Annotated in this window: 809 protein-coding genes, 7 tRNA genes and 5 pseudogenes (2 of these 821 only partly in view); 460 read left to right on the forward strand and 361 right to left on the reverse strand. The window is 72.4% G+C overall.

Annotated elements, in window-relative coordinates:
- The 3 genes in view from Dvina_RS17945 to Dvina_RS17955 are tightly spaced (each overlapping or abutting the next) and all read left to right on the forward strand, a layout consistent with a single transcriptional unit that may run on beyond the window.
- Positions 1–1,256 carry the 3' portion of a nucleotide sugar dehydrogenase gene (locus Dvina_RS17945; RefSeq protein WP_223103607.1) on the forward strand. 49 nt of this gene lie to the left of the window's left edge, so 1,256 of the gene's 1,305 nt are visible here — the last part of the coding sequence; its start codon lies beyond the left edge, outside the window; it ends in the stop codon at positions 1,254–1,256.
- Positions 1,253–2,206: an NAD-dependent epimerase/dehydratase family protein gene (locus Dvina_RS17950; RefSeq protein WP_223103608.1), complete on the forward strand. Its 954-nt coding sequence runs from the start codon at positions 1,253–1,255 to the stop codon at positions 2,204–2,206. Before Dvina_RS17945 ends, Dvina_RS17950 begins: the two co-directional genes overlap by 4 nt.
- On the forward strand, positions 2,203–2,883 hold the full coding sequence (locus Dvina_RS17955; protein WP_223103609.1) for a hypothetical protein: 681 nt from the start codon (positions 2,203–2,205) through the stop codon (positions 2,881–2,883). The genes Dvina_RS17950 and Dvina_RS17955 overlap by 4 nt, the downstream gene beginning before the upstream one ends.
- Positions 2,884–3,027: 144 nt before the next feature.
- On the opposite strand, the gene Dvina_RS17960 is transcribed toward Dvina_RS17955, so the two are convergent.
- A complete protein-coding gene (locus Dvina_RS17960) occupies positions 3,028–4,203 on the reverse strand; it encodes a hypothetical protein (RefSeq protein ID WP_223103610.1) in 1,176 nt (391 codons plus the stop codon).
- 7 nt (positions 4,204–4,210) lie between these two features.
- Positions 4,211–4,726 carry a SigE family RNA polymerase sigma factor gene (locus Dvina_RS17965; RefSeq protein ID WP_246656293.1) on the reverse strand — a complete coding sequence of 172 codons (516 nt, stop codon included), beginning with the start codon at positions 4,724–4,726 and terminating at the stop codon, positions 4,211–4,213.
- A gap of 575 nt (positions 4,727–5,301) precedes the next feature.
- Here Dvina_RS17965 and Dvina_RS17970 point away from each other — a divergent pair.
- Positions 5,302–7,158: a sensor histidine kinase gene (locus Dvina_RS17970; RefSeq protein WP_223103612.1), complete on the forward strand. Its 1,857-nt coding sequence runs from the start codon at positions 5,302–5,304 to the stop codon at positions 7,156–7,158.
- A 55-nt stretch (positions 7,159–7,213) separates the two neighbouring features.
- Here Dvina_RS17970 and Dvina_RS17975 read toward each other — a convergent pair whose 3' ends face one another.
- From Dvina_RS17975 to Dvina_RS17990, 4 genes are read right to left on the reverse strand one after another with little or no spacing between them, the layout of a single operon-like run.
- Positions 7,214–8,839: a copper resistance CopC/CopD family protein gene (locus tag Dvina_RS17975; protein ID WP_223103613.1), complete on the reverse strand. Its 1,626-nt coding sequence runs from the start codon at positions 8,837–8,839 to the stop codon at positions 7,214–7,216.
- A complete protein-coding gene (locus Dvina_RS17980) occupies positions 8,836–9,600 on the reverse strand; it encodes an ABC transporter ATP-binding protein (RefSeq protein ID WP_223103614.1) in 765 nt (254 codons plus the stop codon). Before Dvina_RS17980 ends, Dvina_RS17975 begins: the two co-directional genes overlap by 4 nt.
- On the reverse strand, positions 9,594–10,676 hold the full coding sequence (locus Dvina_RS17985) for an ABC transporter permease (protein ID WP_223103615.1): 1,083 nt from the start codon (positions 10,674–10,676) through the stop codon (positions 9,594–9,596). Before Dvina_RS17985 ends, Dvina_RS17980 begins: the two co-directional genes overlap by 7 nt.
- A 7-nt stretch (positions 10,677–10,683) precedes the next feature.
- Positions 10,684–11,853, reverse strand: a complete 1,170-nt coding sequence (locus Dvina_RS17990) for an ABC transporter substrate-binding protein (protein ID WP_223103616.1) — start codon at positions 11,851–11,853, stop codon at positions 10,684–10,686.
- 121 nt (positions 11,854–11,974) lie between these two features.
- On the opposite strand from Dvina_RS17990, the gene Dvina_RS17995 reads away from it, so the two are divergent.
- Together Dvina_RS17995 and Dvina_RS18000 are read left to right on the forward strand one after the other, a co-directional pair.
- Entirely contained in the window at positions 11,975–13,318 is a 1,344-nt protein-coding gene (locus Dvina_RS17995) for a PLP-dependent cysteine synthase family protein (RefSeq protein WP_223103617.1), read from the forward strand.
- 4 nt (positions 13,319–13,322) lie between these two features.
- Positions 13,323–13,910, forward strand: coding sequence for a histidine phosphatase family protein (locus tag Dvina_RS18000; RefSeq protein ID WP_223103618.1), 588 nt, complete (start codon positions 13,323–13,325; stop codon positions 13,908–13,910).
- A 95-nt stretch (positions 13,911–14,005) separates the two neighbouring features.
- Here Dvina_RS18000 and Dvina_RS18005 read toward each other — a convergent pair whose 3' ends face one another.
- Complete coding sequence (locus Dvina_RS18005) at positions 14,006–14,977, reverse strand: saccharopine dehydrogenase NADP-binding domain-containing protein (RefSeq protein ID WP_223103619.1); 972 nt, start codon at positions 14,975–14,977, stop codon at positions 14,006–14,008.
- A 70-nt stretch (positions 14,978–15,047) separates the two neighbouring features.
- On the opposite strand from Dvina_RS18005, the gene Dvina_RS18010 reads away from it, so the two are divergent.
- On the forward strand, positions 15,048–15,290 hold the full coding sequence (locus Dvina_RS18010) for a helix-turn-helix domain-containing protein (protein WP_223103620.1): 243 nt from the start codon (positions 15,048–15,050) through the stop codon (positions 15,288–15,290).
- 384 nt (positions 15,291–15,674) lie between these two features.
- Here Dvina_RS18010 and Dvina_RS18015 read toward each other — a convergent pair whose 3' ends face one another.
- Positions 15,675–16,238, reverse strand: a complete 564-nt coding sequence (locus Dvina_RS18015; RefSeq protein ID WP_223103621.1) for a TetR/AcrR family transcriptional regulator — start codon at positions 16,236–16,238, stop codon at positions 15,675–15,677.
- 82 nt (positions 16,239–16,320) lie between these two features.
- On the opposite strand from Dvina_RS18015, the gene Dvina_RS18020 reads away from it, so the two are divergent.
- The 3 genes from Dvina_RS18020 to Dvina_RS18030 are packed head-to-tail and all read left to right on the forward strand — an operon-like array spanning position 16,321 to position 18,047.
- On the forward strand, positions 16,321–16,866 hold the full coding sequence (locus Dvina_RS18020) for an SDR family oxidoreductase (RefSeq protein ID WP_223103622.1): 546 nt from the start codon (positions 16,321–16,323) through the stop codon (positions 16,864–16,866).
- On the forward strand, positions 16,815–17,168 hold the full coding sequence (locus Dvina_RS18025; RefSeq protein WP_223103623.1) for a Rossmann-fold NAD(P)-binding domain-containing protein: 354 nt from the start codon (positions 16,815–16,817) through the stop codon (positions 17,166–17,168). Before Dvina_RS18020 ends, Dvina_RS18025 begins: the two co-directional genes overlap by 52 nt.
- 42 nt (positions 17,169–17,210) lie before the next feature.
- The gene (locus Dvina_RS18030) at positions 17,211–18,047 is read left to right on the forward strand and encodes a methyltransferase domain-containing protein (RefSeq protein WP_246656294.1); all 837 of its coding nucleotides are present in this window, start codon (positions 17,211–17,213) and stop codon (positions 18,045–18,047) included.
- A 337-nt stretch (positions 18,048–18,384) separates the two neighbouring features.
- Here Dvina_RS18030 and Dvina_RS18035 read toward each other — a convergent pair whose 3' ends face one another.
- Entirely contained in the window at positions 18,385–18,882 is a 498-nt protein-coding gene (locus Dvina_RS18035) for a beta-class carbonic anhydrase (RefSeq protein WP_223103625.1), read from the reverse strand.
- A gap of 211 nt (positions 18,883–19,093) precedes the next feature.
- Between Dvina_RS18035 and Dvina_RS18040 the strand changes: the two genes are divergently transcribed.
- From Dvina_RS18040 to Dvina_RS18055, 4 genes are all read left to right on the forward strand, one after another.
- Positions 19,094–20,371: an NtaA/DmoA family FMN-dependent monooxygenase gene (locus tag Dvina_RS18040; protein WP_223103626.1), complete on the forward strand. Its 1,278-nt coding sequence runs from the start codon at positions 19,094–19,096 to the stop codon at positions 20,369–20,371.
- A 241-nt stretch (positions 20,372–20,612) separates the two neighbouring features.
- Positions 20,613–21,695 (forward strand): isopenicillin N synthase family dioxygenase, encoded by a 1,083-nt coding sequence (locus Dvina_RS18045; protein WP_223103627.1) that lies wholly within the window; start codon positions 20,613–20,615, stop codon positions 21,693–21,695.
- An 85-nt stretch (positions 21,696–21,780) separates the two neighbouring features.
- On the forward strand, positions 21,781–22,290 hold the full coding sequence (locus Dvina_RS18050; RefSeq protein ID WP_223103628.1) for a MarR family winged helix-turn-helix transcriptional regulator: 510 nt from the start codon (positions 21,781–21,783) through the stop codon (positions 22,288–22,290).
- 68 nt (positions 22,291–22,358) lie between these two features.
- Positions 22,359–23,162: an SDR family NAD(P)-dependent oxidoreductase gene (locus Dvina_RS18055; RefSeq protein ID WP_223103629.1), complete on the forward strand. Its 804-nt coding sequence runs from the start codon at positions 22,359–22,361 to the stop codon at positions 23,160–23,162.
- Positions 23,163–23,330: 168 nt separating this feature from the next.
- Here the strand turns inward: Dvina_RS18055 and Dvina_RS18060 are convergent, their stop codons facing one another.
- Entirely contained in the window at positions 23,331–23,999 is a 669-nt protein-coding gene (locus Dvina_RS18060) for a TetR/AcrR family transcriptional regulator (RefSeq protein WP_246656295.1), read from the reverse strand.
- 166 nt (positions 24,000–24,165) lie between these two features.
- On the opposite strand from Dvina_RS18060, the gene Dvina_RS18065 reads away from it, so the two are divergent.
- Positions 24,166–24,846: an SDR family NAD(P)-dependent oxidoreductase gene (locus Dvina_RS18065; protein WP_223103630.1), complete on the forward strand. Its 681-nt coding sequence runs from the start codon at positions 24,166–24,168 to the stop codon at positions 24,844–24,846.
- A gap of 34 nt (positions 24,847–24,880) precedes the next feature.
- On the opposite strand, the gene Dvina_RS18070 is transcribed toward Dvina_RS18065, so the two are convergent.
- Together Dvina_RS18070 and Dvina_RS18075 are read right to left on the reverse strand one after the other, a co-directional pair.
- Complete coding sequence (locus Dvina_RS18070) at positions 24,881–25,486, reverse strand: GrpB family protein (protein WP_223103631.1); 606 nt, start codon at positions 25,484–25,486, stop codon at positions 24,881–24,883.
- Entirely contained in the window at positions 25,483–25,662 is a 180-nt protein-coding gene (locus tag Dvina_RS18075) for a hypothetical protein (protein WP_223103632.1), read from the reverse strand. Before Dvina_RS18075 ends, Dvina_RS18070 begins: the two co-directional genes overlap by 4 nt.
- A gap of 297 nt (positions 25,663–25,959) precedes the next feature.
- Here Dvina_RS18075 and Dvina_RS18080 point away from each other — a divergent pair, with 297 nt between their 5' ends.
- Positions 25,960–26,835, forward strand: a complete 876-nt coding sequence (locus Dvina_RS18080) for an alpha/beta fold hydrolase (RefSeq protein ID WP_223103633.1) — start codon at positions 25,960–25,962, stop codon at positions 26,833–26,835.
- Here the strand turns inward: Dvina_RS18080 and Dvina_RS18085 are convergent.
- The 3 genes from Dvina_RS18085 to Dvina_RS18095 form a co-directional block, all read right to left on the reverse strand.
- Positions 26,822–28,018, reverse strand: coding sequence for an MFS transporter (locus Dvina_RS18085; RefSeq protein WP_223103634.1), 1,197 nt, complete (start codon positions 28,016–28,018; stop codon positions 26,822–26,824). The genes Dvina_RS18080 and Dvina_RS18085 overlap by 14 nt on opposite strands.
- Entirely contained in the window at positions 28,015–28,581 is a 567-nt protein-coding gene (locus tag Dvina_RS18090; RefSeq protein ID WP_223103635.1) for a PadR family transcriptional regulator, read from the reverse strand. The genes Dvina_RS18085 and Dvina_RS18090 overlap by 4 nt, the downstream gene beginning before the upstream one ends.
- Positions 28,582–28,810: 229 nt before the next feature.
- Positions 28,811–29,467 (reverse strand): tyrosine-protein phosphatase, encoded by a 657-nt coding sequence (locus Dvina_RS18095; protein WP_223103636.1) that lies wholly within the window; start codon positions 29,465–29,467, stop codon positions 28,811–28,813.
- A 47-nt stretch (positions 29,468–29,514) separates the two neighbouring features.
- On the opposite strand from Dvina_RS18095, the gene Dvina_RS18100 reads away from it, so the two are divergent.
- From Dvina_RS18100 to Dvina_RS18145, 10 genes are read left to right on the forward strand one after another with little or no spacing between them, the layout of a single operon-like run.
- The gene (locus Dvina_RS18100) at positions 29,515–30,816 is read left to right on the forward strand and encodes an O-acetylhomoserine aminocarboxypropyltransferase/cysteine synthase family protein (protein WP_223103637.1); all 1,302 of its coding nucleotides are present in this window, start codon (positions 29,515–29,517) and stop codon (positions 30,814–30,816) included.
- 11 nt (positions 30,817–30,827) lie between these two features.
- Complete coding sequence (locus Dvina_RS18105; protein ID WP_223103638.1) at positions 30,828–32,387, forward strand: ABC transporter substrate-binding protein; 1,560 nt, start codon at positions 30,828–30,830, stop codon at positions 32,385–32,387.
- A 3-nt stretch (positions 32,388–32,390) separates the two neighbouring features.
- Positions 32,391–33,353, forward strand: a complete 963-nt coding sequence (locus tag Dvina_RS18110; protein WP_223103639.1) for an ABC transporter permease — start codon at positions 32,391–32,393, stop codon at positions 33,351–33,353.
- Complete coding sequence (locus Dvina_RS18115; RefSeq protein ID WP_223103640.1) at positions 33,350–34,189, forward strand: ABC transporter permease; 840 nt, start codon at positions 33,350–33,352, stop codon at positions 34,187–34,189. Before Dvina_RS18110 ends, Dvina_RS18115 begins: the two co-directional genes overlap by 4 nt.
- Entirely contained in the window at positions 34,179–34,964 is a 786-nt protein-coding gene (locus Dvina_RS18120; RefSeq protein WP_223103641.1) for an ABC transporter ATP-binding protein, read from the forward strand. The genes Dvina_RS18115 and Dvina_RS18120 overlap by 11 nt, the downstream gene beginning before the upstream one ends.
- The gene (locus Dvina_RS18125) at positions 34,961–35,743 is read left to right on the forward strand and encodes an ABC transporter ATP-binding protein (protein WP_223103642.1); all 783 of its coding nucleotides are present in this window, start codon (positions 34,961–34,963) and stop codon (positions 35,741–35,743) included. Before Dvina_RS18120 ends, Dvina_RS18125 begins: the two co-directional genes overlap by 4 nt.
- Positions 35,727–36,716 (forward strand): LLM class flavin-dependent oxidoreductase, encoded by a 990-nt coding sequence (locus Dvina_RS18130; protein WP_223103643.1) that lies wholly within the window; start codon positions 35,727–35,729, stop codon positions 36,714–36,716. Before Dvina_RS18125 ends, Dvina_RS18130 begins: the two co-directional genes overlap by 17 nt.
- Positions 36,713–37,681: an LLM class flavin-dependent oxidoreductase gene (locus Dvina_RS18135; RefSeq protein ID WP_223103644.1), complete on the forward strand. Its 969-nt coding sequence runs from the start codon at positions 36,713–36,715 to the stop codon at positions 37,679–37,681. The genes Dvina_RS18130 and Dvina_RS18135 overlap by 4 nt, the downstream gene beginning before the upstream one ends.
- On the forward strand, positions 37,668–38,975 hold the full coding sequence (locus Dvina_RS18140; RefSeq protein ID WP_223103645.1) for an LLM class flavin-dependent oxidoreductase: 1,308 nt from the start codon (positions 37,668–37,670) through the stop codon (positions 38,973–38,975). Before Dvina_RS18135 ends, Dvina_RS18140 begins: the two co-directional genes overlap by 14 nt.
- Positions 38,972–40,288: an LLM class flavin-dependent oxidoreductase gene (locus Dvina_RS18145; protein ID WP_223103646.1), complete on the forward strand. Its 1,317-nt coding sequence runs from the start codon at positions 38,972–38,974 to the stop codon at positions 40,286–40,288. The genes Dvina_RS18140 and Dvina_RS18145 overlap by 4 nt, the downstream gene beginning before the upstream one ends.
- A 107-nt stretch (positions 40,289–40,395) precedes the next feature.
- Here Dvina_RS18145 and Dvina_RS18150 read toward each other — a convergent pair whose 3' ends face one another.
- The 4 genes from Dvina_RS18150 to Dvina_RS18165 form a co-directional block, all read right to left on the reverse strand.
- Positions 40,396–41,055 carry a methionine ABC transporter permease gene (locus Dvina_RS18150; RefSeq protein ID WP_223103647.1) on the reverse strand — a complete coding sequence of 220 codons (660 nt, stop codon included), beginning with the start codon at positions 41,053–41,055 and terminating at the stop codon, positions 40,396–40,398.
- Positions 41,048–42,076, reverse strand: coding sequence for a methionine ABC transporter ATP-binding protein (locus Dvina_RS18155; RefSeq protein ID WP_246656296.1), 1,029 nt, complete (start codon positions 42,074–42,076; stop codon positions 41,048–41,050). The genes Dvina_RS18150 and Dvina_RS18155 overlap by 8 nt, the downstream gene beginning before the upstream one ends.
- Before the next feature lies 1 nt (position 42,077).
- A complete protein-coding gene (locus Dvina_RS18160) occupies positions 42,078–43,016 on the reverse strand; it encodes a MetQ/NlpA family ABC transporter substrate-binding protein (RefSeq protein WP_223103648.1) in 939 nt (312 codons plus the stop codon).
- 172 nt (positions 43,017–43,188) lie between these two features.
- A complete protein-coding gene (locus Dvina_RS18165) occupies positions 43,189–44,229 on the reverse strand; it encodes an acyl-CoA dehydrogenase family protein (RefSeq protein ID WP_223103649.1) in 1,041 nt (346 codons plus the stop codon).
- Between the two features lie 108 nt (positions 44,230–44,337).
- Between Dvina_RS18165 and Dvina_RS18170 the strand changes: the two genes are divergently transcribed.
- Genes Dvina_RS18170 through Dvina_RS18215 form a run of 10 tightly spaced genes read left to right on the forward strand, consistent with a single transcriptional unit; the run spans position 44,338 to position 54,997 of the window.
- Positions 44,338–46,059 carry an ABC transporter substrate-binding protein gene (locus Dvina_RS18170; RefSeq protein WP_223103650.1) on the forward strand — a complete coding sequence of 574 codons (1,722 nt, stop codon included), beginning with the start codon at positions 44,338–44,340 and terminating at the stop codon, positions 46,057–46,059.
- Between the two features lie 2 nt (positions 46,060–46,061).
- The gene (locus Dvina_RS18175) at positions 46,062–47,030 is read left to right on the forward strand and encodes an ABC transporter permease (RefSeq protein WP_223103651.1); all 969 of its coding nucleotides are present in this window, start codon (positions 46,062–46,064) and stop codon (positions 47,028–47,030) included.
- The gene (locus Dvina_RS18180; protein ID WP_223103652.1) at positions 47,027–47,860 is read left to right on the forward strand and encodes an ABC transporter permease; all 834 of its coding nucleotides are present in this window, start codon (positions 47,027–47,029) and stop codon (positions 47,858–47,860) included. The genes Dvina_RS18175 and Dvina_RS18180 overlap by 4 nt, the downstream gene beginning before the upstream one ends.
- On the forward strand, positions 47,857–49,512 hold the full coding sequence (locus Dvina_RS18185; protein ID WP_223103653.1) for a dipeptide ABC transporter ATP-binding protein: 1,656 nt from the start codon (positions 47,857–47,859) through the stop codon (positions 49,510–49,512). The genes Dvina_RS18180 and Dvina_RS18185 overlap by 4 nt, the downstream gene beginning before the upstream one ends.
- A gap of 9 nt (positions 49,513–49,521) precedes the next feature.
- Complete coding sequence (locus Dvina_RS18190) at positions 49,522–50,715, forward strand: LLM class flavin-dependent oxidoreductase (protein ID WP_223103654.1); 1,194 nt, start codon at positions 49,522–49,524, stop codon at positions 50,713–50,715.
- Complete coding sequence (locus Dvina_RS18195) at positions 50,712–51,533, forward strand: LLM class flavin-dependent oxidoreductase (protein WP_223103655.1); 822 nt, start codon at positions 50,712–50,714, stop codon at positions 51,531–51,533. The genes Dvina_RS18190 and Dvina_RS18195 overlap by 4 nt, the downstream gene beginning before the upstream one ends.
- Positions 51,530–52,711 carry an acyl-CoA dehydrogenase family protein gene (locus Dvina_RS18200; protein WP_223103656.1) on the forward strand — a complete coding sequence of 394 codons (1,182 nt, stop codon included), beginning with the start codon at positions 51,530–51,532 and terminating at the stop codon, positions 52,709–52,711. The genes Dvina_RS18195 and Dvina_RS18200 overlap by 4 nt, the downstream gene beginning before the upstream one ends.
- 11 nt (positions 52,712–52,722) lie before the next feature.
- Positions 52,723–52,908, forward strand: a complete 186-nt coding sequence (locus tag Dvina_RS18205) for a hypothetical protein (RefSeq protein ID WP_223103657.1) — start codon at positions 52,723–52,725, stop codon at positions 52,906–52,908.
- Entirely contained in the window at positions 52,905–53,915 is a 1,011-nt protein-coding gene (locus Dvina_RS18210) for an aldo/keto reductase (protein WP_223103658.1), read from the forward strand. Before Dvina_RS18205 ends, Dvina_RS18210 begins: the two co-directional genes overlap by 4 nt.
- Positions 53,912–54,997, forward strand: coding sequence for an LLM class flavin-dependent oxidoreductase (locus Dvina_RS18215; protein WP_223103659.1), 1,086 nt, complete (start codon positions 53,912–53,914; stop codon positions 54,995–54,997). Before Dvina_RS18210 ends, Dvina_RS18215 begins: the two co-directional genes overlap by 4 nt.
- 174 nt (positions 54,998–55,171) lie before the next feature.
- Here Dvina_RS18215 and Dvina_RS18220 read toward each other — a convergent pair whose 3' ends face one another.
- On the reverse strand, positions 55,172–56,626 hold the full coding sequence (locus tag Dvina_RS18220; protein WP_223103660.1) for an MFS transporter: 1,455 nt from the start codon (positions 56,624–56,626) through the stop codon (positions 55,172–55,174).
- Between the two features lie 147 nt (positions 56,627–56,773).
- Here Dvina_RS18220 and Dvina_RS18225 point away from each other — a divergent pair, with 147 nt between their 5' ends.
- A complete protein-coding gene (locus Dvina_RS18225) occupies positions 56,774–57,229 on the forward strand; it encodes a GNAT family N-acetyltransferase (RefSeq protein ID WP_223103661.1) in 456 nt (151 codons plus the stop codon).
- Positions 57,230–57,281: 52 nt separating this feature from the next.
- Here the strand turns inward: Dvina_RS18225 and Dvina_RS18230 are convergent, their stop codons facing one another.
- The 10 genes from Dvina_RS18230 to Dvina_RS18275 form a co-directional block, all read right to left on the reverse strand.
- The gene (locus Dvina_RS18230; protein ID WP_223103662.1) at positions 57,282–58,292 is read right to left on the reverse strand and encodes a hypothetical protein; all 1,011 of its coding nucleotides are present in this window, start codon (positions 58,290–58,292) and stop codon (positions 57,282–57,284) included.
- Positions 58,293–58,413: 121 nt separating this feature from the next.
- Positions 58,414–58,911 (reverse strand): GNAT family N-acetyltransferase, encoded by a 498-nt coding sequence (locus Dvina_RS18235; RefSeq protein ID WP_223103663.1) that lies wholly within the window; start codon positions 58,909–58,911, stop codon positions 58,414–58,416.
- A complete protein-coding gene (locus Dvina_RS18240; RefSeq protein WP_223103664.1) occupies positions 58,901–60,079 on the reverse strand; it encodes an aminotransferase-like domain-containing protein in 1,179 nt (392 codons plus the stop codon). Before Dvina_RS18240 ends, Dvina_RS18235 begins: the two co-directional genes overlap by 11 nt.
- Positions 60,076–60,840, reverse strand: coding sequence for an alpha/beta hydrolase (locus Dvina_RS18245; RefSeq protein WP_223103665.1), 765 nt, complete (start codon positions 60,838–60,840; stop codon positions 60,076–60,078). The genes Dvina_RS18240 and Dvina_RS18245 overlap by 4 nt, the downstream gene beginning before the upstream one ends.
- Positions 60,837–62,153, reverse strand: coding sequence for an NtaA/DmoA family FMN-dependent monooxygenase (locus tag Dvina_RS18250; RefSeq protein WP_223103666.1), 1,317 nt, complete (start codon positions 62,151–62,153; stop codon positions 60,837–60,839). Before Dvina_RS18250 ends, Dvina_RS18245 begins: the two co-directional genes overlap by 4 nt.
- Entirely contained in the window at positions 62,150–63,673 is a 1,524-nt protein-coding gene (locus Dvina_RS18255; protein ID WP_223103667.1) for an ABC transporter substrate-binding protein, read from the reverse strand. The genes Dvina_RS18250 and Dvina_RS18255 overlap by 4 nt, the downstream gene beginning before the upstream one ends.
- A complete protein-coding gene (locus Dvina_RS18260; RefSeq protein WP_223103668.1) occupies positions 63,670–65,229 on the reverse strand; it encodes a dipeptide ABC transporter ATP-binding protein in 1,560 nt (519 codons plus the stop codon). Before Dvina_RS18260 ends, Dvina_RS18255 begins: the two co-directional genes overlap by 4 nt.
- The gene (locus Dvina_RS18265; RefSeq protein WP_223103669.1) at positions 65,226–66,134 is read right to left on the reverse strand and encodes an ABC transporter permease; all 909 of its coding nucleotides are present in this window, start codon (positions 66,132–66,134) and stop codon (positions 65,226–65,228) included. The genes Dvina_RS18260 and Dvina_RS18265 overlap by 4 nt, the downstream gene beginning before the upstream one ends.
- Positions 66,131–67,138 carry an ABC transporter permease gene (locus Dvina_RS18270; protein WP_223103670.1) on the reverse strand — a complete coding sequence of 336 codons (1,008 nt, stop codon included), beginning with the start codon at positions 67,136–67,138 and terminating at the stop codon, positions 66,131–66,133. Before Dvina_RS18270 ends, Dvina_RS18265 begins: the two co-directional genes overlap by 4 nt.
- Positions 67,139–67,252: 114 nt before the next feature.
- The gene (locus Dvina_RS18275) at positions 67,253–67,963 is read right to left on the reverse strand and encodes a Type 1 glutamine amidotransferase-like domain-containing protein (protein ID WP_223103671.1); all 711 of its coding nucleotides are present in this window, start codon (positions 67,961–67,963) and stop codon (positions 67,253–67,255) included.
- A gap of 111 nt (positions 67,964–68,074) precedes the next feature.
- Between Dvina_RS18275 and Dvina_RS18280 the strand changes: the two genes are divergently transcribed.
- From Dvina_RS18280 to Dvina_RS18315, 8 genes are all read left to right on the forward strand, one after another.
- Complete coding sequence (locus Dvina_RS18280) at positions 68,075–69,379, forward strand: M20/M25/M40 family metallo-hydrolase (RefSeq protein ID WP_223103672.1); 1,305 nt, start codon at positions 68,075–68,077, stop codon at positions 69,377–69,379.
- 133 nt (positions 69,380–69,512) lie between these two features.
- Positions 69,513–71,051 carry an ABC transporter substrate-binding protein gene (locus tag Dvina_RS18285; RefSeq protein WP_223103673.1) on the forward strand — a complete coding sequence of 513 codons (1,539 nt, stop codon included), beginning with the start codon at positions 69,513–69,515 and terminating at the stop codon, positions 71,049–71,051.
- 1 nt (position 71,052) lies between these two features.
- Positions 71,053–71,994 (forward strand): ABC transporter permease, encoded by a 942-nt coding sequence (locus Dvina_RS18290; RefSeq protein ID WP_223103674.1) that lies wholly within the window; start codon positions 71,053–71,055, stop codon positions 71,992–71,994.
- Positions 71,991–72,782 (forward strand): ABC transporter permease, encoded by a 792-nt coding sequence (locus tag Dvina_RS18295; RefSeq protein WP_223103675.1) that lies wholly within the window; start codon positions 71,991–71,993, stop codon positions 72,780–72,782. Before Dvina_RS18290 ends, Dvina_RS18295 begins: the two co-directional genes overlap by 4 nt.
- 5 nt (positions 72,783–72,787) lie before the next feature.
- Positions 72,788–74,656: an ABC transporter ATP-binding protein gene (locus Dvina_RS18300; protein ID WP_246656550.1), complete on the forward strand. Its 1,869-nt coding sequence runs from the start codon at positions 72,788–72,790 to the stop codon at positions 74,654–74,656.
- Positions 74,653–75,297: an alpha/beta fold hydrolase gene (locus tag Dvina_RS18305; RefSeq protein ID WP_223103677.1), complete on the forward strand. Its 645-nt coding sequence runs from the start codon at positions 74,653–74,655 to the stop codon at positions 75,295–75,297. Before Dvina_RS18300 ends, Dvina_RS18305 begins: the two co-directional genes overlap by 4 nt.
- A gap of 11 nt (positions 75,298–75,308) precedes the next feature.
- Positions 75,309–76,325: a 2OG-Fe(II) oxygenase family protein gene (locus Dvina_RS18310; RefSeq protein ID WP_223103678.1), complete on the forward strand. Its 1,017-nt coding sequence runs from the start codon at positions 75,309–75,311 to the stop codon at positions 76,323–76,325.
- Entirely contained in the window at positions 76,322–76,978 is a 657-nt protein-coding gene (locus tag Dvina_RS18315) for a DUF427 domain-containing protein (protein WP_223103679.1), read from the forward strand. The genes Dvina_RS18310 and Dvina_RS18315 overlap by 4 nt, the downstream gene beginning before the upstream one ends.
- A 474-nt stretch (positions 76,979–77,452) precedes the next feature.
- On the opposite strand, the gene Dvina_RS18320 is transcribed toward Dvina_RS18315, so the two are convergent.
- Positions 77,453–78,919, reverse strand: coding sequence for a serine/threonine-protein kinase (locus Dvina_RS18320; RefSeq protein WP_223103680.1), 1,467 nt, complete (start codon positions 78,917–78,919; stop codon positions 77,453–77,455).
- 312 nt (positions 78,920–79,231) lie between these two features.
- On the opposite strand from Dvina_RS18320, the gene Dvina_RS18325 reads away from it, so the two are divergent.
- On the forward strand, positions 79,232–80,170 hold the full coding sequence (locus tag Dvina_RS18325) for an alpha/beta hydrolase fold domain-containing protein (RefSeq protein ID WP_223103681.1): 939 nt from the start codon (positions 79,232–79,234) through the stop codon (positions 80,168–80,170).
- 399 nt (positions 80,171–80,569) lie between these two features.
- Here Dvina_RS18325 and Dvina_RS18330 read toward each other — a convergent pair whose 3' ends face one another.
- The gene (locus Dvina_RS18330; RefSeq protein WP_223103682.1) at positions 80,570–81,277 is read right to left on the reverse strand and encodes a GNAT family N-acetyltransferase; all 708 of its coding nucleotides are present in this window, start codon (positions 81,275–81,277) and stop codon (positions 80,570–80,572) included.
- A gap of 120 nt (positions 81,278–81,397) precedes the next feature.
- Here Dvina_RS18330 and Dvina_RS18335 point away from each other — a divergent pair, with 120 nt between their 5' ends.
- Genes Dvina_RS18335 through Dvina_RS18350 form a run of 4 tightly spaced genes read left to right on the forward strand, consistent with a single transcriptional unit; the run spans position 81,398 to position 84,365 of the window.
- On the forward strand, positions 81,398–82,381 hold the full coding sequence (locus Dvina_RS18335) for an amino acid ABC transporter permease (protein ID WP_223103683.1): 984 nt from the start codon (positions 81,398–81,400) through the stop codon (positions 82,379–82,381).
- On the forward strand, positions 82,381–83,142 hold the full coding sequence (locus Dvina_RS18340) for an amino acid ABC transporter ATP-binding protein (protein ID WP_223103684.1): 762 nt from the start codon (positions 82,381–82,383) through the stop codon (positions 83,140–83,142). Before Dvina_RS18335 ends, Dvina_RS18340 begins: the two co-directional genes overlap by 1 nt.
- Before the next feature lie 17 nt (positions 83,143–83,159).
- Positions 83,160–84,155 carry a transporter substrate-binding domain-containing protein gene (locus Dvina_RS18345; RefSeq protein WP_223103685.1) on the forward strand — a complete coding sequence of 332 codons (996 nt, stop codon included), beginning with the start codon at positions 83,160–83,162 and terminating at the stop codon, positions 84,153–84,155.
- A 45-nt stretch (positions 84,156–84,200) separates the two neighbouring features.
- Positions 84,201–84,365, forward strand: a complete 165-nt coding sequence (locus tag Dvina_RS18350; RefSeq protein WP_223103686.1) for a hypothetical protein — start codon at positions 84,201–84,203, stop codon at positions 84,363–84,365.
- A 6-nt stretch (positions 84,366–84,371) separates the two neighbouring features.
- Here the strand turns inward: Dvina_RS18350 and Dvina_RS18355 are convergent, their stop codons facing one another.
- On the reverse strand, positions 84,372–85,298 hold the full coding sequence (locus Dvina_RS18355; protein ID WP_223103687.1) for an LLM class flavin-dependent oxidoreductase: 927 nt from the start codon (positions 85,296–85,298) through the stop codon (positions 84,372–84,374).
- A complete protein-coding gene (locus Dvina_RS18360; RefSeq protein WP_223103688.1) occupies positions 85,295–86,035 on the reverse strand; it encodes a glutathione S-transferase C-terminal domain-containing protein in 741 nt (246 codons plus the stop codon). The genes Dvina_RS18355 and Dvina_RS18360 overlap by 4 nt, the downstream gene beginning before the upstream one ends.
- Before the next feature lie 175 nt (positions 86,036–86,210).
- On the opposite strand from Dvina_RS18360, the gene Dvina_RS18365 reads away from it, so the two are divergent.
- Positions 86,211–88,757, forward strand: a complete 2,547-nt coding sequence (locus Dvina_RS18365; RefSeq protein ID WP_223103689.1) for an FAD/NAD(P)-binding protein — start codon at positions 86,211–86,213, stop codon at positions 88,755–88,757.
- Between the two features lie 84 nt (positions 88,758–88,841).
- Positions 88,842–89,486, forward strand: coding sequence for a nitroreductase family protein (locus Dvina_RS18370; protein ID WP_223103690.1), 645 nt, complete (start codon positions 88,842–88,844; stop codon positions 89,484–89,486).
- 41 nt (positions 89,487–89,527) lie between these two features.
- Here Dvina_RS18370 and Dvina_RS18375 read toward each other — a convergent pair whose 3' ends face one another.
- A complete protein-coding gene (locus tag Dvina_RS18375; RefSeq protein WP_246656297.1) occupies positions 89,528–91,183 on the reverse strand; it encodes an ABC transporter family substrate-binding protein in 1,656 nt (551 codons plus the stop codon).
- Positions 91,184–91,264: 81 nt separating this feature from the next.
- Here Dvina_RS18375 and Dvina_RS18380 point away from each other — a divergent pair, with 81 nt between their 5' ends.
- Positions 91,265–92,269 (forward strand): ABC transporter permease, encoded by a 1,005-nt coding sequence (locus tag Dvina_RS18380; protein WP_246656298.1) that lies wholly within the window; start codon positions 91,265–91,267, stop codon positions 92,267–92,269.
- Positions 92,262–94,976, forward strand: coding sequence for a dipeptide ABC transporter ATP-binding protein (locus tag Dvina_RS18385; RefSeq protein ID WP_246656299.1), 2,715 nt, complete (start codon positions 92,262–92,264; stop codon positions 94,974–94,976). Before Dvina_RS18380 ends, Dvina_RS18385 begins: the two co-directional genes overlap by 8 nt.
- A 23-nt stretch (positions 94,977–94,999) precedes the next feature.
- Here Dvina_RS18385 and Dvina_RS18390 read toward each other — a convergent pair whose 3' ends face one another.
- Both Dvina_RS18390 and Dvina_RS18395 read right to left on the reverse strand, forming a co-directional pair.
- Positions 95,000–95,503: a deaminase gene (locus Dvina_RS18390; protein ID WP_223103691.1), complete on the reverse strand. Its 504-nt coding sequence runs from the start codon at positions 95,501–95,503 to the stop codon at positions 95,000–95,002.
- A gap of 104 nt (positions 95,504–95,607) precedes the next feature.
- Entirely contained in the window at positions 95,608–95,931 is a 324-nt protein-coding gene (locus Dvina_RS18395; RefSeq protein ID WP_223103692.1) for an ArsR/SmtB family transcription factor, read from the reverse strand.
- A 51-nt stretch (positions 95,932–95,982) separates the two neighbouring features.
- Here Dvina_RS18395 and Dvina_RS18400 point away from each other — a divergent pair, with 51 nt between their 5' ends.
- From Dvina_RS18400 to Dvina_RS55750, 7 genes and pseudogenes are all read left to right on the forward strand, one after another.
- Positions 95,983–97,272, forward strand: a complete 1,290-nt coding sequence (locus Dvina_RS18400; RefSeq protein WP_223103693.1) for an enoyl-CoA hydratase/isomerase family protein — start codon at positions 95,983–95,985, stop codon at positions 97,270–97,272.
- Positions 97,273–97,407: 135 nt separating this feature from the next.
- The gene (locus Dvina_RS18405; protein ID WP_223103694.1) at positions 97,408–98,274 is read left to right on the forward strand and encodes a LysR substrate-binding domain-containing protein; all 867 of its coding nucleotides are present in this window, start codon (positions 97,408–97,410) and stop codon (positions 98,272–98,274) included.
- A 93-nt stretch (positions 98,275–98,367) separates the two neighbouring features.
- Complete coding sequence (locus Dvina_RS18410) at positions 98,368–99,453, forward strand: LLM class flavin-dependent oxidoreductase (RefSeq protein ID WP_223103695.1); 1,086 nt, start codon at positions 98,368–98,370, stop codon at positions 99,451–99,453.
- Positions 99,450–100,454 (forward strand): ketopantoate reductase family protein, encoded by a 1,005-nt coding sequence (locus Dvina_RS18415; RefSeq protein WP_223103696.1) that lies wholly within the window; start codon positions 99,450–99,452, stop codon positions 100,452–100,454. The genes Dvina_RS18410 and Dvina_RS18415 overlap by 4 nt, the downstream gene beginning before the upstream one ends.
- Positions 100,447–101,757, forward strand: coding sequence for an FAD-binding oxidoreductase (locus Dvina_RS18420; protein ID WP_223103697.1), 1,311 nt, complete (start codon positions 100,447–100,449; stop codon positions 101,755–101,757). Before Dvina_RS18415 ends, Dvina_RS18420 begins: the two co-directional genes overlap by 8 nt.
- Before the next feature lies 1 nt (position 101,758).
- A pseudogene (locus Dvina_RS18425) lies at positions 101,759–102,604 on the forward strand (sulfurtransferase); the annotation flags it as partial.
- 60 nt (positions 102,605–102,664) lie between these two features.
- Positions 102,665–102,925 carry a rhodanese-like domain-containing protein gene (locus tag Dvina_RS55750; protein WP_425516567.1) on the forward strand — a complete coding sequence of 87 codons (261 nt, stop codon included), beginning with the start codon at positions 102,665–102,667 and terminating at the stop codon, positions 102,923–102,925.
- 25 nt (positions 102,926–102,950) lie between these two features.
- Here the strand turns inward: Dvina_RS55750 and Dvina_RS18430 are convergent, their stop codons facing one another.
- Complete coding sequence (locus Dvina_RS18430) at positions 102,951–103,439, reverse strand: flavin reductase family protein (protein ID WP_223103699.1); 489 nt, start codon at positions 103,437–103,439, stop codon at positions 102,951–102,953.
- Between the two features lie 150 nt (positions 103,440–103,589).
- Here Dvina_RS18430 and Dvina_RS18435 point away from each other — a divergent pair, with 150 nt between their 5' ends.
- Genes Dvina_RS18435 through Dvina_RS18465 form a run of 7 tightly spaced genes read left to right on the forward strand, consistent with a single transcriptional unit; the run spans position 103,590 to position 112,149 of the window.
- The gene (locus tag Dvina_RS18435) at positions 103,590–104,786 is read left to right on the forward strand and encodes an LLM class flavin-dependent oxidoreductase (protein WP_223103700.1); all 1,197 of its coding nucleotides are present in this window, start codon (positions 103,590–103,592) and stop codon (positions 104,784–104,786) included.
- Positions 104,783–105,973: an acyl-CoA dehydrogenase family protein gene (locus tag Dvina_RS18440; RefSeq protein ID WP_246656300.1), complete on the forward strand. Its 1,191-nt coding sequence runs from the start codon at positions 104,783–104,785 to the stop codon at positions 105,971–105,973. Before Dvina_RS18435 ends, Dvina_RS18440 begins: the two co-directional genes overlap by 4 nt.
- Before the next feature lie 29 nt (positions 105,974–106,002).
- On the forward strand, positions 106,003–107,640 hold the full coding sequence (locus Dvina_RS18445) for an ABC transporter substrate-binding protein (protein WP_223103701.1): 1,638 nt from the start codon (positions 106,003–106,005) through the stop codon (positions 107,638–107,640).
- Complete coding sequence (locus Dvina_RS18450; protein ID WP_223103702.1) at positions 107,640–108,626, forward strand: ABC transporter permease; 987 nt, start codon at positions 107,640–107,642, stop codon at positions 108,624–108,626. The genes Dvina_RS18445 and Dvina_RS18450 overlap by 1 nt, the downstream gene beginning before the upstream one ends.
- Complete coding sequence (locus Dvina_RS18455; RefSeq protein ID WP_223103703.1) at positions 108,623–109,429, forward strand: ABC transporter permease; 807 nt, start codon at positions 108,623–108,625, stop codon at positions 109,427–109,429. Before Dvina_RS18450 ends, Dvina_RS18455 begins: the two co-directional genes overlap by 4 nt.
- Positions 109,426–111,048, forward strand: a complete 1,623-nt coding sequence (locus Dvina_RS18460) for an ATP-binding cassette domain-containing protein (RefSeq protein ID WP_223103704.1) — start codon at positions 109,426–109,428, stop codon at positions 111,046–111,048. Before Dvina_RS18455 ends, Dvina_RS18460 begins: the two co-directional genes overlap by 4 nt.
- A 54-nt stretch (positions 111,049–111,102) precedes the next feature.
- Positions 111,103–112,149 carry an LLM class flavin-dependent oxidoreductase gene (locus Dvina_RS18465; protein WP_223103705.1) on the forward strand — a complete coding sequence of 349 codons (1,047 nt, stop codon included), beginning with the start codon at positions 111,103–111,105 and terminating at the stop codon, positions 112,147–112,149.
- Between the two features lie 12 nt (positions 112,150–112,161).
- Here Dvina_RS18465 and Dvina_RS18470 read toward each other — a convergent pair whose 3' ends face one another.
- Positions 112,162–113,211: an NADP-dependent oxidoreductase gene (locus tag Dvina_RS18470; RefSeq protein ID WP_246656301.1), complete on the reverse strand. Its 1,050-nt coding sequence runs from the start codon at positions 113,209–113,211 to the stop codon at positions 112,162–112,164.
- A 91-nt stretch (positions 113,212–113,302) separates the two neighbouring features.
- Here Dvina_RS18470 and Dvina_RS18475 point away from each other — a divergent pair, with 91 nt between their 5' ends.
- On the forward strand, positions 113,303–113,908 hold the full coding sequence (locus Dvina_RS18475) for a TetR/AcrR family transcriptional regulator (protein WP_223103706.1): 606 nt from the start codon (positions 113,303–113,305) through the stop codon (positions 113,906–113,908).
- Positions 113,909–113,958: 50 nt separating this feature from the next.
- On the opposite strand, the gene Dvina_RS18480 is transcribed toward Dvina_RS18475, so the two are convergent.
- From Dvina_RS18480 to Dvina_RS18505, 6 genes are all read right to left on the reverse strand, one after another.
- The gene (locus Dvina_RS18480; RefSeq protein ID WP_223103707.1) at positions 113,959–115,020 is read right to left on the reverse strand and encodes an LLM class flavin-dependent oxidoreductase; all 1,062 of its coding nucleotides are present in this window, start codon (positions 115,018–115,020) and stop codon (positions 113,959–113,961) included.
- Entirely contained in the window at positions 115,017–116,369 is a 1,353-nt protein-coding gene (locus Dvina_RS18485) for an LLM class flavin-dependent oxidoreductase (protein WP_223103708.1), read from the reverse strand. The genes Dvina_RS18480 and Dvina_RS18485 overlap by 4 nt, the downstream gene beginning before the upstream one ends.
- A complete protein-coding gene (locus Dvina_RS18490) occupies positions 116,366–117,427 on the reverse strand; it encodes an LLM class flavin-dependent oxidoreductase (RefSeq protein ID WP_223103709.1) in 1,062 nt (353 codons plus the stop codon). The genes Dvina_RS18485 and Dvina_RS18490 overlap by 4 nt, the downstream gene beginning before the upstream one ends.
- Positions 117,428–117,431: 4 nt before the next feature.
- Positions 117,432–118,160 carry a GNAT family N-acetyltransferase gene (locus Dvina_RS18495; protein ID WP_223103710.1) on the reverse strand — a complete coding sequence of 243 codons (729 nt, stop codon included), beginning with the start codon at positions 118,158–118,160 and terminating at the stop codon, positions 117,432–117,434.
- Positions 118,160–119,344, reverse strand: coding sequence for an LLM class flavin-dependent oxidoreductase (locus Dvina_RS18500; RefSeq protein ID WP_223103711.1), 1,185 nt, complete (start codon positions 119,342–119,344; stop codon positions 118,160–118,162). The genes Dvina_RS18495 and Dvina_RS18500 overlap by 1 nt, the downstream gene beginning before the upstream one ends.
- 134 nt (positions 119,345–119,478) lie before the next feature.
- Positions 119,479–119,835 carry a winged helix-turn-helix transcriptional regulator gene (locus Dvina_RS18505; RefSeq protein ID WP_223103712.1) on the reverse strand — a complete coding sequence of 119 codons (357 nt, stop codon included), beginning with the start codon at positions 119,833–119,835 and terminating at the stop codon, positions 119,479–119,481.
- 290 nt (positions 119,836–120,125) lie between these two features.
- Here Dvina_RS18505 and Dvina_RS55205 point away from each other — a divergent pair.
- The 4 genes and pseudogenes from Dvina_RS55205 to Dvina_RS18520 all read left to right on the forward strand — a co-directional run.
- A pseudogene (locus Dvina_RS55205) lies at positions 120,126–120,320 on the forward strand (hypothetical protein); the annotation flags it as partial.
- Positions 120,321–120,393: 73 nt separating this feature from the next.
- Positions 120,394–121,008 carry an LLM class flavin-dependent oxidoreductase gene (locus tag Dvina_RS18510; RefSeq protein WP_281428390.1) on the forward strand — a complete coding sequence of 205 codons (615 nt, stop codon included), beginning with the start codon at positions 120,394–120,396 and terminating at the stop codon, positions 121,006–121,008.
- A gap of 202 nt (positions 121,009–121,210) precedes the next feature.
- Positions 121,211–121,540: a histidine kinase gene (locus Dvina_RS18515; protein ID WP_223103714.1), complete on the forward strand. Its 330-nt coding sequence runs from the start codon at positions 121,211–121,213 to the stop codon at positions 121,538–121,540.
- Positions 121,537–122,196: a LuxR C-terminal-related transcriptional regulator gene (locus Dvina_RS18520; protein WP_223103715.1), complete on the forward strand. Its 660-nt coding sequence runs from the start codon at positions 121,537–121,539 to the stop codon at positions 122,194–122,196. The genes Dvina_RS18515 and Dvina_RS18520 overlap by 4 nt, the downstream gene beginning before the upstream one ends.
- A gap of 155 nt (positions 122,197–122,351) precedes the next feature.
- Here the strand turns inward: Dvina_RS18520 and Dvina_RS18525 are convergent, their stop codons facing one another.
- Positions 122,352–122,645, reverse strand: coding sequence for a putative quinol monooxygenase (locus Dvina_RS18525; protein ID WP_223103716.1), 294 nt, complete (start codon positions 122,643–122,645; stop codon positions 122,352–122,354).
- A 246-nt stretch (positions 122,646–122,891) separates the two neighbouring features.
- On the opposite strand from Dvina_RS18525, the gene Dvina_RS18530 reads away from it, so the two are divergent.
- Positions 122,892–124,382: a tryptophan 7-halogenase gene (locus Dvina_RS18530; protein ID WP_223103717.1), complete on the forward strand. Its 1,491-nt coding sequence runs from the start codon at positions 122,892–122,894 to the stop codon at positions 124,380–124,382.
- Positions 124,383–124,463: 81 nt separating this feature from the next.
- On the opposite strand, the gene sbnA is transcribed toward Dvina_RS18530, so the two are convergent.
- The 6 genes from sbnA to Dvina_RS18560 are packed head-to-tail and all read right to left on the reverse strand — an operon-like array spanning position 124,464 to position 131,868.
- The gene (gene sbnA / locus Dvina_RS18535) at positions 124,464–125,417 is read right to left on the reverse strand and encodes a 2,3-diaminopropionate biosynthesis protein SbnA (RefSeq protein ID WP_223103718.1); all 954 of its coding nucleotides are present in this window, start codon (positions 125,415–125,417) and stop codon (positions 124,464–124,466) included.
- A gap of 5 nt (positions 125,418–125,422) precedes the next feature.
- Positions 125,423–126,427 carry a 2,3-diaminopropionate biosynthesis protein SbnB gene (sbnB, locus tag Dvina_RS18540; RefSeq protein WP_223103719.1) on the reverse strand — a complete coding sequence of 335 codons (1,005 nt, stop codon included), beginning with the start codon at positions 126,425–126,427 and terminating at the stop codon, positions 125,423–125,425.
- Between the two features lies 1 nt (position 126,428).
- Positions 126,429–127,385, reverse strand: a complete 957-nt coding sequence (locus Dvina_RS18545; RefSeq protein ID WP_223103720.1) for a TauD/TfdA family dioxygenase — start codon at positions 127,383–127,385, stop codon at positions 126,429–126,431.
- A gap of 14 nt (positions 127,386–127,399) precedes the next feature.
- The gene (locus tag Dvina_RS18550) at positions 127,400–129,451 is read right to left on the reverse strand and encodes a non-ribosomal peptide synthetase (protein WP_223103721.1); all 2,052 of its coding nucleotides are present in this window, start codon (positions 129,449–129,451) and stop codon (positions 127,400–127,402) included.
- Between the two features lie 22 nt (positions 129,452–129,473).
- A complete protein-coding gene (locus Dvina_RS18555; protein ID WP_223103722.1) occupies positions 129,474–130,268 on the reverse strand; it encodes an alpha/beta fold hydrolase in 795 nt (264 codons plus the stop codon).
- Positions 130,269–130,278: 10 nt separating this feature from the next.
- Complete coding sequence (locus Dvina_RS18560) at positions 130,279–131,868, reverse strand: MBL fold metallo-hydrolase (protein WP_223103723.1); 1,590 nt, start codon at positions 131,866–131,868, stop codon at positions 130,279–130,281.
- Positions 131,869–132,076: 208 nt separating this feature from the next.
- Between Dvina_RS18560 and Dvina_RS18565 the strand changes: the two genes are divergently transcribed.
- The 7 genes from Dvina_RS18565 to Dvina_RS18595 are packed head-to-tail and all read left to right on the forward strand — an operon-like array spanning position 132,077 to position 208,653.
- Complete coding sequence (locus tag Dvina_RS18565; protein ID WP_246656302.1) at positions 132,077–132,301, forward strand: MbtH family protein; 225 nt, start codon at positions 132,077–132,079, stop codon at positions 132,299–132,301.
- Between the two features lie 43 nt (positions 132,302–132,344).
- Positions 132,345–134,093 (forward strand): fatty acyl-AMP ligase, encoded by a 1,749-nt coding sequence (locus tag Dvina_RS18570; protein WP_223103725.1) that lies wholly within the window; start codon positions 132,345–132,347, stop codon positions 134,091–134,093.
- Positions 134,086–134,358, forward strand: a complete 273-nt coding sequence (locus Dvina_RS18575) for an acyl carrier protein (RefSeq protein ID WP_223103726.1) — start codon at positions 134,086–134,088, stop codon at positions 134,356–134,358. Before Dvina_RS18570 ends, Dvina_RS18575 begins: the two co-directional genes overlap by 8 nt.
- Positions 134,359–134,403: 45 nt before the next feature.
- Positions 134,404–156,279: a non-ribosomal peptide synthase/polyketide synthase gene (locus Dvina_RS18580; RefSeq protein ID WP_223103727.1), complete on the forward strand. Its 21,876-nt coding sequence runs from the start codon at positions 134,404–134,406 to the stop codon at positions 156,277–156,279.
- Positions 156,279–168,491, forward strand: coding sequence for a non-ribosomal peptide synthetase (locus tag Dvina_RS18585; RefSeq protein ID WP_223103728.1), 12,213 nt, complete (start codon positions 156,279–156,281; stop codon positions 168,489–168,491). Before Dvina_RS18580 ends, Dvina_RS18585 begins: the two co-directional genes overlap by 1 nt.
- Complete coding sequence (locus Dvina_RS18590; RefSeq protein ID WP_223103729.1) at positions 168,488–195,796, forward strand: non-ribosomal peptide synthase/polyketide synthase; 27,309 nt, start codon at positions 168,488–168,490, stop codon at positions 195,794–195,796. The genes Dvina_RS18585 and Dvina_RS18590 overlap by 4 nt, the downstream gene beginning before the upstream one ends.
- A complete protein-coding gene (locus Dvina_RS18595; RefSeq protein ID WP_223103730.1) occupies positions 195,793–208,653 on the forward strand; it encodes an amino acid adenylation domain-containing protein in 12,861 nt (4,286 codons plus the stop codon). The genes Dvina_RS18590 and Dvina_RS18595 overlap by 4 nt, the downstream gene beginning before the upstream one ends.
- 94 nt (positions 208,654–208,747) lie before the next feature.
- Here Dvina_RS18595 and Dvina_RS18600 read toward each other — a convergent pair whose 3' ends face one another.
- Genes Dvina_RS18600 through Dvina_RS18620 form a run of 5 tightly spaced genes read right to left on the reverse strand, consistent with a single transcriptional unit; the run spans position 208,748 to position 212,882 of the window.
- The gene (locus tag Dvina_RS18600; RefSeq protein WP_223103731.1) at positions 208,748–209,392 is read right to left on the reverse strand and encodes a hypothetical protein; all 645 of its coding nucleotides are present in this window, start codon (positions 209,390–209,392) and stop codon (positions 208,748–208,750) included.
- Positions 209,389–210,876 (reverse strand): hypothetical protein, encoded by a 1,488-nt coding sequence (locus Dvina_RS18605; protein WP_223103732.1) that lies wholly within the window; start codon positions 210,874–210,876, stop codon positions 209,389–209,391. The genes Dvina_RS18600 and Dvina_RS18605 overlap by 4 nt, the downstream gene beginning before the upstream one ends.
- Positions 210,873–211,616: an ATP-binding cassette domain-containing protein gene (locus tag Dvina_RS18610; RefSeq protein ID WP_223103733.1), complete on the reverse strand. Its 744-nt coding sequence runs from the start codon at positions 211,614–211,616 to the stop codon at positions 210,873–210,875. The genes Dvina_RS18605 and Dvina_RS18610 overlap by 4 nt, the downstream gene beginning before the upstream one ends.
- Before the next feature lie 16 nt (positions 211,617–211,632).
- Positions 211,633–212,331 carry a hypothetical protein gene (locus tag Dvina_RS18615; RefSeq protein ID WP_223103734.1) on the reverse strand — a complete coding sequence of 233 codons (699 nt, stop codon included), beginning with the start codon at positions 212,329–212,331 and terminating at the stop codon, positions 211,633–211,635.
- On the reverse strand, positions 212,328–212,882 hold the full coding sequence (locus Dvina_RS18620; protein WP_223103735.1) for an RNA polymerase sigma factor: 555 nt from the start codon (positions 212,880–212,882) through the stop codon (positions 212,328–212,330). Before Dvina_RS18620 ends, Dvina_RS18615 begins: the two co-directional genes overlap by 4 nt.
- A gap of 198 nt (positions 212,883–213,080) precedes the next feature.
- Here Dvina_RS18620 and Dvina_RS18625 point away from each other — a divergent pair, with 198 nt between their 5' ends.
- On the forward strand, positions 213,081–213,290 hold the full coding sequence (locus Dvina_RS18625; RefSeq protein ID WP_223103736.1) for a hypothetical protein: 210 nt from the start codon (positions 213,081–213,083) through the stop codon (positions 213,288–213,290).
- Positions 213,291–213,323: 33 nt separating this feature from the next.
- Here Dvina_RS18625 and Dvina_RS18630 read toward each other — a convergent pair whose 3' ends face one another.
- Complete coding sequence (locus tag Dvina_RS18630; protein WP_380032088.1) at positions 213,324–215,237, reverse strand: ABC transporter ATP-binding protein; 1,914 nt, start codon at positions 215,235–215,237, stop codon at positions 213,324–213,326.
- Between the two features lie 254 nt (positions 215,238–215,491).
- Between Dvina_RS18630 and hppD the strand changes: the two genes are divergently transcribed.
- Positions 215,492–216,475: a 4-hydroxyphenylpyruvate dioxygenase gene (gene hppD / locus Dvina_RS18635; RefSeq protein WP_223103738.1), complete on the forward strand. Its 984-nt coding sequence runs from the start codon at positions 215,492–215,494 to the stop codon at positions 216,473–216,475.
- Positions 216,476–216,560: 85 nt separating this feature from the next.
- Here the strand turns inward: hppD and Dvina_RS18640 are convergent, their stop codons facing one another.
- Together Dvina_RS18640 and Dvina_RS18645 are read right to left on the reverse strand one after the other, a co-directional pair.
- Entirely contained in the window at positions 216,561–218,165 is a 1,605-nt protein-coding gene (locus Dvina_RS18640; RefSeq protein WP_223103739.1) for an MBL fold metallo-hydrolase, read from the reverse strand.
- A gap of 31 nt (positions 218,166–218,196) precedes the next feature.
- Positions 218,197–219,174, reverse strand: coding sequence for a sulfotransferase domain-containing protein (locus tag Dvina_RS18645; RefSeq protein WP_223106269.1), 978 nt, complete (start codon positions 219,172–219,174; stop codon positions 218,197–218,199).
- A gap of 247 nt (positions 219,175–219,421) precedes the next feature.
- Here Dvina_RS18645 and Dvina_RS18650 point away from each other — a divergent pair, with 247 nt between their 5' ends.
- From Dvina_RS18650 to Dvina_RS18660, 3 genes are all read left to right on the forward strand, one after another.
- Positions 219,422–220,129 carry an ABC transporter ATP-binding protein gene (locus tag Dvina_RS18650; protein WP_246656303.1) on the forward strand — a complete coding sequence of 236 codons (708 nt, stop codon included), beginning with the start codon at positions 219,422–219,424 and terminating at the stop codon, positions 220,127–220,129.
- A 3-nt stretch (positions 220,130–220,132) separates the two neighbouring features.
- Positions 220,133–221,956 carry an FtsX-like permease family protein gene (locus tag Dvina_RS18655; RefSeq protein ID WP_223103740.1) on the forward strand — a complete coding sequence of 608 codons (1,824 nt, stop codon included), beginning with the start codon at positions 220,133–220,135 and terminating at the stop codon, positions 221,954–221,956.
- A 65-nt stretch (positions 221,957–222,021) separates the two neighbouring features.
- Positions 222,022–223,032 (forward strand): ParB and winged helix-turn-helix domain-containing protein, encoded by a 1,011-nt coding sequence (locus tag Dvina_RS18660; protein ID WP_223103741.1) that lies wholly within the window; start codon positions 222,022–222,024, stop codon positions 223,030–223,032.
- Between the two features lie 19 nt (positions 223,033–223,051).
- Here the strand turns inward: Dvina_RS18660 and Dvina_RS18665 are convergent, their stop codons facing one another.
- Positions 223,052–224,068, reverse strand: a complete 1,017-nt coding sequence (locus tag Dvina_RS18665) for a ParB/RepB/Spo0J family partition protein (protein ID WP_223103742.1) — start codon at positions 224,066–224,068, stop codon at positions 223,052–223,054.
- A 362-nt stretch (positions 224,069–224,430) separates the two neighbouring features.
- On the opposite strand from Dvina_RS18665, the gene recD2 reads away from it, so the two are divergent.
- A complete protein-coding gene (gene recD2 / locus Dvina_RS18670; RefSeq protein WP_246656551.1) occupies positions 224,431–226,665 on the forward strand; it encodes an SF1B family DNA helicase RecD2 in 2,235 nt (744 codons plus the stop codon).
- A gap of 107 nt (positions 226,666–226,772) precedes the next feature.
- Here recD2 and Dvina_RS18675 read toward each other — a convergent pair whose 3' ends face one another.
- The 6 genes from Dvina_RS18675 to Dvina_RS18700 all read right to left on the reverse strand — a co-directional run bounded on the left by Dvina_RS18675 (position 226,773) and on the right by Dvina_RS18700 (position 231,009).
- The gene (locus tag Dvina_RS18675) at positions 226,773–227,429 is read right to left on the reverse strand and encodes an HAD family hydrolase (protein ID WP_223103744.1); all 657 of its coding nucleotides are present in this window, start codon (positions 227,427–227,429) and stop codon (positions 226,773–226,775) included.
- Between the two features lie 35 nt (positions 227,430–227,464).
- Entirely contained in the window at positions 227,465–227,896 is a 432-nt protein-coding gene (locus Dvina_RS18680) for a DUF2267 domain-containing protein (RefSeq protein ID WP_223103745.1), read from the reverse strand.
- A gap of 73 nt (positions 227,897–227,969) precedes the next feature.
- Entirely contained in the window at positions 227,970–229,007 is a 1,038-nt protein-coding gene (locus tag Dvina_RS18685; RefSeq protein WP_223103746.1) for a hypothetical protein, read from the reverse strand.
- A 13-nt stretch (positions 229,008–229,020) separates the two neighbouring features.
- Positions 229,021–229,581 (reverse strand): DsbA family protein, encoded by a 561-nt coding sequence (locus tag Dvina_RS18690; protein WP_223103747.1) that lies wholly within the window; start codon positions 229,579–229,581, stop codon positions 229,021–229,023.
- The gene (locus Dvina_RS18695) at positions 229,578–230,174 is read right to left on the reverse strand and encodes a redoxin domain-containing protein (protein ID WP_223103748.1); all 597 of its coding nucleotides are present in this window, start codon (positions 230,172–230,174) and stop codon (positions 229,578–229,580) included. The genes Dvina_RS18690 and Dvina_RS18695 overlap by 4 nt, the downstream gene beginning before the upstream one ends.
- 151 nt (positions 230,175–230,325) lie before the next feature.
- Positions 230,326–231,009, reverse strand: coding sequence for a BON domain-containing protein (locus tag Dvina_RS18700; protein ID WP_223103749.1), 684 nt, complete (start codon positions 231,007–231,009; stop codon positions 230,326–230,328).
- 394 nt (positions 231,010–231,403) lie between these two features.
- Here Dvina_RS18700 and Dvina_RS18705 point away from each other — a divergent pair, with 394 nt between their 5' ends.
- Both Dvina_RS18705 and Dvina_RS18710 read left to right on the forward strand, forming a co-directional pair.
- Positions 231,404–231,976: a YflT domain-containing protein gene (locus Dvina_RS18705; RefSeq protein WP_425516550.1), complete on the forward strand. Its 573-nt coding sequence runs from the start codon at positions 231,404–231,406 to the stop codon at positions 231,974–231,976.
- A 96-nt stretch (positions 231,977–232,072) separates the two neighbouring features.
- Positions 232,073–233,377, forward strand: coding sequence for an NAD(P)/FAD-dependent oxidoreductase (locus tag Dvina_RS18710; RefSeq protein ID WP_223103751.1), 1,305 nt, complete (start codon positions 232,073–232,075; stop codon positions 233,375–233,377).
- A gap of 111 nt (positions 233,378–233,488) precedes the next feature.
- Here the strand turns inward: Dvina_RS18710 and Dvina_RS18715 are convergent, their stop codons facing one another.
- Positions 233,489–233,773, reverse strand: coding sequence for a hypothetical protein (locus tag Dvina_RS18715; RefSeq protein WP_223103752.1), 285 nt, complete (start codon positions 233,771–233,773; stop codon positions 233,489–233,491).
- 151 nt (positions 233,774–233,924) lie between these two features.
- Here Dvina_RS18715 and Dvina_RS18720 point away from each other — a divergent pair, with 151 nt between their 5' ends.
- The 3 genes from Dvina_RS18720 to Dvina_RS18730 all read left to right on the forward strand — a co-directional run bounded on the left by Dvina_RS18720 (position 233,925) and on the right by Dvina_RS18730 (position 236,671).
- Entirely contained in the window at positions 233,925–234,485 is a 561-nt protein-coding gene (locus tag Dvina_RS18720; RefSeq protein ID WP_223103753.1) for a hypothetical protein, read from the forward strand.
- A 177-nt stretch (positions 234,486–234,662) separates the two neighbouring features.
- Positions 234,663–236,285, forward strand: a complete 1,623-nt coding sequence (locus tag Dvina_RS18725) for an MFS transporter (protein ID WP_343217167.1) — start codon at positions 234,663–234,665, stop codon at positions 236,283–236,285.
- A gap of 113 nt (positions 236,286–236,398) precedes the next feature.
- On the forward strand, positions 236,399–236,671 hold the full coding sequence (locus Dvina_RS18730) for a DUF2795 domain-containing protein (RefSeq protein ID WP_223103755.1): 273 nt from the start codon (positions 236,399–236,401) through the stop codon (positions 236,669–236,671).
- Between the two features lie 184 nt (positions 236,672–236,855).
- Here the strand turns inward: Dvina_RS18730 and Dvina_RS55755 are convergent.
- The 5 genes and pseudogenes from Dvina_RS55755 to Dvina_RS18750 form a co-directional block, all read right to left on the reverse strand.
- Positions 236,856–237,392, reverse strand: a pseudogene (locus Dvina_RS55755) (short chain dehydrogenase); the annotation flags it as partial.
- On the reverse strand, positions 237,389–238,315 hold the full coding sequence (locus Dvina_RS18735) for a helix-turn-helix domain-containing protein (protein WP_246656553.1): 927 nt from the start codon (positions 238,313–238,315) through the stop codon (positions 237,389–237,391). The pseudogene Dvina_RS55755 and the gene Dvina_RS18735, both read right to left, overlap by 4 nt.
- A 128-nt stretch (positions 238,316–238,443) precedes the next feature.
- Positions 238,444–239,466: a hypothetical protein gene (locus tag Dvina_RS18740; protein WP_223103757.1), complete on the reverse strand. Its 1,023-nt coding sequence runs from the start codon at positions 239,464–239,466 to the stop codon at positions 238,444–238,446.
- A 154-nt stretch (positions 239,467–239,620) separates the two neighbouring features.
- Positions 239,621–240,034 (reverse strand): DUF6892 domain-containing protein, encoded by a 414-nt coding sequence (locus Dvina_RS18745; RefSeq protein ID WP_380029085.1) that lies wholly within the window; start codon positions 240,032–240,034, stop codon positions 239,621–239,623.
- A gap of 601 nt (positions 240,035–240,635) precedes the next feature.
- On the reverse strand, positions 240,636–241,484 hold the full coding sequence (locus Dvina_RS18750; RefSeq protein ID WP_223103759.1) for a LysR family transcriptional regulator: 849 nt from the start codon (positions 241,482–241,484) through the stop codon (positions 240,636–240,638).
- Between the two features lie 94 nt (positions 241,485–241,578).
- Between Dvina_RS18750 and Dvina_RS18755 the strand changes: the two genes are divergently transcribed.
- From Dvina_RS18755 to Dvina_RS18770, 4 genes are all read left to right on the forward strand, one after another.
- The gene (locus Dvina_RS18755) at positions 241,579–242,280 is read left to right on the forward strand and encodes an SDR family NAD(P)-dependent oxidoreductase (RefSeq protein ID WP_343217168.1); all 702 of its coding nucleotides are present in this window, start codon (positions 241,579–241,581) and stop codon (positions 242,278–242,280) included.
- Positions 242,281–242,427: 147 nt separating this feature from the next.
- Complete coding sequence (locus tag Dvina_RS18760; RefSeq protein ID WP_246656554.1) at positions 242,428–242,910, forward strand: NUDIX domain-containing protein; 483 nt, start codon at positions 242,428–242,430, stop codon at positions 242,908–242,910.
- A gap of 92 nt (positions 242,911–243,002) precedes the next feature.
- Positions 243,003–243,314, forward strand: coding sequence for a hypothetical protein (locus Dvina_RS18765; protein WP_223103762.1), 312 nt, complete (start codon positions 243,003–243,005; stop codon positions 243,312–243,314).
- Between the two features lie 255 nt (positions 243,315–243,569).
- The gene (locus tag Dvina_RS18770; protein ID WP_223103763.1) at positions 243,570–244,166 is read left to right on the forward strand and encodes a GIY-YIG nuclease family protein; all 597 of its coding nucleotides are present in this window, start codon (positions 243,570–243,572) and stop codon (positions 244,164–244,166) included.
- A 182-nt stretch (positions 244,167–244,348) separates the two neighbouring features.
- Here the strand turns inward: Dvina_RS18770 and Dvina_RS18775 are convergent, their stop codons facing one another.
- The 3 genes from Dvina_RS18775 to Dvina_RS18785 form a co-directional block, all read right to left on the reverse strand.
- Positions 244,349–244,861, reverse strand: coding sequence for a hypothetical protein (locus tag Dvina_RS18775; protein ID WP_223103764.1), 513 nt, complete (start codon positions 244,859–244,861; stop codon positions 244,349–244,351).
- Between the two features lie 107 nt (positions 244,862–244,968).
- Positions 244,969–245,418, reverse strand: coding sequence for a DoxX family protein (locus tag Dvina_RS18780; protein WP_223103765.1), 450 nt, complete (start codon positions 245,416–245,418; stop codon positions 244,969–244,971).
- Positions 245,419–245,827: 409 nt separating this feature from the next.
- A complete protein-coding gene (locus Dvina_RS18785) occupies positions 245,828–246,742 on the reverse strand; it encodes an SDR family oxidoreductase (protein ID WP_223103766.1) in 915 nt (304 codons plus the stop codon).
- A gap of 273 nt (positions 246,743–247,015) precedes the next feature.
- Between Dvina_RS18785 and Dvina_RS18790 the strand changes: the two genes are divergently transcribed.
- On the forward strand, positions 247,016–248,092 hold the full coding sequence (locus tag Dvina_RS18790; protein ID WP_223103767.1) for a sigma-70 family RNA polymerase sigma factor: 1,077 nt from the start codon (positions 247,016–247,018) through the stop codon (positions 248,090–248,092).
- Between the two features lie 95 nt (positions 248,093–248,187).
- Here the strand turns inward: Dvina_RS18790 and Dvina_RS18795 are convergent, their stop codons facing one another.
- Positions 248,188–248,628, reverse strand: coding sequence for a winged helix-turn-helix transcriptional regulator (locus Dvina_RS18795; protein WP_223103768.1), 441 nt, complete (start codon positions 248,626–248,628; stop codon positions 248,188–248,190).
- 112 nt (positions 248,629–248,740) lie between these two features.
- On the opposite strand from Dvina_RS18795, the gene Dvina_RS18800 reads away from it, so the two are divergent.
- The 7 genes from Dvina_RS18800 to Dvina_RS18830 all read left to right on the forward strand — a co-directional run bounded on the left by Dvina_RS18800 (position 248,741) and on the right by Dvina_RS18830 (position 256,153).
- Complete coding sequence (locus Dvina_RS18800) at positions 248,741–249,709, forward strand: NmrA family NAD(P)-binding protein (protein WP_223103769.1); 969 nt, start codon at positions 248,741–248,743, stop codon at positions 249,707–249,709.
- 215 nt (positions 249,710–249,924) lie between these two features.
- Positions 249,925–250,416, forward strand: a complete 492-nt coding sequence (locus Dvina_RS18805) for a nuclear transport factor 2 family protein (RefSeq protein WP_223103770.1) — start codon at positions 249,925–249,927, stop codon at positions 250,414–250,416.
- Between the two features lie 46 nt (positions 250,417–250,462).
- Positions 250,463–251,905 carry an MFS transporter gene (locus Dvina_RS18810; protein WP_223103771.1) on the forward strand — a complete coding sequence of 481 codons (1,443 nt, stop codon included), beginning with the start codon at positions 250,463–250,465 and terminating at the stop codon, positions 251,903–251,905.
- Positions 251,906–252,499: 594 nt separating this feature from the next.
- Positions 252,500–252,787 (forward strand): hypothetical protein, encoded by a 288-nt coding sequence (locus Dvina_RS18815; protein ID WP_223103772.1) that lies wholly within the window; start codon positions 252,500–252,502, stop codon positions 252,785–252,787.
- 664 nt (positions 252,788–253,451) lie between these two features.
- On the forward strand, positions 253,452–253,910 hold the full coding sequence (locus Dvina_RS18820; protein WP_223103773.1) for a hypothetical protein: 459 nt from the start codon (positions 253,452–253,454) through the stop codon (positions 253,908–253,910).
- A 540-nt stretch (positions 253,911–254,450) separates the two neighbouring features.
- On the forward strand, positions 254,451–255,023 hold the full coding sequence (locus tag Dvina_RS18825; protein ID WP_223103774.1) for an RNA polymerase sigma factor: 573 nt from the start codon (positions 254,451–254,453) through the stop codon (positions 255,021–255,023).
- A complete protein-coding gene (locus Dvina_RS18830; RefSeq protein WP_223103775.1) occupies positions 255,020–256,153 on the forward strand; it encodes a hypothetical protein in 1,134 nt (377 codons plus the stop codon). Before Dvina_RS18825 ends, Dvina_RS18830 begins: the two co-directional genes overlap by 4 nt.
- 176 nt (positions 256,154–256,329) lie before the next feature.
- Here Dvina_RS18830 and Dvina_RS18835 read toward each other — a convergent pair whose 3' ends face one another.
- Complete coding sequence (locus Dvina_RS18835) at positions 256,330–258,807, reverse strand: ABC transporter permease (protein ID WP_246656555.1); 2,478 nt, start codon at positions 258,805–258,807, stop codon at positions 256,330–256,332.
- Positions 258,807–258,935, reverse strand: coding sequence for a hypothetical protein (locus Dvina_RS55210; protein ID WP_281428392.1), 129 nt, complete (start codon positions 258,933–258,935; stop codon positions 258,807–258,809). Before Dvina_RS55210 ends, Dvina_RS18835 begins: the two co-directional genes overlap by 1 nt.
- Before the next feature lie 153 nt (positions 258,936–259,088).
- On the opposite strand from Dvina_RS55210, the gene Dvina_RS18840 reads away from it, so the two are divergent.
- The 3 genes from Dvina_RS18840 to Dvina_RS18850 all read left to right on the forward strand — a co-directional run bounded on the left by Dvina_RS18840 (position 259,089) and on the right by Dvina_RS18850 (position 262,818).
- On the forward strand, positions 259,089–259,763 hold the full coding sequence (locus Dvina_RS18840; RefSeq protein WP_223103777.1) for a response regulator transcription factor: 675 nt from the start codon (positions 259,089–259,091) through the stop codon (positions 259,761–259,763).
- 55 nt (positions 259,764–259,818) lie between these two features.
- Complete coding sequence (locus Dvina_RS18845) at positions 259,819–261,219, forward strand: sensor histidine kinase (protein ID WP_223103778.1); 1,401 nt, start codon at positions 259,819–259,821, stop codon at positions 261,217–261,219.
- Between the two features lie 246 nt (positions 261,220–261,465).
- Positions 261,466–262,818, forward strand: coding sequence for a serine hydrolase domain-containing protein (locus tag Dvina_RS18850; RefSeq protein WP_223103779.1), 1,353 nt, complete (start codon positions 261,466–261,468; stop codon positions 262,816–262,818).
- Here the strand turns inward: Dvina_RS18850 and Dvina_RS18855 are convergent.
- Both Dvina_RS18855 and Dvina_RS18860 read right to left on the reverse strand, forming a co-directional pair.
- Positions 262,808–263,173 carry a hypothetical protein gene (locus Dvina_RS18855; RefSeq protein ID WP_223103780.1) on the reverse strand — a complete coding sequence of 122 codons (366 nt, stop codon included), beginning with the start codon at positions 263,171–263,173 and terminating at the stop codon, positions 262,808–262,810. The genes Dvina_RS18850 and Dvina_RS18855 overlap by 11 nt on opposite strands.
- The gene (locus tag Dvina_RS18860; protein WP_223103781.1) at positions 263,170–263,529 is read right to left on the reverse strand and encodes a BlaI/MecI/CopY family transcriptional regulator; all 360 of its coding nucleotides are present in this window, start codon (positions 263,527–263,529) and stop codon (positions 263,170–263,172) included. Before Dvina_RS18860 ends, Dvina_RS18855 begins: the two co-directional genes overlap by 4 nt.
- Before the next feature lie 384 nt (positions 263,530–263,913).
- On the opposite strand from Dvina_RS18860, the gene Dvina_RS18865 reads away from it, so the two are divergent.
- The gene (locus tag Dvina_RS18865) at positions 263,914–264,633 is read left to right on the forward strand and encodes an alkaline phosphatase family protein (protein WP_246656304.1); all 720 of its coding nucleotides are present in this window, start codon (positions 263,914–263,916) and stop codon (positions 264,631–264,633) included.
- 11 nt (positions 264,634–264,644) lie between these two features.
- Here Dvina_RS18865 and Dvina_RS18870 read toward each other — a convergent pair whose 3' ends face one another.
- Positions 264,645–264,938 (reverse strand): COG4705 family protein, encoded by a 294-nt coding sequence (locus Dvina_RS18870; RefSeq protein WP_246656305.1) that lies wholly within the window; start codon positions 264,936–264,938, stop codon positions 264,645–264,647.
- Between the two features lie 364 nt (positions 264,939–265,302).
- On the opposite strand from Dvina_RS18870, the gene Dvina_RS18875 reads away from it, so the two are divergent.
- A complete protein-coding gene (locus Dvina_RS18875; protein ID WP_223103782.1) occupies positions 265,303–265,920 on the forward strand; it encodes a DedA family protein in 618 nt (205 codons plus the stop codon).
- Positions 265,921–266,094: 174 nt separating this feature from the next.
- On the opposite strand, the gene Dvina_RS18880 is transcribed toward Dvina_RS18875, so the two are convergent.
- Positions 266,095–266,958 (reverse strand): COG4705 family protein, encoded by an 864-nt coding sequence (locus Dvina_RS18880; RefSeq protein ID WP_246656306.1) that lies wholly within the window; start codon positions 266,956–266,958, stop codon positions 266,095–266,097.
- A 262-nt stretch (positions 266,959–267,220) separates the two neighbouring features.
- Here Dvina_RS18880 and Dvina_RS18885 point away from each other — a divergent pair, with 262 nt between their 5' ends.
- Genes Dvina_RS18885 through Dvina_RS18895 form a run of 3 tightly spaced genes read left to right on the forward strand, consistent with a single transcriptional unit; the run spans position 267,221 to position 269,951 of the window.
- Complete coding sequence (locus Dvina_RS18885; protein ID WP_246656307.1) at positions 267,221–267,406, forward strand: FeoA family protein; 186 nt, start codon at positions 267,221–267,223, stop codon at positions 267,404–267,406.
- Positions 267,403–269,358, forward strand: a complete 1,956-nt coding sequence (gene feoB / locus Dvina_RS18890) for a ferrous iron transporter B (protein ID WP_223103785.1) — start codon at positions 267,403–267,405, stop codon at positions 269,356–269,358. The genes Dvina_RS18885 and feoB overlap by 4 nt, the downstream gene beginning before the upstream one ends.
- A complete protein-coding gene (locus Dvina_RS18895) occupies positions 269,358–269,951 on the forward strand; it encodes a NifU family protein (protein ID WP_223103786.1) in 594 nt (197 codons plus the stop codon). Before feoB ends, Dvina_RS18895 begins: the two co-directional genes overlap by 1 nt.
- 27 nt (positions 269,952–269,978) lie before the next feature.
- On the opposite strand, the gene Dvina_RS18900 is transcribed toward Dvina_RS18895, so the two are convergent.
- From Dvina_RS18900 to Dvina_RS18910, 3 genes are read right to left on the reverse strand one after another with little or no spacing between them, the layout of a single operon-like run.
- The gene (locus tag Dvina_RS18900; protein WP_223103787.1) at positions 269,979–270,521 is read right to left on the reverse strand and encodes a hypothetical protein; all 543 of its coding nucleotides are present in this window, start codon (positions 270,519–270,521) and stop codon (positions 269,979–269,981) included.
- Positions 270,518–270,685 (reverse strand): hypothetical protein, encoded by a 168-nt coding sequence (locus Dvina_RS18905; protein WP_223103788.1) that lies wholly within the window; start codon positions 270,683–270,685, stop codon positions 270,518–270,520. Before Dvina_RS18905 ends, Dvina_RS18900 begins: the two co-directional genes overlap by 4 nt.
- On the reverse strand, positions 270,682–272,223 hold the full coding sequence (locus Dvina_RS18910) for a winged helix-turn-helix domain-containing protein (protein ID WP_223103789.1): 1,542 nt from the start codon (positions 272,221–272,223) through the stop codon (positions 270,682–270,684). The genes Dvina_RS18905 and Dvina_RS18910 overlap by 4 nt, the downstream gene beginning before the upstream one ends.
- Positions 272,224–272,250: 27 nt before the next feature.
- Here Dvina_RS18910 and Dvina_RS18915 point away from each other — a divergent pair, with 27 nt between their 5' ends.
- Together Dvina_RS18915 and Dvina_RS18920 are read left to right on the forward strand one after the other, a co-directional pair.
- The gene (locus Dvina_RS18915) at positions 272,251–272,427 is read left to right on the forward strand and encodes a hypothetical protein (protein ID WP_223103790.1); all 177 of its coding nucleotides are present in this window, start codon (positions 272,251–272,253) and stop codon (positions 272,425–272,427) included.
- 264 nt (positions 272,428–272,691) lie between these two features.
- On the forward strand, positions 272,692–273,954 hold the full coding sequence (locus Dvina_RS18920; RefSeq protein WP_246656308.1) for a PP2C family protein-serine/threonine phosphatase: 1,263 nt from the start codon (positions 272,692–272,694) through the stop codon (positions 273,952–273,954).
- Between the two features lie 304 nt (positions 273,955–274,258).
- Here Dvina_RS18920 and Dvina_RS18925 read toward each other — a convergent pair whose 3' ends face one another.
- Entirely contained in the window at positions 274,259–274,468 is a 210-nt protein-coding gene (locus tag Dvina_RS18925; protein WP_223103791.1) for a S1 RNA-binding domain-containing protein, read from the reverse strand.
- A 442-nt stretch (positions 274,469–274,910) separates the two neighbouring features.
- Between Dvina_RS18925 and Dvina_RS18930 the strand changes: the two genes are divergently transcribed.
- From Dvina_RS18930 to Dvina_RS18960, 7 genes are read left to right on the forward strand one after another with little or no spacing between them, the layout of a single operon-like run.
- Positions 274,911–275,090 carry a hypothetical protein gene (locus Dvina_RS18930; protein WP_223103792.1) on the forward strand — a complete coding sequence of 60 codons (180 nt, stop codon included), beginning with the start codon at positions 274,911–274,913 and terminating at the stop codon, positions 275,088–275,090.
- The gene (gene kdpF / locus Dvina_RS18935; protein WP_063745760.1) at positions 275,087–275,176 is read left to right on the forward strand and encodes a K(+)-transporting ATPase subunit F; all 90 of its coding nucleotides are present in this window, start codon (positions 275,087–275,089) and stop codon (positions 275,174–275,176) included. The genes Dvina_RS18930 and kdpF overlap by 4 nt, the downstream gene beginning before the upstream one ends.
- Positions 275,176–276,837, forward strand: a complete 1,662-nt coding sequence (gene kdpA, locus Dvina_RS18940) for a potassium-transporting ATPase subunit KdpA (protein WP_223103793.1) — start codon at positions 275,176–275,178, stop codon at positions 276,835–276,837. Before kdpF ends, kdpA begins: the two co-directional genes overlap by 1 nt.
- On the forward strand, positions 276,834–278,918 hold the full coding sequence (kdpB, locus tag Dvina_RS18945; protein ID WP_223103794.1) for a potassium-transporting ATPase subunit KdpB: 2,085 nt from the start codon (positions 276,834–276,836) through the stop codon (positions 278,916–278,918). The genes kdpA and kdpB overlap by 4 nt, the downstream gene beginning before the upstream one ends.
- Positions 278,918–279,790, forward strand: a complete 873-nt coding sequence (locus Dvina_RS18950; RefSeq protein WP_223103795.1) for a potassium-transporting ATPase subunit C — start codon at positions 278,918–278,920, stop codon at positions 279,788–279,790. Before kdpB ends, Dvina_RS18950 begins: the two co-directional genes overlap by 1 nt.
- Before the next feature lie 2 nt (positions 279,791–279,792).
- Positions 279,793–282,372 (forward strand): sensor histidine kinase, encoded by a 2,580-nt coding sequence (locus tag Dvina_RS18955; protein ID WP_223103796.1) that lies wholly within the window; start codon positions 279,793–279,795, stop codon positions 282,370–282,372.
- Positions 282,369–283,058 (forward strand): response regulator, encoded by a 690-nt coding sequence (locus Dvina_RS18960; protein ID WP_223103797.1) that lies wholly within the window; start codon positions 282,369–282,371, stop codon positions 283,056–283,058. Before Dvina_RS18955 ends, Dvina_RS18960 begins: the two co-directional genes overlap by 4 nt.
- A 19-nt stretch (positions 283,059–283,077) precedes the next feature.
- Here the strand turns inward: Dvina_RS18960 and Dvina_RS18965 are convergent, their stop codons facing one another.
- Positions 283,078–284,979: a potassium transporter Kup gene (locus Dvina_RS18965; RefSeq protein ID WP_223103798.1), complete on the reverse strand. Its 1,902-nt coding sequence runs from the start codon at positions 284,977–284,979 to the stop codon at positions 283,078–283,080.
- 180 nt (positions 284,980–285,159) lie between these two features.
- Here Dvina_RS18965 and Dvina_RS18970 point away from each other — a divergent pair, with 180 nt between their 5' ends.
- The 4 genes from Dvina_RS18970 to Dvina_RS18985 all read left to right on the forward strand — a co-directional run bounded on the left by Dvina_RS18970 (position 285,160) and on the right by Dvina_RS18985 (position 289,815).
- Positions 285,160–286,551, forward strand: coding sequence for a sensor histidine kinase (locus tag Dvina_RS18970; protein ID WP_223103799.1), 1,392 nt, complete (start codon positions 285,160–285,162; stop codon positions 286,549–286,551).
- Positions 286,548–287,222 (forward strand): response regulator, encoded by a 675-nt coding sequence (locus tag Dvina_RS18975; protein WP_223103800.1) that lies wholly within the window; start codon positions 286,548–286,550, stop codon positions 287,220–287,222. Before Dvina_RS18970 ends, Dvina_RS18975 begins: the two co-directional genes overlap by 4 nt.
- Before the next feature lie 131 nt (positions 287,223–287,353).
- Positions 287,354–287,788 (forward strand): hypothetical protein, encoded by a 435-nt coding sequence (locus tag Dvina_RS18980; protein ID WP_223103801.1) that lies wholly within the window; start codon positions 287,354–287,356, stop codon positions 287,786–287,788.
- Positions 287,789–287,793: 5 nt separating this feature from the next.
- Positions 287,794–289,815 (forward strand): APC family permease, encoded by a 2,022-nt coding sequence (locus tag Dvina_RS18985; RefSeq protein WP_223105599.1) that lies wholly within the window; start codon positions 287,794–287,796, stop codon positions 289,813–289,815.
- 166 nt (positions 289,816–289,981) lie between these two features.
- Here the strand turns inward: Dvina_RS18985 and Dvina_RS18990 are convergent, their stop codons facing one another.
- Positions 289,982–291,133 carry an MFS transporter gene (locus Dvina_RS18990; RefSeq protein ID WP_246656556.1) on the reverse strand — a complete coding sequence of 384 codons (1,152 nt, stop codon included), beginning with the start codon at positions 291,131–291,133 and terminating at the stop codon, positions 289,982–289,984.
- Here Dvina_RS18990 and Dvina_RS54305 point away from each other — a divergent pair.
- From Dvina_RS54305 to Dvina_RS19000, 3 genes are all read left to right on the forward strand, one after another.
- A complete protein-coding gene (locus Dvina_RS54305; RefSeq protein WP_246656720.1) occupies positions 291,018–291,551 on the forward strand; it encodes a hypothetical protein in 534 nt (177 codons plus the stop codon). The genes Dvina_RS18990 and Dvina_RS54305 overlap by 116 nt on opposite strands.
- 122 nt (positions 291,552–291,673) lie before the next feature.
- Positions 291,674–292,507 (forward strand): class I SAM-dependent methyltransferase, encoded by an 834-nt coding sequence (locus tag Dvina_RS18995; protein WP_223103803.1) that lies wholly within the window; start codon positions 291,674–291,676, stop codon positions 292,505–292,507.
- Positions 292,508–292,812: 305 nt separating this feature from the next.
- A complete protein-coding gene (locus Dvina_RS19000) occupies positions 292,813–293,526 on the forward strand; it encodes a class I SAM-dependent methyltransferase (RefSeq protein WP_223103804.1) in 714 nt (237 codons plus the stop codon).
- 28 nt (positions 293,527–293,554) lie between these two features.
- On the opposite strand, the gene Dvina_RS19005 is transcribed toward Dvina_RS19000, so the two are convergent.
- On the reverse strand, positions 293,555–294,463 hold the full coding sequence (locus tag Dvina_RS19005; RefSeq protein ID WP_223103805.1) for an NAD-dependent epimerase/dehydratase family protein: 909 nt from the start codon (positions 294,461–294,463) through the stop codon (positions 293,555–293,557).
- A 302-nt stretch (positions 294,464–294,765) separates the two neighbouring features.
- Here Dvina_RS19005 and Dvina_RS19010 point away from each other — a divergent pair, with 302 nt between their 5' ends.
- A complete protein-coding gene (locus Dvina_RS19010) occupies positions 294,766–296,550 on the forward strand; it encodes a hypothetical protein (protein WP_223103806.1) in 1,785 nt (594 codons plus the stop codon).
- A gap of 122 nt (positions 296,551–296,672) precedes the next feature.
- Here the strand turns inward: Dvina_RS19010 and Dvina_RS54310 are convergent, their stop codons facing one another.
- Positions 296,673–297,779, reverse strand: coding sequence for a polysaccharide deacetylase family protein (locus Dvina_RS54310; protein ID WP_246656309.1), 1,107 nt, complete (start codon positions 297,777–297,779; stop codon positions 296,673–296,675).
- Positions 297,780–298,435: 656 nt separating this feature from the next.
- Between Dvina_RS54310 and Dvina_RS19025 the strand changes: the two genes are divergently transcribed.
- Entirely contained in the window at positions 298,436–299,884 is a 1,449-nt protein-coding gene (locus Dvina_RS19025; RefSeq protein ID WP_223103807.1) for a non-reducing end alpha-L-arabinofuranosidase family hydrolase, read from the forward strand.
- A gap of 86 nt (positions 299,885–299,970) precedes the next feature.
- Positions 299,971–301,080, forward strand: a complete 1,110-nt coding sequence (locus tag Dvina_RS19030) for a tetratricopeptide repeat protein (protein WP_223103808.1) — start codon at positions 299,971–299,973, stop codon at positions 301,078–301,080.
- Between the two features lie 9 nt (positions 301,081–301,089).
- Here Dvina_RS19030 and Dvina_RS19035 read toward each other — a convergent pair whose 3' ends face one another.
- Entirely contained in the window at positions 301,090–304,527 is a 3,438-nt protein-coding gene (locus Dvina_RS19035) for a CHAT domain-containing protein (RefSeq protein WP_223103809.1), read from the reverse strand.
- Between the two features lie 39 nt (positions 304,528–304,566).
- A complete protein-coding gene (locus Dvina_RS19040; protein ID WP_223103810.1) occupies positions 304,567–305,058 on the reverse strand; it encodes a hypothetical protein in 492 nt (163 codons plus the stop codon).
- Between the two features lie 214 nt (positions 305,059–305,272).
- On the opposite strand from Dvina_RS19040, the gene Dvina_RS19045 reads away from it, so the two are divergent.
- The 3 genes from Dvina_RS19045 to Dvina_RS19055 all read left to right on the forward strand — a co-directional run bounded on the left by Dvina_RS19045 (position 305,273) and on the right by Dvina_RS19055 (position 307,765).
- Complete coding sequence (locus Dvina_RS19045) at positions 305,273–306,001, forward strand: lysozyme (protein ID WP_223103811.1); 729 nt, start codon at positions 305,273–305,275, stop codon at positions 305,999–306,001.
- A gap of 122 nt (positions 306,002–306,123) precedes the next feature.
- Positions 306,124–307,137, forward strand: a complete 1,014-nt coding sequence (locus Dvina_RS19050; RefSeq protein ID WP_246656310.1) for a cellulose binding domain-containing protein — start codon at positions 306,124–306,126, stop codon at positions 307,135–307,137.
- A 133-nt stretch (positions 307,138–307,270) separates the two neighbouring features.
- Positions 307,271–307,765, forward strand: coding sequence for a hypothetical protein (locus Dvina_RS19055; protein WP_223103813.1), 495 nt, complete (start codon positions 307,271–307,273; stop codon positions 307,763–307,765).
- A gap of 184 nt (positions 307,766–307,949) precedes the next feature.
- On the opposite strand, the gene Dvina_RS19060 is transcribed toward Dvina_RS19055, so the two are convergent.
- Complete coding sequence (locus tag Dvina_RS19060; protein WP_223103814.1) at positions 307,950–308,831, reverse strand: MarR family winged helix-turn-helix transcriptional regulator; 882 nt, start codon at positions 308,829–308,831, stop codon at positions 307,950–307,952.
- A 154-nt stretch (positions 308,832–308,985) separates the two neighbouring features.
- On the opposite strand from Dvina_RS19060, the gene Dvina_RS19065 reads away from it, so the two are divergent.
- Positions 308,986–309,327 carry an ArsR/SmtB family transcription factor gene (locus Dvina_RS19065; RefSeq protein ID WP_223103815.1) on the forward strand — a complete coding sequence of 114 codons (342 nt, stop codon included), beginning with the start codon at positions 308,986–308,988 and terminating at the stop codon, positions 309,325–309,327.
- A gap of 137 nt (positions 309,328–309,464) precedes the next feature.
- On the opposite strand, the gene Dvina_RS19070 is transcribed toward Dvina_RS19065, so the two are convergent.
- Positions 309,465–309,806, reverse strand: a complete 342-nt coding sequence (locus tag Dvina_RS19070) for a GNAT family N-acetyltransferase (RefSeq protein ID WP_223103816.1) — start codon at positions 309,804–309,806, stop codon at positions 309,465–309,467.
- A 28-nt stretch (positions 309,807–309,834) separates the two neighbouring features.
- Positions 309,835–310,512, reverse strand: coding sequence for a permease-like cell division protein FtsX (locus Dvina_RS19075; RefSeq protein ID WP_223103817.1), 678 nt, complete (start codon positions 310,510–310,512; stop codon positions 309,835–309,837).
- Between the two features lie 264 nt (positions 310,513–310,776).
- Between Dvina_RS19075 and Dvina_RS19080 the strand changes: the two genes are divergently transcribed.
- On the forward strand, positions 310,777–311,535 hold the full coding sequence (locus Dvina_RS19080) for an SDR family oxidoreductase (RefSeq protein WP_223103818.1): 759 nt from the start codon (positions 310,777–310,779) through the stop codon (positions 311,533–311,535).
- Positions 311,536–311,821: 286 nt separating this feature from the next.
- The gene (locus Dvina_RS55215; RefSeq protein WP_281428394.1) at positions 311,822–311,956 is read left to right on the forward strand and encodes a hypothetical protein; all 135 of its coding nucleotides are present in this window, start codon (positions 311,822–311,824) and stop codon (positions 311,954–311,956) included.
- A 71-nt stretch (positions 311,957–312,027) separates the two neighbouring features.
- Here the strand turns inward: Dvina_RS55215 and Dvina_RS19085 are convergent, their stop codons facing one another.
- Entirely contained in the window at positions 312,028–312,285 is a 258-nt protein-coding gene (locus tag Dvina_RS19085; protein ID WP_246656311.1) for a winged helix DNA-binding protein, read from the reverse strand.
- A 208-nt stretch (positions 312,286–312,493) separates the two neighbouring features.
- On the opposite strand from Dvina_RS19085, the gene Dvina_RS19090 reads away from it, so the two are divergent.
- Positions 312,494–313,285 carry an SDR family NAD(P)-dependent oxidoreductase gene (locus Dvina_RS19090; protein ID WP_223103820.1) on the forward strand — a complete coding sequence of 264 codons (792 nt, stop codon included), beginning with the start codon at positions 312,494–312,496 and terminating at the stop codon, positions 313,283–313,285.
- Between the two features lie 132 nt (positions 313,286–313,417).
- Positions 313,418–314,659: a right-handed parallel beta-helix repeat-containing protein gene (locus tag Dvina_RS19095; RefSeq protein WP_223103821.1), complete on the forward strand. Its 1,242-nt coding sequence runs from the start codon at positions 313,418–313,420 to the stop codon at positions 314,657–314,659.
- Positions 314,660–314,725: 66 nt separating this feature from the next.
- Here Dvina_RS19095 and Dvina_RS19100 read toward each other — a convergent pair whose 3' ends face one another.
- Both Dvina_RS19100 and Dvina_RS19105 read right to left on the reverse strand, forming a co-directional pair.
- A complete protein-coding gene (locus Dvina_RS19100; RefSeq protein ID WP_223103822.1) occupies positions 314,726–316,546 on the reverse strand; it encodes an AfsR/SARP family transcriptional regulator in 1,821 nt (606 codons plus the stop codon).
- A 618-nt stretch (positions 316,547–317,164) separates the two neighbouring features.
- Complete coding sequence (locus Dvina_RS19105) at positions 317,165–318,079, reverse strand: hypothetical protein (RefSeq protein WP_223103823.1); 915 nt, start codon at positions 318,077–318,079, stop codon at positions 317,165–317,167.
- A 262-nt stretch (positions 318,080–318,341) separates the two neighbouring features.
- Here Dvina_RS19105 and Dvina_RS19110 point away from each other — a divergent pair, with 262 nt between their 5' ends.
- The gene (locus tag Dvina_RS19110; RefSeq protein ID WP_223103824.1) at positions 318,342–319,739 is read left to right on the forward strand and encodes a B12-binding domain-containing radical SAM protein; all 1,398 of its coding nucleotides are present in this window, start codon (positions 318,342–318,344) and stop codon (positions 319,737–319,739) included.
- 7 nt (positions 319,740–319,746) lie between these two features.
- On the opposite strand, the gene Dvina_RS19115 is transcribed toward Dvina_RS19110, so the two are convergent.
- Both Dvina_RS19115 and Dvina_RS19120 read right to left on the reverse strand, forming a co-directional pair.
- Positions 319,747–320,742, reverse strand: a complete 996-nt coding sequence (locus Dvina_RS19115; RefSeq protein ID WP_246656312.1) for a pentapeptide repeat-containing protein — start codon at positions 320,740–320,742, stop codon at positions 319,747–319,749.
- 224 nt (positions 320,743–320,966) lie between these two features.
- Positions 320,967–322,109: a tetratricopeptide repeat protein gene (locus Dvina_RS19120; RefSeq protein ID WP_223103825.1), complete on the reverse strand. Its 1,143-nt coding sequence runs from the start codon at positions 322,107–322,109 to the stop codon at positions 320,967–320,969.
- A 428-nt stretch (positions 322,110–322,537) separates the two neighbouring features.
- Here Dvina_RS19120 and Dvina_RS19125 point away from each other — a divergent pair, with 428 nt between their 5' ends.
- Positions 322,538–323,437: an NADP-dependent oxidoreductase gene (locus Dvina_RS19125; protein ID WP_223103826.1), complete on the forward strand. Its 900-nt coding sequence runs from the start codon at positions 322,538–322,540 to the stop codon at positions 323,435–323,437.
- A 9-nt stretch (positions 323,438–323,446) separates the two neighbouring features.
- Here the strand turns inward: Dvina_RS19125 and Dvina_RS19130 are convergent, their stop codons facing one another.
- Positions 323,447–323,953 (reverse strand): hypothetical protein, encoded by a 507-nt coding sequence (locus Dvina_RS19130; RefSeq protein WP_223103827.1) that lies wholly within the window; start codon positions 323,951–323,953, stop codon positions 323,447–323,449.
- Positions 323,950–324,804 carry an arginase family protein gene (locus tag Dvina_RS19135; protein WP_223103828.1) on the reverse strand — a complete coding sequence of 285 codons (855 nt, stop codon included), beginning with the start codon at positions 324,802–324,804 and terminating at the stop codon, positions 323,950–323,952. The genes Dvina_RS19130 and Dvina_RS19135 overlap by 4 nt, the downstream gene beginning before the upstream one ends.
- 75 nt (positions 324,805–324,879) lie before the next feature.
- Here Dvina_RS19135 and Dvina_RS54315 point away from each other — a divergent pair, with 75 nt between their 5' ends.
- From Dvina_RS54315 to Dvina_RS19150, 3 genes are all read left to right on the forward strand, one after another.
- On the forward strand, positions 324,880–325,551 hold the full coding sequence (locus Dvina_RS54315) for a CGNR zinc finger domain-containing protein (protein ID WP_246656313.1): 672 nt from the start codon (positions 324,880–324,882) through the stop codon (positions 325,549–325,551).
- A gap of 418 nt (positions 325,552–325,969) precedes the next feature.
- Positions 325,970–327,502, forward strand: a complete 1,533-nt coding sequence (locus tag Dvina_RS19145) for a cellulose binding domain-containing protein (RefSeq protein WP_246656558.1) — start codon at positions 325,970–325,972, stop codon at positions 327,500–327,502.
- A gap of 18 nt (positions 327,503–327,520) precedes the next feature.
- A complete protein-coding gene (locus Dvina_RS19150) occupies positions 327,521–329,548 on the forward strand; it encodes a family 43 glycosylhydrolase (RefSeq protein ID WP_223103830.1) in 2,028 nt (675 codons plus the stop codon).
- A gap of 91 nt (positions 329,549–329,639) precedes the next feature.
- Here Dvina_RS19150 and Dvina_RS19155 read toward each other — a convergent pair whose 3' ends face one another.
- From Dvina_RS19155 to Dvina_RS19165, 3 genes are all read right to left on the reverse strand, one after another.
- Positions 329,640–331,301, reverse strand: a complete 1,662-nt coding sequence (locus Dvina_RS19155) for an ATP-binding protein (RefSeq protein WP_223103831.1) — start codon at positions 331,299–331,301, stop codon at positions 329,640–329,642.
- Positions 331,298–333,424, reverse strand: coding sequence for an ATP-binding response regulator (locus tag Dvina_RS19160; RefSeq protein ID WP_223103832.1), 2,127 nt, complete (start codon positions 333,422–333,424; stop codon positions 331,298–331,300). The genes Dvina_RS19155 and Dvina_RS19160 overlap by 4 nt, the downstream gene beginning before the upstream one ends.
- Before the next feature lie 79 nt (positions 333,425–333,503).
- Positions 333,504–333,758, reverse strand: coding sequence for a hypothetical protein (locus Dvina_RS19165; RefSeq protein ID WP_223103833.1), 255 nt, complete (start codon positions 333,756–333,758; stop codon positions 333,504–333,506).
- A gap of 140 nt (positions 333,759–333,898) precedes the next feature.
- Between Dvina_RS19165 and Dvina_RS19170 the strand changes: the two genes are divergently transcribed.
- On the forward strand, positions 333,899–334,450 hold the full coding sequence (locus tag Dvina_RS19170; RefSeq protein WP_223103834.1) for a hypothetical protein: 552 nt from the start codon (positions 333,899–333,901) through the stop codon (positions 334,448–334,450).
- A gap of 77 nt (positions 334,451–334,527) precedes the next feature.
- Positions 334,528–335,394, forward strand: coding sequence for a hypothetical protein (locus Dvina_RS19175; protein ID WP_223103835.1), 867 nt, complete (start codon positions 334,528–334,530; stop codon positions 335,392–335,394).
- A gap of 323 nt (positions 335,395–335,717) precedes the next feature.
- Here the strand turns inward: Dvina_RS19175 and Dvina_RS19180 are convergent, their stop codons facing one another.
- The gene (locus tag Dvina_RS19180) at positions 335,718–336,155 is read right to left on the reverse strand and encodes an FMN-binding protein (protein ID WP_223103836.1); all 438 of its coding nucleotides are present in this window, start codon (positions 336,153–336,155) and stop codon (positions 335,718–335,720) included.
- A 16-nt stretch (positions 336,156–336,171) separates the two neighbouring features.
- Positions 336,172–337,557: a ferredoxin reductase family protein gene (locus Dvina_RS19185; RefSeq protein WP_223103837.1), complete on the reverse strand. Its 1,386-nt coding sequence runs from the start codon at positions 337,555–337,557 to the stop codon at positions 336,172–336,174.
- A 177-nt stretch (positions 337,558–337,734) separates the two neighbouring features.
- On the opposite strand from Dvina_RS19185, the gene Dvina_RS19190 reads away from it, so the two are divergent.
- On the forward strand, positions 337,735–338,562 hold the full coding sequence (locus Dvina_RS19190; protein ID WP_223103838.1) for an SDR family oxidoreductase: 828 nt from the start codon (positions 337,735–337,737) through the stop codon (positions 338,560–338,562).
- Positions 338,563–338,579: 17 nt separating this feature from the next.
- Here the strand turns inward: Dvina_RS19190 and Dvina_RS19195 are convergent, their stop codons facing one another.
- A complete protein-coding gene (locus Dvina_RS19195; RefSeq protein WP_223103839.1) occupies positions 338,580–339,215 on the reverse strand; it encodes a TetR/AcrR family transcriptional regulator in 636 nt (211 codons plus the stop codon).
- Positions 339,172–340,077, reverse strand: coding sequence for a hypothetical protein (locus tag Dvina_RS19200; protein ID WP_223103840.1), 906 nt, complete (start codon positions 340,075–340,077; stop codon positions 339,172–339,174). The genes Dvina_RS19195 and Dvina_RS19200 overlap by 44 nt, the downstream gene beginning before the upstream one ends.
- Before the next feature lie 80 nt (positions 340,078–340,157).
- Between Dvina_RS19200 and Dvina_RS19205 the strand changes: the two genes are divergently transcribed.
- Positions 340,158–340,823 carry a TMEM175 family protein gene (locus tag Dvina_RS19205; protein ID WP_223103841.1) on the forward strand — a complete coding sequence of 222 codons (666 nt, stop codon included), beginning with the start codon at positions 340,158–340,160 and terminating at the stop codon, positions 340,821–340,823.
- 592 nt (positions 340,824–341,415) lie between these two features.
- Here Dvina_RS19205 and Dvina_RS19210 read toward each other — a convergent pair.
- The 4 genes from Dvina_RS19210 to Dvina_RS19225 form a co-directional block, all read right to left on the reverse strand.
- Positions 341,416–342,243, reverse strand: coding sequence for a hypothetical protein (locus Dvina_RS19210; protein ID WP_223103842.1), 828 nt, complete (start codon positions 342,241–342,243; stop codon positions 341,416–341,418).
- On the reverse strand, positions 342,233–344,194 hold the full coding sequence (locus tag Dvina_RS19215) for a hypothetical protein (RefSeq protein WP_223103843.1): 1,962 nt from the start codon (positions 344,192–344,194) through the stop codon (positions 342,233–342,235). Before Dvina_RS19215 ends, Dvina_RS19210 begins: the two co-directional genes overlap by 11 nt.
- A gap of 162 nt (positions 344,195–344,356) precedes the next feature.
- A complete protein-coding gene (locus tag Dvina_RS19220) occupies positions 344,357–345,322 on the reverse strand; it encodes a 4-hydroxy-3-methylbut-2-enyl diphosphate reductase (RefSeq protein ID WP_223103844.1) in 966 nt (321 codons plus the stop codon).
- A gap of 334 nt (positions 345,323–345,656) precedes the next feature.
- A complete protein-coding gene (locus Dvina_RS19225) occupies positions 345,657–346,547 on the reverse strand; it encodes a DUF2625 family protein (RefSeq protein ID WP_223103845.1) in 891 nt (296 codons plus the stop codon).
- A 379-nt stretch (positions 346,548–346,926) separates the two neighbouring features.
- On the opposite strand from Dvina_RS19225, the gene Dvina_RS19230 reads away from it, so the two are divergent.
- Complete coding sequence (locus Dvina_RS19230; protein ID WP_223103846.1) at positions 346,927–347,397, forward strand: DUF4265 domain-containing protein; 471 nt, start codon at positions 346,927–346,929, stop codon at positions 347,395–347,397.
- Between the two features lie 187 nt (positions 347,398–347,584).
- Here Dvina_RS19230 and Dvina_RS19235 read toward each other — a convergent pair whose 3' ends face one another.
- Positions 347,585–347,845, reverse strand: coding sequence for a hypothetical protein (locus tag Dvina_RS19235; protein WP_223103847.1), 261 nt, complete (start codon positions 347,843–347,845; stop codon positions 347,585–347,587).
- A gap of 231 nt (positions 347,846–348,076) precedes the next feature.
- Positions 348,077–348,520 (reverse strand): DUF6896 domain-containing protein, encoded by a 444-nt coding sequence (locus Dvina_RS19240; protein WP_223103848.1) that lies wholly within the window; start codon positions 348,518–348,520, stop codon positions 348,077–348,079.
- A 299-nt stretch (positions 348,521–348,819) separates the two neighbouring features.
- Here Dvina_RS19240 and Dvina_RS19245 point away from each other — a divergent pair, with 299 nt between their 5' ends.
- The 4 genes from Dvina_RS19245 (at position 348,820) to Dvina_RS19260 (ending at position 352,182) form a co-directional block, all read left to right on the forward strand.
- On the forward strand, positions 348,820–350,136 hold the full coding sequence (locus Dvina_RS19245; RefSeq protein ID WP_223103849.1) for a hypothetical protein: 1,317 nt from the start codon (positions 348,820–348,822) through the stop codon (positions 350,134–350,136).
- Between the two features lie 335 nt (positions 350,137–350,471).
- A complete protein-coding gene (locus tag Dvina_RS19250; protein ID WP_223103850.1) occupies positions 350,472–350,786 on the forward strand; it encodes a hypothetical protein in 315 nt (104 codons plus the stop codon).
- A gap of 63 nt (positions 350,787–350,849) precedes the next feature.
- Complete coding sequence (locus Dvina_RS19255) at positions 350,850–351,383, forward strand: hypothetical protein (protein WP_223103851.1); 534 nt, start codon at positions 350,850–350,852, stop codon at positions 351,381–351,383.
- A 202-nt stretch (positions 351,384–351,585) separates the two neighbouring features.
- Entirely contained in the window at positions 351,586–352,182 is a 597-nt protein-coding gene (locus Dvina_RS19260; protein WP_223103852.1) for a hypothetical protein, read from the forward strand.
- 112 nt (positions 352,183–352,294) lie between these two features.
- Here the strand turns inward: Dvina_RS19260 and Dvina_RS19265 are convergent, their stop codons facing one another.
- A complete protein-coding gene (locus tag Dvina_RS19265) occupies positions 352,295–352,612 on the reverse strand; it encodes a hypothetical protein (protein ID WP_223103853.1) in 318 nt (105 codons plus the stop codon).
- 22 nt (positions 352,613–352,634) lie between these two features.
- Positions 352,635–353,462 (reverse strand): hypothetical protein, encoded by an 828-nt coding sequence (locus Dvina_RS19270; protein WP_223103854.1) that lies wholly within the window; start codon positions 353,460–353,462, stop codon positions 352,635–352,637.
- A 222-nt stretch (positions 353,463–353,684) separates the two neighbouring features.
- On the opposite strand from Dvina_RS19270, the gene Dvina_RS19275 reads away from it, so the two are divergent.
- Both Dvina_RS19275 and Dvina_RS19280 read left to right on the forward strand, forming a co-directional pair.
- Positions 353,685–354,386, forward strand: a complete 702-nt coding sequence (locus Dvina_RS19275) for a hypothetical protein (protein WP_223103855.1) — start codon at positions 353,685–353,687, stop codon at positions 354,384–354,386.
- 331 nt (positions 354,387–354,717) lie between these two features.
- On the forward strand, positions 354,718–355,167 hold the full coding sequence (locus Dvina_RS19280; protein WP_223103856.1) for a hypothetical protein: 450 nt from the start codon (positions 354,718–354,720) through the stop codon (positions 355,165–355,167).
- A gap of 232 nt (positions 355,168–355,399) precedes the next feature.
- Here Dvina_RS19280 and Dvina_RS19285 read toward each other — a convergent pair whose 3' ends face one another.
- The 3 genes from Dvina_RS19285 to Dvina_RS19295 all read right to left on the reverse strand — a co-directional run bounded on the left by Dvina_RS19285 (position 355,400) and on the right by Dvina_RS19295 (position 358,250).
- Positions 355,400–356,071, reverse strand: a complete 672-nt coding sequence (locus tag Dvina_RS19285) for a hypothetical protein (protein WP_223103857.1) — start codon at positions 356,069–356,071, stop codon at positions 355,400–355,402.
- Positions 356,072–356,305: 234 nt separating this feature from the next.
- Positions 356,306–356,968 carry a response regulator gene (locus tag Dvina_RS19290; RefSeq protein ID WP_223103858.1) on the reverse strand — a complete coding sequence of 221 codons (663 nt, stop codon included), beginning with the start codon at positions 356,966–356,968 and terminating at the stop codon, positions 356,306–356,308.
- Positions 356,969–357,020: 52 nt separating this feature from the next.
- A complete protein-coding gene (locus Dvina_RS19295) occupies positions 357,021–358,250 on the reverse strand; it encodes a sensor histidine kinase (RefSeq protein ID WP_223103859.1) in 1,230 nt (409 codons plus the stop codon).
- A gap of 231 nt (positions 358,251–358,481) precedes the next feature.
- Between Dvina_RS19295 and Dvina_RS19300 the strand changes: the two genes are divergently transcribed.
- The 4 genes from Dvina_RS19300 to Dvina_RS19315 all read left to right on the forward strand — a co-directional run bounded on the left by Dvina_RS19300 (position 358,482) and on the right by Dvina_RS19315 (position 360,943).
- Complete coding sequence (locus Dvina_RS19300) at positions 358,482–359,189, forward strand: hypothetical protein (RefSeq protein ID WP_246656314.1); 708 nt, start codon at positions 358,482–358,484, stop codon at positions 359,187–359,189.
- Between the two features lie 73 nt (positions 359,190–359,262).
- Positions 359,263–359,808, forward strand: coding sequence for a DUF6326 family protein (locus tag Dvina_RS19305; protein WP_223103860.1), 546 nt, complete (start codon positions 359,263–359,265; stop codon positions 359,806–359,808).
- A gap of 92 nt (positions 359,809–359,900) precedes the next feature.
- Positions 359,901–360,683, forward strand: coding sequence for a DUF72 domain-containing protein (locus Dvina_RS19310; protein WP_223103861.1), 783 nt, complete (start codon positions 359,901–359,903; stop codon positions 360,681–360,683).
- A complete protein-coding gene (locus Dvina_RS19315) occupies positions 360,680–360,943 on the forward strand; it encodes a hypothetical protein (RefSeq protein WP_223103862.1) in 264 nt (87 codons plus the stop codon). The genes Dvina_RS19310 and Dvina_RS19315 overlap by 4 nt, the downstream gene beginning before the upstream one ends.
- On the opposite strand, the gene Dvina_RS19320 is transcribed toward Dvina_RS19315, so the two are convergent.
- The gene (locus Dvina_RS19320; RefSeq protein ID WP_223103863.1) at positions 360,925–361,980 is read right to left on the reverse strand and encodes a hypothetical protein; all 1,056 of its coding nucleotides are present in this window, start codon (positions 361,978–361,980) and stop codon (positions 360,925–360,927) included. The genes Dvina_RS19315 and Dvina_RS19320 overlap by 19 nt on opposite strands.
- 120 nt (positions 361,981–362,100) lie before the next feature.
- Here Dvina_RS19320 and Dvina_RS19325 point away from each other — a divergent pair, with 120 nt between their 5' ends.
- Together Dvina_RS19325 and Dvina_RS19330 are read left to right on the forward strand one after the other, a co-directional pair.
- Entirely contained in the window at positions 362,101–363,927 is a 1,827-nt protein-coding gene (locus Dvina_RS19325) for an ABC transporter ATP-binding protein (RefSeq protein WP_246656315.1), read from the forward strand.
- Positions 363,920–365,707 carry an ATP-binding cassette domain-containing protein gene (locus tag Dvina_RS19330; protein WP_223103864.1) on the forward strand — a complete coding sequence of 596 codons (1,788 nt, stop codon included), beginning with the start codon at positions 363,920–363,922 and terminating at the stop codon, positions 365,705–365,707. The genes Dvina_RS19325 and Dvina_RS19330 overlap by 8 nt, the downstream gene beginning before the upstream one ends.
- Here the strand turns inward: Dvina_RS19330 and Dvina_RS19335 are convergent.
- From Dvina_RS19335 to Dvina_RS19370, 8 genes are all read right to left on the reverse strand, one after another.
- Positions 365,704–366,576 (reverse strand): galactosyltransferase-related protein, encoded by an 873-nt coding sequence (locus tag Dvina_RS19335; protein ID WP_223103865.1) that lies wholly within the window; start codon positions 366,574–366,576, stop codon positions 365,704–365,706. The genes Dvina_RS19330 and Dvina_RS19335 overlap by 4 nt on opposite strands.
- Position 366,577: 1 nt before the next feature.
- Positions 366,578–367,786, reverse strand: a complete 1,209-nt coding sequence (locus tag Dvina_RS19340) for an aminotransferase class I/II-fold pyridoxal phosphate-dependent enzyme (protein WP_223103866.1) — start codon at positions 367,784–367,786, stop codon at positions 366,578–366,580.
- On the reverse strand, positions 367,783–369,897 hold the full coding sequence (locus Dvina_RS19345) for a hypothetical protein (RefSeq protein WP_223103867.1): 2,115 nt from the start codon (positions 369,895–369,897) through the stop codon (positions 367,783–367,785). Before Dvina_RS19345 ends, Dvina_RS19340 begins: the two co-directional genes overlap by 4 nt.
- A complete protein-coding gene (locus tag Dvina_RS19350; RefSeq protein WP_223103868.1) occupies positions 369,891–370,976 on the reverse strand; it encodes a hypothetical protein in 1,086 nt (361 codons plus the stop codon). The genes Dvina_RS19345 and Dvina_RS19350 overlap by 7 nt, the downstream gene beginning before the upstream one ends.
- A 365-nt stretch (positions 370,977–371,341) precedes the next feature.
- On the reverse strand, positions 371,342–372,055 hold the full coding sequence (locus Dvina_RS19355; protein WP_223103869.1) for an ABC transporter ATP-binding protein: 714 nt from the start codon (positions 372,053–372,055) through the stop codon (positions 371,342–371,344).
- Entirely contained in the window at positions 372,052–372,822 is a 771-nt protein-coding gene (locus tag Dvina_RS19360) for an ABC transporter permease (RefSeq protein ID WP_223103870.1), read from the reverse strand. The genes Dvina_RS19355 and Dvina_RS19360 overlap by 4 nt, the downstream gene beginning before the upstream one ends.
- Positions 372,819–373,784 carry an aliphatic sulfonate ABC transporter substrate-binding protein gene (locus Dvina_RS19365; protein ID WP_223103871.1) on the reverse strand — a complete coding sequence of 322 codons (966 nt, stop codon included), beginning with the start codon at positions 373,782–373,784 and terminating at the stop codon, positions 372,819–372,821. The genes Dvina_RS19360 and Dvina_RS19365 overlap by 4 nt, the downstream gene beginning before the upstream one ends.
- Before the next feature lie 172 nt (positions 373,785–373,956).
- Complete coding sequence (locus tag Dvina_RS19370; protein WP_246656316.1) at positions 373,957–374,895, reverse strand: LysR family transcriptional regulator; 939 nt, start codon at positions 374,893–374,895, stop codon at positions 373,957–373,959.
- 133 nt (positions 374,896–375,028) lie between these two features.
- On the opposite strand from Dvina_RS19370, the gene Dvina_RS19375 reads away from it, so the two are divergent.
- The 10 genes from Dvina_RS19375 to Dvina_RS19420 are packed head-to-tail and all read left to right on the forward strand — an operon-like array spanning position 375,029 to position 386,798.
- The gene (locus Dvina_RS19375; RefSeq protein WP_246656317.1) at positions 375,029–376,402 is read left to right on the forward strand and encodes an LLM class flavin-dependent oxidoreductase; all 1,374 of its coding nucleotides are present in this window, start codon (positions 375,029–375,031) and stop codon (positions 376,400–376,402) included.
- A gap of 10 nt (positions 376,403–376,412) precedes the next feature.
- Positions 376,413–377,807: an NtaA/DmoA family FMN-dependent monooxygenase gene (locus Dvina_RS19380; RefSeq protein ID WP_246656318.1), complete on the forward strand. Its 1,395-nt coding sequence runs from the start codon at positions 376,413–376,415 to the stop codon at positions 377,805–377,807.
- On the forward strand, positions 377,804–379,429 hold the full coding sequence (locus tag Dvina_RS19385; RefSeq protein WP_223103872.1) for an ABC transporter substrate-binding protein: 1,626 nt from the start codon (positions 377,804–377,806) through the stop codon (positions 379,427–379,429). Before Dvina_RS19380 ends, Dvina_RS19385 begins: the two co-directional genes overlap by 4 nt.
- A complete protein-coding gene (locus tag Dvina_RS19390) occupies positions 379,410–380,378 on the forward strand; it encodes an ABC transporter permease (protein ID WP_223103873.1) in 969 nt (322 codons plus the stop codon). Before Dvina_RS19385 ends, Dvina_RS19390 begins: the two co-directional genes overlap by 20 nt.
- Positions 380,375–381,178, forward strand: coding sequence for an ABC transporter permease (locus Dvina_RS19395; RefSeq protein ID WP_223103874.1), 804 nt, complete (start codon positions 380,375–380,377; stop codon positions 381,176–381,178). Before Dvina_RS19390 ends, Dvina_RS19395 begins: the two co-directional genes overlap by 4 nt.
- On the forward strand, positions 381,175–382,833 hold the full coding sequence (locus tag Dvina_RS19400) for a dipeptide ABC transporter ATP-binding protein (protein WP_223103875.1): 1,659 nt from the start codon (positions 381,175–381,177) through the stop codon (positions 382,831–382,833). Before Dvina_RS19395 ends, Dvina_RS19400 begins: the two co-directional genes overlap by 4 nt.
- Complete coding sequence (locus Dvina_RS19405) at positions 382,830–383,969, forward strand: acyl-CoA dehydrogenase family protein (RefSeq protein WP_223103876.1); 1,140 nt, start codon at positions 382,830–382,832, stop codon at positions 383,967–383,969. The genes Dvina_RS19400 and Dvina_RS19405 overlap by 4 nt, the downstream gene beginning before the upstream one ends.
- Positions 383,966–385,135 carry an SfnB family sulfur acquisition oxidoreductase gene (locus Dvina_RS19410; RefSeq protein WP_223103877.1) on the forward strand — a complete coding sequence of 390 codons (1,170 nt, stop codon included), beginning with the start codon at positions 383,966–383,968 and terminating at the stop codon, positions 385,133–385,135. The genes Dvina_RS19405 and Dvina_RS19410 overlap by 4 nt, the downstream gene beginning before the upstream one ends.
- Positions 385,135–386,295: an LLM class flavin-dependent oxidoreductase gene (locus tag Dvina_RS19415; protein ID WP_223103878.1), complete on the forward strand. Its 1,161-nt coding sequence runs from the start codon at positions 385,135–385,137 to the stop codon at positions 386,293–386,295. Before Dvina_RS19410 ends, Dvina_RS19415 begins: the two co-directional genes overlap by 1 nt.
- Positions 386,292–386,798, forward strand: a complete 507-nt coding sequence (locus Dvina_RS19420) for a flavin reductase family protein (protein WP_223103879.1) — start codon at positions 386,292–386,294, stop codon at positions 386,796–386,798. Before Dvina_RS19415 ends, Dvina_RS19420 begins: the two co-directional genes overlap by 4 nt.
- Before the next feature lie 131 nt (positions 386,799–386,929).
- On the opposite strand, the gene Dvina_RS19425 is transcribed toward Dvina_RS19420, so the two are convergent.
- Complete coding sequence (locus Dvina_RS19425; RefSeq protein ID WP_223103880.1) at positions 386,930–387,430, reverse strand: hypothetical protein; 501 nt, start codon at positions 387,428–387,430, stop codon at positions 386,930–386,932.
- A 509-nt stretch (positions 387,431–387,939) separates the two neighbouring features.
- Here Dvina_RS19425 and Dvina_RS19430 point away from each other — a divergent pair.
- Entirely contained in the window at positions 387,940–388,227 is a 288-nt protein-coding gene (locus tag Dvina_RS19430; protein ID WP_223103881.1) for a hypothetical protein, read from the forward strand.
- Between the two features lie 331 nt (positions 388,228–388,558).
- Positions 388,559–388,954 (forward strand): group I truncated hemoglobin, encoded by a 396-nt coding sequence (locus Dvina_RS19435; RefSeq protein WP_223103882.1) that lies wholly within the window; start codon positions 388,559–388,561, stop codon positions 388,952–388,954.
- A 292-nt stretch (positions 388,955–389,246) separates the two neighbouring features.
- Here Dvina_RS19435 and Dvina_RS19440 read toward each other — a convergent pair whose 3' ends face one another.
- From Dvina_RS19440 to Dvina_RS19450, 3 genes are all read right to left on the reverse strand, one after another.
- Positions 389,247–390,539 carry an MFS transporter gene (locus tag Dvina_RS19440; RefSeq protein ID WP_246656319.1) on the reverse strand — a complete coding sequence of 431 codons (1,293 nt, stop codon included), beginning with the start codon at positions 390,537–390,539 and terminating at the stop codon, positions 389,247–389,249.
- 305 nt (positions 390,540–390,844) lie between these two features.
- On the reverse strand, positions 390,845–391,396 hold the full coding sequence (locus tag Dvina_RS19445) for an AAA family ATPase (protein WP_223103883.1): 552 nt from the start codon (positions 391,394–391,396) through the stop codon (positions 390,845–390,847).
- A gap of 159 nt (positions 391,397–391,555) precedes the next feature.
- Positions 391,556–391,894 (reverse strand): hypothetical protein, encoded by a 339-nt coding sequence (locus tag Dvina_RS19450; RefSeq protein WP_223103884.1) that lies wholly within the window; start codon positions 391,892–391,894, stop codon positions 391,556–391,558.
- Positions 391,895–392,024: 130 nt separating this feature from the next.
- Between Dvina_RS19450 and Dvina_RS19455 the strand changes: the two genes are divergently transcribed.
- Positions 392,025–392,210 (forward strand): DUF6767 domain-containing protein, encoded by a 186-nt coding sequence (locus Dvina_RS19455; protein WP_223103885.1) that lies wholly within the window; start codon positions 392,025–392,027, stop codon positions 392,208–392,210.
- Positions 392,211–392,508: 298 nt separating this feature from the next.
- Here the strand turns inward: Dvina_RS19455 and Dvina_RS19460 are convergent, their stop codons facing one another.
- Both Dvina_RS19460 and Dvina_RS19465 read right to left on the reverse strand, forming a co-directional pair.
- Entirely contained in the window at positions 392,509–393,273 is a 765-nt protein-coding gene (locus Dvina_RS19460) for a leucine-rich repeat domain-containing protein (protein ID WP_223103886.1), read from the reverse strand.
- 206 nt (positions 393,274–393,479) lie between these two features.
- Complete coding sequence (locus Dvina_RS19465; protein WP_223103887.1) at positions 393,480–394,088, reverse strand: hypothetical protein; 609 nt, start codon at positions 394,086–394,088, stop codon at positions 393,480–393,482.
- Between the two features lie 269 nt (positions 394,089–394,357).
- Here Dvina_RS19465 and Dvina_RS19470 point away from each other — a divergent pair, with 269 nt between their 5' ends.
- From Dvina_RS19470 to Dvina_RS19480, 3 genes are all read left to right on the forward strand, one after another.
- Complete coding sequence (locus tag Dvina_RS19470) at positions 394,358–395,254, forward strand: hypothetical protein (protein ID WP_223103888.1); 897 nt, start codon at positions 394,358–394,360, stop codon at positions 395,252–395,254.
- A 261-nt stretch (positions 395,255–395,515) separates the two neighbouring features.
- A complete protein-coding gene (locus Dvina_RS19475; RefSeq protein ID WP_223103889.1) occupies positions 395,516–396,700 on the forward strand; it encodes an MFS transporter in 1,185 nt (394 codons plus the stop codon).
- Positions 396,701–396,954: 254 nt separating this feature from the next.
- On the forward strand, positions 396,955–397,884 hold the full coding sequence (locus Dvina_RS19480; RefSeq protein ID WP_223103890.1) for an SdrD B-like domain-containing protein: 930 nt from the start codon (positions 396,955–396,957) through the stop codon (positions 397,882–397,884).
- Between the two features lie 120 nt (positions 397,885–398,004).
- Here Dvina_RS19480 and Dvina_RS19485 read toward each other — a convergent pair whose 3' ends face one another.
- From Dvina_RS19485 to Dvina_RS19500, 4 genes are all read right to left on the reverse strand, one after another.
- Entirely contained in the window at positions 398,005–399,045 is a 1,041-nt protein-coding gene (locus tag Dvina_RS19485; RefSeq protein WP_223103891.1) for an amidohydrolase family protein, read from the reverse strand.
- A gap of 118 nt (positions 399,046–399,163) precedes the next feature.
- Entirely contained in the window at positions 399,164–401,104 is a 1,941-nt protein-coding gene (locus tag Dvina_RS19490) for a hypothetical protein (RefSeq protein WP_223103892.1), read from the reverse strand.
- A gap of 344 nt (positions 401,105–401,448) precedes the next feature.
- Complete coding sequence (locus tag Dvina_RS19495; RefSeq protein WP_223103893.1) at positions 401,449–402,264, reverse strand: hypothetical protein; 816 nt, start codon at positions 402,262–402,264, stop codon at positions 401,449–401,451.
- Positions 402,261–402,653, reverse strand: coding sequence for a hypothetical protein (locus tag Dvina_RS19500; protein WP_223103894.1), 393 nt, complete (start codon positions 402,651–402,653; stop codon positions 402,261–402,263). Before Dvina_RS19500 ends, Dvina_RS19495 begins: the two co-directional genes overlap by 4 nt.
- Before the next feature lie 85 nt (positions 402,654–402,738).
- Between Dvina_RS19500 and Dvina_RS19505 the strand changes: the two genes are divergently transcribed.
- Complete coding sequence (locus Dvina_RS19505; RefSeq protein ID WP_223103895.1) at positions 402,739–404,259, forward strand: hypothetical protein; 1,521 nt, start codon at positions 402,739–402,741, stop codon at positions 404,257–404,259.
- Between the two features lie 138 nt (positions 404,260–404,397).
- Here Dvina_RS19505 and Dvina_RS19510 read toward each other — a convergent pair whose 3' ends face one another.
- The 4 genes from Dvina_RS19510 to Dvina_RS19525 form a co-directional block, all read right to left on the reverse strand.
- Complete coding sequence (locus Dvina_RS19510; protein ID WP_223105608.1) at positions 404,398–404,697, reverse strand: DUF4190 domain-containing protein; 300 nt, start codon at positions 404,695–404,697, stop codon at positions 404,398–404,400.
- Positions 404,698–404,928: 231 nt separating this feature from the next.
- The gene (locus Dvina_RS19515) at positions 404,929–405,771 is read right to left on the reverse strand and encodes a hypothetical protein (protein ID WP_223103896.1); all 843 of its coding nucleotides are present in this window, start codon (positions 405,769–405,771) and stop codon (positions 404,929–404,931) included.
- 2 nt (positions 405,772–405,773) lie between these two features.
- Positions 405,774–406,085, reverse strand: a complete 312-nt coding sequence (locus tag Dvina_RS19520; protein ID WP_223103897.1) for a hypothetical protein — start codon at positions 406,083–406,085, stop codon at positions 405,774–405,776.
- A gap of 188 nt (positions 406,086–406,273) precedes the next feature.
- On the reverse strand, positions 406,274–406,897 hold the full coding sequence (locus Dvina_RS19525; RefSeq protein WP_223103898.1) for a TetR/AcrR family transcriptional regulator: 624 nt from the start codon (positions 406,895–406,897) through the stop codon (positions 406,274–406,276).
- 118 nt (positions 406,898–407,015) lie between these two features.
- Between Dvina_RS19525 and Dvina_RS19530 the strand changes: the two genes are divergently transcribed.
- Complete coding sequence (locus Dvina_RS19530) at positions 407,016–408,350, forward strand: alpha/beta fold hydrolase (protein WP_223103899.1); 1,335 nt, start codon at positions 407,016–407,018, stop codon at positions 408,348–408,350.
- A gap of 121 nt (positions 408,351–408,471) precedes the next feature.
- Here the strand turns inward: Dvina_RS19530 and Dvina_RS19535 are convergent, their stop codons facing one another.
- On the reverse strand, positions 408,472–408,762 hold the full coding sequence (locus tag Dvina_RS19535; protein ID WP_223103900.1) for a hypothetical protein: 291 nt from the start codon (positions 408,760–408,762) through the stop codon (positions 408,472–408,474).
- A 182-nt stretch (positions 408,763–408,944) separates the two neighbouring features.
- On the opposite strand from Dvina_RS19535, the gene Dvina_RS19540 reads away from it, so the two are divergent.
- Entirely contained in the window at positions 408,945–411,512 is a 2,568-nt protein-coding gene (locus Dvina_RS19540) for a cation-translocating P-type ATPase (protein WP_223103901.1), read from the forward strand.
- A gap of 87 nt (positions 411,513–411,599) precedes the next feature.
- Here the strand turns inward: Dvina_RS19540 and Dvina_RS19545 are convergent, their stop codons facing one another.
- A complete protein-coding gene (locus Dvina_RS19545) occupies positions 411,600–413,384 on the reverse strand; it encodes a cellulose binding domain-containing protein (protein WP_223103902.1) in 1,785 nt (594 codons plus the stop codon).
- A 177-nt stretch (positions 413,385–413,561) separates the two neighbouring features.
- Positions 413,562–414,533 (reverse strand): quinone oxidoreductase family protein, encoded by a 972-nt coding sequence (locus Dvina_RS19550; RefSeq protein WP_223103903.1) that lies wholly within the window; start codon positions 414,531–414,533, stop codon positions 413,562–413,564.
- 56 nt (positions 414,534–414,589) lie between these two features.
- Here Dvina_RS19550 and Dvina_RS19555 point away from each other — a divergent pair, with 56 nt between their 5' ends.
- Positions 414,590–414,916, forward strand: a complete 327-nt coding sequence (locus tag Dvina_RS19555) for an ArsR/SmtB family transcription factor (protein WP_246656320.1) — start codon at positions 414,590–414,592, stop codon at positions 414,914–414,916.
- Between the two features lie 240 nt (positions 414,917–415,156).
- Here the strand turns inward: Dvina_RS19555 and Dvina_RS19560 are convergent, their stop codons facing one another.
- The 4 genes from Dvina_RS19560 to Dvina_RS19575 all read right to left on the reverse strand — a co-directional run bounded on the left by Dvina_RS19560 (position 415,157) and on the right by Dvina_RS19575 (position 417,807).
- Positions 415,157–415,801: a hypothetical protein gene (locus Dvina_RS19560; protein ID WP_223103904.1), complete on the reverse strand. Its 645-nt coding sequence runs from the start codon at positions 415,799–415,801 to the stop codon at positions 415,157–415,159.
- A 176-nt stretch (positions 415,802–415,977) separates the two neighbouring features.
- Positions 415,978–416,190, reverse strand: coding sequence for a DUF8167 domain-containing protein (locus tag Dvina_RS19565; protein WP_223103905.1), 213 nt, complete (start codon positions 416,188–416,190; stop codon positions 415,978–415,980).
- Positions 416,191–416,276: 86 nt separating this feature from the next.
- A complete protein-coding gene (locus Dvina_RS19570; protein ID WP_223103906.1) occupies positions 416,277–416,669 on the reverse strand; it encodes a hypothetical protein in 393 nt (130 codons plus the stop codon).
- A gap of 103 nt (positions 416,670–416,772) precedes the next feature.
- Positions 416,773–417,807 (reverse strand): LacI family DNA-binding transcriptional regulator, encoded by a 1,035-nt coding sequence (locus tag Dvina_RS19575; RefSeq protein ID WP_223103907.1) that lies wholly within the window; start codon positions 417,805–417,807, stop codon positions 416,773–416,775.
- Positions 417,808–418,221: 414 nt separating this feature from the next.
- Here Dvina_RS19575 and Dvina_RS19580 point away from each other — a divergent pair, with 414 nt between their 5' ends.
- A complete protein-coding gene (locus Dvina_RS19580; protein WP_223103908.1) occupies positions 418,222–419,568 on the forward strand; it encodes a cellulose binding domain-containing protein in 1,347 nt (448 codons plus the stop codon).
- Between the two features lie 85 nt (positions 419,569–419,653).
- Here Dvina_RS19580 and Dvina_RS19585 read toward each other — a convergent pair whose 3' ends face one another.
- Together Dvina_RS19585 and Dvina_RS19590 are read right to left on the reverse strand one after the other, a co-directional pair.
- Positions 419,654–420,478: a hypothetical protein gene (locus Dvina_RS19585; protein WP_223103909.1), complete on the reverse strand. Its 825-nt coding sequence runs from the start codon at positions 420,476–420,478 to the stop codon at positions 419,654–419,656.
- A 23-nt stretch (positions 420,479–420,501) separates the two neighbouring features.
- Positions 420,502–421,023, reverse strand: coding sequence for a SigE family RNA polymerase sigma factor (locus Dvina_RS19590; RefSeq protein ID WP_223103910.1), 522 nt, complete (start codon positions 421,021–421,023; stop codon positions 420,502–420,504).
- A 245-nt stretch (positions 421,024–421,268) separates the two neighbouring features.
- Here Dvina_RS19590 and Dvina_RS19595 point away from each other — a divergent pair, with 245 nt between their 5' ends.
- The gene (locus Dvina_RS19595) at positions 421,269–423,983 is read left to right on the forward strand and encodes an AAA family ATPase (RefSeq protein WP_223103911.1); all 2,715 of its coding nucleotides are present in this window, start codon (positions 421,269–421,271) and stop codon (positions 423,981–423,983) included.
- Between the two features lie 10 nt (positions 423,984–423,993).
- On the opposite strand, the gene Dvina_RS19600 is transcribed toward Dvina_RS19595, so the two are convergent.
- The 9 genes from Dvina_RS19600 to Dvina_RS19640 form a co-directional block, all read right to left on the reverse strand.
- Positions 423,994–425,865 (reverse strand): multicopper oxidase family protein, encoded by a 1,872-nt coding sequence (locus Dvina_RS19600; protein ID WP_223103912.1) that lies wholly within the window; start codon positions 425,863–425,865, stop codon positions 423,994–423,996.
- Positions 425,858–426,391 (reverse strand): hypothetical protein, encoded by a 534-nt coding sequence (locus Dvina_RS19605; RefSeq protein WP_223103913.1) that lies wholly within the window; start codon positions 426,389–426,391, stop codon positions 425,858–425,860. The genes Dvina_RS19600 and Dvina_RS19605 overlap by 8 nt, the downstream gene beginning before the upstream one ends.
- Positions 426,388–426,948 carry a hypothetical protein gene (locus Dvina_RS19610; protein WP_223103914.1) on the reverse strand — a complete coding sequence of 187 codons (561 nt, stop codon included), beginning with the start codon at positions 426,946–426,948 and terminating at the stop codon, positions 426,388–426,390. Before Dvina_RS19610 ends, Dvina_RS19605 begins: the two co-directional genes overlap by 4 nt.
- The gene (locus tag Dvina_RS19615) at positions 426,945–429,182 is read right to left on the reverse strand and encodes a GMC family oxidoreductase (RefSeq protein WP_223103915.1); all 2,238 of its coding nucleotides are present in this window, start codon (positions 429,180–429,182) and stop codon (positions 426,945–426,947) included. Before Dvina_RS19615 ends, Dvina_RS19610 begins: the two co-directional genes overlap by 4 nt.
- Positions 429,183–429,384: 202 nt before the next feature.
- Positions 429,385–429,582: a hypothetical protein gene (locus Dvina_RS19620; protein ID WP_223103916.1), complete on the reverse strand. Its 198-nt coding sequence runs from the start codon at positions 429,580–429,582 to the stop codon at positions 429,385–429,387.
- A 9-nt stretch (positions 429,583–429,591) separates the two neighbouring features.
- Positions 429,592–430,050 carry an SRPBCC family protein gene (locus tag Dvina_RS19625; protein WP_223103917.1) on the reverse strand — a complete coding sequence of 153 codons (459 nt, stop codon included), beginning with the start codon at positions 430,048–430,050 and terminating at the stop codon, positions 429,592–429,594.
- Between the two features lie 16 nt (positions 430,051–430,066).
- On the reverse strand, positions 430,067–431,419 hold the full coding sequence (locus Dvina_RS19630) for a carotenoid oxygenase family protein (protein WP_223103918.1): 1,353 nt from the start codon (positions 431,417–431,419) through the stop codon (positions 430,067–430,069).
- The gene (locus Dvina_RS19635) at positions 431,416–432,837 is read right to left on the reverse strand and encodes an MFS transporter (RefSeq protein ID WP_246656560.1); all 1,422 of its coding nucleotides are present in this window, start codon (positions 432,835–432,837) and stop codon (positions 431,416–431,418) included. Before Dvina_RS19635 ends, Dvina_RS19630 begins: the two co-directional genes overlap by 4 nt.
- A gap of 199 nt (positions 432,838–433,036) precedes the next feature.
- Positions 433,037–433,411, reverse strand: a complete 375-nt coding sequence (locus Dvina_RS19640) for a VOC family protein (RefSeq protein WP_223103920.1) — start codon at positions 433,409–433,411, stop codon at positions 433,037–433,039.
- 102 nt (positions 433,412–433,513) lie between these two features.
- Between Dvina_RS19640 and Dvina_RS19645 the strand changes: the two genes are divergently transcribed.
- Together Dvina_RS19645 and Dvina_RS19650 are read left to right on the forward strand one after the other, a co-directional pair.
- Complete coding sequence (locus tag Dvina_RS19645) at positions 433,514–434,179, forward strand: TetR/AcrR family transcriptional regulator (RefSeq protein WP_223103921.1); 666 nt, start codon at positions 433,514–433,516, stop codon at positions 434,177–434,179.
- Positions 434,176–434,823 carry an NAD(P)-dependent oxidoreductase gene (locus Dvina_RS19650; protein WP_223103922.1) on the forward strand — a complete coding sequence of 216 codons (648 nt, stop codon included), beginning with the start codon at positions 434,176–434,178 and terminating at the stop codon, positions 434,821–434,823. Before Dvina_RS19645 ends, Dvina_RS19650 begins: the two co-directional genes overlap by 4 nt.
- Positions 434,824–434,878: 55 nt before the next feature.
- Here Dvina_RS19650 and Dvina_RS19655 read toward each other — a convergent pair whose 3' ends face one another.
- Positions 434,879–435,313 carry a nuclear transport factor 2 family protein gene (locus tag Dvina_RS19655; RefSeq protein WP_223103923.1) on the reverse strand — a complete coding sequence of 145 codons (435 nt, stop codon included), beginning with the start codon at positions 435,311–435,313 and terminating at the stop codon, positions 434,879–434,881.
- Between Dvina_RS19655 and Dvina_RS19660 the strand changes: the two genes are divergently transcribed.
- Positions 435,294–435,827 carry a MarR family winged helix-turn-helix transcriptional regulator gene (locus tag Dvina_RS19660; RefSeq protein ID WP_223103924.1) on the forward strand — a complete coding sequence of 178 codons (534 nt, stop codon included), beginning with the start codon at positions 435,294–435,296 and terminating at the stop codon, positions 435,825–435,827. The two genes, Dvina_RS19655 and Dvina_RS19660, sit on opposite strands and share 20 nt — an antisense overlap.
- Before the next feature lie 44 nt (positions 435,828–435,871).
- On the opposite strand, the gene Dvina_RS19665 is transcribed toward Dvina_RS19660, so the two are convergent.
- On the reverse strand, positions 435,872–436,093 hold the full coding sequence (locus Dvina_RS19665) for a hypothetical protein (RefSeq protein WP_223103925.1): 222 nt from the start codon (positions 436,091–436,093) through the stop codon (positions 435,872–435,874).
- Between the two features lie 319 nt (positions 436,094–436,412).
- Between Dvina_RS19665 and Dvina_RS19670 the strand changes: the two genes are divergently transcribed.
- Together Dvina_RS19670 and Dvina_RS19675 are read left to right on the forward strand one after the other, a co-directional pair.
- Positions 436,413–436,835, forward strand: coding sequence for a DUF3618 domain-containing protein (locus Dvina_RS19670; protein WP_223103926.1), 423 nt, complete (start codon positions 436,413–436,415; stop codon positions 436,833–436,835).
- The gene (locus tag Dvina_RS19675) at positions 436,832–437,104 is read left to right on the forward strand and encodes a DUF4235 domain-containing protein (RefSeq protein WP_223103927.1); all 273 of its coding nucleotides are present in this window, start codon (positions 436,832–436,834) and stop codon (positions 437,102–437,104) included. Before Dvina_RS19670 ends, Dvina_RS19675 begins: the two co-directional genes overlap by 4 nt.
- A 21-nt stretch (positions 437,105–437,125) precedes the next feature.
- On the opposite strand, the gene Dvina_RS19680 is transcribed toward Dvina_RS19675, so the two are convergent.
- From Dvina_RS19680 to Dvina_RS19690, 3 genes are all read right to left on the reverse strand, one after another.
- The gene (locus Dvina_RS19680) at positions 437,126–438,313 is read right to left on the reverse strand and encodes an alpha/beta hydrolase family protein (protein ID WP_223103928.1); all 1,188 of its coding nucleotides are present in this window, start codon (positions 438,311–438,313) and stop codon (positions 437,126–437,128) included.
- A 108-nt stretch (positions 438,314–438,421) separates the two neighbouring features.
- Positions 438,422–439,099, reverse strand: coding sequence for a response regulator (locus Dvina_RS19685; RefSeq protein ID WP_223103929.1), 678 nt, complete (start codon positions 439,097–439,099; stop codon positions 438,422–438,424).
- Between the two features lie 20 nt (positions 439,100–439,119).
- Positions 439,120–440,289 carry a sensor histidine kinase gene (locus Dvina_RS19690; protein WP_223103930.1) on the reverse strand — a complete coding sequence of 390 codons (1,170 nt, stop codon included), beginning with the start codon at positions 440,287–440,289 and terminating at the stop codon, positions 439,120–439,122.
- Positions 440,290–440,435: 146 nt separating this feature from the next.
- On the opposite strand from Dvina_RS19690, the gene Dvina_RS19695 reads away from it, so the two are divergent.
- The 4 genes from Dvina_RS19695 (at position 440,436) to Dvina_RS19710 (ending at position 443,428) form a co-directional block, all read left to right on the forward strand.
- Entirely contained in the window at positions 440,436–441,095 is a 660-nt protein-coding gene (locus tag Dvina_RS19695; RefSeq protein WP_223103931.1) for a VOC family protein, read from the forward strand.
- A gap of 185 nt (positions 441,096–441,280) precedes the next feature.
- The gene (locus Dvina_RS19700; protein WP_223103932.1) at positions 441,281–441,562 is read left to right on the forward strand and encodes a GlsB/YeaQ/YmgE family stress response membrane protein; all 282 of its coding nucleotides are present in this window, start codon (positions 441,281–441,283) and stop codon (positions 441,560–441,562) included.
- 374 nt (positions 441,563–441,936) lie between these two features.
- Complete coding sequence (locus Dvina_RS19705; RefSeq protein ID WP_223103933.1) at positions 441,937–442,296, forward strand: hypothetical protein; 360 nt, start codon at positions 441,937–441,939, stop codon at positions 442,294–442,296.
- A gap of 310 nt (positions 442,297–442,606) precedes the next feature.
- Positions 442,607–443,428, forward strand: a complete 822-nt coding sequence (locus Dvina_RS19710) for a dihydrofolate reductase family protein (RefSeq protein ID WP_223103934.1) — start codon at positions 442,607–442,609, stop codon at positions 443,426–443,428.
- Positions 443,429–444,030: 602 nt separating this feature from the next.
- Here Dvina_RS19710 and Dvina_RS19715 read toward each other — a convergent pair.
- Positions 444,031–445,482 (reverse strand): MFS transporter, encoded by a 1,452-nt coding sequence (locus Dvina_RS19715; RefSeq protein ID WP_223103935.1) that lies wholly within the window; start codon positions 445,480–445,482, stop codon positions 444,031–444,033.
- Positions 445,483–445,608: 126 nt separating this feature from the next.
- Here Dvina_RS19715 and Dvina_RS19720 point away from each other — a divergent pair, with 126 nt between their 5' ends.
- A complete protein-coding gene (locus Dvina_RS19720) occupies positions 445,609–446,241 on the forward strand; it encodes a winged helix-turn-helix transcriptional regulator (protein WP_223103936.1) in 633 nt (210 codons plus the stop codon).
- A 10-nt stretch (positions 446,242–446,251) separates the two neighbouring features.
- On the opposite strand, the gene Dvina_RS19725 is transcribed toward Dvina_RS19720, so the two are convergent.
- Positions 446,252–447,091, reverse strand: coding sequence for an SDR family NAD(P)-dependent oxidoreductase (locus tag Dvina_RS19725; RefSeq protein ID WP_223103937.1), 840 nt, complete (start codon positions 447,089–447,091; stop codon positions 446,252–446,254).
- Positions 447,092–447,150: 59 nt separating this feature from the next.
- On the opposite strand from Dvina_RS19725, the gene Dvina_RS19730 reads away from it, so the two are divergent.
- The gene (locus Dvina_RS19730; RefSeq protein WP_223103938.1) at positions 447,151–447,768 is read left to right on the forward strand and encodes a TetR family transcriptional regulator; all 618 of its coding nucleotides are present in this window, start codon (positions 447,151–447,153) and stop codon (positions 447,766–447,768) included.
- An 88-nt stretch (positions 447,769–447,856) separates the two neighbouring features.
- On the opposite strand, the gene Dvina_RS19735 is transcribed toward Dvina_RS19730, so the two are convergent.
- From Dvina_RS19735 to Dvina_RS19750, 4 genes are all read right to left on the reverse strand, one after another.
- Positions 447,857–448,648, reverse strand: a complete 792-nt coding sequence (locus Dvina_RS19735) for an SDR family NAD(P)-dependent oxidoreductase (RefSeq protein WP_223103939.1) — start codon at positions 448,646–448,648, stop codon at positions 447,857–447,859.
- A 34-nt stretch (positions 448,649–448,682) separates the two neighbouring features.
- A complete protein-coding gene (locus Dvina_RS19740; RefSeq protein WP_223103940.1) occupies positions 448,683–449,417 on the reverse strand; it encodes an SDR family oxidoreductase in 735 nt (244 codons plus the stop codon).
- 86 nt (positions 449,418–449,503) lie between these two features.
- Positions 449,504–450,499, reverse strand: coding sequence for an RNA polymerase subunit sigma-70 (locus Dvina_RS19745; protein ID WP_246656321.1), 996 nt, complete (start codon positions 450,497–450,499; stop codon positions 449,504–449,506).
- A gap of 153 nt (positions 450,500–450,652) precedes the next feature.
- Positions 450,653–451,201, reverse strand: coding sequence for a GNAT family N-acetyltransferase (locus Dvina_RS19750; RefSeq protein ID WP_223105610.1), 549 nt, complete (start codon positions 451,199–451,201; stop codon positions 450,653–450,655).
- 258 nt (positions 451,202–451,459) lie between these two features.
- On the opposite strand from Dvina_RS19750, the gene Dvina_RS19755 reads away from it, so the two are divergent.
- Positions 451,460–451,993 carry a SigE family RNA polymerase sigma factor gene (locus tag Dvina_RS19755; protein ID WP_223103942.1) on the forward strand — a complete coding sequence of 178 codons (534 nt, stop codon included), beginning with the start codon at positions 451,460–451,462 and terminating at the stop codon, positions 451,991–451,993.
- Positions 451,986–453,278, forward strand: coding sequence for a hypothetical protein (locus Dvina_RS19760; protein ID WP_223103943.1), 1,293 nt, complete (start codon positions 451,986–451,988; stop codon positions 453,276–453,278). Before Dvina_RS19755 ends, Dvina_RS19760 begins: the two co-directional genes overlap by 8 nt.
- Before the next feature lie 320 nt (positions 453,279–453,598).
- On the opposite strand, the gene Dvina_RS19765 is transcribed toward Dvina_RS19760, so the two are convergent.
- Positions 453,599–454,348: a hypothetical protein gene (locus Dvina_RS19765; RefSeq protein WP_223103944.1), complete on the reverse strand. Its 750-nt coding sequence runs from the start codon at positions 454,346–454,348 to the stop codon at positions 453,599–453,601.
- 460 nt (positions 454,349–454,808) lie between these two features.
- Between Dvina_RS19765 and Dvina_RS19770 the strand changes: the two genes are divergently transcribed.
- Positions 454,809–455,132: an antibiotic biosynthesis monooxygenase family protein gene (locus Dvina_RS19770; RefSeq protein WP_223103945.1), complete on the forward strand. Its 324-nt coding sequence runs from the start codon at positions 454,809–454,811 to the stop codon at positions 455,130–455,132.
- A gap of 118 nt (positions 455,133–455,250) precedes the next feature.
- Here the strand turns inward: Dvina_RS19770 and Dvina_RS19775 are convergent, their stop codons facing one another.
- A complete protein-coding gene (locus Dvina_RS19775) occupies positions 455,251–455,643 on the reverse strand; it encodes a hypothetical protein (protein WP_223103946.1) in 393 nt (130 codons plus the stop codon).
- A gap of 289 nt (positions 455,644–455,932) precedes the next feature.
- Here Dvina_RS19775 and Dvina_RS19780 point away from each other — a divergent pair, with 289 nt between their 5' ends.
- Positions 455,933–456,382 carry a group II truncated hemoglobin gene (locus Dvina_RS19780; RefSeq protein ID WP_223103947.1) on the forward strand — a complete coding sequence of 150 codons (450 nt, stop codon included), beginning with the start codon at positions 455,933–455,935 and terminating at the stop codon, positions 456,380–456,382.
- A gap of 136 nt (positions 456,383–456,518) precedes the next feature.
- Here Dvina_RS19780 and Dvina_RS19785 read toward each other — a convergent pair whose 3' ends face one another.
- Positions 456,519–456,731 (reverse strand): DUF2283 domain-containing protein, encoded by a 213-nt coding sequence (locus Dvina_RS19785; protein WP_223103948.1) that lies wholly within the window; start codon positions 456,729–456,731, stop codon positions 456,519–456,521.
- Positions 456,732–457,304: 573 nt separating this feature from the next.
- Positions 457,305–458,696 (reverse strand): S8 family peptidase, encoded by a 1,392-nt coding sequence (locus tag Dvina_RS19790; RefSeq protein WP_223103949.1) that lies wholly within the window; start codon positions 458,694–458,696, stop codon positions 457,305–457,307.
- 350 nt (positions 458,697–459,046) lie between these two features.
- Here Dvina_RS19790 and Dvina_RS19795 point away from each other — a divergent pair, with 350 nt between their 5' ends.
- Together Dvina_RS19795 and Dvina_RS19800 are read left to right on the forward strand one after the other, a co-directional pair.
- The gene (locus tag Dvina_RS19795) at positions 459,047–459,538 is read left to right on the forward strand and encodes a DUF6578 domain-containing protein (RefSeq protein ID WP_223103950.1); all 492 of its coding nucleotides are present in this window, start codon (positions 459,047–459,049) and stop codon (positions 459,536–459,538) included.
- 310 nt (positions 459,539–459,848) lie between these two features.
- The gene (locus Dvina_RS19800; RefSeq protein ID WP_223103951.1) at positions 459,849–462,104 is read left to right on the forward strand and encodes an endo-1,4-beta-xylanase; all 2,256 of its coding nucleotides are present in this window, start codon (positions 459,849–459,851) and stop codon (positions 462,102–462,104) included.
- Positions 462,105–462,214: 110 nt separating this feature from the next.
- Here the strand turns inward: Dvina_RS19800 and Dvina_RS19805 are convergent, their stop codons facing one another.
- From Dvina_RS19805 to Dvina_RS19820, 4 genes are all read right to left on the reverse strand, one after another.
- Complete coding sequence (locus Dvina_RS19805; protein WP_223103952.1) at positions 462,215–463,276, reverse strand: DICT sensory domain-containing protein; 1,062 nt, start codon at positions 463,274–463,276, stop codon at positions 462,215–462,217.
- 39 nt (positions 463,277–463,315) lie between these two features.
- Positions 463,316–464,176, reverse strand: coding sequence for a hypothetical protein (locus Dvina_RS19810; RefSeq protein ID WP_223103953.1), 861 nt, complete (start codon positions 464,174–464,176; stop codon positions 463,316–463,318).
- Positions 464,170–464,487, reverse strand: a complete 318-nt coding sequence (locus Dvina_RS19815; protein WP_223103954.1) for a PadR family transcriptional regulator — start codon at positions 464,485–464,487, stop codon at positions 464,170–464,172. The genes Dvina_RS19810 and Dvina_RS19815 overlap by 7 nt, the downstream gene beginning before the upstream one ends.
- An 89-nt stretch (positions 464,488–464,576) precedes the next feature.
- Positions 464,577–465,101, reverse strand: a complete 525-nt coding sequence (locus Dvina_RS19820) for a DUF5666 domain-containing protein (RefSeq protein ID WP_223103955.1) — start codon at positions 465,099–465,101, stop codon at positions 464,577–464,579.
- A gap of 207 nt (positions 465,102–465,308) precedes the next feature.
- Here Dvina_RS19820 and Dvina_RS19825 point away from each other — a divergent pair, with 207 nt between their 5' ends.
- Entirely contained in the window at positions 465,309–466,475 is a 1,167-nt protein-coding gene (locus Dvina_RS19825; RefSeq protein ID WP_223103956.1) for an amidohydrolase family protein, read from the forward strand.
- A gap of 32 nt (positions 466,476–466,507) precedes the next feature.
- Here the strand turns inward: Dvina_RS19825 and Dvina_RS19830 are convergent, their stop codons facing one another.
- The 6 genes from Dvina_RS19830 to Dvina_RS19855 all read right to left on the reverse strand — a co-directional run bounded on the left by Dvina_RS19830 (position 466,508) and on the right by Dvina_RS19855 (position 472,562).
- Positions 466,508–466,942, reverse strand: coding sequence for a GNAT family N-acetyltransferase (locus Dvina_RS19830; protein WP_223103957.1), 435 nt, complete (start codon positions 466,940–466,942; stop codon positions 466,508–466,510).
- Positions 466,943–467,008: 66 nt separating this feature from the next.
- Entirely contained in the window at positions 467,009–467,800 is a 792-nt protein-coding gene (locus Dvina_RS19835) for an SAM-dependent methyltransferase (protein WP_246656322.1), read from the reverse strand.
- 141 nt (positions 467,801–467,941) lie between these two features.
- On the reverse strand, positions 467,942–469,384 hold the full coding sequence (locus Dvina_RS19840) for a GH1 family beta-glucosidase (protein WP_223103959.1): 1,443 nt from the start codon (positions 469,382–469,384) through the stop codon (positions 467,942–467,944).
- Positions 469,381–470,283, reverse strand: coding sequence for a carbohydrate ABC transporter permease (locus Dvina_RS19845; RefSeq protein ID WP_223103960.1), 903 nt, complete (start codon positions 470,281–470,283; stop codon positions 469,381–469,383). Before Dvina_RS19845 ends, Dvina_RS19840 begins: the two co-directional genes overlap by 4 nt.
- A 4-nt stretch (positions 470,284–470,287) precedes the next feature.
- Complete coding sequence (locus Dvina_RS19850) at positions 470,288–471,220, reverse strand: carbohydrate ABC transporter permease (RefSeq protein WP_223103961.1); 933 nt, start codon at positions 471,218–471,220, stop codon at positions 470,288–470,290.
- 67 nt (positions 471,221–471,287) lie between these two features.
- Entirely contained in the window at positions 471,288–472,562 is a 1,275-nt protein-coding gene (locus tag Dvina_RS19855; RefSeq protein WP_223103962.1) for an ABC transporter substrate-binding protein, read from the reverse strand.
- Between the two features lie 257 nt (positions 472,563–472,819).
- Between Dvina_RS19855 and Dvina_RS19860 the strand changes: the two genes are divergently transcribed.
- Positions 472,820–473,833, forward strand: coding sequence for a LacI family DNA-binding transcriptional regulator (locus Dvina_RS19860; protein WP_223103963.1), 1,014 nt, complete (start codon positions 472,820–472,822; stop codon positions 473,831–473,833).
- A 51-nt stretch (positions 473,834–473,884) separates the two neighbouring features.
- Here the strand turns inward: Dvina_RS19860 and Dvina_RS19865 are convergent, their stop codons facing one another.
- Positions 473,885–474,241 (reverse strand): ester cyclase, encoded by a 357-nt coding sequence (locus Dvina_RS19865; protein ID WP_223103964.1) that lies wholly within the window; start codon positions 474,239–474,241, stop codon positions 473,885–473,887.
- A 435-nt stretch (positions 474,242–474,676) separates the two neighbouring features.
- On the opposite strand from Dvina_RS19865, the gene Dvina_RS19870 reads away from it, so the two are divergent.
- Positions 474,677–478,012 (forward strand): glycoside hydrolase family 3 C-terminal domain-containing protein, encoded by a 3,336-nt coding sequence (locus tag Dvina_RS19870; RefSeq protein WP_223103965.1) that lies wholly within the window; start codon positions 474,677–474,679, stop codon positions 478,010–478,012.
- Positions 478,013–478,154: 142 nt separating this feature from the next.
- Positions 478,155–478,994: an alpha/beta hydrolase gene (locus tag Dvina_RS19875; RefSeq protein ID WP_223103966.1), complete on the forward strand. Its 840-nt coding sequence runs from the start codon at positions 478,155–478,157 to the stop codon at positions 478,992–478,994.
- 82 nt (positions 478,995–479,076) lie between these two features.
- Here the strand turns inward: Dvina_RS19875 and Dvina_RS19880 are convergent, their stop codons facing one another.
- Positions 479,077–479,805: a hypothetical protein gene (locus tag Dvina_RS19880; protein ID WP_223103967.1), complete on the reverse strand. Its 729-nt coding sequence runs from the start codon at positions 479,803–479,805 to the stop codon at positions 479,077–479,079.
- A 347-nt stretch (positions 479,806–480,152) separates the two neighbouring features.
- Between Dvina_RS19880 and Dvina_RS19885 the strand changes: the two genes are divergently transcribed.
- Positions 480,153–480,500, forward strand: coding sequence for a hypothetical protein (locus Dvina_RS19885; RefSeq protein WP_223103968.1), 348 nt, complete (start codon positions 480,153–480,155; stop codon positions 480,498–480,500).
- A gap of 200 nt (positions 480,501–480,700) precedes the next feature.
- Here the strand turns inward: Dvina_RS19885 and Dvina_RS19890 are convergent, their stop codons facing one another.
- Complete coding sequence (locus Dvina_RS19890) at positions 480,701–481,330, reverse strand: TetR/AcrR family transcriptional regulator (RefSeq protein WP_223103969.1); 630 nt, start codon at positions 481,328–481,330, stop codon at positions 480,701–480,703.
- A 78-nt stretch (positions 481,331–481,408) separates the two neighbouring features.
- On the opposite strand from Dvina_RS19890, the gene Dvina_RS19895 reads away from it, so the two are divergent.
- The gene (locus Dvina_RS19895) at positions 481,409–482,176 is read left to right on the forward strand and encodes an SDR family oxidoreductase (protein WP_223103970.1); all 768 of its coding nucleotides are present in this window, start codon (positions 481,409–481,411) and stop codon (positions 482,174–482,176) included.
- Between the two features lie 337 nt (positions 482,177–482,513).
- Here the strand turns inward: Dvina_RS19895 and Dvina_RS19900 are convergent, their stop codons facing one another.
- A complete protein-coding gene (locus Dvina_RS19900; protein ID WP_223103971.1) occupies positions 482,514–482,981 on the reverse strand; it encodes a response regulator in 468 nt (155 codons plus the stop codon).
- Between the two features lie 307 nt (positions 482,982–483,288).
- On the opposite strand from Dvina_RS19900, the gene Dvina_RS19905 reads away from it, so the two are divergent.
- The 3 genes from Dvina_RS19905 (at position 483,289) to Dvina_RS19915 (ending at position 485,236) form a co-directional block, all read left to right on the forward strand.
- Positions 483,289–483,570, forward strand: a complete 282-nt coding sequence (locus Dvina_RS19905; protein WP_223103932.1) for a GlsB/YeaQ/YmgE family stress response membrane protein — start codon at positions 483,289–483,291, stop codon at positions 483,568–483,570.
- 215 nt (positions 483,571–483,785) lie between these two features.
- Positions 483,786–484,271: an ATP-binding protein gene (locus tag Dvina_RS19910; RefSeq protein ID WP_223103972.1), complete on the forward strand. Its 486-nt coding sequence runs from the start codon at positions 483,786–483,788 to the stop codon at positions 484,269–484,271.
- Between the two features lie 146 nt (positions 484,272–484,417).
- Positions 484,418–485,236, forward strand: coding sequence for an alpha/beta fold hydrolase (locus tag Dvina_RS19915; RefSeq protein WP_223103973.1), 819 nt, complete (start codon positions 484,418–484,420; stop codon positions 485,234–485,236).
- 117 nt (positions 485,237–485,353) lie between these two features.
- On the opposite strand, the gene Dvina_RS19920 is transcribed toward Dvina_RS19915, so the two are convergent.
- Positions 485,354–485,779, reverse strand: a complete 426-nt coding sequence (locus Dvina_RS19920; RefSeq protein ID WP_223103974.1) for an Hsp20/alpha crystallin family protein — start codon at positions 485,777–485,779, stop codon at positions 485,354–485,356.
- 408 nt (positions 485,780–486,187) lie between these two features.
- Between Dvina_RS19920 and Dvina_RS19925 the strand changes: the two genes are divergently transcribed.
- A complete protein-coding gene (locus Dvina_RS19925) occupies positions 486,188–487,171 on the forward strand; it encodes a DnaJ C-terminal domain-containing protein (RefSeq protein ID WP_223103975.1) in 984 nt (327 codons plus the stop codon).
- A 108-nt stretch (positions 487,172–487,279) separates the two neighbouring features.
- Here the strand turns inward: Dvina_RS19925 and Dvina_RS54325 are convergent, their stop codons facing one another.
- Entirely contained in the window at positions 487,280–488,110 is an 831-nt protein-coding gene (locus Dvina_RS54325; RefSeq protein WP_246656323.1) for an SHOCT domain-containing protein, read from the reverse strand.
- On the opposite strand from Dvina_RS54325, the gene Dvina_RS19935 reads away from it, so the two are divergent.
- Positions 487,991–488,926: a sigma-70 family RNA polymerase sigma factor gene (locus Dvina_RS19935; RefSeq protein WP_246656564.1), complete on the forward strand. Its 936-nt coding sequence runs from the start codon at positions 487,991–487,993 to the stop codon at positions 488,924–488,926. The genes Dvina_RS54325 and Dvina_RS19935 overlap by 120 nt on opposite strands.
- Before the next feature lie 64 nt (positions 488,927–488,990).
- On the forward strand, positions 488,991–489,878 hold the full coding sequence (locus tag Dvina_RS19940) for a YybH family protein (protein ID WP_223103977.1): 888 nt from the start codon (positions 488,991–488,993) through the stop codon (positions 489,876–489,878).
- 33 nt (positions 489,879–489,911) lie between these two features.
- On the opposite strand, the gene ligD is transcribed toward Dvina_RS19940, so the two are convergent.
- From ligD to Dvina_RS19955, 3 genes are all read right to left on the reverse strand, one after another.
- A complete protein-coding gene (ligD, locus tag Dvina_RS19945; protein WP_246656324.1) occupies positions 489,912–491,153 on the reverse strand; it encodes a non-homologous end-joining DNA ligase in 1,242 nt (413 codons plus the stop codon).
- Between the two features lie 367 nt (positions 491,154–491,520).
- Entirely contained in the window at positions 491,521–491,802 is a 282-nt protein-coding gene (locus Dvina_RS19950; protein ID WP_223103979.1) for a DUF4193 family protein, read from the reverse strand.
- A 104-nt stretch (positions 491,803–491,906) separates the two neighbouring features.
- Positions 491,907–493,181 (reverse strand): AI-2E family transporter, encoded by a 1,275-nt coding sequence (locus tag Dvina_RS19955; RefSeq protein ID WP_246656325.1) that lies wholly within the window; start codon positions 493,179–493,181, stop codon positions 491,907–491,909.
- Between the two features lie 609 nt (positions 493,182–493,790).
- Between Dvina_RS19955 and Dvina_RS19960 the strand changes: the two genes are divergently transcribed.
- Both Dvina_RS19960 and Dvina_RS19965 read left to right on the forward strand, forming a co-directional pair.
- Positions 493,791–494,249 (forward strand): DUF5994 family protein, encoded by a 459-nt coding sequence (locus Dvina_RS19960; RefSeq protein WP_223103981.1) that lies wholly within the window; start codon positions 493,791–493,793, stop codon positions 494,247–494,249.
- A complete protein-coding gene (locus Dvina_RS19965) occupies positions 494,246–495,151 on the forward strand; it encodes a SigB/SigF/SigG family RNA polymerase sigma factor (protein ID WP_223103982.1) in 906 nt (301 codons plus the stop codon). The genes Dvina_RS19960 and Dvina_RS19965 overlap by 4 nt, the downstream gene beginning before the upstream one ends.
- A gap of 111 nt (positions 495,152–495,262) precedes the next feature.
- Here the strand turns inward: Dvina_RS19965 and Dvina_RS19970 are convergent, their stop codons facing one another.
- From Dvina_RS19970 to Dvina_RS19990, 5 genes are all read right to left on the reverse strand, one after another.
- Positions 495,263–496,645: a PP2C family protein-serine/threonine phosphatase gene (locus Dvina_RS19970; protein WP_223103983.1), complete on the reverse strand. Its 1,383-nt coding sequence runs from the start codon at positions 496,643–496,645 to the stop codon at positions 495,263–495,265.
- 506 nt (positions 496,646–497,151) lie between these two features.
- On the reverse strand, positions 497,152–497,403 hold the full coding sequence (locus tag Dvina_RS19975; protein ID WP_223103984.1) for a hypothetical protein: 252 nt from the start codon (positions 497,401–497,403) through the stop codon (positions 497,152–497,154).
- Between the two features lie 212 nt (positions 497,404–497,615).
- A complete protein-coding gene (locus Dvina_RS19980) occupies positions 497,616–498,158 on the reverse strand; it encodes an ATP-binding protein (protein WP_223103985.1) in 543 nt (180 codons plus the stop codon).
- A gap of 798 nt (positions 498,159–498,956) precedes the next feature.
- Positions 498,957–499,682 carry a GAF and ANTAR domain-containing protein gene (locus tag Dvina_RS19985; RefSeq protein WP_246656326.1) on the reverse strand — a complete coding sequence of 242 codons (726 nt, stop codon included), beginning with the start codon at positions 499,680–499,682 and terminating at the stop codon, positions 498,957–498,959.
- A 111-nt stretch (positions 499,683–499,793) separates the two neighbouring features.
- Entirely contained in the window at positions 499,794–500,519 is a 726-nt protein-coding gene (locus tag Dvina_RS19990) for a GAF and ANTAR domain-containing protein (RefSeq protein WP_223103986.1), read from the reverse strand.
- Between the two features lie 305 nt (positions 500,520–500,824).
- Between Dvina_RS19990 and Dvina_RS19995 the strand changes: the two genes are divergently transcribed.
- Positions 500,825–501,214: a glycosyltransferase family protein gene (locus Dvina_RS19995; protein WP_223103987.1), complete on the forward strand. Its 390-nt coding sequence runs from the start codon at positions 500,825–500,827 to the stop codon at positions 501,212–501,214.
- A 327-nt stretch (positions 501,215–501,541) separates the two neighbouring features.
- On the opposite strand, the gene Dvina_RS20000 is transcribed toward Dvina_RS19995, so the two are convergent.
- From Dvina_RS20000 to Dvina_RS20020, 5 genes are all read right to left on the reverse strand, one after another.
- Complete coding sequence (locus tag Dvina_RS20000; RefSeq protein ID WP_246656327.1) at positions 501,542–504,208, reverse strand: cation-translocating P-type ATPase; 2,667 nt, start codon at positions 504,206–504,208, stop codon at positions 501,542–501,544.
- A 33-nt stretch (positions 504,209–504,241) separates the two neighbouring features.
- A complete protein-coding gene (locus tag Dvina_RS20005) occupies positions 504,242–504,736 on the reverse strand; it encodes a DUF1003 domain-containing protein (protein ID WP_246656328.1) in 495 nt (164 codons plus the stop codon).
- Entirely contained in the window at positions 504,729–505,751 is a 1,023-nt protein-coding gene (locus Dvina_RS20010) for an Acg family FMN-binding oxidoreductase (RefSeq protein ID WP_223103988.1), read from the reverse strand. Before Dvina_RS20010 ends, Dvina_RS20005 begins: the two co-directional genes overlap by 8 nt.
- An 11-nt stretch (positions 505,752–505,762) precedes the next feature.
- On the reverse strand, positions 505,763–508,123 hold the full coding sequence (locus Dvina_RS20015; RefSeq protein WP_223103989.1) for a phosphoketolase family protein: 2,361 nt from the start codon (positions 508,121–508,123) through the stop codon (positions 505,763–505,765).
- A 236-nt stretch (positions 508,124–508,359) separates the two neighbouring features.
- On the reverse strand, positions 508,360–508,707 hold the full coding sequence (locus Dvina_RS20020) for a LapA family protein (protein ID WP_223103990.1): 348 nt from the start codon (positions 508,705–508,707) through the stop codon (positions 508,360–508,362).
- Positions 508,708–508,941: 234 nt separating this feature from the next.
- Here Dvina_RS20020 and Dvina_RS20025 point away from each other — a divergent pair, with 234 nt between their 5' ends.
- Positions 508,942–509,979, forward strand: a complete 1,038-nt coding sequence (locus Dvina_RS20025; protein WP_223103991.1) for a fatty acid desaturase family protein — start codon at positions 508,942–508,944, stop codon at positions 509,977–509,979.
- A 53-nt stretch (positions 509,980–510,032) separates the two neighbouring features.
- On the opposite strand, the gene Dvina_RS20030 is transcribed toward Dvina_RS20025, so the two are convergent.
- Positions 510,033–510,689, reverse strand: a complete 657-nt coding sequence (locus tag Dvina_RS20030) for a BON domain-containing protein (protein WP_223103992.1) — start codon at positions 510,687–510,689, stop codon at positions 510,033–510,035.
- A 451-nt stretch (positions 510,690–511,140) separates the two neighbouring features.
- On the opposite strand from Dvina_RS20030, the gene Dvina_RS20035 reads away from it, so the two are divergent.
- Positions 511,141–511,833 (forward strand): DoxX family protein, encoded by a 693-nt coding sequence (locus tag Dvina_RS20035; protein ID WP_223103993.1) that lies wholly within the window; start codon positions 511,141–511,143, stop codon positions 511,831–511,833.
- A 126-nt stretch (positions 511,834–511,959) separates the two neighbouring features.
- On the opposite strand, the gene Dvina_RS20040 is transcribed toward Dvina_RS20035, so the two are convergent.
- From Dvina_RS20040 to Dvina_RS20065, 6 genes are all read right to left on the reverse strand, one after another.
- Positions 511,960–512,931 (reverse strand): YihY/virulence factor BrkB family protein, encoded by a 972-nt coding sequence (locus Dvina_RS20040; RefSeq protein ID WP_223103994.1) that lies wholly within the window; start codon positions 512,929–512,931, stop codon positions 511,960–511,962.
- A gap of 98 nt (positions 512,932–513,029) precedes the next feature.
- Positions 513,030–513,857: a slipin family protein gene (locus Dvina_RS20045; RefSeq protein ID WP_223103995.1), complete on the reverse strand. Its 828-nt coding sequence runs from the start codon at positions 513,855–513,857 to the stop codon at positions 513,030–513,032.
- Between the two features lie 472 nt (positions 513,858–514,329).
- Positions 514,330–514,707, reverse strand: a complete 378-nt coding sequence (locus Dvina_RS20050) for a sigma-70 family RNA polymerase sigma factor (RefSeq protein WP_223103996.1) — start codon at positions 514,705–514,707, stop codon at positions 514,330–514,332.
- Positions 514,708–514,859: 152 nt separating this feature from the next.
- Positions 514,860–515,567: a DUF4386 domain-containing protein gene (locus tag Dvina_RS20055; protein WP_223103997.1), complete on the reverse strand. Its 708-nt coding sequence runs from the start codon at positions 515,565–515,567 to the stop codon at positions 514,860–514,862.
- Positions 515,564–516,307 (reverse strand): NAD(P)-dependent oxidoreductase, encoded by a 744-nt coding sequence (locus Dvina_RS20060; RefSeq protein WP_223103998.1) that lies wholly within the window; start codon positions 516,305–516,307, stop codon positions 515,564–515,566. Before Dvina_RS20060 ends, Dvina_RS20055 begins: the two co-directional genes overlap by 4 nt.
- 430 nt (positions 516,308–516,737) lie before the next feature.
- The gene (locus Dvina_RS20065) at positions 516,738–517,325 is read right to left on the reverse strand and encodes a helix-turn-helix domain-containing protein (protein ID WP_246656329.1); all 588 of its coding nucleotides are present in this window, start codon (positions 517,323–517,325) and stop codon (positions 516,738–516,740) included.
- Between the two features lie 104 nt (positions 517,326–517,429).
- Between Dvina_RS20065 and Dvina_RS20070 the strand changes: the two genes are divergently transcribed.
- Together Dvina_RS20070 and Dvina_RS20075 are read left to right on the forward strand one after the other, a co-directional pair.
- Positions 517,430–517,891, forward strand: coding sequence for a hypothetical protein (locus Dvina_RS20070; RefSeq protein WP_223103999.1), 462 nt, complete (start codon positions 517,430–517,432; stop codon positions 517,889–517,891).
- Positions 517,892–518,268: 377 nt separating this feature from the next.
- The gene (locus Dvina_RS20075; RefSeq protein ID WP_223104000.1) at positions 518,269–518,454 is read left to right on the forward strand and encodes a hypothetical protein; all 186 of its coding nucleotides are present in this window, start codon (positions 518,269–518,271) and stop codon (positions 518,452–518,454) included.
- Positions 518,455–518,520: 66 nt separating this feature from the next.
- Here Dvina_RS20075 and Dvina_RS20080 read toward each other — a convergent pair whose 3' ends face one another.
- A complete protein-coding gene (locus tag Dvina_RS20080; RefSeq protein WP_223104001.1) occupies positions 518,521–519,246 on the reverse strand; it encodes a sigma-70 family RNA polymerase sigma factor in 726 nt (241 codons plus the stop codon).
- A gap of 477 nt (positions 519,247–519,723) precedes the next feature.
- On the opposite strand from Dvina_RS20080, the gene groL reads away from it, so the two are divergent.
- Positions 519,724–521,295, forward strand: coding sequence for a chaperonin GroEL (gene groL / locus Dvina_RS20085; protein ID WP_223104002.1), 1,572 nt, complete (start codon positions 519,724–519,726; stop codon positions 521,293–521,295).
- Positions 521,296–521,374: 79 nt separating this feature from the next.
- On the opposite strand, the gene Dvina_RS55220 is transcribed toward groL, so the two are convergent.
- The 8 genes from Dvina_RS55220 to Dvina_RS20120 all read right to left on the reverse strand — a co-directional run bounded on the left by Dvina_RS55220 (position 521,375) and on the right by Dvina_RS20120 (position 527,378).
- On the reverse strand, positions 521,375–521,503 hold the full coding sequence (locus Dvina_RS55220) for a hypothetical protein (RefSeq protein WP_271189366.1): 129 nt from the start codon (positions 521,501–521,503) through the stop codon (positions 521,375–521,377).
- Between the two features lie 39 nt (positions 521,504–521,542).
- Entirely contained in the window at positions 521,543–522,589 is a 1,047-nt protein-coding gene (locus Dvina_RS20090) for a glycosyltransferase (RefSeq protein ID WP_343217170.1), read from the reverse strand.
- Positions 522,586–522,774: a hypothetical protein gene (locus tag Dvina_RS20095; protein WP_223104003.1), complete on the reverse strand. Its 189-nt coding sequence runs from the start codon at positions 522,772–522,774 to the stop codon at positions 522,586–522,588. Before Dvina_RS20095 ends, Dvina_RS20090 begins: the two co-directional genes overlap by 4 nt.
- Positions 522,771–523,919 (reverse strand): glycosyltransferase, encoded by a 1,149-nt coding sequence (locus Dvina_RS20100; RefSeq protein ID WP_223104004.1) that lies wholly within the window; start codon positions 523,917–523,919, stop codon positions 522,771–522,773. The genes Dvina_RS20095 and Dvina_RS20100 overlap by 4 nt, the downstream gene beginning before the upstream one ends.
- Before the next feature lie 208 nt (positions 523,920–524,127).
- On the reverse strand, positions 524,128–524,619 hold the full coding sequence (locus Dvina_RS20105) for a DUF5994 family protein (protein WP_223104005.1): 492 nt from the start codon (positions 524,617–524,619) through the stop codon (positions 524,128–524,130).
- Positions 524,620–524,831: 212 nt separating this feature from the next.
- Positions 524,832–525,155, reverse strand: a complete 324-nt coding sequence (locus Dvina_RS20110; RefSeq protein ID WP_223104006.1) for a hypothetical protein — start codon at positions 525,153–525,155, stop codon at positions 524,832–524,834.
- Between the two features lie 694 nt (positions 525,156–525,849).
- A complete protein-coding gene (locus Dvina_RS20115; protein ID WP_223104007.1) occupies positions 525,850–526,053 on the reverse strand; it encodes a cold-shock protein in 204 nt (67 codons plus the stop codon).
- Between the two features lie 368 nt (positions 526,054–526,421).
- Positions 526,422–527,378 (reverse strand): nitroreductase family protein, encoded by a 957-nt coding sequence (locus Dvina_RS20120; protein ID WP_246656330.1) that lies wholly within the window; start codon positions 527,376–527,378, stop codon positions 526,422–526,424.
- A gap of 633 nt (positions 527,379–528,011) precedes the next feature.
- Between Dvina_RS20120 and Dvina_RS20125 the strand changes: the two genes are divergently transcribed.
- A complete protein-coding gene (locus Dvina_RS20125; protein WP_223104008.1) occupies positions 528,012–529,139 on the forward strand; it encodes a glycosyltransferase in 1,128 nt (375 codons plus the stop codon).
- Positions 529,140–529,275: 136 nt separating this feature from the next.
- Positions 529,276–529,638 (forward strand): DUF5994 family protein, encoded by a 363-nt coding sequence (locus tag Dvina_RS20130; RefSeq protein WP_223104009.1) that lies wholly within the window; start codon positions 529,276–529,278, stop codon positions 529,636–529,638.
- A 57-nt stretch (positions 529,639–529,695) separates the two neighbouring features.
- Here Dvina_RS20130 and Dvina_RS20135 read toward each other — a convergent pair whose 3' ends face one another.
- Entirely contained in the window at positions 529,696–529,905 is a 210-nt protein-coding gene (locus Dvina_RS20135; RefSeq protein WP_223104010.1) for a hypothetical protein, read from the reverse strand.
- Positions 529,906–530,733: 828 nt separating this feature from the next.
- Here Dvina_RS20135 and Dvina_RS20140 point away from each other — a divergent pair.
- The 9 genes from Dvina_RS20140 to Dvina_RS20180 all read left to right on the forward strand — a co-directional run bounded on the left by Dvina_RS20140 (position 530,734) and on the right by Dvina_RS20180 (position 542,597).
- Entirely contained in the window at positions 530,734–531,039 is a 306-nt protein-coding gene (locus Dvina_RS20140; RefSeq protein ID WP_223104011.1) for a helix-turn-helix domain-containing protein, read from the forward strand.
- Positions 531,040–531,286: 247 nt separating this feature from the next.
- A complete protein-coding gene (locus Dvina_RS20145) occupies positions 531,287–533,416 on the forward strand; it encodes a sensor histidine kinase (RefSeq protein ID WP_223104012.1) in 2,130 nt (709 codons plus the stop codon).
- A gap of 119 nt (positions 533,417–533,535) precedes the next feature.
- A complete protein-coding gene (locus tag Dvina_RS20150) occupies positions 533,536–535,524 on the forward strand; it encodes an ATP-binding protein (RefSeq protein WP_246656331.1) in 1,989 nt (662 codons plus the stop codon).
- Between the two features lie 84 nt (positions 535,525–535,608).
- Positions 535,609–537,333: a methyl-accepting chemotaxis protein gene (locus tag Dvina_RS20155; protein WP_223104013.1), complete on the forward strand. Its 1,725-nt coding sequence runs from the start codon at positions 535,609–535,611 to the stop codon at positions 537,331–537,333.
- 25 nt (positions 537,334–537,358) lie between these two features.
- Positions 537,359–537,664 carry a hypothetical protein gene (locus tag Dvina_RS20160; protein ID WP_223104014.1) on the forward strand — a complete coding sequence of 102 codons (306 nt, stop codon included), beginning with the start codon at positions 537,359–537,361 and terminating at the stop codon, positions 537,662–537,664.
- A complete protein-coding gene (locus Dvina_RS20165; RefSeq protein WP_223104015.1) occupies positions 537,661–538,200 on the forward strand; it encodes a GAF domain-containing protein in 540 nt (179 codons plus the stop codon). The genes Dvina_RS20160 and Dvina_RS20165 overlap by 4 nt, the downstream gene beginning before the upstream one ends.
- A gap of 126 nt (positions 538,201–538,326) precedes the next feature.
- Entirely contained in the window at positions 538,327–539,568 is a 1,242-nt protein-coding gene (locus Dvina_RS20170; RefSeq protein ID WP_223104016.1) for a cation:proton antiporter domain-containing protein, read from the forward strand.
- Positions 539,569–539,702: 134 nt separating this feature from the next.
- Positions 539,703–540,014: a trypco2 family protein gene (locus Dvina_RS20175; protein WP_223104017.1), complete on the forward strand. Its 312-nt coding sequence runs from the start codon at positions 539,703–539,705 to the stop codon at positions 540,012–540,014.
- Between the two features lie 6 nt (positions 540,015–540,020).
- Positions 540,021–542,597 carry a S1 family peptidase gene (locus tag Dvina_RS20180; protein ID WP_223104018.1) on the forward strand — a complete coding sequence of 859 codons (2,577 nt, stop codon included), beginning with the start codon at positions 540,021–540,023 and terminating at the stop codon, positions 542,595–542,597.
- Between the two features lie 19 nt (positions 542,598–542,616).
- Here the strand turns inward: Dvina_RS20180 and Dvina_RS20185 are convergent, their stop codons facing one another.
- Positions 542,617–543,255 carry a TetR/AcrR family transcriptional regulator gene (locus Dvina_RS20185; protein WP_223104019.1) on the reverse strand — a complete coding sequence of 213 codons (639 nt, stop codon included), beginning with the start codon at positions 543,253–543,255 and terminating at the stop codon, positions 542,617–542,619.
- Between the two features lie 57 nt (positions 543,256–543,312).
- Here Dvina_RS20185 and Dvina_RS20190 point away from each other — a divergent pair, with 57 nt between their 5' ends.
- Positions 543,313–543,840, forward strand: coding sequence for an ester cyclase (locus Dvina_RS20190; RefSeq protein ID WP_246656332.1), 528 nt, complete (start codon positions 543,313–543,315; stop codon positions 543,838–543,840).
- Positions 543,841–543,907: 67 nt separating this feature from the next.
- Here the strand turns inward: Dvina_RS20190 and Dvina_RS20195 are convergent, their stop codons facing one another.
- Entirely contained in the window at positions 543,908–546,697 is a 2,790-nt protein-coding gene (locus Dvina_RS20195; RefSeq protein WP_223104020.1) for an AfsR/SARP family transcriptional regulator, read from the reverse strand.
- Positions 546,698–546,753: 56 nt separating this feature from the next.
- Between Dvina_RS20195 and Dvina_RS20200 the strand changes: the two genes are divergently transcribed.
- The 4 genes from Dvina_RS20200 to Dvina_RS20215 all read left to right on the forward strand — a co-directional run bounded on the left by Dvina_RS20200 (position 546,754) and on the right by Dvina_RS20215 (position 551,511).
- Positions 546,754–547,689, forward strand: coding sequence for an alpha/beta fold hydrolase (locus Dvina_RS20200; protein WP_343217171.1), 936 nt, complete (start codon positions 546,754–546,756; stop codon positions 547,687–547,689).
- Entirely contained in the window at positions 547,686–548,972 is a 1,287-nt protein-coding gene (locus Dvina_RS20205) for a PP2C family protein-serine/threonine phosphatase (protein ID WP_246656333.1), read from the forward strand. Before Dvina_RS20200 ends, Dvina_RS20205 begins: the two co-directional genes overlap by 4 nt.
- Positions 548,969–549,352, forward strand: coding sequence for an STAS domain-containing protein (locus tag Dvina_RS20210; protein WP_223104021.1), 384 nt, complete (start codon positions 548,969–548,971; stop codon positions 549,350–549,352). Before Dvina_RS20205 ends, Dvina_RS20210 begins: the two co-directional genes overlap by 4 nt.
- Before the next feature lie 125 nt (positions 549,353–549,477).
- Positions 549,478–551,511, forward strand: coding sequence for a membrane dipeptidase (locus tag Dvina_RS20215; RefSeq protein ID WP_223104022.1), 2,034 nt, complete (start codon positions 549,478–549,480; stop codon positions 551,509–551,511).
- Between the two features lie 61 nt (positions 551,512–551,572).
- Here Dvina_RS20215 and Dvina_RS20220 read toward each other — a convergent pair whose 3' ends face one another.
- Together Dvina_RS20220 and Dvina_RS20225 are read right to left on the reverse strand one after the other, a co-directional pair.
- Positions 551,573–552,196, reverse strand: a complete 624-nt coding sequence (locus Dvina_RS20220; protein ID WP_246656334.1) for a P-loop nucleotide/nucleoside kinase family protein — start codon at positions 552,194–552,196, stop codon at positions 551,573–551,575.
- Between the two features lie 131 nt (positions 552,197–552,327).
- Complete coding sequence (locus Dvina_RS20225; RefSeq protein ID WP_223104024.1) at positions 552,328–553,104, reverse strand: hypothetical protein; 777 nt, start codon at positions 553,102–553,104, stop codon at positions 552,328–552,330.
- 353 nt (positions 553,105–553,457) lie between these two features.
- Here Dvina_RS20225 and Dvina_RS20230 point away from each other — a divergent pair, with 353 nt between their 5' ends.
- Positions 553,458–554,570 (forward strand): hypothetical protein, encoded by a 1,113-nt coding sequence (locus Dvina_RS20230; protein ID WP_223104025.1) that lies wholly within the window; start codon positions 553,458–553,460, stop codon positions 554,568–554,570.
- On the opposite strand, the gene Dvina_RS20235 is transcribed toward Dvina_RS20230, so the two are convergent.
- From Dvina_RS20235 to Dvina_RS20250, 4 genes are all read right to left on the reverse strand, one after another.
- A complete protein-coding gene (locus Dvina_RS20235; protein WP_223104026.1) occupies positions 554,554–555,609 on the reverse strand; it encodes a hypothetical protein in 1,056 nt (351 codons plus the stop codon). The genes Dvina_RS20230 and Dvina_RS20235 overlap by 17 nt on opposite strands.
- Positions 555,606–555,851, reverse strand: a complete 246-nt coding sequence (locus Dvina_RS20240) for a hypothetical protein (protein WP_223104027.1) — start codon at positions 555,849–555,851, stop codon at positions 555,606–555,608. Before Dvina_RS20240 ends, Dvina_RS20235 begins: the two co-directional genes overlap by 4 nt.
- 186 nt (positions 555,852–556,037) lie before the next feature.
- Positions 556,038–557,528: a GGDEF domain-containing protein gene (locus Dvina_RS20245; protein WP_223104028.1), complete on the reverse strand. Its 1,491-nt coding sequence runs from the start codon at positions 557,526–557,528 to the stop codon at positions 556,038–556,040.
- Positions 557,529–557,833: 305 nt separating this feature from the next.
- Positions 557,834–559,438: a methyl-accepting chemotaxis protein gene (locus tag Dvina_RS20250; RefSeq protein ID WP_246656335.1), complete on the reverse strand. Its 1,605-nt coding sequence runs from the start codon at positions 559,436–559,438 to the stop codon at positions 557,834–557,836.
- Between the two features lie 371 nt (positions 559,439–559,809).
- On the opposite strand from Dvina_RS20250, the gene Dvina_RS20255 reads away from it, so the two are divergent.
- Positions 559,810–560,370 carry a sigma-70 family RNA polymerase sigma factor gene (locus tag Dvina_RS20255; RefSeq protein WP_223104029.1) on the forward strand — a complete coding sequence of 187 codons (561 nt, stop codon included), beginning with the start codon at positions 559,810–559,812 and terminating at the stop codon, positions 560,368–560,370.
- Position 560,371: 1 nt separating this feature from the next.
- Positions 560,372–561,526, forward strand: a complete 1,155-nt coding sequence (locus tag Dvina_RS20260; protein ID WP_223104030.1) for a hypothetical protein — start codon at positions 560,372–560,374, stop codon at positions 561,524–561,526.
- Positions 561,527–561,592: 66 nt separating this feature from the next.
- On the opposite strand, the gene Dvina_RS20265 is transcribed toward Dvina_RS20260, so the two are convergent.
- On the reverse strand, positions 561,593–563,740 hold the full coding sequence (locus Dvina_RS20265; RefSeq protein ID WP_223104031.1) for a fibronectin type III domain-containing protein: 2,148 nt from the start codon (positions 563,738–563,740) through the stop codon (positions 561,593–561,595).
- Between the two features lie 219 nt (positions 563,741–563,959).
- On the opposite strand from Dvina_RS20265, the gene Dvina_RS20270 reads away from it, so the two are divergent.
- The 20 genes and pseudogenes from Dvina_RS20270 to Dvina_RS20355 all read left to right on the forward strand — a co-directional run bounded on the left by Dvina_RS20270 (position 563,960) and on the right by Dvina_RS20355 (position 589,442).
- On the forward strand, positions 563,960–568,162 hold the full coding sequence (locus Dvina_RS20270) for a non-ribosomal peptide synthetase (protein WP_223104032.1): 4,203 nt from the start codon (positions 563,960–563,962) through the stop codon (positions 568,160–568,162).
- Entirely contained in the window at positions 568,159–569,280 is a 1,122-nt protein-coding gene (locus tag Dvina_RS20275; RefSeq protein ID WP_223104033.1) for an acyl-CoA dehydrogenase family protein, read from the forward strand. The genes Dvina_RS20270 and Dvina_RS20275 overlap by 4 nt, the downstream gene beginning before the upstream one ends.
- A 34-nt stretch (positions 569,281–569,314) precedes the next feature.
- Positions 569,315–571,249 (forward strand): carbamoyltransferase C-terminal domain-containing protein, encoded by a 1,935-nt coding sequence (locus tag Dvina_RS20280; RefSeq protein WP_223104034.1) that lies wholly within the window; start codon positions 569,315–569,317, stop codon positions 571,247–571,249.
- Positions 571,246–572,649 carry a 3-phosphoshikimate 1-carboxyvinyltransferase gene (locus tag Dvina_RS20285; protein WP_223104035.1) on the forward strand — a complete coding sequence of 468 codons (1,404 nt, stop codon included), beginning with the start codon at positions 571,246–571,248 and terminating at the stop codon, positions 572,647–572,649. Before Dvina_RS20280 ends, Dvina_RS20285 begins: the two co-directional genes overlap by 4 nt.
- Positions 572,646–573,872, forward strand: coding sequence for an aminotransferase class III-fold pyridoxal phosphate-dependent enzyme (locus Dvina_RS20290; protein ID WP_223104036.1), 1,227 nt, complete (start codon positions 572,646–572,648; stop codon positions 573,870–573,872). Before Dvina_RS20285 ends, Dvina_RS20290 begins: the two co-directional genes overlap by 4 nt.
- Positions 573,869–575,080 carry a Coenzyme F420 hydrogenase/dehydrogenase, beta subunit C-terminal domain gene (locus tag Dvina_RS20295; protein ID WP_223104037.1) on the forward strand — a complete coding sequence of 404 codons (1,212 nt, stop codon included), beginning with the start codon at positions 573,869–573,871 and terminating at the stop codon, positions 575,078–575,080. Before Dvina_RS20290 ends, Dvina_RS20295 begins: the two co-directional genes overlap by 4 nt.
- Positions 575,077–576,081 carry an MDR/zinc-dependent alcohol dehydrogenase-like family protein gene (locus Dvina_RS20300; protein ID WP_223104038.1) on the forward strand — a complete coding sequence of 335 codons (1,005 nt, stop codon included), beginning with the start codon at positions 575,077–575,079 and terminating at the stop codon, positions 576,079–576,081. The genes Dvina_RS20295 and Dvina_RS20300 overlap by 4 nt, the downstream gene beginning before the upstream one ends.
- Positions 576,081–577,901 (forward strand): non-ribosomal peptide synthetase, encoded by a 1,821-nt coding sequence (locus Dvina_RS20305; RefSeq protein WP_223104039.1) that lies wholly within the window; start codon positions 576,081–576,083, stop codon positions 577,899–577,901. The genes Dvina_RS20300 and Dvina_RS20305 overlap by 1 nt, the downstream gene beginning before the upstream one ends.
- Before the next feature lie 50 nt (positions 577,902–577,951).
- A pseudogene (locus Dvina_RS55760) lies at positions 577,952–579,379 on the forward strand (beta-ketoacyl synthase N-terminal-like domain-containing protein); the annotation flags it as partial.
- Between the two features lie 168 nt (positions 579,380–579,547).
- Positions 579,548–581,872: pseudogene (locus Dvina_RS55765) on the forward strand (SDR family oxidoreductase); the annotation flags it as partial.
- A gap of 327 nt (positions 581,873–582,199) precedes the next feature.
- Complete coding sequence (locus Dvina_RS55770) at positions 582,200–582,499, forward strand: acyl carrier protein (protein WP_425516568.1); 300 nt, start codon at positions 582,200–582,202, stop codon at positions 582,497–582,499.
- Positions 582,500–583,531, forward strand: coding sequence for a MupA/Atu3671 family FMN-dependent luciferase-like monooxygenase (locus Dvina_RS20315; protein WP_223104041.1), 1,032 nt, complete (start codon positions 582,500–582,502; stop codon positions 583,529–583,531).
- Positions 583,528–584,793, forward strand: coding sequence for a condensation domain-containing protein (locus tag Dvina_RS20320; protein ID WP_223104042.1), 1,266 nt, complete (start codon positions 583,528–583,530; stop codon positions 584,791–584,793). Before Dvina_RS20315 ends, Dvina_RS20320 begins: the two co-directional genes overlap by 4 nt.
- On the forward strand, positions 584,790–585,710 hold the full coding sequence (locus Dvina_RS20325) for a beta-ketoacyl-[acyl-carrier-protein] synthase family protein (RefSeq protein WP_223104043.1): 921 nt from the start codon (positions 584,790–584,792) through the stop codon (positions 585,708–585,710). The genes Dvina_RS20320 and Dvina_RS20325 overlap by 4 nt, the downstream gene beginning before the upstream one ends.
- A 12-nt stretch (positions 585,711–585,722) precedes the next feature.
- Positions 585,723–586,391 (forward strand): FMN-binding negative transcriptional regulator, encoded by a 669-nt coding sequence (locus tag Dvina_RS20330; RefSeq protein ID WP_223104044.1) that lies wholly within the window; start codon positions 585,723–585,725, stop codon positions 586,389–586,391.
- Positions 586,388–586,654, forward strand: a complete 267-nt coding sequence (locus Dvina_RS20335; protein WP_223104045.1) for an acyl carrier protein — start codon at positions 586,388–586,390, stop codon at positions 586,652–586,654. Before Dvina_RS20330 ends, Dvina_RS20335 begins: the two co-directional genes overlap by 4 nt.
- Entirely contained in the window at positions 586,651–587,163 is a 513-nt protein-coding gene (locus Dvina_RS20340) for a flavin reductase family protein (protein ID WP_223104046.1), read from the forward strand. Before Dvina_RS20335 ends, Dvina_RS20340 begins: the two co-directional genes overlap by 4 nt.
- Before the next feature lie 25 nt (positions 587,164–587,188).
- Positions 587,189–588,223 carry a methyltransferase gene (locus Dvina_RS20345; RefSeq protein ID WP_223104047.1) on the forward strand — a complete coding sequence of 345 codons (1,035 nt, stop codon included), beginning with the start codon at positions 587,189–587,191 and terminating at the stop codon, positions 588,221–588,223.
- Positions 588,220–588,723 carry a GNAT family N-acetyltransferase gene (locus tag Dvina_RS20350; RefSeq protein WP_223104048.1) on the forward strand — a complete coding sequence of 168 codons (504 nt, stop codon included), beginning with the start codon at positions 588,220–588,222 and terminating at the stop codon, positions 588,721–588,723. Before Dvina_RS20345 ends, Dvina_RS20350 begins: the two co-directional genes overlap by 4 nt.
- Positions 588,723–589,442 carry a PIG-L deacetylase family protein gene (locus tag Dvina_RS20355; protein ID WP_223104049.1) on the forward strand — a complete coding sequence of 240 codons (720 nt, stop codon included), beginning with the start codon at positions 588,723–588,725 and terminating at the stop codon, positions 589,440–589,442. Before Dvina_RS20350 ends, Dvina_RS20355 begins: the two co-directional genes overlap by 1 nt.
- 30 nt (positions 589,443–589,472) lie before the next feature.
- On the opposite strand, the gene Dvina_RS20360 is transcribed toward Dvina_RS20355, so the two are convergent.
- Positions 589,473–592,247 (reverse strand): AfsR/SARP family transcriptional regulator, encoded by a 2,775-nt coding sequence (locus tag Dvina_RS20360; protein ID WP_223104050.1) that lies wholly within the window; start codon positions 592,245–592,247, stop codon positions 589,473–589,475.
- A 351-nt stretch (positions 592,248–592,598) separates the two neighbouring features.
- Between Dvina_RS20360 and gntD the strand changes: the two genes are divergently transcribed.
- The 8 genes from gntD (at position 592,599) to Dvina_RS20400 (ending at position 602,047) form a co-directional block, all read left to right on the forward strand.
- Positions 592,599–593,600 (forward strand): guanitoxin biosynthesis L-enduracididine beta-hydroxylase GntD, encoded by a 1,002-nt coding sequence (gene gntD, locus Dvina_RS20365; RefSeq protein WP_223104051.1) that lies wholly within the window; start codon positions 592,599–592,601, stop codon positions 593,598–593,600.
- Positions 593,601–593,644: 44 nt separating this feature from the next.
- A complete protein-coding gene (locus Dvina_RS20370) occupies positions 593,645–594,721 on the forward strand; it encodes an alpha-hydroxy acid oxidase (protein WP_223104052.1) in 1,077 nt (358 codons plus the stop codon).
- Between the two features lie 9 nt (positions 594,722–594,730).
- Entirely contained in the window at positions 594,731–595,855 is a 1,125-nt protein-coding gene (locus Dvina_RS20375; RefSeq protein WP_223104053.1) for an aminotransferase-like domain-containing protein, read from the forward strand.
- 24 nt (positions 595,856–595,879) lie between these two features.
- Entirely contained in the window at positions 595,880–597,973 is a 2,094-nt protein-coding gene (locus Dvina_RS20380) for a glycosyltransferase family A protein (protein ID WP_223104054.1), read from the forward strand.
- Between the two features lie 34 nt (positions 597,974–598,007).
- Positions 598,008–599,141: a serine/threonine protein kinase gene (locus Dvina_RS20385; protein ID WP_223104055.1), complete on the forward strand. Its 1,134-nt coding sequence runs from the start codon at positions 598,008–598,010 to the stop codon at positions 599,139–599,141.
- The gene (locus Dvina_RS20390) at positions 599,141–599,968 is read left to right on the forward strand and encodes an alpha/beta hydrolase (protein WP_223104056.1); all 828 of its coding nucleotides are present in this window, start codon (positions 599,141–599,143) and stop codon (positions 599,966–599,968) included. Before Dvina_RS20385 ends, Dvina_RS20390 begins: the two co-directional genes overlap by 1 nt.
- Complete coding sequence (locus Dvina_RS20395) at positions 599,965–601,233, forward strand: nucleotide sugar dehydrogenase (protein ID WP_223104057.1); 1,269 nt, start codon at positions 599,965–599,967, stop codon at positions 601,231–601,233. Before Dvina_RS20390 ends, Dvina_RS20395 begins: the two co-directional genes overlap by 4 nt.
- A gap of 166 nt (positions 601,234–601,399) precedes the next feature.
- Positions 601,400–602,047, forward strand: a complete 648-nt coding sequence (locus Dvina_RS20400) for a LysE family translocator (RefSeq protein ID WP_246656565.1) — start codon at positions 601,400–601,402, stop codon at positions 602,045–602,047.
- 139 nt (positions 602,048–602,186) lie between these two features.
- On the opposite strand, the gene Dvina_RS20405 is transcribed toward Dvina_RS20400, so the two are convergent.
- The 5 genes from Dvina_RS20405 to Dvina_RS20425 form a co-directional block, all read right to left on the reverse strand.
- On the reverse strand, positions 602,187–604,019 hold the full coding sequence (locus Dvina_RS20405; RefSeq protein ID WP_223104059.1) for a methyl-accepting chemotaxis protein: 1,833 nt from the start codon (positions 604,017–604,019) through the stop codon (positions 602,187–602,189).
- Positions 604,020–604,155: 136 nt separating this feature from the next.
- On the reverse strand, positions 604,156–604,560 hold the full coding sequence (locus Dvina_RS20410; RefSeq protein WP_223104060.1) for an ester cyclase: 405 nt from the start codon (positions 604,558–604,560) through the stop codon (positions 604,156–604,158).
- A gap of 51 nt (positions 604,561–604,611) precedes the next feature.
- The gene (locus Dvina_RS20415; RefSeq protein ID WP_223104061.1) at positions 604,612–605,649 is read right to left on the reverse strand and encodes a medium chain dehydrogenase/reductase family protein; all 1,038 of its coding nucleotides are present in this window, start codon (positions 605,647–605,649) and stop codon (positions 604,612–604,614) included.
- A 106-nt stretch (positions 605,650–605,755) separates the two neighbouring features.
- On the reverse strand, positions 605,756–606,316 hold the full coding sequence (locus Dvina_RS20420; protein ID WP_223104062.1) for a TetR/AcrR family transcriptional regulator: 561 nt from the start codon (positions 606,314–606,316) through the stop codon (positions 605,756–605,758).
- Between the two features lie 151 nt (positions 606,317–606,467).
- The gene (locus Dvina_RS20425) at positions 606,468–606,908 is read right to left on the reverse strand and encodes a pyridoxamine 5'-phosphate oxidase family protein (protein WP_223104063.1); all 441 of its coding nucleotides are present in this window, start codon (positions 606,906–606,908) and stop codon (positions 606,468–606,470) included.
- Between the two features lie 40 nt (positions 606,909–606,948).
- Between Dvina_RS20425 and Dvina_RS20430 the strand changes: the two genes are divergently transcribed.
- The gene (locus Dvina_RS20430; protein ID WP_223104064.1) at positions 606,949–607,467 is read left to right on the forward strand and encodes a MauE/DoxX family redox-associated membrane protein; all 519 of its coding nucleotides are present in this window, start codon (positions 606,949–606,951) and stop codon (positions 607,465–607,467) included.
- Between the two features lie 46 nt (positions 607,468–607,513).
- Here Dvina_RS20430 and Dvina_RS20435 read toward each other — a convergent pair whose 3' ends face one another.
- Entirely contained in the window at positions 607,514–608,161 is a 648-nt protein-coding gene (locus Dvina_RS20435; protein WP_246656336.1) for a uridine kinase family protein, read from the reverse strand.
- A 111-nt stretch (positions 608,162–608,272) separates the two neighbouring features.
- On the opposite strand from Dvina_RS20435, the gene Dvina_RS20440 reads away from it, so the two are divergent.
- From Dvina_RS20440 to Dvina_RS20455, 4 genes are all read left to right on the forward strand, one after another.
- Positions 608,273–608,584, forward strand: a complete 312-nt coding sequence (locus Dvina_RS20440; protein ID WP_223104065.1) for a hypothetical protein — start codon at positions 608,273–608,275, stop codon at positions 608,582–608,584.
- 19 nt (positions 608,585–608,603) lie between these two features.
- Positions 608,604–609,002 (forward strand): hypothetical protein, encoded by a 399-nt coding sequence (locus Dvina_RS20445; protein WP_223104066.1) that lies wholly within the window; start codon positions 608,604–608,606, stop codon positions 609,000–609,002.
- Between the two features lie 12 nt (positions 609,003–609,014).
- Positions 609,015–609,326, forward strand: a complete 312-nt coding sequence (locus tag Dvina_RS20450; protein WP_223104067.1) for a hypothetical protein — start codon at positions 609,015–609,017, stop codon at positions 609,324–609,326.
- Between the two features lie 201 nt (positions 609,327–609,527).
- The gene (locus tag Dvina_RS20455) at positions 609,528–610,694 is read left to right on the forward strand and encodes an ATP-binding protein (RefSeq protein ID WP_223104068.1); all 1,167 of its coding nucleotides are present in this window, start codon (positions 609,528–609,530) and stop codon (positions 610,692–610,694) included.
- On the opposite strand, the gene Dvina_RS20460 is transcribed toward Dvina_RS20455, so the two are convergent.
- From Dvina_RS20460 to Dvina_RS20470, 3 genes are all read right to left on the reverse strand, one after another.
- Positions 610,630–611,286, reverse strand: coding sequence for a Crp/Fnr family transcriptional regulator (locus tag Dvina_RS20460; protein WP_223104069.1), 657 nt, complete (start codon positions 611,284–611,286; stop codon positions 610,630–610,632). The genes Dvina_RS20455 and Dvina_RS20460 overlap by 65 nt on opposite strands.
- Positions 611,287–611,570: 284 nt before the next feature.
- Positions 611,571–612,638, reverse strand: coding sequence for a carboxylate-amine ligase (locus tag Dvina_RS20465; RefSeq protein ID WP_380031927.1), 1,068 nt, complete (start codon positions 612,636–612,638; stop codon positions 611,571–611,573).
- Positions 612,639–612,816: 178 nt separating this feature from the next.
- Positions 612,817–613,905 carry a hypothetical protein gene (locus tag Dvina_RS20470; protein ID WP_223104071.1) on the reverse strand — a complete coding sequence of 363 codons (1,089 nt, stop codon included), beginning with the start codon at positions 613,903–613,905 and terminating at the stop codon, positions 612,817–612,819.
- 119 nt (positions 613,906–614,024) lie between these two features.
- Between Dvina_RS20470 and Dvina_RS20475 the strand changes: the two genes are divergently transcribed.
- Together Dvina_RS20475 and Dvina_RS20480 are read left to right on the forward strand one after the other, a co-directional pair.
- Complete coding sequence (locus tag Dvina_RS20475) at positions 614,025–614,843, forward strand: universal stress protein (RefSeq protein ID WP_223104072.1); 819 nt, start codon at positions 614,025–614,027, stop codon at positions 614,841–614,843.
- A 35-nt stretch (positions 614,844–614,878) separates the two neighbouring features.
- Positions 614,879–615,169, forward strand: a complete 291-nt coding sequence (locus Dvina_RS20480) for a hypothetical protein (protein ID WP_223104073.1) — start codon at positions 614,879–614,881, stop codon at positions 615,167–615,169.
- Between the two features lie 259 nt (positions 615,170–615,428).
- On the opposite strand, the gene Dvina_RS20485 is transcribed toward Dvina_RS20480, so the two are convergent.
- Positions 615,429–616,502 carry a hypothetical protein gene (locus Dvina_RS20485; RefSeq protein ID WP_223104074.1) on the reverse strand — a complete coding sequence of 358 codons (1,074 nt, stop codon included), beginning with the start codon at positions 616,500–616,502 and terminating at the stop codon, positions 615,429–615,431.
- 519 nt (positions 616,503–617,021) lie between these two features.
- Between Dvina_RS20485 and Dvina_RS54330 the strand changes: the two genes are divergently transcribed.
- On the forward strand, positions 617,022–617,207 hold the full coding sequence (locus Dvina_RS54330) for a hypothetical protein (RefSeq protein WP_223104075.1): 186 nt from the start codon (positions 617,022–617,024) through the stop codon (positions 617,205–617,207).
- Positions 617,198–617,656 carry a hypothetical protein gene (locus Dvina_RS55775; RefSeq protein WP_223104076.1) on the forward strand — a complete coding sequence of 153 codons (459 nt, stop codon included), beginning with the start codon at positions 617,198–617,200 and terminating at the stop codon, positions 617,654–617,656. Before Dvina_RS54330 ends, Dvina_RS55775 begins: the two co-directional genes overlap by 10 nt.
- A 110-nt stretch (positions 617,657–617,766) precedes the next feature.
- Here Dvina_RS55775 and Dvina_RS20500 read toward each other — a convergent pair whose 3' ends face one another.
- The 6 genes from Dvina_RS20500 to Dvina_RS20525 form a co-directional block, all read right to left on the reverse strand.
- A complete protein-coding gene (locus Dvina_RS20500) occupies positions 617,767–618,723 on the reverse strand; it encodes a PucR family transcriptional regulator (RefSeq protein ID WP_246656337.1) in 957 nt (318 codons plus the stop codon).
- 280 nt (positions 618,724–619,003) lie between these two features.
- Positions 619,004–619,792, reverse strand: coding sequence for an ABC transporter permease subunit (locus Dvina_RS20505; RefSeq protein ID WP_223104078.1), 789 nt, complete (start codon positions 619,790–619,792; stop codon positions 619,004–619,006).
- Positions 619,770–620,699: an ABC transporter ATP-binding protein gene (locus Dvina_RS20510; protein WP_223104079.1), complete on the reverse strand. Its 930-nt coding sequence runs from the start codon at positions 620,697–620,699 to the stop codon at positions 619,770–619,772. The genes Dvina_RS20505 and Dvina_RS20510 overlap by 23 nt, the downstream gene beginning before the upstream one ends.
- Before the next feature lie 55 nt (positions 620,700–620,754).
- The gene (locus Dvina_RS20515; RefSeq protein WP_223104080.1) at positions 620,755–621,735 is read right to left on the reverse strand and encodes an Acg family FMN-binding oxidoreductase; all 981 of its coding nucleotides are present in this window, start codon (positions 621,733–621,735) and stop codon (positions 620,755–620,757) included.
- Positions 621,732–624,104, reverse strand: a complete 2,373-nt coding sequence (locus tag Dvina_RS20520) for a phosphoketolase family protein (protein WP_223104081.1) — start codon at positions 624,102–624,104, stop codon at positions 621,732–621,734. The genes Dvina_RS20515 and Dvina_RS20520 overlap by 4 nt, the downstream gene beginning before the upstream one ends.
- Positions 624,105–624,317: 213 nt before the next feature.
- On the reverse strand, positions 624,318–625,121 hold the full coding sequence (locus Dvina_RS20525) for a TIGR02452 family protein (protein ID WP_223104082.1): 804 nt from the start codon (positions 625,119–625,121) through the stop codon (positions 624,318–624,320).
- 117 nt (positions 625,122–625,238) lie between these two features.
- Here Dvina_RS20525 and Dvina_RS20530 point away from each other — a divergent pair, with 117 nt between their 5' ends.
- From Dvina_RS20530 to Dvina_RS20550, 5 genes are all read left to right on the forward strand, one after another.
- On the forward strand, positions 625,239–625,469 hold the full coding sequence (locus Dvina_RS20530; protein ID WP_223104083.1) for a hypothetical protein: 231 nt from the start codon (positions 625,239–625,241) through the stop codon (positions 625,467–625,469).
- Positions 625,470–625,788: 319 nt separating this feature from the next.
- Positions 625,789–629,418, forward strand: coding sequence for a CARDB domain-containing protein (locus Dvina_RS20535; RefSeq protein WP_223104084.1), 3,630 nt, complete (start codon positions 625,789–625,791; stop codon positions 629,416–629,418).
- A 150-nt stretch (positions 629,419–629,568) separates the two neighbouring features.
- The gene (locus Dvina_RS20540; protein ID WP_223104085.1) at positions 629,569–629,745 is read left to right on the forward strand and encodes a hypothetical protein; all 177 of its coding nucleotides are present in this window, start codon (positions 629,569–629,571) and stop codon (positions 629,743–629,745) included.
- A 150-nt stretch (positions 629,746–629,895) separates the two neighbouring features.
- Positions 629,896–631,218 carry a condensation domain-containing protein gene (locus tag Dvina_RS20545; protein ID WP_223104086.1) on the forward strand — a complete coding sequence of 441 codons (1,323 nt, stop codon included), beginning with the start codon at positions 629,896–629,898 and terminating at the stop codon, positions 631,216–631,218.
- Positions 631,208–632,122: a phytanoyl-CoA dioxygenase family protein gene (locus Dvina_RS20550; RefSeq protein WP_223104087.1), complete on the forward strand. Its 915-nt coding sequence runs from the start codon at positions 631,208–631,210 to the stop codon at positions 632,120–632,122. Before Dvina_RS20545 ends, Dvina_RS20550 begins: the two co-directional genes overlap by 11 nt.
- On the opposite strand, the gene Dvina_RS20555 is transcribed toward Dvina_RS20550, so the two are convergent.
- Positions 632,119–632,673, reverse strand: a complete 555-nt coding sequence (locus tag Dvina_RS20555; RefSeq protein ID WP_223104088.1) for a dienelactone hydrolase family protein — start codon at positions 632,671–632,673, stop codon at positions 632,119–632,121. The genes Dvina_RS20550 and Dvina_RS20555 overlap by 4 nt on opposite strands.
- A 125-nt stretch (positions 632,674–632,798) precedes the next feature.
- On the opposite strand from Dvina_RS20555, the gene Dvina_RS20560 reads away from it, so the two are divergent.
- Entirely contained in the window at positions 632,799–633,587 is a 789-nt protein-coding gene (locus Dvina_RS20560) for a winged helix-turn-helix domain-containing protein (protein WP_223104089.1), read from the forward strand.
- A 68-nt stretch (positions 633,588–633,655) separates the two neighbouring features.
- Here Dvina_RS20560 and Dvina_RS20565 read toward each other — a convergent pair whose 3' ends face one another.
- The gene (locus Dvina_RS20565; protein ID WP_246656338.1) at positions 633,656–634,393 is read right to left on the reverse strand and encodes a class I SAM-dependent methyltransferase; all 738 of its coding nucleotides are present in this window, start codon (positions 634,391–634,393) and stop codon (positions 633,656–633,658) included.
- Between the two features lie 54 nt (positions 634,394–634,447).
- Here Dvina_RS20565 and Dvina_RS20570 point away from each other — a divergent pair, with 54 nt between their 5' ends.
- From Dvina_RS20570 to Dvina_RS20580, 3 genes are all read left to right on the forward strand, one after another.
- Positions 634,448–635,065, forward strand: a complete 618-nt coding sequence (locus Dvina_RS20570) for a TetR/AcrR family transcriptional regulator (protein ID WP_223104090.1) — start codon at positions 634,448–634,450, stop codon at positions 635,063–635,065.
- Between the two features lie 70 nt (positions 635,066–635,135).
- Positions 635,136–635,867, forward strand: coding sequence for a dienelactone hydrolase family protein (locus Dvina_RS20575; RefSeq protein WP_223104091.1), 732 nt, complete (start codon positions 635,136–635,138; stop codon positions 635,865–635,867).
- A gap of 7 nt (positions 635,868–635,874) precedes the next feature.
- A complete protein-coding gene (locus Dvina_RS20580; RefSeq protein WP_223104092.1) occupies positions 635,875–636,144 on the forward strand; it encodes a hypothetical protein in 270 nt (89 codons plus the stop codon).
- Positions 636,145–636,387: 243 nt separating this feature from the next.
- Here the strand turns inward: Dvina_RS20580 and Dvina_RS20585 are convergent, their stop codons facing one another.
- From Dvina_RS20585 to Dvina_RS20595, 3 genes are read right to left on the reverse strand one after another with little or no spacing between them, the layout of a single operon-like run.
- Complete coding sequence (locus tag Dvina_RS20585; RefSeq protein WP_223104093.1) at positions 636,388–636,720, reverse strand: hypothetical protein; 333 nt, start codon at positions 636,718–636,720, stop codon at positions 636,388–636,390.
- Entirely contained in the window at positions 636,717–637,058 is a 342-nt protein-coding gene (locus Dvina_RS20590) for a TfoX/Sxy family protein (protein WP_223104094.1), read from the reverse strand. Before Dvina_RS20590 ends, Dvina_RS20585 begins: the two co-directional genes overlap by 4 nt.
- Before the next feature lie 9 nt (positions 637,059–637,067).
- Positions 637,068–637,448, reverse strand: coding sequence for a nuclear transport factor 2 family protein (locus Dvina_RS20595; protein ID WP_223104095.1), 381 nt, complete (start codon positions 637,446–637,448; stop codon positions 637,068–637,070).
- 96 nt (positions 637,449–637,544) lie between these two features.
- Between Dvina_RS20595 and Dvina_RS20600 the strand changes: the two genes are divergently transcribed.
- From Dvina_RS20600 to Dvina_RS20620, 5 genes are all read left to right on the forward strand, one after another.
- The gene (locus Dvina_RS20600; protein WP_223104096.1) at positions 637,545–638,558 is read left to right on the forward strand and encodes an RNA polymerase subunit sigma-70; all 1,014 of its coding nucleotides are present in this window, start codon (positions 637,545–637,547) and stop codon (positions 638,556–638,558) included.
- A gap of 106 nt (positions 638,559–638,664) precedes the next feature.
- Complete coding sequence (locus tag Dvina_RS20605) at positions 638,665–639,240, forward strand: HD domain-containing protein (RefSeq protein ID WP_223104097.1); 576 nt, start codon at positions 638,665–638,667, stop codon at positions 639,238–639,240.
- A gap of 124 nt (positions 639,241–639,364) precedes the next feature.
- Positions 639,365–639,934 carry an RICIN domain-containing protein gene (locus tag Dvina_RS20610; protein ID WP_223104098.1) on the forward strand — a complete coding sequence of 190 codons (570 nt, stop codon included), beginning with the start codon at positions 639,365–639,367 and terminating at the stop codon, positions 639,932–639,934.
- Positions 639,935–640,016: 82 nt separating this feature from the next.
- Positions 640,017–640,424, forward strand: coding sequence for a hypothetical protein (locus tag Dvina_RS20615; RefSeq protein WP_223104099.1), 408 nt, complete (start codon positions 640,017–640,019; stop codon positions 640,422–640,424).
- Between the two features lie 128 nt (positions 640,425–640,552).
- A complete protein-coding gene (locus Dvina_RS20620) occupies positions 640,553–641,578 on the forward strand; it encodes a hypothetical protein (RefSeq protein WP_246656339.1) in 1,026 nt (341 codons plus the stop codon).
- Positions 641,579–641,631: 53 nt separating this feature from the next.
- On the opposite strand, the gene Dvina_RS20625 is transcribed toward Dvina_RS20620, so the two are convergent.
- Entirely contained in the window at positions 641,632–643,101 is a 1,470-nt protein-coding gene (locus tag Dvina_RS20625; RefSeq protein WP_223104100.1) for a GGDEF domain-containing protein, read from the reverse strand.
- Positions 643,102–643,174: 73 nt separating this feature from the next.
- On the opposite strand from Dvina_RS20625, the gene Dvina_RS20630 reads away from it, so the two are divergent.
- Positions 643,175–643,861, forward strand: coding sequence for a nucleotidyltransferase domain-containing protein (locus tag Dvina_RS20630; protein WP_246656340.1), 687 nt, complete (start codon positions 643,175–643,177; stop codon positions 643,859–643,861).
- Here the strand turns inward: Dvina_RS20630 and Dvina_RS20635 are convergent.
- Positions 643,858–644,070: a ferredoxin gene (locus Dvina_RS20635; protein WP_223104102.1), complete on the reverse strand. Its 213-nt coding sequence runs from the start codon at positions 644,068–644,070 to the stop codon at positions 643,858–643,860. The two genes, Dvina_RS20630 and Dvina_RS20635, sit on opposite strands and share 4 nt — an antisense overlap.
- Positions 644,070–645,299, reverse strand: a complete 1,230-nt coding sequence (locus Dvina_RS20640) for a cytochrome P450 (RefSeq protein ID WP_223104103.1) — start codon at positions 645,297–645,299, stop codon at positions 644,070–644,072. The genes Dvina_RS20635 and Dvina_RS20640 overlap by 1 nt, the downstream gene beginning before the upstream one ends.
- 198 nt (positions 645,300–645,497) lie before the next feature.
- Between Dvina_RS20640 and Dvina_RS20645 the strand changes: the two genes are divergently transcribed.
- The 15 genes from Dvina_RS20645 (at position 645,498) to Dvina_RS20715 (ending at position 661,099) form a co-directional block, all read left to right on the forward strand.
- Entirely contained in the window at positions 645,498–646,481 is a 984-nt protein-coding gene (locus tag Dvina_RS20645) for a D-2-hydroxyacid dehydrogenase (protein WP_223104104.1), read from the forward strand.
- Positions 646,482–646,489: 8 nt separating this feature from the next.
- Positions 646,490–647,389 carry a dihydrodipicolinate synthase family protein gene (locus Dvina_RS20650; RefSeq protein ID WP_223104105.1) on the forward strand — a complete coding sequence of 300 codons (900 nt, stop codon included), beginning with the start codon at positions 646,490–646,492 and terminating at the stop codon, positions 647,387–647,389.
- Positions 647,386–648,156, forward strand: coding sequence for an SDR family oxidoreductase (locus Dvina_RS20655; protein WP_223104106.1), 771 nt, complete (start codon positions 647,386–647,388; stop codon positions 648,154–648,156). Before Dvina_RS20650 ends, Dvina_RS20655 begins: the two co-directional genes overlap by 4 nt.
- Positions 648,153–649,289 (forward strand): pyridoxal phosphate-dependent aminotransferase, encoded by a 1,137-nt coding sequence (locus Dvina_RS20660; protein ID WP_223104107.1) that lies wholly within the window; start codon positions 648,153–648,155, stop codon positions 649,287–649,289. Before Dvina_RS20655 ends, Dvina_RS20660 begins: the two co-directional genes overlap by 4 nt.
- A gap of 20 nt (positions 649,290–649,309) precedes the next feature.
- Positions 649,310–650,932, forward strand: coding sequence for an ABC transporter substrate-binding protein (locus Dvina_RS20665; protein ID WP_223104108.1), 1,623 nt, complete (start codon positions 649,310–649,312; stop codon positions 650,930–650,932).
- A gap of 72 nt (positions 650,933–651,004) precedes the next feature.
- Positions 651,005–651,982 (forward strand): ABC transporter ATP-binding protein, encoded by a 978-nt coding sequence (locus Dvina_RS20670; protein ID WP_223104109.1) that lies wholly within the window; start codon positions 651,005–651,007, stop codon positions 651,980–651,982.
- Complete coding sequence (locus Dvina_RS20675) at positions 651,975–652,763, forward strand: ATP-binding cassette domain-containing protein (RefSeq protein WP_223104110.1); 789 nt, start codon at positions 651,975–651,977, stop codon at positions 652,761–652,763. The genes Dvina_RS20670 and Dvina_RS20675 overlap by 8 nt, the downstream gene beginning before the upstream one ends.
- Positions 652,747–653,658 carry an ABC transporter permease gene (locus Dvina_RS20680; RefSeq protein WP_246656341.1) on the forward strand — a complete coding sequence of 304 codons (912 nt, stop codon included), beginning with the start codon at positions 652,747–652,749 and terminating at the stop codon, positions 653,656–653,658. Before Dvina_RS20675 ends, Dvina_RS20680 begins: the two co-directional genes overlap by 17 nt.
- Before the next feature lies 1 nt (position 653,659).
- Entirely contained in the window at positions 653,660–654,586 is a 927-nt protein-coding gene (locus Dvina_RS20685; protein WP_223104111.1) for an ABC transporter permease, read from the forward strand.
- Positions 654,587–654,611: 25 nt separating this feature from the next.
- Positions 654,612–655,739 carry a Gfo/Idh/MocA family protein gene (locus Dvina_RS20690; protein WP_223104112.1) on the forward strand — a complete coding sequence of 376 codons (1,128 nt, stop codon included), beginning with the start codon at positions 654,612–654,614 and terminating at the stop codon, positions 655,737–655,739.
- Entirely contained in the window at positions 655,736–657,202 is a 1,467-nt protein-coding gene (locus Dvina_RS20695; protein WP_223104113.1) for a TldD/PmbA family protein, read from the forward strand. Before Dvina_RS20690 ends, Dvina_RS20695 begins: the two co-directional genes overlap by 4 nt.
- Positions 657,202–658,569, forward strand: coding sequence for a TldD/PmbA family protein (locus Dvina_RS20700; protein ID WP_223104114.1), 1,368 nt, complete (start codon positions 657,202–657,204; stop codon positions 658,567–658,569). The genes Dvina_RS20695 and Dvina_RS20700 overlap by 1 nt, the downstream gene beginning before the upstream one ends.
- Before the next feature lie 85 nt (positions 658,570–658,654).
- On the forward strand, positions 658,655–659,512 hold the full coding sequence (locus Dvina_RS20705; RefSeq protein ID WP_223104115.1) for a DUF4438 family protein: 858 nt from the start codon (positions 658,655–658,657) through the stop codon (positions 659,510–659,512).
- Positions 659,509–660,306, forward strand: coding sequence for a DUF4438 family protein (locus tag Dvina_RS20710; protein ID WP_223104116.1), 798 nt, complete (start codon positions 659,509–659,511; stop codon positions 660,304–660,306). The genes Dvina_RS20705 and Dvina_RS20710 overlap by 4 nt, the downstream gene beginning before the upstream one ends.
- Before the next feature lie 85 nt (positions 660,307–660,391).
- Complete coding sequence (locus Dvina_RS20715; RefSeq protein ID WP_223104117.1) at positions 660,392–661,099, forward strand: GntR family transcriptional regulator; 708 nt, start codon at positions 660,392–660,394, stop codon at positions 661,097–661,099.
- On the opposite strand, the gene Dvina_RS20720 is transcribed toward Dvina_RS20715, so the two are convergent.
- A complete protein-coding gene (locus Dvina_RS20720) occupies positions 661,061–662,089 on the reverse strand; it encodes an aldo/keto reductase (RefSeq protein WP_223104118.1) in 1,029 nt (342 codons plus the stop codon). The genes Dvina_RS20715 and Dvina_RS20720 overlap by 39 nt on opposite strands.
- 70 nt (positions 662,090–662,159) lie before the next feature.
- On the opposite strand from Dvina_RS20720, the gene Dvina_RS20725 reads away from it, so the two are divergent.
- Positions 662,160–662,696, forward strand: coding sequence for a TetR/AcrR family transcriptional regulator (locus tag Dvina_RS20725; RefSeq protein ID WP_223104119.1), 537 nt, complete (start codon positions 662,160–662,162; stop codon positions 662,694–662,696).
- A gap of 32 nt (positions 662,697–662,728) precedes the next feature.
- Here the strand turns inward: Dvina_RS20725 and Dvina_RS20730 are convergent, their stop codons facing one another.
- Genes Dvina_RS20730 through Dvina_RS20745 form a run of 4 tightly spaced genes read right to left on the reverse strand, consistent with a single transcriptional unit; the run spans position 662,729 to position 667,258 of the window.
- Positions 662,729–664,036, reverse strand: a complete 1,308-nt coding sequence (locus tag Dvina_RS20730; protein ID WP_223104120.1) for an SAM-dependent methyltransferase — start codon at positions 664,034–664,036, stop codon at positions 662,729–662,731.
- Positions 664,033–665,346 (reverse strand): SAM-dependent methyltransferase, encoded by a 1,314-nt coding sequence (locus Dvina_RS20735; RefSeq protein WP_246656342.1) that lies wholly within the window; start codon positions 665,344–665,346, stop codon positions 664,033–664,035. Before Dvina_RS20735 ends, Dvina_RS20730 begins: the two co-directional genes overlap by 4 nt.
- Positions 665,343–666,017 carry a DUF1365 domain-containing protein gene (locus Dvina_RS20740; protein WP_223104121.1) on the reverse strand — a complete coding sequence of 225 codons (675 nt, stop codon included), beginning with the start codon at positions 666,015–666,017 and terminating at the stop codon, positions 665,343–665,345. Before Dvina_RS20740 ends, Dvina_RS20735 begins: the two co-directional genes overlap by 4 nt.
- Positions 666,014–667,258: an NAD(P)/FAD-dependent oxidoreductase gene (locus Dvina_RS20745; protein WP_246656343.1), complete on the reverse strand. Its 1,245-nt coding sequence runs from the start codon at positions 667,256–667,258 to the stop codon at positions 666,014–666,016. The genes Dvina_RS20740 and Dvina_RS20745 overlap by 4 nt, the downstream gene beginning before the upstream one ends.
- Before the next feature lie 60 nt (positions 667,259–667,318).
- Here Dvina_RS20745 and Dvina_RS20750 point away from each other — a divergent pair, with 60 nt between their 5' ends.
- Positions 667,319–667,924, forward strand: coding sequence for an alpha/beta hydrolase (locus tag Dvina_RS20750; RefSeq protein ID WP_223104122.1), 606 nt, complete (start codon positions 667,319–667,321; stop codon positions 667,922–667,924).
- A gap of 126 nt (positions 667,925–668,050) precedes the next feature.
- Positions 668,051–668,683, forward strand: a complete 633-nt coding sequence (locus tag Dvina_RS20755) for a DUF4360 domain-containing protein (protein WP_223104123.1) — start codon at positions 668,051–668,053, stop codon at positions 668,681–668,683.
- Positions 668,684–668,693: 10 nt separating this feature from the next.
- Here Dvina_RS20755 and Dvina_RS20760 read toward each other — a convergent pair whose 3' ends face one another.
- Positions 668,694–669,548, reverse strand: coding sequence for a hypothetical protein (locus Dvina_RS20760; protein WP_223104124.1), 855 nt, complete (start codon positions 669,546–669,548; stop codon positions 668,694–668,696).
- Between the two features lie 74 nt (positions 669,549–669,622).
- On the opposite strand from Dvina_RS20760, the gene Dvina_RS20765 reads away from it, so the two are divergent.
- On the forward strand, positions 669,623–670,075 hold the full coding sequence (locus Dvina_RS20765) for a response regulator (protein ID WP_223104125.1): 453 nt from the start codon (positions 669,623–669,625) through the stop codon (positions 670,073–670,075).
- A 34-nt stretch (positions 670,076–670,109) separates the two neighbouring features.
- On the opposite strand, the gene Dvina_RS20770 is transcribed toward Dvina_RS20765, so the two are convergent.
- The 4 genes from Dvina_RS20770 to Dvina_RS20785 form a co-directional block, all read right to left on the reverse strand.
- The gene (locus Dvina_RS20770; RefSeq protein ID WP_223104126.1) at positions 670,110–670,445 is read right to left on the reverse strand and encodes an STAS domain-containing protein; all 336 of its coding nucleotides are present in this window, start codon (positions 670,443–670,445) and stop codon (positions 670,110–670,112) included.
- A 46-nt stretch (positions 670,446–670,491) separates the two neighbouring features.
- Complete coding sequence (locus tag Dvina_RS20775) at positions 670,492–671,289, reverse strand: alpha/beta fold hydrolase (RefSeq protein WP_223104127.1); 798 nt, start codon at positions 671,287–671,289, stop codon at positions 670,492–670,494.
- Positions 671,290–671,298: 9 nt separating this feature from the next.
- Positions 671,299–671,673, reverse strand: a complete 375-nt coding sequence (locus Dvina_RS20780) for a response regulator transcription factor (RefSeq protein WP_223104128.1) — start codon at positions 671,671–671,673, stop codon at positions 671,299–671,301.
- A gap of 106 nt (positions 671,674–671,779) precedes the next feature.
- Positions 671,780–672,208, reverse strand: coding sequence for a hypothetical protein (locus Dvina_RS20785; RefSeq protein WP_223104129.1), 429 nt, complete (start codon positions 672,206–672,208; stop codon positions 671,780–671,782).
- Positions 672,209–672,400: 192 nt separating this feature from the next.
- On the opposite strand from Dvina_RS20785, the gene Dvina_RS20790 reads away from it, so the two are divergent.
- The 4 genes from Dvina_RS20790 to Dvina_RS20805 all read left to right on the forward strand — a co-directional run bounded on the left by Dvina_RS20790 (position 672,401) and on the right by Dvina_RS20805 (position 676,498).
- Complete coding sequence (locus tag Dvina_RS20790) at positions 672,401–673,921, forward strand: DUF1996 domain-containing protein (RefSeq protein WP_223104130.1); 1,521 nt, start codon at positions 672,401–672,403, stop codon at positions 673,919–673,921.
- A 96-nt stretch (positions 673,922–674,017) separates the two neighbouring features.
- Entirely contained in the window at positions 674,018–674,647 is a 630-nt protein-coding gene (locus Dvina_RS20795; protein ID WP_223104131.1) for a carbohydrate-binding protein, read from the forward strand.
- A 19-nt stretch (positions 674,648–674,666) separates the two neighbouring features.
- Complete coding sequence (locus tag Dvina_RS20800) at positions 674,667–675,854, forward strand: sensor histidine kinase (RefSeq protein ID WP_223104132.1); 1,188 nt, start codon at positions 674,667–674,669, stop codon at positions 675,852–675,854.
- Positions 675,851–676,498 (forward strand): LuxR C-terminal-related transcriptional regulator, encoded by a 648-nt coding sequence (locus tag Dvina_RS20805; protein WP_223104133.1) that lies wholly within the window; start codon positions 675,851–675,853, stop codon positions 676,496–676,498. Before Dvina_RS20800 ends, Dvina_RS20805 begins: the two co-directional genes overlap by 4 nt.
- Here Dvina_RS20805 and Dvina_RS20810 read toward each other — a convergent pair.
- From Dvina_RS20810 to Dvina_RS20825, 4 genes are all read right to left on the reverse strand, one after another.
- Positions 676,473–677,315 (reverse strand): TIGR03619 family F420-dependent LLM class oxidoreductase, encoded by an 843-nt coding sequence (locus Dvina_RS20810; protein ID WP_223104134.1) that lies wholly within the window; start codon positions 677,313–677,315, stop codon positions 676,473–676,475. The two genes, Dvina_RS20805 and Dvina_RS20810, sit on opposite strands and share 26 nt — an antisense overlap.
- 41 nt (positions 677,316–677,356) lie before the next feature.
- Entirely contained in the window at positions 677,357–678,409 is a 1,053-nt protein-coding gene (locus tag Dvina_RS20815; protein ID WP_246656344.1) for a DUF2855 family protein, read from the reverse strand.
- 78 nt (positions 678,410–678,487) lie between these two features.
- Positions 678,488–679,387, reverse strand: a complete 900-nt coding sequence (locus Dvina_RS20820) for a fructosamine kinase family protein (protein ID WP_246656345.1) — start codon at positions 679,385–679,387, stop codon at positions 678,488–678,490.
- Entirely contained in the window at positions 679,384–679,908 is a 525-nt protein-coding gene (locus Dvina_RS20825; RefSeq protein ID WP_223104136.1) for an O-acetyl-ADP-ribose deacetylase, read from the reverse strand. The genes Dvina_RS20820 and Dvina_RS20825 overlap by 4 nt, the downstream gene beginning before the upstream one ends.
- A 142-nt stretch (positions 679,909–680,050) precedes the next feature.
- On the opposite strand from Dvina_RS20825, the gene Dvina_RS20830 reads away from it, so the two are divergent.
- A complete protein-coding gene (locus Dvina_RS20830) occupies positions 680,051–680,674 on the forward strand; it encodes a hypothetical protein (RefSeq protein WP_223104137.1) in 624 nt (207 codons plus the stop codon).
- 51 nt (positions 680,675–680,725) lie between these two features.
- Here the strand turns inward: Dvina_RS20830 and Dvina_RS20835 are convergent, their stop codons facing one another.
- Entirely contained in the window at positions 680,726–682,228 is a 1,503-nt protein-coding gene (locus Dvina_RS20835; RefSeq protein ID WP_223104138.1) for an alkaline phosphatase PhoX, read from the reverse strand.
- 189 nt (positions 682,229–682,417) lie between these two features.
- Between Dvina_RS20835 and Dvina_RS20840 the strand changes: the two genes are divergently transcribed.
- The 3 genes from Dvina_RS20840 (at position 682,418) to Dvina_RS20850 (ending at position 688,046) form a co-directional block, all read left to right on the forward strand.
- Positions 682,418–685,639: a WD40 repeat domain-containing serine/threonine protein kinase gene (locus Dvina_RS20840; RefSeq protein WP_223104139.1), complete on the forward strand. Its 3,222-nt coding sequence runs from the start codon at positions 682,418–682,420 to the stop codon at positions 685,637–685,639.
- A 32-nt stretch (positions 685,640–685,671) separates the two neighbouring features.
- Positions 685,672–686,529: a tetratricopeptide repeat protein gene (locus tag Dvina_RS20845; RefSeq protein WP_223104140.1), complete on the forward strand. Its 858-nt coding sequence runs from the start codon at positions 685,672–685,674 to the stop codon at positions 686,527–686,529.
- A gap of 74 nt (positions 686,530–686,603) precedes the next feature.
- The gene (locus tag Dvina_RS20850) at positions 686,604–688,046 is read left to right on the forward strand and encodes a S1C family serine protease (RefSeq protein WP_223104141.1); all 1,443 of its coding nucleotides are present in this window, start codon (positions 686,604–686,606) and stop codon (positions 688,044–688,046) included.
- 5 nt (positions 688,047–688,051) lie between these two features.
- Here the strand turns inward: Dvina_RS20850 and Dvina_RS20855 are convergent, their stop codons facing one another.
- Positions 688,052–688,444 carry a MerR family transcriptional regulator gene (locus tag Dvina_RS20855; protein WP_223104142.1) on the reverse strand — a complete coding sequence of 131 codons (393 nt, stop codon included), beginning with the start codon at positions 688,442–688,444 and terminating at the stop codon, positions 688,052–688,054.
- 58 nt (positions 688,445–688,502) lie between these two features.
- Here Dvina_RS20855 and Dvina_RS20860 point away from each other — a divergent pair, with 58 nt between their 5' ends.
- Positions 688,503–689,375: an SDR family NAD(P)-dependent oxidoreductase gene (locus Dvina_RS20860; RefSeq protein WP_223104143.1), complete on the forward strand. Its 873-nt coding sequence runs from the start codon at positions 688,503–688,505 to the stop codon at positions 689,373–689,375.
- A gap of 65 nt (positions 689,376–689,440) precedes the next feature.
- Positions 689,441–689,599 (forward strand): hypothetical protein, encoded by a 159-nt coding sequence (locus Dvina_RS20865; RefSeq protein WP_223104144.1) that lies wholly within the window; start codon positions 689,441–689,443, stop codon positions 689,597–689,599.
- A 7-nt stretch (positions 689,600–689,606) separates the two neighbouring features.
- Here Dvina_RS20865 and Dvina_RS20870 read toward each other — a convergent pair whose 3' ends face one another.
- The 3 genes from Dvina_RS20870 to Dvina_RS20880 form a co-directional block, all read right to left on the reverse strand.
- Entirely contained in the window at positions 689,607–690,788 is a 1,182-nt protein-coding gene (locus tag Dvina_RS20870; protein WP_223104145.1) for a cation:proton antiporter, read from the reverse strand.
- Between the two features lie 7 nt (positions 690,789–690,795).
- Complete coding sequence (locus tag Dvina_RS20875; RefSeq protein ID WP_223104146.1) at positions 690,796–691,278, reverse strand: cation:proton antiporter regulatory subunit; 483 nt, start codon at positions 691,276–691,278, stop codon at positions 690,796–690,798.
- A 154-nt stretch (positions 691,279–691,432) separates the two neighbouring features.
- The gene (locus Dvina_RS20880; RefSeq protein ID WP_223104147.1) at positions 691,433–692,086 is read right to left on the reverse strand and encodes a murein hydrolase activator EnvC family protein; all 654 of its coding nucleotides are present in this window, start codon (positions 692,084–692,086) and stop codon (positions 691,433–691,435) included.
- A 193-nt stretch (positions 692,087–692,279) separates the two neighbouring features.
- Here Dvina_RS20880 and Dvina_RS20885 point away from each other — a divergent pair, with 193 nt between their 5' ends.
- Both Dvina_RS20885 and Dvina_RS20890 read left to right on the forward strand, forming a co-directional pair.
- Positions 692,280–694,250, forward strand: coding sequence for a protein kinase family protein (locus Dvina_RS20885; protein ID WP_223104148.1), 1,971 nt, complete (start codon positions 692,280–692,282; stop codon positions 694,248–694,250).
- A gap of 261 nt (positions 694,251–694,511) precedes the next feature.
- A complete protein-coding gene (locus Dvina_RS20890; protein WP_223104149.1) occupies positions 694,512–695,492 on the forward strand; it encodes a TerC/Alx family metal homeostasis membrane protein in 981 nt (326 codons plus the stop codon).
- Positions 695,493–695,678: 186 nt separating this feature from the next.
- On the opposite strand, the gene Dvina_RS20895 is transcribed toward Dvina_RS20890, so the two are convergent.
- The 4 genes from Dvina_RS20895 to Dvina_RS55225 form a co-directional block, all read right to left on the reverse strand.
- Positions 695,679–696,251: a hypothetical protein gene (locus tag Dvina_RS20895; protein WP_223104150.1), complete on the reverse strand. Its 573-nt coding sequence runs from the start codon at positions 696,249–696,251 to the stop codon at positions 695,679–695,681.
- A gap of 71 nt (positions 696,252–696,322) precedes the next feature.
- Entirely contained in the window at positions 696,323–697,075 is a 753-nt protein-coding gene (locus Dvina_RS20900) for an AraC family transcriptional regulator (protein WP_223104151.1), read from the reverse strand.
- Between the two features lie 60 nt (positions 697,076–697,135).
- Positions 697,136–697,438, reverse strand: a complete 303-nt coding sequence (locus Dvina_RS20905; RefSeq protein ID WP_223104152.1) for a putative quinol monooxygenase — start codon at positions 697,436–697,438, stop codon at positions 697,136–697,138.
- Between the two features lie 138 nt (positions 697,439–697,576).
- On the reverse strand, positions 697,577–701,320 hold the full coding sequence (locus tag Dvina_RS55225; protein ID WP_223104153.1) for an nSTAND1 domain-containing NTPase: 3,744 nt from the start codon (positions 701,318–701,320) through the stop codon (positions 697,577–697,579).
- Positions 701,321–701,502: 182 nt separating this feature from the next.
- Between Dvina_RS55225 and Dvina_RS20915 the strand changes: the two genes are divergently transcribed.
- A complete protein-coding gene (locus Dvina_RS20915) occupies positions 701,503–703,392 on the forward strand; it encodes a putative bifunctional diguanylate cyclase/phosphodiesterase (RefSeq protein WP_223104154.1) in 1,890 nt (629 codons plus the stop codon).
- A 112-nt stretch (positions 703,393–703,504) separates the two neighbouring features.
- On the opposite strand, the gene Dvina_RS20920 is transcribed toward Dvina_RS20915, so the two are convergent.
- Positions 703,505–704,575 carry a LacI family DNA-binding transcriptional regulator gene (locus tag Dvina_RS20920; RefSeq protein WP_223104155.1) on the reverse strand — a complete coding sequence of 357 codons (1,071 nt, stop codon included), beginning with the start codon at positions 704,573–704,575 and terminating at the stop codon, positions 703,505–703,507.
- 107 nt (positions 704,576–704,682) lie between these two features.
- Here Dvina_RS20920 and Dvina_RS20925 point away from each other — a divergent pair, with 107 nt between their 5' ends.
- Positions 704,683–705,450 carry a sugar phosphate isomerase/epimerase family protein gene (locus Dvina_RS20925; RefSeq protein WP_246656346.1) on the forward strand — a complete coding sequence of 256 codons (768 nt, stop codon included), beginning with the start codon at positions 704,683–704,685 and terminating at the stop codon, positions 705,448–705,450.
- Here the strand turns inward: Dvina_RS20925 and Dvina_RS20930 are convergent.
- From Dvina_RS20930 to Dvina_RS20940, 3 genes are all read right to left on the reverse strand, one after another.
- Positions 705,433–706,413, reverse strand: coding sequence for a serine hydrolase domain-containing protein (locus Dvina_RS20930; protein WP_223104157.1), 981 nt, complete (start codon positions 706,411–706,413; stop codon positions 705,433–705,435). The two genes, Dvina_RS20925 and Dvina_RS20930, sit on opposite strands and share 18 nt — an antisense overlap.
- A gap of 4 nt (positions 706,414–706,417) precedes the next feature.
- Positions 706,418–707,800 (reverse strand): GH1 family beta-glucosidase, encoded by a 1,383-nt coding sequence (locus tag Dvina_RS20935; protein WP_223105629.1) that lies wholly within the window; start codon positions 707,798–707,800, stop codon positions 706,418–706,420.
- Positions 707,801–707,895: 95 nt separating this feature from the next.
- Positions 707,896–708,897, reverse strand: coding sequence for a hydroxyacid dehydrogenase (locus tag Dvina_RS20940; RefSeq protein WP_246656347.1), 1,002 nt, complete (start codon positions 708,895–708,897; stop codon positions 707,896–707,898).
- Positions 708,898–709,237: 340 nt separating this feature from the next.
- Between Dvina_RS20940 and Dvina_RS20945 the strand changes: the two genes are divergently transcribed.
- From Dvina_RS20945 to Dvina_RS20965, 5 genes are all read left to right on the forward strand, one after another.
- On the forward strand, positions 709,238–710,122 hold the full coding sequence (locus tag Dvina_RS20945) for an ABC transporter permease subunit (protein ID WP_246656348.1): 885 nt from the start codon (positions 709,238–709,240) through the stop codon (positions 710,120–710,122).
- Positions 710,119–711,009 (forward strand): carbohydrate ABC transporter permease, encoded by an 891-nt coding sequence (locus Dvina_RS20950; protein WP_223104159.1) that lies wholly within the window; start codon positions 710,119–710,121, stop codon positions 711,007–711,009. Before Dvina_RS20945 ends, Dvina_RS20950 begins: the two co-directional genes overlap by 4 nt.
- A gap of 28 nt (positions 711,010–711,037) precedes the next feature.
- Positions 711,038–712,669 (forward strand): type 2 periplasmic-binding domain-containing protein, encoded by a 1,632-nt coding sequence (locus Dvina_RS20955; protein WP_223104160.1) that lies wholly within the window; start codon positions 711,038–711,040, stop codon positions 712,667–712,669.
- A gap of 231 nt (positions 712,670–712,900) precedes the next feature.
- Positions 712,901–714,016 carry an MFS transporter gene (locus Dvina_RS20960; RefSeq protein ID WP_223104161.1) on the forward strand — a complete coding sequence of 372 codons (1,116 nt, stop codon included), beginning with the start codon at positions 712,901–712,903 and terminating at the stop codon, positions 714,014–714,016.
- Positions 714,017–714,187: 171 nt separating this feature from the next.
- Complete coding sequence (locus tag Dvina_RS20965) at positions 714,188–714,472, forward strand: hypothetical protein (protein WP_223104162.1); 285 nt, start codon at positions 714,188–714,190, stop codon at positions 714,470–714,472.
- A 35-nt stretch (positions 714,473–714,507) separates the two neighbouring features.
- On the opposite strand, the gene Dvina_RS20970 is transcribed toward Dvina_RS20965, so the two are convergent.
- Positions 714,508–715,410, reverse strand: a complete 903-nt coding sequence (locus tag Dvina_RS20970; RefSeq protein WP_223104163.1) for an aldo/keto reductase — start codon at positions 715,408–715,410, stop codon at positions 714,508–714,510.
- An 88-nt stretch (positions 715,411–715,498) separates the two neighbouring features.
- Between Dvina_RS20970 and Dvina_RS20975 the strand changes: the two genes are divergently transcribed.
- From Dvina_RS20975 to Dvina_RS20985, 3 genes are all read left to right on the forward strand, one after another.
- The gene (locus tag Dvina_RS20975; RefSeq protein ID WP_223104164.1) at positions 715,499–716,197 is read left to right on the forward strand and encodes a TetR/AcrR family transcriptional regulator; all 699 of its coding nucleotides are present in this window, start codon (positions 715,499–715,501) and stop codon (positions 716,195–716,197) included.
- 93 nt (positions 716,198–716,290) lie between these two features.
- Entirely contained in the window at positions 716,291–716,803 is a 513-nt protein-coding gene (locus Dvina_RS20980; RefSeq protein ID WP_223104165.1) for a CGNR zinc finger domain-containing protein, read from the forward strand.
- Between the two features lie 72 nt (positions 716,804–716,875).
- The gene (locus Dvina_RS20985) at positions 716,876–717,598 is read left to right on the forward strand and encodes a hypothetical protein (protein ID WP_223104166.1); all 723 of its coding nucleotides are present in this window, start codon (positions 716,876–716,878) and stop codon (positions 717,596–717,598) included.
- Positions 717,599–717,666: 68 nt separating this feature from the next.
- On the opposite strand, the gene Dvina_RS20990 is transcribed toward Dvina_RS20985, so the two are convergent.
- The 3 genes from Dvina_RS20990 to cbiM are packed head-to-tail and all read right to left on the reverse strand — an operon-like array spanning position 717,667 to position 720,397.
- Positions 717,667–718,434: an energy-coupling factor ABC transporter ATP-binding protein gene (locus Dvina_RS20990; protein ID WP_223104167.1), complete on the reverse strand. Its 768-nt coding sequence runs from the start codon at positions 718,432–718,434 to the stop codon at positions 717,667–717,669.
- A complete protein-coding gene (gene cbiQ / locus Dvina_RS20995; protein ID WP_223104168.1) occupies positions 718,431–719,333 on the reverse strand; it encodes a cobalt ECF transporter T component CbiQ in 903 nt (300 codons plus the stop codon). The genes Dvina_RS20990 and cbiQ overlap by 4 nt, the downstream gene beginning before the upstream one ends.
- On the reverse strand, positions 719,330–720,397 hold the full coding sequence (gene cbiM / locus Dvina_RS21000) for a cobalt transporter CbiM (protein ID WP_223104169.1): 1,068 nt from the start codon (positions 720,395–720,397) through the stop codon (positions 719,330–719,332). Before cbiM ends, cbiQ begins: the two co-directional genes overlap by 4 nt.
- Before the next feature lie 213 nt (positions 720,398–720,610).
- On the opposite strand from cbiM, the gene Dvina_RS21005 reads away from it, so the two are divergent.
- Together Dvina_RS21005 and Dvina_RS21010 are read left to right on the forward strand one after the other, a co-directional pair.
- On the forward strand, positions 720,611–722,446 hold the full coding sequence (locus Dvina_RS21005) for an ABC transporter ATP-binding protein (protein WP_223105631.1): 1,836 nt from the start codon (positions 720,611–720,613) through the stop codon (positions 722,444–722,446).
- Positions 722,447–722,758: 312 nt separating this feature from the next.
- Complete coding sequence (locus Dvina_RS21010; RefSeq protein WP_223104170.1) at positions 722,759–723,721, forward strand: AraC family transcriptional regulator; 963 nt, start codon at positions 722,759–722,761, stop codon at positions 723,719–723,721.
- Between the two features lie 51 nt (positions 723,722–723,772).
- Here Dvina_RS21010 and Dvina_RS21015 read toward each other — a convergent pair whose 3' ends face one another.
- A complete protein-coding gene (locus tag Dvina_RS21015) occupies positions 723,773–724,360 on the reverse strand; it encodes a nitroreductase family protein (RefSeq protein WP_223104171.1) in 588 nt (195 codons plus the stop codon).
- A 170-nt stretch (positions 724,361–724,530) separates the two neighbouring features.
- On the opposite strand from Dvina_RS21015, the gene Dvina_RS21020 reads away from it, so the two are divergent.
- Entirely contained in the window at positions 724,531–724,926 is a 396-nt protein-coding gene (locus tag Dvina_RS21020; protein ID WP_223104172.1) for a nuclear transport factor 2 family protein, read from the forward strand.
- A 51-nt stretch (positions 724,927–724,977) separates the two neighbouring features.
- Here Dvina_RS21020 and Dvina_RS21025 read toward each other — a convergent pair whose 3' ends face one another.
- Positions 724,978–727,002 carry a right-handed parallel beta-helix repeat-containing protein gene (locus Dvina_RS21025; protein WP_223104173.1) on the reverse strand — a complete coding sequence of 675 codons (2,025 nt, stop codon included), beginning with the start codon at positions 727,000–727,002 and terminating at the stop codon, positions 724,978–724,980.
- Between the two features lie 209 nt (positions 727,003–727,211).
- On the opposite strand from Dvina_RS21025, the gene Dvina_RS21030 reads away from it, so the two are divergent.
- From Dvina_RS21030 to Dvina_RS21040, 3 genes are all read left to right on the forward strand, one after another.
- The gene (locus Dvina_RS21030; RefSeq protein WP_223104174.1) at positions 727,212–727,784 is read left to right on the forward strand and encodes a GrpB family protein; all 573 of its coding nucleotides are present in this window, start codon (positions 727,212–727,214) and stop codon (positions 727,782–727,784) included.
- A gap of 199 nt (positions 727,785–727,983) precedes the next feature.
- The gene (locus Dvina_RS21035; protein WP_223104175.1) at positions 727,984–728,382 is read left to right on the forward strand and encodes a pilus assembly protein CpaE; all 399 of its coding nucleotides are present in this window, start codon (positions 727,984–727,986) and stop codon (positions 728,380–728,382) included.
- A gap of 10 nt (positions 728,383–728,392) precedes the next feature.
- Positions 728,393–728,782, forward strand: a complete 390-nt coding sequence (locus tag Dvina_RS21040) for a PPOX class F420-dependent oxidoreductase (protein ID WP_223104176.1) — start codon at positions 728,393–728,395, stop codon at positions 728,780–728,782.
- 15 nt (positions 728,783–728,797) lie between these two features.
- Here Dvina_RS21040 and Dvina_RS21045 read toward each other — a convergent pair whose 3' ends face one another.
- The 6 genes from Dvina_RS21045 to Dvina_RS21070 form a co-directional block, all read right to left on the reverse strand.
- A complete protein-coding gene (locus Dvina_RS21045) occupies positions 728,798–729,100 on the reverse strand; it encodes a hypothetical protein (protein ID WP_223104177.1) in 303 nt (100 codons plus the stop codon).
- A 37-nt stretch (positions 729,101–729,137) separates the two neighbouring features.
- Positions 729,138–729,210 (reverse strand) — tRNA-Leu (locus tag Dvina_RS21050).
- 28 nt (positions 729,211–729,238) lie between these two features.
- Positions 729,239–729,310, reverse strand: a tRNA-Thr gene (locus tag Dvina_RS21055).
- A 4-nt stretch (positions 729,311–729,314) separates the two neighbouring features.
- Positions 729,315–729,386 (reverse strand) — tRNA-Gln (locus Dvina_RS21060).
- Positions 729,387–729,397: 11 nt separating this feature from the next.
- Positions 729,398–729,470, reverse strand: a tRNA-Gln gene (locus tag Dvina_RS21065).
- A gap of 6 nt (positions 729,471–729,476) precedes the next feature.
- Positions 729,477–729,550 (reverse strand) — tRNA-Gly (locus Dvina_RS21070).
- On the opposite strand from Dvina_RS21070, the gene Dvina_RS21075 reads away from it, so the two are divergent.
- The gene (locus Dvina_RS21075; protein WP_223104178.1) at positions 729,524–729,757 is read left to right on the forward strand and encodes a hypothetical protein; all 234 of its coding nucleotides are present in this window, start codon (positions 729,524–729,526) and stop codon (positions 729,755–729,757) included. The genes Dvina_RS21070 and Dvina_RS21075 overlap by 27 nt on opposite strands.
- Before the next feature lie 451 nt (positions 729,758–730,208).
- Here the strand turns inward: Dvina_RS21075 and Dvina_RS21080 are convergent.
- Positions 730,209–730,280: transfer RNA gene (locus Dvina_RS21080), tRNA-Glu, on the reverse strand.
- Positions 730,281–730,318: 38 nt separating this feature from the next.
- A tRNA-Trp gene (locus Dvina_RS21085) sits at positions 730,319–730,391 on the reverse strand.
- Positions 730,392–730,694: 303 nt separating this feature from the next.
- On the opposite strand from Dvina_RS21085, the gene Dvina_RS21090 reads away from it, so the two are divergent.
- The 4 genes from Dvina_RS21090 (at position 730,695) to Dvina_RS21105 (ending at position 734,860) form a co-directional block, all read left to right on the forward strand.
- Positions 730,695–731,798 carry a sensor histidine kinase gene (locus Dvina_RS21090; protein WP_223104179.1) on the forward strand — a complete coding sequence of 368 codons (1,104 nt, stop codon included), beginning with the start codon at positions 730,695–730,697 and terminating at the stop codon, positions 731,796–731,798.
- Positions 731,795–732,460, forward strand: coding sequence for a response regulator (locus Dvina_RS21095; RefSeq protein ID WP_223104180.1), 666 nt, complete (start codon positions 731,795–731,797; stop codon positions 732,458–732,460). Before Dvina_RS21090 ends, Dvina_RS21095 begins: the two co-directional genes overlap by 4 nt.
- A gap of 66 nt (positions 732,461–732,526) precedes the next feature.
- The gene (locus tag Dvina_RS21100; RefSeq protein WP_223104181.1) at positions 732,527–733,942 is read left to right on the forward strand and encodes a hypothetical protein; all 1,416 of its coding nucleotides are present in this window, start codon (positions 732,527–732,529) and stop codon (positions 733,940–733,942) included.
- Positions 733,943–734,131: 189 nt separating this feature from the next.
- A complete protein-coding gene (locus Dvina_RS21105) occupies positions 734,132–734,860 on the forward strand; it encodes an MOSC domain-containing protein (protein ID WP_223104182.1) in 729 nt (242 codons plus the stop codon).
- A 121-nt stretch (positions 734,861–734,981) separates the two neighbouring features.
- Here the strand turns inward: Dvina_RS21105 and Dvina_RS21110 are convergent, their stop codons facing one another.
- From Dvina_RS21110 to Dvina_RS21125, 4 genes are all read right to left on the reverse strand, one after another.
- Positions 734,982–736,505, reverse strand: a complete 1,524-nt coding sequence (locus Dvina_RS21110; RefSeq protein WP_246656349.1) for a GGDEF domain-containing protein — start codon at positions 736,503–736,505, stop codon at positions 734,982–734,984.
- A 165-nt stretch (positions 736,506–736,670) separates the two neighbouring features.
- Positions 736,671–740,585, reverse strand: a complete 3,915-nt coding sequence (locus Dvina_RS21115; RefSeq protein ID WP_223104183.1) for a CHAT domain-containing protein — start codon at positions 740,583–740,585, stop codon at positions 736,671–736,673.
- Positions 740,586–740,598: 13 nt separating this feature from the next.
- Positions 740,599–741,771, reverse strand: coding sequence for an FAD-dependent oxidoreductase (locus tag Dvina_RS21120; RefSeq protein WP_223104184.1), 1,173 nt, complete (start codon positions 741,769–741,771; stop codon positions 740,599–740,601).
- Between the two features lie 64 nt (positions 741,772–741,835).
- Positions 741,836–744,580, reverse strand: a complete 2,745-nt coding sequence (locus Dvina_RS21125) for an AfsR/SARP family transcriptional regulator (protein WP_223104185.1) — start codon at positions 744,578–744,580, stop codon at positions 741,836–741,838.
- Between the two features lie 24 nt (positions 744,581–744,604).
- Here Dvina_RS21125 and Dvina_RS21130 point away from each other — a divergent pair, with 24 nt between their 5' ends.
- Positions 744,605–747,595 (forward strand): glycoside hydrolase family 2 TIM barrel-domain containing protein, encoded by a 2,991-nt coding sequence (locus Dvina_RS21130; protein WP_246656350.1) that lies wholly within the window; start codon positions 744,605–744,607, stop codon positions 747,593–747,595.
- Here Dvina_RS21130 and Dvina_RS21135 read toward each other — a convergent pair.
- Together Dvina_RS21135 and Dvina_RS21140 are read right to left on the reverse strand one after the other, a co-directional pair.
- On the reverse strand, positions 747,558–748,274 hold the full coding sequence (locus Dvina_RS21135; protein ID WP_223104187.1) for a DUF998 domain-containing protein: 717 nt from the start codon (positions 748,272–748,274) through the stop codon (positions 747,558–747,560). The two genes, Dvina_RS21130 and Dvina_RS21135, sit on opposite strands and share 38 nt — an antisense overlap.
- Before the next feature lie 50 nt (positions 748,275–748,324).
- A complete protein-coding gene (locus Dvina_RS21140) occupies positions 748,325–749,290 on the reverse strand; it encodes an Lrp/AsnC family transcriptional regulator (RefSeq protein WP_223104188.1) in 966 nt (321 codons plus the stop codon).
- 83 nt (positions 749,291–749,373) lie between these two features.
- Between Dvina_RS21140 and Dvina_RS21145 the strand changes: the two genes are divergently transcribed.
- The 7 genes from Dvina_RS21145 to Dvina_RS21175 all read left to right on the forward strand — a co-directional run bounded on the left by Dvina_RS21145 (position 749,374) and on the right by Dvina_RS21175 (position 757,142).
- Complete coding sequence (locus Dvina_RS21145; RefSeq protein WP_223104189.1) at positions 749,374–750,810, forward strand: MFS transporter; 1,437 nt, start codon at positions 749,374–749,376, stop codon at positions 750,808–750,810.
- Positions 750,807–751,778 carry a carboxymuconolactone decarboxylase family protein gene (locus tag Dvina_RS21150; RefSeq protein ID WP_223104190.1) on the forward strand — a complete coding sequence of 324 codons (972 nt, stop codon included), beginning with the start codon at positions 750,807–750,809 and terminating at the stop codon, positions 751,776–751,778. The genes Dvina_RS21145 and Dvina_RS21150 overlap by 4 nt, the downstream gene beginning before the upstream one ends.
- Positions 751,751–751,963, forward strand: a complete 213-nt coding sequence (locus tag Dvina_RS21155) for a DUF2997 domain-containing protein (protein WP_223104191.1) — start codon at positions 751,751–751,753, stop codon at positions 751,961–751,963. The genes Dvina_RS21150 and Dvina_RS21155 overlap by 28 nt, the downstream gene beginning before the upstream one ends.
- Positions 751,954–752,514, forward strand: coding sequence for a 4Fe-4S cluster-binding domain-containing protein (locus Dvina_RS21160; protein WP_223104192.1), 561 nt, complete (start codon positions 751,954–751,956; stop codon positions 752,512–752,514). Before Dvina_RS21155 ends, Dvina_RS21160 begins: the two co-directional genes overlap by 10 nt.
- A gap of 24 nt (positions 752,515–752,538) precedes the next feature.
- Positions 752,539–754,191, forward strand: coding sequence for an AAA family ATPase (locus tag Dvina_RS55230; protein ID WP_223104193.1), 1,653 nt, complete (start codon positions 752,539–752,541; stop codon positions 754,189–754,191).
- 191 nt (positions 754,192–754,382) lie between these two features.
- On the forward strand, positions 754,383–756,116 hold the full coding sequence (locus Dvina_RS21170) for a hypothetical protein (RefSeq protein WP_223104194.1): 1,734 nt from the start codon (positions 754,383–754,385) through the stop codon (positions 756,114–756,116).
- Positions 756,117–756,173: 57 nt separating this feature from the next.
- Entirely contained in the window at positions 756,174–757,142 is a 969-nt protein-coding gene (locus Dvina_RS21175; protein ID WP_223104195.1) for a hypothetical protein, read from the forward strand.
- On the opposite strand, the gene Dvina_RS21180 is transcribed toward Dvina_RS21175, so the two are convergent.
- The gene (locus Dvina_RS21180) at positions 757,132–757,668 is read right to left on the reverse strand and encodes an NUDIX hydrolase (RefSeq protein WP_223104196.1); all 537 of its coding nucleotides are present in this window, start codon (positions 757,666–757,668) and stop codon (positions 757,132–757,134) included. The two genes, Dvina_RS21175 and Dvina_RS21180, sit on opposite strands and share 11 nt — an antisense overlap.
- A 22-nt stretch (positions 757,669–757,690) precedes the next feature.
- Between Dvina_RS21180 and Dvina_RS21185 the strand changes: the two genes are divergently transcribed.
- Positions 757,691–759,292: an Hsp70 family protein gene (locus Dvina_RS21185; protein WP_223104197.1), complete on the forward strand. Its 1,602-nt coding sequence runs from the start codon at positions 757,691–757,693 to the stop codon at positions 759,290–759,292.
- A gap of 98 nt (positions 759,293–759,390) precedes the next feature.
- On the forward strand, positions 759,391–759,798 hold the full coding sequence (locus tag Dvina_RS21190; RefSeq protein ID WP_223104198.1) for a DUF1257 domain-containing protein: 408 nt from the start codon (positions 759,391–759,393) through the stop codon (positions 759,796–759,798).
- A 37-nt stretch (positions 759,799–759,835) separates the two neighbouring features.
- On the opposite strand, the gene Dvina_RS21195 is transcribed toward Dvina_RS21190, so the two are convergent.
- Positions 759,836–760,441 carry an NADPH-dependent F420 reductase gene (locus Dvina_RS21195; RefSeq protein ID WP_223104199.1) on the reverse strand — a complete coding sequence of 202 codons (606 nt, stop codon included), beginning with the start codon at positions 760,439–760,441 and terminating at the stop codon, positions 759,836–759,838.
- A gap of 65 nt (positions 760,442–760,506) precedes the next feature.
- On the opposite strand from Dvina_RS21195, the gene Dvina_RS21200 reads away from it, so the two are divergent.
- The 3 genes from Dvina_RS21200 to Dvina_RS21210 all read left to right on the forward strand — a co-directional run bounded on the left by Dvina_RS21200 (position 760,507) and on the right by Dvina_RS21210 (position 761,647).
- Positions 760,507–760,878, forward strand: coding sequence for a winged helix-turn-helix transcriptional regulator (locus Dvina_RS21200; protein ID WP_246656351.1), 372 nt, complete (start codon positions 760,507–760,509; stop codon positions 760,876–760,878).
- A complete protein-coding gene (locus Dvina_RS21205; protein WP_223104201.1) occupies positions 760,875–761,255 on the forward strand; it encodes a cyclic-phosphate processing receiver domain-containing protein in 381 nt (126 codons plus the stop codon). The genes Dvina_RS21200 and Dvina_RS21205 overlap by 4 nt, the downstream gene beginning before the upstream one ends.
- Before the next feature lie 89 nt (positions 761,256–761,344).
- Positions 761,345–761,647, forward strand: coding sequence for a hypothetical protein (locus Dvina_RS21210; protein WP_223104202.1), 303 nt, complete (start codon positions 761,345–761,347; stop codon positions 761,645–761,647).
- A gap of 31 nt (positions 761,648–761,678) precedes the next feature.
- On the opposite strand, the gene Dvina_RS21215 is transcribed toward Dvina_RS21210, so the two are convergent.
- A complete protein-coding gene (locus Dvina_RS21215; RefSeq protein WP_223104203.1) occupies positions 761,679–762,173 on the reverse strand; it encodes a DivIVA domain-containing protein in 495 nt (164 codons plus the stop codon).
- 87 nt (positions 762,174–762,260) lie between these two features.
- Between Dvina_RS21215 and Dvina_RS21220 the strand changes: the two genes are divergently transcribed.
- From Dvina_RS21220 to Dvina_RS21230, 3 genes are all read left to right on the forward strand, one after another.
- On the forward strand, positions 762,261–762,926 hold the full coding sequence (locus Dvina_RS21220; protein WP_223104204.1) for a DUF998 domain-containing protein: 666 nt from the start codon (positions 762,261–762,263) through the stop codon (positions 762,924–762,926).
- A gap of 303 nt (positions 762,927–763,229) precedes the next feature.
- The gene (locus Dvina_RS21225) at positions 763,230–764,609 is read left to right on the forward strand and encodes a DUF1996 domain-containing protein (RefSeq protein ID WP_246656352.1); all 1,380 of its coding nucleotides are present in this window, start codon (positions 763,230–763,232) and stop codon (positions 764,607–764,609) included.
- Positions 764,610–764,664: 55 nt separating this feature from the next.
- Positions 764,665–766,062 carry a glycosyltransferase family 2 protein gene (locus Dvina_RS21230; RefSeq protein ID WP_223104205.1) on the forward strand — a complete coding sequence of 466 codons (1,398 nt, stop codon included), beginning with the start codon at positions 764,665–764,667 and terminating at the stop codon, positions 766,060–766,062.
- 10 nt (positions 766,063–766,072) lie between these two features.
- Here the strand turns inward: Dvina_RS21230 and Dvina_RS21235 are convergent, their stop codons facing one another.
- Complete coding sequence (locus tag Dvina_RS21235; RefSeq protein ID WP_223104206.1) at positions 766,073–767,083, reverse strand: cellulase family glycosylhydrolase; 1,011 nt, start codon at positions 767,081–767,083, stop codon at positions 766,073–766,075.
- Between the two features lie 159 nt (positions 767,084–767,242).
- Here Dvina_RS21235 and Dvina_RS21240 point away from each other — a divergent pair, with 159 nt between their 5' ends.
- The 6 genes from Dvina_RS21240 to Dvina_RS21265 all read left to right on the forward strand — a co-directional run bounded on the left by Dvina_RS21240 (position 767,243) and on the right by Dvina_RS21265 (position 773,326).
- Positions 767,243–768,472, forward strand: coding sequence for an EAL and HDOD domain-containing protein (locus Dvina_RS21240; protein WP_223104207.1), 1,230 nt, complete (start codon positions 767,243–767,245; stop codon positions 768,470–768,472).
- Between the two features lie 232 nt (positions 768,473–768,704).
- Positions 768,705–769,928, forward strand: a complete 1,224-nt coding sequence (locus Dvina_RS21245) for an ABC transporter substrate-binding protein (protein WP_223104208.1) — start codon at positions 768,705–768,707, stop codon at positions 769,926–769,928.
- Between the two features lie 70 nt (positions 769,929–769,998).
- Positions 769,999–770,874 carry a branched-chain amino acid ABC transporter permease gene (locus Dvina_RS21250; RefSeq protein ID WP_223104209.1) on the forward strand — a complete coding sequence of 292 codons (876 nt, stop codon included), beginning with the start codon at positions 769,999–770,001 and terminating at the stop codon, positions 770,872–770,874.
- Positions 770,871–771,821, forward strand: a complete 951-nt coding sequence (locus tag Dvina_RS21255) for a branched-chain amino acid ABC transporter permease (protein WP_223104210.1) — start codon at positions 770,871–770,873, stop codon at positions 771,819–771,821. The genes Dvina_RS21250 and Dvina_RS21255 overlap by 4 nt, the downstream gene beginning before the upstream one ends.
- Positions 771,814–772,620 carry an ABC transporter ATP-binding protein gene (locus Dvina_RS21260; RefSeq protein ID WP_223104211.1) on the forward strand — a complete coding sequence of 269 codons (807 nt, stop codon included), beginning with the start codon at positions 771,814–771,816 and terminating at the stop codon, positions 772,618–772,620. Before Dvina_RS21255 ends, Dvina_RS21260 begins: the two co-directional genes overlap by 8 nt.
- Positions 772,607–773,326 (forward strand): ATP-binding cassette domain-containing protein, encoded by a 720-nt coding sequence (locus Dvina_RS21265; RefSeq protein WP_223104212.1) that lies wholly within the window; start codon positions 772,607–772,609, stop codon positions 773,324–773,326. The genes Dvina_RS21260 and Dvina_RS21265 overlap by 14 nt, the downstream gene beginning before the upstream one ends.
- On the opposite strand, the gene Dvina_RS21270 is transcribed toward Dvina_RS21265, so the two are convergent.
- Entirely contained in the window at positions 773,323–773,685 is a 363-nt protein-coding gene (locus Dvina_RS21270; protein WP_223104213.1) for a hypothetical protein, read from the reverse strand. The genes Dvina_RS21265 and Dvina_RS21270 overlap by 4 nt on opposite strands.
- A gap of 26 nt (positions 773,686–773,711) precedes the next feature.
- Entirely contained in the window at positions 773,712–774,392 is a 681-nt protein-coding gene (locus tag Dvina_RS21275; protein ID WP_223104214.1) for a PH domain-containing protein, read from the reverse strand.
- Positions 774,393–774,590: 198 nt separating this feature from the next.
- Here Dvina_RS21275 and Dvina_RS21280 point away from each other — a divergent pair, with 198 nt between their 5' ends.
- The 7 genes from Dvina_RS21280 to Dvina_RS55235 all read left to right on the forward strand — a co-directional run bounded on the left by Dvina_RS21280 (position 774,591) and on the right by Dvina_RS55235 (position 783,254).
- Positions 774,591–775,064, forward strand: coding sequence for a MaoC family dehydratase (locus Dvina_RS21280; RefSeq protein WP_246656353.1), 474 nt, complete (start codon positions 774,591–774,593; stop codon positions 775,062–775,064).
- A 278-nt stretch (positions 775,065–775,342) separates the two neighbouring features.
- The gene (locus Dvina_RS21285) at positions 775,343–776,647 is read left to right on the forward strand and encodes a condensation domain-containing protein (protein ID WP_223104215.1); all 1,305 of its coding nucleotides are present in this window, start codon (positions 775,343–775,345) and stop codon (positions 776,645–776,647) included.
- Between the two features lie 153 nt (positions 776,648–776,800).
- Complete coding sequence (locus Dvina_RS21290) at positions 776,801–778,249, forward strand: DUF1996 domain-containing protein (RefSeq protein ID WP_223104216.1); 1,449 nt, start codon at positions 776,801–776,803, stop codon at positions 778,247–778,249.
- Between the two features lie 176 nt (positions 778,250–778,425).
- Positions 778,426–780,603 carry a glycoside hydrolase domain-containing protein gene (locus Dvina_RS21295; RefSeq protein ID WP_246656568.1) on the forward strand — a complete coding sequence of 726 codons (2,178 nt, stop codon included), beginning with the start codon at positions 778,426–778,428 and terminating at the stop codon, positions 780,601–780,603.
- The gene (locus tag Dvina_RS21300) at positions 780,600–781,868 is read left to right on the forward strand and encodes a glycosyltransferase (protein ID WP_223104217.1); all 1,269 of its coding nucleotides are present in this window, start codon (positions 780,600–780,602) and stop codon (positions 781,866–781,868) included. Before Dvina_RS21295 ends, Dvina_RS21300 begins: the two co-directional genes overlap by 4 nt.
- Positions 781,865–783,064, forward strand: a complete 1,200-nt coding sequence (locus Dvina_RS21305) for a lanthionine synthetase LanC family protein (RefSeq protein WP_223104218.1) — start codon at positions 781,865–781,867, stop codon at positions 783,062–783,064. Before Dvina_RS21300 ends, Dvina_RS21305 begins: the two co-directional genes overlap by 4 nt.
- Positions 783,065–783,128: 64 nt before the next feature.
- Positions 783,129–783,254 carry a hypothetical protein gene (locus tag Dvina_RS55235; RefSeq protein WP_281428397.1) on the forward strand — a complete coding sequence of 42 codons (126 nt, stop codon included), beginning with the start codon at positions 783,129–783,131 and terminating at the stop codon, positions 783,252–783,254.
- Positions 783,255–783,257: 3 nt separating this feature from the next.
- Here Dvina_RS55235 and Dvina_RS21310 read toward each other — a convergent pair whose 3' ends face one another.
- Positions 783,258–783,827 (reverse strand): TetR/AcrR family transcriptional regulator, encoded by a 570-nt coding sequence (locus tag Dvina_RS21310; RefSeq protein WP_223104219.1) that lies wholly within the window; start codon positions 783,825–783,827, stop codon positions 783,258–783,260.
- A gap of 51 nt (positions 783,828–783,878) precedes the next feature.
- Here Dvina_RS21310 and Dvina_RS21315 point away from each other — a divergent pair, with 51 nt between their 5' ends.
- Both Dvina_RS21315 and Dvina_RS21320 read left to right on the forward strand, forming a co-directional pair.
- Complete coding sequence (locus Dvina_RS21315) at positions 783,879–784,754, forward strand: SDR family oxidoreductase (RefSeq protein WP_223104220.1); 876 nt, start codon at positions 783,879–783,881, stop codon at positions 784,752–784,754.
- Between the two features lie 22 nt (positions 784,755–784,776).
- Positions 784,777–785,655, forward strand: a complete 879-nt coding sequence (locus tag Dvina_RS21320; protein ID WP_246656354.1) for a GNAT family N-acetyltransferase — start codon at positions 784,777–784,779, stop codon at positions 785,653–785,655.
- Here the strand turns inward: Dvina_RS21320 and Dvina_RS21325 are convergent.
- The 5 genes from Dvina_RS21325 to Dvina_RS21345 form a co-directional block, all read right to left on the reverse strand.
- Complete coding sequence (locus Dvina_RS21325; RefSeq protein WP_246656355.1) at positions 785,639–786,139, reverse strand: GNAT family N-acetyltransferase; 501 nt, start codon at positions 786,137–786,139, stop codon at positions 785,639–785,641. The genes Dvina_RS21320 and Dvina_RS21325 overlap by 17 nt on opposite strands.
- Positions 786,140–787,064: 925 nt before the next feature.
- Positions 787,065–788,090 (reverse strand): acyl-CoA dehydrogenase family protein, encoded by a 1,026-nt coding sequence (locus tag Dvina_RS21330; RefSeq protein ID WP_223104221.1) that lies wholly within the window; start codon positions 788,088–788,090, stop codon positions 787,065–787,067.
- An 11-nt stretch (positions 788,091–788,101) separates the two neighbouring features.
- Positions 788,102–789,247, reverse strand: coding sequence for an acyl-CoA dehydrogenase family protein (locus Dvina_RS21335; protein ID WP_223104222.1), 1,146 nt, complete (start codon positions 789,245–789,247; stop codon positions 788,102–788,104).
- Positions 789,237–790,097 (reverse strand): SDR family oxidoreductase, encoded by an 861-nt coding sequence (locus Dvina_RS21340; protein WP_223104223.1) that lies wholly within the window; start codon positions 790,095–790,097, stop codon positions 789,237–789,239. The genes Dvina_RS21335 and Dvina_RS21340 overlap by 11 nt, the downstream gene beginning before the upstream one ends.
- On the reverse strand, positions 790,094–790,948 hold the full coding sequence (locus Dvina_RS21345; protein WP_223104224.1) for an LLM class F420-dependent oxidoreductase: 855 nt from the start codon (positions 790,946–790,948) through the stop codon (positions 790,094–790,096). The genes Dvina_RS21340 and Dvina_RS21345 overlap by 4 nt, the downstream gene beginning before the upstream one ends.
- A 42-nt stretch (positions 790,949–790,990) precedes the next feature.
- On the opposite strand from Dvina_RS21345, the gene Dvina_RS21350 reads away from it, so the two are divergent.
- Positions 790,991–792,037, forward strand: coding sequence for an SDR family NAD(P)-dependent oxidoreductase (locus Dvina_RS21350; RefSeq protein WP_223104225.1), 1,047 nt, complete (start codon positions 790,991–790,993; stop codon positions 792,035–792,037).
- A 17-nt stretch (positions 792,038–792,054) separates the two neighbouring features.
- Positions 792,055–792,447, forward strand: a complete 393-nt coding sequence (locus Dvina_RS21355; protein WP_223104226.1) for an OsmC family protein — start codon at positions 792,055–792,057, stop codon at positions 792,445–792,447.
- A gap of 28 nt (positions 792,448–792,475) precedes the next feature.
- Here the strand turns inward: Dvina_RS21355 and Dvina_RS21360 are convergent, their stop codons facing one another.
- The 4 genes from Dvina_RS21360 to Dvina_RS21380 all read right to left on the reverse strand — a co-directional run bounded on the left by Dvina_RS21360 (position 792,476) and on the right by Dvina_RS21380 (position 798,790).
- Positions 792,476–793,039, reverse strand: coding sequence for an RICIN domain-containing protein (locus Dvina_RS21360; RefSeq protein WP_223104227.1), 564 nt, complete (start codon positions 793,037–793,039; stop codon positions 792,476–792,478).
- 134 nt (positions 793,040–793,173) lie between these two features.
- On the reverse strand, positions 793,174–796,104 hold the full coding sequence (locus Dvina_RS21365; protein ID WP_223104228.1) for a helix-turn-helix transcriptional regulator: 2,931 nt from the start codon (positions 796,102–796,104) through the stop codon (positions 793,174–793,176).
- A 26-nt stretch (positions 796,105–796,130) separates the two neighbouring features.
- Positions 796,131–797,369: an RICIN domain-containing protein gene (locus Dvina_RS54350; protein ID WP_246656356.1), complete on the reverse strand. Its 1,239-nt coding sequence runs from the start codon at positions 797,367–797,369 to the stop codon at positions 796,131–796,133.
- Positions 797,370–797,473: 104 nt separating this feature from the next.
- Positions 797,474–798,790: an aminotransferase-like domain-containing protein gene (locus tag Dvina_RS21380; RefSeq protein WP_223104230.1), complete on the reverse strand. Its 1,317-nt coding sequence runs from the start codon at positions 798,788–798,790 to the stop codon at positions 797,474–797,476.
- Between the two features lie 58 nt (positions 798,791–798,848).
- Here Dvina_RS21380 and Dvina_RS21385 point away from each other — a divergent pair, with 58 nt between their 5' ends.
- Entirely contained in the window at positions 798,849–799,625 is a 777-nt protein-coding gene (locus Dvina_RS21385; RefSeq protein ID WP_223104231.1) for an enoyl-CoA hydratase-related protein, read from the forward strand.
- Positions 799,626–799,882: 257 nt separating this feature from the next.
- On the opposite strand, the gene Dvina_RS21390 is transcribed toward Dvina_RS21385, so the two are convergent.
- The 3 genes from Dvina_RS21390 to Dvina_RS21400 all read right to left on the reverse strand — a co-directional run bounded on the left by Dvina_RS21390 (position 799,883) and on the right by Dvina_RS21400 (position 802,774).
- On the reverse strand, positions 799,883–800,779 hold the full coding sequence (locus Dvina_RS21390; RefSeq protein ID WP_223104232.1) for an aminoglycoside phosphotransferase family protein: 897 nt from the start codon (positions 800,777–800,779) through the stop codon (positions 799,883–799,885).
- A gap of 104 nt (positions 800,780–800,883) precedes the next feature.
- Positions 800,884–801,648, reverse strand: coding sequence for an SDR family oxidoreductase (locus Dvina_RS21395; RefSeq protein WP_223104233.1), 765 nt, complete (start codon positions 801,646–801,648; stop codon positions 800,884–800,886).
- On the reverse strand, positions 801,623–802,774 hold the full coding sequence (locus Dvina_RS21400) for an acetyl-CoA C-acetyltransferase (RefSeq protein WP_223104234.1): 1,152 nt from the start codon (positions 802,772–802,774) through the stop codon (positions 801,623–801,625). Before Dvina_RS21400 ends, Dvina_RS21395 begins: the two co-directional genes overlap by 26 nt.
- Positions 802,775–802,820: 46 nt before the next feature.
- Here Dvina_RS21400 and Dvina_RS21405 point away from each other — a divergent pair, with 46 nt between their 5' ends.
- From Dvina_RS21405 to Dvina_RS21420, 4 genes are read left to right on the forward strand one after another with little or no spacing between them, the layout of a single operon-like run.
- Complete coding sequence (locus Dvina_RS21405) at positions 802,821–804,320, forward strand: FadD3 family acyl-CoA ligase (protein ID WP_223104235.1); 1,500 nt, start codon at positions 802,821–802,823, stop codon at positions 804,318–804,320.
- A gap of 2 nt (positions 804,321–804,322) precedes the next feature.
- On the forward strand, positions 804,323–804,982 hold the full coding sequence (locus Dvina_RS21410; RefSeq protein ID WP_223104236.1) for an SDR family NAD(P)-dependent oxidoreductase: 660 nt from the start codon (positions 804,323–804,325) through the stop codon (positions 804,980–804,982).
- A gap of 15 nt (positions 804,983–804,997) precedes the next feature.
- Positions 804,998–806,188, forward strand: a complete 1,191-nt coding sequence (locus Dvina_RS21415) for an acetyl-CoA C-acetyltransferase (protein ID WP_223104237.1) — start codon at positions 804,998–805,000, stop codon at positions 806,186–806,188.
- A complete protein-coding gene (locus Dvina_RS21420; RefSeq protein WP_223104238.1) occupies positions 806,185–807,054 on the forward strand; it encodes an SDR family NAD(P)-dependent oxidoreductase in 870 nt (289 codons plus the stop codon). Before Dvina_RS21415 ends, Dvina_RS21420 begins: the two co-directional genes overlap by 4 nt.
- Positions 807,055–807,093: 39 nt before the next feature.
- Here the strand turns inward: Dvina_RS21420 and Dvina_RS21425 are convergent, their stop codons facing one another.
- Positions 807,094–807,687, reverse strand: a complete 594-nt coding sequence (locus tag Dvina_RS21425) for a hypothetical protein (RefSeq protein WP_223104239.1) — start codon at positions 807,685–807,687, stop codon at positions 807,094–807,096.
- Between the two features lie 155 nt (positions 807,688–807,842).
- Here Dvina_RS21425 and Dvina_RS21430 point away from each other — a divergent pair, with 155 nt between their 5' ends.
- Positions 807,843–808,574: a metal-dependent hydrolase gene (locus tag Dvina_RS21430; protein WP_223104240.1), complete on the forward strand. Its 732-nt coding sequence runs from the start codon at positions 807,843–807,845 to the stop codon at positions 808,572–808,574.
- Between the two features lie 207 nt (positions 808,575–808,781).
- On the opposite strand, the gene Dvina_RS21435 is transcribed toward Dvina_RS21430, so the two are convergent.
- A complete protein-coding gene (locus Dvina_RS21435; protein WP_223104241.1) occupies positions 808,782–809,369 on the reverse strand; it encodes a TetR/AcrR family transcriptional regulator in 588 nt (195 codons plus the stop codon).
- A gap of 153 nt (positions 809,370–809,522) precedes the next feature.
- On the opposite strand from Dvina_RS21435, the gene Dvina_RS21440 reads away from it, so the two are divergent.
- The 14 genes from Dvina_RS21440 to Dvina_RS21505 all read left to right on the forward strand — a co-directional run bounded on the left by Dvina_RS21440 (position 809,523) and on the right by Dvina_RS21505 (position 821,154).
- Entirely contained in the window at positions 809,523–810,353 is an 831-nt protein-coding gene (locus tag Dvina_RS21440; protein ID WP_223104242.1) for a CoA transferase subunit A, read from the forward strand.
- A gap of 8 nt (positions 810,354–810,361) precedes the next feature.
- Positions 810,362–811,114: a CoA-transferase subunit beta gene (locus Dvina_RS21445; protein ID WP_223105637.1), complete on the forward strand. Its 753-nt coding sequence runs from the start codon at positions 810,362–810,364 to the stop codon at positions 811,112–811,114.
- A 160-nt stretch (positions 811,115–811,274) separates the two neighbouring features.
- Positions 811,275–812,258 carry an NAD(P)H-dependent flavin oxidoreductase gene (locus Dvina_RS21450; RefSeq protein ID WP_246656569.1) on the forward strand — a complete coding sequence of 328 codons (984 nt, stop codon included), beginning with the start codon at positions 811,275–811,277 and terminating at the stop codon, positions 812,256–812,258.
- Positions 812,259–812,263: 5 nt separating this feature from the next.
- On the forward strand, positions 812,264–813,088 hold the full coding sequence (locus tag Dvina_RS21455) for a transferase hexapeptide repeat family protein (protein WP_223104243.1): 825 nt from the start codon (positions 812,264–812,266) through the stop codon (positions 813,086–813,088).
- Positions 813,089–813,093: 5 nt separating this feature from the next.
- A complete protein-coding gene (locus Dvina_RS21460) occupies positions 813,094–813,846 on the forward strand; it encodes an SDR family oxidoreductase (protein ID WP_223104244.1) in 753 nt (250 codons plus the stop codon).
- A 21-nt stretch (positions 813,847–813,867) separates the two neighbouring features.
- Positions 813,868–814,293, forward strand: a complete 426-nt coding sequence (locus Dvina_RS21465) for an FAS1-like dehydratase domain-containing protein (RefSeq protein ID WP_223104245.1) — start codon at positions 813,868–813,870, stop codon at positions 814,291–814,293.
- Complete coding sequence (locus Dvina_RS21470) at positions 814,290–814,682, forward strand: MaoC/PaaZ C-terminal domain-containing protein (RefSeq protein WP_223104246.1); 393 nt, start codon at positions 814,290–814,292, stop codon at positions 814,680–814,682. Before Dvina_RS21465 ends, Dvina_RS21470 begins: the two co-directional genes overlap by 4 nt.
- Positions 814,679–815,413: an enoyl-CoA hydratase family protein gene (locus Dvina_RS21475; RefSeq protein ID WP_223104247.1), complete on the forward strand. Its 735-nt coding sequence runs from the start codon at positions 814,679–814,681 to the stop codon at positions 815,411–815,413. The genes Dvina_RS21470 and Dvina_RS21475 overlap by 4 nt, the downstream gene beginning before the upstream one ends.
- Positions 815,410–816,564 (forward strand): acyl-CoA dehydrogenase family protein, encoded by a 1,155-nt coding sequence (locus Dvina_RS21480; protein WP_223104248.1) that lies wholly within the window; start codon positions 815,410–815,412, stop codon positions 816,562–816,564. The genes Dvina_RS21475 and Dvina_RS21480 overlap by 4 nt, the downstream gene beginning before the upstream one ends.
- 8 nt (positions 816,565–816,572) lie before the next feature.
- On the forward strand, positions 816,573–817,631 hold the full coding sequence (locus Dvina_RS21485; protein ID WP_223104249.1) for an acyl-CoA dehydrogenase family protein: 1,059 nt from the start codon (positions 816,573–816,575) through the stop codon (positions 817,629–817,631).
- Entirely contained in the window at positions 817,628–818,470 is an 843-nt protein-coding gene (locus Dvina_RS21490) for an enoyl-CoA hydratase (protein WP_223104250.1), read from the forward strand. Before Dvina_RS21485 ends, Dvina_RS21490 begins: the two co-directional genes overlap by 4 nt.
- Complete coding sequence (locus Dvina_RS21495) at positions 818,467–819,192, forward strand: SDR family NAD(P)-dependent oxidoreductase (protein WP_223104251.1); 726 nt, start codon at positions 818,467–818,469, stop codon at positions 819,190–819,192. Before Dvina_RS21490 ends, Dvina_RS21495 begins: the two co-directional genes overlap by 4 nt.
- Entirely contained in the window at positions 819,185–820,648 is a 1,464-nt protein-coding gene (locus Dvina_RS21500; RefSeq protein WP_223104252.1) for a class I adenylate-forming enzyme family protein, read from the forward strand. Before Dvina_RS21495 ends, Dvina_RS21500 begins: the two co-directional genes overlap by 8 nt.
- Before the next feature lie 44 nt (positions 820,649–820,692).
- Positions 820,693–821,154, forward strand: coding sequence for a peroxiredoxin (locus tag Dvina_RS21505; protein ID WP_223104253.1), 462 nt, complete (start codon positions 820,693–820,695; stop codon positions 821,152–821,154).
- Here the strand turns inward: Dvina_RS21505 and Dvina_RS21510 are convergent.
- Positions 821,132–822,901 (reverse strand): class I adenylate-forming enzyme family protein, encoded by a 1,770-nt coding sequence (locus Dvina_RS21510; RefSeq protein ID WP_223104254.1) that lies wholly within the window; start codon positions 822,899–822,901, stop codon positions 821,132–821,134. The genes Dvina_RS21505 and Dvina_RS21510 overlap by 23 nt on opposite strands.
- Before the next feature lie 138 nt (positions 822,902–823,039).
- Here Dvina_RS21510 and Dvina_RS21515 point away from each other — a divergent pair, with 138 nt between their 5' ends.
- Together Dvina_RS21515 and Dvina_RS21520 are read left to right on the forward strand one after the other, a co-directional pair.
- Positions 823,040–823,612 (forward strand): thioesterase family protein, encoded by a 573-nt coding sequence (locus Dvina_RS21515; RefSeq protein WP_223104255.1) that lies wholly within the window; start codon positions 823,040–823,042, stop codon positions 823,610–823,612.
- A gap of 350 nt (positions 823,613–823,962) precedes the next feature.
- Positions 823,963–824,886 (forward strand): phosphotransferase family protein, encoded by a 924-nt coding sequence (locus tag Dvina_RS21520; protein ID WP_223104256.1) that lies wholly within the window; start codon positions 823,963–823,965, stop codon positions 824,884–824,886.
- A gap of 93 nt (positions 824,887–824,979) precedes the next feature.
- On the opposite strand, the gene Dvina_RS21525 is transcribed toward Dvina_RS21520, so the two are convergent.
- Positions 824,980–826,389: a class I adenylate-forming enzyme family protein gene (locus Dvina_RS21525; RefSeq protein WP_223104257.1), complete on the reverse strand. Its 1,410-nt coding sequence runs from the start codon at positions 826,387–826,389 to the stop codon at positions 824,980–824,982.
- Positions 826,390–826,723: 334 nt separating this feature from the next.
- Positions 826,724–828,022 carry a zinc-dependent alcohol dehydrogenase gene (locus Dvina_RS21530; RefSeq protein WP_223104258.1) on the reverse strand — a complete coding sequence of 433 codons (1,299 nt, stop codon included), beginning with the start codon at positions 828,020–828,022 and terminating at the stop codon, positions 826,724–826,726.
- A gap of 113 nt (positions 828,023–828,135) precedes the next feature.
- Between Dvina_RS21530 and Dvina_RS21535 the strand changes: the two genes are divergently transcribed.
- The 9 genes from Dvina_RS21535 (at position 828,136) to Dvina_RS21575 (ending at position 836,874) form a co-directional block, all read left to right on the forward strand.
- Complete coding sequence (locus Dvina_RS21535) at positions 828,136–828,687, forward strand: 2-oxoacid:ferredoxin oxidoreductase subunit gamma family protein (protein WP_223104259.1); 552 nt, start codon at positions 828,136–828,138, stop codon at positions 828,685–828,687.
- Between the two features lie 28 nt (positions 828,688–828,715).
- The gene (locus Dvina_RS21540; protein WP_223104260.1) at positions 828,716–829,774 is read left to right on the forward strand and encodes a hypothetical protein; all 1,059 of its coding nucleotides are present in this window, start codon (positions 828,716–828,718) and stop codon (positions 829,772–829,774) included.
- Between the two features lie 68 nt (positions 829,775–829,842).
- Positions 829,843–830,826: a thiamine pyrophosphate-dependent enzyme gene (locus Dvina_RS21545; protein ID WP_223104261.1), complete on the forward strand. Its 984-nt coding sequence runs from the start codon at positions 829,843–829,845 to the stop codon at positions 830,824–830,826.
- Positions 830,823–831,530, forward strand: coding sequence for a GntR family transcriptional regulator (locus Dvina_RS21550; protein WP_223104262.1), 708 nt, complete (start codon positions 830,823–830,825; stop codon positions 831,528–831,530). The genes Dvina_RS21545 and Dvina_RS21550 overlap by 4 nt, the downstream gene beginning before the upstream one ends.
- Before the next feature lie 144 nt (positions 831,531–831,674).
- The gene (locus Dvina_RS21555) at positions 831,675–831,920 is read left to right on the forward strand and encodes a 4Fe-4S dicluster domain-containing protein (protein WP_223104263.1); all 246 of its coding nucleotides are present in this window, start codon (positions 831,675–831,677) and stop codon (positions 831,918–831,920) included.
- A complete protein-coding gene (locus Dvina_RS21560) occupies positions 831,907–834,744 on the forward strand; it encodes an FAD-binding and (Fe-S)-binding domain-containing protein (protein ID WP_380031722.1) in 2,838 nt (945 codons plus the stop codon). The genes Dvina_RS21555 and Dvina_RS21560 overlap by 14 nt, the downstream gene beginning before the upstream one ends.
- Before the next feature lie 114 nt (positions 834,745–834,858).
- Positions 834,859–835,230 (forward strand): GntR family transcriptional regulator, encoded by a 372-nt coding sequence (locus tag Dvina_RS21565; RefSeq protein WP_223104265.1) that lies wholly within the window; start codon positions 834,859–834,861, stop codon positions 835,228–835,230.
- A complete protein-coding gene (locus tag Dvina_RS21570) occupies positions 835,220–836,098 on the forward strand; it encodes an ATP-binding cassette domain-containing protein (RefSeq protein ID WP_246656357.1) in 879 nt (292 codons plus the stop codon). Before Dvina_RS21565 ends, Dvina_RS21570 begins: the two co-directional genes overlap by 11 nt.
- The gene (locus tag Dvina_RS21575; RefSeq protein WP_223104266.1) at positions 836,095–836,874 is read left to right on the forward strand and encodes an ABC transporter permease subunit; all 780 of its coding nucleotides are present in this window, start codon (positions 836,095–836,097) and stop codon (positions 836,872–836,874) included. Before Dvina_RS21570 ends, Dvina_RS21575 begins: the two co-directional genes overlap by 4 nt.
- A 111-nt stretch (positions 836,875–836,985) precedes the next feature.
- Here the strand turns inward: Dvina_RS21575 and Dvina_RS21580 are convergent, their stop codons facing one another.
- Genes Dvina_RS21580 through Dvina_RS21595 form a run of 4 tightly spaced genes read right to left on the reverse strand, consistent with a single transcriptional unit; the run spans position 836,986 to position 841,168 of the window.
- Complete coding sequence (locus Dvina_RS21580; RefSeq protein WP_223104267.1) at positions 836,986–837,801, reverse strand: carbohydrate ABC transporter permease; 816 nt, start codon at positions 837,799–837,801, stop codon at positions 836,986–836,988.
- Positions 837,801–838,904, reverse strand: a complete 1,104-nt coding sequence (locus Dvina_RS21585; RefSeq protein ID WP_223104268.1) for a carbohydrate ABC transporter permease — start codon at positions 838,902–838,904, stop codon at positions 837,801–837,803. The genes Dvina_RS21580 and Dvina_RS21585 overlap by 1 nt, the downstream gene beginning before the upstream one ends.
- On the reverse strand, positions 838,904–840,124 hold the full coding sequence (locus tag Dvina_RS21590) for a sugar ABC transporter substrate-binding protein (RefSeq protein ID WP_223104269.1): 1,221 nt from the start codon (positions 840,122–840,124) through the stop codon (positions 838,904–838,906). Before Dvina_RS21590 ends, Dvina_RS21585 begins: the two co-directional genes overlap by 1 nt.
- A gap of 24 nt (positions 840,125–840,148) precedes the next feature.
- Positions 840,149–841,168 carry a LacI family DNA-binding transcriptional regulator gene (locus Dvina_RS21595; RefSeq protein ID WP_223104270.1) on the reverse strand — a complete coding sequence of 340 codons (1,020 nt, stop codon included), beginning with the start codon at positions 841,166–841,168 and terminating at the stop codon, positions 840,149–840,151.
- Between the two features lie 134 nt (positions 841,169–841,302).
- Here Dvina_RS21595 and Dvina_RS21600 point away from each other — a divergent pair, with 134 nt between their 5' ends.
- The gene (locus tag Dvina_RS21600) at positions 841,303–843,351 is read left to right on the forward strand and encodes an amylo-alpha-1,6-glucosidase (protein ID WP_246656570.1); all 2,049 of its coding nucleotides are present in this window, start codon (positions 841,303–841,305) and stop codon (positions 843,349–843,351) included.
- On the opposite strand, the gene Dvina_RS21605 is transcribed toward Dvina_RS21600, so the two are convergent.
- Positions 843,328–844,092: an alpha/beta fold hydrolase gene (locus Dvina_RS21605; protein ID WP_223104272.1), complete on the reverse strand. Its 765-nt coding sequence runs from the start codon at positions 844,090–844,092 to the stop codon at positions 843,328–843,330. The genes Dvina_RS21600 and Dvina_RS21605 overlap by 24 nt on opposite strands.
- A 75-nt stretch (positions 844,093–844,167) precedes the next feature.
- Here Dvina_RS21605 and Dvina_RS21610 point away from each other — a divergent pair, with 75 nt between their 5' ends.
- The 7 genes from Dvina_RS21610 (at position 844,168) to Dvina_RS21640 (ending at position 850,855) form a co-directional block, all read left to right on the forward strand.
- On the forward strand, positions 844,168–845,721 hold the full coding sequence (locus tag Dvina_RS21610) for a long-chain-fatty-acid--CoA ligase (protein ID WP_223104273.1): 1,554 nt from the start codon (positions 844,168–844,170) through the stop codon (positions 845,719–845,721).
- Between the two features lie 22 nt (positions 845,722–845,743).
- On the forward strand, positions 845,744–846,265 hold the full coding sequence (gene def / locus Dvina_RS21615) for a peptide deformylase (RefSeq protein WP_223104274.1): 522 nt from the start codon (positions 845,744–845,746) through the stop codon (positions 846,263–846,265).
- 52 nt (positions 846,266–846,317) lie between these two features.
- On the forward strand, positions 846,318–846,719 hold the full coding sequence (locus tag Dvina_RS21620; protein ID WP_223104275.1) for an MmcQ/YjbR family DNA-binding protein: 402 nt from the start codon (positions 846,318–846,320) through the stop codon (positions 846,717–846,719).
- A gap of 79 nt (positions 846,720–846,798) precedes the next feature.
- A complete protein-coding gene (locus Dvina_RS21625) occupies positions 846,799–847,299 on the forward strand; it encodes a SigE family RNA polymerase sigma factor (protein WP_223104276.1) in 501 nt (166 codons plus the stop codon).
- Positions 847,296–847,952 carry a hypothetical protein gene (locus Dvina_RS21630; RefSeq protein WP_223104277.1) on the forward strand — a complete coding sequence of 219 codons (657 nt, stop codon included), beginning with the start codon at positions 847,296–847,298 and terminating at the stop codon, positions 847,950–847,952. Before Dvina_RS21625 ends, Dvina_RS21630 begins: the two co-directional genes overlap by 4 nt.
- 40 nt (positions 847,953–847,992) lie before the next feature.
- Positions 847,993–848,508: a DUF1360 domain-containing protein gene (locus Dvina_RS21635; RefSeq protein WP_223104278.1), complete on the forward strand. Its 516-nt coding sequence runs from the start codon at positions 847,993–847,995 to the stop codon at positions 848,506–848,508.
- Between the two features lie 796 nt (positions 848,509–849,304).
- On the forward strand, positions 849,305–850,855 hold the full coding sequence (locus tag Dvina_RS21640) for a discoidin domain-containing protein (RefSeq protein WP_223104279.1): 1,551 nt from the start codon (positions 849,305–849,307) through the stop codon (positions 850,853–850,855).
- Here the strand turns inward: Dvina_RS21640 and Dvina_RS21645 are convergent.
- The 4 genes from Dvina_RS21645 to Dvina_RS21660 all read right to left on the reverse strand — a co-directional run bounded on the left by Dvina_RS21645 (position 850,852) and on the right by Dvina_RS21660 (position 854,246).
- Positions 850,852–851,352, reverse strand: a complete 501-nt coding sequence (locus Dvina_RS21645) for a GNAT family N-acetyltransferase (RefSeq protein ID WP_223104280.1) — start codon at positions 851,350–851,352, stop codon at positions 850,852–850,854. The genes Dvina_RS21640 and Dvina_RS21645 overlap by 4 nt on opposite strands.
- A 69-nt stretch (positions 851,353–851,421) precedes the next feature.
- On the reverse strand, positions 851,422–852,138 hold the full coding sequence (locus Dvina_RS21650) for an ankyrin repeat domain-containing protein (RefSeq protein WP_223104281.1): 717 nt from the start codon (positions 852,136–852,138) through the stop codon (positions 851,422–851,424).
- Positions 852,139–852,323: 185 nt separating this feature from the next.
- On the reverse strand, positions 852,324–853,268 hold the full coding sequence (locus tag Dvina_RS21655; protein ID WP_223104282.1) for an AraC family transcriptional regulator: 945 nt from the start codon (positions 853,266–853,268) through the stop codon (positions 852,324–852,326).
- Positions 853,269–853,271: 3 nt separating this feature from the next.
- Complete coding sequence (locus Dvina_RS21660) at positions 853,272–854,246, reverse strand: helix-turn-helix transcriptional regulator (RefSeq protein WP_223104283.1); 975 nt, start codon at positions 854,244–854,246, stop codon at positions 853,272–853,274.
- Between the two features lie 183 nt (positions 854,247–854,429).
- Between Dvina_RS21660 and Dvina_RS21665 the strand changes: the two genes are divergently transcribed.
- Complete coding sequence (locus tag Dvina_RS21665) at positions 854,430–854,762, forward strand: STAS domain-containing protein (RefSeq protein WP_223104284.1); 333 nt, start codon at positions 854,430–854,432, stop codon at positions 854,760–854,762.
- A 192-nt stretch (positions 854,763–854,954) separates the two neighbouring features.
- Here the strand turns inward: Dvina_RS21665 and Dvina_RS21670 are convergent, their stop codons facing one another.
- A complete protein-coding gene (locus tag Dvina_RS21670) occupies positions 854,955–855,671 on the reverse strand; it encodes a VOC family protein (protein ID WP_223104285.1) in 717 nt (238 codons plus the stop codon).
- A 171-nt stretch (positions 855,672–855,842) separates the two neighbouring features.
- On the opposite strand from Dvina_RS21670, the gene Dvina_RS21675 reads away from it, so the two are divergent.
- The 16 genes from Dvina_RS21675 (at position 855,843) to crcB (ending at position 870,407) form a co-directional block, all read left to right on the forward strand.
- Positions 855,843–857,171 carry a protein kinase domain-containing protein gene (locus tag Dvina_RS21675; RefSeq protein ID WP_223104286.1) on the forward strand — a complete coding sequence of 443 codons (1,329 nt, stop codon included), beginning with the start codon at positions 855,843–855,845 and terminating at the stop codon, positions 857,169–857,171.
- A 76-nt stretch (positions 857,172–857,247) separates the two neighbouring features.
- Positions 857,248–858,363: a magnesium transporter CorA family protein gene (locus Dvina_RS21680; protein WP_223104287.1), complete on the forward strand. Its 1,116-nt coding sequence runs from the start codon at positions 857,248–857,250 to the stop codon at positions 858,361–858,363.
- Positions 858,364–858,492: 129 nt separating this feature from the next.
- Positions 858,493–858,789 (forward strand): DUF6403 family protein, encoded by a 297-nt coding sequence (locus tag Dvina_RS21685; protein ID WP_246656358.1) that lies wholly within the window; start codon positions 858,493–858,495, stop codon positions 858,787–858,789.
- Positions 858,782–860,143 carry a hypothetical protein gene (locus tag Dvina_RS21690; protein WP_246656359.1) on the forward strand — a complete coding sequence of 454 codons (1,362 nt, stop codon included), beginning with the start codon at positions 858,782–858,784 and terminating at the stop codon, positions 860,141–860,143. Before Dvina_RS21685 ends, Dvina_RS21690 begins: the two co-directional genes overlap by 8 nt.
- On the forward strand, positions 860,140–860,997 hold the full coding sequence (locus tag Dvina_RS21695; RefSeq protein WP_223104288.1) for a hypothetical protein: 858 nt from the start codon (positions 860,140–860,142) through the stop codon (positions 860,995–860,997). Before Dvina_RS21690 ends, Dvina_RS21695 begins: the two co-directional genes overlap by 4 nt.
- A 144-nt stretch (positions 860,998–861,141) precedes the next feature.
- On the forward strand, positions 861,142–861,420 hold the full coding sequence (locus Dvina_RS21700) for an MSMEG_0570 family nitrogen starvation response protein (RefSeq protein WP_223104289.1): 279 nt from the start codon (positions 861,142–861,144) through the stop codon (positions 861,418–861,420).
- 208 nt (positions 861,421–861,628) lie between these two features.
- Entirely contained in the window at positions 861,629–862,927 is a 1,299-nt protein-coding gene (locus Dvina_RS21705; RefSeq protein WP_223104290.1) for an MSMEG_0569 family flavin-dependent oxidoreductase, read from the forward strand.
- Complete coding sequence (locus Dvina_RS21710; RefSeq protein WP_223104291.1) at positions 862,924–863,724, forward strand: amidohydrolase family protein; 801 nt, start codon at positions 862,924–862,926, stop codon at positions 863,722–863,724. Before Dvina_RS21705 ends, Dvina_RS21710 begins: the two co-directional genes overlap by 4 nt.
- Before the next feature lie 26 nt (positions 863,725–863,750).
- Positions 863,751–864,263, forward strand: coding sequence for an MSMEG_0572/Sll0783 family nitrogen starvation response protein (locus tag Dvina_RS21715; RefSeq protein ID WP_223104292.1), 513 nt, complete (start codon positions 863,751–863,753; stop codon positions 864,261–864,263).
- 13 nt (positions 864,264–864,276) lie between these two features.
- On the forward strand, positions 864,277–865,329 hold the full coding sequence (locus Dvina_RS21720; RefSeq protein WP_223104293.1) for an MSMEG_0568 family radical SAM protein: 1,053 nt from the start codon (positions 864,277–864,279) through the stop codon (positions 865,327–865,329).
- A gap of 174 nt (positions 865,330–865,503) precedes the next feature.
- Positions 865,504–866,877, forward strand: a complete 1,374-nt coding sequence (locus Dvina_RS21725) for an MSMEG_0567/sll0787 family protein (protein WP_223104294.1) — start codon at positions 865,504–865,506, stop codon at positions 866,875–866,877.
- On the forward strand, positions 866,874–867,710 hold the full coding sequence (locus tag Dvina_RS21730; protein WP_246656360.1) for a carbon-nitrogen hydrolase family protein: 837 nt from the start codon (positions 866,874–866,876) through the stop codon (positions 867,708–867,710). Before Dvina_RS21725 ends, Dvina_RS21730 begins: the two co-directional genes overlap by 4 nt.
- Before the next feature lie 11 nt (positions 867,711–867,721).
- Positions 867,722–868,561: a carbon-nitrogen hydrolase family protein gene (locus Dvina_RS21735; RefSeq protein WP_246656361.1), complete on the forward strand. Its 840-nt coding sequence runs from the start codon at positions 867,722–867,724 to the stop codon at positions 868,559–868,561.
- Positions 868,558–869,592: an MSMEG_0565 family glycosyltransferase gene (locus Dvina_RS21740; protein ID WP_223104295.1), complete on the forward strand. Its 1,035-nt coding sequence runs from the start codon at positions 868,558–868,560 to the stop codon at positions 869,590–869,592. The genes Dvina_RS21735 and Dvina_RS21740 overlap by 4 nt, the downstream gene beginning before the upstream one ends.
- Before the next feature lie 15 nt (positions 869,593–869,607).
- On the forward strand, positions 869,608–870,054 hold the full coding sequence (locus tag Dvina_RS21745) for a fluoride efflux transporter FluC (RefSeq protein ID WP_223104296.1): 447 nt from the start codon (positions 869,608–869,610) through the stop codon (positions 870,052–870,054).
- Positions 870,051–870,407: a fluoride efflux transporter CrcB gene (crcB, locus tag Dvina_RS21750; RefSeq protein WP_223104297.1), complete on the forward strand. Its 357-nt coding sequence runs from the start codon at positions 870,051–870,053 to the stop codon at positions 870,405–870,407. The genes Dvina_RS21745 and crcB overlap by 4 nt, the downstream gene beginning before the upstream one ends.
- On the opposite strand, the gene Dvina_RS21755 is transcribed toward crcB, so the two are convergent.
- Entirely contained in the window at positions 870,388–870,870 is a 483-nt protein-coding gene (locus tag Dvina_RS21755; protein ID WP_223104298.1) for a GNAT family N-acetyltransferase, read from the reverse strand. The two genes, crcB and Dvina_RS21755, sit on opposite strands and share 20 nt — an antisense overlap.
- Positions 870,871–870,981: 111 nt before the next feature.
- Positions 870,982–871,458 (reverse strand): hypothetical protein, encoded by a 477-nt coding sequence (locus Dvina_RS21760; RefSeq protein ID WP_223104299.1) that lies wholly within the window; start codon positions 871,456–871,458, stop codon positions 870,982–870,984.
- A 138-nt stretch (positions 871,459–871,596) separates the two neighbouring features.
- On the opposite strand from Dvina_RS21760, the gene Dvina_RS21765 reads away from it, so the two are divergent.
- Positions 871,597–872,571, forward strand: a complete 975-nt coding sequence (locus Dvina_RS21765; protein ID WP_223104300.1) for a glycoside hydrolase family 113 protein — start codon at positions 871,597–871,599, stop codon at positions 872,569–872,571.
- A 40-nt stretch (positions 872,572–872,611) separates the two neighbouring features.
- Here Dvina_RS21765 and Dvina_RS21770 read toward each other — a convergent pair whose 3' ends face one another.
- Together Dvina_RS21770 and Dvina_RS21775 are read right to left on the reverse strand one after the other, a co-directional pair.
- Positions 872,612–873,160: a hypothetical protein gene (locus tag Dvina_RS21770; RefSeq protein ID WP_223104301.1), complete on the reverse strand. Its 549-nt coding sequence runs from the start codon at positions 873,158–873,160 to the stop codon at positions 872,612–872,614.
- Positions 873,161–873,167: 7 nt separating this feature from the next.
- Complete coding sequence (locus Dvina_RS21775; protein ID WP_223104302.1) at positions 873,168–876,065, reverse strand: MXAN_6230/SCO0854 family RING domain-containing protein; 2,898 nt, start codon at positions 876,063–876,065, stop codon at positions 873,168–873,170.
- Between the two features lie 201 nt (positions 876,066–876,266).
- Here Dvina_RS21775 and gltX point away from each other — a divergent pair, with 201 nt between their 5' ends.
- A complete protein-coding gene (gltX, locus tag Dvina_RS21780) occupies positions 876,267–877,715 on the forward strand; it encodes a glutamate--tRNA ligase (RefSeq protein WP_223104303.1) in 1,449 nt (482 codons plus the stop codon).
- Positions 877,716–878,171: 456 nt separating this feature from the next.
- On the opposite strand, the gene Dvina_RS21785 is transcribed toward gltX, so the two are convergent.
- Complete coding sequence (locus Dvina_RS21785; RefSeq protein WP_223104304.1) at positions 878,172–878,984, reverse strand: phytanoyl-CoA dioxygenase family protein; 813 nt, start codon at positions 878,982–878,984, stop codon at positions 878,172–878,174.
- Between the two features lie 181 nt (positions 878,985–879,165).
- On the opposite strand from Dvina_RS21785, the gene Dvina_RS21790 reads away from it, so the two are divergent.
- Positions 879,166–880,035: an AraC family transcriptional regulator gene (locus tag Dvina_RS21790; RefSeq protein ID WP_223104305.1), complete on the forward strand. Its 870-nt coding sequence runs from the start codon at positions 879,166–879,168 to the stop codon at positions 880,033–880,035.
- A 281-nt stretch (positions 880,036–880,316) separates the two neighbouring features.
- Here the strand turns inward: Dvina_RS21790 and Dvina_RS21795 are convergent, their stop codons facing one another.
- Positions 880,317–880,901: a carboxymuconolactone decarboxylase family protein gene (locus Dvina_RS21795; protein ID WP_223104306.1), complete on the reverse strand. Its 585-nt coding sequence runs from the start codon at positions 880,899–880,901 to the stop codon at positions 880,317–880,319.
- A gap of 100 nt (positions 880,902–881,001) precedes the next feature.
- Between Dvina_RS21795 and Dvina_RS21800 the strand changes: the two genes are divergently transcribed.
- The 3 genes from Dvina_RS21800 (at position 881,002) to Dvina_RS21810 (ending at position 883,330) form a co-directional block, all read left to right on the forward strand.
- Complete coding sequence (locus Dvina_RS21800; RefSeq protein WP_223104307.1) at positions 881,002–882,246, forward strand: cupin domain-containing protein; 1,245 nt, start codon at positions 881,002–881,004, stop codon at positions 882,244–882,246.
- 81 nt (positions 882,247–882,327) lie between these two features.
- On the forward strand, positions 882,328–882,474 hold the full coding sequence (locus Dvina_RS21805) for a hypothetical protein (protein ID WP_223104308.1): 147 nt from the start codon (positions 882,328–882,330) through the stop codon (positions 882,472–882,474).
- A gap of 64 nt (positions 882,475–882,538) precedes the next feature.
- The gene (locus tag Dvina_RS21810; RefSeq protein ID WP_223104309.1) at positions 882,539–883,330 is read left to right on the forward strand and encodes a D-Ala-D-Ala carboxypeptidase family metallohydrolase; all 792 of its coding nucleotides are present in this window, start codon (positions 882,539–882,541) and stop codon (positions 883,328–883,330) included.
- Positions 883,331–883,334: 4 nt separating this feature from the next.
- On the opposite strand, the gene Dvina_RS21815 is transcribed toward Dvina_RS21810, so the two are convergent.
- Positions 883,335–884,297, reverse strand: coding sequence for an aldo/keto reductase (locus Dvina_RS21815; RefSeq protein WP_223104310.1), 963 nt, complete (start codon positions 884,295–884,297; stop codon positions 883,335–883,337).
- Between the two features lie 85 nt (positions 884,298–884,382).
- On the opposite strand from Dvina_RS21815, the gene Dvina_RS21820 reads away from it, so the two are divergent.
- Positions 884,383–884,955: an acyl-CoA-like ligand-binding transcription factor gene (locus tag Dvina_RS21820; RefSeq protein ID WP_223104311.1), complete on the forward strand. Its 573-nt coding sequence runs from the start codon at positions 884,383–884,385 to the stop codon at positions 884,953–884,955.
- 244 nt (positions 884,956–885,199) lie between these two features.
- Here the strand turns inward: Dvina_RS21820 and Dvina_RS21825 are convergent, their stop codons facing one another.
- Positions 885,200–885,871: a glycosyltransferase family 2 protein gene (locus Dvina_RS21825; protein WP_223104312.1), complete on the reverse strand. Its 672-nt coding sequence runs from the start codon at positions 885,869–885,871 to the stop codon at positions 885,200–885,202.
- On the reverse strand, positions 885,868–886,794 hold the full coding sequence (locus Dvina_RS21830; RefSeq protein ID WP_223104313.1) for a YdcF family protein: 927 nt from the start codon (positions 886,792–886,794) through the stop codon (positions 885,868–885,870). Before Dvina_RS21830 ends, Dvina_RS21825 begins: the two co-directional genes overlap by 4 nt.
- 48 nt (positions 886,795–886,842) lie before the next feature.
- Here Dvina_RS21830 and Dvina_RS21835 point away from each other — a divergent pair, with 48 nt between their 5' ends.
- Positions 886,843–887,658, forward strand: coding sequence for an endonuclease/exonuclease/phosphatase family protein (locus Dvina_RS21835; protein ID WP_223104314.1), 816 nt, complete (start codon positions 886,843–886,845; stop codon positions 887,656–887,658).
- A gap of 34 nt (positions 887,659–887,692) precedes the next feature.
- On the opposite strand, the gene Dvina_RS21840 is transcribed toward Dvina_RS21835, so the two are convergent.
- Positions 887,693–887,917 carry a hypothetical protein gene (locus Dvina_RS21840; protein WP_223104315.1) on the reverse strand — a complete coding sequence of 75 codons (225 nt, stop codon included), beginning with the start codon at positions 887,915–887,917 and terminating at the stop codon, positions 887,693–887,695.
- A 24-nt stretch (positions 887,918–887,941) separates the two neighbouring features.
- Positions 887,942–888,541, reverse strand: coding sequence for a TetR/AcrR family transcriptional regulator (locus Dvina_RS21845; protein ID WP_223104316.1), 600 nt, complete (start codon positions 888,539–888,541; stop codon positions 887,942–887,944).
- Between the two features lie 123 nt (positions 888,542–888,664).
- On the opposite strand from Dvina_RS21845, the gene Dvina_RS21850 reads away from it, so the two are divergent.
- Both Dvina_RS21850 and Dvina_RS21855 read left to right on the forward strand, forming a co-directional pair.
- Positions 888,665–889,573: an alpha/beta fold hydrolase gene (locus Dvina_RS21850; protein WP_223104317.1), complete on the forward strand. Its 909-nt coding sequence runs from the start codon at positions 888,665–888,667 to the stop codon at positions 889,571–889,573.
- 153 nt (positions 889,574–889,726) lie between these two features.
- On the forward strand, positions 889,727–890,959 hold the full coding sequence (locus Dvina_RS21855; RefSeq protein ID WP_223105644.1) for an SLC13 family permease: 1,233 nt from the start codon (positions 889,727–889,729) through the stop codon (positions 890,957–890,959).
- Positions 890,960–891,236: 277 nt separating this feature from the next.
- On the opposite strand, the gene Dvina_RS21860 is transcribed toward Dvina_RS21855, so the two are convergent.
- Positions 891,237–892,283 (reverse strand): MBL fold metallo-hydrolase, encoded by a 1,047-nt coding sequence (locus Dvina_RS21860; RefSeq protein ID WP_223104318.1) that lies wholly within the window; start codon positions 892,281–892,283, stop codon positions 891,237–891,239.
- Between the two features lie 79 nt (positions 892,284–892,362).
- On the opposite strand from Dvina_RS21860, the gene Dvina_RS21865 reads away from it, so the two are divergent.
- The gene (locus Dvina_RS21865) at positions 892,363–892,896 is read left to right on the forward strand and encodes a universal stress protein (protein WP_223104319.1); all 534 of its coding nucleotides are present in this window, start codon (positions 892,363–892,365) and stop codon (positions 892,894–892,896) included.
- Between the two features lie 18 nt (positions 892,897–892,914).
- Here Dvina_RS21865 and Dvina_RS21870 read toward each other — a convergent pair whose 3' ends face one another.
- Complete coding sequence (locus Dvina_RS21870) at positions 892,915–893,241, reverse strand: integrase (RefSeq protein ID WP_223104320.1); 327 nt, start codon at positions 893,239–893,241, stop codon at positions 892,915–892,917.
- A gap of 41 nt (positions 893,242–893,282) precedes the next feature.
- Between Dvina_RS21870 and Dvina_RS21875 the strand changes: the two genes are divergently transcribed.
- The gene (locus Dvina_RS21875; RefSeq protein WP_223104321.1) at positions 893,283–894,131 is read left to right on the forward strand and encodes a hypothetical protein; all 849 of its coding nucleotides are present in this window, start codon (positions 893,283–893,285) and stop codon (positions 894,129–894,131) included.
- Between the two features lie 20 nt (positions 894,132–894,151).
- Here the strand turns inward: Dvina_RS21875 and Dvina_RS21880 are convergent, their stop codons facing one another.
- The gene (locus Dvina_RS21880; protein ID WP_246656363.1) at positions 894,152–894,559 is read right to left on the reverse strand and encodes a GNAT family N-acetyltransferase; all 408 of its coding nucleotides are present in this window, start codon (positions 894,557–894,559) and stop codon (positions 894,152–894,154) included.
- A 128-nt stretch (positions 894,560–894,687) separates the two neighbouring features.
- Positions 894,688–897,675, reverse strand: coding sequence for a glycosyl hydrolase (locus Dvina_RS21885; protein WP_223104323.1), 2,988 nt, complete (start codon positions 897,673–897,675; stop codon positions 894,688–894,690).
- A gap of 233 nt (positions 897,676–897,908) precedes the next feature.
- Here Dvina_RS21885 and Dvina_RS21890 point away from each other — a divergent pair, with 233 nt between their 5' ends.
- The 6 genes from Dvina_RS21890 (at position 897,909) to Dvina_RS21915 (ending at position 904,376) form a co-directional block, all read left to right on the forward strand.
- Positions 897,909–898,556 (forward strand): fasciclin domain-containing protein, encoded by a 648-nt coding sequence (locus Dvina_RS21890; RefSeq protein ID WP_223104324.1) that lies wholly within the window; start codon positions 897,909–897,911, stop codon positions 898,554–898,556.
- 1 nt (position 898,557) lies between these two features.
- Entirely contained in the window at positions 898,558–900,288 is a 1,731-nt protein-coding gene (locus Dvina_RS21895) for a molybdopterin-dependent oxidoreductase (RefSeq protein WP_246656364.1), read from the forward strand.
- A gap of 25 nt (positions 900,289–900,313) precedes the next feature.
- Positions 900,314–900,868, forward strand: coding sequence for a GNAT family N-acetyltransferase (locus Dvina_RS21900; protein ID WP_223104325.1), 555 nt, complete (start codon positions 900,314–900,316; stop codon positions 900,866–900,868).
- Positions 900,869–900,987: 119 nt separating this feature from the next.
- Positions 900,988–901,398 carry a MarR family winged helix-turn-helix transcriptional regulator gene (locus Dvina_RS21905; RefSeq protein ID WP_223104326.1) on the forward strand — a complete coding sequence of 137 codons (411 nt, stop codon included), beginning with the start codon at positions 900,988–900,990 and terminating at the stop codon, positions 901,396–901,398.
- Positions 901,399–901,456: 58 nt separating this feature from the next.
- Positions 901,457–902,077: an MBL fold metallo-hydrolase gene (locus tag Dvina_RS21910; protein WP_223104327.1), complete on the forward strand. Its 621-nt coding sequence runs from the start codon at positions 901,457–901,459 to the stop codon at positions 902,075–902,077.
- 151 nt (positions 902,078–902,228) lie between these two features.
- The gene (locus Dvina_RS21915; protein ID WP_223104328.1) at positions 902,229–904,376 is read left to right on the forward strand and encodes an MMPL family transporter; all 2,148 of its coding nucleotides are present in this window, start codon (positions 902,229–902,231) and stop codon (positions 904,374–904,376) included.
- Positions 904,377–904,383: 7 nt separating this feature from the next.
- Here Dvina_RS21915 and Dvina_RS55240 read toward each other — a convergent pair whose 3' ends face one another.
- Positions 904,384–906,933, reverse strand: coding sequence for a patatin-like phospholipase domain-containing protein (locus Dvina_RS55240; protein WP_223104329.1), 2,550 nt, complete (start codon positions 906,931–906,933; stop codon positions 904,384–904,386).
- Positions 906,897–907,469 (reverse strand): AAA family ATPase, encoded by a 573-nt coding sequence (locus tag Dvina_RS21925; protein ID WP_223104330.1) that lies wholly within the window; start codon positions 907,467–907,469, stop codon positions 906,897–906,899. The genes Dvina_RS55240 and Dvina_RS21925 overlap by 37 nt, the downstream gene beginning before the upstream one ends.
- A 27-nt stretch (positions 907,470–907,496) precedes the next feature.
- On the opposite strand from Dvina_RS21925, the gene Dvina_RS21930 reads away from it, so the two are divergent.
- From Dvina_RS21930 to Dvina_RS21940, 3 genes are read left to right on the forward strand one after another with little or no spacing between them, the layout of a single operon-like run.
- Positions 907,497–907,649, forward strand: coding sequence for a hypothetical protein (locus tag Dvina_RS21930; protein ID WP_223104331.1), 153 nt, complete (start codon positions 907,497–907,499; stop codon positions 907,647–907,649).
- Positions 907,650–907,658: 9 nt separating this feature from the next.
- Complete coding sequence (locus Dvina_RS21935; RefSeq protein WP_223104332.1) at positions 907,659–908,375, forward strand: ribonuclease H family protein; 717 nt, start codon at positions 907,659–907,661, stop codon at positions 908,373–908,375.
- Positions 908,375–908,902, forward strand: a complete 528-nt coding sequence (locus tag Dvina_RS21940; protein ID WP_223105646.1) for a DUF6886 family protein — start codon at positions 908,375–908,377, stop codon at positions 908,900–908,902. Before Dvina_RS21935 ends, Dvina_RS21940 begins: the two co-directional genes overlap by 1 nt.
- 3 nt (positions 908,903–908,905) lie before the next feature.
- Here Dvina_RS21940 and Dvina_RS21945 read toward each other — a convergent pair whose 3' ends face one another.
- Positions 908,906–910,723 (reverse strand): 3-keto-alpha-glucoside-1,2-lyase-like domain-containing protein, encoded by a 1,818-nt coding sequence (locus Dvina_RS21945; protein ID WP_223104333.1) that lies wholly within the window; start codon positions 910,721–910,723, stop codon positions 908,906–908,908.
- A 105-nt stretch (positions 910,724–910,828) separates the two neighbouring features.
- Positions 910,829–911,683 carry a PhzF family phenazine biosynthesis protein gene (locus Dvina_RS21950; RefSeq protein WP_223104334.1) on the reverse strand — a complete coding sequence of 285 codons (855 nt, stop codon included), beginning with the start codon at positions 911,681–911,683 and terminating at the stop codon, positions 910,829–910,831.
- Positions 911,684–911,776: 93 nt separating this feature from the next.
- Between Dvina_RS21950 and Dvina_RS21955 the strand changes: the two genes are divergently transcribed.
- Entirely contained in the window at positions 911,777–912,568 is a 792-nt protein-coding gene (locus Dvina_RS21955) for a DUF6597 domain-containing transcriptional factor (RefSeq protein WP_223104335.1), read from the forward strand.
- On the opposite strand, the gene Dvina_RS21960 is transcribed toward Dvina_RS21955, so the two are convergent.
- Both Dvina_RS21960 and Dvina_RS21965 read right to left on the reverse strand, forming a co-directional pair.
- The gene (locus Dvina_RS21960; protein ID WP_223104336.1) at positions 912,520–913,611 is read right to left on the reverse strand and encodes a hypothetical protein; all 1,092 of its coding nucleotides are present in this window, start codon (positions 913,609–913,611) and stop codon (positions 912,520–912,522) included. The two genes, Dvina_RS21955 and Dvina_RS21960, sit on opposite strands and share 49 nt — an antisense overlap.
- Positions 913,611–914,081: a SigE family RNA polymerase sigma factor gene (locus Dvina_RS21965; RefSeq protein WP_313899802.1), complete on the reverse strand. Its 471-nt coding sequence runs from the start codon at positions 914,079–914,081 to the stop codon at positions 913,611–913,613. Before Dvina_RS21965 ends, Dvina_RS21960 begins: the two co-directional genes overlap by 1 nt.
- A 131-nt stretch (positions 914,082–914,212) precedes the next feature.
- Between Dvina_RS21965 and Dvina_RS21970 the strand changes: the two genes are divergently transcribed.
- Positions 914,213–915,871, forward strand: coding sequence for a hypothetical protein (locus tag Dvina_RS21970; protein WP_223104338.1), 1,659 nt, complete (start codon positions 914,213–914,215; stop codon positions 915,869–915,871).
- Here the strand turns inward: Dvina_RS21970 and rox are convergent.
- Both rox and Dvina_RS21980 read right to left on the reverse strand, forming a co-directional pair.
- Entirely contained in the window at positions 915,868–917,292 is a 1,425-nt protein-coding gene (gene rox / locus Dvina_RS21975; protein WP_223104339.1) for a rifampin monooxygenase, read from the reverse strand. The two genes, Dvina_RS21970 and rox, sit on opposite strands and share 4 nt — an antisense overlap.
- 154 nt (positions 917,293–917,446) lie before the next feature.
- Positions 917,447–918,247 carry an NAD(P)H-binding protein gene (locus Dvina_RS21980; protein ID WP_223104340.1) on the reverse strand — a complete coding sequence of 267 codons (801 nt, stop codon included), beginning with the start codon at positions 918,245–918,247 and terminating at the stop codon, positions 917,447–917,449.
- Positions 918,248–918,328: 81 nt separating this feature from the next.
- Between Dvina_RS21980 and Dvina_RS21985 the strand changes: the two genes are divergently transcribed.
- From Dvina_RS21985 to Dvina_RS22005, 5 genes are all read left to right on the forward strand, one after another.
- Positions 918,329–919,267 carry an AraC family transcriptional regulator gene (locus Dvina_RS21985; RefSeq protein ID WP_223104341.1) on the forward strand — a complete coding sequence of 313 codons (939 nt, stop codon included), beginning with the start codon at positions 918,329–918,331 and terminating at the stop codon, positions 919,265–919,267.
- 54 nt (positions 919,268–919,321) lie between these two features.
- Positions 919,322–920,146: a hypothetical protein gene (locus Dvina_RS21990; protein WP_223104342.1), complete on the forward strand. Its 825-nt coding sequence runs from the start codon at positions 919,322–919,324 to the stop codon at positions 920,144–920,146.
- A 106-nt stretch (positions 920,147–920,252) separates the two neighbouring features.
- Positions 920,253–921,032, forward strand: a complete 780-nt coding sequence (locus Dvina_RS21995) for a class II aldolase/adducin family protein (RefSeq protein ID WP_223104343.1) — start codon at positions 920,253–920,255, stop codon at positions 921,030–921,032.
- A 24-nt stretch (positions 921,033–921,056) separates the two neighbouring features.
- Positions 921,057–922,307, forward strand: a complete 1,251-nt coding sequence (locus Dvina_RS22000; RefSeq protein ID WP_223104344.1) for an amidohydrolase family protein — start codon at positions 921,057–921,059, stop codon at positions 922,305–922,307.
- Positions 922,308–922,317: 10 nt separating this feature from the next.
- Positions 922,318–922,746, forward strand: the 5' portion of a protein-coding gene (locus tag Dvina_RS22005; RefSeq protein ID WP_223104345.1) for a FadR/GntR family transcriptional regulator. 363 nt of this gene lie beyond the right edge of the window; 429 of the gene's 792 nt are visible here — the first part of the coding sequence; it begins with the start codon at positions 922,318–922,320; the stop codon falls past the right edge of the window.

Here is a 922,746-nt window from a genome sequence, read left to right on the forward strand (position 1 = left end):
TCACCGCCGCCCTGGCCCGCAAGGGCTTCACCGTCCACGGCGTGGACGTCCAGCCGTCAGTCGTCGACTCCCTCAACCGCGGCCACCCGCACATCTACGAACCCGGCGTCGCCGAGGCGTTCGCCGAGCACGTGGGCCGCTCCATCTTCGTCGGCACCGCCCTGCCCACGGGCGCGGTCGACGCCGCTGTCATCTGCGTGTCGACCCCCGTCGACGAGCGCACCCGCCACCCCGACCTGACAAACCTCGCGGCCGCGGCCCGCCACGTCGCCGAAGCCTGCGCGCCGGACACGCTCGCCGTCGTGCGCAGCACCGTGCCGGTCGGCGCGAGTCGCAGCATCGTGCTGCCGCCGCTGCGCGCCGCCTGGGGCGAGGCCCGGCTCGTCATGGCGCCCGAGCGCACGATCCAGGGCCAGGCGCTGCGGGAGCTCGTGGAGCTGCCACAGGTCGTCGGCGGCCTCGACGAGGACAGCCTGTACGCCGGGCTCGACCTCTTCGGCGGCCTCGCCGAGCGGCTCGTCCCCGTCTCCGGGCTGGAGACCGCCGAGCTCGTGAAGCTGTCCAACAACTGCCACACCGATCTCATCTACGCGTACGGCAACGAGATCGCACTCATCGCCGAGCGGCACGGCCTCGACCCGCTCGAGGTGATCGGCGCGGCCAACGTGGACTACCCGCGCCCCGACCTCGCCCGGCCCGGCTACGTCGGCGGCGGGTGCCTGTCGAAGGACCCGTACATCATGCTGAGCGAGACCGGCGACCGCGCGCCGTTCCTCATCGAGCCGGCCCGCCGCCTCAACGAGCACCTGCCCGTGCACGTTGCCCGGACCGTCGTGGAGCTGATCCGGCAGGAGTGCGGCACCACCGAGGGCACGACGCTTGCCGTGCTGGGGTGGGCGTACAAGGGCTGGCCGGCCACCGACGACATGCGCGGCACGCCGATCGCCGCAATGATGCCGGCCTTCGCCGGCGCCGGCCTCACCGTCCTGGGCCACGACCCGCTTGTCGCCGACGCGGTCATGCGGCAGTACGGCGGGCAGCCCACCAGTATCGACAAGGCCTTCAGCGAGGCGGACGCGGTGCTGGTGCTCACCGACCATCCGGACTACCGCGCGATCGAGCCGGCGTCGGTGCTCGGCGCCCGGCGCCCGGCGGTCGTCTTCGACTCGTGGCGCATCCTCGACGAGGCCGCGCTGCGGGCCGCCGGCGTGCGCTACGCCGGCATCGGCTACCTGGCGCAGGGGGTGGCGGCATGAGGGCGCTGCTGCTGGGCGGGGCGGGGTTCATCGGCCTGCACCTGGCCCGCCGCCTGCTCGACGACGGCGGCGACGTCACCATCGTCGACGACTTCTCCCGCGGCCGCAACGACCCGGACCTCGGCGAGCTCGCCCGCGGGCCGCACCTGGGCGTCCAGCACGGTGACCTCACCGACCCGGCCACCTGGCGGGTGCTCCCGCACGGCTGGGACCAGATCTACCTGCTGGCCGCAGTCGTCGGCGTGCGCAACGTCGAGGCCGACCCGGCCCGGGCCGTCCGCGTCAACAGCCTCGCGGTGCTGCACCTGCTCGACTGGATCACCGCCGGCGAACACGTCTTCTTCGCCTCCACCAGTGAGGTGTACGCCGGTGCCGTCGACGCCGGCATCGCCCCCGTGCCCACGGGGGAGTCGGTGCCGGTGGCGATCGGCGACGTGACAGCGCCCCGGTACGCCTACGCGGTGAGCAAGCTGCTCGGCGAGGCGGCGATCATCCACGGGGCCCGGGCGAAACACTTCCGGGCCGTCGTGGGCCGGTTCCACAACGTGTACGGGCCGCGGATGGGCACAGCCCACGCCATCCCCGAGCTGACCCTGCGGGCGCTGCGCGGCGAGCGGCCGCTGCGGGTGCCGGGCGCCGAGCAGACCCGCGCGTTCTGCTACGTCGACGACGCCGTCGAGGCGATAGTGCGCCTCATGGCCACCTCACGGGCCGACGGGCGGATCGTGCACATCGGCGACGACACCGCCGAGACCGGCATCGCCGACCTCGCCAAGCTGGTGCTGCGCCTCACCGGCGCCGACACCGAGATCGCGCCGGCCGCGGGGGCGCCCGGCGCGGTCACCCGCCGCTGCCCGGACCTGACGCTGCTGCGGTCGCTGACGGGCTATCAGCCGGCGGTACCGCTGGAGGAGGGCGTGCGGCGGACCGTGGAGTGGTACCGCCGATGATCGTGTTCTACTACGGCGCCGGCCGGGTCCCGGAGCTCGCCGGCTACTCGCGGGCGGTCCTGCAGCCGGAGTTCTACCAGCCGCCGGAGCTGCACCGGCTGCGGGCGGCCGGGACCGAACCGCTGGCGTACCTGTCGCTGTCGGAGGACCAGGGCCCGCCGGCGCCATGGCAGCGCCCGGAGCGCAACCCGGACTGGGGCGGCGCCTTCGTGCACGTCGGGCACCCGGGCTGGCACGGGCACGTGCTGGCGCAGGCCCGCGCCGCCATCGACGCGGGCTTCGCCGGGCTGTTCCTCGACACCCTCAACGTCGAGCTGACGTATCCGGAAGACCTGCCGCCGCTGCTGGAGCTCATCGCCGCCCTGCGCGCGCTGCCCGGCTCCGGCTACGTGCTGGCCAACCGGGGCTTCGGGCTGCTGCCCGAGCTGGCCGGCCACGTCGACGGCATCCTGTTCGAGTCGTTCTCGGCCCGCTGGACGGCCGAGGGCTACGGCCCGTGGCCGCCCGACGTGCTCGAGGGCCACGCGCGGGTCGCCGAGGAGCTGCCGCGCTACGGCCTCGACCTGTACGCGCTGGACTACGCCGACTCGCCGGGGCTGGCCGACTTCGCCCGCCGGCGGGCCGCGCTGTTCGGGATGGAGTGCGTCATCAGCGACCGGGCCCTGTCCTTGGTGTGACGATCGTCGCGGCGGCGAACGCGTGAGAGCAGCGGCGTGTACGCGACGATCTCACCCCGAGTCCGCGGACGCCTTCGACGCGTACGTGACCCGGCACGGGGCCCGGCGGGCCGGACGGTGAGACACGTCCGGCCCGCGACGACGTCAGCCGCGCCCGCACGTCCACACGACCGGCAGCGGGGTAGTGCCGACCTGCCCAGCGAGCGTGGTTCCGGCATCACTGATCGATGTCACGATGGTCTGGCGAGGGTCCTCGGGGCCCGGCACCGGCAGCGCCACTGTGGCACCGCCGGCGACGAGGCTCGGCGATCCGGCTATCCAGCCGTTCGGGTTGACCACCTGGAAGAATCCCGGCGTGCTGCTGACGTCACCCGTGCCGAGGTTCCACACGACGCCGTCGATGTACTTGCCGCCGGTCCAGTCATAGAGCGCTTTGCCGAGCACGAGGCCGCCGCGGATCGCGATCCCCGAATAGTCGTTGCTCACCTGATCGTGTCCGCGCGGCGCGGGCATGCGCTGCAGGGTCCCGTCGGGGTGCCACACCACGGCGACCCGCTCGGCCCCCCTGGCGGCGGTGCCGACGATCGTGCCGTCCTCGTCGATCGCCCGGGCTTCGGCCTTCCAACCCGCTCCGGCCGACGCGAGCGGCACCGGGTCGTCGGTCGGCGAGCGCCACCGGGCCGGGCCGTCCGCGGTCGTGCCGGCCATCATGCCCGCGTCGTTGATGCCCACGACCTGCGCCTCCCGGCCCTTCACCCGGCTGACCGTGCCGTCGGCGACCACCCAACCGACGTGCTTGCCGTTCACCAGACTGCCGCCGACAGCGACGCCGTGCGAGTTGATGTCGCTGAGCCCGCGCTCCACGCCGGGCATCGCCACCGTCTTCGGGTCGTGGGCATCCACCCATATCACCGGCGTCGGCTCGGCCGCCTGCGGGTATGTCCGCCCGACGATGTAGTGCCCGGTCGGATCGGCGCCGCTGACGATGCCCTTGGGAGGCTGTCCGGCCGGCACGGGAAGCTGGGCGGCCCGGCAGACCGGCGGTCCGCTCGGCGCACCGCTCGGGCTCGGGTCCGGCCGGCCGCTGCCCGAGGCTGCGACCTGCGGTGGGACGCCGCCGCGCCAGCCGCTTGTGGCGAGCCAGCCCGTGGCGAGGATCGCGACCACCGCGGCGGCGACGCCGGCCGAGCCGGCCAGCCGCGCCCGGCGATGACGGCGCTCACCCTCGGTGACCGCCCGCATGACGTTCACGGTGGACGGGCCCGGCTCCCCGTCCAGGACGCGGAACACCGCCGCGCCGTACTGCTCGTCGGTAGTCACGTCGGCCTCAGCCGCCCTTCCGCTCGATGATGGAGTCGCCCAGCACGCGGCGCAGTGTGGCCAGCCCGCGGGACGACTGGCTGCGGACCGTCCCGGCCGAGCACTCCAGTGCCGCCGCGACCTCCTCGACCGTCATGTCGCACAGGAATCGCAGAATCAGCACGGCGCGCTGCCGGCTCGGCACGTGTTGCAGTGCCGAGCGCACGGTCACCTCGTCGACCACGCGCTCATGGAACCCACCGCCGGGGTCGGGCCGCTCGGGCAGGTCCCCGGGCAGCACCGTGCGCGACCAGGGCCGTCGCTTCTCGTCGACGAACGCGCGCACGAGCATCGTGCGCACGTACTGGTCGAGGTGCTCCACCTCGCTCACGCGCAGCCAGCGGGTGTACAGGCGCGTGATCGTCTGTTGCACCAGATCGTCGGCTCGCTGCCCGTCGCCGCACAGCACGTAGGCCAGCTTGCGCAGCATCGGCATACGCCCGGTCACGTACTCGACGTACTGCTGCTGTTTGTCGGTCCGCAAAGATCGGTATCCCTTCTTGCGTCCCGACTTCAACGGCCGAACCATGGCCCGGCGTTGCACCGGATCTCCAGAAATTTTCCACCGCGGGTATGGAGTGCGTCGCCCGCCTCACCCGGAACGGTCGACCATGGCATCACCGCGGTGAGCATCGCCCGGCAGCGGGCACGACGTCGACAAGTGCCGGTACGCAGTCAGCCACCGAGGCGTTCTGGCAGGTCCTCTGGCTCGACCGGGCGGCGGCAACGCCGCACGACGGTGGACAGCTACGGTAGGCGCGCTGCACGCCATCCGCCATCCGCGATCAGGGTCGCGGGGGCGGCCGCGGACCCGCGCCGGGGCCGGTGCGCATGCCGACATCGCCGACCATGACGCGCCTACCACCCGATCCGGGTGATGATTCGGCGCGGCTGGGGACGAACGGTCGGGATGTGGGGAACGGCCAGAGGTACCCGTTCGAACCGCACGCGGGAGCGGCCAGGCGAGCTGTAGATCACCGACGACCGCGACGAGCCGCGATCACCCGCGGGCTCACCTCCCTGCTGCTGCCGGCGGCACTGCTCCCGGCGCCGATCAAGGTGATCGTCGCCCTGACGGTCGTCACCGCGGAGACCGCCGTCGTGGGTGTGTTGTACCACCTGTCCGCACCAAACCCTCCCGGCGCGGCCATCTACATGCTCGGCGTCCTGGCGATCACGATCCTCTGGGGCGACCGCTTCGGCTTCCTCACCGCACTGATCAGCACCGTTGCCTTCAACTACTTCTACGTCCCGCCGGCCGGTCTCCACCTGACCTCGCTCCACGACGCCGTGCGGCTTCTGCTCTTCACCATTGCGGTGATGGTGGGTGGCGCGTTGGCCGGCTTGGCGCGAGGCAACGCCGAGGAGGCGCGGCGGCGCGCGTTGGAGGCCGAGACCATCGCGCGGCTGACCCAACTCTTCCTCGACAATGACCTCGAGCAGGGACTGCGAGAGGCGTCGCGGTGCCTCGAGGAACAATTCGGGCTGCGTTCGGCGGCGCTCGTCGTCGCCGGGCCTGACCAATCCGGCCCGGCGCCCGGCGACATTGCGATCGGCATAGGCGACCGGGCCGAGCCGGATGCGCTGCTCCTGGTGCCCGGCGACACGCCGCCCGACGACTGCCGGAGGATTCGCGCCTGGGTCGGTGAGCCGCTGGCGGCGATGGTGAGTGCGGCGCTGGAACGGGATCGGCTGATCAACTCGCTGCGCGGCAGCCGCGCACGAACCGAGGCGGTGCTCGCCGAACAGACCGCGCTACGACGGGTCGCCACACTTGTCGCCATGGGCGGATCACCGGATCGGGTGTTCGCCGCTGTCACGGCGGAGCTGCACCGGCTGTTCACGGACTGTCGTACGGCGCTGGTGCGGTATGAGCCGAATGGCGAGGTGTTCGTCGCGTCCGAGCGTGACGAGCGGGGCACCCTCATGCCGGCCCGCCGGAATCAGCCGATCAGCCGGTACAGCATCGTGGGCAACGTCGAGCGCTTGAAACGCACCGTGCAAGTCGACTACGACACCCTCCCCGGGCCGGTCGCCGCCGAAGTGCGCCAGCTCGGCGTGCACCGGGGTATCGGCGTACCGGTCTTCGTCGACGGCCGGCTGTGGGGTGCGTTGCTGGTCCTGTCCTCCCGGGTGGATCCGATACCGGCCGGTGCGCAGTCACGTCTGCAGGCCTTCAACGAACTGGTAGCCACGGCCATCGCCGTCGCCGACAACCGAGCCGCGCTCGCCGCCTCCAGGTCGCGGCTGGTCTCCGCCGCGGACGACGCGCGGCGCCGCATCGAACGCGACCTGCACGACGGTGCGCAGCAACGGATCATTTCGCTGGCCTTACAGCTGCGGCTCGCCACGGATACCGTCACGAGCCTGGCCGAGGCGCAGCGGCTGCTGTCGAACGCCGTGCAGGGGCTCACGGAGATCCACCAGAGTCTTTCGGACCTTGCTCGGGGCATTCACCCGGTGCTGCTGGCCCAGGGGGGCCTGGGCCCGACCATTCGGATGCTGGCCCGGCGCAGTGTGGTCCCCTGCGAGCTGGACCTGGACATCTCCCGAAGACTGCCGGAGCCCGTCGAGGTCGCCATCTACTACGTCGTTGCCGAAGCGCTGACCAACATCGCGAAACACAGCGGAGCGTCGCTCGCCTGTATATCGGTCATCGCTGATGATCGATGCGTACGGGTGCGGGTGTCCGACGACGGCGCGGGCTCAGCCGATCCGGCGCGGGGCACGGGACTCGTCGGTCTGCGGGACCGGCTCGAGGCACTCGGCGGTGGACTCAGCGTCGCCAGCCCGCCGGGAGGGGGCACGACGCTGCACGCCGAGCTACCACTTGTGAGGCCCGGGATGGTCTCGGTGCCGGACGACCCGCGCGACAGAATGGCGACGCGCGGCGAGGGATCTGGAAGCCGGGTCTGACGATCCGGGCACGCCTGCCAGCCAGATGCGCAGCGCCGGCCAAGCCGGACCCCGATCAGTACACCCGGAAGTCGAAGGTGCCGGTGAACTGTCGTGAGTCGCTCGCCTCGATGGTCAGCGTACCGGTCCAGGCACCGCTTGACGGCACGGTGACGGCGCCTCCGGCGAATGCGACAGGGGTCGGCTCGCCGGGCCGGAGCGCCCCCGGCAGGCGGTACGGGAAGCGGACGCCGGGTGTCGGACCCGCATGGCCCGGCTGGCTGAGCACGAGCTGTACCGACCGGGCCGGCGGGGTAGCCTCGGCCCGGCCGGTGATGGTGACGCGGTGGCTCTGCGGCCCGCGGCGCAGGGGGGCGATGTCCACGGCGACGATGTACGGGTCGACGGTGATGGTGGCGTGCAGCTCCGGCGCGTAAGCGGCCTCGGCGGGGGTGATGGAGGACAGCATACCGGACAGCGCCACGATGAGCGCGCCGAGTCCGGCCTCGGTGCGGACCCAGCCGCGTAGCCTGGCGGTCTGTCCCGCAGCGGCCCCGCCGGCGGCGGCTTGCCGGCGGACCCAGCGGTTGCCGGCGACGCCCAGCGCGACCGCGCCGGCCACGAGGAGGAGCTTGGCCGTCAGGGTGAGGCCGTATGCCGTGGTGAGCAGGGCGCCGGGGTAGCGGACCTGGATCAGGGCCTGGAGCAGGCCGGAGACGGTCAGTGCGGCGACCGCGCCGGCGGCGTAGCGCGACCACCGGGGCAGCCTGCGGAGCCGTTCGCCGCTGATCCGCCGGCGCAGCAGGAGCCAGCCGAGCGCCGCCAGGCCGCCGAGCCAGGCGGTAACGGCGACGACGTGCAGGAGTGTCGTCGCGAACTGCCACCACTGCCCGGCCCCGCCGTGACCGTTGCGCACCACGGTGCCGAGCACGGCCACGGCGAGCAGGCCGCCGGTCACCCGGAGGAGCCGGTCAGGGAGGCGCAGGACGGCGGGCACGGCGGCGAGCAGCGTCAGCCGGAGCCAGACGGCGGTGGCGTACGCGGTGCCGGCGAACGCGCCGAAGTCCGCCCCGCCCTGCCATTCGTGCTGCGCGACGAGCTGCAGCAGCGATCCGGCGGCGGTCGTCCCGGCGCCGATGCGGGCGGCTCGCCACAGTGTCCGCCGCTCGTGCGGGTCGGCTCCGAGCACCATGGCGGCGGGGACCAGGCCGAGCGCGACCACCAGCCCGAGGTACACGATGGCCTTGCCGGCGGCCGCGCCGAGCTCCCACCCGGTGCGTGGTGCGTTGTCCGCTGCCGCGGTGGCCGTGCCGGTGGCGGGTACGCCGTAGCCGAACTGCATGGAGCCGCCGGCCGGGTGCGAGTCGGCGGAGACCACTGACCAGCTGACGGTGTAGATGCCCGGCGGAAGGCCGGGCCGCAGGCCGATGACGACGGTCGTCCGCCCGGCCTCGAGCCGGGGCGAGCCGGTGTCGGCCCGGGTGCCCTGCGCGTCGAGCACGCGGGCGCCCCCGGCGGGCGGCAGCACCACCGGCTCGTCGAACGTCACCCGGACGACGGTCGGCATGGCTGACAGCTGCGCACCGTTGGCGGGGTCGGTGGCGACCAGGGTGGCGTGGGCCTGCGCGGGGGCCACCCACAGCAGCACGGCGAAGAGCGCGGCGAAGAGCGCGGCGACGACCGCCCCGGCCGTGCGGGTCATGCCGGTGCGAACTCGTCGAGCAGGCCCAGGATGTGCTCCCGGAGAGCGATGAACGCCCCGGCGGACTGGTCGCGCGGATGATCGAGGCCGACCTCGATCACCTCCTGGATGCGGGCCGGGCGCGGCGACAGCACGACGACCCGGTCGGCCAGGACCAGCGCCTCGCTCACGTCATGGGTGATGAGCACCGCGGTGAACCCGCGGTTGCGCCACAGCCGGTGCAGTTCCTGCTGCAGCGAACGCCGGGTGAGCGCGTCGAGCTTGCCGAGCGGCTCGTCCAGCAGCAGCACGGACGGGTCGTTGACCAGCGCGCGGGCCAGCGCCGCCCGCTGGGCCATGCCGCCGGACAGCTGCGCCGGCCACACGTCGGCGAAGTCGGCCAGGCCGACCAGCTCCAGGGACTCGTCGACACGGTGCCTGGCGTCCCGGGCCGGCAGCCCGCGGGCCTGCGGGCCGATGGCGACGTTGCCCCGTACCGTGCGCCACGGCAGCAGCGTCGGGTCCTGGAAGACCAGGGCCCGGCTCGGGTGCGGCCCGCTCACGCGTTCGCCGCCGACGTGCACGGCGCCGAAGAGCGGCCGGTCGAGGCCGGCGAGCAGCCGGATCAGGGTCGACTTGCCGCTGCCGCTCGGGCCGATCAGCGCAACGAACTCGCCGGCTCCGACGGACAGCGTGACGTCGTCGAGCACCGGCAGGTCGCGGCCGCCGCTGCGGAAGGCCTGGGTGACGTGGACGATGTCGACGGCCTGCGCGCCTACCATCGGGTCAGCTCCTTCTCCCATCGCAGCACCCAGTTGCGGGCCCGGAACAGGGCCGTCAGCAGGATGCCGCAGACGACGACGAGCACGGCGATACCGGCGTACACGGCCGGGAAGTCGCCCCAGCCCTTCTTCCAGTTGAGGTACCAGCCGAGGCCGGAGTTGACGCCGAAGTTCTCGGCGACCGTAAGGCTGACGAACGATACGCCGAGGGCCATGAACGCGCCGGTGAAGATGCTCGGCAGCGCCGCCGGCAGGCTGACCCGCAGGACCAGGAACCGGGCGCGGGCGCCGAGGGTCTGCGCGACGTCGAAGTAGGAGCGGGGCACGCCGAGGATGCCGGCGCGGGTCAGCACCGTGATCGGGAACCAGACGCTCAGCGCGATGAGGAACACGGCGCCGGCATAGGCGGTCGGGAACGCCACGAAGATGATCGGCACCCACGCCATCGACGGCACGGGGCCCAGGAAGACGAGGATGGGGTGTACCCAGTAGTTGGCCGACTGGAACCAGCCGATGAGCACGCCGGTGAGCAGACCGGCGACGAGTCCGACGGCGTAGCCGCAGGCGAGCAGGAGCAGTGAGTTGCCGAGGCTCTCGGCCAGGATGGCGCGGTCGTCCCACATCCGGTCGGCGATCTGCTGGGGCGCGGCGAAGTACGGCGGCGCCAGGACGAGGGTCTTCGCCGTGGAGATCTCCCAGAACAGCATCCACAAGCCCGATCCGAAAAGCCAGGCGGCGCCGTGCGACACCCGGCCCACGGCCCAGGCCCCGGTCCGCCCGCGCAGCGCGGTGAGGACCCAGACGGCGGCCCCCGCGGCGGCCACGGCGAGGCCGGCCGCGACGGTGAACGCAGTGGTCGCCTCGACCGAGTCGGTGTCGCGCATCGGCAGGTCGGCGCTGTTGGGCACGGCACCGGAGACGATGGCGAAGACGATCCAGGCAACGATGCCCGCCGCGGCCAGGATCGGGTTGACCCGCGCCGGGTTGGCGACCTTCTCGAGCGCGGCGTGGATGCGCGCCTCACCCTGCACGGTCGTATCGGATCGCGGCGGGGCGGTGGTGATGTCGCTGGTCACGGGAGTCCTAGAAGTTCAGGCCGAGGTCGACGAAGACCTTGTCGGCCAGCGCGGGGACGTCGACGCCGGCGGGCAGGAAGCCGGTCTTGACGTACTTCTCGATACCGGGCTGCAGGGACTGGCGCAGGTTGCGCGGCGACGGGTCGAAGGTGAGGGTCTTGAGCACCTGCAGGATCTCCGCAGGCGTGCCGGCGACGTAGTTCTTGCTGGACTCGATCTGGGCGGTCTCCTCGAGGTTGGCGCCGGCCCATCGGGCGCCCTGGGCCCAGGCGGTGACGAGCTTGGCCGCGGTGACCGGGTCCTCGCTCACGAACTGGTTGTTGAGCACGACGGCGCAGCACGGCTGGTTGGCGTTGGCGCTGATGTCGCGGTTGTTCGACAACTCCTTGGCCCAGCCGTCGGCGACGCCCTGGATGATCGGCAGGTAGCCGCCGGCGGTGGCGATGGCGTCGACCTTCTTGTCCTTGAGGGCCTGGGGGAGCAGGGGCTGCTCGATGACGACCCACTCGACCTGTTTGGCCGCCGGGCTGGAGTTGATGCCGGCGTCGAGCAGGTCCAGGGAGAAGAAGTTGGTCGCCGAGCCCTGCAGGTTGCTGACGCCGATCTTCTTGCCCTTGAGCGAGGCGACCGTCGGCACCGAGCCGTCGTTGCGCACGTACAGGTCGAGGCAGCCGTGGTGCAGGCCGCCGCTGAGTTTGACCGGGGTGCCGTTGTAGATGGGGCCGAGGTAGTTGAAGAAGATGCCGTTGGAGGCGACGTACTTGCCGGATCCGACGGCCGTGATGACGTCCTCGCCGGTGCCGGACTTCTTCAGCACGACGTTGAGGCCGGCCTGCCGGAACAGGCCCTTCTCGTAGGCCACGACCAGAGGGGCGTCGCACACGCCGCTGGGCGTGGTCAGCGTGAGCTCCCGGTCGGCCCAGGACCTGGTCACGGTCAGCCCACCGGCCGTGGCCTTCGGCTTGTCCCGGCCGCGCACGAACGCCCAGCCCCCGAGGCCACCCGCGACGAGCACGCCGGCGCCGATGCCGGCCGCCGTGAGCAGGCGCCGCCGCGAGATGCCCTGCGACGCGTCGAGGTCGACATTGGCCTCGACCAGTTCGTCCGTTGCGTCGGCTCCGGCCGGCGCAGGCGCTTCGGTGGTGGCCGGGTCGTCCTGGGCCGGGTTGTCCGTCATGGGGATCACCTTCTGCAGTCACGGGAACGGATCGATGTGGACCGTAGCGCGTGGCGCTCGCAAACTCAATCTTTCCTATATGGTAACTAGCAATTAGGCCGAGCGGGAGGTCGCCTTCGCGATGGAGTACATCTATGAGTCAGTCCTGGACGCCGTCGGCCGGACGCCGCTGATCCGGCTGACCCGCGTCACCCAGGGGATCAGCACGCCGGTCTACCTCAAAGCGGAGTTCCTCAACCCCGGCGGCAGCGTCAAGGACCGGGCGGCCCGGCACATGGTCGCCGCGGCCGAGCGCGACGGCCTGCTGCGTCCTGGTGGGGTCATCGTCGAGGGCACCTCCGGCAACACCGGGATCGGCCTGGCGATCGTGGCCGCGCAGCGCGGCTACCGGGCGGTCGTGGTGGTGCCCGACAAGACGAGCGAGGACAAGATCGCGGTGTTGCGGGCCTACGGCGCCGAGGTCGTCGTCACGCCCGGCGGCCGCCCCCGCGAGCACCCCGAGCACGTCAGCCAGCTGGCCCGGCGCATCGCCGAGGAGACGCCGGGCGGGTGGTTCGCCAACCAGTACGACAACCCGGCCAATCCCCAGGCGCACGTCGACACGACCGGCCCCGAGATCTGGGCCCAGACCGCCGGCCGGATCACCCACTACGTGGCCGGGATCGGCACCGGCGGCACGGTGTCGGGCACGGGCGCCCACCTCAAGCGGGTCAGCGACGGCGCGGTCCGCGTCATCGGCGTCGATCCGGAGCACTCGACCTACGGCGGCGGCGACGGCAGCCCCTACTACGTCGAGAGCATCGGCCACTACCGGCACCCGGACACCACCGAGGATCTCTGGCCGGAGTCGTACCACCCCGGCGTCCTCGACGCCGTCGAGCGTGTGGCCGACCGCGACGCCATCACGCTCACCCGGGACCTGGCCCGCCGCGAGGGCCTGCTGGTCGGCGCGTCCGGCGGCGCCGCGGTGGCCGCCGCCCTGCGGGTCGCCCGCGGCCTCGGCCCCGAGGACCTGGTCGTCGTCGTCGCTCCCGACTCCGGCCGCAACTACCTGTCGAAGTACTTCGACGACGGCTGGCTGCGGCGCAACGGCTTCCTCGACGGCGACGGCACCCGCCCGGTCCTCGGCGATCTGCTGCCCGCCGCAGCGCCGCTCGCCGTCGTGCCGGTCACGGCGAGCGTGGCCCGCGCGCGGGAGGTGTTCGCCGCGACCGGCGCCGACGTGGCCCTCGTCGTTCTCGAACGCGCCCCGGCCGCGCCGACCCGCGCGGCCGGTGACGTGGTCGGCGCGCTGTGGCGCGACGCGCTCAAGGGCGACACCATCGAGCCGTTGATCGCCCCGTCCCTGCCGACGGCCGGCGTCGGTGAACCGGTCGACGCCGCCTGGGCCCGGATCGACGAGGACTGGCTGGCCGTCCTCGCCGACGGCCGGGTCCGCGCCGTCCTACGCCGTCCGGCCGGCTGAGGCGATGTACACCTGGGACACGGTGTTCCTGGCCCGGCACGGTCAGACCGAATGGAACGTGCTGCACCGCGGACAGGGCCGCCTCGACTCGCCGCTCACACCGGCCGGCCTCGCACAGGCGCACCGCCACGCGTCGGCCCTGCGGCACCGCGCCGTGGACGGCGTCTTCGCCAGCCCGCTCGGCCGGGCCGTCGCGACGGCCCGCATCATCGGCGATGCCCTCGGCCTGGCGATCGAGATCGTCGACGAGCTGACCGAGATCGACCACGGAGCGTTCAGCGGCCTGCTCGAGGAGGAGATCGACGCCCGGTTCCCCGGGGAACGCCGGCGCCGGTCCGCTGACAAGTACCGGTGGCGGTACCCCGGCGGCGAAAGCTATGCCGATACTGACACTCGAGCCGCCGTGGCGCTGCGCCGGATCGCCCGGAGTCCGGCTCGACGACCGCTCATCATCTCGCACGAGATGATCGGCCGGATGCTACAACGCAACCTGCTCGCACTCGATCCAAAGGTCGCCCTGGCCCGATCGCATCCGCACGATGTGGTCTTCGTGATCGATCCGGTCACCCGGGAGCGCCATCGCCTCGAGTGAGCCTTGCGCCTGGCGTCTTCGGTTGCGGTCCGGCCCCCGGCCCTCGAGCCGGATGGCCAGAGGCTGCCCCGACGGCCAGGAGCATGCGGTCGATGCTACGACAGGTCGAGGTGGTCCAGCGGCAGGGAGCCCAAGAAGTCCGCCGCCGGGAACGCCTGCCCGGCGGTGACCAGGCCGGTCGCCCTGACGTCGCCGTGCACCACACGGACGGCCGCCTCGGCGGCCATCGCGGCGCTGAACGCGTAGATGTCGCGGCCGCTCGCCGAAACCCGGTGCTCCCCGCCACCCCGGTGGATGGTCACCTCGACCACGAACCGTTGTTCGCGGTGGGGCTCGGCGGCGGTTGGCGCCGTGTGGAGGTAGGTGCGAATCTCCCGTGTCAGCAGGTGACGCGCGATGGTCACGACGTCGGCGGTGGGGAACTCGGTCTCAGCCTCCCGCGGCCCGAACGGTGGCGGAAACGTCCAGTGCGCGGTCGGTGCCGCAGCGCCGGTCCGCAGGTGTAGCCGGCCGTTGCTGAAGACGACCCGCCGGCCGGCGCGAAGCTTGCCCGCCAGCCGTGATCCTCTGGTCGGCACCCAGCCGTCCAGCGCGACCGCCACGCTGACGGCGTCGGCGGGTGGGCCGGAGCCGTAGGCCGCGGTGGCCAGCAGGTCGCCGAGGCCACCGAAGAATCCGACGGCCGGTACGGCCAACAGGTCGGCCGGCGGTTCGGGCCTCTCGAACATCCGCCAGACCACCAGGGTCTCGCCGGCGACATCGAGGTAGTGCGCTCCGGCGCGCAGCGCCGCGTCGACGAGGGCGGGTGGGGTGTCGCCGAACGGTCCGGCGCAGTTCACCACGATCGTCGCCCCGTCCAGCGCCCGATCCAACTCGGCGGGTACGTCGAGGGCGGCGGGCCGCACCTTCGCGCCGGGGTGGCGCGCTGCCAGCGCATGGAGGCGCGCGGCGTCCCGGCCGCTCAGCACGAGGGCGATGCCGCGCCGGTGCAGTGCGGCGACCAGGAACTGGGCGGTGTGGCCGTAGGCGCCGTAGACGGCAACCGCCGGTCCGGAGGGGGATGTCATGAGCTGATCATGACGGCCCGGAAGAGGCCAGGGCAGTGTCGCAAACGACGACTTCCGCTAGATTCGCGACATGCGGGCACATCGAGTCGTGATGGCACTGGTCGGCCTGTCACCGCTGCAGTGGCTGCTGCGGCAACGTGTGCGCCGGGCTCAGCAGCTGCTCGAGACGACCGGCCATCCGGTCGCCGCCATCGCAACCCTGTGCGGCTTCGGCACGCCCGCAAGCCTCAGGGCTCACTTCACCCGCATCGTCGGCACCGCACCGGCCGCCTACCGGCGCGCCTTCGCGACCGCGCCGGCGGCCGTCCACTGAACGGCGGGCGCACCCACCTCCTCGACAGGCGGCGTGGACCGCCCGCAATGGCTCGCGGTGCTCAACGGCGCAACGCCAGTGCGAGGCGCCGAGCGGCCTGGCGGAGGTCGGCATGAGGGAATGGCCCGGAGAAGGCCGTCGGCGCCGCCATCGAGGCCGCGGCGGCCGGGCTGACACGGCGCAGCTGCGCCGCCGGTTCGACGATCTCGCCGAGCGGGCCGAAGTACTGGCCGCCAGCTGCCCGCCGCGGGAGGCGCTGGGCTCGGCGTTCGGCCGTGACAGGCATAGCGGCGCGGCTGCTCGACCGGGTCGGTCCGCTGGACTTGCCCGACGCCGTGGACCGCCCGGGGTGCTGCGCGGTCGGCCCGCACGGTGACGCGGCTGTTACCGGCGCATACCGGCGATGGCGAAGTTCAGCAGCCGGTCGGCCTGCTCGGCGTTGCCGTGTCCGAGCAGCCAGGCGGCCGCGTTCATCAGGGCAAACACGTCAGTTCCCCGGACGTCGGGGCTGATCGCGCCCGCGTCCCGGGCTCTGGCGACGAGGTGTTCGCCGATCGCAGCCATGCGGACGCAGCTCGCATGCAGCTCCGACGCCTCGTCGTCGACGCCCGCGGCGATGACGCCGGCCAAGCCCTGATACGCGGCGGCGTGCTCGACTGCCGCGCGGATCCACGCGACGAGGGCGTCGCCGGCGGCCTCGCCGCCGAGCTGATCACCGCGGGCGAACAGCGCCTCGTTGCGCTCGTGCAGGAGCGCGCCGAGCAGCGCCCGGCGGTTCGGGAAGTGGCTGTACAGCGTTCCGATCGCCACTTCGGCCCGTCTGGCGACGTGTTCCAGAGGGGCGTCCACGCCGTGCTCACGGAACACCGTCTCGGCCGCGGCGAGCAGGCGTTCCGCATTGCGGCGAGCGTCCGCCCGGGGGCGGCGCGGCGGTGTCGTGCTCGCCAACAGTCCTCCGATCGGTTGCTAATTCGAGGGTGCCTCAATATATTTCCCGAGGGACCCTCATCTTAGACGACGGGAGTACGGGATGATCCTGGTAACCGGTGCGACCGGCGCGATCGGCGGTCAGCTGGTGCGGCGGCTGCGCGAGTTCGACGTGCCGATCCGCGCCATGGTCCGCCACCCGTCCAAGGCGGCGGCGCTGGACTGCGACGTCGTCATCGGCGACTTCGACGATCCCGACTCGCTGGCCGGCGCCCTCGCAGGTGTCGACCGGCTCTTCCTGAACTCCGCCGGCGCGGTGCCGGTGGAGGGCCCGCAGCCGATGATCCGTCAGCAGGTCGCCGCGATCGACGCGGCCGTTGCGGCCGGGGTCGCGTCGATCGTGAAGGTGTCCGTGTGGGGTGCGCGGCCGGGCGGCAAGCTCGCCGAGGGTGCCCACTGGGAGATCGAGCAGCACCTGCGGGCCGCACCGGTCGCGGCGACGGTGCTGCAGCCGAGCGGGTTCATGCAGAACTTCCTGACCGGTGCTGCCGCGTCGATCGACGCCGGGGAGGTCATCGGGCTGGGGGGGACTGGCGGGTGTCCTACATCGACTGCTTCGACATCGCGGCCAGCGCGGCTGCCCTGCTGACCCGGCCCGTCGATGACGGCGGCACATTCGTGCTGACCGGTCCGGAGGCTCTGAGCCAGGCGGCGATCGCGGCGAAGCTGTCCGCCGCGTTCGGCCGGCCGGTGCGGTCCGTGGAGCTGACCGCGGCCGAGATGGCGAGCACGATCGCCGCGCAGGGTCTGCCGGAGGAGTTCGCCGCCGACGTGGTCGAGCTGTGGAGCAACGTCGCTGCCGGCTCACTGTCCGCCGTCACCACCGCCGTACGCGACCTCACCGGCCGCGGTCCGCGTACCTTCGACGACTTCCTCGCAGCATCCACATGAATGCTGCACCGGGCGTTCCGCGCGCCGTGCTTGGATGTCGGGGTGCCTCAGCCGACGGACGCTCCGGACCCGATCGTGTACATGGACACGGCCGCGCGGACGGCGGTGGGCCAGGACTACAAGGAACGCCTGGCCGCTGCTCTGGACCTGCGATCCGGCCAGGCGGTGGCGGACATCGGCTGCGGTCCGGGCACTGACCTGGCGCGGCTCGCCGATGCGGTCACCGCTGCAGGCTCGGTCGTGGGGATCGATCGGGAGCCGAGGATGCTCGCCGAGGCCGGCCGCCGGCTGGCCGCGCGGCCGAACGTCGAGCTGCGCCTGGGCGACGTGCATGCGCTGCCGCTGGCCGACGCGAGCGTGGACCGGGCCAAGGCGGACCGGGTCCTGCAGCACGTCGATGACCCCGCCTCGGCGGTCGCGGAGGCCTTTCGGGTGCTGCGGCCAGGCGGGCTGTTCGGCGCGGCGGAGCCGGACTGGGACACGCTGGCGGTCGCAGACGACGATGTGCGGACCAGTCGCGGGTTCGCTCGGTTCGTCGCAGCCACGGTCCGCAACCAGACCATCGGCCGCCAGCTGGCCCGCCTCTGCACCCGGGCCGGCTTCCGGATCAGGTCCGTCGACGCCGTCGCCGTGCTGTTCCGCGATTTCGACGTGGCCGACCAGATCCTGGGCCTGCGCCGTCTCTCGGCCCGCGCGGTCGAGGCGGGGGAGCTGCCGGCAGCCGACGTCCGGGCCTGGTTGCGGCGCCTCGCGGACGAGCCGTTCCTCGCGGGGTTCACGTTCTACCTCGTCACCGGCCAGGTGCCGCCGGAGACCCGCGGTGATGAGCCCGGCATGTCGTCGATGACCCGGCCGGCCGCGGCCGGCGGAGGGTCCTGATCTGGGCGCACTGTGTGCTGGATGGGGCGGGCTGGTGACGGCAGGAGGGGCGGCAGAACCCGGCTCGGATCGCGATGGACCGGACCGGTCCAGTCTCGCGATGTCCAGCTTCGGGAACACCGGCTCCAGATCGTGGTGCTCGGAGGAGTCCGCCGGCAGGGTCGGCAACGCGGTCTTCATGATCGATTCGCTCGCGCAGGAGTGCCGTCGTCTCGGGTGATGGCCGCGTCCGGCCGCCAGCGGCGGGCCGCAACCGCCAGCATCGTGGAATCGTGCTGAACCAGCGCTCGTACTCCGTCCACTCCTCGGCCGGCCGGATGCGGCGCGTCCGTTCGCGCTACTCGGAGGGCACCTCGCGCAGCTTCCCGCTCGTCACGTCGTACACGAAGCCGCGGACCGAATCCTTGTGCGGGATGAACGGGTCGACCAGGATGCGCCGGAGCGACTGGCGGACGTCGTCGTCCAGGTCGGTGAAGGCCTCGGCCGACCACGCCGGTTTGATGCCGATCTCGGCCTGGATCGTGGCCTTGAACCCGTCGTCGGTGAACGTCAGCATGCCGCAGTCCGTGTGGTGGATGAGCACGATCTCGCGGGTGCCCAGCAGTCTTTGGCTGATCGCGAGGCTGCGCAGCTCGCCGGCGGTGACGACGCCGCCGGCGTTGCGTATGACGTGGGCGTCACCCTCCTCCAGGCCGAGCAGGCCGTAGGGGTTGAGCCGCGCGTCCATGCACGCGACGATCGCGATGTGCTTGGCGGGGGGCAGGGGCAGATCGCCCTTGGTGAAGCCGGCGGCGTATCGCTCGGCGTTGCTCAGGAGTTCATCGGTTACGCTCATGCCCGTACCCTAAACCCTATTCAGCTGATCGGAATAGCGATTCTGGAGCCCGTTCGGGTGGTCGTCGGTGAGCACGGCGTACACGGCGCCGGGCTGAGGCTGGGGCTGTGACGCCGGACGCTCGTTGCCACCGGGCCTGCTGTGCTCGGCCGGAAGGACGGTGCGTGAATATCACATCTTACACATAGAAAAGATAGGATATAATCGGGGCATGGCTGTACGTCCGCCCCGCACCCTGGGCATCGTCACCGGCGCCGGAGGCTTCCCCGGCCCCTATGAGCTCGCCCTCGACCCCGGCAAGTCCACGGTGGACACCGCCCGCACGGTGGCCGCCCTGGCCGAGGCGGCCCGCATCGACGCGCTCTTCGTGCCGGATCTGCTGAGCTTCGGAGCCCAGGGGACGATCGGGGCGCAGGAGCCGCTGGTGTACGTCGCCGCGCTGAGCCAGGTGACCACCAGCATCGGGCTCATCGCGACCGTGTCGACGACCTTCCACCACCCGTACAACCTGGCCCGGCTCTTCGGCACGCTCGACCATGTCAGCAACGGCCGGGCGGCCTGGAACCTCGTCACCTCCTCCATCGGCGAGGAGAACTTCGGTCCGGACGGCCTGCCGAGCCCCGAGGAGCGCTACGCCCGGGCGGCCGAGACCCTCGACATCGTCAACGCGCTGTGGGATAGCTGGCAACCCGGGGCGCTGCGCCTCGGCGCGGACGGCCGCGCGGTCCTGGACCCCAGCAAGGTCCGGGCGATCGACCACGTGGGGAAGTACTTCAGCGTCGCCGGCCCGCTGAACCTGCCGCCGCTGCCGCAGGGCCGCCCGGTGCTCATCCAGGCCGGCCAGTCGGCGGCCGGGATCGAGCTGGGGGCGACCTACGCCGAGGTCGTCTTCACGGCCCTCGCCACCCTGGACAGCGCCCGCGAGTTCACCGGCCGGATTCGCGGCCGCGCGGCCGAGCTGGGGCGCCAGCCGGGTCTGCCGCTCATCTTCAGCTCGTTCCACGCCACGTTCGGCGCGACCGAGGCCGAGGCCCGACGGTTGGTCCGCGAGCGGCACGAGGCAATCGACTTCCAGGCCGGGCGCGGCTGGCTGGCCGAGATGCTGGGCGGGCACGTCGACCTCTCGGAAGCTCCGCTGGACGAGCCGTTGCCGGAGAGCCTGCTGCCCGACGTGGCCGCGATCGGGCGGCGCCGGGGGCGGGCGGAGATCTTCAGCGGGTTCATCAAGCAGGGGTACACGCTGCGCGAGCTGATCATCGCCGCCCAGGACACCGGCCACTGGAACGTCGCCGGCACGCCCGAGCAGCTCGCCGACGCGGTGGAGGAGCGGTTCCGCGCCGGCGTGCTCGACGTGCTGTCGGTCGGCGGACTGCACGACCCGGTCCAGCACGACTACGTCGTCAACGGCCTCCTGCATCACCTGCGCAAGCGCGGCATCGTCAAGGAGGACTACCTGGGCCCGACCCTGCGCGACAACCTCGGCCTCTGACCGCCAAGCCGCCCTTCGCCGCCGCGCCGCCGATCCGCGCCGCGATCGACGACCCGCCTCGTGAGACGCCGGCCGCGTGCCGGTTGACCCGGACCGTGGCGAAGGTCCGGGTCAGGTGCCGGAACCGGACGCCAGCAGTACCGCGGCGCTCGCGCCGGCCGGGCCCCAATCCAGCCGATGTACATACCTGCTTTCAAGATGGGAATACTATGCATCGGGCGCCGAACGGCTTGGAGGGCGGATGACCACCACGCAGACCGGCCGGGTGATACCGGTACTCGACATCTCGCAGTTGCGTGCCGGCCCCGGACCGCGGGCGGCCCTCCTCGACGAGCTGCGGGCCGCCGCCCATGACATCGGGTTCTTTGCGGTGGTCGGCCACGGCATCCCCGACGACGCCGCCGAAGGGGTACTGTCGGCGGCCCGGGAGTTCTTCGCCCTGCCGCTGCCCGACCGGCTGGCCATCGAGAACGTCAACTCGCCGCAGTTCCGCGGATACACCCGTGTCGGTGCCGAGGTGACCGCCGGCGTGGCCGACCAGCGCGATCAGCTCGACATCGGACCGGAGCGCGAGGCGTTGGCGCTGGGCCCCGGCGACCCGCCGTACCTGCGGCTGATCGGCCCCAACCAATGGCCGACCGCCGTTGCGGCACTGCGACCGGCCGTGCTGCGCTGGCTCGCCGAGGCCGACCGCGCCGCGCGCGAGGTGCTGCGGGCGCTCGCGGCTGCCCTCGGCCAGTCCGAGGAGTACTTCGACACCTGGTTCGACAGCGAGGCGTCGGTGTCGCTGAAGGTGGTCCGGTACCCGGGTGGGGGCGGTGGTCCGTCGGCCGGCCCACGGCAGGGGGTCGGGGCCCACAAGGACTACGGCTACCTCGCGTTCGTCCTGCAGGACGAGGTCGGCGGCCTGCAGGTGGAGGTGGAGCCGGGGCGTTGGCTGGATGTGCCGCCAGTGCCGGGTGCGCTCGTGTGCAACATCGGTGAGATGCTGGAGGTCGCCACCCGGGGGTACCTGCGGGCCACGGTCCACCGGGTGGTAAGCCCGCCGTCCGATGTGGATCGGTACTCGGTGCCGTTCTTCCTCGGACCCAGACTCGATGCGGTCGTCGAGCCGATACCGCTACCGCCCGAGCTGGCGGACCGGGCGCGTGGCGTCAGCGACGATCCCGACAACCCGCTGCTGGCCGCGTACGGCGAGAAGGCGCTCATCGGCTGGCTGCGCTCCCACCCGCGGGTGGCCCGCCGATGGTGGTCCGACGTCCTCGCCACCCGGCCCGACCTACCGCAACCACCACAGGGTGCTGACGGCAACGGCGACCGATGAGCCGTGTGTCCATCAGAGCCATTCCGCCTCGTTGATCTCATGATGTGCGCGCCGCCGGGCCGGGCGTAGGCGGTAGCCTGAGTCGGTGAGCCCTGCGGTGTCGCCCCAGCCCGATGCGGTCGCGGCGCCATCGCTGGATCGGTTCGAGGCGGGTGTCTCGGCAATGGTGCGATGGGCCGAAAGCCGTCATGTCCGCGGCGAGGTCGCGAGCCGCTCGGGCAGTGATCTTCAACCGAGCGAGCTGCGGCTGCTGGAGTTCTTCGACCTGGCCGAGCCGATGCGGATCTCCGACATCGCCGAGTGCCTGCAGATCGACATCTCGACGACCTCGCTGCAGCTGCGGCAGCTGCGCAAGAAGCAGCTGGTCGAGGCGGTCCCGATGGAGCGTGACCGCCGGGCCACCATGATCGTCATCACCGACGACGGGCGCCGGATGGTCGCGAGGGTACGCGCGGCCCGGCTGGAGCTGCTGCGCGAGATCTTCGCCGGCATCCCGGGCGACCGGCTCGACCAGGTGGCCGAGGTGCTGCTGCTCGTCGAGGAGCACATGCTCGAAGGTATGCGCCGGCTCATCGGGGCCGACACGACCGGCTAGCCCGGACCGCTGCATCGTCGCCGAACATGCTTTGATTATTCAAAGCACTTTGGGGAAGGGGCGCGCGCATGGGTACGGCAGTGGTCACGGGCGGTACCGACGGCATCGGGCGGGCGCTCGCCGAGGAGTACCTGCGCCGCGGCTTCGAGGTGCTCGTCGTCGGCCGCAGCGCCCGCAAGGGCAAGTCGTTCGCGGACTCCAGCGAGCGGGCGCACTTCGTGGCCGCGGATCTGAGCCTGGTGGCCGAGAACCGCCGCCTGGCCGAACAGCTCGCGCAGCGGTTCCCGGTCATCGATGTGCTCGTGCTGGGCGCCCGCTACCACCGCTCCGTGCGCACCGTCACGGCCGAGGGGTTCGAGACCAACTTCGCCCTGTTCTACCTCAGCCGGTTCCTGCTCAGTCATGGCCTGGCTGCCCCGCTCGGCCGCGCGGAGCACCCGGTCGTACTCAACTTCGGCGGAGCCGGGCAGACCGGACCGGTGCAGTGGGACGACCTGCAGCTCGAGCGGTCGTACCACGGCGTGCGGGCGATGGGCCACGCCGGCCGGCTCAACGACCTGCTCGGCGTCGACCATGTCGACCGCCACGCCGGCGCCGGCATCCGGTACGTCCTCAACCACCCGGGCGTGGTCGTCACCAGCTTCGCCGGTGAGTACGACCCGGTGACCGCCGCCGAGGTCGACCACCTGCGCATCATCGGCAAGCCGGTGGCCACGGCCGTCGCACAGATCCTGCCGTTCCTGGAGCCGCGCGTACCCGGGCCGCTCACCGCCGTGCTCGAGGGTCGCCGGGTGGCCCTGGAGCCGGGACTGTGGGACCTGCGCGACGCCCGCCTGCTGCATGACATCACGTCAGCGCTGCTGGCGGCCTGAAACGCTACAGGAAACCTCGCCCCAGCGCCTTGGCTGTCAGCTGCGCCGCTCGGGCGAACGCGCCGGCGATCTGGGCATCATGTCCCTTTCGGCGGGGGAGTAGGCCGAGGGATCGGGCCCTTGTGCTCTCGGCCGTCCGTGGGCTGGCGAGACGCGATGGGGAAATGCTCACCCAGCGGTCTGCTGGCTGCGGTGCATGGCTCGGAGGAGGGCTCCGCGCTGCGGTGGCGCGGGCAGTTCGCGGGCGTGTTCGGTGGTGAATGCCTGCAGCAGGTATTCGACGATGCGTTGCCAGGCGTGCGGGGCGATGCCGGCGGTGGCGGCGACGACGCCGGCGTTGGCCATGAGCAGCAGGATCATGTCGTCGGGGTGGAAGTCGGTGCGCAGGTGCCCGGAGGCTTTGGCGCGGCGCACGATGGTGACCCAGTCGCGGTAGGCGCGAGCGCGGCGGCCCTCGAGGTCCTCGATCGCGGGATTGGTGGCGGCGAAGGTCAGGGTGAGCAGCTCGGCGAAGCCGCGGTCACCGGACTGCATCGCGCACACCCGGCGCACATAGCCGCAGAACCCGGCCCACGGATCAGGGTCCGCGAGCGCTTGTGTTGCGGCGTCGGCGTAGTCGGCCATCTTGTCGCTGAACGCGGCCGCGATCAAGGACTCGCGGTCCGGGAACCGCCGGTGCAGTGTTGCCTCCCCGACGCCGGCTCGCCGGGCGATCTCGTCGAGCGGCACCTGGAGCCCTTGTTCGGCGAACGCGTGCCGGGCGGCGGCGATGATCGCGTTGCGGTTGCGCAAAGCGTCGGCACGCATCGGCTTCTCGATGGGTGTCCGGCTCGTCACATGCTCAGGATCGCACAAGTGGAGCCGAGGCGCCACTTCGGTGCTATGTTGAAATGGAGGAAAGGCACCACTTAAGCCGGACGTGATCGGGAGACGGCGGTGACCCCGCCGGCCCGGACAACGCTGCACCTGGGAACCCACTGTCCGCCCCCGAAAGGAAACAACCATGCCCGCTATCGCCATCGTCGGCGCCGGCCCCGGCCTCGGCCGGTCCATCGCGAAGACCTTCGGCAGCAACGGCTTCTCCGTCGCGCTCGTGTCCCGTACCCAGAGCAAACTCGACACCCTCGCCGCCGAACTCGGCCAGGCCGGCATCGACGCCGCCGGTTTCGCCGCTGACGTCATGGACCGCGCCTCGCTTGTCGGCGCCTTCGCCAGGATCAAGCAGCGGTTCGGCACCGTCGACGTCCTGGAGTACTCGCCCGCCCCGCACAGCCCGGTGCCCGGCATCACCATGGCGAGTCCGCTGGACGTCACCGTCGAGAACATCCAGCCGCAGCTCGACTACTACCTCTACGGTGGCATCACCGCCGCCCAGCAGGTCCTGCCCGACATGCTCGAACGCGGCAGCGGTACCCTGCTGTTCACCACCGGTGCGTCATCGGTCGACCCCACCCCGGCACCGCCGGAGTTCGCCAACATCGCACTCGCCAGCGCCGCCCTGCGCTCCTGGGTCCTCAAGCTGCACCAGGTCACCGACGGCACCGGCGTCTACGCCGCCCACATCCCCCTCTCGGTCTGGATCGGCACCGGCGGCCTCGAGACCCAGCCCGACACGATCGCCCAGCTCTACTGGGACCTCTACACCAAACGAGAAGGCGCCGAGCACCACTACAACACCTTCTGACGACCCAGGACCGCCACGGCCGCGACACCCGCATTCACCCACGCGGGCGCGCGGCTCCCGGGGGTTGCGGGTCCAGGCGGCGGAGCAGCTCCTCGATGAAGGGGGCCTTGCCGGCGCGGTAGCGAGGGCGGTCGCGGTCGTCGGCAGCGGCCAGGCGCTGCTTGAGGCGGGCGTACTCGGCGGCCTGGGTCGGGTGCGTGCGCAGGTGGTCGCGGAACCGCAGCAGGATCGCCGGGTTCGGCGCGGCGGCCTCGTAGATGTGCAGGTGGTGGCTGCGGTGGGCGATGCCCGGGTAGCAGAACGACCACTTGCGCGACTCCTCGTCGCCGGGCTCCGGGGCGTGGACCCAGCCGATCGGGGCCAGGTGGGCCGCGAGTCCGGCCGAGTCGTCGTAGTCGGCGATGGTGGCCAGCATGTCGATGATCGGCTTGGCCGGCAGGCCCGGGATCGCGGTGCTGCCGACGTGCTCGACCCGGCCGACGAGGTGCCCGTGCAGGGCGGCCTCGACGAGGCGGCGTTCGCGGTCGAAGCGGGCCGGCCACTGCTCGTCGTAGGGGACGATGACGATCGGGTCGCGGCGGAGGGTGGCCGCCGCGGCGATCCGGCGCGGGTCGGGCGGGCGTCTGGTGTCGTGGGTCATGGGTGGCGGTTGTGGTCCAGCCGGCCGTGGCGGAGGCGGGTCCGGTAGACAAGCGGCGGAGCCACGCCGTCGTCATCTCCGGCGTCCGGGATGGGCAGGGCGACCACGACGTACGCCGAGTCGTAGCGGTGCGAGTCCACTGTGGACTGTGGTGTGCGAGCGGTTGGGGCTGACATCTCAAATCCTCACGAGCGGCCGGGATGGGGCAGAGAGTGTCAGTCCGGACACGAGGCCGACCACACGCGACCGAAGTCGATGTGGTGCCGGGCCCAGAGCCGTGTCATAGCTCAAGTGCAGCGCGGCGATGCGGCGCCTGTCAACGGTTCTCGCCAAAATGCTATTAAGCCGATAGGTTTTATAGGCATGACGCCGCCGCCACCTGATTGATGAAGGCCCCGGTGATCGCGCCACGGCCGCCGCCGGAGCATGCCTCAACCTATCAAGATGATAGGTTTAGCGGATATTGTGGGCGCATGGCCAACGAGTTCGCGCTGCTTGCCGCGACCGCCCGGGATGTCTGCTACACCGGGCTCCTGCCGCGGGTCCGCCGGACCGACACCGGCACCATCGGCGGCCGGGTCAGCGCCCTGATCTGGGGCGACCGGCCGGAGGTGACGTTCCTGCACGGCGCCGCCCTCAACGCCCACACCTGGGACTCGACCCTGCTCCTGCTGGCCCGCCCGGCCCTCGCCCTGGACCTGCCCGGCCACGGCGACTCCGAGTGGCGGGCCGACTTCGACTACGCCCCGCGCACCGTCGCCCCGGCCGTGGCCGCCGCCGTCGAGGCCCTGACCGACCGGCCGCAGGTGCTGGTCGGCCAGTCACTCGGCGGCCTGGTCGCCCTCGCCGTCGCCCAGCTGCGCCCCGACCTGGTCGCCGGGCTCGTCCTGGTCGACGTCTCGCCCGGGCAGCGGGCCGAGGACGCCCAGCAGGTGCGCTCGTTCCTGGCCGGCCCGCTGATCTTCGAGTCCCGGGCCCAGGTGGCCGAGCTCGCGGTGGCCGCCGGGATCGCCGGCCCCGGCCCCGCCCTGGACCGCGGTGTGCTGTTCAACACCCGGGTCCGCCCCGACGGCAAGGTGATCTTCAAGCACCACTTCGGCAGCCCGCCGCCGGACGCCGCGGGGCTGCTGCGGGCCGAATTCACCGATCTGTGGCCGGTGCTGGAAGCGGCGACGGTACCGGTCCTGCTCATCCGGGCCGTGCACGGCTACCTGCCGCCGGACGTGGTCGCCGAGTTCGCGGCCCGCGTCCCGAAAGCCCGCATCGAGGAGCTCGACTCGCGGCACAACATCCAGGAGCAGCGCCCGGCCGAGCTGGCCGCGCTCATCGCAGCCTTCATCGAGCGCTGACCGGCACGTCGGCCGCGCGACCGGCCCGGACGCTCAGCCCGGTGAGCGCGGTGGCCGCGGCGACCGTCGCGATGATCGGTGCGGGCCCGCCTCCCGCCGCGGCCAGGGCCATCGCCGCCGCCCCGACGCCGGCGAAGCCGCTCATCGTCATCGCGGTCAGCCCGCCGACGGCGCCGCGCACCTCGTCCGGGGTGATCTGCTGGACCCGGGTCAGGGTGTGGACCTGGGCCGCGCTGACGGCGATCGACCCGAACGTGAGCAGTACGAACGCGACGGCCAGCCAGGGTGCGAACGGCACGGCCGCGAGGGCCGCGGCGGCCGCGGCGACGCACAGCGCGATCGTGCGGCCCGGTGCGGCGGGGGCGCTGCCTCGGGCCAGGACCAGGCCGGCGGCCACCGCGGCCAGGCCGGGCGCGGTGCGCAGCAGGCCGTAGCCGACCGAGCCGCCGTGCCAGCGGTCGGCGTCGAGCACGGGTAGCAGCGTCTCCACCCCGATGACCAGGGCGCCGGTGGTGAGCAGGACCGCCTGCAGGCGCAGCAGGACCCGGTGGCGGCCGGCGAACCGCAGGCCGTCGCCCAGGCGGACCTGGTCCCGGTGCCCGCGGCCGCGGGGCATGCCCCGGAACGCGGCCAGCGCGACCAGGCAGCTCACCCCGTTGACCGCGAACACCCAGGCCGGCCCGGCCGCGGCGAGCAGCAGCCCGCCGATCGCCGGCCCGAGCAGGGCGGAGGCGCTGTAGACCGTTGAGGACAGCGACTGGGCGCTGTGCAGGTCGGCGGGCGGCACCACGGTGACGATCAGCGCGCCGCGGGCCGGGATGTCGACGGCGAGCCGGGTCGCCTCCAGGGCGGCGGTGGCGAAGAGCAGCCACGGCGTCAGCGTGCCGGTGGCCGCCGCGACGGCCAGCCCGGCGGCCATGGCGGCCTCCGCGGCCATCGCCCACCGCAGCAGCGCAGCCCGGTCGCCGCGATCGGCAAGGGGTCCGGTGAGCAGCGGCAGGACCATCATCGGGATGGAGAAGCAAAGGCCCTCGACGCCGAGTGCGGCGGCCGAGCCGGTCAGCTCGTACAGCATCCAGATCTTGGCGACGTTGCTCATCTGGGTGCCGACCGCGGACACCACGCCACCCGCCCAGAGCCGCACGAACAACGGGTGGCGTAGCGCCGGCCAGCCGGCGCTCATGAGCGCGCCTCCGGAGCCCGGGCGAGGACGGCGTCCCACTCGTCGTGCCAGGCCAGCTCGGCCCGGGCCCGCAGCTCGCTGCGCCGGAACGCGGCCGCCTGCAGCGCCGAGACCTCCGGCCGCAGGTACCCCTCACGCTCGCCCCGTTCGCGCTCGCCGGCCAGTCGGTCCAGCTCCTGTTCCACGGCGCGGCGGTGGCGGCCCAGGAGGCCGGCGAGTGCGTCGCGCCCGACGGAGCCGGCGAAGATCAGGCCGGCGGCGAGGGGGTCGGCGCCGTTGTGCAGATCGGCGACGGCGCGGTCGCGCAGGAGGTCCAGCTCGGCCCGTCCGGCCTCGGTGACCTGGTAGACGGTCCGCTCCGGGCGCCGGTCGACCCGCTCCACGCGCAGCGGCTCGATCAGCTCGTCGTCCGCGAGTTTGCGCAGCTCCCGGTGCAGCGACCCGGCGCCGACACCGGCCCACTCGTCGGCCTTTGTCGCCTGCACCGCGCGCCGCAGCTCATGGCCGTGCTGCGCGCCGCGCTCAACCAAGAGCCCGAGAATCACCAAACGCGTTAGATTCATGAAGCTAGCGTACTGAATCTATACGGCCGCGCAAGCTGCCGCACGCCTCGGACATGAGCAGCAGCGCGAGCTCGCGCCGGTCAGCAGCGAAGGGCGGCACGGCCCTCCGGCGGCCCACGCCCTGACCCGCCGTCTCGAGCGGGACGGCCAGACCTCCGTAGCCCGCCACCGTCGGGGCGCACCCGCCATGCCACGTCCCCGTCCGTCGAGGCGGTCCAGCGCCACGACCCTAGAGAATCTGTGTCAGCAGGAGCAGTTCCTCGTCGGTCAGGCCGTGGGCGCGGGCGTAGCCGGCCACGGAGCCGTGCCGCTCGTCGATGCGCCGGAGGATCCGCTCCAGAGCGGCCGGCGGGCTCAGCCGGACCAGCGTCGCGATGTTCGCGCCCGGGGGCCAGCGGGCGAGGATGGCCTCCACGTGGGCCGAGGGCAGGTGTTGCTCGGACGCGGCGTAGTCGGCCACGACCGCGGCCCGGTCGACGCCGGCCAGGGCTAGGGCAAGGGCCACCACGAGGCCGGTGCGGTCCTTGCCGGAGGTGCAGTGTACGAGCACCGGCGTCGGGCCCGAGGCGGCCAGCAGTCGCAGCACGGCGGCGAGGGCGTGGCCGCGCTCCTCCACGATGTGATCGTAGAAGGCGTCCAGGCTCGTGTCCGCGGCCAGGAACACCGCGGGCGGTTGGGCCAGCACCGGAGCGTGCACCACCGTGGCCTCGACGCCGCGCAGGTCGCTGGGGGAGTCGGCGCGTTCGGCCGGGTCGCGCAGGTCGACGATCAGGCCGATGCGCAGCGCCGCCAGGTCGCGGCGGTCGGCGTCGTCGAGCTGGTGCAGGGAGCCGGAGCGGTAGAGCTTGCCGGGCCGGGGGCCCGCCGGGCGCAACGGAATCAGCATCTCTATACCCTAGCTAACTGATAGGTTTAGTGTAATATTAAGCGACGATGGCGACGAATGACGAGTGGGGCTTCGACACCCTGCAGGTGCACGCCGGGGCCGCTCCCGATCCAGCGACCGGGGCGCGGGCGACCCCGATCTTCGCAACGACCAGCTTCGTGTTCGACGATGCCGCCCACGCGGCGGCGTCGTTCCGGCTCGACGACCTCGAGCAGCACGCCTACACCCGGCTGTCCAACCCCACCTCGGCCGTCGCCGAGCAGCGCATCGCCGCCCTGGAGCGTGGCTCGGCCGCCGTGACCGTGGCCAGCGGGCAGGCCGCGACCACCCTGGCCCTGCTCAACCTGCTGCGCAGCGGCGACCACGTCGTCGCCTCGGGCCAGGTCTACGGCGGCACGGTCCTGCTCCTGCGGGAGCGCTTCGCCGAGCTGGGCATCGAGACGACCCTGCTGCCGGACGTGAACGACACCGACGCCTGGCGCCGGGCAGTGCGGCCGAGCACGCGGGCCTTCTTCGCCGAGAGCATCGGCAACCCGACAGGCGTCGTGCTGGACATCGAGGCGGTCGCCCGGATCGCGCACGAGCACGCCCGGGTGCCGCTGATCGTCGACAACACCCTGGCCACGCCGTACCTGCTGCGGCCGCTCGAGCACGGCGCCGACATCGTCGTGCACTCCACGACGAAGTTCCTGGCCGGGCACGGCACCGCGATCGGCGGGGTCGTCGTCGACGGCGCCACGTTCGACTTCGGGGCCGAGCCCGAACGCTGGCCCGGCTTCCACACCGCCGATCCCAGCCACGGCGACGTCGGCTACTGGGAGCGCTTCGCCGGCCTCGGCCTGGCCTACGCGCTGCGGCTGCGCACCACCGTGCTGCGCGGCTACGGCCCGGCGCCGTCGCCGTTCAACAGCTTCCTGCTCCTGCAGGGCCTGGAGACGCTGAGCCTGCGGGTCCGCCAGCACGTCGCCAACGCCGAGGCGGTCGCGGCCTACCTCGAGGACCGCCCAGAGGTGACCCGGGTGCACTACGCGGCGCTGCCGTCGAGCCCGTCGGCCACCCTCGCCAAGCGCTACCTGCCCCGTGGCGCCGGGGCGGTCGTCGCGTTCGAGCTGGCCGCGGGCCTGGACGGTGGCCGCCGGTTCGTCGAGGCGGTCCGGCTGTTCAGCCACCTGGCCAACATCGGCGACGTGCGCAGCCTGATCATCCACCCCGCGTCCACGGTCAGCTCCGGCGCGGGCGAGCAGGCCGGGGTCGCCCCGGGCCTGGTCCGCCTGTCCGTCGGCATCGAGGATGCCCGCGACCTGCTGGCCGACCTGGACCGCGGATTCACAGCGCTCTCCACCTCCTGAAGGAATCCGATATGAGTGACAGCACCGACCCCACCTTGCAGGACCAGCGCGAGGTCAACGCCGCCTCCCGGCGCCGGCGGACCATCCTGATCGGCGCCGTGACGGCCGTCGTCGTGCTCGGCGCGGCCGGCCTGACCGCCTGGGCGGCCCGCGGCGGCGACAAGGACGGCGAGGCAGCGGCCACGACCGACACGACGCTCACCGTGGCGCTGCGGCTGTTCCCGGAGAACCTCGACATCCGCAGCACCGCCGGGGCCGCCCTCGACCAGACGCTCATCGACAACGTCTTCCAGCCCCTCGTCACCAGCGACCCGAAGGGGACGATCCAGCCCAGTGTCGCCAAGAGCTGGGCGGTGTCACCGGACGCGCTGACCTACACGTTCACGCTGTTGCCGGACCAGAGGTTCAGCAACGGCGACCCGCTCACGGCCAAGGACGTCGCCTGGTCAATCGGTGAGGTGACGGCCAAGCAGTACAAGGACTACCAGAAACTGGCGAGCGTCGAGTCGGTCACCGCACCCGACGACCAGACCGTCGTCATCAAGGTCAAGCAGCCCGACCCGACCCTGCTGTACAACCTCTCCGGCCGGGTCGGCCTCGTGCTCGACCGGAAGGCCACCAACGACCCCAAGTCCACCGCGATCGGGTCCGGGCCGTTCACGGTCGCCTCGTTCAAGCCCGGCGCCACCCTGACCCTGGCCCGCGACCCCGGCTACCGGGGCGAGAAGGCCCAGGTCGGCTCGGTCGTGTTCAAGCTGTTCAGCGACACCAACGCGGTCGTCAACGCGGTCCAGGGCGGCACCGTCGACGTGGCCGGCATCGACCCGAACCTGGTCCCGCAGGTCCGGAGCAACGCGAAGTACGACCTGGTGACCGGATTCGCCTCGGACAAGTACGTGCTGGCCTTCAACAACGCGGCCAAGCCGTTCACCGACATCCGGGTCCGCCAGGCGATCCGGACCGCGATCGACCACGACGCGCTCGTCAAGGCGGCCGGCGGCGGCAAGACGCTCTTCGGCCCGATCGTCGACTCCGACCCCGGCTTCGAGGACCTTTCCAAGCTGTACCCGCACGACGTCGCGAAGGCCAAGCAGCTGCTCGCCGACGCGGGCTACCCCAACGGGCTGGACCTGACGGTCGAGCTGGCCTCCCTCTACGGCAACACCATCACCGACCTGCTCACCAGCCAGCTGGCCACGGCCGGCATCCGGCTCACGGTCAAGTCGGTGGAGTTCGCGGCCTGGCTCAAGGACGTGTACACCAACCACGACTTCCAACTCAGCATCGTCGACCACGCCGAGGCCCGCGACTTCGGCAACTGGGCCAACCCGAAGTACTACTTCGGCTACAACAACGCCCAGGTCCAGGACCTGTTCAAACAGGCGACCACCGCCACCTCCGAGGCCGGCTACACCTCGCTGCTGCAGCAGGCGGCCCGGATCGTGGCCCAGGACGCGGCGGCGGACTGGCTCTACAACCCGACGCTGATCACGGCCGTGCGCAAGGGCGTCACCGGCGTGCCGACCGACTCCACCAACTCCCGGCTCAACCTGACCCGCGCGAAGGCCTGACGCATGGCCCGGTTCCTGCTCCGGCGGCTGGCGCTGCTCGCGCTGGGACTGCTCGTCGCCAGCCTGGCGATCTTCGTCGTGCTGCGGGTGCTGCCCGGCGACGTCGCGGAGCTCATCGCCGGCACCAACGCCACCCCGGAGCAGGTGGCCGGCATCCGGGCCGGCCTCGGGCTGGACCGCAGCCTGCCCAGCCAGTACCTCGGCTGGCTGGGCGGGCTGCTCCACCTCGACTTCGGCCGGTCCCTGCTGACCAACCAGAGCGTCACCGCCGCCCTGGCCGAGCGGGCCGGGGTCACGGTCCCGCTCACCGCCCTGTCCTTCGTGATCGCCGTCACGATCGCCCTCACCCTGGGCGTGTACTCGGGACTGCGCCACGACCGCCCGGCCGGGATCGCGATCGGCTTCGTCGCCCAGGCGCTGGCCGCGGTGCCGGCGCTGTGGCTCGGCCTGCTGCTCGTCGTGCTCTTCGGCGCGGGCGTCGGGCTCGTGGGAGTACTGCCGAGCAATGGTTTTCCCGACGACGGGTGGCACGAGCCCGGGCCGGCGGTGGCCGCGCTGGTGCTGCCGGCGGTGACCATCGGGCTCATCGAAGGTGTCGCGCTGCTGCGGTTCGTGCGCTCGGCCGTCCTCGACGCGCTCGGCCAGGACTACGTCCGCGCGGCCGCGGCCCGCGGGCTGACCCGCACCCAGGCCCTCCTGCGCCACGGCCTGCCCAACGTCGGGCTGTCGCTGCTGTCGGTGTCGGCGCTGCAGATTGCCGCGCTGGTCACCGGGGCCGTCGTCATCGAGTCGCTGTTCAACCTGCCCGGCGTCGGGCGGATGCTCGTCGGCGACGTCGGCAGCCGCGACCTGACGAAGGTCCAGGGCGAAGTGCTGTTCATGACCGGGATCGTCCTGGTCATCGGCACCCTTGTCGACATCGCCCACCGGCTCGTCGACCCCCGGCAGCGAGTGGAGGCGCCATGAGAGAGCTCCTGCGCCACCCGGCCGGGCTGTTCGGCACCGTCGTCGTCGGGCTGCTGCCGGCCGCGGCGCTGCTGTCGCTGTTCTGGACGCCGTATCCGCTGCTGCGCCAGGACGTCGCCGAGCGCTGGCTCGGCCCCGACGCCCGGCACTGGCTCGGCACCGACGAGATCGGCCGGGACACACTCAGCTGGCTGCTGGCCGGCAGCCGCACCACCGTCTTCGTGGCGTTCTGGGCCACCCTCATCGCGGCCGGGCTCGGCCTGGCCCTGGCCGCACTGACCGCGCTCGGCCCGCGCCGGGTCGCCGAGCCCGTCATCGTCCTCGTCGACCTGCTCATCGCGTTCCCGGTGCTGCTCATCGCCATGCTCTTGGCGGCGGCGTTCGGCGGGTCGCTGTGGATCGTCGTGACCGCCGTCGGCGTCGGCGTCGGGATGAACCTGGCCCGGGTCCTGCGCCCGGAGATCCGCCGGGTCATCGCCGCCGACTACGTCGTGGCCGCCCGGGCCGGCGGCGTCGGGCCCGGCGGCATCCTGGCCCGGCACGTCGTGCCCAACGTGGCCCCGGTCGCGATCGTCCAGCTGTCCTACGTCGCGGCCGTCGCGATCCTGGCCGAGGCCGGGCTGTCCTACCTCGGCTACGGCGCACCGGCCGGCTCGCCCTCGTGGGGCCGCAGCCTCGCCGACTCGCAGCACTACATCGCGGTGCAGCCGGCGTCCGTGCTCTGGCCCGGCCTGGCCATCGCCGTCACCGTCCTGGCGATCACCCTGCTCGGCGACGCGCTGCGCGACGCGCTCGACCCGCGGCTGCGGCGGGGGAGGCGGGCCCGTGAGTCTTGAGATCGAGGACCTGCGCATCGAGCTCGGCGGCCGGGCCGTCGTCGACGGCGTCGGGCTCAGCCTCGGCGACGGCGACCGGCTCGGACTGATCGGCGAGTCCGGCTCCGGCAAGTCCCTGACCGCCCTCGCCGTGCTGGGCCTGCTGCCGCGGGGCAGTACCGTCACCGGCAGCATCCGCCTCGACGGCCGGGAACTCGTCGGCCGCGGCGACGCCGAGCTGGCCCGGCTGCGCGGCAAACGCGTCGGCATGGTGTTCCAGGAGCCGGCGACCGCGCTGAACCCGGTGCGCCGGGTCGGCGCGCAGATCGGCGAGTCGCTGCGCATCCACTACGGGTTCTCCAAGCGCCAGGCCCACGAGCGGGCCGTCCGCCTGGCCGAGCGGGTCCAGCTGCCCGACCCGGAGCAGATCGTCCAGCGGTACCCGCACGAGCTGTCCGGCGGCCAGCGCCAGCGCGTCGCCATCGCCGCCGCCATCGCCACCGGACCCCGCCTGATCATCGCCGACGAGCCGACCACCGCGCTCGACGTGACCGTCCAGGCCGGCATCCTCGACCTGTTCGACGAGGAGGTCGCCGAATCCGGCGCGGCGCTGCTGTTCATCACCCACGACCTGGCCGTCCTGGCCCGGATCGTCACCCGGGCCGTGGTCCTCACCGCGGGACAGGTCGCCGAGACCGGCACCGTCACCGGCCTGCTGGCCGCGCCCACCCACCCCGTCACCGCCGCCCTCGCCGCCGCGGCCTACCAGACCAGCTTCGTCGCGAGCGGCCCGTGAGCACCCCGCTGCTGTCCGCCCGCGGCCTGTCCCGCGACTACCGCCTGCCCGGCGGCGCGCTCAAGCACGCCCTGGCCGACGTCGACCTCGACGTGGCCGCCGGCGAGATCCTCGCCGTCATCGGCGAGTCCGGCTCCGGCAAGTCCACCCTCGCCCGGCTCCTGCTCGACCTGGACCGGCCCACCCGCGGCCGGGTCGAGTTCCAGGGCCGGCCGATCAGCACGGACCGGCGCGCACTGCGGGCCGGCACCGGCATCGTCCTGCAGGACCCCTACGCCTCCCTCGACCCGCGGATGCGGGTCCGCACCACCGTCGCCGAGCCGCTGCGGGCCCTGCGCGTGCCCGGCGACCACCGCCGCCTGGTCGCCGAGGTCCTCGAGCGAGTCGGCCTGCGCCCGGAGCACGCCGAGTGCTACCCGCACGAGCTCTCCGGCGGCCAACGCCAGCGGGTCGCGATCGCCCGGGCCGTCGTCCACCGGCCCCGGCTCCTCGTCGGCGACGAGCCCACGAGCGCGCTCGACGTCACCGTCCGGGCCGCGATCGTCGCACTGCTGCGCGAACTCAACGCCACCCTCGGCCTGGCCGTCGTCCTCGTCTCCCACGACCTCGGCCTGGTCCAGCACCTCGCCGCCCGGGTCGTCGTCATGCACGACGGGCGGATCGTCGAGTCCGGACCGACCGCCTCGGTGCTCGCCGACCCCCAGCACACCCACACCCGCGCCCTCGTCGCCGCGGTGCCGCGCCTGCCTGCTAGGAGTACCGATGCCGCCGCCCTTTAAACTGGGCTTCCTCACGCACGTCCACGGCTACGGCAAGCCCGCGACGCAGGTCTACGCCGAGCTGCTCGACACCATCGCCGCCGCCGAGGACCTCGGCTACGACGGCGTCTTCCTGGCCCAGCACCACTTCCGGCACGACGGCGCCCGCCTGCCCTCCCCGCTGGTCCTGCTCGCGGCCGCGGCCCGGCGCACCAGCCGGATCGAGCTCGGCACCGCCGTCGTCACCCTGCCCCTGGAGGACCCGCTGCGCCTCGCCGAGGACGCCGCCGTGCTCGACGGGCTCAGCGGCGGCCGGGTCCAGCTCGGCCTCGGCACCGGCGGCGCCAACGCGGCCACCTACCCCGCCTTCGGGTTCGCGAACGAGACCCTCGACGAGCGCTACGACTCCGGCCTGGCCGTCGTGCACGGGGCGCTGGCCGGCGCACCCATCGGCGAGTCCGGCCTCGTCCTGCACCCGCCGGCGCCCGGCCTGCGCGAGCGGGTCTGGCAGTCGACGTCCCGGCCGGACAAGGCGGCCCGCATCGCCGCCGCCGGCGACGGGCTGCTGCTCGGCACGTTCATCCACAGGCCCGAGGCCGAGCAGCTCCCGCTCATCGAGGCATACCGGGCCGCCTGGGCCGGCCCCGGCGCCCCGCGCATCGGCGCCACCCGGGCCGTCTTCCCCGGCGCGTCACGGGCCGCGGCCCTGGCCGACCTCGGCCGCGGCCTCAAGCTGTTCCGGGAGCAGGTCCGGCCGTTCGCCGACCTGTCCGGATACGACGACGAGCAGCTCGCCGAGCGGATCAACGTCCACTACGGCACCCCGGCCGACATCGTCGACAGCCTGCGCCGCGACCCGGCCCTGCTCGGTCACGCCGGCTACTTCTTCCCCGTCGTGCAGCACGAGGCGTCAAGCGCCGCCGACGACATCCGCCGCCTCGAGATCATCGCCACGCAGATCGCCCCCGAGCTCGGCTGGAGGCCCGCACCGTGAGCTTCGGATTCCAGACGCACGTCCACGGCCACGCCCCGGCCCGGGAGCTACTGCCCGGCCTCGTCGACCTGTTCGTCGCGGCCGAGGAGCTCGGCTTCACCTCCGGCTGGCTGGCCCAGCACCATCTCGGCAACGACGCCGGCCGGCTGCCCTCGCCACTCGTGCTCCTGGCCGCCGCGGCCGAGGCGACCAGGAGCATCCGGCTCGGCACCAGCGTCGTCGTGCTGCCCCTGGAGCACCCGATCCGCCTCGCCGAGGATGCCGCCGTCCTCGACACCCTCGCCGGTGGCCGCCTCGAGCTCGGTCTGGGCGTCGGCGGCCCGTCGGCGCCGGAATTCGCCGCGTTCGGCCGCGACGCCGGCCGGCGCCACGAGCTCTACACCGAGCACCGCGACCGCCTCCTGCACCTCCTCGGCGGCGGCGACATCGCCGCCGGGCTGCGGGCCGGCCCGGACGCACCCGGGCTGCGCGCCCGGATCTGGGAGTCACCGTCCACGCCCGAGCGGGCGGCCGCGGTCGCCGCGGCCGGGCACGGGCTGCTGGTCGGCATCGGCCCCGGCGCCGTGCAGCGGGCCCTGGCCGACGCCTACCGCGCCGCCGGCGGCACCCGGGTCGCGGCGTTCCGCGGCGGCTTCCCGGCCCTCGACGCCGGCGGCGACCGGGAGAGCCAGGCCGCGCTGCTGTGGCCGGACGTGCGCGGATTCGCCGACGGGCCCCTGTCGCGGCAGTACCTCGGCGAGCACCCGGGTCCCCACGACGTCCTCGCCGCCCTGAACGTCCACTACGGCAGCGGCGCCGAGGTGGCCGCCTCGGTGCGGGCCGACCCGCTGCTGCCCGTCGCCGCCGACTTCGTCTTCGCCGTCCAGGCCGCCAGCACGAGCATCGGCACCGCCCTGCGCACCCTGGAACGCCTGGCCACCGATGTCGTCCCCGAACTCGCCGGAGCGCTGCATGCCACGCCCTGACCACCTGCAGTTCGGCGCACTCGTCCACGGTTCCGGCGGGCACATCGCCGGCTGGCGGCACCCCCGGGCCAACCCCGACGGCGAGCTCGACATCGACTTCCACGTCCGCCTCGCGCGCCTCCTCGAAGACGCCGGGTTCACGGCCCTGTTCGTCGCCGACGTCGTCGCCGTCTGGGGCCACCAGCTCGACTCGCTGCACCGCACCACCCGTGCCGACTACCTCGAGCCGATCACCCTCCTGGCCGCCCTGGCCCCGCAGACCTCCCGGATCGGCCTCGTCGCCACCGCCACCACCAGCTACAACGAGCCATACAACCTGGCGCGCAAGTTCGCCTCCCTCGACCACATCTCCGGCGGCCGGGCCGGCTGGAACGTCGTTACCAGCGTCGTGCCCCTGGAGGCGGCCAACTTCGGCCGGGCCGAACACTTCGGCCACGCCGAGCGCTACGCCCGCGCCGCCGAGTTCGTCGACGTCGTCAAGGGCCTGTGGGACTCCAACGCCGACGGCGCACTCATCCGCGACAAGGCCTCCGGGGTGTACATCGACCCGGCCCGGCGGTTTCACCTCGACCACCGCGGCGAGCACTTCACCGTCGCCGGCCCGCTCAACCTGGCCCGCCCGCCGCAGGGGCACCCGGTGCTGTTCCAGGCCGGCGCGTCCCCGACCGGCCGGGCCTTCGCCGCCCGGGTCGGCGAGGTCATCTTCACCGCACCCGTCAGCGTCGCCGAAGCCGTCGACTACCGCACCCGCCTCGACGCCGACGTCACCGCGGCCGGCCGCGACCCCGGCGACGTGCGCGTCTGGCCCATCCTCACCCCGATCGTCGCCGACACCGACGCCGAGGCCGCCGAAATCCTCGCCGAGCTCGGCTCCCTCATCCATGACGACGTCCTGCGCCGCCTCGTCCAGGACAACTTCGGCGACGAGGACTTCAGCGACCTCGACCTCGACGAGCCGCTGCCCGACTTCGGCACCGCCACCAACCGCTCGCAGAGCCGCCGGGCCGGCCTGCTCGCCCTCGCCCGCGGGGAGCAGCTCACCCTGCGGCAGCTCGCACTGCGCTTCTCGGCCCGGGCCGACACCGTCGGCGCCGCCACCACCGTCGCCGACCGGATCGCCGCCGTGTGGGCGACCGGCGCCGTCGACGGCTTCAACGTCTCCTTCCCCTACCTGCCCGAGCAGGCCGAAAGGTTCACCGCCGAGGTCCTGCCGATCCTGGCCGACCGCGGCCTGTTCCGCCCGCCGACCGGCACCACACTGCGCGAACAGCTGGGACTGGAGCGAGCCGCATGACGACCCGGCAGCTGCACCTCAACGGGTTCCTGAAGGCCGCGGGGGAATACCACGCCGGCTGGCGGGTGCCCGGCAACCCGCCCGACGCCGGCGTCAACTTCCCGTTCCTGGCCGAACAGGTGCGCCGGCTCGAGGCGGCGACCTTCGACTCCGTGTTCCTGCCCGACCTGCTCGGCGTCCCGGACGACCCGCCCGCCGTGACCGAACGGGTCGCCTGGTCCAACGACACCCTGGAACCGACCACCGTCCTGGCCGCGCTGAGCACGATCACCAGCCGCATCGGCCTCGTCGCCACGGCGTCGACGTCCTACAACCAGCCGTACACCGTCGCCCGGGTCTTCGCCTCGCTCGACCACCTGTCCAAGGGCCGGGCCGGCTGGAACGTCGTCACCTCGCTCAACGACGCCGAGGCCCGCAACTTCGGGCTCAGCGCGCACCTGGGCCACGCCGAGCGGTACCGGCGGGCCGAGGAGTTCTTCGACGTCGTCGCCGGGCTGTGGGACTCCTTCGACGACGGCGCCGTGCGGGCCGACCGGGTCGCCGGCCGCTTCTTCGACCCCGCCGGACTGCACCGGCTCGACCACCACGGCGAGTTCTTCGACGTCGCCGGGCCGCTGAACATCCGCCGCCCGCCGCAGGGCCGCCCGGTCATCGCCCAGGCCGGCTCGTCCGGCCCCGGCCGCACCCTCGCCGCCCGGATCGCCGACGTCGTGTTCACCCGGGCCCTGCCCCTAGCCGACGCCCAGGCCTATTACGCCAGCGTCAAACAGCAGGCGTCCGCGTTCGGCCGGGCCCCGCTCGTCCTGCCCGAACTGGCCACGGTCGTCGCACCCACCCGGGCCGAGGCCGAGGACCGCTTCGCCGCCGTCCGCGACCTGCTCGACCCGCGGGTCGCGCTCGCCGACGTGCAGTACTGGGCCGGCGTCGACCTCACGGGCCTGCCCCTGAGCGCGCCGCTGCCGCCCCTCGCGGAAGGCAACCGCAGCACCGGCGCCCAGGCCGAGATCTACGCTCAGGCGGCCCGGGACAACCTCACGATCGGCGACCTCGTCCAGATCGTCACCGACGGCGACGGCGCGATCATCGGCACCCCGGCCGACGTCGCCGACCACATCGAGGAGTACTTCACCCAGGACGCCGCGGACGGCTTCAACGTCTCGTTCCCGTGGCAGCCCGCCACCCTGGTCGACTTCACCGAGCTCGTCGTCCCGGAGCTGCGCCGCCGCGGCCTGTTCCGCACCGAGTACACCGGCGCCACCCTCCGCGACCACCTCGGCCTGCCCCGCCCGCCGTCCCGCTACGCGCCGGACTGATCTGCACTGTGGTTGCCGACGCCGGTGACGTGGCCGGGCGATCGGCAGCTGATCGCCGGGATGGACGGCGTCGAGTAGAACCTGTACCAGTACGACATCCAGGGTTGTCAGCGACGCAAGGCGCGGCGGGCGAGGAAGTTGCCGAGGAACTGGCCCGCCTGCACGATCACGATGATGGTCGCGACGGTGATGTAGACGACCGGCCAATTGTACCGCTGGGAGCCGTACGTCACCGCGAAGTCGCCGAGGCCGCCCCCGCCGAACAGTCCGGCCTGCGCGGACATGTCGACGACGCCGACGAAGATGAACGTGTAGCCGAGAATCACCGGTCCGAGGGCCTCCGGGACGACGACCGTGAGCAGGATGCTGATCGGCCGGGCGCCCGCGGCCCGGGCCGCCTCGATGACGCCGGGCTCCACGGCCAGGAGATTCTGCTCGACGATCCGGCTGACCGCGAAGGCGGCCGCCAGCGACAGTGCGAACGTCACCGCGTCGGTGCCGATCGTCGTGCCGATCGCGACGAGCATGAGCGGCTGGATCGCGGTGAGGAAGATGACGAACGGGATCGGCCGGACCACGTTGACCAGGATGTTGACCGCGATGAACACCGCCCGGTTGGCCAGCAGGCTGCCCGGGCGGGTCGCGTAGAGCACCAGCCCGAGGCCGAGGCCGAGCAGGCCGCCGACCACGACCGAGATGATGACGATGTAGAATGTCTGCCCGATCGCCGCGCGGAAAACCGGCAGGTTGGCGATGAACTCATCCATGGGTCTCCACCTCGACACCGTCGGCGGCCAGGGCGGCGAGGGCCGCGTCGACCGCCGCCGCCGGGCCGGTCAGCTCGAACGTGAGGCTGCCGACGGCCCGGTCCTGCAGCTCGCTGATGCCGCCGTAGACGACGGCGGCGGCCACGCCGTGCTCGAGGAACGCCGCGGCCAGGGCGGTCTGGGCGACGGTACCCTCGCGAATGGCGATGGTGACCAGACGGCCGGAGTGCCGGCGGCGCAACCGTTCCAGGGTCTCCGCGGACGGCCGGTCCCGCAGCGCTCCCCGGACAAAATCGGCGGCGGCGGTACTCTGCGGACGCGCGAACACGTCGTAGACGCTCCCGGTCTCCACGACCCGGCCGCCGTCCATGACCGCGACCCGGTCGGCGACGGCCCGGATCACGTCCAGCTCGTGCGTGATCAGCATGATCGTGACGCCCAGCTCCCGATTCACCCGCCCCAGCAGCGCCAGTACCTCGGCCGTCGTACGCGGGTCGAGCGCGCTTGTCGCCTCGTCCGCCAGCAGCAGCGCCGGCTCGGTGGCGAGGGCCCGGGCGATGCCGACCCGCTGCTTCTGCCCGCCCGAGAGCTGCTCTGGATGGTCGTGGGCGCGGTCCAGCAACCCCACGAAGTCCAGCAGGCGGGCCACCCGCCGGTCCCGCTCGGCCCGCTCGACGCCGGCCACCTTCAGCGGGTAGGCGACGTTGCCGGCCACGGTGCGGGACCGGAACAGGTTGAACTGCTGGAAGATCATGCCGATGTCGCGCCGGACCCCGCGCCGCTGCGCCTCGGGCAGCGCGCCGATCTCCCGGCCACCGACGAACACCCGGCCGTCCGTCGGCGTCTCCAAACCGTTGACGAGCCGGATCAGCGTGCTCTTGCCGGCCCCGGACTGGCCGATGACGCCGAACACCTCGCCCCGCTCGACCTCGAGGCTGACGTCGTCGACGGCGACCACCCGGGGACCTTGACGCCCCCGGGTGAACGCCTTGGTGACGTGCTCGAACCTGACGTGCGGCACGCTACTTCTTGCCCGCCGCGACGGCCTGGTCCTGCACGGTCTTGAGCAGCGACTGCAGCTCGGCCGGGGCGACCTGGCGGAAGACCGCGGTGCCGCCGTTGGACTGCTGCACGCCCTGCTCGACCGCCGGGTCGTGGTAGAGCTCGGCCAGCTTCAGGTAGGTCGGGTCGGCCTTGTCGGCGGCGCGGACGACGAAGATGTTGACGTACGGCGCGGCGCTCGCGCTGGCCGGGTCGTCCTGGAACACCGCGGCCGTCTTCGGCAGCCCGGCACTGGTGGCGTAGTTGTTGTTGACGATGGCCGCGGCGACCGAGCCGCTCTTGAGCGCGCCGGCGGTCTGCGACGCGTCGAGGGTCACCACGTCGACCTTCTTGGTGGCGATGTCGGCCGTGCTGGAGAACGCGGTGCCGCCGTTCTTCAGCGTGACCAGTCCGGCCGCCTGCAGCACGAGCAGGCCGCGGGCCTGGTTGATGGCGTCGTTGGGGACGGCGACCTTCGCGCCGGCCGGGATCGCGGCCGGGGTCGTGTAGTTGAGGGAGTACAGCGGCAGCGGGTACACCGCGGTCGCGCCGATCGGCTGGAGGTCGTCGTGCGCGGTGGCGTTGTAGTTGGCGAGGTACTGCACGTGCTGGAACTCGTTGAGCTCCAGCTGCTTCTCCTTCAGCGCCGGGTTGGGCTGGCTGTAGTCGTTGAAGTTGACGAACGCCACGGTGACGTTGAGCCGCTGCTTGGCGAGGTCGGCGTAGGTCTTCCAGTACGGCTGGGCCGCGTCGGTGACGCCGATGCGCACGGTCCTGCCGCCGGCCGATCCACCGTCGCCGTCGTCGCCGCCGCGGGTCACGGCCACCACGACGACGGCGGCCACGACCACGACGGCGGCAATGGCGGCGATCCAGGGCCAGAGGCTGCGCTTGCGCGCGGGCAACTGCGGTTCAGACATGTCCCGGACCTTAACCAACTAAACCGGTCGGGTAAATGTGTTGTACGTCTACTCCGCGGGCCGCGGCCCACTGTTGGACTGCCCTCAGACGTAGAGCTCCCAGCCGGGTGCCCTGCTGCATGAAGGGCATCATGCCGGTCGACGTCGCGGCAGTGGTGCTGCTCGGTCGTCCTCATCGAGGGTCCGATCGGTCGGCGAGGCGGGCGAGCTGGGTCCGGCGCACGTCGGCGCTCTGGCCCTGGACGAGCGCGAACAGGGCGGAGCGGGCGTGCAGCTGGGCGGTGTCGTCGCCGGCGAGGCCGCGCCCGGCCCGGGCGACGAGCAGGGCCTGGGTGAGCGTCGTGAGCGCCTCGCCGACGGCGGCCTTGGTGGCGAGCCGCTCTTGGAGGCGGTGGGTGCCGCCGCCGGCCGCGGCGGCCTCGTCGGCCAGGCCGTAGGCGGTGCGCCGGAGCGCGGCCACCCGCGGCTGCCAGGCGGCGGCGACGGCCCGCACGGGCGGGTCGAGGGTCTCGTCGAGCTCCCGCAGCACGGTCGCGGCCAGCCCGAAGTGGTGGCCGCGGGCGTCGCTGGCGGTCGCCAGGTCGTCGAACCGGGTCTGCTCGAGACTCTGCCGGGTGAGCACGTGCTCGTCGGGGACGAAGACGTCGTCGAGGCTGACGCGTTCGGTGCGGCTGCCGGCGACGGCGGCGAGGTGCAGCGGGGCGGTGACGCGGGTGCGCTGCCCGACCTCCACGAGGGCGGTCACGACCGTTTCGCTCGCCGGTTCGACGGCGGCGACGGTCAGGGCCGGGCTGAGGCCCCAGCCGCTGACCCAGGAGATGGTGCCGCTGAAGGTCCAGCCGCCGCCGGTCCGGGTGGCCGCAATGTACCGCCGCGGGTAGCTGCGCACGTCGCTGACGCCGGCGCCGAGCAGGATCTCGCCGGCCCGGGCCTGCCGGGCGAGGTCCGGCAGGGGCCCGCCCGCCGTGGTCAGGCGCTGGGCCAGGGCGGCGTGCTGGGCCCAGACCAGCCAGGTGTTGAAGCACGCCCCGGCCAGCAGCTCGTGGACCCGGCGGTCGGCGTCGCGGCCGAGGCTGCGGTGGGTGAGCAGGCCCACGGCGCGCAGGTCCGCGATCTGCTCGGCCGTGACGCCCTCGCGGTCGGTGCGCAGTGCGGCCGGGCGCAGCATGCGCTCGGCGTGGTCGTGCACGGCGCGCACGAACTCGTCGGTCATGGGCCTCCCTCCAGTCGTAATAACATATTAACCCGATAGGTTGAATAGATTATTAACTGCGTCGATCTAATGTGACCTACCTGCCGGCGGCACGCGAGGAGCGCCCACATGTCAGATCTGCGCAGCGCCATCGAGAACGCCCGCCCGCCGCGGCGATGGTGGCCCTGGGTGTCCGCCGGCGTCGCCGTGCTGCTCGTCGCGGCCGGCATCGGGATCGCCGTGTCGCGCACGCACCGCGCGGCGGCCGACGCCGGAGCCGGGGCCGGGGCGCCGGTCCGCGGCGGCACACTGCAGTTCGCCCTCATCGACTACCAGCGCAGCCCCGATCCGCAGTGGGGCACCAACTACGCCGAGTCGCTCATCGGCAACAACATCACCGACAAGCTGACCTGGCAGGACCCCAAGACCGGCGAGATCACACCGTGGCTGGCGCAGTCGTGGCAGTACAACCAGGATCTCACCGAATTCACGTTCCACCTCCGCCGCGACGTCACGTTCAGCGACGGCGCCCGGTTCGACGCGGCCGCGGTGAAGGCGAACCTGGACCAGTACGTGCACGGCGACAAGGCGCTCGGCATCTCGCCCAACGGCGCCACCCTGCTCCCCGGCTACCTCGAGACGCTGACGCCCGACGACTTCACCGCCGTCGTGCGCTTCGCCAAGCCTCTCGCGAGCTTCCTGCAGGCCTCCGCATTCACCGCCAACGCGCAGCCGGGCTTCCTGTCCCCGGCGACGCTCAAGCTGAGCGCGAAGGAGCGCACCGACCCGAAGAAGGTGATCGGCACCGGACCGTTCGTCTACGAGTCGTGGCAGGAGCAGGTGCGGACGGTCATGGTACGGCGAGCCGGATACAACTGGTCGCCCCCGGCCCTCGGGCACCGGGGCGAGGCCTACCTCGACCGCGTCGTGTTCAACACGATCCCGGAGGCCAGCGTCCGCACCGGCTCCCTGACCTCGGGGACGATCGACGCCACCCTGGACGTCGGCACGACCGACGAGAAGCCGCTCGCCTCCCAGGGGTACAAAATCATCTCTCGGGGTGTCTCCGGCACCGCCATCTTCTTCAACTTCAACTCCCAGCTCTTCCCGACCAACGACATCGCCGTGCGCCGCGCCATCCAGGCCGGCTGGGATCGCGAGGCCATCAGGCGCACGGTCCTCACCGACTCCTACTCCGTCGCCACCTCGGTCCTCGCGCCGTCGGTGCCGGGCTACGCCGACTACAGCGGCACGATCCTGAAGTACGACCCGGCCAAGGCGAAGGGGCTCCTCGACGCGGCCGGCTGGACGCCCGGCCCGGACGGCATCCGGGTCAAGGACGGCAAGCGGCTCGAGGTCAAACTGCTCGGCATCAACAACCTCGTCGCCAACAAGCCGGCCTACGAGTCGGTCCAGCAGGACCTCAAGAAGATCGGCATCGACCTGCAGCTCACCGTCGTGCCGATCCCCGACTACACCGCCGGGCAGGCCAAGGCCAAGACCGACTGGAACATCACCGCGGCCAACCGCTCGCGCAACGACCCGGCCGTGCTCAACCTGCAGTACGGCCCGGCGCTGGGCAACGGCGCCTACGTGACCGCCGACTCCACCGGCGTCGACCTGGCCGAGGTGACCGAGACCCTGGGCCGCCTCGAGCTCACCCTCGACCCGCAGACCCGCCGGCAGTACGCCAAGGCCGCCCAGGACCTGCTCCTGGACAAGTACGCGCTGGTGAACCCCGTCTACAACCCCTCACAGGTGATCGCCCACGCGCCCTACGTGCACGGGATCGTGTTCGACGCCCAGTCCCGCAACCACTTCGTGGACGCCTGGAAGAGCAACGGGAAGTAGCCGTGGGAGCCGCCGTCGTGCTGCGCTATGCGGCACTGAAGCTGAGCCGGGCCGCGTTCGTCGTCTGGGCTGCGTTCACCGTGTCCTTCGTCCTGCTGTTCGTCCTGCCGGCCGACCCCGTCGACCTGCTCTTCGACCCGGCCGAGGTCAACACCGTCCCGCCCGAGGTGCGCCGGCAGGTGGCCGACAACTACGGCTTCAACCAGCCGGTCGTGGTGCAGTACCTGGACCGGCTCGGCCACGCGCTGCGCGGCGATTTCGGCGAGTCCGTGCAGTCCGGCCGCCCGGTCACCGCCGCCATTCTCGACATGCTGCCCAGCACCCTGGCCCTGGCCACCGGCGCCCTCGCGCTGGCGCTGCTCATCGCCTTCGCGGTCGCGTTCCTGGCCACCGCCACCCGCCGGCCCTGGCTGCGCGAGCTGCTCCAGGCGGTGCCGTCGGGCGCCGTCTCGGTGCCGGTGTTCCTCTCCGGCATCCTGCTGCTGCAGCTCTTCTCGTTCCGGCTCGGCTGGTTCCCGGCCTTCGGCGACGACGGCGCCCGCAGCCTGGTCCTGCCGCTGATCACCCTGGCCGTCCCGGTGTCCGGGCCGATCGCCCAGCTGCTCGGGCGCAGCTTCGCCACCGAGTTCGGCTCCGCCTACGTGGTCACCAGCTGGGCCAAGGGTGCCACCCGGGCCCGCGTCATCGTCGGTGACGTGCTGCGCAACGCCAGCCTGCCCGCCCTGACCATCGCCGGGGTCACGTTCGGCAACCTCATCGCCGGTGCCGTCATCACCGAGACCGTCTTCGCCCGCAAGGGCATCGGCCGGATGACCCAGACCGCCATCAACACGCTCGACGTCCCGCTTGTGCAGGGCATCGTCGTGCTGGTCGCGCTCACCTTCGCGACGATCAACCTGATCGTCGACCTGATCTATCCGCTGCTGGACCCGCGGCTGCGGGCCACCCTTGCCGCCGCGGCCCGGGCGTGAGCAGGACCGTGGTGCCCGCCGCGCTGGCCACCCTCGTCCGCAGCCCCGGCCTGGTCCTGGCCTGGCTCATCGTGCTCGTGGCCCTGGGCTGGGCCGTGGTGCCGCACCTGTTCACCGGCTACAGCCCGATCGAGGGCGACACCGCGGCCAGTTTCCTCCCGCCCGGCCCCGAGCACTGGTTCGGCACCGACCGGCTCGGCCGCGACCTGTTCGCCCGCAGCGTGTACGGCGCCCGGACCACGCTTACCGCGACCCTGCTCGCCGTGCTCATCGCGTTCGGCATCGGGACTGCCGTCGGCCTGCTCTCCGGCTTCGCCGGTGGCCTTGTCGACACCGCCGTCATGCGCGTGATCGACGTGTCCCTGGCCATCCCCAGTCTGCTGCTGGCGATGGTCGTGGTGTCCGTCCTCGGCTACTCCACCGACAACATCGCCTTGGCCGTCGGCGTGTCCGCGATCGCCTCGTTCGCCCGGGTGATGCGGGCCGAGGTGCTCACGGTCGTGCACCAGGACTACGTCCGGGCGGCCTACGGCGTCGGCGTACGCCGCCTCGGCGTGCTGCTGCGCCATGTCGTGCCCAACTCGCTCGGCTCGGTGGTCGCGCTGGCCGCCCTGGAGGTCGGCTCGGCCGTGCTGGCCGTGGCCGCCCTCGGCTTCCTCGGTTATGGCGCGCCGCCGCCCGAGCCCGAGTGGGGTCTGCTGGTCGCCGAGGGCCGCGACTACGTCGCCATCTACCCGTGGGCCTCGATCCTGCCCGGCACGGCCCTCGCGATCGTCGTCATCGCCACCCACCGCATCAGTACCGCGCTGCGAAAGGATCGCCGCCGATGAGCGCCGCCGCCGACCCGCTGCTGCACATCACCGGCCTGGCGGTGGACTACCGCGCCGGGCACCGCTCGTGGCACTCGGCCGTCGACGGTGTCGACCTGCGGGTCGAGCCGGGCGAGTTCGTGTCCCTGGTCGGCGAGTCCGGCTCCGGCAAGACGACCCTCGTCCAGGGTGCGCTCGGCCTGCTGCCGGCCGCGGCCCGCATCCGCGCCGGCACCATCGCCTATTCCGGCGTCGACGTCACCGGCTGGAACGACCGCCGGATGGCCCTCGTGCGCGGCAACTACGTCGGCTTCATCCCCCAGGACCCCGGCACCGCGCTCAACCCGGTCAAGAAGATCGGCCGGCAGGTCGTCGAGGCGGTCCGATTCAACCAGCGGGCCGGCGAGCCCGGGGACGCGGCGCACCTGCGGGACACGGCACTGCACAACCTGCGCACCGCCGGGCTCACGAACGCCGAGCGGGTGTTCCAGCAGTACCCCCACGAACTCAGCGGCGGCATGAAGCAGCGGGCGCTGATCGCGATCGCGCTCGCCGGTCGTCCGAAGATCATCCTCGCCGACGAGCCGACAAGCGCGCTCGACGTCACCGTCCAGCGGGTCATCCTCGACCACCTCGCGGACCTGCGGGCCGAACTCGGCATCGGCATCCTGCTCGTCACCCACGACCTCGGCGTCGCGCTGGACCGCTCCGACCGCATCCTGGTCATGCGGGCCGGGCGCATCGTCGAGGAGGGCCCGCCTGCCCGGATCCTCGAGCACGCGGCCGACGACTACACCCGCCGGCTCATCGACGCCGCGCCGGCCCGGCACCGCGGCCGTCTCGAGCCGGCCGGCGGCGCCCGACGCACTCCGGCGGACGTGTCCCCGGTGCTGCTGGCCCGGGGGCTGAGCAAGACCTACCGCCTGCGCGGCGGCGGCGAGGTCAAGGCGCTCGACCACGTGGACCTGGAGGTGCGGGAGGGTACGACCCACGCGATCGTCGGCGAGTCCGGGGCGGGCAAGTCGACCCTCGCGAGCATCCTCGCCGGATTCACCGCAGCCGACGCCGGCACCGTCCACGCCGGCGAGCGGGCGCTCACCGGACTGTCCCGTGGCCGGCTCCGCGAACTGCGCCGCGACCTGCAGTTCGTGTTCCAGAACCCGTACACCTCCCTCGACCCGCGCTTCACCGTCGCCCGGATCATCGCCGAGCCGCTGCGCGCGTTCGGGCTGGCGACCGGCCGGGCCGAGCGCACGGCGCGGGTGGCGGCGCTGCTGCACGCCGTCGCCCTCGACGACGACTACGCCGACCGGCGGCCCAGCCAGCTCTCCGGCGGTCAGCGCCAGCGCGTGGCGATCGCCCGGGCCCTGGCCCTGAGCCCGCGGATCCTGGTCCTCGACGAGCCGGTCAGCGCCCTCGACGTGTCGGTCCAGGAGCAGATCCTGCGGCTGCTCGTCGACCTGCAGACCGAACTCGGGCTCAGCTACGTGTTCGTCACCCACGACCTGGGCGTCGTGCGGCTGATCGCTGACGACGTCACGGTCATGCGCGACGGCGCGGTCGTCGAGCACGGCCCGGTCGAGCGGGTGTTCCAGGCGCCGCGGCACGAGTACACCCAGGCCCTGCTGGCCGCGATCCCCGGCGCGGGACTCGCCCGCGTCGGCGCACCGTGAGGAGCCACCATGCCGCGACAGCTGCACATCAACGTCAACATCCTCAACGCCGGCGTCTTCGGCGGCTCGTGGCGCTACCCCGGCACCGACCCGCTCGCCGCCTACACGATCGAGCACTACACGGCGATCGCCCACACCGCCGAACGGGCCAAGCTCGACGCGGTGTTCCTGGCCGACACCCCGGCCCTGGACCCGTCGGTGCGCCACCGCCCCGGCAACAACCTGGAGCCCACCACCGTCCTGGCCCGCATCGCCGCCCAGACCGAGCGGATCGGCCTCATCGGCACCCTGTCCACGACCTACAACGACCCGGCCGAACTGGCCCGCCGCCTCGGTGACCTGGACTACGTCAGCGGCGGCCGGTTCGGCTGGAACGTCGTGACGACCGCCGGGCCGGTCGCCGCCCGCAACTTCGGGCTCACCGGCGAACCGGACCACGCGCACCGGTACCGCCTGGCCGCCGACGTCACCGAGCAGGTCGTGGCGGCCTGGGCGGCCCGCACCGCACTCGTGTCACCCCAGGGCCGCCCGGTCGTCGTGCAGGCCGGCGGCTCCAGCGACGGGCGCCGGCTCGCGGCCCGGGTCGGCGAGGTCATCTTCTCCGCCGACCAGGACCTCGACCACGCCCGGGCATTCCGCGCCGAGATCCGGGCCACCGCGGCCGCGTTCGGGCGCCGGCCCGAGGAGGTCGTGGTCCTGCCCGGCCTGTCGACAGTCGTCGGGAGCACCGAGGCCGAGGCCAAGGCACGCCGCGACCAGCTCGACGAGCTCCTGCCCGCCGCCTACGCCCGCGGCCGCCTGGCCGGGCAACTCGGGTTCTCCCTCGACGCGCTGCGCGACGACGAGCCGATCCCGGCCGAGCTGCTCGTCGACCCCGACGCGGCCGGCGGCTCGCAGACCTTCTACCGTGTCGTCAAGGCCATCATCGACACCGAGCGGCCGAGCCTCGGCGAGCTGCTGCGCAAGCTCTCCGGCGGCGGCGGGCACCGCATCGTCACCGGCACCCCCGAGCAGATCGCCGACGACATCGAACACTGGTTCCGAGCCGGCGCCGCCGACGGGTTCAACGTGATGCCCGACGTCCTGCCGTCCGGCTTCACCGACTTCGCCGAGCAGGTCGTCCCCGAGCTGCAGCGCCGCGGCCTGTTCCGCACCGACTACGCCGGCACCACGCTGCGCGCACACCTGGGACTTGTCGCATGAGCCTCCCCGTGCTCCTCAGGATCGCCGTGGGGCCGCACGCGGTGCCGCTGCGCGATGCCCTCGCCGTCGCCGCGGCCGCCGAGGCCGCGGGCGTCGCGGCCATCCGGATCGCCGACACCGCGGCGGCGGGCCCGGCGCTCGACCCCACGATCGTCGCCGCGTACCTCGCCGGGGTGCACGGCGACATCGGATACATCCCCGAGCTGCCCATCACCGGCAACGCCCCCTACAACGCGGCCCGGCGAATCCTCGCCATCGACCGGGCCACCGGCGGCCGCGCCGGCGTCGCCCTGCTGCCCGGCCCCGGCTGGGCCGAGTACGCCCGCGTCCTCACCCGGCTCTGGGCGTCGTTCCCGCGGGCGGCGCTGATCGGCGACCAGGAGCGCGGGATCGTCGCCGACGACGCGCGCATCACCCCGATCGACCACGACGGCGAGTACTACCGGGTCGCGGGCCCGCTGGACGGCCCGTCGTCGGCGCAGGGCCGCCCGCTGCTCGTCGCCGACCTCGGCGAGGTCGACGCGTCGACACTGGCCGAGGCGGCCGACCTGGTCGTCGTCCACGCGGGCGCGGTACCCGGCTCGGTGCCGGGCCTGGACCGGCCTGGCGTCGCGGTGTTCGGCCGCGTCACCGCACCGGCCGACCCGGACTGGCTCCTCGACTGGGCGGCCGGGCACCGCCTCGCCGGTCTCGAGCTGGCACCGCCTGGTGGCACCGACGCCGTCCTGACCGTGCTGCGCGACCTCGTGCCGTCGCTCGTCGCCACCGGCCCGCAGCGGCATGACAGTCTCCGTGCAGCGGTGGGAGCGCCGGCATGAGCAACGAACGCGTAGACGGCATCCGGGCCGCCGTCGAGCCCGTCCTCGACCGGCTCCGCAAGAGTGCGGCCGAGCGCGAGCGAGACCGGGTCCACCCGTACGACGACGTGCGGGCCCTGGCCCAGGAGCGGATCACGCTGATCGGCATCGCGGTCGAGGACGGCGGCGCCGGCGGCACGGTGCGCGACGTCGCCGACCTGATCATCGCCGTCGCCCGGGCCGACTCGAACGTGGCCCAGGCACTGCGCAGCACCTTCCTCAGCGCCAACCAGGTGGCGAGCCACCCCGATCTGCCGGGCCGGGCCGTGATCCTGCGCCGGCTGCGCAACGGCGACCTGTTCGCGGGCACCGCCAACGAGCGCTCCGGCGGCCCCGGCGGCGTCGCCAACACCAGGATCCGCCGCGACGGCGACGGCTGGGTGGTCAACGGGGAGAAGTACTACTCGACCGGCGGGCTCTACGCGTCCTGGTTCACCGGCACGGCCACGGCTGAGGACGGGCGAGTCCTGAGCTTCACCGTCCCCGTCGACCGGCCAGGCGTGCACCGGCTCGACGACTTCGACGCCGTCGGCCAGCGGCTGACCGCCAGCGGCACCACCCGGCTGGTTGACGTGCGGCTCGTCGGCGACGAGGTCGTGGCCCGCGACAATGTCCGCCGCGACACCCCGTGGCCCGGCTCGTTCGCTCAGCTGTACCTGGCCGCGGTGCAGGCCGGGATCGCGGCCGCGGCTCTGGACGACGCGGCCTGGTTCGTCCGCGAGCGGGCCCGGCCGATCAAGCACAGCACCGCGGCCCGCTCCGCCGACGACCCCTACGTGCGCCAGACCGTCGGCGATATCGCCGCCCGGGCCCACGCCGCCCGGTCCGTGGTCCTGCTGGCGGCCGAGGCGCTGCACGAGATCCGCGGCCTCAGCGGGGCCCGCGGGCGGGCGGCTGCGGCGGCGGCCGCGGTCACCGTCGCCCAGACCGGGGTGATCGCCATCGAGTCCGCGCTGCGCGCCGCCGAGCTGCTCTTCGACGTCGGCGGCGCCTCGATCACCGACCGGGGTCTCGGCCTCGACCGGCACTGGCGCAATGCCCGCACCGCCGCCAACCACAATCCGCGGCAGTGGAAGGCGGCCGCCGCCGGCGCGTTCCACCTGACCGGCGAGGACCCACCGACCACCGGCCTGTTCTGAGGAGATGACCCGTGACCACAACTCCCTACCGCGTGCTGGACGGCACCGGCGTGCTGATCAGCCCGCTCACGCCCGGCGCGATGAGCTTCGGCCGCCGGCCGGAGCAGGGCGAGCACCCGGCGGTCGACACCGTCATCAGCGGCCCGCGCACGTCGCTGCCGCCGGCCGCCCTGCGCCGCGGCAAGGAGGAGCGATGACCCACACCGCCGCGGAGGACCGTGACAAGCGGCTGGAGTACCGCCGGGCCGGGCAGTCCGGCCTCGACCTGCCGGCGATCTCGTTCGGGCTGTGGCAGCGGTTCGGCACCGACCACCCCTACGCGACCCAGCGCGAGATCCTGCTGCGCGCATTCGACCTCGGCATCACCCACTTCGACAACGCCGACCGCTACGGGCCGCCGCACCGGGCCGCGCAGGAGGTGTTCGGCCGGGTGCTCAAGGAGGACCTGGCGCGCCACCGCGACGAGCTGATCCTGTCCACGAAGGCCGGCAACCCGATCGGCGCGAGCCCGTACCTCACCGGCGGCTCCCGCAAGTCGCTGCTCACCTCCCTCGAGCACAGCCTGCGCGACCTCGGCACCGACCACGTCGACATCTTCTACAGCCACAGCGCCGACCTGAGCACGCCGCTGGAGGAGACCGTCGGCGCGCTCGTCAGCGCCGTCCAGCAGGGCAAGGCCCTCTACGTGGGCATCTCGAACTACGCGCCGGAGCGGGCCCACGACGCGGCCGTGCTGCTGCGCCAGGCCGGGGTGCCGCTGCTCGTGCACCAGCCGCGGTACTCCGTCTTCGACCGCACCCCGGAGCGCAACGGCCTGCTCAAACTGGCCGCCGAGGACGGCTTCGGCCTGGTCGTCTACTCGCCGCTGGCCCAGGGCCTGCTCACCGGCCGCTACCTCGACGGCATCCCGGCCGGCGCCCGGGCGGGCAACAGCCCGTTCCTGTCGACCGACGTCATCGACGACACCTACCGGCAGCGGGCCGCCGCCCTCAACGACATCGCCGCCGCGCGCGGCCAGTCGCTGGCCCAGCTGGCGCTGCAGTGGGTGCTGCGGCAGCCGGAGGTGACCTCGGCCATCGTCGGGGCCAGCTCCACCGCCCAGCTGGAGCACAATGTGCGGGCCCTGACATTCCCGCCGCTGAGCGAGGCCGAGCTGGCCCGGATCGACGAGCACGGCGTGCACGGCACCGGCCTGCGGCTATGACCGGCCCGTTGCGCCTCGGCTTCCTGCTGCACCTCGACGACGACCAGCCGCCGGCCCAGGCCTACCGGCAGGCGATCGAGCTGTTCGTCGCGGCCGAGCAGCTCGGCTACGACTCCGGCTGGGTCATCCAGCGCCACTTCCGGCAGGGCAACGAGCACGTCAGCGCACCCCTCGTCGTGCTGGCCGCCATCGCCGAGCACACCACCCGGATCCGCCTCGGCACCGGTGTGCTGGTGCTCCCCCTCGAGGATCCGCTCAAGGTCGCCGAGGACGCGGCGACTCTTGACGCGCTCAGCGGCGGCCGGCTCGAGCTGGGTGTCGGCTCCGGCCCGTTCCCGACCGCCTGGGCCGCGTTCGGCCGGGACATCGCCGACCGGCACCGGCTCTTCGACGACGCCGTGGCCCGGCTGCATGCGGTCCTGGAAGGCGCGGCCCTCAACGACGCCGGCGAGCGGTTGCACCCGCCGGGCGCCGGGCTGCAGGGCCGGGTGTGGCAGGCGACCACCGGCGATCCGGCCCTGGCCCGGGCGGCCGCCGCGGCCGCCGCCCGGGCCGGTGACGGCCTGCAGCTGTCGCGGGCCACGGCCTGGCGCGACACGACCGTCGCCGCCGCGCAGCGCGCCCAGGCCGAGTGGATCGACGCCTACCTCGCCGCCTGGGGCCAACCCGACCGGCCGCCGCGGGTGCAGGTGTCGCGGGCGGTGTACCCGCACCGGGACCGGGCCGCGGCGGTCGACCTGGTGACCCCGGGCGTCCGCCGCTGGCAGCGCTGGCTGCCGGCCCAGCGTAACGTCGCCGGGCTCGGCGTCGAGGAGTTCCTGGCCGCCGACCGGGCCCTGGTCGGCCCGGCCGAGCACATCGCAGCGGAGCTGGCCGGGGATCCGGCCCTGGCGCAATGCACCGACCTGCTGGTGAGCTTCGTGCCGGGCGTGCCGGACTACGCCGAGCACGTCCGGCTGCTGACCGCGACCGCGCAGGAGCTGGCGCCGCTGCTGGGCTGGAAGCCACTCCTGGCGGGCGGCCCGGCGGCCTCGGGCCGGCGCCGAGCCGCAGCCGACGGTGAGCCGGGCTCGAGGGCGTAGCACACGAGCCGCTTGTCCCGTTCGTCGGCCGCCTCCCCGTTCGACGCGCCGCCGCTCGATCTGGGCTTCGAACGGCTGAGCGGGCGCGCTATGCCGCTGATTGCGCGCAGTCCTTCGTTCGATCGTGACGCTTCCGGGCCTCGTGCGCCGGTGGAGCGGCGGCGCCGCGTTGCGCTATCTGTGGGCGGTCTGGGCCGGTGCGTGGTGCTCCTCCGGGGTGCCGCGCAGGGCCCGGCTGAAGGACAGCAGGCCGGCGGCGAGGACGAGTCCGAAGCAGATCAACAGACCGTGCCGCACTCCCACGGCGGAGACGGTCCGCAGGTCGCCGCCGAGGGCGACCCCGGTGACCAGCGCGATGCAGAACGTCGCCGACAGCCGCTGCGTCAGCTGCAGGAAGGCGGCCGCGACGCCGTGATGGGTCGGCGGCGCGAAGCTCAGGGTGATCGCCCGCAGTGGTGGCTCGAGGACCGCGGCGGCGCTGCCGAGCAGCAGCTCGGCCGCGATGACCGTGGCGATGAGGGTGGCGCCGCCGACGCTGGCGCTGACCGTGGCCAGGACGGCCGTGGCGCCGGCCTGGATGACGAGGGCTATCGGCAGGGTGCGCACGCCGAAACGAGCGTAGACCCGGGAGCTGGCCGACGAGGCGGCGATCCGGGCGAGTGCGCCGGGGATCTGGACGGCCGCGACGACCAGCGGGCTCCAGCCGCGCCCCTGCAGCAGGTAGACCGTCAGCACCGTGGAGTGAGCCAGCAGGCCGCCGAACCAGAGCAGGGCGATGAGGTTGCCGGTCACGAAGCCGGGCGACGCCATGAGTTGCGGGACGAACAGGGGCGTCCGCCCACGGGCGGCGTAGCGGCGCTCCCAGGCGACGGTCCCCACCGCCAGGGCGGCGCACACGGCGACGACGGCCCAGAGCCGCCCGCCGCCGATGCCGGGGTCGATCACAGGCCAGGTGACCAGCACGACGAACGCACCGACCAGGACGATCGCGGGCAGGTCGAGACTGATCCGGTGCTCCGCGGGCGACCGGCGCGGGACGAACCGGGCCGTGAGCAGCAGGACGGCCAGGACGAACGGCAGGTTCAGCGCGAGCACCGCCCGCCAGGCGAGGTGGTCGGGGAGCACGTGCAGCGCCAGCGCGACGCCGAGCGGCCCCACGACGGCAGCGGCCGCGCCCGCGCCGGTATAGGCCGCGAGGGCGCGGACCCGGCGCAGCCCACTGAACCGGTCCTGGATGATGCCGAGCACCTGAGCGCTGATCAGTCCCGCGCCCAGGCCCTGCACTGCGCGGCCGGTAACTGCCCACCAGATGCCGGGTGCGGCGCAGGCGGCGAGTGCGCCGACCGCGAACACGACGAGCCCGGCGATGAACAGGGTCCGCCGGCCGTGCGCGTCGCCGAGCCGCCCCCCAGGCACCAGGCCGAGCCCGAACGTCAGCGAGTAGATGGACAGGAACCACTGCACGCCGCTGGTCGGCGCATCGAGCGTGGTGCCGAGCAGCGGTACGGCGTAGGTGACGACCACCGAGTCGAGCAGTGTCGCGAATCCGGCGCCGGCGCAGCAGACCAGCAGCCCGAGGTCCGCCCGCGACAGCCGCGGCGGCGCGGCGGGCGGCTCGGTGACGGTCACGAGACGCAGCCTATGCACCGCGGCAAATTGGCGTCAAAGCCGATGGTTCGAGTAGTAATTTAGGTCGCGATCGGTCGACAGGATGCTACTTCGAGTGGGACGATCGCGCGATGCAAGCTGTTTCAAATCGTGGGATGAGGGAGCAGCGTGGTCGTACACATCGAGAGTGTCGACTGGGATGACGTGACCGCAGTGTCACTGCGGGCGGCGATGGCCGCGGAGATGCAGCTGCGCTACCCGGACCGGTTCAACGACCGCAACGGCGTGGACGCGGACACCGTCGTGTATACGGGCGTCGCCTACACCGCCGACCGGGAGCCGGTCGGCCATGCGGCGCTGCGCCGCCTCGGTGCTGACCTCGAGCTCAAACGCATGTACATCGTCCCCTCGCACCGCGGCACCGGAGTTTCGGTTGCCCTGCTCGTTGCCGTGGAGCAGGCCGCGGCGCGACTCGGCGGACAGCGGCTCCTGTTGCAGACCGGCGACCGGCAGCCCGACGCGGTCCGCCTCTACGAGAAGACCGGCTTCACCCGCATCCCCATCTTCCCGCCCTACGAGACGCAGACCTACTCGTTGTGTTTCCAGAAAATCCTCCAGCGCTGAGAGCGCCGGCCCGCAGGCCGGCCGCCGGATCGTCACCGGTCCGGCCGGAACCTCATCCGCCTGCGTCGTTGCGGAGCACGGCGTTGAAGGCGGAGTCGAGCTGGTCGTCCTCCGGAGGGAGGTCGATCTCGACGATGTCGGAGCCGGGGTCGGTGAAGACGTATCGTTCAGCGCACTCGCGGGGTGGTGGGCCGCTGTCGGCCCTCAGCGTGGCGACGTGCCGGGCGGTCCGCGCCTCGCGGACGTCGTACTCGAAGTGGGCGGTGTAGTACTCCACGGTGCCGCCGTAGTAGTTGCAGTACGTCGCGGGCTTCGGGTCGAGGCGGCCGGTGACGTGGCCGCAGGCGACCAGCTGGGCGGCGTCGCCGGGGCCGACGACGTGGGCGACGAAGGTGCTGTGGACGACCGCGATCGGGTGGGGGCCGGCGCCGTGGTATGCGGGTGCGCCGCGGAACGGGGCGCCGCCGGTGCACAGGCGGGCCAGGTCGAAGACGCTGCGGGGCTGCTCGCCGCGGACGATTTCGACGACCGTCGGCACGGCGCCGAACCACACCGGGGGGCCGCAGAACAGCAGGATCGCCGCCGCGGCGGTGGCGGCGGTCACGATCCGGCGGCGGCGGCTGGCCGCGATAGGCACGCCGCGTTCGAACGAGCGCAGCAGGTCGCGCCGGCCCATGACGGGTGGGATGACGTGACCGTGCGCCCGGCCGTCGGGGTCGTCCCAGGTGACCCGCCGGGCGCTGACGCGTTTCACGGCGCTCCACGCGATGGCGTCGGTCACGTCGTCACACTGTGGTGACCAGACGAGGACGCCCTGCTCGGCGACCAGGTAGCGGTCGAGCCGGGTCGCGGCTCGCCACCAGGGCCGGGCGACGACCAAGCCCGCCACGCAGCCGATGGCGAACAGGATGCCCGGCAGCCAGCGGGAGTCGCCCAGGGGAGACGCAGCGACCGGCAGTGCCACGAACAGCACGATGCCCGCACCGCCGAACAGGCCCCCCATGCACGCCGCGCCGGGATAGCGCCGATGCACGCGCACGACATTGCCGAAGCGGCTGGGCATGCCTCGAGGATATCGACAGCCGTGCCCGGCGGCGCCCCGGCGAGGGCATAAATCCTATCGAAAAATCATAGAATGGCCGCCCAGTCCGGGTCGCAGACGACGACCTGAGCGGGTCGCCACCCTACCCGCTCAGGTCGAGACCGAACGCGAGGAGGCGGCGTCCGTCCACGATCCGGGTCTCGCGGTCACGCAGCCGACGGAAGCCGAGCGCGGCGTAGAGGCGGTGGGCGGCCACCATCTCCGGGCCGCTGTTCATCACCACCCGGGCCGCGCGGCGCTGCCGGCCCAGGTCAATGACATGCCCGACGAGGAGCCGGCCGATGCCGAGCCGGCGGGCCGCCGGCGCGACCGCGAGGAGGCGGAAGTCGAGCTCGCCGGCGACCGCGAGGCCGCCGATGTGCCGGCCCGGGCGCGGGGTGGCGACGGTGCCGAGCAGGGCGCCGGTCGGGTCGACGGCGACCCACACCTCGTGCTCGGCGGCCCGGCCGGCCACGTCGCGGATGTTCGCGCGGTAGTCGGCGGTGAGCTCGTAGTCGTGGCCGTAGGCGGCCTCGCTCAGGGCCGAGGCCGCCTCGTACTCCGCCGGATCGACCAGCCGGACGCTTACCTCAGGCGCCATGGAACGCCTGGGCCAGGCGGCGCGCGGCCTCACGGAGCTCATCGGGGGTGCGATCGCCGAACGCGAAGCGCAGGTGCCGGGCCGACTCCTGCTGCGGGCTCGCGGCGAAGTGCGCACCCTGCTGGTAGACGACGCCCGCGGCGGCCGCCCGCTCGTACAGCGCGGCCGCGTCGAGGCTGTCGTCGCGCAGCCGCGGCCACAGGAACAGGCCGCCCTCCGGGACCTGGGTGCCGAACGCCCCCGGGAGCTCCTCGTGCAGCGCGTCGACCAGGACCTGGGCCCGCTCGCGGTACAGATCGTTGGCCGCCTTCACCACCCCGTCGAACCAGCCGTCCTGCGTGACCAGGTTCTCGACGATCGTCTGGGTGACGGTCGGGCTGTGCGAGTCGCCGCGGTTGCGCAGCCGGACCACCGGGTCGACGAGGTGCTCGGGCAGGACCAGCCAGCCGAGCCGCCAGCCCGGGCCGAGGGTCTTCGTGAACGTGTTGACGTGGATGGCCCGGTCGGAGTCGTTGAACACGGCGTGGCCCTGATCCTCGCCGGCGAAGCGGAGCTCGCGGTACGGATTGTCGGCGATGACGTAGAAGCCGTACCGCTCGGCCAGCTCGACCAGGGCCCGGCGCTTGTCCGCGGGCAGCGTGACCTGCGACGGGTTGTGGAAGTCGGGGACGGTGTAGGCGGCCGCGATCCGCTCCCCGGCGGCCAGCCGCGCGGCCAGGTACTCCACGTCGAAGCCGTCGCCGACCACCGGGACCGGCAGCGTCGCCGTGGTGGAGACCTCGAGGGCGCGCAGGAACAGCGGGAACACCGGGTCGTCGACGGCGACGGTGGCGCCGCGCTCGACGACCGTGAGCACGGCCAGTGACAGGCCGTGCATGCCGCCGTTGGTGATGACGATGCGGCGCGGGTCGACGCCCTCGCGGGCCGCGATCCACGAGCGCAGGGCCGCGAAGCCGGGGGTCTGGGAGTACTGCAGGCCGGCCACGGCCGCGGGCCGGTCCTCCCACAGCGCGGCCGAAGCCCGGCCGAAGTCCTCGACGGGCAGAGCCTCCGGCGCCGGTATCCCACCCAGGAGACGGATCGCTCCGGGCGGGGCGGCGACGAGGCTGGCGTCGCCGAAGCCCTTGGGCACGCTGAGCCCGCGGGACAGCACGGTGATATCGGTCATCGGGTTCCCTCGTTCAGGAAGGGGCGGACCCAGCCGGTCACGAGATCGGCCAGGGTGTCCTGATGGTCGTAGAAGGTGTGGGCGGCGCCTGGGATGACGGCCACCCGGGAGCCCTGCGGGAGCAGGTGGGCGCCGGCGGCGGTGATCGCGCTGAGCCGCCGCTCCTGCTCGTCGGCGTCGCCGTGCACGACCAGCACCGGCACCTTGACGGCGCCCAGGAGCTCCGCCTGCGTGCCGGTGGTGCCGAGCCGCGGCCGCGCCCGGTTGACGGTGACGTGGGTGCGCACCGCCGAACCCTCGATCGGCAGGTGCACGTCCTCGCCACGGTGCCAGGCGGCGAGGCCCTCGTCGCCGAGAAAGGGGTAGGGGCGGTCGTCGCCGGCGCCGGTCAGGGCGCCGGTGAGGACCAGGGTGACGACGCGGGGCCGCTCCGGCGCGACCCGCAGCGCCACCGCCGAGCCCAGGCTCTGGCCGTGCAGGACCTGCCGGGAGTACCCCTGCGAATCGAGGTGATCGAGGGCGGCGCGGGCATCGTCCAGCAGTTGCTCGCCATCGACCACGTCGCCGGGGGAGTCGCCGAACCCGCTGAAGTCGAAGCGCAGCACCGCCAGGCCGAGGGCCGCGTACTCGTCGGCGAGCCGGTCGAACCGGCCCCCGGCCCGCCGGTCGGACAGGAACCCGTGCAGCAGGACGACGGCGCTGTCGCCCGGGCCCGAGGTGAACGTTGCGGCCAGCCGGCCGTCGAGCTTGCACTCCGTCATGCGATGTCCAGGTGCTCGCGCAGGGTGGTGCCGGTGTAGTCGGTGCGGAAGACGCCGAGGCGCTGCAGGTGTGGGACGACGGCGCGGCCGAAGTCGTCGAACGAGCCGGGGAAGTGGGTCGGGGTGATGAGGAAGCCGTCGGCGGCGCCGGAGGCGAAGATGTCGGTCAGCTGCTCGGCGATCTCGACACCGGTGCCGACCAGCTGCGGCGTCAGTTCGCTGGTGGAGAACTCGACCGCGGCCTCGGCGATGGTGACGTTGCCGGCGCGGTTGCCGAGCAGTTCGGTGAGCTGGACGACGGCGCGGCCCTCGGCCTGGCCCTCGGTCGCGCGTTCCTCCAGGACCTGCAGGTACGGCGCGTCCAGGTCGACGCCACCGAGGTCGAGCCGGGCGAACTGGCTGAAGAACTCCACCCCAGCCTCGGGCGTGATCCGGGTCGCCAGGTAGTCGCGGCGGGCCTTGGCGATCTCGGTGGTCTCGCCGACGATCGGCTGGACCGCGGCGAACAGCCGGATCTTCTCCGCGTCGCGGCCGAGGGCGCGGGCCTTGGCCTTCAGGTCGTCCTTCTTCGCCCGCAGGTCGGCCGGGGTACGTTCGATGGCGAAGATGACGTCGCCCCAGCGGGCCCCGAACTGCCGGCCGCGCGGGGAGTCGCCGGCCTGGATGATGACCGGGTGGGTCTGCGGGCTGGGCGGCAGGTTCAGCGGGCCCCGCACGCTCAGGTACTTGCCCTGGTAGTCGGGGATGGTGACCTTCGACGTGTCGACGAAGACGCCGGTCTCCTGATCCTGGACCAGCGCGTCGTCGTCCCACGCCCTCCACAGTGCGGTGACGGCCTCGACGAAGTCGTCGCCGCGGTCGTAGAGCTCGGCCCCGGCCAGCTGCTCGACGTGCGGGAAGTTGGCGTAGTTGGCCGGACCGTTGGACTGGATGACGTTCCAGGCGACCCGGCCGCCGCTGAGGTGGTCAAGGCTCAGCAGGGTCCGGGCCAGGTTGTACGGCTCGTTGAAGCTCGTCGACAGCGTGACGCCGACGCCGAGATGGGTGGTGACGGCCGCGATGGTGGCCGCGACCTGGGCCGGGTCGTGCTTGATGGCGTTGGACAGGCCGTGGCGCTCGAAGCCGTCGCGGAAGCTCACGGTCTCGGGGATGAAGGCCAGGTCGAACTTGGCGGCCTCGAGGGTGCGGGCGACCTGGTGCAGGAAATCCCGGCCGAGCCAGTCGCGCGACGAGTACGGGTGCCGCCATGCCCCCGCGTAGTGGCCGCTCGGGAACAGGACATAGCCGCCGAGGAACAGCTGCCGCTCGCTCATGCTCGTCCGACCTCCTGGGCGTACAGATAACGGTTGGGTTTGGGGGTCCAGGTGACGGCCTTGGAGACCTCGGCCGTGAACGGGGACGGGTAGAGGAAGATGGTGTGGGCGGCGTCGTGGTAGTTCTGGGTGGCCTCGTTGAGGTACTTGGCCTTGGACGCCTCGTCGGTGGCGGTCAGCGCTTTGTCGCCGAGCGCGTCGAACTCGGGCGCCTTGACGTGGCTTTGGATGTGGTCGCTGCGGAACGGGCCGAAGTTGCCGGTGGTGTCGCCGGGATACTGGCTGCCCCACATGATGTAGACGAGGTCGGCGGCTTGGTCGTCGGCGCCGTACTGGCGCTGCAGCCAGGCCGGGAACGGCGTCGTCGTGATCTTCAGCGTGACGCCGATCTTGGCCCACTGCGCGGCGATGGCCTGCGACGCGGACTCGGCGGAGACGTAGGTGCCGGCCGGGACGTCGAGGTTGATCGTGAAACCGGATCCGAAGCCGGCCGCGGCGAGCAGCGACTTGGCCTTCTCCGGGTCGTACGGGTACGCCTGCAGTGCCGGGTTCGGCTCGTTGAACGGCGCGTAGAGGACCTGCCCGGGCAGCGGCTTCACCGAGTCCTTCAGCAGCCCGTGGACGATGGTCTGCTTGTCGGTGGCGTAGTTCAGCGCCTGCCGGACCTGGACGTTGGCCAGGGGCGTGTCCTTCTTGCGCTCGTTGATGGCGAGGACCAGCGGCTGCGGGCCGACGCCGAGGATGGTGTTGTACGTCTTGGAGTCCTTGAACTGGTCCTGCGAGAGCGGGGCCAGGTTGAGCACGATGTCCTGCTCACCGGTCTTGAGCGCGGCGATGCGCTGGGCTTCCGAGGCCAGGACGGTGTACTTGACCTTCGCGAACGCCGGCTTCGGCCCCGCGTAGTTCGGGTTCAGCGACAGCGTGGCCCCGTTCTCCAGGTCGAGGGAGTCGAGCTTGTAGGGGCCGCTGCCGAGGGCCTCGGTGTCGAGCTTGTGCGACTGGGCGAAGCTCGGCTCGACGATGTAGATGCTCCACAGCCGGCCCGGCAGGTCAAGCGTCGGCTGCGACAGATGGAAGGCCAGCGTGGTGTTGCTGGTCTTCTCGACGCTCTTGAGGTACTTGCGCAGCGGCGCCCCGGACGTGCCGGCGTACTTCGGGTCGAGCAGTTGCTTGAAGTTCCACACGATGTCCTCGGCGGTCAGTGCGTTGCCGTCGGAGTACTTCGCGTCGGTGCGGACGGTGAACTCCCAGTTGAGGTTGTCCACGGTCTTCCACGACGTCGCCAGGCCGGGCACGACCTTGAAGTCGGGCGAGATCCGGGTGATCGACTCGTAGATGGATCCGATGACGGCGCCCTGGCTGTCGGGGGAGCCGCCCTTGTGCGGGTGGATGTTCGTCAGCTGCCGCGACAGCGCCAGCCGGAGCGTTTCACCGGCTTGCGGGGCCGCGCCCTCGGCTGCGGTACCCCCGCAGGCACCTAGGACTACAAGACTTGCTACGGCGAACAACCGGAGCTTCACGTTCTCTTCCTTCCGGGAACGGCGTCGAGCAGCGCACGGGTATAGGGGTGGGCGGGCCGTTCGAGGACCTCGTCGGTCGGGCCGCGCTCGACGACCCGGCCCTCGCGCAGCACGACGACGTCGTCGCACAGGTAGCGCACGACGGCCAGGTCGTGGGAGATGAACAGGTAGGTGAGGCCGCGCTCGGCCCGCAGCCGCGCGAGAAGCCGCAGAATCCGGGCCTGGACGGACAGGTCGAGGGCCGACACCGGCTCGTCGGCGACGATAAGCGTCGGCTCGCTCGCGATGGCTCGGGCGATGCCGACGCGCTGGCGCTGCCCACCGGAGAGCTCGGACGGCAGCCGGTCGCGCAACGCCCGGGGCAGCTCGACCTCGTCGAGCAGCGCGTCGATACGCCCGGGGATCTCGGCTCGGGCGAGGCCGACGTTGAGCTCCAGGGGCTCGCGCAGTGTCTGCGCCACCGTCAGTCGCGGGTCGAGCGAGCTGTAGGGGTCCTGGAAGATGTACTGCACCTCGCGGCGCCATTGCCGCCCGCCGAACGGGCTGACGGTGCCGCTGTCGGCGCGCTCCAGGCCGACGATGATCCGGGCCAGCGTGGTCTTGCCCGACCCGGACTCGCCGACGAGGCCGAGCGCCTGTCCGCGGTGGATCGTCAGGTCGACGCCGTCCAGCGCCGTGTGCCGCCCGAAGACCCGCCGGACGCCGTGCACCTCCAGCCGCGGCGGACCTTCCGGCGCCGCCGGGGCGCGCACCGGGGCCAGCCGGCTGGGCTGGGCGTCGAGGAGCTGCCGGGTGTACTCGTGCTGCGGTGAGCGCAGCACGTCGGCCGTCGGACCGGATTCGACGATCGCGCCGCCGGCCATCACGTACACGTCGTCGGTGCGGTCGGCGACGACCCCGATGTCGTGGCTGACCAGCAGCACGGCCAAGCCGAGCTCGGCCCGCAGCTCGTCGATGAGGTCGAGGACCTGCGCCTGCACGGACACGTCAAGGGCGGTGGTCGGCTCGTCCGCAATCAGCAGCTTCGGCGATCGGGCCAGGGCCATCGCGATGACGACCCGCTGGTTGAGCCCGCCGGACAGTTCATGCGGAAAAGCCTCGAGCGTCTTGTGTACTTCCTGAACCCCGACGAGTCGCAGCAGCTCCCCGGCCCGGGGCCGGCGCTGCGTGCGGGGGGTGTCGCGCGGCAGCGCCTCGACGAGCTGCTTGCAGATGCGCAGCCGCGGGTTGAGCGACGGTGTCGGATGCTGGAACACCACCCCGACGTGGGCCGCGAGATAAGCCCGGGCCTGCCGTTCGGTGAGGTCGCGGACCTCCTGCCCGGCGACGTTGACGCTGCCGCGGGCGACCTGGACGGCGGGCGGCAGCAGACCCGCGATCGCCATGGCGGTAAGCGTCTTGCCGGAGCCGGACTCGCCGACGAGCCCGACCGCCCGGCCGGCGGCGACCTGCAGGCTCACCCCGTCGACGAGCACGGCCGAGTCGTTGTGCAGGCCGACGGTCAGGTCGCGCACGCCCAGGACCGAGACGTCGGTCCGCTCGGTCAGCACGGTCATCGGGAGACTCCCGTGCGGATCGCGTCGCGGCCGACGAACCGCTCGGCCAGGCCGTCGCCGAGCAGCTGCAGCGCGACGGCCGTGACCACGACGACGAGGCCGGGGACGACGGAGATCAACGGCGACGTGGACAGGCTGTCGCGGCCGGCGGCGACCATCTGGCCCCAGTCCGGCTCCGGTGGCTGGACGCCGAGGCCGAGGAAGCCCAGGCTGGCCTCCAGCAGCAGCGCCGACGAGGCGCTCAGGGTGAGCGCGACGAAGAACAGTGGCAGCACGCTCGGGATCAGGTGCCGCCAGGCGATGGCCCCGGGGCCGGCCCCGGCGACGCGGGCCGCCTCGACATAGGGCTGCCTGACGACGGCCCGGGTGTGCCCGCGGATGATCCGGAACGTCAGCACCCAGGAGCCGAGGACGAGCACGGCGACGATCGGGACGAACGAGTTGCCGATGAACGACAGGACCACGATGGCCAGGACGATGGAGGGGACGGCCAGCTGCACGTCGGCCAGGCGGGCGGTGAGCCCGTCGACCCAGCCGCCGGCGAGGGACCCGAGCAGGGCCAGGGTGAGCCCGAGCACGGAGGCGACGGTGGCGGCCAGGAAGGTGAGGGCCAGGCCGGTCCGGCCGCCGAAGACGGTGCGGGCCAGGATGTCCCGGCCGAGGTCGTCGGTGCCGAACGGATGAGCGGCCGACGGGGCCTGCAGGATGGCCGTGAAGTCCTGCTCCAGGGGGTCGCCGACCAGCAGCGGGGCGAGCACGGTGACGAGCACGACGAGGGCGAGCAGGGCGGCGCCGACCCAGCCGCCGGTGCCGATCGTGCGGCGGGTGCGGCCGCGGGTGGCCGGGGCGGATTCGGTGATCGTGTGCTCGGCGATGAGCTGTTCGGTGACGTCGACGGAGGTCATGAGCGCAGCCTCGGTTCCACGACGGCGGCCAGGATGTCGACCAGCAGGTTGATGAGGACGAATCCGAGCGCGATCACCAGGACGCACACGATGACGAGGGGGTAGTCGCGGTTCTGGACCGCGTTGATGGACAGCTGGCCGATGCCGGGCCAGTTGAACACCGATTCGGTGACGACGGCCCCACCGAGCAGCACGCCGGCCTGGATGCCGATGACGTTGAGGGTGGTGCCGAGCGCGTTGGCGACGACGTGCCGCAAGATGATCACCCGTCGCGGCAGGCCCTTGGCCCGGGCGGTGCGGATGTGCTCGGCCTGCAGGACGTCGAGCAGGGCGGTGCGGAAGACCCGGGCGATGACCGGCACGAACGCGATGGCCAGCGTCAGCGCCGGCAGCACGATCCCGTCGGCGTCGGCGCCGTCGGTGACCGCCGGGAACCAGCCGAGCCCGACCGCGAACGCCATCACGAGCAGGATGCCGATGAAGAAGGTGGGTACCGCCTCGAGCCCGACCGCGGCCGCCAGGGGCCCCCGGCGCAGGAACGACGAGCGCGCCGTAGCCGACACGTAGCCGATCAGCCCGCCCAGCCCGATGCCGAGCACCAACGCGGTCCCCCCGAGCGCGAAGCTGGCCGGCACCTTGGCCAGGGCGATGCCGAGCGGGTCGGAGCCGTAGCGGATCGATTCGGGGAAGTGGCCGGTGAGTACGTTGCCGAGGAACTTCGCGTACTGCACCGGCAGCGGCCGGTCGTAGCCCATCAGCGTGGTCAGCCGGTCGATCTCGTCGCGCGGCGCGTTGGGCGGTACGAGCAGGACGGCCGGATTGCCTGTCGAGTAGAGCGCGAAGAACACCAGCGTGATCGCCCCCCACACGGCGACCAGCCCGGTCAGCAGCCGGCCTCCGAGGTACCGCCAGCTCACGGGCGGCCGCAGCCGGCGCAGGGCGGCCACCCGGGGCGGCTGTTCGATCGCCGTGACGGACACGACACGCACCTCCAGTTTGTCCATTTAAAAGATCGAATTAATAGGAATTTGGGCCGAGTTGCGTTCCGCCGTGCATTTGGTGCGTTAGACGCTAGGCGACGCCCATTAACCTATCTTACCGATATGAATAAGAGGTTATTACGCGGGCGCAGGTGGGAGGCTGGGGCTGATGGTGGCGTCGTGCGGGTGGAGCCGCCAGCGGCCGTCGGAGACGACGTCGACCTGAGTGTCGTCGACGCGGACGGCGGTGTCGTCGTCGATGAAGTAGATGGGGAAGTCGGCGCGGGCGGCGATGGCGTCGGCCCAGGCGTCGTCGCGCTCGGGGAAGTCGGGGGAGTAGAGGTGCGGCTTGAGGTACCAGTCGAAGAGGCCGAACGGTGCCTCGACGGTGGTGGCGCCGAGCAGGTGCAGGTCGGCGGCGTCGCCGATGACCTCGGCGGCGTGCTCGGTCAGGTGCCGGCTGAAGATCATGGAGCCGGCGCTCAGGCCGACGTAGACGCGGCTCTCCAGGGCCTCCAGGAAGATGCCGGTCAGGTTGTTGCCGGTGATGCTGCGGGCCAGGTGGTAGTGGTTGCCGCCGCTGACGTAGATGACGTCGGCCTGCAGGAGCCGGTCGCGCACCAGCGTCGGTGGCAGGCCGTTGAGCTCGAGGACGTCGAACTGCCGCCAGCCCAGTCCGTGCACCCGGGCCAGGTCCTGCAGCACCCAGCTGTGGTCGCCGGGCTCGGCCATGGACGCGGTCGCGATGTAGACCACGTTCGCCGCCGCGAACGGCCGCCCGACCAGCTCCCCGAGCGCGTCGAGCAGCCTCGCGTTGCGCAGGCCGCCCGATGTCAGCAACAGTTTCATCAGCGCAGCCAACCACGCCGGTCAACCCCGTTGCCGGCCGTCCGGCGTGGGTCGGGCCGGGAGGTGTGGCCCGAGTGCGCCTAATTCCTATCGATCTCGTAGGATACGGAGATGACGAGGAGCGCTGCGGACGAGGTTGCCGGGCTGGCGAGTGAGCTGATCCGGATCGACACCACGAACACCGGGGACCCGGCGACGCTCAAGGGGGAGCGGGCCGCGGCCGAGTTCGTGGCGGAGCAGCTGGCCGAGGTGGGGTACGAGCCGCAGTACGTCGAGTCGGGGCCGGGGCGGGGGAACGTCGTCGTGCGGCTCGAAGGGGCCGATTCGAGCCGGGGCGGGCTGCTCGTGCACGGGCATCTCGATGTCGTGCCGGCCGATCCGGCCGAGTGGTCCGTGCACCCCTTCTCCGGGGAGATCCGCGACGGCTACGTGTGGGGGCGCGGCGCGATCGACATGAAGCACATGGTGGCCATGAGTGTCGCGGTCGCCCGGGAGTTCAAGCGGGCGGGCACGGTACCGCCGCGGGATCTGGTCTTTGCGTTTCTGGCCGACGAGGAGGCCGGCGGGTTCAACGGGGCCCGGTGGCTGGTGCAGCATCGGGCCGATCTCTTCGACGGGGTCACCGAGGCGGTCAGCGAGGTCGGCGGGTTCTCGCTGACGCTCCGCGACGACGTGCGGGCCTATCTGGTCGAGACGGCGCAGAAGGGCATCATGTGGCTGCGGCTCAAGGCCCGCGGCACCGCCGGGCACGGGTCGATGGTGCACACCGACAACGCTGTGGCCAAACTCGCCGCCGCCATCGCCCGGCTCGACGCGCACCGGTTCCCGATCGTGCTCACCGGGGCCACCCGCGAGTTCCTGGAGGGCGTGGCTGAGCTCACCGGGGTGCCGTTCGACCCCGACGACCCGGAGGCGGCCGTCGCCCGGCTCGGCACCGTGGCCCGGCTCATCGGGGCGACGCTGCGCGACACGGCCAACGTGACCATGTTCAACGCCGGGTACAAGACGAACGTGGTGCCGTCGGTGGCCGAGGCGACAGTCGACGGGCGGATGCTGCCGGGGCGGGAGGACGTCTTCGCCAGGACCCTGGCCGAGGTGCTGGGGCCGGACGTCGAACTCGACTGGGATCAGCTGCCGCCGGTGGAGACCTCGTTCGACGGGCACCTCGTCGACGCCATGACGGCGGCGATCGCGGCCGAGGACCCGGGGGCGCGGCTGCTGCCGTACATGCTGTCCGCCGGTACCGATGCCAAGTCGTTCCAGCTGCTCGGCATCCGCAACTTCGGGTTCGCGCCGCTGAAGCTGCCGGCCGACCTGGACTTCACGGCGCTCTTCCACGGTGTCGACGAGCGGGTGCCGGTCGACGGGCTCGAGTTCGGCACCCGCGTGCTGACCCGCTTCCTGCTCAGCAGCTGAGCCGCGCCGCGCCCGGCCGGGCGGTCCAGCCGGCCGGGCGCAGGTCACCGTCCCGTCATATGGGAAGGACTCAACGCATCGACCTCCGTTTTCCTATTATCCAGATAGGAAAGATCGCTATTGGGGGGTGGGCGTGGATCGCCGTCAGGTGCTTGCCGCATTCGCTGGTGGCGGACTCGCCGCCCTGCTCGGCGCGTGTGGCGTCGGCGAGGAGACCGGGGGCGGTGACCGGCGGGGCGGAACACTGCGAGCCGGTGCGCCGCCGCCGCCCACCGCCGTGGACCCGGTCACCATGTACGACGGGACCGCGATCGCCATCGTCCAGCTGGTCGCGGAGTACCTCATCTGGCTGGACAAGGACTTCAAGCTCGTCCCGCGGCTCGCCGAGTCGTGGCAGTCCGCCGACGGTGGGAAGCGCTGGACGTTCAAGCTGCGCCCGGGCGTGACCTTCTCCGACGGCACCCCTCTCGACGCGCAGACCGTCAAGGCCTCGTTCGACCGGCTGCTCGACCCGGCGAGCAAGTCGGCCGCCCTGTCCGCGTTCGGCACCGTGCTCAAGGCCGGCGGCGTGAGCGCTCCCGACGCCGGCACTGTCGAGTTCGCACTGCAGCGGCCGTTCGGCGACTTCCCGTACCTCGTCTCGGCCGGCAACTACAACGCGCTCATCCTCAAACAGGACTACGCCGGGGACTTCACCAAGCACGCGATCGGGACCGGCCCGTTCGTGCTCACCGGCTACAACGCCTCGACCGGGGCCAGCTTCACCCGCAACGAGAAGTACTGGGACGCCGGCAAGCCGTACCTCGACGGCGTCGAGCTCAAGTTCTACGCCGACGACCAGGCCGACCTGCTCGCGCTGCAGGGCGGCGACATCGACGTGCAGATCCTCAGCCGGGCCGCCCTGGCCCAGCCCCTTGCCGGTACCGGAGCCGTCGATGTCGACACCGTCAAGGGCACCGGCGTCACGGTGCTGACCCTGCGCACCGACAAGCCTCCGTTCGACCGCAAAGAGGTCCGCCAGGCCGTCGCCTACGCCCTCGGCCGCCCGGCCATCCTGCAGTCGATCGGCAGTGGCGTCGGCGACCTCGGCAACGACCACCTCCTGGCCCCCCTGTTCCCGGCCGCCCCGACGGACCTGGCCCAGCGCGCGCAGGACAAGGCCAAGGTGGCCGCGCTCCTGCAAGGCGCCGAGCTGCGCTTCACGCTGACGTTCGAGCCGCCGGACAAGGACTACGCGGTCACCGTCCAGAACCAGCTCAAGCAGGCCGGCATCACCGTCGAGCTGGACCAGCGCTCGTCCAAGGACTTCTACGGCGGCGACCAGGCCAAGGACACCCCGTGGCTGTTCACCCAGGCCAACCTGGTCGGCTGGGCCGGCCGGGCGGTCCCGAGCCAGCTGGTCATCCCGATGGTGAAGTCCGGCGGCGTGTGGAACGGCTCGAAATACGCCAACCCCGAACTGGACGCGGCCGCCGACGCCTACGACACCGCCACCACCGACGCCGCCCGCAAGGCCGCCGCCGCGACCGTCGCGACGATCCTCCACGAGGACGTGCCGGTCATCATCGCCTACTGGAGCGGGACGGTGCGGGCCTACCAGGGCAAGAAGTTCAAGGGCGTGCAGGCCCACCCCGCCCAGTACGTCGACTTCAGCTCGGTCACGAGAGCCTGACGTGCGCCGCCGCCTGGCCGCCGTGCCGCTGACCCTGCTCGGCGTGTCGCTGCTGGTCTTCCTCGCCACCGACGTGCTGCCGGGCGACGTCGGCCGCACCGTGCTCGGCCGGGAGGCGAGCGCCGAGGCCGTCGCCGCGTACAACCGGCAGCTCGGCCTGGACGATCCGGTCTGGCTGCGGTACATCCACTGGCTCTGGCACTTCATCACCGGAGACTGGGGCGTCTCCTACACACTGCGGGAGCCGGTCGCGGGCCTCGTCCGCGACCGGCTCGCCGCCTCCCTCACCCTGGCCCTCTTCGCCTTCGTGCTGCTGGTCCCGGTCGCGGTCGGCGCCGGCCTGGCCGCCGGGGCCCGGCACGACACCTGGCTCGACCGGGTCATCAGCGCCACCGGCCTGGCCCTCGGGGCCACGCCCGAGTTCGTCACCGGCGTCGTGCTGCTTGTCGTCTTCGCCGTGCAGCTGCACTGGTTCCCGGTCTCGGCCCGGTCCGAGCCCGGTGACGGCCCCCTGGCCGTGCTGGCCCGGCTGTTCCTGCCGGCCCTGTCGCTGGTCCTGCTGTGCACGGGGTACGTGGCCCGGCACGTGCGGGCCAGCACCATCGCGGTCGTCGGCGGCGGCTACGTGCGCGCGGCCCGGCTGCGCGGCACGCCCCCGGGCCGCATCCTGACCCGGCACGTGCTGCGCAACGCGACAGTCCCGGCCACCAGCGCGCTCGGCGTGCAGCTGCAGTTCCTGCTCGGCGGCCTGGTCGTCGTCGAGCTGCTCTTCAACTACCCGGGCCTCGGCGCGCTGCTGCTGCAGTCGGCCGTGGACAAGGACGTCCCGACGCTGCAGGCGACGGCGATGGTGCTCGGCCTGGCCTACCTGGCGGTGACGCTGCTGACCGACCTTACCTACCGGCTGCTCGACCCCCGGGTCCGGTTCGAGGTGCGGGCGTGACGGCCCGGCTGGCGGCCCTCGTCATCGTGCTGTGGGCTGTCGTGGCGATACTGTGGCCGCACCTGACGCCGCACGACCCCGCCCTGCAGGACCCGGCCCTGCGCCTGCGGCCACCCGGCCCCGGGCACTGGCTCGGCACCGACCAGTTCGGTCGTGACGTGCTGTCCCGGCTCCTCGCCGGCGCCCGTCCGGTCCTGCTCGTCGCCCCGCCGGCGACCGCGATCGGCGTGCTCGCCGGCACGGCCCTGGGCCTGGCCGCCGGCACCGTGCGCGGCTGGTTCGACGACATCGTCATGCGGGTCCTCGACGCCCTCATGGTGTTCCCGACGGTCATCGCCGCGGTCCTGTTCATCGCCCTGCTCGGCCGCTCGCCGCTGGTCGTGGTGCTCGTCGTCGGGGCCGCGTTCGTGCCGATCGTCGCCCGCTCGGTGCGGGCCGTGACCCTTGTCGAGCGGGAGAAGCCCTACGTCGACGCGGCCCGGCTGCGCGGTGAGCCGCCCCGCTCGCTGATGCTGCGCGAGATCCTGCCGAACATCCGCGGTACCGTGCTTGTCGAGGCCACCTCCCGGCTCGGCGACGCGGTCTTCGCGGCCGCGACCCTGTCGTTCCTGGGGCTGGGCCAGCCGCCGGGCTCGCCCGAGTGGGGCGCCGCGGTCTCCGACAACCGCGTGTGGCTGCCGGTCGCGCCCTGGACGGTCCTGGCCCCGGCCCTCGCGATCGGCTCCCTGGTCGTCGCGGTCGCCCTGCTCAGCGACGCCCTGCGGCATCGGCTCGAGGCGGCGCCGTGACCGCGATGCTGCACGTCGAAGGCCTCTCGGCCGCTTATGGGGCAGCAGGTGTACTGCACGACGTCGCCCTCACCGTGGAGCCGGGCGAGACCTTCGGCCTCGTCGGCGAATCCGGCTGCGGCAAGTCCACGCTCGGCTACCTCCTCGGCGGGCACCTGCAGCCCGGCGGCCGCCACACCGGCGGGCGGATCGTCGTCGACGGCACCGACGTGCTCGCCCTGGCCCCGGCCGCCCTGCGCCGCTGGCGCCGCGAAACCGTCGCCTTCGTCCACCAGGACGGCGCCGGCGCCCTCGACCCCACCATGCGGGCCGGCGCCCAGGTCGCCGAGGTCCTCCGGCTGCGCGGCGCCGGCCGCCGGGAAGCCGCCGCCGAGGCGTCCGCCCTGCTGGAGCGGGTCGGGCTCCCGCCCGGCGCCGCCCGCCGCTATCCCCACCAGCTCTCCGGCGGCCAGCGCCAGCGGGTCATGATCGCCGCCGTCCTCGCCGCCCGGCCCCGCCTGCTCGTCCTCGACGAGCCGACCACCGGCCTCGACGCGGCCGTCCAGGCCGACGTCCTGGACCTGCTCACCCGCCTGCGCGCCAACCTCGATGCGGCGGCCGTGCTCATCAGCCACGACCTCGACCTCGTCGGGCGGCACTGCGACCGCATCGGCGTGCTCTACGCCGGCCGCCTGGTCGAGACCGGCCCGGCCGCCGCGGTCCTGGCCGACCCCGAGCACCCGTACACCGCCGGGCTGCTCGACAGCGCCCCGCGCCTCGGCGAGCCCCGCGCCACCCGCCGCCTGACCCCGATCCCCGGTCGGCCGCCACTGCCGGGCGAGACCGGCCACGGCTGCGTCTTCGCGCCGCGCTGCCCGGTGGCCACCGCCGACTGCACGGCGAGCGAGCCGGTCCTGACCGGCTCCGTGGCCTGCTTCCACCCCCGCACCGCACCCCGGAGCCGGGCCCCCGGCGAGCCGTCTCCCGCGCCGGGCCCGCCGCTGCTGGAGGTCCGGGGCCTGACCCGCCGGCACGGGGCGGCCGTGGTGCTGGACCACGTCGACCTCACCATCCGGGCCGGCGAGGTGCTGGGCCTGGTCGGGGAGTCCGGCAGCGGCAAGACCACCCTGGCCCGGGCCATCGCCGGGCTGCACGCCGACGGCTCCGGCGACCTGCGCCTCGACGGCGCCGACCTGCCGCCCCGGCTGGAGCGCCGCGACCAGGCCGTGCGCCGCCGAATCCAGATGGTCTTCCAGGACCCGGAGACCACGCTGAACCCGGCCCAGACCGTCCGGCAGATCCTCGAACGGGCCCGCCGGACCCTCGGCGGCGACGCGGACGTGCACACCCTCGCGGCCCGGGCCCGGATCGACGCCGAACTGCTGCCGCGCCGGCCCGATCGGCTCTCCGGCGGCCAGCGGCAGCGGGTCGCGATCGCCCGCAGCTTCGCCGGCCGGCCCGCGCTGGTGATCTGCGACGAGCCCGTCTCCGCGCTCGACGTGAGCGTGCAGGCGGCCGTGCTGGAGGTGTTGGCCGCGGAGCGGGCCGCGGCCGGCACCTCCTACCTGTTCATCTCCCACGACCTGGCCGTCGTCGGCTACCTGGCCGACCGCGTCGCGGTGCTCTACCGCGGCGCCCTGGTCGAGCAGGGCCCGGCCGGGGCCGTGCTGGCCGGCCCGCACCACCCCTACACCGCGGTCCTCGTCGGCGCCGCCCGCCCCGCCCCGCCCGCGCCCGCCCCGCCCGCCGGCTGCCGCTTCTTCGGGGCCTGCCCGCAGCGCATCGCCGGCGTCTGCGACACCACCACACCACCCGCCGCCGACCTCGGGTCCGGGCACACCGTCCGGTGCCACCTGGAGCCGGCCGCGCTGCCATCGATTGGAGTCCGCACATGACCGTGCCCACCCGGGCCGTCGAGAACGAGTTCGCCGACCTGCGCGCCCGCTCGGACCCGCCACCGACAGTCATCCGCCGCTGGGTGAACGTCACCTCCGGCGGCCACATCAGCGCCGTCGTCTGGGGTGCCGGCCCCCCGGAGATCGTCCTGCTGCACGACCGCGGCGCCGACGCCCGCGCCTTCGACCGGCTCCTGGCCACCGTGGACCGCCCGGCGGCCGCGCTGGACCTGCCAGGTCACGGCCGGTCCAGCGGCACCGCCCAGGAGCCCCCCGCGGCCAGCCGGCTGGCCCGGCCGATCGTCGAGGCGATCGGCTCCTTCGCGCCGCGGCACCGCCTCGTCCTCGCACACGGGCTCGGCGCCCGGGTGGCCCTGCACGCCGCCACCCGCAACCCGGCCGCGATCGCCCGGCTCGTGCTCGTCGACACCCTGCCCGGCGCCGCCCCCGAGGACGAGCCGCTGTGGGAGCGGCTCGCGGTCCTGCGCCAGCCGCCGCTGCTGGTCCGCAGCCACGACGGCCCGCTGTCCGACGCCGACGTCCAGCACTTCGCCCTGGCCACCCCGGCCGGGTCGGTCACGACCGTCGCCGGCACCGACCCGGCCACGCTCGCCGACATCATCGACACCGCCCTGCACTGAGGAGGACCGCCATGACCACCGACCTCGCGACAGTACCCGTCATCGACCTCGACGCCGCCGACACGTCAGCGGACGAGCTCGCCCGCCTGCGGGCCGCCGGCGAGCAGCTGGGCATCATCCAGGTCGTTAACCACGGCGTGCCGGCCGCGGTGATCGAGGACTTCAGCCGTGCCGTCGGCCGCATCCTCGCCCTGCCCCGGGCCGAGAAGGAGCTCCTGGCCAGCCCGACCGCGCACCCGTACCGCGGCTGGCGGCAGTGGCCCGACGACTACGGGCGGCTCGAGCTGGAGCGGTTCAGCTTCGGCCAGTACGACGACCCGGCGAGCGCGGCCGCGGCCGGTGTGCCCGCCGAGTACCTGGACATCTTCGCCCACGCCAACGTCTGGCCCGCGCAGGAGCCGCAGCTGCGCGCCGCGGCCCGCGCCTACCACGACGCCTACGTCGGCGTCGCCCGCCGGGTCCTGGGCCTCTATGCGCGGGCGCTCGGGGTGGACCCGTTCCCGCTCACGCAGCCGGAGTACACGACGTTCGTCGTCAACGACTACCCCACGTGGACGCACCCCGAGCCCGGAGCCGACGACGAGAAGCTGCTGCTGTTGGAGCACGCCGACGACTCGGTGCTCACGGTGCTGCACCAGGAGGGCGACTACGCCGGCCTGCAGGGCCAGCGGCCCGACGGCTCCTGGGTGCCGGTGCCGATCGTGCCCGGCGCGCTGCAGGTGTTCTCCGGCTCGCTGCTGACCAACTGGACAAACGGGCGGCTGCGGCCGGGCCGGCACCGGGTCGTCGCCGGCGGCACCGTCACCCGCCGCTCGGCCGCCGTGTTCGTCCACCCGAGCCTCGGCTCCGTCGTCGAGCCGCTGCCCGCGTTCGTCGGCGGCGGCGAGCCCGAGTTCGACCCGTACGACGTCGGGCGGACCGCGCTCACGGCGGTGGAGGAGTACCTTCAGGTGTTCGGGCGGCCCGAGCAGGTGGCCGCGTGGCAGGCGGGGCGGCCATACGTGGCCGCCGTGGAGGAGCCGGCATGACAGCACTCGTGATCGAGGCCAGCGAGCGGTGGGTCCGCGGCCGCCAGGGCGACGCGACGGTGGTGGACACCCGGCGGCCGCTGCTGGTGTGGGAGGCCGGCAAGCCGGTGCCGCGGTACGTCTTCGCGGAGAGCGACGTGCGTACCGAGCTGCTGCCGGCCGACGTGGTGTGGCGCTACGACGACCCGCGGCTGGCCGGGCACGTCGCGGTCGAATGGTCGGCGGCCCGCTGGTTCGAGGAGGAGGAAGAGATCTTCATCCACCCGCGGGACCCGCACAAACGGGTCGACGCGATACCCAGCAGCCGCCACGTCGTCGTCGAGATCGAGGGCGTGCCGGTGGCCGAGACGCGCGCGCCGGTGCTGGTGTTCGAGACGGGCCTGCCGATCCGCTACTACATCCCGCCGGGCGACGTGCATCGCGACCTGTTCGACCCCAGCGACCTGCGCACGGGCTGCCCGTACAAGGGGACGGCCGGGTACCTGTCGCTGCGCGCGCCGCGAGCGGAGAACATCGCCTGGTACTACGCCGAGCCGCTGCCGGCCGTCGGCCCGATCAGGGACCACATCGCGTTCTACAACGAGTTCGTGGACCACGTCGTCGACGGGGAGCGGCTCGAACGCCCCGTCACGCCGTTCAGTCGCGCTCACTGAGACCGTCCGCCTCGGCGAGGTCGCGCAGTCTGGTCAGCACGCCGGACCAGTAGGCCTCATAGCGGCGCAGCCACGGGACCCGTCGGTGGGAGCAACGGGTCCGCCGCGTTGATCCCGGCAGCGACCGCAGCGCGGGCCGGTCGGAGAATGATCCCGGCTCGTCACAGTCTCGTAACGGGACTCCGGCATGCTCAAGATGCAGCCGGATCCGCACGGCTGCGGGAGCGTTATTCGCCGGACGAATGTGGCCGATCCGCGGTGATCGCCTGTTGGGCAGGGGTGTTCCAGCAGGCCAGCCGTGAAGGTCCGCGACTGTGGACCGAGTCGCCTTCGCCGAGATGCGGGTGCCGAGGTGGCGGCCTCGGCACCCGCACAAGCCTCGCTGATTGATGGTTTCCGGTCCGGGGATGCACACCCGGTCAGTGACAGTGCGTGACCGGGCCACAGGCCGGCGTCTCTCGAATCCGGCTCGGGTCAGCGGCGGACCGGTGCCCGCTGCCATGTTCGGGAGACCCACGCGGAGGACATGGCGGTCCAGATGATCAGCGCCCACCACAGCGGCGGCTCCCACCATCGGGAGGGCCAGTGGTTCGGGGCGCCACCGGCCACGACGTAGGCCACGGCGACCGCGAGGATGAGCAGCCCGAGGGCGACGGCGGCGGAGGCCTGCACCGGTGCCCGTACGGCGACCAGGACCGGCCAGCCCGCGGCGAGGGCGATCATCGCCCACAGCAGTGGCGTCGCCCGGCCGCCGTGGGCGTCGCGCGCCATCCACGTCGTCACGGTTACCAGGCCGATGAGGAGCGGCAGGTGCAGCACAGTAGTGGCCACGACTTTACCCCGCGACAGAGGCAGCAGGGAGCTCTGCCACGAGACGATGGCGGGTTCGACTGGTTCGGCCTGGGCGCGGCGTTGCCGTTGCACCGGCGTCCGGCTCGCGCCGGGGAAGACGGTGTCTTCGCGACGGGTGGGCGACGTCGCCGGCGGTGACTGCCGCGTCGCCGCGGGGGACGGCAGCGATCGTGTGGCCTTGTCGTGCTTGGCGGACGACATGGCCGGTTGCGTGGCGGCCGGCCACGTCGGCCCCGGCCCAGCGATCAGGTCACCGTCGCGGTCGGTATCCAAACGGTCGGTGAGGGTGCGCAGGGCGGTGGCGAGGTCGGCGGCGCTCCCGTACCGGTCCCGCGGATCGGTCGCCATCGCCCTGCGCAGCACCGTTGTCAGCGCCTGCGGCACCCCGGCGATGTCCGGGAGGGGCTTGCTGTGGGCGGCTATCACGTCGGCCAGGCTCCAGCGATGCGCCGGGAGGCGGGCCGGGCCGCCGTTGAGCAGCGTATACAGGGTCGCGCCGAGGGACCACACGTCGGTGGCGCGGGTCGGGTCGGCACCGTTGAGCAGCTCCGGCGCCGCGTAGACCGGGGTAAGTGGGCCGCGGGTCGCGGAGAAGCCGCCGTCGGTGTCGAGGATGACGGCGATGCCGAAGTCGGCGAGTTTCGGCTCGCCGTCGGCGGTCAGCAGGATGTTGCCGGGTTTGATGTCGCGGTGCAGCACGCCCGCCGAGTGCGCCGCGTGCAGGGCTGTGGCGATCCGGGCGCCGATGTCGGCGACCCGGCCGGGATCGAGCGGTCCCTGTCGGTGCAGCACGTTGTCGAGGGAACCCTCCGCGCAGTTCTCCATGACGATGTACGGCCGCCCGCCCGGCAGGAGCCCGGTGGTGTAGATGTGCACGACGTTGCGGTGCCCGCTGACCGCTGCGGCGGCTTGGACCTCCCGGTCGAAGCGTCGCCTGTCGGCGGCGGTGTGCAGCGGCCGTTCGTACACCTTCACGACCACGACCCGGTCGCCCACGGCCTCCTGCCGGGCGCGATAGACCGACGCCTGCCCGCCCGCGCCGACCCGCGCCAGGTCCCGAAATCCGGGCACCTCGAATCCGACCGCCATGTGATCACCCTAGGTCCCGAGCCGAGGTCCGGCCAGGCCACAGAGGCGGCGACGCCGCCCCCGCCGCGGCGAGGGCCCGGGTCGAGGCGATCGGCGACACGCTGCGCCGGCTCCTCGACCGGGCTTTGGAGACGGTGATGTTCTGGAAGGCCGCGGTGCCCGCGTAGGCATTGCCGCCCAGGTAGCCGTCGGTGTACGCGGTGTCGGTGGCGTCGATGACCCTGGCGCGAGCAGAACAAGGAGCTAGCGGATAGTTCATCCGCTCGCGCTACGGTTAGCGGATACATCATCCGCTGACTCGAGGAGCAACCCGTGCCCAGCTGGCAGAGCCGTGCCATCGCCGCGGCCATGACCGTCGCCCGCCTACGCAACCGCCAGTTCGACCCGGCTCGCTTCGCCTCGCCGGCGGCGCCCGACCCGGCGAAGTACGCCCCACCGTCCGGAGTGCGGCGGCGCGTCACCGTCGAGGAGTCCCGCTTCCTCAACTGGCCGGTCTACACCGTCGTCCCACCCCGGCCGGTCGACGGGCACATCCTCTACCTGCACGGCGGCGCGCACGCGGCCGAGATTCAGCCTGCGCACTGGTCCTTCGTCGCCACCCTGGCCGTCCAGACCGGGCGCACCGTCACCGTCCCGATCTACCCCCTCGTCCCGGCGGCCACCCACCGCGACGTCCAGCCGGTGCTGCGCTCGCTCTACCAGACGCTCGCGGACCGCACCGAGGCCGGCGCGGCGGGCGCGCTCGCGGTGATGGGCGACTCTGCGGGCGCCGGCCTCGCTCTCACCCTGGTCGCCCAGCTGCCGGCCGGGGTGGCCCGCCCTCGGGACCTGGTGCTGCTGTCGCCGTACCTCGACGTGACCCTGTCCAATCCGCAGATCCCGGCGTTCGCCCCGCGCGACCCGCTGCTGCGGGCGGACCACCTGCGCGAGCTGGGGCGCCGCTACGCCGGCGGCGACGATCCGGCCCAACCCGCCGTCAGCCCGATCAACGGCCCCCTGGACCGCCTGGGGACCGTCACCGTCTTCACCGGCACCCGCGACCTGCTCCACCCGGACGCCCTGCGCTTCCGCGACCTCGCCGCGGCTGCACCCGGCACCACCGTGCTCCTGCACCAGGCCCAGGACATGGTCCACGACTGGATGTTGCTGCCGATCCCCGAGGCCAGACAGGTCGTGTCCCGGCTGGCGGCGGTCTTGACGCCGCCGACCACTGATCAGACACTCCATTCGACCGGAACCCTCCCTTCCTGACGACCCGCACGTCAGCCTCGTAGGTGCCGCCCACCGGGTGCCACGGGCCGGCCGGGTCGGTACGCGGGCCGGGGCCGTTCACCTCGCCGTTCACCTCGATCGCCGTGACGGGCGTACGGCCGCGCCCAGAGCGCGGGCGGCGTCCTGCCGGGCCGCGACCGATCAAACGGCGTGCAGGCGGCCGCTGTCCAGGTGGAACAGCACCGGCGTCTCGAACCGCGGGCCGGGCCGGCGCCACTCGGCCTCGCGGCAGCCGGAAGATGCGTGAGGCGCCGTTGGTGTGGCCGGCGGCGAATCGCTCCAGCAGCACGACGCAGACTCCACGGCGGGCGAGCTGCCAGGCCGCGGCGGAGCCCATCGCCCCGCCACCCACGACCACCACGTCGACGTCATTGACGGTCACGGGCGGACCTTGCGCGACGCCGGGTCGGCGGCCGGTGCCGGGGTACGGTAGGTGGCGAACGTCGTCTCGCGGCGCACACGGAAGCCCAGGGCGCGGTAGAGGCGGATGGCGTCGGTGTTGCTCGCGGCCGCGTGGAGCAGGACCTGGTCGCCGCGGGAGCGGATGTTGTATGCGACAGCCCGCACGAGCCGCGCCGCCAGTCCCTGGCCCCGGTGGGCCGGGTCGGTGCAGACCGCGCTGATCTCCGTCCAGCCCGGTGGGTGCAGCCGCTCGCCCGCCATGGCGACGAGCCGCCCGTCGCGCCGCAGGCCCAGGTAGGTGCCGAGCTCGAAGGTGCGCGCCCGCCACGGGCCCGGCTTGGTGCGGTCCACGAGGTCGCGCATCTCCTCGGCGTCGTCGGCGGTGAGGACGGCGGCCTCCGCGTCGGGCCGGGCGTCGACACCGTCGTCGACCATCTGCACGCCGGTGCCCTGGGAAACCGGCTCCCAGTCCGCCGGAGGTGCGACGGCGGCGCCGGTGACGGGAACCTCGACGCCCGGGCCGACAAGCGCGGCGAGGTCGGACCAGACGCCGTCGTCGCGCAGGTCGGGCAGGCCGACGAAGACCGACACGTCGGGCCGGTAGCGGCGGGCCGATCCGTGCGCCTCGGCGAAGCGGGCGTGCGGGCCGTTGAGGGAGTGCCAGGCGGGGTTGTCGAGGATCATCGGGAAGCCCTTAATTGCTATCTAACCGATCGGGATTGACAACTTACTCCGGCATTTCCTATCTTGCAAATAGGGAATGCCGATCCGGGCGCACCCACCGTCCACGATGGAGCCACTCGCATGAGCGAGCCCGCAACCCTGCAAGCCCGACCGGCCCCACCGCCGCCGGCGTTCGACCCGCGCATCGCGCACCGCCCGGTGACCCCACGCCCACGCCCGCTGCGCTGGATCGTCAGCGCGATCGTGCTGGTCGTGCTGGCCCAGTTCGTGTCGGGCATCTTCACCAACAGCCGCTACGAGTGGTTCAAGTTCTGGCCGTACTTCACGCGCCAGTCGGTCCTCGACGGCGTCGTCGTGACCCTTGAGGTGGTCGGCCTCAGCGCCGTGTTCGGCCTCCTCGTGGGCGTGGTCGTCGCGCTCGGCCGGCTGTCGTCGAACCCGCTGATCGGCGGCCTGGCCTGGGCCTACGTGTGGTTCTTCCGGGCCCTGCCGCTGCCGTTGCTGCTCATCATCACCTTCAACTTCTCGTACTTCTATCCGCGGCTGGGTGTCGGCATCCCGTGGGGGCCGGTCTTCGCCGACGTACGCACCGCGAGCCTCACCCCGCTTGCCATCGGCGTCATCGCACTGAGCCTCAACGAGGCCGCCTACGCCGCCGAGGTCATCCGCGGCGGCATCCTGGCCGTCGAGCCCGGCCAGATCGAGGCCGCCGACGCGCTCGGCCTGTCCCGGGCGCGGCAACTGCGCCGGGTCATCCTGCCGCAGGCGCTGCGCTCGATCGTGCCGGCCTACGGCAACCAGCTCATCGGCCTGATCAAGGCCAGCTCCCTGGTGTACTACGTCTCGCTGCTCGACGTGTTCGGCGCGGTGTTCGTGCTCGAGTCGCGCCACCCCGAGTCGCTTGTGCCGATCCTCATCGTCGGCGCCGCCTGGTATCTGCTGCTGACCGCGGTGCTGTCGATCCTGCAGTTCTACGTCGAGCGCTTCTACGCCCGGGGCAGCAGCCGTGCGCTGCCGCCGACGCCGGTGCAGCGGCTGCGACGCCTCACCGTCGACTCGTGGGGCCGTCTCGCCGGCGTCCGGCTGACCCGGAGGGGCTACTGATGAGCGCCGCACTGGAGATCCGCAATGTGCACAAGTCGTTCGGCCCGCGTGAAGTGCTCAAGGGCGTCGACCTGACGATCGGCTCCGGCGGCGTCGTGGCCGTCCTCGGACCGTCCGGCTCGGGCAAGTCGACGCTGCTGCGCGCCATCAACCACCTCGAGAGTCCGGACCTGGGCTACGTCGCCCTGCACGGTGAGCTCATCGGCGTCGAGGTCCGCGGCGAGCGCCTGCACGAGCTGCCGCCGCGAGCGGTGCGCCGGCAGCGGACCCGCATCGGGTTCGTCGCGCAGAGCTTCAACCTCTTCGCCAACCTCACCGCGCGGGACAACGTCGCCGAGCCGCTCGTCGCGCACCGGCGACTCGACCGGGCCGCCGCCCGCGAGCGGGCCGTCGAGCTGCTGGCCAAGGTCGGCCTCGGCGACCGCGGCGACGCCTACCCGCGCCACCTCTCCGGCGGTCAGCAGCAGCGGGTCGCCATCGCCCGGGCCTTGGCCCTCGAGCCCGACCTGGTGCTCTTCGACGAACCGACCTCCGCCCTGGACCCGGAGCTCGTCGGCGAGGTCCTCTCGGTCATCCGGCAGCTCGCCGACAGCGGCGCCACGATGGTCATCGTCACCCATGAGATCGGCTTCGCCCGCGAGGTCGCCGACGACGTCGTGTTCATCGACGGCGGCGTGATCGTCGAGCAGGGGCCGCCGTCGCAGGTGCTCGACAACCCCCGACAGACCCGCACCCGCGAGTTCCTCGCCCGGGTGCTGTGATAACGCAAGGAGATTCCATGAGACGACGACCTCTTGCGACCGCGGCACTGGCCGTCGCGCTGCTCGGCGGGCTCGCCGCCTGCGGCGACGACGACCAGGCCAAGGCCGACACCGCCCCGGCCGGCACCGTGACCATCGGCGCCCAAGCCGGCGGCATCGCCAAGCCGACCGAGCTCAAGGTCGACAAGCAGCAGGCCATCGCCGACCTCGTGCCGGAGGCGATCAAGAGCGACGGCAAGCTCACCATCGGCCTCGGTGCGCTGCCGACCGGCTTCCCGCCGCTGGCCTTCGTCGGCGACGACGACAAGACCTTCACCGGCGCCGAGCCCGACCTCGGCCGCCTCGTCGCCGCCGTGCTGGGCCTCAAGCCGGAGTTCAACAACGACACCTGGGACAACCTGTTCGTCGGCCTCGACTCGGGCAAGAACGAGGTCGGCTTCAGCAACATCACCGACACCGAGCAGCGCAAGGAGAAGTACGACTTCGCCTCCTATCGCCAGGACAACCTCGGCTTCGCCGTGAAGGCCGGCAACTCCTGGAACTTCGACAAGAACTACCAGAATCTGGCCGGGCTGAAGGTGGCCGTCGGCGCGGGCACCAACCAGGAGAAGATCCTCGTCGCCTGGCAGGAAAAGCTCAAGGCCGAGGGCAAGACCCTGGACATCAAGTACTTCGCCGACACGCCCAGCACCTTCAAGGCCATCGTCTCGGGCCAGATCGACGGGTACTTCGGGCCGAACCCCGGCATCGCGTACCAGATCAGCAAGACGAAGGGCACCGCCGACGAGGTCCGCAACGCCGGCGTCTACTCCGGCGCGGGTGCGAGCATGCAGGGCCTGATCGCGGCGACCACCAAGAAGGACAACGGCTTGGTCAAGGCGCTCGCGGCGGCGATCGACTACCTGATCCGGACCGGTCAGTACAAGCAGTGGCTGGCCGCCTACAACCTCGACACCGAGGCCGTGGACCGCTCGGCCGTCAACCCGCCCGGCCTGCCCAAGTCCAACGCCTGACCCGCACGATGACGAACGGCCCGGTGCTCTGCACCGGGCCGTTGTGTGTGCGGGGTTCAGGCGGCGCGCGGCAAGCGGCTGCCCGAGCTGCGGTGGAAGACCCGCGGCGCGCTGCCGCGGCCGGTGCCGACCGACCCGGCCGGCGCCGGGGCCGCCGGGCCGCTGCACACGGTGGTGTCGTTCACGCCGGGAAGTGGGCGGCGAGCATGACCTGCCTCATGCCCCGGTCGTCGCGTAGCGGCTGGCCGGCCGGTCCAGGCCGAGGTGCCCGCGAAGTGTGGTGTGCGTGTACTCGTGCCGGAACGCCCCGCGCTCGCGCAGGATCGGCAGCAGCTCGTCGACGATCGCGGTGAGATCGACCGGTAGCTCGGCCGGGTGCAGCCGGAAGCCGTCGACGCCGGCGCGCTCGTCGAGCAGCCGGTCGGCGATCTCCAGCGGGGTCTCGGCGGCGAAGGAAACGGCGACGTCGGCGAAGACCTTCGCCCCGGTGCCGGCCGGACGGGGCGCGCCGGCCGGCACGAAGACCAGATCGGCCGCCACGGCCGGCCCGGAGGCGAGGGCGGCGACAAGCGGGCGGCCCTGCGGTGGCCGGGGCGTGGTCGACGGGCCGCGGACGCTGGAGTGCCGGCCCGTGAAGCCGATGTCGTGCCGCTTGTCCAAGTTGACGAATCGGCCGGTCGAGTCGTCGCGGATCGCCGTGTTGTCATCCCAGCTGTCCCACAGCCGCCGGACCGTCTCGACGTGGTCGGCGGCCACCTCCGGCGAGCCTGCGGTTGCGGCGAGCCAGCCGGCCCGGCCGTGGCTGAGGTAGTCCAGCGTGGCCAGCTGGGTCGAGATGTGGAACGGCTCGGTGGTCGCGACCCCGACGACCGGCACGAGGCCGATGCCCGTCGTCACCGGCGCGATGCGTGCGGCGATGAGCAGGGCCGCCAGCCGGCCCTGGACCCGGTCGGCGTGGCCGGTGACGGTGCCGCCGTCCGCGATCGTGACGAAGTCCAACCGGCCCCGCTCGGCCTCCCGCACGAGCGACAGCCAGTACGCCGGCGTGAACAGCGTGGACGGGCGGGCATCCGCTCGGCGCCAGACGTCCGGATCGGACACGGCGTCGTCCAGCGCGACGGCGAGATGCAGCTTGGCGCTCATACCGCGAACACCTCGGTGGTGGCGTGGAACGCGGGGATGGTGTAGAGGTGGCGCGCGTAGGCCTGCAGGTTCGGCCACCCCGCCAGGCCGCCGTGGCGGATGAGTGCCACGTAGAGCCGGATGTCGGCCTCCGTCACGGTCTCGCCGACCAGGTAGGCCCGGTCGGCCAGCCGCTCGTCGAATTCGGCCAGCCGGGGCGCGAGTGCCACGCCCGGGGCCAGCCAGCCGGTCAGGGCCTCGATCTCGTCGCGCAGCCGGTCCGGATAGGTTTCGACGACCGGGGTCGCCACGTCGCGGAAGCGGGTCGCGAAGTCGATGCCGATGGTGCGGTAGTCGTTACTCAGCACGGTGCGGGTCGCCCGGTCCCACAGCGTCGGCACCGAGATGTGACCGTCGAATCCGGGCTCGGTCTGCTCGTAGGCCTGGCGCAGCAGCGTGAAGCCGTTGACCGGGTCAGGGCCGTAGCGCTCGCGGAAGGCCCAGCCGCGACCGTCGCGAGCGTTGTCCACATAGGACACACTTACCGCGTCGTGCAGTCCGGCCAGCTCGAGGGCCAGGGTGGCGCGGTGGGACCACGGGCAGAACCAGCCCGCGTAGAGGTGGTAACGACCGGCGACGCCGTGCTCGATGCGCCCGGTGAACCGATACAGGGGATCGGGGTTGGGGATGCGGTATTCGCCGTACGCGTCGGTGTCGACGGGGCTGGCGAGCCGGCTGGAGCGCGGCAGAGTCGTCATGGGACCTCCGGACCTCAATGCCTCGTAATCCTACTTGCCAAATATGGTTTAAGCTAGGGGCCGTGACGCCGGCCCCGCTCGCCACCTGCGCAGGCGGACCGCCCACCTGGGCGGTCGAGACCGAGCCGATCACTGAGATCGTCTACTATCATGTCAGTCGGAAAAGTGGGGTTGCGTGAGCGAAGTCGATGTAGCCATCGTCGGCGGCGGTGCCGCGGGCGCGCTGACGCTTGCCCACCTCGCCCATCTGGCCGGGGGCCGGCTCCGGATCGCCCTCATCGACCACGGCCCGGGCGACTTCGGCAGCGGCACGGCCTACCGCACCAACGACCGCGCGCATCTGCTCAACGTCCGCGCCGCCGCGATGAGCGCCTGGCCCGACCGGCCCGGCCACTTCACCGACTGGCTGACCGCGCACGGTCACGACCAGGTGACCGGCGAGGACTTCGTGCCGCGGGCCGCGTTCGGCGCCTACCTCGCCGCCCTCACCCGCGAGGCGGCCGGCGCCGATCGGCCCGGTGGCGACGTGCGCCTGATCCAGGGCCGGGCCAACGGCGTGCACCGCGGCCCCGGCGGCTGGACGATCACCCTCGAGGGCACCGCCCCGGTCCACGCGGCCGAGGTCGTGCTGGCGATCGGCATCGAGCCGCCCGCGCAGGCCTGGGTGCCCCGCCGGCTGCGCGGCCGGCCCCGGTTCGTCGCCGATCCCTGGCGGCCGGGCGCGCTGGACGGCGTCGGGCCGGACGACCCGGTCCTCATCGTCGGCACCGGGCTCACCGCCGTCGACGTGGCCGTGACGCTGTCGGCCCGCACCCGGCGACCGATCACCGCCACGTCCCGTAACGGCCTGCTGCCCGCGGCGCACACGCGCGAGGTCCGCGCACCGATGCCGCTGGACGGCGCCGCAGTGCCGGCCGGCATCCGGGCGCTGCGCCACCTCGTGCACGACCGGGTCCGCGCGTCGATCGCGGCGACCGGTGACTGGCGGCCCGCCATCGACGGACTGCGGCCGCACACCCAGGCGATCTGGGCCGCGCTGCCGGAGGCCGACCGGCGCGAGTTCCTGCGGCGCGACCTGCGCCGCTGGGACAACGCCCGGCACCGCATGGCCCCCGCGGTCGCCGCCACGATCACCGGCCTGCGGTCCGAGGGCCGCCTGGTGATCGCCGCCGAGCACCCGTCCGTCGCCATCGCGATCGCCGAGCCCGGCAGCTGGATCGTCAACACCACCGGCCCCGACCCGGACCTGGCCGGCTCGACCAACCCGATCATCCAGCAGCTCTTCGCAGCTGGGCTCGTCACCGCGGGCCCGCTCGGGATGGGCTGGGCCACCACCGGTGACGGGCAGCTGCGCGACGCCTACGGCGAGCCGGTGCCGGGCCTGTGGACGCTCGGCAGCACCCGCCGCGGCCAGCTGCTGGAGACCACGGCCGTGCCCGAGATCCGGGCCCAGGCCGCGGCGCTGGCCGCGCGGCTGGCGGGTCGGCCGGCCGCTGCGGGCGGAGCGCGGAGCCCGCGGGTCCGCCGGGACCAGTACGGCCTGCCGGTCCTCGCCTCGGCCCGGGCCGCCGAGCACTTCGACGACGCGGTCCGCCGGGTCCTGCGGGTGCAGCAGGGCGCCGGCGCCGCGCTGGATGCGGCGACCGGCGAGGACCCGTCGTTCGCCCTCGCGCACGCTGTCCGCGCGCTGCTGGCCGTGGAGGGGGTCATCGACGGCGACGCCCCGGCCGCGCTGGCCGACGCCGAGCGAGCCGCGCGGGCGCGCACCGACGCCCGGACCGGGAGCCTGCTGCGTGCCGTGGCCGCCCGGGTCCGGGCGAACGATCCGGCCGGGCTGCTGCGGCACATCGACGACTTCCCACGCGACGCGCTGGTCGTCAACGCCTGCGTGCCGACGATCGCGTTCGGCGGGGCGACCCAGGTGCCGCAGCACGCGTGGGCGGTCGTCGAGCGGCTCGCCCCGGTCTACGGCGAGGACTGGTGGTACCTGGGGCTGCTGGCCTTCGTGCGGCAGGAGCAGCACCGCTGGCCGCAGAGCGCCGAGCTCGCCGAGCGGTCCCTCGCCGCCGACCCGGCCGGCGGCCACGCGGCTCACGCGCGCAGCCACGTGTACTACGAGACCGGCGAGCACCGCGCCGGCCTCGCCTGGCTGGACGGGTGGATCGACGGCCCAGGTGCCGCCGCGTTTCAGGGCGCGCACTTCTCGTGGCATGCGGCCCTGCACGAGCTGGCCCTCGAACGCTGGACCGACGTGTCCGCCCGGCTGCGCGGCCCGCTGTCGCCCCGCTCGGTCGGCGGCGTGCGGGCCCTGGTGGACTCCGCGTCGCTGCTCTGGCGCTGCCGTGTCCTCGGCGCCCCGCCCCAGCCGCTCGCGATCGACGAGGTGCTGGGCGTCGTGCCGAAAGAGCTGCTGGCCGAGCCGCAGACCGCGTTCATCGGCCTGCACGCCGCCCTCGCGCTGGCCGCCGCCGACGACCTCGGCGGCCTCGACGCGCTGGCCCGGCACGCCGCGACCCGCACCGAGCCGGCCTTCGACCTCGTCGCGGCGCTCGTGCGGGCGCTGCGTGCCTACCTGGCCGGCGACTACGACCGCACTGTCGAACTCATCTCCCGCCGGACCGGGGAGTGGGTCCGGCTCGGTGGCAGTGACGCCCAGCGGGAGGTCATCGACGACACCCTGCTGAGCGCCTTGCAGCGTTCGCAGCGGTCCCGCATCGGCTGAACCGGAGGCGGCCAGCGAGACGATGTCAGGGGCACTATAGTCAGCTGGTCCTTACCGATCATGCCGCCGGACCTGAAGGTTGCCATGCCGACGCTGCCACTGTCCCCCGATGAGCTCCTGACCACGACCCGATCCGTCCGTCGACGGCTGGACCTGTCGCGTCCTGTGCCGCTACAGCTGGTCCGGGAGTGCCTGGAGATCGCGCTCCAGGCGCCGTCGGGCTCCAACGCACAACAATGGCACTGGATCGTGGTGACCGATCCCGAGCAGCGCCGGGCGATCGGCGCCGTCTACCGGCGCGCGTTCACGGCCTACGCGCAGGCGGGTGGCACGAATCCGGACCGCTACGCCACGGATCCCGCCCGGCAAGCGGTACAGCGCCGGGTCGGGGCCAGCGCGGCCTGGCTGGGCGAGCACATGGGTGAGGTGCCGGTCCAGGTCATCGCCTGCCGCCGGGTGACCGCGCTGCCGGCGGGCAACCAGGCCGACATCTGGGGATCCCTGCTGCCGGCGGCCTGGAGCTACATGCTGGCCGCCCGGGCCCGCCGCCTCGGCACCGCGTGGACCACCCTCCACCTCGATCATGAGGCCGAGGTGGCACAGCTGCTCGGCATCCCGGCCGACGTCCGCCAGGGAGTGCTGATCCCTACGGCCTACTACACCGGCGAGACCTTCAAGCCGGCACCCCGCGAGCCGCTCGACAACGTCCTGCACATCGACCGCTGGTAGCGCACGGCGGCGCCCGTCCGGGTCGCCGCCGTGCGGGCGGGTCAGCCGATGAAGCCGACGTCCACGTACTGCCGTTCGCTGCGCAGCCCGAACGCGCCGAAGTTGGCCAGGTTCGGGCGCACGGCCGAGATCTGGGGCGTCTGGAACAGTGGCACGGAGTGGCCCGCCTTCCACAACAGCCCGTCGGCCTGGTTGAGCAGCTCCACGGCCTTGGCCCGGTCGGTCTCGGCGCCGGCCTGGTCGATCAGCTTGTCGATGTCGGGGCTGCCGACGCCGCCGTAGTTCTGCTCGCCGTTGCTGCGGTACACGGGGTAGAGCAGTGACGGGAAGACGTTGTCGACCTGGCGGAACGAGGCCAGGTCGAAGGCGCCGACGTTGACGTACTTGGCGAAGTAGTCGTTGGCCGGCACCTTGCGCAGCTCGACGGCGATGCCGGTCTGGGCCAGCTGGTTCTGCACCAGCTGGGGCAGGTCGGTACTGCCCTGGCTGTTGACGACGTAGCTGAGCTTCAGCGGGGCGCCGTCCTTGCTCCGCGCACCGTCGGCACCCGCCTTCCAGCCGGCCTCGTCGAGCAGGCGCTTGGCCCGGTCGAGGTCGAAACGGCCGTAGTCGCCGCTGTTGTCGCGGTAGCCGTCCTGGCTGGGCATGAAGAAGTGGCTGCCCAAGGTGTTGACCTTGAACGGTAGACCGGAGGACTGGGCCGCGGCCACGGCCCGGCGGTCGACGGCGTTCTGGATGGCCTGCCGGACCCGCTCGTCGCTCAGCGGGCCGTTGTGCCCGATCGTCAGCTGGGTCTCGTCCCAGCGGCCGCCGGTGCGGATGACGGTGTCCGGGGCGCCGGCGAGGCGCTGGTAGGCCTCGGCCTGGCGGCCGGGGGCCTGGTCGATCTCGTTGTTGAGGTACGCCTCGGTGATCGCGGTGCTGTCCAGCGCCCGGTACACGATCGAGTCGAGGATCGGCCGGGTGCCCCAGTACCGCTCGTTCGGCACGACCGTGATGGTCTGGCTGGTCTTGTCGGCCGTGCCGATCTTCCAGGGGCCGCCCCAGACGGGGATCTTCTCGATCCAGCCGGTGTTGAACTCCTCGGGCGTGTCCAGCGCGCTGCCCGGCAGCAGCGGGTCGAACAGCGACTGCCAGTCGGCGTAGCGGGTCTTGAACGTCACCTTGGCCGTGCGGTCGTCGGCGCCGCGCTCGACGCTCGCGATGGCGTCGTAGCCGGTGGTCCCGGAGACCTGGAACCGCGCGTCGCTGCCGTTGCGGGTCTTCCACTCGGTCTCGAAGTCCCGCCAGGTGATCGGCGCGCCGTCGGACCAGGTGGCCTTGGGGTTCAGCCGGTACGTCACGACCTGCGTCCCGGTCGAGGTGACGTCCGCCGAGACGAGGACGTCGGGGTTGAGCACCGGCACGCCGTTGTCGTCGGCGAAGAAGAGTTTCGGCTCGGTCAGGGTCATGATCGAGGAGGCGTCGCCCTGCAGGCCGTCGACCTGCCCGATGTTGTACTGCGTGATCCACTGCTGGATCGACAGTCGGAGCGTGCCGCCCTTGCGCAGGCTCTCCCGTGGCTTGGGGTTGATGTCGGCGCTGCCGGTTTTCGGCGCCGCGCCCTGATCCGCCGGTGTGCTGCCGCCGTCACAGCCGGCGACCAGCACGGACGCGGCCAGCAGCAGTCCCAGTGCCGGCGCCATGGAGCTCCGCATCGAACCCCGCCTCCTTAACCATATTTCGCAGATCGTCTATATATACATCTTCTGGTACGTTCATCGATACGATATCCGTCAATGGGAGGTTCTGTGGTCGCCTTCCTGGCCCGCCGCCTCGCCTACTACCTGGTGCTGCTGGTCACGGCGGCCGCCCTGTCGTACGGGCTGGCGGCGACCGCGCTGTCTCCCCGGGCCTACTTCCAGGCCCGACAGGTCCCGCCGCCGCCGGCCCAGATCGACCGGCAGCTGCGGGCCATCGGACTGGACCCGCAGGAGCCGGTCACGACCCGGTTCACCGGCTGGGCCGGTCGGGCCCTCCACGGCGATCTGGGGCTGAGCATCACCGGCTCGTCGGTCAACGCCGAGTTCGGCCGGCGGATCGGGGTGAGCCTGCGGCTGCTGCTGGTGGGCACGACGCTGGGCATCGCGGCCGGGATCGCGACTGGCGTGTGGGGCGCGGTGCGGCAGTACCGCCTCTCCGACCGGACTTTCACCGTCGTGGCGTTCCTGCTGCTGTCCACGCCCACGTTCCTCATCGCGCTGCTGCTGAAGATCGCCGCGCTGGCCGGCAACCGGGCCGCCGGGCGTCAGGTCATCGCGTTCACCGGGGAGTCGACCCCGGGCCTGACCGGCTCGATGCTGGACCATGTCGCCGACCGGGCCGGGCACCTGCTGCTGCCGACGCTGTCCATCGGGCTGGTGACCCTCGCCACGTACAGCCGCTACCAGCGCAACGTCATGCTCGACGTGCTCGGCGCCGACTACCTGCGCACCGCGACGGCCAAGGGCCTCTCTCGCCGCACGGTGCTGGTCAAGCACGGGCTGCGGACCGCCCTCATCCCGATGTCGACATTCTTCGCGTTCGGCTTCCTCGGCGTGCTCACCGGCGCCACGTTCACCGAGAAGATCTTCGGCTGGCACGGCATGGGGGAGTGGTTCATCGACTCGGTGAACAACAACGACGTCAACGCCGTCGTGGCGGTCAACCTCTTCGCCGCCGTCACCGTCCTGCTGGCCGGCCTGCTCGCCGACGTCCTGCACGCGCTGCTGGACCCGCGCGTCCGGCTGGGCCGCCGTGGCTGACCCGATCGTCGCCGAGGTCGCCGAGGTCGCCGAGGCCGCGCAGGCCACGCCGACCCGCCTGCGGGTGGTGGCCGGGCGGCTGCGCCGGGACCGCGCCGCGCTGGCCGGCCTGGCCGTCATCGCCGTGCTGTTCGCGCTCGCCTTCGCCGGGCCCAACCTGACCCGATGGTCCTACCGCGACATCGACTACACGGCCCTGCGCGCGGCCCCGTCGGCGGCGCACTGGTGGGGGACCAACGCCATCGGACAGGACGTCTTCGCCCAGGCCGTCCGCGGCCTGCAGAAGTCACTGCTGATCGGGCTGGCGGTGGCGGCCGTCGCCACCGCCCTGGCCGCGCTCGTCGGCGCGGTCGCCGGCTACGTCGGCGGCTGGACCGAGCGCGCCATCGTGCTCGTCGTCGACCTGCTGCTGGTTTTTCCGTCGTTCCTCGTCATCGCCATCGTATCGCCGCGGCTGCGCGCCGGCGGCTGGGTCGCGTTCGTCGGGCTACTGGCGGTCTTCGGCTGGATGATCTCGGCCCGGGTGGTGCGGGCGCTGGCCATCTCGCTCAAGCAGCTGCCCTATGTGCAGGCGGCCCGCTTCATGGGCGTGTCCGCGCCGCGGATCATCGTGCGGCACGTGCTGCCCGGCACCGCGTCCTTCCTCATCATCGACGCCACCCTGGCGGTCGGCGCGGCCGTGATGACCGAGACGTCGCTGTCCTACTTCGGCTTCGGCATCCAGCCGCCCGACGTCTCGCTGGGCACGCTCATCGCGGCCGGCACCGCCTCCGCCGTGACCTGGCCCTGGATGTTCTTCTTCCCGGCCGGGCTGCTGGTGCTCTTCGTGCTCGCCGTCAACCTCGTCGGCGACGGCCTGCGCGACGCCGTCGACCCGCGCTCCGGCCCCTCCCGCCCCCGCCGGCCGCGGCTGGTGCCGGCCGCCGCCGACGAGGCCGTGCTGGCGATCCGCGGACTGCGGGTGCGCTTCGGCGACGGCCCGGCCGTGGTCGACGGCGTCGACCTCACCGTCGGGCCCGGCCAGGTGCTCGGCATCGTCGGCGAGTCCGGTTCGGGCAAGTCCGTCACCGCCCTGGCCGCGCTCGGGCTGCTGCCGGCCGACGCCGAGGTCACCGGCAGCATCGTGCTCGACGGCACCCAGGTCGTCGGGGCCACCCCGCGGCAGCTGCGGCGGCTGCGCGGCAACGTCGCGGCCATCGTGTTCCAGGACTCGCTCGCGGCCCTCACCCCCGTCTACCGCATCGGCGACCAGTTGGCCGAGGCTGTTCGGGCGCACCGGAAGGTCTCCAGGGCCGATGCCGCTCGGCGCGCCGTCGAGCTGCTACGCCTGGTCGGCATACCCTCGCCGCAGCTGCGCGCCCGCGCCTTCCCCGACGAGCTGTCCGGCGGCATGCGCCAGCGGGTGATGATCGCGATGGCGATGGCCAACGACCCCGCCGTCATCATCGCCGACGAGCCCACCACCGCCCTCGACGTGACGGTGCAGGCCCAGGTGCTGCAGGTGCTGCAGAAGGCGCAGGCCGCGACCGGGGCCGCGCTCGTGCTGGTCAGCCACGACCTCGGCGTCGTGGCCGGGCTGGCGGACACCGTCGCCGTCATGCGCGACGGGCGCATCATCGAAACCGCGGAGACCCTGCAGCTGTACCGCGAGCCGCGCGCCGCCTACACCAGGCAGTTGCTGGCCGCGCAGCCGCGCCTGGACGTCTTCCGGCCGCCGAGGGCCGAGCCGGGGCCGCCCGTGGTGCGGGTCGACGGGCTGCGGCGTACGTTCCCGGTGTACGGCGGCCGGCTCGTGCGGCGCCGGACGGGCGCCATCCCCGCGGTCGACGGCGTGGAGCTCGCCGTGTATCCGGCCCGCACCCATGCGCTGGTGGGGGAGTCGGGCAGTGGCAAGACCACGACGCTGCTGGAGATCCTCAGTCTGCGCCGGCCGGAGGGCGGCGCCGTCGAGCTCTTCGGCCGGCCGGTCGACGAGCGACTCGACCGCGGCGCGGCCCGGCGCCGGATGCAGCTGGTGTTCCAGGACCCGTTCGCCAGCCTGGACCCGCGCCTGCCCGTCGGCGACATCCTCGCCGAGCCGCTCCAGGCCCAGGGCCGCGACCCGGCCGCGGTCGCCGCCCGGGTCGCCGAGGTGCTGCGGCTCGTCGGGCTCGACCCCGGCTCGGCCCGCCGCTTCCCGCACGAGTTCTCCGGCGGCCAGCGCCAGCGCATCGCGATCGCCCGGGCGGTCGCGGTCGAACCGGACCTGCTCGTGCTCGACGAGCCGGTGTCCTCGCTCGACGCCACCGTGCGCTCGGCCGTGCTGGACCTGCTGCTCAGGCTGCAGGAGCGGCTCGGCCTGGCGTACCTCATCGTCACCCACGACCTGGCCGTCGTGGCCCGCATCGCCGACACGGTCGGTGTCATGTACCGCGGCCGTACGGTCGAGACCGGCCCGTCCGCGGACGTGCTCGGCCGACCCCGTCACCCTTACACGCAGGCGCTGCTCTCGGCGGTGCCGGTGCCGGACCCGGCCGTGGAGCGCCACCGCGAGCGCATCCTGCTGACCGGCGACCCGCCGCCGGCCGACGAGCGCCCGACCGGCTGCCGCTTCCGTGGCCGCTGCCCGCTCTACGCGACGCTCGCGGCGGCTGATCAGGCGCTGTGCGAGCGTGACGACCCGCCCATGACCGGTGCGACCCATCGAGCCGCCTGCCACCACCGCTGAGCGACGCCCGTCGGCCCGGCCGATCAGTCGGGCAGCTCGGCGATCGTGCGGGCCCAGTCGCGCAGCGGCGAGTCGGCCGCCGCCGCGACGTACCGCCGGAACTGCTCCCGGCTCTCGGCCCGGCGGATGCCGCCGAACACCGCCGGCGCCTGATGCCAGCGCGTGCCGATGCCCGGCTGCCAGCTCGCGGCGACCCGGGCGGCACCGTCGTCGGGCGACTCCACGCCGTAGTACACCTCGCGCACGCCGAGGGCCATCGCCGCACCGAGACACATGACGCACGGCTCGAGGGTGAGCCCCAGCCGCAGCGGCCGGTCGTGCTCCACCCAGCCGAACCGCTCATCGGCCTCCATCATGGCCAGCAGTCCCGCGTGCACCAGCCGGCGGCCGTGTCCGCGCTCATGGGTGTAGGCCCAGCCGACCACGTCGTCACCGGCCAGCACCACCGCGCCGATGGGCAGCTCGCCGACCTTCAGGCCGGCCGCCGCCGCCTCGATCGCGGCGCCGACGATCTCCTCGGGGGTCATGCCACCATCCTGATCTACACCGAGCGCGTACGCCATACGACTGAACGTATCGCTGTGGCGGCGCGAACGGCTGGCTCCTTCCGGGACAGGTGCGGGTACCGGCGTCAATCCGGCGGTGCTGCGTGGCCGGTGAGAGCGTCGATCAAGCCGGGAAAGCGGATGTCGAGCTCATCGCGGCGCAGCTCGATGGTGTGGGTGCGGCCGGCCACCACGGTGCGGGTCAGGCCCGCCTGCCGCAGCGTGCGGAAGTGGTGCGTCATGGTCGACTTGTGCACGCCGAAGTCCCAGTGCTCGCCGCACTTGCCGTGCGCCCGGCCGTCGGCGAGCGTCTGCACGATGCGCAGGCGGATCGGGTCGGCGACCGCGCGCAGCACGTCCACCATCGTCACGTCGGCGATGTCCGGCATCGCCTCGTCCTCCCGGGCCATGCCGCCACTCTACAGTTGGACATCCGTCATACCATCGCCTACGTTGACAGTATGACGGATGTCCAACAATCCGGGACCGCGCGCTGGTCGTGGGACGCCGACGGCGTCGTCACCGTGACGCTCGACGACCCCGGCCGCACCGCGAACATGCTCAACCGCCGCCACTACGACGGGCTCGACGCCTGCCTCGACGACTGCACCCGGCAGCGGCACCGGCTGCGCGGCGTGGTGCTCACCTCGGCGAAGCGCTCCTTCATCGCCGGCCCGGACCTCGAGCCGGGCGAGATCACGCCGGACGAGGCGGCCGGCCTGTACGACCTGCTGGTGCCCCTGCGCGACCAGGCCCGCCGGCTGGAGACGCTCGGCCGCCCGGTCGCCGCGGCGCTCAACGGCTCGGCGCTCGGCGGCGGGTTCGAGCTGGCCCTGGCCTGCCACTACCGGATCGGCCCCAACGACCCGTCGGTCGTGTGGGCGCTCGCCGAGACCGGCATGGGCATCATCCCGGGCGGTGGCGGCACGGTCCGGGTGACCCGGATGCTCGGCATCGCCGCGACGGTGCTGGACGTCGTCGGCCCCGGCACGGTGTACCACCCGGCCCAGGCGCTGGCCGCCGGCCTGGTGGACGAGCTGGCCGACGATGTCATCGGCGCCGCGCGGGCCTGGGTGCTGGCCCAGCCGGCGGGCCCCTTCCGGCAGCGCTGGGAACATTGCGGATACGCCATTCCCGGCGGTACCGCCGAGCCGCCCGGCCTCGCCGAGGAGGTCCGCCGGCGCTCGCAGGGCTCACCGGTGCGCGCCCTCGCCGCCGTGCTGGACGTGGCGGTCCGCAGCGCCGCCGCGCCGCTCGACGAGGCGTTCGAGCTCGAGACGGCGGCCTGCCGGGCGTTGCTGACCGCACCCGAGATCCCGGACCTGGCCCACCTGTTCTGGGCGCTGCGGGCGGTCGCGGCGCCCACCGGGCCGGCGGTGGCCGCCGACCCCGAGCCGTCACCGGCCGGCCTGCGGTCGTTCCCGCAGATCGCCGCCAACCCGCTGGCGGCGGTGTTCCTGGACCCGGCGGCCCCCATCGTGGAGGTCACGGACGCCGCCCTGATGCCCGCGGTCCGCGCCCGGGGTGGCGTCCCGGTGCTGCTCCAGGGCGGCTCCGGCTCCTTCGTCCAGGCCCTCCTCGATGCGGGGCCCGACCCCGCCGCCATGCTCGCCGCCGCCCGCCGGAGCCTCGACGCCGGCCTGCGGATCGACCCGGCCGCCGCCGACGTCGCCTCGGTGCTCGCGGCCGGCTTCCCGGCCTGGACCGGCGGCGTCCTGCACGCTCTTCGGTCGGACCTCGCGGCCGCGTGACGCGGGATCGGGCCCGGGGTGAGGCGGCTCCGCGCGGGTGGGGTCGGAGACAGGGAACACGCTATTCCTGCTTTCGAGATAGGAATACTATGCTTGGGCACCCCCGGCCCGGGGTGGGGCGGCAAGGAGGCGAGCGTGGCGGACCCGCTGGACCTGATCCATCTGCGTACCCTCGTGGCGATCGCCGACTGCGGAGGCTTCCATCGGGCCGCGTCCGCGCTGCGGGTGAGCCAGTCGACGGTCAGCCAGCATGTCCGGCTGCTCGAGCGGCGCCTCAAGGAGCCCCTGGTCGAGAAGGCCGGCCGGGGCGTGCGCCTGACCGTGCACGGCGAGGCGCTGCTGGTCGAGGCCCGACGCATCCTCGCGGTGCACGACGAGTCGCTGCGCCGGCTGGAGATCGTCGCTGAGCGGGCGATCGTCGTCGGCTGCACCGAGCACGCCGCCGACCGGATGCTGCCGCAGCTGCTCGCAGCGTTACGGGCGGCGTTCCCCGGACGGTCGGTCCGCTTCCGGATCGACCGCTCCACGCAGCTTGCGCAGGCCGTCGGTCGCGGCCAGGTCGACCTCGCCGTGGTGCTGGCGGGCGCCGAGCCGCTCGGCACGCCCGTTGCCGAGCTGCCGCTGCACTGGTACGCCGCCGAACGCTTCGTCCGGCCCGGCGGCCGCGAGCCATGGCCGGTCGTGGCCTTCGAGGAGCCGTGCGGCCTGCGCAGCCGGGCCCTGTCGGCCCTGGAGCTGGCCGGGCTCATGACGACGATCACGGCCGAGTCGACGAGCCTCGACGGCGTCGTCGCGGCGGTGCGGGGCGGCCTGGGGATCGCGCTGCTGCCGAGCACCGGACGCACCCCGGCCGGCCTGGTGGCGCTGCCCGAGCTGCCGGCCGTCGGCGCGGTCTGGCTGCACCTGGCCGCCCGGCGCGGCATCCACCCCGAACTGGAGGGCACGGCGGTCGAGGCGAGTCGCGAGTTCTTCGCCTCGCCCCGGCTGCGCAGCGTCGCCTGACCACCGGCGGCCGGCACCGATCGGCCGCTCCGATCGGATCGGAGCGGCAAACCGCGTTGGTCTAAATCAGACTGGATTAGTAGGCTTTCGGGCATGCCGGTCGAGTTCATCAGCGCCATCAACGTCAACGCGAGCAACGAGGTCAACGGACGCGCGGACCCGGCAGTCGACGTCGGCTTCCTGCGCCGGTACGCCCGGGTGCTCGAGGACGGCGGTTTCGACTACACCCTCGTGCCGTACAACTCGACCTTCCACGACCCGTTCGCGGTCGCCGTCGCGCTGACGCAGCACACCGAGCGCATCAAGCCGATCGTCGCCCTGCGGCCCAACATCATGTACCCCACCGTCGCCGCCAAGGCCCTCGCGACGCTCGACCAGCTCTCCGGCGGGCGGGCCGTCGTGCACCTCATCGCCGGGGGCAGCGACGCGGAGCAGGCCCGGGAGGGCGACCGGCTGCCCAAGGTCGAGCGTTACGCACGGCAGGAGGAGTACATCGGCATCCTGCGCAGGGTGTGGACCTCCACCGTGCCGTTCGACCACGCCGGCCGGTACTACACGTTCGAGGACTTCCTGTCGGTCGTGCGGCCGGTGGGCGGTACCATCCCGGTCTCGGTCGGAGGCTCCTCGGACGAGGCCTACCGGGTCGGCGGCGCGCTCGGCGACATCTTCGGGCTGTGGGGTGAGCCGCTCGCCGACACCCGCCAGCAGATCGACCGGGTCAACGCGGCCGCGCAAGCCGCCGGGCGCCGCGACACCCCGCGGATCTGGGTCACCTTCCGGCCGATCGTCGCCCCGACCGACGCACTGGCCTGGGAGAAGGCGCACCGCATCCTGGAGATCCTGCAGCGGCGCGGCGGCCCGGGCCGCTGGTCCGCTCCGGGCGGCCCGCAGAACGTGGGTTCCCAGCGGCTGCTGGAGATCGCCAAGCGCCAGGACGTGCACGACCGCGCCCTGTGGACGCCCACGGCGACAGCCACCGGCGCGGCCGGCGCCTCCACCGCCCTCGTCGGCAGCTACGAGACGGTCGCCGCGGCCATTCTCGACTACGTCGACCTGGGCGCCGACCTCATCTCCATCCGCGGCTACGACAACCTCAACGACGCCATCGACTACGGCCGGTACATCATCCCCCTCGTCCGCCAGGCGCTCGCCGGCCGGGCCACGGTGGCCGCCCGGTGAGCCGCTACGTGGTGATCGGCGGAGGCGCCGTCGGCGGCCTGTTCGCCGCGCAGCTCACCCTGGCCGGCATCCCGGCGATTCTGGTCGCCCGGGGCCGGCACCTCGAGGCGATCCGCGCGTCGGGGCTGCGGATCCGGCGCCCGCACGGCGACGACGTGGTGCGCTTGGCCACCGCCGCCGGCCCCGCCGAGGTGCGCCTGACGCCGCAGGACGTGCTGGTGCTGGCGACCAAGGCCCAGGACGCCGAGGCCGCCCTGACGGCGTGGGCCTGGCAGCCCGTCCACGCCGAGCCCGGCGCCCCGACCGGCCTCGGGGCCGACCTGCCGGTGCTCACGGTGCAGAACGGCCTCGCCACCGAGGACGCCGCGCTGCGCCGCTTCGCCCGCGTCTACGGCGTGACAGTCGCCGTGGCCGCGAGCTACCTGACCCCGGGCGAGGTGGTCAACCCGTCCTACCCGGTCAACGGCGCGCTCTGGCTCGGCCGGTACCCGGACCGGGCGGACCCGGCAGCCGCGCAGTTCGCCCGCGACTGGACGGCCGCCGGGTTCGCCGTGCACAGCGTCCCGGACATCACCGCCTGGAAGGCCCGCAAACTCTTCGTCAGCGTCCGCAACGGCCTCGACCTGCTCGACGGCAACGACGAGGGCAAGGCCCGAGCCGGTGCCCTGCTCGTCGCCGAGGCCGAGGCGGTGCTCGCGGCCGCCGGCATCGTCCCGGCGCCCCCCGAGGCATTGCGGGCCGGGGCCACGCTCACCTTCGAACCGGTGCCCGGTCACGTGCCGGGGCGGCTGTCGACCTGGCAGAGCTTCGCCCGCGGGGCCGGCAGCGAGGTCGACCATCTCAACGGCGAAATCGTCCGGCTCGGCCGCCGGCACGGCGTCGCCACGCCGGTCAACGAGCGCCTGCAGCGGCTGCTCGGCGCCCAGGCCGCGGCCGGCCGCCCGCCCGGCACGCACACCGTCGACGAGCTTCTCGCCGTCCTGGCGGATCTCCGTGGCTAGTCCGGCCGCGGCGCTCGTCACGGACCGCTCGGGGGTCGTGCCGGCCGGTCCGCCGCTGGCCGTCGTGCGGGCCGGCGACGTCGAGGACGTCCGCCGGACCCTCGCCGAGGCGAGCCGCACCGGCACGCCGGTGGTGACCCGCGGGGCCGGCACCGGCCTGGCCGGAGCGGCCGCGGCCGCTCCGGGCGAGATCGTGCTGGACGTCTCCGGCCTCGACCGGATCCTCGCCATCGACCCGGTGGACCAGGTAGCCCGGGTGGAGCCCGGCGTCATCACCGCCGAGCTGGACCGGGCCGCGGCCGCGTTCGGCCTCATGTACGCCCCCGACCCCGGCAGCGTGGCCACCTGCACCATCGGCGGCAACATCGCCACCAACGCCGGCGGTCTGCGCGGCGCCAAGTACGGCGTCACCCGCGACAGCGTCCTCGCCCTCGACGTCGTGCTCGCCGACGGCACGCTGCTGCACGTCGGGCGCAACACCGTCAAAGGCGTCGCCGGCCTGGATCTCACCGGCCTGATCGTCGGCTCCGAGGGCACGCTCGGCGTCGTCGTCGGCGCCACCCTGCGCCTGCTGCCCCGCCCGACCCGGATCGCGACGGCGGTGGCCTACTTCGCCTCCGTGGCCGACGCCGCGGCCGCCGCGACCGGGCTCGGTGCCGCCGCCCTGCGCCCGGCCGTGCTCGAGCTGGTCGACGCCAAGACGCTCGCCGCCATCGACGCGCTGCGGGGCACCGGCCACGCCGAGCGCGGCGCGGCGCTGCTGCTCGTGCAGGCCGACGGCTTCGGCGCGGCCGAGGAGCTCGAGGCCGCCGCGGCCGTGCTGGCCCGCACCGCCACCGCGCTGACGACCACCACCGACCCGGCCGTCGCCGCCGAGCTCGCCGCCGCCCGCCGCGACGCGCTGCCCGCCATCGAGGCCCGGGGCCGGGCCCTGATCGAGGACATCGCGGTCCCGCGTTCGCGCCTGGCCGAGGCGATCGGCGGCGTGCACGCCATCGCCGCCGACACCGGCACCGACATCTACACCTTCGCCCATGCGGGGGACGGCAACCTGCACCCGATCATCCGGCTCGACGGCGACGCCGAGCCGGGCGCCGTCCCGCCCGCGGCGCAGCGGGCCGCCGACGACATCTTCGCCCTGGCCCTGTCGCTCGGCGGTACCGTCACCGCCGAACACGGCATCGGCCTGCTCAAACGCCACTGGCTGGAGCGCGAGCTCGACCCGGCCGCCCTCGCGCTGCAGCGGCGCATCAAAGCGCTCTTCGACCCCGCCGGCATCCTCAACCCCGGAAAGGCCATCTGACGTGACCGACACCAACCCCATCCTGGTGACCGCCGGCGAGCTCGCCGGCCTCGACGCCCGCCTGCTCGACGTGCGCTGGCGGCTCGGTGACCCCGACGGACACGCGCACTACCTCGACGCGCACATCCCCGGCGCCGTCTACGTCGACCTCGACACCGACCTCGCCGCGCCCGCCGCCGACGGGCAGGGCCGCCACCCGCTGCCCGACGTCGCCGACCTGCAGGCCGCCGCCCGGCGCTGGGGCATCCGAGCCGGCGACACCGTGGTGGCCTACGACGACAACGGCAACCTCGCCGCGGCCCGGGCCTGGTGGCTGCTGCGCTGGGCCGGTATCGCCGACGTGCGGCTGCTCGACGGCGGGCTGGCGGCGTGGCGGGCGGCCGGCCGGCCGATCGCCACCGGCGAGGAGAAGGCCGAGCCGGGCGACGTGGTCCTGACCGGCGGCTCGCTGCCGTCGACCGGACCGGACGGGGCGGCCGGGCTCGTGGCCGCCGACGGGGTGCTGCTCGACGCGCGGGCGGCGGAGCGGTACCGCGGCGAACCCAACGCCATCGACCCGCGCCCGGGCCACATCCCGGGGGCCGTCAGCGCCCCGACGAGCGACAACCTGACGGCCGAGGGCACCTTCCGGCCGGCCTCCGAGCTGGCCGAACGCTTCGCGGCCCTCGGCGTGACCCCGGACCGCCCGATCGGCGTCTACTGCGGCTCCGGGGTGACCGCCGCCCACGAGATCGCCGCGCTGGCGATCGCCGGCATCCATGACGTTGTCCTCTACCCGGGATCGCTGTCGCAGTGGGCGACACTGGACCGCCCGGTCGTCGCGGGCCCGGACCCCTACCCGCCCGCGCCGCTGGTCAGCGCGGCCGAGGCCGGGCGGCGGGTCGAGGCCGGGGCCGTGCTGATCGACGTGCGCAGCGCGCCCCGCCGGGCCGCCGACGGCACCGTCCCGGGCGCCCTCATCGTCGACCGCAACCATCTCAGCGCCGAGTTCGGCCCGGACTCCCCGCACCGGGGCCGGCCGGTCGTGGTGGTCTGCGGGTCCGTCAACGGCTCGGGGCCGGTCGCTGCGGCCCTGCTCGGCCGCGGCTTCAGCGACGTCGTGCACGTCGACGGCGGCTTCGCGGCGTGGGCCGAGGCGGGCCTGCCCACCAGCCCGCCGACCGCCTGATCCCCGGTCCGTACGGCCGGCTGCGTCAGGCCGCCTGGTGCAGCCGGCCGAACGTGCTCTGATGGAACACCAGCGGCGGCACGCCCCGGTCGGCGTCGAGCGCGTGCACCCGCAGCAGCACGATGTCGTGGTCCCCGGCCTCGATCTCGCGGTCGATGCTGCAGTCCAGCCAGGCGCAGGCGCCGTCGAGCAGGATCTCGCCGCCCCGGGTCGCCCGCCAGGTCACCCCGGCGAAGCGGTCGCCACCGCGGGCGGCGAGCTGCCGTCCCAGGTGCGCCTGGTGAGCCGAGAGCACACTCACCCCGAGCCGTCCGGCCCGGCGCAGGCGTGGCCAGGTGCTCGAGGTGCGCGCGATGCAGATCGACACCAGCGGCGGATCGAGCGACACCGAGGTGAACGAGCTCGCGGCCAGGCCGAGCGGCGCGCCGTCGACAAGCGCGGCCACGGCCGTGACGCCGCTCGGGAAGGCGCCGAGGACGCGGCGCAGCTCGGCGGGGGGCGGGGTGAAGTCCATCCCCTATTCCTATCAAAGCAATATGATATGGCCAAGTGTTCGACCGATCGCGAATCGCGGTCGGTGCCGACCTCGGATCCGCATTGGACATCCACTTAATTTCCTATCAGTCTGATAGGCATACTAGGAGATCAAGCGAGAGGACGACGCATGAGTGACACACCGGCACCGGACGCGGCCATCCCACCGACCGCCTCGCCGGAAGTGGAGTTCATCAGCCTGTCGCACCTCAACCCGTCGACCGAGCTCAACCCGGTACCGACCCGCGGCATCGACCTGCGCTTCTTCCGCCGCTACGTGCAGGCCCTGGAGGACGCCGGCTACGACTACACGCTGCTGCCGTACGGCTCCTCGAGCGCCGACTCCTTCGTCGTGGCCAGCGCGGTCGGGCAGCTCACCGAGCGGATCCGCCCGATCGTCGCGCTGCGCCCCAACACCACCTTCCCGACCGTCGGCGCGCAGAAGCTGGCCACCCTGGACCAGCTGACCGAGGGCCGGGCGGTGGTGCACCTCATCTCCGGCGGCAACGACGCCGAGCAGGCCCGCCAGGGCGACTACCTGCCCAAGGACCGGCGCTACGCCCGGACGTCGGAGTACATCGACATCCTGCGCCGATCGTGGACGGAGCCGGCCCCGTTCAGCCACGACGGCGAGTTCTACCGCTTCGACGACTTCGGCCCCGGCTTCGCCCCCTACGACGGGCCGATCCCGATCTCCATCGGCGGGCAGTCCGACGAGGCGTTCGCCGTCGGCGGGGCCAAGGCCGACATCTTCTCGTTCTGGGGCGAGCCCCTCGACGATCTGCGGGGCGAGATCGACCGCGTCCACGGCCTCGCCCGCGCGGCCGGCCGCACCACCCTGCCGCGGATCTGGGTCACCTTCCGGCCCATCATCGCCCGCACCGACGAGCTGGCCTGGCGCAAGGCCCAGGACTACGTGACCCGGATCGCCGAGATCCACAAGCAGCGCGGCCAGGGCGTCCCGCAGAACGTCGGGTCGCAGCGGGCGCTCGCCTTCGCTGCACGCTCCGAGCTCTACGACCGGGCGCTGTGGACCCGCACGGCAGCCGTCACCAACGCCGCGGGCGCCTCGACCGCGCTCGTCGGCGCCCCGGAGACCGTCGCCGCGGCCATCCTCGACTACGTCGACCACGGCGCGTCGCTTGTCTCCATCCGCGGCTACGACACCCTCGCCGACGCCGAGGACTACGGCCGGCACATCCTGCCGCTGGTGCGCCAGGAACTCGCCCACCGCGCCGCCACCGGCCGGCGCGGCACCCTGCAGGCCGAGCACCCGGGCAACTACGACCCCGCCTACGCCCGGTACGCCACGGCGGCCCGGTCGTGACCGGCATCGCGGCGCCGGCGCCGGTCTTCACCGCGCCGGACCTCTCCGACGAGGCCCTGGCGGCGGCCACCGCCGAGATCGCGGCGACCGCCGCCGAGTTCGACGCGAGCGGCGAGCTGCCCTGGCCGGGCCTGCGTGCCGCGCACCGGGCCGGGCTGCTCACCGCCGCGGTTGGCCGGCAGTTCGGCGGCCCGGGCGCAGGGCCCCTCGACGTCGTGCGGATCCTCGCCGCGATCGGTGAGGGCGACGCCTCCGTGGGCCTGCTCGCCGCCAACCTCCTGCTGACCCACGCCGCCCAGGCGGCCCACCCGAGCTGGCCGGCCGCCGCCTACGAGGACCTGCTACGCCGCTCGGCCGACGGCCCGGCCCTGGCCAACGCCGTGCGGGCCGAGCCGGAGCTCGGCGCCCCGGCCCGCGGCGGCCTGCCGCGGACGCGGGCGACCCGAACCGCCGGCGGCTGGGTCCTCAACGGGCACAAGGCCTATGCGACAGGCGGCGCCGGCCTGGCATACCACGTCGTGTGGGCGGTCGCCGACGAGCCCGGCGGCGACCCCGTGCACCCCCGCGTCGGGCACGTCATCGTCCCCGGCGACCGGCCCGGCATCACCTGGCTGGACACCTGGAACCACCTCGGGCTGCGCGCGTCCAACACCCACGACGTGGTCTACCGCGACGTCGAGGTCCCAGCCGACGCCTTCGTCGAGATCCCGCGCGGCGCCGACGGCGTCTACCGCGACCCGGCCGCCGCCACCGGCCCCGGCGGCTTCGGCCACGCGGCCCTCTACCTCGGCGTCGCCCGCGCCGCCCGGTCCGCCTTCGCCGCCTTCGCGCGCGAGCGGGTGCCCGCCGCGCTGGGCCGCCCGATCGCCCAGACCGAGCGCATCCAGGCCGTCGCCGGCGAGATCGACCTGCAGATCGTGCAGGCCGAGACGCTGCTGTTCGGCACACTGCGGCGGCTGGAGGCCGGCGAGACCGCGATCCTGCCACAGCTGTCGGCGATCAAGGTCGCCATCGGCCGCTCGGTCGTCGCCGCGACCCAGGCCGCCGTCGCCGCCCTGGGCAACCCCGGCCTCTCGCGTCACCACCCGCTGGAGCGGCACCTGCGCGACGCGCTCTGCGTGCGCGTCCACCCGCCACAGGAGGACGCCGTGCTGCTCGCGAGCGGCCGCCGCGTCCTCGGCGTTTGACGCCCATACCCCTCCCGAAGGAAACGACCATGCGAACACTGCGATCCTTGACCGTCGGCGCCGCGTTACTGGCCCTGGCCGCATGCGGCAGCACGGCGCCGGCGGGCTCCGGCGACGCCGGCGCCCCCAAGCGCGGCGGCACCTTGAAGGTGTCGTACTTCCCGGACAACCCGACGCTCTCCTGCATCGACCCGTTCCAGGTGTACTGGATCGAGAGCCGCTCCATCATCCGCAACTTCGCCGACTCGCTCACCGATCAGAACCCCGAGACCGGCGAGATCGTGCCCTGGCTGGCCAGCAGCTGGCAGGTCAGCCCGGACGGCCTGACCTACACGTTCAAGCTGCGCGACGGCGTCACGTTCGCCAACGGCAAGCCGCTCGACGCCCAGGCCGTCGCGGACAACGTGGCCGGCTGGATCGCCACGGTCAAGGCGACGAACGGCGCCGCCTTCGGCGCCTCCTACATCCAGGGCCTCACCGGCGCCAAGGTCGTCGACGCGAGCACCGTGGCGCTGCAGCTCAGCCAGCCCAACTCCTCGTTCCTGCAGGCGACCTCGACCACGAACCTGGCCATCACCGATCCGGCCGAGTTCGCGCTCACCCCGGCCGAGCGCTGCACCGGCAAAGGCGTCGTCGGCTCGGGACAGTTCGTGCTCGACCACTACACCGCCAAGGTGGAGACGGTCATCACCAAGCGGGCCGGCTACGCGTGGGGCTCCGGGCTGAGCAAGAACCCCGGCGAGGCCTACTTGGACAAGGTCGTCTTCAACTACATCGCCGAGGACAGCGTCCGCACCGGCAACCTCATCAGCGGCGCGGTCGACATCGCCTGGCCGCGCAACCCGTTCACCCCGCAGGACGAGCAGCTCATCACCCGCTCCGGGCACAAGGTCGAGCAGCGGGCCCTGCCCGGCGTCTCCTACACGCTGTTCGCCAACACGGCCGAAGGCCGCGTCCTGGCCGACCCGGCCGTGCGCCTCGCCCTGAACAAGGCGATCGACCGCAAGACCTACGCCACCACGGTCTTCGGCTCGAGCTACCCGCTGGTGCGGGGCGCCTTCGACTCCACCACGCCGTTCTTCCGCCCGCAGGCCGACAAGCTGGCCTACGACCCCGACGGCGCCGCGAAGGCGCTCGAGGCGGCCGGCTGGGTCGCCGGCAAGGACGGCTACCGCGCCAAGAACGGCCAGCAGCTGCTGCTTGACTATCCGACAACCCAGTTCAGCGCCGGATCAGAGCTGCTGCAGGCCCAGCTGAAGAAGGTCGGCATCAACCTGAGCCTGCGCACCCTGACGCCGGCGCAGCAGTCGACCTACCTCAACAGCGGCGAATACGACCTGACCGGCACCTACTTCACCCGGGCCGACCCGGGAGCGCTGCAGTTCATCCTCAACCCGGACGTCGCCAACTCCAAGGCACTGGCGCGCCGCTCGGCCCCGGCCGATGGCATCGTGAAGATCCAGGCGCTGTTCACCAAGGCGATCGGGACCACCGACGCGGCGCAGACCAAGCAGGCCTACGCCGACCTGCAGGACTACCTCATCGACGCGGGTGTCACCTTCCCGCTGTTCGAACGGGTCCAGAAGGCCGGGGTGAGCAGCAAGGTGCACGGCTTCGCCTTCACCTCGGAGAGCTTCCTGCGCCTCAACGACGTCTGGAAAGACTGATGACACGGTACGTTCTGGGCCGGGTCGGGCAGGCCGTCGCCGTACTGTGGGCGGCCTTCACCCTGACCTTCGCGATCCTGTACCTGCTGCCGAGCGACCCGATGCAGCTACAGCTGGCCGCGGCCGGCATCCAGCAGGACAGCCTCAGCCCCGAGCAGTACACCGCGATGCGGCACCGGTTCGGCCTCGACGAGCCGATCTGGGCACAGTACTGGCACCACCTGGCCGGCGCGGTGCGCGGCGACTTCGGCACCTCGCTCACCCAGGGCATCCCGGTCACCGACCTGATCGGCCAGCGGATCGGCCAGACGCTGCTGCTGAGCGTCTGCGCCGCCGCGGTCTCGCTGGTGGCCGGGACGACCCTGGCCTACCTCGCCACCTTCGTGCGCTGGACCTGGCTGCGGCTGCTGCTCACCCGGCTGCCGGCGCTTGGCGCGTCGTTCCCGCAGTTCTTCATCGCGCTGTTCCTGATCCAGCTCTTCTCCTTCCAGCTCGGCTGGTTCCCGGCCAACGGGCACGACGGCGCGGCGACGCTCGTCATGCCGGTCGCCACGATCGCGATCCTCACCTCGTCCATCCTCGCCCAGGTGCTCATCAAGACCTTCGACGAGACGCTCGCCCAGCCCTACATCGCCACCGCCCGGGCGAAGGGCCTCTCGCGCTCGGCGGTGCACCTGCGCCACGCCTTCCGCAACGCCGCCCTGCCCGCGATGACCATCCTCGGCGTCCTCGTCGGGCTCACCGTCACCAGCTCGATCGTGGTCGAGACGGTCTTCACCCGCGAGGGGCTGGGCAATCTCGCCCAGCAGGCGGTGCTGTCCCAGGACGTGCCGGTGGTGCTCGCGATCGTGACGATCGCCGCGAGCGTCTTCGTCGCCGTGAACCTCGTCGTCGACCTGCTCTATCCGCTGCTCGACCCGCGGATCTCCTACACCGGCGGCCGCGGCCGGCCGCCGGTGGTCGCGGCCGAAGGAGGCGCACTGTGACCGGCACCCTGCTGCGCCGTCCGATCTTCCTGGTGGCGCTGGCCTACCTGCTCTTCGTCATCGTCTCGGCCTTCTTCCCGCGGCTGTTCACCGCCGACGACCCCTACGACACGCACCCCGAGGCGGCGATCCTCCCGCCCGGCGGCGGCCATCTGTTCGGCACCGACAACTACGGCCGCGACCTGTGGACCCGGGTGCTGTACGGCTCGCCGCTGACCATCCAGGCGACCCTCATCGCCCTGGGCATCGCCCTCGTCGCCGGGCTCACCCTCGGCGTCGTGTCAGGCTTCTTCGGCGGTACCACCGACGCGCTGCTCATGCGGATCATCGACGTGCTCCTGGCCATCCCCGGCCTGCTGCTGGCCCTGTCGATCGTCACCGCCCTCGGCTACGGCACGATCCCCGTCGCCGTGGCGGTCGGCGTCGGCATCGTGCCCGGCTTCGCCCGCACCACCCGGGCCGAGGTGCTGCGGGTCAAGACCCTGCCCTACGTCGAGGCGGCCCGGGCGGCCGGCGCCTCCTGGGCCCGGGTGCTGCTACGCCACATCCTGCCCAACTCCTGGGGACCGGTCGCGGTCCTCGCCGTCCTCGACGGCGGCGTCGCCATCATCGCCATCTCCTCGCTGAGTTTCCTCGGCTTCGGCGCCGCCCCGCCGGCCGCCGAGTGGGGCACCCTCATCGCCGACGGCCGCAACTACCTCATCACCGCCTGGTGGCTGAGCCTGCTGCCGGGCCTGTTCGTGGCGCTGCTGGTGCTGAGCCTCAATCACATCTCGAAGACGCTGCAGGAGGTGACGCGATGAGCGCCGAGCCGCTGGTGCGCATCGAAGGCCTGGACGTCGGGTACCGCCGCCACCGGCGTCTCACGCCGGCGGTGACCGGCCTGGACCTGACCGTCGGCGCGGGGGAGGTGGTCGCGATCGTCGGCGAGTCCGGATCGGGCAAGACGACCACCGCCAACGCCCTCATCGGCCTGCTGCCCCCGACCGGACGGATCACCGCCGGCTCGGCGGTCGTCGACGGGGTCCAGATCCGAGGAGCCCGCGAGGGTACGCTGCGCAAGCTGCGCGGCCGCGTCGTCGGGCTCATCCCCCAGGACCCGATGGTCGGGCTGAACCCGACCAAGCGGATCGGCGCCCAGGTCGCCGAGGTGTGCGGGGCGCAGGAGGCGGCGCACTTCCTGGAGCAGGCCGGCGTCGCCGACCCCGAACGACGGCTGCGGCAATACCCGCACGAGCTCTCCGGCGGCCTGCGGCAGCGGGTGCTCATCGCGATCGCCCTCGCGGGCCGCCCGCGGCTCATCATCGCCGACGAGCCGACAAGCGCCCTGGACGTCACCGTGCAGCGGCGCATCCTGGACCACCTCGGCGGGCTCGTCCGCGGGCAGGGCATCTCACTGCTCATCATCACCCACGACCTGGCCGTCGCCGCTGACCGCGCCGACCGGGTGGTCGTCATGCAGGACGGCCGCAAGGTCGAGGAGGGCGAACCCGGCACCATCCTCACCACACCCCGCGAGGACTACACCCGCCGGCTCATCGCCGCCGCCCCGCGGCTGGCCCACGGCGGCGCCCTCGTGGCCCGCTTCGATGTGCGCGAGCAGGAACCGCCGGAGCCCATCCTCATCCTGACCGGCGTCAGCAAGACGTTCGCGGTCGGCGACCGGCGGCGTGGGCAGCGCGGCTTCAACGCGCTCGCCGACGTCGACGTGACGGTGCCGCGCGGCCGCACGCACGCGCTCGTCGGCGAGTCCGGCTGCGGCAAGACCACCACGCTGCGCATCGCGCTCGGGCTCGAGCCGCCCACGAGCGGGTCGATCCTGCTCGACGGCACCGAGATCGCCGGCCGGAGCTGGCACCAGCTGCGCCCGCTGCGGCGCCGGGCCCAGCTCGTGCACCAGGACCCGTTCGCGGCGCTGGACCCTAAGTTCACCGTCCGGCAGTCGATCACCGAACCGCTCGTCGCCTTCCGGGTCGGCGACCGGCGCAGCCGCGAGGCCCGCGCCCGGGAACTGCTCGACCAGGTCGCCCTGCCCGCCGCCTACCTCGACCGGCGCCCGGTCGAGCTGTCCGGCGGCCAGCGGCAGCGGGTCGCGATCGCCCGCGCCCTGGCTCTGCGCCCGCCGCTGCTCATGCTCGACGAGCCGGTCTCCGCCCTCGACGTGCTGGTCCAGGAGCAGATCCTCGGGCTGCTGGCCCAGCTGCAGCGGGAGCTGGGCCTGTCCTACCTGTTCGTCTCGCACGACCTGGCCGTCGTCGCCGAGCTCGCGCACACGGTGTCGGTGATGTCCGAGGGCCGGGTCGTCGAGGAGGGCCCGGTCGCCGAGGTGTTCACCAGCCCGCGCAGCCGGCACACCCGCGAGCTCATCGACGCCGTCCCCGGCCGGGTCGCCCGCCGGCCTACGGCGGATGTGCATGGCTGAGCGGACCTCGGCACTGCCCACCCAGTTCGCCGACGCCCGGGCAGGAGCACCGTCGTGACCGTCAGCCGGCTCGGGTTCAACACCCGCGTCTCGTTCCCCTCCGGCGCCGCCGCGCGCGGCCTGCGGGAGGGCATCGAGCTGTTCCGCGCGGCCGAGGCCCTCGGATACCAGTCGGGGTGGGCCTACCAGCGCCACTTCGACAACTACCTGTCCTCGCCGATCCCGTTCTTCGCCGCGGCCGGCCAGCACACCGAGCGGATCACGCTCGGCAGCGCGGTCATCCCGGCCCGCTACCAGGAGCCGATCCTGCTCGCCGAGGCCGCGTGCACCGCGGACCTGCTCGTGGGCGGGCGGCTGCAGCTGGCCTTCTCCAGCGGTACCGACGTCTGGGACGCGGTCTTCGGCGCGGTCGGCACCGACGCCCGCACCGAGGGCCAGCACCGCCTGGCCCGGTTCCTGTCCGCGGTCGCCGGCGAGCCGCTACACACCGTCACCGAGCGCCGCGGGGTCGGCGGCCCCCCGGTCGGCACGCAGCTGCGGGTGACCCCGCCGAGCCCGGGCCTGCGCGAGCGGATCTGGTACGGCTCCGGCAGCACCGCCTCCGCCGTCACCGCCGCCCGGCAGGGACTGCGCCTGATCACCGGGACGATCCTGCACGACGTGCCGCCCGGCGTGTCCTTCTCCGCCCATCAGGCCACGCTGATCGCCGCCTACCGCGAGGCCTGGGGCGCCGCGCACGGCACACCGCCGCCGCCCGTCGCGGTCGCCGCGTCGGTCCTGCCGGGCCCGACGGCCGAGCTGCGCGAGACGTACGCCGCCTACGACCGGCAGCGTCGCGCCCAGGGCCCGGCCGCATCCCGGCCGCCCGGTGCACTGGAGCCGGCCCCCGAGCCTGCCCTGCCACCCGGCATGGTGATGAGCCCCGTCCACCACGGCGAACCGGACGCGGTGACCGCGGCGGTCCTGGCCGACCCGGGCCTGCGCGCCGCCGACGAGCTGGTGCTGTTCCTCCCGCCCGCCTTCGGGCTCGCGGAGAACGTGCGGCTGCTGGAGGACCTGGCCGCGACCGTCGCGCCGGCACTGGGGTGGTCGCCGGGGTGAGGCCGCGGGTGATCAGCCCGGCGCGACGGTCAGCACGATCTTGCCCTGCCGGTGGCCTCCTTCGGCGTGCCGGTGGGCTGCGGCGGCTTCGGCGAGGGGGTAGGTGGCGTCGATCCCGACCCGCAGGCGCCCGTCGTCGAGCAGCTCGGCGAGCCGGGCCAGCTGGGCGCCGTCGGAGCGGACCTGACCCGACCGGAAGCGGATGCCGCGGGCGGCGGCCTCGTCGGGGTGGAAGTCGGCGTGGAAGATCGGGCTGATCGTCCCGCCGTCGCGCACGGCCGGCAGCAGGCGGTAGGCCTCGGGGCCGCCGACGGTGTCGAAGAGGTGGTCGACCTCGTGGACCACCTCGGCCGGGCGCTGCCGGCTGTAGTCCACGAACCGGTGAGCGCCGAGCTCCCCCAGGAAGGTCTCGTGCCGGCCCGAGGCGACCGCGACCACCGTGGCGCCTTCCAGCCGGGTGAGCTGGGTCAGGAAGTGCCCGACGCCGCCCGCCGCGCCGTTGACCAGCACGGTGCGGCCGGCCAGGGCCGTGCCGACCGGTGCGTCGGCGCCGGGCGCGAGCGGAGTGAAGTCGCGCGGTTCGGCCCCGGTGACGCCGGTGCCGAGGCCGCCGTACAGCTGCTGGTATGCGGTGAGCCCGGCCATCGGCACGCCGGCGGCGGCCACGTGGCTCACGCCGGCGGGCTTGGCGGCGAGGTGGTCCTCGGGGGCGGTGGCGTACTCGGCGTAGGACCGTGCGCCGTTGCCCAGTGACGGGAAGCGCACCATGCCGAAGACGGCGTCGCCGATCCGCCAGCGGGTCACCTCGGGGGTCACCGCCACCACGACGCCGGAGAGGTCCGAGCCGGGAATCGAGGGAAGGGGGAGCCTGGGGCGCAGGTGCGGCGGGATGGCGGCGAAGCCGCTGCGGGCGTACCAGTCGGGCGGGTTGATCCCGGCCGCGTGCACCTGGATCAGCACCTCGCCGGGGGCCGGCGCGGGCACCGGTACCGCCTCGTAGGTCAACACCTCCGGGCCGCCCTGCCGGTGGTAGCGGATCGCCATCATCGTGCCGCCGTGCATCGTCGCCTCCGCGTCGCTACTATGTGGAGCACTGCTCCAAATAGCATGCGGAGCAGTGCTCCATATTGTCAACCGCAAGAGAGGACGACGCTTGGCCGCATCTGACGCGCGTGCGCCCCGGGCGGACGCGCAGCGCAACTACGAGCGCATCCTCGCCGTCGCCCGCACCGTGATCGAGGAACAGGGCACCCAGGCATCCCTCCGCGACGTCGCGCGCCGCGCCGGCGTCGGGCTGGGCACGCTCTACCGGCACTTCCCGAGCCGCGACGCGCTGCTGGAGGCGCTGCTGCGCCGCCGGTTCGACGACCTCGCCGCGCGGGCCGACGTGCTGGGCGGCAGCTGTCCACCGCACGAGGCCCTGGCGCGGTGGCTCGACGAGTTCGTCGCGGGCGCCGGACGGTACCGCGGCCTGCCGGCATCCATCATGGCGACACTGCGCGCCGACGACTCACCCCTGCACGCTTCGTGCCTGGCCATGCGCCGCTCCGTGGGCGCGCTGCTGCAGCAGGCGCAGACCGCCGGGCAGGTCCGGCCGGACGTCACCGCCGTCGACGTGTTCGCCCTCGCCAACGCGGTCGGCTGGATCGCCGAGCAGGACCCGGCGCTGACCGCCCGCCGCGAGCACCTGCTCGCCCTCGTCCTGGACGGACTCGGGCATTCGGCCGCAACGTCACGGCCGCTCGACACCCCGGGCTGACGCTGAAGCCCGGCGCCGGCTACCCCCGGCCACCGCGCAGGCGGTGACGGTCATCGGCGCGTGGTCTCCTGCAGCAGTGGCAGCAGCTGATTGCCCTGGCGGCGGATCTCGCGCAGGTAGGGGGTGTCGGACAGGACGAAGTGGGTGATGCCGAGGTCGGCGTAGCGGTGCAGTGATCTGGCTACGTCTGCGGCTGAGCCGACCAGCCAGGTGGTGGCGGCGCCGCCTCCGCCGTAGCGGCCGGGGGTGGTGTAGAGGTTGTCGTCGAGGACCTCGCCGCGAGCTGTGAGGTCGAGCAGGCGCTGCTGGCCGACCGGGGCACCTCGGTAGCGCTGCGAGGGGGCGGTGTCCTGGGTCCGGGCCATTGCGGCGACTTTCGCCTCGGCGTCGGCCCAGGCCTGTTCGGTGGTGTCGCGTACGAGGGTGGTGATGCGCAGGCCGAACTGCAGCGGTGGGTGGGCGCGGCCGAGTGCGGCGCTGAGGGCGCGGAGCCGTTCGATGCGTTCCTGCACGCCGTCGAGCGGCTCGCCCCAGAACAGCTGGACGTCGGCTTCGGTGGCGGCGACGTGTTCGGCGGCCGGTGACGCGCCCCCGAAGTACAGTATCGGGGGCCGTTCGCTGCGTAGTGCGACGGTGGAGTCGGTGACGGTGAAGTGTGCGCCCGTGTAGGTGACGTGCTCCTCGGTCCACAGGCGTCGGACGAGTTGCATGAACTCCTTCGTCCGGGCGTAGCGGTGGGCCTGGTCGCCTTCGGTGTCGCCGTAGGCGGCGAGGTCGTCCTGGCCGGAGACGATGTTGACGCGGACCCGGCCGTCGGTGAGGTGGTGCAGGGTGGCGGCCGCGGCGGCGAAGTTCGCGGGCCGCCAGTAGCCGGGCCGGATCGCGATCAGGGGCTCGAAGGTGGTGGTGCGGGCGGCGAGCGCGGTGGCGACGGTGAAGGTGTCGGGCCGTCCCCAGCCGGCGCCGAGTAGTGCGCCGCGCCATCCGTGGTCCTCCAGCGCCCGGGCCTGCTCGGTCAGGGTGTCGAGGCTGTTGTGGCCGGCGGTGACCGGTTCGCCACGGTGGCCGGGCGCGGACTGGTTGGGGATGTACCAGAGGAACTCGAGGCTCATCGGTGCTCCTGCCGGTCGCGGCGTCCGCCCCGGACGTCACCGGCCGCCGGTCGCAGCCCGAGGTGTTCGCGCAGCGTCGTGCCGGTGTAGACGGTCCGGTAGAGGCCGCGCTCCTGCAGGGCCGGCACCAGCTGCTCAACGATGTCGTCGAGGCCGTGCGGCACCAGGTAGGGCGAGACGTTGAAGCCGTCGATCGCGCCCTCGCGGACGAACCGGCCGAACTTGTCGGCCAGCCCGGCCGGGGTGCCCACGTGGCCGCGGGTGCGCTGGCCGAGGTTGATGACCGTGTCCCGCAGCGACCAGCCGTTGGCGTCGGCCTGCTCGCGCCATTGCCGCACGATGGCGTCGGCGTCGCGGACCCGGGCCGAGCCGAACGCACCGCTGTCGTCGGGCGGGAGCGGGTCGACCTTGGGCAGCGGGCCGTCGGGGTCGTGGTCGCTGAGGTCGCGGCTCCACACCAGGCTGGCCTGGGCGAGCGCGGTGGCCGGGGTGATCTGCTCCCGCCGTACCCACGCTGCCTTCTCTTCCGCCTCGGCCTCGGTCGCGCCGATGACGATCGACGTGCCGGGCAGGATGCGGATGTCGTCCTCGGGCCGGCCGGCGGCGCGCAGCCGGGCCCGGATGTCCGCGGCGAACGCCAGTGCGTCGTCGAAGTCGGTGCCGTGGGCGGAGAAGATGACGTCGGCGTTGCGGGCGGCGAAGTCACGGCCCGCGCCGGAGTCGCCGGCCTGGAAGATGACCGGATGGCCCTGGCGGCTGCGCGGCAGCGAGGGCCGCACGTCGATGCTGAACTGCGAGCTGCGCACGCGTACCAGGTCGCCCTGGCCGTCCCAGATCGCGCGGGCGGCGGCCAGGAACTGCTCGGCCCGCACGTAGCGCTCGGCGTGGTCGAGGTAGCCACCGCGGCGGAAGTTCTCGCCGGTCCAGGCGTTGTCGGTGGTGACCACGTTCCACCCGGCGCGACCGTCGCTGAGCAGGTCCAGGCCGGCGAGCCGCCGGGCCAGGTCGGCCGGCTCGTTGAAGGTGGTGTTGGTCGTGGAGACCAGGCCGATCCGGTCCGTCTGGGCGGCGAGCGCGGCCAGCTGGGTGACAGCGTCCGGCCGCCCGGCCACGTCGAGGTCGTGGATGCGCCCGCCGACCTCGCGCAGCCGCAGCCCTTCGCCGAGGAAGAACGCGTCGAACAGGCCCCGCTCGGCGGTCTGGGCGACCCGCCGGTAGGAGTCCGGATGGATCTGAGAGCCACTGGCCGGGTCTGACCAGATCGTCCAGTGGTTCACGCCCTGGAAGAAGACGCCGAGGTGCAGCTGGGCGTCCGGGCGGGGTACGTCGGCCGGGTCGGTGCGGGTCATGCGCGGCCTCCGGTGGCGGCGAAGCGGCTCTGCGGCCGGGGCAGTCCGAGCGTGGTGCGCAGGGTCGTGCCCGGCCGCGGCCGGGCGACGAGGCCGGCCCGGACCAGGGCGGGCACCACGAACCGCGACAGGACGGCGAGGTCCTCGCCGAGCACCAGCGGGTGGATGCGCACGCCGTGCAGCCCGGCCGCCGCGAGGTCCCGCAGCAGGATCGTCAGGCCGTTGGGGCCGCCGGTGTACCGCAGCCGCCCGGTCGAGGGCCAGGAGGTGTACGCATCGAGCTGCGCCACCCGCTCGGCACCGTCACGGGTGTCCGTGTCCAGCGCGACCTCCAGCTCGGCGAAGGCCAGCGGCGTGCCCGACGCGGCCGCGGTCCGGCGCACCGCGTCGACGTCGGCCCCGCCGATGAGGGCCACGTCCACCTCCGCATCCGCCACCAGCCCGCGCGGCGCGATGACCACCGGCTGCCCCTGCGGCGGGCGCGGCACGATCGCCGGCCCTTTGATCGAGTAGGTGGCGCCGGTGAAGTCGACGTAATGCAGCCGGTCGCGGTCGAGGTAACGCCCGGTGGCCACGTCACGGACGACGGCGTCGTCCTCCCACGAGTCCCATAGGGCGCGCACGACCCGGACCGCGTCGACGGCCTCCTGCAGCGGGTCGGCGGTCGCGCGGCCCCACGCGGCCGCGGCCTCGGGCCGGGCGCTGGCCGACACGACCCAGCCGGCCCGGCCCGAAGCGATGTGGTCGACCGAGGCGAGCTGGGTCGAGACGTGGAAGGGCTCGCTGTAGGTCGTCGAGACCACCGGCGCGACACCGAGGACGGTGGTGGCGGCGGCGACGAAACCGGCCCGCTCGACCGCCCCGATCCGCCCGGGTCCGGCCTCGGGCGGCAGCAGGTCGTCGTCGATGGTGACAAGCGTGAAGCCGGCCCGCTCGGCGACCTCGGCGACGTGGCGCAGGTGGCGCGGGCCGACGAGCGTATCCGGCGGCGCGGCCGTGCGCCAGGCGGCGGGGTGGGCGCCGCCGCCGTCGATCTCGACGGCGAGCACGAAGGGCATCGGGCTACTCCTTCCGGCCGGTGGCCGAGACCGTCGCATAGGCGTCGGCGGTGCTGCGCAGGCCCGCGAACCGGACGCTGCGGCGCAGCTGGAAGCCCAGCGCGCGGTACAGCCGGATGGCGGTGACGTTCTGCGCGGAGGTGTGCAGAAACGGGGTTTCGCCCCGGGCGCGGATGTTGTGGGCCACGGCGCGGACCAGCGCGGTGGCCAGGCCGCGGCCGCGGAAGGCCGGGTCGGTGCAGACCGCGCTGATCTCCGTCCAGCCGGGTGGGTGCAGCCGCTCGCCGGCCATGGCGACGAGCGCGCCCCTGTGCCGGATGCCGAGGTAGGTGCCGAGCCGGTAGGTGGCCGGGGCGAAGGGCCCGGGCCGGGTGCGCTCGACCAGGTCCAGCATCTCCGGCCCGTCGGCGGCGCCGAGGACGACCGCGCCGGGCGCCGGCCTCGACTCGAAGGCGTCGGTGGCGACGAACTGCACACCCTCGCCGTCGAACTCCACGGCCCACCCGGGCGGGGGATCGAAGCGGGGCCCGGTGAGCATCGCCGGCCCGCCCGGTCCGACCAGGGCCCGCAGATCGGCCCAGGCCTGCTCGTCCGGCTCGGGCGGCAGGGCGGCGATGATCGAGACGTCGGCGGGGTAGCGGCGGGCCCGGCCGGTACCCTCGGCGAAGTGGGTGTGCGGGCCGGTGAGCGAGGCCCAGGCGGCCTCGTCGAGAGGGTGGCGCGCAGCGCTCATCAGTTGCCCCGCCGGGTCCACTCAGCCGCCAGCAACGCATAGGAGCGCACCCGGTCGGCGTGGTCGTGGGTGATCGTGGTGATCGCCAGCTCGTCGGCGCCGGTCGCGTCGCGCAGCTGCTCCAGGCGGTCGGCGACGGTCGCCGGCGAGCCGACCAGCTGCGTGTCGATGCGGTCTTTGACCAGCTCGCGGTCCTCGTCGCTCCACTCGTGGGCGGCCGCCTCCTGCGGCGTGGGATAGGCGATCGCGCCGGCGCCGTTGCGGATGCTGCGCACCCACAGGCCATAGCCGGAGGCGAGGACCGCCGCCTGCTCGTCGGTGTCGCCCACGACGACGTCGGCGGAGACGCTGACGTGCGGGCGGTCCAGCTCGGCCGACGGGCGGAACGCGGCCCGGTATGCCCCGACGGCGTCGAGCACGGTGCTCGGACTGTGGTGGTAACTGGCCGCGAAGCGCAGGCCGCGCTCGCCGGCCACGGTGGCGCTGGAGCCGCCGGACGCACCGAGGATCCAGATCTGCACGCCGGCGCCCTCGCCGGGGTAGGCGTGCACCGCCACGCCCGCGGGGGAGACGTAGGTGCCGGCCAGCAGGGCCTGGATGTCGTCGATCTGCTCGGCGTAGCCGGGGGTGTAGGCCCCCGGCTGCTGCAGCAGGTCCAGCAGCGTCGCAATCTTGGCCCGCGACGACTGCAGCAGCTGGTTGAAGTCGAACTGCTTCGGCAGCAGCAGCCCGTTGCCGGCGCGCTGCTCGCTGGTGTGGCCGCTCCCGCCGCGGTTGGCCGCGTAGGCTGCCACCGCCGTCGTGGCGGCCGCCGGGGCCGCCTGCTCCGGCGCCGGTGGCTGGCGGCCGATCGAGCGGCCCAGGCCGAGGTCGAGCCGGCCCGGGTACACCGCGTCGAGCAGCCCGAACTCCTCGACGGTGGCCAGCGGCTGCCGGTGGCCGAGCTGCACCCCGGCCGAGCCGATCCGGATCGTGCGGGTGACCCCGGCGACGAGGGCGATGGAGAGTGCGGGGGAGACGCCGAGGACGCCGGGGTTGAGATGGTGCTCGGCGAACCAGTACCGCGCGTAGCCGAGCCGCTCGGCCTGCTGTGCGAGATCGACGGCGTGCTGTACGGCCTCGGCGGTGCCGGCGCCGCTACTGCGGGGAATGAGATCCAGGACGGCGAGGGGCGTGGTGCTCATGCAGAAACTCTATCAAAGCAATCGGGTATATCGTTTAGATAGGATATCAGTCCGAGTGCGCACAGTCAGTCACCGGAGCGGGAGTGCCGGTGCACCGGATCGCGGTAGACGGGTGAGTCCTCCGCCCGCAGTGCTCAGAGATTCGCGCGGGCCTTGGCGAGTTCGTCGGCGTGTGCCCGGTTCCAGGCGCAGCCTGCGGCCATCGGTTCCAACAGGGACCGGCCAAGTGCGGTGAGGGCGTATTCGACCCGGCGCGGCTGTTCGTCGTAGGCGGTCCGGGTGACAAAGCCGTCTCGTACCAGGGAGCGCAGCGACTCGCTGAGGACCTTCGGGGTGAGCCGGTGCAGCGGTACCCGTAGCTCGTTGAAGCGTCGGGGGGAGTCCTCGAGACAGACGATGATGTGCGCCGTCCATTTGTCGCCGACACGGATCGGCAGCGTTGAGGGGTCGGCGCAGTCGTCGAACTTGGCCGGGTCGAGTGGCTCGCGCATGAGGCGATGATAGGCAAGCCACGGCCGGTACCGTTGCGGATACCGAGGCCGAGGGTCGTATGGTCCGCCCCATCGAACAAGGGAGTGGACATGCGGATCGTGGAGTTCCGGGCCGGTGGACGCGCCGGCCGACGTGCCGTGGCGTTCGCGGCCGAGCGTGGACACGAGGCGACCGCGGTCGTCCGGGACCGGTCACGTGACTTGGCGTTCTCCTACGGTGATCTGGCCGCCGCCCTCGTGGACGAAGCGGAGACACCCCGCCATCACCGTGAACCGGTGGCGGTCGCGCGATGATCCCGATCGGTGCGAACGTCGGCGTCGGCAAGTCGTCGCTGTCCGCGGTGCTCGACGAGGTGCACACCGCGGCCGCACACGGGATCCGCTCGGTGTGGTGGGCCGAACGCGACAGCCTCGACGCCCTCACGGTCGCCGCGTTGGCCGGCGCCACCAATCCCGGGCTCACCGTCGGGACCGCCGTCGTCACGACGTATCCGCGGCATCCCCTGGCACTGGCCTCACAGGTGATGACGGTGCAGGCAGCGACCGGGGGGGCGCCTCGTGCTCGGGCTGGGCCCCGGTCGCCGGCAGCGGATCGAGACCATGTTCGGCCGGGACGCGAGCCGTCCGATCGGGCACACCAGGGAGTTCCTCACCGCGCTGCTGCCCTTGCTGCGCGGAGAGAGCGCCGAGGTCCACGGGGAGACGATCACCACGCGAGGACGCCTGGGCATTGCACCGATCGCCCCGCCGGCCGTCCTGCTGGCCGCGCTCGGACCGAAGATGCTGCGGCTGGCGGCGGAGCTGACCGACGGAACGATCACAGTGTGGACCGGACCACGGGTGATCGCCGAGCGGATCGCTCCGGCGATCGACGGACGGATCGTGGTGAACATCCCGGTCGCGGTCACCAACGACCCGGACGGCGTCCGTGCCGACGCCGCGACGACCTTCGCGGCGGCCCAGAGCGTCCCCGGTTACCAGGCGCTGTTCGACCAGGAGGGAGTCGCGGGACCGGCCGACGTCGTCGTCGCCGGCGACGAAGCGGAAGTCGAGCGGCAGCTACGCCGCTACGAGGAGGCGGGCGCGACTGAGATCGCGGCGGTGCCGTGGGGCCCTCCCGAGCAGATCACCCGCACACTCAAGTTGCTCGGGGCCCTCAACTCCACACCGTGACGAATAGCCGAGCCGTGGATCCGGCCGAGCAGGATGCCGATGCGGTCCCGCTGGCGCCAGGACGCTTCGACCTGGGCGCCGTGTGCCGCCAGTCGCGGGACCGATCGACTTGGTCGGGATTCCACCCGCAGTGACCGGGCTGGCAAGGTAGGGGTGACACCCCAATGCCCAGGCCGAACGATTCCCGGAGCGTGCACCTCTCATGCCGTTGAGCTCTCTCGTCCGCGGTCTCGGTGCCGCGGCGCTGACCGGCGCGGTCATCCGCCGCCTCGAGATGTCGATGGCCGCCACGACCGCGGCGCAGCGCGCGGCCGCCGCGTCCGAGCGGGCCCGGCCGGCCCGCGAGCTGCACGACTCGGTCGCCAAGACCCTGCACGGGATCTCCTTTGCCGCGCCGGCGCTGCCCGCGTCGCTGCGCCGCCAGCCCGACCTGGCCGCGCAGCTCGCGCTGACCGTCTCGGCGGGGGCGGACACTGCCGTCCGTGCTCCGGCCATGCCTGTGGGCGCCCGCAGAAAGCAGGTGGACCGATGATCGACGTGCTGATCGTCGACGGCAATCCAATCGTGCGGGCCGCAATCCGGACGTACCTCGCCGCCGCCGCCGACATCCGCGTGGTCGGTGAGGCGCCCGAGGGCCGCACGGCGGTCACCGCCGTGCAGCGGCTGCGGCCCGCGGTCACCCTGCTCGACCACCGGATGCCGATCGCCGACGGGCTGAGCATCGTCGGCGAGCTCGTCGGGCACACGTCGGTCCTGGTCCTGACCAGCGATTCCGGCGAGGCGCTCATCGCCGCGATGCTGCGCGGCGGGGCGCGGGGCTACCTGGTGCACGGCGAGTTCGACCCGCCGGAGCTGCCGCGCGCGGTGCGTGCAGTCGCCGCCGGGAAGGCCTGGCTGTCCCCGGTGGTCGCCGCCGTCACCATCTCCACGATGCGCGAGCAGGCCGCCCGCGACGAGGCCGAACTGGGCCGGGCCGACCGGCTGCGCGAGACCCGGGAGCAGTTCGGCGTGACCCAGCGAGAGCGGGAGGTGCTCGACCTGCTGTGCGCCGGGCACTCCAACGCGGCGATCGCCCGGCGGCTGCTGTTGACCGAGAAGACCGTGAAGAACCACCTCCACCACATCTTCACCAAGCTCGGCGCCGGCAATCGCACCGAGGCCGCGATGCGCTGGTCGGGCCGGCGGTAGCGGCCTGACCGCCGTCGTGCCCGCCGGGGCTCGGCGCCGACCGGGCCCAGCGGTCCAGCCGGCTCGCCGGGCTGCGGCGCGCCGGAGATGATGCTCATGCCGGAGACCCGCGCTTTCGGGTCGTGCCGGTCCGGAGGAGTGCACCGGTCGAAGGCTCAGTCGGGTACTCCCGCGCGGGCGTCGAGCCGCTGCTGCCTGATCCCGTCGGTGTCGATCAACGGCAGCGCCCGGGCGATGCGTTCCTGCACATGAGCCAGGCGCAGCGACGCGGCATGGGCCTGCTCCGATTCCCAGATCTCAGTCGCCCAGACACCATCGGCGTCCGTCTCGTCGACCGCGACGACGTACAGCCGATTGCCGGGCAGGGGCTCACCCTCCTCGGTCATGATCCGCAGAAGGTCGTCGCGCCTGCCGGGCTTGGCACTGAGGCGGCCATGGAGCATGAACATGCCGAAACTGTACGGGAGTCACCCGGCGCGGTCGGAACCGTCGGCCGGCGACCCGGCGCCCGGACGGGTCACGCCCGTGCCGGTCATGCCGGCCGACTCCATCTCCAATAGCAGAGCGGTTGCCGGGGGAGTGCCGCCGGGAAGAGTACGACTGCCGTCGCCGACCGCACTTGAACGCTCGACGTCGATCGGGTCCGTGCGATAGGCCCATTCTGGAAGTCCGCCTCGACACGCGGGAGATGAAAGATGGGCGTTGCCGAAGAGTTCGATGTCGTCGTCGTCGGGGGTGGGCCGGGCGGCTCCACGCTGGCCGCCCTCGTCGCCAAGCGCGGGCACAGCGTGCTCGTCCTGGAACGGGAGGCGTTCCCGCGGTACCAGATCGGGGAGTCACTGCTGCCGTCCACCATTCATGGCGTGTGCCGGCTGACCGGCGCCGCCGACGAGTTGGCCAAAGCCGGATTTCCGCTCAAGCGCGGCGGGACGTTCCGGTGGGGGGCCAATCCGGAGCCGTGGACGTTCAGCTTCTCGGCCTCGCCGCGGATGACCGGGCCGACGTCGACGGCGTACCAGGTCGAGCGGATGAAGTTCGACGAGATCCTGCTGCGCAACGCCCAGCGGGTGGGCGCCGTGGTGCGGGAGGAGTGCGCTGTCGCCGACGTCGTGGAGGAGGACGGGGCGGTGTGCGGGGTGCGGTACCGCGACGCCGGCGGCACCGAGCACACGGTGCGCGCCAAGTACGTCGTCGATGCCTCGGGCAACAAGAGCCGCCTCCACCAGCGGGTGGGCGGCGACCGGCAGTACTCCGAGTTCTTCCGCAGCCTGGCGCTGTTCGGCTACTTCGAGGGCGGCAAGCGCCTGCCCGAGCCGAACCGCAACAACATCCTCTGCGTGGCCTTCGACAGCGGCTGGTTCTGGTACATCCCGCTCAGCGACACGCTGACGAGCGTCGGCGCGGTCGTGCAGCGCGACATGGCGGAGAAGGTGCAGGGCGACCCGGAGCGGGCCCTGCGCGACCTGATCGACGAATGCCCGATGATCGCTGACCATCTCGGGCCGGCGCGGCGGGTGACGACGGGGGAGTACGGGCAGATCAGGGTCCGCAAGGACTACTCGTACCACCAGACCCGCTTCTGGCGGCCCGGGATGGTGCTCGTCGGCGACGCGGCGTGCTTCGTCGATCCGGTGTTCTCCTCAGGGGTACACCTGGCCACCTATGGGGCCCTGCTTGCCGCGCGGTCGATCAACAGCGTGCTCGGCGGCGAGGTCGAGGAGAAGGCGGCCTTCGAGGAGTTCGAGTCGCGGTACCGGCGCGAGTTCAGTGCCTTCTACGAGTTCCTGGTGTCGTTCTACGAGATGCACCGCAACGAGCAGTCGTACTTCTGGCAGGCGAAGAAGGTCACCAACAACGACCGCCCGGAGCTGGAGGCGTTCGTGGACCTGGTGGGCGGCGTGTCGTCCGGCGAGGCGGCCCTGGTCGACGCCGACACAGCGGCGAGCCGGCTGCGGTCCGGCTCGGCCGAGTTCGCCGGCGCCGTGGACGAGCTGCAGGCCGGCGGGAGCGGCAGCATGGTGCCGCTGATGAAGTCGTCGGTGGTCCGCCAGGTGATGCGCGCGGGCTCGCAGGTGCAGATGCAGGCGGCGATGGGCGACGAGGCCGAGCCGGAGACGCCGGTGTTCGACGGCGGCCTGATCTGCTCGCCTGACGGCCTGGGCTGGGTCCGCCCGCCGGCGGGATGAAGCACGAGCCCGGCGGCGGCACAACGCCCAAGCCGCCGGTGGCATCAAGCGGTGTCGAGGTCCCGGCGGAGGCGCAAAGCGCTACGCCGCCGGGCCCAGCCCGTAGTTCGCCTCGACCCATTCCGGCTGATAGAGGCTGTCCAGATAGCGCTCCCCGAGATCCGGCGCGATGGCGACCGCCGCGGCCAGGGAATCGGCGTGCGCGGTGAGCCACTGCACCGCACCGAACACGACGCTGCCCGTCGAACCGCCGAACAGGAAGCCGTGCCCGAGCAGTCGCCGGCAGGCCTGCACCGTGTCGGTCTCGGTGACCCGCACGACGTCGTCGACGAAGGCCTCGTCCAGCAGCGGCGGCCGCACGGCCGCGCCGAGGCCGGGGATCAGCCGCGTCCGCGGTGCGCCGCCGAAGATGACCGAGCCGACGGTGTCGACCGCGACGATGCGGACCTCGGGGCGGTGCTCGCGGAACCACCGCGCGCAGCCCATCAGCGTGCCGGTCGTGCCCGCGCCGACGAACAGCGCGTCCAGGTGCGGGAACTGGGCGGCGATGTGGGGCGCGGTCGACTGGTGGTGGGCCCGCCAGTTGTCGGCGTTGACGTACTGGTTGAGCCAGACGTAGCGCTCGTCGGCGGCGCACAGCCCGCGCACGTACGCCAGCCGTGCGCCCAGCAGCCCGCCGTCGGCCGCCGCGTCCGTGACAGTGTGCACCTCGGCGCCGAAGGCGCGCATGATGTGCCGGCTCGCGGCGCTGCACCGGGCGTCGGTGACGCACACGAAGCGGTACCCCTTGCTCGCCGCGATCATGCTGAGCGCCACCCCGAGGTTGCCCGACGACGACTCGACGAGGATCGAGTCGACGGTCAGGCGGCCCGCCTTCTCCGCACCCTCGACCATCTGCAGCGCGGCCTTCTGCTTGATCGATCCGGAGAAGTTGAAGCCCTCGCACTTGAGGTACAGCGGCACCCCGAACGAGGGCGCGAGATCGACGTACAGGTTGTCCTCGTTGTACTCGTGCGGCGCGGAGATGATCGGCATCGGGCTCAGCCGTATCGGCGAAGTTCGTGGAAGAAGTCCTCGACGCAGTCCAGCTCGCCGGCGGCACGCACCGTGTCGTACACGTGCCGGCCCACCGCGAGATCCAGCACGCCGAGCCCGAACGGCGAGAAGATCAGCGTCCGGTCCGGCGGCGGGCGCCAGCCTCCGGCCAGGACGTCGTACAGGGTGGCGTCGACGAAGTCGCGGTGACCGGTCTCCAGCTCGGCCAGGTGCAGCGAGGTCCGCTCCCGAAGACAGTGCTCCACGTCGTCGACGATGTTGGCGCCGGCGAGCACGACCGCGGGGGAAAGGTCGCGCAGCGAGAGGTGCAGCACGACGGGTCGGTGCTCGAACCAGCCCGGGTCCGTGATGTGCGGCGTGCCCGCCGTGGTGCTCAGCAGCAGCAGGTCGTGGCCGCGCACGACGTCCTCGACGCACGTGTGCACCGTGGCCTTGCCCAGGGCGGCGGCGAACTCGGCCGCGTGCGTGGCGGACAGATCGAAGACGCCGATCTCGTCGAACGACAAGCCGGTGCCGGCAAGGAACTCGCAGACGTACCGCGCGATGAGCCCGGCGCCCACGATGCCCAGCCGCCGCGGCGCCGGCCGCGACGCGGTGAGCCGCCGGGCGGCAAGCGCGGCGGAGGCGGCCGTCCGGCTGGCGCTGATGACGGAGGCCTCCAGGCACGCCAGCGGGTAGCCGGTGGCCGGGTCGTTGAGGATGAGCACGCCGGAGGCCCGGGGCAGCCCGGACGCCACGTTGCCCGGGAAGCTGGAGATCCACTTGATGCCGTCGACCGCGCCGTCGCCGCCGATCGAGGCGGGTAGCGCGATGATGCGGTCCGCCGGCCGGTCCGGGAACCGCAGGAAGTACGACGGCGGGTTGACCGTGTCACCGGCGCCGTGCAGCCGGTAGGCGGCCTCGACGATCTCGACGACCGCGGCGTGCCGGCCGCGCAGCGCGGCGAGGATCTGCCGGCCGGAGATGACCGCGAACGTCGGCACGGCCATGTCAGCCTCCCTGCGCGGCGGAAGCGGCGAGCACGTGGCCGGTGAGGCGCACCGGCTCGGCCAGCATCGTCAGGATTTCGCGTTCGCCCCGGTAGGGATCGCGGGCGTGCGCCATGCGGATGTTGTCGATCAGCAGCAGGTCGCCGTCGCGCCACGGCTCGCCGGCGGTGCCCGCCCGGTAGGCGTCGTTGATGGCGTCAACAACGGAGCGTTCGAGCTCGCCGCCGTCGCCGTAGGCGGTGTTGAACGGCAGCGCGCCGTACAGGTCGAGCAGGTACTCGCGGACCGCCGGATCGAGCGTGTGCTCGTTGAGGAAGGCGATCTGGTTGCACCACGCGGGCCGGCCGGTGGCGGGATGGTGTACCACTGCCGCGCGGCGCTGTCGGGTCACCAGCCGGTCGTCGGGCAGCCACTCGTGCTCGATCCCGGCGGCGGCACAGTATTCGGCGACGGCCGAGCGGGAACCTGTGCCGAACGCCTGCTGCCAGGCCACGCCGGCCTCATGGTAGACGCGGGTCAGCAGCCAGCCCTCGCGCGTGAACCGTTCGAGCGGTGCCGCCGGCAGCCGCCCGAGCAGCTCCTGCGAGTCGGCGACGGCGATGTCGCCGCCCTCCCGCGCGGCGCGCAGGCACGCGAACATGAGCAGCCCGGGAACCTCGGCGGCATAGCTGAGCTCGTGATGCATGCACATCGCCTCGTCGGCCGGCCACTGCGAGGCGGAGTAGACGCCGCGCGGGTGGGCCATGCGCGGCGCGAAACCCTCCCGCTCGGTCATCGGCGCGACGCCCAGGGCGGCGGCGACATCGGCGAGCTCGCCGGCGGAGGCGACCGCCAGCCCGCGGACCAGCACCGCACCGCGCCCGGCGAGCAGCTCGCGGATCGGCGCCCGGTGGCGGGCGACCCAGTCCGCGCGGTCGTGGGGCGGGGCGGGCGAATGCAGTACGGGCAGCGGCTCCATGGCACCTTCCTCGATCAACTCCGGGATCCGGCCTTGTGGTCGAGCAGCGCGGCGACCTCGGCGACAGTGCCCGCGTCCCGCAGCTCGGCGATGCTCAGCGCCCGGTCCAAACCGATCGCGAACCGGATCGCCGACAGCGAGGTGCCGCCGAGCTCCGCGAACTGGGAACCGCGGCCGATGGACTCCAGCGGTACGTCCAGCAGCTGCGACCACAGCCGCGCCACCCGCCGCTCGGTGCCGGTGGCCGGCGGCTCGTGGCCCTCGCCGCCGGCCGGCGCCTCGGCACAAAGCCGGCGCAGCGCGTTGCGGTCGACCTTGCCGTTGGCGGTGAGCGGCAGCGCCGCCACCCGGTGCAGCTCCTGCGGGACCATGTAGGCGGGCAGTGCGCCCGCCAGCGCCGCACGCACCTCGCCGGGCTCGGGCGCCGCGAGGTCGCTGTAGAACGCGACGAGCCGGGGCCGGTCCGCGGGCCCGGCGAGCAGCACGGCGGCGTCGCGCACCGCCAGCCGCGCGAGACGGTGCTCGACCTCGCCGAGCTCGAGGCGCTGGCCGTGCAGCTTCACCTGCGCGTCGCGGCGGCCGAGGTACTCCAGCGTCCCGGACGGCAGCCAGCGCCCGAAGTCGCCGGAGCGGTACAGCCGCCGGCCCGGCCGGTGCGGATCGGCGACGAACGCGACGGCGGTGCGCGCCGGGTCATTGGCGTAGCCCTCCCCGACGCACACACCCGACATCACGATCTCGCCGACCGCGCCGACGGGCACGAGGTCCAGCCGGTCGTCGACGACGAGGACCCGGGTGTTGCGCACGGGCCGGCCGATCGGCACCGGCCCGGGCGGCAGCGGCCCGGCGATGGTCTCGTGGTTGGTGTCGTCGGACGTCTCGGTCAGCCCGTAGGCGTTCACCAGTGGCACGTCGGGGAAGGCGGCGAACCAGCGCTGCACCAGCGGCCACTTCAGCGCCTCGCCGGTCACCGAGACCCGTTGCAGGCGCGGCAGCCGGCGGGGCCGGGCCTCCTGCGCCGACAGCAGCACCTCGAGGTAGGAGGGGACGAGCTGCGCGACCTCGACGCCGGAGGCGGCGAGCGTATCCAGGAACCGGTCGGCGTCGACGATGACGTCCTGGGCGACGATGTGAGTGCTGCCGCCGACCAGCAGCGGCGCGAGCAGCTGCCACAGCGAGATGTCGAAGCCCTGCGGCGCCGTCTGGGCGACCGAGCGCCCCTCGGCCAGGTCGAAGTCCTCGATCTTGGCCAGCAGATGGTTGAGCAGGCCGTCGTGCGTGCACGTCGCGGCCTTCGGCTGACCGGTCGAGCCGGACGTGAAGAACATGTAGGCGCGCTGCGCGCCGTGCACGTCGCGGCGCGGGTCGTCGGGGCGCGGCGGCCCGTCGAGCAGCCCGTCCCCGGTGAGGATGCGGCGGCAGCCGCTGCGCTGCTGCATCGCGGCGATCCGGTCGGGCGGCAGACCCGGCTCGATCGGCAGGTAGCAGGCGCCGGCCTTGAGCACCGCCAGCACCGCCGCCAGCCACGGCAGGTCGCGCTCGGTCCGCACGGCCACCACCTCGCCGGGGCGCAGGCCGTCCTCGTGCAGGCGCCAGGCGATGCGGTTGGCGTGCTGGTTGAGCTCCCGGTAGGACCAGCACCCGTCGCCGGCGTGGGCGGCGACGGCCTGCGGGTGGCGGGCGGCGCGCTCCTCGAACAGCTCGTGGAAGCGCCGCCGCGGCAGCGGCCGCGTCGGCCCGTCGGACATGCCGAGCAGCGCCTGGATCTCCTCCGGCGCCAGCAGCGGGACCGTGCGGTGGTCCTCGTCGGGCGCGGCGGCCATCCGGCGCCGGGCCGCCCGCTCGTATTGCAGGACCCGCCCCACCGGCACGTGCCGCTGGGACAGCGCCGCTTGCCACGCCCGCCGCGCCTCCTGCCGCCGCTCGGCGGTGCCGAGCGCGTCGACGAGGTCGCGCCAGGTCTGCCGCCCCGCGGGCAGGGTCGGCGAGCCGGTCACCACGGCGGCCACCTTCAGGCGGGCGGCGAGCCGGATCTGGTCGATGTCGCCGTCGAAGGTGTCCACCATGGAATCCGTCCCACCCCGCCGCTCAGTACTTGTCGATGAACTCGAGGATCGCCCGGTTCACCTCGTCCGGGCGTTCCAGGTGTCCCAGATGGCCGCAGTCGGCGATCACCGTGTAGTCGCAGCCGGGAATCGCCTCGGCGACCTCCGCGCAGAGGTGTGGCGGGGCGATCACGTCGTCGGCGAACGCGACGACCCGGCACGGGACCGTCACGCCCCGCAGCGCCGCCAGGTGATCCGGCGGAAGCTCCACCCAGGACTGGCCGCGCCCGGCGGCGCTGCGCCCGCCCGACATCTCGAACACCTCGAGCCAGGAGGTGACCTCGGCGTCGCGGTTCAGCGTCGCGGGTGACAGCATCTCCAGCACGGACTTCGCCGCCCGGTAGGCGTCGGGCAGCTGCAGGCCGCTGGCCGCAAGCGCCCGCTCGGCCCGGGTCAGCGCCTGGCGGGTGACGTCCGAGCGCCCGCGGGTGGCCAGCAGCACGGCGCAGCGCACCAGGTGCGGCGACTCCAGCGTCAGCTGCTGCGCGATCAGGGCGCCGAGGGAGGTACCGACGATGCGACACGGCGCCAGGCCCAGCGCCTCGATCAGACCCCGCGTGTCGGCCACCATGTCATCGAGGCGGTACTGCCCCGCCGGCACGTCCGACGGCGGGATGCCCCGGTTGTCGAACGTGATCGTCTCGAACCCGGCCCGGTGCAGCGCCGGGGTCTGGTGCACGGTCCAGACCCGCCCGGCCGCACCGGAGCCCATGATGAACAGGACCGGCTCACCGGCGCCGCTGCGCTCGTAGGCCAGCCGGACCCCGTTGCTCAGCACGCTCGGCATGTCAGGCCCAACGCCACTCCCGCCGGTTGAGCAGGTGCTCGGCGTGGATGTCACGCCCGGCGCACCAGCCGAGGAACTCGTCGATCTGCTTGAGCTGATACGTATCCTCGTTGTAGGTGGTGGCCATGACGTGGCCCTGCCAGCTCTCCTCGCCCATCGCGTAGATGTACGCCTCGCCGGCGCCCAGCTCCGTCATGATGTCACCGGCCTGCGCCGCGTTGGAGCCCGACAGCTTGCGCGAGTCGCTCATCTTCTTGGTGACCGGTCGGGTCAGCAGCCCCTGGTACAGCCAGGTCAGCGGTGCGCCGTTGCACTCCATGCCGAGGAACGCCATATCGGCCCGGCCCAGGTGCCCGCGCACATACCGGTACAGCACCGGGTCGATGCCGGAGGAGTCGGCGCCGACGTACACCGACCGGCCCGCCAGCCGCACCCAGTACGTCGACTTCGCGCGGATGTCGAGGTCGGCGTGCTCGCCGAGGAACGGCGTGGCCACCACGCTGCCGCCGGGGAAGGGCACCTCGTCGAAGTCGTCGACCTCCAGCACCGGGAAGCCCAGGTGGCGCAGGTACAGGCCCATCGACGGGTCGCACAGGTTGCCGCGGGAGGCGCGGGGCACCACCACGGCGCCGACCCGGCCGCGCAGCTGCATGAGCGTCTCGAGCACGATGTGGTCCTGGTGCCCATGGGTGATCAGCACCAGGTCGATGTGGTCGGGCAGGTCGTCGAGGGTGTAACGGTCACCTGGCACGTTGTTGGTGCTGATGAACGGGTCGGTGACGACGGCCGCCTGCGCGGTCTGCATGACCAGGCACGCGTGCCCGAAGTACCGGATGCGGCCACCCGCCTCGATATGCCGGTCCGCCGACAGCGACGGCTCCGGCGCCAGCAGGCGCTCCAGCCGGCCCGCCTGCGCCGCGTCCAGCTCGAGCGCTTCGCGCAGCCGCGCCGCGCTGGTGCCCCGCACCCGCGCGTCGACGAGCGCCTCCAGGCCCGGATGGCGCAGCGGCAGCGGCAGCTCCAGCACGTCGGGGGAGGGCAGCCGCGGGGTGCTGAGGATGAACGGTCGCTCCACGCCGTCGTCCAGGGACAGCTGCACACTCTGGCGGGTCTCGTCGTAGAAGGGGCTGTGGTACACCACCGGCTCGAGATAATGCATCGAGGGCTGGTTGTTCGTGTCGTAGGCCAGCTCGACAAGGCCGTTGAGCTCGGCCGGCAGCTTCGGGTACAGCGGCGTCAGGTCGAACCCGGTGGCGTTCTGGCGGATCGTGTCCTCCGCCTCGGCGACCGCGGCGGCGAACGCCAGCATCCCGGCCCGGTCGCGCTTGATCGAGTCCAGCAGCGCGGCCACCTCGTTGCTGCGCTCCTCCGGCACGCCGACGAAGTAGCCGCCGCGCAGCTCCGGGTTGGTGCTCGCCGCGACGTGCACCTTCGGCGACTGCAGATAGGACTCCAGCAGCGGCACCTGCACGTTGGCGAGGTTGAGGGCCGCCTGGACCGGAGCGACCGTGTGCAGCCAGGCGTAGAACCGGTCGACAAGCGGCTCGAGGACCACGTTGGAGCGCAGGAACCGCACCTCGTCGTCGCCCATATCTCCCCCATCCTGAAGGTCATGACGTCGGTACGGTAACGCCGCACCCGGCGGCCGTCCTCGATGTTCGACTGCAGTCGCGTCGACAGTCGAACGCGCACGATCGGCGATGTTGATAACACCGGATGGGTCGGTGATAGTGGGCCCCGGACAGCGGCCGTGGCACCGGTCAAAGCCCGGCTGCCACAAACCCGAGAGGATGGTCCCGGTGACGAATCCGTTCGATGATCCCGACGCCAATTACCTGGTTCTGGTCAACGACGAGAATCAGCACTCGCTGTGGCCCGTCTTCCTCGACGTGCCGGAGGGATGGACGACCGTCTTCGGCGAGGCCGGCCGGCAGGAGTGCCTCGACTACATCGACAAGTCGTGGACCGACATGCGGCCCAAGAGCCTGATCGACGCCATGGCCGAGACCAGCCGCGGCGAATGATCCGCGCGGGCCGCTGACGCCGGGCAGCTTTCGGAGGTATGCCTTGAGACTCGACCCGGCCGCCTGCCGCAACGTCGGCGAGGCCCTCGCCGCACAGGCGGACGCGCAGCCGCGGCGGACCGCACTGACCATCTACCGTCCGGGCCAGGACGACGTCAGCCTCGCCTTCGCGGAGCTGCTGCACCGCTCCCGGCGGCGGGCGGCGGCACTTCGCCGGCGGGTCGCGCCGGGCGATCGCGTCATGATCGCCCTGCCGACCGGCACGGACTTCGTCGAGCTCTTCTTCGCCTGCCTGCAGGCCGGCGCCGTGGCCGTGCCCGTGCCACCCCCCAGCGCCTCCGCGGCCGCCGCCGAGCGGGTCGCCGGCGTCGCCGCGGACTGCACGCCGGCGCTGGCGTACGTCCGCGCCGAGGAGCGCGACACCGCCGCCGCCCTCCTGCCCGGCGTCCCGATCGCCGAGCCGGCGACGGACACCAACGGGCCCGATGAACCGGCGGCGTCCGGGCCGGCTCCGGACGCGCTGGCCGTGTTGCAGTACAGCTCCGGCTCCACCGGCCACCCGCGAGGCGTGATGCTGACCCACGCCGACATCCTCGTCAACCTCGCCGCGATGGGCCGCGCCATGTCCATGGGCGAAGACGAGGTGGTGTGCAGCTGGGCGCCGCTGCACCACGACCTGGGCCTGTTCGCTCAGCTCAGCGTGGGACTGCTCAACGGCGCGCACGTGGTGCTGATGGCGCCGACGGATTTCGTACGCCGCCCGGTCGAGTGGCTGCGGATGATGGACCGCTTCGGTGCCACCATCTCCGCCGGCCCCGACTTCGCCTTCGACCTCTGCCGGCGCGCCATCGCCGACGAGCAGCTCGAGGGCCTCGACCTGTCGCGTGCCCGGGTCATCCTCGACGGCGCCGAGCCGGTCCACCCGGCCACGATGCGGCAGTTCGCCGAGCGCTGCGCCCGGGCCGGCCTGGCCCCCACGGCGGTGGCACCGTCCTACGGCCTGGCCGAGGCGACCGTCTACGTGTCCGTCTCCCGCCCGGCCGAGCGCCCGACCGTCCACCCCGTCGACGCGTCTCGCCTGCGGTCCGCGCCGCGAGCGCAGCTGCGCCCCGGACCCGGCGGCGCGGAAGTGGTGAGCCTGGGGCGGTCGCTGCTCTACGAGACCCGCATCGTCGACCCCGAAACCCGCGAGCTGCGGCCCGACGGCGACGTCGGCGAGGTCTGGCTCAGCGGGCCAGGCATCGGCCGGGGGTACTGGAACCGGCCGGACCTGAGCCGGCAGGTGTTCGGCGCCCGCCTCGCGGGCGGCGCCGACACCGACCGGGACCGCACCTGGCTGCGCACCGGCGACCTCGGCGCCCTGCTCGACGGCGACCTCGTCGTGACCGGCCGGATCAAGGACGTGCTCATCGTCCACGGCCGCAACCTGGCGCCGCACGATTTGGAGCACGAGGCGCAGGCCGCCCACGAGGCGCTCGCCGGGCTGCCCGGCGCGGCGTTCGGCGTGTCCGCGCCCGACGAGCGCATCGTGCTCGTCCACGAGGTGAGCCCCCGGGTCCCCGCGGCCGACCTGTCCGGCGTCGCCGCCGCCGTCACACGCCGACTGACGGCGAGCGTCGGCGCGCCGGTGCGCAACGTGCTGCTCGTGCGCCGCGGCGGCGTCCGCCGCACCACCAGCGGCAAGATACAGCGCAACGCGACCCGCGAACGCTTCCTCGCCGGCGAGCTCACCACCGTGTACGCCACCCTCGACCCGGACGTGCGGGCGCTGCTCCGGCCGGCCGATGCCTGAGCGCCACCCGGAAGCCGTCCGGTCCTGGCTGATCGGGCGGCTGGCGAACTACGTCGAGCGGCCCCCCGAGGACATCGACCCCGACGCCTCGCTGGCCGGGCTCGGGCTGGACTCGGTCTACGCGTTCGCGTTGTGCGGCGAGATCGAGGACCACCTCGGCCTGCCCATCGAACCCGTCGTGCTGTGGGACCTCGACACCGTCACCGCGCTCGCCGGGCACCTGATGCGCCGGCTGGCGCCGCCGGCCGGGTCCGACCCGGCCTGAACTTCCGCGTTGGCCCGCGGCACGTCGAAGAGATGGAGTGCGCAGATGCTCACGTCCCGCCCGGACGCCCGGCAGCTCCTGCCGGGCCAGCGCGGAATCTGGTACGCGCAGCAGCTGGACCCGGGCAACCCCGTGTACAACCTCGGCGAGTACCGCGACATCACCGGCCCGCTCGACGCCGACCTCCTCGTGGCCGCGATCCGGCGCGCCCTCGGCGAGGCCGACGCGACCCGGCTGCGCATCGCGGTCCACGACGGCGTACCCGTCCAGTACCTCGACGCCGCCCCCGCCGAGGTCCGGTCGGTCGACCTCACCGACCGGACCCACCCGGCGGCCGCCGCCGAGGCGTGGATGCGCGACGATCTCGGCCGCGCCACCGACCTGGGCCACGACCCGCTCACCGCGCAGGTCGTCTTCCGCCTCGGCCCGCAGCACGTCCTGTGGTACCAGCGTTTCCACCACATCGCGATGGACGGGCTGAGCGTCGTGCTGTTCGCGGCGCGCGTGGCCCAGATCTACGCGGCCCTGCGCGCCGGCGACGAACCGGACGGTGCCCTGCCGCCGGCCACGGCACTGCTGGACAGCGCCGACGAGTACCTGCGCTCGCCCGACTACGCACGCGACAGGGACTTCTGGGGCGCCGCCCTGGCCCGGACCGCGCCGCCGCCGAGCCTCGGCGCCGGACCCACCCGACCGCCGCGGCGCGCCGCCCACCTCCTCGGCGCCGAGCGGACCGCCGAGCTGGTGGCAGCCGCCCGCCGGCGGCAGATCAGCCTCGCCGGGCTCGTCATCGCGGCCGCGGCCCTGCAGCACCAGCGCGAGACGGGCCGGACCGAGTTCGTCATCGGCATACCCACTCACGGTCGCACCAGCCGGCGCGAGCTGGGCATCCCGCTCATGGCCGCCAACGTCCTGCCCGTGCCGTTCACGGTCCGGCCCGGCACCACCGTCGCCGAGCTGACCGGCGGCGCCGCCCGGCTGCTGCGTGACGTCCAGCTGCACCAGCGGTACCCCTCCGAGCACATCGCCCGCGACCTGCGCCTCGCCGCCGGCACCACCCTGTGCGACCTGGTCGTCAACGTGGTCGGCCCGGGCCTGCCGATCGCGTTCGACGGCTGCGTCACCCGCGAGATCAGCCTGGCCAGCGGCCCCGCCGACACCGTCAAGTTCGGCGCCTACCGCCGCTCCGCGGCCGGCGGGACCGAGCTCACGATCGAAATGAACCCCGAGCTGGGCGACGCCCCGGCGACCGAGCGCGCCCTGCGCCGGCACCGCGCGGCCCTCGACTGGCTCGCCGCGGCCGGCCCGGACGACCGCATCGCCCGCGCCCGCCTGCTGGGCGACGGCGAACGCGAGCGGATGCTCGATGCCGTCCAGCCGGCCCCGCTCGACGAGCCCGCCGCGACGCTGCCGGAGCGGTTCGCGGCGCAGGCGGCCGCCCGACCCGACGCGATAGCCGTCACCGGCGGCGACGCCGACCTCACCTACGCGGAGCTCGACCGCCGCTCCGACCGCGTCGCGGGCCACCTCCGGCGGCTCGGCATCGGCCCCGAGTCGGTCGTCGGCGTGCTGATGCACCGCAGCGCCGACGTCGTGGTGGCGCTGCTGGGCATCGTGAAGGCCGGTGCCGCGTACCTGCCGCTGGACCCCCAGTACCCGGCCGACCGGATCGCGTTCATGCTCGCCGACGCGCAGGCCGCCCTCGTGCTGATGTCCGCGCCCCTCGCCGACCGGCTCAGCGCGTCGGTCGTGCCTGCCCTGGCCCTCGAGGACCTGCCGACGGACGCGCCGGTCGAGCCTGGCCCGGCGCCCCGGCCCACGCCCGACCACCCCGCCTACGTCATCTACACCTCGGGCTCGACCGGCCGCCCCAAGGGCGTCGTCGTGACGCACCGCAGCGTCCTGAACCTGTTCGCGGCCGCCCAGCCGACGTTCCACCTCACCGAACGAGACACCCTGAGCTGGTTCCACTCGGCGGCCTTCGACTTCTCCGTGTGGGAGATCTGGGGCGCACTGCTGCACGGCGGCCGCGTGGTCGTCGTCCCGTTCGACGTCTCCCGCAACCCGCAGGCCTGCTGGGACCTGCTCGACCGCGCCGGCGTGACGGTCCTCAGCCAGACACCGTCGGCGTTCTACGCGCTTGCCGACGCGGCGACGCAGGCCCGGCCGGACACCGGCGACCGGCTGCGCGCGGTCGTCTTCGGCGGCGAGGCCCTCAACCCGGCCCGGCTGCAGCGGTGGCACGCGCAGCGCCCCGGCCCGGCGCTGGTGAACATGTACGGCATCACCGAAACCACCGTGCACGTCACCGCGTGGCCGGTGCGCCCCGGCGAGCCGGACAGCGTCATCGGGCGCGGGCTGCCCGGATTCGCCACCTACGTCCTGGACGGAGCCCTCCAGCCCGTCGAGGCCGGGGTCGCCGGCGAGCTCTACGTCGCCGGCGGCCAGCTCGCCCGCGGCTACGCCGGGCAGCCCGCGCTGAGCGCCACCCGGTTCGTGGCCTGCCCCTTCCGGCCCGGGCAGCGGATGTACCGCACCGGCGACCGCGCACAGTGGACGCCGGACGGGCAGCTCATCTTCGCCGGCCGCGCCGACCACCAGGTGAAGATCCGCGGCTTCCGCATCGAGCCGGGCGAGATCGAGACGATTCTGGCCGCACACCCGGACGTCGCAACCGCCGCCGTGGTCGTCCGCGAGGACCGGGCACAGGACAAAAAGCTGATTGCCTATCTGGTACCGCGACCCGGCCTCGACCGCACCGCACTGGAAGCCATCCTCGACCGGGTGCGCGCCCACGCCGCGCAACGGCTGCCCGACTACATGCTGCCGGCCGCCATGATGGTCCTCGACGGCCTGCCACTGACTGTCAACGGCAAGCTCGACCGGCACGCCTTGCCGGCGCCGGACCGCTCGGCGGCCCGCGACGGCGCCCGGCCGGCCGCGGACACCCGCGAGGAGCTCATGTGCGCGGTCTTCGCGCAGGTCCTGGGCCTCGACGCGGTCGGTGTCGACGACGACTTCTTCGCCCTCGGCGGGCACTCCCTGACCGCCGTCGAACTGACCGGCCGGGCCGGCGCACTATTCGACGCCGACATCCCGCTGCGGGCCCTGTTCGAGGCCCCGACGCCGGCCGGGCTGGCGGCGCTCGTCCCAGCGGCCGGCGGGCGGCGGACGCCGGTGCGGGTAGCGGATCGCCCCGACCGGGTGCCGCTGTCCTTCGCGCAGCGGCGGCTGTGGTTCCTCAGCCAGCTCGAGGGGCCCAACTCGACGTACAACACACCAATCGTGCTGCGCCTGTCCGGCCCGCTCGACCGTGACGCGCTTGCCGCCGCCCTGCGCGACGTCGTGGAGCGCCACGAGTCCCTGCGCACGGTGTACGGCGTCGAGGACGGCGAGCCGTTCCAGCGGGTCCTGGCGGCCGCGGAGCTCGACTGGCAGGTGCAACTCAGGCCCGGCTGGGCCTCAGGTCCGACGCTCGGCGGCGCCGACTGGGACCAGCCGGTGGCACAGGGCTCGACCGTCGGCACGGTCGGCGGGCTCGGCGAGCTGGCCGACGCCGTGCGGGAGGCGGGCGCGTACACGTTCGACCTCGCCACGGAGGCACCGCTGCGGGCCTGGCTCTTCGCCGGCGACCCCGAGGAGCACGTCCTGGTGCTGCTGATGCACCACATCGCCGGCGACGGCTGGTCGGTGGCGCCGCTCATGCGCGACGTGTCAGTGGCATACGAGGCCCGCCGCGGCGGCTCGGCGCCGAACTGGCCGGCCCTGGCCGTGCAGTACGCGGACTACGCGCTCTGGCAGCGGGACCTGCTCGGCGACGAGTCGGATCCGCAGAGCCTGATCGCCGGCCAGCTGGACTACTGGCGGCGGGCCCTCGCCGGTTCGCCGCAGGAGCTGACGCTGCCCGCGGACCGGCCCCGGCCGGCGGTGAGCACCCACCGCGGTCACACCGTCTGGTTCCGCGTCTCCGCCGGGCTGCACCGGCAGCTGGTGGCGCTGGCCAACGAGAACGGCGTCACCGTCTTCATGGCGCTGCACGCCGCGGTAGCGGTGCTGCTGAGCCGCCTCGGTGCCGGCACGGACATCCCGATCGGCTCAGCCGTCGCCGGGCGGACCGACGAGTCGCTCGACGATCTCGTCGGCTGCTTCGTCAACACCCTCGTGGTGCGTACCGACCTGTCCGGCGACCCGACGCTGCGGCAGCTGCTCGCCCGGGTCCGCGACACGCTCCTGTCCGGCCTCGCCAACCAGGATGTGCCGTTCGAGCGGTTGGTGGAGGAATTGGCGCCGGCCCGGTCGATGGCCCGCCACCCACTGTTCCAAGTGGTCCTCACGGCGCTGAACCGGTCCTCGGACGTGCCGGTCCTCACGGGCGTCGAGTGCCGGCCGCTGCTGCTGGACAAGCCGATGGCGAAGTTCGACCTCGACGTCCTCGTCGGCGAGGTGTTCGACCCGCACGGGCGGCCCGACGGCGTCCGGGGCGCGGTGAGCGTGTCGGCGGACCTGTTCGACGAGCCGGCGGCCCGCGCCTTCGCCGAGCGGCTGGTGCGGGTGCTGGAGGCCCTTGCCGCCGACCCGGACGCGCCCGTCAGCGCCGTCGACGTCCTCGACGGCGCCGAGCGCCGGCGCATCCTGCGCGAGTGGGGCCCGGGGCCTGCCGCGGAGGCCGGCGCCGGCGTGCTGGAGCGGTTCGCCGTGCAGGTCGCTCGGACCCCGGATGCGGTGGCCGTGGTGGCGGGCGAGGAGACGCTCACGTACGCGGAGTTGGACGCGCGCGCCGGGCGGCTGGGCAACTATCTGGCTGTGGCCGGTGTGGGTCCGGATTGTGTGGTGGGTTTGTGTCTGCCGCGTGGGGTGCGCACGGTGGTGGCGGTGTTGGCGGTGTGGAAGGCGGGGGGTGCGTATCTGCCGTTGGATGTGGATGCGCCGGTGCAGCGGCAGGCGTTCATGTTGGCGGACAGTCGTGCGGTGCTGGTGCTGGGGACGGCGGCGGTGCTCGATGAGCTGCCGGTCGGCCGGGTTCGGATGGTGGACTTCGACGAGGCGATGGGCGCGCAGTCGCCCGACGCGGCCGCGGCCGCAGTGCGGCCCGACCACCTGGCCTATGTGATCTACACGTCCGGCTCGACGGGCCGCCCGAAGGGCGTCGCCGTCACGCACGCCGGCCTGGCCGGCTACGTGGAGGCAGCGGTCGAGCGGCTCGAGCTGGGCGGTGCGGGCCGCCGGTACGGCCTGTTGCAGGCGGCGGCGACGGATCTGGGTAACACGATCCTGCTGGCGAGTCTGACGAGCGGCGGTGAGCTGCACATCGCCGATGCGGACACGGCGATGGATCCGGCCGCGATGCGGGAGTTCGTGACCGTTCACCAGATCGATCACGTGAAGATCGTCCCGTCGCATTTGGCGGCGTTGGGTCCCGTGCTGCCCCGGCGGTCGCTGATCCTGGGTGGCGAGAAGGCCCCGGCGGCGCTCGTCGAGGGGCTGCTGGCGATCCCGGGTGGTCCGGTGGTGTTCAACCATTATGGGCCGACGGAGACGACGATCGGTGTCGTGGCGGTGCGGCTGGCGCCGGGAGCGGTGCCGATCGGGCGTCCGCTGGCCGGGGTGAGCGCGTTCGTGCTGGATGCCGGGCTGCGGCCGGTCGCCGCGGGTGTGGTCGGGGAGTTGTACATCGCCGGGACGCAGCTGGCGCGTGGCTATCTGCGCCAGTCGGCGCTTACCGCAGCCCGGTTCGTGGCGTGTCCCTTTGCGCCGGGCGAGCGGATGTATCGCACGGGCGATCTGGTGCGCTGGACGGCGGATGGTCAGCTGCTGTTCGAGGGCCGCGCCGACGACCAGGTGAAGATCCGCGGCTTCCGGGTGGAGCCGGGCGAGGTGCAGTCGGTCCTGGCCGGCTGTCCGGGCGTCGAGCACGCGGCGGTCATCGGACGCGACGGTGCCCTGGTGGCCTACGTCGTCGGCGACGTCGCGCCGCGGGCCGTGCGCGAGTACGTCGCCGGCGAGCTGCCCGACCACATGGTGCCGGCGGTGGTCCTCCTCGACGCTCTGCCGTTGACGGCGAACGGCAAGCTTGACCGTCAGGCGTTGCCGGCGCCGGATTTCGGGTCGGCGGCTGGTCGGCGGCGGGCGCCGGGCACTGAGCACGAGCGGCTGCTGTGTGAGGCGTTCGCGTCGGTGCTGGGCCTGGACGAGGTAGGCGTCGACGACGACTTCTTCGACCTGGGTGGCCACTCGCTGCTGGCGGTGCGGCTGGTGAGCCGGATCAAGAGTGTGCTGGAGGTCGACGTCGACATCCGGGCCCTGTTCCAGTGTCCGACGCCGGCCGGGTTGGCGGCGCTGGTGCCTGCGGCGGGTGGGCATCGGGTACGGCTGCGGGCGGTGGAGCGTCCTGCGCGGGTGCCGTTGTCGTTCGCGCAGCAGCGGCTGTGGTTCCTGAGCCAGATGGAAGGGCCGAGCGCCACCTACAACAGCCCGCTCGTGCTCCGCCTGACCGGCCCGCTGGACCGGGCCGCGCTGGCCGAGGCGCTGCGGGACGTCGTCGACCGGCACGAGGCACTGCGCACGATGTTCGGCGCCGAGGACGGCGAGCCGTACCAGCGGATCCTTGACGGCGCGGACCTGGACTGGCGGCTCCAGGTCGAGGCCGGCCCGCTGCGCGACGTGGACGGCCACGCGTTCGACCTCGCCGCCGAGGTTCCCTTCCGGGCGTGGCTCTTCACCGAAGACCGTGACGAGCACGTGCTGGTGCTGCTGCTGCATCACATCGCGGGTGACGGCTGGTCGATCGCGCCGCTGATGCGTGACGTGTCGGCGGCGTACGCGGCCCGGTGTGCGGGGGTGGCGCCGGACTGGTCGCCGCTGCCGGTGCAGTACGCGGACTACGCGCTGTGGCAGCGGGCACTCCTCGGCGCGGAGTCCGATCCGGAGAGTCTGATCGCCGGGCAGCTCGCCTACTGGCGGCGAGCGTTGGCAAGCTCGCCGCAGGAGCTGCGGCTGCCGGCGGACCGGCCCCGCCCGACGGTCGGCACCCACCGTGGGCACTCGGTGTCCTTCGCGGCCCCCGCCGAACTGCACAACGCGCTGGTCCGGCTGGCCCGGGAGCACAACGTCACCATGTTCATGGTGTTGCATGCGGCACTGGCCGTGCTGCTGTCGCGGCTGGGTGCCGGCACGGACATCCCGATCGGGTCGGCGGTCGCCGGGCGGACCGACGAGTCGCTCGACGATCTCGTCGGCTGCTTCGTCAACACTCTGGTGGTCCGCACCGACCTGTCCGGCGATCCGACGGTGCGGCAGTTGCTCGGCCGGGTCCGCGACACCCTCCTGTCCGGCCTCGCCAACCAGGATGTGCCGTTCGAGCGGTTGGTGGAGGAGTTGGCGCCGGCCCGGTCGATGGCCCGTCATCCGCTGTTCCAGGTGGTGTTGACGTTGCAGAACGCGGCCGACGTCGTGGTGGATCTGCCGGGGTTGCGGGTGCAGCGGTTGTTGACGGGTCGGCCGGCGGCGAAGTTCGACCTGGATGTGATGGTCGGTGAGCAGTTCGACGCCGCGCATGCGCCGGCGGGGATCCGGGGTACGTTCACGGTGTCGGCGGATCTGTTCGACGAGCCGGCGGCGGCGCTGTTCGCGGAGCGGTTCGTGCGGGTCCTGCACGCGCTGGCCGAGGATCCCGGTCGGGGCGTGGACGCGGTGGAGATCCTGGCGCCCGAGGAGCGCGCCGGTCTGCTCACCGTGCACCCTGCCCCCGCCGCGCAGGGCGTCCTGGAGCGGTTCGCCGTGCAGGTCGCTCGGACCCCGAACGCGGTGGCCGTGGTGGCAGGCGAGGAGACGCTCACCTACGCGGAGTTGGACGCGCGCGCCGGGCGGCTGGGCAACTATCTGGCTGCGGCCGGTGTGGGTCCGGATTGTGTGGTGGGTTTGTGTCTGCCGCGTGGGGTGCGCACGGTGGTGGCGGTGTTGGCGGTGTGGAAGGCGGGGGGTGCGTATCTGCCGTTGGATGTGGATGCGCCGGTGCAGCGGCAGGCGTTCATGTTGGCGGACAGTCGTGCGGTGCTGGTGCTGGGGACGGCGGCGGTGCTCGACGAGCTGCCGGTCGGCCGGGTCCGGATGGTCGACCTCGACGATCCCGCGGTGGTCGCCGGAGTGGCCGCGCAGCCGCCCGACGCCGCGACCCTCGCCGCGCGCCCGGACCACCTGGCCTACGTGATCTACACGTCCGGGTCGACCGGCCGCCCGAAGGGCGTGGCCGTCACGCACGCCGGGCTGGCCGGCTACGTGGAGGCGGCGGTCGACCGGCTCGAGCTGGGCGCTGCGGGCCGCCGGTACGGCCTGTTGCAGGCCGCCGCCACAGACCTCGGTAACACGATCCTGCTGGCGAGTCTGACGAGCGGCGGTGAGCTGCACATCGCCGACGCGGACACGGCGATGGATCCGGCCGCGATGCGGGAGTTCGTGACCGGCCGGGCGATCGATCACGTGAAGATCGTGCCGTCGCATTTGGCGGCGTTGGGTGCCGTGCTGCCGCGGCGGTCGCTGGTCCTCGGTGGTGAGAAGGCGCCGGCCGGTCTGGTCGAGCAGTTGCTGGCGGTCCCTGGCGGTCCGGCGGTGTTCAACCATTACGGGCCGACGGAGACGACGGTCGGCGTGGTGGCGGCGCGGTTGGCGTCCGGGGTGGTGCCGATCGGGCGTCCGCTGGCCGGGGTGAGCGCGTTCGTGCTGGATGCCGGGCTGCGGCCGGTCGCTGCGGGTGTGGTCGGGGAGTTGTACATCGCCGGGAGGCAGCTGGCCCGTGGCTATTTGCGTCAGGGCGGGTTGACCGCGAGCCGGTTCGTGGCGTGCCCGTATGTGCGCGGCGAGCGGATGTATCGCACCGGGGACCTGGCAAGGTGGACGGCCGACGGGCAGCTGCTGTTCGAGGGCCGCGCCGACGATCAGGTGAAGATCCGCGGTTTCCGGGTCGAGCCCGGCGAGGTCCAGGCCGTCGTCGGCGGCTGCCCGGGCGTCACCCAGGCGGCGGTGGTGGCTCGCGACGGTGCCCTGGTCGCGTACGTGGCCGGCGACGTCGAGCCGAGGACGGTCCGCGAGCACGTCGCCGGCGAGCTGCCCGACCACATGGTGCCCGCCGCCGTTGTCGTGCTGGACGCCCTGCCGTTGACGGCGAACGGCAAGCTTGACCGTCAGGCGCTGCCGGCGCCGGATTTCGGGTCGGCGGCCGGTCGGCGGCGGGCGCCGGGCACTGAGCACGAGCGGCTGCTGTGTGAGGCGTTCGCGTCGGTGCTGGGCCTGGACGAGGTCGGCGTCGACGACGACTTCTTCGACCTGGGCGGTCACTCGCTGCTGGCGGTGCGGCTGGTGAGCCGGATCAAGAGCGTCCTCGAGGTCGACGTCGACATCCGGGCCCTGTTCCAGAGCCCGACGCCGGCCGGTCTCGCCGCGCTGATGCCGACGACGGGCGGGCATCGGGTCCGGCTGCGGGCGGTGGAGCGCCCTGCGCGGGTGCCGTTGTCGTTCGCGCAGCAGCGGCTGTGGTTCCTGAGCCAGATGGAAGGGCCCAGCGCCACCTACAACACCCCACTCGTGCTCCGCCTGACCGGCCCGCTGGACCGGATCGCGCTGGCCGAGGCGCTGCGGGACGTCGTCGAGCGGCACGAGGCACTGCGCACCGTCCTGCCGTCGGCGCAGGGCCGCCCCTATCAGCGCGTGATCCCGGCCGCCGAACTCGACTGGCGGCTGCGCATCGACGACGCACCGCCGGACGTCGCCGCCGTCACCCGCCACACGTTCGACCTCGCCACGGAGGTACCGCTACGGGCCCACCTGTTCACCGTGAACCGTGACGAGCACGTGCTGGTGTTGCTGCTGCATCACATCGCGGGTGACGGCTGGTCGATCGCGCCGCTGATGCGTGACGTGTCGGCGGCGTACGCGGCCCGGTGTGCGGGGGTGGCGCCGGACTGGTCGCCGCTGCCGGTGCAGTACGCGGACTATGCGCTGTGGCAGCGCGAGCTGCTGGGCGAGGAGTCGGACTCGGAGAGTCTGATCGCCGGCCAGCTCGACTACTGGCGGCGGGCCCTCGCCGGTTCGCCGCAGGAACTGAGGCTGCCGGCGGACCGGCCCCGCCCGATGGTCGGTACCCACCGCGGCCATTCGGTGTCGTTCGCGGCGCCTGCCGAGCTGCACGACGCGCTGGCTCGGTTGGCTCGTGAGCACAACGTCACGATGTTCATGGTGCTGCATGCGGCGCTGGCCGTGCTGCTGTCGCGCCTCGGTGCCGGCACGGACATTCCGATCGGCTCAGCCGTCGCCGGGCGCACCGATGAGCTGCTCGACGATCTGGTGGGGTGTTTCGTCAACACCCTGGTGGTGCGCACAGATCTGTCGGGTGGCCCGTCGTGGGGTGAGCTGCTGGGCCGGGTGCGGGAGGCGAGCCTGGGTGCTCTGGCGCATCAGGATGTGCCGTTCGAGCGGTTGGTGGAGGAGCTGGCGCCGGCCCGGTCGATGGCCCGTCATCCGCTGTTCCAGGTGGTGTTGACGTTGCAGAACGCGGCCGACGTCGTGGTGGATCTGCCGGGGTTGCGGGTGCAGCGGTTGTTGACGGGTCGGCCGGCGGCGAAGTTCGACCTGGATGTGATGGTCGGTGAGCAGTTCGACGCCGCGCATGCGCCGGCGGGGATCCGGGGTACGTTCACGGTGTCGGCGGATCTGTTCGACGAGCCGGCGGCGGCGCTGTTCGCGGAGCGGTTCGTGCGGGTCCTGCACGCGCTGGCCGAGGATCCCGGTCGGGGCGTGGACGCGGTGGAGATCCTGGCGCCCGAGGAGCGCGCCGGTCTGCTCACCGTGCACCCTGCCCCCGCCGCGCAGGGCGTCCTGGAGCGGTTCGCCGCGCACATCGCTCGGACCCCGAACGCGGTCGCCGTCACAGCCGGCGGCGAGACGCTCACCTATGCGGAGCTGGACGCCCACGCCAACCGGCTCGCCCACTACCTGCGCGACAACGGGGTCGGCGCCGAATCCGTCGTGGCCATCGCGGCCGAGCGCAGCGCCGGGCTCGTCGCGGCGATCCTCGCGATCTGGAAGGCCGGCGGCGCCTACCTGCCCCTCGACGTGCAGGCCCCGCCCGACCGAATCGGATTCGTGCTCACCGACGCGCGCGCCGCGGTCGTGCTCGGCGAACAGGCGGCCGTCGACGAACTGCCCATCGCGCGCGGCGTGCGCACCATCGTCACCGACGCCCCGGCGACCGCCGCCGCCATCGCCGCGCAGCCCGCGCACGACCCCGCGACCGCACCCGCCGGCGGCACGCCCGCGTACGTCATCTACACCTCCGGCTCGACCGGCCGTCCCAAGGGCGTCGCCGTCACCCACGCGGGCGTCGCCGCCTACGCCGCTGCCGCGGTCGACCGCCTCGAGCTGCGGAGCGCCGGCCGCCGGTACGCGCTGCTGCAGGCCGCCGCCACGGACCTCGGCAACACGGTCCTGCTGGCGAGCATCGTCACCGGCGGCGAGCTGCACATCGTCGACGCCGACACCGCCACCGACCCCGCCGCCCTGCGCGCATATCTGGCCGAGCACGAGATCGACCATCTGAAGATCGTCCCGTCGCACCTGGCCGCGCTGAGCGCCGTCAACGGCCCGGACGGCCTGCTGCCGCGGCGGTCGCTGATCCTGGGTGGCGAGAAGGCCCCGGCGGCGCTCGTCGAGGGGCTGCTGGCGATCCCGGGTGGTCCGGTGGTGTTCAACCATTATGGGCCGACGGAGACGACGATCGGTGTCGTGGCGGTGCGGCTGGCGCCGGGAGCGGTGCCGATCGGGCGTCCGCTGGCCGGGGTGAGCGCGTTCGTGCTGGACGGCGGGCTGCGGCCGGTCGCTGCGGGTGTGGTCGGGGAGTTGTACATCGCCGGGAGGCAGCTGGCGCGTGGCTATCTGCGCCAGTCGGCGCTTACCGCAAGCCGGTTCGTGGCGTGTCCGTACGTGCGCGGCGGGCGGATGTATCGCACCGGGGATCTGGCAAGGTGGACGGCGGATGGTCAGCTGCTGTTCGAGGGCCGCGCCGACGACCAGGTGAAGATCCGCGGCTTCCGGGTGGAGCCGGGCGAGGTCCAGGCCGCCGTCGGCGGCTGCCCCGGCGTCACGCACGCCGCGGTGGTGGCCCGCGACGGTGCCCTGGTGGCCTACGTCGTCGGCGACGTGGAGCCGAAGGCGGTGCGCGAGCACGTCGCCCGCCGGCTGCCCGACCACATGGTGCCGGGGACGGTGGTGGTCCTCGACGCCCTCCCGCTGACCGCGAACGGCAAGCTGGACCGTCAGGCGCTGCCGGCGCCGGACCTCGCGCCGGCGGGCGGGCCGCGGCGGGCGCCGTCCAGCGAGCGCGAGCGGCTGCTGTGTGAGGCGTTCGCGTCGGTCCTGGATCTGGACGAGGTAGGCGTCGACGACGACTTCTTCGAGCTCGGCGGGCACTCCCTGCTCGCCGTATCGCTCGTCGAGCGGCTGCGTGAGCACGGGCTGACGGTCCCGGTGCGGGCGCTGTTCCAGAGCCCGACCCCCGCCGCCCTGGCCTACGCCGCCGGCACCGTCGAGCCGGCCGCGCCGGCCGCCGCGATCGCCGCCGGCGCGGACGCCATCACCCCGGAACTGCTGCCCCTCGTGCCGCTGTCGCAGGCCGAGATCGACAACGCCGTCGCCCGGGTCGACGGCGGACCGGCAAACGTCGCCGACATCTACCCCCTGGCGCCACTGCAGGAAGGCATCCTCTTCCACCACCTGATGAGCGCCGACACCGGCCGCGACGTCTACCTCCTGCCGATCGTGCTCGACCTCGACACGCCGGCGCATCTCGAGCGGTTCGTCGCCGCGCTGCAACGCGTCGTCGACCGCCACGACATCTACCGCACCGCCCTGGCCTGGGACGGGCTGCCGCAGCCCGTCCAGGTGGTCTGGCGGCACGCGCCCGTACCGGTGCGCGAGGTGCCGATCCCGTCGTCCGGCGACCCGGTCCGCCACCTGCTCGCGGCCGGCGAGCCGGCCATGGACCTGCGGCGGGCACCCCTGCTCGACGTCCTCATCGGCGTGCCCGGCCCGGACCCCGAAGGCGGCGCCCTCGGCTCCCACGCCGGAGGCGGCCAGCCCGACCCCGACATTGAAGGCGGCGAGCCACGCGCGGCGACACCGCGGCGGCTCGCCCTCGTGCGCATCCACCAGCTGCTGCGCGACCACACCGGCATGGGCATGCTGCTACAGGAGATCCGCGCCCACCTCACCGGGCGCGGCGACGACCTGCCCGAGCCAGTGCCATTCCGCACCTTCGTCGCCCAGGTCCTCGCCGCCCAGGCGCCCGAGGCGCACCGGCACTACTTCGCCGGCCTCCTCGGCGACGTCACCGAGCCCACCATGCCCTACGGGCTTGCCGACGTGCACACCGACGGCACCGCCGCCGCCCGGGCCACCCTCGCCGTCGACGCCGGGCTGACCGCCCGGCTGCGGGCCGCCGCCCGGGAGCTCGGCACGAGCCCGGCGACGGTACTGCACCTCGCCTGGGCCAGGGTCCTCGCCACGCTCGCCGGCCGCCGCGACGTCGTCTTCGGCACCGTCCTGTTCGGACGGCTCGCCGCCGCCGGTGCGGCCCGGGTCCCCGGACCGTTCATCAACACGCTGCCGGTCCGGGTGCCGATCGACGGCACCGGCGCGGCCGCTGCCGTCACCGCCATGCGCGACCAGCTCGCGGCACTGCTGGAGCATGAGCACGCACCGCTCGCCGCCGCCCAGCGGGCCAGCGGGCTGACCGGCGACGCCCCGCTGTTCACGTCGCTGTTCAACTACCGGCACAACCCGGAGGACCGTGCCGCGGCCGGCGACGGCACGATCGTCGACGGCATCCGCGTCCTGCTCACCCGCGAGCGCACCAACTACCCGCTCACCGTCGCCGTCAACGACACCCCGCAGGGGCTGCTCCTCGGCGTCGACGCAGTCGCGCCCGCCGACCCGCAGGCCGTCTGCGCGATGCTGCACACCGCGCTGGGCAACCTGGTCACCGCACTGGAAACCACCCGACGCGGCGGCCCAGAGCTGGCGCTCGCCGCGATCCAGGTCCTGGACGCACCGAGGAGAGAGCTGACCCGGCGCTGGAGCACCGCCGCCGAGCCGGCGGCGCCGGCCACCCTCGCCCAGCTGTTCGCCGGCCAGGTGGCGCGCACCCCCGACGCGCCGGCCCTCGCCGGCGACCGCGACCTGTCCTACCGCGAGCTCGACGAGTGGTCCGACCGCATCGCCGGGCACCTACAGGAACTGGGCGCGGGCCCGGAGACCGTCGTCGGCATCGTGCTCGACCGCGGCGCCGACTGGGTCGCCACCGTCCTGGGCGTCACCAAAACCGGCGCGGCGTTCCTCCCGGTCGACCCCGCGGCGCCGGAACCGCGGCGGCGGCTCATCCTCGCCGCCGCCGACATCGTGCTGACCGAGCCGGTGGCCACGGCACTGCCCCCGGCAGCGCTACGCCCGTCCGCGGCGATCCCCGGCAACCTCGCGTACGTGCTGTACACGTCGGGTTCGACGGGTGTGCCGAAGGGTGTGGGTGTGTCGCATGCGGGTCTGGCCAGTTTGGTGGCGGGTCAGATGGAGCGGTTCGGGGTGGGTCCGGGCAGCCGGGTGCTGCAGTTCGCGTCGGTGGGGTTCGATGCTGCGGTGGCGGAGGTGGTGGTGGCGCTGTGTTCGGGTGCGGCGGTGGTGGCGGTGGGCCGGGTTGAGGTGGGTGATCTGGGGTTGGTCGCTGATCGGTTCGGGGTGACGCATGTGACGGTGCCGCCGGCGGTGTTGGGTGTGGTGGAGGGCCTGGGTTCGATCGGCACGGTGGTGTGTGCGGGCGAGGCGCTGCCGGCTGCGGTGGTGGATGTGTGGGCTGATCGGGTGCGGTTGGTCAATGCCTATGGTCCGACGGAGTCGACGGTGTGTGCGGCGATGTCGCCGGTGTTGCGGGTCGGGGATGTGCCGGTGATCGGGGTGCCGATTGTGGGGAGCCGGGTGTTGGTGCTGGACGGGTCGTTGCAGCCGGTGCCGGCGGGTGTGGTCGGCGAGTTGTATATCGCGGGGGAGGGTGTGGCTCGGGGGTATGTCGGGCGGTCGGGGCTGACAGCGGAGCGGTTCGTGGCGTGTCCGTTCGAGCCGGGTCGGCGGATGTATCGCACTGGTGATGTGGGCCGGTGGACGGTTGATGGGCGGTTGGCGTTTGCCGGTCGGTCGGATGATCAGGTGAAGATCCGCGGGTTCCGGATCGAGCCGGGTGAGGTGCAGGCGGTGGTCGCCCGCTGTCCCGGTGTGCGGCAGGCCGTGGTGGTGGCGCGCGGCGACGCCCTCGTCGCGTATGTGGTGGGTGACGTGTTGCCGGAGTCCGTGCGTGTGCATGCGGCTGGGTTGTTGCCGGAGTACATGGTGCCGGCGGCGGTGGTGGTGCTGGATGCGTTGCCGTTGAACGTGAACGGGAAGGTGGATCGGGCGGCGCTGCCGGCGCCCGAGATGGCCTCCGGCGTCGGTGCGGGGCGGGAGGCTGCGGATCCGGTGCAGGAGTTGCTGTGTGGGCTGTTCGCTGATGTGCTGGGTCGGGTGGTGGTCGGGCCGGATGACAATTTCTTCGCCCTTGGTGGGCATTCCCTGCTCGCCGTACGGCTGATCTCGCGGCTGCGGGGGGTGTTCGACGCCGAGGTACCCCTCCGCGGCCTCTTCGACGCGCCCACTCCCGCGCGGCTCGCCGACCGGCTGGCCCGCGCCGGGCGCGCCCGCCGCGAACTTCGGCCCGCGCAACCGCGACCGGACCGGATCCCGCTGTCGTTCGCGCAGCGCGGTCTGTGGTTCGGCCAGCAGCTCGACAGTGAGGCCGCGCTGTACAACATGCCGTCAGTTGTCCAACTGTCCGATGTGGACCCCGATGCGCTGAACCTGGCGCTGCGCGACGTCATCGGCCGGCACGAGATCCTGCGAACGGTCATCGAGGTGATCGACGGGGAGCCGTACCAGCGGATCGTGCCCATCGACGAACTCGACTGGTCCCTGCGCCGCGGACCGGCCGAGCCGGCGACGACGTTCGACCTCAGCACCGAGGTGCCGATCCGGGCCTGGCTGTCCGACGACGGCACGCTGACCGTGGTGATCCACCACATCGCCGGCGACGGCTGGTCGCTGCGGCCCCTGGCGAACGACCTCTCCGCCGCGTACCGCGCCCGCCGCGACGGCCGCGCCCCTGACTGGGCACCCCTGCCCGTGCAGTACGCCGACTACGCCCTGTGGCAGCGCGACCTGCTTGGCGATGGTCTCCTGGAGCGGCAGCTCGCCTTCTGGCGGGAGACCCTCGCCGGGGCGCCGGAGGAGCTCGCGCTGCCGGCGGACCGCCCGCGCCCGGCCGTCGCCTCACACGCGGGCGTCGCGGCGCCGGTCCTGGTGCCGGACGAGCTGTACCGGCGCCTGACCGACCTCGCCCGCGCCGAGAACGTCACCGTGTTCATGATCCTCCAGGCTTCGCTGGCGGTGGTACTGTCCCGGCTCGGCGCCGGCCCCGACATCCCGATCGGTGTCGCCGCCGCCGGCCGGACCGACCAGGCCCTCGAGGACCTCGTCGGATGCTTCGTGAACACCCTCGTGATCCGCACGGACCTGTCCGGCGAACCGACATTCACCGAGCTGCTCCAGCGGGTGCGCCGGACCGGCCTTGACGCTTTCGAGCACCAGGACGTGCCGTTCGAACGCCTCGTCGAGGAGCTGGCGCCGTCGCGCACCCTGGCCCGGCACCCGCTGTTCCAGGTGAAGCTCGCCGTGCAGAACCTCGACCGGCCGGTGCTCGACCTGCCCGGGGCCGCAATCGGCGGCGCCGGGGCCGGCGCGTCCGCGGCGAAGTTCGACATCGACATCAGCATCGGCGACGCGCCGGGCGGCGGCCTCCGCGGGACCCTTGTCGGCGCGGCTGATCTGTTCGATGCGGACACTGTTGCTGCGCTGGCGGCGCGGTGGGTGCGTGTGCTGGACGCGGTGAGCGCCGAGCCGGGTGTCCGGGTGGGTGCGGTGGGTGTGCTCGATGCGGCTGAGCGCGCTCGGTTGCTGGGTCCGGTGGTCAGTGAGCCGGCGGTGCCGGTGGCGACGATCCCGGCGTTGTTCGCGGCGCAGGTGTCGGCGGTTCCGGATGCGGTGGCGGTGGTGTGTGGCGGGGAGGAGGTGTCGTATCGGGAGTTGGATGTGCGGTCGGATGGTGTGGCCGCGTATTTGCGGGGTCTCGGGGTTGGGCCGGAGTCGGTGGTGGGTGTGCTGCTGCCGCGGGGTGTTTCGCTGTTGGTGGCGTTGCTGGGTGTGTTGAAGGCGGGTGGTGCGTATTTGCCGATCGATGTGCAGTATCCGCGGGAGCGGATCGACTTCATGCTGGCCGACGCGGGCGCCGTGGTCGTGCTGGACGGCGAGCTGGAGTTTGCCGGTGGGCCGGTGGAAGCCGGCGTGACGCCGGCGCATCCGGCGTGGTTGATCTATACGTCGGGTTCGACGGGGACGCCGAAGGGGGTGTTGGTGTCACATGCGGGCGTTGGGGCTCTGGTCGAGGGTCATCGGCGGTGGTTGGGGGTTGGGCCGGGGTCGCGGGTGGGGCAGTTCGCATCGGCGGGGTTTGACACGTTCGGTTGGGAGTGGTGTATGGCGTTGCTGTGCGGGGCGACGCTGGTGGTGATTCCGGACGAGTGGCGGCTGAGCCCGGATCTGGGCCGCTTCCTGGCGGGGCAGGCGGTGACGCACGTGACGCTGCCGCCTGCGGTGCTGGCTGGTCTGGATCCGTTGAGTGTGGATCTCGATGTGGTGTTGGCGGTGGCGGGTGAGGCGTGTCCGGTGCCGGTGATGCGGCGCTGGGCTGCGGGCCGGTTGATGTTCAACTCGTATGGGCCGACGGAGACGACGGTGGATGCGACGTTGTGGCGGATGCGTGCGGACGCGGCGCAGGTGGCGATCGGTACGCCGGTGCTCGATACCCGGGTGTTCGTGCTTGACGCCGGGCTGCGGCCGGTGCCGGCGGGGGTGGTCGGCGAGTTGTATGTGGCGGGCGTCGGTTTGGCGCGGGGTTATGTGGGGCGGCCTGGGTTGACGGGTGAGCGGTTTGTGGCGTGTCCGTTTGTGCCGGGGCGGCGGATGTATCGCACGGGTGATTTGGGTCGGTGGACGTCGGGCGGGCTGTTGGTGTTCGCGGGTCGGGCTGATGATCAGGTGAAGATTCGTGGGTTCCGGATTGAGCTGGGTGAGGTGCAGGCGGTTGTTGCGGGGTGTGCGGGGGTGCGGCAGGCGGTGGTGGTGGTGTGGGGGGATGCGCTGGTGGCGTATGTGGTGGGTGAGGTGTTGCCGGATGTGGTGCGTGAGCATGCGGCGCGGGTGTTGCCGAAGTACATGGTGCCGGGTGCGGTGGTGGTGTTGGATGCGTTGCCGTTGACGGAGAACGGCAAGATCGATAAGCGGGCGTTGCCGGAGCCGCAGCGGGCGGCTCCCTCCGCCGAGGCGGCGGTCGGCGAGGAGCAGCGGGCGCTGTGCGCGCTGTTCGCGGATGTGTTGCGCCTGGAGCGGGTCGGGCCCGATGAGGACTTCTTCGACCTGGGTGGGCATTCGCTGCTGGCGACGCAGCTGGCCAGCCGCATCCGCAGCGACCTCGGCCGCCACGCCGAGATCACCGACATCTTCGAGGCGCCCACCGTCAACGAGCTGATCGCGCGGCTGTCGCCCGCGGACGCCGGACCGGCCGGCCCGGCGCGGCAGGAGCGGCCGGCGCGGCCGCCGCTGTCATTCGCGCAGCGGCGGCTGTGGTTCCTGGATCAGCTGGAGGGCCCGAGCCCGCTGTACAACGTGCCGGTCGTGCTGCGCCTGGAGGGGGTGGACGCCGACGCGCTCGGCGCGGCGCTGCGAGACGTGATCGAGCGGCACGAGGTGCTGCGCACCGTGTTCGGCGTCGCCGACGGCGAGCCCTACCAGCACATCGTGCCCGTCGACGCCGTCGACTGGGCGCTGCAGCTCGGCTCCGTCCCGGACCGGGCGACCCTCGACGCCGCTGTCGCGCAGGCCGTCCGCTGCGTGTTCGACCTGGCCGTCGACCTGCCCGTCCGGGCCTGGCTGTTCGACGCCGGCGACGGCGGGCAGACGCTCGTCGTCGTCGTGCACCACATCGCCGGCGACGGCTGGTCGACCGGCCCCCTGGCCCGGGACCTCTCCACCGCCTACGCGGCCCGCCGCGACGGCCGGGCACCCCGGTGGGCGGCGCTCCCGGTGCAGTACGCCGACTACGCCCTCTGGCAGCGCGACCAGCTCGGCGGCGGCGTCCTCGAGCGGCAGGTCGGCTACTGGCGGGAGGCCCTGGCCGGCGCGCCGGAGGAGCTCGCGCTCCCGGCCGACCATCCCCGCCCGCCGACGGCCACCCACCGCGGCCTCGGCATGCCGGTATCCGTCCCCGCCGAGGTGCACCGCCGGCTGCTCGAGCTCGCCCGGCGCGAGAACGCCACCCTCTTCATGGTGCTCCAGGCGGCGCTGGCCACGCTGCTGTCCAAGCACGGCGCCGGGCCGGACATCCCGATCGGCACGGCGATCGCCGGGCGCACCGACCAGGCCCTCGACGACCTCGTCGGGTTCTTCGTCAACACCCTCGTCATGCGCACCGACCTGTCCGGCAACCCGACGTTCGCCGAGCTCCTGCGCCGGGTGCGGTCCCGGGCGCTGGCCGCCTACGCCAACCAGGACGTGCCCTTCGAACGCCTCGTCGAGGAGCTCGCACCGGCCCGGTCCCTGTCGCGCCACCCGCTCTTCCAGGTCGTGCTCGCCCTGCAGAACACCGCCCGGGCCGCGCTGGACCTGCCGGGCGTCGCCATCCGCCGCGAGGCGCCCGGCCTGTCCGCCGTGAAGTTCGACCTCGACCTCACCGTCCACGAGACGTTCGGGCCCGACGGCGAGCCGGCCGGGCTGGGCGGCTTCCTCGTCGGCGCGGCCGACCTGTTCGACGCCGGCACGATCGAGGTGCTGTCCGGGCGCTGGACGCGGCTGCTGCGGGCGGCCGGCGCCGACCCCGACCGGCCCCTCGACGCGATCGACATCCTCGGCGAGGACGAGCGGGCCGGGCTGCTTGCTCGCGACCCCGCCGGCGCGACACAGGCCACCACGCTGCCGGAGCTGTACGCCGCCGTCGCCGCCCAGCACCCCGGCGCGATCGCCGTGGCCGACGACGCGACCGCGCTGACGTATGCGGAGCTCGACACCCGGGCTAACCGCCTCGCCCGGCACCTGCGCGCCCTCGGCGTGCACCGGGAGGCCGTCGTCGCTGTGGTGCTGCCCCGAGGCGCCGAGCTGGTCGTCACGCTCCTCGCCGTGCTCAAGGCCGGCGGCGCCTACCTGCCCGTCGACGTGGCCTACCCGCCCGAGCGGATCGCCCTGCTGCTGCGCGACGCCGCGGCCGCCGCCGTGGTGACCCGCACCGCGCACACCGGGGCCGTCCGGGACGCGGCCGTGCCGGTGATCGTGCTCGACGAGCCGGCCGTCGCCGCCGGCCTGGCCGAGGGCCCGGACGCGGCGCCACCCGCCGCCGAGGTCGGACCCGACGGCGCCGCCTACCTGATGTACACCTCCGGCTCCACCGGCCGGCCCAAGGGCGTACTGGTGCCGCACCGCGCCGTCGAACGCCTCGTCCGCGACGCCGGGTACTTCACGGCCGGCCCCGGTGACGTGTTCGCCCAGCTCGGATCCGTCTCCTTCGACGCCGCCACCTTCGAGATCTGGGGCGCGCTGCTCAACGGCGCGACGGTGGCGGCGGCCCCGCCGGGCGCGCTGTCGGTCGCCGAGCTCGGCGCGTTCCTGCGCCGCCACGCCGTCACCACCCTGTGGCTCACCGCCGGGCTCTTCCACGAAGTGGTCGACACCGACGTGACGGTCCTCGCCGGCGTCCGCCACCTGCTGGCCGGCGGCGACGTCCTGTCGGCCGCGCACTGCGCCCGCCTCCTCGAGCACCGGCCGACGATCCGACTGTCCAACGGCTACGGCCCGACGGAGAACACGACGTTCACCACCGTGCACCCGGTCCGGCCGGCGGACCTCGAGGGCGGCTCGGGCGTGCCGATCGGGCGGCCGGTCCCGCAGACCCGGGCCTTCGTGCTCGACGAGCGCCTCGGCCTGCTCCCGCCGGGCAGCGTCGGCGAGCTCTACGTCGCCGGTGCCGGGCTCGCCCGCGGGTACACCGGCAGCCCGGGCCCGACCGCGGAGCGCTTCGTCGCCTGCCCATACCTGCCCGGCGAGCGGATGTACCGCACCGGCGACCGCGTCCGGTGGGACCGCGACGGCCGCCTGCGCTTCGCCGGCCGGCTCGACGACCAGGTCAAGATCCGCGGCTTCCGGATCGAGCCCGGCGAGGTCGAGGCGGCCATCGCCACGTGCGAGGGCGTGGGCCGCACGATCGTCGCGGCCCGGGACGGCCGCCTGGTCGCCTACGTCGTGGCCGACGGCGAGCTGCGACCGCAGGCCGTCCGCGAGCACGCCGCCCGCAGCCTGCCGGACCACATGGTGCCCGCCGCGGTGGTCGTCCTGGACGCCCTGCCGCTGACCGGCAACGGCAAGGTCGACCGCTCCGCCCTGCCGGCACCCGACTACGCCGCCGCGGCCGGGCGCGGACGGGAACCGGCCACCGCGCAGGAGACCCTGCTGTGCCGCATCTTCGCCGACGTCCTGGGACTGCCCCGGGTCGGCGTCGACGACGACTTCTTCGCCCTCGGCGGGCACTCGCTGCTGGCCACCCGGCTCGTGCGGCGCATACACACCGAATCGGGCACCGAGGTACCGCTGCGGGCTCTGTTCGAAACCCCGACCGTCGAGGGCCTGGCCGGGCGGCTCGGCCGGGCGGCGGCACCGCGGCCGGCCCTGCGCCCGCGGCGCGAACGAGAGGACTCCTGATGGCCGAGCTGTCGTACGCGCAACGACGACTGTGGTTCCTGGCCCAGCTCGAGGCCCCGGACGGCCTGTACAACATCCCGGCGGTCGTGCGAATGCCCGGCGCCGACCCGGGCGCGCTGGCCGCCGCCCTGCGCGACGTGCTGGAGCGCCACGAGGTCCTGCGCACGGTCATCGCCGCCGACGCCGGGCAGCCGCGACCGCGCGTGCTGCGCATGGCCGAGCTGGACTGGTCGCTGCAGACAGTGCCGGCGCTGGACATCGAGGCGGCCGTGCGGTGCGCGTTCGACCTGAGCGCCGACCTGCCGATCCGGGCGTGGCTCGTCGACGGGCAGACGCTCGTCGTGGTGCTGCACCACATCGCCGCCGACGGCCTGTCCCTCGGCGTCCTGGGGCGCGACATCTCCACCGCCTACGCCGCGCGACTCGGCGGCCGGGCGCCCGGGTGGGAGCCCCTGCCGGTGCAGTACGCCGACTACGCCGCCTGGCAGCACGAGCTCCTCGGCGCCGCCGACGACCCGGACAGCCGGCTGTCGCGGCTGCTGGACTTCTGGCGGGCGGCGCTCGAGGACAGCCCCGAGGAGCTGCGCCTCCCCGCGGACCGGCCCCGGCCGGCGGTGCCCTCCCACCGGGGCCACGGGGTCGAGTTCGCGGTCCCGGCCGAGCAGCACGCGCGGCTCGTCGCCATCGCACGCGAGTCGCGGGCCACCCCGTTCATGATCCTGCAGGCAGCGTTCGCGCTGCTGCTGTCCAGGCTCGGCGCCGGTCCCGACGTCCCGATCGGGGTCGCCGTCGCCGGGCGCACCGACGACGCCCTCGACGACCTGGTGGGCTGCTTCGTCAACACCCTCGTCGTGCGCGCCGACGTCTCCGGGAACCCGACGTTCCGCCGGCTGCTGGAGCGGGTCCGCGACACCGGCCTCGCCGCGCTCGAACACGAGGAGCTGCCCTTCGAGGTGCTCGTCGAGCGGCTCGCTCCGGCCCGCTCGGCCGCCCGCCACCCGCTGTTCCAGGTCATGCTGGCCATGCAGTCCGGGCCGCCGGCCGCGCTGCAGCTGCCCGGCACCTCCGCCGAACGGCAGTCGATCGGCTCCTCGCCGGACGCCCTGGCCAAATTCGACCTCGACCTCACCATCGTCGATTCCCACACCGCCGACGGCGCGCCCGCCGGGCTGCGCGGGGTCCTGATCGGTGCCGCCGACCTGTTCACCGCCGAGACCGTCGCGCGTCTCGCGGCCCGCTGGACCCGGCTGCTGGCCGCCATCGCCGGCGGCCCGGACCGGCGCATCGCCGGCCTCGACGTGCTCGACCCGGACGAGCGGCGCCAGCTCCTCGACGACTGGCGCGGCCCGGCCGTGCCCCTCGGACCCGCGACCATCCCGGACCTCTTCGCGGCGCAGGTCGCGCGCGACCCCGGCGCAACGGCGCTGGCCGAGGGAGCCGAGGAGCTGTCGTACGCCGAGCTCGACGCGCACAGCAACCGCCTCGCCCGGTACCTCATCGGCGCCGGCATCGGACCGCAGTCGGTCGTCGGCATCCTGCTCCCGCGCGGCGCGGAGGCCATCGCGGCGCTGCTCGCCCTCCTCAAGGCCGGCGCGGCCTACCTGCTGATCGACCCCGACCAGCCCCTCGAGCGCATCGAGCGGCTCACCGGCAGCGCGGGCACGACCGCCGTCCTCACCACCGCGGCCGAGTCCGAGCGCACCCACGGCCTCGGCTGCCGGCGCATCGAGCTCGACACGCCCCGCATGGCCGCGGCGCTGGCCGCCGTCGGTGCCGAGCGGCTCACCGACGCCGAGCGGCTGGCGCCGTTGCGGCCGGCACATGCGGCATACGTGGTGTACACCTCCGGCTCCACCGGCGAGCCGAAGGGCGTCGTCGTCTCGCACGCCGCACTGGCCAACCTGTCCGCGGCCCACGAGCGCTTCGCCGTCGGGCCTGGTGCGCGCGTCGCCCAGTTCGCGTCCGTGAGCTTCGACAACTTCGCCACCGAGTGGTCGATGGCACTGCTGCGCGGCGCCACGCTTGTCATCGTCCCGCCGGACCGGCGCCTCGGCGAGCCGCTCGCCGCGTTCCTCGCCGAGGCGGGCATCACCCATGCGACGCTGCCCCCGTCCGTCCTGTCGACCCTCGACGAGCGCACTGTCCGCGGTGTCCGGGTGCTCGAGGTCGGCGGCGAAGCCAGCCCGCCCGAGCTGATCGAGCGGTGGGCGGCGCACCGCACGCTGTTCAACACCTACGGCCCGACCGAGTCCACCGTCGACGCCACGACATGGCGGTGCGAGCCCGGCACCGCCGTGGTGTCCATCGGCCGCCCGATCCCGAACACCCGCGCGTTCGTGCTCGACGGGCGGCTGGCGCTCGTGCCGCCCGGCTCAGTCGGTGAGCTGTACCTGACCGGCGCGAGCCTCGCCCAGGGCTACCTGGGACGGGCGGGACTGACCGGCGAGCGGTTCGTGGCCTGCCCCTTCGAGCCGGGGCGCCGGATGTACCGCACCGGCGATCTCGCTCGCTGGACCCCGGACGGCCGGCTGGTGTTCGCGGGCCGGGCGGACGACCAGGTGAAGATCCGCGGGTTCCGGATCGAGCCCGGTGAGGTCCAGGCCGTGGTCGCCGACTGCCCCGGCGTTGCGCAGGCGATCGTGGTGGCGCGCGACGGCGCCCTTGTCGCCTATGTGGTACCGGAGCGGGGCGCGCCGTCGCCGGCGGTCCGCGAGCACGCGGCGCGACTGCTGCCCGGACACATGGTGCCGGCGGCGGTGGTGGTGCTGGATGCGATGCCGTTGACGGTGAACGGCAAGGTGGACCGGCGGGCGCTGCCGGCGCCGGACTTCGCGTCCGCGGCGGGCGCGGGCCGGGCCGCCGCGGGCCCAGTGGAGGAGCTGCTGTGCGGGCTCTTCGCGGAGGTGCTGGGGCTGCCCGGGGCCGGGGTGGACGACGACTTCTTCGCCCTTGGCGGGCACTCCCTGCTGGCGGTGCAGCTGATCTCCCGCGTGCGCGAGGTGTTCGGCGCCGAGGTACCGCTGCGGGCGGTCTTCGAGGCACCGACGGTCGCCGGTCTCGCCGCCGCGCTGCCGGGCGCCGGCCTCGCGCGGGCCGGCATCCGCCCCGTCGCGCCGCGACCCGAGCGGCTGCCGCTGTCATTCGCGCAGCGGCGGCTGTGGTTCCTGGACCGGCTCGACGGCCCGGGCGGCCTCTACCACCTCCGGTCGTCACTGCGCCTGTCCACTGTGGACGCCACGGTCCTCGAGCAGGCGCTGCTGGACGTCATCGGCCGGCACGAGGCACTGCGCACGGTCATCGAGGTCGTGGACGCGGAGCCGTACCAGCGGGTCGTGCCCATCGAGGAGCTGGACTGGTCGCTGCGGCCGGGGCCGGCCGAGGAGTTCGCCTTCGACCTGAGCGCTGAGGCACCGATCCGGGCGTGGCTGTCCGACGACGGCACGCTTACCGTGGTGCTCCACCACATCGCCGGCGACGGTTTGTCGATGGCCCCGTTGGCCCGCGACTTCGAGACCGCCTACGCCGCCCGGCTGGCGGGGCACGCGCCGCAGTGGGAGCCGCTGCCGGTGCAGTACGCCGACTACGCGCTGTGGCAGCGCGACCTGCTCAGCGACGGCCTCCTGGCGCGGCAGGCGGCCTACTGGCGCGAGACGCTCGCGGGCGCGCCGGAGGAGCTGACCCTGCCGAGCGACCGTCCGCGTCCGGCGGTCGCGACCCATGAGGGCGTGGCCGTGCCGCTCGCGGTGCCGGCCGAGCTGCACCGCCGGCTGACCGACGTCGCCCGTGCCCACGGCGTGACGATGTTCATGCTCGTGCAGGCCTCGCTCGCGGTCACGCTGTCGCGGCTCGGGGCGGGCACCGACATCCCCATCGGCATCGCCGTCGCCGGCCGTCCCGACCCGACCCTTGACGACCTCGTCGGCTTCTTCGTCAACACGCTCGTGCTGCGCACCGACCTGTCCGGCGACCCTCCGTTCGCCGAGGTACTGCGCCGGGTCCGGCGGGCCGGGCTCGACGCGTTCGAGCATCAGGACGTGCCATTCGATCGCCTGGTCGAGGAGCTCGCCCCGGCCCGTTCCCTGGCCCGGCACCCGCTGTTCCAGGTGATGCTCGGCATGCAGACCGCACACCGCGACGCACCCCGCCCCGACGCCGGCCGCGTCTACGCGAAGTTCGACCTGGATGTGAGTGTCACCGAGTTGCCCGGCGGCGCCGGTTTGCATGGTGTGGTGGTCGCGGCGCGGGATCTGTTCGATGCGGACACGGTTGAGCGTGTGGTGGGGTGTTGGCTGCGGGTGTTGTCGGCGGTTGCGGCTGATCCGCTGGTGCGGTTGCGCAGGCTGGACGTGGTGGATCGCGCCCAGGTTCTGTCCGCCTGGAATGACACGGCGGTCCCGGTGGCGCCGTCGACGGTGCCGGAGTTGTTCGCTGTGCGGGTTGCGGAGGCTCCTGATGCGTTGGCGGTGGGTGGGTTGTCGTATCGGGAGCTGGACGAGCGTTCGAACCGGGTGGCGAACCATCTTCGGGGGCGCGGTGTGGGCCCGGAGTCGATCGTCGGCGTCCGCATGCCGCGGGGTGTGCCGCTCGTAGTGGTGTTGCTCGGCGTCTGGAAGGCCGGCGGTGCCTATCTCCCGATCGACCTCGACCATCCGGCGGAGCGGGTCGCCTACATCCTGGCGGAGTCCGGGGTCGACATTGTGCTGGATGGTGAGCCCGCCGGTTCGCCCGACCCGGTGGAGTCTGGTTTGTTGCCGGGGCATGCGGCGTATGTGATTTATACGTCGGGTTCGACGGGTGTGCCGAAGGGTGTGGTGGTGTCGCAGGCGTCGTTGGCCGATCTGGTCCGGGATCGGGCATGGAGTCTGTCGGCGGGGTCGCGGGTGTTGTTTCAGGCGCCGCATGCGTTTGATGCGTCGATGTTCGAGTTGTGGGTGCCGTTGTGCGCTGGCGCCTCGGTGGTGTTCGAGCAGTTGCAGGCCACGCATGTGCACGTGACGGCCGGGTTGTTGCGGACGCTCGATCCCGGTTCGTTCGCCGGTGCGCAGGAAGTGCTGACCGGCGGAGACGTGGTGTCCGGTGGTGCGGTGGCGCGAGTCCGGGCGGCGAGTGGGGTTCGGGTGCGGCAGTTGTACGGGCCGACCGAGGTCACGCTCTGCGCGGTGCAGGGGATCGTCGAGGCCGAGGGTGAGTTGGTGCCGTTGGGCCGGCCGATGGACAACACGCAGGTGTTTGTGCTGGATGGCGGGTTGGAGCCGGTCCCGGCGGGTGTGATCGGTGAGGTGTATGTGGCCGGTTCCGGGTTGGCGCGTGGGTATGCGGGTCGTTCTGGGTTGACGGGTGAGCGGTTCGTGGCGTGCCCGTTCCTCGCCGGTGAGCGGATGTATCGGACCGGGGACTTGGGTCGGTGGACGGGTGACGGGCGGTTGGTGTTTGCCGGTCGTGTGGATGATCAGGTGAAGGTGCGTGGGTTCCGGGTGGAGCCGGCTGAGGTGCAGGCCGTGTTGGTCGGGTGTGCCGGGGTTGAGCAGGCGGTGGTGGTCGTGCGGGATGACAGTCTGGTCGCCTATGTGGTGGGTGCGGTGTCCCCGGCGGTCGTGCGTGAGCATGCGGGGCGGGTGTTGCCGGACTACATGGTGCCCGACGCGGTCGTCGTGCTGGACGGGCTGCCCGTAACCCCCAATGGGAAGGTCGACATCCGGGCGCTACCCGCGCCCGAGTATGCGTCGGTCAGTCGTCGTGGGCCGCGGGATGCTCGCGAGGAGCTGCTGTGCGCCGGGTTCGCCGAGGTGCTGGGGCTGGCCTCGGTCGGGATCGACGACGACTTCTTCGCCCTCGGCGGGCATTCACTGCTGGCGGTGCGGCTGGTGGAGTGGCTGCGGGTCCGCGGTGTGTCGGTGTCGGTGCGCGCATTGTTCGCTTCGCCGTCGGTGGTGGGGTTGGCGGCGGTGGCGGGCCCGGTGCCGGTGGCGGTGCCCGAGAACCGGATTCCGGCCCGGGCGGCGCGGATCACGGCTGACATGCTGCCGCTGGTGGAGCTGTCCGATGCCGAGGTGGATCGGGTGGTCGCCAGCGTGGCGGGCGGCGCCGGGAATGTGGCGGACGTGTACCCGCTGGCGCCGTTGCAGGAAGGCATCCTCTTCCACCACCTGATGGGCGGGGACGGGCGGCGGGACGTGTATGTGCTGCCCAGCGTGCTGCAGTTCGACTCGCGGGAGCGGCTTGACGAGTTCGTGGCAGCGGTGCAGCGGGTCGTCGACAGGCATGACGTGTATCGCACCGGCGTGGTGTGGGACGGGCTGCGCGAGCCGGTGCAGGTGGTGTGGCGGCGGGCTGAGCTGCCAGTACGGCAGGTGGAGCTGGACGGCGGCCCGGACCTGGTGGGCCGGCTGGTGGCGGCCGGCGGGTCGTCGATGGATGTGTCCAGGGCGCCGCTGCTGGACGTGACGATCGCGAGGCTGCCGGACGGCGATGGCGCGTGGCTGGCGCTCCTGCGCGCGCACCACCTGGTGCAGGACCATGTCGGTGTCGAGGTGATGCTGGACGAGATCCGCCAGATCATGGCCGGCGCCGGGGACGCCCTGCCGGCGCCCCTGCCGTTCCGCAACTTCGTGGCGCAGGCCCGCGGTGGAGTTGCCCGCGGGGAGCACGAACGGCTGTTCGCGGACCTGCTGGGGGACGTGACCGAGCCGACGGCGCCGTTCGGGCTGCTGGACGTGCGCGGCGACGGGAACGATCTGCGCCGTGGCCGGCTGCGGGTCGACGCCGATGTCGCCGCCCGGCTGCGGGATGTCGCCCGCCGGATGGGCATCAGTCCGGCGACGGTGCTGCACGTGGCGTGGGGGCGGGTGCTGTCCGTCATCGCCGGCCGCGACGACGTCGTGTTCGGCACCGTGCTGTTCGGCCGGCTCAACGCCGGCGCCGGCGCCGACCGCACGCCCGGCCTCTTCATCAACACGCTGCCGGTGCGGGTGCGGCTGCACGACGTCAGTGTCCGCGACGCGGTGACCACCATGCGCGGCCAGCTCGCCGAGCTGCTCGAACACGAACACGCCCCGCTGTCGATCGCGCGTCAGGCCAGCGGCCTGACCGGCGACGTGCCCCTGTTCACCTCGATCCTCAACTACCGGCACAGCGACGTACACCGTCCCGCGTCCACACCGGGCATGCGCGAGATCTACATGCGGGAACGCGACAACTTCCCGCTCACCGTGGCCGTCGACGACCTCGGCACCGACATGATGATCGTCATCAACATCGCGCAGCCGGAGGACCCGGACGCGGTCTGCGCGATGCTGCACACCTCGCTCGACAACGTCGTGCGGGCCCTCGACCACCACGCTGAGACCCCACTGGCGGCAGTGTCCATCATCGACGAGGCCGAACGGGCCCGGCTGTTGGTCGATTGGAACGGCGTGTCGGTGCCGCCGCCGGCCCCCGGTGTGCTGGACCTGTTCGCGCAGCGGGTGGTGCTGGCGCCGGATGCGGTGGCGGTGGTGTGCGGGGCGGAGCGGGTGTCGTACCGGGAGCTGGATGAGCGGTCGAGCCGGTTGGCGTGGTTCTTGCGGCAGGCCGGGGTCGGGCTCGAGTCGGTGGTGGCCCTGTGCCTGCCGCCGGGTGTCGAGTTGCTGGCGGCGATGCTGGCGGTGTGGAAGGCGGGCGCCGCCTTCCTGCCGATCGACCTGAGCCATCCGGTGGACCGGGTCGGGTTCATGCTCGCGGACAGTCGCGCGGCGGCGGTCGTGGGCACCGAGGAGGTGTTGGATGAGTTGCCGGCGGGCCGGCTGCGCACGGTGACAGTGGGTGATGCGCGCATCGCGGCGATGCCGGTGGTCCGGCCCGAGGTCGCGGTGGGCGGCGGGAATCTGGCGTATGTGATGTACACGTCGGGTTCGACGGGGACGCCGAAGGGCGTCGGGGTGTCGCACGCGGGTCTGGCGAATTACGTGTTCTGGGCGGCGCGGGACTACGGCGTGGGCGCGGCCGGTGGGGCGCCGCTGCACTCGTCACTGGCGTTCGACCTGACCGTGACGAGTGTCGTGTTGCCGCTGGTGTCGGGCTCGCCGGTGGTGGTCGCGGGTGGCGGTGGTGCGGAGGCGCTGGCCGCGGTGCTGACCGGTGACGGCGCCGGGTCCGATCCCGGGTTCGATGTGGTGAAGGTGGTGCCGGCGCACATTCCGGTGCTGGCCGAGTTGTGCCGCGGCGCCGTGGTGCGTGAGGTCGGGCGGTGGGTGGTTGGTGGTGAGGCGCTGACCGGGGACGTGGTCGGGCTGTGGCGGAAGCTGGCGCCGGGCTCGGTGATGGTGAACGAGTACGGCCCGACGGAGGCGGTGGTCGGCTGTGTGACGTTCGCGGTGGACGGGGATGCGACAGCGGGCGCGGCGGTGCCGATCGGTCGTCCGGCGCCGAATGTGCAGGTGTTCGTGCTGGACGGGTCGTTGCGGCTGGTGCCGGCCGGCGTCGTCGGTGAGTTGTATCTGGCCGGGGCGCAGTTGGCGCGGGGGTACGTGGGTCGGGCCGGGCTGACCGGCGAGCGGTTCGTGGCGTGTCCGTTCCGGGCGGGGGAGCGGATGTACCGGACGGGAGATCTGGTCCGGTGGTCGGCGGATGGGCAGTTGGTGTTCGTCGGGCGTGCCGACGATCAGGTGAAGGTGCGCGGGTTCCGGATCGAGCTCGGCGAGGTGCAGGCGGTCGTCGCCCGGTGTGCCGGTGTGGTCCAGGCGGTGGTGGTCGCCCGGGACAGCCTGGTCGCCTACGTGGTGGCCGAGGACGACCTCGCGCCCCGGACCGTCCTCGAGCACGCGGCGCGGATGCTGCCCGACTACATGGTCCCCTCGGCGGTGGTCGTGCTCGACAGCCTGCCGCTGACGGCGAACGGCAAGCTCGACCGGGCGGCGCTGCCCGCACCCGGGTCCGCAACCGGGGGTGGCACCGGCCGGGATGCGGCCGACCCGGTACAGGAAATGCTGTGTGGGCTGTTCGCCGACGTGCTGGGCCGCTCCGCCGTGGGTGTCGACGACGACTTCTTCGCGCTCGGCGGGCACTCGCTGCTGGCGGTGCGGCTGACGTCGCAGATCCGGAGTGCACTGGGCGTTGAGCTGACGCTGCCCACACTGTTCGCGCACCCCACCGCGGCGGGTCTGGCCGCGCAGCTGCCGACCGCCGGGCGGGCCCGTCTGGAGCTGCGGCCGCGGCCGCGGCCGGTGCGGGTGCCGATGTCGTTCGCGCAGCAGCGCCTGTGGTTCCTGGACCAGCTCGAAGGCCCGAGCAGCGTCTTCAACCTGCCCACAGTCCTGCGCCTGTCCGGTGTGGACGCCGCGGTCCTGGACCAGGCGCTGCGGGATGTCATCGGCCGGCACGAGGTGCTGCGCACCGTTGTCGAGGTGGTGGACGGGGAGCCGTACCAGCGGATCGTGCCGCTCGATGAGCTGGACTGGGCGCTGCAGGTGGTGACCGGGCTCGACGTCGACCAGGCGGTACGGTCCACCTTCGACCTGAGCACCGATGTGCCGATCCGGGCCTGGCTGACGCAAGCCACCCCCGACGGTCGGACGCTGGTCGTGGTGATTCACCACATCGCCGGGGACGGCTGGTCGATGGGCCCCCTGGCCCGGGACATCTCCACCGCCTACACCGCCCGCCGGCACGGTCAGGCTCCACAGTGGGCACCGCTGCCGGTGCAGTACGCCGACTACGCGCTGTGGCAGCGGGAGCTGCTCGGCGGCGGCCTCCTCGAGCAGCAGATCGACTACTGGCGCGACACCCTCGCCGGGCTCCCCGACGAGCTCAGCCTGCCGGCGGACCGGCAGCGACCGGCGGTCGCCTCGCACGCGGGCGTGGTGGCACCGGTGATGGTGCCGGCCGAGGTGCACCGGCGCGTCCTCGACGTCGCCCGCGAGCACAACGTCACGATGTTCATGGTGCTGCAGGCCTCGCTGGCGGTACTGCTGTCCAGGCTCGGCGCCGGCACCGACATCCCGATCGGGTGCGCGACCGCCGGCCGGGTGGACGAGGCCCTCGACGATCTGGTCGGGTTCTTCGTCAACACGCTCGTGATCCGCACCGACCTGTCCGGCGACCCGACGTTCGCCGACGTGCTGCGCCGCGTGCGGGCCCGGACGCTGAGCGCCCTCACCAACCAGGACGTGCCCTTCGAACGGCTCGTCGAGGAGCTGGCCCCGGTCCGCTCCCGCGCCCGGAACCCGCTGTACCAGGTCACCCTGGCGCTGCAGAACCTTGACCGGGCGGTGCTCGAGCTGCCCGGCGTCGGCGTCGCCGGGCTGGACCCGGGAACTCCGGCGGCGCGGCTCGACATCGACATCAACCTCGGGGAGCCGGCGGACGGCGGCGGCCTGCGTGGCGTGGTGGTCGGTGCGGCTGATCTGTTCGATGCGGACACTGTTGCTGCGCTGGCGGCGCGGTGGGTGCGTGTGCTGGACGCGGTGAGCGCCGAGCCGGGCGTCCGGGTGGGTGCGGTGGGTGTGCTCGATGCGGCTGAGCGCGCTCGGTTGCTGGGTCCGGTGGTCAGTGAGCCGGCGGTGCCGGTGGCGACGATCCCGGCGTTGTTCGCGGCGCAGGTGTCGGCGGTCCCGGATGCGGTGGCGGTGGTGTGTGGCGGGGAGGAGGTGTCGTATCGGGAGTTGGATGTGCGGTCGGATGGTGTGGCCGCGTATTTGCGGGGTCTCGGGGTTGGGCCGGAGTCGGTGGTGGGTGTGCTGCTGCCGCGGGGTGTTTCGCTGTTGGTGGCGTTGCTGGGTGTGTTGAAGGCGGGTGGTGCGTATTTGCCGATCGATGTGCAGTATCCGCGGGAGCGGATTGATTTCATGTTGGCCGATGCGGGTGCGCGAGTGGTCATTGACGGTGAGGTGGCGGGCTCGGGCGCGCCGGGAGACCCGGGTCTGCGGGCGGCGCATCCGGCGTGGTTGATCTATACGTCGGGTTCGACGGGGACGCCGAAGGGTGTGCTGGTTTCACATGCGGGCGTCGGGGCTCTGGTCGAGGGTCATCGGCGGTGGTTGGGGGTTGGGCCGGGGTCGCGGGTGGGGCAGTTCGCATCGGCGGGGTTTGACACGTTCGGTTGGGAGTGGTGTATGGCGTTGCTGTGCGGGGCGACGCTGGTGGTGATTCCGGACGAGTGGCGGCTGAGCCCGGATCTGGGCCGCTATCTGGCCGGGCAGGCGGTGACGCACGTGACGCTGCCGCCGGCGGTCCTCGCCGGCCTCGACCCGGCCTCGATCGGTCCGCACGTGGTGCTGACAGTGGCGGGTGAGGCGTGCCCGGTGCCGGTGATGCGGCGCTGGGCCGCGGGCCGGTCGATGTTCAACTCGTACGGGCCGACGGAGACGACGGTCGACGCAACGCTGTGGCGGATGCGTCCCGACGCGGCGCAGGTGGCGATCGGCGCGCCCGTGCTCGACACGGGCGTGTATGTGCTTGACGGCTCGTTGCAGCCGGCGCCGCCCGGCGTGGTCGGCGAGCTGTACATCGCCGGCGTCGGCTTGGCGCGCGGCTATGTGGGGCGGCCTGGGTTGACGGGTGAGCGGTTTGTGGCGTGTCCGTTTGTGCCGGGGCGGCGGATGTATCGCACGGGTGATTTGGGTCGGTGGACGTCGGGCGGGCTGTTGGTGTTCGCGGGTCGGGCTGATGATCAGGTGAAGATTCGTGGGTTCCGGATTGAGCTGGGTGAGGTGCAGGCGATTGTTGCGGGGTGTGCGGGGGTGCGGCAGGCGGTGGTGGTGGTGTGGGGGGATGCGCTGGTGGCGTATGTGGTGGGTGAGGTGTTGCCGGATGTGGTGCGTGAGCATGCGGCGCGGGTGTTGCCGAAGTACATGGTGCCGGGTGCGGTGGTGGTGTTGGATGCGTTGCCGTTGACGGAGAACGGCAAGATCGATAAGCGGGCGTTGCCGGAGCCGCAGCGGGCCGCCGCGCCGACACAGGGGGCGGTGGGCGAGGAGCAGCGGGCGCTGTGCGCGCTGTTCGCGGATGTGTTGCGCCTGGAGCGGGTCGGGCCCGATGAGGACTTCTTCGACCTGGGTGGGCACTCGCTGCTGGCGACGCAGCTGGCCAGCCGCATCCGCAGCGACCTCGGCCGCCACGCCGACGTCACCGACATCTTCGAGGCACCCACCGTCAACGCGCTCACCGTTCGACTTGGCAGCGACAGACCGCAACGGCCCGCACTGCGACCGATGCGCAGGCAGGAGGAGCACGCATGATCCCGTTGTCCTACGCTCAGCGGCGGCTGTGGTTCCTGGATCAGCTGGAGGGCCCGAGCCCGCTGTACAACGTGCCGGTCGTCCTGCCCCTGGAGGGGGTGGACGCCGACGCGCTCGGCGCGGCGCTGCGAGACGTGATCGAGCGGCACGAGGTGCTGCGCACCGTGTTCGGCGTCGCCGACGGCGAGCCCTACCAGGAGATCGTGCCCATCGAGCGGCTCGACTGGGCGCTGCACGTCGAGCGACTGCCGGACCGGGCCGCCCTGGATGCGGCCGTCGAGCGGGCCATGGCCGGCGTGTTCGACCTGGCCGCCGAGCTGCCCGTCCGCGCCTGGCTGTTCGACGCCGGCGACGGCGGGCAGACGCTCGTCGTCGTCGTGCACCACATCGCCGGCGACGGCTGGTCGATGGGGCCACTGGCCCGGGACATCTCCACCGCCTACGCCGCCCGCCGCGACGGCCGGCCCCCGGCCTGGGAGCCGCTCGCGGTGCAGTACGCCGACTACTCCCTCTGGCAGCGCGAACTCCTCGGCGGCGGCGTCCTCGAGCGGCAGGTCGGCTACTGGCGGGAGGCCCTGGCCGGCGCGCCGGAAGAGCTCACACTCCCGGCCGACCATCCCCGCCCGCCGGCCGCCTCCTACCGCGGGCACCAGGTCGAGCTGACCGTCCCGCCCGAGGTGCACCGGCGGCTCGCGGCACTGGCCCGCGAGCACGGCGTCACCATGTTCATGGTCCTGCAGGCGTCCCTGGCGGTCCTGCTGTCCAAGCTCGGCGCCGGCACCGACATCCCGATCGGGGTCGCGGTGGCCGGGCGGACCGACAAGGCCCTCGAGGACCTCGTCGGGTTCTTCGTCAACACCCTCGTCATGCGCACCGACCTGTCCGGCAACCCCACGTTCGGCGACGTGCTGCGCCGTGTGCGGGCCCGGGCCGTCACCGCCTTCGCCAACCAGGACGTGCCCTTCGAGCGGCTGGTCGAGGAGCTGGCTCCGGTCCGGTCGCTGTCGCGGCATCCCCTGTTCCAGGTGATGCTCGCCGTGCAGAACGCCGGGCCGCGGGCGCTGGCGCTGTCCGGGGTCCAGGTTGCGCCGGCCGCACACCACGCGCCCGCGCCCGAGCTGGCCTCGGCGAAGTTCGACCTCGACGTCAACGTCCGGGAGGCCTTCGACGCCGACGGTGGACCGGCCGGGCTGCGCGGCGTGCTCATCGGGGCCGCCGACCTCTTCGACGCCACCACCGTGCGGGCCGTGGCCCGGCGCTGGACGCGGCTGCTTGACACGGTGAGCCTTGCCGCCGGCGCCCCGCTGCACACCCTGTCGGTACTCGAGCCGGACGAGCTGGACCGCCTGGCCGAACGGTCCCGGGGCGCCGAGGTCGCGGTGCCCGACACGACCGTCGCGCGGCTGTTCGAGGACCAGGCGCGGCGCATACCCGACGCCGTGGCCGTCGTCGCCGACGGCGACGAGCTCACCTACCGGGGCCTCGACGAGCGCGCCGGCCGGCTGGCGCGTCACCTGCGGGCCCTTGGCGTGGGGCCGGAGTCGGTCGTCGCCCTGCGCCTGCCCCGCGGCCTGTCCCTGATCGTCGCCGTGCTCGCGGTCTGGAAGGCGGGCGGCGCCTACCTGGTGCTCGACGCCGAGCTGCCGGCCGAGCGGCAGGAGTTCCTGCTCACCGACGCCGGAGCCGCGGTGGTGCTGGACCGTGAACCCGACGACCTGCCGGCCGCCGGCGAGCCGCTCGCGGCACCCCCCGGGGACGCCGTGGCGTACGTGATGTACACCTCCGGCTCCACCGGAGCCCCCAAAGGTGTGGCCGTGACCCATCGCGGCCTCGTCAACTATGTCCGCGACGCGCCGGGCCGGCTCGGCCTCGGGCGGCCGGGCGACCGCTACGCCCTCGTGCAGGGCCTCGGCGTCGACCTCGGTAACACGGTTGCCTTCACCAGCCTCGTCACCGGCGGGTGCCTGCACGTCGTCGACCGCGACGTCGCCCTCGACCCCGCGCGGCTGTCCCGCTACCTCGACGAGCACCGCATCGACCACGTCAAGGGCGTGCCGTCGTACCTGGCCGCGGTCGGCGTCGGCCCGTCCGCCGCGCCGGCCGGATCCGTGATCCTCGGCGGCGATGTGGCCGACCCGGCCTGGCTCGGCGACCTCGTCGGCGCGCTCGGCGACGGGCGCGTGTTCAACCACTACGGCCCGACCGAGACCACGATCGGTGTCCTCACCCGCCCGCTGGTCGGCGCCGCGACAGCCGCCCCGGCGACGATCGGCACACCGATCGCGAACACTCAGGCATTCGTGCTGGACGGCGGGCTCCAGCCGGTGCCGCCGGGCGTGCTGGGAGAGCTGTATGTCGCCGGTGCCGGCGTCGCGCGTGGGTACGTCGGGCGGGCCGGGCTGACGGGCGAGCGGTTCGTGGCCTGCCCGTTCGTGCCCGGGGCGCGGATGTACCGCACCGGCGACCTCGCCCGCTGGAACCCCGACGGCGAAGTCGTGTTCGCCGGCCGCGCGGACGACCAGGTGAAGATCCGCGGCTTCCGCGTCGAGCCGGGGGAGGTGCGGGCCGTGGTTGCCGGCTGCCCGGGTGTGGCGCAGGCGGCCGTGGTGGCGCGCGACGACGCGCTTGTCGCCTTCGTGGTCTTGGACGGGGACGTGGAGCCGCAGGCGGTCCGCGAGCACGCGGCGCGGCTGCTGCCCGCGCACATGGTGCCGGCGTCGGTGGTGGTGCTGGACGCGATGCCGTTGACGGCGAGCGGCAAGGTGGACCGGCGCGCACTGCCGGCGCCGGACCTGGCCCCGGCCGCCGGCCGGGAGGCGTCCGGCCCCGTGCAGGAGCTGCTGGCCGGCGTGTTCGCCGACGTGCTGGGGCTGTCGGCGGTCGGGGTGGACGACGACTTCTTCGCGCTCGGCGGGCACTCCCTGCTCGCGGTGCGGCTGATCTCGCGCGTGCGGACCGTGTTCGGCGTCGAGGTATCATTGCGGGCCCTGTTCGAGGCGCCGACCGTGGCGGGCCTGGCCGGGTGGCTGTCCGGTGCGCAGCGGGCGCGTACGCCGCTGCGGCCGCGGTCCCGCCCGGAGCTCGTGCCGCTGTCGTTCGCCCAGCGGCGGCTGTGGTTCCTCGACCGCTTCGAGGGCCCCGGCCGCGTCTACCACCAGCGAACCGACCTCAATCTGTCCAATGTGGACGATCGGATCCTGAACCTGGCGCTGCGGGACGTGATCGGTCGGCACGAGGTGCTGCGCACGGTGTTCGAGGTGGTGGACGGGGAGCCGTACCAGCGGGTCGTCCCGGTCGAGGAGCTGGACTGGTCGCTGCGTCCCGGGCCGGCCGGCGAGGACGCGTTCGACCTGGCCACCGAGGTGCCGATCCGGGCCTGGCTGTCCGAGGACGGGACGCTGTCGCTGGTGCTCCACCACATCGCCGCCGACGCGTGGTCGATGGGCCCGCTGGCCCGGGATCTGTCGGCCGCCTACGCGGCGCGGCTGGAGGGCCGTGCACCCGCGTGGGCGCCGCTGCCGGTGCAGTACACGGACTATGCGCTGTGGCAGCGGGAGTTGCTCGGCGATGGTCTGCTGGACGAGCAGGTCGGCTTCTGGCGGGAGGCATTGGCGGGCGTCCCGGAGGAGCTGGTGTTGCCGGCGGATCGGCCCCGGCCGGTCGTCGCGAGCCATGAGGGTGTGGCGGTGCCGCTGGTGGTGCCCGCTGATGTACACCAGAGACTCGTGGACGTCGCCCGGGAGCACGGGGTGACGGTGTTCATGCTGGTGCAGGCGTCGCTGGCGGCGACGCTGTCGCGGCTCGGGGCGGGGACCGACATCCCGATCGGTGTGGCGGTCGCGGGCCGGATGGACGAGGCGCTCGACGACCTGGTCGGGTTCTTCGTCAACACGCTCGTCACGCGGACGGATCTCTCCGGTGACCCGACGTTCGCCGAGTTGCTGGGGCGGGTGCGGGCGGGGACGTTGGCGGCGTTCGAGCATCAGGAGGTGCCGTTCGAGCGGCTGGTGGAGGAGCTCGCTCCGGCACGGTCTCTGTCCCGGCACCCGCTGTTCCAGGTGATGCTGACGGTCCAGAACGCGGCGCGGACGGCGCTGCACCTGCCCGGCGTCGATGTCGCGGCGGCGCGGCCGGCCGGGCCGGTCTTCGCGAAGTTCGACCTGGATGTGAGCGTGACCGAGCTCCCCGGTGGCGCCGGTTTGCACGGCGTGGTGGTCGCGGCGCGGGATCTGTTCGACGTGGACACGGTTGAGCGTGTGGTGGGGTGTTGGCTGCGGGCGCTGTCGGCGGTCGCGGCCGATCCGCTGATGCGGTTGCGCAGGGTTGAGTTGGTGGATCGCGCTCAGCTGTTGTTGCCGGGGCATGCGATCGAGCCGTCCACAGTGCCGGAGTTGTTCGCTGTGCGGGTTGCGGAGGCTCCTGATGCGTTGGCGGTGGGTGGGTTGTCGTATCGGGAGTTGGACGAGCGTTCGAACCGGGTGGCGAACTATCTGCGTGGGCGGGGTGTGGGTCCGGAGTCGGTCGTGGGTGTGCGGATGCCGCGGGGTGTGCCGCTGGTGGTGGTGTTGCTGGGTGTGTGGAAGGCCGGTGGTGCGTATTTGCCGATCGACGCAGGTCACCCGGACGAGCGGGTGGCGTACATCCTGGCGGAGTCCGGGGTCGAGGTTGTGCTGGATGGTGAGCCCGCCGGTTCGCCCGATCCCGTGGACTCTGGTTTGTTGCCGGGGCATGTGGCGTATGTGATTTATACGTCGGGTTCGACGGGTGTGCCGAAGGGTGTGGTGGTGTCGCAGGCGTCGTTGGCCGATTTGGTGCGGGATCGGGCGTGGAGTCTGTCGGCGGGGTCGCGGGTGTTGTTTCAGGCGCCGCATGTGTTTGATGCGTCGATGTTCGAGTTGTGGGTGCCGTTGTGTGCTGGTGGTTCGGTGGTGTTCGAGCGGTCGTTGGCGACGCATGTGCATGTGACGGCGGGGTTGTTGCGGACGTTGGATCCGGGCAGTTTTGCCGGTGCGGTGGAGGTGTTGACGGGCGGGGATGTGGTGTCGGGTGGTGCGGTGGCGCGGGTGCGGGCGGCGAGTGGGGTTCGGGTGCGGCAGTTGTACGGCCCGACTGAGGTGACGTTGTGTGCGGTGCAGGGTCTGGTCGAGGCCGAGGGTGAACTGGTGCCGTTGGGCCGGCCGATGGATAACACGCAGGTGTTTGTGCTGGATGGCGGGTTGGAGCCGGTCCCGGCGGGTGTGATCGGCGAGGTGTATGTGGCTGGTTCGGGGTTGGCGCGTGGGTATGCGGGTCGTTCTGGGTTGACGGGTGAGCGGTTTGTGGCGTGTCCGTTCCTTGCTGGGGAGCGGATGTATCGGACCGGGGATCTGGGTCGGTGGACTGGTGACGGGCGGTTGGTGTTCGCCGGTCGTGTGGATGATCAGGTGAAGGTGCGTGGGTTCCGGGTGGAGCCGGCCGAGGTGCAGGCCGTGTTGGTCGGGTGTGACGGTGTCGAGCAGGCGGTGGTGGTCGCCCGGGATGACAGCCTGGTCGCCTATGTGGTGGGTGCGGTGTCCCCGGCGGTCGTGCGTGAGCATGCGGGGCGGGTGCTGCCTGCCTACATGGTGCCCGACGCGGTCGTCGTGCTGGACGGGCTGCCCGTAACCCCCAATGGGAAGGTCGACATCCGGGCGCTGCCGGCGCCCGAATACGCACCCGCCGGGGACCGAGCGCCGCGCAGTGCCCGGGAGGAGCTGCTGTGCGCGGCCTTCGCCGACGTGCTCGGGCGGCCCGCCGTCGGGATCGACGACGACTTCTTCGCCCTCGGCGGGCACTCGCTGCTCGCCGTGCGGCTGACAGCGCGCATCCGCGCCGTGCTCGACGTCGAGGTGCCGGTGCGGACGCTGTTCGAGGCCCCGACACCGGCTGAGCTGGCGAGGCGGCTCTCCGCCGCCGGACCGGCCCGGACGCCCCTGCGGTCCGTGGAACCGCGCCCCGAGCGGGTGCCGCTGTCGTTCGCGCAGCGCCGCCTGTGGTTCCTGGACCAGCTCGGGCAGACCGGGACCGCGTACAACCTGCCGTTCGTGCTGCGGCTGAGCGGTGTGGACGCCGAGGCCCTGAACCTGGCGCTGCGCGACGTCGTGGCGCGGCACGAGGTGCTGCGCACGGTGTTCGGGATCGCCGACGGGGAGCCGTACCAGCGGATCCTGCCCATGGCCGAGCTGGACTGGTCGCTGCGGGCCGAGACCGTCGCGCCGGCCGGCCTCGACGCCGCCGTCGAGCAGGCCATGCGGTGCGCGTTCGACCTCGCCGTCGACGTGCCGATCCGGGCGTGGCTGTTCGACGCCGACGCCGCCGGACAGGCCCTCGTCGTGGTCGTGCACCACATCGCCGGGGACGGCTGGTCGACGGCGCCCCTCGCCCGCGACATCTCCGCCGCCTACACGGCCCGGCTGCGCGGGGAGGCGCCGCAGTGGGCCGCGCTGCCGGTGCAGTACGCCGACTACGCACTGTGGCAGCGCGACCTGCTCGACGAAGACCTCCTGTCGCGGCAGGTGGCCTACTGGCGCGACGCGCTCGCCGGCGCCCCGCTGGAGCTCGCCCTGCCGGCGGACCGCCCCCGGCCCGCCGTCTCGACCTACCGCGGCGCGCAGGCCGGCTTCACCGTGCCGGCCGACCTGCACGAGCGGCTGACGGCCGTCGCCCGCGAGCACGGCGTGACGACGTTCATGCTCCTGCAGGCGTCACTGGCCGTCCTGCTGTCCAAGCTCGGCGCCGGCACCGACATCCCGATCGGCGTCGCGGTCGCCGGACGCACCGACCAGGCCCTCGACGACCTCGTCGGCTTCTTCGTCAACGCGCTCGTCGTGCGGGCCGAACTGTCCGGCGACCCCACCTTCGCCGAGGTGCTCGACCGGGTCCGCCGGGTCAGCCTCGACGCGTTCGAGCATCAGGACGTTCCCTTCGAACGGCTCGTCGAAGAGCTGGCGCCGGCTCGGTCGCTGTCGCGGCATCCGCTGTACCAGGTCATGCTCACCGGCCAGAACACCGGCCGCGGCACCCTGCGCCTGCCCGGCGTCGACGTCGCGGCGCCGCCCGCCGACGAGCCGGCGCCGACGTCGGACTGGCCGACGTACGCCCGCTTCGACCTCGACATCAGCATCGGCGAGCGGCCCGACGGCCGGGGTCTGCGCGGCGTCGTGACCGGCGCCCTTGACCTCTTCGACCCCTCGACCCTCGGGGCGCTCGCAGCCCGGTGGGTCGCCCTGCTGGACGTGCTGAGCGCCGACCCGGCGACGCCACTGAGCCGCATCCCGATCGTCGACGACGCCGACCGCCGCCGGCTGCTCGTGGACTGGAACGGCGCTCCGGCCCCGGAGCCGGCGCCGGGCGCTCTGGAGCTGTTCACACAGCGGGTCCTGGCGGCGCCGGACGCGCCGGCGGTGAATCGGGTGTCGTATCGGGAGCTGGATGAGCGGTCGAGCCGTCTGGCGCAGTATCTGAGCGCGGCCGGTGTCGGGGCGGACTCAGTGGTGGCACTGTGCCTGCCGCCGGGTGTGGAGCTGATCGCGTCGATGCTGGCCGTGTGGAAGGCCGGCGGCGCCTACCTGCCCGTTGACGTCGGCTATCCGTTGGATCGGGTCGGGTTCATGTTGTCCGACAGCCGCGCGGTGGCGGTGGTCGGCACGGAGGAGATCCTGGACGAGTTGCCGGCGGGCCGGTTGCGTGCGATCGCGGTGGATGATCCGCGGATCGCGGCGATGCCCGCCGAGCCGCCGGAGGTCGTGGTGCGGGGCGGGAGTCTGGCCTACGTGATCTACACGTCGGGCTCGACGGGGACGCCGAAGGGCGTGGGTGTCTCGCACGCCGGCCTGGCGAACTATCTGTGGTGGGCGGCGCGTGACTATGCGGTGACGGCCGAAGGTGGGGCGCCATTGCATTCGTCGTTGGCGTTCGATCTGACGGTGACGAGCGTGTGGCTGCCGTTGGTGTCGGGTTCTGCGGTAGTGGTGGCGGGTGCGGGTGGTGCGGAGGCGCTCGCCGAGGTGCTGACCGACGGTGGTGCGGCGTTTGATGTGGTGAAGCTGGTGCCGGCGCACATTCCGGTGCTGGCGGAGTTGTGCCGCGGTGCGGCCGGGCTGCGTCCGGTGGGGCGATGGGTGGTCGGTGGCGAGGCGTTGACCGGTGACGTCGTGGAGTTGTGGCGGTCGCTGGCGCCCGGGTCGGTGTTGGTGAATGAGTACGGGCCGACGGAGGCGGTCGTCGGCTGCATCACGTTCGAGGTGTGTGGAGACGGCGCGGTGGCGCCGATCGGCCGTCCGGTGCCGGGAACCCGGGCGTTTGTGCTGGACTCGTCGTTGCAGTTGGTGCCGCCGGGTGTCGTCGGCGAGCTGTATCTGGCTGGTGTCCAGTTGGCGCGCGGCTACGTCGGGCGGCCGGGGCTGACCGGTGAGCGGTTCATCGCCTGCCCGTTCGTCGTCGGGCAGCGGATGTATCGGACCGGGGATCTGGCCCGATGGACCTCCGACGGGCAACTGGTGTTTGTCGGGCGGTCGGATGATCAGGTGAAGATCCGGGGGTACCGGGTCGAGCCTGGCGAGGTGCAGGCGGTTGTTGCCCGGTGCCCCGGTGTGGTGCAGGCCGTGGTCGTGGCGCGCGACGACGCCCTTGTCGCCTATGTGGTGGGCGATGTGGAGACGCAGGCGGTTCGTGAGCACGCGCGGCGGTTGCTGCCCGACTACATGGTGCCGGCCGCGGTCGTCCTGCTCGACGCGGTACCGCTGACCGCCAACGGCAAGCTTGACCGGGCGGCGTTGCCGGCGCCGCACGAAGCGGGCATTGCCACCGGCTGGCGGCCCGAGTCCGCGGTGGAGCACCTGCTGTGCGAGCTGTTCGCCGGCGTGCTCGGCCGCCCGGCGGTGGGCGTCGACGACGACTTCTTCGCCCTTGGCGGGCACTCGCTGCTCGCCGTCCGGCTCACCTCGCAGATCCGGGCGGCGCTCGGGGTCGAGCTGACACTGCCGACCCTGTTCGCGCACCCCACCGTGGCCGGGCTGGCCGAGCAGCTCCCGACGGCCGGACGGGCCCGGCTCGAGCTGCGGCCGCGGACCCGGCCCGAGCGGGTCCCACTGTCGTACGCGCAGCGGCGGCTGTGGTTCCTCGACCAGCTGGAAGGGCCCAGCGGCGTCTACAACCTCCCGTCGGTCCTGCACGTCACGGGCATCGACCCGGGCGTGCTGGGTCAGGCACTGCACGATCTCATCGGCCGGCACGAGGTCCTGCGCACCGTCATCGAGGTGGTCGACGGCGAGCCCGGCCAGCGGGTCCTGCCCCTCGACGAGCTCGACTGGGCGCTGCGGGTCGTGCCGGAGCTGGACGTCGACCGGGCCGTGAGCGAACCGTTCGACCTGGCCGCCAACGTGCCGATCCGCGCGTGGCTGGCGGGCGGCGAGACCCTCGTGCTGGTGATCCACCACATCGCCGGGGACGGCTGGTCGATGGGGCCGCTCGCCCGGGACCTGTCCACCGCGTACACGGCCCGGCTGGCGGGCCGGGCGCCGCAGTGGGCGCCGCTGCCGGTGCAGTACGCCGACTACGCCCTGTGGCAGCGCGAGCTCCTCGGCGACGGCCTCCTCGAGCAGCAGATCGACTACTGGCGCGACACCCTCGCCGGTGCACCCGAGGAGCTCGCCCTGCCGGCCGACCGGCCGCGGCCCGCGGTGGCCTCACACGCCGGGGCCGGTGTGCCGATCGAGGTGCCGGCCGAAGTGCACCAGCGCCTCGCCCGCCTGGCCGCCGACCACGGCGTCACCATGTTCATGGTCCTCCAGGCGTCCCTGGCGGTCCTGCTGTCCAAGCTCGGCGCCGGCCCCGACATCCCGATCGGGATCGCGGTCGCCGGCCGCACCGACCAGGCCCTCGACGACCTCGCCGGGTTCTTCGTCAACACCCTCGTCACGCGCACCGACCTGACGGGCAACCCCACGTTCGCCGAGCTCCTCGGCCGCGTGCGGCGCGGCACCCTCGACGCCTTCGAGCACCAGGACGTCCCCTTCGAGCGCCTCGTCGAGGAGCTCGCCCCCGCCCGGTCGCTGGCCCGGCACCCGCTGTTCCAGGTCATGCTCGTCATGCAGAACATCCGGCGGACCGGCCTGCGGCTGCCCGACGTCCGCGTGCGCCAGGCGCCGGCCGCGCCGGCTGACGGCCCGGCGCCGCAGTGGCGCGACGTGCCGGCCCGCTTCGACATCGGCGTGTCCGTCAGCGAGATCCTCGACGAGCAGGGCCGCGCGCAGGGCCTGCGCGGCATGCTCGTCGGCGCCCGGGACCTGTTCGACCCGCACTCGGTCACCGTGCTCGTCCGGCGGTGGGAACGGCTGCTCGACACGCTCAGCCTCGACGCCGGCGCGCGCCTCGGCGCGGTACCGGTCCTCGACGCGGCCGAGCGGCTGCACCTGCTGGCCCGCTCCAACGGGCCCACCGTCCCGGCGACGGCCGAGACGGTGCTCGAGCTGTTCGCAGCAAGCGCCAGGCGGGGCCCGGACGTGCCCGCCGTCGTCGCCGAGGGCGAGCAGGCGACCTACCGGGAGCTGGACGAGCGCTCCGGGCGGCTCGCCAACCGGCTGCGCGACCTCGGCGTCGGCCCCGAGTCGATCGTGGGACTGGTGCTGGAGCGGGGCGTCGGCTTCGTCGTGGCCGTCCTCGCCGTCTGGAAGGCCGGCGGCGCCTACCTGCCGATCGACGTGCAGTATCCGGCGGAGCGGGTGGCGTACGTGCTGGACGACGCCCGAGCGCACACGGTGCTGACCGAGCGGGCGCACGCACACCTGGCCGGCGACGGCGCCGTCGTGCTCGACGACCCGGCCGCCGCCGAGTCCGTCGCCGCGATGCCGCCGGCGGGGCCGGCCGGGCCGCCGCCGAGCGCCGCCGACCTCGCCTACGTCATCTACACCTCCGGCTCGACCGGCCGGGCCAAGGGCGTCGCCGCGGTGCACGGCGGCCTGGTCAACCTCGTCGCGCAGTTCGGCGCGGCGTTCCGCGGCCGGGTGCTGCAGTTCGCGTCGGTCAGCTTCGACGCGTCGGTGCGCGACCTCGCCGTGACGCTCTCCGTCGGCGGCACGCTCGTCGTCGCCGGCGCCCAGCACCGGGCCGAGCCGGAGCTGCTGACCCGGTGGGTCGCCAGCCAGCGCGTCGACACCGCGAGCATGGTGCCGTCCCTGCTGGCCGCCCTGCCCGTCGCCGGCCTCCCGTCGGTGACCACCCTCTTCTCCGGCGCCGAGGCGCTCAGCGCACCCGTCGCGCGGGCCTGGGCGGCCGGTCGGCGGCTGACGCACGCCTACGGCCCCACCGAGGCGGCCGTGATCGCCGCCGCTGGGCCGGTCGAGCCCGGCGACGCCCACGCCGACCGGCGCGGGCCCGTCCCCTTCGGGCGGCCGATCGCCAACACCCAGGTGTTCGTCCTGGACCGCTGGCTCAACCCGGTGCCCACCGGGGTGGCCGGCGAGCTCTACATCGGCGGGACCGGCGTCGCCCGCGGCTACGTGCGCCGAGCCGCGCTGACCGGCGAACGCTTCGTGGCCTGCCCATTCCAGCCGGGGCGGCGGATGTACCGCACCGGCGACCTCGCCCGCTGGACCGACGACGGCCGCCTGGTCTTCGCGGGCCGCGCGGACGATCAGGTGAAGATCCGCGGTTTCCGGATCGAGCCCGGCGAGGTCCAGGCCGTCGTCGCGGGCTGCCCCGGCGTGGCCCGGGCGGCCGTCGTGGCGCGCGACGACAGCCTCGTCGCCTACGTCGTCCTCGACGCCGACATCGAGCCCCAGGCCGTCCGGGAACACGCCGCACGGGTCCTGCCCAACTACATGGTGCCGGCCGCGGTCGTCGTGCTCGAGTCGCTGCCCACGACCCGCAACGGCAAGCTCGACCGGAACGCCCTGCCCGCGCCGGAGGATCCGGGAGCCGACCGGTCCGCGGGCCGCGGGCCGCGCACGACCCGCGAGGAGGTGCTGTGCGCCGGGTTCGCCGAGGTGCTCGGCCGGGGCGCGGTGAGCATCGACGACGACTTCTTCGCTCTCGGCGGCCACTCGCTGCTCGCCGTGCGGCTCGTCGAATGGCTGCGGGTCCGCGGCGTGTCGGTGTCGGTCCGGGCGCTGTTCGCCACCCCGTCGGTGGCCGGGCTGGCCGCGGTGGCCGGGCCCGTCGCGGTGGCGGTGCCGGAGAACCGGATCCCGGCCGGCGCCGCGCACCTCACGGCCGGCATGCTGCCGCTCGTCGAGCTCACCGACGCCGAGGTGGCCCGCGTGGTCGACAGCGTGCCCGGCGGTGCGGCCAACGTCGCGGACGTGTACCCGCTGGCCCCGCTGCAGGAAGGCATCCTCTTCCACCACCTGATGGGCGGTGACGGGCGCCGGGACGTGTACGTCCTGCCGAGCGTGCTGCGCTTCGACGAGCGGGAGCGGCTCGACGCGTTCGTCGCCGCGGTACAGCTGGTGATCGACAGGCACGACGTCTACCGGACCGCTGTCGTGTGGGACGGGCTGCGCGAGCCGGTCCAGGTTGTCTGGCGGCGCGCGGCGCTGCCGGTCCGCGAGGTCGAGCTCGCCGCCGGCCCGGACCCGGTGGGCCGGCTGGTCGCGGCCGGCGGGTCGGCGATGGACGTGGGCCGGGCGCCGCTGCTGGACGTGACGATTGCGGCGGCGCCGGACGGCTCGGGCGCGTGGCTGGCCCTGCTGCGGGCGCACCACCTGGTCCAGGACCACGTCGGGGTCGAGGTGATGCTCGGCGAGATCCGTCAGATCATGGCCGGCGACGCGGATGCGCTGGCGGAGCCGCTGCCGTTCCGTAACTTCGTGGCCCAGGCCCGTGGCGGCGTGGCCCGTCAGGAGCACGAGCGGTTCTTTGCCGGCCTGCTCGGCGACGTGACGACGCCGACGGCTCCGTTCGGGCTGCTGGACGCGCGCGGCGACGGCACCGGCGTGCGCCGCGGCCGCCGGCGGATCGACCGCGAGGTGGCGGACCGTCTGCGGGACGTGGCCCGGCGGCTCGGGGTCAGCCCGGCGACGGTGCTGCACGTGGCCTGGGCGCGGGTGCTGTCCGTGGTCGCCGGCCGCGACGACGTCGTCTTCGGCACGGTGCTCTTCGGGCGCCTCAACGCGGGCGCCGGCGCCGACCGCATCCCGGGGCCGTTCATCAACACCCTGCCGGTCCGGGTGCGGCTGGCGGGTGTCGGCGTCCGTGACGCGGTCGCCGCCATGCGCGGGCAGCTCGCGGAGCTGCTCGAGCACGAGCATGCCCCGCTGGTGCTGGCCCAGCAGGCGAGCGGGCTGCCGGCCGACGTGCCGCTGTTCACGTCGCTGTTCAACTACCGGCACAACACGGCCGGGCGGGCGCCGGCCGGGGACGGCCTGGCCGGCATCGCCACCCTGTTCCGCGCCGGCGCCACCAACTATCCGCTCGGAGTGTCCGTGGACGACGACGGCCGGGACCTCTCGGTCGGCATCGGCGCCGTCGACACTGTCGATCCGCAGCTCGTGTGCGAGCTGATGGGCACCGCCGTCGCCAACCTCGTCGACGCGCTCGAGCGGGACTGCTTCGGCCTCGCCGACGTGCCGGTGCTCGGCGACACGGAACGCTCGCGCATCCTGTCCGCCTGGAATGACACGGCGGTCCCGGTGGCGCCGTCGACGGTGCCGGAGTTGTTCGCTGTGCGGGTTGCGGAGGCTCCTGATGCGTTGGCGGTGGGTGGGTTGTCGTATCGGGAGTTGGACGAGCGTTCGAACCGGGTGGCGAACTATCTGCGTGGGCGGGGTGTGGGTCCGGAGTCGGTCGTGGGTGTGCGGATGCCGCGGGGTGTGCCGCTGGTGGTGGTGTTGCTGGGTGTGTGGAAGGCCGGTGGTGCGTATCTGCCGATCGACGCAGGCCACCCGGACGAGCGGGTGGCGTACATCCTGGCGGAGTCCGGGGTCGAGGTTGTGCTGGATGGTGAGCCCGCCGGTTCGCCCGACCCGGTGGACTCTGGTTTGTTGCCGGGGCATGCGGCGTATGTGATTTATACGTCGGGTTCGACGGGTGTGCCGAAGGGTGTGGTGGTGTCGCAGGCGTCGTTGGCCGGTCTGGTGCGGGATCGGGCGTGGAGTCTGTCGGCGGGGTCGCGGGTGTTGTTTCAGGCGCCGCATGTGTTTGATGCGTCGATGTTTGAGTTGTGGGTGCCGTTGTGTGCTGGTGGTTCGGTGGTGTTCGAGCAGTCGCAGGCCACGCATGTGCACGTGACGGCCGGGTTGTTGCGGACGCTCGATCCCGGTTCGTTCGCCGGTGCGCAGGAAGTGCTGACCGGCGGAGACGTGGTGTCCGGTGGTGCGGTGGCGCGAGTCCGGGCGGCGAGTGGGGTTCGGGTGCGGCAGTTGTACGGGCCGACCGAGGTCACGCTCTGCGCGGTGCAGGGGATCGTCGAGGCCGAGGGTGAGTTGGTGCCGTTGGGCCGGCCGATGGACAACACGCACGTGTTCGTGCTGGATGGCGGGTTGGAGCCGGTCCCGGCGGGTGTGATCGGCGAGGTGTATGTGGCCGGTTCCGGGTTGGCTCGTGGGTATGCGGGTCGGGCGGGGTTGACGGGTGAGCGGTTCGTGGCGTGTCCGTTCCTGGTGGGGGAGCGGATGTATCGGACCGGGGACTTGGGCCGGTGGAACGGTGACGGACAGTTGGTGTTCGCCGGCCGTGCCGACGATCAGGTGAAGGTGCGTGGGTTCCGGGTGGAGCCGGCCGAGGTGCAGGCCGTGCTCGTCGAGTGTGACGGTGTCGAGCAGGCGGTGGTCGTTGTTCGCGACGACAGTCTGGTCGCCTATGTGGTGGGTCCCGTCGTGCCGGCGGTCGTGCGTGAGCATGCGGGGCGGGTGTTGCCGGACTACATGGTGCCCGACGCGGTCGTCGTGCTCGAGTCGCTGCCCGTAACCCCCAATGGGAAGGTCGACATCCGGGCGCTACCCGCACCCGACTACACGCCGACCGGCGGACGGGCCGCCGCGAGCCTCGCCGAGGAGCTACTGTGCGGCGTGTTCGCCGACGTCCTCGGGCGGCCCACCATCGGCGTCGACGACGACTTCTTCGCCGTCGGCGGCAACTCGCTGACCGCGGTGCGGCTGATCTCCCGCGTCCGCGCCGTCTTCGGCGTCGAGGTCGAGCTCCCGACCCTCTTCGAGGAGCCGACAGTCGCCGGGCTCGCCGCCCAGCTGTCCCACGCCGGGCAGGCGCGCCTCGAGCTGAGCCCGCGGCCCCGGCCCGAGCGGATCCCGCTGTCGTTCGCGCAGCAGGGGCTGTGGTTCCTCGACCAGCTCGAGGACGCCGGCACCGGGCACAACCTGCCCGCCGTCGTGCGCCTCGCGGGCGCGGAACCCCGCGCGCTCGCCGCCGCCCTGCGCGACGTCGTCGAGCGCCACGAGGCGCTGCGCACCGTGTTCGGGATCGCCGACGGCCGGCCCTACCAGCGGATCGTGCCGGCCGACGAGCTGGACTGGGCGCTGCGGCAGGTCCGCGCCGGCTCCGACGACGAGGTGGAGGAGCTGATCGCGCAGGCGCTCGCCGCCACCTTCGACCTGAGCACCGACGTGCCGATCCGCGCCTGGCTGTTCGACGCCGGCACCGGCGAGCAGACCCTCGTCGTCGTGATCCACCACATCGCCGGCGACGGCTGGTCGATGGCGCCGCTGGCCCGCGACATCTCGACCGCCTACGCCGCCCGCCTGCGCGGTGACGCACCGGCGTGGGAGCCGCTGCCGGTGCAGTACGCCGACTACGCGCTCTGGCAGTCCGAACTGCTCGGCGACGGCCTCGCCGCGCAGCAGGTGCAGTACTGGCGCGAAGCCCTCGCCGGGTCGCCCGAGGAGCTCACCCTGCCGGCGGACCGCACAAGGCCCGCCGCACCCACCCACCGGGGCGTCGCCGTCCCGATCGAGGCGCCCGCCGAGCTGCACGAGCGGCTCACGACGCTGGCGCGCGAGCTCGGCGTCACGGCGTTCATGGTGCTCCAGGCCTCCCTTGCGGTACTGCTGTCCAAGCTCGGCGCCGGCACCGACATCCCCATCGGCGTCGCCGTCGCCGGCCGCACCGACCAGGCCCTCGACGACCTCATCGGATGCTTCGTCAACACGCTCGTCGTGCGCACCGACCTGTCCGGCGACCCCACGTTCGCCGACGTGCTCCGCCGGGTCCGGCGCACGAGCGTCGCCGCGTTCGAGCGCCAGGACGTGCCCTTCGAGCGACTCGTCGAGGAGCTGGCCCCGCCGCGCTCGCTCGGCCGCCACCCGCTGTTCCAGGTCAAGCTCGCCGTGCAGAACACCGCCCGCTCCTCACTGCGCCTGGCCCGGGCGTCAGTGACCGGCGCCCGCCCGGCCGCCCGCCCGACGGGCGCCACCGCCAACTTCGACCTCGACATCAACATCGGCGAGATCCTGGACGAGCACGGCCGCCCCGGAGGGCTGCGCGGCGTGCTGGTGGGCGCGCTCGACCTGTTCGACCAGACCACTGTCGAGGGCATCGCCCGCCGCTGGATGCAGCTGCTGGAGTCGCTGCTCGCCGACGCGAACGTCAAAGTCAGGCGGATCGGGGCGCTGGACCCGGCCGAGCGCGCGCACATCCTGCGACACTGGGCCGACGGCGGCGCGCCGGCGACCGGCCTGGCGCTCGACGCGTTCCGGCGGGCGGCCGCGGCCGACCCGGGCGCGCCCGCGGTCTTCGGCGACAGCGAGCCGATCACCTACGCGCAGCTGGATGCCCGCGCCGACCGGCTGGCCGGATATCTGGCCGAGGCGGGCGTCGCCGCCGAGTCGCTCGTCGCGCTGTGCCTGCCGCCCGGTCCGGACCTGCTCGTCGCGATGCTCGGCGTGTGGGCGGCCGGAGCGGCGTTCCTGCCGGTGGATGTGCGCCATCCCGCGGAGCGGATCGGGTTCATGCTGTCGAACAGCCGGGCCGCGGTGGTCATCGGCACCTCGGAGGTGCTCGACGAGCTGCCGATCGGCCGGACGATACGCGTCGTCACGCTCGACGACCCCACCGTCGCGGCGCGGATCGCGGACCGGCCCGCGGTGCGGCCCGCCGTCGCCGTGCACCCCGGCAACCTCGCGTACGTGCTGTACACGTCGGGTTCGACGGGTGTGCCGAAGGGTGTGGGTGTGTCGCAGGCCGGTCTGGCGAGTCTGGTGGCGGGTCAAGCAGAGCGGTTCGGGGTCGGTCCGGGTTGCCGGGTGTTGCAGTTCGCGTCGGTGGGGTTTGACGCGGCGGTGGCGGAGGTGGTGGTGGCGTTGTGCTCGGGTGCGGCGGTGGTCGCGGCGGGCCGGGTTGAGGTGAGTGAGCTGGCGTCGGTCGCCGGCCGGTTCGGGGTGACGCACGTGACCGTGCCGCCGGCGGTGTTGGGTGTGGTGGACGGCCTGGGCCCGGTCGGCACGGTGGTGTGTGCGGGCGAGGCGCTGCCGGCTGCGGTGGTGGATGTGTGGGCTGATCGGGTGCGGTTGGTCAATGCCTATGGTCCGACGGAGTCGACGGTGTGTGCGGCGATGTCGCCGGTGTTGCGGGTCGGGGATGTGCCGGTGATCGGGGTGCCGATAGTCGGGAGCCGGGTGTGGGTGCTGGACGGGTCGTTGCAGCCGGTGCCGGCGGGGGTGGTCGGTGAGTTGTACATCGCGGGGGAGGGTCTGGCGCGGGGGTATGTGGGGCGGGCTGGGCTGACGGCGGAGCGGTTCGTGGCGTGTCCGTTCGAGCCGGCCCGGCGGATGTATCGCACCGGTGACTTGGGGCGGTGGACGGTTGATGGGCGGCTGGTGTTTGCGGGTCGGTCGGATGATCAGGTGAAGATCCGCGGGTTCCGGATCGAGCCGGGTGAGGTGCAGGCGGTGGTCGGTCGCTGCCCGGGTGTGGTGCAGGCGGTGGTGATGGCGCGGGACGGCGGCTTGGTCGCGTACGTGGTGGGCGAGGCGTCGCCGGCGTCGGTGCGGGCGCATGCGGCCGGGTTGTTGCCGGAGTACATGGTGCCGGCGGTGGTGGTGTTGGATGCGTTGCCGTTGACGGTGAACGGGAAGGTGGATCGGGTGGCGCTGCCGGCGTCGGAGGTCGCGTCCGGTGTCGGTGTGGGGCGGGAGATCGCGGACCCGGTGCAGGAGCTGTTGTGTGGGCTGTTCGCTGATGTGCTGGGTCGGGTGGTGGTCGGGCCGGATGACAACTTCTTCGCCCTTGGTGGGCACTCCCTGCTCGCCGTGCGGCTGATCTCGCGCATCCGCACCGTGTTCGGCGCCGAGCTGGCGCTGCCGGCCCTGTTCAAGGCGCCGACGGTCGCGCAGCTCGCCGCCGAGCTGTCCGACGCCGGGCCGGCGCGGGTCGCGCTGCGGCAGTTGCCGCGCCCGGAACGCGTCCCGCTGTCGTACGCGCAGCGGCGCCTGTGGCTGCTCGACCGGATGGGTCAGACCGGGACGGCGTACAACCTGCACACGACCCTCCGGCTGGCCGGTGTGGACGCCGGGGCGCTGAATCTGGCGCTGCGCGATGTCATCGGCCGGCACGAGGTGCTGCGCACCGTCGTCGAGGTGATCGACGGGGAGCCGTACCAGCGGATCATCCCGGTCGAGGAGCTGGACTGGGCGCTGCGCCGTGGCCCGGCCGACCCGGCAATCACGTTCGACCTGAGCGCCGAGGTGCCGATCCGGGCGTGGCTGTCCGACGACGGGACGCTGTCCCTGGTGATCCATCACATTGCGGGCGACGGCTGGTCGATGGGGCCGCTGGCCCGGGATCTGTCGGTCGCGTATGCGGCGCGGCTGGAGGGGCGTGCGCCGGCGTGGGCGTCGTTGCCGGTGCAGTACGCCGATTACGCGTTGTGGCAGCGGGAGCTGCTGGGTGGCGGTCTGCTCGAACAGCAGGTGGGGTATTGGCGGGAGGCGCTGGCCGGTGCCCCGGAGGAGTTGGTGTTGCCGGCGGACCGGCCCCGGCCGGCCGTCGCGAGCCATGAGGGTGTGGCGGTGCCGCTGGTGGTGCCCGCTGAGGTACATCGGAAGCTCCTGGATGTCGCCCGCGAGCAGGGGGTGACGGTGTTCATGCTGGTGCAGGCCTCGCTCGCGGTGACGCTGTCGCGGCTCGGGGCGGGCGTCGACGTGCCGATCGGCACGGCGGTGGCGGGCCGGATGGACCAGGCGCTCGACGACCTGGTCGGGTTCTTCGTCAACACCCTCGTCATCCGCACCGACCTGTCCGGCGACCCTACCTTCGCCGACGTGCTGGAGCGGGTGCGGGCACAGACGCTGGCGGCGCTTGCGAACCAGGACGTGCCGTTCGAGCGGTTGGTGGAGGAGCTGGCCCCCACGCGGTCATTGGCGCGGCACCCGCTGTTCCAGGTGATGCTCACCGTGCAGAACGCGGCCCGGACCGCGCTGCGGCTGCCCGGCGTCGACGTCACCGCGGCCGGTGCGGCCCCGTCGGTGCGGGACGCGTTCGCGAAGTTCGACCTCGACGTGAGCGTCAGCGAGCTGGCCGACGCCGGCGGCTTGCGCGGCCTGGTCGTCGCCGCCCGCGACCTGTTCGACACGGACACCGCGCAACGGCTCGTCGCGTCCTGGGTGCGGGTGCTGGAGGCCGTGGCAGCCGACCCGGGCCTGCCGGTACGCCGGGTGGACGTGCTCAGCGCCGACGAGCGCTCCAGGATGCTGTCCGAGTGGCACGACCCGGCCGTACCGGTGCCGGCGGCGACGATGCCGGAGCTGTTCGCCGAGCAGGTCACGGCGAACCCCGACGCGGTGGCGGTGGTGTGCGGGGACGAGCGGGTGTCGTACCGGCAGCTCGACGACCGCTCCGACCGGCTGGCGCACTACCTGCAAGGGCTGGGCATCGGGCCGGAGTCGGTCGTCGGTGTCCGGCTGCCGCGCGGCGTGCCGCTCGTCGTCGCGCTGCTCGGCGTGCTCAAGGCCGGCGCGGCGTACCTGCCGATCGACCCCGCCTACCCCGCCGAACGCGTCGCCTACATGCTCGCGGACGCCGGAGCGCGGGCCGTGCTGGACGAGGAACTCGCCGAGCTGCCGGAGGCGACGCCGGCCGAGGTGGGGCTTCGGCCGGAGCATCCGGCATACGTCATCTACACCTCCGGCTCGACGGGCGCCCCCAAGGGCGTGCAGGTGAGCCACCACAACGTCATCGCCATGTTCGCCGCGGCCCGGCCGCGCTTCGGCTTCGGCCCGGGCGACGTGTGGACCTGGTTCCACTCCGTCGCCTTCGACTTCTCCGTCTGGGAGCTCTGGGGCGCGCTGCTGCACGGCGGCAGCGTCGCCGTCGTGCCCTTCGACGTGTCGAGGTCACCGGCCGACTTCGCGCGGCTCATCGAGGAGCAGCGCGTGACGATGCTGAGCCAGACCCCGTCGGCGTTCTATCAGCTGTGGGACGCCGAGCGCGACAACGACGCCTTCGGCCGGCGGCTGCGCGCCGTGGTCTTCGGCGGCGAGGCGCTCGACGAGTCGCGGCTCGCCGGCTGGTGGGACCGCGGCGGCGCGCTTCCGGCGCTGGTGAACATGTACGGCATCACCGAGACGACGGTCCACGTCACCGCGCTGCCCCTGACGTCGGGCGCCGCCGGCACCGGCCGCGGCTCGCCGATCGGCCGCGGCCTGCCCGGCCTGACGGTCCACGTGCTGGACCCGGCCCTCCTGCCGGCCGCGCCCGGCGTGATCGGCGAGCTGTACGTCGCCGGGCCGCAGCTGGCGCGGGGCTACGCCGGGCGGCCCGGCCTCACCGGCGAGCGATTCGTGGCCTGCCCGTTCGTGCCCGGGGCGCGGATGTACCGCACCGGCGACCTGGCTCGCCGGACCCCGGACGGCCGGCTGGTGTTCGCGGGCCGGGCGGACGACCAGGTGAAGATCCGCGGGTTCCGGATCGAGCCCGGCGAGGTCCAGGCCGTCGTCGCTGGCTGCCCGGGCGTGGCGCAGGCGGTCGTGGTGGCGCGCGACGATGCCCTTATCGCCTATGTGGTCCTGGACGGGGATGTGGAGCCGCCGGCGGTCCGTGAGCACGCCGCCCGGCTGCTGCCCGCGCACATGGTGCCGGCGGCGGTGGTGGTGCTGGATGCGATGCCGTTGACGGTGAACGGCAAGGTGGACCGGCGGGCGCTGCCGGCGCCGGACTTCGCGGCCGTCGCCGGCGCCGGGCGCGCCGCGGCGACGCCGGTGGAGGAGCTCCTGAGCGACGTGTTCGCCGACGTACTCGGGCTGCTCGCGGTCGGCGTGGACGACGACTTCTTCGCCCTCGGCGGGCACTCCCTGCTCGCGGTGCGGCTGGTCTCGCGGGTGCGGGTGGTGTTCGGCGTCGAGGTGCCGCTGCGGGCCCTGTTCGAGGCGCCGACGGTCGCGGGCCTGGCCGCGCGGCTGTCCGGGGCGCAGCGGGCGCGCACGCCGCTGCGGCCGCGGCCCCGCCCGGAGCTCGTGCCGCTGTCGTTCGCGCAGCGGCGGCTGTGGTTCCTCGACCAGCTCGAGGGCGCCGGCGGCGTCTACCATCTGCCGACATCGCTGCGACTGCCCAATGTGGACGCCGAAGTCCTCAACCTGGCGTTGCGGGACGTGATCGGCCGGCACGAGGTGCTGCGCACGGTGTTCGAGGTGGTGGACGGGGAGCCGTACCAGCGGGTCGTCCCGGTCGAGGAGCTGGACTGGGCGCTGCGCCGTGGCCCGGCCGACCCGGCAATCACGTTCGACCTGAGCGCCGAGGTGCCGATCCGGGCGTGGCTGTCCGACGACGGGACGCTGTCCCTGGTGATCCATCACATTGCGGGCGACGGCTGGTCGATGGGGCCGCTGGCCCGGGATCTGTCGGTCGCGTATGCGGCGCGGCTGGAGGGGCGTGCGCCGGCGTGGGTGTCGTTGCCGGTGCAGTACGCCGATTACGCGTTGTGGCAGCGGGAGCTGCTGGGTGGCGGTCTGCTCGAACAGCAGGTGGGGTATTGGCGGGAGGCGCTGGCCGGTGCCCCGGAGGAGTTGGTGTTGCCGGCGGACCGGCCCCGGCCGGCCGTCGCGAGCCATGAGGGTGTGGCGGTGCCGCTGGTGGTGCCCGCTGAGGTACATCGGAAGCTCCTGGATGTCGCCCGCGAGCAGGGGGTGACGGTGTTCATGCTGGTGCAGGCCTCGCTCGCGGTGACGCTGTCGCGGCTCGGCGCCGGAACCGACATCCCCATCGGGGTCGCGGTGGCCGGGCGCACCGATCAGGCCCTCGACGACCTGGTCGGGTTCTTCGTCAACACCCTGGTGCTGCGCACCGACCTGTCGGGCGATCCGACGTTCGCCGAGGTCCTGCACCGCGTCCGCCAGACCGGCCTGGACGCGTTCGGACACCAGGACGTGCCCTTCGAGCGGCTGGTGGAGGAGCTCGCGCCGGCCCGGTCCCTGGCCCGCCACCCCCTGTTCCAGGTGATGTTGACGGTCCAGAACGCGGCCCGCACGGCGCTGCGCCTGCCCGGCGTCGACGTCGCGCCGGCGCGGCCGGCCGGGCCGGTCTTCGCGAAGTTCGACCTGGATGTGAGCGTGAGCGAGGTCGCCGATGGGGGCGGTCTGCGCGGCGTCGTGGTCGCGGCACGGGACCTGTTCGACGTGGAAACCGTTGAGCGTGTGGTGGGGTGTTGGCTGCGGGTGCTGTCGACTGTCGCGGCCGATCCATTGGTGCGGTTGCGCCGGGTGCAGTTGGTGGATCGCGCCCAGGTTCTGTCGGCGTGGACCCCCACAGACGCGGCAACCGTGCCGGAGCTGATCGCCGCGCGGGTTGCGGAGGCTCCCGACGCCATGGCGGTCGGTGGCCTGTCGTATCGGGAGCTGGACGAGCGTTCGAACCGGGTGGCGAACCATCTTCGGGGGCGCGGTGTGGGCCCGGAGTCGATCGTCGGCGTCCGCATGCCGCGGGGTGTGCCGCTCGTAGTGGTGTTGCTCGGCGTCTGGAAGGCCGGCGGTGCCTATCTCCCGATCGACCTCGACCATCCGGCGGAGCGGGTCGCCTACATCCTGGCGGAGTCCCGGGTCGACATTGTGCTGGATGGTGAGCCCGCCGGTTCGCCCGACCCGGTGGACTCTGGTTTGTTGCCGGGGCATGCGGCGTATGTGATTTATACGTCGGGTTCGACGGGTGTGCCGAAGGGTGTGGTGGTGTCGCAGGCGTCGTTGGCCGATTTGGTGCGGGATCGGGCGTGGAGTCTGTCGGCGGGGTCGCGGGTGTTGTTTCAGGCGCCGCATGTGTTTGATGCGTCGATGTTTGAGTTGTGGGTGCCGTTGTGTGCTGGTGGTTCGGTGGTGTTCGAGCAGTTGCAGGCCACGCATGTGCACGTGACGGCCGGGTTGTTGCGGACGCTCGATCCCGGTTCGTTCGCCGGTGCGCAGGAAGTGCTGACCGGCGGAGACGTGGTGTCCGGTGGTGCGGTGGCGCGAGTCCGGGCGGCGAGTGGGGTTCGGGTGCGGCAGTTGTACGGGCCGACCGAGGTCACGCTCTGCGCGGTGCAGGGGATCGTCGAGGCCGAGGGTGAGTTGGTGCCGCTCGGACGGCCGATGGACAACACGCACGTGTTCGTGCTGGATGGCGGGTTGGAGCCGGTCCCGGCGGGTGTGATCGGCGAGGTGTATGTGGCTGGTTCGGGGTTGGCGCGTGGGTATGCGGGTCGTTCTGGGTTGACGGGTGAGCGGTTTGTGGCGTGTCCGTTCCTTGCTGGGGAGCGGATGTATCGGACCGGGGATCTGGGTCGGTGGACTGGTGACGGGCGGTTGGTGTTCGCCGGTCGTGTGGATGATCAGGTGAAGGTGCGTGGGTTCCGGGTGGAGCCGGCCGAGGTGCAGGCCGTGTTGGTCGGGTGTGACGGTGTCGAGCAGGCGGTGGTGGTCGCCCGGGATGACAGCCTGGTCGCCTACGTGGTGGGTGCGGCGCCGCCGGCGGTCGTACGTGAGCATGCGGGGCGGCTCCTGCCTGACTACATGGTGCCCGACGCCGTGATCGTGCTGGACGGGCTGCCCGTGACACCGAACGGGAAGGTCGACCTGCGGGCGCTGCCCGCGCCCGCGTACGTGTCCGTGGGTGGGCGGGGACCGCGTGACGCCCGCGAGGAGCTGCTGTGCGGGGTGTTCGCGGAGGTGCTGGGGCTGGCCTCGGTCGGGATCGACGACGACTTCTTCGCCCTCGGCGGGCACTCGCTGCTCGCCGTGCGGCTGGTCTCGCGGATCCGGACCGTCCTCGACAGTGACGTGTCGATCAAGGCGCTGTTCGAGACGCCGACCGTCGCCGGGCTGGCGGCGCGGCTGACGGAGGCCGGGCCCGGGCGGGTCGCACTCCGCGCACGGCCGCGGCCGGCCCTCGTCCCGCTGTCGTTCGCGCAGCGGCGGCTGTGGTTCCTGGACGAGCTCGAGGGGCCGAGCGGCATGTACAACCTGTCCAACGCGCTGCGGCTGTCCAACGTGGACGCCGAGGCGCTGAACCTGGCGCTGCGCGACGTCATCGGCCGGCATGAGGTCCTGCGGACCGTCGTCGAGGTGGTGGACGGGGAGCCGTACCAGCGGGTCGTCCCGGTCGAGGAGCTGGACTGGGCGCTACGGCCCGGGCCGGCCGGCGAGTCCGTGTTCGACCTCGACGCGGAGGTACCGATCCGGGCGTGGCTGTCCGACGACGACACGCTGGTGCTGGTGATCCACCACATTGCCGGGGACGGCTGGTCGATGGGGCCCCTCGCCCGTGACATCTCGACCGCGTATGCGGCCCGGCTGGAGGGCCGGGCCCCGGCCTGGGCGCCGCTGCCGGTGCAGTATGCGGACTACGCGCTGTGGCAGCGGGAGCTGTTGGGTGGCGGTCTGCTGGAGGAGCAGGTCGGTTTCTGGCGGGAGGCATTGGCGGGTGCGCCGGAGGAGCTCACGCTGCCGTTCGATCGGCCGCGTCCGGCGATCGCGTCGCACGCGGGTGTGGCGGTGCCGTTGGTGGTGCCCGGCGGTGTACACCAGAGGCTCATCGACGTCGCCCGGCAGCATGGGGTGACGGTGTTCATGCTGGTGCAGGCCTCGCTCGCCGTGGCCCTGTCGCGGCTCGGCGCGGGCGTCGACATCCCGATCGGTGTGGCGGCCGCGGGACGGATGGACGAGGCGCTCGACGACCTGGTCGGGTTCTTCGTCAACACGCTCGTCACGCGGACCGACCTGTCCGGCGATCCGACGTTCGCCGAGGTGCTGGAGCGGGTACGGGCGCAGACGCTGGCGGCCTTCGCGAACCAGGACGTGCCGTTCGAGCGGCTGGTGGAGGAGCTGGCGCCGGCCCGGTCCCTGGCCCGGCATCCGCTGTTCCAGGTGATGCTCACCGTGCAGAACGCGGCGCGGACCGCGCTGCGGCTGCCGGGCGTCGAGGTCACCGCGGCCGGCGCCGGCGGGTCGGCGTTCGCGAAGTTCGACCTCGAGGTCAGCGTGAGCGAGCTGGCCGACGGGGGTGGCCTGCGCGGCGTGGTCATCGCGGCGCGTGACCTGTTCGACGCGGACACGACCGAGCGGCTGGTGGCGTGCTGGGTGCGGGTGCTGGAGCAGGTCACGACCGATCCGGGGCGGCGGGTACACCGGCTGGAGGTCGCGGACCGCGCCCAGGTCCTGACCGGATGGAACGGCACTGCGGTGGAGGTGCCGGCGGTGACGTTGCCGGTGTTGTTCGGGCGGCAGGTGGTGGCGACGCCGGATGCGGTGGCGGTGGATGGGGTGTCGTATCGGGAGTTGGATGATCGGTCGGATCGTTTGGCGTGTCACCTCCAAGGCCTGGGTGTGGGTGTGGAGTCGGTGGTGGCGGTTCGGTTGCCGCGGGGTGTGCCGTTGGTGGTGGCGTTGCTGGGTGTGTTGAAGGCGGGTGGGGCGTATCTGCCGATCGATCCGGGTTATCCGGCTGATCGGGTGGCGTGGCTTGTGGCGGATGCGGGTGCGCGGGTGGTGCTGGATGAGGAGATCACGGATCTGCCGGAGGGGGTGCCGGCTGATGTGGGGTTGTTGCCGGGGCATCCGGCGTATGTGATCTATACGTCGGGGTCGACGGGTGTGCCGAAGGGTGTGGTGGTGCCGCATGCGGGTGTGGTGAATCGGTTGGTGTGGATGCAGGCGCAGTATGGTTTGGACGCGTCGGATCGGGTGTTGCAGAAGACGCCGGCGGTGTTCGACGTGTCGGTGTGGGAGTTTTTCTGGCCGTTGCTCAATGGTGCCGAGTTGGTGATGGCGCGGCCGGATGGGCACCGTGATCCTCAGTATTTGGCGGAGGTGATCGAGGAGCGGGCGGTCACCGTCGTGCATTTTGTCCCGTCGATGTTGGCGGCGTTCCTTCCCGTGGCTCGTCCGGGGGGTCTGCGGCGGGTGATCTGCAGTGGTGAGGTGCTGCCGGTGGAGACGGTGGACCGGTTGCGGCGGGTGTTGCCGGGGGTGGCGGTCGACAATTTGTACGGGCCGACGGAGGCGTCGGTGGATGTGACGTTTTGGTCGTGTCCGGATCGGGTGGGTCTGGTGATACCGATCGGGCGGCCGGTGTTCAACACGCAGGTGTATGTGCTGGATGCGTTCCTGCAGCCGGTGCCGCCGGGTGTGGTCGGGGAGCTGTACCTGGCCGGGGTGCAGTTGGCTCGCGGCTACGCGAATCGGGCCGGGCTGACCGGGGAGCGGTTCGTGGCGTGCCCGTTCCAGCCGGCCCGGCGGATGTACCGCACCGGCGACCTCGCCCGGTGGGCGGCCGACGGGCAGCTGGTGTTCGCGGGCCGGTCGGATGATCAGGTGAAGATCCGCGGGTTCCGGATCGAGCCCGGCGAAGTGCAGTCGGTGGTCGCACGCTGCCCGGGTGTTGCGCAGGCGGCGGTGGTGGCGCGGGACGGCGGCCTCGTCGCGTACGTGGTCGGCGAGGCGTCGCCGGAGGCCGTGCGAGCGCACGCGGCGCGGTCGTTGCCCGAGTACATGGTGCCGGCGGCCGTGGTCATCCTCGACGCGCTGCCGGTGACGGTGAACGGCAAGCTCGACCGTAAGGCGTTGCCGGCGCCCGACTTCGCGGCCGTTGCCGGTGGCGGGCGGCCGCCCTCCACGCCCGAGGAGGAGCTGCTGTGCGCGGCGTTCGCGGAGGTACTGGGGCTGCCGGCGGTCGGCGTCGACGACGACTTCTTCGCCCTCGGCGGGCACTCGCTGCTCGCCACCCGGCTCATCAGCCGCATCCGGGCCGAGCTGAGGGCCGACGTCACGCTCAGGATGCTGTTCGAGGCCCCGACCGTGGCCGGGCTTGCCGCGCGGCTGGGCGAGCGGCCGAGCACCAGGCCGGCGCTGCGGCCGATGCGCAGGCGGGAGGAGCGCTCATGATCCCCATGTCGTTCGCGCAGCAGCGGCTGTGGTTCCTCGACCAGCTCGAGGGGCCCGGCTCGCTGTACAACCTGCCAGTCGTCCTGCGGCTGTCGGGCGTCGACCCGGCGGCGCTCGACGCCGCGCTGCGCGACGTGCTCGCGCGGCACGAGGTGCTGCGCACCGTGTTCGGGGTCGCGGACGGACAGCCGTACCAGCGGGTCCTGCCGGTCGAGGAGCTCGACTGGGCGCTGCAGGTGGTGGCGGAGCTCGACGTGGACCGGGCCGTGCGCTGCGCGTTCGACCTGAGCGCCGAGCCCCCGATCCGGGCGTGGCTCGTCGGGTCCGGGCCCGACGAGCAGACGCTCGTCGTAGTCGTGCACCACATCGCCGGCGACGGCTGGTCGATGGGCCCCCTCGCCCGCGACATCTCCGCGGCCTATGCCGCTCGCAGCACGGGCCGGGCCCCGGCCTGGGAGCCGCTGCCGGTGCAGTACGCGGACTACGCACTGTGGCAGCGGGAGCTCCTCGGCGACGGCCTCCTCGAGCGGCAGGTCGCCTACTGGCGGGCGGCCCTCGCCGGCGCGCCCGAGGAGCTCACGCTCCCGGCCGACCGGCCCCGCCCCGCGGTTGCCTCGCACGAGGGTGTCTCCGTGCCCCTCGTGGTGCCCGCGGAGGTACACCGGCGACTCATCGCCCTTGCCCGAGCCCACGGCGCGACGGTGTTCATGCTGGTGCAGGCGTCGCTGGCGGTGACGCTGTCCCGGCTCGGCGCCGGCCTCGACATCCCGATCGGCATCGCTGTCGCCGGCCGCACCGACCAGGCCCTCGAGGACCTGGTCGGCTGCTTCGTCAACACCCTCGTGATGCGCACCGACCTGTCCGGCGACCCCACCTTCGTCGAGCTCCTGCACCGCGTCCGGCAGACGAGCCTTGACGCCTTCGACCACCAGGACGTGCCGTTCGAGCGGCTGGTGGAGGAGCTGGCGCCGGCCCGGTCCCTGGCCCGGCACCCGCTGTTCCAGGTGATGCTCGCCGTGCAGAACATGGGCCGCGCCGCGCTGAGCCTGCCGGGCGTGCAGGTGGCGCGCGGCCCGGCCGCCGGAGCCGGCTCCGGCTCCGCCATGCACGCCCGCTACGACCTCGACATCAGCGTCAGCGAGCTCGCCGGCGCGGGCGGGCTGCGCGGCACCGTGATCGCGGCGCAGGACCTGTTCGACGAGGACAGCGTCAGCCGCCTGGTCGCCCGCTGGGTGCGGGTCCTGGACGCGGTGACGGCCGACCCGGACGCCCGGGTCCGGCGGCTCGACGTGCTGGGCGAGGACGAGCGCTCCCGAATGCTGGTGGCGTGGAACGGCACTGCGGTGGAGGTGCCGGCGGTGACGTTGCCGGTGTTGTTCGGGCGGCAGGTGGTGGCGACGCCGGATGCGGTGGCGGTGGATGGGGTGTCGTATCGGGAGTTGGATGATCGGTCGGATCGTTTGGCGTGTCACCTCCAAGGCCTGGGTGTGGGTGTGGAGTCGGTGGTGGCGGTTCGGTTGCCGCGGGGTGTGCCGTTGGTGGTGGCGTTGCTGGGTGTGTTGAAGGCGGGTGGGGCGTATCTGCCGATCGATCCGGGTTATCCGGCTGATCGGGTGGCGTGGCTTGTGGCGGATGCGGGTGCGCGGGTGGTGCTGGATGAGGAGATCACGGATCTGCCGGAGGGGGTGCCGGCTGATGTGGGGTTGTTGCCGGGGCATCCGGCGTATGTGATCTATACGTCGGGGTCGACGGGTGTGCCGAAGGGTGTGGTGGTGCCGCATGCGGGTGTGGTGAATCGGTTGGTGTGGATGCAGGCGCAGTATGGTTTGGACGCGTCGGATCGGGTGTTGCAGAAGACGCCGGCGGTGTTCGACGTGTCGGTGTGGGAGTTTTTCTGGCCGTTGCTCAATGGTGCCGAGTTGGTGATGGCGCGGCCGGATGGGCACCGTGATCCTCAGTATTTGGCGGAGGTGATCGAGGAGCGGGCGGTCACCGTCGTGCATTTTGTCCCGTCGATGTTGGCGGCGTTCCTTCCCGTGGCTCGTCCGGGGGGTCTGCGGCGGGTGATCTGCAGTGGTGAGGTGCTGCCGGTGGAGACGGTGGACCGGTTGCGGCGGGTGTTGCCGGGGGTGGCGGTCGACAATTTGTACGGGCCGACGGAGGCGTCGGTGGATGTGACGTTTTGGTCGTGTCCGGATCGGGTGGGTCTGGTGATACCGATCGGGCGGCCGGTGTTCAACACGCAGGTGTATGTGCTGGATGCGTTCCTGCAGCCGGTGCCGCCGGGTGTGGTCGGGGAGCTGTACCTGGCCGGGGTGCAGTTGGCTCGCGGCTACGCGAATCGGGCCGGGCTGACCGGGGAGCGGTTCGTGGCGTGCCCGTTCCAGCCGGCCCGGCGGATGTACCGCACCGGCGACCTCGCCCGGTGGGCGGCCGACGGGCAGCTGCTGTTCGCCGGCCGGTCGGATGATCAGGTGAAGATCCGCGGGTTCCGGATCGAGCCCGGCGAGGTGCAGGCCGTGGTCGCCGGGTGTGCGGGCGTGGAGCAGGCCGCGGTGGTGGCGCGGGACGGCGGCCTCGTCGCCTATGTGGTGGGTGACGTGGGGCCGCAGGTGGTACGTGCGCACGCGGCCCGGCTGTTGCCGGAGTACATGGTTCCCGGCGCGGTGGTGGTGCTGGACGCGCTGCCGGTGACGGTGAACGGCAAGCTGGATCGCAGGGCGTTGCCGGCGCCCGACTTCGCGGCCGTTGCCGGTGGCGGGCGGCCGCCCTCCACGCCCGAGGAGGAGCTGCTGTGCGCGGCGTTCGCGGAGGTGCTGGGGCTGCCGGCGGTCGGCGTCGACGACGACTTCTTCGCCCTCGGCGGCCACTCGCTGCTCGCCGTCCGGCTCGTCGAGTGGCTGCGGGCGCGCGGCGTGTCCGTCTCGGTGCGCGCAATGTTCGCCACGCCGACCGTGGCCGGGCTCGTCGGCGTGGCCGGGCCGCTGCCGGTCGAGGTGCCGGAGAACCGGATTCCGGCCGGGGCGGCGCGGATCACGGCCGACATGCTGCCCCTCGTCGAGCTCACCGACGCCGAGGTGGCCCGCGTGGTCGACAGCGTGCCCGGCGGTGCGGCCAACGTCGCAGACGTGTACCCGCTGGCCCCGCTGCAGGAAGGCATCCTGTTCCACCACCTGCTGGGCGGCGGCCGGGACGTCTACGTCCTGCCCACCGTGCTGGAGTTCGACGGGCGGGAGCGGCTCGACGCGTTCGTCGCCGCCGTACAGCTGGTGATCGACAGGCACGACGTCTACCGGACCGCTGTCGCGTGGGACGGGCTGCGCGAGCCGGTCCAGGTCGTCTCGCGGCGCGCGGCGCTACCCGTCCGCGAGGTCGAGCTGGCCGAGGGCCCCGACCCGGTGGCGCGGCTCATGGCGGCCGGCGGCCTGTCCATGGAGGTGGGTCGCGCGCCCCTGCTCGACGTCACCGTCGCGGCGCTACCCGGCGGATCCGGCGCCTGGCTGGCCCTCCTGCGGGCACACCACCTCGTCCAGGACCACGTCGGCGTCGACGTGATGCTCGGCGAGATCCGCCAGATCATGACCGGCGACGCCGCCGCGCTGCCGGAGCCCCTGCCGTTCCGTAACTTCGTGGCCCAGGCCCGTGGCGGCGTCGCCCGCCAGGAGCACGAGCGGTACTTCGCCGACCTGCTCGGCGACGTGACGACCCCCACGGCGCCGTTCGGGCTGCTCGATGTGCACGGCGACGGCGCGGACCTGCGCCGCGGCCGCCGGCGGGTCGACCCCGGAGTCGCCGCCCGGCTGCGCGACACCGCCCGGCGGCTCGGGGTCAGCCCGGCGACGGTGCTGCACGTGGCCTGGGCGCGGGTGCTGTCCGTGGTCGCCGGCCGCGACGACGTCGTCTTCGGCACCGTGCTCTTCGGCCGCCTCAACGCCGGCACCGGCGCCGACCGCATCCCGGGGCCGTTCATCAACACCCTCCCCGTGCGGGTGCGGTTGCTCGGCAGCGGCGTGTGCGACGCGGTCGCCGCCATGCGCGGGCAGCTCGCTGAGCTGCTCGAGCACGAGCACGCCCCGCTGGTGCTGGCCCAGCAGGCGAGCGGGCTGCCGGCCGACGTACCGCTGTTCACGTCGCTGTTCAACTACCGGCACAACACCGCCGGGCGGGCACCGGCCGGCGACGCGCCCGCCCGGAAGGTCGACGGCGTGCGGATCATCCGCACCGACGAAGGCACGAACTATCCGATCACCGTCGATGTCGACGACCGCGGCGACGGCTTCGCGCTCGTCGTCGACGCGATCGCCCCGCTCGACCCCGACCTGCTGTGCGGGCTGCTGCACAGCGCCGTCGACGACCTCGTCCAAGGCCTCGACGAGGAGCTGACCGGCGGCGCCCATGTGCCGCTGGCCACCGTGGACGTGCTCGGCGCCGCCATGCGCCGGCGGCTGCTCGTGGAGCGCAACGACACTGCCGCCGCGGTGCCGGACACCACCGTCGCGGCGCTGTTCGCCGAGCAGGCCGCCCGCACCCCGGACCACCTCGCCGTCGCGGCCGGGGACGACCCGATCACCTACGCCGCTCTCGACGAGCGGTCGAGCCGGCTGGCCGAGCAGCTGCGCCGCGACCGCGGCACCGAGCCGGGGTCCGCGGTCGGCGTAGGTCCGGCGAGCACCACGGAGCTCATGGTGGCCGTCCTCGGAGTGCTCAAGGCCGGTGGAGACCCGGGCACGCCCGCCGATGCCGCGCAGGAGACGGCCGCGATGCTGGCCATGGTTCTTGAACAGCGCCGGCGGCTGCGGGTCGGGCCCGGCGACCGGATCGCCCAGCTTGCCCCCGCCGCCTCACCGTGGTTCGCGTGGGAGTGGTGCCTGGCCCTGCTCACCGGCGCCACCCTCGTGCCGCTGCCCGCGTCGGCCCGCCTCGCGGCCGACCTGGGCGAGCAACTGTCACGGCACACCGTCACCCACGCCGCCCTGCCGCCGGCGGTCCTGGCCGCCCTCGACCCGGACACCGTCGACCCGGCGATCACGCTCATCGCCGCCGGCGAGCCCTGCCCGGCCGACGTGACCCGCCGGTGGGCGGCCGGGCGGGACCTGCACACGTGGTACGCGCCGGCCGGCGCCCGGCCGGCCACGGCCACCGGCCCGGTCACCCCCGGCGCCGACGCGGCATACCTCGGCGAGCCGACCGCGAACAGCCGCGTCTACCTGCTGGACCGCTGGCTGGCACCGGTGCCGCCGGACGTCGTCGGCGAGCTGTACGTGACCGGGGCGGCCGCGCCGGGCCGGTACCGCACCGCCGACCGGCACGTGGCCTGCCCCTTCGAGCCGGGCGGGCGCATGTACCGCACCGGCGACCTCGCCCGCTGGACCCCCGACGGCCGCCTGGCGTTCGCCGGCCGCGCCGACGACCAGCTCGACTTCCACGGCCTACGGGTCGGCACCGCCGCTGTGCGGGACGCCGTCGCCGACCACCCGGACGTCCGCCAGGCCGTCGTCATCGCCGCCGGCGAGCGGCCCGTCGCCTACGTCGTGCCCGCCGTCCACGCCCGGCGGGAGGGCCTCGCCGACGCGGTGCGCCGGCACGCCGACGAGCGGCTCCCGGGGTACCTGGTCCCCGCGGCCGTGATCGCGCTCGACGCCGTCCCGCTGACCCCGGACGGAACGCTCGACCGGGCCGCGCTGCCGCTTCCCGCGAGCGCACCGGCCGGCCGGGACCCGGACCGGCCGGCCACGCCGAAGGAGGAGATCCTCGCGCGGGCGTTCGCCGACGTACTGCGACGGGAGGCCGTCGGCCTCGACGAGGACTTCTTCGCGCTCGGCGGGCACTCACTCTCCGCGGTCCGGCTGCTCAGCCGGGTGCGATCGGTGTTCGGGGTCGAGGTACCGCTGCGGGTGCTCTTCGACGCACCCACGGTGGCGGCGCTCGCGGCCCGGCTGTCGGACGCGGGCCGGGCGCGGATCGCGCTGCGGCCGCGGTCGCGACCGGAGCGGACCCCGCTGTCGTTCGCGCAGCGGCGCCTGTGGTTCCTGGACCAGCTCGGGCAGTCCGGCGCCGCCTACAACATCCCCACCGTGCTGCGGCTGACCGGAGTCGACGCCGGGGTGCTGAACCTGGCGTTGCGTGATGTCATCGGCCGGCACGAGGTGCTGCGGACCGTCGTCGAGGTGGTGGACGGGGAGCCGTACCAGCGGATTGTGCCGGTCGAGGACCTGGACTGGGCGTTGCGGATCGGCCCGGCCGATCCGGGGGCGGCGTTCGACCTGAGTGCCGAGCTGCCGATCCGGGCGTGGCTGTCCGACGACGACACGCTGGTGCTGGTGATCCATCACATCGCCGGGGACGGCTGGTCGATGGGTCCGCTGGCCCGGGACGTGTCGACTGCGTATGCGGCCCGGTCGAAGGGCGAGGCGCCGGTGTGGGCGCCGTTGCCGGTGCAGTACGCGGACTACGCGCTGTGGCAGCGGGAGCTGTTGGGTGGCGGTCTGCTGGAGGAGCAGGTCGGTTTCTGGCGGGAGGCATTGGCGGGCGCCCCGGAGGAGTTGATGTTGCCGGCGGATCGGCCGCGTCCGGCGATCGCGTCGCACGCGGGTGTGGCGGTGCCGTTGGTGGTGGCGGCGGAGGTGCATGGGCGGTTGGTGGGGTTGGCGCGTGAGCACAGCGTGACGATGTTCATGGTGTTGCAGGCGTCGTTGGCGGTGTTGCTGTCGAAGCTGGGTGCGGGTGCGGACGTTCCGATCGGGATTGCGGTGGCGGGGCGGACGGATCAGGGTCTGGATGATCTTGTCGGGTTTTTCGTGAATACGTTGGTTGTCCGTACGGATTTGTCGGGTGATCCGCGGGTTGGTGAGTTGCTGCGGCGGGTTCGGCGGGTGAGTCTTGACGCGTTCGAGCATCAGGATGTGCCGTTCGAGCGGCTCGTGGAGGAGTTGGCGCCGGTGCGGTCGTTGGCGCGGCATCCGCTGTTCCAGGTGATGCTGGCCGTGCAGAACGCCGGCCGGGCGGCGCTCGACCTGCCCGGCGTCCAGGTCAGCTCGGCCGGCCGCCCGTCGGCCCGGCCGGTGCCCGCGAAATTCGACCTCGACGTCAGCGTCCAGGAGGCCTTCGACCCCGACGGCAACCCGGCCGGGCTGCGTGGCGCGCTCGTCGGCGCCACCGACCTGTTCGCCCCCGGCACCGTCGCGCGGCTCGCCGAATGGTGGACGAGGCTACTCGAGGCGATGTGCGCACCGGACGACCCCCGGGTGCGCGCTCTCACCGTCCTGCGACCAGCCGAGCGCGCCGGTGTGCTGCGCCTGTCCCGCGGCGCCGACCACCCGCTCCCGGACACGACCGTGGCGCGGCTGTTCGAGGCCGCAGCGGCCCGGACCCCCGACGCGGTGGCCGCTGTCGCGGGCGGCGCCGGCATCACCTACCGGAACCTCGACGACCAGGCGAACCGGCTGGCCCACGCGCTGCGCGGACGCGGCGTGGGGCCCGACACCGTCGTGGCGCTCACGCTGCCGCGCGGCCTGTCGCTGCTCACCGCCGTGCTCGGGGTGTGGAAGGCCGGCGGCGCATACCTCACCGTAGAGCCGGACGTGCCGGCCGACCGGCTGGCGTTCATGCTCGCCGATTGCGGCGCCCGGCACGTCCTCGGCCCGGACGACGTCAGCGCCGCCGTGGCCGCCGGCGACCCGGCGGCGCCGCTGACGACCGTCCCCGGCGCCGCGCTGGCCTACGTGATCTACACGTCCGGCTCCACCGGCCGGCCCAAGGGCGTCGCCGTGACCCACCGCGGGCTCGTCAACTACGTGCGGTCCGTGCCGCCGCGGCTGCGCATCGGCGGGCCCGGCGACCGGTACGCGCTGGTGCAGGGCCTCGGCGTCGACCTGGGCTATACGGTGCTGCTGACCAGCCTGGCGACCGGCGGCACCCTGCACCTGATCGACCGCGACGTCGCGCTGGACCCGGCGGCCCTGGCCCGGTACCTCGACGAGCATCGCATCGAACACATCAAGGGCGTGCCGTCCTACCTGGCCGCCGTCGGCGTCGGCACGACGGCGCACCCGTCCGGCTCCGTGATCCTCGGCGGGGACGTGGCCGAGCCGGGGTGGCTGCGCGGCCTCATCGACGGCGCCGGCGACGGGCGGGTGTTCAACCACTACGGCCCCACCGAGACCACCATCGGCGTGCTGACCGGCGCGCTCGACGGCCCCACGGCCACGATCGGCACCCCGATCGACAACACCCGGGCCTACGTGCTTGACCAATCGCTGGAGCCGGCACCGGACGGCGTGGCAGGCGAGCTGTACATCGCCGGAGCGGGCCTGGCCCGCGGCTACGCCGGCCGGGCCGGGCTGACCGCGGAACGGTTCGTGGCGTGCCCGTTCGAGCCGATGCAGCGGATGTACCGCACCGGCGACCTCGCACGCCGCGACGCCGACGGGCGGCTGGTCTTCGCCGGCCGCGCCGACGACCAGGTGAAGATCCGCGGATTCCGGGTCGAGCCCGGCGAGGTCCGGGCCGCCGTCGCCGCGTGCCCCACCGTCGAGCAGGCCGCCGTCATCGCCCGCCGCGACGACGGCGAGACGCGCCTGGTCGCCTACGTCGTCCCCGTGGACGGCGCGGACCCGCACGCCGTGCCCGACCTCGTCCGGCGGGCCGTCGCCGCGCGGCTGCCGGAGCACATGGTGCCCGACGCGGTGGTCGTCCTCGACGCGCTCCCGCTGACCGGCAGCGGTAAGCTCGACCGGCGGGCCCTGCCCGCGCCGCAGTACCTCCGGTCGGCCGGCCGCGCCGCCGCGAACGCCACCGAGGAGCTGCTGTGCGGCATCTTCGCCGCCGTCCTCGGGCGGGTCGGCGTCGGCGCCGACGATGACTTCTTCGCGCTCGGCGGGCACTCGCTGCTGGCGGTGCGGGTCGTCGGGCGGGTGCGGGCGGTGTTCGGGGTCGAGGTACCGCTGCGTGCCCTCTTCGAGGCGCCGACCGTCGCCGGGCTCGCGGCGCGGCTGTCCGGCGCCGGCGCGGCCCGCATCGGGCTGCGACAGTGGCCGCGACCGGAGCGGATCCCGCTGTCGTTCGCGCAGCGGCGCCTGTGGTTCATCGACCGGCTCGAGGGGCCGAGCCCGCTGTACAACATGCCGGTGATCCTGCGCCTCACCGGGATCGACGCCCGGGTGCTGAACCTGGCGTTGCGTGATGTCATCGGCCGGCACGAGGTGCTGCGGACCGTCGTCGAGGTGGTGGACGGGGAGCCGTACCAGCGGATCGTGCCGGTCGAGGACCTGGACTGGGCGCTGCGCCGCGGACCGGCCGACCCGGCGATGACGTTCGACCTGAGTGCCGAGCTGCCGATCCGGGCGTGGCTGTCCGACGACGACACGCTGGTGCTGGTGATCCACCACATCGCCGGGGACGGCTGGTCGATGGGCCCTCTCGCCCGTGACATCTCGACCGCGTATGCGGCCCGGCTGGAGGGCCGGGCCCCGGCCTGGGCGCCGCTGCCGGTGCAGTATGCGGACTACACGCTCTGGCAGCGGGAGCTGCTCGGCGACGGTCTGCTGGAGGAGCAGGTCGGTTTCTGGCGGGAGGCATTGGCGGGCGCCCCGGAGGAGTTGGTGTTGCCGGCGGATCGTGCGCGGCCGGCGGTGGCGTCGCATCAGGGTGTCGGGGTGCCGTTGGTGGTGGCGGCGGAGGTGCATGGGCGGTTGGTGGGGTTGGCGCGTGAGCACAGCGTGACGATGTTCATGGTGTTGCAGGCGTCGTTGGCGGTGTTGCTGTCGAAGCTGGGTGCGGGTGCGGACGTTCCGATCGGGATTGCGGTGGCGGGGCGGACGGATCAGGGTCTGGATGATCTTGTCGGGTTTTTCGTGAATACGTTGGTTGTCCGTACGGATTTGTCGGGTGATCCGCGGGTTGGTGAGTTGCTGCGGCGGGTTCGGCGGGTGAGTCTTGACGCGTTCGAGCATCAGGATGTGCCGTTCGAGCGGCTCGTGGAGGAGTTGGCGCCGGTGCGGTCGTTGGCGCGGCATCCGCTGTTCCAGGTGATGCTGGCCGTGCAGAACGCCGGCCGGGCGGCCCTGGACCTGCCCGGCGTCGAAGTCGCCGCCGCCGGGACCGGGCGGGGCACCGCGCCGTCGGTACCGGCGAAGTTCGACCTCGACGTCAGCGTCCGGGAAATGTTCGGCAGCGACGGGAGCCCGGCGGGGCTGCGCGGCGTCCTCGTCGGCGCCACCGACCTGTTCGACGAGGCCACCGTCCGCCGGCTCGCCGAATGGTGGGCCTATCTGCTGGCCGACCTCGCCGCCGATCCGGATCGCGCGGTGCACCGGCTCCGGCTCATGCCCGACGACTCCCTGCCCGCGCTGCTCTTGCCACACGACGCCACCCCTGCGCCGCGGCCGCCCGCGACCCTGCCCGAACTGTTCGCCGCCCACGTGTCGCGCACGCCTGACGCGCTCGCCGTCCTCGGCGACGGCGTGGTCGTCACCTACCGGCAGCTCGACGAGCGGGTCGCCGCGCTCGCTGCCCGGCTGCGCGCCGCGGGCGCCCGCCCCGAGACGATCGTCGGCGTCGTGCTCCCGCGCGGCCTCGACTGGGTCGTCGCCGTGCTGGCCGTGTCCCGCGCCGGCGCCGCGTACCTGCCGATCGACCCCGCCGTGCCCGCCGACCGGCGGGCGTTCATGCTCGCCGACTCCGGCGTGCGGGCCGTCGTGGGCACCGCGGGCCCCGATTCGATCGTCGTGCACGACCCGGCCGAGGGCGCCGGCACCGCCCACCCCACCGACGCGGGCGACGGCGGGGCGGGGCGGCTGGCGTACGTCATCTACACCTCCGGCTCGACCGGCCTGCCCAAGGGCGTCGGAGTCACCCACGCCGGCCTGGGCAGCATGGTCGCCGGCTTCGGCAGCCACTTCCGCGTCGGGCCGGACAGCCGGGTGCTGCAGTTCGCCTCGGTCGGCTTCGACTCGGCCACCGCCGAGCTGGTGCTCGCGCTCGGCTCCGGCGCCGCGCTCGTGGTCGGCTCGGCCGAGACGCTCCAGGGCGGCGCCGGCGTGGCGGACCTGGCCGACCGCTTCGGCGTCACCCACGTCATCGTGCCGCCCGCCGTGCTGGCGGTACTCCAGCCCGGCCGGCTGGGGGTGCCGAACGTGGTCTGCGCCGGCGAGGCCCTGCTGCGGCCCGTGATCGAGGCGTGGGCGCCGCACTGCCGCCTCATCAACGGCTACGGCCCCACGGAGTCCACGGTGTGCACCACCCTGTCGCCGCCGCTGAGCCCCGGGGATGCGCCAGTGATCGGCCGGCCCATCGTCAACACCCGCGTGTACGTCCTGGACCGCTGGCTGTCCCCGGTGCCCCCCGGCGTGACCGGCGAGCTCTACATCGCCGGGGCGGGCCTGGCCCGGGGGTACGTCGGGCGCGCCGGACTCACGGCGGAGCGGTTCGTGGCCTGCCCGTTCGAGCCGAAGCAGCGGATGTACCGCACCGGCGACCTCGCCCGCTGGACCCCCGACGGGCAGCTGGCCTTCGCGGGCCGCACCGACGACCAGGTGAAGATCCGCGGCTTCCGCATCGAGCCCGGCGAGGTAGAGGCCGCCGCGGCCGCGTGCCCCGGCGTGGCCCAGGCCGCGGTGATCGTCCACACGGACGGTGCCGGCGAGTCGCGCCTGCACGCCTACGTGGTCCCGGCGCCCGGCGCCGGCGCCGCCGACCTGCCCGCCGCCGTGCACCGTCACCTGGCGCAGACCCTGCCGGACTACCTGATGCCCGCCGCGGTGGTGGCGCTCGACGCCCTGCCGCTCACGGTCAACGGCAAGCTCGACCGGGCGGCGCTGCCCGATCCCGGCGCCGCGCGGCCGGCCGGCCCGGGCGCCGTCACCGCGTTCGAGCAGGTCCTGTGCGCGGCGTTCGCCGAGGTGCTGGGCGTGCCCGAGGTCGGCCCGCAGGACGACTTCTTCGCCCTCGGCGGCCACTCGCTGCTGGCGGTGCGCCTGGTCGACCGGCTGGGCGAGCGCGGCGTGTCGGTGTCGCTGCGCAACCTGCTCACGGCGCCCACCGTCGCCGGGCTGATGCGGCACATGAGCCTGTCGTCGGTCCGCGACGCGCTCGGCGTCCTGCTGCCGATCCGCACCGGCGGGGATCGGCCGCCGTGGTTCTGCCTGCCGCCGGGCGGCGGGCTCGGATGGGTGTACATGCCGCTGGCCCGGCACGTGCCGGCGGACACGCCGCTGTATGCGCTCCAGGCGCCGGGCCTGGACGGCGAGGCCCCGCTCAGCGCCTCGGTGGGGGAGATGGCGGCCGCGTTCGTCGCGCAGATCCGCGCGGTGCAGCCCGCCGGCCCGTACCACCTGCTCGGCTGGTCCTTCGGCGGCATACCGGCGCACGAGGTCGCGGTGCAGCTGCGCGCGGCCGGCGAGAAGGTGGCCGCACTCGTCATCATGGACGCCTACCCATCCGGCGGCGAGCCCGTCGACCCGGCCGAGCTGGAGTTCCGCCCGGCCCGCCCGGGCGGCCAGGGCAAACCGGCCGGCGGCGACGAGTTCGACCGGCTCGTGGAGCGGGTGCGCCGCGAGGCCGGCACCACGCTCGGCTCCTTCACCGACGACGAGCTGCGGCTGCTGGCCCGCGCCTACCAGAACAACGCGGCCATCGGTACCGCACACCAGCCCGGCGAGCTCGACGCTCCAGCGTTGCTCCTGGTGGCCGCGCTCGACCGACCCGAGGACGAGCCGACCGCGGCGCGATGGGACCCCTACGTGCGTGGCGGCGTGACCGCGGTCCGGCTGCCGTGCGCCCACTCGGACATGGTGCGCCCGGAGCGCCTCGGCCAGGTCTGGTCGGCGATCGAGGCTTGGACGTCGTCGCGCCCGACGTGACGCCGGTGCTCTGCTGCGTCCTGCGGCGGCGCCTCGCGCCCGCCGGCCGCGGCGCTGAAGCCGGGCGGTGCGGTGCGGTGGTGAGGCAGTGCGCTCAGTCGGACTTCGGCTCGCGGGTGCCGGCGTAGGTCGCCACCACCAGGCCGGCCACCAGGACCACCGCGGCGCACACCGCGGCACCCAGGTCGTGGGCCGGACGAGCTGGCCACAGCAGCGGCGTCGTCCACGCCGCGTTCAGGGCCTGCTGGGCCACGATCAGGAACGCCAGAGGGCCCGTCCAGCAGAACGACGCGCCGAACAGCGTCGCGCACAGCAGTGCGAGGCCGATCAGGCCGGCGGTGTCCCGCAGCACCGCCCAGTTGCCCAGCGGCAGCGCCGTGCCCGTCGCACCGGCCAGCAGCAGGCCGACCGCGGCCGCGCCGGTCACCAGGATCGCCGCGCCGCGCAGGTAGACGACCCGGCGGCCGGTGATGCGCTCGGGCTCGCCGAACGGGCTGCGCGTCGTCGTGGCGAGGACGACCGCGGCCAGCGCCTCGATGGTCAGCGGGACCAGGCGCGAGGCCAGGCCGCTCGACGGTATGAACCGCAGCTGCTCGGCCAGGCGCAGGCCGACGCCGCAAGCCACGAAGGCCAGCAGCGCCGCCGGCACGCGGCGGCTGATCAGGTGCAGCACGAGCAGCCGCGGTCGGGCGACCGCGAGGGCGCCCCCGTCCGGGGCGGTCGACACGTTGCTGTTCATGGCAGCTGCTCCAGGTTGATCCGGCCCGCCCGCAGCGCCGGCAGATGCTCCGCGAGCCAGTCGTGGCGGACGTCGGCGGGCAGCCCGGCCAGGCGCTTGCCGGCCTCGTACGCGGCCGAGCCCGGGCGGGGCGCGCCCACCTCGCTGACCATGCAGGCGCCGCTGCAGGGCGTCTGCGGCGTGCCGGAGGCCAGCAGCAGGCCCTCGAGGACCGCGGACTGCGCCTCGTCGGGGCGGCCCTGGCCGGTGCCGACGACGGCAGCCACCAGCGGCGGCGCGAACGCCCGCCGGAAGATGTCGGTCAGTTCGGCCGTGGTGTAGGCGCGGCCGGTGTCGGCGGGGATCGCCTCGGCGAGGTCGACAGTCGCGACGGGGGGCTGCCCGGACAGGTGCACGGGCGTGCCGCCGGCGTAGCCGGACGGGCCCTGCTCGATGCGGGCCGGCGCGCCGGGCAGCCCGGCCAGCTCGCGCAGGATCGGCTCGAACGCGGCCTGCGTGGCCGGCAGGTATTCCCGGAAGGCCGGGTGCACGCACACGGGCGTGGCCGACGTCGTGCAGGCGGGCGTGTAGGCGATGGTCCGGTCGTCGGCGGCGTTGTGCAGCGCGGGGACGGCGACCAGGCCAGTCGCCTGCTGCCGGCCGGTGCCGGCCAGGGCGACGCCGGTGCCCGTGAGGGCGAGCCCGAGCGCGATCAGCCCGGCGAAGACCCGCCGGGCGGCCGGCCCCGCGGCGCCCGGCGGCAGGCCGAGCGCCGCGAGCGCGGCCAGGCCCAGCCCAGCCAGGGCCATGATCTGGCAGATGGACAGGTCGGGCAGGTAGGGGCCGAAGACCGCGACGTCGGCCGACGGGGTGCTGCCGGGCAACGCGTTGAGCGGCACGATCAGCAGGTAGGGGCTCGATGACTGCGACGCGCCGCGGAATCCGGCCTCGAGCAGCAGTAGCGCCAGGATGGCCGCGATCGGGGTGGTGAAGCGGCCGGAGAAGAACGCACCGGCCGCGAAGGCCAGGGCGGTGAACGCCGGCAGGCTGCACAGGCCCACGATGGCCGGCCACCACGCCGGGCCGCCCGGCGCGTGCTGAGCGGCGGTGCGGCCGTAGAGGATGCCGACACCGATCACGTAGGCCAGCACGCCCCAGCCCGTGGTCGCCGTCCAGGCGGCGCACTGCGCGATCCACCGGGGCCGGGAGGTGGCCGTGATCAGCTCGCCCGTGCCGCGCCGCCCGTCGCGGGAGCCGACCCATGCCGCGACGCCGGCCAGCAGCGGCACGAAGTCGAGCAGGATGTGCTTCTGCATGACGATGCCGCGCAGCGCCCAGTACGGCGGGGTCGCCATGACCGCCCGGTAGGCGTCGAACCAGAACAGCAGGGCCAGCAGCGGCAGCAGGAGCAGCACGACGTTGCGGCGCGCTTCCAGCCGCACCAGACGGGCGGCGTTGACCGCCGGGCTGGTCCGGGCCGCCGGCGGTGTGGTGGTCAGGGTCATGCCCGGGCCTCGGCCAGGACCGACGTGTAGCCGCGCTCCATGGCCGCGTCGCCGACGCCGCCGGCCGCGCCGCGGGCGGCCAGGTCGGCCGGGGTGCCCCGGTAGATGATCTTCCCGCGGTCCATCAGCGCGACCTCGCCGCAGGCGGCCGCCACGTCCTCGACCAGGTGAGTGCTGACCAGCACGGTGGCCGTCTGGCCGAGCGAGCGTATGAGCTCGCGCGACTGGATGCGCTGCTCCGGGTCGAGCCCGGCGGTCGGCTCGTCCAGCAGCACCAGCTCCGGGTCGTTGACGATCGCCTGGGCGATGCCGACCCGGCGCAGCATGCCACCGGACAGCGTGCGCAGCTTGGACCGGGCACGGTCGCCGAGGTCGACCCGCTCGACCGCCCGGGCCACCGCCGCCGGCACCTGCGCCGCCGGCACCTCCTTGAGCAGGGCGAAGTACTCGACGAACTCCAGCACCGTGAAGCCGGGGTAGTAGCCGAGATTCTGCGGCAGATAGCCCAGCCGGCGGCGGATCTCGCGGCGCTGCGCGTAGGAGCGCGGATCACGCTCCAGCAGCCGCACGGTGCCGGACGTCGGGTGCAGCACCGTGGCGAGCGTCCGCAGCAGCGAGGTCTTGCCCGCCCCGTTCGGCCCGAGCAGCCCGAAGACCCCGACGCCGACGTGCAGGTCGACTCCGGCGACGGCCTGGGCGCGGCCGAAGCGCAGGGTCAGGCCCGTGATCTCGACATTCATGCGGTTCCTCCGGGGGTCAAAGCGTTCTGCGCGCGGGCCACGTCGCGTACCACACGACGCCGCAGCAGGCGGCAGCGAAGGCGAGGTAGGGCACGACGAGCGTCGAGTCCGCGACCGCGGTGCCGAGCCGCCCGGTGGCGCCGTGGCTGCCGAGAACCATGATCGTCCAGCCGGCCAGGCCGGCGGCGACGCCGACGTTTGCCGAGCGGGCAAGCGTCGCACCGGCGAGCGCGAGGGCGGAGACGGCGGTCATCGGCACCAGCCAGCCGAACGTGATCGAGGCGGCCATCCCGGACGCCGCCGACGCGGCGGCGCCGAGCGCGGCATTGACGGCGAACACGGCCAGCGCCCGCACCAGCAGCACCATGCGGTCGCTGATCGCGGTGCTGCGGGTCAGCTCCCAGGCGGGGTCGATGCCGGGCCCGTACGCGTAGGCGATGCCCGAGGCCGCCACGGCCGGCGCGACAAGCGCAACGAGGGGCTGGTTGGTGCCGAGCGTCGCCGCGGCGCCGGCGCCGAGCACGACCACCGTGGCGGCCAGCCACGGCACCAGGAGTGACGGGGTGGTCAGTAGCGCGCGGGCGAGGCCGGGGGAGCGCAGCAGCCGGGCGGCGCCGCGCTCCAGCGGGCCCGGGTGCCGGCGCCAGACCTCCGAGGCCACGTTCGTCCAGACCCGGTCGAGGTTGACGCCGGGCGGGATCTCGGTGTCGCTCATGATCCTCCGTTCGCCGTCGAGGCGCGCCGGCCCAACGCGGCCTGCAGCAGTCGGCGGGCCCGGTGCGCGCGGCTCTTGATGGTGCCCTCGGGCACGCCCATCAGCTCGGCCACGGCCGAGACGGATCGGTCCTCGACGTACAGCAGGCGCCAGACCTCGCGCTCGGGCGCCCCGGCCGGCCCCAGCGCCTCGACCGCGGCGGCCAGGTCGACCCGCCAGACGACCGCGTCGCTGGGATCGTCGACCTCGACCGGCTCGGCCGACGCGATCCGGCCCAGCAACTCCGCGGCGCGGCCGCTCTGGCGCAGCCAGAGGGCGGCCTGCCGGCGCGCGATGCCCCACAGCCAGCCGGCGCCGATGCCGCGCGGCTCATAGCCACCGGCGCCCCGCCACACGGCGAGGAATGTCTCCTGCAGCACGTCCTCGACGTCGGAGACGGGCAGCGTCGATCGCAACCGGGCGCTCAGCCACGGCGCGTGCCGGAAGAACAGCTCCCGCAGCGCCGTGTCGTCGCCGGCGGCGACACGACAGATCAGCTCGTCATCCTCCATCACAGTCCCTATTGCGCTCGGACGCCGGTCGGTTCACGGTGGACGGCAGAAAACCTGCCTGGGAGCAGCATTACTCTACCGGCCAGGCGGCCCGCCTGGGCGGCGCGATGCCCGGAGCCGGACAATTCGGGCGCCGTGCGCCCGCCTGAGGGGGACGGGCTCGTGAACGCTCGACAGGCCGGAGACATTGCCGGCGTCGTGGACGGCGTGGTGGCTGTATCGGTGAACCCGGACGCGAGCCTCTGCCTGCGGGTCGGCCTCGGCCGCGACGATCGCCGGCCGGACCTGCGCATCGAGATCATCATCGCCGCCGAGGATGCCGCAGCGCTGTTCGGCGCGGCCGGCCCGCCCTCGGCGACGCAGTCGAACTGCCTGGTCGGCCTCCAGCTCGGCAGCACGGGCGTTTGACTGCGGTCGGCGCGGCGGTCGAACGCCTGCGGCTCAGGCCGGGGTTGATTCCACGGCGGTGCCGGGCTCGGCCTGCCAGGCGAACTGTGTGCGGTGCAGCTCCGCGTACAGCCCGCCGAGGGCGAGCAGTTCCTCGTGCGTGCCGCTCTCGCGGATGCGGCCGTCGTCGACCACCAGGATCTGGTCGGCGTGGCGGATCGTGGACAGCCGGTGCGCGATGATCAGCGCTGTCCGGCCGGCCAGCGCCGTCTCCAGAGCGCGCTGCACGGCCGCCTCGGACTCGGAGTCCAGGTGCGCGGTGGCCTCGTCGAGCACCACGATCTGTGGCGCCTTGAGCAGCAGGCGGGCCAGCGCGATGCGCTGCTTCTCACCGCCGGAGAGCCGGTAGCCACGGTCGCCGACGACGGTGTCCAGCCCGTCGGGCAGGTCGCGGATCGTGTCCCAGATCTGAGCCGCCTCGCACGCGGCCACCAGGTCGCCCTCGCCGGCGTCGGGCCGCGCGTACGTCAGGTTGGCTCGGATCGTGTCGTGGAACAGGTGCGCGTCCTGGGTCACCACACCGATGGTGTCGTGCAGGGAGCGGGTCGTGACGTCGCGCACGTCCTGGCCGCCGATGCGCACCGCGCCGTGGCCGACGTCGTAGAGCCGGGGCACCAGATGCGTGATCGTCGTCTTGCCGGCCCCCGACGCGCCGACGAGCGCGGTGAGCTTGCCGCCCGGCGCTCGGAACGTGACGTCGCGCAGCACCCACGGGGCCTCGGCGGGCGCCTGACGGGGCACTGGCAGCTTGGCGCGCTTGCCGGGCGACTCCAGCGACTCGAGCGACACCGCGGCCGGGTCCGGGTAGCGGAAGGAGACGGCGTCGAACTGGATGTCGGGCGCGGTGCGGCCGTCGCCGGCCAGCGCGACGGCGCCGGGCCGCTCGCGGATGAGCGGCTCGAGGTCGAGGACCTCGAAGAGCCGGTCGAAGCTGACGAGCGCCGTCATGACGTTGACCTGCAGGCCGGTGAGCTGGTTGACCGGCGAGTAGATGCGCATCAGCAGCGCGATCATCGCCACCAGCGTGCCGATCTGCAGCGAGCCGTCGATCACCAGGCTGCCGCCGAAGCCGTACACCAGGGCGGTCGTCAGCGAGGCGAGCAGCGTCGCGATGATGAAGAACATGCGGCCGTAGACCTGCGCCGCGGTGGCAATGTCCCGGATGCGCCCGGCCCGCTCCGCGATCGCCGCCGACTCCTCCTCGGGCCGCCCGTAGAGCTTGGCCAGCAGCGCGCCGGAGATGTTGAACCGCTCGGTCATCATCGAGCCGAGCTGCGCGTTCTGCTGCATGCCCTCCCGGGTGAGGCGCTGGTTGCGCCGGCCGATCAGCCGGGCCGGCACGAGGAAGAGGGGGATCACCACGAGCGAGGCGATGGCGATCTGCCACGACAGGTAGAGCATCTCGGCGAGGATGAACAGCAGGGTCAGCATGGCTGACAGCGCCTGGGTCAGCAGGGTCGTGACCGCCATCTGGGCGCCGATGACGTCGCCGTTGAGGCGGGACACCAGCGCGCCGGTCTGCGCGCGCATGAAGAACGACAGCGGCTGGCGCTGGATGTGGTCGAAGACCGAGCGGCGCAGGTCGTAGATGGTGCCCTGGCCGATGCGCCCGGAGCACCAGCTCTGGATGTAGACGACGACGGCGTCGAGCGCGGCGAGCCCGGCCAGACCGGCGGCGAGCCCCGCGACGAGGCCGGCCCGCCGGTGCATGATGCCGGAGTCGATGATCTCCTTGAGCATCAGCGGGTTGGCCGCGGTGATGGCGGCGTCCACGATCGTGGTGAGCAGCAGCAGCGCCAAGGACCAGCGGTAGCGGGTCAGGAACGGCACGATGCGCCGCAGCGTGCCGGGGCGGACCTTCTGCCGGGTGATGGACTCGTCGGCCATGTTCACGCGCACCGGCCCCATGCCAAGGCCGCCAGCCATCGCCATGCCACTGCCCTCATCCCTGTCGGCGCCGGTCGACTGCCGAGGCTAGCGCCAACCGGGGTGCCGGACGAGGGGTCGCGGTCGATGGACCGTCAATGGTCCTTTGTGTACGGTGAGGCCATCGCGGACTGAATGTTCCGCACGACACCCCGATCCCGTCGACCGAGCAGGCGCTCGGTGCTTCGGCATGCCACCGCGCGGGTGCGCCCGCTGTGGGCGAAGGAGGGTCACTGATGGCGGTCCGTTCCATCGGATACGTGGACCTGTACACGAAAGACAGCGCGAGCACCGCGCAGCAGCTCGTCTCGGCGTTCGGCTTCACCCGGGCCGGCGAGCTGGCCGGCGGCGATCGCGAGTCGGTGGTGCTGCGCCAGGGCGACGTTCGACTGCTCGTCACCTCGGGCCCGGCGACGTGGAAGTTCGTCGACGCGCACGGCGACGGGATCGCCGACATCGCGCTGGTGTGCGACGACGCCGACGCCACCCGCGACGCCGCGCTGGCCGCGGGCGCCCGCCCCCTCGGCACGCTGCGCGGCCACGCCGTCGTCTCCGGCTTCGGCGACGTGGGCCACACGCTGCTGCCGGCCGCGCCGGACCTGGCCGCGGGGCCGGGCTCGGCGGGCGATCGGCTGCGACTGCTCGACCACGTCGCGGTGTGCCTCGAGGGCGGGACGATCGGCGAACACGCCGAGTTCTACATCCGCGGGTTCGGGATGTCGCGGTACTCCTCGGAGTACGTCGACGTGGGCGAGAACGCGATGGACTCGATCGTGGTGCGCAGCGAGTCCGGCGAGGTGACGTTCACCCTCGTCGCGCCGGACCCGGCCAAGGGCCGCGGCCAGCTCGACGCCTTCCTGAGCCGCAACAGCGGGCCCGGGGTGCAGCATCTGGCATTCCTGGTCGAGGACATCATCGCGGCCGTGCACGATCTGGGCGAGCACGGGGTGCAGTTCCTGAGCACCCCGGACGCCTACTACGACCGGCTGGCCGAGCGGTTCGCGGAGATGCGCGACGAGATCGGGTCGCTGCGCCGAGCGCAGGTCCTCGCCGACCGCGACGAGTGGGGATATCTGCTGCAGCTGTTCAGCCGCTCGCCGTACGAGCGCAACACGCTGTTCTATGAGCTGATCCAGCGGCGCGGGTCACGCGGGTTCGGCAGCGCCAACATCAGGGCGCTCTACGAGGCCGTCGAGCACGACCGCGAGGCCACGGGCTGAACGGCCGCCGGCCCGCTCGAGAGAGCGGGCCGGCATGAGGGCGACCTTGGCGGACGCCGCGGTAGCTCACGTCCTCTGTGCGTGGTCAGTCCACTGCGGACCACGAGTGCTCGGCCCGGATGTACAGCAGCTCGGCCGGGACGCCGCGGCGGGCACAGCGCTCCACCAGCAGGCGGCTCTGGCGGACCTGCTCGGAGTCGGGGTCGTACTCGGAGCCGGTCAGGTGCTTCAGCCACGGCTCCAGGCCCATCGCGTAGGCGAAGACCCGCTGCGCGTTCATCCGCTGGGCCAGCAGATCGGCCTGAGCCGCGTCGGAGCCCTTGAGCCGGCGGCTCTCATTGTCGCGCCGTGCCGCCGGTCGCCGCAGCAGCGGCCCGTAGAGCCAGCTCAGCGGCGCGCCGACGCACTCCAGGCCGATGAACAGCGCGTCGAGCTGGCGGTAGGTGTCGCGGACGAGGTCGTACAGCCGCGGCTCCAGGGGCGTGATGTCGGTGGCGAACAGGAAGGTGCGGCCGGCCGCGCGGACCAGCGGCACCATCTTGGTGCGGATGTCCAGGTCGGCGTGTTCGCCCAGGAACGGCAGCGCGACCACCTCGACGTCCTCGGCCACGCGCACGGCGTCGAGCTCGCCGAGCTCCTGCACATTGCGGAAGCCCAGCACGCCCAGCATGGTCCGCAGGCTGGGGTCCTGCAGGGAGCCACCGGAGCTGCGCGGCACCAGGATCGTGTCGGTGCGCGAGCGCAGCTGGAGCAGCGTCTCCAGGGAGAAGTGGTCGGAGTGGAAGTGGCTGATGACCACGGCGTCCAGGCGGGCCGGCAGATCGGCGATGCTGAAGTGCTCGTGGCCGTCGTCCGCGTAGCCGATCAGCGGGTCGAGCAGGACCGCGGCGCCGGCGGTCTCGACGAGCACGGCGGCGTGGCCGAAGAACCGGGTCCGCACGCGGCCCGGCTCCACCGCGGCGGCCGGGCGCGGCGCGTCGTCGGTGAACAGCGCGGTGAAGTCGGGCAAGGTGTCGGGCTCGAGCTCGAGGCGCTCGGCGAGCTCGCGGGCGTCGACGGGATCGAGCCGGGCGGCGAACAGCGCGTCCCACAGCGGGGAGGAGAAGGGCCGGGCGACGTCGAGGCGGCCGGCGCGGGGCAGGACCGGGCTGCCGTAGACGAACGGCTGGTCCCGCTCCGGCGCCGCGGTGAACGACAGCACCTGGTGCTGGGCGTCGGAGGCGGTTCGCCGGTACAGCAGCGGCTCGAAGAACCGGCAGCCGGCCCGGTGCGCGTTGTCGTAGACCAGCTCGACACAGCCGCGCAGCGTATCGGGCAGCTGGGCGTACAGCGGCTCGAGGCTGCCGCCGGTCGCGTGCCGGTCGAGCAGCTCCTGCACCTGGTCGATGTCGTCGGCGAGCGCGAGGCGATCGCGGCCCTCGCGCAGGGTCGCCTCGAGCAGCGCAGTCACGCCCGCCGGGCCGGCCGGGCCGGGGTTGACGAACGGGCCGCCGTAGAACGCCGGGTTGGCCAGCGCCTCGGCGTGGCGCTCGGGCGCGTCGAGGTAGTTGCGCAGGATCGGCAGGATCCGCTCGCGGAGGTTCAGGGCGCCGGTGTGCGGCGCGATCAGGTACGGCCAGGCGTACCAGCGGTGGATCAGCGGCTGGGCCGCTGCCGACGGGCGCAGGTAGGTCTTCGGGCCCACGGTCATTGTCGTTCGTCACCTTCCAGAGCGGACCGGGTCATTCGTAGCCGTACCGGGTCAGCACCTCGCCGAAGCGCTCGTCGGCCAGCCGCCGGTGCTCGGCGGTGAAGACGTCGCGCCAGGCGCCGATCTGCCCCTGAAAAAACGAGAAGGCGCCCGGGTTGTACAGCGTGTCGACGATGTCCTCCGGGGTGCGCTCGTCGGCGCCGAGGAAGTCGCTGAGGCGCTTGACCGCGCGGACCTGTACCTCGCGCGAGCCGCCGCCGTTGGGCCCGACGAGCTCCTCGAACGAGGTGGCGCAGACGTCGGGGTGGTGCAGCAGCCACGCCATGCGCCGGTAGTCGCCGTCCTGGCACGGGAACGAGTCGTCCTTCAGCGCGTACGTCAGGCGCTGCTCCAGCGACGGCATGGACAGCAGGATGCGGCTGAACGCCGAGAGGTTCCGGAAGGCGCTGAGCCCCCGCCCCGTCTCCCCGCACAGGAAGTTCACGAGCGAGAGCATGGTGTCGCGGGGATCGCGGTAGTTGAAGATGATCCGCGGCTCGCCGGTCTCGGCCCACTCGTGCAGGAAATTGGCATCGATGCGTTTGACGTCGAACTCGTGCAGCATCCAGCACACCCCCTCGGGGGTGTCGGCGAACCGCGAGCCGGCACTGCGGCGCACGGCGTCGGCGACGAGGGAGCTGTTGACCAGCTCCGTGCCGTACAGGTTGACCAGGGGAATGCCGAGACGCTGCTGCCATGACCACGCCAGCGCCTCCCACGCCTGGTCGGTGGCGGCGAGGAACTGCGGCTCCGGCAGGCCCGCCAGCGCCGCCGCCCGCTCAGGCCCGTGCACGAGGCCGGCGATGCGCACGCGGGTCGCGGAGTCGAGCACCGGCCGGCAGTCGGGCGTCACCCGGACGTGGCCGTACACGCCGTAGCCCAGCGCCAGCATCAGCTCCTTGACCAGATGGGTCCCCGACTTCATCAGCGAGATCACGATCACCCGGCTCGCGCGGCCGCTCGTTGGCATCGTCAGCTGGCTCCTATTCGGTGCTCGTTGGGCCGGTCGCCGCTCCGTCGGGCGTGGCCATCCTCACCTCAGGCCGGAAGAGCAGTCAACGACGGCGCAGCCATACACCGGGCCGTTCGACTGCTGCTCCCGACGCAGTCGAACGTCGCGGCGCGCCGAAAAACGTCCGACGAAGGCGCGAACCGTTCGGGTCGCCCACGCAATAGAGAGTCGAGGAAGACGGTCAGGTCACGGAGGTACAGCGATCTTGAACGAGGAGTCTGTGCTCGTCACCCGTTCACTGCACAAGGACTTCGGCGCCGCACCGGCCCTGGTGCACGCGGTCAACGGCGTCGATCTGCAGGTGCGGCGGGGAGAGACGGTCGCCGTGATGGGGCCCAGCGGCTGCGGCAAGTCGACGCTGCTGCACCTGCTCGGCGGCCTGGAGCGGCCGTCGGCCGGCGCGGTGGACGTCGCCGGACAGCCGTTCGACCGGATGAGCGAGAAGCAGCTGGCGCGGGCGCGGCGGGCCACCGTCGGCTTCGTCTTCCAGGCGTTCCATCTCATGGACGAGCTCACCGCGGTGGAGAACGTCGAGCTGCCGGCACTCGTCGCCGGCGTCGCGCCGAAGACGGCACGGGCGCGGGCCACGGCGCTGCTCGAGCAGGTGGGCCTGGCCGGCCGGGCCACCTTCCTGCCCGCCGCGCTGTCCGGCGGGCAGAAGCAGCGCGTCGGGGTGGCCCGCTCGCTCGTCAACGAGCCGACCGTGGTGCTCGCCGACGAGCCGACCGGCAATCTCGACACGGCGGCGACCGAGGACGTGCTCCGGCTCTTCGGCCGGCTGCGCGACGCGGGCCAGACGCTGATCCTGGTCACCCACGACCAGCGCATCGGCGACGCCGCGGACCGGCTCATCAGCATGCGGGACGGCGTGTTCGTCGGCGACACCCGCCCGCCGGCCGGACGCGAGGCGTAGGGCGTGGGCCGCCTGCTGCTCGTCGCCCGCCTCGCGGCGCGCGACGTCAAGCGCCACCCCAGCCAGGCCCTGCTCGTCCTGATCGTGATCGTGGTCGCGACCGGCTCGCTGGGCGTGGGCCTGACGCTCGGCAACATCACCGACCGGCCCTACGAGCAGACCCGGGCCGCGACCGCGGGGCCCGACGTGCTCGCCGAGATCGTCACGCCGCCGGCGGCCCGCGGCCGCCCGGCGAACCTCGGCCCGCTCAACGCGCTGAGCACCGCGCCGGGCGTGGTCGGGCACGGCGGGCCGTACCGGGTGATCCAGGCCCCAGTGCAGGCGGGCGGGCGGCAGGCGACGGCCCTCACGCAGGGCCGCGGCACCGCCCCGGCCGCGATCGACCAGCCGTACGTCACCGACGGCGCCTGGGTCACCGGGGGCGGCGTGGTGGTCGAGCGAGCCTTCGCCACCGCGCTGGGCGTGCGCGTCGGCGACGCCATCACCATCGGCGGTCGCCCGCTGCGCGTCGCCGGGATCGCGGTGTCGGCCTCCATCCCGCCGTACCCCAGCACCTACGACGTCGGCTGGAGCGCCGAGAGCGCCACCCCCGGCGCCGTCACCCCGGGCTTCGTCTGGGTGTCCGACGCCGACCTCGACGGCCTGATCTCGCCGGAGCGCGGCGTCGCGTACTTCCTCGACCTCAGGCTCGCCGACCCGGCGCAGGCCGACGCGTTCGCCGCCGCGCACAGCCCGGGCCCGGGCCTGATCGACGCCGCCACGCCGCGACTGTCCTCCTGGCAGCAGATCCGCGACTGGGACAACCTCACGATCGAGAACGTCCAGCAGGCCTCCGGCATCGGCGGCACCCTGCTCGGGCTGCTGGCGATCACCAGCATCGTCGTGCTCGTCGGCGGCCGGATGGCCGAGCAGCGCCGCCGCGTCGGGCTGCTCAAGGCCGTCGGCGCCACGCCCCTGCTGATCGCCGCCGTGCTGCTGGCCGAGCAGCTGGTCATCGCGGTGGTGGCCGCGGCGCTCGGGCTGTTTGCCGCGCGGCTCGTCGCGCCGCTGCTGACCTCCGCCGGCGACGGCCTGCTGGGCACCGCCGGCTCGCCGGAGATCACCGCGCGGATGGTCGTGATCGTCGCGGCCGCTGCGCTCGGCATCGCCGCCGCGGCCACGCTCGTCCCCGCGCTCGGCGCCGCCCGCTCCAGCACCGTCGCCGCGCTGAACAACGCGCCCCGGGCGCCGCGGCGCAGCACCCGCGTGGTCAACGCGTCGGCCGGGCTGCCGGTCGCCCTGCTCTTCGGGCTGCGGCTGGCCACCCGGCGGCCGCGCCGGAGCATCCTCAACGCAGTCGGATTCCTCATCACGATCGCCGGCATCGTCATCATGCTGTGCGTGTCGACCTTCTACACGCGGGTCTTCACCTCGGCCAGCACCCTGGACAACCCTCGGGTCGACCGCATCCACCAGCTCATCGTGGCCCTCGCCGTGATGGTGGCGATCCTGGCCGTCGTCAACACCGTGTTCATCGCCTGGACGGCGGTCCTGGACTCCAGGCACAGCTCGGCGCTGATCCGCGCGCTGGGCGCGACCTCGGGGCAGGCGGCGCTCGGCCTGTGCGTGGCCCAGCTGGTGCCGGCCATGATCGGCACGGTCGTCGGCATCCCGGCCGGGATCTTCGCGCACCAGGCCCTGCGCCACGGCGACCTGGTGGTGCCCTTCTGGTGGATGCTCGTCGCCGTCGTGCTCGGCGCCCTCGTCGTCGTCAACGTGCTGGCCGGGCTGTCCGCGCAGGCCAGCCGGCGGGTGTCGATCGTGCAGAACCTGCAGGCGGCCGCTTGAGGCCCTGAACGAACGCCGAGCAACGAACCGACTGGCCGAACACCGCGCTACTGGGGGAGTCGACGATGGATGTACAACCAGGTGCGAACGAGTTGTCCGGTGCGGAGGGCCGATGGCTGCCCGCCGCCGACGTGGACAGCCGGCGAGTACCGACCAGCCTGCTGTTACCGGCCGACTCGCCGCGGCTGAGCGGCGAGGACGAGGAGCACGCCCGGATGCTCGCCGAACTCGAGGTGCCGCTGCCGCCGATCATCGTGCACCGCTCGACGATGCGTGTCATCGACGGCATGCACCGGCTGCGCGCGGCCGCCCTACGCGGCGACGAGACAATCGAGGTCCGCTTCTTCGACGGCACCGACTCGGCCGCCTTCCTGCTCGCTGTCCAGTCGAACATCGAGCACGGCCGGCCGCTGTCGCCGGCGGACCGGCACGCCGCGGCCGAGCGCATCGTGGCCACGCACAGCAGCTGGTCCGACCGGGCGATCGCGGCGGCGGCCGGCCTCGGCACGCGGACGGTCGCCGAGATCCGCCGGCAGCTCGCCGACGCCACCCGCGGGCCGGGCGCACCGCGGGCCCGCCAGGGACGCGACGGGCGCTGGCGGCCGATCAACCCCGCCGACGGGCGGCACAAGGCGGAGAACATCCTGCGGGCCGAGCCGAGCACCTCGATGCGGGAGGTGGCCCGCCGCGCCGGGATCTCGCCCGCCACGGCGCTCGACGTGCGCAACCGGCTGCGCGCCGGTGCGGACCCGGTGCAGCCAGGCCGACCGGGCGACCGGCCCGCGGCGCAGGCCGAGCCGCCGCTGCCGCAGCCAGCGGAGCGGGCGCTCGACGACGAGTTCGAGGCTATGCTGCGCGGGCTGGCCAACGACCCGTCGCTGCGCTTCTCCGAGTCCGGGCGCGACATCGTGCGCTGGATGCTGACCCGCCTGGTGCGGCCCAGCGAGTGGCAGGACCTCGCCGACATCGTGCCGAGCCACTGCCGGTACATCCTCGTCACGATCGCCTCGCAGTGCGCCGACGAGTGGCGGCATTTCGCCGACACCCTCGAGCAGCGGGTGCAGGCGTCGGCCTGAGGTCCTCCGGCGCGGCGCCTCAGCTGTCCGAGGTGCCGCGCTGGAGGTCGTCGGCAATCTGGCGCCACTCGTCGGCGCACTGCCGGGCGATGCGGGTCATGATGTACGCGCTGTGGATCGGCACCTTGTCGGAGACTCGGTCGAACTCGGTGGGGTAGGCGACCCGGGTTCGCATCCAGCGCAGCAGCTTGCGGCCAGTCTCGGAGAAGCGCAGCGACGGGTCGCTGGCCAGGCCCTGCATCATCGCGTCGAGGTCGGCGCGCGGCGCCGTCTCCGGCGCGGGCGTCGGCTGCCGCGGCACGTTGCGCCGGGCCGGTTTGCGCGGCGCGGGCACCGGGTCCTCGCCGCGGCGCAGCCGGCTGCGCACGTCCTGCGCGGTGGACAGCGAGACGCCGGCGTCCTTGGCGACGCTGCGTAGCGACGCGTCCGGATCGGTGTTGATGATCTCCGCCGCGCGCAGCCGGCCCTGCGCGAAGTCGGTCGGGCGGATTCGCCCGTCGCGGCCGATCCGCGCGGTGGTCGGCCGGCCGGCCCGCTCCGCCTCGCTCTGGCGGCGCACCTGCGCGACGAGCCGCGAGCTCAGGCCGGTCGCCGCGGCGATCGCGCGGTCGGCCCACTCCGGGTGCGATTCGATGATGCGCTGCGCGGCGGCCGTGCGGTCCTCAAGGGCGAGCGGCCGGCCGTGGCTGATGTTCAGCCTGACCGCCAGGACGAACGCATCGGCCTCGGAGCCGTCGAAGAACAGAACCTCGATCACCGCCTCACCGCGCAGCCGGGCCGCGGCGAGGCGGTGCATGCCGTCGATGACACGCATGGTGCCGCGGTGCACGAGGATCGGCGGCAGCCGGGCCTCGACGCTGGCGAGCAGCCTGATGTGGGCGGCGTCCTCGCCGTTGACGCGCGGTGAGTCGGCGCCGCGCAGGTCGGCGACGGGAACCCGGCAGACGGCCGGATCGGTGCGGAACCGCTCGCCGTCGGGCCCGGTCTCGGCGGCGTCGAACTGCGGGCGCGCAGAATCGTCAGGAACAGGCTGCATCACGTTACCCCCGTGGCACGCGTGACCAGATCACCAATTGTCAGCAGTCGATGACATGGCGACGTTTCGACGTGCATTGGCCAGCGATGACGGCCTGGTTGCCGGACTCCGGCGATGCGAACCGTGATCGGCGGACAACGGCGCCAGCGTATCGAACCCATTTGGAGGGGTCAATGATCTCTCGCGCGCCTGCGGCGGCCACGGCGGGCACTCGGGGCGGATCGACGGCCGGATGCCAGGGCAGGCCGGCCGCCAGCACATGGGTCATATCGACAGTGGTGCCGATCCACCTTCCAACATGCTGCACGGCGACGGCCTACGGGCCGGGGTGATCATCCGTAGGTACGATGCAAGGTGTGTCGATACCCCCGCAGGTCGGTGCTGCCGGAGTACAGGCGACGGTGCTCGATGCGGTGCTAGAGCGGATCACCTACGTCAGCGAGGAGACCGGCTACACGATCGCCCGGGTCGCCACCGAGCGCTCCGGCCAGGATCTGCTGACCGTCGTCGGGTCGCTGCTCGGGGCGCAGCCGGGGGAGAGCCTGCGTCTTGTCGGCCGGTGGGGTTCGCATCCGAAGTACGGCCGGCAGTTCGAAGTGCATTCCTTCACGACCGTCCTGCCAGCCACCGTCCAGGGCATCGAGCGGTACCTGGGATCCGGGCTCATCAAGGGCATCGGCCCCCGGATGGCGGCCCGTATCGTCGGGCACTTCGGCATCGACACGCTGCGGGTCATCGAGGAGGAGCCGGCGCGGCTCGTCGAGGTCCCCGGTCTCGGACCCAAACGCACCAGCATGATCGGTGCCGCCTGGGAGGAACAGAAGGCCATCAAGGAGGTCATGGTCTTCCTGCAGGGCGTCGGCGTGTCGACCTCGCTCGCGGTGCGTATCTACAAGCAGTACGGTGACGCATCGGTCACGGTGGTGCGCCATGAGCCGTACCGGCTCGCCTCCGACGTCTGGGGCATCGGGTTCCGCACCGCGGACACGATCGCCCGCGCGGTCGGCATCCCGGAGGACAGCCCGCAGCGCGTGCAGGCCGGCCTGCAGTACACGCTCTCCGAGGCCACCGACTCCGGGCACTGCTACCTACCCGAGCCCAACCTCATCGCCGACGCGGCCGAGATCCTGTCGGTGCCGCCGGAGCTGGTCCGGTCCTGTCTGGCCGATCTGGTCGCCGCCGAGGGGGTCGTCCGCGAAGCCGTGCCGAATCCGAGCGCGGAGGGCTCGAGTATCCCGGCGGTGTACCTCGTACCCTTCCACCGCGCCGAGACCGCGCTGGCCGGAAGCCTGCTACGGCTGCTGCGCACGCGTGAGGACCGCATGCCCGCGTTCGCGACCGTCGACTGGGACAAGGCCCTCACGTGGCTGCGGACCCGCACACGTGTGGACCTCGCCGATGAACAGCGGGATGCGGTACGCCTTGCGCTCACCGCAAAGGTCGCCGTGCTCACCGGCGGGCCCGGCTGCGGCAAGTCGTTCACCGTCAAGTCGATCATCACTCTGGCCGCGGCGAAGAAGGCCCGGATCGTGCTTGCCGCGCCGACCGGCCGCGCCGCCAAGCGGCTCACCGAGCTGTCCGGGCATCCGGCCACGACCGTGCATCGGCTGCTGCAGCTGCGACCCGGCGGCGATGCGTCCTTCGACCGTGACCACCCGCTCGAGGCCGACCTCGTCGTCGTCGACGAGTCGAGCATGCTCGACCTCATCCTGGCCAACAAGCTCGTCAAGGCCATCCCGGAGGGCGCGCACCTGCTCCTTGTCGGTGACGTCGACCAGTTGCCGTCGGTCGGCGCGGGCGAAGTGCTTCGCGACATCCTGGGCGCGCCGCACATCCCGCGAGTGCGGCTCACAAAGGTGTTCCGGCAGGCTGCACAGTCCGGTGTCGTCGTCAACGCCCACCGCATCAACGCCGGGCAGGCGCCGGTCTTCGGGCAGCACCCCGACTTCTTCCTGTTCCCCGTCGAGGAGCCTGAGGCCACGGCCGACACCATCGTCGACATCGTGGCGAATCGCGTGCCGCGCCGGTTCGGCATCAAACCTCGCGACATCCAGGTGCTGACCCCGATGCACCGCGGCCCCGCCGGCGCGGGTGGCCTCAACGCGAGGCTGCAGGAGGCGATCGCGCCGCACCGGGAGGGCGCCCCCGAACGCCGCCATGGCGCCCGCGTGTTCCGCCTCGGCGACAAGGTGATTCAGATCCGCAACAACTACGAGAAAGGCGCCGCCGGGATCTTCAACGGTACCGTCGGCGTCGTCACCGCCCTCGACCAGACCGACAGGCACCTGACCGTGCGCACCGACGAGGACGAGGACGTCGAATACGACTTCGACGAGCTCGACGAACTGCAGCACGCCTACGCCATCACGGTGCACCGCTCCCAGGGCAGCGAGTATCCGGCGGTCGTCATCCCGGTGACGATGAGCGCTTACACGCTGTTGCAGCGCAATCTGTTGTACACCGCTGTCACTCGGGCAAAGCGCCTGGTCGTGCTCGCTGGCAGCCGCCGGGCCCTTTCGATCGCGGTGCGGACGGCCGGCGCCGGGAGACGTCATACCGCGCTGACGCACCGCATCACCCGAAGCGCGCGCTCATGACCGACGAACGGCGGTCGTCTCGCCATGCTCCACTGGGAATCGGCCCTGCTATCGGGCCCGCCGTGTTCGACCGGCTGGAGGCCGGCCCACTCATGCATGGCGGCCGGTCAGCGGCGCAGGCCGCCGTCGCCGGCCTCGAGCAGCGCACGCGGGTCGTCGTAGACGCGGACCGCACCCGCCTCGAGCAGTTCGGCCGCGCTGATGCCGCCACAGGTCAGGCCGATGCAGGGGATGGCGAGCGCGCCGGCGGCGTGCACGTCCCAGACCGAGTCGCCGACGAACACCACCTCTGCCGGACAGAGCCCGGTCCGGTCGAGCGCGACCTGGATGGTGTTCGGTGCCGGCGTGCTCGCACCGGCGTCGTCGAGCGACGTCGCGGTGTCGATTACGTCGTGTGCGTCGAGGGCGGCCAGCATGATCTCCACCTCGGCCCGGGACGCGGACGAGGTGATCACCGCGCGCAGGCCGCGCTCCGCGACGGACTGCAGCAGTTCCCGCGCGCCGGGCGTGGGACGCACACGCCACCAGTACTGGGCGTAGAGGCTGTTGTGCGCGGCGCGGATGTTGTCGTCGTCGTACCGGTCGTGGCCCGGCCCGAGCAGATGGTCGATGATCCGGTCGGCCTCCATCCCGATGGCGCGATGGATCCTTGCCATCCCGACGTCGCGCTGATATTGCCGGAACGCCTGCCACCACGACACCGTGTGCAGATACGCGGTGTCCACAAGTGTGCCGTCAAGGTCGAAGAACACTCCGCTTGTCATCGCCCTCGCTCCTCATCGCGTGCTGCGCGGACGGCTCAGGGCAGCACGGCGGCGAGCTGCTTGGGCATGCTGGCCTTGACGTCCGCCCACTCGGCCGCCGTGCCGAAGCGCTTCAGCGCGTTGAGCACGACGGTAATGAGGCGTTCGGCGCCGCCCTCGACGTCGAAGGGGAACTCCCGCCGCACACGCGCCTCGAACTCCGCGCGGTGCATCTTCACCGGCACCCGGCTCGGGTCCCAGCCGTCGTAGTAGATGCCGCGGACCAGCATCGGCAGCTGCGCCGCGAGTTGTGCAGACTCGTCGACCGGCAGGCGGTCGCGCAGGGCGTGCAGCACCGCCCGGAGTGCGGCGTACGACTGGTTGCGCCGGGTCCGGGGCCACCCGAACTCCTGCTCGATGTCGTGCAGCAACCGGTTTGTCTTGTCCACGGTGGTGTCGAATGAGTCGTAGCCGGTACCGCCACTCATGTCGTCCTCCTCCGGTAGGTGGAACAGGGCACTACCCGGCCCGGGCCCGGCCATGCGCACGACATGGCCCGGCTCAGGCCCGGTGCTCGTCGATGATCTCGTCCGGCTGGTAGCTGTACGCCGCCTCCCGGACCGACTCGTCGCTCTCCAGTCCGGCGCCCAGGGCGCCGCCGATCGTGGCCACCGACGACGCCAGCCAGGCGATGGCCAGGAAGTCGTCGGTGCCGGCCGGACGGCCGAGAGCGTTGTTCAAGCCGGTTTCGGGCACCAGCAGCAGGACGCCGCCGAGCGCCAGTACGAGCAGCGCCACATACAGTGCGAGCACGCCGACCATGACCGTCAGCACGGTGACCAGGTTGAACAGGATCACCTGCTGCGCTGCGGGGGACCCGCGCGCCGCGCCCGGCGGCACGCGCTCCCACAGCGAGGCGCCCACGATGATGGTCACCACGACCGCCAGCACCGCACCGACACTGAGCAGGGCCAGCCGCACCCGGCTGTACTCCACCGCGAGCCGCCAGATGTCGCTTGTGACAAGCGCGAAAACACCGGCGGTGATCGCTGCGACGAGGGCCCTCGACAGCCCGATCGTCATCCGCCACGGCCGGTTGGCGCGCAGCATGCCGAGCAGCAGGCGCAGGTTTCCGGTCACCACACCGGCGACCAGGCCGATGCCGCCATGGTCGGCCTCCACCGGGCCGCCGAGCTGTCGGGCGGTGTCCTCGTCGTTCCCGGCGAGCAGGGCGGTCACGAGCCGGACGATCGTCTCGAGGGCACGGCTGGTGACCGCGACCGGCCCGAGCGCCGGAACTGACAGTACCGCGACCGAATGGCTGGCGCTGGCGTGCGCGACAACCGGCCGCCGGGACCGCTGCAGTGGCAGATCGGTCAGGCACACCGTGAGCTGCCAGCCCTCCTGCAACATCCGGTGACGGGCGGCGTCGATCAGCTCGGACAGCCCGGAGGGATGCTCGACGAGCCGATCGACGCTGACACGGACGGTCCACGCGGCGTCGGGCGAACCGCGGGCGAGCATGTCCGGAAGCTGGTCGACGACCTGGCGGGCCAGATCCGCAGCCGACCCGGGTGACGCGACCAGCCCGACGATCACCGGGCCGTCGGCTTCAGCGTTCGACGTCCGCCGCGGCTTCGTCGACGGCAAACTCCAGCTCCGCCAGCGAGTAGCCGCCATCGTGCCGAGCGCCGTTGATGAAGAACGTGGGCGTGCCGTTGACCCCGCTGTGGACCCCGCCGACGAAGTCCGAACGGATCTTGGCGAGGTACTGGTGGCCGCGGATCGCCCCGGCGATCGCCTCGTCGTCGAGCCCCAGCGCCTCCGCGCCCGCGAGGATGGTCGTCGCGTCGAGCTGGGGCTGGTGCTCGAAGAGCCAGTCGTGCATCGGCCAGAAGCGGCTCTGGGCGCCGGCCGCCTCGGCGGCTTCGGCCGCCATCTCGGCGAACGGGTGGACGTTCGTCAGTGGGAAGTGCCGGAACACGAACCGGATCGTGCCCTGCCGCCGGCGCAGCAGCTCGCCCACGATCGGGTGCGCCCCCGCGCAGTACGGGCACTGGTAGTCGCCGTACTCGACGAGCGTGACCGGGGCGTCGGCGGGCCCCAGCGTGTGGTCGCGTTCGGTGACCGGTACGGCGAGCCGGGCGCTCGCAGTCTGCAGCGGTGTCGTCATGGTGTCTCGCCCTTCAACTCATCACGGCGCGCCTGGTTCGCCTCGCGGCGTCCGGCGACCTGCTCGGCCACGTCCACGTCCCGACGGTCATCCGGCTGGATCTGCGGACCCTTGTGCTGGGCCGACAGATCCGCCAGCGCATTGAGGATGCCGTCCGCCCCCGGGTTCAGCCCGCGCGGCGAAAGGTGGCTCCAGAACACCAGGCCGTCCGGGTCGATCACGTACAACGCGCGTTCGGCAACGCCGTCATCATCGGAGTAAGCCCCGTACTGCCGGGCGACGTCACCCTTCGGATGGAAGTCGGACAGGAGCGGAAAGCGTATGGCCCGGTTTTCGGCGAACGCGCGGTGGCACCATACGCCGTCGACCGAGATGCCCACGGGAATGGCGTCATAGCGGGCGAACTCCGGCAGTACCGTCTGGTACAGCGTCATCTGGTCGCCGCACACCGGGCTCCAGTCCGCCGGATAGAACGCGAGCACCACCGGACCACCCTGCAGATCGGACAACGCCACCCGCTGGTCGGGTGTGCTCGGCAGCTCGAAGTCCGGCGCCCGTTGACCAGACGGCAGCAGCCCTCGTTCCTTAGACATGCCACCATCCTCCGTGGGCCGGGAATGGGACCGCATCACCCGCTCGGCGTGAGTGGCGGACGCACAAGCCGGTCGTGACCATGCCCGCGGACACGCCCGTCACCGACGCTCTCGGCTGACGGACGCATCCGGCGCCATTGCGCAACGGCGGTCAGGGCTCGACGGTGATGCGGTTCTTGACAGTGGTCACGCCCGGCGCCGACCACGCGGCCCGCTCCGCCTGCTCGCGTTCGGCCCAGGAGTGCACGGTGCCCTTGAGCACGACCGTGTCACCCTGCACGTCGATGTCGATCTGCTTGGCATCCACCTCGGCGGCACGGATGAGCGCCTCCTGGATCTTCCGCCGCAGCGCTTCGGGCGAGGGGTTGCTCTTCGGGCGCACCGTGACGAGGTTGGTGACGCCCCGCACGCCGGTCAGCCGGCGGACCTGCCGTTCGGCTTCCCGCCGCTGGTACTCCCACTCGACCTCGCCGCGCAGCGTCACCCACCCGTTGGACACCGAGGCGGTGACCGCATCGGGCGGCAGCACCGCATCCCATTCCAAGGCCCGGGCCACGGCCGCGGCGATGTCGGCGTCGGTGCGTTCCGCCCAGCCCGGGAGCCGGACCTCGATGTCGTTGGCCACGGCCCGGACCCCGCGCACGCGCTCCACGGCCCGTTCCGCGGCCCACTTCTTGACGAAGCTGTCGACCCACCCGGTCAGCGTGACGACCCCGCCCTTGACGATCACTCCGATCTCGTTGGGTTGCAGACGGGCATCCCACTTGAGTTCGGTGAGGACGTCGCGCTGGATCTGTTCGTCGGTGCGGCTCTCGGTCGTTGTTGCGCTGGTCATTGGCTGCCTCCTGCACGCCACCACGGCGATCGGTATGCGGACGCCCCGATGTTCGGCCCCTGCCGGATGACGCGGCACCGCCTCGCCCGGATGACGTGCGGATCCCGGCGCCACGGCGGCAACGCCGGCGATGCGGGCGTGCGGGCGCGGTTAGGCGGCGCCGATTCGGGTAGTCGCTCGAGTTCGCCGCGCGGCCTGCGGCCGAAGCGGGTCGGCTCGGAGCCTCCGGTCCGGCAGTGCCCGTTGGGCGCTTCCCGCTCCCGCCCGGCTCACGGCGCTGAGCCGCGCTGCCCCACTTCCTAGGAGGTGTACGCCTCAGCCCGAACGACCGAGGACATCCAGCCACGGGTGATCGGCAGGTGCGGTCGCCACCGGCAAACGACAGGAGCATGACATGACTCGCCCAAGCCACGGCGCTTTCAGCGTGCGTAACAATGGGACCATGCCGCGGGGCCCGTCCGGCACCCGTCCGGCGATGCGTGACGACAGTATCGCCGAGGGCCGTACCGGCACCCCGCAGGCCACCGTCGCGGTCGCCAGCTACGACGACTACGCAAGCGCACAACGCGCTGTCGACTTCCTCTCCGACAACAACTTCCCGGTCGACCGCGTCCGGATCGTCGGCTCCGACCTGCGGCTGGTCGAGCAGGTGCACGGTCGGCTGACGACCGGCCGGGCGGCGCTCGCCGGCGCCGGCACCGGCGCGTGGTTCGGTCTGCTGATCGGCATCCTGCTCGGCGCGTTCGCCGTCGGCGCATGGTGGCGGGTCCTGCTCTTCGCCGTCATCGCCGGCGCCGTCTGGGGCGCCGTCTGGGGCGCGATCGCCCACGCCATGACCAGAGGCGAACGCGACTTCACCTCCACCCCGACCCTGCAGGCCGACCACTACACCGTCATCGTCGACGCCGACGTCGCCGACCAGGCCCGCGAGATGCTCAGCCGGCTGCCGAGCGACCCGCACAGCTGACCGGCAGCCTCGAGCGCGTCCGGCACCATCCCCGCTCGGCGGGACGCCTCGGCCGGCTTGCAGTCCGGCCGCGGCGGCCGCCAGAAAGGGTCCATCATGGCCAGACCGGTAGTCGTGATCGTCGGGGCCGGGTTCGGCGGCTATCACGCGGCGCGTACGCTGTCGCGGCTCGCCCGCGGCAGAGCCCAGGTCGTCGTGGTCAATCCGACCGACCACTTCCTGTATGTGCCGCTGTTGCCTGAGGTCGCCACGGGCCTGCTCGAGCCGCGCCGGATCGCGGTGTCGGTGCCTGAGACGCTGCCCGGCGTCCGGCTCATCCTGGGCGACGTCGACGGCGTCGACCTCGCCGCGCGCCGAGTGCGGTGGACCGACCCGGAGGACCGGCCCGGGCAGATCCGCTACGACCGGCTGGTCCTCGCCGCCGGCAGTGTCAGCAAGGTCCTGCCGATCCCCGGCGTGGCCGAGCACGCGCACGGCTTGCGGACCAACCCGGAGGCCCTGTACCTGCGCGATCACATGACCCGCCAGATCGAGCTGGCCGACGCGACTGACGATCCGGACGAACGGGCGGCGCGGTCCACGTTCGTCGTGGTCGGCGCCGGCTACACCGGCACCGAGATCGCGGCGCAGGGGGCGCTCTACACCGATGTGCTGTACTCGCGGCATCCGCGTCTCCGCGGGCAGCGACCGCGCTGGTTCGTGCTCGACGTCGCGGACCGGGTGCTGCCCGAACTGGACGAGCGGCTGTCGCGCACGGCCGATCGGGTGCTTCGCGAACGAGGCGTCGACGTCCGCCTGGGCACGTCGGTGCACGAGGCCACTCACGACGGTGTCCGGCTCACCGATGGCAGCTTCGTGCCCACCCACTCGCTGATCTGGTGCGTCGGGGTGCGCCCGGACCCGTTGGTCGGCCAGCTCGGCCTGGAGACTGTGAACGGGCGGCTGGTGGTCGACGAGTACCTCAACGTGCCCGGCCACCCCGAGGTCTACGCCTGCGGCGACGCCGCCGCTGTGCCGGACCTGACCCGGCCCGGGCAGCTCACGCCGATGACCGCACAGCACGCGGAGCGGCAGGGCAGACGGATCGCCCACAACATCGCCGCGTCATACCGACAGGGGCGGCGACGGCCGTACAAGCATCACGATCTGGGCTTTGTCGTTGACCTCGGCGGCGTGCAGGCGGCGGCGAACCCGCTCGGTGTGCCCCTGACCGGGTTGCCGGCCAGGACCGTGGCCCGCGCCTACCACCTGCTGTCACTGCCCGGCAACCGTGTCCGTACCGCGGCCGACTGGGTGCTGGACGCGGTGCTGTCACGCCAGACGGCGCAGCTGGGTCTCGTACCGCCGCCGGGAGTGCCGCTGGGCACCGCCTCGCCGGAGCGCGTCGTGGCGCGCTCCTGACGGCGACGACGTCTCGGTGGCCCCGCGCGGCCGCCGCCGGCCCACACCTGCCGGGAGCGCCGCGCCCGGCCGGAACGGGCCTGGGCACGGCAATCGTCGGGCCAGGAGCTCTCAGGGCGCGTGGGATGCGCTCTGGACCGGATTGAACGCGTCGTCGGGCGCATCTGCACCGACCGGCTGAAAGATGTACCGGAGGAAATCGGCGCCCGCCTCGTTCTCCGTGCTGCCCGGCCACTGCCCGCCGGCGTCGACGCCGACCACCTGGTGCCGGCCGGTGGCGTCGTCCTCGACCATGGCCCAGACCGTGATCGGGTAGGACCGGGTGATGTCCGGACCGATCCGCCAACGGGCAAACCAACCCGGGGGAGCCGGAACAATGTCAACGATAGTGTTCACCGCCGCCTACTATCCCCGCGATCGGGTTTTATTCGTGCACGGTTCGGGGTAGGGCGGCCGCCGTGACGACCACAGTGCGCTTCGACCTCGACGAGACCCGTGCCAGTCTCTGCCTCACCGAGGTTGGCGAGATCACCCAGAAACGGATGCGATGATGGCAGATTTTCTCGACACGGGCCTGGTCGACGCGTTCTGTTCGGGCGACCGGCGGGGCGAAAACGAGCTCGCCGGTCAGGTCGCACGGCTGCTGCCGTTCCGCGGGTCACTGCCCAACCGGACAGTCGATGCCCTCACCCGCCTGGTGCGCTGCCTCGGCGGCGAGGAGCGGCTGCTGCCGTGGCTCGGCGAGCATCCCGGCGTGCCGCAGGTCGTGGCCGCGGTGTACGCACTCGTCGGACTGCTGGACCGGATCGGCGACGACCCCGGTGTCGCCGATGCCCTGCCCGACATCGTACGGAACGGTGGGCTGCCGGCACTGCTGGAGGCGCACCTGGTGCCGGCGCCGGTCGACGCCCGCACGAGCCGCGAGACCCTCGCCAGCCTCGGCGGGCAGCTGGAGTTGATGCTCGGCGAGGAGCGATTCACCGACGCCGTCCAACTCGCCGCCGCCACTGTGGATCTGCTCCGGGCGGTGGGCGGGCCGGACGACCTCCGCCGTGCGCTCGACGCGATCCGCGCCGACCTCGACGCGGTGATGGTGACCGGGACGTGACGGTGGTCGGGCCGCCGTCGTGGTCAGCACCGCCCGGACACCGCAGAGCCGCGAACCGGTCACTCCTGCCGAGTCCCAGGCCCAGTGCGGCGCGGTTCGTCGCGGAAAGTCGCGGCCGGAGCGCGACAAGTCGTACCGGGTGGGTACATGCCTCCCGTGGCGGCGACGCTGGGAAAGGTGAGTGGCCCGGCGAGCTCGGCGTGGGCGCCGCTGCGCGCGCCCACCTTCCGCGCGCTGTGGATCGCGATGCTGATCAGCAACATCGGCACGTGGATGCAGACCGTCGGCGCCCAATGGCTGCTGGTGTCGATCCCGGGCGCGGACATCCTCGTCGCGTTGGTGCAGACGGCCACCACGCTGCCGGGTCTGCTGCTCGCGCTGCCCTCCGGCGTACTCGCGGACATCTTCGACCGGCGCCACCTGCTCATCGCCGTCCAGCTGTTCATGACGACCATCGCTGTCGCGATGGCGGTCGCGACTGCACTCGGCGGGATGACGCCGACGCTGATCCTGACGCTGACGTTCGCACTCGGCTCCGGCGCGGCGCTGACGGTCCCGGCCTTCGGCGCGCTCATCCCCGAGCTGGTACCGCGCCGGGAACTGGCCCGCGCCTCGGCGCTCGGCGCCGTCAGCGTCAATCTCGCCCGCGCCATCGGCCCGGCACTGGCCGGCCTCGTGATCGCGTGGATCGGCGTCGCGGCCGTGTTCGCGATCAACGCCTTGTCGATCGCGGTGTTCGCGGCCGTGCTCATCGCCTGGCGGCCGGGGACGATGACCTCGAGCGAGGACCCCGAGCGCTTCCTGGCCGCGCTGCGCGCCGGCGGCCGGTACGTGCGCCACTCCCCGGTGACCCGACGGATCCTGGTGCGCGCCGCGCTGTTCATAGTGCCCGCCAGCGCGCTGTGGGCGCTGCTGCCGCTCGTGGCGAGCCGGCTGCTGGGCGCCGGCGCGAGCGGTTACGGCGCGCTGATGGCCTCTCTCGGCGTCGGCGCGATCGTCGGCGCGATCGTGCTGCCGCACCTGCACCGGCTGCTGCCGACGAACCTCGCGATGTTCGTGGCCAGTGCCACCTACGCCGGCTCCCTGTTGCTGATCGCGCTGTGGCACGACCTCGTCGCCGTGGCCGTCGCGCTCGTGCCGGCCGGTATCGCGTGGGTGGCGGTCCTGTCCACCATCAACGCGCAGATGCAGCTGTTCCTGCCGGTGTGGGTGCGGGCCCGCGGGCTCTCGGCGTACCAGGTCGTGATCTTCGGCGGGCAGGCACTCGGAGCGCTGCTGTGGGGAACGGTGGCCACCCACGCCGGCGTGGCTTCGGCCTTCGCGATCGCCGGCGCGGTGATGCTGCTCGGCGCCGCCACCATCCGGCTGCTGCCGCTGTTCGACACCCGCCACTTCGACCGGAACCCGACGGTGTACTGGCCGGAGCCCCATCTCGAACTCGAACCTGAGCCCGAGACGGGCCCGGTACTCGTCATCGTGACCTACCGGGTCGAGCCGGCGAACGAGGCCGCGTTCGTGGAAGCCTTGGCGCAGGTGGGGGAAGGCCGGCGGCGCACCGGCGCGACACAATGGCAGCTGTACCGCCAGGGCGAGCATCCGTGGACGTTCGTGGAGGTCTTCCAGGTGCCGAGCTGGGGCGAGCACATTCGCCAGCACTACCATCGGGCGACGGGCTTCGAGGTCGAGGCGGAGCGCCGGGCGTACGCGCTCGCCGTGACCGCCCCCGAGGTCGCGCACCTCCTGCCGGCCGGGGCGCGCGCGGGACACGCTCTGCCGGCCGGCGCCCCGAGCGAGCGTTGAGCGCGGGCGTGCGCGGCGGCCTGTCGCGGCATGCAGCGCGCCGCCCCCTAGGGAATGCGGGTCCATGGTGGCTGCGCATGTTCGGCGCCGGCACCGCCGGGTAGGTGCGCGTCATGACCACTGTTGACGAGGTGCTGCGATACCTCAACGAGCTGGACTATCCGGCGACAAGGGACGAAATTGTGCAGGAGGCTGAGCGTGAGGGCGCGCCGGCTGCGGTGCTTCGGGCGCTGCGCGGCATGCCACCCGTCGAGTACCGCAACAAGGACGAGGTGGCCCGCTCGGCGAAGACGGACATCGCCGAGGAGACCCCGGCGGAGAAGGGTGCCAAGGCCAGGGACAAGAAGCATCAGCGGGTGGCCGAATACCTGCGCGACACGACCTGAACTGCGCGGCGGCGAGCACGATCAGGGACCGTGCCGGCCGTGGGTCGTGGCCGAGGGGACGGTCATCGGACAACCGCCACTCGGCGGCGGGCGGTAGGCGGTGTTGCGGCGGTGGCCACCCGTAGGCTCGAATGATGCGGCCGGTGTCGTTGCCTTCGATGCATCGCAGGTAGTGGCCGACAAGTTCGTCCATCGGCACCGGACGCATGCCGGGGAACTGGCCAGCGAATGCGTCGACGGAGTCGCCGACCATGGTCGGGCTGACGACGTTGATGCGCATCTCCCGTGGTAGCTCGATCGCAGCCGACAGGACGAAGCTGTGGAGGGCGCCGCTGATGACGCCGCCGCCGGTGACGTGGGGCCATGCCTGGTCGGCGAAGATGCCTGAGGTCAGCACGAAGCCGGCGCGGTCGGCGCAGCAGTGCTGGCCGGTGAGAACCAGATCGACCTGGCCGAAGAACTTTGCCCGCATGTTCGCAAGCAGTGCGTCAGATGTAAGTGCCGTGAACTCGTCGAGCGCGCCGTGGGCTGCGATGCTGACAACACAGTCGACCGTCCCGGCGTTGCGGTACATGGCCTCGATTGTGGTGTGCACGGTAAGGTCGACATGCACGTCGCCCGATGTGCGCCCGGCCACGACGACGTCGTGGCCGCGAGATCGCAGCACGGGCACCAGCCGCTGTCCGATGGTGCCCGCACCGCCGACGACGATGATCCTCATCGTGCTTTCTCCTCTGCAGCCAGGGTTTGGGGCGCGACACGCGGTTCAAGGCTTTGAGCCAGTAGGGTCAGCGCGTCCGCGTCGGGCGTGCCGGCACGCGCGTAGAAGAGCCCCATCTGCTGATCGTCGTCGGGCAGGGCGACTGTCTCATTGCCGAGAGTCACCCGCCCGAGGACGGGATGATCGAGCTCACGCTGATAGTACGAGCAGGTCCGCACCGGGCGTCGTGCCCACATTCGCGCAAACTCGGGGCTGTCGGTGGCGAGTTGCCCGATAACGTGTTGCAGCTCGGGATCCGACGGGTGCCGCGCAGCCGCCTGGTGCAGTGCTGCCACGGTGACATGCGCTTTGTCGTCCCACTGGCGGTACAGTGCGCGGTGGTGTGCGTCGAGGAACAACATTCGGGCGATGTTCGGCCGAATCCGCCCGTCCGGCGCGTCTATGTCGACATGACCAGCGAGCAGAGCGTGACCCATGCGATTCCACCCAAGGACGTCAGCACGGTGGTCGATCACGATCGCCGGTGTTCCGGAGACGGCGGCGAGCAGATCACGCAGTGAGGACCGTAGCTTGCTTCTGCGCGATCGAGGCCGAGTCGCTCGTTGTCGCGGCATGGCAAGGACCCGCAGATGCTCGTGCTCAGCCGGGTCCAGCTGCAACGCCGCAGCCAGCGCATCGATGACGGCGCCGGAGGCAGTACCACTGACCCCCTGCTCCAGCCGCGTGTAGTAGCCGACACTGACGCCGGCCAGCTCGGCGAGCTCCTCCCTGCGAAGTCCGGGAACCCGCCTGGCCGTGGCTCCCGGCTCGATACCCGCTGCGACCGGCGTCAGCCGTTCGCGCCGGCTCCGCAGGAACCCGGCAAGATCGTTCCCTCTGGCGTTGATCACCCATCCATGGTCGCGCTGATCAGCGTTTTCCACCTGCCCCAAACAGGGACACCTTCACCCGCAGTGGAACCGACTGCGCATTGGTCCTCCGTGACCCGGCCTGAGCCGGGGCCGCGCGGCGACGCGGCCCCAGCCGGCGTGACGGCCGCGGGCCTCGTGCTTCAGCCGATGTAGACCGTATTCGTCACCGTCGTGCCGTTCCACTTCGCGGTGATCCGCGCGGTGCCGCCCAGGGGTGCCGAGGCCGCGACGGTCACCGGGACGCGCACGCCGGGACTGCCGGCTGGGACGGTCACTGTCGCCGGCACCGTCACGCTGGGGTTGTCGCTGGTCAGCGCAATTGTCGTACCGGCAGGGTTCAGCGCGGTGCCGATACCCACGGCAAGTTCTCCCTCGGTACCCGGCCGCACCACGGCGGCACCGAGCGCGAACGTCATCGGAACGGCCACCAGCGGCGCGACGACCCGCGAGGTGCCGAGGTCGGCCGACGGCCACACCACCGCTGGCGAGTCCGCGCCGGTGATCGTCGCCGGGAACGTGGCTGTCGTCCGGCCCGCCTCGACGACGACGTACGGCGGCACGTACACGTTGGGCCCGTAGCTGGTGTTGCTCCACAGGTCCACGGCGATCCCGCCCTGGGGCGCTGGTTTCTTGAGCGTGACCGTGCCGGTCGTCGTCGTGCCGACGACCGCCGCGCCGGGGTCGAACCGCAGCTCGGCCACCGCCCGCGTCGACGGGTCCGCGGCCAGCACGGTGACCTCGGCGACCTTGATGAGGGGCGTTCCGCTCATCTGGGCCCACAACGATCGCACGACGTCGGTCGACGGTGCGGACAGCCGGAAGGGGAAGCTGACGCTGGTGGCCCCGGCCGGCACGTGGACGCTCGGTCCTGCGCTGTTGGTGTAGACGACGTCGCTGGCGGTGATCGAGACATCGATGCCGCCGGCGGGGGCCGGACCGGTCAGCCGGATGGTCTGCACCGCTGCGTCGCCACCGGTGATGGTCGACGGCGACACCGAGCCCGGCGCCAGCATGACGGCGGCCGCCGGTGACCGCGACGGCGTGGCCGTCGGGGACAGCGAAGGGCGGGGTCTCCTTGGCGGCGCCGCGTTCGCGGGAGCCGATGCTGCGAAGATGAGAACAACTGTCGCCGCGGCGGCCGGACCGCCGACCCATCGAATCATGTCCCGCATATCGATGCCCCCTCATGCGCGCCAGATACCGCGAAGGTAGCCGTCCGGCGCGCGGGTTCTCCAGATCGCAGCCTGGTCCTTCCTCGGTCCGTAAGAAATGGACGTCAGCATCGGACCGGCCCATCCGTCTCGTGAGGCCCTGGCATCACCAGCCATGCACGCTCACGCCGTGTGCCCGCAGCTCGCCGATGATGCCGGGCCATCGCTCGTGGTCATTCGTTCTGGCAAAGTTGACAATCTCGAGTTCCGTCAAGGCAGGCAGGTTGGTCAGGGTCTCGAGGTCGCGATGGTCGTCGATTGCGTCGACCACGAGGCGGCGCAGGCTCGTGAGCGTGGCAAGCGGGGCGAGGCTGCAGGGTGCCACCATGGAGTTGAGATTCAGATCGGTGAGCGCCGTGCAGTGTCCGAGCCCGTCCAGGTCGGCGATCGAGAAGTGTCCGCCGAAATGCCACCAACCGGGGTACAGCATGTAGATTTCGCGGTCCCCGTCGAGACACAGCCGGGTTACCGTTGCCAGGTCTTCGGCGGTCAGCGGAAGCGTGTGCAGGAACCGCTCCAGCTGCTCCCCGCGACCGCGCGGCCCGCTGCCTCATGCTGAGCGCCCTCGGCGGCGGTGGGGCGTGTCCTCGCGGCGCTGCTGATCGCCTCGGTGTGCTGTGATCCGGAACGGGCATCGGTCAGGAAGCGGGCCTCGGGCGGACCTTGTCGTGGACCGCCCGTCGCACAAACTCCGCCAACCGATCGGCCATGACTGCCCCGCACAGGTGTAGACCAAGCCGCCCTCGTGCAGCGCGAAAGACCCATCACGGAGGGGCAAAGACCGCCGGCCCGGCACGAGGCCCATCAGCACGACGCCCAACCCCAACCCGCACACGAGAGCAGGAACGATCATGGCCCCGCGGGGCGCGCCCGCGTTGGCGAAGACGATGAGCGACAGCACGCCCAACACCGTGGCGATCACACCGAGCGGCACAGCCACCGCGCAGATCCTTTTGCGTCGACGGTTGTCGGTCTCGAAGCACTCGATGAAGGCACCCAGGTCGCGCTCGACCGTCATCCGTATCCCAAACGTCCTCCGGCAACGGGATCACCGTGACGTCGCCGTAGTATTCCGGCTTGGCCGGGGAGCGGTCTGCGCGGCGAGCCGGATCGTCGCACCGTCAGGCGCGGGCATGGTCTGCCGCGACGATCCGGGCGGCCCGCACGAAGGCCGCGACATGCCGTGACCGGCTGCCCTCCGGCCAGGCCACGACAAGCGTCGCCGGTGGGGCGTCTCGCACCGCACGGTACGTCACGCCGCGGTAGGGCCGGTCCAGCGCCGACTCGTCGACGAGTGCCACCACCCGGCCCAGCGCGACGAGCTGCATGAGCTCGCCGGCGTCGCGCACCACCGGCCCGGGGCCGCGGTCGACCGCCTCCGGCCACCGCGGCATCGTCTCGCCGGCCAGGTCGGCCAGGCACACGCTGTCACGGGCCGCCAGCCGATGCCCCTCGGCCAGGGCGACCACCCGCCGCTGCACGCTGAGCGCCTCGCGGGCCAGCCCCTGCAGGTCGTTCTGCGGATGGTGCAGCAGGCCCACGTCGGCTCGCCCGCTGTGCAGCATCGCTGCCCGCTCGCCCAGCGAGAACGCGAACTGCACCGGCAACGCATCCGGCTCCGACTCGTACGCGGCCAGGATCTGCGGCAGCATGCCTCCGTCGCCGCCGGGCTTCATCGCGAGTACCAGCGACTGCTGCGCGGCGCCCGCCCGACGCGATCGGCGTACCGCCGCCGTTATCGCATCAAGCGCCACGCGCGCCTCGCCGAGCAGCACCTCACCCGCCGCGGTGAGCTGATTGCCGCGGCTCGTGCGCACCAGCAGCGCGACACCCATGCGATGCTCCAGCCGCCGGATCGCGCGCGACAGCGGCGGCTGCGCGATGCCGAGCCGGGCCGCGGCCCGGCCGAAGTGCAACTCCTCGGCGACCGCCACGAAGTACCGCAGCTCGCGGGTCTCGACGTCGTCCATACCATAACGGTATCGGCACCCACCCGATCGATCTTGGACGCCCGCCCCGCCGCTCTGCTCGGATAGGGGTATGTCGACAACGAGGATCGCCCTGGTGACCGGGGCCAACCGGGGTATCGGCGCGGCGATCGCGCAGGGGCTCGCCGAGCGCGGCCTGACCGTGGTCGTCGGGGCGCGCGACGCCGCCTCCGGCGAGCAGGCAGCGCAACGTCTCGGCGGCCGTGCGGTGCCGCTCGACGTGACCGATGACGGCTCGGTGCGCGACGCTGTCGCTCGCGTGGAGCAGTGGTACGGACGGGTCGACGTGCTCGTCAACAATGCCGGCATCTCGGGCGGTCATGCGGGTCAGCTCGCCGGCGAAGCGGACCTGGCGGTCATGCGTGCGGTGTTCGAGACAAACCTGTTCGGCGTGGTTCGGCTCACCGAGGCGTGCTTGCCGCTGCTGCGCAAGGCGGTTGGCGCCCGCGTCATCAATGTCTCGAGCGGCACCGGGTCGCTGGCCTGGCAGTCCGACTCGAGCCATGCGTTCGCCTCGTCGCGGATCGCACTCGCCTACCCGGCGTCGAAGGCTGCACTGAACATGCTCACCGTGCTGTACGCCAAGGCCCTGGCCGCCGACGGGATCACGGTCAACGCAGTGGCGCCCGGCGCATGTGCCACGGACTTCGCCGCCGCACTGGGCCTGTCGTTGGAGCGCACCGCTGAGCAGGGCGCCGCGATCGCCGTACACCTGGCAACCGTGCCGGACTGCCCGACCGGCGCCTTCCTGCAGGACGACGGGCCGGTCCCGTGGTGAGTCAAAGCCCACGTCCGGCCGGCGCCGCTTCGCCGAAGCCACCGTGCGACGATCTCGCAGCCACAGAAGCCGCCGGAGTCCAGTCATGCTCGGCAACGCCGGTGCGGCCTTGACGCGCGGGCCGCGGTCGGGAAAGAGTTGCGGGTGATGACTCGACAGGTGCTCCGCTTGGCCGCGTACGGTTTGTGCATCGTTGATGGTCGGATGCTGTTGGCTCGATACGTTTCGCCGGACGGGAAGCAGCGGCACTGGACCTTGCCCGGTGGCAAGGTCGAGCACGGCGAAGACCCCTTCGATGCGGTTGTACGGGAGGTCGCCGAGGAAACCGGATACGCCGTCGAGGTGGAGCGACTGCTCGGCATCGACTCCCGAAACCGTCATGCGGACTGGGTGGGACCGTTCGGTGGCGAGTTGCACAGCGTCGGCGTGTTCTATGCGATCACCATCATCGGCGGCTCACTTCGCAACGAAAGGGGCGGTTCCACGGACCTTGCCGCGTGGATTCCGATCACCGAGGTCGAGCAGCTGGAAAGAACTGTCGTCATCGACATCGCTCGGAACATGGACCGCAACCGACCGGCGACCGGGCACGTCGAGCCCGTGGCCGTCGGCGGTCTGCTGCGTCACTGACCTCCCGAACCGAGGTCGGCGACGCCACGGACGGCGACATCTACCTGGCCGAGCCGTCCGAGCGCATCGGGTGCCTGGAACGGTTCGTGGCGATGGTACGCGAGGCTGTCCTGTCCTGGTTCACCGAAGCCAGCGACCCCGACTCGATCGTCGGCTCCCGCGCCGGCGACTACACCGGCAACCCGGTCGCACTCCTGGAATGGCTCGCCTCCCGTGGCCGGATCGATCTCATCCACCGCTACGCCGAGCGGTACCAGGGACGGCACCCAGGCAGCGAACAACGTTGGGCCGCCGGGGTCGCCGCCGCGCGCGCCGGACATCCGTGCCCGCTCGGCGGTGACACGCTCGCGCAAGTGGCCTGGTCGACCGCCGTGCTCACCGACCAGACCCGCGACAGCAGCTGACACCTCGAACGACGGCTGCGATCACCCCTGCGCACTCCGACTGAAACTTCGGTGCTTCTCTACCGGTTGATGCGTCGAATGGAGAGCCGCCACCAACGACCCAGCCGTCAGCGGTGAGTCCAACCCCGACGCCGTCGCGCAGCTGCTCGAGGCCGGCCGCGTGACGGTGAACCCGGCCGCGGTGGAGCGAGACAAACGGCGCGGCCGGCTCCTGCGGGTCGAGTGTCCAGCCACTATCGATCCGCGACGCCTAGCATGGCCTCAATGACCTCAGATGAAGCGCGACCCGATGATGTGTCGATCGATCGAGAGCGGATCGAACAGGCCCTGCGACTGCTCTACGGCATACCGGTCGGCGTGGACGTCGCCGCCAAGAAACTTCCCCGCGGCAGCGGCGTCTATGCCTGGTGGGCTGCTCCTTCGATCCTTCCGCAGCTGCCCGGACCAGCGAATATGCACGTCCCGTCGCTACGGCTGGTGTATCTCGGACGGGCGACAAGCCTCCGCGGCCGGATCCTGCGCAACCATCTGCGCCGTTCCGGCAGTTCGACGCTGCGCCGTACGCTGGCCGGGCTGCTCGTCTCCGAGGACTACCGCACGACCTGGACCGATCGCGTCGTCCTGACCGCCGAAGATGAGCGGCGGCTGACCGCTTGGATGTCGGCGAACCTGCGCCTGACCTGGGCCGAGGACGTGGAGGCGGCAAGCATCGAGGCCGAACTCGTCCGTCGGCTGCACCCGCCGCTCAACGTGCACGGCGTCGACTCCGAACACATCCACTCGGCCGTGGTCGCGGCCAAGAACGCCTACAACACCAGCAGTCACCCGGACGATCCCGCACCGCTGCCGTAACCGAACGCCTTGCGCACTCATGGCCGCTGTTGGTGTGCGGCGATTGGATGTACTGCACCGCGGTGGCTTGTGATCGTTGCTGACACGAATGGCCGGCGCAGCTTCGCTGTGTGCTGAAAGGCCCGAGCCCTCGTCCTGGTCACATCGGCGCCTTCGTGTGCCGCGTCGTTGCGCCGGTGGTGCTATGGCAACGAGGGCAGCGACTCCGGTTCGACGTCGGGCGGGCCGGCGAAGAGGATCTCGTTCGAGTTGAGCACCGCCAGCAGTTCTTCGTCGAACCGGTTCCAGTAGACGGTGCCCTCGATCCGCCACGGACTCTTCACGACTGTCGTGCCGCTCGCGTCCAAGGCCCACGGCACGCTGCCCGGCACCCGGCCGAGATAGATCTGGGCCGCGTCGGACAGCGGCAGGTCTCCCGAGGCGACCCGGGCGCACAGCTCCCGCCCCTGCCCGACGACCCAGGTGCACAGGTCCTCGGTCGAGTCCTCCGACCACACGTCTGCGTCGACGAGCACCCCGTCGGCGAAATACCCTTCGACGAGATCGGCGGCGGCCACGACATATGCCTGCCCGTACGCCACGACCACGTCTTTCGGCTGCTGCATCAGCCACGACTCCAGCACATCGAGCCGGTGGCCGGCCGCATCGATGACCAACCAGAACCAGGCCGGTATCTCGGGATCGCTGAAGTCCATACGCAGAACTGTAGGGGTGTCGCGGTTTGGGCACCTCAGTGCCGGCTCGGCCGGCCCGAGCCGGAGCACTGGTCGTTCCCATGGTCGGACAGGCACTCCGTCCGCTGTCATGTCACCGAGACGGCGGTCCCGCTGTCGGTCGCGGGAGACGCCGCCGTGCCGCGGGCGCGGCGCAGGCCGTCGAGCGACCACGGCCCGGCACCGACCACGGCGATGGCCAGGAACGCCCAGCAGAACAGGGCCGGAGCGTCGCCGCCGTTCTGCAGAGGCAGCAGCCCGTTCGGCTGGTGCACCGTGAAGTACGCGTACGCCATGGACCCGGAGGCCAGCACGGCCGCCGGCACTGTCAGGAGACCGACCAGCACCAGCAGCCCGCATGTCAGCTGAATGACGCCGGCGTACCAGCCCGGCCAGGTGCCCACCGCGGCGGCGTGCCCGCTGCCCCGGTTGCCACCGAAAATCCCGAACACCGTCGACGCCCCGTGCAGGGCGAACAGGAGCCCGATCACGATCCGGAACAGTGCCCAGATGGCCTCTGTCAAGCGGTTGCTGCGCATACCGAACCCTCCAGTCGTCACGCGTTCAACTCGCGTTCGCCTATGTATTAGGGCAGCGCACAATTGATGTCAATCGATTGAATTGGCGCCTCGTGCGAGTGGCCCGGACCGCTGCTCCGGACATTGCGGTTGACCGGCTTGCCGTCTGCCTGTGTCCTGCCTGGGAACCTGGGCGCGTCGACGCCATCGCTGAGCCTGCCGGCCGAGTGAAAGATTCACGCTGCCGCCGGTGCGGTGGCTGGGTCCGGCGGGGAGGGTGCATCGGCCTGACGAACGGAGTCGAGCAGACGGGCAATCGGTTGCGGCCTTGATTCGACGCATTCGACGCGGCGCCGGCCCGACCACCTGCTCCGCAGCCGGTCCGGGTCGGCCGGGTCCGCGGAGCAGGTGGCGGCACTCCGTCAGGAAGTCACGTCAGTCCCACGTAGGCCAGTTCGCCGAGGAAGGCGCCGGCGTTGCGGCGGGCGAACTCGGCGAACGTCGTGGGCCGAATGCCGAGGGCCGTGTGGGTCTCAGGGTGCACCACCGACTCGGCGCCCCTCAGCCGTTCGCCCGCCTGGGCATCGAGCGCGTCGACGAAGAACGGCGGAACGCCGGCCGCCAGCAGCGCCTGCTTGCGCTGCTCGCGGGTGACGGCGACGTACCGGATCTCCCGCCCGACGGCGTCGCTCACCCGCTCGGCGATCTCGGCCATGCTCAGAGCCTCGGGCCCGGACATCGCGTATGTCTTTCCCGCGTGCCCCGGCGTGGTCAGCAGCAGCCGGGCGGCCCGGGCGACATCGACGACGTCGACGGGCGCCAGCCTGGCGTCCTGCAACGGTAGGAACAGGGCGCCCTGGGCCAGGATGGTGGGCCACTCGCGAAGGTACTCCGTCATGAACTGTGACGGACGCAGGTGTGTCCACCCGACACCCGAATGTTCGAGATGCTGCTCGATCTTCGCGTGCATGTCGGCGAAGACGAATGAGGAGTCCACGTCGGCAGCGCTCAGACCGGAGAACTTGACGATGTGCTGCACGCCCGACTTCGCCGCGGCGTCGATGAACGCGGTCTGTGTCTCGACGATGTGCGGGTCGGGCGACGAGGCCAGGAGGACCCGGTCCACCCCGGCGAGCGCCCGGGTCAGCGTCTCCGGGCGCGCCATGTCGCCCTCGACGACCTCGACGAGCGGGAACGCCGCAAACCTGGCGGCCTTCGCCGGATTCCGGACGAGCGCCCGGACGGGCTGCCCGGACTGGACAAACGCGCGCACGATGGCCGATGCGGCCAGTCCGCCGGCGCCCGTGACGAGGATCGCGCCCTGGGGCGTGCTTGGAGCTGTCATGTCGTCTCCCATGTTGCTGTGATGATTGCCGGTTCGGCGCGCCCGGTGCCCGGTCATGGCACGGGCATCAGGCCTGCGTCCGCGCAACCTTCGGTCACAGCTACAGAGGCAGCGACGGCGAGGAACTGGGCGGTGGGGGACCGCCCAGTTCCTCCGCCGGACTGGGTCCGGCATTACGGTCGCCGAGTCGACTTGCATCACAAAAGCATTATCGCTAGCTTGATGCAAGTAAGATGCCTGACCCGGCAGTAGCCGGTCGGTGACGCTACCGGCATGACGAAAGCACGACCGACTCCGCTCGGAACGGGCGGGCGCGGCGAGCAGGCGATCCGGGATTTCGTGAAGGAGGTGGCGGTGCCGGCAGAACTGCTGCACCGGGCGCAGGCGGGCGACCGGCAGGCATTTGACGAGCTGGTGCGACCACACCGTAGCGAGCTGCTCCTGCACTGCTACCGCATGCTCGGCTCGCTGCAGGACGCCGAGGACGCGGTGCAGGAGTTGCTGCTGTCGGCCTGGCTCGGCCTTGCCGGGTTCGAGGGGCGATCCTCGCTGCGCACGTGGCTGTACCGCATCGCCACCAACCGGTGCCTCAACCACCTGCGCTCCGCCGCCCGGACGGCGGCGGTCACGGTGCCGTCCGCGCCGTTGCCGGAGCCGACGCGACTGGGTGAGGTGCTGTGGCTGCAGCCGTACCCCGACGCGCTGCTCGACGGGGTCACCGACGCGGCGCCGGGGCCCGAGGCGCAGTACGAGACCCGCGAGGCGATCTCGCTGGCGTTCATCACCGCCGTGCAGTTGCTGCCGCCGAATCAGCGGGCGGTACTGCTGCTGCGTGACGTGCTCGGATATCGCGCCCGTGAGGTTGCCGGACTGCTCGGGCTCACCGAGGATGCCGTCAACAGCGCCCTCAAGCGGGCCCGGGCCACCCTGCAGGCGTCGCGGCCCGCCGGGTCGCCTCCGCCGCCCGGTTCGGCGGCGGAGCGGGCGCTCCTCGACCGTTTCGTCGAGGCGTTCACCGTGCTCGACGTCGACGCGCTTGTCGCGCTCATGACCGATGACGCGTGGGTGCGGATGCCTCCGCTGCCGTTCGAGTACCGCGGCAGCGACGCGCTGCACCGCTTCTTCAGCGTGATCCGGGCCGGTATCGGCGGTGTCGATCGGATGGTACCGGTGCGGGCGAACGGCCAGCCGGCGTGGGGCGAGTACCTTCGTGACCGGATCACTGGCGGTCTGCACCTCGCCGGCGTGATCGTGGTCGGCCTGTCCGGAGACCGCATCCATGAGCTCACCCGGTTCGAGACGGTGGTCGCCCCGTACTTCGGCCTGCCCCGCACCCTCGCTCAGTGGTGAGAGCGGGCCGGCCCGGCCACAGTCGGGCTCGCTGACCGTTAAAAGGACTCCGGCGGCCCGCCGAGGGTGGTTCGCGCCGGTCGATCGCAGGGCTGTTACCCGACGTTGCCAATGCCCGGCCCGGGTTCGGCCAGCACGTCGGCCGTGGCCGGGGCCGTGCCGCACCGGGCGCAGCGCACGTCCAGCCGGACCTCGCCGCCGCAGCCGCCGTGGCGGTAGATGATCGGCGGTCCGTCCGGCGCGGCCCAGCGGTCGCCCCACTCGGTGAGTGCGATGAGCGTCGGCCCGAGATCCAGGCCCTTGGCCGTCAGGAAGTACTCGCGGTTGCCGAGCCGCATGAGGCCGGCCGTGACGAAGGTGTCGAGACGGTTGGTCAGGATGTTCGGCGCGAGGCCGAGGACGCGCTGAAAGTCGCTGAAGCGCGTGGTCCCGCGGAAGATCGCATCGCGCAGGATGAGCAGGCTCCACCGCTCGCCCACCACCTCGAGCGCGCGGGCGATCGAGCAGTTCTGGCTGTCGTACGTCCGTCCAAGCATGCTTCCCACCGATCCGCCGGGCCGCGAGAGACTATCAGGTTCCCACTCTACTTGCATGATAGAACGGGAGTCGCTAGCGTCATGCAAGTAAATACAACACGGGGAGGGCAACATGGATGACGTGATTGCGGTACTTGGCGCGACCGGCCGAGTCGGCAGCCGGATCGCTGACCGGCTCCTCACCGCCGGCCGCCGGGTCCGCGCGGTGAGCCGCAGCGGGTCCGCCCTGCAGCCGTTGGCTGCCCGAGGCGCCGACGTGCGGGTGGGCGCACTGGACGACAGCCGGTTCCTCACCGGCGTACTGACCGGGGCTCGCGCCGCGTTCGTGCTGACGCCGATCAATCTGCGCTCACCTGACGTCAACGGCGAGCAGCGCCGCAACGTCGACGCACAGCTCGCCGCCGTCCGGGCCAGCGGCGTGCCGAACGTCGTCATGCTGAGCACCTGGGGGGCGGAGCTGGACGAGGGATTCGGCGGCGTGATCGGCTGCCACTGGTTCGAGGAGGGGCTGCGGGCGATCGACGGCGTGCACGCGGTGTTCCTGCGGCCGGTCTGGTTCATGGAGAACTTCATGTTCGGCAGCGCCCTGATCAAGTCCGCCGGCATCAACGGGCTGGCCATCGGGGCGGATGTGGCGTTCCCGATGATCGCGGCCACGGACATCGCGGCGGCGGCGTTGCCGTATCTGCTGGAGCCCACCTTCACCGGGCATCGGATCCGCTACCTCAACGGCCCGCGCGACTACACGATGACCGAGGTCACGCGGCTGATCGGCGGGGCGATCGGCCGGCCGGGCCTGCGCTACGTCCGCCTCTCCGACTCCGTGCTCCACAAGGGCGTGACCAGCTCGGGCGCGCTGACGCCCAGCGCCGCCGACGGCCTGCTCGGCGTCTGCCGCGGCATCGACAGCGGCGCCGTACGGGCCGAGGCGCGCTCCGCCGACAACACCACACCGACCACCGCCGAGGAGTTCATCCGCACGACGTTCCTGCCGGCCTTCCACGCCGAGCCGGCGGCGAGCCTCGGCGCCCGGCTCGGTGGCCTGGCGCTGCGCTCGTACCTGACGGTGGCCGGCCGGTGAGGCTGCTCGCATGACGAAAGACCGAGCCCATGACCCAGGTGGTGACGTCGGCGACGTCGCTGCCGGAGCCGACGAGGCTCGGTGCGGTGCTGTGGCTGCGCAACGGCGAAGCCGCCCCCTGGGGAGCCAGCCGATGTCGGTGATCGCCCACCGCCCCGTTTCGGGTCGCGGCGGGGTCAACCTCATGGCAGCGACAAACAGCATGAGGAGAAGCCATGTCCAGCGACATCACCCTGGTCCGCGAGCTCGCCGACCGGACGGCCATCACGGCGGTTCTGCACACGTACGCCCGCCTCGTCGACGAGCGCGCCTTCGCCTCCGTCGCCGGGGTGTTCACCGACGACTGCCTGGCCGAGTACGGCATCGGCGAGGACGACACGCTGCGCTCGGCCGCCGCGGTGGTCGACTGGCTCACTCGCCGCCTCCCGGCCGGCACGACGACCAGCCATCACATCTCCAACGTGCTCATCGCGTTCCCGGACGCGGACCATGCGGAGACGACGGCCTACGTCCACGCTTGGCACCGCATGCCAGACGCGCCGGTCGACCCGGTCCTCCTGGCCCGCTACGTCGACAGTTTCGTCCGGACCCCGGCCGGATGGCGCATCGCCCATCGCCGCATGTTCGCGCACGGCCTCATCGGATTTCCTGACGGCATCCTGCGGCCGCTGCCCCGCCACGGCGAAGCCGCCGCCGCGCATGCCTGACGTGCAATCGACGGACCGCTCACGTACCGCACATCGGAGGAACACGATGTCACCCGAGAACACCGCGCCGGCGCTGAGCAAGACCCAGCGCCGAGTCGTGGCCGTGACCGCAGTCGCCGGCATGATGGTGACCCTGGACTCGCTGATCGTCACGACGGCCCTCGACGCGATCCGCTCCGCGCTGCACGCCTCGGTCGCGGAGCTGGAATGGACCGTCACCGCCTACGTGCTGGCCTTCGCCGTCCTGCTGATGACGGCCGCCGCGCTCGGCGACCGGTTCGGCCGGCGTCGCATGTTCATCACCGGACTGGCTGTGTTCGCGGCCGCATCGGCCGGTTGCGCACTCGCACCAAACGTGGCCACGCTGATCGCGGCCCGGGCGGTCCAGGGGGCCGGCGCCGCCCTGGTGATGCCGCTGACGCTGGCCCTGCTCGGCACGGCGATCCCCGCAGCCCGGCGAGCCGCCGCGCTCGGGGTCTTCTCGAGCGTGGCCGGGCTGGCGGTACCGGTCGGGCCGCTGCTCGGCGGAGCGGTCGTCACCGGAGTCTCCTGGCCCTGGATCTTCTGGATCAACGTGCCGGTCGCACTGGTGCTGATCCCGATCGGGAGGCGGAGCCTCGAGGAGTCGTTCGGTCCGAGGGCCAAGCTGGACCTGGCCGGCGTGCTGCTGGCCACGCTGGCCGCGCTCGGCCTTGTCTGGGCGCTCGTGCGTGGAAACACCGCCGGCTGGGGCAGCACCGAGGTCGTCTCCACCTTCGTCGCCGGTCTGCTGTTGGCCCTCGCATTCGTATGGTGGCAGCAGCGCGCGCCCGAGCCGATGCTTCCACTGCGTCTGTTCCGCTCGCGGGCGTTCTCGGCCGGCAATGCGGCGATCTTCTTCCACTGGGGCTCGGCCCTGGGCGCACTGTTCTTCATGGCCCAGTTTCTCCAGACCGGCCTGAATTTCAGCCCGATGCGGGCCGGATTCGGGCTCATGCCGTGGGGCGCGATCGCCTTCATCGTGCCGCAGGTCGCCGGCGCCTTCATCCGCCGCATCGGCGAGCGGCCGTTCATCATCGCCGGCCTGGGCCTGCACGCGGCCGCGATGGCCTGGATCGCTGTGATCGCCGACCCCGGCATGGCCTACTGGCGTCTTATCGCACCGCTCGTCTTGTCCGGAGCCGGCGTGGCCATGTCCCTGCCGGCCACGCAGAGCGCGGCCCTCAGCGGCGTCGAGCCGCGCGACGTGGGCAAGGCGTCCGGCGCGTACAGCACCATGCGCCAGCTCGGTGGGGCCCTGGGCGTCGCCGTCGTCGTCGCCGCGTTCGCCGAGTACGGCGGCTACAAGTCCATCCAGGCGTTCGGCCACGGGTTCACCGCCGCGATGATCGCCTGTACCGTGCTGTCGCTGGCCGGTGCAGTCAGCGGTCTGGCCGCACCCGGCGGGGCCCGGACCGCCCGGTCGCCAGTCGTACTGCTGGAGCCGGCCCGCGAGCCGGCCCACGACTGACGGCAGCGCCCGCTCACAGCGCGAGCCGGCGGGAGATCGTGCTCGCGCTGTGAGCGCACCGTCCACGGCCTGCGTGGCGCTCATGAGCGCCTCGGCGCCGGCCGAGTCGCCGATGTACCCTCGCCGCCAAGCCGATTCCCGCCACGCCCGGCGGAAGCGGCGACCGTGGACGACCCAGCATGCCGTTGAGCCACCGTCCGACGGAAGATTTCGTGGCCGCGTGACAGATCGGGAGACAGCTCCGGATCAGCGATCACCCCACGGCCGGTCACCGTCATCCTCCGCTCCCGCTGGGGTGACACCACCAGATCGCCGTCGTCCGGCTGTGAGTCGCCACCGGGGCGGAGCCGGCGACGGACGGCGTGCATCAACTCCCGCACGTCCCGGCCCGTGGATGGACCCTGGCCGCTGTCATCAGCCGCCCGGCTCGCGGCGCAGACGTTTCGGCGACGGGCTTCATCGGGTCGTCGTACTCTTCGCCCCCACATCGGGTGGCGTGAACGTCGCCGGGCAACATGGTCGGAGCCGCCGCTCGCGTTATGGCGCGATGTCCGTCGCACCAACGGGCCTCGTTCGCGGTAGCCTGTGTCCTATATGGCTACCTTTCGCAGTGCTGCAACGCTGCTTTCCTCGGACGGCACCAGAACCCTCGGAACCGCCGCACTCTTCGCCGAGCCTGGGCGCAACGGCGGAGTCCCGCCGTGGGCCGGGGACTTCCGGCCCGCGAACGACGCCGGCAACGGCCCGAAGGACGCGGTTGGCAAGACTTTCACCTTGGAACTGGCCGACGGCAGCACCGGCACGGTCGTGGTACAGAGCCGCAAGAGCGGAAAAGGGGGCGTCACGCTGGCGCTGATGGGCCAGGACGCACCCCCCTTCTGACCAGGGCAACAAGCTGTCGCAGGCGGTCGACCGTACGTGCCTGAGGGCCAGGCCATGGGCGAGCAGCGAACTGATCGACGAGGCCGCCGCCTGCACAGGCGCGGCCGTGGGCCGGCAGGCGAGCCGGTCAGCCGTGAATGGTTTCCACAGCGACCAGGAACTGGCTGGACGATGCCCCAGCGGGCACCGGGGTGGACTTCGGTCAGACCACCGGGCGGATGCGCTGGCCGAGTTTCTCCTGGAGCGCGGCTTGCAGCCGGGCCGCCGGGGCGTGGGACTGGTCGGCTCAGGTGGTCGGCGGCCGGTGGTCGTCGGCCAGTTCGACGATCGCCGACCACGCCTGGCCATCGCCGAATTCCCAGCCTGCGACGACTCGGGCGGCGGCGGATTGGATGGGTCCGCTGCCGCTGGGTCAGTGGGCTGCGCTATGCCGCAGTCGCGCGCCAGCGGATCGGCGGTCGTCACGGGGAGTGACAGCCTGCAGGGCGCCGAGGCTTCCTGTCCGGCCGGGGATTGCCCGGTGCCCGTGGGCTTGCTGGTGATTTGATGCGGCGCCAGGACCCTATCTGGCGGTCGACCGGGGCAGCGGCTATTTGCGGCGATGGCTACGCTTCGGGTGCGAGCTGGGACTTGATGCTCGACCTACTCGATAGAGGGCAGCGCGATGCAGGTTGTGCTGGGACCTTACCCGTTGTGTCCGGCCTGCCGGAAGACCAACGGCGGGCTGATTGCGGTCAGCCACCGCCAGGTTCATCTTCGAGCGCACGGCAAAGAAGCTTGCGTTGATCGAGGCGTAGCTGGCCTACTTGCCAATCTCTGGGCTGTGTGCGATACGCGAAGCTGCTGCGAGAATGACAGCGGACGCGCGTACATCGTCCCTACCGCGGAGACGTGCGACGCTGCAGCACAGTTTCTCACTACCGTCGGCCTGCGCCCGGAGGTCCTGGACGGCATCATCTACTTCGAGGTGCCGGGCTCGCCCCGCTTGGACGACGCTGAGTCAGTACGACGAGCACGTCAGCGGCCAACCGGAATGCAGGCGACGTGGTACGTGAACTCCGTTGGAATGTTCGAACTGAGCAAGCCGGCCGACGACGCGGATGCGCGAGACGCGCTGGAATGACACGCTCGAACTCGCTGCGGCGTCGACGCTGGTGGAGACGCGGTCAGCCGACCTCGACGCACTCATCGAATAGGTCTCTCGCTTCGGATGACAAGATGCTGCTTGCTGACGGTCATGGGTGCAGGTACGGGTGTGGATGATGAATGCCACCAGCAGCAGGATCGGGGCGCAATGACTCACGCCTCGGCAGCGTCCCCATGCCTGGCACCGCCCGACTCGTTGGCCCTCGACGACCAAGCGGTATCCGCACATGCCACCGATCGCCCGTAAAGATCACGACGCTGTCACGCCGTGTGACGGCATCCCCGCCGGCCGGGCGGCTGCGCGACGCTGAGTCTGCGCCGCCGAGCAGCGTGGTGGTGCTTCGGCCCTCGCGGGCCGATGGTCGACAGCCCCACCGCCTGCCGGCGGCGCTCACTCTTCGTGAACACTATCGTCGCGTGATGCAGCGGAGGGCGAACCTCGTGTCTTCGAGCCTGAACACTTTGCCGACCGATCGGCAATGACAGGTTGGAAGCGCGGAGTTTGCCGAGGAGGCCCATGGCATCGGATGCGGATTTGATCGGCCGGTCGCTCGATGGCGACGTCGACGCCTTCGTGGAAGTGGTCGAGCGCCATGAGGTCGCGGTCGGCTCCTACCTCGCTCGTCGGGCGGGGCGCGATGCGGCCGAGGACCTCCTGGGCGAAGTCTGGGTGGCGGCGTTCGAGTCACGGGCGTCGTACGACCGCTCGTGCGACAACGCGCGACCATGGCTGTACGGGGTGGCGCTGAACCGATTGCGTCGCTACTGGCGGTCCCGGCCGGTCGAGGAGTTGGTCGCGGACGTGACAGGGTTGGCTTCCGGCTGGGATCCGTGGCCGGCGGTCGACCTCGGCGTCGATGCCCGGACCGTGCTCCGGTCAGCCCTGATGCGGCTCAAACCCGAAGAGCTGGAGGTCCTGCGGCTCGTCGCCTGGGAGGACCTGACGGCAGCCGACGCCGCGCGGGCGCTGGGCATGCCGGCCGGCACCGCCCGGCGACTGCTGGGCCAGGCCAGAGCGGCGCTGCGCGACGCACCGGGGGTGTCCGCGCTTCTGAAGGATCGCAACAGCGCGAAGGAGAGACACCGATGACCGACGAGCTTGATCTGGTCGGTGAGCTGGGCAGCGCGCAACCACTGCGCCCGGAGGCGTATCGGCAGGCGCGAGCGGTGCTGCGAGCAGCGATGGCCGACCCCGGGACCATGCGGTTGCCGGGCACGATAGCAGCGGAGGGCACATCTATGGAGACGGATTCCACGACGGAGACGACGACCACGCGGGGCCGCGGGTCGGGCCCGGCGCCGCGGCGCCGTCGAAAGATCGGCATTGCGGGCCGGTTCGGCATCGGCGCCGGGGTCGCCGCCGCGGGGGCGGTCGTCGCTCTGGCACTCAACTTGTCGGCGACCGGGAGCGCGGTGGCCGACAAGGATGCGCCGGCCGCCGGAGGGCCGGCCACCGTCGAGGGGTCCGGCGAGCGTGCGCCGCTGCTGATCCTGGCCGGGAACATCAAGACGATGACCGCATCGACCGGCAACGCGTGGCTGGTCAAGGCGACCCAGGTCAACGGCACGACGACCAAACAGGTCGTGTACACGCTCTACACCGACGGCCACGAGATCTACACAGGCAACAGCGTGCCGGACATCAGGCGTGCCATCACCCGTCACCAGGACCAGATGAAGGACGGCGGCTACGCTCCGCTCCTCGAGGCGGCCGTCGCCGCGGCGGACAGCAGCCCCGCCGACGGCCGGACCCGGATGCTCAAAGCGGCCAAGGATCCGCTGGTCGGCCTCGACCCTGCGGCGCAGCAGGCAGAGTGGGACAGGCAACAGGCGGCCGCCCAGGTGATCATTCGGCAGAAGGGCGGCAGCGCCGCGCCGAAGCCGTACAGCCCGCAGGCCGTCGAGCAGCATTTCGACAACGCCGTGTGGACGTACAGTACCGAAGCGCTGTCCGCAGGCGATGGCAACACACAGGTCCGGGTGGGTGTGCTGCGTCTGCTGTCCACCATCTCCGCGGTCAGCGTCACGGACTCGACCATCGGCGGCAAGGCCACGCTGACGATCACCGCCGGCCCCGAGGTGTTCGGCGGCCAGGGCAGCGAGGTGCTGACCGTCGACGCCGAGACCGGCATGCTTGTCAAGGACGTGTCCACCGTGCCGGGCCTTCCCGAAGCCTCCACGACGTACGAGTCCTCCCGTGTGACGACGGCCGACCTCTAGGCCGGCGACTTGGCGATCACCGGCGACACCCGCCGGCAGGGGCTACCGCCGATACGCGGCAATCGGTAACGGTGCGGGCCGCCTCTCCAGGCGGCCCGCACCGCCGTTCGCCGGGGAGAGGTCGATCGAGAGCGGCTGGCTGCGCTGCCCGATAGCGTGACAGCCGGTCCATGCATTCAGGTGGTCATCGCCGAGGTGCGCGTGCCGCGTGCCGCGTGCCGCGCGGGTGCCAGTGTCGCCAGCGCAGCGGCGAGCACTGCTCCGGCCACCAGAATGCCCAGCCGGCCCCAGGGCAGGGCGAACGCGATCGGGCGGGCGTCGGTCGACGCGACGCGAGCGAACAGCCAGGCCGAGACGATGCCGACCACCAGTCCGCATGCGGCGCCGAACAGCGCTACGAGTACCGACTCGGTCATCACGGTGGCGCCAAGTCGTCGTTTGGTCAGGCCCAGTGCGCGCAGCAGCGCGGACTCGCGGGTGCGTTCGATCACCGACAGCGACATCGTGTTGGCGACGCCTGCGAACGCGATCAGCACCGCCAGCGCGGTCAGCGCCCACATCAGGTTCAGGGTGGACCGCAGCGGCGCGACCATCTGCTGCTTGAGGTCGGCGATGCTGTTGAGCTGGGCCAGTGGCTCTGCGGACAGTGCTTGCGTCAGCGCGGCCCGAACCCGGTCCGCGTCGGCCGTCGGGGACAGTCGCACCAGTACGCTCTCGTCGTATGCGGGGCTGCCGTGTGAGGCGATCGCTTGTTGTTGCGAGAGATCGACGAACGCGAGACCGAGATCGAGACTCGGGGCCCGAATGCTGTCGTAGATGGCCGTCACGCGCAGCGGTACTGTGCCGCCGTGTGCGGCCCGCACGGTGTCACCCACTTTGAGAGCAGTAATCCTGGCCAGTTCGCTGCTCACGGCGAGATCACCTGCGCCGAATCGGTCGAGCGTGCCGCTCAGCACGGGCGGGTGCAGCAGACTGCCCAAGGCGCCGGCCTGCACGGCCGCCATGGAGTACGGGCCGAGCGAGCCGAGGTCGCCCGAAAACGACTTCCTCGTCGCGGTCGACGCAACCCCGGGTATCCGGGCGAGCGTCGTCGCCAGGTCGGCGGGAAGCGACCGGTTGGACACGGCCATGGTCACCGTGTAGTTCGCGGCCAGTTCATTGTCCAGGCCCCGGCTATTGCCGACCTCCACTCCCGACGCCATTGTGGTGATCAGTGTGACGACGGCCAGGCCGATCGTCAGCGCCGCCGCAGTGGCGGCTGTGCGCCGAGGATTGCGGTCGGCGTTGAGCGCCGCCAGCTTCGCCGGGTACCCCAGCACCGGCGCGAACGCTGCGCTCAGCACCCGCACGACCGGCCCGATCAGCAGCGGCCCGAACGTCAGCACCGCGAGCAGCAGCGCGGTCATCGCGAGCACCATCAGCGCGCCCTTGCTCGACGTTTCCACGAGCGTGGCGAGCACGCCCGCGCCGACACCGGTCAGCAGTGACACGATCCCGACGGCGGCACGCGCCCGGCCGGCCCGGCCGGTGGGAGTCTCGTGCCGGCTGCGCAGTGCTGCCACCGGAGCGACCCGCGTCGCCAACCGCGCCGGGAGTACCGCGGCCAGGACCGTCACCAGCACGCCGATCATCACCGATTCGACAGCGGTTCGAGCGCTGAGTGGCACGTACACCCCGATGGATGGGTCGTTGGCGATCGCCTGCAACGCGGCAGCGACCCCGATGCCACCGGCCAGGCCCACGACCGACGAGGCCGCACCCACCACTGCCGCCTCGGCCAGCACGCTGCCGAACACCTGGCCCCGGCCGGCCCCGACACATCGCAGCAGTGCGAGCTCCCGAGTCCGCTGCGTGACCAGGATCGTGAAGGAGTTCACGATGACCAACCCGGCCACGATCACCGACAGCACCGCGAACGCGGAGAAGAATCCCGTGAGGCCGGCTGAGCCCGGCGCCGCCTCGGCGATGAGCTTCCCGGCCGCATCCGCCGCGGTCGCCACTTGAGTGCCGGGAACCGCGCTGTTCAGGCTCTTGGCCAATTCGTCGAGGTGCGCTCCGGGCGCCGCGCGTACGTCGATGCGACCGTAGTTCGCCTGCGGCGCGAGCTGCCGGAGCCCGTCCAGGGACAACAAGAACTGTGGCGCACCGATACCCGCGTCCAAGGGACGGTGGAAGGTGCCGACCACGGAGAACACATGTGCCGCGCCGTCCCGGCCGTAGACGGTGATGCTCTGCCCGGTGCGGTACCGAAGCTCCTGCGCGGTCGCAACCTCAGCGGCGCTGCTGGGTAGGCGACCGCCGGCAAGATCGAACGGGCGGAGCTGAGGGTCTGCGGGCACCGCCATCGCACCGGCGTCACGCACACGGCCGTCCACCTTCACGGGGGCGCTGACCTGAAGGCGCCCCTCGGCGGCGCCGACACCGGCCACCTGCCGAACCCTCGCCAGGGAGGCGTCGTCGAGAACGCCGCGTGGACTGGTGATTTCGAGATCGACCCCACGCATCTGACAGGCGACGGCGGCGTGCACGCCGACCCGCACGGAGTCGGTGAGGATGAGCGACCCGGACACGAAGGCCACACCCAGCGCGATCGCGACCGCGGACAGCAGGAGCCGCACGGGCCTGCGCAGCCCGGCAATGACGGTCTTCAGCATCACGCCCCCAGGTTCGCCAGCGCCGACACGACGGCATCGGGCGTCGGCCGGCGCAGGTGGCCGACGATTCGGCCGTCGGCCAGCAACACGCCGTGGTCGGTGTACGAGGCGGCAAGGCTGCTGTCCACTGGGCTCTCCCGGATCGTCTGCTGTCGTCCGGTTGAGCATGGTCGGCTCCGGCTGAACCGATTCTGAAGTCGCCTGAAGGATTCTTCAGGAAGCCGTCAATCCCCTGCAGCATCGCGGCTTTTCGTCGTTGCCGGACGTGAGAAGATCCGGCGATGCGAGTGCTTGTCGTGGAGGATGAGAAGCGGTTGGCCGAGACGCTCCGGTGGGGCCTGGTGGCCGAGGGCTACGCCGTGGACGTCGCCAATGACGGCCCTGACGGCCTCGAGCTGGCCATGTCGAACCCGTATCAAGCGATCATCCTGGACATCATGTTGCCGAGGATGAACGGATACCGGGTGTGCGCCGAGCTTCGAACGCAGGGAATCACCACGCCCGTCCTGATGCTGACCGCCAAGAACGGTGAGTACGACGAGGCCGAAGCCCTGGACACCGGAGCCGACGACTTCCTCAGCAAGCCATTCTCGTACGTGGTCCTCCAAGCTCGGCTGCGGGCGCTCATCAGGCGCGGCCGCACCGGAGGCTCATCGGTACTGACCTTCGGCGACCTCGCGGTCGATCAGGCCAGGCGCACAGTCATGCGGGCCGGTCAACCCATAACGCTCACCACGAAGGAGTTCGCGGTGCTGGAGTGCCTGCTGCGCCACGACGGCAGTGCGGTCACCAAGCGGGAGATCCTGGACGAGGTGTGGGACATGGCGTATCAGGGCGATCCGAACATCGTCGAGGTGTACGTGAGCGCGTTGCGTCGTAAGGTGGACGCACCGTTCGGGCGGCGCACGATCGCCACCGTGCGCGGAGTCGGTTACCGGATGGTCTCCGATGATTAGGCTGTGGCCCGTCTCGGTTCGTCGCAGCAACACACTCGCCGCGGCCCTGATCTGCATGCTCCTGTTCACCGTCGGCGCACTCGGGGTGCACGCCCTGGTCGCGAACGAGCTGTCAGCCATGGCGAAGAACACGGCCGCGCACGACCTGGACCAGCTGGTGTCGGCCTACCGGGTCGCCTCACTCGGCGGTGGCCGGACCGCCCTGGCCGCCGCTGTCTTGAGCGACCCCATGTTCGTGGTGGTGGCCGACTCGGGCAAGGCGGTCGTCACCAGCGACGCCATCGTCCGGCTGACGCCGCAATGGAGTATTCCCGAACCGGCGCCGATGGGTGCTCCGCCCGACTGGACCACGACGACCACCGTGACGCTGCGGTCCGATGCCCATCCGAACTGGCGGGAGTTTCGCGCGTACACAGTTCTCGGCCGGGTTGTGAACAATGTGCCCGCCAGCCTCGTGGAGCCGCTGGGGCGTACCGGGTCCACGCTGAACGCCGGCCTCGACGGCTCGGGGGACAGAAGTCTCCGTCTCACCGTCTATCTGTTCGTGCCGCCCTGGACCACAATCCAAGTACTTCGGCTGTTCGACACCACGATGGCCCGTTTCGTACCGCTGGCGGTCGTCGTCGTCGCGCTTGTCGCGTGGTTCGCGTCGGGAAGGGCACTGCGGCCGGTCGAGGCGATTCGGCGTGAGTTGGCCGAGGTGAGCGGGAACCAACTGGACCGACGCGTGCCGGTGCCACGCTCCCACGACGAGGTCGCCCGGCTCGCCGTCACCACCAACGACACGCTCGACCGGCTCCATCAGGCCCACCTCCGGCAGGGGCGGTTCGTCGCCGATGCCAGCCACGAGTTGCGCAGCCCGCTCGCGAGTCTGCGGACCGGCCTGGAGGTCGCGCTCGCGCACAGCGACCGCGCTGACTGGCCGGCGGTGGCCGAGCGATCCTTGCTGGAAGTGTCCCGCTTGCAGCGGATCACCGCTGACCTGCTGCAGTTGGCCGTTGACGATGGCCCCGCCCGGTCCGATCTCGTGGACCTCACCGATCTGGTCAGGGAGCAGGTGGCCGAGCGATCCCTCGGAACCGGGCCGGCCGTGCTGGCAACGGTGGCCGGAGCGACGCTGGTCCGCGGTGAGTCCGTCCAGCTCGAACGGCTGCTTCGGAACCTGCTGGACAATGCGGTGCGGCACGCCCGGTCGACCGTCAGCGTCACCGTCTCGAAGTCGGACGGGACTGTTGTCCTGGAGGTGCTCGATGACGGCGCCGGTGTCGCCCACCCTTTCCGTGAGCGGGTGTTCGACCGGTTCGTCCGGCTCGACGAAGCACGAGCGCGGGACGCCGGCGGTGCTGGCCTCGGGCTTACGCTCGCCCGCGCCATCGCGATCCGGCACGGCGGCACGCTGCACATTGAGGACAGCGACGCCGGCGCGAGGTTCGTGGCTCGACTGCCAGGAGCGTGACCGAGGCGGCGCAGCGTAGCCTCACAGCCATCGCCGGGAGCCGCGCGTCCTGCGTCTCGTGCGCCAAGCCGCGGAGACCAGCGCATCGCGACTCGGATGTGCTTGCGAGCGGGGTCGCGCTGCGGCGCACAGGCCCGACGATGCGCGAATGACACTGCTCCAGAGCGTCCGTCGAGGGAGACAGCGGCGGTCTGCCGTCAGCGGAATGGGCCGTCCGGGAGGACGATCGTGGGTACGGTCCTCGATATGACGCTTCTTCCGGATCTCCAGGAATGGATCGAGCGGACTGCTGGGCGGCACGGGGTGCCGGGAGCTGCGGTGGCCGTCGGAATGGGCGACCAGCTGGCTGAGGCGGCCACCGGGGTGACCAATTTGGATACGGGGGTGGAGGCCACCGCCGACACTGTTTTCCAGATCGGGTCGGTTACCAAGGCATGGACGACCGCCCTGGTGATGCAGCTCGTCGGGGAGGATCTGGTCGATCTCGATGAGCCGGTCCGCACTTATCTTCCCGAGTTCGGGGTGCTGGATGTCGCCGCCTCGGCGAGCATCACCGCGCGGCACCTGTTGTCGCACACCGGTGGGTTCGACGGGGATCTGTTCGAGGACACCGGGCGCGGAGACGACGCGGTGACCAAGCTCCTTGTGTTCATGCGTAGCAACGCCCGGCAGGTCAGCGGGCCGGGGGAGCTGTTCTCGTACTGCAATGCCGGCTATTGCGCGCTCGGAGCCCTCGTCGCCAAGCTGCGCGGGTGTACGTGGGAGGCCGCTATGCGGGAGCTGCTGATCGAGCCTCTCGGTGCGCGGCACATGGCGCTCTACGCCGAGGAAGCAATCATGTTCCGGGCCGCGGTCGGGCACGTCGGTGAGCCGCCGCGGGTGTCGCCGCGGCGGCTGCTGCCGCAGTCGGACGCGCCGGCCGGGTCGACCCTGAGCGCCGCACTGCGTGACCTCGTGCGGTTCGGGCGGATGCTGCTGGCCGATGGTGTGGCGGCCGACGGGACGCGGGTGCTGCCAGCGGGAACCTTTGCCGAGATGTGCCGGCCGCAGGTCACGCTGCCACGGATGGGCGACAGGCATGCAGCCGCCTGGGGTCTGGGGCTGATGCTGTTCGAGTGGGACGGCAGGCCGGTGGTCGGCCACGACGGCAGCACCCCGGGCACGTATACGACCTGGCGCATCGTGCCCGACCGCGACCTAGTGCTCGCCATCCACGCGAACGGTGGCCGCAGTTCGGTGTTCATCGACGAGGTGCTCGCGAAGGTCCTGTCGTCCGCGGCGGGGATCCGGTTGCCGTCGCGGGTGTTGCCGCCGGACACGCCGGTGCCGTTTCGGCCGGAGGACTACGCCGGGAGGTACTCGGCGCCGCGCATTACCTACGAGGTGAAAGCCGATGTCAACGGGCTGGAGATCACCGAGATCCCGTATGGCCTGGCGGCGCAGTTCGGGAAGGGTGGCACGACCGTTCGCTATGTCCACGTCGGCGACGGCCGTTTCGTCGGCATCGAGCCGGCGGAGGGGCCCCACCCGATGATCGCCTTCCTGCGGGGCGGGCGCTTCCTCTACAACCTGCGCGTCGTGCCGCGTGTCACAAAGTAGGGGCCGGGCCGGCGCCGGTCGGGCCCCGATCCCGGCGCCACGCCTCGCGTACGAGCCGGGCGGCCAGCCAGAGCAGCGCCAGCGCGGCGGCGACGGTCACCCAGTCCGGTACCGGCTCCGGCAGGACGCGGCCGACCACGGCGGCCCGGTCCTCGCGCTGTTCCAATGGCGGCAGGTCGTTGAGCAGCGTCGCGCCGAGCAGGCCCAGACAGGCACTGGAACAGCCGGCCGTGAGCAGCGCGATCGCGGTGAGCGCCCGCGCCGCCGCTTCCGGCCGGCTCGCGGTGATCGCCTGCCGGGCGGCCGGGATGAGTAGTACCGGCAGGATCAGCGGCAGATAGACCAGTCCGATCATGCCGGATCGTCCGCGACCTGGGCGAGCAGCCCACGAAGCACGGCGGCGTCGGCGGGATCGAGCTCGGCGGTGAATTCGCGCAGGACGGCGCGACGGTCGCCGGGGCCGTTGAGCAGCGCTCGCATCTGCTGGGCGATGACGGTCGGGGTGCCATGGGTGGGCCGGTAGACGTGCCCGCGTCCCCCGTGCGGACTGGGGCCGCGCCGGGTCAGACCCTTGTCCAGCAGGCGGGTCAGGATGGTCTGGATGGTGTTGTAGGCGGCGCCGCGGCCGAGGCCTTCCAGCACCTGGGCCGGTGTCAGGGGCCCGGGGGTGGCGCGTAGCACCGCGAGCACGTCCGCCTCGAGCGAGCCCACGGCCGTCGCTCGGGGGTCTCATGTCGGGTCACGCCCTCACCGTACCGACCACAGACACGCGGTTTACCTGTAGCCCGGCGAAGCACGACGGCTCGTGGGCGCTGTCGCCGCCGGCCTCACCGCGTCGATAAAACAGGCGGATGCGTGGGTACCGTGAGATGGGTGATGGCATCATCGGTGCGGCGGTTGACCGGGAAAGCTCGCGGGCGGTCGAGGGCCGGGCGCGCGGCTGCCGGGGCTGCGCTGCTGTGCCTGGCCGCGGCGGGGTGCGGTACCAGCACCCGGCCGGCCGCAACGCCCTCGGGTGTCACCGCGCCGACCGTAGCCCCTTCGCCGGCGCCGTCGACCGGGTCTCCGGCGGGGCCGGGGCATGTCGTGGTGGTCGTGTTCGAGAACAAGTCGGACCGGCAGGTCGCCGGAAATCCCGATGCGCCGTACCTCAATGCGCTCATCGGACAGTCCGCCGTGTTCACCGACGCGCACGGCGTCGCGCATCCCAGCCAGCCGAACTATCTGGCGCTCTTCTCCGGCTCGACGCAGGGCGTCACCGACGACCACTGCCCGGTCCGGGCCGGCGCCGCGCCGAACCTCGCGCAGGAGCTCCTCGCGGCCGGCCGCACGTTCGTCGGCTACTCCGAAGATCTGCCGGCGCCGGGGTTCCGGGGCTGTTCCAGCGGCCGGTACGCCGCGAAACACAATCCCTGGGCCGACTTCGACACCGTCCCGGCCGAGGCCAACCAGCCCTACACGGCGTGGCCGGACGATCCCGCGCGCCTGCCCACCGTCGCGTTCGTGATCCCGAACCTGTGCAACGACATGCACGACTGCTCCGTCGCGACCGGCGACACCTGGGCGCGCGAGCACCTGGAGCCGTACCGCCGCTGGGCCGCCGCCCACGACAGCTGGCTCATCGTGACGTTCGACGAGGACGACGGCAGCTCCGCCAACCGCATCCTCACCTTCGTCTGCGGCGCGGGCATCACGCCCGGACCCCGCACCGGCCGAGTGGACCACTACGCCGTGCTGCGCACCATCGAGGACCGGTACGGGCTGGCGCCGCTCGGCCGGGCCGCCGACGCCGGCCCGCTACCCCTGCGGGTGTGACACCGCTCGGCTCAACGACCACCGGGCTCGGCGTCGGCGCGGTTGACCGCCAGGTAGGTGACCAGGCCGACGATGAGCACGGCCCAGGCCGCCGTCACCGGGCCGGTACCCAGCGCCAGACCGCCGCGCTCGTGCGAGACGCCCATCCAGTCGGCGAAGGACGCACCGAGCGGACGCGTGATGACGTACGCGGTCCAGAACGCTGCCACCGCGTTGAGCGTGCGGGTCCGGTAAAGCAGCGCCGGCACGGCGATCACGGCCCCGAAGATGACGCCCGAGAGCAGGTAGCCCCAGCCGAACGTCACGGCGGTCAGGTCGCCGACGGCGGTGCCCAGCGCGAACGTGGTCAGAACGGCCGCCCACTGTCCGGGTCCAGCCTTACGGGCGCCGGCCTTGTCCTCGCCACGGCCTTACGCGCGAGGTCCGGGTACGTCCAGGCCGACGCGTGCGGCACTGCCTCGGTCGCTTGCCGCACCAGCACGCACCAGCAACGCCGCGGCGGCGGCCACCGTCGCGGCCCGGCGAGCGATGCCTCGCGTCGTTGCTGACCTGACGAACCTTGAGCTCACCATACTCCTACATTATGTAGGAATATGGTGGTTGGCGACTCATCCAGATGGGGTACACCGATCCCGCATTGTTCAGCGCCCGTGCACGTGAGGAGCGTCAGTGAAGGTCCTGGATCCCGAATGGCTCATCTCGACGTTCGGGGTGCTCGGCATTCTCGCGATCGTCTTCGCCGAGTCCGGGCTGCTGATCGGGTTCTTCCTGCCCGGCGATTCGCTGCTGTTCACCACCGGACTGCTGGTGGCGGGCGGGCGTTACCTGCACCTGCCGCTGTGGCTGATGATCCTGCTCATCGCGGCCGCGGCGGTCGCAGGCGACCAGGTCGGTTACCTCTTCGGCCGCCGGGTCGGCCCGGCGCTGTTCCGCCGCCCGAACTCGCGGCTGTTCAAGCAGGAGAATCTGGCGAGGGCGCGGGAGTTCTTCGACCGCTACGGGCCCCGCTCCATCGTGCTGGCGCGGTTCGTGCCGGTGGTGCGCACCTTCACGCCAATCGTGGCCGGCGCCTCGCACATGCAGTACCGCACCTTCGCGCTCTACAACGCCGTCGGGGGCGCGCTGTGGAGCACCGGGGTCACGGTGCTCGGCTTCTACCTCGGCCAGGTCGCCTTCGTGAAGTCCAACATCGAGCTCATCCTCATTGACATCGTCGTGCTGTCCGTCGTGCCGATCGGGGTCGAACTGCTGCGCGGCCGGGCCCGCGCCCGGCGGGCCCGTTCATGATGCTCGGCGGACGGTGGGCCCGGGACCTCCACGTGTCCGCACCGCAGCCGCCGTATCTGGCGTTCGTCGTGGGGTTGCACGTGGCCACGGCACTTGCCCTGCTGCTGTTCTTCTGGCACGACCGGTGCGGATCGCCACCGGGTAGCAGGCCTACCGCAGCGTCGACGCCGGTGGTCAATCCCGGCGCGCGGCGAGCGGCTCCCGGCGCCGTTCTGTGGCGTGCGTGAAGGCCATCAGGCCGAACAGGACGAGCAGCAGTACCAGGGAGGACCCGAGCGTGCCGAGGGCGAGCCCGCCCTTGGCAGCGGGCTTGGTGAGGAAGTCGCCGGCGGTGGCGCCGAGCGGGCGGGTGAGGACGAACGCCAGCCAGAAGATCAGGACGTTGGGTACGGCGGGAATGTACTTCAGCACCAGCAGTACTGCCAGGGCCGCTGTCACCAGCAGTGCGCCGCCGGCGTACCCGAGCCCTGAGCTGTCGGACAGGAAGTCGCCCATCGACGTGCCCAGGGTGTTCGACACCAGGATCGCCGCCCAGAACAGGGCCTCGCCGCGGAAGGTGTCGATGTCGCGGATCGAGAACGTCAGGCCGGTGAGTTTCCAGCCGGCGAAGATGGCGATCAGGATCGAGACGAGGATCGCGGCCCCGGCCGGGTACCCGAGTCCCAGTCCTTGCGGCCCCCAGCCGAGCGCGTCGGCGCCGTGCAGGTATGCGGCGCTCGCGTCGCGGTTCATGAAGTCGGACATGGTCGTGCCCGCCATGCTGGTGGACAGGATGACCGTCCAGTAGAAGAACGGGTTGTACCGGCGTGAGCGCAGCTGCACCACCAGCGTCACGACGAACAGCAGGAGCAGGGCGATCGTGGTGAGGAAGTAGCCCAGCCGGAGCGTCTGGGCGAACAGGTCACCGGCCGTCTCGCCGAGTGTGGTGGCCGCGATCTTCATGATCCAGAAGATCAGGGTGACCTCGGGAAGCTTCTTGAGGACATGCCGGCCGGTCCCGGCAATGTCCGCCTCGGTCAACAGGGCCTGAGCTTTCACGGCTTCCTCCCCGGAATCGAGCAAATCCGGGCAAATCATCCTACAACCTGTAGGAGTGTCGTAGGCGATCCGCAAATCAGGCCCGAGCGTGTCCGGGTCGTCGTGCCCCCGTCCGTAGCGGATAAAGTAAGCCTTACCTTAGGATGTGCGTGTGGCTCGACGATCCCCAACCGGAGCGCTACCCGTGCACCCTGCTCCCTCGGCAGTCGCCTCCGGTGTGCTGGCCGACTTCGCACCTGGTCGTCGCGCCACGGTGCTCGGGATGACCGCCGACGCGCCGCCGGCGGTCGCGCGGCGCCTCGAGGATCTCGGGCTGACCAGTGGCACGACGGTGGAGGTCGTGCGGCGGGCTCCGCTGCGTGATCCGGTCGTCTATCGAGTGAAGGACTACGAGCTCTGCCTGCGCCGGGCGCAGGCGGCGTGCGTACTGGCCCTGGAGATCGCGTGACGGAGCCGGGGTGCCACGGCGCCGGCGGCGCGGCACCGGTCACCGGCGGGTTGCCGCGCGTCGCGCTGGCCGGGAGCCCGAACGCCGGCAAGACCAGCATCTTCAATGCCCTGACCGGCCTGAACGCCAAGACCGGCAACTATCCGGGGGTGACGGTTTCCCGGTTCGTCGGCACGAGCCGCACCGGCGGGCGGCGCTACCTGATCGAGGACCTGCCGGGCGCCTACAGCCTGGAGCCGATCAGCCCGGACGAGCAGGTCATGGTCGACGTGCTCGACGGGCGGCTGGCCGGCGAAGCGCCACCGGACGCGCTGCTGGTCATGGCCGACGCCACGACCCTGCGCCGCTCGCTGCGGTTTGTCGCGCAGGTGCTCGGCCGGGGCCTGCCCACCTGTGTGGTCGTGACGTTCACCGACGAGCTGTCGGCCCGCGCCGGCCACCTCGACGTCGAGGCCTTCGAGCAGGCGCTCGGCGTGCCGGTGGTGGCCGTGATCGGTAACCGCGGCCGGGGCATCGACCGGCTGCGTGAGCGCCTCGACGAGTGGCGCTCCTGGCCGGTCCCGGCGATCCCGCCGCCGACGGTCGCGGCCGAGTTCGACGCGTGGGCCGAGTCGGTGCTGGCCTTCGCCGGCTACCGGGCGCCCGATCGGCACCGGATCACCCAGCGGGTCGATGCGGTGCTGCTGCACCCGCTCTGGGGCACGCTGGTGTTCTTCGCCGTGATGGTGGCGTTCTTCCAGATCCTCTTCGGCCTCACCGCGCCGTTGCAGGGGTACGTCGAGACGTTCTTCGGCTGGCTGTCCGCCCTCGCCACCGAGCGGATCGGCAGCGCGTGGCTCGCCGGGCTGCTGGGCGAGGCGATCATCGGCGGGGTCGGCGCGGTGCTCGTCTTCGTACCGCAGATCATGCTGCTGTTCCTGCTGATCGCGCTGCTCGAAGGCGTCGGATACATGTCCCGGGCGGCGTTCCTCATGGACCGGGTGATGGCCAAAGCCGGCCTGGAAGGCCGCGCGTTCGTGGCGCTGCTGTCCTCGTTCGCGTGTGCGATCCCGGGGATCATGGCGACCCGGACGCTGCCGTCGGCCCGTGACCGGCTGGCCACGATGATGGCCGCGCCGCTCATGACCTGCTCGGCCCGCCTGCCGGTGTACGTGCTGCTGATCGGTCTGCTGGTGAGCCCGGCGGCGCGCATCGGGCCGTTCGGGGCGCAGGGCCTGGTCATGTTCGCCCTGTACCTGCTGGGTGCGGTGTCGGCGATGCTCGCCGCCTGGGCGTTCAAGAAACTTGGCGACCGCCGCGGCCCGATGATGCCGTTCTACATGGAGATGCCGCCCTACCGGCTGCCGTCCGTACGCAGCGTGCTGACGACCATGTGGCACTCGGCCCGCTCATTCCTGCGCAAGTGCACCACCATCATCGCGATGACGACGCTCGCGCTGTGGCTGCTGCTCAACCTGCCGCTGCACTCGCCGGCGGAGCTGCGCTCGCACGGTGTCGATGCGAGCGATCGCACGGCCGTGTCCGCGTACACCGCCGATCACAGCTACGCCGCGGGCATCGGCCGGATCGTCGAACCGGTCTTCGCGCCGCTGGGCTTCGACTGGCGGATCAACATCGGCATCCTGTCCGCGCAGGCCGCCCGCGAAACGTTCGTCGCGACACTCGGGCAGGTGGCCGCGGCCGAGAACCCCGACGACCCGGCCCAGACGCTGCGGGCGATGACCCGCGACGACGGCCCGCACGCCGGCCAGCCGGTCTTCACGCCACCGACGATCGCCGCCCTGCTGGTGTACTTCGCCTTCGCGCTGCAGTGCATGGCCACCGTCGGGATCATGCGGCGCGAGACCGGCGGCTGGAAATGGCCGGCGATCGCCTTCACCTACCTCACCGGGCTCGCCTGGCTGATGGCGTACCTCGCGCACACGCTCACCGCGCTGGCCTGGTCGCCGTGATGATCCCGATGCATCCCCAGTCGTGCCCCGGCCGGCCGGACCGGCTGCGGTGGATCGTCGCCGGCGACGTCCTGGCCTTCACCGGACCCGCCGCGGGCGTGCCGGAGCCGCTCGCCACCCTCCTCACCGACGGCACGCTCGCCGAGGTGCGGCTCGAGGCCGGCGCCGTCGTGACGGTGCTCGGACCCGGCCGGGACTGGGCATGCGACGGCGCCCGGGTCCGCTCCGCGCTGCACACCGCGCTGGCCGACCGCGACGCCTGGGTCCCGATCGACGCGGCGCCCGAGCCCGACGCCGGGCTGCACGCGGCCGCCCGGGAGCTCATCGACGGCCCGGTCGGCGACCTCGCCCGCTCCCATGGCGGCAGCATCGCCCTGGTCGACGCGCGGGACGGCGTGGTCACGGTCCGCCTCGCCGGCGCCTGCCACGGCTGCCCGGCCGCCGAGTCCACACTGCGCCACCAGCTGGAGGACCAGCTCCGTCGCCGGTGCCCGGACCTACGAGCCGTCACGGCCGAAGGGCCGCCCCGGCCGGACCCGGCCGACGGCGACGCCAGGCCCTGGCGCCGCGTACTCACCCTCATCCGGCGCTGAGCCGGCGGCAGACAACGCGGCACTGTCCTACAGCGCCCAACCGGCGTGCGCGTGCCACGGGCTGTTCTCGTCGCCGATGACGGCATGCGACGGCCAGCCGCCTTCAATGACGACCAGTCTGGTGCCGGCGTTGCCCGCCACATCGGCGCGCAGCACCAGCACATGCAGCGTCGCCGTCTGGCCCGGGTCCAGCCGCTCGTCGAGTCCGGCGACCACCAGCGGTCGGCGGCCGGGCTCGAGGTAGGCCTGCGCAGCATCCGGGCGCTGGGCCCGGCCACGGCCGGCGTTGCGCACCAGCAGGGTCACATCTCGGCCGTCCGCGGCCGGCGTGGCCGATGCGACAGTCACGCACCAGTCATCGAAGCATTTCCACTCACCGTGGGCCAGGGTGCGGGGTCGGCTGGCGGCGCCGGCAGCGACCAGCGCGGCGGCGTACGTGCCGACCAGCGCCACGCACGCGGACCCGAGCCGCACCGCCGAGCGGGTGCGGCCGCGCAGCGCGGCGACCAGCGTGACGATCATGAGGACCGCCGCGCCGAGTGCGGTCAGGATCAACAGCAGAGCGGTCACGGCAGAAGCCTCGCTTCCGGTCGACTCACCGAACCGTACGACATCGACAGCCGGACGGCGGGGTCGTTGCGCAGCATGCCGAGCAGGGTGAGCGTGGCAGGCAGATCGATGCTGTCGACTGTAGGCAGGAGTGCATGGGCCGGCCGCTGCTCAAGCCTGGTCATGCGCCTGGCTGTCCGGTCGTCTCCAGGGCGGTGCCGGCGCGGGCGAAGCGTTCAGCGGCGTGCGGCACGAACTCCGCCGGCATGCCGGGGCCGGTGTCGTGGACGGTGAGCCGTACCCACCCGTCCGCGGTGGCGGTGGCGACGGTGATCGGCGGGGTGCCGTGGCGCAGAGCGTTGTCCAGCAGGTTGGTGGCGATCCGCTCGAGACGGGCCGGGTCGATGCGGACGGCGGGCACGGGTCCGAGATCGATGCGCAGCATGCCGTCGGTGAGGCCGGCGGCATGGCGGTGGCGCTGCACGATCGGCGCAAGGGTGCCCGGGAGGTCGGCCGGTGGGGTGGACGGGGTGGGGCCGGGCTGGACGTCGACGGCCAGGAGCGTGTCGGCGAGCGTGATGAGCGCCGTGGTGTCGGTGGCGGCGGCGCGCAGTGCTGCCTCGAGTTCGGCGGCGAGGAGGGTGAGCGGGGTGCGCAGTTCGTGGCTGGCGTCGCTGATGAACCGGCGCTCCCGCTGCAGGGCCGTGTCCAGCGCGGCGAGCATGTCGTTGAGGGTGCGGCCGAGGCGGGTCAGCTCGTCGTCGCCGGGCGCGATGTCGAGGCGGATGCCGGCGGCGCCGCCGGCGATACGCGCGGCCTGGGCACGATAGCGCTCCACCGGGTCGAGGGCGGCGCGGGCAAGGCGGTAGCCGACGACCGAGGCCACGGCCAGGGCCGCGAGGTTGGCCAGGGCGAGCTGGGCGATGAGCTCGCGCAGGGCCTCGTCGCGCTGATCGCGGCGGACGGCGACGACCACGACCGCCGGCTGCCCCGCGGCGCCCGTAGCGCCGGGAGGCAGCGGGGTGGCCAGCACCCGCAGCGGTTCGGTGCTGATCGGCAGCAGGGTGCCGCGGTCGGTGCGGACCGCTGTGTTTCGGGCGGCGGCGACCTGGGTGGCGGTGAGCAGCGGACGCCCGGTGAGGCCGGGGCCGGCCTGCAGCACTGTGCCGGCGGGGTCGAGGATCTGGTAGAGGCCGCCGGAGACGACGGCGGGGTTGCGGGGGCCCAGGGTACCGTCGTGCTGGGCGGCGGTGACCGCGGCGTGCTCGGCGGTGAGGTCGGCGTCGAGGCGCCGGTCGAGGGCATACCGCACCCGCAGATAGACGAACGCACCGGCGCCGGTGAGCACCACGAGCATGGCCGCGGCGAACCCGGCGATCAGCCGCACCCGCAAAGGCAGCCGCCGCCACCGCACCGCCATGTCAGCCACCGTCCGGACGGAGTCGGTAGCCGGCGCCGCGGAGGGTCTCGATGGCGTGCCGGCCGAACGGTTGTCGACCTTCCCGCGCAGGTTGGCGATGTAGACGTCGATGACGTTGGAGCGCAGGTCGGTCTCGCCGTCCCACACCTCGTCCAGGATCTGGTACCGGGTGACGCACTGCCCGGCCCGGGCCATCAGCAGGGCGAGGATGTCGAACTCCCGGGCCGACACGTCGATCTCGACGCCGCCGCGGGCGACCCGCCGGGTCGCGGGATCCAGGACGAGATCACCGGCGGTGAGCACGGCCGCGGCTGCATCGGCGGTGCGCCGGTGCAGCGCGCGGAGCCGGGCCAGGAGCTCGTCGAAGGAGAACGGTTTGGTGAGGTGGTCGTCGGCGCCGGCGGCCCGTCCAAGCTCGTCGGCCTGGCCACCATCACCGACACCCACGGCAACGACGTCACCAACCCGGTGTTCGAGCTCGACGGCGCCTTCGACCCCGACAGCTGAACGCTCCGCCACCAGCACCAGCACCAACGCCGGCCGCCCAGGCTCCGCGCCGGATCGGCGCCTCGCCCCGGCTCGGTCCAGCAGGCTAGCGGCCAGGTCGCCCATCGGTGCGGATCGCCGGAGGATGGCCTCCAGCCGCACCGGCGAGGTCGCCGAGGAGAGAACCTGCCACGGCGCATCCGGCGGCTGACCGCCGCGGCCGCGCCGTGCCGCGGCCGGCGCCGGCGGCAGCGGTCGCGGGCTGCGTGACCGTATGCTGCCGGGGTGGACCGCAGCGGGACGTCGATGATGGCCGCGATGCTCGGCGCGGTCGAGGACGCGGCACCGGTCGACGCGGTTGAGGCGATCACGCGTGAGGTGGCCAAGTCCCTCGACGCGCGGTCGGTGTCGTTCCTCATCGCCGATCTGGGCGGGCGGGCCCTGGTCCGGCTCACTCACGCGCCGGGTGGCGCGGTGGACGGCCCGGGGGACCGGCGGGGCGGCAACGAGGTCGCGACTGTACTGTCGCTGGACGGTGGACCCGCGGAGGAGGCGCTGCGGGCGCAGTCTCCGCAGGTACGGCGGGTCGATGGCGGTTGGACCGTGTGGGCGCCGGTGACGGAACGCGGCGAGGTTCTGGGGCTACTCGAGATAGTCCTCCCGGTCGAACCGGACCAGCAGGCAGTGCGAGAGCTCGGCCGGGTCGCGCACCTGCTCGGCTTCGTCGTCATCGCCAACCGGCGGCACACAGACTTGTTCGAGTGGGGCCAGCGCACCACGCCGTTCAACCTGTCGGCGGAGATCCAGCGCCGGCTGCTGCCCGCCGCGTTCACCTGCGAGGCGGGCGCGTTCACGCTGTCGGGCTGGTTGGAGCCGGCGGCCAGCATCGGCGGGGACACCTTCGACTACTCCCTGGCCCGCGACGTACTGCACTTCAGCGTCACCGATGCCATGGGACACGGCGTGGCCAGCGCCCTGACCGCCACCCTCGGGGTCGGGAGCCTGCGCAACACCCGCCGCCGCGGCCACAGCCTGGTGGAGCAGGCCGACGCCGCGAACGCCGCGATCACCGAGTACGCCGGCGCCGCGAGCACGTTCCTCACCGCCGTGCTGGGCCGCATCGACCTGCGCACCGGCACGTGCACGCTGCTCAACGCCGGGCACCTCCCGCCGCTGCTGGTCCGCGCCGGCCGGGTCGAGCCTCTGGACCTTCCGCGCTGTTTCCCGCTGGGGATGCTGCCCGATGTCACGTTCCAGACAAGGTCCGTGGCGCTGCAGGCGGGGGACCGCCTGGTGATCGTGACCGACGGGATGCGGGAACGCGGCGCGGCCCGGCTCGACCTGCACGCCGAGCTGCTGCACGTCGCCGAGCTGCACCCGCGGGAAGCGACCCGCGCGCTGGCCGATGCGGTCCTGCGGGTGGCCGGCCCGGTCCTCGCCGACGACGCCACGCTGCTGATCATCGACTGGTACGACGAACACGGACGGGAACGGCGCAGCAGTGCAGGCGCCGAGCAGGCGCGCACCAGCGCCGCCCGGTCCGGCTGAGCGGGCCCGGCGGCCGCGGCGCGGTGGCGTGGCGACCGCCAGATGACGAGCCGCGGGTCGCCGAGCAGGGCTTGCAACAGCCCGGCCGGCAGGCGCAGCAGGGTCGTCTTGCCGGTCCGGTTGGCGCCGAGCAGGCCGAACATGCCGCCGCACACGTCGAGGTCCAGGTTGTCAAGGGCACGCTTGCCTCGCCGGTAGCGCATTGTCACGCCACGTACCGCGGCGCACCGGGCGTGCCGGCGGCGGCCGAGGATGGAAGGGCGCTGATCCGGGGGAGTCCGGTTCCCCCGGATCAGCGCTTCATCTACGCGGCTTCCACACTGAACCGTTCACGGTCGGTGTCGATCGCGACGATCCTGACCGATACGCGAGCGTCGACCGGCCACACCTGCTGGTACGCCAGACCCGTGTGGCCGTCGGTCTCGACGAACGACCCGAACGGCACCTGCTTGGTGACCACGCCATCGACCACGTCACCGACCCGGTAGCGGGTCACAAACTCCTGCCAGCTCATATTTCACCTCCTTTCGTCACGAGCGGCGGATACACGTCTCGTGACGAAGGCGGGCTCCTCGCCCGCGCGGTGATCAAACGGCCGCCGGGAACCCGATCTGTGCACGGCTCATGGCCGACCCGGCAGTCATGAGCCCAGAGCTTACCGAACACGCCGCCCCCGGTCGATGTGGGCCGTGCACCGGTGCAGCCCCGCCATCGGCGACAGCGCATACCCGCCGCACGACTGCGATACGCCGACCCCGACCCGGCGCTCACGGGCAACCACGACTGCGACGGCAGACGAGGGTGCCGGGTGAGGGCCGTCAAGAGAGCATCAAGAAACGGGTGATGGGCGTAGAGATTCCATCAAGACACCTGGGCAGCGGACGCGGCTCGGTTTTCACTGGCAACGGGCCGGATGGAAGGCCCGCCGGGTGAGGTCGGAGCTGGAGGCCCACCTCGTGGCGATGGCCGTCTGCGTCGCCTCGGTCGGGGCAGGTGGCTCTACAACGACGGCTTCGCGTCGTCGTTTCAACGATGCAAGGAGGCAAGCCCCAGTGGCTGATGTGGTGTTCATGCTGCTGACGATCGCTGCGTTCGCGGTTCTCGGCCTGGCGGTGCGGGCGGTGGAGCGGCTGTGAACGCTGAGAACCTCGTCGGCCTCGTGCTCGCGGTCGCGCTGACCGGGTTCCTGGTCGCGGCCCTACTCTTCCCGGAGCGGTTCTGATGAGCTCTACCACGGCGGGCGTGCTGTTCATCGCCTCGCTGGTCGTCGCCCTCGTGCTGGTGTACCGGCCGTTCGGCGACTACATGTTCGCCGCGATCACCGCCCGGCGGCACCTGCGGGTCGAGCGCGTGCTCTACCGGACGGTCGGCGTCAACCCCGACGGCGAGCAGTCCTGGGGCGTGTACGCCCGCAGCGTGCTGGCGTTCTCCGCGGTGTCGATCCTGGTGCTGTACCTCTTCCAGCGCCTGCAGCACCACCTGTGGCTCAGTCTCGGCTTCGACCCGGTCAAGCCCGACCAGGCCTGGAACACGGCCGTCAGCTTCGTGACGAACACCAACTGGCAGTCGTACTCGGGCGAGTCGACGATGGGCCACCTCGTGCAGATGTCCGGCCTGGCGGTGCAGAACTTCGCTTCCGCTGCGGTCGGTATCGCCGTGGCGTTTGCGCTGGTACGCGGGTTCGCCCGGTCCAGGACGGATCAGCTGGGTAACTTCTGGGTCGACCTCATGCGGATCTGCGTGCGTATCCTGCTCCCGATCGCCGTGATCGGCACGGTCGTGTTCGTCGCCGCGGGTATGGTGCAGAACCTGTCCGGCGGCGCCGATGTCACCACACTGGCCGGTGGGTCGCAGCACATCACCGGCGGTCCGGTCGCGTCGCAGGAGATCATCAAGGAGCTCGGCACGAACGGCGGCGGGTTCTACAACGCCAACAGCGCCCACCCGTTCGAGAACCCGACGAGCTGGACCAACTGGCTCGAGGTCTTCCTGCTCCTGGTGATCCCGTTCTCGCTGCCGCGGGTGTTCGGCCGGATGGTCGGCGACCGGCGGCAGGGCTATGCGATCGCCGCGATCATGGCGATCCTCGCCCTGGGCAGCATCATCACGATCAACGCGCTGCAGCTGCACCACGGCGGGACGGTGCCAACGGCGGTCGGCGCCGCGACGGAGGGCACCGAGACCCGCTTCGGGGTGCCGCAGTCGGCGACGTTCGCCGCCGCGACCACGCTGACGTCCACCGGCGCGGTGGACTCCTTCCACGATTCGTACACCGCGCTCGGCGGCATGGTGACGATGCTGAACATGATGCTCGGCGAGGTGGCTCCCGGCGGCGTCGGCTCCGGGTTGTACGGCATGCTGGTCCTCGCCGTGATCACCGTGTTCGTGGCCGGGCTCATGGTGGGGCGGACCCCCGAGTACCTGGGCAAGAAGATCGGTTCCCGGGAGATCAAGTTCGCGTCGCTGTACCTGCTGACCACGCCGGCGCTCGTGCTGACCGGCACGGCGGTCGCGATGAGCTCCGCCACGGCGAGGGCATCGATGGCCAACCCCGGTGCCCACGGCCTGTCCGAGGTGCTGTACGCGTTCACGTCGGCGTCGAACAACAACGGCTCGGCATTCGCCGGCATCGGCGTCAACACGACCTTCTACAACACCGCGCTCGGGCTGTGCATGCTGCTGGGCCGGTTCCTGCCGATCATCTTCGTGCTCGGGCTCGCGGGCTCGCTCGCCAAGCAGCAGCCCGTACCCGAGTCGACCGGCACGCTGCGGACCTACCAACCCCTCTTCATCGGCATGGTCGTCGCCGTCACGGTCGTCGTCGTGCTGCTCACCTACCTGCCGGCCGTCGCGCTCGGCCCGCTTGCGGAAGGCATCCAATGACCACCCCGACCCCGCGCAGGATCGCCGGCGGGCTGCTCGACCCCGCCCAGCTGGGGCGTTCGACCCCGGACGCGCTGCGCAAACTCAACCCGGCAACGCTGTGGCGCAACCCGGTCATGTTCATCGTCGAGATCGGCTCGATCTTCACCACCGTCCTCGCCGTCATCCACCCGAGCGGCTTCGCCTGGACGATCACCGTGTGGCTGTGGCTGACCGTGATCTTCGCCAACCTCGCCGAGGCGGTCGCGGAGGGCCGGGGCAAGGCCCAAGCCGACACGCTGCGCCGGGCCAAGCAGGACACCATGGCGCGCCGGCTCGTGGGCGATGTCGAGGAGTCAGTGCCGGCGACCCAGCTGCAGCAGGGCGACGTCGTGATCGTCGAGGCCGGGCAGATCATCCCGGGTGACGGCGATGTCATCGAAGGCATCGCCTCGGTCGACGAGTCGGCGATCACCGGCGAGTCCGCGCCCGTCATCCGCGAGTCGGGCGGTGACCGGTCCGCGGTGACCGGCGGCACGAAGGTCCTGTCGGACCGGATCGTCGTACGGATCACCCAGAAGCCGGGGCAGTCGTTCATCGACCGGATGATCGCCCTGGTCGAGGGGGCCAACCGGCAGAAGACGCCGAACGAGATCGCGCTGAACATCCTGCTGGCCAGCCTGACCATCATCTTCCTGCTCGCCGTGGCGACGCTGCAGCCGCTCGCCATCTACTCCAAGGGCGTCCAGGCGTTCGCTCCGGACAGCGCCGCGCTCAACGGCGACGGGGTCACCGGCATCGTGCTGGTGTCCCTGCTGGTCTGCCTGATCCCCACGACGATCGGGGCGCTGCTCTCCGCGATCGGTATCGCCGGCATGGACCGCCTGGTGCAGCGCAACGTCCTGGCCATGTCGGGCCGCGCGGTCGAGGCCGCCGGGGACGTCAACACACTGCTGCTGGACAAGACCGGCACGATCACGCTGGGCAACCGGCAGGCCGGCGACCTGCTGCCCGTCGACGGCGTCAGCGTGCAGGAGCTCGCCGCAGCCGCGCAGCTGTCGTCGCTCGCCGATGAGACACCCGAAGGCCGCTCGATCGTCGTGTACGCCAAGGAGCGCCACGGCCTGCGCGAGCGCGACGTGTCCGGTGCGCAGTGGGTGCCGTTCACGGCCCAGACCCGCATGTCAGGCGTCGACATCGACGGCCGCGAGGTGCGCAAGGGCGCGGCGACGGCGGTCATGCAGTGGGTCCGCGAGCACGGCGGCCGGCCGACCGGGGAGGTCGGGGCCATTGTGGACGCCGTGTCGACCTCCGGCGGTACTCCGCTGGTGGTGGCCGAGCGGGTCGCCGGTGCGCCGGCCCGCACCCTCGGGGTCATCCACCTCAAGGACGTCGTGAAACAGGGCATGCGCGAGCGGTTCGAGGAGATGCGCCGGATGGGCATCCGCACGGTGATGATCACCGGCGACAACCCGCTCACCGCGAAGGCGATCGCCGAGGAGGCCGGCGTCGACGACTTCCTCGCCGAGGCGACGCCCGAGGACAAGATGGCCCTCATCAAGCGGGAGCAGGAGGGCGGCAAGCTCGTCGCGATGACGGGCGACGGCACCAACGACGCCCCCGCCCTGGCCCAGGCCGACGTCGGCGTGGCGATGAACACCGGCACGTCGGCCGCGAAAGAGGCCGGCAACATGGTCGACCTCGACTCCGACCCGACGAAGCTCATCGAGATCGTCGAGATCGGCAAGCAGCTGCTCATCACCCGCGGCGCGCTGACGACGTTCTCCATCGCCAACGACATCGCCAAGTACTTCGCGATCATCCCGGCCATGTTCGCCGCCCTGTACCCAGGTCTGGACGCGCTCAACGTGATGCGGCTGCACTCGCCGACCTCGGCGATCCTGTCCGCCGTCGTCTTCAACGCCCTGGTCATCGTCGCGCTCATCCCACTGGCGCTGCGCGGGGTGCGCTACCGGCCCGGCCCGGCCGCCGCAATGCTGCGCCGCAACCTGCTCGTCTACGGCGTCGGCGGCGTCATCGTGCCGTTCATCGGCATCAAGCTCATCGACCTCATCATCATGACCATCCCGGGGATTTCCTGATGCGACTCCCGTCCTGGCTCGCCCAGCACCTCGCCGCCCTGCGCGCGCTCATCGTCCTCACCGCCATCCTCGGCCTGGCCTACCCGCTCGCCATGGTCGCCGCCGCCCGGATACCGGGCCTGGCCGGGCACGCGGACGGCTCGCTGCTGGCCCGCAATGGCAACAACGTCGGCAGTGCGCTGATCGGGCAGTCGTTCACCGACGCCGACGGCAACCCCCTCAAGCAGTACTTCCAGTCCCGCCCGTCCGCCGCCGGCGACGGCTACGATCCGACCTCGACCTCGGCCGGCAATCTGGGCCCGGAGAACGTCGTCGACACGCTGCCCGACCCGAACGTCAAGGATGACGCCGGCAAGCCGAGCCTGCTCACGCAGGTGTGCGCCCGCAGCAAGGCCGTCGGCGACCTGGAAGGGGTCGACGGATCGCGGCCGTACTGCACCGCGGGCGGAGTCGGTGCTGTCCTCGCCGTCTATCACCGGGACGGCTCGACCGGTCCGGTCACCCGTGCGGTAAGCGTCAACGAGGCGTGCCCGGCAGCGCCGTTCGTCACGACCTGGCAGGGCGTCACCGTGGAGTGCGCCAAGCCCGGCGACGACTACACCGGCGGGGTCACCACGCCGGTGCGCGGCACTGCCCCGGACAAGCCGGCCGTGCCCGCCGACGCGGTCACCGCCAGCGGCAGCGGCCTCGACCCGCACATCAGCCCCGCCTACGCCAACCTCCAGCTGCCCCGGGTCGCGGCGGCGCGCGGCCTGTCCGAGGCGGCGGTGCGCAAGCTCGTGGAGGAGCACACAGTCGGCCGTACGCTGGGCTTCATCGGCGAGCCGGCGGTCAACGTCCTGGAACTGAACCTCGCCCTGGATCGGAGCTGACCATGGCGGCGCGCGGGACGCTGCGGGTGTACCTCGGCGCAGCCCCCGGCGTCGGTAAGACCTACAAGATGCTGGAGGAGGGGCGGCGCCGGCGCGAACGCGGCACCGACGTGGTCGTCGGCGTTGTCGAGACCCACGACCGACCCTTCACCGAGAACATGCTTGACGGCCTCGAGACCGTGCCCCGCCGTCCGATGACCTATCGGGGCGCGACGTTCACCGAGCTCGACCTCGAGGCCGTCCTCGCTCGCCGTCCGGACGTCGCGCTCGTCGACGAGCTGGCCCACACGAACGTGCCCGGCAGCGTCAACACCAAGCGCTGGCAGGACATCGAGCGGCTGCTCGACGCCGGCATCGACGTGCTCACCACCGTCAACGTCCAGCACCTCGAGTCGCTCAACGACGTCGTCGAACAGATCACCGGCGTACCGCAACGGGAAACCGTTCCCGACGCCATCGTGCGCCGGGCGGAGCAGATCGAGCTGGTCGACATGACCCCGGAGGCCTTGCGCCGCCGGATGGCCCACGGCAACATCTACAAGCCCGAGAAGATCGACGCCGCGCTCGGCAACTACTTCCGGGTCGGCAACCTCACCGCCCTGCGCGAACTGGCATTGCTGTGGCTGGCCGACAAGGTCGACGAGCAGCTCGACCGGTACCGCGCCGACAACGGCATCGACACGACCTGGGAGGCCCGCGAGCGGGTCGTCGTCGCGCTCACCGGCGGGCGCGAAGGTGACACGCTCATCCGCCGAGCGGCCCGCGTCGCCGCCCGGACCAAAGGCGCCGACGTCCTGGCTGTGCACGTCGTGCGCGGCGACGGCCTGGCCGGGGCCGACCCGGCCAACCTGACCAGGCAGCGGCTGCTGATCGAGTCCCTCGGCGGCACCTACCACCAGGTTCTCGGCGCCGACATCCCCACCGCGCTGCTGGACTTCGCCCGCGGCGTCAACGCCACGCAGCTCGTCCTCGGCGCCAGCCGCCGCGGCCGTCTCGCCCAGATCTTCTCGCCCGGCGTCGGCGTCACCACCACCGCCGAGTCCGGCTCGATCGACGTACACCTGGTGACCCACGAGGAGGCACGCCGGGGCCGCACCGGCTGGAGCCGGTCGCGCGGCGGCCTGACCCGGCGCCGCCGCCTGCTCGGCTTCGGCGTCGCGGTGGCCGGCTTGCCGCTGCTCACCGTGGTCCTCGACGCGCTGCGCCCGGAGCTCGCTCTGCCCAGCGACATCCTGGCCTACCTGGTGCTGGCCGTGGCGACTGCGCTCGTCGGCGGGCTGCTGCCCGCGCTGCTGTGCGCCGTCGGCGGTTTTCTGCTGCTCAACTGGTTCTTCACCCCACCGCTGTTCCAGTTCACGATCGCCGAGCGCGAGAATGTGTTTGCCCTCGTCGCGTTCGTCTTCGTCGCCGTTGCCGTCTCCTCGGTCGTCGACCGGGCCGCCCGGCGCGCCCGCGAGGCCGCCCGCGCCTCCGCCGAGGCGCAGACCCTGGCGACCCTCGCCGGCAGCGTCCTGCACGGCGACAACCCGCTGGAGGCGCTGCTGGAGCGGGTCCGTGAGTCATTCGGCCTGACCAGCGTCACCCTGCTGGAACGCGCGGCCGTCCACGAGTCGTGGCGGATCGCCGCCACGGTCGGCGGTCCGCCCTGCACCTCGCCGGCCGACGGTGAGTCGGAGGTTCCCATCGATGACACCGCATCGCTTGTGCTGCGCGGACATCCGCTGCAAGCGGCCGACCGGCGACTCGTCGAGGCGTTCGCCGCCCATGCCGAGATCGCGCTGCGTCAGCAGCACCTTGGCCGGCAGGCCGCCGCCGCGCAGACGCTGGCGGAGGTCGACCGGCTGCGCACCGCGCTGCTTTCGGCGGTCAGCCACGACCTGCGGACGCCCCTCGCGTCCGCCAAGGCCGCCATCGGCAGCCTGCGAAGCCCCGACGTCACGTTCTCACCCGAAGACACCGGGGAACTGCTCGCCACCGCCGAGGAGTCCCTGGACAAGCTCACGCGCCTCGTCGAGAACCTGCTCGACATGTCACGGCTGCAGGCGGGCGCGCTCGCGATGACCCCGCAGCCGGTCAGCGTGGCCGACGCGGTGTACCGCGCCCTCGACGACCTCGGCCCGCCCGCCGCCGCCGTGCGCATGAACGTCCCGGACGAGCTACCCGAGGTGTACGCCGACTCCGCCCTCCTCGAACGGGTGCTCGTCAACGTCGTGGCCAACGCGGTCCGGCACAGCCCGCCCGGCAACCCGCCGTTGATCGGCGTCAGCGAGCACGCCGGCCTGGTCGACATCCGCATCATCGACCACGGCCCCGGCATCCCGGCGGCCGACCGCGATCGCGTCTTCCAGCCGTTCCAGCGGCTCGGCGACCGTGACAACGCCTCCGGCGTCGGCCTCGGCCTGGCGCTGTCCCGCGGGCTCACCGAGGCGATGGGCGGCACGCTGCAGCCCGAACACACGCCCGGAGGCGGCCTCACGATGACCGTGAGCCTGCCCAGTGCCGAGACCGCGAGCACCGACCCGGCCGACCCGGCGCTGCTCGATCGTCTGAACCGGCGCAGACCCGGCAAGGCCTACCAATGAGCCGGACCCGCGTCCTGATCGTCGACGATGAGCCGCAGTTGCTGCGCGCCCTGCGGATCAACCTGCAGGCCCGCGAGTACGACGTGGTCACCGCCGGCGACGGCACCACCGCGCTCAAGGCGGCCGCCGAGGTACACCCCGACGTCGTCGTCCTCGACCTCGGCCTGCCCGACATCGAAGGCATCGAGGTGCTGCGGGCCCTGCGCCGCTGGACGCCGGTGCCGGTCGTGGTGCTGTCCGGACGCCTCGGCAGCGGCGAGAAGGTCGCCGCCCTCGACGCCGGCGCCGACGACTACGTCACCAAGCCGTTCAACGTCGACGAGCTGCTGGCCCGGCTCCGCGCGGTGGCCCGCCGCCGCGCCGAACCGGAAACGGTGCCGACCGTCCGCGTCGGTCACTACCAGATCGACCTCGCCGCCCGCGACGCGCGCCGGATCGACGGCTCGGGGGAGCGCCAGCACCTCACCCGCACCGAGTGGCGCATCCTCGGCCTGCTCGTGCGCAGCCCCGGCAAGCTCGTCGGTCATCGTGAACTGCTGCAGCACGTGTGGGGCCCGACGTATGTCGGCGAAACACATTACCTGCGCCAGTACATGGGCCAGCTGCGCCGCAAGCTGGAGACCGACCCAGCACATCCGCGGCACCTGCTCACCGAGCCGGCGATGGGCTACCGCTTCCAACCGTGATCACCGCGACGCACGGTCGTCAGACTGGGACCTCGGCGCTGAGGACGATGGTGCTCGCCTCGGGCAGGTGCAGAAAGTCGGCCTGGCTGGACGCGTTGTGGGCCAGGGCGATGAACAGCCGCTTACGCCAGGCGGCCATCCCCGGCTGGTCGGTGCGCCGCAGGGCGATCTTCGAGACGAACCAGGACGGCTGCTGCGGGTCGATACCCACGGTGAGGGGATGACCGGCCGCGCGGCGCAGCACCTCGGGGAAGTCCGTCGAGTCCTGGAAGCCGAAGGTGGCCGCGATGTGGATGATCCCGTCGTGGGGGTCGCCGAGGTCGTCGATGACGAGGCGTTCGTCCCACGGGATGTGCGGTACGTTCGCCGTCCGGCCGGAGATGATCACGACGTGCTCGTGCCGGACGTGGTTGTGAGCGACGTTGGCCCGCAAGGCAAGGGGGGTGGTGTCCTTGTTCGGATGCGGGAACACCGCGGTGCCGGGGACCCGCCGGACGTCGGCCGCGTGGAGGGTGTCGATGAAGGCCGGGAGCGGGCCCTCGAGCTCGACGCGGCGGGCGGTGACGAGCTGCCGACCGCGCTGCCAGGTGACCATGGCGGTGAAGACGACCGCGCCGAGCAGCAGGGTGAGCCAGCCGCCGTGGGCGACCTTGGTGAGGTTGGCCGTGAAGTAGGTCAGCTCGATGCTGCCCAGCACGGCGCCGACGACGGCGACCCGCCACGTGGGCCACTGCCAGCGGACCCGGGCGACGATGAGGAACAGCGTGGTGGTGATGAGGAAGGTGCCGGTGACGGCGACGCCGTAGGCGGTGGCCAGGCGCGTGGAGGAGCCGAACGCGAAGACCACCACCAGGACCGCCGCGAACAGGACCCAGTTGACGCCGGGGACGTAGATCTGGCCGTACTCCCGGTTCGAGGTCTGCCGGATGCGCAGATGCGGCAGGAAGCCCAGCCGCATCGCCTCGCGGGAGACGGAGAACGCGCCGGAGATGACGGCCTGCGAGGCGATGACGGTGGCGGCGGTGGCGAGCAGGACCATCGGCAGCCGCGCCCAGTCCGGCAGCAGCAGGAAGAACGGGTTGCTGCGGCTGCCGGGTGAGCGCAGGATCAGCGCGCCCTGGGCGAGGTAGTTGAGGGTGAGGGCCGGGAAGACCACGGCGAACCAGGCGCGGCGGATCGGGGCGCGGCCGAAGTGTCCCATGTCGGCGTAGAGCGCCTCGGCGCCGGTGATGGCCAGGACCACTGCGCCGGCGGCGATGAACGCGATGAACGGCCGGTCGACGATGAACAGGACCGCATAGCTCGGCGAGAGGCCGGCCAGGATGCCGGGGTGGCGGACCACTTCGACGGCCCCGGCCAGACCCAGGCAGCCGAACCAGACGACCATGACGGGTCCGAACACGGCACCGACCCGGCCGGTGCCCCAGCGCTGGCCGGCGAACAGGACGGTCAAGATGATCGCGGCGGCCGGCAGGACCACGACCTCGAGCCGGGGCGAGGTGACCTCGAGGCCCTCGATCGCCGACAGCACCGAGATGGCGGGAGTGATGACGCTGTCACCGTAGAACAGGGCGGCGCCGAGCACTCCGAGGGTCATCACCGCCGCCAGACCGCGGCCCTTCGTGCTGCGCAGCACATCGCGGGCCAGGGCGGCGAGGGCCATGACGCCGCCCTCACCGTCGTTGTCGGCCCGCAGGATGAACACCACGTACTTGATCGACACGATCAGGGTGATCGACCAGAACCCCAGTGACACCACGCCGTAGACGTCGGCGGCGCTCGGGCGGACGATGCCGTTGTCCAGGGCGAAGACGGTCTGCATGGCGTACAGCGGGCTGGTGCCGATGTCGCCGTAGACCACACCCAGGGCGCCCAGGGTCAGGGCCAGATTGGCTCTCCGCGTGTTCAGGTTCGGCTCCATCCAGTGGTCGATGCGGCAGCTACTCAACCCCACGTTCGCCGGTACAGGAACCGCACCGCACGGATCTTGATGACTTCTTAACGCGCATCAAGAACGCGTGAAGGAACACCGGATCGGCCGCCGCAGTTCGTAGCATCGAGCACGAGCGGCCATGGCGGTCGGGAGGGAGCGCACCACACCATGCCGGCTGACGAGCGTCCGGGTTTCAGCTGGCGGCCACGGCCCGCCTGGGGCCTGGTCGCCGCGGCGGTCCTGCTCGGTGCGGTGACACTCATCGGCCTGCGGCTGCGCGAGAGCGCCAGTGTCGCGCTGCCCTCCGCGGTGCTGGTGTACCTGGTCGCGGTGGTCATCGTCGCGGTCGTCGGCGGCACGTGGCCGGCGATCGCCGCGGCCGTCGCCAGCGACGCGCTCATCAACTGGTACTTCACCCCGCCCTACCACACGCTGACGGTCGCGCACCGGGAGAACATCACCGCCCTCGTGGTCTACGTCCTGGTCGCCGTGACCGTCAGCGTGCTTGTCGATCTGGCCGCCACCCAGCGCGCGGCCGCCGTGCGCAGTGGACTGGAGGCCCGGCTGCTGGCCCGGATCACCGCCGAGCCAGTCGAGGAGCAGTCATTGCAGCGGCTGCTGGAGCGGCTGCGTGCCACGTTCGGGTTCACCGCCCTGGCGCTCTGGGACGGCGAGGAGCCGGTCGCCCACGCGGGGCCGCCGTTCGCCGGACCGCCCGCGCTACGGGTCGACGCCGGCAACGGGCTCCTGCTGGTGGCCGAGTCACCCGCGACGATCGGCGAGGACCGGGCGCTGCTGGCCCGCCTGGCCGCCGGCGCGGCCCGCACGCTGGAGGCCCAGCGCCTCGCCGTGCAGGCGGCCCGCGCCGAGCAACTCGCCGAGGTGGACCGGCTGCGCACCGCCATCCTGCGCGCCGTCGGCCACGACCTGCGCACCCCGCTCGCCGCGATCAAGGCATCGGCGTCGAGCCTGGCCAGCCCCGACGTGGCCTTCACCGACGCGGACCGGGCCGAGCTCGTCGCCACCGTCCTCGAGTCCGCCGACCGGCTCGACGACCTCATCGAGAACCTCCTGGCCCTGTCGCGGCTGCAGGCCGGCGTGCTGTCGGCGCACCTGCGCCCCGTCGCCGTCGACGAGGTCGTCGCCCGGGCGGCGCTCAGCGCCGGCCGCGACCGGCTCGCCGTCGACGTCCCCGACGACCTGCCGCGGGTGTTCGCCGACCCCGGCCTGCTGGAACGGGTCATCGCCAACCTGGTGGACAACGCGCTGCGCGCCGACGGCGAACATCGCATCGCGGTGCGCGCCACCGCGGGCGGCGGCGTCGTCAGCGTCGCCGTCGTCGACCGCGGCCCCGGCCTCCCCGCGGCCGAGCGGGAACGGGTCTTCGCGCCGTTCCAGCGCCTCGGTGACTCCTCCGCCGACGGGCGGCTCGGCCTCGGCCTGGCCATTGCTCGCGGCTTCATCGACGCCATGGGCGGCCGGCTGTACCCTGCGGACACGCCAGGCGGAGGTCTGACCATGACCATCGAGCTTCCCGTCGCCGGTGAGGCAACGACGTGAGCACCGTGCTCATCGTCGACGACGACCGGCAGTTGCTGCGCGCGCTGCGGGTCAACCTCGCCGCGCGCGGCTATGAGGTGCTGCTGGCCCCGGACGGCCGTTCCGGGCTGGCCCTGGCCGGCCAGCACCGCCCCGACCTGGTCATCGTCGACCTCGGCCTGCCCGACATCGACGGGATCGAGGTCGTCACCGGCATCCGCGGCTGGTCGAAGGTCCCGATCGTCGTGCTCTCCGCCCGGCACGCCGAACAGGCCAAGGTGAACGCCCTCGACGCCGGCGCCGACGACTATGTCACCAAGCCGTTCGGCATCGACGAACTGCTGGCGCGGGTCCGGGCCGCGCTACGCCGCGGCGCACCCGACGGTGATGCCCCGGTCCTGCATACCGACGCATTCACCGTCGACCTGGCCGGCCGCCGGGTCGAGCGCGACGGCGCGCCGGTGCGGCTCACCCCGACCGAATGGCACCTTCTGGAGGTCCTCGTCCGCAACGCCGGCAAGCTCGTCACCCACCGCCAGCTGCTCCGCGAGGTGTGGGGGCCGCAGTACGAGACGGAGGTCAACTACCTTCGCGTCTACCTGGCGCAGCTTCGAGGCAAGCTCGAGGTCGACCCGGCCCGCCCCCGGCACCTGCTCACCGAACCCGGCATGGGGTACCGCTTCGAACCGTGACGGCATCAAGAGGGCATCAAAATCCGGCCCGTCCGCATCAAGACATCGTTAGGATTCGTCGATCGGCGGCCGCGCGGTGGTGCGCTTGACGAGTGACCGGCAAAACGACTTCCGATGACGCCGCATGGGCCATGAACCTGTTCGCCGCCGCGCTGCTCCTGGTCGCGTTCACCTGTCTCGACGCGTGGCTGATCCCGTCGCCGGGACTGCGGCTGGCCCTGCTCGCCGCGGCGGTGACCGTGATCGCCGAGCGGGTCGCCGACCCGCGAGCCGCCCTCGGCTGCGCCACGCTCGCCTTCGCCTTCGGCAACGGCTTCCTGCAGCACCACACCGGCACCCTGGCGTGGAGCACGCCCATCGACTACCCCTTCACGCTCGCCCTGGCGGGTGGCGCCGCCCTCGGCCTGTCGCTGGGCCAGGCCCGGCTCGCCTGGCGCCGGCACCGCCGGCTACGTCCGTTCCGTGCCCTGCTCAGCGAGACCGCGGCCGGTGGCGACGGTCACGCATCAAGAAGTCATCAAGACGGCGCGGGCCCCGACCGCCAAGACCTTAGCGTTCGACCGTGACCTCGATGCCCGGGCTGACCAAACGCCTCCTCCTCGGCCGCCCCGTGCGCAGCGACCGGCTCGGACACACCCTGCTGCCCAAGTGGCTGGCACTGCCGATCTTCGCCTCCGACGCCCTGTCCAGCGTCGCCTACGCCACCCAGGAGATCCTGCGCGTCCTGGCCGTCGGCGGCCTCGCGCTGCTGTACCTCACGCCCTGGGTCGCCCTCGCCGTCGTCGTCCTGCTTGCCGTGGTCGTCGTGTCCTATCAGCAGGTCGTGCACGCCTACCCGGACGGCGGCGGCTCCTACGAGGTCGCCACCCGCAACCTCGGCCCCGTCGCCGGACTGGTCGCCGCCGGCGCGCTCATGGTCGACTACACCCTGACCGTCGCCGTCTCGGTCGCCTCCGGCATCGACAACGTCATCTCCGCCGCGCCGTCGCTCAACCCGTACCGGGTGCCGATCGCGATGGTCACCGTGCTGGTGCTTGCCTCGGTCAACCTGCGTGGCGTCAAGGAATCCGGCAAGGCCTTCGCCCTTCCCACCTACGCGTTCATCATCGGCATCGTCGGCGTCGTCGGCGTCGGCGCGCTGCGCTTCATGACCGGGCACCCACCGGTTGCCGAAAGCGCGAACTTCGCGATCGCGCCCCATTCGGGCGGCCTCGCCGGGCTCGCGCTGGTGTTCGTCGCCCTCCGCGCGTTCTCGTCCGGCTGCACCGCCCTCACCGGCATCGAGGCGGTCTCCAACGGCGTCCCGGCGTTCCGCCGCCCCGCCAGCCGCAACGCATCCATCACCCTCGGCCTCATCGGCCTCATCGCCATCGTCATGTTCGGCGGCATCACGCTGCTCGCCATCGGCGCCCGCGTGCACTACGCCGACAACACCTGCGACCTCGTCGGCTTCGCCGGCAACTGCGCCGCGACGCCGCAGCGCACGGTGATCGCCCAACTCGCCGCCGCGGTCTTCGGCGCCGGCTCCATCCCGTTCTACTTCATCCAGGCCGCCACCGCGCTCATCCTGGTCCTCGCCGCCAACACCGCCTTCAACGGCTTCCCACAGCTCGGCGCGCTGCTCGCGCAACGCCGCTACCTGCCCCGCCAGCTGCACACCCGCGGCGACCGCCTCGCCTTCAGCAACGGCATCCTCGCCCTCGCCCTCGCCGCCGCCGGGCTCCTGCTGGCCTACAAGGCCTCGGTCGACGCGCTCATCCACCTGTACGTCCTCGGCGTCTTCACCGCCTTCACCCTCTCCCAGCTCGGCATGGTCCGGCACTGGCAGCGGACCCTCACCAACGAACGCGATCCGCTGGCCCGCCGCCGCACCCGCCGCTCCCAGACCATCAACGCCGTCGGCGGGGCGCTCACCGCCGTCGTCCTGGTCATCGTGCTCATCACCAAGTTCGCCGAGGGCGCCTACCTCGTCGTCATCGCCGTCCCCGTCTTCGTGCTCCTGATGTCCGCCATCCGCCGCCACTACGACCGCGTCGGCCAGGAGCTGCAGCCGCAACGCACCGACATGATCCTGCCCGCCCGGGTCCACGCCCTCGTGCTCGTCGGCCGGCTGCACCGGCCCGCCGTCCGGGCCCTCACCTACGCCCGCGCCACCCGCCCCGACACCATCACCGCGATCACCGTCAACATCGACGACGAGGACACCCGCCGCCTGCAGCAGGACTGGAGCCAGTGGCAGATCAGCGTTCCGCTCACGCTCATCGACTCGCCGTACCGTGAAATCACCCGCCCCGTCCTGCACCACATCCGCGACCTGCGCACCGCCGCACCCCGCGACATCGTTGCCGTCTACATCCCGGAGTACGTCGTCGGCCGCTGGTGGGAACAGCTCCTGCACAACCAGAGCGCCCTGCGCCTCAAACTCCGCCTGTTGTTCGAACCCGGCGTCATGGTCATCAGCGTCCCGTGGCAGCTCGCCTCCGCAGACATCCGCAGCGAGCGCCTCGGCCGGGCGGGCCGCGAACAAGCCGCCCGCAGCCCGTTGCGCCGCGGCGTCGTCCTCGAAGCCGACCGGCACCCGGCCGACGTGTAAGGGTGCGCAGGGCGGTGGCGCGGGTCGGGTCGGCACCGTTGAGCAACTCCTGCGCCGCGTAGACCGGGGTGTTGCCGGGTTTGACGTCGCGGTGCAGCACGCCCGCCGAGTGTGCCGCGTGCAGGGCCGCGGCGATCCGGGCGCCGATGTCGGCGAGCCGGCCGGGTCACGGTTCGCCGGGGCGGATCTCGATCCGCCGGAACAGCGGCAGCAGGGAGACGCACAGCATCGCCACCGCCGCCGCCGTGCCGCCGGAGAGCGCGACCGCCGCCGTGCCGAACGCGGCGGCGAGCAGCGGTGCGGAGATCTGTCCGAGTGGGTAGGACACGAACGACCAGAACTCGTCGTGGGCACCGACGCGGGACAGCAGCCGCTCGGAGATGTAGGTGTAGTTGACCGTCTGCCAGGTCACGGTGAAGAACTCCGAGGCCGCGCCGGCCAGGAGCGACACCCCGGCCAGCCAGAGCAGGCCCGCGCCGCCGCCGAGCAGGACGAGGGGCAGAGCGGCCAGCGCCATCGCGGTCAGTGCCGGGCGCAGCGGCCGGCGCGGGAGGGGCACCTTCACCAGTACTACGCTGGCGAACAGCGCACCGATCCCCTGGGCGCTCAGCACCAGGCCCCAGCCCGGAGCGCCGATGGTGTGGAAGGCGATGACCGGGCCCAGGACCTGCCAGACGCCCCGGTTGGTGGCGTTGAAGATGGCGAAGGCCAGGGTCACCGACCAGAACCACGGCTGCGACGCGAAGTACTCCCAGCCCTCACGCAGGTCGCCGAGCATGCTCGGGCCGTCGCCGTCCCGCTTCGGCGGGCGGGGCATCGCGATACGGGCGAAGCAGGCGGCGGCCAACAGGAACGAGGCGGCGTCGGCGGCGACCGCCCAGCCGCCGCCGACGGAGGCGGTCAGCAGGCCGGCGACGGCCGGGCCGACGATCCGCGTGAGGTTGCTCGCGGAGGCCAGCAGCGAGCTGGCCTGCTGCAGCCCGCGGCCGCTGGCCAGGTTGGCGATGATCCCGCGCAGGACGGGTGTGGTGAGACCCTGGAACGTGCCGCTGGCAAGCGCGAACGGCAGCAGCAGCGCCGGGGGCCGGCCGGTGATCAGCAGGACAGCGATCCCGGCCTGGGCGATCCCGGCGCCGAGGCTGGTCAGGGCCAGGACGGTGGAGCGGCGGTAGCGGTCGGCGATCCCGCCGCCCAGGAGCATCGTGGCGATCGTCGCCGCCATTGCGGTGCTGGTGACCGCCGCGACCCATCCGGCGCTGCCGGTCCGGGCGAGCACGCCGAACGCCAGGGCGACCTGCGACATGGAGCTGCCGGCCAGCGAGATCGTGCGGCCGGTGAAGAACCATCGGAAGGGGACCGAACGCAGCGGCCGGGAACCGTCGTGGCCAGTGCCGGCAACCGATTGTTCATCATTGGCTGCCGGTCCGGTTTCCCGGCCACCGGATGCTGCAATTCTGGGCACGTGTTGCCACAATGCCAGCACCACGGGGATGTTTCAACTTCGTGCGAAAGACCGCTGCCCGAACAATCGAGACGAGACGATGTCCAGACGCTTCCCGGTCTCGTCGCCCGATGCCGGGGCGACCGGCTGTGCGCCAGAATTCCTGGTCAGCGCGGTGGTGACGGCCGGTGCCGCGCGCCGCGGCGCGGTTGCCGCCATGATTTGTCGCGTCACAGCACAACCGATAAGCTCCTCCGCGCAGAAGCGGCGGGGTTTTGTTCACCATTTCGAGTGAGTCCGCAGCGCCGTTGCATGAACCGTCGTCCGGCCTGATGCGGTATGCGTGGCGGTCGAGCCGGCTGTGCGCGCACGGCAAGATGGCCATCAATAGGAGTCGGTCTGAGAAGGGGAGTGCAGATGCCCGAGGGCTGGCAGTGGGATCAGACGCTGTTCCGCGGTAGCGCCGCCTACTACGAGCAGGGACGCCTGCCGTATGCGCCCGGGTACGGACAGCGGCTGGCCGAGGAGTTGGGTCAGCACGGACAGGGCCGCCTGCTCGACGTCGGGTGTGGCCCCGGCCTGGTGGCGCTGGAGCTGGCCCCGTACTTCGCCGAGGTGGTCGGCATCGACCCCGACCCCGACATGCTGGTCCAGGCGGCCCGCCGGGCCGAGCGGCTCGGTGTGCGCAACGCAAGCTGGGGCGAGGTGCGGGCCGAGGACCTTCCGGCCGGGCTGGGCACGTTCCGCGTGATGCTCTTCGCGCAGTCGTTCCACTGGACCGACCGGGAGCAAGTGTCCGCGACGGCGTTCGAGATGATCGAGCCTGGCGGATACTTCGTGCACGTCAGCGAGCGCAAGGACTCCGCGGTGGACCCGGCGTCGCTGCCGCATCCGGCCCCGCCGTTCGAGGCTATAGCGGCGCTCGTGCGCTCCTACCTCGGTGAGGTGCGCCGGGCAGGACAGGGCTTCCTGCGGTTCGGCACGCAGAGCGGGGAGCGCGCGATCGTCGAGGGGGCCGGATTCGAGGGCTATCGGCGCCTGCCGGTGCCGGCCGGCGCGCCGGTCGATCGCACCGTGGACGACATCGTCGCCTGGGTCTATTCCCGTTCGGACTCGGCACCGCACCTGTTCGGCGACCGGATCGGCGACTTCGAGCGGGACCTGCGGGCCCGGCTGCTCGAGACGTCGCCCGACGGCGTGTTCAGCGAGCAGTTGCCGGACACCGAGATCTGGATCTGGCAGCGGCCGTGAGGCCGTGGGGTCGTTGCCGCGCCCTGGTGCAGCGGACGACCCGCCCGCCGTCAGTGGGACGTCCGCGCACGTGCTGCACCAGAGAGGTCGATCGACGTTGCCGCTCGTCGCTTCGATGTGACGGCGCCGGCTGTTGGGCCGCCGGAGGAGTGCGGTGTGAATTGCGCCGCCTTTCGCGAGGCCCGTGATACGGTCCCGACGTCCGGCCAGCCGCTGCAAAGGAATGACGGAAGACGATGCATTCGCCGATCTTTGCCGGTACTGCCGAATACTACGCGCAATACCGGCCGGCGTATCCCAGCCGGATGCTGACCGACCTGGTCGAGCTCAGCGTCGGCACGCACGGCCGGCGGCTGGTGGACCTCGGCTGCGGTACCGGCGAGGTCGCCCTGCCGCTGAGCGCAGTGTTCGACACGGTGACGGCGATCGACATCGACCCGGGCATGGTCGCCCTCGCCGAGCGCAAGGCGGCCGAGCGGCAGATCCGCAACGTGGCGTGGACGGTAGGAGCGGCCGAGTCCCTCGACCTGCCGGCCGGGTCCGCCGATCTCGTGGTCGCGGGATCGTCATTTCACTGGATGGACCGCGAACTGCTCGCCGGGCGGGTCCGGGCATGGCTGACCGGCTCCGGCGTCTTCGCCCTGCTCGGCGGGGGCAGCGACGTATGGGAGGAGCGGGCGCCCTGGCACACCGTCGCGGTGCAGACGATCCGCGAATACGTCGGCGAGCGGCGCCGCGCCGGGAACCAGTCATTCGTCGCGGCCGGCCGCCACGACGACTACCTGGAGCGGGCCGGTTTCGTGGTGGAGTCCCGGCAGTACAACGCCGAGAAGGACTGGACGGCCGACGAGATCGTGGGTTACCTGTACTCGACGTCATATTGCAATCCCATGGTGCTCGGTGACCGCAAGGCGGCCTTCGAGGCCACGCTCCGGGACCGGCTCGGGGCATTGTCCGCGGCTGACACGCATCCGGAGACCCTCGCGTTCGAATGCATGCTCGCCCGGCCGAAGGGTTAGCCGCGCCGGCGCCGACGGCGGAGTGTGCTCATCCGGCGAAGGTCTCCTCGACCGCGGTCCCGAGCGGGCGCCCGGTCGTCGGCGTGATGAAGAGCTCGGCCAGCAGGACACCGGCCAGCCGCCCCGGAAAGAGCCCCGACTCCTTGCCAACCGCCGCCTGCGACCAGCCGCCGAGCTTCAACGAGGAGCGCAGCAGCGGAGCCGGGAGGCGCCGGACCGCGCGGGGGCGGCCGACGGCAGCGGCGATACGCGCGAACATCTCGGCCCAGGTGAGATTCTCGTCGGCGAGCGGAAGATCGGCGCCGTCGGCCTGCTCCAGGGCCTCGGCGGTGGTCAGGCCGACGCTGCGGGCGGACACGGCCGCGGTACCACCGCGGGGGGCGACAAGCGGCGAGCGGGAGCGCGCCCACGAGCCGAGGGCGGGCGCCCAGTTGGGGAGCCGGTCCCCGGCGCGGCCGAAAACGAACGGCAGCTCCAGCACCGCGACGGGCAACCCGGGACCGGCCGCCGCGCGCACCCCAGCGGCCTGCTCGACGCGGCCGCGGATGTACTCGTGCCGCTCCGGCAAATGCCACTCGGGCCGGGTGCGGGCGAAGTACGTGTAATACGAGCCCATGAGCGCGCCCCGGGTGAGCCCTTCGGCGCGGGCGGCCGCGAAGAGCCGCTCGACCGGCTCGACCATCTCCGCGTGCAGGACCGGACGGATCGGCTTACGCAGCGGGCGGGCCTCGTCGGCGCGGGTCGCGGCCACGACCCCGTCATGGCCGGCGAGCACTGTCCGCAGCTCGTCGACGGTCGCGGTGGTGGTGTCGAGGGCGTGCTCGACGCCGTCGGCCGGCGTCCGGGCCAGGATGGTCACCTGGTGGCCGCGCTCGCGCAGCACCGCCGCCACGTTCGCCCCGACCAGACCGCTGCCACCCACCACGAGAATGCGCACGCCCCATCGTCCACTCTGGAGCCGGTCTTGGCCAGCCTCCGCCGCTGCCGGCCGCGGCGAGGCGGGCGGAGGCGACCTCGGCGGCCCACCTGTGACGCAGCGTTCCGCTGCGGCGCAAGCCATACCGGCCCACATCTTCTGGATGAGGTGTCGGCTGTGGTGGTTCCGGCGACGTCCGACGCGGCGCCGATTCGGCGGATGAAACGCCTGACCGTGGGTACCGTCGCGAGCTGAGACGTTTTGGAAGGGGCGGCATGGCCGATGTCCGGGCCGCGTCTGATGCGGGTGAGGGTGACCTCGCCTTGCTTCGGGCGTATGAGCCGGTGATCCGGTACACGGCAGGAGAGCTGTTCCTGCCGACCGCAGTCGGTGCCTACGTGGGTCGGGCCACCCTGTGGCGACGGCGCCAAGGTGGACGATCCGACGAGTGCCTGGCGAAGGTGGGTGAGCTGACGCTGGAGCGGCTGGCCGCAGCAGGGAGTCGGTTCGGCGGGGATGCCCTGTACCTTCGGCTGGTCGACCGCCCGCTGCGCGGTGCCGACTACCGGCGGTGGCGTCGTGACGCGGCGCAGCCGGCGTTCCGACCGAGTAGCCGCTTCGCCGCCGTCGGGCTGTTCGCGCGGCTCGTCGATGCCGGACTCCGGGTGTCGCTGCTGCTGCGTGGCACGGTGCCGGGCGGCACCCGGGCCGCGGCGCACCACCTGTATGCCGCGCACATGCAGGACGAGACGCATCCCTACTACGCGAGGGTATTCCGCGACGGCGGCTACATCGCACTGCAGTACTGGTACTTCTACCCGATGAACGACTGGCGCTCCACGTTCAGCGGCATCAACGACCACGAGGCCGACTGGGAACAAGTGACGATCTTCCTCGCGGAGACCTTCGATGGCTTGTTGTGTCCCACATGGGTGGCGTTCTCGGCCCACGACGAGGTCGGCGACGACCGGCGTCGGCGGTGGGATGATCCGGACATCGAATTCGTCGGCGCGCATCCGGTGGTCTATGCGGGGGCCGGATCGCACGCCGGCGCGTACCTGCCCGGCGAGTACGTGACAACTGTGGCCCCGACCTGGCTGAACGGTCTGCGGGCCAGATCGCGGCAGGTGAGCCGGGCGCTGCTGCCCTGGACCGGGGACGCACCGCAGACGAGCGCCGGGCTCCCGTTCATCGACTACCACCGCGGCGACGGCGTGGGCATCGGGGTCGGCGAGTGCCGCGCCTGGCATCCGGTACTCATCGACGACGACACGCCGTGGGTCCGCAACTATCGCGGGTTGTGGGGGCTGGACACGCGGGACCATTTCGGAGGCGAACGGGCGCCGGCCGGCCCCCGTTACGAGCGAGACGGAGCGGTCCGGTCGGGGTGGGCGAATCCTGTAGTGTGGGCCGGCCTCGACGACGAGTACCCGACCGTTGAGCACGGCGCTGCGCTGCTGCAGCGTCGCGCGAGCCGGCTGCGACAGCGCCTGGCGGAGCTCGCCGTCGAGGTCGACGACCGCCGTCAGGCGGCGCGTGCATCCCGTGCCGGCAACCGGGCCAGGGCGGCGTTCGCGGGCAACGCCGGCACCGAGAAGTCCCGCCGCGGCCGGTCCGGCCCACACCGGGACGGCACCGAGGCCCTCGCCCGGCTGCGGGCCGAGCAGGCCGCCGTCCGCGAGGAGCTCGACGCTATCCGCCACGCGGGCACCCAGCCGCCCGTCGATCCTCCCCATGCGCATCTGCGCTGCCGGGCTCTTCCGCTCACCGCCGACACCCCACGCCAGCGGTTCCTGGCAATCTGGTCGGCAGCGTCAGTGTCGATCCTGCTTGCCGGGACCGCGCTCGTCGTGATCAGCCCACCGGTCGGCCTTCTCTGGTCCTCCGCCGGCCTCATCACGATCATGCTCGCAATCGAGGCGGCCGCCCGCGGCCGGCTGGTACGGTTCACCGCAACCATGGCCGCGGTCGGCGTTATCGTCTTCGCCGTCCTGAGCGCCGTCGAGGTCGTCGTCCGCAACTGGCGAGCCGGTGCGGCCGCCGTGCTGATCCTCGCCGCAGGTGCGTTGCTCGTCGCCAACCTCCGTACCTGGATGACCAACCGTTGAGGCAGATCAGCGAGCACACCATTGTCATGCGCACATGTTCGAACCCATACGCGCGATGGTAGGTCGGCGACAGCGGCTGAAGATGCCGCCGGTGGTCGTTCGACCACCGGCGGCACGGCGGGTCAGTTGAGGCTGAATCGTTGGTTGGCCTGGCCGTTGCAGTCGTAGAGCTGGATCTGCTGGCCGTTGCCGGTGCCCCAGACGTCGAGGCACCGGCCGGACTGCACGCCGGAGATGGTGCCGTTGCTGTTGACGTTCCACTGCTGGTTGGCCTGGCCGTTGCAGCTGTAGATCTGCACGGCCGCGCCGTTGCCGGAGCCGGCCGCGTCCAGGCACGTGGTGCCGTACACGGTCAGCTGCCGGCTCGACGTGAGGGTCCACTGCTGGTTCGTCCCGCCGTGGCAGTCGTACAGCTGCACGCGGGTGCCGTTGGTAGCCGAGGAGTTCGGCACGTCGACGCACCGGCCCGACTGCGCGCCGACGATGCGCTTGGCACCGGACGGCGGGGGCGTCGAGGCCGGCGCCGAGACCGGCGGCGGGCTGGTCGGGGTGGTGCCGTCGGGGGCGACCGCCCGGCCCGTCTGCGGCGAGATCATGCCCGCGCACAGGTTGCGTGCGGCGAGGCCCTGGGCGATGCGCGGGATGGCGGCGACTGTGTTGGCGGGCCAGTCGTGCATGAGGATGATCTGGCCGTTGGTGAGCCGGGCGTTGGCCTGGACGATCGCGTCCACGCTGGCGTTGTTCCAGTCCTGCGAGTCGACGTCCCAGATGATCTGGGTCAGGCCGTAGCGTGACAGGACCGACTGCAGGGTCGAGTTGGTCTCCCCGTACGGCGGGCGGAAGAGCTTCGGAGTGCCGCCGCCGGCGTTGGCGATGGCCTGCTGGGTGCGCGAGACCTCCGAGTCGATCTGCGCCTGGCTCTGCTGGGTCAGGTGCGGGTGGGTGTAGCTGTGGTTGCCGACCCACATGCCGGCGTCGACCTGTGCGCGGACCTGCGCCGGGTACTGTGCGGCGTACTGGCCCTCGTTGAACATCGTGGCCCGCAGCCCGTTCTGGCGCAGCGTGTTGAGCAGGTTGCCGGTGTTGGTGCCGGGCCCGTCGTCGAACGTGAGCCCGACGTACCCGTTGCAGGTCGCGGCGTTCGCCGGGGAGGCGGACCAGGCGACGACGGTGGTGATGGCCGCGGCTGTCGAGACAGCGACTGCGGTGGCGAGCAGACGGCTACGCATATTCATGGTGCGCGCCTTTCTTCTGTATAGGGGCGTCATGCAACGAACCGGTTGGCGGCCGGTTTGACAGCTGTCGATGCGGCCCCAGTATTGGGTGACCTCGGCGGCGGTGTCAAAGTTTCGAAACCCCAGCTCAGCCCACTGGTGTTTCGAAAATTGATACTCGTCGAGCTGCGATTGTGCGTGGCATCTTCACGCTCGGCTCGGCGTGAGGAGCGGCGGTGTTCGGCCCGGGTGGCCGGATCGCGCCGTGGTGGAAGTTTCAGCGTCGGGTGGGGCGTCTGGTTAAGGCGCCCGAAACCGTTCGCGGTCGGCGCCCTCCGCGGGCTGGGGCATCGCCGGCGCGGCAGGCGTAGCGCCACGTGGGATCGCCGCGGTTCTGAAGCGGGGCACGGGTCGAGCCGGCGGCTGAGGCCGGACGCTCACGGGACGGCTCAGCGACGCCCGTCATCTTGACGGCGAATATGTGAGCGATAACATTCGCGAATATCTGTTTCGCCGGTGCGGCCGCCAGAGCCGATGAAGTCGAGGCTTTTCCCCGGATCAGCGAAGCCCGATGTCCCGGAAGGCTGCGCGCCGTCTTTGGCGTCCGCTCCGGACGAACCGCACAAGGTGGCGCGACGCGTCCCCTTGCACCCCGTCGCAACGGAGGATCGATGCAGTTCTCTCGTCGTCGGCCATTGGTGGTGGTCGCCTGTTCGGTCGGCCTGACCGTGGCCAGTGCCACCGCAGTGCTGACCGCGAACGCCGCCCAGGCGGCCGCGGGCTGCCGCGTCGACTACGCCATCTCCAGCTCGTGGCAGGGCGGCTTCAACGCCAACGTCACGATCACCAACTACGGCGAAGCCGTCAACGGCTGGCGACTCGCCTGGTCGTTCGCCGGCGGGCAGACCGTCACGCAGCTCTGGAACGGGTCCGTGACCCAATCCGGCGCCCAGGTCACCGTCACCAATGCCGACTACAACGCCGCCATCCCGACCAACGGGAACGCGACCTTCGGGTTCAACGGGTCCTGGAGCGGCTCCAACCCGGTGCCGACGGCATTCTCCCTCAACGGCACCCCGTGCAACGGCCCGACCGATGGCTCGCCGAGTGCACCCAGCTCCCCCGGCTCATCCAGCGCCAGCCCGAGCCGCAGCACCAGCCCAAGCGCCAGCGTCAGCCCGAGCGCGAGCACCAGCCCGAGTTCGAGCGGCACGTGCACCCTGCCGTCGTCGTACCGATGGACGTCTTCGGGCCCGCTGGCGACGCCGAAGTCGGGCTGGGTGTCACTCAAGGACTTCACCGCCGTGCCGTACAACGGCAAGCACCTGGTCTACGCCACCACCCATGACAACGGCTCCACGTACAGCTCGATGAACTTCGGCCTGTTCACCGACTGGTCGGACATGGCCTCGGCGAGCCAGAACGCCATGTCGTCCGGCGCTGTCGCACCGACACTGTTCTACTTCGCCCCGAAGAACATCTGGGTGCTGACCTACCAGTGGGGCGCGTGGCCGTTCCTCTACCGCACCTCCAGCGACCCGACGAACCCCAACGGCTGGTCCTCGCCCCAGCCGCTGTTCACCGGCAGCATCTCCGGCTCCGGCACCGGGGTCATCGATCAGACCATCATCGGCGACAGCCAGAACATGTACCTGTTCTTCGCCGGCGACAACGGCAAGATCTATCGCGCGTCGATGCCGATCGGGAACTTCCCCGGCAACTTCGGCACCAGCTACACCACGATCATGAGCGACACCCAGGCCAACCTGTTCGAAGCGGTCCAGGTCTACAAGGTCCAGGGCCAGAACCAGTACCTGATGATCGTCGAGGCGATGGGCAGTCGCGGCCGCTACTTCCGCTCGTTCACCTCCTCCAGCCTGAGCGGCTCGTGGACTCCCAACGCCGCCACCGAGAGCAACCCCTTCGCCGGCAAGGCCAACAGCGGCGCCACCTGGACCAACGACATCAGCCACGGTGACCTGGTCCGCGCCACCGCCGACCAGACCATGACCGTCGACCCGTGCCACCTGCAACTGCTCTACCAGGGCTATGCCCCGGGCAGCTACCCGGACTACGGCAAACTGCCCTACCGGCCAGGCCTGCTCACCCTGCAGCGCTGACGACGCCGTCATTGCCGAGGCCGCAGGCGATGAACGATCGCCTGCGGCCCGGCGACCGGATCGATGAACGGCACTATGCTGGCACCATGGGGGACGCGGTGACGGGCGAGGTGCCGGGAGAGGGTATGTCCTACCGGATCGAGGTGGGGCGGGCGCCGGGGGAGGTGCCACAGATCGACGTCGAGCTCACGCTGACACCCGCCGGGCGGGCCCGGATCGTCGCGCATCACCTCCAGCGCACGCTCGGGGTGACACACCCCGATACGCTCGAGGCGATCGACGAGCTGGCCGGGCTCCTCTGGGCCGAGGGCAGTCTCGAGGAGGCGCTGCGGCTGTACCGCGAGGTGCTGGCCGGCCGGCGGGTGACGCTCGGGCCGGAGCATCCGGAGACCTTGCGCACCGGGCACGAACTGGCCTCGAGCCTGCTGACCGTGGACCTGCCCGACGAGGCCGCGTCGTTGCACAGGGACGTGCTGCAGCGCCGCACGGCCACGCTCGGTCCCCGGCATCCGGAGACGCTGCACAGCGCGTCGGGGCTGGCCAGGACACTGCTCGAGCTCGGGGACCTGCCGGAGGCCGAACGGCTGGCCCGGCAGACCCTGCGGGATCGCTCGGCGGTGCTCGGCGACACGCACCACGACACCCTGGCCAGCCGGCTTCTGCTGGCGGCGGTCGCGAGCGCGAGCGGCGACCTCGCCGGGGCCGAGGCGCTGTACCGGGCCACCGCCGCCGACGCGGAGCGTGGGTCGCCGGCGACCGCCGGGGTCGCGCTCACTGCCCGGTTCAACCATGCCGTCCTGCTGTGCCGTCTGGGTGACGCGGCGGCGGCGATAGCGGCGTTCCCGGCGGTGCTCGACGGCTACACCGCCCGGTTCGGCCCCGGCCACGTCGAGACACTGCAGGCGCGCGGGACGTTCGCCGCGGTTCTGCATGAGGTGGGGCGTCACGCCGAGGCGATCCGCGAGCTGCGGGCGGTCCTCGACGGCCTGGAGCCGATCTTCGGCGCCGATCACCCTGAGGCGCTGGCGACGCGGGAGAACCTGGCGGCGATCCTGTTCAACACCGGGCGGCGGGACGAGGCCGAACAGGAATGCCGGGCCGTCCTGGCCGGCTGGGAGCGGGCCCGCGGGCCCGGCGATCCGCGGACCCGGCAGGCGCGCGAGCAGTTGCGGCTGGTGCGATCGAGCGGCCGGTGATGCCGCCGGTCAGGGGCCGACGTGGAGGTGGGCGGCCCACAGCGACGGCAGCGCGGGAAAGCGGTCGCGGACCTGGCGCACGGCGGTGTTGAGGGCCGCGGCCGGATCGCCCGGGTGAGCCGCCAGGCCGCGGTGGAACGCGCCGGCGAGCTGAGCGCAGATCACGTCGACGACGGGCCAGAGGGTGCCGATCACGTGGCGGTACCCGGCGAACAGGAACGCGCCGGTGATGTGGACGGCCTCGTCGGCGAACTCGGGGCGAGTACGGGTGGCGGAGCAGGCCGAGAGGTAGGCCAGCTCCGCGTCGTGCAGGCGCAGCCCGGCGATGTCGGCGACGGTGAGCGGGCGCTCGGCGTGATCGTAGGTCAGGATCCGCGACCGGGACGGGTCCTGCGCGTCGACCGCCGCGTGGCACACGAAATGCGCCAGGTCCGCGTCCGGCAGCGCCGCAAGCACCCGGTCCCGGGTGGCCTGGGAGCCGTAGAGGGTCGTCGCCGCCCCCAGCACGGCTCGGACCTCGTCGGCCTCCGCGTCCGCCGACGACAGCGGCCCCGCTCCAGGGGTCTGGGCAAGCGCGACGATCAGGGGGCGGGCGGTGCGGGCCGCGACGGGCCGGTCCCGGGCCTGCTGCAGGGCGCCGACCGTCGGCGTGTACGAGGAGATGACGAGGTCCAGGACCGTTCGCCGGCCGGCGGGACCGGCCCGGTCGCGGTGATACCCGGCGGCGTGCAGCGGCAGGAAGGCCAGCACGCCCTGTGGGCACCACCAGATCCGCCGCCGCGGAAGGTTCGCCTCACCGAGCAGGCCGAGATGGTGAAGTACCGGCGCTGTGATGACGTCCCAGAGCCACTCCAGGGTTTCGGCGATGTGCTGCTCCGCCGCGGCGACCTCGGTCATGGTCCGGGCCCGCGCACCGGCCGCGTCAACGACGGCCAGGAACGCCGCAGCCCGTTCCTGGACCTCCCGGGCCGTCACCGCGAGAGGGACGACGGCGACGGTACCGCCGGCGACGATGAGCGCATCGCAGCGGACGCTGACGTTGAGCAGTACCACCGGATCGTCTCCGGCCTGCCGCAGGAGGCTCGCGGCGCTCGGCGGCCGCAGGAACCGCGCCATCCCGGGCAGTGCGCGGACCCGGGCCAGCAGCCGCTCCCAGTCCTGCGCCCGGGCCCGCCGTTGGCGCAGGAGGCGCTCGTCGGGCTCCGCGCCCGGCGGTGGTTCGTCGTCGCTGTCGCGAAGCCGGAGGAACTGCGCGGCGAGGTCCGGCGCGGCCCGGGTGAGCCGGTCCAGATCCCCGCCCGGGATCGGCAGCTTCCGGGCGAGCAGGACCCCGCGGCCGTGCTCGAGCACCTCCAGCGCCTGCGCCGGGTCGCCGGCCTCCAGCGCATACGCGGCGGCCTCGGCAGCCAGGCCAGGGTGCCGGGCCAGGGCGAACTGCTGGTCGGTGCGGGTGAGGCTGCGGTCGGCCAGCCGGGGGAGCAGGGCCACGGCGTCACGCAGTGCCTTGGCGGCGGCCGCCCACTCGTGCCGGGTGCCGTGTACCTGGCCCAGCGTGATGCCCGCGGCGAGCTGTTCGGACATGGCGGCGGTCGGGGACGACGCGGCGGCGCGAGCGGCGTCGAGGGCCTCGTCGAGCAGCCTGCGCTCGCCGGTGAGCAGATGCAGGCGGTACAGCGCCTCGGCGTGGGCTACGAGCACGAGCACCCGGGCCGGGTGCCGCGGCGGGTAGTCGCGGATGAGGTCACGCAGCAGGTCGACGGCCTCGGTCAGGTCGTGCCGATCGCCGGTGCCCTCGAAGCGCGAGCGCAGCGCGTTGGCCAGGTCGGCGGTGATGGTGCGGTAGTGCCCGGCGTCGCCGGCGGTGCGGGCCCGCCAGTATCGCAACAGCGCCACGGCCTCGTCCACGTCGTCGGCGTCGCCGGTCAGGTCGAACCGCTGCCGCAGGACCTGGGCGGCGCTGCACAGCAGGGGCAGGCGCCGCCGCTGATCGGACGGGTCGCAGGCGTCGGCGGCCTGGCGGTACGACAGCAGGGCCTCGTCGAGGCAGGCCGGGTCGCCGGTGAGGGCGTGCTGCTGCCGCAGCGCGCCGCCGATGATGGCGAGCAGCTCCGGGAGGCTCGCCAGCTGCGCGGGGGCGCCGTCGCGCACTGCACGGGCCAGGCGCAGGCCGCGTTCGAGGTCGGCCCGGGCGCCGCTGATGGCGTATCGGGAGAGCAGGTACTGCGCGAGCTCGAGCCCGGCGTCGGATTCCAACGGCAGCCCGTCGCAGAGTTCGATTGCCTCGTCCAGGTCCGCCGGGTCCCCGCCGATGGCGTGGCGGCGGGCGAGTGTGCGGGCGAGGACCCGCGCGGCCGCGGTGTGCGGGCCGGCGCGGCCGTTGCCGGTCGCAACGGCGGTGCGGGCCAGGTCGACGGCCGCCTCGATGTCGGCGGGGTCGGCGGTCAGGCGGTGCCGGTCGCCGTACGCCTGAGCGGTGCGAATCGTCCAGATCAGCCCGGTGTAGCTGTCGGGCGGGCGCTGTGACCGCCCGAACGCCAGCACCTGCAGGACCCGCTCCACGTCGGCCGGTGTGCCGCGGTCCAGCCGGGCGGTGCAGAGTTCGTCGAGCGCGTGCGACCACGCCGGGGCGGTGGGGCTGATGCGGGTCAGGGCGTGTTCGTAGCCGGCGATCACCTGGTCGAGAAGGTCCGGCCGTCCGGTCCGGCGGTACTCCTCGGCCGCGCCCTCGGCCCTGACGAGCGCTTCGAGTCCGGGCGGTGGCGTCGCCGCGGCGGTGGCCCGGCCGGACAGTGCGTCGCGGTATGTCGCCGCCTCAGCCCGCGCCGCGTCGTCGCCGGTGTGTTCGTGCCAGGCGGTCAGGGCGACGGCGAGGTTGTTGAGCACGACAGTCCGGTCGTCGCTCGGGTCGCCGTCGGGCAGCAGTCGTAGGGCCGCGCGGAGGTGCGCGATGGCGTCGGCCAGATCCTGCAGGTCCCATGTGTGTTCGTAGCGGTCCTGCAGCGTGCCCGCGAGCCCGCTTTCCTGCCGGGCCCGCTCCTGCGGCGCCGCCGGCCCGGCCCGGGCGCGGCGCTGCCACGACACCGACTCGTCGAGCGTGCGCCGGTCGCCGTCATGGTGGAACAACAGCCGCAGGACCTGGCCGAGTCCGCCCTCGTGGATGTGCCGGTGCGGGCCGTCCGGTCCGGCGGCGCTCACGGCCCGCCGGTAGAGGACGGCCGCCTCGCGCAGCCGGGCGACGTCGCCGTGCTCCTTGTACGTCTGGTGTTCGGCGAAGGCGAGATTGCGCAGGTGGATGTCGCGGCCCCGGGTGGCCGCGGTCATGGCGTCCACGACCCGCCGGAACAGATCCCGGGCCTGCGCCAGCGCGTCGAGGTCCCGCCCGGTGAGGTAGCGGTCGAGCTGGCTCAGGCCCTCACGGTGCCAGGCCAGCAAGTGCTGCTCATCCATCCCTTGCAGGATAGACCGGGTACGTTCACAAGGGACGGATCACGTGCCGGTGGACGTCCGGCGGAAGAGCAGGACCGTGCCGCTCGCATCCAGATCGGCGGTTACGTCACCGGTCGGCAGCCGTAGCTCGGCATGCCAGGTGCCGTCGGGGTCGCGCCGGATGTCGACGTCGGCCGGGTGGACCGGCTCCACGCCGGTGATCTCACGGCTGGCCGCCCGGACGCGCTGCATCACGGCGGCGGCGTCGAGCGGGGTGCGGGCCTGCCGGCTGCGCCGGCGCAGGTAGGCCGAGGTGGCGCCGAGCGTCGCGAGCAGTCCGGTCCAGGCGGCCTCGCCGGCGAGGTTGGCGCCGACGTCGCGCAGCAGGTCCTGGATCGGACCGCGGGTCTGGCCGGCCCGGCAGAGGGCGGCGACGACCTCCATCTCGTCGGCCACGTCGGCGGCGGGCAGGTCGTCCGGGTCGACCGCGAAGAACACGAGGTGCGCGGCGTCCATGTCGAACGCGCGGGCCAGCAGCGGATCGGGCGTCATGCCTGCGCACTGTACGGCCCGGCTCCGACTGCGCCGTCCACGGGCCACGCCCGGCTTGGTCGGCCGACCGGGATCTTCTTCGGCGTGCTGCATGGCCGGAGGATGTTGAAGATTTCCTTAACTTCGATGTACATCTATTGATTGAGGGTGTGGGCCGTGTGTCAATCGGCAGAGTTCGTTGCCAACCTCCGTACACCCCCGAAGGAGATGCACCGTGTTCACACGACGACTCGGCGCGCTGGCGGCGCTGTCGGCGGCGGCCGTCCTGGTCGCAGCGCTGCTCACCGGCAGCCCCGCCGCGGCGGCCACCGTGACCTATGGCCAGGACGTCTCCGGCCACCAGGGCAACGTGAACTGGTCGGCCCAGTGGAGCGCCGGCTCGCGGTTCGCCTACATCAAGGCGACCGAGGGCACGTACTACACCAACCCGTACTTCGCCCAGCAGTACAACGGCTCCTACGGCGTCGGGATGATCCGCGGGTCATACCACTTCGCGATCCCCGACGGCAGCGGCGGAGCGGCCCAGGCCGACTACTTCGTGGCCCACGGCGGCGGATGGTCCAGGGACGGCAAGACGCTGCCCGGCGCCCTGGACATCGAGTACAACCCGTACGGCGCCACCTGCTACGGGCTGTCGCAGTCCTCGATGGTGAGCTGGATCCGGGCCTTTCTCAACCAGTACCACACCCGCACCGGCCGCTGGGCCGTCATCTACACCACCACCGACTGGTGGGTGACCTGCACCGGCAACTACAGCGGCTTCTGGGCCAACAGTCCATTGTGGCTCGCCCGTTACAGCAGTGCCCCGGGTGCGCTGCCCGCCGGCGCTGCGACGTGGTCCTTCTGGCAGTACTCCAGCAGCGGCCCCTTCGCCGGTGACTCCAACCAGTGGAACGGCGCCCTGGACCGCCTTCGGGTCCTGGCCTGCAACGGCACCTGCTGACCACCTCACCTCCGGCCCGCGCGGGGCGCCGCGGCGACACCCGCGGGCTGGACGGTCACGGTGCCCGGGTAACTTTCACTGCGCATTGTCGGACGTCGATGAAATCTCTACCATCGGAGGCCATGGGCGTCTCCAGATGGACAGTGCTCGCCGCGACCGTGCTCGCCGCGGCCGGACTCACGCCGGTGCTCGTCAGCGGTGCGTCCGGAGCCGCGGCCGTCGCCGGAGGATGCGCCGCCACCGCGCACGTCGACGCGCAGTGGGGCGACGGCCAGGTCGTCACCGTGACCGTCGTCAACACGGCCGCCACGGCCGCGACGAGGTGGGCCGTGAGCTGGACCCCGACCGGCGGGCAGCGAGTCGTCTCGGCCTGGAACGCAGCCGTCACCACCGCGAACGGCTCGATCACCGCGGCCAACGCCTCCTGGAACGGCGCTCTGGCTCCCGGCGCGTCGACGACGTTCGGGATGCAGCTGGCCGGCACCGGTGCGGCACCCACGCCGAGCTGCACGAACGACGCGACGCCGAGCGGTGGCGTCTACGCCACCGTCGCCGACAACGGTGCCACGCTGACGCTCACCGTCGGGCAGACCCTCGTCGTGACGTTGCCCGTCGGCTACCTGCCGCCGACCGCGACCGGCGGCGCGGTCGTACCCGAGCCGGGCGGCGGCGGCTGGCCGACCGGCCAGCCGATCGTGGCCCGCTTCGATGCCGTCGCGCCGGGCACCGCCGAGTTGCGCTCGCAGAGCGACGACCCCTGCTTCCACACGACGCCGCCGTGCGCCCGGCCGGTGCAGCAGTGGCTGCTGCACGTGACAGTCGTACCGGCCGCCGGGCGAACCGTCACCGTCGGGTCGTCCGACAACGCCGGGAGCGTCACACTGCACATCGGCGACACGCTCGTGGTCAGCCTGCCGGCAATGTACGTGCCGCCGACGGCCGTCCCGGCCGGGGTACTCGCCGCGGCGGGCACGACCGGCGGCTACCCGACCGGGCAGGCATTGGTCGCGCGGTACACCGCCGTGGCCGCAGGGCGGGCCGACGTGTCCACCATCTCCGATGCCGCCTGCATCCATGAGCCACTGCCGTGCCCGTCGCCACAGGTACCGTGGCGGCTGCACGTCACCGTCGCCTGATCCAGCCCGCCGGATGCGCGGGTAGAGCTACCACCACCATCAAGCCGGATAGGAGCGCTACTGCCTCGGGCGCGCGCGAACGACATGCTGACCCTGTGCCTGAGCGGCGGGCATGGGAGGGAATCAGGTGTCCATGGCGAGCACTCGGCTGACCGGCGTTCTTTCGCTGCCTCTGGTCCGCGTGGACGCCGGCTCAGACCCCGGTGTCCCGCGGATCCTCCCGAAGGCCACGCCCGCTTCGACGTTCCCCATGCTGCTGCGCCGGGCGGCCACAATCCTCACCGTGCTCGGGCTGGCGATGATTCCCTGGCTGGTGTTCCTGCACAACGGGCTGCCGGGCACTGCTCAGGCGTTGCACTGGGCCTGGACGTGGACGGGTCTGGACAGCTTCGAGGCGCTCGGCCTGCTGTGTACCGGACTGCTCCTCGGGCGCGGCGACCGCCGGGCCTGCCTGACGTCCGCCGCGACCTCGGCCCTGCTGCTTGCCGACGCCTGGTTCGACACCATGACGGCTGCCCCGGGTTCGGACTTCAAGCTGGCGGTCCTAATGGCGGTCTTCGCCGAGTTGCCGCTGGCGGTGGCCTGCTCGGTGCTCGCGATCTGGGCCTTTCCCCGGCCGGGCCGCTGAGCGCAATGAGCGGTCGGCAACCCACGACGGGACCGGCCGCCAACGATGCGCGGCGTGCAAGGCGTCTGGACCGTGCTTCGCCATCGTCCGCGCAATCTCCAGACCGCGAGATCGCTGCAGCAGCGCACGCACGGGTAAGCCGCCCGGGTGACGGCCGGAGTGATCGCAGCGAAGACCAAGATGATCAAGGCAGGGCCCGGGCGGATTGGTGCTTCTCGAAGCAGAGCTGGTTGTACGCTGAGTCGCTGTAGGAGTCGATCTCGTGGTAGCCGTGACTGCGATAGAGCGCTATCGCCTCGCTGAGCGTGTGGTGGGTTCCCAGCCGGATGGTGTCGACACCGTGCGCTGCGGCGTCGGTCTCCAGCTGGCGTAGGAGGCGCCGGCCCAGGCCGAGCCCGCGGGCCTTGTTGTCGATCCACAAGTGCCGGATTTCTGCGGTACTGGCACCCAGCCGGATCCATGCGCCGCAGCCGATGGGCTCATCGCGTTCGCGGGCCAGGAGCAGGCTGCCGGTCATGTCTTCGGGCCTGGTCAAGGTCGCCTGTTCGTAGCCTTCGGGAAAGCGTGTCGCCAGTTCGGCGGCGTACTGCCGCAGACAGCGCCACGCCTGCGGGTCGTCGGCTGCAACGGGTGCGATCGTGATGGTCGCCAGGCGCAGCAGCATCCGCACCTGGTTCTGGGCAGCCGCCAGCGCTGCCTGTTGGTCGGGGTCGAGTGCGCCGAGCAGGCTGACGACGCGGGCGCGTGATCGTCGGTTCAGCGTGTCGCGTTCGTGGCGTCCGGCCTCGGTGAGTTCGGCGATCCCGGCGCGGCCGTCATCGGGGTGCGGCTCGACACGGATCAGTCCCTCTTCTTGTAGGTCCCGCAGAAGCCTGGACAGGTCGCCCGAATCCAGGCCGAGGTGGTCTTGCAACTCACGAACATCTCGGCGGCCGTCGATCTCCCAAAGCAGCCGCGAAGGTCCCAGCGCGCGTTCACTGTCAAGGTAACGATCAGTTAGCAGTCCCAGACGCTCAGTGTAGAAGCGGTTGAAGTCGCGTATCTGTTCGATCACGTCCAGCTCCATCCGTCGAGATTAGCTGACTTAAGTCAGCTAATCACCCGGTCGCAGTACGCAATGTGAGACGCGGCCTCGCGGTCGCCGGGTCCTTATCCCGGTTTCGCCAGCCTATTGATGACATTGGTGGAACGATGTGGGTGTGAGAACTGCGACCACTGACGTGCCTGACATCTCGCCGGTTGCCGGCGAACCGATTGAGCGTGCCGCTGCCGAGCGGCTCGCGGGCGTGCTGAAGGCATTCGCCGACCCGGCCCGGCTGCAACTGCTCAGCCTGATCCAGTCCGCTCCCGAGGGCGAAGCGTCCGTGAGTGACCTGACCGCACCGCTCGGTTTGTCGCAGCCGACAGTGAGTCATCACCTCCGGATTCTCACCGAGGCCGGCCTGCTCGAGCGGGAGAAGCGCGGCGTCTGGGCGTACTACCGCCTGGTGCCGTCCGCGATCGCGGCGATCGCCGACCTGTTGACGCCGCCCCGCAAGCGGGCGACGAAGCGGGCCCGCTGAACTGCGCCGTCGCAGGCCCCGGACAGCCGCCCGCACGCCCGGTACGAAACGCTCCAAGGCCCTCGATCAGGTTTACCGAAGTAGCCGCCGCCGGCGGTGTTCGCTCGCCGGCCGAAGCCGGACCTCGCCGGCGGCCGTTACCCGCGGTACACCTGAACCTGGCGTTCGGTCTCAGCGAAGCCGAGGGCACGATAGAGCCGGATGCCGTCGTTGTCGGGTTCGGCGACGATGACGAGCGTGTGCATACCGGGTCGCTGGAGCGCCCGCTCGCCGGCGTGCCGGATGACCGCTGAGTCCAGGCCGCGGCGGCGGAAGCCCGGGTGGGTCTCGACGCTCTGGAAACGGGCCAGGCCGTGGCCGTCGGTGAAGATGCCGGCGCCGGCCCGCATGCGCCCGTCGACGAATGCCCTCGGGCGGGGCGTCGTAAGCGCAGCGTCGATGACGAACTCGATCTGGTCGTAGCGGGCGGTCAGCGACACATTGCCGTTGACGCCCTGCGCGGGGTCGCTACAACACGGCGGCCGGCACGACAATCACCCGTCGCACGCCCTTGACGTTGACCAGTACCTGCTGCTCCCGCGAGATCCCACCCGCGTAGGTCACCTTGAACCGGTAGGACGCGAGCGCATCCTTCTGCTCCAGCCCCTCGACCCTGCCCTTCATCCGCTTGTACGCATCCCCGCTCGACTCGAACGTCACCGCCGACGCCTGCGGGATCGCCTTGATCGCGTCCTCGATATCCGTCTGGCCGCCGCTGTCCACCTTGACGATGACGCCCCGCTCCGCCTTGGGATCGGCAAACCCACCCGCCGCGTCCCCCGTCACCGACGCCACCTTCGGCATCCCGCCGATCAGGTCGCTGACCGGCTCCACCAGCGCCGCATCGGTGATCACCGCCCGCACCGAATCGGGCAGACCCGACGGATTGAGGTGCTTCGCCGTCTCGGGATCTGTTGACTGCAGCAGCTTGTAAACGTCCTCGCCCGCCTGCAGATGCACCTCGGTCACCTTCGGCAACGACCTCAGTCGCGCCTCGACCGCATTGCGCTGCGCCGTCGTCGCGTCTTCATAGAAGAACACGCTGATGGCGCTCTTGACCGCGGGCTTGTCGCCATCGTTACCGCCGCACCCGCCCACGGACGCAACCGCCACCACGACCGCCAAGACCGTCGTCAATCGCTTCACGCCCGCGATCCTAGTCTTGCTCTTTGACCTTCGGTGGCGGCGGCCTCAGTGTCGTGATTGGACAGTGAGGCGGCCTTCGTTGATCATGTCGTCTCGCCAAGAGACGGCCGCGTCGTTGTCCACCGTCTGAGCAGCGATCCCGAGCCGTGGGCCGGTCGGACGCGGTCGTGGTGAGGTTCGTCACGCGGCTGGCGGTCCAGCGACCGACAGGTTTCGGCGTCGCTGCGCCTCTACGGGTGTGTAGGGCATGCAGAGGAGGACGAGATGCAGAATTCCAAGCGGATCGACGGATCCGTGGCGCTGGTGACTGGGGCCAACCGTGGCATCGGCCTGGCGATCGTACGGGCGCTGCTGGACCGGGGCGCCGCGAAGGTCTACGCCGCGGTCCGTGACCCGCAGACCGTTGCCGCACTGCGCGAGCAGTACGGGGCCCGCGTGGTCGCGCTGAGGATGGACGTCACCGACGGTCACCAGGTGGCCGAGGCTGCGCGCGCGGCCACCGATGTCGACCTGCTGGTCAACAACGCGGGCGCATTCCAGCCGACCGACCTGACCGACGACGCCGTCGTCGCGGTGGCCCGGCGGGAGATGGAGGTCAACTACTTCGGCGTTCTGCGCATGGTGCATGGTTTCGCCGACACGCTGGCCCGGCACGGCGGCGCCATCGTCAACGTCGGCTCCGTCGCCGGCCTGAGCAACGTACCGCTCCAGCCGACGTACAGCGCCTCCAAGGCGGCGCAGCACTCGCTGACCCAGGCGGCGCGGGCCGTGCTGGCCGGACGGGGTGTGCGGGTCCATGGCGCGTACCCGGGGCCGGTCGACACCGACATGACGAAGGACCTCCCGCCGCAGTTCGAGAAGGCCTCCCCGGAGGCCGTCGCGGCGGCGATCCTCGACGGCCTCGAGGCCGGGCACGACGACATCTTCCCCGATGCGTTCGCCGCGGCGCTCGGCGAACAGTTCCAGGCCTCGCCCAAGACGGTCGAGCGGCAGCTGGCCACGATGGTCGCCACCGCAGCCTGACCGCCGCGCGGCGGGCTCCCGCAGGCCGGCGGCCTGCGGGAGCCCCGGACGAAACGGATCAGCTCCAGTGTGCGGTCGACCTCTCGTCGCGGGATCGGTCGTGCTCGGACCGGTTGTGACCGCGCCAGCCCGGTTGCGCCAGCCGTCGAGCCGGAAACCCTCGTCCTCCGCCGGGGTCCTGCACGACACCGTCGAGCGGAGGAGGCGCCGGTCGAGCGTCCCTTTCGGCCCAAGCCCGGTGTCGGTACTTCGGACGGGACGAGGACGTGGGAAGAGAGTGATGCGAGTGGACACAGTGGCTGCCGACCTGATGGCGCGGGCCGGCGACGGCGGCGCGTCTCGGGAGCTGACCGCGGCGCACGGCGCGGAGCTGCTCGGGTTCCGCACCATCGACGTGGCCGCCTCGGCGCGCAGGCGGTAGGGGATCCGACGTGCAGCGATGGATTGCGAGCCCGTCTTGGTCAACGTTCCACCATGCCGGCGTGCGCGGCCTCAGATCATGGCGAGGCGTTCGCGAGCCTCCGGGTCGGCGTCACCGATCCGGGTGAGCAGCCGGTGCAGCAGGCTGCGTAGCTGCTCGACCTCCTCCGGGCTGGTGAGCTCGGCCCCGCGCTGCTCGGTGGCGTTGCCGGCAGTGTTGGCGGCCGCTCCCCGTTCGGTGAGGAAGACCAGTCGGGAGCGGCCGTCCTGCGGGTTCGGGCGACGTTGCAGGTAGCCCGCCCGTTCAAGCTGGTCGACGGCGTGCGCCATGGTCTGCTTCCGGACGCCGGTCCGCTCGGCGAGTTCCTGCGCTCGATGCTGTCCGGCTGACGGTGGTTGACGGGGCCGCCGACGCCGCAGCATTTCGGGCACGACTTCGCACGACATCACCGACCACTTTCGACAGTCTCTGGGCTCTGTACACGCAGGAGCCGGACGTGGCCGGCGTCGTGGCCTGGCCGCAGGTGGGGGAGCAGCAGTGTTACTCGTAGGGAAGAACGCCGTGGTCTACGGGGCCGGCGGCACGGTCGGCTCGGCGGTGGCCCGGGCCTTCGCCCGCAACGGCGCGCGGGTATTCCTGACCGCCCGCAACCCGGAGACGATCGAGGCGCTCGCGCGAGAGATCGTCGAGGCGGGCGGCTCTGCGGAGACCGCCCAGGTCGACGCCCTGGACGAGGTCGCGGTCGAGGGGCACCTCGACGCGGCGCGGACCGCGGCCGGATCGGTCGACGTCTCGTTCAACGCGATCGGGATCGCCCAGCAGGGCATCCAGGGGATCCCGTTGACCGAGCTGTCGGTCGAGGCGTTCGTCCGGCCGATCGTCACCTACACGAAGGCCCACTTCGTGACGGCGCGGGCGGCGGGCCGGCTGATGACGGGCCAGCGCTCGGGTGTGATCATGATGCACACCCCGGAGGCCGCGCGGCTCGGTGTGCCGCTGGTCGGAGGGATGGGACCGGCGTGGGCGGCGCTGGAGGGGCTGAACCGCTCCTTGTCGGCGGAGTTCGGGCGCCATGGCATCCGCGCCGTCTGCATCCGGACCACCGCGATGGTGGAGACCTTCACGGTCGACGTGGTGTACGGCCTGCACGCCGAGGCCATCGGCATCACTCGCGACCAATTCTCGAACCTGATGACCAGGCTGTCGCACCGCCGGCGGCCCACGACCCTGCACGAGCTGGCCGACGTCGCGGCGTTCCTGGCCAGTGACAACGCTTCGGCGATGACGGGCATGGTCGCCAACCTCACGGCCGGCCTCATCGTCGACTGATCGCGTCAGCAGACGCTCAGAACCCGTTCAGCGTTGTCTGGGAGGTTCGTCGGGAGGCCATCGCGGCCCGCCGCCGTCATCGCCGGCCGGGCCGGGACGCCGGGCACTCTCGAGCAACGGAGAACGAATCCAATGGGAAATCAGAACGTCAACCGGCGCACGATCCTCACCGGTGCCGCCGTGGTCGGCGCGGGGGTCGCGGCCGCCGGCATGGTACTGCGGGCCGGCGAGGCATCTGCCGACGTCGGGGCCGCCTCGCGGCCGACGCGCATCACGGTGGCGTCGAAGGACGCCCCCGCCTACATCCGGGAGGGCGCGAACTACGTCTGTACCGGGACGAACGACCAAGACAAGATCAACGCCGCGATCGCCGAGGCGGCCACGGGCGACGCGAGCGGCAACTCCAGGGGCGCGCTGAACGCCGTCGAGCTCTCCGGCGGCCAGTTCTACTGCTCCGGCTCGATCCTGCTGCGTTCCGGGATCGACGTGCAGGGTGCCGGCCCCTTCGCAACGGTGCTCGTGGCGGTGAACCTGACCGCCGCGTCGGGCGCGGGTACCCGCGTCGGGCTGGTAAAACTGGCCGACATCAACGTACACGGCGCGGGTATCCACGATCTGACGCTGGAGGGTGGCAACGCCAGCGGTGGCACCTGCGACGCCCTCGTGTTCACCGGCGACCCGGACCACGACCCGACCGGCTACCCGGACAGCTCGCCCGATCCGTGCTGCTACGCCTACAACCTGTTCGTCGTCAACTTCCGCTCCGCGGGCGTCGGCGGGGCCGGGCGCAGCGGCCTGGTCGCGGAGAAGGACTCGCGCGGCACGTTCTTCCACAGCAGCACCGTGCGCAAGATCTCCGGCGACGCCGTGCTGATGGACTCGCCGGACTCGCACATCGACCGTATGCACATCGGCGGTGTCGACGGCAACGGTGTGCACATCCTCGGCGGCAACGTCAAGGTGACGAACACGAAAGCGTACTACTGCAACACGGCCGGCTTCGCCGTTGAAGGAGACCGCTCGACGCTGTCGGCGGTCGAGGTGCAGGACTCGGCGGTAGGGTTCGACATCAGCGCCAGCCCGGTCGTCATCAGCTCGGCGACCGCCGACAGCTGCTCGGCCGACGGCATCATCGTGCGGGCCAACGGCGTCAACCTGAACGGGTTTCAGGTGTTCGTGCGGGCGAAGGGGCGTTATCAGGACCAGACCCCGATGCAGGCCCGGGGCGTGACGTTCAGGAACACGCCCATCGAGCTGAACATCACCGGCCGGGTGGCGACCGCGAACATCGGGACCAAGGTGACCGGGAGCGTGGGGTCGGGGTCGTACGTCCGGATCACCGGCGGCTCGTCGATCTTCTCGGCCGGCTCCTGACGCGTTCCCGTGCCGGTCGCGGCCCGGCATCCGCCGTGGGCCACGACCGGCACGGGCCGGCGGCGATCAGGCGCTCTGTGCACACCACTGGGACGGCTCGGCCACCCGGACCACCCTGGCCAGCTCGCCGACGAACAGCCGGACCAGCTCCGGCATCCGGTAGCTGTGGGCGTCGACCTGACGGAGGAGGCGTTCGTCGCACAGGTGCTGCAACTGGGTCTCCACGTCGTCGACCCGCCAGCCGGCGGCGGATATCCTACCGGCCTCGTACTCGCGGACGTCGCCCGTGGCGAGCCGGTGCAGCAGGGCAGCGGTGGCACCCGTCCGGTCGAGCTCACCGAGCCGGTCGTAGCTCAGCATCAGGCTGCCACGCATGCTCAGGTCGCCGTCGCGCAGCGTGTCCAGGCGGCGCTGCGGATCGGCGAGCCGCTCGGCGAACGACTCGAGCGACGCGAACCGCTGCCGGGCGATGCGTGCCCCGACGATCTGGATGGCCAGGGGCAGCCCCTCGCAGTGCTCGACAATCGTCCGCGCGGCCTGCGGCTCGGCCGTCACCCGGCCCGGGCCCGTGAGCGCGGCGAGCATCGCCGTCGCCGCCGAGGCCGGCAGAGGGTCCAGCATCAGCCGCTGCACGCCGTGCCGCGGACCGACGGCACCACGCCCGGTCAGCATGGCGACCGCCGGGCCGCGGCCGGGCAGCACACCATCCAGCCGGGCGCCGAGCGGGACGTTGTCGAGCAGGATCAGCAGCCACCGGGACGCTACCAGGGAGCGCAGCCGGGCGGCCGCCTCGGCCGGATCCGCCGGAATCTCGCCGACCGTCACCCCGAGCCCGCGCAGCAGCTGCCCGGCGATCCCGCCCGGGCCGCTACCGGCGGATGCGTGGCGCAGGTCGACGTACAGCTGACCGTCGGGGAACTGGTCCTGCACGGCGTGGGCGGCGTGCAGGGCGAGCGCCGACTTCCCGACGCCCGCGGGGCCGTCGACCGCGATCACCGCCGGGCCACCGTCGGTGCGGAGCATGCTGACGAGCTGCCACAGCTCGAAGGCCCGGCCGTGGAACATCGGCGTGTCGCGGGGCAGCTCTGCCGGGCGGATCAGCTCGGCCGGCGGCGCCGCGGGGTCCGTTGCGCCATCGTCGGCCGGCAGGCCGGCGAGCACGGTGCGGTGCGCCGCGACCAGCCCCGGTCCGGGCTCGATCCCGAGCTGGTCGATGAGCAGCCGGCGGACGTCAGCGAAGACGGCGAGCGCCTCGGCCTGGCGTCCCGAGCCGTGCAGGGCCAGCATCAGCAGCTCGTGCAGCCGCTCGCGCAGCGGATGGGCGGCCGACAACGCGCGCAGCTCGCCGACGAGGCGGGCCGCCGGGCCGGAGGCAAGCTCCGCCGTGATCCGTTCCTCGACCGCGCCCAACCGCTCCTCGAGCAGCGCGGTGACCTCGCCGTGCCCGATCCGGGCCAGGCTGCACTGCCCCAGCGGTGTACCGCGCCACAGGGCCAGGGCGGTGGCGAGCACGCTCGCCCCGCCGGCGTGGTCCGCCGCCCCGATCAGCCGCCGGGCCTGCTTATGCAGTCGCCGGAACTGCATCAGGTCCAGCTCGTCGGGGTGAACGTCGAGGCGGTAGGCCGAGTGCAGCGTCACCAGCCGGCCCGCCTCGCCCTCGGCCGCCAGCGCGGAGCGCAGCCGCGACACGTGGAACTGCAGCACGTTGCGGCTGGTGCGCGGCGGTGCGTCGCCCCACAGCCAGTCGATGAGGTCGTCGACCGGCACCGGCTCGCCGGCCCGCAGCATCAGCGCGGCGGCCAGCGACCGCTGGATCGGTCGGCTGGTCACGAGGAGGTCCGCGCCGCGGACCTCGATGCGCACCGGCCCCAGCAACTGGAAACGCATGGTATTTCCCCCCGTCAATCCTGGGCGCGTCGATCTCGACCCTAACCGGTATTCGCGAGAAGAGATCGGTCCACTGCCGTGCGGAACCGGAAGACCACTGGCGACGCGCCCGGTCGGCACGGCCGGGCGACAGCGGAGGTTCAGCGCACGTACAGCGCCGAAGACCAGGCTGGCCGGGTCGACCGGCCCGAGTTCGGGGCCGTCGCCGGACCGTGATCCCCCCGATGAAAGGTTGACTGCAATGCCGGCAACCCAACCTATCGGACCCTTGCGAAGGCCGCCGGCTTCAGCGCCACCGCGCTCTCCGCGGCGAGCGACCGGCGCCCGAGACCGTCACCGTCGCCGCCGCCTGTCTCGGGACGGTGGTCCGACGGATGTCCTGACCGCCGCCGCGGCCCTCGACAGCGTCCCGCGAACGGTCGCGGTCGGCGCGTAGGAGAGCACCGCGGCCGCCCGCTCGGCCTGCCGCTACCCGGCCGCCGCCGGACCGAAGTACCCGGTAACACCGCCCGGACAGCATCAGCGGATCGCTGACCACACGGAGCCCGGCAGTCCGTCCGTCGAGGCGCCGTCCCTGCTGGGCAGCGTGACCGGCGGCGGCGGACTGCCGGAAGGTCGCTACAGCGGCACGCCGGGCAGGTCGCGGGTGTTGAGCTGATCGAAGACGTATGACGGGGAGCCGGCCGTGGACAGCACCTGGACCAGGTGCTGCGGACCGTCGAGGACCTTGACCGTGACAGTGGAGTACATGCTGTTGTACGCCTTCTGGCTCCGGCGCGACGAGCCGGTGGCGTAGGCGTTCTCCTGCTGGCTCGCCGCGACCTTGGCCGCGTCGGTGGAGGTCCATGCGGTACATACCACGGCCTGAGCGGTGGCTGCCGACGTCTGGGGGCGGCGTACCCCGACCGCGACGGCCGGGACGGCCTTGAACGTCGTGTAGATGTCGGCGGTGACGACATCGCCGAGGCAGTCGACGATTGCCTTGACCCGGGCGTCGGCGGCCAGCGACGTGCCGGCGTCGGTGGTCACGTCGGTGAAGGTGCCCGAGCGGCCGGCGACGAGCACGTCGGAGCCGGTGACCCGGGCCTGGGGCAGCAGCGGCGCGATCGAGGCGGTCAGCGCTTCGTTGTAATCCGTCGGTGCCTTGAGGATGTCACCGTCGAGGGTGTAGCCCAGCTTCTGCAGCGACGATTTCACCAGCGCGGTGTCCTGGCCGCCGTCGATGACCATCACGTGGCTCGGCGGCGCACCGGCGGTGATCGACCAGTTGGCGGCCTTCGTGACGATGCCGAACTGCTCCATCTCCGGGCCGAACGGCTGGGCGCCCCGGACTGACATCTGGCTCCACCGACCCTCGGTCAGCTTGACCATCGCGGCGGTCTCGGAGAACACGATCTGCTTGCGGGTATTGTCCGTGGCCGAGATCCGGCCCAGCGCGGTCAAAAAGGGGGTCGCCGCGGCCGCGGGCGGCTCCTGCGAACCGCAGCCGCTCAGCAAGAGCAGCGTTATGATGATCACCGCAGTCGATCTCATGCGACGGAGGATAGGAACACCTGTCAAGACCTCCGAGTGAGCGGCGGCTTCGGCACGTCCATGACCGTCGTGGTGGTCGGGGGCCGCGACCCGGCCGATATCGGGTGGGCGCGGTCGTACCTCGGGGGCGTCGTCGTTGAAGGTCTTCGCAACCGCACGAACCACTTGCGTTGACGCCGCACTCCACCGAGACCAGCATGATCACGGTGGATGGGCTCAGTCCAGACGCCGCACGTACCCCGATGCTGATCGAGGAGCGGACATGCACGTCCATCTAGTCACAGCGGAAGACCCACTCACGCTCGATGCCCGGGCCCGCGAGCTCATCCGCTTCCCGCAGCTGACCATGCCGTTGCTCGCCGCACTCACGCCCGAGAGCTGGACGGTGACGCACACCGACGAAATCACCCACAACGTCGACACCGCACAACGCTACGACCTGGTGGGTATCACCGCCGCCACGCCTGGCGCGCCGCACGCCTACGAACTGGCCGACGCTTTCCGCGCGAACGGCGTCACGGTGGCGATGGGCGGTCCGCACGCCACGCTGATGCCTGCCGAAGTCGCGAAGTTCGCCGACATCGTCGTGGTCGGAGAGGCTGAGACGGTATGGCCGCGGGTGCTGTGCGACATCGAGCAGGAGGCTCGGTACACCGTCGGTCGGCACGTCATCGACGAGGCCACCGGCGCGAATGTCGAAGTGCTGCCGACCGGTGCCAAGATCTACCGATGTCCGCAGGCGGCCGGTCTCGCCGGCCTGCCGTGGGCCCGGCGCGACCTGATCCGCCACGGCGGCTGGAACGGGTGGTGGGCGACCAGGGGAGCAATCATTGCGACGCGCGGCTGCCCGCACCGATGCGACTATTGCACCATTCCGGTGCTCTACCCCGAGGCCCGCCAGATGCGTTTCCGGCCGGTCGAGGAAGTGGCGGCGGAGGTCGCGGCCATACCCGACAGGGGCATCGTGTTCTGGGACGACAACATCGGCGCCAATCCCCGGTACGCCAAAGCGCTCTTCCGGGCGCTGGCCCCGCTCGGCAAGTGGTGGACCAGCCAGACGACCATGGCCTCGGTCCGAGACGACGAGTTCCTGCGACTCGCCGCCGAGAGCGGGTGCAAAGCGCTGTTCCTGGGCCTCGAGAGCGTCAGCCAGGAAAGCCTCGCCGGTGCGCACAAGGCTCACAACCGGGTGAACGAGTACAAGCAGCTGCTGAAGCGCTTCCATGCGCACGGCATCGCCGTCCAGGCCGGCATCATGTTCGGGTTCGACCATGACACCAGGGACATCTTCGCCCGAACCGTCGACGTCATGGGCGAGATCGGCCTGGACAACGCGACGATCAGCCTGATGGTGCCCTACCCCGGCACACCCGCTTACACCCGGCTGCAGGCCGAGGGCCGAATCGTCGACCACGACTGGCGGCACTACAACGGCAAGACCCACGTCGTGCACCGACCGCTCCTCATGTCGCCCGACGAGCTGCTCGCCGGTTATGAGTGGGCGAAAACCCAGTTCTACCGCCCCCAGCACATCATCAAGCGACTCTTCAAGAGCCGGACGGGGCTGTGGTGGAACATCCCGCGCAACGTCGGCTACATGCGCGGCCTCACGGGCGAGGTCCGTTCACGCGCGGCGATGCATCGGCAGGCGCCGGTGTAGACGGGCCCTATCGTCGGCAGGCCGGGTCGGCCTGGATCTGCTCGCTGCTGCGGCCGGTGACGCCCGGCGGCAGCTTCGTCTCGGGACTGATCCGGCTACAGCGCAGCTGCTCGGTGGTGATGCCGGCGACGTAGTGCAAGTCGATGCCAGCCAGGTTGGCGCCGGCGAGGTCTGCGCCCGTGAGGTCGGCGCCGGACACGTCCGTGGCGAAGAAGTCGGCTCCGGACAGGTTCGCGTGCGACAGGTTCGCCCCGTTCAGGCTCGTGCCGTGCAGCATCGCCTTGCTGAGGTTGGCGCCGGAGAGCTTCGCCTTGCGCAGCGCCGCGTCGGCGAGCGTGGCCTCCGACAGGTTGGCCCGGGACAGGTCGGCAAACATCAGCGACGCCTCGTACAGCATCGCGCGGGACAGGTCCGCGCCGGTCAGGTCCGCCTGCTGCAGGTCGGCGTAGGTCAGGTCGGCGCCGGCCAGGTGTGCCTCCGCGAGGCGGCCGTGCGGCAGGCCGACGACGGCGTCGGCGAGGTTGAGCCCGGCGTTGGCGGGCGCGTACGGGTCGGGGCGGCGGCTCAGCACGATCACGGCCGCCTGCACGTCGACGCTGGTGTTCACCGGAGGATTACCGGCGACCCGCTGTTCCCGCGTCACCGCCGCATGCGTGCGGACGAACGCGCAGATCACCTCGATGATCGCCGGCTCGTCACCGGGCGAGTCGCGCATGAGGCGCTCCAGCGCGTACAGCGCGCCCAGGCGGATACTCAGCCGCTCCGGGCCCTCCTGGCCGAGCTGATCGATGGCGCGGCTGAACCGGTCGGTGATCTGCCCCCGCTCGGCCAGCGCCTGCTGCGCGCGGTTGGCCTCCTGCTGGCGGCGGTTGGCGTCGTTGGTGTAGAACAGGCCGACAGCGACGAGCAGTACCGATATGGTGCCGGCGATCGCGGTCAACGTCTGCCGCCAGTCGGGCCGGATGTCCAGCCGCAGCGGCGCATCGCCGCCCGGTAGCCGCACGGTCCGTCCGGCCCCCGCTCGCCGGGAGCGGCCCACCTTCCGAGCCGTGGTGATCGGGGTGCGTCTCGTGGGCATCCGCTCATCACACCGAGCAGCCGCCCGGAATCCAATCGCCACTCAGCCAGGATCGCCGGCCGAACGCCGCGGCGGCTGTGGCCGTCGGGAGCTTGCGCGAAGGGGTGTATTTCGAGCGGCTCTTCAGACGCCGGTGGCGCCGACGGCAGCTAATACTCTGGTCGTGACCTGTCCGCTAGAGAGGCGGCCTCGGCGTCTGCGGCATTCGCTTCGTCCGTGTGGCCGAGTCGGCGGGCGTAGGTACTCAACGCCATGAGCGCGTCGAGCAGGCTCCGTTCGGCCCGGCGCACATCCTCCCGCGATCGCTCCAGCTTCTTCACGTGCCGCTCAAGCAGGTACTCCGTCGTGTAGCGATGGTCGTCATCCCAGTCCTCGTCCTGCACTTTGCGATGCTGGTCCCGGGCCAGCAGTGTGCGCTGCCGAAAATGCGTCACCGCGTGGGCGCCGGCGGTCAAGGCCGCATCGGGTCGGCCCAACGCGAACAGGCGCACACCGAGAGCGTGCCAGGTGTCCGCGGCGATGCGATGTTCGTGGCGCCGCAGCCGTGGTAGCAGCTGGATGATGACCGCGCGCGCCTCTTCGGCCCGGTCGCTGCGGACCAGCCTGTCGCTGAGGAGATTCACCGACCGGGCCAGCTCGGGCGTTACGCCCGAGCGTTTACGCCAATAGCCGAGGACCTCCGCCGTCACATCGGCCGCCTCGGCCACCCGGCCGGCCCGATCGAGCAGATTCGCGTACGTCGTCAACGCGTGCGTGAGTGCGACGCCCTGCGCGGTCCCCGCCCGGATCTCGTCCACCGCTGCGGCCGCCGACTCAGCGGCGTCCTCGTGGCGGCCGAGCGCGGCCAGGATCACCGTCCGCCAGCCCCGCGCATCCCGGGCAGCCTGGCCGGTGCTCGACCGCAGCTGCTCGTCGGTGAGGTCGAGCGCCTCCTCGAGCGCCTCGGTCCTGACGAGGCGAACGCGAAGCTCGGCCATGGCGCGGCCGATCTCGTCGGCGTATGCGCCGGGCCGGGCCACATCCAAGGCCCGCAGCACGGCCAGTTCCTCGCGGTACGCGATTGCCGCGAGATCATCCCAGCCCAACTCCGTCAACAGCTCGGCGAGGCGACGCACTGCGGCCGTACTGCTCCACTCGGCTGGGGGCCGCCTGCGCAGCAGCTCCACCTGACTGAGCGCGTCTCTCGCCCACCGCAGTGTCTTGTCCTCCCGGACCAGACCCCGATAACGCGCCGGGTCCACGGGACGATCCAGCATCTTCCGGTGTACCACATCGGCATCCGCTCCGGTCACGGAGATCTTTGTAGCAGCTCACCGAAGGCCGGCCGGTACCGTAGCCGGGCCGTCAGGGGCCTCGGCCGCGACGGTGGAGGTCGTCGGACATCGGACCCACCCCTTCGCCGGAAGCGCCTCGAGTGGCCGGATGGGTCACCGGCCCCCGGTGCCATGGTTTAACGCTGCCCGCGCCGGGCAGAGCGCCAACTCGACCAATGAGATCGGCGGGCTCGCTGGCGGGTGCGGTCGCACTGGCGCGGACCGGGTGAGGAGACCATGGACGACCAATCGCTCGACGGACCGGGGAGGGCGGGTCGGGCTCGTAGGCTCGTCGCCCGTCTCGCCTTATTGGGGCTGAGTCGGCGAAGGCATGCGCGGATGCTGGAGGACCGATGAACACCATGCGAGCGGTACGCGCGCACCGCCGCGGAGGGCCCGAGCAGCTGGTGTACGAGGCGGCGCCGCGCCCTGAGCCGGCACCGGGTGAGGTGCTCGTGGCCGTGCACGCCGCCTCGATCACCGCCGGAGAACTCACCTGGGACGCCACCTGGACGGACAGCCTCGACCCGGGGGGCCGCGATCGGACACCGATCATTCCCTCGCACGAGATGTCAGGAGTCGTCGCCGCGCTCGGGCCCGCAGTGACCGGGATTGGGGTTGGAGACGAGGTCTACGGGCTCCTCCCGTTCGTACGCGACGGAGCTGCCGCCGAGTACGTCACCGCCGCGGCGGACATCCTTGCCGCCAAGCCGGTGAACCTGGACCACGGCGCGGCCGCGGCGGTTCCGCTTGCCGCGCTGACGGTCTGGCAGGCGCTGGTGGACCACGCCTCCCTCCGGGCCGGGCAGCACATTCTGATCCACGGTGCGGCGGGCGGCGTGGGCTCGTTCGCCGTGCAGATCGCCGCGGACCTGGGCGCGAGGGTGACCGCGACCGCCCGTGGACGTGATCGTGACTTCGTGACCGGGCTCGGCGCCCACGAAGTCCTCGACTATGCGAGCGAACGCTTCGAGGACCGGGTCCATGGCGTCGACGTGGTGCTCGACCTGGTCGGCGGCGAGACACAGGCTCGTTCCTGGGGCGTGCTACGGCCGGGTGGTGTACTGGTGAGCGTCTCGGCCCCGCCGGAGGTCCCGCAGAACACCGCGCAAGGGGTCCGTGGAGTGTTCTTCATCGTCGAACCGAACCGGGCCGAGCTCGAGACCATCGCGCGGCTCATCGAGACCGACCGGCTCACCCCGATCGTCGACCGCATCGTCCCACTGACCGAAACACGCGCCGCGTACGAGGCGCTGCAGGCAGCGCACAAGCGCGGCAAGATCGTCATCCGCGTCGCGGAAGGGTGAGCACCCCGATCAGACGCCGCAGCCACAACATCTGGGGGCGCCGTGCCGGGACCCTGTGGTGAGCTGCAGTACGGTGCGCCCCAGTGGTGAGTCGTCGTCCGCCGTCGTCCGCGCCGCGCGGACGGCCTCGACCGTCTGGATGGTCTGCCATGGCGCGCCGCCGTAGGCCACGTCGCTGCGCCACCGGAACGTGTCGGGCTGAATTGTGTGGAACACCCACCGCTCCAGGCGGTCCGCCTCGGCGCGCTCGAGGACGATCTCGTCGCGGACGGTCCGTGCGTACATGTGGATGACGACGGACGTCGCGGTGGAGTGGAAGGTGAAGCGCCACAGTCGCAACCGCTCGTCCCAGATGCGCACGCACAGCCCGATCTCCGGCCCGACCCGCCATTCGTCGAGGACCGCCCGGCCGTCAAGGGCGTCGACGAAGGTCCATGAGCCTTCGGCGACGCGGCCGGTGGTGAGATAGCTGACCCGGGTCCGCCAGTTGCCCAGGAGTGGGGCGAAGTCGTTCACGTCAGCCCTTCGACGAGGCAGTCGGCGATGGCCGGCAGGTGAGCTTGGCCGGGGTCGTAGATGGTGACATCCAGTCCCGCAATGCGTCCGGTGCGCCACAGCGCCGTCAGCAGGTCGGTCAGCTGTGCGAAGGTGAGGCCGGGTGAGCCGGGGCTGTCGACGGCCGGCAGTACGGTGCCGTCGAGGACGTCGAGGTCGAGGTGCAGCCACAGCCGGGGCGCGCCGGCCAGGTGCTTGAGCACGGTGCGCGCTGTCGCGTCGATACCCGATGCGAGCAGTTCCTCGATGCCGATCACGCGCATGGGAGCCGGCCGGCCGGTGCGGTCGCCGACCTGCACGACCTCGTCGTCGGTGACGAGCGGTGTGCCGGTGTCGGGCCAGTGTGTCAGCAGGAGTTCCCCGCGGCCGGTGGCCAGGGCCAGGCCCATGCCGGCTGCAGTACCGAGTTCAGTGGGGTTCTGGTCGCCGGAGTGGGCGAAGTCGGTGTGACCGTCGACGTGGATGAGACCGACGTGGTGCTGGCGGCGGGCGCCGGCGAGGCAGCCGAGCAGTATCGAGCAGTCGCCGCCGAGCACGAGCGGCCGGTGGCCGGCGGTGAGCGCGCCGGCGACCGTATCGGCCAGGCGCAGCGCGTGCTCGCGGACGGTCAGGCCGTTTTGGATCCGGGTCCCGGAGGTGGGCTCGACGCTGTACGGCGGGTGGGGCAACCGGGTCACGTCGACCGCGCCGAGCCGCTCGGCCAGCCCGGCGTCGACCAGGGCGCCGGGCGCCTGCCAGGCCCCGGGCTCCGTGCCGCCCGGGCCCGGTCGCAGCCCGACGCTCCACGGCGCACAGATCACTTCGATCACCATGGCCCTCCTCGGTTACACCGGAGAAAAGTGTTTCACCGGTGTCGCAGAGCGCGCAACCCGGTAGGCTCGGCCACCATGCACGAGTTCCGGCGCCGGGATTTCGTCGGTGGGCGCCCTGTGATCGACTTCGTCAACACCGTCACGGCCCGCAACGGCGAGCCGGTCGACTGGCTGGAGAGCTACGCGGCGCTGCAGCACTGGGCCGCGATGAGCGCCTTGGACCTGCGGGCAGCACCGGCGAGCGGCCCGGAGGCGGTGGCCGAGCTGCATCGGTGCACGGCGCTGCGTGAGGCGGTCCACGCCGTTCTGACCGCGGTGATCGACGCGGTGCCGGTGCCGTCCGATGCCGCCGCGACCGTGGAGTTCAACTGGCGGGAGGCGGCGGAACACGCCCGGCTCGATGTGGCGACCTACCCGTTCGTCATGCGATTCGACCGATCCGCCGGGCCCGACCATGATCTGACCCGGCTGCGCCGCCGGCTCGCCGTGGACGCCGTGGACCTGCTGACCCACCTGCCGCGCCAGCGGCTGCGCCGATGCCCGGGACCGCGATGCGGCTGGCTGTTCCTCGACTCCTCGAAGGCCGGCCGCCGACGGTGGTGCGACATGACCACTTGCGGTACGCACGACAAGAACCGACGCCGCCAGCGCACGCTTCGAAGCGACGCCGATGAATACGCACGGCCTCGGCGGGTCCCAGCCGACGGCCACGGCGCCACGCGACCGCGCGGGACGAAGCCGACGTGAAGGTGCTCGGCTGAACACGGACGGAAAGGCGGCCAGGGCTGCCCTGAGAAACTGTTTGCCGTCAATGGGTGAGCGATAACAATCGAATTTCCTGAGTGCGGCGAAAAGTGTTATGGAAATGGCCTCCAGCGGGTCAGGACGAGCGCGTTCGAAAGTTTCACCGAACTCGTGATGCCCGGCAGTGGAATTCGGGGCGGAGCTTGAATTCGGTATCACGGTTCTGGCACCGTCGGCGCCGAGTGTGAGCGGTCACAAATGAGCGCTCGGGCATGAGGAGGACACGGTGGTCGGACGACGCTCGCGATTGAGGCGACTCGCCACGGCGCTGGCGGCAGGAGCATTGCTGCTGTCGGGAGCCGCCGCGCTGCGAGCCCCGGCCGCCCAGGCCCTGGAGAACGGGGTCGCCCGAACCCCGCCGATGGGCTGGAACTCCTGGAACACGTTCGGTTGCAACATCAATGAGACGCTCATCCGGGGGATGGCCGACGCCATCGTGAACTCGGGGCTGCGGGATCTGGGCTACCAGTACGTCGTCGTCGACGACTGCTGGTTCAACCCGAACCGGGACTCGTCGGGGAATCTGCAGGGTGACCCGTCGCGGTTCCCGAGTGGTATGAAGGCGCTGGGTGACTACCTGCACGGCAAGGGTCTGAAGTTCGGTATCTACGAGGCGCCGCTGGACAAGACGTGCGGGCAGTATTTCGGCAGCTATCCGGGCGCGACCGGTAGTGGTGGTCATGAGACGCAGGACGCGCGGCAGTTCGCGGCGTGGGGTGTGGACTACCTGAAGTACGACTGGTGCTCGCCGACGGGCTCGATCAACGATCAGGTCACCGTGTTCTCGCGGATGCGTGACGCGCTGGCCGCGACGGGCCGGCCGATCGTGTACAGCATCAACCCGAACAGCGTCCATGCGAAGACCGGCCCGCAGCGTAACTGGGGCGATGTGGCCAATCTGTGGCGGACGACCGAGGACATCCAGAACATGTGGAACGGTGGTCAGGCCAACAACTATCCGATGGGTGTGCAGAACATCGTCGACGTCACGGTGCCGCTGGCCGGGTACGCCGGGCCGGGGCACTTCAACGACCCGGACATGCTTGAGGTCGGCCGGGGCGGCGGTATGAACGACACCGAGATGCGCAGCCACTTCGCGTTGTGGGCGATGCTCGCCGCGCCGCTGCTGGCCGGCAACGACATCCGTTCGATGAACGCCGCGACCACGACGATCCTGGGCAACCGCAACCTCATCGCGATCGACCAGGACTCGCTCGGGCTGCAGGCGACCCAGGTCTCCAACGACGGCACCCGCCGGGTGCTGGCCAAACGCCTCGCCAACGGCGACGTCGCGGTGGCCCTGTTCAACCAGGGCGGCTCCACCACCACCGTCTCGACCACCGCCGCCGCGATCGGCAAGGCGGGCAGCTCCTTCACGCTCCTCGACGCCTGGACCGGCGCAGTGAACACCACCTCGGGTGCCATCTCGGCAAGCGTGCCCGCCCACGGCACGGTCGTGTACCGGGTCAGCGGCACCGGGTCCTCGTCGCCCGCCGCGCCATCGAGCACCCCGCCGTCCAGCCCGCCGGTCTCGTCCAGCCCGCCGCCCTCGTCGCCGCCGGCGTCCCAGGGCGTGGGGGCCTGCCGCGTGACCGACAGCATCAGCGCCTGGAACACCGGGCTGACGAGCTCCATCACGATCACCAACACCGGCCCGGCCGCCGTCGACCACTGGTCGCTGGTCTTCACACTCCCCAGTGGGCAGACGATCACCGGCGGCTGGAACGCCACGTTCGCACCGTCGGCCGGCCGCGTCACCGCCACCGACGCCGGCTACAACGCCGTCCTCGCGCCCGGCGCCTCCACCACCATCGGTTTCCAGGCCACCCACACCGGCAACACCACGGGGCCGGCCGCGTTCACCCTCAACGGCTCCGCCTGTACCACGGCATAAGCCCCGAAAGGACACTCGATGTCGCCAGCCTTGACCCGACGGCGCCGCCGGCCGCTCGTCGCCCTCTCCGCCGTACTCGCCCTGGCCGGTGCCGGCCTGGTCGGTACGCACATCGCCGCCGCGGCAAGCGCCGGCTGCTCGGTGCAGTACGCCGTGTCGTCACAGTGGCAGAGCGGGTTCGGCGCCAACGTGACGATCACGAACCTGGGTGACCCGGTCACCGCCTGGACCCTGACCTGGTCATACGGGGCCGGGCAGCAGGTGACGCAGGCATGGAACGCCACCGTGACCCAGAGCGGCGCCCAGGTCACCGCGGCGAACGCGGCCTACAACGGGTCGGTGGCCACCAACGGCACCGTGTCGTTCGGCTTCAACGGCTCCTCGGGCGCCAGCAACCCGGACCCGACCGCGTTCACGCTCAACGGGGTCGCCTGCACGGGCGCGCCGACGTCGCCCAGCGTGTCGGCGTCGTCAAGCCCGTCCGCGTCAAGCAGCCCGTCCGCTTCGTCCAGCCCGTCGGCGTCGTCCAGCCCGACCCCGCCGAACGGCCCGTCGACATTCACGAACCCCGTCGTCTGGCAGGACTTCGCCGACGGCGACATCATCCGCGTCGGGGACGTGTACTACTACTCCGCCTCGACCATGCACTACTCGCCGGGCGCACCCATCCTGCGCTCGTACGACCTGGTGAACTGGGAGTACGCGGGGCACTCGGTGCCGCGCCTGGACTTCGACTCATCGGCCTACGACCTCAGCGGCGGCCGCGCGTACGTCAAGGGCATCTGGGCCTCGGCATTCAACTACCGGCCGAGCAACAGCACGTACTACTGGCTGGGCTGCACCGAGTTCAACCGGACCTACGTCTACACCTCCGCCGCGGTCGACAGCGGCTGGACCAAGAAGGCCCGGATCAACAAGTGCTACTACGACGCCGGGCTGCTCTTCGACAACGACACGCCCTACGTCGTCTCCGGCAACACGACGATCAGCGTGGCCCAGCTGTCGCCGGACCTCACCTCGGAGGTGCGGTCGCAGACGGTGTACCAGACCCCGTCGAGCATCGGCACACTCGAAGGCTCCCGCATGTACAAGCGAGGCAACTACTACTACATCTGGTCCACCAGGCCCGCCAACGGCCAGTACGTGCTGCGCTCGACCAGCCCTTGGGGGCCCTACGAGCAGCGGCAGGTCCTGCTCAACCTGCCCGGCCCCATCTCCGGCGGCGGCGTGCCGCACCAGGGCGGCCTCGTGCAGACGCAGAACGGCGACTGGTACTACATGGCCTTCACCGACGCCTACCCGGGCGGTCGGATGCCGACGATGGCACCGATCAGCTGGAGCGGCGACGGGTGGCCGGTGCTGCAGACCGTGAACGGCCGCTGGGGGACCAGCTACCCCCGGCCCAACCTGCCGTGGCACCCGCTCGCCTCGATGATCGGCACGGACTCCTTCACATCCGGCGCGCTCGGGCCGCAGTACGAGTGGAACCACAACCCCGACACCACGAAGTTCAGCGTCGGCAACGGCCTGCGGCTCAGTACCGCCACGGTGACCAACGACCTGTACAACGCCCGCAACACGCTGACCCGCCGCATCCAGGGACCGACCTCGACGGCGACCATCCAGCTCGACTACTCCACGATGGCCAACGGCGACCGGGCCGGCCTCGCCATGCTGCGCGACCAGTCCGCCTGGATCGGCATCCGCAAGGACAACGGCACCACCCGGGTCTCCATGACCAACGGCCTGACGATGTCCACCAGCGGCTGGACCACCACCGGCACCGGCACCGAGCAGGCCGGTGCCACCGTCTCCGGCGGCCGGATTTGGCTGCGCGTGGCCGCGAACATCCAGCCGGGCTCCGGGCGGACCGCCACGTTCTCCTACAGCACCAACGGCACCTCGTTCACGACGCTGGGCCCCGCCTTCACACTCAATAGTGACTGGCAGTTCTTCATGGGGTACCGCTTCGGCGTCTTCAACTACGCCACCACCGCCCTCGGTGGCTCGGTGACCGTCAACCAGTTCGGGGTGAGCACCCCGTGAGCCGGGCGGGACTGCCGGCGCCGCCGTCGGCAGTCCCGCCCCCGGCACCGCGGCGCGTCCCCATCGGCACCGCTGTCCCGATCACGCACTTTCAGCCCGTCTCGGGGTCGAGGAGGGAGTCGAGGGTGTTCAGCAGCAGCGGGATGTCGATGGGTTTGGTGAGGTAGGCGTTCGCGCCGGCGGCGAGTGTCCGGCCGGTGGTGTGCTGGGTCGCGTCGGCGGTGACGACGACGATGGGGGTGTGGTGGGTGGCGGGGTCGTGGCGGAGCCGGCGGATGACCTCCTCGCCGGGGATGTCGGGAAGGTGCAGGTCGAGCAGGACCAGGTCGGGTGGGTGGCGGCCGGCCTGGTCGAGAGCTGCGGTGCCGAGCGTGGCGGTGGTCAGGGTGATGGAGGGGCGGTGGGCGAGGACGTCCTGGACGAGGAGCCGGTTTTCGGCCACGTCCTCGACGTAGAGGATCTGCTTGGGATCGCGGTATGCCCGTGTCGCGGGTGCGGCTGTGTTGTTGGCGGCGGGTGGGTTCGGTTCGCCGGTGGTGGCGGTGGCGGCGGGCAGTGACACGGTGAAGCGGCTGCCGTGGCCCGGCGTGCTGGTGACCGTGAGGGTGCCGTTCATGGCGCGGGTGAGCTGCTGGGAGAGGGTCAGACCGAGGCCGGTGCCTTCGATCCCGGCGGTCGGGGCATCGAGGCGCTCGAACGGATCGAACAGTTTCGTCAGCCCCTCGGGGGTGATGCCGCGACCGGTGTCCGTGACGGTCAGATGCACCAGCGGGCCGTGGCGGGTGAGGGTGACGGTGACGGTGCCGCCGGGCCGGTTGTACTTGATGGCGTTGGACAGCAGGTTGATCAGTATCTGGCGGAGGCGGTTGGGGTCGGCGGCGATGGTGGTGCGTTCGGTTGGTGGCAGCAGGTGCAGGGTGACGTCCCGGACCTGCGCCAGCGGCCGGACCAGGTCGGCCGCCTCGGTCACGATGTTGCCGGCCGGCACTGCCTGCATCGCGACGGCCAGCTGGCCGGCTTCGATACGGGAGATGTCCAGGATGTCATCGAGCAGCGCGAGCAGGTGACGCCCGGCCTTGATGATCATTTCGGCGTGGTCGAGGTGGGGTGGTTGGAGACCGGCGACTGTCAGCAGGTAGGCGAAGCCGAGCACGGTGTTCATAGGGGTGCGCAGTTCGTGGCTGGCCCGGGACAGGAACGCGCTTTTGCTGGCGTCGGCGTCGCGGAGCCGCTGGTTGGTTTCTTGCAGCTCCTGCGACCGGCGGACCAGTTCGGTATGCAGGAGGTCGGCCAGCGCTGGTGCGGCGGGTGTACCGGCGTCGGGGTCGGGTTGCTGCACGAAGTCGGTCACGTCCTCGGCCCGGTGCACGATGTATGCGAGCTGACCGCCGGGTCCGAAGACCGGGACGTTGCGGCAGCTCCAGTAGCGGGTTTCGAAGTGGTCACCACCGGCCTGCGGGGTACGGACGTCGTAGCGTTGCACCGCCATGCTGTCGGGGATCCGGTCCCGCAGGACGCATCGCAGGGAGGCCCGGAGGTTGGCGACGCCCGTGGCCTGCGGGTCGCCTGGATTGTCGGGGAACACCTCGAACAGCGGCCGGCCGATGTCGCGCTCGCGGGAGGCCAGGGTGGCCTGCAGGTAGGCATCGGTGGCCTCGACGATGCGCAGGTCCGGGTCGAGCACCATCATCAGGATCGGGGCCTGCCGGAACAGGATCTGGTACTCGTCCACGGCGACCCACGGCGCGGTCATGCCGGTCCCGGTCCGGCTGGAGCACCGGCCGGGAGGAGCCGGTCGAGGGCGGCCCGCAGGTCGGAGCGGGTGAAGGGTTTGGTCAGCAGCGGCTCCGGAGCCCGGTGCGCGTGCAGGCCGTCGGCGACCGGGTCGGCGTAGCCGGACATGTACAGCACCCGGATGGCCGGCCGGTCGGTGCTCAACCGGCCGGCCAGGTCGGTGCCGAGCATGCCGGGCATCACCACGTCGGTGAGCAGGCAGTCGATCGGCTCCTGATGGTGTGTGACGGCCTTGAGGGCGGCGGGTCCGTCGGCGGCCGACAGGACGGTGTAACCGTCGCGGCGCAGCATCCGCACGATGACCGCCAGAAGGTCGGGTTCATCGTCGACGACGAGGATCGTGCGGCCGCCCGGCGCCTCGGCCGGGGCCGGGCCGGATGGTGGCGGCGGGTCCGCGGCCACCGGGAAGTAGGCGTGTGCGCTGGTGCCCCGGCCCGGCGCGGACTCCAGGGTGAGGTGCCCCCCGACCTGCTGTACCGCGCCCAGGGCGCTGGGCAGGCCCAGGCCGGAGCGGCCATCGCCGGTGCTGAAGAACGGTTCGACGGCATGGGTGAGCACCTGCGCGGGCATGCCGACGCCGTTGTCGGTGACGCTCACCCGGACGTAGCGGCCCGGGCCGGGCGCCGCAGACGTCTGCGAGCCGTCGGCCACGTCATCAGCCAGATCGTCGGCTACGTCGACGACCGCTGTGGCCAACCGGATGACGCCACCGCCGGGCAGGGCCGCCACCGCGTTGCCGCCGGTCTGGTGCAGGAAGGCGCCGATCGCCTCGGCCGTCGCCCGGGCCGCCGGCAGCCCGTCCTGAAGGTCCCGGCACAGGGTGACCCCGGCCGGCAGGTCCCGCTCCAGCGCGGACGCCTCGTTCCGCACGATCGGATTGACCTCGACCGGCGGGGTGGCGACGACGAGGCGGCTGCCGAACCGCAGCATGATGGCGGCCAGATCGCGGGCCCGGCCGGCGGCCGCCGTCAACTGCCGCAGATCGGCCCGGATCTCCTCGTCCGCCGGGCGTTGTGGACCGGTATCGTGCTCGACGTTTTCCTGCAGCAGATCCGCGTACCCCAGTACCGAGGCCAGCGCGTTGTTGAAATCGTGGGCGACGCCGGAAGCCATCCGCCGCAGGCTGTCCAACCGGTCCCACCGGGCGTGCTCGAGCATCCGCCGCCGATGGTCCGCCTCCTCCTGCTCGACCGCGACGACAGCGGCCGTGACGTCGTTGACGACCAGCACGGTCCCCGCGTAGGCGCCGGTGACCTCGCGAACCGATTGCACCCGGGCATCCAGCCACCGATCCGAGCCGCGCGGCTGCCACCGCCCCAGTTCCTGCCGGTCCGGGCCACTGCCCCGGCAGGCCTGCTCGAGCACCGCCGGACGCTGCGCCTGCGGCAGACATTCCACCCAGTCGAGCCCACCCGTCCGCCCGGCCTGCGGCCCGCACATCCGGCTCAGCGCCGGATTGGCGTACAGCGCACAGCCCTGGGCATCGGTCAGGACGATGCCGACCGGTGCGGCGTCGGCGATGCGCTGCAACTGCTCCTCGGTCAGCCGCAGCCGGTATGCGGTCGCCGCGAGCTGGTCAGTGACCACCCGCAGATGCCGAGCCGCAAACTCGTCCGTGGACGCCACCGGGCCCGCCACCGCGGGTGCCGCCAGCAGGGTGTCCACGGCCGCGAACAGCTCCTGCGGCTCAGCCGGCTTGGGCAATACCCGGTTCGCACCGCACGCTTCGGCGAGACCGGCCACGTCCGCCGCACGATAATTGCCGCTGAAGATCAGCACCGGTATGTCGCCGCCCACCGGCCGGCGCCGGATCTCCCGGGTGAGTTGAAACCCGTCCAAGCCAGGCATCAATGCATCGGTGATCACCAGATCGGGAAGCTCAACGTCGATGATCGCCAATGCCTGCCGGCCGTCCGCCGCGGAGACGATGCGATACCGGCCGTGGCTGCTCAGCAGCAACTCCAGCATCATCCGGTTCCCGGCGTCGTCGTCCACGATCATCAGCGTCGCCATCATCACCACCCCGTCGCACTCACCGGCAGCAAGCGAACAACGCCCTCCCATCGGTACGCCGGGCCGCAAGTCGCATCCCCCAAACGGTTGCTCACCGGTTGCTCACCGATTTGCTACCGTTTCGCCGATCGTCCGGGCTCCAGACGGCTCACAGGGCCGGGGCGCTGCCGCAGACTCCCGGGTAGGGCTGCAGCGCCGTGCCCGCCGGGTCGTCGACGCCGTCCGGCCGGTCGCCGTCGAGCCTCAAGCCCGGCCCGGTCCTGAGCTCGGCCGGCTTCACTTCGGGCCGGACGATCTCGGCGGCGAGCTGGATCGCGTCGCACGCCGGGCCGATCGAGTCGCCCAGCTCGTTGAGCTGGCACGGTGTACTGGTCAGCGCGGCTGCCGCGTCGAGCGTGCACATCGGCGTGAGGACACTCCCGAATTCGTGCCAATGCATCCGGACCGTCGAGCCGACCCCGGCGGCGGAGCCTGATGATGGGGTTCTCACGCGCCGAGGCGTGGCAGCTCGGCGCGCAACGGGTGATCAGATCTGGAGTGGTCGTGTTCCGACGCATCGCACTCGCCCCGCTGTTGCTCGTCTCCCTGGTGGCGTGCGGCCCCGCGCACAAGGCGGACAAGGCGGCGGCCGCCGCACCGGCGAGCACGGCCGTCTCTGCCGGTCCGGCGCAGCCCGCCTCCACCGGCACGTCAGTGGCACCGTCGGTCACCGCGGGCACGAGCACCGCGGCCTTGACCGGCACTCAGAACGCCTTCCTCAAGTCGGTCGACACCACGAAACGCACCATCACGTTCGACCTCGTCGAGTTCTACACGGGCGCCCAGGCCCAGGCTGCCTGCAAAGAGGACGGCGTCACCGAGACCGCCAACGACATGTGCAAGGCGTGGTACCTGCGCAACAACAACCGCCTGCTGCGAACCCTGCCGGTGAAGCCCGACGCGAAGCTGTTCACGATCGACATGAACGACTCGGCCAAGCCGGTGCCGGTCGACCTCGCGAAGTTCGGCGAGTTCCTGACCACAAACAGCTTCCCCTTCGAGTTCGACGTGGTTGACGGCCAGATCACCCGAGCTCAGGCGTTCTACCTACCCTGACGAGGAGCTCACCGGCCCCAATCGCCGCGGGCCTTACGTCGCCGCTGGGTGGCGACGTAAGGCCGTAGAGTCGTACGGTGTCCGTTGCCCTTCTTGCAGCCTTCGCGTCGGCGGTGCTCTACGGCGTTGGCGCGGCCCTGGAGTCCCGAGGCGCCAAGGTTGCGCCGCAGACGTCTGCCGCCAGCCCCTATGCCCTGATGCACGCACTGCGGCAGGTGCCGTTCCTGGTCGGCGTCGGACTGTCCGGCCTCGGCTTTGCGGGCCAGTTCTTCGCCCTGCGAAGCCTGCCGGTGTTCGTCGTCCAGGCCATCCAGGCGGGCAACCTCGCCGTGACGGCGGTCGCCGCCATCCCGGTGCTGCGGGTTCGGCTCGGCAAACGGCAGTGGACGGCGGTGGCCACCGTCTGCATCGGCCTGGCCGTGCTCGCCTCGTCGGCCGCCACCGAGAACGCCGCCCGGGTCGGCCTCGGCTTCCGGGCCGCGCTGCTCGTCGCCGCGGCCGCGCTGACCGCCGCGGGCCTCGCTGCGGGCCGGCTGCCGCCGCGGTGGCGCGCGGCCGCACTGGGCACGGTCGCCGGTCTGGGCTTCGGCATTGTCGCCCTGGCCGCCCGCAGCCTCGCCTCGCTCACCATCATCGGCCTGCTACTCGATCCGGCAGCGTACGCGCTGGTCCTCGGGGGTCTGGTGGCGTTCGGCTTCTACACCAGCGGCCTGCAGACCGGATCGGTCACCGTGGTGACGGCGGCGGTGGTGGTGAGCGAAACTGCGGTACCGGCACTGATCGGCGTGCTCCTCCTCGGCGACCGGACCCGACCCGGGTATATCCCCGTCGCCGTCATCGGATTTCTCACCGCCGTCGCCGGAGCGCTGTTCCTGGCCCGCCTCGGCGACCCACGGCCCACCGGCCCGCCGGCCCGGCTCGAGACGAGCCCACCCCACGACTGACAGCGACCTCGCGGCCCGGTGAGGCCAAGCCCTCCCACCTTCGGGCAAGCCGTCCGCTACGAGGCCCCGTCGACGAAGATCGCTCGGGGCTGCCGGCCGAATCCTCCATCAGCTGCCTCCCACGACCGTTCCTGCGCCGTGACACCGCCTCCTACCACCGGTGCGCGGAGGGCTGTTTCCTCGGCGTGGCACTTCGTCGAATACCTGCCAACAACCGACGCCGAGGCGACGGTGATCCAGCGCCGCGATCCTCGTCGCCATGCCACGCACAGCCGGGGACTGCGCGTCCGCACGGCCAACTTCACACTGCCAGGCGTGGACGGTCATCCGACGTGGGCCTGGTCGAGTGCGCCCTGCAGCGACCTGCGATATCCGTCGCTCGTATAGGTCGCACCGCTGACCGTGTCGACGTTGGCGCTTTGAGCAGCCAGCACAGCGGATCGCAGCCGTGGCAGCGCCGCCGCGCTGATCTCGGCGTCGCGGTCATCGGCGTCGGGCCAGTGCAGGGCCCGGACGTCGACGATCGTGCGGTCCTGCAGCCGGACCTCGACCTGGACCGGCCCGTAGCGGGTGCGGATTACCGGTCCGTCGATCGTGCGGGTGTCGGCTGGCGGTCCGGAGCCCAACGGCTCGGGGCCGGCGGGCGTCATCACGATCGCGGCGGGCGGCGCGGCGACGGTCGCGCCGAGGCTGGTGCGGTAGCTGAACAGCAGGATCATGACGGCGACGGTCGCGGTGATCCACAGGGTCAGTCGCAGCATGTCAGCGTCCGGATGCTCACCGTGCGAATCTCTCCGTGTGGATGCGGTCGGCGGGCATACCGCTCGCGCGCAGGTCGGCGCGGACGGCGGCCGTCCAGGCCGGTGGCCCGCACAGGTAGGCCTCCCGGACGGTGACGTCCGGCACGAGACGGCGCAGCCCTCCGGGAGCGTCGAGGCCGGCCGGGAGCCACGATCCGGACGGGGACCGCTGACCCTCCAGGTAGGTGACGGCGACCCCGTAGCGGCGATGGAAGTCGTCGAGCTCGGTGCGGAACACGGCGTCGGCGCGGCGCCGGACGCGGTACAGCAGCACGGTGTCGGGTGCGGCGAGGTCGTCGAGCAGGGCCCGGATCGTCGTGATGCCGACGCCGGCGGCGATCAGCAGCGGCGGTCGACCGCTTGCCCGGTCGGTAGTGAGCGACCCGTACGGGCCTTCGACGAGCACTCGGGTGCCGGGCCGCAGCGAGCGGACCCGGCGGCTGCCGTCGCCGAGATCCTTGACGGTGATGCGGAGCACGTCCGGCGCCGGTCGGGCCGACAGCGTATAGGGGTGCGCCCGCGACCAGCCGGGGCCATCGAGGAACCGCCACAGCAGGAACTGGCCGGCCCGGGCCGGTAGCCGGTCGAGCCGGTGTCCCCGCAGGTACACCGAGGCAACGCCCGGCGCTTCGGCGACGACCTGATCGACCCGAAGCCGGTGGTACACCGAGCGCCACAGGGGCAGCGCGAGGCGGCACACAACGACGGCCAGCAGTGCGGCGGTGTACAGGCCCCACCAGTACACCGTCGCCAGGGTCGATGCGTTGAAGTCCGCGCCCGTCCACAACTGGTGCGGCAGGGCCAGACCGACACCGAGGTACGCGTAGAGGTGCAGCAGATGCCACGTCTCGTACCGCAGCCGCCGCCGGGCGGCCCGTACCGACAACACCACGACCAGCACGAGCAGCGCGGTGCCGGCGGTGGCCAGCAGCATCCCCGGATACGTGACGATGAGCTCCCAGCCGGTGCCGACAAAGTCGGCCCCGTCAGTGTGCGCATAGCCGGCCGTGATCAGCACGACGTGGGCGACCATCAGCCAGCACGATCCGAATCCGGCGAGCCGGTGCGACCGCGCCAGCGCGTCCTGGCCGAATCGGCGTTCCACCCAGGGGATTCGCGCCATCGACAGGACCTGCAGCAGCAGCAGATCCGACCCGAGCAGCCCGGTCAGCCGCCCCAGACCGGTCAGCGGCCCGTCGCGCAACGCGCCGTTGCCGACCCACAGCCCGAGCACCACCAGGACGCTGATCGCCGCGGCCGCCCAGGCCGCCCCGCGCCACCACGGCGGCGGCGGGGGCGGCAGCGGGCGACGGGCCCCGGCCAGGCGGACCCGGCCGGTGGCGGAGGGCCGAATCGGGTTCATGCCGGTAAGTGTGCGAACCGCAGATCGGAGAACTCGAAGAATAAGTTTCGTATTCTTGCGCGGCACGCCGTTTGCATTGCGCGCAATGGTGCAATGTCATGTAGGCGACTGGCAAATTCGAGCCGTCGTGTCAGGCTGTCGTCAAATCCCAGGTGCGGAAAAGGGCGGCGTGCATCCATGATCAAGCGATGGTTGATTACCGGTTGTTCGAATGGTCTCGGCCGGGCCCTGGCCGAGCGGCTCGCCGCCGAAGGTGACCAGGTGCTGGCCACCGCGCGGCGCCCGGAAACCCTGGACGACCTCGCCGCACGGTTCCCGGGCAGTCTGCGGACCGCCGAATTGGACGTGCGCGACCCGGATCAGTGCCGGTCCGCCGTCGATCGGGCGCTCGCCGCTTTCGGTGGTATCGACATTCTGGTCAACAATGCGGCGTACGGGCAGTTCGGTGCGCTCGAAGAGGTCTCCGACGCGCAGCTGGCCGCGCAGTTCGACACCAACGTCTTCGGCTCCTGGCGATTGACCAGGGCCATTCTGCCCAGCTGGCGCACGCAGGGCGGAGGGCATGCGATCTTTGTGAGCTCGGTCGCGGGCCTTGTCGCATTCCCGGGGCTGGCCGCATACAACGCCAGCAAGTTCGCGCTCGAAGGGGCCGCGGAGACGCTGGCGGTCGAGGCGGCGCACCTCGGCGTCAAGGTCACCATTCTGCAGCCGGGCGGTTTCGCCACCGGATACAGCGCCGCCCTGAGCGCGCCGAGCGAACGTATCGACGCTTACGCCCCCATCATGGACGGCGCCTTCGAGGCAATGAGCAATATGAATTCCAACCCGGCGATCAACTCGCCGGAGCTGTTCGCCGAAGTCGTCTGGCGAGTCAGCCGGATGCCGTCGCCGCCGCTGCGGCTGCCGATCGGGCTCGACGCCGAAGCGATGCTGAAGTCCGCCTACGCAGACCGGCTCGACGAGTTCGACAAGGTCATCGCGGCCCGGCAACACACGGACGGCTGATCCCGAGGCCCGGGTGGTCAGGGCGGGGTGGCCCGCTGACCGTCACCGCCGGCCCGGAGGCTGCCGACCATACTGCCGAGCAGATAGGTGACCCGGCGGACCATCTCGGCGTCGCGGGCCGGGTCGCCGGCGTCCAGCCATTCGAGGAATGCCTCGTCGACGGTGGTACCGACGACCCGGGCCATCCAGGAGCGCAGGACCGGGTCGGCCGGGCCGAGCATGTCCTCGATGCGGGCGTGGGCCGCGGCCTTCACCTGCGCGACGTAGTCGGCGAACTCGGGCTCGTGGGCGGCGTGGCGCAGCAGGAGGCGATAGGCGTCGGGGGACTCGCGGGCGATCGCGAACTCGGCGGCCAGGGTGAGCTCGGCCTGGCGGAACGCGGCCGCGTGGTCGGCCGGGTCGACGGGCGCGGGCGGCGGCACGACGGTCTCGAGGCGCCGGCGGAGCTGGTCGAGGATGGCCAGGTACAACTCCTGCTTGGAATTGAAATGGCGGTAGATCACCAGCTTGCTGACCTTCGCCCGGGTCGCGATGTCCTCCATCGTGGTGCGGGTGTAGCCCTGCTCGCCGAAGATGGACGCCGCGGCGCGCAGGATGCTGGCGGCCCGTTCAGGGGCCGGGAGCAGGCGGCGGCGGGGCGGGGTCGGCGGCATCACGTCCAATGATCGCCCACCGGTGCCCGGCGCCGCGACTCGGCCGGGGGCGGGCGGACAGCAGCAGGACGACCAGGCCGGCGAAGACTGCGGCCGATCCGGTGATCTCCAGCCCGTTGGCGACCCGGACGTAGAGAGGCCAGTCGGCGCGTTGCGCCAGGGGAATCCAGCCGTTGCCGGCGGCGAGCGTCAGGGTCAGCCAGGCCCAGGCCCGGCGCCGGGGCGGGCCCAGCATCGCCGCGAGGCCACCGAGCAGGACGGCGTGCAGCAGGCCGCGCAGGACCTCGGCCAAGGCGATGATGCGCTCGTCGGGGATGGTGAACGTGGTGCCGGCGCGCGTGTAGTAGCTGTGCATGAACGGGGCGTCGGCGGCGGCGAAGCCGAGGTACACCGGCACCCAGAGCAGCGCGGTCACCAGGGTGCGGCCGGTCCAGGACCACCAGGGACGGGTGGCCAGGGCGGTCCGCAGCGGTCGGGGGACGGCCGCCGCGGCGGGCGCGCGGCGCCATCCGGTGGCCGGCACCGCGGCGCCGGCCGCCAGGAGCGCGCCGGTGAGCAGGATCATCGGAGAGACGCCCCGGACGAAGAGCACCGCCTCGACGGCGTTGCTGAGCGTGGTCAGCGCATACAGGAGCGTGAACAGCACCAGGAACCGCCGGGCCGGCGGGAGCGGGAGCCGCCGCCCGAGCGGCTCGAACGCGGCTGCGGCGACGGCGCCTGCGGCGATCGTCCACAGCAGCGCCGCCAGGGCCGGCGGGCGGCCCTGGCGCAGCAGCGAGGCCGCGATGCCGGCGAGGGTGTAGCCGGCGACGATCCACGCGCCGGCCGTCAGCCGGTGGCGCCACAGCAGGGGAGCGGGCATCGACGACTCCTGTAACTCGATGGTGTTAACTAGTCGGGTAACACTAAAGAGTTCATCGTCAATGGCGCAAGGGAGTCCCGTTGGAACGCGCAGCCCTTGGCGCCCCGCCCAGCCCGGCGGAGCGCCTCGTGTTCTTCTCCGACGCGGTGGTGGCCATCGCCATCACCCTGCTGGCCCTCGAACTACCGGTGCCGGAGGGGCGCACCGACGCCGAGTTCCTGCACCGGGCCGCCGAGCTGCGCGGCGACTACGCGGCGTTCCTGATCAGTTTCGCCGTCGTCGGCACGCAGTGGTTCGTGCACAACCGGCTGCTGGCCGGCGTGACGAGCATCGGCGGCCGGCTGCCGCAGTGGAACCTGTTGTGGCTGCTGACGATCGTCGCGACGCCGTTCGTCACCCGCGTGCTCACCGCGGACGGTGCGTTCGCCGCCCGGTTCGCGACCTACGCGGCCACGCAGGCGCTCTCCGGCATGTTCCTCTGGCTCATGCTGCGCAGCGTCGTCCGCGCCGACCTCCTGGACCCGGACCGCACGATGGCGGCCGCGCAGCGCCGGCTGGTCGCGATGACCGTCGCGTTCCTGATCTCGATCCCGGTCGCGCTTGTCACCCACTGGGCGTACCTGTGCTGGATCGCCGTGCCCCTCGTCGCCCGCGCCGGCGCCCTGGCCGACCGGCTCCGGGCCGCACCCGGGCCGGCGCGATGGCGTCGCCGATCGGCTCGGTGGAGGGGGGATGCAACGGAGTAGCCGAAGCGCGCTCCCGGGCGACGGCTGCCGACCCGGCGCACCGGTCTGTGCCGTGCCGAACGTGCTCGGCAGCGTCATCGCGCTCGCGGTACGGCGGCATCTCGCGGCGCCACGAGGTCGCCGCCACCGACCGCGCGGCCGAATTCGCCTTCCGGCGGACGTGCTCGGCTGCGTCGGCAAGTGCGAGGACGACCGGCAACGCCCAGCGTGGGTACGGGATCGGGTCGGCGTCGATCCAAAGGTGGGCCCGAAACTCACGAGCATCGGAAACTACCCGAACGGGAATAGTTCCCGGACTGGCCGACAAATCGCAGGTCCTGCTGGCGGAGCTTCATGCCACCGCCGTCAGGGGCCACGGCACGGGTCAGGCCCAGCCCGGCGGTCGGCTGGAGCGACGTTCAGTAGCGGGACCGGGCCTCAGACGGCTACCGGATCTGCCGATGAGCGGACACCGAACAGAACGGCCAGCCTGCATCAGCCGAAAGCGCCTAATTGATTCAGCTTCGAGTACTAATGGAATCAACTCCGCCAAACTGACGTCACGTAATCTGATAATTCTGCCGCGTTGACAGGGCAGAAGCGATCTAAGATATCAACCATCGGCATTTCGGCTAACCCCCGGTGGGATGATCGGCCGCTGACTATGCACTCCGTAAATCCGAGCGATCGCTCGTGCGATAGCTTTGGCTGTAGCGCCCTTGCCCCGTATTGCTCGAACCTGCCGCCCGGCACGAATGCGGCGATTCAACCTATCTCGTACCGCGGCCTGCTGGGACTTGGTGCCATCAACATACTTCAGAGAGAGATCGACGATATCTTCATGCGATGCTAAAAGCTGTTCAGCCTTCGCGGGATCCACTGGATAGCCTCTGGTATCCGGGAGCCAGTCCCTGCGCCCTCGAACCTCTCGGACTGACCAGTCGACAGGTTCATGCAGTAGGTGCGCCAGATCTTCAAAAAAAGTGTCGGCATGCGCGAGATCCACCCACCTATTTAGTGGCCAGAAAATGTCTCCACCTGCGGCTGCGAATCTCGCCCGCAATTCGTCCTGATCGTACCACTGAGACATCATTGCAACGACAAGCATATCGGCGATGCTCGCTTTTTGCTCCTCAAGCGAAATGGCTCGCCCCGTGCTCTCCTTAAGGAACTCCGCTATACTGCTCTCCCCGCGAACGGTGCGCGCAAGCCTCGTAATGGCGATTCCGGAATATTGATCCGGACTGTATGAACGTCGGTCGTGCGCATCTAGCACGATCGCGTCGAGATCCCGAAACGGCAAATTCACCGCTTCTTGAAAATCTACGCGAAATCGGACATCAATTCCCAAGTTGGGAGTGAGTGTTGCAGCCAGGCCTTCCCGGAGTTCAACCAAGTCGTCGACGATAGCAACGCGCAGCATGCGCAATTCAGGCGGCATGGCTCTCACGATCGTTTAGAATCGCCTCCGCTCGATCAAGCTCAGCTTGTACTAACTTGAACTCCGTTACTGTCAACAGCCGCCCTTCCTCTCCGTGAAGACGCGTTCGAATCGCATGAGTCTGATGTCGGAGCCAAGCCCTGGCTTGCGCGCGGCCCTCCTCGGCCTGAATCGAAGCGCGCTGCCGCAACAAAGCGCGCCGGCGCGCCGTATATTGTTCTGCTATTCCATTCGCGACTGCATGCGCAGCCGACGCTGAAACAGCCGGCGCCGCAATCCATATTGCGTCCGAGACCAGTGTGCGCAAGTTACCCGCCTTACTAGCACAGAGAGCGAGAATACCCAAGGTCGACGCCGCACCCACAAACTTTGCAGAGCGGCTTAGATCGGACCAGTAGGCGCCTAGCACGTGGGCCATGGCAAAGGTACCGAATCGGCCTGGAGTGGATCGCAAAGAAGAACGGTGCGCGGATTGGGCCTCGGCTATTGAGCCAGCGGCTGCCATGGCTAGCGCAAGCGGCAAAACGGACCGATGTCGCAACGGATGCAAACTGTGCCCGCGATACCAGATTGCTGCAGAGAGTCCGAGTAGTCCAAGACTTCCAGCCGTCTTGGCAAGTAAAACGCTGGCTGACCTATTAAGTGGAACGAAATTTAGAATCGCTGCGGCTATTAAACCGATGAACCTCGCGTCGAAGGTCCATGATGGTAGTATCTCAACTCCCCGCTCCAGTTCAAGTGAACACGAGAATCTACCATCAGTCAACTTTAAATACGCTCCCCTTCCTAGCGATACGGACAGCTTGACTGCGCCCAGAAATGGTTGATTCTTCAAAACTACAGTAAGCTTATCGACGAGCGCTGTTGGTATGACTGTTTCTGAAATTCGGTCGTCAGCCAACTGAACGACAACCCCGTCAGCAAGCCGTGGGTTGAAAATGCGCATGTTCACCTCCTGGACCGCTTCCGCTAGCGTCCAGTAACTGCGCTCCTCAAGGCCTGCAGCTCTAAGATTTTTACCCTTTCCGACGAAACGCATCCGCGAGCGCGCAGCTTGCTTCACGTTTCGCAAGTACTCTTCTTCGGGTGGGAACGACGCAAACTCTCTTTCGACCGATCGGGAGCGTGCCCTAGCGAAGAAGAGCAGCCTCACCGCGTGTTCGAGATACTCTCCGACTGGAGTTTGGCCGTCGGCGAGTTCGATTTGCCAGCCCGATGCGAAGGCAGATTCCAAGGCTGCGGTGGTGTATTGCTCGTCTTGCTGGAGGGCTGCCTGTATTTCCTCGCGCTCAAGCCAATTGAGCAACAGGCCAGGTAATACACCCAAAGAAGCCAACAGCAATGGGGCAACCCGTACCCTCCTGTCGGCTAGCATATCCGTAGTTATTTGGATCACGACTGGTGTCAGTACATCGATTGCAAGATCCCAATCTTTGGCGCGAAATCCTGCCTCCAACGAAAGTTCAAGTTGGCGCGAGGCACCGATCAGCGCAGATTCTGCGCTATCGATTGTCAACTGTGTCCACAAGGCCGCGTCAATTGCTCCACAGATCAGTGAAAGGACCCTGGTTTGTACGGATCTGCCTGTTTGCCGAGAGACGCCAGCTAAATAGACATCCGTTATAGCGCCCAGCGCAGTGACTGCCATATCGACCCCGAGTCTCCCCGTCCCCATGCGCGAGACGAGAGGCCATACCCGACGAGGGACTGAAAAGGCGTAGAAGATCTGAGGCTGCGCCGCTGCAAGCGCAGAAGGGGCTGACGGAGGCAAGGTAATACGGTGATCAAAAACCGAGCCCTCATCCACACGCCGTTCTTGATGCCGCACAGTTTTCGCCCCCAACTGTGCGGCACTTGCATGGTCTCTTTGGGCTATGAGCGGCGCTACAGCCTTGGAGGACATCATGGACCGCACGATCGCTACAGTCGTCGCTGTTTCGACGCTGGTCATCCAGATTCGTTACCTCGCTCGGCAAGTCCACCTGACGGTCGCGCAGGTCCGAAAGACTCTCGCCGCCTTGCGGCGTGCCCGGAAGGCTGGTCGCCGGCGAGCCTGATAGCTCGTCCTTCGGCCGCCGCCTCGGCGCAGATCCGGGCGGCGGCCGCCACTCGTTTATGCTTTCCGGCCGCTCGTGTTCTCCTCGAGATCCCGGCGTAGCTCTTTGGGGAGCGAGAAGAGAAGATCCTCTTCGGCTGCGACGACATCTTCAATGTGCTCAAAGCCGTGATCAACGAGGTACGCAATGACGTCCTGCACCAAAACTTCCGGAACGCTCGCACCGGAGGTTAGCCCGACCGTTTCCACGGCATCGAGCCATGCATCATCGATCTCGCTCGCGTTGTCGACTCGATGGGCTGAACGTGCCCCATACTCCAGCGCGACCTCAACGAGGCGTACAGAGTTTGAGGAGTTGCTTGATCCGACGACGATGACCAACTCGGATTGCCTCGCCATCTTCTTCACCGCGTTTTGACGATTTTGGGTCGCGTAGCAGATGTCGTCGCTGGGTGGATCCTGCAATCTTGGGAACCGTTCACGCAAACGTTCCACTGTGGCTGCAGTTTCGTCGACCGAAAGGGTCGTCTGAGACAACCAGACCACTTTGTTCGGATCGCGAACAACGACCCGTTCGACATCGCCAGGACCATCCACGACGTGGATGTTCTGTGGGGCCTCGCCAGCAGTACCCTCTACTTCCTCGTGGCCGACATGACCGATAAGAAGAATGTCATAGTCGTCCGCGGCGAACCGGATGGCCTCCTTGTGCACCTTGGTTACCAGCGGACAAGTGGCATCAATGGTGCGCAGTTCACGACGTTTGGCGGCCTCATGAACACTCGGAGCAACTCCATGCGCCGAGAAAATGACAAGTGCGCCTTGGGGAACCTCATCTGTGTCGTCGACGAAGATCGCCCCCCGCCGCTCAAGCACTTCAACGACGTGTTTGTTGTGTACGATCTGTTTGCGTACGTATACCGGCGCCCCGTAGCGTTCGAGCGCCTTTTCGACCGCGACGACTGCTCGATCTACGCCAGCACAGTACCCGCGCGGCGACGCGAGAAGGATTCGCTTAGTCATGTTCGTGCCTCTCGTTGTTGGTTGCGAGTTGCACTGCCCGCGGCGGAGTATACAGCCTCGGTGGCGTCCGTATTGTCGTTGATCTTTCAGCTCAAAGGCGCGCGCTCGACGCAGCAGTGGGTGCCCACCGATCAGACGATCCTAGTTCTTGATCGTTATTGCGTCACCGTTCATGACGCTGGCATCGCGTCTGTCGCATGATCACGTTTACGCTCATGCCGCTGCGGGAGCGCGGCGATCGGCTAGGGCTCGTTACGGAACGTGAATGCACCTGGCGACGTCGGAACGTCCGATCCCGCGTTGTCCAGTTGATGTGGAACGGCATCTTGGCCGCTCAGTCGACGCGGATGTGTAACGCCGTGGTATTCGGTTCATCGGCAAAGCGTGCGGCGAACTCATCCTGCAGGGAGAACAGTTCCGCTGTGGGCGCCGGACGACGGGTGGTTGCGGCGAGGTCCTGTTGTGCTTCGCGTGACCACAGGAAAGGGTAGACCGTCAAGCCGTGCGACAGCGGTAGCGCTCGGGTCTCCGCCTGCCAACCCTTCCACCGCAATGCAGCGTAGAACTCTGCGGTACCGCCCTCGGCGATCCACGTCAGCCAGGTGCCATGACCTGCACCGCAGGGCTCCCACGTCAACGAATCGGAACCGAAGTAGCACACCTCGCCGGCGTCTCCCGGACGGCCGATCGCCGCTGGATCGGCTCCGTTGACCTCGAACCGCCCACCAAGCACATCATGACCAACCAAGAGCGAAGCAGGCGGCCGGCCACCGCCAGGCAGGCCGTTGGCCTGTGCCAGCGACGGCAGGCCGGCCGCATCGCCGCCGCCGAGCACCCTCAGCCAACCGTCCTCGACGAGCAACCCACCTGTGTGCAAGGCCAGAGCGCCGAGCCGGGACCTGGTGGACACCTGCAGTCGATACAGGCAATTACGACCGGCCTCGGCGGCAACCGGCAGAATGACGATCTCCGGATTCGACAGCAGCTCCGCCTCCAGCGCGGGCCACGCCGACTCCGGCGCCGCCGTCAACTCTTCTACACTGCGCACCCGATCATCATGCCTCGCGTACGAGATAGAACCCGTGGCAACGGTCAGCCCAACGAGATCTTGGTTTACGCTCATGCCGCCGTTCGTGCGCGGCAACCAAACAAGGTTGTCACGGTCGGTCGCGGTGATGCTGGTCGGCCGGCTCGCGACTCTGCCGAAGAGCGCGCACCTGATCATGGATGCCTCTGCCGGCGTTGCGAGGCCGGCTGGATTTCCGGCTCGGCCTGCCAGCCGGCGCCGTGTCAACCTGGAGCCGGTCCGCCCGCGCAACGGCCGCTCAGCAGCCGGCCACGGTGTGCTCCAGGGCGATGAAGGCGGCGCCGCGGGCGATGTCGTCACCGGTGTCGAGGCTGGCGGCCCCGGCGGCGACGTAGCCGAGTCCGGCTGGGTCGAGCCACCAGCAGCACCGCCACGACGGGCAGACTGCGACGCACGGTCGCCCCTTCGCTCATCCGGGCATCACGGCCGGATGATGGGGAACCCACCGCCCGGTTCACGGACACTTATGCTGCCGGGTGTGGTAGACCATCCAAAGCCGGCAGGGTACGGACTTGTCATGCTCCGAATCCGCAGCGTCCAGGACGACGACGGCCGCGCACCCGAGCGCAACTGGCCACAGCCGGCGGAGGGCGAAGGTCTCTGGGCCACCCCGTTGGGCGACGGCCTATACCGGCTCGAGAATGTCCCGTGGTTCGACCCGAACTCTGCCATCTACGACGTCGTCACAGCCGTCGAGTTCGAGGGCACACGCTGGGTCATGCAGAAAGCTCAGTGGTCCGGCCACCTCACCATCTGGGTGACCCGATGCGACCCGGCCGCGGTACTCGCCACATTCGCTGAACTCGGCGTCACCGGTGAGAGCGCGGCACCGGCTTACGACCTGGCGGCGTTGGACATTCCACCGGACGCGGACTTCCGGGCCATCCGCGGAATGCTGCGCGCGGGAAAGGCCGCTGGAACCTGGGACTTCCATGAGGCGTGCGTGTCCGCCGAGTGGTCCAATGTGGACACCAGCACCGCACCGTAAGCGATTCGAGTACGTCGCCGCCAGCACAGCTTGAATCGTCTCCTGTCGGCTTCCTCATCTGCCGCAACGCGCTCGCTGCTCGGTCGCGTGCTGGGCTTGGCTACAGCGCCGGGCCGCCCGTGCGCATGATCGCGATGCCGGCGGCAGCTGCCGTGAAGGCGTCGGCGAGCTTGGCGATGTTATCGACTTAATCCCACTGGACCAGCTCGCCATTCGACTTGATCTCGAACTGGAAGCACTGCAGGGCCCTGGTAACGAAGACACCGTACCGGCCGTTGTCCTCGCCCTCGATCAGCCCCGCGAGCAGAACTTCGGAGTGGAGCAGGCCGTGCCCGGCCAGCAAAGCCCGCAGATCTGCGAAGTCAGGATCGTGGCGCAGCATCTCCGTGAGCTCCCCGACCTCGAAACGTCGTTGCGTCTCAACGCGGTCCGAATCATGCGCACTCATACCTCATGATCCTGCAATGTCGCCACGGAATCCGCCGTTCTCGCCGCAACGCTCCCGCTGATCGGCGAACCGCGGGCCACGACGCACGTCGTCAAACGTGTTCAATCACGCAGTCACATCCGTCCCGGCACCGATTGGAGTGCGCGCTCATGGCCCCCCTGCGCTCGTTGACCGGGAACCAGGTAGCGCGGGCTTGCAGGGCGGAGCGGCGATGTTGCTGACCATCCGTGACTATGCCGGGCGGGTGCTGTCGAGGGCGAACCACCCGGTGTCGCCGAGGACTCGCAGTGCACCCTTGTCCGACAGCTGATGGCACGCTGTGTCCAGGTCCTCAGGCGCGACGGCGGGCGCAGCGCAGCTGGCGAGGAATTGCTGGATGCGCCAAACGTCGGCGGCCTCGACCATGGCCCCGGTTGCTGGATCGCGACGGAGGTCCACGTCAACCTCACGTCCGCGCCGGTCGGTCATGCGGCAGCCCGCGCCGTGGGCGAGGTACTCGACCCCGGAGGTGGTGGTTCCTTGGCGGCCGAGCACACGGTCCGTTCGGACAGCGCGCATGAGGTCGGCAATTCCGCCGAGGCCGGCGAGGTCACCGAGCAGTGCTGCCCTGATCTCGCAGTAGGCAGCGAGGAAGGTTTGCACCGCCGCGACCGCATCCAAAGGATCTTGAGCCATCGCCCGATTATCTCAATGCCGACCCCACAGGTTTACGCTCATGCCGCCGATGGAGCGCGACGCCCGGCCAGAACCCTTCACCGACGGTAACCGTCCTCGTTGAGGGCGCGACTTCCTGTCATGCCGAAGGGAGTACGCCTGATCGTGGAGCGACTCGGCCAACCCCCTCGGCGAGCCACTCGCGAACCTCCCACCCCTGGCGATGCGATTCACACGCTATCCGGAGTTATAGATCAGCACGAGGAGTGGCTGGGGGTGTTGCGTTGGTGAGCGACCATCGGTGCTATGGCTGGCCGACCGTGAGCGACAACGAGTTGTTCACCCACCAAGACGGAACCACGGAGCGGCTGAAGTTGCGTTTGCGGCAGCACCGACCCCTTGGATGGGCTGAGCTTGAGACACACGGGACCGTCGCGGGCCTACTCGGTCAACTCGGCGCGGAACGGCTTCCGCGGCGGTATCCGATCTATTTCAGCGCCAGCGTTCGAGACGCGCTGAACGATGTGTTGAGCCAGTTGGCCCGCCGCAGCACTTACTTTGACCGGGCATGGATATTACTGAATGCGCGCACCACGAACGCTGCGCCCGCGGCCGGCTTCGTGGCGCTCCTGAGCCTTGCGCAACTGTGCCAGCTGCCTCCTGATATGGGGAGTGCCACGCTTGTCCTTGACAACGACCGGATCATCGAGACCATAGGCGCCGATGGTGCGTTGCCGGGCGGAACCTTGGAGTATCAGGGCGCCGAGTATGTCGGCGACGCGGCCTTTCTCGGTCCTCGGGAGGGCGAGCTAGTGCTGGTCGCCACTCCGTCAACGCCGTACTTTGATCGGATCCGCACGCGCCACTCCTACTACTGCGTGCTCAACCCGATGCATCGGACGAGGGTCACCACCGACTACGTATCCCTTCGCAACCTTTTTCTCCAGCAGGACTACCCGAACGTTCACGCAGCTATCCCGCTTCGTACACTCTTCGACTCGCGGGTGCCTGCGGAACGAATCGTTCTGGACTCCACCACGTTGTTCGCAATCGGACTGCCGCAGGGCGAGCCGGTTGGACTCGCAAACTGCGACGGCACGGCGAATCGGATCAGAAACATACTGTTTGGAAGCCGGCATACCATCGCCCGGGTCGGACGAACCGCAGTGATCGACATCGAGAAGCCGGTAATCCGGCTCCCTGAAGAGATGCTCGATCTTCTCGGGGTAGCGTCGGGGAACCAGGTAATCGTCGAAGCCGTCTCGGTGCAATCGGGACGCAGTAAGGTCGCACGGGCGTCCCTGCGCGCACTGCCGTGGCGTGACCGATCGCCCTTGCTCATAGCCCGAAGTCAGACAGGCGTGCCAGATAACCAGCAGCTCGTAGGCGACGAGGACTTTCCGCAGATCAGCCTGGACCTAGCGACCCGTGAGCGCCTAGGGATTGTGCCTGGTTCGGCCGTGTACGTCAGGCCGGCCGTGAGCAGCCTGCTCGCGCGGGAGTTCAGCTCGGTATCATTCATCCTGATCGCAGCCGTCTTTTCGGCTGCGGCCTTGCAGAGCGCTGCATTGGCGATCGTGTCCGCGTCCATCTATGTACTACTCGCAATGTTCGTTGCTGGTGTTCGTCTTCGTTAACTCAGTACTCAGTGACCCGCCGGCGAGACCAGAAAACCGCTGCCTAGAGCCGTGGTGTCCGCCATCCTCCGTCGTTCGCAATCGGCTCGGAAATGGTTGTGACGCCCGCCTCTCGATCTTGGTTTACGCTCATGCCGCCGATCGTGCGCGCCGACTTGGCCGGTTCCGTCACGCACGGCAACGGAGGTGCGCGCCGGCCGGTGCGCTCAACTGCCGAGATTTTGCGCAAGCACGAAAGAGCTTGTCACCCCGTGTGACGGGCGCGCACGCTGGCCGGTGCGTGACTCTGCCAAATCGCGCGCGTCTCTGAGATCCGGATGTATACGTTGGCGTCCATGGGGGACGCGCCGTGGAAGGTACGGCAGTACTGCTACTTCTGGCTAGCCAGCGAGGTGATCCCTGCAGGGCGGATCACCGAATCCAAACTCCCCATCTACTACCCACCAAACTCCATCACCGTCAGCGACTACATCTACGCACGCGAAAGCTCCAAGCTCCATCTGCTGTCCAAAACCTCCGGATTGTCCACAGTCGTCGCGGACACCACCTGGCTCGCGAATACCACGGGGATCACCACCGACGGGCAACGGCTCTACGCCGCCGACGACACGACAGGTGCGGCCACGATCCGCATCCTCACCGCCCCCTAAGTCAAACGGCCTGGGGCGACGAGAGGGCCGCCCCAGGCCGACACAAACTGTCATAATCCGAACATGCTCCTGCTCTTCGACGGCACCGTCCGGATTCAGTACCGGCAGTTCTACGTCGAGAGCCGGGAACCCGGCATCACCGCTGGCAGCGCGATCGACGCCTACGCCGGACAACGCAACGGCATGTGCGGCGCGGCGACACCGGGCTTTCTATACCTCAACACGGGCAAGAACAGCGGCTATGTCACAGTCCGCGTTGAGCGGCACGATATCCAGCCGCCGATCGACGATGTCTGGGAGGACATCGTCGAAGTCTCGTTCCACCCTGAAACATCAACCGCCCAACTCATGCAATGGGCAGCGGAAGAACGGTGGCCGCTGAACCTCGAACAACAGCACTACCGCGTCAGGTACAACGCACACGGCATGGACTTCAGCGACGAAAGCGCCGACGAACCGGACGAACACTACCTCCTGCAATTCTGGCCCGCGCCCCCAAGACCTGACCGAATCGTCCGGCAGGAGACGAAGACCGCCGCCCACCTCAACACCGGGCGGATCTGGTCGCCGAAACCCGGGCGATACGTTGAGCCCTAACGTTCGCCGGCGCGGGCCCGAACCGGCCTGCACACCTGCGCCTCCGACCGGCGGCAGGTCCTATGTCGCCCTGGCGGACCGGCCGACTACGTCTGCACACCAGCCGCGCTACCACCTCAACCGCGGGACTGAGCTCCTCTGTCAACCGATTGGTGCGGTGTCCGATGAGCGGATAGTGATACCTGCCTGAGATGGCGTTGAGATGGTGCTGGTTGAGGCTTCAGGCATGGGGGATTTTCGGCGTCTGCTTGTTGTGCTGGCAGTGATTCTGGCGGCGTATGCCTCGTTGAGCGGCTGCTACAGGGGGCCGGATCCGGTGCAGTACGCGGCCCTGGCGGTGGTCGATGGTAAGGCGACTGCGGTGGTAGCGCTGTGCGGGCGGTCCACATCGCATCTCAGCGTCTTCCAGGATGACAACAACTCCGCGGACACCGAGTTTCGCTATTGGGCCGTCACGGTCACGGTGCCTTCGCCGGCTCAGGCGGTCGACGTCGAATTGCTCGGCGCGGAACGGGCGGGCTGGCTGATCACCTCGGGGCATGACGACTCTCCCGGGCCGACCGGACTGCACAGCCGGGTGCTGGGATCGTTCGATCCCGGTCACCATTACACGCTCAACGCGTCGAAAGGCGGCCCCGAGGGGACGAGCGCCCCCATGGTCAGCTTCACCACCGAGGATTTCGCCCGGATCGGGGAAGGTCAAGTGCTGGCGCCGATCGACTACCACAAGTTGGATGTCGTCTCTCGCGAGTCCTTCGTCAAGGGGGCCTGCGCCAAGAAGGGCCCGGGGGCCGGCTAGCGCAAACTCTCCAGGTCACCTGGGGCGGCCGGGTTCACCTACCGTCGATCTTGGCAGACGCTCATGGCCGATACGGACACTCAGCTGTCAGCCGGGCGCATCACGGTTGCTCTCAGAGCGTGTCGTCGACTGCCAGGCCGAGGAACCAGCCGGAGCTGAAGCCGAGGATCACAACGATCGCGAAGGCCGTCGCAACGTTGGACCAGAGCTTCGCGCGCTCCGGCCGGCGCTGGACGAACGTGTACACCGCTGCCGCGGTCGCCAGGCCCGCGGCCGCGTAGGTCGCCACGACCAGCGCGAGCACCCAGCCGGTGCGCGCCACCACCACGCGGCCCGACACATCGACCGCGTGGATCTCGAACATTGCGACGCCACACACGAACACAGCGATCAACGCGCGCATGCGGTGCACCAGCAGTGGATTGTCCACGCCTCGACCGTACCGACCGACGTCAATCAGTGAAGACCGCCGCCTTGGCAAGCAGGAGCGATCGCAGACGTCTGCTCATGCCTTCGACCAGGCGCGACGGTTCGCCCGGCGCCCTGATCAGGTGCGCGGATTTGCCGCCGTTGGTGCGCGGCGGCCCAGCAGCATCAAGATCCGAGCGTCGTGAATCGGCGCGGTGGGCGGGCACGTCAGGGCGGTTCGGCGGGCTTCGTTGCGCGCCATCGCCCGGGTGGTGCGCAGGTCTCCGGACACGAACGAACACGACGATGTTGGCGGCGGCCAGTGTCAGCACCGTGCCCAGCGTCAGCCAGAAGCCGATGCCGGTGTGGATCACCTCGCCGACCCGGCTGTCCAGGTTCTTGCCTTCCACCGAAGGCAGATACGTGCCGTAGTGCAGGAAGTTCTGGGTGATCACGGTGCATTGCTGCACCGTGAAGTACGCGGTGGTGGCCAGGAGTGCACCACCGGCACCTGCCACCGCCACGGCTACCGCAGCGGCTACGCGGACCCGCCGGACCAACGCCGGCGTGACGCCGGCCAGGAGCACCACGGCGGTGAACAGTGCCAGAACCTGCGTGCTGCGAGGCATCCGGACGAGCAAATCGGCGCGGGACTGCTGATCCGGTGAGAGCGCCAGGCCACCGGTCGCGTCGAGGTGCTCATGCGCGGCGGCCAGGTCTGAGCCCGTCAAGGACAGGGTCAGCCGGCCCGCCGCCGTTCCCGAGTCGGCGGGCACATCACATGATGCCGTCACGAACGGCAGGATGAGGAACAGCAGCACGGCCAGCAGGAAGCCGGCCGGCGTGATCCGTCGCGTCACCGTGGTCACCATGCATGCACCCTACTCACCTCCATCTATGCCATGGTCATCCCGGCGCGGCCGATTCCGCACGCACTCGAACCGCCCAACGTCCGATCATGCCGCTGTGAGCTCCCGGCGCAGGCTAACGATCATCACCAACGGTAAGCGGGCTTGCCGTACCGGACTTCCGGTCATGGTCGATGCCCGGAAACGTGATCAAGGCTCGGGCCATGCCCGCCGTACGATGCCGACATGACGGTGTACGACATCGCCGCACGGTTGCCGCCCATGGACGTATTGCAGCAGCGGTGCAAGGCGCTCGCGATGCTTGACGCGATCGTTGGAGGCGATTACTACACTTATGACCGCACCCGGGGAGCGGACGAGGTGGCCTCGATGCGCAGTGGCGGCGGAGACGAGTACGACATCGTCTTCACCGCCGATGGTGTCTTCATCCGTGGCGTCTACCACGAGTCGCCGATGTTCAAGTACACAGACGGGCGGCTGTGGCCCGGCTTGCTCGACGGCCTTCCCGAGGAGTTTCGGCCCCGGGTGTCCGAGCCCGCCTTCAGCCTGTATGGCTGGCTCAACGCCAGCTTCGTCCTGTGGCGGCGCGCCGGCGACGAGCGATGGCACGCCGGAGATGACATCGACTTCTCGCCTGCCGATGACGAAGAGGTGGACCCGGACGGCTCCTGGCTGCTCGACATCCTCTTCGACGACATGGCGGATAGGTACTGCGAGTTCGCCCAGGAGGTGCACGAGGTGGTTCTGCCCCTCTCCGCGGCCGGGCACATCGTCGAGTTCCGGCCGCTGACCGATGCGGTGATTCGTGCGCTCAATCCGGAGGCCGAACCGGCTCACGTCCGGGCGGACGCCGGGAGATTCGGGTACCCACTGGCAGCAGCTGCCGGCTCCGATGAAGCACATGAGGAGGGCTCGCCGAGCTTCTAGACGCGCTTGTGTACCGCGATGAATCCGTCACAGAAAGCGATAAGGGTATGGCCGGCCCTGCTCGCGGACAAGCCGCAAGACGCCGCTCGTCACGCGCCGACGAGGATGAAGCGCAAGATCATTTCCGCCGCCAGCGACCGGGCCTATTGCGGAGAGTTACTGCCTGTGTCGCCTCAGGCCCACGCTGTCGCAGCTCGGCGACCCGTACCACGTTGGCTCGCCTACCTGGTTCCTTGCCGGTCTAGCGGGACCCTACGGCGTTGCGGTGGGGTGGGAGTATCGGGCTGTGTGGTTGAATCGGCCGTTCACGGTCCGTGATGCGCTCGCGGCGGTGGCGATCTTCTGGACCGTCGGGGCGTGTCTGCTGGTGGCGGCATGGCGCAGCGGTGTCGCGGAGGACCGAGCCCACCGTGCGCCGACCTGCTCCGAAGGGCAGGCGTTCAAGCCTGTCGAGTGTCAGATCACGATCGACGGCACGATGACCGGGCTGACCCACGATCGGGCGGAGATGGACGTCGGCGGGCGCCGCGCCACCGCGAGGGTCACGCTTTCCGGTGAGATCTCGGATGTGCGGGGCGTCCCAGTGCGGGTGACCTTGTACCGGGGCAAGGTCATCCATATCGAGGGACAGCGTCTGAAGATCGACACGGACGACGCGCCGGCTAGCAGCCACACGGCCCTCCGCAACATCGGTATGTTCTTCATCGTCGGCGGTGCCGTCTTGGCGGGGGTAAACCTGCTGTTGGGATCAATCCGCAGGCGATGGGCCGCGGCGCGTTGACCCAGTCGGCGGCTGCGCCTCGGCTCGTCGGCGTCGGGCTCCTCCTCGAGGGTCATCGGCCAGACTCCGTCGCCGGTGCGCGGCACATCGATCGCAGCGTCGTCCAGGCCTGCATGTGCCGGCCCACCGATGGTGACGGACCGCAACTGTGCTCCGTCCACCCGACGGCCGAGCCCGACCCGGATCCCTGCCGGTACACGCCGACGGCCCCCGGCCGACCGTCACCACGAGGTCACCGCTTGCCACCGGGCGACCGGGAGGAGGGTTTCCTAATCCAGGGTTCATCCGGCCCGGCCCGGTAGGCGCTCGCGCCCGGCTCGAGGTCGAGCACGTCAAGCAACGTACGGTCCCGCTCGGCGGCGTGGTGCAGATGACTGAGCTTGCCCGTGGCGGGGGCGGCATCGCTCGCGCCGATGAGCTGCCAGAGTCCGTCGTCGGCGTCGTGACCGACATACAAGATCGGCTCTGTCCGTGCGAATACCTCACCGGTCTGCATGCTGGTCGTGCCCAGCAGCCAGTGCTTCATCCACCACGCGCGGCGGTCGCGCTCCATGACGCGGTCCACCACCCACCAGATGAACGCCAGGTCCTCGTGCGCGCGGGCCTCGACCGCGGTCAGGTCGGGACCACCCTCGGGCACGCGCTCGAACGGCTCGTCCACGAGCGAGCAGGCGTAACTGTCCCCGTTGTCGAAGACGACGGCGTGGAAGGTGCCACCGCCCGGATTCCCGGCCCCGATCCCCACCGTGAGCTGTGCGACATGATGCTGCGAACCGGTCGTCCAGCCGAACGCATACGACGCGAGCTCACCGTGCGGCCCGACGAACTCGCCGAAGGCGCGCCGCTGCGTATCCGTCCCGACCTGCTGCTCGGTCAGCCTGCCCTCGATCACCTTCAGGTCCACGCGGCCAACCTACAACAGCGCCCAACGCCAGGCCGTCAACGTCCGCATCTGGCGCCGATCGTGCGTGTCGACGCGCGGCTCAAGATTACGACGGTTCAATGTGGGCGGTGATCATGCCAGTCTCCCGAACCCGGCGCGCACGGATCTCCGGAAACGCCAGCACATCAACAGCCGCGGCGTCGGCCTGCTCGGCGGAACCGTGGAGTAAGGACGCGGGGCCGGGCTTTGCCGGTGTCAGCCCGTGAGGCCGGCGTCGTGGGCGAGCAGGGCGATCTGCGTGCGGTTGTTGAGATCGAGCTTGGCGAGCACGCGGGAGATGTGAGCTTTCACGGTGGCCACGCTCATGAACAGTTCGCTGGCGATCTCGGCGTTGGACTTGCCGCGGCCGACGGCGACGGCGACCTCGCGTTCGCGTTCGCTGAGCTGATCCAGCGCGGTGGCGGCGTGCCGTTGCCGGGCGGCGGCGCCGGTGTCGCTGAGGTGGGCGATGAGCTGTCGGGTCACGGTCGGCGACAGGATGGGTTCGCCGGCTGCGACCCGCGATATCGCGCGCAGGATCTCGGCGGGTGGGGTGTGTTTCAGCAGGAAGCCGCTGGCTCCGGCGCGCAGCGCGCGCAGGACGTACTCGTCGGCGTCGAAGGTGGTCAGGACGATGACTTCGGGCGGGCCGGGCCGGGCGCGCAGCTGTTCGGTGGCGGCGAGGCCGTCGAGGGTGGGCATGCGGATGTCCATCAGCACCACGTCCGGAGCGTACGCGTCGACAGCGGCGGCTACTTCGCTTCCGTCACCGGCCTCGCCCACCACGGTCAGGTCGGGTGAGCCGCCGATGACCATCGCCAGGCCCGCCCGCACGAGCGGGTCGTCGTCGACGACGAGGACCCGGACCGCTGCGTTCACATTGGGCTCCTTCTCGCTTGCCGGCCGGCCCGCGGACCGATCCGGGCCGCGGTCAGAGAGTAGGCCACGGTAGCCAGGCCCAGAGCCGGAACTCACCGGCCGGAGTAGGTCCGTGTTCCAGGCGTCCACCAGCGAGGGCGGCGCGTTCGGTGAGCCCGATGAGGCCGATACCGGCGCCGGGAACTGCGGTACCACCGCCGGTGCCCATCGGGCACGGGTTGCGGATCTCGACGGTCACGCCGTCACCCGGGGCGGCCCGGACGGTGACGGCCACCTCGGCGTCGGGGGCGTGCTTGCGGGCGTTGGTCAGCCCCTCCTGCACGATCCGGTACGCGCTGCGCCCCACACCGGCCGGCACGGCGGACAGGGTGTCGATCTGGCCGTCGAGCCGGACCCGCATCCCGGCGCGCCGCGACTGGTCGACGAGGTCAGGGAGGCCGGCCAGGGTGGGCTGCGGCCGTTCCGGCGTCTCGCCGGAGCGGTCGACGCCGGTGCGGAGGACGCCGATCACCTCCCGCAGGTCCTCCAGCGCCCGGTAGGCGCTCTCGCGGATCACCCCGGCGGCCCGGGCAACCTCCTCGGGCGCCGCATCGGGGCGTAGTTCCAGCGCCCCGGCGTGCAGGCTCAGCAGGGATAGGCGGTGGGCGAGCACGTCGTGCATCTCCCGGGCGATCCGGTTGCGTTCGCCCTGCCGGGCTTCGGCGACGCGCAGTTCCTGTTCGGCCGCGACCCGCCCGGCCCGCTCCCGCAGCGATTGGCGTCGCGCCCGCACGAACATGCCGCAGGCGAGCACCGCGAGCGCGAGGACGGCGCCCAGCACGATCTGCGACCAGGGCCCGACCGGGACGTCCGGCCGGACCAGCGGCGAGAGGAACGGTACGAGCGCGTAACCGGCCGCGATCGGGGCGACCACCGTGAAGCGTCGGTGGACCGCGACGGTGAACAGCGCGACGAGCGCCGTGCCCGCGGCGGATGTCGCGTAGGCACCGACCAGACCGGCGGCGACGGCGAGGCCGACCGGCCAGCGCCGGCGCAGCCACACCGCCAGACTGCACAGGCTGCCGAGGACGATGTCGACGGCGAGCGGGACCGGCGCAATGTGCTGCGCGCGGCTGTCGACCAGGGCGAGCACCACGATGACGACGGCCAGCAGGAAACAGGTGGCGTCGACGACCCGGCCGCGGGCCGTGCGCCCGGCCGGGCGCACGGGGTCGTGGTCAGCATCGCTGATCACGCCCGCCGGTAGCGGGCTGCGATCCCGCGGGTCCGCCGGCACCGTCATGATCAAAGGGTACGGCCGGCCGGGCTGCCTGACATCCGACCAAAGTCGATCCCGAGGTGTAGACCTTCGGCCCGCCGCCATCGACTTCGGCTCGTAGCGGCGTATCCGGCCGCTCCAGCAGGCTGTTCCACATCACCGCAACGGGCGGCCCGGGCAAACTCCGAAACCAAGTGCGGCAATCCTCTCGCTGTCAGCGCGGCGACGGATGATACGGAAGGAAATGAGGGCGACGTGGGAACCAGGAAAGCAGATCTCGCCGCGCCAGAGGACCGGCAGGTCCTGGGCCGGGTGCCCACGACGCGAATCGTCGGCGGCGTCGCGGTCGCCTACGCCGCGTCAGTGATCGTGCAGAACGCGATGTTCGTGGGCACTGGATCGCCCGGCTACGGAGATCCTCTTGGTGATGTCCTCGCCTACCATGCCGCGAACCGGGCCGCCGTGGCCGTCGCCGTGGGTCTGGAGGCCCTGAACCTGCCACTGCTCCTGCTGTTCGTCACGGGACTGCACGGGCTCGTGCGGCGCCGCGGCGCCGCGGACTGGTCGCGGCTCGCGGTGGCCGCCGCAGCGACGTTCTCGGCGGTATCCGCCCTGGTCATAGCCACGCACATTGCGGTAGTGCTCGCCGCGGACGGCAAGGCCGAGCCAACCCCCGCCTTCGAGCTGATCTGGCAACTCCATGCCGCGGTGTTCGCGCTCGCGCTGCCCGCGCTCGGGGCGACATGCATCGGCGCGGCGCTGGCCACCCACGCCAGCGGGTTGACGCGGCGGTGGCAGCGGCTGCTCGGGGTGGCGGGCGGCAGCTCGCTCATCTTGGCCGGTGCCGGAAACCTCGCCATCGCGGATGGCTCGCCACTGGTGTTCGTCGGAGTTTCGGGCTTGGCCGCGTGGCTCGTCTGGCTCGTTGTCACCGGCCTGCGGCTCGTCCGTGGACAGGGCTGACGTCGCTTCATACCCGTACGGATGCACGCCCAGACCAGACCTTCCGCCACTCCTGCTCTCGAAAGAAGAACCGATGACCATCCGGACGGACACCCCGAAGGTGCTCGACAACCCGCCGATCCCCGTGCAGGCCAAGCTCGCGGCCACATGGGCCAGCTTCATGTTCCTTTACATCTACGTCGACTACTTCCACCTCTACAAGCCCGGTGTCATCGACGACCTGCGCACCGGCGTCGTCTTCGAGTTCAACATCAGCCCGACGCTGCTGACCATGATGCTCGCGTCCGTGGCGATCCCGGCCGTGATGGTGATGCTCTCCATGACGCTGCCCGCCCGGGTGAACCGTACCGCGAACCTCGTCGTCGCATTGCTCTTGATCCCCTACTCGGCGTTCAACGCGGTGGGGGCGTCCTGGGCCTGGGCCTCCTTCTACGGCCTTTCCATCGGGCTCGAGGTACTGCTCCTGGCCTTCATCCTGCGCTCCGCCTGGACATGGTCTCGAACCCCCGCCGGTCCGCAGCGACCGACCTTCGGCAGTGAGTTACCCGTGCAGCTCGTCACCGCGGAAGACACACTCAGCGGCCACGGCTCGGCGTCATCGGCTACACGCGCTCCATAGCCGGCCGACCTGATCGATCACGCTCAGGCCGTCCCGGACTGACAAGACATCCGCCGAAGGGTGATCAGCCGCCGGCTGGGTATGGATCGCGCATGACGGCGGTGAAGGTGGGGCTGTGCGGGGCGAGCATGGCGCTGGCGGCCTACGCGCAGCGCTTCCGGGTGCTCGAGGTGCAGCAGACGTTCTACGAGCCGCCCCGGGAGGCGACGCTGCGGCGGTGGCGGGCGAGCGTGCCGCCGCAGTTCGAGTTCACCGTCAAGGCGTGGCAGCTCATTACGCACGAAGCGCGCAGCCCCACCTACCGCCGGCTGCGCACGCCGCTGAGCGACGAGGAGCGGGCGCAGGCCGGCGGGTTCCGGTGGACGCCGGTCGTCGCGCGGGCCTGGGACACGACCGCGCGGTGTGCGGCGGTGCTGGAGGCGTCGGCGATCCTGCTGCAGTGCCCGGCGAGCTTCCGGCCCACCGACGTGACGGTCGCGCGGCTGCGGACGTTTCTGGCGCGGGCGCCCCGGCCGGACGGGGTGCGGCTGCTGTGGGAGCCGCGCGGGGCGTGGCCGGACGACCTGGTGCGGGAGCTGTGCGCGGAGCTCGACCTGACACACGCCGCCGATCCCTTCGTGCGGCCCAGCCTGACGCCGCTGGCCTACTACCGGCTGCACGGGGTCACCGGGGCCGGGCACGTGTACACCGACGACGAGCTCGACCGGCTGGCCGCGATGGTCGGGGCCGGACCGGCGTACGTCATGTTCAACAACCTGCCACGGGCCGCCGACGCGGCGCGGTTCGGCCGACGGCTGGCGGAGGGCGTCGTCGCCGGGGACGGGGCCGGATACCCGGAGCATGCCGATGCAACCACCACCGCGGAGGTCCCATGAGCGAGGACAACGGCCTGCCGACGATGCCCGGCACCGCCGACGCGGACGAGGACGCGGCGGGGGTCAAGGCGCCGCGCGTGCCGAACGCGCCGCTGACCGAGGCGACCCGCCCCGTGCCGGACGCACCGCCGGTGACCGAGCCGGAGACCCCGCCGACAGTCGGCCGCTCGACGCAGTACCCGGGCCGTGCGGTGGGCGACCGCCGGGCAGCGCGGCCGGTCCGGACGGCGTCCGGACCCGGCTACGCGGTCCAGCCGTAGCGCAGGCCTGCCGTCACCAGCGCGGCCAGGTCTTCGGTGTGACGTTCCAGCACCGCGAAGTCGACGTGCGTCCGCAGGGCACCGGGGGCCGTCGTCCGCAGCGCCGCGCGGACGGCGGGGTGGTCGAGATCGGCGCCCGGCCGGTACTGCCGGCCCAGCGCGCCCATCGCCACCGCCGTGATCCACAACTCGGTCAGGTACTTCGCGTCGATGCCGGCCCGCAGCCCGTCCGGGTCGGTGAGCCCGGCCAGCGCCGGTCCGCACGCCGCGACCAGGCGGTCGCCGTCATATCCGTGCGCGGTCAGCACGTCGAGGGTGGGTGTGCGGGCCGAGAACGTGCCGTCAGCGGTGTCGATGGTCGTTGCGGTGGCGTCGACCCAGGCGAGGAACGGCAGCAGCGCCGGCAGAGGCAGGACGGTGGGGCCGGGTGCTGCGGCGGGTTCACCGGTGATGCATGCCGCGCGGCGCACGCCGTGTCCCTCATTCCCGGTGAGGCTCGGCAGGTCGAGATGCTCGACGAGATTCGGTACCGCCGCGAGCATGCGGGTGCCGCGGCGTTGCAGGAACCGCAGGATCGCCTCGTCGTCCGGCTCGGCATCGTCGGTCTCGTCGCGCAGGAACGCGGCGAGGTCGCGCGCCAACGGTGCCGGCATCACGAGCGCCTGCGTGGGGACGTACGGATTGATCATCGGTACCCATGACGCGTCGGCGAGCGCCGCCCAGCGCACGAGTGCGGCCGTGCGCGAGCCCCACTCGACGAAGAAGCTGATCGCGGCGTCGGGATGCAGCGCGACGCTCGCGGCGACCGCGGCGGCGAACCCCTCGGCGAGTTCGATGTCGTCCTGGAGCACCAGGTGGTGGGTGGCGTCCGGGCCGCCCGCCGCCCAGGCGAGCCGGGCACTGCGCATCGCGCCGGGCGTGGCGTGGGGTTCGGGGTCGACGGCCGGCGTCGCGTCGATGGGAGCCAGCGCCGCGCACAACCGCTGCGCCGCGGCCAGCCGCGTGGGGTGGGTCATCACGGCCGCCGAAACGTTCATGGGATTTGAGTATAACGACCGCTCGAGTGGCCGCAGCGGACGCACGCATTTACGCTCACGAAAGCGACAACAAGCGTGCTGATATGTACCGGGGGCTTGCGCGTGTGGTGGAAGCAGGCTGTGCGGCCACGGATCGCGATCGCCCGGCAGGTGCGGGTGGCCGGCGGCGGCCTCGTCACGACATTGGTTGCGGTCAATCTACTGCTGGGCGTGCTCCCAGTGGTGTTCGTGGTGGCCACCAGCCGGTTGGTAGGGCGGATTCCGGCTGCGGTCTCCACCGGGACGGGAACGCCCGCCTGGGACGTGTTCCTCGGGCCGTTCCTGGTCGCGGCCGTCGCCTTCGTCGGGCAGCAGGCGCTCGCGCCGGTCCAGGTCGCCCTCGGCGAACTGATGAAACGGCGGGTGGACGGGTGGGTGCACGGCCGCATCATGGCCGCGGCCCTGCGCCGGACCGACCTCGGCGCCATGGAGGACCCCGACGCCCTCGACGCGCTGGGCGACGCGAGCCGCCGGCTGGCGGGCAACTGGGAGACCCCGGGCATGGCGTGCGCCGGGCTGGTTGCGCTGATCGGCCGGTACGTCCGGCTGTTCGGCCTGTGCGTCGTGGTCGCCACCGTGGCCGGATGGCCCGCGGCGGCCGCGCTCGGGGCCGCGACCATGCTGCTGCGCCACGCCAACCGGGCCGGTCTGCGCCGGTACTCCCAGGTGTGGGACGAGGTCACCGGGCTCGTGCGGCGCGGCGGCTACCTGCGCGACCTCGCGATGTCCGACGGCGCGGCCAAGGAGGTGCGCGTGTACGGGCTCACCCGCTGGATCGCCGACCGGTACGAACACGCGTACCGCAGCTGGCTCACGCCGATCTGGGCGGCTCGCCGCAAGGTCTACATCCTGCCGTACCTGGCGTGCACACTCGTCGCGCTCGCGGCCGCGGTCGTGGTGCTGCTGCTCGTCGCGCGTCGCGGTGCCGACGGCGACATCTCGGTGACCTCGTTGGCGCTGGGCCTGCAGGCTACGGTCGCCGCGCTCACGCTGGCCGCGTACTACCCGGAGAGCGACGGGCCGACCCAGTTCGGCATGCTCGCCGCCGAGGCGCTGCGACGATTCGAGCAGGCGGCGGACACCGCACCGGCCGGGCCGGTCGGCCCAGCGCAGCCGGTGCCGGCCGGTCCGGCCACCGTACGCTTCGAGGGCGTCAGCTTCCGGTATCCGGGCAGCGCACGGCCGGTACTGGACCGGCTGGACCTCGAACTGCCCGCCGGCACCTGCACCGCCGTGGTCGGTGTCAACGGCGCGGGCAAGACCACGCTTGTCAAGATGCTGGCCCGGCTGCACGAGCCGAGCACCGGCACGGTGCGGTTCGACGGCACGGACATCCGCGCGATGCCGGTTCCCGAGTGGCGCCGCCAGCTCAGCGTCGTCTTCCAGGACTTCATCCGGTATGAACTGTCGGTGGCGGACAATGTGGCCTTCGGCGCCGTGCACGCACCCCGCGACCCCGACAGCGTGCGCCGTGTGCTCGACCGGGTCGGTCTGCTGAGCGAGTTCGAGCAGCTGCCCCAAGGCCTCGACACGCCACTGCACCGCGCCTATCCGGGCGGCACCGACCTGTCCGGGGGCCAGTGGCAGCGGGTCGCCATCGCGCGCTGTCTCTACGGTCTCGACGCCGGCGCGCGCATCCTCGTCATGGACGAACCGACCGCGGCGCTGGACGTGCGCGCCGAGGCCGGGTTCTTCACGCAGTTCACGGAGCTGACCCGGGGTGCGACAGTGCTGCTGATCTCACACCGCTTCTCCAGCATCCGCCACGCCGACCGGATCGTGGTCCTCGACGGTGGCCAGGTCGCCGAGCAGGGCGGCCACGACGAACTGGTCGCCGCGGGCGGCCGGTACGCCGAGCTGTTCGAACTGCAGGCGGAGCGCTTCGCCGAGGAGGTGCGCCATGACTGAGACGCTGCGTGGATGCTGGGAGCTGCTGCGGATGTCGTGGCGGCAGCATCCCGCGAAGCTGATCCTGGCCCTGCTGCTCAAGACCGCCGAAGCGGCGGCCCTGCCGTTGGCCGCGCCCGCGCTCGGCGCGCTCACCGACGCGGCCGTCGCCCGCGAACCCGCTGCCGCGGCGCGAGCCGCCGCCACGGCCGCCGTCCTCGCCATGGCCGCCCTGACCCTCGGCCACTTCGCCCACGTCGCATACTTCGAGCTCGGCGAGCAGAACCTGCTCGCCAAGGATCGGGAACTCATCGAACTGGTGACCGGCTCGGCCGGGCTCGCCCATCAGGAGCGGCCCGAGTACGCCGACCGGATGCAGGTCCTGCGCCAGGAGCTGCGCCGCACCGGATCGAGCAGCATGGAGGCGCTGCTGTCGGCGCTCGGCACCGCCGTGGCCGTGACGATCACGGCGGTGCTCCTGGCCCGGCTCAACCCCTGGCTGCTGCTGCTCCCGCTCGCCGCCGTGCCGCCGCTGCTGCTGGGCCGCGCCGCGGAGGCCCGGCTCGCCCGGGCCCGTGAGTCCGCCGCGCAGGTCAGCCGGCAGGCGCAGCACCTCTTCGACCTGGCCATCGACCCCGAGGCCGGCAAGGAACTGCGGGTCGGTGATCTCAGCGCCGAGATCCGCACGCGGCACGCCGGGTTGTGGCGGGACGGGACATCGATCCTGTTCTCGGCCGAGGTGCGCGCCGCGGCGCTGCGCGTGGCCGGGCAGGCCGTGTTCGCCGTCGGGTTCGGGGCGGCGACGCTGCTGGTCGTGCGCGAGGCCGCGGCCGGGCGGCGCACCATCGGCGACGCGGTGCTCGTCATCGCGCTGGCGGCCCAGGTGAACCAGCAGGTGGCCGTCGCGGTGTCGCTGCTGCGGGAGCTGCAGCGGGTCGCCCGCACGCTTGCCGACTTCCGGTGGATGCGGGCCGTGTACGCCGGGCAGGCGCCACCGCCGCCCGACGCGGCGGTGCCGGACCGGATCCGGCACGGCATCCGGCTGCGGGATGTCTCGTTCGAGTACCCGTGGACGGGGCGGCCGACGCTTGACGGTGTGGACCTGTTCCTGCCCGCCGGCGCCACGGTCGCGGTCGTGGGGGAGAACGGTGCCGGCAAGACGACGCTCGTGAAACTGCTGTGCCGGTTCTACGAACCCACCCGGGGGCGGGTGGAGCTCGACGGCGTCGACGTCGTCCGGTTTCCGCTGGAGGACTGGCGCGCCCGGACCTCCGCGGCTTTCCAGGACTTCCTGCGCCCCGAGTTCACCGCCCGGACGGTCGTCGGTGTCGGGGACCTGCCGCTGGCCGACTCCACCGACGCGGTGACCGCGGCCCTGCACCGCGCCGGGACGCAGGATGTCGTGGACAACCTCGAGCACGGGCTCGACACCGCGCTGGGAGCGTCTCTCCCGGACGGCCGGCAGCTGTCCGGCGGCCAGTGGCAGAAGCTGGCGCTCGGCCGGGGCATGATGCGGACGGCACCGCTGCTGCTCGTCCTCGACGAGCCGACGGCGGCGCTTGACGCCGAGGCCGAGTTCGAGCTGTTCCAGGGGTACGCCGCGAACGCCGCCCGGGTGGCCGAACAGACCGGTGGCATCACGGTGCTCGTGTCGCACCGGTTCTCGACGGTCCGCATGGCCGACCTGATCATCGTGCTGGCCGACGGGCGGGTCGCTGAGGTCGGCAGCCACGATGACCTCATCGCCCGCGGTGGACCATACGCGGAGTTGTACCAGCTGCAGGCCGCCGGCTACCGCTAGTCGCCGGCGAGCAGGGCGGCCCGGTCGTCTGCGACCATTGCGGCGACGCCCCGCTGCCGCCGGCGGCGCAGCAGGTCACGGTTGGCGCGCAGCGGTTCCCCGGTGTAGGGCCGCGGGTGTTCGAAGTGGACGAGGCGCAGCTCGGGGGCGTCACGCCAGCCGTGGCGTACCGGCAGACTTCCGTTGAGCTTGACGAGCAGGTCGTCGTCCTCGCAGCCCCAGCCCCGGTACGCGGTGCAGTATCCGCCGAGCGCCTCGAACTGTTCCCGGCGTAGCAGTACCGATCCCCAGTGGAACATGGGACGCAGGTCGACCTCCCGGGCGTCATCGGCGTGGCCGTGGCCGGGTGGCGGATACACCATCGGCGCGTCGTCCTCCCACACGATCCGCTCGCCGGGCAGCCGGCGCAGGGTGCCGTCCGGATCGGCGGTGACGAAGCAGAGCCGGTCCGCATCGGACGGCTCGTCGGCGAGCCGCCACTCGGACACCGGACGCTCCGGCGGGGATTGCGTCATCCGCAGCATCGCCGGTTGGACGAACGCGCCGTCGCCCGCCGCGGCCCGTGCGCGCGCCAGGAAACCAGTGTCCAGCGGGGCGACGTCGGCGTCGGACAGATACACCCACGGCGTGGACACCTGCGCCGCGCCGATGTTGCGCAGCAGTCCGGGCGCGGTCTCGGTCGGCGGCGCGACGATCACCTGCACGCCGGGCCGGGACACGATGTCGTCGTCGAGGGCGAGCTCACCGGCGGTCGCGATGACCACCGTCACCGGTGCCCGCTGGTCGAGCCACGCCCGGACGGTGACCGGCAGCCGGCTGGTGCCGACATGGTTGCCGTACAGCGGAATGATGACGCTCGTCTCGGACACCTCATCCTCCAGTCACATGCTCGAGCAGCAGGGAGAAGCCGTCGGTGAAGTAGTCCGCGTCGCGGGCGAGCGCGACCCGCAGCAGATTGTGCGGTCGCCGGCCGGCGTGGAAGAACACGCTGCCGTCGACGACGCCGATGCCGGAGCGGAGCAGGCGCCGTCGTGTGCTCTCGTCACCGCCGGAGCCCGGCGGCAGTTCCAGGAGCAGCAGTGAACCGGCCGCCGGCCGGCGCAACCGGACACCGGTCGGCGCCGCGAGCTCCTCGGCCACCGCCAGGTTGCGGCGGCACACGCCGTTGAGGTACCCCGTGTAGTCCATCTGCACCGCCCGGCGGAACAGTTCGGTGAAGAGCACCTTGTTGCGGCGGGACACGTCGTACTGCATCACGCTCACGGACCGGCGGACCGCAGCCGTCGCGCGTTGCGATCCCGACACGAGGAAGCCGAGCTTGTCACCGTTGAGTCCGAGGGTCTTGCCGGTGTCCCAGATCGCGATCCAGTCCTGTCCGGCCCCGAACACCTCCCACGCGCATCCGACATCGTCGCGGCGGTGCACGCCCGCGGTGACGAACGTGTGATCCATGATGAGCGTGCCCCCGGCTTCGAAGCACGCGTCACCGATCGCCTTCAGGTCCTCCGGCGGCCACACCGCACCCGTCGGGTTCTCCGGCGAGGTCAGCAGCACGACCAGCCCGGCATTGCGCGTCGCGCGGACCTCGGCGATCCGCCGGAGCACGGCATCGCAGTCCAGCGCGCCGAGGCCGCCGTCGCGGCCCTGCGCGTATCGGGTGAACACCTGGCTTCGCTCACCGAGGAACAACGGCATGATGTCGATCGACGGCGTCGTGGTGACGACACCGATCATCGGCCGGCGCCCGTGGTCGCCGCTCATCGCCAGCGCCGCGACGAGCGCCCGATCGAGCGCGACGCTGCCGCTGAAGGCCGCCGACAGCGAGCTGTACGACCCGGGGGGCAGCCTCAGCATCGACCGGAGCGCGGCCTCGAGCCCGGCGTCGCTGGCGGCCTGCCGGGACGCCGACCAGTCGGGCGGGTTCGCCAACGCGGTCTCGTCGAGGGCCCGGTCGAGGTAGACCGACCGCAGGTAGTCCGGAAGCGCGATCTGCGGATAGCCGGGGCCGAGGTCGAAGGTCGCCCGCCGAGCGGCTTCGAGCTCCTGGTCGGTGAGCGTGGACGGGGAGCCGGCCGTCACGGCGTCGCCCCGACGGGCGGCCGCGTCTGCGGCCGCAGGCGACGGCCGAGTTCGGCGCGGACCAGCGGTACGTACGGGACCGTGGTGAGGTACACCAGGACCTCCGCCCGTATCCGGTGGCGCAGGTCCGCCTGGAACGCCTCCCGGGCCCGCTCCACACGCTCGGCGGTGGCCGCGGGCGGGACGCCGAGCTCGTCGTCGATGTGCCCGGCCAGCTGACGGGTCAGCTCCGTCTTGCGCGAGATCCGCTGCGACGGGACCGGCGGCGCGGGCGTGCGCGGTCGCTGTACCGACGTCAGGTATCGCGCCTCGTCGGCCAGGCAGCGTCCCGCCTCCGCGCGCTCCGCGTCGGACAGTCGCAGCCATGCGTGCCGCATGGCCGGCAGGTGCAGGGTGCTCAGCAGACCCTGCGGTACGAGCACCTGGGCGCACTCCATCAGGACCGGGTCCGCCGGGACGGTGCCGTCCCGCAGCCGCTCGACCCCGTCGCGCAGCAGCGCGGCGCGCGCCGTCGCACGGTCTGCGTACCACTGCTCGGCCACGTCCGGCTCCGCCGCTCTGCCGGCCAGGGCCTGCAACTGCACCAGATGGTCCCGGGCCCGGTCGCGGTAGGCCAGGCCTTCGTCGAACAGTTCGCGGCCGACGTCGGCGACGCTGAACTGCCGATCCAGCTCGGCGTCGAGCTGTGCACAGCCGAACGCACGCAACGCCGCCGGGTCGAAGGCCCCCGGTTCGGCGAGCGCGTGCGCGTCGCCGATGCGCCGCACGACCGCGTTGACGACATTGCCTTCCCGTTCCTCGCGGTGCGCCGTGAACGTACTCGTGACCCGGGGGCCGCGCAGGTGCAGGATGTGGGCGCCCCCGGCCTCGGCCGGCTGCTGCCGGCCCCGCGAGGTGATGAGCGCGCTGAGCGCCAGACTGAAGTCCTCGTTGCGTCCGCGTCGCACCGCGAACTCCAGCCCGTCGAGGCTCCCGCTGCTCGCGAACGCGCCACCGCGGAACTTCCGGCCGGTGACGGCGGGCGTGCCGCGCCGGACCCGCTGCGGTGGGATCCCCGTCCCCAGCACGTCGACACTTTCCTCGGACGCTTCGAAGAACCGTTCGAGCCACAGCGCCGTGCGGCGGTCCGGGTGCCCTGTGTACGCGGCGGACGCCAGGTGTGCGTCGGTGTCCTCCAGCAGGCCCAGCAGGTCGGTCGGCCAGGCTTCCACCTCGGTGGTGCACAGGAAACGCTCCAGCAGCTCGCCCGGTGTGCTCTCCGGTCCGGCCGTCGTGCCGTCGCCGGCGGCCACGGCGTCGCGGGCGGCTTCGCGCAACGCGACGAGCGGAGCATCGAGGACGGCCGGCCGTACGTCGTCGTCGCAGACCAGCACCCGCGACCCGGCGGCTGACAGGATGGCCCAGTTGCGTTGCGCGGCCGCGGACCCCGTCCACGTACCGTCGTCCGCGCGGCGGCCGAGGAGCGCGTCGAGCACCATTGTGCGTTCCGGGTCCGCGCCGGGCAGACCGGCCTCGATCTCCGTGCGGATCGCGTGTTTGTCTTCCGGCCCGACGTACCGGATCGCCCGCGCTGCGGTCAGCGACCGGATCTGCGATCGTCTGGTGACGTCGCTGTCGTCGTACACGGTGATGTCGGTGTCCTCGCGACCGAACCGGCGGAGGTTGTCGTCGAAGGCGTCGAGCGCCGCGCGCAGCGACGCGGGCCTGTCGCAGGTGATGACGGCGATCCGTTCGATGCGGCCGGGCCAGGGCCGGTATCCGGCCGGACGCCCCGCACGCAGATCGGCGGTGAACTGCTGTGCCGCGGCCGCGCCGGCCGTGTCGTCGCCGGTCCCGCGGCCGCGCAGCGCAAATCGCCACGAGCCGAGCGGCGTGACCGACAACCGGGTTCCCGCGTGCAGGTTGAGATGGTCGAGCAGGACCAGCAGGTCGGCGGCGACGGCTCGGTCGGGAGCTTCGAGCAGCGCCCGGCCGGGAACACCGGCGAGCACCGCGACCGCCGCGGGGTCGGCGTGCAGCAGTTCGCCGAGACGGTGGTCGAGCCGCCCGGCGAAGCGTGTCCAGGCCCGGACCCGGCGGACCAGCGCGTTGTGCACGCGGGCGGTCAGCACGAGACCGTGGTGGCGGACTCGGCAATGCCGCGTGCGACCGCGAAGAACTCCGCCAGGTGAGGGTTGGCCGCCTCGACCGCCTGAGCAGATGCGCAGGACGGGCCCAGCACGGCGGTGGCCAGGCACCATGCCGACACCGGGTGCTTCGTCGTGAACGTCGTGTGGTGCTCGTCGGGTGCATAGCCGGTACCGTCGCGGCGCCACGCGGGGGAGTGGAGCACCTGCTCGACGTCGGCCGCGGTGCGGGGCCACACCAGCGCCGGGTCCGCCAGCACCCGCAGATAGTCGCCGAGGCCGGCCAGGAACGCGTCGCTCGCGGGTGGCACCAGGGTGAGCGGGTCATACGGGATCGACAACGGGCGCTCCAGCGAGCGGCTCCGGGCCGCCTTGCCCACCCAGAGATCACCGTCGGACAGTTCGAGGCCTGAGGTGAACCACCGACTGGCCGGGTCCCAGCCGCCGTCGGTCATCCGCGGGTGGAACTCGAGGTCGAGCCGGTCGCACACCGCAGCTGCCAGCTCGGGTCGCGTCTGCAGCACCGTGAAGTCCACGACGGTGACCCGCTCGGCGCCCATGTCGCGCAGCCGTGCGAGCAGCTCCACCGCGCGGCTCCAGGATTGCGTGCCGACCTGGAACAGGGAGCGGTCGAACCATTCCAGGCCGTCATCACAGTCGTCGCGGTCGGGCTGCGCGTCGAACAGTTCCGACAACGTCGGTCCGATCGGCTGGAAGTCGTGCGTCCGCCGAACGTAGCCGATCAGCTCCGACCAGTCGGAGAAGCTGGTTCCGGCCTGCGCGTCGAGGTAGTCCCGCAACTCCTGCTCGGAGACCTCCCGGCCGCGGACCTCGGCGAGACGCTGCCGCATCGGGCCGGGGTTGCGCAGGACACCGAGCACCGTGGACGCGACCTGCTGCGCCGGATCACGCACCACGACGAGGAACCGGTCGTCCCGGTCGAACAACGCGATCTGCTCGTCACCGAGGTATGCCGCCAGTTCCTTGATGTACGGCAGCCGGTCCGGACGCTGGGCCTGCAACTCGGCGATGGCCGCTCCGAACCCGGATCCGCCCCGCTCCATCGCGCGACCCCGCAACACCGCGGCAACGGACGGGCTCTGCTCCATCATGCGCGCGACGGCGTTGGACCCGCTGCGAGGAATCGATACCTGCAGAACCTTCGACGTCGCCGATTCCGATTTTGCGCAGGTCACAGCGCCGGAGCGCCCTTCGTCAGGCATCTCGTCGTTCCCCCGTCGTGAAACGTTAACGACCATCATCACCGTAACCGCTGTGCACAGGGCTGTCCAAAGCACAGCGAATTTCGCCGATGTATGACCAGGCAGCGGATTGCCACTCGCTGGGGGAGGACCTGCCGTGGCGGACGGTGCCGATCGCTGGTTCCCCGATCGGTCCGGCGGCCTGCGCACCGAGACGCCGGACAGCGTCAGGGTCCGGCGAGCTCCGACACGGGCACCTTGAGCAGGCCGAGCAGTGTGCGCCGCTCGGCGCCGAAGCCCGGGGTGTCGGCGGCTCGCGGGTGTGGCAGCGGCACCGGGCGGTCTTCGGTGATCCGGCCGTCGTCGAGCACGATGATCCGGTCGGCGAGCAGCAGCGCCTCGTCGACGTCGTGGGTGACGAGCAGGGCGGCGAAGCCGTGATGGGTCCGCAGCCGGCCGAAGAGGGCCTGCATCCGCAGGCGGGTCAGCGCGTCCAGGGCGCCGAAGGGCTCGTCGAGCAGCAGCAGCTCGGGGCGGCGGACCAGGGCCCGGGCGAACGCGACCCGCTGGGCCTGGCCGCCGGAGAGCTCCGCCGGCCAGGCCCGCGCCCGGTCGGCCAGGCCGACCTCGTCGAGGGCCTCGGCGACTCGGGCCGCCGGGTCGCCGCCGCGCAGGCCGAGCGCGACGTTGGCGCCGACCCGCTTCCACGGCAGCAGCCGGTGTTCCTGGAACACGACAGCGGTCGAGCCGGCGATGGCCCAGGTGCCGCCGGCCTCGGTGTCGAGCCCGGCCAGGATGCGCAGCAGGGTGCTCTTGCCGGATCCGCTGGCCCCGAGCAGGGCAACGACCTCGCCGCCGGCGATGGTCAGGTCGACGCCGTCGAGGACGACGGCGGCGCCGAACGAACGGCGTACGCCGGTGGCGGTGGCGACGGTGCTCATGCCGCCTGCAGCCCGCGCCGCCAGGCGAGCAGCCTTCGCTCCGCGGCGCGCAGGGCGAGGTCGGAGAGCAGGCCGAGCAGCGCGTAGGTGACCAGGCCCAGCACCACCACGTCGGTCTGGCTGAACTCCCGCGCCTCCATCATCATGAAGCCCAGGCCGCCCTGGCCGTTGACCTGTTCGCCGACGACGAGGCTGAGCCAGCCGGCGGCGAAGGCCAGCCGCAGCCCGATGAACAGCGACGGCAGCGCGCCCGGGATCACGACGTGCCACAGGCGTTCGGCCCCGGTCAGGCCGAGCGTGCGGGCCGCTTCGACGAGCCGCTCGTCGATGTTGCGGATGCCCGCATAGGTGTTGAGGTAGATCGGGAAGAAGGCGCCCAGCGCGACCAGGGTCACCTTGAGCGGCTCGCCGATGCCGACCCAGATGATGAGCAGCGGTACCAGGCCGAGGTGGGGCAGCATCCGGGCCATCTGGACGGGCGGGTCGACGGCGTCGTCGCCGAGGCGCACCAGACCGGCGGCGGTGCCCAGCGCAAGGCCCAGCAGGCCGCCGATGAGCAGCCCGAGGACTGCCCGCTGCAGCGAATTGAGCAGGTAGCCGCCGAGGGTGCCGTCGGCGGCCAGCCTCCAGCCGGTCGCCAGGACGGTGGACGGCGCTGGCAGGCGGTCCGGGTCGAGCAGGCCGCCGCGCACGCCGCCCTCCCATGCGGCGAGCAGCAATAGAGGGCTGACCGCCCGCCGCCATCGCCGAACTGCCGACGCGCTCATCGCAGCAGGTCGGCGAACTGCTCGTCGACCCGGGCCTTGATGTCGACCTTGCCGGGGATCAGCTGCAGCCCGGTGAAGCCGTCGGCGATCTGCTGCAGTTCGTCGCCGATCGCGGGGGTGACCGGGGCGAGCGGCTGGGCGCTGCGGCCGAGTGCGCGGCGGGCGACGTCCTCGGGGATGTTCAGCTCCGGTGCGATGAGCTTGACCCGCTCCTCCGGGTGGGCGATGCCCCAGTCGGTGGTCTCGCGGTAGGTCTTGAGGAATTCACGGATCTTGCCCGGCTTGGTCTTGAGCGCCTGCGGCGAGACGAGGATGTACTCCCGGTTGTTCACCAGGCCGTCGCCGTCTACGAGGACGCGGGTGCCGGGAATTTCGGCGAGGGCGAAGTACGGGTCCCAGATGATCCACGCGTCGATCTGGTTGTTGTCGAACGCCGGGCGGGCGTCGGCGGGCTTGAGGTACTGAACGTCGATGTCCTTGATGGTCATCCCGTTGGCGTCGAGAAGCTTGACCAGCAGCCAGTTGACGTTGGAGCCCTTGTTCAGCGCGACCTTCTTACCCTTGAGATCCTTGAAGCTCCTGTACCCAGAGGCATCCTTCACCAGCACCGCCTCGCCCTTGGGCACCGGCTGCGACGTGCCGATGATCCGAAAGTCGATCTTGCCCGCGGCCGCGAAGATCGGCGGTGCCTCGCCGACCTGGCCGATGTCGATGGCTCCGGCCTTGAGCCCTTCGGTGAGCGCCGGACCGCTCTCGAACAGCGACCAGACGGTGCCGGCGGCCTCGGTCTTACGGGCCTTGACCAGGCTCAGCCCGCCGAAGCGCTGGTAACCGACCTTGAGCGGCTCCTCGGCGGTGCCCGCGGCCGGAGTCGCGGGTGTGCCGTCGTGCTTCGCGCAGCCGCTGAGTGTGGTGCCGAGCAGGGTCAGCGCTACGGCGGCGATCACCGTGAGTCGATGCATGGCGGCATAATACCCATTAAATCTACCGATTGACTAGAGATTGGCCGGAGGTGGTGTCGGCGCGGGCGGCCCTGCCGCGTCGTCGCGTGATCCAGACCACGGGGCGTCCACTGTGGAACCTCGTGGCCGGGTCGGACGGACGCGCGGTGTGCGGCGCTATCGGGCGTCTCGCTCAGGCCGAGCGGGCCGGCAGCGGCTCGGCCGGGCGACCCTGGAGTGGCTCGCAGGCCCGCTCGCGGAGCAGGGCCAGGAGGTCGCGGACGGCGGCCGGGACGCGGGCCCGGCGCCGGTGCAGGGCGGCCATGGTGACGACGGTGGTGTCGCCGGCGAGTGGGCGGGTCACGATGAGCCCGGCCCGCTCCAGCGGGTCGCCGTGCACGCTGTAGTCGGGCAGTACCGTGAGGCCGATGCCCTCGGCGACCATCATCTTGCCCATCTCGGCGCCGTCCGTGGAGTGCCACTCGGTGGGAAGGTGGGAGCCGAAGAGCCGGTGCGCGAAGCGGTGCATCAGGTAGCCCGCCCGCATGGCCACGAACCGCTCGGCGCGCAGGTCGTCGGCGGTGACCTCGGCCCGGGCGGCGAGCGGGTGGCCGGCCGGCAGGACCACCGCGGGGCGCCCGGCTATGAGCGGGGTCGCCTCGAGGTCGGGCGGCGCGTCGTCGCCGTCGAGCAGGTTGACCAGGCCCAGGTCCATCGTTCCGTCCAGGAGTGCCGCGTGGATCTCGTCCTGCTGCAGGTTGCGGACCTCGATGGCGGCGCCGCCGTGTGCGGCCTGGAAGGCACGCACCGCGGGTAGCACGAGCGAGGCGGTTCCGGCATTGACGGTGCCGATGCGCAGCAGTCGCCGGGCGGCGAGCTGATCGCCGGCGGCGGCCTTGAGCCGTTCGACGGACTCGAGGACGTCGACGATCGGCTGCAGCAGCTCCCGGCCGGCGGCGCTGATCCGGGCGCCGGAGCGGTGCCGGTCGAGCAGGGCGACGCCGAGCTCCGCCTCCAGTTTGCGGATCGCTTCGCTGACGGCGGGCTGCGAGACGTGTAGCTGCTCACTGGCGCGGCGCAGGGAGCCGCAGCGGGTGACGGCGGCAAGGTACTCGAGTTGCTCGATGCGCACGGCAGGCTCCGGTGATGGTGATCGGCGACGGTTTCCAGGCGATCGACAACGCCGTCCAGGCCAGGTCTTGCACTCCTATACCCTACTAAGTCTATAGTTTTTGCAGACAAAGATCCAGTCCTGGGAGACTCGAGTGGCCGAACGACCGCTGCACTTCGCCGCCTTCGTGATGAACACGAGCGGCCACATCATCCAGGGCACGTGGCGGCGGCCCACGGCCCGCCAGACCGACTTCAACAGCCTCGACCTGTGGGTCGACCTCGCGAAGACCCTGGAGCGCGGCGGCTTCGACGCCATCTTCTTCGCCGACGTCGTCGGGCTCTACGCGCCCTATCGAGGCGACGAGCGCAAATACGTCGAGGCAGGCCTGCAGGTGCCGAGTAACGACCCGTCGGTGCTGGCCAGCGCCATCGCCTACGCCACCGAGCACCTCGGCATCGCGTTCACCTCGTCGATCCTGCAGGAGCATCCGTTCAACTTCGCCCGGCGCATCTCCACCCTCGACCACGCCAGCCGGGGCCGCATCGCCTGGAACATCGTCACGAACTACCTGCCCAACGCCTCGCGCAACTTCGGCCTCGAGGGCCTGACGAAGCACGACGAGCGCTACGCGTGGGCCGACGAGTACGTCGACGTGACCTACAAGCTCTGGGAGGGCTCCTGGGACGAGGACGCCCTCGTGCAGGACCGGGAACAGGGCATCCACGCGGACTACGACAAAATCCACCGGATCAACCACGAGGGTCCGCGGTACAAGGTCGAGGGCCCGCACCTGGTCAGCCCGTCGCCGCAGCGCACGCCGCTGCTGTTCCAGGCCGGCGCATCACCGGCCGGCCGCACGTTCGCCGCGAAGAACGCGGAGGCGGTGTTCATCGTCGCTCCGAACGCCGCCGCGGCGGCCCGCGACACCGCCGACATCCGCGACCGGGCCATCCGGTCCGGGCGCTCCCCGCACGACCTCAAGTTCTTCCAGGGGCTGCACTTCGTCGTCGGCTCGACCGAGGAGGAGGCCCGGCGCAAGGGGGCCGAGCTCGACGAGTGGATCGACTACGACGCCCAGCTGTCGCACATGTCCGGCGCCGTCGGCGTCGACTTCGGCCACAAGGACCTCGACCGGCCCGTCGGGCAGCTGCGGACCGAGGGCGTGCAGTCGATCCTGAGCTGGATCAACGACCTGGTCACCGACCGGCCGCCCACGCTGCGCGACGTGGCGCACTACACCGCCCGCAACGGCCGGATCACCGGCACTCCCGAGCAGATCGCCGACCAGCTCGCGCAGTGGCGGGCCGCCGGCGTCGACGGGATCAACGTCGTCAACGCCGAGATCCCGGGCAGCTACGAGGAGTTCGTCGACCACGTCGTGCCGGTGCTGCGCGAGCGCGGCCTGGCCCGCCGCGACTACGTGCCAGGGACGCTGCGCAAGAAACTCTTCGGGCGCGACGACCGGCTGCCCGGCACCCATCCCGCCGCCCGCTACCGCGGCGCCTTCGGCACCGTGCACGCCTGAGGAGGCCGTCGTGACCAAGCGTCTGATCCTCAACCTGTTCGAGATGAACTGCGTCAGCCACATCACGCACGGACTGTGGCGGCTGCCGGACAACCACCGCGAGCGGTTCAACGACATCGAGTACTGGACGGAGCTTGCGCAGCTGCTCGAGTCGGGCGGCTTCGACGCGGTGTTCCTGGCCGACGTCGTCGGGACCTACGACGTGTTCCGCGGCTCGGCCGATACCGCGATCCGCCAGGGGCTGCAGATCCCGAACAACGACCCGGCAAGTGTCGTACCGGCCATGGCCGCCGTCACGAGGCACCTCGGCTTCGGCATCACGTTCTCCACCACCTACGAGCCGCCGTTCGCCTGGGCCCGGCGGATCAGCACGCTCGACCACCTCACCAAGGGCCGGGTCGGCTGGAACATCGTCACGTCCTACCTGCCCAACGCCGCGCGCAACTTCGGCCTCGACGGCGAGGTCGAGCACGACCTGCGCTTCGAGATGGCCGACGAGTACCTCGACGTGCTGTACAAGCTGTGGGAGGGCTCCTGGGACGACGACGCGATCGTCGCCGACCGCGAGGGCAATGTCTACGCCGACCCGGAGAAGATCCGCGCGATCCATCACAAGGGCCGCTGGTTCAAGGTGGAGGGGCCGCACCTGCCCTCGCCGAGCCGGCAGCGGACCCCGGTCCTGTTCACGGCGACCGCCAGCGGTGCGGGCACGAGGTTCGCCGGCAAGCATGCCGAGGTCGTCTTCACCGGCGGGCCCGACGCGGCAAGTCTGGGCCGGACCATCACCGGCATCCGGGCGGCGGCCGTCGCGGCCGGCCGGCGCGCCGAGGACGTCCGGTTCGTCACCATGGCCGGCGTCGTCGTGGCGCCGACGGAGGCCGAGGCGAGGGCGAAGTTCGCTCGCTTCCAGGAGCTGGCCAGCCCCGACGGCTACCTCGCACACGCGAGCCTGCCGTGGGACCCGGCCGCCTACCCGCCCGAGACGAAGCTCAGGGACGTCGGCATCGACAGCGGCCGGGCCGGCCGCTTCCGGGCCGTCGACCCGGAGCAGACCGTGGGGGAGTTCCTGGCCGGCTTCGGTGACCTCACCCGCCAGCCGCTGCTGGCCGTCGGCGACCCGCAGCAGGTCGCCGACGAGATCGAGCGGTGGCTCGACGAGGTCGGCATCGACGGGATCAACCTGCTGCAGTACCACTCCTATGACACCGCTCGCGACTTCATCGACCTCGTGGTGCCGGTGCTGCGCGAACGCGGCCGGCTGCGGCGGGAGTACGACGAGCGCGAAACCCTCCGCGAGCGCATCTTCGGCGCCGGCGACCGGCTGCCCGAGCGGCACTACGGCGCCCGCTACCGCGGCGGCGCCCACCTGACCCCGCAAACCCATCCCGAGAAGGATCTTCGATGACCAGACGCTCCCGCGTTGCCCTGGCTGTGGCCGCAGTGCTCGCCACCGGGTCGCTCGCCGCCTGCGGCGGCGCCGCGGCCGAGGCCGGCTCGGTGCCGCAGACGGGCGGGACGATCGTCTACGGCCACGTCCAGGAACCCCCATGCATCTTCGGCGGCTGGATTCAACAGGCCTACATCTCCCGGCAGGTCCTCGACGGGCTCGTCGCGCTCGCCGACGACGACACCGTGGTGCCGTGGCTGGCGACGAAGTGGGACGTCTCGCCCGACGGGCTGACGTACACCTTCACCCTCAAGGACGGCGTGCAGTTCACCGACGGCACCCCCGTGGACGCCGCGGCCGTCGCCTGGAACTTCGACCTGTGGGAGAACCACAACGGCAACAGCACCGCGAAGGTCTCCATCGACCCCTACTACAAGTCCGCGACCGCGGTCGACGCCACCCACGTCGCCGTCAACCTCAACAAGCCGTTCCCGCCGCTGCTGCGGCTCATCACGCAGGGGTACTTCGGCATCCAGTCGCCGACAGCCTTCAAGGCCCGCTCCGAGCAGGAGAACTGCGAGAAGCCGATCGGCTCCGGCGGCTTCACCGTCAAGGAGTGGAAGCACGGCCAGGAGGTGGTGCTGGCGAAGAACCCGGCCTACGCCTCGTGGCCGGCCAACGCCAAGCACCAGGGACCGGCGATCGTCGACGAAGTCCGGTGGAAGTTCGTCGCCGACGCGGTCTCGCGCTACGCGTCGCTGAGCACCGGCGAGTCCAACGTCGTCTACGAGGTGCCGACGGTCAACTGGAAGGACGCCCAGTCCCGCTACCAGACGATCCGCTACATCACGCCCGGCAAGCCGGTGTCGTTCTACATCAACACGAAGACCGGGCCGTTCACCGACAAGCTCGTCCGGCAGGCGTTCGCCACCGGCGCCGACCGCAAGGCCGCCGTCGAGGCCGGCTTCCACGGCGTCATCCCGTATGAGGGCAACCCCGCGGTCAGCCAGGCCACGCCGGGCTACAACGCCGAGGCGGCCAAGGCCTACGCCTACGACCCGGCCAAGGCCGAGCAGCTGCTGGACCAGGCGGGCTGGGCCAAGGGCGCCGGCGGCGTGCGGAGCAAAGACGGCAAGCCGCTGACCATCAAGCTGGTCTACGGCGCCGGGTTCATCTTCACCCAGGAGGGTGCGACGGTGCTCCAGGTGCTGCAGGAGCAGTGGAAGAAGATCGGCTTCGACGTCAAGCTGATCCCGGCGACCCAGGCCGAACTGTGGGGTGGCAAGTACTCCGACCCGAGCACGTTCGACGCCACCCCGTCCTACTGGACCAGCCCCAGCCCGTCCATCCTGTGGATCGTCTGGCGCCCCTCCACGACCGCAGCGCCCAACGGCAGCAACCGGTCCTTCTACAACAACGAGACCCTCTCGACGGCGATCCAGCAGGCGAACGCCGAGCCGGATCCGGCGAAGGCGAACACGCTCTATCAGCAGGCGCAGCAGATCATCCAGGACGACGCGGCCGGCATCGGGCTCTACACCCAGAACTCCACCTATGCGGTTGCCCGCAACCTCAACAACGTCTGGCTCGAGAAGAGCCAGGGTGAGCCGGTCTTCTCCGATGCGTACTTCACCAAGTAACCCCGCCGCGACCCTCCGGCGCGTCGCGTACAAGCTGGTCGGCGCGGTGGCGGTCATCGTCGCCGCCGCGTCGGTCACCTTCTTCGCCCAGCTGGCCGTACCGGGGGACCGCGCTACGACGCTCATGAACCTGCAGACCGGCCAGGACCGCAAGTGGACCGCCGCCGAACTGGCCCCGCTCAACGAGCGCTTCGGCTTCAAGGACCCCATCGTCGTGCAGTACCTGCACTACGTCGGCGGACTGTTCCGCGGCGACCTCGGCACCTCCTACACCCAGAAACGCCCGGTCACCGAGGTGATCGGCGGCCAGCTGCTGCCGAGCCTCACACTGACCGTCGCGGCCCTCGCCGTCGCCTGGACCCTGGCCCTGGCCGGGACCCTGCTGACGGTGCGGCGCGGCCGGCTGCTGTCCGGGCTGGGCGCCACGTGGGAGGCGCTCACGGCGAGCCTGCCCCACTACTGGGTCGGCGTCGTGCTGCTCGTGGTCTTCTCGGTCCAGCTGCGGGTGTTCCCGATCATCGGCGGCACCGGCGCCTGGGGCAGTGTCCTGCCGGTGCTGACCCTCGCCATACCGCTGGCCGGGTTCCTCGGGCAGGTGACCCGCGACGAGTTCGAGCAGGTCCTCGGTCAGCCGTTCGTGACCACCGCCCGCACCCGGGGCATGTCCGACCTGGGCGTGCGGCTGCGCCACGTGCTGCGCCACGCGGTACTCCCGGCGATCACGCTGTCCGGCTGGGCCCTCGGCGCCCTCGTCGCCGGTGCCGTCATCGCCGAGAACATCTTCGGCCGGCCCGGCATCGGCCAGGTCCTCGTCACCGCCGTCAACACCCGCGACGTGCCGACCGTGTCCGGGATCGTGCTCGTCGTGGCGGCCGTCTACGTCGTGGCCAACCTTCTCGTCGACCTCGCCTACGCGATCGTCGACCCGCGATTGAAGACCGCCCGATGAGGCGCCCCGGCACCCTCGTCGCGCTGCTGGTCGTGGTGCTCATCACGCTCGCCGCGCTCACGCCGGGCCTGCTCACCGGGCACAGCCCGACCGAGATCGATCTGCACGCGACGCTGCTCGGACCGTCGCCGGCCCACCCGTTCGGCACCGACGACGCCGGCCGCGACCTGCTCACCCGGGTCATCTACGGCGCGCGCCAGTCCATGGGCATCGGCCTCGGCGCGACCGCCCTGGCGTTCCTCATCGCGCTCGGCCTGGGCTTCACGGCCGCGCTGTCCGGCGGAGCCGTCGACGCGGCCATCACGCGTGTGCTCGAGGTCGCCTTCGCCTTCCCGGCGCTGCTGCTGGCGCTGCTGGTCATCTCGGTGCGCGGCCCGTCGGTGGCCACCGTGATCGCCGCGGTCGGCATCGGCTCCGCGCCCGGCTACGCCCGGATGGTCCGCGGCCAGGTCCTCGCCGTGCGCCAGGCCGCGTACATCGAGGCGGCCGCGGCGCTCGGACACTCCCGCCTCGCCGTCATCCGCCGCCACCTGTTCCCCAACGCGATGCGACCCCTCGTCGCCGTCGCCACCCTCGGCATCGGCCAGTCGGTCGTGTGGGCCTCCGGGCTGTCCTTCCTCGGGCTCGGCGTCGCACCGCCGAGCTCCGAATGGGGCGCGCTGCTCGACGCCGGCCGCGTGCACATCACCAGCTCCTGGTGGCTGGAGATCCTGCCCGGCGTCGTGATCGTCCTGGTGGCGCTCGCCGTGACGTCGCTGGGCCGCACCCTGCAGCACCTACTCGGAGGAGCCGCCCGATGACCGTCGCCAGCCTCGCCGCGAGTGTCGAACCGGACCGGAGCGTCTCCGCGCTGCTCACCGTACAGGACCTGCGGGTGTCGTTCGGCGACACCGAGGTCGTCCGCGGCATCTCCTTCACCGCCCGGCGCGGGCAGTGCCTCGCCATCGTCGGCGAGTCCGGATCGGGCAAGAGCGTCACCGCCCGCACCCTCGTCGGGCTCACCGGGCCCGGCTCCGCCGTGACCGCCGGGCGGATCGACCTCGACGGCACCGACCTGCGCGCCACCTCCGAGCGGGCGTGGCGCACCGTGCGAGGCCGCAGCATCGGCTTCGTGCTGCAGGACGCCCTCGTCTCGCTCGACCAGCTGCGGCGAGTCGGCGACGAGGTGACCGAGCCGCTGCGGCTGCACGGCTGGGGCACCCGCGCCAGCCGGCCGGGCAAGGCGGTCGAGCTGCTCGCGGCCGTCGGCGTGCCCGAGCCCGAAGTGCGCGCCCGGCAGCGGCCCTACGAGCTGTCCGGCGGCCTGCGCCAGCGCGCGCTCATCGCCTCCGCCATCGCGCTCGACCCGCCGCTGCTCGTCGCCGACGAACCGACCACAGCACTGGACGTCACGGTGCAGGCCCAGGTCCTCGACCTGCTCGCCGCAGCCAAAGCGCGGGGCACGTCGATCATTCTCATCAGCCACGACCTGTCCGTCGTGGCCCGGCTCGCCGATGAGGTCGCCGTCATGCGCGACGGCGAGATCGTCGAGCACGGCCCCGTAGCGCAGGTGCTGCGTGAGCCGCAGCACGAGTACACCCGGATGCTGCTCGCCGCCATCCCGTCGGAGCACACCCGCGGCACGAAGCTCAGCCGGCCCGGCGCCGTGCGGACCCGCCGGCCGATCGACCGCGGCCGGCCCGTGCTCGAGGCGCGGCACCTGACGAAGGTCTTCCGCGGCCCCGACAAGGTCGACCGGACCGCCGTCGACGACGTCTCGTTCGAGCTGTTCGGCGGCGAGACGCTCGGCATCGTCGGCGAGTCCGGCTCCGGCAAGACCACCACGGCCCGCATCGCGCTGTCGATCATCGAGGCCACCGGCGGTGAGGTGCTGCTCGGCGGAGCGGCCTGGTCGGCGCTGACCCCGGCCCGCCGCCGGCCGCTGCGCAAGCAGATCGGCGTGGTGTACCAGGACCCGCTGAGCTCCTTCGACCCGCGCTGGACGGTCGGGCGCATCCTCGTCGACGCCCTCGGCACCGGTCCCCGGCCGCCGGCCTCGCGCGCCGAGGCCCGCGAGCGGGCCGTGCGCCTGCTCGAACAGGTCGGCCTGCGCGAGACGCACCTGACGGCCGGGCCGTTGCGGCTCTCCGGCGGGCAGCGGCAGCGGGTGGCGATCGCCCGGGCGCTCGCGCCGGAACCGACGGTCGTCGTGTGCGACGAGCCGGTGTCCGCCCTCGACGTCTCGATCCAGGCCCAGGTGCTCGACCTGCTCACCGACCTGCAGGACGAGCTCGGCGTGAGCTATCTGTTCATCTCGCACGACCTCGGCGTGATCCACCACGTCAGCGACCGCATCCTGGTCATGAAGGACGGCCGGGTCGTGGAGCACGGCACCGCCGCCGAGGTCTTCGAGCGCCCGCAGCACGACTACACCAAGCGGCTGCTGACCGCGCTGCCCCGGCTGGGGCCGTCATGACCCTCGCCACGGTCTTCGCGCCCGTCTTCGAGCGGATCGCCAAGGGCGCCGTCGAGCGCGAATCGGACCGCACGCTGCCCAGCGAACAGGTGGAGTGGCTGCGCGAGTCGGGATTCGGCAAGATCCGCGTCCCGCGCGAGTTCGGGGGCTTCGGCGCCACGGTGCCCGAGTTCATCGAGCTGCTCATCGAGCTGGGCCGGGCCGACTCCAACCTGCCACAGCTGCTGCGCGGCCACTTCGGCTTCGTGGAGAGCCGCCTCGCCCTGCCGGACCCGCAGGCCCGCGAGCGCTGGCTGCGTCGCGTCGCCGCCGGCGTCATCGTCGGCAACGCGCAGAGCGAGCGCTCCAGCAGCTCGTGGTTCGAGCCGGCGACGACGCTCACGGCGCACGGTGACGGCTGGCGGCTCGACGGCCGCAAGTTCTACTCCACCGGCAGCCTGTTCGCCGACTGGATCCACACCAGCGCGTCGCGCGGCGCGGACGGCATCGCCAATGTGCTGGTGCCCGCCTCGGCGCCCGGCGTCACCCGCATCGACGACTGGGACGGCTTCGGGCAGCGGCTCACCGGCAGCGGCACCACCCTGTTCGAGGACGTGCCGATCGCCGCCGAGGACGTGGAGCCGGCGCCGGACGCCTCCCTGGCCGCGTTCTTCCAGTTGGTACACCTGGCCACCCTGGCCGGCATCGGCCGCGCCGCGGTCGCCGAGACGGTCGCGTTCGTCAACGGCCGCGCCCGGAACCTCTTCAACCCGGCCGTGCCGCCCTCCGCGGACCCGCAGGTGCAGGCCGTCGTCGGCCGCGTCGCCGGCGCGTCCTTCGCCGCCGACGCCGCCACCATGGCCGCGGCCCGGGCCGTCGAGGCGGCCGCCGAGCACCCGGACGCGGCCGACATCGCCGTGTTCCGGGCGCAGGGTGTCGTCATCCGCCTCGTACTCGATCTCGTCACCGAACTGTTCGAGGTCGGCGGCGCCTCGGCGACCGCGGAGCGGCTGCGACTGGACCGGCACTGGCGCAACGCCCGCACCCTCGCCTCGCACAACCCGGTGATCTACCGCGACCGGGCCGTCGGACAGTTCCTGCTGGACGGCACCACGCCCAGCGCGGCGTTCCAGCAACACCGGAAGGGAACCGCATGAACCACGACGAGGCGGTCGCGCTGGCGGCCGAGTTCAGCGCCGCCTTCGCCCGTGACGCGGCCGAGCGCGACGAGCGGCGCCGACTGCCGCTCGCCGAGCTCGACAAGCTCAGCGGCGCCGGCCTGCTCGCCGTCACGGTGCCCGCGGCCTACGGCGGGCCGGGGCTGCCCGCGGCGACCGCGACGGAGGTGACCCGGCTGCTCGCCACCGGCGATCCCAACATCGCGCAGATCCCGCAGAGCCACTTCGTGTACATCAACCACCTGCGCCTGTGCGGCACCGACGCGCAGCGGCGCCGGCTCTTCGCCGAAGTCCTGGCCGGCCGCCGCTTCGGCAACGCCCAGTCGGAGGCCGGCACCAAGCACGTGCGCGACATCCGCACGACGCTCACCGCCGCCGGCCCGGGCCGCTGGTGCCTCGACGGCCGCAAGTTCTACGCGACAGGCGTGTTGCTGGCCCACCGCATCCCGGTCCTGGCCCACCTCGGCCCCGACGGCCCCCTGCACGTCGCCTGGGTCGACCGGCACGCCGAGGGAGTCGAGGTCCTCGACGACTGGAACGCACTGGGCCAGCGCACAACCGCCAGCGGCTCGGTGCTGCTCCACGGCGTCGAGGTGCCCGACGAGCTCATCACACCCTTCGAGCGCACCTTCGAGGGCCCGCAGACCTACGGCGCGTTCGCCCAGCTGCTGCACGCCGCCATCGACGCCGGCATCGCCCGGGCCGCGCTCGGCGACGCGGCCCGCTTCGTCGTCGCCACGAGCCGGCCGTATCCGGATGCCCGCGTCGAGCGGGCCGCCGACGACCCGCTCGTCGTGCAGGCGTTCGGCGAGATCGAGCTGGCCGTCCGCGCCGCCGAGGCACTGCTGGCCGAGGCGGCACGCTGCGTCGACGCCGCCGACGCCGCGCTGTCGGACTCCTCCGCGGCCGCGGCCTCCCTGGCCGTCGCCGCCGCCCGCGCCGCGACCACCCGCGCTGCGCTGGAGGCCGGCAGCCGGCTGTTCGAGGTCGCCGGCACCCGCTCGGCCGCGGCCGGGCTCCGCCTGGACCGGCACTGGCGCAACGCCCGCACACACACCCTGCACGACCCCGCCGCCTGGAAGATCCACCACCTCGGCCGCTGGGCCGTCGAGGCAACCCCGCCCCCAAACCACGGACAGGTGTGATGAGCGAGCTCAAGTTCCACTGGTTCCTGCCCACGAACGGCGGCGACGGCCGGCAGGTCGTCGGCGGCGGCCACGGCACCCCGGCCGGCTCCGCCGGCCGGCCCGCGTCCGTGGCGTACCTGGGCCAGATCGCCCGCTCCGCCGAGCAGCTCGGCTTCTGCGCGGCGCTGACCCCGACCGGCGCCTGGTGCGAGGACGCCTGGATCAGCACTGCCATGCTGGCCAGCGTCTCGGAGCGCCTCAAGTTCCTGGTGGCCTTCCGGCCCGGCCTCACCTCGCCGTTCCTGGCCGCCCAGATGGCCGGCACCTTCCAGAACCTCTCCGGCGGCCGGCTGCTGCTCAACGTCGTCACCGGCGGCGAGAGCCACGAACAGCGCATGTACGGCGACTTCCTCGACAAGGACGGCCGCTACGAGCGGTGCGGCGAGTTCCTGCACATCGTGCGTGAGCTGTGGACCGGCCGGTCGGTGACCTTCGAGGGCCGCCACCTCGCCCTCGCCGACGCCGTCCTCGCCCAGCTGCCCGACTCGGCCCCGGAGATCTACTTCGGCGGCTCATCACCGGCCGCGCTCGAGGTCGCCGCCCGCCACGTCGACGTCTACCTGACCTGGGGCGAGCCGCCGGCCGCCGTCGCCGCCAAGGTCCGCCGGGTCCGCGACCTCGCCGACGCCCAGGGCCGCACCCTCGCCTTCGGCCTGCGCGTGCACACCATTGCCCGGGACACCGCCGACGAGGCCTGGGCCGAGGCCGGGCGCCTGCTCGCCGGCATCTCCGAGGAGCAGATCCGCCACGTCCAGGCCGGTCTGCGGCGCAGCGAATCCGAGGGCCAGCGGCGAATGCTCGCACTGAACGGAGGTACCAAGGACGGCCTGGAGGTCTACCCCAACCTGTGGGCCGGCGTCGGCCTGGTCCGCGGCGGCGCCGGCACCGCACTCGTCGGCAGCCACACCCAGATCGCCGACCTCATCGAGGAGTACGCATCCGCCGGCATCAGCGAGTTCGTCCTCTCCGGCTACCCGCACCTGGAGGAGGCGTACCGCTTCGGCGAGGGCGTGCTGCCCGAGCTGCACCGCCGCGGACTGTGGCGGCACCCTGCCCCCGGCCGGACACCGGTGGCCGCCGTGCCGTTCGGTGCGGCGGCCCAGAAGGAGACGACGTGAGCCCGATTCGCACCAACCAGGACCTCGACCCCATCCGGCTGCGCGAGGTGTTCGGCATCTATCCCAGCGGCGTGGTGGCGGTCGCCGCCGTGGTCGACGGCGTCGCCGTCGGCCTGGCGGCCAGTTCGTTCACCTCGGTGAGCCTCGAACCGCCGCTGGTCTCCTTCTCGATCGCCAACGCCTCGAAGACGTGGCCCGACCTGCGCCGGGCACCGCACCTCGGCGTCACCATCCTGGCGGAGCACCACGCCACGGTGGCCCGGCAGCTCGCCGGCACGCCCGCGCGCCGCTTCGACGCCCTGCCGATCACGGCGACGCCGGGCGGCGCGGTCACACTGGAGGACGGCCTCGCCCAGTTCGTCACCACCGTCCACGACGAGGTCGCTGCGGGTGACCACACGATCGTGCTGCTCCGCCTCATCTCCGTGCGCCGGTCCGCACTTGCCGATCCGTCCCCCCTGGTCTTCCACCGCAGCCGCTTCGGTCGCGTCCAGACCGGCTGAGCTTCGTCGCCGGCCGGGCCCGCGATGACACGGCCGCCACGGCCGCCCCCGCCCGACTGGGCTCGATCGCCCGGCTGGCCGGCTGATGGTAGGGCCTCGCTCGCCGGGATGAGGCGAACGAGGCCCCCTTGCTACTGCAGGTCGCAGGAGTGCGGGTGCAGCGCCGTGCCCGTGCGGTGCGGGCCGACGACCGTGCCCAGGTTGATCCGGGCCGAGGTGGCGGCCTCCTGGTAGTAGCCCGTGACCTCGACCCAGTTGTCGTACGGGTACGGGGTGTCGCAGTGCAGCCCCGGCCACAGCGCGGAGCTGATCGGCGGGTAGCAGAACTGGCCCGACTTGCACGACCAGGTGATGCTGCCCGGCGGCTGGGTCGCGCCGTTGAGGCTGCTGTGGATCGTGGTCGTGCTGCCGCGCAGGTAGGGCGTGCCCCCGGTGCAGCTTGGCTGCGAGCCGTAGATGAAGGTGCCGGTGTAGATGCCCGGGCCTGTCACGTACGAGTTCGGCATCAGCTCGCTGGAGTTTGGCGTCGACAGTGTGCATGTCACAGTGGCCGCATCGGCGGGGCCCGCGGCCAGCGTCAGCGTTCCAGCGGTGGCGAGCAGGGCAGCGGCGATGATTCGCCCCAGTCTCATATTTCCTCCCGTGAATAGATTGGGGTGCCCTCCATTTCTAGTTCACGGACGCCTATGTCGATCGCTAGTGTTTTTCCGCCTGCGCGCGGCTCGGCGGTGACTGACAGGACGCGTCACGATCGAGGACCAGACCAGGGACGGCCCGGCCCGCCGCGGACGCCTCGGGCAGAGTGCCGCAGGTCTCGAGGCGTTGCGCCCATGCCAGTTCCCGGGCGCGCGTGTCGCGGAGGCTGTCGAGGACCGCACTGTCCACGTCGGACGGAAGCCGCCGCGCGGGACTGCGGCGAGCACAGCGCATTCCCGCACCGGGGCCGAAACGGCGCAGTGGCTGTAGGAGTTGAGCGAGCTGCCGTACTGGAGCAGGGAACCTCGCGTGACTGGGCCTGCGGAATTTCGGGGCGGTAGCCGCGGCCTACGACTGTCGCGGTAACTCCGGGTGGGGTCACGAACTTCCGCTGGAGCTGTTGCCCGCGCTCGGTCTGCCTGAGGTTGCCGAACCACGCTCGACGGTGATCGACCTTGAAGAGCTGCCCTGGTGCGCATTCGTCGGATCTAGCGGGCTGACCAGGCAGGCGTTGGATCGCAGGAGCGACCGCGACCATCGTCAAGCACCGGACTCGGGAGTCTTCGGGCCGGAGCGCGAATGGGAACGGGCGGCGCTCGTGCTCGAGGCTGACATCTGGGCCGCCCGGCATTGTCAGGTCGCCGACACCACGACGCTGCGCGAACGAGCCGACCAACTGCTCCGTGCCTGCCACAATGACGAGCACGTACAGATCTCCCGCTGGCGCACCTGAGCTCTCGACCGACACCGTTTCGATCGAACGACGACCTCAGCAGTGTGCTGCTCTGCACAGCGCCGTCCCGGCCGCCCCACCGTTGCGCTGCCGGTGACATGAGCCGGTCGGCAGGCCGGTTACCGGCAGTCGCAGCAACCATCGGCCCGATCGCCTGATCGGCATCGGCGAGCACGACGATTTCACCGTATTCGTCGTTAATGGTGTGGTTCTGCCGGGCGCGGGAGGCCGCCGGCCGGCGCGTGACGGGCAGGACACATCCGGCTGCGCCGGGGCGGCATGACGGGATCGTCATGCGCGCCCGTCGCAGCGACCGACGGAAGGAGGCAACATGAGCGTGTACGAGGCGATCGGTGGCAGCGGCGCGGTGCGGGCCGTGGTGGACCAGTTCTACGCCCGGGTCCTGACCGACTCCCGGGTCCAGGACATCTTCAAGGGCACCGACGTGGCGAGGCTGAAGAGCCACCAGCGCGCGTTCATCGGGGCGGCGATCGGCGGTCCGCAGCTCTATACCGGGCGGGACATGGCCTCCGCCCACGCCAGCCTGCACATCACCGACGCGGACTTCGACGTGATCGTCGGCCACCTCGTCGACACGCTCACCGAACTCGGCGTGCCGGCGGGGTACATCGCCCAGATCGGTGCGACACTGGCCCCGCTGCGCGGCCAGATCGTCACGCAGGGAGCGGCTGAGGCGGTGCCCGCACCGGTCGCGCCGGCCATCTGAACAGCCCAGACGTCCCGGTCCTGGTCCCGGTCCCGGGCGCGGCGCGCGTGCCCGGGACCGCTCGCGTCGATGCCAATCGATCGCGGGCCTTGCCTGTGGCGGTGTTTCTGGGCCGTAATCCCTACGTTTGGTACGGCATGCCCTGACGCGGACCGTGACTGCACGGGTGGTGTTGTCGCGTATGAACCGCTCCGGTGGGCTGTCGGCGATGAGCCGGCCCCCGACGACGAAAAGCGATTTGCGTTCAGCTGCTCGAAAGGTGCGGACTGTCGGCGCAGGCGCGGCGGATTTGTCAGGTGCGGTGCGCGCGTTCGACCTCGTGCTCGAAGTCGATCGCGTCGGGGGCGCCGCCGAACTCGTCGGCGATCTCGCCGACCAACTCGTCAGGGCTGCCGTGTGCTCCGGCGGCGGCCATGTCGGCGTCGGCGGCCGCGAGTGGGCGGTGGCCGGTGGACAGGACCGCGACGCCGAGCAGGACAACGCCGGCACCGACGATGAACGGGACGTGGATGTTCCAGTGGTCGACCATCTTGCCGGCCGCGTACGGGGCGAGGCCGCCACCGATGAACCGGACGAAGCCGTACGCCGCGGAGGCGACCGGACGCTCGACCGGCGAGACAAGCATGACCGCCTGGGTGGTGAGGGTGTTGTTGATGCCGGCCACGATGCCGGAGGCGATCACGCAGCCGATCACCACCCAGCGGTTGCTGGTGAAGATGCCGATCAGCACGATGAGTACCGCGAACGCGCTCAGCGCACCATACAGCGACGGTCCCGTGCCGAATCGGCGCTGCAGCCAGGGCGCGCCGGTGATCGAGAAGAATGCCAGCAAGAGACCCCAGGCGAAGAAGACGAAGCCGAGCTGCGTGGCGCCGAGCTTCATCGGGTACGGGGCGTAGCCGAGCATGGTGAAGAAGCCCCAGTTGTACAGCAGTGCGGTGATGCCCATGGTGAGCAGGCTGCGGTGCCGCAGCGCCTTGATCGGGGCGAGGATCGACGAGCGCTGTGCGGGCTTCGGCGTCTTGTCGAGCAGCGTGACGGTGGCCAGCAGCGCGACGGCCATCAGCACAGCCACGCCGAAGAACGGGCCGCGCCAGCTGATGTTGCCGAGCAGGCCGCCCACCAGCGGCCCAGCCGCGATGCCGAGACCGAGCGCCGCCTCGTACAGCACGATGGCGCCGGCAAACCCACCGGACGCTGACGCCACGATCACCGCCAGGGACGTCGCGATGAACAAGGCGTTGCCCAGGCCCCAGCCGGCCCGGAATCCGACGATGCCGTTGATCGAGCCGGACAGGCCGGCCAGCGCCGCGAACACGACGATCAGGCCGAGTCCGGTGATCAGGGTCCGCTTCGGGCCGATCAGGCTGGCGATCCAGCCGGTGAACAGCATGGCCACCGCGGTGACCAGCAGATAGCTGGTGAACAGCAGGCTGACCTGGCTCGGCGTGGCGTTCAGCTGCGTGGACAGCGCCGGGAGGATCGGGTCGACCAGGCCGATGCCCATGAAGCTGACGACGCAAGCGAACGCCACCGCGTACACGGCCTTGGGCTGTTTGAGCAGGGAACTTCCGGCACCGCTCACCGGGTCACCTCCATCGCGAAAGGGTTGAACGAGTGCAGGCCAACTATATAAGGTACTTATGGAAAATGTCTTGACGAAGGGTCGTGGATCACAGCTACTGCCGGGTGATCCGGGGTTCGTGCGTGTGTTCGTCGGCCGGCCGAGCGCGGTGACCTCGGCGGCACGGCGCTGACGGTCCTCCGGGCATTCATCGGTGAGGGGCCCGTGCGGGTCACCGGCCTGGCGCTGTCCGCCACCCGCGGCGCACGACGGCCGCGGGGTGGACGGTCGAACGGTGCTGGCGACGATCTGCTACGTCGGCGTGATCACCACAGGGAGCAGCGGCGGGTGGCCTCAGCGACCAGGCGCTCGGCAGTCTCTTGCGCGGTGAGGGCTGAGGTGTCGAACCACCAACCCAGATCAGCCAGGTCGCGCCGCATGGCGGTCTCCAGTTGCGGGTAGCCGTTGAAGAAGAACTGGTCTTCAGGGTCGCGATGCAGATTGCGGTACGTGCAGGCGTCGATGCCCGGCGCCAGGATGACGAGCCGGACCGGGCGCGGCGCCAGCAGGCCGAGCATGAAATCGAGCTCGGCCCGGTTGGCCACCACGGTGTCGACAAGCACGGTGAAGCCGTAGTCGACGAAGTTGTTGGCCAGCGCGCATATATTGCGCTTGCACAGTTCCGCCTGTCGCGCCGACTCGTCGGCCGGCTGGCATTGGAACCCGACCCGCCCGCTCACGAGCATCATGTTCATCTCGTCGCCGGTGACTCGAGCGGCCCGCGGCAGCAGGCCTGCGGCCAGCGCGGTCACGGTCGACTTCCCAGCGCCCGGCATTCCCGTCACCAGCACACAGCCATCCAGCGGCGCGGAGTCCATAGCCAGCAGCTTGCCAAGGCCCAGGGATACGGGGCAATCGGAATTGCCGGCATCGGTCGGTAGCCGAGGTGGAGGCCGCGGCTGCGCCTGGCGGCGCTCCGTCCGATTACTCGATGACCGAGGCGCCGGCCTCGCCGACCCTGTGGCCGGCTCGGCCACTCAGACCATGCGCATGTGCGACACCAACAGCACCATCAGCAGCGCGATCCCGATGGCACCCACGAGCGGCCACACCAGCGTGCCGACCGCCGCCCCGAACGCCGAGTCACGGCGACCGGCGAGCCCCCGCACGACGGCGACCCCGATCGACCCCGCGACGCCCACGAACGCGAAAATGCCCGCCCGGTCCTGCGGATGATGGGGCGGCGCGATCCTCGCCACGGCCAGAAATCCGGCCAACGCCAGCAGGTACACACCGAGCGACAGCATCAGCCCACCGAACACGGTGCCGCGCGGTCGCCAGTCCTCATCAATCCCCATACCGCAGTAGACGAGCACCGACGCGCCACGGTTCCGCACCCGTGCACCCCAGATCGCGGGCCGAACGCCGCCCGCCGCCGAGTCTTCGGACCCTGCACGCCGGCCAGCCCCGAGACATACCCTGGAGTCGGAAGCGGTTGGAGGAGCCATGACCGAGAGCGCGCCTCGCCCGAACGGCGGCTGCCCGCTGCGCCCGCCCGAGCCCTGCCGACTGTGCCAGCTGAGCACGACCGGCCCGGAGGACTGCCCGCTGGTGTACCTCGTCATGAGCGACGACGAGCTTCGCGCCGGTCTGCACGAATTCCTGCAGCATCGCCGGCTGGCCGCGGCCTGACTGCGCCGGCCGCCACGCTTTCGCTATGGCGGCGGCACCTGCGGTTCGCCGCGGGTCACCGCCGAGCTGCGCGCACTCGATCGCGGTGGCATTGGGTTGCGCGTTCGTACCGATATCAGGGCGCCAAGCCCTCAAGTACGACGCCCCGCCGACCGCATACCGCGCATCGCTGACGCTCCCACCACGTGCGGTCTTCGCCGGCTTGGACGTAGCACGCCTCTCGGAAATCGCTACCGCGTGACGGGTCTCCAGCGGGTGCCAGCGGCGGACCAGGGTCGCTCCAACGGCCGCCGTTCGGTCAGAGGAGTACCTCACAATGTTCGTGGAGGCCCTCCGGTGGTGCGGTGATCTGGTTGTGGCGCAGGTCCAGTCGGCGCAGGTTGGTGAGGTTGCCGATCGTGGTCGGCAGCACGGTGAGGCGGTTGTGCTCCAGGTGCAGCTCGGCGAGGTTGGTGAGGTCGCCGATGGTGTCCGGCAGCACCTCGAGCTGATTGAGGTTCAGGACCAGCCAGACGAGGTTGCCGAGGTTGCCGATGGTGTCCGGCAGCCCCGTGAGCGAGTTGTTCGTCAACTCCAGCAGGGTGAGGTTGCTGAGGTTGCCGATGCTGTCCGGCAGTACCGTGCGCTTGTTCCAGCCCAGGTTCAGACGGTGGAGGCTGGTGAGGTTGCCGATGCTGTCCGGCAGCACGGCGAGCTTGTTGCAGTGCAGGTTCAGCTGGTTGAGCTCGGTGAGGTTGCCGATGCTGTCCGGTAGAGCGGTGAGGCCGTTCCAGCTCACGTCCAGATGGCGGAGGTGGGTGAGGTCGCCGATGCTGTCCGGCAGCGCCGTGAGGTTGTTCTGCCTCAGGTCCAGCCCGGTGAGGCCGGTGAGCTCCCCGATCCATTCGGGCACCGTGGCAATTCTGTTGTTGGACAGGTTCACGCCGGTCACCCCGGGCAGGTGCTGGATCTGCCGGATGGACTCCGGCACCCGGGTCAGCCTGCGCCCGGCCAGCCACAAATCGCCGCCGCCCGCGATGCGGACGGCCTCGATCGCCTGATCGATCGTTCCACGACGCGCCACGTACTCCTCGCATCCCCATTGCCACGCCACCGCACTGCGAGAACACCACAACCCTCATCGCCACGTCGGGGAACCCGAGCGGCATCGCCGGCTGCGGAAGCCCACACCGTACCCCGGCCCGCGTCGCATCCTGCCGTCCGGATCTGCCGCAGATTGCTGCACGGCACCGCCGACGGTGTGGGCGGGCGGGACGCCATGCCGCGCGTTCATGAGCTTGGATGGTGCGGCGCTGCGGTCGCCGATATCCCTCGAAGTGCCAGCAGTGCGAAGCCCGCGGCAGCGCCGAGGACGCCGAGCAGCACGTTGATGATCAGGTGGGCGGCGGCTGCACCGAGGATGTCGTTGACGAGGAAGTCATGCATGGCCGGCCGGTGGCTGGTGAGGAACTGGGCCTGGTAGTCGGCCCTGCGCCCAAGTGCCGGCAGGGTCATGAGCGTCATGAATACCGCGAAAGCGCAGACGCCGGCACCGCTGATGGTTCCGGCCAGCAATCCCGTGTGCCAGATGGTTCGCTGGTCGCGTGTGCGCAGGCCGGCGATGAGGCCGGCGGCCAGGGTGATGGCGGTGGCGGACAGTGCGAAGGCGGCACCGATCGCTCGCTCCGTGTGGTGGTCAAGAGCAGCAGGTCCGCCGGCCCAGATCTCGATCGCCCAGCAGGCGGCGGCGGCCAGCCCGAACCATGTTCCCGGCGCGACGGCCGGCGCCGGATGCCGGGCAAGCCGGATCGCATAGCTCAGATAGGCGCCGAGCACCCCGATGGTCGCCGACAGCAGTCCGAGGTCACCGAGGTCGGCTATCGAGTGCGGGAAGGCCACGACGGCGACAGCGGCCGCCGTGATGGCCAGTGCGGTACTGGTGATCAGCACAAAGGCCGGGAAACGCGAAAGGGACATGACGGCTCCTCAACCGCGCAGCCAGTCCTCAGTGCTCCCAGGCTGGCCCGGCGACCCTCTGCGAGGCTCCGGAAAACTGAACCACGAAAGCAGCCGGCGGTGAAGACCCGGTCTGGGGATTGCGTGTCCTCGATGAACGAACAGCGCCGTTCCGAGACCGTTTTGTTGCCCGGCGTTGTGACGCTGGGACCATGCGCGGACGGGGGATTGTGCTGGTGGTGCTGGGCGCGGTTGCAGCGGTGGCGGTGCTGTGCTCGTTGGGTAGCGCGCGCATGGTGGCGTTGAAGCTGCGCTCGGCGTACCCGGTGACGGTGGTCGAGGAAGGTCAGCGGGCCGGGACGGTGGTCGTCGGGACGCGGGGGCGGTACGGGCCGGTGGACTGGATTTTGGACGATGCCGCGACGGTGACGCTGCCGGAGCCGGGCGACGGGCGCGCACCGGGTGGGCCGCGCACGCAAGGGTGCGCCGGTGACATGTGCTATCGGGTCCCGGGCAGGGCCTTGCGGGTGGAGGGCAGCACCGACGGTGGACGCTCCTGGTCGACGGTGTGGGAGGTGTCCGGGCGCGAGTACGACCGGTTGGTAGGCATCTATCCGGACCTGGACGACCCGGCCGTTGATCTGGCGTCGACGTCGCTCGTCGTGCATGCGGTCGGCGGCGGGCACATCGTGTTTGTGGCGAACGGGCGCGACGGGCTGCTCGAGCGCGACGTCTCCGGCGCGTGGCGGCGGATCGGCTCGCCGGATTCGGGGGAGGGGTGCTGCTGGCTGAGCCCGCCGCCGCGGCTTCGCGGCGAGCCGGGCCCGTTCGACCCGGCGCCCTATGTGGCCGGGATCGTCGCGCTCGTCGTCCTCGCCGCCGGCGGCGTGACCGCGGCCCGGCGGCGGCGGTGGGCGGCGTTGGCGGAGGTGGGCGTGCTCGCCGCGCTCGTGGGCTGGCTGGCGTTCCTCGGCGCGACGATGCCTGATGTCGGCATGTTCCCCGGCATCTTGTACGGCGCGCCGGTCGTCGTGGCCGCCGGCGTCGGTGGAGTGCTGCTGGCGGCCTGGATCGCCCGCCGCCGAGTAGGACCGCGGCAGCCGGGCTGACGACGATCGCAGTCTCGGTGGCACGGGACTGCGTCGGCGGGCGTCTTGGCGGGTGAGCGGTACCGGCTGAACCGGCAGTCAGCGGGTCGGGCGTAGCACCACGGCGTACAGGTCGCCGGGGCCGGTAGAGTCATCTGGTCGACCGATGTGCGACTAGGGTTCCGCCGGGCAGCTTCCCGGGGCTGGTCCGAGCGTCGCGACTGCCGCAGGCAGACACCTTGAAGGACAAAATCCTGGGGGGTTACGTCGGCACGCTTTGTCGTGCCCACGTTCACCCGAGGTGCTGCTGTGTCTACCGTGTTGTCCGTCCTCCTTACCCGCCGTGTGCTTCCTGCTGCGTGCAGCTCCCTGATCGCCCGGCTCCCCAAGGGCATCACTCCGTTGGCCGTCGTGAGTCTGGTGCACCAGACGACAGGCTCCTACGCCGCCGCAGGCGTGATCGCTGCCGCAAGTGCGTTCGGCGACGCACTGTCCACTCCTGTCCAGGGCCGGCTGCTGGATCGCCACGGACGAGGTCGAGTCCTGCTGCCCTCGGCGGTGGTGTATGCGGCCGCACTCAGCCTGCTGCCGGTCCTGGCAGTCCACCATGAGCCGCTCGCCGTACTGTTCGGCTGCGCCATGCTCGCCGGGGCCGGGTTCCCGCCCATCTCCGGCAGCATGAAAGCGCTGTGGCCGCGGCTTGTCGCGGACGGCACCGCGACCAGCACGGCATACGCCGCGGAGTCCCTGCTCCAGCAGCTTCTGCTGCTGATCGCTCCGTTGCTGGCCACTGCGATGATCGCCTGGGCCGCGCCGGCCGCCGCCCTCTGGACTGCCGCATCCGCGACGCTGTTCGGCACGATCTCGTTCGTCTTCTACGCCGCCCGTGCCGACGGCAGCGCGCCGCTCGCGGCACACCACACCGGCAGCGCGCTGCGCGTCCCGGCAATCCGGGTGCTCCTCGCAGCCACCGTGGTCCAAGGCATCATCTTCGGCGCGCTTCCGGTGGTGTTGCCCGCGATGGCCCTCCACGCCGGCGCCCCGGCCGCCGGCGGCCTGCTGCTCGCCACCTGGATCTGCGGTGGCGTCGCCGGAAGCTTCCGCCGATCCGATGCCGACTACCCGCGCGCCATGGCGCAGCTGTCCATCGCACTGGTTGTCCCGGCGATCGTCGCGGTGGTCACCGACGGGTCGCTCGCTGCGGTGGCGGTATCGTTCGGTGGGGCCGGCCTCGTGCTCACCCCGGTAGCGGCAGCCAGCTACGTACTCGTCAACGACGCCGCACCACCGGCACGCCGGACCGAAGCGTTCACCTGGCTGACCACCGCGCTCGCCGTCGGCGGGTCGGCTGGTTCCGCGTTGGCCGGCATCGCCATCGACCGGCTCGGCGTCGTACCGGCAACGCTCCTGCCGGCGATAGCGGCCGCATCCGCCACGGCAATCGCCGTCCGCCTCCGCACCCGATGATGCCGGATCGACGACCCCCGAAAGCAGAGCACTCCTGGTGACGGCCACGACGATGGGAAGACACCCGGCCCTGCTCGTCGATCTGCCGCCGCCGGCACGGCGGCGGCGTGGGAGGCGTCGATCGTCGTTTCGTCGGCATTTGGGAGGGTCCGGCGGGAGCTACCTGGACTCCGGCCCTGATATGTACTGCCAGCAATGCGAACTGGGCTCGGAACGGGGCAGCGAGATGCGAACGCGGCCGATACGGTCTGCCGATGCGTGCACTCGCTGTGGCCGCCCTCGCCGGCGCGGCTATCTCCCTCATCCCTGCCCCCGCGGCGCTCGCCGCCGACGCCAAGGCCACGATCACGGCCTCGGCCACCGCCGACAAGACGGCGTACGCCGAGACCGACACCTTCACCGTCACCGTGAAGGTGACGAACACCAGCTCGGTGGACGCCAAACACGTGCACTACATCGGCGGCGACAACGAGTCGGTCAAGGACGTCGTCTGGGGCGCCATTTCAACCGGCTTCGACCTGGCCGCACATGAGACGAAGAACCTGCCGATCACCGGCAAATTCGAGCACTCGGCCTGGACGCACGGATACGGCGGCATCGCATTCTCCCTGGGCGCCGACAACATCGACGGCGAGGGCGCCGTCGCCGGTGTGCAGCTCAACGTGCCGGGCGCGGTCACGCAGTTCTCCGGCGTCATCTTCCAGGGCGAGTCAGTGAGCAGCCCGTACGAGCCGGGCAAGACCCCGGGCGTGCCGGGCGTCGTGGTGACCGCGAAGACCAACGACGGCAAGACCGTGCTCGGCCAGGCCACCACCGGTGCCGACGGCACCTTCAAGTTCGCCCACCTGCCGGCCGGCATCGCGCGGCTGACCTTCGAGGCACCCCGTGGCTGGAAAGTCCTGTCGGGTGAAAACGGCAATGGTACGCCCGAGCAGGTCCAGGTGATCGCCGAGCAGGCCGACATCCCGAGGGTCTTCATCGTGGCCAAGCAGGTGCCGGTGCCGAGCGACTCGCCGTCCACGTCCCCGTCCCCGTCGGTCTCGGTCTCACCCGCGGCCGGCCCGCCGCTGCCGGTCACCGGCTCGAACACCACCCTGCTGGCCGTCGCCGGTGTCGTCGCGATCGCGGTCGGAGCCGGGCTGGTACTGATCGCCCGGCGGCGCCGGGTCCGCCTCGAGGCCTGAGGACGCTCACGCTCATTGCACTGCCGGCCGGTCGGGCTCGACACCAATTCGAGCCCGGCCGGCCGCACCGTTCGCCTCGCGATCGTGATCGTCGAGGGGTGGGGTTGCCGCTGGTTGCGGTCAGCGGAGCCGAACCCCCCGGGCGAAGACAGCCGCCGGCCGGGACAGTACCGCCGGATCGGAGCGTGGATCGTCGTGGTACGTGACCAGATCGACTGGGCCGCCCGGGGTGGCCTGCGGTGCTCCGAGGAACCGTCGGGCATCGGATGACGCGGCGGTGAGCGCGGCCGCCGGCGGGACACCCAACTCGGCCAGCAGCGCCACTTCCCGTGCCACGGTGCCGACCACGTCGGTGCCGGTCATGATGGTCACGCCGAGAGCCACCGCGGTCGTGAGGCGGTGCCGCATCGCCTCGGCAAACGCCGGATCCTGCGCAGCGCGCCGCGGGAACGACGCGCACAGCGTCGGCGTCCAGGCGCCGCCCTGGGCGGCCAGGCGGGTCAGGTCCGTGTCGTCGAGGACCGTTCCGTGTTCGATGGAGTCGACGCCGACCGCGACGAGATCGGCGACGAACCTGGTGGTGGTGTGGGCGGCCACCCGGGCACCGGCGGCGTGGACGGTCGCGACGAGGCGTTCGACGTCAGCAAGGTCGTACGTGGGTTCGTTGTCGACGAACGCACCGTCGCGCAGGTGCGGAAAGTCCGCGACGAGCTTGACCCACCGCGCCCCGGCGCTCACCTCGGCCAGAGCCGCATCGACCAGGTGCTCGGCCGGCACCGGTTCGGGCAGCAGGGCCGGGAAGTAGCGGTCCGGCGGTGCGAGGAACCGGCCGCACACGAGCAGACCGTCCACCTCGGGCACCAACGCGAGTACCGCGCCGGCCGGGCTGCCGGCATCGCGGACCGTGGTGACGCCGGCGCGGCGGGCCGCGTCCAGGTTCGCGCGGGCGGTGGTCACGTCCACCGCGTACGGCAGACCGTCCTCCCCGGCCGCGACGGTGAGGTGGCGGTGGGCGTCGACGAGGCCCGGCAACGCGAACCGGCCAGGCAACGGCTCTGCGTCGCGGAGCGGCTCCGTCGACCAGTGGCCCTCCGCGGTGATACCGGCGTCGAGGTCGTCACCGTCGGGAAGCCGAACCGCGCGTACCACCCATGCCGTCACCCGCCAACCCTAGCCGCACGCGGTGCGGAAGGTGACCGCCGAGCAGCCGTACGCGTCCAGCCCGTCGCCGCCGGCTCGCGGCCCCGTTCGACTGCCGCCGCGGCGACGTCCGCGGGTGCTACCAGGGGCTGATCCGCGTGGTCGCGGTGTCCGGCGCCGGGAAGTACCGGCCGCGGTTGCGCCGGATGGCGTGGACGATCGCGGCGATGCAGCCGATGGCGCCTCCGACGAGCAGCGTCACGCCGATCGTGGTGCTGGCGAGGGATGCGCCGGTCAGGGCCGCCGTGGTGTGCTTCGGGTCCTTCAGTCGCATGGCGTCGACGGCCAGCCCGGGGACGTCGGCGTTCGCGCCCTCCACCCCGCCGGTCGGTGCGCCGGTGTCGCCCGGCGGGTCGGCGGCGGCCGGTGCGGCCGAGGTGGTTGCGGTGGTGGCCGTGTGTAGGCCGGTGCCGTCCGTCCCGGTGGTGCCGGGTGCGCCGGCCTGGCCCGTCTGCACGGGGTGGGCGGCCTGCGCCGTGGTGTGCACCGGCGGCGGGGGCTGGGTGGTCGCCGGCGGCTGCGTGGTGTGGATGGTCGTCTGCGGCGGCTGGGTAGTCTGCACCGTGGTCTGCGGCGGCGCCGTGGTGGTCGTGTGGGTCGCCTCGACGCTGTGGCCGGGCTGGCGAGTGGCCGGTGGGGACGTGGAGACGGGCGCGGCGGCGGACGGCGACGCGGAGGCGGAGGCCGGCCGGGTGGGGGAGTGCGACGGGGAAGCCGACGGGTGCGGCGGGACGGTGAGGCGGGCGCTCACCGCGACACCCTTCGCGTCGGTCGTCACCGTGACCGGGTTCTTCGTGCGCAGCAGCCGCGGACAGTCCAGCGCGTCGTAGGCGCCGCTGAAGCGCTGGGCCAGGAACGTGAACAGGCTGTTCGCCGCCTCCGGGTCCGGCGACGGGGCGCGCACGGTCAGGCTGCGGTCGAGCTCGATCCGCTCCGTGCCGACCTGGAGCAGGTTCGCGCAGTACACCTTCGGCGTCTCGGCCCGGGCGTCGACGGCGGGCTGGCCGACGCCGGCCCGGTACAGGTCGGTCTTGGCCACGCTCTGCTTGTCGCCGGCCTTCGTCATCGGATCTGAGGTCGGCACCAGCGCGACGGGGGCGGCCTGGTGGGCCGCGGCCTGCAGCTCGTTGAGGGCGAGCGAGGTGGCCGGGGCGCCGGCGTCGGCGAGGTCCGGGGCCCGATACGGCGTGCATCCCAGCGCGGGGAAGACATGGGCGTCGAGCAGGGCGTTGTCGCTGCCGTTGACCTCGACGCGGGCGCCGCGGCGGGCGAGGGCGGCCCGGTTGGCCGCAGTGTTCTGCGCGGTCGTGCCGTCGGCGAGCACCAGGTACGTCGTGGTCACGTTGTCGCTCTGGTCCATGTCGACGAGCCCGAAGTCGCGCGTCGTCGGGCAGGGCCGCCCGTCGGCGGCGGTGCCGAGTGTGGGAACGCTGAGCCGGCCGGCGGCGATCGCCGTGTTGGCCGCGCTGAACAGGGCCGGCGCGTTGCAGTACGCGAACTGCCCGAAGATCGAACCGGCCTCGCCGTTGACGCACCTGCCGGCCGCGAGGCTACCGTGGTCACCGGCGAGCCGGAGGTCGTCGCCGTTGAACCCGAACCAGATCCCGACGACCGCCCCGGCGGGCAGCTTCGGCGGCGTGGGCGGCGCCGCGGGCCGGCTCCCGGCGTCGATGACGAGCGGGTCGTACACGGACACGGCACCCGTCGCCGGGTCGATGATCGTCGCCTGCACGAATGCCGCCGACCCGGCGTCAGCTTCGTGGCAGGGTGCTTCCAGCCGGTACGGCGTGGCCAGGCCCTTGGCACTGAGCGGCTCCGCCGGCACGGTCAGTGTGCACGTGACTGCGGGCGCGTCCTGCCCGGCGAGGGCCGCCTGCGAGGTGAGCACGACACCGCCGAGCGCGGCGATGAGCACCGGCACGCCGAGCGCCACCAGTGGCCGCCCGAACCACCGACGTGCCGTCGGCTCGGCTCCTGCGCTGCTGTCACTCGGCTTCCAGGTCAGACGTCGGTCGAACACGCCCCGACCGTACTGCCGCACGAACCCGGCGACAGATGTCCAAGCGAGGCATAACGGGAATCTAAACCCCACCACAAGTACTTCTCCGTTACACGCCTTCCCCGGCCTCGGCCGCGGGACGCAGCGCCACACCGACCAGCCCTCCGGAACCCTCAGACGGCGCCGACGCGACTTCGCGGACCAGGTGTTCGCCGCGGTACTGCGGCGGCCCGTCGTGGCGGGAAAAGCCGGAGCAGTTCAGGTGGGTCAGGGCCTGGGGTATCGCGCCCTGCCTGGGTCGGCGGTGCCGGGCCCAATACGCTACGCCGTGACTCGGCTGCGGTCGGCGAAGCCGGCCGTCACCGCTACCGGTCGTGCGCGGGTGGCACCTCGCCGCTGAGCTCGGCCAGGTTGAGCCGGGCCCCCGGACGCAGCGCGGCGCGCAGCGCGGCCAGATCGGTGCCCGCATCCACCTGATGTTGGCGTATGTCGCCGTCAAGCGTCTCCACGAGGTTCAGCGGTGTGGCCGATGCGGCTATCAGCCCGGCCGCCTCGGACCACCAGGCGTCATCGGCCGGCGGCGCCGGGAGGGAGATCACCGATGCCCGCTGCAGCAGGTCGAGCAGCGTCACCGGCTGCTCGGCGGGGTCGCGCAGCGGGGCCACCCCGGAGCGCAGCAGGGCGGCGTAGACGCGCCGGTACAGGGTGAACAGCACCACGCCGAGCAGGGCGACGAGGCCCAGGCGGGCCGCGAGGATGGGGGCGATCCACCGCAGCCGGGCGCCGAACTCGTCGGCGTTGACCGCGTCGGCCCCGGGCAGGGTCCGCGCGGCGATGATGGTGGCCAGGGCACCGACCTGGAACGTGATCGACCATGGGGTCAGCAGGACCCGGTTCGCGTCTTCGCCCAGGCGCTGGAGGGCTCGGCTGGTGAGGACGAACCACAGGGCGTACACGATGACGACGCCCCAGAACAGGATCAGCTCACTCGTGCCCAGACCCTGTCCCGCCCGGAGCAGGTCCAGGTCCGGCTCCGGGAGTGCGGCCTCGACCCGGGAGAGGTACACGAGATCGAAGCCGGCCACGACGGCGAACACGGCGGCCACGGCGGCGACGCCCCACATGAGCCACTGCACGGTGGCGCCGGCACCACCGGCGGCCCGGCGGAACGGCGCCGTCATACGGCCCACCCGCCCGCCATCATGTGCAGCCGCTCGGCCGCCTCGGCGTCGGTGGTCTCGACGACCCACCGGTCACCGGCGACGAGGGCCCCGCCGTGACCATTGAAGCCGGCGACGATGAACACGCCCCGCTCCTCGTCGACCCAGGCGTCGCGGGTGCCGTTGTCGTCGAACGTGTACGCGGCCACGTCGAGACGGCCGTCCTTGCAGGTGACGGTCTCACGGGCACCGTTGTGCGACGGCTTCGTCTCGATGATCGCACAGCCGGCGAGACGGGCGACGGTGGCGGCGGACGGCGGCCGACCGGAGGAGTCGCGGCCCGCCCCGATGGCATAGGCGGCGATCAGCGCCACGGCCGTGAGCAATCCCAGGAGTCGTTGGAATGACACGCCGGACACAGTACCGATCCGCGCCCCGCAATGTGTTCCGCCTTCGGCGGTCTCCACTTCATCCGGCCGCTGGCATACTGCGGGCGTGGTCGAAGAAGTGGGCAAAGGCGAAAGCGGTGGCGCGCGTGTTCTGGAGTCGCTCCGGGCGGCGCTCGCTCGATGGCCGGACATCGGAAGCCAGGCCCGCATCAGCATCGAGCAATGGAACAGTCTCAGCGCGAGCGAAGCGAAGGCCTACCAGGACAGAAGCATCTCCGCCGTCCAGCGTGCGGCCGGCTGGCGGGCGGTGGCCGACCAGGTCCGCGAACTCGGCCGATTGCGGTATGAGCCGGCTGTTGCGACCCTGATCGGGTTGTGGGAGAGGTGTCCCGTCCAGCCGGTCGCGGTGGCCGCCGCGCACGCGCTGTTCGGTATCGGGACCGCCGAAGCCCGCGATGCCCTCCGGCGCGGGGTCCATGACCACGAGCACTTGGGCCGCTTCATGGCCCTGAAGGTCATGTTCACCGACGACGGAACGGCCTGGGACAACGTTTGTCACCTGTTCTCCGACGAGTGCCTGGCGACCACGGCCGGGTTGACGGCTGCCGCCGAGGCCCTTGGTCTGCTGGCGCCGCGGTCGTTCACCAAATCAGGTCCCGAGTGGCACTCGGAACCGCTGCGCGTGTTGGTGTCGCAGGATCACCGGTGGCTTGACCTGTGCGTTGGTCTCCGCGACCACGAACGCCTGGGATGGCCGGCCCGTCAAGTGCTCAAATACGCTGACCCGGCCGTTACCGGTCCTGCGCTCGATGCTGCCCGAGCTGAGCGGGCCGCGCCGCGAAGGGCGTCGGCCGAGAGGTCCTTGCGGCCGGGAGAACTCGTCGCGCGCTACCGGGACGGGGACCATCGAGGCGTGTGGCGCGACCTTGGGGCAGCCGCTCACCTTGACGACGTGTGGCGCGCGGAGGCCGAGCAGGTAGCTGTCCTGACCATGGAGCGTGTCGCGCGGAACGCGTCCAACCTGACCGCCGCGCTCATTGCCCGCGGCTGGCCGGTCAGCGCCGAGCAGGCGTTACCCGGGCCTGCCGCTGATGTTGAGGATCGGCTGCGGCAGCTGGAGCAGATCACGGGCTCAGCGGTGCCGCCGGCGCTGGCCGCCTACTGGCGCATCGTCGGCACGATCGACCTCGTGCCGCGCGACACCTGGGACGCGCCGTTCCCGCCCGGCGTACCCGAACAACTGACAGTCGCCGACCCGCTGGAGATCATCGACCTCGGCACGGCGTGGTCCTCGGTCGAGGAGTGGCAGGAGGAATCGGCGGAACACCATCCGGAAATCGCCGGACCGCTGGTAGTCGACATCGCAGCCGACTACCTGCACAAGGCCAACATCAGCGGCGGCGCCCCGTACTCGGTCCGGCTACCACACCCCGGGGCGGATCCCCTGGTCCGTGCGGAGGTGCATGGCCTGACCTTCACCAACTACCTGCGGCGTGCTTTCGCGGAAAAGGGCTTTCTCCGGCTCGACCAGCAGGATGAATGGGCCGCCTACGGCACCACCGCCGACGAGCTCGCGGAGCTGACCGGCTGGCTGGAAAGCGTCGAATACGAATACCTGGACTTTTGACTCGAAACGCTACGTGACCGCGCTCGGCGAGAGAGCGTTCCGGATCGAACAGTGCTGCGGCATCCGTCCCGGACAGGATGGTGGCGGCCGACGCGAACCGCATCCTGGCGGCGCCGCTGTCCTGGAGCCTGATTGCTGCTACGACCCGGACAGGCCGGAGAACACGAGGGAGCCGGCGAAGCCGCACCACACGATGACGAACAGCCCGTAGAAGCAGCTGAGGATCCAGCCGGCGACAATGCCGACCTTGGCCAGCTCGATGCCGCGCTCGCCGGTCTGTTCGATCTGCTCCCGGGCCTTGCGGCCGAAGTAGATGCCGAGCGGCGGGAAGGCGACGAACGCCAGGATGACCGCCAGGATCGCGTACGTGTTCACCGGCGGCGCGGGTCGGTACTGCGGGTATTGCGGATATGGCTGGTACTGGTACGGATACGGCATCGGCTGGCCTGCCGGTTCGTCCTCTGGTTCGGTCATGCGACCCTCATCTCCCCGTGCGGGCCGAGCCACGTCATCGTAGGGCGTGGTGGTGCGCCGATCATAAGGCCGACGTGCAACCCGTACATCCCGCGAGGATCTGGACCTTCGCTCGTTCCTGCTCGGCCCTGGGTGAGCCTCGCCGGAGGCGCGCAGCGAGCGCAGGATAGCGACGCGCCGATCGTCCAGGACCGTTCACGGTTCCTGCGTGAGTCCGTGGTAGGTCCAGCGGTATTTCGCGTCCGTTGTGCGGGCAACACTGTCCAGTACCGCTCCGGCGTCCAGCCAGGGCTGCACCAGTGATCCACCGACCTCACGGGCGGCCAACGGTTGGTAGCCCCTGTCTTCCTTGAACAGGTCGAGGATGGTGAGTCGCCCTTCGCGCCGGGACGTTCCGTAGCTGCGAACCCCCTCGGCCAGGAAGGTCGAGAAGTCCTCGAGCTCGGGGAACAGTGACGACGACCATAGCGACGCCGGGACCGCTCGACCGGTGAAGCGGTCGTTTCCCAAGGTGACCAGGATCGACTCCCCGTCATCGCCGATAGCCGCGGGCAGGTAATCGTGCTGCGCCGAAAATCCGGCAGCTGTGAAGAGCGAGCCGAGGGCCGAGTTGGTCGTGCGCTCGGAGACGAAGACGGCCGGACTGCCGCCTGACCGCTCATCGAGCACGCCGTAGCGCCGTGCCGAACTGACGCTGTGAACGCCGAGCACGGAGGGGAAGGGGCCGGCCGTGACCCTGCTGAGTCGTAGCACGCACACCGAGGCGACCGCGCTGCCGTCAACGAGCTGGGGAGTCAACCAGGCAACCGGGAGCAGGCGTTTCAAGTAGTCGGCGGGCAGGCGGTAGTTGAAGATGATGCGCTCGTTCACCAGAGCACGAACGGAGGGCAGTTGACTACCCGTTGCCATCAATGCCGGAGGATCAAGTACAGCCACGGTACAAGTCTGCACCAGCGACCCGTCACTGTTCACCACCGTGCCCGCTGCGAGTCGGTTGCCGCTCAGCCGAATCCGGTCACGCAAGTGCTGGTCGGGCACGGCTATCCGTCCTTGAGTTTGACCTGGAACACCGGTCCGCGACGAGTGGGATCCCATCCAGCGGCTCGCGCGTCCGCGATCTGCGACGCCACCAGCGCCGGCGTCACCACGGCGCTCGCGGCGCCCAGCCAGTTGTCCGGGCGGGCCGCCGGGAGCCACACGAGCAGCTTGCCGGCCGGCTCGTGCAGGAGTTCGGCCACGAAGAAGATCGGTGATGCAAGGCCCTGGCCGTAGGTCGGCCGGCGACGCACCGTCCAGCGATAGATCACGTTGTCCACGACGATCCGGCGCGAGTGCTTACGCGCGATTGCCACGGCTCACCTCCTACGGCGAGGTCGACAAGGGGGAAGCAAGACGCTGTAACGACCGGATGCCGCCGGACGATCGACATGGGTCCGCCGGCCAGCCGGCGGACCCATGTCCGGTGCGCGGCTCTACCGAGGCGGGGTCTTCCGGAGTGCGTCCCGGCGCCCGCGGGGCCGCGAAGGTCGATCTGCTGGTGTTATGGCATGGGGGCGGAATCCACGCGGCGCAGGAGCTGGAAGACATCCGGAGTGGTCCAGCCGCGCAGCGTGGCGTGAACGGCCGAATCGAAGGTGTGGTCTGCGATGGTGCTGTCGAGCGCCCCGGCCAGCTCGAGGGTCACAATCCCGTGCAGGGTGACCCAGAAGGACAGGGCGATGGCGGTCGGGTCTCCGGCGAGCGCCGACGTCGCCAACCCGCGCCTGATCGCGTCCAGAAGCGGGCGAACGGGGTCGTCGGAGCCGACCGGGCCTGACGGGTCGAACGATTGGACGCCGCCGAACAGCACCATATAGAGGTGGCGGTGCCCGAGGGCCCACCGCCGGTACCTGACGGCGAGCGTGTGGATGTCGGTGAGCGGGTCGGCGGTGGCCGGCACCTCCGACAGCTCTTGGAACAGTCCGCTGATCGCTGCGGCGCGGACCTCGCCGATCAACGCGTCCTTGCTGCCGAACAGGGTGTAGACCGCCGCGGTCGCGGTGCCGGCGGCGTTGGCCAGGGCGCGGACGCTCAGCGACTCCCGGGGGCGAGTGGCCAGCATCTCGGTCGCGGTGCGCACCAGCCGGTCCTTCACCGCGTCGTCGTTCGTTCTCGGCCTGCCCACGGTGACCAGCGTACGGCGGTGTCCACTCGCCGCCCCGATCACCGGGCATGACACGACGCCACAGTATTGGTACGGTGTTTTGAAACATCGTTTGTAAACTCGATCCGATGGAGGAGCCGTGCGACGATTTCTGGTCCCTGCCGCCCGTGTCGCGGCCCGGCTCGGCCTCGCCATGGCCGCCTGCACGGGGCTGGTCATCCTGTTTCTCGCGCTGATCGTCGCGACCGGCGGGGCAGGCGGCGGCCTTGTGGCCTGGCTGCCGATCTCGATCGCCGCAACGGCAGCGGCGATGTGGCTCGGCCGCCGCCACACCTGGCGAGGCCGGCTGACGCGGCTGCTGCCGGTGGCTGTCGCCGCTGCGCTGACCGCGTCGGTCTGCGTCCCAACCGTCCCCACGGAGCGTCGCTTTCCCGCCGATCTACCGTTCGTGGCGACACAGCACTGGAGCCTCGCCACCGGCAGCCGGGTTGCGGTCTACCACTACCCACCCGACCCCGGCGTCCCCCGTCACCCGACACCCCTGGTGTATCTGCACGGCGGGCCGATCCGCAGCATCTCGCTGCTCGATCACCGGTTCCTGCAGCAGCTGGCCGGACAGGGCTACGACGTCTACGCCTACGAGCAGGCCGGCGGCGGGCGCAGCGACCTGCTGCCCATGGCGCAGTACACCATCGACCGGCTGAGCCGTGACCTTGGCGCGTTCCTCGACCGCCTGGGCAACGGCCAAGTCGACGTGCTCGGCTTCTCCTCCGGCGCGGTCGTGCTCACCCGCGCCCTGGCCGACCCGAGCCTCGCCGCTCGGGTGCGCCGGGCGGTCATCGCCGAGCCCGGCCCGATCGACGGCCCAACCGCCCGCATCGCCGGGCACCCGGGCCGTCCGTCCGCCCGCGGCATCGCACCGGCCGCGGCCGGAGACCGATCAACGTACCTTCCCCGATACGGCGTGGCATTCGGCCTCATGCGCTTCGGGCTGCTCGACTTCGACAACGGCCTCATCAGCCAGGCCGAAGGCGACAACGCCTTCACCGCCGCCGATCTCGGCAGCGACACCGCATCCGCCTACTGCGCACAGGACGCACACCGCATCCCGGCCGAGGACAGCCCGCAGAACTTCTCCTTCAGCGCCGCTGCCAGCCTCCGAGTGCAGCAGACCGTCATCGACTCGCCATCCATCGCACCACAACTGCAGCGCTCCCGTACCCCCGCAATGCTGATGATCGCCGAATGCTCGGCCCAGATCCGTCAGTGGGAGACGGCCATCCTCGCCGCCGACCCGGCCATCCAACGCACCCAGTACATGCCCGGCGTCGGACACCACATGTGGAACGGCTTCGACGACAACAACCAACGAGCCGCCACCGTCATCACCGCATTCCTCGAAGACCGCCCAGCGCCGCTGCCGGACTACCCGACCCGCACCGACATACCGGCCTTCCTGCAAGACCAGCGATAACAGCGACCCCACTGCATGAACATCAGCCGCTGCCGCGTCCAGTGCTCGGCGCGATCAGCCACGGCGGTGCCCTGAGGAAGGCGCGTACGCGTTGCTCCTTTCCGAGTGATGGCGAGAGTCCTCAGCCGCCGAAACGGCCGAGGAGGTCCGACACCTTGCTGGCGAGCTGCTCCCCGACCCCGGTGACCGCGTCGGCGGCACCGCCGGCCGCGTCGGTGGCAGCGGTCGCCGCTTCCGTAGCGGCACTCGTTGCGTTGTCAGCCGCCGTCGTGGCGGCCTCGCCGGCCTGACCAACGACATCAGTGACCGCTGCCGCGTCGGGAACGGTGGGCGTCTCGACACCGAGGGATTGTTTGACGTTGTCGACGATGTCACGCAGTGCTTGCCACATGAGAACCTCCGTGGCCGTCATGGCTACCTGCATCCAACAGTGGGCCGGCAACTGCGGGCCGCCCAGGGCCGATGGTCCCGCCGCGGGCAGCCGCCGGGCAGTCGCCGGGCCGGACGGTCGAGCCGCACGGGCCGGGTGGCCCTGGTCGGTCGGCGCCGAGCGGGCGCACGCTCGAAATGAACCCACAGGCAGGAGGCAGCCCGATGGCCAGTGACCTTCGCGCCGCACCCGCCGGTGTCCTCGGCTTGTCCAGCGCCGACGCCGCGGAACGGCTCGAGCACCACGGACCGAACGCCCTCCCGACCCGCCCGCGAGTGTCGGCGTGGCGGCGGGTGCTCACCCAACTGCGGGACCCACTGATCATCGTGCTGCTTGTCGCGATCGTCCTGACCGTCATCACCGGCGATTGGACCGACGCCGCGGTTATCGCCTTGGTCGTCGTGGTCAACACCGCGGTCGGCGTCGTTCAGGAGATCAAAGCGGACCAAGCCATCACCACGCTGGCCACCATGACCGCCCCCGAGGCGCGGGTGCTGCGCGACGGCCGTCAGCAGATGATTCCCGCCGTCGACGTTGTGGCCGGGGACCTGCTGATCCTCGCCGAGGGCGACATCGTGCCCGCTGATGCCGCCCTGATCGAGGCGGCGGCTCTGCTTGTCGACGAGTCAGCGCTCACCGGCGAGTCGGTGCCGGTCGACAAGGCGGCCGGCTCGGGTGATGTGGTGTCCTCCGGCACGGTCGTGGTTCGCGGCCGCGGCGAGGCCGTGGTCACCGCAACCGGGGCGGCCAGCGCGATGGGCCGCATCGCCGGGCTGATGGCCACCGGCTCCGGGCTGACCCCGCTGCAGCGCCGCCTGGTCGGCGTCGGCCGGGTCCTGGCCGGCACCGCCGTCGTGCTCTGCACCATCGTGCTCGCGCTCGGGCTGGCCCGCGGCGAGTCGCTGGAACTCATGGTGGTCACGGCCATCAGCCTCGTCGTCGCGGCGGTGCCGGAGTCGCTGCCGGCAGTGGTCACCCTCGCACTCGCGCTCGGCGCCCGGCGGATGGCCGCCCGGCACGCGTTGATCCGCCGCCTGCCCGCGGTGGAAACCCTTGGATCGGTCACCGTCATCGCCACCGACAAGACCGGCACCCTCACCGAGGGACGCATGGTCGTACGCCGCCTCTGGACACCGACCGGCGCCGCCGAGGTCGGCGGCCTCGGCTACCGGCCGGAAGGGGTGGTCGGCCGCGAGGGCACCCCGCTGACCGCACACACCGCCCCTGACCTGGCCGAACTGCTGACCGCCGCGGCGCTGTGCACCGATGCCACGCTACGCGCCCCCGAGCAGCCGGACGGCGACTGGACCGCCCTCGGCGACCCTACCGAGGCGGCGCTGCTGACCGCCGCCGGCAAGTTCGGCATCGACCCCACCGCGGTGAAGGCTTCGCTGCCGCGTACCGGTGAACTGCCGTTCGACAGCGACCGCAAACGCATGACCACCCTGCACCGCCAACTCGGCGGCGGCATCCGGGTGATCTGCAAGGGCGCTCCCGAGGTACTGCTGACCGCGGCCTTCCTCGACGAACCGGCCGACTCGATCGCGCGGGCCGTCGACCAGGCCGGCCGGTTGGCCACCGACGGATACCGCGTTCTGGCCGTCGCTCAGGCCGACCATGTCCGGCCGCCGGTCCGCGAGGAGTGGGAGCGAGGGCTGCGACTGCTCGGCCTCATCGGTATCCGCGATCCGGCCCGCCCGTCGGCCGCCGGCACTATCGCCGCCTGCCGCGCCGCCGGCATCACGCCGGTGCTCATCACCGGCGACCACCCCGCCACCGCCCGCGCCGTCGCGGCCGAGGTCGGCATCATCGGCGCCGACGGCGACGTCGTCGACTGCCGGGACCCCGCCTTCGCCGACCGGCTGCGCGACGCGCGCGTGTTCGCCCGTGCGACACCCGAGCAGAAACTCGACATCATCACCGCCCGCCGCCAGGCCGGCGACATCGTCGCGATGACCGGCGACGGCGTCAACGACGGGCCTGCCCTGCGCCGGGCCGACATCGGTGTCGCCATGGGCCTGCGCGGCACCGAGGTCGCCCGCCAAGCCGCCGATCTCGTGCTGGCCGACGACGACCTGGCCACCGTGGTCGCCGCCGCCGAAGAGGGCCGCCGGGTCTACGCCAACATCCGCCGCTTCCTGCTCTACGGCTTGTCCGGCGGCGCCGCGGAGATCACCGTCATGCTCGCCGGGCCGCTCCTCGGCCTGCCGCTGTTCCTGCTGCCGGCCCAGATCCTGTGGGTCAACCTGCTCACCCACGGCCTGCCGGGCGTCGCACTGGGCAGCGAACCCGCGCCGCCCGACGTGATGACCAGGCCTCCGCGCCCACCCGCCGAGTCCGTCCTCGGCGCCGGACTCTGGCAGCGCATCCTGCGCGTCGGCATCGTCATCTCCGCCGTCACCCTCGGCGTCGCCGTTTGGGCCCACGCCACCGACCGGCCCTGGCAGAGCATGGCCTTCTTCGCACTCGGCGCCACCCAGCTCGCCGTTGCCCTCGGCTCCCGCGCCCGCCCCGGCACCCGCACCAACCCGATGCTGCTGCTCGCCGTCGCGGTCGCTCTCACCCTGCAGTTCGCCGGCCTCTACCTACCGGCGCTCAACGAGCTCCTCGGTACCGAGCCCGTGCCGATCCTCGACCTGTTGGTCATCTGTGCCCTGTCCAGCCTCGGCTACGCCGCCATCCGACTCGACCGGACCCTGCACCCCGGCAACAGCCGGCACCGCAGCAGCTGATGGCCCTTTCCACTCCCGGCCTGCCACCGGTTGCGACCCGGCATCCGTCTACCGAGCGACGGATGCCGGGTCGTGTCGGTGGTGTGGTCAGGCGCCGTTGACGGCGGTGACCCCGGCGTTGGTCCCGATGTAGGCGCGGTTGCCGGACAGGGTGGGGGAGGCGAAGTGCGGCGCGGCGCCGATGCGGATCTGTGCCAGTACCGCGCCGGTGCCGGGGTTGAGCGCGTACAGCACGCCACCGTTGTAGTCGACCCACCAGACAGCGCCGCCGCCTATCGTCGGCGACCCCGCGGCGGTGACGCTGGTGGGGGCGCGCCACAGCTCAGTCGCCGTGCCGGTGGAGCTGATGGTCACCGCGCGCGGCCCGCTGCTGCAGGGTAGGTAGATCGTGTTCCCGGAGACTGCGCTGCCGCCGAAGGCCCGGCACCCGTTGTTCAGTTGGGAGACCTCGCCGCCGATGCCACCGAGGTTGCCCTGGCGCAGTACGTAGCCGATGCCGGCCTTGCCGTCCGCGTACACGAACTGGCCGACCAGGGCCGGACTCATCGATCCGAGGTCCGCGTCACGGGCGTTCTGCGTCGCCCAGTCGGTCGGGGCGAAGAAGTCGGTGCGCTGCAGCTCGGGCGACAGCGCGATCACCGAGTCACTGCCGTCGTAGGCGCCGCTGGTGGCCTCGCCGTTGCCGACCGAGTACAGCTGGGTAGTGCCCATCACCGCGGGGCCGGCGGTCCCCCAGACGGCGCCTTCACGCGTGGTCGGCACGGCGTAGCTCAGCCTGGCGGTACCGGCGGTGGTCAGCGAGACCACCGAGCCGACGTACTGGGCGCAGTCGCCGAGCAGGCCGCCGAACGCGATGTAGATGCGTCCGTTCAGCAGGGTCAGGGCGGGGCGCTGCAGATGCGCGTTGGGGGTACCCAGCGGCGGCTCGACCTCGGCCTGCACCTCGACGGCGCCGGTGGTGGCGTTGAGCCCGAACAGCGTGTGCATACCGCCGGTCGTCTCGGCGACCGCGAACAGCCGGTTGGTGGCCGGGTCGTACACCATCGTGCTGGTGATGCCGAGCGGGTTGATGTTGCCGCAGGGGAGGGTGGACAGGGATACCGGAGTACCGACATGCGTCGACCAGACGACGGCGCCGCTTGTCGGATTCAGCTCGTAGACGGTGTCGTTCTCGGTGGCCGCGTACACCCGGCCCTTCACGACCAGCGGCTGCCCGTAGACGTTGCCGTCCAGCGCCGCGTTCCAGGCGATCGACAGGGTGGACAGTGCGGCCAGGTCCGTCGCGTTCCCGTCGCGCGCGTTGTTTTTGTGGTACGTCGTCCAGTCGCTGCCGGTCGGGGAGGTCGACGGCGTCGCAGAGATCGACGGTGTGGGCGATGATGTGCGACTCGGCGACGGCGAGGCGCTGGTCGGCGTGGGGGATGCCGGCGCGGGTGAACCGGTCACGCCACCCGTGCAGGCGGTGCCGTTGAGCGTGAAGGTGGCCGGTGTCGGATTGCTGCTGTTGTTCCACGAGCCGTTGAACCCGAAGGACGTGCTGGCGTTGGTCGCGATGCTGCCGTTGTAGCTCAAGTTGCGAGCGGTCACCTGGCCGCCGCTTTGCGTCGTGGTCGCGTTCCATGCCTGGGTGATCTGCTGCCCGGCCGTGTACGACCAGGTCAACGTCCAGCTGGTGACCGGGTCGCCGAGGTTGGTGATGTTCACGTTCGCGGTGAACCCACCGGACCACTGCGACGCCACCGAGTACACCACCGAGCAGCCGGACGTGGCGGCTTGCGCGGACAGTGCGACGGCCGTACCGGCCATGACGGTTCCGGCGACAGCGACGGTGACGACGGCGAGCCGGGTTCGAGATCGGGTGAAGGTACGCATTCCCGGAGTCCTTTCGACGCGCAAGCGAGGTCAGCAGGCGGCGGACGAGCCGACCAGGTACCACTTGCACCGCCTCAAGGCATCGAAACAAATCACTGAGAGATAGGTCGATCAAAGCACAATGCCTGTGCGTCCGAGGAACTGCCGGCGCATGACCGTGACGAGCGGGCCGGACGGCTATTCGATCGCGACCACCGTCTTGCCGAGCGCCTGACCCTCGCTTTGCAGTACGTGCGCGTCGATGAGGTGGTCCCATTGGACGACCGTGGGTGCGGGGACCGTGAGGCCGTCGGTGACAAGTGCGACCACGTCCTGGATGAGGGTGCCTACCCTGTGCGGCGCCGTCCGCGCAAGCCCGAGCATGCTGAAACCCGAAACGGTCTGGTTGCCGGCCAGCAACGCGGGGTAGGCCGGTGTCTGCGGGGCCGGCTGTCCAGCCGCGGCACCGTAGGAGACGAGTCGACCCGCGATCGCGAGGTGTTCGGCGGCCTCCTGCAGCACGACGCCACCGATGGAGTCGAGCACCACGTCGAACGGTGACCCCGCGGCGGCGACAGCACTCGTCCAGAACGCGTCGTCGCGGATGACGGGCACGACCCCGGGGGCGAGGTCGGCGAGCTTCGTGGGTGAGCCGGCGCCGCCCACGACGGTGCGCACGCCCTGGCGCGCCAGGACGGCCGCCAATGCTGTGCCCACACCACCGCCGGCGCTGGTGACCAGGACGGCATCGCCAGGGCCGGCCTGCGCCCGGCGGGTCAGCCCCAGCGCGGTCGCCCAGGTGAGCGGCATCGCCGCCGCGGTGGCCAGATCGAAGCCGGGCGGGACGGGCGCCGTCAACCGGGCATCCGCCACCGCAAGGTCGGCATAGCCACCGCCCTGCGGCGTGAACGCGGTGACCAGGTCGCCGGCGGCGAGCCCGGCGACCCCGTCACCGACGACCTCGACCGTGCCGGCGATCTCCAGCCCGGGAGTGAAGGGCCAGCTTCCGGCGTACCCGGGAACGCCCCGACGGGCCAGGACGTCGGTGAAGTTCAGGCCGGCATACGCCACGCGGACCAGTACCTGACCGGGTCCGGGCGCCGGCGCCGCACGCTGGGTGAACCGAAGGACATCCGCATCGCCGGGCCGGACCATCTCGAGAACGCGCATGCGGCGACCATAGTACGAAGGTAGTCGTACAATCAAACATCGGGCAGAATGGCAGCGTGCGACCTCTTCCCCCGGTACCCGAGCGGCTCGACCTGATCGCGGTCCTGAACTGCCTGGCCGACCCCGTCCGCCTCGCCATCGTCGACCAGCTGGACATCGCCGACGACCTGGAATGCGGGACCTTCGACGTCCCGGTCACCAAGAGCACCCTCACCCACCATTTCCGGGTACTACGTGAGTCTGGCGTCATCGCCACCACCCGGATCGGCACCCGTTCGCTCAACAGGCTGCGCCGCGCGGCGCTGGAGGAGGCCTTCCCCGGCCTGCTCTCCGCGGTACTGACCGCCAGACGCGGACAGCACCAACTACCCGCTCGGGCCTGACCGCCGCCGGCCGCGGGCCTCGCGGCGGCGCAGCGCATCGGCGATCCGCCCGGCCCGGCTTGCCTTGCAGTCGGGGCAACTCGCAGTCACGCCGGCATGCTATTGGCGTGACGGGTTGGGCGGCGGGTGATCCAGGCGTTCATGAGTTCGGCGGCGAGCCAGTGGCCGCGCGTTACACCGACATCAGCCGAATTCCCGACCATGCCCGCACGGGACGCACAAGGATCGCTCGGCCGGCGCCTACCGTCCGCCGGAGCCACGCCGGTGAACTCGTTCGCGCGGCCGGCTCCGGGCACTGAATAGCGCCATGAAACCGGTTGCGACAAGGCCAATTCCGTTGACGATCCATATGGGTTTCGCGTCCTCGACCTCGCTCAGCGTTTCGGGCTGGACCAAGCCGTCCGGGTCAACGACCACCGTGAGGCGGCTGCCGACGGCGAACTGTTCCAACCCCTCTGTCAGGTAGCCAGGGATGCGGTGTCCGTCCGCATCGACGAGCCTGTAGAGATAGGCCTTCGACCTTCCACGGCCGGCCACGTCTACGCCATCAACAGTCGCCGACACCGTCTCCCCACGACACGCGAGAACTGACGCGTGCACACCGAATAATGTCGATGTGACGAGTACGATCCCCGCCACGATGCCGCCGAACTGGCTCCAGGAGTTCGAAGCCTTGACCGGGCTCGTCGAGTCTCCTTCCCGGAGCAGATACCGGCCGATCGCGAACGCCACGGCCGTCAAGATCGCGGACACGATCAGCGGCAGGTCGCCCTCAAGCCTCGCGAATGACAGCAGCCCAGCCAGCAACGCCGCCGCCGCGTAGAGCCCGAACACTGTCGCCGCCCTGGCGATGAACGTCTGAGGCCGGCGCGACGAGACAGTCATGAGGTCGATTGTCGGTCGCCGACGCAATGCCTGAGTCAAGGCGACCGGCCCGGATGCCCGTCACGCTCGGCAGCCCGTCGAGGACGCCGATCGGGCCGTGCCGGCATCGTGGAGCAGCGCGTCGAGCCTGGCGGCGACCGGCCGCTGCCGCTCCGGGCTCACCTTGATCGGCTCGGTCATTGCTCGTCGCCGAGGCGCCGGCCGAGGTAGTGCGCCGCGGCGGCGGCGCACAGGACCGTGCCCGACCACACGAACGTGGTGGCCGGCAGCCCGAGGCGGTCCCGGGCGAAGATCAGTGCGCCGAGCATGGCCAGCACGGACAACACGGCCCCGGCAGCGCCGAGGCCGAGCAGCACCCGGCCGGCGCCCCGCAGGAGCTTCGCGGACATCGCCCGGCTCATCAGCGATCGTGGCTACCGCTCATGGCACGTGATCCGCTCGCCAGCTGCGTGCAGGGCCTGCATCGCCGTGGTGCTCACGGGTGCTTGCGCCGCTTCTGCGCGAGTTTCCGCTCGGCGGCGCGGACCGCTGAATCCTCGAGGTTCCTCGCGCTCCTGCGTTCCAGCACGCGCAGCCGCGGTACGTCGATCTCGACGTACGAACGGTTGTCCGCTTCGTGCCGCATCGGCAGGACCGAGCCGACCACCCGGCGGGAGCCGAGAACGGCGTCGCGTTCGACGCGGGCAACCGTCACCGTGCTGTCGTCGTCGAAGCGGATCCGCAGCGTCAGCTCGACGTTGGGTATCCGGTGGTTGACCACCCAGCCCCACGGCGCGGACCTCACCACGACCGCGTCGACCTTGATGCCGTCGCGCATAAGCCGCAGGTACCGCGGAAGAAGCCGCAGGAGTCTCGGGCGGAACTTCATCGGCCGCTCCAATCAACCGCCGCCGAGCGTAACCCGTCCGCGCAATGCAACAGAACCCCCGGGCGGCAACCGGCCCCCGGACCCGGACCTGATCACGGCCGCCTCAACCGCCGGCGGGTTGTCCGCGCGACACCCGGGCCGGTTTGCCGGCTTGCCGGGGCGCGGCGGTGCTGTGCCGTTCGACGAGTGCGGTCGGCAGCTCGATGCGGGTGTGGTCGGGGTAGGCCCCCGAGGCGAGCGTCATGACCAGTTGCGCGGCGGTCGCGCCCATGTCGGTCAGCGGCTGGCGGATGGTGGTGAGCGGCGGGTGCGACCACTGCACGAAGGTGAGGTCGTCGAAGCCGACGACGCTCAGGTCCTCGGGGACACGCATCCGTGCGTCGCGGGCCGCCGTGTAGACCCCGATGGCCTGCAGGTCGTTGCCGGTGAAGACGGCGGTGGGCGGGTCCGGCAGGTCGAGGAGTTCGGCGGCGGCGGCGCGGCCGCCCTCGACGTACAGCGGCGCGGTGCGCAGCAGTTCGGGGGCGACCGGTACCCCGGCCGCATCCATCGCGGCGCGGTAGCCGTCCAGCCGGGCGCGGCAGCACAGGTAGCGGTCCGGTCCGTTGATCATCGCGATCCGGCGGTGTCCCAGGCTGAGCAGGTGCCGGGTGGCGGTCAGGCCGCCGTTCCAGTTCATGGCGCCGACGGAGGGCGTCTGGTGCTGCGGCTCCCCGCTCGGATCGAGCACGACGAGCGGGATGCCGGCGGTCGACAGGTGGGCCAGTTGGCGCCTGGTCAGCTCGGCCGAGACGGCGATGACGCCGACCGGGCGGCGGCCCAGGACCTGGTCCGACCAGCCCCGGCCGGGAGTGAGGTGACCCTGCATCTCGGTCAGCGCGACGGCGAGATCGTGTCCGCGGGCGACCTGCTCGACGCCTCGAATGATGTCCAGGGCCCAGGGGCTGTCCAGCGCCTGGAAGACGACCTCGATGATGGAGGCCGGCGGCGTGCGGTCGGCGCGCTGATAGCCGTGCTCGCGGATGAGGTCCTCGATGCGTCGGCGGGTGTCGACGGCGACACCGGCGTGGCCGTTGATGACCTTCGAGACAGTGGGCGCGGAGACGCCGGCGAGGTCGGCGATGCGGGCAACGGTCATCTCCCGCCGCGATCGCCGTCCCGCCCCGGTTTCAGGGCTCGAGGAACTCACGAGCGAAGTCTATGTGTCCGATCATCGGCGTCGACGGGCTTACCGATCCCGGAAAGTTTCAGAATGCTTCGCACCTGACATCGCTTCTAGCTGCAGAAATATGGACGTCTGATGCGTTGAAGGCGTGAACGGCGCCGCAGGTCCCAGGATGGCGCCGGGCCACTCGTGTCGCCGCGGCAGCACCCCACGGACTGGAGAACCGGCCTATCGCGGCGGCGGGAACGCCGGGCGGCGGTCGCCGTCCTCGATACCCGTGCAGGACCCGTAGGAGGGCAACACATGAAAGGCCGGATCAGGTTCGGAGGCATTCGAACCGCCACCATCTGCGCTGTCGCCGCAATGCTCGCGGGTGCGGCGTTTGTCATGTTCAACCCGGGCGTCTCGGCCGCCGACGCGTCGACCAAGTATCTCGGCATCTTCCGCCAGACCAGCCCGACCGAGATCCCGCCGGGAACGGCGAGCCGCTACGGGGTCAGCCCGGCGAGCGTGCTGTGGTTCGACAGCTGGGGTACCGGCAACGCCTTCAACGCAGCCGACGCGAAGACGCTGTGGAGTCAGGGCATCATGCTGCATTACACCTGGGAGCCCTGGAACACGAGCCTGGGTGTGAGCGATCCCGCACAGATCCACCTGCAGGACATCGTGAACGGCAAGTGGGACAGCTACATCAAGGCCCGGGGCGCGGAGTTCGCGGCCGTCGGCGCGCCGATCATGGTCCGCTGGGGGCACGAGTTCAACGGCAACTGGTACCCGTGGGGGATCGCCAACAACAACAGCGATCCCACGCTCTACGTCAACGCCTACCGGCGCGTGCATGATCTCGTCGTCGCCGCCGGGGCCACCAACGTGCAGTGGATCTGGTGCTTCAACAACAGTCCGACGCCGAACGCCGCATACAACGACCCGGCCCGGTCCTACCCCGGCGACGCCTACGTCGACTGGGTCGGGATCGACGGGTACAACTGGGGGATCGGCCCCTCGTGGGACCCGAGCGGCAACTACTGGACGTCGTTCGACTCGATGTTCGCCAGCCCTTATGCCCAGGCGCGCTCCATCGCTCCGCAGCGTCCGGTGATGATCGGCGAGGTTGCGTCGACCGAGGACGGCGGCAGCAAGAGCCAGTGGATCAACGACATGTCGGCGGCGTTGCAGTCGAGCCGGTACGTCGATCTCAAGGCGATCTACTACTTCGATCAGGACAAGGAAGAACCGTGGTCGGGTACGTCGTCGTCCGGTGTCCAGGCGGCCTTCCGGACGTGGGTCAACCAGCCGTACATGCGGGGGACCGGCACTGAGCTGGCCAAGGTGGCGCCGTCCTATCGGGGAACGAATCCCAGCTCGTCGCCCGTGAGCTCGTCGCCCGTCACGAGTCAGCCGCCGATCTCCCAGCCGCCGGTGTCCTCTCAGACGCCGACCGGCGCATGCACGGCGACCTACCGGACGGTGAACGCCTGGGCGGGCGGTTTCCAGGGCGAGATCGCGGTGCAGGCGGGGAGCGCGGCGATCAACGGGTGGACCGTGCGCTGGACGCTGGGCAGCGGCCAGACCGTCAGCCAGCTGTGGAACGGCACGCTGACCGTCAACGGCACCTCGGTGACCGTGCGCAACGTGAGCTGGAACGCGGCACTGGCGGCGAACGGCACGGCAGTGCTGGGATTCCTGGCCGGCGGAGCGCCGAACACGCCGGCGCTCACCTGCAGCAGCCCGTGAACCAGGAGTACCCACCATCGTGACGCATCGGCGGCGGCTGACCAGCGCCGCCGCCGATGGCGGGGACAAGGCGGTTGCCGCTGTACTACTTGCGAGGCTTCTCGGAGCTGTGGGCCGCTTTGTCGCTCTGCTTGCCGGCCGGTGGCTCCACCTCGCTCGCGGGTGGGGCCGTGACGGTGACCGGGACGCCGAAGTCGCCGAAGGTGATGACGTTGCGTGTGCCGCTGTCGACGAAGTCGAGCTGGACCCGCCGGATCCGGTCCTGGTCGTCCACGTCCACGGCTCCGGCAATGGTCCGCGAACTTCCTGCTGCCTTCGGATCACCCTTGTCGGTCAGCGAGAAGATGAACCGCGTGCCGGTCCAGCCGTCGCCGGAGGCGGCACCGTCCTTCCGGAAGCTCGTGGCGGATCGCAGCCGCTGCAAGGTCTGCGCCGGGTCCGGTATGACGAGTTTGATCACGGCGGCGGCCAGCGGCGCGTCGGCCACCTCCATGCGCGGGGAGACCTCCCAGGTCGTCCCACCTTGCCGGACGTACATCAGGTCGCCGATGAAGCGGGTCTCGGCGTCTTCCCCGACCGCCGTGATGACGCCCACCCGCTGGACGGGGTCGAAGGCTCCCTCGAACGCCCTCGTACCGCTGCTGCCATGGACCCGATAGCTCTGCCGGCTGGTGTTCTCGACCGCGGCAACCACCTGGGCCTGGGCCGAGGGTTGGCCGACTGGCAGGGCCAGCACCGTCACGCTCACAGCCAGTACCACCGCTGCCGCGACGCCCAGCGGCACCAGGACCCGGCTTCGCCGGCGTTCCCGTCCCGCCGGCGCCGCCGGCACGGCGGTCATGAGATCGATGTCCGGCGGGCGGTCCTCGGTCGCTCGGATGAGCAGTGCGCGAACTGCTGTCTCGGTCATTGACGACTCCTCGTGTTGGTTGCTCACCGGACTCCACTCCTCTCCGTCTCGCCTCGGTTGACCGCCGTATCGGATGCGATCAGCCGCCGCATGGCCTGCAGCCCGCGATGCGTGTGGGTCTTGACCGTCCCCACCGAACAGCCCATCACCCCGGCGACATCGGCCTCCGACAGATCCTCGAAGAACCGGAGCACCAGTGCCGTGCGCTGCCGCACCGGAAGCTTCGCGAGCGCGCTGCGGACGTCCTCCGCCGTGGCGCCGGCGTCGCTCACGTCACCTGGAGCGGGCACGTCAGGCAGGTGAGCACGAGGGACTTCCCGCCGCCACCGGGCACGCCACCAGGAGCGGTGGGTGTTGACAAGCATGCGGCGCAGGTATGCGTCAGGCTCGGTGCTGGTGTCCAGGCGATCCCATACCCGGTACAACTTGCCCAGACATGCCTGCATCAGGTCCTCGGCCGCATGCCAGTCGCCGGTCAGCAGGACCGCTGTTCTCAGATGGCGATCTCCCCGATGCCGGACGAAGTCTGCGAAGGACGTATCCACCCGGTCTCCTTCCGTCCCATGAAACCACCCCTGACACTCCTCGAGGCCCACCCCTGGTTGACGTCGCGGGACAACACGACGGCGGACAGGCGCACCTTCGTCGGTGATCTACACCACTGATGACGCTCCGGCCCCAACGCGTACGAAACGCTGTGGGTAGCAGAGAGTGCAAGAGGTGGCGCGCCCCGTGACCGAGTGGTTGGTTTAACAGCCCGGCCGCGGTGAGCAGAGGCGATACTGCTGCCGTGACGACTGACCGGGCAGAGCTGGCCGCGCTGACGCAGCTCCTGGGGCGCACCCGGCAGGGCGGCGGCGGAGCGTTGGTCGTGCGCGGCAGCGCCGGGATCGGCAAGACCTGGCTGCTCGAGCAGGCCCTCGACCGGGTACCGCAGGTGCGGGCGCTGCGCTCGACGGGCGTGCAGTTCGAGTCCGAGCTGCCGTACGCAGCGCTGCACCAGCTCACCGCTGCGCTGTTGGACGGAGCCGGCCGGCTGCCGGATGGCCAGCGCGCCGCACTGCAGGCAGCGTTCGGGCTCGGGGGCGGGCCGGTGGCCCCGGACCGGTTCCTCGTCGGCATGGCGGTGCTGACCCTGCTGTCGCAGTCGGCCGAGACGGATCCACTGGTATGCGTGGTCGACGATGCGCAATGGCTGGACCGGGCCTCGGCGCAGGCGCTCGCTTTCGTCGCCCGTCGGGTGGGCGAGGAAGGTGTCGCGTTGCTGTTCGCGGTCCGCGACCCGATGCCGCTCCCGGACCTCGAAGGGCTGCCCGTGCTGGCGATCGGCCCGCTGCCCGACAGTCAGGCCCGTGACCTGCTGGGGCAGGTGCTCCGGGCGCCGGTCGACGCCCCGGTGCGCGAGCGGGTGCTGGCCGAGGCGCGCGGTAACCCGCTGGCGATCGTCGAGCTGGCCGGGGCCACCGCGCCGACCCAGCACGCCGGCGGCTTCGCCGTGCCGCGGCTGGCCGGTCAGGACACTGAGGCGCTGTACGTCGAGCGGCTCGCGACGTTGCCCGAGGAAACCCGAACGTTGCTGGCCGTCGCCGCCGCCGAACCCCTGGGCGACCCGGGACTGCTGTGGCGGGCGGCGGAGCATCTGCACCTGCCGCCGGCGGCGCTCGACCCGGCAGTGGCGGCCGGGCTCATCAGCGTGGAAGCACGGGTGCGGTTCCGGCACCCGCTGGTGCGCTCGGCGGTACACGGCGCGGCTGGTCCCGCGGTTCGGCGCGCGGCGCACGCCGCGCTGGCGGCGGTCACCGACACAGGCCGGGACCTGGACCGGCAGGTGTGGCACCGGGCGCAGGCAACGGTCGGGCTCGACGAGGACGTTGCCGGGGCGCTCGTGGCATCGGCCGAGCAGGCGCGGGCGCGGGGCGGGCTGGCCGCGGCGGCGGCGTTCCTGACCCGGGCGGCGGAGCTGACTGCGGACCCGAGCCGGCGCAACGTGCGCACCCTGGAGGCGGCTGCGCTGACGCTGCGGGCCGGCTCACCGCAGGAGGCGCTCGAAGTGCTGCGGGCGGCCGACCCGGCCGGCCTGACCGCGCGGGAGCAGGCGCACGCGGACCTGTTGCGCGGAGAGATCGCGTTCGCGCTGCAGCGGGGCGTGGACGCGCCGGGGCTGCTGCGCCGGGCCGCGCGGCGGCTGGAGACGCTTGACGCCCGCGCGGCCCGCGACGCCTACATCGACGCGCTGCACGCATCGCTCATCGTCGGGTTCCTCGGCGAGGACCTGCGCGCGGTGGCCGCCGATGCCCTCGCCCGCCGGCCGACGCAGGCGCCGCCGGAGACCGCCGACCTGCTGCTGGACGGGATGGCCTCGGTGCTGCTGGGCCGGTCCGTGGACGGTGCGGCGCTGCTGGCGCGGGCACTGGCGGATCGCACGGACGCGGTGTGGGCGCGGCGACCGTCGTTGGTCGCGGCCTGCCTGGAGCTGTGGGACCTGGAGGCGTACCGCGAGATCCTGCAGACAGTGGTGCGGGAAGCCCGGCAGACCGGCGCCCTCACCGCCCTGCCGCAGGCACTGGGGACCCTCGCCGGCGCGTCGATCCCCTACGGCGATCTGCGCGCCGCGGAGATGCTGCTCGACGAGGGGGACCGGCTGGCCGAGGCCGCCGGCACCACGCCGCTTGTCTACCCACGGCTGCATGTACTCGCCGTGCGTGGTGACGCGGACGCCGCCGACCGGCTCTTCGACCAGGTGACCGCCGACGCCACCGCCCGCGGCGAAGGGCTCCTGGTGGCGTACGCGTCGTTCACCCGGGCGCTACTGCGCAACGGGCTGGCCGACTACGCCGGCGCCCGGTCCGCCGCGCGTGAGTCCGTCGACCGCCTCGACATGGTGTTCACCGGTCTGGCGTTGCGGGAACTGATCGAGGCTGCGGTACATCTCGGTGACGTCGACACCGCCGCCGAGGCGCTCGCCGCGCTGCGGGAACGCACCGGGGCCGCCGGCACCGCGTGGGCCCGCGGCATCGAGCTCGGCTGCGCGGCGCTCCTTGCCACCGCCGCCGCGGCGGACGAGGGTTACCGGGCGGCGATCGACACCCTGACCGCGGCGGGCACGGAGTGTGACACGGCCCGGATGCGGTTGCTGTACGGGCAGTGGCTGCGCCGCGAGGGCCGGCGGATGGATGCCCGCGTCCAGCTGCGCGCCGCTCATGAGGCGTTCGTCGGGATGGGTGCCGAGGCGTTCGCGGCCCGCACGGCAGCCGAGCTGCTGGCGACCGGCGAGCGCGCGACCCGGCCGGCCGGCCCCTCGGCGGACCAGTTGACCGCGCAGGAGCTGCGCATCGCCCGGATGGTCGCCGAGGGCATGACGACGAAGGAGACGGCCGCCGCGGTGTTCCTGAGCCCGCGCACCGTCGACGCTCACCTGCGCAACATCTTCCGCAAGCTCGGCATCCGGTCGCGCCGGGAGCTGCGTACCGTCCGGCTGGACGGCCCGGCATCCAGCGCCGGTTGACGCGCTGCCCTCACTCGGCCGCCTCGCCGCTGTGATCGTGCGGTGCGGTCACCCCGATGTAGGCCAGATGCCAGGTCATGCCTTCGGCGGCGTGCTTGAAGTTGTGGCAGTGGTCCATCCATACGCCGGGGTTGTCGGCGCGGAAGGTGATGTCATACCACTCTCCGGGCGCGACGTTGAGAGTGTCCGTCCACCAGGGGCTGCCGGTGACCGGCCGGCCGTTGCGGGCGAGGACCCGCACGCGATGGCCGTGCAGGTGCATCGGGTGGTCGATGATGCCACGGTTGGTGACCCGCATCCGCACGGTGTCGCCGACGGCGACCATCAACGTCGGGATGGCCGGGGCGAGCCGGCCGTTGACCGTGTTGGCGAACGTCAGACCGGCACCGCTGACCTTGAAGCCGTTGTCCAGCCGGAGGTCGAAGCGACGGTCCGCGGCGGCCGGCGGCGGGGTCGCGTCGGGGCTGCCGTAGGCCGCCGGGTCGAACGCCGGGCCGTGGCCGTCACCGGCCGGCTCGCCGAGCCCGGTGGGGCTGAGTACCAGGGCCGCCGTGGCGGCCTGCTCGTTGCTGTGCAGGCTGACGGTCACCGTTGTCGCGGGCATGACGAGGGCGACGTCGTAGCGGCCGCCGGCGGCGAGCAGGAGCACCGTGCCGGAGGGCAGCACCCCGGGCTCGTGTACCGCGTTCCCGTCGATCGCCGCCACCTGGAACTGCACGCCGGTGACCTGGATACGCTGCGGATCCTGGGAGCTGTTGATGAGGCGCAGCCGGAGGGCTCGCCCGTCGGGCACGGCGCGGCGGGTTGGTGCGTCGGCGTCGTTGAGCGCGCTCACCGTGTCCTTGCCCAGCGGCCAGGCGTGCGTGAACAGGGTGAACTCCCCGTCATCGTGTTCGGGCGCATCGACCAGCAGCGCGCCGAACAGTCCGCGGGCGACGGTGTCGCGGGAGTCGCGGTGACTGTGGTACCAGAAGGTGCCGCTCCGGTTGGGCACGAAGCGGTAAACGTGCTGCCCGCCCGGTGGCACCGCGTCCTGGGTGAGTCCCGGCACGCCGTCTTCGGCGTTGGGCACGTCGACACCGTGCCAGTGGATGGTGACGCCCTCGGCAACGTCGGTGTTGACCAGTACCACTTCGACGACCTGCCCGGTGCGTACCCGCAGCGTCGGCCCGGGCGACGTGCCGTTGAAGGTGAGCGCCGGCACGACGCGGCCGGACGCCAGCCGCACCGTGCCACGGGCCGCCGTCAGGGTGAAGCGCACGTCGGCGGATCGGCCGCGGGGCCCGGTGAGCTGGGCGATGTCAGCGGCGTACGGCACGCGAGTGGTGCGTGGACCACCGCCCCAGTCAGCCGAGTCCACGGGACGGCCGGGCAGGAACAGCAGGCCGACGGCCGCCACGATGAGCAGGGCACCCACGACCGCCGGCGAACGCTTGCCGGTGCCGTGCCCCCGCCGGCGCAGCGCCGCCGCGGCGGCGGTCAGGGTGAGGGCGACGGCGACCACCGCGGCCACGGCCGGGGCGCCGGACGGGTCCCGCGGGACCCACGCCAGCCACGCCGAGATGAGGACCCCGGCCGCAGCGACCTGGCCGGAGATCGTGACGGCCCGGCCGCGCACGGCAGCCACGGCCGCGACGGTGAGCGGGACCACGGCGGCCGGTAGCCCGATCGTGACCCGGTCGTCGACGAGGACCCAGCCTCCGGCCGACAGCAGTGCGGTGACGACGATGCGCGCGGCGACCACGACGGCCGTCACCGCGAGCGGCCAGCGCAACCGGCGCGGATCGGCGCCCGAACGCGCGGCGCGGATCGCGAGCCAGACGGCGACGCCGGCGGCGATCGCGGCCAGCATCAGGTCGGTGATGAAGAGCGGTTCAGCCATGGTCCGGATCTCCGTGTTCGTGCAGCTCGGCCGCGATGCCACGCCAGAGCGGCAGGGCGGTGAAGTAGGCGGCGCCGGCTGCGGCGATCCCGAGCACGAGACCGGTCGCCCAGCGCCCCTCGCGGCTCCAGTAGACGTCGCGGAGGTTGAGCAGCAGCGGCGCCTCGTCGACGACCAGCGCGCCGCCGACGCCGTAGCCGGCGCCGACGAGGCAATGCACGCCGACGCGGTCGGTGCCGCGCACCGCGAGGGCACCGGTCGCGGCGAGCAGTGCCACGCCGGGCACGTAGTGGTGGATGTGCACGCCGGCCACGGTGACGTCGCGCAGCACCGCCGGTCGCCGCGCCTGGGCACCGGTGCGTCGCCGCCGGATGCTGCCGGTCACGGCTCTGGTGGCGACCATGGTCAGGGCGAAACTGACGCAGGCGATCAGGGCCGAGCGCTGCGGCGCGGTAAGCGTGTCGCGGAACTCCGCATGGGCTCGGGTTGCCGCCCGCCGCAGCCGGTTCGGGCGCCTGGCCCTCATGGGCGCGCCCCCGGGTCGGCGCCGGGCCGGGCGGTGGTTGCGACAGGCGCGTACCGCTCGTCTCTGACAACTTCGACGAGCAGGACCCAGGCGTTGGTCATGGCCGCGACCATGGCCCAGACGGTGCCGAAGGCGTACCAGCGCAGGTCGGCGCCGATCCATCCGAGCAGCCCGGCCCCGGCGGCGAGGGAAGGGATGGTGCTGCTGAGGATGAGCAGCAGCCGGGTCACCCGCCAGGCGGTCGGCTGCCGGCTGGGCCGGCGCAGGCCGGGCAGGAAGATGCCGAGCAGCAGCGCCAGCGTCCCGGCCGCGATGAGCAGGAGCTGCGCTCCGGCCGCGCCGGGGCCCTGGTGCGGCACGAGCAGCACCACGGACTGGCACAGGACGCTGACGAAGATGACGACGCCCTCGCCTGCGCGGCCCGGCAACTCGTGGTGGCGCAGGATGGCGTTGATGTTGATGCTGACGGCGACGAAGACCAGGCCGGTGAGGACGGCGGCGGCTCCGGCCTGCGCGAGCGCGAACTCGCTCCAGGCGTGCAGCTCGGATTCGGTCATCGGAACTCCTCTCGGTGGGGGTTCGCCGCCGGGCGGATCGGCCAGGCGGCTGCGCTGACGCGCCGGACGAAGAACCAGACGTAGCGGGCCAGCGCCGGGGGCGAGCCGCGGAAGGTACCCAGCTGGCGTAGGAAGCCGGCCGCGCTCAGGCGCAGCACGCCGGCTCCGCCGCGACCCGGCCCGGTCACGGTGACGGGCAACGTGGTGGTCGCCGCCCAGAGCCGCCTCAGGTCACCGGGCTGGACAACCTTGCGGCCGCGCAGCTCCCATCGCCGGCCCGCGACGAGGAACGGCAGCTCGTACTCCATCCGCCGGGCCCGGCCGGCGCCGCCGTTGCCGTCGGCGCGGGTCAGCATGCGGACGGTGCCGTGCTCGACGGTGACGCCGGGCTGGCCGGTCAGGCCGGCCACCTCGACACGGCCGACGGCGCGGGCGGGATGGTCGGGGTCGCGAAGGAACGTGTCCACGTCGGTGACGGCGACGGTGATCGTGGCCGCTACTGCGTGGGCCGTGCCGTCGACCGACACGGTGCCGCGCATCACCTCGGTGAACTGGACGTCGGGCCGGGGCACGGCAGGGCGTATCGCGACGACCGCGTCCTCGGGCAGGGACGGCCGGGCCACTGTGGCCTTGCCCGGTGCGGTCCAGGCCGGGTCGCCGGTGATCCGGCGGATCAAGATCTCGAGGCACCGTTCGGCCACGGCGGTGATGGTGTGCGAGGGGTTGGTGCCGGTGGCGGCCGGCAGGATGGCGCCGTCCAACACGTAGAGGCCCGGGTGGCCGAACACCTCGCCGTCGACGTTTACCACACCGTCGTGCGGGCCGGTGCCCATCCGGCAGCCGCCGAGGCTGTGCACGGAGACCGGCCGGCCGAGGTATCGCCACGTCGGCGGCAGGGCCAGCCGCCCGCCCAAGGAACGCACGATGTCGGCCGCCGCGTCGCTCTCGGCCGCGTACAGGGGCCGGTCGCCAGTGGTGTCCCAGTCGACGTGCAGGTGGCCGCCGCGCAGGCTGAGTCGACCCTCGCCGTGGTCGCGCCCCATGGACAGCAGTACCACGGTGTGGTCGGAGGCGTCACGCGCCGCAGCCTCCACGACCGGCCCGGGGGCGCGGCCCTCCCGCAGTGCCCGCGCGACGCTCGCCAGCCCGAGTGCGGCCAACCGGCCGGGCGACAGGGCCATGATGAGCCGGGCCAGGTGCGCCGAGTAGCCGCCGTCCTCGACGAGGAACCACGCCGGCCGGTCGGCCCCGGGCCCGGTGTCCACGAGCCGGGCGGTGGTGATCGTCGGTCCGCGGTCGGGGTACACGGGTGCGGTGGTGCCGTGCCCGAAGGCCAGGAAGTCGCCGTTGCCGGAGTAGCCGTGGCCGAGCGTACGCGGAAGGTCGGGCAGGGTGCGGTACTGGTCGCGGCTGCGCAGCAGGATGGCGGTGCTGCCCAGCGCGCCGGCGGCCAGGACGACCCGTTCGGCCGTGACCGTCCGCCGGACGTCGTGGCCGTGGTCGTGCAGGTGGATGCGGTACCCGCCGCCGGGCAGGCGTTCCAGGTGGACCACCTCGCAGCGGGTCGAGACCGTGGCGCCGTGGCGTTCGGCGAGCGCGAGGTAGTTGAGGTCGAGGGAGTTCTTGGCGGCGATGTTGCAGCCGATGTCGCACTCGCCGCAGTACAGGCAGCCGGCCTGGGCTGCGCCGAACCGGTTGCGCACCGGCCGGCCCGGCGCCCCGAACGTGACGGCGAGGTTGGGCAGGAACACGCCTTGGCCGGCGCCGCCGGCGGCCAGCAGCCGGGTCTTCGGCGGCAGCTGACCGGTGCGCGGATCGGGTGGCACCGGCCTGATCGCGAGCATGTCGGCGGCGAGGTCGTAGTACGGGTCGAGGGTGTCGCGGCGGTAAGGCGCCGGCCAGTGCGTGGCGAAGACCTCGGCGGGTGCGCGCATCGCCACGTTGGCGTAGACGAGCGATCCGCCGCCGTAGCCGGCCGCGGTGACCGTGAGCATCTGCGGGTACGGCCGGATGTCGTAGAGGCCCTGCTCGTGTGCCCACAGCCAGCCCTGGTCAGGGTCGCCCAGCTCGCGTGGGAAGCTGCCGGCCGGCCAGCGCCGGCCACGCTCGAGGACGGCGACGTCGATGCCGGCCTGGGCCAGGCGGCAGGCGGCGACGGCGCCGCCGAAGCCGCTGCCGACCACGACGGTGTCGAAGTGCTCGCGAAGTGGCCGGTCGGCCCGCGTCCGGGTCATCGCGTCGCTCCGGAGGTGTCGGACCACGCGAGGTCCAGCACGCTGCCGACGGTGTCGACGGTCTGATCGAGCTGCAAGTGCATGGCGATGCCGTTCCTGTTCGCGGGTGGCCTGGACAATGCCGTCGGCCCGGCGTGGGGCGCGTGCAGTCATCCGGGGCGGGCGGGCCGGGAGGCCGCCGCCCCGGACGGGCCGGGATGGATCAATCCCAGAGAATCAGCGCCGCGGCGACCGCGACGACCGGCACCAGCAGCCACGGCTCGGCCAGCACCGCGACCGCGGCGAAGAGCAGCGCGAACCACAGCAGTGCCTTGGCGATGCGCCGCTGGGTCCGCCGGCGCGGTTTGCGGGCGTGCGGCGGCGCGTCGGTCACCGCCGGTGCGGTGTGGGTCTCGGTCATGGCGTGCTCCTATTCGGTCCGGGCGGCGGCCTCGGCGGCGCCGCGGAGACGGTCGAGCCAGCCGGCGAGCGAGGCCTCCAGCGCCGCGCGCAGGGTGTCCGGGTCGGCCCGCACGGGGTCGCCGTCCCAGGACTCCGCGGTCTGGACGAGCGTGCGGTCGCCGTCGGCGGTGAAGGTCCACTCGTGCACGCCGGTGATGCCGTGCGCCGGGCCGCCCCAGAGGATGCGGTGGGGCGCGTCGAGCGCGTAGACGGTGGAGGCGATGGACAGGCCGGCGGTGCTCCAGTGGAAGGTGCCACCGACGTGCAGCGGCCCGTCGGCGTGGGCGGTGTCGATGTCGGTCTGCCACTTCGGCCATCCGCTGACGTCGACGTGCACGCGCCAGACCACGTCGGCCGGGGCAGCGACGACGACTTCACGGCGCACGACGATCGTGGCGTCCTCGTCGATATGGGTGGGGTGGGTCATCAGGTGCTCCATTCGCTCAGGCGAGGTCGGTGTCGGGAATCCAGGAGCCGTGGATGCCGGCCGGCACCCGCCGCGGCAGTTGCACCGCGGCAACCTCGCGCAGCTCGGAGGCGTCGAGGATGAGCAGCTCGGAGGAGTTGGAGCCGAGGTCGCTCACGACGGACATGAGGTAGCCGTGGTCGTCGGCGGTGCCGCCCTCGGCGGGCACGAAGTACGGCTCGCCGGGCAGCCGGTCGCGGCCCAGGTCGAAGACCTTCCGGGCGCCGGTGCCGTTGTCGTACTTGACGATGGCCCAATCGGTGCGGCCGCTGCCCGGGAACGCCAGCGCGTAGGAGTGCCGGTTGGGCAGCCCGACGAGCCGGTTGTCGATGGTCGGGAACTCGGTGACGAGGTCGTCGGTGATCTCCTCGGATGCTTTGCCGGTGGCCGGATCTAGGGTCCAGCGGTAGGCCGTCATGCCGGTGCCCGGCACGGTGGAGTAGCCGGGCGCGCCGACCCACCACTTCCAGGTCGACTCCCAGGCGGTGCGGTCGTAGCGGGGGCCGTCCACGATGACCCGGCCGCCGGCGTCGATGTGCGCGTTCGTACTGTGCAGCAGCGCGCCGGGCTCGACGTCGAACCACTGGACCTCGGCGGGCCCGGTGCGTGGCATGACGCCCATCCGTGCCGGGTAGTTGTCGTTCCACCGGTACGGGATGCCGGACTGCTCGGCCGGGTTGAAGGTCACCGGCAGGTCGAAGAAGATGACGTGATCGGTGGTGATCGCGAAGTCGTGCATGAGCGACGGGCCCGCACCCTCGATGACCTCGGCCCGAGTGATGTGCCCCGCCGGCGACGCCGTGTAATAGATCAGGTGCGGCGGGAACGGCGAGTAGCACAGGAAGTGCAGCTCGCCGGTGATCGGGTCCTCCTTGGTGTGCGCCGTCATCGGCGTCTTGAGACCGCCGTTGAAATCGAACACCCCGACCGTGTCCAGCTCCGGGCTCACCTGCCACGGCAGGTTCACCTCCTGCAGGGCCAGCAGCCGGCCGCCGAACTCGATGATGTGGGTGGCTGCGGCGCTCGCGGCCAGGTCCATCGATCCGTCGGCCCGGAACAAGGGGGCGTCGTCGGTGAAGGCCGGCGTGTGGACCCAGCGGTTGCGGTACCACTCGGCCCGCCCGCCACTGAGCCGCACGCCGTGGAGCATGCCGCTGCCGCGGAACCAGTGGGTGGGAACCACACCCGGCTTCGGGTTGTGGCCGTTGCGGATGTAGCGGCCCTCCAGCTCCGGCGGGATCGTGCCGCGCACCGGCAGGCCGGTCGCCGACGTCTCGTCCAAGACGGGCGTGTAGTGGCCGCTGAGATACGGCTTGGGCAAGGCGTTCACACGGTTTCCTTCCGGTTGGTCGGCTGCGGGTGCAGCACGAGGGAGAGCACGGCGGTCACGGCCGTCAGCACCGCCGCGCCGATGAGGGCCGCCCGGTAGCCGGCGGCGAGCACCGCCGGGGGCGCGGCTGGGCCGGCCGAGCCGGCGGACGCGGCGAGGGTGCTCAGCACCGCCAGGCCGATGGCTCCGCCGATCTGGCGGGTGGTATTGATCAGCCCGCCGGCCAGCCCGGCGTCGGCGGCCGGCACGCCGTCCGCCGACAGGTCGGTCAGCAGGACGAAGGCCGTGCCGAGGCCCAGGCCGATGAGCACCGACGGTCCGGCGACGGCGGTGAGGAACCCGCCGTGCACGGGGACCCGCGCCAGCCAGGCGAGCCCTCCCGCGACGGCGGTCAACGCGACGGTCAGCAGCAGGCGGCGGCTCGCTCGGTGGGTCAGGCGTGGCGTGGCCGTCGAGGCCGCCGTCACGGCCAAGGCGAGCGGCAGCTGGGTAAGCCCGGCCCGCACCGGCGAGTAGCCCAGTACCCGCTGCTGGTACAGCGGCAGGAAGAAGAACAGCGCCAGCCAGGCGGCCCCGAGCAGCACCATCAGCACGTTGGCCGGCCCCACCGCCCCGGTGCGCAGCACGCCGAGCCGGACCAGCGGCTGCGCGACCCGCCGCTGCGCCACGACGAACGCGGCCAGCAGACCGATGCCCAACGCCAGCACGCCTATGGTGCGCGGTGACGTCCAGCCGTGCTGCCCGGCACCGGACAGCGCCAATGTCACGGCGATCAGCCCTCCGGTCACCGTGACCGCGCCGACGAGGTCGATCCGGCCGCCGCCCGGCCGGTCCCGGGGTACCAGCGGCCGGGTGGCCACCGCGATCGGTACCGCGACCACGACGCCGGCGGCGAACACCGCCCGCCAGCCGAACACGTCGGTCAGCACGCCGCTGAGCAGCACGCCGGCCGCCCCACCGGCGCCGGTGACCGCCCCCCAGACGCCGAGCGCCCGGGCTCGCCCGGCACCCGGCGGGAACAACGCGAACACCAACCCGAGCGCCGCCGGGGCCAGCAACGCGGCGCCGACGCCCTGCACCGCCCGGGCCGCGATGAGCAATGGGGCAGTCGTGGCGGCCGCGGCCGCCACGGAGCCGGCCGCGAACACCGCAGTCCCGGCCAGGAACATCCGCCGCCGGCCGAACACGTCGCCCAGCCGGCCGCCGAGCAGCAGCAACGATCCGAACGCCAGCACATAGGCATTCACCGTCCACGCCAGGCCCGTGGCCGACAGTCCGAGCCCGGCCCCGATCGCCGGCAGCGCCACGTTGACGATCGACGTCGTGAGCACCACCAGGAACTGCGCCGTGGCCAGCACGATCAGCGCACCGCCCGGTGCACGGCTGTCCGTGACGCGGTCACGTGCGGGCTGGGTCATCGTCACGAGCGGTCTCCCTCCGGCGACGGGCAGTCCGTATCGCCCGATGCCGCTACGCTCCCAAGCCCGACCCACCGCTCGCGTCGGTGAACATCGCCTATTCCGCCGCCTACGCGGCCCGCTCGCTACCTACCGGACGTCAGATACAGCACCACTGCGTAAGACCGACGATTCGGTACGCCGAAAGGAGTCGGCCCGGTCAGACGACGGAGTAGATGTTGATGAGGTTGCCGTCCGGGTCGCGCAGGAGCATGGACCGGTTGCCCCAGGGCTGGGTGGTCGGCTCCTGGACCCAGTCGGTGACATGGTCGCGCAGGCGGGCGTGCTCGGCGTCGACGTCGGCGACCTCGAACTCCAGAATCGAGGACCGGTTGGCCGCCGCCACTGCGGCGTCCTGGTTGAAGCGCCTGACGCCGGCGCTGGTGACAAGCGCGATGATGCTGCCGTCGGTGTGCAGCTCCGCGTAGTCGTCGGGGCCGAACGGCCGCACCGCGTCGGTGCCGGTGAGCGTGGCGTAGAAGTCGGCGAGGGCCGGCAGATCGTCGGTGACGAGGCGTACGGATGCGAGTTTCATGACACGCTCCTGGCGGCTGCGGGATGCCGGGCTTTCCGGCTCCGCGGTGATACAGTACGATACGGTAGCGTACTGTTTCTAGTATCGATCGGAGATCGCATCGTGGCTCCAGCTGACAGATCGGTCGACGCCCGGGTGCAGCGGTCGAAGGCGACAGTCCTCGCGCAGACCTACGAGCTGCTGTCGGCGGGCGGGATCGGCGGGGTCAGTATCGATGAGGTGTCGCGGCGGTCGGGCGTTTCGAAGACCACGATCTATCGGCATTGGCCGTCGCGGGCGGCACTGCTGATCGAGGCGTGCTCGACGATCGGGTCGGCACCGCCGGTTCCCGACACGGGTAGCTTCGCGGGGGATCTGACCGCCCTGTCCCTGGACCTGGCCGAGCAGCTGCGGACCGCGCGCTGGGCCGTCGTACTGCCGTCCATTGTGGATGCCGCCGAACGGGAGCCGGAGCTGGCCGGACTCCATGCCGAGCTGCACGCGCGGCTCATGGCTTCGTTCGTCACGGTCACCGAACGGGCCAAGGCGCGAGCGGAGCTCGCACCCGACCGCGACCCGGCCGACGTGATCGCGGCGATCGCCGGCCCGTACTTCTATCGTCGCTGGTTCTCGCGCGAGCCGCTCGACGACGCGTTCGTCGAGGGCGTCGTTCGCGACTGCCTGGACCGTGTTTGCACCCCATCTCCGCCGGACGGCCACAGCCCCACGTCGCCGCCGGGGACGCCGCACGCCCCGAACGGGTCTTCCGCCGGCGCGGTGCAGTCGTGAGCGCGGTGGTCGTGTTCGGCGCCGGCGGGCGGACCGGGCGCCTCATCGTCGATCGGGCTCTCGCCGAGGGGTATCACGTCACCGCCGCCCTGCGCCGCCCGGACACCCTGAGCGATCTCGACCGGCACTGGGCGGCCAGTCGCCGGTTGAGCCTCGCCACGGTCGACGTCCGTGACGCGCAGGCGGTACGTGCGGTCCTGCCGGGCCACGAGGCCGCCGTCTCGGCCATCGCCAGCCGTGGGCGGCACCCGCACGGGCTCTTCTCCGAGGGCACCCGCACCATCATCGATGCCCTCAACGGCTCGGAGGTACGGCGGTTCGTCGCCGTCTCGTCCCGCGGTGTGAACTTCCGGGATCCGTTCCTGCCGTTGCTGTACCGCCGCGTCGTGCGTCCCCTGCTGCTGCGTGACGTGTACGCCGACATGCAGGCCATGGAGGCCCTCGTCCGCGCCACCCGTCTGGACTGGACGCTGGTGCGGCCGCCCAGGCTCATCGACGCGCCGGCGCGCGGCACGTACCGCGTCGAGGACGGCCACAACCCTCGTGGCGGCTGGACGCTCGCCCGCGCCGATCTCGCCGCGTTCGTCGTCGAGCAGATCAACGCTCGCGAGTGGGTGCACCGCGCGCCGACGCTCGCCTACTGAGCGGCGTCGCCGGCCGCCGGTGGGGTGCGGGGCCGCAGCGGCTGGGCGGCGGCGGTCACGAGGCCGCCTGCGCGGCGGTGAAGGGCTCATAACAGTCGAACGTCTCGTGGTCGACCACGACGCCGTCGCGAACCGTCAGCAGCGCCGCCACGTGGGCCACCAACTCCTGGCCGGCCCGGAACGGACCGGCGTCGACATCGACGACGCCGCGCCAGGTCGCCCGCACGGCCGCACGCGGGCCGGCGCTGAAGACCTCGTGGACGTCGAAGGACTGCTCGCGGAGCAGCGCCTTCCCGGCGCGGAACCCGGCGACGGTGCCGGCCCGGTCGCGCACGGCTCCGGCCGGCGTGACGGCATTCGGGTGTTCGGTGATGCGGGCATCGGGCGACAGCAGGGCCCGGAGGTCGTGCTCGGTCGAGGAGAGGTCGGCGACGACGGCGTAATAGCGGCGGACGACGGATTCCACATCCATGGTTGTGCGATTTGCCATGGCGGCCAGAGTACACAACTATGGTTGTGTGTTGGAAGAGCGGAATCCCGCATTGGACATGTCGTCCGCGCTCACCCTGCTTGGCGATGCGGTCACGCATCGGGTGCTCCGCGCGCTCGATGGCACGGGGCTGCGCCCCGGACACGGCTACCTGATGCAGCGACTGGTGACCGGGCCGGCCACGGCGACGGAGATCGCCGACGAGCTGGGCATCAGCCAGCAGGCAGTGTCCAAGGCGCTCAAGGAGCTGGGGGACCTCGGGCACGTCGAGGTCGTCAGTGGCACCGGTGACCGCCGCCGCCGGCCGATGACGCTTACCGCGACCGGTCGGGACGCCGTCGGACGAGCACGCGCGGCGCGGCGGGAGATCGACGAACGGCTGCGGGACACCCTGGGCGCCGACGAGTTCAACGCCACGATGGCTGCCCTGCGGACGGCTTTGGATGCTCTCGGCCTGGGCGATCAGATTCGCCGCCGTGCGGTACAGCCGCCGACGGGTGCCCTCGAGGACTGAGGCGGCGGGGTCCCGGGCCGTGACGGACCCGGGACCCCCTGCGCCTACACCGACGGGCCGGTGATCCGGTCGGCGCGGTCGTCGATGTGGCGGGCTTCAGCGGTGACGGCGTCGCCGAGATCGTCGAGGCGTCGACGGGTCTCGCTGTCCGGTGAGCGCTGGGCGCTGCGGTGCAGGGTGTCCTCGGCCTCTTCGAGCTGCTGGGCGGTTGCGTGCATGGTGGCCGCGGTGCGGTGCCGCTGGCCGGCGTCCTCGCTCGTGGTCATGTCCGATTTGATACCCCCTCGACGCCGGCGCCAATCGCAGGGTGGGCGCCCGCGGCGGCCGGCGCATCATCGCGCCCGCCGGCATCGCAGGCAGGACCCCCTGCGCACTGCCACCGTCACGGCGCTGGCCGGAACGTTTACCCGGCGGATGGCAAGGGCAAGAGCGTCGCATCGAAGGAAATGCGAAGACGGAGCCCCGTGCGCACAGCGGGCTCCCGGCGGACGCCGAGCCGACGAGCGCCGGAGCGACCGACGGTCGAGCAGATCCCGACGCGGACGTAGCCGCGGTGAAGGCCGCGGTCCAGGAAGGACGACGGGCATGAGCAGCTCAGGAGCATCCGCGGCGCCGCAGGACCCGGACGAACTGCGGGCGGAGATCATCCGGACTCGTGCCGCCCTCGGCGACACCGTCGAGGCGCTCGCAGCGAAGGCCGACGTGAAGGGCCGCGCGAAGCAGGCGGTGGGTGACGTGGTCGACGACGCCAAGCAGCGCCTCGGCGCAGCGGCGGAGCAGACCCGCCGGGCCGTGAGTGACGCCGCGACCACGGTCGCGGAGAAGGCCGGCACCGCCGCCGGTGTGGCGGCCGAGAAGACGAGCGTTGCGGCGACGTCGGTGCGGGAGGCGGTGCGCGAGGCGGATCTGCCGGCCCAGGCCCGCCGTCCGCTGCCGTGGGCCGTGGTCGCGGCCGCTCTCGTGGTGGCTGGTGTCGTGGTGTACGTGATGCGAAGGAGGCGGGCATGAGCAACTGGGCGGCCAAGGTGGCCTACAAGCCGGTCGGGCTGCTGCTCGGTGTGGGTGCCGGGCTCGTGTCGGGGCTGGTGTTCAAGCAACTCTGGAAGATCGCCGGGCACGGCGACGACGCACCGAACGCCACCGACGAGGACCGCGGCTGGGGTGAGATCCTCGCGGCCGCGGCCTTGCAGGGCGCCGTCTTCGCCGTCGTCAAGGCATCCGTGGACCGGGCCGGCGCGGTTGCGGTCCGTCGCGCCACCGGCCGCTGGCCGGACTGACCCACAGCCTGCAGCCGTCGGTTACGGCACGAACATCACCTCCGGGAAAGCCGGGTCCGGGCCGTCCAGCAGGTGTTGCCGACGTTGCCGCAGGTGCAGGTCGAAGAACGCCAGCGGGTACGCCTGCTGGATGCGCACCGCCCTGGCCGGGTCAAGGGTGCCGATCCAGTCACGGAGTTCCTCGTCGCTCATCCCGGCGACAACGGCCAGCTGTGGCATCAGGGCCTGGTAGTCGCTGTAGGAGGAGTGGACAGCGCCGACGGCCTGCAGATTGCGCCACCATCCGCGCAGGTGCGACAGGAGTTCGGCGACGCTGGGCTCGGCCCGGGTGAATACGGCGGTCAGCAGCAGGACGGGACGGTCCAGGTCGGTGGTGATCGTCGGCTGCATCGGGCCGTCGATGGCCAGCCCGGCCTTGACGCGGCGGTCCGCCTGCATGACCAGGGTGGTCGCCGTTGCGCCTTTGGACCAGCCGAACATGCCGATGCGAGTCAGGTCCAGTGCACCGCACAGGTTGGCCGGCAACGTCCGGTGCGCAGCATCGGGATCGGCGCCGGCGGCGAGCGCGGCGATGCGGTCGAGCACGAACCGGATGTCGTCGGCGAAGTCCGCGGGGCCCAGCGCCCGCTGCGGGTCCTGCAGCGGTACGACGACCCGGCCGTCGGGGAACTCACTGAACGCGTCATCGGTGTGGTCGACGGTGACCACCGCGTACCCGTGGCTTGCGAGCTCCTGCACGACGATCGTGTTCTCGGCCCGGTGGCCGTGCGCGCCGTGGGAGTACATGATCACCGGAAGCCGTCCGATGGTGCGCCGGACCGGGGCGCCCACGTGCCCGGCGGTCAAGGGTGCGGCCGCGATGTCGGCCGGGAGCCCGGCGGAGGCCAGCAGTGCCGGCAGGACCGCGGGTGCTATCCACGGCGCCGCTGGATGCCGGTCGACGTGCTGCGCCGGGTACCAGATACTGATCATCAACTCGCGACGCTGTCCTGGACGTGCGCGGTCGATGAGGTGCAGCGGTACCGTGCCGACCGGGTAGGGGCCGGTTGGCCCGGGCAGGACGAGCCGGACTGGAGCCGGGGAGGCCGACGCCCGCGAGGTGCCCGCGAACTCGACCGGCACGGCCGCCGCAATGGTCAGTGCAGCCGTGATCGCCTGTCTGCGAGTGAGGCGTACCCGGTTGCTGTGTGCCGCAGGTGTCGCTGCCATGTGCCCTCCGCTGTGTAGGAACCGTGGCTTCACGATGCCGGTGATCGGCCGGCGTGTCGTCGGCCCGTGGGCTGCATCTGCGGCAGGCGGGTGGTGCTCGGGGCGTCATCACGGCACGAGCTGGTACTCGTAGGCGCGGATGACGAGCTGCACCCGGTCCCTGGTATTGAGCTTCGTGAGCAGCCGGGCCACGTGGGCCTTCGCCGTGGCGACGCTGATGGTGAGGTGTGCGGCGATCTCCTGATTCGACATGCCGCGACCGACGAGCGTGAGCACCTCCGTCTCCCGGGGTGTGACGCCGTCCGGTAGCCGGCCCCTGTCCGGCTGGGCCTGTGGTGGTGCCGCCGGCGTGGCGAACGCCGCGATCAGCCGGCGGGTGACGCTCGGGGCGATCAGGGCGTCCCCGGCGGCGACGACGCGGATCGCCTGCACGATGTCCTCAAGCGCCATGTCCTTGACGAGAAAGCCGCTGGCCCCGGCGCGCAGCGCCGCATAGACGTACTCGTCCTCGTCGAACGTGGTGAGAATCAAGACCCGGGCTGTGCCCGGTTCGGCCATGAGCTGCCGGGTCGCCTCGATCCCGTCCATGTCGGGCATCCTGATGTCCATGACGACCACGTCCGGGCGCACCGAGCGGACCAGCCGGACCGCGTGCCGCCCGTTGCCGGCCTCGCCGACAAGTTCGATGCCGGGTGTGTCGGCGATGAGCACCCGCAGCCCGGCCAGGATCAGTGGTTGGTCGTCGACGAGGACGAGCCGCACCAGTGGGCTTTGCTGGAGTTGCATGGTGTCGCTCCGGCTGGTGTTCAGGTGGTCCTGGGCAGTGGCAGACGGACGGCGACCCGGTAGCCGCCGGCGGGCCGTGGTCCGGCGGTGAAGTGCCCGCGCAACAGCGTCGCCCGCTCCCGCATGCCGAGCAGCCCGAACCCGCCACGGGACTTCGTTTCCGGCGTGGCATCGGATGCGGCCGGCCCGGCCGGGCCCCGGTCGACGATCTCGAGCGTCAGTTCGGCGTCGTCGTGGCCGATCGTCACACGGCAGGCGTCGGTACCGGAGTGACGCACCACGTTCGTCACGGCCTCCTGGATGATCCGGAACGCCGCGAGATCAAGGTCGGACGGCAGTGGGCGGCGCGCGCCCTGCCAGCGCAGCTCGACAGTGACGCCGGCGTCGGCGGTGACCGCGATGAGCCGGTCGAGGTCGGCCAGGCCGGGCAACGGTTCCAGCAGCGGTGCGTGGTGACCGTCGCTTGTCTCCTTGCCGCGCAACGCCCCGACCGCCCGGCGCAAACCGGCCAGCGCCTGCCGGCTGGTCGTCTCGATCGCCTGTAACGAACTACGCGCCTCGACCGGCCGCGTATCGATCACGCGCGCGCCGACACCCGCCTGGATCGCGATGATGCTGATGCTGTGCGCAACCATGTCATGCAGTTCCCGGGCGATGCGCAGCCGCTCGGCGGTGATCGCCTGTGATGCCTCCTGCGCGCGTACCACGTCGGCGTGTGCCCGGCGTTCCCGGTTGCGGTTGCCGACCAGCCAGGCGGCGAGCATCGCCATGGCCAGGGCCAGGACGAACGACGGTGCGCTCGCGAGCCGGCCGACGGCGATGACGCCGACCTCCGCCACGCACGCCACCGTCGCCGCCAGGATCGACACCCGTGGCGGGCGGTGCGTCGCGATGTAGCCGACCGTGAGATCGATCGCGATGAACTGCAGGAACCGCACGTCGCGCAGGTACCCGAACTCCCATGACCACACGTACGCGGCAATGACCAGGCAGCCGGTGAGCATGAGGGCAAGCGCGATCACTGGGCGACGGGGCAGCAGTACCAGCGGCATGACCACCACCAGCAGTGGCAGTGTGTACCGCATCCCGGGCAGGCCGAAGCTGTCGGTGCCGCCGTTCGCCGCGGCGGCCGCCACCACCAGCGGATAGCTGCCCAGCAGGAACCATGTCAGCGGAGTGCGGAGATTCACCGACTCACCGTATTCGCCTGACGCGTCAGGGTCATCGGTCCCTGGGCGTACGCCCGCAGGCTGACGGCGGATTGATCATCGTCGGGGGAGGGCGTGGCGGTGATGGGAGCGTCGAGCGGTGCCATAGGGTAGGCGTCGTGCTGACAGTGCAGGACGCCATCCCGGTGTGCTACGTGCGCGATCTTGATGCCGCGCAGTCGTTCTACGAGCTGCTGGGGCTGGTTGAGCAGCGCAGGGGCGGGGACGCGCAGGGCGGCTACCGGTACCTCGGCGCCGGCGACTGCACCGTGTTGCTGGTCCGGGTCGATCCGAGCCCGGTGTCGCCGCCGTTGCCGCTTGCCGTGTACCTGTTGTCCGAGGATGTTGCGGCCGTGCAGGCGGCACTCACGGCGGCCGGGACGCCGTGTGAGCATGTCGGCTACCCCGAACACGCGCTCGGCGGTGAGCTGCGCACCGCCGACCCGGACGGCAACGTCGTGGTGCTCGGCCAGCGCGCGAATACCGGTTCCGCCACCGCCGGGCGCCAGGACGTCGGGTATTCAATCTTGCAGGAGGCGGCGGCACGGGCGGCGGCCCGCGGCGATGCACCGGCGGAGTGTGCGATCGGCGGGCGTGGCGGTGTGCCATGCCCCGAGCCGGCCGCCGTCCGCGTGGCCGACCCGTCCGGGACCACGGTGTGGGGTTGCCTGGCCCACACGGAGGAGGCCCTGCTCAACGTGCGGGCGGCCTTCATCGCGGCCGATGACGACCAGGGTTTGGCGCCTTGGCTCGCGAGCCGCCGCCAACCACCGGCGGACGGCAGCTGACAGCCGTTCTCGCTGCCCTGCGCGGTGGTAGGGGCCGCGGTCCGGACCGGTTGCGGAGCTGCATCGGCGTTGCTGCGCCGTCACGCGAGACGCCCGCGCAGCGGTCGTGTTTACCGCGAGGCCGGTCCGGGCAATCTCCTGTCGGCGGCGAAATCGGCGCCGCTGATTGGCTTCAGGAGGAAATTGTGACCGTCACCGGAATCATTACCGCGCTGATCGTCGGTTTGATCATCGGCGCGCTCGGCAGGCTCGTGGTCCCGGGCCGCCAGAACATCCCGATCTGGCTGACCATGGTCATCGGCGTTGTCGCCGCCCTGATCGGTACCGCCATCGCCAACGCCATCGGCGTGTCCACCGACACCCCCGGCGTGGACTGGGGCGAGCTGCTCGTGCAGGTCATCGTCGCCGCCGTCGGCGTGGCCATCACCGTCGCCGTCATGGGCCGCGGCCGTCGTAGCGCCCTCTGAGCGTCACGGTCGGAACGGCACACCTGCACCACCTGATCTGACTGCGGTCCCCGGGCGACGAAGCCTGGGGGCCGCAGCCGTGCGTACCCGGATCGTCTGCAGCCGGTACCAGCCAATGGCCGCGTCGGCCGGCGGGATCAGCGCACGGCGGGGCAGCTCACCGAGCAGCACCGAAGCCGCCCGGCCCGGCGGCAGAACCTTCGCCCGCCCGATCGGCGCCGCCACCCGCCGCTGCACGACCGACATTGCCAATAGCCCGACCAGCAGCCCGAACGCCGCGATCAGCCCCTGCCGCCCGGCGAGCGCGTCAGCGCCGGCCGGCGTGCCCGCCCGGTCCTCGGGGCCGTCGAGTGCACGCGCAACATCATCCGGGCATGGTCTTCAACGGGAAGCTGTCCGATCTGCCGGGGCATCTCGACGGGCTCAGGGATGAGGACGCGTTCGACCAGGCGCTGCGGAGCCTGCGGCACACGCTGTTCGTGCAGGGGACAGTTGTGCCCGCTGCGGAGTCCGTCGCGCCGCAGCTGGTGGCGGCGGCCGTCGAGCTGCCCGGTGAGCGGCGCGACCGGGTCATCGAGCTGGCCGCCACGCTGCTCGACGCGCAGGGTCCGACGCCCGATGTCCTGCGTGCATTCGCCGCCCATGAACGGATCTGGGGGTACCTCAACTTCATCGAGCTGTTGCAGCGGCACGGCCAACCAGCGCACCGAACGCCACCACCATTGCCGCGTTGACGGCTACGGTCGCGACGGCGATGTGCGGCCACAGGTCCCTGAGCCGGAGCGCGCGCCGGCTGCTGCTCCACCGGTATCAGCCAGCGCCGCACCACCACGCCTGCGGACAGCGTGTGAACCACCTGATCCAGTTGCCGCTGCCAGTCGATGACCTGCTGTCGTGTCGCGAAGTCGCTGGGCGTTGTGGCGCGGGACAATGTGGTCTGCGAGCTGCTCCTCGGGACTGCGCGATGGGGATCGTGAGCGGCTGACGGTGTGGAGAGGCCGGGTTGGCGCAGCGGGCTCGGATCGTGCTGCCGGCCGCGGACGGGTGAGCGACACCGGGATCGCGGGCAGGCTGGACGTGAGCCGGCAGACGGTGACCACACCGCCGAAGCGGCTGGGAGTGACACACTGGTCGTTCCGGCTGCTGGCCGCCAAGTCGAATATCGACCATGCCACCGTCGCGCGGGCGTGGAAGGACTACGGCGTGCAGCCGTGGCGGTCATACATCAGCCGGCGACGAACAGGGAGGCAGCAGATGGGAAGGATCATCGTCACGGAGCACATGACGCTCGACGGCGTGGTCGAGGACAATGGGGGCGTCGAGGGTTTCGAGCGCGGCGGCTGGCAGTTCCGGTTCGACCCCGGCGAGGACGGCAGGTCATTCAAACTCCAGGAGATGCGCAACTCGGCAGCGCTTCTCCTCGGCCGGGTTACCTACGACCTGTTCGCGCGGCATTGGCCGTCGGCGCGAGGCGAGCTCGCCGACCTGCTCAACGCCCTGCCCAAATACGTCGTCTCGTCGACGCTGGAGAACCCCGGGTGGAATACCCGGGTGCTCGACGGCGACCCGGTCGAGCGGATCGCGGAACTCACGCGCGAGGTGCAGGGCGACATCGTCGTCCACGGCAGCTTCCAGCTCGCACAGACGCTGATCGACAACGACCTCCTCGACGAGCTGCGAATGATGGTGTTTCCGGTCGTGCTCGGCGACGGCAAGCGACTGTTCGGGCCGACGCGCGAGAGCAAGCGCCTCCAGCTCGTCGAATCGAGACAGCTCGGCTCCGACGGCGTACTCCTCGTCACCTACCGGCCCGCAACCAACGGTGAACCCAAGAGCGCGGCGATCCGCCGGCTACGCCAGCCCTGAATTGGTGACGGCGGTGCCATCGTGACCACCGGTTGATGTGTTCGGCTGGAGGACGATCCTCATCAGGTGCCAGGAGGCGTCGGACCTCGCTGAGGGTGAAGGGGAGGAGGCCGCCCCGATCCCTTGCAGGCCTCCTTTTCGGCTTGCGCGGCGGTGACGGCCAGGAATGCGTGGGGGAGCATAACGAGCTGTGCCGCCTCGGCTCGTTCCCCGCACCACGACTCGGAGCCCAGCCTCAGCGCCTCCCCGGCCCATACGTCGAACGAGGTGCCTGCCAGCCAGACGATGAACCAATCCGGCCCGTCCTGCTCACCCTGCAGCGCTGGCGACACTGTCCTGGCCGGGAATCGCAGGCGATGGACGATCGCCTGCGACCCGCCGGCTCCCGGGCGCGCCGATCCCTGGACACGCTGCTGAGGTTTCCTGGGACGTCATCCGCGGGCAGCAGAGACGGCGCCGCTGCAGGACGGCGAGCCGTTGCCGAGCTCAGACGCGGCCTCGCCCACGCTCGCGCTCAACAGCCGCCCGGCCCGCCGGTGAGGACCGAGCCCGCCTCCGCGGCCGCTCTCGGCACGGCCACTGCCACGGTGCATGCCGCCCGGTCAGGCCGGCACCATCGTGGGGCTGGCGTCCTGCGGTTCGGCGCTCGGGGCCGGGTGGACCGGGAGCCACAGCAGGGTGAGCACGGCACCGACGAGGGTCACGCCGCCGGCGACGTAGCAGCCGATGGCCAGACCGGAGAGGAAGCCGTCCTCGGCCAGTCGTAGCAGTGCCGGTTGGGCCGCGGCCCGGGCAGTGGCCGCGGCCGCGCCCAGGGACTGCTGGGCCCGGCTGACGAGGCCGGCGTCGAGGCCGCCGCCGGCAAGGCGGTCGCGGTACACGGACAGGGCGACGCTGCCGACCACGGCGACGCCGAGCGTGCCGCCGAGCTCGCGGGTGGCGTCGTTGACGGCGGAGCCGACACCGGCCCGGGCGGGCGGCACCACGCCCATGATGGCCTCCGTCGCCGGGGCGCTGGTCAGGCCGATGCCGGCGCCGACCACGAGCATCTGCAGGGCGATCGTGATGTATGCGGTGTGCTCGTCGACGCGAGAGACCCAGAGGTAGCCGAGGGCCATGAGCAGGAGCCCGGCCGTGACTACCGTCTTGGTGCCGATCCGGACGGCCAGCCGGGTGCCGAGGATGGAGGAGATCGCGACGGCGAGTGCGACCGGAATCTGCCGCAGGCCCGCCTCCAGGACGCCGTAGTGCAGGACGAACTGGAAGTACTGGGCGATGAGGAAAATGAAGCCGAACAGCGCGAACGACGTGATGGTGACCGCGCCGGAGGCCGCGGTGAACCGCAGGTTGGTGAAGAGCGACACGTCAAGCATCGGCTGCGCCACCCGGCGCTCCAGCACGACGAAGGCCGCGCCGAGGACCGCGGAGCCGGCGAAGCCGCCGAGGGTGGCCACGCCGACCCAGCCGCGGTCCGGCGCGTTGATGATCGTGTAGACCACCAGCCCGAGAGTGGCCGTGCTCAGCACGAGCCCGCCGATGTCGAGCCGCGGCGCGGACGGGTCCCGGCTGGTCGGCACGGTGAACGCGGTGAGGGCCAGGGCGATGGCGGCGATGACGGCGCAGACCAGGAAGGCCGAGCCCCACCAGTAGGACTTGAGCAGCGCGCCGCCGACGATCGGGCCGGCGGCGACGGCGACGCCGCTTGTCGCGCCCCACAGCCCGATCGCCCGGGCACGCTGCGCCCGGTCGCGGAAGAGGTTCGAGATGATCGACAGGGTCGTCGGGAAGATGACGGCGGCGCCCAGGCCGGCCAGGGCGCGCCAGCCGATGAGGGCCCCGGCACTGCCGCTCCAGGCGCTGCCGAGGGAGCCCGCGAGGTACGTCACCAGCCCGGTCATCAGCGCGCCCTTGCGGCCGAACCGGTCGCTCAGCGAGCCCGCGGCCAGCACGAACGCGGCGAACACGAGGTTGAACACGTCGACGATCCACAGCAGGTCGTCGGTCGAGGCGGACAGCTCCCGGGTGAGGGTGGGCAGCGATACGTTCACGATCATCGTTGCGAGGTTGATGGTGAACGAGGAGAGACAGAGCACGGCCAACGCCAGCCGTGGACGCGTGGGTGACATGGTTTAAAAAATAAAGTAGATGGTTTATTTTTGCAAGCACAGTAGACTCCGAGCATGCGCACGTACGGACAGTTCTGTGGGATCGCCCGTGCGCTCGACGTCGTGGGAGACCGCTGGGTGCTCCTGATCGTCCGCGAGCTCATCGCCGCCCCGGCCCGCTTCACCGACCTGCGCCGCAACCTGCCGGGCATCGCCACCAACCTGCTGGCCGAGCGCCTGCGGACCATGACCGAGCACGGCCTGGTGACGGTTGTCGCGCCCCAGCCCCCGGTCGGGACGCACGTCTACGAGCTGACGGAGCGCGGCCGCGCGCTCGGCCCCACCCTTCGGGCCCTGGCCCGCTGGTCGTTGCCGCTCATGCTGACCGGCCCGGGTGACGACCTCGTGCGCGGGCACTGGACGCTGCTGGCCATGGAGGCGTTTCTCGAGCACGCCGACCTCACCCCGGCCGACGGGGCGACGATCGAGGTCACGGTCGACGAGGACGGCACGACGCTTTCGGGCCGGATCGACGCCGGCCGCCTGACCGACCCGCGGCTGGGCCCCGCCCCGGACGCCACGGTGAGGATCGCTGGGACGGAGCTCGCGATCGTCGCCCTGTTCAACGGCGCCGACCCCGACGACGTGCGCGTGTCCGGTTCACGCGCCGAGGATTTCCGCGCGGCCGTGCGCCGTCGGCCCGGCTGACCCGTCGCCCTCAGGCCCTCGCCGCGACCAGCCGGCGCGTCAGGCGCATCGACAGCCGGGTGAGGGTGGCGGCGGCCCGGGCGTCGGGCCCGACGAGGTACCGCGCGCGCGGGCTGCGGGCGGTGAGCGCCTCGTGGATCACCCGGGCGACCCGCGCCGGCGGGAGTCCGCTCTCGGCCGATCTGGCCGCGTTGGCCTGCGATGCCTCGATCTGTTTGGCGTAGCGGTTCCGCGCTCCGGCCGTGAGGTGCCGCGTCACCTCATCGCCCGCGGACCGGCCGCGGCGCCAGATCGGGGTGGCGATGGCGCCCGGCTCGATCATGACGACCGGAATCCCGGACGGCGTCAGCTCGGCGCGGAGGCTGTCGCTGAGCCCGACCAGCCCGAACTTGGACGAGTGGTAGCCGCCGAGCATGGGCCCGGCGATACGGCCGCCGATCGACCCGATCATCACGATCCGGGCGCGCTCACCGCGCTCCTTCGCGAGCCGCAACGCGGGGAGCATCGCCTGCGTCACGGCGAGCTGCGCGACCAGGTTGATCTCGATCTGGCGCCGGAACACCTGCATCGGCACGTGCTCGAGCGGGCCCGGCAGCGCGACCCCGGCGTTGTTGACCACACCGTGCAGGGGCCCGGCCGCGCAGACCACCGCGCCGGCCGCGGTGATCGAGTCGTGGTCGGTGAGATCCATGCGCAGCACGCTCACCGCGTCGCCGTGGGCGGCGCGCAGCTCGTGATCGTCGGCGTCGGCGCGGACCGTTGCCCAGACGTGGAAGCCGTTGCGGACGAGGTGGGCGACCGTGGCGCGGCCGATGCCGGTCGAAGCTCCGGTGATCAGCACTGACATCATCGCGTTCTCCTCATGGGACTGAGTTCCATTTGAGACTTCGTACCGTAGACTCGACAGCGATGGAAGACAACAGCACGCCCCCACTACGCGAGCGCAAGCACCACCGCACCCGGGCCACGATCATCGAGGCGGCGATGACGCTGTTCGCCGAGCACGGCTTCGACAACGTCACGGTCAGCGGCATCGCCGCGCGCGCCGAGGTGGGTCGCAGCACCTTCTTCCGGTACTTCGTGGACAAGCAGGAGGTGATGTTCGCCGACGATGCCGAACTCAAGCAGGTGCTGGTCACGGTGGCGCAGGAACGCGCGGCGGCCCTGACGCCGATCGGCGACTCGCTGGCCACGGCATTGGACGTCGCGACCTGCGGGGTCCTCGCCGTCAGCGAGCGGATCGCCGAGCACTCGGCCTGGCTTGCGGTCCGGCAGCGGCTGATCGAGGAGCACCCGGACCTGCAGGCCCGCAACCTCGTCAAGCAGTACGGCTACGTCGAGGCGGGCGTCGAGGTACTCCTGCGCCACGGCGCAACACTCGAGATCGCCGTCCTGGCGTCCAACCTGGCCGCCGCCTGTTTCGCGGCCGGGCACGCCCGCGCGCTCGCCGAGGGCATCGACCTGCCCGCCGCGGTCAGCGACGCCTTCGCCCGGTTCTCCGACATCGCCGGGCCCACGCCAACGTGACTCGCTCCTCGCGGCTCCGTTCCGCCTCGCCGCGATGCCCGCCGCGGGCCCGACCGATGCAGCGATCGGGCCCGCGGCACATGGTGGCTCAGTCGACGATGACGCCGCCGGTGAGGTTCGCGACCGTACCGGTCATCGCCGCGGCGCGGTCGGAGGCCAGCAGCGCGGCGACGTCGGCCAGCTCGGCAAGGCTCGTCGGCCGTTTCCGGTGGGTCATACCGTTCATGATCCCGGCGAACTCCTCGGCCGTGATCCCGATCGCCTTCGCGTGCAGGCCGAACACGACGTCGATGACGGGCGTGTCCACCATGCCGGTGGTCCGCAGGCACAGCGAACGGACACCGTACGGTCCGAACTCCGCCGACAGCGAACGGTTCAGCCCCTCCAGCGCCGCCCACATTGGACCCATCCCACCCACCAGCGGTGCGCCGATCCGGGCCGGCTCCGGCGTGTGCATCATGATCACGCCGGAGCCCTGCGGGACCATTCGGCGGCCGGCCGCGGTGGCGGTGACGAAGTGCGCCGTCGTGTAGGTCATGATGGGCCGCCGGAAGCTGTCCACCGACAGTTCGGCCAGCGGGATTCCCTGCACGCCCTGCTGCGGGATGCCGATCGCGTTGAACGACACGTCCACCGACCCGGCGGAGGCCACGACGGCATCCAGGTGCCGGTTGACGGCGTCCTCGTCCACGGCGTCCACCTCGGCCGTCTCCGCCGACCCGCCGTCGGCGGCGATCTGCTTGGCCAGGCTGTCGAGCGCGGCGAGATTCCGGCCGGTCAGGAAGACCCGCGCCCCGTCTCTGGCAAAGGCACGGGCCACGGCGCCCCCGACGGCCCCACCGGCCCCGTAGACCACCGCGTTCTTGTTCTCGAGTGACATGCGTTTCAACCCCTTTATCTATCGGTACGGTCGGTCAGTCGAGCGGCCGCAGGCCCGCCCCTCCGAGCAGGTAGGCCGAGCCGGTCGGTCGCCCGATCAGTTCGACGACGGCCGCGCCGGCGATGGCCGGTGTCAGCGGTTCGCCGAGTGCCGCGGTGATCTCCGCGACGCTCTGGCCGGTGCGGGCGGCGTACGTCTGGATGCCTCGTCGCCCCAGGTCGGTGCCGGCGCTCAACGTCGGCAGCACGGTCGTGAACGTGAGGCCGAGCCCGTTGCGCTGGGACTCCTCCTGCGCGTACGCGGCCAGGAACCGCTGGGTGGCCTTCGAACCCGCGTACCCGCCGCTCGCCGGCGAACCGCGCAACGCCGCGGCGCTGCTGAACACCACGACCTGGCTGCCCGGTGCCAACGGCAGCCGCAACGCCGCCCCGAGCCACTCGAACGCGCAGCGCACGTCCACGTGCCAGTTGGTGGAGAACGCCTCCCAGCCCAGCTCGTGGAACGACCCGCCCGGTGGCTCGGCGCCCGCGACGAGGACGAGCAGCGTCGGCCGGTGGCCGGTCAGGACCTTCGCCACCAGTTCCGGGTCGGTGGCATCGCCCGGCTCCGGCACGATGCCGACCTGGTCGGCCAGCGCGGTCAGCGCCCCGGCATCACGAGCCACCCCGACCACCGTCGCTCCCGCCTCGGCGAGCGCGACGGCCACCCCACGGCCGAAGCCCCGGCCGGCGCCGACGACGACCGCGTCCGTTCCTATCAATGCACCCATGTGCCGCTCCCTCGGAAGTGGTGCTGCCGAGGTGTAGATCCGCCGGGATGCGCAAAGTCACCGGCGCCGGGCGCTGCGAACCCGGATCAGTCCCGGTCGGCCGCCGATGGCGGGTCCGGCGCCCGCCACGGCAGGTGGAAGGCGGGATAGAGGTCCGGTCGCAGAAACACGTGGATGCGGGCCACGCCGCCGTTCGTCACGTCGATGACCTGCAGGGCGTGGAGACGCAGGTCGCCGGCGGCGCGAACATACGTCGCAAACGTCGGTTGGCCGTTCGCGGCCGGCTGTCCCAGGGCCGAGGACGGCATCAGCCGGAACTGGTCCGGGGCGGTCACCACCTGAGCGGACAGGAAGCCGACGACGACATCCCGGCCGGCGAACCAGGTCGCGTACGGGGGCATCTCGAAGGTGACGTCCTCGCGCAGCACCGCCGTGAGCGAGCCGATGTCCGCGGACTCGAAGGCGGTGACGTACCGGTCGAGCAGTGCCCGGCCGGCCGGGTCCGCCGGCTCGGCCAGTGTGTCGACGGCCGGTGCGGCCCGCCGTAGCTGCGCCCGGGCCCTCAGCAACGCGCTGTTGACCGAGACCGCGGAAGTCCCCAGGACCCGGGCGACCTCCTGGGCCCGCAGCCCCACGACATCGCGCAGGATCAGCACTGCGCGCTGTCGCGGCACCAGGTGCTGCAGGGCGGCGACGAAGGCGAGCCTGATGTGCTCACGCCGGCCCACGATGTCGGCCGGGTCGGCCGGGAACGGGTCGATCCATCCGGTCGGCGCGGCGGCGAGCCGCAGATGTTCCGCCGGAGCCGCCTCGGGCGCGCCGAGCCCGGACGGCAACGCCCGCCGGCCGCGCTGCTCGATCGCCCGCAGGCAGGCGTTCGTGGCGATCTGATACAGCCACACGCGCACGGACGAGCGCCCCTCGAACCTGTCGAACGCACGCCAGGCCCGCACGTAGGTCTCCTGCACCGCATCTTCGGCGTCGACCGTCGAGCCGAGCATCCGATAGCAATGGGCGAGCACTTCCCGGCGCAGCGGTCCCGTGACCCGAGTGAAGTCCTCCTCCTTCGAAGCGACGCCCACCACGGCAGCCTCCCACCTCGTCCCGGCAATCCCCTCCATCTGATCCGCGCAACTGCCGAAATTCACCGGCGGGTCGCGCAGCGGCTCGGGGAAACTTCAGTCACCGGGTCTTCGGAAACGCGTGTGTGCCGAGAGACGGATGTGTTGAGGCGCTTACAACGCGGGTCCGGTGATCGTGTCGGTCCACTCGGGGGCCAGCGCCGCCATGATGATCGAGTCCACACGCCGGCCGTCGAACGCCAAAGCGTCACGTCTCACGCCCTCGACGCGGAAGCCGGCCTTCTCGTAGGCGCGCTGAGCTCGCGGGTTGAACGCGTAGACCTCCAGCTCCACCCGGTGCAGCGACATCGTGGCGAACGCATGGCGAAGCAGCAATGATGTCGCCTCCGTGCCCAGACCGCGACCGCGTCCGCCGGGACCGATCAGGATCCGGAAGCTGCAGCTGTCGTTCGCCGGCTCCCAGTTGTTCAACACGACCTCACCGACGCAGAGCGTCGAGGCGTTGTCGACGATTGCCAGGTCAAGCCGGTCGTCCTGCTCGTTGCGGGAGCCGTACCAGCGGCGCATCCGCTCGTCGACGTGCGGCTGGCGGCCGGCGGCCGCAGCGCTGCTGTGGACGCTGCCGGTCAGGCGAAGTACCTCGGGGTCGGCCAGCGCCGCCGCGATCGCCGGCAGATCGTCGTCGCGGAAGGGCCGCAGCATGACCTTGCTGCCGGCCAGCACCGGTTTGACCACGAACGGGGACGGTGCGCTCACCGCGTAAATGCTAATGCCACCCCGGTCGGGGGCCGGCACCAGCGTCACTGTCGAGCCCCTCGACCGGCCCGGGTGGCGTGATCCCCGGGCGTCGTGGTCGCAATACTACGGCCGGCGAAGTGTCTTGGAGGCGACTGCAACCCGGCCGCGTCGCGCGGCGTGTTCGGCCGTACGACTTCGACGGGCACCATTGGGGAGGAAGACGTGACGAGCCTACGCCACTCGGCGGGCAACACCTACGACGACACCGGACCACCTCGCTTCGACGACTTCTACGCGGCGCAGTTCCAGCGGCTGTCACTGCAGTTGTATGCGTACACGGGCGATGTGGCGCAGGCCCAGGACGTCGTACAGGAAGCGTTCTGCAGGGCTCTGACCCACTGGGACAAGGTCGCGCACTTCGACAACCCGCTCGCCTGGGTACGCCGGGTCGCGTGGAACCTGGCGACCAGTCGCTTCCGGCGGCTTCGGGTCGCGCAGGCGCACGCGCGCCGGCAGCGCCAGGAGCACGTCGAGGGGCCGAGCCCGGACCGGGTGGCGCTGACGCAGGCCCTCGCCAAGCTCCCGGAGCGTCACCGCCGGGCCGTCGTGCTCTTCCATCTCGCCGATCTGACCGTTGCCGAGATCGCCGAGCAGGAAGGGGTCGCCGAGGGAACCGTGAAGGCCTGGCTGCACCGGGGCAGGGCTGCGCTGGCCGTGCAGCTCTCGGAACTCAGGATGGAGCGTCCCAATGCATGAGGACCAGCAGTTCGAGCTCGTCGAGGACGCCTTCGCGACCTTCCGCGCGGGCGGCCCGCTGGCGGTGCCCCTGGGAGCCGACGCGGCCCGCACGACCGTGCGCCACCGGCGGCACGTGCGCATGGTCGCGGTGGGCGCGCTCGCCGCAATCTTGATCATGGCGCCGGTTGCCGTGTACGCGAGCGGCATCATGGACGACAGGCGTGGGCCGGACGTGACCACCAGCATCGATCCCGTCCTCAGTCCGTCCGTCGAGCCGTCGTCGTCGCCGTTGCCCTCACCGTCGACCAGCCAGTCGTCGCCCGCCGCGCCCGACGGCCGGGTCACGTCCGGTCAACTGGCCCACGCGACCGTCGACTTCGGTCCGGCATCCGGCGGCCCGTCCCTGTGCCCGACCGGAAGGTTCACGTTCACCGGCAGCCCGACCACGAACAGCCAGTCCGCCTCGAGGATCGCCATTACGAAGATTGTCGACGTCGACTTCGACCACGACGGCGCGCTCGAGTCCGTGGCCTTGATCACCTGCGCCATTCAGGGCGCCGACTACGTGGTCCTCGCGCTCGACCGTACGGCCGACGGCTCGATCGTTGCGGTCGGCCGGGTGGTGATGACGTCGGAGAAGGACGCGATCCAGACCGTGTTCGACATCCGGGTCGACGATGGCGGCGCGGTCGGGGTACAGGTGGGCGACCGCGGCACCTGCTGCGGCACCACCGAGGAGATGGTCGAGCACCAGTGGCGCAGCTACGGCTTCGACGGGAGCCGGTTCCAGCAGACCGCCGGGCCGACGAAGTTCACGCCGGTGCCGGCCGCCAACGACCTGACCGTCACGGACGGCGGAGACGTAATCCTGGGCGCGCCGTCCGGCGGCGCCCGGCGAGGGTCACTGACCGTGACCGTGCACAACAACGGGCCCACGACGGCGCCGGGCGCGATCATCGAGGCGTACGTCTTCGCCGAGCACGGCCTGCCAGAAGCAGTCGACATCGAGACCGACCTCAACGACTGCAGCAAGACCAGCTTCAAGAACGACCAGGGGGTCGTGACGACCTGGCGGCTGCGGTGCCATCTGTACCCGTACGCCGTCGGCGCCTCCCGGTCCTACACCTTCCGCTTCACGTCCCCGGTCGCCAACGACGCCAAGATCAGCGCGGATGCAGCCGAGCAGTTCCCGCAGATCGGCGCCGGGGCCGAGATCACCGAGGAGCAGCCCGGCATCCGCATCCTCGAGGATCAGCAGTCCGAGAACAACGAGGTGAACGGAAGGATCAAGCTGGCCTCATAGCAACGTGGCCTACCGGACCCGCCGATCAGGCGGGCCCGGTAGACGCGCGGTCAGTGCGGCGGCGTCGGCGTAGCCCGTCGATGTGCCGCAGGGCAGCGAGGCCGCGCGGACGGCAGCGCATCGAGGGCCGTGACGCTTGATCGAGGGCGTCATCAGCCGCGGGCTTTCACCGACATCCCCATCTGCCGCCGGTCGTCCGCGGCGGCTCGGCTGATCTGTCACGCCGGGCGACGGAGGTCGACGGCGGCGGCGCGTTGCACTGTCGATGAGCGCGCGTCTATCGCCGAGGCGCTTACCTCGCGCTGCTCGGCGGCGGCTGGTCATGGCACTTGGACCACCGCGGACCACGACTGGGCCTCGCCGACCTGCCACGCCGCGAGCACCGGGCGGGGTGGTTCGAAGCCGGGGTCCTCGGTGCCGAGGTAGAACGCTCCGTCGCTTCGCGCGCTGTTCTCCGTCCGGCAGAAGTGGCGCAGATGGTCCCTGAGTCCGGGGTGGGTGACCGCACCGAGTCGCTGGTGCCACTCGCGGTCGACCCCATGGCCGGGTGAGAGCGGGAACAGATGGTCAGGGCCGCGCATCGTTCCCGTGATCGCCCGCATGGCGTCGAACAGCGTGCCGTCGGTGTGTACTCGGAACTCGATCTCCGGATAGGCTTTGCGGATCTTGCGCGGGGTCAGGGAGCGCTCGGTGAGGATCCGTCCGAGCTCGACGCCGAGCAGCCCGGTGTCGAGTTCGGGCAGGCCGATTGCGGCGCCGTCACCGGGATCGCCGGCGTAGAAGGCCGATCGTCCGAGGTCGATACTCCAGTGTGCGGCGAAGTGGTGCCAGCCCTCAAGGAGGGAGCCCAGCACAGGAATCGTCGGGAACGGCGGGTGGACGATCTCGCCGCGGGCCAGCGGACCTGCATCGAAACCCGCTTTGAACAGCTCGATCGCCAGATCGCTGCAGCTGTAATACACGGCGTAGGACGCATCCGGGTCGAACTCGCGCAGTGACTTGCCGAGCAGGACGCAGAACGCCTCGGTGAGCGCATCCTGCCACTCGTCGGGCTGTTGCGAGACGGCCATCGGCATCTCCTCTGTGCACAGGGGCATTGCACTCGACTGTCCCCGGGAAGCCATCGAACCGGGCGAGCGTAGTCAAGAGGGTCAAACCGAGCAACATCCTGTCATGCGCCGATGGTGCGCGGCGGCGAGCCGAGGCCGTTACCGGTGCGTCATCGTCCGGACGGCGCCAGGGAAACGCATGCCCTTTGCCCGACTCGGCGACTGACTGTCCAGCTGGCTGGGTTGTGCCTGCGCACCAGTGCTCGTGGTGGCGGGTACCCTGTCCGGCAAGTGCCCGGGCTGGGTCCTGCGCGGCCACGGCCCAACGCCTAGGTACGTGGAGCTCCATCGAGCTTCACGTGCACCCGGAGCGCCGGGCCCCGTGCCGTACGGGCAGGCGGATGCCGCGACGCGGTGGCACACTCCAACGTGACACAGCCGGTTGGCCGAGTCGAATGTATGGGTGAAGGGCAGTTGCAGCATGATCGCCCGGACGTGGCGGGGATGGGCCTCGACCAGGACAGCGGATGACTACCAGCACCACTACGAAACCGATGTCGCTGAACACCTGCAGCAGGTTCCGGGTTTCTGCGGTGCACGGTTACTACGCCGCAACGACGGCGACGAAGTGTTGTTCACATCCATCACGTTCTTCACAAGCATGGACGATGTACGTGCTTTCGCGGGCGACGACCCGGAACGAGCCGTCGTGGAAGATGCCGCCCGCCAGGCGCTGACGCATTGGGACGAGCGTGTCACCCACGACGAGGCCACCGTTGTCCTGCCGGCAATCATCCGAACGTGATCGCCTGACGATCGTGGTCTCCACATCTGGCCGCGAACCGGTCGCTACGAAGCGTGGCGGGCGGTCGGTTTGGGACGTGGCGGGGCGCGTGTTGCGGCGCACTCGGTTGCTGCGTAGGTCAGGCGGTGAGCTCGGGTCGACCGCCGCCGAGTTCCCTGATCGGCCTGGTGCCGAGCGCGCGGATCGAGGTGATGCCGCCCGAGACGGGGCCGACGTTGCCGCAGCGGCCGCAGGTGAACTGTTCCTCGCGGGTACACCAGCAGCTGAGACCGCCGCAGGACCCGCAACACACGAAGCCATCGCTGCCGCATCCTGGGCACCCAACGTAGGTGGCTGAGGTCCCGAAGGACCCGTTGACCGGCAGTTCGTCACCGGACCACGTGGCGTGGGATGTCGCGGCGGGTGCACTGCTCACGTCGACGATCTGGTATTCCCCATCGACCCGCGAGAAGGTCGCTGTTCGTGTGCTCTGGTCGGCCGAACAGTGGAACCGGACCCGAAGGCTGTCCACAGGAGCCCCTTTCTCGCTTGTGGATTTGAGGCAGTGCGCGCCAACGACGTCGGCAGTCTCTGACGGACAGCTACGTCGGCGGGCCAGTGAGAACACGCCCGCCGGGTCGTGATGTACTGCGCCGACCCCAGCTCGCGAGGGGACACCGGTCGGCGCACTGTCGTGCCGATGACCGGACATCACTGCTGCGCATAGGTGACCTATGCTTGCCACAACGAGAGACGGTCACAGCGATCGGATCGTCCGGGAGCGCACCCGTCGTTCAGTCCAGGCTACGAAGGACGGGGCAATGACCACGCTGTACGAATTCGCCGGCGGCGACGAGGCGCTCCATCGCCTGGAAGAACTGTTCTACAACAAGGTGCTGGACGACCCCGTGCTGCGCAGCGTGTTCCCTGCTCGCCAGCCCGGCCATGTCGAACACCTCACGTGGTTCACCGCCGAGTCCTTCGGCGGCCCCGATAGGTTCACCACCGACCTGGGATTTCAATACATCATTGACGTCCACCGCCATCTGAGGATCACCGACGAACAGCGAGAACGGTTCGTCGCGCTGTACCTCGAAGCGATCGACGAAGCCGACCTACCGGACGACGACGCCTTCCGTGCGGCCGTGCGCGAGCACCTCGAGTTCGGCGCCCGGGTGGCCCAGCAGAACTCGCACGCCGAGACCGATGACCAACTGCATCCGATTCGTGAGGTCCCCGCCTGGACATGGCCGCGACAGGCTGAAAACTGACGGGCATCCGAGCTCCGACATCCTCGGGCTGCATCCGGTCCGTCGCCACGGACGTCTTTCGCTGCCGCCGGTCGCGCATCCAAAGTTCTGCGAGGTTCGTCGGCCAGAGTGACCCGGGCGTCTACGCGAGCAGCATCTAGATTTGCATGGCTGCGGCGACGATGGTCGGGTGGAGCAGTCGTACGGCACCGATGATCTCAATCCCGAGCAGGTGGCCGTCGGCGTCGAAGTCCAGGACGATGTCGCCTTGGCCGGGGCGTTCGATGGCGACTTGCTCGACGGCGGCTCCGGCCGCGGCGTGCTCCTCGATGGCGAGGTAGGCAGCGTTCGCATCAATGTCGTACGTCATCCGCATAACGGCATTCGATCACGTTGGATCCTCCTGGCGTCGAGCGTCAGACGCACTGATCTGGCCGATGTGTGTGCGCGGCAGCCGACCGGATGCCGTCACCGACGGTGGCCAATCCGGCGAACTCTGCGGCGTCCCTGGCCTGCCGGTGAGCCGGCGCTGGCCGTCCAGTCGCGAGCTCACCCAGTAGCAGGCTGGCAGCAGTCATCTGCCGCTGCCACAGCGCGGATCTTGGTGTCCGGACATGCCGCCGACCGTCCGTCGCCGTGACGGCCGGGGCTGCCGTGTGGTCGGTACAGGCGGCCGCGCCGGCTGGCACAGCAATAGCCGTCACCACCGCTGTGGTGAGGGAGCGTGCGGCGATCCGCGGTTGCATGACGGCTGGGTACGGGGGTTTAGGCGAGGGCGTAGCGCCGTCGATGTGCCGCAGGGCAGTGAGGCCGCGCGGACGGCAGCGCATCGAGCGCTGCAACGCTTGATCGGCGACGTCATCGGCCGCGGGAGAGGGGTGACGGACGTGATGGCCCCGGCCGGAGCGAGCCCGGCCGGGGCCGTCGGCGTCGAGGTGGTGGGTTACACGGCGGCCACCGTGGCTGCGGCGTCGACCAGGCCGGCGCCGCAGCCGCCGCTGCAGGTGCCGGGGATCGGGCGGGCGTGGGACTGCAGGGCCGTGAGGACCTGGGCGGGCGTGAGGGTGGGGTTGCGGCTGAGCATGAGGGCGACCAGGCCGGCCACGTGGGGTGCGGCCATGCTGGTGCCCATGTATGTCGAGTAGGTCGGGTTGCCGGGGGTGGTGGCGCCGTCGTTGAGGGTGGAGAGGATGCCGTTCTGGGGGGTCGAGCGGGTGCCCGGCGGGTCGGTCTCGAGCCGGACCTCGCCACCCGGTGCGGCGACTTCGACGGTGGTGCCGTAGTTGGAGTAGAAGGCCCGGTTGCCGTCGCGGTCCAGGGCGGCGACGGTGACCACGCCGGCGCAGTTCGCCGGGCTGAAGCCGGAGGCGTTGCCGTTGGAGTTGCCGGCGGCGACGACGACTGTCGTGCCGCGGCTGTTGGCGGCGCTGATCGCGCGGCGGTAGGTCTGCGAGCAGGAGCCGCTGCCGCCGAGGCTCAGGTTGATGACCTTCGCCGGGTTGGGGTTGGCGGGGACGCCGGAGACCGTGCCGCCGGAGGCCCAGACGATCGCGTCGGCGATGTCGGAGCTGGTGCCGCCGCACTTGCCCAGCACGCGGACCGGGACGACCCGGGCGTTGTAGGCGATGCCGGCCACGCCGACACCGTTGTTGCCCACGGCGGCGATCGTGCCGGCCACGTGGGTGCCGTGCCAGCTCGAGCTCTCGGCGGTGGTCTGGCCGCACTCGCCGGCCGCGTACCAGTCGCCCTCGTCCTGCGCGTTCGCGTCCCGGCCGTTGCCGTCGCGGGCGGTGGTCGCGCTGCTGATGAAGTCGTAGCCGCCGAGCCAGCGCGAGTCGAGGTCCGGGTGCGAGGTGCGGCCGGTGTCGAGCACCGCCACGACCGCACCGCTACCGGTCGAGAGGTCCCACGCGCTGGGGACGTTCATGCCGGCGGTCGGCTCGAAGTAGTCCCATTGCTGCGGGTAGCTGGGGTCGTTCGGGGTCGACAGCGCGTACATCTGCGTGTCGGGCTCCGCGTACTCGATGTCGCCGCGGGCCTGGAGGGCGGCGAGGAGGCCGGCCGTGCGCCGGTTGACCGTGACGACGTGCGCGCCGACGGCGAGCTGGCGCTGTTCGGCCAGCGAGACGCCGAGGCGGTTGCCGACAGCCCGCAGCGCGGCGCCATGGTCGGCTCCGGCCTTGAACTGCACGATGTACTGCTGGGACTGGCCGTCCGCCGGGCCCGCCTCCGAGCCGGGCGGCACCTGTGCGTGTGCGGAGGTCTGGACGGCGAACGTCGTCAGGACCAGCGCTGTGGCACTGGTGACGAACGTGGAAACACGCGAGCGTTTCAAGTGACCCTCCCCGGTCGGCAAACACGTTGCGTGACCGAGGACGCTACCTTCGGTCACAGATCGAAATCAATGCACGGCAATTACCAGGGGGTAAAACAAAGGGCTGCGGCGTGTACCGGATCACCCGAGGTCTGCGGCGGCGGCCGAGCCGGATCAGGCGGGCGGCTCGACCACTGGCTCGCGGAGCCGCTGCGCGCCCGGCGTCGGGCGCCGGGCGCTGTCCGTCCCCTGTGGACAGCGTGAACGGTGTCAATCGGTCCGGCGGACCGGATGCGGTGGCGCTCGTACACGTACTTTGATCTGCAGCGGTAGGTAACCGGCGCAACGCCGGCCCGGAGGACGGAGGCGCCATGGACGAAGCCGACACCACGAACACGCCGGCCGTCACGGTCTGGCTGGAAGCCTGGCAGTGCGAGTGCTGCGGCGAACCGTTCGCCATCGGCTCCCGGGTGAGCTGGACCGTGTGGGAGGCGGCCGCGGCGGACCTCGAGGAGATCATGGGCGCCGAGCGGGCGGCCTCGGTGCACTACGTGGAGGAGCGTCACACGCAGGCCGCCGACCACCTGCATATCGTCCGCGGCACCGTATCCGCGATCGAGGTGGTGCACTGCCGGGACGCCCCGGGCGCCGGCGGCAACCCCAACGCCTACAGCCCCGTCCCCGGTACCGCCACGTTCACGCCGGTGGCCTCCAGCAGGGAAGGCACCGAGTCGGTGGCCGGCGGCCCGCTGTTCCAGGGATACCTCGTGGTCCTCGGCGGCGTCGAGTACGGTCCACCGGCGCCCGGGCGGCTCCGCACATGGCTGTCGACACTGCGCAGCGCGGTGCGGCCCCGCACGTGAGGCGCATACCAGGCCGCGCTCACCGGCGGTGCCGGCCCGACAGTTTCGAGTACTTTCCGGAACTTGCATGCTGATCGCCGCTCACTGTCCATGGCTTGATGTGCGAGCCGGTGAAAAGGCGCAGGTGGGCTTCGTACTGCGATGAAAAGCGGCCGGACGGCTTCCGGAAATTCTTGTAATCGACGGATTGCTATGTCAGCATCGCTATGCACCTATGCCTGCCGCCACGGGCTCGCCACATCCTGTCTCGCGTCGCCGCGAGACGTGGCTCCAGCGTGCCCTTGGCGCCACGAAGCATCAGGAGGTACGAGTGGCACGCAGACCTGTCGGCGGCCGTCTGGCGCTCGCGATCGGCGCCGCGGTCGCCGCCGTGACCGCGGCGGCAATCATCGTTCCGGCCGCACACGCGGCGGCGAGCACGCTCGGCGCGGCCGCGGCGCAGTCGGGTCGGTATTTCGGCACGGCGATCGCGGCGGGCCGGCTCGGTGACTCGACGTATTCGACGATCGCCGGGCGTGAGTTCAACATGGTGACGGCTGAGAATGAGATGAAGCCGGATGCGACGGAGCCGCAGCGGGGGCAGTTCAACTTCAGCTCGGGTGATCAGATCTACAACTGGGCGACGCAGCGTGGCATGAAGGTGCGTGGGCACACGTTGGCGTGGCATGGGCAGCAGCCTGGGTGGATGCAGAGTTTGTCGGGGTCGAGTCTGCGGCAGGCGATGATTGATCACATCAATGGTGTGGTGGGTCATTACCGGGGCAAGCTGGCGTACTGGGATGTGGTGAACGAGGCGTTCAACGAGGACGGCAGCCGCCGTAACTCGAACTTGCAGGGTACGGGCAACGACTGGATCGAGGTGGCGTTGCGCACGGCGCGGGCCGCGGACCCGTCGGTGAAGCTGTGCTACAACGATTACAACATCGAGAACTGGTCGTACGCCAAGACGCAGGGCGTGTATCGGATGATCCAGGACTTCAAGTCCCGGGGTGTGCCGATCGACTGTGTGGGGCTGCAGACGCACTTCACCGGTGGCAGTTCGTTGCCGTCGAACTTCCAGACGACGCTGTCGAGTTTCGCCGCGTTGGGTGTGGATGTGGCGCTGACCGAGGTTGACGTCACCAACGCCTCGACCACCCAGTACGCGGGGTTGACGCAGGCGTGTATGAACGTGGCTCGCTGTGTCGGCATCACGGTGTGGGGGGTGCGCGACAGCGACTCGTGGCGTTCCAGTGAGAACCCGCTGCTGTTCGACGGCAGCGGCAACAAGAAGGCCGCCTACACCTCGGTCCTCAACGCCCTCAACGCCGCCCAGCCGAGCACCTCGCCGTCCGTGACGGTGTCACCGTCCACGCCCGGCGGCGCCAACAACCCGTACCAGCGCGGCCCCGACCCGACAGTCGCCTCGGTCGCCGCCACCTACGGCCCCTTCGCCACTGCACAGATCACCGTGCCGCCCGGCAACGGGTTCAACGGCGGCTACATCTACTACCCGACCGACACCAGCCAGACCTACGGCGCGGTCGCGATCGTCCCCGGCTACACCGCCCTGTTCGCCAACGAGGAAGCCTGGATGGGTCCGCGGCTGGCGTCCTTCGGCTTCGTCGTCATCGGGATCGAAACCAACAGCCGCAACGACTACGACACGGCGCGCGGAACCCAGCTGCTGGCCGCGCTGGACTACCTCACGGGCCAGAGCGCGGTACGCGACCGGGTCGACCGCAACCGGCTGGCAGTGATCGGCCACTCCATGGGCGGCGGCGGCGCGCTCTACGCCGCGACCCAGCGTCCGTCGTTGAAGGCCACGATCGGCCTGGCACCGTACAAGCCCTCGGGCGACCTGTCCGCCGACTCCGTCCCGACCCTGATCGTGGGCGGCCAGAACGACACCACCGTCACGCCGTCCTACCTCGACGGCCTCTACCCGACCATCCCGGCCACCACCCCCGCCGCCTACATCCAGCTGGCCGGCGCCGACCACCTGTACTTCACCAAGCCCAACGACATCGAGCTGCGCAGCCAGATCGAGTGGCTGAAGATCTTCGTCGACAACGACACCCGCTACACCCAGTTCCTGTGCCCGAGCATCGCCGACACCACCGGCATCGCCCGCTCGACCGTCAGGTGCTCCCTGCTGCCCTCCGGCGGCACGACGTCCCCGCCGCCGTCGTCGTCCCCGCCGCCGCAGGGCGGGGCCAAACGGATTGTCGGTGCGCAGTCCGGCCGCTGTATCGACGTGCCCAACGCGTCGCACACCAACGGCACCCGGGTGCAGCTCTACGACTGCAACGGCCAGACCAACCAGCAGTGGACCTACACCACGAGCAAACAGCTGCAGGTGTACGGCACCATGTGCCTCGACGCCGCCGGCTCCGGCAACGGCACCGCGGTGCAGATCTACAGCTGCAACGGCCAGACCAACCAGCAGTGGAACGTCAACAGCAACGGCACCATCACCGGTGTCCAGTCCGGGCGCTGCCTCGACGTCTGGGGCACCGGCAACGGCCAGCAGGTCCAGCTCTACGACTGCAACGGCCAGACCAACCAGCAGTTCAAGCTGGCCTGACGCGGCCGGCCGGGCAACCGGGCCGGTCCACCTGAACGGCAAGACGACGAGCCCCGGCGGGACCGCCCGCCGGGGCTCATGACAGGTCGACAATGCCCGTCGAGGGCCTGTTACGGTCGTGCTTCGGAATCGCCGAGAGTAGCGATCGGGATGCCCTTGGCGACACTCCAGTCCAGGCCGGCCCGGACCCGCTCCAGCGGCACCGGACGGTCCCGGGTGACCAGCACGACGCAGGTCATCCGCGGGACGAACGAGTGCATACCCTGCAGCCGGGCGACGTCCTCGGCGATGCGGTTGGCCAAGGCCACAGCGTCGTCATGCGCCAGCGCCGGGAGGATCAGCAGCAGGTCGTCGCCGGATCGGACGGCCCGGTCGACCGGCCGCAGAGCCGCCGTCACCACCCGGACCACCTCGATCGTCGCCATCGTCTCGGCGCGGCGACCAAGGCGTTGCGGGAGGTCGTGCGGGTGCTGCAGCCGGATACCGAGCAGCGCGAGCGGCAGGGTACCGGCGGCGGTCGTGCCGGTGTCGCCGAGCCAGTGCTGCGCGCTGCGGTCATCGGTCAGCTCGCCGGTGCCCCGGTCCGGGCGCTCGGCGGGGCGAGGCTGCCGCTCGCGTCGCTCCAGCCGTTCGGCCAGCAGCCGGATGGACGCCTCGGCCCGCAGCTCACCGGATGCGCCGGGCAGGTCACGGGCGCGGTCCAGGACGGCGTCGATGGCGGCGACGGTGCCTGCCCGCAACCGCGGGCCGAGGACGCTGCGCAGCCGGGTCACCTCATGCAACGCCTCGTCGCGGCGGAACCACCAGGTGGCATCGAAGAGCCGGCCCGCCTCCAACGTGGCGGCGGCGCTCACCTGCTCAAGGTCTCGCGCCACCAGCACGGCGCCGAAGCGCGGCGTGAGCACCGCGACACTCCATTCACGGGCGAGCGGCTCGTCACCGCGGAGCGGCACCGTGTCCAGGTGATCAGGGCCCCCGGCACCGTCCAGCCCGACGCCGGCAACGACCGTCGCATCGGCCTGGGCCGCGATCTTGGCGTAGACGGCGCGCTCGCGCTCGAAGTACACCTGCTGCTGGAACAGGCCGAACACGACCATCGGCGAATCGTCGGCGGCGAAGAGCGCAGCCTGCTCGATGGCGTGCGAGATCGTGACCAGGGACTGTTTCGTCATCTGCACGGGGTGTTGCCCAGTACGCGGCACGTCGAGAGCCTATGGGACCTGCGCGGCGAGCGCCATTGGACGTCCTTGGGAGTCCGGGCCCGGGCGGCGGGTGCCGGTAAGGGTTCCCAGGGCGAAGCCGCCGAAGGTGAGGTACATCGTCGGGTCGATCGGGACTTCGTCCTGGATGGTGAAGATTTCTTCGGGGTTCGGGTAGGGCAGGCCGAGCGAGCTGCCGGTGAGTGAGCTCAACAGCCACATCGGGCTGTACCCCCAGTGCCACGGCGTGTCCGCGGAGGGAATCGTGCCGTACATGACGACCGGGACGGCAGCATCGGCGAAGAGGATCACGCCGAGCACACCGACCACCCATGCCCAGCCGACGCGGCCCCGGCCGGCCAGGCGCGCGGCTACCGCGAGCGTGCCGGCCAGGCCGGCGAAGAACAGCAACGCGGCCGGCGTGTGCCGGCCGTACTGGTCGGTGCCGTCGAGGCGGTACAACGCGCCGCAGAGCGCACAGCCGGGAATCGTCAGCGCCGGCACGAGGGCGAGGCTCCGGAGGTGCCGCACGGCGTAGCGGCGTCCGACGACGGTCATCAGCACCGCGCCGCCCACGGCGGCCGGCGAGCTGAAGCTCAGCAGTGCCACCGCCGTGGTCGCCAGCGGCAGGAGCAGCACCAGGCGAACGACAGGCCATGCACGTGCCGCCGCGGCGGCGGGGGAGAAGGGGCGTACCGCCGGCCTCGTCGCGGCCAGGCTGAGAGCGAAGCGCAGCATCTGCCAACGGCGCCGCTGCCCGGCGAGCAGACGGACCTCGGCGACCCACTCGTGGCGCATCTCCTCCCGCAGGTCGGCGGGCCAGCGCCGGGCGGCCAGCACCAGCAGCAGCGCCGCGAGCCGGCCGGTCACCACGCCGGCCTCGGGTCGGTCGCCGCCGGCGCCCCGCCGAGCTGCCCGCGCAGCTCGGCCAGCACCTGCCGGGCCTGCATGGCACCCTCCCCGGTGAGCCGGTACAGCCGTCGCGCGGGGCGGCCCGCCTCGGCCGGGTCGATGCGCTCCCAGCGTCGCTCGAGCCAGCCGGCCTCGGTCAGGCGGTGCAGGATGGGGTACAGCGTGCCGCTGGCCAGGCCCGCACGCTGCATGAGCGCAAGCCCGTAATGGTCGACGTCCGGGTCGGCGAGTAGTGCCGCCAGCACCCGCGCCGTTGGCACGGTGATCCGCATCGCTGGACTATATCGGTGGTCTACATAGGGTGCAAGCCCGTGCCGGTCAGCCCGCCGCCGGCGTCCCTCAATCCCGTCGGCGCCGGAGATTACTGCGTCGGGGTGTCTGACGCAGCGGACGGCGAACTGATGCGGGTGGCGGTGATGCTCGAGTCGTCGGCACGCCCGGTGATGACCACCATGGCGCCGATCGGGAACCTGGCCGCCGACGACGGGTCCTTTTTCGTGCCGAACTGGGTCTTCGACGTGATCGTGACGGTGAACGTGGCGCCGGCCCGGGTCCGGACCGTCCAGGTGTCACCGGACTGGGTCTGCACGGTACCGCGGATCGTGTCGTTGGTCGCCGCCTTGTGTTTGGGCGGCGTGGAGGTGGCCGGTGGGGCGGCGGCCGCAGGGGCCGGCGGCGGCGAAGAGTTGGAGGCGGCGACGGCCCAGCCGACGCCGCCGAGCGCCAGCACCCCGGCCGCCACGACCGCGGCGATCACCGCAATGCGGTGGCGCCGCAGGAACGAGCGCTGCGGCGGCGTTTCCTCGATCACGAGACCGGCGGCCGGCGGCCAGTCCGGCGACGTGGGAAGCTGCCCGGTCGGTCCTTCGGGATGCGGGTCTGCCATGAGGCAATCGTGCGGGCCGGATCGTTCGACGGTGTTCGGGAAACGTCAGCGTTGTGTCAATACCGTCATCGCTGCTGCGCCGGTCCAGGCGCAAGGGGGATTCTGATCCACCGCGGTCGATGCTGATGCCACGCTGAGAGCGATCCGACGCCTCTACGGTGGTCCGTCTACGTTGACCGGTGTGTCGAGCGGGTTTGAGGAAAGCGTGTGGTGACGATCCGAGTGGCCCGGATCTTCGACGGCGAGCGGCTGCATCGTGACGGCGGCGTGGTAACCACGGCCGGAGGCCGGATCACCGAGGTGCGACTCGGCGAACATCCGGACACCGCGGACCTGATCGAGGGCACACTGCTGCCCGGCCTCATCGACTGCCACGTCCACCTGTGCGCCGATGCCGGCCCGGCCGCGCTCGACCGCATGGCGCAGGCCACGCGGGACGAGGTGACCGCCACGATCGAGACCTCGTTGCGCGCGCACCTGCAGGCCGGCGTGACGACCGTCCGCGACCTGGGCGACCCGCACAGCGCCGTGCTGACCAGTCGAGCCCGCACCCCGAACGTCATCGCCTCGGGCACGCCGCTGACCACCCCCGGCGGTCACTGCTGGTTCCTCGGCGGCGAGGTACGCGGCCCGGACGCGGTCCGCCGAGCGGTGCGCGACCGGGCGGCCGAGGGAGCCCAGGTTGTGAAGATCATGGCCAGTGGCGGCGTGTTCACCCCCGGTACCGACACGGCCGGCACCCAGTTCACCGACGAGGAGCTGGCGGCGGCCGTCGACGAGGCCCACGCGCACGGCCTTCCGGTCACTGCGCACGCCCACGCCCACGCCGCCGTCTGGCAGTCGCTGCACGCCGGAGTGGACGGCATCGAGCACTGCACCTCGGTGACCCGGTCCGGCGCACACGTCGACGACGAGCTGGCTACCGCACTGGCCGCGGCCGGCGTCGCGATCTGCCCGACGCTCGGGTCCGATCCGGCCGTTGTCGTACCGCCGGAGGTGCTCGCCATGGCCGAGCGCGCCGGCCTCACCGAGGCCGGCCTGCAGGATGGCGTGGCCCGACTCGTCAACGCCGGAGCGCGGATCATCGCCGGGTCCGACGCCGGCATCGGCCCGGCCAAGCCACACGGTGTCCTGCCGCGAACCATCGAGGAGTACGTGGCCAGTGGCATGGACCCGGCCTCCGCGCTCGCCGCCGCCACGGTGCATGCGGCGGCGGCCTGCGGTGTACCGCAGCGCAAGGGCCGCATCCGACCCGGCTTCGACGCCGATCTGCTGATCGTCGACGGCGACCCGACCGCCGACATCACCGCCCTGCGCCGGCCGGTGAACGTCTACCTCGGCGGGGAGCCGATCACGATCGCCGCACGGTCCTGACGGCCGCCGATGCGCGCCGGTCGGCAGCTGGACTACAGCTGTCGGGTGTAGACGATGAAGTCGCGGTGCTCGCCGAGCTGGTCGTACAGGCGGCGGGCGGCGTCGTTGTGCCGTTGGGTGTGCCAGTAGAGGCGGGCGCAGCCCTGGTCAGCGGCCCAGGCCGACACCGCCTCGATCAGGCTCCGGCCGACGCCCCGCCCGCGCACGTCCGGGTCGGTGAACAGGTCCTGCAGGTAGCAGAGGTCAGCTGATGTGGTGCTGGGGTGCACCAGGAAGTGCGCGATGCCGACCAGGCGGCCGTCCAGCCGACCACCGAGTGCGTGCATCGTCTCCGCGCGCATGAACGTCTGCCAGGCCTGCTCGTAGCGCTCAGCCGGCCAGCTGCGGCCGTAGAAGGCGTTGTAGCCGGCGAACAGCGTCTGCCAGGCCTCACGATCGTCGGGCCCCAGCGCAGCGACAGCAATCATCGATCCATTGTGAACGACAGCGGCCCCCGGCATGTTCCGAGCTTCTTCCCCGTCGACGTTCCCTGATCAGGGTTTGCGGGCCACCCCGCCGTACAGCGCCACCTGCGCGTCGGTGAGGTCGACCGGCTCGTCGGGGCGCCAGTGCAGGATCGGCACGACGCCCGGGTCGACCAGGTCGAGGCCGTCGAAGAAGCGGGTGAACTCGGCCCGGGAACGCAGTCGGCTGGGCATGCCCTGGCGGCGCATCACCTCGACGAACCTCGCCCACGCCTCCGGGTCGTAGTCGGCGGTGACGTGCGTGAGCACCACGTAGCTGCCGGTCGGCAGGCCGTCGACGAGGCGCCGCACCACGCCGTACGGGTCGCCGTCGTCATCGACGAAGTGCAGGATCGCGAACAGCAGCAGCGCGATCGGGCGGTCGAAGTCGAGCGTCGCGCGGACGGTGGGCGAACGCAGGATCTTGTCCGCCTCGTGCAGGCCGGCGTCGACGTATGTGGTGCGGCCCTCGGGGCGGCTGGTCAGCAGCGCCCGGGCCTGGGTGAGCACGAGCGGGTCGTTGTCGACGTAGACGATCCGGGCGGACGGGTCGACCCCCTGGGCGACCTCGTGCACATTGGGCGAGGTCGGCAGGCCGGTGCCGATGTCGAGGTACTGGCGCACACCGGCCTCGGCGGCGAGCCAGCGCACCGCCCGGCGCATGAACGCGCGGTTCTGCCGGGGCGCGGTCGCGGCGTTGGGGTTGACCTTCAACCCCTCCGCAGCGGCGGCCCGGTCGGCCGGGAAGTTGTCAGTGCCGCCGAGCAGGAAGTCGTAGACCCGGGCCGGGTGGGCGCGTTCGACGTCCAACGGCTCGGCCACGATGCCTCCAGTGTCCCTCGGCGACGGCCCGCCAAGCATAGACGCCGCCGAGTCCCGGGCGCCGGGCCGGAACATTGCGTACCGACCGGCGGTGCCTGTCTTGCGGACCGTCGTGCTCACGCTTCGGCCGCGGCCGTCGCCTTACCGCGGGCCGGCCGGGCGCTCGCGGTGGGCCCGCAGGCGCTCGCGCAGCCAGTGGTAGCTGGCCTTCGGAGTGCGCTCGCCGGTGGCGTAGTCGACGTGGGCGAGGCCGAAGCGGGGCCCGTAGCCGCGAGCCCACTCGAAGTTGTCAAGCAGCGACCAGTAGAAGTAGCCGAGCAGCTCCAGGCGGTCGTCGGCGGCCGCCGCCCGGGCCGCCGCGGCCAGGTGTGCGGCGATGAACACCATGCGCTCAGGGTCGGGTTCCGGAGTCTCGCGCAGCTCCGCGCAGCCGTTCTCAGTGATGTACACCGGCGGCAGCCCCGGGTAGCGAGCGGCCAGGCCGGTCAGCGTGTCGAAGAGGCCCTGGGGCTCGATCGGCCAGCCGAGGTCGGTGGTGGCGACGCCGGGCGGCGGCACCGTGCGCACGCCGATGTCGGCCGCGCTGCGCCGGGCCGGGTCGGGCTGCGCGAGCGGAGCGTTGACGGCGTGCAGCCGGTAGTAGTAGTTCACGCCGAGGAAGTCCAGCGGGGCGGCGATGATCTCGAGGTCGCCGTCGCGGCGGAAGGACAGGTCGCTGACGCCGGCGTAGAGCCGCTCGAAGCCCTCGGGGTAGGTGCCGTCCAGGAGCGGGTCGGCGAACTGCCGGTTGAGGACCGCGTCGAGGCGCTGCGCCGCGGCCCGGTCGGCGTCGGTGTCGCTCGCCGCCACGACCGGGGAGAAGTTGAGCGTGATACCCACCCGGGCCCGGGCGCCGGCCGCGGCCCGGATCGCCGCGGCCGCGCGGCCGTGGCCGAGCAGTAGATGGTGTGCGGCCGCGAGCGCACCGTGGCCCTCGGTGGCGCCGGGGGCGTGCCGGCCCTCGGCGTAGCCGACGATCGAGGAGCAGTACGGCTCGTTGAGCGTGATCCAGTCCTGCACCCGGTCCTGCAGGACGCCGGCGACCAGGCCCGCGTACTCGGCGAACCGGTCGGCGGTGTCGCGGGCCCGCCAGCCGCCGCCGTCCTCCAGGGCCTGCGGCAGGTCCCAGTGGTAGAGGGTGACGAACGGTCGGATGCCGCGCTCGCACAGGGCGTCGACGAGCCGGTCGTAGTAGTCCAGCCCGGCCTGGTTCACCGCGCCGCGCCCGGCGGGCAGCACCCGCGGCCAGGCGACGGAGAAACGGTAGGCGTCGACGCCGAGGCCGGCCAGCAGCTCGACGTCGTCGCGCCAGCGGTGGTAACTGTCGCAGGCCACCGCCCCGGATGTGCCGTCGGCGATGGCGCCGGGCCGGCGGCAGAAGACGTCCCAGATCGACTCGCCGCGGCCGTCCTCGCCGGCCCCGCCCTCGATCTGGTACGCCGCCGTGGCCGAGCCCCACACGAAGCCGGGCGGCACGTCGGGCAGCAGGGCCGCCGCACCGGCCGCGGCCCGCGCGGCGCTCGCGTTGTCGAACGTGATGCTCATCCCTTGACCGCTCCCTGCATGATGCCGCCGACGATCTGCCGGCCGAGGACCATGAACACGACGAGGATCGGCAGGGTGGCGAGCAGCGTGCCGGTCAGCGTCAGCGTGTAGTCGGTGGTGTAGCCGCTGGCCAGTGCCGACAGGGCGACCTGCACGGTCGGGTTGTCCTGCAGGACCACCAGGGGCCAGAAGAAATCGTTCCACGCCTGCATGAACGTGAACAGTCCCAGCACCGCAGCCGCGGGCCGGGCGGCCGGCAGCACGATGTGCCAGTACAGGCGGAAGGTGCCGCACCCGTCGACCCGTCCGGCCTCCAGCAGCTCGTCCGGGACCGCCCGGCCGAGGTACTGCGTCATGAAGAACACCCCGAACGCGGTGACGAGCCCCGGGACGATGACGGCGGCGAGGTGGCCGGTCCAGCCGATGTCGGCCATCAGGATGTACAGCGGGATCACGCCGAGCTGGTGCGGCACCATCGACGTGCCGACCGCGAGGGCGAGCAGCCACTTGCGACCGCGGAAGCGAAGCTTGGCGAAGGCGAACCCGGCCAGGGTGGAGAAGAACACCACCGACACGGTGATCGAGCCGCTGACGATGAACGAGTTGAGCAGTGCGAGGCCGAAGTCGGTCGTATCGAAGACGCGGGCGATGTTGTCGAACAGATGCCCGCCCGGCACGAGGGCCGGCGGCACCCGGGTGACCGCGTCGGGCGTCTGGGACGAGACGACGAGCGACCAGTACAGCGGAAAGACGGACCCGGCGACGACGGCGAGCAGGGCGGCGTAGGTCCAGGCGGAGCCTCGGCGCGGATAGCCGAACCGGCGGCGGCGCCGGGCCGGGCGGGGCGTGGGCGGCGGAGCGGTCGGGGCCGGGGTGTCCGCGAGCGTGGTGGCAGTCATCGGCTCAGTCCTCGTCGTTGGCGATTCGCCGGGTCAGCAGCAGGTTGGCGACCGCGACCACGACGATCAGCAGGCACAGCGTCCACGCGATAGCGGAGGCGTAGCCGAAGCGGAACTCGCGGAAGCCCTGCTCGTACATGAACAGCGCGATCGTCTGGAACTGCCGGTCGGAGCCGCCGGTCGGCGTCTGGGAGCTGGCGAACAGCAGCGGCTCGGCCATGATCTGCAGGCCGCCGATGGTCGAGATCAGGGTGGTGAAGATGATCGTCGGGCGCAGCATCGGCACCGTGATCCGGCGGAACTGCTGACCCTGGGTCGCCCCGTCGAGGTCGGCGGCCTCGTAGAGGTGGTTGGGGATCGCCTGCATCGAGGCGAGGAAGATCAGCGCGTTGTACCCGGTCCACCGCCACGCGATGATGCTGGAGATGGCCAGGTGGGAGCTCCAGGTGTTCGCCTGCCAGTCGACCGGCCCGGCGCCGAACAGGTGCAGCACCCAGTTGACCATGCCGAAGTCACGGCCGAAGAGCTGGGTGAACACGATCGTCACCGCGACGATGGAGGTGACGTTCGGCAGCAGGACACCCATCCGCAGGGCGGTGCGGGCGCGCAGCCGGTGGTTGAGCAGGTGGGCGATCCACAGGGCGGCGAGCAGCTGCGGCACGGTGGACAGCAGCCAGATACTCAGGGTGTTGCCGAGGGCGTTCCAGAAGTACGGGTCGCTCAGCAGCTCCGAGTAGTTGGCCAGGCCGACCCAGTGGTGGGCGCCGGCGTCGAGCAGGTCCCAGTCGTTGAACGACACGTAGGCCGTGTAGAGCAGCGGGAACAGCCCGAACGCGGCGAAGAGCAGGAAGAACGGCAAGATGTAGAGGTACGGGGAGGCCTTGGTGTCCAGCCGGCTCAAACCGGCCCGGCGGGCCTGCTGCAGGTATGTGGCCATCGTCGATTCCTTCGTCGCCGGGGGCGGCGGCGGCCCGCAGTGAGCCGCCGCCGGCACGGGAGGTGCGTTACTTGGCGAGCCGGTTCACGTCGCTGACCGTCTGCTTCCAGGAGTCCTCGGGGGACTGCTTGCCCTGCTCGATACGGACGAGGCCGTCGCGGATCGTCGTCTGGATGTCACCGGCCCGGGGCCCCTGGTACTGCGGCTTCAGCTGCTTCGCCGCGGCGGTGAACAGCTGCCCGACCGGCGCGTTGTTGAAGAAGTCGCTGGTGAAGTTGGCGATCTCCGGCTTGTCGTACAGCGCCGGGATCGACGGCAGGTTGCCCTGCTCGGTGAAGACCTTGGCCTGCTGGTCGGGCGCGCTGAGCCAGGCGGCGAGGGCCTTGGCCTCCTCGATGTGCTTGCCCTGCTTGGGCACGGCCAGGTACGAGCCGCCCCAGTTGCCGCCCCCGCCGGGCACCGCGGCCACGTCCCACTTGCCGGCGGCCGCCTTGGACTGATCCTTGATCTTCGTCATCATCCAGGCCGGGCAGGCGATGGTCGCGAACTGGTTCTTCGCGAAGCCGTTGTTCCACTCCTGTGAGCTGCCGATCAGCTTGGCCGAGAGGTTGGCCTGGATCGCCTGCACCGACAGGTCCCAGGCCGCGCGGACCTCGGGGTTCGTCCCGACGATGATGCTGTTGTCCTCGCTGTAGTACCCCTTCGCCGCCTGGCCGATGATGCCGTTGAACAGCTGGCCGCCGCCGTCGAAGAACGCGCTGCCGGCCGGTGCGTGCTGTGCGTACTGCTTGCCGAAGGCGATGTACTTGTCCCAGCCGTCCTTCCAGGCCGCGGACACCTGGTCGCGCTCGAACGGCATGCCCGCCTGCTGGAACAGGTCGCGGCGGTAGCAGATGGCCAGGCCGCCGACGTCGGTGCCGTAGGCGATCTGCTTGCCGTCCTTGGTCAGCGACGCCTTCCACTTCCAGTCCAGATACTCGGACTGCCGCGCGGTGCCGAGGTCGACGAAGAGGTTGCCGCGCTCGCGCATCTGGGCGATGAACCCGGTGTCGATGCCCTCGATGTCGCCGGCGCCCGAGCCGGCCGCGAGGTGGGTGGCCAGGTCGCGGTGGTGGTCGTTGTAGGCGGCGGTCTTCTCCTGAATCTTGACGTTGGGGTGGTCCTTCTCGTACAGCGCGTAGAGGTTCTTGTAGCCGAAGTTGCCGAACAGGTTGACCGTCAGGGTGATCGGGCCGTTGCCGGCGGCGCCGGCATCGGTGCCCTTGTTGGTGCCGCACGCGGCCAGCAGCACGGCCGTGGCCAGGGCGGCCGTGGCTGTGCGCACCAGTCTGGAGCGAAGCATGCGTCTGGTTCCTTCCGTCAGCGAGCTCTGTAACCGGTTACATGTAACCGGTTACAGAGCCGTCGCCGTTGAGAGTGGGGTGTGAAGCCATGGATTGGAGTCGGAGCGCCCGGCGGGTGGCGGGAGCGCTTCCATGTCCAGTCTTGGCGGAGCTGTGGGGGCATTGTCAAGTCTCGAAATGATAACGGCCGATGCGTGCTTGACTGTCCGCAGGCACCGCTGTTACGGTCCTGAAACCGGTTACAGGAAAGCGGGGCATGGCCACCATCAGAGAGCTGGCGCGGCACTGCGGCGTCTCGGTCGCCACCGTGTCACGCGTCTTCAACACCCCCGAAGTCGTCAGCCAGGAGACCCGTCAGCGCATCCTCGACGGCGCCCGGCAGATCGGCTACCTGCCGAACGAGTCGGCCCGCACCCTGGCCACCAAGAAGTCCCACCTGGTCGGCCTGGTGTGGGACACCGACCACCGCCGGCCCGGCTGGCGCCACCCGTTCCTCCAGGAGATCCTGGTCGCGCTGAAGACCGCGCTGAGCGGGTACGGGCTGCACCTGCTCATGCTCGCCGCGGCCGACTCGACCGACCCGGACGCCCGGCAGCGCTACCTGCGCGCCGTGCACCGGCACAGCCTCGACGGCCTCGTCATCATCGACAACGGCGACCGCGACCCGGCGGTGCTCACCCTCGCCGACGCCGACGTCCCGTGCGTCGCCCTCGACCTGCGCGTCACCGGCCCGAAAACCACCTACGTCACGTCCGACAACGCCGGCGGCGCCGCCCTCGCCGCCCGCCACCTCATCGAGCGCGGCCACCGCCGCATCGCCACCATCACCGGTCCGCAGCAGACCTGGCCCGGCGCCGAGCGGCTCACCGGCTTCCGGTCCGCCCTCGCCGGCGCGGGCATAGCACTGCCGGCCGAGTACGTCGTGGAGGGCAACTTCTACCTCGACGGCGGCCATGCCGCGATGCGCCGCCTCCTCGCCCTGCCCGACCCGCCGACTGCCGTATTCGCGGCCGGCGACGAGATGGCGATCGGCGCCATGCGGGCCGTGAGCGAGGCGGGCCGGCACGTCCCGGGCGACGTCGCGGTCGTCGGCTTCGACGACATCGACGTCGCCGCCCTGGTGCCGCCGGGCCTGACGACGATCGCCCAGGACAAGGCGGGCTTCGGCACGGCCGCCGCCGAGGCACTCGTCACCATGCTCCGCGACCCGGGCGAGCCCTGTGAGCCGACCCGCCTGCCGACCACCTTGATCGTCCGCGGCTCCACCTGACCCACCCGGCGACCCGGCCACTGTTCCGGCCACCGGCTGTGCATGGTGTCTTCAGCGTGGTGGCTGACTCTGCTGGTACGTCCACATCTCGGCCATGAGACCGTCGACGAGGCGCACCAGCCAGATGAGGTGGCCGGGGGAGTCGGTGGGTTGCTGGGGCCGACCGACGGAGCCGGCGACGGCGACGAGGTCGTTGTCGCCGAGGACGGTGTGGACGGTGAAACGCAGGTCCGGACGCGCGGCTCGGATGGCCTGCACGGCTTGCTTGACAGCTGCGGGTCCGGTGGCCTCGGGGTGGGCGTGGTCGACCCAGTCGGGATGCAGGATCTGGTCGGCGATCGTGGTGTCGCCGGTGTTCCACATGTCGAAGTAGCGCATGACGGTCGTGCTGGCCGGTCCGCTCGTCATCGACGTATCCCCCGTATCCGATGCTGATGGCGCTGACGCGATTGATCATGCCGCATCGGCCACGGCGACCTCCGCTGCGGTGAGCAACGCCTCGCACGGGCCGGCCCGGGCTCCGGCCGGACGCCGAGGCGGCGTGCTGCGACGGGATCGCACGAGGCGGGTATCGAAAGGCCCTCGCGTCACATTTTTTTCGAAACGCCACGGTCCTGCCAATTCATTTACAGCGGTCTATTATGTGCCATTGGCGATCGGCGGAGGTGATAGTCAGCGGCGGCTCACCGGGCCGTGCGGCAGCGGGACGGCAGTACAGATCCATCGAGCGATCGGGAGTTCGCCACCTTGGACACAGGAGACCTTCACGTGGTGAAGACCAGTGCCGCGCTTTCGCGAGGGAGCAGGCACGGCAGGGGCGCCAGGAGACCGGGGCGCAGGTTCATGGCGTTCGGGCTGGCGTGCGTCGTGGCGGTGGGCGGGCTCGGCGCGTTCGTGCGGCCGGCTGCGGCGTCCGCCGAAAGCATGCCGGCGTACAGAAACACCTCCCTGCCGTTCAGTGTCCGCGCGGCCGACCTGGTTTCGCGTATGACGCTGGAGGAGAAGTACGACCAGCTGATCGCGATGCAGCCGCATGCGACCTGGCGTCCGAAGCCGAAGGCGATCGACCGGCTCGGCGTGAAGTCGTACGGATACTGGGGCGAGGCGAATCACGGAATCTATTTCCCGACCATCCCCGGCAACAGCAATTACACGCAATATCCGCAGAGCACCTCGATTGCATCGACCTGGAATCCGGCCATCACGCAGCAGATCGCCGGCGGTATCGCTGACGAGGCCCGCGTAACGTACAACACGTCCTGCCCGCCGGGTGTGGCGAATCCCAGCCCCGTCGGTGGCGCCTGCCATGGCTTGACGTATTGGTCGCCGAACCAGAACCTTAACCGCGATCCCCGATGGGGGCGGGCGGACGAGTCGTACACCGAGGATCCGTTCCTGGCCGGCCAGGTGGCCGGCGCCTTCGTGACCGGCTTGCAGGGCGACACCTCGTCACGCCCCGACACCGTTCCGACCGGAGCGCACGACTACGTGCAGGCGGTCGCCACGCCGAAGCATTACCTGGCGAACAACTCGGAGGCGAACCGCGACTTCGGCACCTCGAACTTCACCGAGCGTTCGATGCACGAGTACTTCCTGCCGCCCTTCGCGGCCTCGGCCGGCGGGGCGGGCGCACGGTCGCTGATGGTCGCCTACAACGCCCTCGGCGAGGTGGAGAACTACACGACCGACTATCCGTCGGCATCGAGCTACCCGAGCCTGTGGAGCCCCCGCGACAACGTCACCCCCGGCGGTACTCCCGGGACGCCCGCCGCGGCGAGCCGCTACGCCATCGAGACCATGCTGCGCAGGTCGTACGGCTTCAACGGGTACGTCGTCTCCGACTGTGATGCGATCACCCGCGTGTATGGAACCGGGACGTCAGGACACTCCTGGCAGCCCGTCCAGCTCGGCGGCCAGACGCAGATCGGCAAGACCCTCGGCAACGCCTGGGCACTCAAGGCCGGCACCGATCTCGACTGCTCCGGCGGTGACTACCCCACGGCGACAGGACTCCCGGCGGCGCAGAGCCAGGGCTTCATCAGCGAGGCCGACGTCGACATCGCGCTCGTGCGGGCCTTCACGGCGCGGTTCCAGCTGGGCGAGTTCGATCCGGTCGCCTCGGTCCCGTGGAACAGCGAGTCGTACTCGCTGTCGGCGGCCGGCGATCCGAATGTCAAGCTGGCATCGCCGGCGCACCGTGCCATCGCGCACGAATCTGCCCTCGAAGCGCCCGTGCTGCTGAAGAACGCGGGCAGCACGCTCCCGTTCGCGGGCGCGGCGACCGGGAAGACCGTCGCGCTGGGGCACGTGGACTCTCTCAACGCGTTCCAGTCGGGCTCGTACTCCGGGCCCACAGCGCTCAACACCACTTTCGCCCAGGCGCTGGCCGAGCGGACGGGGTCGTCCGCCTCGGCCGTGACCGCGGGTTCCAGCACGCCGTTCCTGTCCAGCCACCTCGCGGTGTTCCCCAACGTCCTTGACGCCAACGGCACCGCGATCACGACCTCGGTGTGTGCCAGCAGCCCCTGCGACCCCGTCGCGGACGCGGCGACCGCCGAGTACCAGATCTCGCAGGCTGACAATGTCATGGTGGTCGTCGGTCACCGCAACAACGACGGCGGCGAGGGCGCGGACCGCTCCACGGTTGTCCTGCCGCGCATGCAGGCCGAGCTGATCCGGGACTCGATCGCCCCGCTCGCCAGGAAGTACGGCAAGAAGATCGTGGTCTGGGTCCAGGCCAAGACCATGGTCGACGTCAGCGCGTTCAAGGACCTGCCGGGCGTAGGGGCGATCGTCTGGTCGTCCTTCAACGGCATGTACCAGGGTAAGGCGATGGCGGAGCTGCTGTTCAACGACGCGGTGACGCTTGAGGACGGGCGTGCCGCGGTGGCCAACTTCTCGGGCAAGCTGCCGCTGACCTGGTACTCCGACGTTGACGCCCAACTCGGGCCGGCGGCTGCTCCGGACCTCGCGATCGAGGACTACCGGATGACCAAGGCGGAAGGCGCCAAATGCGGCCGGACGTACCTCTACTACCAGGTCGGTCCCGGCTGCGCGGCTCCACACTATGTGTTCGGCCAAGGTCTGTCGTACTCGCCGTTCGTCTACGGCGCCCCGAGGCTGTCCGCCTCGAGGATCACTCCCGACGATTCGGTGACGGTCTCGGTGCCCGTGTCGAACCGGGCCGCCAACAGCCCGGGCAAGGCGGTCGTGGAGGTCTACGCCAGAGCGCCGAAGGGAGCCGACGGAAACCAGCGCCCGCTGAAGCAGCTGAAGGGTTTCGTCAAGAGCGGCCTGATATCCGGTACCTCCCAGACGGTCAAGGTCACCATTGACGCCGGTGATCTGTGGTTCTGGGACGACGTGCAGCACAAGAAGGTGTACCCCACCGGCGACTGGACCATCCTGGCCGGTCCGAGCTCGGCCGACGCGGACCTGAAGTCGGTGACCCTCCGGGTGACCGGACACCGCACGGCCGGCGTCGAGGTGGTCTCGGCCCAGCCGGACGCCACCGAGTTGAGCCTCAACACCCCCGACAACCGGATCAACGCCCAGCTGTCGGTCACCAAGCACGACATGACGTTCTGGGACCTTGCCGACCGGGCGCTCAGGGTGCAGTACACCTCCTCCAACCCGGCGGTCGCGACGGTCGACGCCGCCGGCTCGGTCAGGCCCGTGTCGACAGGCGCCGTCCTGATCACGGCCAAGGCCACCGCCGACGGACAGAGCAAGTCGACGACCTTCCCGGTCGTGGTGACCTCCGGCGTGCCGGACGCCACCGGCTCGGCGTTCCCGAACGCGTACACGTCGCGAGTCGACTTCGGTGACCGCGAGGTCACGCTCGACCAGGCATCCGCGGGGACCAGGCTGGCGGCGAGTATCTTCCCGGCCAACCCGGCCACGACGTACAGCTACCAGATCGCCCCAATGGACACCAACACCGCCGCAGCGACCGTCACCTCGGCGGGCGTCCTGACCGCGAACAGAACCGGCCACGTACGGGTCACGGTCACGGCAACCAATGCCGGCGTCCAGACGTCGGAGTCCGCCCTGGTCACGATCACCCGCAAGTGCCGGTTCGGGGCGCTGGGGCCACCCCCGGCCGGCGACGGCGGACCCCGGCCACCGGCGAGGTGCCGGCCGACCGGGGCAGCGGACTCGTTCGACCCATGGCCCTGACCATCAGCAGACTCCGCGGCCGGCTGCGAGCGACCCACCCGAACTGCCGGGTAGCCCGGGGACGTCAGGTCCTCGGGCTACCCGCAGTGCGGCACCATCTCGTCGGCACCCACCGCAGCCCCGGCGACGGCATGATGGACCCATGCCCGATCTTCAGCCCATCCCCGAACCACGCACGACGCTGACCCACGCCGGCTGCGTGGTCTCGACTCCCCTCGGATACCGCCCGTTGCAGCTGGATCTGCACGTGCCCCCGGGCGACGGCCCGTTCCCGGTGCTGCTCTGGATACACGGCGGCGGCTGGGTCGGCGGCAGCCGGGTGTGGACCGTGGACCAGCGATTCCACGAGCGCATGGTGGGCCGGGGGTACGCGGTCGCCGACGTCGACTACCGGCTGGCGCTGGAGGCCACGTACCCGGCGCAGCAGGCCGACATCGAGGCCGCCATCCGCTGGCTGCGCCACCACGCCGCGGCGCTGCGGCTCGACCCGGGCCGGTTCGCCGCGCTGGGCGAGTCGGCCGGCGGCCAGTTGGCGGCGATCGCCGGGCTTACCGGCGCCGGCGACACTGCGCTGCAGGCAGTCATCCTCTGGTACGGCTCCACCGACCTGTCCAGCCTGCGGAACCAGGACGACCCGTTCACGAGTCCGGCACTGCTGCTCGGCGGCCCGCTCGCCGAGCGCGCGGCCTTCGCACGGCTCGCCAGCCCCTTGCACAACGTCCACCCGGACGCCCCGCCGTTCCTGCTGGTACACGGCACCGACGATGAGGTCGTCCCGTTCGCGGACGCCGTCGGCTTCGCCGCGGCGATGCGGGCCCAGGGCGTACGGTGCGACGTGCTGCCGGTCGAGGGCGCGGGCCACGTCTTCACCGGCGCGAGCGTCGAGGTGGGCACCCTCACCCAGACCGGCGCCGACTTCCTCGACGACGTCCTCGGCCACGCCGCGAGCTCGCGATCGGCATCGTCAAACGCCTCCGAGTGACCCGGCAGGGCCGCGGCAACGCCGCTTTGAGTCGGCACGCTCCTGACCGGCGGGCCGTGGCGGCCCGCCGGTCCCGTTCGGGTCAGCACCAGGGGGCGGTCAGCTCCCCGTTCGTGCTGCTGATGATGCCGGTGCCCTGGTCCACGATGACGACCCGGGCGGTGAGCCAGCCGGCGGTGGCGACGCGGTAGCAGGACAAATAGGTGATGTTCCAGCCGCCGTAGAAGTTGGTAAGCGACTGCAGATGGCCGTACGCGTCGGTGGGGGCGTCGCCCAGCAGCGTCAGGAGGCTGTGGCCGGTGCCGGGGAAGTTCGGGTCGTAGGAGTAGAACTGGACCCGCTTGTTCGGGGTGAAGCTCGACGTCGTGTACAGCTGGGTGTGGTACGGGTAGCCGCTGCGCACCTCGTTGACGGAGATGCCGTTGGTCGGTGTGGCGGTGGGCAGCAGGATCGTGTAGGGCGCGATGCCGTTGTCGACCCGGGCCCGGTCCCGGCTCGCGGGTGGCACACAGACGTGGTCCGAGGGGCGGGTCTCGCGCCACACGTAGCCCGACTTGCAGGTATCGGGGCCCCACGCCCCGCCGTTGGGCTCCCGGCGGGCCGGGCCGAGCGCGTTCTCGCCTCTGGTGGTGTCGCGCTGGGTGGGCGTGACGCATACCAGGTCGCCGGGCACCGCCTCTCGCCATACGTAGCCGTTCGCGCAGGTGTACGGGCCGTAGGGCAGGTCTGCCGCGGCCGGTGCGGCGTCGACGGTCAGCAGGCCGGCGAGCAGCGCGAGTGCGGCCACCAGCCCTCGAAGTAGGCGTTGCATGTCGTGCTTCCCTTCGTCGTTCGGGCGTTGCGAAGGGACGGAGCCGCCATGCCGGGTCTTGATGCGGTGGGCCGGCTGTCGCCTGCCGGACAAAGCGGTCCGATGCTGCCGTGGCGGCGAGATGGTGAGCTTCATCGGTTCGGGAACCTCCGGATCTGGCCGGCCCGGGCGAGGAGGTTAGCGGCGAGGCCGGCGCAGCGCAGGATCGTGGGCATCTCGGTCGACGGCGCCTGATGTCACCGGGCGTTTGCCGAAGGCCGGACCGGCCGACGTGACGCTCGCCCTGCCGTAGCGTGCGTGTTGTTGCCCGTGCCGGATAGCGTTTCAGTGTGAGCTTTGTAGGTGGCGTGAACGCCGTTCTGGCGGTTGTGAGCATGGGTGACCTCTATTTCGGCGGCTACTCCCTGGTGACCGGCAAGATTCTGGGCGGTCGTGCGGCCGAGTCCGAAGATGCCACGGACCCCGCTGAGGCCAGGCGGTCGGGCGTGGCCCACCTGCTTGTCGGTGCGGCGGTGCTGAGCCTGGCCATCGGATACATGGCGGGCGAGCAGGGCCTGTGGTATCAGATTGTCCGCGACGTACTGTTCGTTGCGGCCGTGATCTTCGCCGTCATCGCGCTGGTGAAGCTTCGGCCGCCGGCCTGGCTGGATCGTTTCCGTCGCGATGACGACGAGGCCGTCGACGGGCGCCGCTGACGCGACCGGTCCGAGTGGCGCCGGCCGACGTTGCGGCGTCGAGGGCGACGTGGTCGTCGCCGGGACGATGGCTGCTGCAGTGCGTGGTCGGTCTTCCACCCAGTTACATCCTCGCCGCCGGCCTGGCCTCCGGAGCCTGGCCATGACGCATGACCACGCCGAAGAGCGTGCGCGCGAGGCGGGCGGCGGTCAGGAGAGGGTCAAGTCGCCGTTGCCGTTCCGTCTGCGGGCCACGCGAGCATGGCGGCGTCAGCGACAGCGTGGAGTTCGGCGGTGCTCGCCCCGTCGCGCGCCTGCTGAGACATGCCCTGCAGGACGGCGCCGACAAGCGCCGCCAGGCCTGCACAATCCGTACCCATGGGTAGCACTCCGGCAGCTACGTCGGCCTCGATGCGGTCGCGCAGTGCGGCGACGTTCGCGGCACGTCGCTCTCGCAGCAGGGTGACCATGTCGGTCGATGTGGCTGTGCAGTTGACCGCTGCGCTGATCACGAGACAGCCGGCGGGCCGATGCGGTCGGGTGTACTCCACGGCGGCGGTGTGGAGGGCACGGGCGACGCCTTCGCGCGCGGAGGCCTCGGCGTCGAGCGCTGCGCCGAAGAATGCACCGTGGGTCTGCTGGTAGCGATCGACAACCTCGCGGAACAGCGTCTTCTTGTCACCGAAGGCGGCGTAGAGGCTCGGCGGGGTGATGCCCATGGCCGCGGTGAGTTCGGCGATGGAGACCGGCTCGAACCCGCGTTCCCAGAACTCCCGCATCGCTACCACGAGGGCGCCTTCTCGGTCGAAGGTGCGGGGACGCCCGCGGCGGCGAGGGTTGGCGTCGCTCATTGACACATTCTATAGCGATCGATAGCGTCACGTCATCAAGTTCTATAGCGAGCGATACAGAAAGAGGGGTTGAGGGTCGTGGTGCCACTCAACGGCAAGACCGCCCTGGTCACAGGCGGTAGTCGCGGAATCGGCCGGGGAATCGCGACACGGCTGGCCGCGGACGGCGCGCTTGTGGCGGTCCACTACGGCAAGCACGAGGCAGCCGCCGAGGAGGCCGTCACCAGCATCGTCGAGTCTGGCGGTCGGGCGTTCGCCGTCGGTGCCGAGCTCGGCGTGCCCGGCGACGCCCAGGCGCTATGGGCGGCCTTCGACGCCGGCTTGACGGAGCTCGGCGCCGAGCCCGGTCTGGACATCCTGGTGAACAACGCCGGCATCGCCAGCTCCAGCGATCTCGCCGGTACGACTGAGGCGGAGTTTGACAAGATCTTCGCGGTGAACGTCAAAGCCCCCTTCTTCATCCTGCAGCAAGGCCTCGAGCGGCTCCGCGACAACGGCCGCGTCATCAACATCTCCTCGGGCGCCACCCGGATCGCATCCCCGTCGATAGTGACGTATTCGCTGACCAAGGGAGCGCTCAACACCATGAGCTTCACCCTCGCCAAGCAACTGGGCGGGCGCGGCATCACTGTCAACTCGGTGGCTCCGGGAATCGTCGATGTCGACAGCAACGCCGTCTGGCTGCGGGAGAACCCGGAGCAGTTGGCTGTCTGGAGCTCCTTCTCCGCGTTCAACCGGGTCGGTCAACCGGCCGACATCGCCGACGCCGTGGCGTTCCTCGCTTCCGATGACTCCCGCTGGGTCACCGGCCAGTGCCTCGACGCCACCGGCGGCGCGAACCTGTGATCCGACAAGACGTCCGATCTCCGGGCACACCGCCCAGCAGCACCACCGCCGTGACCAGAGCGAGGACCTGCGTACCGCGGGGCATGCGCACGAGCAGATCGGCGCGGGTCGGCTGAGCCGGTGAAAGCGCCAGGCCGCCGGTCGCGTCGAGGTGCTCGCGCGAGGCAGCCAGGTCCGGGCCGGTCATGGACAGGCTCAGCCGGCTCGGCGCCGTAGCCTGGTCGGCGGGCACATCACACGAATCTATGCACGGCGCGCCATCCCGGCACGGCCGATCCGCGCGACTTGCGGCCGCCGCGTGCCGGCCGCCATCGGGCTGCGTTCGCTCCTGGCCGCTTCAGGCGTCCCGGTGGGGGAGGGTGACGGCGGTCCCGTAGAAACGGCGGATCTCGGTGATGGTCCGGTCGAACTGGTCGAGGTCGATCGGCTTGGTGATGTAGGCGTTGGCGTGAGCGCCGTAGCTGTCGAGGATGTCGGTGACCGCTGCCGACGTGGTGAACACGATGACCGGGATCGTCTTGAGCTGCTCATCGCGCTTGACTTCGGCGAGGACCTGGCGGCCGTCGATGCGAGGCATGTTCAGGTCGAGCAGGATCAAGTCTGGGCGTTGCGCGTCGGCGTATGGGGCGTCGCGGCGCAGGAACGCCAGCGCCTCGACCCCGTCGGCGACGTGGTGCAACCGGTGCTCGGCGTCGTGCTCGGCGAACGCCTCCTCGATCAGGGTGACGTCCGCCGGGTCGTCGTCGACGATGAGCACGTCCAGCGGCGCCATGCCGTGCCGGGGCAACGATGTCACAACGTCCATCTTCCAATATCGACCGCGCAACTGCTTCGCAGCGCCGGCACATCGAACATATCGCCGCTGGCGGAGACCGGCACGGCGCTGCAGCGGTTGGTACCACGGTGGTCCGGCATCCTGGTGGGTGTCGGCGGGGTCGTGCCGTGCGCTCGTCCCGTGGCGTCGTGTGAGCAGTGAAGGCGTTCGCGGCGTGTAGGAACGGGGACTCACGCCAGGCGCGGGCGCAGCGGGGTCGTGTTTACCGCGGGGTTGGGCCGGGCAATCTCCTGTCGGCGGCGAATTCGGCGCCGTTGATTGGCTTCAGGAGGACATTGTGACCGTCACCGGAATCATTACGGCGCTGATCGTCGGTTTGATCATCGGCGCGCTCGGCAGGCTGGTGGTCCCGGGTCGCCAGAACATCCCGATCTGGCTGACCATGGTCATCGGTGTTGTCGCGGCTCTGATCGGTACCGCCATCGCCAACGCCATCGGCGTGTCCACCGACACCCCTGGTGTGGACTGGGGCGAGCTGCTCGTGCAGGTCATCGTCGCCGCTGTCGGCGTGGCGATCACCGTGGCGGTCATGGGCCGCGGCCGTCGCAGCGCCCTCTGACCGTCACGGTCGCAACGGCACACCCGCACCACCTGATCTGACTGCGGTCCCCGGGCTTCACGGCCCGGGGACCGCAGCCGTTTGTACCCGGATCGTCTGCGGCCGGTTGATCGTTTCCGGATGCCGAGGGCGAAGCCGGATGCACGTCCTGCTTGAGGCCGGCCGTGCGGGGTACCACAACGTGGAGCGCACCACGCCGAGGAGGCGCGAGAACCATGACAGATGACTCGGCGATCGGCAGTCACACTTCCACGGTCCACGCGCGACGCCGCGAGAATCCGCAGCAGCGCATCCGGCAGCTCATGTGGCGCCCGGTCGGCGGGGGCCGGGTCGCTGTCGTCGGCCGCGCGCGTAACTGGCTGACCAGATCTCTGCCGCGGCTCGTCGGGCTCAACGCTCGCATCCAGCTGGGCGAGGACACCGAACTGCTGCTGTCCGAACTCATCACCAACGCCGTCCTGTACGCCGGCGGCGTCACCACCGTCCGGTTGCGCCTCACCGGCACAGTGCTTCGTCTCACCGTCTGCGACCATGCGACCGCGACCCCGACGGCACGGACCGCTACGACCGACGACGAGCACGGTCGAGGTATCGCCCTCGTCACGGCCCTTGCCGTCCGATGGGGTGTCGAGCGCAGCCGGACCATAGCGGGAAAATGTGTCTGGCTGGAGCTGTCCACTGCGGCCACCTCGGCTGCCTAGTCGGCATCCCGGATGACACGTCCCGGCGTTGGAACACGGAGGCCGGGTGAGCAGCCTGACCCGACGAGGCACCGTCATGCCCACTGTCTCGTGAGGGCAGCGAAGGGGTACCGTCCACGGCTGTGGAAGCGTTCTTCCGTAACGGCATGCGGTTCACAACGGTGGATGAGGGGACGGCGGACGTCGGGACGATCGTGCTGCTGCACGGATTCCCGCAACGATCGCGGTCATGGACCGACACATCTCGGCACCTGGTCGCGGCCGGCTACCGGGTCATCGCTCCGGATCAGCGCGGATACACCCCGCAGGCCCGCCCGCGGTCCCGGCGCGCCTACCGGCTCAACGAGCTCGTGTCGGACGTCGTGGCCCTGCTCGACACCGCCGGCGTCGACCGCGCCCACCTGGTCGGCCATGACTGGGGTGGAGGGGTCGCGTGGATGTTCGCCGCCGCGAGGCCGGACCGCCTGCACTCCCTGACCGTCGTTTCCGCGCCGCACCCGCGGGCGGTGGTCAAGGCCATGCTGACCAGTCGGCAGCTGGTGCAGGCCTGGCACGTCGGATTCTTCCAGTTGCCGTGGCTGCCCGAGGCCGCCATCCGGTGGCGGGGTGGCCGGATCGCGGTGGCCCTGCTCAAACGATCCGGCCTCAGCGATCAGATGGCGCGGGAGTACACCGACCGGCTCCTCAACGATCCCGGCTGCCTGGCCGCTGCGCTGCGGTGGTACCGGGCCATGCCCCTCGACACGGCAGCCGGCCTCAGGACCGGCGCGATCACCGTCCCGACGACGTACGTCTGGAGCACGGACGACATCGCCATCGGCCGCCGGGCCGCGGAGCTGACCAGCCGGTGGGTGACCGGCCGTTTCGACTTCAAGGTGCTCGAAGGTGTCTCGCACTGGATCCCGGAGCAGGTGCCCGAGACACTTGCCGCGCTCATTCTGGACCGGGCCAGGAGCGCTCGTTGAGATGCATGCCCTTCGCTACGACCGTTACGGCCCGGCACCCGGGGCGGAGTGCCGGGCCGCTTCGAAGGTGACCCGGAGCGAGGTGATACGAGCAGCGCGGTGTCCGCGAGGAGCGGGTCAGGCGTTGATCTGCTTGCGGCCGGAGTCGCCGGAGCCGACGCTGATCTTGCGGGGCTTGGCCTTCTCCGAGACCGGGATCCGCAGTTCCAGGACGCCGTTGTCGTAGCTGGCCTCGAGCCTGTCGGTGTCAAGGGTGTCGGCCAGGAACAGCTGCCGGCTGAACACGCCCATTGGGCGCTCGGAGATCACGGTCTCGACGCCGTCCTTGGTGGTGCGCTGTCGCTGGGCCTTGACTTGCAACACGTTGCGTTCGACGGTCAGCTCAATCGAGTCGGGGTCGACGCCGGGCAGGTCGAAGTGCACGTTGAACCAGTCGCCGTCGCGTTCGGCGTCGACGTGCATCACCGTGGGTCGGCTGGCGGTGCCGGTCAGCTGTTCGAAGACGCGGTCAAGGTCGCGGAACGGGTCAGTACGCATCAGCATGGTCATCTCCTCCTTGGTGCTCCTTCACCAAAGGCCTGGGGTCCGGGCGAAGATACCCCGGTGGTTGAGTGTCCTTGACTCAACTTGTCTCTACGTTCACAACGAATCCGAGGCAACGTCAAGGTCCTTGTTGGAGAAATCTCCGCGAGCGCATGTCCGGTCCCGCGGTCATCGAGATGACTGGAGCTGCGAGACCTGGACCACACCAAGATAGTTGACAGCACTCGGCTCAAGTTCTAATGGTTGATGACGAAGGCTTCCGGCGATTCCCGCAGGTGTGAGGGAGGTTGACCATGGCTGCGCCGTACGTGTCCACATGGGCACCGTGCACACCGCCGAGCGCTTCTCCGCACGAGGGCGACCAGACGGCACTGCGCAACTGCGGCAGCTCGGACAAGGAGTGAAGCGGTGGCTACCACAACAGGCGACTACTACCAGGTGCTGGGGGTGCAGCGGTCAGCCGGTCAGGACGAGATTCAGCGCGCCTACCGCAAGCTGGCCCGGCGCTTCCACCCGGACATCAACCAAGAACCCGGCGCGGACGAGCGTTTCAAGGACATCAACCAGGCGTACGAGGTGCTCTCGGATCCGAAGAAGCGCTCCCGCTACGACCGCTACGGTGCCCAGTGGCGGCAGGTTCCCGAGCACTACGACGGTCCGGCACCCGACGCCGGCCCGTTCGGCGGTGGCGACGGGCGGCGGGTGTACTTCAACCCCGGCGCCGGCGGGTTCGACGAAGCTGGATTCGGCGGCCCGGACCTCGACGACGTGCTGGCCGGGTTGTTCGGCGGCCGCGCCGGCGGTTTCGGCCCAGGCCGCCGCGTGTCGGCACCGGGCGCGGACAGCGAGGCCGAGATCGAGCTGCCGGTGGAGGATGCCTACGCCGGCGGCCTCCGGCGGATCGCCCTGCAGGCCGGAGCCGGCCTGCGCCATCTCGACGTCACCATCCCGGCCGGGGTGGTCGACGGGCAACGAATCCGCCTGGCCGGGCAAGGCGCGAGCGGGCTCGGCGGCGGCCCGCGTGGTGACCTGTACCTGATCGTGCGGCTCGCCCCACATCCGCGGTACCGGGTCAACGGCCGTGACATCGCCGTCGAGCTCCCGGTCGCCCCATGGGAAGCCGCGCTGGGGGCGAACGTGCCGGTGGATACGCCGGGCGGCCGGGTGCAGGTGCAGGTGCCGGCCGGATCGTCGTCCGGGCGGCGGCTGCGGCTGCGCGGCCGCGGCATGCCCCACCCACGAGGCGTCGCCGGTGACCTGTACGCCGAAGTCAAGATCGTCATCCCGGCTCAACCGACCCCGGACGAGCGAGCGCTGTGGCAGCGTCTCGCGCAGGCTTCGACGTTCGACCCGCGGGCGGCCCGCACCGGGGCCGAGGGAGGCCGATCGTGACCCGGCACGCCCTGACCCGACGCCGCTGCCCGCCAGTTGGTCGCGGATGCGGTCATCCGGGCGCGGTGCTGTAGGCAACAGCGCGGATCGGCGCACCGGGCCCAGGTCCTACATCTCGGCCAGAATCTTCGCCTTGGCCTGCTCGTACTCGGCCGGCGACAGCGCACCGGAGTCCCGCAGGGACTGCAGCATGGTCAACCTGACGAGTGGGTCCGTCGTCGGGGCCGGCTGCGCGGTGCTGGGCCCGGCCGTGAACAATTGCCCCTCGTTGATGGTGACAAGCGTGCCGAACGGCGGAGCCGCCGCAAAGGGGCGCGAGTGCCGCTGGGGCGGTGGGACAGGCGCCGGCGGCCCGAACCGAAGCCGGCCCAGGATGAAGCTGGCGAGGCTGCCGATGATGGCCAGCGGCAGGATGAACGCCCACGTGCCGGTCCCTGGTGGGCATTGCCGGGCAGAGACGTGGTTGCCGCCGGATGCACAGGATCCGCCCCGAATCAGCTGGAAAAGCGCGAAGAGAGCGACGCCCACGCAGGCGACGCCGAGCAGGAAGCCGATTATGGAACGAACCCGATACATCACACGGTGACCGTATAGATCAAGGTGTTCCACCCGCGTCGTTGCGTACGGAATGCGACTGTCGCCGCTCCCGGACGACCGCGTGGACGTCCCCGCGACAGTCGTCGGTGTCGCTGTAGCGTGAGGGTGGTGGGCCGTGTTCCTGGGAAGACTTTGTATCGGGTCGGCGAGCCCGATGCGGTGTAGTTGCTGGCGGCGGCGCGGGCCGGTGATGGTGACGCCTTCGGCCTCTTGGTCGGGCCGCTGCTGGACGAGCTGCGGGCGCACTGCTACCGGATGCTCGGGTCGGTTCATGACGCGCAGGACGCGGTCCAGGAGACCTTGAACCGGGCGTGGCGAAGCTTGGACCGGTTTGAGGATCATGGATCGATTCGGGCGTGGTTGTACAAGATCGCGACGAACCGGACGCTGACGGCTCTCGAGCGCCGGGGGCGGCGCGAGCTGCCCACCGACCTGAGCCCGGGCGGCGCTCCACTGGCGGAGGCGCAGTGGCTGGAGCCGTACCCGGATCGGCTGATGAGCTGGACTGAGCAGCTCGGTCCGGAGGCCCGCGTCGTGGCCCGGGAGAGTGTGGAGTTGGCGTTCGTCGCCGCCGTGCAGCGGCTGTCCGCTCGCCAGCGAGCCGTCCTGCTGATGCGCGACGTCCTCGGTTACGCCGCCGGCGAGGTCGCCGACCTGCTGGACACGACGGTCCCGGCGGTCAACAGCGCACTGCAGCGGGCCCGGAAGGTGCTTGCCGGCCTGCTGCCGGACGCCAGCCAGCAGCGGACTCTCGGCGCGCTGGGTGAGGACGGGCAACGGGAGCTGGCCAAGCGGTACATGAGCGCGTGGGAGGCCGGTGACGTCGACGCCATTGTGGCGATGCTGACCGAGGATGCGCGGTACTCGATGCCGCCGTTGAGCGTCTGGTACGAAGGCCGCGACGGGGTCCGCGGATTCCTGGCCGGCACGGTATCGCGATATCGGTGGCGCTTCCTGCCGGCCCGGGCGAGCGGGCAGCTCGCATTCGGTACATACCTGTGGAGCGACGAGCGCGGTGTGTACGCGCCGGCCGGCCTGGACCTGATAGCGCTCCGCGGCCGGCGGGTGGCCGAGGTGGTCTCGTTTCTCGACGCCGACTTCCCGACGTTCGGCCTGCCGGCTCAACTCACCGGCAATTTCCCCGTCGCGGTGCGATGAGTTTGCCGGTCGGCCCGGGTTGTAGTCCTGACGGACGCGTCATCCCGCAGGAACGGAGCCGAGCATGCCCACCAACGAGGAACAGATCCGCACCCTGATCGAGCGCTGGGCCGACGCGGTCGACGGCGGCGACCTCACTGCGGTCGTTGCCGACCATGCCGAGGACATCGTGATGTTCGACGTGCCGCCACCGCATCAGGGCGTCCGCGGCCTCGACGCCTACCGTTCGACCTGGCCGCCGTTCTTGCGGTGGCAGGCCGGCGGTGCCTCGTTCGAGATCGAGTCGCTGGACATCACCGCCGGCGACGATGTCGCCTTCGCGTATGCCCTGCTGCGCTGTGGCACCGAGCAGCACTTCGCCGACGATCCCGGCAACCGGCTGCGGGTGACATTCGGCCTGCGCAAGCAGGACGGTCGGTGGATCGTCGCCCACGAGCACCACTCGTTTCCGCTCACGGCCGGGGCCGACGCCGCAGACCGGGCGCCCGAGCGGGATCAGAACCAGCACAATCTCGCCGACGAGCTGCGCCTACTCCACCAACGCTGGTTCGACAGCACGGCGGCGAAAGACCTCGATGGCCTGATGGCACCGATCGCCGACGACGTCATCTCGTACGAGCACGAACAGCCGTTGCAGTACGTCGGTGTCGAAGCCGTGCGCGAGGTGTGCAAGGCGGGCCTCGACGCATCCGGCGCCGGTACCGTCACCTGGACCGTACCCGACCTGAAAATCGTGGTCGACGGCGATCTCGCCGTCGCGTGGGGCCTGAATCACATAGGTCTGCACCCCATCGACGCCCAGGGCACCGAGAGCTGGTCACGGGGGACTCGGGTCTTCCAACGCAGGAACGGCGCCTGGCTGATGGTCCATCAGCACCTGTCCTACCCCTACGACCCAGCCACCGGCACCACCACCACCGACCTCCACCCCCACCAGCTCCAATCCGGCTGAGCGGCGCGGTAGGTGCCGCATTGGACAGCTGCTTCAGGCGGCGCGAGTGTCGGTCAGGTCGGCGAGGTCCACGCCCGCGGCGTGCAGCAGCTGCTGGAGGTCCGGCAGCTGGAGCCGGTCGACGACGCTGTTGCCGTGGATGAGCCGGTACCAGCCGATGCCGTGGTGGCGCACGATGTCGACCCGCCAGGCGCCGTCCGCGGTCTGCAACGACCCGGTCACCTCCTCCGGGGAGGGCGGTGATGGCGCCGGCTGGGCGGCCGGAGCCGGCGGGGGTGTCTTGTCCGGTCTGACCCCGCGCCACGCGGCGTGACGTAGCTGCCGGTCGGGGGTGAGGGTGCGGTAGGCCACTTCGCCGACCACGACCGGTTCGATCCATGTAGCGTCCCGGCTCTGTTCTCGCGGGACGCCGGACACCGGCGGCGTCGCGCGGCGCAGCCCGGCCAATGCCTGCTGCAGGTGGCGCAGGTCGGCGTCGGTGAAGCCGGTCCCGACCCCGCCGGCGAAGTGCAGGGTGCCGTCGGCGGCGGGGATCGCGACGAGCAGCGAGCCGATGGTCCCGGCGCGGCGGCCGCGGCCGGGCCGATGCCCGATGATCACCACTTCGATCGTGTCCACGAAGGCGTGCTTGATCCACGACTTCGACCGCTCGGCCGGCCGGTACGTCGAGTCGGCGAGTTTCGCGACAACGCCCTCGAGCGCGAACGCTCGCGCGGCGGCCACGGTGCCCGGCCCGTCGGTGAAGCGTCGCGGAACGTACCCGACGGCACCGCCCCCGCCGCCCGGGCCGGCGTCGGCTACCAGTGTCCGGGCGCCGCCCGGTCCGTCGGCGACGGCAGGGCCGGGTGTGTCCGCGAGGCCGGGAAGCCTGGGCAGGTGAAGGCCGTCGAGCAGCGCGCGGCGCTGCTCGTAGGGCAGGGCGAGCGTCGAGGCGCCGTCCAGGTGCAGCACGTCGAAGATGTAGAAGCTGACCGGCACCCGTTGCACCAGCGCCGGGGCGGGGTTGCGGACATGCATTCGATCTTGCAGGAGCGGGAACGACGGGCGCCCGGCGGCGTCCAGCGCGACGAGCTCACCATCGAGCACCACCGGCCGGCCGCGGAGCTGGTCGGGTAGGGCGGACAGCTCGGGGTACCCGCTGGTGATGTCGAGATCGTTGCGGGAAAAGGCGGTGGCCTGGCCGGCGTCGACGACGACCACGGCGCGCACGCCGTCCCACTTGAACTCGTACCGCCATTGCGGCCCCTCTGGGACCGGGCCGGCGGTGGCCAGCATTGGCCGCACCGTCGCCACGCCCGCTCGCACCGGCGCCATCACGCACGCCTGCCGTCGGCGTGTTCGGTGCGCCACCACGGCCACGGATCCGTGCCACAGGCACGGGGCAACCCGGCCGCCGGCCGCTCGCCGGGCATCAGCACCCCACCCACGCCACCTAGCGTGCCGCAGGATCGCCGCTGGTCAAGACCAATTCGGGCATCCGGCGCGAACTCCATCGCGGTAATTCACCCACGAGGACGGAGGCCTCGGCGGTACCAAGACGCTGCACGTGCCGTACGACTGCGGCACCGTGACGTGAGGGCGGCCCGACTCAAACGGCACCGTCCGGACAGCACGCAGCGCCGTCCCGGATGTTGTCGGCCGTTCAGACGCAGTCGCGGCAGAGCTGCCCGGCGTGACCGTCGGCCAGCCGGTTGCGGTGGTGGACGAGAAAGCACCGTCCACATCGGAACTCGTCGGCCCGCATCGGCACCACGGGGACGGACATCTCCTCGTCGATGGGGTCGCGCTCGTCGGTCGAGTCCGGGCCGGCGGCTCCGTCGAGGTCAGGCGTGTCGTCGGAGGCGGCTCGGCCGCGCGTGCCGAAGCTCGGCTCGTCGGCATCGTCGGTCTCGCTCGGGCGGGGTGCATCGAAATCGACGTTCATGGGGCTCCTACCGATCGCCGGTCACCAGTGTCGGCGCCGGACGGCGCCCTGGACGGAAAGTCACTGTCGCGGAAGCTGAGGCCGAGCCGGGCGGGGAGCCCTCGTCATGCCGGACCGTCCGCGCGCACGGCGGTGGCCTGGGCGACCTGATGGCGGCCGGCTCCGGCCCGATCCGGCTGCGGCTCGGGGTCGAACGAGGAGCTCTGCGCGGGTGGCGCATCGGGTTCGGCCCGCTCGCTCGCACGGTCGGCCACCCGCGCAGCGGCGGCCTGGTCGTGGTCGGTCGACTCCGTCCCGGGTGGCTCGCGATCCGGGGTGGGCTCGCCCGCGGGGTGATCGGCGAGGTAGCGCACAGCGGTGTTGGCCACCGCCAGCAGTGGCACGGCGACGACGCCGCCGACGATACCGGCGGTGACGACCCCCGTGGCGATGGCCAGGATGACCGCGAGCGGGTGCAGGGCGACCGCCCGGCCCATGATGAGCGGCTGCAGGACGTGGCCCTCGAGCTGCTGGACGGCGATCACGATGCCCAGGACGATGAGCGCCGTCACCGGGCCCTGCGTGACCAGAGCGACCAGGATGGCGACGACGCCGGACAGCGTGGCGCCGACGACCGGGATGAATGCGCCGAGGAATACCAGGGCGGCCAGCGGCAGCGCCAGGGGAACGCGCAGGATCGCCAGCCCGATGCCGATGCCCACCGCGTCGACGAACGCCACCAGGACCGTCGCGCGGACATACGAGACGAGCGTGTGCCACGAATAATGTCCGGCGCGCGCGACCGGCACGCGGGCCGCACGGGGCAGCAGGCGGCAGAGGAACTGCCAGATCTGGCCGCCGTCGCGCAGGAAGAAGAACAGGGTGAACAGGACGACGAAGAATCCGGCGAGCACCTCGGTGAGGGTTGTGGCGGTGCTCAGCGCGCCGGACGCCCACGCGCCCTGGTTGGTGCTGACGGTGCGGCGCAGCCTGTCGACGCCGTCGCTGAGCTGCGCATCGGAGATGTGCAGCGGACCGCGGGCGAGCCAGTGCTGCACCTGCTCGACGCCCTGACCCACCTGAGTGGCCAGGTCGTCGAACTGGCTGATGAACGTCTGGACGATGAGCGTGAGCCCGCCACCGACCACCAGGAGTCCGGTGACCAGGACGATCCCGGCGGCGAGGGAGCGGTTGAGGCCGCGGTTGCGCAGGGCGGCGGCGGCCGGCTCGAACAGGGCCGCCAGCAGCAGGGCCACCACCACCGGGATCACCACGACGCTGAGCACGCCGAGGACCCGCAGCAGCAGGTAGGCGGCGGCCAGGAACAGGATCACGCGCCAGGACCAGGCTCCGGCAACGCGGACGCCACGGGGGACGCCGTCGTCGACGGCCGGAGACATCCGCACCCCGAGCGCCGGCGATCGCCCAATGGCAGGATCGTCCCGGATGAACGGCGGCGGGGTACCGCGACGAGCGGCGGTCAGGCGCGTCTGCGTACGGTCACGAGTCTGCCTCAGCCAACTCACGGCGGGAACTCTCTTCTGTGAACCCGGCCGCGCAAACCGCGCACATCACCGGAGGAGTGGCGGTCGGCTTGGAGGTGGCCCGGAAGAGGACCCTCGAGGTGTACCGCGGTGTCTGGGCGGCCCCGATCAGCCCGGCCGGCACCACCGCCGGCGCTCCTGATCGGTGTTGTACTACCCGCCGATCGGCCCGCTGAAACGGCGGACCCGTGCCCAACCGGCCGCCGATGGTGCGGGGATGCCGGCCGTCATGGACCGGGCCGGCGGTGGCCGCTCGAGCCACTGGTGACGATGCTTGCCCGGTCGCGTTGCCGATCGAACGGGCGTACAGTGATGCAAGGCCCTCGGAATCCCGGCGACCTTCGCGCACAATGACGGACCGCCGTCGTGCAGCACGGTTTGCCGCACACCGCCGCATCATCTGGCTGCGGGCACGCCCATCTCCCGTCCGATCGTGAGTGGTGCGCGGCCGCAGAGGGGACCACCATGTTCACCAACGCCCAGCGCTCCACGGCCGTCGCGACGGGGCCGCCCACCGAGCCCCGAACGGTCTTCGCCGACGTTCGCGCATCGAAAGCCGTCCTCGACGGCGCATGGTGGCCCCGCTCGTGGAACCCGATCGAGGAGCTGCCCGGACTGATCCTGCTCCTTGATGAGCGGTTCGGACAGGTGCGGCGGCTCATGGTCAGCAGCGCGGTCTGGGATGGGAAGTTCCGGGGCATCGCGGTCGGCAATCACGTCGTGCGGATCGGCTGGTTCACCTCCGTCGACACGGGTCTGCTCGTCGCCTCCACCGACGGCGGCGGCCAGATCGACCTGCTGGTCGTCCCGCCCGAGACCGCCGCGGCCGACGCTGCGACCGCCATGGCGACGGCCGCCGACCCCGCGAACGAGCTGCGGCCCGCGGCCATCCTCGCCGCGTCCAGGCCGATCGGCGTCGCATGATCCGTGCCACGACCGAGCAGTTGCTGACCGAGCTCGGCCTGCTGTCGGCCGGCCACCCCGGCCGCGACCCACTGCGAGCGCGCGTCATCGAAGAGGGCCTGCCCCTGGCGCGGCGGCTCGCCCGCCGGTATGCCGGACGCGGCGAACCCATCGACGACCTCAATCAGGTCGCGGCGCTCGCTCTCATCAAGGCGGTCGACGGCTTCGACCCGACCGGCCCGTATCCGTTCGCCAGTTACGCGATCCCGACCATCGTCGGTGCCCTCAAGCGGCACTTCCGGGACAGTACGTGGGCGCTGCGGGTGCCCCGCTCGTCGCAGGAGCTCCTGCTCCGCGTCCGCACCACCGGCGACGAACTCACCCAGCGGCACGGGCGGCGACCCAGCCCGGCGGAGCTCGCGACCCACCTGCACGTCACCGCCGAGCAGTTGCGCAGCGCGACCCAGGCCGGGCAGGCATACGTACTGCCGTCGCTCAACGCTCCTTACACGCCCGACCCGGACAGCGTCGACCTCATCGAGATGATCGGTGGCGTCGATCCGCGCTATGCCGGTGTCGACGAGCAGGTGTCCCCACCGCCGATCCGCCGGCTGATCAAGAACATGCCCGAGCGTGACCAACGGATTCTGGCCATGCGCTTCACCGACGAGATGACCCAGGCGAGCATCGCCACCGCGGTCGGGGTGTCCCAGATGCATGTCTCCCGGCTCCTGCAGCGCTGCCTCAACCAGCTCCGCGATGGCCTCCACCAACCACAGCCGGCGCTGACGTCACCGCATCCCGCGACGACGGTGCCCACGAGCCCGGCCGTCAACTCGCAGATCGCCCGCCGGGTGATACCGAGCGCGGCGATGGCGGGAGCCACCGCGATCGCACCCAGGCGCGTCGCCAGCACGCCGTAGTGCTCGACGAGCCGGCCGGCGTCGGTGGTGCCTCGTCGAGCGGAGCGATGTCGGCGAGCGGGCTTGCCGCGGCGGATCCGGTGAACGCCGTACACCGGCCCGGTCCGCTGTTCAGGCGTCCGGCACCTGCACGACCACGATTGCGGTGTCGTCGGCGATGCTCCGGCCGCTGAAGTCGAGCACGGCGGTCTCGATCGCGACGGCCAACGCTGTCGCGTCGCCGCTGGTGGCGGTGATGAGATCGCTGAGCCGTTCGGTCCCGAACAAGGCCCGGTCGGCGCGGTTGCGGGCCTCGGTGACGCCGTCGGTGTACATGATGAGGCTGTCCCCGGGCCGCAACAGGGTGCGCTGCTCGGTGAGCTCGGCGTCCCGGACGCAGCCGAGCACGATGCCGGGCCGGCCCACAGTCTCAACGGTTCCGCTGGACCGGCGCACCAATGCGGGATCGTGCCCGCCGCAGCTGACCCGCACGGTGAAGCCCTGGGGATGCGGGCGGAGAGCGGCGTAGACGGCGGTCAGGAACTGCCCGTCGTCGCTGAACCACTCATGCAGAGCCGTGTTCAGCGCGGCGAGGTTCGCGCTGGGCGAGGCACTGCGGACGGCCGCCGCCCGCAAGGTCCACCGCGCCAGCGCCGTCGTCTTGGCCGCCTGCGGCCCCTTGCCGGCCACGTCGCCGACGACGACACCCCAGGTGCCGCGCGGGGAGTGGAACACGTCGTAGAAGTCGCCGAGGACCTCGGCGCCGCGGCCGCCACGCAGGTAGCGTGCGGCGAGGTCGAGACCCGCCACGACCGGCAGGCGGGGCGGAAGAAGGCTTTCCTGCAGCGTGCGGGACAGCATCGCGGCCTCGTCGGCGGCGCCGAGGGCTTCCAGCGTTGCCGCCTGCGCCTGCCGGGTCGCCTCCCGGGCGTCCTCGAGCGCGATCCGCAGCGCGATCTCGCCGCCGGCGGCGTGGGCGAGTGTGTCCAGGACCTCGACGTCGTGCGGTGTCCAGTCCCGCCGCACCGTGTCCACGGCGCAGAACGTCCCGAGCACGTGCCCGTCGGGCGATCGGATCGGGAACCCGGCCCAGGCCAGTACACCCATCCGCTCGATCGACGGGTTGTCCCGAGTGCGAGCGTCGGCCGTGGTGTCACCGATGATGAGTTCGGTATCCAGACCGATCACGTACTGGCAGAAGGAGTCGCCGACCGTGTTCTGCCGCCCGGCCGGGTCCGTCGCGGCGATCCCGATGCAGCTCTTCCAGAAGGAGCGGACATCGTCCACCACCGTGACGAACGCGAACGGCGTGCCCAGTAGCGTCGCCGCCAGCCGGGCGAGCCGGTCGAACGCCTCCTCGGCCGGGGTGTCCAGCAGCCCCGTCCGCCGGACTGCGGCCAGCCGGGCCGGGGCAAGGATCCGAGCCGACGTGCTCGCACCGGGCGGTGATGGCGGCATTATCGCGGGGGCATCGGGCGTCGATTTCGCCGCGTCGGTGAGCCGTCTGCTCGTCACCCGCGACGCTGCGCAGCTGGGCCCGCCGTTGCGGCCAGGAGCTTGAGGGCCAGCGCTGCGGCCATAACCGCAGGCCCGCCCGGGGCGGCAGCGCCGGCCGCCGGCCGGGTGGCGAGTGGGCGCGGGGTCAGCGGATTCGCGTTGCCGACGTCGCTGCCATCCATGCGGATAGTGTGGCACAAAACCCGCCGGGGCCGGCGGGCCGCTGGCTGCACCCGGCGGGTGCCGACACCAGGTGCGGGTACTGCAGCGCCGGCCGGTAGGCGGCGAAGGCCGGCAACGGGGTCGCGACGACCGGCAGAGCCGTGAGATGGCGCTTGGTCCCGCCGCCCCTCATCCAACATCGGGGCCGTCGTCGGCGCCGCGCACCGCGCCGCCGCCGACGGCGCGGGCACGGTGCGGTGAGCGCGCGCAGCGGCCGCGGCGAACGTGGATCCGCCGACGTCAACCCTGAGCATCGATCGAAGCAGGTCGACACTACCGACCGTGGCAGGCAGCCGGACGGCTCAGAACGAACCGGTCCGCGTATCGCTGTACGGCGCGAGCCGCGCTCCGACGACGTGCCGGAAGTTCAGCAACAGTGTCGACGTCTGCTCGTCGCCGAACCGCGACACCGTCAGCGGGTGCACGGACTCCTCGGTCATCCACGCCGTGAGGTCGTCCAGCGACAGATCCATCCCGTGCACACGCAGCACGAGCTCCTTGTCCCGCCCGACGGTGAGCAGATACAGCAGGCAGGTGGGCGGCTCAACGGTCATGACGCAGGTCCCTTCGTCGCATCGCCGTATCCGTGCACCGTCTACAGTGGACGCCGGACGCGGCGACTGGTCCGGCCGCCCGATGGACGGCGCGCGTTCACAGTACAGGTCCGCGTGGGATCCTCCGGTCACGCGACGTCACCGGATTGTGCGGCCGCGCTCAGCGCCGACGTGCCCGCTCGGGTGCGGCCGGCCACGCGGTCGAGCACCGATCAGGCGACGCGGTCGCGGCCGGCCAGTCCGCCGGTGTCCCACGACAGTCGCTTGCTCATGCGCACCGCGAGGCCCCGCGGGCGCACCTGGACCCACTCCGCGGCGTCGCTCAACGCGCGGATCAGGGCCATTCCACGGCCGGTCTCGGCCGATCCGTCGGCGGTCCCCCGGCCGATGGGCCGATCCGGCAGTCCCAGACCATCGTCGAACACTTCCAGGACGCAACGGCCACGGTCCACGGTCAGGTTGACTCGAAACGTGGCACCAGCGGCGTGCACGACGGCGTTGGTGCACGCCTCGGCAAGCATCAGCGCGACGTCGGCCCGGCAGCTCGCAGCCACCCCGAGCGCGCTCAGCGCCGCATCCGCGAGCCGCCGGACCTTGCCCACCGAGGCGGGCTCCCGCGGCAACGCGAGCGCCAACGCCAGTCGGAGGTAGGCCGATGGCAGGCCGGTCCCCTCGGCGGCCTTGACCGCGTTGATCGCAACCGGTACCGCCTGAACCGGCAACTGCGCCGACCGGGCGGCGCGCTCAATGTTCATGGCCCCTCTTCGGCGCGCGCGGCGCGAGTGGTACCGCAGGCCGTCGGGGGCCGCATCAGCACTGACCGGAGGCCGGCGGGCCGCGATCGTCTACCGGCCGTGCCTGCTCGGCTCTTCTCCGGTGCGCGGTCGCGAGCAGCCAGCTCCGCGCATCGCCGTGCCACCTCGTTGACACCGGCGCGAGCCGCCACATCTCGTCGAACACCGCTCGGGTGGCGCGCACTGCGGCCGCGTCGTCCGGCCCGGGGCGGACGAGGGCGGAGATGTGGTGAGCCATGAGACGGGACAGCGCGACGAGGGCAGCCGGGTGCCGGACGGCAACGTCCTGGACGAGGTTGTTACACGACGCTGCAGCTGTGGCCGAACCGGCGTATCCCGGCTCCATGGAATCCCCTTCGTGTCACGACGGGTCGACACCACCGGGGTCCGGAGCGGCTCTGCCGCGTATGGTACGCCCTGCCGTGAGCATCCGGCTATCCGTGGCGTGACGCGCGGCAGCCTCATCCGATGCGCCCTTCCTGCGGTTCACCGCGGCGGCCTTACCGCCCGGGCCTACCGGCCGGCCACGTCAGGTCCGTCTCCAGGACGTACGAAGCGTTTGCGTCGTGCCGGAAAGCCGTATCGGCCCGCCGCCGAGAGCCATTGGGGGAGAGCCCCGGCCGTGCGGTCGATCGAAGCCGGCGTGCGCCAGGTGGTGGGTCGGCCGGCCGCGGGCGGCTGAGCCCGCGGACAGCGCCATATCCGGCCGCACGCGTTTCGAGACGGCCGCCGGCCGATGACCTGAGGACGGCGGGTTTGTCAGTGTGCCTCGTTCGGCTCCGGTCGGGAGATCTGGTCGGTGCCGTCGACGATGGCCAGCGCCAGTTCGGACAGGTTGCGGTTGCGATTGCGGGCCGCGCCGCGCAGGAGGGTGAATGCTTGGTCGAGGGTCACCTGGAGGCGCTCGGCGAGCACGCCCTTGGCCTGCTCAATGAGGATCCGGCTGTTGAGTGCGGTTTGCAGCTGTTCGGTGAGGGTGTCGCGGTAGCGGATGGCGCGCTGCTGCAGCAGCCCGATGGTGGCGATGTCGGCGAGGGCTTTACCGGCCCGCAGTCTGTCGGCGTCCAGTGCGCCGGGCTCGACACCGAAGAGGTTGAGCGCTCCGATGACGTCGGCCCGCAGCCGCATGGGTATGGCGTGGACCGAGACGAAGCCGACCTCGGCGGCGGCGGCGGCGAAGCGGGGCCAGTGGTCCGCGGTGCGGATGTCCGGCACGGTGACGGGCTTTCCGGTGTTGAAGCAGTCCACGCAGGGGCCCTGGTCGGTCTGCAGCTGGAACAGCTCCAGCAGCCGGGTCCGTTCGGAGGATGCGGCTACGAGCTGCAGGGTGGCCTGCTGGTCGGTGAGCAGGATGCCGGCGGCGGACACGTCCAGCAGCTGCACGCACCGTTCGGTGAGCGCGTGAAGGAAGTCGATGACGTCGAAGTCGTCGACGAGCGTGTCCGCCATCTCGACGAGGACATCGGCTAGCACGGTCGCGGCCATATCAGACACCTTCGTCACGCGTCATGCCGTCAGGCGTTCGGTTACCTGTTGCGATGGGCCGGCCACGGGATGGCCGATTCGGGGTTCCGGTCGGCGTCTCGCCGCCGGTCGTCACGGCTCACCTTCCGTGTCGCCGCCGGGGTCGAATCGTAGCCGCCGGGCGACGACGTCACTGGCGACGTCCCGCAGCCGCCGGCCGTGTGTGTAAGCGTAGGCCCGCAGCCGGGTCAGTGCGAGTGCGGCCGTCAGCCCGAGCTGCACGCTGACCATGCCGGTGGCCTGGTGCACCTCCGGATGCTGCAGGCCGGCCGGCTCGGGGACCCTTCCGGGCATCGCGCGCCTGTCGGGCCCGGTGGTGTCGAGCAGCACCGCGCAGGCCGTGTCGGCCAGCAGCAGCGCGTCGAGCAGCCGCTCATGGTCCAGCGCACCCGGCTCGGTGCGGTACAGGTCCAGCACGCCGAGGCGGATGGCACCGATCTGCAACGGCAGCGAGAAGATCGCGCGGACGCCCGACTGCACGGCGTCCGGGGCGAAGATCGGCCATCGATGCAGGTACGACGGCTCGCACAGGTCGGGAATCAGCGAGGGGCCACCGAGGTGCGCCTCGACGCATGGACCCTCGCCGAGGGCCAGGCTCAGCTCCTCCATCTGCGCGGCGAGCGGGCCGCTGCTGAAGATGGTCTCACGTGGGGCGGCGGCGAGCGCGACGGCGATCGCCGCCGCGTCGGTCCCGGTCGCGGTCATCGCCGCGGCGCACACGTGGCCGACGGTCACCGGTCCGCCGCCGGACTGTTCGACGACGAGGTGCCACAGCCGCATCCGGCGGTCGGGACTCACTGCGCAGCCCGAGGCGGGCGTTGGTGTATCGACGATCCGGTCACGAGTGCCGCCTCCGGTATCCAACGGTTCGTGCGGCAGCGATGGTGACCAAACAGAGCAATCCCGGATCGAAGGCGGCTGACTCCGCAACCGCGCAAGACGCACACACCCTACACCCGAATGCTCGTCATCGTGCGGCTCGGCTCCGGCGCGTAGGCTCGCGGCGCTGCTCCGGACCCCGGTGGCTGACGACCCGTTGATCGACTCGTCCCCACCCGTCGTGGTTCTCTCGCGCCGCGCGCGTTGCCGATCGGAATGTAGCAATGGCCGTTTCGTACGGACTCCTCAGCACCCATCCGCCGACCCGATGCGGTCTGGCCGCGTTCAATGCTGCCCTGGCCCGGCAGCAGACCGCCGCTCCGAGGGCCGGCGGGATCGTCCGGGTCACCGCGAGCGGCGATGATCCGCACCTCGGCGCCGCGGTGGTGCACACCTGGCCGGCCGGCAGCGTGGCCGGCTGGCTCGGTGCGGCGGCGGCCCTCAACGCCTTCGACGTCGCCGTGGTGCAGCACGAATTCGGCATCTACCCCGGCCCGGCCCCCGCGCGCTGGCCGGCCGTCGCGGCACAGTACGAGGCGCTCGCGGCCGGGCTCCTTGCCGCGCCGCCGGACGATCAGGCCCTGGTGGCCCGGCCCGCCCGGTCGCGGACCTGAACGAAGGGTCCGGACGACACGCAACGCGTTGCCGCTGATCGTCAACCTGGCGCGACCTGCTCGCCGCCGGCATCACCGACGCCGGCGCCGACAATGAGATGTCCCGTCCGTCAGGCCGCCCACATCGGCTTCGACGGCTGGCGCATCGCGGATGGTCAGCGGCCGCAACGACCTTCGCCGCTTCACCATGACGCCGATGCATGGTCGGGGTGCGGGACAAGGGCATCGCGTTCTTCCGCACCGCCGGTGGCCGCCTGGCGTTGAGCCGCAGCGCCGGCGAGACCATCGGCCTCATCACCGTCGACGGGCAGAGCCGATGGAGCGTCGCTACCGTTGTGCGGACGCAGCGTGCGGACGGTCGTCAGCGGGATCTCGGCGCGGGACCTCGCCCGGACTCTGAGCGGCCGACGTCCGTCGGCCGACGAGGTGATCGAGTCGGATGGCGGCGTAGCCGAGGGTGGCGGCCACCCCGACGGTGAGCAGGTCCGCGAGGCCGACCGGTTGAGTGTGGAGCAGGTCGCGCAGTGGCGGCAGGTATACGGCGGCGAGCTGCAGCAGCAGGGCACTGCCGACGGCGGCGAAGAGCATGGGGTTGGTGCGGGTGCCGGGCCGGGCGCGGGAGCCGAGGGCGACGGCGAGCTGGGTGGCACCGAGCGCGAGGAAGACCAGCGTCTGCCAGGGCCGGTCGGTGGCGTGGGCCCAGACGCCGGTGCCGAGGGTGACGGCGGCGATGGCCGTGCCGACGCGGGCGACGCGTTGCCAGAGTCCGGCGCCGAGGATTGTCTCGGCCGGGGGCCGGGGTGGCTGTCGCATGGCGTCGGGGTCGCCGGGTTCGCTGCCGAGGGCGAGGCCGGGCAGGCCGTGGGTGAGCAGGTTGATCCAGAGCAGCTGGGCGGGCAGGAGTGGTAGGGCGAGGCCGAGGAAGGGGCCGGTGAGCATGACGAGGATTTCGGCGGTGCCGCCGGCGAGGGCGTAGAGCAGGAAGCGGCGGATGTTGGCGTAGACGCGGCGGCCCTCCTCGGCGGCGGCGACGACGGTGGCGAGCTCGTCGTCGGCGAGGACGAGGTCGGCGGCCTGGCGGGCGACTTCGGTGCCGCGTTGTCCCATGGCGACGCCGATGTCGGCGGCGTGCAGGGCGGGGCCGTCGTTGACGCCGTCGCCGGTCATCGCGACGACCGCGCCGGTGCCGCGCAGGGCCTCGATGATGGCGACCTTCTGCTGCGGGGTGGCGCGGGCGAAGACCTTGACGCCGTCCGCGGCGGGCGGGCCGGGGTCGCCGGTGCGGCAGTCATGGACCGGATCGCCGGCGGCGATGATGCCGAGGTCGGTGGCGATCGCGGCGGCGGTGGCGGGGTGGTCGCCGGTGATCAGGACCGGTGTGATGCCGGCCCGCGTGCACGCCGAGATGGTGGCGGCCGCGGTGGCGCGGGGCGGGTCGAAGATCGCGACCAGTCCGAGCAGGTGCAGCCCTCGTTCCCCGTCGCCGGTGAGGTCGGGCAGGGTGGCCCGGTCGGCCCGGGCGACGGCGAGGACCCGGAACCCCGCGCCGGCGAGCTCGTCGGCCCGCGCGGCGGCGCGGCGCAGCAGGTCGGCGTCGTCGGCCAGCAATGGTGACTGCAGCAGCGCTTCCGGTGCGCCCTTGCAGATCACGCGGGCGGCGCCGGACCCGAGACGATTCGCGGTGGTCATGCGCTTGCGGTCACTGTCGAACGGCACTTCGGCCTGCCGCGGATGGTCCTGCTGGAGGACGGTCCGGTCGATGCCGAGCTTGCCGGCCGCCGTGAGCAGTGCGACCTCGGTGGGGTCACCGACGGGCAGCCAGGTCGTGGTGTCCCCGTCCGGTGGGCGGAGCGCGGCGTCGTTGCACAGCGCGACGGCGTTCAGCAACGCCGTCAGGTCGGGTGCTTCGGCGCCCGAGACGATTCGGCCGTCGCGGGTGACGTCGCCGTCCGGGCTGTAGCCGGAGCCGGTGACGGTGGCCTCCCCGGTGGGGGTCCAGAGCCGCCGGACGACCATGGTGCCCTCGGTGAGGGTGCCGGTCTTGTCCGTGGCCAGGATCGTGACGGACCCGAGGGTCTCCACCGCGGGGAGCCGGCGGATCAGCGCGTGGCGGGCGGTCATCCGCCGGGCGCCGAGGGCCAGGCTCAGCGTGACGACGGCGGGCAGCGACTCGGGGACGGCGGCGACGACGAGGCTGATCGCAGTAACGATCATGAGCTCGAGAGGTTGTCCGCGGAGCAGGCCGAGGGCGAGGACGACGGCGCACAGCACGAGCGTGACGGCGGCGAGGATCCGTCCGACGCCCGCGAGGCGCCGCTGCAGCGGGGTGAGCCCGGCTGCGGTGACAAGCATCGCGGCGATGCGGCCCATCGCGCTGGCGGCGCCGGTGGCGGTGACGACCGCACGTCCGCGGCCGCGGACGACGACGGTGCCCGCCGATACCACGGCGTCGAGCGCGTCAGCCGTGTCCGGGCGCTCCGGGCCGGTGGGCGGGCGCTTTTCGACCGGGGCGGACTCGCCGGTCAGCGCCGCCTCGTCGATGAGCAGCGCCGCGGCCTGCACGATGCGGGCGTCGGCGGGCACGATGTCGCCTTCGGCGAGGACGAGCAGGTCACCGACGACGAGATCCGCGGCCGGGACCTGCCGCTGGGCCCCGTCGCGGACGACCCGGGCGTCGGGTGCGGTCAGTTCGGACAGGGCGGTGATCGCCCGTTCGGCCTTGACCTCCTGCACGACGCCGACGGTGGTGTTGACCACGATGACGAAGAGGATGACGCCGGCGTCGGTGAAGTCGCGGGTGACGATGGTGAATACGGCGGCGGCGAGCAGGACCAGCACGAGCGGGTCCCGCAGTTGGGCGACGACCCGTCGCCACAGTGCGGTCGCCGGACGCCGGGGCAGCGTGTTGCCGCCGCCTCGGGCCAGCCGGGCCGTGGCCTCCCGCGACGACAGCCCCCGGTGCATCGCTGCCGACTGGGCAAGATTGCTTGTCACGCCGCTCCTCGTCGTCGTGGGCGGGCTGGACGGTCACAGTTTCTGCGCGAGCGTGGCGAGCATGCCGGTGACGATGGGTGCGGTGTCCGGGACGCAGGTGCAGGCGTCTCCGTGGGTGGTGCGGTGCCAGGCGATGAGGTACTGCAGGGCGAGTTGGTTGACCTGATAGTCATGTTCGGCCTTGACGCGGTCGGTGTCGGCCTGGCGGTTCTGGCTGAGCAGGATCAGCGGCGCGGCGTAGGCGGCCTGGGTGGAGAACAGCAGGTTGAGCAGGATGAACGGGTACGGGTCCCAGCGCAGCGCGACGGCGACGATGTTCGCGGCGATCCAGGCGATGACGATGACGGTCTGCACGACGATGAACCGCCAGGAGCCGAAGACGCCGGTAACGGAGTCGGCGAGGCGCTGCCCGACCGTGCGGTGGTCGTGGCGGTACCGGTTGGCCGGATGCAGGTAGTGCCGGCGCGCGGCCTGCGCGCCGCGCTCCGGCGTGGCGATCCGTGGTGCTGGACAGGGTGTCTCATGCACGGTGCCGCACCTGGTGCGACTGCTCGATGAGCTGGTCGGCGGGCAGGCGGGGTGCGTGCGGCGGTCCGGCGTCGGCCGGGTCGATAGCGCCGAGGCGCAGCACCAGGTAGGGGTAGCCGGTGGAGGCGAGCACCGCTCGCATGGCCTGCCGGGTGCTGACGACCTCGATCGGGGCGCTGTGCGGCAGCACGGAGACGCCGAGCTCGGTGGCGGTCAGCCAGCCGGCGGACAGGGCCTCCCCACCGCGGAGCCAGTCTCGGGGCTCGTCGGTGCGGCCGTAGAGCAGGGCGAACACCGCGGCCCTGTCGTGTTCGGCGCTGACCGCCAGGGTCCCGTGGTGGCCGAAGTCGCGGCCGGGCACCGTGGTCTGCGGCGCCTGGCCCGGGATGGCGGCGTCCGGGATGCCGGCGCCGCCGGGCCGGTTGCCGCCGGTCCAGTAGCCGAGCTCATCCCGCCAGGCCGCCTCGGCGGCCTCGGTGCGCTGGGCATGGTCCGCGGCGCTGGCCAGTTCGAGGACCTGATCGGCGCTCAGCGTGTGCAGCCAGGTGTCCTCGGCCTCGACGGCGGCGGTGATGGCCCGCAGATCCTCCGGTCGCACCGGGGCGCCGGTCACCGGCCGGCGATCGGTGTGCCGCAGCGGGATCGTCCGCAGATGCAGCGCCGTCTGCTGGTCGGCCCGCGCCCGGCCGTCGAGCCGGATCGTGGCGAGATGATCCGGATCGGTGGGATCCGGCAGCCGGGTCGTCGTCACCTGCCAGCCCTGGGCGGCCAGTGACATGCGGGCGTGGTGCAGGGCGACGCCGCAGCTGAGCGTGGCCAGGCGGGTTTCGGGATCGGTCACGGCGAGGACGCGGCGGCGGTCGGTGTACAGGTCGAGGGCGTCACCGGCCAGCCGCCACCGCCATGGTTGGGTGTTGTGGATGGACGGCGCGTAGCCGGCGGTGGTGGCCGCTTCGGTGAGCGCATGGCGCATGGCCACGGCGTCGGTCGGGTGGGTCAGCGCGTCGTTGGACATGGCAGGACTCCTCATGCGGTCGGCCAGGTCCAGTCGCGGACCTCGGGCAGGTCTTCCCCGGTGCTGCGGACGTAGCTGCGGTGCTCGGCCCGTTTGTCGACCATCTGCTGACGCAGGACGGCCGCGCGGCGGGCCAGACCGGGGACGCGGTCGATGACGTCGATGACGAGCCGGAAGCGGTCCATGTCGTTGAGGACGAGCATGTCGAACGGGGTGGTGGTGGTGCCGTTCTCCTTGAAGCCGCGGACGTGGAGGTTGGCGTGTCCGGTGCGGCGGTAGGTGAGGCGGTGGATGAGCCACGGGTAGCCGTGGTAGGCGAAGATGACGGGCCGGTCGGTGGTGAAGATGGCGTCGAACTCGGCGTCGGGCAGCCCGTGCGGGTGTTCGGCCTCGGGTTGCAGCCGCATCAGGTCGACGACGTTGACGACGCGGACCTTCAGGTCGGGCAGGTGCCGGCGGAGCAGGTCGGTGGCGGCGAGGATCTCCATGGTGGGTACGTCGCCGGCGGCGGCGAGCACGACGTGCGGGTCGCCGGCGTCGTTGGAGGCCCAGTCCCAGATGCCGAGGCCGCGGGCGCAGTGCAGGGCGGCGTCGTCGATGTCGAGCCAGGTGGGTGCGGGCTGCTTGCCGGCGACGATGACGTTGACGTAGTTGCGGCTGCGCAGGCAGTGGTCGGCGACGGACAGCAGGGTGTTGGCGTCCGGTGGGAGGTACACGCGGACGACCTCGGCCTTCTTGTTCATCACGTGGTCGATGAAGCCGGGGTCCTGGTGCGATGCGCCGTTGTGGTCCTGCCGCCAGACGTGGGAGGTGAGCAGGTAGTTCAGCGACGGTACCGGTCGGCGCCAGTCGAGGTGGCGGATGGTGCGCAGCCATTTGGCGTGCTGGTTGACCATCGAGTCGACGATGTGGACGAACGCTTCGTAGCAGGAGAACAGCCCGTGCCGCCCGGTCAGCAGGTACCCCTCCAGCCAGCCCTGGCAGGTGTGCTCGGACAGGATCTCCATCACCCGCCCGTGCGGGCCGAGGTGCTCGTCGACGGTGGCGATGGGTGCCTGCCACGCCTTGTCGGTGACGTCCAGGACGGCGCCGAGCCGGTTGGATTCGGTCTCGTCCGGTCCGACGATGCGGAAGTTGTGGTGTGCGTCGTTCGCCGTGAGGACGTCGCGGAGCCAGCCGCCGAGCACCCGGGTGGCTTCGGCCGGCTCGAAGGCCTTGACCGCGTGGATGCGGTAGTCGGGCAGTTCCAGTTCGTGCGGGGACCGGCCGCCGTTGGTGTGGGGGTTGGCCGAGATCCGGCGGTCGCCGCGGGGGAGCCAGTCCACGACCGACCGGGCCGGGGCGCCGAGTTCGTCGAAGAGCTCCTCCGGCCGGTACGACTGCATCCACTCCTGCAGCAGGGCCAGATGTCCCGGGTCGTTGCGGGCGGCGGAGAGCGGGACCTGGTGGGCTCGCCAGGTGCCTTCGACCGGCAGGCCGTCGACCTCCTTCGGGCCGGTCCAGCCCTTCGGGGTGCGCAGCACGATCATCGGCCAGCGCGGCCGTCCGGCGGTGCCGTCGAGCCGGGCGGCGTGCTGGATCGCGGCGATCTCGTCGAACACCACGTCCATGGTCGCGGCGAGCCGCTGGTGGACCTCGGCCGGGTCGTCGCCCTGCACCAGGTACGGTTTGTGGCCGTAGCCGGTGAGCAGCGCGGTGAGCTCGTCGTCGCCGATGCGGGCCAGCACCGTCGGGTTGGCGATCTTGTACCCGTTGAGGTGCAGGATCGGCAGGACCGCGCCGTCGTCGACCGGGTCGAGGAACTTGTTCGAGTGCCACGACGCGGCGAGGGGCCCGGTCTCGGCCTCGCCGTCGCCGATGACGCAGGCGACGACCAGGTCCGGGTTGTCCAGCGCGGCGCCGTAGGCGTGCGACAGGGAGTAGCCGAGCTCGCCGCCCTCGTGGATCGATCCGGGGGTCTCCGGCGCGACGTGGCTGGGGATGCCGCCGGGGAACGAGAACTGGGTGAACAGCCGCCCCATGCCCGGCTCGTCCATGCAGACCCGTGGGTACGTCTCGGAGTAGGTGCCTTCCAGCCAGGCGTTGGCGACCAGGCCGGGTCCGCCGTGGCCGGGGCCTGTGACGTATATGAGGTCCTGGTCGCGAGCGGCGATGATCCGGGACAGGTGGGCGTAGAGCAGGTTGAGGCCGGGCGTGGTGCCCCAGTGCCCGAGCAGCCGGGGCTTGACCTGCTCCGGCAGCAGCGGCTCACGCAGCAGGGGGTTGCCCATGAGGTAGATCTGCCCGACGGACAGGTAGTTCGCCGCCCGCCAGTACGCATCGATCTGCGCCGCCTCCGCGTCACCCAAGGGCCTTGCGTCAATCACATGCATGGCGAATCCTTCTTGATCTCTGAGGGGGCACTGCGCGGATGCGCCGAAGGCGCCGAAGCCGATCGGGCGTTGCGGCGGGCGGCGCCCGGCCGGCCCGGCAAAGAGGCGAGGCCCGGGTGCGACAGTTGCGCAAGAGGGAGAAGCATCGAACCTCGGCAGTGGGTTCGTCCGTCAGCGATTCACGGATCGGCCACCGGGGTCTCGAGCGACATGTCCGAGCGTACGCTCCGTGCGCCTTACGGCTGGCGGTGCCGGGACTGGCGGCGAATCTGGACGATCCGGGCCGCGCCGATCGCCATGGTGACGATCGCCGCGCCGACGGCAGCGACAAGGAGCGCCATGGCCAGCGGCAGGTTGCCGTGCATGCCGAGGAAGGTGACCTCGACGCTGCCGGTGTTCTGCAGCATGAAGACGATCAGCACCACGAGGAGCACCGCGGCGACGCAGATGCCGAACCAGGTCGTACCGGTGCGGGTACGCGGGTCCCGGTCGCCGCGCGGCTTCCCGGCGGGGTCCGTTGCGGGCTGCGGGGCCGCCGCCGGGTCCGAGGACGGTCCAAGGGGCGGTGGGCTTGTCGTCGTCATGGTCGCTCCGATCAGCGGGTTGAGATCCAGCAGCCGCCGAGGTCCAGAGCGAACGGCATGTGCGTACCCGCGGCGGCAGGGCGCCAAACCCGCGAGGAGGCGCGGCCCGGGAACTCCGGCGTGGACCGGCTTTGCGGCCGGGCGCGTTGCCTGCGGGCGGAGTACCGTCGACATTGCGGCCCAGGACCCCGGCGGCACAGCGCTACTTCGTCGCCGAACTGAAAGCCGCATGCCATGTCGTCTCAACAGACCCGCACGGCCGGGCCGCCGCCGCGCGTCGGCAGTCAATATGCCCAGTTGTCCCGCCGGGTAAAGCAGGCGGGCCTGCTGGACCGGCACGTCGCCCACTACGCTGTCCGCATCGGCATCGTCGGGTTCGCGTTCGCCGCGACCTGGACCGCCTTCGTGATCATCGGTCCGTCCTGGTGGCAGTTGCTCACCGCGGTCGTGCTCGCGGTGCTGTTCACCCAGGTCGGGTTTCTCGGCCATGACGCGGGCCACCGGCAGATCTTCCGGTCCGGCCGCGCAAATGACCTCCTCGGGCTGCTGCACGCCAATCTGCTCATCGGATTGAGTTTCGGCTGGTGGATCGAGAAGCACAATCGCCACCACGCCAACCCCAACACCGAGGGCGCCGACCCGGACATCGTGGTGGCACCGCTGGCCTTCACGGCCGGTCAGGCCCGCCCGCTGCGGGGGCTGCGGGCCGCGTTCGTGCGCCGGCAGGGGTACCTGTTCTTCCCGCTGCTGACCCTGGAAGCGCTGAGCCTGCACGCCAACAGCGTGGCGGCCGTGTTCGGGCGCCGGATGAAGCGTCGCCCGGCCGAGGGTGTCCTGCTCGGCCTGCATGCCGCTCTGTACCTGGCGGCCGTGTTTCTGGTGCTCAGCCCGCTGCAGGGCATCCTGTTCGTGGCGGTGCACCAGGCACTGTTCGGCGTGTACCTGGGCAGCGCGTTCGCGCCGAACCACAAAGGCATGCCGATCCTGCCGGCGGGCAACACCCTGGACTTCTTTCACCGCCAGGTGCTGACCTCCCGCAACGTGCGCGGCAACGCGTTCACCGACGTCGCTCTGGGCGGGCTCAACTACCAGATCGAGCATCACCTGTTCCCGAGCATGCCGCGGCCGAACCTGCGCCGGGCCCACGTCCTCATCCGCCAGTTCTGCCACGAGCACGGCGTCGAATACAGCGAGACCACGCTGTGGCTGTCCTGGCGCGAAGTCCTGCGCCACCTCGACACCGTCGGCGGCAGCGCCGCCCACCCGGCCTGACGGCGAACGGCTGCGGGCGCACATGCGCTCGCAGCCGTTGGTGTGGCTGGTGATCAGGACGCGATGTGCAGCTCGTTGCGTACGCTCGTCACGCCGGCGGCGCTCCAGGCGGCCCGCTCGGCCTCGCGGCGCTGCGCCCATGATCCGACGCTGCCGTGCAGCGCAAGCTCGGACCCGTCCAGATCGATCGTGATGTTGACGGGATTCAACTCGGCGCTGCGCCGCAGGGCGGCCTCGACCGCTGCCTTGGTGCCGGCGGTCGGCGTCGTCGACGCGAGCTGGATCTCATTGCTGACCAGTTTGACGCCCTTGAGGTAGGTGACCGCTCGCGCGGCGGCGTGACGCTGGTACTCCCAGGTGACCTGACCGGTCAGGGTCAGCCGGCGATCCTGGACATCGGCCTTGACGGCGTTCGCCGGCACGTCGACTGTCCACGTGAGGACCTGGTCGGCCGCAAGGGCGATGGCCTCGTCGTTGACGTCCGCGGGCATCGGGGCCCGCACGGCGGTCTTGTTGGTGACATTGGTGACGCCGCCGACCCGCATGGCGGCCTGTTTTGCCGCGAGCCGCTCCGGCAGGCTGTTGACCTCGCCGGAAAGCGTTACCGTTCCGCCCTGGACCTGAACATCGATACCGGATGCATCGACGTTCGGGGTGTAGTGCAGTTCCTCGGTCACGGCGGTCTTCAGTTCCTGGTCGGTCTTGTGCATTGTCTGTGTCACGGTCACTACGATGTGCCTTCTCAAGCTCAGACGCCAGGCCAATTCGGCGTATATTGCCAAGTATTTTTGTGATGCACGAAAATCGCCAGCATTTAAGTCGATATATACCCTTCTCGCGTGGCAATGCTTTGACGGTCGATCACCTCGGCGAGCGGGCGGCGCGACGCGGCCACCGGGGGGTCTGCCCGTCGATCCGAGCCGGATGCTCACCGTCGCCGCGCTCCCGTGGGTCTGACGCCGTGAGGCTTTCCGCGGCGATCACGCGTAGGGTGATGGTGTCGCTCCGGTCCCTGGTGGCCGTCGAGCCGTTACGCCTTCGCTGCGAATGCGGCCTCCGGTTCCCCGGTCCATCCCGGTCCTGCCCGATGCGCCTCCGTCGTGAGGTGAACGCCCAGCTCTGCCCGCAAGCGCTCGCGCTGCGGGACACGATCCACAAGTCATGCGAAGGAACGTGAGCGCGATGGTCAACATCGCCAACGAGCACAGCACCGCACCCGAAGGTGCCATCGGTACCCCGGGCAACCCCCTCGTCCCCGATCCGGCTGCGGACAGCACCGGACACCGGGCCGCCGAGCGCGGCCGGGCCATCGCCACCGCCGGCGACCGGCGCGCATCCGGATCGGCACCACTGCACCGGCCGAGCGCGTCTCCAGCCGCCGTTCGGTACATGCTGGCCGGTATCCGCCTCGCGCTCGGCTGGATATTCCTGTGGGCTTTCCTGGACAAGCTGTTCGGCCTCGGGTTCGCCACCCCCTCGGCGCGGGCCTGGCTCAACGGCGGCAGCCCGACCAACGGGTTCCTGAGCGCGGCCAAGGGGCCGTTCAGCGGCTTCTACCATGCGATCGCCGGGAACGCCGGCGCTGACGCGATGTTCATGGGCGCGCTCCTGGCCATCGGCGCAGCGTTGATGCTCGGCGTCGGGATGTGGCTCGCCGCGACCGGTGGCGCACTGCTGACGATCATGATGTGGACCGCTGTGCTGCCCCCGGCCGGCAACCCGTTCCTGGACGAGCACCTCGTCTACGCCGCCGTCCTCATCGTCCTGGCCCTGCTCGGCGCCGGGAACACCCTCGGCCTCGGCCGCACCTGGACCGCGCTGCCGCTGGTGCGTCGCGCCCCCTGGCTGCGCTGACCGTACCGCTGCGCGAGCCGGGTCGTACCGACCGCCTCAACGTGGAAGGTCGCCATGCACGACGAATCCGCAGCACGGGACAGGCACAGCACCGGCCGGAGCCTCGCCGCGCCGAGGCCGGGACCGTCATCGCCGCCGGCGGGGTGGACCGGTCCGGCGACTTCGGACCGGCCGGCGGCGCGACAGGATCCGGCAGTGCTCCGGGCCGGGCCCGGCGCGGCCTGACGCCGCCGGGCCCGCCGGGAGCCGGGCGGCGAGGTCGGTGACGGTTCCCCGGGTGCTGGTGGCGGCGAGCGCGGCGGCGAACAGGATGAGCTGGTTGAGCAGGCTCAGGAAGAGCAGGATGGCGACGGCGGCGGTGACGAGCTGGTAAGCCGGGTTGGCCTGGGCCCGCTGCACGTAGATCCGGCCGAACGTCTTGAGCAGCTCCAGGCCGGCGGCGACGAACACCGCCGGCCCGAGCACCCGGCGCGGCGGTATCCGCAACCGTGGCAGGACGGTCAGTGCGGCAACGGCCAGCAGCACGTTGACGGCGACGCCGAGCAGGTATGCGGCCGCTGCGAGGAGCCAGTGGGCGACCGGGTCGGGCCGGTCCGCCGCGACGTGCAGCAGCCAGGCCAGCAGCGCCTGCGTGCCGGTCGTCAGCGCCAGCGACACAGCCAGCAGGAGCCCCAGCCCGGCCAGCACAGCGAGGTCGATCACCTGGCGGAGCAGGTAGTTGCCGGGGTACTGCGGCAGCTGCCAGACCGCCCGGATCGAGGAGCGCAGGGCATCGACCCAGAACACGCCGGAGACCGGGAGCACGATGAACGCGACGAGACCCGCCGTGCCGCGGGCTTCACGCAGCGCCGCCGCGTCCAGGCCGGGCAGGTTCTGCGACAGGTACGCCTGCACGGAGTGCAGCACGGCCGGGTCGTCGAGCACGAAGCCGAGGATCGCGAATCCCAGCAGGGCCAGGGAGAACGTGGCAAAGAACGCGTAGTAGGTGACCGCGGCGGCGAGCCGCCCCCCGTCGGCCCGGTCGTAGCGCTGGACCGCCTGCGCGAGGTGATCGAGCCGGCCGAAGCGACGGCGGGCCCGCCCGAAGGCCGCTCGCACGCGCCGTGGCACGCCCCGGCGATGGGTCGCTGCGACCTCCGGGCCGTCGCCTGCCGCCGGCCGTAGAATGGCCGGCGGCCGGGACCGGGGCGCCGACCTCAGGGTGTGCTGGCCGGAAGCGGCTTGCCGTTGGGCGGCAGCGGGTTCGGCGTCGCCGCCGAGGTGGCCTCGCGCGCCAGGAACGCGCCGAGCTCGCCGATCGTGCTCATCAGCGGGGCCGGGAACACCACGGTAGTGTTGCGGTCGACGCCGATCTCGACCAGGCTCTGCAGGTTGCGCAGCTGCAGCGCCAGCGGATGGGCCATCATGACGTCGGCGGCGGTGCCGAGAGCGTCCGCGGCCAATGCCTCCCCCTCGGCGGCAATGATCTTCGCGCGCTTCTCCCGCTCCGCTTCCGCCTGCCGGGCCATCGCCCGTTTCATACTCTCCGGCAGCTGGATATCCTTAAGTTCCACAAGCGTCACCACGACACCCCACTCCTCGGTCGCCACGTCGAGGATCCGGCGGATGTCGATATTGATCCGGTCGGTCTCCGAGAGCGTCTCGTCGAGCGTGTGCTGACCGACGACCTTACGCAGCGTCGTCTGGGCGATCTGATTGATCGCCGCGCCCACGTTCTCGATCGCCACGACCGACTTCACCGCGTCGGCGACCCGGAAGTACGCGACAGCGGACACGTCGACGCTGACGTTGTCCTTCGTGATGATGCCCTGGGATTGGATCGGCATCGTGACGATCCGCAGGCTCACCCGTTGCAGGACGTCGACAAGCGGCACGATGACGGTCAGGCCCGGCTCCCGCACGCCGATGACCCTCCCGAACCGGAACAGCACACCTCGCTCGTACTGCTTCACCACCCGCACCGCGAGCGAGAGCAGGAGAAGCAGCAGCAGGATGACGGCGATGACGATCCACACATATGGCATGCGACGACCTCGATCGGGGGACGTGTCCGTGAACGACGGACGGACGGCCACCGGGGTCCGGAGCAGCACGTTCCACGGTACACCGGGCCGCCGGACGGCAGCGAGTCTCGCCAGGTCGCGCATCGATGTCGGCAACGACCGTGATGCGCCCGAGCGCGGGGACTGTTACGGTGAAGGCGCAACTTGCCACCCCGGTCCCCGGTGGCGGACGGCCGTACGACTCGGCACCGCCGCGATTGGGCACGAGGGAGGCCGTCGATGCGCATCGAAGCTCGACCGCCGGAAAGCCTCTGCCGTGCTCCTGCGAGCGGTGTGTGCCCGGCGTGCCGCCGGCTGACGTTACTCCAGCACCAGGGGGAGGGCTCCCGGGCGGCATGCTGTGCCGGCCGGGAGCCCGGTACGCCACAAGCGCGCTGACCCGGTCCGGGCACCCCGGGCGCAGGCGTCGGACGGGATCTCCGGCCGTCGGGCTTCAGGTGGCGTCCGCCGGCCGGAGCAAGGCCACCAGCTCGGCGGCGATGTGTTCGTCGTAGCCGGCCGCGAGCTCCGTCGGCCGGGCGGACGAACGCCGGTAGTCGCTGATGCGCCGGTCCGTGATGGCCAGTAGCCAGGACTGTGCCTGGCAGCCCTGCCGGGCGGGGGCCAGCCTCCAGACTTCGACGAAGACGGCGCGGGTGATCGCCACGGCGGCCGCGGCGTCGCTCAGCTGATCGCGGGCGTGCATGAAGACGGGACGGACCATGAGGCGGTACAGCGTGCGGAATGCGGCCGGTTCGCGGTCGGCGATCCGCTGGACCAGCCGGTCATAAGCCGCGGTGACGATGAGTGGTTTCGCCGGCTGGACAACCATCGACGCTCCTGACGATGCCCGACTGGGACACCGCCGGGGTCCGGAGCGGTGGGAGAATGGCTCCGACGATAGGCCGCTGCTGGACCCGGTTGTTGATGTGGCAGTCGAGTTCACCCGGCCGGGTTACAGCGAGAGCCGCCGGACCCTGCTCGTCAGTCGCTTCGTCCGGTGGAGACGGGCACACGGTCGGTACCGGCCGGGCCGGCGGTGACGGGGGAGGGCCGGAAGCCCTTGACGACGAGGTAGACCCCCAGCGACAGCTCCCACACCCCGATCGGGAGGGTCAGGAGTCCGGACTGCGCCGACACCTGGGTCCAGAAGCCGAACAGCGTGGCGACGGCGGAGGTGGCGAGCAGGGGTGCGCCGATGAGTCCGAGCACGGGTAGGACCCGCGGCACCAGCCGGGATCGGTAGAGCAGGTAGCCCAGCAGCACGGCGTTGACGGCCGGGATGAAGCCCTGGCCCAGCAGGAACGTCCAGAGGTGCAGTGCGGCAAGTGCCGTACCGGCAGCCGGCACGTCGGGCCCCGTTGCGGACTGCCGCACGGTCACCATCGCCATCACGATCGCCACACCGGAGACGATGCTGGCGGCTTCCACCACCCGGGAGCCGACGAACCCGAGCGCGACGCCCTCGTGCTGGCGTTTGAGCACCGGGTACAGCGCGACCGCCGTGCCGATGCCGGCGAACGCCACGATCATCTCCAGCATGCCGCCCCAGATGACGCCGGTGTCGGATCCGGAGCTGGTGAAGTAGTTCGCGTCGCGCAGTGGGGCATAGAGGGTCAGCGTCGGCACCGAGACGAAGCTGAGCAGATAGAAGCCGCCCGCGACCCGCGCGGTCGTGCGCAGTGAGGTCATCGAAGTTCCTGGGTGGTTTCAGCGTGTGCGAGTGCAGATGGGGCCCGTCGGCCGACGATCGCCGGTGCCTCCTGGATGAGCGTGTCGTCGGTCAGGGCGGCGACCATGAACAGGGCGAAGTCCACCCGCCGGGTCTGGTTGCTCGACAGTTTCGGGTCGCCCACGTGCCGGCTCCACACCGGCAGGCCCTGGCTGGGACCTTCGCTGAGGTCGCTGCCGCGCACCACGGTCCACCGGGTGTTGCTGGCGAACACGCGTTGACAGGCGTCCACCTGGTCGTCCAGGTCGGCGAAGCGGGCGAGCCGGGCGAGCGGGCCGGCGATCTTGACGATCGCCCTGAGCTTCCACGGGTACACGTCGAGGCCGTCGCGGGAGATGTGCCAGCCACAGGAGAACACCAGGCGGGCACCGCCGCGGGTGTGGTCGAGCACCGCCTGCGCGGTGCCGGCTGCGTAGTGGTTGACCCCGCGCGGGACCAGGACCGTCAGGACGCCGTCGCAGCCGTCGACCGCCCGGGCGATGACGTCGCGGTCGTCGGTCGCCCCGGTCACGACGGTGATGCGGTCGCGGAGGTCACCGAGCTTGCCCACACTGGCGGCGCGGCACACGCCGACGACCTCGTAGCCCCGGTCGAGTGCGTGCTGCACCATGTATCGGCCGAGCTTGCCCGACGCCCCGATCACGCAGACCTTCAGCTTGGCGTTGCGTTCGGCGGCGTGTCGGTCCCGTACTGGTTTCATGGCTGCTCTTCTCGTCGGCGGCCGGCCGGGATGGGCTCCGCGGCGCGACCGCGCCCGGTGGAACGGATTCGTGCCTGTGCACGGTGCGCCCGCCAGCGGGGAGACACGACTCGGTACGGAGGGCCACGACGGGCGGGGAACGCGGCAGTCGTGCGCCACATACAGGTGTGCAACCAGGACCCGGACACGCCGCGTGCGGCTGGTCACCAGGGTCCGGAGCGACGCCTGGACTGTACGCGCGGATCGGCCCGACATCAATGAGTAACGGGCGGTCCCGGCTCCCGGCCATGATCAGCCAGGTTCGGCTGGGCACCCTGTCGCGTCAGCGGGGGAGCGCCCGGCCCGGAGCCGGTTCGGCGGCCGGTACGCCGGCGCTCGGTGGCGCCACGGCGTGTGGGCGTGGCGAACCCGTCGGACGGGGCCCGGCCGATCACGCAGGGGGTGCGGTCCGGACAGTCATCCGCTCGCCCGGGCGCCCGAAGATACTGAGAATCTCCGCAGGATCGCCGCCGCTCGTGCCGAACCAGTGCGGCACCGCGGTGTCGAACGAGGCGACCTCCCCCGGCGCCAGCACCAGGTCCTCGTCGCCGAGGACGAGGCGGAGGTGCCCGGACAGCACGTAAATCCATTCGTGGCCCTCGTGTGCACGCGGAGCCGGGGTGGTCCGGCCGGGGGGTATGACGATCTTCCAGGCCTGCGCTCCTTCGCCGGCGCCGGTCAGCGGGATCACCGTGCGGCCCTTCACCCGGCTGGGCTTGAGACGCAGACGGGGATCGCCTTCGTCAGGTGCCGCGACAAGGTCGTCCAGCGAGATCCGATACGCGTGGGACAGCAGGAGGAGCAGCTCGAGTGTCGGGCGTCGCTTCCCGGTCTCCAGCCGCGACATCGTGCTCCTGGAGATGCCAGTCGTCACCGCCACGGCGGCGAGTGTCATGCGGCGCCGGGCCCGCACGGACTTGAGCCGCGCCCCGAGGTGTTCGAGGGCCGCGGCGATGTTTGCCGCTGCAAGGTCCTGCACGCACCCAGCAGACGCCCGTTTCCCGCAAATGGCAACTTTCCTAGGTGAACAGAAGGTCCGGGCGCAGTCTGAGCGCAGGTACCACCGATCGAAGGGAACACCTCATGGATGCACCTGCCACGATCACCGTTCGCGACGAGGGGCGACGCCGGACGGCCGGCGCGGGTGACGAGCTGTCGACCCCGCGGCTGTACGTCATGCGGGCCGGTTACGCGTTCATGGGGGTGGGGCTGGCGCTGGTGAAATGGCCGCTGCTCTTCCAGAGCCCCGAAGCGCTGCCGGTCCCGGCGGGGGTCGTCACCTGCCTGCTGACGGCCATGTCGCTGCTGGCGTTCCTTGGGCTGCGCTATCCCGTCCGGATGCTGCCCGTCCTGCTGTTCGAGGTCACGTGGAAGGTCATCTGGATCGCTGCGGTGGCCGTGCCGCACCTGATCGCCGGCGACATGGACGACGCGGCACGCAAGGTGCTGATCAACTGTTCCCTGGTCGTGGTCATCATCGCCGTCATACCGTGGCGGTACGCCTGGAAGCGGTACGTCCGCACATCCGGCGATGCGTGGCGTTGATCGCGGGGTGTCGCCGTAGCCGTCTACAAAGGACTGCGAGCACGTCCGGCGTCGCCTCGCGAGCCTGGAGTACGCTGGGAGCAGGCGGCGGGAGGTCGCTGCCGTGACACTCGGCTGGTACCGCCCAGGTCCCTGGCGGCCGACCGGCCGTCCGCTTCGGGAGAACAGCGATGATCGACCGGTAGGTCGCGTCGGTATCGTCTCCCCGCCGATGCTCGGCCGCGCGTTGCCGCGCTGCTGGAGCGGCCGGTCGTCCACGACCTCGACCGGGCACTCGTCACCGCCCCGGCCGCCGTCTCGGCGACGGCCGCTCATCCGCTCGATCGTGTGGCTGCCGCAGCCCCGGAGCTCGACAACGAACGTGAGGAGAACATCCCGTGTACATCGAGAAGGCGCAGATCGTCGCCAACCTGAGGTCCAGAGGACTCGACGCCAGGGCCGATTGGGTCGACACCGCGCTGCCTGCACTCGTCGACACACATCGGAACGCTGCGCTGCTGCAGACGCTTGGTATCAACCCCGCCGGCATGTCGCCCGTGTATGCCACCACAGGAAAAGATTGACCGGAACTGCCGAGCACCCGAGGGGAGCGACGAAGTCCCCGGAGAGCTGCCCGGCGGCCCGGACGGTCATCGCGGAGGACCGGAACCGGCGGCGAAATCAGGTATCGCCAGCCTTGCCGCGGCGGCTGCGGCGCCGGGTGCGTGCTGCATGCCGGCCCGCAGCTGGTGCAGGGAGCGTTGCAGCAGCCGTGATACGTGCATCTGCGAGATGCCCAGTTCGCCGGCGATGGAGGCCTGGGTCATCTCGTCCGTGAATCGCATGGCCAGGATGCGCTGTTCGCGGGCCGGCAGCGCCGCGACCAACCGGCCGAGCAGCCCGTGTGACAGCCGCTCGTCGACGGCGGCAAGCCGCGGGTCGACGGCGCCCAGCGCCTCGAGCAGATCGATGCCGTCGTGGGTCAGGTCGGCGTCGAGCGAGTGCAGGCGGTACGCGTACGTGGCGCCGACCGCGTCGGCCAGCCGAAAGGCCTCGACGTGCAGGTGCGCGGCGAGTTCGGCGGTCGTGGGGGTGCGGCCGTGCAGCTGCTCGAGGTCGCCGGTGGCGGTCTGCAGGCTCATCGTGAGCTCCTGGACGGGTCGCGGCACCCGAATGGCCCACCCGGCGTCGCGGAAGTGGCGCTTGAGCTCGCCGACGATCGTGGGCACGGCGAATCCGACGAAAGGCGCGAGCCGGGCCGGATCGTAGCGGTCGACGGCTTTGACAAGCGCCAGTGCGGCGACCTGCGCCAGGTCTTCCAGCGGTACGCCGCGTCCGGCGTATCGCCGTGCCAGCCGGCTGGCCAGCGGCAGCATACTGACTATCGCTTGCGCGCGCAGCGCTTCGCGGAGCGGGTCGCCGGCTGGCAGACCGTCCCGGGTCCGAAGCAGCCACTCCGGACCCGGCGGCGCCTGGACGGCTGTGACATTGCTCGGCGAGGGTCGTTCGGTCGCGATGACGCCCTGTATCGAACGCATGAGCTGACCCCGATCGGCGGCGCTCGTCCATCACGGATGTACGGCTGGCCGCCGAGGTCCAGGGCAGCGAGACCAGCCTACGCTGACGGGCCACAACGGCGCACGAGGGGAGCCGCACCGGACCGGGGATGCGCTGTCGCCGGCCGGCAGCACTTGTGGTCCAGGTCAAGGAGTGCTGCACTGGTGTTAGCACTCGTCATGTGCGAGTGCTAACCGAATGGGATGCAACTTCCGGGATGACAGTTCGCTCCGGGGCCATCGCAGGCTGGTCCGAACAGTGCCGCACGCCGGCGCGATGAAGTAGAGGACGATGCAATGGCCAAGTTGATCGCTTTCGGGGAAGACGCCCGCCGTGGGCTGGAACGCGGCATGAACGTGCTCGCCGACACGGTGCGGGTGACATTGGGCCCGAGGGGGCGCAACGTCGTGCTCGGCGCGGCATGGGGGACGCCCACCATCACCAACGACGGGGTGAGTATCGCCAAAGAGGTCGAGCTCGACGACCCGTACGAGAAGCTCGGCGCCGAGCTGGTCAAGGAAGTAGCCAAGAAGACCGACGACGTCGCGGGTGACGGCACGACGACAGCCACGGTGCTGGCGCAGGCACTGGTCCACGAGGGCCTGCGCAACGTCGCCGCCGGCGCGAACCCGATCGCCCTCAAGCGAGGCATCGAGGTGGCCGTGGCCGCGGTGGTGGAGGCGCTGGGCAACCAGGCGCACGAGGTCGAGACCCGCGAGCAGATCGCGGCGACCGCCTCCATCTCTGCCGCGGACCCCGCCGTCGGTGAAGTCATCGCCGAGGCGCTGGACAAGGTCGGCAAGGAAGGCGTCATCACCGTCGAGGAGAGCAACACCTTCGGGCTCGAGCTCGAGCTCTCCGAGGGCATGCGCTTCGACAAGGGCTACGTGTCGGCCTATTTCATGACCGACCCGGAGCGCCTCGAGGCCGTCTTCGAAGACCCCTGCATCCTCATCGTGGAGTCGAGGGTCTCCGCGGTGAAGGACCTGGTTGCGCTGCTGGAGCAGGTGATGCAGTCGGGCCGGCCGCTGGTGGTGATCGCCGAGGACGTGGAGGGCGAGGCATTGGCCATGCTGGTGGTCAACAAGGTCCGCGGCACGTTCGCGTCGGTCGCGGTGAAGGCGCCGGGCTTTGGTGAGCGCCGCACGGCCATGCTCGGCGACATCGCGGTCCTGACCGGTGCCCAGGTTGTCAGCGAGGCCGTGGGCCTCACGCTGGAGCACGCCGACATGTCACTGCTCGGCAGCGCCCGCAGAGTGGTTGTGACCAAGGACGAGACCACGATCGTCGACGGCGCCGGTGACGCCGAGGCGATCAACGGCCGGGTCGCCGAGATCCGCGCCGAGATCGAGAAGAGCGACTCCGACTACGACCGCGAGAAGCTGCAGGAGCGCCTGGCCAAGCTGGCCGGCGGCGTTGCGGTCATCAAGGTCGGCGCGGCCACCGAGGTCGAGCTCAAGGAGCGCAAGCACCGCATCGAGGACGCCGTTCGCAACGCGAAGGCGGCCATCGAAGAGGGCATCGTCCCCGGCGGTGGCGTGGCCCTCGTGCAGGCCGGCAAGACCGCGTTCGACAAGCTCGACCTGGTCGGCGACGAGGCCACCGGCGCCAACATCGTCAAGGTCGCGCTGGACGCCCCGCTGCGCCAGATCGCGGTCAATGCGGGCCTCGAGGGCGGCGTCGTGGCGGAGAACGTGCGCAACCTGCCGGCCGGGCACGGCCTCAACGCCGCCACCGGCGAGTATGTCGACATGCTTGCCTCGGGCCTCATCGACCCGGTCAAAGTGACACGCTCGGCGCTGCAGAACGCCGCGTCGATCGCCGGGCTGTTCCTCACCACCGAGGTACTCGTCGCCGACAAGCCCTGATATCGACCGCCGAGGAAGAACCGCACCGCCGGTGCGGCGAGCCGGCCGCGTAGGCGGACCGGCTCGCGCGGCAACAACGTCAGCGGCCGGTCGGCGGGATCGACGAGTCGGTGCCCGAGGACTGCTTGGCCTTCTTCGCTGCCCGCTTCTCCTTCAGCGTCCGGCCCTCTTTTTTGCGATCTTCCTTGTGTGCCGATTTGTTCGCCATGGTGACCTCTCTGCGGTTCGTCGGAGGCGGGGTTGGAGCTCAGCCGGTGGCTGAGCTCCTTCGATGGCCGGCGAGCGCGGGATCGCCCGCGGTGTCCAGCCGCCGCGCGTGCTGCAGCGCGGACAGCAGCGCGAGCGTCGACTCGGCGCCCTGGTTCTCGTTGATGCCGGAGGAGCTCAGCCCGTCGCGGCCGCCGCCGGTCGACGGGTCGTGCAGTGGCAGGCCGTTGTCGTTGGCGCCGAGGAACCAGTCGATCGCCGAAGCCAGGCCCCGCTCCCATCGAGGGTCGGGGCTGACGGTCATCGCGCGGGCGCACGCGTCGGCCATCGCGGCGGCCTCGATCGGTTGCTGGTCGAAGCGCGGGGGCTCGTCGTGGGGGCCGGCGCCGCCGACCGGCGTGCACGACAGGTGCCCGTCGTGGGTTTCCCGCTCGAGCAGCCAGCCGAGCATGCGCAGCCCGTCGGCGCACGCATTGCCGCCGGCCGCAATCAGCGTCTCCGCCAGGGCCGCGTTGGCGTAGGTGAGGCGGGGCTCAGGCCACGGCCAGGCCGGGTCCGGCGGCACGGGGCCGATGGTGACCACCGCGTCGTGCAGCAGCCACCGGGCGGCGGAGTGCTCCGGATGGACGTCGAGGACCTCGACAGCACCGAGCGCCGCGAACGCCATCGCCCGCGGCCACCGGGTGCGCCGGTGGGCGCCGCTGTTGAAGCGCGACAGCGCGGACTCACGCATCGAGGGCACCGGGCTGCGGGCGACCGCCGTGCCGAGGCCCCACAGCGCCCGGCCCCACCAGTCGCCGACCGCCGGCTCGTCCTGCCATCGCCGGTCCGGCCCCAGCCGGTTGCGGAACGCGCCGTCGGGGGCTTGAGCGTCGACGAGGAGGGCCAGGTACTGCTCGGCGAGGCGCAGCAGGCCGGCCGGCGGGTCCGGCTCCCGGCAGATGATCAGCAGGCCGCGGGCGACGTCGTCGACGCAGTACCCGTGTGCAGTTCTCGGCGTGCTGTACTCGGCATGTTCGAACAGGCCCACGTCGTCACTGAGCCGGTGCAGATGGTCGAACGACGGTCCGGGGCGGCCGATGCTCACGTGCGCACCGGCGCTCGGGTCGGCGTCATCGCCGCGATGAGGTCCGCGACCCGGTCGACCAGCGCGTGGATGCGCCGGTCGACGAGCACGGCGTCCTCGCCGGGCATGAACAGTTTGACGATCACCCGCCGCGGGTCCGGCAGCAGGGCCTGATCGATCCGCGTCGCCAGGGCCGCCTTGCTCACGATCGGGGTCCGGCGGCGTGCGCCGCGCGGTCGAGTCCGGTTGCCGGGGCGGCGATCAGGTCGGCGGCGAGGGCCTCGTACTGTGCCGCGACGGCGGGCCAGTGCGGCACGGAGGTCCGGGGCCGCGACAGCCGGGCGGCGAGGGCGGGCTCGGTGAGGATGCGCCGGATGGCGTTCGCCAGCGCGGCGGGGTTGCGGTGCGGGACGAGCAGCCCGCGGCCGTCGCTGAGCAGCTCGATGGCGTGCGGGAAGGTGGTGGCGACGACCGGGACGCCTGCCGCGACCGCCTCGGTGAGCACGCCGGAGGTGACCTGCTCGATGGAGTCGTACGGCAGGACCACCACGTCCGCCGACCGGATCAGACGGTTAAGGGTGTCCGCGTCGTGGTACTCCGGCCGATAGTCCACGGCGTGGGCGATACCCAGCTGAGCGCCGAGGCGGTGCAGCCCGGCCCGGTAGGCCTCACCGTGGCGGGCGACGACCTTCGGATGCGTCTGCCCGGCGATCGTGAAGCGCAGCGGCTGGTCGAGGTCCTGCAGCAGCGCGACGGCCCGCAGCGCCCATTCGATGCCCTTGCCGGGGCCGAGCAGGCCCCAGGTGAGCAGGTGCGGCCCGGCCCGGCGCGGGGCCGCAGCGGCGGCGGGCTCGGCGCTACCGTGCGGAATGACCACGAGCTTGCCGGGGTCCACATCGTAACCGCGCAGGAGCCGGTCACGGGCGGTACCGGTCATCGTGACGACCGCCCCGGCGACGGCCACGATGGCCTCGAGCAGCGCCCGCTGACCCGGCGTCGGCGTGCTCAGCACGGTGTGCAGGACCACGATGCTGGGCACGCTCAGCCGCCGCAGCAAGGGCAGGACGTCGCCACCGTCACGGCCGGGGTAGATGCCGAACTCGTGCTGCACAATGGCGACGTCGAAGGCGTTGAGTGCCTTCGCCGCACCGAGCCATCCGGCGGCGCTGCCCGCCGGCCAGGTGTGGATCACACCCGGCCCGGGGCGCTGGTCGTCGTCGACGGTGGTGACCCGAACGATGCCGCAGGACCGGCCTCCGGCGGTCAGCTGGCCCGCCAGCGCGGCGTTGAAGGTGGCCAACCCGCAACGGGTCGGCGGATACGTGCTGAGCAGACCAAACGTGGCACCCATGAGCTGGACTTCCGATCATCAATACGCGAAGCGCGCGAGAAGCCCCGCAACGGTGAGGACGACCCGATCGACAGGTCGTGAGCTGCCAGATTCTGGAGCAGCGCTTTCACCGTACGCCCGTTTCCGGCGGAATGCGCTTTCAGGAGCGCGGCAAGATCTTACGGCCGTCGACGTCCCGGGTCCGCATCACGCGGCGAAGCCCGACCCGTCAATCCCGATCCGCGCCGGCGGCATCGGAGTTCCGCGGCGGCGGTGGGCGGAGCGCGATCGCCAGGATCGCGGCCGCGCGCAGCGCATTGGCCGGATCAGCGGCTCGGTCCAGCGCCGGCCGGGCGGCGGAGGCAGGGGCATCCGGTGGGACGATCAGCAGGTTGATCTGGCTGCCGGCCTCGGTGATGACTGTCAGCTCCGCCGGGTCGGCGCTGCTGAACCACCGGATCTGCACGGTGCCCGTCGCCACCACGAGCCGGTCGAAGCGCGGATCCCAGGTGTGGCTATTGAGGATCAGCCGGCGGAGCGGGCCGTAGCGTTCGACGACCTCGGCGAGCAGTCCGGGCAGTTCGGCGGCCGGATCCCACGAGTGCGGCCACCACCCGCCGTTGAGCACGGCCCGGGGGGAGTGTCCCGGGGCGAGCGCCAGCCGTGGCTGGGTGGAGGAGCCGAAGGCAGTGGATGAGGTTTGTCCATCGTCGGTGAGCATGGCCGGCCCTTCTGCCGCAAAGCACGAAACCGTGTCGGGGCCGATGCCGGATGTCGAGATGGGGCGGAAAGGGCCCCCGCCCGTCGAGCGTACGCCCGATCCCGGGTCGCGGCGGCTGGCCGACCGCCGCACCGCGGCGGCCGGCTTGTCAGGTTGCCCGGGGCGCTCTTCGGAAAAGATCTCCTCCGGAGACTCGTCCAGCCGGGAGTTGGCTACTGCCCGGTGAGGCGGTCGATCCACGCCGCCGCTTCGACGACCCGTGCGCCGCGGATCGCCGACCGGTCTCCCTTGGCAACCTGCCTGGCGGTCTCCTCGGCTCGGTCCCGTGTCTCCTCGTAGAACACCGGACCCGTCCACGGGGTGCCACCCGGACTGCCGCCGCCGAGCAGTGGCGTCGCGTTGCCCTGTTCGTCGCCGCGCCAGCCGATCACGAGGCGGACGGGTTCGTCGGTGAGCTGGAAGTGGGCCGGGTCTCCGACCTGTTCGATGGTGATGGCATAGAGCGGGTACGGCTGCGGATGGAAGCTGGCAGTCATCTGGTCGCGCCTTCCGGCGAAGGACTCATGACTGCCAACGTAATGCGGCTCAGCGTCTCGGCAAAGTGGTCATCACCCGGCGCGTCGCTGCACCCGGATGTCGTACCTCCTGGTCTGGACGTTCTCGCTCTCGCCGCCGTGGCGATGGTGGCGGGTCTGGCTTCTCCCGCGGCCGCGTCACCGACCGGCACGCAGGCCGCCGCCGTCACCTATACGCAGACGTGGCTCAACCTGGGCCCGCGCCTGACGAGCAGTAACGCCGGTACGGTCGTCGCGTCGAAACCGGCCTCGGGGAACGCCCGGCAGCGGTGGGTGGAGCCGGGCCGGACCGTCTGCGTCACCGGGGTCGCTGCCGTCATTTCCGTTCGGCGCGCGGCACTGCGGCCGCTGCGACGGCGAACGGGTGGCGCAGTCGTTGCATCGCCGCCTCACCGCAGTCGGACGAGCGATATTCGGGGGTGTCGGCGGCGCAGGTGGGCGGGGCGAGAAACGGTGCTGTGCGGTCGCTCAATGCGGCGGTCAATTGTCATCTCGTCTCAGCGTCGGCAGTGCGGTGGTGATGTCGTCCTCGTACGGTCGCCGCCGCGCGATGAGACGCGTCGATGGCTTCCGGCGACGGTCGTGTCCGGCGCAGCGGGTGCGGCGCCGGACGGCGACTCGCGCAAGCAGGCGAGCCGCCGTGGCACCGCGTGGGTCAGAGCGCGCGGACGTTCGCCGCTTGCGGGCCCTTCGGCCCCTGGGTGATGTCGAACTCGACGCGCTGGTTTTCCTCGAGGTTGCGGAAGCCGCTCGTCGCGATCGCTGAATAATGGGCGAAGACGTCGTCCCCGCCGCCGTCCTGGCTGATGAAGCCGAAGCCCTTTTCGCCATTGAACCATTTCACGGTACCGGAAGCCATGTCTGCTCCTGCGCTGGTTGGTATGAGACCGCACCATGCGGGCTCTCGCGCCGCCGCGTCGATCATCCGCGTCGGAAACGACACGACATACGAAAAGCGCCTGTATGGGTTTCAGATACCCACCAGGCGCTGGAAACGTCTACGGAAATCAAAACTGCAACGGGATTACCGTAACACACGATGGGGCGGATGGTCGGATTTGCCGGAGTCTGCCGGCGTTGCTGTCGCGGGGCGGTGTGTGCGCCGGGTGGCCGAGCCGGGTGCAGGCACGAGGTGTCGCGGCTGCCCGTGAAACGGCACGGTTGCCGGGCACGGCGAGGGAGGCGACTGCTCCGCCGCCGCGGCGAGGGCCCGGCGAGCCGAGTACGTCAGCGCCGGTCGATGACCTGGGGCATCGGTGCGCGGCGCGGGCTGGACGGCGGTGTGGTGGCGCGGCCGAGGCGCAGCAGCAGGTACGGGTAGCCGACGCAGCCGATCATCACCTGGATTGCTTGTCGTGTGGCGACGACCTCGACGGCCGCACTGAGGGGCAGGAGGGAGACGCCGGCGGCGGTCGCGGTGAGCCAGGCGGCGGACAGCGCCTCGCCCGCGCGCAGCCAGTCTTCCGGCTCGTCGGTGTGGCCGTACAGCACCGCGAATGTCGCGCTGCTGCCGACGAGGGACGCCGGGGCGGTGCCGATCGTGCGGTCGTCCGACCCGGAGGGTGCGGGCGCACCGCCGGAGGCGGCTCGGGCCAGGTCGAGCACTTCGTCCGGGTAGAGCACGTGCAGTGACGTCTCCTCGGCCCGCACCGCGGAGGTGATGGCCTTGAGCTGCGCGGCCGTGATCGGCGTGCCGGTGACCGGCGTGCGGTCGGTGCGGCGCAGCGGGACGCTGTCGACGAGCGGTGCCGGTGCCTGCTCGGTAAGCGTGCGCTCCTCGAGGCGCAGCGACGCGAGGCGGTCCGGGTCGGCGGGGTCCGGGCGGCGGTTCATCGTGAGGCGCCAGCCCGCCGCGGCCAAGGCGATCCGGGCGTGATGCAGGGCCGCACCGCAGCTGATGATGGCCAGGCGGCCGTCGACGTCGACGTCGTCGTCCATGCTGCCGCGCTCGAGGTACAGGGCCAGGGTGTTGCCGGTGAGCCGCCACCGCCACGGCTGGCTGTCGAGGATGGAGGGCGCGAACCCGGCAGTGTCGGCCGCGGTCCGCAGCGCGTGGGCGATGGCCTGGACGCCGATCGGATGGATCGTCGCTCCGGGCGACGCCGTGGCGGGCGGCTTCACGTTCGCCGGGCCCGTCGCGTCTTGCCGGCGATCGGGCCTGGGCTTGAACTGCATGACCTGCATTGGGCAGAAACCTCCGAACCAGCGCCGCGGAAGCGGCGGGTGCAGGCGAGAAGGAGTAGTCGCCCCGGCCACGTGCGGCCGCATCACCACGGGCCGCGAGGTCAGCCTACGCCAGCCTGCGCACACGTCCTATGACGGCCGTCGCTTGCCGGCCGGGCGCCGGCGGCGGCGGAGCGCGGAACGCGACAGGTCGGCGGGTAGTCATTGGCCGGATCGGTCGCGGCCGTGAATGTCCACTGTGTACGGACGGCTGGTGCGTTGACCGGCGACGGGATGCGCCACGGTGCCGAACCTCTGGCTGCTGTACCGCATCCGCCCGGGACCGATCTGCCGATGGATGAGCTCGCCGCAGGGGCCCGGGCGCGCACCTCGCGCCGTCCAGCGGGCGCCGGACCGGTCCGCGCTGACCCGCTCGGGCACGTGCTACGGTGAGTAGCGTTGACCCGCCTCGATCGATGCTCAGGGTTGACGGCGGCGAATCGTCGTCCCGATGGTGTTCGCCCCGAGTGACCTGCGCCGGAAAGCCTCTGCGCTCGCCGGTCGGCGCCGCACCCGCCATGCAAGGTGGGTCATGCCAGAAATGTCTCGTCACCGCTGCGTCATTGCCGATCTCCGCCGCGTCCGGTGTGCCGCATGACGTCCTATGGATTTCTCAGCACCTACCCACCGACGCAGTGCGGGCTGGCGACGTTCACCGCATCGCTGCTGCGGGCGCTCACGTCCTCGGCAGGCGGCGACCATGCGGGGGTGGTGCGCCTGGTTGAGGCCACCGCGCACGCGAGCCGCCCTGAGGTCGTCGGGACCCTCCGGGTCAACGACCCGGGAGCCGAGGGGCCCGCGGCCGCGCTGCTCGATCGCCACGACGTCGTGATAGTCCAGCATGAGTACGGCATCTTCGGCGGCCTCGACGGCGAGGACCTGCTGCCGCTGCTGCGACGGCTCCGCGCCCCGGTGATCGTCGTGCTGCATACCGTGCTCGAACGGCCCACCGTGCACCAGCGGGAGGTCCTGGAGCAGGTCGTCGCCCTGGCCGGCGCGGCCGTGACCATGAGCGAGACCGCTCGCGCGCGGCTGGTCCTGCGGTACGGGGTCGACCCGGGCAAGGTCACGGTCATCCCCCACGGCGCACCCGACCGGCCGCCGCTGCGGCTGCTCAACACCAACGGCGAGCCCACGATCCTGACCTGGGGACTGCTGGGCCCGGGCAAGGGCATCGAGTGGGCGATCGGCGGCCTGCGGCTGGTACGCCACCTGGCGCCCCGGCCCCGCTACGTCATCGCCGGGCAGACCCACCCCAAGGTGCTCACCGAGCAGGGCGAGGCCTACCGCCTCATGCTGTACGCCCGCATCCGCGCGCTGGGCCTCGGCGGCCTCGTCAGCTTCGAACGCACCTACCTCGATCAGGCCAACCTCGACCGGCTGATCGGGCGCGCCGACATCGTGCTGCTGCCGTACGACTCCCCGGACCAGGCGGCCTCGGGCGTGCTGGTCGAGGCGCTGGCGGCGCACAAACCCGTCATCGCCACCGCGTTCTCCCACGCGCAGGAACTGCTCAGCGACGGCGCGGGCCTGCTCGTGCCGCACCGCGACCCGGCGGCGATCGGCGCCGCGCTCAAGCGCGTGCTCACCGAGCCCGATCTGGTCGCCGACATGTACGACAAGAGCCGCCGGATCGCGCAAGGTATGCGATGGAGCGCCGTCGCCGCCAGCTACCGCACCCTGGCCGCGACACTGCTGAGCCGCACGCCGGTCCGGCTGTGACCGCGGCGGCCCCGGTGCGCCGATCCCCGCGAGCCGTACGACATTGAGCGGTGCGAACGAGACGCCTCGAGCGCCGTTCGTACGTCTCCCCGCCGTGCTGCTCCAACGTGCGCCTGCTGCCGGAGAGAAGGTCCGCATGGCCGACGTCGACCCCGACACCAACGGACGCCGCGAAACGCGGCTGGAGTTGCGCACGATGTGCCCGGCGCCCGCGGCGTCGCTCGACGGTGCGTGGTGGCCGCGCAGCCGCGACAGCATCGGCGAGCTCGTCGCGCTCATCGACGCGCTGGACGCCCGGCAGGCGCCGGTCAGGCTGCTGATGCTCAATCCCGACGACTGGCGCGGCCATCCGCACCGGATCGAGGTGGCCGATCGAAGTGTCAGGATCGCCTGGGTTGCGATGCTCGACCGGTCCGTCGTGATCGGCGCGACCGCTGGTGGTCTGCGGATCGATCTGCAACTGATGGTGCCGGCCGCCGGTGGTGTGGCCGGGCGGTGATCCGGTCGTCCGCTGAGCCCGGACGCCCGAGCGACGCGGCCCCGATCGGCGATCGGCTCAGCGCTGGACGCCGTTCGTGCCCGGGCGTTGCACCGTCGTCAGCCGCAGGCTGCCGGGCATCTCCTCGATCTCGAAGCGCTCGCCCTGGCCGTTGTCGGGCAGCATGGCGTCGTACAGCTCACTGTTGCTGATCTCGATCGTGCCGCCGGCGCGGTTGATCAGCACGCTGAGCACGGCCCGGAGATTGACGTCACTGAGATACTGCACGCACGACCGCCTCAGCCGAATTGATTCGATGCCGGGCGGTACGCGATGTGCCGTCCTTCGCAGATGGTACTCCCGATCGGGTCATGTGCCTGAATCGATCGTGTGGCTCCTCGCGCTCGGCCGCGCGCCGGCTCGGTGGGCTCGCCGGACGCCGGCAGCCTGGCTCTCGGTATGCGCGACGGCTGCGGATGGACCGGCCGCGCCGACCCGTGGCGACGACCACGACTGCCCCGTCCATCGCCCGGTCCGGCCAAGCCGCTCCAGAAAATCTGTGCCGAGGAGACTAGACATGCTCGCCGAGGTCGGCTATCTTTTTGGGTGTAGACAGAAGACGGTATGGAAGACGCCGACGTGCCGCCCCGACAGTGGGTGGCGAGCTGAGCCAGCGCATCACGGCTCGCTCGGATTGGTACGACGAAGTGTTCGACCCCGGATGTTCGATGTCCGGGTTGCAGATGGGTGAGCCAGGTATTTCGTTGGTGGCTTCGCTCAAGCAGGGATCGACCTGCCGGTGGGCCGGGAACATAGCCGGCTCTGTGGTATCGGCAGGCGGGCAAGACCAGCAACATCACGAATTGAAGCAGAGGAAAGGGAGGGCTCGACACCGTTGGATCGCCCGCGCCAGCCGCAATACAAGCTGGGCGGACACCGTAGTTTCCCTCGAACGAGAGGTGGTCTCCGGTCACGATTATGCGATCCTCGCCCTCGGCGCTGTCTGTGGCGCTCGAGGCGGATACGACAAACCGGCATTTGCGCCGGTAGATGGTGTAAGACCCATAACCCTTGGGCCCCGGCGCATTGCGCCGGGGCCCTCGACGCGGAGGCGCCATGGCCCAACCCGATGACATGTTCGGTGACGAGAACTACCCCGCCTACACGATGGGCCGGGCCGCCGAGATCGTCGGCACGTCGCAGGACTTCCTGCGCCGCCTCGACGAACTGAAACTCATCACCCCGCAACGCTCGGCCGGCGGCCACCGCCGGTACTCCCGCTACCAGCTGCGTCTCGCCGCGCGCGCCCGGGAGATGGTCGACCAGGGCACCGCTGTGGAGGCGGCCTGCCGGATCATCATCCTGGAAGACCAGCTCGAGGAAGCCCTGCGGATCAACGCCGAACGCAAGCAAGCCAGCTGACCACACCAGTGAGGGCGACCGGAGCCACAGCCGGGCGCCCGCCGGTGTACCACCGCCGCTCAGTCGCCCCCCGCATCCTGCGGGTCGAGGAGTTCGGCGACTGCGGGACGCTCGCGCCGCCATCCTGGAGCACAGCGCGGCGTCCGAAGACGTCAACCCTCACGCCCCTGCCTGCCTCGGGCATCGACCGTATTGCCTGAATCGCGAGGATAAATCCGGGTACTGTCCGGTTCAGGAGGTGGGGCTGGTGTCCAGCGCCGACGACCGCGAGAACGGCAAGACGACGGCACTGCCGGGACTGGCGGGGCCGCTGGTGCGCGGAATGCCGATCCACGAGCTGGAGCTGGCGCCGGGCGCATTGTGCCGGACCGCGGCGAACAAGCTCGCCGCAGTGACCGCCCGGGCCGCCAACGCCCCCACCGGCCTGATCCACCTGGCGCACGCGGGCCGGCTGTGGATCGCGGGCGGGTCGGGACTGCCGGGCGGGTGGGAGGCGATGGGCCCGGCCTCGGCGCGCTCGACGCTGGCCGGGTGGGTGATCGAGCAGGGCGTTCCAATGATCGTCACCGACGTCCTGACGGATCGGCGGGTGCCGGCAGACGCGCCGATGCGCGGGGCCGGCTTCCGAGCCTATGCCGGATTCCCGATCCATGACCGCAACGACGCCATCGTCGGTGTCTGCGCGGTGCTCGACCTGCGGTCACGGGACTGGACGGTGGGGGAGCTGGCCGGCGTGGACGAGGGGGCCCAGGCGTGCACCGCATTCGCCGAGCAGCAGCAGGCCAGCGCCGAAGCGGACCGGCAGCGGCGGTTCCTCGACGCGCTGCTGGACAGCCTGCGCACCGGCGTCGCGGCCTGCGATCCCGACGGCCGGCCGGTGTTCACCAACGCGGCGATGCGGGCCATCGCCGACGAGCTGCCCGCCGATGCCGACCTCGAGACCTGGCTGGACCGGGTCCCGCTCGCCGACAGCAACGGCATCCCGGTGACGGCCGACGCGGCGCCGCTGGTGCGGGCGCTGCGCGGTGAACGCATCCGCGACGCCGAACTGCGCCTGCGCGGCCCCGCTGACCGTCCGGTCATCATGCTCGCTGACGCGCAGCCGATCACCGGCCTCGGCGGAGAACCGCTCGGCGCGGTACTGACGCTGCGCGACGTGACCGAGCAGCGCCGGGCCGAGCGGTTCGCCCGAGCCGAGCAGACCGTCGCCGCGGTCCTCGCCGGGGCCCAGCACATCCACGACGCCGCGCCGGCCGTGGTCCAGGCGGTCGCCGAGGCGCTGGGCTCGCCCCACGCGGAACTGTGGCTGGTCGAGCGGGACGTGCTGGTGCCCGTCGCCCGGCACAGCACCGGCCCTGACCCGGCCCCGCCCAGGCCGCAGCGGCTACAACCCGGGCAGGGCCTCGCCGGTCGGGCCTGGCAGACGCGCACCCCGCAGTGGATGCACGAGCGGCCCGACACCACGCAGGCAGCACAGCCGGCCGGCCGCCGCGACGCCGCGCTCGCCGTGCCGATCTGCTCCGGCGAGCAGGTCCACGCCGTCCTGACGCTGTTCACCGACACCCTCGACGACCCCGAAGAGCAGCTCGTCGCCCTGCTGTCGGGCATCGCCGCCCACCTCGGGCAGTTCCTGGAGCGCCGCCGCGCCGACGAACTCGCCCTGGCGCTGACGCGGACCAAGGACGAGTACCTCGCCCTCGTCGGCCACGACCTGCGCACACCGATCACCTCGATGATCTCCTGCATCGAGCTGCTGCGGGACCTCGACCCGCAGACGCTCGCCGCGGAAAGCGCGCAACTGCTCGACGTCGCGGCACGCAACAGCGAAATGGTTCGGCACATCGTCGACGAACTGCTCGACCTCGCCGCCCTCGACAGCGGCCACGCCGTCCTGGCCCGCGAACCGCTCGACCTGTCGGCCGTGGTGCACGCCGCCGCGGAAGCGGCCCAACCAGCCGCCGCAGCCGCCGGCGTCGTCCTGCACCTGGCTGTCGAACCCTGCGTCGTCCTCGACGGTGATGCACCGCGGCTGAGGCAGGTCGTCACGCACCTGCTCGACAACGCCATCCGCCACAGCATCGACGGCGGCCACATCACCGTCACCCTGGCCCGCACCGGCAACGACACCACCCAACTCACCGTCACCGACACCGGCCTCGGCGTCCCACCAGAGGAACACGGCGAACTGTTCACCCGCTTCTACCGCTCCACCCGCACCCGCGACCACCGCATCCCCGGCGCCGGGCTCGGCCTGGCCATCAGCCGCGCCATCATCCACCGCCACCACGGCGACATCCGCATGATCCCGACCGACGGCCCCGGCACGCGCATCGCTGTACGACTCCCGGCCCAGCCCGAAGCACGCCAGCTGCAGTAGCCAGGGCGGGCCGGTGGGCCGGTCCATTCCGACAAGGCGGTGCAGCGCCGCGGCCTGCGACTTGCCGGTCGACGCGGAGAAGTCCTCAGCGATTGCCTGATGGTGCCGATCGTGCAGATGTGCCGGAGCAGCTCTTCATTCTGGCCAACACGGTGATCATGGCGGCGTATGCGGCAATCACCGTCGCGATCGTCGTGCCGGTCGCCCGCGCCGGTCAGCTGCGGACGAACAAGCTGGCCACCGCGACCGCGATGATCTTCTTCAGCTGCTCGGTCGGGCACGGCCTGCACGCGCTGATGGCCCTGCGTGCCGCCGTCACGGCCGACGATGCTGGACATACCGGGATGGCGATGGTCACGCCGTCGATGCTGTCGGGGGTGTGGGACCTGTTCACCGCCGGGGTTGGCGTGTACTACTGGACGCTGCGACGCGCGTACGGTGTACTGCTCAGCCGCGGCGCCATCTATGTGGACCCCACCGGCAAGCAGGTGCTCGACGAAGCCGGCGCCCGCGAGCGAGCCGCCCGCGCCGCAGCGGAGGCCCACCGCGCCACGCTGGCCACTGTGGTCCAGCACAGCGACGATGCGATCATCGGCCTGACCCCCGAAGGCGTCATCACCGCCTGGAACCGCGGTGCTGAGAATATGTTCGGCTATCCGGCCGATGAGGTCATGGGACGGCCGGCAGAAATCCTCGCCGACGACTCTGGAGGCCGCCTCCAGCGCGATACGCTCGCCCGGGTGCGTCGCGGTGAACGCAGCATCAGCTATGAAGCCACGCGTTTGCGCAAGGACGGCTCGCCCATCGACGCGTCGTTCAGCATCACCGCCATCACCGACCCTGCCGGTGCGGTCATCGGCATCTCGGTCACCGCCCGCGACGTCACCGCCGCCCGGGAGGCCGCCGAGCGCCGCCAGGCCATCACCGAGCGCACCAACCAGGCCCAGCGCATGGAGAGCCTCGGCAAACTCGCCGGCGGCGTGGCCCACGACTTCAACAATCTGCTCGCCGTCATCGCCAACTACACCGACTTCGCCATCGACCAGACCGGCGACCATCCCGACGTGCAGGCAGACCTGCTGCAGGTCCGCGCGGCCACCGATCGGGCCACGAATCTGACGCGTCAGCTGCTGACGTTCACCCGCGGTGACAGGATCCAGCCTCAGCACGTCGACCTCAGCACCGCCGTCGGGGAGGTCCGCGACATCCTGGTGCGCACCATCGGCGAGCACATCACCCTCGTCGCTCAACCATGCCCGCAGCCGGTGACTGTCCACATCGACCCCGGGCAGCTGCAACAGGTGCTGCTCAACCTCGCCATCAACGCGCGGGATGCCATGCCCGACGGCGGGACGCTCGTCCTGGAGGCCGGCACGACGATGCTTGACGGGGGCGAGCTCGCCCTGCAGCCGGCCCTGCCGGCCGGATGCTACGCCCGGCTGCTCGTCAGCGACACCGGCCACGGGATACCGCCCGAGGTGGCCGCGCACATCTTCGAGCCGTTCTACACCACCAAGCCACACGGCCAAGGCACCGGCCTCGGCCTGGCCACCGTGTACGGCATCGTCACCGAGGCCGGGGGCGGCATCAACCTCTACTCCGAACCCGGCATCGGCACGACGTTCCGCATCTACCTCCCGTTCGCCGTCAGCCACCCAGAGGCTGGGACAGGCGCCGCATCCGCGCCGCGGACAACACCGCCGCCCGGCCGCAACGCCACCGTGCTCGTCGTCGAGGACGAGGCACCGCTGCGCCGGGTCATCACTCGAATCCTCGCCGACGGCGGCTACCACCCCGTTGCCGCCGCCTCCGGAGCGGAGGCCCTCGAACTGTTCGACGAGCACGTGATCGACATCCTGCTGACCGACGTCATCATGCCGGAAATGTCCGGTACGCGCCTCGCCGAGCTGGTGCATGAAACCCGGCCGGACCTGCCTGTCGTGTACATGTCCGGGTACAGCAACGGCCTGCTCGGCACCACTCACATCCTCGACGACGACATCACCTTTCTCGAGAAACCGTTCACCGCCGCCGACCTGCTCACCAAGGTCGGCGAAGCATGGCAGCCGCGGCCGGAACACTCCGACCGCGAGAACTCGGCTCACTGACGGCTGGCACCGCGAAGCCTCGGCGTCGCACTCGACCTGATCGGCGGCTCGGCGGCATTGCGGTGCGATCGGGGATCGGCACCGGTGCGGGAGCGCAGCGAAAACCTTGCACAACGTCAACGTTCGGCCGATACAACGACTGCAGCGTCCGCCACGCTGTACCGAGCCGTCCGCCGAGGTTGGGAAACTGCGCATGGTCACCACCGCATCCGGGTCAGCGAATCCGATCGCCCGGTCCTGATGAACCTGAAGCTGCGGACCAAGATCCTGGTAATCATCAGTGTCCTGGCGCTCGCGGCGATCGTCGTCGGGCTCCTGGCCCTGGGGCGGATGGCCGCCATGGACCGCGACAGCCAGAGCCTGTACGAGGGCGGGATGCTGCCATTGGTCCGGGTCGCGAAGGTGCAGGACGACATGGCGGCCGCCCGTCGTGACGTGCTCAACCACGCGTTGTCGGCCAGTCCGCAGAGCATGGCGAAGTACGAGCAGGCACTCACCGACGACGCCACCGCGTTCCAAACCGATCTGGCCGCCTACGCGGCGAACACGACCGCGCCGGAGCTGGTCGAGCCGCTGCGCAGCCAATGGGCCGCCTACTTGAAGGCGGTCAACGACCAACTGCTGCCGGCGAGCCGGGCCGATGACCGGGTTGCGATCGAGCGCATCCGGGACACGGTCACCGCACCACTGGCGGCGAAGGCCACCGACACGGTCAAGGCGATCGTGACCGCTGAAACCAGCGATGCGGCCCAGCGGCGCAAAGCCTCCTCGGCGGCCTACACCGCGGCCCGCACGCTGATCGTGACCGTGCTCGTCGCCGGGATCCTCGCGGCCCTGGGCGTCGGGCTGTACCTGACCGGGCTGATCCTCGGTGGCGTGCGACGCGTGTCGCACGTCATCACCGGTCTGGCCCAGGCGGACCTGACCCGCACCTCGGGCCTGACAAGTGCCGACGAGTTCGGCGCGATGGGCCGCGACCTCGATGCGGCGGTGGGCACGTTCCGCTCGACAGTGCAGGAGATGGTCGGGACCGCCGCGACGCTGTCCTCGGCGGCGGTGGAGTTGTCGGCGGTGAGCAGCCAGCTGAGCAACGGCGCGGAGGAGTCCTCGCAGCGGGCGACCCGCGCCGCCGCGGCGGCCGATGACGTCAACGGCGGGGTGCAGACCGTCATGGCCGGTGCCGAGCAGATGTCCGCGTCGATCTCGGAGATCGCGGCCAATGCCAGCCGGGCGGCCGAGGTCGCGCAGGAGTCCACGCGCGTTGCGGAGACCACGAACGAACAGATCGGCGCGCTCGGCCGGGCCAGCGCGGAGATCGGCGACGTGGTCCGGCTCATCACCACGATCGCGGAGCAGACGAACCTGCTGGCCCTCAACGCGACGATCGAGGCGGCCCGCGCGGGCGACGCGGGCAAGGGCTTCGCCGTCGTCGCCTCGGAGGTCAAGGACTTGGCCCAGGAGACCGCCAGGGCGACCGAGGACATCACGGTGCGGATCAACGCCATTCAGGGCAGCACGGCCGGCGCCGCCGACGCCGTTGCGCGGATCCGGCATGTGGTCGGGCAGATCACCGACTACTCCTCAACCATCGCCTCGGCCGTGGAGCAGCAGTCGGCCACGACCAACGAGATGAGCCGCGCCATCACCAGCGCCGCGGAGGCGAGCGCTGAAGTCGCGCAGACATTCGGAGCCGTGGTGTCGGTCGCCGAGGCCACGGCAGACAGCGCCAAGGCCAGCCGCGAGGCGGCCGATGACCTGTCGCAGCTGGCCGTCAAACTCAACGGGCTCGTCGAGGTCTTCACGTACTGAACCGTCGACCGGGAAGGCCACACCCATGTCACCGAACACCCGGCAGCCTGGTACCGGCGCCTACGGCCTCGCCGAACCCACCCTCGCCGACGCCCGCGCCGCGCTCGCCGCCGTGTTCGGCTCCGAGGACGGCAACGCCAAATGGCAGCACCTGCTGCACGGCGCCGGACTCACCGGCGCGGAAACCGACAGCGCGGCCTTGAGCCGGCTCATCGCAGCCATGCGCGGCGCCGATCCGGTGACGGCGCTGTGCGGTCAGTCTCTGGCCATCCGCCTGGACAGCTACACCCGACTGTCCGCCACCCACGACCTCCTCAGGAGCACCCCGTGACAAGCGACACGAACCCCGACACGGCAAGCGCCCTGACCGACCTCGACCGCCTCACCGAACTCACCCGATACGACCTCACCAACCCGCGACTGCGCGCCGAACTCGACGAGGCGGCCACCCGGACCGCGGAGCACCTCGGTCAGCCGGTCTCGCTCGTCACCGTCCTGCTCGACAGCGCCCAGCTCTTCATCGGCGGGCACGGCGTGTCGGGCTGGCCGGCCGAAGCCGGTGGGATGCCCGCCGAGTGGGCTTTCTGCGCCCAGATGGTCCGCACCGGCAAGCCCTACATCGTGCCCGACCTCACCCGAGACCCGCTGCAACGTGACAACCCGATCGTCACGCAAGTCGGTATCCGCAGCTACGCCGGAGTGCCACTGGTCGGCGACAACGGCAAAGTCATCGGCGGGCACTGCGTCCTGGGCGCCCAACCCCACCACTACAGCGACGACGAACTCGAGGCCCTGCACGAAGCGACAGGCAACATCATGCAGACCCTGCGCCGCTACCGCATCGAAGCGACGACCGCCGGGGACTGACGCGGCCCCCGCGCGATATGCCGGCGGCTCGCGGGCATCCCGATGATCGGGTACTGTCCTTGCCGGTGTGCCGGGAAGTCTGGTCGGCGAAGTGGTCCGTGACCGTGCCGATCGACGGGGTGCCTGGTGTCGCTGTTGCTGGTCTTCGCTGTCGTACTGCTCGTCGCCGTGCTGCTCTCAGCGCTGGCGCACCGCACCGTGCTCTCCACCGCCGTGGTGTTCCTGGCCGCCGGGTTCCTGGCCGGCGACGGCGTGTTCGGCCTGGTCCACGTCGACGCCGGGTCGCCGGTCGTGTCGTCGCTGGCCGAGCTGGCGCTGTTCGCGGTGCTGTTCACCGACGGGATGCGGGTCGGCTGGAACGACCTGCGTTCGGCGTGGCGGCTGCCGGGCCGGGCGCTCGGCCTGGGGCTGCCGCTGACACTGCTGGTCACCGCCGTGTTCGCCCGGTACGTGGTCGGCCTGGGCTGGGTCGAGTCACTGCTGGTCGGGGCGATCCTGGCCCCGACGGACCCGGTGTTTGCCTCGGCGCTTGTCGGCAACGACAAGGTGCCGGGCCGGCTGCGGCACCTGCTCAATGTCGAGTCCGGGGTGAACGACGGCCTCGCCCTGCCGTTCGTCGTCATCCTCCTCGCGCTCGTGGCGCACGACGAGCACCTGCACGCGCTGGAGATCGGTTGGGAGCTGCTGCTCGGTGTGGCGATCGGCATCGCCGTGCCGTGGTTGGCGATCCGCCTGGAACGGACCCGCTGGTTCGCGGTCTCCGAGCAGTATGCGCCGCTCAACGCGGTGGCCATCGGGCTGCTCGTCCTCGCACTGGGCAAGGCAACGCACGCGAACCTGTTCCTGGCCGCGTTCGCCGCCGGGATCACCGTGGCCACGATCGGGCACAAGGAACGCGAGGCGTTCGAGCACTTCGGTGAGCTCGTCGCCGAGACGCTGAAACTGGCCGCGCTGCTGGTCTTCGGCGCGCTGCTGTCCCCGGCGTTCTTCGGTGGTATCGGCTGGGCGGGGTGGCTGTTCGCGATCCTGGCCCTCGTGGTGGCCCGGCCGGTCGCGCTGTGGCTGTCGTTCCTGCGCAGCGGGCTCGCGGCCCGGGAACAGCTGGCGGCGATGTGGTTCGGGCCGAAAGGCTTCGCCTCCGTCGTCTACGGCCTGCTGGTGCTCGCCTCCGGTGTCGCCGCCGCCGGGGGCATCTTCACCCTGGTCGCGCTCACGATCGTGCTGAGCATCGTGCTGCACTCCTCAACCGACATCGTCGTGGCCCGCAGCTTCGTGCCCGAGCTGATGCCGGCCTGGCAGCAACGCCTCGAGACCCGCGGCCGCAGATTGCTGGGCCGTCGCCCGGAACGGCCCACGCTCACCGACTGAGGGGACGACACGGCGCCCGCGCACCTCGTGAGCCGGCCGCTCGTGCTGACTCGCCGTGCTCGACTCGCGCGACACCGCCACGGCCAGGCATGCTGGTGCAGCCGAACATCATCGATGCGCCGAGGAGATGCTCCGTGGACGACGCCATCCAGCTGGCGGACATGATCTGGCAGCTGCGGCACGAGCTGAGCCGGGCGATGTGGGCCGGCGAGCACACCGACCTGAAGTTCGAGGCGGAGACGGTGCAGCTCGAGCTCACCGTCGCCGTCGAGCGCTCCCAGGACCCCGGTGTGAAGGTCAAGTTCTGGGTGCTGGACATGAACGCCGGCGCCAAACGGGCATCGACCGCGACGCAGAAGATCGCCCTGACGCTGCATCCGGTCCGGCCCGACGCCCCCGGCCGGCCCGCGGTGATCTCCGGCGCGGCGCTGCCCGGCGAGGGCTAGCACCCCGTGGACGGCAGCCGCATCGCGCAGGTCAGGGTCACCCGCGACCGGACCGTACACTTCGGCTCCGGCTACCGGGTCACCACCGGCACGGTGCTGACCTGCGCACATGTGCTCGCCGACGCATCCGCCGTCGACGTGCTGCTCGATCCGGGCGGCCCCGATGAGCGCTCCGTCCCGGCCCGTGTGCCCTGGCGCGACGACGCCAACGACGTCGCGGTCCTCGCCATCGACACCGACGCTTCGCCGCTGCCCGGTCTCGCGCCGTGCGAGTACGGGCGCCTGCCCGACCAGCACGCGGTCCTCGCGGTGACCGCGGCCGGATACCCGCGCTGGAAACGCCGCGACGGCGGCGGCACCGTGTACCGGGACCTGCACGTGGCGGCCGGGCAGGTCGACACGCTGGCCAACCGGCGCAGCGGGCGCCTCGAGATCACCGTGCCGCCCCCGCTGGAAAGCCCGGACCCGGCCATCTCCCCGTGGGAGGGCATGTCCGGCGCCGCGGTGCTCGCCGAGGACCGCGTCGTCGGTGTCGTGATCGAACACCACCGTGCCGAGAGCGCGGGCCGGCTCACCGCGGTCCGCATCGAGCGGGCACTGCACGCCGCCGGCGCCCGGCGGGCCGAGCTCGCCACCCTGCTCGGCCTCCCCGACGCCGCCGACCCGCCCGCCATACCCCCCGCCGCCGCGGCCGACTCCCTCGGCGACATCGGTCAGGAGTTCGCGGCGCTGGTGCAGGCGCAGCTCACGCAGGAACTCGAACGACTGCAGGTGTACCGGCCATACCCGCTGCCTGTGCAGTGGCAGCCCGAATCCGGCGGTGACATCCGCGCCACCTATCGCCGCACGCCGTCCGGGCGGCTCGTCATTCTCGGCGAACCCGGCAGCGGCAAGTCCGTACTCGCCCTGCGCCTCGCCCAGGCGCTGCTCGAGCAGCGCCGCCCCGCCGACCCCATCCCCGTCGTGTTCGCGCTGCGGACCTGGAACCCCCGCACCACCGATCGACGCCAATGGCTGGCCGCGACGCTCGCCGAACAGTACCCGACACTGGCCGCCCAGAGCCGCTGGCACCACAGCGTCGCCCGCGAGCTCGTCAACCGCGACCGGATCCTGCCGATCCTCGACGGCCTCGACGAGATGGCCCCGGACCTGCGCGCCGCAGCCGCTGCCCGGCTGCCCGACACCGGCCCGGTCATCGTCACCAGCACCCCGACGGCGTACCGCGACGCCGTGCACACCGCCGGACCACCACCGCGCACAACCGAGATCACCGTCACCGGCGTCGCCGCCACCGAACTCGCGCACTATCTGTCGAGCGCCGGCCCCGGACCCTGGGCGCCGGTCGTCGAACGGCTCACCGGTCCAGAACCTGCCGCCGCCGCCGTCCGCGACGCCCTGCACACACCGCTGGCGATCGCGCTGGCCCGCGAGATCTACCGCATCCGCGATCCGGCACAGCTCTTCGCCACCGCGGCCGCCGGCGGTGCGGCCGCCGTCCAACGCCACCTGCTCAACGTCTTCATCCCGACCGTGTACGCCGAACCGCTGCACGGAGCGCAGCTGCACATGCGGCGCACCCCCCGCCCCTGGCACGCCGGGGACGACGAGGACACCGTGCACCTCCGCCGGCAGGTCCAGACCCTCGCCCGGCTCGCCGGGCACCGCCGCTCACGCGGTGCCATCGCCTGGTGGCTGCTCGTCGCCACCGTCCCGCGCGGCTTCCGCGCGCTCGTCACCGGCGCCGTGTACGGATTCGCCGCGCTCACCGCGGCCCTCCTCGCGGCCCAGGTGTACACGTGGACCGGCGGCGACGCCGGCGCCCTGCACACCGGCTGGACGGCCGCCGCCCTCACCGCGATGGCGACCGCGATCGGCGCGGCGCAGGCCGCCCGGGACACGACGGTGCCCGCACCGGTGCACACCCGGCTACGCATCCGCGGCCGCGTGTGGCGCACCCTCGGCATGTTCATCCTCGCCGCCCTGTTCACCAAGACGCTGCTGTTCCCGGTCAAGCTCGCCGCGCTCGCGACCGGACACACAGACCTGCTGGCCGTCACCGTCGTGCTCTCATGGGGCATCGGCATCGCCTTCGCCAGCACCTTCGTCCTGCGAGGACTCATCGAGGTTCCGCTCGACCTGCGCGCCGTACCAAGCCCACCCGCGTCGCTTGCGGCCAGTCGCCGAAGCCTGCTGCTCACCGCGGCGATCGTCCTCGTCTCGACCGGGCTCGGCATCGGCGGCATCCTCATACTCGCCTTCCATCAAGCCCAGTTCGGCCTCATGGTGGCCGCGTTCGCCGCCCCGATCCGCCTGGCGGTCGCCGTCATGTCGACCGCGTACGGCCGGTTCTGCCTCGTCACCCGGCCGTACTTCGCGCTGACCGGCCGGCTGCCGTGGCGGATGCTCGACTTCCTCGACGACGCCCTGTGCCGCGGCGTCCTGCGCCAGTCAGGCCCCATGTACCTGTTCCGCAACGAGCGGCTGCGCCAGGCCGCGCTCGACGACCCGGTACTGCCGCGCCAGCACGGCCATGACCAGGCAAGCTACGCCGAGCTGAACAGATCCGAGCCGCCCCGAGCATGACGACCGATCCGCCAGGTGGCTATGGTGCGAGAGCGTCGACGAGTGCCTGGGCGAGCCACTGCTCGTACTGCTCGGATGTCCAGCCGCGGTCGATCACGAAGAGCTCGTAGAGCTCCGGGGAGATCAAGGCCCAGGTGATGTCACGTGCGCGCTCGGGCGGCAGGCCCGCCCGGAGGCCGCCCACTCCGGCGAGGTGCCCGACGATCCCGGTCACCCCGAGGAGGCGCTCCCGGTTGACCGTATCGCGGAAGTCGGCCAGGTCCGGATCCCCGCTGTGGGAGCCGGCCAGCAGTCTGGACAGCAGCGGCCCGGTTCGTTCCCCGACCACCCGGGCGAAGGTCGCGTAGCGGGCCAGCTTCTCCCGCGGTGTGGTCGCTGCCAGGACCGCCTGGATCTCCGGGCGGTCGATCATCGCTATGGGCTCGTCGTCTCCGGCCAGTGTGACGTCGTACGCCTCTTTGAGCAGTACGGCCTTCGTGCGGAACGCCTTCTGGACCGTCTCGACCGACACGGCGGCGTGCGTGGCCACCACGCGCATGGTGACCGCGGCGGGTCCGTGCCTGATGACCAGGTCGCGCGTGGCGTCGAGGATTCGGCGCCGGGTCAGGCGAGCCAGTTCGGCCCGCCGGCTGTTGTCGTACGACCGCTGACTGCTCATTGCCCGCCGTTCGCCAATATTGGATACTGTACGGCAGTATCCAATTGGGGGGTTGCCATGGTGACCGACGATATCCAAGCCGCGCTCCGGGCCATGCACATCATGGCCGCGGGGGATCTGACCGAACTTGACCAGGTCATTCACCCTGACGCGGTCAACCGCGAAGCCAAGGCCGAGCCGCCGGACTGCCGCATCCAGGGACCCGACGGGTTCGCTGCGTCGGCCCGGTGGCTCCGGTCGGCATTCGCCGAACTTGCCTTCGACGTCCATGAGGCGGTCGCCTCCGGCGATCTGGTCGTGGTGCACTGCACGATGTCCGGCCGTCAGGTGGGTCCGTTCGTCACCTATGACGCACACGGGCGTGTTGCCCAGGCGTTTCCCCCAACCGGAGAGCGAATGGCGGTCACGCAGACACACTGGCACCGGATGCGCGAGGGCAAGATCGTCGAGCACTGGGCCAACCGTGACGATCTGTCCCAGGGCCTGCAGTTGCGATGGGTGCCGCCAACGCCGCTCTACCTGTGGCGGATGTCCCGGGCCAAGCGACACGCCACCCGCCTGCAGTACGCCCACCCCGTCCGGTAGGCCACCCGATCCTGCCTGCCCGATTCGCTGGTGTTCAGTTGCCCGGCCCGGCGGCGAGGTCGAGCTGTCACCCCTCCGCCGGTGCGTGGTCGGCCGCGATCTTCGCTCGGAGCTTGTCGGCGTCGCCGTGCTTGAGGTCGTCCAGGATCGTCAGGGCCTCGCGCCAGGTGTCGCGGGCCCGGGCGAGGTCGCCGGTCGCCGCGTAGCCGTCGCCGAGCGTGGTCAGGATGGCGGCCTCGTTGTGCCGGTCGCCGAGCTCCCGGCAGATGGTGATGGCTCGGTGCGCGTAGTCGGCGGCCTTCTCGACATTGCCGAGCCGGAAGTGCATGAGGCTGAAGGTGTCGAGCGTGCTGGCCAGGCCGAGCCGGTCGTCCAGTTCGGTGAAGCGGGCGAGGGACCGCGCGCCGTACGCCTCGGCGGCCGGATAGTCACCGAGGCGGACGGAGAGCATGCACAGGTTGTTGAGGGCGACGGCTTCCCCGAACTGGTTGCCGGCTGCCAGATGGGCCTGGAGCGCTCGTTCGTTGTGGGGAATGGCCTCGTGGTATCGGTGCTGCTCGTCCAGCGCCCAGGCCATCGTCAGATGGATGTTCGCGGCCACGACGTGGTCGTTCACCTGCTCGAAGTAGTGCAGCGCCCGCTGGTTGTGCCCGGCGGCCCGCTCGAAGTCGCGAAGCCGGCCGTAGAGGGAGCCCAGGAAACGGTGGGCGTAGCCCTGCCCGGCGTCGTCGGCGGCGCGCAGCGCGGCGTCGAGCCCGGCCTGCTGGACCTGCACGTTGAGCCGATAGCTGCTGCGCTGGCTGAGGAACGTGAACAGCGACCACGCCAGCTGCCAGGGTCGCCAGCCGGTGTCACCGGGGTCGTGCCCGACGGCGGCGACGAGCACCTGCTGCTCGGCGGTGAACCAGGCAACGGCCTGCGCTCGATCGGCCGGCTCGACGAGGGTGATCCCGGCGACCGGCGGCGCGAGTTCGATGGGCTCCCGGTTGGGTCGCAGCAGCCGCTCGGCCCGGTAGCTGGTGTGCAGGTAGTGCTCCAGCAGCCGGCGGAGCGCGGCGGAGCGGTCGGCCGCGCCGTCGTGGACCGAGGTGAGCTCGACGGCGTAGGCGCGCAGCAGATCGTGGAGGGAGTACCGGCCGGACTCCTGCTCGATCAGCAGGTGCGCCGCGGTCAGCTCGGTCAGCAGCGGCTGGGTCCGGTGCTCCGGCAGGCCGGTCAGACTGGCCACGGCCGGCAGCGCGATGTCCGGCCCGCGATGGAGTCCGAGCAGGCGGAACAGCCGCGCCGCGCCGGCGCTGAGGGTGCGGTAGGACCAGGAGAACACGGATCGGATGTCCGTGGCCGGTTCGCCGCCGTGCAGGGTGTCGAGGGTGCCCTGGGTGTCGCCGAGCTCGGCGGCCAGGGTGGCCAGCGGGAAGCCGGGCTTGACGGCGGCCCGGGCGGCGACGATGGCCAGCGCGAGCGGCAGCCGGGCGCAGCGGGCGATGATGGTGTCGACCGCGTCGGGCTCGGCGGCGGTCCGCTCGGCGCCGAGGCGCTGGGTGAGCAGGTCGCGGGCTTCGGCGTGGGTGAGCAGGTCGAGGTGCAGCGGGTGGAAGCCGCCGGTGTCGGCGAGGCCGTTGAGCTGGTTACGGCTGGTGATGACGGCCAGGCAGCCCGGCTCGCCGGGCAGGAGCGGGCGGACCTGATCGGCGTGGTTGGCGTTGTCGAGGACGACGAGCATGCGTTTGCCGGCCAGCCGGCTGCGGTACAGATCGATCTGGGCGTTCAGACCGGTGGGGATGCGTGCAGCAGGCACGGCGAGCGCGTCGAGGAACCCGCGGAGCGCATCGGCCGGGTCCATCGCGGCGGGCCCGGGGTCGAAGCCGCGCAGGTTGACGTAGAGCTGCCCGTCGGGGAAGTGGTGGCGGACCCGGTGCGCCCAGTGCACCGCGAGGGTGGTCTTGCCGATGCCGGCGGTACCGGACACGGCCGAGATGAGGACCGGGCCCAGCCGGGCCGGCGCCGCGCCGCCGGTGCTGAGCAGGGTGTCGAGGTAGGCGAGTTCGCGGCTGCGCCCGGTGAAGGAGGCAAGCGTCAGCGGGAGTTGTGCGGGCGCCGCGGCTGCCGGGCGCACGGCGACCGGCGGTGCGGGCAGCTGCAGCACGGGGTCGTGGCGCAGGATAGTGACGTGCAGCTCACGCAGCGCCGGACCGGGGTCGATGCCCACATCGTCGGCGAGGGTGCGTTGCAGGCGGTCGTAGACGGCCAGCGCGTCGGCCTGACGGCCGGACCGGTACAGCGCGAGCATCAGCTGGGCGTGGAAGTGCTCGTGATGCGGGTGCTGCTCGATGAGCTGCTGGAGATCCGGGACGAGCCGGGCGTGCTCGCCGAGCCCGAGCTGCGCGTCGAGCAGGAACTGCTTGGCCTGCAGCCACAGCACGTCGAGACGATGCACCTGCTTCTGGGCCCAGGCCACGTCCGCGACGTCGGCCAGCGGCAGGCCACGCCACAGGGCCAGGGCGGCCTGCAGTCTCGCCACCCGGTCGGCGGGCTCGGCGGCTTGGCCGCCCTGCCGGATCAGATCTTCGGCCTGCCGGACGTCGGTGCCGTCCGCGCCGAGGTCCAGCCGATAGCCCGGGGCGGACGACACGATCGGCAGCCGGAACGTGTGGCGCAGGTACGACACGTTGGCCTGCAGGGTGTTCCGCGAGGGTGCGTCCGGCCCCCAGGCCAGGTCGCCGATCCGGCTGGTGTCGACGGTCTGGCCGCAGTGCACCGCCAGGACCGCCAGCAGTGCGCGGCGGCGGCGTCCGGGCACCGGCTGCGCGACACCGTCGAGTACCACGTCCAACGGCCCGAGCAGGCGGACCTGCATACCCGGCTCCCGTGATGAGCGATTGATAGCCGCGACGCTATCAAGTCCACCGGGCCGTGGCGCTGGTGGGGAAAGCCACTCTTCACCGACCGCGGCGAGAGCGGCGGCCCGCGCGGCGCGGCAAGGGGCCGGAGCCGCTGCTGATGGCCACAAATATCAACCTATCTGCAAGGATGTACCGCATGGACGTGCGCAGCAGGAACCACGTGACAGTGCTCGGGCGCCCCGGCGCCCCCGTGGTGATGCTGGCGCACGGCTTCGGCTGTGATCAGAACATGTGGCGGCTGGTCGTACCGCTGCTGGAGCCCCACTTCACCGTGGTCCTCTTCGACCACGTCGGTGCGGGCCGCTCGGACCTGTCGTCGTGGAGCAGGGAGCGCTACTCCACCCTTGACGGTTACGCCGCCGATGTGCTGGAGATCTGCCGGGAGCTGGCACTGGGCCCGGTGACGTTCGTGGGACACTCGGTGAGCGCGATGATGGGCGTGCTGGCGGCCGCGCGGGAGCCGGAAGCCTTCGCCGGCCTGGTGCTGCTCGCCCCGTCGCCGTGCTTCATCGACGATCCGGACACCGGGTACCGCGGCGGGTTCAGCGCCGAGGACATCGACGAGCTCCTGGAGTCGCTGGATGCCAACTATCTGGGGTGGTCGGGAGCCATGGCGCCGGTGATCATGGGCAATCCGGAACGTCCGGAGCTCGGTGCGGAGCTGACGAACAGCTTCTGCCGCACCGACCCGGACATCGCGCGCGTCTTCGCCCGCGTGACGTTCCTGTCGGACAACCGCCGCGACCTCGCCCGCGTCACGGTTCCCGCGCTGATCGCCGAGTGTTCCAGCGATGCGATCGCGCCGCCGGGAGTCGGCGCCTTCATCGCGGCGCAGATCCCCGGCAGCCGGCTGGTCACCCTGAACGCCACCGGACACTGTCCCCAGCTCGCCGCGCCCGAGGAAACCGCCGCCGCCATCGCGGCCTTTGCCGGTGCTCAGCGATGATGTGCAGCACCGACGACGACGAGCGCCGCGGGGACACCCCCTCCGAGGGGGATGTCACCGACGACCAGGCCGTGTCCTCGCTGTTCTCGGCCCTGCTGGAGGACAGCGCGGAGGATCTGTACGAGCACGCCCCGTGCGGCTACCTCTCCACGCTCCTGGACGGCCGGATCGCGAAGGTCAACACCACCCTGCTGACCTGGCTCGGCTACGACCGCAGCGACCTGGTGGGCCGCAAGACGTTCGCCGACCTGCTCACCGTCGGGGGCCGCCTCTACCACGAGACCCACTTCGCGCCGTTGCTGCGCATGCAGGGCGAGATCAACGGCATCGCCCTGGAGCTCAAGGCCGCCGACGGCAGCCGCCTGCCCGTGCTGGTGACCTCCACCGTCCGCACGGGCAGCGACGGGCAGCCGCTGCTGATCCGTACCACCGTCTTCGACGCCCGCGACCGCCGCGCCTACGAAACCGAACTGCTGCGCGCCCGGCAGGAGTCCGAGCGTGAACGCGAACGCCTCAAGCGCCTCAATGCCGCGCTGCAGAAGACGCTCCTGCCGCCGAACCTGGTGAACGTGCCCGGCCTGGACGTCGCCGCGTACTACCACATCGCCTCGGTCGACGAGGTCGGCGGCGACTTCTACGACCTGTTCCCCCTGTCCGCCGGGGCCTGGGGATTCTTCCTCGGCGACGTGTGCGGCAAGGGCGCCGCCGCGGCGGCCGTCACCTCGCTGGCCCGCTACACCCTGCGCGCCGCCGCCGTCTACGACCCCGACCCGGTCACCGTGCTGGCCAATCTCAACACCGTCCTCAACCATGAGTACAACGGCCATGACCCGCGGTTCTGCACCGTCATCTTCGGCCTGCTCACCCCGGACGGCGAGGGCAGCTTCCGGGTCACCATGGCCAGCGGCGGCCATCCTCCGGCCCTGCTCATGCGCGCCGACGGCCGAGCCGACTACCTGCCGACCCCCGGCGGGCAGCTCATCGGCGTCCTCCCCGACGCGCACATCGCCGCGACCACCGTTCGCCTCGAACCCGGCGACACCCTGCTCCTGCACACCGACGGCCTCACCGAGGCCCATGCCGTCGCCGCCAGCGCCGCCGACGACGGTCGCTACGGCGACGACGCCCTCCTGCGCTTCGCCGAGGCACTCGCGCCGACAAACGCCCGTGACGCCGTGGCCGCGATCCAGAAACTGCTCGCGACCTTCGGCGCCGGCGTCGAGGACGACACCGCCGTCCTGGCCTTCAACGTCCCCCGCACCACCCGCGACGCGCAGACGTGACCGACGAACTGAGCGTGCACACCCGCGCCACGCCCGCCGGCCCCGTCATCGAGCTGGCGGGACACCTGGACCACCACAGCGCACCCGGGGTCCGGGCCTTGCTCCCCGGCCTCGCGCTGCAGCCCGGCCAGGAACTCATCATCGACCTCGCCCGGCTCGCGTCCTGCGACTCCAGCGGCATCACCGTCCTGATCGCCGCACGCAACCACGCGCACGCCGCCCGCGCCACCGTCGCGCTCACCGCGGTACCCGAACGCGTCACCCGCATCTTCCGCACGGCCGGCCTGGATCGGGTCTTCACCACCTATCCCACCGCCCAGGCAGCCGAGGCCGCCCGAGCGGCACTCCCGTCCGGGCCACCCGACAACACGGCCCAATAGAGGTCAGCTCGCGAATCCGAGAATTGCTCGGTTTCTGTTGACACCGATGGCTGTCTATCGGACGCTGGTGGGACTGCACCGGCCGCCGGAACGCGCTCCGGCACGCATGGAGGGGCCACCGCCATATGTCCCGCCTTCGAACCCTCACCGCCGGCGTCGTCCTCTCGGTCGTCGCCGCCTCCCTTGTCACCGCGTCGGCCGCCTCGGCCGCCGCGATCACCACCGCCGCCGACGGCCTCGACGGCACCTGTGCCTCACTGCGCGTCTACAACGGGTCCAGCTCCGTCGGGTACGTCGTGCGCAGCGGCTCCGGCTACGGATTCACCTCGTCGGCCTCCGCCGCCACCGCGTTCCGCCTGGAAGCGACCCAGCTCGGCCGCTACGAGCTGTTCGGCACCGACGGTAAACCGGCCTATCAGAGCGTGGTCGGCTTCATCCTGGCCGGCGACTCCTACGGCGACCGGGCCGACTTCACGGTGGCCAAGGCCGGCGACCGGTACCGCTTCACCGCGACCGCCACCGGCGAGGTCATGGGCTCGTTCCTGTTCAGCCTGGGCGCGGCCGGCTCGACCTCCACCGTCGCCCTGGCGACCGCCACGGGCTGCTACACACCACCGGACATCGACCCGGGTGTCAGCGGTACCGCCGCACCGGGTGTCGACAGCAGCGGACGCCTCGTCGGCACCATCGACGCGCACGCCCACATCACCGCCGCGGCCGCGTTCGGCGGGCAGATGCACTGCGGCGAGGCGTGGGCGCCCGGCGGCGTCCAGCAGGCCCTCGCCGGCTGCGACACCCACAAAAGCCTCAACGTCGGAGCGCTGTTCGAAGCCATCGTCGGCGGTACCGACGCCGTGAACTCCCCGGAGGACGGCTGGCCGACGTTCGGCGACTGGCCGCAGCACAACTCGCTGCTGCACGAGCAGTCCTACTATCGCAGCATCGAGCGGTCCTGGCGGGCCGGGCAGCGCGTGCTCAACGCACTGCTTGTCGCGAACCGGGCCATCTGCGAGCTGTTCCCCTACCGCGACACCTCCTGCGACGAGATGGACGAGATCCGGGTCCAGGCCCGCTACCTGTACTCCATGCAGGACTACATCGACGCGCAGAGCGGCGGGGCCGGCAAGGGCTGGTTCCGCATCGCCACCACACCGGCCCAGGTGCGCAGCATCGCCGCCCAGGGCAAACTCGCCGTGACGATCGGCGTGGAAAACTCGGAGATCTTCGGCTGCCGCGAGATCAACGGCGCCGCCCAGTGCACCACCGCCCAGATCGACGCGGGCCTCGACGAACTGCAGTCCCTCGGCGTCTCCGGCCTCTATCCGGTGCACAAGTTCGACAACGCGTTCGGCGGCACCCGCTTCGACGCCGGCCTCAGCGGAGCGTTCGTCAACCTCGGCAACCTGCTGTCCACCGGCCACTGGTGGACAGCGACCAGCTGCACCGGCCCGGCCGACAACGAGCAGCCGCTGGCCAACGACGACCTCGTGAAGCTGCTGAGCCTCGGCGTGGTCGGCGTCCCGGCGGGCACGGTCCTGCCGGTGTACCCGACCGGCAAGATCTGCAACACCCGCGGCCTGACCGACCTCGGCCGGTACCTCATTCAGAAGATGATGGACCGCGGCATGATCATCCACGTCGACCACATGAGCGTGAAGACGGTCCAGGCCGTCCTGGACCTGGCCGCCGCCGCCCACTACCCGGGCGTCACGTCCGTGCACAGCTGGGCCGACCCCGCCGTCATCGACCGGGTCCTGTCCCTCGGCGGCTTCGTGGCGAGCTACGCCAACGCCGTGCCGGAGTTCCTCAGCGAGTGGCGCACCAACCGCGCCGGCCCGCACGGCAACGCCATCACCGGCTACGGCTTCGGCACCGACGTCAACGGCCTCGGCGACCAGGCCAACCCCCGCCCGAACGCCGCCACCAGCCCGCTGCTCTACCCGTTCACCGCCCCGAACGGCACCACCGTGAACCGGCAGGTCTGGGGAACCCGCACCTTCGACGTCAACACCGACGGCGCCGCCCAGTACGGCCTCTTCGCCGACTGGACCACCGACCTGATCCAGCAGGCCGGCGCCGACGGCCCGCTGCTGCGCCAGCAGCTCATGAGCGGCGCCGAGTCCTACGTCCGCATGTGGGAGGCGGCCATCGCCTGGTAGCGGCCCGACCCAGCGCACCCCCGGCCGGGACGACCCCGCCGGGGGTGCGCGCCGTCGCCTGTCAGCACGCGCCCCATCGTGCGCCATCCGAGCCCAGCCGCCCGTTCAAGCTTTGGGCGAGCGAGGGCCAGAATCGCGTTGCCCAGTCAAACCAGCTCTCATCTCCGGACGGCGGCGATGACACAGACGAACCGGAGAGCTCCTCCGGGCCAGGGACCTGGAACTGCTCTCTCCAGGCATCGAGCTCCGCCGCGGACATGGGAAACGTCTGCTCCGGCGTATGTTCCCAGCGGTTCCGAATCCGGCTCCATTGCACCTCGCGTGCCACAGGCAGGTACACGATCTCGCATGCCGCTCCCACCGAAGCGGCCATCCATCGCAATGCGGAGCGTTCATCGCGCGACCACAATCCGAAGTCGAGCACGACGCTGAGCCGCAGGCGCAGGGCATCGACGGCCAATGCGATGAGTCGTCCCTCCAGCAACCACCGCATGCCGCCGGGCTCCTGGTGACGGTCTTCCTGGCCGAAGATGGACAGCGCCCACTCGTCGGGGGTGAGCCGCAGGGCTCCATGCTGCTCGGCCAGCTCCCGCGCTCGAAACGTCTTCCCTGACCCGGGAAGACCCACCATCAAGAACAGCTTGGGACCATCGGCCACAGGCGAATCTCCGACCGTCTCATTCACCCGCTCCATGGTGCACGACACCTGCACCGGGTCGCGCGGACGGGGCCGGGTCATCGACCGGAATCGGCCATCGCCCGCCATACGCTTCTCGCCACGGTCACGACCCAACGGCGCAGCACCGCAGGAGCGGGTCAGCCGAGGACGCCGAGCAGCGAGGCGGCGGGGTCGAACGCCGCGGTTGCGCTGCCCACGGTCTCGAGGAGCAGCAGACCTGCGGCCAGGGCCGTCGTGACACCGAGAGTGCTGTACATGAATCTGACGCGGGTGGCGCCCCGGTCGCCGGCGATACGCCGCTTCCAGCAATAGGCGCTCGCCAGCCCGGCGGCCACCACCAGCGTGGCGGAGATCGCCGCCGTGACCCAGTAATACCGCTCGACCTCGCCGAGCAGCACCGTCAGCGCCGGGGAACCGGCGTGCGGGCCGGCCGAGTTCGTCAGCCCTTCGCGCATCTCGCTCACGACCTGCGCGAGTTGGCCGTCGGCGGTGCGACCGGGCAGCAGCGGCAGCAACGGGATCAGCGGGAGGGCCATCACCTGGATGTTCACCGACAGCACCCAGACGACGACGACCGTCGACACCGTCGCGGCTGTGGCGAGCGCCGCGTACCAGCGCCGGCCGCGCAGGTACAGCTGCCACAGCCCGGTGCTGAGCAGGGCCAGGACGATGACCAGCAACGCGCTGATCACCACCTTGACCGCATGCCATTCGAACCAGTAGTCCACAAGCGCCGTCAGACTGGCCGGGAGCGCCCGGGATCCGCTTTGCCAATACTCGACGAGAGCCCGCCCGAGGGCGTCCTGCAGTTTCGCCTCACTGTAGGACCCGGAGGTCGGCATCGGCAGGGCCCTGGGGGCGGCCTCGAACGCGGCCGCGAAAGCGGCGCCGACCGCCAGCAGCAACCCGATCACGGACGTCGAGTGCAGCCGAACAGTTCTGCGGCCGGAATCTGGTGTTGGTTCGGCGGCACCAGCTGTCGTGAGCGGTCGAAATCGCATGGAACGACGGTAGAGAAGGGCCGCTCGGGGCGCGATGGCGCATGAGCTAGTACAGCAGGGTGAGGCTGCGCTACCCCGTGCGGTATAGCTGGCGCTACCGCTCCGGCACGTCGCGGATGCGTGCCCCACGGCGGGACGCCGACGCTGCTGCGCGGCGCCTGATACGCCGCGGTGGTGTCGGGTCAGCGACGTATCGACGCCGCCGCGGTGACGGTCCTTCCCACAAGCCGGTCGGCCCGACCGGTCGGACAGGAAGGACGCCAGACATGACCGACCCGCACCAGCCCACCACCCCGCAGCAGGTCGACACCCCGAGGCCGCTGTTCACGTTCGGAGTCGATGTGGCGAAGTTCGCCTCCTGGGCGAGGATCCTCGTGCAGGGGTACACCTGGCAGCAGTTCACCAAGTCGCCGGGTTTCGAGCAGATCAGGTGGGACAAGCAGAAGCCGGCCGACCAGACCGTCGCCGAGCTGGCCGACGATCCGACCCGGGTGTACGGCCTGGCCAAGGTGGTGCTGGAGCGCGCCCGCAAGTCCAAGCACGCCGGCGAGTCGCACTACCAGTCCGACGCGCAGTCCGGGCACCGGTACACCGCGTTCAGCGGGCTGTACCCGTTCCTGCCCGCCTTCGCGCCGTGGCTGGCCGACGGCACGAACAACAACGTCTTCCGGCTGATGCTGTCCTGCTTCCCGCCCTACGGCCGGCAGGTCCCCACCTCCGGCTTCCGCCGGCTGGAGCTGGTCTCGCCCGACGCCATCAACACGCTTGACGACCTCGGCGACATGTCCACGGTCTACGCCGCCAGCCAGCGCAGGCAGCTGGAGGAGTACAACGCGGAGCAGTGGGCGGCCAACTCGAGCCTGGTCGGGCGGACGTTCCTCGGCCGCAGTGGCACGATCCACCTGAGCAACTACGGCACGATCACCAACACCGACGACAAGCTCGTCGTGCGCTACGCGCTGGCCAGCACCGACAGGTTCTGGCACGTGTTCGACGGGCGGGTGCTGTGGGTGCACGTGACCGACCTGAAGACCAACGAGATGATGTACTTCGGCATCGGCGGCGGCAGCAACAAGCAGTCGTTCTACAACGGCGTCAACGGCGTGACCGGCGCGTTCGTGTTCGGCGGCATGATGAGCATGATGCACTACGTGCTCAAGGCCGCGGGCAAGCCGGAAATGTTGAAGGTGTGGCCCGGCTACGACGTGCGGGACAGCGCGCTGAAGCTGATGGGCAAGGAGGACATCGGCCAGTTCCGCGCGCAGTACGCGGCGAACCTGCTCGACGTGCTCGGCACCGGCGCGGCGGCGTGGCGGCTGTTCGGTTTCCGCCAGGTCACCGGCGGCGCGCCGGTACCGACGATCACCGAGACCGAGTAACCGGCCGGCCCGGGGCGGGTGCCGACGCGTCCCGGGCCGCATCGATCCCGGGCTCGGGCCGGTCGTCGGCACTGAAGTCCCGGTACGACAGCCGGACCAGCCGCGACTGCCGCGCCCACATGGTCCGCTCCTCCTCCAGCGTCGCCGGCAGCGTCACCCCGAGCCTCTCCGCGAACGCCACCCGCCCGACGTTGACCATGGCCCGCACCGCCGCCGCCCACTCGTCGGTCGTCACCACGGCCAGGCGATACCAGCAGTACGCCAGCAGCGGCAACCCCACCACGGCCGCCCACAACAGCGCTCCCGGGTGCACGAACGCCCCAACCAGCGCCACCCCCGCGACGGCGAGGTGGCCGTAGAGCAGCGCCACGAAGAAGTCGACGGTCGTGCGGGCCTGCTCGACCTGCTTGGTCGTGCGCTCGTCGGCGACAGCGGTCAGCTCGTACCAGAAGATCTGCGTGTCGAGCCGGTAGCGGTCGTACCCGTACTCCTCCAGGCGCCGGATCGCGTTGCCCAGCCGCGTCGCGACCACCTGCGAGTCATCGACCGGGAAGCGCCGCAGCCGCTCGTGCAGCAGCCCGCGCCGCACCGCACCGCCGGTCGCGTCGCGGTCCAGGTGCCGCCGCACCCGCCGGTGCGCCCGCATCGCCGCGAGCGCCGCCGCCCCGTCCGTGTCGAGGTCACCGGCACGCTCCCGGTCCACGAGCTCCACCGCGGCGATCCGGTCGGCCAGCAGGAGCTTGCGCTGCCGCATCCGCTCCCGGGCCCGGTTCGCCACCCCGTGGGGCCAGCCGAGATACCCCTCCAAAATCCGATACAGCGGCGTCTGTACCGCAGCCAGCAGCAGCCCCACCAGCACCGCCACGCCGAGCGTCGCCCCGGCGATGTCGCCCTCACCGAGCAGTCGCCCGATCCCGGGCAGCCAACGCGTCCCCGACAGCACCCAGAACGCCAGCACCACGTTGACCGCGGCCGGCGCGATCCACCCGACCAGCAGCGCCCACCCGCCGCCGAGAACCCCCTTGACGATCTCGCTCAACGCGACCTCGTGATCCGGCGCCACCACCGCACGAGGAACGGGTCGCGGTCGTCACTGCTCGGCCCGGAAGCCGGCCGGCGCGACCCGTCTCCGTCACTCAGGTACGGCCCCGGCGGCGTGCCGGTCGGGTAGCCGTAGCCGGGCGGGTGGTACGGCGGACTCGGCTCATACCTGACCGGCTCGGTGCCGGGCGGCGTCGGCTGGGAGTCGTCGTTGCGGTACGGGTCTGCGGGCTCGGCCACGGCGCCCTCCTCGGAACGCTCGACATGGACGCCACCCTATGGCGCCCGGCGTCCCGGTGTCTGCCCCATCGCCCGCACCATCGCCCCGCGGGAGTGTGCCGTACACCGTCCTCGGACCCGGCGGTCACGTGGATCTCGAACGGCCCGGCGGTCCCGGCCTCTCGAGCCGCCGGCGGCGCCGGTCCGTCAGGGCGAGCCGGCCGAGGCGTGCAGCAGCGCCGGTGCGGGCGCGACGCGGCCGGCATCCGCGCCGGCACTCTCGTCGCGGGCCGCGTCGGCGCCGGCGACCACCCAGCGGCCGCGGCCGCGGCGCTTGGCCTGGTACATGGCGGTGTCGGCGGCGCGCAGGGCGTCGGGGCCGCCCGTGCCGCTCAGCACGGCCACGCCAACGCTGGCGCCGACCGCGAACGTCGCCGGGCCGATCGGCACGGGGCTGGCCACCTGGTCGACGACCCGGGCGGCCAGTGCGCTCGCGCCGGCCGCGTCGAGGCCCGGGGCGAGCACGACGAACTCGTCGCCGCCCAGGCGGGCGACCAGGTCGTCGCCGCGCACCAGGGTGAGCAGCCGGGCGGCCACGGCCCGCAGGACCGCGTCGCCGGCCTCGTGGCCGTGCCCGTCGTTGACCGCCTTGAAGCCATCCAGGTCCAGGTAGAGCACGGCGGCCGGGGACCCGTTGTCGGTAAGCGCCTCCAGGCGGTCGGTCAGCACCGCGCGGTTGGCCAGGCCGGTCAGCGGGTCGTGGTGGGCCTGCCAGCGCATCCGCTCCTCGGCGCGCTCCTGCTCGCGGACCGCGAACGTGAACCGGGCGAGCACGAACGCGACGCACAGCGCGGTCACCGCGAGGGCGACGAACCCGGCCCCGTTCAGGCCGGTGCGGGCGACGGTCAGGGCGGGCGCGGCCATGAGCGCCAGGCCGAGGAGCACCACCCGGGCCGGGTGCAGGCGCCGCTCGGCCGGCTCGGGGGTGGTCAGCTCGGCCCGCCCCGGGTGCCGGGCCGCCGCGGCGAGCAGGGCGTTGCCGAACATGATCAGCGGCCCGAGCCGGTTGACCAGGTCGGGGCCGGCGACGTAGGGCAGCAGGTTGTAGCCGAGGTCGACCGCCAGGTACAGCGTGATCGCGGCGATCAGCAGCCCGGTCGGGGCCCCGCGCCGGCCGGGGGAGAGCGCGACGAACAGGACGGCGGCGAGCAGGGTGACGTCGCCGACCGGGTACAGGGCGGGGACCACCGACTGCAGGACGCCGTAGCCGAGGCCGAGCACGGGTTCGATGAGGAACTGCCAGCACGCCAGCGCGGCCGAGGCGGTCATCGTGAGGGCGTCCAGGACGGCGCCCCGCAGCCGGCCGGGGGCCCGGCGCCGCGCCATGCCGACAAGCGCCGCGGCGAGGACGGGGTAGCCGCAGAGCCAGAAGACGTCGGCGATACCCACCGGGGGCACGCTCCAGAGGTACCGCTGCAGCATTTCGACCCCGTCGCCGAGGCACCACAGCGTCGGGGCGAGCGCGACGAGCCGCCACAGTGCCCGGTCCCGGCCGGCCGGCGCCGAGGCGGCGGCCCGCCACGTCAGCGCGCACAGGGTGACGTAGAGCGCCATCGACAGCACGTTGCCGGCGTCGGTGTCGTAGGTCACCATCGCCAGCCCGACGAGCAGCGCCACGGCGGCGAGGAAGCGGACCATACCGCCGCTATCGCCCGGCCCCGCGCTCAGCTGAGCATTTGTGCGGCGGATCACCGGGCCGTGCGCACGCCGGCGTGGACCGGCCGGCTCAGCGGTCGCAGTCGGCTCCCACACGTCCGGGATGCGGTCGTGGTCGGCGTCGAGGGTCTCGGCAGCCTCGAGGCGCCGGTGCACTGCATTGCGCAGCCGCAGCCCGACGGCGGCCGGCGACAATCCCGGCGAGGATGATGCCGTACGCCGGATCACCACGTGCAAAGCCCGTGCGAACAGCCCGTGATGCTGTTGCTGGTGTCGGAAGCGGGCCACTACTGGTATTGAAAGCGGGACACCAGGATGCGGAGCTCGGCTGACATGCGGGCGAGTTCTGCCGTTGCCTGCTGAGCTTGGTTGACACCTTCGGTTGTCTGCTGGGCGGCCTGCGCGACGGTGGCGATGCCGATGGCGATCTGGTCGGCGCTCAGCGCGGTGTCGGCGACGCTGCGGTTCATCTCGGCCGTGGTGGCGGTCTGTTCCTCGACGGCTGAGGCGATGGTGGTCTGATAGTCGTTGACACGGGCGATGACCGTGCTGATCTCGGCGATAGCTTCCACGGCTCGGTGGGTGCCGGATTGGATGGCGTCCACCCGGCGGACGATGTCCTCGGTCGCCCGCGCGGTTTCCTGCGCCAGGTCTTTGACCTCGCTGGCTACGACGGCGAAGCCCTTGCCGGCGTCCCCGGCGCGGGCGGCCTCGATGGTGGCGTTGAGTGCGAGCAGGTTGGTCTGTTCGGCGATCGTGGTGATCACCTTGACGACCTCACTGATACCCCGGGACGACTCTCCGAGGGAGCTGACGGTGGTGTTGGCCGATTCGGCCGACTGTACGGCGGAAGCCGCGACGGCGGCCGCCTCGCTGGTGGAGTGGGCGATCTCGCGGATCGATGCCCCCATCTCCTCACCGCCGGCCGAGACGGTCCGGACGTTGGCGGAGACCTCGTCCGCGGCGGTGGCCACCGCCTGGGCCTGGGCGGCGGACTCCTCCGCAGAGGTGGCGATCTGGGCGGAGGTGTTCGACATCTGTTCGGCTGCCGCGGCGAGCGAGGCCGACGAGTCGTCGATCGTTCGCATCACCGCGCTCAGTGCGGTCATGCTCTGGCCCAGTGCGCCCGCCATCACGGCGATCTCATCGCGGCCGGTCACGGTCAGCGGAGTGGCGAGGTCGCCGTCGGCGAGCAGCATCAGGCGCTTGCGGACGTGGTCGACGGGTCGGGTCACCGATCGGGTGACCACAATGGCGAGGACCAGGGCGATGATCGCAGCCGTGGTGCCCGCGCTCCAGATCACGCGGTTGCCGATCTGGTGGGCGGCGGTGGCATTGCGGCGCGCTGCGGTGAAGTCCGCGTTGGCCGTGCTGGCCGATGTGTCGAGCAGTGCGCTGATCTGCTGGAAGAGCTCGATCTCCTTGCCGATCACCAGCGCATTGGCCGGCGCGGCCTGGCCGTTACGGTACAAACCGGCGATCTGGCGGTCAACGGTGAGGAACTCGTCGAACAGGGCGGCGATCCGCTGCAGGCCCTGCTGTACTGAGGCCGTGGGTGCCGCGCCGGCCGCGGCCGCCACCGTCGTCTGGAAGGTCTGAGCGGACGCGAGGAATGCCTTGCGTGAGGCTCCGCTGTCCTGCGCCGCGTCAGGCACTCCCCGCAGGGCGTCAAAAGCGTAGGCGGTCTGCCATCCATTGAGGTCGGCCGCCGAAAACTTGGCGTCTTTCACCAGTGCGACAAACCGCTCGGAACGCTGCATCCGCCCGGCCGCGTCCTCTTGCCGCGATGAGGTGATCAGCGCCACGGCCATCACCACGAGCAGCAGCAGGACGACGACGACGAAGGCCGCGGTCAGACGTACGCCAAGGCGCAGCCGCGCAAGAAAGGGCACGCCCGTACATCGGCTACAGAACTCCCGCTTTGAGTTGAACAAAACCGAACTTCCGCTCTGAGTTGCAAAGCGGTGCGGCTGCGCGATCGATCCCGGGTCTGGTCCTGGACCTGGCGCCTCCGTCGTCATCTGCCACTCGGAGAAAGGAAGCCGCGCCCCACCTGGTCCGCCCACAGCGATGTCGGCGGCGAAGCTCGCCGCGGCCCGGCGACGAGCGCCGCCGGGCCCGGCGGCGACCTGCGCGGTCTCGACCGCCGCGGCCGGCACGCTGTGCGCGGCCCGGTCTGCGACATGATCGGCCTGACGATGCTTTTCAACCTTTTGCGGGGCCGGGCCCGTCGGTGGGGTGACGGCTACCGAGAGGACCTTGGATGCGGGCGGATACCCCGTCGTACGTCGACTACGTGTCGGCGCGGCTGCCGGCGCTGCACCGGGCGGCGTTCCTGCTGTGCGCGGGCGACACGCACCGGGCGGACGACATCGTGCAGGCGACGATCACGCGGCTGTACCAGCACTGGAAGCGGGCGGCGCGCAGCGAGAACCTCGACGCATACGTGCATCGGATGCTCGTGCACGCCCTGGTCGACGAGCGGCGCAGTCCGTGGGCGCGGGTACGGCTCACCGGCCGCAGCGACGAGCGGGCCGACGAGAGCGGGCCGTACGGGGAGGCGCCGTACAGAGCCGGGCCGTACAGGGGCGGGCCGTACGGGGACGCGCCGCAGCAGCAGGTCGACGAGCGCAGCGGGCTCGTCGCGGCGCTGCGCCGGTTGCCGCCGCGGCAGCGGGCGATCCTCGTGATGCGGTTCCTGCTGGACCGCTCGATCGAGGAGGTGGCCGAGGCGCTCGGCTGCTCCACCGGCACCGTCAAGAGCCAGAGCTCCCGCGGCCTCGAGGCGCTGCGGGGCATGTTGTCGAGCGCGAAGGAGCACTGAGGTGTCCAACGACGAGCGTACCGGCGCGGAGCTGCGCCACCTGATGCTGACGATCGACGTGCCGGCCTCGCGGGCCGATGTGCACCGGGCGGTCACGGACGGGCAGCGGGCGATCCATCGCCGCACCGCGATGCTGACGGCCGCGGCGGCCGGGGTTGCGGTGCTGGCCACGGCCGGAGTACTCGGTGCCGTCAAGTTCCGGGACGGGGCCACGGGCAACCTGCCGGCGCTGTCGCCGCCCAGCGCCGCCGCCTCCTCGGCCGGGCCGGCCGCCGGGTGCGAGCCCACCCGGCTGACCGGGCCCGACGGGCAGCAGGCGGAGGCGACGGCCATCGACCCGACCGGCCGGATCGTCGGCGGGACGACCGGTGCGCAGCGCGACGTGCCGGTGATCTGGAAGGACGGCCGGGCCGAGCGGCTCTCCGGCGTGCAGGGCGTGGTCGTCGACATCGGCGCCGACGGGGCGGTGCTCGGCTGGGCCGACGACAGCGACGCCTGGGTGTGGCGGTCCGGGCAGGTCACGCACCTGGCGAAGCTGGCCGGCAACCGGCTGCTGTCGGCGTATGCGATAAACGGCAAGGGGCAGGTCGCCGGCTACGCCGCCGACGGCAATCTCAACGCGGCAGTGCCGGTGATGTGGGCGGCCGACGGGTCCGTGCACAAGCTCAGCACACCGGCGGCGACGAAGTTCGGTGACGTCACCGACTCGGCGGCGCGGGACATCACCGAGGACGGCCGGGTCGTCGGTGAGATCCGCGGTGTGCCGGTCGTCTGGACGACGCAGGGAGTGCCGCTGCCGCTGGCGCCGGTCGGGAGTCAGGCGATGGTGTCCGCGGTCGCCGGGCGGTACGTGTACGGGGCCAAGGTCGACGGCACGCCGCTGCGCTGGGACATCGAGGCGGCGACCGTGACCGAGCTGGCCCGGATCAGTGACAACGGGGCCCGGGCCGGGTCCGTGCACGGTGACGCGCTGCTGCCGGGTGAGCTCGCCCGGACGGTGTCGCGCCGGGTCGGCGTGAACGGCCGGGTGGACCTGCTGCCGGGGCCCGGCGGCGAGCCGGCGATAGCGGCGGCGATGAGCGCCGACGGCTCGACGATCGTCGGTGTCGCCGGGACCGCCGAGTCGCATACGCCGATCGTCTGGACCTGCCGGTAGCCCGTCGGAAAACGCCGAAGGGCGGCCCCACACGGCGGGTGGGAGCCGCCCCGCGGGCGTGCCTGGTTACACCGTGGCGGTGCGGCGGCGGGCGCCGGCCAGCAGCAGCGTGCCGCCGGTCGTGGTGCAGCCGAGACCGATCAGCAGCAGCACGGCCGTGTCGGTGCCGGTGACCGGCAGCGAGCTGCCCGACCCGGCTCTGGCGACGGTGACCGCGAGCTTCAGGGCGCGCGGTGCGCCGTTCGGGTCGACGCCTGACGCGATCACCTGGTGCGGCCCGGCGGCGAGCGCCGCGGGCAGCGTGACGGGCGTGCTGAACGAGCCGGTGCCGTCGGTGACGGTGGTGCCCAGCGTGATCGGGTCGGAGTAGATGACGATCGACGCGGTCGAGTACGGCGCGAACCCGGTGCCGATGACCGTGATCTGCTGCGACGGTGCGGCCGTGGAGATGGCGCCCTGGTCGGTCGTCAAGGTCAGGTTCGTCGACGGCGGCGTCGCCGGGAACACCGGCGCGGTCGGGGTGGCGGTGTTCGACGGGCCCGCCGCGACCGAGTCGCCGTGGTCGTTGAGGCTCGTCACCGTGTACGTGTAGCCGGTGCCGGCCCGGCCGCCGAGGACGCAGGTGAGGGCCGTGGTGGTGCAGCTGGCCGGCCCGGGCGTCGCGATCACCTTGTAGCCGGTGATGTTTGTCGTGCTGGCCGGGGCCGCCCAGCTCACGGTCACCGAGGAGACGCCGGCCGTGGCCGTCACGGCGGTCGGCGGCATGGTCGCCGGGTCCACCGTGAAGCTGCGGCTCACCGTGGTGGCGGCCGCGTAGGTGGCGTCGCCGGCCTGGTCGGCGTCGATGGTGCAGGTGCCCGCCGCGACCAGGGTCACGGTCGTGCCGCTGACCGTGCAGACGGCCGGCGTGGTGCTGGTGAACGCGACCGGGAGGTTCGAGCTGGCGGTGCCGGTGACGGTGATCGTGCCCTTGGACAGCGACCACTGCTGCGGCTGCTCGAACGTGACGGTCTGCGCGAGACCGACGACCTCCAGCGCCAGGGTGCCGCAGGAGGTCTCCTGCTTGGTCTGGACGCACGGTGAGCCCAGATCGACGATGATGCCGTCGTGGGTCGTGGCCACGGTGTTCGGCATGCTGTACGTGGCCGGCGTCGACGACGTGACAGGTACCGACATGTCGCAGGTGGACGTGCCGGTCATCGACGCCCCGGTCAGCGTGACGCTCGCGCCGCTCGCCGCGAACGTGCCGCCGCAGGTGTTCGCGGTCGAGCCGGTGCCGACCGTGAGCCCGCCGGGCAGCGCGACCGTGAGGTTCAGGCCGGTGGAGCTGCCGGTGGGGTTGCCGTCGGTGCGGGCCATGTGCAGGTTCAGCGTCGACGTGCCACCCGAGTTGATCGTGGCCGGCGTGAAGGTGCCGGTGAGCTTGGGCGTCGCGGTGACGGTCAGGGTCTGGGCGGTGACGCCGTTGGTCATGCCGCCGCCGGTCAGCCCGGTGAAGTTGGCGCTGTTGAACGTGTACAGGCCCGAGGCGGTCGGTGTCACGTACATGTAGTAGTGGCAGAACGTGTAATTGGAGGTGATTTGCCAGCCCGACAGGGTGACAGTTGTCGCGCCGACGGCGATGTTGTCGGCGCCGCTGCAGGCCGCGCTGGTGCGGTACACGATGCCGTTGGAGAACGTGAGCCCGGCGGGCAGGGCGAAGGTGTAGCCCAGGCCGGACAGCACCGTGCCGGTGGTGGGCCGGTCGATGCTGACGTCGACGGTGACGGCGGTGCCGATCTCCACCGACGGCACGTCCCAGGTCGCGGTCAGCTCGACGCCGGTGGTCTCGACGTGCGCGGGCGGCTTGCCGCTCGGCGCGTTGACCTTCCGGGCCGGGTCCGGCGCGGCGACCTTGCCGGTCCCGTGCGTCGTGCCGGTCGCGTGCGGCTTGCCGGTGGCTGTCGCCGCGACGGTGGGCTTGCCGCCGCCGCCCGGGTAGCCGGCGGCCGGGTGCGCGCCGCGGCGCGCCGGCGCGCGTGTGGGCTTCTTCTTGTGGTGGGCGCGGGCCTTCGCGGCTCCGGCCGAGGCATCGTCGGCGGTGCTGACGCTCGCGTGCGCCCGTACCGGATGCTGATGATCTGACGCGAACGCGGTCTGCGGCGCGGTCGCGATGCCGCAGACGACGGTCGCCGCGATGACGGCCGCCGTTCGCCAGGACTTGGGTCCGAACACTTCCACCCCCGTGGCAGGCGCCGGCAATCTCACCGGCGCTATCCCACCAAACTAGGGCAAAACTCATATATCTATACACGCTTTGCCGAGGAAAGGCACACCTCGCCAGCACCTCGCCGCCGATACAGCGGTGATACGCCGGTGTTGCCGTCCTCGCTGAGGCTGACCCGGTCAGGCCGGGCGACGGGGTTCCGGCCAGCACGGGGGGACCACGTCGCCATGACCGAACCAAGCGTGGCCCGGCGGGAAGCGGCGGCTCCGGTCGAGGTGCTGCGGCGGCTGCGGGCGGCCGGGGTACACCTGTCCGTGACCGGCGGAACCCTGCGGTACTCCGCGCCATCCGGGGCCCTCACCGCCGAACTGCGCACGGCCGCCCGGGCCTGCCGCGACGAACTGGCCGCGCTGGTCGGCGCCGAGGCCGCAACCGGCGGCGAGTGGACGTTCACGACCGACCCGGACGCCGCGGGAGAGCCGTTCGCGCTGACCGACCTGCAGCAGGCATACCTGGTCGGCGAACAGGAATTCTACGAGCACGCCGGGCCGGCCGCCTTTGTGCACGAATACGAGTTCGCGGTGGGCGCGGCCCCGCAGCCCGACCGGATCGACGCGGCGCTGCGGCGGCTGCGCCAGGCCCACGGCGCGCTGCGACTGGCGATCAGCACCGACGGCACCCAGCGGATCGTGCCGGACGACGGCGCCTCACTACTCGAGCGGTTCGACCTCGCCGGGCTGCCCCAAGCAACCGCATCGCACCGGCTGGCCGAGCTGTCCGCCGCGCTTGTCACGAACCTGCCGCCACAGCATGCGGGGCGGCCGCTGCGGGCCGTGTACATACGGCTGCCCGGCGGGCGGGTCCGCCTCCAGCTCGCGCTCCGGCTGACCAGCTTCGACGGCGTCACCACCCAGCTGTTCCTGAGCGAACTGGCCCGCTGCTGCGCCCAGCCCGGCTACCGCGTGACCGCGCCGGCGCTGACCTTCCGCGACTACGTCCAGGGTCTGCGGGCCCACGCGGACAGTCCGGCGTATGCGGCGGGCCGGCGGCACTGGGACGAGCGGCTGGCACAGCTGCCGCCTGCTCCCGACCTACCGCTCGCCCCGAACCGGCCGGCCCGGCCCGGGCCGCTGCCCCCGGCCGAACTGCCCGCGTCCGGATCGCCAGGCGGGCCGGGCGGGACGGGGGCCGGTGAGCCGCGGCGGCTCGAACCGCTGCGGCGTATCGCGACCCGGCTCGGGGCGGCGCAGTGGGGCGCGTTCCGGCGCAATGCCGCGGCGGCCGGGCTACCGGTCGGGACAGCACTGCTGTGCCTGTTCGTGGAGACGCTGCAGCGGTGGTCGGACGGCGCGGCGGGCCTGCTGACGGTGCTCGCCGCGCACCGGCCGCCGGGGCATCCGGAGGTCGGCGCCGTGTGGGGTAACGCCAGCACCACCGTGCTGCTCGGGTACGCGGCCCGGCAGCCGGGCCAGTCCTTCGCGGTACGTGGTCGCCGGCTGCAGGGCGAGCTGTATGCCGCCCTGGCCGCTAGGGAGATCTCCGGTGTCGAGGTCGGGCGGTCGATGCAGCGGCTGCGCGGGGAGACCGGCAACCCGGCACCTGTCGTATTCACCAGCGGCCTGGGCCTGCTCGAGCCGGGGCCGGCCGGTCAGGGCGGCGGGTTCCTGCTGCCGATGCCGGGGGCCGAGCTGGTTCGCAGTGCGATCAGCACGCCGCAGGTGCTGCTCGATCATCAGGTGTTCGAGGAGGGCGCGGAGCTGGTCGGCAACCTCGACTTCGCGGCCGCGCACTACCCCGGCGGGCTGGTCGACGCGATGCGTGCGTATCACGAGCAGCGGCTGCGTGCGCTTGCCGCCGATGCCTCGGCCTGGCACGAAACCGGTCCCGCGCCGTTACCGCAGGAGCAGCTTGCCGCTCGGCGGCTGGCCAACGCCACGGCCGCCGACCTGCCCCGCGGCAGCCTGCACTCCTTCGTGCTGGACCGCTGCCACCGGACACCGGACGCGATCGCCGTCATCGACGAGGACGGTCCGATGTCCTACGCCTCGCTCGACCGGGCCAGCGCCGCCCTGGCCGCGCGCCTGGGCGCCGGCCCCCTCGGCGCCGAATTCCTGCGGGCCGCCGGACGCGGGCTTGTCGCTGTGCGCCGCCGGAAGGGCCGGGCCCAGGTCATCGAAGTGCTCGCGGTGCTGCGGGCCGGGTGTGCCTACCTGCCGATCGACGCGCGCTGGCCCGCTGCCCGGGTCCGCACGATCCTGGAGCACAGCGGGGCGATGCTGCTCGACGATGCGACAGCCCGCGACACCGGCACCACCGCCGAGCTCGATGTCGAACCGGCACCGGAGCAGACCGCGTACGTCATCTACACGTCCGGCTCCACCGGCACGCCAAAGGGCGTGGTCATCAGTCACGGCGCGGCGGTCAACACCGTGCAGGACCTCACCGCCCGCTTCGCGCTCACACCCGACGACCGGGTCCTTGCGGTCTCCTCACTCGCCTTCGACCTGTCGGTCTTCGATCTGTTCGGCCTGCTCGGTGCGGGCGGGGCGGTGGTGTTGCCGCCGGAGACGGCGAATCCGGACCCGCAGCGCTGGGCCGAGCTGGTTGCGGCGCAGCGGGTGACGGTGTGGAACTCGGTGCCGGCGTTGCTGGACCTCACGCTGGAGTATCTCGGGGCGGAGGCGGCCCGTGCGCTCGCCTCCCTGCGGCTCATTCTGCTCAGCGGGGACTGGGTGCCGTTGCCGTTGGTGGAGCGGCTGGCTGCGCTGTGCCCAGGGGCGGAGGTGATCGCGCTCGGCGGCGCCACGGAGGCGTCGATCTGGTCGAACTGGCATCCCGCCGCGGACCGCCCGGCCGGTTGGAGCAGTGTGCCGTACGGGCGGCCGCTGGCCAACCAGAGCATGCATGTGCTGAGCGCCGAGCTGGCCGACGCGCCCGAATGGGTCGCCGGTGACCTGCACCTCGGCGGGGCCGGGGTGGCCGACGGCTACCTGCACGAACCGCAGCGCACGGCTGCCGCGTTCTACCCGCATCCGCGCTCCGGAGAGCCGCTGTACCGCACCGGCGACCGGGCGCGGTACCGGGGCGGGCTCGTCGAGTTCCTCGGCCGCAACGACCATCAGGTCAAGGTGGACGGGCACCGCATCGAGCTCGGCGAGATCGAGACCGCGCTGCGGGCCGAGACGACGGTCGACGCGGCGGTCGCGCTCGTCGATCCGGCCGGGCGCCTCGTGGCCTTCGTCACCGGTGACGACGGGATCGACCCGGACGCGCTGCGGGCGGCGCTTGCCGCTCGGCTGCCGGCGTACATGGTGCCGCGCGCGGTCACCCGGCTCGACGCGCTGCCCCTGTCCGGCAACGGCAAGGTGGATCGCAAGGCACTACGCGAGCTGGCCGGGGCCGGACCGGCCGGGCCGGCCCGGGCGGCCGTCGTGGCGCCGGCGGGCCCCGTCGAGCAGCGGCTCCTGGCGCTGTGGCGGGAGCTGCTCGGACCGGCGGTGCACGGTGTCACCGACGACTTCTTCGCCGCCGGCGGCAACTCGCTGCTCGCGGTCCGGCTGTTCCGGCAGATCGAATCGGTGTTCGACCGGCGGCTGCCGCTGGCGTCGCTGTTCCGGCACGCCACCGTCCGGGGCCAGGCCGCCCTCGTCACCGAGGGCCTCGCGGCCGGCGGGCCGCTGGTGACGATCGTGCCCGGGCCCCCGCACGCGCGCACCCTTGTCGTGATCCACCCGGTCGGCGGCGATCTGCTGTGCTACCGCGACGTGCTCACCGCACTGGCCGGGCGAATCGGCGACGTGGCCGTGTACGGGCTGCGCGCATCCGGCCTCGCCGAAGGTGAGACCCCGGCGGCCGACCTCGACACGATGGCCGCCGACTACGCCGCCGCGCTGGCCGGCCGGGCCGGTCCGCCATCCGAGCCCGGGCCGCTGCACCTGTTCGGCTGGTCGATGGGCGGCACTGTCGCGCTCCACGTCGCGGCGCACCTGCACCGCCTCGGCGTCGCGGTGGCCTCGGTGACGGCGGCCGACGCGTTCACCGGCCGGGACGACGAGGACAGCGACGGCGCCGAGCCGGACACCGACCAGGAGCGGGCCGCCTTCGTGGCCGACCTGGCCGCGACCGGCGCCGACCCGGGCGGCGAGCTCGACGAGCGGCTCTTCGCCGTGTACCGCAACAACGCCGCCATCCTGCGCCGGCACCGGCCCGGGGCCTGGCACCCGCCGGTGTGCCTGCTGCTGCGGGCCACCCGGACCGGCGCCCGGCACTTCCCGCGGCTGCAGCCGCTGGACGAGCGGCTGGGCATCGCGGCGACACCCCTCGACGAGGACCACTACTCGATAGTCCGCGGCCCCGGCGCCCACCGGATGGTCGACCACCTCGCCGCGGTGCTCGATGCCGGGGCCGCTCCTGCGGAGGTTCTGCGATGACGTTGCTTGCGGCTGAGCGGGCCGTGCTGACCAAGGCGCTGCCCGGCTTCGACGACCAGCTCGCCGCGCTGGGCGTGGCGGCCGCCGACGATCCGGCATCCGGGGTGATCGAGCAGTTCCGGGTGGCGGGCGGGGGCAACCTGCTGGTGCCGGCCGAGTTCGGCGGTGGTGGGCTCGGCTGTGCCGACGGCGTGCGGTTGCAGCGGGCGATCGGCAGCCGGGCGCCCGCACTGGCCGTCGCCTCGACGATGCATCACTACAAGGTGGCCTGGCTGGCCCGGGAGCTGGACGGCCCGCAGGCCCGGGCCGTGCTCGGTGACGTGGTCGAGCGCCGGCTGCTGGTCGCCTCGTGCGGCGCCGAAGGGGCGGCCGGGGCCAGCCTGTTCGCGCCGGGGCTGACCGTGGAGCCGGTCCCGGACGGGCTGCGGATCACCGGGACCAAGCGGCCGTGCTCGCTGGTGCGCTCGATGGGGCTGCTGTCCATGCTCGTCGCCGGGCCGCACGGTTCGCCCTACGCCGGTGAGCTGGTCAATGTGCTCATCGACCCAGGCTCGCCAGGGGTGCGGGTGGAGCCGTTCTGGCGCAACCGGGTGCTGCGGGCCGGGCAGAGCGACGCCGTGGTCCTCGACGGCGTGCTGGTGCCCCACGAGCGCGTCGTGCCCGTCGGCGATCCGGCCCACGTCGCTCCGCGGATCACCTCCAACCTGCTGTGGTTCGAGGTGCTGGTGACCGCCGCGTATCTCGGCATCGCCACCGGCGCCGTGGAAGGGCTGTTCCGCGACGGGCGGGGAACGCCGGCCGACCGGGTCGCCGCGCTCGCCCCGCTGGAGACGGCCGCGACGGCGGTGGAGGCGATCGCCGGGGCGCTGGACATCGGGCAGTGCGACGACGAACTGTTCGGCCGGTCGCTGCTGGTGCGCTACACCGCGCAGCGGGCCATCGCCGAGGCCACCGACCGGGTGCTCGAACTGCGCGGCGGGATCGCGTTCGTCACCGACCAGACCCCGGTCGAGGCGCTCATCGCGTCCCGGGCCCTGGCCTTCCACCCGCCGGCCGAGATCGCCATGCGGGCCCCGCTGGACGCGTGGCTCTGCGGCGGCCCGCTCCGCCTGCCGTGAATCGCACGAGCTCTGGGAGTACACCTTGATGGTCTTGGGTCTGCACTTCGGCCACGACGCCGCGGTCACCGTGGTGCGCGACGGTGCGGTCGTGTCCTACGTGCTGCGCGAGCGGCACACGAGGGTCAAGCACGCGGCGAGCCTGCAGGTGGCGACCGTGCGGCAAGCATTGGACGCGGCCGGGATCACCGCCGCCGACATCGACGTCGTCGCGGTGTGCTCGACCCAGCAGGTCGAGCTGATCGTCGACGACCCGGCGGCGCTGGGTGTCGCCTACGCGCCCGCCGATCCGTTCGGCCGGCCCTGCACGCTGCTCGACGAGGCCGGCCCGGATGTGGCCGCGGAGCGGGCCGGCGGCACACTGCTCGACTTCCTCTACGACGCCGACCTCGCCGCGACGTGGCTGGGACGCTCCTACGCGAAGCTGTACCCGGAGCACGAACGGCGGACCCGCGCCGACATCGCAGCCGTGGGCTGGGTCGACGACTACGTCACCCGGCCCGACTGGGCGCACGGACGGGGCCTGGCCGAACTGGCCGCCGCCGATCTCGCCCCGGACGAGGCGCTGCGCCACGGCTTCCACCTCCCGGTCACGGTGACCCTCGACGGCGTCGAGCGCCCCGGCTACGCCGTGCACCACCACCTCGCGCACGCCGCGAGCTCCTACTACGGCTCCGGGTTCGACGAGGCCGCGGTGCTCACCCACGACGGGTACGCCGACGGCGAGGGCTACCACTCCGGGATGTACTACCTCGGCCGCGGCCCGGCGCTGTACCCCCTCGCGCCGCACCACCTCGGCCTCGGCGGCCTCTACGACCGGGTCGGCGTCGCGCTCGGCCTGGGCCTGGTCGGGCCGGCCGGCAAGCTCATGGGCCTGGCCGCATACGGACGGCCGCGGTTCGTCGCCGCGCGGTTCCTCGGCAACCACTACGACCTGCGCAGCCGGCTGCCGATGGACCTCGCCTCCGCGTGGCTGCGGCACTGCCGGACCGAGGCCACGCGGATGGGCTACGACCTGGAGCCGTTCGGTGACCCCGCCCGCGCCACCGCGCCGATCAACGCCGATATCGCGGCCAGCACCCAACGACTCTTCGAGCTGGTCCGGCTCGAGGCCGTCCGCTCCCTGCACGGCGCGCTGCACGGCAGCGGCGCACCCGTCGAGCGGCTCTGCCTGTCCGGCGGGACGGCGCTGAACTGCCCGTCGAACACCACGGTCGCGCTCGAGGGCCCGTTTGCGCAAGTCTTCGTCGAGCCCGCCTGCGACGACGGGGGCATCGCGGTCGGTGCGGCCCTGGCCGTGTACCACTCCCTGCTGGACAACCCGCTGCCGGCCGACGCCGGGCCGCGGGGCCGCTTCGCGCCGCCGTTCCTGGGCGCGGCGCCGAGCCCGGACGCGGTGGCCGACGCGGCCCGGGGCGCGCAGCTGCGGGTCGAGCGGCTGACGCTGGCCGCGGCGGCCGAACGGGCCGCCGAAGACCTGGTGGCCAACCGCGTGCTGGCCTGGTTCGAGGGCGGCAGCGAGGCCGGGCCCCGGGCGCTGGGGCACCGTTCCGTGCTGGCCGACCCCCGCGACGCGCAGAACTGGCCGCGGGTCAACCGGATCAAGTCCCGGGAGCCGTGGCGCCCGTTCGCGCCCGCGGTGCTGGCCGAGCACGCCGCCGAATGGTTCGCCGACGTGCCACTGCCCTCGCCGTACATGCTGTTCAACGCGCGCGTGCGCCGCAGCGACATCCCGGCCGTCACGCACGTGGACGGTACCGCGCGCATCCAGACCGTCGACGCGTCCATCGCCGGCTACCACGCCGTGATCAGCGGATTCCACCGCCGCACCGGCGTCCCGGTCGTGCTCAACACGTCGCTCAACGGCCCCGGCGAACCGATCGTCGAGCGGCCCGAGGAGGCGCTCGCCCTGTTCCTCAAGACCGACCTGGACGTGCTGTACCTCGACGGCCTGCGGATCACCCGATGAGCGCCCCGACGACCGTCTCCCAGCCGGCGACCCGCTCGGCCGATCTCCTCGTCGAGGGCCGGGCCGGCACACCGGGTCTGCGCACGGTGCCGGTCCCCGGCGACAAGTCGATCACGCACCGGGCCCTGCTGGCCTCGTTGCTGCCCGGTGCGGGCCCGCGGCTGCACATCCGCGGCGGCAACCCCGGCGGGGCGGTCCGCGCCCTGCTGCCGGCACTGGCCGCCCTCGGCTACGGCGTCGAGACGACCGCAGGCGCGCTCACCATCCACCGTGGACGCCTGCCGGTACCGCAGCCGATCCGGCCGCACCCCGGCGTCGCCCACTGGCCGGACCTGCCATACCTGTACACCGAGGGGTCCAGCGCCGCCGCCCGGCTCCTCGTCGGCGTCCTGGCCGGCGCCGGCCCGGCGGCGATCGTGGACGGCGACGACGTCCTGCGCGACCGGCCGATGGACTGGCTCGTCGCACCGCTGGCCGCCCTCGGCGCGCACATCGACTATCTCGGCGCGCACGGTCGCCTGCCCGTGGCCGTGCACGGACCGGTACTGCACGGCGGTGAGGTCACCCTGGCCGTCGGCAGCGCCCAGGCCCGCGCGGCGGTCCTGCTCGCCGCGGTCGCCGCCGAGCTGCCCCTGACCGTGCACGTGCCGGTGTTCTCCCGCGACCACACCGAGCGGATGCTCACCGCATTCGGCTCGCGGCTGGAGCGGACGGCACTGGCGGTGCACTACCGCGGCGGGCGCTGCACAGTGCCCGCCGAGCTCGAGGTGCCCGCGGACCCGTCGCTGGCCGCCTACCCGGTCGCCGCGCAGCTGCTGGGCGGGGCCGGTGCGGTACGGGTGCCGGACGTGTGCCTCAACCCCACCCGGCTCGGGTTCTTCGCGACCCTGCGCGCCGCCGGCGCCGACATCGCCTACGTGGACGAACGGCGCTCGGCGCTCGGCGAGCCGGTCGGCACGATCGTCGCCCGCGGCGGCCTCACCGGCGTCGAGCGGCTCACCGTGGACGACCCGGCGACACTGCACGCGGCGATCGACGAGGTGCCGTTGCTGGTGGCACTGGCCGCGGCGCTGCCCGGCGAGTCGTGGCTCGGCTGCGCGGGCGAACTGCGGTTCAAGGAGACCGACCGGCTGCGCACATCGACGGCGATGGCGGCCGCATTCGGCGCCGACGTGGCGGTCGTGCACGACGGCATCCGGGTCCGCGGCGGCCGGCCGCTGCGCGCCGGCACGGTGCCCGGCTTCGAGGACCACCGGGTGGCAATGGCTGCGGCCACCCTGGCCGGTGCGTTGCCCGGCCGCACGACCGTGCTCGGCGGCGCCTGCCACCGCACGTCGTTCCCCGGGTTCGCCGCGGCACTGCGCGCGGCGGGCGCGGTCGTCACGGAGGACGGATCATGACCGAGGCACGATCCACCGGCACCACCCTCGGCCCGGCGTTCGCCGCCGGTACCGGGCCGTGGCTGTACACGGCCGCGGGCGAGGCGTGGTTCGACGGGACGTCCGGCAGCGGTGCGGTCACGCTCGGCCACCAACATCCGGCGGTCACCGCCGCGGTCATCGCCCAGGCCGGCCGGCTGCTGCACACCGGCTGCAAGCTCGGCTCGGACGCGCGGGCCGGGCTGGTCGCCCGGCTCGCCGCGCGGGCGCCGTACCACGACCCGGCGGTGCTGCCCACGGCCACCGGCGCCGAGGCGGTCGAGTCCGCACTCAAGGTCGCCCGGGCGGCGACGGGCCGCCGGCCGGTGGTCGGCTTCCGCTACGGCTACCACGGCAAGACCGCCGGGGCTCTGGCGCTCACCTGGCGGGCCGAGTTCAAGAGGTACAGCGCACCGGCCGGGGATGTGTTCACCGCCGAACTGCCCGACCCGCGCAGCGGCCCGGCCGACCTGGACCACTTTGCCCGACACCTGGCCGCCGTGCTGAGCGCCGCTGGTGACCCGGCCGCCATCGTCGTCGAGCCGATCCAGGTCACCGAGGGCGTGCTCGAGGTCGCCCCGGCCGTGCTCGACGAGATCGCCCGGCAGGCCCGCGCCCGCGGCGCCCTGCTGGTGCTGGACGAGATCTACACCGGGCTGGGGAGGGCCGGGCGCATGTTCGCCGCCACCACACCCGACCTGACGCTGGTGGGCAAGACGCTCGGCAACGGCCTGCCGATCGCGGCCGTGCTCGGCGAACGCGCGGTGCTCGACGCGCTGCCGGCCGGCGTACAGACCTCGACGTTCTCCGGCCATCCGCTCGCGTGCGCGGCCGCATCAGCGGTCCTCGACGTCATCGCCACACAGGACGTGCCCGGACGGGCGGCCGCACTCGGCGCCCGGCTCCGCCGGGAACTCGAGGCACTGGCCGCCCGCCACACCTGGATCGGCGCCCCCCGCGCGGTCGGTGGGCTCGCCGCGTTCGACTGCGTCAGCGGTGGTCAGCCACAGCCCGCACTGGCCCGGGCCGTGCTCGCCGCGGCCGCGCGGCGCCGGCTGCTGCTCTTCGGCGGCGGGCCCGAAGGCGCCACCGTGAAGGTGGTGCCGCCGGTCCTGCTCGACCCGCGTGACGAGGACCGGCTGATAGAGGGCGTCAGCGGCGCCGTCGCCGACGCCGTCGTCGATGCGGTGGGGGTGGCGGCGTGACGTTCGCCCGACTCCAGGCGGAGGTGCTCGAACCGGAGCTGTGCACGGCCTGCGGCGTGTGTGAGCTGGCCTGCCCGGCCGCGGTCATCGGCTTCGACGGGCTCGACCCGGTGCTCACCGCGCCCGGCTGGACCGCGGCCGACTGCGGCTCCTGCACCGACTGCATCGACGTGTGCCCCGGCGCCGACCCGGCCACGCCGCCGGCCGAACGGCGGCTGTTCGGCCGGACCCGCTCCACCCAGGAACGCTGGACGGGCATCTTCTCCGAAGTGGTGGCCGGGCGCTCCCGGGTGCCTGCGGTGTTCGAGGCGTCGGCCAGCGGCGGCAGCATCACCACCCTCATGCAGTCCGCGCTGCACTCCGGCGACGCTCAGGTCGTGCTCTCGATGGGCCGCGACCGCGCCGAGCCGTGGCGGGCCGCACCCGCGCTGGTCCGCCGGCCCGGCGAGCTGCTGGAGACCGCACAGTCGACGTATCAGCTGGCGCCGTACCTCGGTGCGCTGCGCCGGATCATGGACCGCGAGCCGGCCGTGCGGGTTGCGCTCACCGGCGTCGCCTGCCACATCCAGGGCATGCGCAAGCTGCAGGCGCTGCCGACGGCGGCCGGGCGGTGGGCCCGTGAACAGGTCGTGCTCATGGTCGAGCCGGCCTGCTCGTCCAGCACCCGCCCCGAAGGGACCCGAGCCGTGATCAGCGACCGGGCCGGGGTCGCGGTGCGCGATGTGGTCCGGCTGCGCTACCGCGAGGGGGAGTACCCCGGCGACATCGCCATCCGCACCGCCGACGGCGCCGATCATCGCGTCGCGTTCTGGCGCGCGGTCCGCGACTTCGCCGCCAACAAGACCCACCGCTGCCTTGCCTGCGGCGACTGGATGTCCGGGCTGGCCGACGTGAGCGTCTCCGACGGCGACCCGAACATCTTCGCGGCCAGCATCGAGGGCGGCGGCGAGGCCAAGCACGGCCGGGTGTTCGTGCGGACCGCGGCCGGCGCGCGGGCGGTCGCCCAGGCCGGGGCGGCCGGGCTGCTGGAGGTCTGGGCCGTCGAGCTGGCCGGGCTCAACCTCGGCCTGGAGCGCAAACGTAACCGGCGGGCCGCCTACGAGCGCTCCGGCCGGCCGGTGCCGCGCGGGCCCATCCCGGACTGGGCCGAGGACATGGAGATCATCCCCGACAGCCACTGGCTGGCCGCCCCGGGAGAGCTGCGATGAACGGGCACCAGCTGGTCGCCGCCGGCTCGGCCGAGCCGCGCCTGGAACCGGTCGAGCGGCCCGCACCCGGCCGCGGCGAGCTGCGCATCCGGGCCGCCTACAGCCTGGTCAGCCCCGGCACCGAGCTGCACTACCTGGACCGCGCCGCCCGCACCGGCGAGCGATTCCCGCTCGGATACTGCTCCAGCGGCACCGTGCACGACGCCGGAGCGCACGCGCCCGGATTCGCGCCCGGGCAGCCGGTCATCGCGATGGGCTGGGGCGAGGCGGTCCACGGTGACGTGGTCGTGGTGCCCTACCGCCAGTGCGTGCCGGTCCCGCCCGGCCTGCCGCTGCCGTCCGCCGTCGTGGCCAACCTCGGCGCGACAGCGGTGCACGCCGTCGACCGGGCCGGGCTCACCCCGCACGACGAGGTGGCCGTGGTCGGCGCCGGAGCGGTCGGACTGCTGGTGGCCCAGACGGCGGCGGCCGCGGGCGGCGGGCCCGTCACCGTCCTCGACCGGCGGGACGAGCGGCTGGACGCCGCGGCCGCACTCGGACTCGCGGCCGCGGCCGAGCTGCCGGCCACCCGCGCAGAGACGGGCGGGCGAGTGGTGTTCCTGTGCGTGACCGGCGCGGCCGACGACACGCTCGCCGCCGCCGCGCGCTGGGCCGCCGCCGCGCCAGGGCGGCCCCGGCTGATCGCCGTCGGCCGGTTCACGGCGACCGTGCGCTTCAGCGTCGAGCTCGGCAACGTCGACATCCGCTACGCCGCCCGCTGCGGGGCCGGCTACCGCGACCCGCAGTACGCCCGGGGGCTGCGCGAGGTCGACCCGCCGCCGGGCGAGGGCACCGTGACGCAGAACCTGACCCGGGCCCTCGACCTCGTGTCCGCGGGCGCAGTGGCCCCGGCCGCGATGGCGCTGCCGGTCGTGCGGGTCGAGGACGCCCCCGCGGCCTACGCCGAACTGCGCCGCCGGCCCCGGCACGCGGCCGTGCTCATCGACCACCGGGAGGGCTGATGGAAACGCTGACGCACATCTTCAACGCCCGCGTCGCCGAGCGGCCCGCCGCGCCGGCCGTGGTGACCCCGCAGACCCGGTGGACCTACGCACAGACCCGGGAACGGGCGCTGCGGATCGCGGCCGGGCTCCGCGCGGCCGGCGTCGGACCCGGCGACCGGGTCGGGCTGCTGTTCGCGCACAGCGCGGAGATGGTCACGGCGCTGCTCGGGGTCCTGCACCTCGGCGCCGCCTACGTGCCGCTGGACGCCGCGTATCCGCCGGAGCGGCTGGCCTACATGGCGCAGCACGCCCGGCTGCGGGTCGTGCTGGCCGCGTCCGCGCAGGCCGAGACCGCCACCCTCATCGCCACCGACCGGCCGCTGCGCGTGTACGAGGTGCTGGACCGGACCATGCGGCCCGACCCGCACCCGCCCGCCGCGCGGCCCGGCTCGGAGGCGTACGTGCTGTACACCTCAGGCTCGACCGGGCGGCCGAAGCCCATCGTGCAGATCCACCGCAACGTGCTGCACCACGCCAAGGTGTGGATCGACGGGCTGGCCGTCACGTCCGCCGACCGGGTGTCACTGCAGTCGGCGTACAGCTGGGACTCGGCCGTGCAGGACACGTTCGCCGCGCTGCTGAGCGGGGCGGCGCTCTACCCCGTCGACTTCCGCGCCCTCGGCACCGGCGGGCTGCTCACCTGGATGGCCGCAGAGCGCATCACGGTGTACCACTCCACGCTCCCGATCTTCCGCGCGCTCGCCGGGGCCATGGCGGCCCGCCGGGCGGAGCTGCCCGCGCTGCGGGTCCTCGCGCTCGGCGGCGACACCATCGGCCTGGCCGACCTGGACCTGTACCGGCGAGTCTTCGCGGCCGGCTGCCGGCTGGCCGGAGCGTACGGCTCCTCGGAGTGCTCGTGCGCGCTGCTGCGGGTGGTCGGCCGCGACTACGTGCCGCCCACCGGAGTCTTCCCGCTCGGGTTCCCGGTGGCCGAGACCCAGGTCCGGCTCGTCGACGACGCGGGCGTCACGATCACCGGACCGGGCATCGGCGAGATCGTGGTGACAAGCGCCTACCTCGCGCCCGGCGCCACCACCGGCCCGTCCGGCGGTGAGCTGCGCACCGGCGATCTGGCCCGCCGCCTCGACGACGGCACGCTCCTGCTCCTCGGCCGCCGCGACTTCCAGGTCAAGATCGCCGGCATTCGAGTGGAGACCGGCGAGGTCGAGAGCGCCCTGACCCGGCTCCCCGAGATCAGTGAGGCGGTGGTCATGCCGTTCCTCGACAGCGCAGGGGAGCGGCAACTGGCCGGCTACGTGGTCCCGGCCGCCGGGACCCGCCCGGCCCCGGCGCGGCTGCGCGCGGCGCTGCGCACGATCCTGCCGGACCACGCCGTCCCGACCGCCTACATCGTGCTCGACGCGCTGCCGCTGACCGCCAACCACAAGATCGACCGGGCCGCGCTGCCACACCCGCTGGCGGCGCCCGCGGTCCGGGTCACCACGCCACCACGCGACGGGCTGGAGCGGGCGATCGCCGACGCGTGGTGCGCAGCGCTCGGCGTGCCCGCCGTCGGCCGCGACGACAACTTCTTCGACCTCGGCGGCACCTCGCTTCGCCTGGCGGTCGTGCACGAGCGCCTCAGCCGCGACCTGGCACCCCAGCTGACGATGACGGACCTCTATCGCGCGCCGACGGTCGGACGGCTCGCCGCGCTGATCGACCCGGCGGCCACCGCGGCCGACCCCGGAGTCTCCGCGGCCGCCGAGCGGGGCCGCCGCCGGCGGGCCCTCCAGGGCCGGACCGCCCGAACAAGCATGGTTGGAGAGCAGCTGTGACGGACCTGAACCCCGACGGCCGCATCGCCGTCGTCGGCGTCGACTGCCGGGTGCCCGGCGCGCGTGACCACGCCGAACTGTGGCAGCACCTACTGCACGGCCACGACGCCATCACCGACCTCGACGACGCCGCCCTGCTCGGCGCGGGCGTGCCAGGCGCCAGCCTCGCCGACCCCCGCTACGTGCGCCGGGCCGCGGTGGTCGACGGCACCGATCGCTTCGACGCCTCATTCTTCTACCTCAGCGCCCGCGAGGCCGAGCGGATGGACCCCCAGCTGCGCATGTTCCTGCAGGCGTCGTGGGCGGCGCTGGAGCACAGCGGGCATGACTCGGAGCAGTACCCGGGCCGCATCGGCGTCTTCGCCGGCTCGCTGGCCAGCACCTACCTGCTGCACAACGTGCTCACCGGCGCCTTCGACGGGCGCCTGGACCGGCTCCGCGACGACCTGCCGACACTGATGGGCAACGACCCCAATTACCTGGCCACCCGGGTCTCCTACCACCTCAACCTGACCGGGCCGAGCATCGCGGTCCAGACCGCCTGCTCGACCTCGCTCGTGGCCGTGCACCTGGCCGCGCAGAGCCTGCTGGGCGGCGAGTGCGACCTCGCCCTGGCCGGCGGCGTGGCGCTGCGCTTCCCGCACGAGGCCGGCTACCGCCACAACCCCGACGGCATCACCTCGGCGACGGGCACCGTGCGGCCGTTCGACGCCGCAGCGGACGGCACGCTGTTCGGCAACGGTGCCGGCGTCGTGGTGCTCAAGCGACTGGCCGACGCCGTCGCCGAGGGTGACACCGTCTACGCCGTCATCCGCGGCTCGGCGGTCGGCAACGACGGCGCCGACCGGGTCGGATACACCGCCCCCGGCATCGCCGGCCAGGCCGCGGTGCTGACCGAGGCCCTGGCCGTCGCGGACGTCGACCCGGCCACGGTCAGCTACCTGGAGACCCACGGCACCGGCACCCGGATGGGCGACCCGATCGAGCTGGCCGCGATCCGCGCGGCCTATCCCGCCGCCCCCGGGGCCGGGCCACTGACGATCGGCTCGGTGAAGGCGAACCTGGGCCACCTCAGCACCGCCGCCGGCGTGGTCGGGCTCATCAAGTGCGCGCTCATGCTGCACCACCGCACGCTCGTGCCGACCCCGCACTTCGACGCGTGGAACCCGGAGTGTGCCGCCGACGGCGGCCGGCCGCGGGTCGGTGTCGCGACCCAGCCGTGGCCGGCCGGTGACACCCCGCGGCGCTGCGCGGTGACCTCGACCGGCATGGGCGGCACCACCGCGCACGTCGTGCTCGAGGAGGCGCCCGCCCGCCCGCCCGCGCCCGCCCCCCGCCCGGTGGCGCTGCTCCCGGTGTCGGCCAAGTCCCCGGCCGCGCTGCAGGCCGCTCGGACCGCCCTCGCCGAGCACCTGGCCACCGCCGACGCCCCGGCCCTCGACGACGCCGCCTACACGCTCGCGATCGCCCGGCGGACCTTCAACTACCGCACCGTCGTGGTCGCCGCCGACCGGGCCGAGGCGGTCGCGGCGCTGCGCACCGGCAACGCCCCGCACGACTCCGGCGCACCCGCGGACACCCCGGTGGTGTTCCTGCTCCCCGGCCAGGGCACCCAGTACCAGGGCATGGGCCGCGGCTGGTACGAGCACCTGCCGGTGTTCCGGGCCACCCTCGAGCGGTGCGCCCGGGTGCTGCAGCCCGAGCTGGGCTTCGACCTGTGCGAACTGCTCTACGGCGACGACGGGCACGACCTGACCAGCACCAGGCTCACCCAGCCGGCCCTGTTCGCGGTGGAGTACGCGCTCGCCGAGCAGTGGCTCGCCTGGGGCGTGCGCCCGGCCGCGATGATCGGGCACAGCGTCGGCGAGTACGTCGCCGCCTGCCTCGCCGGAGTCTTCGACCTGCCCGACGCGCTGCGGGTCGTCGCCGAGCGCGGCCGGCTCATCGACGCCCTGCCGGGCGGGGCGATGGCCGCTGTCACACTCGGGCCCGCGGACCTGGCCCCGTACCTCGGGCCGGACGTCTCGATCGCCGCCGTCAACGAGCCCGGCGTGTGCACCGTGGCCGGCCCCGCCGCCGCGGTCGCCGAACTGACCGCGAAGCTCGGCGCCGACGGCATCACCCACCGCCGGGTCGTCACCTCGCACGCATTCCACTCCGCGATGATGGACGCCGCCGTGGACCCCCTCGTCACGCTGCTGCGCACGGTGCCGCTGCGCCCGCCGCGCATCCCGTTCCTGTCCAACCGCACCGGCACCTGGATCACCGACGAGGAGGCGACCTCCGCCGAGTACTGGGGCGGGCACCTGCGCGACACCGTCCGGTTCTCCGACGACCTGGCCACCGTGCTGGCCGGACCCAAGCACGTCTTCCTCGAGGTCGGCCCCGGCCAGACCCTCGCCACATTCACCCGGCGGCACCCCGAGCGGGAGACCGGCGTGCTTGTCGTACCGTCGGCGGCCCGGGCCCGCGACGCGGCCGGGGAGATGACAGCGGTGATGACCGCGGCCGCCCGGCTCTGGGTGGCCGGGCAGCGCATCGACTGGACCGGCTTCTACCCCGGCGGCGGGCGGCGGGTGCCCCTGCCGACCTACCCGTTCGAGGGGGCGCGATACTGGATCGAGCCCGGATCGCCGGAGCTCATCGGCGCCCGGCGGTCCTCCCGGCCCGGCGACCCGGCCGGGAAGCTGCCGCTTGACGACTGGTTCTCGGTGCCGGTGTGGCGCCCGGCGGTCGGGACCGTCGACACCCCCGCCACCCCCCTCGCCGAGCGGGTGCTGCTCTTCACCGACCCCGACGGCACCGCCGAGCGACTGGCCGCACTGGCCTGCACGGGCGAGGTGCTGACCGTCCGCGCCGGCACGCAGTACGCCCGCGACGGCGACGCGTTCACCGTGCGCCCCGAGGCCGAGGACGACTACACCGCGCTCGTCGCCGCCCTGCAGGCCGAGGACCGGCTCCCCGACCGGATCGTGCACGCCTGGTCCACCGCCGCCCTGCCGGGTGAGCGCTCGATCGAGCGTTTCGAAAGGGCTCAGCGCACCGGCCTGTACAGCGTGATCGCACTCGTCAAGGCGCTGAGCGGCCGCGGCGTCACCCGGCCACTGCGCCTCGATCTGCTGACCGCGGGCGCGTTCGCGGTGACACCCGCCGAAACCGACCCGGCGCCCGGCTCGACGGTCGAAGCACTGGCCGAGCTGGTACCGCTGTCCGTCGCGGCGAAGGTGATCGGCCAGGAGCACGGCAACATCGGCGCCCGCCACATCGACCTGCCCGCGCCGGTCGACGACCGCTCACTGCACACCCTCGCCGGGGAACTGGCCGCGGCGCGGCGCCCGGAGGTGGCCACCGCGGTGCGGGCCGGGCGGCGCTGGGTGGCCGACCTCGAGCCGGTCCGCGCGGACTGGACCGCACCGGCCCGTTCCCGCCTGCGGCCCGGCGGCACCTACCTGGTCACCGGCGGGCTCGGCGAGATCGGCAGCACGATCGCCGGCTGGCTGCACCGCACCACCGGCGCCCGCCTCGCCCTGCTGACCCGCGACCCGCTGCCCCCGCGGGACACCTGGGACGCCCTGCACCTCGATGACGGCGACACCGCCCTGCGGGTGGCCCGCCTGCGAGCCCTCGAGGCGGCCGGCGCGCAGGTCCTCACGCTGGCCGCGGACGTGGCCGACGAGGCCGCGATGCGTGCCGCGCTCGCCCGCACCGTCGAGCGCTTCGGCGCGCTGGACGGCGTCGTGCACGCGGCCGGCCTGCCCAGCGAGCAGTGGGACCGGGCGGTCACCGCGGCCAGCGTCGAACAGTGCGGCTGGCACTTCGGACCGAAGGCCCACGGCCAGATCGTGCTGGAGCGGGTCCTGGCCGGCCACCCGATCGACTTCGTCCTGCTGCTGTCGTCACTGGCCGGGGTCCTCGGCGGCCTGCGGCTGCTGGCCTACGGCGCGGCGAACCACTTCATGGACGCCGCCGCCGAACGGGCCGGCCGTGGCCGGGACACCACCGTGTGGATCAGTGCCGGCTGGGACGTCTGGCAGCACCACCAGGACGAGAAGCGGGCCATCTCCGCGATCGGGCGCAGCATGGACGACAAGGCCATCCAGCCCGAGGAGGGCCTGGAGGCGATCCGCCGGCTGCTGACGCTGCGCGACGTGTCGGCCGTGGCCGTCTCCACCTGGCCGATCGGGCACCGCCTGGACCAGTGGGTGCGCGATCCGCGGATCGCCGAACCGAGCGCCGGCGGCGCCGGGCCGGTCGAGGGGACGCATCCCGGCGACGACCTCGCGGGACACGTGCTGAGCATGGTCCGTGCCGCCCTCGGCGAACCCGAACTACCGGCCGCGGCCGATATCTTCGAGCACGGCGGTGACTCACTGCTCATCGTGCGGCTGCTGTCGGACCTGCGCGACCAGCTCGACGTGGAGATCCCGCTGGCCGACGTGCTGTCCGAGCCGACCGCCGACGCCCTCGCGGCACTCGCCCGGCGCCGGCAGGCCGAGCGGTCCGCCGGCGCCGACGCCGACGCCGACGCGCTCGCCGCGGAACTGGCGGCGCTCGCCCCCGAGGAACTCGAACGCCTGCTCGCCGAGGAGGAGCACTAGATGGACTTCAGCCTGATCTTCTTCTCCGGGGACGAGAAGAAGAAGTACCGGTTCGTCATGGACGCGGCCACCTACGCCGACGACAACGGCTTCCACGCCATCTGGACGCCGGAGCGGCACTTCCACCGCTTCGGCGGCCTCTACCCCAACCCGTCGGTCCTCGGTGCCGCGCTGGCCGTGCACACCCGGCGGCTGCAGATCCGGGCCGGCAGCGTGATCCTGCCGCTGCACAGCCCGATCCGGGTGGCCGAGGAGTGGGCGGTCGTCGACAATCTGTCGCGCGGCCGGGCCGGCATCGCGCTGGCGACCGGGTTCAGCCCGGTGGACTTCGCGATCCGCCCCGGCGGCTGGACCGACAGGCGGCAGGACACCTTCGACGCCGTCGGCACGATCCGCGAGCTGTGGGAAGGCGCCCCTGTCACCGTGCAGGACGGGCTCGGCCACCCGGTCGAGGTCGAGCTGCACCCGCGGCCGGTCCAGCCGGAGCTGCCGATCTGGCTCACCTGCACGAAGAGCCGGGAGACCTTCGAGACCGCGGGCCGGCTGGGCTGCAACGTGCTGACGGCGCTCATCGACATGACGAACGAGGAGCTCGAGGAGAAGCTGGTGCTCTACCGCAAAGCCCTCGAACAGCACGGTCACGACCCGGACGCCACCACCGTCACGCTCATGCTGCACACGTTCATCGGCACCGACCTGGACGAGGTCCGGCGCACCGTGTGGCCGCCGTTCAGCGAGTACCTGCGCTCGTTCTTCACCGTCGTGGACTCCCAAAAGAAGAACCTCGCCCCCGGCGCGGGCGTGCGCGATATCTCCGCGGCCGACCAGGACGAGCTGATCCGGTTCGCCTTCGACAAGTACTTCGAGAAAGGCGCCCTGCTCGGCACCCCGGACTCCTGCCGGGCCGTGGTCGAGCGCTTCGCCGGCATGGGCGTCACCGAGATCGCCTGCCTCATCGACTTCGGCGTCGACGAGGACCTGGTGGTCGCGAGCCTCGCCGAGCTCAACGAGCTGCGCAAGGCGTTCGCATGAGCGCCCCGCACCCCTCCCTCGCCACCATCGTGGCCGCCCTCGACCCGCAGGCCCGGGCCCGGCTGCGCGCCCGGCTGGACATCGCCCGGCCCGCCCTCACCCCCGGCCAGCGCCGGCTCTGGGACGGCACCGGGCACATCGTGTGCCAGGCGGTGCATCTGCGCGGCCCGGTCGACGCCGACCGGCTCGCCGACGCCATCACCGCGTTCACCCGCCGCCACGAGGCGCTGCGCACCACGTTCCGGGTCGAGGCCGCCGGGATCGTGCCCGTCGTGCACCACGACCTGCCACCCCGCATCGAGCGGCTGCGGTGCACCGGCCGGGCCGAGGCCGAGGCGGCCGCCCGCCGACTGGCCGGCGAGCCCTTCGACCTGAGCGCCGGGCCGCTGCTGCGCGCCGGGCTGGCCGCCGGCGCCGACACGGACGAGACCTGGCTGCTGCTGGCCGTGCCCAACCTGGTCTTCGACGCCTGGTCGTTCGAGCTGCTCCTGGACTGGCTCGCCGCCCGGCCGGCCGATCCCGGCCTGGCTCCGGCGTTCAGCGCGTTCGCCGGGCAGCAGCGCCGGTGGGTCGACTCCGCCGAGGGGCGGGCCGCGGCCGAACATTGGGCGCGGGTGGTGGCCGATCCGCCGCCCCCGCTGCCGGCCGACGACCCGGACGCGGCCGCCACCGGAGTCGGGCGCCGGGTGGCGTTCACACTTCCCGCGCAGGCCGGCGCCGCGGTGCAGGCGGCGGCCCGAGCCGAGGCCGCGACACCGTTCGCAGGCTGGCTGGGACTGTTCGGTGCGCTGCTGGCCGAGTGCAGTGGCCGGCCCGACGTGCTGCTGAGCACGTTCACCGCCAACCGGGACCGGCCCGGGACGGCGGACCTGGTCGGCTACGTGCTCAACGTGCTGCCGGTCCGGCTGCGCGGACCCGCCGAGCCGGACCTCGGAGCCTGGGTCCGGGCCGCCCGCGACGCGACCCGGGCCGGGCTGCCGCACGCCGCCTACCCCGGCGAGCTGATCCCCGGGCCGCCGCCCTCCGTCGCGTTCGTGTTCGAGCACCTGGCGCCGCAGCCGCGCACCATCCACGGTGCGGTCGCCGAACCGTCCGATGTGGACCGTGGCACCGCCCGCTACGAGCTGACGCTCTCGGTCCAGCCGGGCCCGGACGGGGCCGCATGCTGGCTGGAGTACGACGTCGCCCGGTACACCGAGGCCACCGTGCGGCGGCTCGCCGAGCGGTTCGCCGCCCTCGCCGGGCGGGCGGTGACGGCGTGAGCGCGATCGCGCGGCTGTGCGCGCCCGCATACGAGCTGGGGGAGTACGCCGACAAGGTCGCCGACCTGCCGGAGGTCGCCGCGACCGAGCCGGGCGCCGGGCTCCTCGCGCCGGCGGCGGGCTTCGAGACGTACCACTGGACGGATTGCGGCGTTGCCGACCTGCTCGTCCCGGCGGCCCGCCGGGCACTGCTCGCGGCCGAACTGGACCCGGCCGAAGTCGACCTCGTGGTGCTGGCCACCGACTCCCTGCCGCGCGACCGCACCGCCCCGGCGCTCGTCGCCGAGCTGCTCGGTGAGCTGGGCCTGAGCCGGGCCACGGCGCTGACGATCGGGCTGCTCGACTGCGCCACGGCGATGGTCGCGCTCGGCACGGCCGCCTCCTATGTCCGCGACGGCACCGCCCGGCAGGTGCTCGTGCTCTCCGGCGACGTGGCCGAGCAGGCCACCGGCGGCCGACGGGTCGTGGCCGGCGGCGCGGCGATCGCCAGTGACGCGGCGGCCGGCGTGGTGATCTCCGCAGACCGACCCGGCCGGGCGATCCTGGGCCTGGCCAGCCACACCGCCACCGCGCTTGTCGTGGGCGAACCGCCGCCGCAGGTCCAGCTGGCCGCCCGGGTCCACGGCCACCGGGCGCTGTTCGACCGGCTGCTGGCCGGCCGGGGCCTGCGCCCCGCGGCCGTCGGCACGGTGCTGCCCAGCAACTTCGCCCGCAACGTCCAGCGCATCTACCTGTCCGAGGCGGGCTTCACCGACGCGCAGCTGGCTCTGGACAACGTGGCCCGGATCGGCCACTGCCTGGGCAGCGACCCGCTGATCAACCTGGTCGATCAGCCGCCCGGCGATCGGCCCGCGGTGCTGCTGGGCTCGGGCGTCGCCCACCTCGCCGCCGTGCTCATCGCCGCCGAGACCCGCTGACGAGGAGAACCGATGTACGTACCACCCCTCTACCGCCCGGCCGACCTGACCGTGCAGCACCAGCTGATCGAGCGGCACCGCTTCGGCCAGCTCACCACGATCATCGACGGGCGGCTGCACGGCGTGCACATCCCGTTCGTGCTCGATCCGCAGCACGGCCCGTACGGCCGGCTGCGCGCCCACCTGGCCAAGGCGAACCCGGTGGTCGCCGCGCTGCGGGCGGGTACCGCGGCGATGGTGGCGTTCACCGGGCCGCACTCCTACATCTGCCCCGACGACTACGCCACCGACCCGCACTTCCCGACCTGGAACTACGCCGCCGTCCACGTGCACGGTCGCCCGAGCCTGCTCACCGGCGCCGAGGAGCTGCGCCAGCTGACCGACCTGATCGCGGCCGAGGAGGCCCGGCGGCTGCCGAAGACGCCGTGGACGCTGGCCCGCGTGCCCGATGAGCTGATCGCGCAGTACCGAACGATGATCGTCGCCTTCGAACTGCCGATCGACACCATCGAAGGCATCTTCAAGCTCGGCCAGAACAAGGAACCGTCCGATGTCGACGCGCAGATCGCCGCGCTGCGCAGCCGCGGCGAGCCGGACACCGCGGGCATCGCGGCACTGCTGGAGACGCACAACGCGGCCGCCCTGGACGAGCACCGCGCGGCGCGGGAGGGAGCGCGATGAGCACCACCGAGACCACCGTCACCGCCCGCATCGCCGACATCTGGCGCGAACTGTTCGCCGAACCCGCGATGCCGCTGGACGGTGCCGACAACTTCTTCGTCCTCGGCGCGTCCTCGCTGCTGGCGATGGCGATGGTGGAGCGGCTGCGGGCCGAGTTCGGCGTGCCGGTCAGCATGCTGGCCGTCACCGAGCACCCGCAACTGGCGGCCCTGGCCGACCACGTCGCCGGGCTGCTGGTGGACCGGGAGCAGGGCGAGCTGTGAGCACGCTGGTGCCGGTCACCGGGGACGCGCTGCGGTGCACCGCCCGCGGCGTACCGACCGGGGTCACCATCGTCACGTCGGGCCACGGTGCGACACTGCACGGGATGACGGTGAACAGCTTCGCCACCCTGTCACTCGCTCCGCCGCTTGTCGCCTTCAGCATCCGCGAGGGCTGCCGGCTGCGCTCCCGGCTCGCCGCCGGCGCCGCGTTCGTGGTCAGCGTCCTCGCCGACGACCAGGCCGAGCTGGCCCGCCGGTTCGCCGACTCCAGCCGCCCCGACGGGCTCGACGGCGTCGGCACGGTCGCGCTCGACGAGGGCGGCGTCACGGCCGGTGGTGCCATCGCGGGCGCCATCGGCTACTTCTCCTGCCGCACCCGCAGCCTCACCGGCGTCGGCGACCACACGCTCGTCGTCGGTGAGGTCGTCGGCTGCGGCGTGCTCGGCAACCGCCCGCCGCTGCTGTTCGCCGGCGGCCGGTTCCACCGCCTCGGCCCCGCGCTGTGCTGAGCCCCCATCACCTCAGGAGCATGCCATGGATCTCACGGCCACCGGCCTGGCCCCGCTGCACACCGCGCTGCGCCGCCTCTACGACGAGGACTACGCGCTCTTCCACCGTCTCTTCGCGGGCGGACGGGCACCGCTGCAGCCCGCCCTGGACACCGTGGCCGGGCTGCTCGCCGAACGCGGCCTGGCCGAGCGGGACGGCGGCGAGCTGCGGGCCGCGGTGCGCTTCCACCGGCTGGGCGACGACCTGCTGGCCACCGATCATCCCGGCTACACCGGCCGCGACCGGGTGCTGTACCTGTCGGACAACGAGTCGCTGCTGCTGGCCCGCAACCTGCCGGACTGCACCGGGCGCCGGGTCCTCGACGTCGGCGCCGGGTCCGGGGTGCAGGCCGTGGCCGCCCGCCGGCGCGGCGCGGCCGCGGTGACGTCGATCGACATCTCGCCGCGGGCGGTCGCGATGACCCGGTTCAACCTGGCCCTCAACGGGCTGCCGGCCGACGACGTCCACCTCGTCGGGCTGGCCGACTTCACCGCCGCCGCGCCGTTCGACATCGTCGTCAACAACCCCCCGTTCGTACCCGTACCGCCCGGCACCCCGTTCATGACCAGCGGCGCCGGCGGCCTCGACGGCCTCGACTTCGTCCGGCTGCTCGTCGATCGCCTGCCGGACCTGCTGCACGAGCGCGGCGAACTGCACCTGACCACGCTGTCGCCGGGCGGGCGGCACGTCTCCGAGGTGGAGCTGCTGCTGCTCGGCCTCGCCGGCGACCGGCCCTACCGGCTGCGGGTCCGTGAGGTCTTCGGCCGGCCGTGCCCGATCGCGGAGAGCCTGGCGCCGTTCAAGGGCCACGCCGACCTCGACGCCTGGCAGGCCGAGCTGGCCGAGCGCGGCTATACCCACATGCACAACCTGCTGATCGCGCTGACCCCCGCGGCCGCGCCGGCGTTCGAGCGCTCAGTACTCACCCCGGCTGTCGAACTGCACCCGGGCAACAAGGGCAGCACCACGTGGGACGGCCTGCACGCCGAGATCCGCCTGGCGCTGGAGTCGGCCCGATGAGCCGGACCGTGCGCACGCCGGTCGAGGCCGACCACGCCCGGGTCCTGACGGTGCTGGACGGCTGGTGGGGCGGCCTCGAGGGCGCCGACGGCACCCGGCAGCGGGCGGCGCTGCTGCCGCGGCTGTACTTCCAGCACTTCACCGACACCAGCCGGATCGTCGAGGACGACGGTGCACTCGTGGCGTTCCTCATCGGGTTCCTGTCACCGGCCCGGCCGGACGAGGCCTACGTGCACTTCGTCGGCGTGGACCCGGCGCGCCAGGGCCAGGGCCTCGGCCGGGAACTGTACGAGTGGTTCTTCGCGCTGGCCCGCGGCCGGGGCCGCACCGTCGTGCGCGCCATCACCTCGGCCGGCAACGCCGGCTCGCACGCCTTCCACACCCGGATGGGGTTCGTCGCGCAGCCCGGGCCGCGACAGTTCGAGGGCCGCCCCGTGCAGCCCGACTACGACGGCCCGGGCCTGGACCGGGTCACCTTCGTACGCCACCTGGAGGTCTGATGGACGAGCCGCTACGACCGCTGAGTGAGCATTGGAGCCGGGCGCTGGCCCTCGTGGCCCACCCGGACGACCTGGAGTTCGGGGCGGCGTCGGCGATCGCCCGCTGGACGGCGGCCGGGCGCACGGTCGTCTACGCGCTCGTCACCAGCGGCGAGGCGGGCATCGACGGCATAGCGCCGGCCACGGCCGGGCCGCTGCGCGAAGCCGAGCAGCGGGCGGCGGCGGCCGAGGTCGGCGTCACCGAGGTCGAGTTCCTCGGACTGCCCGACGGTGTGCTCGAATACGGGCTGCCGCTGCGTCGCGCCATCGCCCACTGCGTCCGCCGGCACCGGCCGGAGATCGTCATCACGAACAACTTCCGCGACACCTGGGAGACCGGCGAGCTCAACCAGGCCGACCACATCGCGACCGGCCGGGCCCTTGTCGACGCCGTGCGCGACGCCGGCAACCGCTGGGTGTTTCCGGAGGAGGGCCTGGAGCCGTGGCCGGGCGTGCGCCAGATCTGGGCCGCGCACTCGCCGCTGGCCACGCACGGCGTCGACGTCACCGAGACGCTCGAGGCCGGCACCCGGTCGCTGCTGGCCCACGAGGCGTACAACGCGGGCCTGAACCTGCCCGGCTTCGACCCCGCCGAGTTCCTGCGCGACCTGGCCGCCGGGACCGGCCCGCGGCTGGGCTGCCGATACGCGGTGGCGTTCGAGGTGGTGCGCTTCGGCTGAGCGCCGGGCAGGTGCGGGCCGGGTCGCACATCAGCGGCAGGTGCTGGCCAGGATCCGCTGCCTGACGATCTCCCGGTCGGGGTGGTTGAGCTCGTCGAACGTCCGCTGGGCCCGGCGCCAGTAGTCCAGGGCCCCGGACTGGTCGCCGAGCGCGCAGCGCAGGTCGCCGTATCGCCGCTGGGTGGTGGCGATGTGGTAGCGGTGCCCGATGCGGTCCAGCGCCTCGTCGAGCGGCAGGACCCGCTGATAGCAGGCGTCGGCCGCGGCGAGATCGCCCTTGCGCTGGTAGGCCCAGGCCAGGCTGTCCCAGCTGTCGGCCTCGCCAGGCCGGTTGCCGGTGCGGGCGTAGATGGCGATCGCCTCCTGGCAGGCGGTGGTCGCCGTGTCGAAGTCGTCGAACCGGACGCTGAACCAGCCCAGGGAGTTGAGCGCGGCGGCGACGCCGTCGGCGTTGTCGTCGACCTCGTGCAGCCGGTGTGCGCGCTCACAATGGTGACGGAACTCGGTGGCGTGGTCACGCCGGCCATGAAAGAGCGCCAGCCGGTGGTGGGCCGTCGCCTGACCGGAGAGGCTGCCAACCTCCGTGAACAGGTCCAGGGCCCGCAGCAGCTCGCCGAGGGTCTCGGCGTCGTCCAGGCGCAGCGCGTCGCCCGCCCCGCCGAGCTCGAGGCGGGCCGTGGCTTCGGCCAGCGGGTCGCCGAGCCGCAGCGCGCCCTCCAGCGCGCAGTCCGCGATCTGGTGCCACGTGTGCCAGCGGCCGAGGCGCTCCAGGAACGGGGCGGCTCGCTCGGCCAGGCGCCAGCAGTAGTCCGGGAAGCCGTCTCCGGTGGCGTGCCGGATCGCCGCCGTGATCGCGCCGCGGTTCGCCTCGTACCACGCGCCGCCGTCACCGTCGTCGCGGACCGGACCCTGGTGCAGCTTGGCCGGCGGCGGCGCAAGCGCGGACAGCCGGCGCTCGGGGACCAGCAGTTCGGCCGCGCGGTGCAGCGTGCGCAGATAATAGTTCAGGACCCGGGCCGTGGCCTCGCGGCACTCGGACCGCGACTCCTCCCGCTGGACGGTCTCCAGCGCGAAACTGCGAATCAGATCATGCATGGTGTACTGCCCTGGCAATGCGATGTCCAGCAGATGATTGCGCACCAGGTCGGTGCAGGCACGCCGGGTGGCCGGCACGGACAGGTCGGCCAGCTGGGCGGCCGCGGCGTGCCCGATGCGCCCGCCGTGATGCAGGGCGAGGCGGCGCAGCAGCCGCTGCCCGTCCGGCGTGAGATGGCGGTAGGAGCCCGTCAGCAATGTGCGGACGCTGGTGGCGGTGTCGCCGGTCTCGAACCGGTCCAGCGGGCTCGGCATCTCCTCGAACAGCCCGATCAGCTCGGCGATGCTCAGCGTCGGGTGGGCAAGTGCCGTGGAGGCGAGGATGCCGGCCGCCAGGGGGATTCGCTCGCACAGGGCGACCAGGCGGTCGAGGTGCTCGGGCTCGGCGGCGAGGCGGCGGGCGCCGATGCGCTTCTGCATCACCTCGACGGTCTCCTCCACGGTCAGCGGCGGCAGCGAGACGAGCTGGGCACCGGCGCTGACCAGCAGGCCGCGCAGCTGGTTGCGGCTGGTCACGATGGTCAGACAGCCGGGCTCGCCGGGCAGCAGTGGTGAGACCTGCTCCTCGTTGCCGGCGTTGTCCAGGATCAGCAGCACCCGCTTGCCGGCCAGCGTGCTGCGTAGCAGGGCCGACTGGGCGGCCAGCCCGGCCGGGATCCGCTCGTCCGGCATCCCGAATGCGGTGAGCAGGCACTGGATGGCGACCTCCGGTGGCAGTGGGCGGTCGGCCGTGTCGAAGCCGTGCAGATTGATGAACAGCTGCCCGTCCGGGAACCGGTCGGCCACCCGGTGGGCCCAATGCAGGGCCAGCGCGGTTTTGCCGATGCCGCTGATCCCGACGATCACCACGACCGGGGCCGCGTTCTGCTCCGGGTGCTGCGCCCGGCTCAGCGCCGCGTCGAGCGTCTGCAGACCGTCGACCCGGCCGGTGAAGTGCTGGTGGGCCGGGGGCAGCTGGCGCGGGACGACCGCCGGTGGCAGCGGCGGCGGTGGCAGCGCCGCGCCCGGGCCGCCCGGTGCGGCGCCGCCGGCGGCCGGCGAGCCGAGCAGGTGCTCGTCGTCGTTGAGCACGGCCTGGTGCAGCCGCTGCAGGTCCGGGCCGGGCTCGACGCCGAGCTCGCGGACCAGCTCGGCCCGCACGGTCTGAAAGGCGAGCAGGGCGTCGGCCTTGCGGCGGCTGCGGTACAACGCGATGATCAGCTGCGCCCAGGACTGCTCGCGCATCGGGAACGCCTCGACGGCCCGCTGCAGGTCGAGCACGACGTCCTCGTGCCGGCCGACGGCCAGCTGGGCGTCGAAGTACAGCTCCCGGGCCCGCAGGTGCAGCTGCTCCAGGTGCTGCAGCTCCCGTTCGCGCAGGACGGGCGATGGCACCTCGGCCAGCGGCTCGCCCCGCCACAGGTCCAGCGCGCGGCGCAGCTGGTCGATGACGGTTGGCCAGTCCTGCTCGTTGGCGGCCGCCCGGGCCGTGGCGTAGTGGCGCTGGAAGCGCAGCACGTCGACCTCGTTCTCGTCGGCGACGATGAGGTAGCCCTGTGGGCGGGTCTGGATGCGCGCACCGAGGCGCGGACCGAGGGTGCGCCGCAGCCGCATCATGTAGGTGCGCAGCGCGGCCCGGGCGTTGGCCGGCGGCTCCGCGTCCCACAGCACCTCGATCAGGTGATCGACCGAGAGCGGCCGCCCGGCGTTGAGGAGTAACGCCGCGAGCAACGCCCGCTGCCGCCCGGAAGGTACATCAATTGTAGCTTCTCCATCACTGACAGTGAGCGGTCCAAGCAAGCGGGCGTCCAATACCACTACTCCTCGCAGCTCCCCCGGTCGTTGCGCCCCGGCCTCAACGGACTCGGTCACGACCGGCCGGGCCCGGCGACGGCGCCCAGGCCAAAGACCGGCGTCACTACGTTAGCTCGCGTCCGTCACCGTCGGAACACGCGGTGTCGTCAAACAGCTCCGGTGTCCACGCTTTGGGAAAGCGGGGAAATCGGGGCGATACCGCCGTGTTACACGCCCGACCCACGATCGACGCGTTTGCCGGACCACGTCGGACGGGGGAGACTGGGGATGGACACCCGTGACCTGCCAACGCGCTTCGCACTGCGCCCGCACGAGGCCGGTGAGGTCGACGTCCTGCTGGAGCAGTTGGCCGGTGAGGACCCCGGCGCGGAGCCCTTCTACGCCCGGGCCTGGGAGCTCACCGACTCGCTGCCGGTCCGGCTGCGCCGGTTCCTGCACACGTTCCGCAGCACCGAACCCGCCGGGTGCGCGCTCATCACGGGCCTGTCCGTGGACGATGCCGCGGTCGGCCCGACCCCGGTCAACTGGCGCGCCGCCGGGGCCCGCCGCGAGGAGCTATACCTCGGGCTGCTGGCCATGGTCCTCGGTGAGCCGTTCACCTGGTCGACGCTGCAGCACGGCCGGATGATCCAGAACATCGTGCCCGTGGAGGGTGAGGCGGCCCGGCAGAGTGGCCACGGCCAGGTCCTGCTCGAGTGGCACACCGAGGACGCCTTCCACCCCAACCGCTGCGACTACCTGCTGCTGCTCGGCGTGCGCAACCACGACGGGGTCGCCACGACGACGGCCTCGATCCGCGACGTCACACTCGACCCTGAGCAGCGCGCCGTCCTGGCCGAACCGCGCTTCCAGATCCGGCCCGACGACGAGCACCTGCGCCAGCTCGCCGGCGTCGAGCCGGCCAGCCCGGGCCTCGCCCAGATGCGCCGGATGGCCGAAGACCCGCAGGCGGTCGCCGTCCTCTTCGGCGCGCCCGACGACCCCTACCTGCGCATCGACCCGTACTTCATGACCGCCGTCCCGGGCGACGCGGAGGCCCGTACGGCGCTCAAGGCCCTCGTCGCCGGGCTCAACGACGCCCTGCACCGCGTCGTCGTGCGCCCCGGCAGCGTCCTCATCGTCGACAACCACCGGGCCGTGCACGGCCGGGAGTCGTTCACGGCCCGGTTCGACGGCACCGACCGGTGGCTCAAGAAGATCATCGTCACCCGGGACCTGCGCCGCTCCCGCGAGCTGCGGGCCGCACCCGACTGCCGGGTCATCGGCTGACGGTCGAATCCGCCAATTCGCACCACGCCCCCGGAGGTCTCCGCATGAGTGTCGCCGCCAACCCGGCGTCCGTCTACGACATCGCCCGGCTCGCCCGCACGATGCTGCCCGGGCACATCTGGGACTACCTCAACGGCGGCGCCGGCCAGGAGCGCACGCTCGGTGCCAACCGGGCCGCATTCCACCGGCTGTCCCTCGTGCCGGCTGTGCTCACCGACGTCTCCCGGCGCGACCTGCGCACCACACTGCTCGGCGCGGAAGTGGCCGCGCCGGTCGCAGTCGCCCCGATGGCGTACCACCGCCTGGCCCACGTCGACGCCGAACCGGCCACGGTCCGCGCGGCCGGCGCCGAGGGCCTGCTCTGCGTCGTCAGCACCTTCGCCAGCCACACCCTCGAGGAGATCGCCGCGGAGGCCACCGGGCCGCTGTGGTTCCAGCTGTACTGCCTGCGCGACCGCGGCCTCACCAAGGACCTCGTCGACCGGGCCCGCGCGGCCGGCTACCGGGCCCTGGTGCTCACAGCCGACGCCCCGATGCTGGGCTACCGCGACCGCGACATCCGCACCGGCTTCCAGCTGCCCGCGCACGTCCGTCCGGCCAATCTGGCCGGCACCACCGGGTCCGGCGCCACCGTCGCCGAGCTCAACAGCGTCCTGGTCGATCCGTCCGTCACCTGGCGCGACGTGGCCTGGCTGCGCGGATTGAGCGACCTGCCGGTCGTGGTCAAGGGCGTCCTGCGGGCGGCCGACGCGCAGCGGGCGGTGGACCACGGTGCCGACGGCGTCCTGGTGTCCAACCACGGCGGCCGCCAGGTCGACGGGGCGATCGCCACGATGCGGGCACTGCCGGCGGTGCTCGACGCGGTGGGGGACCGGTGCGAGGTGTACGTCGACGGCGGCGTGCGCCGCGGCACCGACGTCCTGCGCGCGCTGGCCAGCGGTGCCCGGGCGGCGTTCGTCGGCCGGCCCGTCCTGTGGGGACTGGCCGCCGACGGCGAGGCCGGGGTCCGGGCGGTGCTGCGCGTGTACTCCGAAGAGCTCGAGCTGACCATGGCGGCCTGCGGCTGCCCGGACGTGACAAGCGCCGGCCCGGAGCTGCTGGCCGCCGGCGTGGACGACTAGGAGGCAGCCGTGGACACCACGACGGGCGGCACCGAGATCATCGACCTCGGCATCGGGCAGCCACAGGACGCCGTCCTGCCGCGCGAAGCGCTGCGCCAGGCGGCCGCAGCGGCGCTGGCCGGGCCCGATCAGCCGTACCTGCAGTACGGGCCCGAGCAGGGCATGCCGTCACTCCTGCAGACCCTGGCCGCCTTCCTCACCCGCCACTACGGCCACCCGGTCGACCCGGCCACGTTGCTGATCACCAACGGCGCATCCCACGGGCTGGACCTGGTGCTGGCCCGCTGCACCCGGCCGGGCGACACCGTGGTCGTCGAGTCCCCGAGCTACTTCTTCGGCCTCGACGTGCTGCGCCAACGTGGCGTGCGGCCGGTCGCCGTCCCCGTCGACGGCGACGGGATGCGGGTCGACGACCTCGAGCGGGTCCTGCAGACCCACGAACCAGCGCTCGTGTACACCATCCCGGTCCTGCACAATCCGACGGGCGTGACGCTGTCCGGCCCCCGCCGGGCGCGGCTGCGCGAGCTGGCCGACCGCCACCACGTCCCGATCGTGGCCGACGAGGTGTACCAGCTCACCGCCACCCCGGACCGGGTGCCGCCGCCGCTGCGCCGCGACCCCGCCCCCCACGTGCTGTCACTCGGCTCGTTCGCGAAGATCCTCGGCCCCGGCGTCCGGCTCGGCTGGATCGAAGCCGAACCCGATCGGATCGCCCACCTGGCCGACGACGCCGTCCTGCGCAGCGGCGGCGGCGCCAGCCCGATGACCGGCGCCATCGTCGAGGCGGCGATCCGCCTCGGCCTGCAGGACCGGTTCCTCGACGCGATCCGGGAGGTGTACGACAACCGCCGCCGCTGCGCCGAGACCACCCTGCGCCGCACCCTGCCCGACCGCATCCGGGTCCGCTACCCGCGGGGCGGCTACTACGTCTGGCTGGAACTGCCCGGCCACGCCGACCCGGCCGCCGTGCGCGCCGACGCCCGCGCTGCCGGTGTGGACTACCGGCCCGGCGAGATCTTCTCCGTCGACGGCTCGCTCACCAACTGCCTGCGCCTCTGCTTCACCTACTACCCCGAGGACACCCTCGTGCCCGCCCTGGAGCGGCTCGCGAAGGTGCTGTCCGCCCACTGCTGAGCCCGAACGAAACGGAGTGTGACAGTGGACCCGTTCCGCGACACCTATGACGGACTGCCCTATCAGCACATCTGGACCCGGCCCAACCAGGACGAGCCGGCCGGCACCGCGATCGACAGCCCGCTGCTGGCCCTGGCGTTCAGCTCCGACGTCGACCCGATCCAGGCCGAGCAGGTCACCGAAGCCCGCCACATCCTGCGCCGCCGCCGCGCCCTGACCGAGGCCGGCGGCACCGACCCGGCGCTCATCGCCGAGGTCCTCGCCGGGCAACGGGCGATCGTCGAGCGCTTCCTGGCCGGGCGCCGGGCCCACTTCGGCGCCGAGCAGAGCGCGCCGCTGCCCGATCCGGCGCAGCTGGCCCGGGAGGGCCGCGACATCTTCCTGGTCATCAAGTTCATGGACGAGGCGCCGCATCTGGCCGCCACCCTGCACTCGCTTACCGCGCAGCGCGGGGTCGACCTCGGCCGGCTGATGATCGTGGCGGTCGACAACAACTCGACCGACGGCTCCGGGACCATCACCGAGGAGTTCATCGCCGCCTACACCGGCCCGGCCCGGCTGTATTACCTGCGCCAGACCACGGCCGGGGCCGGGAACGCGGCCCGCTTCGGCGTCGACACCTGTATCGCCACCGTCCACGCGATGTGTGAGGCCGACGGGGACTGGTCGCGGCTGCAGACGGCCACCATCGCCGTCTCGGACGGCGACACCGTGTACCACCCCGACACCGTGGCCGCCGTGTCCCGGATCTTCACCGAGTGCCCGACGGTCGACGGGGTCATGCCGTTCCTGACCTACAAGTTCACCGCCGCGCTGCGGCTGTTCCACGACTATCACGCGGCGCTGCCGCAGACACTCGCGGCCGCCGCCGCGAAGACGGGCGAACCCGCCGAGCCGGTCACGGTGGCCGTCGACCTGTCCGGCGTGCAGGCGTTCGAGGCACTGCCGCGCCGGGGCCGGGTCCCCGGCGACGGCGTCGTCACGCTCACGCACGCCGACGGCGGCACCACCGTCGTGCCGCTGGCGCACACCGCCGGCGACGGCCGGCGCTTCGGTGTGCTGCGCGACCCGCACGGGCGCCTCGGCTACGTGCTGCAGGACCGTACCCTCGTCCTCGCCGACGCCCCGGTGTCCGGCTGGGACGCCGCGCTGGTGTTCCTCGAGAACGGCGGCGTCCGCCCGGACGAGCGCTGGCGGTGGCACTCGGTCATCGGCCACGACCTGTTCCTGTACTGGGCGTTCGCCGGGATGGGCCTGCCCGAGCAGATGGTGTACCCCGACACCAGCGACGCCCTCAAGACGTTCCGCGTCTGGGCGTTCGCGATCGGTGGCCAGCACCAGCTGCGCCGCCCCGGGCTGCGCATCGTCACCGGCAGCGACTACCAGTCCGGCCGGGTCCTGCAGGCGGTCGGCGCCGTGTCCCGGCTCGCCCCCGCGGTCGCGTTCACCGAGACCGAGACCGACCGGCTGATCAAGATGATCCGCAACTTCGTGCACCGGCAGTCGGTGTTCTACGGTGAGACCCGCAGCGCCGCCCTGGAGCGGGCCAGCGGCCTGTACGTCCACATGACCCGCATCCAGGGCGACCTGGAACGCGAGCTGCGCGACTACGACGACACCGTGTTCGAACACACCGTGTTCCCGGAACGGGTGCTCTTCCCGCTGCGCTGGATGCTGCAGAACGCGCTGCGATACCTCGCGCAGGGCGACGCCGAGCGCGCCGTCGTCCGGATGCGGGTGCTGCGCCCGCTGTTCGGCGACGAACTCGCCGCCGACATCGAGCGGCGCCTGCTCGGTGAGGACTTCGCGTCGGCGCTCGCCGCGGCGAAGTACCACGACCGGCAGGCGATCGCCGAGCGCACCGCCGAGGCCATCATCGGCGAGCACTATCACTCGATCATGGCGTTCTACGCCGCCACCCTGCGCAGCTTCCTCAGCCGGGAGCAGGTGGCGCCCGAGCACTACGAGTGGCTGCTCGAGGGCATCACCACCTCCCGCAACGCCATCACCGAACAGCCGCCCGCGGTCGATCCGGCCGCGGTGTGGGACGGCCGCGAATTCGACATCGACGTCGCCCGCGGCCAGGTCGTCCGCATGCAGACCCCCGCCGGTGCGTGACGGCCCCGCGTCACCGAACAGGAAGGCAGAGACGGTGAACAATCCGGTACGAGTCAACTCCTGGAACTCCTGGGACCCGCTGCGCCGTATCATCGTCGGGCGCGCCGCCGGGACGATGGTGCAGGCCCCCGAGCCGGCCGTGTTCCGGGACTGGCCGCAGGACGGCTTCCCGCGCGGCACCTACGGCCCGCTGCCCGACGACATGGTCGCCGCGGCCGAGGAGCAGCTGGACGGCTTCGCCGCCCTCCTGCGCGGCCGTGGCATCGCGGTCGACCGGCCCGAACCGCTGGACTTCAGCCGGCGTACCGAAACGCCGGAATGGACGCAGGACACCATGTTCGGCTGCATGCCGCCGCGTGACGTCCTGCTGACCGTCGGCTCCGAGATCCTCGAGTCGACCATGTCGTATCGCAGCCGGTGGTTCGAGTACCTGTGCTACCGCCCGCTGCTGGAGTCGTACTTCCACGCCGACGAGGCGATGCGCTGGGAGGCCGCCCCGAAGCCGCGGCTCACCGACGCCTCGTTCCACGCCGGCTTCTGGGACGAGTTCGAGGCGCTCGGCTTCGATGAGCAGATCCAGCGGGTGCGGGCCAACGACCTGTGCCTGACCGAGGCCGAGCCGCTGTTCGACGCGGCCGACGTGTGCCGGATGGGCAAGGACCTGTTCGTGCAGCTGTCGCTGGTGACCAACCGCGGAGGATACCGCTGGATCCGCCAGCACTTCCCGGAGCACCGCGTGCACGCCGTCACGTTCGACAACACCCACCCGCTGCACATCGACGCCACCTGGGTGCCACTGCGCCCCGGCCTGGTGCTGCACTGCGGCGAGCGCGCGGCCGACCCGGAGATGCTCGGCTACTTCAAGACCAACGACTGGGAGGTGCTCGAGGCGGCGGCACCCCGCCGCACCCGCGACGACCTGCCGAAGCTGTGTTTCTGCAGCCCCTGGCTGGCCATGAACATCCTGAGCCTCGACCCGAACACGGTCTGCGTCGAGGAGAGCGAGCGGGACCTGGCCGAGCAGCTCTCCGGGCGCGGCTTCGAGGTCGTGCCGGTCCCGTTCTGGAACGTCGCCCCGTTCGGCGGCGGCCTGCACTGCGCCACCGTCGACATCGAGCGCGACGGTGAACTGCAGGACTACTTCCCCCATCGGTACGGGCGGTTCTGATGACGAGCACCACCGAGCACCTGCTCCGGCTGGACCTGTGGCCGGACCGGCCGCCGCACGCCCTCGGCGACCGGCCCGAGGACCGGCCCTTCCTCGAGGTCTGCCTGCCCGACCCCGACCGGGCCACCGGCGCGGCGATGCTGGCCCTGCCGGGCGGCTGCTACACGTTCCTGTCGCCGAAGTCGGGCATCGACTACGCCCGCTGGCTGGCGGCGAACGGCATCGTCGGCATCGCCGTGCATTTCCGGCTCGGCGCGAACGGGTACCACTGGCCGGCCATCTACGCCGACGGCCGCCAGGCGCTCGCCGTCACCCACCAGCACGCCGCCGAGTGGGGCGTCGACCCGGCCCGGATCGGCGTCATCGGCACCTCGGCCGGCGGCCACCTGGCCACCATGCTGATCACCGGGGCCGCGTTCGACGACCCGGCCGAGGCCGAGCGGCTCCGGCCGGCCGCGGGCGTGCTCTGCTACCCGGTGGTGTCGCTCCTCGACCCCATCGCGCATGCGGAGACCCGCGGCAACCTCCTCGGTGCGCAAGCCGGCGACCCGGCCCTGCGGGAGCGGCACTCCGGGCACCTGCGGGCCGGTGCCGCCACCCCACCGTGCTTCATCTGGCACACGCTCACCGATGACGAGGTGCCGGCCGCGCACAGCGAACTGTTCGCCGCGGCGCTGCGGGCCAACGGGGTGCCGTACGAGCTGCACCTGTACGGCCACGGCGCCCACGCGCTCGGCCTGGCCCGCGACGAGGGCCTGCACTGGGCCGAGGACTGCCTGCGCTGGTTCGCCCATCAGGGTCTGCTCAGCGCCGGAGGTGGCCGGTGACGAGCGACGTCACGGTGTGCGGGCTCGGCTACGTCGGGCTGGCCCTGGCCCACGGCGCCAGCCTGGCCGGGCTGCGGGTCACCGGCTACGACATCGACGCCGGCGTGGTCGAGGCCCTCGGCGCGGGACGCTCGCACGTCGACGACGTCTCCGACGCCGACCTGGCCGCCATGGCCGCCAACGGCTTCACCGCCACCACCGACCCCACGGTGCTGGCCGGCTCCGACGTGGTGACGATCTGCGTACCGACGCCGCTTGACTACCTCGGCCAGCCGGACCTCGGCCCCGTCCGGGCGGCCAGCGCGGCTGTCGCCACCCAGCTGCGGCCCGGCATGCTCGTCGTGCTGGAGTCGACGTCGTACCCGGGCACCACCGAGGAGGTCGTGCGGCCGATCCTGGAGAAGGGCTCCGGCCTCAACGCCGGCATCGACTTCCACCTCGCGTTCTCCCCGGAACGCATCGATCCGGGCAACAGCTTCGCAACACTGGCCAACACGCCGAAGGTCGTCGGCGGGGCCACCGGGGCCTGCGCCGCCGCCGCGACCGCGTTCTATGAGCGGTTCATCGAGAAGGTCGTCGCGGCCAAGGGCACCCGCGAGGCGGAGATGGCCAAGCTGCTGGAGAACACCTACCGGCACGTCAACATCGGCCTGGTCAACGAGATCGCGATGCTGTGCCACTCGCTCGGCATCGACGTGTGGAATGTCATCGAATGCGCGTCGAGCAAACCGTTCGGATTCCACCCGTTCCGCCCCGGCCCGGGCGTCGGCGGGCACTGCATCCCCGTCGACCCGCACTACCTGGCCTACCGGGCCCGGGAACTGGGCCTCACCACCGGCCTGATCGAACGCGCCGAACAGATCAACGCCGGCATGCCCGGCTACGTCGTGGACCGCTGCGAGGACCTGGTCCGCCGCCGCGGCCGCGGCCTGGACGGCACCCGCACGCTGCTGCTCGGCGTCACCTACAAGGCGAACATCGCCGACGTACGGATGACCCCGGCGTACCAGGTCGCCCAGCAACTGCGGGCCCGCGGCGCCGAGGTGTCATACCACGACCCGTACATCGACGACTGGCGCGTCGACGGCCTGGCCGTGCCGCGGCACACGGACCTCGAGGCCGCACTGGCCGACGCCCACCTCGTCGTGCTGTTGCAACGCCACAACGCCTACCACCCGGACGAGCTGGCGGCCCGGGCCCGCCTGCTCTTCGACGCGCGCGGCGCACTGGCCGGCCGGGCCGGCGGGCACATCGCCGTGCTCTGACGCATTGCCCGTCATCTCGTCCGGTGACGCCCGCCGGTCGCAGCGCGGCGGGGGGACGTCCGCGGCAATATCCGCGCCGGGCGTCTCGGCGGCGGTATCCTGCTCGGGCTCCGCTGTGTCCGAGCAGGCCCGCCGCCCGAACGGAAGGACCATTGCCGTGGCCGAGATGCTGCTGAAGTTCGCGACCGTGTCCGCCCTGCTGACGGTCATCCCCGGCCCGAACGCACTGCTGGTCGCCCGCAATGCACTCGTTGCCCGAGCCCTGGCCCTGGCCGCCGCGGCCGGTACCGCCGCGGGCGCCCTCACCTGGGGCATCGCCGCCTCGATCGGCCTGGCCACCCTGCTGCACCGCTCGTCGCAACTGTACGAGGCGGTGAAACTGCTGGGCGCGGCCTACCTGATCTACCTGGGTGCGGCCGCGATCTGGTCCACCGTCCGGCACCGCCGCAACGGGGCCGACGAGGCGGCGCCACTGGCCCCCGAGCCGGTCGAGGACGGCGCGCCCCCGGCCCGCCGCTCACCGGCGGCCGCGTTCCGGGCGGGCTTCGTCAGCGACGTCCTCAACCCGAAGACCGGCGTCTTCTACGCCGCGATCGTGCCGCAGCTGCTGCCGGACTCGTTCCCGGTGTTCACCGGCACGATGCTGTTCGCGACGGTGGATGCACTCGTGACACTGTCGTGGTTCGCGATCGTGAGCCTGCTCGTGGCCCGCCTGTCCGGCCTGCTGACCGCCCGGGTGATCCGCATCGCCGAACGATGCACCGGCACGGTCCTCATCGCGCTGGGCATCCGCACGGCCGTCGCCGAGGCCTGACCGGGCCCGCCCCGACCGGATCCTCGCCGCCCGCGGCCACATCCCACCCGAGGAGCGCCACCTGCACATCCTCGACCTGGACCAGCCCGGCGCCGACGCGCACGTCGCCGGCCGGCGCGCGCCCTGAGCCGGGCCGCCGTCAGTGCCCGGCGCCCGGCCCGGTGGCGTGCGCCGGTGTGCCCGCATCGAGGAGATCGTGCAGGAACGCCTCGATGGAGTCCCTGGCCGCCGCGCCGACCCCGTCGAACGAGATCCCGGCCTCCGGGCCGTCCGCACCGTCGATCATCCGCACGACGCGGCCCCGCACCGTGACCGGCCTCCCGCCGAGCTGCATTGTGAGCTCCAGGTCGTCGCCGGGCCGCGGCTGCCAGGCCGGCACGGTCGAGGCACGCACGCCGCTGGCGCTCAGGTCGAGCATGTTCACGGCGTGCTCGCTCGCGCCGGACCGGACAGTCATCCGCTCCTCGACGCTGACGCGATCGTGCTGCCGGCGTTCGAGCCGCTCCGTCACCTGCGACAGCGCCTCGATCCGGCCGACCGCCTCCCGGACCCCGTCCACGAGCTGGTGCACGGCCTCGCGCTGGCGGGCCGACACGTCGGTGAGCTGGGCGGTGGCATCGCCGATGCGGACCACACCGGCGCTCATGTCGGCGATCACCGACGCCATGGCCGTCGCGTCGGTGCCGAGCGCCTCGACGGTCGTGGCGATCTGGTCGGTGGAGTCCTTGGTCTTCGCGGCCAGCGCCTTGACCTCACCGGCCACGACGCTGAAGCCGCGGCCGGCCGGCCCGGCCCGGGCCGCCTCGATCGTCGCGTTGAGCGCGAGCAGGTTGGTCTGCCCGGCGATCGCGGCGATCAGCGCGGCGATGCCGTCGACCTGCCCGAGGCTCGTGTTGACCGCGCCGACGACGCTGTCCGCCGTGGCCGCCCGGGCCACCACGGTGCGGGTCTCCTCGTCGGCGGACGCCGCCTCACGCTCGATCGCGTTGGCGCCCTCCAGGACCGTCCCGGCCCGGTCCAGCACGCCCTGCAGTTCGGTGAGCACGGCGCCGCCGGTCTGCTCGACGATGTCACCGGCCCGGCGGCGGGTGCTCTGCTCGGCCAGCCGCTGCTGCACCGTGTTGCGCATCAGCTGCGCCTCCTTCGCCGCCCGCTCGCGCTGCAGCGTGTCCTCCTGCTCGTGCAGCGCGTCGAGCATGGAGTCCAGCTGCCGGCCGAGGTCGCCGATCTCGCTCGTGTCGCGGTTGGTGCCGATCCGGCGGGTGCGGTCGTTGGCGGCCAGCAGGTCGCTGATCCGCCGGGCCGAGCCGATCACGTTGCGCAGCAGCAGCAGCGCGGCGGCGACGGCGAGCGCCAGCCCGACGAGGATGATCGCGGGCACGGCGTACCTGACGCGGGTGAAGTCCCGGTCGGACTGCGCCACCCGGGCCTCCGCGGCGGCGACCTCCGACTCGAACAGCTTGTCGAGCGGGTCGGCCATCGCCTCGTTGGCCTCGGCCAGTGCCCCGTTGGCCGCGGCGTACGCATCCGCCGTCCGGCCGGCGTCGGCGGCGGCCAGGACCTGCCTGTCGCGGATCGTGCGCCAGTCGTGCAGCAGCCCGGCAAAGTCACGCATGAGCTGGTCGCGGTCGTCCCTGCTGCCGTCGTGGGTGCGCAGATATGCGGCGACGTCCTCATCGGCCGTGCCGTCGGTCTCGGCGATCTCCGTGCGCATCGCCGCGCGATCCTCCACCACCGCCGCCAGGTACTGCCACACCTCGACCCGCGTGTCGCCCTCCATGTCGCGCAGGTCGCCCAGCGCGGCGAGCGGCCGCACCGACTGCGAATGCAGGTCGACCACGCTCTGATGGGTCTGGCGCAGCCCGACGAGCGCGATGGCGCTGCCGAGCACGGCCGGCACGGCGCAGACGCCGACGACGAGGTACACGCGGGCGCGCAGAGACCGCCCTCTGGGCCGCTTCGCCACCGCCATTGCACACCCCTCCACCGAGTCGATCGGCACCGGCGCCGACCGCATTACCAGAACGGGTGAGGAGATCGGTCCGGCACCTGTCGCCCCGGCGCGAGCACCGGGGCGATCGGGGTGGCGGCCGGGCCCGGCGTGCGGCTCAGCCCAGGCCGAGCTGGGCGAACAGGACGTGCATGTCGGAGTTGAGCCAGTACTCCGCGTACCGCCCGTCCTCCTCGGAGGCCGCCCGCAGGATGTCGATGCCGGTGAAGGCGATCGCCGTGCCGGGCGCCGCGCTCGCCCCCGGGAACCCGCCCGCATAGGTGCCGGTGGCCAGCCAGCGGATGACGGTCATCGGCCCCTCGGTGACCGGGCCGACCTGGACGGCGAACGTGAGGTCGGGGAAGGCGCCGCGCAGCTGGGCGATCCAGCCGGCGAGGGCCTGCGGGCCGTGCAGTTCGCCGCTGCCGTCGAGCATTGCGGCGTGCACGACGAAGTCGGGGGTGACGGTGGTCCCGGCCAGTGCGAGGTCGCCGTTCCAGAGGTTGAGCCAGTTGTCGAGCATGGGATTGCCTCCTTGAGGGGTCTGCCGGTGCGGCAGGGGTGGGTGATCTCGTCAGGCGGTGAGGACGATCTTGCCGGCGACGGTGCCGGACTCGGCCAGGCGCATCGCCGCGGCGGCGTCGCGCAGGGGGATGCGGGCGGCGACCTGCGCGGTCAGTGACCCGTCGGCGAGCAGGGCGAACACCGTCGTGAGGTCGTCGCGGAGCTTCGCCTGGAACGCGGCCCGGCGCCGCCGGCCGGCCCAGAGGTTGTAGAAGTGGGCGCGGCGCCCGTTCGGCGCGAGGTTCCACCACAGCAGCCGGGCGAACAGGCCGAGAATGGGGAGCCGGGAGCTGCCGGCGACGTCACGGGTGGCGGCGGAGCCGTAGGAGACCAGGGCGCCGCCGCGCCGCACGAGCCGCCAGGACTCCAGGATGCCCGCCCCGCCGACGTGGTCGAACACGGCGTCGTAGCCGTCGGGGGACAGGTCACGGGCCCGGCGGTACAGCTGCGGGTCCCGGTAGTCGATCGGCTCGGCCCCGAGCGCCCGGACGGCGTCGTGATGGCGCGGCGACGCGGTCCCGACGACCCGGATGCCGGCGTGCCGGGCGAGCTGCGTCAGCGTGGACCCGACGCCGCCGTTGGCCCCGAGGACGAGAATCGTGCCGCCCGAGCGGACCCGTGCGATGCGGTGCAGCATCTGCCACGCGGTGACCCCGTTGACGACCACCGTCTCCGCCTCGGCCGGATCGACACCGTCGGGGACCGGCACCAGGTCTCCGGCGTCGACGATCGCGGCAGTGGCCCAGCCCCCGATCTTCGTCACCGCGGCGACGCGGGTGCCGAGCCGCCGCGGGTCGACGCCACTGCCGACCTGCTCGACCCGGCCGACCAGGTCGTACCCGGGGACGAAGGGAAACGCCGGCTGGTCGTAGTACTTGCCCCGGCGCATCTGCTGCTCGGCGAACGAGACTCCGCTGACCTCGACCCGCACCAGCACCTGCCCGGGGCCGAGCGCGGGCAGTTCCCGATCGCGAATCTGCAGCCCGGCGGGGTCGACGACACCGGGCAGCACGATCTCCGTGGCCGTGATGGCCTGCGTGGCGTTCATGGCATTCTCCTTCGGTAAGTATGTGTGCACTGACTTACATCGACGGGCGCGCGGCGCGTTGTTCGACGGACGGTCGGCGCGGGTGGCTCGGCCTGTTTGGCGGGGCTTACCGGGCCTCGTCGTGGTGCGACACGTGGGTCATACCGGCCGTCAGTGCCCGGGCCCACGAGTCGTCGACGTCGTCCAGGCCGGCGGTGACGATGAGGTGGCACAGCTGGCCGTAGGCGATGAACAGCTGGATCTGCCCGTCGTCGGCGCCGGCCTGGCGCAGGAACGCGACGAGTCGCTTGTAGCCGGCCCGCACGGTTGCCTTGATCTCGGGTACGTCGCTGACGCTCTGGGCGTGCACCTGGAGCATGAGCAGGTTCTTGTCGGCGATCAGGTTGGCGTAGGCGTCCCCGAGGTGCTGGAGCACCTTGTCCGGGTCGGGGTCGGGCGCCGTTGCCGCGGCCGTCTCCAGGGTCTCCAGGATGCGGTCGTAGCAGGTCTCGACGGCGGCGGTGAACAGGCCGAGCTTGTTGGTGAAGAGCCGCAGCGCGTACGCCTCCGAGATCCCGGCCGCCGCGGCGACGGCCGTGACGGGCGTCGCGTGGTAGCCGTTGCGTGCGAACACGGCGACGGCGCGGTCCAGAAGAACGGCCCGGCGGGCCTCGGCGGTGCTGCGCATGTAAGTGAGTACACACAAACAAACTCAGCCTGTCAAGGGCGGCCCCCGCACACATGGCATCGGCGAGGTGCGCACTCGTCCGCCCGCGACCGCCAACCGGCCGGGTTTGCGCTGCTCAGAGCGGCCGCCCGGCTGCGCCGGACTCGAGCGCTCACAGGCTTACCGGCGTGCGCTCGTCTCTCGGCACGGTCGGGTCCAGGACCCAGTGCTCGTCGACGACCGCGCGGTACAGGCGGAACGGGCCTTTGTCGTTGATCTTCTCGGGTGGGAACGGTTCGGCGCCCTTGGCGGTGCAGCCCCGGTTGTAGGCATCCAGACCGTCGGGGTCGATCGCGGCGCGGGCCGTCATGTACACCGCCTTCGCGGCGCCGATGGCGGCCGTCGAGTCGTACACGACAAGGCTCAGGCGCGGGCGAACGGCCAGGTTGCGGGAGTGGCGGGTGTCCGGGCGGGAGAGCCAGAGCACGCTGCTGTACCCGTCCAGGGCGTAGAACACCGGTGACACCCACGGGTCGCCGTGCCCGTCGGCGGTGCCGAGGACGACGTATCGGTGCTCGTCGAGCAGCTCCCTGGCGAACGCGTGCAGATCCATCGCCTGAGGATAGGCTGGCATCGATCACGGGGAGGACGCGATGGGGTATGTCGAGGTCGGTGCGCGCCTGCTGCTGGCGACGGTGTTCGCGGTGGCGCTGTTCGGGAAGGTGACAGGCGCCCGGGCGTACGCGGCGTTCGTCGACTCGCTGCTGCAGATGCGCGTGCTGCCCGCCAGGGCCGCCCGGCCCGCGGCGGCGGCGTCGATCGCGACCGAGGCGGCGGTCGTCGTGCTGCTCGTGCTGCCGTGGCGGTGGGCCGCCGTCGCCGGGTTCGTCCTGGCCGCCGGGCTGCTCGCGGTGTTCGCGGCGGCGATCGCGATGAGCCTGCGGGGCGGCAACCGGGCGCCGTGCCGGTGCTTCGGCGCCTCCGCCACGGCGCTGGGCAAGGGGCACATCGTGCGCAACTCGGTGCTGATCGCGATCGCGCTGGCCGGGCTGGCGGCGGCGGCCGGAGCCGGGGCGATCGCCGTGCCCGGGGCCGTTGTCGCCGGGGCGGCGGGGCTTGTCGTCGGCATCGTCGTCACCGCCTACGACGACATCGCCGCGCTGTTCCGGTAACCGTTCGGCCCGGCCTGCGCCGGGCCGTCACCGTCCGGCCGGGCGGTCACCGCACCGGCGGGGCGACGAGCAGCCCGGACGCCGGGTCGTGGCCGTGCGGCGGCGGACCGGCGACGATCAGCGTGGCGTGCGCCCACGGCTGCTCACGCAGCAGGAACGGCAGCTCCTCGCGCAGCCAGTTCGCGATGTGCTCCTGCTGCTCGGCGCAGTCCCCGTCGCGGTCCACGAGCAGCCGCTCCTGCTCGTCCAGGTCGCCCTGCAGCCACATCGCCGCATCCAGCCAACGCGCGAGCTCACGCCGGATGATGCCGGTCCCCTCGACCCACACCCAGTCCGCGCCGGCCGGGACGGTGATCGAGCCGGCCCGGCCGTGCGCGGCCCAGGCGGCGGGCCGGTAGTCGACGGCCGCACCGCGGTGCAGCGGCTCCAGGATGTGCTCGGCCATCAGCCCGCCCCAGTCGAAGTAGGCGTGGTGCCAGGCGACATCGTCGGTATGGACGACGGCGGAGTTCGGCACCGCCCGCCGCAACCGTTCGGCGAGCGTCGTCTTCCCGGCCCCGCCCCGCCCGTCGACGGCGATCACCCGCGGCCGCCCCACGACATCCGGCGCCGCCGCGCGCAGCCGCCCGACCGCGTCGAGCACGGTGATGCTCCGCCAGCCGGTGGCCTCGGGTTCGCCCTCATGCAGCCGCATCGATCCTGCATCTCCAGCCGCCCGAACCTGAAACATCGGCCCGCCCACGCATCTGCGGCAAACCGGAAATCGTTCGGTGTGGCCGGCCGCGGGCGCCGGTTCAATACCCGCATGGACCCCATATCGCTCGTCCTGCTCGGGATGGCGCTCTTCGGCGGGGCGGCCGTCGTGACGATCGCATATCTCACCATCGACGATCTCATGCACTGGTTCCGGGACCGGCGGCACCTGCTGCGCAATCGCAACACCATAGCGGCCACCGTGATCAAGACGATCGGCAGCGGGAAGTACCGCACCGTCCAAGGCATCTTCAACACCGCATCGAACTCCTGGGTGCAGTCCCGGACGCTCGAGTCGGACTCCATCAGCGCCGATCTGGCGTACCGGCACCGCGGCGACGGCACCGCCGTCTACACCGTCTGACCTGCGAGCGGAGCTTCTGATGCGTTGGAAATCGCAGCAACAGCAACAGCAGCACCCACGGCAGCGGCAGTGGCCGTCGCAGGAGGCGGCCCAGCAGGCGGTGCTGCAGCTCACCGAGGCGGTGAAGGCGCTGGTATCGGCCATCGCGCCGCCCGGGGGTGACCGGGTGCTGACCTACGAGCGGGCGATCGGCTGGTTCGTCGAGCATCGGCCGCCGATCCCGGTGTCCGGCGGCGCCATCCTGCGCAGTCCGGCCCCGGACGGGCGGACCGAGATCCTGCAGGTCTTCCTGACCGAGCACCAGCAGGTCGCCGTCGACGGCAAAGGGGTGCCCTACGGCCGGCGGTTCGTCGTCGACCGGCTCGACGAGGAACTGACCGAATCGTTCGACAACACGGCGCTACTCATCGTGAACTGACGGGACAGTCTCATGGGAATCGAGCTCATCATCATGGCCGCCCTGGCCATCGCGCAGGTCGCGGCGGCCATCTACATCGTGTTCCTGACCTTCTCGGAAATCGTCGACTGGTTCTCCAACCGGCGCAGCATGTCGAGCGTCGACCGCAGCCGGCTCGGATTCACCTTGCAGGACATGATGAACAACGGGCAGTACCGCACCGTGCAGGGCGTGTTCAACCAGGCGGTCGGGTCCGTCGAGGACGCGCGCACGATCACGTCCGGCGACGTCGACTCGACCCTCGCCGGCTACCACCAGGACCAGCGCCTGGTGGTGTACCCATGACCGGTCCGGAGCGTGCGGAGGGGCCGGTCATCAGGGGGTGCAGTTCGACGGTCGGGCGCGCGGAGCGGAGCGGAGGGCGCATGACCGGTCCGGAGCGTGCGGAGGGGCCGGTCATCAGGGGGCGCAGTTCGACGGTCGGGGGCGCGGAGCGGCGCGGAGCGTGCATGACCGACCTGCCCCACCGACCCTCTGGAGCGAGCCGTGCGTCAGATTCCTGAGCAGCTCGTCGTCATCGACGGCATGCCGGCCGACCTGACCGAGACCACGGCGGCCGTCGCCCGCAGCCGCCTGTCCCGGGCGTATACCGCCGTGGCCGCCGAGACGCGCGCGGCCGACCTGTTCATCACGGTCGGGCGCCCGCCGGTCGGCGCCCGGCTCCAGCCCGGACCGGTCCCGGCACCGTCCCGGCGCCCGTCGGCCGACGACGAGCTCAGCGTCGCCGAGCGGGCCGCCCGCTACCCGGCCGGGCCGCCGCGGTTCACCTTCGATCAGCTGGTGCTGCCGCCGCACCTGCGGGACGCGCTGCTGAGCGCGGTCGAAGCCATGCGCCTGCGGCCGAAGATCTTCGACGAGTGGGGGCTGCGGGCGGTGGAGCCCTCCCCGAGCACCGCGCTCAACCTGCACGGGCCCCCGGGCACCGGCAAGTCCCTCGCCGCCCACGCGATCGCGGACCGGCTCCGAATGCCGATCATCACGGCCGGCTACGCCGAGATCGAGAGCAAGTTCCACGGCGACGGCCCGAAGAACGTCCAGGCGATCTTCGAGGCGGCGCAGCGGCAACGGGCGCTGCTGTTCATCGACGAGGCGGACTCACTGCTGTCGCACCGGCTGACGAACGTCAGTCAGGGCTCCGACCAGGCGATCAACTCGATGCGCAGCCAGATCGTGCTCAGCCTGGACCGGTTCGAGGGCATTGTCGTCTTCGCCACGAACCTGGTGTCGAACTACGACCGGGCGTTCCAGTCGCGGGTCCGCCACTTCAACTTCACACTGCCCGATGCCGAGCACCGCACCGAGATCTGGCGCCGGCTGCTCGTCCCGCAGCTGCCCCGGGCCGCCGACGTCGACGCGGTGCTCCTGGCCGGGCTGACCGAGGGTTGCAGCGGACGGGAGATGAAGCTCGCGCTCATCGCCGCGGCCGAGCGGGTGGCGATCGCCGGGCGCGACGCCCTGGGTCGCGCGGACTTCGAGGCGGCGATCGACCAGATCGTCGCGGCCCGGGCCGAGGTCGAAACCGCCGGTGGGCGCGAAGCGACACCGCAGGAGCGGGAGGCGATCGAGCAGCAGCTGGTCGTGCAGGGGATCATCGAGGCGAAGGTTGACCGCACGCCTCCGCCAGCCGAGCCCGCAGACGCTCCGGATCGGTGACCAGCAGGGTGCCGTACCCCACGCGGACACAGTCACGCAGCTGTGCGAACACACTGCTGACGCGGCGGGCGGTGATGCCGGTCATCGCGGCCCAGTCGTCCTGCGTCAGGGGCACCGGGATGAGATGCCCGCTCGGCGTCGGCTCACCGAAGTCCTGCGCGAGCTCGAGGACGGCGTGGAGCAGGCGGCGCCGGGCCGGGCCGGCCAGGAAGTCGATCTGACGGCGGGCGGCTGTGCGCAGTTTCGCGATGACAGCCGCCCGCACCGCCCGGTCGACGTCGGAGTGGTGCTCCAGCAGGCTCAGGAACGCCTGCTTGTCGATGCGGCGGCAGAGGACCGGTCCGGCCGCCTCGACGCTGGCCGAGCGCGTGCCGTTGTCCAGCGCGCTCAGCTCGCCGGTGAGCTCACCAGGGCCGCAGATGGCGATGAGGGCCGCGGTACCGTCGCCGGCCCGGACCCAGACCTTCACGAAGCCCTGCAGCAGCAGGAACACGCCGGCGCCCGGCGAGTCCATCGAGAGCAGCGTCGCCCCGGCGGTGAACCGCGCGGCGCGGCCGGCCTGGAGGACGGCGGTGCGGGACGCTTCACTCACGTCCTCGAGCACGCGACGCGACGCCGCGCGGGGTAATCGATAGACCATGCAATCCTCAGCAACCAGTGGGCTCGCGTCTCGGTGACCGGTGCTGACGGACAGCGGCCGGGCGGGCGCCGGCCGAGCCGGGCCCGGACGCTGCGCGCCGACAGTGCAGGACAGCGTCGCCGTGCTCGCCACGCACGCCGGAGCGAGCGCATCGGCCGGGCTGTGCTGCGGCTGGCTCCCTCGCGCGCGGATCGATCCGGTGCGGAGGCCTGGGTCGGGGTGCCGCCGGGGTTGTGTCAGCCGCGGGTCTCGTTCGCCCGGGCGTGCAGGGCCGCGGCGAGGCCGGCCGGTGTCTGGGCGGCCCGGCGCAGGCGGGCGGCGCCGTTGCCCTCGGTGCGCAGGCGGTCCACGCCGGTCTCGACGAGGTCGAGGTCGCCGTGTTCGGCAAGCACCGGGGTGACGGTGGTGATCAGGTCGCCGACCACGTCCCAGGCCGGGCGGGCGGCGCGGTGGCGCAGGTCCATCAGGGTGCCGGTCAGGCCCGTGTGACAGGCGTTCCAGTGGGCGGCGCGCAGCAGGTGCTCGGGGACGTCGAGCGGCGGGGCGGCCGCCCGGTCCACGGTGGCGACCAGGGCGCGGATCAGCGCGGCCAGGAGCACGGCGTCGCCGGCGGTGGCGGAGACGTCGGCGATGCGCACCTCGACCGTCGGGTAGTCGAGGGACGGGCGGGCGTACCACCAGACCATCGACGGTTTGAGCATCGCGCCGGTGGCGACCAGCTCGGCGACCGTGCGCTCGTAGTCGGCGAAGTCGCGCAGCGGCGGCGGCGGGATCGTGCCGGGCCACCGGTCGTTGGCGATGCCGCGCCAGCTGTCGAAGCCGGTGTCGGCGCCGCCGTCGAACGGGGAGTTCGCGGTCATCGCCTGCAGGACCGGCAGCCACGGGCGCAGGGCCGTGCAGATGCGCACCGCCCGGTCGCGGTCCGGGACGCCGACGTGGACCTGGCCGCCGCACAGGGCCGGATCATGACCGATCCGGCCGTAGTGCTCGGCGATCGCGCGGTAGTGCGGCGAGTGCGTGACGCTCACGTCCGGCTCCGCGACCGGGGAGGCGCCGAGCGCGACGAGCCGCGCACCGGTCCGGGCGGCGGCGTCCGCGGCGGCGTGCCGGTTGGCCAGCAGCGCCGAGCGGAGTTCGGCCGTGCCGGTGCAGACGGGCGTCACCATCTCCAGGCAGCTGCGGCGGAACTCCTGGCGACTGGCCGGGCGGACCTCGTCCGGCAGCGCGGCGCGGACCTGCGCCACGGCCGGGCGGCTGTGCCAGGTGTCCGGGTCGAGCAGCAGGAACTCCTCTTCGACTCCCATGGTCAGCGGCACATCGATCACGCTATAGCCGACCCGGTCGGCCGGCCACCCGGCACACCGCCAACGCGGCCGGGCTGCGCGGGTGCCCGGCCTGTGCGGTGGCCGGCCTGTGCGGGGTGGCCGGCTTGTGCGGGGTGGCCGGGCTGTGCGGGTGGCCGGGCTGTGCGGGTGGCGGGGCTCAGCGGGTCAGGGCGGCCAGGTCCAGCGCGTGCCAGGTGGAGCGCTGCCGGTCTCCTGTCGACCACCACAGGAAGTGGCCGGCCGCCTGGACCTGGTCGACGTCGTCGGCGACGGTGATGAGGCGGAACGTGGTCAGGTCGAACAGGGACAGGCGGTGGGAGGAGTCGAACGCGGAGCGGGTGCCGGTCTGCAGGACGACCTCGAAGCGGTCGAGGAGGGCGACGTTGCCGACCGCGGCGAACGTGTCGGCGCCGCCGACGCGGTGGCGGGCGGTGCCGTCCGGGTGCAGGACCGAGTAGCTGGTGTCCCCGCCCGTGCCGGCGGCCACGATCGAGCGGCACCAGGTGGGGGAGCAGTCGACGGTTTCCGCGGCGGACTTCACGACAGTGGTGCGCCGGCCGGTGGCCGGGTCGAGCAGTTCCTGGCGGCCGCTCTGCCGCGCGGCGGCCGCGGTCTGCAGCCAGGGCCAGGCCGAGAGCTCGAACGAGCCGTCGACCGCGGTCGTCGTCACGGGGCCGCCGGACGTGGGGATCGACCTGATCTCGGTGCGGCTGCCGGCGGTCGCGGCCCAGGACAGCAGCCGGTCGTGGAGCACCAGGTCGTGCTCGGCGCCCTGGAAGACGCCCTCGCCGGTGTCGGTGGTGAGCACCGTCGGATTTCCGCGGGTGTCGGCGCGCCACAGGCGGTACGACAGCGGCTGTTGTGTCGTTGCCGTTGCCTCGACCCAGAAGAACGTGCCGGCGTCGGCGGTGAAGCCCGTGAACCGAGGGTAGTGGTCGGCGTCGATGCTGGCGAGCTGCTGGGTCTCGTACCCGGTGCGCAGCAGCACCCGTTGCGCGCGGCCGTCGGGGCTCGGGGCGACACCGACCGCCGTGTACGGGTCGAGGTAGAGGGCCGGGGTGAAGCGCGTGCCGTCGTCGAGCGTCGCCGTCTGTGTCGCCACCTGCACTGCCGGCCAGATCTGGTGCAGCGACGGCTGTGGTGGTGCGGCCGGCGAGGGCTGGGCCGGGTCGGCCAGGATCAGCCAGCCACCGAGCAGCAGCGTGACGCCGAGGGCGATCGGGCGGATGAGCTGGGCGGCGGGCACGCCGTGCAGACTACCCGGCGAAGCCTCCTGCTCAGGCGGCCCGGCGCCCGGGCCCGCTCCCGGCCGGGACGGGCCCAAAGCCTCTGCTCCCGTGTACCGCCCGGGGCCACGCTGGAGTCATGAAGACCAACGGGATCGTCGTCGGGTACGACGGATCGCCCGAAGCGCGCAGAGCAGTCGAATGGGCCGCGGCCGAGGCCGGGCGACTCGGCTGCACGCTGCGGATCGTCACCACCTACGAAGTCACCTGGCCCGGGGCCTACTACGCGGCCGCCGCCGAACAGATCGACGCCGCCCGGCAGGCCGCCGCGGCCCTCATTGCCGAGATCGCCGCGGGGGTACGTCAGCTGCGCCCGACGATCGACCTGGAAGGCGTCACGGTCGCGGCGTCGGCCGCGGCGACCCTCCTCGACCACGGCGACGCGGGCGCGCAGCTGCTCGTCGTCGGCAACCGCGGGGCCGGCGGGCTGACGAACCTGCTGCTGGGCTCGGTGAGCCAGCAGGTCGCCACGCACGCGAAGGTGCCGGTGGCGGTCGTCCGCGGGCGGCCGGACCCGTCCATCGGCCCGGTCGTGGCCGGTGTCGACGGGTCGGCGTCCGGCGACACGGCGCTCGGCGTCGCGTTCGAGGCGGCCCGGGCGCGCGGGCGGGTGCTGGTGGCGGTCCGGGCGTACCCGGAGGAGGGCGGCGACGAGACCGTCGAGCGGGCGGCCCTGGAGGAGTCCCTGGCCACCTGGCGCACCAAGTATCCCGACGTGCCTGTCGCGCCGCAGGTCGCCGCCGGCCGCCCGGCCGCCGTGCTCGTCGACGCCTCACGCACGGCGACGCTGCTCGTCGTCGGCAGCCGGGGCCACGGCGGGTTCGCCGGGCTGCTGCTGGGCTCCGTCGGCCAGCAGCTGATGCACCACGCCGACTGTCCGGTGATCATCGCCCACTGAACCGGGCGGATCGGGCGGGTACCCTGTCGACCCTGTTGCACGACCGGCTCGGGCTTACCGCCGCAAGCGCGGCCCGGCGTCACATATCCCGCTCCGGCACCTCGGCGACCAGGGTCACCAACGTCGCGGCGGGCGGCTCGGACTGGATCGGCCGGGCGGTGTCCGGCCGGCCGGCGTTCGCGTTCCTGCTGGCGGCCAAGCTTCTGTTCGGGCTGCTCGACCACCCAACCGGCCGTGCCGCCAGCAAACCCGCACCGACCAAGGGCCGGCAGCGAACCCCGCTGCCGGCCCACTGTTGTGCCGTACCACCCCACACCGTGACGTGAGCCGCAGCTCGCCCAGCACGGACCCGCACGCGCCGGGTACGGACAGGATCGCGGCGGGTCGTCACGCCCTCGGCGCCACCAACACCGCACAACGACAAGCAACAAAGCGGAGTCGCGACCTGCCGTGTGAGCCGGTCGACGTCACCACGATCTACGCACCACCGTCCGAGCCGGAAGAAGCGGTGCCCCACACAGTCGCGGGCCGGACGCCAGCCCCTACAGCCACCGCCCGGCCCGCCTCAGCACCTACTGCCGACGTTCACCAGCCACGGTGCCGACCCGTGTAGACAGCGTGGTGATGCCCGTGGTGATCCGAAGACCGATCCGAGCCGTGCTGCACATCCCGCCGGTGACCATGCCGGCCAGCGGCACGATCCTGATGCGCGCTGCCATGATCCCAATGCCCCCGCGCGTTGTCATCGGACCTGTGCATCGACCGATGATCCCCACCAGAACGATGCCTGCCCTGACGATCACCACCGTCGTGCCCACGAACCGGCCCACCATGGTGATCACCCCACTGCCGATCCTGACGACCACCGGCCCCCCGACCAGGATGGCCGGCCGTGTGACCACCGGCCTGTCCACCACCCGAGTGGGCGGTGTGGCCGCCCGTGCCCCCGGTGTGGCCGCCCGTGCCGCCCGTGCCGCCGGTCTGGCCGCTCCCGGTCTGGCCGGCGCCGCCTGTGCCGCCGGTGTGGCCGCCTGTGCCGCCGGTCTGGCCGCTCCCGGTCTGGCCGACGCCGCCTGTGCCGCCGGTGTGGCCGCCCGTGCCGCTGGTCTGGCTGCTGCCGCCCGTGGCGCCGGTGTGGCCGCCCGTGCCGCCTGTGCCGCCGGTCTGGCCACTCGCGCCGCCGGTGCCGCCGCTGGTCTGGCTGCTCCCGGTCTGGCCGCTGCCGCCCGTGGCGCCCGTCTGGCCGCCCGCGCCGCCGCCAGTGCCGCCCGTGCCGCCTGCGCCACCCGTGCCGCCGGTGCCGCCGCTGGTCTGGCCGCCCGGGCCCCCGCGGCCCGTCTGGCCGGTTCCGGTGCCGCCGGAGCCGGACTGTCCGCCGGTGCCGCCGGTGCCGCGTCCGGTCTGGCCGCTGCCGCCGGACCCTTGGGTGCCGCCGGATGCATGGCCGCTGGATCCGGTGTCACCGGTGTGTCCGGTGCCGGACTGTTGGCTGCCGGTGCCGTCGGGTGGGTTGGTGTCGGTCTGGGTCTGGTTGGCGCCCGGTTGGGTCGTGGTCGTGCCCGGGGCGGCGTGCGCGGCGGTGCTGGTCAAACCGAGGGCGGCGCTGGCGAGTAGGCCGAGGCCCACGGTCTTGAGGGTGTTGCGGGCAGTGAAGTGCATCGGTCCTCTTCCACGAAGCTGCACGTGTTGTTGTTTGTCGATGGGTTGGAGGGGTCGATGATTCGGTCTTCCAGTGCAAACGAGCCGGCTCGCGCTCAATGCATCGGCGGTTCGCGTGGGATCAGTTGCCGCAACACGACTCGGGTTGGTCGCGTGGGTTTACCTCGAACGGGTGGGCGTCGAGGTCGCTGCCGGTGGGCGCGCGCGGGTGATGCGGTGTGGCCGGTCGGCGGGAGCGGGCCTGGATGCTGACGGTGCGATTGCGGCTGTGCGCAGTCGCGGTCTGCCGCGGTTGTGGCGGCGCGCTCCCGGCCGGCGATGCGCCCGGGGTGACGGGCGGCGAGATGTCAAACCTCGCAGTTCGTGCGGTGGCGGCCCAGCGGCCCGCTCCGGTTTCGGAGTGTGGCGAGCGGGTGCTAGGTGTAGACGCTTGTGCGGCGGCTCGCGTGTGTGGCCCGGTCGGGGTCGTCTGAACGTGTCGTCGTCGGCGCGGTCCGGTGTCGTTGCATCGACGTCCAGGTGTTCGCCGGTACGCTGCGCGGCGTTTGGGGCCGGCTGGACGGGCAGGTTCTGTCGAAGTCGCGGTGGGGGCACCATGACGCGGTGACGACGTCGCCGGTGGGTCGGGACCGCTATCTGGATGTGCTGCGCGATGTGGCTATCGTTCGGGTCGTGGTGTTCCACATGTTGCGTTCGTGTGGCTGAGCTACGCGTTTCCAGCGATGGGCGTGATGTTCGCGCTCGGCGGTTCGCTGATGGCGGCGTCGCTGCAACGCTCCGCGGTGCGGGCGGTGACCGGCCGGCTGTCGCCGGCATTGCGGGTGCTGGCGGCGTGTCGTGCGAGTGATGTTGTGTGCTTTCCCCTCGGTGACCTGCTGCAGGTGTGGCAGCTCGGCCCGGCCACCCGGCTGGGCTACTTCGCGGTCGCGCTGGTCCTGCCGGCCGCGCCGGTCCTCGTACTCGGCCCCGTCGAGGACATCGCCGCCCGCCGCCCTCCTGCTGCCCATCCGCCCGCCCGCACCCGGCGCTGTCCGGGCCTCGGCGGCGCCGACGATCCCGCGCAACACGTTCTCGCGGATCGAGTCCGCCAACCATTCCGCCTGGACCGCCTGAAAGCCACACCACCAGTACATCCAGCTTGCCGTCCCGGATGACGTCCATCAGCCGCTCGAAGTCGGGGCGGCCCTTCGTCCGGTTGTGCCTGCCCATCGGCGTCCCTGGCTGCAACGATCGACTTTGGCAGCCGACGCTTCTCAGGAGGGGCTTACGGCCAGCCCAGGAGACGGGCTCCCAGGACCGCGGTGTGGAGGGTGAAGCGCTGGGTGGGCTCGCCCGGGTGGTAGCCGGTCAGGTCGCGGATGCGGTCCAGGCGGTACGTCACCGCGCGGACCGACAGGTGCAGGTGGCGGGCGGTGGCGGTGTAGTTGCCCTGGTGCTCGAACAGGACGGTGAGCGTGTCCAGGTACGGCTGGGCGCCGCCCCTCGCCTCGCGCAGCGGGCCCAGGACCGTGGTGACCAGGTCGGTGATGGCGTCGCGGTCGCGGAGCAGGACCGGGAAGACCAGCAGGTCGGCGGCGTTGAGGACGGGGGCGGTGAAGCCCAGCTTCGCGGCGTGGTCCAGGCAGCCGCGGGCCTCGTCGAGGGAGCGGGTCAGGCCCGGCAGGCCCGCGTGGGGGCGGCCGGCGCCGATCTGCCAGCCGCCCGGGCCGAGCTCGCCGACCAGGTGGTGGGCGAGCTCGGCGGCCAGGCCGCGCAGGCCGCCGGCGCTGATGCAGACCAGCTCGCCGTCGCGGAGGGTGGTGAGGGTGTTGCCGTCGCCGTACCGGGCCGCGAGGGCGGCGTCGACCCGGTGGGCGAGGGCCGGGGTCAGCGATGCGCCGCGGGCGACCAGGACGACGTGGGTGGCGGAGAGCCGGATGCCGTAGCGCTGGGCCCGCTGCGCCAGGCCGCCCGGGTCGGCGCGGCCGGTGAGCAGGTCGGTGACGAAGGCGGCCCGGTCGGTCTCGTGGCGGGCGAGCTCCGCGTGGTTGGCCCGGGCGTACCCGTCGAGCGCCGCCGCCATCACCCGCTCCAGCAGCGCAGGCCCGGCCGCCGCGCCTGCCGCCGCCCGCAGCAGCCCCAGGACGAGGTCGCGCACCGGCACGCCGTCGTCCGCCGCCCGCGCCCCGGCCAGCCCGGCCGCCTGGACCGGGTCCGCCGCACCGAACGGACCGCCGCCCACTGCGCCCTCGCCGCGGCCGCCGTCCGAGCCATCGGCTGCGCACCCCGCCTCTGGATCGCCGGACTGACGGCCGCCCGCTGTGCCGGACGGACGGTCGGCCGCCATGCCCGACGGACCGCTGCCCGCCGTGACCAGGCCAGGACGGCCGGGCAGGGCGTCGGCCGCGGGAACAGGTGCAGAGCGGCCGGGCGGATTGCCGGCGGCCGGATCCGGGGCCGGCGGTGCGGCGGTGGTCGGGGACGAGGAGGCCGGGATCGGGCCGGGGCCGGCGGGCGGTGGGTCAGGCGGCGATGTCACGGCGGTTGAACCACAGGACTCCGGCGGTGGCGGTCACCGCGCCGGCGACCACCAGCACGGCCAGCGGACCCGGGTGCCAGCCGGTGTGGAGGGGGTCGGTGCCGAAGGCGTAGTGGAACGGGGAGAGGTAGCGCAGCCAGGCCAGGCCGTCCACCACGCCGCCGAGGGCGTTGGCGATGTAGGTGAGCACGGCCAGGGCGCCGCTGACGGCCAGGACCGTCCCGCGGCGGCCGGTCGCGGCGCCGACGAGGAATGCGATGCCGGCGAAGCACCAGGCCAGGGCGGTCAGGCCGAAGGAGGCGGCGGAGACGTCGGACAGGGTGATGGCCATCCCGGCCGACGGGACGACGACCAGCAGCAGCAGCCACGGGACGGCGGCGACGGCGAGCACGGCGGCGGCCGTCGCGGCCAGGCGCTGGGCCGCGAACGCGATGCGGGTCACCGGGACCGTCAGCAGCAGCTCCAGCCCGCCGTCCTCCTCGGGGCCGGCGATGGTGCGGGCCGCCAGGGTGATGGCGCACAGCAGGACCAGCAGCGGGCCGATCAGGCTGAACACCGTCGCCTGCAGGTAGCCGGCGGGTGAGGTCAGGTCGGCGATGCCGAGGAAGTCGAGCATGTCCTGGGGGACCGCGGCCTGTTTGAGCTGGGAGACGCCGGCGAAGTCGCGGTAGAAGGACGTGTACAGGCCGGTGACCGCGGCGATGCCCACCGCCCAGCCCAGCAGTGCGCGGCGGTCGTCCGACCAGGTCTTACGCACCAGCGCGGGCAGCATCGGGGTCCCCTTCGGCGTGGTAGTAGTACGACAGGAACGTCTCTTCGAGGTCGGGCTCGGCCGAGAGCAGGTCGACGACCTCGTGCTGGGCGGCGGCCTTGATGAGCGGGTCGAGCTTGCCGTCCACGGTGCAGGTGAGGACCGGGCCGTCGACGTGCAGCTCGGAGATGCCGGGCAGGCCGGCGAACAGGGCGGCGCGGACCGGGTCGGCGAAGTGGATCTCGACGGTGCGCACGGCGCGGCGGCCGAGGGACTCGACGCGTTCGACGGCGGCGAGGCGGCCGGCGCGGACGATCGCGACACGGTCGGCGACCTCCTGGACCTCGGCGAGGACGTGGGAGGACATGAACACGGTCTGGCCGGCCGTGCGGGCCTCACGGACCAGGGCGAGGAACTCCTGCTGCATGAGCGGGTCGAGGCCGCTGGTGGGCTCGTCGAGCACGAGCAGGTCGGGCTGGTGCATGAACGCCTGGATCAGGCCGACCTTCTGCCGGTTGCCCTTGCTCATCGCGTGGACCGGGCGGGACAGGTCGAGCTCCAGCCGTTCGGCGAGCTCGGTCACGCGGCTGGACGCGACGCCGCCTCGGGCCGTACCGAAGAAGTCCAGCAGGGTCTGTGCTCTGCCTCGACGGCCGGGGAAGTGCAGCTCGCCGGGCAGATAGCCGATGCGGCGGTGCAGGGCCGCCCGGTCGCGGCGCGGGTCGAGGCCGAGGACCCGCACCCGGCCCGCGGTGGGGCGCAGGTAGTCGAGCAGGAGCCGGATGGTGGTGGTCTTGCCGGCGCCGTTGGGGCCGAGGAAGCCCATCACCTCTCCGGCGCGGACCTCCAGGTCAAGGCTGTCGATGCCGCGGTGCGCGCCGTAGAACTTGGTAAGTCCCTCGGCGCGCACCGCGATGTCGTCCGTCATGCCCTCCATCGTCCAGGCATCGACCTTGATCATCCAGGTCGGAGTCCGGCGAAGCTCACACCGCCCGGTTGCCGGACCCCGGCAACACACTGACGACCGCGGATGCGGGCAGCCGCGGCGTGTGCGGCGGCCCGGCGTGCTCGGGGTCGGCGATGCCGAGGCGCAGCACCAGGTAGGGCCAGCCGACGTCACCCAGCATCCGCCGCAGCGCCACCCGGGTGAAGTCCAGCTCGACCGGGCTGGACAGCGGCAGGACGGCGGTGCCGCGGCCGGTCGCGACAAGCCACAGCTCCCCGAGCGCCTCGCCGGCCGCGAGCCAGTCCGACCGCTCGTCGCCCTCGCCGTAGAGGATCGCGTAGTTCGCCGCCGAGTCGTGCCCGCCACCGGCGGCGAGGGCGCCGGCCACGCCGAAGTCCCGCTCCGCGACGGTGGTCAGCGGCGTCTCCGCCGGCAGCGAGACAGCCGGAATCCCGGTGCCGTCCGGGCGCGACCCACCGGCCCACTGCGCGGTCTCGGCCTGCATCTTCGCGTCGTGGCGCTGCGCCTCACCGGAGTGCTCGATCATGACGGCGAGCTGCAGGACCTGGTCGCGGTTGAGCACGTGCAGCCGGGCGCCGCCGCGGCGGGCCGCGGCCGCGAGGGCCTCCAGGGCCGCGGGCGCGACCGGCTCGTCGGTGACGACCCGCCGGTCGGTCCGCCGGACCTGCAGCAGCTGCAGCCGGTGCATGTCGTGCGGGTCGGCCGGCTCGTGCGCCACCGCCTGGATGACCGCGAGCGGCTCGCCGGCGTCTCGGGTGACCGACGCCTTCCAGCCTGCGGCGGCGAGCGCGACGAGCGCGTGGTGCAGGGCGGCGCCGCAGCTCAGGACCATGAGCCGGCCGTCCGGGTCCTGCTCGGCCAGCTGCCGCTCGGGGACCGCGAACAGCTCCATCCGGTCACCGTCGACCACCCACCGCCACGGCTGGGTGTTGTGCACTGAGGGCGCCAGCCGGGCGGCGTCCGCCGCCGCGGCCAGGGCATCGGTTGCGGTGGTCATGATGCGAGGCTCCAGTCCCGTACCTCGGGCATGTCCTCGAGGTGCTCCACGACGTACGTCTCGTGCTCGGCCAGCTTCCGCTCGCACCACGCCTTGAGCTCGGTGGCGCCGGGCGGGAGCCGCTTGGCGTTGTTGATGGCGTCCATGACGAGGTGGTACCGCGACACCCGGTTGCGCACCGTCATGTCGAACGGGGTCGTGGTCGTGCCCTCCTCGATGAACCCGCGCACCCGGAACCGGTCGGCGTCGGGCCGGCCGTGCACCAGCTGGTGGACCGCGCCCGGGTAGCCGTGGAAGGCGAACACCACGTCGACCCGGTCGGTGAACAGCTCCGTGAACTGGGTCTCGCTCATCCCGTGCGGGTGGTCCTTGCGCCGGGGCAGCGTCATGAGGTCCACGACGTTGACGACCCGGACCCGGAATTTCGGCAGCCGCTCCCGCAGGATCTGCGCGGCCGCCACGGTCTCCATCGTCACCACGTCACCGGCGCAGGCCAGGACGATGTCGGGGTCCATGGTGCCGTCGTCGGTGCCGGCCCACTCCCAGATCCCGGCGCCGCGTGTGCAGTGCTCGATCGCGGCGTCCATGCTCAGCCACTGCAGCTGCGGCTGCTTGTCGATGACGATCAGGTTGATGTAGTTGCGGGAGCGCAGGCAGTGGTCGGCCACGGAGAGCAGGCAGTTCGCGTCCGGCGGCAGGTAGACCCGGGCGACGTCGCCGCGCTGGGTCAGCACCACCTGGATGAGCCCGGGACCCTGGTGGCTGAACCCGTTGTGGTCGTTGCGCCAGGCGGTCGAGGTGAGCAGCACGTTAAGGCTTGGCACGGGCGCCCGCCACGGCAGCCGCCGGCTCTCCTGCAGCCATTTGCCGTGTTGTACCGTCTGCGACGCCGACACCATCGCGAAGGCCTCGTAGGTCGCGAACATGCCGTGGCGCCCGGTCAGGTTGTAGCCCTCCAGCCAGCCGTGGCAGTTGTGCTCCGACAGCACCTCCATGACCCGCCCGTCGCGGCCGATGGCCACGTCCACGTCGGTCACCGGCTCCATGAACGCCCGGTCGGACACCTCGAACACGGCCCCGAGCCGGTTGCTGTTCGTCTCGTCGGGGCAGAAGAGCCGGAACCGGTCCGGGTTGTCGCGGTAGATGTCGCGCATCAGCTCGCCGAGGCGCCGCGTCGACTCCGCCCGCTCGGTGCCGGGCGCCGGGACGTCGACGGCGTACTTGCGGAAGTCCGGGATGGCCAGATCCTGCGTCAGCAGCCCGCCGTTGGCGTGCGGGCTCGCGCTCATCCGCAGGTCGCCCGCGGGCGCGAGGTCCCGGATGGCCCGGGTGGGCGCCCCGTTGGCGTCGAAGAGCTCCTCCGGTCGGTACGAGCGCAGCCACTCCTCCAGCAGGCGCAGGTGCTCGGGGTTGTCCTTGACGCCGGACAGCGGCACCTGGTGCGAGCGCCACGTGCCGGTGACCTTGATGCCGTCGACCTCCTCGGGCCCGGTCCAGCCCTTGGGGGAGCGCAGGACGATGAGCGGCCAGCGCGGCCGGGTCCCGTCCCAGTCCCCGCCGCGGGCGGCGGCCTGGATCGCGCCGATCTTGTCGTACGCCTCGGCCAGGACGGCCGCGAACCGGTGGTGCATGCCCGGCAGGTCACCGCCCTCGACCTCGAGGACGTCGTAGCCGTGTCCTTCGAGCAGCGACCGTACCTCTGCCGGGTCCTTGCGTCCCAGCACGGTGGGGCCGGCGATCTTGGCTCCGTTGAGGTGCAGGATCGGCAGCACGGCCCCGTCCCGCGCCGGGTTGATGAAGGAGACGCCCTTCCACGACCCCTCCAGGGGCCCGGTCTCGGCCTCGCCGTCGCCGACCACGGCCACGGTGAGCAGCTCCGGGTTGTCCATCACGGAGCCGAAGGCGTGCACGAGCACGTAGCCGAGCTCCCCGCCCTCGTGGATCGACCCCGGCGTCGTCACCGACACGTGGCTGGGGATCCCGCCCGGCGCCGAGAACTGCCGGAACAGCCGCAGCAGACCCGCCTCGTCCTGCGACACCGCCGGGTAGATCTCGCTGTAGGTGCCCTCCAGGTATCCGGCGGCGACGAGCGCCGGCCCGCCGTGCCCCGGCCCGGCCAGGTAGATGGCGTGCTGGCCGGTCTGCTTGATCAGCCGGGACAGGTGCGCGTAGATGAAGGAGAGCCCGGGGCTCGTGCCCCAGTGCCCGAGCAGGCGCGGCTTGATGTCACCGGCCTCCAGCGGGCGGCGCAGCAGCGGGTTCGCCTGCAGGTAGATCTGCCCGATCGTCAGGTAGTTGTTCGCTCGCCACCACGCATCCAGCTGCTCGAGTTCGACATCATCAAGCTCAGCCCGCAGGTGCTGTGTCATGACCTCTCCCCGGTGTTTCGCACGGCCTCCACTTCTAGGCTGACGGTAGCGGTGGAAGCTGAGCAGAGCCGGAGGTCCCGACAATCCCAGGACCCGTCCCGATCGGCCGGGGCCGGGTGGGGCCGGGTGACCCGGCGGTGCGTCGCGGGGTGACGCCGCCGTCACCGCGAGCGGGGCGTGCGCCCGTCGCGGCCGCTCGGACCGGCGCACCCGCTACGAGACGGGGAAGCGGGCGGTGAACGCGGCGCGCACCGGCGCGCCGCGGGCGTCATCGAGCACCCCGAACACCATCTCGTCGAAGCAGCCCGCGGCGTCGGCCAGGGCACCGGCGAACGCGCCGGCCACGGTGTCCGGGTCGTTGCCGAAGACGCCGCAGCCCCACGCGCCCAGGACCAGGCGCCGGTGTCCGTGGGCCGCCGCGACGGCGAGGACCCGGCGGGCCCGGACGGCGAGCGCGGCGGCGGCCCGGGCGGCCCGGGCCGTCGGCAGGGCACTGCGGTTGGGGGCCGCGGCGGTCAGGAAGGAGACGTCGTACGGGGTCTCCAGCAGCCGCCCGTCGTCGTCGCGGAACACCGGGACACCCGGCGAGTGGATGACGCTGTCGCTGTACATGCTGTCGTTGCGCGACCGGTGCAGCGCGTAGAACCGCGGCGCGCCGGTGAGGCAGCTGTACAGCGCCGACGCCCGCGCGAGGCTCTCCTCCTGGGCCCGGGCGCCGGTGCGGAAGCCGCCGCCCGGGTGCTTCGCGGACGCGAAGACAAGCGCCGCGACGGGGCCGTGCGCGGCGAGCCGGCGGGTGGCGGCCAGGGTGCTCTCACCGGTCACCGTGACGGCCACCGGGCCGGGAACGCCAGTCGCCGGCGGCAGCGGCTGCCCGGGCTCGTACAGCACGGTGCCGGTGACCGCCGCGCGTATCCCGGCGCGCAGATCGACCTTGCGGCCGCCGGGCGAGCGGTAGCCGGCAGCATGCAGGATCGCTATGGTGTCGCGGGCGAGGTCCCTCAGTTGTGCACTCACGCCGCTCGATTCTGTCCGGCCGCGCCGTTTCCGGCGACCGGTTTAGCGGCCCCGGGCGATGCGCCGGGCGATGCGCCGGGCGGTTGCCGCCGGGCGCGACTGGGTAGACGTGCAGGCATGGGACTGACCGACGACGACATCACGACCACTGCACACAGCACGCACTCCGAACACCATGAGCACCACTCGCACTCCTCCCACCACTCGAGCGTCAACGGCGTGCCGACCGACGACTCGGAGCACGAGGAGCACGTGGTCCGCGACCACGTCTCCGGCGAGGGCCCCAACGACGGCGGCGCCGACCCGCACGGCACCGACGGCGGCGCCGACGGGGGCGCCCAGCTCTGAGGCGCCGATCCGCAGCAGCACTGAAGGCCGACCCGGCACCCGGGTCGGCCTTCGTCTTTGCAGGACATTGCACGAAGACGTTGACGAATGGGTCAGAAATCTGCAATCTTATAGGCCCTGTCCTTGCAAAAACTGAGCAAACATCTGCAACTTCCGGTGAGTGCACCGCCAACCGCCCGCCGGTGAACACCCCACCCCCGCCCGATCCCGCGCGCGCCTCCGCCAATGTGCTGCCCACGCGTGCCCACGCACGCGAACCGCCGCACGGCCGCCGGGCCGGGCATTCCGCGCTGTCATCTGATCGGAGCAGAGGACAACCATGCCCAGAAGAAGACTCACGGCCGGTGCGCTGACGGTCCTGCTGGCCGTCGCCGGTGCCGTCGGCCTCACCGCCGCCCCGCCCGCCGGCGCCGCCGGCGGCCCGAACCTCGCCCAGGGCAGGACCGCGACCGCCGGCAGCGCCAACAGCCCGTACGTGGCCGGCAACGTCACCGACGGCAACCAGAGCAGCTACTGGGAGAGCGCCAACAACGCGTGGCCGCAGTGGATCCAGGTCGACCTGGGCTCCGCGATCAGCATCGACCAGGTCAAGCTCAAGCTCCCGACCGGCAGTTGGGGCGCGCGCACCCAGACCCTCGGCCTGACCGGCAGCACCGACGGCATCAACTTCACCACCACGCTGTCCGCGCCCGCCGCCCGCCAGTTCGACCCGGCCAGTGCCAACACCGCAACCATCGGGTTCACCGCCGCGACCGTCCGTTACGTGCGGGCCACGATCACCGCCAACACCGGCTGGCCGGCCGGGCAGCTGTCCGAGTTCGAGGTGTACGGCGCGGCAACGACGACCAACCCGCCGACCGCGCCCGGGAACCTGGCCTACACCGAGCCCGGCAACGGCCAGATCAAGCTGACCTGGACCGCGTCCTCGTCGTCGCTGGGCATCGGCGGGTACACCGTCTACGCCAACGGCACCGCCCGGGCCACGGTCGCGGCGGGCACCCTCACCTACACCGACACCCAGGCCGCCGGGGCGACTGTCGAGTACTTCGTCCGCGCCCGCGACACCGCCGGCACGGAGAGCGCTGACAGCAACCATGTGACCCGCAACGGCAGCACCCAGCCGCCGGGCGGCACGAACCTGTCGCAGGGCAAGCCGGTCGACGCCAACTCCTCGGTCTTCGGGTTCGTCGCGGCCAATGCCGTGGACGGCAACGTCGCCACCTACTGGGAGTCCAACGGCTACCCGGGCACGCTCACCGTGCACCTGGGCGCCAACGCCGACATCAACTCCGTCGTCGTGCGGCTGAACCCCGACACCGCCTGGGGTGCCCGCACCCAGGCGATGACGGTGCTCGGCCGCGAGCAGTCCGCGACCGGCTTCACCACCCTCAAGGCCCAGGCGAACTACGCATTCGCGCCCGGCGGCACCCAGAACACGGTCACGATCCCGGTGACGGCCCGCGTGGCCGACGTCCAGCTGCAGTTCGCGAGCAACACCGGCGCGCCCGGCGGCCAGGTCGCCGAGCTGCAGGTGTTCGGGGCGATGGCACCGAACCCGGACCTCGTCGTCACCACCGCGTCCTGGTCACCCGCGTCGGTCAACGAGACGACAGCGATCACGCTGGCCGCCACCGTGCGCAACGACGGTACCGCCGCCGCCCCCGCGACAACCGTCAGCTTCGCGCTCGGCGGGTCGCTCGCGGGCTCGGCGAACGTCGGCGCCCTCGCCGCCGGCGCGTCCACGACCGTCACGTTCAACGCCGGCACCCGCCCGATCGGCAGCTACCCGCTGACCGCCACGGTCGACCCGGCCAACACGGTCGTCGAGCAGAACAACGACAACAACGCCTTCACCACCCCCGGCCCGCTCGTGGTGACCCAGGCCCCCGGCCCGGACCTGCAGGTGACGGCGGTCGCCACCAACCCGGCCAGCCCGGCCGCCGGCGCCGCGGTGTCCTTCACCGTCGCGGTCGCCAACACCGGCACCACCGCGGTCAGCGCGGCCACGGTGACCCGGCTGAGCGTCGGCGGCACCACCCTGAACACCAGCACCGGCGCGATCCCGGCCGGGCAGACGGTCACCGTGGCCGTCAGCGGCACCTGGACCGCCGTCGCCGGCGGGGCCACGATCCTCGCCACCGCCGACGCGACGAACGTCGTCGCCGAGACCCACGAGGACAACAACACGCTCTCGCGCTCCATTGTGGTCGGTCGCGGCGCCGCCGTGCCGTACACCGAGTACGAGGCCGAGGCGGCCAGCTACAACGGCACCCTGGTGACCGCCGACCCGCTGCGCACGTTCGGGCACACCAACTTCGGCACGGAGAGCTCCGGCCGGGCGTCGGTGCGGCTCACCGGCACCGGGCAGTACGTCGAGTTCACCGCCACGAACCAGTCGAACTCCATCGTGGTGCGCAACTCGGTGCCCGACTCACCCTCCGGCGGCGGGCAGGACTACACGCTCAGTCTCTACGCCAACGGCGTCTTCGTCCAGAAGCTCACCCTGTCGTCACACTTCAGCTGGTTGTACGGCACCAGCGACGACACCGAGTCACTGTCCAACAGCCCCGGGGCGGACGCGCGGCGGCTCTTCGACGAGTCCCACGCGCTGCTGAGCCAGAGCTACCCGGCGGGCACGAAGTTCAAGCTCCAGCGCGACAGCGGCGACAACGCGTCGTTCTATTACATCGACCTCATCGACCTGGAGCAGGTCGCGCCGCAGCTGTCCCAGCCCGCCGGCTGCACGTCGATCACGCAGTACGGCGCCGTGCCCAACGACGGCCTCGACGACACCGCGGCCATCCAGCGGGCGGTGATGGACGACCAGAACGGCGTCATCAGCTGCGTGTGGATCCCGGCCGGGCAGTGGCGCCAGGAGCAGAAGATCCTGACCCCGGACCCGACCCGCGGGCAGTTCAACCAGAAGGGCATCCGCAACGCCGTCATCAAAGGCGCCGGCATGTGGTACTCCCAGCTGTACACGACCACCGAACCGCAGAACGTGACCGGGAACATCAACCACCCGCACGAGGGCAACGTCGGCTTCGACATCGACGACAACGTGCAGCTGTCCGACATCGCGATCTTCGGCGACACCACCAACCGCAAGGACCGCGGCCACGGGCTCAACGGCCGCTTCGGCCAGAACACCAAGGTGTCGAACGTGTGGATCGAGCACACCAACGTCGGCGCCTGGGTCGGCCGCGACTACAGCGACACCCCCGCCTACTGGAACCCGGCCATCGGCCTGGAGTTCTCCGGCATGCGCATCCGCGACACCTACGCCGACGGCATCAACTTCTCCAACGGCTCCCGCAACTCCAAGGTGTACAACTCCTCGTTCCGCACCACCGGCGACGACTCCCTCGCCGTCTGGTCGAGCACCTACGTCAAGGACCAGTCCGTCGACGTCGGCCACGACAACCACTTCACCAACAACACCATCCAGCTGCCGTGGCGGGCCAACGGCATCGCCATCTACGGCGGCTACGGCAACGGCGCGGAGAACAACCTCATCGCCGACACGATGAACTACCCGGGCATCATGCTGGCCACCGACCACTCGCCGATCCCGTTCTCCGGCACCACCGTCCTGGCGAACAACGGCCTCTTCCGCTGCGGCGGCGTGTTCTGGGGCGAGCAGCAGAAGTTCGGCGCCATCACGCTGTTCGCACCGGGCACCGACATCCCCGGCGTCACGATCCGCGACACCGACATCTCCGACTCCACCTACGACGGCATCCAGTTCAAGGCCGGCAGCGGCCAGTACCCGAACGTCGCCATCACCAACGTCCGTATCGACAAGTCCAACAACGGCGCCGGCATCCTGGCCATGGGCAGCGCCCGCGGCAGCGCCACCCTGACCAACGTCACCATCACGAACTCCGCCACCGGCAGCGTCGTGAAGGAGCCCGGCTCCCAGTTCGTCTTCAACGGCACACCGAACTAGCCGATCCGCGGCGAGAGGCTCCGCCTCCACCCGCACCCCGCACGGTCCGCGCCACCCGGCTGCGGGCCGTGCGGGGCCGTGCGTGACCGGCGAGGCGATTGGGCACCGCGACAATGGGTACGCCCACCTCCACAACCTCTGGAGGCACGCGTGAGCATCTCCGACCCGATCGGCCAGCCCGACGGCGAGCGCCCCATCGACATCACCGACACGCCCGGAGACGACGGGCCGGGGCCGCTGCCGACCCCTGAGCCCCAGCCCGACCACGAAAGCCGGCCCGGCGAGGCACCCAGCCTGCCGGAGCCCGGCCAGCCCGCCCAGCAGTGACGTCCGGGCCGGGGCCGACGAGCGGTCGCCCCCGGCCCCGCCGAGCCCGGGTGGAAGGTTCACGGTTCGAAACGTGTTTCGGAACATTTTCTGGCCGCGGCCGGCAAGTGTTCCTTGACCGGCGGGTCATGGGCGGTCGACGATGGGGTCGTGACGAGCCGCATCCTGGTGCCGTTCCAAGGGGAGGGCACCGGCGCCGGGCCCATGACGTGGGCGCAGCACTCGATGTGGCAGACGATGCAGGAGTCCGGCCGCAGCATGAACATCGGCGGCGCGCTGCCCCTGCCGCCGGGCACGCCGCTGGAGGCGATGACCCGCACCCTGCAGTACCTCGTCAGCCGGCACCCGGCGCTGCGGACCCGGCTCGAGTTCGGCGGCGACGGACCCCCGCGGCAGGTCGTGGCGGACGCCGGGGAGGCGGTCGTCGAGGTCGTCGACGTGCCGGCGGCCGGCGATGCGGGCGCGGCGGCGGAGGAGCTGCGGCGGCGATACCTTGACGACAGGTTCGACTACGCCGTCGAGTGGCCGGTGCGGATGGCGGTCGTGCGGTGCGGGCCGGAGCTGACCCACGTCGTGCTCGTCTACTGCCACCTCGCCGTCGACAGCTTCGGCATCGACGAGCTCGTGCGTGACCTCGCCCATCTCGGCGGGCCGGCGAGTCCACGCGACAGCCTCACACCGCTCGCCATCGCCGCCGGTGAGCAGACTCCGGGCGGGGTCCGCAAGAGCCGCAAGTCGCTGCGGTACTGGGAGCAGCAGCTCCTGTCGCTGCCCGCCCCGCGGCCCGGGGCGCCGGGGGATGCGCGCGAGCCGCGGTTCTGGGAGCTCACCATCCGGTCCCCGGCGATCCACCGAGCGCTGCGGACCGTCGCGCACCGCACCGGTTTCGACTCCACGTTCGTGGCGCTCGCCGCCTACACCGTGGCCCGGGGCCGGCTCGCCGGTGGCGGGCCCGTCGCCGCCCAGCTGGTCGTGAACAACCGGTTCCGGCCCGGGTACGCCGACGCGGTGGGCCTGCTCGTCCAGAACGGCCTCTGCGTCATCGACCCGGCCGGTGAGCCGTTCGACGAGCTGGTGCGCCGGGCCTGGAACGCCGCCACCAACGCCTTCGCGCACGGATACTACGACCCGGCCGGGCTCGCCGAGCTCCTCGACCGGCTGCCGCGCGACATCGCCTACCTGGTCAACGACCGCCGCGGCGGCACCGCCGCCGGTGCCACGGTCCCCACCGCCGACGAGGTCAAGGCCGCGGTGGCGCTTACCACGTCGCGGTGGACCAGGAAGATCGACCGGCTGACCTACACCATGATCGTCAACATCGACGCCGCCGCCGACGGGACCGACGCGGTCGACGTCGCCGTCACCGCCGACACGCACCGCATCGGACCGGCCGGGATCGAGGTGTTCGGCCGGGAACTCGAAGCCGTCCTGGTCGCCGCCGCGAGTGAAGGAGAGCCGAACCGTGCTCAGTGAAGCCGACGCCGAACACTTCCTGACCCGCGGCTACATCGTCGTGCGCAACTGCTTCAGCCGGGCCGACGCGCAGGAGTACACCCGCACGCTCTGGACCCGGCTCGGCTACGACCCGCAGGACCCGTCGACGTGGGCCGAGCCGTCGGTGCACATGCCCGGCCACCGCACCATCGACGTGGCAACGTTCGCCCCCAAGGCGTGGGAGGCGATCTGCGACCTGGTCGGCGGCCCGGAGCGGATCGCCACGACCGCACCGCACCAGTGGAACGACGGGTTCATCGTCAACCTCGGCGAGGGCGCGGACCGCCCGTGGGCCGACGCGTCACCGCAGGCGCCGGGCTGGCACAAGGACGGCGACTTCTTCCGGCACTTCCTCGACTCGCCCGAGCAGGGCCTGCTGACCCTGGTGCTGTGGTCGGACGTGCAGCACCGGGGCGGCGCGACGTTCGTGGCGGCCGACTCGGTGGCCCCGGTGGCCCGGTTCCTGGCCGCGCACCCCGGCGGCGTGTATCCGCCGGGCGTCGAGCCCCCGCCCGGCGGCTCGGTGCCGGCCGTGTTCGACTACGCGGACCTCATCGCCGGCTGCACCGAGTTCGTCGAGGCCACCGGCGAGGTCGGCGACGTGTACCTGCTGCACCCGTTCATCCTGCACGCGCGGGCCCAGAACGTGCTGCGCGCGGTCCGGGTCATCACCAACCCGCCGGTGACCCTGGCCGAGCCGATGCGCTTCGACCGCGCCGACCCCGCCGAGCACTCCCTGGTGGAGCGGGCGGTCCTGCGCGCGCTCGGCGCCGAGCGGCTGCCGTTCACGCCGACCGGCCCGCGCGAGGTGCTCGTCCCGCCGCGCGTGCTGCGCCAGCAGCGGATGCTGGCCGAGGAGGCCGCCCGGCTGCGCGTCGGTTAGCGGGCGGCGAGGAACTCGCGGGAGCGTTCGAGCACCAGGGCGGTGGCGTCGGCGTCGTAGGAGGGCAGGCTGCTGTCGGTGAAGAGGTGCCGGTCGCCCTTGTAGACGTACAACTGCGCAAGGTCTGTGATGCTCGTCAGCTCTTTGGCGGCGTCGATGTCGCCCTCGCCGGCGAAGAACGGGTCGGCGTCCATGCCGTGGATCTGCACGGGAACGCCCTCGGGCCACGGGCCGATCGCCCACTCGCCGCTGACGGGCAGGCACGCCTCGTAGAGCAGCGCGCCGCGGGCGCCGGGGCGGGTCTGTGCGAGGCGCTGGGCGAGCATGACACCCCACGAGACCCCGGCGTACACCGAGCCGTCGAACGCGGACCAGTCCCGCTCGTCGACCTCCTTCGCGAGCGCCGCGCCCTCCTCCAGGGAGGCGGGCCGCACCCCGCCGAACAGGTCAGGCGTGTGCACGGTGTGCCCACCGGCCCGCAGCCCGTCCGCGAGCGCCAGGACGCCGTCGGTGAGCCCGCGCAGGTGGTGGAACAGTACGACTTCGGCCATACCGGCCACCCTAGACCGGGCAGTCGCGCAGCGCAGCGATGAGAGCCGCGACAGTTCCCGCAACTGTGGACACGGCCGTCACGATAATCTGACAGGCATTTGCGGCGGTACTCCCGGGAGGCGGCGTGGCGCGCAAGGCGGAGCGGATCGCCGCGGAGCTGCGCCGGCGGATCGTCGAGGGTGAGCTGCGCCCGGGCCAGGCCCTGCCCGCGGCGAAGGAGCTCATGGCCGAGTGGGGCGGGTCGATGGGCCCGGCGTACCGCGCCCTGACCATGCTGCGCCACGACGGCCTCGCCGAGCGGGCACCGGCGGGCCGCGGCCTGGTCGTCGCCGAGCAGGCCGCGACCGCCGCGGAGTCGCCCGGGCCACCACCGCCGGAGGAGGCCGCGATCCGGGCCGGGCTCGTCCGGGCCGCGATCGCCGTCGCCGACCGGGAGGGCCTGGCCGCCCTCTCGATGCGCCGGGTGGCGATGGAGTGCGGCCAGCCCAGCGTGTGGCTGCTCACCTACGTCCGGGACCGCGACCGGCTGGTGGCGCTCATGTCGGACTCGGTCTTCGCCGCGCACCCGCCGCCCGCGCACCCGGCCGGTGACCGGCGAGCCCGGCTGGAGTCGGTGTGCCGGCTGCAGTGGGCGATGTACCGCCGGCACCCCTGGCTCGCCGTCGCCGTCTCCTTCCACCGGCCGCACGGCACCCCGCACGTGGCGGCCCACACCGACTGGGCCGTCGCGGCCGTGACCGGCGCCGGAAGCGGCGACACCGGCGCGGCGGCGGCGACCGGCCCGATGATCGCCGCCACCGCCGCGAACTTCGTGCGGGGCAGCGCCCTGAACCTCGCCCCGACCCCGGCCGGCGACGACGCCTTCGAGGCGGGCCTGCAGCGCCTCCTGGACGGCTTCGCCCTCGACGGCTGACGGTGCGGGCCCGGCATCCCCCTCCGGAGGCCGGGGCGCCGATGGGGCCGGGCGCGGGCCAAGGCGCGTCAGGGTCGCGCGGCGGGTGCGGTGGCGGTCACCAGCCGGACGGGCGGGTGCATCGACCAGTGCCGGGCCGACGTGTGCACCGCGTCCGCGCCGCCCTGCCGGAGGGCGTCGGCGTAGCCGGCGGTGCCCTCGAAGTCGAGGATCACCACCCGCCCGCCCGGCCGCACGACGCGCAGCAGCTCGCCGACGGCGCGGGCCCGCTCGCCGGCCGGCAGGTTGTGGATGGCCAGGCCGGCCAGGGCCAGGTCGAACTCGGCGGCCGGGAATGGCAGGTCACGCATGTCGCCGTCGAGGACCTCCACCCGGTCGGCGACACCCGCGGCCCGGGCGTTGGCCAGCAGCGCGGCGCGGCCGTTGCCTGACTGGTCCTGGGCCCGCCAGAGGTCCACCCCGACCAGGTGCCCGCGGGGGACGTGCCGGGCGGCGCGCAGCAGGACCGCCCCGCGGCCCGGGCCGACCTCGAGGACCCGCTCGTCGCCGCGCAGGGCCAGGCCGTCCAGGGTCCGGTGCCACAGGCGGTGCTTGGCGACCAGGCTGCTGTACACCATCCAGACCGACTGCGTCAGCAACGTCAGCGCGGTCAGGGCCAGCCCGGCGCTCACCGCCACCGCGGCCGCCCCGCCCCACGCGGCCCGCAGCAGCGCGAACACCGGCCAGGCCAGCACCCCCAGGGCAACGCCGAGCAGGGCCAGTGTCCGCACGACCCCTGGCGCGTCGATCCCAAACTTCGCACGCATCTTTACACTGTAAAGGAGCTATCCTTACGGTGTAAAGATGCAAGGGGGGCAGTGATGCGGGGAGACCTGAGCCGGGCGGCGATCGTGGCGGCCGCACTCGCCCTCGTCGACGAGGCCGGGCTCGACGCCCTGTCGATGCGCCGGCTCGGCCGCGCCCTCGGCGTCGAGGCGATGGCGCTCTACCACCACTTCCCGAACAAGGTCGCGCTCCTGGACGCGGTGGTCGCCGCGATCACCCCCGAGCCTCCGGAGCCGACCGGGGACTGGCGGCAGGACCTGACGACCCTCAGCCACCGCTACCGCGAAACGGTGAACGCTCACCCCCGGCTGCTGCCCGTCATGCTGTCCCGGCCGACCCGTGGCGCGCGGGCCGCCGCCACCCTCGAGGCCCAGTACGCCGCGCTGCGCCGGGCCGGGCTCGACGGCTCGGCCCTGCTCGACGCGCACCGCACCTGGGGCAGCTACGTCCTGGGCTACCTCGTCGTCGAGCAGCAGGGCCGCACCGGCCCGCACACCGACGCCGAGTGGCGGCCGGTCGTCAGCGCCGACACGCCCGTCACCGCCGGGCTCGACCGCTACCAGGGGGCCCGCGACTGGGATGAGCAGTTCGACATCGGCCTGGCCATGCAGCTCGACGCCATCGCCGCGCTCGCCGCCAGCACCCCGGCGTGACCCGCACCGGCGTGACCTCGCCGCGCGGCCTGCCCGGTCCCGGAGGCCGGCGCCGGTAGGGTCGGGCGGCATGAAGCTGCGCGAAGAGGACGTCACGATCGCGGCGGACGGCTACGACATCCGGGCGCGGGTCGTCGCGCCGGTCGGGGCCGGGCCGTGGCCGGGGCTGCTGCTGTACACCGACATCTTTCAGCTCACCGAGTCGACGCTGCGCACCGCGCGGCGGCTGGCGGCGGCCGGGTTCCTGGTGTGCGCGCCGGAGATCTACCCGCGCGGCGAGCTGGCCGGGGTGGCGCTCGAGTTCGACGACGCCGGGAAGGCGGCCGGGCTGGGCGCGGCGAGCGCGACGACGACCGCCGAGTTCGACGCCGACCGGGCCGCGGTCCTGGACCACCTGGCCGGGCGCGACGACGTCGGCATGCTCCACGCGGCCGGCTTCTGCATCGGCGGGCACCTCGCGTTCCGGGCCGCGCTCGACCCGCGGGTCGCGGCGACCGTGTGCTTCTACCCGACCGGGCTGCACGACGGGAAGCTCGGCGCCGACGACCCCGGCTCCCTCGCCGCGGCCGACCGCATCCGCGGTCGCCTGATGGTGATCTTCGGCGCGCAGGACCCGCACGTGCCGGCGCCGGCACGGGTGCGCATCCTCGACGCCCTGTACGCGGCCGGCCACGACGACCTGGAGCTGCACATCTACGCCCAGGGCGAGCACGCGTTCATGCGCGACATCGGCGGCCGCTACGACCCGGCCCTGACCGACCTGGGCCTGGCCGAGGCGGTGTCATTCCTGCGCGGGCGCTGAGGGCGGCGTGATCCGCACGATCGTCGGGCCACCGACGAGGACCTGGCTAGCGGCTGGTGTGGACGGCGGTGGCGTAGGACACGGCGAGTCCGAGCGAGGCCAGCAGGGCGAGTTTCGCGGTTGCCGGGGCTGCGACGTGGTGCAGGGCGATGGCGGTGAGGATCAGGATCGGCGCGTGCAGGAGGTATGCGTGGTATGCGGCCCGGTCGGCCGCGGCGAGGGCGGTTCGTGGCCGGTCGGCGGTGTGGCGCTGGAAGAGGGCGAGCGTGCCGATTGACGCACCGGTGGCGATGACGCCTTCTGCGGCGCTGAGGGCGGCGGACTGCCAGTGGGCGCCGCCGAGGAACGGGTCGGTGCCGCCGGTGGGTGCGGTAACGGCGATGACGGCGGTGAGGGCGGCCGCGGCTGTGCCGGCGGCGGCGAGTGCGGCGTTGGCGAGGTGGCGCGGGATCGGGTCGGCCAGCCAGCCGCGACGTCCGGCGGCGATGCCGAGGCAGAACAGTGCGGCGCATTGGGGCCACTACCATAGGTGCAGGTTGGCGGGTTGGGCGGAGTCGACCGGGAAGGCGAGCCGCACGATGAAGCTGCCGGCGGCGATGAGGATGGCCGCGGTGAGGAGGTGCCGGCGTCGCATCGGCGCGGGCGGTGCCGGCGGTGGTTGACGCCGTCCGGTGAGCGTGGCTGCGGCGGCGGAGAAGATGAGCAGGACCGCGACGAACCATAGGGGTCCGTTGTCGTAGGGCGGTCGCTGGTGGGTCAGGATCTCCCGGAAGGTGCGGTTGCCGCCGTCGCTGCGTTCGAGGAGCCAGATCAGGGCCGGCCAGACGCCCGCACCGCGGACCACGAACATCACAGGCCCGGCCTGGCCGGCAGCGTGCGGGCGTAGCGGACACCCCGCGCGACCCAGGCAGCGAGCCGTCGCCTGGTGCCCAGGCCCGACGGATCGACGCGCAGCCAGCCGTCCATCGGCCGGCCGCGCATCTCGAACGGCGCCGTCTCGACCCGGCGCAGCAGCCTCGCCGTATCGGCCGGGTCGACGCGGACCAGCAGGCCGCCATGGCCGCTGGCGCTCACCGCCAGGTTACCGTTGACGAGAAAGGCCAGCCCGCCGAACATCCGCCGCTCGGTCAGCCCGGACTCATGCTGCACGACCTGCCGGATACGGCCGGCAAGCTCCTCGTCGTATGCCACCACGGCTGCTCAGACCGACCCGGAGGTTCGCTCGCGGGCCTGTTGAAAGGGCACACGATCGAAGATGAACCGGCTGTAGGTGATCTTCCCGTCCTCGACCGTCACCGACTCGGCGGCCGGCCCGCTCGCCACGGCGACGGTGGCGGTGTCGTACACGACAACGGCCGTCCGCTCGTCGCCGAACGCGGCGATCACCGTCGCGCCGAGCAGCATCTGCACGAAGGGGGCCATGAACGCGCGGTACGCCACAGCCCCCTCGATCCGGCCCGCCGGCGCGTCACACACCACGTTCCCGGCGACGTAGGACATCGCCCGGTCGAGGTCCTTGCCGGTCCACGCCTCGTGGTACGCCAGTGCGATCCGCAAGGCGGCGCCCATCTGCTCGGTCATCACTGCTCTCCTGTCAACTCGGCTTCACATGACCCCGGTCACCTGTTGCGACACCGTGGCCGGTCCGATCGGAACGGCAACTGGCAGGATGCCGTGGTGACCCGTACCACACTCGATCGCGCCCGGGCCGGTGACGCGGACGCGTTCGGAGAGCTGATCGAGCCGTACCGTCGCGAGCTGCTGCTGCACTGCTACCGCATCCTCGGCTCACTCACGGACGCCGAGGACGTGCTGCAGGAGGCCATGATCGCGGCGTGGCGCGGGCTCGGCGGGTTTGCGGGCCGGGCTTCGATCCGCGGCTGGCTCTACCGGATCGCCACCAATCAGTGCCTCAACACGCTCCGCGCGCACAGGCGTCGGATCCCGACCGAGCCCACACCGCCGTTCCAGCCGCCGCCGCCGAGCCGCCGCGGCGAGATCCCCTGGCTGCAGCCGTACCCGGACACGCTGCTCGACCAGACGCCTGACACAGCACCGGGCCCCGCGGCCCGATACCAGATGCGGGAAGCGGTCGAACTCGCATTCGTGACCGCGCTGCAGCGCATGCCGCCTCGCCAAGCATCCACGCTCGTCCTGCGCGACGTGCTCGGATTTTCAGCAGCCGAGGTCGCAGCCATGCTCGCCACGACGCCGACCGCGGTCAAAGGCACCCTCCAGCGCGCCCGCGCCGCACTGCAAGCGCATCGCGGCACCGGCCGGCCCGCACCGGCACCGGGCTCTGCGACCGAACACGAGTTGGTCCGAAGCTTCGCCGACGCATTCGTCGCCGCCGACCTCGACCGCCTGCTCGGCCTCCTCACGGACGACGCGTGGCTGAGCATGCCGCCGGCCACACACGAGTACCACGGCCGGCCGGCGATCGCCGAGTTCCTGCGAGCGAGCTGGGCCTACCGAGACACCCGGCAGCTGCACCTGATACCCGCCCGCGCCAACACCCAACCCGCGCTCGCCGTCTACGCCACCGGCCCCGACGGCGGAGCCGCCCACCCGGCCGGGCTCGCCGTCCTCACCCTTGCCGGCCACCGGATCAGCGCGATCACCCGCTTCCACACCGATCACCTGCTGCCCCGCTTCGGCCTGCCGGACATCCTCGCAGGACCGGGGCACTGACCCGAACCGCCCCGGCGGCCGAGCAACTGCACGCGAGCCCGCCGGGACCGCCGCCGGCTGCCGCCCTGCAGCGGTCCGGCCCGGCCCCGGACAGTACGTTGCACTGGTGCACATCCCCACCGACGACGAGATCCGCGCCCTGCACGAGCGGCTGGCCCCGAACCCGGCCGCGTTCGACCTCGTGTACACCCACTGCCGGATCGTGGCCCGGATCGCCGCCCGGATACCGGCCCCGGACGCGGACCCCGCGCTCGTGCGCGCCGGCTGCCTCCTGCACGACGTCGGCGTCTACCGCCTCGCACCCGGGGAGGCGTACATCCGCCACGGCCTGCTCGGCCATGAGATCCTCGCCGGGCTCGGCTTTGCCGACACCGTGGCCCGGTTCTGCTCCCACCACACCGGCGTGGGCCTGCGCCGCGCCGATATCGCGGCCCAGGCGCTGCCGCTGCCGCCCGGCGACTATCTGGCCGAGACCCCCGAAGAGCGCCTCGTCATGTACGCCGACAAGTTCCACAGCAAGTCGAGCCCGCCGCGCTTCCTGACCGCCGCCGCCTACACGGCCGTCGCCGCGCGCTTCGGCGAGCACCAGGCCGCGGCGTTCAAGGTCATGGTCGCGCACTACGGCGAGCCGGACCTGGCCCCGCTCGCCGACGAGTACGGCCACCTGATCGTCCCGGCCTGACGGCACCGCGCGGCCATCCGGAGCGATCGTGTGACGCGCGCCGCCGCCCGGCCCGGCCGGACGGCCGATGGTCGCTGACTGCACGGCTGGAACAGTCCGGGTCGCGCGCGGCTAGCGTGCTGGCATGATTCCGTCCAAGGACGACGTGCGCCTGCCGGGACTGGCCATGGGCGTCGACGAGGTCTACTCCGTGCTGAACCGCCAGCCGGACCGGGCCGGGCCGTTCCTGATCATCGGCCGGGCCTGCGGCCTCGCCCTGGACACCGCGTTCGCCGTCGACAACGGCAGCCAGGCGCTGACGTGGCCGCCGCACGGCCATCGCCACCAGCTCTGGTACCTCGGCCCGACAGGCGTCGTCGGCGAGGTGAGCGTGGTCTCGGCGGCCAACGGGCTGGCCCTCGACGCAACGTCCGCGATCTCCGGCGACATCCATCCGGTGCTGTGGGAGCCCAACGGCGAGCCCTGGCAGCGCTGGTACCTGCAGGAGGCGCCGGACGGCGCCGGCTACCTCATCCAGTCGGCCCACAACCGCCGCTACCTGACCCTGAACGACGAGGCCGAACCCCGCTGGAGCCCCTGGTTCGAGGACCGGCACGGACGCCAGGCGCAGCAGTGGCTTGTGGCGCTGCCGCACGGGCCGGTGTCGCGGCCGGAGCTCCCGGCGAGCCACGTTCCGGGCCCGGTGCTGTTCTAGCGCCGGCGAGGTGGCGGGTCGCGGCCGACGAGGGCGGTTCGGATGACAGGGTCCTGGCCTGCGGGGTTCTAGGCTCGCGGTCGTGAGCGATCTGGCTGTGTGCCTGAGCAGGAGCTGTACCACCGGCTGGCTCGACTGGATCCACGGCGAGCTCTGGCTGGCGCAGGACCGGCTGATCCGGCGGCGGCTGGGGCTCGGGGCGACGGTGCGCAACGAATACGGGCCGACGGTCGTGGCGCCGCTGCCCTCCGCGCCCGCGGCGTCGTTCGACGACGAGGCTCTGCTGGCCGGGCACCCCACCAACCGGGTCATCCGGTTCGACGAGGTGGCCGCGGCCGACCTCGTGCGGGGATTGACGTGCGGGGCGCTGCGGGTGCAGATGCGTGACGGGCGGCGGCACAAGCTCCTGTGGCTCAACCGTGACCCGGCGGGGCACTTCCTGGCCGGGGCGCTGCCGGTCGCGCTCGGCGGGCGCGTCCGGGTCGGCTGAGATCCGGGGGGCAGCCCCCGTATGCGTCCGGGGGATTGTCGGATGGTCCGCGCCCGGCGCTTCGCGGAGGCTGAGGTGGCGTGCCGGCCGGTAGCGGACCGGTCGGCGGTCCCGGTCTGGAGCCTCCGATGTCCGTGCTCACAAGGATAGGTCTCGCGGTGCGTACGTGGCATCGGCCACTGCTCGTCCACGCCACCCTCATGTTCGCCCTGGCCGCCTTCGCCGCCGTGGCGGTGTTCGCCGACGACCGGCGGCTGCTCGGTGAGCCGGTCTGGGCCAAGCCGATGAAGTTCGGCGTCGCGATGGGCGTCTACAGCCTGACCCTCGCGTGGCTGCTGCCCCGGCTCACGAAGGGCCGGCGGACCGGCTGGTGGTTCGGCACCCTGTTCGCCGTCGCCGGGGTCCTCGACGTCGGCGCGGTCGCGTGGGCCGCCGCGCACGGGACGTTCAGCCACTTCAACCGCAACACCGACGACGTGGCCAGGACCGTGCAGACGATCTTCTCCTTCGGGATCATGCCGCTGCTGGTGGCCACGCTGGTGATCGCGATCCTGCTGCTCGTGCAGCGCACCGGCGACGCGGCCCTCACCCGGGCGCTGCGGGCCGGGCTCGGGCTGGCCTTCGCGAGCATGGTGGTGGCGCTGTGGCTCAGCACCGCCTCCGGCAAGCAGCCGCGCACCGAGGTCGACGCGAACGGGACAGTGGTGTCGCTGGGCGGCGCGCACGGCATCGGCGACCCGGACGGGCACGGCATGGCCCTCACGAACTGGAGCACGACGGGCGGCGACCTGCGGGTGCCGCACTTCGTCGGCCTGCACGCGATCCAGGTCCTGCTGGCCGTCACCGCGGCCCTGAGCCTCCTCGCGAAGCGCGGCGACCGGGCGTGGCTGCGCGGCGAGCGGGCCCGGGCGCGGCTTGTCGGTGCGGCCGCGGCCGGCTACGCCGGGGTGTTCGCGGTGCTCAGCTGGCAGGCGTGGCGCGGGCAGTCGGTGCTGCACCCCGACACCGCGACGCTCGCCGCGTTCGCCGCGGTCGCGGTCCTCACGGTGCTGGGCGCGGCCGTCGCCGTCGGCCGGCCGCCGTCGGCGCGGCCCGGGCCCGCAGCGCACCGGACCGGCCGTCCCGGCCTCGCCCAGACCGGCCCCGGCCGGTAGCGGCGCTGCCCTCGTGGTGCGGGCGGCCCGCCACGGCGAGCGGCGGCCATCGCTCAAGCGACGACCGCGGCCGCCTTGCGGGCCGTCTTGATCCGGTACATGTCCGCGTCGGCGTCGCGCAACAGCGCGTCGAGCGCGGACGGGGCACCGCTGGCCACGCCGATGCTGGCGCCGACGAGCGCACCGTCGTAGGGCTCGCTCAGCGCCTCGGCGAGCCGGACGGCGAGGCGGCGGGCGGCGGCCGGGGTCGAGCCGGGCAGCACGACGGCGAACTCGTCACCGCCGAGGCGCACGGCCAGGTCCCGCTCGCCGATCCCGGCGGCCAGGCGCCGGGCCGCCGCCACCAGCAGGGCGTCGCCGGCATGGTGGCCGTAGTGGTCGTTCACCTGTTTGAAGCCGTCGAGGTCCAGCACCAGGATGCTCACCCCGCCGTCCGGCGGGAGCGCGGCCATGTGCTCGGCGAGCAGGGCCCGGTTCGCCAGCCCGGTCAGCGTGTCGTGGGTCGCCCGGTGGCGCAGCTCCTCGTGCAGCTGCCGCAGCTCCGCGTTGCTGCGGTCGAGGCTGGTGAGCAGCCGGTTGTTGTCGTGGAACGCGACGAGCTGCCGGGTCACCACGAGCAGGGTGATGAGCAGGACGCCGGCGGCGACACCCCACAGGCGGGGGTCCGCCCCGGTGGCGCCGAGCGCGAACATGAGCAGCAGCTCGGTGACGGCCACGGCCAGATACGGCATGACGCTGGTGCGCCGCCGCGGAGCCCGGGCGTGCTCACCCGGCTGCCGCAGCTGCACCTCCTGCATCCGCAGGCTCGCCACGACGAGGAGGCACGACAGCAGTGACGCCACCGTCTCGACCCGCGGGTTCGAGCCGATGATGATGATCGTCGCGGCCGAGCCCAGCGCCGTGCCGGCCACCCCGATGCAGCCGGCCACCCCGGCCAGGCGAGTGAACGGCGCCGTGCCGCTCAGGATGAGCTTCAGCACGCCGAGGACGACGACGAGCATGACGACCGACATGGCGGCGAACAGGACCCGGTCGGCGATGCGGGGACTGTCCAGGTGCGCGCCCAGGGCGAAGTACCACAGCAGCACCGCCACCCCGGCCAGCACCGTCGCCGCGTCCAGCCACAGCCGCAACCGCAGCCGCCCGGTGTCACCGAGCGGGTGGCGCAGCATGATGATGACGACGACTGTCATCGAGCACACCACGAGCGACGTCTGCACGAGGCTGATCGGCGTCCCCGGCCCGCCCCGCGCGACGAGCACTGTCTGCAGGCCGTCGCCGGTGGCGCACATCGCCCCGACGACCGTGAGCCCGCGCCAGAACCGGCGCGCGGGCCGGTCGCCGGCGTTGAGCGCGTGCAGCCGGCGGGAGAAGACGATGACGCAGACGTCCAGGCCCGTCTGGATGGCCCACGACAGCACGGAGCCGCCCGGCCCGGCGAGATACCAGCCGACCATGGCGACCGCGAGCGCTCCCATGCCGAGCAGCACGGGGTCGCGCAGCAGTGCCGGCGGCCGTCTCATGCCCATGCGCATCGGCCGTCGGGCGGCGCAGCTGAGCGGTTCACCGGGGGGCCCGGGTCACTACCATGGCCCGGTGGATGTGCTGGATGAGGTACTGCACCGGGCCGGTGCCGACCCCGGTGTGCTCGGCGTGATCCTGACCGGCTCCCATGCGCGCGGTCTGGCCACCGCCCACTCCGACGTCGACGTGACGGTGGTGGTCGCCGAGCAGGAGGTGCCCTGGCGGCACGTCACGCGCACGGCGGTGCTCGACGAGGTGGTGTGCACGGCCGCCGCGCTCGCGGACACCTCGGTGCGGTGGCAGCGCTACGGGTACCGGGGCGCCAGGGTGCTGCTCGACCGGCTCGGCGGGGGCATCGCCGCGCTCGTGCAGCGCCAGGCGACCCCCTCGGCCGAGGAGGCGGCGGCGACCGGGCGGGCGGCGCTCGACGCCTACCTCAACCAGCTGTACCGGGCCGCGAAGAACCACTGCGCCGGTGCCGTGGCCGCGGCGGGTCTCGACCTCGCCGAGAGCGTGCCGTGGCTGCTGGAGACCGTGTTCGCGCTGCACGGCCGGCTGCGGCCGTACAACGCGTATCTGCAGTGGGAGCTCGACACCTACCCGCTCCCGGCGCCGTGGGCGCAGACCCTGCGGCCCGAGCGCGTGGGGCAGGTGCGCCATGTCACGGCGGTGGAGGCCCTGGCGGCGCAGCGGGGCCACGCCGACGTGCTCGCCGGGTGGGGTGAGGACCTCGACCTGATCCGGCGCTACGCGGGCTAGCGGGTCGCGGCGCGGTTCGTGTGGATCTCGATGACGGCGGCCGGGCAGCGGTTCGCGGCCTCGTACGCCGACTCCTGGTGCTCGGCCGGCGGGTGCTCGGCGATCAGGATCACCACGCCGTCGTCGTCGCGCTGGTCGAACACGTCAGGGGCGACGAGCGCGCACACGCCCGAGCCGATGCACTTGTCCACGTGGACCTCGACCCGCATCAGTCCCCACCCTCACCCGAAGCCTCGATGCCGTCCCACGTCACGGGGACGGCGACCGGTCCCAGCACGGCCGACGCCACCTTGAACCGGATGTCCGCGAACGGCACGGCTAGGCGCAGTGTCGGGATCCGCCGCGGCAGGGCGGCCAGCACGGCGGTCAGTTCGAGCCGGGCCAGCTGCTGCCCGACGCACTGGTGGGGGCCGTGCCCGAAGCCGACGTGCGGGCCGGTGGGGCGGCCGATGTCGAGGCGGTCGCCGTCGGCGTACAGGGCCGGATCGCGGTTGGCGGACTGGATCGCGACCACCACGTAGTCGCCGGCCTTGATCGGCTGCCCGGCGATCGTGGTGTCCTCGGTCGCCGCGCGCAGCAGGCCGCCACCGACGCCGAGGTAGCGCACGAGCTCCTCGGCGCCCGCCGCGGCAAGTGTCGGGTCGTGGCGCAGCCGGGCCAGCTCCTGCGGGTGCTCCAGCAGCGCCAGCACGCCGTGGGCAATCATGCTGGCGGTGGTGTCGTAGCCGGCGACGAGCAGCCCCGCGCTCATCCGGACCAGCTCGGTGTCGGTGAACGGCCGCTCGGTCTGGTCGCTGCGCACGATCATGCGGCTGAGCACGTCCTCGCCCGGGGCGGCCCGGCGGGCGGCGACCATCCCGTAGAGGTACTCGAACAGCGGCTGCATCGCGGCCGCCACGTCGGCGCCGCTCGACGCGCCCGCGAACAGCGCCTCGGCGGCGTGCTGGAACAGCGGGTGGTCGGCCGCGGGCACGTCGAGCATCCCGGCGATCACGGCCGTGGTGACCGGTTTGGCGAAGTCCGCGTAGAGCTCGGCCGGGGGCGCCGTCGCGGCCAGGGCGTCGATGCGCTCGTCGACGACGCGGCGCACCATCGGGCGCAGCTGCGCGATGCGGCGCATGTTCGACAGCTCCGGCGCCATGTGCCGGCGGAACCGCAGGTGCTCCGGTCCGTCCATGCGCGGGAAGTCGCCCTCGCCCGGCTCGCCGGCCGCGTAGCCGGCCAGGATGTGCGATCCGGTGCCGGGCCGGGTGCTGAACCGCTGCGGGTCGCCGAGCACCTCCCGGACGTCGGCGTAGCGGGTGACGAGCCACGCCTCGATCCCGGTCGGGCACTCGACCCGGCTCACCGGGTGGTGTGCACGCAGCTCGGCGTAGTCCGGTGGCGGCCCGAACGGGCAGCGCTGCGCACCGGCGAGCGGCAGCGGCACCGCAGTCATCGAAAACCCCCGATCGCAGTCACTGATGCTCATCCTTATCGATATCCGGACGACACGCCAAGCCCTTCGCGCCCGCGAAGTTCGATGGAACCCGGCGAAACCCGGCGAAAAGGTGTGACCTCGGTGGATCATGTAAAGAGCTGGTAACAGGTGAAAGTCGGTTGTCGACAATCAGCCGTCGACCGTTAAGGTTCTCGCATGCCCCAGACCGCGGCGCTGATCGCCACCTACCTGGAGCCCGAGCTCGTCGGCCGGATCGCGGCGGAGCCGGGCGTCGAGGTGCTCTACGAGCCGGAACTCCTGCCGGTTCCGCGGTACCGCTGCGACCACACCGGCACCGCCCGTGACCTGACCCCGGACCAGCAGGCCCGCTGGGCCCGGCTGCTCGAGCGGGCCGACGTCGCCTTCGACTTCGACTGGCAGGCCCCCGCCGAGCTCCCGCGGCGCGCCCCCAACCTGCGCTGGGTCCAGGGCACCAGCGCCGGCATCGGCGGGTTCGTCAACCGCACCGGCCTGGACCGCACCGACCTGACGTTCACGACCGCCGCCGGCATCCACGCCGTGCCCCTCGCCGAGTTCGCCGTCACCGGCGCCCTCTACTTCATCAAGGGCGTCCCCGAGCTGCGCCGCCGCCAGGCCGCGCACCGCTGGGAGCGCTACACCACCACGCAGCTCGCCGGGCGGACCGTCACCGTCGTCGGCCTGGGCGGCATGGGCCGGGAGGTCGCCCGCGCGTTCGCGGCCCTCGGCACCAAGGTGCTCGGCCTGGGCCGCGACCGCATCGGCGAGCTCGACGAGGTGCTGCCCGGCACCGACGTCCTCGTCCTGTGCTGCCCCCTCACCCCGCGGACCGAGGGCCTCATCGGCGCCGAGCAGCTCGCCCTGCTCCCGCACGGCGCGATCATCGTCAACATCTCCCGCGGCCAGGTCCTCGACGAGCCCGCGCTGCTGCAGGCCCTGACGTCCGGGCGGGTCAGCGCCGCGCTCGACGTCTTCGGCACCGAGCCCCTGCCGGCCGGGTCGCCGCTGTGGGACCTGGACAACGTGCTCGTCTCGCCGCACTCGGCCTCGACCGTCGCCACCGAGAACGCCGCGCTCACCGACCTGTTCTGCGACAACCTGCGCCGCTACCGCGCCGGGGAGCCGCTGCGCAACCTCTACCACCGCGACCGCGGCTACTAAGGAGCCTCATGCTCACGGGAACCTGGTACATCAGCCCGACCCCGTTCACCGACGCCGGTGACGTGGACGCGGCGAGCCTGGAGCGGATCGTCGCCGCCGCGGCGAGCTGGGGCGTCGACGGGATCACCATCCTCGGTGTCATGGGCGAGGCGGCCGACCTCACCGCGGCCGAGCGCGAGACGGTCCTGTCCACCGTCGCCGCGGCCGCCGCGGGCACGGTGCCCTTCGCGGTCGGCTGCTCGGCCCCGTCCGCGGCCGTCGTCGCGGCCAACGCCCGCCGCGCCGCCGCGGCCGGCGCGGCCGCCGTGATGGTCTCGGCTCCGCCGCTGCTCAAGGACACCGACCAGATCGCCGCCTTCTACCGCGCGGCCGACGCCGGCATCGCGGTCATCGTCCAGGACGAGCCGGCCGCGACCGGGGTCAACCTGCCGGTGTCGGCGCTGCTGGCCGCCCTGGACGCCAGCGGCAGCACCGTCGTCAAGCTCGAGGACCCGCCGACCCCGCCGAAGATCGGCAAGCTCCTGGCCCAACGGCCCGACCTCACCGTGTTCGGCGGCCTCGGCGGCGTCAGCGCATACTCGGAGCTGCGCCGCGGCGCCGCCGGCACGATGACCGGCTTCGCCTACCCGGAGATCCTCCGCGCGATCCGCCTCGCCTTCGAGCGCGGTGACCGCGCGGCCGCGGCCCGCATCTACGACCGCTTCCTGCCCTACATCGTCTTCGAGGGCCAGCTCCGCGTCGGCCTCGGCATCCGCAAGGAGGTCCTGCGCCGTCGCGGCGTCATCGCCACCGCCCGCACCCGCGCCCTCAACCCCCTGCCGGACGAGGCCACCCTGGCCGAGCTCGACGACGTCCTGGCCCGCGTCGGCCTGACCCCGTCGATCGACCCGTTCGAGGTGCCGGCGTGACCGCGGTGATCGGCGGCGCCGGCTCCGGCCTCGGCGCGGCCATCGCCGACGAACTGGCGGGCCGCGGCCACGACCTGCTGCTGTGGGCCCGCAACCGGGACCGCCTCGACACCGTCGCGGCCGGCCTGCGGGCCCGGCACGGCGTCACCGTCCACACCCTCAGCGCCGACGCCACCACCCCCGACGCCGCCGAAACCGTCGCGGCCGCGGCCGCCGGCACGCTCGGCTCCGTCGATGTGCTGGTCCTCAACGCCGGGGGGCCGCCGCCCGTCCCCGCCGACCGCACCGACGCCGACGGCTGGCGGACCGCGCTGCAGCTGCTCACCGTCACCCCGATCGACCTCGCGACCCGGCTCCTGCCCGGCATGCGCGAACGCCGCCGCGGCCGGATCATCGCCGTGCTCTCCTCGGGGGTACGCGAGCCGCTGCCCGACCTGTCCTACTCCAACGGCGGCCGGGCCGCCCTCGCCGCCTGGCTCAAGACCGTCGGACGGCTCGTCGCCGCGGACGGCGTGACAGTCAACGGCGTCGTGCCCGGCCGAATCGACACCGAGCGGGTCGCCGCCCTGGACGCCGGCCGGGCCCAGCGCACCGGCAAGGACGTCGCCGAGGTCCGCAGCGCCGCGATGGCCGACATCCCGGCCGGCCGCTACGGCAAGCCCGCCGAGTTCGCGGCCGTCGTGGGCTTCCTGAGCTCGCCGGAGGCGTCCTACGTGACCGCCAGCCTGCTCTCCGTCGACGGCGGCCTGATGCGGAGCCTGACATGACGTCTCCGGCGATCTCGCCCGAGGTCGCGTCGACCCCCGCATCCGGCATCCGGGCCGTCGCCAACGCCGCCTGGGCCGTGCCCGGCGCCGTGCACCTCGAGTTCGGCGAGCCCGACTTCCCGACCCCGCCGCACATCGTCGAGGCCGCCCACGCCGCCGCGCTCGCCGGGCACACCCGCTACGGCCCGAGCGCCGGGCTGCCGGCCATGCGCGAGGCGGTCACCGCGAAGCTGGCCCGGGACAACGACCTCGACGGCGTCACCCCGGACCGCGTGGTGGTCAGCGCCGGCGGTGTCGGCGCCCTGTTCTCCACCTACCGGACGCTGCTGTCGAACGGTGACGAGATACTGGTGCCGGACCCGGGCTGGACCAACTTCTCCACCCTGGCCACCATGCTCGGCGCGGTCCCGCGCGGCTACCGTCTGGACCCGGCCACCAACCACAGCCCCGACTACGACCACCTCGACCGCCTCCGGACCGACCGCACCCGGGCGATCGTCATCAACTCGCCGTCCAACCCGGTCGGCTACCAGTGGACCGCCGCACAGCTCGCCACCGTCGGTGCGTGGGCCGGCACCCACAACCTGGTCGTGATCTCCGACGAGTGCTACGACCAGCTGTGGCTCGACAGGCCCGCCGTGACGTTCTCCAAGGCGGCGCCCGGCACGCCGTTCGTCAGCGTCTTCTCGCTGTCGAAGAGCTACGCGATGACCGGCTGGCGGGTCGGCTACGCGCTCACCACACCCGAGCTCGCGGCCGGCATCACGCGGGTGCAGGAGGCCACGGCGTCCTGCGTCAACACCGTGACCCAGCACGCCGCGATCGCCGCCCTCACCGGCGAGCAGTCCTGCGTCGCGGACATGCGCAGCGCCTACCGCGACCGCCGCGACACCGCCCTGGAAACCGCGAAAGCCCTCGGACTGCCGGCCACCCGGCCGGCCGGCGCGTTCTACCTCTGGCTCGAATCCGACGTGTCCCCATTGGACCTGCTGCACCGGACCGGCACCGCAGTAGCGCCCGGCTCCGCGTTCGGTGCCGAGGGAGCCGGTCACGTCCGGCTCTCCCTCGCGGCCGCGAAAGACGACATCGTCCGCGGCCTGAGGAACCTGGCAACACCCCCATCCCCCCAGTAAGCACAGTGAAGGAGGCGTAGATGCCTTCCAAGCCGAAGATCCTCCTGGCGGCGTTCACCGCCGGCGTGGTCGCCCTGACCGCGGCCTGCGGCGGCGACGCCAAGGACTCCACCCAGAACTCCGGCGGCGGTGACCAGGCCCGCTACGGCGGCACCATGACCGTGGCCTACCAGAGTGACCCCAAGACCTTCGACCCGGCGGTGTGCTACGACGCCACCTGCTGGAACAACATGCGCATGCTGTACGACCGGCTCTACGACTACGTCGGCGACACCATGAACATCGAGCCCCAGGCCGCGACCGCCCTGCCCGAGGTGAGCGCGGACGGGCTCACGTACACCATCAAGATCCGCTCCGGGATGACCTTCAGCGACGGCAAGACGGTCACCGCGAAGGACTTCGTGTACTCCTTCACCCGCATCCTCGACCCGGCCACCAAGTCGCCGGTGCAGAGCTTCTGGACCGGGATCGCCGGCGCCGCCGACTACGCGAAGGCGCCGACCGGCTCGCTCGCCGGCATCACCGCGACCGACGACAGCACCCTGCAGGTCAAGCTCACCGCGCCCAACAGCTCGTTCAAGTACGTCCTGGCGATGCCGCACGCGTCGGTCATCGAGTCGGGCACGGCGAGCAAGCCCGTCGGCTCCGGCCCGTTCGTGATGGACCACTTCACGCCCGGCCAGGAGATCGTCGTCAACCGCAACCCCAAGTACTGGGACGCGCCGAAGCCGTACGTCGACAAGGTCGTCGAGAAGCTCGGCGTCGACCCGCACGTGCAGCTGCTGTCGCTGCAGAAGGGCACCATCGACCTGATGGGCGACCCGATCCCGGCCGCCGACTACCTCACCGTCGCGGGCGACGCGGCGCTCAAGCCGCAGATCAAGACGATCGTGAAGCCGTCGACGTACTACGTCACCATGAACACGCAGATGGCGCCGTTCGACAACCCGAAGGTCCGCGAGGCCGTCTCCTACGCCTTCGACCGCACCTTCCTGCTCAAGCTCGTCGCCGGGCAGGGCACCGTCGCCAACGAGTACCTGCCGCCGGGCATCACCGGCTACACCAAGGACAAGCTCGTCCACGACCAGGACATCGCCAAAGCCAAGCAGCTGCTGGCCGAGGCGGGCTTCCCGAACGGCTTCTCGACCACGATGTACTCGTGGAACACCTCGCCGTGGACCGCGCTGCTGCCCCAGCTGCAGCAGGACCTCGGCAAGATCGGCATCACGGTCGACGCGAAGCCGGTGCAGCAGAGCGCGTTCTTCGACCTCGCCGGCACCCCGAACAAGGCGCCGATGACGCTGACGTTCTGGGTCGCGGACTACCCCGACGCCAGCGACTTCTACCAGGCCCTGCTGTCCTGCGGGGCGGCGATCCCGGGCGGGCAGAACTACCCGTTCTACTGCAACAAGAACGTCGACGCCCTGGTCGACCAGGCCCTCGCGGCCAAGGACAACGACGCCGCCACGGCGATCTACGTCCAGGCGACCAAGGCGATGCTCGCCGACAACCCGGTCGTGCCGCTCTACTACGGCTCCAAGACCGAGGTGTTCGGCAAGACCGTCGGCGGCTACCACTCGCAGCCGATCTGGGGCTGGGACATGACCAACTACTGGAAGACGACGGGCACCGCCAGTCGCTGACCCGGTACTCCCGCCGGGGGTCGCTGAGCACACTCGAGGCCCCCGGCGGGGCGCCCAGACGAGGACACCGATGTGACAACCCTCCTTGAGGTCGACGACCTCACCGTCGACTTCGACCGCGACGGTGAGCGCTCCGCCGCCGTGCGCGGCGTCTCCTTCGCGGTCGGGGCCGGCGAGCGGGTCGGCATCGTCGGCGAGTCCGGCTCCGGCAAGTCCGTGACCGCCCAGGCCGTCATGCGACTGCTGCCGCAGACCGCGGGCGTCGGCGGGCAGGTCCGCTTCGACGGCCACGACGTGCTGACGTTCGACGCGAAACGCCTCGCCCGGTGGCGCGGCGCCGACATCGCCATGGTCTTCCAGGACCCGATGTCCAGCCTCAACCCGCTGCTGCGGATCGGCACCCAGCTCGCCGAGGGCCTGCGCCACCACCGCGGGCTCGGCAAGGCGGCGGCCCGGGAGGAGTCGGCCCGGCTGCTGCGCACCGTCGGCATCGGCGATGCCGAGCGGCGCCTGAAGGAGTACCCCCACGCGTTCTCCGGGGGTATGCGCCAGCGGGTCTGCATCGCCATCGCGGCCGCCTGCACACCACGGCTGATCGTGGCCGACGAGCCGACCACCGCGCTCGACGTCACCGTGCAGGCCCAGGTGCTCGACCTGCTCGACGAGCTCACCGACTCGCACGGCACGGCCACCATCCTGATCAGCCACGACCTCGGCGTCGTGTCGAGCTTCTGCGACCGGATCCTCATCATGTACGCCGGCCGCGTCGTCGAGTCGGGCCCGACGGACGAGATCGTGGCGCGCCCGACCCACCCCTACACGCGGGCGCTGCTCGACTCCATCCCGCGGCTGCGCGGCGACCTGCCCCGGCGGCTGCCCACGATCCCGGGCGCACCGCCGTTCGGCGGCGTCCCGGCCGGGCAGTGCTCGTTCGCCGGCCGCTGCCCCCGCGCCCAGGACCTGTGCCGCACCGTCGACCCGCAGCTGCGCCCCACCGGCCCCGGCGTGTCGGCCGCCTGCCACTTCCCGCTGGGGGACGGCGATGCCTGAACCCGCCGTGGACGTCCGCGACCTCAGCGTCGCCTACCGCAAGCGCACCGCCGTCGACGCCGTCAGCTTCACCATCGAGCCCGGCCGGACGCTCGGCCTCGCGGGGGAGTCCGGCTCCGGCAAGAGCAGCGTGGCCCGGGCCATCATGCGGGTCGTCGACCCCAGCGGCGGCTCGGTGCGCATCGGCGGCCAGGAGGTCACCCGGCTCAAGGGCACCGGCCTGCGCCGGTTCCGCCAGCACATGCAGATGGTGTTCCAGGACCCGTACGACTCGCTCAACCCGCGGCTCACCGTCGGCGAGAACGTCGCCGAGGCGCTCGTCGCCGCCGGGGTGCCCCGCCCCGACCACACGATCCGGGTCCGCGAGCTCTTCGGCCGGGTCGGGCTGCCGGCCGCGTTCACCGGCCGCTACCCGCACCAGCTCTCCGGCGGGCAGCGGCAGCGGGTCTCCATCGCCCGCGCGCTCGCGGTGGGCCCGCAGGTGCTGGTCTGCGACGAGGCGGTATCGGCGCTCGACGTGTCGGTCCGCGCCCAGATCCTCAACCTGCTCAAGGACCTGCAGGAGGCCGACGGGCTGGCGTACCTGTTCATCTCGCACGACATGTCCACGCTGCGGTTCATGGCCGACGACATCGCGATCATGCAGGGCGGCCGGATCGTCGAGACGGGCCCGAGCGCGGCCGTGTTCGCGAACCCGTCGCACGAGTACACCCGAAGCCTTATCGCGGCTGTTCCCGAGCCCGGCTCCGGAAGGAGGCAACGCCGTGACCGCACCGCTTGAACTGCCCAACATGGAAGGCACCGAGGTCGCCGCGCCCGGATTCTGGCGGCGGGCCCGGCGCAGCCTGCGCCACGACTGGCCGGCGCTGGTGTCGATCGTCCTGCTGATCCTGCTCGCCCTCGCCGCGATCCTGGCGCCGCTGCTCGCCCCGCACCCACCCCTGACCACCTACCCCGAGGGCCTGGAAGCCACCGGCGCACCCGTCGGGCCCGGCGGCGGGTTCCCGCTCGGCGCCGACCCCAACGGCCGCGACGTGCTGTCCCGGCTGCTCTACGGCGCCCGGGTGTCGCTCGTCATCGGCATCCTCGCCAACGGCCTGGCGACGGTCCTCGGCGTGCTCGTCGGGCTTGTCGCCGGCTACCTCGGCGGCTGGGTCGAGACCGTGCTCATGCGGATCACCGACGTGGTCATGTCGTTCCCGATCCTGCTGTTCTGCATCGCCCTCATCTCGGTCACGGGCCCCAGCGCCCGCAACGTCGTCATCGTCATCGCGCTCATCTACTGGACCGCGCTGGCCCGCATCATCCGCAGCCTCGTGCTGTCGCTCAAGGAGCGCGAGTTCATCGTCGCCGCGCGGACGCTCGGCCTGTCGCACTGGCGGATCATGCGCAGGCACCTGTTCCCGCACCTGGTGCCGACGACCATCGTCTACGCCACCCTCGGCGTCGCCTCCTCCATCCTCATCGAGGCGTCGCTGTCGTTCCTCGGCGTCGGCGTGCCCGTCCCGGACCCGTCCTGGGGCCAGATGATCGAGCAGGGCAAGGAGTACTTCACCATCGCGCCCTGGCTGCTGTTCTTCCCCGGCATCGCCCTGCTGCTGACCGTTCTGTCGTTCAACCTCGCCGGCGACTGGCTGCGCGACCTGCTCGACCCGACCGCCCCGGAGCGCCGCTGACATGGGCAAGTTCTTGCTGCGCCGGCTGCCGCAGGCGATCGTCGTGCTCTTCGGCGTCGTCACCCTCGCGTTCTTCATGACCCACGTCGTGCCCGGCGACCCGGCCCGGCTCATCGCGGGCCCCAACGCCAGCGCGGCCACCGTCGCCTCCATCCACACCCAGCTCGGCCTGGACCGCAGCCTCGGCTACCAGTACTGGACCTACCTGCGCCAGGTGATCCACGGCGACCTCGGCACCAGCTACGCCCTGCAGGGCACCTCCGTCGGCGAGGCCATCCGGCGGGCGGTGCCGGTCAGCGCGGCCGTCGCCCTGCTCGGCGTGCTGTTCGAGGTGCTGCTCGGCGTGCCGGCCGGGATCGTCGCCGCCTACCGGCCCAAGGGCCTGCTCGACCGGGCCGTCACCCTGGCCTCGCTCGTCGGGCTGTCCGCACCGCCGTTCTGGCTCGGCCTGCTGCTGCTCTACGCCCTCGCCTACAAGTCGAGCGTCTTCCCGCTCAGCGGCTACGAGTCGCCGTACCTCAACTACCTGATCCTGCCCGCCTTCACCCTCGGCCTGGGCGGCGCCGCCTGGTACGCCCGGCTCACCCGCACCAACATGCTCGAGGCCCTGCGCAGCCCCTACGTGCAGACCGCCCGGGCCAAGGGCATGCCGGAGCGCGTCGTGCTCCTGCGGCACTGCCTGCGCAACGTGCTCAGCCCGCTGCTGACCATGCTCGGCATGGACCTCGGCTACTTCCTCGGCGGCGTCGTCGTCATCGAGTCCGTGTTCGGCCTGCCCGGCATCGGCAAGCTCACGTTCGACGCCATCGGCACCCTCGACATCCCGATGATCACCGGCGCCGTGCTGTTCGCCGCGTTCTTCATCGTCCTCATGAACCTCCTCGTCGACCTCGCATATGCCGCCATCGATCCCCGCGTGCGGCGGTAGTACCCCCTCGAAAGGAACGCCTGTTATGAGCGACAAACTCCGCGTCGCCGTCGTCGGCTCGGGCCGCTGGGCCCAGCGCGCACACATCCCCGGCTGGCAGCGCGACCCGCGCGCCGAGGTCGTGGCCGTGGCCGACACGGACGAGGCCACGGTCAACGAGGCCGGCGAGCGGTTCGGCGTGCCCAAGCGGGTCACCGACTACCGCGAGCTGCTCGACGACCCGGGCATCGACGTCATCGACGTGGCCACCGCCAACCGGGCGCACTTCGAGATCTCCGCCGCCGCCCTCGACGCCGGCAAGCACGTGCTGTGCGAGAAGCCCGTCCACCACGACTACCGCCAGACCCGGGCCCTGTCGGAGCTGGCCCGGGCCAAGGGCCTCAAGACCAAGCTGGGCTTCACGTTCCGCTACGCCCCGGCGATCCAGTACGCCAAGCACCTCATCGACACCGGGTTCGTCGGGCAGCCGTACGTCTTCAACGGCTACGAGCAGAACAGCCAATGGATCGACCCGGCCACCCCGATGCGCCAGGTCGACCCGCACGCCGACCCGGCCGTGATCGCCACCTCGTCCATCGAGGGATACGGCGCCCCGATCATCGACATCATGCACTGGTGGGCCGGCACCGACCTGCAGTCCGTCGTCGGCACCATGCGCAACTTCGTGCCCGAGCGGATGGTCCGCGACACCGGCCTCATGCAGCGGCTCAACATCGACGACGGCGACATGTGGATCGCCGAGTTCGACGGCGGCCTGCTCGCCTCCGTCCAGTCCTCCTACGTCACCGTCGGCAACTTCCCCGGCATCGAGGCCCGCATCTACGGCTCCGAGGGCGCCATCATCGTGCGGCTGGTCGAGGAGTTCGGCATCTGCCAGACCATCAGGACCGCCACCCGCCACGAGGTCGAGTTCGTCGAGCGGGAGATCCCGCAGGAGTTCTTCCCCGAGGGCGGGCACTCCCGCGAGGACTGGGACTTCCTGTTCTACTCCAACCTCTGCGCCGACTTCACCACCGAGATCCTCTCCGGCAGCCCCCAGAACCAGGGCGACTTCGGCCAGGGCGCGCTGGTGCAGGAGACCATCAACGCCTTCGAGCGCTCGTTCCGCACCCGTGCGTGGGTCTCCCTGCCGCTCACCGAGGACGCAGCATGACCTGGGGCTCCCTGCACGACGACGCCGTGGCCGCCCGCATCCTCGACGCCGCCCTCAGCACTGTCTCGGGCAAGGTCCAGTTCGCCGATGCGCGGCTCATCGAGGCCGAGGAGCTGCGGTCGTACCTGCAGAAGGGCGCCGACCCCGACGAGCGGATCGAGCAGAACATCGGCATCGGCGTGCGGGTGCTCGTGGACGGCCAGTGGGGCTTCGCCGCCCGCCCCCTGACCGAGGAGTCCGACGCCGCGGCGGCCGCGGCCCAGGCCCACGGCGTCGCCGTCGCCCTGGCCGGGCACGGGAAGCCGACCGAGCTGCCGCCGCGGGAGCCGTCCAGCGGGCGCTACGAGACGGCCGTCGAGCAGGACCCGTTCGCGGTCGGCGGGGCGCAGCGGCAGGAGCTGCTCGCCGCGTGGCTCGCCGCCGCGTCCGCGCCCGCCGAGGTCGCCGCCGCCCAGGCCGGGATCAACGCCAAGCGCCAGCACCGCCACTACGCCGACACCGAGGGCTCCCGCCAGCACCAGCACTTCACCGAGACCGGCGCGATGCTCGTGGTCACCGCCAGCGGCCACGGTGACGTGCAGCGGCGCAGCTACCCGAACTCGTTCCACGGCAACACGGCGGCGGCCGGCTGGGAGTACCTCGCCTCGCTGCGCATGCTGGACAACGCGGCCCGGGTCGGGGAGGAGGCCGTGCAGCTGCTGACCGCCCCCGTCGCCCCGGCCGGGCACGCCGACGTCATCATCGGCGCGCAGCAGGTGTCACTGCAGATCCACGAGTCGTGCGGGCACGCGCTGGAGCTCGACCGGATGCTCGGCGACGAGGCCAACTACGCCGGCACCTCGTTCATCAAACCCTCGGACGTGGGGTCGCTGCGCTACGGCTCGCCGGCCGTCACCATCACCTCCGACCCGACGGTGCCCGGCACCCGGGGCTCGTTCGCCTTCGACGACGAGGGGACACCGGCCCGCGGTACCCACCTGATCGACGCCGGGATCGTGCGCAACACCCTGTCCAACCGCGACTCGGCCGCCCGGGCCGGGCTGGCGCTGACCGGCGCGGCCCGCTCCGACGGCTGGGGCTACCTGCCGGTCTGCTTCGCCACCCACGTGTTCCTGCAGCCCGGCGACGGCGGCACCCTCGACGAGCTCCTCGCGCGGCTCGGCGACGGCTACTACATCGACGACAACCGCAGCTGGTCGATCGACAACCAGCGGCTCAACTTCCAGTTCGGCACCGAGGTCGCCTACGAGGTCAAGCGCGGGCGGCGCGGCCGGCTGCTGAAGAACTTCTCCTACGGCGGCGTCACCCCGCAGTTCTGGGGCTCGGTCGAGGCCGTCGCCGGGCCGTCGGAGTTCCGCGCGTTCGGCTACCCGTGCGGCAAGGGCGAGCCGAAGCAGTGGGGCTTCCTCAGCCACGGCGCCGCCCCGATGTTGGTGCGCAATCTCAGGATCGGAGTCGCGTGATGTTCGCCCCAGTGGACCCCGACCGGCTGCTCGACGGTTTGGCGCGGGCGGCTTCCGCGGCCGCCGCCGACGCGGTGGAGATCGCGCTGCTGGGCAAGGCGGGGGAGTACACCCGCTTCGCCGGCGGCCGCGTGCACCAGCCGCAGGACATCACCGAGACGCAGTACACCGTGCGGGCCGTCGTCGACGGGCACGCCGCCCGGGCCGCCACCGGCGTGCTCGGCGGCCTCGACGCCGCCGTCGCCCGCGCCGCCGAGCTCGCCCGGGCCCTCGCCAAGTCCGCCGACCGCCCCGGCACCGCGACGATCGCCGCGCCCGCGCCCGGGCCCGACCTCGAGCTGTGGCACGACGACACCGCCGCGTTCGACGCCGGTGCCCGCTCCGCCCTGGCCGGGGACACCATGCGCCAGGCCGAGGCGGCCGGCGGGCACGCGGCCGGGATGTTCGGCCGGGCCGTCACCCAGCTCGCCGTCGTCAACAGCAACGGCGTCGCCCGCCAGACCCTCGCCACCGAGGCGATCGGGACGCTTACCGCGACCGTCGGCGAGCGCGGGGCCGAAGGGACCTCGCACTGGATCGACCTGCACCGCTCGGCCGCGGCGCTCAACGCCGGGGAGTCGGTGCAGCGGACCGTCCGCGAGGCCGTCGCCGGGCGGGGCCGCGGGCCGCTCCCGGACGGGCACTACACCGTCGTGCTCGGCCCTCAGGCGGCCGGAGAACTGCTCGGCTTCCTGGAGGCGTTCGGCTTCGGCGGCGACCTCGCCGCGGCCGGCGTCGGCCTCGTCGCCCAGCGCGCCGGGGAGCGGATCGCCTCCACCCTCGTGCACGTGGCCGACGACGCCACCGCGCCCTACGGGCTGCCGATCGGGTTCGACCTGGAGGGCACCCCGAAGTCGCGGGTGCCGCTGCTGGCCGCCGGGGTCGTCGGGCACGCGGTGACCGACCTGGCCACCGCCCGGGCCCTCGGGACCGCCTCGACCGGCCACGCCCACGTCGCCCGGGAGGAGCCGCCGAGCCCGGTCGCGGCGAACCTCGTGCTCAGCCCCGGCGAGCAGACCGAGGAGGAGCTCATCGCCGGCGTCGAGCGCGGCGTCTACGTGCAGCGGTTCTGGTACACCCGGCTCGTCGACCGGGTCGCGGGCACCATCACCGGCGTCAGCCGCGACGGCTGCTTCCTCATCGACAACGGCCGCCTCGCCGCGCCCGTGGCCGGGGCCCGGTTCACGCACTCGGTCCTCGACCTGCTCGCCACGGTCGACGGGCTGGGCCGCACCGTGCGCTCCCAGCCGGTGATGAACGTCTGGAACGGCGCCGTGAGCGCTCCCGCCCTGCGCGGGCACGGCTTCCGGTTCGGAGCGGCGGCATGAGCGGTACGGAGCGCAGCGGAGTGGCCGCTCATCAGTGTTGCAGCTCGGGGCTCAGGGCGGCGCCGGAGCTTGCGGAGGTGCCGGCATGACCAGGCTGCGCACGAACCGGGAGCGGCTGGTCACCCAGATCCTGGCCGGGGAGGTCTGGCCCGCCCTGGCCGACCGGCACGGGTATCGGGTCGACGCCGACGGCACCCCGTTCCTGCTGCCCGGCATGGGCGGGGTCACGCTCGGCGCGCACGCCGGCGACCCGGCCACCGGCTACGCCGGCGACCACGTCGAGCCGGGCCTGTCCGTGCGGGCGGCGGACCCGGGCGCGAACATGGCCCTGCAGTTCCTGTCCTGCGTCGGCAACGTCGTCACCGTGCGCAGCGGGCCGGCGGCGGGCGCGACCGGGCGGGTCATCGGGCAGCACGCGTACGTGCTCGTCGACATGCCCGAGGAGCGGCTCGCGCTGGTCAGCTCCGGTGACCGGGTGAGCGTCGCCGCCCGCGGGCAGGGGCTGAAGCTCACCGACCACCCGGACGTCGTGGTCAAGAACCTCGACCCGGACCTCCTCGACGCGCTGCCGATCACCACCCGGGCCGACGGCCGCCTCGAGGTCGGGGTGGCGGCCCGGGTGCCGGCCGCCGCGGTCGGGGCCGGGGCCGGGATGGTCTCCGAGTTCGCCAACACCGACCTGATGGGCGCCTACGCCGGGCAGGGTGCCGACCTGTCCCTGGGCCTGGAGTCGCTGCGCATCGGCGACCTGGTCGCGTTGGAGGACCAGGACCACCGCTTCGGGCGCGGGTTCCGGCGCGGGTACCTCACCGTCGGCGTCATCAGCACGGGCCACTGCCGCCTCTTCGGCCACGGGCCCGGCCCGAGCACCATCATCACCGGCCCCGCCGAGGCGTTCTGCGTCGTCGACGACGCCGACGCCAACCTGGGAGCGCTGCTGTGACGACCGTGGCCATGAACCTGACCGGGGCGGTGGAGGCGCCGGTCATGGGCTCCTCGCCGTACCTGATCGACGCCGACGGCGCACCCTACGTGCCCGTCGGGTCCTCGGGCGTCGTCCTGGGGGTACACCTCGGCGACGGCGTGTTCGCCCATGACGCCGACCACGTCGCACCCGGCGTCACCCTCGAACACCGCGACCCGTCGGCCCGGCACGCGCTCACCGCGTTCGCGTGCCTGGGCAACGACGCCGTGGTGCGGTCCGGGGCGGCCGCCGGGGCGCGGGGCACAGTCCTGGGCAAGCGCGGCGAGGAGGGCCGGGTCATCGTGCTGTTCGCCGACGACGTGCTGGCCGCGCTGCTGCCGGGGGACGCGATAGCCGTGCGGGCCCACGGGCAGGGGGCGACGCTGCCGGGCCTGACCGTGCTCAATGTGGACCCGCGGATGCTGCCGCGCCTGGCCCTGCCGGTCGGGGTGCGCGGGATCGTGCCGTCGGCCGTGGTGGGCAACGGGATCGGCCGTCCGGCGCAGATGTGGGACCTCGACCTTCAGGAGGTACCACCGGAGCTGTGTTTGGGGGATTTTGTGGCAATTGACGACCTCGATGTGCGGCACAACGCCGGCTATCGGCGGGGCTGGCGGACCGTCGGCGTCATCGTGCACGGCGGCAGCCCGCTGCCGGGCCACGGACCGGGCCTGATGCCGCTGCTGTGCGGGCCGATCGCGGCGCTGCCCGTGCACGTCGACGGCGACCAGCACCTCGGCCTGCGCGTCGACGACCTAGACTTCCGCGCATGACCGGTCCGCAGGGAAGCGCAGTGGCCGGTCGTCGACTGGCGCAGCCTGACGGTCATGCTGCTGACGAGCGAAGCGAGGAGGTGGCGTGACCGACCCGGCGAACTTCCTGCACCGGTCGCTGCCGGAGGCGGTGTATCTCGTGTTGCGGCGCAAGATCCTCAACAACGAGTTCACCGCCGGGCAGCGCCTCGTCGAGGCGCCCCTCGCCGAGGAGCTCGGGGTCAGCCGCTCGACCGTCCGCGAGGCGCTGCGCCAGCTCAGCGTCGACGGCCTGGTCGACATCTCGCCGCGGCGGCACAGTGTCGTGACCCGGATGTCCTACGAGGACATCCGGGACGCGTGCTATGCCCGCTTCGTCCTGGAGGCCGGCGCGGTCCGCTGCATCACCGGCAACAAGGACGACGTGCTCGGGCGCATGCAGGCCGTCGTCGACCGGATGGCCGGCGTCGCCGCCGACGGCGACGTGGCCACGATGATCGACCTGGACACCGAGTTTCACGGCTGCATCATCGACGCCGCCGGCAAGCAGCGCCTGGCCGCACTGTGGCGGACGCTCGACGCGCAGATGGGCGCCCTCATGCGCTCGTCGATCGACCGCCAGCACATCGGCCTCGACGAGGCGGTGCGCCGCCACCAGTACGTGGTCGACGTCTTCCGGGTCGGCTCCGGCGAGCAGATCGTGCAGATGCTGGAGGAGCACTACCTGGGCGCCGTCGACAGCATGGCCGAGGCCGGGGTGCTGTCCTCGAAGGGGCTAGACAGCGGCCCGGTCGCCGGCCGGACGCCGGCGTAGCGCCGCCTGCTGCAGCTCCGGCGGGGTGTAGGCCATGTCCAGGCGGCCCACGTCCGTGCCGGGCGGGACGATCGCGTCGATCGCGTCGAGGATCTCGTCGTCGAGCGCGAGTTCGGCGCCGGCGAGGAGGTCGTCGAGCTGCTCCATGGTCCGCGGCCCGATGATGGCCGACGTGACCCCGGGGTGGGCGACGGCGAACGCCATCGCCATGTGGGTGAGGCTCAGGCCGTGCTTGTCGGCCAGCGGGACCAGCTGCTCGACGGCGTCGAGGCGGCGCTCGTCGCGGTAGTGCTTGAACGGCAGGCCCGCGCGGTGGGTGGTGGCCTCCTGGCCCTTGCGGAACTTCCCGGTCAGCATGCCCTGGGCGAGCGGGCTCCACACGAGGGCGCCCATGCCGTACCGCTGGGTCACCGGCAGGATCTCGCGCTCGATGCCGCGGTCGAGGATCGAGTACGGGGGCTGCTCGGTGCGGTACCGCTCGTAGCCGCGCCGCTCGGACGCCCACTGGGCCTCCACGATCGCCGAGGCCGGGAACGTCGAGGACCCGATCGCCCGCACCTTGCCGCTGCGCACCAGGTCGGTAAGCGCCGACAGCGTCTCCTCGATGTCGACTGCCGGGTCGAGGCGGTGCACCTGATACAGGTCGATGTGGTCGGTCTGCAGCCGCCGCAGCGAGTGTTCGACCTCGGCCATGATCCACCGTCGCGAGGTGCCGCGCCGGTTCGGGTCGTCGCCCATGGCCCCGTGCACCTTGGTGGCCAGCACGACGTCGTCTCGCCGGTTCTTGAGTGCCTTGCCGACGATCTCCTCGGACTCGCCCCGGGAGTAGACGTCGGCGGTGTCGATGAAGTTGATGCCGGCGTCGAGGGCCCGGTGGATGATCCGGATCGAGTCGTCGTGGTCGTTGTTGCCGATCGCGCCGAACATCATGGCGCCCAGGCAGTAGGGGCTGACCTGGATGCCGGTCCGGCCGAGCGTACGGTAGCGCATAGTCTGTGGTGCTCCCTTCGGTTCCTCCCGCCCAGTCTAACCGGAACATCTTCTCATTTGCGAGGCCCTGATGCGTGCGGACGCCCGCCGGAACTTCGACGCGATAGTCGAGGCGGCCCGCGCGGTCTTCCGCGAGTCGGGCGTGGACGCCCCCGTCCGCGAGATCACCACCCGCGCCGGCGTGGGCCTGGCCACCTTCTACCGCCACTTCCCGGACCGCTCCGACCTGGTCACCGCCGTCTTCCGGCACGAGGTCGACGCCTGCGCCGACGAGGCGGCGGCGCTCGCCACCGCCCTGCCGCCGTGGGAGGCGCTCGTCGCCTGGCTGCACCGCTTCACCGGCTTCGTGGGGGCCAAGCGCGGCCTGCAGGACGCCCTGCACTCCGGCAATCCCGCCTTCGAACCGTTGCCGTTGTACTTCCGGGAGCGCTTCGAGCCGGCCTTGAGCACCCTGCTCCGGGCCGCGGCCGCGGCCGGCGACGCCCGCGCGGACGCGTCCCCGATGGACGTCCTCTACGCCATCTCCCGCCTGTGCCGAGGCGCCGACCCGGCCGCCGACATGCGCATGGTCGAGCTCCTGATCGACGGCCTACGCGCCCGCAGCTAGCCCACCGATGCGGCCCGCGCCCTCGGGGAACGTCACCGCCACGCCGGGTCGTGGAGGGCGGCGCCGCTGACGCCGCCGGGCCCGGGGCGCACGGCCAGGATCTGGTCGACGCCCATCCGGCCCTCCTCGAACGTCAGGGCGCCGCCGACCAGGTAGAGGCGCCACACGCGGGCCGTCGGCTCGCCGACCAGGGCCACGGCCGCGTCCCAGTTCGACTCCAGGGTGCGCAGCCAGGCGGCGACGGTGTGCACGTAGTGCTCGCGCATGGCGTGGACGTCGCGGACCTCCAGCCCGGCCCGCTCCAGCCGGGCGACGGTCTCGCCGACGGGGCGCATGTGCATGTCGGGCGCCACGTACGCCTCGATGAACGCCCCGCCGCCGGGGGCGTGGCGGCCGCGGGACATCTGCTGGACCAGCAGGCGGCCCCGCGGGGCCAGCAGGCCGTGGAGGGTGGCGGCGAACGCCGGGTACTGCGCGTCGCCCACGTGCTCGCCCATCTCGACGGTGGCGATCGCGTCGTAGGGGCCGTCGGTGACGTCGCGGTAGTCCTGGAGGCGGACCCGGGCCCGGTCCTGCAGGCCGAGCTCGGCGACGCGGGCGGCGGCGAAGTCGCGCTGGCGGGCGGAGAGGGTGACGCCTGTGACGTCGGCGCCGTAGTGGCGGGCGGCGTGGATCGACAGGGAGCCCCAGCCGCAGCCGACGTCGAGCATCCGCATCCCGGGGCGCAGGCCGAGCTTGCGGCAGATCAGGTCGAGCTTGTCGCGCTGGGCCGCGGCCAGGTCGTAGCCGGGGGCGTCCGACGTCCAGTACCCGCACGAGTATGCCATCGCCGGGTCGAGCAGCAGCGCGTAGAACTCGTTGGACAGGTCGTAGTGGTAGCTGATCGCCGCGCGGTCGCGGGCCTTGGAGTGCAGGCGGCCGTCCAGCTTCGCCTCCACCGCGGGCGCCTTCGGGCGCGGGCCCAGCACGCCCAGCGCGAGCGCCGTGCGCAGGGCCCGCAGCCGGTCCGTGGCGCCGAGCCGGGCGCCGCCGCCGGTGAGGCCCTTCGCGCGGGCGTGGCGCCACACGCGGCGCAGGCCGTCGGCGAGGTCGCCCTCGACGTCGATCTCGCCGGTGATGTACGCCTGCGCGAGGCCGAGCTCGTTGGGGCGCCACAGCATCCGGCGCAGTGCGTCGCGGCTGCGGACCACGAGGACCGGGCCGTCGGCCGGGCCGGTCTCGCTGCCGTCCCACGCGCGCAGCCGCACCGGCAGCGAGCCGCCGGCGACGGCGCCGACCAGGGTGCCGAGGCGCTCGGCGACGGAGCCTGCGGCCGGGGTGGTGGAGGTGGTGGTGGTCATGCGGCGGCCTTTCCGGAGCGGTCGAGCACGAGCTGGTGCACGTCGAGGTAGCCGGTGCGGAACCCGGCCTCGCAGTAGGCGAGGTAGAACTCCCAGGTGCGGCGGAACGTCTCGTCGAAGCCGAGTGCGCGCACGCCGTCGGTGTGCGCGGTGAACCGCTCCCGCCACAGGCGCAGCGTGGCCTCGTAGTGGCGGCCGAACGCGAACCGGTCGGCGATGCGCAGCGTGGTGCCGGCGGCGAGGCCGTCCTCCAGCGCGCGGATCGACGGGATCTGCCCGCCGGGGAAGATGTACTTCTGGATCCAGGTGTGGCCGCGGCGGGTCGCGCGCATCCGCTCGTGGGCCATCGTGATCGTCTGCAGGCCCACGCGGCCGCCCGGACCCAGGTGCCGGTCGAGGGTCTTCAGGTATACCGGCCAGAACTGCGCGCCGACGGCCTCGAGCATCTCGACGCTGACGATCGCGTCGAAGCCGCCGAGCGCCGGCGGGATCTCACGGTAGTCCTGCAGCCGCACGTGCACGCGGCCGGCGACGCCGGCCCGCGCGGCCCGGCGGACGGCGAGGTCGCGCTGCTCGGCCGAGAGCGTGACGCTGTGCACGTCCGCGCCGCGGCGGGCGGCCCGGATCGCGAGCTCGCCCCACCCGGTGCCGATCTCCAGCAGCCGGGTGCCCGGGCCCACCCCGACGGCGTCGAGGAGCCGGTCGATCTTGCGGTGCTGGGCCGCGGCCAGGTCGGGCCAGCCGGCCGCGCCCGGGTCCGTGTCGAACAGCGCCGACGAGTAGGTCATCGTGCGGTCGAGGAACAGCGCGAACAGGTCGTTCGACAGGTCGTAGTGGCTGTGGATGTTGCGCCGGGCGTTCGCCGCCGTGTTGCGGGCCGTGCGCGGCGGCCGTGCGCCGTGCACGTGCCGCAGTGCCTGCAGCGGGCGCGGGACGATCGCCGTAATGTCGGCGGCCAGGACCGCGAACAGGCCGGTGAGGTCCTCGGCGTCCCAGTCGCCGGCCTGGTACGACTCGCCGAGCCCGATGAGCCCGTGCGCGCCGAGCCGGGCCAGGAACGCGCCCGGCCGGTGCAGCACGAGCAGGGGTCCACCCGTGCCGATGGTCCGGCCGCCGTGGTACTGCACCCGCAGCGCCAGCCGCTCGGCGACCCGGTGCAGCAGCGCCTCCGCGATCCGGCCGCGCACCGGCGCCGACGGCACCGCGAACACGTCGGGCCAGCGGGGCAGCGCCGGGCCCGCCGCGACGGCACCGGTCGGCATCGCACCGGTCGGCATCGGGCCGGCCGGGGTCGGATGCAACAGCGTCATACGTCCTCCTGAAGACGGTGCCGGGGGCGGGCGATCACCGGGAGCCCCCGCAGGTACAGCCGGATGCCCTGCAGGCGGATCCGGGCGCTGACAGTCAGGGCGGTGAACGGGTGCGCCGCGGCCGGCGCGCGGGTCCCGCGCAGCGTCGCGGTGAAGACCCGGGCCCCGTCGCGTTCGAGCACGACGGTGAGGGCCAGCCGGTCGCCGGGCGCGGGCAGCCGCATCCGGTAGCGCCCGCCCGGGCCGAAGAACGGCGAGACGTAGAACGCCTTGCCGGTCTCGGCCCGTCCGTCCGCATCGGGGTGCAGCAGGTAGCAGTGCCGCTCGCCGTAGGTGTTGTGCACCTCCGCGACGACCGCCGACAACCGTCCACTGTGGTCGTGGCACCAGTACACGGTGAGCGGGTTGAAGATGTGGCCGAGCCCCCGTGCGTTGGTGAGCATCAGGATCCGGCCGCCGGCGTCGACGCCGCGGCGGGCGAGGAACCGCTCCACATTGGACCTGATCGTCCCCTGTGGATCGCCGAGGTGGTCGCGGGCCCGGAACCGGGGGTCCGGCGGGGCGTCGAGGTCGACAAGCCACTGGTACGTGCGGTAGGCGAACCCGTGCCGCAACGGCCGCGTGCGCGCGTGCCGCACCAGGCACCGGTACAGGACGGGGCCGGCGCTCACCAGGCCACGCCCAGCGAGCGGGCGGCCTCGACGCCGGAGCGGCAGCCGTCCTCGTGGAAGCCCCAGCCGTGGTACGCCCCGGCGAACGCGGTGGTCCCGTCGTTCAGGGCGGGCAGGCGGCGCTGGGCGGTGAGCGCTCCCGGCGTGTAGATCGGGTGCGTGTAGCGCATCCGGGCCAGCACGGCCGCGGCGGGCACGTCGGGATCGTTGAGCGACACGAGGTACCGCCGCCGGGACGGCAGCCGCTGCAGCCGGCTCATGTCGTAGGTGACCCGGGCCGGGCCGCTGCCGGCGTCGCAGCCGGGCAGCAGGTAGTTCCAGCTCGCCCGCGCGCCGGGCCGGTCCGGCAGCACCGTGTCGTCCGTGTGCAGGACCGTGTCGTTCACGGTGTATGTGAACGCTCCCAGCACCGTGCGCTCGGCCGCGGTCGGGTCGGCGAGCAGCCGCAGCGCGTCGTCGGCGTGGGTGGCCAGCACGACGGCGTCGAACCGGTGCTCGTCGCCGGCGTCGTCACGCACGCGCACACCGTCCGGCCCGCGGTGCACGGCCCGGACCGGCACGGCGGTGCGCACGGCCGTGAGCTCCTTGGCGAGCAGCTCGACATAGGTGCGGGAGCCGCCGACGACCGTGCGCCACGTGGGCGAGCCGGTGACGCTGAGCATGCCGTGGTTGGCCAGGAACGCGAACAGGTACCGGGCCGGGTATTCGGCGACCGTCTCCGGCTCGCACGACCACACGGCCGACACGAGCGGGACGACGAAGTGCCGCACGAAGTGGGCGGAGTAGCGGCCGCGGCGCAGGAACTCGCCGAGCGTCGGGCCGGGCCCGTCGCCGGGCGCGGCGAGCAGGGCCCGGGCCCGGCGGTGGAACCGCGGCACCTGCGCGAGGGTGGCCAGGTAGGCCGGGCGCGGCGGCTGCACGAACAGCCCGCGGGCGCCCTTCGCCCCGGCGTACTGCAGCCCGCACCCGAGGCAGCGCACGGACATGCTCATCTCGGTCGCCTGCGTCGCCACGCCGAGCTCGGCGAAGAGGCGCAGCAGGTGCGGGTAGGTGCGGCGGTTGTGCACGATGAACCCGGAGTCGACGGCGACCGTGCCGTTGCCGTCGGCGATGTCGTGCGTGTGCGCGTGCCCGCCGAGGCGCGGCTCGGCCTCGTACAGCGTCACGGCGCACGCGTCGCGCAGGACGTACGCGGCGGTGAGGCCGGCGACGCCGGCACCGATGACGGCCACGGATCTCATGTCCCGGATTCGGAGCGGGCTCGGCGGCGGATGGGGCCGCGATGTGTTCTTCTGGGGGACATGGTCACCGAGCCGCATCTGGTCACCCGCGGTGCCGCCGATCCCCGTGCGCTCGTCCTGCTGCTGCACGGCGGCCGGGTGCACAGCACGGCGTCCGCGCAGCGCGGGGTCGCCTATTTGCGGATGCTGCCGTTCGGCCGGGCGGCCGCCGACGCGGGACCCGGCGTGGCGGTGTGGCGGCTGCGCTACCGCTACCGCGGCTGGAACGAGCCCGAGCGGCATCCGGTCGCCGACGCCCGCTGGGCCCTGGACCGGGCCGCGCGCACGCACCCGGGTGTGCCGGTGGTCCTGGTCGGGCACTCGATGGGCGGCCGGGTCGCGCTGCACGTCGCCACCGCGCCCGGCGTGGCCGGCATCTGCGCCCTCGCGCCGTGGCTCGAGCCGCCCGATCATGCGCTGCCGACGGACCCGGCCGTGCCGCTGCTCATCGCGCACGGCGACCGCGACCGCACGACCGATCCGGGCGAGTCCGCGCGGTTCGCCGCCGCGCACGGCGGGCGGTTCGTCCTCGTCAAGGGCGAGAACCACACGATGCTGCGGCGGTACTCCCACTGGAACCGCCTCGTCGAGAGGTTCGTCCGCACCGTGGCCTGGCCGAACGGCTGAGCCGCGGTCCGTCGTTCAGCCCTCGACAACGGTCCGGGCAGTCATGGCCGACCGGCAACACTGTGACGCTTCGACTCCATAGAGTGACCGAGTCATTGTGTTCAGTGCCGAACCACGGGGGGATCCATGTTCCACGCCGTCACCGCCGGTGCCATGCTGCTGTCCTCGCTCGCCGCGCCCGCCGCGCCGCCCGTCACGCCGCCGCCGCCGAACGAGGTGAGCATCAGCGTGGTCACCGCCAATGGCTCCGGCTGCCCGGACGGCAGCGCCGCGGTCGACGTCTCACCCGACCGCAAGGCGTTCACGGTCACCTACAGCGAGTACATGGCCCAGGTCGGTGTGGGCACGAAACCCACCGACTTCCGCAAGAACTGTCAGCTCGCCCTCGACGTGCACATCCCGCAGGGCTTCACCTACGCGATCGCCGACGCCGACTACCGCGGCTTCGCCCACCTCGAGCGCGGCGCCACCGGCACCGCCGTGGCCGGCTACTACTTCCAGGGCAACTCGCAGACCGCCCGGGCCAGCCACCCGTTCCGCGGCCCCATGGACGACAACTGGCAGACCAAGGACTCCGTCGCCGTGACCGCCCTGGTCTTCGAGAAGTGCGGCGAGGAGCGCCACCTCAACATCAACACCGAGCTGCGGGTCAACGCCGGCACCTCGAACAAGAAGACGACGACGAGCTTCATGAGCATGGACTCGACCGACGCCGCCTTCAGCACCGTCTACCAGATCGCCTGGAAGCGCTGCCCGTAGGCGTGGGGGTTCACCGGTCCGGGATGGCGACCACGCGCAGCGAGTACGTCGTCTCGGACCACCACCCGCTCTTGCGGGTCAGCACGGAGACGACCCGGGAGCCGTCCGCGGAGATCCCGGCGTCGGCGAAGTCGCCGGTGGCCAGCCGGGTGAACCGGCCGCCGTCGAGCAGCCACAGGCCGGCCTCCTCGCCGTTGACCGTGCCGGCGACCACGACCCGGTTCGCCCGCGCGTCCAGGCCCATCGTGCGGCCGACACCGGTGCCGGCGGTCGTGGCGCCGCCCGAGCCGTCCAGGCGGCAGACCGAGTAGGTCCCCGCCTTCGCGGCGTCGTCGCCGCAGCGCGGGGCGAAGTAGTAGGTGTCACCGCCGGGCGCGGTGACCGGGTGCCGCACGCCGGGGCCGCCGACGCACCCGGCCTCGGGCGCGTCGACGGGCCGCATCCCGCACGGCTCGACCGTGAACCCGGCGCCCGGCTCGCGGGCCGCGTCCTCCTGCGGGCCGCCCTCGTCGATACGCGTGAGCGTCGGCCGCTCGTCCGCGCACGAGGAGAGGACTCCCACCGTGTGCTCGCCCAGTGGCAGCAGGTCGAACGGCCACTGGGTGCGCCCGGAACGGCAGGGCTTCCCCGTGAAGCCGACCGGCTCGGGCCGCCCGCCCGGGCGGATCCGCATCGGGTACGGGCTCGAGTCGGAGTCGACCGGCTCCTGCAGGTAGTACAGCGTGTCGCCGACCCAGACGGGCGCGCGGTAGTCCTCACCCGTGGCCGACGACGTCAGCTCGGTGCCGTCGTAGCCGTCGGTCGAGCAGCCGGCGGTCGTGGCCGCGAGTACGAGGGCGACCGTCAATACGGACAAGGCGCGCATGGCGGCTGACGGTATCGCAGCCGCCGCGGCGATTGGTGTGCAAAGCGTGTAGCTATGCCGTACAGTTCGGCGCCATGCCGACCCCCGACCGCGCCGCCACGATCCTGCTCGTCGAGGACGATCCGGGTGATGAGCTCATGGCCCGGGAGGCGTTCGAGGACGACGCCCAGTCGAGCGACCTGCACGTCGCCCGGGACGGCCAGGAGGCCCTGGACTTCCTCTACCGGCGCGGCCGCCACGCGGACGCGCCCCGGCCCGACTTCATCCTCCTGGACCTCAACCTGCCCCGGGTCGACGGCCGGCAGGTCCTGCGCCAGGTCAAGTCCGACGCGGCCGTGGCCAGCATCCCGGTGGTGGTGCTGACGACGTCGAGCGCCGTCGAGGACGTGGCCGCCTGCTACGGCGCGCACACGAACGCCTACATCACGAAGCCGCAGGGGTACGAGGAGTTCGTCGACGTCGTGCGCCAGATCAACCAGTTCTGGCTGGACACCGTCCGCCTCCCCGGGGGAACCCCGGCCGCCTGAGCAGGGCCGGCCGGCTCAGTGCTCGATCGCCGGCTCAGTGCTCGATCGTGAGCACCGAGTCCAGGCCGGTGAGGGCCAGGACCCGGCTCAGCGTCGTGTCCGGATTGCGCACCACGAACCGGCGGCCCTCACGCATCGCCTGCTTGTGCGCGCGGACCAGCGCGGCGACGCCTGACGAGTCGCAGTACGAGAGCGCGCTCAGCTCTGCGACCAGCTCCGCCGCGCCGTCCGCGAACGCCTCGTTCACGGCCGCCGCGAAGTGTTCCGAGGAGTGGTAGTCCAGGGCACCGGACGCCACCAGCACCACCCCGCCCGGGCCCGCGGCGGCTGTGATCGTCAGCCCCGAACCGGAACGCCTGTCACTGTTCATGAGGAGCGAAGCGTAACCCGCCCGGTTCGGGGCCGCAGCGCTGGTCCTAGCCCTCGCTCAGGAACGCGTTGGTGACCGCCGCGAGCAGGGGCGACGCGAAGATCGTATAGTGGGTCAGGCCCGGCAGGATCGCGAGCGCGTGGCCGCCCTTGGGTCGGCCCTCGCCCATCCAGCCGCCGTCGCGCAGGCCGCCGTCGAGCAGGCCGAACACCTCGACGTAGTGGCTCGGCGGGGCCATGTCGGCGTCGGCGGCCACGAACATGGTGGGGACCTGCAGCCCGGCGATGGCCTCGCGCAGGTCGAGCGGCTCGGCCATGAACGCGCCGATCTTGTCCAGGAGGCGCGGGAAGTCCTCCGGGCGCGGGGCGACCCGCTGGTAGTCCTGGTACATCGGCGTGTCCTTCATGAACTCCGCCGCGGCCGCGCTGAGCTGGCCCTGCTGGGCGCGCATCTCGGCGTAGACGGCCTCGGTCCAGGCGTGCGCGGACACCGCGACGAGCTTGGACACCAGCTGCGGATGGTCCAGCGCCGTGCGCACGGCCACGCCGCCGCCGAGGGAGTAGCCGACCACCGCGGGGCGGTCCAGGCCGAGGTGGCCGATGAGCGCCGCGATGTCGGCGGCCATGGTGCCCAGGTCGAGGGGGCGCTCGACGTCCGCGGTGCGGCCGTGGCCCTGCAGGTCGACGGTGATGACCTGGTGCTGCGCGGCGAGGGCAGGGATCACGGGCCCGAACATCTCGCCGGAGCCGAGCCCGCCGTGCAGCAGGATCAGCGGCCGGCCGGAGCCGTGCGTCTCGTAGTACAGGTTGATGCCGTTGACGTCGGCGTAACTTCCACTGCTCATGCCCCCACCCTAGGACAGCAGCAGGTCCTCCAGGCTGGCCAGGAGCGTGCGCGCCGTGTACGGCTTCGCGAGGTACGCGTCAGCGCCCGCCATCCGCCCGGCCGTCTCGAACGTGGTCTGGGTCTGCGCGGTGAGCATGATGATGGGCACGGCGATCGTCGAGGTGATCTGGCGCAGCGTGCGGCACACCTCGATCCCCGACATGCCCGGCATGGACACGTCGAGCACCACCGCGTCCGGCGGCCGGCGCTGGATCAGGGCGATCGCCGACGGCCCGTCGTGCGCGGTCGCCACCTCGTAGCCGCCGTTGCGCAGCTGTGTGGCCATGAGCTCGCGCAGGTCCTCGTCGTCGTCGACCGCGACGATGTACCCGGAGTCGCCCATCCGTTCCCCCTCATCACCGTTCCCCTTCCGATCTTGCGCCGGACGGGGGGTGCCGTGAGGGGCAAACCGGGTGCGGTGTGGTTGCGGCGACCCGGTCAGGGTGCGCTCAGGCCGCCGGCAGGGCTTCCCGCTCGGCCAGCTCGACCAGCTCGAGGGAGTCCTCGCGGCCGATCCGGTGCTCGCACAGGTAGCCCAGCATCGACCACGTGGCGTCGGAGACGTCCTGCGGGCCGAAGTCGGCCAGGAGCCCCTCCTCGCCGAGCTGGGTGCGCACGAGCGCCTCGGCGACGGCCGGGTTCACCTCGACGTCGCGGCGCATCGCGGCCACGAACTCGGCGACCGCCTCGGGCGGCGTGTCCTCGTCGAAGAGGCTGCGCACGGCCAGGCGGATCGCGGCCGCCAGCACCTCGCCGTCGTGCTCCTCCGGCGGCTGCTCGGCCGCCGCCCCGGCCGCCTTCTCGTCGCCGCTCAGTAACGCGACGAACACCGTGCCCACGCGCGAGCGTGGCTCGAACTCGTGTTCCCCCTCACCCATGCACCGAGCGTAGCCCGCGCGACCGGGACCGGAGACCCCACAAATCGTGGCCGGAATCACCGCAACTCGTGCCCGCAGCGCCGGTATGCCCATCGATTGGGCCCCGCCCTGGGCCCAAAGGCCCAGGATCGGCGGCCCGGCGATCACTAGCGTTCGGACCGCGAAGTGCTGACCCTACGTACGGGAGTTTCGATGACCCTGTCCCTCCGGCATCAGCCGCGCTCGCGGCTGTTCGTGCTGGCCGGTGTCGCGGTGGCGCTCGTCGCGCTGCTCGGCTGGTTCGCCACCGGGCCGCTGCGCGCGGCCAGCGCCGATGCGGCCCCCGTGTCCCAGGGCAAGCCGGCCACCGCCTCGTCCAGCGAGGGCCGCAGCTACCCCGCCGCGGCCGCCGTCGACGGCGACGAGAAGACCCGCTGGTCCAGCGCGTTCAGTGACCCGCAGTGGCTGCAGGTCGACCTCGGCGCGCCGACCGCGCTGAGCAGGGTGGCGCTGAACTGGGAGCGGGCCTACGGCACCGGATACCAGATCCAGACCTCGGCCGACGCCGCCACCTGGACGACCGTGTACTCCACCACGACCTCCAAGGGCGGCAAGGAGACGGTCGCCGTGTCCGGCACCGCCCGGTATGTCCGGCTCTACGGCACCGCCCGCTCCTCCGGCTACGGGTACTCGCTGTGGGAGTTCCAGGTCTACGGCGGCTCCGGCGCCCCGGCGACGGCGACCGTCGGCCCGGTGACGACCGGCCCGTCGAGCCCCGGCCCCGTCCCGACCGGCACGGTGACCACGACGCCCACCGGCACCGCCCAGGCCGGCTGGATCATGGCGCCCAACCCCGTCACGAACGTCAAGCCCTCCCACGAGGTACCCCCCAACAAGGGCGGTTTCCACGAGTTCCAGGCCAACTGCTCGGTCTCGCGGACCAACCTCCAGGACGACCCCATCGTCTTCCCCGGGCTCGCCGGCGCGTCGCACATGCACACGTTCATGGGCAACACGACCACCAACGCCAACTCGACGGTCGAGTCGCTGACCCAGGGCGCGACCACCTGCAAGGCCAAGGGCGACCTGTCCGCGTACTGGATGCCGACGCTGTACAACGGCGACACCGCGGTCAACCCCGAGGGCCTGCAGACCATCTACTACAAGACCGGTGTGCAGGACTACCGCACGATCCGGCCGTTCCCCAAGGGCCTGCGCTTCGTCGTGGGCAACGCGAAGAACACCGACGCCGACAAGTTCCTCGCCGCGACCGAGAAGGGCTTCGAGTGCGGCGACAGCTACGAGAACAAGAACATCCCGGTGAGCTGCCCGACCGACCGCTCGGTCAAGCTCAACATCCGGTACCAGGCCCCGAGCTGCTGGGACGGGCTGCACCTGGACTCGCCGGACCACCAGAGCCACATGGCGTATCCGGTCGACACGCACTCGGCCGCCGGGATCGTCTGCCCCGACGACCACCCGGTCGCGGTGCCGAAGCTCGAGTTCAAGATGGCCTGGCCGGTTAACGGCGACATGTCGAAGGTGCACTTCGCCAGCGGCGCCGGCCCCACGTTCCACTACGACTTCGTCAACGCGTGGGACGACCGGACGCTCAAGGCGATGATCGACGGGTGCATCGTCGCGGCCCGCCAGTGCGACGCCCAGGGCCACGACGGCCGGGACGACCAGCAGCCCGCGCCGTACGTCCTGAACAACAACTACGTCCTGCCGTAACGGCGGGCAGTGCCGTGGCGCCGCCGTCCCGGACCGGGGCGGCGGCGCCGTGGCGTATTCTCTGACGCCGGATCGCGAGCGACTGGGAGCGTGGGCGTGCGGCAGTGGATCGGCGTGACGGCCGTGGCCGCGGGCATCGCCGCCGCCGCGATCGTCGTCCCCCCGCTGCTGCTGCCCGATCGCGACGAATCGGACGATTCGCCGGCGAGCGTGACCGGGAAGTCCGCAAGACCCGATCAGCCGCCGGGCAGCGCGCTCCAGCCCGGCGCCGGCTCCGGCGCACCCGGCTCCGGCGGCGCGAGCCCCGGCCCGGCGAGCACCGCCCCCGCGAGCCCGAGCGCGCCGGGGGCGTTCACCCCGATCGCCGTGCAGGCCGAGGACCCGGCCAACCGCATCACCGGCGGCGCGTCGGCGGTGGCCTGTGCGAGCTGCCGCGGCGGCCGGCGGGTGCGGTACATGTGCGCCGACTGCACCCTCACCGTGAAGGTCACGCTGCCGAGCGCGGGCACCCGCACCGTGACCGTCTACTACGAGGCCGACGGCAACCGCTCGATCAAAGTGCGCATCGGCGGCGGTACCGCCCGCACGTTCCCGGTCACCGGGCCCGACTGGACAGTGCCGCAGTCGTTGCGGTTCACCGCCGACCTGCCGGCCGGCGAGGTCCAGCTGACGCTGTTCAACGACGACGCCCCGGCCCCCGATCTGGACGAGATTGTCATCGCCTGATCCTGGTAGCGTCCCACCCGTGGTGAGCTCCGACCGTGCGGTCGCCGCGGCCGCACTGACCCGCGCCGTCCTCGTCGGCCGGGCCGTCGCGACGTCGATCGCGGGCGCGGCGGGACTACTCCTCGTCGCCGACCGGTGGCGCATCGCCGAGGTCCTCGCCGTCGTCGCGGCCGGCACCGCGATCCAGCTCGGCCTCCTCGCCCGCTGGCCCCGCCTCGCCGCCCGCCCGCTGGCCGCCCTGGCCGCCGACTCCGTCCTCGTCCTGGCCGTGCTCGCGCTGGGCCGCGGCGACATTGCGTACTTCTGCTTCGCCGCCGGCGCCGGCGCCCTGGCCGGGGTGCTGCTCGGGCTGCGGGCCGTGCCCGTGTGGGTCCTGCAGGCCGCGCTGGGCTTCGCCGTCATCGGTACCGTGCTGCGCCGCCTCGACCCGCCCGCGGAGCTGGCCGCGTTCGTCGTCGCCCTGCCCCTCGCCGGCGCCCTCGCCGGCCTCGGCGCGTCGATCCTCACCTCCGCCCTGGCCCGCTACCTGGAGCTGTCCCGCGGCCTGGTCGCCTCGGCCCAGCGCTCAGCGGCCGCCGACGAGCGGGCCCGGCTCGCCCGCGAACTGCACGACTCGGTGAGCAAGACCCTGCGCGGCGTCTCCCTGGCCGCGCTGGCCCTGCCGACCTCGCTGCGCCGCCAGCCGGCCCTGGCCGAGCAGCTCGCCGGCACCGTCGCCCAGGGCGCCACCGCCGCCGCCCGCCAGGCCCGCGAGCTCCTCGAGGCCATGCGCCTCGACGTGCCCGACCGCGACTTCGCCACCACCGTCCGCGAGCTCTGCGACACCTGGAGCGCGGCCACCGGCGTCGCCGTGCGCACGGTCCTCGAGCCGATCGACCCGCCGATCGCGGTCGGCTACGAGCTGAGCCGGATCGTGCGCGAGGCCCTGGCCAACATCGCCAACCACGCGTACGCCCACCGAGTCGTGGTCCGCCTGGCCCGCACCCGCCGCGGGGTGCTCGTCGAGATCTCCGACGACGGGACCGGCTTCGCGGTGCCCCGCGACCTCTCGCGCCTGCAGACGGCCGGGCACTTCGGCATCGTCGGCATGGCCGAGCGCGCCGCGAACGTGGGCGGGGACCTGCATGTCGACTCCGCGCCCGGGGCCGGCACGACGATCACGGTGCGGGTGCCGCTCGGGGTGCCCGCCGTGGACGGTGCGGCGTGATCAGCCTGGTGATCGTCGATGACAACCCGATCGTGCGGGCGGCGCTGCGCGGGATCGTCGAGGGCGACGACGAGATGGAGGTCCTCGCCGAGGCCGCGAACGGCCGGGAGGGCCTCGCCGCGGTCCGGCACCTGCGGCCGACCGTGACACTGCTCGACCATCGCATGCCGATCGCCGACGGGCTGTCGGTGATCGGGACGCTCTCGCGGTACACCTGCGTCCTGGTGTTGACGAGTGACGACGACGCGGAGCTCATCGGGGGCATGCTCCACGAGGGTGCCCGCGGCTATCTCGTGCACGGCGAGTTCGAGCCGCGGGAGCTGCTGCGGGCGGTCCGGGCGGTGGCCGGCGGGCGGGGCTGGCTGTCGCCGATCGCCGCGTCCGTCGCCGCGACGATGGTGCGCGACCAGCAGGCCCGCGAGCGGGTCAGGCATCAGCAGGTCCTCGCGCGCCGCCAGTTCGGGCTGACCGACCGGGAGGAGGACGTGATGCGGCTGCTGTGCGAGGGCCTGTCCAACGCGTCGATCGCCCACCAGCTGCGGCTGACCGAGAAGACGGTGAAGAACCACCTGAACCACGTCTTCGCGAAGCTGCAGGTCCGCAGCCGCACCGAGGCGGTCATCCGCTGGACGCACGGCCGATGAACCGCCCGGCGAACCGCTCCAGCTCGTCCTCGGTGCCGCCGACGACGACCCTCGTCACCCCCTCCTCCCGCAGCCGTTCCAGGGTTTCCTCCGTCATCGTCGAGGAGCCCCATCGGGTGTACTGCAGCGCCGAGGGGTCCCGGTCGGCCTCCTCGGCCGCCGAGCGCACGATCGCCAGCTGAGCGCGCCGCTCCTGCGGCGACAGCAGCCCGCCCGGAAACCAGCCGTCGCCGCGCCGACCGGCCCGCCGCGCCGCCGCCGCGCTCGACCCGCCGACGTGGATCGGCAGCGGCGCCGCGGGCTGCGGGAAGCTGCACAGCGAGTCGAACGCGAAGAACTCCCCGGCGAAGCTCACGCCCTGCTCGTCGCCGGTCATGAGCAGCCGCAGCACGTCGATCGCCTCGTCGGCCCGCCGCCCCCGCGACGCGAAGTCGACACCCATCGCCGCCGCCTCGCCCGGCAGCGACCCGAGCCCGACGGTCAGCAGCCGCAGCCGCCCCTTCGACAGCCGGTCGACAGTGGCCAGGCGCTTGGCGAGGACGACCGGGTGGTGGTACGGCAGCAGCAGCACCCCGGTGCCGAGCAGCAGCCGCTCGGTCGCCGCGGCCGCGAACAACAGCAGCTCCAGGGGGTCGCCGTAGGGCAGCGTGGTCGGCACCGGGTGCCCGCCGAACGTGGCGCCCGGGTAGAGCGCGACGTGCTCCGGCACGTACATGCCCTCGAACCCGCAGGCCTCCACGTGCCGGGCGAACGCGGCGAGCCGGTCCGGGTCGACACCGAACATGGGCGTGCTGTACGACACCGAGAACGTGATCACGCCCGGACGCTAAACGTTGACGCCGGTGTCACCGCAAGCCGTTAGAAGCGCACGACGTGCCCGGTGCGCGGCGGCGTCTTCCCGGCCAGGACCTCCAGCCAGGCCGCCTGCAGCGCCTCGGGCCCGGACCCCTCCTCGACGTCGACCCAGTCCCCGGCCGCGAACCGCTCCCACGCCGCGGCGAACCGGGCGTCGAGCCCGTCGCGGCCCCAGTCGCCCGACCGTTTCCGGATCCGGGTCGGCGCGAAGAACACCTCCCCGGCGGCGAGGGCGTTGGGCGACTGGGTGGTGAGCCCGACCGCGATGTCCTTGACGAGCCGCCCGCCGAGGTGGCCCTTGAGCGCGTCCCGCGTGCCGGCGGAGCCGGAAAGATCCAGATACGTCGTGGGTACCGCCGCGAGCGCGCCGATCCGGTCGTAGCCGAGCACCTCGTCGTAGCAGCCGAGCGACGCGGTGAACGCCACGTTCTCCGGCGAGGTCAGCCCGACCACCCGCGCACCCTTGCCCTGCAGGTCGAACGCCGTCGCATACGCGGTCTTGCTCGACGCCGAGGACAGCACGACCTGCTCCGCGCCGTACCAGCCGTCGTCGAGGACCTGGTCGGCGAGCATGAACGAGGTGAAGTACAGCGGCCGGAACAGCACCAGCAGGTCCTCGCGGTCGCGGCGGTAGGCGGCGTCGCCGGTGGTGAGCCGGTACGCGTTGTACGGCGACGGCAGCCCGGCCCGGTGCGGGCTCTCGTCGCGGAACCCGGCGGCGTCGACCCGGCCCGGCCGCACGAGCAGGTGCCCGGCCGGCGGGAGGTACCCGTAGACGCGCCCACCGACCGGCACGTCCGGGTGGTTCGACGCGCTGACGTCGGCGAAGCCCCACAGCGGCACGAGACCCCACCGCGGCTCGAGGCCGACCGCGGCGGGCGGGAAGAACTCCCAGTAGCGCATGGCGTCGCCGAGTACGGCGTAGGTCACGTTGTTGGCCGTGACCCCGACCCGGTCGACCCGCAGCACCGCCTCGCCGTCGCCCGGGTCCGGCGGTGCGGTGTCACCGATGGTGGTGCTGGCCAGGTCCTGCCGGTCGACCGCGAACGTCCACATGCCTGTCATTCTGCCGGGTGTCTCCCCTCGTGCGGCATCGGCGATTTCACCAGTCAACCGTCCGCACGCCGGTGCCGCTCACGGCGCCGGCGTGCGCCGGAACGGGGCCAGGGTGGCGCGCACCGCATCCGCGGCGCCCCAGTCGTCGTCGAACTGGGCGATGACGGCGAGGTGCTGGCGCAGCTGCAGGATCGGCATCCGCTGCGGCCAGCCGGCGTCGAGCCCGGTCAGCTCGGCGTAGACGGCGAAGAACCGGCCGGCCTCCGGCGGCGGCGCGGTCGACCACACGTGGGCCAGGTCGACCTCGGCCCAGGTGTAGGACACGGCCGGGTCGATGAGCGCGGGCCGGCCGTCGGCGGTGGCCATGATGTTCTGGGCCCACAGGTCGCCGTGCGTCAGGCAGGGCGGTCGCGGCGGCAGCAGCTCGGGGAGCCGGTCGCAGAGCCGTTCGAGGGCGGCCCGGTCGGCGGCGTCGAGGGCCGCGTCGACGCGGGGTTCGCCGAGCCAGCGCAGCAGCCGGTGCCGGGCGAAGAACGCGTGGCCGTCGTCGTCCCAGGTGTTGACCTGGCGGCGCCGGCCCAGCCAGTTGTCACGGTGCCAGCCGAACCGGGTGCCGGCCGTGCCCAGGTGCAGCCGGGCCACGGCGTGCGCGGCCCGCTCCCAGAACGCCGCACCGTCGGGCCGCCCGCGCAGCCGCGACAGGACGAGCAGTTCGGGGCTCGCCAGCACCACGTCGGGCGTCGCCACCCCGCCGAGCTCCCGCAGCGCGGTCAGCCCCTCGGCCTCGGCGGCGAAGACGTCGTCGCCGGGCGGCTCGGCGAACCCCTTGACGAACACGGCCTCCGCGCTCCGCCGGAACGCGATCCCCGCGAGCGCGGCGAGCCCCCCGGACACCGGCTCGACCCTGACGACGTCGCCCATTCCGGCCCGTCGCAGCCCGTCGAGGAGCACCGCCCCCGTCTCGGCGGCCGCCGTCACGCCGGCCCGTCCAGCGCCCGCGCGGCCCGCCGCGCCGCCTGCAGCGTGTCCTCGTCGAACACCACCAGCCGCACGAGCGTGATCCCGGCCGGCGGCGTGCGCAGCTCCGTCAGCGCCAGCCGGGCCGCATCCTCCTTCGGCCACCGGTAGACGCCCGATGAGATCAGCGGAAACGCGACGGACGCCGCCCCCAGCTCCGCGGCCACGGCGAGCGAGTTGCGGTAGCAGTCGCGCAGCAGCGCCGAGCGGTCCTCGGTGGCACTCCACACCGGCCCGACCGTGTGCACCACCCACCGCGCCGGCAGCCGGCCCGCCGTGGTCGCCACCGCCTGCCCGACCTGGAGCCCGCGCCCGTAGTGCCCGGCCCGCAACGCCCGGCACTCCATGAGGATGGCCGGCCCGCCCTTGCGGTGGATCGCCCCGTCCACCCCACCCCCGCCGAGCAGCGACGAGTTCGCCGCATTGACGACCACGTCCACCCGCTCGGCGGTGACGTCCCCGATGATCAGCTCAGCCTCCACGGCCGCCATCATCGCCCACATCGACCCCCGCCATCGACCCTTTTCGCCGTCCGCCTGCCCATTTCCCGCACCGACCGGCCGCCGGCGCCGTGGTGGTGATCGTCGTCGCCCGGTGGCGGGGTGGCCGTGTAACGTGCGCGCCGTGCGAGCGATGGTGGGAGTGCTGGCGGTCGGGATGATCGCGGTGTCGGGGTGTGGTGGCGGGGAGCCCGCGGCGGCCCCGGCGGCCTCGGCGACAACGGGTGCGGCGGCGACCGCGGCCAGTGCGTCGGCGGCAATGCCGGTGACGCCGGTGGCGACGCCGACCGCGGCGGGGGTGATCGCCTACACCGTGGTGCAGCCCAAGACGCTGCTCGGGCGGGCACCGGCCACGGAGACGGCGCTCAAAGAGGACGGCGTCAAGGCCGGCAATGCCTGGGGATCGGCGAGCCAGACGAAGGCCTCGGGCGCCTACGGGACCGCCGCCAAGAAGAACGTCATTGTCTTCGCCGCGGCCGTCGCCGACGTCCCGGACCCGGCCGCGATGGTGGAGCAGGTGGCCACGCAGAGCTTCGCCAAGTACACGTTCCACCCGGTGGACGCCGGGCGGGGCGGTGCGGGGCGGTGCTCGGACTCGGCGACGGGCGGCGGGACGCCGACGACGCTGTGCCTGTGGGCGGACAACTACGCGGCCGGGATCTTCTACTTCTTCTTCGTCTCCGGGGCCGCGGCCGACACCCTGCTGCCGCAGGCCCGGGCCGAGGTCGAGGTCGACAAGAACAAGTGAGGGACCGTCGCCGCACCCCGGATCAGGGGTGCGGCGACGGTCCGGGCGCGGCTAGCCGAGGTACTTCTCCCACGGGCCCGTGATGGCGAGCGTGATGCCCGGGACCTGGATGTTGACGAACAGGATCCGGCCGTCGGGGGAGAACGTCGGGCCGGTGAACTCCGAGTAGACGTTCGCGCCGTTCGAGGTGCCGATGACGACCTGGTTGCGGGCGATCGCGTAGGTCGGGCCGCCGGGGATGGCGCTGAGCACGTGGGAGGCGCGGACGCCGTCCTCGGCCAGGACCAGGGAGCCCCACGGGGTGACGGTGACGTTGTCGGGGCCGTCGAAGGTCAGGTCGGCGTACTTCGGGAACGGGCCCTCGGACTCGCCGGCCTGCACATTGTGCGGGAAGTACGTGACGAGCGTGATGGTCTCGTCGGCGTAGTTGTAGAACCAGACCATGCCGTCGTGCTTGGTGGCGTCGGCCGGCAGGTCGTTGGCGCCGAAGGCGAAGCTGTTGACGATGTAGCAGCCCTTGCTCGTCGACCAGACGCCCTCGAACTTCTTGCCGCGGGTGACGGTGCCGTCGGCGAACTGGGTGCGGACCGTCTTGGTGCGGGCGTCGCGGTCGGGGACCTCGAGCCAGGTGACCTTGAACGGGCGGCCGAGCTGGGCCGAGGTCAGGTAGGACACGTCGGGCAGGATGCTGCCGTCGTCGAGGCGGATCTGCATCGCCTCCAGCTTGCCGACCGTCTCGTCGAGGCGGTTGGCCAAGCCGGACTGGAGCTTGACGTTCTCGGTGTTGGACCAGCGGTAGAACAGGCCGTTGGGGCCGGACGCGTCCTCGGAGAGGTACACGTGCCTGCCGTTGGGCTCCACGGCGAGGGCCTCGTGCTCGAAGCGGCCGAACGCCTTGATGGGCTTCGGCAGCTGGTACTTCGAGTCGTTGACGAGCACCTCGAAGACGTACCCGTGGTCCTTCTGGTAGGTGCCCGTCAGGCCCGCCGCGGACCAGGTGGCGCCCGCGTTGATGAACGTCTCCTCGCAGGTCAGCCAGGTGCCCCAGGGGGTGACGCCGCCGGCGCAGTTGCGCACGGTGCCGGAGATGCCGACCCACTCCTCGCGCTTGGCGCCGTTGCGGTCGGTGGTGATGATCGTGCAGCCGCTGGCGTTCTGCGCGCCCGGGTCGTAGACGGTGCCCTCGATGTGCGGCACGCCGTACTGCGACATGTGCGGCGTCATCTCGTGGTTCTGGATGAGCGTGAGGCCGTTGCGGTCCGCGCCGACGACACCGGTGCCGTCGTGGTACGCCGGGGTCTTGCCCTGGCCGTCGGACAGCTCGGTCTGGCCCTCGCGGGTGACGATCGTGTAGGAGAAGCCCGCCGGCAGGGCGAGGATGCCGTTCGGGTCGTCGACCAGCGGCGGGAAGGGGCGGCCGGTGGCCGGCTTGCTCTCCGCGGTGCTCGAGGCGGCGGCGGCCGGCTCGGCCAGGGTGGGCAGCGCACCCGCAACGGTAAGCCCGACACCGGCGGCGGCGCCGCCGGTCAGCACTTGACGACGAGAAATGGTCATGCCCGCACTCTGCAAATGACAGCCGAATGCCGATGTGTCACTGCATGAGGGCACCGTGGACGCCCGGTGAACGGCTCGTGAATCGACACGAAGGGTAGCCTCACGAGGGTCCGCGCCGTGCTCCGCCGTCGGCTACTGTGTGTGGATCTTACCCGGTTCGATACGACTGCAGCGGAAAGGTGACGGTCCGTGTTCCGTGTCGGTGACGTCCTCCTCGACACGTACGAGGTGCGTGACGTCATCCGCAGCGGCGGGATGGGGCTGGTGTACCGCGTCCACCACCGCGGCTGGGGTGTCGAGCTGGCGGTGAAGACGCCGCGGCCCGAGTTCGCCGGGGATGCACTGTTCCAGGCCGAGGCCGAGAACTGGGTGGCCCTCGGCGCCCACCCGCACACGGTCAGCTGTGCGTACGTGCGCCAGCTCGACGGGCGGCCGGCCGCGTTCGCCGAGTGGGTCGGCGGCGGCAGCCTCGCCGAAGCCGTCCGCGCACAGCGGATCACCGGGCTGCCCGGCGTCCTCGACGCGGCGATCCAGTTCGCCTGGGGCCTCGCCCACGCGCACGCGCAGGGTCTGGTGCATCAGGACGTGAAGCCCGCCAATGCGATGCTCGAACCGGACGGCACCCTGAAGGTCACCGACTTCGGGCTGGCCGCGGTGAAGTTCGGGGCCGCGCTCACCCCCGCGTACTGCTCACCCGAGCAGATGCTGGCGGCCGCGGGCGAGCCGGTGCGGCTGACGCCGGCCACCGACGTGTGGTCGTGGGCGCTGAGCGTGCTGGAGATGCTCGCCGGGGGGCCGCCGGCCCGGGCCGGGCACATCGCCGGGGAGGTGTTCGCGGCCCTGCTCGCGGCGGGGCTGGCGGTGCCCGACGGGCTCAGGGCGGTACTCCAGGAGAGTTTCCGGCTCGATCCGGACGCCCGCCCGGAGCTCGGCGTTGCCGCGGATCGGCTCGTGGACGTCTACGCCGAGGTCACCGGGCGGGCGTATCCGCGGCGGCGGCCCTCCGAGATCGAGCTGCGCGCCGACGGGCTCGGCAACGCGGCCCTGTCGATGCTCGACCTCGGCCATCCGCAGCGGGCCGAGGAGCTGTGGGAGCAGGCGCTGCGGGCCGAGCCGCACCACCTGCACAGCATGTACAACCGCGGGCTGCACCGCTGGCGGGCCGGCCGGATCACCGACGCCGACCTCGTCGCGGAGCTCGGCCCGGTCCGCGGGGCCGCGGCGCTGCTGGCGCAGGTCCAGGTGGAGCGGGGCGACGGCACCGAGCGGTTCCTGGAGCTCCCGGCGGGCCAGGCGGTGAGCGCCGTCGCCTGCACCCCCGACATGCGGCTGCTCGCGACGGGCGACGAGGTGTACGGCGGCCGCGACGCCCCGCCCGCCGCGGTCCGCCTCTGGGACCTCGACACCGGGCAGTCCCGCCACGTCCTGCCGGCCCACCCGCGCCGCGTCACCGCCCTGGTCGCCGACCCGGCCGGCCGCTTCGTCGTCTCCGGCGGCGACGACGGCGACGTGATCGTCTGGGACGCGCGCTCCGGCCGCCCGCTGCACCGCTGGGAGGGCGCCGCCGCCGTCCGGTCCCTGGCCCTCGACGAGCAGGGCGAGCACCTCGCCGCGCTGAGCGACACCGGCGAGGTCCTCCTGCGGAGCATTGCCGAGCCTTCGCGGGTGTACTGCCTCCAGCACGCCAACACCACCTACGAGCACGGTGCCGTGGCGATCGGCCGCGGCCACGTGGTGCTGTACTCCGCCCGCAACCGGCGCCTGCGCGTGTGGACCCGCACCGGCGAGCTCGTGCGCTCCGGCCCCGTCGACGCCGACGCGCTGCTGCTGAGCCCCGACGCCAGCGCCGCCCTGCTCACCGGCGACGAGTTCGCCGAGATGATGGACCCGGTGACGGGGGAGCGGCGGTGGCGCACGGCGCGCGGGCGGACCCCGGCCACGGACACCGGTGTCCTGCTCGCCGACGGCCGGCTGCTGCTCACCCCGGCCGGCGACACCGTGCAGATCTGGGACGTGACCCGCGGCCGCTGCCTGCGCACGATCGAGGGCCACGGCGGGGCGGTCCGCGCGCTCATCCTGGCCCGGCCCGGCACGATCGCGACGGGCTCGGCCGACCGGACGGTGCGGCTGTGGCGGCTGCCGGTGCCCGGCGACCCGGCCCGCTGGAGCTACGCCCGGCCCCGGCCCGCGGTGGAGCTGTCCCGCGACGTCGACGTCGTGCGCGCGGCCGCCGCCGAGGTCGCTGAACTGCTCCACAGTGGACAGTACGCGCGGGCGGCCGACGTGCTGCGGGCGGCCCGCTCCACGCCCGGCTTCGAGCGCGACCCCGCCCTGCTCACCCTGTGGGACACCGCGGGGCGGCACGGGCGGCGCAGCGGCCTGCGTGGGGCCTGGCCGGCGGCCCGGCTGCCGGAGGGCTCGGTGCTCACCCCGGACGGAGCGCTGGCGGTGCAGCCGAGCAGGGCCCGGTACACCCTCGAAGTCCTCGACGCGGCGGACGGCTCGGCGAAGCACACCCTGCTCGGGCACGGCGACGGCGTCGTCGGGCTCTGGCTGCCGGAGGACGGCCGGACCGCGGTCACGGCGGCCGAGGACCGCACCGTGAGGGTGTGGGACCTGGCCACCGGTACCGCCCGGCACGTCCTGGAGGCCCATCGCGAGAAGGTGTCGGCGCTCGCCGTGACCGCCGACGGGCGCACCGCGATCTCCGGCGACCGCGGCGGCACCGTCGTCGTCTGGGACCTCGTCAAGGGCCGCAAGCGCCGGGTCGCCAACCCGCACGGCGCCTGGATCGGCGACCTCGCCCTCAGCGGCGACGGTGCGGTGGCGCTGCTGTTCCAGCCCGGCGGCGACGTCTGCGTCCTGGACACCGCGACCGGGCGCTGCCTGCACGTGCTGCCCGGCAAGGGCACCCGCCGGGCGGCGACCGCGATCGGCGCGGACGGGCGCACGGTCGTATGCCCGTCGCACACCGGCGCGTCGCTGTGGGTGGCCGACGTGCGCACCCGCGAGCTCAAGCACATGCTGCTCGGCCACGACGGGCCCGTCCGCGCGGTGCTGCTGAGCGCCGACGGCCGCCGGGCCGTGTCCGCCGCCGACGACGCCACGGTGCGCGTCTGGGACGTCGCCACCGGCCGCGGCACCGCGGTGCTGCCCGGCCACGACGGCCCCGTCACCGCCCTCGCGGCGGTGCCCGGCGGCCGGTTCGCGGTGTCCGGCGGCGCCGACGGGACGCTGCGGGTCTGGGACCTCGACGCCGGCGAGTGCCTGCGGGTGCTGCCGGCCGGGGCGGTGCCCGTGCGCCTCGGCGTCGCCGCCGGCGGCACCGTGGTGTCCGCCACCACCGACCGCGCCGAGACGGCGGTGTGGCGGCTCGACTGGGAGTACTCCTACGGAAGGGAAGGCCAGTGATCCTCGCCTGTGCCGGGTGGCGCTGTGAGCGCATGATCTCGATCTCCGACATCCCGGGCGGCAACCCCGTCGCCCGCAACGACCCGGAGCACTACTCGATCCGGTTCCAGATCTGCCCGGACTGCCACGCGACCTTCTGCGACCGCTGCGTGGCGCCGAAGACGATGCTGCGGGCCGCGAAGTGCCGCGACTGCGGCGGCAAGCTCGCCGACGGTTCCCAGCGGCAGAAGGTCAACGGCACCGTGAGGGCGGCGTTCGTCCAGCAGCACGACGAGGGCTACCGCCACGGCGCCGCGGGCAACATGCCGGCCGCACTGAGCTGCTTCGACCAGGCCGTCGCGGCCCGGCCCGAGTACGTCGCCGCGCACTTCAGCCGGGGCATGGCCCTGCGCAACCTGGGCCGGCCGGACGAGGCGATCGCCGCGTTCGAGCGGTCCTTCGCCCTCGACCCGCGCAACCCGCAGCCGATGTTCGACGTCGGCAGCATCTACGCCGCCGGGCGCGACTACGGCCGGGCCCTCGCCGCGTATGACCGGGCCCTCGCGGCCGAGCCCCGCTACGTCGGGGCAATGGTCAACAAGATGGTGGCGCTGCTCGCCGCCGGCCGGCCCGACCTGGTGCTGCCCCTGGCCGAGCACGCGCTGCAGCTGGAGACGGCCCACCAGTCGGCCGACCACACGCCGAACGCCGTCGGCTACATCAACGGCGCCAAGGGCGCGGCCCTGCTCGCCCTCGGCCACAACTCGGCCGCCCTGACCGCGATCGACCAGGCCATCAACGACGGCCCGGACACGGCCGACAACTACCGCAACCGGGCCACCGCCCTGGAGCGCCTCGGCCGCGCGGAGGAGGCCGCGGCGGCCCGGCGGCTCGCCGACCAGCAGCGGTAGGAACGTTTGAACCTTTCGGTGGCCGGCGTCCGTAGTGCGGGGTAGATGGCCGGCAACCGGGCGGTGGTGGATCGATGACAGCGTCGCGCTATGCACAGGGTGTCGCGACGACCCGGGACCCGGCCGTGCCGGTGACCGCGGTACCTGTCACATCCGTGCTCGGCGACCGCGGCCACTGGGACGGCTGGGGTGACGGCCCCGTGCCGCCGCCGCGCCCGCCCGAGTGGACCCGCCCGACCGCCGAATGGCCCGGTCCGAACTCGACAGGTCCTAACTCGTCAGGGCCGAACTGGTCAGGCCCCGACTGGAGCACCGCCCCCGTCCGCGAGCGCTACCCGGACTGGGGCCCGCCGCCGCCCGGCCGGCACTCCGCGGTCCGCCGCGGCGGCCGGGCGCTGCGCTGGATCGTCGGCGTCGTCATGCTCGTCGGCCTCGCCGGCACAGTCAGCGTCGCCGGGCTGGTGGCGATGTTGGAGGCGCGCTCGGGCACACCGCAGCCGCGCCCGACGCCGACCGCCGCGCGGCCCGGCGCGGTGGTTGCCGCCCCGCCCGGCGACGCGCTCACCGCGACCACCGAGCCCTCGGCGGCACCGTCGGTGACGCTCGACACGGCGACGATCGTCAAGTCGGTGAACCGCAGCGTCGTCAACATCACCAGCACCCTGGGCCTGCGCAACGCCCGGGCCGCGGGCACCGGGGTCCTGCTGAGCAACACCGGCCTGGTCCTGACGAACAACCACGTCATCGCGGGCGCGACGGCCATCAGCGGCGTCACCGTGGCCAACGGGCGCTCGTTCACGGCGACCGTCGTGGGGTACGACCGCAGCCACGACATCGCCGTCATCCAGCTCGGCAACGCCGCGGGCCTGACCCGCCTGGCCGTCGCCGACTCCGCCAAGGTCCAGGTCGGCGACGACATCGTGGCGGTCGGCAACGCCGGCGGGCAGGGCGGCGAGTCGGTCACCGGCACCGTCACCGGCCTCAACCGCACCATCACCGCCCAGGACCCCGAGGGCGGCAGCTCCCAGCGCCTCACCGGCCTCATCCAGGTCGCCGCGGCCATCAAGCCCGGCGACTCCGGCGGCCCCCTCGTCGACCGCACCGGCCGCCTGATCGGCATCAACACGGCCGCGTCCACCGACACCGGCGACGCCGTCGGCTTCGCCATCCCCAGCAACGCGGCCCTGGCCATCGCCCAGCGCATCACCGCCGGCGAGGCGTCCGACACCGTCCACATCGGCGCGACCGCCCTGCTCGGCGTCAACGCCAAGGACGCCGACGGCCGCGGCGGCGCCGAGGTCACCGGCGTCCTCGGCGACAGCCCGGCCGCCCGCGCCGGCATCGCCGAGGGCGACGTGATCCGCTCCCTGGACGACCGGGACGTCGCGGGCGCGGCCGGCCTGACCACCCTGATCGACGCCCGCAAGCCCGGCGACACCGTCCGCGTCACGTGGATCGACCGCACCGGCCGCTCCCGCACGGCAAGCATCCGCCTGGCCACGGGCCCGGCCGGCTGATCGGCTCACCCGGTCCAGAGCCCGGCGGCGGTACCGCGGGCGACGTGCTCCTCGTACGTGGCGACCTTGCCCTCGATCAGCTCCAGGCACGCGCCGAGCTGCCGCAGCTGCTCCTCGACCCGCAGCCGGTGCCGCCGCAGCAGCTCCAGCCGCTCGGCCTCGTTGCCCGGGCCCTGCCGCACGAGCGCGGCGAAGCGGCGGATGGACTCGATCGGCATGCCGGACGCCCGGAACTTCGTGCACACGTCGAGCCAGTCGAGGTCCGGCTGCCCGTACACCCGCCGCCCGAGCCCGTCGCGGCGGACCTCGGTGTGGAAGAGCCCCTCACGCTCGTACATCCGCAGGGTGTGCACGCTGAGCCCGGTGCGCGCGGCCACTTCCCCGATGCTGAGCTCCATGACCGGCCAGCGTAACCGCTTGCCCTAGACCGCGGTCCAACCCCTAGCGTCCGCCGGTATGACATTCGACGCCACCACCACCGCCGCCGACGTCCTCGCCGGTGTGGACCTGACCGGCCGCACCGCGATCGTGACCGGGGCCGCCTCCGGGATCGGCCGCGTGAGCGCCGCCGCCCTCGCCCGGGCCGGGGCCACCGTCGTCGCCGGGGTCCGCGACCCGGCCGCGTTCGACCTGCCCGGCGTCGAGGCCCGGCGGCTCGACCTGGCCGACCTGGCGCAGGTGGCCGCGTTCGCCGCGACCGTCGGGCGGGCCGACATCCTGATCAACAACGCCGGCGTCATGGCCTGCCCGGAGACCCGCGTCGGGCCCGGCCGCGAGCTGCAGTTCGCCGTCAACCACCTGGGGCACTTCGCGCTGACGGCCGCGCTGTGGCCGGCGCTGCGCAGCGGCACGGACGCCGTCGTCGTCGCGGTCTCCTCGAACGTCCGCCCGGACGCGCCGATCCGCTGGGACGACCCGTACTTCACCGCCGGGCCGTACGACAGGTGGGCCGCCTACGCCCAGTCGAAGGCGGCGAACGCCCTGTTCGCGGCCCACCTCGACGTCCTGGGCCGGCCGTACGGCATCCGGGCCGCCTCGGTGCACCCCGGCGCCATGCTCACCCCGCTGCAGCGGCACCTGACCCGCGACGAGATGGTCGCGGCCGGCTGGATCGACGCCGACGGGCGGCCGGCCGAATACTTCAAGACCGTCGAGCAGGGCGCGGCCACCCAGCTGTGGGCGGCCGTGACCCCGTCCGTCGCCGGCGTGCACTGCGCCGACTGCGCGGTCACCCCGTTCCGCCCCGACCCGGCCGACGCGGCCCGCCTGTGGGACCTGTCGGCCCGGCTCACCGGCCTGCCCGACACCCTGCCCGCACCCGCGCGGTGACGGCCGTCGCACCCGCCGGCCCCGACGCTCGGGGCGACGCACTCGCCGACGCCGGAGGATCAGCCATGGGGATCGTTCGACCGCTCACCGCCGCGGCCGCCGCCGTCGCGGCCTTCCTCGCCCTCCTGCCGGCCCCCGCCGCGGCGGCCGGCACCGGGGGCGGGGCGCTGCAGTCGACGGGGTGCCGGTACCGGTCGCCGGCCTGCCGCTGGCCGACGAGGTAGGGCCCGGCTACTGCGCCCCGTCGGCGGGGACGTCGTGGTGGCGGCGCAACCGGCGGCTCAGCGGCTCCAGCGAGCGGGCGAGGATCGGTCCGAGGACGGCCAGGACCAGCACGTATGCCGCGGCCAGCGGGCCGATGCTCTCGTGCAGGCCGGCCGAGACGGCCAGGCCGGCGATGACGATGTTGAACTCGCCGCGCGGGGTCAGGGCCACGCCCGCGCGGGCCCGGCCCATGGCGCTGATGCCCGCCCGTTTCGCCGCCCACCAGCCCGTGGCCAGCTTGGTCAGGATGCCGACGAAGGCCAGGATCAGCGCGATGCCCAGCATCGGCGGCAGCGCGGCCGGATCGGTGTGCAGGCCGAAAAAGACGAAGAAGACCGCCGCGAACAGGTCCCGCAGCGGGCTGAGCAGCTCCCGGGCGGTGTGCGCCAGCGGGCCGGACAGGGCGATGCCGACCAGGAACGCGCCCACCGCGGCCGAGACCTGCAGCAGCTGGGCGACGCCCGCGACCAGCACGGTGAGGCCGAGCGCCTTGAGGAGCAAGACCTCCTCGTTCGGGGAGGCGATGAACATCTCGACGTACCGGCCGAACTTCAGCGCGATGACCAGGATGAATGTGATCGTCGCGGCGGCGATGGCGAGCGTGGTCAGGCCGGCCACGAACCCGGCTCCGGCCAGCAGCGCCGTGAGGATGGGCAGGTACACCGCCATCGTCAGGTCCTCGAAGACCAGCAGCGAGAGCACCACCGGCACCTCGCGGTGCCCGAGCCAGTTCAGGTCGGCCAGGACCTTGGCGGTGATGCCCGAGGAGGTCACGTAGGTGACGCCGCCGAGCGCGACCGCGGCGACCGGGCCCCAGCCCAGGATCAGGGCCGTGGCGACCCCGGGCGCCGCGTTGAGCACCAGGTCGACCACGCCCGAGAGGGCGTTGTGGCGCAGCGTGGTGACGAGCTCCGGCGCGGTGTACTCCAGGCCCAGCGTGAACAGCAGCAGGATGACGCCGATCTCGGCGCCGGTGGCCGTGAACTCCTCGCTCGTCGCCAGGGGCAGGATGCCGCCCTGGCCGAACGCGAGCCCGGCGATGAGGTACAGGGGGATCGGGGAGATGCCGAACTTCGCCGAGACCGCACCCAGCAGGCCGAGGCCCAGGATGACGGCGCCGATTTCGATGAGGGCGGCCGCACCGTGCATGCGCGGGTCAGCCGTTGGCGAGGATGTCGGTGACCGCGGCGGTGCCCTCTTCCGTGCCCACCACGACGATCAGGTCGCCGGGGATGAAGACGAAGTCGGGCCGCGGGCTGGCCAGGATCTGCCCGGCCCGGATCACGGCGACGATCGAGGCGCCGGTGCGGGTGCGGGCCTGGGTCGCCCCGAGGGCCCGCCCGTCGTACGGTGAGCCGGCCGGGATCGGCACCTGCACCGTCTTCAGGCCGGTCACCTGGCGCTGCAGGTCGGCCAGGCGCTCCACGATGCGGGCGGTGCCGAGCAGCTCGGCGACGCCGTTGGCCTCGTCGGTGTTGAGCGACAGGGTGGCGACGACGGTGTCGGGGTCCTCGCTGCCGTACAGCACCACGTCGCGCCGCCCCGACACGTGGGAGACGACCGCGGCGTGCTGGCCCTTCACGGTCACGAACTCGTGCCGGAGTCCGATGCCGGGCAGTGCGGTGCGTTCGACGTCCACGGTGGGGTCGCTCCTTCGGGTCACGGCCCCGCGCGGGGGCGTGCGCGGGGGAGTCCCAACCCTGTCGGACCGATGTGACCGAACCTCCGCGGCCCGATGACAGTCGCATGACAAAAGCGGCCAAACCGTACAGTGCCGCTGTCGGGCCGGGGGGTCACGCCGGGCAGTTGCGGCTCGTGCGGGTCTGTGCGGGGGAGTCGTCGTCGGACGTGATGCCGGACGGCACCCCGTCGAAGACCGCCTCCACCTTGTCGCCGTTGCCGCGGGTGCGCTTCGGGTCGCGGCCGTGGTCGAGCTGCTCGTAGTGCAGGTGGTCGACGGTCGTCGAGCCGGTGTGCCCGACCACGCCCAGCGGCTGGCCGGCCGTGACCCGCTCGCCGGTGCGCACCTGCGGGACGGCGCCGAAGTGGCCGTACTCGGTGAACCAGTTCCCGCCGTGGTCGATGATCACGCCGTAGCCGAGGCCGCCGCGGGTGCCCGACGACCCGGGCGGGGCCGGCTGGCCGTCGCCGAGCGTCGCGCTCCAGCCGGCCCAGGCGACGGTGCCGGCGGCCGACGCGCGCACGGTCCGGCCCCCGGTCGGACCGCCGGCGAAGAAGAAGTCGATGTCGAAGTCGTCGTGGCCGGGGTACGTCGTGAGCGTCCACGTCTCGCCGCAGGTGAACGGCAGCTGGAACGCCGGCCGCGGGCCGGACGGCGGCAGCGGCGGGTCGTCCCCGGCGCGCCGCTTCAGGGCGGTGTACGAGACCACGACGCACAGCGCGATGACCGCGAGCGCGGCCCAGCGGTACACGGCGCGCCCGGACATTGTTCGGATGGTACGACAGCGGCTCCAGCGGTGATCACGGCCACATGTCGGGTAGCTGTCGGCGGGCGCGGGGAAGAACGGGAAGAGATACGCCAAATCGACACCTAACCGTCACGTGTGTACTGGTCAGGGGGCGGTAGGGTGATGCGCAGGGTGGGCATCCGGGCAGAGCTGGGGGGCGTTGCAGGAGACCATGGAGCTTGACGGGCGGTACCGTCTGGACCGGCTGACCGGGACCGGCGGGACCGCGGAAATCTGGCACGGCGCGGACCGGCTGCTGCATCGGCCGGTCGCGATCCGTATTCCGCGCCACACCGGGCCGGACGTAACCGATCAGTTCCTCGCCGGCGGGCGCACCGCCGCCCGCCTCGTCCACGCCAACATCGCCGCCGTCTGGGACGTGGGCCTGGCCGAGCTCCCCGAACGCGGCGAGACGCCGTACGTGATCATGGAACTCGCCGACGGCCCGTCGCTCGACGTGCGCCTCGGGCCCGGCCACCCGGCCGGCCCCGTCACCTGGCGCGCCTCCGCGCGCATCGGCGCCCAGGTCGCCGCCGCCCTCGCCCACGCGCACGGCCAGTGGGTCACCCACGGCGGCCTCACCCCGGCCAAGATCCTGCTCAGCGACGTCGGCGCCAAGGTCATCGGCTTCACCGGCGACACCGACTACGACCCGGAGGCGGCCGCCGCCGACGTCCGCGCACTCGGCGCCGTCCTGGCCGCCTGCGTCGGCGGCCGCGTCGGCGACGGCGTGCCGGCCACGCTGTTCGAGCTCGTCGAGCGCTGCCTCAGCGCCGACGCCGCGGCCCGCCCCTCCAGCGACGAGGTCGCCCTGGTCCTGGCCGAGCTCTCCGGCACCTCCGTCGACCTCCCGGCCTGGCTGAGCGAGGCCGCCGAGTCCCGCCGCACCGCAGTGCTGGCCGCGATCCGCCCCGAGGCCTCGCGCGACGCCCACCCGTCGCTGGCCTCGCGGCTGTTCCGCCCGGGCCGCCTCGCCCGCTTCGGCCCCGCCGGCCGCGCCACCAACCGCCGGGCCGCCGCGTCCGGCTCCTCGCCCGACCGCGTGGGCGCGCACCGGGCCGACGGCCCGGTGGACGTCGAGTTCGTCAACCTCGACCGGGCCGCGTTCGCCGACCACGCCACTGACGCGGGCGGCCGGCGGCTGGGCTACGTGGACATCGACCACGCGGCGTTCACCCGCCACAGCGCGGCCGGGCGGGTGCACTCCGACTCCAGCCCGACCGTGTACTCCGACTACCCCGCGCTCACCGCACCCGACGACCGGTTCGACGGGTTCCTGGACCAGAACCCGACCGTCTTCGCCGCGCACGTCCCCGACGGGGTGCCGAACCTCCGCGCCGGTCACTTCGCGGACGTCGACGCCGATCCCGGTGCGGCCCGGCCGGGCCGCCCGGCGGGCGACGCTGACTCGGACCGTGCCGTGCGGTCGCTGCGCCGCCCTCGCGCGCGCCGGCTCGCGGCGGCCGGTGCTGCGCCGGGCACCGGGCCGGCCGCGTCAGGCAGTGGCTGGTCCGCCCGGCTCCGGGCCGTCGGCGACCACGAGTTCGTGCGCAACGTGCGCTCGTTCGTCCGCGGCGAGGGCTCGTCGCAGCCCCGCCGCTGGGCGTTCCGGACCGGTGCGGTGACGGCCGGCCTGGCGCTGGTCATGGCCGGGGCCGTCGGCGCGGTGGGCTCGTCGGTGAACGGCTCGATGTCGTGGTTCGGCCGGGCCCCGCAGGTGGCCGCCGTGCCGCCCGCGATCGACGCCGCGCCGACCGCCCAGGACGTCGCCCCGGCCCCGTCGACCGCACCCACCACCGAGGGCCCCAAGCCGACGGCGACCGCCACCACCGCGAAGAACCGCCCGGTGACGAGCACGACCCACCCGACCCGCACCACGACGACGGCCCCGCCGGTGATCCCGCCCACCGAGGGCTCCACCCGGCCGACCACATCCCCGCCGCCGACGCCCACCACCTCGCCGACGCCGACGAAGTCCCCCACGACCTCCCCGGCCCCGACGGAGGGGTCACCCGAACCGACAGGCACGGGCACCCCGCCCCCGGCCGGCGTCGAGACCGACCCGGCCACCACCGCCCCGGCCACCGCCGGCCCGCCACCCGGCTTCACCGACGTCTCGGGCTCCACGGACCTCGCCGACTGACCGCCCTCGCCGCCCGGCCGCCGGTGCGGTGGCAGTCGCCTGCGGGCGCCGGGCCGGGCGGCTGCACCGTGGCGCTGACGGGCGTGCTCCCTCGCTCCCAGGAACCGTCCAGGTAAGGGCCGTACCGTAGGCGGCTGAGGGGAGTACCTCGCAAGGCCGACCCGGTCAGTACGAGCCGCCGATGCGGTTCCCGGGCGGCCACCTGCCGCGGGTGGGTGAGGGAGACCTCGGACGTGTCACGCTGCGTTCGAGGAGATCCGCATGCCCACTCAGTCCATCGCGTCGCCACAGTTGTGGGCGGTGACCATCGCCGTCCTGCTGGTGCTGCTCGCCCTCGATTTCGTCATGACCCGACGGCCCCACGACGTGCCCATGCGCGAAGCGGTGGCCTGGTCGGTGTTCTACCTGGCGCTGCCGGCCGCGTTCGGCGTCTACGTGTGGACGGTCCACGGCAGCGAGCCGGGGGTCGAGTTCTTCACCGGGTACGTGGTCGAGAAGTCGCTCTCGGTCGACAACCTGTTCGTGTTCATGCTGCTGCTGACGGCCTTCGCCGTACCGCCGAAGCTCACCCAGCGGGTCCTGCTCTACGGCATCGTCGGCGCACTGGTGCTGCGCGGCATCTTCATCGCCGCCGGCGCGGCGCTGCTGTCCGCGGGGACATGGGCGTTCCTGCTGTTCGGCGGCGTGCTGATCGTGACCGCGGTCAAGGTGATGCGCGACGCGCTCAAGCACAACGAGCACCAGGTCGACCCCGGCCAGATGCGGGCCACCCGCCTGCTGCGGCGGCTGATGCCCGTCACTGACGAGTACCACGGGACGAAACTGACGATCCGTCAGGCCGGCCGGCGGGCGCTCACCCCGATGGCGCTCGTCGTCGCCGCGGTGTTCCTCACCGACGTCGTGTTCGCGGTCGACTCGGTGCCGGCCGTCTACGGCGTGACGAGCGACCCCTACCTGGTGTTCGCCACGAACGCGTTCGCCCTGCTCGGCCTGCGTGCCCTGTACTTCGTGCTGCGCAACGCGCTGTCGAAGCTGCGCCACCTCAACCACGGCCTGGCGATCATCCTGGCCTTCATCGGGGCGAAGCTGGTGCTGCACTGGGCGCACACGGTGTGGTCGTGGGTGCCCGACGTGCCGACCCCGCTGTCCCTGGTCGTCATCATCCTCACCCTGGGTGCGGTGACCGCGACGAGCCTGCTCGCCAACCGCCGCGACGCCCTGGCCGCGAGCCGCGGCGCGTAGGACCCCGCACCACCAGCCCGCGGCCGACAACGGCACGAAACCGGGAGGGACGCCCATGCGGCCGGCGGTACCGTCGGCCGCATGGATGACATCGACAGCTTCGACCCGTACGACGGGGCCGAGGACTACGACGGCGCGGAGCTGCTCGACGACGTCATCCCGGACGCCGAGCCGGAGGCGCGCTGACTAGGCCGAGACCCGCCCGATCGCCGCGGAGACGATGCCGTTGAGCGTCGTCACGTCGGGCGCCCCGTACAGGGAGTCCGACATCATGACCAGCACGACGTAGCAGCCGACGGCCTTGACGCCGTAGGCGACGTAGCGGTCGCCCTCGTCGTAGTTGCCGAAGAACAGCAGCGAGTCCGGCCCGTACAACCCTTCCACCTGCGGATCGAGCCCGTTGTCGCCGCCGCCGACCCCGCACCGCGCCAGCTGCGCCGACAGCTCGGCCACGTACTGCTCGGCGCCGCCGCCGCGGTACCGGCTCACCTGCTCGTACACCCGGAACCGGCCCCCGTAGTCGGCCGCCAGCGCGCGGGCGGCGACCGGCTGCGGCACCGGCGTGTCCGCGCACGGCTGGGGCCGCAGCGGCCAGCCGAGGCCGTCCTCGACCGGGCCGGGCACCTGCCCGGCCAGGTCGTCCGCCTGGAGCATCAACCGATCGGCAATCCCCCGTGGCCCTGGAGCGGCCACTGCCGGCGAGGAGCCGGCCACGAGCGCGACGACAGTGCTCATCGCGACGATCCACATCCTGCGCATGCGGCAATCCTGCCGACCACCGCCCGGCCATGGATGGGCGCGAATACCCAGATCCGGCTGAGTACCGGTGCTCAGGGCCGGAAGCTCGTGCGGTACTCGGTAGGCGTGCGCCCGGTCAGCTCCCGGAACGCGGCGTTGAACGCGGACAGCGAGCCGTAGCCGACCCGGTACGCGATCGCGGTGACGGGCCGGTCGCCGGCCGCGAGCTCCTCGATCGCCCGCAGCACCCGCATCCGGCGCAGGACGGCCCGCCACGTCATGCCGGTCTCCTCCTCGAAGCGCCGGGCCAGCGACCGCGGCACCAGGCCGACCTGCGCCGCCACGTCCTCGAACCGGACCGGCCCGCCGAGGCGCTCCTCGGTCAGGTGCAGGGCCCGGCGCAGCTCCGGCGACCGGCCCGCGGGCACCACGACCGGGCTCGGCTCACCGGCGAGCCGCCAGGTGACAGCGGCCAGCGCCGCGAACAGCGCCTCCCCGTATGCCGGAAGCGGCTCCTCGCCCGGGCCCCATGCGCCGCACTCGGCGACGAGTGCGCGGGCCAGGGGGCTGAGGTCGAAGACCGTCAGAGGCTGCGGTGGTACCGCCGTGAAGCCCGTGTCGAACAGCACGGACGCGGTCGTCACGGGCTGCGGGATGCTGACCCGGATCGTCCGGCCCGCCTCGATCAGGGCGGCCCGCGCGGGCGGCAGCAGCCACGCCTGGCCCTGCGCCTCCAGCCGCAGCGCACCGGCGGAGGCGCAGAGCAGGTAGTGCCGGTCGACGCAGAGGTCCCGCGGCGCCTCCGCCGGGAACGTCCGGACGAAGCTGTAGGCGTGCCGGGTCATGGCCGTCCCGTCCGGACGAAGCCGCGCGCATGTGGAGTCACCGGCGTGATCGTAGAACCGTCAGGCGACGGTTTCGAACAGTTCGGCGTGGAACCGGCGGCTCACCGGCGCCCCGGTCATCAGCGGCCGCAGCACGGCGCCGGAGCGGGCGAACGAGTCCGACGCCTGATACCCGGCGAACGACGCCGCATCCTGCCACTCGTGCAGGATCGTCAGGGCGGTGTCGCTGACCCGCCCGGCGTACACCCGGAACGAGATGTTGCCGGGCATCGCGCTGACCTCGGCCCGCTCGGCGTCGAGCTGCGCGAGCGCGGCGGCCCGGTCGGCGGCGGCGACATCGAAGTCGACGATGGCGATGAGCATTGGGAAAACCTCCTGTGTGCGAATCGGATGCCTCGATCCTCACCCGGCCGCCACCGGCCGGCCTCCGTCAGCCGGACCCGTACACGCTCCCATCGGACACGCCCCGCGCAATCCGGTCTCCAGCCTGCCGGGCGTGGCTCAGCAGGGCGGGGCGAACGGGGCGGCCGGCACGTACTGCTCCCACTCCGCGCGGGTGATCCCCGCCCCCGGGGCGCGGCAGATCTCCCGGGCCGCGCGCTGCGGATCGGTGCCCCAGAGCCGGGTGATGCCGTCGTCGCCGGCGGCGGCCAGTGTCGAGCCGTCCGGGCTGTACGCGACCACGTAGTAGGCGTCGTCGCCCCGGCCCAGGGTGGCCTCGGCAACGGGGCGGCCCGGGTCGTGCACGTCCCACAGCCACACGGTCCCGTCGGTCGCCGCCGCCGCCAGGTGCCGGCCGTCCGGGGCGAACGTGACCCAGTCGACGTAGCTGGACGCGCCGGTCAGCCGGCCGGGGAAGGCGACCGGGCGGGCGGGGTCGCGCACGTCCCACAGCTGGATCGTCTTGTCGGCGCTGCCGACCGCGAGCAGGTGGCCGTCGGGGCTGAAGGCGGCACTGTACGCGTAGCCGCCGAACCCGCCCAGAGTGGTCACGGATCTCGGCGCGGACGGGTCGGTGACGTCGAAGAGGCGCACGCCGCCGTCGGTGTCCGTCGCGGCGAGCAGCGGCCGCGCCGGGTGGAACGCGACGGACAGCACGATCGCCGGCGACCCGGGGATCGTCGCCAGCGGGCGGCGGCCGGGGACGTCCCACAGGTAGATGCGCCCGTCGTCGCCCGCGGCGGCCAGCACCGTCCCGGCGGCGTTGAACGCGAGCGTCTGGATCAGGTCCTTCCCGCCGGTCAACGACGCGCCGGACCGGGCCGGGTGCGCCGGATCGGTGACGTCCCACAGGTCCACCTCGCCGGTGCGGGTGGCCGCGGCGAGGAGCCGGCCGTCGGGAGCCCACGCGGCCGTCCCGGCGTAGCCACCGCTGCCGGGCGGGCGGCTCAGCGGTGCGGTCCACAGCGTCGGGCCGGCCGGGTCGGTGAGGTGCCACAGGCGGATCGCCCGGTCGCTCCCGGCGGTGGCCAGGGTGGCGCCGTCGGGACTGTAGGCGGTCGCGAACACGCCGCCGGCCGGGCCGGTCAGGTGCGGGCCGGGCAGCGTCCACAGCCGGACGTACCCGTCGGTGCCCGCGGTGGCCAGCCCGTGCCCGTCGGCGCTCAGCGCGACGGCGGTGACGGGGGCCGGGTGCGGCAGTGACTGCAGCCGCCGCCCGGTCGCGGTCTCGAACACGGTGACCCGCTTGTCGCTCGACCCGGCGAGGACCCGGTCGCCGCCGGGGGTGAACGCGACGGCGTTGACCCAGCTGGCCGGGCCGGTGATCGGCGCGCCGTGGGCGGTGCCGGTGGCCGCGTCCCACAGGCGCACTGTCGCGTCGACGCCGCCGCTGGCCAGCAGCGTGCTGTCCGGGCTGAACGCCAGGGCCAGGACCTTGCCGGTGTGCCCGGCCGCCGCGGCGGTGTGCACCGGCCGGGCCGGGTCGGCGCGGCTCCAGACGTGGACGAGACGATCGGCGGTCCCGGCGGCCAGGTACCGCCCGTCGGGGCTGTAGGCGAGGGCCTGGACGGTGTCGGCGGGGTCGGCGAGGGCGGGCTGGGGCAGTACACCCGGCGCGGCGGTGCCGATCTGCCAGCGGTGCACGGCGTGATCCGTGCCCGCCGCGGCCAGCTCGCGGCCGTCCGGTGCGAAGGCCAGGGCGTAGACGGTGCCGCTCGGGCCGTCGAGGGGCGTCAGCGCCTGCGGGTGCGCGAGGTCGTCGATGCGCCAGACGTACACCTTTGCGTCCGCGCCGGCCGCCGCCAGGAGACGGCCGTCGGGGCTCGCGGCGAGTGCGAAGAGCGCCGCCGACGGGCCGGTCAGCGGCGCACCGGCCGGGCGCGCGGACATGTCCCACAGCCGGACGGTGTGATCGGCGCCGGCCGCCGCGACAAGCCGCCCGCCGGGCAGGAGCACGACCGCCTGCGCGGCCCGGTCGAACGGGCCGAGCCGGGCCGGGGCCGGGGTGGCGGCCGCGTCGAGCAGGCTGGACCGGGATTCCAGCGTCGGCGCCGTCCGGTACGCGGCCACGGCGACCGGGCGGGCCAGGGCCGGGTCGCGGTCGCGGAGCCAGTCGGCCCGCCCGGCGATCATCCGGGACAGGGCCTCGTTGCGCTGCTTGACGGCGGCCTGGCGCTGCTGGAACGCGTACCCGGCCAGGAACAGGGTGCTCAGGGCGAGCGCGGTCAGGCCGGCGATGGTGCGGTACAGCCGCCGCGTCGTTCTTCTGGCGTGCCGCGCGCTGGCCCGGAGGAACTCGGCGACGGCCGGGGAGAGCTCCGCGGGGTGCTCGGCCGCCCAGTCCTGCGCGGCGGCGAGGCGGGTGCCGCCGTACAGCGCGGACGGGTCCTGGCGCCACGCCGCGGCGGCCGCGGCAAGCTGCCCGCGCATGACGAGCCCGGACCGGCCGTCGCGCAGCCAGTCGTGCAGCCGCGGCCAGGCGGTGAGGAGGGCCTCGTGGCTGAGCTGGACGGTGCCGGCCTCGGCGGTGACGAGGCGGTGCCGGACGAACCGTTCGAGGACGGCCTCGGCCTCGGCGGTGCCGGCGGTGTCCACCGCCAGCTCGGCGAGCAGCGCGGCGGCGGGGACGACGCGGCGGGTGTCGAGCGTGTCGGCGCCGACGTGGACAAGCGCGGTGAGCAGGCGACGGGCCAGGTCCTGCTGCCGCTCGGGCAGCCCCGCGTACACCTCCTCGGCGGTCGCCGCGACCGCGCCCCGGATGCCGCCGGCCCGGCGGTAGCCGGTCAGGGTGAGCCGCCGGTCCGCTCGCCACATCGTCCACAGCACGTGCGCGAGCAGCGGCAGGGTGGCGGGCCCGGCCCCGGCGTCGGTCAGGAGCAGCTCGACGAGGCCCGGCTCGACGTCGACACCGGCCCGGCGGGCGGGTTCGACGATGACCGCGCGGAGCTCGTCGCGGCTCATCGGCCCGACCGTGAACTGGTGCGATCGCACCACTTCGACCAGGTAGGGGTCGGCGAGCGCCTGCGCGTACCAGTCGGCCCGCAGCGCGAGCACGACGACAGCGCCCGGTGGAGGGTTGCACATGGCCAGAAAAGCGGCGGATGTCGTACGTCCGGTCAGCAGCTCCTCGGCCTGGTCCACGACCAGCAGCACGGGCCCGCCGACCGCGGCGTCGACACCGCCGTCACCGTCCCCGACCGTCCCGGCGGCGTCGCCGTCCGACTCCGCGGCCCCCGGCCCCGGTTCACCGGTGGGGGCGGTGGGGAACACGGGCCCGTCGGCGTCGGGGGTGACGACCACGGCGGTCCACCCGGCGGCCCGCAGCGTCGCGACGAGCCCGGCCCGCAGCAGCGACGACTTGCCGCTGCCGGACGCGCCGACCACGAGGATGGGCCCGCCCCCGCCGGCGTGGCGCGCCTCGACCCGCTCGCGCAGCGCGGCCGTCAGCTGCTCGCGGCCGAAGAACCAGTGCGCGTCGCCGGGCTGGAACCCGGCCAGGCCCCGGTACGGCTCCCCGTCGGCGCTGCGGGCGGCCGGCCGGTGCCGGATGCGGTGCCACGCGGCCAGCCAGTCCTCGACCTCGCCGGCCGGGACACCGCAGGCCGTGAGCACCCGCACGAACAGCGGCTGGGACTGCAGCGACGGCAGCCCCTTGCCGGAGAACCAGTCGCCGAGGGTGCTCAGCGACCCGCGGGCCCCGGCCTTCGCGGCGACCTGCCGGACCGACAGCCCGGCCGCTTCCCGCAGGCGGGTCAGGGCCTCGGCGAACGCGGCCCGATCTTCGACACCGTGAGGAGTACTCATTGCGCACAAGACCGTACCGAATGCGACGTTTCCCGGATACAGCACCTAGGATCCTAGGACGATTTACGCGAGGTGATCCCGATCCGCAACCTCAGGTCCGGTCAACGGGGCGGCGCCGGTGCCGACGAGTCCGGTAGTGCAGCCCGCTGTGGGCGGCCGGGGGTGCGCGACGGGAGCGGCCGGTGCCACGATCGCAAGCCAGACGGCGGGCCGCGTTTACCGGCCTCGCCCTGGTGCTGCTGGTGCTGACGGGCGTCAGTGTGCTCGGCACCGTGGCGACCCGGCACGCGGCGACGGCGTCGCGCACCGCCTCGTGGCTGGCCGAGGCGTACCACCGCGCGCACGAGGCCGTGTCGGCGCAGCAGCTCGCGCAGCGGCAGTACCGCCTGGAGCCCGAGCGGCACGCCCGCGCCGACCACGCCGACGCCGCGAACGCGCTCGACGGAGCGCTCAAGGACATCGAGGCCCGCGGTGCCGCGCACGACCGGACCCTTGTCGCGCAGGTGCGCACGCTGCAGCGGCAGTACCTGGCGGCGGCCGAGTCGCTGTTCCTGGCCATCGACCGGGCCGACCCCGTCAGCATCCGCGAGATCGACGAGGACTCCGTCGACCCGCTGTCGCACCAGGTCGCCTCGATGCTGCGCGACGCCGAGGACGAGCAGAACGCCACCGTCGCGGCCACCAGCGACCGGCTGGAGCAGGTCGAGGAGCTGGTGTTCGTGGCCACGCTGTCGACGTTCGCCGTGGGCCTGGCCATGATCGTGGTGTTCGGGGCCGTCGCGACCGGCTACCAGCGGCGCCTGGTCCGCCAGGCGATGCACGACGAGCTGACGGGCCTGCCGAACCGGGCCGTGTTCACGGCCCGCACCACCGAGGCCCTCGACGGCGGCCCGTCGGTGCTCATGCTGGACCTGGACCGGTTCAAGGAGGTCAACGACACTCTCGGCCACCAGTACGGCGACGAGCTGCTGCGGCAGGTCGCGGCCCGCACGGCGGCGGCGGTGCGCGCGACGGACACGGTGGCCCGGCTGGCCGGCGACGAGTTCGCGATCCTGCTGCCGGCGACCGGGGCGCCGGACGCGACCCGCCTCGCGGAGCGCATCCAGGCGTCGCTGCACCGCAGCTTCGACCTCGACGACGTGACAGTGGACATCGAGGTGTCCATCGGGGTCGCGTCCGCACCGCAGGACGACCTCATCCGGTGCGCCGACATCGCCATGTACGCGGCCAAGGACACCAAGACCGGCATCGTCGCCTACCAGCCGGCGCTGCACACCGAGGACAGCAGCCGGCTGCAGCTGCTCGGCGACCTGCGCCGGGCCCTGGACGCCGACGACCAGATCACGCTGCACTACCAGCCGAAGGTCTCCCTCGCCGACGGGGCGGTGTGCGGGGTCGAGGCGCTCGTGCGGTGGCGGCACCCGGAGCGCGGCCCGATCGCACCGGCCGACTTCATCCCGGTCGCGGAGACGACGGGCCTCATCACCAGGCTGACGTTGTACGTCCTGCGCCACGCCCTGGCCCAGGCGCGGGACTGGCTCGACGCGGGCCGCGCGCTGCCGGTCGCGGTGAACCTGTCCCCGCGGTGCCTGCTCGACCCGGGCCTCGTCGAGGACGTGACGCGCCTGCTGGCCGAGTTCCGGGTGCCGGCCGGGCGGCTGCGGCTGGAGGTCACGGAGTCGGCGGTGATGGCGAACCCGGCCCTGGCCACGGCGACCCTGCGGCAGCTGCACGAGCTCGGGGTGCACCTGTCCATCGACGACTACGGCACCGGGTATTCGTCGATGGCGTACCTCAAGGCGCTGCCCGTCGACGAGCTGAAGGTGGACCGGACGTTCGTGCAGCACATGGACACCGACCACGACGACGCGGTGCTGGTGCGCGGGGCGATCGAGCTGGGCCACAACCTGGGCATGACGGTCGTCGCCGAGGGCGTCGAGACGGAGGCCCACGCGGAGGCACTGCGCGCGCTCGGCTGCGACATCGCCCAGGGCTACCACTACGCGCGCCCGCTGCCCGCCGAGGACCTCGAGCTGTGGCTGCACGCCCGGCACCCGGCCTACCTGTTCTAGTCCTCCGGTGCGCGTCGACGGCAGCGCGGCGGGTGGTCGGCCGGGGGCCAGGGCCGTGGTGAACGTGGCGATGTCGCCGCGGCGTGGATTGACACGTTCTGAGGATCGCGACTCAGCCGGCCGTGCGGACGTAGGGGCGTACCGAGTCGCGGATGACCAGGTGGGTGCCGAGCAGCACATGGTCACGGCCCGAACCGGTTTGCACGTTGCTGAGCGCCATGCGCGCGGCGGCGCGGCCCAGCTCCTCGTGCGGCAGGTGAACGGTCGTCAGCGGTGGCGTGAGCTCCTGGGCGAACGCGAGGTCGTCGAACCCGACGACTGACACGTCGTCGGGCACTCGCCGGCCGGCTTCGCGCAAGGCGGTCAGAGCGCCCGAGGCGATCGTGTCGGTGCCGGTGAACACGGCGGAAAAGTCCGCGTCCTCGCGTAGGAGCCGTTGTACGCCCAGGTAGCCGGCGGTGCGGTCCAGCACCGTGTGGTCAGCGATGATCAGGCGTTCGTCGACTTCGACGCCGAAATCGGCGCAGGCCTTGCGGTATCCGGCGACGCGTTGGTCGGTGGTGGTGAACCCGTGCCGGCCGGTGATCAGCGCGATCCGCCGGTGACCGGCCGACAGCAGGTAGCTGGTGGCGGCGTATGCCCCACCGATGTTGTCGTACTCCACGACCAGGGCCGGGATGTCCGGGCCGGGTGACGGACGCCCGCACAGCACCAGGCGCGAGCCAAGGGTCTGGACATAGCCGCGGACCCGGTCCCGGTAGTCGGCGCTGTCGACCACCCCGCCGACGAGCAGGACTCCCTCGGCGTTCATCTCGCGCATGAGCCGTACTGCGTCGGTCTCCTGCTTGGCCTCGCCCTGGGTGGTGAAGATCGCGCAGAAGCGGCCGGATTCGGCGGCGTGTTCCTGCACCCCGGCGGCGACGTGCTGCACGAACGGCGACCGCACGTCGGTGGCGATCACCGCGATCATCGGTGTCGGCCGGCCGGACAGGCCGCGCGCATGGGCGTTGACGACGTAGTCGAGGTCGCGGACGGCCTGCTGCACCTTGGCGAGGGTCGTGGGCGTCACCGTTCGGTCGCCGGCCAGTGCCCGCGAGACCGTCGCGACCGAGACCCCGGCGTGCTGGGCGACATCGCGGATCGTGACACGGCCCGGACGGTCCGCTGCTTGTGTCCTCGACATCGTCGGGAACGCTCCTTCGGCGGTGCTTGATCAACGAATGAAATCGGTTCCTGTAATGATACATTTCGCGGGTGAAGCTGGCGTTCTCCACCTTAGGTTGCTCGGGTATGCCGCTCGCCGAGGTGGCCGCCATGGCCGCGCGCACCGGCTGGTCGGGCCTGGAACTTCGCTCCGCCCCCGATGAGCCGATCCATACGGGCACCCCCTGGGCGGACCGGGTGGCCGCCCGGGCCGACCTCGGTGCGGCGGCCCCGGTCTGCGTCGCCTCCTACGTCCGGGTGGCCGCCGGGTCCGACGACGGGGATGTGGTGGCGGCGCTGCTCGCCGAGGCGGGGCTCGCCGCCGACCTCGGGGCCGGGGCGGTCCGCGTGTTCGCAGGCGCCGGGGGCCCGGACGGTCCGGTCGACGGCGACCCCGATGCGGCGCAGCCGGCGGCCCGCCGGCTCCGGGCCGCCGCCGACTCCCTGCCCGGCGACGTCGAACTCTGGCTGGAGACCCACGACTCGCACGCCAGCGGCGCGGCCGTCGCGCGGGTCCTCGACCTGGTCGGGCACCCACGGGTGCGGGCGGTCTGGGACATCGCGCATCCCTGGGGACGGGGCGAGCCGATCCCGGTGACCGCAAGGCTGCTCGCGCCGCACCTCGCGCACGTGCAGATCAAGGACCAGCGCTCGGCCGCCGACCGCACCCCGGTGCGCCTGGGCACCGGGGTGCTGCCGCTGACGGCGATGTTCGACGCGCTCGGCGGGCTCGGATACCGCGGGTGGCTGAGCCTGGAATGGGAGCGCAAGTGGCACCCGTCGGCGGAGCCGCTGGAGGCGGTCCTCGTCGCCGGCCGGGAATACCTGCAGTCCCGGTTACTGCCGCATCGGTAGCCCGGTGGTGAAGGCGTTGAGCAGATTGTCGAGCTGGACGCCGGGGACGCCCGGGTAGAGGTTGTTCACCAGCAGCACGACGCAGGCATCGTGGTCCGGGTACAGCCACCACTGGCAGCCGGACCAGCCGCCGTGACCGTACACGCGGCGTTCCAGCAGGGTCGTCGACCGGTCCCGCAGCGTCCAGGTCAGTCCCCAGTCCTGCTCGGCGAACATCGGGTCGGCGCTGAGGATCGGCAGCCCGGTCGACTGCGGGGTGGTCATCGCCGCGAGGGTCACCGGGTGCACGGCGGCGCCGTCGCCGCGCAGCAGCGAGCTGCCGAGCCGCAGCAGGCCGTCGGCCCGGGCGAGCAGGCCGGCGCCGGGGTGGCGGGTCCGCCGGAACGACGCAGAGTCGGCAACGAACCGGTCGATCTCGGTGACGGCGACGGCGGGGCAGCCGGGATCGAACGTCATCGCGTCGCCGCCCGGGAGTTCGGCGAGGTGCTCGTCCACCGTCCGGCCGCTCGCGTGCTCGATCATCGCGGCGATGCCTTCGAACGCGAGGCTCGAGTACTGCACCGCAGTGCCGGCGCGGAACACCGCAGGCGCGTCGATCAGCGCCTGGCGCAGCCCGCCAGGGGGGTCGACCTTCCCGTCGAGCACGCCGCTGGTGTGGGTGAGCAGATGCCGCAGGGTCACCTCGTCGGTGCGGCCCGGGCCGAAGCCGGGCAGGACCTCCCGCAGGGGCTGACGCAGCGACAGCAGTCCCTGTTCGACCAGGCGCAGCGCGATGAGCCCGACGACGGGCTTGGTCACCGAGAACACTGCGAAGTGCTCGTCCGCCGAGGTTCCACGGCCGAACGGCTCCAGCAGGACGGTGCCGCCGGAGGTGGCGACGCCGAACACGCCGCGGTCGAGGCGGCCGTCATCGACGGCGGCGGAGATCCAGCGGAGCGCGGCATCGTAGGGGCGGTCGGTCATCGGTTCACATCTTCCCTTCGTCGGGTGCGGGCAATGCGTTGGCGGCGACGACCCGGGCGTACCAGGTGGCGCTGGACTTGAGGGTCCGCCGCTGGGTGGGGTAGTCGACCGCGATCAGCCCGAACCGTTTGGTGTAGCCCATCGCCCATTCGAAGTTGTCGAGCAGCGACCAGGCGAAGTAGCCGCGCACGTCGACCCCGGCGGCGATCGCCGCGTGCAGTGCGCGCAGGTGGCCGTCGAGGTAGCCGACGCGGTCACGGTCGTCGACGGTGCCGTCCGCGCCGGGAACGTCGTCGAAGGCCGCGCCGTTCTCGGTGATGTGCACCGGCGGCAACCCGGGATAGCGCTCGCGCAGCCCGCACAGCACCTGCCGCAGCCCGTCGGGCTCGACCGGCCAGCCCATCTCGGTGTAGGTGAGGCCGTCCGGGCGGACCTCTGCGACCCGCAGCGCCGGGCTCCCTGCGGTCGCTGACGGGTCGGCGCGGACGTGGGTGCGGTTGTAGAAGTTGACGCCGAGGAAGTCCAGCGGTGCGGCGATCGTCCGCAGGTCGCCGTCGTGCAGATGCCCCAGGTCGGCCTGCGGCGCGTACCAGTCGAGCATGTCGCGCGGGTAGGCACCGGTGAGGACGGGGTCGAGGAACATCCGGTTGTGGTGCCCGTCGAACCGGGCGGCGGCGGCGACGTCTTCGGCCGCGTCGGTGGCCGGGACGGCGACGGTGAGGTTCAGCGCGATGCCGACCCGGGTGTCCGGGTGGCGCCCGGCGCGCAGCCGGGTGGTCGCCAGGCCGTGGCCGAGCAGCAGGTGGTGCGCGGCGGCCAGGGCCCGGCCGGTGTCGCGGAGGCCGGGCGCGTGCACACCGGCGCTGTGGCCGGCCCACGCCGCGACCGCCGGTTCGTTCACGGTGACCCACCACGGCACGAGATCACCGAGCGCGTCGTGGACGGTCGCCGCGTAGTCGGCGAACCGCTCGGCGGTGTCGCGGTGGGCCCAGCCGCCCCGGTCCTGCAGCGGCTGCGGCAGGTCCCAGTGGTAGCAGGTCACCATCGGCGTGATCCCGCGCTGTCGGCACGCCTCGGCGACCCGCCGGTAGTGGTCCAGGCCGCGCCGGTTCAGCGTGCGGCCGTCGGGGAGGACCCGGGGCCAGGCGACCGAGAAGCGGTACGCCGTGATGCCGATGCGCCGCGCGAGGTCGAGATCCTCCGGGTAGCGGTGGTAGTGGTCGCAGGCCTCGGCGCCGGTGCTGCCGTCGGCGATGTGTTCGGGGCGGGCGGCGAACGTGTCCCAGATCGACGGTCCGCGGCCGTCGGCGTCGACGGCGCCTTCGACCTGGTACGCGGAGGTCGCGGCGCCCCACAGGAAGCCGGGCGGGAAGGTGGCCACGGTCAGCCGCCCGGCGTCGCGGCGGCTGCGGTCCCCACCACGCCGGCGAGGGCCTGTCGGCGGTTGCAGCGGTAAGGCACGGGTCTACCTCCGGTGAGGGGTCAGGCGAGGATCGGAAGGTCGGCGCGGTGGACCTGGCCCAGCAGCGGCTCACCGAGCAGGAAGCGCTCCAGCTCGTCGACGGCGAAGTCGCCGAGCCGTCGCAGCTCGCTGCCCTGCACACCGGCGACATGCGGTGTGATCAGGACATTGGGCAGGCTGAACAGCGGGTGGCCGGGCGGTAGGGGCTCGGGGTCGGTGACGTCGAGGACGGCGTCGATGCGGCCGCTGGCGCAGGCGGCGGTGAGCGCCTCGGTGTCGACCAGGGCGCCGCGGGCGGTGTTGATCAGGGTGGCGCCGTCGGGCATCAGCGCCAGTCGCCGGGCGTCGATGAGGTGCCGGGTGGCGGGGATCGCCGGGGCGTGCAGGGTGAGGATGCCGGCGCGGCGGCAGCACTCGTCGACGTCGACCAGCTCGGCGCCGAGCGCGGCGGCGTCGGCGGGGTCGAGGTAGGGGTCGCTGACGAGCACCCGATATCCGGCCGCGGCCAGTCGTGGGATGACGCGCCGGCCGATCCTTGAGGCGCCGATCACGCCGACGACGCGGCCGTCGTTGCCGTCGACGCGCTGGGCGTGGTTGGGGAAGTGCCCGGCGGCGTACCGGCGGGCCGCGGGCAGCGCCCGTTTCCCGGCGAGGACCACGACCGCGAGGGTGAAGTCGGCGACCGGGCCGGCGCCGGCGTCGGCGGCCGAGGAAATCGTGATGCCGCGCTGCCAGGCGTCCTCGGTCAGCAGCGGCTTGACGGTGCCGCCGGCGTGGAATATCGCCGTCAGCCGGGGTGCGGCGGCGAGCACCGCCGCGTCGACCGGTGGGCAGCCCCAGCCGGTGATGAGGACGTCCGTGGCGGCGAGGTCCGGGCCGACCGACGCGACGGCGAAGTCCGTGACCGGCGTGTCGGGGACGACCGTGACCAGGCCGTCGAGCCGCCGGCGCAGATCCGGCGGGAGTAGCCGCCCGGTGATCTCGGGCCACATCGCCACCATCGCCCGGATCGGCTGCCGCATGAGTGCCTCCCATGTAACCGTATTCAAAATGTTTCGCAGCGACCATAGGCGGCGGGCTCCGAATGCGTCAACGCCGCAACGTGTCTGGTGGCAATTCGTGGCTTAGGTGGCGTTTTGACCGGCAAACTCGGGGCCGCGACCCGACGAAATACCAGTTCATCTGCTTGACTTGTGCCTGTAATCGGTAATAGCTTCCGGTCACTGAGGCCAGGAGAGGACCGCCATGGTGACACCGACGACGGACGTAGGTCCGGTCCCCGCCGGCGCTGCGGACGATGGCGACGCAACCGCACATCCGCGTCCGCCCGGAAGACCGCGGCGCCTGCGACTCGGGCAGCGCGTGCGCCGTGACTGGCCCGTGCTGCTCATGATGGTGCCGGGCGTCGCCTACTTCCTGGTGTTCCAGTACGGCGCGATGTTCGGCACGCTGGTGGCCTTCAAGGACTACGTGCCCTTCTACGGGTTCTTCGCCAGCGCCTGGGTCGGCATCGACAACTTCACCGTGTTGACCGGCGATGACGCGTTCTGGCAGGCCACGCTCAACACGATCGTCATCTCCGGCCTGCAGCTGGTGTTCTTCTTCCCCGCGCCGCTGGCACTGGCCCTGCTGCTGCACAGCCTGACCTCCGGGACGATCCGCCGGTTCGTGCAGAGCGTGGTCTACCTGCCCCACTTCATCTCGTGGGTGATCGTCGTCGCGATGGCCCAGCAGTTGCTGGGCGGTGCCGGCCTGCTCAACGGCCTGCTGTCCGACCACGGGCTGCACACGGTGAACATCCTCGCCGACCCCGGCGCGTTCAAGCCGCTGATGGTCGCCGAGGTGATCTGGAAGGACAGCGGCTGGGGGACCATCATCTTCCTTGCCGCGCTGACCCAGGTCGACGAGCAGCTCTACGAGGCGTCCGCGATCGACGGCGCCGGACCCTGGCGGCGGTTCTGGCACGTCACGCTGCCGGCGATCCGCCCGATCATCGTGCTGCTGCTCATCCTGCGGCTGGGCGACATCCTGTCGGTCGGCTTCGAACAGATCCTGCTGCAACGCGACGCGGTGGGCCCCGAGGCCGGCGAGGTCATCGACACGTTCGTCTACTACCACGGCATCGTCGGTGGCAACTTCGGCCTGGCCGCCGCCGCGGGGCTGGCGAAGGGCGTCATCGGCGCCTGCCTCGTCTACGCCGCCAACAAGATCTCGCACCGCCTCGGAGAGCAGGGAGTGTACCGATGACCGCGCGTCCACCGTGGAAGGAACCGGCGCGGGTGCCGACGCGGATCGGCAAGGCGCTCGCCCTCGTCGTGGTGATCGCGCTCGTGATGGCGCCGTTCCTGGTCGTGGTGTCGACGAGCATCGCGTCGCCGCGCGAGGTCACCGCGAACGGCGGCTGGGTGCTGTGGCCGACCGAGCCGACGCTGAGCGCCTACGAGCAGATCTGGCAGGGCGGCATCGTCACCCGGGCGCTGCTCGTCAGCGCCGGCGTGACCCTCGCCGGCACAGCGTTGAGCCTTGCCACCACGGCGCTGCTCGCCTACGCGCTGGCCCGGCCCGAGGTGGTCGGCGGCCGGCCGCTGCTGATGCTGATCCTGTTCACCTTCCTCTTCCCGCCCGGGATGATTCCCGCGTACCTCGTGGTGAAGAACGTCGGGCTGCTCGACTCGTACGCGTCGCTGATCCTGCCGGTGCTGCTCAACGTCTTCAACCTCATCGTCATGCGGGGCTTCTTCCAGTCGATCCCGGCGGAGCTGTTCGAGGCGGCCCGGCTCGACGGCGCGGGCGACTGGCGGATCCTGTGGCGGGTGGTCGTGCCGTTGTCGAAGGCGGCCCTCGCCGTGGTCGGACTGTTCTACGCCGTCGGCTACTGGAACTCCTGGTTCACCGGCATGCTCTACCTCCAGGACACGACCAAGTGGCCGCTGCAACTCGTGCTGCGCACCTACGTGACGTCCGGCGGGGTGCTCGCCGACCCGTCCGCGCAGAGCGACGGCGCGTTCGCGGCCGCACCGCAGACCATCCAAATGGCCGTCGTGGTGATGGCGACGCTGCCGATCGTCCTCGTGTACCCGTTCCTGCAGCGCTACTTCGTGCGCGGGGTCATGACGGGCGCAATCAAGACCTGACACCCCCGATGTCGAAAGGAACCACCCCATGCACCTGTCCCGACGCTCGCTCTTACGCGCGGCCGGCGCTACCGCGGCCGTGACCGCCGTGCCCTCGCTCGCCGCGTGCTCCGACGGCGGCAAGCCCGGCGCGGTGCCCACCGGCGCCGCGGTGCCGTGGCCCGCCTACGTCCCGGCCAAGGGCCCTGCACCCGACCTGCCGGGCACGCCGCAGTCGCAGGCCGGCTACACCGCCTACCCCACCTCGGTCGCCTCGACCGGGCAGCCCGCCCCCGGCGACGGCAGCACCGTGCGCGCCTGGGTCATCTCGTACGGCGCGCCGCCCAAGCCGGCCGCCAGCAACCAGTTCTGGCAGGCCATCAACAAGGCGCTGAACATCAACCTGGAACTGACCATCGTGCCCAACGCCGACTACCCGGCGAAGGTGCAGACCCTGGTCGCCGGGAACGAACTGCCCGACCTCATCTGCGTCTTCTCCGGTTACGGCCTGCCCCGCGACACCCAGTTCCTGCCCGCGCAGTGCGCCGACCTGTCGCAGTACCTGTCCGGCGACGCGGTGAAGACGTACCCGAACCTCGCGAACATCCCGACGTACGCCTGGCAGGGTATGGGACGCATCGGTGGGCACCTCTACGGTGTCCCGATCGAACGCAGCCCGTCACCGAGCACGCTGTTCATCAACGACAACGCGCTGACCGCGGCCGGCTACACCGGCGCCTGGAGCCGCGACCAGTTCACCACGGTGGCGAAGGCGCTGAGCGGCAACCGCAAGTACGCCCTCGGCGGCAGCACCGACACGCAGTTGCTCTACAACTTCCACGCCGCCGCGCACGGTGCGCCGAACAACTGGCGCCTCGACGGCGGGAAGTTCGTGTCCACCTTCGAGGCGCCCGAGTTCAAGGCGGCCGTCGGCTACATGCGCGACCTGTGGCAGGCCGGCGTCTACCACCCCGACTCGGTGACCATCAGCACGGCGAACATCCAGACGCAGTTCTTCGCGCAGAGCGTCGCCGCGATCTTTGGCAACATCGGGTCCGCCGCTCCGATGATCACGGGCGTCAACGGCGCGTTCGACGTCAACCTCGCGCAGTTGTACACCGGAGCCGGCGGCACCCCCGCGGCGTGGGGCGGCGGCGGGCTGTTCGGGTACACCGCCATGAAGAAGGCCGCACCGGACCGCATCAAGATGCTGCTGCGGGTGCTGGACTTTCTCGCCTCGCCGTTCGGAACCAAGGAGTACGAGCTGTTCCACTACGGCGTCGAAGGAGCCCACTTCACCCGCAGCAGCACGGGAGCGCCGACGCCGACGCCGTTGTGGACCGGCGGCGAGAACGCGGTGACGCTGCCGGTGAAGTACCTCAGTGACGCGCCGGGCGTGCTGTACTTCCCGGGCCTGCCGGCCGACAAGCTCACCCGGCTCTTCGACTGGCAACGCACAGCGGTCAAGAACGTCACCTTCGACCCGACCCGGGGGATGAAGTCGGCGACCCAGGCCAGCCAGGGCCTGACCATCTACAAGCTCATCACCGACGGCCTCATCGGCGTCGTCACCGGCCGCACTCCGCTGAGCGCCTGGGACGAGACGGTGAAGAACTGGAAGAGATCCGGCGGCGACACGATCGCCGGGGAGTACGCGCAATACGCCGCGGCGAACAACTGACCGCCGGGCCGCACCTACCCCACCCCGTCACGAAGGAGTTGCACACCACCGTGAACGTGGTCGTGAAACGTTTCATACCGCCGTCGCTGCCCGACCCGTCCAGCTGGGTCCTCGCGGCCGTCCACTGAGGTGGCCGATCCGTCCGGGCCGGCCGCGCGAGAGCGCGGCCGGCCCGCCGCAGCCCCCGGCGGGCGTGCGGTCGCCGCGACCGCCGGGGCACTCTTCGTCACGATGATGGGAACGACCCTCCCCACTCCGCTGTACGGCCTCTACGCCGAACGGCTGGGCCTCACCGACCTGACCGTCACCGTGTTGTTCGCCGCCTACGGCCTCGGCGTGGTCTCCTGCCTCACCCTGTTCGGGCGGCTCTCCGACGTGCTCGGGCGGCGGCCGGTGCTGCTCGCCGCGCTGGGCCTGTCGCTGCTGAGCACGGTGCTGTTCCTGCTGCCGCCGGCGCTGCCGGTGCTGCTGCTCGCCCGGGTCGTCTCCGGTCTCTCCGCCGGGTTGGCCAGCGGGGTCGGCACCGCCGCGATCGTCGACCTCGCCGCGCCCGGAAGCCGGGCCACCGCCGGTGCGCTCGCGCTCGCGGCGAACACCGGCGGGCTGGCGCTCGGCACCCTGTTCGCCGGCATCACGGCCGATCTCGTCGCGGCGCCGCTGCGGACGCCATACGCCGTGCACGCCGCGCTTGTCGCCGTCGCCGTGCCGGCGCTGGCGGCGCTGACCCCGGCCGGATCAACGGTGCCGTCGAGGCGCGGGCCCGGCCGCCCGGGTCGCGTCCGGGTGCGCGGCGCGTTCCTGCACGCCGCCGTCGCCGGTGGGACGGCCTTCGCCGTCACCGGGGTGCTGACGGCCGTCAGCGCGATATTCCTGGTCCGTTCCCTGCGGCTGCCGAGCCACAGTCTCGCCGGCGCCGTGCCGGGTCTGGTGTTCGCCACGATGGCGCTCGGCCAGGTGGTGAGCCGCCGGCTGCGGCCCACCGTCGCGATGCGAGCCGGCTGCACGGGTCTGGCACTCGCGGCCGCAGTGCTGGCCGTCGCGCTGGCAACGGCGACGTTCCCGCCGCTTGTCCTGTCCGCTGCGACGCTCGGCTGCTCCGGTGGCCTCTGCCTGAGCGCCGGGCTCGCGATGACCGTGCAGCAGGTCGCCCCGGACCATCGCGGGGCCGTGTCGTCGGCGTACTTCGCCGTGCTCTACGCCATGCTGGCCGTTCCCGCCACCGGCGTGGGTGTGCTCGCCGACCGCATCGGACTGCGCCCGGCCGGGCTCACCTTCGCCGCGGCCGCGGGCCTCCTCGCGACCGCGGCCATCGTCGCTCGGCCCGCGGGATCACATCCATCCATCTGATGCTCCGGCGGGGAGAAGACCTGCGCGTCGCAGCTCTGGAAGACGCACCCGACGCGCGCGCGGAAGCCGCGGCGCGTCGGGGCTGGCAGGTCAGCAAGCGGCGGCCGAACGTCGCATACCGGTCAGCCGCGGCCGGGTCCTCGCGGTTCCCGCCCCGTTATGGTATTGACCATGGCGGCAGAGTTCGCGATCGGCGACGACATCCTGGTCCTCAACGGCCGGGTCCTGGAGATCTTCACCCGGCTCCTCGAGGACAGCAAGCGCTACCACGTGGAGTTCCTGCGGGTCAACGGGGAGCCACACCACGACGGGTTCAAGGTTCGCCTCGGCGCCGCGTACGGCGAGAACGACATCACCGGCGGGCGCCGGTGGAAGATGACCGCCGAGCAGTTCGCGGAGTTCCGCGCGTTCATCGCCCTCGCCATCGCGGCCCGCGACAACGGCCCGGGCGCGTAGCGGGCCGAGTATCTGCCGCACGCCGAGCGCGATGCCTACCGGCGGCTGGCCGCCGATGCCTCATGCGCGTCGAGGGTGGACTGATGTGGCCGGTCCAAGCGTGCTTTCGACTCGTCGACCAGGCCGGTCAGGCGGGTGACCTCCTCGTCGGTCAGCGCTTCGGCGACTTCGGCGGCGGCGATGTTGGCGCGGAGGTGCTCAAGGTCTGCGGTGCCGGGGATGACGACGACGGCGGGGGAACGGCGCAGGAGCCAGGCCAGCGCGACCTGCGCCGGTGTCACGCCAAGGCGCCGCGCGGGACCGGTGAGCTGGTCGTGATCGGTGAGCCGTCCGGAGGCCAGCGGGAAATAGGGAATGAACATGATGCCTTGTGCCTCGCAGTCGGCCAGGACCTGAACACCGCTGCGGTCAAGCAGGTTGAAACGGTTCTGCACGGCCGCGATCGGTGTCATCGCCTGGGCCCGGGCCAGCATCTGCGGTGACGCCCCGGACAGTCCGATGCGGCGGATGAGGCCTTGTTCACGCAACTCGACGAGTGCACCGAGCGAGTCCTCCAGCGCAACCGCGGATGCTGCTCCCGGGGTATCGCCCGGCAGGCGGAGGTAGGTCAGCTCACTCGTCTGCGTGCCCAGGTCTTGGAGGGCCTCGTGGACCTGCCGGCGGATGATGTCGGGGTGATCGGTGATGATCCACGAGCCGTCCGGGCCGCGTCCGGCGCCCACTTTGTTGCCGACGATGACGCCGTCCAGGAACGGCTGCAGTGCCTGCCCGATCAGCTGATTGACCGTTCGCGGTCCGTACGCGTTTGCGGTGTCGAAGAACGTGACGCCCAACTCGGCCGCCAGTCGAAGCACGTGCCGTGCCGACTGCGGGTCGGACGGCGGACCCCAGACGTTCGGCCCGGCGAGTTGCATGGCGCCGTATCCGATTCGGTTCATTGATCGTCTCCCGCTGTATCGGTGCAACGCCGTTGCTCGTAGCACTGCCTCGTTCCAGTGATACGCCATTTCCTGTAGCATTGCAACGGTGGACGACGTGAAGGCCCATACCCGTCAGCGCATCCTTGCGGTGGCCGCCGACCTCCTGGAAAACCAGGGCGCGCAGGCGGTCTCCACGCGCTCGGTGGCAGCGGCCGCCGGCATCCGGGCCGCGTCGCTCTACCAGCTTTTCGGCGACAAGGACGGTCTTCTGGCGGCCGTGGCGGTCCAGGCGTTCAACCATTACCTGGCCGAGAAGCGCACGGTCGCGCCGAGCACCGATCCCGTCGAGGACCTGCGCCGCGGCTGGGACGCCCACGTCGGGTTCGGCCTGCGCCACCCCGCCGTCTACCTGTTGATGTTCGGCACTGACCGGCCCGGGCGCCGGCCGCCGGCCGCCGACGAGGCCCACCGGCTGCTGCTGGAATTTCTCGACCGCGTCGCCGCATCCGGTCGCCTGCGGGTCCCACGGGCACTCGCGGCCCACCTCTGCCAGGCCGCCGCCACCGGCGTCACCCTGTCGCTCATTGCCACCCCCGGCCCGGAACGAGACCCGGAGATCTCGGCGATCATGCGGGAAACACTTATCGGAGCCCTGACAACTGATCCGACCCCGGACTCGGATCCAGCGCTGGCCGCCCGAGCCCTCGCGCTCGACGCGGCCCTCACCGCCGCGGGCGAGCCCATTGCCCTGCGCCCACCCGAGACCGCCCTGCTCCGGGACTGGCTTCAGCGACTCGCCCGCTGACTCGAGACCTCGACATCCGCTCGGCCGGCCATAGCGTCTTTTGTGGCTCATCCTCGTGGCGCCTACTATGGGGGCGGAGAGGTAGGTGGTCAAGTGCGCTATGTGGCCTACATCGGTAATCTGACCCGGCTGGCTGTCGAACTGGTCAACGGTGACGAGCCCAGCGAGCTGCGGCGGGAGTTCTTCCGCCAGCACCACATCGCCGAACCGGACCCCCAGGAACTGGCGTACCTCGTCCGGCCCCTGCGGGAGGCGATCGCGGCGATCACGGACAACGGGCTGATCGCTCCCGTCAACCTGCTCCTGGAACGCTTCCCGCCCGCCATCCACGTCAGCGAGCACGACGGGGAGGGTCAACACCTGCACTTCGCCCGCGACGGAGAGGAGCCCGTGGCGTGGATCGGCCGCAGCTGTGCCGCTGCCCTCGCACACGTGATCTGTGGCGACCCGGAGGTGAGCGTGGGTCGCTGCCAGGCGGACAGTTGCGGTCGCTTCTACGTCGACGACTCCCGTAACCGCAGCCGCCGGTTCTGCTCCAACGCCTGCGCCAGCCGCACGACAGTTGCCAACCACCGCGCCCGCCGCAAGGCCGCCACCGCCCGATGACGCCGGGCCACCACCCGTGTAGTCGGTATCACGCATTTGACCACCTACCGACCGACGTCTAGCGTAGGTGCCATGTCAGCTGTTGACGCCTACATGAGGCTGAATGTAGCCCGTCGCCTGCAGGTGCTCGGCGAATGGGATTCCGCCGCCGCACTGCTGGCCGGGGAGACGGGCGCAGCGGCGCTCGAACTGAAGGCCGACATCCTGTACGAGCGGTTCCTGTTCCGGTTCGACGACATCGAAGCGGCGGCCGACGCGATAGCGGCCCTCGATCCGGACTCCACGCACGCTCGTCTGCTCACCGCCCGGCTCGCCTACACCCGCCTCTACTTCGATCTGGACCCGCTGCCGGACGACTATGAGACCGCCGAAGCCGGATACAGATTCGCCGCCGCCGACCCGAAGACGCACGGATGGGCCGAGTTCCACTGGGGTGCGCTCCTCGACAACGTCCGTGACGATGGTGCCGCCGCGAGCGCGCATTACGCCAACGCCATGCAAGCCGCCCGCCGGGAAGGCGACCTCGTCCTTGAGTCGATCGTGCTCCGCCACCTGGCCTGGCGCGTGATCGACACCGGCGATCGCGACGAGGGGATAGGTATGCTGCGGCGCTCGCTGCACCTGCGCGCCGCCGCCGGTCTGAGGCCGCAGACCGCCGCGGCCCAGCTGTTGCTCGCCGCCGAACTGCCGAAGGACGATCCTGAGCGCGCCTCGCTCGTCGAGGCCGCCGGGAGCGCGGCCGACGACCTGGGTCTCAGCTGGATCCGAACCGGTCTCGAGAAGCTGGCCGCCTGACGACACTCAGGCCCGCGGCGACCGCCACCCGGACACCGCGGGGAATCGGGCCTGATGGCGGTTGGTCTCTAGCGGGTGCGGGTGTGGCCGAAGGGTGAGCGGGCGTGGATGAGGTTCGCTTCCAGCAGCAGGTCGCGGTTGTCGAGGATCTCCGCGGTCGGGGCGTCGGCGATGATCCGGTGGGCCTCGCTGAACACCGCGCACCGGTCGGCGAGGTGCGGGAGGCTGTCCAGGTCGTGGGTGGCCAGGACGATCGTCTTGCCCGCGGCGCGCAGCTCCTCCAGCAGCTCGATGAGCCAGAACTGGGTGCGCGGGTCGAGCGCGGCGGTCGGCTCGTCGAAGAGTAGGACCTCCGGGTTCATGACGAGGACCGAGGCGATCGCGACGCGCTTCTTCTGCCCGCCGGACAGCTGGAACGGTGCCCGGTCGGACAGGTCGGTGATGTCGAGCATCGCCATGACGTCGTCGACCCGGCCGGCGACCTCGTCGCGGGGCAGGCCCAGCTGCAGGCAGCCGAACGCGATCTCCTCGCGGACCGACGGGGAGAAGACCTGCGCGTCGGAGTTCTGGAAGACGAACCCGACGCGCGCGCGGAAGCCGCGGTTGAACTGCTCGTCCTCCAGGGCGTCCTCGGTGACGGGCGCGCCGAAGGCGGTGAACGTCCCGCGGTCGGCGAACAGCAGGCCGTCGAGCACCTTGAGCAGTGTCGACTTCCCGCAGCCGTTCGCGCCCAGCAGGGCGACGGTTTCGCCGGCGGCGACGGTGAGGTCGACGTCGTCGAGGGCGGTGAAGCGTTCGAGGTACCGATAGGACAGGCCCTGGCACTGGAAGATCATCGGGCCGCCAGCAGCAGGGCGGCCGCGCAGAGCAGGCTGGAGGCCACGAAGACGTAGTCGGCGCGGCGCAGGCGGAAGGCGGTCAGGGTCTGCGCGTCGCCGGTGTAGCCGCGGGCCGTCATCGCCTGGTGCACCTCCTCCGAGAGCTGGTGGGCCTTGCCGAAGAGCGTACCGGCGCCCGCGGCCACGAACGCCCGGCCCTCGGGGGTGTCGCGCCGGCCGGTCAGGGTGCGGGCCTTGCGGGCGGTGTACATGTCGTCGACGGCGTCGAGCAGCAGGAACAGGTACCGGTAGGCCATCCCGATGATCAGGACGAAGATCTTCGGGACGCCGAGGGCGCGCAGCGCGGCCAGCAGCCGGACCCACGGCGTCGTCAGCGTGAGCAGCACGACCAGGGAGATGGAGGTCGCGACCCGGGCGACGATCAGGCCGGCGCCGTGCAGGCCCTGCGCCGTGACGCCCTCGGCAACGCCGTTCCAGTGCCAGAGAGGGAGCAGGATGTCGCCGGGCGTCACGATCGACAGGGTCGCCGGGAGCACGACGACGCCGGTGAAGATCGGCACGAAGAGCCAGACGCGCTTGAGGAAGTACCCCAGCGAAAGGCCGGACGCCACGGCGAGGGCGACGGTGGCCACGTAGGACAGCGCCAGCAGCGGCAGCGAGTGCACGAGCGCGACGACGACCAGCAGCCCGATCATCGACACCAGTTTGACCCGCGGGTCCAGGCGCTGCAGCAGGCCCTTCGCCGCGGCGACGTCCTCGGAGAAGATCGCCTGGCGCAGCACGCCGGACGCCCCGGCCAGGGTCTTCGCGACGAAGCTGCCCTTGCGGCGCACGCCGATGCAGCCGCACGGGCACAGCCCCGGCTCGGCCCGCAGCAGCCAGGCCGGCGCCGTCACGAGCGCACCGGCGGGGCGTCGAGGTCGGCGGCCTCGCGCTCGCCGCCGCGCAGCCGGCCGATGAGCCACGTGACGCCGAAGACCAGGGCGACGACGACGGCGATGCCGATGACGGCGCTGAGGACGTACTGCCACCAGCTGCCGCCGCCGTAGTCGGGCAGCAGGGTGCGGCCCCAGAAGCCGGTGTACTTCGCCAGCCCCTCCGGCACCGCGCTGAGCCCGTACCGGCCGAGGTCCAGGTCCTGCGGTGCGTCCTCGCCGAACGCGCCGCCGGGGGCGAGCAGGCCGAGCGGGCTGATGACGGCCATGATGCCGAGCGTGACGAGGGCGGCCCGGACGGGGCTCACCGGCCGGCGCTGCACCTCGGCCTGCGTCAGGGGTACCTCCGGTGCGTTGATCCGCAGCAGCGGTACGTTGGCCCGCTGCAGGTACGCCACCACGCCGCCGGTGAGCACGCCCTCGACGACCCCGGCGATGAGCAGGTGGGCGAGCATCATCGCGGGGATCGCCTGCGACAGGTGGAACGGCGCGTAGAGCGGGGTCCCGTCGGCCTTGTGGAACAGGTCCGGCTGGATGCCGAACTCGATCGCCGTGGCCAGGGCCGACAGGTTCAGCCCGGCGTAGGCGCCGACGATCGCCGCCCACATCCGCCGCGGCGAGGTCAGGGCCGTGTTGCGGGTCAGCAGCCGATAGATCCCGTAGCTCACGAACGGCAGCACGACGGCCATGTTGAAGGCGTTCGCGGGGAAGGCGAGGATGCCGCCGTCGCCGAAGAACAGCGCCTGGATGAGCAGCGCGATGGACACGGCTATGCACGCGGCCCACGGCCCGAGCAGGATCGCGATCAGGCCGCCGCCGACGGCGTGGGCGGTGGTGCCGTCGGGGATCGGGATGTTGAACATCATGATGACGAACGAGAACGCCGCGCCGAGCGCGACGAGCGGCACGTACCGGCTCTTGACGACCTTCTTCACCCGCGCCGCCGACTGCCACCACAGCGGGAGCATGGCCAGCCCGAAGACGGCGCTGGTCTGCGGGCTCAGGTACCCATCCGGAATGTGCATACGAGCAGTCTTTCGCTATCGCCAGTCATTTGCAACAGCGAACTGGAAGCAGGAGGTGACGGGACGCCGACCCGTGAATGAACGCACCCTTCCGGTTGAGTCAGGTTGTTCCTGCCCCCGCCCGTCAGGCATCGTCGGATATCGACGGACGGAGGGGCGGCCGTGGTGGCAGCGAGCACTACCGAGCACTCGGTCCTGCCCGAGCTGCGCGAGATGTGGTGGGAGAGCGGCGTGCGGGCCCGAGCCGAGGCCGGCACCTGGGCCGTCTTCGCCGAACTGCCCAAACTCCTGGCCGCCGCGGTCCGGCTCAGCTGGCGGGCCGACCGCGGCCGGACCCTGCTGGTCGGCATCGCCACCGTCGGCTCCGGCGTCCTGGCCTCCTTCGGCCTGCTCGCCACCCGCCAGGTCCTGGTCCAGCTGTTCGAGGGCGGCCCCACCCCGCAGCGGGTCACCGCCGCCCTGCCCGCCCTGGCCGCGCTCGCCGCGGTCACCGGCCTGCGGGCCGGGCTCGGGATCGCCACCGGCTACGCCCAGAACGGCCTCACCCCGCGCGTCGACCGGGAGGTCGAACGGTCCCTGTTCGAGGTCACCACCGCCGTGCGCCTCGACGCGTTCGACGCCGACGCGTTCGCCGACGACATGGAGCGCGCCTCCCGCGGCACCCACTCCGCCGCCGGGCTCGTCCAGGGCGCCATGAACATGCTCGCCGGCCTCGCCGGGGTGCTCGCCGTCACCGCCGCCGTCATCGTCATCCACCCGCTGCTGCTGCTCGCTCTGCTCGTGGCCACCGTGCCCAACGCGTGGGCGTCGCTGCGGGCCGGGCACCACCGGTACCAGACGTTCATCGCCGGCTCCGTGCGCCGCCGCCGGCTGTGGCTGCTGCACCGGCTCATGGCCGAACGCGACTCCGCGACCGAACTGCGCTCCTACGACCTGCGCCGGTTCCTGCTCGACCAGTACGACCGGGTGATGGGCGCCGAGACCGACATCCAGCTGGCCCTGGCCCGCCGGGTCACCACGACGACGAGCGTCGGGTCGGTCATCGGCGGCCTCGCCACGGTCGGGGTGTACATCCTGCTCGGCGTGCTGCTGCTGCGCGGGCAGATCCCCATCGCCGCCGCGGCCACCTGCGTCATCGCCGTCCAGACGGCCCAGCGGTCGCTGACGACCGTCACCCTGCAGATCGACAACATCTACACCGAGGGCCGCCACTTCGGCGACTACACCGGGTTCATGGAGCGGGCCGCGCAATATCTGCCGGCCGCCCGGGACGAGCGCCCCGCCCCGGACACGCTGCGCCGCATCGACGTGCGCAGCGTCGCACTGGCCTACCCCGACCGGGACACACCCGCCGTCGACGACGTGACACTGACCGTGCGGGCCGGGCAGACCGTCGCGTTCGTCGGCGAGAACGGCTCCGGCAAGACCACCCTCGCCTCCATGATCGCCGGGCTGCGCACCCCCGACGCCGGGGCCGTCGAGTGGAACGGCCGGCCCCTCACCGACTGGGAGCCGGCCGCGCTGCACGCCCGGATCGCCGTGGTGACGCAGGAGTACCACAAGTGGCCGTTCACCGCCGCGACGAACATCGCCATCGGCGACGCCGCGGCCGAACCGTCCCAGCCGCGGATCGAGACGGCCGCCGCCCGGGCCGCCGCGCACGACATGATCACGGAGCTGCCGCACGGGTACGAGACCCTGCTCGACCGCACCTTCGCCAACGGCCAGGACCTCTCCGGCGGCCAGTGGCAGCGCATCACCGCCGCCCGCGGGTTCCTGCGCACCGCCGACCTGCTCATCATGGACGAGCCCTCCTCGGCGCTGGACCCGCGGGCCGAGGACGCGCTGTTCCAGGCGATCCGCGACCGGCAGGGCCGGCTCACCACCGTCCTGATCACGCACCGCCTCGCCAACGTCCGCCACGCCGACCGGATCTACGTCATGCACCACGGCCGGATCGAGGAGCAGGGCACCCACGACGAGCTGATGGCCGCCGGCGGCCGGTACAGCGAACTGTTCCGCCTCCAGGCCGCCGGATACCTGGCCTAGCGGCCGGACCCGGGCGGGCAGCGCACCGGCCGGGTTCCCGGCGCGGGCCGCCACCCTCGCCGTCGCCGCAACGGGCCGTCCTGGACGTCGCTCGGCCGTGAGATCCTCGCCGGACCGGTCCGCGCCCCGCCCAGGCGATCGGACATTTGCACAGGTCAGCGCCTTGATCGACAATCGAGACGGCAGCGCCGCGGCGGTGGCGGCCCGCCGGCCGCGATGGTAGTGGCCGGGGCGACTTGGCGGAGCGCCTCCGCGGACGCGGCGGTTGCGGCACGATGACCCGATACGGGCAGCGGTGACAGGGAGGTTGGTGTGGGAAGTCCCGCGTTCTTCGAGGTGCGCACCCACGACCGTGACGTCGCGGCGGAGTCCCTCAACCTCCTCATCGAGCACCGGCCCCGGATGCGCTTCGCCGACCCGGCCGCCGTGGACGTCTCCCTGCGCAGCGCCAACTACGACCGCCTCGGAGCCGATGCGGTGCGCATCGGCGGGGCGCAGTACTCCGGCGCGGTCGACGGCGCCGCGTTCCTCCTGGCCGGAGCCGTCCTGCAGGGCAACGGCGTCCTGCACCGCGGCCGCGAGTCGATCGTGTTACCCCGGACCGGTGGCTTCCTGTACCCGACAGGCGTCCCCTTCACCGCCGACTGGGACGACGTCACCCTGGCGATCGTGCGCATGCCGATCACGGAGATCGCCGAGCTCGCCGAGGCCACCAGCGGGCTGCCGGCGGCCGACCTGCGTTTCGAGTCCGTCACGCCGGTGTCCGAGCCGATGCGCCGCTACTGGTCGGCGACCGCCACCCACCTCGTGCGCCAGCTCGCCGTGCCCGACGCGAACCTGCCCCCGCTGGTGCTGGAGCAGTTGCGGCAGCTGGCGGCCGCCACGCTGCTGACGGTGTTCCCGAACACGATGATGACCGCCGCCCGGCTGCCGGGCCCGGGGCGCGTCCCGCCCGCCGCCGTACGCCGGGCCGTCGCCTTCATGGACGCCCACGCCGCCGAGCCGCTCACCGCGGCCACCATCGCCGCCGCGGCCGGGATCGGCGTGCGCGGCCTGCAGGTGGCGTTCCGCCGGCATCTCGATCAGACCCCGCTGGAGTACCTCCGCCGCGTGCGCCTGGAGCACGCGCACCGTGAACTCCAGGTCGCCGAGCCGGGCAACGGCACCACCATCAAAAGCATCGCCCGCCGCTGGGGCTTCGCCAACCCCGGCCGCTTCACCGCCGAGTACCGCACCGTGTACGGGCACCTGCCCAGCCGCACCCTGCGCACCTGAGACAGGCCCGGCCACGGCGTGGACGAGGATGCCCCGGCCGCGGCCGGCCGGTCAGCCGGGCGGGTCCGCCGCGGTCCACAGGAGGTCGTCGACGGGGCGGCGGACCCGGGCCGGGGCGGGGGACAGGGCGCTCGGCGGACGGGGCCCGCTGTCGGCCGGGACCCGCCCGATCGCCGACATCGACGTGACCTCCCAGTGGCCGGGTACGGCGAAGTCGGCGGCGACGGCGGCCTGGTCGAAGGCGCGGAACTGGCGCACGGACAGGCCCAGGGCGCCCGCCTGGAACGTCATGTGGGCCACCGCCTGGCCCAGGTCGTAGTGGGCGAACTCGGAGAACTCCCAGTCGGTGCCTTCCACCCAGCGGTGGGCCAGGTTCGCGACCAGGACACTCGCCGACGGGGCCCACCGGCCGGCGCTCGGCGCCAGGTGGCGGATCAGGCGGCGGTGCGTGTCGTCGCCGCGGCGGGCGACGATGAACGCCCAGGGCTGGGAGTTGCCCGCGGACGGAGCCCACCGGGCCGCCTCGACCAGCAGCTCCGTCCCGGCGGGGGTGACCTCGAACGCGGGGTCGAACACCGTGGGGCTCCAGCGGGCCGCCAGCAGCGGGTGCAGACCTGGCGGGGTCAGGTCGTCGCGCATCGGGACAGCGTCACACGGGTACCCCAGCGGCGTCGGGGTTTGTCCGGGCAATGAGGCGCACGACACGGCAACTGCGCGCCGGACACGCCCGGACGGGCATGATGCTCACAGGCTGGAACCGGGTGGAACGCCCGGAAGGTGGAGCGCGGCGACGGTGAAGGGGTGTTCGGGTGCGCGAGTTCGAGGTGCTGCTGGCCGGGTTCTTCCGGGCGGTGTCGTTCGAGGCGGGGACCGTGCCCGACTACGAGGCGATCCGCGCCGTGTTCGCGCCGCGGGGGCTGCTCATCCGGGCGGTCGGGGCGCCGGCGGAGGTGAGCACCGTCGACGAGTTCATCGCGCCGCGGGTCGCGCAGGTGCGCTCCGGGGCGCTGACGGCGTTTGCGGAGTCGGAGATCAGCGGGGCGTCGCAGGTGTTCGGCAACGTCGGGCAGCGGTGGAGCCGCTACGACAAGCGGGGTGTCCTCGACGGGGCCGCGTTCGCGGCGCAGGGCTGGATCTCCACGCAGTTCGCGCGGACCGGCGACGGGTGGCGGATCACGTCGATGGCCTGGGACGACGAGCGCTGAGCCGCACCGCGAGCGCGGCACCGCCGCTCGGCGCGGTGCCGCGGCCCGGCGCTACCAGACCCGGGTCCGCGCCCGGCCGGAGCGCAGGGCGGCGATCGGGCCGGGCGCACCAGCCGTGCGCCGGGCGCCGGTCAGGTCGGTGTCGATGCGCGCGGGGGTGCCGTCGGGCTCCTCGAAGTCGGCGTCGGCGACCCGGACCCGGGGCAGGTCACGGCCGGTGAGCGCGGCCAGGCGGGCGCCGTCGAACTCCGGCGGGAGGTCGGTGTCGAGGTACACGCCGTCACCGTCCTCGGCGACCGCGGCGGCGCCGCCCGGCAGGACCAGCGGGTGCTCCTCACGGTCGAACGGCGCGGCGCCGGCGGCGTAGACGTTGCCGCCGGCGTAGACGGGCTGCAGTACCCCCAGGAATCGCTTGTGATCGCCGGGCGGCATGGCGGCGATGCGGTCCAGGTATTCGGCGAAGGAGGCCGGGTAGCCGTCGTATCCGGCGGTGCCCGCGACCGCGGCGCCGACACCCTCGGCATCCGGGCCGTAGGCGGCGGCGGGGTCGACACCGACGAACAGGTTGCCGATCCAGCGGTCGTCACCGCCGGTGATCGTCGCGAACCCGGCCACGTGGGTGCTGTGCGGGCGGTGGTACGGGGTCGCGCGGTCCGGCACCGCCTCCAGCCGGACCGTGCCGGCGATCAGGTTGCCGACGAACGCGCCGCCCTGACTGAACAGCTCCAGCGCCGCCTTCGACGCGAAGATGTTGTGCTCGACCAGGTACGGGCCGTGGCTGACCTCGACGAACACGTCACGGCTGTTGCGGTACAACACGTTGCGGGCGATGCGGGTGCCCTGCGTCTGCCAGTCGAGCCAGATGCCGAGGGTGCAGTCGTGGATGCGATTGTGGCGGATGGTCACGTCGATCGCGGCGTGCAGCTTGATGCCGCCGATCTCGTAGCCGTAGAACTCGCGCTTGGTCGCGATGTTGTAGATGTGGTTGTCCTCGATCGTGGAGAACACGCCGCCGAGGTGCCCCACGATGCCGTTCTGGCCGCAGTCGTGGATGGTGTTGCGCCGGATCAGGTGCGAGCCGATGTGCTCGCGGTCCCACCCGATCTGCCGGGCGGCGAAGACGGACTCGAGCTGGTACTGGTAGCCGGGCTTGTCGCCACGCTCGGAGGCGTAGTTGTGGCCGGTGGACGCCTCCTTGCCGATCGAGATCGCCGAGCATTTGGCGTCGTGGATGTGGTTGTCCTCGATGACCCAGCCCTTGGCCCAGTTCGGGCCGATGAGACCGGGCTGGTCGGCGGTCGGGGGCGTCCACGGGCTGGCGGCGTGGGCGAGTTCGAAGCCGCGTACAGTGATGTAGTCGAGGTGGTGGCGCTCGGGGAAGAACACCGACCGGCGCACGTTGATCTCGACGAGCTCGTGGTTGGGGTCGGCGCCGCCGAAGTTCACCCAGATCGTGGTGGCCCCGGCCGCCGGGCGCACGTCTGCGCCGGTGTGCGTGCGTGGGTCGGCGCCGGCGTGGGTGCTTGGTTCGGCGCTGACTTCCGCGTACCAGACCAGGCGGGTTCGTTGCGGGTCGTCGATCGGCACCGTGACGCCGGTCCAGCCGTCGACGACCTCGGTGCGCAGCGGCGGGTCGGTGACCTGGTCACGGCCGGCGACCTCGAAGCCGCTGACGCCGTTGAGGTACACGTCGCCGAGGTGCTTGCGGGGGGCGCCGTCGCGGTACGCGATCCAGTCGCCGGCGATCTCCTCCGCGAACGGGTTGAACTCGCCGAACACGTCCCCGGCCACGGTCGCCCGCCACACCGACCCGTCCTCGCGCTCCCAGCCCGTCACCCGCTCCGAGCCCTTGATCACGACGTGCTCGCCGGCCGCCGCCTCGTACGTGATCCGCCGCGCGTCGCTGAGCCCTCCGCGGCGCGGCTTCACCCACTCCCGGTACTCCCCGGCGTGCACCACCACGGTGTCGCCCGCGTGCGCGGCCGCCGCGGCCCGGTTGATCGTGCGAAAGGGCCGCTCGGCCGTGCCGTCGGCACCGTCCGAGCCGGTCGTCGCGACGTGGAACACCGTGGTCATCTGCGGTCCGCCTTCCACCGGCAACACGCTGGGCCGGCAGGCACCGCGCCGGCCGCACCGTGCGAATGCTAACCGCCGCACGGCATCCCGGGCGAGGGCCGGACCACTGGATGGACGCCGCTCGATCCCTGCCCGGTCCCGGCGCGATCGCTCCCGCCGCGGTCGCGGCTGCGGCGTCGGCTCCGGCCTGGGTCGGTACAGTCGCCGCCATGGTGATCTACGTCGACGAGTACGACCCGGCGTGGCCGGCGCACGCCCAGGCCGCCATCGCGGAGCTGCGGGCGGCGCACCCGGGCCTGTTCACGGCCGTCGAGCACGTCGGCAGCACCGCGATCCCCGGGCTGCCCGCGAAGCCGGTCATCGACCTGATGGCGGCCGTTGCTGTGCTCGGTGCCGCTCCGGAGATCAGCCTCGGCTACGCGCTCGTCGACACCGGCATGCCGGAACGCTACTTCTACCGCCGCGAGGCCGACCCTGGTGCGGGCCGCGACGGCGAGGCGTCGGCGAGCGGAGCCGGGGCGTCAGGTGGGCGTGCGTTGCCGGTGCACCTCCATGTCGTGAGTCTGGCGTCGTGGGAGACGCGCAACGAACGGCTGTTGCGGAACTTTCTCGGACGGCACCCGGCCGCGCGCGACGAGTACGGGCGGCTGAAGCAGCGCCTGGCGGCGGCCGGGCACGACGGCGACTCGTATACGCGGGGCAAGACCGGGCTCATCCAGCGGTTCGTCGATGCGGCCCGGGACGAGCTCGGACTGGCCCGGGTGCCGGTCTGGGAGGAGTAGGCGTGGGTGCTGCCATCCCCGTTCCCGATACCAACCCTAATACCTGAAACTAATTCACGTCTTACGCCCGGCTCACACCCGGCAAATCCGGCACCCCTCGTGGCGGCTGCGGCGGGCGATGCCCCAGCGCGGGCGGGCCGGGCCGGGGCGTGTTCGCAACGACCACGACCCCACCTCACCCATCGGGCACTATGGAAGTGTGCTGAGCATCGAACTGGCCATCGAGCTGCGCGAAGCGGGCCTGGACTGGCATCCGGCGCCCGGCGACCGCTTCGCCATCCCCGACCGTGACCTGGACGATCAGGCGTTCGTCCTCAGCGACATGATCGTGCAGCTGCACGACCTGCCCGGCGGGGACGCGGTCATCGGGTTCAACGGGACCACCGAATGGGCAATGGACGACATCTCGCGGGACGAGGCGATCTGGCTGCCGCACGAGCACCAGCTGCGCCTGCTGCTCGGCGAGGCGTTCCGCGGCCTCGAGCGCTCCGGCGACGGGTGGCGGGTGTCGGTCACCGGGCGGGCCGACTCGTTCGGGGCCACCCCGGAGGACGCGTACGCGCTGGCCGTGCTGCGCACGCTCCTGCCCGCGGAGTAGGGTGCCGAGTGTGGATCTTCCTGATGGGCTGCGCGAGCTGCTCGAACACAACAGCCTCTGCTACCTGACCACCCTCATGCCCGACGGCTCGCCGCAGATCACCCAGGTCTGGGTCGACACCGACGGCAAGCACATCCTGATCAACTCGGTCCGCGGCCATCAGAAGGTCCGCAACATCGCCCGTGACCCGCGCGTCGCCGTCGCGGTCGGCGACCCGGCCCAGCCCCGCCGATACTTCCAGATCCGCGGCCGGGTCACCGGCGTCACCGAGGACGGCGCGGTGGAGCACATCGAGACCCTCGCCCAGCGGTACCTGGGCGGCCCCTACCCGTGGTTCGGGGGCCGCGACCAGGTCCGCCTGCTCATCACCATCGAACCGGAGCACATCACGGGGCAGTGAGCCCCGCGCGGCCCGTCACGCGGGCGTGAGGTGCGCGTTGCGCAGCACGAACATGCCGCCGCGCACCTCCGGCCGCCACCCGTGCGCGAGCGCGTGCTCGACGAGCGCCTTCACGTCCCGCGGCGTCGGATGCCAGGACTCGTCAGTCACCGGCGCCGTCAGGTCGGCCTGCAGCACCCGCGAGTGCCTGCCGCCGCCCCACACCCGCACGCGCACGACCCGCAGGCAGGCGCCCTCGGTCCCGGGCACATACCGCACGGCGGCCCGCCACACGAAGTCCGCCGCCCCGATGTGCAACGTGCGCAACCGGACACCCATCGTCGCCCCCTCCGTCGTGCTCCACAGTGGACTTCGGTACCCGGAGAGGGATTCGAACCCCCAGTACGCCGGGTCTGAGCCGACGGCCTCTTCCGTTGGGCCACCCGGGCAAGGTGGTACCGTGCATCTCCTCATGCGAGCCAACGGGGAGAATCGAACTCCCTCCTCCGGGTTACGAATCCGGTGCACCACCATTCGTGCTGCATTGGCACCGCTCCCTCGCATGGACTCGAACCACGCTTCCAGCATCCAGAGTGCTGTGTCCTGCCGACTGGACGACGAGGGAATGTCGTATCGCTCCGGGGGCAGGAATCGAACCTGCGGGTGCCGCGTTCAAAGCGCGGCCACGGCGCCAGCGCCGTACCCCGGAACATCGAACGGTAGTGGGGACTCGAACCCCATCTATGCCTGCTTGGAAGGCAGGTGTCCTACCTGTTGGACAACTACCGCACGGAGCCATCCGCCCTGGACGGCGGTTCGACGCTTGTGGCAGTTCGCGCAACGCACGACGCACTTCGCAATCTCATCGGCGATTCGCTGCCAGTCCACCAGATGCGTCATGGCGGAGATGTTGTCGCCCTTGTCACCCCGAACGTGGTCGAACTCGAGCACCATCGGGTCGGCCTCGCCGCAGTCCACGCATGGATGCGCCGATAGGAACTCGATGATCCTGATCATGTTGCGAAGCTTTGCCTCATTGCGCCGGGACTGAACCTCCACGATGAGGCGCGGCTTGTTCCGCTCGTAATGATCGCGCCGACCATCGCTGCAGCAGTCCCTGCATCGAGATTGACGCGAGCCCGTGGACCGCTTCCGAATCGCGAAGTGCTCGATTGCAAGGGTCTGCCGACATCCAGTGCATCTCTTGGTCGTGGCCAGTCGGTCTGGCGTTGCGCCGGGAAGTGACAGCCCGTGGCGACGACACGCATCCTCCAGCCGGCGGTAGTTCCGTGACTGAACGGAAATCCCTAGGTTTATCAATACCGCCCGTGGGCTTGCCGCTCCATCGATTGCCGCGATCAACCCGTTCCGGTCATCGAATCGCAGGTCCACGGTAGGCAACCTACAGCGTCGTCGTCATCGGTTCAAGCCATATGGCCACACTTCGTAGCGAGTAGGGGAGTCGAACCCCTGTTTCCGCGCTGAGAACGCGGCGGCCTGACCGCTGGCCGAACCCGCCATGTGTATTCACGTGTCAACGAACAGTGCTTCGTTGCGCAGGGGCGACAGGATTCGAACCTGCAACCTTCGGTTTTGGAGACCGACGCTCAGCCAATTGAGCTACGCCCCTAAGCGGCGAAAGGCAAAAGAAAAACCGCCCTTGTCCCGGGGTACCGGACGGGCGGCTTCGAGGAAGCGAAGAACGCTTACCCGTGCCACCGTCGCGGGCGCTCGAGGCCCGTGAACAGCGCGCCACCCAGCGTGGGCGGTTGCTGCCCGGCTTCGGTCGCGGTCCACGTCGTCATCGCTTCGGCCTCTCGCTGTGTGTGTCGCGCCGTGAGTATTCCGGTGCGGCTGTCTCGTTCGCTTGCACCGCAAACGATACGGACCGGGGATCGGGCGGGCAACGCATTAACTGCGTAATGTCCATGCCATGGGCGGGGACGGGTACACGGCTCGGCTGGCGCCGCGGTGGCGGCGGCTGCTCGTGGCCGGGTCGGTCGTCGTGTCCGCGCCGCTGTTCGTGCTGGAGCCGGCGCTGCTCGGGGTCGCCGGGGCGCGGATCGTCGCGGTCCTGCTGCTCGCCGTGCAGGCGGCCGCGCTGTGGTCGCTCGACGTGCGCCCGCGGGCCGCGACGGCCGTCGTGCTGCTGGTGAGCGCCGGGTTTCAGGTGCTGTTCCCGGCGTTCGGGCCGGGTGTGGCGTTCGTGGTCCTGTGCACGTACGCGTGGCTGCGCCCGGCCGGTGAGGCCCTGCCGGTGCTCGGGCTCGCCGTCGCCGCGGTGTGCGGGCCGGCGCTCGGGCAGCAGCGGTGGCTCGCGGCCGGGCTGTGGCTCGGCGCGTGCCTGCTCGCCTGGAGCTGGGGTGCGCAGGCGCGGGCGCGCGGGGCCCGGCTGGTGGCGCAGCGGCGGCAGGCGGCCCTGGAGGAGCGGGCCCGGATCGCGCGGGAGCTGCACGACGTGCTGTCGCATACGGTGTCGGTGATGGTGGTGCAGGCGGCCGCGGCCGACGACGTGTTCGACATCAACCCGGCCAAGGCCCGGGAGGCGCTGCGGCGCACCGAGGAGGCCGGCCGGCAGGCCCTCGCCGAGCTGCGCTGGTTCCTGCGCACGGTGCGCGAGGACGGTGACGGTGACGGTGACGGCGGGCCGCAGCCGATGCTCGCCGACCTGGAGCGGCTGGGGCAGTCGGTGAGCGCGGCCGGCCTGCCGGTCGACCTGGTGCGGGAAGGCGACGGGGACGTGCCGTCGGCAGTGCAGCTGGGGGTGTACCGCATCGTGCAGGAGGCCCTCACCAACGCCCTGCGGCACGCGCCCGGGTCGAGGGCCTCGGTGCTCGTACGGGTCGGCGGCGGCACGGTCCTGGTCCGGGTGCGCGACTTCGGCGGCGTTGGGCCGTCGCCGGGCAAGGGCGGCGGGCAGGGGCTCGTCGGGATGCGCGAACGGGCGGCGCTGCTGGGCGGGACCCTCGCGGCCGGGCCGCACCCGGACGGCGGGTTTCAGGTCGAGGCGGCTATTCCGGTCGGAGGTCGGGTATGACGATCAAGGTGCTCATCGCGGACGATCAGGTCCTCGTCCGGTCCGGGTTCCGGATGATTCTCGAGGCGCGCGACGACCTCGAGGTGGTCGGCGAGGCCGGCGACGGCGCGGAGGCGGTCGCCCTCGCCGCGCGGACCGACCCGGACGTGGTCCTCATGGACGTGCGGATGCCGGGCACCGACGGCATCGACGCCACCGCGCGGCTCACCGCCGCCGGGCCGCGGCCGCGGGTCATCATCCTCACGACGTACGACCTGGACGAGACCCTCTACGCGGCGCTGCGGGCCGGCGCCTCCGGGTTCCTGCTCAAGGACGTGCGGCCGGCCGAGCTCGTGGAGGCGGTCCGGGTGGTGGCCCGCGGTGAGGCGCTGCTGGCCCCGACCGCGACCCGGCGGCTGCTCGACCGGTTCGTGGCCACCGACACGACACCGCCGGCGCCGGTCGGGGTCCTCACCCAGCTGACCGAGCGGGAGCGGGAGGTGCTGCAGCTGCTGGCCCGGGGATCGGCCAACGCGGAGATCGCCGCGCAGCTCGTGGTGGCCGAGGCGACGGTGAAGACGCACGTGTCGGCGATCCTGCGCAAGCTCCGGGTCCGCGACCGCGTCCAGGCCGTCATCCTCGCGTATGACATCGGGCTCGTCCGGCCCCGTTCCTCATCCTGAGGTCTGAGAAAAGAGTTCGGACCGTGGTCCGACGCGCCGCGCCCCCGAACTTCCTACCGTCGAAGCATGACCCCGCAGCAGCGCACCGCGATCCGTGTCGTCGTCGGTCTGCTCATCGCGAGCCTGACCGTCAGCGTCGGCTTCGCCCTGCTCACCCTGGTGTTCCGCAACGACGTCGTGGCCTATCAGCTGGCCCGGCAGCCGGGCGCCGACCGGGCCGCCCTGCAGCGGACACTGTGGACCCGGCCCGTCCCGATCCTGGCCGTCGCCGTGCTCTACATCTGGGTGACGCGCCAGCTCCTCGCGGGCGTCGCCGCCGCCTACCGCCGGGTCCGGATCGTCTCGGCGTTCGGGTTCGTCGCGGTGGCGTATCTGGTCGTGGCCGCCGAATACCCGGCGTGGCTGCGCGGGCTGCAGGCAGTGCAACTGCTGCTGTTGGCGCTGCTGGTTCTTGCCGTGAACCGGCCCGTCGTGCGCTCGGCGTTCCCGCGGGTGCCGGACCCCCGGCCGCGCAACCGCAAAGCGGCGTGGCTGCTGGTGGGCACGGCGCCGGTCGTGGCCGAGCTGACACTTGGCACGATCCCGCTGCGCATGGCGTGGGTGCTGCTGATCTTCACGCCGCTGTACGGCGGGGGCGCGCTGTTCGTCCGGGAGATCGTGCGGCGCGCCGGTGGCGGCTACGCGAACCTGCTGCTGATGGGCGTCGCCTACGGCATCGTCGAAGAGGGTCTGGTGCTGCAGAGCCTCACCAGCCCGCACCTGTACCACGCGGCCGGGTGGGCGCCGCGGCTGCTCGGGGTGAACACCGACTACACGCTGCTCAACCTGGTGTACCACGCGGTCTTCAGCATCACGGTCCCGGTCGTCGTGGTCGAGCTGTGCTTCCCGGGCCACGGTCAGCGGCCCTACCTGCGCCGCGGTGGCCTGATCGCGACCGGCCTGATCGCCCTGGCCGGTGCGGGCATCGTGCGGCTGACCGTGCCGCCGGCCGAGGACCCCGGATATACGATGCCGCTCGCCGCGGTGCTCGTCTTCGCGGCCGTCGCACTGGCGGTGACCGTGGTGGCACTGCGGGTACGCGTGCCGGGGGCCTCGCCGGCCCGGCCGCCGTCGGCTCCCGTGGTGGCCGCCGTCGCCGGGGCCGGTGCGCTGCTCTTCTTCGGGCTGGCCTGGCCGTTCGGCGGGGCGACGGGGCCGGTGTTCACGCACGGCACGTGGTCGCTGCTGCCAATGGTGGCCGCCGCGGCGCTGGTGGTCGCGCTGGTGTACTGGCTGCGCCGGTGGAGCGCCGCTGCGCAGTGGACGCGGGAGCACCTGGTCGCGGCGTGCACTGGCGCGCTTGTCGGGCACACGGTGTTCGGGCTCGCCGCGCAGGCCGACGGCGCGGCCGACCGGCTGTTCCTCGCGGCGGTCGCGGCGGCGACACTGGCGCTGGGGACCGCGGCGATCCGGCGGCCGGTCGCGCCGGTACTGTTGGCGTGATGCGCAGCGTTGCGGTCGGTGCCGACCCGGGCAGGTTCCATCCTGCACCGGGGCGCCGCCGCCCGCCCGGGCCGCTGCGACCTGGCGCTCCATTCGTCCACTTTGGATTCTCGAAACTCGTGGCGCTCGATGTCCCGCGGCCGGCGCCCCCGCCCGGCGACCGGCATGAGAGTCTGGGTGGGGGACCGTTTGCGCATCGTTGAGATTCGGCGGTACCCGGTGAAGTCGATGCTGGGCGAGACGCTCACCGCAGCCACTGTCGGCCCCCGCGGGCTCGACGGCGACCGGCTGTGGGCGGTCCGCGGCCCGGACGGGAAGTTCGGCAGCGGCAAGCACACCAGACGGTTCCGGCGCATGGACGGGCTGTTCGACTTCCGGGCCGCCATCGGCGGGCCGCTCGCCGGCGCCGACGCCCGCACCGGCGGCCCGGTCCCCGAGGTCGAGCTGCCCGACGGCCGCCGCTTCGCCGCCGACGACCCGCTGGGCCACCACGCGGTGAGCGCCGCCCTCGGGCACACGGTGACGCTCACCCCCGAAGCCGGCATCCCGCACCACGACGAGGGCCCGGTCAGCATCATCACGACCGCCGGCCTGCGCCTGCTGGCTTCGTTCGGCGCAGCGGAGCCCGACGGCGCGCCGGTCGACGCGACCCGCTTCCGCGCCAACCTGCTCATCGACTCCGACGTCGTCGAGGACCACTGGGCCGGCCGGTCGCTGCACGCGGGCCCGGAGGTCGTCCTGCGCGTGGTCCGCCCACTGACCCGCTGCGTGATGATCGACCTGGCCCAGGACGCCGCGTGCGCGCACGGCGAACTGCTGAAACTCCTGGCCGCCCACCACGACATGACATTCGGCGTCTTCGCCACCGTCGAACGCCCGGGCACGCTGGCCGTCGACGACGAATGCTTCACCCGCTGACCCCGCCCGGCAAGCACCACCCGCCCGCGGCGCGCTCGTGCGCAAGCTCGACGACCCGCCGCAGCCGTCAGCACCACACGGTGACGTGGTCAGCCTCGACACCATGATCGAGCAGTAGTGCTCAAAGCAACGGACCCGAGGACGTCAAGACGCTCAGGCTCACGGCGGGTTCGTGGTCGTCGGACCGGGGCAGCTCGTCGGCGCCGTGCGGGGCGGCCGCGACCATGATCTGCCGGCGGCCCGCGGCCTTGGCCTGATACAGCGCGGCGTCGGCCCGGGCGGTCAGCTCGCCGGAGCTCTCCGACCCGTCCCAACGGGCAAGCCCGGCGGAGAAGGTCTGACCCAGCGGCGTGACCTCGAGAGCGCGCTGCAGGATTCGCAGCGCCTCGCCGCTACTCGCGCCCGGCAACAGCACGATGAACTCCTCACCGCCGTACCGTGCCAGGATGTCGACCTGGCGCAGCACGGACCGCCAGGCCTCGGCGGCGTCGGTCAGGAGCCGGTCGCCGGCAGGATGGCCGTAGCGGTCGTTGAACTTCTTGAAGTGGTCGAGGTCGATCATGGCGATGCTGACCGGGACGTCGTCGCGGCGGGCGTTCTCGAGCGCCCGGGGTATCTCGTCGTTCCACGCGCGCCGGTTGGGCAGTCCGGTGAGCTCGTCCTGGCGCGCCAGCGTGCGCACCAGGTCCGCCTGCCGTTGGACTTCCCGCAGCAGTTGCGCCATGCGCAGCACGACGAGCAGGAACAGCACCGTGGAGCCGAGCACGATGGCCGGTCCGTTGATGGGCGTGCCGGCGTACAGCTGGATACCGAGCAGGGCCGGCGCGATCAGCGAGGCGACGGTCAGCGACGTGAGCATCGGGGTGCTCAGCCTTGGGGCCGGTCGGACGGCGGCCCGGTCCAGATCGCGGGCACTCGGGTGCAGTGCGGCGAGGCCGAACAGCGAGTACGCGACCAGGAAGATCATGTCGACGCTCCGGTTCGCGATCTGCACACCGTTGATGTCGATCCCGAGGTTGCCCAGCACCACCCAGGTCGCGTCGCCGACAAAGAACGCGCTGCCCGACCCGATGATCCACCAGAACGCCGAGCCGCGAGCGCCACCCGAACGCACCAGCCGGGTGAGCATGGCCAGCAGCAGCAGGTCACCGATCGGATACGCGATCTGGACCACCGAGCCCAGCAGCCGGGTCTCGTCGCTGAGGACGGCCGGTCCGATCACGTAGACCCAGGCCAGCAGGCCCAACCCGGTGGTGAACGTGCCCGCGTCGACCATGGCTGCCCAGTTGCGGCGGGGCTCACGGCGCTTGATCAACAGGGCGAAGCCCACGGCGCAGGCCGGGTAGAGCAGCAGGAACAGGGGGTCCGCCGGCGTCGGGGGCTCGTCCACGTGCAGGACCTCGGACGAGTAGATCGCCACCGCGATGCCGGAGGTGTTGGCGAACAGGCCGAAAGCGAAGCACCACCACGGCACCCGGGCGCCCCGGGAGAACCGGCGCACGCCGAGCAGGACGGCCGTGACGGCGCCGTAGCCGATGCCGATCTGCCAGGCTCCCTTCCACCACGGTGACTCGGGGATGAGCTGATAGCACCCGATGGCGAGCACGGCCCACATGGCGTACAACTTCCAGCCGCGGCCACCCATGACATCCTCGTTCCCTAGCACGCCGACATCGGTGTCCAGCACACCTCGGGCCGGTGTGACTTACGGGAGTTCGACGGTGGCAATGAGGTCGCGGAGCTGCGGATGGGGCCGGCTCCAGCGCCAGGGCGGCCGGGATGGTGTCGAGCCAGGCCAGGAGCTGGAGCACTATAACGCGGTGGTGGCGAGTTTCTGCTCGAAGTACGACGCCCGGCTCTCGGCCCGAAGCTCCCGCGTGATGCCCAGCGCCTCCTGCCACCGCCGCCGAGCCCGGGCCGGGTGGCCGGCGGCCTCGTCGAGCTCGGCGATGCGGGCGTAGACCTCGGCCTGCGCCAGGCGCGAGGCGGTGTCCTCCGGGTCGAGGGCGGCGCGGCGACGGCGGCTGGACAGGGCCTGGCGGTACAGGGCGCGGGCGGTCGCCGGGTCGCCGCAGTCGCGCAGCCAGTCGCCGAGACGTTCGCGGGACTCGGCCAGGTCGCGGTGCAGCAGGCCGGTGCGGGGGAAGCGGTGGACGAGCGCCTCGGCGATCTCGGTGGACCGTTCGAGGTTGCCGCGGACCTCCTCCGGCCGGGCGGCGGCGGCGAAGTACTCGGCCTGGCGGCGGTAGGCGGTGGCCAGGTCGCGCTGGGCGTCGACGGAGTCGTCGCCGGCGAGGCGCTCGGCGAGGGACACGGCGCTGGAGACGTGGCCGGCGGCGCACCCGAGGTCGCCGGCGCTGGTGTCGAGATCGGCCAGGCGCCAGTATGCCTGGAGGAGTTTGCGCTGGTAGTCGAGGTTCTCCGGGGCGATGTCGGTGAGGCGGTCGGCGATGGTGAAGGCGTCCGTCGTGTACGTGGGCGGGTCGAGGCCGGCCAGGGCGTTGAGCACGTCGAACTGGTTCGCGAGGAGGGTCGGGTTGTCTGCGTCGTCGGTGGCGAGGCGGCGCCAGATCGCCAGGGCCTCCTCCAGGTGCGGGCGGGGGTCGAGGAAGGCCGCGGTGAACAGGCAGAGGGCCAGGTCCCAGGCGAGGGCGCTGTCCGCGTCGGCGGCGGCGAGGCGTCGGCGGATGCGCAGGGCCTCCTCGGCGGCGGTGCGGGCGCTGTCGGGGTCGGAGTCGTCCAGGGCCACGCCGATCAGCTTCTGGTGGCTCAGGCCCAGGTTGCGCTGGAGCTGGACGTCGACCGGGTCCGCCGCGGCGAGTTCGGTGTCGATGGCCAGGGCGCGTTCGTAGGCGCGGCGGGCGTCGGCGAGGCGGCCCAGGCGGTGCAGGAGGCGGCCCTGGTCGTCGAGGGCCGCGCTGAGCTCCAGGCGGTCGCCGGATCGTGCGGCGAGCCTGACGGCCTCCTCGCCCTTCTCGGCGGCCGCGGCGATGCTGCCGACGGCCTCCAGGGCGTCGCGCTCGCGGGCGAGGAATGCGGGGTACGCCTGATGCTTCGCCGGGAGGCGGTCGGTGACCTCGCCGAGGAACGACGCGACAGCGCCCTCGCCGGCGAGCTTGGGCAGCACCGCGGTGGCGAAGTCGGCCAGGGCGTCGCCGTCGAGGTGGTACACGCCCTCGATGACGGTGGCGAACTCCGCCCGGCCCTCGTCCATGATCCACCGGCAGGTGGCGCCCGCGCGGGTGTGGCGCTCGGCGTGGCGGTCGCCCTGGGCCTTGGTGAGCGCCTCGCGCAGCCACGGCTCGACGACCGCGGCGGAGACGTCCGGGGCGCCCGACGTCGAGGTGCCGGACGTGGAGGCGCCCGCGGCGGAGGCGGGCGCCGGGGTGGCGAGGGTGAGGTCGCGCAGCCGGGCCAGGTGCGCCTCCATCGCCGCCGCCGCCTCGGAGGAGCCGTGGACCGCGTACGCCAGATCGGTCGCGCCCACCGGGATGCGGAACACGGCCAGCTGCAGCAGCGCCTCGCGCTCGTCGGGCGTGAGCAGGTCGAGCAGCTCGGTCAGCAGGACGTCCTGCGCGCCCAGCGCCACCGCCTGCCGCGCCACCGAGCCCGGGTCCGACCGCTGGGCCCCACCGCCGACCGCCGCGGTGTCCGCCGGCAATCCGGGCGAAGGCGGCAAATCCGACTCAAGCGCCGCAGGTGGCTCGGCTGGTAGCGGGGCGAGAGGCGACCCGGGTGCCGGCGAAGACGGCGTCAGCTGCAGCAACGTCCGCAGCCGCTGCGTGACCTCCGGCAGCCGCGCGCCGCCGTGCAGCAGCGCATCGACGAACTCGACGAGCCGCGGATGCCCGCCGACGGTCGTCACGATCAGCGACAGGTCCTCAGTGGACAGTTCCCGCAGCGCCGGCATCCGCAGCAGCAGGCGGCTCAGCTCGGCGTCGGTCAGCGGGGGGACGTCGATGCGCAGTAGTGAGCTGACCGACGGTACCGGATAGCGGGTCGTCACCAGGATCTTGCCCCGCTCGGCCGCGCCGGCCAGTGTCGCGAACGCCTCGCCGAAGCCCGGGTCGGCGAACGCGCCGCCGCCGACCGTCAGGTTCTGCTCGAAGTCGTCGAAGACCAGCAGGAGCCGCTCGGTGCGCAGGGTCTTGGCCAGCCGGTCGACGTCGTCGACGAGGAAACCGGCGCCGGTGTGGATGTGGATCGTCCACGGGTCGCCGGTGTCGTCGCGCAGCCGGTGCACGACCCGGCCGGCCAGGGCCGTCTTGCCGATCCCGGCCGGGCCGGTGAGCACGACCCCGTTGACCAGCGGGCCGCCGGCAACCTCGTCGCGCAGCGTCTGCGTGATGATCCGCAGCAGCCCGCGCCGGCCGACCAGGTCGCCGAGCAGGAGCTCACGCACGCCGGTGCCGGTCGGCAGGTCCGTCGGGTTCTGCAGGTGTACCGCGGGCGCGCCGGACTCCCACAGCGGCCCGTCGGACGCGGCGAACAGCGCGGGCACCGCATACTCGGGCCGCACCGGCGGCTGCTTGCCGGCCGTCTCGTCGAACAGCTCGGCCCGCGCCCGCGCGACGGCCGCGGCGACGGACGTGCCGCCCTCGGCGAGGCTGCGGTACACGGCGGTCAGCAGCCGCGTCGCGTACCAGTCGGTGATCGTCGTCTGCATGGCCAGGACCCGGCCGGCGCCGTGGCGCAGCAGCGTGACCGCGAGCCCGGCGTCGGCGTCGGCGGCACCGCCGCAGCTGGACAGCACGATGAGCGGCACCGGCCGGCCGCCGCGGCGCAGGGCGCGCACGAGGTCCTCGGCGCTCACCTCGACCGCGTTGCCGTCGCGGTCCTCGAGCTCGACCCCGTACGGCGATCCGTGGGCCGACAGGTGCAGCGCGTGATAGGCGTCGCGGCGCAGCGCGTCGGCGATCTCGGCCGGGCCCGCCACCTCCAGGATGGTGACCTCGGCCCGCCCGACCCCGCCGACGACCGACACGATCGCCTGCATCTCGGCCTCGACGTCAAGCGGCGGGTTGCTGGTCCGCTCGGGCGCCCCGACGGCGACGAGGATCTTCAGCGGGCCCGGCGTCGCGGTGGGCTCCGGCGCCGGCACGCCGGTGACGGACCGGGTCAGCCGCACCCCGTCGACGGCGACGAGGACCCGCTGGTCGGTGAGGCGCAGCAGCTCGAACGGCAGCTCGTGGGCGGGCCCGTCCGCGTCGACGACCACGTCGAGGGTGGTGCCGGGGACCCCGGCGGTGAGCAGGACCGTCACGTAGTCGAGGGCGTCGGCGTCGAACAGCGCCGCGGACAGCCGCTGCCCGAGCCGGGCCAGCCGGGCCTCCGCGCCGGGCCGGTCGAGCAGGTCCCACACCTCGTCGCGGCCGAACGGCAGCGGCTCGTCGCGCTCGCACAGCACGGCCCCGGCGAGGGTGACGGTGCTGCGGACCCGGCTGCCGGCCACGGCGACGGCGATGCGCAGGTCGTGCCGCGTCGTGCGGGCCGCGTTCCCGGCGCGCAGCCACGCCAGCGTCTCCTCGGGCCCGCCGCCCAGGTGGACCTCCTGCGTCAGCGCGCCGGTCTCGAGCACCACGGTGTCGGCGCCGACGCCGTCGCGCTCCACGAGGCGCGCGTCGAATCCGGCCGCCCGGACCAGAATCCACAGGTCGCGTACGGCGTCGACGTGCGCGGCGTCGCCGGGGGCGTACGCGACGGTGACCAATCCGGGCTCAGCCATGCGGGCCATCATGTCAGGGCCCGCACCCCGCTTTCCCCGCGGCCCGCGGTGTCACGTAGGTGCGCGGCACCGGCCGGCCGTCGTGATCGCCGACGTCCGGGAACGACCCGTCGCCGAACAGGACGCGGCTCGCCAGCGCCCGCCCGCCGGGTCCCCGCAGCGCCGCCACGGCCGCCTCCACGGCACGCGGTGACCGCAGGCCGCCGAACGCCCGCCGCAGCAGCAGCCGTCCCCGGAATCTGCTGCGGAGCATGGCGCCGTCGTACTGCCGCAGCACCGACACGTCCCCCGAGCGCACATAGGCCGTGGTGACCGCCGCGGCCAGCTCCGACAGCCGCAGGCACGGGTCGAGCCCGCCCGCGGTGAGCGGCGACACGGCCCCGGCCGCGTCCCCGACGAGCAGCCCCCGCGGGCAGGCCAGCCGCTGCAGCACACCGCCGACGGGGATCGGCCCGCCGCGCCGCTCGACCTCACCGGCCGGCTCGCCGACGCCGGGCGCGGACGCGGCGAACTCGTCGAGCAGATGGCGCACGCCCCGCCTCATGTGATTCGCGTACCCGGCCACCCCGACGTGCGCGTGCCGGCCGTCCTCGATGACCCACCCGAGGTACCCGGGCGCGATCCGCGGGTCGAGGACACAGTGGAACGTGGGCGGCCCGCCGGAGCCCCGGACCGGGTAGACGACCTCGGCGCCGACGAGGAGCCGCCGGTTCACGTCGAGGCCGAGGTCCCGGGCCACCCGCGAGCGGGCGCCGTCCGCGCCGACGACGAACCGGGCCCGCAGCGCCCCGTACCCGTGCAGGTCCACCACGTCGCCGGCGCCGCCGTCGTAGCGCACGCCGAGGAGCACCGATGCACCGGCCGCCGCCGCGCGTTCGCGGGCGTGGGCGTAGACGCCGGGCATGTCGGCGACCCGGTACTCGTCCCGGTCGCTGGTGAGCCGGATCGGGTGGCGCCGCGACGGCGGATACAGCACGACGTCGCGCACGCCCGGGCCGAGCAGGTGCGCGGGCAGGTCGAAGTCGTCGAGGGTGCGCCGCACGAAGATCCCCGTGGTCCGCACCCCGCTGGTCAGGGACCGCCGCTTGTCGACGACGAGCACGTCCAAGCCCCGGGCCGCGAGGAGCCGGGCCGTGTGCAGCCCGGCCAGCCCGGCCCCCACCACCAACACGTCGACAGTCCGCACACCTGCGACGCTAGGCCCGGCCGGGCGCGGGGGCGCCGCCCTGCACGGAACCTTCGCAGCACCCTCACACGGGCGGCGCGGCCAGCCGCCGGCGGATCTCGTCGGCGGCGGGGTCGCCGAGCTGCTCGTAGAGGTGCAGGGCGCGCCGCCACGCGTCCGCGGCGCCGGGCGGGTCACCGGCGGCCAGGCAGGTGTCGCCGAGCTCGGCGAGCATGCCGGCGTGGGAGGCCCGGTCACCGAAGTCGTGCATGAGCCGGATCGCCTGCCGGTGCGCGCGGGTCGCGGCCTCGTAGTCGCCGCGGCGGTGGTGGATGCCGGCGTTGGTGCTCCACGCGAACGCCTCGCCGTGCCGGTCGCCGGCCCGCTGCAGCAGCGCCTGGGCCCGGTCGCCGAGGCGCAGCGCCCGGTCCAGGTCCCCGGAGTGCACCCAGGCCCAGCTCAGTGCGGTGAGGGTGCGGCCCTGCCAGAGCAGGTCGCCGGCGGCCTCGGCCAGGGCCAGGGTGGCGCCGAACTCGGCCCGGGCGGCGTCGGGCCGCCCGGCCGCGGATGCCAGCATCCCGGCGCTGTAGCGGGCCCTCGCCTCGCCGATGCCGTCGCCGAGCGCGGCGTACAGCCGGACCGACTCGGCCAGGTGCTCGGCCGCCTCCGCGGCCCGCCCGAGGCGGTGCAGGGTGCGGCCGATCTCGCGGTGGGCGCCGGCCCGGCCGGGCACCTCGCCGATGCGCTGCATGACGGCGAGGGCGGCGGTCTGGGCGGCGATGAGCTCGGGGCGGTGGCCGCGCCAGTCGAGGTACGTCGTCATCGTCCACGGCAGCTGCCAGGCGTGGACGTCGAAGCCCTCGTCGGCGGCGAGGCGCACGGCCGCCGTGAGGACCCGGTGGTTGGCCTCGAACCAGGCCAGGGCCCGCACCGGGTCGCCGAGCCGGGGGACGGTGAGCCCGGCGACCGGCGCGGGCGGGTCGAGGGGGCGGCGGCCGGGGTCGATGAGCAGGGCCGCGGCGTGGGCGGTGTGCAGGTGGTGGTCGAGGACCCGGTGCACCGCGGCGCGGCGGTCCTCGCCGGTGTCCTCGGTGTGGCTGCGGCGGATGGCGTACGCCTTCAGCAGATCGTGCAGCGCGTAGCGGCCCGGGACCGGCTCGGCGAGCAGGTTGGCGTGCAGCAGCGCCCGCAGCCGCGACTGGGTCCGGGTCAGCGGCTCCCCGGCGAGGCTGGCCGCGCCGGGCGCGGTGAGGTCCGGGCCCGGGTGCAGGCCGAGGAGGCGGAACAGGCGGGCCGCGGCCGGGCTCAGCGCCCGGTAGGACCAGGAGAACACCGCCTGCACGTCGGTGGCCGGGTCGCCGCCGTCGAGGGCGTCGAGCCGGCCCGCGGCGTCGCGCAGCTGGGCCGCCTGCTCGGCGAGGGACACCCCGGGCCGGGTCGCGACCTGGGCGGCGGCGACGGCGAGGGCGAGCGGCAGCCGGGCGCAGCGGGCGATGATCTCGTCGGCCGCGTCGGGCTCGGCCGCCACCCGGTCCGGCCCGAGCCGCCCGGCCAGCAGGTCGCGGGACTCGGCCGGGCCGAGCAGGTCAAGGGCGAGGGGCCGGGCGCCCGGCGGGGTGAGGCTGGTCCGGCTGGTGATCAGCGTCATCGACCGCCCGGACTCCGGCAGCAGGGGCCGGACCTGCTCGGCGTCGCGGGCGTTGTCGAGCACGACGAGGACCCGCCGGCCGGCGACGCTGCCGCGGAACCGGGCGGCGAGCTCGTCGGGCTCGTCGGGCAGGGTCTCGGGCCCGTTGAGGGCGCCGAGGAAGCCGCGCAGGGCCTCGGCCGGTTCGGTGGCGGCGCCGCCGGGGTCGAAGCCGCGCAAATCGACGTAGAGCTGGCCGTCGGGGTAGCGGCCGGCGGCGGCCTGGGCCCAGTGGACGGCGAGGCTCGTCTTGCCCACGCCGGGCGGGCCGGTGATCGCGGCGACGACCGGGCCGGGCGCGGCGGCGAGCTCGCCGAGGCGGGCCAGCTCGCCGGCCCGGCCGCTGAACCCGCGCACCGCGAGGGGCAGCTGGGCCGGGACCGGGCCGGGCGCCGCGGCCGGGGCGGCGTCCACGTCGAGGGCCGGGTCGCGCCGGCGGATCGCCGCCTCCAGGTCGCGCACCCGCGGCCCCGGGTCGAGGCCGAGGTCGGCGCCGAGGGTCTCGCGCAGCCGCCGGGCCGTGCCCAGGGCCGCGTCCGGGCGGCCGCTGCGGTACTGCGCGAGCATGAGCAGCCCGTGCAGGCGCTCGTCGACCGGATGGTCGGCGGCGAGCCGGCCCAGCCCGGCGACGACCGCCGCGTGCTCGCCCAGCAGCAGCCGGTCCTCGGCCAGGGCGACCTGGGCCCGCAGCCACACGGTGTGCAGCCGCTCGGCGTCCTCGTCGAGGCCCGCGGCCCCGGCCAGGGGCCGGCCGTGCCACAGCGCGACCGCCTCGCGCAGCAGCCGGACCCGCTCGCGGGGGTCGTCGGTGTCGGCGGTGGCCCGGATGAGCCGGTCGGCCCGGGCCGCGTCGGTCGGGTCCCCGCCGCCGGCGACGGTCAGCACGTAGCCGGGCGGCCGGGCCGCGATCGTGCCGGCGTCGCCGAGGGCCCGGCGCAGGTACGACACGTGCTGCTGGAGCGTGTTCTGCGCGGTCGCGGGCGGGTCGGCGCCCCAGACGGCGTCGATGAGCCGGTCGGTGCTCACCACCTCGCCGTGGGCGAGGGCCAGGACGGCGAGGACGGTGGTGCGCCGCTCCCCGGCCACCGTGCGCAGCTCGCCGCCGCCGGCGATCCCGACCGGTCCGAGGAGGCGGATGTGCATGGGTCCCAACCTATCCTTGGTGGCGTGGAGCATCTGACCGGCAGTTCGAGCGACACTGGCCAGGCCGTCGGGCCGCGCGGATCGGCCGGCGGCGGCTTCGGCGTCCCCATCGGCACCAGCGCACCCCGCGCCGCGTTCAGCACCGACGCGCCGCGGCTGAGCCTCAACGGGACCTGGCGGTTCCGGCTCGCGCCGAGTGCCGCCGAGGCGGCCGACGGGTTCTGGGCGCCGGACTTCGACGACTCGGGCTGGGCCGGCCTGCCGGTGCCGTCGAGCTGGCCGATGCACGGGCACGGGCGGCCCGCGTACACCAACGTCGTGTATCCGTTCCCGGTCGACCCGCCGCACGTGCCGACCGACAACCCGACCGGCGACCACCGCCTGGTCTTCGCCGTGCCGGCGTCGTTCGGCGAGGCCGCGAGCCTGCGCTTCGACGGCGTCGACTCCTGCGGGCGGGTGTGGCTCAACGGGGTCGAGCTCGGCGTCACCCAGGGCAGCCGTCTGCCGGCCGAGTTCGACGTGACGGGGGTGCTGCGCCCGGGCGCGGCAAACGTCCTCGCGGTCCGGGTGCACCAGTGGTCGGCCGGCAGCTACCTCGAGGACCAGGACATGTGGTGGCTGCCCGGGATCTTCCGGGACGTCACGCTGCTCGCCCGGCCCGCCGGGGGTGTCGGTGACGTGTTCGTCCACGCCGGCTACGAGCCCGACGGCCACGGCCGGCTGCGGGTCGAGGGCCCGGCGGACGCCCGGGTGAGCCTCCCCGAGCTGGGCCTGGACGGTTTGGCGACCGGGGCCGCGCACGACGCCGGGCCGGTCGAGCCGTGGACGGCCGAGACCCCGCGCCTCTACGACCTGCTCGTCGCCACGGCCACGGAGACGGCGACGCTGCGGATCGGCTTCCGGACCGTCGCGATCACCGGCGGCATCCTCACCGTCAACGGCCGCCGGATCGTGCTGCGCGGCGTCAACCGCCACGAGTTCCACCCCGAGCTGGGCCGGGTCGTGCCCCTCGACGTGGTCCGGGCCGAGCTGGAGCTGATGCGCCGCCACCACGTCAACGCCATCCGCACCAGCCACTACCCGCCCCACCCGGCCGTGCTCGACCTGTGCGACGAGCTCGGCTTCTGGGTCGTCGACGAGTGCGACTACGAGACGCACGGGTTCGAGCCGGTCGGCTGGCGCGGCAATCCCAGCGACGACCCGCGCTTCACCGACGCCTGCGTGGACCGGATGCGGCGCATGGTCGAGCGGGACAAGAACCACCCCTCGGTCATCATGTGGTCGCTCGGCAACGAGGCCGGCGTCGGCGCCAACCTGGGCGCGATGGCCGGCTGGGCCCGCGGCCGGGACCCGGGCCGGCCGCTGCACTACGAGGGCGACCGCAGCTGCGAGCACGTCGACGTCTACAGCCGGATGTACGCGAGCCACGCCGAGGTCGACGCCATCGGCCGGGGTGAGCATCACGTGCCGGACCTGCCGTTCATCCTGTGCGAGTACGCCCACGCGATGGGCAACGGCCCCGGCGGCCTCGCCGAGTACGACGAGCTGTTCGACCGCCACCCCCGCTGCCAGGGCGGGTTCGTCTGGGAGTGGCTCGACCACGGCATCCGCCGGCCGCAGGGCGACTACGCCTACGGCGGCGACTTCGGCGAGCCGCTGCACGACGGCAACTTCGTCATCGACGGCCTGGTCTTCCCCGACCGCACGCCGTCGCCGGGCCTGACCGAGCTCGGCGCCGTCTATGCGCCGGTCCGGCTGGCGGTCGAGCCGGGCGCGGTCACGGTCCGCAACCGCTACGTGTTCCGCTCCCTGGCGGACGTGACGCTGCACTGGGACGTCTCGGCCGACGGTGTCGTGCTGCAGGAGGGGGTACTGCAACCGCCCGCGGTCCCACCGGGGCAGCACGCGGTCGTCGAGGTGCCGCCCGCCCCGGACGCGCCCGCGGACGGCGAGACGTGGCTGACAGTCCGCGCGCTTGACCCGGCGGGCCTGGTGCTCGGCAGCGGCCAGGCCCTCCTGCGCCAGGCCCCCGAGCGCCAGGCCCCCGAGCGCCAGGCCCCCGAGCGCCAGGCCCCCGAGCGCCAGGCCCCCGAGCGCCAGGCGCCCGAGCTCGCGGCATCCGAGCGCCAGGCACCCGAGCGTCAGGCATCCGAGCTCGCGGCGCCCGGGCGGCCCGGGGCGGCGGGCGGAGCGGCGCGGCCCGGCGGCGGTGCCATCCGGCTCGGCGCCGGGCAGTTCGAGCCGGTCCACGGGCGCCTCGTCCGGCTCGGCGACCTGGACCTGCGCGGCCCGGTCCTCGACGTGTGGCGGGCCCCGATCGACAACGACCGCCTCGGCCCCGACCCGGTCGCCGCGCGGTGGCGGGCGGCGGGCCTGCACCGGATGACCCACCGCCTGGTCGGCCTGCAGCTGGACGGCGACGCGCTCGTCGTCGCCACCCGGGTCGCGCCGGCCGCCACCGACCTGGGCCTGCTCACCTGGTACACGTGGCGCCCGGCCGGCGACGGCCTGGAGCTGACGGTGCGGGTCGAGCCCGAGGGGGACTGGGACCTCCCGCTGCCCCGCCTCGGCGTGCACCTGGAGCTGCCGGACGAGCTGGGCGACGTCACCTGGTTCGGGGCCGGGCCGGGCGAGGCGTATCCGGACTCGCGGACCGCGGCCCTCATCGGCCGCTACTCGTCCACTGTGGACGACCTCGCGACGCCGTACGTGTATCCGCAGGAGAACGGCAACCGGGCCGACGCGCGCTGGCTGACCCTGACCGCCGCGGACGGGGCCGGGCTGCGGGTCGAGGGCCGGCCGCGGATCGACTTCACGGCCCGCCGCTGGTCGACCGCCGCCCTGGACGCCGCCCGCCACCGGGCCGACCTCGTCCCCGACGGGCGGGTCCACCTGCACCTGGACCACGCCCACCACGGCCTCGGCAGCGCCGCCTGCGGCCCCGGCGTCCTGCCGGAGTACGCGCTGCGGGCGGCGCCTACGACCTTCGCACTGCGGCTGCGGACGCTCGCCTGATCTCGTGCCCGGCCACCAGCGCGAACCACACCCAGCCGGTGGTCAGAGCCAGGCGTTGCAGCAGGCCCGCGACCTCGACGACGGGGGACTGCTGGGCGAAGCCGGCGACGGCCGTGGCCATCAGGGCGACGAACGCGACAGCCGACAGTGCCGAATACGCGGCCCAGCCGAGCGTGTTGCGGCGGGCGTAGGCGTAGGCCAGGGCCAGCATGGCCACCGCGAGCGCGGCGAACATCGGCAGGGAGAAGGCCAGGTCGTGCAGGCGGCCGTGGATCGTCGCCGCGGCCGGCGTCGCCGGGGTGCCGGGCGGGTAGCCGCTGACCGGGTCGGCGGTGAAGATGCCGGCGCCGAGCAGGCCAACGCCCCAGAGCGCCACCGCGATCGGGACCGCCCTCGCGCCCGGGCCGGGCCGCAGCGCCCGGCGCAGGCCGGCGGCGAACAGCAGGGACAGCACCCCGGCCACGACGAAGTTCACCACCTGGACCCAGCCCGCCGGGCCCAGCGCGAGGGAGCTCACCGGATGGCGGATCGGGTCGTAGCCGGGGTGGAGGGCCGGCTCGATGAGGAAGGTCAGGACGAACAGCGGGCCCGCGACCAGACCCGCGCGCAGCAGGCGGTTCGGGCGCTCCGGTGGGCGGGCCGGCGTCGCGGCGGCCACCAGCGTATCGATCCCCGTCATGTGTCAACCATAGTTGACAAGCGCCGCGCCGTCAACCTTGGTTGACGCGATCACGGCACCAGGAGCGTCCCCGCGTTCTTGAGCCGGCGGACCACCGGCGAGGTCTCGGCGCCGGTGACACCGGGCAGGGAGCCGACCCGGTCGGCCAGGTAGTCGTAGAGGGCGTCCAGGTCACGGCAGATCACGGTGGCCGAGATGTTGGCCGGGCCGGTGATCGCGGCCGCGTAGCCGATCTCCGGGTGGGTGGCGAGCGCGCCCGTCACCGGGGTCAGCGCGGCCGGGGCCACGGTCAGCCACAGCAGTGCCTCCGCGTGGTAGCCGAACAGGGCGGGCTCCACATCGACGTCGAAGTACAACAGCCCGCTCTGCTGCAGTTCATCCAGGCGGCGGCGGACCGTCGTCTCCGACCAGCCGGTGGCCCGGGCCAGGGCCGGGAAGTCGGCGCGCCCGTCGCGGGCCAGGGCGCTCAGCAGGGCGTTGTCGGCCGGAGTCGGCGTCACCGGGCGGGCCGGTGGCCGGGCCGGTGTCAGCGCCGCGATCTCCGCCGGGGCGAGGGCGGACGTGCGGCCCGGCCAGCCGTCGAGGCCGGCGACGCCGCGCAGGACGCAGTACGCGGTGACGGCGGTGACCTTCGGCGAGCGGGGGAGGCGCTGCAGGAGCAGCTCGCCGTCGTCGGCGTGGCGGCGGGTGCGGGTGATGCACGAGATCTCGGTGCCCCCGGACAGGATCAGCACCCAGGACGTGTCCGCGCGCCGGGCCAGCGCGGTGGCCAGGGGGACGGCCGCGTCGGGGGTGCAGCGGATTCGGATCAGCCAGTCGACGTGGCCGATCGCCGCCGCGTGCGGCAGCCCGACCACGCGGACCGCGCCGACCGAGCGCAGGCGGCGGTAGCGGCGCGCGACAGTGCGGTCCGACGCGCCCAGGACCTCGCCGATGCGGCTGAACGGGGCGCGCCCGTCGACCTGCAGGGCGTGGACGATGCGCCGGTCCAGGTCGTCGAGCGTGAGTGGATCCACCGGATCACGGTACCAATGCGACGGAATCCGCCGGAGCGCGGCGAGTAGTCGTCGGTGCGTCCGAGCGGCCGCACGCTGACGGCATGCGCAAATGGCTTCCCCTGCTCGCGGTCTCGCTGAGCACCCTGATGCTGCTCATCGACATCACGATCGTCAGCATCGCCGCCCCGGCCCTGGCCCGGGACCTGCACGCGTCGTTCGCCGCGCTGCAGTGGACCGTCGACCTCTACGTGCTCGTCCTCGCCGCGCTGCTCATGGCGGCCGGCTCGCTCGCCGACCGGATCGGGCACCGCCGGGTGTTCGTGGCCGGGCTCGTCGTGTTCGCGGCCGCCTCCCTCGCGTGCGGGCTCGCCCCCGGCACCGGCTCGCTCATCGCCGCCCGCGGCGTGCAGGGCCTCGGCGCGGCCGCGATGTACGCCACCAACGCCGCGCTGCTCGGCCTCACCTACTCCGGCCGGGACCGCTCGGTCGCGTTCGGGATCTGGGGCGCGGCCAACGGCGCCGCCGCCGCGGCCGGGCCGATCCTCGGCGGCCTGCTCACCGAGCACATCGGCTGGCGGGCGATCTTCCTGGTCAACCTGCCCGTGGCGGCCGCCGCGCTGCTGCTGGCCCGGCACGTCACCGGCCACACCCGGCCGCGCGGCGCCGGGCGCCCCGACCGGCCCGGCGTCGTGAGCTTCACCGCCGCCGCGAGCCTGCTGGTCTACGGCCTCATCCGGGCCGGCGACGCCGGCTGGAGCGACCGGCTCACCGTCGCCGCGCTCGTCCTGGGCGGCCTGGCGGCGCTCGGGTTCGTGGCCGTGGAGCTGCGCCGGCGTGAGCCGATGCTCGACCTGCGGCTGTTTCGCTCAAGCGCCTTCTCCGTGCTGATGCTCGCAGCGGCCGCGCTCACCGCGTCGGCGTTCGCCGGGCTGGTGTTCGTGTCCGTGTGGGCCCAGACGGTCCTGCGCCTCGACGCCATGGACGCCGGGCTGGTCCTCGCGCCGATGGCCGTCGTCGCGTTCGTCGTGGCCGGGGCCGGCGGGCGGCTGCTGCACGGCGTGCCGGCGCGCCTGAGCATCGGCGGCGGCCTGCTGCTCATCGGCGCCGGAGACGCCCTCGGCCTGCTCATCGGCCCGGGGTCGGGCTGGCCGGCGGTGGTGCCGGCCCTGGTGGTCGTGGGCGTCGGCGTCGGCCTGAGCACGCCCGTCATCGCCTCCGCCACCCTGGCAGTGGTACCGCCGGCGCGTGCGGGCATGGCCAACGGCGCGTCGAACACGTTCCGGCAGCTGGGCTACGCGCTCGCCCTGCCCGTCTTCGCCACGGTCCTGGCCGGCGCCTCCGGTGACGTCCTGGGCGGCGGCGCGTCGCCGGCCGCGTTCGCCGACGGCCTCGACCGCATCTTCGCCGTCAGCGCCGCCATCGCCTTCGTCGGCGGGTTTGCCGTGCTCACGCTGCTGCGTACCACCACGGTCGTACGGGAAAGTGACGACCGTGGGCTGACGACGGCGGACCCGCGAACGGCAACGATCGACGCATGACCCCATACCGGTTCGTCACCCCGGTCGCCCGGCGATCCGCCACCGGATCGGTGGCCGCGGTGTATGCCGCCTCCGCCCGTGAGCTCGGCGCGCGCTTCGCGCCGCACCTCACCCCCGCACCCGACCTGCACGCCGCGCTGTGGACGCTGCTGCGCGAGTCGCTGCTGGCCGGGACCGTCCCCCGGGCCCGCAAGGAGGCGGTCGCCGCGGCGGTCGCGGTGGCGAACCGGTGCCCGTTCTGCATCGACGCCCACGCCGCCATGCTGCACGCCACCGGCGAGCACGACCTCGCCGCGGCCGTCCTGCGCGGCGAGACACCGGACCCGGTGGTGGCGTGGGCCCGCTCGACCCGGTCGGCCGAGCCGGACCCGTGGCCGTTCCCGGCGCACGAGGCCCCCGAATACGTCGGGACCGCCCTCGCCAACCACTTCATCAACCGCATGGTCGACGCGCTGCGACCCGGGTCGCCGCTGCCCGGCGGGGCCTTGCGGGCGCCGGCGCGGCGGGCCGCCGGGCTCGCCCTGACCCGGACGGTGCGGCGGCCGGTGACCGCGGGGCCGGCGCCGATCGCGGCGGCGTGGGACGAGTTCGCGCGGATCGCGCAGCGGGGCGCGGACCTGCTCGGGGACACCGCCCGGGCGGTCCTGCACCAGGTGGTCGGCGGCTGGCGGGGCGAGCACCCGCCGCTCGGTGGCTGGCCCGCCGACGTCCTGGCCGCGGTGCCCGAGCAGGAGCGGCCGGGGGCGCGGCTGGCGGTGCTCGCCGCGCTCGCGCCCTACCGGCTGACCGATTCCGCGGTGGCCGCCTGGCGCAGCACCGTGGGGCCGCGCGGCGACGAGGAACTGGTCCGGGTGCTCGCCTACGGGGCGTTCACGGCGGTGGCGCACCTGGCCGGCAAACAGGGGCCGGAGTGGATGCGCGGCTGTGCGAGACTGGCCCCATGGCAGACGAGATCGTCGATGTCGTGATCCGGCCCGACGGCAAGGTCGAGATGCACGTCACCGGGGTCGACGGGACGGCCTGCGTCGAGCGCACCGACCAGCTCGTCGGGCTGCTCGGCGGCGAGGTCGAGTCCCAGGAGCTCACCGCCGACGCCTATGTGCAGACCGAGGCCGACACGACTGTCGACGAGCAGAACCGGCTGTGGCATTGACCGCATCGCTGCTGATCCACGCGGTCGTCGCGCGCAGCCGGGCCAACGGGCCGGGCGAGCGGATGACGGTGTGGGTGCAGGGCTGCTCCCTCGGCTGCGCCGGCTGCTTCAACCCCGGCACCCACGCCGCCGGGACCGCGCGCCGCACTGTCGCGCAGCTGCTGGCCGTCGCCGCGGCCGAGCCGATCGAGGGCGTCACGCTCACCGGCGGGGAGCCCCTCGAACAGCCGGACGGCGTGGCCGCCCTCGGCGCCGGGCTGCGCCGGGCCGGGCTCGGGCTGATCATCCTCACCGGCTACTCGCGGCGGGAGATCGAAGCCGCACCGGCCCGGCTGCGCGCCGTCGCCGACGCCGACCTGGTCGTGGCCGGGCGCTACCAGCGCAAGGCGCACCTCGGCGGGGCACTGCGCGGATCGGCGAACAAGACGTACTGGTGGCGGACGGAGCGGTACCGGCACAGCGACCTGGACGGCGTCCCCGACCTCGAGGTGATCGTCGGGGCCGACGGGACCATGACGATCACCGGCATGACGGCGCCGACGATCGGCTGAACGGACAACGGGGAGGAACGGCACGTGGCTGGCGTCGGCGACGAGATCCGGCTGTACCTGCGCGCCCGCGTCGCGCTCATCGTGCTCGTCACGATCGAGGAGCAGCGGGCCGTCGAGATCCTCGACGACGTCCGGCGTGAGCGCGACCCGAACGCCGACCTCGTCGTGTGGGACATCGCCGAGCACTTCACCTCCGCCGCCCGGCCGCCCGCCGGCCACCGGCCGCTGCCCGAGACCGGCGACCCCGGCACCGCCCTCGACAAGATCAAAGAACTGGCGGCCAAGAGCCCCGACCGGCGCGACCTCTACGTGCTCAAGGACTTCCACGAGTTCTGGGCCCGCGACCCGCGCATCCGGCGCAAGCTCAAGACCCTAGCCCAACAGCTCGTCTACACCGGCGCGTCCCTCATCGTCATCGCGCCCACCCGCACCGTCCCCGTCGAGCTGCGCAACGACGCCGTCGTCGTCGAGCTGCCACTGCCCACCGCGCCGCAGCTGCGCGCCGAGCTCGATGCGCTGATCGACAGCACCGCCGGCGTGCGGACCCAGCTCGGCGAGCCCGGCCGGGCCAAGCTCGCCCAGGCCGCCCTGGGCCTGACGGTCGCGCAGGCCAAGCGGGCGTTCGCCAAGGCCATCGTCCGCGACGGCGCCCTCGACGACCGGGGACTCGACACGGTCCTGCAGGAGAAGAAGGCCGTCGTGCGGGAGAGCGGCGCCCTCGAGTTCCACCCCGTCGAGGAGAGCCCCGACGACGTCGGCGGCCTCGACGCGCTCAAACGCTGGCTCACGCTGCGGGAGCGGGCGTTCTCGGCCGAGGCGACGACCTACGGGCTGCCCGCCCCCAAGGGGCTCGCGCTCATCGGCATCCCCGGCACCGGCAAGAGCCTCACCGCGAAGATGATCGGCGGGCTGTGGCGGCTGCCGCTGCTGCGCCTCGACGTCGGCGCCCTGTTCGGCTCCCTCGTCGGCGAGTCCGAGGAGCGGGTGCGCCTGGCGATCCAGCTCGCCGAGACCGTCGCACCGTGCGTGCTGTGGATCGACGAGATCGAGAAGGCCCTCGCCGCGGGCGGCCTCGACGGCGGCACCTCCCAGCGGGTCTTCGGCACCATCCTCACCTGGATGCAGGAGAAGACCGCGCCCGTGTTCGTCGTGGCCACCGCCAACGACGTCGCCGCGATGCCACCCGAGACGCTGCGCCGCGGCCGGTTCGACGAGGTGTTCTTCCTCGACCTGCCGACCGAGCGGGAACGGCGCGAGATCATCGCCGTCCACCTGCGCAAGCGCCGCCGCGACCCCGAGGCGTTCGACGTGCACCACCTCGCCCAGATCTCCGACGGGTTCGTCGGCGCCGAGCTGGAGCAGTCCGTCATCGATGCCATGTACCACGCGTTCGCCGAGGACCGCGACGTGCGCACCGCCGACCTCACCGAGGCCCTGCTGCGCACCGTCCCGCTGAGCCGCTCCCAGCGCGAAGTCATCGAGCACCTGCGCGCCTGGCTGCGCCAGGGCCGGGCCCAGCCCGCCTCCACCGCCCCCGACCGCCGCGACCAGAGCGGCCGCGGCCCCGGCCTCGAACTGGACCTCGACCTGGACCGGCCGGGCGACGGGCCCCGGGACCCGAACCGGCCGGGCGACGGACTCCGGGACCCGGACGGCTGGGGCGGTGAGCTGCACTGAACCGGGTCCGGGTCGCGTGGCTGGCCGCCCGGCTGCCGAAGAGGTACGCCGAGCGGCCCTGGACGCCGCTGTTCGACGGCCTGCGGGCCGGTGACCCCGGCGCCGCCGCGGTCGCCCGCCGGGCCCTGCACCGGCGGGGCCGCGCCGAGGACCCCGAGCTGCTCGCCGCGCTCGGGCCCGTCCTGCTCGCCGTGGCCGACCCTGACCCGCAGCTGTGGAGCCTGGTCTCCGGCTCCGTCCTGGACGACCCGGCCCGGGCCGAGGAGGCGGCCGGGCGCGACGACGGGCACCCCGCGGTCGAGCCCGCCCGCCGGCGGGTCCTCGCGGCCGGCGACCCGGCCGCCGTCGAGCGGCTCTGCCTGCTGGCGACCGAGCGGCCCGGCCTGGCCGCCTGGTGCGACGAGCACGCGCTGCGCCCGCAGCGCGACACCGTCTACGCCGCCTACCTGCTGCTGCGCGGCGACCTGCCCCGCTACGAGGCCCTCGACCCGGCCGGGCACCTGCTCCGCGGCGCCTTCGCCGACGTCAGCCCCGCCGTCCGGCGCCGGCTCATCGCCGCGATGTCCGCCGCCCACCTCGACGCGGCCACCGTCGCCACCGGCCCCGACCGGGCCGCCGCCGCCCGGCTGCTCTGGGAGATGCCCGTCACCGAGGCCGTGGCCGCGGTCCGGTCGTTCGGGGACTGGCGGCCGCCCGGCCCGGCCGCGGCCGCGGTGTTCGACCGGCTCGCCGCGGCCGACCCGGACGTCATGGCCCGGGCCGCCGCCGAGGTGCCCGCCCTGCCCGCCGGCTTCGCAGAGCTGGCCCTGTCGGGCGACGGGACCCGGCTCGCCGGGCTGCAGTACGGGCCGCGCAAGGGCGTGTTCGAGCCGGCCATCACCGAGTGGGACATCGACACCGGGCGGGCGCTGAGCCACTACGCGGTGCCCTACGACCCCGACGATCCCGGACGGGCCCGGCCGGGGCGCCGCCGGGACGGGCCGCGGCTGCTCGTCCACGCCGGCGACACCATCATCGCCGTGGACCCGCACGGCATCGGCGGCTACGCCGGCGGCCATCGCCGGACCCTCGACCCGCGCGGCGACTACCGGTCCGTGGCCCGGCTCGGCGACGGGTTCGCCGCCCTGCGCAGCGACGGCCTGGTCGTGCTCGGCACCGCCACCCGCATCACGGCCCGGCACCGGCAGCGCGGCGGGCACTTCGTCCGCCTGGCCGCGGCGCCCGACGGTGCACACCTGGCCATCCTCGCCCACGAACAGCTGATCGTCCTCGACGGGCACGGCCGGGAGGTCCAGCACCGCGGCCCGGCCGACCTGGCCCCACCCGAGCTCGTCGGCGTCGGGCTCATGGGCGTCGCGTTCCACGCCGCGGACGGGCTCGCCGTGCTGCTGTCGGCCGCCACCCGCGAACGGCCGCCGGAACGGCTCCCCGCCGTCATCGTCTGGCTGCGCCTCACCGCCGGTCGGCTGCACCGCGAAGGCGTCAGCCGGCACCGCGGGATGGACATCGACGTCCTCGACGGGACCGGCCTGCTGGCCCTGCACAGCCGCAACCGCCGGGTCGTCGGCGTCGTCGACCCGCGCCGGCCGGCGGCCCCGCCGCCGCACGCCGAGCACCTCGCCGGCGCCCGGGTGACAGCCGCCGCCGGCCGGGTCGCCGCCGACCGCGCCGGCGCCCTGACCGTCCGGCCGACGCCCGGCCCGCACCTGCTCAACCGGCCGATGCGCGACGTCGGCCCCGGCGACGTCACCCGCCTTGCGGCCGCCGTCACCGCCGGTGCCGGCACCCCGGCCGTGCGGGCCGCGATGGCGCTGCTGCACGCCTGCACCCTGGCCCGCCTCGACACGGAGATCAGCCTCGGCGACCTCGGCGTCCGGCCGGGTGACGAGGACATCGCACTCGGGGGCGCCCATGCACCGGCCTGAGCGGCGCCCCGCGGGCGGCCACGACGGCGGCGGCGCCAGCGTGATCGGGGTGGGGCCGTGAACGCGGCGCTGCGGGTGACTGTCGGCCGGGCCGCGGCCGGGGACCGCGCGGCGGTCGTGACCCTGCTGTGGCTGCTGGACCGGGAGGGCGGGCCGCAGCTGCGGGAGGTGGTGTGGCGCTCGCTGCTCGCGGTACCAATGCCGGATCGTGATTTGTGGCGGGCCGTGCAGGGCTACTGCCTGGCCGCGCTCAGCGCCGACGAGCTGCTCGCCGCGGCCGCGCGGGACGACGGGCACCCGGTGGCCGCGCCGGCCCGCCAGCGGATCCTCGACCACCATCCCGGCCGGCTCGAGGAGCTGTGCCTGCGCGCACCCGGGCGGCCGGGGCTGGCGGCGTGGTGCGCCGCGCACGCGCTCGCCTCGGTGGACAAGCCCGTGGCCGCGGTGCTGCTGCTCGTGTCGGGGCAGATCGAGCAGTACCACGCCGAGGACCCCGACGGCAGTGCGCTGCGGGCCGCGCTGGAGCGGCCCGGGCTCGCGGACCGCCGACCCGTGCTGGCCGCGATGGCCGCGGCCGGGGTGGAGCCGGCGCTCGTCGTCGGCGGCGGTCCGGCGGCCGGCTCCGGGCGGGCCGGGCTGCTGTGGAGCCTGCCGGTGGCGCAGGCGGCGGAGGCGGCGCGCGGGCTCGGCGGGTGGCGGCCGGAGTCCCCGACCGAGGCCCGCCTGGTCCGCCACCTCGCCGGCGCCGACGCGGGGCGGCTGGACCGGGCCACGTTCGACCTGATCCGGCTCGCCCCGCCGGTCGCCCTGGCGCCGCTGCCGGACGGCCGCAGCCGGGTCGTCGACCTGTGCGAACTGCCGGAGCGGCCGCTGGGCGAGCTGACCCCGGCCGAGCTCGGGGTGCTGGAGCGATACCTGAGCACGAGCCGGCCGCCCGCCGCCGTGCGCGAACTGCTGGAGCTGCTGCGGGACTGCCTGCGGCTGCGCTACGGCGACGAGATCGAGCTCGGCGGGCTCACCATGTGATGCGGCGCAGCGTCTCGCGGAGGTTGGCCTCGGTCACCAGCTCCAGCGCCTCCCCGACGGTGAGCCAGCGCAGGGGTGCATCCGCCTTTTCCGGACGAGCGGCCTCGGGGGTACTCGTCGACAGCACGAATCGCACATCGGCGTGCTCGTGCGCCGGCTCGTCGCCGCGGGCCCGCACGGGCACGATGACCACGTGGACGATCGCGGCCTCGGCCGGGTCGGGCCACGGCTTCAGGTCGGCGAGTCCGGTCTCCTCGACACCCTCCCGCAGCGCGATGTCCAGCGGGTCGGTCTCACCCGGGTCGCCGTGCCCGCCGACCTGCAGCCACGCCTCCTGCCGGGCGTGCCAGCGCAGCAGCACCCGGGCCGACGGCGAATGGACGATCAGGGCGGAAGCGGTCACGTGCAGCGGGGTCGACCGCGACCACGCGTCGCCGCCGCCGGCGAGCAGGTCACGCAGCCGCGCCACGTCGGCGGCCTCGGTGGCATCGACCGGGCGGAACCGGTCCAGGGCATCGGAAAGCACCGTCGAAACCTATCCTGAGGGCGTGACCGCGCGCATCGGGATTGATTTCGGGACCGCGAACACCGTGGTCGCCGGGTGGGACGCGGCCGGGCAGCGGGCCGAGCCCATCCCCCTGCCCGGCTACGACGTGGTCCGCGAGCCCGTCCCGGGCCTGCTCCAGCGGGTCGTGCCGTCGGTGGTCGGATACCGCATCGGCGCGGACGGCCGAGTCACGACCGCGCTCGGCGCCGGCGGGCTCACCGACCCCGGGCCCGGCGGGACTGTCTTCCGGTCGATGAAGAGCAACCTCTCCGGGCGGGTCGCCGACGTGCCGCGGACCGTCGGCGGGCGGCCGATCACCGGGCGGCAGGCCGCTACCGACTTCCTGCGCGGGGTCACCGCCCTCGCGGTCCTCGCCGTTGGCGCCGACGACCTGGAGATCGTGGCGACGGCCCCGGTGGAGACCTTCGACAGCTACCGCGACTGGCTCGTCACCGAGGTCGGCCGCGACCTGCCCCAGGCCCGGCTCCGCGTCGTCGACGAGGCCACCGCCGCGGCCGTCGGCCACGGTGGCCGGATGACCCCCGGCGACGCGTTCGCCGTGTTCGACTTCGGCGCCGGCACGCTCGACGTCTCCGTGGTCGTCGTGCGCGACCCGGACGAGGCCGCCGGTGGTGCCGCCGTCCGGGTCGTGGCCAAGGCCGGGGCCGACCTCGGCGGCAACCACATCGACGCCCTGCTGGCCCGCTGGCTGCTCGACCGCGCGGGCGGCGCTCCCCGCGATCCGGTGCAGCACAACACCGCCTTTGCGGTGGTACTCGCCCAGGCCGAACAGGCGAAGACGACGCTGAGCCACCAGGATGCGGTACGGATCGCGGTGGCGGGCGCCGGCCGGCCGCTCGACGTGAGCCGGGCCGACCTGGAGCGGCTCCTGCGCGACGAGGACCTCCTCGGCCGGGTCAACCGGACACTGCGCCGGGTCCTCGACGCCGCCGCCGCGCGCGGCTACCCGGCCGGGGACCTGGCCCGCGTGTACCTCGTCGGCGGCACCAGCCTGATCCCCGCCGTCCAGGATCTGCTGCGGCTGCAGTTCGAGCCCGGCGTCCTGCACCTCGACCGCCCCCTCGAAGCGGTAGCGCTCGGCGCGGCGGCCATTGCCGGCGGCCGCGAACTGCACGACCACATCCAGCACGACTACGCCATCCGCCACATCAACCAGCAGACCGGCGGCTACGAGTTCGAACCCCTCGTCGCCGCGGGCACCCCGTATCCGACCGAGGAGCCGGTCAAGTCCCTCACCATCCGCGGCGTCCGCTCCGGCCAGCGCCGCCTCGGCCTGGCCGTCTACGAACTCGCCCACGCCACCTACCGCGACGCGGGCGCCGACCTGGAGATCGTCTTCGACCGCACCGGCGGCGCCCGGGCCACGCCGATCAGCGCGCAGCAGCGCCAGGAGCGCAGCACGCTGTGGCTCAACGAGGAGAGCCCGACGTTCCTGGAGGCCGACCCGCCCGCCGAGGCCGGCGCCGACCGCTTCCTCCTGGACTTCCGCATCGACTCGCAGAAACGCCTGACCGTGTCCGCCTTCGACCTGGACCGCAAGATCTGGCTCCTGGACCGCCGCCCGGTGGTCCGGCTGGCCTAGCCGTTTCCCCTCCGTCCGTCCTGCTCTGCTCCGTTCCTCCTTCGCCTGGTTGCTCTTCGTCGGTCACGTTTCGCCGGCTGTTTTTCGGGAGGCTTCGCATGTCGCACTTCACCCGCGTCCGCACGGCCCTGCGCGACGCCGATCTGCTGGTCGAGGCCCTGGCCGCCGTCGGCTACCCGAACGCCGAACGCCACGACGAGCCGACGACCCTGTTCGGCTACCAGGGCGACCGCCGCCCGGAAACCGCCGAGGTCATCGTCCGCCGCGCGTACATCAGCGGCGCAAGCAACGACATCGGCTTCCGCCGCACCGCCGACGGCACGTTCGACGCCGTCATCAGCGACTTCGACCGCCGCCGCCACGACACGGCCTGGCTGCACCGCCTGACCCAGCAGTACGGCCGCGCCGCCACCCTGCACTACGCCGAACACAACGGCTTCGAAGTCACCGGCGAAGAGCACCAGCCCGACGGCTCGATCCGCCTCCTCCTACGCCGCACCGCCTAACCCCTCCGGTGCGCTTGGCTGTCGGGGTGCTGTGCGGCTACTGCGGGTCCGCGGCCGGCACCTGTGCGATGGGCGGGAACATTGCGCGGGGCGAGCCGGCTGCGAACCAGACGCCGATGGCCAGGGCGGCTGTGGCCTCCAGGTAGGGGGCACGGTCCAGGCCGCCGCAGGGGACGGGGGTGCACTGCATCGACGTGATGAGGGCGGCGGTCCGGGCGGCGGCCTCCTGGGCCGATGCGCAGTACGGGACGCCCAGGGGGAGGCCCTCGAATACCGGGGGGTCGAGGGTCCAGATGCTGGCGTGGCAGAGGTTGAACGCCTTCACGACAGCGGCTCCTGGTGCGGCGCTCGCGAGCGCGGCGGCTGTCGACGAGCCCGGGGGGACGGTGAGCAGCGGGCCGGCCGGGCCGGGGGCGATGGGGTTGGTGCAGTCGAGGAGGGTTCGTCCGGCCAGGTCGTCGGCCAGCTCCGCGGCGATGCCCGGGGCGGCTGCGGCGGGGACGGCGAACAGGATCAGGTCCCCGTGGCTGGCCGCCGTGCGCAGGGAGGTCCGGCCGGCGGCGAGGACGTCGTGGCCGGCGCGGGTCCAGGCGCCGGCGAGGGATGTGGACATGGCTCCGGTACCGATGATGCCGATCTTCATGGTTGTTCACGCTAGGCGGCCCGATGCACACCGTTTGGTGTCCGTCGGCGGGGCAGAATCGAACGGTGGACGAGGACGATTACACCGCTGACTGCCGGGCCCGGCTGGCGTTCGAGATGCTGGCGAACCGGTGGGACAGCGTCGTGGTCTTCACCCTGGGTGCCGGCGGGCCGATGCGGCCCAGTGCGCTCGTGGCGCGGATCGGTGGGATCAAGCCGAAGGTGCTGCACGACGCGCTGCGGCGGTTGGAGAGCAACGGGCTCGTGTTCCGGCGGGAGTACAGCGAGGCGCCGCCGCGGGTCGACTACGCGCTCACCGAGATCGGGGCGGCGCTGCTCGAGCCGATGCGGGCGATGGGTCAGTGGGCGCTGCGGTACGGCGACGCGGTCCTCGAGGCGCAGGAGCGGGCCGCGGGCCGGGTGACCGTGCGATCATGACCGGCATTGACGACGAGCCCCGGATCCTGCTGATCGACGACCTTCGCTCGTTCGCGGACGGGCGGACCGCGGCGGTGGCCCGAACCAGCGCCGCCGGCGTGGCGCTGCTGGAACGGTACCGGGGCCGGCGCGTCGACGAGCTGTGGCTGGACCACGACCTCGGCGGCGCCGACACGATCTGGCCGGTCGTGGAGGTCCTGGAGCGAGCCGCGTTCGACGAGCACCCGTTCGACATCGGCGTGGTCAACATCCACTCCGCCAACCCCGCCGGCGCCGCGACGATGGCGCAGGCGCTGCGGCGCTGGGGCTACCGTGTGCGGCTCGCGGCGGGCTCCCCGGACGTGGCGTACCGCGGCGACCCGACCGCGACGACCTGAGCACCACCGGCCGCAGCCGGGCCGGGCATCGACCTTGACGCATCCCCGTACGGTGGCTTTACCGCACTGCGGCGCCGACGGGAGGGGCTGTGATGTTCCACGAGGTGTTCTGGTACATCGTGATATTCCTGGTCCTGTTCGGTGGCAGCACCGCGGGCTTCGTCAAGCATCTCCAGTCGCGCCGGCACCAGTTCAAGCTGGCCATGGCGAAGGAGAAGGCGAAGCTGGAGCAGGCGCGGGCGAAGCTTGTCGAGGAGCAGAACCGGCAGGCCGCGCTGGAGGTGCGCAAGGCCGAGCTGGAGATCGAGCGCTACGACCGGCGGATACCGGGCATGCTGTCGATCCCGCCCACCGGCAGCACGGCCGGCGACGCCGTGGACGAGGCGCCGTAGCTTCTGTGCCCGGGTGCTGCCGGGCGGTGGCCTATGCGAGCTCCCGGGCCGCCTGTTGCAGGAACAGGTCGACCTGGTTGCGCGCGTACCCGCGGAACGTGACCGGGAACGACGCCTCGCGCACGGCGGCCGCGGTCTCGGCTCGGGCGGTGGCGCTGCCGGACATCAGTGCTCGGTTGACCTGCTGGACCAGCCGGTCGACGGCGGCCGGGTCGTAGCCGCGCAGGGCCGTCCCGAACTCCGCCGGAGCCCCCGCGAACGACAAGCCGCCCGGCACGTCCCGGTCCGGTTCCGACCCGGGTGCGTCCTCGAGCTGCACGACAAGTCTCGCGATCGCGCCGTCCACCTGGGCCCGGTCGAACCCGCGCAGGACGACCGGCAGGTTCGCCCGGCGCAGTGCGGCGGCCGCGCCGGCCCGCGCCCGCCCGTCGGTGGTCGTCAGGGCCGCGGCGGCCGGGGCGAGGAGCGCGTCCACGGCCGCCGGGTCGTATCCGCGCAGTACCACGGAGAATTCGAACGAGGTCACCGGCTCAGTGTTGTGGCCGTTGTCAAACGCCGCGCCGACGGGATGGCCGCGGTCGGGGGTATCGACGGCGGTACCTAGGATGCTCGGATGATCGGGGACGGGGTGCGCCGGTGGGCGTGGGTGGGGTTCGCCGCCCAGGTGGTGTTCGTGGTGAGCTGGCTGGTGGCGCCCGTGTGGCAGGGCGGCCGGTATCACGCGGCGGAGCACACCATCAGCGACATGCTGGCCGTCGGCGCGCCGGGCGGCCGGGTGCTCATCGCCGTGTTCACCCTGTGCGGCCTGGCCACGATCCTGTTCGCGGGGCTGGCCGTGCGCCCGGCCCTGCGCCCCGGCGGCCGCACCGCCACCGTCGGCGCGGTCCTGCTGGCGCTGTCCATCTTCGGCGTCGGCGACCTGCTGGCCGCCGCCGAGCGGCAGGGCTGCCGCCTGGCCGACCCGGGCTGCACCGGGCCCGGCCAGCGGGCCAACCTCGGCGGCAAGATCGACACCATGATCACCCCGACCGGCATCCTGCTGTTCGTGGCCGCGGCCCTCGTGCTGGCCGCGGCGATGCGGCGGGCGCCGGGCTGGCGGCGCTGGGCGTGGCCGTTCGTGGGTGTCGGTGCCGGCTTCGTCGTGCTGCTGTTCGCCTTCGTCGACGCCCCGGCCGGCCTGACCGGGCTGTTCGAGCGCCTGCTCGCCGCGTTCGGCGCCGCCGCGATCGCCGCCCTGGCCCTGGGTATCGCCCGGCGATCGGGCGCTTCCGAGCGCTGACGCCACCGGACGCTCCCGCGCCTGGTCCATGGCGAAACGGCGCCGGCCCGGGCACCGCAGCGAGTCTCAGCCGGGGAAGTCGGCCGCTTCCGCTGCGTCGCGGCGTCGCCGGCCGCGGGTGGAGGCGACGACCCGGGGCTGGGGGAGGCGGCGATGCTGATCGTGGGAGAGCGCTCTCCGATTCTCCCTAGTTATTGACAGGGATCGAACGGGCGGTCAGAGTGGGAAGCTCAGAGAGCGCTCTCTGGCAAGATCGATCGGACTCCGCCCCCGGTCGACCCGCCAAACCCCGGAAGGTGCCTCATGTCCCCACCCGCCCGTGCGGGCCGGTCCCGGCTGCGCACGATGTTGTTCGCAGCGGCGGCCACGACGCTTGTGGCCACGTTCATCACCGGTCTCGCGCTGCGCTCCGCCGACGCCGCCGAGACCCCGATCTCCCAGGGCAAGCCGGCCACGGCGTCGTCCGCCGAGAACGCCGGCACCGGTGCCGCGGCGGCCGTCGACGGCAACGCCGGCACCCGCTGGTCAAGCGCGTTCAGCGACCCGCAGTGGCTGCAGGTCGACCTCGGCTCCAGCGCGACCATCAACAAGGTCGTGCTCAGCTGGGAGAACGCGTACGCCAAGGACTTCACCATCCAGACCTCGACCGACGGCGCGGCCTGGACCACGATCAACACGACGGTCGACGGTACCGGTGGCACCCAGACGCTCACCGTGAACGGCTCCGGCCGCTACGTGAAGCTCACCACCACCAAGCGCGCGACGCAGTACGGCGTCTCGCTGTGGGAGTTCCAGGTCTTCGGCACCGGCGGCACCCAGCCGACGCAGGGGGCCGGCTGGGTCAACATCGACCAGGCCAAGTGGAACGCCCAGGTGGCCGCGTTCAACGCGCTGCCGACCCACCCGTTCCCGGCCAACGCCGTGCGGGTGTCGGAGTTCAACGCGGCGTGCACCTACGACCACTCGTTCAAGGACGACCCGATCGTGTTCCCGGGGCTGGCCGGTGCGTCGCACATGCACAGCTTCCTGGGCAACAAGAGCACCAACGCCAACTCGACGACCGAGTCCCTGCTGGCCTACACCCAGACCAGCTGCGGGCCGGCGAACGACCTGTCGGCGTACTGGATCCCGACGCTCTACGAGAACGGCGTGGCCGTCGAGCCCAGCGGCGTGACCGTGTACTACGGCTCCCGCCTGCCGGACCCGAGCGTGACGATGCCGTTCCCGCAGGGGCTGCGGATCATCTCCGGCGACGCCAAGCTGCAGCAGGCCACGCCGGCCGGCTCGCCCAACCAGTTCTGGTGCGCCGGGGCCGGTGGCGAGATCGGCCGCAGCACGGACGGCAACTGGCCGCGGTGCGCGCAGACCGCGTTCCTGAACTACCAGCTGGTGTTCCCGGACTGCTGGGACGGCGTCCACCTGGACAGCCCGGACCACAAATCGCACATGGGCAACGCGGTCAACGGCAAGTGCCAGGGCGCCTACCCGGTGGCCGTCCCGAACATCTCGTTCGTGATCGCGTACCCGACCCACGGCAGCGCGGCCGGCTTCACCCTCGCCTCGGGCATGGCGTCGTCGATCCATGGCGACTCGTTCCTCGCCTGGGACAACACGGCCATGGGCCAGCGGGTGAAGGACTGCATCCGCCAGAAGGCCAAGTGCAACACGGCCGGGCAGTTCTGACGACAACACCAGGGCACCCGGGAATGGTCCGGCCATTCCCGGGTAGCCCGCCGCGGTGGGAGCACTGCAGCACTGGCGGCCCGCCTACCTGCCATTGATCCTGGCGTACCTCATCATCGTCGTGAGCGAGACCTGGCTGACCCAGCCCCGGCCCGGGCTGCTCGGCTGGCCGCTCACGATCCTGTGGACGTGGCCCATCTTCACCACGCTCACCGGCATCTTCGGCGTGAGCCGCACCCGCAAACGGCTGCGCGAGGCGGCCCGGCGCTGGGACGGGCACGGTGCGACCCGTGCGGACGCACAGCTCATCGTGACAGTTCCCACCGTCGGCCGGGAGGACACACATCCGGCCCTGGAACGCTCCGTGCGCTCGTACACCAGCTGGCTGCCGCCGTGCTTCCCCCGCCTCCGGGTGGACATCGTCGTGGACGCCGGCTGTGCGGCCGAGCACCGCATCAAGGAGCTCGCCGCCGAGGACACCCGGGTCCGGGTCGTCGCCGTGCCGGCCGACTACCGCACACCCAACGGCACCCGGTTCAAGGCCCGGGCCGCGCACTACGCGCACGAACTGCGCATCCACGAGGGCGAGGCCCGCGACGACGTGTGGGTGCTGCACATGGACGACGACACCGGCGTCGGCGCGGACACCGCCCTGGCGATGGCCCGGTTCATCGAGGAGCAGCGGGCCGTCGGCAGCGCGGGCAAGCATCTGGCCCAGGGCATCCTGACGTATCCGCGGGAGTACGCGCTCAACCGCCTCACCTGGCTCGCCGACTCGGCCCGCCCCGCCGAGGACGTCGGCCGCTTCTCCGCCTGGACCGGCAGCGGCACACCGCGCGCGGGCGTGCACGGCGAACTCCTGCTCGTGCGCGCCTCGATCGAGGCCGGGATCGGCTGGGACTTCGGCCCGCGCAGCCTCGTCGAGGACGCCCAGTTCGCCCTCGTGTTCAGCGAGCGCCACCCGGGCCGCAGCGCCTGGTTCGGCGGCCGGTGCTACGGCGCATCCCCGGCCGGGCTGCGGGACTTCTTCCGCCAGCGCGAGCGGTGGTCGTGGGGCCTGGCCGCGCTGGTGTTCAACCGCAGCCTGCCCCTGCGCAGCCGGCTCCTGCTGGGCTACTCCGTCCTGTCGTGGGTCATCGGACCATTGCAGAACGTGGCGGTGGTACTGCTTGTCGGCGCACTGATCGCCGACCCGAACACCTCACCGACGACGGTGCTCATCATCCCGCTCTGGGCGGTCAACATGGCCTACGTCGTCTGGATGTACTGGGAGGGCCTGCGAGTCAACGCCGGCGTCTCCGGAGACGGCCGCCGCCGCTGGTGGGAGCCGGTCGCGGTCGTCGCCCTCATCCCCGTCTTCGGCCTCATGGAGGGCCTGCCCGGCCTGCGCGGGTTCCTCCGCTTCGCCCGCCGCGAGGAGAACCGCTTCACCGTCATCGCCAAACCGTCGTGAACGCGCCCGGTCAGCGGGAAGCCGGCGTGAAGGCTCCCAGTTCCCGGGCGGTGGCGCGGATGTCGGCGAACAGGGTGCGGCCCCAGTCGGTGAGCCGGTCGGGGTCGAAGGCCTCGGCCGCGTCGAGGTACTCGACGCCGCCACCGTTGCCGCTCCACGACCACCCCAGGTAGCCGATGCCGCGGGTTCGGGTCTCGCGCATGATGGCGTCCGCGGCGACCGGGCCGTCGGTGTGGCGCTGGCCGAACTCGCCCACGACGAGCGGCAGCCCGGCCGTGCGGAACGCGTCGAGGTAGTCGGTGACCTTGGCGGCCGTGTCGTACACGCCGTACATGTGCACGGAGAACACCGTGTTGTGCTGCGGGTCCTGGGCGAGGACGGCCGCCGCGTGCTGCCGCATCGTCTTCGACTGGTCCTGGCCCCAGTTCGGGGCGTCGGCCATGAGCAGGTGCCGGACCCCGGCCGCGCGCAGCGCGGCGATGGCGGCGCTCGTGTCCCGGGCCCAGCCGGAGGTGTCGCCGTTGCCGTACGGCTCGTTGCCCAGGTTCACCACGACGAAAGCCTCGGTGCCGTGCAGGCTGGGAGCGACAGCGGTCCAGAAGGCGGCGGCCCGGTCGAGTGTGATCGCTCCCGGCCGCTCGCCGTAGCCGGTCGTGTCGTGGTTCTCCAGCACGCAGACGAGCCGATCGTTGCGGCACCGCTCGACGATCCCGGCCACCTCGCCGGCGGTCACGTCGCTGGTCAGCACCACCCGCACGGTGTTGGCGCCGAGCCGCTTGATGTCGGCGAACGCGGCCGTGCGATCGCGGTACCAGGCGTACGGATGGCTGATCCCGCGCATCACGAACGGCTCGCCGTGGCCCTCCACGACGTCCGCCCCGCGCACGTGCAGCCCGGCCGCCGGGATCGCTCCCATCGCCGAGACCGCCCCCGGTGCGGTGTGCGGCTGCTTCCAGTACGCGGTCAGGCCCAGGACGAGCACAACGCCCATGATTGCGGCGATCACGGTGGGTTTACGCATCGTCGGCGAGTCTGCCCGCCGGATCACCCCCGGGACCACCCGGCCAGCCGGAATCGGGGGCCGCTGCAACCGTGCGGCAACGCGGTTCGGCTGCGCGGCGCAACCCGGGCGGCGCAGCCTGAGGGCAATCGTTGGCAGCGTTCTTTCCCGGGGCGGACCATGCTTGAGCACCTTCGCGCGCAGATGATCGAGGCGGCCTCGCCCGACGTGGTCGTCGGCCGGCAGGCGATCTACGACACCGCCGGTGCCGTCGCCGGGTATGAGCTGCTGTTCCGGTCCGGGCCCGAGGCGGTCGCGGCGAACCGCAGCGGGGCCGCGGCGACGAGTCAGGTCATCGTGAGCGCGTTCACCGCGTTCGACTTCGACGAGCTCACCGGCGGGCTGCCCGGGTTCGTCAACCTCACCGACGACTTCCTGCGCGGCGACCTGCCGGTGCCGCTGGTGCCGGGGCGGGTGGTGCTCGAGGTGCTGGAGACGGTGAACGTCGACGACCGGGTCGTCGAGGGGGTCGCCGCCCTCGCCGCGGCCGGGTACGCCATCGCGCTCGACGACTTCGTCCCCGGCTCCGAGCACGAGCGGCTGCTCGCGGTCTCCTCCTACGTGAAGATCGACTTCCTGGGCCTGGACGCCGGTGGGCGGGCGATCATCATGAGCCTGCGCGAGCGGTACCCCCACCTGCGCTTCGTCGCTGAACGACTGGAGACGCCGCAGGACATCGCCGAGGCCCGGGAGCTGGGCTATGAGCTGTTCCAGGGGTATGCGCTGGACCGGCCGGTCGTGGCCAGCACCCGCACGCTGAGCGCCTCGCGCATGCGGTGCATCCAGCTGCTCGGTGAGTTCATGGCCACGGAGAGCGACGTCTCGGCGATCGTCGCGCACGTCTCCGCCGACCCGGCGCTGAGCTACCGGCTGCTGCGGGCGGCCAACTGTGCGTGGAACGGCTCGGCCCGGCGGGTCGCCACCGTGCACGGCGCCGTCATGCTGCTCGGCATCGCGCAGGTCCGCGACTGGGTCATGCTGATGCTCGTCGGTGACCTCACGCTCGCCGGCGACGAGCGCATGGCCGACGCGCTGATCCAGGCCCAGCTGTGCCGGCTGGTCGCCGAGCGCTCCGGCCTGCCCGGCGACGAGGCGTTCGTGGTCGGCATGCTGTCGTCGGTGGCGGAGATGATCGGCCAGCCGGTCAAGGTGCTGTCCGAGCAGCTGCCGCTCTCCGACGCGACCCGGGAGGCCCTCGTCGACGGCGCCGGCCCGCTCGGCGCGCCGTTCTGCGCGGTGACCGCCTACCTGCACGGCGTCCCGCCGGCCGCCGACGCCGGGGATCTGGTCACGCCGTATCTCCAGGCGGTGCGCTGGGCGACGGAGACGGTGCGGCGAATCGGGGACTGACAGGCCGGGAGTCCGGCCCGACGGCCACGGCGCGAGTGCGCGCCGTGGCCGTTTTGCTGCCGGTCGGCCGCGGTCCGACTTTCACGATTCTGTTACGTCCAGGTGTCCGGCGTGTCCTTGACACGCTCGGCGGGCCTCGCCAAGATGTAAAAACCAAGCGCTTGTTAGGTTTTGAATCACCCGGTTAAACCACCTGAGGCTGACGATTCGTATAATTCCGACAGGGGTACACATGGGCGTTTTAGCGACGAGGTCTCGTCGGATCGTCAGCTGCCTGGCGGTCGCCGCGATTGCGCTGGCCGGCTGCGGCAACAAGGGCGGGGACCAGAAGCCGACGAACGGGACAGCCACCGGCGAACCCATCATCATCGGCATGGACGAGGACAGCACCGGCTCCGGCGCGGCCTACAGCGTGATCGCCGGCAAGACCATCCGCCTCGCCATCCAGGACATCAACGACAAGGGCGGCGTGCTCGGCCGCCCGATCAAGCTCGTCGTCGAGAACGACGAGTCGGACCCGACGAAGGTCCCGGCCACGCTGCAGAAGCTGGCCAGCCAGGGGGCCAAGGCGCTGTTCCTGCAGAGCGGCAGCGCGGCCATCCTCCAGGCGAAGTCGACGCTCACCCAGCTCGGCCTGCCCGCCATCGCGCCGACCGGCGTGACCGCCACGCTCGTCACACCCCCGGACAACGAGCTCATCTACATGCTGGCCAACACGACGAACGACTGGGCCCAGGTCTACTGCGGGGCGTTCGCGGCGGCCGGGATCAAGAAGATCGGCGTGCTCACCGACGACACCACCACGATCGCCGCCCTCGACAAGGCCCTGTTCGCCCAGATGAGCTGCGTGCAGTTCGTGGCCACGGAGAAGGGCGCGGCCAACGCCAGCGACCTGTCGGCCCAGGTGGCCCGGCTCAAGAACGCCAACCCGGACGCGATCCTCGTGACGAGCGTCGGCGGCGCGTTCGAGGTGCTGGCCCAGAACACCCTCGGCTCGCAGATGGCCGGCACCAAGCGGTTCTCGCTCGCCTCCATCGGCAACCAGCCGTCCTCGTGGAAGCTGGCCGCGCCGGGCGCGCTCAACGGGCTCATCTTCATGGGCTCCATCAACACCGAGAACCCGCGCACCAAGGACCTCATCAAGCTGCTGCAGGACAAGAACGGCAAGGACTACGACATCACCGCGTACGACGCCCAGGCGTGGGACGCCGTGCACGTGCTCAAGGCCGCCATCGAGAAGGCCGGCGGGGTCGACGACCCCAAGAAGCTCAACGAGGCCATGCAGACCATCAAGGGGTACCCGGCCACGTTCGGCCAGGGCAACTTCACGCTGAGCTTCAGCGCGGAGAAGCACCTGGGCGCGGACGGCGCGTGCGGCCTGTCCCTGGTGGAGTTCGGCTCCGACAACAAGCCGAAGGGTCCATGGGCGACATTCCAGCCGCCGTGTAACAAGTAACCCCGAGCCCGACCCGAAGGATTCCGCCCGAAGGATTTCGCCGAAGACCGGCCAGAAAGGTACGCGCGTCGTGGGCCAGTTGCAGCTGTGGTTGTCCGCGCTGGAGATGGGAAGCTTCTTCGGCCTGCTCGCGCTGGCCTACTACTTGACGCTCGTCGGGGCGGGGTTCTTCAACTTCGCCATCGGCCCGTACGCGATGGTCGGCGGCCTGTGCACGTCCTACCTCGTGCTCTACGAGGACATGAACGTCTGGGCCGCCGCCGTCCTCGCCGTCCTCGCCGCCGCCGCACTCGCGGTGTTCACGGAGCTGGCGGTGGTCCGGCAGGTGCAGAAGCGCTCCGGCCGGGGGGAGCTGCCGGCGCTCGTCGCGGTCGCCGCGATCATGTTCGCCGTCCAGCAGCTCGCCGGGTACCTCTTCGGCTACACCACCCTGCCCGGCCAGGCGCTGTTCACGTTCGACCCGGTGACCGTCGGCGGCACCGTGATCCAGCCCAGCACCGTCGTCCTGCTCGCGTTCACCGTCGTCGCGTTCGCGGCGGCCGCCGTGTGGATCCGCTACACCCGGACCGGGCGGCTGCTGCGGGCGGTCGGCGACAGCACCCACGCCGCGACACTGCTCGGCCTGCCGGTCAACCGGGTGCGGCTCATCGCGTTCCTGCTCTCCGGGCTGCTCGCCGGCGTCACCGGCCTGCTGTTCGCCCCCAAGGCCGGCGTGAGCTCGCTGTCCGGGCTCGCCTGGGCGCTGTCGAGCTTCCTGGCGATGGTCATCGGCGGCACCGGCTCGGTGTGGGCCCCGCTCGTCGGCGGCCTGCTGCTCGGCCTGGTCGAGGTGTTCGTCCCGTACTACTTCGGCGGGCAGTCCCACGTCTACGGGCTGCTGCTCGTCGCCCTGCTGTTCTTCGCCTTCAAGCCCAGTGGCCTGTTCGTACGGAGGATTCGCACATGAAGCGCCTTCCGGGCTCCTTCGGGCTGCTGCTCGGGGTCGCCGGTGCCGTGCTCATCCTGGTGTGGGTCGGCGCCGACGGATACAAGCAGACGCTCGTCACCACCACGGCGACCTACGCGCTCATCGCGCTGGGCATGTACGTGCCTTACCTGATGGCCGGCTCGCTCTCCATGGCCTACGGCGCCTACGCGGGCATCGGCGGATACGCGGTGGGGCTGCTGTCCTCGCGCACCGACCTGCCGCTGGCCCTGGCCTGGGTCGCCGGGCCGGTCGTCGCGGCCGCCGTCGCCGTCCTGCTGGGCCTGGCCACCCGCCGGCTGTCCGGGTTCTTCCTCGCCGCCGTCACGCTGCTGTTCGGCATGGCGTTCACCGCGCTGCTCGTCGACGCCGAGAGCCTCTCCGGCGGCTCCGGCGGGCTCGGCTCCCTGCGCAAGCTCGACCTCTTCGGCTGGGAGCCGTCGCACTACCAGGTCGTGGTCGGCTCGCTCGCCGTCGTGTGCGTCATCGCGTTCCTGCTCGACCGGCTGCGGATGTCGCCGTGGGGCGTCATCGTGCGCACCATGCGCGACGCGCCCCGGGCCGTCGAGGCGGCCGGTGTGCGGGTCTCGGTGATGAACCTGGTGTCGCTGGCCATCGGCGCGGCCATCGCGGCCGTCGGCGGCGGGCTGTTCACCTACTCGGCGGGCAGCGTCACCCCTGACACGTTCACCCTCAACCTGGTGTTCCTGGCCATCTTCATGCCCCTCATCGGCGGCTCGGCGACGCCGTGGGGTGCGGTGCTCGGCGCGGTCATCGCCGTCGAGCTGACCCTGAACTTCCCGGCCGTGCAGACCAGCGGCACGCTGATCCTCGCGCTGGGCGTGCTCGTGATCCTGCTCGTCGCGCCGCAGGGCGTGATCGGCTACGCGACAAGACTGGCCAGACTCGTAGGGGGACGACGTGGCTGAGACGCTGCTTGTCGGTTCCGGGCTGACGAAGCGATACGGTGGGGTCACCGCCCTGCAGGACGTCTCCTTCGAGCTGCGGGCGGGCGAGATCCTGGGCCTGGTCGGGCCGAACGGTGCCGGCAAGACCACGCTCGTCGACCTCATCTCGGGCGCGCAGCCGGCGACCGAGGGCACGCTGACGCTGCGCGGGCAGCGGCTGGCCGGCCCCGCCGCCAAGCGGGCCAAGGCCGGGCTGGCCCGCACGTTCCAGTATCCGCAGCTCGCCCTCGAGCTCACCGTGGCCGAGAACCTGCTCCTGGGCCGGGCCGCCCGCCGGCACGGCACGGTATGGCAGATGGTGGCCGGGAGCTTCGCCGGCGCGTTGCGTCCGCAGCTGCCGTCCGACGCTCAGGCCGTACGATCGCTGGCGCTCGAGCTCGGCATCGAGCGCCTGGAGCGGCCGGCCGGCGACCTGTCCCTCGGCGAGCAGCGGCTGGTCGAGGTCGGCCGGGCGCTCGGGCAGGACCCGCTCGTGCTGCTGCTCGACGAGCCGTTCGCCGGGTCCGACGCGAGCGGCGTGGCCGGCATCGTCGAGGTCGTGCGCACCGTCCAGCGCCGCGGCCACGCCGTCATCCTCGTCGACCACAACGTTGACCTCGTGGCCGGCCTGGTCGACCGGATCATGCTCCTGGACCGGGGCCGGTCGGTGTTCGACGGCGACCCCCAGCAGTGCCTGGCCAGCCCTGAGATGCAGCAGGTGTACTTCGGGGTCGCCGAACCCGCGGACGCCGAGGAGGACGCGAAGCATGTCGTCTCATGAGCTGCGCCTGGAGGGCCTCACGGTCCGCTACGGCCACGCCAGCGCCGTGACCGCACTCGACCTCACCGCGCCCGGCGGCACCGTCACCGCCCTCGTCGGCCCCAACGGCGCCGGGAAGAGCAGCGCACTGCTCGCGGCGTACGGCTCCGTCGCCGCTACCGGCAAGGTCTTCCTCGACGGCGAGGACGTGAGCCGGCTCAGGCCCGCCGCGCGCGCCCGGGCCGGCATCGCCGTCGTCCCGCAGGGCCGGCAGCTGTTCCCGAAACTGAACGTCGCCGACAACCTCCAGGTGATGGCCGAGCTGCTGCGGCTGCCGCGCTCGGCCGTCGACACCGCCATCGACCGCTTCCCGATCCTGCGGACCCGGCTGCGCAGCCTGGTCGGCGTGCTGTCGGGCGGGGAGCAGCAGATGCTCGTCGTGTCCCGGGCGCTGATGGGCTCGCCGCGGGTGCTGCTGCTGGACGAGATGATGACCGGCCTCGCCCCGCTGATCGTCCAGGAGCTGCTGCGCACCGTGACGGCGCTGGCCGGCGAGGGCGTGGCCGTCCTGATGGCCGAGCCGTCGCTGGGCGCCGTCCGCGGGGCCGTGGACCGTGGCTACGTGCTGGTGCGGGGCGAGACCGTGGCGGTCGTCGAAACCGGCGGGAAGGCTCTCGACGCCGAGTATCAGCAGCGCATGGGCGTGCTGAAGAGCGCCGCCGCCTAGGTGGTGAACCGCGTGCGGCGCCGCCCGACCTTGTACAGGATGCCGCCCGCGCCGGCGACCGCGAACCCGGCCACGACAAGGCCCGTCAACTGCCCGCCGGTGGCGCCCCCGGTGACGGGCAGCGCCGTGGCCGACGTCGTGGGAGATACCGACGGGGACCCCGACGGCGACTTGCTCGGTGACGGCGACGCCGAGGGGGACCTGGACGGCGACTTGCTCGGTGACGGTGGCTTCGAGTGGGACTTCGACGGGTAGGGCCGCGGGTCGGCGCTGGCCGGGGCGGTCAGCGTGAAGCCGGCGATGACCAGGACGAGGCCGGCGCCGGCGAACAGCAGGGCGCGGGCGAAGAGTCGTGACATGCCGGGTAGCCAACCGCCTCGGCTGGTTAGTCCGTGGTCACATCGCGGGGCGATATTTCCACGCCGCCCCGCTCACCCGGCGGCCCCGCCAGGACCGCCAGCAGCCGGTCGTGCTCGGCCCGGGTGCCGATCGCGGCGCGGTATCCGGGGTGGTCGCGGTAGTGGCGGATCGCCGCCTCGATGAAGCCGACCTCGACGCCGCGCAGTTGGTCGGGACCCCCGATGCGCCCGGCCCGGATCGCCTCCCACGGCGCGAAATCCGGCGAGGCGAACACGGATCGCACCGTGACGCCGGCCGGGTCGAGGACCACTGTGGACCGCCAGAAGCGGAAGGTCAGCACGGCGAGGCCGGCCGCGGACAGGCCGATGCCCGCCACGATCCAGGCGTCGGGCACATCGATCGGGTCGACCCGCTTCTGCCACAGCACCACCGGGGTGAGGCCCAGGATCGTGAGGACCGGGGCTGTCGCCGTCGCGACCATGGCCGGCGCCGGCGGGGCGACGAACCGGCCCGGGCGCACCACGAACGCCCGGCCCGGGCCCGGCAGCGCGACGAAGGGCAGCACCGTCCCCACCGTCGGGAGGAACAGTTCCGCCGGCACCCACCACCAGAACATGAGATGCCCCTCGTCCACCGCGGTCTTCGTGGCCACGAGGGCGACGAAGACCGCGGCCGAGCACACCGAGACGATCAGGATGCGAACCACCGGCGACCCCCTGGGAGCACGTCACGTGACGCATGTCGAGGACCTGAGCGAGTACACCTGCTGCGACGAGGACTCCATTGCAGCAGACGGCGGCTACCCGACGCGCCGGACGGCTTCGCCGATGCGCTGCTGCACGACCCCGGCCGGACCGGCTGATCGGGCCGCCCGCCGCCCCGCCGGCCATGCGATGCTGGGGGTGTGCAGCCTGTCGACAAGCGGTATTTCGAGGACTACGCCACCGGTGACGTGCACGCGTTCCGCGACTCGGCGGTCGTCGTGGACGGCGAGGAGATGGTGGCGTTCGCGCGGCGCTTCGATCCGCAGCCCATCCACGTCGACGCGCAGTTCGCGGCGGCCGGGCCGTTCCGGGGGCTGATCGCCAGCGGGTGGTTCACCGGCAGCGTGTTCATGCGGCTGTTCGCCGACCACTATCTGTCCACAGTGGCCAGTCTCGCGTCACCGGGGGTCGACGAGCTGCGCTGGCCGGTGCCGGTGCGGGCCGGGGACCGGCTCTGGCTGCGGGCCACGGTCCTCAGTGCCCGCCCCTCCAACTCCAAGCCGGACCGGGGCGTCGTGCAGACGAAGGGCGAGCTGCTCAACCAGGACGACGTGGTCGTGATGAGCCTGATCGCCGTCAACCTCCTGCGCAAGGGAAGCGTCGCGGGCGGATAGCGCGACCCGCCTGCGGTTGGGCAGCGCACCACCCGCAGCACACCGAGTGCCCCGGCCGCAAGGGTCCGGCCGGTGGGCGGCCCGGCCGGCGGCCCGCCTCGCGGCGCCTCGGCGGCGGCGATCGTGCTCATGGCCACGACCGGCGACGCGCGGGCCCGGCGTCGGAGCCCGGGCGGGCGGGGGAGCCGCCGTGAAACTTTCACGGGTGAGCAGCCCGGATGGGTCGGCGCGGGCGCGTGCGTTGACGGCCGGGGCGGGGCCGCCGAAAGCTCGCCTACGTGGAGATCGTGGTGGAGTTCGAGGGGGCCGGCTCCGGGATCGCGGAGCTGACCTGGGGACAGCGCGACGTCTGGGACCTGATGCGCCAGACCGGGCGGACGATGAACATCGGCGGGACCATGCCGTGCGCGCCCGGTGAGACGATCGAGCACCTGGCCGGGCTGCTGCGGTTCATCGTGAGCCGCCACCAGGCCCTGCGCACGAGGATCACAGTCGACGGCGGGCGGCCCCGGCAGCACGTGCACGCGTCGGGCCGCATCGGGCTGGAGATCGTGGACGGCGGCCCGGACCCGGAGGGCACCGCCGAGCGGCTGCGGGTGCGCTACCAGACCACGCACTTCGACCCGGCCCGGGAGTGGCCGGTGCGGATGGGAGTCGTGGTCGACGGGGACCGGCCGACGCACACGGTGCTCATGTACTACCACGTCGTCATCGACGGGTTCGGCATCGACGCGATCGTGCGCGACCTGGCGAATCTCGGCGACCCCGCGGCGCCGGTGCAGGGTGTCACGCCGCTGGAGCTCGCGGCCCAGCAGGGCGAGCCGGGGGCGGTGCGGCAGAGCGAGAAGGCACGCCGGGCCTGGGAGAAGCAGATCGCCCGGATCGCCGCGGCCGGCATCGCCGCCCCGGAGCCGGCCGATCCGGGCCTGGGGCAGCCGCGGCACTGGGAGGTCGTCTGCGAGTCGCCGGCCCTCGCCCTCGCGCTGCGGGCGGTCGGGGCGCGCACCGGGCTGGCGTCCGGGCCGATCCTGCTCGCCGCGTACGCCGTCGCGCTGAGCCGGGCGACGGGGGCGGACACCGCCGCCGTGCAGGTGATCGTCAGCAACCGGTTCCGGCCCGGGTTCGCCGACGCCGCGACGAGCCTGCGCCAGTTCGGCCTGGTGGTGCTGGAGACGGGCGCGGGGTTCGACGAGGTCGCCGCGCGGGCGTGGTCGGGGACGCTCTCGGCGTACAAACACGGGTATTTCGACAATGCCGGCCTGCCGGGCGTGCCGGAGCCGACGGCGTTCTTCAACGACCGCCGCCGCGGCACCGGCGAGTCCGGCGACGTGGTGGCGGCCGTCGGCGACATCGAGGCGGCGCGGGAGAAGACGAGCGTGCGGTGGGGTGTGCGCGAGGACACCTACGACGGGACGTTCTACCTGCACCTCGAGGACGAGCCGGGGCGGATCGTGTACACCCTGTGGGGCGACACGCACCGCTACGCGCCCGCGGTCATCGAGCAGTGCGCGCGGGACCTGGAGGCCGTCGTCATCGCCGCAGCGGATGCGGGCGAGCACGTACCGTCGCTAAAGAAGATTTAAGGTCGGGTTCGGCAAAAAACGTAATCGAGCGGCGGAACGGGCCCAGGTAACGATCTTCCAGAGAGCGCTCTCTAAGTTTTCCTTTGGCCTCTTGAACCGGCAATTGGCACTTTGAATACTGGCTGCGCACCCGAGCCTACGAAAAGGATCGACATGCGCAGAACTCGCGTCCTGATAGCCGCCGCTGCCGTCGCAGCGCTCGGCGTCGCGGGCGGCGTCTACATGGCCACCGCGAACGCGGACGAGAACACCGCGCCGAAGCTGGAGGCCGAGGCGTTTTCGGCCCAGTCCGGCGCGCAGACCGAGGGGACCCGCGACACCGGCGGCGGCAAGAACGTCGGCTGGCTCGCCAACGGCGACTGGCTGCAGTACGACGACGTGAGCATCGGCGGCGCCGACCTCAGCGTCCGCATCGCGGCGCAGAACCAGGCCGGCGGGGCCATCGAGCTGCACCTCGGCTCGCCGGCCGGGCCGCTGCTGGCCACGTTCCCGGTCGCCTCCACCGGCAACTGGCAGACCTGGAAGACGGTCACCGCCACCGCGACGAGCGTGCCGGCCGGCAAGCAGACGGTCGTGGCGGTCATGAAGAGCGCCCAGCAGTGGGACTTCGTGAACATCAACTGGTTCACGCTCGGCACCGGCGGCCGTCCGCCGGCGACGGCGACCGTCGCGCCTCCGGCCGGCGCCTCACCGACGAAGACCGGATCGGTGACCCCCACGCCGACCGGCGGTACGACGAACGGCTCCGGCACTGCCGGCTGGGTCGACGTCGACCAGGCCGCCTGGCAGCAGCAGCTCGCCGCCTTCGACAAGATCCAGCAGCTGCCGATCCCGGGCGGCACGACCCGGGTCTCCGAGTTCCACACCGACTGCTCGGTGTCGGGCGAGGCGCCGGACGACCCGATCGTCTTCCCGGGCCTGCCGGGCGCGTCGCACATGCACACGTTCTTCGGGCCGAAGGTCACCGCGACCAGCAAGCCGGCCGACCTGTTCGGCGAGACCACCAACTGCAACGCGCCCGGCGACAACAGCGCGTACTGGGTGCCGCAGCTGCAGAAGAACGGCCAGCCGGTCAAGATGAAGAGCTTCCGGGTCTACTACGGCAGCCGGCTGGCGGACCCGTCGGTGACCAAGCCGTTCCCGCCGGGCCTGGTCATGATCGCCGGTGACGCCAAGAAGCAGGCGGCCACGCCGAAGGGCCAGAACGGGCAGTTCTGGTGCGCCGGCAGCGCCGAGGTCGGCCGCAGCGCCGACGGCAACTGGCCGGTCTGCGCCCCGGGCGGCAACCTGATCTTCCAGCTCACGTTCACGGACTGCTGGGACGGCAAGCACATCGACTCGCCCGACCACAAGTCGCACATGGGCAACGCGGTCAACGGCAAGTGCCAGGGCGACTTCCCGGTCGCGATCCCCAACCTGTCGTTCATGGTCAACTACGACTCGCTCGGCGGCGACGGGCTGGCGCTGTCCTCCGGGATGGCCTCCTCGATGCACGGCGACTTCATGAACGCCTGGAAGCCCGAGAACCTCAACCCGCTTGTCAAGGTCTGCCTGGACGCCAAGGCGAAGTGCGGCACCACCCCGTCGTTCACCGGCGGCTGAGTCCTTCCTCCACGCAGGTGCGGCGGGGTGTCTCCGGCTCAGGGAGACACCCCGCCGCTTTTCTTCATCTCCTTGAAACCCAAGGCCAGGTGCCCGGAGGGTAAGGTCCCGTCATCCTCGACGACGTAGATCCCTTCATCGGCACCTCCGCGACCGACCTGCCCGCCGCGCACGGTCTGGCCGCCAGCTGGTGGTGGCCCAAACCGCAGGTCGGCAACACGCACCCCGGGGCGACCTCGCCCCTGGGCATGGTCTCGGCCTGCGCGTACTCCGGGGCGTACCCCACCGGCTACGGCCGGTACGCCAAGAACACCGAGGGCGTGCCGGAGCTGCTCTTCGACCGGCTCCAGGCCAGCGGGTTCACCCACTTCCAGCAGTCCGGCACCGGCGCGATCCGCAAGTACTACAACTACGTGAAGGTCACGCCGATGGTCCAGGCGCTCGACGCGCTGGGCGAGGCGTGGCCGCTGCGCGACGAGGTGGCCGAGGCCGGGTACTACGCGGCGACCCTCGGCACCGGCATCCGCTGCGAGATCACGGTCGGCGAGAAGGTCGCCGTGCACCGCTACACGTTCCCGGAGAGCAGCAGCGCCCGTATCGTCATCGACCTGTCCGTCGGCGGCCTGGCCATCGACCTGGGCCGCACGGTGCCGCTGCGCGCCCACTGCGAGAGCCTGGGCCACGGGCACGTCCAGGGCACGGTCGTCATGGAGGGCGTCCCGCTCTCCGTGCACGCCGAGGTCGTCAACCCCCGCTGGCGCCAGATGCTGTGGTACGACCGGCGGCTCATCGACGGCGGCACCCGGCTGGACTTCGACAGCATCCGGCACACCACCCTGCGCCCGTTCGGCATGCTCTTCATGGGTCCGACCCGGGCCGGCCAGACGGTGGAGATCCGCCTCGGCTTCTCCCTGCGCGGCTGCGAGCAGGCGGCGCGCAATCTCCAGCTCGAGTGCGGTACCGAGGAGCCCGCCTTCGATCTGGTCCGGGAGGCGACCCGGGACCGCTGGCGCGACCTGATGGGGCGGGTGCAGGTCGACGGCGGCACACCGGCCCGGCGGACCGTGTTCGCGACCTCGCTGTACCACAGCCTCATCAAGCCCTGCTTCGCCGACGACGAGAGCCCGTTCTGGCCCACCTCCGGCCCGTTCGCGTTCGACGTGTGCACCATGTGGGACATCTACAAGACCCAGCTGCCGCTGCTGGCCGCGCTCGCCCCGGACCGGGCCGCCGACCTGCTGGAGTCCCTGATCCGGGTGTGCGAGGAGGAGGGCAACTTCCCGATCGGCTACCGGATGGCCCGCGGCGCCGACCGGTTCTTCCGCCAGGCCAGCGCCCTCGCCCACACGGTGCTCGCCGACGCCCAGGCACTGGGCCGGGCGCCGCTGGACTGGAACTGGGCGCTCGTGCACATGGTCGACGACCTGCGGCGGATGTACGGTGAGGACTTCTTCGAGCACGGCATCGTGCACCCGATCAGCCACACCCTCGACCTCGCCTACGCCCACCACTGCACGGCCCAGGTCGCCCGCGCGCTCAACGACGTGCACCTGGCCGAGGACCTGGAGCGGCGCAGCCGGCACTGGATCAACGCGTTCGACCCGGTCACCGGCCTGCTGCGGGACTCCGAGTTCTACGAGGGCGGCAAGTGGAACTACTCGTTCCGCCTGCTGCACGACATGGCCGCCCGCATCGCGCTGGGCGGCGGCGACGCCGAGTTCATCGACAACCTCGACCGGTTCTTCGGCTACGGCGCCGGCCCCGTCACGCAGCCGGGGCGGCGCCCGCCACCGGCGGAGATGCTCGCCGGCTACGCCCTCAACCGGTTCGAGGGCCTCAACAACGAGCCGGACATGGAGGCACCGTGGGCGTACCACTACGCCGGGCGCCCCGACCGCACCGCCGAGGTCGTCCAGGCGGCACTGACCTGGCAGTTCGGCACCGGCCCGGGCGGGCTGCCGGGCAACGACGACTCCGGCGGCCTGAGCTCCTGGTACGTCTGGGCCTCGCTCGGCCTCTTTCCGGTCGCCGGCCAGAGCCTGTTCCTGATCAACGCGCCCGCGTTCGAGCGCTCCGCCGTGCGGATCGACGACCGGGAGTTCATTGTGGAGACCAGCGGGCACCGGGCGAACCCCATCGGCGCCGATGGGATCGACCGCGACCCGGCACCGCAGTACGTCCAGTCGGTGACCCTCAACGGCCGGCCCCTGGACGCAACCCACATCAGTGCCGCCGACGTCCATCGAGGGGGCCGGCTGCACCTGCGGCTCGGCCCGGAGCCGTCGGATTGGGGGCGCAAAGTCCGGCCCCCGTCCGCCTCGGATCAGGTTTTCGGTCTTAAGGAGACCAGGTGACGTACATCAACCGCCGCCTCGTCATCGTCGTGCGGGCCGACCCGGTCATCTGCGGGCACTCCGGCGAGGCCCGCAACCTGGCCGAGGTCGCGCTCCAGCGCGGCTTCGACGACGTGCGGCTGCTGACCTGGCCGATCGCGGCCCTGCAGGCGGCCGGCCTGCCGCTCAAACCCCTCGACCGGCTGCTGCCCTACAGCCCCGGCATCACCGTCGAGCGCCCCGAACCCGTCGGCGACTACCGCGTCCCCGACGGCCGCCACCTGGCCGGGCTCACCGGGCGCCTCACCGAGCTGCTGCTGGAGCCGGTGCCGACGACGTGCCTGTCGATGTACCTGGTGCCGCACGCCACGGTCGTCGCCGACGCCGTCACCGCGGTCCGCGCGGCCGGCTTCAACCCGACGGTGCGCACGGTCGCCAAGGCCGTCGGCTCCGACGTCACGAACGTGATCCGCTCCTGCCTGCGCGACAACCGGATGGGCGCGGCGATCGCCCTGTTCACCACGTTCCTGGGCAACGACGAGCTGGTCGCGGTCTCGCAGTACACGGCCGACGAGATCGTGGCCGCGGCCGAGCAGGTCGACGCCCGCTGCGGCACCCGCTTCGCCGAGCAGTGCGCGCACCGCGTCACCATCGGCTACCCGCCCATCGACGCCTCGGCGTACCTGAACCTGGACCCGGACGACGTCGACCGGGCGCTGGCTCGCCGCGGGCTGGAGCGCGACGGGTACATCCTGTTCCTCTCGCGCGTCGCCCGGGCCAAGGGCATCCACGACCTCGTCCACGCCTACCAGCGGATGCGCTGCCGCTCGACGGTCAAGCTGGTCGTGGCCGGCAACGGCCCGGCCCTCGACGAGATCCGCGCCCTGGCCGCCGGCGACGACCGGATCGTCCTGCTGACCGACGTCGACGACAACGAGAAGCCGCTGCTCATGCGCGGCTGCGCGGCCTACGCCCTGCCGACCCGCCCGGAGCCCGACTTCGTCGAGACCTTCGGCATCGCCCTGGCCGAGAAGATGCTGGCCGGCGGCGGCCCGGTGATCACCACGCTGACCGGCGGCACCGGCGAGGCGGTCGGCGACACCGCCGTCATCGTCGAGCCGTTCGACGTCGACGGGCTGGCCGCCGCGACCGACCGGGTGATCCTGGAGATGACGCCGGCCGAGCGGGCCGCGCGGGAGGCCCGGGCCCGTGCGTTTGCCATGGCCTTCGAGCGGACCGCGGTGTTCGACCGGCTGTTCCCGGATGCGGTACCGTCCGTGCGGTGACATACCGGACACTCGGCGAGTCGGCCTGGGCGTGGGTGCTGGACCAGGTCCAGGACTCCGACGGGCCGTGGCTGCCGGTATCGGTTCCCGGCGCGCTCGCCGGTGACCGGGACTCGCTGTACGCCGGGATCGCCGGCCTCGCGCCGGTGCTGGCCGAGATCCGGCAGTATCGCGCGCCGACGGCTCGCGAGTCGGCGCTGGCGGAGGCGATCGTGGCCCGCCTCGCCCGGGAGGCGGCGACGCGGACCGACGTGTCGCTGTTCGACGGGCTGGCCGGGGACGCGACGGCGCTGCGGCTGCTCGACCCCGGCCGGGTCCCGGCGCTCGACGTGGCGCCGCCGGAGTACCACGACATCATCTCCGGCACGGCGGGTGTGCTGCTGACGCAGTCCTGGCTCGGGGTCGACACCGGCACGCTGCCCGACGCGCTCGTCGCCGGGGCCGAGCCGGCGCCCGGCGGGCTCGACTGGCGGATGAAGCCCGGCTACCGGTCCAGCTCCCCGAACTACTCGCACGGCACCGCGGGCGTCGCCACCGCGCTCGCCCTCACCGGCCGGGTCGACGCCGCCGTCCAGGGCGTGTCGCACCTGCTCGCCATCGCGGACCTGTCCGGCGGCGGGTTCGTCCTGGAGCACACCATCCCGCGCTCCACGCGGGAGGTGGAGCCGGTGACGTACACCTGGTGCCACGGACCGGCCGGCACCTCCCACGTCTTCGCCGCCCTGGCCCACGCCGGCGTCGAGTCGGTCGGCGGCTACGCGGTCGACGACCTGCGCCGCCGGTGCCTGCACTCGACGCTGTCATCGGGGATCCCGGAGCGGTTGCGACCGGGTTTCTGGGACAACGACGGGCGCTGCTGCGGTACCGCGGGCGTCGGCGACATCCTCCTGGACGCCTACCAGTCCCTGGGTGACGAGCGCTACCTCGACGGTGCCCGCCGGATGGGCGACGCCCTGGTCGAGCGGGCCGTCGACGGGCGATACTGGCGGTTCGTGGAGTACCGCAGCGAGGAGCCGCTGCTCCCGCCGGGCACCGGCTGGATGCAGGGCGCCGCCGGAATCGCCGCGTTCCTGCTGCGCCTGGAGCGCGTCCTCGACCGTGGTCCGAGCGCCCCGATCGTGGACCGGCCGGACAACTGGTTCGCCGTGCCGGCCGGTCTGCGGGTGACGACGGCATCGGCGGACCGGTCCGCTTGATCACCGCGGCCGTCACTGCCGGCCGCAGATGCGTGACCGCCGCCACGGCGGGTATCCGTCGGCCATGCGAATCGGCAACGTCGAAGTGCGCGTGATGGGCGGCCCGCTGGGCTGCCTGCTGATGATCCTGGGCTCACTGCTGCTGTCGGTGCTGTGCACGCTCGGCGCGAACCTGCTGCTGCGGCGCTGAGCGCTACCGCGCGACGATCGTCACGAGGGTGTCCAGCAGCTCCTCGGCGGACGTGTGCCACTTCTCCTGGTTGAGGTGGCCGGAGACGGTCATGCCGATGATGCCGTGGACGCTTGTCATGAGCAGCGCGCCGTAGCGGTGGGCGTCCGCCGCGCCGACCACCTCGGTGACGATCGCCAGGAACTCGTCCTGGCTGCGCTGCGCCGCGCGGACCACCGCCTCCGGGTCGCCGGCCGGGGTCATGAACATCTGCTGGTACAGGTGGGGGTGGCCGCGTCCGACGGCCATCAGCCCGGCCAGGCCGGTGCGCAGCTTCTCGGCCGGCGAGCGGTCCGGGTCGGCGCGCAGGGCGTGCACCTGCTCGCCGAGCCGGTCCCACGCCTCGGCCGCGACCGCGGTGAGCAGGCTCTCCTTGTCGGGGAAGTGCCCGTAGGGCGCGCCCCGGCTCACACCCGCACGGGCCCCGACCTCGCGCAGCGTCACGGCGTCGGGCCCGCCCTCGTCGAGCAGCGCGGCGGCGGCGTCGAGCAGGGCGCGGCGGGTGGCGGCGGCGGCTTTGGCACGGGCGACCATGCACCCATTCTACGGTTGACGCTGTCACATGAAACGCGTACCTTCATTCATATGACAACGTCACATGAAATCGTCGTCGTGACCGGCGCCTCGACAGGCATGGGCGCGGCCACCGCCCGCGAGCTGGCCCGGCAGGGCTACCACGTGCTGGCCGGGGTCCGCCGCGAGCGCGACGGCGACGCCCTCCGCGCGGCCGGCGTCGAGCCGGTCATCCTCGACATCACCGACGCCGACCAGATCGCCGCCCTGGCCGCCCGGGTCGACGGCGCCACCGTCCGGGCCCTGGTCAACAACGCCGGCATCGCCGTCAACGCGCCGGTCGAGGCCCTGCCGCTGGCCGACTGGCGCCGCCTGTTCGAGGTCAACCTGTTCGGGCACGTCGCCGTCACCCAGGCGCTGCTGCCGGCCCTCCTGCGCAGCCGCGGCCGGATCGTCAACATCAGCTCACTGGGCGGGCGCGTCGCCATGCCCGCCTACGGCGCCTACGCGGGGAGCAAGTTCGCGCTCGAGGCCGTCAGCGATGCGCTGCGCCAGGAGCTCGCCCCGCACGGCGTCCAGGTCGTGATCGTCGAGCCCGGCGGCGTGCAGACGGCGATGAACGGCCGCGGCGCCGCGGCCGCCGTCGGCCTGGCCGCCGCCATGACGGACCCGCAGCGCCGGCGCTACGGCAGCCTGATGCAGGCGGTCGTCGCGCACGCCGACGCGTTCACGAAGGCCGGCCGCTCCGCCGACGCCGCCGCCCGGGTCATCGCGAAGGCCGCGACCACCCCCCGCCCGCGCAGCCGCTACACGATCGGCCGCGACGCCGCCGTCCTCACCCGCCTGGCCCGCGTCCTGCCCGGCCGCCTGCTGGACCGGCTCGTGGCCGCCGACCTGCGCCGGCACTTCCCGAAGGACACCCGCGGAGCAGTCGCCGCCCGCGCGTGAGCCGTCGGCTACCGTTCGTGGCGTGACTGCGCACGAGCTCGACGATCCGGTGGGGGCGTCGCTACGGGGACGCCACGCGCACCTCGCCCGCCGGGCCGGGTCGGCGGCCACCTACGTCGACGGGGTCTCGACGTTCGCCGCGGTGCCGGCGGAGCCGGTGGCGGCCGACTGGGACGACCTGGCCCGCCTGCTCGGGCCCGGAGCATTCGCCGACCTGTTCAGTGCCGCGGTGACGCCGCCCGGGGACTGGGAGCCGGTGTTCGAGCTCGACGGTTTCCAGATGGTGCTCGACCGGCCGGCCACCGGCCCGGCCGGAGCGGAGCCTTCTGCGGCGGCGCTCTCTGCGGCGGGCTCGGCGGCGGCGCTCTCTGCGGCGGGCTCGGCGGCGGCACTCTCTGCGGCGGCTTCGTCGGCGGTGGTCTCGTCGGCGGTGCTCTCTGCGGCGGGCTCGGCGGCGGTGGTCTCGGCGGCGGGCTCGGCGGCGGCGCGGCCGGCGTTGGTGCGGCTTGGACTGGCGGATGTGCCGGACATGCTGGCGCTGACCGAGCAGGCGCGACCGGGGCCGTTCTGGGCGCGGACCATCGAGATGGGTGCCTTCTGCGGTGTGCGCGAGGAGGGTGCGCTGGTGGCCATGGCCGGGGAGCGCCTCGCACCGCCCGGCTGGACGGAGATCAGCGCCGTGTGCACCGCACCGCACGCCCGCGGCCGGGGCCTGGCCGAGCGGGTGGTCCGGCGCGCGATCGACGGGATTCTCGGGCGGGGCGAGCGGGTCCTGCTCCACGTCGCCGCGGCGAACACGGGGGCGATCCGGCTGTACGAGCGGCTGGGGTTCGTCGTGCGCCGTCCGGTCCGCTTCCACGGCTACCGGGTGCCGCCGGAGCCGCTCAGGCCAGCTGCTTGATCAGGAACCGGCACGGGTCGGCGACCTCGTGGCGGCCGGTCTCGTCGGTGTAGTGGTAGAAGTCCATGTAGTGCAGGTCCGTCTCCCGATAGCCGAGGCGCAGGTAGAGGGCCGCCGCCCGCGGGTTGCCGTCGTCGACGCCGAGCCCGATCTGCCGGCAGCCGCGCTGCGTGGCAAGCGTCTCGGCGGCCCGGATCAGCGCGGTCCCGATACCCTGCGACTGCCACGCCGCGGCGACCGCCAGGGCGTTGATCTCCGGGCAGCCGGGGAAGCGCGCCCGCACCGGCTCCGCATGGCCGCCGTCCCAGAGCAGCGAGGCGTGGCCGATCGGCTCGCCGCCCACGAACGCCAGCAGGTACGTGCCGTGCCCCGCGATCTGTCGCGCATACCGAGCATCGTGGTACCGGTTACGCCCCGTCGGCAACCGCCGCTCCAACGCGGCCAGGTCAGCTTCGCGGGCGGGTCGGATAAGCATCTCCGGCATACCGCCGACCCTATCCGGCCCGCCCGCACCGGGCCGGAGCGGTGACAACCACGATTGACACCCGCAAATTGCGCGGCGGGCTCGGCGCGGACGGTGCTCGCCCACGAGACGAACACCGTCCACAGTGCGCGTCCACGCAAACGCACAGCACCCCGCACATAAACGCATACTGCCGCCGCTGCTCAGGGCGCGCCTCGCATGCCCGCAGCCCATCTGCGCCCAGACACGCAGCCGCGTCGCCCGGCCAAGCGAGCGGCGTAGCCATCCACGCGCCGCTGACCACGCAACGTTTACGGCAGTCACTGGGCGATGCCGACCACGCGAACGCACATCTGGCGCCACGTGGACGCGCATCTCACGCGGGCACCACGTGCATCGCTGTCCGCCGCGTGCAGAGCAGGCCGGGCGAACGAGCATCCTGGGTCCTGCGTAGCGACGGAAATGTGCACCCGCTCACGTGCGAAGTTGCAACCGCGCAGACCGGCCGACCCAGACGCGCAACTCGCTTGCATGCGAAGTTGCAAGCGCACAAGCGCACAAGCGCACAAGCGCACAAACGCACGAACATGCAGACGCGCGAAAGTCCGACTGCTCGAGCGTCCGACTGCGCGAGCGTCCGACTGTGCGAGCGTCCGACTGTGCGAGCGTCCGACTGCGCGAACGCCCAGCCGTGCGCACGTCGACTGCGCGAGCGCCCAGCCGTGCGAGCGCCCAGCCGTGCGAGCGCCCAGCCGTGCGAACGTGTAGACGTGTGCGAATGTGCAGAACGACCGAGCTGAGCGCGTAAAGGTGCGTCTGCTCCTGAATGAAGACGTGCGAACAGTCGCGTTCGTGCAAGTGGATGCGTGCGGCCGCTCACATGTGGGCGGCCGCGCGTAAGTGTGCGTGTGTTTGGCGACAGTGGGTGTATGTGTGGCGGCGTCTGTTAATGCGCGAGCGCGTGGGGCAGGAGTTGGCGGCGGAGGGTGGGTGGGGCGCCGAAGAGGAGGTGGTTGGTTGTGGCGCGTTTCAGGTAGCGGTGGGCGGGGTGTTCCCAGGTGAAGCCGATGCCGCCCAGCAGCTGGATCGACTCGCGGGTGATCGTCCAGGCGGCCTCGGTGGCGGTCAGTTTGGCCAGGGGAGCGGCGGTGGCGAACTCCGGGGTGCCGAAGGTGCGCAGGGCGTAGCGGGCGGTCGAGGTCGCCTGTTCGTGCATGACGTACAGGTCGGCCACCCGGTGGCGGAGGGCCTGGAACGAGGCCAGCGGCACGCCGAACTGGTGGCGGCTGCGCAGGTGGTCCACAGTGGACTGTAGTGAGGCCCGGGCCACGCCGATGGACTCCGCGGCCAGGAGGGCGTGCATGACGGCCAGGGCGTGGGCGGCGCCGGCCCGGGCGACCCGCCGGGCCGGGGTGGCGGTGAGGATCAGGGTGGCCTGGCCGCGGGTGTCGTCGATGGTCGGCACCGGCTGGACCACGGCGGCGTCGGTCGCGTACAGGTCGCCGCCGGCCTCGACGATGAACACGCCGGCCGTGTCGCCGTCCAGGACGTGTTCGGCCCGGCCGTCCAGCAGGTGTGTGGCGTGGCCGTCCTGGACTGGGCCGGGCGCGGCCGGGCGGGCCTCGACGCCGCTGCCCAGGGCGAGCGCGGCGACCGTGCTGCCCTCGGCGAGCGCCGGCAGGAGGTCGGCCGCGGCCGGCTCGGACGGGTCCAGGGCCAGGGCGGCGGCCGTCGTGGACAGCAGCGGCGCCGACAGCAGCGCGGCGCCGGCCTCCTCCAGCGCGAGGCCGGCCTCGACCGGGGTGGCGCCGAAGCCGCCGTGCTCCTCGGTGATCGCCAGTGCGGTGAGGCCGAGCTCGCCGGTGAGCCTCGCCCAGCTGTAGCCGGGCGAGGCCAGGAAGGCGCGGACCGAGTCGCGCAGCGCCAGCTGCTCCGGCGTGAACTCGCCGGCGAACGCCGCGTCGATCTCCACTGTGGACACTCCTACGCTCGGGGGACGCGGCCGAGGAGACGGTCGGCGATGATGTTGCGCTGGATCTCGTTCGAGCCGCCGTAGATGGTGTCGGCCCGGGTGAACAGGAACAGGCGCTGGGCGTCGGTGAGGTTGTAGGGCGCGGCCCGGGCAACTGTCGCCGCCGGGCCCTCGACGGTCAGGGCCAGCTCGCCCAGGTCGCGGTGCCAGGTGGCCCAGAGCAGCTTGGCGACCGAGGCGGCGATCGGGTCGGGCTCGGTCGCGCCGAGCGTGCGCAGTGCGTGGTGGCGCAGGCCCTGCAGGCCGGCCCAGGCTGCGGCGATCCGGTCGCTGACGATCGGATCCTCGAGGGTACCCGTGACCCGCGCCCGATCCACAATGGACTGCAGCTCCCGGGCGAAGCCCAGCTGCTGCCCGAGGGTGGCCACCCCGCGCTCGAAGGCCAGGGTGCTCGTCGCGACCTTCCAGCCGTCGCCGGGCGCGCCGACGACCAGGTCGGCGTCGGTCTCGGCCCCGTCGAAGAAGACCTCGTTGAACTCGGAGGTGCCGGTCAGCTGGACGATCGGCCGCACGTCGACTCCGGGCTGCCGCATCGGCACCAGCAGGTACGACAAACCGGCCTTGCGTTTGTGTTCGAAATCGGTGCGGGCGAGCACGAAGCACCAGTCGGCGATGTGCGCCAGCGACGTCCAGACCTTCTGGCCGGTGATGCGCCAGCGGTCGCCGGTGCGCTCGGCGCGGGTCTGCACGCCCGCGAGGTCGGAGCCGGCGCCCGGTTCGGAGTAGCCCTGGCACCACAGTTCGTCGGCGCGGGCGATCGGCGGCAGGAACCGGGACCGCTGCGCCTCGGTACCGTGAGCGATGAGCGTCGGCGCGAGCAGGTACTCGCCGATGTGGCTCAGGCGGCCGGGCCCGCCGGCCCGCGCGTACTCCTCGAAGAACACGACCTGCTCGGCGACGGAGGCACCGCGACCGTACGGCCGCGGCCAGCCCAGCCCGATCCAGCCGGCCGCGCCGAGCGCTCGCTCCCACTCGGCGCGCAGCTCGAGGTGCTCGTGCTCGCGCCCGGGGCCGCCGCTGCCGACGAGCACCGCGAACCGGCCGGTGAGGTGCTCGGCCAGCCACGCCCGCACCTCCGCGCGGAACTCAGGCTCCATACACGGCCGCCGGCTGAGGTGCCCGGGTGAGCAGGTCGCGCACGACGGGGCCGAGCTCGTTCGGGTCCCAACGGCGCCCGGCGTCGGTGGCCGGGCCGTGCTGCCAGCCGTCGGCGATGCTCACGCTGCCGCCGGAGACCTCGAAGACGCGGCCGGTGACGAAGCCGGCCTCCGGCGACGCGAGCCAGACGACAAGCGGTGAGACGTTCTCGGGGGCCATCGCGTCGAAGCCGGTGTCGGGCGCGCGCATGGCGTCGGCGAACACGTCGGCCGTCATCGGGGTGCGGGCGCTGGGGGCGATGGCGTTGACGGTGACGCCGTAGCGCTCCAGCTCGGCCGCGGCCACCACCGTGACGGCGGCGATGGCGGCCTTCGCGGCGCTGTAGTTCACCTGCCCGACGTTACCCATGAGCCCGGCGCCGGAGGTGGTGTTCACGATGCGCGCGGCGACCGGCGTGCCGGCCTTCGCGAGCCCCTTCCAGTACGCGGACGCGTGCCGCAGCGGCGCGAAGTGGCCCTTGAGGTTGACCCGGATCGCGTCGTCCCACTCGGCTTCGGTCATGTTGGTGACCATCCGGTCGCGGGTCATCCCGGCGTTGTTGACGAGCGCGTCGAGGCGCCCGGTTGCGGCCACCGCCCGCTGCACGACGGACGCGGCGAAGTCCCAGTCGGCGATGTCGCCGGGCACCGCGGTCACCGTGGCGCCGGCCGTGGCACACTCCGCCGCGACCGCGTCGAGCCGTTCGGCGCCGAGGTCGTTGAGCACGACGTGATACCCGGCGGCGCCGAACGCGAGCGCGTGCGCGCGGCCGAGCCCCTGCCCGGCGCCGGTGATGACGACGGTTCTCATGTGTTCAGGACCTCCCGCTGGTAGCGACGCACCTTGTCCTGCAGCCCGACCAGGTCGTCCGGGTCGGCCCGGATGACCACCCGGGCCACGCCGAGTGCGCGCAGCCGTTCGAGCTCGCCGCGGTCGCCGGGCGCTCGGGCGGTCACCTCGACCGCGTCCGGGTCCCGGCCGGCCGCCGCACACTCGTCCCGCAGCGCCTGGCGCAGGCGCGCGAACTCGTCACCGCGCACGCCGAGCGGATACCACCCGTCGCCGAACCGGGCCGCCCGCCGGACCGCGGCCAGGCTGTGCCCGCCGACGACGATCGGCACCGTGCCGTGGGTCGGCCACGGCCGTGAATGCACAGGACCAAACGCAACGAAGCGGCCTGTGTACTGTGCGGGCGCCTGCGTCCACAGCGCGCGCATGGCCTCCAGGTATTCGTCGGCCCGTGCGCCGCGTTCCGCGAAGGGGACGCCGAGCGCGTCGTACTCCTCGCGCAGCCACCCGACGCCGATGCCCGCCAGCAGCCGCCCGCCGCTGAGCACGTCCACTGTGGCCAGTCGCTTGGCGAGGTCGACCGGGTTGTGCTCGGGCAGGATGAGCATGGCCGTGCCGAGCTTGAGGCTCGTGGTGTGCGCGGCGGCGAACGTGAGCCAGTGCAGCGGGTCGGGGATGTCGTCGCCGGTGGCCAGGGGCATGCGGCCGGTGGGGTCGTACGGGTACGAACTGTCGTAGGCGTCGGGCACCACGACGTGCTCGACCGCCCACACCGACTCGCAGCCGAGCTCCTCCAGCCGCCGCACGAACCGGGCAACGGTGGCCGGGGCGGCTCGGCCGTGCGCCGGCATGACCCCGAGTTTCAGCTCCACGGCGGGTACTCTACCAAACGCTTGCTTGGTAACGTACCCGCCATGCAGCAGGAATTCGCCAACCGCCCGGGGGTCGCAGTGGTCACCGGCGCCACCGGCGGCATCGGTGCCGCCGTGGCCCGCATGCTCGTGGCGCGCGGCTGCCGGGTCGTGCTCGCCTACCGCTCCGACGCCACCGCCGCCGCGGCTCTGGCCGCCGAACTCAACGCCCTGCCGCCCACCACCGCGCCCTCCGTCGTCGCCGGGCCGAGCGGGCCGAGCGGGCCGGGGGCTGGGCGCAACGCCGGGCCGTCCACCACGCCGGCCGGCGACGCAACGGTTCACGCCACCGGCTTCACCGACCACGGCGACGGCGCCCGAACGCACGGCACCACGCACGGCACCATGCGCGGCGGCGATACGGGCGACGGTGACGGGGGCGGGGACGGAACCGCCGACGGCCGCGCCCGGGGTGGTGAGGCCGGCGACGGCCTCGCGCCGGGTGGTGACGGGCGGCGGGGGCTGCGCGCTGTGACCGTGCGGGCTGACCTGACCGACCCGGCGGCGTGCGCCGCGCTCATGGCGGCGGCCGGGGAGGTGCACACGCTCGTGCACGCGGCCGGTCCGCACGTGCCGATGCTGCACCTGAGCCGCGTCGAGCCTGAGCGGTTCGCGCGGCAGATCGCGCAGGATGTGCTCGCGGCGTTCAACATCGTGCACGCCGCGCTGCCCGCGCTGCGCGCTTCGCACGGCAGCCTGGTCGCGGTGACGACGGCGGCCACGAGCCGGTATCCGGCCCGGGACGGGCTGTCGGCGGTGCCCAAGGGCGCGGTCGAGCAGTTGGTGCGCGGGATCGCCGCCGAGGAGGGCCGCTTCGGTGTGCGGGCGAACTGCGTCGGCCCGGGCATGCTCGTCGACGGCATGGCGACCCGGCTGATCGCGAGCGGTGAACTGCACGAACGCGCACTCGAGGCGGCGCGGGCGAACACGCCCCTGCGCACATTCGGCTCGGCGGTGGACATCGCCGAGGCGGTCTGCTTCCTGGCCGGCGACCGGGCCAGGTTCATCTCCGGTCAGAAACTCGACGTCGACGGCGGCTACGGGGCCTGACCGGCGAAGATGATCAGATGGACTTCTCGGTCACCGTCGCAGCGGGCTCGCTCCGGTCGAGCAGTGGGCAGGCGGTCGCATTCCCGCACCGGTGGACACCCGAAGGCGTCACCGTCGACGCCGAGTTCACCGGCGCCCACCTGCTGCATCTGGCCGCGGCCGGGTGCGTGCTGAACGACCTCTACCGCGAGGCGCAGACGCTCGGCGTGCACCTGGACGGGGTCCGGGTGACGGCCGCGGGCGGCTTCGACCCGGGCACCTGGTCGTCGACGGGCATCACGTACCGCGTCGACCTCGACACGCCGGCGCCCACCGAGGACCGGGAACGGCTCCTGCAGCGGGTCGACGAGGTCGCCGAGATCCCCCGGGCCATCCGCGCCGGCGCGGCGGTCGAGCGGGCCGGGGCCTGAGCCCCGGCCCGGCGCACCGTGCGCCTCGCTAGATTCTGGCGTTGAGGTACCAGTCCTGGTTCGAGCTGTCCGGGCTCGCCACCGGCCAGCCGATGACGGTGGCGCCAGGGCTCGTGTTGCCGCCGCGGATGTTGAGGGCGAGCCCACTGGCCGGGTTGACGATGTGCAGGAAGTGGTCGTAGTTGAGGATCGTCCAGTCCCACTCCTGGAGCTCGTCGAAGCGCCACTGCTGGTGCGCCGAGCCGTTGCACGGCCACTGGTAGACGGCGTCGCCCGCCAGGCCGTCGGTCTCGATGCACATGTTGCTGTGCATGTTGCTGATGTAGCCGGTGCCGTACGTCGGGACGCTCCACAGCTGGTTCGTGCCGGCGTAGCCGCTGCTGGCTGTCGTCGAGTTCGTCCAGTTCGTGTGGATCGTCATGCCGGACCCGACCGACCAGCCCGGCACCTCCATGATCAGCCGGTAGTCCATCCTGCTCTGCAGCGCGATGTTGTTGTATCCGGCCCAGGCGGCCGAGCCGCCGCCGACGACGACCACGCCGGTGATCGCGGCCAGGGTGAGCGTCAGTGCGAACGCGAGCTTCTTCAACATGGTGCCCTCCGGGTGTTGCGCCGGCCGGTGTGACCGGGCTGGACACCACGCTAGGAATAAGACACCGGGCCGCTCATCGGGCGAAATCCGTAGGCGCCGGTCGGGTAGGCGTCACCGGCTCGCGACCGCGATGCCTAGGACGCCGCCAGCAGACCCAGGCGGTGGGCGGTGCCGGCCGCCTCCGTGCGGTTGGCCGCCCCGATCTTGGCCAGGATGTTCGAGACGTGGACGCTCGCCGTCTTCGGGCTGATGTACAGCGCCGCCGCGATCTGCGCGTTGGAGCGCCCCTCGGCCAGCAGGACCAGCACCTCGTGCTCGCGGTCGGTGAGCCGGAACCGGCGCTGCGGCCCGGCCGGGCCGGGCCGCTCGGCATCGGTGCGCAGCCGGGCCCGGCGGATCAGCGTCCGGATGTCCTCGGCGACGGTGGTGGCCAGCTCGTCGGCGAGCCGGAGGCCCTCCTGGGCGGTCGCGGCCGCGGCCGCCGGGTCACCCGCCGCGGTCTGGGCCTCGGCCAGCCGGAACAGGGCGTAGCCCAGCAGGTAGGCCTCGTCGGCCCGGCGCGCCGCGTCCCCGGCCGCCCGCCAGGCGGCGACCTCGGACCGCCCGTCGCGGCGGGCCACCTCGGCCTCCGCCAGCGCCCGGTAGGCCGCGGCCGGTGCGGTGCTGCAGTCGACGGTCGCGGCCAGGTCCCGCAGCGCTGCCGTCGCGGCCGCGGGTGCGGCGCCCACCGGGTCGTCGGCCTCGATCCGCAGGCCGAGCCAGAGCAGTGGCCAGGCGTAGCGGACGGCCGTGCCGGCGATCGGCCGGTCCAGCGCGGCCCGGACCCGGTCCCGGGCCGCGGCGAACGCCCCGGCGATCCGGTCGAGGTCGGCCTCGATATAGGCGATCGGCAGGCTGTACTGCACGTCGTCGTCCCCGCCGCCGAGCTGGCGGCGGGCCTCGGCCGCGTCGTGCCGGGCCGGGCTCGTGTCGCCCTGCCACAGGTGCAGCTCGCCGCGCAGGATCAGCAGCGTGCTCGCGAACACGCCGCGCGGGTCCTCGGCAAGCGACTCCGTGATCAGGTCCAGGGCCTCCTGCCAGCGCCCGAGGCGGATCAGCGGCTCGGCGACGTTGCCGGCCAGCATCGCGCCCTGGGACCGGCCATGACCCAGCCGGGTGGCCAGGGCCATGCCGGCGGCGGCGACCTCGGCCGCCTCGGCGTGCCGGCCGAGCAGCTCCAGGCAGTCCGACAGGTTGATGTGGCCGCGCAGGGCGACCCTGTGCAGGCCGTTGGCGGTGGCCAGCGCCAGCCCCTCACGCAGTGCCGCCAGTCCCGTCCCGGGATCGCCGAGATAGCAGGTGACGCTCAGGCTGACCAGGGCATCGGCCCGCGCCGCGGTGGCCCCGACGGCGGTCGCCGCGGCCACCGCCCGGCGGGCGACCACCTCGCACTCACCGTCCTCGCCGCTGCGCGCGAGCGAGTTGGCCAGGGCGGCCAGCAGCTCCGCGTGGGTGCTCGTCACCGGCGCGGCCGGGAGCACGGTCAACGCGTCGCGCAGCTGCCGGGTGGCCTCCTCGTCCCGGCCGAGCCAGCGCAGGACGGCCGAGCGCCGGTGCACCAGCCGGGCGTGCTCGACCGGGTCGGCGCCGGCGCCGGCCGCCGACATGACCTCGTCCATCAGGGACAGGGCCCGCTGCAGCTCGCCCGCGCCGACCGCCGCCTCCACGGCGCACAGCCCGACCTCGGACCAGGCCAGGCCGGCGACGCTGGCCGGGAGCGGCACGCGGGGCCAGATCTGCAGCGCCCGCTCCAGGTGGCGCAGCGCCTCGGCCGGGGTGAGCCCGGCGGCGTCCTGGGTGCCGGCGGCCACCGACGCGGCCAGGGCCCGGGGCAGGTCGAGCGCGGCGTACCAATGGTGGGCGAGGACGCCCGCGACGCTGCCGTCGTCGGCCAGCAGGCCCTGGTCGGTGGCGATCGCATGGCCGTAGGCGGCGTGCAGGCGGACCCGCTCGCCGGGCAGGAGGTCGTCGTAGAGCGCGTCGCGGGTCAGCTCGTGGCGGAAGGTGTAGCCCCGGCCGGACGCGTCGACGACGAGCAGGTGGTGCTCGACGGCCTCGCGCAGGGCCGGGTGCAGCGCGGTCTCGGGGACGGCGGCGACGATCTGCAGCAGGCGCTCCGTGACCCGCGGGCCGGCCACCGCGGCCGCCCGCAGGATCTCCTGGGCCGGGCCGGACACCGCCTCGGTGCGGGCCAGCAGCACATCGCGCAGCGACGGCGGGAGGTCGCCGGGGTCGGCGCCGCCGGCCACCGCGGCCAGGATCTCCTCGACCAGGAACGCGTTGCCGTGCGAGCGCTCGTAGACCACGTCGGTGAGCCGGGCCGCGGACGGGCCACCGGCGATCGCCTCCACCTGCGCGGCGACCTCGGCCCGGCCGAAGCGCTCGACGTCGATGCGGTCCACGCCGCGGTTGCGCTCCCACGTGGCCAGCAGCGGCCGCAGCGGGTGGCGGCGGTGCAGCTCGTCGGAGCGGTACGTGATCAGCAGGAGGACGCCGACCTCGCGCACCGTCTGGATCAGGAACGCCACCAGGTCGCGGGTGGACCGGTCGGCCCAGTGCAGGTCCTCGACGATCAGCAGCATCGGCCGGTCCGCGGCCAGGCGGGTCACCAGCCCCAGGACGTGCTCGCGCAGCTGGGCGGCCGAACCGTCGGACGGCGCGGCACCGGCGGCGGCCGGGTCCAGCTCCGGCAGCAGGCGGGCAAACTCCCGCCGGGCGGGGCCGAAACACGCGTCGAGGTGCTCGGGCGGCGTAGTGCGCACGATCGTGCGCAGGATGTCGGCCAGCGGCGCCAGGGGGATACCCTCCCCGCCCAGCTCGGCGCAGCCGCCGCTGAGCACCCGCACCCCGCGCTCGGCGGCCGCGCGGGCGATCTCGCCGGTGAGGCGGGTCTTGCCGACCCCGGCCTCACCCGCGAGCAGGGCCATCACGGGTTGTCCGGCGACCGCCCGGTCCAGCAGGGCGTGCAGCCGCTCCAGCTCCGCACGCCGGCCGATCAGGACAGGACTGGCGAGACCCCCGATCACATCGACGACAATACGCGCCTTGGGGGTCAGATCGGGGGTGCGCGGAAGTATTGCGCGGCGGCGCCGGTGAACGTGCGCGCGTCGACGTTGCCGGCGTTGTCGAGGTCGAGGTAGAGCCCGCTCGCGGCGTTGCGCAGCACCGCGGGCGCGATCAGGTTGAACCCGCTCCCCGGCTGCCACAGCTGCCCGCCGGTCTGGGCGCACCACCACTGGTACAGGGGGTGACCGGCGTTCTGATCGGTGGTCAGGCACAGGCCGCTGCCGGCGTTGACGATCTGGTAGAACTCGCCGACCGGTTCGAACCGCCAGGTCTCGCCGGCGTCTCCGGTCGGCGCCCCGGCCACGATCCGGGCCCCGGCGACTGTCGACGAGCCGGCCACCTGCACCGTCAGCGCCGGGCTCTTCGCCGCGGTCAGCCGCGTCGCGAACCGGATCGGGGTGAGGGTCACGGCGGCCGGGGCATCGTCACCCGCCCGGGCGTAGACGGTGCCGGGAGGGCCGGAGCTCGATCCGCCACCGCCGCCGGCGGCGTACAGGTCGGCCGCCGAGCCCGAGCCCACGCTGTATCCGCCACCGCCACCACCGCCGCCCCAGTACGTGCCGTTCCGGCCGTTCCGGTCGTATTGCCCGCCCGGGTCGGCCGAGCCGCCGGGGGCGACCACGTCCGGGTGGCGGACGCTGAATCCGGCCTGCCCGACAGGTGTCCCACCGGCGCCGCCCGCGCCGTCCGCGCCCGCACCGCCGCCGCCCCCGGCGACGAGCAGCGACTGGCGGTGCCGGCTCGAGTCGCCGCAGGTGCTGATCGGGCACAGCTGCAGGCCGGACGCCCCGCCGCCGCCCGCGCCGCTGAGCGGGGGTACGGGCAGACCCGGTATGGTGTCGCCCTTCCACTCGGCCAATCCGCCGGTGCCGCCGCCGTTGAACCCGCCGGCGCCGATGGCGGCGTGCCCGCCGTAGGGGACGGTATTGCCACCGGCGCCGCCGACCTCCACATAGAGCGCGAGCCCCGGCATGACGACGACGTCGCCTTCCGCCCGGGCCCCCACGCCACCGGGAGACATGGCGCTGCCACCCCGGGCCCCCACCGCGGCGACGTGCAGCGCGTAGACCCCGTCCGGCACGGTGAAGAGGTGCTCGCCGGCCGCGGTGAACTGCACGGGCCCGGGGTCCGGCCGGGGCGCGTCGTCCGCGTGGGCCGGTGCCGCCGCGAGCAGGCCGGCGGCGCCCGCCAGCGCCGCCGCCACCCGGCCGATTGCCCGGATCATGATCGTCTCCTCGTCGCTCGTCGATGCCTGCCTACACCGTGCGGCTAAGACGGTCCGGGCGGATACGGCGATCGCCCTATCTGTGCGCTCAGATGGCGTGGGCGTCAGGGCGCGATGGTGTCGAGGGCGGCGCGGAGGCGGTGCAGGATCGCGCCGAGCTCGTCGAGGGGCGGGTTCGCCAGGGCCAGGCGCAGGGCGTGCGGGCGGTAGGGGCCGGTGGCGAACGCGTCGGCGGTGGAGACGAGGATGCCCTCGCCGGCCAGGAGCGCGGCCGCGTGATCCATGCGCTGGTGCGGTTGCAGGTGCAGCCACACGGTGTAGGCGCCGGGGTGCGCGATCGTGTCCAGGCCGTGCAGGGCCGTGCGCGCGATGCGCTGCCGCGCCGCCGCGTCCGCGCGCCGGGTCTGCTCCAGCCGGGTCACGGTGCCGTCGCTCAGCCAGCCGGTGGCCAGGGCGGTGACCAGGGGCGGGCTGCCCCACGTGGTGGTCCGCAGCCGCCGGATCGCCGCCGCCGTGTGGGCGTCCGGCAGCACCGCGAAGCCGAAGCGCAGCCCGGCGGCCACGTTCTTGGACAGGCCGGCCACGTAGCAGGTGCGCTCGGGGGCGAGGGCCTGCAGCGGTGGCGGGGCCGACGGCTCGAGGAAGGCGTAGGTGCCGTCCTCCACGATCAGGCAGTCACGGGCCCGCGCGAACTCGACGATCCGGGCGCGTTCGCGCCGGCCGAGCACCCAGCCGAGCGGATTGTGCACTGTCGGGATGGCATAGACGGCGCGAACGGGCGTCCGGCGGGGCAGCGCGCCGAGGTCCGGGCCGGCGGCGGTCACCGGGATCGGGGCCAGGCGCAGGCCGTGCGCGGCGGCGAGCAGCCGGATGCCCGGGTAGGTGAGCGCGTCGACGGCCAGGACGTCGCCGGGCCTGGTCACGGCGCCGAGCACCGTGTCCAGGGCCGCCTGCGTCCCGCCGGTCAGCAGCACGTTCGCCGGCGCCGTGTCGACGCCCCGGCCGAGCAGGTAGCGGGCCACCGCGGCCCGGTCGCCGCGACGGCCGCCGGGCGGCTCCTGGTGCAGCAGGGTCTCGATGTCCCCGGCGGCCGCGAGCCCGCGCAGCGCCCGCCGCAGTTCGCCGGCCTGCTGCGCGGCGAGGGGCTGGTTGAACGACAGGTCGGCGACCCGCGGGACCGGCAGGGCCCGGGACGGCTCCGGGCCGTCGTACCCGGCGGGCTCGCGGACGTAGGTGCCGCGCCCCGGCTCGCCGACGGTCAGGCCGAGCCGGGCCAGCTCGGCGTACACGCGGGTCGCCGTGCCGACCGCGATCCCACGCTCCCGGGCCAGGTCGCGGTGGGTCGGCAGGCGCGTGCCGGGCGGCACCTGCCCCGAGCGGATCGACGCGGCGAGCTCGGCCGCGACCTGCTGGTACGACATCGCCGTCCTTAGGACAATCGTTGGATTGTCACACCGTAGCGCACCTACCGTGAGCGGCATGATCGTCGAACTGCACGACCGGGTCGCCACGCTCACGATCGACCGCGAGGAGAAGCTCAACGCGCTCGACTATCCGGCGATCGACGCGCTGCTCGAGGCCCTGGACCGGATCGCGACCGACGGGACCGTCCGGGCCGTCATCCTGACCGGGGCCGGGCGCCGGGCGTTCAGCGCGGGCGCCAACATCCCGTCCCTGGCGGGGAGCATCGGCCTGGGCACCGAGCGGGCGCTGCACGACGTCGTCCGCCGGGGACAGGCGCTGACGCGCAGGATCGAGGAGTACCCGAAACCGGTGATCGTGGCGGTGAACGGCCTGGCCTACGGGGCGGGCTGCGAGATCACCGAGGCGGCGCCCCTGGCCATCGCGGCCGACCACGCCACGTTCGCCAAGCCCGAGATCGCGCTCGGCTTCCCGCCGCCGTTCGGCGGCACGCAGCGCCTGCCCCGCCACATCGGGCGCAAACGCGCGCTGGAGCTCATCCTGACCGGCGACCCGATCCCGGCCGCCCGCGCCGCCGAGCTCGGCCTGGTCAATGCCGTCGTCCCGGCCGGCGAGCTGCTGCCGGCCGCGCGTGACCTGGCCGGCCGGGTGATCCGGCACGCCCCGACCGCGGTGGCCGCCTGCCTGCGCGCGGTCACCCGCGGCATCAACCTGCCGATCGACGAGGGGCTCGCGGTCGAGGCCGCCGCGTTCGCGGCCACCGTCGACTCCGCGGGTGTGCGGACCGGGCTGCGCCGCTTCCTCGACGCCCACCCGGGCGACGAGCAGCGTTAGAGCGCCGCAGCTTCTCGAGCCGCCCGCGGCCGGGCAGTGCGATGCCGCTCAGGTCGACGATCGGCTCCACGGTGCTGCCGTCGGCCTTGTGCTCCGTGCCGCACGCCTTGCGGTCGGCCCGGGCCGCGGTCGCCAGCGCGGCGCCCGGCGAGTAGTCGGGGTCAGCTTCTTGCCGTTGCAGCCGGTGATGGCGTTCTTGGCCGTCTCGCGATCGCTGATGAGCGGGAAGTCAACTGGTGCTCACGGCGCCCCGGCGCTCAGCGGTCTCTGCGCGCCGAGCGCCGGGCGATGTTCGCCCGGAGGCTGTCGAGGAGCCCGGCCAGGTCCTTCGTGTGGCCGACCGACGTGTACCAGGTCCACAGCTCGACCGCGTGATACAGCCGGTACAGCTCGATCCGCTCGGCGCCGCGCGGCGGCAGCGGGCCGTAGCCGTCGAGCAGCGCGGCCCGCTTCGCCGGGGACTCGCGCGTGTCGAACTGCAGGGTCTTGGCCAGGTCGAGCATCGGGTCGGCGGCGATCGCGTTCTCGACGTCGACGAACCCGGTGACGGCGCCGCTGTCGTCGACCAGGACGTTGCCCTCGTGCAGGTCGGCGTGGCACAGGACGGCGCCGGAGCAGGTGGCGAAGGTCGGCGCGGCCGCGGCGGCGATGCGCTCGACGGCGTCGTGGATGTCGGCCGGGCCGCCGGCCGCGCGGAAGTTGTCCAGGTGCCCGGCGAATCGCCGCCGCATGAACTCCGCGTTGCCGGGCACCGGGTCGACGATCCCGGTCTCCAGTTCGCCGTACGCGGGCAGCCGGACCCGGTGCAGCTCGGCCAGGAACGCGCCCATGCGCCGGTAGGCGGCCAGGACGGTGCCGGGCTCCGATTCGCGCTCCCACAGCGGCCGGCCCGGCAGGAGCGTGAGCACCGTCATCGCCCGCTCGTAGTCGGCCCGCACCACCCGCGGGACGGCGCTCACCGCTGTCGCCAGGCGGTAGACGTACACCTCCTTGGCCTGTTGTCGTCGCCACTCGGCGGCGTACTGCTTGACGATCAGCGGCTCGGCGCCGGCCCGGCGGACCTCCCACACGGTGCTCATCGAGCCGCCGGTGCGCGGCAGGACCGCGGTGACGACCGAGCCCTCGGGCAGCACGGCGGACAGCGCCGGCGTCACCGCACACCCCAGCGGTCCAGGAGCCCGCCAGCGGCGAGGACGTCGGCCGCGGGTGCGGCGAGGTCCGGATCGGTACCCGTCACCGCGCCAGGATAGGCCGCGCGCTACCGGTCCGGGCGCGCCGTGTCGGAGTAGCGGGGCAGCTGGCCGCCGCCGTCGACGAGCAGCGAGGCGCCGGTGACGTAGCCGGCGAGGGGCGAGGTGAACAGCAGCACCGCATCGGCGATGTCGTCTGGTGTCGCCATTCTTCCGAGGGGTACCGTCGCGGCGACCGCGGCGAGCGCGTCCTCGTCACCGTAGTGCGCGGTGTTGTCGTCGGTGCGCACCACGCCCGCGGTCACCGTGTTGACCCGCACCTTCGGCGCCCACTCCAGCGCGAGCGCGCGGGTGAGGACCTCGAGGCCGCCTTTCGCCGCCGCGTAGGCCGCGGTCCCCGGGGCCGGTCGCAGCGCCGACACGCTGCCGATGTTCACGATCAGCCCGCCGGTGTCCTGGGCCTGCATGACCGCGTTGGCGGCCTGGGCGACGAAGAACGGCGCCAGGAGGTTGAGCCGCACGACGGCCGTGACCAGGTTCGGCGAGGCGGTCGCGGCCGGGACGGGAGGGCCGCCGCCGGCGTTGTTCACCGCCAGGTCGAGCCGGCCGAACCCGTCGGCCGCGGCCGCCACCAGCGCGGCGGCCTGCTCAGGCTCGCGGACGTCGGCGCGGTGGAACGCGACGCCCGCGGGCAGGTCGCCGGGGTCGTGACGGCCGCAGGTGAGGACCCGGTAGCCGGCCGCGGCCAGCCGGGCCGCGATCGTCCGGCCGATGCCGCGGGTCCCGCCGGTGACGACCGCGGCCGGGCTAGAGGCGCTCGATGATCGTGACATTGGCCGTCCCCCCGCCCTCGCACATGGTCTGCAGACCGTACCGGCCGCCGCTCGCCTCCAGTTCGTGCAGCATCGTGGTCATCAGCCGCGCGCCTGTCGCACCGAGCGGGTGGCCGAGCGCGACGGCGCCGCCGAGGGGGTTGACCCGGGCCGGGTCCGCGCCGGTCTCGCGCTGCCAGGCGAGCACCACGGGGACGAACGCCTCATTGATCTCGACCACGTCGATGTCGTCGATTGCCAGTCCGGTTCTGCGCAGTGCGTGCTCGGTTGCCGGAATCGGTCCGGTCAGCATGTACACCGGGTCGTCGGCGCGGACGCTCAAGTGAGCGATTCGTGCACGGACGTGCAGTCCGTGCTCGCGCACTGCCCGCTCGGACGCGACGAGCAGCGCGGCCGCGCCGTCCGAGATCTGGCTCGCGAGGGCCGCGGTGACGACGCCGCCGGGCTTGAGCGTCGGCAGCCCGGCCATTTTCTGCAGGGTCGTGTCGCGCCGCGGGCCCTCGTCGGCCGCCACGCCGGCGATCGGCTCGATCTCGCGCGCGAACCGTCCACCGTCGATCGCGGCGGCCGCGCGGCGGTGGCTTTCCAGCGCGTACACCTCCATCTCCTCGCGGGTCAGCGCCCACTCGGCGGCGATCAGCTCGGCCGCCCGGAACTGGCTGATCTCCTGCGTGCCGTAGCGCGCATGCCAGCCGGCCGAGCCGCGGAACGGGTCGTCGAAGCCGTACTGCTGCCCGGCGAGCATCGCGGCGGAGATGGGGATGGCGCTCATGTTCTGCACGCCGCCGGCGACGACCAGGTCGGCCGTGCCCGACATGACCGCCTGCGCGGCGAAGTGCACGGCCTGCTGCGAGGAGCCGCACTGCCTGTCGACAGTCACCCCGGGCACGTGCTCGGGCAGGCCGGCCGCCAGCCAGCTGGTGCGGGCGATGTTCCCGGCCTGCGGGCCGAGCGCGTCGACGCAGCCGAAGATCACGTCGTCGACCGCGCCGGGGTCCACGCCGCTGCGCGTGACGAGCGCGGTGAGCACGTGCGCGCCGAGGTCCGCGGGGTGGATCGCGGACAGCCCGCCGCCGCGCCGCCCGACCGGGGTACGCACCGCCTCGACCAGAAATGCCTCCGTCATGACTTGGACCTTACCAAGCGCTTGCTTGGTTGGTAAGGTGCCTCCCATGGAACCGTTGGACGCGCGGACCATCCCCGATCTGGTCCGGGCCGGCGCCGCGCACTACCGCCGGCGCGAAGCGGTCGTCGACGGCGACGTCCGCCTCACCTACGCCGACCTCGGCGCCGAGGTCGCCCGCTGCGCCGAGGCCCTCGCGGCCCGGGGCGTCGGCAAGGGCGACCGGGTCGCGCTGTGGGCCCCGAACGGCTGGCGCTGGATCGTCGCCGCCCTCGGCATCGTCTCAGCCGGCGGCGTCCTCGTGCCCCTGAACACGCGATACAAGGGGCCCGAGGCGGCGTACATCCTGGCCCGCAGCGGCGCCCGGCTGCTGCTCGTCGACGACGGCTTCCTCGGCAACCGCTACATCGCGTCGCTCGCCGCCGCGGCCGCCGAGACGCCGACCCCGGCGCTCACCGACATCGTCACCTTCGCCGAGTGGGACCGGTTCATGGCCGTCGGCAAGGGCGTGGACGCGGTCGTGTACCCGGACGACCTCGCCGACCTGTTCTTCACGAGCGGCACCACCGGCCGCCCGAAGGGCGCGATGCTCACCCATCACCAGAGCACCGAGCTGTACGTCACGTGGAGCGAACTCGCCCAGGTGCGCGAAGGCGACAGATACCTGCTCGTCAACCCCTGCTTCAACACCTTCGGCTACAAGGCCGGCGTCATCGCGTGCCTCCTGCGCGGCGCGACGATCGTGCCCCAGGCCGTCTTCGACGTGCCGACCACCCTGGACCTCGTGCAGCGCGAGCGGATCACGGTGCTGCCCGGACCCCCGACGTTGTACACGTCCATGCTCGACCATCCCGCCCGCGCGGCGTACGACCTGTCCAGCCTGCGGGTCGCCATCACCGGCGCGACAACTGTGCCCGTCGTGATGATCGAGCGGCTGCGGGCCGAGCTGCGCCTCGAAACCGTCCTCACCGCGTACGGCCTGACCGAGAGCTGCGGGACGGCCACCATGTGCCGCCCCGACGACGACCCGAAGACCGTCGCCACCACGTGCGGCGCCGCCGTGCCCGGCGTCGAGGTCCGCATCGACGAGACCTCCGGTGAGGTCCTCATCCGGGGTTACAACATCATGCGGGGGTACTTCGACGACGACGCGAGCACCGCCGACGCCGTCGACACCGAGGGCTGGCTGCACACGGGCGACGTCGGTGAGCTGGACGAGCGCGGCTACCTGCGCATCACCGACCGCCTGAAGGACATGTTCATCGTCGGCGGCTTCAACGCGTACCCGGCCGAGATCGAGCAGGTCCTCGCCCGGCACCCGTACGTGGCCGAGGTCGCCGTGATCGGCGTGCCCGACGCCCGGCTCGGCGAGGTCGCGCGCGCCTTCGTGGTACCGCGGCCGGGGTCGGTGTTCAGCTCTGACGACCTCGCCCGGTTCTGCCGGGAGCGGCTGGCCAACTTCAAGCTGCCCCGGTCGTTCGTGTTCCTCGACGCCCTGCCCCGCAACGCCAGCGGCAAGGTCCTCAAGACAACCCTGCGGAGCCGGTAGCCATGGATTCGGTAGTCGTCACCGGCGGCGCGAGCGGCATCGGCGCCGCCGTCGCCCGCCTCGCCGCACAGCAGGGCCTGCGCCCGATCGTCTGGGACCTCGCCGCGGTCGCCGACGGCTCCATCGTGGACGTGCGCGACCCGGCCGCGGTCGCCGCCGCCTTCGCCGCGGCCGGCCCGGTCCGCTACCTGGTCAACAACGCGGGCCCGGCCAGCGGCGGCCCGGCACTGCCCTTCGTGGACGGTCTCGCGTCCACCGCCGGCAGCGTCGAGCTGGTGACGTCGGCGTGGCTGGCCACCGGCCCGCCCGACGGGTCCGCGGTGGTGAACGTCGCCTCCGTCGCCGGCAACCTGGTCGGGACCGACTCCCCGTGGTACTCCGCGGGGAAGGCGGCGATCGCGGGGTACACCCGCCATCTCGCCACCCGGGCCGCCCCGCGCGTGCGGGCCAACGCCGTCGCCCCCGGCTTCATCGACACCCCGCGCATGGCCGGCTTCGCGGACACCGACCTCGGCCGGTCACTGATCGCCCGCAACCCGATGGGCCGGGCCGGTCGCCCCGAGGACGTCGCCGCCGCCGTCCTGTTCCTGCTTTCCCCAGCCGCCGCGTACATCAACGGCGTCCTGCTGCCCGTGGACGGGGGCTGGACCGTCTCCCAGTGAAAGGGGTGTTCCACTGTGGACGCCGTTATCGTCTCCGCCGTCCGCTCGCCGATCGGGCGGGCGTACAAGGGCTCGCTGCAGAGCGTGCGCGCCGACGACCTCGCCGCGCAGATCGTGACCGCGGCCCTGGCCAGGGTGCCCGCGCTCGATCCGGCCACGCTCGACGACCTGATGCTCGGCTGCGCCCAGCCGGCCGGGGAGCAGGGCTACAACCTCGGCCGCCAGGTCGCCGTGCACCTCGGCCTCGACACGGTCCCCGGCACCACCGTCAACCGCTACTGCGCCTCGTCGCTGCAGGCGATCCGGATGGCCTTCCACGCCATCAGGGCGGGAGAGGGCCACGCGTTCGTCGCCGCCGGCGCCGAGGTCGTCTCGCACTACCCCGCCGGCAAGGCCGACGGCATGCCCGGCACCCGCAACCCGCGCTGGCCCGAGCGCACCTCCACCCTGCCCTGGACCGACCCGCGCTCGACCGGCGAGCTGCCGGATGTGTATATGGCGATGGGCGAGACGGCCGAGAACGTCGCCTCGCTGTGCGGCATCAGCCGGGCCGAGCAGGACGAGTTCGCCGTGCGCAGCCAGAACAACGCCGAGAAGGCCCAGGCCGACGGCTTCTGGGACCTCGACATCACCCCGGTCACCCTCCCCGGCGGCACCGTCGTGTCCCGCGACGACGGCCCCCGCGCGGGTGTGACCCTGGAGAAGGTGAGCACGCTGCAGCCGGTCTTCCGCGCCGACGGTACCGTCACCGCCGGCAACTGCTGCCCGCTGAACGACGGCGCCGCCGCCCTGGTCGTCATGAGCTCGGCCCGCGCCCGGGAGCTGGGCCTCACGCCGCTGGCCCGGATCGTGGCCACCGGCGTCTCCGCGCTCAGCCCCGAGATCATGGGCCTGGGTCCGGTGGAGGCGACCCGGCGCGCACTGGCGAACGCCCGGATGAGCATCGACGACATCGACCTGATCGAGATCAACGAGGCGTTCGCCGCCCAGGTCATCCCGTCCTACCGGCAGATGGGCGCCGACCCGGACCGCGTGAACGTCCACGGCGGCGCGATCGCCGTCGGCCACCCGTTCGGCATGACGGGCGCGCGCATCGCCACGACGCTGCTCAACGGCCTGTCGTTCCGCGACAAGCAGCTCGGCCTGGAGACGATGTGCACCGCCGGCGGCCAGGGGATGGCGATGATCGTGGAGCGCCTGTCGTGAGCGGCGGCCACCTGAGCGGCAAGGCGATAGTCGTCACGGGCGCCGGTCAGGGCCTGGGCGCGGCATACGCCCGGCTGGCCGCCGCCGAGGGGGCGTCGGTGATCGTGAACGACGTCGACGAGAGCCTGGCCGCGTCGGTCGCCGGCCAGATCCGAGCGGCGGGCGGCACGGCGGAGACCGCGGTCGGCTCGGTCGCGGACTGGCAGCGCGCAGGGTCGCTCATCCAAACGTGCATCGACGCCTTCGCAACGATCGACGGCCTGGTCAACAACGCCGGCATCTTCCGCCTGGCGCACCCGCTCGACCAGGACCCGGACGAGTTCCGCGCAGTCGTCGAGGTGAACGTCCTGGGCACCGCGTACTGCGGCCTGCACGCCATGCGCGCGATGCTCGAACGCGGCACCGGCTCGATCGTGAACGTCACGTCCGGTTCCCACGCCGGCTCGGCCGCGATGGGCGCGTACGGCGCGAGCAAGGGCGCCGTCGCCTCGCTCACCTACTGCTGGGCCGCCGACCTGGCCGGCACCGGTGTGCGCGTGAACGCGGTGTCCCCGAACGCGCACACGCGCATGGCCGACACGTACGAGGCATACCTGGGCGCCGCCGCGCAGGGCCAGAACGTGCACAAACCGGCATCCCAGAACGCCCCGGCGGTCGTCTACCTGCTCTCGGACGCGTCAGCCGACCTGCACGGCCAGATCGTCCGCATCGACGGCGACGAGCTGTCCATGATCGCCCACCCCACCGTCCAGGGCGACGGCGCCCGCAACCCCGCCTGGACCGTCTCCTCGGTGGCAGCGGCGTTCGCGGCGGGCCAGGTCGGTCCCCTGAGCGCGGTCGGCCTCCGCCGGACGCCGCTCGGCTGACGGCGGGCCTGGGGCCGCTCTGCGCCGGACGCCGCTCGGCTAACCGTGGGGCCGGGGATCGGCCGGCTCCACCGGAATGATGCCGCGCGGATCGATCGCGGCCCGCAGCTCGAACAGGGCGTCGTGCACCAGCGGGGCGCCCTCGTGCTGCTCGAACAGGACGACCAGACCGGCGTTGAACAGCTCGGCGAGCTCGACCGCCGACGGGGTCGGGGCGGTGTGCAGGATCTCCCGCACGGTCGCCGCCCAGAACGCCGGGCGCTGCCGCGGTGGATACGACGCCATCAGGGCCTCCGCGACCGCCGGCAGGTCCGGACCGGGCGCCCGGCCGCCGACGCCGGCGGTGTTGGCGGCCCGGGCCCTGGTGGCGGCGCCGGCAATGGCTGTGGTGTCGGCGGCGCCGGCCGTCGCGGTGGCGTCAGGGGCGCCGGCAAGGGCAGCGGGGCCGGTGGCGATGGCCGGACCGGCGGTGGCGGTAGTGGTCGGGTCAGCGGTGGTCATGGTGTGAAAGGTGCAGAGCAGTGCGGCGGCCCGGCGCGGCGACGGGCGCAGTTCCCGGCGGGCCGCCGCGTACACGCCGGCTGGGCCGGCCTCGTCGAGGTCGGTGACCTCGCGGGGCGGGTCGGCGGTCACGCGCCTGTCGCGGCTGTGGCCATCGCCGCACTCTAGCGCCGGCGCCGGCCGGGGGAGGCGGATCGGCTCGGCTGGGCGGGTCGACTTCGCTGGGCCGGACGGGCTGTTTGCGCGGATCGATCACTCTTGAGTGCGTGATGGGATCCTCACATGCCGTGTCGGGCGCCGCGGGCTGGTTGGCCGGGTGTGCGGTGCTGGCCGCGGCCGGGCACCCGGTCGCCGTACCCGTGATCATCGTCGGTGCGGTGGTGGCGGCCGGGTCGGCGCTGGTGCCGGACTGCGACCACCCCAGTTCGTCCGTTGCCCATACGTTCGGGCCGGTGAGCAAGTGGGCGTGCCGGCGGATCGGACGTATGTGCGCAGTGCTGCATGCGCGAACGCGCACGGCGCTTGACGTGCGCGATCTGGACGGCCATCGCACGCTGACGCACACCGTGCTGTTCGCGCTTGTCACGGGAGGGCTGATCGCGCTGGGCGGCCTGCTCGGCGGGCTGGTGTTCGCGGGCGTCGTGATGTTCGCGACGACCGGGCTCGCGGTGCGGGCACTGTGGCCGCGGCGGAAGCGGGGGGCGCTGGGGGCCACCCTGGCCGGGGTGCTCGCGGCGGCGGCGCTGCTCACGTTCGCGCCGACCGGCGGCTGGTGGTGGCTCGGCGTGCCTGTCGCATTCGGGTGTCTGGCGCACATCGGCGGCGACATGCTCACGAACACCGGGGTCCCGGCGCTGTTCCCGCTGATGCTGCGCGGGCGGCGGTGGCGGCGGCTGCGGGCGCCGCGGCCGTTGCGGTTCGGGACCGGGGGGCGGGCCGAGCACCTGGTGCGGTGGCTAATGCTGGCCGCGGGCGGTGTCGCGGCCGGGTGGTTGCTGCAGGTCGCGGCGCAGATGTGACAGGTGCAGGCGGCGGGTGCGGGCGGTGAGCTGGGCGTACTTGAGCGCCCAGTACGCTGCGCCGGCCGCCAGGAACAGCGCGACAAGCGCCATCGGCGAGGACGTTCGGCGGCGTCGGGCGCACGTGCGGTACCCGGAAGACAAGCCAGCTGAGCAGCGGGATGTTGAGCAGTTCCAGCACGGCCAGGCGGCGGGTCCGGGCCCGCATCAGCGGCGGGACAGGCCGTCCAGGAACAGCGACGTGCAGTCCTCGGCCAGGCGGGTGATCGGGTACTCCTTCGTCGGCTTGAACCAGCGCACCGACAGCCACACCGCGTCACGCATGAGCCGGTACAGGATCTTCGGGTCGAGGTCGGAGCGGATGACGCCCTGCGCGATGCCGGCCTCGATCACCTGGAGCCAGGCCGACTGGACCTCCTTGCCGGCGTTGCGCAGGTACCCGAAACGCTCAATTTGCGTCAGGTAGTTGACGTCGTTCTGGTAGATCTCGGTGGCGTGCGGGTGCGCCTCGACCACCTCGAGCGAGGCGACGATCAGATCGTGCAGCCTCGTGCGCGGATCGGTGTCCGCGGCGAGCACCCGCTTGTAGCGGGTGCGCAGATCCTCCAGGTAGGAGGTGACGATCTCGTCGACCATCGCCTCCTTCGACTCGAAGTGGTGATACAGGCTGCCGGACAGGATGCCCACCTCGTCGGCGATCTCACGCACCGTGGTCGCCGCCACGCCCTTGTTGGCGAACAGCGCCGCGGCGGACGCGAGGATTCGCTCGCGCCGCTCTCCAGACTCCCGCGCCATGCCGTGTCCTTTACAGAGAAGAGTGTGTATCCCGCCGACTCCAGCACGGAGTGTACCGATCCCGCGAGAAAACGAGTGTAGCGTAATCAAGCAAGCGCTTGGTACGGTCGTGGGGCAAGTCAGCCTGCGGGAGTAAGGCGGCCAAACACAGCGATGGCGAACAAGCAGATGTCCCCTGACGAGGTCGTGGCGCAGTTACGCTCCGGCATGACCATCGGGATCGGCGGCTGGGGGTCGCGGCGCAAGCCCATGGCCCTGGTCCGGGCGATCCTGCGCTCGGACCTCACCGACCTCACCGTTGTCACGTACGGCGGGCCCGACGTCGGCCTCCTGCTGGCCGCGAAGAAGGTCAGGCACCTGATCTACGGGTTCGTGTCGCTCGACTCGATTCCGCTCGAACCGCACTTCCGTGCGGCGCGCCAGGCGGGCGCGGTCGAGGTGAGCGAGTACGACGAGGGCATGCTGCAACTGGGGCTCTACGCGGCCGCCTGCCGGCTGCCGTTCCTGCCCACCCGGGTCGGGCTCGGCTCCGACGTGCTCACGGTGAACCCGGCGCTGCGCACGGTGCTGTCGCCGTACGGCGGCGAGGAGCTGCTCGCCGTGCCCGCACTGCACCTCGATGCGGCACTCGTGCATCTGAATCGCGCAGATGTGCACGGAAACGCGCAGTACCTGGGCACCGACCCGTACTTCGACGACCTGTACTGCAAGGCGGCCGAGCGCGCGTACGTGTCCGTCGAGCGCATCGTGCCGACCGCCGAGCTGACCGCGAACGCGCCCGTGCAGAGCCTGCTGCTGCAGCGGTGGATGGTGCACGGCGTGGTCGAGGCCCCCGGCGGCGCCCACTTCACCTCGTGTGATCCCGATTACGGTCGCGACGAGGCGTTCCAGCGCGAATACGTGGAGGCCGCCGGCGACCCGCAGCGCTGGCCCGCCTTCTACGAGCGCTACCTCAGCGACGACCAGGCGAAGGTGCAGGCATGACGTCCGTGATGAGCCCGGTCACCCGGGCCGAGATCTGCGTCGTGGCGTGCGCCGAGGCGTGGCGGGGCGACGGCGAGATCCTGGCCAGCCCGACCGGGACGGTGCCGAGCATCGCGGCCCGCCTGGCCCGCGCGACGTTCGCCTCCGAACTGCTCCTCTCCGACGGCGAGGCGCTGCTGGCCCGCGGCACCTGGGCGCTCGGCGAACGACCGGCCGAGGTCGAGGGCTGGATCCCGTTCCGGGCCGTGTTCGACCTGCTCTACACCGGACACCGGCACGTGATGATGATGCCGAGCCAGATCGACAGGTACGGCAACGCGAACATCTCGGCGATCGGCGACTTCGCCCGCCCGACCCGCCAGCTGCTCGGCGTCCGCGGCGCGCCCGGCAACACGGTGAGCCACCCGACGAGCTACTGGGTGCCGAAGCACGGCCCGCGCGCGTTCGTGGCCGCGGTCGACATGGTCAGCGGCGTCGGCTACGACCGGGTCGCCGCGCTGCCGGCCGCCGCGAGGTTCCACGAGCTGCGCCGCGTGGTGAGCAACCTCGGCGTCTTCGACTTCGACACCGAGGACCACCGCATGCGCATCGTCTCGGTACACCCCGGGGTGACCGTCGCGGAGGTCCAGGCCGCGACGGCATTTGCTTTGGTGGTACCGCCAGAGGTCCCGCAAACCCGCCGCCCGACCGACGAGGAGCTGGCGCTCATCCGCGACGTCATCGACCCGAACAGCTCCCGGGACCGGGAGGTGCGAGCGTGAGCGGTAGTGCACGAAGCGACATGGCCGCGTGCACGAGTTGCACGACGGCTGAGCCGGCGCCGGTGCCGATGTGTGCGGAGGTGTGGGCGTGACGCCGGCCGCCCTGCACACACCGATCTGCGACCTGTTCGGGGTGCGGTATCCGATCGTGCAGACCGGCATGGGATGGGTGTCCGACGCCAGGCTCACCGCGGCGACCGCGAACGCCGGCGGCCTCGGCATCCTGGCCAGTGCCACGCTCTCGTACGACGAACTCGTCACCGCCATCGCCGAGGTCCGCGCACTCACGGACAGGCCGTTCGGCGTGAACCTGCGCGCGGACGCACCGGACGCCGCCCGGCGGGCCGATCTGCTCATCCGTGAGCAGGTCCGGGTCGCCTCGTTCGCGCTCGCGCCGAAGCCGGAGCTCATCGAGAAGCTCAAGGCGGCCGGCGTCGTCGTGGTCCCCTCCGTCGGGGCGCGCCGGCACGCCGAGAAGGTCGCGGCCTGGGGGGCCGACGCCGTGGTCGTGCAGGGCGGCGAGGGCGGCGGCCACACCGGCCCGGTCCCGATCTCCCTGCTGCTCCCGCAGGTCGTCGACGCCGTGGACATCCCGGTCATCGCGGCCGGCGGCTACCACGACGGCCGCGGCCTGGTCGCCGCGCTCGCCTACGGCGCCGCCGGTATCGCCATGGGCACCCGCTTCCTGCTCACCACCGACAGCCCGATCGCCGAGGACGTCAAACGCCGCTACCTGGCCGCGTCCGTGACCGACACCGTCGTCACCGACGCCCTCGACGGCGTGCCGCAGCGCGTGTTGCGCACCGGCTTCGTCGATGCGCTCGCGAAACCGTCGGTTCCGGGGCGTCGGTTTGCGCGCGCACTGTCCAGTGCGCGCGCGTTTCGCAAACTGTCCGGCCGTTCGTGGGCGTCGCTGCTGCGCGAGGGCCGGGCGATGCGCGGGCACGGGCTGCGCTACGACCAGGTCCTGCTCGCCGCGAACACGCCGATGCTCATCCGCAACGCGATGGTCGACGGCCGCCCCGACACGGGGGTGATGGCCAGCGGACAGGTGGCCGGGCTGATCGAGGACCTGCCCAGCTGCGCGGAGCTGATCGAGCGCATCATGGCCGAGGCCGAGGCCGCGTTGAAACGGCTGACCTGATGCCCGTGTACTCGTTCGAAGGCGTCATCCCGGTCGTCCACCCGCGCGCATTCGTGCATCCGACGGCCGTCCTGATCGGCGACGTGCACGTGCGTGCAGCGTGCTATGTCGGACCGTTTGCGAGTCTGCGCGGAGACTTCGGCCGTATCGTCATGCTGGAGGGTTCGAATCTGCAGGACTCCTGCACGTTCCACACCTTTCCCGGCACGGAGGCGATCCTCGGCCGGGACGGGCACGTCGGGCACGGCGCGATCCTGCACGGCTGCCGCATCGGCGACGGTGCGCTCATCGGCATGAACGCTGTCGTCATGGACGGTGCCGAGGTGGGCGCCGGGGCGTTCGTCGGCGCGCACGCCTTCGTCAGAGCCGGCTTCGTGGTGCCGCCACGGACGCTCGCGGCCGGATCGCCCGCCCGGGTCGTGCGTGACCTGACCGCGCAGGAGCTCGCCTGGAAGGCCAACGGCACGAGGGTGTACCACGAGTTGACCGTCCGCAGCCGCGAAACGATGCGCGAGTGCGCACCGCTGCCCGAGATCGAGCCGGACCGCCCGGCGCTGACCACCGGCGCCGAGACCTCGGTGCCGCTGGACGTCGCCCGAGCCGGACGGCCGGCCGGCTCTGCGGCGTCCGGCAGTTCGGACTCAGCTGGGTCCGGCAGTTCGGAGCCGCGCGCGCTGGCCGATGGTGCGGCATCACCCGCGTCGGCGGACCGTGCGGCGTTGCCCGTGCCCGTGGACGGCTTGGCATCGGCGGGGCCGCGGGCCGGCGGGCCGGTGATCGGGACCCGTTCGGCTGGGTCTGGTGAGCCAAGCAAGCGCTTGGTAGAGTGACCGCCATGGTGGAGAAACCCCCTGCTCACGGGCTGCTTGCCGGTCGTACGGTGCTCGTCACCGCGGCGGCCGGGACCGGGATCGGGTTCGCGACCGCGCAGCGCTGCATCGAGGAGGGCGCGACAGTCGCCGTCAGCGATCGGCACGAACGGCGGCTCGCCGAGGCGGCCGAGAAGCTGGGAGCGTTCCCGGTGCCGTGCGACGTCACCGACGAGGCCCAGGTGCAGCGACTGTTCGACACGGTCGCCGAACAGCTGGGCGGGATCGACGTGCTCGTCAACAATGCGGGTCTCGGGGGGACCGCGAGCATCGTCGACATGACCGACGAGCAGTGGTCGGCCGTGCTCGATGTGACGCTCACGGGCACGTTCCGGTGCACGCGCGCGGCGCTGCGGCACATGATGCCGCGCGGGCGTGGGGTCATCGTGAACAACGCCTCGGTCATCGGCTGGCGGGCGCAGGAGGGGCAGGCGCACTACGCCGCGGCCAAGGCGGGTGTCATGGCGCTCACCCGGGTCTCCGCGGTCGAGGCGGCCAAGGCCGGCGTCCGGGTCAATGCGGTCGCGCCGAGCCTGGCCATGCACCCGCACCTGGCCAAGGTCACCACCGAGGAGCTGCTGGCCGAGCTGGCCCGGCGGGAGGCGTTCGGGCGGCCGGCCGAGCCGTGGGAGATCGCGAACGTGATCGTGTTCCTGGCCAGCGACTACAGCACGTACATGACCGGCGAGGTCGTCTCGGTCAGCAGTCAGCATCCGTAGGACCGGCCGGGAGGTTCACGCATGGTCGACGACAGCGCCGCCGGCATCACCGGCGAGCCGTTCACCCTCGATGTCGAGCGCGGCAAGATCCGCGAGTTCGCCCGGGCCACGCACTCCGCGAACCCGGACTACCTGGAGGCGCCGCGGCCGGTGATCCCGCCGACGTTCCTCACCACCGCCTTCTTCTGGCAGCTGGGCAAGGCCGACCCGTGGATCGACGTGGCGATGGACCAGCACAAGGGCCTGCACGCCGAGCAGGAGTACGTGTTCCACGGGCCGCCGCCGCGGGCCGGGGACCGGCTCACCGGCCTGTCGCGGATCGAGTCCGTGACCCGCAAGGAGGGGCGCTCGGGGCCGCTCACGTTTGCCGTGATGGTGACCGAGTTCCGCGACGACACCGGCCGGCTGGTCGCCACCTCCAGGCTCACGGGGGTCGAGACCGCATGACCGCGTTCGTCGTCGGGCCGCTGACGCGGACGGATCTGGTCAGGTACCAGGGAGCGTCCGGGGACTTTCAACCGATCCACCACGATGAGGGCTTCGCGCGCGAGGCCGGGCTGCCGGCGCCGCTGTCGCTCGGCATGCTGCAGGCCGGGTTCCTGGCCACCTGGGCGACCGACCGGTTCGGCGCGGACAACGTTCGTGCATTCCGTGTGCGGTTCGCCGCGCGCGTCTTTCCCGGCGACACGCTCACCTGCGACGGCACGGTCACCGGGACGCGCACGAACGAACACGGCGAACAGGTGCAGGACGTCGAGATGACGTGCACGAAACAGGACGGCACGGTCGCGGTGCACGGCTGGGCGACCTTCGCGACTGCGGATGGGGAGACATGATCGGTTCCACTGTGGACGAGCACGGCGTCGCCGAGATCGTCATGGACAACCCGCCCGTGAACGCGCTGCCGGTCAAGGGCTGGTTCGACCTGGCCGCGGCCCTCGACGCGGCCGGCGCCGACCCGGCCGTGCGGGCCGTGGTGCTGCGGGCCGAGGGGCGCGGGTTCAACGCCGGCGTCGACATCAAGGAGCTGCTGGCGGCGCGCGACCACAGTGCGCTCGTCGGCGTGAACCGGGGCTGTGCGGCCGCGTTCACCGCCGTGTACGACTGCCCGGTGCCCGTCATCGTCGCCGTGCAGGGGTTCTGCCTCGGCGGCGGGATCGGGCTGTGCGGCAACGCCGACATCATCGTCGCCAGCGGCGACGCGACATTCGGGCTGCCGGAGGTCGACCGGGGTGCGCTCGGCGCCGCGACCCACCTGTCCCGGCTCGTGCCCCAGCACAAGATGCGCGCGATGATGTACACGTCCGCGACCGCGACAGCCGCCGAGCTGCACGCGTTCGGCTCGGTCCTGCGGGTCGTGCCGCGCGCCGAGCTGCGCGCAGCCGCGTTCACGGTCGCGCACGACATCGCCCGTAAGGACCCGAACGTCATCCGGGCCGCGAAGGAGTCGCTCAACGGCATCGACCCGTGGGACCCCAAGCGCAGCTACCGCTACGAGCAGGGCTTCACCTTCGAGCTCAACCTCACCGGCGTCGCCGACAAGGTCCGCGACGAGTTCGGCCGATGAGCGCCGACCCGGCCGGAATCGACCTGACCGACACGCCCACGGAGGCGGCGTTCCGGGCCGAGGCGCGCGACTGGCTGCGGGCCAGCGTGCCGGCCGAGCCGCTGCCGTCCGGCGACACCCGCGACGGCTTCGCCGCCCACCTCGAGTGGGAGCGGCGGCTGTTCGACGCACGGTGGGCGGTCGTGTCGTGGCCGGAGGCGTACGGCGGGCGCGACGCGTCGCTGTGGGAGTGGCTGATCTTCGAGGAGGAGTACTACGCGGCCGGAGCGCCGCAGCGGGTCACCCAGAACGGGATCTTCCTGCTCGCGCCGACGCTGTTCGAGTTCGGCACCGACGAGCAGCGCGACACGCTGCTGCCGCGGATGGCGGCCGCGCAGGACCTGTGGTGTCAGGGCTGGTCCGAGCCCGGCGCCGGCAGCGACCTGGCCGGGATCGCCAGCCGGGCGGTGGCGGTGGACGGCGGGTGGCGGCTGTCCGGACAGAAGACGTGGACGACCCGGGGCGCGTTCAGCACGCACCTGTTCGGGCTGTTCCGCACGGACCCGGACGCGCCGCGGCACCGGGGGCTTACCTACTTCCTCGTGCCGCTGTCCGCCGACGGCGTGACCGTGCGCGGGTTCGGGCGCCTCGACGGCGACGAGGGGTTCGCGGAGGTCTTCTTCGACGACGTGTTCGTCCCGGACTCGGCCGTGCTGGGCGGCGTCCACCAGGGATGGAACGTGGCCATGGCGACCACCGGCTCCGAGCGCGGGCTCACCCTGCGCTCGCCGGGCCGGTTCCTGCACGCCGCTGAGCGACTGATCGCTCTGGCGGTCGCACGCAAGGACCGGCTGCGGCCGGCGACGCGTGAGCGAGTTGTGCGCGCCTGGCTGCGCGCACGCGCATATCGACACTTCACGCTGCACCAGGTGACCGGGCTGATCGAAGGGCGACCGCCGGGTGCGCGTTCGAGCCTGAACAAACTGTACTGGTCGCAGCTGGACATCGACCTGCACGAGGTCGCGCTCGAACTGCTCGGCGCGGACGCGCTGCTCGACGGGGCGTGGACGAAGGGATACCAGTTCTCGCTGTCCGGGCCCATCTACGCCGGGACGAACGAGATCCAGCGCAACATCGTGGCCGAGCGCGTGCTCGGGCTGCCGCGGGCCTAGGGGGTTCCATGCACTTCGCGCCGACCGACGAGCAGCTCGCCCTCGCCGACGCCGTCCGTGCACCGCTCGCCGCGGGGGACTGGGAGGCACTGGCCGAGATCGGCGTGTTCGCCGCGTTCACCGAGCTCGGACTGGCCGAGACGGATCTTGTCGGGGTCCTCGAAGCGGCCGGCTACGCGGCGATCGCCGAGCCGTTCTCCGCCACCGCGTTCGTCGCCGCGCCGCTGCTCGCCGCGATCGGCGACGCGCGGGGGACCGACGGTTCACGCATCGCGCTCGCCGGGCCGCACGGGCTTGCACCGTTCGGCGCGAAAGCGGACTGGATCCTGCACCTCGATGAGCGAACTGCGCGTTTGGGTGCGGCGGCCGGCGCGTCGGTGTCCGCGGTGGACAATTCGCTCAGCCTCGCCTACTCGACCGGCGCCGATATGCTCACCGACGACGTCGCACTTGTGCGCATCGCGCATCTGCGGGCCGGGATCGCGCTCGCCGCCGAGCTCGTCGGGGTCGGGCGGCGGATGCTCGACCTGACCGTTGCGTACGTCAAGCAGCGCCGGCAGTTCGGCGTGCCCGTCGGCAGCTTCCAGGCGGTCAAGCACCAGCTCGCCGACGTCCTGCTCGGCCTCGAGTTCGCCGGGCCCGAAGTGCTCGCGGCCGCGTGGGCGGTCGAGCACGACAGGGCCGCTCGGCACGCCGTGCATGCTCATCCGACCGCGGACGCTCGGCACGCCGTGCATGCTCATCCGACCGCGGCCGCTCGGCAAACCGGGCACTCTCGCCCGACCGCGGACGCTCGGCAAGCTGCGGACGATACGTGGCACGGCGGGGGCGGACGGCCGGGCGTGGACGCGCAGCAGGCCGTCGACGCCGCCGTCGTGCTCGCGGCCGAGGCGTCCCACCGGGCCGGGCGGGTTGCCGTGCAGTGTCACGGTGCGATCGGGTACACGGTGGAGTACGAGCTGCACCGGTACCTCAAACGCGGCTGGGCCCTGGAAGCCCTCGCCGACACCGGGCGGCGCCTGGACCGGCTCGCCGCATCCCTCGACCTTCCGGGAGAGCGTCCATGAGCGACGATGACGTCGTCCTGTACCGCACCGACGGGCCCGTCGCCGTCGTCACCATGCATCGGCCGCAGTACCGCAACGCCCAGAACTCGGCCATGACGTACGCGCTCGACGACGCCTTCTCGCGCGCCGCCGCCGACGACGACGTCAAGGTGATCGTGCTGGCCGGCGCCGGTGAGCACTTCTCGGCCGGGCACGACATCGGCACGCCGGGCCGCGACATCGACACGAGCTTCGAGCGCCGGGCCGGCCTGTGGTGGGACCACGTCGGCAAGGAGGGCGCGGAGAGCCGTTACGCACGAGAATCCGAGGTGTATCTCGGGATGTGCCGGCGGTGGCGCGAACTGCCCAAGCCGACCATCGCGATGGTGCAGGGTGCGTGCATCGCCGGTGGGCTCATGCTCGCGTGGTGCTGCGACCTGGTCGTCGCGGCCGACAACGCGTTCTTCGCCGATCCCGTGGTGCGGATGGGCATTCCCGGCGTCGAGTACTTCGCGCACCCATGGGTGATGGGGCCGCGGTACGCCAAGGAGTTCCTCTTCCTCGGCGAGCGTGTCCACGCCGACCGGGCGCTCGCGCTGGGCATGGTGAACCGGGTCGTGCCGCGCGGCGAGCTCGAAACGTCCACCATGGACATCGCCAATCGGATCGCGGCCATGCCGCGGCTCGGGCTGGCGCTCACGAAGAAGGCGGTCAACCAGGCGGAGGACCTGATGGGTCTGCGCGCCGGGATGGACTCCGTGTTCGGGCTGCACCATGTCGCCCACGCGCACAACGCCGAAGTGGGCAAGGACTCCCTGGCCGGGCTCGACGCGCGCTCGATGCGCGACCGCTCGTCATGAGGTACGCCGGCAGCGTCGCCCTGGTGACCGGGGGCGCCTCGGGCATCGGCGCGGCCACCGTCCGCCGCCTGCTGCGCGAAGGTGCCCGGGTCGCCGCGCTCGATCTGGCCGCGGTCAAGGAGTCGACCGACGACGTGCTGCCGCTGCACTGCGACGTGCGCGACGAGACCGCGGTGGAGGACGCGGTCGGGGCGGCCGTGGCCTGGGGCGGCCGGCTCGACCTGGTCGCCAACGTGGCCGGCGTCGCCTCGTACCAGCACACGACCGAGGTGGCCCTGGCCGAGTGGGACCGCATCATCGGCATCAACCTGACCGGCACGTTCCTGGTGTCGCGGGCCGCGCTGCCGTTCCTGGTCGCCACCCGTGGCGCGATCGTCAACGTCGCCTCGCTCGCCGGGGTGCGCGGGTGGCGGTACAGCGCCGCGTATTCGGCGGCGAAGGGCGGGGTCGTCGCCCTGACCCGGTCCCTGGCCGTGGAGATGGCGCCCGACGGTGTGCGGGTCTCGTGCGTCTGCCCCGGATCCGTGGACACGCCGCTGCGGGCCGGGCTGCGGGCAGTACCAAATCCGCATCCTCGTCTTGACGGGATCGGCGGTGCGCTCATCGATCCGCCGGTCGCCGATCCGGCCGAGGTCGCGGCCGCCATCGCTTATCTGGGCTCGGCCGAGGCGCGGTTCGCGACGGGTGCCGTGCTGCGACTCGACGGGGGAGCGGGTGTCTGAGGAGACGATCGCCCAGTATGTGGCGGGCCACGATCCGGCGGCGGTGGCGTTTCATGCACCGGAGGGAACGTTCACGTGGGGCGAGTACGACGACCTGTCTGCACGGCTCGCACAGTCCTATGTGGACGCAGGGTTCGCGCCGGGTGACCGGCTGGCCGTGCTGCTGACCGGTGGTGCACTGACGCACATCGCCTACCTGGCCGCGCAGAAGGCCGGGCTCGTCACGGTCGGCATCGGGCCGCGGGCCGGCGACGCGGAGATCACGCATCTGCTGCGCAAGACGGGCGCGGCTCTGGCCACCCGTGCGCTGCATCGGGGCCGTCCCGGCACGGACATCGCCGCACGGTGCGGTGCCGTCCGGCACGTCGTGCTGGACCTCGACGACCTGCCCGCCGCGGGCTGGACCGGGGCCGGTCTGCGCGCCGATGACGTGTTCTTCCTCAACTCGACCTCGGGCACCACCGGGCTGCCCAAGGTGGTCCGGCAGACGCTCGCCAACCGCAGGTACTTCGGCCCGCTCGCCCACGCCGCCGGTCGTATGGGCCCCAACGAGGTGTTCGCCAGCGTGCTGCCCGCGCCGTACGGGTTCGGGCTGTGGAGTGCGCACGTGGTGCCCGCGATGTACGGCTACCCGACGGTCCTCACCGCCGAGTTCGACGCGGCCGAGACGCTGCGGCTCATCGAACGGCACCGGGTGACCGTGCTGTGCGCCGTGACCGCACAGTTCATCATGCTGCTCAACAGCCCCGAGTTCGCCCGCGCCGACCTGTCGTCACTGCGCGTCATGTTCACCGGCGGCGAGCGGGTGCCGCTGGCCCGGGCCCGTGAGTTCGAGGAGCGCACGGGCTGCGCGGTGCTGCAGTTCTACGGGTCCAACGAGGCCGGTCCGATCTCGGTGACCACAGTGGACGATCCGGTCGAGCGCCGGCTGACCACCGCCGGGCGCCCGATCCCCGAGATGCGGCTGCGCCTGACCGCCGAGGGCCAGATCTCGGTCAACGGTCCCGGGTGCACGCCCGGGTACCTCGACGACGACGCCGCCAACGCCGCGCTGTTCCGCCCGGACGGCTGGCTGCTCACCGGCGACGTCGGCGCCGTCGACGCGGCCGGATACCTGTCCATCACCGGCCGCATCGCCGACTTCATCATCCGTGGCGGGCACAACGTGAGCGCTCTCGTCGTCGAGGAGGCCGTCGCGAGCCATCCGGCGGTGGCCGCGGTCGCGGTGGTCGCCGCGCCCGACGCGGTGCTCGGTGAGCGCGCGTGTGCGTTCGTGGTGTTGCGCACACCGCTCACGCTTGACGATCTGCGTGCACATTTGGACACGGGCGGAGTGAGCAAACAGAACTGGCCCGAGCACCTCGTCGAACTGCCCGATCTTCCCTTGGGTACCGGTGGCAAGGTGGACAAGGCCGCGCTGAGAGCCGACGCGGCCCGGCGTTTCGGATCTGGCTGAGCGCCTGGCAGTATTGATCACGACGCCTGGGAGAGGAACCCGCTATGAACGTCGGCGACGTGGTCGAGGACTTCGAACTGCCGGATGAGACCGGCACCGCGCGCAAGCTCAGCACCCTGCTGGAGGACGGGCCGGTCGTGCTGTTCTTCTACCCGGCCGCGATGACCGCCGGCTGCACCAAAGAGGCGTGCCACTTCCGCGACATGGCCGGTGAGCTGCGCGCGGCCGGCGGCCAGCCGGTCGGGATCAGCGGCGATGAGATCGCGAAGCAGGCCGAGTTCGCGAACAAGCACAGCCTCGGCTACCCACTCCTGGCCGACCCGGCCGGCACGGTGCGTGAGCAGTTCGGCGTCAAGGGCGGCCTCGGCGGCCTCACCCCGACCAAGCGCACCACGTTCGTGATCGACACCGACCGGCGTGTCCTGGCCGTGGTGAAGAGCGAGATCCGCATGGACGTCCACGCGGACAAGGCCCTTGTCGCGCTCAGGAGCCGGACGACCCCGTAGCGGCGCCGGCGACCGCGCGGAGGCGGTCGCGGAGCTGCGATTTGGCGACCTTGCCGCCGGAGCCGCGCGGCAGGTCGTCGACGATCTCCAGGCGCTCCGGCCAGTTCTCCCGGGACACGCCGCGGGCGTCGAGGTGGGCGCGCAGATCGTGCAGGTCGAGCGTGGCCGCCTCGCGCAGCACGACGAACGCGCACACCCGCTCGCCGAACGTCGGGTCGGGCACCGCGACCGCCGCCACCATCGCCACCGCCGGGTGGGTGCCGACCTGGTCCTCGACGGCGGCCGCGCTGATGTTCTTGCCGCCGCGGATGATGAAGTCGGACTTGCGGTCCACAACGCGCAGGTAGCCGTCCGCGTCAATGGTGCAGATGTCGCCGGTCAGCATCCAGCCGTCCGGTGTGAACAGCTTGTCGTTGGCCTCCGGGTCGGCGAAGTACCCGAGGCACGTCGCCGGGCCCGCGCACGCCGCCTGGCCCGGGCCGCCCACGGCGGTCACGTCGGTGCCGTCCTCCGCGAACAGCCGGACCTGCATCTCGTCGATGACCTTCCCGGCGGTGCGCAGGCGCTGCTCGACCGTGTCGGTGACGGACGTGCGCGACAGCGCGCCGGTCTCGTTCGAGCCGAAGAACTGCAGCACCTTGGCGCCGGTGCGCCGCTCGAACTCGGCCGCCCGCTCGAACGGCACCGCCTCACCACCGGTGAACATGCACCGCAGCGACGACAGGTCGACCTCGTCGAGGACGGGCGAGTTCAGCATCATGATGAACTGCGTGCTCACACAGCAGACGACTGTCACCCGCTCGCGCTCGATGAGCCGCAGCGCCTCGTCGGCGCTGAACCGGGGCATGACGACCGTCGGCGCGCCCAGCAACGTCGGCGTGAAGTTGGCGGTCCACTGCGCGAACCCGTACGGCGCCGGGATGAGCGTCAGGAACACCTCGTCGGTGCGGAGGTCGCCGCACTCGACAGCGAGTTCGTGGTAGTAGAACCAGCGGTTCTGGTTGTGCACCACGCACTTGGGCATCCCGGTCGTGCCCGACGTCGAGTTGAGCAGGTGGATGTCGCCGAGGCCGAGCTGCCGCCCGTGAAGCGTTGCGTCGCCGTCGGTGTGCGAATGCGGTTGGTCGGGCCCGCCGTCGGTGTCCGAACGCGCAATGTCGGGTCCGCCGTCGGTGTGCGAATGTGCAGGTTTGCCGCTGTCGTTACTCGGGTGGGCAGGCGCGTTTGCGGCACTGCTGCTGGTGTGCGCGTCCATGATGCTGCCCGGGCCGAGGACGATGTGCGTGTCGATGCCCAGGCCGTCGATCAGGCCGGCGACCGGCTCCCCACGGTGTTCGTTCAGGCTGACCAAGGCCGTTGCGCCGCCGACCGTGAGCAGGTGACGGACCTCGAGACGGGCGGCGCGGGGGCCGATCGCGACAACGACGACGCCGGCCTTCATCGCGGCCAGGTAGGCGACGTGTACCTCGACGCCGTCCGGCAACAGCACGCCGACCCGGGCGCCTTTCGCCAGGCCGGACTGCACGAGCTGCTGCGCGAACGCGGTTGACCAGGCGTCGAAGTCGCGCCATGTCATGCGGTCGGCGCCGGCGATGAAAGCCAGGCCGTCCGGGTGCTCGCGCGCGTGGCGGCGGACGACGTCCGGCAGTGTTTCCGCACCCCATCGGCCGACGTCGGCCAGGCGGTCCGCGACATACCGTTCGTGAACGCTGCCGGCCGCCGGTGCCGTGCCGGGTGGGAAGTGCACGAGCCGACCCCTCTCGCCTCTACCAAACAAGCGCTTGGTTGTGCCATTCTGTGTCGGTCGGAGAGACGGTGTCAAGGCGGGAGCGCGCGCGTGGACGACATCTGGCTGGTGCCGATCGGTGAGCCCCTCGACCTCGCCGTGTCGGCGGGGCTGCCACCGGTACCGCTGCCGGACCAGTGCCACGTCGAGCAGCTCATCTGGCACGGCGACGCGCTCACCGGCGAGTTGCGCGCCCACGTGACGGCGCGCAGTGCGAACACGGTCACTGTGCGCATCGTGCACGGCGCACGCCTCGTCGCGGATGTGCGAATCCGTCGTGGGCCGGTGCGCACTGCGCGAACGCACACATTGCTGCGTCGGGAGCCGGAGACGGGCACGGCGCTGACCCGGCTGTTCCCGGTCACCAAGGACGTGACCACCGACCATGTCCCGGACGCCGATCCGGTCCTGAGCACCCCGTCGATCATCGCGTTCATGGAGGACACGGCGGCGGACATCCTGCGTGCGGTGTTCGCGCCGGGCACGGCGTCGCTCGGCACGTGGATCGGGGTGCGACACAGCGGGCCGGCCACGATCGGGCAGACCGTGACCGTGACGGCCGTGCTCGCGGATGTGCGTGGACGGCGGTACCTGTTCGATGTGCACGCGCACGTGGACGGGCGCGAAATCGGCGACGGGCAGGTGGCGCAAACGCTCATCGGGCGGCCATGACCCATATGTCGGCGTGCACGACGTGAAACCTGGATCGTGGACGAACTGAATCTGGAGCGCGCACGCCCGACATTCGGAGCGCGCACGCCCGACATCGAAAGCGTGCACGCCCGAGATGCGGAGCGTGCACAGCTCGACATCGAAAGCGCGCACGACCGGATGTCCAGTGTGCGGTCCCGACATCTACCGCCAGCCGTGCCAGGTAGCGGTGCAATGGCGGCGCCGATGCGTTGCACGGCTCGACATCCGGCCGCGCACAACCCGACATGCGAGGTGTGCGCGACCAGACACCTGCGGCGTGCGCGATCGGACATGGGAGGCGGGCACGAACCGGCGTCTACGATGCTCGGGTGACGATCGGACTCGATGCGGTGCGCGCGGCGCTGCTGGAGGCGTGCCCGGGACTGCGGGTCGATGACATCCGGCCGCTGGAGGGCGGGTACACCAGCCGCCAGTGGGTCGCCGACACCGACGAGGGGCAGCTGCTGGCCAAGCACCCGGTGCGCAGCCCCGACCCCGAGCACATGCGCCGGCTCATCGCCGCGACCCGGCACGCCGCCGACGGGGCCGTGCCGGTTGTGCGGTTCCGGGCGTTCCAGCCGCACGCCGTAGCGCTCGGCGGGCCGCTGCTCGTGCAGGAGTTCCAGGCCGGCACGCCCGCGGACCAGGCGTGGGACGGGCTCGACGACCGGGAGCGGCGGGCGTTCGCGGCTGAGCTCGGCACGATCGTCGCGCGCATCCACACCTGCTACGGGCCGTGGTTCGGGGACGTGCTCGGGCGTGAGCGGTACGACGACGTTCGCGCGTTCCTGCACGCGCGAGTGGACAACCAGGTCGGCAAGGCCGGCCCCACGCTGCCGGCCGGGCTGATCGAGCGGGCCGGCCGGGCGCTGCACGCCGCCGTCGACATCGTGGTGCCCGAGGACGAGCACCCGGCGCTGCTGCACGGGGACCTGTGGCTGCCCAACATCCTGGTCCGCAACGGGCACATCCGGTGCATCCTCGACTTCGAGCACGGCCGGTGGGGTGACCGGTTCATGGACTTCGCCAAGCTGTACGAGCACATCTTCGACGGGTACCCGGACGGGCTCGTGCCGTTCCTGGAGGCGTACGACCTTCAGGCGGGACTGCCGGCCGACTGGGAGGACCGGGTCCGGTTCGGCAACGCGCTGCACTCGCTGAGCACGGCCGTGTACTTCGCACGGTGGAATCCGGAGTACGTGCCGCAGTACCTGGGCGAGCTGGAGACCTGGCTGGCCACCCCGGCCGACTGAGCAACGGCACGGGGCGAGCCGACCGGGCAGGCGGGCGGGCCGCCACGCGTCGGTGGGCCGCCGGGCCGACGCGCGCAGGAACGCTACGACACCTCAGTCGCCGGACACTAGCGCGCGCAGGCGGGTGCGCTGGATCTGCCCGGTCGCGGGCGTGCGCGGGATCGCGTCGACGACGGACACCCGGCGCGGCTGCTTGAACGACGCCAGGCGGCCGGCGACGTGCGCGCGGACGTCGGCGACCGTGGGCGGTTCGGCGCCGGGCGGCACGACGAGGACCGCGCAGACCACCTCGCCCCAGCGGGCGTCCGGGACGCCGACGACGGCCAGGTCCAGAACGCCGGGCAGGCCGCGCAGCGCGTGCTCGACCTCGGCCGGGCCGACCGACTCGCCGCCGGTGCGGATGACCTCGCGGGTGCGGCCGGTCAGGTACAGGTAGCCGTCGTCGTCGATCCGGCCGACGTCGCCGGAGCGGTACACGCCGTCCAGAGGTTCGGCGCCGAGGTATCCGTGCATCAGCGCCGGGCCGCTCGTGCACACCTCGCCGCCGTCGCCGAGCCACAGCGCGTTCGGCGTGGCCGGCCGGCCGACGCTGCCGGGGCGCTGGGCCAGTTCCCAGTCGTGCAGGGCGGCCATGCGCCCGGCCTCGGTCGAGCCGTACAGGATCGAGGTCGTGGTGCCGGGCAGCCGCGCCTTGATCCGCTCCACGAGGTCGCCGGCGACGGTTGACGTGCCGGTGTCGGCGTGCTGCAGCGAGCGCAGGTCGGCGTGGCGATGCTCGGGGTCGAGCAGGCGCTCCCAGACGGCCGGGATGCAGTACAGCGCCGATGGCCGGCGCCGTTCGACGACGGCGATCATGTCGGCGGCGTCGGCCCGGCGGACCAGGTGCACGGCCGTGCGGTGCTGCCACGCCTCCATGACATAGTGCCAGCCGCCATAGTGGTACAGCGGGAACGTGCATACCACCCCGCCGTCACCGCGCAGCCCGGTCGTGAACGTGCCACCGCCCGGGGCCGCACGCAGCCAGCTGGCGCGGTGGCTGACCAGGGCACCCTTGGGTGCGCCCGTGCTGCCGCTGGTCAGGTACAGGATGTGCGGGTCGCCGTCGTGCAGCGGCACGCGGGCGAATCCGGGGGCGCCGCCGTCCAGGGTGGACGGGTGCAGTACCGCCGCCGAGAAGTCCACATCGGACAGCACGACCTTTGGGTCCACATAGGATCGGATCCGGTCGCGCTCCTCAGCCGGCAGGCCGGGGTTGACGGGTGCGAACACGGCGCCGACACGGGCGCACGCGACGAACACCTCGACCGAGCGCAGTGTCGGGTGCGCGCACCACAGCACGGTGTCGCCCCGCCCGGCGCCGAGCCCGGCCAGCGCGTTGGCGGCCCGGTCGGCGCGCACATCGAGCTCCCGGAACGTCAGCTCGTCGGGGCCGAGGGTGGCCGCGGTCGCGTGCGGCACGGTGAGGGCCGCGGCCGTCACGATGTCACCGATGAGCAGGCTCACGCCGGCACCCCCGTTCTGCTGCCACACCGCCGATGTACTGGAACACCGGAATCTCGCCGGCGCGCCGGCGTCTCACCGCGACACGGGCGCTCTGCTGCGGCAGCGGCCTGTTGCTGCGGCAGCGGCCTGTTGCCGCGACGCCGACGCTGTGCTGCGGCACCGGTGCTCGGTTCGGGCACCGCGTCTCGCCGGCGCATCAGCGTTGGCCCGAGCGCTGCGTCTGGCTGGGGCAATGCGGAGTCTGGCCGGGGTGTCGGCGTCTGGCTGAGGCGGCGGCCTGAGCGGGAACCGCCGGACTGCTGGATGGCGGCCACGTCGTTTGGTGCCACACCGCTCATGCCCGATTCCAGTCGAAGAGGTCCACCTGGGCCGGCCCGAGAGCGCTGTATCTGCCCTTGTACCGCGTGATCTCCAACGCCTCCGGCAGCGCCTCGACACCGGCCAGGCGGTGGCTGATCAGCCCCTGCAGGTCGACGTCACCGCGCTGCACCAGACGCAGTGCGTGCTCGAACACGGTGCTGCCGGGCGCGTAGCCGCCGGCGCCCGAGCGCGGGTGCAGCAGCGACACTGAGCGTTCGCGCAGGCGGGCGAGCGGTGCCGGTGCGTGATCGGACAGCACGGACACCATCACGACCGTGCCGCCGCGCCGGGCGCACCGCACAGCCTGCTCGAACTCACCTGCACATTCGAACACCACGTCCGCGCCGATGCCGTCAGTTGCGTCCATGACGTGCGCGACGATGTCGTCTGCTGTCGCATCGAGCACAAGATCAGCACCTGCTCGCTTCGCGAGTGCACGCTTGGCGGCGCTGCGGCCGGTGACGATGATGAGGCCCGCGTTGCCGTGCCGGGCGACCTGCGTGTGCAGCACACCCATGACGCCGGCTCCGATGACGAGCACCGTGTCGCCAGGCTTGACGGCGGCGATCGCGTGGCCGTGGATTGCGCCGGCCAGGGGCTGCACGGCGGCGGCGTGCGCGGCGGGCACGCCGTCGGGCACGCGCACGACGGTCCGGGCCGCAACGACGACCCGCTCGGCGAACGCGCCCGGGCCGGTGAAGCCGAGGACCTCCGGGGAGCGGCAGGCGTCCGGGCGGGCGCGGCGGCAGGCGGCGCACTGCCCGCAGGTGGCGGTCTCGACTGCGGTGACCCGATCGCCGACCGCAAGGCCGGAGTCGGGCCGACCGCCGGCCGGAGCAGATGTCGGAAACGCCGCGACCAGGGGCGTTCGAGTGGCCAGGTCCAGCTGTGAGGGGTAGCCGGCTGAGGAAGTGCCTGCCGAAGGCGCGCCCGGTGCAGGGGCGCCGAGTGCCGGGCTGACTGACGCGGGAGTACGCGACGGAGGGATGCGGGACGGGGGAGTACGCGGCGAAGGAGGGCGGGGCACGACGCCGGGGCCGAGGGCGGTGATCACGCCGGCGAACTCGTGGCCGCCGAACCGGGTCGGGCCGGCCGCGAGGCGCTCGGCCAGGACGGTGTGCATGGCGATCGGCTCGCCCGCCAGCAGCATGCATTCCGTGACGCTCGGCTGGACGCAGGCCACGTCGATGACGACCTCGCCGGGTCCGGGGACCGGGTCGGGGACGTCCTCGACGGCTGCGTCGCCGAAGCCGCGCAGGACCAGTGCCCGCATTCGCGACCTCCCTTGACGCTCGGATTAGATTTTGTATTTAATATTCAAACCACGTCAAGATTCGGACCGCGCCAAGGTCGGCGACGCGGAGGCCGAGGTCGGCAAGGAGGGGCATGGAACGCGAAGTGCTCGTCACGGGCGTCGGGGGACAGGGGATCCAGCTGCTCGCCAAGACGCTCGCCCTGGCCGCGACCCGGGAAGGCCGCTACGCCATGCTCGCGGCCGACTACGGCGGTGAGATGCGCGGCGGGCCGTCCAAGGCCGGCGTCGTCATCGGCGACGCCCCGCTCATGGCGCTGCCCATCCTGCCCTCGGCCTGGTCGGCGATCTTCGCCCACCACCGGCACAGCGAGGGCGTCGAGGACCGGCTGCGGACCGGGGCCCTGGTCCTGGCCAACACGCCGCTTGTCGACCCCGGCACGTTCCGGGCCGACCTGCGGGTGTTCGCCATCGACGCGATGGCCCGGGCGAAGGGCGCCGAGGCGCCGAACGCGTCCGGGTTCGTGCTGCTCGGGGCGTACAACGCGCTGACCGGGCTTGTCCGCGCCGGTTCGCTGGTGTCGGCGATGGAAGAGCTGCTCCCGCCGTACCGCAAACAGCACGCGGCCGCCAACGCACGAGCCCTGGAAGCGGGCGCTCAGGCCCTCGAAGGAGTCGCGGCATGACCCACACACCCCGGGAAGGGAGCGCCGCATGACGCTTGAGCTGCTCGAAGGGACCGCGGCGATGGCCGAGGCCGCGATCGTCGCCGGCTGCCGGTTCTTCACCGGGTACCCGATGTCGCCGTTCACGGGACTTCTGGAGGAGATGTCGCGGCGGCTGCCCAAGGCCGGCGGGGTCTGCCTCAACGCGGAGAGTGAGATCGAGGGCGTCAACATGACGCTCGGTGCCGCCGCGGCCGGCGCGCGGGCGGCGACCGGGTCGTGCGGGCAGGGGATCGCGCTCATGCAGGAGGCGATCGCCGAGGCCGCGCTCAACGAGACCCCGTTCGTCGTGTTCAACCTGGCCCGCAACCAGCAGGACTACTTCCAGGCGACCCGCGGCGGCGGCTGGGGCGACTACCGCACCATCACCCTCGCACCGAAGGACATCCCCGAGGCCGTCGAGCACACCCAGCTGCTGTTCCACCTGGCCGACAAGCACCGGGCGCCGGTCGTGCTCTACGGCGATCCACTGCTGGCCCAGACCCGGGTCGGCGTTGAGATCGAGCGCCGCGACTTCGGCGAGCTGCCCGCGAAGGACTGGGCGCTCGACGGTACGGGCGGCGGCACCGGGCACAGCCGCCAGATCTGGACCTGGGCCATGGGCAAGGCCACCGCCCCCGGACTGGGGCCGGACGGGCACTGGCGGGCGATCGCCGAGAAGTTCGACCGCATCGGCGCGCTCGAGCAGCGGCACGAGGAGCGCGACCCGGGCGCCGAGACGATGGTCGTCGCGTTCGGGTCGGCGGCCAAGTTCGTCGAGCACGTCACGGCCGAACTGCGCGCGGAGGGGCACGACATCGGCTGGTTCCGGCCGATCACGCTGTGGCCGTTCCCGGGCGACGCGCTCACCGCGGCCACCCGCGGCGCGAAGAACGTGCTCGTCTTCGAGCTCAACGGTGGGCAGATGCTCGACGATGTGCGCATACACGCGCACGATCGCTCAGCCGTGCGGTTCATCGGCGGGGTGAGCATCGCCGAGTCCGGCCTGTCGTACGGCCCGCTCCTGGACGCCCCCGTCCTGCGCCGCCGCATCCTGGAGGCCCTGTGACCACGGACGACGCTGTAACCACGGACGACGCTGCTTCGACGGGCGATGCAGTGACCAGGCATGACGCCGTGACAACGAGCGACGCTGTCACCACGAACAGCGCTGCGACGATGAACGGTGCTGTCACCACAACCGGCGCCGCGACGACGAGCAGTGCTGTCACCACAACCGGAGCCGCGACGACGAGCGGCGGTGTCACCACGAACAGCGTTGTGACCACGAGCGGCGCTGCGAGGGCGAGCGGCGCCGTCGCCGCGGACGATGCTGCGACGACGAGCGGCGCTGTGGCCACGATCGACACCTCACGGCCGCCGGTCCGGCCGGCGAAGACGGCGGCTGCGGCGAAGCCGAACCTGATCCTCGGCGAGCACTCGCTGTGCCCCGGCTGCGGCGAACCGGTCGCGCTGCGCATTCTGCTCGAGGTGCTGCAGGACCTGGACATCGTGCAGCGCACCATCGGGGTTGTCGGGCACGGCTGCTACGGCAGCTTCGTGCGCATCATGGACGTCGACGTGCTGCAGTGTCTGCACGGTCGTGCACCGGCGTGCGCGACAGGCATCAAACGTGTGCGGCCCGGCGTCGCGGTGTTCACGCTGCAGGGCGACGGCGACATGGCGAACGAGGGGCTGCAGGAGGTCCTGCACGCGGCTGCGCGCGGTGAGAACATCACGTGCGTGATGCTCAACAACGGCGTGTTCGGCGACACCGGCGGACAGCAGACGGCGACGACAGTGCTCGGCCAGCGGACGAAAACGAGCATCGACGGGCGTGACCCCGAGACGCACGGCTACCCGATCCCGGTGGCCGACCTGGTCGCCGGGCTGGACGGCGTCGGCTATGTGGCTCGCGGTGCGGTCTCCACGGCGGGCGCGGTACTGCAGACCAAGCGCATGATCCGCAAAGCCTTCGAGACCCAGCTCAACCGCGGCGGCTTCTCGCTCGTCGAGATCCTCACCATGTGCCCGACCGGCTGGTTCGTCCCCACCGCGGAAGGGCCCGAATACCAGCAGGACACCATGGAGCAGCGGTACAAACTGGGCGAGCTGGTATGAAACTGGAGCGCGCGAACACCAGCGAGGCCGTCGCCGCCTACGTGCTCGGCCGCCTGTTCTCCGGCGAACTGCGCAGCGGGCAGCGCCTCGACCTCGACGCCATCGCCGAGGAGCTCGGGGTCAGCCGGGTCCCCGTCCGCGAGGGCCTCATCCAGCTCGAACGCGACGGACTCGTCGAACGTGCACACTACAAACGCGCGTTCGTGAGCGATTTCGACGACGCGACCGTGCGCGAGGCGTTCGAGTTGTACGGCATGCTCAGCGCGCTCACCAACCGGCGCGTCGCCCGCCGCCGCGACCCCGCGGTGCTCGAGGCGCTCGGCAAGCTCGACGAGTCGCTGGCCGGCTGCGACGACCCGGACGAGTTCGAGGCGCTGGCCCGCGAGTTCCGCCGGGTCGTCAACGTCGCCGGCGCCGGCAACCACCTGCGTGCACTGCTGCGCACGTTCTCCGGCCTGGTGCCGGTCGCCGCCCGGTTCGCGATTGACGATTCGCTCACCGACGAACGCGCGGCTCTGCACGCCGAGTACATCGCGCTGCGCGATCGCTCACCGGCCGCGGCCGGCGCGGCGGCCCTCGCGCACATCCGCCTGACCGCTGACAACGCCATCGCGGCCCTGCATCGCCGCGGGGTCTTCCCGGTCGTCACGCCGGGCGACGACTGGGACGACGTCGCCGAAGTCGTGGATGAGAGCGACGCATGACGCGCGCATCGGCCGCGCAAGTGTGCACATGAGGTGCACCGGCCGGGTGGCTGGGCGTGGCGGTGTGCGAGTTGGGCATGACGTGCATCACCCCGAGTCGGCGAGCGCACGCATCGGTGGCGACGTTGTGGAAGGAGGAGGCGCATGAATCAGAGCGCTCGCATCACCCGGGGGACCCTGCTCATCGAGGCCGACAAGTGCAAGGGCTGCGAGCTGTGCATCGCCGCCTGTCCGCCGGATGTGCTCGCCATGTCGGCCACGGTGAACGAGCTCGGCTACCGCTATCCGGTCCTGCACGAGGGCTGCACCGGCTGCACCGCCTGCCAGCTCGTCTGCCCCGATTTCGTGCTCACCGTGTACCGGTACGATGGCGAGGGTGTCCAACGATGACCTGGTGGCCCGGCTCGCCCGGGCCGGGGTGAGTGACGTCCTCGTCGATGCGGCGCACCGCTCGGCCTACGGCAGTGACGCCTCCCTCTACCGGGTCGTACCCCGGGCCATTGTGCGCCCCCGCCACGAGGACGACGTCGCGGCCACGCTCGAGGTGTGCCGCACGCTCGGCGTGCCCGTCACCGCCCGCGGCGCCGGCACCTCCGTCGCCGGCAACGCGATCGGGCCCGGGGTCGTGCTCGACTTCAGCCGGCACATGGACCGGGTGCTCGGCGTCGACCCGGCCACCCGCACCGCGCGCGTGCAGGCCGGGGCGGTGCACGCCACCCTGCAGGCCGCCGCGAAGCCGCACGGCCTGCGGTTCGGGCCCGACCCGTCGACGCACACGCGCTGCACGATCGGCGGGATGATCGGCAACAACTCGTGCGGGTCGCGCACGCTCGGATACGGCCGGACCTCCGACAACGTCATCGGCGTCGACGCGCTCACCATCGACGGGGAGCGGTTCGCCACCGGGCGTGACGAGCGTGGGCGGCCCACCCTCGAGGGCGCCAAGGCCATCGCCGACACCCTCGCGGCCGTCACCCAGGCCAACCTCGCCGTCGCCCGCACCGAGTTCGCCACGTTCCCGCGCCAGGTGTCCGGATACGCCATCGAGCACCTCCTGCCCGAGCGTGGCCTCGACCTGACCGGGCTCCTCGTCGGCAGCGAGGGCACCCTGGCCGTGGTGACCGAGGCCACGGTACGGCTCGTCGTCGACCCCGCGCATCGGCTGCTCGTCGTGCTGGGGTACCCGGACTTCGGGACCGCCGGTGACATCGTGCCGACGATCCTCACCTTCACGCCGACCGCGTGCGAGGGCATCGACTCGCGCATTGTCGAGCTCGTCCGGAGCCGTCGGGGGGCTGCGGCGGTACCCCCGCTGCCCGGAGGTTTGTCGTGGCTTTTCGTCGAGATCGCGGGTGATGACCTCGACGAGTGCCGCGACCGCGCGCGGCGCCTGGTCGACGCGGCGGGGGCGCTCGACGCGCTGATCGAGGAGGACGCCGCGAAGGCCGCACCGCTGTGGCGGATTCGCGAGGACGGCGCAGGGCTGGCCGGGCGGGCGCCGTCGGGACTGCCCGCGCACGCCGGCTGGGAGGACGCGGCCGTGCCACCGGCCCGCATCGGCGACTACCTGCGCGACTTCGACGTGCTGTGCGAGCGGCACGGGCTGTCGGTGATGCCGTACGGGCACCTCGGCGACGGCTGCGTCCACGTGCGGCTCGACTATCCGCTCGACCGGCCGGGCGGCCCCGCGAAGTTCCGCGCGTTCCTCGAGGACGCCGCGGACCTCGTCGTCAGCTACGGCGGGTCGCTGTCCGGCGAGCACGGCGACGGCCGCGCCCGCAGTGAACTGCTGTCGCGGATGTACTCCGCGCAGGCCCTCGGCCTGTTCAAGGCGGTCAAGCACGCGTTCGACCCGGCCAACCTGCTCAACCCCGGGGTGCTCGTCGACCCCGACCCGGTCGACGCGAACATCCGGGTCGCGTCCGGGCGCCCGGTCAAGCAGCCGCTGGCGTTCGGCTACCACGCCGACCACGGCGACTTCAACCAGGCCGTGCACCGCTGCACCGGCGTCGGCAAGTGCCGGGCCGACACGACGGTGCTCGGCGGCGTGATGTGCCCGTCCTTCCTGGCCACCCGCGACGAGAAGGACTCGACGCGCGGTCGCGCCCGGGTGCTGCAGGAGATGCTCGACGGCGACCTGGCCCCCGACTGGCGCGCGCCCGCCGTGCACGACGCCCTCGACCTGTGCCTGTCCTGCAAGGGCTGCGCGTCGGACTGCCCGACCGGGATCGACATGGCCGCGTACAAGGCGGAGGTGCTGCACCAGAGCTTCAAGGGCCGCATCCGCCCCCGCTCGCACTACGCGCTGGGCCGGCTGCCGATGTGGTCACGGCTCGCGTCGCGGCTGCCCCGCATCGCCAACGCGCTCACCGCCGCGCCCGGGCTGCGCGGGATCGCCCTCTGGTTCGCCGGCGTCGACGCCCGCCGCTCCATTCCGGCGTTCGCGTCGCAGACGTTCCGCCGCTGGTTCCGCGCGACCGCGCCGCAGCGCACCGCGGGCGGCCGGCCGGTCCTGCTGTTCGTGGACAGCTTCACCGACCACTTCGCCCCGGACATCGCCAAGGCCGCCGTCGAGGTGCTCGCCGCCGCCGGCTACGCGCCCGAGCTCACCGCCGCCTCCGCGTGCTGCGGCCTGACCTGGATCAGCACGGGTCAGCTCGACGCCGCAAAACGCATCCTGGGGGGTACCGTCGCCGCCCTGACCGACGCCGCCGAGCGCGGCATCCCGATCGTCGGGCTCGAGCCGTCCTGCACCGGCGTGCTGCGCAGCGACCTCGTGGAGCTCGTCGACACCGACGCGGCCCGCGCGGTGTCGGCGGCGACCGTGACGGTGGCGGAGCTGCTCGCCCGGACGCCCGGCTGGACGCCGCCGTCCCTCGAGGGTGTGCGCGTGATCGCCCAGCCGCACTGCCATCACCATGCGGTCATGGGGTGGGAGGCCGACGCGAAGCTGCTCAAGGCGACGGGCGCGACCGTGCAGCGGCTCGGCGGGTGCTGCGGGCTGGCGGGCAACTTCGGCGTGGAGCGCGGGCACTACGAGGTGTCGGTGCAGGTGGCGGAGCAGCAGCTGCTGCCGGCCCTGCGCCAGGCGGGCCCGGGCGATGTACTGCTGGCCGATGGGTTCTCGTGCCGCACGCAGGCTTCCGATCTGGCGTCGACGGACGGCCGGCACCTGGTCGAGCTGCTGGCGGAGGCGCTGCGCAAGCAGTCGTGACACGTCGGGGGCCGCGGCCGCGCGCGGCTGGATCTCCATCGCAGCCGGCCGGCAAGGGATGAGTAAGCGCTTGGTTGCTTGACGTCGGTACAATTGCACTAGTTCACTAACGCAATGAGTGTTTCGACGCTGTTCCGGGTCGACCGGCGCGGCGGCACGGCCGTATACGCCCAGCTCGTCCAGCAGGTCCGGCAGGCCATCCGGGTCGGGCGGCTCAAGGGCGGCGACCGGCTGCCCACCGCCCGCGAGGTCGCCGAGGGCCTGGGCGTCAACCCGAACACCGTGCTCAAGGCGTACCGGGAGCTGGAGGCCGTCGGGCTCGTCGAGGCCCGCCAGGGGTCCGGCACGTACGTGCGCGACCAGCCGCCCCTCGACGTCGCCGACCTGCGGGCCGACCTCGCCGCGTGGGTCGCCCGGGCCACTGCCGCCGGGCTCGAGCGGGCCGACCTGCACGCGCTGCTCGACGAGGCGTGCCGTGTCGCCTGACCCCGCCCTCGGGCTGCCCGCACCGGCCCTCATCGCCGACGGCGTGACAGTGGCCTACGGTGACCGGCGGGCACTCGACGACTGCTCGTTCGCCGTCCCAGCCGGCTCGGTCACCGCGCTCGTCGGCCGCAACGGCGCCGGGAAGACCACGCTGCTGCGCGCGGCCGCCGGGCTCCTGCGGCCCGACCGCGGCACCGTCACCGTCCTCGGCGGCCCGCCGGGTGACCGTGCGCTGCCCCGGATCGGTTTCCTCGCCCAGGATTCGCCGCTGTACCGCCAGCTGTCCGTCGCCGAGACCCTGCGCCTCGGGGCCAGGCTCAACCCCGGCTGGGCCGCGGACCACGCATGGGAACTGGCCCGGGCGGCCGGCCTGCCCCTCCAGGAGCGCGTCGGCCGGCTGGCCCCGGGGGTGCGGGCCCGGCTGGCGCTCATCATGGCCCTCGGCAAGCGGCCCGACCTGCTACTGCTCGACGAGCCCCTGGCCGCGCTGGACCCCGTGGCCCGGGCCGAGTCCGTCCGGGCGCTGATGGGGGCGGCGGCCGGCGGTACCACCGTCGTGCTCTCCACCCACGCCGTCGCCGACCTCGCCGGCGTCTGCGACCACGTCGTCGTGCTCGACCGGGGCCGGGTGCGCGCCGCCGTCGAGGTCGACGCCGCGCTGGCCGGGCACCGCCTGGTCAACGGGGCCGAGGCCGACCTGCCCGCCCTCGACGGCGCCGACGTCATCGAACTGCGCCGCGCCGGCGACGGCTTCACCGCCCTCGTCCGCGTCGCCGAACCCGTCCCGGCCGGCACCCTGGCCTGGCACACCCCCAACCTGGAGGAGCTCGTGCTCGGATACCTGCGCGGGCGGGACGGTGCGGCGTGACGTGGCTCGCGGTCCGTCTGCTGCGGCCGTACCTCATCGGCGCCGCCGCCCTCGGCGCACTGCTCACCACCGTCATCCTGGCCGCCGCGGCCACGGTGCAGGACCGGCTCGACGCGCTCGGGCGACCGGACTGCCTCAACCCCAACCTGTGCTATCAGGCCGGTACACCCGTCCTGCTCATGCAGCTGACGGCGGCGTTCGGGCCGGCGCTCATCGGCCTGCTGCTCGGTGTGCCGCTGTTCGCCGGTGAGCGTGCGGACGACACGATCGCGTTCGCGCTCACGCAGTCCGTGCCGCGCGGGCGGTGGGTGCTGGGCAAGTTCGGTGTCGCCCTGTGCGCGAGTGTGCTCGTGACAGGGGTCGTGGCCACCGTGTATCGCCTGGTCGCGGCCCGGTACACGGTGCTCGCGAACGACACGTACGAACTGCTCGACCTGTTCCATCTGAACAACATCGCGTTCATGGTGATGCGCGCGGTGCTCACCCTGTCCGTTGCCGCACTGCTCGGTCTGCTCACCGGCAGCACACTGCGCACGGCGATCCTGTCCGTCGTGCTGTGGCCGTTCGGCCTGCTCGCGGCGTGCGGTGTCACACTGCTCCTGCCGGTCCGGTCCGGCGCGAGCATCGAGCCTGTGTACGCGCCCACCGACGACCGCTACTGGGCCGCCGACATCACCTACCTCGACCCGCTCGCCTGGCCCGCCGCCGGCCTGACCGTCCTCTACGTGATCGGCCTGGTCCTGCTCATGCGCCGCAGCGTCGGCCGGAAGGCATGAACGTCTCCCTGATGCGACGACGGCCCGCCCCTGCGGCCGGCCCGCCATCACCGAGACGCCGCCGGCCGGCGCGGCGGTGCATGCGCCGGGCCGGCCGCCGCGGCCGCGCGCTCAGCCCTTGACGCCCGAGGCCGCCACGCCACGGACGAAGAAGCGCTGGAAGACGATGAAGACGGCGGCGACCGGCACGATGGTCAGGATCGAACCGGCCATCATGACCGGGTAGTCGTAGGACTGACCACCGGCGCCGCCGCGGCCGAGCGTGGACAGCCCGAACGGGAGCGTCCACAGCGACGGGCTCGCCCGGACCACGATGAGCGGGAGCAGGAACTCGTTCCAGACGCCCTGGAACGACAGGATCGTGAGGGTCAGCAGGGCCGGGCGGGCCAGCGGCAGGACGATGTGCCAGTACGCGCCGAAGATGGACGCGCCGTCGATCCGGGCCGCCTCCTCCAGCTCGCGGGGGAGCTCGACGAAGAACTGGCGCATGAGGAAGATGCCCATGGCGTCGACGGCCAGGGGCAGGATGAGCCCGGTGTACGAGTTCAGCAGCGTCAGCTCCTTGAGGACCAGGAACCGGGGGACCGTGAGCACGATCGGCGGTACCGCCAGCACCGAGACGACCCCCGCGAAGACGACGCCCCGGCCCCGCCAGTCCAGGCGGGCGAGCGCGTAGCCGGCGAGGGAGTCCAGGAAGACGCGCAGCAGCGTCGCGGCGACGGTCACCACGATCGAGTTGAACGTCCACAGTGGAAAATCGCTGTGCAGCAGGACGTCGCCCCAGGCCCGCAGGTCGAAGCTGCGGGGCCACGGGGTGACCGGATGCGCGGCCACCTCCGGGCGGGACTTGAACGACGTGGCCAGCGACAGCAGGAACGGGTAGATGAAGATGACCGCGAACAGCGTGAGGACGGCCCGGCGTAGCATCAGCGCTCCCTGCGCAGGACCAGCCGCTGCAGGCCGGTGAAGACGAGGATGATGACGAACACGATGAAGGCGATCGCGGCCGCCCGGCCCATCGCGGAGTTCTGGAAGCCCTCGCGGTAGACGAGGTACGCCGGGGTCAGCGTCGTCTTCTGGGGGCCGCCGGACGTCATCGCGTACACCTGGTCGAACACCTGCCACGTGCCGATCAGGCCGAGGGTGACGACGAGGAACAGCGTCGGCTTGAGCATCGGCAGGGTGACCCGCCAGAACAGCTGCCGGCGGGTGGCCCCGTCGACCTCGGCCGCCTCCTCGACCTCGGTCGGGATGTTCTGCAGGCCGGCGAGGAACATGAGCATGAACGTCCCGGTCGTGGTCCAGGTGGCCAGGATCATGATGGAGCTCAGCGCGACGCTCGGGCCGGAGATCCAGTCCCACCACGACAGGTCGAGGAACTCGTGGCGCAGCGGACCGGGGGCCGAGTCGACGCCGACGGTGCGCAGCAGCAGGTGGATGAGGCCGTCGGAGTCGTCCAGCCAGACCAGGTTCACCCGGCCGGGCAGGAGCGCCGACAGCACCGAGTTGACGACGCCGGTGGGGCTGAACAGGAACACGAAGATGAACGCGACGGCGATGGAACTGGTGACGGACGGGAAGTAGAACGCGGCCCGGAAGAACGTCCGTCCCCGCAGGAGCTTGGCATTGACGATGACGGCCAGGATCAGCGCCAGGAAGGTCTGCGCGGGCACCACACCGATGACGTAGTACAGGTTGTTGCGCAGGCTCTTGGCGAAGTCCCCGCGCACGACACCGGTGTGGGTGAGCAGATCCTGGTAGTTGTCCGAGCCGGCCGGGGTCGATGCGGACAGCGGGGCCAGCCCGCTCCAGTCACGGAAGCTCACCCACAGCGCGAGCAGGATCGGCGCGACCATGAACACGGCGAGCAGGACGAGCGCGGGCGACACGAACAGCCAGCCGGCCGCACCCTGCCGCCCGCGGATGCCGCTGCGGCCCCGGCGCCCGCCCGGGCCCGCGCTCCCGCCGGCCGCTTCGCTCCCGCCCCGGCCGCGCGAACGCGCGGCCGGGGCGGACGGCGTCGCCCGCATCAGCCCAGCACCGACGAGCCGGCCTTCTGCGTGCCGGTCACGACCTCGTCGACCTGCCGGTTGCCCTTCGCCAGGCCCTGGATGCCGTCGTTGAACGTCTCGATGACGGTGCTGAAGCCGGGCACGAACACCGACTTCTTCGCGTAGTCCGCGCCGGACACGAACGCCTTCAGCTCCGGCTTGTCAGCAAGCCACTTGTCGGCAAGCGACTTGCGCGAGGGCATCACCGGGAACTCCTTGGTGATCGTGAGCTGCTCGTCGGGCGACGTGAGGAACTTGACCAGGTCGAGCGAGGCCGCCTTGTTCTTCGACGCCTTCGCCACGCCGTAGCAGACGGAGAACGACATGGTGCCCTTGCCGGCCGGGCCCGCGGGGAGCTCGGCGACGGCGTACTTCGTGCTCGGGAAGTCGTTCTTCATCGCGCCGACGATCCAGTTGCCCTCGACGGTCATCGAGGTCAGGCCCTTGCCGAACGCCTCGCCGCCCCAGCCGGCCCCGACCGCGGCCGGGGTGGCGAACGAGCCGGCCTTGTGGTTGTCGGTGAGGTACTGCAGCGCCGTCTTCATCTGCGGCGTGTCCATCGTCATCTTCGTGACGTTGTCGTCGGTCGGCCACGCGCCGGCCTGGGCGAAGAACGCGCCCCACCGATAGAACTCCGGCGCCAGCACGAGCCCGGGGTGGCCGGGCTTCGTGAGCGCCTTCGCCGTCGTCGCCAGCTCCTCCCAGGTCGTCGGCGGCTTCAGGTTCGCGGCCTGGAAGTCGGCGGTGTTGTAGACCAGCTGCAGCGTCGAGAAGTCCTTGGGCGCGCAGTAGTACGTGCCCTGGTAGGTGAACGACTGCTTGAGCGTGTCGTAGAAGTCGCCGGGGTTGTCGACCTGGTCGCCGATCGCCTCCAGGGCGCCGCTCTTGCCCAGGTCGGGCAGCTTGTTGTCGTTGACGTAGAAGACGTCCGGGGGTGCGCCACCGGCCAGGGCGGTGGTCAGCGCGGTGTCGTACTCGGGCAGCACCTTGAGCTCGACGGTGTTCTTGCCCCGCTTGTTGTAGTCGTCGATGGCCTTGCGCAGCACGGCGTCCTCGGCGGGCGAGGACGAGAACGCGAACATCGTCAGCTTCGCGCCGGACGCCTCGCCCTGGCCGCCGCTGCCGTCGTCGCCGCAGGCGGAGGTGAGTGCGAGGGTCGTCGCGAATATGAGCGCCAGGGCGGGCCGGAGGTGTCTCATGCGGGAATCACTCCTATGGGGGTGTCAGGGCGTGCCGGTGCTTGACCCTCGGACGATCAGCTCGGGGGCCAGCAGGCGGGCGGCTTGCGGGCCGCCGCCCAGTGGGGGGTCGGCCGGTGCGGGGTCGGCCAGTGGGGGATTGAGCAGGGCGGAGATCATGGCGCGGCCGGCCGCCTCGATCGGCTGCCGGACGCTCGACAGGTCGAGGGCGGCCGCGGTGGGGGTGTCGTCGAAGCCCACGACGGCGAGCTCGGCGCCGCGGGCGCGGACGGTGCGCAGCAGTCCGGCGGCGAGCGTGTCGGTGGCCGCGACGACCGCTGTCGGCCGGTCGGGGTGCTCGAGCAGCCGGGCGCCGAGCGCCGCCCCGGTGGCGAGGGAGTCCTCGCCGCGCAGGTGCGGGCCGAGGGGCAGGCCCAGGCCGGCGCAGGCCTCGCGCCAGCCCTCGGCGCGCCGGTCGGAGACCGCGGAGCCGTCGGGCCAGCCGGCGAACGCGATCCGGCGGTGCCCGCGCTCGGCCAGGTGCCGGGTCGCGGCCGCGGTGCCGGCGGTGTTGTCGACGTCGACCCAGGGGTGGCCGTCGTCGTCGCCGGTGCGCCCGAACGCCGCGAACGGCACCCCGTGCGCCCGCAGCGCCGGCGGGCGCGGGTCGCCCGGGTGCAGGCCGTAGAGGACGAGCGCGTCGATCGCGCCGGCCTTGTAGAGGGAGACGGCGCCGGCGATCTCGCCCTCGGCGTCGTCGGCGGTGTACAGCAGCAGGTGGTGGTCCTCGGCGCGGCCGGCGTCGGCGAGGGCGTGCAGGAACCGGTCGTGGATGCTGCCGAGCGCGTGGGGGTGGACGGGCTCGATGCGGTACCCGATCATCCGCGACGACGCCGCCCGCAGCCCCTGCGCGAGGCGGTTGGGCCGGTACCCGAGCTGGGCGATTGCCGCCTCGACCCGGGCCCGCGTCTGCGGCCGCACCCGCTCGGGCGCGTTGAGCACGTTGGACACGGTCTGCCGGGACACCCCGGCGGCTCGGGCCACGTCCTCGACGGTGGGCTGCACAATCGCTCCCGGATGTCGTAAGGTGCGTCGTGTTGAACGTTCAAATTGCGATATCTGTATTTTGAACGTTCAACACCGGATGTCGGCACCGTCTCACCCGGTGATGGAGTTGTCAAGAGGAGGGCCCAGTGTCGATGCAAGACCAAGGCCGGCAGCCGTACCTGCACGAGCACATCACGTGCGTCGCCGCCCCCACGACCTGGCTGAGCGGACCCTCCGGCGCGCTCGCCGAGGACCCTGACGGCCTGTACGTGGAGGACCGCCGCGTCCTAGCCCGGTTCACGGTCACCGTGGCCGGCCACGTCCCCGTCCCCATCGGCGCCCGCCGCACCGGCGCGGCGACAGCCGAGTTCACGGCGGTCGTGCGCGAACTGGGCGACGAAGGCCCCGACCCGACCGTCACCCTGACCCGCCACCGCACAGCCGTCCCGGACGGTGGGGTCGAAACGCTCACCCTGACGAACAACTCGCACCGGACGTTGTCGGTCGCTGTCGACGTGCGCGCGGCGACGGACTTCGCGCGGATGGGCGCCGTGAAGGACGGACGCACACGTGACCTGCCCATGTCCGGCCTGACGACGTCGTCCCGCGCTCCCGACGGCATGACCGTCACGCTGGCCGCCGACCCGCCGCCGACCGGCCCGGACCTGACCTGGGACGTGACGCTCCCGCCCCGCCGGACATGGACCGCACGAATCGACATCACACGCACGGACATCACACGCACGGACATTGCACAAGCGGACATTGCACAAGCGGACACTGCGCGAATGGGCATCGCGCAAGTCGGCGTTGCGCGAATGAGCGTTGCGCAAAGGGGCAGCGCACCGGTGGGCGGGTTGAGCGAGCTGCGTGTGCGGGCCGACGACCGGCGGCTCGACGAGCTCGTGCGGGCCGGGGTGGAGGACCTCGACGCCCTGCGCCGCGCCGACGGGCCCGACGTCTACTACACCGCCGGAAGCCCCTGGTACCTGACGCTCTTCGGCCGCGACTCCCTGTGGGCGGCCCGCCTCGCGCTGCCCATGGGCACCGCGGTCGCCGCCGGCACTCTGCGCGCCCTCGCCCGGCGGCAGGGGGCCCGGCACGACCCCGACACCGACGAGGAGCCGGGGAAGATCCTGCACGAGGTCCGCCCGCCGGACGCGTCCTACCACCTGCCGCCGGTCTACTACGGCACCGTCGACGCGACGGCGCTCTGGGTCAGCACCCTCGCCGACGCCTGGCGGTGGGGCCTGCCGCCGTCCGAAGTGGAGCCGCTGCTGTCCAATGTGGAGCGGGCGCTGGACTGGCTGGCCGGGCACGACGGGTTCATCGCCTACCGGGCCAGCGCGAAAGGGCTCACCAACCACGGGTGGAAGGACTCCGGCGACGGCGTCCAGCACGCCGACGGGCGGATCGCCGAGGGGCCGCTGGCGCTGTGCGAGGTGCAGGCGTACGCGTACCGGGCCGCGCTCGACGGCGCCGCCCTGCTCGACGCGTTCGGCCGTGGTGGCGGTGACCGGTGGCGGGCCTGGGCGGCGGACCTCGCCGAGCGGTTCCGCAAGGCGTTCTGGTGCCCCGGCGGCTACCCGGCGATCGCGCTCGACGGGTCGGGGGCGCAGGTGGACAGCGTCGCGTCGAACATGGGGCACCTGCTCGGCACCGGCCTGCTCAACGCCGAGGAGAGCCGGGTGGTGGCCGGGCACGTGGCCGCCCTCGCCTCGCCGTTCGGGGTCCGGACGGTGGCGCCGGGGTCGGGCGGGTACAACCCGCTGTCCTATCATCTGGGCTCCGTCTGGCCGCACGACACCGCGATCGCGCTGCTGGGGCTGGCCCGCGACGGGCACCGCGCCGAGGCGGCCGCCCTCGTGCGGGCGCTGGTGGCGGCGGGGGAGCGGTTCGGGTTCCGGCTGCCCGAGCTGTACGGCGGGGACGACGCGCCCACGCCGTACCCGGCCGCGTGCCGCCCGCAGGCGTGGTCGGCGGCCGCGGGGCCCGCGCTGCTCACCGCGCTGCTCGGCCTCGACGTCGACGTGCCGGCGGGCCGGGTGACGATCAGTCCACTGCGGCCGTCGCCGGTCGGGGGGTACCGCATCCGGGGTCTGCGCATCGGCAGCGGAGCACTCGACGTGTCGGTCACCGCCGACGGCGCCGCCACCGTCCACAGTGCACCGGCCGGGCTAACCGTCCAGGAAGTCCAGTAGCGCCGGCATGTAGGCGGGGGAGCCCAGCGTGGTCGTGTGGTCGCCGCTCACGGTGTGCCAGCGGGCGCCCGGGATCGCGGCCGCCAGGTCCTGCGGGCGCACGGCGAGCTCGTCGTCCGCGCCGGCCAGGATCAGGGTGGGCGCGGTGATCCGGTCGAGTGGGATCGCTGCGGCGTGCACGGCGTAGACCTGGGCGGCGAGCGCGACCCGGTCGGCGCCCAGCGCGTCGGCGAGGGTCCGGAACCCCTTGGCCGGCGACGCCTCGACGGCGGTGGCCGACTCCGTCAGCAGCACCGCGGCGATCTCGGCCGGCGGCATCGCCCTGGTGTCCAGGCCGCCGAGCTCGGCCAGGCCCGCGCCGACGCCGGACAGGACCAGGCGGCGCACGCGCCGGTCGTGCGTGGCGAAGATGGCCGAGACCACGCCGCCCATCGAGTACCCGACCAGGTCGAGCTCCGTGACGCGCAGGTGGTCGAGCAGCTGGCTGAGGTCGCGGGCCATGCGCGCCTCGCCGTACAGCGCCGGGTCGTGCGGCTTGCCCGAGCCGCCGTGGCCGCGCGCGTCCGGGGCGATCACCTCCCGGCCGGCTGCGACCAGGGCCGCGACGACACCCGGCGACTCGAAGTTGGCTACCGCATCGACGACGAAACCGTGGTGCAGCACCACCGGGGGCCGGTCGCCGGGCGTACCCCAGCGGCGGTAGGCGATCGTGACACCGTCGGACGCGCGGAACCGTTCCATGCCCGGACAGGTTAGTGCATTTCTCGTGCAGATTGAGGCTGGCGGCAGAAAACTTCCAGCGTTAGTTTAGAGCGCATGAGCGCGACCCTGTCCCTCGCCGCCGTCCTGGCCGAGTCGGCCCGCAAGTACCCGCAGAAGATCGCCGTCGTCGACGGGGAGCAGCGGGTCACCTACGAAACCCTCTGGCGCGAGGCGCTGACCTGCGCCGCGGGTCTGCGGGACCGGGGCGTGCGGCCCGGCGACCGGGTGGCCGTGCAGATCCCGAACGTCGTCGACTTCCCGCGGGTGTACTTCGGGGCGCTCGCACTGGGCGCGGTCGTCGTGCCCGTGCACCTGCTGCTCACGGCGGACGAGGTGGCGTACACGCTGCGGGACAGCGAGGCCCGGGTGCTCGTCTGCCATCCGAGCCAGGCGGCGACCGGCCGGGCCGCGGCCGCGCTGGCGGGCGTCGACGTGATCGCGCCGGCGGACCTGCTCGGGGCCGAGCCGCTGGCCACGTACGCCTCGCGGGCACCCGAGGACGCCGCGGTCGTGCTTTACACCAGCGGCACCACCGGCGAGCCGAAGGGTGCGGTGCTCACCCACCTCAACCTGGTCATGAACACGATCGTGAACGTGTTCGACGCGAACGACGCCCGCTCGTCGGACGTCGTGCTCGGCTGCCTGCCGCTGTTCCACACGTTCGGGCAGACGGTCGGCATGAACGGCACGTTCCGCCTCGGCGCGACGCTTGTCATGCTCGCGCGGTTCACCGGCGAGGCCGCGCTCGACGTCATGGTGCGCGAAAACGTCACGGTCTTCCACGGCGTGCCGACGATGTACGTCGCGCTGCTCGCCGCGGCCGAGCAACGCGCGCAGCTTTCGCACACGGCCGAGCAACGCGCGCAGCTTTCGCGCGCGGCCGGACAACACGCGCAGCTGCCGCAGTTGCGGTTGTGCATCTCCGGCGGTGCGGCGCTGCCCCTCGCGGTGCTCGAGAAGTTCAACGCGGCGTTCGGCACGAGCATCTTCGAGGGGTACGGCCTGTCCGAGACGTCCCCGACCGCCACCACCAACCAGCCCCACTTCGGCACCCGCGCGGGCACCGTCGGCCACGCGATCTGGGGCGTCGAGGTCGAGATCGCCCGGCCCGAGATCGAGGAGCGCATCGAGCTGCTCCCGGCCGGCGCGCTCGGCGAGATCGTGATCCGCGGCCACAACGTGTTCGCCGGCTACCTCAACCGCCCCGACGACACCGCGCAGGCGATCGTCGACGGCTGGTTCCGCTCCGGCGACCTCGGCACCAAGGACGCCGACGGGTTCATCACCATCGTCGACCGCAAGAAGGACCTGGTCATCCGGGGCGGGTTCAACGTGTATCCGCGCGAGGTCGAGGAGGCCGTCGCCCGCCACCCCGCCGTCATGCAGGTCGCGGTCATCGGCGTGCCCGACCCCGTGCACGGCGAGGAGATCTGCGCGGTGGTGGTGCGCGATCCGGGGGTACCGCTGAGTGAGGACGAACTCGTGGAGTGGTCGAAGGAGCGGCTGGGCCGGCACAAATACCCCCGCCGGGTCCACTTCGTCGAGGCCCTGCCGCTCGGACCGAGCCACAAGGTGCTCAAACGCGAACTGCGCCGCAGCTTCTCCTGACGCCGTTTTGTACCGTTGGCGGATGGCCAAGGGCAGGGCACAAGCGATCACGTTGTACGGCGAGCCGGTGCTCCATCAGCCGTGTGCCCCGGTCGTCGACTTCGACCGCGACCTGGCCCGGCTCGTCGAGGACATGCGCGCGTCGATGCGCGCCGCGAACGGCGTCGGCCTGGCCGCGAACCAGATCGGCGTGCCGCTGCGCGTGTTCGTCTTCGACGTGCCCGACGCGAGCGGCGACAAGCACAAGGGCCACATCGTCAACCCGGTGCTGCAGCCGTCCTCGTCGACCGCCACGGTCAAGGACACCGAGGGCTGCCTGTCCGTCCCCGGCCCGCACACCGAACTGCGCCGGGCCGCGGTCGCCACGGTCACCGGCTTCGACGTGGAGGGCCGCGAGCTGACCGTGACCGGCGACGGCTACCTGGCCCGCTGCCTGCAGCACGAGTGCGACCACCTGAACGGCATCGTGTACGTCGACCTGCTCTCCGGCCGCCGTCGCCGCAAGATCCTGGCCGAGGCCGGTCTGGCGGGCGCCACCCCGTGACCGCCGGGGTGTTGCCTTGCGGGCACGGCGCAGAAGGTCCATGTTGGAGGCCATGGTGACGCTTGACGAGGTCGCGGCGCTCGCGTTGCGGCTGCCCGAGGTGGTCGAGGGCGAGAGCCGGGGCAACCGTTCATGGGATGTCGGCGGCAAGACGTTCGCGTGGGAACGGCCGTTCAGTAAAGCGGACATCAAACGGTTCGACGGCGCCGAGGTGCCGGCCGGGCCCATCCTCGCGGTGGCGGTCGCCGATCTCGGGGAGAAGGAGGCCGTCCTCGCCCAGCAGCGGCCCGGGTACTTCACGATTGCGCACTTCAACGGCTACCCAGCGGTGCTGGTGCGGCTTGCGGCAGTACAACTGCCGGATCTTGAGGAATCGCTTGTCGACGGGTGGCTCGCCAAGGCTCCCAAACGCCTCGCCGACGCCTTCCTCGCCGAGCGCCCCGCCGAGCGCTGAGGGCGTGCAACCTTTCTGAGCGACCGCTCCGTCGTACGGCAGACGATCACGTCCTGGCGTCCTGACGAGAGGGGAGCGCATGCGGCAGTCCGATGCGGACGACTTCCGCGCGTATGTCGCGGTCCGGATGGACCGGTGGCGCCGTACGGCGTACCTGCTGTGTCAGGACTGGCACGCCAGTGACGACCTGGTGTCGATTCTTGTCGCCAAGCTGTACCAGCACTGGGGGCGGGTCGCGGTGGCCGACAATCGCGACGCATATGCGCAGCGGATGCTCACCCGGGTGTGGCTCGACGAGCGGCGCCGGCCGTGGGCGCGCGAACAGCCGCAGGAGCGGCTGCCCGAAACCGGGTACGACGCCGTCGACGGGGTGACGGACCGTGACCGGCTCGGGCGGCTGCTGGCCGGGCTCGGGCGGCGCCAGCGGGCGGTCGTGGTGCTGCGCTTCTACCTGGACTACTCGGTCGAGGAGACCGCCGAGCTGCTCGGCATCTCCACCGGCACGGTCAAGAGCCAGTCGGCCCGGGCGCTGCAGGCCGTGCGCGCACTGGCCGCGGCGGGAACGGAGGACGGACGATGACCCACCAGCTCTTCGACGATCTGATCGGCCCGCCGCCGCCGAGCCGCGTCGACGTGGAACGGATCGTGGCCGGCGTCGAGCGCACCCGCCGGCGGCGCCGGGTCGTCCTGTCGGCCGGCGTCGCGGTCGTGCTCGCGGTGTCCGCCCTGACCGCCGTCGTGACGCACCGTGACCCTCCGTCCCGCCCGATGGTGCAGCTCGCGGAGTCGCCGGCGGAGTCGCCCGCGGAGGTGGCCGCGGTGCGCAACCTCGGCGACATGCGCGACACAATCGATCGCGAGATCGGGGCGGCGGTGCCCGGGCTGCAGTGGACCCGTGACTGGGACTCGCCCGCCCGGGTGCAGCTCGGCAGTGTCCTGCTCACCGAACGTCCGTTCGCGGTCGGTGGGCGCTCCAGCCTCCTGGAGGTGCACACGCGCAGATACGTGACAGGCGACCTGTGCGGCGGTGAGCGCGACTGTGCGCCAGTGCCGACGACCGTGCCCGGCGTGTCGTGCATTGCCGTGCAGGGCCTGGCCGTGCGCTGCGCGGATGCAGCGACCCATGGGGACGTGTCGATGGCGATCGGCAAGGGCGGCACTCAGCCGGTGTTCGACGTGCGGCTGCTCGTGCCGGTCGCGGCGCGGCTGGTGCACCGGATCCAGATGCCGTAATGGCGTTTCCTGCGCCGAACCTGCGGGTAGCCGACTGCGCATGGTGGACATCGATTCGCGCACGGCCCGCACCTATGCGCGCAAGGCTTCCGACGAACGACCGCTGCGGGGGTACGCGACCGTGATGGGCGTGTTCGCGGCGGCGGCCGGCACCGTGGCCGCGGTGGCCCGGCTGACCGGGCGCCGCCTGCCGGAGCGCCCGTCGGTGGGCGACGTCGCACTGCTGGCGGTGGCCACGCACAAGGTGTCCAGGCTGATCACCAAGGACGCGATCACCAGCCCGCTGCGCGCGCCGTTCACCGAGTTCGAGGGGGCGGCGGGGGAGGCGGAGCTCAACGAGAGCCCGCGCGGGCACGGGGCCCGCCACGCTGTCGGTGAACTGCTCACCTGCCCGTTCTGCACGGGCGTCTGGGTGGCCGGCGGTCTCGGTGCCGGCCTGGTCCTCGCGCCGCGGCTGACCCGCTTCGGCATGGGCGTCGCGACGGCGGTGGCGGCCTCGGACTTCCTGCACCTGGCCTACGACGTCGCCAAGCGGGCGGCCAACGGCCCGTCCTGAGCCCGCCCCGGCCGCAGGTTCGTGACCATGCGCGCCGCGCGCCGTGCTGCGCCGTGCCGCGCCGCGCGCCGTGCCATGCGCGCCGTGCACGCTGTGCGCCGTGCACGCTGTGCGCCGTGCACGCTCTGCGCCGTGCGCGCTGTGCGCTGTGCGCTGTGAGCCGTGCGCCGTGCGCTGTGCACGCTCTGCGCCGTGCGCGCTGTGCGCGCTGTGCGCGCTGTGCGCGCTGTGCGCGCTGTGCGCGCTGTGCGCGCTGTGCGCTGACCGGTTGAATCCGCCCTGTGCGCCGTGCGCGCTGTGCGCGCTGTGCGCTGTGCGCTGTGCGCGCTGTGCGCTGTGCGCGCTGTGCGCTGTGCGCGCTGTGCGCTGTACGCGCTGTGCGCTGTGCGCGCTGTGCGCTGTACGCGCTGTACGCGCTGTACGCGCTGTACGCGCTGTGCGCTGTGCACGCTGCGTGCGTTGTGCGCGCCGTGCGTTGTTCGCGCCGTGCGTTGTTCGCGCCGTGGTGGTGCGGGCCGGTCCGAACGCAGCGAGCGTTCTGAGCGCGAGGGGCGGCCTGGGCGCGGAGGCGCCTGAACGAACGACGAGCGGCCTGCGCACAACCGGGCGGCCGGAGCGTACCGAGCGGCCCGAGTGCGCTGAGGGTGTCGAACGGTCGGCGCGCACCGGGGCGGCCTGAACACAAAGAACAGAATGTCCGGCGGGGGCGTGCCAGCGGCCCGGGATGCGATAGTGACTGCGCGAGAGAGCGCTCTCTCGCAAGATCACTCATCCCTCGCCGCTGGGAGTCACCGCCATGACCTCTCGATTGCGCCTGCTCTGGGGCGCCCTCGTCCTGTCCGCCGCCGCCGCGATCACCGTCGCCGTCATCCCGCCGGCGCACGCCGCCGACGCCGTGCTGTCGCAGAACCGGCCGGTCACGGCCTCCTCGCAGGAGAGCGCCGGCACCCCGGCCGCGGCGGGCGTCGACGGCAACACCGGCACCCGCTGGTCGAGCGCGTTCGCGCCGACGCAGTGGTTCCAGGTCGACCTCGGCACGGCCGCGACCGTGAGCCGCGTCGACATCGCCTGGGAGAACGCGTACGCCAAGGCGTTCAGCATCCAGTTCTCGTCCGACGGCAGCGCGTACACCCAGGTCTATGCAACGACGACCGGTCCGGGTGGCAGGCAGAGCATCACCGCGAACGGCACCGCACGATACGTGCGCATCAATCTCACCACCCGCGCCCTGGCCGCCTACGGCTACTCCTTCTGGGAGTTCCAGGTCTTCGGCGCCGCCGGCCCGGCGACCGGCCGCGCGATCAACGGCCTCACGCTCGTCAACAACGCCTCACGCAAGCCGATCCTCGGCCCCGGCCCGCTCACCGACGGCACGGTCGTCGACCTGACCCGGCTGGCCAACCGCAACCTGAGCGTCCGTGCCGATCTTGCCGCCGGCGCCGCCCCGGCCAGTGTCGCTTTCACCATGACGGGCGCCAAGGGCAGCAGTTACACACGAACGGAGACACAGCAGCCGTACTTCCTGTGCAACGACTATGCCGACTGCCCCCTGCTGGCCACGCCGGACACCTACACGCTCACCGCACAGGCGTACGCGAGCACTGGCGCACAGCTCGGCGCCGCGTACACCGTGCACTTCACGGTCACCGGCACGGCCACGGCCCAGTCCCCGGTCGACGTCCTGTTCGTCGGCAACAGCCTGATCGGTACCGCCACCGCCGCCACCGGCGAGGACACCCCGGCCCTGGTCCGCCACCTGGCGTCGGCCGCCGGTCGCACGGTCAACGTCACCGAGGTCATCCACTTCGGCAACACGCTGCAGCAGACCTGGGACGGCGGCGAGGTCGCGGCGGCGCTCAGCGGCGCGAAGCAGTACGACTTCATCGTGCTGCAGGAGTACAGCACCCTTGTCGCGACGAACCCGGCGCAGGCCACGAACACGCTCGTCAACACGTACGCGCCCACGTTCGCACGGTCGCTCAAGCCCGGCGGCCGGGTCGTGCTGTTCAAGAACTGGGCGCTCGTCGACCCGGCCCCGTTCGCCACCCGGGCCGCCGAGACCGCGGCCATCGACACCGGCTACGCGGCCCTGTCGGCCTCGCTCGGTGCGGCGAACCTGGTCGCCCCGATCAGCGACGAGTTCGAGACGATCATCGCGGCCAACGGCACGTCGTATCTGATCGTCGCCGACGGCAAGCACCCGAACGACACGGCGATCTACCTGGACGCCGCGACCCTCTACGGCATCCTGCTGCGCGAGTCGCCACGCAGCCTGCCCGACCTGTACCTCACCACCGCCGTCGCATCGAACATGCGCGCCACCGCGGCCGCGGCGATCGGCTACTAGGGGCTCACGTACACCCAGAGATCGAGCATCGTGTCCGGGTCGAGCGGGAGATGCAGCTCGCCGACCCGGGCCCACCCCTCGCTCTCGTACAGCGCGACCGCCGTGGCCAGCTGCATCCCCACGTCGAGCACCGCCCGTCGCCCGAGCGCCGGTGCGTGACCGGCGGCGTGGCGCAGCAGCCGCCGCCCGAGCCCGGTGCGCCGCATCGACGGCGCGACGAACAGCCGGGCGAGCAGCGCCAGCCCGCCGACCGGGATGCCGGTCTGCGCACCGGCCAGCTCCAGCGTCGGGTAGGCGTCCGGCGTGTGCAGCGCGACGTGCCCGACGATCCGCCCGTCGTGCTCGGCCACCCAGGCGGCCGCCTCGTGCCCCGACTCGAGGAACTCCGGCACCTGCTCGGCCGTGATGTGCAGGGGGTAGTGATCCTGCCGGTGCACCTCGAGCAGCAGCTCCAGGCACTCGGCGGCGTCGTGCGGCCCTTTCGCGCGAATCAGCACGGCCCGCATCGTAAGGCGCACCGATGATCCACCGGCCGGAATTTCGCCGCACCCCCGACGATGGGCGGGTCAGGCGGCGGTGGAGCGGGCGCCGTGGGCGCGCAGCCAGGTGGCCAGGTCGGTGGCGCCGGAGCGCACGGCCGCGTCCAGGGGTGTGAGGCGCTCCCACGGCGGGAGCCAGTTGACGTCGGCGCCGCGGTCCAGGAGGTACTCGGCGGCGGCGCGGCGCCCGCCGTGACAGGCGCCCCACAGCGCACGGTCGGCCTCCGGGCCGGGGCCGCGGTAGTACGCCTCGACGCGGTCCTGCAGGCCCAGGGTCGCCGCGTGCCAGAGCGACGTGCGGGCGCCGCGTTCGACGAGCCGGTGGGCGGCCCGCCACTGGGCGAAGGCGGTGGCGTCGTCGAGCGGGGTACCCCCGGCGATCACCGCCCCGTCCGCCTCGATGTCGGCCCCGGCGTCCAGCAGCGCATCGAGCACCGCCACGTCGTCGTTGCTGGCCGCCCAGTGCAGCGGCGTCTCCGCGTGCGAGCCGGAGAACCGCGTGTGCACGTCCGCGCCCGCCGCGATCAGCGCCGCCACCGTGGCCGCGCCGTTGGGGTAGTGCCCGGGCCAGTCGGCGACCACGTGCAGCAGGGTCCGGGCCTCCCGCACCGCCCGGATCCGCGCCGTGGCCAGCCCGGGGTTCGCCGCCAGCAGCCGCCCGAGCGCATCCAGATCGCCGCCCCGGATCGCCCCGACGACGGCAACCGCCGTCGGGTCCGCCCTGTCGAGCACAAGCCCGGCCACGCGGCAAGTCTAAGCCGCGCGCCCCGCCCGTGGCACCACCGCGACCACCCGGTGCGACGCGGCGCCGCCCGCGGCGAGCCGGGCCGGCGGGCGGCAGGGGTCAGTGGGCGGCGGGGATCAGTGGCCGGCAGGGGTCAGCGGGCGGCAGGGGCCAGCGGGCGGTGACAGTCGGCGGGCGGCGACGGTCAGCGGCGGCGGAGGGTCTCGGACGGGGCCTGGCCGTAGGCGGCGTGGTAGTGGGCGGTGAAGCGGCTGTGGCTGGCGAAGCCCCAGCGGGCGGCGACCGCGCCGACGGTGGTGTGCGCGGGGTCGCCGGCCAGGAGGTCGCGGTGGGCGTGCTCGAGGCGGACGCGGCGCAGGTAGGCGCCGGGGGTGGTGTCCAGGTGGCGGCGGAACGCCAGCTGCAGGGTGCGGATGGTGACGTGGGCGGCGGCGGCCACGTCACCGGGGCTGACGTCGCGGTGGGCGTTGGAGTCGATGAAGGCGACGGCGCGGCGCAGGGTGACCGGGTGGGCGTCGCGGCGGTCCTCGATCGACGGGTCGGCGATGACGTTGCTCGGGAACGTGGCCAGGGCGGTGGCCATGAGCAGGCGGGCGGCGTTGCCGGCCAGGAGGGGCTCCCGCGCGGCGGCGGTGTCGGCGACGTTGTCGCGGATGTAGTCGTAGGTGGTGACCCAGAGCCGGGCGGCCTGGGCCGAGATCGGGTGGAAGCCGGTGAAGCGGAACGCGACAGCGGGGCGGCCCGGGCCGGCGTCGGCGACCTGGGCCAGCAGCGGCGGGTCGATGACCGCGAACTCGAGGTCGACGTCGACGTTCACCGACTGGTAGGGGTCGTCGGGCCGGGCCAGCAGGAAGATGTCGCCGGGCTCGTTGTCGCAGCGCTCGGAGCCGCAGCGGTAGGAGAAGGAGCCGCCGAGGACCCGGCCCATGGTCAGCCGGCGCATCGGGTCCGCCTCGATGTGGAACTGCATCGTGAACGTGTTGTGGTGCAGCTCGATCGGGCCGACGGTGTTGCGGGCGATGCGGGCCCGGTGCCGGTCGCCGGACACGGTGAAGCGCATCGCGGAGTAGGTCGACGTGAGCATCTGCTCCGCGGCGTCGAGATCGGTGGTCTCGAAGAGGGTCGTCATCGGTCACACTCGCAGCGTGCGGCTCGGTGGCTGACCGTAGCGGGCACGGTACTCCGCGGCGAAGCGGCCCGGGTTGGCGAAGCCCCAGCGCCGGGCCGTCTCGCGCACCGTGACCCCGTCGCCCGGGCCCGCCGCCCGCAGTTCCCGGTGCACGTGCTCGAGGCGGACCCGCCGCAGGTACTCCATCGGCGTGCAGCCCATGTGCCGCCGGAACGCGATCTGCAGGCCGCGGGCGCCGACCCCGGCCGCGGTGGCGATCTCGGCGATCGTGAGCGGGCGCTGCGCTCCGGCGTCCATGAACGCGGCGGCCCGGCGGACCACGGCGGGCGCGACCCGGCCGTCCGCGGGGGTGCGCCCGGCCGTCATCGTGGTGTTGGGGAAGACGCTGAGCAGGGCGGTCGCCCCGGCCCGGCGCAGCTGCTCGGTGATCAGCGGCGGCAGGTCGCTGCCGGGCGCGGTGAGCTGCCGGGACAGGAACGCGGCGGTGGCGGCCCAGAACCGCCGCATCGCCTCCGACACCGGCCGCGACCCCTCGAAGCGCAGGTCGGCGGCGGGCACGCCGGTCTCGGCCTCGGCGATCGCGGCGACGTAGGGCAGCGGCAGGCTCACCAGCGCGAGCGCGGCCCGGCCGTATTCGCCGGTGAACTGCTGACCGTAGGGGAACAGCACTCCGTCCTCGGGCCCCAGCGCGAAGTCGCGCCCGCGCATCCGCACCGAGATCTCGCCGTCCTCGACGACCCCGGCCAGCAGGTATCCGACCGGCTCCGACACCGCCGCGTAGCCCACACCGCCGAGTCGCAGCCGCAGCCCGCCGAGCTCGCCGAGCTCGCGGCCCCGCATCGACAGGTCGACAGCGTCGCGTTGCGCATAGGTGATCCGGGCCCGGTGCGTGACGAAATGGTTCAGCGCCTCCGCGATCACCTCACGGTCGCGGGTGCGGATCTCCACCAGACCCTGCTGACCTGCGCTCGACTCCACAGACCACCTCCAGATCCCCCGGACGTTACCCGCTCAGTGACATTCCTGTACCGATAACGCAGCTTCGTATCCGAGCGAATTGACCGCAGTGATCGTTCGCTCCGTGCGGTAGAGGCGGCCCGGCGGCCCGGCCAGGCTGAAGAACATCCGTGCCCCTGGTCGGACAACGAGGCGGGAGCGGCGATGGCGACGGGTGATGATCGACCGGGTTGGATCAGCGTACGGCGCCGCCCGGACGGCCGGTCCGTGCTCGTCGTGGCCGGCGGCCGCCTCGAGCGCCTGAACCGCCCGCAGCTGGCCGCCGCCCTGCACGTCGCGATCACCGGCGGGGCGGCCGACGTCGAGGTCGACATCGGCCGGGCCACCCTGATCGACCCCGCGATCGTGCGCGCCCTCCTCGACGCCCGCGAGCTGGCCGCGGTCCGCGGCTGCCGGTTCCGCGTCCGCGACCCGACCGGCCTGCCGGCCCGGGTCCTGGAGCTCACCGGCACCCGGGTCGCGCTGTGCGGCCGCTGAGCGCGGTGCGCCGTTCAGCGCGGTGCGCCGTTCAGCGCGGTGCGTCGCTCAGCGTCGTGCGCCGCTGAGCGCCGTGCGTCGTTCAGCGCCGTGCGTCGTTCAGCGCCGTGCGTCGTTCAGCGCCGTGCGTCGTTCAGCGCCGTGCGTCGTTCTGCGCCGTGCTCCGCTGGGTGCCCGGCGCCGGTGAGCGCCTCAGCCGGGCTGCACGGTCAGGCAGAACGGCTTGCCGGCCGGGTCGGTGAAGACCCGGAAGAACCGGCCGTTGCTCGGCTGCCGGGTCGCGCCCGCGGCCAGGACCGCTGCCTCGCCCGCGTCCAGGTCGTCGACCTCGATGTCCAGGTGGAGCTGCTGCGGATACGCCGGGTCGGGCCAGCGCGGCGCGCTGTAGTCGGCGACGGCCTGGAACATGATCGGCTGGGCCCCGTCCTCGCCGATCATCATCGCGCCCTCGCCCTCGTAGGTCAGCGGCTTGCCGAGGACCTCGGAGTAGAACAGTGCGAGCCGCCGCGCATCCGGGCAGTCGAGCATGACGCCCATCAGCGTGACGCCGTCGTTGTCCGGGGCCAGGCACATGTCGAACGGGTGCCCGGCCGGGTCGGCCAGGGTGTGCCACGCCTCGTTGCGGCGCAGCACCGTCGCCCCCAGCTCCACCGCGCGGGCCGTGCCCGCCTCCAGGTCCGCCACCCGCAGGTCCAGGTGGGCCTGCTGCGGCCGCTGCTGACCGGGCCAGTCCGGCGGCCGGTGATCCGGCGCCTCCTGGACCGCGACCCGCCAGCCGTCAGGCGTGCCGAGCGTGATCCAGTCGTCCTCGACGCTGACCTGCGACCAGCCCGCCAGGGCCTCGTAGAAGGCGGCCAGCCCGCCGATGTCGGCCGCGTCCAGCACGACCATCTCCAACTTGCCGATCATGGCGATCCCCCTCGCTCGGATACCCGGCATTGTGCTCCAGGGGTACGACACAATCGCTCACCGGTCGCCGACCGGCGCGGCAGCATCGGGCGAAAGGCGCGGCCGGACGACGGTGAGGCCGGCGCCGAGCCAGGGGCCGCGGATCTCGCCGAAATCCGGCAAAATGGCGGCGTGGCAACCGCATCGGTCACCCTCACCGTCACGCACGGGCCCCTCGACGGGCGCTCGTTCCGTTACGACGAGCGCACCACGGCCTTCCTCGGCCGGGCCCGCGACTGCAACCCGCAGCTGCCCGACGACGATGACCACCGCACCGTCTCCCGCCACCACTGCCTGCTCGACATCAACCCGCCCGACGTGCGGATCCGCGACTTCGGCAGCCTCAACGGCACCTACCTCAACGGCCTGCGCATCGGCCGCCGCGAGCGCGGGGAGAGCGCCGAGCAGGCCGCCGCCCGCGCGTTCCCCGAGCACGACCTCGAGGACGGCGACGAGGTCCGGCTGGGTGACACCGTCTTCAAGGTCGGGATTCACACTGCCAAACCGCAGCAGACGCTCGTGGTACCGCGATGCGTCCACTGTGGAGCGGACGTCGGCGGTGAGGTGGGGGACCGCACCGGTGACTACGTGTGCGCCAACTGCCGCAGCGACCCGGACGAGCTGGCCCGGGAGTACGTCGCGGGGTCCTGGCGCGCGGGGCGGTACGAGATCGTGCAGCTGCTCGGCGAGGGCGGCATGGGCCGGGTGTACCTCGCCCGCGACATCGACACCGGCGAGCTCGTCGCGCTCAAGATGATGCTGCCCGAGGTCGCCGCCGACCCGCACGCCCGGGCCCAGTTCATGCGCGAGATCTCGGTCAGCCAGGCCCTCGAGCACCCCAACATCGCCCGCACCCGCGACGCCGACAGCTACGGCGGCGTGTTCTTCTTCACCAGCGAGTACTGCGCCGGCGGCAGCCTCGCCGAGCGCTACCGCAAGCGCCCGGTCCCCGTCGACGAGGCCCTCCCGCTGGTCCTGCAGGCCCTGGACGGCCTCGAGCACGCCCACGCGCACGGCGTCGTGCACCGCGACCTGACCCCGCACAACATCCTGCTCACCGCCGACGGCACCGTGAAGCTGGCCGACTTCGGCCTGGCCAAGGCGTTCGACCTGGCCGGCCTGAGCGGCCTGACCCGCACCGGCACGGCCGCCGGCAAGCCGTACTTCATGCCCTACCAGCAGGTCGTGAACTTCCGCTACGTCCGCCCCGAGGTCGACGTGTGGTCCCTCGCCGCGTGCCTGTACCACCTGCTCACCGGCGTGTATCCGCGCGACTTCGACGGTGGCCGGGACCCGTGGCAGGTCGTGTTGCAGACCGTGGCCGTCCCGCTGCTGCAGCGCCGGCCGGACGTACCACGAGACCTCGCTCTTGTCGTCGACACGGCGCTGCAGGACAGGCCGGCGATCGGCTATCCGACGGCCGCCGAGTTTCGCAACGCCCTGCTCTTGCGGGCCATGTGAGCCTGCGGTCCGCCGGCCACGGGCACGGCGGGGTTGCGGGCGCGCTCCCGGGGCGGACGGGGTAAAACTGGACCTCATGGCCCATGACACCACCGACGCGCAGCCGGACCTCTCGGCGATCGACGGGCTCGTGGCCGAGCCCACGGCCGCGGCCGGTGACCCGCAGACGCCGGGTCCGCCGGCGCCCAGCGTGACCAGGGCCGTGCCGCCGAAGTGCCCGACGCGCACGCGGCTCTACCGCGACGGGGAGCTGCTCGACGAGGGGTTCCCGGCCGAGCAGCTCTCGGAGCGGCTGCGCGACGACCCGCACGCCGTGGCCTGGCTCGACCTGTACGACCCCGACCAGCAGGACCTCCAGATCGTCGTCGACGAGTTCGGGCTGCACCCGCTCGCGGTCGAGGACGCGATCACCTCGCACCAGCGGGCCAAGGTGGACCGCTACCGCACCCACCTCTTCGCCAACATGTACGCCGTCAGCGTCGACGCCGCCGCGATGACGATCACGGCCGGGGAGATCGCGGTGTTCATCACCGCGCGGGCCCTGGTGACGGTGCGTAAGGACGACTTCGACATCGACACGCTCATCGCCCGCTGGGACCTCAACGCCGACCTCGTCGACGCCGGCAACCAGGTAAGCGCGCTCGTGTACGGGCTCATCGACGTCGTCGTCGACGGGCACTACCACGCCGTGGAGCAGCTCGACGACGCCGTCGACGAGCTGCAGACCCACCTGTTCGAGGCGCAGACCGACGTCGACGTGCGCCGCCGGGCCTACGAGCTCGGCGCCAGCCTGGCCGCGCTGCGCCGGGTGGTCGCCCCGATGCAGGAGGTGGTGAGCCGGCTCAACCGGGCCGACAGCCACCTGCGCGACGACGTCCTCTCGCCGTACTACCAGGACGTCTACGACCACGCCCTGCGCACCGTCGAGTCAGTCGACGCCGCCCGCGACCGCGTCGACCGGATCGCCGACACCCAGCTCAACGAGCAGGCGGCCGAGCTCAACGAGATCACCAAGCGCCTCGCCGCGTGGGCCGCGATCATCGCCGTCCCGACCGCGGTGACCGGCTTCTACGGCCAGAACGTCCCGTACCCGGGCTTCGGCCGGACCGGCGGTTTCATCGCCAGCTGCACGATCATGCTCGGCCTGGGCGCGCTGCTGTACTGGTACCTGCGCCGCAACCGCTGGCTGTGACCCGCGGCCGGCCGCTCGCCCATCCGCCGGGACGCCGCCCTGACCGCCGCGGCGCGCAGCTGCGCCACCGGCGGCCCCGGTGCGCGGCCCGAGCGGCGGGACTTGCGCTGATCGTGGATCATCAAAGGCGTGTTCTGGCTGATCGGAGCGGTGGCGATTGCCGGCGCCGGGTTCGCCGCGGCGTACGTGCCGCGGGCCCGGGCGGCCGCACACACGCGGGCTGTCGCCTGGGCCGAGGCGCGGGACGCGATAGCGGTCGCCGGCGTCGGCCGGGACGCGGCCCGCTCACCGGTCGCGGGGGCCGCGGAGCTGCTCGCCCGGGCCGAGGCCATCGCGGCCGGGCGCGGCGGGGTCGCGGCGGCCCGGGAAGCGGCCCGCTGCGCGCGGGCGGCCGACCGGATGTGGCGGGAGGCGGGCGGTGCCTGAGTGGGACCGGCGTCTGCGCGTGCCCGGGGCCGGCGCCGTGCAGTGGGTGCAGGCCCGGGGCGGGCTCGCCCGGTGGGCGCTGCTCGCCGTCGCCGTGGCCAGCGTGGCCGGGTTCCTGCTGGCGCAGCGGCAGAGCGCCGACGTGACGTACGGCGACGCACCGCCGGGCGCGACCATCGCCGAGGGCTCCGCGGGTGAGCTGTCCGACGCGACGGTGCCGTCCGTCGAGGAGATGCAGCGGATGGTCGCGCAGTCGTCGGTGGTCCGGCTGCCCGGCGCGGTCGCCCAGTGGGACGAGGCCGCGGTGCGCGCCGCGATCGGCGGGCGCGACGTGCGCATCCTGGTCGCGCCGCCCGGGCTGGGCAAGGACGCGCAGGCACGCGTGCGCGACGTGGACAACGCCACCGTGCGCGTGATCGGCACCCGGGTCTCCGGCGGCATCTACGCCGCAAGCGGCACGCTGCTGAGCGACTGGAAGGCGCAGTTCGCCCGCAACGACATCACCGGGCAGCTCGTCGCGCTGATCACCGAGCACGCCGCGCCGGCCGGCGCGACGCCCTGGCGCGCGCCGAGCGCCGCCGAGCTCGACCCGGTCCTCGCCGCCCTGCGCACCGGCGAGCAGTACGGCATCAGCCCCTCCGGCACGGCGCTGCGCGACGCGTTCGGGACCGGCGGCGCGCTCGTCGTCGCGCTGCCCGCCCAGCCGCGCGACACGCCCGCCCCCGACTACGGCCCGGCACTGGAGCAGGCGTTCCCGGACCGGCCGATCGTGCTCATGGTCGGCACCTGGATCGAGTACCACGGTCCGCACGCCGCCGAGTTCGCCGACGTCGCCGCGGCCGGGTTCTTCGCCCGGTTCGACGAGCGGCTCAGCACCTACGCCTACCCGCAGGCGAACGTGCTCGGCGCGTACCTCGGCTGGGTCACCGACGTGCGCTACTCGGGCCTGTTCGACCGCCCGCTGCCGTATCAGCCCTTCGACCCGCTGCGCGTCGCCCTGCCCGTGCTGCCGTGGCTGTTCGCGGCGTGCGTCATCGGCTTCCTGCTGCTGTCCGGGCGGTCCGTCGCCCCGGCCCGCCGCGCCCCGGTGCCCGCCGCCGTCCCGGCCCGGCTGGCCGCGCTGAGCGCCCTGGCCGTGGAGGTGTCCGGCCTCACGACCGCGGCCGGCGACCCGGACCTGGTCCGGGCGATCACCCGGCTCGCCTCGGCCCGCACCGCCCTCGCCGACGGGCTGCCCGACCGCCACCTGCGGCGCCTGCTCGACGAGGCGGAGGCCGACCTCGACCGGGTCGGGCGGACCGTCGGCGTGCGCGGCTACCGGCCGGCCGAGCACGCGGGCCGGTCCCCGGCGTGAGACGGCTCCTCACCTCCCTGCGCACGCCGTTCGGGCTCGCCGTGCTCGGCTGTCTCGCGCTCGCCGGGTGGGCGGTGCTGACGGGCGGGGCGTTCGACGGGCCGATCGCGCGGCAGGTGCGCGCGCACTCGGTGTACGCCGACGCCGGGACCGGGCTCGACGCCGCCGCGGCCGAGCGGGTCATCGGCAACCGCCGGCTCGTCGTCGTCCTGCTGCGCGAGGGCGCCGACCTGCGCGCCGCGTGCGGCGCCGTCCGCGGGGCCGCGGACGGGACGCTGGTGCTCGTCATGAGCCGGGAGACCGAGGGCTTCGACACGTACGGCTGCTCCCGGCTCGCGGGCCACGACGACGAGCACTTCGGCGACGCGTTCGTGGCCGAGACGACGATCGGCGACGGCATCGACCCCTTCGCCGACAGGCCCCTCGACGCGGTCAAGGTGATCGCCGTCAACTACGACCGGCTCGCCAAGGCCGGCATCGTGCCCGCGGGCGCGCGCACGATCAGCCCCTCGCTGCCGCGCTACCTCATCGCCGCCGCCGCGATCCTGGCCGTGCTCATCGGCTCGGCCGGGCTGTACCTCGGGGCCCGCCGGGCCGGGCGCCTGGCCGCCGGCCGCAGGGAGCGCCGGGACGCCGCCACCGACGCCCGCACCGTCCTCAGCGCCGCGATGGCCGCCGTCGCCCAGCGCATCATCGACGCCGACGGCCGGGCCAAGCACCACCGCCGGGTCGCCGCCGACTACGTGAAGCTGATGGAGGAGATCGCCGCCGCCGACCGCCGGGGCGAGGACGACTACTCCCGCTTCACCGAACGCGCCGAACGCCTCGCCGGCCGGCTGCGCACACCCGCCTGAAACGGGGCCGAAAACCGCTGTCCCCGGTGAGGACCATCTCACGGCGAGTTGTTCCGGATGAAACCTCGCCGAAACCCGCGATTCCTTGACTGATCGCCATCACCAGGCGCCCGACCTGGGCGGATATCCGGTGGAGGGATCGCCATGCCGGAACGTCACGTCCTGGTGCGCTGGCCCGACGGTGCCGCGCAACGCGTCTATTCGCCATCGACGATCGTCGAGGAGTTCTTCACCGCGGGCCAGCGGATGCCGGTCGACGAGTTCGTCGACCGGGCCCGCCAGGCGCTCGGCATCGCCAGCGACCGGGTCAAGGCGGCCTACGGGTATCCGTGCGGCCGGGCCGCCCGCTCGATCGCGTTCGTCGAGGCGCGCGCCGCCTGCCAGCCCGCCGGGGACGTCGTCGTGGAAGGGATCGAGGCATGACCGGTCCGGAGCGAAGCGGAGGGGCCGGTCATCAGGGGTGCAGCTCGACGGTCGGGCGCGCGGAGCGAAGCGGAGGGCGCATGACCGGTCCGGAGCTTGCGGAGGGGCCGGTCATCAGGGGTGCAGCTCGACGGTCGGGCGCGCGGAGCGAAGCGGAGGGCGCATGAGCGGTCCGGAGCGAAGCGGAGGGGCCGGTCATCAGGGGCGCATGACCGAGCACGTTGCGGTGGCGGTGGTCGGCGGCGGGCAGGCCGGGCTGGCCATGAGCTGGCACCTGCGCGCGCTCGGCGTCGACCACGTCGTGTTCGAACGCTCCCGGGTCGGCCACGAGTGGCGCGAGCGCCGCTGGGACTCCTTCTGCCTGGTCACTCCCAACTGGCAGTGCCGGCTGCCGGGGTACGCGTACACCGGCGACGACCCCGACGGGTTCATGGCCGGCCCGCAGGTCGTCACGTTCCTGGAGCGGTACGCGGCGAGCTTCGGCCCGCCGCTGCGCGAAGGCGTGGCGGTGCACCGGCTGCGGCGCACCCCGGCCGGGCTGTTCGAGCTGCTCACGAGCACCGGGCGGTACACCGCCGACCAGGTCGTCGTCGCGACCGGGCCCTACCACCGCCCGGCCGTGCCGCGGGTCGCCGAGCGGCTGCCCGCGCACATCGCCCAGGTCCACTCCTCGCAGTACCGCAACCCCGCCCAGCTGCCCGACGGGCCCGTCCTGGTCGTCGGGACCGGGCAGTCCGGCTGCCAGATCGCCGAGGACCTGCACCTCGCCGGGCGCCCGGTGCACCTGGCCGTCGGCAGCGCGCCGCGGGCCGCCCGCCGCTACCGGGGCCGGGACACCCTGGCCTGGCTCGACGCGATGGGCCACTACGACCGGGGCGTCGACGAGTTCGGCGACGCCGACGAGGTGCGCCTGCGCGCGAACCACTACATGACCGGCCGCGACGGCGGGCGCGACATCGACCTGCGGCGCTTCGCGCTGGAGGGCATGCGCCTCTACGGCCGGCTGGCCACGGTCGAGCCGGGCCGGGCGACGTTCGCCGACGACCTCGCGGCCAACCTCGACCGCGCGGACGCGGTCGCCGAGGGCATCAAGGACGCCATCGACGGCTACATCGCCCGCAACGCGATCGACGCGCCCGGCGAGCCCCGCTACACGCCGGTCTGGCGTCCACAGGAGACGGTCGCCGAGCTGAGCCTGGACGGGGTCGCGGCCGTCGTGTGGAGCACCGGCTTCCACCGCGACCACCGGTGGGTCGAGGTCCCCGTCTTCGACGGGCGGGGCTACCCGACGCACGAGCGCGGCGTCACCGGCTGCCCCGGCCTGTACTTCCTGGGCCTGCCCTGGCAGCACACGTGGGGCTCGGGCCGCTTCGCCGGTGTCGCGCGGGACGCGGCGTTCCTGGCCGCACGCATCACGGCCACCCGCCGCCGCCAGATCACCGAGGGCGTCAGCTGGCTCGCCGGCACCCCGACCGAGACGTACCCCGACCTGGAGTGGGCCGCATGAACGACGCCCACCGGCACCTGGGAACGCTCCCGGCCTACCCCTTCTACGGCGGACCCCCGGTCAACCCCGACGTCACCGCGCGGGCGACGATCGACGAGCTCCTCGCCGACCTCGACCGCGAGGGCACCGAGCGCGCGCTGATCCTGCCCAACTACGGCGTCCCCGACCCCGACGTCGCGTTCCGGTTCAACGACCTCGTGGTCGAGGCGGCCCAGCGGGACGAGCGGGTCCGATGTGGACTGTGGGTCTCCTCCCGAGACGCCGACGCCGCCCGTACCGCCAAGGCCCTGACCCTCGCCGCCGAGCCGGGCGTGCGCGCGCTGAAGCTCAGCTTCCTGCTGGGCGGCGGGCCCGGCGACCCCGGGCTGGAGCCCATCTTCGCCGCCGCCCGCGCCCACGACCTCGTCGTGCACGTGCACACCTCGCCCGGCGCGGCGTCCGACATCGACCGCGTCGGCGACCTCGTCGAGCGCTACGGCACCGACGTGAAGATCCACCTGGTGCACTTCGGCGGCGGCATGAGCGGCCACATCAAGCTCGCCGGCGGCCGCTTCTTCGACTGGATCGCGGCCGGCAAGCAGGTCTACACCGACCTGTCCTGGGCCATCGGGTTCACCCCGCGCTGGCTCGCGGCCGAGATCGACCGGCGCGGCATCGGCCACGACCGGGTCCTGTTCGCCAGCGACGAGCCGTGGGGCGACCACGCGGGGGAGCACGCGAAGCTCCGCGCGGCCGCCGCCGGCAAGGAGCTGTCCGGCCTCGTCTTCACCACCAACTTCGAAGCCCTCTACGCCTGAGCGTCGACCGAACAAGGGAGCAGCGCATGTCCGACCTGACCGAGCTCGAGGAGAAGAGCCTCAACGAGATCCCGCACCCGGCGCTCGCCGAGGGGTCGAGCATCTACGGCGGCACCAAGGTCTTCCCCGACTACCAGGCCGAGGAGGGCCAGAGCTACTTCACGCTCGTGCACGGCATCGCGCACGAGTCGTCGGTGAGCTTCGTTGCCGTCCTGCAGGCCACCCGCGCGCTGCGCAAGGGCTTCGAGTCGGCCATCTACTTCTACGGCCCCGGCTCGCTGAACTGCCTCGCCACCCGCGGCTTCCCGACGACCGGCAACTCGGCGTTCCCGGGCGAGCACAACATCAACAACTCGCTCAAGACGTTCATCGCCGAGGGCGGGAAGGTGTACTGCTGCCGCTTCGGCCTGTCCCTGCACGGCGCCCGCGAGGAGGACCTCATCGAGGGCGTCATCCCGACCCACCCCCTCGACGTCCAGGATGCGCTGATCCACTACGCGCGCAAGGGCGCGATCATCAACTCGACCTACATGTTCTGAGCCCGGCCCGGCCATGAGCATCGACGTCCGCTCCGACCTGGCCGTGCGCGGCGTGCGGGTGGCCACACCCGTGCGCCGCCCGGCCGGGGCCGGCCCCAGCGACGACGGGCACCTGGTCATCGACGGGCGCAACGCCGCCCTGCCGATCGACCCGGCCAGCCCGTACGAGATCCGCGACAACCGCGTCTGGCTCGGCGACACCGACACCGGCCTCTCGCTCGGCATCGTGCACCGCCCCCGGTTCTACGACCTGACGACGGCCGACGGCGTGCCCTACGAGCAGATCGCCCGGCTCCACGGCCGCGACGTCCTGGCGACCACTGTCGTGCAGACCTGCATCCGCTACGCCGAGGCCGAACGGTGCCGCTTCTGCACCATCGAGGAGTCGCTGCGCGCGGGCGCGACGACGGCGGTGAAGACCCCGGCCCAGCTGGCCGAGGTCGCCGCGGCCGCGGTCCGCCTCGACGGCGTCCGGCAGATGGTCATGACGACCGGCACCACGGCCGCCCCCGACCGCGGCGCCCGCAACCTGGTCAGGGCCGTGCGCGCGGTCCTGGCGGCCGTGCCCGGCCTGCCGATCCAGGTCCAGATCGAGCCGCCCCGCGACCTGGCCGTCCTCGACGACCTGCGGGCGGCCGGCGCGGTGTCGATCGGCATCCACGCCGAGTCCCTCGACGACGAGGTCCGGCGGCGCTGGATGCCGGGCAAGGGCGCCGTGCCGATGGCCGAGTACGAGGCGGCCTGGGACCGCGCGGTCGCGGTGTTCGGCCGCAACCAGGTGTCGACGTACCTGCTGATCGGCCTGGGCGAGGACCCCGACGAGCTGGTGTCCGGCTGTGCCCGCCTGATCGAGCGCGGCGTGTACCCGTTCGTCGTCCCGTTCCGCCCGATGCCCGGCACACTGGCGCGCCGCGACGGCGTGCCGGCCCCGGCGCCGTCGCTCGTGCGCGATGTGACGACCCGGGTGGCGCAGCTGCTGCGCGCGGCAGACATGCTCGGCGCGGACCAGCGGGCCGGCTGCGCGGCGTGCGGCGCGTGCGGCGTGCTCCAGGCGGCCGGCGCATGACCGGTCCGGAGCGCAGCGGAGGGGCCGGTCATCGGGGGTTGCAGTTCGACGGTCGGGCCGACGACGAGCGAAGCGAGGAGGAGGCATGACCGGTCCGGAGCGCAGCGGAGGGGCCGGTCATTGGGGGTTGCAGTTCGACGGTCGGGCCGACGACGAGCGAAGCGAGGAGGAGGCATGACCGATCTCGTGCCGGCGCTGCTCGGTGCGCCGGCGGCGTTCCTCATCCGCGAGGCCGGCGATGGGCGGGAGTATGCGCGTTTGCGGGCCCGGGTGTTCGTCGACGAGCAGCGGCTGTTCGTGCGCTCGGATCGGGACGAGCGGGATGCCGATCCGCGCACGATCGTGCTCGAAGCGCGCAGTCCGGACGGTGTGCTGCTCGGTGGGGTGCGGCTGGGGCCGGCCACGGACGGGCCGGACATCGGCTGGTGGGTCGGCGGGCGGCTCGCGGTCGACGCGAGTGTGCGCGGCGCGCAGCGGATCGGGCCGGCGCTCATCCGGGCCGCCTGTGCGCACGCCGAGCGCCACGGTGCGCTGCGCTTCGACGCCACCGTGCAGGACCGGTGGCGGCGGATGTTCGAACGGCTCGGGTGGCAGTTCATCCGGGCGGTCACCGTCGCCGGGCGTGCGCATTCGCTCATGCGGTGGCCGATCGGGCGGATCGCCGCGCTCACCGCGGCGACCAAGGCGCCGCTCGGCGCGCTCCTGCACGGCCTGCGGCCCGGCGGGGCCGGGTTCGTCGGCGACGACGGGGCGCCGGTGCCCGGGTCGGACCTGATCGCCGCCTGCGACGCGATCCTGCCGTCGATGGTCGAGCGCGACCCGGAGTGGGCCGGCTGGTGCGCGGTGCTCGTGAACGTCAACGACCTGAGCGCGATGGGAGCGGTCCCGGTCGGGCTGCTCAACACGGTGGCCGGGAAGGACGCGGCGGCGGTCGGGCGGACACTGGCCGGGCTGCGGCGGGCCGCGGACGCCTACGGGGTGCCGATCCTCGGCGGGCACACGCAGCTCGGCGTGCCGGCCGCGCTCACCGCGACGGCGCTCGGGCGGGCGGCCAGCCCCGTGCGCGGTGGCGGCGGGCGGCCCGGGCAGACCGTGCGGCTCACCGCGGACCTCGGCGGGGACTGGCGGCCGGGCTACCACGGGCGGCAGTGGGACTCGACGAGCCGGCGCTCCGGCGCGCAGCTGCGGGCCATGCTCGGATACGTGGCGGCGGCCCGGCCCGCGGCGGCCAAGGACGTGTCGATGGCCGGGATCGGCGGGACGCTCGGCATGCTGGCCGAGGCGAGCGGCTGCGGCGCCGTGCTCGACGTGGCCGCCGTGCCGCGCCCGGCCGGGGCGAGCATGGGCGACTGGCTCACCTGCTTCCCCGGCTTCGCGATGCTGACCACCGGGGCCGGCGGGTCCGCGGCGGATGCGCCCGCGGGGCCGGCCGTGACCGCGGACTGCGGTGCGCTCACCCCCGGCCGCGGGGTGCGGCTGCGGTGGCCCGACGGCGAGCTCACCGAGGCCGTCCACAGTGCAGTGACCGGGATGGGGAGGGCGACATGATCCGGATGGCGGCCGTCGCGGCGGCGTTCGACCGCGACCTCGAGGCCGACTTCGCCCGGATCGAGGCGCTCGTCGCGACCGCGCGGGCCCGGGCGGTACACCTGCTGGCTCTGCCCGAAGCGTGTCTCGGCGGGTATCTCGCGCACCTCGACGGTGGCGCCGACCAGCCGCCGGCGCTGCGCCTCGACGGGCCGGAGATCGCGCGGCTCGTCGCGATCGCCGGCGACATGGTGGTGTGTGCCGGGTATTGCGAGGACGGCGGCGATGGGAGCCGGTACAACAGCGTCGTCTGCGTCGGCGGAGGGCGCGTGCTCGGCAACCACCGCAAGGTCCACCAGCCGCTGCGGGAGAACGCCAGCTACGACTCCGGCGACTCGTTCACCGCGTTCGACACGCCGGTGGGCCGGCTCGGGCTGCTGATCTGCTACGACAAGGCGTTCCCGGAGTCGGCCCGGGACCTGGCCCTCGACGGCGCGGAGATCATCGTGTGCGTCTCGGCGTGGCCGGGCAGCCGCACGGGCGCGCCGGAGGACCTGGCCGAGGACCGGTGGACCCGCCGCTTCGACCTGTTCGACCGGGCCCGGGCGCTGGAGAACCAGGTCGTGTGGCTCTCGGCGAACCAGGCCGGCCGGTTCGGGTCGCTGCGGTTCGTGTGCAGCGCGAAGGTCGTCGATCCCGGCGGTGACGTCCTGGCCACCACCGGCGTCGAACCCGGCCTCGCGGTCGCCGACGTCGACGTGCCGGGAGCGCTCACGGCCGCCCGCCGCTCCATGGGCCACCTGCGGGACCGGCGCCCGGACGCGTACCGGGCGGTCGCGGCGGCGGCGCCGTGACGGCGACCCGCATGACCCGGCCGCCGGGCCCGACCCGCATCGCCGCCGCCGCGGCCCACTTCGGCCGCAACCTCGACCACGACCTCGGCCGCATCGGCCGGCTCATCGACGGTGCCCGGGCCGAGGGGGCGGCGCTGCTCGTGCTGCCCGACGCGGCGATCGGCGGCTACCTGGCCGACCTGCGCCGGCCCGATCCGGACGCGCTGCCGCCCGCGCTGAAGCCCGACGACCCGATCTTCGAGCAGGTCGCCGCGATGGCCGGGGACATGGTCGTCTGCGTCGGATTCTGCGAGGCCGACGGCGACGACCGGTACAACGCCGCCGTGTGCCTCACCGGCGACGGCGTGCTCGGCCGGCACCGCAAGGTGCACCTGCCGGCGGCCGAGCACATCGCGTACCGGGCCGGGAACGCGTTCGCCGCGTTCGACACCCCGGTCGGGCGGGTCGGGATGCTCATCGACTACGACAAGACGTTCCCGGAGTCGGCCCGCACCCTCGCGCTCGACGGCGCGCAGATCGTCGCCTGCCTGTCCGCGTGGCCGGCCAGCATCACCAACGCCGCCCCGAAGCTGTCCCAGGACCGCCAGTCGCGCCTGTTCGACCTCTACGACTGTGCCCGCGCGGCGGAGAACCAGATCGTCGTGGTCTCCTCCAACCAGACCGGCGCCGCGGGCGGCCTGCGCTTCCTCGGCCAGGCCAAGGTCGTCGGGCCGGCCGGGAACATCCTGGCCCGCACGTGGGCCAAGGCCGGCCTCGCCGTGGCCGAGCTGGACGTGGCCGGCGAGATCGCCAACGCCCGCCGCGTGCTGCGCCACCTCGACGAGCGCCGCCCGGAGGTGTACCGGCGGTGAGGATCGCCCTGCTGACCTACTCGACGCGCCCGCGCGGCGGCGTCGTGCACACCCTCGCCCTGGCCGAGGCCCTGTGCGCCGCCGGCGCCGAGGTGACAGTCTGGTCCCTCGCCCGGGGCGGCGGCTTCTTCCGGCCGATCGCCGCGGGGGTACGCGTCGAGCTCGTGCCGTTCCCCGACGTCCCCGGCGAGCAGGTCGGGGGCCGGATCATGCGCTCGATCGCGCTGCTGCGCGACGCGTTCCGGCCGGGGGACTACGACATCGTGCACGCCCAGGACTGCATCAGCGCCAATGCCGTGCCGCGCTGTGTGCGCACCGTGCACCATCTCGACCGGTTCACGACCCCCGAGCTCGCGGCGTGCCACGAGCGGGCCATCACCCGGCCCTACGCGCACGTCACCGTGTCCGCAGCGGTCGCCGCCGAGCTGCGGGACGGCTGGGGCATCACCGCGACGGTCATCCCGAACGGCGTCGACGCCGATCGGTTCGCGGCCGCGCCGCGGATGGTGCGGGCGCGGCCCTACCTGCTGTCCGTCGGCGGGATCGAACCGCGCAAGGGCTCCATCGACCTGCTCGACGCCTTCGCGATCGTCAGGCGCACGCGGCCGGACCTGGAGCTGGTCATCGCGGGCGGGGAGACGCTGTTCGACTACCGGGAGTACCGGGCCGCCTGGCAGGCCCGCGCCGACGCGCTCGGCCTGGCGCCGGACGTCCTCGGGCCGGTCGCCCACGACGAGCTGCCGTCGCTGGTCGCCGGGGCCGCCGCGTTCGCGTTCCCGTCGACGAAGGAGGGGTTCGGGCTGGCCGCCCTGGAGGCCCTCGCGGCCGGGGTGCCGGTGGTCGTGCGCGACCTGCCGGTGCTCCGCGAGGTCTTCGGCCCCGCCGTCGGCTACGGCCACGACCCGGAGTCCCTCGCCGCCGCCCTGCTTGCCGCCGTCGAGCGGGGCCACCGCCCGTCGGCGCTGCCGTCCACCTACACCTGGACCGAGGCGGCCCGGCGGCACCTGGCGTTCTATGCCACGCTGGCCTGAGCTACGGTCGGCGGGATGGATCCGGATGTCGACCTCCACGTCCCCGCCCAGCGGGCCGAGCTGCGCCGGCATCCGGCGCCGGTCCTGCTGGCCATCGCCGCCGGCGGGGCGTGCGGGGCGCTGGCCCGCTACGGCGTCGCCCAGGCGTGGCCGCACGGCCCCGGCGGCTTCCCGTGGTCGACGTTCGTCATCAACGTCAGCGGGTGCCTGCTCATCGGCGTGCTGATGGTCATCGTCACCGAGGTCGCCCCCGAGCGGCGGCTGCTGCGGCCGTTCGCCGGGGTCGGGTTGCTCGGCGGATACACCACCTTCTCCACCTACGCCGTGGACTTCCACCGCACGGCGGCGGCCGGGGCGCCGTGGACGGCCCTGGCCTACCTCGCGGCGACGGTCGCCGGTGCACTGCTCGGCGTGTGGGCCGGCAGCGCGCTCGCCCACACGGTCGTGCGGAGGCTGCGGTGACACTGGTGCTCATCGCGCTCGGCGCGGCCGTCGGGGCGCCCCTGCGGTACCTCACCGACCGGTTCGTGCAGTCCCGGCACGACTCGGCGTTCCCGTGGGGCACCCTCACCGTGAACATCGTCGGCTCGCTGGTGCTGGGGCTGGTGTCCGGACTGCCGTCCGTCTGGAGCGCCCTGCTCGGCACCGGGTTCTGCGGCGCCCTCACCACGTACTCGACGTTCAGCTACGAGACGCTGAAGCTGGCCCAGAGCGGCGCCCGGTTCTACGCCGTCATGAACGTCGTGGCCTCGGTCGTCGCCGGCCTGGGCGCGGCCGCGGTCGGGATGCTGCTGACTACAGCGTTCTCCGCATGACGTACTCGATGCGGGCCGGGTCGCGCGGGTAGGGCTGCGACTCGCCCGTCGCCTCGAAGCCGTGGCGCTCGTACAGCCGCCGGGCCGCCGCGTTGTCGCCGACGACCCAGAGCATGACCGCCTCGAGCCGCTGCTCGCCGGCCCAGGCGAGGGCCTCGGACACCAGGCGGTCGCCGACGCCGGTCCCGCGGCTGTGCGGGTGGACCCACATGGAGTACACCTCGGGGTCGCTGTCGTGCGGCACCCAGACGCCGATGACGCCGGCGGTGCCGCCCGGCGTGCGGGCGACGGCCTTCAGCCCGCGGTCCGGGGCCATCCAGGCCCGCCACTGCTCGTCGGTGTAGCCCTGCTCCTTGTCGAGCGACGACCCGAACGCCTCGGGCGCGTCGGCCAGCGCCGCCAGCCGCACGCTGCGCCACAGTTGCCAGTCGGCCGGTCCCAGTCGCTGCACTTCAACGCTCATGAGGGCTGACGCTACGAACCGGGGGCCCGAGTCGGCAACGCGATATTGCCGGTGCTGCAGCGTGCCGGTGCTCAGGCCAAAGGCGGGCGGCGCCGGTGCCGGCCCGCCCGGTCAGCGGGCGTAGGTGCCGACGGTCTCGCGCCGGCGGGCCGCGCGGCGGGTCCGGAAGTAGCGGTTGGCGGCGGGCTGGAACATGAGGGCGCAGGCGGCGAGGACGGCCGTCACGTGGACGGCACGGCTGGCCCCGAAGAGCAGGTCGACGGGGCCGGACTCGCGGATCACCGCGAGCGGCGAGCCGCCCTCGGCCAGCCACAGCAGCGGGTCGGCGACGAGCGACAGCAGGCCGAAGACGCCGAGGCCGACCGCCAGGGCGACCCGGGCCCACTGGCGTCCGGCCGCCATCTGCGCCACCGCGAGCGCGGCCGCGGCGAAGACGGCCACCCGCACCGCCACCCCGGCGGCCGCGCCGGCACCGGCCTGTCCGCTGGCCACGACCAGCACCGTCTCGAAGATGCCGGCGCCGATCGCCACCGCCCACATCGTGCGGGCGCGCCGTACGGGAGCCGGGATTCGCTCGATGTTCTCCATGCCCTCAATGCTCGGCTTCCGCCCGCCCCGGAACCATCCGGGCACCGGCCCAGTGCATACACCGGCCAGCCCTACCATCACCTGCCACCGCGTCAACTAAGGTTGACAAACTGACGTTCGTCAACTAAAGTTGACGGCATGGGGATTCGTGGCATCAACTACGACGTCGGGACCCAGACGGGGCCGTTTCTCTCCCGCGAGGTGTTCGACGCGGCGACGACCCGGCGGGACCTGGGCGTCATCCGGGACGAGCTGCACTGTGACGCGGTGCGGATCTCGGGAACCGAGCGCGCCCGGCTGATCGAAGCCGCCGGGATCGCGCTCGAGCTGGGGCTGGAGGTCTGGCTCTCGCCGCACCTGCACGACGGTGACGCCGAGGAGACCCTAGCGCACCTGCGCGAGTGCGCCGCCGCCGCGCAGGAGCTCGACAGCGAGCGGATCGTGTTCCTGGCCGGCGGCGAGCTCACCCTCTTCATGAAGGGCATCCTCAAGGGCGACACGCTGTTCGAGCGGCTGCGGCCGCAGCAGATGATCAAACTGCGGCTGCTCGGCACGCACAACAAGCCGCTCAACGCGTTCCTGCAGCGGGCGGCGGCCGAGGTGCGCGGCGTGTTCCGGGGCCGGGTCTCCTACGCGTCCGCGCCCATCGAGAAGGTCGACTGGAGCCCGTTCGACTACGTGTGCGTGGACACGTACCGCGGCAAGCGCAACCGCACCGATTACGGCGAGCGGTTCCGGCGCCACCTCCAGCACGGCAAGCCCGTCTACGTCACCGAGGTCGGCTGCTGCGCGTACCGGGGTGCCGAGGAGAAGGGCGGCATGGGCTGGGCCATCGTCGACCAGGAGCACGGCCGCCTCTCCGGCACCTACGTCCGCGACGAGGAACTGCAGGCCCGCGAGGTCGTCGACATGGCCGACATCCTCGACCGCGAGGGGGCGGCCGGGGTCTTCGTGTTCACGTTCGCCGCGCCGACCCTGACCCACCACGACGACCCCGCCTTCGACCTGGACATGGCGTCCTACGGCGTGGTCCGCAGCTACGACGACGGGCACTGGGAGCCGAAGCGGCTGTTCCAGGCGCTCGCGGAGCGCAACGCCCGCGCGGCGCGCTAGCTGGCCGGCGATGCTCGCCTTCGCGGTGGCCTGCGCCCGGTCAGCCGGCCGGGTGCAGGGCCGCGTCGATCAGGCCGTCGGCGTGCCAGGTCTCGCCGTGCGGGCCGATGGCGGCCAGGAACGCCGTCTCGGCCGGGCGCAGGTGCGCGAGCAGGGCGGCGCGCCGGTAGCGGTCGGTGAAGCGGGCGCCGTCCGGGCCGGTGAGCAGCACGGCGATCGGCTCGTCGCCGCCGAAGGGTAGGTCCGGGTACCCGTTGCCGCCCCAGTACATGGCCGCCGTCTCCGCGGTGGCGCGCCGGCCGGCCGCGGCGAGCAGGAGCAGCTCGGCCTGGGTGGTGCCGGCGTCGGCGTGGTAGTCGTACAGGTACAGCTCCAGCACGCCGCCGACGTGCCGGGCGAGCGTCCACCCCTGCGCGGCCCGGGCCGCCAGCCGCGCCCGGGGCGTGCCCGGCAGCGGCGTCCACCGCGGCCACACCGTCTCCGCATCGGCGATCGCCCCGGTGTCCGGCACGGGGGTGTCGAGCCAGTCCTCGAAGCCGGCGCGGGTCATCGGGATCCGCGCCGCCACCATGTACGACCGTCCGCTCACCCGGTGATCATACGGACGGGGTGAGCGCGGCGAGCAGGTCCGCTCCCGTGACCGGCGTCCACGGCGGCGGGGGCGTGCCGTCGACGAGCAGGGCCGCGGAGCCCTCGGCGACGTCGGTACCCGCGATCGCGGCGAGGCGGTCGGGGTCGGCCGCGCACGCGAACGTCCGCGCGCCGGTCGGAGCGGTGGCGGTACCCCCGCCGGATGTGGCGCGGACAGCCGCGACGATCTCGTGGGGCGCACCGGCCGGCACTGCTGTGCAGGTGCCGTCGGCGTGGGCGACGACGACCCGCTCGGCCCGGCCCGCGGCGTGCCAGGCGGCGAGGTCGAGGAGGGTCGGCCGGTTGCCGGCGGCGAAGTGCTCCCACAGGTCGGCCGCCATCCGGCCCAGCCGCGGGCCGCGCTGACCGACGTTGTGGCCGTAGCCGCGCGCGCTCAGGCTCGCGTCGATCCACATCGCCTCGCCGGTGTCCACGTTGAGCACGAACGGGGCCATGGACTTCGCGTCGCCGCGCAGCGTGAAGCGCTGCAGGACGCGGGCGGCGGTGAACGGCTCGCGCCGGGTCTGCGGCAGGGACAGGCCCGCGAACGCGGCGTCGAGCGCCTCGAACGGCACGTCGTTGTAGCTCAGCACGACCGGCACGGCCCAGGCGACCCCGGCCTGGCGCAGCGCGGCCCGGTCGAGGTCCAGGAACTCGGTCGCGCCCAGCGGCGCCGGCGCTGACGTGAGGTCGCCGGAGTGGACGGCCGCGCTGCCGTGGAAGCGCAGGTGCGTGTAGTCGCAGTGGCCGCGCGACGTCCAGTCGTCACGGTAGAACGCGCAGGACAGGTCCAGGTCGACCCGGTGCTCGGCGGCGTCCACCCAGTGCAGGAACAGCCGCAGGATCGGCGCGTCGCCGAGCGCCCGCAGGCTGCCGCGGGGCCAGCCGGCCAGCTGCTGCGACCCGGCCCGCTCGCGCGCGGGCGCCGGCACCCGGGCCAGGCCGGCGTCGAGGACGGCCACGTCGAACCCGTCGAGCGCCGCCGCCCGCCCGGCCAGCTCGGCGTCCACAGTGGAGCGGACCCGGGCGATCGCGTCCGCGGGGAGTGGGCCGCGATGTTCGGGCTCGGTCCAGGTGCGCACCACGTCGCCCTTGGGGAAGAACGTCCGCCGCGGGGTGCCCGGCGCGGGGCCCGGCAGCGGCGGGCGGGGCCGGTTGCGGGCCGGGGGCGCGTCCGGGCGGCGCAGTCCGAGGGCGCGGCGCAGCGCGCTGCCGAGCCCGCCGACCTGCTCGGCCGGCACCGCGGCCACCTGCTGCGAGATGCCGGCGGCGGCCTCGGCGGCCACCTCGGTGACCGCTTCGGCGGCGCCCGCGGCCGGGGCGGCCGGGGCGGTGGCGTCGCGGCCGGTCAGCGCCGCGGCGGCCGCGGCGAGCACGGCGGGGGAGACCCGCGGGGTGGTGCGAGCGGCGGCGTCGAGCACGCGGGCGAGGGTGCCGGGGTCGTCGCCGGCCAGGCGCAGCAGGTGGTCGATGCGCCGCCACAGGTCGCCCGGGCGCTCGGTGAGCAGCCGGGCCGCGGCGGCCGCGTCGCCGTCGGCGACGGCCTCCTCGACGAGCGCGGCGAACGTTCGGACCCGAACGGACACGGTGCCGTCGGCGTGCTGCTCCAGGACGATGCGGTCGGGGCGGGACAGGTGCGCGGCGACCATCGCGTGACCGAGCGGCGCATCCGGGGCGGCGTGGGTGCCACGGAGGGCGGCGAACACGACTGCCGCGTCCGGGTGGCCGGCGGCGTGCTCGAAGGGGTGCAGGCGCTCGGCGATGCGCTTCCACACGACCGGGTGCCGGGCCACGTCCTCGGCCGCCGTCGCGCAGTCGAGGCCGTCGATGAACCCGAGCACGGCCCGGCGCAGCGCCCGCGGCACGGCCCGGACCCGCGGGATCGGCACGGTGACCCGCGGCTCGTGGACGGGCCGCCAGCCCTCGTTGGGGCCGTGCGGGTCGGTGGTGCGGCGGGGCACGACCAGGCCGGGGTCGCCGCCGGAGTACGCCCACAGCGTGCGGGCGACGTCGGTCGCCGTGCTCCAGCGCGTCACGGCGCCGGCCAGCACGGCCGGGTACGACGGCTCCAGCGCGGCCGCGTGCAGCGCCCACGCGATGACACACGCGAGGGTCTCGCGGGCCGGCACCACGTCCGGGAGCCAGTCGAGGCGGCCGGGAGCGGTCCCGGCCACGAGTGTGCGCAGGTCCTCGCGGTCGTGCTCGCTCAATGCGGCGGCCCGGGCCACGAGGCCGTCGCGCAACCGCACGGCACACGCGCCGGGGTCGGCTTCCAGATGCAGACGCCGCAGTTGTACCGCGGGCAGGCTCGCGGCCGCCCCGTGCGGAGCGACCACAGGCAGGTAGGCGTCCCCGGCGGCGAGCCGGCTTCCGCAGACCGGGCAGGCCGAGTACTGCGCCGGGTCGAAGCACACCGTGCACACGGCGTGCGCGCACGGGTCGAGCGGCCGGACCTGACCGACCGTGCCGCACAGGATGCACGGCGCGGCACGGTGCTGGAACAGGTGCACGAGGAGGCGCTCGACGTACAGGCGGCCGGGGTTCTCGGGCGTGTCCGGGAAGTTGCGGAACAGCGGGACGTGGTCGCGGTCAGCGCCGGTGCTCTCGTCGGCGACGGCGGCGATCCAGTCGGCCCAGCGCAGGCGGGTGCCGGGGTCGAGCCGGGCGAACCGGCGGCGCAGCGCGGGCTCCAACAGCCAGCCGCGGGTGGCGAGGTCGGCCTCGAACGCCACCACCCACCCGTCGCCGTCCGCCTCGTTGCCCGGGTCGTCCTGGTCCGGGCTCGGCTGCTGCGGGCGTGCGGCCGGAGCGGGGAGCGCGACGGCGCCGGCGCGGCGCAGCAGCACGGTGGCGAGTGCGTCCATGAAGGGCAACCTCGGCTCGAGGGCAGGGTGAGGCCGGGGCGGAGAGTCGGAACGCTGGAGTCCTTTTCAGAGAAAGAGAGAAGGAAGCGCACCTGGGAGCCGCCCCGGCCGGTCGATGGTACGGCCATCGAACGGCCGTCCGCACCCCTATATCGCGGTCCTGCGGTCAGGCCGGAGCGGACCGTAAGCTAAATTCGGTCGGTGAGCACTTCCGAGGCACCGGTCCGCACCCGCATCGCACCGTCGCCGACCGGCGACCCGCACGTCGGGACCGCGTACGCCGCGCTGTTCAACCTGGCGTTCGCGCGCAAGCACGGCGGCGAGTTCATCCTCCGCATCGAGGACACCGACCGCACGCGCTACGTCGAGGGCAGCGAGCAGCAGGTGTTCGACACGCTGCACTGGCTCGGGTTCAGCTGGGACCAGGGCCCGGACGTCGGCGGACCGGCGGCGCCGTACCGCCAGTCGGAGCGGCTGCCCGTCTACCGGGAGGTCGCCGAGCGCCTGCTCGCCGACGGGCACGCGTACCAGTGCTGGTGCTCGTCGGAGCGGCTCGCCGCGATGCGCACCCGCCAGCAGCAGCTGAAGATCCCCACCGGCTACGACCGGATGTGCTACGGCAAGACCCGCGAGGAGCGCGCCGAGCTGCCCGGCTTCACCGACGTGCCGGTCATCCGGATGCTCGCGCCGGCCGACACCAAGGTGTCGTTCGAGGACCTCATCCGCGGGAAGATCACCCCGCCGGAGCCGGACGACCAGGTCATTCTGAAGGCGGACGGCTTCCCGACGTACCACCTCGCCGTCGTCGTCGACGACAACGCGATGGGCGTGACCCACGTGATCCGCGGCGAGGAGTGGATCAACTCCACCCCCAAGCACATCCTGCTGTACACCTGGCTCGGCTGGCCCATCCCGACCTACGCGCACATGCCGCTGCTGCGCAACGTCGACCGCTCGAAGATCAGCAAGCGCAAGAACCCGGCCGCCCGCCTCAAGTGGTTCCAGGAGGAGGGCTACCTGCCCGAGGCCCTTGTCAACTTCCTGGCGCTCATGGGCTACTCGATGCCCGAGGGCCAGGAGATCTTCACGTTCGACGAGATGGTGGAGTCGTTCGACTTCGCCCGCGTCAACCCGGTCGGCCCGGTCTTCGACATCGACAAGCTGAACTGGCTCAACGGCCACTACCTGCGCGCCCTCGACGACGAGGCGTTCCTGAGCGCAGCCGAGCCGTTCCTGCCGGCCGGCCTGACCCGCGACGACATCCGCTCCCTGGTCGTGCCGCTGCGCGAGCGCACCAAGAAGCTGATCGAGATCCCGGAGCAGCTGGACTGGCTGGCCGCCGAGTCCGTCGACATCCAGCCGGCCGACCTGGCCAAGCACGGCCTGCCGGCCCCGGACGCCGCCACCCAGCTGGAGACGTTCGCGAAGAATCTCGAGCAGCTGGACCCGTTCGACAAGGAGCAGATCACCGCCGCCCTGGACCGGGTCGTCGCCGAGTCCGGCCTCAACCGCCGCCGCTCCTTCATGACCGCCCGCCTGGCCCTGGTCGGCAAGCCGGTCTCCCCGCCGCTGGACGACACCATCGTCGCCTTGGGCGCGGCCCGCACGGTGGCCCGTCTCCGCCGGGCCGCGGCCGGGATCGCCTCCTGACCGGCCGCCGTCTTACCGCCGCACCTTCCGGCTAGGGTGCCGCGCGAAGTGCCGGACGCTTCTTAGCTGCGCGCTTTCGCGTCACCCTGCTTTTCCCCCGCAACCGCGGTTTCTCTTCAGCCCGCTTGCGCGCTGCCTCGGCTTGTAGCGACCGCGCCTTCAACTCCAGCAACGCGCAGCTCCCTGCAGTATCCGGCCGGGGGAGCTGCGCGTTCGTGCATCCAGCCGTCGTCCCAGCATGCGCGAATGTGCACCGTCTGCGTTTGGCTCCGCGCGTGAGAACGGGACCCGTTTGTTGTTGAATCCGGTCCCGCCATCACGCGCCGGCCGGTGGCGGCGTCAAGGTGATCCAGGCGGGTCCAGACCTCGGGCCAGCCCGGATCGCACGAACCTGACCGCATTGGCTGCGGTCAGGTTCGTGGTGCCACCGCGCCCGGGCCCTCCGCTGGCGCAGGTCTATCCGGCGCTGGGGTGGATGCCATCCCCGTCCGGACCGGGGGTGTCCTGTCCGAGGCCCCGACGGATCGCGATCTCGACAGGTGAGTACGCGCCGTCGGCTCGCTGCAGTTCGTACGGCACGGCCGGCATCAGCGGCGGCTGGGCCATGAAACGCGGCCGCACGCCGTGGTGCGGTTGCGCCGCGTGCACCAGAAACGGATGACACAGGAAGACGTCGCCCGGGGAGCCGGTGGCGAGCGTGACTGGCCGGTGGGCGGAGGCCGCCATCAACTCGGGCGCAAGGGTAAGCCCGCTCGCCCCGTCATCCCCGTACTTTTCCAGCACCTTCGGCACGTCCAGGTGGGAGCCGACCCGGATCCGGGTCGGGGCGTCCTGCTCGCCGACCTCGCTGAACAGGAACAGCATCAGCAGCGCCCGGCCCCGGGAGTGCACATTGGTGAAGTACCAGCTCTCGCCCTCCGGCAGGTAGCTGCCCTCGATGTGCCAGCCCGCGTCGTCCGGCTCCTTTTCGTGCGGGAAGCGCAGCGGGAAGGTGCCCAGTGAGTAGCGCGGCTCCCAGCGTCCCGCGCCGACGAGCAGGTCATACGCGTGGTGCAGGAACGGGGAGTTGGGTGCCGCGGCGAACGGCCCCTGCGCCATCCCGGGCACCCAGTGCACAGGCTCCGTCCACGTCGCTGGATCGTCCGGGTCGCAGCCCGTCTCTCGCCATAGCAGCCGCGCGCAGTCCGCGGCAACGCGCGGCGCGACCGCGCCTTCGAGCTTGACGAAGCCATCGCGAAGAAAGCGGGATACCAGGGTCGTGTCATCCATGCCGGTATCGTGCGGTGACAACGCCCCGATCGCCCGACATTTTCCGCACCGCCTTTGTCGGGTCAAGCCCGCCCCGGCATGCGTTCGTGCCGCGACGGCGCCAGCCGTGATGTGATCGGGACACGACGATCGGGCGCGACCGGTGCGCCTTCGACCAAGGTTGACATCGGAGGAAGGCTCCATGATCTCGGCACTCAACCGGCTCGTCGACCTCGTCGAGGAGGGCCTGACCGCGGACTTCGACGTCAAGGAGGTGGCCAGGACGCTCGGCACGACCGAATACCACCTCCGCCGGATGTTCTCGTCGTTGGCCGGCATGCCACTGTCAGAGTATGTGCGTCGCCGCCGCATGACCGTCGCCGCCGCCGATGTCGTCCGCAGTGAGCAGGATCTGCTGAGCGTCGCCGTCCGGTACGGATACGGCTCGACCGAGGCGTTCGGGCGGGCGTTCCGGGCGGTCCACGGCGCCGGCCCTGGTGAGGTGCGCCGCGCCGGAGGCCCCCTGCGCACCCAGTCGCAGCTCAGGTTCCGCCTGACCGTGGAAGGCAGCGAACGCATAGACACCCGCATAGTCGAGCACCCCGAGTTCCGGCTGGTGGGGCACGCTGTCCGCGTTCCGCTGGTCCACCAAGGCATCAATCCGCACATCCGGCAGCACATCACCGCATTGCCCGCGGAGGAGCACCTGCGCTTGAAGGCCCTCGGTGACACCGAGCCGGCGGGACTGCTCGCGGTCAGTGACGACCTCGACCCCGACCGGGCCGAGGGCAGCGAGCTGACCTACCTTCACGGGGTCGCCGTGTCCCCGGATACGCCGGTCCCGGGCGGTCTCGAGATCATCAAGGTTCCGGCCGGCAGATGGGTGGTCATCCGAACCGCGGGGCCGCATCCGCAGACGCTCCAGAAGACCTGGGCCACCACCGCAGCCGAGTGGTTCCCCTCCAACCCCTGGCGTCTGCGGCCAGGTCCGGAGATCGTGGCGGTGCTCGATCATGCGGACGACTTCAGCACCGCGACCTCTGAGCTCTGGCTGCCCGTCGAGCCGGCATAACGACCCGGTGCGCATCCCGGCGGACAACGTTGACGGCACACATTGACGAGGACACAGCTCGCAGGCACGAGGAACACCCGTCACCGGGCATAGGACACCCGTGGTCGGGGTCCGACCGGTGCGTGTGACCTGCGACTTGCTCGCCGGTTCGGGACCACCTCGATCGGTTGGTTTCGATGTTCGCGAGTATCAGACCAGTCGCCGCACGGTCCGTTCGGCGCTGACGTCGGTGTGGCCGGCGCCACGCGAGCTGTGTGTGTGCGAACGTGCGGTGGCGGGTGTCAGGGGCTGAGCGGTTCGCGGCCGAATGTGACGGCGGCGCGCAGGTCGGACGGCACACGGCCGGCCAGTTGCGCGTCCGGCTGCACGCCGAGCGCGTCGTTGACCGTGGCGAACGCGATGCGCAGTGCGATGAAGACGGTCATCGCGAAGATGTCGGCGTCGCTGTAGCCGGCGGCGCGCAGTGTGGACACGTCCGCCTCCGTCGTCGCGCCCGGGTTGCGGGCCACCCGGCGGGCCCAGGCGGCCAGGGCCTGTTCGGCGTCGGTCAGGCCGGTGTCGGCGCCGGTCACGACGGCCGCGGCGGTGCCGGGCCCGGCTTGAGCGGTAAGCTTCTCGCCCCACGCCAGGGCGCAGTAGGAGTCGCCGAACGCCGACGTCGCCGCGACCACCAGGATCGCGCGGGTGCGCAGCGGCAGGCGGCCGCCGACCGCCTTGCGCATGAGGGCGAACAGGTCGTTACAGACCTCGGGCGCGTGCGCCCACAGTTTGGACACGTTCATGACGTACCCGAGCTCGTCCAGGTCATCGGCGTAGAGCCGGTCGGCGCCCTCGGACGGCTCCGGGTCGTGCAGGAATCCGATCATGTCCCGATTGTGCAGCGCCGACATGGGGCGATTGGACCGTGCGGGCGTGGGTAATCCGACGTCACCCCGTCGGTTTCCGGACAGCAGGAGGACCCGCGCAATGGTGCGTAACGACGACGGCGTCAACTTCATCGGCGGCAACGTCGTCAGCGGTGCGCTTCAGCGATGCGTGTCGGTCGGCTCCGAGCAGTTCTCCGCGCAGTACTGGGACCGGGCGCCGCTGCTCTCACCGGCCCAGGGCGACTATCTTGACCTGCTCGACCTCGGCGGCGTCGACGAGCTGCTCAGCGGCCGGGCCCTGCGCACCCCGTTCGTGCGGATGGCGAAGGACGGCCACGTCATCCCGTCCGCCCGCTACACCGGCAGCGGTGGGGCCGGGGCCGAGATCGGCGACCAGGTCCACGACGAGAAGGTCCTCGCGCTGCTGGCCGACGGGGCGACGCTGGTGCTGCAGGGCCTGCACCGGATGTGGCCGCCGCTCGTCGCGTTCGCGTCCACGCTGCGCCAGGAGCTGGGCACGCCCGTGCAGATCAACGCGTACCTCACGCCGCCGGACAGCCGCGGGTTCGACCCGCACTACGACACCCACGGCGTGTTCGTACTGCAGGTCAGCGGGCGCAAGCATTGGCGGGTCCACGCGCCCGTCCTCGAGTCGCCGGTACCGCGGCAGCCGTGGGGCGGCGTCGCCGAGGAGGTCGCCGCCGCCGCGAGCACCGAGCCCGCCATCGACACGACGCTGACCGCCGGTGACGCACTGTACCTGCCCCGCGGCTGGCTCCACTCGGCCTCGACCGCCGGCGAGTGGTCGCTGCATCTGACGATCGGCCTGCACGCCCCGACCCGGCTCACGCTCATCGACGCCCTGCAGCGCATGGCCGTGCGCGAACCGCGGCTGCGGGCCGGGCTGCCCATGGGCCTCGATCCGGCCGACGCCAAGTCGCTGGCCCCGGCACTGGCCGACACGGTCGCGGCCCTGCACGAGTGGCTCGACTCGATCACGCCGGAGGATGTGGCCGCGCAGCTGCGCGGGGAGACGTGGTCGGCCGCCCGCCCGGCGCCGCTGCGCCCGGTTGCCCAGGCCGCGGCGCTGTCCGCGATCGGCCCCGACGTCCGGGTCGCGGCCCGGCCCGGGCTGCCGGTCCGGCTCGAGGATCCTTCGGGCGGGCGGGTTGCGGTACACCTGCCGGATCGGTCGTTGCAGTTGCCTGAGAGCTGTGCCGCGGCGTTGCGGACGGCGTTGGACGGGCGCCCGCACCGGGTCGGTGACCTGCCGGGCCTCGACGACGCCGACCGGATCGTGCTGGCCCGCCGGCTCCTGCGCGAGGCGGCGCTCGTGCTGGCGTAGCGCACATCCGGGGACTGCTTTCCGTCTGCTGGCCCGCTGCCGATCGCCGGCTCGTGGCGAAGCGCTCTCCGACCCTTGGCGATGCTCTACGAGATCGCCGGCCCGGCGCGCGACGGCTTCGCCCGCGAGGACGGCCGGCGCCCCGTGCGCACCCACCAGCTGCGCGATCCGGTCGAGACGAGCACCGGCCCGACCGGCACCGCGGGCCGCGTCCACATGGGACACTGACCATTCCCTTAGCTTTGGCTTTCGTCGGTTGACCGAGCGCTCAAGCATCCGAATACTTCGATTCATGCATCGTCGCCTCGGCCGTCTGGCCGCCGCAATCCTGCTGGCACTCGGCGCAACCGGCACGGTCGTGGCCGTGTCCGGCGCGCCCGCGTCCGCGTCGCCCGCGCTCGCCGACGGGTGTTACACCTGGAGCGGTACCCTCCAATCGGGCTCTTCCGGCGAAGCCGTCCGCCAGTTGCAGATCCGGGTGTCCGGGTATCCCGGCTCCGGTGGCGTGCTGGGCCTCGACGGACAGTACGGGGCCGCCACGAAGGCCGCCGTGCAGCGTTTCCAGAGCGCTTACAGCCTCACCGCGGACGGTATCGCCGGCCCGCAGACATTCGCGAAGATCTACGCGTTGCAGGACGACGACTGCACGCCTGTCAACTTCTCCTACGGCGAACTGAACAACTGCAACAGCACCTGGGCCGGTGGCAACGTGTCGGCGGCGACGGCCAAGGCCAACGCGCTTGTCACCATGTGGAAGCTGCAGGCGCTGCGGCACGCGCTCGGCGACGTACCGCTCACTGTGACGAGCGGGTTCCGCAGCACCTCGTGCAACAGCGCGGTCGGCGGCGCGTCGAGCAGCCGGCATCTCTACGGCGACGCCGCCGACCTGGTGTCGGGCTCCCGGACGCTGTGCCAGCTCGCCCAGGAGGCCCGCAACCATGGCTTCGCCGGCATTCTCGGGCCCGGCTACCCCGACCACAACGATCACACCCATGTGGACGGTCGCCCGTCGCGCTTCTGGTCCGCCCCGAACTGCGGCGTGGCCAGCCTGGACGGTGGCCTCGACCCGCTGCGCGACAACTGAAAGATCAAACCCAGGTGGGGGTACGTCCACCGGCATAGCGTGCACCGAAACCGCCCGTGGGGAGGATCTCGTCGATCGCGGCGAGGTCCTCCTTGGACAGTTCGACGTCCGCGGCGGCCACGTTCTCCTCGACCCGGGCGATGCTGCGGGTGCCCGGAATCGGCACGACGTGCTCGCCGCGGGTCAGCAGCCACGCCAGCGCGAGCTGTGAAACCGTCGCACCCTTGGACCCGGCGAGTGACCGGAGACGCTCGACCGCCGCGAGGTTCTGCTCATAGTTGCCCGGCTGCCACCGCGGGTCGGTACGGCGCATGTCGGACTGGTCGTACTGGTCGGCCGGCTTCGCGGTACCCGTGAGGAAGCCACGGCCGAGCGGCGAATAGGGCACGAACCCGATGCCGAGCTCGCTCAGGGTGGGGAAGAGCGCCTCGACATCCCGCTCGAACAGCGAATATTCGGTCTGCAGTACCGACACGGGCTGCACGGCGTGCGCCTTGCGGATCGTCTCCGGGCCGGCCTCGCTCAACCCGAAGTACTTCACCTTGCCCGCGTCGATGTACTCCTTGACCGTCCCGGCCACGTCCTCGATCGGCACGGTCGGGTCGACCCGGTGCTGGTAGAGGACGTCGATGTGGTCGACGCCGAGGTAGCGCAGGCTGTTGTCGACGACCTCGCGGATGTGCTCCGGGCGGCTGTCGAAGCCGAAGTCGCGGGTGAAGCCGAACTTCGTCGCGATGACGATCTCGTCGCGGAAGTCCTTCACCGCGCGCCCGACCGTCTTCTCGTTCTCGCCCCAGCCGTACAGCTCGGCGGTGTCGAAGAAGTCGACGCCCAGCTCGTGCGCGCGGCGGATGGTGGCGATGCCCTCCTGCTCGTCGCCGGGCCCGTAGGCGAGGTGGATGCCCATCGCGCCGTAGCCGATCTCGGCAACCCGCAGCCCCTGCCGGCCGAGTGTGCGCTGTCGCATGTGTCCTCCAAAGAATCGCGTCCGTGTCAGCCTACGCCGAATCTGTCAGTGACTGACAAGTTTGGCGGCGGGTTACGCTTATCACGTGGGGCTGCGGGAACAGACACGCGAGGCGGTGCGCGCCGCGATCGCCGAGCGTGCCCTGGACCTGTTCGACCGGCGCGGCTTCGACAACACGAGCGTCGACGACGTGGCCGCGGCGGCCGGGATCTCCGGGCGCAGCTTCCACCGGTACTTCCCGGCCAAGGAGGACGCCGTCATCGGCGACTCGACCGGGCTGGGCCAGATCGTCGCCGACGCGCTGGCCGAGCGCCCGGTCCTCGAGCCGCCGTGGCTGGCGATGCGGGCCGCACTGCAGCCGATCGTCGAACTGTCGGAGGCGAACGCGCAACGCAGCCGGCTGGTCATGCGGGTGGTGAACGGCTCGGCCTCGCTGCGGGCCCGCAACCTGGAGAAACACCTCGCCTGGTCGCGGACCCTGACCCCGATCATGCGCCGCCGCCTGGGCGACCCGGCCGGCGGCGACGTGCCCGCGCAGGCCATCGTGCTCGCCGCACTGTCCTGCCTGGACGCCGCCTACGCGGGCTGGGTCGCCGGTGACGGCGGGAGCCTGGCCGACCTGCTGGACCTGGCCTTCGACAGCGTCGTCACGGGGTGACCCTCCGCACGCCGGGTCACCCCGCACCGTGTGATCGCGCGGTCAGTGCACGGTAGGTCGCCACACGTTCGGGCTTCCGCACAGTCGCAATCTGGTGCGTTCGCCTTGTGCCGAGCATCCTACGGTCACTGCACGCCTGGGAGTCGCCATGTGCCGGGCCATCGCACGGTCGCCACATGGTGGATCGCCGCGTGGTGAGCGACCTGGGATGAGTCACCACGTGCAGGTCACGAGACCGGCCGAGTCACCGCCGGGCGATGCTGCGCAGGAGCGGCCGGTAGACCCGGGCCGAGTCGGACAGCGCCCCGAAATGAGACGACGAGTTGCCGTCGATGTACGTGGTCGCGATGTCCACCTCGTCGATCGGGTGTCCCTGTTCGAGCGCCGCGAGCAGCATCTGCATCTCGTAGTCGAAACCGTCGCCGGGCACGGTCAGCAGCCACTGCAGCAACGTGGCCGGGAACGCTCGCAGCCCGGTCTGCGTGTCCCGGATTTTGGTACCGCTCACGGCCTGGAACAGCGCGGCCGTGAACAGATTCCCGAAGCGGCTGCGCAGCGGCGTCCCGGAGCCGAACCGCCGGGCGCCGAGCGTGATACGGCCCGTGACCTCGGCGTGCTGGGCGACCCGCCGGATGTCCTCGACGCTGTGCTGACCGTCCGCGTCCGCGCACACGACCCCGCGGCCGGGCCACACGTCGGCGATGTGCGCGACCCCGGTCTTGAGCGCCGCACCCTTGCCGCGGTTCACGGGGTGGGACAGCACGGTCGCGCCGCGCCCCCGGGCCGAGTCGAAAATACTGGCGGCGGCGGTACCGCTGCCGTCGTCCACGATCACCACCGGCATACCCGCACCGAGACCGGTCAGCAGCTCGACCAGGCGAAACGAGGGCCGGAACACCGGCAGCAGCACAATCATCCACCGTCGATACCCGCGGCGCGCCTTGATCCACCACCCGTCCGCCGGACGAGTGCAACCGCAATCCGTTCCCGCCGCCGCAGCGCCGCGTCCGTACGCGCACCGAGCAGGCACAGCCGCGACCCCAGCCGCAACAGCCGCTCCGACTGCCACGGCCCGGCCGCCGGGATGTCGACGAGCGCCGTCCCCCGCAGCCCGAGCACCTTCCCGGCCAGGTACCGCACCCGCGGCAGATGCCACGCATGCGAGACAAGCCCGAGCGGCGCCGCCGCCGAATACGGCCCGCCGACAAGCCCTTCCTCGACCAGATTGAGCAGATTCTCGAGGGTACTGCGAGACCGCACCTCAGCGACCAACTCGCACCCCGCCACCAACTCGCACCCCGCCACCAACTCGCACCCCGCCACCAGCCCGACCCGCCCGCCGCCCGCCCCCGCCCAAGACGTCGCGCCGACCACGCCCAGCTCCCTGTTCCCCTTGTCCACCACACCCGGCGTCGCGTCCGCCGCACACACGTTCCCGCTCACCGTGTGCGCGCCGTGCCAGCCCATGTTCGCCGCGTGCACGTCTGCACGCGTCAGATGCGTGCCGTGCACGTTCGTGCAGGGTATGCGCGTGCCGTGCTCGTTTGGCGTGTGCGCGTCGTGCTCGTTTGTGCGCGGCATGGCGGCGGTGTGCAGTAGGCGGGCGGCCTCGCGCAGCATCAGGTTGGCCTCGCGGTGGCCGGGCGGAGGCTCGGGAGCGTTCTCGGAGACGCCGGCCCAGCCGCCGGTGAACACGATCCGGGCCGGCCGGCCCATGCGGAAGACGTGCTCGACCGCGGCGTGGACCCGGGCCAGGCTGTCGGCGGTGAGTTCGTACCGTCCTTGGTGTACGTGTACGCCGCGGCCGAAGACGAGCAGCGTGGCGACGTACCCTGTCATGTTTTCGACCGTATCCCGACCACCTCCACCATCGATACACTGCCCGGCATGACGGGGCGTGTGGTGCGGCGCACGGCCGCGGTGCTGGCCTTTCTCGCGGCCGCCGTGCTCGCGGCCACGCCGTCGCCCGGTGAGGCCGCTCGGCCGCCGCTGCGCGTCCTGCAGCTCAACCTGTGCGACAGCGGGTTCGCCGGGTGTTACAGCGGGCGGGCGCTCGACGTGGCCGCGGCCGTCATGCGGGCGAACCGGCCGGACATCGTCACGCTCAATGAGATCTGCTCGGGCGACGTCGAGGCGCTCGGGACCGTGCTCGACGGCGTGTTCCCCGGTGACCTTGTCGTCCGTGCGTTCGAGCCCGCCGGTGACCGGCGTACAGGAGCGCCGTTCGCGTGCGTGAACGGCGAGGACTACGGGATCGGCCTGCTGGCCCGGTTCGCGGGCGGGCGGCGGACGACGGTCGTCGAGGGCGGTCTGTACCCGGAGCAGGACACGCAGGACCTGCACGATCCCGAGCAGCGGGCGTGGGTGTGCGTGCATGCGGCCGGCGCGTATCAGGCGTGCACGACCCACCTGGCGAACACGGTGCCGGGCGTCGCGTTCAAGCAGTGTCAGTATCTGTTCGGCGTGGCCATCCCCGGCCTGCACGATCGCGCGGGTTACGTCCCGACCGTCGCCGCCGGCGACTTCAACCTGCTCGAACGTGCACAAGGCTGCATCCCGGAGCGCGCGTATGTGCGCGCGGATGACGGTGCCGTGCAGTACGTCGCCGCCACCGCCGACCATGCGGTGATCGGTTCGAGCGCGCTCGACCTGCAGCAGGCGACCGATCACCCCGGGCTGCTGGTCTCGCTCGCCGCGAACTGAGCGCCGACCGCAGCCGCCCGATCGCGCACCTCGCTCAGTCGAGGCTGGCCGGAAATGTGCGTTGACCTGCGGTGATCGGTTCCCGTGACCGTGCAGTGAGCGGATCGGTCGTGTGTGATCGGCGGTTGGCGCCCGAGGTGTTCCAGGTGTCCGAGGCGTCCGAGGCGTCCGAGGCGTCCGAGGTGGTGAGCGGATCGGTCGTGCGCGATCGGCGGTTGGCGTCCGAGGTGGTCGAGGCGCTCGAGGCGGTGCGCTGCACGACGCCGGACGTGGTCGCGACGGATCATCCCGGGCTGCTGGTCACGCTCGCTGGGGACTGTGCGCCGATGTCGGCCAGGTGGCGGTCGGCGACCGCCATGGCCTCGGCGTGCGTGAGCGCTCCCATGAGCAGCGCGTAACGCAGACCGTCGAGCAGTGCGGCCAGGCGGCGGGCCTCGAATGCCGGGTCCGCGGTCGGGGCCAGCAGAGCTGTGAGCGTACCCACGAAGGCTTGCACTGCCTTTGACAGCTTCTCGTGCAGCGACGCGTCCACCGCCCCGCGGGCCAGGAAGGCCACGGCGACGCGGGCGTCGAAGCGGCTCGGCTCGTCGTGCGGCAGGTACTCGGCCACCAATGCGCGCAGGATCGGCGTGCCGTGTTCGGCGCGGACGCGCACGCGGGCACTGAAGCGTTCGTGCACGCTCAGGCTGAGCCAGTGCTCGAGCGCGTACGTGAGCATGTCCTCCTTCGTCGCGAAGTAGTGCTGCACCGCGCCCATCGAGATGGCGGCCTGCTGGGCGACCTCGCGCAGCGACACGGCGTCCAGGCCGTGCGTCCCGGCGATGTGCAGCAGTGCTTCCACGATGTGCCGGCGGCGTTCGTCGTGGTCGACCTTGCGAGGCATGGGCATGCACCGTCAATCGCGCTGTCGGGCGACGCGGGCCGCGGCGGTGGGACCACTGTCGGCCGGCGTCGGCATCTGGTTACAATGCAACTGCATTGCCAACGGTACCGCGGAGGAGGCTCCATGTCTGTGCGCACGGTCCAGCACGGCGACGTGAGTATCGCGTACGAGGAGTTCGGGTCGGCCGGCGACGAGCCGATGCTGCTCATCATGGGGCTGGACTTCCAGATGGTGTGGTGGCCGGACGAGTTCATCGAGGGCCTGGTCGCGCGCGGTTTTCACGTGGTGCGTTTCGACAATCGCGACGCCGGGCTCTCCACGCACTTCACGTCGCCGCGCCGGGAGAACCTGTTCAAGGTCATGTTCCGGGGCCTGCCCGCGCCGGCGTACACGACGTACGACATGGTCGACGACGGGATCGCGGTGATGGACGCCATGGGCTGGGCCTCGGCGCACCTGCTCGGCGGGTCGATGGGTAGCAGCATCGCGCTGGCCACGGCCGTGCTCCACCCGGACCGTGTGCGCTCGGTGTCAGGTGTGTTCACGGCGCCGGCCCGGAAGTCCGACGCCGTGCGGTACCTCAAAGTGGGGTACTTTCCCAGGCTGATCCGCCACCTTCGGCGCCTGAACCTGCCGCGCAACGACGAGGGTGCGGTCCAGACGCTCGTCGAGATCGTGCGCCTGATGTCGTCGCCCAACCACCCGTTCGACGAGCCCCTGACCCGGCGGATGGCCGAACAGAGCCACGCCCGGGCCCCGCGCGACCCGAGCAGCAGCCAGCGTCACCTGGCCGCGGGCCGGGCGGCCGGCGAGCTCAACGAGCGGATCGGCGAGGTCAGGGTGCCGACGGTGCTCATCAACGGCGCCGACGACCCGTTCATCCGCCCGGGCGCCGCCGCGGCCCAGGCCCGGCGCATCCCCGGCGCGAAGTCGATGGTGCTGCCCGCCATGGGTCACACCCTGCCCCGCGAGCACTGGACGACACTGCTCGACACGATCACCGCCAACGCGCGCAGCGCCGTGCGGCAGTGATGCACGCTGCGCGCATCGGTCACGGGTGACGTGCGCAGTGCCGTGCGGCAGTGATGCACGCCGCAGTGACACGGTCGTCGCCGGCGTGCACGGCACTGTTCGTCGGCGGCTCGCGCTGCGGTGGCCCGATCATGGCCGTAGGCTGCCGCCGTGCTGGTCATTGCCGTGCTCCTGCTGGTCGCCGTGCTCGGGTTCGCCGTGGCCCGGCCGTTCGGGCTGCCCGAGGCCGTCGCGGCTGTGCCGGCGGCCGGGCTCGCGGTGCTGTTCGGGCTCGTAGGGTGGCGTGAGGCCGTGGGTGAGGTGCGCGAACTCGGGCCGACCGTGGGGTTCCTCGCGGCCGTGCTGCTGCTGTCGTACCTCGCGGAAGTGCACGGCGTGTTCGCGTACATCGGCGACGTGGCGGCGCGGCGCAGTCACGGCCGGCCGCAGCGTCTGCTGGGCGCCGTGTTCGCCGCGGCCGCCCTGGTCACCGCCGTGCTGAGCCTGGACGCGACGGTGGTGCTGCTCACGCCTGTCGTGTTCGCGGCGGCGCTGCGCATCCGGGCCCGGCCCGAGCCGCACGTGTACGCCTGCACACACCTGGCCAACTCGGCGTCGCTGCTGCTGCCCGTGTCCAACCTCACGAACCTGCTGGCCTTCGCGGCGAGCGGCCTCGGGTTCGCCGCGTTCGCCGGGCTCATGGCGGCGCCGTGGCTGGCCGTGGTGGGTGTCGAGTACCTCATCCTGCGCCGGTTCTTCGCCGCCGACCTGGCCGTCGCCTCGGCCGTGCAGGAGGGGGAGCCGGCCCGGGCGCCGCGGTACGCCCTCGTCGTGCTCGCACTGACCCTGGCCGGCTTCGCGCTCGGCCAGCCCCTGGGCGTGCATCCGGCGTTCGCGGCCGTGGCCGGTGCGATCGCGCTGGCCGTGCCACTCGTGCGCAAACGTGCACTGCGGCTGTCGTCGGTGGTGCGCGCGGCGAACCCGGCGTTCTGCGCGTTCGTGTTCGGTCTCGGCGTCGTCGTGCTCGCCGTGCGCGAACACGGGCTGGGCCGGCTGGTCGACGCGCTCACACCCGGGCAGACGTCGTTCCTGGCGCTGCTCGCCGTCGCCGGGCTGGCCGCGCTGCTGGCGAACGTGCTCAACAACCTCCCGGCGACGCTTGTCCTGATCCCGGCCGTCCACCACTCACCGGGCCTGCTCCTGGCCGTGCTGATCGGGGTGAACGTGGGCCCCAACCTGACGTACGTCGGCTCGCTCGCCACCCTCCTCTGGCGCCAGATCCTGCACGCCCGCGACGCCGCCCCGTCGGCCGGTCAGTTCCTGCGGCTGGGAGCGCTCACGGTCCCGGCCGCCCTGATCGCCGCGGTGGCCGCGCTGTGGGCCGGGCTGCGCATCGCCGGCATGTGACCGCGGCCCGGCGCCGGCGCTGTGGGCCGGCCGCGCGGGTCGCCGCAGTGGCCGTGCTGCGTATGCGCCGCGCGGGTGCCGGAGTGGCCGGGCTGCGCATCGCCGGCATGTGACCGCGGCCCGGCGCCGGCGCTGTGGGCCGGCCGCGCGGGTCGCCGCAGTGGCCGTGCTGCGGGCCGGCCGCCCGGGTCGCAGCGGTGGCCGTGCTGCGGGTGCGCCGCCCGGGTCGCGGTGATGGCCGCGCTGCCGGTGCGCTCGTGCGAAGCCGGCACGCGGCTCAGGCGCGGTGCCAGCGCACGGGGTCGGCGGCCGAGGCGCGGACGATGCCCTCCGCGGCCAGGTGGTACAGGTGTGCGAGGGTTTCGGCAAGCGCCATCCGGCGCAGCAGGCCGCGCAGCGAGTCCCAGCCCCGTGACCAGGTCAGCGCGGCCGCGACCTGCCAGGCCGTGGGCGCTTCCCGGCCGTCGAGCGCGGCCAGGATCTCCGCGTTGCGCTCGTCGTGATGGCGGATCAGGTCGGCCGCCCGGGCGTCGAGGGCGCGGAAGCGGTACTCGTGCGCCGGCAGCGCCTCGTCCGCGGCGAACTTCGCGGTCTGGTTCAGGGAGGCCAGGTAGGCGCCGAGCGGGTCGCCGTCCGTGCGGGCGTGCACGCCGATGTTCGGGCTGATCCGGGGCAGCAGGTGGTCGCCGGTGAGCAGGATGCCCGCGGCCGGCTCGTGCAGGCACAGGTGGCCCGGAGTGTGCCCGGGTGTCCACACGGCGCGCAGCTCGTGGCGGGTGAGGGGGAGCAGGTCGCCGTCCTCGATGGCCCGGTCCGGCTCGGCCATGTCCATGAGCTCGTCGATGCGCTCCGGCGGCATGGCCAGCTCGCCGGCGTCCGGCTCGGGGACGCCGTGGCGCACCAGCCAGCGCACGTCGGCGCCCGGGTCGCGGCCCGGCCAGGCGCGGCGGGGCAGGGTCGCGGCCTCGGCCGGGTGCATGCCGATCCAGGCGCCGCTCTGCTCGCGGACCCAGCCGCTCATCCCGTGGTGGTCCGGGTGGATGTGGGTGAGCACGATCCCGGTGACGTCGGCGATCCCGGCCCCGGCCGCCGCGAGCCCCGAGACGAGCGCGGCCCGGCCGGCGTCGGTGTCCCAGCCGGGGTCCACGACGAGCACACCGCCGTCATCGATGAAGAGATAGCTGGAGGTGTACCGCAGCGGGCTGTCCGGAATCGGGACGGGAACCGACCACACGTCCGGGCGGACCGGCTCGACGGGCGGCAGCACCCGCTCCTGCCACGCGCGCTGCTGGGCCGTCCCGGTCACGATCACACGTCCGAACATACACGCAGGTTCCTGCCTATTTGCGTGTCGTTTTGTCACAGCGGTGGCGGTGGTACCGCACCTTTGCCAGTCTCAGTGCATGAACGTGCTCGTTTGGCTCGCCGAGGGCACCTGGGCGGCCGCCGCCGAGGCCGCCGCCCGCCACGCTCCCGAGGGTGCGCGCATCACGCTCCTGCACGTCGTCGACCCCGCCGCGGCCGGCGACGTCACCGGCGCCTGGAGCGGTCTCATGGGCCGGGGTCACCGCGACCCGGGCCCGGCGATGACCGCGCTCAACGACGCCGCCGAACGCGACCTGCTCGCGGCGGCCGCCGAGCGCCTGGGCCGCCCGGCCGAGACCGCCGTGCGCCGCGGCCGCACCGAGCACGAGGTGGTCGCCGCCTGCAACGAGCTCGGCGCCGACCTGCTGGTCGTGGCCCGCGACGGCGACCGTACGAGGGTGGGGCCGCGCAGTCTGGGGCGGTACACCCGATTCGTCGTTGATCATGCCCCCTGCCCGGTCCTGCTGGTGTGGCCGGAGCAGCCCCGCATCACCACCCCGCCGCCGCCACCTCCGCCGGGCGCGGGCCCGCCGCACCCGCCCCCGCACCCGCCGCACCCGCCGCACCCGTGAGCCCGCGCACAGGGCACGTCACGCCAGGTCGGTCAGCTCGAACGCCGGCAGGCGGAGGCGCTCGGCGTGCTCGGCCGCGGACAGGACGAACGTGCCGCCGCGGACGTCCGGGGCCCAGCCGTGCCGCAGCCCGTGCTCGATGAGCGCACGGACATCGGCGGCGTCCGGGTAGGCGCCGTCGCCCGGCCCGGCCGTGCGGGCAAGCAGGTCGGCCTGGAGCGCACAGCCGTCCTGCTCACCCCAGGCCCGCACGCGGATGCTGCGCCCGCCGCCGGCCCGGTTGATGGTGGCCCGCCAGGCGTACAGGCGCCCGTCCACGTGTACCTGCCGCAGCCGTGTCCGCACGGTTGTGACCGTACCGCGGACGGGGCAGGTAGATTCGCCGGATGAAGACCCCCAACCCGCAGTACGCGCTGCGGCGGGCCGACATCGAGGACGGCACCTGCACCGTGCCCGACGAGTGTGCCGCGGCGACCCGGGTCGTGCTCGAGCACCGGCTCAACGGCGTCACCCCGGCTCGGCACATCTTCGACACCGTGGCCGAGGACGGCGGCGACGGCCTCAAGGTGGGCGTCTCCTGGCCCGACGACATTCGTGTGGGTGTACTCGTCAGCGTCCGCTGGCACCCGGCCCGCCACGAGGTCCAGCTGCGGACCAAGCCGCTGGACGAGCCGCTGAAGCTCGACGGTGTCGCGTACTTCCACGAGTACGACCCGCACGTCGTGACCCACGAGTTCACGCCGGCCAACTCCAACCGGGGCCGCGTGCTCGACGCCGTGCGCCGGCACGGTCTCGTGTTCGCCGACGGCAGTGCCGTGTTCCCGGAGGCCGACCTGGTGAAGAAGGCCGGCCTGGGCCGCGGCACCCGCGGGATGTTCCTGCTGCGCAACGCCGTCGACCAGCTGATCCGGGAGGGCTACGTCACCCGCGTCGACGGCAGCCTCGGCGCGGCCGGCCTCCCGATCTTCCCCGCGGTCCAGGGCGCCGAGACGGTGCCGATGCTGTTCTACGCACCCCTGATCGAGCCCGCCCACCGCCCCGAGCCCGACCCGGCCGAGGCGTCGAACCGCCACGACCACTGGGTCACCGGGTTCACCCGCAAGCTGCAGCCGGGCACCCGGCCCTCGCCCCGCGCCCTGGCCCTGCACCGGATGGCCATCGACAGTGGACAGATCCCGGACGCGCCGCTGCCGGACGGGTACACCTTCGTCAAGAAGCATCACCGCAACGGCTGACCGCGTCGCGGCCGTGCGGTTCACAGTGGTTTGGTGTGCACCACGTCCGGGACCGGCAGGTAGCCCATCGACTGCCAGAACCGCAGCCCGGACGGGTTGTCGGGCAGCACGAACAGGTTGATCCGCGGGCAGCCGAGCGCCCGCAGCCGCGTCTCCAGCGCGGCGACCAGCTCGCGCCCGATGCCCTGACGCCGCCGCCCCGGGTCGACGGCGAGCCGCAGGATGAACCCGCGCCGCCCGTCGTACGTTCCCAGCACCACCCCCGCGACCACGCCGTTCGCGTCCACGGCGACCAGGAACAGCTCCGGCGTGCGGCCGAGCGTCCCCTCGACCTCGGCGCGGGGCAGGACACTGCTGCCGGCGGCCTCCCACAGCCCGGCGACGGCGTCCCAGTCGCCCCACTCGAACGTACGGATGTGCAACGTCACGCGCTCCATTGAACAGGTACGGTCGCCGTCACACTGGCCGGGTCACGATCCCGCGGCACCCGGTCCGGTCAGACATGGCACGGCGCCGGTGGGGCGGACCCCACCGGCGCCGGCCGGACCGTGCTAGGTCACACGGTGTACGGGATGGTCACCGCCGACTGGTTCCCGTTGGCGGCCGAGGCGTCGATGCGGACCGTGGTCGGCGCGTTGCCGATCGCGTTCCAGACCTCGAGCTTCACGCAGCCGCCGCTCATCGCCGCCAGGGTGCCCGAGGACGAGGCGAGGCCCACCGCCTGCGTGTACTGCTCGGTGCCCGGCACGGGATCGGTGGCGAAGTAGCGGTACGTCTCGACCCGGCCGTAGGTGCCGGAGCCGGTGAAGTCGTAGGAGACCCGGGCCTCGATCCCCTGCCCGACCGTGGAGCCGGCGTCGACGTGGAGCGTGAGCTGGGTCGTGCCGCCGTTCACGCTCCCGGTGATGCCGCACGCCTGGTACGTCACCGGGTTGTGCGGTGTGCCGTCGTAGTTGCCGTTCGCGGCCGTGACCGTCTGCGTCGTCGCCGCGCTCCCGGCGCTCGTGCTCAGCGCCGGGCCGGACCGCAGGTAGAACGTGTTGGAGCCGGCCGGCGGAGGCGGCGAGGACGACGGGGACGACGACGGCGACCGGGAAGGCGACGGCGACCGGGAAGGCGACGGCGACCGGGAAGGCGACGGCGACGTGGACGTCGGCGGCTGGGACGTGGGCGGGTTGCTGGAGCCGTTCCCGCCCGACCACGTGAACGCCCCGGTCGTCGCGGTCTTCCCGGCGGCCACGGTGAGCGTGCGGCCGTCGGAGAACGTGACAGTCAGCGGTGCGGACGTCAGGTTCGTCGCCGCGTACGTGCGCACGCCGTTCTTCGTGTACACCGCGTACAGCGGCGTGTTCGCCGTGACCGACGTGTCCACCGTGCCCAGCGCGGCGAGGTTGCGGATCCAGTGGAACGTGTGCGCCTTGCTCTCGCCTTCTTCCGGGGTGTACCCCGAGTTGGCGCGGAAGTTCGCCAGCGCCGTGTCACCGTTGCCCAGCGCCTGGAACGACCACAGCACGTCCTGCCACACCGTCGGCGGCCCGCCGTTGTTCGTCGTCATCTCGTTGTAGTTGGTCGCGATGTACGACGGCCTGTACCCGAGGTAGTTGGAGCCGCCGGTGATCGGGAGCATGTTGATGCCCTGGATCATCTCCGGCTCGGCGCTGAACCAGGTCGCGTACGCGCCGCCGTCGCCCCAGACCATCCCGACCTCGTTGTGCGCGAAGGTCGCCGGGAAGTTCTGGTTGGACGAGTCGAACCAGTACTCCTGGATCGCTTGCGCCTGCGTGGAGTAGATGTACAGCCCGGCGTCGCGCACCGCGGTGTTGCCGGTCGCGATGCCCCACTGGATGAGCGCGTTGGCGAAGTTCATGCCCTCCGACGAGGACTCCTGGTTGTTGCCGGCGCCGAACGACCCGTGCCCCGACGCCCAGTCGTGCCCGGCGTAGATGTCGAAGTCGCGCAGGAACGGGAACATCGAGTCGGCCCGGTCGGGGTTGTTGGCGTCGCGGATGAGCAGGTTGACCATCCCGCCGTACGCGCTTGTCGCCGCCCACGCCCGGTCGAACTTGGCGAGCGTCGCCGCAGCCGCGATGTAGTAGCCGTAGTGGAAGTGGTGGTCGTTGAGCTCCTGGTCGGAGCCGTAGGATGCCGGGTAGCCGATCAGGGTGCCCCACGCCTGGTTGTACACGAACAGCCGCTCCGTCTCGCCGGAGCCCGCGGTGAACCAGTCGGTCAGCCGGGTCCTGATGGCGCTCAGCAGCGAGTCGCGCTGGGCCGTGCGGCCGAGCTGGTCGGCGATCTCGGCGGCCCGGGCGGCCCGGCCCAGGCCCTTGCCGGTCCAGTACGTGTCGTTGCCGAACGCGGCGAGCGGGTCGCCGGTCGCGACCTGGTCGAGGTAGCCGCCGAGCGTGCTCAGGTCCGCGCCCGCGGAGTCCGCGACGGCGGGGACCTCCGGGAGTACACCCTGGAACGGCGTGGCGGTCGTGAACGCTCCCGTGCCCGTGATGACCTTCATCTGGCCCCGCGGCGACACGTACGTCTGTGCGATCGTGCTCGACCCGGACAGGGTCTTCCACTGGTGCGGGTAGAGCGCGACGACAGTGCCGGAGCCGGTGCCCTCGCGGGCGGTGGTGGTCAGCGTGTACGTGGCGCTCACCGTGCTCGCGGCCTGGTTGTACGTCCACGCGACGCGCGTGCCGGTCACGTGGTTGTGCGCATACTGTCCATAGGTGTTCGCCAGCGACGTGCGGTCGGCGGCAGACGTGGACGTGGTGGTCGGCAGCAGCGCCACCGAGAAGTAGTTCTTGCCGGCGAGCGTCGAGGTGATCGCGTTGCCGCTGACCGTCCAGGTGGCGCCGGTCGGGGCGTAGGCCATGTAGTCGTGGCCGCGCACGGTGAAGCCGACCCGGTTGCCGCTGTTCGTCCACACGCTCGGCGCGCCGCCGAACGACAGTTGTGCGTTGCCGCCGCTCGTCTGGGCGTACACGAACGGCAGACCGTGTCCGATCGTCGTCTTGAGCGTGCGCGTGCCGTCGGACCACGACGGTGTCACGGTCCAGTCGGTCCAGCCGTCGACGAGCGTGTTCGGCGCGTTGAGCCCGGTGACGCCGAGCGTGAACTCGGTCGTGTACGGGAAGTGGTATTCGCCGACGCCCGTCGCGGTGCCGGAGATGGACGCCTCGGTGGTGTACGAGACGCCGAGGCCGCCGGCGGACGGCTGGAACGCCATCGGGTGCGCCTCGAGGGGCAGCGCGTAGTTGCAGTCGGTCCGCTTGAACAGCAGCGACGACCACCAGTCGTTGGTGGGCACGGCGCCGGCCGGGGCGTTGGCGGTGAGGTACTGCCGCGGGTTCGTCGCGATGCTGCCGCAGCCGGTCGGGCCGGTGGTGCCGGCGGGCTGGGTGGTGGCGTAGGAGCCGGAGCCGAGCGTGGCGGCTTCGGCGTTGGGCAGGGCGAGGAAGGTGAGAGCACCGGCGATGACGGCGACGGCGAGGGCGCCGACGGCGAAGGGCCGGCCTCTGAACCTCGGTGTGAGGGCAGCGTGCATGGGTGTGGACTCCGTGGGGTGTGAAGTGGCGGGCTTCCGGGGTCCTGCGCAATCATCCGGGCGGATCACGACGGGTGTCAATGGCCAATTTTCTGAGAGCGCTCTCTACCAAGAGTCTGAGCTGGTAATTCGCCATGAGAGCGCTCTCGCCTCACTCGATCGGAATTCGCACCAATCCGGGACCGCGACTGCTCCGAATCTGTGGTGTACGCACCGATTGAAGGAGATTGCTCATGTTTCGCACCAAGTTCGCCGCCGTGGCCGCCGCGACGGCGCTCGCCCTCTCCCTCGCGGCCTGCGGCTCCTCGGACGACACCGCCGCCCCGGCCCAGTCCTCCGCGCCGATGACGACAGGGGCCCCGATGGCCACCACCGGTGCACCGTCGAGCGCCGCGCCGATGGACGCCCAGTTCGGCGCGGGCTGTGCCGCCGTGCCGACCGACCCGGCCAACCCGGGCAGCTTCGACGCGATGGCGAAGGTCCCGGTCGCCTCGGCGGCCTCCGGCAACCCCCTCCTGTCCACATTGGTCGCCGCCGTCAAGCAGGCCAACCTGGTGGACTCGCTCAACAACGCCAAGGACGTCACGGTCTTCGCGCCGACCAACGACGCGTTCAAGAAGATCCCGCAGGCGGACCTGGGCAAGGTCATGGCCGACTCGAAGACGCTGACGTCGGTGCTGACCTACCACGTGGTGCCCGGGAAGCTCACCCCGGCCGAGCTCGCCGGCACGCACAAGACCCTGCAGGGCACCGACCTCACGGTGACCGGCTCCGGCACCAGCTTCACGGTCAACGGCAACTCGATGGTCGTGTGCGGCAACGTGCAGACCGCCAACGCCGTGGTGTACATCGTGGACACCGTCCTGATGCCGAAGAGCTGACGTGACCGCCACATCGTCCACACTGGACGGCCGCTGGCGAGCGGGCCTCACGGGCCTGCTCGCCGCGGCGGCGGGGATCGCCGTCGCCGAGCTCCTGGCCTCGTTCGGGGATCCCGGGTCCGGCCCGGCCGTCGCGGTCGGCGGCGTGCTCGTCGACGCGGCCCCGACGCCGGTCAAGGAGTTCGCCGTGCGCACGTTCGGCACGGCCGACAAGCCGGTCCTGCTCAGCGGCGTCGCCGTCGGGATCGCCGCGGTCGCCGTCGTGGTCGGCCTGCTCGCGGCCCGCCGCCGATGGTTCGGCCTCGCCGGAGCCGCCCTGTTCGCCGTCGCCGGTGCGGCCGCCGCCGTGAGCCGCCCGTCCGCCGGCCTGCTCGCCGCCCTCCCGTCCCTGGCCGGCGGCGTCGCCACCGCGCTCGCCCTGAGCGCCCTCAACCGCCGGCGAGCCTCAGGCACCGACCCGGCAACCGAAGACCCGGCAACCGAAGATCCGGCGAGCGAAAGCCCGGCAACCGATGACCCGGCAACCGGGCATCCGGCGAGCGAGGGTCCGGAAGGCCGGCAACTCGACAACGCACAACCGGCAGGCGACGAGCCGACAAGCAGCGGAGTCCGAGGTCGTGTCGCCCCCGCCCCGGGCAAGGGGCTCCGCGGCCCCGGCACCCCAGACGTCGCTGGATTCGACAGGCGGGCATTTCTGCAGGCCGCCGCCGCGGTCTCGGCCGTGACGGTCGCCGCCGGTGCCGGCGCGGTCGTGACCCGGCGCGTGCGCGGCGGTGCCGCGAGCCGGGATCGTGAGGCCGTGCGGCTGCCCGCGCCCGCCGAGCCCGCCCCGCCGCTGCCGGCCGGGCAGGACCCCGCGTTCGTGACCGCGAACCGCGACTTCTACCGGGTCGACACCGCCCTCACCGTGCCGAGAGTCGACCTGGAGAGCTGGCGGCTGCGCGTCCACGGCCGGGTCGAGCACCCGCTGACGTTCACGTTCGCCGAACTCCTGCAGCGGCCCCTGATCGAGCGGCACATCACGCTCAACTGCGTGTCGAACGAGGTCGGCGGCCCGTACATCGGCACGGCGAAGTGGCTCGGCGTGCCCCTGGCACCGCTGCTGCGCGAGGCCGGGGTCGATCCCGGCGCCGACCAGGTCGTGGCCCGCTCGGTCGACGGGATGAGCATCGGCACACCGGTCCGCACGGTCCTCGACACCGCCGACGTCATGCTGTGCGTCGGCATGAACGGCGAGCCGCTGCCGCTCGAGCACGGCTTCCCGGTGCGGATGCTGACGCCGGGGCTGTACGGGTACGCCGGGGCGTGCAAGTGGCTCACCGAGCTGGAGCTGACCACGTTCGGCGCCTTCGACGCCTACTGGGTGTCCCGGGGCTGGGCCGCCCGCGGACCGGTCAAGACGGCGTCACGGATCGACCGGCCCGCGTCGTTCGGCCACGTCCGGCCGGGCGCGGTCCCGGTCGCCGGCGTCGCCTGGGCCCAGGGCCGGGGGATCGACAAGGTCGAGGTCCAGATCGACGACGAGCCGTGGCGCCCGGCCGACCTGTTGCCCGTGCCCTCGACCGACACCTGGGTCCAGTGGCGACTCACGTGGACCGCGACCCCGGGCCCGCACACCCTCCGGGTCCGAGCCACGGACCGGACCGGCACCGTGCAGCCGGAGCAGCGGGCCACCCCGTTCCCGGACGGTGCCACGGGCTGGCACACGGTGACGGTCACCGTCGACGACTGATCCGGGCCCGCGTACCGTACTGATCATGTTCAGCGTCTCACTCGGGGGCGGGGCCGAACTGCGCCCGCTGGAGCCTTGGCAGGCCGTGGAGTTCCTCGCCCACATGGACCGCGCCCGGGCCGTTGTCGACCCCTGGATCCGATGGGCCGGCGCCAGCACCGACCTGGAGTCGGCCCGTGCGACATTGCAGCACTACGCCGACCTGCAGGCCCGCGACGCCGGCCGCCTGTACGGCATCTGGCTGGACGGCACGCTCGTCGGCGGCACGCTGTTCGGCAGCTTCGACGCCACCGACGGCAACGCCGAGATCGGCGTCTGGCTCGAGCCGTCCGCCCAGGGCCGCGGCCTGGTGACGAAGGCCGTCCGCATCCTCATCGACTGGGCCTTCGACACCCGCGGCCTGCACCGCATCGAGTGGCGCTGCCGCCCCGACAACACCGCCAGCTCCGCAGTGGCCCGCCGCCTCGGCATGCACCGCGACGGGGTCCTGCGCCAGTCCTACCTCCACCACGGGGTCCGCCACGACAGCGAGGTCTGGTCCCTGCTCGCCACCGACCCCCGGCCCACCCCCGCCGGCTGACACCGCAACGCCCAACACCACCCCCACGACGGCCCGGGACCGTCCCGAGCCGAAACACCCGTGCTGCCGTGCGGTGCGGTGCCGTGCCGTGCTGATTCCCGGGCCGGTACGGTCGGCGGGTGGACGAGATCGAGCTTGCCGAAGCGCTGCGGTCGTCGATCGGTGACTTCGTGCGGCGGGTGCGGGTGCATGATCGGATGCCGGCCGGGCAGGCGGCGGTGCTCGGGCACCTCGATCGGGGCGGGGCGTCGACGATCGCCGGGCTGGCCCGGCTGGAGCAGGTCAAGCACCAGTCCATGACGCGGACGGTGAACCTCCTGGAGGAGCTCGGGCGGGTCGCGGTGCGGGCCGACGAGCGTGATGCGCGGCAGGTGCTCGTGGCGATCACGCCGGCCGGGCGGGCGGCGCTCGACGAGGAGCGGCGGACGCGGGCGGGGGCCATCGCGGCGGCGATGCGGGAGGTGCTCGACGACGGCGAGGTGGAGGTGCTGCGCCGGGTGCCCGCGATCCTGGCCAAACTGCACCCGTAACGGCGCCCGCCGTCATGCGCGGCCCACCGGAAATACAGCAATGCTGTATATTCGACGCATGCAACTCACCAAGTACGCGCACGCGTGCGTCGCGCTGCACAAGGACGGCCGGACCATCGTGCTCGACCCGGGAACGTTCACGCCCGAGGCCCGCACGGCCGTGGCGCAGGCCGACGCCGTGCTCATCACCCATGAGCACTTCGACCACCTCGACGAGGAGCTGCTGCGCGAGCACCCCGGCGTGCCCGTGTACGGGCCGGCGGCGGTCCGGGCCAAGCTCGGCGAGCGGGTCACCGTGCTCGCTCCCGGCGACGAGCGGGAGATCGCCGGGTTCACCGTGACGGCGCACGGCGGGCGGCACGCGCCCATCCACGGTGACATCCCGATCGTGGACAACGTCGGCCTGCTGATCGACGGCACCGTGTATCACCCCGGCGACTCCTACCACGCCCCGGACCGGCCGGTCGGTATGCTCCTGCTGCCGACCAGCGGCCCGTGGACCAAGCTCGGCGAGGCGGCCGACTTCGTGCGCGCGGTCAAGCCCGAGCGGGTCCTGCAGATCCACGAGCTGATGCTGAGCGAGCTGGGGCAGGCATCGACGGCCGCCATCCTCGGCGAGCAGGGGCTGACCGGCCGGGCCATCGAGCGCCTCGCGCCCGGTGCGACGGTCGAGCTCTAGCGCACTCGCGCCGGGCGCGGCGCTCGAACGGGAGAACGGCCGAATGTAACCGAACAGATGTTGCGTCGATTGTTGCATCGTTGGCGTTTGCGGCGTATCACTCGGGGAAGACCTTTCCATCATCGAAAGATCTCCCCTGAAAGGTACCCCGATGATCAAGGCGATCACCGGCCGCCTCGGAGCGATACTCGTGCTCCTGGTGGCGCTCGGCCTGACGGCGCTGGCGTTCGTCACGTCTCCCGGCCAGCCGGCCGCTCAGGCCACCGACGGGCTGCCGGCCGGCAAGCAGTCGACCCGCGTCACCGAGCTCGAGGACCGCTTTCCCAGCGGGCGGACGCAGACCGCGCTCGTCATCTTCGAACGGGCGGGCGGGCCGCTCACCGACGACGACCAGAAGGCCGTCGGCCGGGCGCGGGACGCGGCGGCCGCCGTCGCGCTGGGCGGGCGGGTCGCCCCGCCGGTGCCCTCCGACGACAAGCAGGCCGTGCTCGTCGCGGTGCCGCTGTCCGACGGGGGCACCGCCGACCTCGCCGACGAGGTCGACAGGCTGCGCACGGCCGTCACCGGGGACGCGGTGCAGCGGCCGGACGGGCTCACCGTGCTGGTGACCGGCGGGCCCGCGTTCGCCCGGGACATCGCGGCCGCCTTCGAGGGGGCCGACTTCACGCTGCTCGCCGCGACAGCGATCGTCGTGGCGGTGCTACTGCTTGTCACGTACCGCAGCCCGATCCTCTGGCTGGTGCCGCTGGCCGTGATCGGCACGGCCGACCAGGTCGTCGCGAAGCTGCTGCCGTGGGTGGCGAAGGTCGCCGGGCAGCCGACCGAGGGCCAGGTCAGCGGCATCGTGTCGGTCCTCGTCTTCGGGGCCGGGACCGACTATGCGCTGCTGCTGATCGCCCGGTACCGCGAGGAGCTGCGCCACACCGAGCACCGCCGCGAGGCCATGGCCGCCGCCCTGCGCGGTGCTGCCCCGGCCATCATCGGCAGCGCCACGACGGTGGTGCTCGCCCTGCTGACGCTGCTGTTCGCGGTGCTCACCACCAACCGCACGCTTGGCGCGGCGGCCGCGCTCGGTGTCGTCGTCGCGCTGCTGTTCGGCCTGGTCGTGCTGCCGGCCGCACTGGTGTCCCTGCCCCGGGGGGTGTTCTGGCCGTTCGTGCCGCGGGCGGGCTCCGAGGACCCGGCCCACGCCGGCTTCTGGTCCCGGGTCGCCGGGGGTGTCGAGCGCCGGCCGCGCATCGTGCTCCTCGCCGCCGTCGTGCTCCTCGCGGGCCTGGCCGCCGGGCTGGCCGGGACGAAGCTCGGGCTGTCGCAGACGGAGCAGTTCCGCACGAAGGTGGAGTCGGTCACCGGCGCCCAGGCCCTGGCCCGGCACTACCCGGGCCAGGCCGCCCAGCCGGTCACGGTCGTCGTGGACGCGCCCGCCGCCGACCGGGCCGTCGCCGCCGCCCGCCAGGCCGAGGGTGTGGCGAAGGTGGGCGAGCCGGAGAAGTCCGACGACGGTGCGCTCGTCACCTTCGACGTGAACATCACGGCCGAGTCCGGCACGGCGACCGCGGACCGCACGGTCAAGGATCTGCGGGCCCGGCTCGGCGCCCTCGACGGCGCGAACGCGCTCGTGGGCGGCGACCCCGCGGGGGACCTCGACGGGCGCGACGCGAACCTGCGCGACGACTCCGTGGTGGTGCCGCTGGTCCTGGCGGTCGTCCTGCTCGTCCTCGTGCTCCTGCTGCGCTCGCTCGTCGCGCCGCTGCTGCTGCTGTTCACGGTCGTCGCGAGCTTCGCCGCGAGCCTCGGCGCCGCGAGTCTCGTGCTGCGCTACGTGCTCGACATTCCCGCGATCGGCACCGCGGTACCCCTGCTGGCGTTCCTGTTCCTTGTCGCACTGGGTGTCGATTACAACATCTTCCTGGCGACCCGGGCCCGGGAGGAGGCGGTGCGCCACGGCACGCGGGCGGGCATGGTGCGGGCCCTCGCCACGACCGGCGGCGTGATCACGTCGGCGGGCATCCTGCTGGCCGCGGTGTTCGCCGTCCTCGGCGTGCTCCCGGTCATCGTGCTGACCCAGATCGGCGTCATCGTCGGCATCGGCGTGGTCGTCGACACGCTCATCGTGCGCACGATCGTCGTCCCGGCCCTGGCCCTGCTGCTCGGTGACCGCTTCTGGTGGCCGGCCCGCATCCACGGCCGGCCCGAGCCCGAGGGGCGCCACGAGGCACCTGACGACGGCGAGGCACCGGGGCGGCACGAGGCCCCGGCGCCGGGCCGGCACCTGGAGGGTGTGCGCACCGAGCCGTGAGCGGGGCTCACATCGGCGGCGTCTGGGTCAGGTCGGGGTGCGGTCGCGGACTGCCCTGGCCCAGCACGCCGTCGCCCGGCGGCTCCGCGGTGATGCCCCGCAGCAGCGCGGTCCCGGCGGTCCAGAACGCAGTGAGGTCCACCGGGCGGTACCAGTCGATCCCCGCCGAATACGGATCGTACGGATACTGCGTGTCGTCCGGCCCGGGCAACGAGTCGGGCGTGGCCATCAGGTCGCGGTAGGCGGGCGCGTGCTCCCGGGCCGTGTGGTGCAGCCGCTCGACGTTCGCCAGGGCGATGCGCAGCCGCAGCCAGCGGTAGCGGGTCCACTGGTCGCTGTCGGCGAAGCGGCGGCTCAGGCGGGCCCCGGCCAGGGCGCCGCGCAGGGCCATCGAGGCGATCACCTCGCGGGGCATGAACAGGTTGTTGCCGCCCTCGTCGGGGCGCTGGCGGACCCAGGCCACCCGGCCGCGGTACCCCGGCATGCCCGTCTGCATCGTGTCGCGCCAGTTGCGGGCCGTGTCGAGGATCGTGAACGCGAAGTCGAACAGCGAGCGTGGGGCCTTCGCGGCCGGCGCGCGGCTGGCCTGCCAGTCCTGCGGCAGCCAGACGTCCTGGTGCGGGAACGCGGGCGGGTGGTCGCCGAGGTTCAGCCCGAACGTCGGCCAGGCCGGCAGCAGCGTGTCGAACAGGTGCACGGGGAAGTTCGAGGTGATGCCGCCGTCGGAGAACCAGAGCGCTTCGGCGATCTGGCCATCTTGCGGGTACTGCAGCCGCCGCTGCCGCCGCAGCACGGACCGCCCGAGGTCGTCGCGGATGGCGGCCCCGCCGACGAGCCGGTAGAGCCGGACGGCTTTGAACAGGACGGGCAGCGACATGCTGAGCCGGACCGCGAACACGACGGGCAGGTTCCACGGGTCGGGGAGCCGGTGCAGCCGCCGCGGGCCGGAGCCGTCGGCCGCGGGGACGGTGACGGCCGGGGACTCGCACAGGGCGTCGAGGACGTCGGCGGGGAAGTGCCCCTCCAGATCGGCGCGGTCGAGGTAGAGCTGCTCGACGCCCGGGTCGCCGCCGGGCGCCCAGTCGAGCGGGAAGACGTAGGGCCGCTGGCGGGTGAGGTCGGTGGTCACCAGCTGGAGGTTGACCAGCCGGGCCCGCGGGGTCGCGGCGATGGCGCGCAGCTCGCCGGTCGGCTCCGGCGCCGGCTGGAAGTCGTGGCCCTGCCACAGGTGGCCGAAGCGCAGCACCGCGCCGGCGGGCAGGCCGGCCAGCTCGGCGTAGGAGTCGGCGAGCCACTGCACGAGCGGCCGGTCCACGGTCGGTGCGGGTGCGCCGGCGAGCAGCTCGGAGAGGTCCCGGCGGCCGCGCTGCCGCTCGGGGTCCGGCGCGCCCGCGAGGACGCCGTAGCCGAAGCGGTGCTGGGTGGCGAGGAAGCGGTAGACCGCGAACGCGACGACGGCCGCCATGGCAACGCTCGCCACGAACCAGACGAGCAGCCCGGCCACCCAGTGCCACCAGCCGAGGGCGGCGGCCACGGCGAGCGCGGCGATCCCGAGCCCGGCGCCGAGCTGCTGCACGGTGTGCGAGGGCCCGGGCGGCCGGCGGAACCGGCTGGCGACGGTCTTGAGCTCGGCGACCCAGCCCGGCAGGTTCGCGTCGTCGTCCGGCTTGCGGCGGCGGGGCCAGGCGGCCAGGATCAGGCCGGCCAGGACGTAGGCGAGGAACAGGTCGAGCGCGCCCCACCCGGCCGCCCCCGGCCAGCCGTTTCCGGCCCGGTGCATGTGCGGCCACGCCAGCGTGGTGCCGACCCACCCGCACAGCAGCGCCGCCGCGGCCGTCACCGCGACCAGGGCCAGCTTCGACCTCCAGCCGAACGCGAGCAGCGCGGTCATCGGCGCCGCCCACAGCCGCTCCCGCATGACCGCGACGAGAACCGCGAAGACCCGCCGGTCCCGCGCCTCGGGCCCGGGCCGGAACAGCTGCGCGAGCCGGAACGCGTCGGCGGTCCCGGTCTCGGGCCGGTCCGGGGCGATCTGGGCCAGCCAGGCGACGAGGTCGGCCAGCCCGGCGAACCCGGCCCGCACGTGCCCGGCCTCGCGCCGCTGCGGGTCGAGCGCCGTGAAGCGCTCGGCCGGGATCGGCTCGTGCCCCTGCGGCGGCGTGTCGCGGTCGAGCGCGCTGGTGCTGCGCCCGAGCTCCGCGGCGGCGGTGGCGGCGGCCGCGATCGCCCCGGCCGAGGCCCCGCCCACGTTGCGGACCCGGTAGCCGCGGGCGATCTCGCAGACGGCCAGGGGATAGACGACACCGGAGGTGGTGCCGCCGCGCATGGTCAGATCGACACTGCGGCGTCTGTACTCGTCCCGCTCCGCCTCGCTGGACGAGGACCCGGCGGGCAGAACCTGCTCGGGTGCCCGCCACACCGCCGGCCCCACGGGGAGCGCGAACGAGGCCGGGTCGCCGTATCCGCCGACGTCCGGGGTGGGCGGGTTCTTCCACAGCCAGTGCCGGCGGCCGCCCGGCGTCAGCCCTCGGCGCAGCGGGGGCAGCGGGTCGGGCACGGGGTCAGCGGTGCGCGGGCGGCCAGGCCGCTGCCGTGCAGGATCGTCGCCACGGTGGCGTCCAGGGTGGAGCCGGGGCCGATGACCGTCTCGCCGGGCGTGCCGAGCCGGTCGGCCGGGGTGTACCAGCCGCGCATGTCCTGCGGGGTGAAGGTCACCCGGTGGGCGCGGGTCGCGTGGCGGCGGACCGTCTCCTCGAACGGGATGTCGAGGTAGTACACGCTCGCCGGGCCCGGATGGGCGGCGAGCAGGTCGCGCAGCGCCGGGCCGTAGCGGTCGGCCGGCAGGATGCCCTCCAGGACCACGTGGTGGCCGAGGTCCAGGGCGGTGCGGGCCATGGCCGTGATGAACGCCGGGGCGGTCGCGCCGATGCCGTGGCTGTCGTGCTCGCGCAGGACGATCCGGCGCAGGTGGTCCTGCTCCAGCAGGGCACAGCCGCGGCCGTAGCGGCGGCGGACCTCGCGGGCGACGGTGGTCTTGCCGCTGCCGGAGTTGCCGCGGATGACGACGAGCGTGGGCGGTTCGGGTGGCTGCATGACTGCGCATCGTCACCTGCCGCCCGTGTGCGCGCAATCCTCCGCACCGGAGTGTCGCGCCGCGGCGTCGCGCTCGTGCTCCTGCTCGTCCTGATCGGCGTCGTCGGGGTGGTCGCCGCGGCGGCCGGGCTGGGCTCGCGGCCGGACCGCCGCCCGGGCCGCCGGCACGGGGCCGAATAGCATGGGGGAATGCCAGATCAGAAGCAGGCCCACGTGCACGCGGCCGGAGCGGGCGGGGCGTGGGCGGTCGTGCTCACCTACGGCACGCACCGGCGCGAGCTGCAGGGGACCGAGCCCGGCGCGCCGGCCGACCGGATGGCGCTCACCGCCGTCGTCGCCGGCCTCGAGTGCCTGACCCGCCCGACCGCCGTCGAGGTGCGCGTGCACAGCGACTACGTCCGCGGCGGCGGCCAGGGCGGCCTGTGGGACCGGCTGCGCGCCGCGGCCGGGCGGCACGACGTGTCATGGGCGTGGTCCGGCGACTTCGAGGAGCTCGCGAAGGCCCAGGAGCTGGCCGGGCCCCCCGAACCGGTGACCGCTGCGCCGGTGGCCGCCGCGCGGGTGACATCCCAGCCGGTGACGTCCCAGCCGGCGGCCGCTGCGCCGGCGGCCGGTCCTCCGGAGGCGGCCGGATCGATCGAGGACTTCGTCGAGGCGCTGGGTGAGCACGTCGCCAACGACCCCGACGGGCCGGACCCGGCCGAGCTCGTCGAGCTGGCCGACGAGATGGTCGAGGACGAGGAGCGGGCGATCACCGCGGTCGGGAAGGGCACGATCACGTTCACCGGGATCGGCGCCGTCGCGGTGCCGCCGGCCATCGCCGCCCAGGCCCGGGTCGGCTGGCGGGTCGTGCTGTCGGCGGCGCACGTGGAGGGCAACTGGTATCTGCTCGACGTGGCCGTGTGATGCGCCCCGCGCCCGGCGAGGTCCTGCACTTCTCCGAGGACCCGGCGATCGAGCGATTCGCGCCGCACGTGGCCGCGACCGCCCAGCAGCCCGAGGCGTACGTGTGGGCGGTCGACGCCGCCCGGGCCCCCGACTACTGGTTTCCGCGGCAGTGCCCGCGCGCGATGGCCTGGGTCACCCCGGACACCCTCGACGCCGACCGGGAGCGCATCTGCGGTCCCGGCGGCGGCGAGCGGGTGCACGCGATCGAGTTCGGCTGGCTCGACGCGCTGCGCACGACGCGATTGTACGCGTACAGGTTCGCGGCGAGCGAGTTTCGCCCCTTCCGCGCCCACGCCCAGGTCGCCGAGGCGACGGTCGTGCCGCTCGGCCCGCCCGAGCCCGTGGGTGACCTCGTCGAGTGTCACGCACGGGCCGGGATCCAGCTGCGGGTGCTGGCGAACCTGTGGGCGTTCTGGGACGCGGTGACCGCGAGCACGATGGGGTTCAGCGGCATCCGGCTGCGCAATGCCGCCCCCCGGCCGTGAGCGCTACAGGCTGACCGTCCGCCCGCCGAGGGTGACCACCAGGTGGCCGTCGGCGGCGTAGGACCAGGCGAGCGCCCCGCTGTAGTTGGTGCAGCGGGAGCCGTTGGTGCCGGCCCACCACTGGTTGGAGCTGTCGGTGTTGCCGACCGTCTTGTCGTTCGAGCCGCCGCCGGCGAACCGGCACGACGTGTTGTTGCGGAACGTCGAGGTGCCCGCGTCGAACGAGTAGTTGCGCTCGGCGTTGTCGATGGACAGGTTGTTGGAGATCGTCATCGAGCCCGGGTTGCTGTTGTAGGTGAACCCGTGGTGGCCGTTCTTGTACGCGATGCTGCGCTGCACGACGTGGCTGACGGCGATGTCGTCGCCGCCGAGCTTGTAGCCGTTGCGGTCGCCGTTGGCGTTGACCGTGCCGTTGCTCAGCGTGCCGTTGCTGTAGGACAGCGAGTCCTGGATGGTGACCGGGCCGATCGCGCCGGTGTCGGTCTTCGTGAACAGGTCCCAGCCGTCGTCGATGTTGTTGTGCGACACGTCGTAGCGGAACACGTTGCCGGTGCCGATGGTCAGCTTCGCGGCGAAGCCGTCGGCGTCCTCACCGTCGGAGTCGGCGTTGTCGTGCGACTCGCTGCTGATGATGAGGTTGCCGGCCGGCCAGTTCGCCTTCGGGGTGTCCGCGGCGATGCGCGAGATCTGCAGTCCGCTGTCCCGGTTGTACCGCGTGACGACCCGCTCGATCGTGTTGTTGCTGCCGCCGACGAAGATGCCGTTGTCACCGGCGCGCTCGACGACGATGCCCGTGATGTGCCAGTAGTTGCCGTTGACGGCCAGGCCGCGGTTGGCCGGGTCCTCGCTCTGCGCGGCGAAGTTCAGCACCGGGGTCTCGCCGGGGTACGCCACGATGTTCTTCTGGGCGCCCGACGTCCCGTTGTTGCCCGCCGCGATGGTGATCGTCGAGGAGTTGCTGTAGGTGCCCCCGCGCAGGTAGATCGTCCCGCCCGCGGTCACCCGGGTGATCGCCGAGGCCAGGGTGGTCGGGCTGGCCTGGGTGCCGGGGTTGCTCGCGCTGCCGGTCGGCGCGACGTACAGCGCCGAGGACGGCGGCTGGCTTGTCGACGGCGACGGCGACGGCGACGTGCTCGCCGAGCGTGACGGGCTGGGCGACGTCCCGGGGGAGCCGGTGGTCTGCGACGGCGACGGGTTCGTCGTGCCGCCGGTGGTGACGGTGACGTTGTCGAAGCTCGCGCTGGAGTACGCGGTCTGCAGGCCGATCCGGCCCTTGGCGATCGCGCCGCTGCTCACGGTGCCGACGGTGGTGCCGTTCACCGAAGCGCTGATCGAGGCGCCGCTGACCGTGATGGCGAGGGTGTACCACGAGCCGGTCGACACGGTCTGCGACCGCGTGGCCAGCACCGTCACGGACCCGGAGCTGACGGCCTGCAGCTGCACGCTGTTGCCGGACAGCAGCGCGAGCCGGTAGAACGTCGTCGAGCTGGTCGACCGGGCGAGCAGCGCGGCGAACCCGCCGGAGCCCAGCGACAGTGGCTTGACGCTTGCCTGGACGGTGTAGTCGGTCCAGCTGCTGTCGCCGGCGAACTCGCGGGCGTTCTCGCTGCCGGCGTTCGACTGCTGCAGCACCCGGCTGCCGTCACTGACGACGCTCCAGGTGCCGCCGGACTTCGACCAGCCGCTTGTCGAGCCGTCCTCGAAGGTCGCGCTGAACAGCGTGTCGGCGAACGCGGCCTGCGTGGCCAGCACCACCCCGGCGGCGGCCAGGACTCCGGCGGCGGCGGCGGCCAGCCACCGGGATCGGAACTTGGTTCTCATGACGCCTTCTTTCAATCGAAGGACTCCGATCGTAGGGAAAGCGCTTTCCTCGCGATAGGGTGCGGCGTTTGCAGGTTTGTTGCAGGTTTGTCATGTTCGAAACTTTCAGATGTACAGGTGGCCGTCCGCGACCACGACCGCGCTCCCGGCGATCTCGACCCGCTCCACCGTGCCGCCGCACATCGTCGCCGCGGCCCGGATCGTCGACGGGCGCCCCATCTCGACGCCCTGCCGCACGGTGATGGCGTCGCCGAGCGCGATCAGGCCGTGGCGCCCGAGGTGCAGCGCGAGCGGCCCGGCGGCCGAGCCGGTGCCGGCGTCCTCGGCCACGCCGTAGGCCGGCGAGAACATCCGCGCCCGCCACACGGCCGGGTCGTCGGTCGGTGCGAAGCAGTTCGCCGCCAGGTCGGGGTGGTCGGCGAGCGCCCGCAGGTCCACGCGCAGCGCCGACAGCGCCCGCACGGACTCGAGCCCGACGAAGGCGTGGCGGGGGCCGTTGGAGTACACCTCGATCGGCAGTGTGCTCGCCCGCAGACCGAGCGCCGCGAGCAGCTCCCCGGCCCGCGGGTAGGGCTCCCACACCGGGATCGGCTGCAGCATCCGCGCGGTGAGCGCCCGCCCGTCGCGGCCGGTGAACCGGAACGGCACGACGCCCACCCCGGTCTCCATCCGCAGCCCGCCGCCGGTGGCCTTCGGGTGCCCGGTGACCGCGAGGACGGCCGCGGTGCCGAACGTCGGGTGGCCCGCGAACGGCAGCTCGCCGACGGGCGTGAAGATCCGCACGCGGACGTCCCCGTCGCCCGCCGGCGGCAGGACGAACGTGGTCTCGGAGAGGTTCATCTCGCGCGCGATGCGCTGCATGCACTCGGCCGACAGCCCGCGCGCGTCGGGCACGACGGCGAGCGGATTGCCTTCGAGCGCGGTGTCGGTGAACACGTCGGCGATCACATATCCGTACACCTCCCCGACGATATGGACCCGGACGGACACCGCCCACTACTCGAATGAGCAGCGCGATAATGCCCGTATGAGCGGTACACAGCGGGGTGCGCCGTGAGCTACCGCGAGCTCCCGGCGCCGCCCGCGCTCGCCGGGCACGTGGCGTGCCTGTGGGTGGCCGGCAGCGGCTCCGGCGGCCCGTCGCGGATCCTGCCCGACGGGTGCGCCGACGTGGTGTGGACGGGCCGGGAGCTGGTTGTCGCCGGCCCGTCCACCCGTGCGTTCACCGCTGCCGGCACGCCGTCGGCGCCGCACGTCGGTGTCCGCTTCCGCACCGGTGCCGCGGGGGCGGCGCTGCGCTACCCGATGCACGAACTGCGCGATCGCTCACCGCAGCTGTCCGAGCTGGTGCCCGGCCTGTCCACGCTCGCCGAGCGCGTCGCTGACGCGCAGTCACCCGATGCCCAGCTGACCGTGCTCGTCCAGGCGATGCAGCGGCGGCTGGCGGCGGCCGGCCCGGCGGACCCGGTCGTGCGGTCGGCCGTGCTCGCCCTGGCCCGCCCGCGCAGCCGCGTGTCGGCGCTCGACCTCGCCCTGTCCGAACGGCAACTGCGCCGCCGGTTCCAGGACGAGGTCGGCTACGGCCCGCGGATGCTCGCCCGCATCCTGCGCCTGCAGCGGCTGCTGCGCCTGGTCCGCTCCGGCGCGGCCGGCGGCGCACTGGCCGGCCTGGCCACCGCCGCCGGCTACGCCGACCAGGCCCACCTCAGCCGCGAACTGCGCACCCTGACCGGCGCCACCCCGTCGGGCCTGCTGTCCGCGGGCGTCACCCCGACCGGCGACGCGGCCCTGCACGATCAGGCGAGGGGATCGTCCGGCCACGCGGTGGGGTCGCCCGCCGCGTAGTCCGCGACCGCCGCGAGGTGGCGGACCTCGGCACCGTCGTAGGCGCCCTCGGCGACGACCGACAGGTTGCCGCCGCCGAACGCCCGGTCGATCTGCAGCGTCTTCTTCCCGCCGTCGCCCGGGCCCTCGGTGATGCGGGCGGGCACGCCACCGGCGAGCGCGTCGACGAACAGGGCCGGATCGAGCGGCCCGCGGTCGAACGTGAACCCGACGAACGCCTGCCCCATGCGCACGGTGATGGCCGCGGAGAGCACGCGGTTGTCGAGGAACACCACCGAGCAGCTGTCCGCGACGCCGCCCGCGGCCCGGGCGGCCGGGAGGCGGATCGGCGCCGTGCAGCGGTACGTCCGGTCGAACCGGACGCCGCCCGCGAAGGCGATGAGCGCGGCCCGGTCGAGCGGCCCGTGCACCTGGGCCCACAGGCCGTTGGCGAGCTTCCAGCGCACCGTGCCGAAGCCGAACTGCTCGTCGCGGACGAACTGGCCGGGCTGCCCGGCCACGGTGACGTCCTGCTTCGCGCCGGGCAGGGGGTCGAAGCCGTTCGCCGTGCGGCCCAGGTCGATGCGCAGCTGCCGGCCGCCGTTGTCCGCGCCCTGCAGGATGACCCACTCACCGTCCGCGCCGGCGAAGAACTGGCCCATCTGGACCGGGAACGGCGCCGCGTCGAGGCTGATGTGCAGCTCACTCGGGCGGCCGACGGCGTTCGGGGTCACCGGGCTGTTGACGGCGGGCAGCGGCGGGAACCGGTCCAGCGGCGCCGGCCCGTTCGAGGCCGTCGGCGTGGTGATGTTCGCCGGTGTGCTGACGGTGACGCGAGGGGCGGCGGGCTGCGGGTGCGCCGACGGCACGAGCGAGGCGGCCACCGCGACGGCCACGCCCGCGGCGGCGGTGCCGGCGACCACCGATCCGGCGATGACCGCGAACCGGCGGCGGCGCCGGCGCAGCCCGTCCGCGCGGGCGCCGGCCAGCAGCCGCTCGACGTGCACGTCGTCGTCGGCGGCGCGGGCGAGGGAGTCGACCACGACCCGGTCGATGTCGGTCATCACCTGTCTCCGTTCAGGGCCGGGCTGATCCGGGTGCGCAGGGTGTCCATGGCCCGCTTGACCTGGCTGCGCACGGTCTCGCGGGTGACGCCGAGCAGGTCGGCGATCGTGGCGTCGTCGAGGTCCTCGTAGTAGCGCAGCACGACCGCGGCCCGCTGCCGGGCGGGCAGCCGGCTGATGAGCCGCCACACCTCGTCCCGGTCGGCCACCATGCTCCCGACGTCCTGCGGCGACCGGGCGTCACTGGGCTCGGCCACCGGCACCTCGTGCGTCGAGCCGCGCCGCCACCGCGAGATCGACGCGTTGACGAGCGCCCGGCGCAGGTAGGCATCGGGATTGTGCCCGGCCGCGATCCGGCCCCAGCGCACGAATGCCCGCGCGAGCACCTCCTGCGCGAGGTCCTCGCCGTGCTGGCGATCGCCGGTCAGCAGCCGCCCGAGCCGCACGAGCGCGGCCCCTCGCTGGCGCACGTATTCATCGAAGTCCAATCGGCTGCCCTCCGTGGATGGGTACTGTCATCCAACTGCACGCACCCCGGCCCCGAACTGTTGCAGTGACCTGCCGGTACCATTGCGGCCGCACCGCACGGGGGAGGACATCGATGCAGCCCGGCTATGGACCGCCACAGCCCGAACACGGACAGCAACAGCCCGGCTATACGCCGCCGCAGCAGCCCCAATACGGACAGCCGCCGCCCCAATACGGACCGCCGCCGCTGCAGCCGCAGGCGCCGGCGTACGGCTGGCCGGCACCGCCCGCGGGACCACCCGCGGCCCAGTTCGGCGCCCCGCCGCCGACGGCGCCGTTCAGTGGTCCGCCGCCCGTCGCACCGTACGGGGCGCCGCCGGTCAAGAAGCGGCGGCGCTGGGTGCTGTGGACGGTCGTCGGGGTCGTGACGATGGTCGTCCTCTGCGGCGGTGCGGCGATCGGCGGTGCGCTGTACTTCCGGGCCCAGCGGGCCGACTACCTGCGCCTCGACGGGCTGGCCGCGGCGGACGGGAAGCTCGACGAGCTCAAGGCGCTCCAACTGCCCGGCGACACCGGGCTGGTCCGGCTGGCCACGGACGGCACGACGCTGTACTACCTCGCGTACCAGCCGACCGTCGGCACCAAGGTGGTCGCCGTCGCGATCAAGGGCGGCGGGCACGCCTGGGAGGTGTCGCTCGGGCTCGATCCACGGGTCGAGGACGCCCGGCTGACGCTCGTCGGTGACGTGCTGCTCGTCGACGTCGTCGACAAGAGCCGCACGCCGATGGTGCTGACCCAGCGGGCACTGTCCACAGGCGACGGCAAGGAGCTGTCGAAGCGGGAAGGCAAGCAGGACCAGACGGCATACGCGGCGATCGCGGACGGCTCCGTCATCCTGGCCCACGACGGCGACAGCCGCAGCAGCTCCGTCGTCGAGCGGCAGGACCTGAAGACCGGCAAGGCGGCCTGGACGTACCCGGTCGACGACGCCGGCACCGCCCTGCTCGCGGTGAGCGTCAGCTGGCCCGGCGGGCCGAACACCGGGCCGGTCCCGTACCGGCACCCGGGGGAGCTGAGTGAGCGCGGCGAGACGACCCTGCGCACCTCGCTCGTCGCCGACCCGGGCACGCTGGTGTTCAACGACAACCGCGGCGTCGTCCACGTCCTCGACGGCGCCACCGGCAAGCTGCGGGTGCAGAAGAAGATCGAGCGGTGGACGTGGATGGTCGTGACCGGCGGGCTGGTCATCGGCAGCTTCGGCACGACGACCACCGCGTACGACCTCACCACGCTCACCGAGCGGTGGCGGGTCTCCGGGCGGGCGCTCAACTACGGCATGTGCGGGGCGAGCGCCCTGTGCCTGAGCGTCCCCGCCGGCGACAAGAGCCTGGTGCGCCCGATCGACGTCACCACCGGCAAGACGAACCCGGACGCCACCGACTTCGACGCCACCGCCTTCACGCCGCTGGACCGGCGTATCCTCGGCAGCACCGTCGTGGCCGGCACGGTCATCCGCGACGCCGCCACCTGGGACAAGACCCGCCTGCTCCAGCGCGATCTGGACGTCAAGCCACTCGCCGCGGCCGGCCGCTACGCCGTGCTGGAGGTGAGCGCGCCGGGCATCCTCAAGAGCGGCGTGTCGGTGCTCGACGTCGAGTCGCTGCGCTACACCCAGGCCGTGGCCATGGGCGACAGCGACTACTCGTTCGACGCCACCGCCGACATCGCGGGCGGCGTGGCCGTGGTGCTCACCACGGACCGGCGGATCCTCGCGCTCAAGGTGCCGTTCTAGCGGGCCGGGGCACCGAACCACCGCCGCAGCCGGTCGGCCAGCTCGCGCTGATCGGTGCCGGTCCAGGCTCGGTGCCCGTCGGGCCGTAGCAGTACAGCCGCGGCATCCGGCGCTTGACCGGGGTCCGCGACCACGTCGACGCGATCGTCCCACCCGGTGACCGACAGCCGGCCGGCCGGGTCGATCAGCAGGCCGCGGCCCCGGTGCAGGCGCGTATAGAGGCGGCCGTCGCCCAGGGGCCGGTCGGGCTCGCGGCGGCCGGTCAGCGGGTGCTCGTCGCCGATGTCGTAGCGCACGTCGATGGCGACGACCTTGCCGATGAGGTACCGGTTCACGTCGTCGAAGTCCATCAGCTGCGTGAGCAGCCGGCGCACGGCGAGCGGGCCGGGCTCCGTCGACAGCAGCTCCATCTGCGCCCGGGTGTTGACGAGCACGTCGGCGGCGACGGGGTGCCGCTCGGCCTCATACGTGTCGAGCAGCCCCGCCGGCCCCCACCCGGCGACCGCCGCGGCCAGCTTCCAGCCGAGGTTGAACGCCTCGTGGAGGCCGAGATTGAGGCCCTGCCCGCCGGTCGGCGGATGCACGTGCGCGGCGTCCCCGGCGAGGAACACCCGCCCGCTGCGATACCGCTCCGCCTGCCGCGTCGCATCCCCGAACCGCGACAGCCACCGTGGCGAGTGCACCCCGAAGTCCGTGCCGGCGGTCGCCCGCAGCTGCCGCCGGAAGTCCTCCAGCGTCGGCGGTGCCGCCCGGTCACCGCCGGCCCCGCCCGCCGGCACGACGACCCGATACAGCCCGTCGCCGACCGGCCCGAGCCCGAACCGCTTCTCGGTCCGGCGCACCGCGGCGACGGCCGCCGCGATCGCCTCCGGGTCCGCGCTCGCCGCCATCTCCCCGAGCAGCGTCTCGACCCGGCTGGGCTCGCCGGGAAAGCCGATGCCGAGCTGTTTGCGCACGGTACTGCGCCCGCCGTCGCACCCCACCACGTACCGCGCCCGCAGCCGCTCCCCGCCCCGCAGCCGCACCGTCACGCCCTCGTCGTCCTGGTCCAGCCCGGTGAGCTCGGCCCCGCGCCGGATCTCGGCCCCCAGCTCGGCCGCCCTTTGCGTCAGGATGCGCACGGTCAGCGGCTGCGGGATGCCGAGCACATACGCGTGGGCCGAGTCCAGCGGCGGCGCCGGCTTCTCGATCGCCGCGAAGAACCCCCGCAGCGGATGCTTCCGGCCGAGCTCCAGGAACCGTTCCAGGAGGCCGCGCTGGTCCATGATCTCGATGCTGCGCACGTGCAGCCCGAGCGCCCGCACCTCCCGCACCGGCTCCGGCTCGCGGTCCAGCACGAGCGTGCGCACCCCGTGCAGCCGCAGCTCACCGGCGAGCATGAGCCCCGTCGGCCCGGCCCCGGCCACGATGACGTCGAACACGACACCCCCCGTTTCGTCGGTCGGCTGCCGATTCTGCGCCCGGACCCGGGTCTTGCCGCAAGACCGTGGGCCTGATATACGTTAAAGGTGGCAAGGGGCGACATTTCTCCCTTGCTGTTTTGTTGCCCCCTTGCTTCTTGCCGCCGCCCGGTTGCTACCACCTGATCCCGGCGACGTACCGGGCGAACTCGCGCGGCGGGCGGCCCAGCGCCCGCTCGACCCCGTCCTGCGGCCCCGCGTCCCGGCCCTCGCGCAGCGCGGTGAACACGCCGGCCATGATACGGGCCACCGCGGGCGCGGTCCCGGCCGCCACCTCGCGGGCCACGTACGTCTCGGCGTCGACGTCAACGAACCGCATGCTGCGCCCGGTCGCCGCCGCGATCTGCGACACCGCCGCACCGAAGCTCAGCGCCCGCGGCCCGGTCAGGCCCAGCTCCGCGCCGGCGAGCCGGTCCGTGCTCAGCGCGGCCACCGCCACATCGGCGATGTCCTCGGCGTCGACGAACGGCGTGCGCCCGTCCCCGGCCGGCAGCGCCAGCTCCCCGCCCAGCAGCTGCTCGCGCCACCCGGTCTCGGTGAAATTCTGCGCGAACCAGCCCGGCCGCAGCACGGTCCACGCCGCCCCCGAGGCCCGGACCGCCGCCTCGACCGCGAACAGCGGATGCTGCGGGTGTACCGCACCCGGCGCCGACAGCAGCACCAGCCTGCGCACACCGTGGGCGGCCGCGGCCGTGACGAACCCGGGCAGGCGCACGGCGCGCAGGTCCGGCTCGACCAGGTACGCCGCGGTGACCCCGGCGAGCGCGGGCCCCCACGTGCCCGGGTCGCCCAGGTCGAACCCGGCGTCGGCGCCGCCGCGGGCCGCCGTGCGGGTGGGAACGTTGCCGGCCCGCAGCCGCTGTGCGATGCGGCGGCCCGTCTTGCCGGTCCCGGCGAGGATCAGGTGCATGTCCATACGGGAAGCCAACCGCACCGATGCGTGGACGGGCCATGGGCGTGCGTCGGGCGAACCTTTGCCGGCGTCTACCGTGGCCGGATGGACGTGCTCAGCGACCTGCTGCACCGGGCCCGGGCCGGCAACGCCGCCGTGCGCCGGCTCATCCAGCGCCCGCCCTGGTCGATGACCTACGCCGACCCGCCGCCGCTCACGGTCATCACCGCGCTCGGCGGCCCGGTGGCGGTCACGGCCGGCGACCGGGCACCGGGAGCGCTCACGGCCGGCGACATCGCGATCGTCACCGGCACGGACCCGCACACGGTCGCCGACAGCCCCGGCACGCCGCCGCGGTACGTGGTGCGGGGCGGGCGCAAGTATCCGGCCGGCTCGGACCGGCCCGTCCCGGAGCGGCCCACCCTCGCCCCGCGCACCTACGGCGACGGCGACCCCGCCGCCACGACGATGCTGCGCGGGGCGTACGACATCCGCGGGGGAGCGGGCGCACGGCTCCTGGCGATGCTGCCGCCCCTCGCGATCGTCCCGGCCGGCGCGCGGACCCAGCCCGTGCTCGAACTGCTCGCCGCCGAGGCCGCGCACGACGAGCCCGGCCAGGACGCGGTGCTGGCCCGGCTGCTCGACCTCGTCCTCGTCATCGCGCTGCGGGCCTGGTGCGCGGGCCCGGACGCGAGCCCGCCGGGCTGGTACACGGCCCTCGCCGACCCGGCCGTCGGCACCGCCCTGGCGCTGCTGCACGCCGAGCCGGCCCGCCGCTGGACGGTCGCCGAGCTGGCCGCCGCGGCCCGGCTGTCCCGGGCCGCGTTCGCCGCCCGGTTCACCCGGCAGGTCGGCGAGCCGCCCCTGGCGTACCTCACGGGCTGGCGGCTGACGCTCGCGGCCGACCGGCTCCGCGCCACCGACGACCCGGTCGCGGCGGTGGCCCGGGACGTCGGCTACGGCGACGCGTTCGCGTTCAGCGTCGCCTTCAAACGCGCCCACGGCACCACCCCGTCCGCCTGGCGGCGGGTGGCGGAGTCGTGAAGGTTTCGGGCCGGGTCTCGTGCGGTGCGGGACCGGCCTGCCATGCTGCCCGCCATGGGAGAGTGGACACCTGTCGAGCCGTTCGGGTGGTGGCGGTCCGGACTGCTCGGCCTCGTCGCCGCCGCGCCGGTCGTCTGGGCGGTCGTCGGCCTGATCGGCGAGCTCGACGCCGACCTCGGCGGCCTCGTCGTGTTCGCCGTCTACGGACCCTGTGTGGTGGCGGGCGCCGCCCTGCTCGGCGCGGCCCTCATGGTGGGCGTCACCCTTGAGCGGCGGGCCGAGCGGTGGCGGCTCGCCTGGATGATCGCCGCACCGCCGCTCGTGTGGCTCGTGCTGGCCGTCGGTGCCGAGCAGGGCGGGCCGATGATGCCGGTCGGCGAGCTGCGGGTGGGGTGGAGCCTGGTCGTCGTGCTGATGTACGCCGGGACCGGGGTCGCGTTCGGGCTCGGCGCGCCCCGCCCGGTGCGGGTCGCCGCCGCCGTGCTCGTCGTGGCCGCGGCGCCGCTGATGATCGCCTACGACGACGCCGCCCAGCCCCGCTGGCGCCGGGACTCGTATGCGGCGGCGCCGCACGTGCTGCCCGAGATCCCGGGCTACCGGCCGGTCGCCGCCCGCGGCGACGGGCGTGTGCTCACGGTGAGCCTGGACGGGCCGGTCGCGCTGTCGGTGACTGTCACGCGCTGTGCGCCGTGCGCGGTCAGTGCACAGGCGGGGCGCTACGGCGTGACAGTCGTCGACGGCACTTATGAGCTGGCGATCGTCCCGCAGATCGGCGCGGGCTCCACGTGGACCGCCCCGGCCGGCATCCGGCTGCGCCCGGCCGGCGTCGGCGAGCTGGCCGCACTGCCGCTCGCGCCCAGCCATCCGTACGCCGACTGACGGGGCGGCGGTACCCCCAAAAAAGCCAACCAAGCGATTGCTTGCTTTTCTTCTCCCGCTGTTGCTAAATCTTTTAAAAGATTTAGTCAACGGAGGTGGTGACGACGTGACGACGGTGGCGGAAACGGCCAAGCCGGGCGGAACCGCCGTCTGGGCGCCCAGGGTCACCCCGCCCATCGGGGTGGAGCTCACCGACGCGCAGGCGCTCGCCTGTGCGTTCCGCATCCTGGCGCACAGCGGGTTCAGCGAGAACATCGCCGGGCACATCACGATGCTCAAGAACGACGACGGCGACATGTGGATCAATCCGTGGGGGCTGTGGTGGGACGAGGTGTCCGCCTCCGACCTGTGCGTCGTCGACCGTGACGGCACGCCCAAGGCGGGGCGCTGGGACGTCACGCCCGCGTTCCACATCCACACGGAACTGCACCGGGTGCGGCCCGACGCCCGGGTCGTCGTGCACAACCACCCGTACCACGTCACGGTGCTCGCGGCCGTCGGCGTGCTGCCGGCGATCGTGCACCAGACCGGGTCGATGTACGACGGTGACCTGGCGTTCGTGCACGAGTACACCGGCGAGGTGGACGACGCGGCGCTCGGGGCCGACCTCGCGCAGCAGATCGGCGACAAGTCCGTGGTGATCCTGGCCAGCCACGGGATCATCGTGACCGCGCCGACGATCCAGGAGGCGACCTACCGCTCGGCGAGCATCGACCGGGCGTGCCGGCTCGCGTACGACGTCATGCTGCTCGGCCGGGACCCCCTCGCCATCGCACCCGGGCTGCGGCAGGGCATGAAGCAGTCGCTGCTGGAGCGGGGCTCGGACGTGTTCTGGGCCGGCGCCGTGCGCAAGCTCCTGCGCCGCGAACCCGACGTACTCGAATAGCCGCCGGAAAGGACACCCCACCCCATGGCATCGATCGACGAACTGCTCAAGAACACCGGGTTCACCACCGCCGACCGCGGCAAGGTGACGTTCCTGCCCGACCCGCCGCGGCAGGAGCGCAAGTACACGTTCATCTCCGTCGACGACCACATCGTCGAGCCGCCGGACGCGTTCGCGGGCCGGATGCCCGCGAAGTACGCCGAGCAGGCCCCGCACGTCGTCGAGCGGGACGGCAGCCACGTGTGGGTGTACGACGGCCAGGAGTTCCCGAACGTCGGCTTCAACGCCGTCGTCGGGCGGCCGGTCGACGAGTACGGCATGGAGCCGTGCCGCTTCGACGACATGCGCCGCGGCTCCTGGGACATCCACGAGCGCATCCGGGACATGGACCTGTCGGGGGTGTACGCGTCCCTGTGCTTCCCGTCCTTCCTGCCGGGCTTCGCCGGGCAGCGCCTGCAACTGTCCACGAAGGACGCCGAGCTCGCGCTCGCGGCCACCCGGGCCTGGAACGACTGGAACATCGAGGCGTGGTCGGGCGCGTACCCGGACCGGATGATCCCGTGCCAGCTGCCGTACTTCCTCGACCCGCAGGTCGGCGCCCAGGAGATCTACCGCAACGCCGAGCGCGGGTTCAAGGCCGTCACGTTCAGCGAGGCGCCGCACATGCTCGGGCTGCCGTCGCTGCACACCGGCCACTGGGACCCCATCATGCGGGCCTGTGCCGAGACCGGCACGGTGGTGAACCTGCACATCGGCTCCTCCGGCACGTCGCCGTCGACGGCACCGGACGCGCCGCCGGACGTGGTGGGGGTGCTGTTCTTCGGGTACTCCATGTTCTCGGCGGTCGACTGGCTGTACAGCCGGATCCCGGTCCGTTTCCCGGATATCAAGATCGTGCTGTCGGAGGGTGGGATCGGCTGGGTGCCCGGCCTGGTCGACCGGCTCAACCACATGCTCAGCTACCACGCGATGTACGGGACGTGGAAGGGCATCGACCGCACGCCGGCCGAGGTCCTGCTGCGCAACTTCTACTTCTGTGCCGTCGAGGACCCGTCGTCGTTCGCGCTGCGTGACGTGATCGGCGTCGAGCACATCCTGCTGGAGCAGGACTACCCGCACTGCGACTCGACCTGGCCGCACACCCAGCGCACCATCGAGGAGGAGATCGGCGGCCTGCCCGCGGCCGACGTGCGCAAGATGACGTGGGAGAACGCGTCGGTGCTGTACCGCCACCCGGTCCCGGCCGCCGTGCAGCAGGACCCGGACGCCTACTAAGGTCGGCTGCGTGGAGCCCCGGATACGTGTCCATCGGCTCGCCGAGCAGATCGCCGACCGGGTCCGGGCGCAGATCATCAGCGGCGAGCTGGGCGACGGCGATCCGTTGCCGAAGGCCGAGGAGCTGCTGCGGCGGTACTCGGTAAGCGCGCCCACCCTGCGCGAGTCCATGCGCATTCTGGAGGCCGAGGGTCTGATCACGATTCGCCGGGGGCGGCTCGGCGGTGCCGTCGTGCACCGCCCGTCCCCGGCGAACCTCGGCTACAACCTGGGCCTGGTCCTGGCCGCCCAGCGCTCGGACATCGCCGACGTGGCCGCGGCCCTGCGCCACGTCGAGCCGGCGTGCGCCGCACTGTGCGCGGCCCGGCCGGACCGTGCGCGCACGGTCGTGCCGCGGCTGCGGGCGCTGCACGAGGAGTACCTGACGAGCATCGCCGAC

This window comes from Dactylosporangium vinaceum, from assembly GCF_019904175.1.
Lineage (GTDB): Bacteria > Actinomycetota > Actinomycetes > Mycobacteriales > Micromonosporaceae > Dactylosporangium > Dactylosporangium vinaceum.

Coding starts and splice junctions, on each gene's coding strand:
- Dvina_RS17950 (WP_223103608.1), top strand. CDS start 1,253: ATGAGGGCGCTGCTGCTGGGCGGGGCGGGGTTCATCGGCCTGCACCTG.
- Dvina_RS17955 (WP_223103609.1), top strand. CDS start 2,203: ATGATCGTGTTCTACTACGGCGCCGGCCGGGTCCCGGAGCTCGCCGGC.
- Dvina_RS17975 (WP_223103613.1), bottom strand. CDS start 8,839: ATGACCCGCACGGCCGGGGCGGTCGTCGCCGCGCTCTTCGCCGCGCTC.
- Dvina_RS17980 (WP_223103614.1), bottom strand. CDS start 9,600: ATGGTAGGCGCGCAGGCCGTCGACATCGTCCACGTCACCCAGGCCTTC.
- Dvina_RS17990 (WP_223103616.1), bottom strand. CDS start 11,853: ATGACGGACAACCCGGCCCAGGACGACCCGGCCACCACCGAAGCGCCT.
- Dvina_RS17995 (WP_223103617.1), top strand. CDS start 11,975: ATGGAGTACATCTATGAGTCAGTCCTGGACGCCGTCGGCCGGACGCCG.
- Dvina_RS18000 (WP_223103618.1), top strand. CDS start 13,323: ATGTACACCTGGGACACGGTGTTCCTGGCCCGGCACGGTCAGACCGAA.
- Dvina_RS18005 (WP_223103619.1), bottom strand. CDS start 14,977: ATGACATCCCCCTCCGGACCGGCGGTTGCCGTCTACGGCGCCTACGGC.
- Dvina_RS18010 (WP_223103620.1), top strand. CDS start 15,048: ATGCGGGCACATCGAGTCGTGATGGCACTGGTCGGCCTGTCACCGCTG.
- Dvina_RS18020 (WP_223103622.1), top strand. CDS start 16,321: ATGATCCTGGTAACCGGTGCGACCGGCGCGATCGGCGGTCAGCTGGTG.
- Dvina_RS18035 (WP_223103625.1), bottom strand. CDS start 18,882: ATGAGCGTAACCGATGAACTCCTGAGCAACGCCGAGCGATACGCCGCC.
- Dvina_RS18040 (WP_223103626.1), top strand. CDS start 19,094: ATGGCTGTACGTCCGCCCCGCACCCTGGGCATCGTCACCGGCGCCGGA.
- Dvina_RS18045 (WP_223103627.1), top strand. CDS start 20,613: ATGACCACCACGCAGACCGGCCGGGTGATACCGGTACTCGACATCTCG.
- Dvina_RS18055 (WP_223103629.1), top strand. CDS start 22,359: ATGGGTACGGCAGTGGTCACGGGCGGTACCGACGGCATCGGGCGGGCG.
- Dvina_RS18065 (WP_223103630.1), top strand. CDS start 24,166: ATGCCCGCTATCGCCATCGTCGGCGCCGGCCCCGGCCTCGGCCGGTCC.
- Dvina_RS18070 (WP_223103631.1), bottom strand. CDS start 25,486: ATGACCCACGACACCAGACGCCCGCCCGACCCGCGCCGGATCGCCGCG.
- Dvina_RS18075 (WP_223103632.1), bottom strand. CDS start 25,662: ATGTCAGCCCCAACCGCTCGCACACCACAGTCCACAGTGGACTCGCAC.
- Dvina_RS18080 (WP_223103633.1), top strand. CDS start 25,960: ATGGCCAACGAGTTCGCGCTGCTTGCCGCGACCGCCCGGGATGTCTGC.
- Dvina_RS18085 (WP_223103634.1), bottom strand. CDS start 28,018: ATGAGCGCCGGCTGGCCGGCGCTACGCCACCCGTTGTTCGTGCGGCTC.
- Dvina_RS18090 (WP_223103635.1), bottom strand. CDS start 28,581: ATGAATCTAACGCGTTTGGTGATTCTCGGGCTCTTGGTTGAGCGCGGC.
- Dvina_RS18095 (WP_223103636.1), bottom strand. CDS start 29,467: ATGCTGATTCCGTTGCGCCCGGCGGGCCCCCGGCCCGGCAAGCTCTAC.
- Dvina_RS18100 (WP_223103637.1), top strand. CDS start 29,515: ATGGCGACGAATGACGAGTGGGGCTTCGACACCCTGCAGGTGCACGCC.
- Dvina_RS18105 (WP_223103638.1), top strand. CDS start 30,828: ATGAGTGACAGCACCGACCCCACCTTGCAGGACCAGCGCGAGGTCAAC.
- Dvina_RS18110 (WP_223103639.1), top strand. CDS start 32,391: ATGGCCCGGTTCCTGCTCCGGCGGCTGGCGCTGCTCGCGCTGGGACTG.
- Dvina_RS18115 (WP_223103640.1), top strand. CDS start 33,350: ATGAGAGAGCTCCTGCGCCACCCGGCCGGGCTGTTCGGCACCGTCGTC.
- Dvina_RS18130 (WP_223103643.1), top strand. CDS start 35,727: ATGCCGCCGCCCTTTAAACTGGGCTTCCTCACGCACGTCCACGGCTAC.
- Dvina_RS18140 (WP_223103645.1), top strand. CDS start 37,668: ATGCCACGCCCTGACCACCTGCAGTTCGGCGCACTCGTCCACGGTTCC.
- Dvina_RS18145 (WP_223103646.1), top strand. CDS start 38,972: ATGACGACCCGGCAGCTGCACCTCAACGGGTTCCTGAAGGCCGCGGGG.
- Dvina_RS18150 (WP_223103647.1), bottom strand. CDS start 41,055: ATGGATGAGTTCATCGCCAACCTGCCGGTTTTCCGCGCGGCGATCGGG.
- Dvina_RS18160 (WP_223103648.1), bottom strand. CDS start 43,016: ATGTCTGAACCGCAGTTGCCCGCGCGCAAGCGCAGCCTCTGGCCCTGG.
- Dvina_RS18165 (WP_223103649.1), bottom strand. CDS start 44,229: ATGACCGACGAGTTCGTGCGCGCCGTGCACGACCACGCCGAGCGCATG.
- Dvina_RS18170 (WP_223103650.1), top strand. CDS start 44,338: ATGTCAGATCTGCGCAGCGCCATCGAGAACGCCCGCCCGCCGCGGCGA.
- Dvina_RS18185 (WP_223103653.1), top strand. CDS start 47,857: ATGAGCGCCGCCGCCGACCCGCTGCTGCACATCACCGGCCTGGCGGTG.
- Dvina_RS18190 (WP_223103654.1), top strand. CDS start 49,522: ATGCCGCGACAGCTGCACATCAACGTCAACATCCTCAACGCCGGCGTC.
- Dvina_RS18195 (WP_223103655.1), top strand. CDS start 50,712: ATGAGCCTCCCCGTGCTCCTCAGGATCGCCGTGGGGCCGCACGCGGTG.
- Dvina_RS18200 (WP_223103656.1), top strand. CDS start 51,530: ATGAGCAACGAACGCGTAGACGGCATCCGGGCCGCCGTCGAGCCCGTC.
- Dvina_RS18210 (WP_223103658.1), top strand. CDS start 52,905: ATGACCCACACCGCCGCGGAGGACCGTGACAAGCGGCTGGAGTACCGC.
- Dvina_RS18215 (WP_223103659.1), top strand. CDS start 53,912: ATGACCGGCCCGTTGCGCCTCGGCTTCCTGCTGCACCTCGACGACGAC.
- Dvina_RS18230 (WP_223103662.1), bottom strand. CDS start 58,292: ATGCCCAGCCGCTTCGGCAATGTCGTGCGCGTGCATCGGCGCTATCCC.
- Dvina_RS18235 (WP_223103663.1), bottom strand. CDS start 58,911: ATGGCGCCTGAGGTAAGCGTCCGGCTGGTCGATCCGGCGGAGTACGAG.
- Dvina_RS18240 (WP_223103664.1), bottom strand. CDS start 60,079: ATGACCGATATCACCGTGCTGTCCCGCGGGCTCAGCGTGCCCAAGGGC.
- Dvina_RS18245 (WP_223103665.1), bottom strand. CDS start 60,840: ATGACGGAGTGCAAGCTCGACGGCCGGCTGGCCGCAACGTTCACCTCG.
- Dvina_RS18250 (WP_223103666.1), bottom strand. CDS start 62,153: ATGAGCGAGCGGCAGCTGTTCCTCGGCGGCTATGTCCTGTTCCCGAGC.
- Dvina_RS18260 (WP_223103668.1), bottom strand. CDS start 65,229: ATGACCGTGCTGACCGAGCGGACCGACGTCTCGGTCCTGGGCGTGCGC.
- Dvina_RS18265 (WP_223103669.1), bottom strand. CDS start 66,134: ATGACCTCCGTCGACGTCACCGAACAGCTCATCGCCGAGCACACGATC.
- Dvina_RS18270 (WP_223103670.1), bottom strand. CDS start 67,138: ATGGACAAACTGGAGGTGCGTGTCGTGTCCGTCACGGCGATCGAACAG.
- Dvina_RS18275 (WP_223103671.1), bottom strand. CDS start 67,963: ATGAAACTGTTGCTGACATCGGGCGGCCTGCGCAACGCGAGGCTGCTC.
- Dvina_RS18280 (WP_223103672.1), top strand. CDS start 68,075: ATGACGAGGAGCGCTGCGGACGAGGTTGCCGGGCTGGCGAGTGAGCTG.
- Dvina_RS18300 (WP_246656550.1), top strand. CDS start 72,788: ATGCTGCACGTCGAAGGCCTCTCGGCCGCTTATGGGGCAGCAGGTGTA.
- Dvina_RS18305 (WP_223103677.1), top strand. CDS start 74,653: ATGACCGTGCCCACCCGGGCCGTCGAGAACGAGTTCGCCGACCTGCGC.
- Dvina_RS18310 (WP_223103678.1), top strand. CDS start 75,309: ATGACCACCGACCTCGCGACAGTACCCGTCATCGACCTCGACGCCGCC.
- Dvina_RS18315 (WP_223103679.1), top strand. CDS start 76,322: ATGACAGCACTCGTGATCGAGGCCAGCGAGCGGTGGGTCCGCGGCCGC.
- Dvina_RS18320 (WP_223103680.1), bottom strand. CDS start 78,919: ATGGCGGTCGGATTCGAGGTGCCCGGATTTCGGGACCTGGCGCGGGTC.
- Dvina_RS18330 (WP_223103682.1), bottom strand. CDS start 81,277: ATGATCCTCGACAACCCCGCCTGGCACTCCCTCAACGGCCCGCACGCC.
- Dvina_RS18335 (WP_223103683.1), top strand. CDS start 81,398: ATGAGCGAGCCCGCAACCCTGCAAGCCCGACCGGCCCCACCGCCGCCG.
- Dvina_RS18340 (WP_223103684.1), top strand. CDS start 82,381: ATGAGCGCCGCACTGGAGATCCGCAATGTGCACAAGTCGTTCGGCCCG.
- Dvina_RS18345 (WP_223103685.1), top strand. CDS start 83,160: ATGAGACGACGACCTCTTGCGACCGCGGCACTGGCCGTCGCGCTGCTC.
- Dvina_RS18355 (WP_223103687.1), bottom strand. CDS start 85,298: ATGAGCGCCAAGCTGCATCTCGCCGTCGCGCTGGACGACGCCGTGTCC.
- Dvina_RS18360 (WP_223103688.1), bottom strand. CDS start 86,035: ATGACGACTCTGCCGCGCTCCAGCCGGCTCGCCAGCCCCGTCGACACC.
- Dvina_RS18370 (WP_223103690.1), top strand. CDS start 88,842: ATGCCGACGCTGCCACTGTCCCCCGATGAGCTCCTGACCACGACCCGA.
- Dvina_RS18375 (WP_246656297.1), bottom strand. CDS start 91,183: ATGCGGAGCTCCATGGCGCCGGCACTGGGACTGCTGCTGGCCGCGTCC.
- Dvina_RS18380 (WP_246656298.1), top strand. CDS start 91,265: ATGGGAGGTTCTGTGGTCGCCTTCCTGGCCCGCCGCCTCGCCTACTAC.
- Dvina_RS18390 (WP_223103691.1), bottom strand. CDS start 95,503: ATGACCCCCGAGGAGATCGTCGGCGCCGCGATCGAGGCGGCGGCGGCC.
- Dvina_RS18395 (WP_223103692.1), bottom strand. CDS start 95,931: ATGGCCCGGGAGGACGAGGCGATGCCGGACATCGCCGACGTGACGATG.
- Dvina_RS18400 (WP_223103693.1), top strand. CDS start 95,983: ATGACGGATGTCCAACAATCCGGGACCGCGCGCTGGTCGTGGGACGCC.
- Dvina_RS18410 (WP_223103695.1), top strand. CDS start 98,368: ATGCCGGTCGAGTTCATCAGCGCCATCAACGTCAACGCGAGCAACGAG.
- Dvina_RS18430 (WP_223103699.1), bottom strand. CDS start 103,439: ATGGACTTCACCCCGCCCCCCGCCGAGCTGCGCCGCGTCCTCGGCGCC.
- Dvina_RS18435 (WP_223103700.1), top strand. CDS start 103,590: ATGAGTGACACACCGGCACCGGACGCGGCCATCCCACCGACCGCCTCG.
- Dvina_RS18445 (WP_223103701.1), top strand. CDS start 106,003: ATGCGAACACTGCGATCCTTGACCGTCGGCGCCGCGTTACTGGCCCTG.
- Dvina_RS18450 (WP_223103702.1), top strand. CDS start 107,640: ATGACACGGTACGTTCTGGGCCGGGTCGGGCAGGCCGTCGCCGTACTG.
- Dvina_RS18460 (WP_223103704.1), top strand. CDS start 109,426: ATGAGCGCCGAGCCGCTGGTGCGCATCGAAGGCCTGGACGTCGGGTAC.
- Dvina_RS18470 (WP_246656301.1), bottom strand. CDS start 113,211: ATGCACGGCGGCACGATGATGGCGATCCGCTACCACCGGCAGGGCGGC.
- Dvina_RS18480 (WP_223103707.1), bottom strand. CDS start 115,020: ATGAGCCTCGAGTTCCTCTGGTACATCCCCAACCAGTCCGCGCCCGGC.
- Dvina_RS18485 (WP_223103708.1), bottom strand. CDS start 116,369: ATGACCCGCACCGACCCGGCCGACGTACCCCGCCCGGACGCCCAGCTG.
- Dvina_RS18490 (WP_223103709.1), bottom strand. CDS start 117,427: ATGCCCTTCGTGCTCGCCGTCGAGATCGACGGCGGCGGCGCCCACCCC.
- Dvina_RS18495 (WP_223103710.1), bottom strand. CDS start 118,160: ATGAGCGCTGCGCGCCACCCTCTCGACGAGGCCGCCTGGGCCTCGCTC.
- Dvina_RS18500 (WP_223103711.1), bottom strand. CDS start 119,344: ATGAGCACCACGCCCCTCGCCGTCCTGGATCTCATTCCCCGCAGTAGC.
- Dvina_RS18505 (WP_223103712.1), bottom strand. CDS start 119,835: ATGCGCGAGCCACTCGACCCGGCCAAGTTCGACGACTGCGCCGACCCC.
- Dvina_RS18515 (WP_223103714.1), top strand. CDS start 121,211: ATGCCGTTGAGCTCTCTCGTCCGCGGTCTCGGTGCCGCGGCGCTGACC.
- Dvina_RS18520 (WP_223103715.1), top strand. CDS start 121,537: ATGATCGACGTGCTGATCGTCGACGGCAATCCAATCGTGCGGGCCGCA.
- Dvina_RS18525 (WP_223103716.1), bottom strand. CDS start 122,645: ATGTTCATGCTCCATGGCCGCCTCAGTGCCAAGCCCGGCAGGCGCGAC.
- Dvina_RS18530 (WP_223103717.1), top strand. CDS start 122,892: ATGGGCGTTGCCGAAGAGTTCGATGTCGTCGTCGTCGGGGGTGGGCCG.
- sbnA (WP_223103718.1), bottom strand. CDS start 125,417: ATGCCGATCATCTCCGCGCCGCACGAGTACAACGAGGACAACCTGTAC.
- sbnB (WP_223103719.1), bottom strand. CDS start 126,427: ATGGCCGTGCCGACGTTCGCGGTCATCTCCGGCCGGCAGATCCTCGCC.
- Dvina_RS18545 (WP_223103720.1), bottom strand. CDS start 127,385: ATGGAGCCGCTGCCCGTACTGCATTCGCCCGCCCCGCCCCACGACCGC.
- Dvina_RS18550 (WP_223103721.1), bottom strand. CDS start 129,451: ATGGTGGACACCTTCGACGGCGACATCGACCAGATCCGGCTCGCCGCC.
- Dvina_RS18560 (WP_223103723.1), bottom strand. CDS start 131,868: ATGGGCGACGACGAGGTGCGGTTCCTGCGCTCCAACGTGGTCCTCGAG.
- Dvina_RS18575 (WP_223103726.1), top strand. CDS start 134,086: ATGCCTGAGCGCCACCCGGAAGCCGTCCGGTCCTGGCTGATCGGGCGG.
- Dvina_RS18580 (WP_223103727.1), top strand. CDS start 134,404: ATGCTCACGTCCCGCCCGGACGCCCGGCAGCTCCTGCCGGGCCAGCGC.
- Dvina_RS18585 (WP_223103728.1), top strand. CDS start 156,279: ATGGCCGAGCTGTCGTACGCGCAACGACGACTGTGGTTCCTGGCCCAG.
- Dvina_RS18590 (WP_223103729.1), top strand. CDS start 168,488: ATGATCCCGTTGTCCTACGCTCAGCGGCGGCTGTGGTTCCTGGATCAG.
- Dvina_RS18595 (WP_223103730.1), top strand. CDS start 195,793: ATGATCCCCATGTCGTTCGCGCAGCAGCGGCTGTGGTTCCTCGACCAG.
- Dvina_RS18600 (WP_223103731.1), bottom strand. CDS start 209,392: ATGAACAGCAACGTGTCGACCGCCCCGGACGGGGGCGCCCTCGCGGTC.
- Dvina_RS18605 (WP_223103732.1), bottom strand. CDS start 210,876: ATGACCCTGACCACCACACCGCCGGCGGCCCGGACCAGCCCGGCGGTC.
- Dvina_RS18610 (WP_223103733.1), bottom strand. CDS start 211,616: ATGAATGTCGAGATCACGGGCCTGACCCTGCGCTTCGGCCGCGCCCAG.
- Dvina_RS18615 (WP_223103734.1), bottom strand. CDS start 212,331: ATGAGCGACACCGAGATCCCGCCCGGCGTCAACCTCGACCGGGTCTGG.
- Dvina_RS18620 (WP_223103735.1), bottom strand. CDS start 212,882: ATGGAGGATGACGAGCTGATCTGTCGTGTCGCCGCCGGCGACGACACG.
- Dvina_RS18630 (WP_380032088.1), bottom strand. CDS start 215,237: ATGGGGCCGGTGCGCGTGAACATGGCCGACGAGTCCATCACCCGGCAG.
- hppD (WP_223103738.1), top strand. CDS start 215,492: ATGGCGGTCCGTTCCATCGGATACGTGGACCTGTACACGAAAGACAGC.
- Dvina_RS18640 (WP_223103739.1), bottom strand. CDS start 218,165: ATGACCGTGGGCCCGAAGACCTACCTGCGCCCGTCGGCAGCGGCCCAG.
- Dvina_RS18645 (WP_223106269.1), bottom strand. CDS start 219,174: ATGCCAACGAGCGGCCGCGCGAGCCGGGTGATCGTGATCTCGCTGATG.
- Dvina_RS18660 (WP_223103741.1), top strand. CDS start 222,022: ATGGATGTACAACCAGGTGCGAACGAGTTGTCCGGTGCGGAGGGCCGA.
- Dvina_RS18665 (WP_223103742.1), bottom strand. CDS start 224,068: ATGCAGCCTGTTCCTGACGATTCTGCGCGCCCGCAGTTCGACGCCGCC.
- Dvina_RS18675 (WP_223103744.1), bottom strand. CDS start 227,429: ATGACAAGCGGAGTGTTCTTCGACCTTGACGGCACACTTGTGGACACC.
- Dvina_RS18680 (WP_223103745.1), bottom strand. CDS start 227,896: ATGAGTGGCGGTACCGGCTACGACTCATTCGACACCACCGTGGACAAG.
- Dvina_RS18690 (WP_223103747.1), bottom strand. CDS start 229,581: ATGACGACACCGCTGCAGACTGCGAGCGCCCGGCTCGCCGTACCGGTC.
- Dvina_RS18695 (WP_223103748.1), bottom strand. CDS start 230,174: ATGTCTAAGGAACGAGGGCTGCTGCCGTCTGGTCAACGGGCGCCGGAC.
- Dvina_RS18700 (WP_223103749.1), bottom strand. CDS start 231,009: ATGACCAGCGCAACAACGACCGAGAGCCGCACCGACGAACAGATCCAG.
- Dvina_RS18705 (WP_425516550.1), top strand. CDS start 231,404: ATGACTCGCCCAAGCCACGGCGCTTTCAGCGTGCGTAACAATGGGACC.
- Dvina_RS18710 (WP_223103751.1), top strand. CDS start 232,073: ATGGCCAGACCGGTAGTCGTGATCGTCGGGGCCGGGTTCGGCGGCTAT.
- Dvina_RS18720 (WP_223103753.1), top strand. CDS start 233,925: ATGATGGCAGATTTTCTCGACACGGGCCTGGTCGACGCGTTCTGTTCG.
- Dvina_RS18730 (WP_223103755.1), top strand. CDS start 236,399: ATGACCACTGTTGACGAGGTGCTGCGATACCTCAACGAGCTGGACTAT.
- Dvina_RS18740 (WP_223103757.1), bottom strand. CDS start 239,466: ATGATTCGATGGGTCGGCGGTCCGGCCGCCGCGGCGACAGTTGTTCTC.
- Dvina_RS18750 (WP_223103759.1), bottom strand. CDS start 241,484: ATGGACGACGTCGAGACCCGCGAGCTGCGGTACTTCGTGGCGGTCGCC.
- Dvina_RS18760 (WP_246656554.1), top strand. CDS start 242,428: ATGACTCGACAGGTGCTCCGCTTGGCCGCGTACGGTTTGTGCATCGTT.
- Dvina_RS18765 (WP_223103762.1), top strand. CDS start 243,003: ATGGTACGCGAGGCTGTCCTGTCCTGGTTCACCGAAGCCAGCGACCCC.
- Dvina_RS18770 (WP_223103763.1), top strand. CDS start 243,570: ATGGCCTCAATGACCTCAGATGAAGCGCGACCCGATGATGTGTCGATC.
- Dvina_RS18775 (WP_223103764.1), bottom strand. CDS start 244,861: ATGGACTTCAGCGATCCCGAGATACCGGCCTGGTTCTGGTTGGTCATC.
- Dvina_RS18780 (WP_223103765.1), bottom strand. CDS start 245,418: ATGCGCAGCAACCGCTTGACAGAGGCCATCTGGGCACTGTTCCGGATC.
- Dvina_RS18785 (WP_223103766.1), bottom strand. CDS start 246,742: ATGACAGCTCCAAGCACGCCCCAGGGCGCGATCCTCGTCACGGGCGCC.
- Dvina_RS18790 (WP_223103767.1), top strand. CDS start 247,016: ATGACGAAAGCACGACCGACTCCGCTCGGAACGGGCGGGCGCGGCGAG.
- Dvina_RS18795 (WP_223103768.1), bottom strand. CDS start 248,628: ATGCTTGGACGGACGTACGACAGCCAGAACTGCTCGATCGCCCGCGCG.
- Dvina_RS18800 (WP_223103769.1), top strand. CDS start 248,741: ATGGATGACGTGATTGCGGTACTTGGCGCGACCGGCCGAGTCGGCAGC.
- Dvina_RS18805 (WP_223103770.1), top strand. CDS start 249,925: ATGTCCAGCGACATCACCCTGGTCCGCGAGCTCGCCGACCGGACGGCC.
- Dvina_RS18810 (WP_223103771.1), top strand. CDS start 250,463: ATGTCACCCGAGAACACCGCGCCGGCGCTGAGCAAGACCCAGCGCCGA.
- Dvina_RS18815 (WP_223103772.1), top strand. CDS start 252,500: ATGGCTACCTTTCGCAGTGCTGCAACGCTGCTTTCCTCGGACGGCACC.
- Dvina_RS18820 (WP_223103773.1), top strand. CDS start 253,452: ATGCAGGTTGTGCTGGGACCTTACCCGTTGTGTCCGGCCTGCCGGAAG.
- Dvina_RS18825 (WP_223103774.1), top strand. CDS start 254,451: ATGGCATCGGATGCGGATTTGATCGGCCGGTCGCTCGATGGCGACGTC.
- Dvina_RS18830 (WP_223103775.1), top strand. CDS start 255,020: ATGACCGACGAGCTTGATCTGGTCGGTGAGCTGGGCAGCGCGCAACCA.
- Dvina_RS18835 (WP_246656555.1), bottom strand. CDS start 258,807: ATGCTGAAGACCGTCATTGCCGGGCTGCGCAGGCCCGTGCGGCTCCTG.
- Dvina_RS18840 (WP_223103777.1), top strand. CDS start 259,089: ATGCGAGTGCTTGTCGTGGAGGATGAGAAGCGGTTGGCCGAGACGCTC.
- Dvina_RS18845 (WP_223103778.1), top strand. CDS start 259,819: ATGCTCCTGTTCACCGTCGGCGCACTCGGGGTGCACGCCCTGGTCGCG.
- Dvina_RS18850 (WP_223103779.1), top strand. CDS start 261,466: ATGACGCTTCTTCCGGATCTCCAGGAATGGATCGAGCGGACTGCTGGG.
- Dvina_RS18855 (WP_223103780.1), bottom strand. CDS start 263,173: ATGATCGGACTGGTCTATCTGCCGCTGATCCTGCCGGTACTACTCATC.
- Dvina_RS18885 (WP_246656307.1), top strand. CDS start 267,221: ATGACCGCCGACGCGCCGCCGGCGGTCGCGCGGCGCCTCGAGGATCTC.
- Dvina_RS18895 (WP_223103786.1), top strand. CDS start 269,358: ATGATCCCGATGCATCCCCAGTCGTGCCCCGGCCGGCCGGACCGGCTG.
- Dvina_RS18905 (WP_223103788.1), bottom strand. CDS start 270,685: ATGACCAGGCTTGAGCAGCGGCCGGCCCATGCACTCCTGCCTACAGTC.
- Dvina_RS18925 (WP_223103791.1), bottom strand. CDS start 274,468: ATGAGCTGGCAGGAGTTTGTGACCCGCTACCGGGTCGGTGACGTGGTC.
- kdpA (WP_223103793.1), top strand. CDS start 275,176: ATGAGCTCTACCACGGCGGGCGTGCTGTTCATCGCCTCGCTGGTCGTC.
- kdpB (WP_223103794.1), top strand. CDS start 276,834: ATGACCACCCCGACCCCGCGCAGGATCGCCGGCGGGCTGCTCGACCCC.
- Dvina_RS18950 (WP_223103795.1), top strand. CDS start 278,918: ATGCGACTCCCGTCCTGGCTCGCCCAGCACCTCGCCGCCCTGCGCGCG.
- Dvina_RS18955 (WP_223103796.1), top strand. CDS start 279,793: ATGGCGGCGCGCGGGACGCTGCGGGTGTACCTCGGCGCAGCCCCCGGC.
- Dvina_RS18960 (WP_223103797.1), top strand. CDS start 282,369: ATGAGCCGGACCCGCGTCCTGATCGTCGACGATGAGCCGCAGTTGCTG.
- Dvina_RS18965 (WP_223103798.1), bottom strand. CDS start 284,979: ATGGAGCCGAACCTGAACACGCGGAGAGCCAATCTGGCCCTGACCCTG.
- Dvina_RS18970 (WP_223103799.1), top strand. CDS start 285,160: ATGCCGGCTGACGAGCGTCCGGGTTTCAGCTGGCGGCCACGGCCCGCC.
- Dvina_RS18980 (WP_223103801.1), top strand. CDS start 287,354: ATGAACCTGTTCGCCGCCGCGCTGCTCCTGGTCGCGTTCACCTGTCTC.
- Dvina_RS18985 (WP_223105599.1), top strand. CDS start 287,794: ATGCCCGGGCTGACCAAACGCCTCCTCCTCGGCCGCCCCGTGCGCAGC.
- Dvina_RS18995 (WP_223103803.1), top strand. CDS start 291,674: ATGCCCGAGGGCTGGCAGTGGGATCAGACGCTGTTCCGCGGTAGCGCC.
- Dvina_RS19000 (WP_223103804.1), top strand. CDS start 292,813: ATGCTGACCGACCTGGTCGAGCTCAGCGTCGGCACGCACGGCCGGCGG.
- Dvina_RS54310 (WP_246656309.1), bottom strand. CDS start 297,779: ATGCGTAGCCGTCTGCTCGCCACCGCAGTCGCTGTCTCGACAGCCGCG.
- Dvina_RS19025 (WP_223103807.1), top strand. CDS start 298,436: ATGCAGTTCTCTCGTCGTCGGCCATTGGTGGTGGTCGCCTGTTCGGTC.
- Dvina_RS19030 (WP_223103808.1), top strand. CDS start 299,971: ATGGGGGACGCGGTGACGGGCGAGGTGCCGGGAGAGGGTATGTCCTAC.
- Dvina_RS19035 (WP_223103809.1), bottom strand. CDS start 304,527: ATGGATGAGCAGCACTTGCTGGCCTGGCACCGTGAGGGCCTGAGCCAG.
- Dvina_RS19040 (WP_223103810.1), bottom strand. CDS start 305,058: ATGACGCCCGATCCGCTGCTGGCCCGCGCGTTCGACATGGACGCCGCG.
- Dvina_RS19050 (WP_246656310.1), top strand. CDS start 306,124: ATGGGCGTCTCCAGATGGACAGTGCTCGCCGCGACCGTGCTCGCCGCG.
- Dvina_RS19055 (WP_223103813.1), top strand. CDS start 307,271: ATGGCGAGCACTCGGCTGACCGGCGTTCTTTCGCTGCCTCTGGTCCGC.
- Dvina_RS19060 (WP_223103814.1), bottom strand. CDS start 308,831: ATGGAGCTGGACGTGATCGAACAGATACGCGACTTCAACCGCTTCTAC.
- Dvina_RS19080 (WP_223103818.1), top strand. CDS start 310,777: ATGCAGAATTCCAAGCGGATCGACGGATCCGTGGCGCTGGTGACTGGG.
- Dvina_RS19085 (WP_246656311.1), bottom strand. CDS start 312,285: ATGGCGCACGCCGTCGACCAGCTTGAACGGGCGGGCTACCTGCAACGT.
- Dvina_RS19095 (WP_223103821.1), top strand. CDS start 313,418: ATGGGAAATCAGAACGTCAACCGGCGCACGATCCTCACCGGTGCCGCC.
- Dvina_RS19100 (WP_223103822.1), bottom strand. CDS start 316,546: ATGCGTTTCCAGTTGCTGGGGCCGGTGCGCATCGAGGTCCGCGGCGCG.
- Dvina_RS19105 (WP_223103823.1), bottom strand. CDS start 318,079: ATGAGATCGACTGCGGTGATCATCATAACGCTGCTCTTGCTGAGCGGC.
- Dvina_RS19110 (WP_223103824.1), top strand. CDS start 318,342: ATGCACGTCCATCTAGTCACAGCGGAAGACCCACTCACGCTCGATGCC.
- Dvina_RS19135 (WP_223103828.1), bottom strand. CDS start 324,804: ATGGTGATCGAAGTGATCTGTGCGCCGTGGAGCGTCGGGCTGCGACCG.
- Dvina_RS54315 (WP_246656313.1), top strand. CDS start 324,880: ATGCACGAGTTCCGGCGCCGGGATTTCGTCGGTGGGCGCCCTGTGATC.
- Dvina_RS19145 (WP_246656558.1), top strand. CDS start 325,970: ATGGGCTGGAACTCCTGGAACACGTTCGGTTGCAACATCAATGAGACG.
- Dvina_RS19150 (WP_223103830.1), top strand. CDS start 327,521: ATGTCGCCAGCCTTGACCCGACGGCGCCGCCGGCCGCTCGTCGCCCTC.
- Dvina_RS19155 (WP_223103831.1), bottom strand. CDS start 331,301: ATGACCGCGCCGTGGGTCGCCGTGGACGAGTACCAGATCCTGTTCCGG.
- Dvina_RS19165 (WP_223103833.1), bottom strand. CDS start 333,758: ATGTGCACGCTCGACGCGGCAGCCGCGCTGACCAGTACACCGTGCCAG.
- Dvina_RS19180 (WP_223103836.1), bottom strand. CDS start 336,155: ATGCTGCGACTGACCCTGTGGATCACCGCGACCGTCGCCGTCATGATC.
- Dvina_RS19185 (WP_223103837.1), bottom strand. CDS start 337,557: ATGAACCCGATTCGGCCCTCCGCCACCGGCCGGGTCCGCCTGGCCGGG.
- Dvina_RS19190 (WP_223103838.1), top strand. CDS start 337,735: ATGATCAAGCGATGGTTGATTACCGGTTGTTCGAATGGTCTCGGCCGG.
- Dvina_RS19195 (WP_223103839.1), bottom strand. CDS start 339,215: ATGCCGCCGACCCCGCCCCGCCGCCGCCTGCTCCCGGCCCCTGAACGG.
- Dvina_RS19200 (WP_223103840.1), bottom strand. CDS start 340,077: ATGCCCGCTCCCCTGCTGTGGCGCCACCGGCTGACGGCCGGCGCGTGG.
- Dvina_RS19210 (WP_223103842.1), bottom strand. CDS start 342,243: ATGCCGCCTGAATTGCGCATGCTGCGCGTTGCTATCGTCGACGACTTG.
- Dvina_RS19215 (WP_223103843.1), bottom strand. CDS start 344,194: ATGACCAGCGTCGAAACAGCGACGACTGTAGCGATCGTGCGGTCCATG.
- Dvina_RS19220 (WP_223103844.1), bottom strand. CDS start 345,322: ATGACTAAGCGAATCCTTCTCGCGTCGCCGCGCGGGTACTGTGCTGGC.
- Dvina_RS19225 (WP_223103845.1), bottom strand. CDS start 346,547: ATGATCAGGTGCGCGCTCTTCGGCAGAGTCGCGAGCCGGCCGACCAGC.
- Dvina_RS19230 (WP_223103846.1), top strand. CDS start 346,927: ATGCTCCGAATCCGCAGCGTCCAGGACGACGACGGCCGCGCACCCGAG.
- Dvina_RS19235 (WP_223103847.1), bottom strand. CDS start 347,845: ATGAGTGCGCATGATTCGGACCGCGTTGAGACGCAACGACGTTTCGAG.
- Dvina_RS19240 (WP_223103848.1), bottom strand. CDS start 348,520: ATGGCTCAAGATCCTTTGGATGCGGTCGCGGCGGTGCAAACCTTCCTC.
- Dvina_RS19250 (WP_223103850.1), top strand. CDS start 350,472: ATGGGGGACGCGCCGTGGAAGGTACGGCAGTACTGCTACTTCTGGCTA.
- Dvina_RS19255 (WP_223103851.1), top strand. CDS start 350,850: ATGCTCCTGCTCTTCGACGGCACCGTCCGGATTCAGTACCGGCAGTTC.
- Dvina_RS19260 (WP_223103852.1), top strand. CDS start 351,586: ATGGTGCTGGTTGAGGCTTCAGGCATGGGGGATTTTCGGCGTCTGCTT.
- Dvina_RS19270 (WP_223103854.1), bottom strand. CDS start 353,462: ATGGTGACCACGGTGACGCGACGGATCACGCCGGCCGGCTTCCTGCTG.
- Dvina_RS19275 (WP_223103855.1), top strand. CDS start 353,685: ATGACGGTGTACGACATCGCCGCACGGTTGCCGCCCATGGACGTATTG.
- Dvina_RS19295 (WP_223103859.1), bottom strand. CDS start 358,250: ATGACGGTGCCGGCGGACCCGCGGGATCGCAGCCCGCTACCGGCGGGC.
- Dvina_RS19305 (WP_223103860.1), top strand. CDS start 359,263: ATGACCATCCGGACGGACACCCCGAAGGTGCTCGACAACCCGCCGATC.
- Dvina_RS19310 (WP_223103861.1), top strand. CDS start 359,901: ATGACGGCGGTGAAGGTGGGGCTGTGCGGGGCGAGCATGGCGCTGGCG.
- Dvina_RS19315 (WP_223103862.1), top strand. CDS start 360,680: ATGAGCGAGGACAACGGCCTGCCGACGATGCCCGGCACCGCCGACGCG.
- Dvina_RS19320 (WP_223103863.1), bottom strand. CDS start 361,980: ATGAACGTTTCGGCGGCCGTGATGACCCACCCCACGCGGCTGGCCGCG.
- Dvina_RS19330 (WP_223103864.1), top strand. CDS start 363,920: ATGACTGAGACGCTGCGTGGATGCTGGGAGCTGCTGCGGATGTCGTGG.
- Dvina_RS19350 (WP_223103868.1), bottom strand. CDS start 370,976: ATGGAGCGGGGCGGATCCGGGTTCGGAGCGGCCATCGCCGAGTTGCAG.
- Dvina_RS19355 (WP_223103869.1), bottom strand. CDS start 372,055: ATGAGCACCGTCGCCACCGCCACCGGCGTACGCCGTTCGTTCGGCGCC.
- Dvina_RS19360 (WP_223103870.1), bottom strand. CDS start 372,822: ATGAGCGCGTCGGCAGTTCGGCGATGGCGGCGGGCGGTCAGCCCTCTA.
- Dvina_RS19365 (WP_223103871.1), bottom strand. CDS start 373,784: ATGCATCGACTCACGGTGATCGCCGCCGTAGCGCTGACCCTGCTCGGC.
- Dvina_RS19385 (WP_223103872.1), top strand. CDS start 377,804: ATGACCAGACGCTCCCGCGTTGCCCTGGCTGTGGCCGCAGTGCTCGCC.
- Dvina_RS19390 (WP_223103873.1), top strand. CDS start 379,410: ATGCGTACTTCACCAAGTAACCCCGCCGCGACCCTCCGGCGCGTCGCG.
- Dvina_RS19395 (WP_223103874.1), top strand. CDS start 380,375: ATGAGGCGCCCCGGCACCCTCGTCGCGCTGCTGGTCGTGGTGCTCATC.
- Dvina_RS19400 (WP_223103875.1), top strand. CDS start 381,175: ATGACCGTCGCCAGCCTCGCCGCGAGTGTCGAACCGGACCGGAGCGTC.
- Dvina_RS19405 (WP_223103876.1), top strand. CDS start 382,830: ATGACCCTCGCCACGGTCTTCGCGCCCGTCTTCGAGCGGATCGCCAAG.
- Dvina_RS19410 (WP_223103877.1), top strand. CDS start 383,966: ATGAACCACGACGAGGCGGTCGCGCTGGCGGCCGAGTTCAGCGCCGCC.
- Dvina_RS19415 (WP_223103878.1), top strand. CDS start 385,135: ATGAGCGAGCTCAAGTTCCACTGGTTCCTGCCCACGAACGGCGGCGAC.
- Dvina_RS19425 (WP_223103880.1), bottom strand. CDS start 387,430: ATGAGACTGGGGCGAATCATCGCCGCTGCCCTGCTCGCCACCGCTGGA.
- Dvina_RS19435 (WP_223103882.1), top strand. CDS start 388,559: ATGAGCGTGTACGAGGCGATCGGTGGCAGCGGCGCGGTGCGGGCCGTG.
- Dvina_RS19445 (WP_223103883.1), bottom strand. CDS start 391,396: ATGGACTCCGCGCCGCTGGATGGCTGTGTGCTGGTGACGGGAATGCCG.
- Dvina_RS19455 (WP_223103885.1), top strand. CDS start 392,025: ATGACCGAGAGCGCGCCTCGCCCGAACGGCGGCTGCCCGCTGCGCCCG.
- Dvina_RS19470 (WP_223103888.1), top strand. CDS start 394,358: ATGCGCGGACGGGGGATTGTGCTGGTGGTGCTGGGCGCGGTTGCAGCG.
- Dvina_RS19480 (WP_223103890.1), top strand. CDS start 396,955: ATGCGTGCACTCGCTGTGGCCGCCCTCGCCGGCGCGGCTATCTCCCTC.
- Dvina_RS19495 (WP_223103893.1), bottom strand. CDS start 402,264: ATGACGGCGCCGTTCCGCCGGGCCGCCGGTGGTGCCGGCGCCACCGTG.
- Dvina_RS19510 (WP_223105608.1), bottom strand. CDS start 404,697: ATGCCGTATCCGTACCAGTACCAGCCATATCCGCAATACCCGCAGTAC.
- Dvina_RS19535 (WP_223103900.1), bottom strand. CDS start 408,762: ATGACGGCCACGGAGGTTCTCATGTGGCAAGCACTGCGTGACATCGTC.
- Dvina_RS19540 (WP_223103901.1), top strand. CDS start 408,945: ATGGCCAGTGACCTTCGCGCCGCACCCGCCGGTGTCCTCGGCTTGTCC.
- Dvina_RS19545 (WP_223103902.1), bottom strand. CDS start 413,384: ATGCGTACCTTCACCCGATCTCGAACCCGGCTCGCCGTCGTCACCGTC.
- Dvina_RS19550 (WP_223103903.1), bottom strand. CDS start 414,533: ATGCGCGTTCTCGAGATGGTCCGGCCCGGCGATGCGGATGTCCTTCGG.
- Dvina_RS19560 (WP_223103904.1), bottom strand. CDS start 415,801: ATGACTGTCTCGTCGCGCCGGCCTCAGACGTTCATCGCCAGGGCGGCG.
- Dvina_RS19565 (WP_223103905.1), bottom strand. CDS start 416,190: ATGTCCGCGAAGCTCCTGCGGGGCGCCGGCCGGGTGCTGCTCGGCCTC.
- Dvina_RS19570 (WP_223103906.1), bottom strand. CDS start 416,669: ATGAAGTTCCGCCCGAGACTCCTGCGGCTTCTTCCGCGGTACCTGCGG.
- Dvina_RS19575 (WP_223103907.1), bottom strand. CDS start 417,807: ATGACCGTTGCCCGCATCGCCGACCTCGCCGGCGTCTCCGCGCCCACT.
- Dvina_RS19580 (WP_223103908.1), top strand. CDS start 418,222: ATGTTCAACCCGGGCGTCTCGGCCGCCGACGCGTCGACCAAGTATCTC.
- Dvina_RS19585 (WP_223103909.1), bottom strand. CDS start 420,478: ATGACCGAGACAGCAGTTCGCGCACTGCTCATCCGAGCGACCGAGGAC.
- Dvina_RS19600 (WP_223103912.1), bottom strand. CDS start 425,865: ATGGCTGAACCGCTCTTCATCACCGACCTGATGCTGGCCGCGATCGCC.
- Dvina_RS19605 (WP_223103913.1), bottom strand. CDS start 426,391: ATGAGGGCCAGGCGCCCGAACCGGCTGCGGCGGGCGGCAACCCGAGCC.
- Dvina_RS19610 (WP_223103914.1), bottom strand. CDS start 426,948: ATGACCGAATCCGAGCTGCACGCCTGGAGCGAGTTCGCGCTCGCGCAG.
- Dvina_RS19615 (WP_223103915.1), bottom strand. CDS start 429,182: ATGACCCGGACGCGGGCCGACCGGCCACTTCGCGAGCACTTCGACACC.
- Dvina_RS19620 (WP_223103916.1), bottom strand. CDS start 429,582: ATGACCGAGACCCACACCGCACCGGCGGTGACCGACGCGCCGCCGCAC.
- Dvina_RS19625 (WP_223103917.1), bottom strand. CDS start 430,050: ATGACCCACCCCACCCATATCGACGAGGACGCCACGATCGTCGTGCGC.
- Dvina_RS19635 (WP_246656560.1), bottom strand. CDS start 432,837: ATGACCCAGCCCGCACGTGACCGCGTCACGGACAGCCGTGCACCGGGC.
- Dvina_RS19640 (WP_223103920.1), bottom strand. CDS start 433,411: ATGAAACTCGCATCCGTACGCCTCGTCACCGACGATCTGCCGGCCCTC.
- Dvina_RS19660 (WP_223103924.1), top strand. CDS start 435,294: ATGGTTGTGCGATTTGCCATGGCGGCCAGAGTACACAACTATGGTTGT.
- Dvina_RS19655 (WP_223103923.1), bottom strand. CDS start 435,313: ATGGCAAATCGCACAACCATGGATGTGGAATCCGTCGTCCGCCGCTAT.
- Dvina_RS19665 (WP_223103925.1), bottom strand. CDS start 436,093: ATGACCACGAGCGAGGACGCCGGCCAGCGGCACCGCACCGCGGCCACC.
- Dvina_RS19670 (WP_223103926.1), top strand. CDS start 436,413: ATGAGCAGCTCAGGAGCATCCGCGGCGCCGCAGGACCCGGACGAACTG.
- Dvina_RS19675 (WP_223103927.1), top strand. CDS start 436,832: ATGAGCAACTGGGCGGCCAAGGTGGCCTACAAGCCGGTCGGGCTGCTG.
- Dvina_RS19680 (WP_223103928.1), bottom strand. CDS start 438,313: ATGGCAGCGACACCTGCGGCACACAGCAACCGGGTACGCCTCACTCGC.
- Dvina_RS19685 (WP_223103929.1), bottom strand. CDS start 439,099: ATGCAACTCCAGCAAAGCCCACTGGTGCGGCTCGTCCTCGTCGACGAC.
- Dvina_RS19705 (WP_223103933.1), top strand. CDS start 441,937: ATGGTCTTCAACGGGAAGCTGTCCGATCTGCCGGGGCATCTCGACGGG.
- Dvina_RS19715 (WP_223103935.1), bottom strand. CDS start 445,482: ATGATCGTGAACGTATCGCTGCCCACCCTCACCCGGGAGCTGTCCGCC.
- Dvina_RS19720 (WP_223103936.1), top strand. CDS start 445,609: ATGCGCACGTACGGACAGTTCTGTGGGATCGCCCGTGCGCTCGACGTC.
- Dvina_RS19725 (WP_223103937.1), bottom strand. CDS start 447,091: ATGATGTCAGTGCTGATCACCGGAGCTTCGACCGGCATCGGCCGCGCC.
- Dvina_RS19730 (WP_223103938.1), top strand. CDS start 447,151: ATGGAAGACAACAGCACGCCCCCACTACGCGAGCGCAAGCACCACCGC.
- Dvina_RS19735 (WP_223103939.1), bottom strand. CDS start 448,648: ATGTCACTCGAGAACAAGAACGCGGTGGTCTACGGGGCCGGTGGGGCC.
- Dvina_RS19740 (WP_223103940.1), bottom strand. CDS start 449,417: ATGGGTGCATTGATAGGAACGGACGCGGTCGTCGTCGGCGCCGGCCGG.
- Dvina_RS19750 (WP_223105610.1), bottom strand. CDS start 451,201: ATGCTGCGGCCCTTCCGCGACGACGATCTGCCGGCGATCGCGGCGGCG.
- Dvina_RS19760 (WP_223103943.1), top strand. CDS start 451,986: ATGCATGAGGACCAGCAGTTCGAGCTCGTCGAGGACGCCTTCGCGACC.
- Dvina_RS19765 (WP_223103944.1), bottom strand. CDS start 454,348: ATGGCCGTCTCGCAACAGCCCGACGAGTGGCAGGATGCGCTCACCGAG.
- Dvina_RS19770 (WP_223103945.1), top strand. CDS start 454,809: ATGATCGCCCGGACGTGGCGGGGATGGGCCTCGACCAGGACAGCGGAT.
- Dvina_RS19780 (WP_223103947.1), top strand. CDS start 455,933: ATGACCACGCTGTACGAATTCGCCGGCGGCGACGAGGCGCTCCATCGC.
- Dvina_RS19785 (WP_223103948.1), bottom strand. CDS start 456,731: ATGACGTACGACATTGATGCGAACGCTGCCTACCTCGCCATCGAGGAG.
- Dvina_RS19795 (WP_223103950.1), top strand. CDS start 459,047: ATGGACGAAGCCGACACCACGAACACGCCGGCCGTCACGGTCTGGCTG.
- Dvina_RS19805 (WP_223103952.1), bottom strand. CDS start 463,276: ATGACGAAACAGTCCCTGGTCACGATCTCGCACGCCATCGAGCAGGCT.
- Dvina_RS19815 (WP_223103954.1), bottom strand. CDS start 464,487: ATGCGGATCACCGTGCCAACGGCGCGGGTGCTGGCGGCACTACTCGCC.
- Dvina_RS19820 (WP_223103955.1), bottom strand. CDS start 465,101: ATGGCAGACCCGCATCCCGAAGGACCGACCGGGCAGCTTCCCACGTCG.
- Dvina_RS19830 (WP_223103957.1), bottom strand. CDS start 466,942: ATGATTGCTGTCGCTGCGCTGGGGCCCGACGATCGTGAGGCCTGGCAG.
- Dvina_RS19840 (WP_223103959.1), bottom strand. CDS start 469,384: ATGAGCATCACGTTCGACAACGCGAGCGCCGCGCGGGCCGCGGCCGGT.
- Dvina_RS19845 (WP_223103960.1), bottom strand. CDS start 470,283: ATGACTGCCACCACGCTCGCGGACACCCCGGCCCCGACCGCTCCGCCG.
- Dvina_RS19850 (WP_223103961.1), bottom strand. CDS start 471,220: ATGGCCACATACCTGCAGCAGGCCCGCCGGGCCGGTTTGAGCCGGCTG.
- Dvina_RS19855 (WP_223103962.1), bottom strand. CDS start 472,562: ATGCTTCGCTCCAGACTGGTGCGCACAGCCACGGCCGCCCTGGCCACG.
- Dvina_RS19860 (WP_223103963.1), top strand. CDS start 472,820: ATGGCCACCATCAGAGAGCTGGCGCGGCACTGCGGCGTCTCGGTCGCC.
- Dvina_RS19865 (WP_223103964.1), bottom strand. CDS start 474,241: ATGACGAGCGGACCGGCCAGCACGACCGTCATGCGCTACTTCGACATG.
- Dvina_RS19870 (WP_223103965.1), top strand. CDS start 474,677: ATGGCGTTCGGGCTGGCGTGCGTCGTGGCGGTGGGCGGGCTCGGCGCG.
- Dvina_RS19875 (WP_223103966.1), top strand. CDS start 478,155: ATGCCCGATCTTCAGCCCATCCCCGAACCACGCACGACGCTGACCCAC.
- Dvina_RS19880 (WP_223103967.1), bottom strand. CDS start 479,805: ATGCAACGCCTACTTCGAGGGCTGGTGGCCGCACTCGCGCTGCTCGCC.
- Dvina_RS19890 (WP_223103969.1), bottom strand. CDS start 481,330: ATGAGCGACGCCAACCCTCGCCGCCGCGGGCGTCCCCGCACCTTCGAC.
- Dvina_RS19900 (WP_223103971.1), bottom strand. CDS start 482,981: ATGGACGTTGTGACATCGTTGCCCCGGCACGGCATGGCGCCGCTGGAC.
- Dvina_RS19910 (WP_223103972.1), top strand. CDS start 483,786: ATGACAGATGACTCGGCGATCGGCAGTCACACTTCCACGGTCCACGCG.
- Dvina_RS19915 (WP_223103973.1), top strand. CDS start 484,418: ATGCGGTTCACAACGGTGGATGAGGGGACGGCGGACGTCGGGACGATC.
- Dvina_RS19920 (WP_223103974.1), bottom strand. CDS start 485,779: ATGCTGATGCGTACTGACCCGTTCCGCGACCTTGACCGCGTCTTCGAA.
- Dvina_RS54325 (WP_246656323.1), bottom strand. CDS start 488,110: ATGATCCTCAAACCGGTCCAAGCTTCGCCACGCCCGGTTCAAGGTCTC.
- Dvina_RS19940 (WP_223103977.1), top strand. CDS start 488,991: ATGCCCACCAACGAGGAACAGATCCGCACCCTGATCGAGCGCTGGGCC.
- ligD (WP_246656324.1), bottom strand. CDS start 491,153: ATGCTGGCCACCGCCGGCCCGGTCCCAGAGGGGCCGCAATGGCGGTAC.
- Dvina_RS19950 (WP_223103979.1), bottom strand. CDS start 491,802: ATGAACGTCGATTTCGATGCACCCCGCCCGAGCGAGACCGACGATGCC.
- Dvina_RS19955 (WP_246656325.1), bottom strand. CDS start 493,181: ATGTCTCCGGCCGTCGACGACGGCGTCCCCCGTGGCGTCCGCGTTGCC.
- Dvina_RS19960 (WP_223103981.1), top strand. CDS start 493,791: ATGTTCACCAACGCCCAGCGCTCCACGGCCGTCGCGACGGGGCCGCCC.
- Dvina_RS19965 (WP_223103982.1), top strand. CDS start 494,246: ATGATCCGTGCCACGACCGAGCAGTTGCTGACCGAGCTCGGCCTGCTG.
- Dvina_RS19975 (WP_223103984.1), bottom strand. CDS start 497,403: ATGACCGTTGAGCCGCCCACCTGCCTGCTGTATCTGCTCACCGTCGGG.
- Dvina_RS19980 (WP_223103985.1), bottom strand. CDS start 498,158: ATGAACATTGAGCGCGCCGCCCGGTCGGCGCAGTTGCCGGTTCAGGCG.
- Dvina_RS19985 (WP_246656326.1), bottom strand. CDS start 499,682: ATGGCCGCGACCGTGCTAGCCGATGTCCTCGTCGAGATGGCGGACACG.
- Dvina_RS19995 (WP_223103987.1), top strand. CDS start 500,825: ATGGCCGTTTCGTACGGACTCCTCAGCACCCATCCGCCGACCCGATGC.
- Dvina_RS20010 (WP_223103988.1), bottom strand. CDS start 505,751: ATGTCCAACGACGCGCTGACCCACCCGACCGACGCCGTGGCCATGCGC.
- Dvina_RS20015 (WP_223103989.1), bottom strand. CDS start 508,123: ATGCATGTGATTGACGCAAGGCCCTTGGGTGACGCGGAGGCGGCGCAG.
- Dvina_RS20020 (WP_223103990.1), bottom strand. CDS start 508,707: ATGACGACGACAAGCCCACCGCCCCTTGGACCGTCCTCGGACCCGGCG.
- Dvina_RS20025 (WP_223103991.1), top strand. CDS start 508,942: ATGTCGTCTCAACAGACCCGCACGGCCGGGCCGCCGCCGCGCGTCGGC.
- Dvina_RS20030 (WP_223103992.1), bottom strand. CDS start 510,689: ATGCACAAGACCGACCAGGAACTGAAGACCGCCGTGACCGAGGAACTG.
- Dvina_RS20035 (WP_223103993.1), top strand. CDS start 511,141: ATGCGAAGGAACGTGAGCGCGATGGTCAACATCGCCAACGAGCACAGC.
- Dvina_RS20045 (WP_223103995.1), bottom strand. CDS start 513,857: ATGCCATATGTGTGGATCGTCATCGCCGTCATCCTGCTGCTGCTTCTC.
- Dvina_RS20050 (WP_223103996.1), bottom strand. CDS start 514,707: ATGGTTGTCCAGCCGGCGAAACCACTCATCGTCACCGCGGCTTATGAC.
- Dvina_RS20055 (WP_223103997.1), bottom strand. CDS start 515,567: ATGACCTCACTGCGCACGACCGCGCGGGTCGCGGGCGGCTTCTATCTG.
- Dvina_RS20060 (WP_223103998.1), bottom strand. CDS start 516,307: ATGAAACCAGTACGGGACCGACACGCCGCCGAACGCAACGCCAAGCTG.
- Dvina_RS20070 (WP_223103999.1), top strand. CDS start 517,430: ATGGATGCACCTGCCACGATCACCGTTCGCGACGAGGGGCGACGCCGG.
- Dvina_RS20080 (WP_223104001.1), bottom strand. CDS start 519,246: ATGCTGCCGCTGGCCAGCCGGCTGGCACGGCGATACGCCGGACGCGGC.
- groL (WP_223104002.1), top strand. CDS start 519,724: ATGGCCAAGTTGATCGCTTTCGGGGAAGACGCCCGCCGTGGGCTGGAA.
- Dvina_RS55220 (WP_271189366.1), bottom strand. CDS start 521,503: ATGGCGAACAAATCGGCACACAAGGAAGATCGCAAAAAAGAGGGCCGG.
- Dvina_RS20100 (WP_223104004.1), bottom strand. CDS start 523,919: ATGGGTGCCACGTTTGGTCTGCTCAGCACGTATCCGCCGACCCGTTGC.
- Dvina_RS20105 (WP_223104005.1), bottom strand. CDS start 524,619: ATGCTCACCGACGATGGACAAACCTCATCCACTGCCTTCGGCTCCTCC.
- Dvina_RS20110 (WP_223104006.1), bottom strand. CDS start 525,155: ATGACTGCCAGCTTCCATCCGCAGCCGTACCCGCTCTATGCCATCACC.
- Dvina_RS20115 (WP_223104007.1), bottom strand. CDS start 526,053: ATGGCTTCCGGTACCGTGAAATGGTTCAATGGCGAAAAGGGCTTCGGC.
- Dvina_RS20120 (WP_246656330.1), bottom strand. CDS start 527,378: ATGCAGGTCATGCAGTTCAAGCCCAGGCCCGATCGCCGGCAAGACGCG.
- Dvina_RS20125 (WP_223104008.1), top strand. CDS start 528,012: ATGACGTCCTATGGATTTCTCAGCACCTACCCACCGACGCAGTGCGGG.
- Dvina_RS20130 (WP_223104009.1), top strand. CDS start 529,276: ATGGCCGACGTCGACCCCGACACCAACGGACGCCGCGAAACGCGGCTG.
- Dvina_RS20140 (WP_223104011.1), top strand. CDS start 530,734: ATGGCCCAACCCGATGACATGTTCGGTGACGAGAACTACCCCGCCTAC.
- Dvina_RS20160 (WP_223104014.1), top strand. CDS start 537,359: ATGTCACCGAACACCCGGCAGCCTGGTACCGGCGCCTACGGCCTCGCC.
- Dvina_RS20185 (WP_223104019.1), bottom strand. CDS start 543,255: ATGAGCAGTCAGCGGTCGTACGACAACAGCCGGCGGGCCGAACTGGCT.
- Dvina_RS20190 (WP_246656332.1), top strand. CDS start 543,313: ATGGTGACCGACGATATCCAAGCCGCGCTCCGGGCCATGCACATCATG.
- Dvina_RS20195 (WP_223104020.1), bottom strand. CDS start 546,697: ATGCAGGTCCGCCTGCTCGGGCCGTTGGACGTGGTACTCGACGGTGTC.
- Dvina_RS20205 (WP_246656333.1), top strand. CDS start 547,686: ATGATGTGCAGCACCGACGACGACGAGCGCCGCGGGGACACCCCCTCC.
- Dvina_RS20215 (WP_223104022.1), top strand. CDS start 549,478: ATGTCCCGCCTTCGAACCCTCACCGCCGGCGTCGTCCTCTCGGTCGTC.
- Dvina_RS20230 (WP_223104025.1), top strand. CDS start 553,458: ATGACCGACCCGCACCAGCCCACCACCCCGCAGCAGGTCGACACCCCG.
- Dvina_RS20245 (WP_223104028.1), bottom strand. CDS start 557,528: ATGGTCCGCTTCCTCGCCGCCGTGGCGCTGCTCGTCGGGCTGGCGATG.
- Dvina_RS20255 (WP_223104029.1), top strand. CDS start 559,810: ATGCGGGCGGATACCCCGTCGTACGTCGACTACGTGTCGGCGCGGCTG.
- Dvina_RS20270 (WP_223104032.1), top strand. CDS start 563,960: ATGACCGAACCAAGCGTGGCCCGGCGGGAAGCGGCGGCTCCGGTCGAG.
- Dvina_RS20275 (WP_223104033.1), top strand. CDS start 568,159: ATGACGTTGCTTGCGGCTGAGCGGGCCGTGCTGACCAAGGCGCTGCCC.
- Dvina_RS20285 (WP_223104035.1), top strand. CDS start 571,246: ATGAGCGCCCCGACGACCGTCTCCCAGCCGGCGACCCGCTCGGCCGAT.
- Dvina_RS20290 (WP_223104036.1), top strand. CDS start 572,646: ATGACCGAGGCACGATCCACCGGCACCACCCTCGGCCCGGCGTTCGCC.
- Dvina_RS20300 (WP_223104038.1), top strand. CDS start 575,077: ATGAACGGGCACCAGCTGGTCGCCGCCGGCTCGGCCGAGCCGCGCCTG.
- Dvina_RS20305 (WP_223104039.1), top strand. CDS start 576,081: ATGGAAACGCTGACGCACATCTTCAACGCCCGCGTCGCCGAGCGGCCC.
- Dvina_RS55770 (WP_425516568.1), top strand. CDS start 582,200: ATGGTCCGTGCCGCCCTCGGCGAACCCGAACTACCGGCCGCGGCCGAT.
- Dvina_RS20315 (WP_223104041.1), top strand. CDS start 582,500: ATGGACTTCAGCCTGATCTTCTTCTCCGGGGACGAGAAGAAGAAGTAC.
- Dvina_RS20320 (WP_223104042.1), top strand. CDS start 583,528: ATGAGCGCCCCGCACCCCTCCCTCGCCACCATCGTGGCCGCCCTCGAC.
- Dvina_RS20330 (WP_223104044.1), top strand. CDS start 585,723: ATGTACGTACCACCCCTCTACCGCCCGGCCGACCTGACCGTGCAGCAC.
- Dvina_RS20335 (WP_223104045.1), top strand. CDS start 586,388: ATGAGCACCACCGAGACCACCGTCACCGCCCGCATCGCCGACATCTGG.
- Dvina_RS20345 (WP_223104047.1), top strand. CDS start 587,189: ATGGATCTCACGGCCACCGGCCTGGCCCCGCTGCACACCGCGCTGCGC.
- Dvina_RS20350 (WP_223104048.1), top strand. CDS start 588,220: ATGAGCCGGACCGTGCGCACGCCGGTCGAGGCCGACCACGCCCGGGTC.
- Dvina_RS20355 (WP_223104049.1), top strand. CDS start 588,723: ATGGACGAGCCGCTACGACCGCTGAGTGAGCATTGGAGCCGGGCGCTG.
- gntD (WP_223104051.1), top strand. CDS start 592,599: ATGGACACCCGTGACCTGCCAACGCGCTTCGCACTGCGCCCGCACGAG.
- Dvina_RS20370 (WP_223104052.1), top strand. CDS start 593,645: ATGAGTGTCGCCGCCAACCCGGCGTCCGTCTACGACATCGCCCGGCTC.
- Dvina_RS20390 (WP_223104056.1), top strand. CDS start 599,141: ATGACGAGCACCACCGAGCACCTGCTCCGGCTGGACCTGTGGCCGGAC.
- Dvina_RS20400 (WP_246656565.1), top strand. CDS start 601,400: ATGCTGCTGAAGTTCGCGACCGTGTCCGCCCTGCTGACGGTCATCCCC.
- Dvina_RS20405 (WP_223104059.1), bottom strand. CDS start 604,019: ATGGCGGTGGCGAAGCGGCCCAGAGGGCGGTCTCTGCGCGCCCGCGTG.
- Dvina_RS20410 (WP_223104060.1), bottom strand. CDS start 604,560: ATGCTCGACAACTGGCTCAACCTCTGGAACGGCGACCTCGCACTGGCC.
- Dvina_RS20415 (WP_223104061.1), bottom strand. CDS start 605,649: ATGAACGCCACGCAGGCCATCACGGCCACGGAGATCGTGCTGCCCGGT.
- Dvina_RS20420 (WP_223104062.1), bottom strand. CDS start 606,316: ATGCGCAGCACCGCCGAGGCCCGCCGGGCCGTTCTTCTGGACCGCGCC.
- Dvina_RS20425 (WP_223104063.1), bottom strand. CDS start 606,908: ATGGATCTGCACGCGTTCGCCAGGGAGCTGCTCGACGAGCACCGATAC.
- Dvina_RS20430 (WP_223104064.1), top strand. CDS start 606,949: ATGGGGTATGTCGAGGTCGGTGCGCGCCTGCTGCTGGCGACGGTGTTC.
- Dvina_RS20435 (WP_246656336.1), bottom strand. CDS start 608,161: ATGCGGCTGCATGAGGGCGAACCCGAGGCCACCGGCTGGCGGAGCATC.
- Dvina_RS20440 (WP_223104065.1), top strand. CDS start 608,273: ATGGACCCCATATCGCTCGTCCTGCTCGGGATGGCGCTCTTCGGCGGG.
- Dvina_RS20445 (WP_223104066.1), top strand. CDS start 608,604: ATGCGTTGGAAATCGCAGCAACAGCAACAGCAGCACCCACGGCAGCGG.
- Dvina_RS20450 (WP_223104067.1), top strand. CDS start 609,015: ATGGGAATCGAGCTCATCATCATGGCCGCCCTGGCCATCGCGCAGGTC.
- Dvina_RS20465 (WP_380031927.1), bottom strand. CDS start 612,638: ATGGGAGTCGAAGAGGAGTTCCTGCTGCTCGACCCGGACACCTGGCAC.
- Dvina_RS20475 (WP_223104072.1), top strand. CDS start 614,025: ATGAAGACCAACGGGATCGTCGTCGGGTACGACGGATCGCCCGAAGCG.
- Dvina_RS20485 (WP_223104074.1), bottom strand. CDS start 616,502: ATGCACTTCACTGCCCGCAACACCCTCAAGACCGTGGGCCTCGGCCTA.
- Dvina_RS20505 (WP_223104078.1), bottom strand. CDS start 619,792: ATGCTGCCCGCGCTGGTGCGTAAGACCTGGTCGGACGACCGCCGCGCA.
- Dvina_RS20510 (WP_223104079.1), bottom strand. CDS start 620,699: ATGACGGACGACATCGCGGTGCGCGCCGAGGGACTTACCAAGTTCTAC.
- Dvina_RS20515 (WP_223104080.1), bottom strand. CDS start 621,735: ATGACCACCGCAACCGATGCCCTGGCCGCGGCGGCGGACGCCGCCCGG.
- Dvina_RS20520 (WP_223104081.1), bottom strand. CDS start 624,104: ATGACACAGCACCTGCGGGCTGAGCTTGATGATGTCGAACTCGAGCAG.
- Dvina_RS20530 (WP_223104083.1), top strand. CDS start 625,239: ATGGGACTGACCGACGACGACATCACGACCACTGCACACAGCACGCAC.
- Dvina_RS20535 (WP_223104084.1), top strand. CDS start 625,789: ATGCCCAGAAGAAGACTCACGGCCGGTGCGCTGACGGTCCTGCTGGCC.
- Dvina_RS20555 (WP_223104088.1), bottom strand. CDS start 632,673: ATGGCCGAAGTCGTACTGTTCCACCACCTGCGCGGGCTCACCGACGGC.
- Dvina_RS20565 (WP_246656338.1), bottom strand. CDS start 634,393: ATGCGTGCGAAGTTTGGGATCGACGCGCCAGGGGTCGTGCGGACACTG.
- Dvina_RS20570 (WP_223104090.1), top strand. CDS start 634,448: ATGCGGGGAGACCTGAGCCGGGCGGCGATCGTGGCGGCCGCACTCGCC.
- Dvina_RS20575 (WP_223104091.1), top strand. CDS start 635,136: ATGAAGCTGCGCGAAGAGGACGTCACGATCGCGGCGGACGGCTACGAC.
- Dvina_RS20595 (WP_223104095.1), bottom strand. CDS start 637,448: ATGACCGAGCAGATGGGCGCCGCCTTGCGGATCGCACTGGCGTACCAC.
- Dvina_RS20610 (WP_223104098.1), top strand. CDS start 639,365: ATGATTCCGTCCAAGGACGACGTGCGCCTGCCGGGACTGGCCATGGGC.
- Dvina_RS20620 (WP_246656339.1), top strand. CDS start 640,553: ATGTCCGTGCTCACAAGGATAGGTCTCGCGGTGCGTACGTGGCATCGG.
- Dvina_RS20625 (WP_223104100.1), bottom strand. CDS start 643,101: ATGAGACGGCCGCCGGCACTGCTGCGCGACCCCGTGCTGCTCGGCATG.
- Dvina_RS20635 (WP_223104102.1), bottom strand. CDS start 644,070: ATGCGGGTCGAGGTCCACGTGGACAAGTGCATCGGCTCGGGCGTGTGC.
- Dvina_RS20640 (WP_223104103.1), bottom strand. CDS start 645,299: ATGACTGCGGTGCCGCTGCCGCTCGCCGGTGCGCAGCGCTGCCCGTTC.
- Dvina_RS20645 (WP_223104104.1), top strand. CDS start 645,498: ATGCCCCAGACCGCGGCGCTGATCGCCACCTACCTGGAGCCCGAGCTC.
- Dvina_RS20650 (WP_223104105.1), top strand. CDS start 646,490: ATGCTCACGGGAACCTGGTACATCAGCCCGACCCCGTTCACCGACGCC.
- Dvina_RS20660 (WP_223104107.1), top strand. CDS start 648,153: ATGACGTCTCCGGCGATCTCGCCCGAGGTCGCGTCGACCCCCGCATCC.
- Dvina_RS20665 (WP_223104108.1), top strand. CDS start 649,310: ATGCCTTCCAAGCCGAAGATCCTCCTGGCGGCGTTCACCGCCGGCGTG.
- Dvina_RS20675 (WP_223104110.1), top strand. CDS start 651,975: ATGCCTGAACCCGCCGTGGACGTCCGCGACCTCAGCGTCGCCTACCGC.
- Dvina_RS20685 (WP_223104111.1), top strand. CDS start 653,660: ATGGGCAAGTTCTTGCTGCGCCGGCTGCCGCAGGCGATCGTCGTGCTC.
- Dvina_RS20690 (WP_223104112.1), top strand. CDS start 654,612: ATGAGCGACAAACTCCGCGTCGCCGTCGTCGGCTCGGGCCGCTGGGCC.
- Dvina_RS20695 (WP_223104113.1), top strand. CDS start 655,736: ATGACCTGGGGCTCCCTGCACGACGACGCCGTGGCCGCCCGCATCCTC.
- Dvina_RS20700 (WP_223104114.1), top strand. CDS start 657,202: ATGTTCGCCCCAGTGGACCCCGACCGGCTGCTCGACGGTTTGGCGCGG.
- Dvina_RS20705 (WP_223104115.1), top strand. CDS start 658,655: ATGACCAGGCTGCGCACGAACCGGGAGCGGCTGGTCACCCAGATCCTG.
- Dvina_RS20720 (WP_223104118.1), bottom strand. CDS start 662,089: ATGCGCTACCGTACGCTCGGCCGGACCGGCATCCAGGTCAGCCCCTAC.
- Dvina_RS20725 (WP_223104119.1), top strand. CDS start 662,160: ATGCGTGCGGACGCCCGCCGGAACTTCGACGCGATAGTCGAGGCGGCC.
- Dvina_RS20730 (WP_223104120.1), bottom strand. CDS start 664,036: ATGACCACCACCACCTCCACCACCCCGGCCGCAGGCTCCGTCGCCGAG.
- Dvina_RS20735 (WP_246656342.1), bottom strand. CDS start 665,346: ATGACGCTGTTGCATCCGACCCCGGCCGGCCCGATGCCGACCGGTGCG.
- Dvina_RS20745 (WP_246656343.1), bottom strand. CDS start 667,258: ATGAGATCCGTGGCCGTCATCGGTGCCGGCGTCGCCGGCCTCACCGCC.
- Dvina_RS20750 (WP_223104122.1), top strand. CDS start 667,319: ATGGTCACCGAGCCGCATCTGGTCACCCGCGGTGCCGCCGATCCCCGT.
- Dvina_RS20755 (WP_223104123.1), top strand. CDS start 668,051: ATGTTCCACGCCGTCACCGCCGGTGCCATGCTGCTGTCCTCGCTCGCC.
- Dvina_RS20760 (WP_223104124.1), bottom strand. CDS start 669,548: ATGCGCGCCTTGTCCGTATTGACGGTCGCCCTCGTACTCGCGGCCACG.
- Dvina_RS20765 (WP_223104125.1), top strand. CDS start 669,623: ATGCCGACCCCCGACCGCGCCGCCACGATCCTGCTCGTCGAGGACGAT.
- Dvina_RS20770 (WP_223104126.1), bottom strand. CDS start 670,445: ATGAACAGTGACAGGCGTTCCGGTTCGGGGCTGACGATCACAGCCGCC.
- Dvina_RS20775 (WP_223104127.1), bottom strand. CDS start 671,289: ATGAGCAGTGGAAGTTACGCCGACGTCAACGGCATCAACCTGTACTAC.
- Dvina_RS20780 (WP_223104128.1), bottom strand. CDS start 671,673: ATGGGCGACTCCGGGTACATCGTCGCGGTCGACGACGACGAGGACCTG.
- Dvina_RS20785 (WP_223104129.1), bottom strand. CDS start 672,208: ATGGGTGAGGGGGAACACGAGTTCGAGCCACGCTCGCGCGTGGGCACG.
- Dvina_RS20790 (WP_223104130.1), top strand. CDS start 672,401: ATGACCCTGTCCCTCCGGCATCAGCCGCGCTCGCGGCTGTTCGTGCTG.
- Dvina_RS20815 (WP_246656344.1), bottom strand. CDS start 678,409: ATGTGGACGTTCGCGGTCGACCGGCAGGACCTGGCCAGCACCACCATC.
- Dvina_RS20835 (WP_223104138.1), bottom strand. CDS start 682,228: ATGACCATTTCTCGTCGTCAAGTGCTGACCGGCGGCGCCGCCGCCGGT.
- Dvina_RS20845 (WP_223104140.1), top strand. CDS start 685,672: ATGATCTCGATCTCCGACATCCCGGGCGGCAACCCCGTCGCCCGCAAC.
- Dvina_RS20850 (WP_223104141.1), top strand. CDS start 686,604: ATGACAGCGTCGCGCTATGCACAGGGTGTCGCGACGACCCGGGACCCG.
- Dvina_RS20855 (WP_223104142.1), bottom strand. CDS start 688,444: ATGGAGCTCAGCATCGGGGAAGTGGCCGCGCGCACCGGGCTCAGCGTG.
- Dvina_RS20860 (WP_223104143.1), top strand. CDS start 688,503: ATGACATTCGACGCCACCACCACCGCCGCCGACGTCCTCGCCGGTGTG.
- Dvina_RS20865 (WP_223104144.1), top strand. CDS start 689,441: ATGGGGATCGTTCGACCGCTCACCGCCGCGGCCGCCGCCGTCGCGGCC.
- Dvina_RS20870 (WP_223104145.1), bottom strand. CDS start 690,788: ATGCACGGTGCGGCCGCCCTCATCGAAATCGGCGCCGTCATCCTGGGC.
- Dvina_RS20880 (WP_223104147.1), bottom strand. CDS start 692,086: ATGTCCGGGCGCGCCGTGTACCGCTGGGCCGCGCTCGCGGTCATCGCG.
- Dvina_RS20885 (WP_223104148.1), top strand. CDS start 692,280: ATGGAGCTTGACGGGCGGTACCGTCTGGACCGGCTGACCGGGACCGGC.
- Dvina_RS20890 (WP_223104149.1), top strand. CDS start 694,512: ATGCCCACTCAGTCCATCGCGTCGCCACAGTTGTGGGCGGTGACCATC.
- Dvina_RS20895 (WP_223104150.1), bottom strand. CDS start 696,251: ATGCGCAGGATGTGGATCGTCGCGATGAGCACTGTCGTCGCGCTCGTG.
- Dvina_RS20900 (WP_223104151.1), bottom strand. CDS start 697,075: ATGACCCGGCACGCCTACAGCTTCGTCCGGACGTTCCCGGCGGAGGCG.
- Dvina_RS20905 (WP_223104152.1), bottom strand. CDS start 697,438: ATGCTCATCGCCATCGTCGACTTCGATGTCGCCGCCGCCGACCGGGCC.
- Dvina_RS55225 (WP_223104153.1), bottom strand. CDS start 701,320: ATGAGTACTCCTCACGGTGTCGAAGATCGGGCCGCGTTCGCCGAGGCC.
- Dvina_RS20920 (WP_223104155.1), bottom strand. CDS start 704,575: ATGTCGAGGACACAAGCAGCGGACCGTCCGGGCCGTGTCACGATCCGC.
- Dvina_RS20925 (WP_246656346.1), top strand. CDS start 704,683: ATGCCGCTCGCCGAGGTGGCCGCCATGGCCGCGCGCACCGGCTGGTCG.
- Dvina_RS20930 (WP_223104157.1), bottom strand. CDS start 706,413: ATGACCGACCGCCCCTACGATGCCGCGCTCCGCTGGATCTCCGCCGCC.
- Dvina_RS20940 (WP_246656347.1), bottom strand. CDS start 708,897: ATGCGGCAGCCGATCCGGGCGATGGTGGCGATGTGGCCCGAGATCACC.
- Dvina_RS20950 (WP_223104159.1), top strand. CDS start 710,119: ATGACCGCGCGTCCACCGTGGAAGGAACCGGCGCGGGTGCCGACGCGG.
- Dvina_RS20955 (WP_223104160.1), top strand. CDS start 711,038: ATGCACCTGTCCCGACGCTCGCTCTTACGCGCGGCCGGCGCTACCGCG.
- Dvina_RS20960 (WP_223104161.1), top strand. CDS start 712,901: ATGATGGGAACGACCCTCCCCACTCCGCTGTACGGCCTCTACGCCGAA.
- Dvina_RS20965 (WP_223104162.1), top strand. CDS start 714,188: ATGGCGGCAGAGTTCGCGATCGGCGACGACATCCTGGTCCTCAACGGC.
- Dvina_RS20970 (WP_223104163.1), bottom strand. CDS start 715,410: ATGAACCGAATCGGATACGGCGCCATGCAACTCGCCGGGCCGAACGTC.
- Dvina_RS20985 (WP_223104166.1), top strand. CDS start 716,876: ATGTCAGCTGTTGACGCCTACATGAGGCTGAATGTAGCCCGTCGCCTG.
- Dvina_RS20990 (WP_223104167.1), bottom strand. CDS start 718,434: ATGATCTTCCAGTGCCAGGGCCTGTCCTATCGGTACCTCGAACGCTTC.
- cbiM (WP_223104169.1), bottom strand. CDS start 720,397: ATGCACATTCCGGATGGGTACCTGAGCCCGCAGACCAGCGCCGTCTTC.
- Dvina_RS21005 (WP_223105631.1), top strand. CDS start 720,611: ATGTGGTGGGAGAGCGGCGTGCGGGCCCGAGCCGAGGCCGGCACCTGG.
- Dvina_RS21015 (WP_223104171.1), bottom strand. CDS start 724,360: ATGCGCGACGACCTGACCCCGCCAGGTCTGCACCCGCTGCTGGCGGCC.
- Dvina_RS21025 (WP_223104173.1), bottom strand. CDS start 727,002: ATGACCACGGTGTTCCACGTCGCGACGACCGGCTCGGACGGTGCCGAC.
- Dvina_RS21030 (WP_223104174.1), top strand. CDS start 727,212: ATGGTGATCTACGTCGACGAGTACGACCCGGCGTGGCCGGCGCACGCC.
- Dvina_RS21045 (WP_223104177.1), bottom strand. CDS start 729,100: ATGGGTGTCCGGTTGCGCACGTTGCACATCGGGGCGGCGGACTTCGTG.
- Dvina_RS21090 (WP_223104179.1), top strand. CDS start 730,695: ATGGGCGGGGACGGGTACACGGCTCGGCTGGCGCCGCGGTGGCGGCGG.
- Dvina_RS21095 (WP_223104180.1), top strand. CDS start 731,795: ATGACGATCAAGGTGCTCATCGCGGACGATCAGGTCCTCGTCCGGTCC.
- Dvina_RS21100 (WP_223104181.1), top strand. CDS start 732,527: ATGACCCCGCAGCAGCGCACCGCGATCCGTGTCGTCGTCGGTCTGCTC.
- Dvina_RS21110 (WP_246656349.1), bottom strand. CDS start 736,505: ATGGGTGGCCGCGGCTGGAAGTTGTACGCCATGTGGGCCGTGCTCGCC.
- Dvina_RS21115 (WP_223104183.1), bottom strand. CDS start 740,585: ATGGCTGAGCCCGGATTGGTCACCGTCGCGTACGCCCCCGGCGACGCC.
- Dvina_RS21125 (WP_223104185.1), bottom strand. CDS start 744,580: ATGCACATCCGCCTCCTCGGACCGGTCGGGATCGCCGGCGGCGGCGAG.
- Dvina_RS21135 (WP_223104187.1), bottom strand. CDS start 748,274: ATGACGGGGATCGATACGCTGGTGGCCGCCGCGACGCCGGCCCGCCCA.
- Dvina_RS21145 (WP_223104189.1), top strand. CDS start 749,374: ATGCGCAAATGGCTTCCCCTGCTCGCGGTCTCGCTGAGCACCCTGATG.
- Dvina_RS21150 (WP_223104190.1), top strand. CDS start 750,807: ATGACCCCATACCGGTTCGTCACCCCGGTCGCCCGGCGATCCGCCACC.
- Dvina_RS21155 (WP_223104191.1), top strand. CDS start 751,751: ATGGCAGACGAGATCGTCGATGTCGTGATCCGGCCCGACGGCAAGGTC.
- Dvina_RS21190 (WP_223104198.1), top strand. CDS start 759,391: ATGTCGCACTTCACCCGCGTCCGCACGGCCCTGCGCGACGCCGATCTG.
- Dvina_RS21195 (WP_223104199.1), bottom strand. CDS start 760,441: ATGAAGATCGGCATCATCGGTACCGGAGCCATGTCCACATCCCTCGCC.
- Dvina_RS21205 (WP_223104201.1), top strand. CDS start 760,875: ATGACCGGCATTGACGACGAGCCCCGGATCCTGCTGATCGACGACCTT.
- Dvina_RS21220 (WP_223104204.1), top strand. CDS start 762,261: ATGATCGGGGACGGGGTGCGCCGGTGGGCGTGGGTGGGGTTCGCCGCC.
- Dvina_RS21225 (WP_246656352.1), top strand. CDS start 763,230: ATGTCCCCACCCGCCCGTGCGGGCCGGTCCCGGCTGCGCACGATGTTG.
- Dvina_RS21235 (WP_223104206.1), bottom strand. CDS start 767,083: ATGCGTAAACCCACCGTGATCGCCGCAATCATGGGCGTTGTGCTCGTC.
- Dvina_RS21240 (WP_223104207.1), top strand. CDS start 767,243: ATGCTTGAGCACCTTCGCGCGCAGATGATCGAGGCGGCCTCGCCCGAC.
- Dvina_RS21245 (WP_223104208.1), top strand. CDS start 768,705: ATGGGCGTTTTAGCGACGAGGTCTCGTCGGATCGTCAGCTGCCTGGCG.
- Dvina_RS21255 (WP_223104210.1), top strand. CDS start 770,871: ATGAAGCGCCTTCCGGGCTCCTTCGGGCTGCTGCTCGGGGTCGCCGGT.
- Dvina_RS21265 (WP_223104212.1), top strand. CDS start 772,607: ATGTCGTCTCATGAGCTGCGCCTGGAGGGCCTCACGGTCCGCTACGGC.
- Dvina_RS21270 (WP_223104213.1), bottom strand. CDS start 773,685: ATGTCACGACTCTTCGCCCGCGCCCTGCTGTTCGCCGGCGCCGGCCTC.
- Dvina_RS21290 (WP_223104216.1), top strand. CDS start 776,801: ATGCGCAGAACTCGCGTCCTGATAGCCGCCGCTGCCGTCGCAGCGCTC.
- Dvina_RS55235 (WP_281428397.1), top strand. CDS start 783,129: ATGCGAATCGGCAACGTCGAAGTGCGCGTGATGGGCGGCCCGCTGGGC.
- Dvina_RS21310 (WP_223104219.1), bottom strand. CDS start 783,827: ATGGTCGCCCGTGCCAAAGCCGCCGCCGCCACCCGCCGCGCCCTGCTC.
- Dvina_RS21315 (WP_223104220.1), top strand. CDS start 783,879: ATGACAACGTCACATGAAATCGTCGTCGTGACCGGCGCCTCGACAGGC.
- Dvina_RS21325 (WP_246656355.1), bottom strand. CDS start 786,139: ATGCCGGAGATGCTTATCCGACCCGCCCGCGAAGCTGACCTGGCCGCG.
- Dvina_RS21335 (WP_223104222.1), bottom strand. CDS start 789,247: ATGGAGCCTGAGTTCCGCGCGGAGGTGCGGGCGTGGCTGGCCGAGCAC.
- Dvina_RS21340 (WP_223104223.1), bottom strand. CDS start 790,097: ATGAGAACCGTCGTCATCACCGGCGCCGGGCAGGGGCTCGGCCGCGCG.
- Dvina_RS21350 (WP_223104225.1), top strand. CDS start 790,991: ATGCAGCAGGAATTCGCCAACCGCCCGGGGGTCGCAGTGGTCACCGGC.
- Dvina_RS21355 (WP_223104226.1), top strand. CDS start 792,055: ATGGACTTCTCGGTCACCGTCGCAGCGGGCTCGCTCCGGTCGAGCAGT.
- Dvina_RS21360 (WP_223104227.1), bottom strand. CDS start 793,039: ATGTTGAAGAAGCTCGCGTTCGCACTGACGCTCACCCTGGCCGCGATC.
- Dvina_RS54350 (WP_246656356.1), bottom strand. CDS start 797,369: ATGATCCGGGCAATCGGCCGGGTGGCGGCGGCGCTGGCGGGCGCCGCC.
- Dvina_RS21380 (WP_223104230.1), bottom strand. CDS start 798,790: ATGTCGTACCAGCAGGTCGCGGCCGAGCTCGCCGCGTCGATCCGCTCG.
- Dvina_RS21385 (WP_223104231.1), top strand. CDS start 798,849: ATGATCGTCGAACTGCACGACCGGGTCGCCACGCTCACGATCGACCGC.
- Dvina_RS21395 (WP_223104233.1), bottom strand. CDS start 801,648: ATGTCACGATCATCGAGCGCCTCTAGCCCGGCCGCGGTCGTCACCGGC.
- Dvina_RS21400 (WP_223104234.1), bottom strand. CDS start 802,774: ATGACGGAGGCATTTCTGGTCGAGGCGGTGCGTACCCCGGTCGGGCGG.
- Dvina_RS21405 (WP_223104235.1), top strand. CDS start 802,821: ATGGAACCGTTGGACGCGCGGACCATCCCCGATCTGGTCCGGGCCGGC.
- Dvina_RS21410 (WP_223104236.1), top strand. CDS start 804,323: ATGGATTCGGTAGTCGTCACCGGCGGCGCGAGCGGCATCGGCGCCGCC.
- Dvina_RS21435 (WP_223104241.1), bottom strand. CDS start 809,369: ATGGCGCGGGAGTCTGGAGAGCGGCGCGAGCGAATCCTCGCGTCCGCC.
- Dvina_RS21440 (WP_223104242.1), top strand. CDS start 809,523: ATGGCGAACAAGCAGATGTCCCCTGACGAGGTCGTGGCGCAGTTACGC.
- Dvina_RS21445 (WP_223105637.1), top strand. CDS start 810,362: ATGAGCCCGGTCACCCGGGCCGAGATCTGCGTCGTGGCGTGCGCCGAG.
- Dvina_RS21450 (WP_246656569.1), top strand. CDS start 811,275: ATGGGATGGGTGTCCGACGCCAGGCTCACCGCGGCGACCGCGAACGCC.
- Dvina_RS21460 (WP_223104244.1), top strand. CDS start 813,094: ATGGTGGAGAAACCCCCTGCTCACGGGCTGCTTGCCGGTCGTACGGTG.
- Dvina_RS21465 (WP_223104245.1), top strand. CDS start 813,868: ATGGTCGACGACAGCGCCGCCGGCATCACCGGCGAGCCGTTCACCCTC.
- Dvina_RS21470 (WP_223104246.1), top strand. CDS start 814,290: ATGACCGCGTTCGTCGTCGGGCCGCTGACGCGGACGGATCTGGTCAGG.
- Dvina_RS21475 (WP_223104247.1), top strand. CDS start 814,679: ATGATCGGTTCCACTGTGGACGAGCACGGCGTCGCCGAGATCGTCATG.
- Dvina_RS21480 (WP_223104248.1), top strand. CDS start 815,410: ATGAGCGCCGACCCGGCCGGAATCGACCTGACCGACACGCCCACGGAG.
- Dvina_RS21485 (WP_223104249.1), top strand. CDS start 816,573: ATGCACTTCGCGCCGACCGACGAGCAGCTCGCCCTCGCCGACGCCGTC.
- Dvina_RS21490 (WP_223104250.1), top strand. CDS start 817,628: ATGAGCGACGATGACGTCGTCCTGTACCGCACCGACGGGCCCGTCGCC.
- Dvina_RS21495 (WP_223104251.1), top strand. CDS start 818,467: ATGAGGTACGCCGGCAGCGTCGCCCTGGTGACCGGGGGCGCCTCGGGC.
- Dvina_RS21505 (WP_223104253.1), top strand. CDS start 820,693: ATGAACGTCGGCGACGTGGTCGAGGACTTCGAACTGCCGGATGAGACC.
- Dvina_RS21530 (WP_223104258.1), bottom strand. CDS start 828,022: ATGCGGGCACTGGTCCTGCGCGGCTTCGGCGACGCAGCCGTCGAGGAC.
- Dvina_RS21535 (WP_223104259.1), top strand. CDS start 828,136: ATGGAACGCGAAGTGCTCGTCACGGGCGTCGGGGGACAGGGGATCCAG.
- Dvina_RS21540 (WP_223104260.1), top strand. CDS start 828,716: ATGACGCTTGAGCTGCTCGAAGGGACCGCGGCGATGGCCGAGGCCGCG.
- Dvina_RS21550 (WP_223104262.1), top strand. CDS start 830,823: ATGAAACTGGAGCGCGCGAACACCAGCGAGGCCGTCGCCGCCTACGTG.
- Dvina_RS21555 (WP_223104263.1), top strand. CDS start 831,675: ATGAATCAGAGCGCTCGCATCACCCGGGGGACCCTGCTCATCGAGGCC.
- Dvina_RS21565 (WP_223104265.1), top strand. CDS start 834,859: ATGAGTGTTTCGACGCTGTTCCGGGTCGACCGGCGCGGCGGCACGGCC.
- Dvina_RS21580 (WP_223104267.1), bottom strand. CDS start 837,801: ATGCTACGCCGGGCCGTCCTCACGCTGTTCGCGGTCATCTTCATCTAC.
- Dvina_RS21585 (WP_223104268.1), bottom strand. CDS start 838,904: ATGCGGGCGACGCCGTCCGCCCCGGCCGCGCGTTCGCGCGGCCGGGGC.
- Dvina_RS21590 (WP_223104269.1), bottom strand. CDS start 840,124: ATGAGACACCTCCGGCCCGCCCTGGCGCTCATATTCGCGACGACCCTC.
- Dvina_RS21600 (WP_246656570.1), top strand. CDS start 841,303: ATGCAAGACCAAGGCCGGCAGCCGTACCTGCACGAGCACATCACGTGC.
- Dvina_RS21605 (WP_223104272.1), bottom strand. CDS start 844,092: ATGGAACGGTTCCGCGCGTCCGACGGTGTCACGATCGCCTACCGCCGC.
- Dvina_RS21610 (WP_223104273.1), top strand. CDS start 844,168: ATGAGCGCGACCCTGTCCCTCGCCGCCGTCCTGGCCGAGTCGGCCCGC.
- def (WP_223104274.1), top strand. CDS start 845,744: ATGGCCAAGGGCAGGGCACAAGCGATCACGTTGTACGGCGAGCCGGTG.
- Dvina_RS21620 (WP_223104275.1), top strand. CDS start 846,318: ATGGTGACGCTTGACGAGGTCGCGGCGCTCGCGTTGCGGCTGCCCGAG.
- Dvina_RS21625 (WP_223104276.1), top strand. CDS start 846,799: ATGCGGCAGTCCGATGCGGACGACTTCCGCGCGTATGTCGCGGTCCGG.
- Dvina_RS21630 (WP_223104277.1), top strand. CDS start 847,296: ATGACCCACCAGCTCTTCGACGATCTGATCGGCCCGCCGCCGCCGAGC.
- Dvina_RS21635 (WP_223104278.1), top strand. CDS start 847,993: ATGGTGGACATCGATTCGCGCACGGCCCGCACCTATGCGCGCAAGGCT.
- Dvina_RS21640 (WP_223104279.1), top strand. CDS start 849,305: ATGACCTCTCGATTGCGCCTGCTCTGGGGCGCCCTCGTCCTGTCCGCC.
- Dvina_RS21655 (WP_223104282.1), bottom strand. CDS start 853,268: ATGACGACCCTCTTCGAGACCACCGATCTCGACGCCGCGGAGCAGATG.
- Dvina_RS21665 (WP_223104284.1), top strand. CDS start 854,430: ATGGCGACGGGTGATGATCGACCGGGTTGGATCAGCGTACGGCGCCGC.
- Dvina_RS21670 (WP_223104285.1), bottom strand. CDS start 855,671: ATGATCGGCAAGTTGGAGATGGTCGTGCTGGACGCGGCCGACATCGGC.
- Dvina_RS21680 (WP_223104287.1), top strand. CDS start 857,248: ATGGCCCATGACACCACCGACGCGCAGCCGGACCTCTCGGCGATCGAC.
- Dvina_RS21700 (WP_223104289.1), top strand. CDS start 861,142: ATGCCGGAACGTCACGTCCTGGTGCGCTGGCCCGACGGTGCCGCGCAA.
- Dvina_RS21705 (WP_223104290.1), top strand. CDS start 861,629: ATGACCGAGCACGTTGCGGTGGCGGTGGTCGGCGGCGGGCAGGCCGGG.
- Dvina_RS21710 (WP_223104291.1), top strand. CDS start 862,924: ATGAACGACGCCCACCGGCACCTGGGAACGCTCCCGGCCTACCCCTTC.
- Dvina_RS21715 (WP_223104292.1), top strand. CDS start 863,751: ATGTCCGACCTGACCGAGCTCGAGGAGAAGAGCCTCAACGAGATCCCG.
- Dvina_RS21720 (WP_223104293.1), top strand. CDS start 864,277: ATGAGCATCGACGTCCGCTCCGACCTGGCCGTGCGCGGCGTGCGGGTG.
- Dvina_RS21725 (WP_223104294.1), top strand. CDS start 865,504: ATGACCGATCTCGTGCCGGCGCTGCTCGGTGCGCCGGCGGCGTTCCTC.
- Dvina_RS21730 (WP_246656360.1), top strand. CDS start 866,874: ATGATCCGGATGGCGGCCGTCGCGGCGGCGTTCGACCGCGACCTCGAG.
- Dvina_RS21735 (WP_246656361.1), top strand. CDS start 867,722: ATGACCCGGCCGCCGGGCCCGACCCGCATCGCCGCCGCCGCGGCCCAC.
- Dvina_RS21745 (WP_223104296.1), top strand. CDS start 869,608: ATGGATCCGGATGTCGACCTCCACGTCCCCGCCCAGCGGGCCGAGCTG.
- Dvina_RS21755 (WP_223104298.1), bottom strand. CDS start 870,870: ATGAGCGTTGAAGTGCAGCGACTGGGACCGGCCGACTGGCAACTGTGG.
- Dvina_RS21760 (WP_223104299.1), bottom strand. CDS start 871,458: ATGGAGAACATCGAGCGAATCCCGGCTCCCGTACGGCGCGCCCGCACG.
- Dvina_RS21765 (WP_223104300.1), top strand. CDS start 871,597: ATGGGGATTCGTGGCATCAACTACGACGTCGGGACCCAGACGGGGCCG.
- Dvina_RS21775 (WP_223104302.1), bottom strand. CDS start 876,065: ATGGACGCACTCGCCACCGTGCTGCTGCGCCGCGCCGGCGCCGTCGCG.
- Dvina_RS21785 (WP_223104304.1), bottom strand. CDS start 878,984: ATGGATGACACGACCCTGGTATCCCGCTTTCTTCGCGATGGCTTCGTC.
- Dvina_RS21790 (WP_223104305.1), top strand. CDS start 879,166: ATGATCTCGGCACTCAACCGGCTCGTCGACCTCGTCGAGGAGGGCCTG.
- Dvina_RS21795 (WP_223104306.1), bottom strand. CDS start 880,901: ATGATCGGATTCCTGCACGACCCGGAGCCGTCCGAGGGCGCCGACCGG.
- Dvina_RS21800 (WP_223104307.1), top strand. CDS start 881,002: ATGGTGCGTAACGACGACGGCGTCAACTTCATCGGCGGCAACGTCGTC.
- Dvina_RS21805 (WP_223104308.1), top strand. CDS start 882,328: ATGCTCTACGAGATCGCCGGCCCGGCGCGCGACGGCTTCGCCCGCGAG.
- Dvina_RS21810 (WP_223104309.1), top strand. CDS start 882,539: ATGCATCGTCGCCTCGGCCGTCTGGCCGCCGCAATCCTGCTGGCACTC.
- Dvina_RS21815 (WP_223104310.1), bottom strand. CDS start 884,297: ATGCGACAGCGCACACTCGGCCGGCAGGGGCTGCGGGTTGCCGAGATC.
- Dvina_RS21825 (WP_223104312.1), bottom strand. CDS start 885,871: ATGATTGTGCTGCTGCCGGTGTTCCGGCCCTCGTTTCGCCTGGTCGAG.
- Dvina_RS21830 (WP_223104313.1), bottom strand. CDS start 886,794: ATGACAGGGTACGTCGCCACGCTGCTCGTCTTCGGCCGCGGCGTACAC.
- Dvina_RS21835 (WP_223104314.1), top strand. CDS start 886,843: ATGACGGGGCGTGTGGTGCGGCGCACGGCCGCGGTGCTGGCCTTTCTC.
- Dvina_RS21845 (WP_223104316.1), bottom strand. CDS start 888,541: ATGCCTCGCAAGGTCGACCACGACGAACGCCGCCGGCACATCGTGGAA.
- Dvina_RS21850 (WP_223104317.1), top strand. CDS start 888,665: ATGTCTGTGCGCACGGTCCAGCACGGCGACGTGAGTATCGCGTACGAG.
- Dvina_RS21860 (WP_223104318.1), bottom strand. CDS start 892,283: ATGTTCGGACGTGTGATCGTGACCGGGACGGCCCAGCAGCGCGCGTGG.
- Dvina_RS21865 (WP_223104319.1), top strand. CDS start 892,363: ATGAACGTGCTCGTTTGGCTCGCCGAGGGCACCTGGGCGGCCGCCGCC.
- Dvina_RS21875 (WP_223104321.1), top strand. CDS start 893,283: ATGAAGACCCCCAACCCGCAGTACGCGCTGCGGCGGGCCGACATCGAG.
- Dvina_RS21885 (WP_223104323.1), bottom strand. CDS start 897,675: ATGCACGCTGCCCTCACACCGAGGTTCAGAGGCCGGCCCTTCGCCGTC.
- Dvina_RS21890 (WP_223104324.1), top strand. CDS start 897,909: ATGTTTCGCACCAAGTTCGCCGCCGTGGCCGCCGCGACGGCGCTCGCC.
- Dvina_RS21900 (WP_223104325.1), top strand. CDS start 900,314: ATGTTCAGCGTCTCACTCGGGGGCGGGGCCGAACTGCGCCCGCTGGAG.
- Dvina_RS21910 (WP_223104327.1), top strand. CDS start 901,457: ATGCAACTCACCAAGTACGCGCACGCGTGCGTCGCGCTGCACAAGGAC.
- Dvina_RS21915 (WP_223104328.1), top strand. CDS start 902,229: ATGATCAAGGCGATCACCGGCCGCCTCGGAGCGATACTCGTGCTCCTG.
- Dvina_RS21925 (WP_223104330.1), bottom strand. CDS start 907,469: ATGCAGCCACCCGAACCGCCCACGCTCGTCGTCATCCGCGGCAACTCC.
- Dvina_RS21935 (WP_223104332.1), top strand. CDS start 907,659: ATGCCAGATCAGAAGCAGGCCCACGTGCACGCGGCCGGAGCGGGCGGG.
- Dvina_RS21940 (WP_223105646.1), top strand. CDS start 908,375: ATGCGCCCCGCGCCCGGCGAGGTCCTGCACTTCTCCGAGGACCCGGCG.
- Dvina_RS21945 (WP_223104333.1), bottom strand. CDS start 910,723: ATGAGAACCAAGTTCCGATCCCGGTGGCTGGCCGCCGCCGCCGCCGGA.
- Dvina_RS21960 (WP_223104336.1), bottom strand. CDS start 913,611: ATGACCGACATCGACCGGGTCGTGGTCGACTCCCTCGCCCGCGCCGCC.
- Dvina_RS21970 (WP_223104338.1), top strand. CDS start 914,213: ATGCAGCCCGGCTATGGACCGCCACAGCCCGAACACGGACAGCAACAG.
- Dvina_RS21980 (WP_223104340.1), bottom strand. CDS start 918,247: ATGGACATGCACCTGATCCTCGCCGGGACCGGCAAGACGGGCCGCCGC.
- Dvina_RS21985 (WP_223104341.1), top strand. CDS start 918,329: ATGGACGTGCTCAGCGACCTGCTGCACCGGGCCCGGGCCGGCAACGCC.
- Dvina_RS21990 (WP_223104342.1), top strand. CDS start 919,322: ATGGGAGAGTGGACACCTGTCGAGCCGTTCGGGTGGTGGCGGTCCGGA.
- Dvina_RS22000 (WP_223104344.1), top strand. CDS start 921,057: ATGGCATCGATCGACGAACTGCTCAAGAACACCGGGTTCACCACCGCC.